At 60.6% G+C, this 922,746-nt stretch carries 732 protein-coding genes, 15 tRNA genes, 3 rRNA genes, 2 other RNA genes and 14 pseudogenes (2 of these 766 running past the window's edge); 485 read left to right on the forward strand and 281 right to left on the reverse strand.

The window, feature by feature from the left end:
- On the forward strand, positions 1-577 hold the 3' portion of the coding sequence (locus GYM67_RS00400; RefSeq protein WP_220236632.1) for an alpha/beta fold hydrolase. Its footprint begins 515 nt before the window's first position; the window shows 577 of its 1,092 coding nt (coding positions 516-1,092); the start codon falls outside the window, past its left edge; its stop codon occupies positions 575-577.
- A gap of 21 nt (positions 578-598) precedes the next feature.
- Here the strand turns inward: GYM67_RS00400 and GYM67_RS00405 are convergent, their stop codons facing one another.
- Positions 599-3,451, reverse strand: coding sequence for a heavy metal translocating P-type ATPase (locus GYM67_RS00405; protein ID WP_220236633.1), 2,853 nt, complete (start codon positions 3,449-3,451; stop codon positions 599-601).
- A gap of 119 nt (positions 3,452-3,570) precedes the next feature.
- Between GYM67_RS00405 and GYM67_RS00410 the strand changes: the two genes are divergently transcribed.
- Together GYM67_RS00410 and GYM67_RS00415 are read left to right on the forward strand one after the other, a co-directional pair.
- Positions 3,571-3,852 carry a metal-sensitive transcriptional regulator gene (locus GYM67_RS00410; protein WP_258561508.1) on the forward strand — a complete coding sequence of 94 codons (282 nt, stop codon included), beginning with the start codon at positions 3,571-3,573 and terminating at the stop codon, positions 3,850-3,852.
- Between the two features lie 165 nt (positions 3,853-4,017).
- Positions 4,018-5,382 (forward strand): dicarboxylate/amino acid:cation symporter, encoded by a 1,365-nt coding sequence (locus GYM67_RS00415; RefSeq protein ID WP_220236635.1) that lies wholly within the window; start codon positions 4,018-4,020, stop codon positions 5,380-5,382.
- Here GYM67_RS00415 and GYM67_RS00420 read toward each other — a convergent pair.
- Positions 5,379-6,470, reverse strand: coding sequence for a glycoside hydrolase family 88/105 protein (locus GYM67_RS00420; protein WP_220236636.1), 1,092 nt, complete (start codon positions 6,468-6,470; stop codon positions 5,379-5,381). The genes GYM67_RS00415 and GYM67_RS00420 overlap by 4 nt on opposite strands.
- 253 nt (positions 6,471-6,723) lie before the next feature.
- Here GYM67_RS00420 and GYM67_RS00425 point away from each other — a divergent pair, with 253 nt between their 5' ends.
- Together GYM67_RS00425 and GYM67_RS00430 are read left to right on the forward strand one after the other, a co-directional pair.
- Positions 6,724-7,533 carry a gluconate 5-dehydrogenase gene (locus GYM67_RS00425; RefSeq protein WP_258561509.1) on the forward strand — a complete coding sequence of 270 codons (810 nt, stop codon included), beginning with the start codon at positions 6,724-6,726 and terminating at the stop codon, positions 7,531-7,533.
- 98 nt (positions 7,534-7,631) lie between these two features.
- Complete coding sequence (locus GYM67_RS00430; protein ID WP_220236637.1) at positions 7,632-8,267, forward strand: RpiB/LacA/LacB family sugar-phosphate isomerase; 636 nt, start codon at positions 7,632-7,634, stop codon at positions 8,265-8,267.
- A gap of 74 nt (positions 8,268-8,341) precedes the next feature.
- On the opposite strand, the gene GYM67_RS00435 is transcribed toward GYM67_RS00430, so the two are convergent.
- A tRNA-Leu gene (locus GYM67_RS00435) sits at positions 8,342-8,424 on the reverse strand.
- 56 nt (positions 8,425-8,480) lie between these two features.
- Positions 8,481-9,779 (reverse strand): tRNA guanosine(34) transglycosylase Tgt, encoded by a 1,299-nt coding sequence (gene tgt / locus GYM67_RS00440; protein WP_220236638.1) that lies wholly within the window; start codon positions 9,777-9,779, stop codon positions 8,481-8,483.
- Between the two features lie 231 nt (positions 9,780-10,010).
- Between tgt and GYM67_RS00445 the strand changes: the two genes are divergently transcribed.
- The 9 genes from GYM67_RS00445 (at position 10,011) to GYM67_RS00485 (ending at position 22,917) form a co-directional block, all read left to right on the forward strand.
- Positions 10,011-11,864, forward strand: a complete 1,854-nt coding sequence (locus GYM67_RS00445) for a S1C family serine protease (RefSeq protein WP_220236639.1) — start codon at positions 10,011-10,013, stop codon at positions 11,862-11,864.
- A 171-nt stretch (positions 11,865-12,035) separates the two neighbouring features.
- Positions 12,036-14,003, forward strand: coding sequence for a heavy metal translocating P-type ATPase (locus GYM67_RS00450; RefSeq protein ID WP_220236640.1), 1,968 nt, complete (start codon positions 12,036-12,038; stop codon positions 14,001-14,003).
- 118 nt (positions 14,004-14,121) lie between these two features.
- A complete protein-coding gene (locus GYM67_RS00455; protein ID WP_220237325.1) occupies positions 14,122-15,588 on the forward strand; it encodes an FAD-dependent oxidoreductase in 1,467 nt (488 codons plus the stop codon).
- Between the two features lie 250 nt (positions 15,589-15,838).
- On the forward strand, positions 15,839-16,849 hold the full coding sequence (locus GYM67_RS00460; protein WP_220236641.1) for a D-alanine--D-alanine ligase family protein: 1,011 nt from the start codon (positions 15,839-15,841) through the stop codon (positions 16,847-16,849).
- Between the two features lie 136 nt (positions 16,850-16,985).
- Entirely contained in the window at positions 16,986-17,921 is a 936-nt protein-coding gene (gene htpX, locus GYM67_RS00465) for a zinc metalloprotease HtpX (protein WP_220236642.1), read from the forward strand.
- Between the two features lie 47 nt (positions 17,922-17,968).
- Positions 17,969-18,595, forward strand: a complete 627-nt coding sequence (locus GYM67_RS00470; RefSeq protein ID WP_220236643.1) for a response regulator — start codon at positions 17,969-17,971, stop codon at positions 18,593-18,595.
- Positions 18,592-19,767, forward strand: a complete 1,176-nt coding sequence (locus GYM67_RS00475; RefSeq protein WP_220236644.1) for a sensor histidine kinase — start codon at positions 18,592-18,594, stop codon at positions 19,765-19,767. The genes GYM67_RS00470 and GYM67_RS00475 overlap by 4 nt, the downstream gene beginning before the upstream one ends.
- A 266-nt stretch (positions 19,768-20,033) precedes the next feature.
- Entirely contained in the window at positions 20,034-21,866 is a 1,833-nt protein-coding gene (locus GYM67_RS00480; protein ID WP_220236645.1) for an ABC transporter permease family protein, read from the forward strand.
- A 178-nt stretch (positions 21,867-22,044) separates the two neighbouring features.
- Positions 22,045-22,917: an ABC transporter ATP-binding protein gene (locus GYM67_RS00485; protein WP_220236646.1), complete on the forward strand. Its 873-nt coding sequence runs from the start codon at positions 22,045-22,047 to the stop codon at positions 22,915-22,917.
- Here GYM67_RS00485 and nagA read toward each other — a convergent pair.
- From nagA to GYM67_RS00505, 4 genes are read right to left on the reverse strand one after another with little or no spacing between them, the layout of a single operon-like run.
- Positions 22,908-24,215, reverse strand: a complete 1,308-nt coding sequence (gene nagA, locus GYM67_RS00490) for an N-acetylglucosamine-6-phosphate deacetylase (protein WP_220236647.1) — start codon at positions 24,213-24,215, stop codon at positions 22,908-22,910. The genes GYM67_RS00485 and nagA overlap by 10 nt on opposite strands.
- A gap of 37 nt (positions 24,216-24,252) precedes the next feature.
- Positions 24,253-25,041, reverse strand: a complete 789-nt coding sequence (nagB, locus tag GYM67_RS00495; protein ID WP_220236648.1) for a glucosamine-6-phosphate deaminase — start codon at positions 25,039-25,041, stop codon at positions 24,253-24,255.
- Positions 25,038-26,144: an ROK family protein gene (locus tag GYM67_RS00500; protein ID WP_220236649.1), complete on the reverse strand. Its 1,107-nt coding sequence runs from the start codon at positions 26,142-26,144 to the stop codon at positions 25,038-25,040. The genes nagB and GYM67_RS00500 overlap by 4 nt, the downstream gene beginning before the upstream one ends.
- 6 nt (positions 26,145-26,150) lie before the next feature.
- On the reverse strand, positions 26,151-27,455 hold the full coding sequence (locus GYM67_RS00505; RefSeq protein WP_396019993.1) for an AGE family epimerase/isomerase: 1,305 nt from the start codon (positions 27,453-27,455) through the stop codon (positions 26,151-26,153).
- A 296-nt stretch (positions 27,456-27,751) separates the two neighbouring features.
- Here GYM67_RS00505 and GYM67_RS00510 point away from each other — a divergent pair, with 296 nt between their 5' ends.
- From GYM67_RS00510 to GYM67_RS00535, 6 genes are all read left to right on the forward strand, one after another.
- Entirely contained in the window at positions 27,752-28,870 is a 1,119-nt protein-coding gene (locus GYM67_RS00510; protein ID WP_220236650.1) for an ROK family transcriptional regulator, read from the forward strand.
- Between the two features lie 122 nt (positions 28,871-28,992).
- A tRNA-Gly gene (locus tag GYM67_RS00515) sits at positions 28,993-29,063 on the forward strand.
- A 571-nt stretch (positions 29,064-29,634) separates the two neighbouring features.
- Positions 29,635-30,159 (forward strand): hypothetical protein, encoded by a 525-nt coding sequence (locus GYM67_RS00520; RefSeq protein WP_220236651.1) that lies wholly within the window; start codon positions 29,635-29,637, stop codon positions 30,157-30,159.
- A 444-nt stretch (positions 30,160-30,603) separates the two neighbouring features.
- Positions 30,604-30,837, forward strand: a complete 234-nt coding sequence (locus GYM67_RS00525; RefSeq protein ID WP_220236652.1) for a DUF2188 domain-containing protein — start codon at positions 30,604-30,606, stop codon at positions 30,835-30,837.
- A 211-nt stretch (positions 30,838-31,048) separates the two neighbouring features.
- Positions 31,049-31,858 (forward strand): hypothetical protein, encoded by an 810-nt coding sequence (locus GYM67_RS00530; protein ID WP_220236653.1) that lies wholly within the window; start codon positions 31,049-31,051, stop codon positions 31,856-31,858.
- Positions 31,859-31,889: 31 nt separating this feature from the next.
- Entirely contained in the window at positions 31,890-32,645 is a 756-nt protein-coding gene (locus tag GYM67_RS00535; RefSeq protein WP_220236654.1) for an alpha/beta hydrolase, read from the forward strand.
- Between the two features lie 6 nt (positions 32,646-32,651).
- Here GYM67_RS00535 and GYM67_RS00540 read toward each other — a convergent pair whose 3' ends face one another.
- A complete protein-coding gene (locus tag GYM67_RS00540) occupies positions 32,652-34,883 on the reverse strand; it encodes a cation:proton antiporter (protein WP_220236655.1) in 2,232 nt (743 codons plus the stop codon).
- 521 nt (positions 34,884-35,404) lie between these two features.
- Here GYM67_RS00540 and GYM67_RS00545 point away from each other — a divergent pair.
- On the forward strand, positions 35,405-38,191 hold the full coding sequence (locus GYM67_RS00545; protein WP_258561510.1) for a cation-translocating P-type ATPase: 2,787 nt from the start codon (positions 35,405-35,407) through the stop codon (positions 38,189-38,191).
- A 35-nt stretch (positions 38,192-38,226) separates the two neighbouring features.
- Complete coding sequence (locus GYM67_RS00550; RefSeq protein ID WP_258561511.1) at positions 38,227-38,679, forward strand: nucleoside deaminase; 453 nt, start codon at positions 38,227-38,229, stop codon at positions 38,677-38,679.
- An 8-nt stretch (positions 38,680-38,687) separates the two neighbouring features.
- Here GYM67_RS00550 and GYM67_RS00555 read toward each other — a convergent pair whose 3' ends face one another.
- Complete coding sequence (locus GYM67_RS00555) at positions 38,688-39,515, reverse strand: sulfite exporter TauE/SafE family protein (RefSeq protein WP_220236657.1); 828 nt, start codon at positions 39,513-39,515, stop codon at positions 38,688-38,690.
- A 244-nt stretch (positions 39,516-39,759) separates the two neighbouring features.
- On the opposite strand from GYM67_RS00555, the gene GYM67_RS00560 reads away from it, so the two are divergent.
- A complete protein-coding gene (locus GYM67_RS00560) occupies positions 39,760-40,734 on the forward strand; it encodes a ketopantoate reductase family protein (protein ID WP_220236658.1) in 975 nt (324 codons plus the stop codon).
- Positions 40,735-40,910: 176 nt separating this feature from the next.
- Complete coding sequence (locus GYM67_RS00565; RefSeq protein WP_220237328.1) at positions 40,911-43,136, forward strand: alpha-galactosidase; 2,226 nt, start codon at positions 40,911-40,913, stop codon at positions 43,134-43,136.
- 22 nt (positions 43,137-43,158) lie between these two features.
- Here GYM67_RS00565 and GYM67_RS00570 read toward each other — a convergent pair whose 3' ends face one another.
- Positions 43,159-44,442: an ROK family transcriptional regulator gene (locus GYM67_RS00570; RefSeq protein WP_220236659.1), complete on the reverse strand. Its 1,284-nt coding sequence runs from the start codon at positions 44,440-44,442 to the stop codon at positions 43,159-43,161.
- A 231-nt stretch (positions 44,443-44,673) separates the two neighbouring features.
- On the opposite strand from GYM67_RS00570, the gene GYM67_RS00575 reads away from it, so the two are divergent.
- The 6 genes from GYM67_RS00575 (at position 44,674) to ilvA (ending at position 53,938) form a co-directional block, all read left to right on the forward strand.
- The gene (locus tag GYM67_RS00575) at positions 44,674-45,930 is read left to right on the forward strand and encodes an ABC transporter substrate-binding protein (protein WP_220237329.1); all 1,257 of its coding nucleotides are present in this window, start codon (positions 44,674-44,676) and stop codon (positions 45,928-45,930) included.
- 20 nt (positions 45,931-45,950) lie between these two features.
- Complete coding sequence (locus GYM67_RS00580; RefSeq protein ID WP_220236660.1) at positions 45,951-46,889, forward strand: carbohydrate ABC transporter permease; 939 nt, start codon at positions 45,951-45,953, stop codon at positions 46,887-46,889.
- Between the two features lies 1 nt (position 46,890).
- The gene (locus GYM67_RS00585) at positions 46,891-47,790 is read left to right on the forward strand and encodes a carbohydrate ABC transporter permease (protein WP_231578752.1); all 900 of its coding nucleotides are present in this window, start codon (positions 46,891-46,893) and stop codon (positions 47,788-47,790) included.
- An 87-nt stretch (positions 47,791-47,877) separates the two neighbouring features.
- Entirely contained in the window at positions 47,878-49,788 is a 1,911-nt protein-coding gene (locus GYM67_RS00590; protein ID WP_220236661.1) for a glycoside hydrolase family 13 protein, read from the forward strand.
- A 162-nt stretch (positions 49,789-49,950) separates the two neighbouring features.
- Positions 49,951-52,416 (forward strand): trehalose-phosphatase, encoded by a 2,466-nt coding sequence (gene otsB, locus GYM67_RS00595; protein WP_220236662.1) that lies wholly within the window; start codon positions 49,951-49,953, stop codon positions 52,414-52,416.
- A 256-nt stretch (positions 52,417-52,672) separates the two neighbouring features.
- The gene (ilvA, locus tag GYM67_RS00600) at positions 52,673-53,938 is read left to right on the forward strand and encodes a threonine ammonia-lyase (RefSeq protein ID WP_220236663.1); all 1,266 of its coding nucleotides are present in this window, start codon (positions 52,673-52,675) and stop codon (positions 53,936-53,938) included.
- 244 nt (positions 53,939-54,182) lie between these two features.
- On the opposite strand, the gene GYM67_RS00605 is transcribed toward ilvA, so the two are convergent.
- The 8 genes from GYM67_RS00605 to GYM67_RS00640 all read right to left on the reverse strand — a co-directional run bounded on the left by GYM67_RS00605 (position 54,183) and on the right by GYM67_RS00640 (position 59,874).
- Complete coding sequence (locus tag GYM67_RS00605) at positions 54,183-54,854, reverse strand: ATP-binding cassette domain-containing protein (RefSeq protein WP_220236664.1); 672 nt, start codon at positions 54,852-54,854, stop codon at positions 54,183-54,185.
- Positions 54,855-54,879: 25 nt separating this feature from the next.
- Entirely contained in the window at positions 54,880-56,913 is a 2,034-nt protein-coding gene (locus GYM67_RS00610) for a bacteriocin-associated integral membrane family protein (RefSeq protein ID WP_220236665.1), read from the reverse strand.
- Between the two features lie 190 nt (positions 56,914-57,103).
- On the reverse strand, positions 57,104-57,397 hold the full coding sequence (locus GYM67_RS09350) for a lactococcin 972 family bacteriocin (protein WP_220236666.1): 294 nt from the start codon (positions 57,395-57,397) through the stop codon (positions 57,104-57,106).
- A 241-nt stretch (positions 57,398-57,638) separates the two neighbouring features.
- Positions 57,639-57,980, reverse strand: a complete 342-nt coding sequence (locus GYM67_RS00620; RefSeq protein ID WP_220236667.1) for a hypothetical protein — start codon at positions 57,978-57,980, stop codon at positions 57,639-57,641.
- Positions 57,971-58,159: a hypothetical protein gene (locus GYM67_RS00625; protein WP_220236668.1), complete on the reverse strand. Its 189-nt coding sequence runs from the start codon at positions 58,157-58,159 to the stop codon at positions 57,971-57,973. Before GYM67_RS00625 ends, GYM67_RS00620 begins: the two co-directional genes overlap by 10 nt.
- Positions 58,160-58,842: 683 nt before the next feature.
- Positions 58,843-59,205, reverse strand: a complete 363-nt coding sequence (locus tag GYM67_RS00630; RefSeq protein WP_220236669.1) for a ribbon-helix-helix protein, CopG family — start codon at positions 59,203-59,205, stop codon at positions 58,843-58,845.
- Positions 59,206-59,248: 43 nt separating this feature from the next.
- Complete coding sequence (locus GYM67_RS00635) at positions 59,249-59,464, reverse strand: hypothetical protein (RefSeq protein ID WP_220236670.1); 216 nt, start codon at positions 59,462-59,464, stop codon at positions 59,249-59,251.
- A gap of 62 nt (positions 59,465-59,526) precedes the next feature.
- On the reverse strand, positions 59,527-59,874 hold the full coding sequence (locus GYM67_RS00640; RefSeq protein WP_220236671.1) for a hypothetical protein: 348 nt from the start codon (positions 59,872-59,874) through the stop codon (positions 59,527-59,529).
- Between the two features lie 352 nt (positions 59,875-60,226).
- Between GYM67_RS00640 and GYM67_RS00645 the strand changes: the two genes are divergently transcribed.
- A complete protein-coding gene (locus tag GYM67_RS00645) occupies positions 60,227-60,649 on the forward strand; it encodes a hypothetical protein (RefSeq protein WP_220236672.1) in 423 nt (140 codons plus the stop codon).
- Positions 60,650-60,706: 57 nt separating this feature from the next.
- On the forward strand, positions 60,707-61,864 hold the full coding sequence (locus GYM67_RS00650; protein ID WP_220236673.1) for a DUF4062 domain-containing protein: 1,158 nt from the start codon (positions 60,707-60,709) through the stop codon (positions 61,862-61,864).
- Positions 61,865-61,950: 86 nt separating this feature from the next.
- Here the strand turns inward: GYM67_RS00650 and GYM67_RS00655 are convergent, their stop codons facing one another.
- On the reverse strand, positions 61,951-62,532 hold the full coding sequence (locus GYM67_RS00655) for a recombinase family protein (RefSeq protein WP_220236674.1): 582 nt from the start codon (positions 62,530-62,532) through the stop codon (positions 61,951-61,953).
- Entirely contained in the window at positions 62,526-63,227 is a 702-nt protein-coding gene (locus GYM67_RS00660) for a hypothetical protein (protein WP_220236675.1), read from the reverse strand. The genes GYM67_RS00655 and GYM67_RS00660 overlap by 7 nt, the downstream gene beginning before the upstream one ends.
- Positions 63,228-64,088: 861 nt before the next feature.
- Here GYM67_RS00660 and GYM67_RS00665 point away from each other — a divergent pair.
- Positions 64,089-65,231: an amidase domain-containing protein gene (locus GYM67_RS00665; protein WP_220236676.1), complete on the forward strand. Its 1,143-nt coding sequence runs from the start codon at positions 64,089-64,091 to the stop codon at positions 65,229-65,231.
- 13 nt (positions 65,232-65,244) lie between these two features.
- A complete protein-coding gene (locus tag GYM67_RS00670; protein WP_220236677.1) occupies positions 65,245-65,691 on the forward strand; it encodes a hypothetical protein in 447 nt (148 codons plus the stop codon).
- Between the two features lie 339 nt (positions 65,692-66,030).
- On the opposite strand, the gene GYM67_RS09205 is transcribed toward GYM67_RS00670, so the two are convergent.
- A complete protein-coding gene (locus tag GYM67_RS09205; RefSeq protein ID WP_258561513.1) occupies positions 66,031-66,156 on the reverse strand; it encodes a hypothetical protein in 126 nt (41 codons plus the stop codon).
- A gap of 92 nt (positions 66,157-66,248) precedes the next feature.
- On the opposite strand from GYM67_RS09205, the gene GYM67_RS00675 reads away from it, so the two are divergent.
- Complete coding sequence (locus tag GYM67_RS00675) at positions 66,249-66,629, forward strand: toxin-antitoxin system protein (protein ID WP_220236678.1); 381 nt, start codon at positions 66,249-66,251, stop codon at positions 66,627-66,629.
- A 775-nt stretch (positions 66,630-67,404) separates the two neighbouring features.
- Here the strand turns inward: GYM67_RS00675 and GYM67_RS00680 are convergent.
- The gene (locus GYM67_RS00680; RefSeq protein ID WP_220236679.1) at positions 67,405-68,160 is read right to left on the reverse strand and encodes a Sir2 family NAD-dependent protein deacetylase; all 756 of its coding nucleotides are present in this window, start codon (positions 68,158-68,160) and stop codon (positions 67,405-67,407) included.
- Between the two features lie 652 nt (positions 68,161-68,812).
- Here GYM67_RS00680 and GYM67_RS00685 point away from each other — a divergent pair.
- The 7 genes from GYM67_RS00685 to GYM67_RS00715 all read left to right on the forward strand — a co-directional run bounded on the left by GYM67_RS00685 (position 68,813) and on the right by GYM67_RS00715 (position 77,474).
- Positions 68,813-70,337: ribosomal RNA gene (locus GYM67_RS00685) — 16S ribosomal RNA — on the forward strand.
- Between the two features lie 405 nt (positions 70,338-70,742).
- Positions 70,743-73,814: ribosomal RNA gene (locus GYM67_RS00690) — 23S ribosomal RNA — on the forward strand.
- A gap of 170 nt (positions 73,815-73,984) precedes the next feature.
- Positions 73,985-74,101: ribosomal RNA gene (gene rrf, locus GYM67_RS00695) — 5S ribosomal RNA — on the forward strand.
- Together the 16S, 23S and 5S rRNA genes form the textbook arrangement of a ribosomal RNA operon.
- A gap of 320 nt (positions 74,102-74,421) precedes the next feature.
- Positions 74,422-75,078 (forward strand): SDR family oxidoreductase, encoded by a 657-nt coding sequence (locus tag GYM67_RS00700; RefSeq protein ID WP_220236680.1) that lies wholly within the window; start codon positions 74,422-74,424, stop codon positions 75,076-75,078.
- A gap of 188 nt (positions 75,079-75,266) precedes the next feature.
- Positions 75,267-76,019 (forward strand): tyrosine-protein phosphatase, encoded by a 753-nt coding sequence (locus tag GYM67_RS00705; RefSeq protein ID WP_220236681.1) that lies wholly within the window; start codon positions 75,267-75,269, stop codon positions 76,017-76,019.
- 68 nt (positions 76,020-76,087) lie between these two features.
- Positions 76,088-77,026, forward strand: a complete 939-nt coding sequence (locus GYM67_RS00710; RefSeq protein WP_220236682.1) for an aldo/keto reductase — start codon at positions 76,088-76,090, stop codon at positions 77,024-77,026.
- Positions 77,027-77,222: 196 nt separating this feature from the next.
- Positions 77,223-77,474: a hypothetical protein gene (locus GYM67_RS00715; protein WP_220236683.1), complete on the forward strand. Its 252-nt coding sequence runs from the start codon at positions 77,223-77,225 to the stop codon at positions 77,472-77,474.
- A 175-nt stretch (positions 77,475-77,649) separates the two neighbouring features.
- Here the strand turns inward: GYM67_RS00715 and GYM67_RS00720 are convergent, their stop codons facing one another.
- The gene (locus GYM67_RS00720) at positions 77,650-78,402 is read right to left on the reverse strand and encodes a nitroreductase family protein (RefSeq protein WP_258561514.1); all 753 of its coding nucleotides are present in this window, start codon (positions 78,400-78,402) and stop codon (positions 77,650-77,652) included.
- 171 nt (positions 78,403-78,573) lie between these two features.
- Complete coding sequence (locus GYM67_RS00725) at positions 78,574-78,939, reverse strand: DUF4235 domain-containing protein (RefSeq protein WP_220236685.1); 366 nt, start codon at positions 78,937-78,939, stop codon at positions 78,574-78,576.
- Between the two features lie 278 nt (positions 78,940-79,217).
- On the opposite strand from GYM67_RS00725, the gene GYM67_RS00730 reads away from it, so the two are divergent.
- Positions 79,218-79,919, forward strand: coding sequence for a histidine phosphatase family protein (locus GYM67_RS00730; RefSeq protein WP_220236686.1), 702 nt, complete (start codon positions 79,218-79,220; stop codon positions 79,917-79,919).
- A 349-nt stretch (positions 79,920-80,268) separates the two neighbouring features.
- The gene (locus GYM67_RS00735; protein WP_220237330.1) at positions 80,269-81,627 is read left to right on the forward strand and encodes an ABC transporter substrate-binding protein; all 1,359 of its coding nucleotides are present in this window, start codon (positions 80,269-80,271) and stop codon (positions 81,625-81,627) included.
- Positions 81,628-81,645: 18 nt separating this feature from the next.
- On the opposite strand, the gene GYM67_RS00740 is transcribed toward GYM67_RS00735, so the two are convergent.
- The gene (locus GYM67_RS00740) at positions 81,646-82,650 is read right to left on the reverse strand and encodes a LacI family DNA-binding transcriptional regulator (protein ID WP_220236687.1); all 1,005 of its coding nucleotides are present in this window, start codon (positions 82,648-82,650) and stop codon (positions 81,646-81,648) included.
- A 211-nt stretch (positions 82,651-82,861) separates the two neighbouring features.
- Here GYM67_RS00740 and GYM67_RS00745 point away from each other — a divergent pair, with 211 nt between their 5' ends.
- The 9 genes and pseudogenes from GYM67_RS00745 (at position 82,862) to GYM67_RS00785 (ending at position 92,651) form a co-directional block, all read left to right on the forward strand.
- Complete coding sequence (locus GYM67_RS00745; protein WP_220236688.1) at positions 82,862-83,716, forward strand: carbohydrate ABC transporter permease; 855 nt, start codon at positions 82,862-82,864, stop codon at positions 83,714-83,716.
- Positions 83,713-84,549, forward strand: a complete 837-nt coding sequence (locus GYM67_RS00750) for a carbohydrate ABC transporter permease (protein WP_220236689.1) — start codon at positions 83,713-83,715, stop codon at positions 84,547-84,549. The genes GYM67_RS00745 and GYM67_RS00750 overlap by 4 nt, the downstream gene beginning before the upstream one ends.
- A gap of 105 nt (positions 84,550-84,654) precedes the next feature.
- Positions 84,655-85,293 (forward strand): DUF624 domain-containing protein, encoded by a 639-nt coding sequence (locus GYM67_RS00755; RefSeq protein ID WP_220236690.1) that lies wholly within the window; start codon positions 84,655-84,657, stop codon positions 85,291-85,293.
- A 48-nt stretch (positions 85,294-85,341) separates the two neighbouring features.
- Complete coding sequence (locus GYM67_RS00760) at positions 85,342-86,391, forward strand: LacI family DNA-binding transcriptional regulator (protein ID WP_220236691.1); 1,050 nt, start codon at positions 85,342-85,344, stop codon at positions 86,389-86,391.
- Positions 86,392-86,562: 171 nt separating this feature from the next.
- The gene (locus GYM67_RS00765; protein WP_220236692.1) at positions 86,563-87,957 is read left to right on the forward strand and encodes a glycoside hydrolase family 32 protein; all 1,395 of its coding nucleotides are present in this window, start codon (positions 86,563-86,565) and stop codon (positions 87,955-87,957) included.
- A gap of 166 nt (positions 87,958-88,123) precedes the next feature.
- Positions 88,124-89,437 (forward strand): ABC transporter substrate-binding protein, encoded by a 1,314-nt coding sequence (locus GYM67_RS00770; protein ID WP_220236693.1) that lies wholly within the window; start codon positions 88,124-88,126, stop codon positions 89,435-89,437.
- Positions 89,438-89,522: 85 nt separating this feature from the next.
- Positions 89,523-90,923, forward strand: a complete 1,401-nt coding sequence (locus tag GYM67_RS00775; protein WP_258561515.1) for an ABC transporter substrate-binding protein — start codon at positions 89,523-89,525, stop codon at positions 90,921-90,923.
- Between the two features lie 86 nt (positions 90,924-91,009).
- Positions 91,010-91,818, forward strand: a pseudogene (locus GYM67_RS00780) (carbohydrate ABC transporter permease).
- Entirely contained in the window at positions 91,815-92,651 is an 837-nt protein-coding gene (locus tag GYM67_RS00785; protein ID WP_220236689.1) for a carbohydrate ABC transporter permease, read from the forward strand. Before GYM67_RS00780 ends, GYM67_RS00785 begins: the two are co-directional and overlap by 4 nt.
- Before the next feature lie 101 nt (positions 92,652-92,752).
- On the opposite strand, the gene GYM67_RS00790 is transcribed toward GYM67_RS00785, so the two are convergent.
- Entirely contained in the window at positions 92,753-94,525 is a 1,773-nt protein-coding gene (locus GYM67_RS00790; RefSeq protein WP_220236694.1) for a glycoside hydrolase family 13 protein, read from the reverse strand.
- Between the two features lie 396 nt (positions 94,526-94,921).
- Between GYM67_RS00790 and dnaK the strand changes: the two genes are divergently transcribed.
- From dnaK to GYM67_RS00815, 5 genes are all read left to right on the forward strand, one after another.
- Positions 94,922-96,820, forward strand: a complete 1,899-nt coding sequence (gene dnaK, locus GYM67_RS00795; RefSeq protein ID WP_220236695.1) for a molecular chaperone DnaK — start codon at positions 94,922-94,924, stop codon at positions 96,818-96,820.
- A 1-nt stretch (position 96,821) separates the two neighbouring features.
- Entirely contained in the window at positions 96,822-97,520 is a 699-nt protein-coding gene (grpE, locus tag GYM67_RS00800; RefSeq protein WP_220236696.1) for a nucleotide exchange factor GrpE, read from the forward strand.
- A 146-nt stretch (positions 97,521-97,666) separates the two neighbouring features.
- A complete protein-coding gene (locus GYM67_RS00805; RefSeq protein ID WP_220236697.1) occupies positions 97,667-98,671 on the forward strand; it encodes a DnaJ C-terminal domain-containing protein in 1,005 nt (334 codons plus the stop codon).
- 52 nt (positions 98,672-98,723) lie between these two features.
- Positions 98,724-99,254 carry a heat shock protein transcriptional repressor HspR gene (locus GYM67_RS00810; RefSeq protein WP_220237332.1) on the forward strand — a complete coding sequence of 177 codons (531 nt, stop codon included), beginning with the start codon at positions 98,724-98,726 and terminating at the stop codon, positions 99,252-99,254.
- Positions 99,255-99,455: 201 nt separating this feature from the next.
- On the forward strand, positions 99,456-101,150 hold the full coding sequence (locus tag GYM67_RS00815; protein ID WP_258561580.1) for a DEAD/DEAH box helicase: 1,695 nt from the start codon (positions 99,456-99,458) through the stop codon (positions 101,148-101,150).
- Between the two features lie 43 nt (positions 101,151-101,193).
- On the opposite strand, the gene GYM67_RS00820 is transcribed toward GYM67_RS00815, so the two are convergent.
- The gene (locus GYM67_RS00820) at positions 101,194-102,306 is read right to left on the reverse strand and encodes a LacI family DNA-binding transcriptional regulator (protein ID WP_220236699.1); all 1,113 of its coding nucleotides are present in this window, start codon (positions 102,304-102,306) and stop codon (positions 101,194-101,196) included.
- A 333-nt stretch (positions 102,307-102,639) separates the two neighbouring features.
- On the opposite strand from GYM67_RS00820, the gene GYM67_RS00825 reads away from it, so the two are divergent.
- The 7 genes from GYM67_RS00825 (at position 102,640) to GYM67_RS00855 (ending at position 114,205) form a co-directional block, all read left to right on the forward strand.
- Positions 102,640-104,286, forward strand: coding sequence for an ABC transporter substrate-binding protein (locus tag GYM67_RS00825; protein WP_220236700.1), 1,647 nt, complete (start codon positions 102,640-102,642; stop codon positions 104,284-104,286).
- A gap of 164 nt (positions 104,287-104,450) precedes the next feature.
- A complete protein-coding gene (locus tag GYM67_RS00830; protein ID WP_258561516.1) occupies positions 104,451-105,350 on the forward strand; it encodes an ABC transporter permease in 900 nt (299 codons plus the stop codon).
- 5 nt (positions 105,351-105,355) lie between these two features.
- Entirely contained in the window at positions 105,356-106,324 is a 969-nt protein-coding gene (locus GYM67_RS00835; RefSeq protein ID WP_220236702.1) for an ABC transporter permease, read from the forward strand.
- Positions 106,321-107,991 (forward strand): ABC transporter ATP-binding protein, encoded by a 1,671-nt coding sequence (locus GYM67_RS00840; RefSeq protein WP_220236703.1) that lies wholly within the window; start codon positions 106,321-106,323, stop codon positions 107,989-107,991. Before GYM67_RS00835 ends, GYM67_RS00840 begins: the two co-directional genes overlap by 4 nt.
- Before the next feature lie 24 nt (positions 107,992-108,015).
- On the forward strand, positions 108,016-108,909 hold the full coding sequence (locus tag GYM67_RS00845) for an alpha/beta fold hydrolase (RefSeq protein ID WP_220236704.1): 894 nt from the start codon (positions 108,016-108,018) through the stop codon (positions 108,907-108,909).
- Between the two features lie 27 nt (positions 108,910-108,936).
- A complete protein-coding gene (locus GYM67_RS00850; RefSeq protein ID WP_220236705.1) occupies positions 108,937-112,617 on the forward strand; it encodes a glucosidase family protein in 3,681 nt (1,226 codons plus the stop codon).
- 400 nt (positions 112,618-113,017) lie between these two features.
- Positions 113,018-114,205, forward strand: a complete 1,188-nt coding sequence (locus GYM67_RS00855; protein WP_220236706.1) for a glycoside hydrolase family 1 protein — start codon at positions 113,018-113,020, stop codon at positions 114,203-114,205.
- An 85-nt stretch (positions 114,206-114,290) separates the two neighbouring features.
- On the opposite strand, the gene GYM67_RS00860 is transcribed toward GYM67_RS00855, so the two are convergent.
- From GYM67_RS00860 to GYM67_RS00870, 3 genes are all read right to left on the reverse strand, one after another.
- A complete protein-coding gene (locus GYM67_RS00860; RefSeq protein ID WP_220236707.1) occupies positions 114,291-116,180 on the reverse strand; it encodes a cellulase family glycosylhydrolase in 1,890 nt (629 codons plus the stop codon).
- Positions 116,181-116,582: 402 nt separating this feature from the next.
- Positions 116,583-116,655: transfer RNA gene (locus GYM67_RS00865), tRNA-Ala, on the reverse strand.
- A gap of 315 nt (positions 116,656-116,970) precedes the next feature.
- Complete coding sequence (locus GYM67_RS00870; protein WP_220236708.1) at positions 116,971-117,798, reverse strand: IclR family transcriptional regulator; 828 nt, start codon at positions 117,796-117,798, stop codon at positions 116,971-116,973.
- Between the two features lie 308 nt (positions 117,799-118,106).
- Between GYM67_RS00870 and GYM67_RS00875 the strand changes: the two genes are divergently transcribed.
- The 6 genes and pseudogenes from GYM67_RS00875 (at position 118,107) to GYM67_RS00895 (ending at position 128,979) form a co-directional block, all read left to right on the forward strand.
- Positions 118,107-119,492: an MFS transporter gene (locus tag GYM67_RS00875; protein ID WP_220236709.1), complete on the forward strand. Its 1,386-nt coding sequence runs from the start codon at positions 118,107-118,109 to the stop codon at positions 119,490-119,492.
- Positions 119,493-119,529: 37 nt separating this feature from the next.
- Positions 119,530-119,859, forward strand: a pseudogene (locus GYM67_RS09480) (glycoside hydrolase family 78 protein); the annotation flags it as partial.
- Positions 119,860-119,958: 99 nt separating this feature from the next.
- Positions 119,959-122,409 carry an alpha-L-rhamnosidase gene (locus tag GYM67_RS00880; protein ID WP_220236710.1) on the forward strand — a complete coding sequence of 817 codons (2,451 nt, stop codon included), beginning with the start codon at positions 119,959-119,961 and terminating at the stop codon, positions 122,407-122,409.
- Positions 122,410-122,437: 28 nt separating this feature from the next.
- On the forward strand, positions 122,438-123,682 hold the full coding sequence (locus tag GYM67_RS00885) for a glycoside hydrolase family 1 protein (protein WP_220236711.1): 1,245 nt from the start codon (positions 122,438-122,440) through the stop codon (positions 123,680-123,682).
- Between the two features lie 87 nt (positions 123,683-123,769).
- Positions 123,770-125,809 (forward strand): alpha-xylosidase, encoded by a 2,040-nt coding sequence (gene yicI / locus GYM67_RS00890; RefSeq protein ID WP_220236712.1) that lies wholly within the window; start codon positions 123,770-123,772, stop codon positions 125,807-125,809.
- Between the two features lie 86 nt (positions 125,810-125,895).
- The gene (locus tag GYM67_RS00895; RefSeq protein ID WP_220236713.1) at positions 125,896-128,979 is read left to right on the forward strand and encodes a glycoside hydrolase family 3 N-terminal domain-containing protein; all 3,084 of its coding nucleotides are present in this window, start codon (positions 125,896-125,898) and stop codon (positions 128,977-128,979) included.
- 78 nt (positions 128,980-129,057) lie between these two features.
- Here the strand turns inward: GYM67_RS00895 and GYM67_RS00900 are convergent, their stop codons facing one another.
- Positions 129,058-129,723 carry a DedA family protein gene (locus tag GYM67_RS00900; RefSeq protein WP_220236714.1) on the reverse strand — a complete coding sequence of 222 codons (666 nt, stop codon included), beginning with the start codon at positions 129,721-129,723 and terminating at the stop codon, positions 129,058-129,060.
- Positions 129,724-130,532: 809 nt separating this feature from the next.
- On the opposite strand from GYM67_RS00900, the gene GYM67_RS00905 reads away from it, so the two are divergent.
- The 4 genes from GYM67_RS00905 to GYM67_RS00920 all read left to right on the forward strand — a co-directional run bounded on the left by GYM67_RS00905 (position 130,533) and on the right by GYM67_RS00920 (position 136,073).
- Complete coding sequence (locus GYM67_RS00905) at positions 130,533-131,288, forward strand: ABC transporter permease subunit (RefSeq protein ID WP_258561517.1); 756 nt, start codon at positions 130,533-130,535, stop codon at positions 131,286-131,288.
- A 29-nt stretch (positions 131,289-131,317) separates the two neighbouring features.
- Entirely contained in the window at positions 131,318-132,268 is a 951-nt protein-coding gene (locus GYM67_RS00910) for a carbohydrate ABC transporter permease (protein ID WP_220236715.1), read from the forward strand.
- A 203-nt stretch (positions 132,269-132,471) separates the two neighbouring features.
- Complete coding sequence (locus tag GYM67_RS00915; RefSeq protein WP_258561518.1) at positions 132,472-134,244, forward strand: extracellular solute-binding protein; 1,773 nt, start codon at positions 132,472-132,474, stop codon at positions 134,242-134,244.
- 77 nt (positions 134,245-134,321) lie between these two features.
- Positions 134,322-136,073, forward strand: coding sequence for an extracellular solute-binding protein (locus GYM67_RS00920; protein WP_220236716.1), 1,752 nt, complete (start codon positions 134,322-134,324; stop codon positions 136,071-136,073).
- Positions 136,074-136,346: 273 nt separating this feature from the next.
- Here the strand turns inward: GYM67_RS00920 and GYM67_RS00925 are convergent, their stop codons facing one another.
- Entirely contained in the window at positions 136,347-136,997 is a 651-nt protein-coding gene (locus GYM67_RS00925) for a YesL family protein (RefSeq protein WP_220236717.1), read from the reverse strand.
- 328 nt (positions 136,998-137,325) lie between these two features.
- On the opposite strand from GYM67_RS00925, the gene GYM67_RS00930 reads away from it, so the two are divergent.
- The 10 genes from GYM67_RS00930 (at position 137,326) to GYM67_RS00975 (ending at position 152,727) form a co-directional block, all read left to right on the forward strand.
- Positions 137,326-138,297: an ABC transporter permease gene (locus GYM67_RS00930; protein WP_258561519.1), complete on the forward strand. Its 972-nt coding sequence runs from the start codon at positions 137,326-137,328 to the stop codon at positions 138,295-138,297.
- Positions 138,298-138,317: 20 nt separating this feature from the next.
- Positions 138,318-139,259 (forward strand): carbohydrate ABC transporter permease, encoded by a 942-nt coding sequence (locus GYM67_RS00935; RefSeq protein WP_258561520.1) that lies wholly within the window; start codon positions 138,318-138,320, stop codon positions 139,257-139,259.
- 335 nt (positions 139,260-139,594) lie between these two features.
- Positions 139,595-141,343, forward strand: a complete 1,749-nt coding sequence (locus GYM67_RS00940; RefSeq protein WP_220236719.1) for a type 2 periplasmic-binding domain-containing protein — start codon at positions 139,595-139,597, stop codon at positions 141,341-141,343.
- 157 nt (positions 141,344-141,500) lie between these two features.
- On the forward strand, positions 141,501-143,252 hold the full coding sequence (locus GYM67_RS00945; protein ID WP_220236720.1) for a type 2 periplasmic-binding domain-containing protein: 1,752 nt from the start codon (positions 141,501-141,503) through the stop codon (positions 143,250-143,252).
- A 254-nt stretch (positions 143,253-143,506) separates the two neighbouring features.
- On the forward strand, positions 143,507-144,184 hold the full coding sequence (locus GYM67_RS00950) for an SGNH/GDSL hydrolase family protein (protein ID WP_258561521.1): 678 nt from the start codon (positions 143,507-143,509) through the stop codon (positions 144,182-144,184).
- Positions 144,171-145,694 (forward strand): alpha-L-fucosidase, encoded by a 1,524-nt coding sequence (locus tag GYM67_RS00955; protein ID WP_220236722.1) that lies wholly within the window; start codon positions 144,171-144,173, stop codon positions 145,692-145,694. Before GYM67_RS00950 ends, GYM67_RS00955 begins: the two co-directional genes overlap by 14 nt.
- A 76-nt stretch (positions 145,695-145,770) precedes the next feature.
- Positions 145,771-147,798 (forward strand): alpha-xylosidase, encoded by a 2,028-nt coding sequence (gene yicI / locus GYM67_RS00960; RefSeq protein ID WP_220236723.1) that lies wholly within the window; start codon positions 145,771-145,773, stop codon positions 147,796-147,798.
- 200 nt (positions 147,799-147,998) lie between these two features.
- Positions 147,999-149,084 (forward strand): glycoside hydrolase family 5 protein, encoded by a 1,086-nt coding sequence (locus GYM67_RS00965; protein WP_258561522.1) that lies wholly within the window; start codon positions 147,999-148,001, stop codon positions 149,082-149,084.
- A gap of 12 nt (positions 149,085-149,096) precedes the next feature.
- The gene (locus GYM67_RS00970) at positions 149,097-150,599 is read left to right on the forward strand and encodes a glycoside hydrolase family 43 protein (protein WP_220236724.1); all 1,503 of its coding nucleotides are present in this window, start codon (positions 149,097-149,099) and stop codon (positions 150,597-150,599) included.
- A gap of 88 nt (positions 150,600-150,687) precedes the next feature.
- Positions 150,688-152,727: a beta-galactosidase gene (locus GYM67_RS00975; protein ID WP_220236725.1), complete on the forward strand. Its 2,040-nt coding sequence runs from the start codon at positions 150,688-150,690 to the stop codon at positions 152,725-152,727.
- Positions 152,728-152,818: 91 nt separating this feature from the next.
- Here GYM67_RS00975 and GYM67_RS00980 read toward each other — a convergent pair whose 3' ends face one another.
- Complete coding sequence (locus tag GYM67_RS00980) at positions 152,819-153,655, reverse strand: alpha/beta hydrolase (RefSeq protein WP_220236726.1); 837 nt, start codon at positions 153,653-153,655, stop codon at positions 152,819-152,821.
- A 76-nt stretch (positions 153,656-153,731) separates the two neighbouring features.
- The gene (locus GYM67_RS00985) at positions 153,732-156,233 is read right to left on the reverse strand and encodes a glycoside hydrolase family 94 protein (RefSeq protein ID WP_220236727.1); all 2,502 of its coding nucleotides are present in this window, start codon (positions 156,231-156,233) and stop codon (positions 153,732-153,734) included.
- A 413-nt stretch (positions 156,234-156,646) separates the two neighbouring features.
- On the opposite strand from GYM67_RS00985, the gene GYM67_RS00990 reads away from it, so the two are divergent.
- Together GYM67_RS00990 and GYM67_RS00995 are read left to right on the forward strand one after the other, a co-directional pair.
- Complete coding sequence (locus GYM67_RS00990; protein ID WP_220236728.1) at positions 156,647-157,522, forward strand: TetR/AcrR family transcriptional regulator; 876 nt, start codon at positions 156,647-156,649, stop codon at positions 157,520-157,522.
- Positions 157,523-157,574: 52 nt separating this feature from the next.
- Entirely contained in the window at positions 157,575-159,014 is a 1,440-nt protein-coding gene (locus GYM67_RS00995) for a glycoside hydrolase family 1 protein (protein WP_220236729.1), read from the forward strand.
- A 67-nt stretch (positions 159,015-159,081) separates the two neighbouring features.
- Here GYM67_RS00995 and GYM67_RS01000 read toward each other — a convergent pair whose 3' ends face one another.
- A complete protein-coding gene (locus tag GYM67_RS01000; RefSeq protein ID WP_258561523.1) occupies positions 159,082-160,638 on the reverse strand; it encodes a dolichyl-phosphate-mannose--protein mannosyltransferase in 1,557 nt (518 codons plus the stop codon).
- 226 nt (positions 160,639-160,864) lie between these two features.
- On the opposite strand from GYM67_RS01000, the gene rsmI reads away from it, so the two are divergent.
- Complete coding sequence (gene rsmI, locus GYM67_RS01005; RefSeq protein WP_220237338.1) at positions 160,865-161,818, forward strand: 16S rRNA (cytidine(1402)-2'-O)-methyltransferase; 954 nt, start codon at positions 160,865-160,867, stop codon at positions 161,816-161,818.
- On the opposite strand, the gene GYM67_RS09210 is transcribed toward rsmI, so the two are convergent.
- Both GYM67_RS09210 and GYM67_RS01015 read right to left on the reverse strand, forming a co-directional pair.
- Entirely contained in the window at positions 161,782-162,249 is a 468-nt protein-coding gene (locus tag GYM67_RS09210) for a variant leucine-rich repeat-containing protein (RefSeq protein ID WP_258561524.1), read from the reverse strand. The genes rsmI and GYM67_RS09210 overlap by 37 nt on opposite strands.
- Entirely contained in the window at positions 162,246-162,737 is a 492-nt protein-coding gene (locus GYM67_RS01015) for a hypothetical protein (protein WP_220236730.1), read from the reverse strand. Before GYM67_RS01015 ends, GYM67_RS09210 begins: the two co-directional genes overlap by 4 nt.
- Positions 162,738-163,117: 380 nt before the next feature.
- Here GYM67_RS01015 and metG point away from each other — a divergent pair, with 380 nt between their 5' ends.
- From metG to GYM67_RS01045, 6 genes are all read left to right on the forward strand, one after another.
- Complete coding sequence (gene metG, locus GYM67_RS01020; protein WP_220236731.1) at positions 163,118-164,989, forward strand: methionine--tRNA ligase; 1,872 nt, start codon at positions 163,118-163,120, stop codon at positions 164,987-164,989.
- A gap of 227 nt (positions 164,990-165,216) precedes the next feature.
- Positions 165,217-168,237, forward strand: coding sequence for an HAD-IA family hydrolase (locus GYM67_RS01025; protein ID WP_220236732.1), 3,021 nt, complete (start codon positions 165,217-165,219; stop codon positions 168,235-168,237).
- 226 nt (positions 168,238-168,463) lie between these two features.
- A complete protein-coding gene (locus tag GYM67_RS01030; RefSeq protein WP_220236733.1) occupies positions 168,464-170,302 on the forward strand; it encodes an ABC transporter ATP-binding protein in 1,839 nt (612 codons plus the stop codon).
- A 29-nt stretch (positions 170,303-170,331) separates the two neighbouring features.
- A complete protein-coding gene (locus tag GYM67_RS01035; protein WP_220236734.1) occupies positions 170,332-172,242 on the forward strand; it encodes an ABC transporter ATP-binding protein in 1,911 nt (636 codons plus the stop codon).
- Between the two features lie 114 nt (positions 172,243-172,356).
- Positions 172,357-173,424 carry a glycoside hydrolase family 43 protein gene (locus tag GYM67_RS01040; protein ID WP_258561525.1) on the forward strand — a complete coding sequence of 356 codons (1,068 nt, stop codon included), beginning with the start codon at positions 172,357-172,359 and terminating at the stop codon, positions 173,422-173,424.
- Between the two features lie 51 nt (positions 173,425-173,475).
- Positions 173,476-174,834, forward strand: coding sequence for a glycoside hydrolase family 27 protein (locus tag GYM67_RS01045; RefSeq protein WP_220237341.1), 1,359 nt, complete (start codon positions 173,476-173,478; stop codon positions 174,832-174,834).
- A 6-nt stretch (positions 174,835-174,840) separates the two neighbouring features.
- Here GYM67_RS01045 and GYM67_RS01050 read toward each other — a convergent pair whose 3' ends face one another.
- Entirely contained in the window at positions 174,841-176,424 is a 1,584-nt protein-coding gene (locus GYM67_RS01050; protein WP_220236735.1) for a glycoside hydrolase family 43 protein, read from the reverse strand.
- Positions 176,425-176,636: 212 nt separating this feature from the next.
- Here GYM67_RS01050 and GYM67_RS01055 point away from each other — a divergent pair, with 212 nt between their 5' ends.
- From GYM67_RS01055 to GYM67_RS01090, 8 genes are all read left to right on the forward strand, one after another.
- Positions 176,637-178,862: a family 43 glycosylhydrolase gene (locus GYM67_RS01055; RefSeq protein WP_220236736.1), complete on the forward strand. Its 2,226-nt coding sequence runs from the start codon at positions 176,637-176,639 to the stop codon at positions 178,860-178,862.
- Positions 178,859-179,941, forward strand: a complete 1,083-nt coding sequence (locus GYM67_RS01060) for a LacI family DNA-binding transcriptional regulator (protein WP_220236737.1) — start codon at positions 178,859-178,861, stop codon at positions 179,939-179,941. Before GYM67_RS01055 ends, GYM67_RS01060 begins: the two co-directional genes overlap by 4 nt.
- Before the next feature lie 307 nt (positions 179,942-180,248).
- Positions 180,249-182,933, forward strand: a complete 2,685-nt coding sequence (locus tag GYM67_RS01065; RefSeq protein WP_220236738.1) for a family 43 glycosylhydrolase — start codon at positions 180,249-180,251, stop codon at positions 182,931-182,933.
- Between the two features lie 139 nt (positions 182,934-183,072).
- Positions 183,073-184,065, forward strand: a complete 993-nt coding sequence (locus GYM67_RS01070; RefSeq protein WP_220237342.1) for a glycoside hydrolase family 43 protein — start codon at positions 183,073-183,075, stop codon at positions 184,063-184,065.
- A 229-nt stretch (positions 184,066-184,294) separates the two neighbouring features.
- Complete coding sequence (locus GYM67_RS01075) at positions 184,295-185,614, forward strand: ABC transporter substrate-binding protein (RefSeq protein ID WP_220236739.1); 1,320 nt, start codon at positions 184,295-184,297, stop codon at positions 185,612-185,614.
- Between the two features lie 111 nt (positions 185,615-185,725).
- Positions 185,726-186,676, forward strand: coding sequence for a carbohydrate ABC transporter permease (locus GYM67_RS01080; protein WP_220236740.1), 951 nt, complete (start codon positions 185,726-185,728; stop codon positions 186,674-186,676).
- A complete protein-coding gene (locus GYM67_RS01085; RefSeq protein WP_144178217.1) occupies positions 186,673-187,554 on the forward strand; it encodes a carbohydrate ABC transporter permease in 882 nt (293 codons plus the stop codon). Before GYM67_RS01080 ends, GYM67_RS01085 begins: the two co-directional genes overlap by 4 nt.
- 165 nt (positions 187,555-187,719) lie before the next feature.
- Positions 187,720-188,451, forward strand: coding sequence for a hypothetical protein (locus GYM67_RS01090; RefSeq protein ID WP_220236741.1), 732 nt, complete (start codon positions 187,720-187,722; stop codon positions 188,449-188,451).
- Here GYM67_RS01090 and GYM67_RS01095 read toward each other — a convergent pair.
- Positions 188,433-189,527, reverse strand: a complete 1,095-nt coding sequence (locus tag GYM67_RS01095; RefSeq protein ID WP_220236742.1) for a LacI family DNA-binding transcriptional regulator — start codon at positions 189,525-189,527, stop codon at positions 188,433-188,435. The genes GYM67_RS01090 and GYM67_RS01095 overlap by 19 nt on opposite strands.
- A gap of 292 nt (positions 189,528-189,819) precedes the next feature.
- On the opposite strand from GYM67_RS01095, the gene GYM67_RS01100 reads away from it, so the two are divergent.
- The 5 genes from GYM67_RS01100 to GYM67_RS01120 all read left to right on the forward strand — a co-directional run bounded on the left by GYM67_RS01100 (position 189,820) and on the right by GYM67_RS01120 (position 195,074).
- Positions 189,820-191,466, forward strand: coding sequence for an extracellular solute-binding protein (locus tag GYM67_RS01100; RefSeq protein WP_258561527.1), 1,647 nt, complete (start codon positions 189,820-189,822; stop codon positions 191,464-191,466).
- 71 nt (positions 191,467-191,537) lie between these two features.
- Positions 191,538-192,473, forward strand: coding sequence for an ABC transporter permease (locus GYM67_RS01105; RefSeq protein WP_258561581.1), 936 nt, complete (start codon positions 191,538-191,540; stop codon positions 192,471-192,473).
- Positions 192,474-192,497: 24 nt separating this feature from the next.
- The gene (locus GYM67_RS01110) at positions 192,498-193,457 is read left to right on the forward strand and encodes a carbohydrate ABC transporter permease (protein ID WP_220236743.1); all 960 of its coding nucleotides are present in this window, start codon (positions 192,498-192,500) and stop codon (positions 193,455-193,457) included.
- A gap of 4 nt (positions 193,458-193,461) precedes the next feature.
- Positions 193,462-194,376, forward strand: a complete 915-nt coding sequence (locus GYM67_RS01115) for a family 43 glycosylhydrolase (RefSeq protein ID WP_258561528.1) — start codon at positions 193,462-193,464, stop codon at positions 194,374-194,376.
- Positions 194,373-195,074 (forward strand): YesL family protein, encoded by a 702-nt coding sequence (locus GYM67_RS01120; protein ID WP_220236744.1) that lies wholly within the window; start codon positions 194,373-194,375, stop codon positions 195,072-195,074. Before GYM67_RS01115 ends, GYM67_RS01120 begins: the two co-directional genes overlap by 4 nt.
- On the opposite strand, the gene GYM67_RS01125 is transcribed toward GYM67_RS01120, so the two are convergent.
- The gene (locus GYM67_RS01125) at positions 195,028-196,092 is read right to left on the reverse strand and encodes an alpha-arabinofuranosidase (protein WP_220236745.1); all 1,065 of its coding nucleotides are present in this window, start codon (positions 196,090-196,092) and stop codon (positions 195,028-195,030) included. The genes GYM67_RS01120 and GYM67_RS01125 overlap by 47 nt on opposite strands.
- A gap of 176 nt (positions 196,093-196,268) precedes the next feature.
- Between GYM67_RS01125 and GYM67_RS01130 the strand changes: the two genes are divergently transcribed.
- The 3 genes from GYM67_RS01130 (at position 196,269) to gndA (ending at position 201,301) form a co-directional block, all read left to right on the forward strand.
- Complete coding sequence (locus GYM67_RS01130) at positions 196,269-197,225, forward strand: TatD family hydrolase (RefSeq protein WP_220236746.1); 957 nt, start codon at positions 196,269-196,271, stop codon at positions 197,223-197,225.
- A gap of 175 nt (positions 197,226-197,400) precedes the next feature.
- A complete protein-coding gene (locus GYM67_RS01135; RefSeq protein WP_220236747.1) occupies positions 197,401-199,722 on the forward strand; it encodes a KUP/HAK/KT family potassium transporter in 2,322 nt (773 codons plus the stop codon).
- A gap of 112 nt (positions 199,723-199,834) precedes the next feature.
- Positions 199,835-201,301 carry an NADP-dependent phosphogluconate dehydrogenase gene (gene gndA, locus GYM67_RS01140; protein ID WP_220236748.1) on the forward strand — a complete coding sequence of 489 codons (1,467 nt, stop codon included), beginning with the start codon at positions 199,835-199,837 and terminating at the stop codon, positions 201,299-201,301.
- Between the two features lie 68 nt (positions 201,302-201,369).
- Here the strand turns inward: gndA and GYM67_RS01145 are convergent, their stop codons facing one another.
- Complete coding sequence (locus GYM67_RS01145) at positions 201,370-202,404, reverse strand: LacI family DNA-binding transcriptional regulator (protein WP_220236749.1); 1,035 nt, start codon at positions 202,402-202,404, stop codon at positions 201,370-201,372.
- A gap of 185 nt (positions 202,405-202,589) precedes the next feature.
- On the opposite strand from GYM67_RS01145, the gene GYM67_RS01150 reads away from it, so the two are divergent.
- From GYM67_RS01150 to GYM67_RS01165, 4 genes are all read left to right on the forward strand, one after another.
- Positions 202,590-203,840: an ABC transporter substrate-binding protein gene (locus tag GYM67_RS01150; protein WP_220236750.1), complete on the forward strand. Its 1,251-nt coding sequence runs from the start codon at positions 202,590-202,592 to the stop codon at positions 203,838-203,840.
- 14 nt (positions 203,841-203,854) lie between these two features.
- A complete protein-coding gene (locus GYM67_RS01155) occupies positions 203,855-204,784 on the forward strand; it encodes a carbohydrate ABC transporter permease (protein WP_220236751.1) in 930 nt (309 codons plus the stop codon).
- A complete protein-coding gene (locus GYM67_RS01160) occupies positions 204,781-205,638 on the forward strand; it encodes a carbohydrate ABC transporter permease (protein ID WP_220236752.1) in 858 nt (285 codons plus the stop codon). The genes GYM67_RS01155 and GYM67_RS01160 overlap by 4 nt, the downstream gene beginning before the upstream one ends.
- Before the next feature lie 122 nt (positions 205,639-205,760).
- The gene (locus GYM67_RS01165) at positions 205,761-206,651 is read left to right on the forward strand and encodes a family 43 glycosylhydrolase (RefSeq protein ID WP_258561529.1); all 891 of its coding nucleotides are present in this window, start codon (positions 205,761-205,763) and stop codon (positions 206,649-206,651) included.
- Here GYM67_RS01165 and gnd read toward each other — a convergent pair.
- Genes gnd through GYM67_RS01180 form a run of 3 tightly spaced genes read right to left on the reverse strand, consistent with a single transcriptional unit; the run spans position 206,641 to position 209,773 of the window.
- Positions 206,641-207,585 carry a phosphogluconate dehydrogenase (NAD(+)-dependent, decarboxylating) gene (gene gnd, locus GYM67_RS01170; RefSeq protein WP_258561582.1) on the reverse strand — a complete coding sequence of 315 codons (945 nt, stop codon included), beginning with the start codon at positions 207,583-207,585 and terminating at the stop codon, positions 206,641-206,643. The genes GYM67_RS01165 and gnd overlap by 11 nt on opposite strands.
- A gap of 28 nt (positions 207,586-207,613) precedes the next feature.
- Complete coding sequence (locus GYM67_RS01175; RefSeq protein ID WP_258561530.1) at positions 207,614-208,291, reverse strand: gluconokinase; 678 nt, start codon at positions 208,289-208,291, stop codon at positions 207,614-207,616.
- Between the two features lie 36 nt (positions 208,292-208,327).
- Positions 208,328-209,773: a GntP family permease gene (locus tag GYM67_RS01180; RefSeq protein ID WP_258561531.1), complete on the reverse strand. Its 1,446-nt coding sequence runs from the start codon at positions 209,771-209,773 to the stop codon at positions 208,328-208,330.
- Positions 209,774-209,997: 224 nt separating this feature from the next.
- Between GYM67_RS01180 and GYM67_RS01185 the strand changes: the two genes are divergently transcribed.
- Positions 209,998-210,702, forward strand: a complete 705-nt coding sequence (locus tag GYM67_RS01185) for a FadR/GntR family transcriptional regulator (protein ID WP_220236755.1) — start codon at positions 209,998-210,000, stop codon at positions 210,700-210,702.
- A gap of 292 nt (positions 210,703-210,994) precedes the next feature.
- Here GYM67_RS01185 and GYM67_RS01190 read toward each other — a convergent pair whose 3' ends face one another.
- From GYM67_RS01190 to zwf, 6 genes and pseudogenes are all read right to left on the reverse strand, one after another.
- Positions 210,995-215,740 carry an RCC1 domain-containing protein gene (locus GYM67_RS01190; protein ID WP_220236756.1) on the reverse strand — a complete coding sequence of 1,582 codons (4,746 nt, stop codon included), beginning with the start codon at positions 215,738-215,740 and terminating at the stop codon, positions 210,995-210,997.
- Between the two features lie 129 nt (positions 215,741-215,869).
- A pseudogene (locus GYM67_RS09355) lies at positions 215,870-215,956 on the reverse strand (hypothetical protein); the annotation flags it as partial.
- Positions 215,932-217,599 carry an RCC1-like domain-containing protein gene (locus GYM67_RS01200; protein ID WP_220236757.1) on the reverse strand — a complete coding sequence of 556 codons (1,668 nt, stop codon included), beginning with the start codon at positions 217,597-217,599 and terminating at the stop codon, positions 215,932-215,934. The pseudogene GYM67_RS09355 and the gene GYM67_RS01200, both read right to left, overlap by 25 nt.
- Before the next feature lie 758 nt (positions 217,600-218,357).
- Positions 218,358-219,149 carry a 6-phosphogluconolactonase gene (gene pgl, locus GYM67_RS01205; protein WP_220236758.1) on the reverse strand — a complete coding sequence of 264 codons (792 nt, stop codon included), beginning with the start codon at positions 219,147-219,149 and terminating at the stop codon, positions 218,358-218,360.
- Between the two features lie 86 nt (positions 219,150-219,235).
- Complete coding sequence (locus GYM67_RS01210) at positions 219,236-220,243, reverse strand: glucose-6-phosphate dehydrogenase assembly protein OpcA (RefSeq protein ID WP_220236759.1); 1,008 nt, start codon at positions 220,241-220,243, stop codon at positions 219,236-219,238.
- Positions 220,240-221,721, reverse strand: coding sequence for a glucose-6-phosphate dehydrogenase (zwf, locus tag GYM67_RS01215; RefSeq protein WP_258561583.1), 1,482 nt, complete (start codon positions 221,719-221,721; stop codon positions 220,240-220,242). Before zwf ends, GYM67_RS01210 begins: the two co-directional genes overlap by 4 nt.
- A 231-nt stretch (positions 221,722-221,952) precedes the next feature.
- Here zwf and GYM67_RS01220 point away from each other — a divergent pair, with 231 nt between their 5' ends.
- Positions 221,953-222,618, forward strand: coding sequence for an HD domain-containing protein (locus GYM67_RS01220; protein ID WP_220236760.1), 666 nt, complete (start codon positions 221,953-221,955; stop codon positions 222,616-222,618).
- Here the strand turns inward: GYM67_RS01220 and GYM67_RS01225 are convergent.
- The 4 genes from GYM67_RS01225 to GYM67_RS01240 all read right to left on the reverse strand — a co-directional run bounded on the left by GYM67_RS01225 (position 222,597) and on the right by GYM67_RS01240 (position 227,377).
- Positions 222,597-223,478: a hypothetical protein gene (locus GYM67_RS01225; RefSeq protein WP_220236761.1), complete on the reverse strand. Its 882-nt coding sequence runs from the start codon at positions 223,476-223,478 to the stop codon at positions 222,597-222,599. The two genes, GYM67_RS01220 and GYM67_RS01225, sit on opposite strands and share 22 nt — an antisense overlap.
- Before the next feature lie 82 nt (positions 223,479-223,560).
- Entirely contained in the window at positions 223,561-224,571 is a 1,011-nt protein-coding gene (locus tag GYM67_RS01230) for an ATP-binding cassette domain-containing protein (protein ID WP_220236762.1), read from the reverse strand.
- Positions 224,568-225,803: an FtsX-like permease family protein gene (locus GYM67_RS01235; RefSeq protein WP_220236763.1), complete on the reverse strand. Its 1,236-nt coding sequence runs from the start codon at positions 225,801-225,803 to the stop codon at positions 224,568-224,570. Before GYM67_RS01235 ends, GYM67_RS01230 begins: the two co-directional genes overlap by 4 nt.
- A gap of 137 nt (positions 225,804-225,940) precedes the next feature.
- The gene (locus tag GYM67_RS01240; protein ID WP_220236764.1) at positions 225,941-227,377 is read right to left on the reverse strand and encodes a DHA2 family efflux MFS transporter permease subunit; all 1,437 of its coding nucleotides are present in this window, start codon (positions 227,375-227,377) and stop codon (positions 225,941-225,943) included.
- A 160-nt stretch (positions 227,378-227,537) separates the two neighbouring features.
- On the opposite strand from GYM67_RS01240, the gene GYM67_RS01245 reads away from it, so the two are divergent.
- Positions 227,538-231,029, forward strand: coding sequence for an SNF2-related protein (locus tag GYM67_RS01245; RefSeq protein ID WP_220236765.1), 3,492 nt, complete (start codon positions 227,538-227,540; stop codon positions 231,027-231,029).
- Between the two features lie 253 nt (positions 231,030-231,282).
- Positions 231,283-232,053 carry an MIP/aquaporin family protein gene (locus GYM67_RS01250; RefSeq protein ID WP_220236766.1) on the forward strand — a complete coding sequence of 257 codons (771 nt, stop codon included), beginning with the start codon at positions 231,283-231,285 and terminating at the stop codon, positions 232,051-232,053.
- A 74-nt stretch (positions 232,054-232,127) separates the two neighbouring features.
- Here the strand turns inward: GYM67_RS01250 and GYM67_RS01255 are convergent, their stop codons facing one another.
- Positions 232,128-232,544, reverse strand: coding sequence for a glycerophosphodiester phosphodiesterase (locus tag GYM67_RS01255; RefSeq protein ID WP_220236767.1), 417 nt, complete (start codon positions 232,542-232,544; stop codon positions 232,128-232,130).
- A 236-nt stretch (positions 232,545-232,780) separates the two neighbouring features.
- A complete protein-coding gene (locus tag GYM67_RS01260) occupies positions 232,781-237,304 on the reverse strand; it encodes an SdrD B-like domain-containing protein (RefSeq protein WP_220236768.1) in 4,524 nt (1,507 codons plus the stop codon).
- A gap of 537 nt (positions 237,305-237,841) precedes the next feature.
- Here GYM67_RS01260 and GYM67_RS01265 point away from each other — a divergent pair.
- The gene (locus GYM67_RS01265) at positions 237,842-239,092 is read left to right on the forward strand and encodes an MFS transporter (protein WP_220236769.1); all 1,251 of its coding nucleotides are present in this window, start codon (positions 237,842-237,844) and stop codon (positions 239,090-239,092) included.
- Between the two features lie 157 nt (positions 239,093-239,249).
- Here GYM67_RS01265 and GYM67_RS01270 read toward each other — a convergent pair whose 3' ends face one another.
- From GYM67_RS01270 to GYM67_RS01315, 10 genes are all read right to left on the reverse strand, one after another.
- Complete coding sequence (locus tag GYM67_RS01270; RefSeq protein WP_258561532.1) at positions 239,250-239,672, reverse strand: TIGR02328 family protein; 423 nt, start codon at positions 239,670-239,672, stop codon at positions 239,250-239,252.
- A gap of 53 nt (positions 239,673-239,725) precedes the next feature.
- Positions 239,726-240,466, reverse strand: a complete 741-nt coding sequence (locus GYM67_RS01275; protein ID WP_220236770.1) for an SDR family oxidoreductase — start codon at positions 240,464-240,466, stop codon at positions 239,726-239,728.
- A 59-nt stretch (positions 240,467-240,525) separates the two neighbouring features.
- Positions 240,526-242,058 carry a galactose-1-phosphate uridylyltransferase gene (locus tag GYM67_RS01280; RefSeq protein ID WP_220236771.1) on the reverse strand — a complete coding sequence of 511 codons (1,533 nt, stop codon included), beginning with the start codon at positions 242,056-242,058 and terminating at the stop codon, positions 240,526-240,528.
- On the reverse strand, positions 242,055-243,134 hold the full coding sequence (locus GYM67_RS01285) for a phosphotransferase enzyme family protein (protein WP_220236772.1): 1,080 nt from the start codon (positions 243,132-243,134) through the stop codon (positions 242,055-242,057). Before GYM67_RS01285 ends, GYM67_RS01280 begins: the two co-directional genes overlap by 4 nt.
- Entirely contained in the window at positions 243,121-245,316 is a 2,196-nt protein-coding gene (gene gnpA, locus GYM67_RS01290) for a 1,3-beta-galactosyl-N-acetylhexosamine phosphorylase (protein ID WP_220236773.1), read from the reverse strand. The genes GYM67_RS01285 and gnpA overlap by 14 nt, the downstream gene beginning before the upstream one ends.
- A gap of 51 nt (positions 245,317-245,367) precedes the next feature.
- Entirely contained in the window at positions 245,368-246,273 is a 906-nt protein-coding gene (locus GYM67_RS01295) for a carbohydrate ABC transporter permease (RefSeq protein WP_220236774.1), read from the reverse strand.
- A complete protein-coding gene (locus GYM67_RS01300) occupies positions 246,273-247,229 on the reverse strand; it encodes a carbohydrate ABC transporter permease (RefSeq protein ID WP_198176904.1) in 957 nt (318 codons plus the stop codon). Before GYM67_RS01300 ends, GYM67_RS01295 begins: the two co-directional genes overlap by 1 nt.
- 130 nt (positions 247,230-247,359) lie before the next feature.
- On the reverse strand, positions 247,360-248,685 hold the full coding sequence (locus GYM67_RS01305; protein ID WP_220236775.1) for an ABC transporter substrate-binding protein: 1,326 nt from the start codon (positions 248,683-248,685) through the stop codon (positions 247,360-247,362).
- A 289-nt stretch (positions 248,686-248,974) separates the two neighbouring features.
- Positions 248,975-254,449, reverse strand: a complete 5,475-nt coding sequence (locus GYM67_RS01310; RefSeq protein ID WP_220236776.1) for an endo-alpha-N-acetylgalactosaminidase family protein — start codon at positions 254,447-254,449, stop codon at positions 248,975-248,977.
- Between the two features lie 485 nt (positions 254,450-254,934).
- Positions 254,935-256,260 (reverse strand): MFS transporter, encoded by a 1,326-nt coding sequence (locus GYM67_RS01315; protein WP_220236777.1) that lies wholly within the window; start codon positions 256,258-256,260, stop codon positions 254,935-254,937.
- A gap of 153 nt (positions 256,261-256,413) precedes the next feature.
- On the opposite strand from GYM67_RS01315, the gene GYM67_RS01320 reads away from it, so the two are divergent.
- Complete coding sequence (locus GYM67_RS01320; protein WP_220236778.1) at positions 256,414-257,388, forward strand: glycosyltransferase; 975 nt, start codon at positions 256,414-256,416, stop codon at positions 257,386-257,388.
- Here GYM67_RS01320 and GYM67_RS01325 read toward each other — a convergent pair.
- Positions 257,382-259,433 (reverse strand): DUF6541 family protein, encoded by a 2,052-nt coding sequence (locus tag GYM67_RS01325; protein WP_220236779.1) that lies wholly within the window; start codon positions 259,431-259,433, stop codon positions 257,382-257,384. The genes GYM67_RS01320 and GYM67_RS01325 overlap by 7 nt on opposite strands.
- 3 nt (positions 259,434-259,436) lie before the next feature.
- Complete coding sequence (locus tag GYM67_RS01330; protein WP_220236780.1) at positions 259,437-260,360, reverse strand: glycosyltransferase; 924 nt, start codon at positions 260,358-260,360, stop codon at positions 259,437-259,439.
- A gap of 218 nt (positions 260,361-260,578) precedes the next feature.
- Here GYM67_RS01330 and GYM67_RS01335 point away from each other — a divergent pair, with 218 nt between their 5' ends.
- Complete coding sequence (locus tag GYM67_RS01335; RefSeq protein WP_220236781.1) at positions 260,579-261,325, forward strand: SDR family oxidoreductase; 747 nt, start codon at positions 260,579-260,581, stop codon at positions 261,323-261,325.
- Positions 261,326-261,343: 18 nt separating this feature from the next.
- Here the strand turns inward: GYM67_RS01335 and GYM67_RS01340 are convergent, their stop codons facing one another.
- The gene (locus GYM67_RS01340) at positions 261,344-261,964 is read right to left on the reverse strand and encodes an isochorismatase family protein (protein ID WP_220236782.1); all 621 of its coding nucleotides are present in this window, start codon (positions 261,962-261,964) and stop codon (positions 261,344-261,346) included.
- Between the two features lie 315 nt (positions 261,965-262,279).
- Between GYM67_RS01340 and GYM67_RS01345 the strand changes: the two genes are divergently transcribed.
- Positions 262,280-263,050 (forward strand): GNAT family N-acetyltransferase, encoded by a 771-nt coding sequence (locus GYM67_RS01345; RefSeq protein ID WP_220236783.1) that lies wholly within the window; start codon positions 262,280-262,282, stop codon positions 263,048-263,050.
- A gap of 60 nt (positions 263,051-263,110) precedes the next feature.
- Here the strand turns inward: GYM67_RS01345 and GYM67_RS01350 are convergent, their stop codons facing one another.
- The 6 genes from GYM67_RS01350 to GYM67_RS01375 form a co-directional block, all read right to left on the reverse strand.
- Positions 263,111-263,431 carry a hypothetical protein gene (locus GYM67_RS01350; RefSeq protein WP_220236784.1) on the reverse strand — a complete coding sequence of 107 codons (321 nt, stop codon included), beginning with the start codon at positions 263,429-263,431 and terminating at the stop codon, positions 263,111-263,113.
- 1,045 nt (positions 263,432-264,476) lie between these two features.
- Positions 264,477-264,791 (reverse strand): hypothetical protein, encoded by a 315-nt coding sequence (locus GYM67_RS01355; protein WP_220236785.1) that lies wholly within the window; start codon positions 264,789-264,791, stop codon positions 264,477-264,479.
- Positions 264,788-265,072: a hypothetical protein gene (locus tag GYM67_RS01360; RefSeq protein WP_220236786.1), complete on the reverse strand. Its 285-nt coding sequence runs from the start codon at positions 265,070-265,072 to the stop codon at positions 264,788-264,790. The genes GYM67_RS01355 and GYM67_RS01360 overlap by 4 nt, the downstream gene beginning before the upstream one ends.
- Positions 265,069-265,320, reverse strand: coding sequence for a hypothetical protein (locus GYM67_RS01365; RefSeq protein WP_220236787.1), 252 nt, complete (start codon positions 265,318-265,320; stop codon positions 265,069-265,071). The genes GYM67_RS01360 and GYM67_RS01365 overlap by 4 nt, the downstream gene beginning before the upstream one ends.
- A complete protein-coding gene (locus tag GYM67_RS01370; protein ID WP_220236788.1) occupies positions 265,317-265,940 on the reverse strand; it encodes a recombinase family protein in 624 nt (207 codons plus the stop codon). The genes GYM67_RS01365 and GYM67_RS01370 overlap by 4 nt, the downstream gene beginning before the upstream one ends.
- A gap of 894 nt (positions 265,941-266,834) precedes the next feature.
- On the reverse strand, positions 266,835-268,232 hold the full coding sequence (locus tag GYM67_RS01375; RefSeq protein ID WP_220236789.1) for a tyrosine-type recombinase/integrase: 1,398 nt from the start codon (positions 268,230-268,232) through the stop codon (positions 266,835-266,837).
- A 1,282-nt stretch (positions 268,233-269,514) separates the two neighbouring features.
- Here GYM67_RS01375 and GYM67_RS01380 point away from each other — a divergent pair.
- Positions 269,515-270,360 (forward strand): hypothetical protein, encoded by an 846-nt coding sequence (locus GYM67_RS01380; RefSeq protein ID WP_220236790.1) that lies wholly within the window; start codon positions 269,515-269,517, stop codon positions 270,358-270,360.
- A gap of 209 nt (positions 270,361-270,569) precedes the next feature.
- Positions 270,570-271,784, forward strand: a complete 1,215-nt coding sequence (locus GYM67_RS01385) for an MrcB family domain-containing protein (protein WP_258561584.1) — start codon at positions 270,570-270,572, stop codon at positions 271,782-271,784.
- A gap of 353 nt (positions 271,785-272,137) precedes the next feature.
- Here GYM67_RS01385 and GYM67_RS01390 read toward each other — a convergent pair whose 3' ends face one another.
- A complete protein-coding gene (locus tag GYM67_RS01390) occupies positions 272,138-272,659 on the reverse strand; it encodes a hypothetical protein (protein WP_220236792.1) in 522 nt (173 codons plus the stop codon).
- 163 nt (positions 272,660-272,822) lie between these two features.
- On the opposite strand from GYM67_RS01390, the gene GYM67_RS01395 reads away from it, so the two are divergent.
- Positions 272,823-273,131, forward strand: coding sequence for a hypothetical protein (locus GYM67_RS01395; RefSeq protein ID WP_220236793.1), 309 nt, complete (start codon positions 272,823-272,825; stop codon positions 273,129-273,131).
- Between the two features lie 104 nt (positions 273,132-273,235).
- On the opposite strand, the gene GYM67_RS01400 is transcribed toward GYM67_RS01395, so the two are convergent.
- The 10 genes from GYM67_RS01400 to GYM67_RS01445 all read right to left on the reverse strand — a co-directional run bounded on the left by GYM67_RS01400 (position 273,236) and on the right by GYM67_RS01445 (position 283,654).
- Complete coding sequence (locus GYM67_RS01400; RefSeq protein ID WP_220236794.1) at positions 273,236-274,720, reverse strand: AAA family ATPase; 1,485 nt, start codon at positions 274,718-274,720, stop codon at positions 273,236-273,238.
- A complete protein-coding gene (locus tag GYM67_RS01405; RefSeq protein WP_220236795.1) occupies positions 274,717-275,325 on the reverse strand; it encodes a hypothetical protein in 609 nt (202 codons plus the stop codon). Before GYM67_RS01405 ends, GYM67_RS01400 begins: the two co-directional genes overlap by 4 nt.
- Positions 275,326-275,327: 2 nt before the next feature.
- Positions 275,328-275,519 (reverse strand): helix-turn-helix domain-containing protein, encoded by a 192-nt coding sequence (locus GYM67_RS01410; RefSeq protein ID WP_220236796.1) that lies wholly within the window; start codon positions 275,517-275,519, stop codon positions 275,328-275,330.
- A 314-nt stretch (positions 275,520-275,833) separates the two neighbouring features.
- Complete coding sequence (locus GYM67_RS01415; protein ID WP_220236797.1) at positions 275,834-276,346, reverse strand: hypothetical protein; 513 nt, start codon at positions 276,344-276,346, stop codon at positions 275,834-275,836.
- Complete coding sequence (locus tag GYM67_RS01420; protein ID WP_220236798.1) at positions 276,343-277,806, reverse strand: tyrosine-type recombinase/integrase; 1,464 nt, start codon at positions 277,804-277,806, stop codon at positions 276,343-276,345. Before GYM67_RS01420 ends, GYM67_RS01415 begins: the two co-directional genes overlap by 4 nt.
- Positions 277,807-278,016: 210 nt before the next feature.
- A tRNA-Ser gene (locus GYM67_RS01425) sits at positions 278,017-278,104 on the reverse strand.
- A gap of 130 nt (positions 278,105-278,234) precedes the next feature.
- Entirely contained in the window at positions 278,235-278,909 is a 675-nt protein-coding gene (locus GYM67_RS01430) for an SGNH/GDSL hydrolase family protein (RefSeq protein ID WP_220236799.1), read from the reverse strand.
- Positions 278,910-278,948: 39 nt separating this feature from the next.
- Positions 278,949-280,334, reverse strand: a complete 1,386-nt coding sequence (locus GYM67_RS01435) for a sugar porter family MFS transporter (RefSeq protein ID WP_220236800.1) — start codon at positions 280,332-280,334, stop codon at positions 278,949-278,951.
- Between the two features lie 128 nt (positions 280,335-280,462).
- Positions 280,463-281,905: a catalase gene (locus GYM67_RS01440; RefSeq protein WP_220236801.1), complete on the reverse strand. Its 1,443-nt coding sequence runs from the start codon at positions 281,903-281,905 to the stop codon at positions 280,463-280,465.
- A gap of 306 nt (positions 281,906-282,211) precedes the next feature.
- Complete coding sequence (locus GYM67_RS01445; protein ID WP_220236802.1) at positions 282,212-283,654, reverse strand: Nramp family divalent metal transporter; 1,443 nt, start codon at positions 283,652-283,654, stop codon at positions 282,212-282,214.
- Positions 283,655-283,829: 175 nt separating this feature from the next.
- On the opposite strand from GYM67_RS01445, the gene GYM67_RS01450 reads away from it, so the two are divergent.
- From GYM67_RS01450 to GYM67_RS01465, 4 genes are all read left to right on the forward strand, one after another.
- Positions 283,830-284,531, forward strand: a complete 702-nt coding sequence (locus tag GYM67_RS01450) for a metal-dependent transcriptional regulator (RefSeq protein ID WP_220236803.1) — start codon at positions 283,830-283,832, stop codon at positions 284,529-284,531.
- Between the two features lie 371 nt (positions 284,532-284,902).
- On the forward strand, positions 284,903-286,600 hold the full coding sequence (locus GYM67_RS01455; protein WP_258561533.1) for a glycosyltransferase: 1,698 nt from the start codon (positions 284,903-284,905) through the stop codon (positions 286,598-286,600).
- Complete coding sequence (locus GYM67_RS01460; protein ID WP_258561534.1) at positions 286,600-287,532, forward strand: glycosyltransferase family 2 protein; 933 nt, start codon at positions 286,600-286,602, stop codon at positions 287,530-287,532. Before GYM67_RS01455 ends, GYM67_RS01460 begins: the two co-directional genes overlap by 1 nt.
- 120 nt (positions 287,533-287,652) lie before the next feature.
- On the forward strand, positions 287,653-289,551 hold the full coding sequence (locus GYM67_RS01465; protein WP_220236806.1) for a DUF6020 family protein: 1,899 nt from the start codon (positions 287,653-287,655) through the stop codon (positions 289,549-289,551).
- Positions 289,552-289,578: 27 nt separating this feature from the next.
- Here GYM67_RS01465 and GYM67_RS01470 read toward each other — a convergent pair whose 3' ends face one another.
- Positions 289,579-290,766: an acyltransferase family protein gene (locus GYM67_RS01470; RefSeq protein ID WP_309485628.1), complete on the reverse strand. Its 1,188-nt coding sequence runs from the start codon at positions 290,764-290,766 to the stop codon at positions 289,579-289,581.
- A 131-nt stretch (positions 290,767-290,897) separates the two neighbouring features.
- Here GYM67_RS01470 and GYM67_RS01475 point away from each other — a divergent pair, with 131 nt between their 5' ends.
- The 7 genes from GYM67_RS01475 (at position 290,898) to rplI (ending at position 296,580) form a co-directional block, all read left to right on the forward strand.
- Positions 290,898-291,737 (forward strand): ABC transporter permease, encoded by an 840-nt coding sequence (locus GYM67_RS01475; protein WP_220236808.1) that lies wholly within the window; start codon positions 290,898-290,900, stop codon positions 291,735-291,737.
- Positions 291,737-293,008: an ABC transporter ATP-binding protein gene (locus GYM67_RS01480; RefSeq protein WP_220237348.1), complete on the forward strand. Its 1,272-nt coding sequence runs from the start codon at positions 291,737-291,739 to the stop codon at positions 293,006-293,008. The genes GYM67_RS01475 and GYM67_RS01480 overlap by 1 nt, the downstream gene beginning before the upstream one ends.
- Before the next feature lie 653 nt (positions 293,009-293,661).
- Positions 293,662-294,657 (forward strand): dTDP-glucose 4,6-dehydratase, encoded by a 996-nt coding sequence (gene rfbB, locus GYM67_RS01485; protein ID WP_258561585.1) that lies wholly within the window; start codon positions 293,662-293,664, stop codon positions 294,655-294,657.
- A gap of 139 nt (positions 294,658-294,796) precedes the next feature.
- Positions 294,797-295,093 carry a 30S ribosomal protein S6 gene (gene rpsF / locus GYM67_RS01490; protein WP_015021308.1) on the forward strand — a complete coding sequence of 99 codons (297 nt, stop codon included), beginning with the start codon at positions 294,797-294,799 and terminating at the stop codon, positions 295,091-295,093.
- Between the two features lie 123 nt (positions 295,094-295,216).
- Positions 295,217-295,831 (forward strand): single-stranded DNA-binding protein, encoded by a 615-nt coding sequence (locus GYM67_RS01495; protein WP_220236810.1) that lies wholly within the window; start codon positions 295,217-295,219, stop codon positions 295,829-295,831.
- A gap of 36 nt (positions 295,832-295,867) precedes the next feature.
- The gene (gene rpsR, locus GYM67_RS01500) at positions 295,868-296,116 is read left to right on the forward strand and encodes a 30S ribosomal protein S18 (RefSeq protein ID WP_015021310.1); all 249 of its coding nucleotides are present in this window, start codon (positions 295,868-295,870) and stop codon (positions 296,114-296,116) included.
- A gap of 14 nt (positions 296,117-296,130) precedes the next feature.
- Positions 296,131-296,580 carry a 50S ribosomal protein L9 gene (gene rplI, locus GYM67_RS01505; RefSeq protein ID WP_220236811.1) on the forward strand — a complete coding sequence of 150 codons (450 nt, stop codon included), beginning with the start codon at positions 296,131-296,133 and terminating at the stop codon, positions 296,578-296,580.
- A 154-nt stretch (positions 296,581-296,734) separates the two neighbouring features.
- Here the strand turns inward: rplI and GYM67_RS01510 are convergent, their stop codons facing one another.
- The 3 genes from GYM67_RS01510 to GYM67_RS01520 all read right to left on the reverse strand — a co-directional run bounded on the left by GYM67_RS01510 (position 296,735) and on the right by GYM67_RS01520 (position 299,119).
- Positions 296,735-297,082, reverse strand: a complete 348-nt coding sequence (locus tag GYM67_RS01510; RefSeq protein ID WP_220236812.1) for a phenylpyruvate tautomerase MIF-related protein — start codon at positions 297,080-297,082, stop codon at positions 296,735-296,737.
- A 114-nt stretch (positions 297,083-297,196) separates the two neighbouring features.
- Positions 297,197-297,703 (reverse strand): GtrA family protein, encoded by a 507-nt coding sequence (locus GYM67_RS01515; RefSeq protein WP_220236813.1) that lies wholly within the window; start codon positions 297,701-297,703, stop codon positions 297,197-297,199.
- Between the two features lie 78 nt (positions 297,704-297,781).
- On the reverse strand, positions 297,782-299,119 hold the full coding sequence (locus GYM67_RS01520; RefSeq protein WP_220236814.1) for an MFS transporter: 1,338 nt from the start codon (positions 299,117-299,119) through the stop codon (positions 297,782-297,784).
- Positions 299,120-299,332: 213 nt separating this feature from the next.
- Here GYM67_RS01520 and GYM67_RS01525 point away from each other — a divergent pair, with 213 nt between their 5' ends.
- A complete protein-coding gene (locus GYM67_RS01525; RefSeq protein WP_220236815.1) occupies positions 299,333-299,989 on the forward strand; it encodes a histidine phosphatase family protein in 657 nt (218 codons plus the stop codon).
- Positions 299,990-300,064: 75 nt separating this feature from the next.
- Positions 300,065-300,931 carry a hypothetical protein gene (locus tag GYM67_RS01530; protein WP_220236816.1) on the forward strand — a complete coding sequence of 289 codons (867 nt, stop codon included), beginning with the start codon at positions 300,065-300,067 and terminating at the stop codon, positions 300,929-300,931.
- A gap of 51 nt (positions 300,932-300,982) precedes the next feature.
- Here GYM67_RS01530 and GYM67_RS01535 read toward each other — a convergent pair whose 3' ends face one another.
- From GYM67_RS01535 to GYM67_RS01545, 3 genes are all read right to left on the reverse strand, one after another.
- The gene (locus GYM67_RS01535; RefSeq protein WP_220236817.1) at positions 300,983-301,990 is read right to left on the reverse strand and encodes a DUF805 domain-containing protein; all 1,008 of its coding nucleotides are present in this window, start codon (positions 301,988-301,990) and stop codon (positions 300,983-300,985) included.
- 179 nt (positions 301,991-302,169) lie between these two features.
- Positions 302,170-302,958, reverse strand: coding sequence for an ABC transporter permease (locus GYM67_RS01540; RefSeq protein ID WP_220236818.1), 789 nt, complete (start codon positions 302,956-302,958; stop codon positions 302,170-302,172).
- Entirely contained in the window at positions 302,955-304,058 is a 1,104-nt protein-coding gene (locus GYM67_RS01545) for an ABC transporter substrate-binding protein (protein ID WP_220236819.1), read from the reverse strand. Before GYM67_RS01545 ends, GYM67_RS01540 begins: the two co-directional genes overlap by 4 nt.
- A 337-nt stretch (positions 304,059-304,395) precedes the next feature.
- On the opposite strand from GYM67_RS01545, the gene GYM67_RS01550 reads away from it, so the two are divergent.
- The 11 genes from GYM67_RS01550 (at position 304,396) to GYM67_RS01600 (ending at position 319,266) form a co-directional block, all read left to right on the forward strand.
- The gene (locus GYM67_RS01550; protein WP_220236820.1) at positions 304,396-305,379 is read left to right on the forward strand and encodes a substrate-binding domain-containing protein; all 984 of its coding nucleotides are present in this window, start codon (positions 304,396-304,398) and stop codon (positions 305,377-305,379) included.
- Between the two features lie 350 nt (positions 305,380-305,729).
- Entirely contained in the window at positions 305,730-308,126 is a 2,397-nt protein-coding gene (gene nrdD, locus GYM67_RS01555; RefSeq protein ID WP_258561586.1) for an anaerobic ribonucleoside-triphosphate reductase, read from the forward strand.
- A 69-nt stretch (positions 308,127-308,195) separates the two neighbouring features.
- Entirely contained in the window at positions 308,196-308,918 is a 723-nt protein-coding gene (nrdG, locus tag GYM67_RS01560; RefSeq protein ID WP_220236822.1) for an anaerobic ribonucleoside-triphosphate reductase activating protein, read from the forward strand.
- Between the two features lie 56 nt (positions 308,919-308,974).
- Positions 308,975-310,501 (forward strand): glutamate--tRNA ligase, encoded by a 1,527-nt coding sequence (gene gltX, locus GYM67_RS01565; protein ID WP_220236823.1) that lies wholly within the window; start codon positions 308,975-308,977, stop codon positions 310,499-310,501.
- A 68-nt stretch (positions 310,502-310,569) separates the two neighbouring features.
- Positions 310,570-310,642 (forward strand) — tRNA-Glu (locus GYM67_RS01570).
- Positions 310,643-310,683: 41 nt separating this feature from the next.
- Positions 310,684-310,755, forward strand: a tRNA-Gln gene (locus tag GYM67_RS01575).
- A gap of 316 nt (positions 310,756-311,071) precedes the next feature.
- On the forward strand, positions 311,072-312,247 hold the full coding sequence (locus GYM67_RS01580; protein ID WP_220236824.1) for an NAD(P)/FAD-dependent oxidoreductase: 1,176 nt from the start codon (positions 311,072-311,074) through the stop codon (positions 312,245-312,247).
- Between the two features lie 301 nt (positions 312,248-312,548).
- On the forward strand, positions 312,549-313,601 hold the full coding sequence (gene cydB / locus GYM67_RS01585; RefSeq protein WP_220236825.1) for a cytochrome d ubiquinol oxidase subunit II: 1,053 nt from the start codon (positions 312,549-312,551) through the stop codon (positions 313,599-313,601).
- 60 nt (positions 313,602-313,661) lie between these two features.
- The gene (locus GYM67_RS01590; protein WP_258561536.1) at positions 313,662-315,632 is read left to right on the forward strand and encodes an ABC transporter ATP-binding protein/permease; all 1,971 of its coding nucleotides are present in this window, start codon (positions 313,662-313,664) and stop codon (positions 315,630-315,632) included.
- Complete coding sequence (cydC, locus tag GYM67_RS01595; RefSeq protein WP_258561537.1) at positions 315,610-317,511, forward strand: thiol reductant ABC exporter subunit CydC; 1,902 nt, start codon at positions 315,610-315,612, stop codon at positions 317,509-317,511. Before GYM67_RS01590 ends, cydC begins: the two co-directional genes overlap by 23 nt.
- A gap of 261 nt (positions 317,512-317,772) precedes the next feature.
- Positions 317,773-319,266, forward strand: a complete 1,494-nt coding sequence (locus GYM67_RS01600) for a cytochrome ubiquinol oxidase subunit I (RefSeq protein WP_220236826.1) — start codon at positions 317,773-317,775, stop codon at positions 319,264-319,266.
- A 210-nt stretch (positions 319,267-319,476) separates the two neighbouring features.
- On the opposite strand, the gene GYM67_RS01605 is transcribed toward GYM67_RS01600, so the two are convergent.
- Entirely contained in the window at positions 319,477-320,436 is a 960-nt protein-coding gene (locus GYM67_RS01605; RefSeq protein ID WP_220236827.1) for a polyprenyl synthetase family protein, read from the reverse strand.
- 252 nt (positions 320,437-320,688) lie between these two features.
- Between GYM67_RS01605 and GYM67_RS01610 the strand changes: the two genes are divergently transcribed.
- Positions 320,689-322,155 carry a metallophosphoesterase family protein gene (locus GYM67_RS01610; RefSeq protein ID WP_220236828.1) on the forward strand — a complete coding sequence of 489 codons (1,467 nt, stop codon included), beginning with the start codon at positions 320,689-320,691 and terminating at the stop codon, positions 322,153-322,155.
- A 16-nt stretch (positions 322,156-322,171) separates the two neighbouring features.
- On the opposite strand, the gene GYM67_RS01615 is transcribed toward GYM67_RS01610, so the two are convergent.
- The gene (locus GYM67_RS01615; RefSeq protein WP_258561538.1) at positions 322,172-322,972 is read right to left on the reverse strand and encodes an IclR family transcriptional regulator; all 801 of its coding nucleotides are present in this window, start codon (positions 322,970-322,972) and stop codon (positions 322,172-322,174) included.
- 135 nt (positions 322,973-323,107) lie between these two features.
- Here GYM67_RS01615 and leuC point away from each other — a divergent pair, with 135 nt between their 5' ends.
- The 14 genes from leuC (at position 323,108) to rbsD (ending at position 341,212) form a co-directional block, all read left to right on the forward strand.
- Positions 323,108-324,511, forward strand: coding sequence for a 3-isopropylmalate dehydratase large subunit (gene leuC / locus GYM67_RS01620; RefSeq protein WP_220236829.1), 1,404 nt, complete (start codon positions 323,108-323,110; stop codon positions 324,509-324,511).
- Between the two features lie 57 nt (positions 324,512-324,568).
- Positions 324,569-325,255, forward strand: a complete 687-nt coding sequence (leuD, locus tag GYM67_RS01625) for a 3-isopropylmalate dehydratase small subunit (RefSeq protein ID WP_220236830.1) — start codon at positions 324,569-324,571, stop codon at positions 325,253-325,255.
- A 114-nt stretch (positions 325,256-325,369) separates the two neighbouring features.
- The gene (locus GYM67_RS01630) at positions 325,370-326,329 is read left to right on the forward strand and encodes a CPBP family intramembrane glutamic endopeptidase (RefSeq protein WP_220236831.1); all 960 of its coding nucleotides are present in this window, start codon (positions 325,370-325,372) and stop codon (positions 326,327-326,329) included.
- 169 nt (positions 326,330-326,498) lie between these two features.
- Positions 326,499-329,186 (forward strand): CPBP family glutamic-type intramembrane protease, encoded by a 2,688-nt coding sequence (locus GYM67_RS01635; protein ID WP_220236832.1) that lies wholly within the window; start codon positions 326,499-326,501, stop codon positions 329,184-329,186.
- A 103-nt stretch (positions 329,187-329,289) separates the two neighbouring features.
- Positions 329,290-330,342 (forward strand): CPBP family intramembrane glutamic endopeptidase, encoded by a 1,053-nt coding sequence (locus GYM67_RS01640; RefSeq protein WP_220236833.1) that lies wholly within the window; start codon positions 329,290-329,292, stop codon positions 330,340-330,342.
- A 140-nt stretch (positions 330,343-330,482) separates the two neighbouring features.
- On the forward strand, positions 330,483-331,814 hold the full coding sequence (gene murA / locus GYM67_RS01645; RefSeq protein WP_220236834.1) for a UDP-N-acetylglucosamine 1-carboxyvinyltransferase: 1,332 nt from the start codon (positions 330,483-330,485) through the stop codon (positions 331,812-331,814).
- 17 nt (positions 331,815-331,831) lie between these two features.
- Positions 331,832-332,725, forward strand: coding sequence for a lysophospholipid acyltransferase family protein (locus GYM67_RS01650; RefSeq protein ID WP_220236835.1), 894 nt, complete (start codon positions 331,832-331,834; stop codon positions 332,723-332,725).
- A gap of 116 nt (positions 332,726-332,841) precedes the next feature.
- The gene (locus tag GYM67_RS01655; RefSeq protein WP_220237352.1) at positions 332,842-333,840 is read left to right on the forward strand and encodes an NAD(P)H-dependent glycerol-3-phosphate dehydrogenase; all 999 of its coding nucleotides are present in this window, start codon (positions 332,842-332,844) and stop codon (positions 333,838-333,840) included.
- Between the two features lie 293 nt (positions 333,841-334,133).
- A complete protein-coding gene (locus GYM67_RS01660; RefSeq protein ID WP_220237353.1) occupies positions 334,134-335,282 on the forward strand; it encodes a D-alanine--D-alanine ligase family protein in 1,149 nt (382 codons plus the stop codon).
- Between the two features lie 771 nt (positions 335,283-336,053).
- Positions 336,054-337,061 carry a LacI family DNA-binding transcriptional regulator gene (locus GYM67_RS01665; RefSeq protein WP_220236836.1) on the forward strand — a complete coding sequence of 336 codons (1,008 nt, stop codon included), beginning with the start codon at positions 336,054-336,056 and terminating at the stop codon, positions 337,059-337,061.
- 181 nt (positions 337,062-337,242) lie between these two features.
- Positions 337,243-338,742, forward strand: coding sequence for a sugar ABC transporter ATP-binding protein (locus tag GYM67_RS01670; RefSeq protein WP_220237354.1), 1,500 nt, complete (start codon positions 337,243-337,245; stop codon positions 338,740-338,742).
- Positions 338,743-338,774: 32 nt separating this feature from the next.
- Positions 338,775-339,749 (forward strand): ABC transporter permease, encoded by a 975-nt coding sequence (locus GYM67_RS01675; RefSeq protein ID WP_396020001.1) that lies wholly within the window; start codon positions 338,775-338,777, stop codon positions 339,747-339,749.
- 38 nt (positions 339,750-339,787) lie between these two features.
- A complete protein-coding gene (locus GYM67_RS01680) occupies positions 339,788-340,735 on the forward strand; it encodes a substrate-binding domain-containing protein (protein ID WP_220236838.1) in 948 nt (315 codons plus the stop codon).
- Positions 340,736-340,816: 81 nt separating this feature from the next.
- Positions 340,817-341,212: a D-ribose pyranase gene (gene rbsD / locus GYM67_RS01685; protein WP_220236839.1), complete on the forward strand. Its 396-nt coding sequence runs from the start codon at positions 340,817-340,819 to the stop codon at positions 341,210-341,212.
- Positions 341,213-341,366: 154 nt separating this feature from the next.
- Here the strand turns inward: rbsD and GYM67_RS01690 are convergent, their stop codons facing one another.
- Positions 341,367-342,272 (reverse strand): mechanosensitive ion channel family protein, encoded by a 906-nt coding sequence (locus tag GYM67_RS01690; protein ID WP_258561539.1) that lies wholly within the window; start codon positions 342,270-342,272, stop codon positions 341,367-341,369.
- Positions 342,272-342,721, reverse strand: a complete 450-nt coding sequence (locus GYM67_RS01695) for a GNAT family N-acetyltransferase (protein ID WP_220236840.1) — start codon at positions 342,719-342,721, stop codon at positions 342,272-342,274. The genes GYM67_RS01690 and GYM67_RS01695 overlap by 1 nt, the downstream gene beginning before the upstream one ends.
- Positions 342,722-342,922: 201 nt before the next feature.
- On the opposite strand from GYM67_RS01695, the gene GYM67_RS01700 reads away from it, so the two are divergent.
- Positions 342,923-343,594 carry a sugar O-acetyltransferase gene (locus GYM67_RS01700; RefSeq protein ID WP_258561540.1) on the forward strand — a complete coding sequence of 224 codons (672 nt, stop codon included), beginning with the start codon at positions 342,923-342,925 and terminating at the stop codon, positions 343,592-343,594.
- On the opposite strand, the gene GYM67_RS01705 is transcribed toward GYM67_RS01700, so the two are convergent.
- Positions 343,554-344,366 carry an ABC transporter ATP-binding protein gene (locus GYM67_RS01705; RefSeq protein WP_220236842.1) on the reverse strand — a complete coding sequence of 271 codons (813 nt, stop codon included), beginning with the start codon at positions 344,364-344,366 and terminating at the stop codon, positions 343,554-343,556. The genes GYM67_RS01700 and GYM67_RS01705 overlap by 41 nt on opposite strands.
- A 360-nt stretch (positions 344,367-344,726) precedes the next feature.
- Here GYM67_RS01705 and GYM67_RS01710 point away from each other — a divergent pair, with 360 nt between their 5' ends.
- The 5 genes and pseudogenes from GYM67_RS01710 to rsmD all read left to right on the forward strand — a co-directional run.
- Positions 344,727-345,626 carry a helix-turn-helix transcriptional regulator gene (locus GYM67_RS01710; protein WP_220236843.1) on the forward strand — a complete coding sequence of 300 codons (900 nt, stop codon included), beginning with the start codon at positions 344,727-344,729 and terminating at the stop codon, positions 345,624-345,626.
- Entirely contained in the window at positions 345,557-345,841 is a 285-nt protein-coding gene (locus tag GYM67_RS01715; RefSeq protein ID WP_220236844.1) for a hypothetical protein, read from the forward strand. Before GYM67_RS01710 ends, GYM67_RS01715 begins: the two co-directional genes overlap by 70 nt.
- 84 nt (positions 345,842-345,925) lie before the next feature.
- The gene (rpmB, locus tag GYM67_RS01720; protein WP_220236845.1) at positions 345,926-346,120 is read left to right on the forward strand and encodes a 50S ribosomal protein L28; all 195 of its coding nucleotides are present in this window, start codon (positions 345,926-345,928) and stop codon (positions 346,118-346,120) included.
- A 101-nt stretch (positions 346,121-346,221) separates the two neighbouring features.
- On the forward strand, positions 346,222-348,699 hold the full coding sequence (locus tag GYM67_RS01725; protein WP_220236846.1) for an ATP-dependent DNA helicase RecG: 2,478 nt from the start codon (positions 346,222-346,224) through the stop codon (positions 348,697-348,699).
- Between the two features lie 10 nt (positions 348,700-348,709).
- A pseudogene (gene rsmD / locus GYM67_RS01730) lies at positions 348,710-349,315 on the forward strand (16S rRNA (guanine(966)-N(2))-methyltransferase RsmD); the annotation flags it as partial.
- Between the two features lie 23 nt (positions 349,316-349,338).
- On the opposite strand, the gene trmD reads toward rsmD, so the two are convergent.
- Complete coding sequence (gene trmD / locus GYM67_RS01735) at positions 349,339-350,289, reverse strand: tRNA (guanosine(37)-N1)-methyltransferase TrmD (RefSeq protein ID WP_220236848.1); 951 nt, start codon at positions 350,287-350,289, stop codon at positions 349,339-349,341.
- Between the two features lie 281 nt (positions 350,290-350,570).
- Here trmD and GYM67_RS01740 point away from each other — a divergent pair, with 281 nt between their 5' ends.
- Positions 350,571-351,974 (forward strand): MFS transporter, encoded by a 1,404-nt coding sequence (locus GYM67_RS01740; protein ID WP_220236849.1) that lies wholly within the window; start codon positions 350,571-350,573, stop codon positions 351,972-351,974.
- 30 nt (positions 351,975-352,004) lie between these two features.
- On the opposite strand, the gene GYM67_RS01745 is transcribed toward GYM67_RS01740, so the two are convergent.
- The gene (locus tag GYM67_RS01745; protein ID WP_258561541.1) at positions 352,005-353,021 is read right to left on the reverse strand and encodes a YdcF family protein; all 1,017 of its coding nucleotides are present in this window, start codon (positions 353,019-353,021) and stop codon (positions 352,005-352,007) included.
- Positions 353,022-353,369: 348 nt separating this feature from the next.
- Here GYM67_RS01745 and GYM67_RS01750 point away from each other — a divergent pair, with 348 nt between their 5' ends.
- From GYM67_RS01750 to GYM67_RS01760, 3 genes are read left to right on the forward strand one after another with little or no spacing between them, the layout of a single operon-like run.
- The gene (locus GYM67_RS01750) at positions 353,370-354,188 is read left to right on the forward strand and encodes a (Fe-S)-binding protein (protein WP_220236850.1); all 819 of its coding nucleotides are present in this window, start codon (positions 353,370-353,372) and stop codon (positions 354,186-354,188) included.
- A complete protein-coding gene (locus GYM67_RS01755) occupies positions 354,185-355,690 on the forward strand; it encodes a LutB/LldF family L-lactate oxidation iron-sulfur protein (RefSeq protein ID WP_258561542.1) in 1,506 nt (501 codons plus the stop codon). Before GYM67_RS01750 ends, GYM67_RS01755 begins: the two co-directional genes overlap by 4 nt.
- The gene (locus tag GYM67_RS01760) at positions 355,687-356,391 is read left to right on the forward strand and encodes a LutC/YkgG family protein (RefSeq protein ID WP_045935029.1); all 705 of its coding nucleotides are present in this window, start codon (positions 355,687-355,689) and stop codon (positions 356,389-356,391) included. The genes GYM67_RS01755 and GYM67_RS01760 overlap by 4 nt, the downstream gene beginning before the upstream one ends.
- A 106-nt stretch (positions 356,392-356,497) precedes the next feature.
- Here GYM67_RS01760 and rimM read toward each other — a convergent pair whose 3' ends face one another.
- From rimM to ffh, 5 genes are all read right to left on the reverse strand, one after another.
- The gene (gene rimM / locus GYM67_RS01765) at positions 356,498-357,103 is read right to left on the reverse strand and encodes a ribosome maturation factor RimM (RefSeq protein ID WP_220236851.1); all 606 of its coding nucleotides are present in this window, start codon (positions 357,101-357,103) and stop codon (positions 356,498-356,500) included.
- Positions 357,100-357,333, reverse strand: a complete 234-nt coding sequence (locus tag GYM67_RS01770; RefSeq protein WP_015021362.1) for an RNA-binding protein — start codon at positions 357,331-357,333, stop codon at positions 357,100-357,102. Before GYM67_RS01770 ends, rimM begins: the two co-directional genes overlap by 4 nt.
- Before the next feature lie 35 nt (positions 357,334-357,368).
- Positions 357,369-357,827: a 30S ribosomal protein S16 gene (rpsP, locus tag GYM67_RS01775; RefSeq protein WP_220236852.1), complete on the reverse strand. Its 459-nt coding sequence runs from the start codon at positions 357,825-357,827 to the stop codon at positions 357,369-357,371.
- Positions 357,828-357,998: 171 nt separating this feature from the next.
- Positions 357,999-358,961, reverse strand: coding sequence for an endonuclease/exonuclease/phosphatase family protein (locus tag GYM67_RS01780; protein ID WP_220236853.1), 963 nt, complete (start codon positions 358,959-358,961; stop codon positions 357,999-358,001).
- Between the two features lie 29 nt (positions 358,962-358,990).
- Positions 358,991-360,607, reverse strand: a complete 1,617-nt coding sequence (gene ffh, locus GYM67_RS01785) for a signal recognition particle protein (RefSeq protein ID WP_220236854.1) — start codon at positions 360,605-360,607, stop codon at positions 358,991-358,993.
- Positions 360,608-360,919: 312 nt separating this feature from the next.
- Here ffh and GYM67_RS01790 point away from each other — a divergent pair, with 312 nt between their 5' ends.
- The 8 genes from GYM67_RS01790 to GYM67_RS01825 all read left to right on the forward strand — a co-directional run bounded on the left by GYM67_RS01790 (position 360,920) and on the right by GYM67_RS01825 (position 369,213).
- Positions 360,920-362,179 carry an ABC transporter substrate-binding protein gene (locus GYM67_RS01790; protein ID WP_220236855.1) on the forward strand — a complete coding sequence of 420 codons (1,260 nt, stop codon included), beginning with the start codon at positions 360,920-360,922 and terminating at the stop codon, positions 362,177-362,179.
- The gene (locus GYM67_RS01795) at positions 362,176-363,102 is read left to right on the forward strand and encodes a carbohydrate ABC transporter permease (protein WP_220236856.1); all 927 of its coding nucleotides are present in this window, start codon (positions 362,176-362,178) and stop codon (positions 363,100-363,102) included. The genes GYM67_RS01790 and GYM67_RS01795 overlap by 4 nt, the downstream gene beginning before the upstream one ends.
- A gap of 1 nt (position 363,103) precedes the next feature.
- On the forward strand, positions 363,104-364,048 hold the full coding sequence (locus tag GYM67_RS01800) for a carbohydrate ABC transporter permease (protein ID WP_258561543.1): 945 nt from the start codon (positions 363,104-363,106) through the stop codon (positions 364,046-364,048).
- A gap of 19 nt (positions 364,049-364,067) precedes the next feature.
- Positions 364,068-364,523: a hypothetical protein gene (locus GYM67_RS01805; RefSeq protein ID WP_220236857.1), complete on the forward strand. Its 456-nt coding sequence runs from the start codon at positions 364,068-364,070 to the stop codon at positions 364,521-364,523.
- A gap of 286 nt (positions 364,524-364,809) precedes the next feature.
- Positions 364,810-366,120, forward strand: a complete 1,311-nt coding sequence (locus GYM67_RS01810) for an ABC transporter substrate-binding protein (RefSeq protein ID WP_220236858.1) — start codon at positions 364,810-364,812, stop codon at positions 366,118-366,120.
- A gap of 31 nt (positions 366,121-366,151) precedes the next feature.
- Complete coding sequence (locus tag GYM67_RS01815) at positions 366,152-367,087, forward strand: carbohydrate ABC transporter permease (protein WP_024627639.1); 936 nt, start codon at positions 366,152-366,154, stop codon at positions 367,085-367,087.
- A 20-nt stretch (positions 367,088-367,107) separates the two neighbouring features.
- Positions 367,108-367,989 (forward strand): carbohydrate ABC transporter permease, encoded by an 882-nt coding sequence (locus GYM67_RS01820; RefSeq protein ID WP_220236859.1) that lies wholly within the window; start codon positions 367,108-367,110, stop codon positions 367,987-367,989.
- Between the two features lie 99 nt (positions 367,990-368,088).
- On the forward strand, positions 368,089-369,213 hold the full coding sequence (locus GYM67_RS01825; protein ID WP_258561544.1) for a glycoside hydrolase family 172 protein: 1,125 nt from the start codon (positions 368,089-368,091) through the stop codon (positions 369,211-369,213).
- Positions 369,214-369,236: 23 nt separating this feature from the next.
- Here GYM67_RS01825 and GYM67_RS01830 read toward each other — a convergent pair whose 3' ends face one another.
- The gene (locus tag GYM67_RS01830) at positions 369,237-370,247 is read right to left on the reverse strand and encodes a LacI family DNA-binding transcriptional regulator (RefSeq protein WP_220236861.1); all 1,011 of its coding nucleotides are present in this window, start codon (positions 370,245-370,247) and stop codon (positions 369,237-369,239) included.
- Positions 370,248-370,251: 4 nt separating this feature from the next.
- Positions 370,252-371,829 (reverse strand): cysteine--tRNA ligase, encoded by a 1,578-nt coding sequence (gene cysS / locus GYM67_RS01835; RefSeq protein WP_220236862.1) that lies wholly within the window; start codon positions 371,827-371,829, stop codon positions 370,252-370,254.
- Between the two features lie 91 nt (positions 371,830-371,920).
- Between cysS and GYM67_RS01840 the strand changes: the two genes are divergently transcribed.
- A complete protein-coding gene (locus GYM67_RS01840; RefSeq protein WP_220236863.1) occupies positions 371,921-372,646 on the forward strand; it encodes a type 1 glutamine amidotransferase in 726 nt (241 codons plus the stop codon).
- Between the two features lie 2 nt (positions 372,647-372,648).
- Here the strand turns inward: GYM67_RS01840 and GYM67_RS01845 are convergent, their stop codons facing one another.
- The 8 genes from GYM67_RS01845 to coaD all read right to left on the reverse strand — a co-directional run bounded on the left by GYM67_RS01845 (position 372,649) and on the right by coaD (position 380,344).
- Entirely contained in the window at positions 372,649-374,595 is a 1,947-nt protein-coding gene (locus GYM67_RS01845) for an ABC-F family ATP-binding cassette domain-containing protein (RefSeq protein WP_220236864.1), read from the reverse strand.
- 43 nt (positions 374,596-374,638) lie between these two features.
- The gene (ilvN, locus tag GYM67_RS01850; protein WP_220236865.1) at positions 374,639-375,193 is read right to left on the reverse strand and encodes an acetolactate synthase small subunit; all 555 of its coding nucleotides are present in this window, start codon (positions 375,191-375,193) and stop codon (positions 374,639-374,641) included.
- A 14-nt stretch (positions 375,194-375,207) separates the two neighbouring features.
- Positions 375,208-377,148, reverse strand: coding sequence for an acetolactate synthase large subunit (locus GYM67_RS01855; protein WP_220236866.1), 1,941 nt, complete (start codon positions 377,146-377,148; stop codon positions 375,208-375,210).
- A gap of 217 nt (positions 377,149-377,365) precedes the next feature.
- Complete coding sequence (rnc, locus tag GYM67_RS01860; RefSeq protein ID WP_220237359.1) at positions 377,366-378,127, reverse strand: ribonuclease III; 762 nt, start codon at positions 378,125-378,127, stop codon at positions 377,366-377,368.
- 142 nt (positions 378,128-378,269) lie between these two features.
- Positions 378,270-378,464 carry a 50S ribosomal protein L32 gene (gene rpmF / locus GYM67_RS01865; RefSeq protein WP_220236867.1) on the reverse strand — a complete coding sequence of 65 codons (195 nt, stop codon included), beginning with the start codon at positions 378,462-378,464 and terminating at the stop codon, positions 378,270-378,272.
- Positions 378,465-378,528: 64 nt separating this feature from the next.
- Positions 378,529-379,149, reverse strand: coding sequence for a YceD family protein (locus tag GYM67_RS01870; protein ID WP_220236868.1), 621 nt, complete (start codon positions 379,147-379,149; stop codon positions 378,529-378,531).
- Positions 379,146-379,838, reverse strand: a complete 693-nt coding sequence (locus tag GYM67_RS01875) for an SPFH domain-containing protein (RefSeq protein ID WP_220236869.1) — start codon at positions 379,836-379,838, stop codon at positions 379,146-379,148. The genes GYM67_RS01870 and GYM67_RS01875 overlap by 4 nt, the downstream gene beginning before the upstream one ends.
- Positions 379,835-380,344: a pantetheine-phosphate adenylyltransferase gene (coaD, locus tag GYM67_RS01880; protein ID WP_220236870.1), complete on the reverse strand. Its 510-nt coding sequence runs from the start codon at positions 380,342-380,344 to the stop codon at positions 379,835-379,837. The genes GYM67_RS01875 and coaD overlap by 4 nt, the downstream gene beginning before the upstream one ends.
- Before the next feature lie 62 nt (positions 380,345-380,406).
- Between coaD and GYM67_RS01885 the strand changes: the two genes are divergently transcribed.
- Positions 380,407-380,718, forward strand: a complete 312-nt coding sequence (locus GYM67_RS01885) for a DUF3039 domain-containing protein (RefSeq protein ID WP_024627652.1) — start codon at positions 380,407-380,409, stop codon at positions 380,716-380,718.
- A gap of 25 nt (positions 380,719-380,743) precedes the next feature.
- Here GYM67_RS01885 and GYM67_RS01890 read toward each other — a convergent pair whose 3' ends face one another.
- Positions 380,744-381,763 (reverse strand): aldo/keto reductase, encoded by a 1,020-nt coding sequence (locus tag GYM67_RS01890; RefSeq protein WP_220236871.1) that lies wholly within the window; start codon positions 381,761-381,763, stop codon positions 380,744-380,746.
- Positions 381,763-383,109 (reverse strand): nicotinate phosphoribosyltransferase, encoded by a 1,347-nt coding sequence (locus GYM67_RS01895; RefSeq protein ID WP_220236872.1) that lies wholly within the window; start codon positions 383,107-383,109, stop codon positions 381,763-381,765. Before GYM67_RS01895 ends, GYM67_RS01890 begins: the two co-directional genes overlap by 1 nt.
- A 102-nt stretch (positions 383,110-383,211) precedes the next feature.
- Here GYM67_RS01895 and GYM67_RS01900 point away from each other — a divergent pair, with 102 nt between their 5' ends.
- From GYM67_RS01900 to GYM67_RS01915, 4 genes are all read left to right on the forward strand, one after another.
- Positions 383,212-383,850 carry a Pr6Pr family membrane protein gene (locus tag GYM67_RS01900; protein WP_220236873.1) on the forward strand — a complete coding sequence of 213 codons (639 nt, stop codon included), beginning with the start codon at positions 383,212-383,214 and terminating at the stop codon, positions 383,848-383,850.
- A 66-nt stretch (positions 383,851-383,916) separates the two neighbouring features.
- A complete protein-coding gene (rph, locus tag GYM67_RS01905; protein ID WP_220236874.1) occupies positions 383,917-384,681 on the forward strand; it encodes a ribonuclease PH in 765 nt (254 codons plus the stop codon).
- A 35-nt stretch (positions 384,682-384,716) separates the two neighbouring features.
- On the forward strand, positions 384,717-385,403 hold the full coding sequence (gene rdgB, locus GYM67_RS01910) for an RdgB/HAM1 family non-canonical purine NTP pyrophosphatase (RefSeq protein ID WP_220236875.1): 687 nt from the start codon (positions 384,717-384,719) through the stop codon (positions 385,401-385,403).
- A 248-nt stretch (positions 385,404-385,651) separates the two neighbouring features.
- Positions 385,652-388,492 (forward strand): hypothetical protein, encoded by a 2,841-nt coding sequence (locus GYM67_RS01915; RefSeq protein WP_258561545.1) that lies wholly within the window; start codon positions 385,652-385,654, stop codon positions 388,490-388,492.
- Between the two features lie 78 nt (positions 388,493-388,570).
- Here the strand turns inward: GYM67_RS01915 and GYM67_RS01920 are convergent.
- Together GYM67_RS01920 and GYM67_RS01925 are read right to left on the reverse strand one after the other, a co-directional pair.
- Positions 388,571-388,651: transfer RNA gene (locus GYM67_RS01920), tRNA-Leu, on the reverse strand.
- 41 nt (positions 388,652-388,692) lie between these two features.
- Positions 388,693-388,765: transfer RNA gene (locus GYM67_RS01925), tRNA-Thr, on the reverse strand.
- A 281-nt stretch (positions 388,766-389,046) separates the two neighbouring features.
- Between GYM67_RS01925 and GYM67_RS01930 the strand changes: the two genes are divergently transcribed.
- From GYM67_RS01930 to GYM67_RS09220, 3 genes are all read left to right on the forward strand, one after another.
- A complete protein-coding gene (locus GYM67_RS01930) occupies positions 389,047-391,923 on the forward strand; it encodes a hypothetical protein (RefSeq protein ID WP_258561546.1) in 2,877 nt (958 codons plus the stop codon).
- Positions 391,924-392,480: 557 nt separating this feature from the next.
- Positions 392,481-394,238, forward strand: a complete 1,758-nt coding sequence (locus GYM67_RS09215; protein ID WP_258561547.1) for a hypothetical protein — start codon at positions 392,481-392,483, stop codon at positions 394,236-394,238.
- A 181-nt stretch (positions 394,239-394,419) separates the two neighbouring features.
- Positions 394,420-395,184 carry a hypothetical protein gene (locus tag GYM67_RS09220; RefSeq protein WP_258561548.1) on the forward strand — a complete coding sequence of 255 codons (765 nt, stop codon included), beginning with the start codon at positions 394,420-394,422 and terminating at the stop codon, positions 395,182-395,184.
- Between the two features lie 78 nt (positions 395,185-395,262).
- On the opposite strand, the gene GYM67_RS01940 is transcribed toward GYM67_RS09220, so the two are convergent.
- Positions 395,263-395,343 (reverse strand) — tRNA-Leu (locus GYM67_RS01940).
- Positions 395,344-395,384: 41 nt separating this feature from the next.
- Positions 395,385-395,457: transfer RNA gene (locus tag GYM67_RS01945), tRNA-Thr, on the reverse strand.
- A gap of 121 nt (positions 395,458-395,578) precedes the next feature.
- On the opposite strand from GYM67_RS01945, the gene GYM67_RS01950 reads away from it, so the two are divergent.
- The 20 genes from GYM67_RS01950 to GYM67_RS02045 all read left to right on the forward strand — a co-directional run bounded on the left by GYM67_RS01950 (position 395,579) and on the right by GYM67_RS02045 (position 421,615).
- Positions 395,579-396,703 (forward strand): mannose-1-phosphate guanylyltransferase, encoded by a 1,125-nt coding sequence (locus GYM67_RS01950; protein ID WP_220236878.1) that lies wholly within the window; start codon positions 395,579-395,581, stop codon positions 396,701-396,703.
- A 129-nt stretch (positions 396,704-396,832) separates the two neighbouring features.
- Entirely contained in the window at positions 396,833-398,530 is a 1,698-nt protein-coding gene (pgi, locus tag GYM67_RS01955; RefSeq protein ID WP_220236879.1) for a glucose-6-phosphate isomerase, read from the forward strand.
- A 222-nt stretch (positions 398,531-398,752) separates the two neighbouring features.
- Positions 398,753-399,124 carry a 50S ribosomal protein L19 gene (gene rplS / locus GYM67_RS01960; RefSeq protein ID WP_220236880.1) on the forward strand — a complete coding sequence of 124 codons (372 nt, stop codon included), beginning with the start codon at positions 398,753-398,755 and terminating at the stop codon, positions 399,122-399,124.
- Between the two features lie 143 nt (positions 399,125-399,267).
- Positions 399,268-400,032 carry a signal peptidase I gene (lepB, locus tag GYM67_RS01965; RefSeq protein ID WP_220236881.1) on the forward strand — a complete coding sequence of 255 codons (765 nt, stop codon included), beginning with the start codon at positions 399,268-399,270 and terminating at the stop codon, positions 400,030-400,032.
- A gap of 7 nt (positions 400,033-400,039) precedes the next feature.
- Positions 400,040-400,747 carry a ribonuclease HII gene (locus GYM67_RS01970; RefSeq protein ID WP_220236882.1) on the forward strand — a complete coding sequence of 236 codons (708 nt, stop codon included), beginning with the start codon at positions 400,040-400,042 and terminating at the stop codon, positions 400,745-400,747.
- A gap of 38 nt (positions 400,748-400,785) precedes the next feature.
- Positions 400,786-401,907: a LacI family DNA-binding transcriptional regulator gene (locus GYM67_RS01975; protein WP_258561549.1), complete on the forward strand. Its 1,122-nt coding sequence runs from the start codon at positions 400,786-400,788 to the stop codon at positions 401,905-401,907.
- 103 nt (positions 401,908-402,010) lie between these two features.
- Positions 402,011-403,624, forward strand: coding sequence for a xylulokinase (locus GYM67_RS01980; RefSeq protein ID WP_220236883.1), 1,614 nt, complete (start codon positions 402,011-402,013; stop codon positions 403,622-403,624).
- A gap of 67 nt (positions 403,625-403,691) precedes the next feature.
- Positions 403,692-404,384, forward strand: coding sequence for an L-ribulose-5-phosphate 4-epimerase (locus tag GYM67_RS01985; RefSeq protein WP_220236884.1), 693 nt, complete (start codon positions 403,692-403,694; stop codon positions 404,382-404,384).
- A gap of 48 nt (positions 404,385-404,432) precedes the next feature.
- Positions 404,433-405,947 carry an L-arabinose isomerase gene (gene araA, locus GYM67_RS01990; protein WP_220236885.1) on the forward strand — a complete coding sequence of 505 codons (1,515 nt, stop codon included), beginning with the start codon at positions 404,433-404,435 and terminating at the stop codon, positions 405,945-405,947.
- 243 nt (positions 405,948-406,190) lie between these two features.
- Positions 406,191-408,188, forward strand: coding sequence for an LPXTG cell wall anchor domain-containing protein (locus GYM67_RS01995; protein ID WP_220236886.1), 1,998 nt, complete (start codon positions 406,191-406,193; stop codon positions 408,186-408,188).
- 195 nt (positions 408,189-408,383) lie between these two features.
- Positions 408,384-409,211 carry a hypothetical protein gene (locus GYM67_RS02000; RefSeq protein ID WP_220236887.1) on the forward strand — a complete coding sequence of 276 codons (828 nt, stop codon included), beginning with the start codon at positions 408,384-408,386 and terminating at the stop codon, positions 409,209-409,211.
- Between the two features lie 555 nt (positions 409,212-409,766).
- Positions 409,767-410,855 carry a class C sortase gene (locus GYM67_RS02005; RefSeq protein ID WP_220236888.1) on the forward strand — a complete coding sequence of 363 codons (1,089 nt, stop codon included), beginning with the start codon at positions 409,767-409,769 and terminating at the stop codon, positions 410,853-410,855.
- A 127-nt stretch (positions 410,856-410,982) separates the two neighbouring features.
- Positions 410,983-411,831 carry an aldo/keto reductase gene (locus GYM67_RS02010; protein WP_220236889.1) on the forward strand — a complete coding sequence of 283 codons (849 nt, stop codon included), beginning with the start codon at positions 410,983-410,985 and terminating at the stop codon, positions 411,829-411,831.
- 54 nt (positions 411,832-411,885) lie between these two features.
- The gene (locus tag GYM67_RS02015) at positions 411,886-412,683 is read left to right on the forward strand and encodes an HNH endonuclease family protein (protein WP_220236890.1); all 798 of its coding nucleotides are present in this window, start codon (positions 411,886-411,888) and stop codon (positions 412,681-412,683) included.
- A 297-nt stretch (positions 412,684-412,980) separates the two neighbouring features.
- A complete protein-coding gene (locus GYM67_RS02020) occupies positions 412,981-414,891 on the forward strand; it encodes a family 43 glycosylhydrolase (RefSeq protein ID WP_220236891.1) in 1,911 nt (636 codons plus the stop codon).
- Positions 414,892-415,013: 122 nt separating this feature from the next.
- On the forward strand, positions 415,014-416,339 hold the full coding sequence (locus tag GYM67_RS02025) for an ABC transporter substrate-binding protein (RefSeq protein ID WP_220236892.1): 1,326 nt from the start codon (positions 415,014-415,016) through the stop codon (positions 416,337-416,339).
- Positions 416,340-416,403: 64 nt separating this feature from the next.
- Entirely contained in the window at positions 416,404-417,366 is a 963-nt protein-coding gene (locus tag GYM67_RS02030) for a carbohydrate ABC transporter permease (RefSeq protein ID WP_220236893.1), read from the forward strand.
- Positions 417,363-418,331 (forward strand): carbohydrate ABC transporter permease, encoded by a 969-nt coding sequence (locus GYM67_RS02035; RefSeq protein WP_220236894.1) that lies wholly within the window; start codon positions 417,363-417,365, stop codon positions 418,329-418,331. Before GYM67_RS02030 ends, GYM67_RS02035 begins: the two co-directional genes overlap by 4 nt.
- Positions 418,332-418,356: 25 nt before the next feature.
- Entirely contained in the window at positions 418,357-420,507 is a 2,151-nt protein-coding gene (locus tag GYM67_RS02040) for a beta-galactosidase (RefSeq protein WP_220236895.1), read from the forward strand.
- Between the two features lie 49 nt (positions 420,508-420,556).
- Positions 420,557-421,615, forward strand: coding sequence for a LacI family DNA-binding transcriptional regulator (locus tag GYM67_RS02045; protein ID WP_220236896.1), 1,059 nt, complete (start codon positions 420,557-420,559; stop codon positions 421,613-421,615).
- On the opposite strand, the gene GYM67_RS02050 is transcribed toward GYM67_RS02045, so the two are convergent.
- The gene (locus GYM67_RS02050; protein ID WP_220236897.1) at positions 421,616-423,187 is read right to left on the reverse strand and encodes an MDR family MFS transporter; all 1,572 of its coding nucleotides are present in this window, start codon (positions 423,185-423,187) and stop codon (positions 421,616-421,618) included.
- A gap of 386 nt (positions 423,188-423,573) precedes the next feature.
- On the opposite strand from GYM67_RS02050, the gene GYM67_RS02055 reads away from it, so the two are divergent.
- The 5 genes from GYM67_RS02055 to GYM67_RS02075 all read left to right on the forward strand — a co-directional run bounded on the left by GYM67_RS02055 (position 423,574) and on the right by GYM67_RS02075 (position 428,458).
- Positions 423,574-424,665: a phosphate ABC transporter substrate-binding protein PstS gene (locus tag GYM67_RS02055; protein WP_258561587.1), complete on the forward strand. Its 1,092-nt coding sequence runs from the start codon at positions 423,574-423,576 to the stop codon at positions 424,663-424,665.
- Complete coding sequence (gene pstC, locus GYM67_RS02060) at positions 424,662-425,615, forward strand: phosphate ABC transporter permease subunit PstC (protein ID WP_220236899.1); 954 nt, start codon at positions 424,662-424,664, stop codon at positions 425,613-425,615. The genes GYM67_RS02055 and pstC overlap by 4 nt, the downstream gene beginning before the upstream one ends.
- On the forward strand, positions 425,612-426,592 hold the full coding sequence (gene pstA, locus GYM67_RS02065; protein ID WP_220236900.1) for a phosphate ABC transporter permease PstA: 981 nt from the start codon (positions 425,612-425,614) through the stop codon (positions 426,590-426,592). The genes pstC and pstA overlap by 4 nt, the downstream gene beginning before the upstream one ends.
- Before the next feature lie 31 nt (positions 426,593-426,623).
- The gene (gene pstB, locus GYM67_RS02070) at positions 426,624-427,403 is read left to right on the forward strand and encodes a phosphate ABC transporter ATP-binding protein PstB (RefSeq protein WP_220236901.1); all 780 of its coding nucleotides are present in this window, start codon (positions 426,624-426,626) and stop codon (positions 427,401-427,403) included.
- A gap of 68 nt (positions 427,404-427,471) precedes the next feature.
- Positions 427,472-428,458, forward strand: coding sequence for an AEC family transporter (locus tag GYM67_RS02075; protein WP_220236902.1), 987 nt, complete (start codon positions 427,472-427,474; stop codon positions 428,456-428,458).
- A 4-nt stretch (positions 428,459-428,462) separates the two neighbouring features.
- Here GYM67_RS02075 and GYM67_RS02080 read toward each other — a convergent pair whose 3' ends face one another.
- On the reverse strand, positions 428,463-428,666 hold the full coding sequence (locus tag GYM67_RS02080; RefSeq protein ID WP_220236903.1) for a hypothetical protein: 204 nt from the start codon (positions 428,664-428,666) through the stop codon (positions 428,463-428,465).
- Positions 428,667-428,868: 202 nt separating this feature from the next.
- On the opposite strand from GYM67_RS02080, the gene GYM67_RS02085 reads away from it, so the two are divergent.
- On the forward strand, positions 428,869-430,269 hold the full coding sequence (locus tag GYM67_RS02085; protein ID WP_220236904.1) for an NCS2 family permease: 1,401 nt from the start codon (positions 428,869-428,871) through the stop codon (positions 430,267-430,269).
- Between the two features lie 565 nt (positions 430,270-430,834).
- On the opposite strand, the gene GYM67_RS02090 is transcribed toward GYM67_RS02085, so the two are convergent.
- Together GYM67_RS02090 and trxA are read right to left on the reverse strand one after the other, a co-directional pair.
- Entirely contained in the window at positions 430,835-431,842 is a 1,008-nt protein-coding gene (locus GYM67_RS02090; protein ID WP_220236905.1) for an aggregation-promoting factor C-terminal-like domain-containing protein, read from the reverse strand.
- 149 nt (positions 431,843-431,991) lie between these two features.
- Complete coding sequence (gene trxA / locus GYM67_RS02095) at positions 431,992-432,336, reverse strand: thioredoxin (protein ID WP_220236906.1); 345 nt, start codon at positions 432,334-432,336, stop codon at positions 431,992-431,994.
- Between the two features lie 171 nt (positions 432,337-432,507).
- Here trxA and GYM67_RS02100 point away from each other — a divergent pair, with 171 nt between their 5' ends.
- The 19 genes from GYM67_RS02100 (at position 432,508) to GYM67_RS02190 (ending at position 454,970) form a co-directional block, all read left to right on the forward strand.
- Positions 432,508-433,137, forward strand: a complete 630-nt coding sequence (locus GYM67_RS02100; protein WP_220236907.1) for an NUDIX hydrolase family protein — start codon at positions 432,508-432,510, stop codon at positions 433,135-433,137.
- Between the two features lie 32 nt (positions 433,138-433,169).
- The gene (locus GYM67_RS02105; protein WP_220236908.1) at positions 433,170-434,027 is read left to right on the forward strand and encodes an alpha/beta fold hydrolase; all 858 of its coding nucleotides are present in this window, start codon (positions 433,170-433,172) and stop codon (positions 434,025-434,027) included.
- A complete protein-coding gene (nudC, locus tag GYM67_RS02110; protein ID WP_220236909.1) occupies positions 434,024-435,061 on the forward strand; it encodes an NAD(+) diphosphatase in 1,038 nt (345 codons plus the stop codon). Before GYM67_RS02105 ends, nudC begins: the two co-directional genes overlap by 4 nt.
- Before the next feature lie 87 nt (positions 435,062-435,148).
- Positions 435,149-436,747, forward strand: a complete 1,599-nt coding sequence (locus tag GYM67_RS02115; protein WP_220236910.1) for a L,D-transpeptidase family protein — start codon at positions 435,149-435,151, stop codon at positions 436,745-436,747.
- Positions 436,748-436,786: 39 nt separating this feature from the next.
- Complete coding sequence (gene gcvH, locus GYM67_RS02120) at positions 436,787-437,200, forward strand: glycine cleavage system protein GcvH (protein ID WP_220236911.1); 414 nt, start codon at positions 436,787-436,789, stop codon at positions 437,198-437,200.
- A gap of 10 nt (positions 437,201-437,210) precedes the next feature.
- Positions 437,211-438,401, forward strand: coding sequence for an App1 family protein (locus GYM67_RS02125; protein WP_220236912.1), 1,191 nt, complete (start codon positions 437,211-437,213; stop codon positions 438,399-438,401).
- 7 nt (positions 438,402-438,408) lie between these two features.
- Positions 438,409-440,832: a S9 family peptidase gene (locus GYM67_RS02130; protein WP_220236913.1), complete on the forward strand. Its 2,424-nt coding sequence runs from the start codon at positions 438,409-438,411 to the stop codon at positions 440,830-440,832.
- A gap of 66 nt (positions 440,833-440,898) precedes the next feature.
- Positions 440,899-441,942 (forward strand): 3-isopropylmalate dehydrogenase, encoded by a 1,044-nt coding sequence (locus GYM67_RS02135; protein WP_220236914.1) that lies wholly within the window; start codon positions 440,899-440,901, stop codon positions 441,940-441,942.
- Positions 441,943-441,972: 30 nt separating this feature from the next.
- On the forward strand, positions 441,973-442,914 hold the full coding sequence (locus GYM67_RS02140; RefSeq protein WP_258561551.1) for a TM2 domain-containing protein: 942 nt from the start codon (positions 441,973-441,975) through the stop codon (positions 442,912-442,914).
- Positions 442,896-444,143, forward strand: a complete 1,248-nt coding sequence (locus GYM67_RS02145) for a lipoate--protein ligase family protein (RefSeq protein ID WP_220236915.1) — start codon at positions 442,896-442,898, stop codon at positions 444,141-444,143. The genes GYM67_RS02140 and GYM67_RS02145 overlap by 19 nt, the downstream gene beginning before the upstream one ends.
- Before the next feature lie 112 nt (positions 444,144-444,255).
- Entirely contained in the window at positions 444,256-444,975 is a 720-nt protein-coding gene (locus tag GYM67_RS02150; RefSeq protein ID WP_220236916.1) for a Crp/Fnr family transcriptional regulator, read from the forward strand.
- 41 nt (positions 444,976-445,016) lie between these two features.
- A complete protein-coding gene (locus GYM67_RS02155; protein ID WP_258561552.1) occupies positions 445,017-447,302 on the forward strand; it encodes a transglycosylase domain-containing protein in 2,286 nt (761 codons plus the stop codon).
- Between the two features lie 88 nt (positions 447,303-447,390).
- A complete protein-coding gene (locus tag GYM67_RS02160; RefSeq protein WP_220236917.1) occupies positions 447,391-448,752 on the forward strand; it encodes an NADH:flavin oxidoreductase/NADH oxidase in 1,362 nt (453 codons plus the stop codon).
- An 8-nt stretch (positions 448,753-448,760) separates the two neighbouring features.
- Entirely contained in the window at positions 448,761-449,504 is a 744-nt protein-coding gene (locus GYM67_RS02165) for a polyprenol monophosphomannose synthase (protein ID WP_220236918.1), read from the forward strand.
- A 219-nt stretch (positions 449,505-449,723) separates the two neighbouring features.
- Positions 449,724-450,581 carry a DeoR/GlpR family DNA-binding transcription regulator gene (locus GYM67_RS02170; protein WP_220236919.1) on the forward strand — a complete coding sequence of 286 codons (858 nt, stop codon included), beginning with the start codon at positions 449,724-449,726 and terminating at the stop codon, positions 450,579-450,581.
- Between the two features lie 81 nt (positions 450,582-450,662).
- Positions 450,663-451,946, forward strand: a complete 1,284-nt coding sequence (galT, locus tag GYM67_RS02175; protein WP_220236920.1) for a galactose-1-phosphate uridylyltransferase — start codon at positions 450,663-450,665, stop codon at positions 451,944-451,946.
- Positions 451,943-453,205 carry a galactokinase gene (gene galK, locus GYM67_RS02180; protein WP_220236921.1) on the forward strand — a complete coding sequence of 421 codons (1,263 nt, stop codon included), beginning with the start codon at positions 451,943-451,945 and terminating at the stop codon, positions 453,203-453,205. Before galT ends, galK begins: the two co-directional genes overlap by 4 nt.
- A 117-nt stretch (positions 453,206-453,322) precedes the next feature.
- Entirely contained in the window at positions 453,323-453,595 is a 273-nt protein-coding gene (locus GYM67_RS02185; protein ID WP_220236922.1) for an ACT domain-containing protein, read from the forward strand.
- A gap of 10 nt (positions 453,596-453,605) precedes the next feature.
- On the forward strand, positions 453,606-454,970 hold the full coding sequence (locus GYM67_RS02190) for a PFL family protein (RefSeq protein ID WP_220236923.1): 1,365 nt from the start codon (positions 453,606-453,608) through the stop codon (positions 454,968-454,970).
- Positions 454,971-454,985: 15 nt separating this feature from the next.
- Here the strand turns inward: GYM67_RS02190 and GYM67_RS02195 are convergent, their stop codons facing one another.
- The gene (locus GYM67_RS02195) at positions 454,986-455,633 is read right to left on the reverse strand and encodes a tRNA (cytidine(34)-2'-O)-methyltransferase (protein WP_220236924.1); all 648 of its coding nucleotides are present in this window, start codon (positions 455,631-455,633) and stop codon (positions 454,986-454,988) included.
- Positions 455,634-455,723: 90 nt separating this feature from the next.
- On the opposite strand from GYM67_RS02195, the gene GYM67_RS02200 reads away from it, so the two are divergent.
- The 4 genes from GYM67_RS02200 to GYM67_RS02215 all read left to right on the forward strand — a co-directional run bounded on the left by GYM67_RS02200 (position 455,724) and on the right by GYM67_RS02215 (position 465,419).
- The gene (locus GYM67_RS02200; protein WP_258561553.1) at positions 455,724-456,734 is read left to right on the forward strand and encodes an HhH-GPD family protein; all 1,011 of its coding nucleotides are present in this window, start codon (positions 455,724-455,726) and stop codon (positions 456,732-456,734) included.
- 30 nt (positions 456,735-456,764) lie between these two features.
- The gene (locus GYM67_RS02205) at positions 456,765-457,421 is read left to right on the forward strand and encodes a hypothetical protein (RefSeq protein WP_220236925.1); all 657 of its coding nucleotides are present in this window, start codon (positions 456,765-456,767) and stop codon (positions 457,419-457,421) included.
- A gap of 194 nt (positions 457,422-457,615) precedes the next feature.
- A complete protein-coding gene (gene rpoB / locus GYM67_RS02210; protein WP_220236926.1) occupies positions 457,616-461,182 on the forward strand; it encodes a DNA-directed RNA polymerase subunit beta in 3,567 nt (1,188 codons plus the stop codon).
- A gap of 88 nt (positions 461,183-461,270) precedes the next feature.
- Entirely contained in the window at positions 461,271-465,419 is a 4,149-nt protein-coding gene (locus GYM67_RS02215) for a DNA-directed RNA polymerase subunit beta' (RefSeq protein WP_220236927.1), read from the forward strand.
- Between the two features lie 198 nt (positions 465,420-465,617).
- Here the strand turns inward: GYM67_RS02215 and GYM67_RS02220 are convergent, their stop codons facing one another.
- The 5 genes from GYM67_RS02220 to GYM67_RS02240 form a co-directional block, all read right to left on the reverse strand.
- Positions 465,618-467,972 carry a transglutaminase TgpA family protein gene (locus tag GYM67_RS02220; RefSeq protein WP_220236928.1) on the reverse strand — a complete coding sequence of 785 codons (2,355 nt, stop codon included), beginning with the start codon at positions 467,970-467,972 and terminating at the stop codon, positions 465,618-465,620.
- 68 nt (positions 467,973-468,040) lie between these two features.
- On the reverse strand, positions 468,041-469,369 hold the full coding sequence (locus GYM67_RS02225; RefSeq protein WP_220236929.1) for a DUF58 domain-containing protein: 1,329 nt from the start codon (positions 469,367-469,369) through the stop codon (positions 468,041-468,043).
- Between the two features lie 4 nt (positions 469,370-469,373).
- The gene (locus tag GYM67_RS02230; protein ID WP_258561554.1) at positions 469,374-470,888 is read right to left on the reverse strand and encodes an AAA family ATPase; all 1,515 of its coding nucleotides are present in this window, start codon (positions 470,886-470,888) and stop codon (positions 469,374-469,376) included.
- Complete coding sequence (locus GYM67_RS02235) at positions 470,881-476,340, reverse strand: Ig-like domain-containing protein (protein WP_295908843.1); 5,460 nt, start codon at positions 476,338-476,340, stop codon at positions 470,881-470,883. The genes GYM67_RS02230 and GYM67_RS02235 overlap by 8 nt, the downstream gene beginning before the upstream one ends.
- A 292-nt stretch (positions 476,341-476,632) precedes the next feature.
- Positions 476,633-478,165 (reverse strand): serine/threonine-protein kinase, encoded by a 1,533-nt coding sequence (locus GYM67_RS02240; protein ID WP_220236930.1) that lies wholly within the window; start codon positions 478,163-478,165, stop codon positions 476,633-476,635.
- 153 nt (positions 478,166-478,318) lie between these two features.
- Between GYM67_RS02240 and GYM67_RS02245 the strand changes: the two genes are divergently transcribed.
- From GYM67_RS02245 to dapB, 22 genes and pseudogenes are all read left to right on the forward strand, one after another.
- Positions 478,319-478,612 (forward strand): WXG100 family type VII secretion target, encoded by a 294-nt coding sequence (locus tag GYM67_RS02245; protein ID WP_258561556.1) that lies wholly within the window; start codon positions 478,319-478,321, stop codon positions 478,610-478,612.
- Positions 478,613-479,069: 457 nt separating this feature from the next.
- A complete protein-coding gene (locus tag GYM67_RS02250) occupies positions 479,070-480,803 on the forward strand; it encodes a serine/threonine protein kinase (RefSeq protein WP_220236932.1) in 1,734 nt (577 codons plus the stop codon).
- Positions 480,800-481,240, forward strand: coding sequence for a hypothetical protein (locus GYM67_RS02255; RefSeq protein WP_220236933.1), 441 nt, complete (start codon positions 480,800-480,802; stop codon positions 481,238-481,240). The genes GYM67_RS02250 and GYM67_RS02255 overlap by 4 nt, the downstream gene beginning before the upstream one ends.
- Positions 481,241-482,719: 1,479 nt before the next feature.
- Positions 482,720-486,520, forward strand: a complete 3,801-nt coding sequence (locus tag GYM67_RS02260) for an Ig-like domain-containing protein (protein WP_220236934.1) — start codon at positions 482,720-482,722, stop codon at positions 486,518-486,520.
- A gap of 3 nt (positions 486,521-486,523) precedes the next feature.
- Positions 486,524-491,098, forward strand: coding sequence for an FtsK/SpoIIIE domain-containing protein (locus tag GYM67_RS02265; RefSeq protein ID WP_220236935.1), 4,575 nt, complete (start codon positions 486,524-486,526; stop codon positions 491,096-491,098).
- Positions 491,095-491,598, forward strand: coding sequence for an FHA domain-containing protein (locus GYM67_RS02270; RefSeq protein WP_220236936.1), 504 nt, complete (start codon positions 491,095-491,097; stop codon positions 491,596-491,598). Before GYM67_RS02265 ends, GYM67_RS02270 begins: the two co-directional genes overlap by 4 nt.
- 2 nt (positions 491,599-491,600) lie before the next feature.
- Complete coding sequence (locus GYM67_RS02275) at positions 491,601-491,924, forward strand: hypothetical protein (protein ID WP_220236937.1); 324 nt, start codon at positions 491,601-491,603, stop codon at positions 491,922-491,924.
- A complete protein-coding gene (locus tag GYM67_RS02280) occupies positions 491,917-492,537 on the forward strand; it encodes a hypothetical protein (protein WP_220236938.1) in 621 nt (206 codons plus the stop codon). The genes GYM67_RS02275 and GYM67_RS02280 overlap by 8 nt, the downstream gene beginning before the upstream one ends.
- Complete coding sequence (locus GYM67_RS02285) at positions 492,534-494,009, forward strand: hypothetical protein (RefSeq protein ID WP_220236939.1); 1,476 nt, start codon at positions 492,534-492,536, stop codon at positions 494,007-494,009. Before GYM67_RS02280 ends, GYM67_RS02285 begins: the two co-directional genes overlap by 4 nt.
- Before the next feature lie 19 nt (positions 494,010-494,028).
- Entirely contained in the window at positions 494,029-494,805 is a 777-nt protein-coding gene (locus tag GYM67_RS02290) for a hypothetical protein (RefSeq protein ID WP_220236940.1), read from the forward strand.
- 283 nt (positions 494,806-495,088) lie between these two features.
- Positions 495,089-495,634, forward strand: coding sequence for a DUF805 domain-containing protein (locus GYM67_RS02295; protein WP_220236941.1), 546 nt, complete (start codon positions 495,089-495,091; stop codon positions 495,632-495,634).
- Positions 495,635-495,699: 65 nt separating this feature from the next.
- Complete coding sequence (locus GYM67_RS02300; RefSeq protein ID WP_220236942.1) at positions 495,700-496,224, forward strand: hypothetical protein; 525 nt, start codon at positions 495,700-495,702, stop codon at positions 496,222-496,224.
- Positions 496,225-496,240: 16 nt separating this feature from the next.
- Positions 496,241-496,660, forward strand: a complete 420-nt coding sequence (locus GYM67_RS02305) for a type III secretion system chaperone family protein (RefSeq protein ID WP_220236943.1) — start codon at positions 496,241-496,243, stop codon at positions 496,658-496,660.
- A gap of 1 nt (position 496,661) precedes the next feature.
- The gene (locus GYM67_RS02310; RefSeq protein ID WP_220236944.1) at positions 496,662-497,972 is read left to right on the forward strand and encodes an FHA domain-containing protein; all 1,311 of its coding nucleotides are present in this window, start codon (positions 496,662-496,664) and stop codon (positions 497,970-497,972) included.
- A gap of 123 nt (positions 497,973-498,095) precedes the next feature.
- A complete protein-coding gene (locus tag GYM67_RS02315; RefSeq protein ID WP_220236945.1) occupies positions 498,096-498,872 on the forward strand; it encodes a hypothetical protein in 777 nt (258 codons plus the stop codon).
- Positions 498,873-499,063: 191 nt separating this feature from the next.
- Entirely contained in the window at positions 499,064-503,596 is a 4,533-nt protein-coding gene (locus GYM67_RS02320) for a PD-(D/E)XK nuclease family protein (RefSeq protein ID WP_220236946.1), read from the forward strand.
- A pseudogene (locus GYM67_RS09485) lies at positions 503,593-504,933 on the forward strand (UvrD-helicase domain-containing protein); the annotation flags it as partial. The gene GYM67_RS02320 and the pseudogene GYM67_RS09485, both read left to right, overlap by 4 nt.
- Before the next feature lie 132 nt (positions 504,934-505,065).
- Positions 505,066-506,208, forward strand: a pseudogene (locus GYM67_RS09490) (3'-5' exonuclease); the annotation flags it as partial.
- 963 nt (positions 506,209-507,171) lie between these two features.
- Entirely contained in the window at positions 507,172-507,927 is a 756-nt protein-coding gene (locus tag GYM67_RS09495) for a PD-(D/E)XK nuclease family protein (protein WP_472841094.1), read from the forward strand.
- A 201-nt stretch (positions 507,928-508,128) separates the two neighbouring features.
- Positions 508,129-508,884 (forward strand): GNAT family N-acetyltransferase, encoded by a 756-nt coding sequence (locus tag GYM67_RS02330; protein ID WP_220236948.1) that lies wholly within the window; start codon positions 508,129-508,131, stop codon positions 508,882-508,884.
- Positions 508,881-510,182: an MFS transporter gene (locus GYM67_RS02335; protein WP_220236949.1), complete on the forward strand. Its 1,302-nt coding sequence runs from the start codon at positions 508,881-508,883 to the stop codon at positions 510,180-510,182. Before GYM67_RS02330 ends, GYM67_RS02335 begins: the two co-directional genes overlap by 4 nt.
- Before the next feature lie 146 nt (positions 510,183-510,328).
- Positions 510,329-511,081 carry a 4-hydroxy-tetrahydrodipicolinate reductase gene (gene dapB / locus GYM67_RS02340; protein WP_220236950.1) on the forward strand — a complete coding sequence of 251 codons (753 nt, stop codon included), beginning with the start codon at positions 510,329-510,331 and terminating at the stop codon, positions 511,079-511,081.
- A gap of 39 nt (positions 511,082-511,120) precedes the next feature.
- On the opposite strand, the gene GYM67_RS02345 is transcribed toward dapB, so the two are convergent.
- On the reverse strand, positions 511,121-513,613 hold the full coding sequence (locus tag GYM67_RS02345) for a DUF4855 domain-containing protein (protein WP_220236951.1): 2,493 nt from the start codon (positions 513,611-513,613) through the stop codon (positions 511,121-511,123).
- Between the two features lie 170 nt (positions 513,614-513,783).
- Between GYM67_RS02345 and dapA the strand changes: the two genes are divergently transcribed.
- Together dapA and GYM67_RS02355 are read left to right on the forward strand one after the other, a co-directional pair.
- Positions 513,784-514,689, forward strand: a complete 906-nt coding sequence (gene dapA / locus GYM67_RS02350; protein WP_220236952.1) for a 4-hydroxy-tetrahydrodipicolinate synthase — start codon at positions 513,784-513,786, stop codon at positions 514,687-514,689.
- A 69-nt stretch (positions 514,690-514,758) separates the two neighbouring features.
- On the forward strand, positions 514,759-516,633 hold the full coding sequence (locus GYM67_RS02355) for a ribonuclease J (RefSeq protein WP_220237365.1): 1,875 nt from the start codon (positions 514,759-514,761) through the stop codon (positions 516,631-516,633).
- 87 nt (positions 516,634-516,720) lie between these two features.
- Here GYM67_RS02355 and GYM67_RS02360 read toward each other — a convergent pair whose 3' ends face one another.
- The gene (locus GYM67_RS02360) at positions 516,721-517,785 is read right to left on the reverse strand and encodes a 2,3-butanediol dehydrogenase (protein ID WP_220236953.1); all 1,065 of its coding nucleotides are present in this window, start codon (positions 517,783-517,785) and stop codon (positions 516,721-516,723) included.
- A gap of 115 nt (positions 517,786-517,900) precedes the next feature.
- Positions 517,901-518,659 (reverse strand): Tle-like phospholipase domain-containing protein, encoded by a 759-nt coding sequence (locus GYM67_RS02365; protein ID WP_220236954.1) that lies wholly within the window; start codon positions 518,657-518,659, stop codon positions 517,901-517,903.
- 212 nt (positions 518,660-518,871) lie between these two features.
- Here GYM67_RS02365 and pepN point away from each other — a divergent pair, with 212 nt between their 5' ends.
- The 3 genes from pepN (at position 518,872) to GYM67_RS02380 (ending at position 523,682) form a co-directional block, all read left to right on the forward strand.
- A complete protein-coding gene (pepN, locus tag GYM67_RS02370) occupies positions 518,872-521,487 on the forward strand; it encodes an aminopeptidase N (RefSeq protein WP_220236955.1) in 2,616 nt (871 codons plus the stop codon).
- A 134-nt stretch (positions 521,488-521,621) separates the two neighbouring features.
- Positions 521,622-522,998 carry a phosphoglucosamine mutase gene (gene glmM / locus GYM67_RS02375; protein WP_220236956.1) on the forward strand — a complete coding sequence of 459 codons (1,377 nt, stop codon included), beginning with the start codon at positions 521,622-521,624 and terminating at the stop codon, positions 522,996-522,998.
- 30 nt (positions 522,999-523,028) lie between these two features.
- A complete protein-coding gene (locus GYM67_RS02380) occupies positions 523,029-523,682 on the forward strand; it encodes a peptide deformylase (RefSeq protein ID WP_220236957.1) in 654 nt (217 codons plus the stop codon).
- On the opposite strand, the gene GYM67_RS02385 is transcribed toward GYM67_RS02380, so the two are convergent.
- A complete protein-coding gene (locus tag GYM67_RS02385; protein ID WP_220236958.1) occupies positions 523,631-524,362 on the reverse strand; it encodes an SOS response-associated peptidase in 732 nt (243 codons plus the stop codon). The two genes, GYM67_RS02380 and GYM67_RS02385, sit on opposite strands and share 52 nt — an antisense overlap.
- Positions 524,363-524,589: 227 nt before the next feature.
- Between GYM67_RS02385 and GYM67_RS09330 the strand changes: the two genes are divergently transcribed.
- Complete coding sequence (locus GYM67_RS09330) at positions 524,590-525,708, forward strand: zinc-binding dehydrogenase (RefSeq protein ID WP_220236959.1); 1,119 nt, start codon at positions 524,590-524,592, stop codon at positions 525,706-525,708.
- Positions 525,709-525,840: 132 nt separating this feature from the next.
- On the opposite strand, the gene GYM67_RS02395 is transcribed toward GYM67_RS09330, so the two are convergent.
- Complete coding sequence (locus GYM67_RS02395; protein ID WP_220236960.1) at positions 525,841-526,971, reverse strand: glycerate kinase; 1,131 nt, start codon at positions 526,969-526,971, stop codon at positions 525,841-525,843.
- 27 nt (positions 526,972-526,998) lie between these two features.
- The gene (locus GYM67_RS02400) at positions 526,999-528,297 is read right to left on the reverse strand and encodes a GntP family permease (protein WP_220236961.1); all 1,299 of its coding nucleotides are present in this window, start codon (positions 528,295-528,297) and stop codon (positions 526,999-527,001) included.
- Positions 528,298-528,496: 199 nt separating this feature from the next.
- Here GYM67_RS02400 and GYM67_RS02405 point away from each other — a divergent pair, with 199 nt between their 5' ends.
- Positions 528,497-529,669, forward strand: coding sequence for a sugar diacid recognition domain-containing protein (locus GYM67_RS02405; protein ID WP_220236962.1), 1,173 nt, complete (start codon positions 528,497-528,499; stop codon positions 529,667-529,669).
- A 6-nt stretch (positions 529,670-529,675) separates the two neighbouring features.
- On the opposite strand, the gene GYM67_RS02410 is transcribed toward GYM67_RS02405, so the two are convergent.
- Positions 529,676-530,419, reverse strand: coding sequence for a DUF4391 domain-containing protein (locus GYM67_RS02410; RefSeq protein ID WP_220236963.1), 744 nt, complete (start codon positions 530,417-530,419; stop codon positions 529,676-529,678).
- Positions 530,420-530,674: 255 nt separating this feature from the next.
- Here GYM67_RS02410 and GYM67_RS02415 point away from each other — a divergent pair, with 255 nt between their 5' ends.
- Positions 530,675-530,878, forward strand: coding sequence for a hypothetical protein (locus GYM67_RS02415; RefSeq protein ID WP_220236964.1), 204 nt, complete (start codon positions 530,675-530,677; stop codon positions 530,876-530,878).
- Positions 530,879-530,926: 48 nt separating this feature from the next.
- Here GYM67_RS02415 and GYM67_RS02420 read toward each other — a convergent pair whose 3' ends face one another.
- Positions 530,927-532,324, reverse strand: a complete 1,398-nt coding sequence (locus GYM67_RS02420) for a sugar porter family MFS transporter (protein WP_220236965.1) — start codon at positions 532,322-532,324, stop codon at positions 530,927-530,929.
- Positions 532,325-532,631: 307 nt separating this feature from the next.
- Between GYM67_RS02420 and GYM67_RS02425 the strand changes: the two genes are divergently transcribed.
- Entirely contained in the window at positions 532,632-533,588 is a 957-nt protein-coding gene (locus GYM67_RS02425; RefSeq protein ID WP_220236966.1) for a nucleoside hydrolase, read from the forward strand.
- 51 nt (positions 533,589-533,639) lie between these two features.
- Positions 533,640-535,028 (forward strand): MFS transporter, encoded by a 1,389-nt coding sequence (locus GYM67_RS02430; protein WP_220236967.1) that lies wholly within the window; start codon positions 533,640-533,642, stop codon positions 535,026-535,028.
- Between the two features lie 182 nt (positions 535,029-535,210).
- On the opposite strand, the gene GYM67_RS02435 is transcribed toward GYM67_RS02430, so the two are convergent.
- Positions 535,211-537,697, reverse strand: a complete 2,487-nt coding sequence (locus GYM67_RS02435; RefSeq protein WP_220236968.1) for a beta-L-arabinofuranosidase domain-containing protein — start codon at positions 537,695-537,697, stop codon at positions 535,211-535,213.
- Positions 537,698-538,626: 929 nt separating this feature from the next.
- Positions 538,627-542,082 (reverse strand): RCC1 domain-containing protein, encoded by a 3,456-nt coding sequence (locus GYM67_RS02440; protein WP_220236969.1) that lies wholly within the window; start codon positions 542,080-542,082, stop codon positions 538,627-538,629.
- Positions 542,083-542,736: 654 nt separating this feature from the next.
- Here GYM67_RS02440 and GYM67_RS02445 point away from each other — a divergent pair.
- The 5 genes and pseudogenes from GYM67_RS02445 (at position 542,737) to GYM67_RS09360 (ending at position 544,778) form a co-directional block, all read left to right on the forward strand.
- Positions 542,737-543,435 carry a hypothetical protein gene (locus GYM67_RS02445; RefSeq protein ID WP_220236970.1) on the forward strand — a complete coding sequence of 233 codons (699 nt, stop codon included), beginning with the start codon at positions 542,737-542,739 and terminating at the stop codon, positions 543,433-543,435.
- The gene (locus tag GYM67_RS02450; protein ID WP_220236971.1) at positions 543,432-543,761 is read left to right on the forward strand and encodes a hypothetical protein; all 330 of its coding nucleotides are present in this window, start codon (positions 543,432-543,434) and stop codon (positions 543,759-543,761) included. The genes GYM67_RS02445 and GYM67_RS02450 overlap by 4 nt, the downstream gene beginning before the upstream one ends.
- A 41-nt stretch (positions 543,762-543,802) precedes the next feature.
- Positions 543,803-544,185: pseudogene (locus GYM67_RS09500) on the forward strand (glycoside hydrolase family 127 protein); the annotation flags it as partial.
- Between the two features lie 68 nt (positions 544,186-544,253).
- Positions 544,254-544,634, forward strand: coding sequence for a hypothetical protein (locus tag GYM67_RS09505; protein ID WP_472841093.1), 381 nt, complete (start codon positions 544,254-544,256; stop codon positions 544,632-544,634).
- Positions 544,635-544,691: 57 nt separating this feature from the next.
- Positions 544,692-544,778, forward strand: a complete 87-nt coding sequence (locus GYM67_RS09360; protein ID WP_366800449.1) for a hypothetical protein — start codon at positions 544,692-544,694, stop codon at positions 544,776-544,778.
- 13 nt (positions 544,779-544,791) lie between these two features.
- Here GYM67_RS09360 and GYM67_RS02460 read toward each other — a convergent pair whose 3' ends face one another.
- The 3 genes and pseudogenes from GYM67_RS02460 to GYM67_RS02470 form a co-directional block, all read right to left on the reverse strand.
- Positions 544,792-546,219, reverse strand: a complete 1,428-nt coding sequence (locus GYM67_RS02460; RefSeq protein ID WP_220236972.1) for an MFS transporter — start codon at positions 546,217-546,219, stop codon at positions 544,792-544,794.
- A complete protein-coding gene (locus GYM67_RS02465; protein WP_220236973.1) occupies positions 546,216-546,665 on the reverse strand; it encodes a MarR family winged helix-turn-helix transcriptional regulator in 450 nt (149 codons plus the stop codon). The genes GYM67_RS02460 and GYM67_RS02465 overlap by 4 nt, the downstream gene beginning before the upstream one ends.
- 230 nt (positions 546,666-546,895) lie before the next feature.
- Positions 546,896-547,418, reverse strand: a pseudogene (locus tag GYM67_RS02470) (substrate-binding domain-containing protein); the annotation flags it as partial.
- Between the two features lie 954 nt (positions 547,419-548,372).
- Here GYM67_RS02470 and GYM67_RS02475 point away from each other — a divergent pair.
- Both GYM67_RS02475 and GYM67_RS02480 read left to right on the forward strand, forming a co-directional pair.
- Positions 548,373-551,144, forward strand: a complete 2,772-nt coding sequence (locus GYM67_RS02475) for an Ig-like domain-containing protein (protein ID WP_220236974.1) — start codon at positions 548,373-548,375, stop codon at positions 551,142-551,144.
- Between the two features lie 111 nt (positions 551,145-551,255).
- Positions 551,256-552,116, forward strand: coding sequence for an alpha/beta fold hydrolase (locus GYM67_RS02480; RefSeq protein ID WP_220236975.1), 861 nt, complete (start codon positions 551,256-551,258; stop codon positions 552,114-552,116).
- A 375-nt stretch (positions 552,117-552,491) separates the two neighbouring features.
- Here the strand turns inward: GYM67_RS02480 and GYM67_RS02485 are convergent, their stop codons facing one another.
- The 7 genes from GYM67_RS02485 to GYM67_RS02515 form a co-directional block, all read right to left on the reverse strand.
- On the reverse strand, positions 552,492-552,734 hold the full coding sequence (locus tag GYM67_RS02485) for a hypothetical protein (RefSeq protein WP_220236976.1): 243 nt from the start codon (positions 552,732-552,734) through the stop codon (positions 552,492-552,494).
- A 250-nt stretch (positions 552,735-552,984) separates the two neighbouring features.
- Complete coding sequence (locus tag GYM67_RS02490) at positions 552,985-553,770, reverse strand: acetoin reductase (protein ID WP_220236977.1); 786 nt, start codon at positions 553,768-553,770, stop codon at positions 552,985-552,987.
- Positions 553,771-554,296: 526 nt separating this feature from the next.
- Positions 554,297-555,373: a hypothetical protein gene (locus GYM67_RS02495; RefSeq protein ID WP_220236978.1), complete on the reverse strand. Its 1,077-nt coding sequence runs from the start codon at positions 555,371-555,373 to the stop codon at positions 554,297-554,299.
- A gap of 344 nt (positions 555,374-555,717) precedes the next feature.
- Positions 555,718-555,987: a hypothetical protein gene (locus GYM67_RS02500; RefSeq protein WP_220236979.1), complete on the reverse strand. Its 270-nt coding sequence runs from the start codon at positions 555,985-555,987 to the stop codon at positions 555,718-555,720.
- 794 nt (positions 555,988-556,781) lie between these two features.
- Positions 556,782-557,705, reverse strand: coding sequence for a class I SAM-dependent methyltransferase (locus GYM67_RS02505; RefSeq protein WP_220236980.1), 924 nt, complete (start codon positions 557,703-557,705; stop codon positions 556,782-556,784).
- Between the two features lie 404 nt (positions 557,706-558,109).
- The gene (locus tag GYM67_RS02510; RefSeq protein WP_220236981.1) at positions 558,110-558,781 is read right to left on the reverse strand and encodes a hypothetical protein; all 672 of its coding nucleotides are present in this window, start codon (positions 558,779-558,781) and stop codon (positions 558,110-558,112) included.
- A gap of 119 nt (positions 558,782-558,900) precedes the next feature.
- Positions 558,901-559,233: a hypothetical protein gene (locus GYM67_RS02515; protein WP_220236982.1), complete on the reverse strand. Its 333-nt coding sequence runs from the start codon at positions 559,231-559,233 to the stop codon at positions 558,901-558,903.
- A 491-nt stretch (positions 559,234-559,724) separates the two neighbouring features.
- Here GYM67_RS02515 and GYM67_RS02520 point away from each other — a divergent pair, with 491 nt between their 5' ends.
- Positions 559,725-559,946 carry a hypothetical protein gene (locus tag GYM67_RS02520; protein ID WP_220236983.1) on the forward strand — a complete coding sequence of 74 codons (222 nt, stop codon included), beginning with the start codon at positions 559,725-559,727 and terminating at the stop codon, positions 559,944-559,946.
- Between the two features lie 141 nt (positions 559,947-560,087).
- Here the strand turns inward: GYM67_RS02520 and GYM67_RS02525 are convergent, their stop codons facing one another.
- Complete coding sequence (locus GYM67_RS02525) at positions 560,088-560,390, reverse strand: hypothetical protein (RefSeq protein ID WP_220236984.1); 303 nt, start codon at positions 560,388-560,390, stop codon at positions 560,088-560,090.
- An 879-nt stretch (positions 560,391-561,269) separates the two neighbouring features.
- Here GYM67_RS02525 and GYM67_RS02530 point away from each other — a divergent pair.
- The 4 genes from GYM67_RS02530 to GYM67_RS02545 are packed head-to-tail and all read left to right on the forward strand — an operon-like array spanning position 561,270 to position 565,115.
- Positions 561,270-562,211: a YydG family radical SAM peptide epimerase gene (locus tag GYM67_RS02530; RefSeq protein ID WP_258561589.1), complete on the forward strand. Its 942-nt coding sequence runs from the start codon at positions 561,270-561,272 to the stop codon at positions 562,209-562,211.
- A gap of 29 nt (positions 562,212-562,240) precedes the next feature.
- Entirely contained in the window at positions 562,241-562,978 is a 738-nt protein-coding gene (locus GYM67_RS02535; protein ID WP_220236986.1) for a hypothetical protein, read from the forward strand.
- Positions 562,979-562,994: 16 nt separating this feature from the next.
- Positions 562,995-564,386: an FtsX-like permease family protein gene (locus GYM67_RS02540; protein ID WP_220236987.1), complete on the forward strand. Its 1,392-nt coding sequence runs from the start codon at positions 562,995-562,997 to the stop codon at positions 564,384-564,386.
- 3 nt (positions 564,387-564,389) lie between these two features.
- A complete protein-coding gene (locus tag GYM67_RS02545) occupies positions 564,390-565,115 on the forward strand; it encodes an ABC transporter ATP-binding protein (RefSeq protein WP_220236988.1) in 726 nt (241 codons plus the stop codon).
- 466 nt (positions 565,116-565,581) lie between these two features.
- Here GYM67_RS02545 and GYM67_RS02550 read toward each other — a convergent pair whose 3' ends face one another.
- Positions 565,582-565,923, reverse strand: a complete 342-nt coding sequence (locus GYM67_RS02550) for a hypothetical protein (protein WP_220236989.1) — start codon at positions 565,921-565,923, stop codon at positions 565,582-565,584.
- On the opposite strand from GYM67_RS02550, the gene GYM67_RS02555 reads away from it, so the two are divergent.
- The 6 genes from GYM67_RS02555 (at position 565,922) to GYM67_RS02580 (ending at position 569,531) form a co-directional block, all read left to right on the forward strand.
- Entirely contained in the window at positions 565,922-566,089 is a 168-nt protein-coding gene (locus tag GYM67_RS02555) for a hypothetical protein (protein WP_220236990.1), read from the forward strand. The genes GYM67_RS02550 and GYM67_RS02555 overlap by 2 nt on opposite strands.
- A 379-nt stretch (positions 566,090-566,468) precedes the next feature.
- The gene (locus GYM67_RS02560; RefSeq protein WP_220236991.1) at positions 566,469-566,810 is read left to right on the forward strand and encodes a hypothetical protein; all 342 of its coding nucleotides are present in this window, start codon (positions 566,469-566,471) and stop codon (positions 566,808-566,810) included.
- Positions 566,811-566,901: 91 nt separating this feature from the next.
- Complete coding sequence (locus tag GYM67_RS02565) at positions 566,902-567,360, forward strand: helix-turn-helix domain-containing protein (protein ID WP_220236992.1); 459 nt, start codon at positions 566,902-566,904, stop codon at positions 567,358-567,360.
- A gap of 714 nt (positions 567,361-568,074) precedes the next feature.
- Complete coding sequence (locus GYM67_RS02570) at positions 568,075-568,464, forward strand: hypothetical protein (protein WP_220236993.1); 390 nt, start codon at positions 568,075-568,077, stop codon at positions 568,462-568,464.
- Between the two features lie 9 nt (positions 568,465-568,473).
- Entirely contained in the window at positions 568,474-568,836 is a 363-nt protein-coding gene (locus GYM67_RS02575; protein ID WP_220236994.1) for a hypothetical protein, read from the forward strand.
- 173 nt (positions 568,837-569,009) lie between these two features.
- The gene (locus GYM67_RS02580; protein WP_220236995.1) at positions 569,010-569,531 is read left to right on the forward strand and encodes a hypothetical protein; all 522 of its coding nucleotides are present in this window, start codon (positions 569,010-569,012) and stop codon (positions 569,529-569,531) included.
- A gap of 21 nt (positions 569,532-569,552) precedes the next feature.
- Here the strand turns inward: GYM67_RS02580 and GYM67_RS09365 are convergent, their stop codons facing one another.
- The 6 genes from GYM67_RS09365 to GYM67_RS02610 all read right to left on the reverse strand — a co-directional run bounded on the left by GYM67_RS09365 (position 569,553) and on the right by GYM67_RS02610 (position 575,205).
- The gene (locus GYM67_RS09365; RefSeq protein WP_220237366.1) at positions 569,553-570,020 is read right to left on the reverse strand and encodes a helix-turn-helix domain-containing protein; all 468 of its coding nucleotides are present in this window, start codon (positions 570,018-570,020) and stop codon (positions 569,553-569,555) included.
- Between the two features lie 941 nt (positions 570,021-570,961).
- Positions 570,962-571,561, reverse strand: coding sequence for a helix-turn-helix domain-containing protein (locus tag GYM67_RS02590; RefSeq protein WP_220236996.1), 600 nt, complete (start codon positions 571,559-571,561; stop codon positions 570,962-570,964).
- Between the two features lie 989 nt (positions 571,562-572,550).
- Entirely contained in the window at positions 572,551-572,907 is a 357-nt protein-coding gene (locus tag GYM67_RS02595) for a hypothetical protein (RefSeq protein ID WP_220236997.1), read from the reverse strand.
- Positions 572,904-573,113: a hypothetical protein gene (locus GYM67_RS02600; RefSeq protein WP_220236998.1), complete on the reverse strand. Its 210-nt coding sequence runs from the start codon at positions 573,111-573,113 to the stop codon at positions 572,904-572,906. Before GYM67_RS02600 ends, GYM67_RS02595 begins: the two co-directional genes overlap by 4 nt.
- A 9-nt stretch (positions 573,114-573,122) precedes the next feature.
- Entirely contained in the window at positions 573,123-573,710 is a 588-nt protein-coding gene (locus tag GYM67_RS02605) for a ParA family protein (protein WP_258561590.1), read from the reverse strand.
- Between the two features lie 457 nt (positions 573,711-574,167).
- The gene (locus GYM67_RS02610) at positions 574,168-575,205 is read right to left on the reverse strand and encodes a GumC domain-containing protein (protein WP_220237000.1); all 1,038 of its coding nucleotides are present in this window, start codon (positions 575,203-575,205) and stop codon (positions 574,168-574,170) included.
- Positions 575,206-576,750: 1,545 nt separating this feature from the next.
- On the opposite strand from GYM67_RS02610, the gene GYM67_RS02615 reads away from it, so the two are divergent.
- Positions 576,751-577,338 carry a hypothetical protein gene (locus GYM67_RS02615; RefSeq protein WP_220237001.1) on the forward strand — a complete coding sequence of 196 codons (588 nt, stop codon included), beginning with the start codon at positions 576,751-576,753 and terminating at the stop codon, positions 577,336-577,338.
- Between the two features lie 291 nt (positions 577,339-577,629).
- Here GYM67_RS02615 and GYM67_RS02620 read toward each other — a convergent pair whose 3' ends face one another.
- A complete protein-coding gene (locus GYM67_RS02620; RefSeq protein ID WP_220237002.1) occupies positions 577,630-578,730 on the reverse strand; it encodes a hypothetical protein in 1,101 nt (366 codons plus the stop codon).
- Between the two features lie 641 nt (positions 578,731-579,371).
- Positions 579,372-579,444, reverse strand: a tRNA-Arg gene (locus GYM67_RS02625).
- A 195-nt stretch (positions 579,445-579,639) separates the two neighbouring features.
- Between GYM67_RS02625 and GYM67_RS02630 the strand changes: the two genes are divergently transcribed.
- On the forward strand, positions 579,640-580,665 hold the full coding sequence (locus GYM67_RS02630; protein ID WP_220237003.1) for an endonuclease/exonuclease/phosphatase family protein: 1,026 nt from the start codon (positions 579,640-579,642) through the stop codon (positions 580,663-580,665).
- Positions 580,666-580,673: 8 nt separating this feature from the next.
- On the opposite strand, the gene GYM67_RS02635 is transcribed toward GYM67_RS02630, so the two are convergent.
- Together GYM67_RS02635 and xseA are read right to left on the reverse strand one after the other, a co-directional pair.
- Positions 580,674-580,997: an exodeoxyribonuclease VII small subunit gene (locus GYM67_RS02635; protein WP_220237004.1), complete on the reverse strand. Its 324-nt coding sequence runs from the start codon at positions 580,995-580,997 to the stop codon at positions 580,674-580,676.
- Positions 580,998-581,103: 106 nt separating this feature from the next.
- Positions 581,104-582,378: an exodeoxyribonuclease VII large subunit gene (xseA, locus tag GYM67_RS02640; protein WP_220237367.1), complete on the reverse strand. Its 1,275-nt coding sequence runs from the start codon at positions 582,376-582,378 to the stop codon at positions 581,104-581,106.
- Between the two features lie 504 nt (positions 582,379-582,882).
- Here xseA and GYM67_RS02645 point away from each other — a divergent pair.
- Positions 582,883-588,159, forward strand: a complete 5,277-nt coding sequence (locus tag GYM67_RS02645) for an acyl-CoA dehydratase activase-related protein (protein ID WP_220237005.1) — start codon at positions 582,883-582,885, stop codon at positions 588,157-588,159.
- An 85-nt stretch (positions 588,160-588,244) separates the two neighbouring features.
- On the forward strand, positions 588,245-588,898 hold the full coding sequence (locus GYM67_RS02650; RefSeq protein ID WP_220237006.1) for a sugar O-acetyltransferase: 654 nt from the start codon (positions 588,245-588,247) through the stop codon (positions 588,896-588,898).
- Between the two features lie 72 nt (positions 588,899-588,970).
- On the opposite strand, the gene GYM67_RS02655 is transcribed toward GYM67_RS02650, so the two are convergent.
- Positions 588,971-589,588, reverse strand: a complete 618-nt coding sequence (locus GYM67_RS02655; protein WP_220237007.1) for a TetR/AcrR family transcriptional regulator — start codon at positions 589,586-589,588, stop codon at positions 588,971-588,973.
- Between the two features lie 298 nt (positions 589,589-589,886).
- Here GYM67_RS02655 and GYM67_RS02660 point away from each other — a divergent pair, with 298 nt between their 5' ends.
- From GYM67_RS02660 to ileS, 6 genes are all read left to right on the forward strand, one after another.
- Positions 589,887-591,221, forward strand: a complete 1,335-nt coding sequence (locus GYM67_RS02660) for an MFS transporter (RefSeq protein ID WP_220237008.1) — start codon at positions 589,887-589,889, stop codon at positions 591,219-591,221.
- 51 nt (positions 591,222-591,272) lie between these two features.
- Positions 591,273-592,628, forward strand: a complete 1,356-nt coding sequence (locus tag GYM67_RS02665) for a glycoside hydrolase family 30 protein (protein ID WP_258561558.1) — start codon at positions 591,273-591,275, stop codon at positions 592,626-592,628.
- Between the two features lie 33 nt (positions 592,629-592,661).
- On the forward strand, positions 592,662-594,776 hold the full coding sequence (locus GYM67_RS02670; RefSeq protein ID WP_258561559.1) for a beta-galactosidase: 2,115 nt from the start codon (positions 592,662-592,664) through the stop codon (positions 594,774-594,776).
- A 70-nt stretch (positions 594,777-594,846) separates the two neighbouring features.
- The gene (locus GYM67_RS02675) at positions 594,847-597,150 is read left to right on the forward strand and encodes a glycoside hydrolase family 3 N-terminal domain-containing protein (RefSeq protein WP_220237009.1); all 2,304 of its coding nucleotides are present in this window, start codon (positions 594,847-594,849) and stop codon (positions 597,148-597,150) included.
- Positions 597,151-597,261: 111 nt separating this feature from the next.
- Entirely contained in the window at positions 597,262-598,536 is a 1,275-nt protein-coding gene (locus GYM67_RS02680) for a glutamate-cysteine ligase family protein (RefSeq protein WP_220237010.1), read from the forward strand.
- Positions 598,537-598,810: 274 nt separating this feature from the next.
- Entirely contained in the window at positions 598,811-602,155 is a 3,345-nt protein-coding gene (gene ileS / locus GYM67_RS02685) for a mupirocin-resistant isoleucine--tRNA ligase (RefSeq protein WP_220237011.1), read from the forward strand.
- A gap of 85 nt (positions 602,156-602,240) precedes the next feature.
- On the opposite strand, the gene GYM67_RS02690 is transcribed toward ileS, so the two are convergent.
- Complete coding sequence (locus GYM67_RS02690; RefSeq protein ID WP_220237012.1) at positions 602,241-603,188, reverse strand: aldo/keto reductase; 948 nt, start codon at positions 603,186-603,188, stop codon at positions 602,241-602,243.
- A gap of 167 nt (positions 603,189-603,355) precedes the next feature.
- Here GYM67_RS02690 and GYM67_RS02695 point away from each other — a divergent pair, with 167 nt between their 5' ends.
- Positions 603,356-604,324 (forward strand): SPFH domain-containing protein, encoded by a 969-nt coding sequence (locus GYM67_RS02695; RefSeq protein WP_220237013.1) that lies wholly within the window; start codon positions 603,356-603,358, stop codon positions 604,322-604,324.
- Between the two features lie 53 nt (positions 604,325-604,377).
- Here the strand turns inward: GYM67_RS02695 and GYM67_RS02700 are convergent, their stop codons facing one another.
- Together GYM67_RS02700 and murI are read right to left on the reverse strand one after the other, a co-directional pair.
- Positions 604,378-605,229, reverse strand: coding sequence for a patatin-like phospholipase family protein (locus tag GYM67_RS02700; RefSeq protein ID WP_220237014.1), 852 nt, complete (start codon positions 605,227-605,229; stop codon positions 604,378-604,380).
- A 67-nt stretch (positions 605,230-605,296) separates the two neighbouring features.
- Positions 605,297-606,082 (reverse strand): glutamate racemase, encoded by a 786-nt coding sequence (murI, locus tag GYM67_RS02705; protein WP_220237015.1) that lies wholly within the window; start codon positions 606,080-606,082, stop codon positions 605,297-605,299.
- 67 nt (positions 606,083-606,149) lie between these two features.
- On the opposite strand from murI, the gene dapF reads away from it, so the two are divergent.
- Entirely contained in the window at positions 606,150-607,115 is a 966-nt protein-coding gene (gene dapF, locus GYM67_RS02710; RefSeq protein ID WP_220237016.1) for a diaminopimelate epimerase, read from the forward strand.
- Here the strand turns inward: dapF and GYM67_RS02715 are convergent, their stop codons facing one another.
- Positions 607,116-607,724, reverse strand: coding sequence for a vitamin K epoxide reductase family protein (locus GYM67_RS02715; RefSeq protein WP_220237017.1), 609 nt, complete (start codon positions 607,722-607,724; stop codon positions 607,116-607,118).
- Between the two features lie 71 nt (positions 607,725-607,795).
- Here GYM67_RS02715 and GYM67_RS02720 point away from each other — a divergent pair, with 71 nt between their 5' ends.
- Entirely contained in the window at positions 607,796-608,683 is an 888-nt protein-coding gene (locus tag GYM67_RS02720) for a PHP domain-containing protein (RefSeq protein WP_220237018.1), read from the forward strand.
- Between the two features lie 64 nt (positions 608,684-608,747).
- On the opposite strand, the gene GYM67_RS02725 is transcribed toward GYM67_RS02720, so the two are convergent.
- Both GYM67_RS02725 and GYM67_RS02730 read right to left on the reverse strand, forming a co-directional pair.
- Positions 608,748-608,987, reverse strand: a complete 240-nt coding sequence (locus GYM67_RS02725) for a DUF3107 domain-containing protein (RefSeq protein ID WP_220237019.1) — start codon at positions 608,985-608,987, stop codon at positions 608,748-608,750.
- Positions 608,988-609,076: 89 nt separating this feature from the next.
- Positions 609,077-610,705, reverse strand: a complete 1,629-nt coding sequence (locus tag GYM67_RS02730) for a phosphotransferase (protein ID WP_220237020.1) — start codon at positions 610,703-610,705, stop codon at positions 609,077-609,079.
- 103 nt (positions 610,706-610,808) lie between these two features.
- Here GYM67_RS02730 and GYM67_RS02735 point away from each other — a divergent pair, with 103 nt between their 5' ends.
- Positions 610,809-612,299 (forward strand): ATP-dependent helicase, encoded by a 1,491-nt coding sequence (locus GYM67_RS02735; RefSeq protein WP_220237021.1) that lies wholly within the window; start codon positions 610,809-610,811, stop codon positions 612,297-612,299.
- 36 nt (positions 612,300-612,335) lie between these two features.
- Here GYM67_RS02735 and GYM67_RS02740 read toward each other — a convergent pair whose 3' ends face one another.
- A complete protein-coding gene (locus GYM67_RS02740) occupies positions 612,336-613,952 on the reverse strand; it encodes a zinc-dependent metalloprotease (protein ID WP_220237022.1) in 1,617 nt (538 codons plus the stop codon).
- Between the two features lie 94 nt (positions 613,953-614,046).
- Between GYM67_RS02740 and GYM67_RS02745 the strand changes: the two genes are divergently transcribed.
- Both GYM67_RS02745 and GYM67_RS02750 read left to right on the forward strand, forming a co-directional pair.
- A complete protein-coding gene (locus GYM67_RS02745) occupies positions 614,047-614,913 on the forward strand; it encodes a S16 family serine protease (RefSeq protein WP_220237023.1) in 867 nt (288 codons plus the stop codon).
- 51 nt (positions 614,914-614,964) lie between these two features.
- Positions 614,965-615,381, forward strand: a complete 417-nt coding sequence (locus GYM67_RS02750) for a DUF3052 domain-containing protein (protein WP_024627263.1) — start codon at positions 614,965-614,967, stop codon at positions 615,379-615,381.
- 147 nt (positions 615,382-615,528) lie between these two features.
- On the opposite strand, the gene GYM67_RS02755 is transcribed toward GYM67_RS02750, so the two are convergent.
- The gene (locus GYM67_RS02755) at positions 615,529-617,073 is read right to left on the reverse strand and encodes an MDR family MFS transporter (RefSeq protein ID WP_220237024.1); all 1,545 of its coding nucleotides are present in this window, start codon (positions 617,071-617,073) and stop codon (positions 615,529-615,531) included.
- A 128-nt stretch (positions 617,074-617,201) separates the two neighbouring features.
- Between GYM67_RS02755 and GYM67_RS02760 the strand changes: the two genes are divergently transcribed.
- The 9 genes from GYM67_RS02760 to GYM67_RS02800 all read left to right on the forward strand — a co-directional run bounded on the left by GYM67_RS02760 (position 617,202) and on the right by GYM67_RS02800 (position 627,816).
- Positions 617,202-617,275, forward strand: a tRNA-Val gene (locus tag GYM67_RS02760).
- 100 nt (positions 617,276-617,375) lie between these two features.
- Positions 617,376-619,139, forward strand: coding sequence for a DivIVA domain-containing protein (locus GYM67_RS02765; protein ID WP_220237025.1), 1,764 nt, complete (start codon positions 617,376-617,378; stop codon positions 619,137-619,139).
- Positions 619,136-620,419 carry a 1-deoxy-D-xylulose-5-phosphate reductoisomerase gene (dxr, locus tag GYM67_RS02770; RefSeq protein WP_258561560.1) on the forward strand — a complete coding sequence of 428 codons (1,284 nt, stop codon included), beginning with the start codon at positions 619,136-619,138 and terminating at the stop codon, positions 620,417-620,419. Before GYM67_RS02765 ends, dxr begins: the two co-directional genes overlap by 4 nt.
- Positions 620,416-621,645, forward strand: coding sequence for a flavodoxin-dependent (E)-4-hydroxy-3-methylbut-2-enyl-diphosphate synthase (gene ispG / locus GYM67_RS02775; RefSeq protein WP_396019994.1), 1,230 nt, complete (start codon positions 620,416-620,418; stop codon positions 621,643-621,645). Before dxr ends, ispG begins: the two co-directional genes overlap by 4 nt.
- 101 nt (positions 621,646-621,746) lie before the next feature.
- Positions 621,747-623,399, forward strand: coding sequence for an alpha/beta hydrolase family protein (locus GYM67_RS02780; protein ID WP_220237372.1), 1,653 nt, complete (start codon positions 621,747-621,749; stop codon positions 623,397-623,399).
- 15 nt (positions 623,400-623,414) lie between these two features.
- A complete protein-coding gene (gene recO, locus GYM67_RS02785) occupies positions 623,415-624,137 on the forward strand; it encodes a DNA repair protein RecO (protein WP_220237026.1) in 723 nt (240 codons plus the stop codon).
- Positions 624,138-624,140: 3 nt separating this feature from the next.
- Positions 624,141-624,935 (forward strand): isoprenyl transferase, encoded by a 795-nt coding sequence (locus tag GYM67_RS02790; RefSeq protein WP_220237027.1) that lies wholly within the window; start codon positions 624,141-624,143, stop codon positions 624,933-624,935.
- A gap of 165 nt (positions 624,936-625,100) precedes the next feature.
- The gene (locus GYM67_RS02795) at positions 625,101-626,531 is read left to right on the forward strand and encodes an amidohydrolase (RefSeq protein WP_220237028.1); all 1,431 of its coding nucleotides are present in this window, start codon (positions 625,101-625,103) and stop codon (positions 626,529-626,531) included.
- Positions 626,532-626,619: 88 nt separating this feature from the next.
- Positions 626,620-627,816, forward strand: coding sequence for an MFS transporter (locus tag GYM67_RS02800; protein ID WP_220237029.1), 1,197 nt, complete (start codon positions 626,620-626,622; stop codon positions 627,814-627,816).
- A gap of 222 nt (positions 627,817-628,038) precedes the next feature.
- Here GYM67_RS02800 and GYM67_RS02805 read toward each other — a convergent pair whose 3' ends face one another.
- From GYM67_RS02805 to GYM67_RS02820, 4 genes are all read right to left on the reverse strand, one after another.
- Entirely contained in the window at positions 628,039-629,562 is a 1,524-nt protein-coding gene (locus GYM67_RS02805; protein WP_220237030.1) for a glycoside hydrolase family 32 protein, read from the reverse strand.
- 50 nt (positions 629,563-629,612) lie between these two features.
- Entirely contained in the window at positions 629,613-630,905 is a 1,293-nt protein-coding gene (locus GYM67_RS02810) for an MFS transporter (RefSeq protein WP_220237031.1), read from the reverse strand.
- A 264-nt stretch (positions 630,906-631,169) separates the two neighbouring features.
- The gene (locus GYM67_RS02815; protein WP_220237032.1) at positions 631,170-632,243 is read right to left on the reverse strand and encodes a LacI family DNA-binding transcriptional regulator; all 1,074 of its coding nucleotides are present in this window, start codon (positions 632,241-632,243) and stop codon (positions 631,170-631,172) included.
- Between the two features lie 58 nt (positions 632,244-632,301).
- Positions 632,302-632,637: an MTH1187 family thiamine-binding protein gene (locus GYM67_RS02820; protein ID WP_220237033.1), complete on the reverse strand. Its 336-nt coding sequence runs from the start codon at positions 632,635-632,637 to the stop codon at positions 632,302-632,304.
- A gap of 196 nt (positions 632,638-632,833) precedes the next feature.
- Between GYM67_RS02820 and GYM67_RS02825 the strand changes: the two genes are divergently transcribed.
- The 16 genes from GYM67_RS02825 (at position 632,834) to glnA (ending at position 651,185) form a co-directional block, all read left to right on the forward strand.
- Positions 632,834-634,351 carry a glycine--tRNA ligase gene (locus GYM67_RS02825; RefSeq protein WP_220237034.1) on the forward strand — a complete coding sequence of 506 codons (1,518 nt, stop codon included), beginning with the start codon at positions 632,834-632,836 and terminating at the stop codon, positions 634,349-634,351.
- On the forward strand, positions 634,338-635,516 hold the full coding sequence (dusB, locus tag GYM67_RS02830) for a tRNA dihydrouridine synthase DusB (RefSeq protein ID WP_396019995.1): 1,179 nt from the start codon (positions 634,338-634,340) through the stop codon (positions 635,514-635,516). The genes GYM67_RS02825 and dusB overlap by 14 nt, the downstream gene beginning before the upstream one ends.
- A 231-nt stretch (positions 635,517-635,747) precedes the next feature.
- Complete coding sequence (gene ftsZ / locus GYM67_RS02835) at positions 635,748-636,920, forward strand: cell division protein FtsZ (RefSeq protein WP_220237036.1); 1,173 nt, start codon at positions 635,748-635,750, stop codon at positions 636,918-636,920.
- 18 nt (positions 636,921-636,938) lie between these two features.
- On the forward strand, positions 636,939-637,406 hold the full coding sequence (locus tag GYM67_RS02840; protein ID WP_029677902.1) for a cell division protein SepF: 468 nt from the start codon (positions 636,939-636,941) through the stop codon (positions 637,404-637,406).
- A 41-nt stretch (positions 637,407-637,447) separates the two neighbouring features.
- The gene (locus GYM67_RS02845; protein WP_220237037.1) at positions 637,448-637,732 is read left to right on the forward strand and encodes a YggT family protein; all 285 of its coding nucleotides are present in this window, start codon (positions 637,448-637,450) and stop codon (positions 637,730-637,732) included.
- A gap of 91 nt (positions 637,733-637,823) precedes the next feature.
- The gene (locus GYM67_RS02850) at positions 637,824-639,119 is read left to right on the forward strand and encodes a DivIVA domain-containing protein (protein ID WP_220237038.1); all 1,296 of its coding nucleotides are present in this window, start codon (positions 637,824-637,826) and stop codon (positions 639,117-639,119) included.
- A 21-nt stretch (positions 639,120-639,140) separates the two neighbouring features.
- Positions 639,141-639,671, forward strand: a complete 531-nt coding sequence (locus GYM67_RS02855) for a signal peptidase II (protein ID WP_220237039.1) — start codon at positions 639,141-639,143, stop codon at positions 639,669-639,671.
- Positions 639,668-640,597, forward strand: a complete 930-nt coding sequence (locus tag GYM67_RS02860) for an RluA family pseudouridine synthase (protein ID WP_220237040.1) — start codon at positions 639,668-639,670, stop codon at positions 640,595-640,597. The genes GYM67_RS02855 and GYM67_RS02860 overlap by 4 nt, the downstream gene beginning before the upstream one ends.
- Before the next feature lie 43 nt (positions 640,598-640,640).
- Positions 640,641-644,198: a DNA polymerase III subunit alpha gene (gene dnaE / locus GYM67_RS02865; RefSeq protein WP_220237041.1), complete on the forward strand. Its 3,558-nt coding sequence runs from the start codon at positions 640,641-640,643 to the stop codon at positions 644,196-644,198.
- An 82-nt stretch (positions 644,199-644,280) separates the two neighbouring features.
- On the forward strand, positions 644,281-645,678 hold the full coding sequence (gene hisD / locus GYM67_RS02870) for a histidinol dehydrogenase (protein WP_220237042.1): 1,398 nt from the start codon (positions 644,281-644,283) through the stop codon (positions 645,676-645,678).
- Entirely contained in the window at positions 645,675-646,823 is a 1,149-nt protein-coding gene (locus GYM67_RS02875) for a histidinol-phosphate transaminase (RefSeq protein ID WP_220237043.1), read from the forward strand. Before hisD ends, GYM67_RS02875 begins: the two co-directional genes overlap by 4 nt.
- A 98-nt stretch (positions 646,824-646,921) precedes the next feature.
- Positions 646,922-647,524, forward strand: coding sequence for an imidazoleglycerol-phosphate dehydratase HisB (gene hisB / locus GYM67_RS02880; protein ID WP_220237044.1), 603 nt, complete (start codon positions 646,922-646,924; stop codon positions 647,522-647,524).
- Positions 647,521-648,264, forward strand: a complete 744-nt coding sequence (locus GYM67_RS02885) for a hypothetical protein (protein WP_220237045.1) — start codon at positions 647,521-647,523, stop codon at positions 648,262-648,264. Before hisB ends, GYM67_RS02885 begins: the two co-directional genes overlap by 4 nt.
- A 45-nt stretch (positions 648,265-648,309) precedes the next feature.
- Positions 648,310-649,068, forward strand: coding sequence for an imidazole glycerol phosphate synthase subunit HisH (gene hisH, locus GYM67_RS02890; RefSeq protein ID WP_220237046.1), 759 nt, complete (start codon positions 648,310-648,312; stop codon positions 649,066-649,068).
- Position 649,069: 1 nt separating this feature from the next.
- On the forward strand, positions 649,070-649,801 hold the full coding sequence (gene priA / locus GYM67_RS02895) for a bifunctional 1-(5-phosphoribosyl)-5-((5-phosphoribosylamino)methylideneamino)imidazole-4-carboxamide isomerase/phosphoribosylanthranilate isomerase PriA (protein ID WP_220237047.1): 732 nt from the start codon (positions 649,070-649,072) through the stop codon (positions 649,799-649,801).
- Between the two features lie 46 nt (positions 649,802-649,847).
- A complete protein-coding gene (gene glnA, locus GYM67_RS02900; protein WP_220237048.1) occupies positions 649,848-651,185 on the forward strand; it encodes a type I glutamate--ammonia ligase in 1,338 nt (445 codons plus the stop codon).
- 9 nt (positions 651,186-651,194) lie between these two features.
- Here glnA and GYM67_RS02905 read toward each other — a convergent pair whose 3' ends face one another.
- Genes GYM67_RS02905 through GYM67_RS02915 form a run of 3 tightly spaced genes read right to left on the reverse strand, consistent with a single transcriptional unit; the run spans position 651,195 to position 656,805 of the window.
- Positions 651,195-652,082, reverse strand: coding sequence for a hemagglutinin (locus GYM67_RS02905; RefSeq protein WP_220237049.1), 888 nt, complete (start codon positions 652,080-652,082; stop codon positions 651,195-651,197).
- Positions 652,079-656,146, reverse strand: a complete 4,068-nt coding sequence (hrpA, locus tag GYM67_RS02910; protein ID WP_220237050.1) for an ATP-dependent RNA helicase HrpA — start codon at positions 656,144-656,146, stop codon at positions 652,079-652,081. Before hrpA ends, GYM67_RS02905 begins: the two co-directional genes overlap by 4 nt.
- A complete protein-coding gene (locus GYM67_RS02915; RefSeq protein ID WP_220237051.1) occupies positions 656,143-656,805 on the reverse strand; it encodes a class I SAM-dependent methyltransferase in 663 nt (220 codons plus the stop codon). Before GYM67_RS02915 ends, hrpA begins: the two co-directional genes overlap by 4 nt.
- A 222-nt stretch (positions 656,806-657,027) precedes the next feature.
- On the opposite strand from GYM67_RS02915, the gene hflX reads away from it, so the two are divergent.
- From hflX to GYM67_RS02930, 3 genes are all read left to right on the forward strand, one after another.
- Positions 657,028-658,494, forward strand: a complete 1,467-nt coding sequence (hflX, locus tag GYM67_RS02920; protein ID WP_258561591.1) for a GTPase HflX — start codon at positions 657,028-657,030, stop codon at positions 658,492-658,494.
- A 98-nt stretch (positions 658,495-658,592) separates the two neighbouring features.
- Positions 658,593-659,555 (forward strand): L-lactate dehydrogenase, encoded by a 963-nt coding sequence (locus GYM67_RS02925; protein WP_220237052.1) that lies wholly within the window; start codon positions 658,593-658,595, stop codon positions 659,553-659,555.
- 70 nt (positions 659,556-659,625) lie between these two features.
- Entirely contained in the window at positions 659,626-660,555 is a 930-nt protein-coding gene (locus tag GYM67_RS02930; protein WP_220237053.1) for a cation diffusion facilitator family transporter, read from the forward strand.
- A gap of 3 nt (positions 660,556-660,558) precedes the next feature.
- Here the strand turns inward: GYM67_RS02930 and lexA are convergent, their stop codons facing one another.
- The gene (gene lexA, locus GYM67_RS02935; RefSeq protein WP_220237374.1) at positions 660,559-661,209 is read right to left on the reverse strand and encodes a transcriptional repressor LexA; all 651 of its coding nucleotides are present in this window, start codon (positions 661,207-661,209) and stop codon (positions 660,559-660,561) included.
- A gap of 436 nt (positions 661,210-661,645) precedes the next feature.
- Here lexA and GYM67_RS02940 point away from each other — a divergent pair, with 436 nt between their 5' ends.
- Both GYM67_RS02940 and nrdR read left to right on the forward strand, forming a co-directional pair.
- A complete protein-coding gene (locus GYM67_RS02940; RefSeq protein ID WP_220237054.1) occupies positions 661,646-661,927 on the forward strand; it encodes a LysM peptidoglycan-binding domain-containing protein in 282 nt (93 codons plus the stop codon).
- A 157-nt stretch (positions 661,928-662,084) separates the two neighbouring features.
- The gene (gene nrdR / locus GYM67_RS02945) at positions 662,085-662,567 is read left to right on the forward strand and encodes a transcriptional regulator NrdR (RefSeq protein ID WP_220237055.1); all 483 of its coding nucleotides are present in this window, start codon (positions 662,085-662,087) and stop codon (positions 662,565-662,567) included.
- A 145-nt stretch (positions 662,568-662,712) separates the two neighbouring features.
- Here the strand turns inward: nrdR and GYM67_RS02950 are convergent, their stop codons facing one another.
- Positions 662,713-664,947 (reverse strand): HelD family protein, encoded by a 2,235-nt coding sequence (locus tag GYM67_RS02950; protein ID WP_220237056.1) that lies wholly within the window; start codon positions 664,945-664,947, stop codon positions 662,713-662,715.
- 277 nt (positions 664,948-665,224) lie between these two features.
- Between GYM67_RS02950 and mraZ the strand changes: the two genes are divergently transcribed.
- From mraZ to GYM67_RS03010, 12 genes are all read left to right on the forward strand, one after another.
- The gene (gene mraZ / locus GYM67_RS02955) at positions 665,225-665,707 is read left to right on the forward strand and encodes a division/cell wall cluster transcriptional repressor MraZ (protein ID WP_220237057.1); all 483 of its coding nucleotides are present in this window, start codon (positions 665,225-665,227) and stop codon (positions 665,705-665,707) included.
- A gap of 11 nt (positions 665,708-665,718) precedes the next feature.
- A complete protein-coding gene (rsmH, locus tag GYM67_RS02960) occupies positions 665,719-666,810 on the forward strand; it encodes a 16S rRNA (cytosine(1402)-N(4))-methyltransferase RsmH (RefSeq protein ID WP_396019996.1) in 1,092 nt (363 codons plus the stop codon).
- Positions 666,807-667,298, forward strand: coding sequence for a cell division protein FtsL (gene ftsL, locus GYM67_RS02965; protein WP_220237058.1), 492 nt, complete (start codon positions 666,807-666,809; stop codon positions 667,296-667,298). The genes rsmH and ftsL overlap by 4 nt, the downstream gene beginning before the upstream one ends.
- Positions 667,295-669,076, forward strand: a complete 1,782-nt coding sequence (locus GYM67_RS02970; protein ID WP_220237059.1) for a peptidoglycan D,D-transpeptidase FtsI family protein — start codon at positions 667,295-667,297, stop codon at positions 669,074-669,076. The genes ftsL and GYM67_RS02970 overlap by 4 nt, the downstream gene beginning before the upstream one ends.
- Positions 669,077-669,122: 46 nt before the next feature.
- Positions 669,123-670,004 (forward strand): UDP-N-acetylmuramyl peptide synthase, encoded by an 882-nt coding sequence (locus GYM67_RS02975; RefSeq protein ID WP_220237060.1) that lies wholly within the window; start codon positions 669,123-669,125, stop codon positions 670,002-670,004.
- 9 nt (positions 670,005-670,013) lie between these two features.
- Positions 670,014-671,540, forward strand: coding sequence for a UDP-N-acetylmuramoyl-tripeptide--D-alanyl-D-alanine ligase (locus GYM67_RS02980; protein WP_220237061.1), 1,527 nt, complete (start codon positions 670,014-670,016; stop codon positions 671,538-671,540).
- Between the two features lie 74 nt (positions 671,541-671,614).
- Positions 671,615-672,718, forward strand: coding sequence for a phospho-N-acetylmuramoyl-pentapeptide-transferase (mraY, locus tag GYM67_RS02985; protein WP_220237062.1), 1,104 nt, complete (start codon positions 671,615-671,617; stop codon positions 672,716-672,718).
- Between the two features lie 81 nt (positions 672,719-672,799).
- Entirely contained in the window at positions 672,800-674,239 is a 1,440-nt protein-coding gene (gene murD / locus GYM67_RS02990) for a UDP-N-acetylmuramoyl-L-alanine--D-glutamate ligase (protein WP_220237063.1), read from the forward strand.
- Positions 674,223-675,446, forward strand: coding sequence for a peptidoglycan glycosyltransferase FtsW (locus GYM67_RS02995; RefSeq protein ID WP_220237064.1), 1,224 nt, complete (start codon positions 674,223-674,225; stop codon positions 675,444-675,446). Before murD ends, GYM67_RS02995 begins: the two co-directional genes overlap by 17 nt.
- 70 nt (positions 675,447-675,516) lie before the next feature.
- Positions 675,517-676,749, forward strand: coding sequence for a UDP-N-acetylglucosamine--N-acetylmuramyl-(pentapeptide) pyrophosphoryl-undecaprenol N-acetylglucosamine transferase (locus GYM67_RS03000; RefSeq protein ID WP_220237376.1), 1,233 nt, complete (start codon positions 675,517-675,519; stop codon positions 676,747-676,749).
- Positions 676,750-676,888: 139 nt separating this feature from the next.
- Positions 676,889-678,457, forward strand: coding sequence for a UDP-N-acetylmuramate--L-alanine ligase (gene murC, locus GYM67_RS03005; RefSeq protein ID WP_258561592.1), 1,569 nt, complete (start codon positions 676,889-676,891; stop codon positions 678,455-678,457).
- A complete protein-coding gene (locus GYM67_RS03010; RefSeq protein ID WP_258561561.1) occupies positions 678,454-679,731 on the forward strand; it encodes a cell division protein FtsQ/DivIB in 1,278 nt (425 codons plus the stop codon). The genes murC and GYM67_RS03010 overlap by 4 nt, the downstream gene beginning before the upstream one ends.
- Here GYM67_RS03010 and dtd read toward each other — a convergent pair.
- Both dtd and GYM67_RS03020 read right to left on the reverse strand, forming a co-directional pair.
- A complete protein-coding gene (gene dtd, locus GYM67_RS03015; protein WP_220237066.1) occupies positions 679,724-680,224 on the reverse strand; it encodes a D-aminoacyl-tRNA deacylase in 501 nt (166 codons plus the stop codon). The two genes, GYM67_RS03010 and dtd, sit on opposite strands and share 8 nt — an antisense overlap.
- Before the next feature lie 18 nt (positions 680,225-680,242).
- Positions 680,243-681,004 (reverse strand): helix-turn-helix transcriptional regulator, encoded by a 762-nt coding sequence (locus GYM67_RS03020; protein WP_258561593.1) that lies wholly within the window; start codon positions 681,002-681,004, stop codon positions 680,243-680,245.
- Between GYM67_RS03020 and GYM67_RS03025 the strand changes: the two genes are divergently transcribed.
- The gene (locus GYM67_RS03025; RefSeq protein WP_220237068.1) at positions 680,903-681,145 is read left to right on the forward strand and encodes a hypothetical protein; all 243 of its coding nucleotides are present in this window, start codon (positions 680,903-680,905) and stop codon (positions 681,143-681,145) included. The genes GYM67_RS03020 and GYM67_RS03025 overlap by 102 nt on opposite strands.
- A gap of 21 nt (positions 681,146-681,166) precedes the next feature.
- On the opposite strand, the gene GYM67_RS03030 is transcribed toward GYM67_RS03025, so the two are convergent.
- A complete protein-coding gene (locus GYM67_RS03030; RefSeq protein ID WP_220237069.1) occupies positions 681,167-683,485 on the reverse strand; it encodes a beta-L-arabinofuranosidase domain-containing protein in 2,319 nt (772 codons plus the stop codon).
- A 456-nt stretch (positions 683,486-683,941) separates the two neighbouring features.
- Here GYM67_RS03030 and GYM67_RS03035 point away from each other — a divergent pair, with 456 nt between their 5' ends.
- Positions 683,942-685,507 (forward strand): oligopeptide:H+ symporter, encoded by a 1,566-nt coding sequence (locus GYM67_RS03035; protein WP_220237070.1) that lies wholly within the window; start codon positions 683,942-683,944, stop codon positions 685,505-685,507.
- Positions 685,508-685,588: 81 nt separating this feature from the next.
- Here the strand turns inward: GYM67_RS03035 and GYM67_RS03040 are convergent.
- Positions 685,589-685,885 (reverse strand): annotated as a pseudogene (locus GYM67_RS03040) (DMT family transporter); the annotation flags it as partial.
- Positions 685,886-685,994: 109 nt separating this feature from the next.
- Between GYM67_RS03040 and GYM67_RS03045 the strand changes: the two are divergent.
- On the forward strand, positions 685,995-687,434 hold the full coding sequence (locus tag GYM67_RS03045) for an FtsX-like permease family protein (RefSeq protein WP_220237071.1): 1,440 nt from the start codon (positions 685,995-685,997) through the stop codon (positions 687,432-687,434).
- Between the two features lie 355 nt (positions 687,435-687,789).
- Here GYM67_RS03045 and GYM67_RS03050 read toward each other — a convergent pair whose 3' ends face one another.
- The 4 genes from GYM67_RS03050 to GYM67_RS03065 form a co-directional block, all read right to left on the reverse strand.
- Positions 687,790-688,014, reverse strand: coding sequence for a type II toxin-antitoxin system mRNA interferase toxin, RelE/StbE family (locus GYM67_RS03050; protein WP_220237072.1), 225 nt, complete (start codon positions 688,012-688,014; stop codon positions 687,790-687,792).
- 493 nt (positions 688,015-688,507) lie between these two features.
- Positions 688,508-688,906, reverse strand: a transfer-messenger RNA (tmRNA) gene (gene ssrA, locus GYM67_RS03055).
- A 112-nt stretch (positions 688,907-689,018) separates the two neighbouring features.
- Positions 689,019-689,963, reverse strand: a complete 945-nt coding sequence (locus tag GYM67_RS03060) for a LysR family transcriptional regulator (protein WP_220237073.1) — start codon at positions 689,961-689,963, stop codon at positions 689,019-689,021.
- A gap of 228 nt (positions 689,964-690,191) precedes the next feature.
- Entirely contained in the window at positions 690,192-691,814 is a 1,623-nt protein-coding gene (locus GYM67_RS03065) for an NAD-dependent malic enzyme (protein WP_220237074.1), read from the reverse strand.
- Positions 691,815-692,098: 284 nt separating this feature from the next.
- Between GYM67_RS03065 and GYM67_RS03070 the strand changes: the two genes are divergently transcribed.
- Entirely contained in the window at positions 692,099-693,592 is a 1,494-nt protein-coding gene (locus GYM67_RS03070) for an anion permease (RefSeq protein ID WP_258561562.1), read from the forward strand.
- Positions 693,593-693,682: 90 nt separating this feature from the next.
- Here GYM67_RS03070 and GYM67_RS03075 read toward each other — a convergent pair whose 3' ends face one another.
- Both GYM67_RS03075 and GYM67_RS03080 read right to left on the reverse strand, forming a co-directional pair.
- Positions 693,683-694,582 (reverse strand): carbohydrate kinase family protein, encoded by a 900-nt coding sequence (locus GYM67_RS03075; RefSeq protein WP_220237075.1) that lies wholly within the window; start codon positions 694,580-694,582, stop codon positions 693,683-693,685.
- Entirely contained in the window at positions 694,572-695,849 is a 1,278-nt protein-coding gene (locus GYM67_RS03080) for an ROK family transcriptional regulator (RefSeq protein ID WP_220237379.1), read from the reverse strand. The genes GYM67_RS03075 and GYM67_RS03080 overlap by 11 nt, the downstream gene beginning before the upstream one ends.
- A 386-nt stretch (positions 695,850-696,235) precedes the next feature.
- Here GYM67_RS03080 and GYM67_RS03085 point away from each other — a divergent pair, with 386 nt between their 5' ends.
- The 14 genes from GYM67_RS03085 to GYM67_RS03150 all read left to right on the forward strand — a co-directional run bounded on the left by GYM67_RS03085 (position 696,236) and on the right by GYM67_RS03150 (position 718,267).
- Positions 696,236-698,248, forward strand: coding sequence for a glycoside hydrolase family 20 zincin-like fold domain-containing protein (locus tag GYM67_RS03085; protein ID WP_220237076.1), 2,013 nt, complete (start codon positions 696,236-696,238; stop codon positions 698,246-698,248).
- A 453-nt stretch (positions 698,249-698,701) separates the two neighbouring features.
- Positions 698,702-700,045, forward strand: coding sequence for a xylose isomerase (xylA, locus tag GYM67_RS03090; protein WP_220237077.1), 1,344 nt, complete (start codon positions 698,702-698,704; stop codon positions 700,043-700,045).
- A gap of 334 nt (positions 700,046-700,379) precedes the next feature.
- Positions 700,380-701,306, forward strand: a complete 927-nt coding sequence (locus tag GYM67_RS03095) for an EndoS/ChiA family endoglycosidase (RefSeq protein ID WP_220237078.1) — start codon at positions 700,380-700,382, stop codon at positions 701,304-701,306.
- A 142-nt stretch (positions 701,307-701,448) separates the two neighbouring features.
- The gene (locus tag GYM67_RS03100) at positions 701,449-702,657 is read left to right on the forward strand and encodes an extracellular solute-binding protein (RefSeq protein ID WP_220237079.1); all 1,209 of its coding nucleotides are present in this window, start codon (positions 701,449-701,451) and stop codon (positions 702,655-702,657) included.
- Between the two features lie 113 nt (positions 702,658-702,770).
- Positions 702,771-703,592: a carbohydrate ABC transporter permease gene (locus GYM67_RS03105; RefSeq protein WP_220237080.1), complete on the forward strand. Its 822-nt coding sequence runs from the start codon at positions 702,771-702,773 to the stop codon at positions 703,590-703,592.
- Entirely contained in the window at positions 703,579-704,442 is an 864-nt protein-coding gene (locus tag GYM67_RS03110; RefSeq protein WP_220237081.1) for a carbohydrate ABC transporter permease, read from the forward strand. The genes GYM67_RS03105 and GYM67_RS03110 overlap by 14 nt, the downstream gene beginning before the upstream one ends.
- Positions 704,443-704,542: 100 nt before the next feature.
- Positions 704,543-705,505 (forward strand): EndoS/ChiA family endoglycosidase, encoded by a 963-nt coding sequence (locus tag GYM67_RS03115; protein ID WP_220237082.1) that lies wholly within the window; start codon positions 704,543-704,545, stop codon positions 705,503-705,505.
- Positions 705,506-705,876: 371 nt separating this feature from the next.
- A complete protein-coding gene (locus tag GYM67_RS03120) occupies positions 705,877-709,026 on the forward strand; it encodes an alpha-mannosidase (RefSeq protein WP_220237083.1) in 3,150 nt (1,049 codons plus the stop codon).
- 100 nt (positions 709,027-709,126) lie between these two features.
- Positions 709,127-710,428, forward strand: a complete 1,302-nt coding sequence (locus tag GYM67_RS03125) for an ABC transporter substrate-binding protein (RefSeq protein WP_220237084.1) — start codon at positions 709,127-709,129, stop codon at positions 710,426-710,428.
- A gap of 2 nt (positions 710,429-710,430) precedes the next feature.
- Positions 710,431-711,402, forward strand: coding sequence for a carbohydrate ABC transporter permease (locus GYM67_RS03130; RefSeq protein ID WP_220237085.1), 972 nt, complete (start codon positions 710,431-710,433; stop codon positions 711,400-711,402).
- The gene (locus GYM67_RS03135; RefSeq protein ID WP_220237086.1) at positions 711,399-712,238 is read left to right on the forward strand and encodes a carbohydrate ABC transporter permease; all 840 of its coding nucleotides are present in this window, start codon (positions 711,399-711,401) and stop codon (positions 712,236-712,238) included. The genes GYM67_RS03130 and GYM67_RS03135 overlap by 4 nt, the downstream gene beginning before the upstream one ends.
- A gap of 7 nt (positions 712,239-712,245) precedes the next feature.
- Entirely contained in the window at positions 712,246-713,538 is a 1,293-nt protein-coding gene (locus tag GYM67_RS03140) for a glycoside hydrolase 5 family protein (protein ID WP_220237087.1), read from the forward strand.
- A gap of 303 nt (positions 713,539-713,841) precedes the next feature.
- Positions 713,842-714,918 carry a LacI family DNA-binding transcriptional regulator gene (locus GYM67_RS03145; protein WP_220237380.1) on the forward strand — a complete coding sequence of 359 codons (1,077 nt, stop codon included), beginning with the start codon at positions 713,842-713,844 and terminating at the stop codon, positions 714,916-714,918.
- 55 nt (positions 714,919-714,973) lie between these two features.
- Entirely contained in the window at positions 714,974-718,267 is a 3,294-nt protein-coding gene (locus GYM67_RS03150; protein WP_396019997.1) for a glycoside hydrolase family 2 TIM barrel-domain containing protein, read from the forward strand.
- 19 nt (positions 718,268-718,286) lie between these two features.
- On the opposite strand, the gene GYM67_RS03155 is transcribed toward GYM67_RS03150, so the two are convergent.
- Positions 718,287-719,828 carry a xylulokinase gene (locus tag GYM67_RS03155; protein ID WP_220237088.1) on the reverse strand — a complete coding sequence of 514 codons (1,542 nt, stop codon included), beginning with the start codon at positions 719,826-719,828 and terminating at the stop codon, positions 718,287-718,289.
- Between the two features lie 211 nt (positions 719,829-720,039).
- Here GYM67_RS03155 and GYM67_RS03160 point away from each other — a divergent pair.
- From GYM67_RS03160 to GYM67_RS03175, 4 genes and pseudogenes are all read left to right on the forward strand, one after another.
- Positions 720,040-721,160: pseudogene (locus tag GYM67_RS03160) on the forward strand (substrate-binding domain-containing protein).
- A gap of 66 nt (positions 721,161-721,226) precedes the next feature.
- Complete coding sequence (locus GYM67_RS03165; RefSeq protein WP_220237090.1) at positions 721,227-722,795, forward strand: sugar ABC transporter ATP-binding protein; 1,569 nt, start codon at positions 721,227-721,229, stop codon at positions 722,793-722,795.
- A gap of 23 nt (positions 722,796-722,818) precedes the next feature.
- Complete coding sequence (mmsB, locus tag GYM67_RS03170; protein WP_220237382.1) at positions 722,819-724,045, forward strand: multiple monosaccharide ABC transporter permease; 1,227 nt, start codon at positions 722,819-722,821, stop codon at positions 724,043-724,045.
- Positions 724,046-724,253: 208 nt separating this feature from the next.
- Positions 724,254-725,489, forward strand: coding sequence for an ROK family protein (locus GYM67_RS03175; RefSeq protein ID WP_220237383.1), 1,236 nt, complete (start codon positions 724,254-724,256; stop codon positions 725,487-725,489).
- Positions 725,490-725,535: 46 nt separating this feature from the next.
- Here GYM67_RS03175 and GYM67_RS03180 read toward each other — a convergent pair whose 3' ends face one another.
- Positions 725,536-726,072, reverse strand: a complete 537-nt coding sequence (locus tag GYM67_RS03180) for an NUDIX hydrolase (protein ID WP_220237091.1) — start codon at positions 726,070-726,072, stop codon at positions 725,536-725,538.
- Positions 726,073-726,075: 3 nt separating this feature from the next.
- Positions 726,076-727,626, reverse strand: a complete 1,551-nt coding sequence (locus GYM67_RS03185) for an aminopeptidase P family protein (protein WP_258561594.1) — start codon at positions 727,624-727,626, stop codon at positions 726,076-726,078.
- 206 nt (positions 727,627-727,832) lie between these two features.
- On the opposite strand from GYM67_RS03185, the gene GYM67_RS03190 reads away from it, so the two are divergent.
- Positions 727,833-729,254 (forward strand): bifunctional folylpolyglutamate synthase/dihydrofolate synthase, encoded by a 1,422-nt coding sequence (locus GYM67_RS03190; RefSeq protein ID WP_220237093.1) that lies wholly within the window; start codon positions 727,833-727,835, stop codon positions 729,252-729,254.
- On the forward strand, positions 729,254-732,892 hold the full coding sequence (gene smc / locus GYM67_RS03195) for a chromosome segregation protein SMC (RefSeq protein ID WP_220237094.1): 3,639 nt from the start codon (positions 729,254-729,256) through the stop codon (positions 732,890-732,892). The genes GYM67_RS03190 and smc overlap by 1 nt, the downstream gene beginning before the upstream one ends.
- Here the strand turns inward: smc and GYM67_RS03200 are convergent.
- From GYM67_RS03200 to GYM67_RS03215, 4 genes are all read right to left on the reverse strand, one after another.
- Positions 732,825-733,568, reverse strand: coding sequence for an aspartate/glutamate racemase family protein (locus GYM67_RS03200; protein ID WP_220237095.1), 744 nt, complete (start codon positions 733,566-733,568; stop codon positions 732,825-732,827). The genes smc and GYM67_RS03200 overlap by 68 nt on opposite strands.
- Entirely contained in the window at positions 733,565-734,809 is a 1,245-nt protein-coding gene (locus tag GYM67_RS03205) for a carboxylate--amine ligase (RefSeq protein ID WP_220237096.1), read from the reverse strand. Before GYM67_RS03205 ends, GYM67_RS03200 begins: the two co-directional genes overlap by 4 nt.
- 86 nt (positions 734,810-734,895) lie before the next feature.
- Positions 734,896-736,464: a Mur ligase family protein gene (locus tag GYM67_RS03210; RefSeq protein ID WP_220237097.1), complete on the reverse strand. Its 1,569-nt coding sequence runs from the start codon at positions 736,462-736,464 to the stop codon at positions 734,896-734,898.
- Positions 736,465-736,650: 186 nt separating this feature from the next.
- Entirely contained in the window at positions 736,651-737,409 is a 759-nt protein-coding gene (locus GYM67_RS03215; protein WP_220237098.1) for an exonuclease domain-containing protein, read from the reverse strand.
- Positions 737,410-737,552: 143 nt separating this feature from the next.
- Between GYM67_RS03215 and GYM67_RS03220 the strand changes: the two genes are divergently transcribed.
- Together GYM67_RS03220 and GYM67_RS03225 are read left to right on the forward strand one after the other, a co-directional pair.
- Positions 737,553-738,173: a sigma-70 family RNA polymerase sigma factor gene (locus GYM67_RS03220; protein ID WP_220237384.1), complete on the forward strand. Its 621-nt coding sequence runs from the start codon at positions 737,553-737,555 to the stop codon at positions 738,171-738,173.
- Positions 738,174-738,212: 39 nt separating this feature from the next.
- Positions 738,213-738,500 (forward strand): hypothetical protein, encoded by a 288-nt coding sequence (locus GYM67_RS03225; RefSeq protein ID WP_220237099.1) that lies wholly within the window; start codon positions 738,213-738,215, stop codon positions 738,498-738,500.
- A 136-nt stretch (positions 738,501-738,636) separates the two neighbouring features.
- Here GYM67_RS03225 and GYM67_RS09370 read toward each other — a convergent pair whose 3' ends face one another.
- Both GYM67_RS09370 and GYM67_RS03230 read right to left on the reverse strand, forming a co-directional pair.
- On the reverse strand, positions 738,637-738,711 hold the full coding sequence (locus GYM67_RS09370) for a 50S ribosomal protein bL37 (protein WP_099327425.1): 75 nt from the start codon (positions 738,709-738,711) through the stop codon (positions 738,637-738,639).
- An 85-nt stretch (positions 738,712-738,796) separates the two neighbouring features.
- On the reverse strand, positions 738,797-739,765 hold the full coding sequence (locus GYM67_RS03230; RefSeq protein WP_220237100.1) for an aldose 1-epimerase family protein: 969 nt from the start codon (positions 739,763-739,765) through the stop codon (positions 738,797-738,799).
- A gap of 172 nt (positions 739,766-739,937) precedes the next feature.
- On the opposite strand from GYM67_RS03230, the gene GYM67_RS03235 reads away from it, so the two are divergent.
- Positions 739,938-741,023 (forward strand): 4-hydroxy-3-methylbut-2-enyl diphosphate reductase, encoded by a 1,086-nt coding sequence (locus GYM67_RS03235; protein ID WP_220237101.1) that lies wholly within the window; start codon positions 739,938-739,940, stop codon positions 741,021-741,023.
- A 6-nt stretch (positions 741,024-741,029) separates the two neighbouring features.
- Here the strand turns inward: GYM67_RS03235 and ybaK are convergent, their stop codons facing one another.
- Entirely contained in the window at positions 741,030-741,536 is a 507-nt protein-coding gene (gene ybaK / locus GYM67_RS03240; protein ID WP_220237102.1) for a Cys-tRNA(Pro) deacylase, read from the reverse strand.
- A gap of 77 nt (positions 741,537-741,613) precedes the next feature.
- On the opposite strand from ybaK, the gene GYM67_RS03245 reads away from it, so the two are divergent.
- Positions 741,614-742,210, forward strand: coding sequence for a DedA family protein (locus tag GYM67_RS03245; RefSeq protein WP_220237103.1), 597 nt, complete (start codon positions 741,614-741,616; stop codon positions 742,208-742,210).
- Positions 742,211-742,282: 72 nt separating this feature from the next.
- Here the strand turns inward: GYM67_RS03245 and gap are convergent, their stop codons facing one another.
- The 5 genes from gap to GYM67_RS03270 all read right to left on the reverse strand — a co-directional run bounded on the left by gap (position 742,283) and on the right by GYM67_RS03270 (position 745,875).
- Complete coding sequence (gene gap, locus GYM67_RS03250) at positions 742,283-743,338, reverse strand: type I glyceraldehyde-3-phosphate dehydrogenase (RefSeq protein WP_220237104.1); 1,056 nt, start codon at positions 743,336-743,338, stop codon at positions 742,283-742,285.
- Positions 743,339-743,527: 189 nt separating this feature from the next.
- A complete protein-coding gene (locus tag GYM67_RS03255) occupies positions 743,528-743,953 on the reverse strand; it encodes an arsenate reductase family protein (protein WP_220237105.1) in 426 nt (141 codons plus the stop codon).
- A gap of 40 nt (positions 743,954-743,993) precedes the next feature.
- A complete protein-coding gene (locus GYM67_RS03260; protein WP_220237106.1) occupies positions 743,994-744,743 on the reverse strand; it encodes a thiamine diphosphokinase in 750 nt (249 codons plus the stop codon).
- 41 nt (positions 744,744-744,784) lie between these two features.
- Positions 744,785-745,141: a branched-chain amino acid transporter permease gene (locus GYM67_RS03265; RefSeq protein WP_220237107.1), complete on the reverse strand. Its 357-nt coding sequence runs from the start codon at positions 745,139-745,141 to the stop codon at positions 744,785-744,787.
- Positions 745,138-745,875, reverse strand: a complete 738-nt coding sequence (locus GYM67_RS03270; RefSeq protein ID WP_220237108.1) for an AzlC family ABC transporter permease — start codon at positions 745,873-745,875, stop codon at positions 745,138-745,140. The genes GYM67_RS03265 and GYM67_RS03270 overlap by 4 nt, the downstream gene beginning before the upstream one ends.
- A gap of 174 nt (positions 745,876-746,049) precedes the next feature.
- On the opposite strand from GYM67_RS03270, the gene msrB reads away from it, so the two are divergent.
- The 21 genes from msrB (at position 746,050) to GYM67_RS03375 (ending at position 767,239) form a co-directional block, all read left to right on the forward strand.
- Positions 746,050-747,027, forward strand: a complete 978-nt coding sequence (msrB, locus tag GYM67_RS03275) for a peptide-methionine (R)-S-oxide reductase MsrB (protein ID WP_220237109.1) — start codon at positions 746,050-746,052, stop codon at positions 747,025-747,027.
- Between the two features lie 121 nt (positions 747,028-747,148).
- Positions 747,149-749,038: an asparagine synthase (glutamine-hydrolyzing) gene (gene asnB / locus GYM67_RS03280; RefSeq protein ID WP_220237110.1), complete on the forward strand. Its 1,890-nt coding sequence runs from the start codon at positions 747,149-747,151 to the stop codon at positions 749,036-749,038.
- Positions 749,039-749,120: 82 nt separating this feature from the next.
- The gene (locus GYM67_RS03285; RefSeq protein ID WP_220237111.1) at positions 749,121-750,047 is read left to right on the forward strand and encodes a sugar-binding transcriptional regulator; all 927 of its coding nucleotides are present in this window, start codon (positions 749,121-749,123) and stop codon (positions 750,045-750,047) included.
- Between the two features lie 361 nt (positions 750,048-750,408).
- On the forward strand, positions 750,409-752,175 hold the full coding sequence (locus tag GYM67_RS03290) for a dihydroxyacetone kinase family protein (RefSeq protein WP_220237112.1): 1,767 nt from the start codon (positions 750,409-750,411) through the stop codon (positions 752,173-752,175).
- Positions 752,172-753,101, forward strand: a complete 930-nt coding sequence (locus GYM67_RS03295) for a sugar phosphate isomerase/epimerase family protein (protein WP_220237113.1) — start codon at positions 752,172-752,174, stop codon at positions 753,099-753,101. The genes GYM67_RS03290 and GYM67_RS03295 overlap by 4 nt, the downstream gene beginning before the upstream one ends.
- Before the next feature lie 74 nt (positions 753,102-753,175).
- Positions 753,176-754,171, forward strand: a complete 996-nt coding sequence (locus GYM67_RS03300; RefSeq protein ID WP_220237114.1) for a 4-hydroxythreonine-4-phosphate dehydrogenase PdxA — start codon at positions 753,176-753,178, stop codon at positions 754,169-754,171.
- A gap of 136 nt (positions 754,172-754,307) precedes the next feature.
- On the forward strand, positions 754,308-755,651 hold the full coding sequence (locus GYM67_RS03305; RefSeq protein WP_220237115.1) for a GntT/GntP/DsdX family permease: 1,344 nt from the start codon (positions 754,308-754,310) through the stop codon (positions 755,649-755,651).
- A gap of 51 nt (positions 755,652-755,702) precedes the next feature.
- Positions 755,703-756,143, forward strand: a complete 441-nt coding sequence (locus GYM67_RS03310) for an RpiB/LacA/LacB family sugar-phosphate isomerase (protein WP_220237116.1) — start codon at positions 755,703-755,705, stop codon at positions 756,141-756,143.
- 50 nt (positions 756,144-756,193) lie between these two features.
- Positions 756,194-756,949 (forward strand): triose-phosphate isomerase family protein, encoded by a 756-nt coding sequence (locus tag GYM67_RS03315; protein WP_220237117.1) that lies wholly within the window; start codon positions 756,194-756,196, stop codon positions 756,947-756,949.
- Between the two features lie 251 nt (positions 756,950-757,200).
- Positions 757,201-757,893 (forward strand): translation initiation factor IF-3, encoded by a 693-nt coding sequence (gene infC, locus GYM67_RS03320; RefSeq protein WP_110417009.1) that lies wholly within the window; start codon positions 757,201-757,203, stop codon positions 757,891-757,893.
- The gene (gene rpmI, locus GYM67_RS03325; RefSeq protein WP_015021617.1) at positions 757,874-758,068 is read left to right on the forward strand and encodes a 50S ribosomal protein L35; all 195 of its coding nucleotides are present in this window, start codon (positions 757,874-757,876) and stop codon (positions 758,066-758,068) included. Before infC ends, rpmI begins: the two co-directional genes overlap by 20 nt.
- Before the next feature lie 48 nt (positions 758,069-758,116).
- Positions 758,117-758,500 carry a 50S ribosomal protein L20 gene (rplT, locus tag GYM67_RS03330; protein WP_015021618.1) on the forward strand — a complete coding sequence of 128 codons (384 nt, stop codon included), beginning with the start codon at positions 758,117-758,119 and terminating at the stop codon, positions 758,498-758,500.
- 411 nt (positions 758,501-758,911) lie between these two features.
- Entirely contained in the window at positions 758,912-759,247 is a 336-nt protein-coding gene (locus GYM67_RS09235; protein ID WP_258561563.1) for a hypothetical protein, read from the forward strand.
- Positions 759,248-759,358: 111 nt separating this feature from the next.
- A complete protein-coding gene (xerD, locus tag GYM67_RS03340) occupies positions 759,359-760,264 on the forward strand; it encodes a site-specific tyrosine recombinase XerD (RefSeq protein WP_220237118.1) in 906 nt (301 codons plus the stop codon).
- Positions 760,265-760,309: 45 nt separating this feature from the next.
- Positions 760,310-761,149, forward strand: a complete 840-nt coding sequence (locus GYM67_RS03345; protein WP_015021621.1) for a ParA family protein — start codon at positions 760,310-760,312, stop codon at positions 761,147-761,149.
- A complete protein-coding gene (locus GYM67_RS03350) occupies positions 761,146-761,949 on the forward strand; it encodes a segregation and condensation protein A (RefSeq protein ID WP_220237119.1) in 804 nt (267 codons plus the stop codon). Before GYM67_RS03345 ends, GYM67_RS03350 begins: the two co-directional genes overlap by 4 nt.
- A complete protein-coding gene (gene scpB / locus GYM67_RS03355; protein ID WP_220237120.1) occupies positions 761,946-762,608 on the forward strand; it encodes an SMC-Scp complex subunit ScpB in 663 nt (220 codons plus the stop codon). Before GYM67_RS03350 ends, scpB begins: the two co-directional genes overlap by 4 nt.
- A gap of 113 nt (positions 762,609-762,721) precedes the next feature.
- Entirely contained in the window at positions 762,722-764,641 is a 1,920-nt protein-coding gene (gene typA, locus GYM67_RS03360; RefSeq protein ID WP_220237385.1) for a translational GTPase TypA, read from the forward strand.
- Between the two features lie 71 nt (positions 764,642-764,712).
- Positions 764,713-765,177, forward strand: coding sequence for an alcohol dehydrogenase (locus tag GYM67_RS03365; protein WP_220237121.1), 465 nt, complete (start codon positions 764,713-764,715; stop codon positions 765,175-765,177).
- The gene (locus GYM67_RS03370; RefSeq protein WP_220237122.1) at positions 765,174-766,160 is read left to right on the forward strand and encodes a prephenate dehydratase domain-containing protein; all 987 of its coding nucleotides are present in this window, start codon (positions 765,174-765,176) and stop codon (positions 766,158-766,160) included. Before GYM67_RS03365 ends, GYM67_RS03370 begins: the two co-directional genes overlap by 4 nt.
- Before the next feature lie 41 nt (positions 766,161-766,201).
- Positions 766,202-767,239 carry a prephenate dehydrogenase gene (locus GYM67_RS03375; RefSeq protein WP_220237386.1) on the forward strand — a complete coding sequence of 346 codons (1,038 nt, stop codon included), beginning with the start codon at positions 766,202-766,204 and terminating at the stop codon, positions 767,237-767,239.
- Here GYM67_RS03375 and GYM67_RS03380 read toward each other — a convergent pair.
- A complete protein-coding gene (locus tag GYM67_RS03380) occupies positions 767,229-767,501 on the reverse strand; it encodes a DUF6725 family protein (RefSeq protein ID WP_220237123.1) in 273 nt (90 codons plus the stop codon). The genes GYM67_RS03375 and GYM67_RS03380 overlap by 11 nt on opposite strands.
- Before the next feature lie 104 nt (positions 767,502-767,605).
- Here GYM67_RS03380 and GYM67_RS03385 point away from each other — a divergent pair, with 104 nt between their 5' ends.
- The 12 genes from GYM67_RS03385 to acnA all read left to right on the forward strand — a co-directional run bounded on the left by GYM67_RS03385 (position 767,606) and on the right by acnA (position 785,112).
- Complete coding sequence (locus tag GYM67_RS03385; RefSeq protein ID WP_220237124.1) at positions 767,606-768,538, forward strand: tyrosine recombinase XerC; 933 nt, start codon at positions 767,606-767,608, stop codon at positions 768,536-768,538.
- A 168-nt stretch (positions 768,539-768,706) separates the two neighbouring features.
- On the forward strand, positions 768,707-770,383 hold the full coding sequence (locus GYM67_RS03390; RefSeq protein WP_220237125.1) for a peptide ABC transporter substrate-binding protein: 1,677 nt from the start codon (positions 768,707-768,709) through the stop codon (positions 770,381-770,383).
- A 129-nt stretch (positions 770,384-770,512) separates the two neighbouring features.
- Positions 770,513-772,174 (forward strand): peptide ABC transporter substrate-binding protein, encoded by a 1,662-nt coding sequence (locus GYM67_RS03395; protein ID WP_220237126.1) that lies wholly within the window; start codon positions 770,513-770,515, stop codon positions 772,172-772,174.
- Between the two features lie 190 nt (positions 772,175-772,364).
- A complete protein-coding gene (locus GYM67_RS03400) occupies positions 772,365-773,291 on the forward strand; it encodes an ABC transporter permease (RefSeq protein WP_220237127.1) in 927 nt (308 codons plus the stop codon).
- 31 nt (positions 773,292-773,322) lie between these two features.
- Positions 773,323-774,312: an ABC transporter permease gene (locus GYM67_RS03405; RefSeq protein WP_220237387.1), complete on the forward strand. Its 990-nt coding sequence runs from the start codon at positions 773,323-773,325 to the stop codon at positions 774,310-774,312.
- Positions 774,313-774,322: 10 nt separating this feature from the next.
- On the forward strand, positions 774,323-776,320 hold the full coding sequence (locus GYM67_RS03410; protein WP_220237128.1) for a dipeptide ABC transporter ATP-binding protein: 1,998 nt from the start codon (positions 774,323-774,325) through the stop codon (positions 776,318-776,320).
- Positions 776,321-776,357: 37 nt separating this feature from the next.
- On the forward strand, positions 776,358-777,185 hold the full coding sequence (locus tag GYM67_RS03415) for a DUF3710 domain-containing protein (RefSeq protein ID WP_220237129.1): 828 nt from the start codon (positions 776,358-776,360) through the stop codon (positions 777,183-777,185).
- A 4-nt stretch (positions 777,186-777,189) separates the two neighbouring features.
- Positions 777,190-777,876: a DUF3159 domain-containing protein gene (locus GYM67_RS03420; protein WP_220237130.1), complete on the forward strand. Its 687-nt coding sequence runs from the start codon at positions 777,190-777,192 to the stop codon at positions 777,874-777,876.
- Positions 777,869-779,155, forward strand: coding sequence for a class I SAM-dependent RNA methyltransferase (locus GYM67_RS03425; protein WP_220237388.1), 1,287 nt, complete (start codon positions 777,869-777,871; stop codon positions 779,153-779,155). The genes GYM67_RS03420 and GYM67_RS03425 overlap by 8 nt, the downstream gene beginning before the upstream one ends.
- Before the next feature lies 1 nt (position 779,156).
- Entirely contained in the window at positions 779,157-779,801 is a 645-nt protein-coding gene (locus GYM67_RS03430; protein WP_220237131.1) for a type 1 periplasmic-binding domain-containing protein, read from the forward strand.
- Positions 779,785-782,271, forward strand: coding sequence for an HAD-IC family P-type ATPase (locus GYM67_RS03435; RefSeq protein WP_220237132.1), 2,487 nt, complete (start codon positions 779,785-779,787; stop codon positions 782,269-782,271). The genes GYM67_RS03430 and GYM67_RS03435 overlap by 17 nt, the downstream gene beginning before the upstream one ends.
- Positions 782,272-782,382: 111 nt before the next feature.
- On the forward strand, positions 782,383-785,112 hold the full coding sequence (gene acnA / locus GYM67_RS03440; RefSeq protein WP_220237133.1) for an aconitate hydratase AcnA: 2,730 nt from the start codon (positions 782,383-782,385) through the stop codon (positions 785,110-785,112).
- A gap of 47 nt (positions 785,113-785,159) precedes the next feature.
- Here the strand turns inward: acnA and GYM67_RS03445 are convergent, their stop codons facing one another.
- The gene (locus GYM67_RS03445) at positions 785,160-785,963 is read right to left on the reverse strand and encodes a Bax inhibitor-1/YccA family protein (protein WP_220237134.1); all 804 of its coding nucleotides are present in this window, start codon (positions 785,961-785,963) and stop codon (positions 785,160-785,162) included.
- 372 nt (positions 785,964-786,335) lie between these two features.
- Here GYM67_RS03445 and GYM67_RS03450 point away from each other — a divergent pair, with 372 nt between their 5' ends.
- A complete protein-coding gene (locus tag GYM67_RS03450; RefSeq protein WP_220237135.1) occupies positions 786,336-787,175 on the forward strand; it encodes an aldo/keto reductase in 840 nt (279 codons plus the stop codon).
- A 120-nt stretch (positions 787,176-787,295) separates the two neighbouring features.
- Here the strand turns inward: GYM67_RS03450 and GYM67_RS03455 are convergent, their stop codons facing one another.
- Complete coding sequence (locus tag GYM67_RS03455) at positions 787,296-788,006, reverse strand: GTP pyrophosphokinase (protein ID WP_396020002.1); 711 nt, start codon at positions 788,004-788,006, stop codon at positions 787,296-787,298.
- A gap of 133 nt (positions 788,007-788,139) precedes the next feature.
- Between GYM67_RS03455 and miaB the strand changes: the two genes are divergently transcribed.
- The 3 genes from miaB to GYM67_RS03470 are packed head-to-tail and all read left to right on the forward strand — an operon-like array spanning position 788,140 to position 791,129.
- Positions 788,140-789,558, forward strand: coding sequence for a tRNA (N6-isopentenyl adenosine(37)-C2)-methylthiotransferase MiaB (gene miaB / locus GYM67_RS03460; RefSeq protein WP_258561564.1), 1,419 nt, complete (start codon positions 788,140-788,142; stop codon positions 789,556-789,558).
- Positions 789,545-790,573, forward strand: a complete 1,029-nt coding sequence (gene miaA, locus GYM67_RS03465) for a tRNA (adenosine(37)-N6)-dimethylallyltransferase MiaA (protein ID WP_220237138.1) — start codon at positions 789,545-789,547, stop codon at positions 790,571-790,573. The genes miaB and miaA overlap by 14 nt, the downstream gene beginning before the upstream one ends.
- Before the next feature lie 34 nt (positions 790,574-790,607).
- Positions 790,608-791,129 carry a MerR family transcriptional regulator gene (locus GYM67_RS03470; RefSeq protein ID WP_258561565.1) on the forward strand — a complete coding sequence of 174 codons (522 nt, stop codon included), beginning with the start codon at positions 790,608-790,610 and terminating at the stop codon, positions 791,127-791,129.
- Positions 791,130-791,139: 10 nt separating this feature from the next.
- Here the strand turns inward: GYM67_RS03470 and GYM67_RS03475 are convergent, their stop codons facing one another.
- Positions 791,140-791,871 carry a Fic family protein gene (locus GYM67_RS03475; protein ID WP_220237139.1) on the reverse strand — a complete coding sequence of 244 codons (732 nt, stop codon included), beginning with the start codon at positions 791,869-791,871 and terminating at the stop codon, positions 791,140-791,142.
- A gap of 100 nt (positions 791,872-791,971) precedes the next feature.
- On the opposite strand from GYM67_RS03475, the gene GYM67_RS03480 reads away from it, so the two are divergent.
- The 7 genes from GYM67_RS03480 to GYM67_RS03510 all read left to right on the forward strand — a co-directional run bounded on the left by GYM67_RS03480 (position 791,972) and on the right by GYM67_RS03510 (position 799,485).
- Positions 791,972-794,695: an FtsK/SpoIIIE family DNA translocase gene (locus tag GYM67_RS03480; RefSeq protein ID WP_220237140.1), complete on the forward strand. Its 2,724-nt coding sequence runs from the start codon at positions 791,972-791,974 to the stop codon at positions 794,693-794,695.
- Between the two features lie 107 nt (positions 794,696-794,802).
- Complete coding sequence (gene pgsA / locus GYM67_RS03485; protein ID WP_220237141.1) at positions 794,803-795,408, forward strand: CDP-diacylglycerol--glycerol-3-phosphate 3-phosphatidyltransferase; 606 nt, start codon at positions 794,803-794,805, stop codon at positions 795,406-795,408.
- Entirely contained in the window at positions 795,405-795,974 is a 570-nt protein-coding gene (locus GYM67_RS03490; RefSeq protein ID WP_220237142.1) for a CinA family protein, read from the forward strand. The genes pgsA and GYM67_RS03490 overlap by 4 nt, the downstream gene beginning before the upstream one ends.
- A gap of 290 nt (positions 795,975-796,264) precedes the next feature.
- Entirely contained in the window at positions 796,265-796,762 is a 498-nt protein-coding gene (locus GYM67_RS03495; protein WP_220237390.1) for a helix-turn-helix domain-containing protein, read from the forward strand.
- 145 nt (positions 796,763-796,907) lie between these two features.
- On the forward strand, positions 796,908-797,141 hold the full coding sequence (locus GYM67_RS03500) for a DUF3046 domain-containing protein (protein ID WP_024627845.1): 234 nt from the start codon (positions 796,908-796,910) through the stop codon (positions 797,139-797,141).
- Positions 797,142-797,369: 228 nt separating this feature from the next.
- Positions 797,370-798,524 (forward strand): recombinase RecA, encoded by a 1,155-nt coding sequence (recA, locus tag GYM67_RS03505; RefSeq protein ID WP_220237143.1) that lies wholly within the window; start codon positions 797,370-797,372, stop codon positions 798,522-798,524.
- A 4-nt stretch (positions 798,525-798,528) separates the two neighbouring features.
- Positions 798,529-799,485: a regulatory protein RecX gene (locus tag GYM67_RS03510; RefSeq protein ID WP_220237144.1), complete on the forward strand. Its 957-nt coding sequence runs from the start codon at positions 798,529-798,531 to the stop codon at positions 799,483-799,485.
- Between the two features lie 6 nt (positions 799,486-799,491).
- Here the strand turns inward: GYM67_RS03510 and rnpB are convergent.
- Positions 799,492-799,868, reverse strand: an RNA gene (rnpB, locus tag GYM67_RS03515) — RNase P RNA component class A.
- A 176-nt stretch (positions 799,869-800,044) separates the two neighbouring features.
- On the opposite strand from rnpB, the pseudogene hpf reads away from it, so the two are divergent.
- The 5 genes and pseudogenes from hpf to trpD all read left to right on the forward strand — a co-directional run.
- Positions 800,045-800,363, forward strand: a pseudogene (gene hpf / locus GYM67_RS09375) (ribosome hibernation-promoting factor, HPF/YfiA family); the annotation flags it as partial.
- Between the two features lie 80 nt (positions 800,364-800,443).
- Positions 800,444-800,719 (forward strand): annotated as a pseudogene (locus GYM67_RS09380) (sigma 54 modulation/S30EA ribosomal C-terminal domain-containing protein); the annotation flags it as partial.
- A gap of 227 nt (positions 800,720-800,946) precedes the next feature.
- Positions 800,947-803,455: pseudogene (secA, locus tag GYM67_RS03525) on the forward strand (preprotein translocase subunit SecA); the annotation flags it as partial.
- A gap of 218 nt (positions 803,456-803,673) precedes the next feature.
- Positions 803,674-803,859: pseudogene (locus GYM67_RS09385) on the forward strand (SEC-C metal-binding domain-containing protein); the annotation flags it as partial.
- A gap of 224 nt (positions 803,860-804,083) precedes the next feature.
- The gene (gene trpD, locus GYM67_RS03530; RefSeq protein WP_220237147.1) at positions 804,084-805,184 is read left to right on the forward strand and encodes an anthranilate phosphoribosyltransferase; all 1,101 of its coding nucleotides are present in this window, start codon (positions 804,084-804,086) and stop codon (positions 805,182-805,184) included.
- A 32-nt stretch (positions 805,185-805,216) separates the two neighbouring features.
- Here the strand turns inward: trpD and GYM67_RS03535 are convergent, their stop codons facing one another.
- Entirely contained in the window at positions 805,217-805,762 is a 546-nt protein-coding gene (locus GYM67_RS03535) for a hypothetical protein (protein ID WP_220237148.1), read from the reverse strand.
- A 48-nt stretch (positions 805,763-805,810) separates the two neighbouring features.
- Here GYM67_RS03535 and GYM67_RS03540 point away from each other — a divergent pair, with 48 nt between their 5' ends.
- Positions 805,811-806,500, forward strand: a complete 690-nt coding sequence (locus GYM67_RS03540) for a lysophospholipid acyltransferase family protein (RefSeq protein WP_220237149.1) — start codon at positions 805,811-805,813, stop codon at positions 806,498-806,500.
- Positions 806,501-806,524: 24 nt separating this feature from the next.
- Here the strand turns inward: GYM67_RS03540 and GYM67_RS03545 are convergent, their stop codons facing one another.
- Positions 806,525-808,729: a Stk1 family PASTA domain-containing Ser/Thr kinase gene (locus GYM67_RS03545; RefSeq protein WP_220237150.1), complete on the reverse strand. Its 2,205-nt coding sequence runs from the start codon at positions 808,727-808,729 to the stop codon at positions 806,525-806,527.
- Entirely contained in the window at positions 808,722-809,957 is a 1,236-nt protein-coding gene (locus tag GYM67_RS03550) for a polyprenyl synthetase family protein (RefSeq protein ID WP_220237151.1), read from the reverse strand. The genes GYM67_RS03545 and GYM67_RS03550 overlap by 8 nt, the downstream gene beginning before the upstream one ends.
- 176 nt (positions 809,958-810,133) lie before the next feature.
- On the opposite strand from GYM67_RS03550, the gene GYM67_RS03555 reads away from it, so the two are divergent.
- From GYM67_RS03555 to GYM67_RS03570, 4 genes are all read left to right on the forward strand, one after another.
- Positions 810,134-810,739: a hypothetical protein gene (locus GYM67_RS03555; RefSeq protein WP_220237152.1), complete on the forward strand. Its 606-nt coding sequence runs from the start codon at positions 810,134-810,136 to the stop codon at positions 810,737-810,739.
- Positions 810,740-810,852: 113 nt separating this feature from the next.
- Positions 810,853-812,274 carry an RNA polymerase sigma factor gene (locus GYM67_RS03560; RefSeq protein WP_258561566.1) on the forward strand — a complete coding sequence of 474 codons (1,422 nt, stop codon included), beginning with the start codon at positions 810,853-810,855 and terminating at the stop codon, positions 812,272-812,274.
- A gap of 131 nt (positions 812,275-812,405) precedes the next feature.
- Positions 812,406-814,763, forward strand: a complete 2,358-nt coding sequence (locus tag GYM67_RS03565) for a DNA gyrase/topoisomerase IV subunit B (RefSeq protein ID WP_220237154.1) — start codon at positions 812,406-812,408, stop codon at positions 814,761-814,763.
- Positions 814,764-814,810: 47 nt separating this feature from the next.
- Positions 814,811-819,727 carry an ATP-dependent helicase gene (locus tag GYM67_RS03570; protein WP_220237155.1) on the forward strand — a complete coding sequence of 1,639 codons (4,917 nt, stop codon included), beginning with the start codon at positions 814,811-814,813 and terminating at the stop codon, positions 819,725-819,727.
- A 19-nt stretch (positions 819,728-819,746) separates the two neighbouring features.
- Here the strand turns inward: GYM67_RS03570 and GYM67_RS03575 are convergent, their stop codons facing one another.
- On the reverse strand, positions 819,747-822,380 hold the full coding sequence (locus GYM67_RS03575; RefSeq protein WP_220237156.1) for a DNA gyrase/topoisomerase IV subunit A: 2,634 nt from the start codon (positions 822,378-822,380) through the stop codon (positions 819,747-819,749).
- Positions 822,381-822,494: 114 nt separating this feature from the next.
- On the opposite strand from GYM67_RS03575, the gene GYM67_RS03580 reads away from it, so the two are divergent.
- Positions 822,495-823,718, forward strand: coding sequence for an alkaline phosphatase family protein (locus tag GYM67_RS03580; protein WP_220237157.1), 1,224 nt, complete (start codon positions 822,495-822,497; stop codon positions 823,716-823,718).
- A 22-nt stretch (positions 823,719-823,740) separates the two neighbouring features.
- On the opposite strand, the gene sepH is transcribed toward GYM67_RS03580, so the two are convergent.
- On the reverse strand, positions 823,741-824,820 hold the full coding sequence (sepH, locus tag GYM67_RS03585) for a septation protein SepH (protein ID WP_220237158.1): 1,080 nt from the start codon (positions 824,818-824,820) through the stop codon (positions 823,741-823,743).
- 166 nt (positions 824,821-824,986) lie between these two features.
- Here sepH and GYM67_RS03590 point away from each other — a divergent pair, with 166 nt between their 5' ends.
- From GYM67_RS03590 to GYM67_RS03600, 3 genes are all read left to right on the forward strand, one after another.
- Positions 824,987-825,280, forward strand: coding sequence for a DUF4193 domain-containing protein (locus GYM67_RS03590; RefSeq protein ID WP_024627827.1), 294 nt, complete (start codon positions 824,987-824,989; stop codon positions 825,278-825,280).
- A complete protein-coding gene (gene dut, locus GYM67_RS03595; protein ID WP_220237159.1) occupies positions 825,280-825,744 on the forward strand; it encodes a dUTP diphosphatase in 465 nt (154 codons plus the stop codon). Before GYM67_RS03590 ends, dut begins: the two co-directional genes overlap by 1 nt.
- Before the next feature lie 83 nt (positions 825,745-825,827).
- Complete coding sequence (locus GYM67_RS03600; RefSeq protein WP_258561567.1) at positions 825,828-828,188, forward strand: RelA/SpoT family protein; 2,361 nt, start codon at positions 825,828-825,830, stop codon at positions 828,186-828,188.
- A gap of 203 nt (positions 828,189-828,391) precedes the next feature.
- On the opposite strand, the gene GYM67_RS03605 is transcribed toward GYM67_RS03600, so the two are convergent.
- Positions 828,392-829,891: a DUF349 domain-containing protein gene (locus GYM67_RS03605; protein WP_220237160.1), complete on the reverse strand. Its 1,500-nt coding sequence runs from the start codon at positions 829,889-829,891 to the stop codon at positions 828,392-828,394.
- Positions 829,892-829,975: 84 nt separating this feature from the next.
- Here GYM67_RS03605 and hisS point away from each other — a divergent pair, with 84 nt between their 5' ends.
- From hisS to GYM67_RS03640, 7 genes are all read left to right on the forward strand, one after another.
- A complete protein-coding gene (gene hisS, locus GYM67_RS03610; protein WP_220237161.1) occupies positions 829,976-831,361 on the forward strand; it encodes a histidine--tRNA ligase in 1,386 nt (461 codons plus the stop codon).
- A gap of 39 nt (positions 831,362-831,400) precedes the next feature.
- The gene (gene aspS / locus GYM67_RS03615; RefSeq protein ID WP_220237392.1) at positions 831,401-833,203 is read left to right on the forward strand and encodes an aspartate--tRNA ligase; all 1,803 of its coding nucleotides are present in this window, start codon (positions 831,401-831,403) and stop codon (positions 833,201-833,203) included.
- A 188-nt stretch (positions 833,204-833,391) separates the two neighbouring features.
- Entirely contained in the window at positions 833,392-834,207 is an 816-nt protein-coding gene (locus tag GYM67_RS03620) for an amino acid ABC transporter ATP-binding protein (protein WP_295730094.1), read from the forward strand.
- Between the two features lie 43 nt (positions 834,208-834,250).
- The gene (locus GYM67_RS03625) at positions 834,251-835,081 is read left to right on the forward strand and encodes a glutamate ABC transporter substrate-binding protein (RefSeq protein WP_220237394.1); all 831 of its coding nucleotides are present in this window, start codon (positions 834,251-834,253) and stop codon (positions 835,079-835,081) included.
- A 1-nt stretch (position 835,082) separates the two neighbouring features.
- Positions 835,083-835,760, forward strand: coding sequence for an amino acid ABC transporter permease (locus GYM67_RS03630; protein ID WP_220237162.1), 678 nt, complete (start codon positions 835,083-835,085; stop codon positions 835,758-835,760).
- Between the two features lie 6 nt (positions 835,761-835,766).
- Entirely contained in the window at positions 835,767-836,930 is a 1,164-nt protein-coding gene (locus GYM67_RS03635) for an amino acid ABC transporter permease (RefSeq protein ID WP_220237163.1), read from the forward strand.
- Between the two features lie 73 nt (positions 836,931-837,003).
- Positions 837,004-839,607: a DEAD/DEAH box helicase gene (locus GYM67_RS03640; protein WP_258561568.1), complete on the forward strand. Its 2,604-nt coding sequence runs from the start codon at positions 837,004-837,006 to the stop codon at positions 839,605-839,607.
- Between the two features lie 10 nt (positions 839,608-839,617).
- On the opposite strand, the gene GYM67_RS03645 is transcribed toward GYM67_RS03640, so the two are convergent.
- Positions 839,618-840,343: an amino acid ABC transporter ATP-binding protein gene (locus GYM67_RS03645; RefSeq protein ID WP_220237396.1), complete on the reverse strand. Its 726-nt coding sequence runs from the start codon at positions 840,341-840,343 to the stop codon at positions 839,618-839,620.
- 86 nt (positions 840,344-840,429) lie between these two features.
- Positions 840,430-841,944 (reverse strand): amino acid ABC transporter substrate-binding protein/permease, encoded by a 1,515-nt coding sequence (locus tag GYM67_RS03650; RefSeq protein WP_258561569.1) that lies wholly within the window; start codon positions 841,942-841,944, stop codon positions 840,430-840,432.
- Between the two features lie 270 nt (positions 841,945-842,214).
- Here GYM67_RS03650 and GYM67_RS03655 point away from each other — a divergent pair, with 270 nt between their 5' ends.
- Both GYM67_RS03655 and GYM67_RS03660 read left to right on the forward strand, forming a co-directional pair.
- On the forward strand, positions 842,215-843,609 hold the full coding sequence (locus GYM67_RS03655) for a replication-associated recombination protein A (protein ID WP_220237164.1): 1,395 nt from the start codon (positions 842,215-842,217) through the stop codon (positions 843,607-843,609).
- Between the two features lie 185 nt (positions 843,610-843,794).
- Positions 843,795-845,192 (forward strand): MFS transporter, encoded by a 1,398-nt coding sequence (locus GYM67_RS03660; RefSeq protein WP_220237398.1) that lies wholly within the window; start codon positions 843,795-843,797, stop codon positions 845,190-845,192.
- 132 nt (positions 845,193-845,324) lie between these two features.
- Here GYM67_RS03660 and GYM67_RS03665 read toward each other — a convergent pair whose 3' ends face one another.
- On the reverse strand, positions 845,325-845,765 hold the full coding sequence (locus GYM67_RS03665; RefSeq protein WP_220237165.1) for a MarR family winged helix-turn-helix transcriptional regulator: 441 nt from the start codon (positions 845,763-845,765) through the stop codon (positions 845,325-845,327).
- A 427-nt stretch (positions 845,766-846,192) separates the two neighbouring features.
- Between GYM67_RS03665 and GYM67_RS03670 the strand changes: the two genes are divergently transcribed.
- On the forward strand, positions 846,193-846,771 hold the full coding sequence (locus GYM67_RS03670) for a haloacid dehalogenase-like hydrolase (protein WP_220237166.1): 579 nt from the start codon (positions 846,193-846,195) through the stop codon (positions 846,769-846,771).
- Positions 846,772-846,804: 33 nt separating this feature from the next.
- On the opposite strand, the gene GYM67_RS03675 is transcribed toward GYM67_RS03670, so the two are convergent.
- From GYM67_RS03675 to GYM67_RS03695, 5 genes are read right to left on the reverse strand one after another with little or no spacing between them, the layout of a single operon-like run.
- A complete protein-coding gene (locus GYM67_RS03675; protein WP_220237167.1) occupies positions 846,805-847,851 on the reverse strand; it encodes a Gfo/Idh/MocA family protein in 1,047 nt (348 codons plus the stop codon).
- Positions 847,817-848,308 (reverse strand): very short patch repair endonuclease, encoded by a 492-nt coding sequence (locus GYM67_RS03680; RefSeq protein ID WP_220237399.1) that lies wholly within the window; start codon positions 848,306-848,308, stop codon positions 847,817-847,819. Before GYM67_RS03680 ends, GYM67_RS03675 begins: the two co-directional genes overlap by 35 nt.
- Positions 848,309-848,320: 12 nt before the next feature.
- Positions 848,321-848,860, reverse strand: coding sequence for a peptidylprolyl isomerase (locus GYM67_RS03685; protein WP_220237168.1), 540 nt, complete (start codon positions 848,858-848,860; stop codon positions 848,321-848,323).
- Positions 848,861-848,873: 13 nt separating this feature from the next.
- Positions 848,874-849,245: a YccF domain-containing protein gene (locus GYM67_RS03690; protein WP_220237169.1), complete on the reverse strand. Its 372-nt coding sequence runs from the start codon at positions 849,243-849,245 to the stop codon at positions 848,874-848,876.
- On the reverse strand, positions 849,236-849,943 hold the full coding sequence (locus GYM67_RS03695; protein ID WP_220237170.1) for a TetR/AcrR family transcriptional regulator: 708 nt from the start codon (positions 849,941-849,943) through the stop codon (positions 849,236-849,238). The genes GYM67_RS03690 and GYM67_RS03695 overlap by 10 nt, the downstream gene beginning before the upstream one ends.
- Positions 849,944-850,152: 209 nt before the next feature.
- On the opposite strand from GYM67_RS03695, the gene GYM67_RS03700 reads away from it, so the two are divergent.
- The 15 genes from GYM67_RS03700 to GYM67_RS03770 all read left to right on the forward strand — a co-directional run bounded on the left by GYM67_RS03700 (position 850,153) and on the right by GYM67_RS03770 (position 868,701).
- Complete coding sequence (locus GYM67_RS03700; RefSeq protein ID WP_220237171.1) at positions 850,153-851,847, forward strand: MFS transporter; 1,695 nt, start codon at positions 850,153-850,155, stop codon at positions 851,845-851,847.
- Positions 851,848-851,936: 89 nt separating this feature from the next.
- A complete protein-coding gene (locus GYM67_RS03705; RefSeq protein ID WP_220237172.1) occupies positions 851,937-853,610 on the forward strand; it encodes an NAD+ synthase in 1,674 nt (557 codons plus the stop codon).
- Positions 853,611-853,615: 5 nt separating this feature from the next.
- A complete protein-coding gene (locus GYM67_RS03710) occupies positions 853,616-853,849 on the forward strand; it encodes a hypothetical protein (RefSeq protein WP_220237173.1) in 234 nt (77 codons plus the stop codon).
- Between the two features lie 220 nt (positions 853,850-854,069).
- Positions 854,070-856,445: a formate C-acetyltransferase gene (gene pflB / locus GYM67_RS03715; RefSeq protein ID WP_220237174.1), complete on the forward strand. Its 2,376-nt coding sequence runs from the start codon at positions 854,070-854,072 to the stop codon at positions 856,443-856,445.
- Between the two features lie 99 nt (positions 856,446-856,544).
- Positions 856,545-857,426 (forward strand): pyruvate formate-lyase-activating protein, encoded by an 882-nt coding sequence (gene pflA / locus GYM67_RS03720; protein WP_220237175.1) that lies wholly within the window; start codon positions 856,545-856,547, stop codon positions 857,424-857,426.
- A 351-nt stretch (positions 857,427-857,777) separates the two neighbouring features.
- Positions 857,778-859,064: an HRDC domain-containing protein gene (locus GYM67_RS03725; RefSeq protein WP_220237176.1), complete on the forward strand. Its 1,287-nt coding sequence runs from the start codon at positions 857,778-857,780 to the stop codon at positions 859,062-859,064.
- Between the two features lie 49 nt (positions 859,065-859,113).
- Complete coding sequence (gene tig, locus GYM67_RS03730) at positions 859,114-860,490, forward strand: trigger factor (RefSeq protein ID WP_220237177.1); 1,377 nt, start codon at positions 859,114-859,116, stop codon at positions 860,488-860,490.
- 181 nt (positions 860,491-860,671) lie between these two features.
- Positions 860,672-861,259, forward strand: a complete 588-nt coding sequence (locus GYM67_RS03735) for an ATP-dependent Clp protease proteolytic subunit (RefSeq protein ID WP_220237400.1) — start codon at positions 860,672-860,674, stop codon at positions 861,257-861,259.
- 9 nt (positions 861,260-861,268) lie between these two features.
- Complete coding sequence (locus GYM67_RS03740) at positions 861,269-861,937, forward strand: ATP-dependent Clp protease proteolytic subunit (protein ID WP_029678946.1); 669 nt, start codon at positions 861,269-861,271, stop codon at positions 861,935-861,937.
- Between the two features lie 144 nt (positions 861,938-862,081).
- Positions 862,082-863,395, forward strand: a complete 1,314-nt coding sequence (gene clpX / locus GYM67_RS03745) for an ATP-dependent Clp protease ATP-binding subunit ClpX (RefSeq protein ID WP_220237178.1) — start codon at positions 862,082-862,084, stop codon at positions 863,393-863,395.
- 70 nt (positions 863,396-863,465) lie between these two features.
- Positions 863,466-864,404, forward strand: a complete 939-nt coding sequence (locus GYM67_RS03750) for an NAD kinase (protein WP_220237179.1) — start codon at positions 863,466-863,468, stop codon at positions 864,402-864,404.
- Positions 864,404-866,176 carry a DNA repair protein RecN gene (locus tag GYM67_RS03755; RefSeq protein WP_220237180.1) on the forward strand — a complete coding sequence of 591 codons (1,773 nt, stop codon included), beginning with the start codon at positions 864,404-864,406 and terminating at the stop codon, positions 866,174-866,176. The genes GYM67_RS03750 and GYM67_RS03755 overlap by 1 nt, the downstream gene beginning before the upstream one ends.
- A 425-nt stretch (positions 866,177-866,601) precedes the next feature.
- Complete coding sequence (locus GYM67_RS03760) at positions 866,602-867,009, forward strand: GntR family transcriptional regulator (protein ID WP_220237181.1); 408 nt, start codon at positions 866,602-866,604, stop codon at positions 867,007-867,009.
- Positions 867,010-867,031: 22 nt separating this feature from the next.
- A complete protein-coding gene (locus GYM67_RS03765) occupies positions 867,032-867,988 on the forward strand; it encodes an ABC transporter ATP-binding protein (RefSeq protein WP_396020003.1) in 957 nt (318 codons plus the stop codon).
- Positions 867,985-868,701 (forward strand): ABC-2 transporter permease, encoded by a 717-nt coding sequence (locus GYM67_RS03770; RefSeq protein WP_220237183.1) that lies wholly within the window; start codon positions 867,985-867,987, stop codon positions 868,699-868,701. The genes GYM67_RS03765 and GYM67_RS03770 overlap by 4 nt, the downstream gene beginning before the upstream one ends.
- Positions 868,702-868,718: 17 nt before the next feature.
- On the opposite strand, the gene thrC is transcribed toward GYM67_RS03770, so the two are convergent.
- Positions 868,719-870,200 carry a threonine synthase gene (thrC, locus tag GYM67_RS03775; protein WP_220237184.1) on the reverse strand — a complete coding sequence of 494 codons (1,482 nt, stop codon included), beginning with the start codon at positions 870,198-870,200 and terminating at the stop codon, positions 868,719-868,721.
- A gap of 202 nt (positions 870,201-870,402) precedes the next feature.
- On the opposite strand from thrC, the gene glyA reads away from it, so the two are divergent.
- From glyA to GYM67_RS03835, 12 genes are all read left to right on the forward strand, one after another.
- Positions 870,403-871,710 (forward strand): serine hydroxymethyltransferase, encoded by a 1,308-nt coding sequence (gene glyA, locus GYM67_RS03780; RefSeq protein ID WP_220237185.1) that lies wholly within the window; start codon positions 870,403-870,405, stop codon positions 871,708-871,710.
- Between the two features lie 118 nt (positions 871,711-871,828).
- Positions 871,829-873,142 carry a glutamate-5-semialdehyde dehydrogenase gene (locus GYM67_RS03785; RefSeq protein ID WP_396020004.1) on the forward strand — a complete coding sequence of 438 codons (1,314 nt, stop codon included), beginning with the start codon at positions 871,829-871,831 and terminating at the stop codon, positions 873,140-873,142.
- A complete protein-coding gene (locus tag GYM67_RS03790) occupies positions 873,139-873,696 on the forward strand; it encodes a phosphoribosylglycinamide synthetase (protein WP_220237187.1) in 558 nt (185 codons plus the stop codon). The genes GYM67_RS03785 and GYM67_RS03790 overlap by 4 nt, the downstream gene beginning before the upstream one ends.
- A gap of 5 nt (positions 873,697-873,701) precedes the next feature.
- Positions 873,702-874,382 (forward strand): nicotinate-nucleotide adenylyltransferase, encoded by a 681-nt coding sequence (gene nadD / locus GYM67_RS03795; RefSeq protein ID WP_220237188.1) that lies wholly within the window; start codon positions 873,702-873,704, stop codon positions 874,380-874,382.
- A gap of 102 nt (positions 874,383-874,484) precedes the next feature.
- The gene (locus tag GYM67_RS03800; protein WP_220237189.1) at positions 874,485-875,501 is read left to right on the forward strand and encodes a ribose-phosphate diphosphokinase; all 1,017 of its coding nucleotides are present in this window, start codon (positions 874,485-874,487) and stop codon (positions 875,499-875,501) included.
- An 82-nt stretch (positions 875,502-875,583) separates the two neighbouring features.
- A tRNA-Gln gene (locus GYM67_RS03805) sits at positions 875,584-875,654 on the forward strand.
- A gap of 67 nt (positions 875,655-875,721) precedes the next feature.
- Entirely contained in the window at positions 875,722-876,519 is a 798-nt protein-coding gene (locus tag GYM67_RS03810) for an HAD-IIA family hydrolase (protein ID WP_220237190.1), read from the forward strand.
- A gap of 14 nt (positions 876,520-876,533) precedes the next feature.
- Positions 876,534-877,910 (forward strand): bifunctional UDP-N-acetylglucosamine diphosphorylase/glucosamine-1-phosphate N-acetyltransferase GlmU, encoded by a 1,377-nt coding sequence (gene glmU / locus GYM67_RS03815; RefSeq protein ID WP_258561595.1) that lies wholly within the window; start codon positions 876,534-876,536, stop codon positions 877,908-877,910.
- A gap of 41 nt (positions 877,911-877,951) precedes the next feature.
- Entirely contained in the window at positions 877,952-878,428 is a 477-nt protein-coding gene (rsfS, locus tag GYM67_RS03820) for a ribosome silencing factor (RefSeq protein ID WP_220237192.1), read from the forward strand.
- Positions 878,421-879,161, forward strand: a complete 741-nt coding sequence (locus tag GYM67_RS03825; protein ID WP_220237193.1) for a histidine phosphatase family protein — start codon at positions 878,421-878,423, stop codon at positions 879,159-879,161. The genes rsfS and GYM67_RS03825 overlap by 8 nt, the downstream gene beginning before the upstream one ends.
- A 95-nt stretch (positions 879,162-879,256) precedes the next feature.
- Positions 879,257-880,153, forward strand: a complete 897-nt coding sequence (locus GYM67_RS03830; RefSeq protein ID WP_220237194.1) for a hypothetical protein — start codon at positions 879,257-879,259, stop codon at positions 880,151-880,153.
- Positions 880,154-880,280: 127 nt separating this feature from the next.
- Entirely contained in the window at positions 880,281-881,366 is a 1,086-nt protein-coding gene (locus GYM67_RS03835) for a glycerol dehydrogenase (protein ID WP_220237195.1), read from the forward strand.
- Positions 881,367-881,723: 357 nt separating this feature from the next.
- On the opposite strand, the gene GYM67_RS03840 is transcribed toward GYM67_RS03835, so the two are convergent.
- From GYM67_RS03840 to GYM67_RS04080, 49 genes are all read right to left on the reverse strand, one after another.
- Entirely contained in the window at positions 881,724-881,999 is a 276-nt protein-coding gene (locus tag GYM67_RS03840; protein ID WP_220237196.1) for a carbohydrate kinase family protein, read from the reverse strand.
- Positions 881,996-882,181 carry an ADP-ribosylglycohydrolase family protein gene (locus GYM67_RS09240; protein WP_258561570.1) on the reverse strand — a complete coding sequence of 62 codons (186 nt, stop codon included), beginning with the start codon at positions 882,179-882,181 and terminating at the stop codon, positions 881,996-881,998. Before GYM67_RS09240 ends, GYM67_RS03840 begins: the two co-directional genes overlap by 4 nt.
- A gap of 742 nt (positions 882,182-882,923) precedes the next feature.
- Positions 882,924-883,220: a holo-ACP synthase gene (locus tag GYM67_RS03850; protein ID WP_220237197.1), complete on the reverse strand. Its 297-nt coding sequence runs from the start codon at positions 883,218-883,220 to the stop codon at positions 882,924-882,926.
- 270 nt (positions 883,221-883,490) lie between these two features.
- Positions 883,491-883,781, reverse strand: a complete 291-nt coding sequence (locus tag GYM67_RS03855) for a holin (protein ID WP_220237198.1) — start codon at positions 883,779-883,781, stop codon at positions 883,491-883,493.
- Between the two features lie 9 nt (positions 883,782-883,790).
- Positions 883,791-884,933, reverse strand: a complete 1,143-nt coding sequence (locus GYM67_RS03860) for a LysM peptidoglycan-binding domain-containing protein (protein WP_220237199.1) — start codon at positions 884,931-884,933, stop codon at positions 883,791-883,793.
- 81 nt (positions 884,934-885,014) lie between these two features.
- Complete coding sequence (locus GYM67_RS03865) at positions 885,015-885,155, reverse strand: hypothetical protein (protein ID WP_220237200.1); 141 nt, start codon at positions 885,153-885,155, stop codon at positions 885,015-885,017.
- Positions 885,152-885,550 (reverse strand): hypothetical protein, encoded by a 399-nt coding sequence (locus GYM67_RS03870; protein WP_220237201.1) that lies wholly within the window; start codon positions 885,548-885,550, stop codon positions 885,152-885,154. Before GYM67_RS03870 ends, GYM67_RS03865 begins: the two co-directional genes overlap by 4 nt.
- A gap of 48 nt (positions 885,551-885,598) precedes the next feature.
- Positions 885,599-886,888: an SGNH/GDSL hydrolase family protein gene (locus tag GYM67_RS03875; protein ID WP_220237202.1), complete on the reverse strand. Its 1,290-nt coding sequence runs from the start codon at positions 886,886-886,888 to the stop codon at positions 885,599-885,601.
- A gap of 75 nt (positions 886,889-886,963) precedes the next feature.
- Entirely contained in the window at positions 886,964-887,320 is a 357-nt protein-coding gene (locus tag GYM67_RS03880) for a hypothetical protein (RefSeq protein ID WP_220237203.1), read from the reverse strand.
- A gap of 9 nt (positions 887,321-887,329) precedes the next feature.
- Positions 887,330-887,875, reverse strand: coding sequence for a hypothetical protein (locus tag GYM67_RS03885; RefSeq protein WP_220237204.1), 546 nt, complete (start codon positions 887,873-887,875; stop codon positions 887,330-887,332).
- Positions 887,876-887,880: 5 nt separating this feature from the next.
- Positions 887,881-889,005 (reverse strand): hypothetical protein, encoded by a 1,125-nt coding sequence (locus GYM67_RS03890; protein WP_220237205.1) that lies wholly within the window; start codon positions 889,003-889,005, stop codon positions 887,881-887,883.
- Positions 889,006-889,009: 4 nt separating this feature from the next.
- Entirely contained in the window at positions 889,010-889,741 is a 732-nt protein-coding gene (locus GYM67_RS03895) for a hypothetical protein (RefSeq protein WP_220237206.1), read from the reverse strand.
- Entirely contained in the window at positions 889,738-892,551 is a 2,814-nt protein-coding gene (locus GYM67_RS03900) for a tape measure protein (protein ID WP_220237207.1), read from the reverse strand. The genes GYM67_RS03895 and GYM67_RS03900 overlap by 4 nt, the downstream gene beginning before the upstream one ends.
- Positions 892,552-892,733: 182 nt before the next feature.
- Positions 892,734-893,039 carry a hypothetical protein gene (locus GYM67_RS03905; protein WP_198190714.1) on the reverse strand — a complete coding sequence of 102 codons (306 nt, stop codon included), beginning with the start codon at positions 893,037-893,039 and terminating at the stop codon, positions 892,734-892,736.
- A 74-nt stretch (positions 893,040-893,113) separates the two neighbouring features.
- On the reverse strand, positions 893,114-893,500 hold the full coding sequence (locus GYM67_RS03910) for a hypothetical protein (RefSeq protein ID WP_198190715.1): 387 nt from the start codon (positions 893,498-893,500) through the stop codon (positions 893,114-893,116).
- A 116-nt stretch (positions 893,501-893,616) separates the two neighbouring features.
- Positions 893,617-894,234, reverse strand: a complete 618-nt coding sequence (locus GYM67_RS03915) for a phage tail tube protein (RefSeq protein ID WP_198190716.1) — start codon at positions 894,232-894,234, stop codon at positions 893,617-893,619.
- Between the two features lie 69 nt (positions 894,235-894,303).
- A complete protein-coding gene (locus tag GYM67_RS03920; RefSeq protein WP_220237208.1) occupies positions 894,304-894,690 on the reverse strand; it encodes a hypothetical protein in 387 nt (128 codons plus the stop codon).
- The gene (locus tag GYM67_RS03925) at positions 894,687-894,935 is read right to left on the reverse strand and encodes a hypothetical protein (protein ID WP_220237209.1); all 249 of its coding nucleotides are present in this window, start codon (positions 894,933-894,935) and stop codon (positions 894,687-894,689) included. The genes GYM67_RS03920 and GYM67_RS03925 overlap by 4 nt, the downstream gene beginning before the upstream one ends.
- 2 nt (positions 894,936-894,937) lie before the next feature.
- Positions 894,938-895,261, reverse strand: coding sequence for a hypothetical protein (locus GYM67_RS03930; RefSeq protein ID WP_220237210.1), 324 nt, complete (start codon positions 895,259-895,261; stop codon positions 894,938-894,940).
- The gene (locus GYM67_RS03935; RefSeq protein WP_220237211.1) at positions 895,248-895,667 is read right to left on the reverse strand and encodes a Gp19/Gp15/Gp42 family protein; all 420 of its coding nucleotides are present in this window, start codon (positions 895,665-895,667) and stop codon (positions 895,248-895,250) included. Before GYM67_RS03935 ends, GYM67_RS03930 begins: the two co-directional genes overlap by 14 nt.
- Positions 895,668-895,675: 8 nt before the next feature.
- Complete coding sequence (locus tag GYM67_RS03940; protein WP_220237212.1) at positions 895,676-895,963, reverse strand: hypothetical protein; 288 nt, start codon at positions 895,961-895,963, stop codon at positions 895,676-895,678.
- A complete protein-coding gene (locus tag GYM67_RS03945) occupies positions 895,956-896,912 on the reverse strand; it encodes a major capsid protein (protein ID WP_220237213.1) in 957 nt (318 codons plus the stop codon). Before GYM67_RS03945 ends, GYM67_RS03940 begins: the two co-directional genes overlap by 8 nt.
- Before the next feature lie 26 nt (positions 896,913-896,938).
- On the reverse strand, positions 896,939-897,553 hold the full coding sequence (locus GYM67_RS03950; RefSeq protein ID WP_220237214.1) for a hypothetical protein: 615 nt from the start codon (positions 897,551-897,553) through the stop codon (positions 896,939-896,941).
- Between the two features lie 52 nt (positions 897,554-897,605).
- Positions 897,606-897,690: transfer RNA gene (locus GYM67_RS03955), tRNA-Tyr, on the reverse strand.
- 83 nt (positions 897,691-897,773) lie between these two features.
- Entirely contained in the window at positions 897,774-899,042 is a 1,269-nt protein-coding gene (locus GYM67_RS03960; protein WP_220237215.1) for a VG15 protein, read from the reverse strand.
- Positions 899,017-900,468 carry a phage portal protein gene (locus GYM67_RS03965; protein ID WP_220237216.1) on the reverse strand — a complete coding sequence of 484 codons (1,452 nt, stop codon included), beginning with the start codon at positions 900,466-900,468 and terminating at the stop codon, positions 899,017-899,019. Before GYM67_RS03965 ends, GYM67_RS03960 begins: the two co-directional genes overlap by 26 nt.
- Positions 900,465-901,907 carry a terminase gene (locus GYM67_RS03970; RefSeq protein ID WP_220237217.1) on the reverse strand — a complete coding sequence of 481 codons (1,443 nt, stop codon included), beginning with the start codon at positions 901,905-901,907 and terminating at the stop codon, positions 900,465-900,467. The genes GYM67_RS03965 and GYM67_RS03970 overlap by 4 nt, the downstream gene beginning before the upstream one ends.
- The gene (locus GYM67_RS03975) at positions 901,879-902,355 is read right to left on the reverse strand and encodes a recombination protein NinG (protein ID WP_220237218.1); all 477 of its coding nucleotides are present in this window, start codon (positions 902,353-902,355) and stop codon (positions 901,879-901,881) included. Before GYM67_RS03975 ends, GYM67_RS03970 begins: the two co-directional genes overlap by 29 nt.
- Positions 902,356-902,511: 156 nt before the next feature.
- A complete protein-coding gene (locus tag GYM67_RS03980; RefSeq protein ID WP_220237219.1) occupies positions 902,512-902,859 on the reverse strand; it encodes an HNH endonuclease in 348 nt (115 codons plus the stop codon).
- Positions 902,843-903,025, reverse strand: coding sequence for a hypothetical protein (locus GYM67_RS03985; RefSeq protein ID WP_220237220.1), 183 nt, complete (start codon positions 903,023-903,025; stop codon positions 902,843-902,845). Before GYM67_RS03985 ends, GYM67_RS03980 begins: the two co-directional genes overlap by 17 nt.
- Before the next feature lie 548 nt (positions 903,026-903,573).
- Positions 903,574-904,182, reverse strand: coding sequence for a hypothetical protein (locus tag GYM67_RS03990; RefSeq protein ID WP_220237221.1), 609 nt, complete (start codon positions 904,180-904,182; stop codon positions 903,574-903,576).
- Positions 904,183-904,196: 14 nt separating this feature from the next.
- Positions 904,197-905,204 carry a hypothetical protein gene (locus tag GYM67_RS03995; protein WP_220237222.1) on the reverse strand — a complete coding sequence of 336 codons (1,008 nt, stop codon included), beginning with the start codon at positions 905,202-905,204 and terminating at the stop codon, positions 904,197-904,199.
- 231 nt (positions 905,205-905,435) lie between these two features.
- Positions 905,436-906,149, reverse strand: a complete 714-nt coding sequence (locus GYM67_RS04000) for a hypothetical protein (RefSeq protein ID WP_220237223.1) — start codon at positions 906,147-906,149, stop codon at positions 905,436-905,438.
- On the reverse strand, positions 906,146-906,295 hold the full coding sequence (locus tag GYM67_RS04005; RefSeq protein WP_220237224.1) for a hypothetical protein: 150 nt from the start codon (positions 906,293-906,295) through the stop codon (positions 906,146-906,148). The genes GYM67_RS04000 and GYM67_RS04005 overlap by 4 nt, the downstream gene beginning before the upstream one ends.
- Entirely contained in the window at positions 906,292-906,696 is a 405-nt protein-coding gene (locus GYM67_RS04010; protein ID WP_220237225.1) for a hypothetical protein, read from the reverse strand. Before GYM67_RS04010 ends, GYM67_RS04005 begins: the two co-directional genes overlap by 4 nt.
- Positions 906,693-907,001, reverse strand: coding sequence for a hypothetical protein (locus GYM67_RS04015; RefSeq protein ID WP_220237226.1), 309 nt, complete (start codon positions 906,999-907,001; stop codon positions 906,693-906,695). Before GYM67_RS04015 ends, GYM67_RS04010 begins: the two co-directional genes overlap by 4 nt.
- Complete coding sequence (locus GYM67_RS04020) at positions 906,998-907,348, reverse strand: hypothetical protein (protein WP_198190733.1); 351 nt, start codon at positions 907,346-907,348, stop codon at positions 906,998-907,000. Before GYM67_RS04020 ends, GYM67_RS04015 begins: the two co-directional genes overlap by 4 nt.
- Complete coding sequence (locus GYM67_RS04025) at positions 907,341-907,724, reverse strand: hypothetical protein (RefSeq protein ID WP_258561571.1); 384 nt, start codon at positions 907,722-907,724, stop codon at positions 907,341-907,343. Before GYM67_RS04025 ends, GYM67_RS04020 begins: the two co-directional genes overlap by 8 nt.
- Before the next feature lie 49 nt (positions 907,725-907,773).
- Complete coding sequence (locus tag GYM67_RS04030; protein WP_220237227.1) at positions 907,774-908,499, reverse strand: 3'-5' exonuclease family protein; 726 nt, start codon at positions 908,497-908,499, stop codon at positions 907,774-907,776.
- A complete protein-coding gene (locus GYM67_RS04035; RefSeq protein ID WP_220237228.1) occupies positions 908,496-909,431 on the reverse strand; it encodes a hypothetical protein in 936 nt (311 codons plus the stop codon). The genes GYM67_RS04030 and GYM67_RS04035 overlap by 4 nt, the downstream gene beginning before the upstream one ends.
- On the reverse strand, positions 909,428-909,613 hold the full coding sequence (locus GYM67_RS04040; protein ID WP_220237229.1) for a hypothetical protein: 186 nt from the start codon (positions 909,611-909,613) through the stop codon (positions 909,428-909,430). The genes GYM67_RS04035 and GYM67_RS04040 overlap by 4 nt, the downstream gene beginning before the upstream one ends.
- Positions 909,610-909,747 (reverse strand): hypothetical protein, encoded by a 138-nt coding sequence (locus tag GYM67_RS04045; RefSeq protein ID WP_220237230.1) that lies wholly within the window; start codon positions 909,745-909,747, stop codon positions 909,610-909,612. The genes GYM67_RS04040 and GYM67_RS04045 overlap by 4 nt, the downstream gene beginning before the upstream one ends.
- Complete coding sequence (locus GYM67_RS04050; protein ID WP_220237231.1) at positions 909,732-909,959, reverse strand: hypothetical protein; 228 nt, start codon at positions 909,957-909,959, stop codon at positions 909,732-909,734. The genes GYM67_RS04045 and GYM67_RS04050 overlap by 16 nt, the downstream gene beginning before the upstream one ends.
- The gene (gene ssb / locus GYM67_RS04055; RefSeq protein WP_220237232.1) at positions 909,940-910,374 is read right to left on the reverse strand and encodes a single-stranded DNA-binding protein; all 435 of its coding nucleotides are present in this window, start codon (positions 910,372-910,374) and stop codon (positions 909,940-909,942) included. Before ssb ends, GYM67_RS04050 begins: the two co-directional genes overlap by 20 nt.
- Positions 910,367-910,510: a hypothetical protein gene (locus GYM67_RS04060; protein WP_220237233.1), complete on the reverse strand. Its 144-nt coding sequence runs from the start codon at positions 910,508-910,510 to the stop codon at positions 910,367-910,369. The genes ssb and GYM67_RS04060 overlap by 8 nt, the downstream gene beginning before the upstream one ends.
- Positions 910,497-910,781 (reverse strand): DivIVA domain-containing protein, encoded by a 285-nt coding sequence (locus GYM67_RS09335; RefSeq protein ID WP_220237234.1) that lies wholly within the window; start codon positions 910,779-910,781, stop codon positions 910,497-910,499. Before GYM67_RS09335 ends, GYM67_RS04060 begins: the two co-directional genes overlap by 14 nt.
- Complete coding sequence (locus GYM67_RS04070; protein WP_220237235.1) at positions 910,775-911,008, reverse strand: hypothetical protein; 234 nt, start codon at positions 911,006-911,008, stop codon at positions 910,775-910,777. Before GYM67_RS04070 ends, GYM67_RS09335 begins: the two co-directional genes overlap by 7 nt.
- Positions 910,989-911,393, reverse strand: a complete 405-nt coding sequence (locus GYM67_RS04075; RefSeq protein WP_220237236.1) for a hypothetical protein — start codon at positions 911,391-911,393, stop codon at positions 910,989-910,991. Before GYM67_RS04075 ends, GYM67_RS04070 begins: the two co-directional genes overlap by 20 nt.
- A complete protein-coding gene (locus tag GYM67_RS04080; protein WP_220237237.1) occupies positions 911,384-911,806 on the reverse strand; it encodes a hypothetical protein in 423 nt (140 codons plus the stop codon). Before GYM67_RS04080 ends, GYM67_RS04075 begins: the two co-directional genes overlap by 10 nt.
- Positions 911,807-912,012: 206 nt before the next feature.
- On the opposite strand from GYM67_RS04080, the gene GYM67_RS04085 reads away from it, so the two are divergent.
- On the forward strand, positions 912,013-912,246 hold the full coding sequence (locus GYM67_RS04085; RefSeq protein WP_220237238.1) for a hypothetical protein: 234 nt from the start codon (positions 912,013-912,015) through the stop codon (positions 912,244-912,246).
- Between the two features lie 23 nt (positions 912,247-912,269).
- Here the strand turns inward: GYM67_RS04085 and GYM67_RS04090 are convergent, their stop codons facing one another.
- Positions 912,270-912,443 carry a hypothetical protein gene (locus tag GYM67_RS04090; protein ID WP_220237239.1) on the reverse strand — a complete coding sequence of 58 codons (174 nt, stop codon included), beginning with the start codon at positions 912,441-912,443 and terminating at the stop codon, positions 912,270-912,272.
- Positions 912,444-912,491: 48 nt separating this feature from the next.
- On the opposite strand from GYM67_RS04090, the gene GYM67_RS04095 reads away from it, so the two are divergent.
- Positions 912,492-913,118, forward strand: a complete 627-nt coding sequence (locus GYM67_RS04095) for a beclin/Apg6 coiled-coil domain-containing protein (RefSeq protein WP_220237240.1) — start codon at positions 912,492-912,494, stop codon at positions 913,116-913,118.
- Between the two features lie 13 nt (positions 913,119-913,131).
- Here GYM67_RS04095 and GYM67_RS04100 read toward each other — a convergent pair whose 3' ends face one another.
- On the reverse strand, positions 913,132-913,341 hold the full coding sequence (locus GYM67_RS04100; protein ID WP_220237241.1) for a hypothetical protein: 210 nt from the start codon (positions 913,339-913,341) through the stop codon (positions 913,132-913,134).
- Between the two features lie 89 nt (positions 913,342-913,430).
- On the opposite strand from GYM67_RS04100, the gene GYM67_RS04105 reads away from it, so the two are divergent.
- Both GYM67_RS04105 and GYM67_RS04110 read left to right on the forward strand, forming a co-directional pair.
- The gene (locus tag GYM67_RS04105; protein ID WP_220237242.1) at positions 913,431-913,601 is read left to right on the forward strand and encodes a hypothetical protein; all 171 of its coding nucleotides are present in this window, start codon (positions 913,431-913,433) and stop codon (positions 913,599-913,601) included.
- Between the two features lie 42 nt (positions 913,602-913,643).
- Positions 913,644-913,784 (forward strand): hypothetical protein, encoded by a 141-nt coding sequence (locus tag GYM67_RS04110; RefSeq protein ID WP_220237243.1) that lies wholly within the window; start codon positions 913,644-913,646, stop codon positions 913,782-913,784.
- A 47-nt stretch (positions 913,785-913,831) separates the two neighbouring features.
- On the opposite strand, the gene GYM67_RS04115 is transcribed toward GYM67_RS04110, so the two are convergent.
- Entirely contained in the window at positions 913,832-914,080 is a 249-nt protein-coding gene (locus GYM67_RS04115; RefSeq protein ID WP_220237244.1) for a hypothetical protein, read from the reverse strand.
- Between the two features lie 122 nt (positions 914,081-914,202).
- On the opposite strand from GYM67_RS04115, the gene GYM67_RS04120 reads away from it, so the two are divergent.
- The 4 genes from GYM67_RS04120 to GYM67_RS04135 all read left to right on the forward strand — a co-directional run bounded on the left by GYM67_RS04120 (position 914,203) and on the right by GYM67_RS04135 (position 916,965).
- Positions 914,203-914,586 (forward strand): hypothetical protein, encoded by a 384-nt coding sequence (locus tag GYM67_RS04120; protein ID WP_220237245.1) that lies wholly within the window; start codon positions 914,203-914,205, stop codon positions 914,584-914,586.
- Between the two features lie 22 nt (positions 914,587-914,608).
- Positions 914,609-915,007 carry an ImmA/IrrE family metallo-endopeptidase gene (locus GYM67_RS04125; RefSeq protein WP_220237246.1) on the forward strand — a complete coding sequence of 133 codons (399 nt, stop codon included), beginning with the start codon at positions 914,609-914,611 and terminating at the stop codon, positions 915,005-915,007.
- 15 nt (positions 915,008-915,022) lie between these two features.
- Positions 915,023-915,682 carry a PASTA domain-containing protein gene (locus GYM67_RS04130; RefSeq protein ID WP_220237247.1) on the forward strand — a complete coding sequence of 220 codons (660 nt, stop codon included), beginning with the start codon at positions 915,023-915,025 and terminating at the stop codon, positions 915,680-915,682.
- A 110-nt stretch (positions 915,683-915,792) separates the two neighbouring features.
- On the forward strand, positions 915,793-916,965 hold the full coding sequence (locus GYM67_RS04135; RefSeq protein WP_220237248.1) for a tyrosine-type recombinase/integrase: 1,173 nt from the start codon (positions 915,793-915,795) through the stop codon (positions 916,963-916,965).
- 48 nt (positions 916,966-917,013) lie between these two features.
- On the opposite strand, the gene GYM67_RS04140 is transcribed toward GYM67_RS04135, so the two are convergent.
- Positions 917,014-917,086, reverse strand: a tRNA-Ala gene (locus GYM67_RS04140).
- A 212-nt stretch (positions 917,087-917,298) separates the two neighbouring features.
- Here GYM67_RS04140 and GYM67_RS04145 point away from each other — a divergent pair.
- The 4 genes from GYM67_RS04145 (at position 917,299) to GYM67_RS04160 (ending at position 920,373) form a co-directional block, all read left to right on the forward strand.
- The gene (locus tag GYM67_RS04145) at positions 917,299-918,324 is read left to right on the forward strand and encodes a D-2-hydroxyacid dehydrogenase (protein WP_220237249.1); all 1,026 of its coding nucleotides are present in this window, start codon (positions 917,299-917,301) and stop codon (positions 918,322-918,324) included.
- 262 nt (positions 918,325-918,586) lie between these two features.
- Entirely contained in the window at positions 918,587-919,084 is a 498-nt protein-coding gene (locus GYM67_RS04150; RefSeq protein WP_220237250.1) for a DUF1287 domain-containing protein, read from the forward strand.
- Positions 919,085-919,150: 66 nt separating this feature from the next.
- Positions 919,151-919,303 (forward strand): hypothetical protein, encoded by a 153-nt coding sequence (locus GYM67_RS04155; RefSeq protein WP_220237251.1) that lies wholly within the window; start codon positions 919,151-919,153, stop codon positions 919,301-919,303.
- 776 nt (positions 919,304-920,079) lie between these two features.
- Complete coding sequence (locus GYM67_RS04160; protein WP_220237252.1) at positions 920,080-920,373, forward strand: hypothetical protein; 294 nt, start codon at positions 920,080-920,082, stop codon at positions 920,371-920,373.
- A 128-nt stretch (positions 920,374-920,501) separates the two neighbouring features.
- Here the strand turns inward: GYM67_RS04160 and GYM67_RS04165 are convergent, their stop codons facing one another.
- Positions 920,502-920,714: a hypothetical protein gene (locus tag GYM67_RS04165; RefSeq protein WP_220237253.1), complete on the reverse strand. Its 213-nt coding sequence runs from the start codon at positions 920,712-920,714 to the stop codon at positions 920,502-920,504.
- Between the two features lie 923 nt (positions 920,715-921,637).
- Here GYM67_RS04165 and GYM67_RS04170 point away from each other — a divergent pair.
- Together GYM67_RS04170 and GYM67_RS04175 are read left to right on the forward strand one after the other, a co-directional pair.
- Positions 921,638-922,588: a magnesium transporter CorA family protein gene (locus tag GYM67_RS04170; protein ID WP_220237402.1), complete on the forward strand. Its 951-nt coding sequence runs from the start codon at positions 921,638-921,640 to the stop codon at positions 922,586-922,588.
- Between the two features lie 10 nt (positions 922,589-922,598).
- Positions 922,599-922,746, forward strand: the start of a protein-coding gene (locus tag GYM67_RS04175) for a glutamate ABC transporter substrate-binding protein (RefSeq protein WP_220237254.1). It continues 683 nt past the right edge of the window; only the first 148 of its 831 coding nucleotides appear in the window; its start codon is at positions 922,599-922,601; its stop codon lies beyond the right edge, outside the window.

A 922,746-nucleotide genomic window follows, 5' to 3' on the forward strand; every position in this document is an offset into this window, starting at 1 on the left:
CGTGGCTGCGCGGATGCTGGAAACCTTCCCCTCCCTCATCGACAAGGCGGTCCTGTCATCACCCATGATTGCGCCGCGGACCGGGTTCATGCCTTCGGTGGCCTGGACGGCAACAAACGCCGCCTGCATGATGGGCCGCTCGCGCAGCATGGTTCCGGGGTTTGGGCCATTCCGTCCCGAGCTGGACATGGGCAAGTACCCCAATGGCAGCCAGGCGCGGGTGGCCTGGGCCCATAAGTTGCGGGCCCAGGAACTGCACTACCAGACCAGTGCCGCCACCTTCGGCTGGGTCAGGGAGAGTCTGGAGATGAGCCGGGCCATACTGCGCCCCAACCGGTGCAGTCGAGTGGAGACCCCTCTGCTGCTTTTCCAGGCCCAGCCCGACCGGTTTGTGCTGCCGATGCCCCAGAACCGTTTTGTCGACCAGGTCCAGCAGGGCGGCTGCCAGGCTAAGCTGGTGCGAATCCCGGACAGCATGCACGAGCTCTACCAAATGCCGGACAAGGTCCTGAGGCCTTACTTGGAACGCATCTTCGACTTTTTCGACCAGCCTTGGCAGCTCGCTGACGACCGCTGATCAGATGCCAAACGTACGATCCTACTTGTTGAGCACCTTCTGCGGATCGGCGTCGAAGGTATCGACGCAGTTCTGCGAGCAGAAGTAGTAGGTCTTGCCCTGGTAGTCGCGCTTGGCTGCAGCTGTGTCGGGGTCGATGGACATGCCGCAGACCGGGTCGGTGACCTTCTCTGCCGCTGCCTGATCCTGCTGCATGTCGTCATGATGATGGAAGAGTCCCATCTCGTTTCCTTTCTCTTGGTTGTGTTCTTGGTGTGTGGAAATACTGAGGTCCCTGGTCAGGGTATCCATGTCGATTGGCTCGACCTCCTTGACCGGCCTGGCTTTTAGGGGCGTGTGCCGCAACCTGTTGGCGTTGAGCACCACCGACAGGGAAGAGAATGCCATGGCCGCCCCGGCGATCATAGGGTTGAGCAGGAGGCCGATGAAGGGGTAGAGCACCCCGGCGGCGATGGGGATGCCCAGCCCGTTGTATCCGAAGGCGAACCAGAGGTTCTGGTGAATGTTGCGCATGGTCGCAGCAGAGAGGTCAATGGCCTTGACGGCCGCGTTCAGGTCGCCCGAGACCAAGGTCACGTCGGCGGACTCGATGGCCACGTCCGTACCGGTGCCGATGGCCATGCCCAGGTCGGCCTGGGCCAGGGCCGGGGCGTCGTTGATGCCGTCGCCGATCATGGCCACCTTGTGCCCCTGAGCCTGAAGGGCCTTGACGATGCTCGCCTTGTCTTCAGGGTGGATCTGCGCAACCACCCGGGTGACACCCACCTGCCCCCCGACCTGTTCGGCAGTGCCCTGGTTGTCGCCAGTCAGCATGATGGTCTGGATGCCGCGCTCGTTCATGTCGTGGATGGCCTGCTTGGAGCCGGACTTGACCTGGTCGGTCACGGCCAGGACTCCGGCAAGCTCGCCGTCGATGGCCACGAAGATGCTCGTACGGCCCTGGCCCTCCCAGCCGCGGGCGGTGTCGAAGAGGGATTGCGCGCCTGCCTGGTCTGACGTTTCGCTTTCCAGCTCGATTCCCTTGTCCTCGAGCAGCTTGCGGTTGCCGACAAGGACATGCGAGGTGCCCTTGCATCCTTCGAAGGATCCGGAGGGGAAGGTTGCATCGATGCCTGCCCCGGTGACCGAATCGAAGTCCTTGACCGGGACCAGCTTTAGATTGCGGCCCTTGGCAGCCTGGACGATGGCCTGGGCCAGGGGGTGTTCTGAATCGCTCTCGGCGCTCGCGGCCGCTCTTATTAGCAGGTCCTCATCCATTCCCTGCACGCTCAGGGCATCAGCCAGTTCAGGCCTGCCTTGGGTGATGGTGCCGGTCTTGTCGAGGACGATGGTATCGATGTCATGTGCTCCCTGCAAGGCTTCCGCCGATCGGTAGAGCACTCCGGCACGGGCGCCGCGTCCGGTGCCGATCGTCACGGATAGTGGAGTGGCCAAGCCCAGGGCACAGGGGCAGGCGATGACTAGGACGGAGACCGCCGCCACGATTCCATATACTCCGCGTGGCATGGGGCCGAAGGCCCACCAGGCCACGAAGGTCCAGAGCGCCACAAGAATTACCCCGGGGATGAAGATGGACGATATTCGGTCGGCCAGCTTCTGGATGGGTGCCTTGGAGGTCTGAGCCGTCTTGACCAGCCGGATGATTTGGGCCAGAACCGTGTCCTGCCCTATCTGGGTGGCCCTGTAGCGCAGAGAACCTGTGCTGTTGACGGTGGCTCCGACGAGGGAATCGCCCTCCTGCTTGAGCACGGGCATGGGCTCGCCGGTCACCATGGATTCGTCCACAGAGGATGATCCCGAAATGACCTGACCATCCACCGGCAGCTTCTCGCCCGGATGGACCTGAATCACGTCTCCGACGGCCACATCATCGACGGCGATCTCCTGGGTGGCCTCCCTGCCGTCCTGGTCGGTCCTCACCACGGTGGCTGTCTTGGGCCTCAGTCCGACAAGGGCGCGGATGGCATCACCAGTGCCGCGCCGGGCCCGTGCCTCCAGGATCTGGCCGAGGATCATCAGCGTGATTATGGTGCCCACGGCCTCGTAGTAGGGTTCGCGGCTTCCCTCAGGCAGCAGTTGCGGGGCCACAGTGACCACCAGTGAGTACAGGAAGGCCGTGGCAGTGCCCAGGGCAACCAGGGAGTTCATCTCCGGTGCCCGGTGTGCCAGCGCCAGCCATCCGGTGCGGTGGATGGGCCAGCCCGAATAGAACATCACTGGCAGTATCAGGACCAGCTGGACCCAGGGGTTCATCAGAATGTGGGGCATGGGCAGGAACATGCCGAACATGGCCGGAATGAAGACCGGGAGCGTGAAGACCAGGGCCACGATGAATCGCCTGGTCAGATCGCGGATTTCTGCCGTACGCTCCTTATCCGCCTCGTCCTGGTCGCTGCCGCCATTGGCTTGAGCGGGCTTGGCGGATTCTGTCTGTGGTGAATGCTCGTCTTGCGACTGGCTGCTTCGTGCTTGTTCGGATTGTGCCTCGGCACTGACGGTCGTCGGTCCATCGGTGGCCCGGAGCATCCCGTGAAGCATGTTCATCCCACAGGCGAAGGGGTAGTCGCCGGCCTTGGGTGGGGTCAGCTGGACAGTCGAGGTTTGGAAGGCGGGCAGGGTCTTGTCGATGTTGAAATCGTTGAAGACCACGTGCGAGGAGCATTCCCCGCTCTCCTGGCGGTCGAAGACCAGCTTGACCGGTCGCCCGGCCTGAACCTGGATCAGCTGGGGGCTGTATCCGCCCTTGACTGTGATGTGGACGGTCTGGATGCCGCCCTCATCCTTGGCTTGGGTGGCCTTTCTGGGCGCGAAGAAGTACCAGATGATGCCCGCCGTGATGACCAGGGCTGCGACAAGGACCAGGATGCTGCTCATGTGGTCCACTATACCCCCCTGGGGTATACTGATAGTGGATTTCGAGACGGGTTTCATGGATTCGGGTCGGTCCCGGCTCCGCCATGCAGACCATGGGATGACTAGGAATGGAGTGGATCTTGCCCGGATATGCCAACGACAAAAAGCGGACCATCACCAGACTCCGGCGTGTCGAGGGTCAGGTCAGGGCCATTGAGCAAATGGTGGAGTCGGACGCCTATTGCATCGACATCCTCACTCAGATCGCCGCCTCGACCAGCGCCCTGAAGTCAGTGGCCCTGACCCTGCTGGACGACCATATGAACCACTGTGTCCGCGAGGCTGCCGAAAAGGGAGGCGAGGAGGCCGACGAGAAGATGGAGGAAGCCTCTGAGGCCATCGCCCGCCTGGTCCGCTCTTGACGACCCTCGTCAGGCAGGCCTAATCCGCCCCGGAATAGCAGTCCATAAGCAATGAGTATAGGCATTCTTCCGGGAATCGCTGGATTTCCGTCTCTCTCCTGTTAGATTGAACCCCAACCCCGGGCCGTCCGGTCCTGGGGAGGAGAGATCGATGAGGGAGAGGCAATGTCGGAAACGAGTTGGGATTGGGCGGCCCTGATAGTGGTCGTCATTCTCTTTGCAGGGCTGGCCCTGCTGAGCAGGAAGACCAAGGTCAACTTCAGTTGGCGGGTCATCATAGCGACGGTGTTGGGAATCCTGGTGGGTGTGGGCTTCTCCGGTCACACGACCTATGCGGGAGCGTTCGGCAACGTCTGGTCCGAGGTCATTTCGGCCCTCGTGGTGCCCCTCCTGCTCTTCAGCATCATCGCCAGCATCAGCCGTATCGGCGGGTCTGGTCGGTTGAAGAACATCAGTCTGAAGACCATCGTTCTGCTCCTGGTCAACACCTTCACGGCAGCCGTGATCGCCCTGATTCTGGGGCTGCTCTTCCAGGTCGGCAAGGGGTTTAACCAGGCCCTGCCCAAGGGGGCCAAGCCCCACGAGGTGCCAGGAGTACTCGATACTTTGGTCGGTCTCTTCCCATCGAATCTGGCGGAAAACTGGGCCCAGAACCAGGTCATTCCTGTTGTGATCTTCGCCATCCTCCTGGCGGTCTCCTTGAACAAGGCCGCTTCGACCCCGCGCGGTGAGCAGAGTGTGGCCCCCTTCAAGGCTTTCGTGGAAGCGGGCAATGTAGTCCTGTCCAAGGCCACCCAAATCGTGATTGGCTTCACCCCCTATGCGGTCCTCTCGCTGATCGCCGCTGCCATCGGTCGCAGCAACCTGAAGAGCCTTCTGCCCCTGCTGGCTGTCCTCTTGGTGGCTTACCTGGGTCTGGCTATTCAGCTCTTCCTGGTCCAACCTCTGATTCTGGCCCTGGTCGGCCGGGTCAATCCTCTGCCCTTCTTCCGCTCTCTCTGGCCGGCGGGCGTGGTGGCCTTCACCTCCGAGAGCAGCATCGGCACCATTCCTGTCACAGTCCGTCAGTTGCGCTCAGCTGGTGTCCCCGAAGAGACGGCTTCCTTTGTGGCCAGTCTGGGAGCCAATCTGGGTATGCCCGGATGCGCTGGGCTCTGGCCTGTTCTTCTGGCGGTCTTCGCCATCAATGCTCAGGGGATTCCTTACTCCCCCCTGCGTTTCGCCCTCCTGATCGTCTTTGCTCTGGTGGTTTCCGTGGGAACGGTGGGCGTGCCCGGCACAGCCACAATCACCGCCACCTCTCTCTTCACGGCGGCTGGCCTGCCCGTACCCTTCATCGCTATCATGCAGCCTATTTCCCAGCTGGTTGATATGGGCCGCACGCTGGTAAACGTGGCTGGTGCCGCCAATACAGCAGTCATCGTGGCCAGGACCGAGAATGAGCTGGACCTCGATCTTTACCAGGGCCGCAGGGTCTTCGACGACCAGGACATCGAAGCAGGCGAGGAGACGCAACAGTCAGGCGACTAGGCCCGGATGCGTTCCATCCCTGCGCACATCAGCAGGAAGGCGCCCACCCCGTGCATGTCGTTGATGCTGGTGGGACGCTGGCAGTATTCCTCATAGCTGCCGGGGCCCGTTCCTACGCAGATGTCACCGATGACGAGGTCCTCTCCCTGCCACTCAAGGCTCTTTATGACCCCCTCATACCCCTTGTTGGCCGCTTTCAGATAGGCCTTGTCCAGAATGCCTTGGTCTACGGCCTTGCAGATGGCGGCCACGAAGAGACATGTGCAGGAGTTCTCAGGCCAGTTGCCCTCTCTGCCGACCTTGTCGAGAACCTGCCACCAACGGCCGTCCGGCCCCTGATGTCGGCAGACGGCGGTCAGCAGGTTGTGGACCAGGCTTCGCAGATCCTCGCGGCCCGGGTGGTCCTGCGGAATCTGGTCGAGTTCATTGACCACTGCCATAGGCACCCAGCCGATAGACCGCCCCCAGTATTCGGGCGAGAGGCCTGTTACGGGGTCGGCCCAGGGCTCCTTCCGATCGGGATCATAGGCGTGCCGCCAGAGCCCGGTTCCGGGTATGCGGGTTTTCTTCTGCATCAGGAGGGCCTGTCTGATGGCCTCGTCCACCAGATTCCTGCGTCCGAAGCGGATGCCGTATTCCACCATGATGGGGCCGCCCATATAGAGCCCGTCCAGCCACATCTGCCGCGGTGCTCCATCGTTGTGCCAGAATCCGCCCTCGCCGTTCTTCGGATAGGCTTCAAGGTCGTCGGCCAACTGGTCCAGGGCGGTCTTGTACCGGGGGGATCCGAAATGGTCATAGAGAGGGAAGAGGAGGATGCCTGGCTGAATGTCGTCCAAGCATACGGGATCGTGGTTGAGCACGTGGCCCTGGCCATCCATGTTGGATTCGATCCAACCCCTTATGTACTCCAGATAGGATTCGTCATTGTTGATCAGGTAGGTTTGGTGCACCCCAGACAGGAGGACGCCCTGATGGTAGTGGAAATGGCGGATCGGCGGCAGGTCGGCCGGGTTCGGATACGTGCGGCGGAGTGTGTCGACCGCTGCCTGGGCATACTCGAGGGGTGTTGACGGGGTCTGAACCATGGTGCCTTCCTCGTTGATGGGCTGGTTTCATTGGATATCCTACTATTGTGCAGTCCGGCCGTCCCCCCTGGAATTTCGGTCCGGAATGCGGGGAAGACGAGGTTGAAAGCGCCTGCAACTTTCTTGTTGCAAAACTCTTCGCCTGATATTTTGAAGGCAATCCAGCGGTGGTGCCGTTTGGCCGTAGGTCTGCAGATACGGCGTACTCTACGTAGTTTCCGCGAGCGCAACAGTCGGTGATGAGGAGGTCATCATGGCAGGGTTCTCCATGTCGAGATTCTCTCTGAATGGGAAGGTGGCCTTGGTGACTGGCGCCGTGTACGGAATCGGGTTTGCAATAGCCGCCGCCCTGCATGAAGCGGGCGCAACTATCGTTTTCAATGCTTCAAGGCGCTCATCGGTGGACAGGGGGACCCAGGCCTACAGGCAGGCAGGTATCCCAGCCCGGGGCTATGTCTGCGACGTGACCGATGAGGATGCCGTCACTGACATGGTCGGCCGGATTGACAGGGAGGTCGGCACCATCGATATTCTGGTCAACAATGCCGGCGTCATCAAGCGGATCCCCATGCTGAACATGACTGTCAAGGACTTCCGCAAGGTGGTGGATGTGGACCTCATCGGGCCTTTCATAGTTTCCAAAGCCGTCCTGCCGGGGATGATCGAGCAGGGGCAGGGGAAGATCATCAACATTTGTTCGATGATGAGCGAGCTGGGGCGGGAGACCGTTTCGGCCTATGCGGCCGCCAAGGGCGGATTGAAGATGTTGACCCGCAACATCTGTGCGGAATACGGCGGGGCCAATATTCAGTGCAATGCCATCGGACCTGGCTACATCGCCACCCCGCAGACCGCGCCTCTGCGTGAGCGTCGGCCCGATGGGTCCAGGCAACCCTTCGATCAGTTCATTGTTTCGAAGACCCCTGCAGCCCGATGGGGCGATCCCTCGGACCTTCAGGGTCCTGCAGTCTTTCTGGCCTCGTCGGCCTCGGACTTCGTCAACGGGCAGGTGCTGTATGTTGATGGCGGCATTCTGGCCTATATCGGCAAGCAGCCTCAGTAAGGACGGGAGCCAGAAGCTTCCGGGCTATCTGGCCGAGGGGATGCAGGGGTTCAGACGGGCGATGAAATCAATCAGTGATGAGTGAGAGTAGGCGGAATATGAAAGTAGCGTTGATCAACGAGAACTCGCAGGCCTCGAAGAACGCCCTGATTTTCGCGACCTTGAAGGAGGTCTGTGACCGGAAAGGGCTTCAGGCCTTCAACTATGGCATGTACGGCAAGGAGGGGGAGAGCCGGCTGACCTATGTACAGAATGGCCTGCTGGCTTCGATCCTGCTCAACAGCAAGGCGGCTGGTTTTGTCATCAGCGGGTGCGGAACCGGTCAGGGGGCTATGACGGCCCTGAACAGTTTCCCTGGCGTGGTCTGCGGGTTGGCTGTGGATCCGACTGACGCCTACTTGTTCAGCCAGATCAATGGGGGCAATGCACTTTCCATTCCCTTCGCCAAGGGGTTTGGATGGGGAGCCGAGCTGAACCTGAAGCTGATTTTTGAGCGTCTCTTTGCCGAGCCAGCCGGTGGCGGCTACCCCAAGGAGCGTGCAGTGCCGGAGCGTTGCAACGCCGGAATTTTGCGTGATGTAAAGAATCAGATCTGCCGTTCGTTGCCGGAAGTGCTGGAGCGGATTGACCAGGGCTTCCTTAAAGAGACCATTTCCGGCGAGCATTTTGCAGAGTACTTCATGGCCAATGCAGAGGATGGAAAGATCAAGGAGATGATTGCTGCCCGCCTGTGAAGCCGCTTGGCCGGCCAAGATGCAACAAGACGCCGTCGACGGAGAAAGCTCCTTGTCGACGGCGTCTTGTTTCGTGCGAACGGAGGGAGTTGAACCCTCACGAGCATCAGCTCACTGCCACCTGAAGACAGCGCGTCTACCATTCCGCCACGTTCGCAGACATCTGGAAAGGTTAGCACGGTTGTCTGCGCGGCGCAATAATGGCGTGTTGGTTCAGCCCTTGGATCCGTGGGCGTAGAACCTGGTCAAGGTCTCCTTCTTGTACTCGTCGAAGTAGCCGCCGTCGATGGACTGGCGGATTTCGTCCAGCAGCCTCACGAAGAAGCGTTCGTTGTGGATGGTGGCCAGCGTGTAGCCGTTGAGCTCATGGGCTCGAAGCAGATGGTCGATGTAGGCCCGGGAGTAGTGGGTGCAGGTGTAGCAGTCGCAGTCCTCCTCGATGGGTCTGAAATCAGCCTTGAACTGGGCGCGCTTGATGTTCCAGCGGCCGTCACGGGTGAAGACGGCTCCGTTGCGGCCGCAACGGGCGGGGGATACGCAGTCGAAGGTGTCTCCGCCGTTCTCCACGCCGGCAAAGATGTCGTCCACAGCCGCGATGCCCAGCACGTGCCTGGGGCGGGGTTCGGGCATTTCGTCGCAGATCCAGGCGCAGGTCTGCCCCAGCAGCCGTTTCTCTATGGCGCCTCCGATGCCCACGCCGTCGAAGTCCAGGGAGGCGATCTGGCGGGCCGCGCGCCGTCGCAGATCCTCGTAGTTGGCCCCTTGCACCACGCCGAACAGGGCCTGGTAGGGCTTGCCGGTCCGCGTCTGGGTCAGCCTGCGATGCTCGTCCACGCAGCGTTTGGCCCAGCGGAAGGTGCGCTCCACCGACTGCTCCTGGTAGGTGCGGGTGTTCATCAGGGTGGTCAGCTCGTCAAAGGAGAACATGATGTCGGCTCCGATGCGGTGCTGGATGCCCATGGAGATTTCAGCCGAGAAGCGGTGTCGGTCGCCGTTGAGCGGGGATTTGAAGGTGACCCCGTCCTCGTCCACGAAGGCCAGGCGCTCCTTGCCTTCAGCGATCACCTGGTCTGACTTCATGCCGGTCACATCCATAGCCAGGGTCTTCTTGAATCCCGCCCCCAGCGAGAGCACTTGGAAGCCGCCCGAGTCGGTGTAGGTGGGGCCGTCCCAGTTCATGAACCGGGCCAGGCCTCCAGCTTGGTCCAGGATGTCAGGGCCGGGGCGTTCGAACAGGTGGAAGGCGTTGGCCAGAAGGACCTGGGCGCCCAGCTGCCGCATCTGCTCGGGCAAGACGGCCTTCATGGCCGCCTGGGTGGCCACGGGAATGAATGCGGGGGTGTGGATGTCTCCGTGAGGAGTGTGGATGATGCCGGTGCGGCCGTAGCGGCGGCCATTGCGTCCCAAGCCTTCCGGGCTGTCAGGCAGGCGGGTCAGGGTCTCGAATGAGAAAGCGGCACGGTCGCCGGGTCGGCCCGGTGCGGCTCCCAGCGGGTTGGTGATCAGGCTCATGGCTCCACTGTATCCAAGACATCCAACCGTCCCGCTGCCGCCCTGTGTATAGTCGATGTGACTTTCATCCAATGTCCAGACAACATTCAGCCTTTCGGCCCTAGACTTAGAAGCAATGCATGCGAGGATCCGCTTCGCCTGTTAGCCGGAAACAGCAAAAGCGCGGGCGACGGGGTAGATTGACAAGCGTGACCGAATAGCAGGCAGCGGCATCGATCCGAAGGAGCAGAAATGGCTGAAGAGCATAAGGCCGACCCTTGGAAGGGCGGCGATGACGGTCAGTCCTGGCAGCCAAGCCACATCGAGCGCGGGGCCGCCGATCAAGAGCAGGAGACGGGAACTTCCGCGGACCAGACCGGCTCTGCTCAGGTCCCCGCGCCAGAAGAAGGGGACCAGAGGCCCACGACACCTATTGCCATGCCTGGTGGCAATGCACGGCCCGCGACTACAGAAAATGCGTCGAATGACAGTAGCGGCACCGGGACCTCAGCCTCCGCCTCCGGTGGCTCGACTGCGGGGCAGGATGCACAGACGCAGCAGCAGCCTTACTATCGGCCAGCGCCCGAGTATGGTGCTTATGCTCCCGCAGGCTCGCGTCCACCTGCCAACAATCAGGGTCAGCAGCAGTCCAGCCAGCAGTCCAACCAGGGGTATGGCTCTGGTCCTCGGCAGGGCTTCTTCGGACAATATGGACAGCCAGGCCAGTTCGGTCAGAATGGCCAGCCTCGCCAGAATGCCGGTCAGAACCCCCAGGGTGGCCGACCCGCCAGCCAGGGGCCCTTCGTGCCCTTCGGAACTGGCGGCCCCAACGGTCGGCCCGGTCCTGCCAACAATGCCGGCAGCAGCATGAGCGGCACGGGCAAGTACGTCTTTACCGCCGTGGTGGCCGCCCTGGTGGCCGCAGCCCTCATGCTGGGCCTGGGCTGGGCGGCTCTGTCCAACGGGTGGATCACCCTGCCCTCGTCCTCCTCGCTCAGCGGGGTCTCCTCTAACTCCTCGGGCCAGGGCACGGCCAAGGTCGAGGGCGGGCAGGCTCCTGACTGGCAGGGCATCAGCAAGCAGGTCTCCGAGTCCGTGGTCTCCATCCAGGTGCAGACCAAGAGCGGGGTCGGGGCCGGATCGGGCGCGGTCTTCGACACCCAGGGCCATGTGGTCACCAACAACCACGTGGTCGATGGCGCCCAGGAGATCCATGTCACCCTCTCCAACGGGCAGATGTACACGGCCAAGGTTGTCGGTACCGACACCACAGCCGATCTGGCCATCCTCAGCCTGGATCAGGCGCCTTCCGACCTGAAGCCAGTGAAGTTCGCCGACTCCGAAAAGCTGGCCGTGGGCGAGAACGTCATGGCCATTGGCAACCCCCTGGGCTACGAGAATACGGCCACCACTGGCATCGTCTCGGCTCTGAACCGCCCGGTCTCGGTCATGGACGAGAGCAATAACAACCCCATCGTGACCAACGCGGTCCAGCTGGATGCGGCCATCAACCCCGGCAACTCGGGCGGCCCCACTTTCAACGCGGCCGGTGAGGTCATCGGGATCAACTCCTCCATTGCCTCCATGGCCTCCTCCAAGTCTGAGGCAGGGTCCATCGGCATCGGATTCGCCATCCCATCCAACCTTGTCAAGCGGATTGCCGATGAAATCATCAAGGACGGCAAGGCCAAGCACGTCTCCCTGGGGGTCACCATCCAGAGCAGCACAGCCCAGGCCGACGGGGTCACCCGCGGCGGCGCCAAGGTCACCAATGTGGTTTCAGGTTCCCCGGCGGACAAGGCCGGCATCAAGGTCGGCGACACCATCGTGGCCTTCAATGGCCATGCCGTCAACAACAACTACTCCCTGCTGGGCTTCGTCAGGGCTGCCGCTTTCGGTGACTCGGTCAAGATCACCGTGGTGCGCGACGGCAAGACCGCCGAGGTGAATGCCACGCTTGACAGCGAGGAGCAGAACGTCCAGGGCAAGCCCAGGACCAACAGGAAGAACTCGGACGGCAGTGGCCAGGACGGTGGCTCCGACCAGGGCGGTTCGGGCGATGACGATGACTCCATGGATCCCTTCCGCTTCTTCTTCGGGCAGTGATCCGGGACTGAACCCAGGGGCCGCACCCGTCACATGGCGGGTGCGGCCCCCTGTCGTTTCCGCCATCCATCACTGGCTCTGGCGCGGTATAGGCTTGATGTGCAAGAGGACAAGAGAGCTGTAATCCGGCTGCGGTCGACGGATCGACAAGTCCGGATCGGGGAAGTGGTCATGTCAAGAATTCTGCGTTTCGCCAAGAAGGTCCCCATGCTTTGGGTGGTTTTGGCCTGCGGACTGGCCATGGGCTTGCTCTGGCACCCCTATCGCCAGGCTGCCCAATGGCTGGTCGCCGTCCTGGTGGCCGTCTCGCTGGTTGACACCCTCAAGGGGATGATCGATGACGTGCGTCAGGGCCACGTGGGCGTGGACATCCTGGCCGTGGTAGCCATCCTCTCCACGCTCGCCGTTCGGCAATACTGGGCCAGTTGGGCTGTGGTCCTCATGCTCTATTCCGGCGACGCCATCGAACAGTACGCCGGGAACAAGGCGCAGAACAACCTGACCGTCTTGGTCCAGGCCGCCCCCCAGGTGGCCCACGTGGTCCAGGCAGATCTGCCGGAGGGGGAGCATACCCTTCCCAAAGAGAGCGACTGGAGCACGGTGGATGTCGATAAGGTCCGTCTGAACGACCTCCTGGTGGTCAAGCCGGGCGAGACCGTGCCCGTTGATGGCGAGCTGATCAGTCCCGCCGCCACCCTGGACATGTCCACCATCAATGGCGAACCCATGCCCCGCAGGCTCTACCAGGATGCCCAGGTCATGTCCGGGGCGGTCAATGGTTCGGGCACCTTCCTGATGCGGGCCCGGCAGCTGGCCCGTGATTCCCAGTACCAGCGAATCCTCAACCTGGTGCGTTCCGCCCAGAACTCGCGGGCTGCAGTCGTCAGAACAGCCGACCTGATGGCGGTCCCCTTCACCGTAGTGGCCTTCATCATCGCCTGCGTGGCCTGGATCATCTCCGGCGTGCCGACCCGGTTCGCCCAGGTTCTGGTCCTGGCCACCCCCTGTCCTCTGTTGATCGCCGCTCCTGTGGCCTACATGGCCGGGACGGGAAGGCTGGCCAAGGCGGGGCTGCTGATCAAGACCCAGGACGTGATTGAGAATCTGGGCCGGGTTTCGCACATTTTCTTCGATAAGACCGGCACGCTGACTGTCAAACGTCCCCAAGTGGTTCGAATCGATCTGCCTGACGGTGAGGGGCAGGAGGTCGATACGGACCGGATTCTGGCTATGGCGGGCGCTGTGGAGTCCTACTCGGTTCACATCCTGGCTAACGGGATTGCCGAGGCCGGGGCCGCAGTCCAGGAGCGTTTGCGTACACAGAGCAGCGGTGAGGTCCATCTGCATGCGCGGGAGGTTGAGGAGGACTCTGGCAATGGGGTCCAGGGTTTGGTTGACGGGCATCAGGTCAAGGTGGGCAGGGCCGAATTCGTGGCTGGCGAGCAGCCAAGCGATTCATTCGGCCCCCTGGCTCCTGACGAGATGGCCTCCTACATCGCTATAGACGGGGCCTTGGCCGCGCGAGTCGTCATGAAGGACGTGCCCAGGTCGGATGCCGCTCAGACCATCGCTCGGCTGCGGGAGCTGGGGATTACCCGCCTATCCATGGTCACTGGAGACAAGGAGGCCTCGGCCCGGATCATCGCCGACCAAGTGGGGATCAACGACGTGCATGCTGGCCTTTTCCCTGAGGACAAGGCCGATCTGATCGCCAAGGCCGCCAGGGAGGAGCCCAACCGGCAGCCCCTCTGGGACATCTGGCTGTCCAAGTTCCTAGGTGAATCGGTGACTAAATCCATCACCATGATGGTGGGGGACGGGGTCAACGATGCCCCGGTCCTGGCTGCCGCCGACGTGGGCATGGCCATCACCGACGGGACCACCACGGCCGCCTCCGAATCCGCCCAGGCCGTGATCATGAACGACGACATCGCCTGCCTGCCCAGGTCGATCACCATCGCCCGCAGGACCAAGCGGGTCATGCTCCAGGCGGTCATGCTGGGGCTGACCCTGGCCACGGTGGGCATGCTCTGCGCCGCCTTCGACCTGATCCCGGTGGTTGTCGGCGCCTTTACGCAGGAGGCCATCGACGTGGTTTCCATCCTCTGGGCCTTGACTGCCCTGATAGACCGGGGCTGAGGCCATTTCATGACGCTTGGTGAAAGTCCCGGGGATGGAGCCCGGCCAGCTCTGTTCCCGACCGTTGCTTTGCGTTAGGCTGGCAAACATGAGCGATAATAATGCCAACGATTCCACCATGCCTGCGTCGGCCAGCGACGAGGGAGCCGGCTCCCCGCTGCGCGTAGCCGTCATAGGCGCCGGGCCTGCAGGGGTCTATGCCTCCGATATCCTGTTGCGGCAGCTTCGGGAGAAGGGTGCAGGATTGGGCCTGGGCGACCGGGCCCGGATCGATCTGTTTGAGAAGCTGCCCGTTCCCTTCGGCCTGGTCCGTTATGGAGTAGCCCCGGACCATCCCAGCATCAAGTACATTGCAGGCGCCTTGGAGAAGACGCTGGACAACCCTGAGATTCACCTCTATGCGGATGTGGAGTTCGGCAGAGACATTAACCTGGATGATCTGCTTCAACGCTACGATGTGGTCCTCTTCGCCACCGGCGCCGTGGACGACCGCCCATTGGAGATCGCCGGCCATGAACTTGATGGCGTTCACGGGGCCGCCCACTTCGTCGAGTGGTATGACGGCTATCCCGACGCTGACCAGGATTGGCCCCTGGATGCCAAGCAGGTGGCCGTCATCGGTGGCGGGAACGTGGCCATGGATGTGTCCAGAATCCTGATGCGCCGGGCCGACGATCTTCTGGGCACCGACATCCCCGACAATGTCTACAAGGGGATTCAGGGCAACCAGGCCCGCGAGCTGCACATGTTCATCCGTCGCGGGCCGGCCCAGGCCAAGTTCTCGGTCCAGGAGCTGCGCGAACTGGAGAAGCTGCCCGGGGTGCAAATCGTCCTCGACGAGGAGGACTTCGACCTGGATCAGGAGACAATCGATCGGGCCGGTGCCGACAAGCTGACCCGGCAGATGCTGGAGGAGCTCTTCGCCATCAGGGAGATGGCCGAGGACATGGCTGAGGACGGCGGAGTCGACTTCGAGGGCAATCCTGCCGATCGCCGTTTCTATATGCACTTCTACCGGATGCCTGCCGCAATCATCGGCCAGGATGGCACAGTGACCGGCATTCGCGTGGAGAAGACCAGGGTCACGCCCGAGGGCACCATGGAAGAGACCGGCCAGTACGAGGAGTACCCGGTTCAGGCCGTCTACCACGCCATCGGCTACAAGCCTGCCGAAGTTCCCGGCATTCCATACGATTTCTCCGGCTACACCCTCTCCAACGTCCACGGCCGGGTGACCACTGCTCCCGAGGGGCAGGGCGGCCGGTCCATCGACCGTCTCTACGCCACGGGCTGGGCCAAGAGGGGGCCCGTGGGTCTGATCGGATCCACCAAGTCCGATGCCCTGGAGACCATCGGCAACATGCTGGATGACCTGGCTGCCAGCCCGGATCATGGCCGCTTCGCCCAGGACCGGGACGACGATTCGATTGACCGCTTCCTGGCGGACAAGGGCATCCAGCCTATCGACTTCGCCGGCTGGAAGCGGGTGGATGCTTATGAGCGGGCCGAGGGCGCCAAGGTCGGCCGTGAACACATCAAGGTCACCGACCCCGACCAGCTCCGCCAGCTTGCCCACGGCGAGTAAGCGAGCGGTCCTGGGTCGGCAGCGGCAGAATTTGGATGAGGTTCATGAATCCTCGTCCAAATCCTGTTTTCTCGGTCTGCACCACGGGGAGGGCATCTCGCAGAGTATTCAATCGCCTATACGGTTGAATCGTCCCTTTGTATTCGTTATCTTAAGGAGTGTGCCGGTTAAGCGTTGACGAACACACTCTAGATTCTCTAGTCCATGAAGTGGAACCATGCAGGTGAGTGGACAGCCAGGAGGCTGAACGATGAGGATAGCTGTCGTCTTTGGTGGGACCAGTACCGAACGCGAGGTATCGGTCGCTTCGGCTATTGAAGTCATTCGTGCGCTCCGTGAACGAGGCCACGAGGTCGTCGCCGTTGACAGTGCCCGCGGCAGATTGAGTTTGGAGGAGGAAGGCAGGCTGGCCCTTTCTTCATCGGCATCGACTTCCATCCAGAATCATCCAGGCGCCAAACAACTTGAGACATTGAAACGTGCACATTCTGAGGTGAATCTTTCGTCGGCTGTCCTGGACTGCGATTTGGTCTTCCTGGCCCTACATGGTGGCTCTGGTGAGAACGGTCAGATCCAGGCCCTTTTAGAATTGGCTCAGATTCCGTTCACTGGGTCGGGAAGCACAGCAAGTGGCCTGGCCATGGATAAGGAGGTCTCGAAGAGGGTGGCTGGAAGTGCGGGCATCCTCACGCCTGAATGGTTGACGGGCTCCGTCGACGCGACTGAGGTTGAGGATCGTCTGGGCTGGCCAGTAGTAGTCAAACCGGATGCCGAAGGTTCCAGTGTCGGCCTGAGTATTGTGGACAATCCTGATGGTCTGCCTGCTGCCATTCAGGAGGCGGCTGCCTATGGCCAGGTGATCATAGAGCGTTTCATCACAGGCAGGGAGTTCACTGTCAGTGTTATCGGCGGCTCTGCGCTTCCAGTCGGTGAAATCGTCAAACCGGATGGGCGGGTCTTTGACTATGCCTCAAAGTACCAGAAGGACGGGGTGGATGAGATCTTCCCGGCCCGAATACCTGCAAGCTTGGCTGAACGGCTCCAAGAGGGGGCCGAGACTATTCACCGGGTTTTCAAACTGAGCGGTTACAGCCGCAGTGACTTCATTGTGGATGAAGAAGAACAGATCTGGTTCATGGAGGCCAACACTTTGCCCGGCCTGACGCGGTCCAGTCTCCTGCCCAAGGCAGCAGCTGCAGCTGGTATAAGTTTTGGCGATCTATGCGAACGGATCTGTCAGCTGGCTCTGGCTAAGGAATAAATCGCTCTTTGGCTCATGAAACTGCTCCATCAAGCTTCTCCCGGGGTATGTGTTTCTGGTCTGACGTGTATGAAACCCGTGGGACGTACAGGCTTCGTTCAGCAGAAATTCAGTAGCATTGTCTACCATGGTGTCCATGAATGGCAAGCTGAAGGTTCACGGACATTTCAACGGCCTGAAAACGACGCTTTTGTTCGCCCTTATGTGGGCCGTTATTATGCTCATCTGGTGGCTGACGGGTGGCCGTCAGGGGACTCTGGGCATCTATATCCTCATAGGCCTGGCCACCACTTTCGGGTCCTACTGGTTCTCCGACAAGGTGGCGATCGCCTCCATGCATGCCCGGCCGGTCAGCGAACAGGAGGCTCCCGACCTCTACCATATCGTCCGAGAACTATCGGGGAGGGCAGGCAAGCCCATGCCCCGTATATACATCGCCCCCACGGACTCTCCCAACGCTTTTGCCACAGGCCGTAACGAGCGCCATGCCGCCGTCTGCTGCACCCAGGGAATCCTGCGAATCCTCAACGAGCGTGAGATCCGCGGGGTGCTGGGCCACGAGCTCATGCACGTCTACAACCATGACATCCTGACTTCTGCAGTGGCTTCGGCCATGGCCACGGTCATCACCTATCTGGGATACTCTCTCATGTATTTCGGCGGCGACAGCAGGGACAGGGATAACGATTCCGGCGTCTTCGGCCTCCTGGGTGTGCTGATCAGCTCGATTCTGGCCCCCCTGGGCGCTTCCTTGATCCAGATGGCCATTTCCCGCACCCGTGAGTATGACGCCGACGAGGACGGCAGTCGGCTGACTGGGGACCCAGCGGCTCTGGCATCGGCGTTGAACAAAATATCCTACGGGTCTCAGGCTGTGCCCATGCCTCAGACTGCCGGCACCCAGAGCGCCGCCGCCATGATGATCGAAAATCCCTTCTCGGTCAAGGGGTTCAGCAGGCTCTTCTCCACTCATCCGCCCACGGAGGAGCGCATAGCCCGCCTGATGCAGATGAGTCAGGAGATGGGACAGACCCAGGTGAATTCCGGGCATGAAGCCCAGGTGGGGTACTGAGAGGCAGAGCAGCTTTGCGCTTCAGTCGATGGGAGATGATGCCTGGGATGACGGAGACCATCAATCTGGCCATCGTCGATGATCAGGAGCTGGTCAGAGCAGGACTGGTTTCGATACTGGCTGATGAGGACGATATCAAGATTGTTGCGGATGCAGCCAGCGCCCGAGAGCTTCTGGAGCATCCTCGTCTGAGCGATGTCGATGTGGCCCTAGTTGACTGCCGGATGCCTGACATCGACGGGATTTGTCTCATTGGCATTCTGCGGAAAAGAGGACTGAAAGTCCGATGCGTCGCACTGACGGCATTCGATGAGGATGAGAATCTTGTGGGGAGCATCAAGGCTGGGGCATATGGGCACCTGCTCAAAGACGCCGATGCCGAGGAGATTATCGGTACTGTGCATAGGGTCTACAGGGGCGAACGCGTCCTTGGGGCTGCCGAGTCGGGCAGACTGATGGATCTCATTAGCAGGGAAGGAGTCGATGATGCTTACGACTTCGATCGGACGGACCGTCAGATTATCGACATGATTGTGGCTGGCTCAACCAACAGGGAGATCGCCGATCGTCTATGCCTGGCTCTGGGCACGGTCAGGAACCGCGTCAGCAACATTTTCGACAAGATCGGCGTGCGTAACCGCACCGAGTTGGCCATGACCTTAAGGCGGCCATGAGCCCGTCAGAGCCTGAGCCGTCTCAGGAGCGGAAACCAGGGTCCCTCCCATATGTAGGCCTGGTGGAGGTCGCCTCGTTCTGCTGCTCCTTCTTATGGTCAAAATACGGCAATCCGCTCAACTTCTTTCTCTTCCAGACTGCCATGATCTCGGCCTGGCTGGGTTATAGGCTGATTCGGCGACGTATTCCCGCCTTGATCTGCGGGGGCCTTCTCATCGTGGTTTGTCTTGCAGCCACCCTTTTCGACAATCCGCCGCAGATGTTTCTCACCGCCATCGTGACCGTGGATGTTCTCTTCGCATTCCCGGAGATCTGGACCTGGGTCTCAGTGGGAGGGGAAATTGCGGCCTATATTCTGCATATGGCATGGAAAAGCGGATGGCGGCAGGCCATCTGGGGCGATATGATCCTGAACTTGGCTCTGATTATCTTCTTCGCTGTGGCTTTCCTGTTTTATGCACGGGCCAGCCGTCTGCTTATTGAAAAGAACCGGCAGCTGGCCAGACAGTCGCTCACAATCGAGAGTCTGGCCTTGTCCAAGGAGCGGGCGGAAATGGCCTCGCAGATGCATGATTCGATTGGTCAGTACCTGTCGGCCATGCACATGGAGCTTGAAGCAGCGCAAAGGACTCTGCACAAGGGTTTGTCCATCGACCGAGCCCTCGCTCATGTGGCTAAGGCCGAAGACATCGATAAGAAGGCTCTGGCTCAGGTACGTCAGCAGGCCAGGGCTTTGAATCCGGCCGTCTTTGGCGGGGAGCTGACCAAGGAGTCGATTGTCAGTCTGGCAGACTCCTTTGAATCCACGGGCCTGCATGTGACCGCTACGGTGCATGGGAACCTAGAGGGCCTGTCGTCGCAGAGCAAAGTCCTTATCTACCGGGCCTTGCAGGAGACTTTGACTAACGTGGTCCGTCACGCTCATGCCTCATCCGCCTCGATTGTCATTGATCTGGCACCAAGAACCCTCCGCCTGAGTGTGACGGACAACGGAGTAGGTCCTGGCGACGGATCCGTTCGGTTTGTGCCTGGCTTCGGCCTGTCCTCCCTGGAGCAGAGGGCGAAGGCCCTGGGCGGCTCTCTGGATGTGGGGCCGGCAGAGGCATCGGAGTCTCCCCATGGCACTAGGGTGGCGCTTTCTTTTCCGCTGGCTGCGCAATCCGGTAGGTAACTTCGGATCTTCGGCCAGGATGACGACTTCTGCAAGGCAGTGACATTCGTCCACTTGATAATGACGTCTGTCGGTGGCCTACCTGTTGCTTGCCCATGTAGCTTGGTCCTATGCAATGGACAAGAATAGGCGGTGACGGGAGAGAATCCGGGACGGAATGGCCTAGAGGTCGGGGTATCAGAATCGGATACATCCGCCTGGTGAATTCCTTATGGCGGGGGAACCGCGGCCTGCAAACCCTGAACGTACTGGCTGGAGCCTGCCCCATGGCCTTGATCTTCCTGGTCCTTGAGGCTATGGCCATGGGAGAAGGGCGGCCCGACTCGACCACCCCGGTAGCTATGGTGGCTATATTTTTAGCATCCTCGGCCTCCGTTTCCAAGACCATCAGCGATCACGCCTTTACAGCTCAATGGGACAGGCTCATGCGCATCCGTCTGCTGGGCGCCTCCCCCAGCCGGCTCCTGGGATCGATATTGGTCGTCCAAGGTCTCATGGCTGCCTTCTCTGGTCTCATCGGCGTGATTCTGGGTGAGCTGGTGATGCCTCTGGCGGGGTCGGCCATGTCCCAGCTGGACATGCTTCCGCCAAGGCAGGGCGGACTGCCGAACCTCTCCTCCACTCTTGTAACGGTCCTGCTTTCCGTCCTGTGCCAATGTCTGGGCGCCATGTTGGCTGCAGTGAGGGTCGTCAGAGCTCGGCCTGACTTGCAGTCCATGCCCTGCTCGTCCGGGATGCGCCGCCGCGCCCTGTTTACTGTGGTCATTCTTCTGGCGGTCTCTGCGGCCTGCATGATGATCTGCCTAAAGGGGACTGGAGCGATCGCCGGCAGTTTAGGCATCTTCCTGATTCCTCTTCTGGTGTGGGCCTTGGCACGAATGGGCAGGACCCTATTGATCCGAATAGCGAGCGTTATCCTGGCTGGTCGTCTGAAAGGTCCCGTGGTCACCTTGGCCTTGCGCAGTCAGGAGACCGCCAGGGCAGCCTCCCTTTTCACGATGGTGGTCGTCGCTGCTGCGGTCACTTGTGGGCTTTTCGGGTTTTTGGGGTACAGCGATGCCAATGCGCGCGCCTCCCTGACCGAAGCGCTGGCAGGCGGGTCTGTGATCAGACCGGTCGGGCGCGGCCAGGGGACTTTGGATCGTTGGTCCGCCTATGTAAGGTCGCGCGATGCTGACCCTCTTATTCTGGCTCCTGCCACGGTTGTGCCTATGGAGAAGAACGGTGGGGGATGTGATCGGCAGGTCCAGCGGGCAGCCTCTTACTATCGTGGTGCCTCCCGTCTTCAAATAGACGGCGATCTGGGCCGGGTTCTTCCATCCGCCACCCTCCGCCATGCGCAGGGCGGAACAAGCCTGGAGAGGCTCGATGGGGTGGTAGCCTCCAAGCCGGAGGCAGGGGCGGGCGTGTCAGTCGACAGCCCGGTCTGTATCGATGATGGGAGCGGGTCAGCCCGACGCAGTCGAATTGCGGCTGTGGCCGACTTGCCGGGAGGAATGGGCCAGTACTTCATCCCCTCCCGTCTGTCGTCTTCTATATCCCGAGGTTCATGGAAGTCCGGATATGAACGTTGGGGTGAGCACACGCCTCTGGCCCTGGTTTCGTCCCGGCCAGATGGCCGGGAGGTACCGACAGGAGTTACCGACCAAGCGGCCAAGGCATGGGTGGCGGATCTGCCGACAGGCAAAATCTACACGCAGACTGGGGGGGACGGGATGAGAGAGATGGCTGTCATTGTGTACCCAGTCCTGGCCATATGCGCTGTGGGCGTCCTGTCGCTGATCTTCACCATGGTGGAGGAGGGGCGCAGAACCAGGGCCGTGACCGTTCTCCTGGACCTGGGAGTCTGGCGGTACGGGTGCAGCGGGACTCTCAGGTATCTGGGCGAAGTTTTGTCGGCCTTCTTCCTGGGCTGCGTCGGCTCGCTCCTGGTCGTCAACCTCTGCTCCCACCCACAGTCAGTCGAACTCTACGGGGGTATCTCCTTTTATTGCCCGGCTAGGCAGCTGGGCCTGCTTTTGACGGTAATCCTGACGATGGGTCTGGTGGCCCTGTCCGCCCACATGGTTTCCTATGCTCGTCTGGCTTGCCAAGGATGAGCGAGCAGCCTGTGGCGGTGGCGGCATGGGAATGAGTGAGGGCACGACGGACGGCCGTGCAGGCGAGGGGGGGGGGGATAAGTGGCCTGAGAAGTCTGTTGCGGTCATCACGAAATGCGTTGCTCGCGGCAGTCGTGCAGCTGGCATTTTGAAAATCGGACGCAGGAAAGAGGGATATATGGAAACAAGGCATGGGGGACGGGACGCAAGGATAAGGCTGAAAACTGCTCATGACGGGGATCCGGATGCCAACGGTAAGGTCTTGCAGGCCAAGTCTGTCTGCTACGACTATTCGGACGGCGGTCGCCGTAGGCGTCGTCTGCTGGGAAGGTCGCATGACAGGAATGGGTCGGCCCCGCAGATCGGGCCGGTCGATATAGTGTTGCAATCTGGTCGGATCACGGCCTTGATCGGACCTTCGGGATGTGGGAAGTCCACTGTGCTCAAGCTGCTTGCCGGCATCCTGACCCCGTCGCGAGGAGAGGTCTGGTATGGTCATCGGAACATCGCTCAGCAGCCGGGTTTTCGCCGGGCAAGGCTTCGCAGGACCGAATTCGCCTTCATCTTCCAGGATTACATGCTGGTCGATTCCCTGACAGTCGCCGAGAACATCATCCTGCCGCAGTCCTTGAATGGTTCAGCCGCCGATGATCATGCTGTACGTCGGGCTCTGTCCTGTGTGGACCTGCCGACCGGTGTAATGGGGCGAAAGGTGGGCGAGCTGTCAGGAGGTCAGCAGCAGCGGGTGGCCATCGCTCGGGCCATGATCATGGATGCGCATGTTCTCTTTGCGGATGAGCCCACCGGCAACCTGGATCCCAGAGCCCGTGAGGACACCCTTGATGCCATCCAAGCAGCCATGAGTGCGGGACTCAAGGCCAGCCTTCTGGTCACTCATGATGCCAGGGTGGCTTCCAGGGCTGACAGAATCCTATATATGCGGGATGGGAGGATTTGCGGTTCCTACCACCATATGGATCAGGAGGATATAGAGCGGCTCCTTCTGTCCGGATCCGAGCAGAAGGAGCCGCTCAGATCAATTCAGGTCTGAATTCTGCGCCCGTTGCAGACCACGGTTTTGACGGACCAGTCGGCCGGGCTCAGGAGGAGGAGGTCGGCCGCATAGCCGGGTGCCAGCAGACCCAGTGGAGCACCTGTGACCGGGTTGGGACGGTCCAGCCCCAGAGCCCGGGCTGGTGTCAGAGTGGCGGCTTCCACGGCCTGGTGGGCCGGGAGACCGATGGCCTGGACGGCTCTGCCGACTGCCACATCCAGGGTCAGGGTTGAACCAGCTATGGCTCCGTTGGAGGTCAGGCGGGCGTGGCCGCCTTTCACTGTTACATCCAGGGAGCCCAGCTTGTAGGCACCGTCCTCGCAGCCGGTAGCCTCCATGGCATCGGTGACCAGGGCTATCCGATGGGGAAAGAGCCTGAAGGCCAAGTCGACGCAGGGGTCCTGGACATGGAAACCGTCGTTGATCAGCTCGGCCGTGACACGGGGGTCCTTCACGGCGGCCGGAACAGGTCCTGGCTGACGATGATGGATGCCGTTCATGGCGTTGAAAACATGAGTGAGTATGCGGGCGCCGGCATCGAAGGCGCGGCGGGTCTGGTCGTAGTCGGCATCGCAATGGCCGACCGCAGGAACCACGCCGGACTCAGCCAGGCGGGATATGGCCTCGTAGCCATGGTCGCGCTCGGGAGCCAATGTCACCTGGCGTATGCAACCGTCGGCAGCCTCCAGAAGACTGTCGAGGGCCGCAGGTTCAGGGTCGCGTAGACACTTGGGATCGTGCGCCCCTTTACGGGAGAGGGCGATGAAGGGCCCCTCCAAGTGGGCCCCCAGCACGTCGGGTCTGGAGTCCATGACCCGCCTGACCGAGCGCAGATTGACGCACATTGTGTCGACTGGGTTGGTGATCAGGCTGAGCACCTGCCTGGTGGTTCCATGGACCATATGGCAGGCTCTGGCTGTACGGATGGCCTCGTCTCCGTCATCGAAGGAGTGGACCCAACCGCCGTGGGAGTGGATGTCGATGAACCCGGGAGTGAGGATGGAGCCGGTCGCGTCAATGAACTCTACACCGTTCGCATTCGCGTCATGGTTATCGGATCCAGGCTGAAAGAATGAGAGCAGGCTGGGCAGGCCAGCGGCTCTCAGGGCGGATTCCAGGCTCTCCCTGCCTTGCCCGACCTGCTCAATCCTGCCGTCCAGGGCCAGAATCCAGCTAGCTTCCCTGATGCCGCGGGCGTCTATCAGCCTTGCGCCGGTCAGGACAAGGGGATGGGCAGGTCCGTTCAGGGATGACTCGACCGCGAGCCCTGCCGACTCGTATGCTTCCTTGGACATGTATGATTTGCCTTCTGTGCTTTGCCGGTCAGGACGATCAGATGGATTGCCAGTCAGGCTTGTTGGCATATGCCCACTTGTAGTAGTCGCGGTTGCGCAGGCGTGAGGCGGCGGCCTCGTCCACGATCACGGTGGCATGAGGATGCATCTGGAGGGCGGAGGCTGGGCAGAAGGACGATATGCCGCCCTCTACGCTCTCGGCCACGGCTTCCGCCTTCCCGGCGCCGAAGGCCAGAAGGACCAACTGGCGTGCCTTGAGGATGGTTCCGATTCCTTGGGTGATGCAGTGGGTGGGCACCTGGTCCATGTCATTGTCGAAGAAGCGGGCGTTGTCGATGCGAGTCTGCTCGGTCAGGGTCTTGATGCGGGTGCCCGAGGCCAGGGAGGATCCGGGCTCATTGAAACCGATGTGTCCGTCGGTGCCGATGCCCAGGATCTGCAGGTCGACGCCGCCGGCATCCTCGATTGCCTGGTCGTATACGCGGCCAGCGTCCTTGATGGTGTCCAGGTTTCCATCAGGTACCCTCACCTTAGCGGGGTCCAGGCCCAGAGGCTCGACCACTGTCCGGTCGATGGTGGACCGGTAGGACTGGGGGTGGGCCGGATCCAGCCCTGCATACTCGTCCAGGGCGAACCCGCGCACCTGGGAGACGTCGATTCCCTCCTTGTGGACCAGATTGGCAAGCGCCTGGTATGCCGCCAGTGGGCTGGACCCCGTGGCCAGACCCAGCACGCAGTCGGGCTTGCGCCGGATCAGGTCGGCCGTGCAGCGGGCATAGATTTCGCCGGCTTCCTCCTGGGACTTGACGATGATGATTTCGGTCATGATGCGGTTTCCTTTCCAATAAAGTCAGATGGGCGACTATCGGCGGCCATGCGTCCTGCCAGGGCGGCGCCGATGGCCGCGATGGGCAGGTCGGCTGGGGCCAGACGAAGCCGGTCGGGCAGACTCAGCGAGGCGATGAAGTGGCTGCAGGCCGCGCTCCTATTCAGATGTTCGGTGACCAGATCCAGCAGGGGCTGACCGGTTTTGCTCATGCCTCCGCCCAGGATGATGACTGCGGGGTCGATGGTCAGGGCCACGATCTGCACGGCCAGGGCAATGCCATGTCCAATGATGTCCAGCACATCCTGGGCCTGCTGATTCCCCTGGCCTGCCTGGGCGATAAGGTCAGGCAAGGGGTGCGCGATCCCCGGCCAGAGGGCCTGCGCGGCCGAGCCGGAGGCCACGGTCTCCAGACAGCCCCGCTGGCCGCACTTGCAGGGAAACTGGTGGGCATCTACTGGGATGTGGCCGATTTCGCCGATTGCCCCGCTGGCTCCGTGTTCGATCCGGTCCCCGCTGATGATGCCCGCTGCAAGACCAGTGCCTAGGTTGATGAAGGCCACCGTGTGGTCGTCATGGTCGGGCAGGGCCCTGGGGCCGTCGCGTCCAGGCTCAGTTGCGGGTCGTCGGGCCTGGTCCCGAGCAGCCTGGGAGTGGGGTGTGGCTCCAGGGGTCATCAGAGTGTCGCCAGTCTGCGAGGCAGCTCCCAGAGCAGCGATGTTCACATCGTTCTCGACGCGGACGGGCAGACCGGTCGTCTTGGCGACGGCAGGGCCCAGAGCCATGTGGTGGATGCCTAAGTTGACCGCGTCGTCCACCATCCCTCGATTGGCGTCCACTCGCCCCGGGATGCCTAAGCCTACGGTGACCGGACCCTGGTTTGGGCCCAGCTGGTCCAGCAGGTGGCGGATAAGCATCACTGTGTCGTCATGAACCGCTTGGCTGCCCTCGCGCGTGGGGATCCGATGGCAGGCCAGCAGGTGTTCGTTACCGTCCATGGCCACACCCTCGATCTTGGTGCCGCCGATGTCTATCCCTAGGCTGATCGGGTCGGCCTGGACGCTATTTGTGCCCGCCCTGAGGTGCGGGGTCGATGCTGCCATGGGGTTTTAGCGGGCCTGGGCCTGGTTCGCCCATCCCTGTCCGCAGGCCTGCTTGATGGCCGTAGCGATGGAGACCGCCGGGTCGTTGTAGGGAATTAGGGTGGATTGGAAGGCGTGGTAGAGGTCGGACTTGCCGGGCCAGACCGTGCCGATCACGTGGTTGTCGGCATTCAGCTGATGCCACCAAGATCCGCCCTGGTGGTCGATCAGGTAGTGGTCTACGTAGCTGCAGAAGGTGGCGTACCAGTCAGCGTAGGTGGTCTTGCCGGTGGCTGCGTAGAGGGTGGACGAAGTGTTCAGGGCCTCGGCCAGGGTCCAGTGCATGCGGTCGTGGACCACCGGGCGGCCCTGCCAGTCGGTGGTATAGACCAGGCCCTCGGACCCGTCGGCGGCCCAGCCATCCTCCACAGCCCTGGCGAACAGGTGCTCGGCTGCCTCAATGTAGCGGCGGCGGTCGGCCTCCTGACCGAACCTGCTTAATGCGTACTGAGTAATCAGCCTGGCCCATTCGATTCCGTGGCCCGGCGTGGCCCCGTAGGGCTTGAACTGATCGGCCTTGTCGTCCTCGTTGTAGTCCAGGTCGGCCTGCCAATCGCTGTTGAAGTGCTCGGGGATGCGCCACTGATTGTTCTCGGCCCAGCCGATGACCTGGTCGATGATGCGTCCGGCGCGCTCGCGGTATTCCTCCTTGCCGGTGGCATCGGCTACGGCCAGGAAGGCCTCAGTGCTGTGCATATTGGCGTTGAGCCCCCGGTAGGGGTCCAGCCGGGTAAAGCCGCTGTCCCAAGTGTCGACGGCCAGGCCCCTGTCATCATCCCAGAAGTAGCGGTTGAAGATCTCCAGCGCCTGATCCAGCAGGGATTGTCCATCGGAGTCGCCCGCCAGCATGGCCGAAGAGGCAGCCAAGACCACGAAGGCGTGGGTGTAGCAGGTCTTGCCGCTCTCGGGCTGGCCCTGCCAGGAGACCGAGGGGTACCAGCCGCCGTGTTCGTCATCGTGCAGGTTTCCTTGAAGAGCCTGGACGCCGCGGCGGACCAGTTGTGATGCTCCCGGGTAGCCCAGGAGGCTGCCGATGGCGTAGACGTGCGTCATTCTGCAGGTGATCCAGGTCTGGATTCCCTGGTCTGGGTCGATGCTGCCGTCGTCATTGAGCCAGCCGGCGCCGCCCTGCTCGGTGGGGAACCCGCGCCCGAAGTCCAGGAAGCCATAGGTCTGCGAGGCCATGAAGATGCGATTGGCTTCGTTTCCCAGCAGGTATCGGGGATTCATGGCGGAAGATGAGGCTCCCGGATGGTTCGGTGTCTTGGTCATGGCGATCGCTCCTTTGCTCAGCGAGGGATGCAGCTGTTTCTGGTATCTGTTAACAGCCTAACACGTAATTGTTAGGGAACTGAACTTTTTACTGACTATCCCGTAGTCTTGCCCATGATGCTAGTGCGTAGTCTTGAAAACGAACCAGTTTGATGCCGTTATGGCGAGATCTGGATCTGTCCGGGCAAGGATGTTTACAATATAAGGAGCAAGCATGGATGGGCATGGTCACGGGGTTCAAGGCCCAATCCCCATGGCGGGTCCCCGTTCCCGCATTATCTATCGTCAGGCGAATTATGACCAGCAATAGCGGCAACCTGTCCAAGGCATTGCCCAAGTCGGTGCGGCACCACAATCGAGCAATCTTGCTCAGATTGCTCTATCCCGATGTCAGTATGACCAGGGCTGATCTGGCCCGCGCTTCAGGGTTGACCAGGGTCGCCATATCAGATATTGTGGCCGAGCTGCTGGGCGAGCATCTGCTCATGGAGGTGGGTTACAGCAAATCCACCGGGCCGGGCAAGAGGGGACGGCTGCTGCGCATCAATCCTGACGGGCGCAGTATCCTGGCCCTGGACCTTTCCACGCCCTACGTTTTCAGGGGGGCGGTGCTCAACCTGACTGGGCAGGTAGTGGCGCGTGAGGAGATCCCTCTAACTGCTGACGGCAAGGTTCCCCTGGACTTGGTGGGGGAGCTGACCGATTCATTGATGCAGCGGGCAGCCCACCCCATCATGGGCATCGGCGTATCCAGTCCTGGCATCGTCAGTGCTGAAGGCGTTGTGGATGATGCTACCAACCTTGGCTGGGTTCAGACCGACCTGCGCGGCTATTTGCATGAGAAGACAGGCCTGGAGATAACGGTCAACAACGATGCTAACAACGAGGTGCTGGCCGAGCAGCAGTTCGGCTCAGGACAATCTGACCTACTGCTGGTCCATCTGGGCGACGGAGTTGGGGCGGGGTTGCTGGTTTCCGGCGAGCTGGTGACCGGTTGCAACCGTGCGGCCGGCGAGATCGGCCATGTGGTGGTGGATCCCACTGGTCCTCAGTGCCGTTGCGGCAAGCGCGGCTGCCTGGAATCGCTGATCAGCGTTCCCAAGCTGACTGCTGCAATGGACAAGGATCCTGACAATCTGGCCAGCATTTTGCGCCGGGCCGGTGAACTGCTGGGCCGTGTTCTGACCATGTCTGCCGGCCTTATGGACATTCCTCGCGTGGCTGTTCTGGGCGACTCCAGGGTGGTCAACCGCATCTTCCTGAGTGCTATGGAGAAAACCATGAACGATGCCCTGGCCACTGATTTCCGGCGGCCCCTTGTGGTTGACCGCTCGGCCCTGGGTGAGGATGCCGCCTTGCTTGGGGCCTGCTCCACAGTGGTGGCCGACCTGATTGAGCCTGACGGCACCGTCTGAAAGTTGATTGAAGACCTGTTTCGCAGCCGCACCCGGAGTTGGTGATTCGCGCACATCGCCGAGACCTGCTACCATAGTGACTCGCATACGGTTGGCCGAGGTCTGACCCCGGTAGCCAATTTGCGGGCGTAGTTCATTGGTAGAATGGAAGCTTCCCAAGCTTCAGAGGCGGGTCCGATTCCCGTCGCCCGCTCTCCTTTTTAGAAATTTGCTACTGGCATTGACATTTGGGTTTGGGGAATTTTCAACTTTGTCAAAGATAAACTCCTGAGTGCGTCTAATGCTGATCGCCTCCTGCTAAGGATGCAGCATATGCCCGGGCATATGCTGCATTCCCTGCGAATCCATATCGTTAGATGTTAGATGAAGCTGATTGGCTTATAGTCGGTGAGCAAGAGCGTCAGCATCGGCGTTTGCTCACTGAGGATATCGCTGGCGTCTATCGAGAGAAACAGCATCCCAGCCAGACTGTGCAATAAGACGATCAACGTCACTGAAACAAGCAGGTTTTTTGCGACGACGTTCCACCATTTCCGAGCTTTGCGCGACTTTCTTTTATAGAAGGCGACAAGATGGACGATACCGCTTATCAGCCAGCAGACAAGCTATAACAGTCGTCGCAATTATCCTGTCCACCCAGGTGTCTGACGCAAAATCAACGGCATGTGGGAATGCCGTAAAGAGCTGAATAGGAATTTTGCTATACCATACCCAGCCATTGACAGTAACAGAGTTAAGCCTAGAAACCATAGGACAATCTCGGTATGAACGGGTACGTGGATCATGTGGCGAAAGTCGGTTTGCTTCATATTTTCGTCTGCTTTGTGCGCTTTCCGTTCCCGCTTGTCGTAGTCGCAAGGCTGCAGCATCAATTAGGTATGAAAGGCCGCATGCAGCTGCTTCGTTCCATTCCCGCTGTTGTTGTTCCACATAAAAGGCAGTTTTCACTGAAGCGTTTCTTATCTGTGAAAGATTCGACTGCGCGATCCCCAAGGCGGCTGACTACGACAAAAGAAAGTACGAATCATAGCGTGGCTTCGTTTGTGTCTCCGCGTCTGATCGAGGCATATGCGCTGTCTTTGCTTGCCGTGTCCGATGCGAGGAAGCTATATCCAAGGCCGGTTTCCCGTGAAGAAATCTACGACCCGGTGCGTGTCATCTCGGCCCGCGACTGTGTCGGCGCGACACCTGCCGGCCAGTTGATGGAGCGCCTCCTCGAAGTCACCATCAGCGCCGACGGAGCCATCACCTTGACGCTCAAAGGTGTCCGTACCATGTCAGCAAGCTGACACCGCTCCGCTCCGCACCTCCAACGGCGAGAAACGGCCATTGGCGAATCCTGGGTACACCGCCTTCCATCTCGGCGGAACAAGCGCGTCTATAACCGCAAGCGGCAACCTGCTCGCATCCGCACAATATCAACGTTAACTGAGATGTACCCATCTTGCCTGATTATGTATCCATTCCAGTCCACCCAACTGGGTAACCAGACCTCCATAGTTTCGTCCCGCTTGAATCACCTCATAGTGATTGTTTTCCATATTCTTGTCCCTAATCGACCCCTCTGCATCTGATTTAGAAGCTGCAAGGTGGTCAACGGTGGCGAAAGGTCCTTGTCAGCATCATCGTTAGCGAATGATAATCCTGGAAATTCTGGTGTGTCGAAGCACGGTGCCCTAGGTCGGGCATTGGAAGATGAGGGGGTACAGGGAAGTATGGAAAGGACGGCCATCATGGCTGATTATCACGTGCAATACGACGAGGATCGCGATCTCTGGACAGTCAAGCGGGCCGGGGCCTCACGCGTTTCCCGCACCTTCGCTACCAAGGCGGAGGCCAGCAAGCAGGCCAAGGTCTTTGCAGACCGGTCAGGCGGCGGTGAGGTCAACATCCATAACAAGGGCGGCAATAAAATCCGCGACAAGCGCACCATAGGCAAGAAGGATCCTCGAGACATCAAGGGCTGAACGCCAACTGAGCAACTGAGCCCTGGGACTTTTCGCCGTCATCGGGCCTGTGCTGGTGCCGAACGTCCCGGCGATAAGCAGCTATGCGCTTCTGATATGCCCATCTATCAGCTCGGCAGGATGTCGGGATGGTGAAGCATTGGCCGCTGTCGCTGGTCTGCATGTGTCCGCCCCCATAGACTGAAACCAACCGTGAAAGGTGGCGAGGTCGATGGCCGACGGATTCAACCAGCTGGATCAGCGGCTGGCGGACAGCGGGTATGACGAGGGTCTGCCAGTCTCCTATCCTCCTCGCCCGGATATTGATGAGCGTCCTATTCAGATAGCCCATGCCAACATCTGGAGTCGGTTTGCAGCAGTCACAGGACTGGTCTCAGCTCTTGCGGGCGCGGCCTTGCTGGCCCATGCCATAGCACCCTCCAGGCTGGGGGTCATAGGCCAGGTGGGCATCTCGGCTTGGGTGGGCGTCTCTGTGGCCTTTGCCCTGTTGACCATAATCCTGGTCGTCATAGCCCGCCACTCCGGACCAGTCCCGAATCGGCCATCGGTAGGCTCGGCGGGCATTATTCTTTTGATTTGCGGAATGCTCTTGACGGCGGCAGGCCTGCTTATTGCCAACTCTTATCCCAAGGGCATCATCAAGACCCCCGCGCGTGACGACGCGCCCATCAGCTCGCCTCAGGCCATGACCGGCGGTATCGACAAGGCTGCCGGCCAGTGCGCTTCGGGTTGGCATGACATCGGCTTGGGTGGTTATGTGGGCATCTCCCAAGCTCGGTATTGCACGGATACGGCCATGGCCTACGTGGTCTTCGATAACGACTCTGCGGCATCCCTGGCTAAAGGGCCTATCCGCGCCCGCGTGCCCGACCTGCTCTCCCGCTACGGAGGCGGGTTGCAGCCCCAGGATTTATGGCTGCTGACCGGCAAGCGTTGGATGGTGGTGGGCAGCAAGGCCCAGGTGACCGGACTGCAGGGCCAGTGGGGTGGTCAGGCCGAGCCACTCATGAGTCAGCATTGAATGACAGGACCGGTCGACTATCGTGGCAGGTATGGATCAAGCACAAAAGGATGACGGGGGATTGGTGGGTCGGCCCTCCACGGTGGTGCCCGGACGTTTTGGGCAGGAGCTCAAGGTCGAGCAGGTCCGTTGGTCCCGCAAGCAGGGCACAGGCAACCCCTCGCGGCCCATTTTTGTACTCATGCACGGCTGGGGCTCCAACGAGGAGGACATGGCTGATCTGATGCGTTATGTGGCCCCCTACAACGACTATGCATCCCTGCGGGCGCCCATGATGGTGCCAGGCAGCGAGCGCGGCATGTTCGGCCCGGGCTATACCTGGTTTCACGACATGCGCCCCGAGCAGGAAGACCTGGATCGGGATGGCTATGCAGCGGCCCGGGCCGTGGATGCCTGGGTTTCAGCCAATATCCCCGAAGACCGACCTGTAGTGGCCATGGGCTTCTCCCAGGGAGCCATGCTGGCTGTTCATCTGCTTCGGGTCAATCCTGAGCGTTATCGAGCATCCATATGCCTGTCCGGGTTCCTGGCCCCAGGCCTGGTGCCCGGCACTGCTCCGGCCGATGAGCGCCTGGCTGGCTTGAATAAGCCGGTCTTCCTGGGATTCGGTTCGGATGACACCACGGTGCCCAAGTACGAATTCCGGGCTCTGGCCGCCTGGCTGGACGAGCACGTATGGCTGCACACCACCGAGTACGACCACCTGGAACATGCTGTCGACATGCGCGAGATGAACGACCTTCGCCAGTGGCTGGGCGAGATCGACGTGACCTCGGGCCTCATGTAGATCGGCTCAAAGGGCTGAGTCGGCGTCGACCTGCATGACGTAGACGTTGCGGCGCATCTTCCTGGCCGTCGTGCGCGAGATCTCCCCCGATTCGACCATGTCCTGGATCTGGCCCAGCTCGATGGCGTATCCCTCGCGCTTGGCCTCCTCCACCTGATCCCTGACGGCAGGCATGCCCGCGTATTCGGTCTTTCCCTCCGCGGATGATTCGATCATCTGATGGTTGATGATAGTGTTCAGCAGGTCCTCGGTCTTGAAGCGGCCCTTGCCCAGCTCGGAGTAGAGCTTTTCGATCAGGAAGTGGTTCATCTCTGCCTGCAGGTGGCGTCCGGCCACGAAGACTTGGTCCTTGTCGATCGGCTGAGTCAGGTGCTTTAGGCGGTGGAACTGGCTGTGCAGCAGGCCCCTGAGTCGTCTGCGAGCCGTGTAGGCCCTCCAGCGCAGTTCCCCGCCCCTGTCCAAGTGGAAGAGGGATCCGGATATGGTGGACAGGATCCTGCGGGCGGCCTGTTCCTGGCTGCGCAGATTCAGCAGTTCCTCCTGGTCATCGCCGCGCTCGTCGCGACGGTCGATCAGCTGGGCGTCGGCATCCCTGTCGGCTACGGTTTCGGCCTCAGTACTGGGTTCGGTCTCGGTCCCGTTCTCGGAGGCAGGCTGCGTTGATGCAGGTGCCTGTTCTATGCCCGCGTCTTCGTTCCTGAGCCGCTCCTCCAGCTGATCCTGGGCCTCCTCGATTCGGCTCAGCCGCTCCTCCATGTAGTCCTGCTCCCACTCCATGGTCTGCACCTGCAGGTCCTGGAAGTCCTTGGGGGAATACTGGCCGATTCGCGACTTGAGCTTGGCGATGCGGTGGTTATACTGCTTGATCACCTGCTGGATGGCCAGCCGATTCTCATCAGTGATCCTGCTGGAGAGCTCCCGGACAGTGCCCCTGAGCACCTTGATGAATTTTTCGACCTGTTGGGCCGGCACCTCGTTGCCCTGTGAGGGGGCCAGCAGCGGCAGGGCGAAGTTGGCCAGCACCAGGGTGACGATGATGACTCCGGCGGCCACGAATATCAGCTCGCTGCGCATGGGGAAGGCGGACCCGTCATCGGTCATATAGGGGATGGTCAGGGCCAGGGAGAGGGTGATGGTCCCCTTGGGGCCGCCGAAGGTCATGACGGCTGCCGACCTCAGGAGCTTGGATGTGATCCGTGGTCTGCTGCCGGTTTCATGGTCCTTGGTGAAGATCAGAACGCTGGCCGTCCAGAGGAAGCGCAGCATTATCACGATCAGGCAGACCAGGATGATGGTGGCTACCAGCATCCAGTTGCTGACCCGCCGGTCTCGCCAGCTGGTGCCCATGGCTGCCGGCAGCAGCATGCCCAGAAGGACGAAGACCGCACCGTTGAGGCTGAAGGAGAGCACCTTCCAGACGCTGGATGAGACGATGTTGGCCTTGGAAGTATTGGGTCCCACCCCGGTGTGGTCGAAGCGGATCAGCAGTCCAGTAGATACCACAGCCAGGATTCCGGACACATGCAGGATGTTCTGCCCGACCATGTATATCAGGAAGGGCAGGAAGAGCTCCAACAGGATCCTGGTGGTGGTGGTTTCCCAGCCCAGGCGACGGGCCGACTCAAAGAGCCAGTTGACCACAAACCCTGTGATCAGGCCGAAGCCGATGCCACCCACGAACTCGACAAAGAACTCGCCCAGGGCCTGAGGCAGGGAGAAGGAGCCGGTCACGGTAGCCAGGATGGCGAACTGGAAGCCGATGACGCCGGTGGCGTCGTTGAAGAGCGATTCGCCGGCAAGGATCGAGTGTTCGTCTGGTGTGAGGTCGGCGCTCTCGCCCAAAGAGGAGACGGCCACGGCATCGGTCGGTCCCAGGGCGGCGCCCAGGGCCATGGCTGCGGCCAGGGGGAACATGGGCCAGGCGGCATGCAGGATGACGCCCACCATGATCATGGTCAGAGCAGCCAGTCCGATTGCCAGGGAAAGGGATGATCGCAGTCCCTTGAGCAGTTCCATCTTGTTGATGGTGTGGGCCTCGTAATAGAGCAGGGGAGCGATGAAGAGGACCATGAACAGCTCAGGATCCAGCCGCATTCGCGGGAAAATGGGCAGCAGGGCCATTACTGCGCCCAGGACGATCTGGACGAGAGGGGTAGAGATCCGGGGAATGAATCTGGAAATAAAGGAAGAGACGAGGACGGCAGCAAGTATGCACAGAATGAGAATGAATGTTTCCACGGGCTTCCTTTCCGCCACGCAATCCCGGGCGGGCTACCGCAGGCCCGACTAGCAGGGTTCATTCGACCAATGAAGGAATCTCCGAGTACAGGGTTGCATGAGGATTGACGTCGCATAACCCATTGTACGGAATCGCGGTATCCAGGAACAGCATTAATGGACAATGTGCGCTAAGTTGACACCTCAAGCCGGAATGGTGGACAGACTGCGCTCGCGATAGGCGAACATTTGTGAAAATCCGGCCCGGGCACCCCTCTTAAGCGCATGAAAGGCCGACTCAATCGGTATACTCATAAGGACCGGGAAGGCTCCGAACCTCCCAGCGGGCACTGCTTGCGGCGGCTGACCATGGAGCCCCATCTCTTGACCCCGGGGACTTACGCGCACGCTATTGTTTCCCCGACGCTTCCGGACATCCCCCGGTCCAGAAGGAAGATTGCAAGAAAGACTGCAGAGGGTCGCATGCGGGGACAAATGACCGATCCGGTTTGGAAAGGCCAGGTTGACCGATGACATCATCCGTGACATCTACAAATATCAAGAATCAGAACGCTGCGGCAGCAGGGGCTGACATGCGTTTCGACGACACCGACTGGCACAGCTTGGAGACCTCGGCTGTGCTGGAGACCCTGCACACCGGGGACCAGGGTTTGGATACGCAGGAGAGCGCACGCCGACTGGAGCTCTTCGGGCCCAACAGCCTGGCCGAGGCCCAGGCCAAACCCCGTTGGAAGCTTTTCCTGGAGCAGTTTGCCGGCCCCCTGATTGCCGTCTTGATGGTCTGCGGCATCATCACCATTTTCCTGCAGCATTATGTGGATGCCGCGGCCATTTTCCTGGTTCTTTTTCTCAACGCCATCATCGGCTATGTGCAGGAGTCCAAGGCCGACAAGGCCGTGGAGGCCTTGACCACCCTGTCCACCCCCACTACACGGGTCGTGCGCCAGGGCCGGATGGAGCAGATTGATGCCGACCAGCTGGTCCCGGGCGACCTGGTCCTCCTGGAGAGCGGCGACCGCATCCCCGCTGACCTGCGGTTGATCGAGGCCCTCCACCTGCGCATCGACGAGGCCATGCTGACTGGCGAGAGCGAGGATGCCAAGAAGAATACGGACCCCGTGGATCGCGACGCAGCCCTGGGGGACAGGCGCTGCATGGCTTTCTCGGGCACCATGGTCACCAGCGGCCGAGGCCGAGGGCTGGTGGTGGCCACCGGTTCCGACACCGAGCTGGGCGAAATCAACGATCTGGTCCATGTGTCCAAGGGCCGCACGCCCCTGCAGCGAATCATCCACCGCACCGAGGTGGGCATCGCTGTCGCCGTCATTCTGGTGGCCATCTTCGTCTTCATCGGCGGAGCCATTCTCAATGGCGACGCTACTGGGGCCTTCCTTTCCGCAGTCTCCCTGGTGGTGGCCTCCATGCCTGAGGCCCTGCCCATCGTGCTGACCGTGGCCATGGCCTTGGGAGTTTCGAGGATGGCCGAATACCATGCCATCGTCCGCTCATTGCCGGCCGTTGAAACCCTGGGCTCCATCACCGTCATCGGCTCGGACAAGACCGGCACGCTGACCCAGAACCGCATGACCGTGGAACAGTTCACCCTGGGCGGCGGCCAGCCGATCCCCGTAGAGGGCATGGACTTAGGCGCAGCGGCCGTATCCGACGACGACCGTATGCGTGGTCTGTCCGCCCTTGCTCGGGCTGGGGCTCTGACCAACGAGGCCCACCGGCAGCCGAATGAACAAGGCGGCATCGAATACAGTGGCGACGCGGTCGATATGGCCATGGCCCGCCTGGCCGACCAGACCGGGGCTGTGACCACCGAAGACCTGGACGCTCCTATCGTCATGGAGACCCCCTACGAGCCGGAGCTGCTCCACTCCATGACCATCCGCCGCAGCCCGGACGGCACCCTGACCCAATACGTCAAGGGTGCCCCCGATGCGATCATGGCCATGAGCCGAACCATGCTGGACCCGGATGGCCAGGTCGTTCCCTTGGACACCCAGGCTGTCCACAAGTCCTACGAAGCAATGGGTTCCCAGGGGTTGCGGGTGATCGGCGTGGCCAGCAGGGTCCTCTCCTCTGACCAGGATCCCGCCTCCCGCCGTCGACCTGACGACCTGACCTTCCTGGGGCTTGAAGGCATGCTCGATCCGCCCCGATCCGGCGTGCGCGAGGCCATCGCCGAATGCGCCGGGGCCGGCATCCGCGTGGTCATGATTACCGGCGACCACCCGGTGACCGCAGCCGCCATAGGTCGTCGCCTGGGTCTGGAGCATACCGACCAGGCGTTGACCGGTAGCGAGATGCTGGAGATGAGCGACGAGGTCCTCCGGGCCCGTCTGCGTGAGACCTCCATCGCCGCCCGCGTCTCCCCCCAGGACAAGCTGCGCATTGTGGAGGCCCTGCAGGATGAGGGCCATGTGGTGGCTGTGACCGGCGACGGCGTCAATGACGCCCCAGCGCTGAAGGCTGCCTCGGTGGGCATCGCCATGGGCCGCTCCGGCACCGACGTGGCCCGGGAGGCCAGCGATGTGGTTCTGACCGACGACAACTTCGTCACCATCACCCAGGCTGTGCGTCAGGGGAGGGTCATCTTCAAGGCCATCCGCGGGTCCGCCTACTTCCTCCTGTCCACGGCCGCAGCCGCCATGATCGCCGTGGGGGTCAATGTGATTGCCGAGGAGCCCCTGCTCTTCCTGCCCCTGCAGATGCTCTGGATCAACTTCGTGACCAACGGCGTCCAGGACATAGCCCTGGGATTCGAGCCGGGCAACGGGGACGAGCTGGAGTCGCCCCCGCGTTCGTCCGGAGAGGGCTTGCTCTCGCGAGTGCTTTGGGCACGGCTTGCCATCTGCGGGCTCTGGATGGCCACTTGCATCCTGGTCCTGTTCCGCCTCAACATCAATGCAGGGATGGATCTGGCCCACGCCCGGACCATGGCCCTGACCTTATTGGTCCTCTTCAACTTCTTCGTCGCCATGTCGGCCAGGTCTGAGAACAGGCTGATCGTCCAGCTCAACCCCTTGGACAACACCTTCCTCCTGGTGGCTTCGTTCGTGGCCCTGGGCATCCACGCGGGGGCCATGTATCTGGTTCCGGTTGCAAGCGTTCTGGGCATGGCTCCACTGAGTGCAAGCCAGTGGCTCATCTGCCTGGGGATTGGACTGACGGTTCTGATCTTCAGCGAGGGGGACAAGATGGTTCGTGCCTTCCTAGCCAAGCGAGGCATCGACACGTCCGGGCGGCCCAAGGCCCATCTGCACCATGTGCGTCGCCGTATCGCAGGCATGATCAACTGAACTGACCTGTCGGGCTGGACTGCCAGACTGAACCCGTGCAAGAACAGTGGAAGGCGCCCATGGAGGAGGCCCTGCGGCTGGCCGGCTTGGCTGGAGACCGTGGGGACGTGCCCGTGGGCGCTCTGGTCTTGGATGCCTCGGACCGCGTCATCGGCCGGGGCTTCAACCAGCGGCAGGCCCTGGGCCGTCCCCTGGCTCATGCCGAGATGGAGGCCATCGGGAAATCCGACGTGGGCTGGGATCTGGCCGGGTGCACCATGATCGTGACCCTGGAGCCCTGCCCCATGTGTGCAGGGGCGCTGATGGCTTGTCATTTCAGCAGGGTGGTTTTCGGAGCCTGGGATCCCAAGATGGGAGCCTGCGGGTCGGTCTGGGATCTGCCCCGTGACCCGCACACCGGAACAAAGGCCGAGGTGCTGGGTGGTGTGTGCGAACAGGCGTGTGCCAGGATTCTTGCCGATTTCTTTGCACGGCACCGCCAGGGCTGAGCCTGTTTTTAGCGGTGGTTGTGATTGGCCATGTACTGCTGGAAGACCGGGGTAACCTGGAGGGCCGCCCAGATGCAACGCAGGACGATCAGGCAGAGGTAGGCGGCGAACAGATTGGCGCCCACTCGCGCGCTGACCCCCGAGGCCGCCCAGGTGCCCACAGGTGTGGTCAGAGCGGCCACGATTCCCAGAAGCAGCCCCTGACCGGCGTGGACCAGGTGGTGCCGCAGGTTGGTGAACGTTCCCGACAATGAACTGGGCAGGATGGCCAGCAGGGAGGTTCCCCTGGCGATCAGGTCGCTGGCGCCCAGCAGAGCCAGGGCGGGCACCGCGATGGCTCCGCCGCCGACACCCAGCAACCCTGACAGGGTTCCGATCAGGACGCCGACCAGCAGAATGATCAAGGCCATCACTGGGCTCAGCTGGATGCTGCTCTCCCTTGAGGGCGTGGACAGCAGCTGCTGGGCAATGACTGCCATGAGGAAGCCCACGTAGAGCCATCTGAGGATCACCTCAGGAAGCCGGTCCAGCAGCCAGGTGCCGACCTGCGCCCCAATGACCGTGCCCACGGCCAGCAACAGAGCCGCCAGCCAGTCCACATGCCCGCTCAGGGCGTAAGAGGCCACCCCGGCCAGCGACATGGGGATCATGGAGGCCAGCGACGTGGCAGAGGCCTGCCGTTGCTGCAGTCCGGTCCATACCAGGGCAGGCACTATGATCGATCCGCCGCCGATGCCGAACATCCCCGACAGGAATCCGCTGATCACGCCCACCAGGACCAGGATGGCCAGGGTCCGCCGGTCCATCCCTCCGGCTCCTCTCTGCTCTCTTTGCATGGGTTCTAGCCTATGCCGGTGTTTTTGCCGGGATGGCTGGATGTCCGCTTATGCTCCTATCGGCGTCGATTAGGCGTGGCGAGGCTTTCCACGCTGCAGGAATCCACGCATGCTCCAGTCCTTATGTCCACTATGCGAACGTTGTCCTGGTCCCCTTCTGCCGTCCCGGCATACTGCTTGGTATCCCTCGGGCCGGTCCCCGAAGGTGCGTCGCCTAGTCAGGAAAAGAAGAGGGTGTATTTCGATGCGATATACGGTCATCGGTGCCGGAGCCATGGGCTATCGTCTGGGTGTGCTGCTGCAGGAGCAGGCCGGCCTGCAGGTGGATTTCGTGGATACCTGGATGCCCAATATTGACAAGGCTCACGACCAAGGAGGCGTCTATGTCTCCCGCGATCATGAGAATCGGCATTTGGTGTCCGTTAATATTTACACCCCTGAGGACTACAAGGGCGACCCCGACGTCTGGATCGTCATGCTCAAGCAGATGCAGCTGGAGGCCGTCCTGGAGCGTTGCGCACCGCTCTTCCGCGACCATCAGGTGGTCGTCTCGGCCATGAACGGCTGGGGTCACTTCGACAAGCTGCTCAAGTACTTCCCCCAGGAGCGGATCTATGGTGGCACGGCCATGATCGGCACGGTCCTCAATGGGCCCGGCGACGTGGATTTCATAGGCAAGTCCGGGGCCGGCTCCCTGCACCTGTGCGCCATGACCGAGCAGACCACCGACCTGGAGCGCAGGATGGCCGAGGACTTCAAGGCCGCCAACCTCAACCCCATCCTGACGGAAAACTTCGAGGGCACCTGCCTGGCCAAGATCATCTTCAACTCGGTGGTCAACACCATCTGCACCATGTATCAGATCACCATGGGCCAGTTCGTCTCCTACCCGGGCGCCAAGGATATGTCCCGCCAGCTGATTGACGAGGCCTATGACGCCTGCGAGAGGGCTGGCAAGCAGCTGATCCAGACCCGTCAGGAGACACTGGACGAGGTGGACTATGTCAGTCGGGTGAGCAACCCGCTTCACTACCCCTCCATGTATCAGGACATGTCCAAGGGCCGCCCGACCGAGGTGGACTACATCAACGGCTACCTGGCGCGCCTGGGCCGTGAGCATGACTATGTCTGCCGGACTCAGGAGTTCCTGACCCACGGTGTCCACCTGGCCGAGCTGGCCTTCCGTGTTCACCACGAAGAGCAGGTCGGCCAGAGCTGATGCAAACAGCTGCTGAGCGGATTTCCATGAATTACTTTCCTAAGTAAGAAAAACACGCCCTTCCAGACAAGTTAGCCGCGGGTTCTTAGCATGGAGCCTGATTCATCAGCCTCGGCGACCGGCATCGCCGGGCTTATAGCGGAGGTGTCATGGAGGTTCATCGCGGCGGCCCGAGGATGGGGTCTTATCAGAGCAAATCGAATCTGGGGGTTCCCCTCAGGTTGGTTTACATGGAGCAGTCCGAGCTGTCCCTTGCTGCCCTTTTCCCGGGGAGGGGTCTGCCGCGAATAGTTCACTGGGGCGATCCAGTGGCCGATCCGCAGGCCCTTCTGGGAACCTATGACGCTCTGGCCCCGCAGCGGGTCTCAGGAGGACTGGACCTGACGGCCTGGCCCAGCATCCTTCCGACCCAGTCTGAGGCTTGGACCGGACAGCGCCGACTGCGCATCTGCCGCAGCGGTGTTGAGGTCTTTTGCCGCTTCCAGGTGGAGTCAGTCGATTTGGGCGCAGCCCAGGTCCGCCCTGACGGCTCCGCCGTTCCGACGCTGAGAGTTCAGGTATGCGACCGGGACCAGGGCGTGGGGCTGACTTGGCAGTGCCAAGTGCTTTCGTCCGGTCTAGTCAGGCAGCGTGCGGACTTGTTCAACCTGGATAAGGTCAGAGAGCTGGATGTCAACGGCTTGGAGCTGGCTTTCCCCTTGCCGGCCGAGGCAAGCGAGATTCTGACCACCACCGGTCACCACCTGCGCGAGCGCAGCCCGCAACGCCAGCCATTGACCGTAGGCCGTCTGGAGCGTTCAAGCTTGGTGGGCCGGCCGGATTTTGATTCCTCCCTGGTCATGTGCGCGGGTCGACCCGGGTTCGGATTCGAGCATGATGAGGTATGCATGGTCCACTTGGGTTGGAGCGGCAATGGTCTGCTCAGCGCCGAGCGGATTCCTTCAGCTCCCGCATTGCTGGGCGGCGGCGAGATTCTGATGGCGGGAGAAATCGCGCTTCCTCCTGCTGATGGCCATTCCGGCCAGCCAGCGTATTCCACGCCCTGGCTCTATGGTTCCCGGGGCAAAGGGTTGGACCAGGCGGCCAATAGGTATCATGCTTTCCTGCGATCCCTGCATCCCGGGTTGGCCTCACATCCCAGGCCTGTCACTCTGAACACCTGGGAGGCGGTCTACTTCGACCAGTCCTATGACAAGCTGGCTGCCCTGGCCGAACAGGCCGCCCGTATAGGTGTGGAGCGTTTTGTCGTTGATGATGGCTGGTTCCAGGGCAGGCGTTCGGATGAGGCCGGACTGGGGGACTGGTCCATCGATCGGCAGGTATGGCCCGAAGGGCCTAAGAGCCTGGAGGCTCTGGCTGCCAAGGTGCATCAGCTGGGAATGGAATTCGGCCTCTGGTTCGAACCCGAAATGATCAGTCCAGACTCAAACGTCTTTCGCGCACATCCTGACTGGGTCATGTCCCCGGGGCCTTCCCGGCTGCCTGTCGAAGGCCGCAACCAGCAGGTCATGGATCTGACCAATCCCGATGCCTATGGCTATGTGTTCGATGCCATGGACTCGCTCATTGCGCTTATGAGCATCGACTACATCAAATGGGATCACAATCGTTACGTGACCGAAGCCTGCTCGCCCCGGTCGGGACGTCCTGCCATGCATGCGCAGACCGAGGCGGTCTATAGAATCATGCGCGACCTGAAAACCAGGCATCCTGGCTTGGAGATTGAATCCTGCGCTTCGGGGGGCGCACGCATCGATCTGGGCGTATTGGAATATGCTGACAGGGTCTGGGTCTCGGACTGCGTGGATCCGGTCGAGCGGGCTGACATCCAGCGCTACACATCCTTACTGCTGCCGCCGGAGATGATGGGTGAGCATGTGGGCGATTCCCCGGCCCATTCCACCGGCCGTGCCAGCTCGCTCGGTCTGCGTGCGGCCATGGCTTTCTTCGGCCATATGGGCGTGGAATGGAACCTGCTTGCCGTGCCCCAGGATCAGCTGGATGAGCTGGGGCGTTGGATTGATCTTTATAAGCAGTGGCGGCATATGCTGCACACCGGTCGTGTAGTGCATGGCGACGCACCCGACCCGGCAGTCCGCTTGGATGGAGTAGTCTCTGCTGGCGGCTCGCAGGCGCTCTACCGCTTCACCCAGTTGACCTCTTCGGTCAATTACCCTCCGCAGCCCTTGGCGCTTCCCGGTTTGGATCCCAAGGCTGATTACAAGATCAGACCCTTGGGTGTCTGCTGTGACCTGGATCGGATCGGCAACGGACAGAGCCCTCTGGCCTGGTGGCGTTCCCAAGGCGTGGTCCTTCCGGGCGCGGTCTTGGGCGCTCAGGGAATCCGGCCACCGGTCATTCACCCGGCGGAGGCAGTGATTTTTGAAGCGAGCCGTATCTGAATCCGTCCAGTCGTTTCCTCGTTCATTCGGGCTTATCGGCCTCTCCGGGGCCCTGCAGGTACCGGGCAATTGCTCTGGCCGCCGGTGCTTGGGCCCAGCGGAGCCAGTCGCCGTCAATGATTTTCACGGGAACCTCGACCATCTGGCTGTGGCGGAATGATGCTGTGCCCTTGCGTACGGATTCGACGCACCTTTTCATCAAATAGGAAGTCTCCCCGCCAACCAGAACCTTGTCAGGCAGGGCCACGTTGGCCACCAGAGCGATCAGCACCCCTAGCCGATAACCGGTCAGATTGAGCAGGGTCTCCGCCTGTGGCATGTCCTCCTCCAGGTCTTTGACCAACTCGTCAAGGCTGGCAGCCTGCCCGATGGCATGCGAGTACTGCTCAGCCAGGGAGCCTGTAGTCAGGCACTGGGCGCAGCCACGATGACCCAGATAGCAGACCGGTCCGTCCGGATCCACCAGCTGATGGCCAATCAGCCCAAAACCCTCATCCGGTGAGGAGACAGGCATGCCGTGCTCGCTCAGGGCATAGCCGATGCCGGATCCCATGGTGATCAGAGCGAAACGATCCAGCCCGATGCCCTCGCCGAACCATCCTTCGTACAGGGCCAGAGCATCGAGATCGTTGAAGACCAGACAAGGCAGATCACATGTATTCTCCATCTGGGTGGCAAGATCAATGGGTTCGCTCCAGTGCAGGAAGGGGGCGTAGGTGACGATCCTGTCTCCCTCCGCCCGACCCCCAAGGGAGATGGCAAGGCCGGAGGGGCTGGGCAGCCCGGCCTGGCTGATCTCGCGCATGCATTCCTGGGCAAGGTCTGACAGCATCCTTACGACCTGGCCTGGGCTTCGCTGTCGAATGTGATGACTGTGGGGCTGGCCGACGGGTCGGCAGGCCAGGTCCGTCGCCGTGGCCAGCGCGGTGCCGCCGTGAAGATTGATGCCGATGAAGGTCTTGGCTTCCCGGCGGATGATCAGAGCCTGCTGCGGTCTGCCTACGCTATTGGAGCTATGATTGCCGTCATCCTGTCTTCCTGGGTCTTTCTTTGCCTGCGGCAGTGTGCCTGCCTCTCTGATGACCCCGCGGTGGGTTAGATCGTTGGTGATGCGCGATACGGCACCCTGGGTCAGGTTGAATCGCCGTGCCAGAGCTACTCTGGAGATCGGGCCGTGCTGGAGGATCTCAACGGCGATGCGGTGGGTATATTGGGAGGCCGTGAACCAGGCTGGGAACGGCCGTGCTTCTCCTAGGCGGTAATCGTTCTCGTGATGGTTTGAGCTCTGGTTGTCTCTGTCGGCCACGGTGCCTCCTTACGGAAAATTGGTCCGACCTGATTGCGGACAAACCCCATGCACTGAACAGCATATCTTAATTACTTTCTTAACGAAAGGAACTCGCCGGGGCTGGGAATGAAATATCCCTGTCTCCTATGCTGGTCCGCAGAATCATCTAGGTCATTGTTGCCCGTGCGGATGGTAAAGGAGCCAAATATGAAGGATATCGGCAGTAGGGAGGGATCCGGGCTTGGTCGAATGACGACCTGGGTTCGCAACGGAGTCGCCTCGCTCCTGGCTCTGCTGACCGTCGTGGCCATGGCGGGCTGCGGCTCAGCAGATTCAGGCCAAGTCACTCTGGACTTCTTTCAGTTCAAGTTCGAGGCCGCCGACCAGTTCAAGGCCATGGTTGCACAGTTTGAGAAGGAGAATCCTGACATCAGGGTGAACATCAATAATTCGGCCGATGCCCAGACGGATTTGCGCACTCGTCTGGTCAAAAACCGGGTGCCCGACGTCATCACCTTCAACGGCGATATCAGCTTCGGCATGTTCGCGGCATCCGGGGTCTTCCATGATTTCACTGACGATCCCTTGGTCAAGGGGCTCAATCCGGGCATGGTGTCGATAGCCAGGAATCTGGTCCAGACCAAGGATCCTTCGGCCAAGCGCCTGTATGGCCTGCCCTTTGCCGGCAACGCCAGCGGGTACATATACAACAAGACGCTTTGGCGAAAGGCCGGGCTTGACCCTGACAATCCGCCGCGCACCTGGTCGGAGTTCACGGCTGTCATGGACAAGTTCAAGTCCCTGGGCATCGAACCTGTGCAGGGCACTCTCTCTGATTCCTGGACCGCCCAGGCCCCCTTGGCGTCACTGGCGGGGACCCTGGTCCCCGAGAGCAGATACAGGGATCTGATGGCTGGGAAAACCGATTTCAAGACCCTGTGGACGGAGCCGGCTCGGCGCGAGGTCGAGCTCTTCAGCCATTCCGCTGGCGACAAGGGCGTCACCTACCAGCAGGGCACCCAAAATATGGCCAAGGGCAAGGTGGCGATCCTTCCCCTGGGAACATACGCCATACCGCAAATCAGGATGATCGAACCGGATGTGGACCTCGGATTCGCCCAGATGCCCGCGAATGATTCCCGCTCCCGGCAAATACTGACGGCTGGCGACGATGTCATGCTGACCATGGGCGCCAACACCAGGCATCCCAAGGAGGCCATGCGGCTGATCCGTTATCTGATGCAGCCCCAGCAGCTGCGCACGTATGCCAAGGCCCAGACGGCCTTCACACCGACCAGAAAGGTGGAGGCAGGTGATCCGGCCCTGAACGGGGTTCTTCCCTTCTTCCAGCAGAACCGCTTGGCCGACTTCTGCGACCATTACATCCCCTCTTCCATCAATATCGGCGGCTATCTGCAGACAATGGTCACCAAGGGGGATGTGGATGGCTTCATCGGTTCCATGCAGAACGAATGGGACAAGGTCCAGGCAAGGAACTTCCAATGATGAAAGGTCAGGATTCAGACATGGCACAATCCAAGGTCGTCGGCATCCGTACTGCTGACGCCGCAGCCAAGGCCGGAAAACGGCCTTCAAGGTTCTCCAATCGCAAGGTCGACCGCGCTTTCTACTGGATGGCGGTCCCTGCCGCCCTGATTTTCACGCTCTTCCTCTATGTGCCCTTCCTCCAGGGCGTGGCCTACTCTTTTACGAATTCCCAGGGATACGGGCGCTTCTCATGGATCGGCTTCAAGAATTACGGCGCCCTCTTCCGTGACGGCCGCGTGGACCACGCTTATCTGTTCACTTTGCTGATCGCCATCCTGATCACCCTGCTGGTCAACTTCATCGCCCTGTTCATCTCGGTGGCGCTGAATGGAAAGATCGCTTTCAAGAACGGGTTCCGGGTCATCTATTTCATCCCCTACACGCTCTCGGTTCTGGTCATCGGCTATGTCTTCAAATACATCTTCATGACGCCCCTGCCGGCTCTAGGCAAGGCCCTGGGCATCAGCTGGCTCTCCCAGTCCCTGCTGACCAGCGAGCACTATGCGTGGATCCCCATCGTCTTCCTCTCGGTTTGGCAGGCGGTGGCTTATTCGACCCTCATATATCTGGCGGGTCTGCAGACCATCGACTCGGAGGTTTATGAGGCTGCATCCATCGATGGCGCCAACGAGTGGCAGAAATTCTGGAGGATCACCTTCCCCCTGATCGGCCCATTCTTCACCATCAATCTGGTGCTGACTCTGAAGAATGCCTTCAACACCTTCGATCAGGTGGTGGCCCTGACCGCAGGGGGACCGGATTCCAAGACCGAAACAGTCACCTACCTCATCTACAAGGGCGGCCTTACCGGAGGGGAGTACGCCTACCAGACAGCGAACGCGGTCATGTTCTTCATCGTCCTGGCCGTGATCGCGTTCATCCAGCTGGGCATTTCCAGAAGAGGGGAGAAGGTCTGAGATGGCACAGACAGCGCTTATGCAGCCGCAGACACCGGCACGATCAGCAGGAAGAGGGGGAAGGCGGCATGGGGGATTCCCGGGGTCGCGCCTCAAGAGGGTCAACTGGTGGCTGACGGCCACCGTGGCTGTCCTCTCCCTGACGATTCTCGTGCCGCTCTACTTCACCGTGGTCACGGCTCTGAAGACCCCTGCGGAGGCCGGAACCTTCAGCCTGCCCTCTTCCTGGCAGTGGCACAATTTCGCCGATGCCTGGAACAAGGTCAACTATCCCAAGGCTGCGCTGAATTCGGCCATCGTCACGGTCTGCGCAGTGGCACTCACCCTGCTGACCAACACCTTCGTGGCCTATGCCGTGGCCAGGAATATGGACAAGCGCTTCTTCCGCTTCCTCTACTACTTCTTCATCGCGGCCATGTTCGTCCCCTTCCCCGTGGTCATGCTTCCCATCGCCAAGCAGTTCGGCAGCTGGCACTTGGACAACGTACCCGGTCTGATCCTGCTCTACGTGGTGTTGGGCCTGGGCACCAACCTCTTCATTGCCACGGGATTCATCCGATCCATCCCTACAGCTCTTGAGGAGGCCGCCCGCCTGGACGGCGCAGGCACCTGGAGGATATTCTGGACCATCATCTTCCCGCTGATGGGTCCGATCAATGCGACCATCGCCATCACCACGGCCCTCTGGGCCTGGAACGATTTCCTCATGCCGCTGATCGTCCTGACGGATCAGACCAGCCAAACCATCCCTCTGGCGCAGTATGTCTTCAGCTCCCAGTTCGCCACCAACTACCCGATGGCCTTCTCCAGCTACCTGATGGCCCTGGCGCCCATCCTGATCGTCTACCTGTTCGCACAGAAGTGGGTCATCAGCGGCGTTATGAGAGGAGCTGTCAAGTAGCCCAGCCAGGACAGGCAGTCAGGGCGGCCTATAGTGGAGGTCGCAGAACAAGGAAGTCCCAGGAATCCAATCTTCGTGAGGAGGGCCATGACCCAGGAAGAACGCATGCAGCTGCCCGATAGGGTGCGGACCAACGGAGCCGCCCCCAATCCCTGGTGGGCCAACGCGGTGGTCTATCAGATCTATCCGCGGTCCTTCCAGGACACCAACGGTGACGGCTACGGCGATCTGCCGGGCATCACCCAGCGGCTGGACTACTTGGCCGACCTGGGCGTGGACGTGATCTGGCTGAGCCCGGTCTACAAGTCTCCTCAGGATGACAACGGCTACGACATCGCCGATTATCAGGACATCGACCCCATCTTCGGCACCATGGACGATATGGACGAGCTTCTGGACCAGGCCCACCGGCGGGGGATCAAGGTGGTCATGGACCTGGTGGTCAACCACACCTCGGATGAGCACGCCTGGTTCCAGGCCTCCCGCAACAGGGAGGACCCACACGCCGACTGGTACTGGTGGCGGCCCGCCAAGGCCGGCCACGAACCCGGCACCCCTGGCGCAGAGCCCAACAAATGGGGGTCCTACTTTGGAGGCTCCGCCTGGCAGTACGATCCGCAGCGCGGCGAGTACTACCTGCACCTGTTTTCCAAGAAGCAGCCCGACCTCAACTGGGAGAACTCACAGGTCCGGCAGGCTGTCTTCGGCATGATGAACTGGTGGATGGACCGGGGCATCGACGGGTTCCGCATGGATGTGATCGTCATGATCTCCAAGACCGTCGACTCCGAGGGCCGCCTGCCCGGCGAGGACGGATCGGCCATCGCTGACGGTCCCGTGGGGCCTGAGGGGTACTCGTCCTCGGTGCCCTTCTGCGTGGACGGCCCCAGGCTGGATGAGTTCCTCCAAGAGATGCGCAGCCAGGTCTTCCAGGGTCGGCAGGGTTACCTGACCGTGGGGGAGGCTCCCAGTCTGGCGCCTGCCCGCAGCGGGCAGATCACCGACCCGGCCAACCACGAGCTGGACATGCTCTTTCTCTTCACCCAGACCGAGGTTGACACCGGGGACAGCAAGTGGGACATCCGTCCCTTCCGGGTTCCCCGGCTCAAGGCGGCCATGGACGAGCAGCAGCAGGCTGTGGCCAAGGCCGGATGGGCCAGCCTCTACTTCGACAACCACGATCAGCCCAGAATCGTCTCCCGTTGGGGCGACACCTCCAGCGAGGAGCTGCGCTCGCGTTCGGCCAAGGCCCTGGGGCTCCTCCTGCACATGCACCGGGGGACCCCCTACATCTATCAGGGCGAGGAGCTGGGCATGACCAATGCCGGCTTCACCAGCCTCGACCAGTACCAGGATCTGGAGTCCATCAACCTCTACCATCAGCGGGTCGATCAGGCGCACGAGCAGGATCCGGAGTCCATGATGGCCGCCCTGGCCTATATGAGCCGCGACAACGCCCGCACCCCCATGCAGTGGGACTCCACCAAGTTCGCCGGCTTCACGGCTCCATACGCTCCCAAGGAGCCCTGGCTGGCCGTCAATCCCAATAGGGACAAGGTCAACGCCAAGACCGAGCTGCGTGACCCGGACTCGGTCCTGGCCTTCTACCGGGAGCTGATCCGCCTGCGTCATACCAATCCGGTCGTGGCGGCCGGCGGCTTCACCCTTCTGGATCCGGATGCGGACCAGATTTACTCATTCACCCGTTCCCTGGACCAGGCGCCCGAGCCCAAGTCGGGACCCGAGGCTGCCAGCGTTCTGGATGCCCTGCCCTGTCAGCGCCTTCTGGTTGTGGTCAATCTGAGCAGCCGTCCGGCCTCACTGCCGCCTGAAACCGCCGCACTTCTGGGCCTGGACCAAACCGGATTCACCTCCATGGCCCTCGGAGCGGTGGATCCCGATCGGATCCTCATATCCACCTACAGACCGGAGCAAACCGCCAGCTCCCTGCTGACCGGCCGCCTCTCCCCCTGGGAGGGCTTCGTCTACCGACTCTGAGGAAAACCCCGCCGTCGGCACGCTTTCCAGGCTAGAGTGGAAGTCAGCGATGCCCTGATGGGCCTGTGCGGACCGGTCGGGTCCGCGGGTCCCGGGGCGATGGGTTCGCGCTGTGGTCAATCCCGACGATTCCGGCGCGGACGGGAAAAGAAAGCGGGTTGCATGTCTCGTCTGATCATCGTCTCCAACCGTTTGCCCATGTCACTGCAGGCACAGGAGGACGGTTCTTACACCTTGCGCCAGAACGTGGGGGGACTGGCCACGGCCATCGGCCCCTACCACCGTTCCCATAAGGACTGCCTCTGGATCGGCTGGAGCGGCATCGATCCTCAGAAGTACTCGGAAAAGGAGCTGGACCGCATCCGTCAGGCCTACCGGGAGAGCCGGTGCATTCCTATATTCCTGAGCAAGGAGGAGCTGAACGGATACTACGCCGGGTTCTCCAACAACACCCTCTGGCCGCTCTTCCATGACTTCTCGCATGAGGCCGTCTTCCGCCAGGAGGACTGGGAGATGTACCGCAAGGTCAACATGCGTTTCGCGCAGGTGGTGGAGCCGCTCATCCGCAAGGGCGACACCATCTGGGTCCAGGACTACCACCTGATGCTCCTGCCCAAGATGTTGCGCGAACGTTACCCCGATGCCTCCATCGGCTGGTTCCTGCACGTGCCCTTCCCCAGCGCCGAGATCTTCCGCTCCCTGCCATGGAGCCGCGAGATCCTGGAGGGTGTCCTGGGCGCCAACCTGATCGGCTTCCATACGGTGGACTTCTCCGCCAGCTTCCTGGCTTCGCTGCACAGGCTGCTGCCCGAACTGCCGGTCAACCGGGACGGCGTGGTCGAAATGCCTGACGGCCACCGAGCAGCCATCGACGCCTTCCCCATCGGCATCGATTACAACCTCTACCGGCGTACCGCCCACTCCAGCCTGGCTCGGGCCATGCGGCGAGGGATCGACGAGGTCTGCGGCAAGTCCCCCCGTCATCGCTATCGCACATCGGTGACGGCTGAAGGGGTGGCGGCCAACGAAGCCGCCGCATCGGATGCCAACTGGTGGAGCCACTACATGAAGGAGGACATCCCCGAGTCCACGCTGGCCAAGCAGGCGGCCTCCTCGGTGGGCAGCCGGTCCAACAAGGTCATCGTCTCGGTGGATCGTCTGGACTACACCAAGGGTCTGCCCGAGCGGCTTCAGGCCTTCGGCCGCATGCTGGACAAGTACCCTGAGTGGGTGGGCCATGTCACCTACTACCTGCTGGCCACCCCCTCGCGTGAGGTCGTCGAGTCCTATCAGCGGCTCAAGGCCCAGGTGGACCAGTTGGTGGGGGAGATCAACGGCCGCTACTCCCTGCTGGCCTGGACCCCCATCCACTACATCACCCGCTCCCTGTCCATCAAGCCTGTCTGCGGCATCTACACGGCCGGCGACGTAGCCCTGGTCACCCCCCTGCGCGATGGGATGAACCTGGTGGCCAAGGAGTACCTGGCCTGCCATGACGGACGCGACGGCACCCTGGTCCTGTCGGACATGTGCGGGGCTGCCGACGAGCTGACCGATGCCTTCATCGTCAATCCCTACGATATCGACATGGTCTGCGAGGCCCTGCACAACGCCCTGGAGATCACCCCCGAGGAGTCCAAGCGGCGCAACATCCGCATGCAGGCCCGACTCAAGGTGCGCACCGCAGCCAACTGGTGCACCTCGTTCCTCGACTCCCTGCGGCAGGTGTCCACTCCGGGCATGACGGACAGGAGGCTGCGTATGGATCACCACAACGCCATCGTTCATCAGTGGGACGGCGCCCATCGTCGTCTGGTCCTGTGCGACTATGACGGGACGCTGACCCCGCTTGTTCGCCGTCCTGAGCGGGCCAAGCCCACCCAGGCCCTTCGCCGCCTGCTGACCCAGGTGGGGAGCAATCCCGATGTGGACTTCCTGCTGGTCTCCGGCCGCAGCCATCAGATCATGCAGGACTGGTTCGGTGACCTGCCGGTGGGGCTGATTGCCGAGCATGGCGCCTGGAACCGCAACCTGCCCGGCAGCGACTCGGAGGAGTGGCAGCGGGCGAAAGGCCTGCCCGACTCCGATACCTGGCAGAAGGTGATCCGGCCCATCATGGATGAGTCGGCCACCAGGGTCCCCAACTCCTTTGTGGAGAGCAAGTCCGATGCGGTGGCCTGGCATTACCGGATGAGCGATGCCCAGGTGGCCGACCAGGAGCGTCAGGATCTGCTCCATCGCCTGCGCGGAGTAGTGGTCGGCCTGGGGTTGATGATCATGGAGAACTCCAAGGTCGTCGAGGTCACCCCTGTGGCCACCAGCAAGGGCCAGGCCATCCTGCCCTTCGTCAACAGCGGCGACTACGACTTCATGATGGCCCTGGGCGACGATGAAACGGACGAGACCATGTTCGCCGTCATGCCTGATAAGGGCTGGACCATCAAGGTCGGGCCCGGCCAGACCAAGGCCCGGTTGCGGGTCAACGATCCGACCGCGGTCACTCTGTTGCTGGCCGACCTGGGTGCCGGTGTGGCCCGTGACTCCAATGAGCCCGTGGCATCCCACGACTTCCGCGACGACCATACCGTGGTCGACGAGGCGCATGCCCAGCTCACTGACGACAAGTAAGACAGGCGACCACTGCCATCACCGGCGACTGTTAGGCACTACCGGTGACCGCTCGTGAAGTCCGTCAAGTTCACGGGCGGGCTGGTGGCTGGCTTGGTTATCGGTCTGGTTGTTTCAGGTCTGCTCTCATGCTTGTCCGGTCTTCGGGCGCCCGGACGTCCGATTGTCCGCAGGTTTTGGTTTTTCGGTATGTTCGGATGTCCACCATGTTGACGGCCGGCCCCATTGGTCGGGCCCGGCCGACCATACTTGGAGCATGGATACTTCAACAATCACTGCCTGTCTTGAGGCAGATCATGCCGCTGATTTGCGCAAAGCCGCCCAACGTCTGGAAGGTGTGGCCCGTCACACCCTTATCGAGCAATCCGATGACCTGGGTGCTCGGATTGGCCATCGCGTTCTGCTCAAGCCGGAGAATCTGCAGCTGACTGGATCCTTCAAGATTCGCGGAGCTTATAACAAGGTGGCCTCGTTGGATCAGGACGAACTGGACCGCGGCATCGTCACCGCTTCCGCTGGCAATCATGCCCAGGGGGTGGCTTTTGCCGCACGCAGCCGTGGCGCGAAGGCCACCATCGTCATGCCCCGGATCACTCCGCCCCTCAAGGTCGATGCCACTCGGGCCTATGGCGCCGAGGTTGTCCTGCAGGGCGAGGTCTTCGACGAAAGTTCCGATTACGCCTTGGGTCTGGCACGTGATCGCGGCATGACCTTCGTCCCGCCCTTTGACGACTACGAGGTCGTCTGTGGTCAGGGGACCATCGCCATGGAAATTCTTCAGGATGTGCCCGATGTCACCGATATCGTGGTTCCCCTGGGTGGGGGCGGGCTGGGCGCTGGCGTTGCGCTCGCCGTAAAAACCTTCAAGCCAGATGTCAGAGTCATCGGAGCCACCCCGGTCGGATCTCCGGCCTGGCGTGAATCTCTGACAGCTGGTCATGTGGTCGCGGCGGATCAGATGCGTACGGCCGCCGAGGGCGTGGCCGTCAGGCGTCCCGGCGATCTGAACTACGCCCTGCTCAGCCGCTATATGGATGATCTGGTCCAGGTGACCGAAAGCGACATCTCCGAGATGATCCTATTCATGCTGGAGAAGCACAAACTGGTGGTCGAGGCGGCTGGCGCCGTCTCCCTGGCGGCCCTGGGACAGTTGGATCTGCAGTCCGAGGTCTTCCGGTCGGCCCCGGGGCCGCATGTGATCGTCCCCATCATCTCGGGCGGCAATATCGATACGGTCACCATGGGTGCTGTCATCCAGCGGGGGATGATCTCCCGCGGACGCATCATGCAGTTCGGCGTGGAGCTGCCCGACGTTCCTGGTCAGCTGGTTAAGGTGGCCACGGTCCTGGCCGATCTGCGTGCCAATGTGATCGAGCTCAACCACGACCAGTTCAAATCCTCCGGCCACTATGACAACGGTGTGCTCTTGGAGGTGACTGTGGAGACTAACGGCCCCGATCACATCACCCAGATCCTGGATACCTTGCGTAGTCGAGGCTTCCAGGTCCATCAGAACTACTGAGCACTATGTCAAGATTGGATCCGGTGCCCGTGCCCGGCATCCGATGTTCGGGGACAATGATGGACAATGATCATCGCTGCGAGAACAGTCGGAATCGCCGATGCCTTTGCTGGGCTTGGCTGATGGGACTTGCTGGTTCTTAAAGGACCAATCTATGGCAATCCTTGTGCTGCCTTGCGTCTTATCACAGGCGGAGTCCCTTCCCCGGAGTCGCCACGGTCTGCGGGTGGAGGACGTGGGTATATCAGCCTATTTCGATAATCGACGAACAGATTTGCTTTATTTCCTCATTGTGTGTTGAGATGATGACGGCAGCGCCTTGTTGGGCAAGTTCGCACAGTATGCGTATTACGACGTTGGCGTTGTCCTGATCCAACGCAGAGGTCGGCTCGTCTGCAAGAATGACACCCGGCTGTTTGAGCAGAAGCCTCGCGAGGGCGATTCTCTGTTGTTCCCCGCCCGATAGGGTGTAAATCTTTTTCTTCTGCGAGCCATTCATTCCGACGATGTCAAGTACTCTGCCGATTCGTTCGTCCTGTTCCTTGCGATGCTCGCGCTTCTTCATTTTGAGGGGAATCTGCAGGTTATGCGACACGTTCCACTGTTCGACAAGACCATAGTTCTGGAATAGAAATCCTATGTTTTCGCGAAGACACACTCGCTGCCCCTTCCGGCTCTTATGCAAATAACCGGAGCGGAATGTCCCTTCGTTGTAAGTGACCGATCCTTCATCGAAGTCCTCCAACAAGCCGACGCAGTTGAGCAGGGTCGTTTTGCCTGCACCGGACGGCCCGCTCACTGCGATTATGGAACCAGGTCCAGCGTCGAAGGACAGTCTCGACCATAAGGTGTGTTCTGCAAATCTCTTGGTAAGTCCTTCGACTTTCAATGTCGGCTGCCTGCCTGCGTCTGTCATATGCATCTCCCTCCGCACCGTGGATTCACGGGCGTTTGATGTCGTCGGCACGGAACCTTGATTCGTATACCGATACGGTAATGGCCATGATGAGGCTGGATCCGGCGAAGAGCAATGTTCCAGCCACCAGATCCGCAACCTTGCTCATCGAGCCGATAATGCCGACTGCCATGAGGGTCAGCAGCACCCCGGTATTCTGCATGACAAGAAAGCCTCCGTGTCTTCTGAAGAACCCGTATCCATGGATGAATTGGACGAAGGAGAGTCTGCGTCGTCTTGCGCAATACGCGGCCGAGCACACGAGGATGGCCATCATGGCAGCGGCCAGACCGAACGATATGGCTATGATGTCCCCGCGTTGCTCGTTCCGGGATAATGACAATGTATACGCTACCGAGTCTTTGGCGTTGTCAATACCCTGGAAGTATCCGGAGATTCCATAATGGTCCAGCTTGCTTTGCAGGAGTTCCGGATCGGAGAACAATACACTATCGCTTGATGTGTATGACAGGTATACCATGGGGCTGATCAACCCTGACGATGGGGATGTGACGGCTACCACCGGATCCTTCAAAGACAGCTTCTGCTGATCTTCTGCAGGCATGAACTGGGTCCCCGAGAAGAGGGATATGTCTTGGCCCGAACGTGTGCGGACCAGGACGCCGTGAGGGCTACAGGAATATGGTTTCTGTTTCTGGGTAACACCCAGTTGGCACTGTGTCTTGAAATATTCGGCATATTTCTTCAACAAGGCTCCGGGGTCCCCTTTATATGATGAAGGCACCAGGAGTGTGAAAGCCCCAATATCTCTTCCAACCACTCTAACCGGTTTCCCATCAAGTCCGGCAATGGGTTGTTTGTCAAGATAGTTCGGGCTCACTATCATCGAATCGGATCCGTCCGGTTCATAAGGATCATTGTTCCCATCAGCGGGACGAACGGAGTCACCGTTATATCCGACCAGCATTGCCTTCCCTCTGCTGTCAAGATCCTCGATCACTTTCATCAGGGGAGGCGCTGTCCGGAGATCATCCTCGTGTGGGGTGTTGGTGTTGACTGACAATCTGAGGACATATTGATCCGAGATGCGAGACCACTGTGCCAGGGACCGGCTGGTGCTCTGTACCGCGCTGATTCTATTCAGAGACCCGCTGATGGTACCAAAGAGAACAGCCACCACCATGAACTGGGCAAAACCCGCGATGATGCCATCACGGAGTTCGTCGCCCTCCCCGTTAAGGACGGCGGGTATCCGATCGCGGAATGTACTGGCACCGCCTAAAGTCAACGCCAGGAAGACAAGATATGCTGTCAATACAGCCACGGCGATCAACAGCGTTCGGAGGAGTCTCCAAATCTGGTGGAAGTCATTGACAATCCAGAGGAAAGGCAATCCCACCAAGGCAATCGTCATCAATCCCACGGCGAGCGTGGCGAGCAGTGAAACCAGCTCGCCGACAAGTATCCTTCCGCTGGTATAACCGTGCATTGCCTTGATCGCATGTATCTTCCTGTTCCTGGACAGGGAATACGCGGTGGAAACCACCAATGTGATGGCGATGATAACGACTCCCGCCCAAAGGCCACCCTTCCCTAACGCATATATCATCGCAGCTATCCAGAAGCCTCGTGACCAGAGGCTTTGTGATTCGTCAACCACTATCCGGGAACGTGACAAAGCCTTGGCGAGCTGTTCCATATGCGACCTATCCGCATTGGTCGCATAGCTTCCGCGCAAGTCCTGGGTGGTAATCTCTTTATAAGAAACTACTTTCGTTGACTGGTCACGCGTTGAAAAGGAAGGATAATCGTACCCTCCATTTCGTTGAAAAGACTTTTGGTCACCCACAAAGGCCACGAGAACACGAGAATTCATCGAGTTACGAAATGAAGGTTGGATCTTGAAGACATTGATCCCCAAAGTTCTTGAAGCTTGGGCAATCGCACGCACAGCATCCGCCTTTGTCGCGGTATCAACCCTCTCGATGGTGAAAGAGGTACCAGTACCCGCAGGAAGCTCCTGATCGATGGTGATAAGCATCTCGAATGTCACCACCATGGTCAGAATCAAGGAAGCCCAAATAGTCAACCGTTCAATCCAGTGAATTCGCAAATCACCTCACCCACCCAAAGCAAAGAGAAGTCCTGCCGGCATGTGCCCGCACATGCCGGCAAATAGGGGTCAGCGCCTCGTTCACTCAGTGATACTAAGCATCATGGTATTAGCATGCCTGATACTCGTAACTGAGTTAATATATACCCCAGTAGCACTGATTGCCTTTAGCACGGCGGCCAGTCTGAGCGACAGCCCATTTACCGCTATATGCTTGTGATGTGACGCGTCCAGTACCTATCGCGGTCGCATAATGGTTCTTCTTCGGATGCATATATGACGAAGTCACATGTCCCCAAGCTGGAACCCCGGACAGATCACAAGTAAAACTACCTCCACCAGCGCCACCTGCCATGGCAACAGGCGCTATACCAGTCGACAATGCAAGAGCTACCATTGATGAAGCAACAACTCTCCCAAACTTCCTCATAGTTTTCTCCTTTGAAAACAAATATGATGGTGAAAACTTTCCACCGCCACTCGTTATACTCCATAAACACAGCTAAATCAAATACAGCTAACTCATTCCAGCCTCTCACACATTGAGGCCACTCTTATGTCACTGACACCGATGCGGAATCCGAACCGGTACGATGACGCTGACCATTCCTGGAACAATTCCCTTGCCGGAGTTCGGACAACACACCCAAGACCAGTTTGCTTGGTTGCACTCACACCACGAGCATGGGATGTTTTAGTGGATGCAGTGCGGAATCATGCAGAGAATGCCTCTGCTGATGACACTGGCGGGGATAGTGGCGGTCAGCCAGCTGCGGATCTGCTGCCGGTAGCCGGTCGCCCATCCGTCCGATCTGCTCGCCCTGCAGCCTGGAGACCCGCTCGTTCACGTGCTGCTGCCCGTCGTGCATCTTCCTGAGCTGTGTTTCGTTCCTGCTGGCCGGTTGCTCCACGCTCTTCTCGAACGCCTTGCAGCCAGAGAGGATGACCTTCCTTGAGGCCTCGTTCTGCCTGTCGCCTGGGTCCTCTGATCGCTGCAAGCTGGTCAGCAGCATCTGGTTGGCTGTTCCGTCGTGGAGGTTATGACCTCCAACTGCTCCTTGAGGTTCAACTGGCTGCTGGAGGTGAGCTGTATCTGCGCCCTGGAGTTCCTGAGCTCCTTGAGCACATGCCTCGTCTCGCGCAGTCGTGTGCTCAGGTCCTCCTCGTTGCCCTGGTTCGGGTTCTCGTCCATGTCTCCTCGTTTCGTCCAGCAGCGATTGCAGTTCCCCGACCACGCTCTTAATCTGTTTGCGCAGCTTCTCGATGAGCGTCTCCCCCAATGACCGCGAAGCGAAGTTATCCACCGTCAAAATCAAAGTCAAAAACTCAAGCTTTCTAGTATAGGTATCTAGTATAGGTATATAGGGGCCCCTCGTTAGTCCCACTGCGAGTAGGGCTAAGAGGGGTTTTATTGCATTCAAAGTCCATCTCTTGGATTTGGCCTGATTGTGGCTTGTCTGCGCTGGTTGGTGCATTTGGAGTGTGTTGATTGATGGTGGTTTCGTGATTGCTGGTGGGTCTGATGCTTGGGTGGTTATGTTTGGTGAATGTGATTGCTGGTGTTTTATGGATGTGGTGAGCTGGTTTTGGGTCTTTTCCGGGATAACGGTGGCATACTCGCTTCGGACTGCGGCGGTTCTTCCGGTGCACACGCCCGGCTCTGTTCTTTCCTGCCGGCTCCGGCGGGCTTGTACCCCGTGCATGGAGGTGGAGCATTCCACCAGGATGGCTCAGGACCGGCTGACCGTTCTGGGCATGCCTCGCGGGATCGCCTACGCGCAGCCGAACGCATGAACGCATAAACGAAGGGCGCCCCCAGGAATCCATGAAGATTGGAATTCCTTGGGGCGCCCTTGCGTCCTGGTGCGGTGGCCGTCAGGCTTCTGTCGGCTGCTCGGCCATGGCCTGCAGGTATCGGGCGACGGCCTTGCGGATGATGGCCGACTTGGGGATGCCTTCCTTCTTGGCCAGCCGGCTGGCCTTGTCGTCCAGGTCCTCGGGCACCCTGACCCTCCAGGTGCGTCGAGCGGTCCGTGCCTCGGCCCGCCGTTCCTCCGGCTTCTCCAACTTCGCCAGGCTCTGGGCCATGAGCGATGCGGCCTGCTCGTCGGTCAGCAGCGGGGCGTCGGGGTCCCGCCGGATGGCGGCCTTCGGGTGGTGGATCAGCTCCCCCCGGTCGGCTGCGCGGATCAGCGCATCGATGTCCTCCTGGTTCTCGGATGTGACTTGCTTGGCCATTTCGCGCTCCTTTCCCTTCCTGCACGCCTGTCCCTCTCCGCCCTCACCGGGTGGCCTCGGCCCGGCGCAGGCGCATCTGGTCGAATTCCTCCTGGAGGTCGTGGAAGAACTCGTCCTCATCCACTCCGCGGTTCGGATCCTTGCGTCGTACGGAGCCTGGTATGACGTCCAGGCGTTCCTCGCGTTCGGCCTTGGCGTTCATCTCCTCCATCTGCCGGTGCTCTTGTTCCGTCTTAGGCTCGTACTCGTATTCGTTCATGGCTATTCTCCTGTACCCAATAACATGGCTTTTTAAATTATTGGTTGGTGTGGTCTGGCCGTCTATCGGTCGTGCTTGTGCGACTTGATCAGCCGCCGCCACACGTCGGTGACGGTCATGATCTGGAAGGCGACGAAATCCCCGGGCTCGGCTTCCTTGACTATGACCTCGATGCAGCCCTTTCCAAGCGCTCCAGGATGCCTGGGCCCGACGAGAACCACGGCATCCAGCCCATTCCGATCCTGAATCTCCTCTTTGCTTGCATGATGTAGGACGGCATAGCCGATTTCCTGGCAGGCGATACACCATGCCCGCCAGCGCTTCTGGCCATCTTGAGCGTTTGAGCTCCTCTCTCCCCCGCCCTCCATCCATATGGCACCACACTGACGACCTACAGTCAAAGGCCGCACTCTTTTCCTCTGGGTGTTCCTTGGATTTTCCAGCCGCGACCCTGCCGATGGGCGCATGCCATCCTGGCGTCGCCAGCATGTAGTTGAGCGCATCCGCATAGGCTGTCGCCTCCTGGGCGGCGACCGGGGACACCAGGCCCAGCTGCTTGCCGTATGACCATATGGAATATGTGGTACATATTTTATGAATTTTGGCCAGAGGCGGGTAAATACTGTTGTCCATAACGGCGTGGTGGGGAGGCATCCATGATGGGGATACGGAAGAAATTCAAGGAGCTGAAGAATCAAAAACTGACTCTTTTTCGCCCAGACGATATTCAATGGCTAACCCTTGGACAGCTCCAGCAGAGGTATGACGACCTTAAAGACCAGCGCGACAAGCAAATGGCATGCACAGCGCCTGCTCGCGTTGTGCGCAGTGTCCAGCTTCATCTCCTTCATGTCGCAGCCCGCCTGGAAGAAGCTTAAGAGCACTCCGCAGAAAGTAATGCTTGTTTTCTGCACTATCTTATTGGTGACCATTGTATTTTTGATCGCTGCGGTGATCATGGGTGATCTATACAGCCCCATAAAAACCCCCATGCTGGTAAACACCACAGCACAGGCACAGCCACAATCCACGGGGGAAAACCAAAAAAACCTCCTTGATGAGTGGAAGGCACAGGTCGATATATTGGAATCTCATAATAACTTACGAGAAGCCATAATTATCTCTGCCTATGCCGCATATGCAGTTGCCCTGGATGGCATCATTGCTTGTTTTCTCCCCCTGTAATCCGAGAGGGAGAGCAGCAGAGCCAGGAATCTTGTAGCTTGGTCTTATGATTTTCCTATGGAAGTCTATGCAAAAGAGAAAATATATCATGCCATAGATGCATGTAAACAATTCGATGCAGACAAACACCCCGAGCTCTTCAATGGATATCTCTTTAGTAGGTACCAGCTTAGGCAAAACGATTTTCCAAGGTTGAACTTATTTCTGACCGCTGCTCAACTTCAACTGGCCAACTGCCTCCTGCCTCTTAATAAGGCGATAAGCGGTGAAAGTAAAATAGAAAGTCTTCTTAACAACTTAACAGATACGCTAGGTGCTCTGTCTGCTTTCGACAAAACGATAATGACTGAAGCCGATTATGAGGTGGTTCTCGGCGATAACTTTCCTAGGGCGCAGATTGAACACGCCATTCAATCTCTACGATACAGGCCTTCACATTGGGAGGAACCTAGATCACAGGATAGATTCCGCGAACCGCCGTTAAAGAGACACCCCATGTTTTCAGTGGAGCCTGTTGATAATACAGGCTTTGTTGCAAATTCACCTAAAATTCTTTCTGATGTAGTGGATCCACTAGTACAGCATTCGAGATTGTCCAATGGAGCCTACCGTTCACAGCCAAACGAAGGACAGGATCCGCAGGAGCACCAGCAGAGCACAACGCAAGCGGAGCAGGCTGGGCGGAAACATTACACGGTGTTCGTCAGCTCGACCTTCGAGGATATGAGGGATATTCGCGCGGCTGTGCTGGGGAGGCTATATTCCACGGAAGACTTCATGCCGATCGGCATGGAGAACTTCATGGCCTCCGACAGCAGCCAGCTCGACTACATCCGCGAAAGGCTCAATGACACCGACATCTACGTGCTGCTCCTGGGCGGCAGGTACGGCACCCTCACCCCCCGCGCGGACAGGAGCTACACGCATGAGGAGTATGAGATGGCCAAAGCCAACCCTGATGTCAGGGTGCTGTCCTTCGTGTGCGACCATCCCGAGAATCTGCCCGCCGAGAGACGCTGGCGAAACGATGACGAACACGACAGGCTCATGGAATTCACTAAGGAAGTGGAAAGCGACAAAATGGTCAGGCCCTGGGCAGTAGACGCCGACCCGGAGAAGATCGCCGGCGATGTCTACCAGTCCCTGGTCGATGAGACGAAAAAAGGAACAATGCGCGGCTGGACCAGAGGAGAATGGCCTGAACCGGAACAGTAAAGCCGCCCAGTCAGCCAGGGCGTGAGGAGCCATCCCCGCAAGGACAAGGATAGTTCTCTGGCGCTTCCTCCGGCGCGGCTGTTCCTTCAGAGGCTTGCCTGGTGCTGTTCCTTCTCCCCTACCCGTCCGATCGCCTTGTAGATGGTGCTTCGGCTGACGTTGAACCTGGCGGCTATCTCCTTGACGGTCACGGTCCTGGAATCGTACAGCTGGCGCACCATGGCGACGTCCTTGTCGGAGAGCTTGTAGGGGCGGCCGCCTTTCCTGCCGCGCGCCCTGGCCGCCGTCAGGCCGGCCATGGTGCGTTCCCGGATCAGGTCCCGCTCGAACTGCGCCAAGGCGGAGAAGATGTTGAAGACCAGCACCCCTCCAGGCGTGCTGGTGTCCATATTCTCGGTCAGGCTGCGGAACCCCACCCCCTGCTTATGGAACCGGTCCATCAGATCGACCAGGTTCTGCACGCTGCGCCCCAGCCTGTCCAGCTTCCACACCACCACCGTGTCGCCCTCGCGCAACGCCTCCAGCATCCGGTCCAACTGGGGGCGGCTGGCCTTGGCCCCGGAGGAATGATCGACATAGATCCTCCCGCAACCCGCCTTCCTCAGCGCATCGGTCTGCAGATCCTCGTTCTGCTCAAGCGTGCTCACCCTCGCATAGCCGATCAGCATGCGCCCTCCCCTCGGCCGGCCGACGGCGACGGCTTCGGCCGCCGCGCATACGCCTTCCATGAAAACGGACGGTGGACCGGACCGTTATAGACCGGACGGTTATAGACCGCCATATGGGTCTTCCTGTATGGGCCTTCCCTGGGGACGATACGCTCGTTGATGATCTGCACCAGATAGTTGACCGCCAGCACGGAAACAGCCACCGAATAGAACAGCGAATAGTCCGATTTGTTGATTTTGCATCTTCCCATCAGGTACAGGACGATCACGAAGACCACACCGATGACGGCATATGGCGTGGTACGAATCCACCACCTGCTGGGCGGATCACTCTCCCGATCTCTTATAACATCGCGAGCATAAATGAACAGCGCCGTTGCCTCAACCAGAAAGAGGAGTATGAGAAACACAAACGACGCAGTCGAATACGACTCCTCAGAGTAATTTATAAAAGTATTTACCATCAGAAAGATATACAAAAGGTGCAGGAGATAGGAGCCCGTCGTTACCGTACTATAACTCTTATCCCATTCGGCTCCATACATGACTATGACACCATAAGAAAAGATGAAGAAAGAAAAGACAAGAGGAACCCATCCGGCAACGAAAGCTAACCCGTCTTTGTGTTTTTGCCAAAGAAACCTGAATGGTGAAAAGCAGATTAAGACCATAATTAAAAGACCGAAATCAGCCAAGAACGACATAAGACAGAGCGGGCCTTTATGACATGGGTTTACATTTTCCTTAAAATTTTCCCACCATCTTCTTCGACGCGCTCTATGTTTCACCCATCTGGCGAATATTCCAAGGCAATTGTTCTCTTTTCCCATATGTTTACAATACATAGATTAAAAGACCAGTTAAACTACGGCTTACCGTTTCGGACAGCGAAGATTCAGCGGAACCAATAAAATGTATATAAAACGGTTGTTTTTAATATTAAAATGCTATTTATATTTTATTCTTTGTTTGATTCTTCTTCAGAATTTTTAACATCCGTGCCTGTTTTCAGCGGATTTGTGTCTGCTGACTTCGGCTGGTCCGTTTCTTTCTGTTCCAGCCGCCTGATCACATAGGCATTGCCGTCATATCTGAGTCCGCGTTTCCCCGGTGATGATATTCTGCGATATTCGGCATTCTCCTGCTTGATTGTCCTCTGTTAGGGGAAGCTTCACCCGGCTCCAGGAGCCATGATGGCACAGCGGGTTCGCAAGGTACGGCCCCAATCAAGCAGTCATGTTCTGGCCACTAGAGGAAAAGGACTGTTGAAAGCAAAGGACAAACATTTCTGCATTGTTTAATACCTTATTTCTTCTTATTATTTCATTTGCTTCCGCCCATAGCCTGACTGCTTCCTGCTCCGCTTTCGTCATTTTTCAAATGTGATGCTTGTGATTTAGATTTGCTCAGATAAGCATATTGGGTGCTCGGATAAAAGTGATAATTTATTTATAAAAAGAAATAACTCACTCGCAATATAGCTGAGGGGTGTATTATATTCGATTGAAACAGAGATGTTTACGATCAATTTAATCTGACTACGGGAGAAGACAGATATGACCACCAGACTTTCTATCGGTAAACGAATAATAGGACTGTTTGCCGCTGCATTAGTTTTTTCAACGCTGACTACAGGAGTAGCATCTGCGCAGACACCTGACCTGGACACAAACCAACTGGAATCCATAGTCACCAGATACGGTAAAAAAATTGAAAATAGTTATTCTGGTGTCCAGATGCGTTTCAATGATAAAGAAGACCAGCTGGCGCAAAAGAATGGCATTAATTCTACATCGTACAAAGAGTCAGGATTATCTTTGAAAGACGTATCCACTACCACCAAGCTAATCGGTACTCAAAAAACCGACTCCGGTTATCAGGTACTGAGTGAAATTACCACTAAAATGGTACTAGTGCCAGAGGCCGGTACCACAATTACAATTGCTGGTGAAAACAGGAACCATTTGGATTCCTCCGCAACGGATCTTCATTCAATAAGTATCGCACTCACAAAAGGCAATGATGCGGATGGCTACACCGTTGTCGGTGATGAAATACAATATCCAGACGAACAAAATGATGAAACACCGGATATGATTAATGTTCCTCAATCAGTTCCAAACTCGGCTGAAACAAGAGAATCGTCAGACCCCTTTGCGAATCGAGCGGGATTGAATTATATAAAGATGTCCAAATATGCTGAAAAATGGACTGAAGATGCTCCGGGTAATAAGATGAATCCGGACTTCCCTATCTACGATGAAAAGAACGGGAACTGCGCTAATTTTGCTTCTCAAGCTATATATGCAGGAGGTCTAAAAACCACCTTCGGCAATTCACTGCAGATATGGGATGATCATGTATGGACATGGAATCTTGCCGGTATAGCCAAGGCTTCGCATACTTGGTCAACGGCACAGCATAACTATAATTATATGAAGGATTCTTCTGGTGCTTTTACCGAAGAGGACAGCCCGTGGCGGGTTGGTCAAGGCGGTCTTATTTATGGCGATTGGGACAATGATGGATCCTTCAACCATGTAATGGTAGTAGTCGGATACATCAATGATGGCTATAATTCAACTCCAGTTATTTGCCAAAAGAGCGCTCCACGCCATGACTACCCCTTTAGGGATTCCGTAAAAAATGCTCCAAAAACGACCAGATGGGCCGGTCTGCAATGGAAAGCGGAATGGTAAGGCTTAGGCAGGCTTGATTGGTTTGAAAACGCATGTTCGTAAACCGGTAATACAACGAAAATGGTTCCGTATCGGTTTACGGGCATGCATTATTTATATAGGAATATGGATACTATGTTTTGCGAGTCTTGCGATTAAAAGTGATCAGTATTCATGGGATTTGCGCCTATACGAAGAAACAGCTGAAAACGAGGTATCAACATATAGCACATTCCAAGAAATTGATTCTAAGATAAAAATTAATCAGCCATTACCAACTTTTAGCTGCAGAACAAGGCCGGAGATAATCGATTGTGCCACACGGCCTAACCCGCCGACAACGGGCATTCCTATGATTACCGCGATGATTTACGATTATGTACATGTTTCCAACGCCGACAGCGTTTTGCATAATTCTACGCTGGAACACCTGACTAATATTGATTTAATGAGTACCGAATTTCGTCATCATTTTGAATAGCAGCATAGGGAGTTAGTTAGCACATTATTTTGGATTAAGAACAATTCACGATCTCAACTATTCAAATACGATATTCCCATGATCCCGCCACCATTCCTACGTCCCCGGACGTCACAAATGGCATTGCACTACATGCCGATCCACCGCAGCGCGCCCAGCAGAAGGGGACGGAGTTTCTTCTCATAGTCATAAAGTGCATTACAATAGTGGTATGGCGATTAGGTTCACGGATTCGACGCACCGGCATTTCTGCGAGGACCGCCTCGACGAAGCCATGGTGCTCAGGGCCATGGGTGAACCGGTATGGACCGCGATCGTTGACCGGACGACCCGTCCGTGCTACCGTCGGCGCTCGGGGATCCGCCGATAGCGCTCATCGTGTGCAAAAGGCACCCAGGCGCATTGGACGACGACCTGCTCGAAGTGCTCATCCACCCCGATGGGCCCGACATGCGGGTATTCCACGTCATGCACCTGGGCGGACTGTGGCGCGACTACTGGCACCGCTGGCCCGACGGCCGGGGCGGGAACAGGACGACGACGGAAAGGAAACGGCAATGAGCGACAAGCACACACGACGCACGACCGTGAGGGCAAGCGAATACGAGAACCGCATGGACCGGCTCGACTGGGCCCCCTCGAAGCCGCCGGTCTCCGCATGGGGCGGCGAGGAGGCCAGGAGGATCAGCCAGGCCATGCTCGACCCCGACACAGACGCCACGAAGCTGTTCGCCACCCTGATGGGGCGCCCATCGCTCGAGCAGCGCGAACAGGGCAGGAAACCGAGCGTGCAGCACAGCGTGCGCTTGAGCGAACCCATGGACGAATACGTATCCGCCGCCATCAAGCGCGAGGGGTTGAAGAACCGCAGCGAATACTTCCGCATGCTCGTCCAGCGGGACGCCGAAATCCACCACACTGAACTTGTCGGCGCATGAAACGGGACTGAAGCCGAACCTGCCGGATCATGGCGACCACGCATGATCATTCCGGGGTATTCGGCACTTCTCCGCTTGATCATCTGCTGTCAAGGGAAGCCACAGCCGGCCATGTGTGCCATGATGGCCCAGCGGGTTCGCCGGCTGCGGTCACCATTAAATGGTGATTTCTTCCGCTGGCGAGAGGCGCCGGTGCTTTTCCTGATGAATTTGTACTCGTGATCATGTCTTTCATGCGAGCTTGAGCTCGGCTATTACATGTTTAATCTATTTAGTGACTATCTGCGGGGTGTCTGCTGATCATTGCGGCGTGACTATGGGTGTTTTTGAAGCACAGATTGACTCTGTTGGTGCTGCGAATAGGTGGAGAGACAGGATGGGGCGAGTGAATGCCGAGGAGCTGGGGAGCGCGATTATTCCTGTTCGAATTTCATGGACCCTATTGGTATTTGGTTCCAGTCCTCGTCGGTGCTGATAAGGGCATGTCCAGGGCATCAGAGCTTTGTTCGGGCGGGAAGACTTCGGCTTCCGGAGTCGATTCGCTGTCCTTCTTCTGGGGCAGGGGTTCGCTACCTGATGCAGAGTATCCGCGTGTTAGGGGTGCCGGTGTTCCAAAACGACGCTGACAGGGGGCCGGTACAGTCGGAGTGAGCCTGTAGTGAGACGGAAGACGGCGCAAGGATTGCCATAGTGGGCCCTGCAGGTTCTTGCAGGACCCATCAGAAATCTGCAGATCGCAGATCTGTTCCAGCAATTGCGCGGGGCAGTCAGCGAATCAACCCTGTCCGGCGATGGTTTTGTCGACGAGTTTGGGCAGTGCCTCTTCGATGGGTTCGTGGATGAGTCGGGTTGCCAGAGAATCATACTGGGTTGAACCCATGTTCATGATGGTGATTGGCACACCTGCCTGGGCTGCCACCGGCACCAGCGAGGCGGCCGGATACACCTCCAAAGTGGAGCCGATCACCCAGAATTGATCGGCCTGGCTGGCCAGTCTCATGCTCTTCTCCATGGCTCCCTCGGGCAGGGCCTGACCGAAGTAGACCACATCAGTCTTGATGATGCCATTGCATGGCATGTTGCCCTGGTAGGGCATGGGCTTGTGGCAGTGTGGATCGGGTTCCTGATCAAGCTTGGCCATGATGTCGGCAGTCCGATATGCCTGGCCGCACTTCATGCAATGGGAGCTGCCGATGCTCCCGTGAAGGTTGACGATGACATCATCGGAGTTGCCGGCTTTCTCGTGAAGGGCATCGAAGTTCTGCGTAGCCAGCAGGTTCAGCATGCCTGCCTGCTCCAGCCTGGCCAGTGCCTTGTGGGCCACTCCGGGCTGGGCCTTCCAGACAGGCGACTCCTTCTGCCACCGCCATGAATACTCCCGCTGCTTCTTGTCGCTCATGAACAGGTCCAGGTCATAGACATTCATCTGATCGGGATGCTTGGTCCAAACCCCGTCAGGCCCGCGAAAATCCGGTATGCCGGCTGAGGTCGAGATTCCCGCCCCGGTCAGTACTGCAATTGTTGTGCTCATACACCCGTCTTACCATCCGTCAACAGAATCCATGACTCGCAGACCAACATAGTCGCGAACATACACCTATATCAACATTCATATTCATAGGCTGTGGATGACTGGCGGTCGAGAACGGAAGGTCAACTCCGCATTGGATATAGACGACTATGACCAGAGTTCAAAAGGACTATGAAAAGGACTGAGCCGGCACGCCGATGGAACCGGGGCCTGATCGTTCATTTGTGAATAAAATGTGCGCATGAAGCGGGGACTGTGAGCTGAAGGCCCATCTTCGTGAGACTCGAAGTTAGGAAGGAGCATGTAACGACACGCCGTCTGAGGCCTTGTTATTACTTGTTTTGAGGGTGTTTATGGAAGGGCCGAGTTGCGTTTTGGCTGGCTCGTGGTAAGTTTATCTCTTGCTGCTCAACACGGCGGTTCTTCTTCCGGGAGGAAGTTGAATGGCTTGTTGGTGTGGTGGTGGTTTGAGAACTCAAGAGCGTGTTTGTGCTACTTATAGCTTTTTGATTGCCAGTCCGATGCCTTCCCCTGTTTGGGGTTTCGTGGGAGCGTGTAATTGGTGTCGGGGTTTTTCGTGGGTTGGTTTCCTCCTTATGGAAGCCGGCCCGTCAATTATTGATGTGGGCTGTTTCGGCCTTCTTCATGGTTTTTTGTGGAGGGTTTGATTCTGGCTCAGGATGAACGCTGGCGGCGTGCTTAACACATGCAAGTCGAACGGGATCCGGGCAGCTTGCTGCCTGGTGAGAGTGGCGAACGGGTGAGTAATGCGTGACCAACCTGCCCCATGCTTCGGAATAGCTCCTGGAAACGGGTGGTAATGCCGGATGCTCCGCACTGTCGCATGATGGTGTGGGAAAGGGTTTACCGGCATGGGATGGGGTCGCGTCCTATCAGCTTGTTGGCGGGGTGATGGCCTGCCAAGGCTTCGACGGGTAGCCGGCCTGAGAGGGCGACCGGCCACATTGGGACTGAGATACGGCCCAGACTCCTACGGGAGGCAGCAGTGGGGAATATTGCACAATGGGCGAAAGCCTGATGCAGCGACGCCGCGTGCGGGATGACGGCCTTCGGGTTGTAAACCGCTTTTGATTGGGAGCAAGCGAGAGTGAGTGTACCTTTCGAATAAGCACCGGCTAACTACGTGCCAGCAGCCGCGGTAATACGTAGGGTGCAAGCGTTATCCGGATTTATTGGGCGTAAAGAGCTCGTAGGCGGTTCGTCGCGTCTGGTGTGAAAGTCCATCGCTTAACGGTGGATCGGCGCCGGGTACGGGCGGACTGGAGTGCGGTAGGGGAGACTGGAATTCCCGGTGTAACGGTGGAATGTGTAGATATCGGGAAGAACACCGATGGCGAAGGCAGGTCTCTGGGCCGTCACTGACGCTGAGGAGCGAAAGCGTGGGGAGCGAACAGGATTAGATACCCTGGTAGTCCACGCCGTAAACGGTGGATGCTGGATGTGGGGCCCGTTCCACGGGTTCCGTGTCGGAGCTAACGCGTTAAGCATCCCGCCTGGGGAGTACGGCCGCAAGGCTAAAACTCAAAGAAATTGACGGGGGCCCGCACAAGCGGCGGAGCATGCGGATTAATTCGATGCAACGCGAAGAACCTTACCTGGGCTTGACATGTGCCGGACGGCTGCGGAGACGCGGCTTCCCTTCGGGGCCGGTTCACAGGTGGTGCATGGTCGTCGTCAGCTCGTGTCGTGAGATGTTGGGTCAAGTCCCGCAACGAGCGCAACCCTCGCCTCGTGTTGCCAGCGGGTCATGCCGGGAACTCACGGGGGACCGCCGGGGTTAACCCGGAGGAAGGTGGGGATGACGTCAGATCATCATGCCCCTTACGTCCAGGGCTTCACGCATGCTACAATGGCCGGTACAGCGGGATGCGACATGGTGACATGGAGCGGATCCCTGAAAACCGGTCTCAGTTCGGATCGGAGCCTGCAACCCGGCTCCGTGAAGGCGGAGTCGCTAGTAATCGCGGATCAGCAACGCCGCGGTGAATGCGTTCCCGGGCCTTGTACACACCGCCCGTCAAGTCATGAAAGTGGGCAGCACCCGAAGCCGGTGGCCCAACCCGTGAGGGGGGGAGCCGTCTAAGGTGAGGTCCGCGATTGGGACTAAGTCGTAACAAGGTAGCCGTACCGGAAGGTGCGGCTGGATCACCTCCTTTCTACGGAGATTATGAAATTCCTCTGCGTGGTTTGCGTGGGGGTCGTGCCTGTGGGCCGGCCGGTTGGCTGGCTGGCGTGGGCGTGCTGGCGTGGAACGGTTTGAAGGCTGTGGCATGGATGCGCTGTTGGGTTCCCGGACCGCCACCTTGGTGGGTGGTGTTCCTGATGCCCGTCGGGTTCCTGCGTGGGGTTTGTCCCGCGTCGGGTCCTGTCGGTGTGCTGGTGGTTTGAGAACTGGATAGTGGACGCGAGCGGATGGCCGGCTTTCGGGCCGGTTGTCTGCTGTATTGTTTCGTCCGAGCCTATTTTTGAGTGGGTTCGGGTCGATCGTTTTGTGATCGTTTAGTGTGATGATTTGTCGTCTGGCAGTTCGCAGTTGTTGTTGTCGTGGCATGGCCTGTGGTCGTGTTGTCGGCAAGGGCGCATGGTGGATGCCTTGGCAGACAGGACCGATGAAGGACGCGTGGGGCCGCGATAGGCCTCGGGGAGCCGCCGACAGGGCTTTGATCCGAGGGTGTCCGAATGGGGTAACCCGCCGGCCGTGATGGGCCGGCACCGCATTCGTGCGGGGGGTACGCAGGGAAGTGAAACATCTCAGTACCTGCAGGAAAGGATATTCCGTGAGTAGTGGCGAGCGAAAGCGGATGATGGCCAAACCGGTGCCGTGCAAGACCCGTCGGGGGTTGCGGCATGGGTGTTGTGGGACTTGGCGTCCGGGCTCCGACGGGCCCGGCGGCAGTGATAAAGCGGCGTGTGAGGCGAACGGGATTGAATTCCCGGCCGTAGAGGGTGATGGCCCCGTAGCCGAAGGCGCGCCGCCTGCCGGTTCTTGTTCCCAAGTAGCGCGGGACTCGTGGAATCCCGTGTGAATCGGCCCCGACCGTGGGGTAAGCCTGAATATTCCTGTCTGACCGATAGCGTACGAGTACCGTGAGGGAAAGGTGAAAAGCACCCCGGGAGGGGAGTGAAAGAGTTTCTGAAACCGTGTGCCTACAATCCGTCGGAGCCTTTCGGGGTGACGGCGTGCCTATCGAAAAATGAGTCTGCGAGTCAGTGGTGCGTGGCGAGGCTAACCCGTGTGGGGCAGCCGTAGCGAAAGCGAGTCCGATAAGGGCGTTTCCAGTCGCGTGTCCTGGACCCGAAGCGGGATGATCTAGCCCTGGGCAGGTTGAAGCGCGGGTAAGACCGCGTGGAGGACCGAACGGACCTGGGTTGAAAACCGGGCCGATGACCTGGGGCTAGGGGTGAAAGGCCAATCAAATTCCGTGATAGCTGGTTCTCTCCGAAATGCATTTCGGTGCAGCGTCGCGTGAGTGCCTCCATGGGGTAGAGCTACTGGATGCTTGAGGGCCCGTATCGGGTACCGACAGCAGCCAAACTCCGAATACGTGTGAGGTGTATCGCGGCAGTGAGTCGGCGGGGGATAAGCTCCGTCGTCGAGAGGGAGACAGCCCAGATCGTCGTCTAAGGTCCCCAAGCGCGTGCTAAGTGGGAAAGGATGTGGAGTCGCATAGACAGCCAGGAGGTTGGCTCAGAAGCAGCCATCCTTGAAAGAGTGCGTAACAGCTCACTGGTCTAGTGGTTCCGCGCCGATAATGTAGCGGGGCTCAAGCACGCCACCGAAGACGCGGCAGCGCAGTTCGCTGTGCTGGGTAGGAGAGCGTTCCGCGTGGGGTGAAGCGGCGGCGTGAGCCGGCCGTGGACCGCGTGGAAGTGAGAATGCAGACATGAGTAGCGAGAGGCGGGTGAGAATCCCGTCCGCTGGATGACCAAGGGTTCCGGGGCCACGTTCGTCGTCCCCGGGTGAGTCGGGTCCTAAGGCGAGGCCGACAGGCGTAGTCGAATGGATGAAGGAGTCGATATTCTCCTACCGGCGTCAAGCCGTCCAATCCAAGACGTGGAAGCATGCCCTTACCCGTGTCGGGCGATGGTCTTCGGACCGTCCGATGGCATGGGACCGGCGTGTGGATGCGTGGCGGGTAGCGCGGGAGTGACACGGAACGGGAGCCGGGCCGCGGTGGTGGTTATCCGTGGTCAAGCATGCGGCGCGTCGGGCAGGCAAATCCGCCCGGCATGAGCGCGAGGTGTGATGATGGGGGGTCTTGTGCCCCGAATCCGGTGTGCCGTTCCGTCGAGAAAAGCTTCGGCGTGAGGAGTGGCGCCGCCCGTACCCTAAACCGACACTGGTGGTCAGGTAGAGTATACCAAAGCGATCGAGCGAATCCTGGTCAAGGAACTCGGCAAATCACTCCCGTGCCTTCGGTATAAGGGAGGCCCCGGCCGGTGAGGCGCCTTTGCGCGCGGAGCCGGCTGGGGCGGCACAGACCAGGGGGTAGCGACTGTTTACCAAAAACACAGGTGCATGCGAAGACGTAAGTCGCTGTATATGCACTGACGCCTGCCCGGTGCCGGAAGGTTAAGAGGATCCGTCATCCCTCTTCGGAGGGGGCAGCGGTGAATTCAAGCCCCGGTAAACGGCGGTGGTAACTATAACCATCCTAAGGTAGCGAAATTCCTTGTCGGGTAAGTTCCGACCTGCACGAATGGCGTAACGACTTCCCCACTGTCTCGACCAGGAGCTCGGCGAAATTGCAGTACGAGTAAAGATGCTCGTTAAGCGCAGAAGGACGAAAAGACCCCGGGACCTTTACTATACCTTGGTATTGGCGTTAGGTGAGGACTGTGTAGCATAGGCGGGAGGCTTCGAAGCGGGTGCGCCAGCATCCGTGGAGCCGGAATGTGAAATACCGCTCTGTCCTCATCTGGCCTCTAACCTCGGCCGGTCATCCCGGCCAGGGACAGTGCCTGGCGGGTAGTTTAACTGGGGCGGTTGCCTCCCAAAGAGTAACGGAGGCGCCCAAGGGTTCCCTCAGCCCGGTTGGCAATCGGGTGTTGAGTGCAATCGCACAAGGGAGCTTGACTGCGAGACCGACGGGTCGAGCAGGGACGAAAGTCGGAGATAGTGATCCGGTGCCGGCGTACGGACGCGGCATCGCTCAACGGATAAAAGGTACCCCGGGGATAACAGGCTGATCATCCCCAAGAGTCCATATCGACGGGATGGTTTGGCACCTCGATGTCGGCTCGTCGCATCCTGGGGCTGGAGCAGGTCCCAAGGGTTCGGCCGTTCGCCGATTAAAGCGGCACGCGAGCTGGGTTCAGAACGTCGTGAGACAGTTTGGTCTCTATCCTCTGCGCTCGTTGGAATCTTGAGGAGCCCTGCCCATAGTACGAGAGGACCTGGGTGGACGAACCTCTGGTATGCCGGTTGTCGCGCCAGCGGCACGGCCGGTTGGCTACGTTCGGATGGGATAACCGCTGAAAGCATCTAAGCGGGAAGCCCCCTCCAAGATAAGGATTCCATGAAGCCTCCGGGCTTCTGAAGACCCCATGCAGAACACATGGTCGATAGACCGGACGTGGACACCCCGCAAGGGGCGGAGCCGACCGGCACTAATGGTCGAGGACAACACAACACCCGCCCTCATGGAAGGGCGGCGGCATCAACCCGACTGCGTACACGGCCTGCGGCAATAGCACGGACAGCCACAGGCGATCGAACACGAAACACGCGTCCGCCATCCGGTCCCCAAACCGCCAGGAAACCCCGCTCCCCTTCAAACAGGGAACGGCAGAACAGAAGATTCGCGGCGGTCATGGCCTGGGGGAGACGCCCGGTCCCATTCCGAACCCGGAAGCTAAGACCCAGCACGGCAATGGTACTGCACCCGGAAGAGTGTGGGAGAGTAGCACACCGCCGCCACTACACGTAAACACAAGAGGACCACCAGGGGCAACACCCTGATGGTCCTCTTCTCATATCCGGCCACCACCACAGACGACCCGAACCCCCCACACACGCCAAAACCATATGCCAAGTAACCGAACACGGTTGAGCGGAATATTAATGGCAACCACGTACTCAGTCTGCCGGGCACTTAACCAGTCTGCGATTTGATATTCGAAATCGATGATCCGGAAACTCTGGCTTACTTTGCCGCCCGTCGCCTATGGCTCAGGACAACTAGAATGATATCAGCCAAATCAGGCGCGTAAGCACGTATGCAAAGAAGGCGGATGAGCATGGGCAAAAGAATCATTCTTATAGGAGCTACCGGCAGGGTAGGTGCAAAGACTCTCGAGGACCTAGTTAAGGCGGGCCATGAAGTGGTAGCCTGCTCCCGAGGAGCCTCGAAGATCCCGTCCAGCCGACAAATGGAGCCCATGACCCTGGATCTGCGTGATCCGCTTTCCCTGGTAACAGATGCATTCCGCAAGATGCATGCTGACTCTGTTGTCTTCACCGCAGGCTCGCGCGGCAAGGACATTAATCAGATCGACGCCCTGGGAGCCATGAAGACCATAGAGGCCGCCAAAGCGGTCGGCATCTCCAGGTATGTCATGCTGGGAGCCATGTATGCAGCTGACTGGCTGCGCTGGGAGCAGCCACAAGTCAAACCTGCCATAGACGCCCTTGCCGATTATTACGTCACCAAGAACATGGCCGACCAGTACCTGATCAGTTCCGGACTGGACTACACAATCATCGAGCCAGGCAGCCTGACCGAGCAGGACGGCACAGGGACCATTCAGGTAGAGCCCGACGGCCCCGGACCCATACCGATCGCGGATGTTGCGCAATCCCTTGCAGACTGCGTCGACCTCCCACAGACCGCAGGCAGGATCTACAACATCATCGGAGGCAACACGCCCATCAGACAGGCCTTGACCGCAAAGTAGTGACAGAGCCAGCTGATTCTTCAAGAGCAGCTCTGGCGTCAAACTACGGCGTGTATGTACAGCAACGGTGATTGTACCCTAGTTGTAAATGCTTGCGTTGCTGATTGCGCGCTGGCATGCTACGTCTCTGTAATCTTTGTGAAGATGAGGTTGGCTTGGAGACATGGCGGATCTTAAGGAGGTCGTTGATGAACATCACCAATTTTCGGGATCTGGGTGGCATGCGGACCATTCATGGCAACCGGGTCCGCCCCCACAGGTTCATCCGGTCAGGACAGCTGGTGGGTTTGGATGAAGACACCAAGAAGGAACTGGTCGACTGCTACCAGGTGACGCAGGTCGTGGACTTCCGCCGGCCATTCGAGATACGGGAAAGCCCGGACGACAAGATCGACGGCGTGACCTTCACCAACATTGATCTGCTGGAGCAAAGCGGCGCCAACGGTGCCAGCTTGGACGATTTCGCCTCGCTGGGTTCGGCGGATCAGGTCAACGGTCACATGCTCAATGTCTACCATGACCTGGTCATGAATCCTGCCGCTCAGCAGGGGTATGGGAGGTTTCTGCGCATCGTCGTTGACAACACCCAGGGGGCTACTCTCTTCCACTGCTTTGCCGGCAAGGACCGGACCGGGTTCGCCGCGGCCCTTGTGCTCTGGCTGTTGGAGGTGGACGACGACCAGATATTCGCCGACTACCTGAAAACCAACCAAGAGAGGGTCACGGCCAACAATCAGCTGCTGGACCACTTCCGGGCAAAAGGCTTCGATCTGGATTCGCTAAATGCGCTGGAGATTGCGCTCTGCGTCAAGAAAGAATACCTGACCCATGCCCAGCAGACCATGATCGAGGCCTACGGGGACGTTTTCACCTATGCGAGTCAAGCTTTAGGTTTCGGTGCAGACCGGTTAGATGCTCTGCGCCGCAACCTGCTGGAGTAACCGCATAAGGCTGGAGGTGGCTGGGACGGGTAGACTCGAGCCTAGACGTCAATTGCGAGGAGGATGTTGTGCGATACATGAATTTAGGAAGGTCAGGATTCCGGGCCTCCCGTGTGGCCCTGGGGGTCATGCGGATCGATCAGAAGAGCCGCGAGGAGGCGCGGACCATTGTGGAGACGGCCATGAATGCGGGCGTGGACTTCTTCGACACAGCAGACTGCTACCATGCAGGGGCCAGCAGCCGTGCCTTGGGACAGGCTCTGAAGGATCTGAGCGTAGACCGGGACAGCGTGGGCATTCAGACCAAGTTCGGCATTTTCCGCAACCCTGAAAGTGACGAGATCACCCGCTATGACTTTTCCAAGGATCATCTGCTGAAGGCTTTGGATGAGGAGCTGGTCAACCTGCAGACCGACCATGTCGACTTCGTGCTGCTGCACCGGCCTGACACCCTGGTTGACCTGGATGATCTGGCTGAAGCTTTCAATGAACTGCAGTCCAGCGGGAAGGTTCGGCATTTCGGTGTCAGCAACGTCAACCCCATGCAGGTGGAGCTGCTGCAGAGCGCGGTGAGCCAGCGTCTGGAGGTCAACCAGCTGCAGTTCGGCCTGGGACATACTGGCATGGTCGACCAGGAGATCCACGTCAATATGAGCGACGATCCCAGCCTGGACCATGATGGTGGCCTTCTGGCCTATTCGCGGCTGAAATCCATGACCATTCAGGCCTGGAGCCCCTTCCAGACCGGGTACTTCGACGGGGTCTTCCTGGACAATCCCCGCTATCCCGAGCTCAATGACGAGTTGGACGAACTGGCCAAGCAGCATGGGGTAACCAAAAGTGCTATTGCGGTGGCCTGGATTCTGAGGCATCCCGCCGGTATACAGGTGCTGCTGGGATCCATGAACCCTGAGCGCATCACCCAGATGGCCGCTGGCGCAGATGTGGATCTGACCGCCCAGGAATGGTATGACCTCTATCTGAGTGCAGGTCACGATCTGCCCTGATCCCCGCTGTAGGGTCGCGCACGTCCGCCCGGTTTTACCGCTTCAGGTTATGAAGGATTGCGCCCTGCCAGTCTGATCTTGCATCAATTCTCTTGCGTCATCTGGCAGGGCCTGTCTGGTCGGGCATTGGTCGCCATTAGTGCAAAAGATGCGCAGAAGGATAATTAGATCGGTTTCGAGGTAGTCATACGCTGTCATGCATTATTTCACCCCGCGACGTTGCGCTGCTACGTCCAAGATCATGTATCACGATCGGGCCAAGGCCCAACAGGCTGCCGACCGCAGTATGGTCGAACGCGACGTTCTTCTATGGGTCTACCGCTGTGACTACTGCGGAAGCTGGCATTTGACCAGTCATGAGCCGGGCTCCTACCGGCGCATGAGGGCGGTCTCGCGCGCTTCAAAACCGCGCAGCCGCAAACGTGGGTACAAGCCCCGTCGCAGGTGAGATTGTCTCTTCAGCCCATGCGTTCTTGACGATTGCCAAGTTTATTCTGATTGATTCTGCCGGCCCCAAGGAGCAAGATCGGATTCCGCTGATCTCGCTGCTTGGGGCCGAACTTGAGGCTGGTGAGCTTATCGGGTGGGCCGTACACCTGTGCGGCTGGCAGGAATTCCGTTGTCTAGCAGGCTGGGTCGAAGCCCTGTCGGCGGATCGAGTCCAGCATGGGTTCATGGCCGGAGGCAGGGTCGCGAACCTTGTCGGCCATCATGGCGCTGAATGAACGGTGGGGATCGTCCAGGTGCCGGATGTCGCGATAATAGCGGGTGACTGTCTGGTCGAAGTCAGCCAGGGCATCCTTCATGTCCGTGTCATCGTCGGCCCGCTGATAGGTGTTGGTGAAGAATTGCGCCTGACGAGGCATTCTGGGCTTGGGGTCCGGATCTTGGGCCGGGTGTCCGATGGCAAGACCCAGCACGGGATAGACCAGTTTGGGAAGCTTCAGCAGATCAATCAATCTGTTCGTGTCATTGATGACGCTGCCCAGAATGACTCCTCCCAAGCCCAGGGCGTTGGCTGCGGTCTCCATGGCGTGCAGGGCCAGGACCGCATCGTTCTGCGACTGCAGGAAGACATAACCTGAGTTGAGCAGGGTGGTATCCGGATCCAGGTCATTGGCGAATTGTCGGACCAGATCGGCATTGCGGCGCTGGTCGGCCAGGAAGATGTAGAGCAACGGGGCTTCCGCGACATAGGGCTGATGGGCCATATCGGCGATGGCAAGCGCCTCATCATGATCCTTGACCCTGATGGCCGACCATTCATGGAAGTACCGGCTGGTCGCTGCATGCTGGGCCGCCTGCTCTAGCAGGGCGATGGTTTGGTCGTCAACCGGTTTGTCTGTGAATCCGCGGATGGAGCGTCGCTCGAGCAAGGTCCGTATGGTGGGATTATCGGCCGGATTCGAGACTGGAGTTTTCTGTGAATTTGATAAGGTCATTTTGACATTGTGGCCATCAACTTCTTCCAATGCAAGATCTTGTCGTCAAAATCACGCAATAAGCGTTATCGGGCCCGGCCTGGCGTCAGTCAGCATCCTATGTCTTCAGCGCTGGTGGCGGCGATCGATCAGCGTTTGGGAACCACGCTCGAACAGGCCGGAGACCAGGGCTGTGACGGCTGCCGACATAACGCCGAAGAGCAGGCCGGCAGTAGCGCTCTCCTGATCCTCTTCCGGGCTGTCTACGCCTCCGTTGCGCTTGCGGACCAACCCGCTCCAGAAGGATTGGAAGAGCTTGCCTGCCAGCAGTGCGGCGATGCTGGGAAGTGCAAATTTGACCAGCTTGTCCGTCAGCGAGTCCGGATCCGATTCAATTGAGCTGCGCATGTCGTTCACCTTGCCATCCACCTGATGAAGCATGCCGACCACTTGGTCGGCCATCCCGCCAGGTTCCCGTCCTGAGTCTGTCATAGGTCCATTATCCCACACGCAGGAGGTCTTAGTCTTGCATTGGGGATAGACGTGGCAACTGTTTGATCCTGCTGCTGCGGTTTTCCTCCAGTGCTATCGGGCTTAGGTAATTGCGGCGTCGCCTGATTCATTAATCAGCAAAGTTGGTTCACTGGCCAGCGACTGTTCTGTTGAGGAGCAGTTGTCCTAGCTCGATGTGCATATGTCTGAACCGATCCCCTCCTGCTCCGTGATGGGCCTTAAGGAGGCTTGGGCCTCTGCAGTGATAAAGTCAAGTCATGCTTAACGCAGACGAAAATGTGGGCAAGGACGCCTCGGAGCCGGGTTCAGTGGTTTTGCTGCGCCATGGCCAGACAGCTTGGAGCGTATCAGGGCAGTATACGGGCAGGACGGACTTGCCGCTAACTGAGCAAGGAATGCTTCAGGCCCGACAGGCTGGTGCTCGTCTTAGGCAATCCTTCCCGCACGGATTCGAAAAGAATTGCGTCTATGCGAGCCCTCTTAAGCGTGCCTTGCAGACTGCAGAGCAGGCCGGCTTCGATCAGCCGCTCCCTATGCCTGAAATAATGGAGTGGGATTATGGCCATGCCGAGGGCCAACGCCGTCAGGATCTTAGCCAGGAGTTGGGCCGTGACTGGGATATATGGTCTGATGGGCCTGCTGCTGTGATGAAACTGCCAAAGGCTGATCGGGACGAAGTGCTCTCTAGCGGTGAGCATGTGCAGGTACATGTCACTCCTGGTGAATCGTTGCCGGAGGTGGCTGAGCGTGTCGATAAGGCAATCGCTGCTATAAAACCGCAGATTCTTGAGGGCAAGGATGTCCTTCTCATAGCTCATGCACATGTGCTGCGAATCCTGGCCATGCGATGGCTTGGGCTTGATCCCATGGATGCCAGATTGCTGCGGATGTATACAGCGCACTTTGGAATCCTTGGCTTCTACAGAGGTGACCAGGTCTTGAAGCACTGGAATTGTTGAATCGGAACCTTTCAATTCTGCAGATGAGCGATTCCGGCAGTAGGCGGATCTGCGTTTTGGCTTGCCGCGCGCCCTATCGATAATGGCAGGGTGAATCAATCATCGGATATGCGACAGACTAAAAATGATTGACGGACGATATGCAAACGTTTGTATAATGAAACGCACAGTTTCTGACTAACAGAGTCGAATTGCCTTTCTTATTGGTATTAATCAACGTAAACAAGGAACATTATACAATGCTAGCGTTTGCAATTTGCTCGGAAAAGTGGGAAATTATGAGTACGGGCGGTTGATGAAGCCTTGCTTGATCTGCGCCGCCGCGTAAGTGATTGCGGGATACATCGCGATCTGGAGGAAAGGTTCAAAGATGAATAATACGGTCAAGACGGCCATAACTGCGGCGGTGGCTGCAGTCATGACTCTTGGAGCCGTTGCCGGGTGCGGGGCTTCCGGAACTGCTGCCAAAAGTGATCAGGGAAAAGTGTATTTTCTCAATTCCAAGCCTGAGGTTTCGGACAGCTGGAAGAAGATTGCCGATGAGTACACCAAGCAGACAGGTGTCCAAGTTACGGTGGAAACCGCTGCTTCAGGTACTTACCAGCAGTCACTGAAATCCGAGTTTGCCAAGTCTGAACCCCCTACGCTCTTTCAGCTCTCTGGGCCGGTGGACATGGAGACATGGAAGGATTACACGGCTGATCTGACTGACACGGCAATCTATAAGCAGATGAAGGATCAGACCCTCGCCTTGAAATCAGCAGAAACCGGCAAGCCAGTAGGTGTGCCTTTCGTCATAGAAAGCTATGGCTTGATTTATAACAAGGATATCCTGGACAAGTACACCAAGACCAGCAGTGCAGCGGTCAAATCCGTCAAAGACATTAACTCTTTTGCCAAGCTCAAGGCCGTTGCCGACGGGATGCAGGAGCACAAGGACGAACTTGGCATCAAGGGAGCATTTACTTCAGCCGGTTTCGACTCGAGCTCCATCTGGCGGTATGACACTCACCTTGCCAACATGGCGCTTGATAGAGAATTCAAAGACGATGGGATCACGCAGGAGCCCGCCAGCATCAAAGGCACCTACCTGCCTCAGTTCAAGAACATTTTCGACCTTTATCTAGCGGATTCAACCACTCCGCGCACACAGCTCAGCAGCAAGACGAACGATGATGCGAACTCTGAATTTGCCTTGGGGGATGCTGCATTCTATCAAAATGGCACTTGGGCCTGGACTGATCTGCAGAACGCTGGGATGGATGCCGACAAGGTCGGCATGATACCCATCTACATGGGTTTGCCCGACGAGCACGAGCAGGGATTGGCGACAGGTTCTGCGCAGTACTGGTGTTTGAATAAGAAAGCCGATTCCAAGAACATCAAGGCCACCGAACAGTTCCTCGACTGGATGATTACTTCAGAACAGGGCAAGAATGCCATAGCCAAGGATATGGGTTTCACCACCCCCTTCAAGACTTTCAATAAGGTGAAGACCGATAACCCCCTGGTCGCTGCCATGCAGAAGGACGCTGATTCCAAGCATGAGCGCGTGGGCTGGAGCTTCACAGTTGCGCCTTCGGAGCGTTGGAAGGACGATCTCGGAAGCGCCATGCTTGAATACGCACAGGGCACCGCTGGCTGGGATGGTGTCCGGAAGGCCTTTGTGGACAATTGGGCCAGGGAGTATCAGGCCAACAAGCACTGATTCGTCGTAAGGATGGTCTCAGCGCTGGAGCGGAGCGGTGGACGACCGGAGAATCAATGTGGGAGGGATCAGTTCATGCGGATTCTCCGGCTTCTTTCCCTCGATAAGCTGCAGGGTCTTCTTGGCAAGCGAAACAGCCATATCATAAGGCTTCTGCCGAATGGTGGTCAGCCCGATGTCCTCTGCGAATCTGCTGTCGTCATACCCTATGACGGACATGTCTGAGGGAACGGCGATGCCGAACCGTTGCAGTTGGAAAATCAGCGGTATGGCTAATGAATCCTCCTGACCCGCGATTGCGGTGGGTCTGGTCTTCAGGCTTTCCAGCTGTGCCAGCACAGCGCTGGTGGGGTTTTCGGTTGCCGGGGCTGCCAGGACTGTTGGCTTGATGTTGGCAGCCCTGCAGGCGCTTAGGAATCCTTCCAATCTGGCTTGAACGCTGAAGTGAAGTGAAGCAACAGGAGTTGATCGAATATATGCAATATGGGTGTGACCCAGAGCTATCAGATGATTGGCCGACAGCATGCCGCCATTGAAATCGTCGATGCGAACCGAGGCCATGAAGCCATTCCCCTCCGTAACGTTGAGGCTGAGGATCGGCACGTTGATGCTGGTGAGGCGCGAGACTTCGGCGGCCCCAATATCAAAAGAGGTGACTATGACGGCATCGACGTTGCGCTTGACCGGCAATGCCTCGAAGAATTCCCTTCGTGCGTGGCCGCTGATGATCTGGCAGATAGAGATGTCGTATCCATGGCGTGAAAAGACAGCGTTGAATCCTTCCATGATGGTCGAGTTGAACCAGGTGCTCAAGTGGTCGTTGATGAGCACGGCCACTCGTAGGGACTGGCCTGACTTGAGCGCGGTCGCGGAGCGTGAAATCGAAAAGTTCAATTTCTGCGCAGTTGACAGGACCCTGGAACGCGTGCGCTCGGATACCAGCTCCGGCCGCGTGAACGATCTGGAGACAGTGGACACGGAGACATTAGCTTGTTTGGCCACGTCCTGGATTGTGGATTCCATGGGTAACTCCTCGTCAATGCTGAGCCAAGACCAGCTCCTGCGATTGGATGCCGTTGCGGTGCTCAGGTATCTGATGATAGCGCGCTTCATTGAAATACTGTCAGTCCCGTATATGCCGTCTTTGGCTGTCGCAGGGAGCCATCAATTTGCAAAGGAGCAAGCGTATGTGTGAATCAATGGACGTGTCGTGCCGAATGAGAGGGCAGGAACGATGATTTCGATGGTTGGTCGGTCGGTTCGTAGGTGGTGGGGGTTGTTTGTGTTGCCTACGTTGTTGGCGTTTGTGGTTGGTTTTGTGGTGCCGTTTGTGATGGGTGTGTATTTGAGTTTTTGCCGGTTCACGACGGTGGTGGATGCCCGGTTTGTGGGGTTGGGCAATTATGCGGCGGCGTTGTCGGATGGGGAGTTCTGGCATGCGATGGGGTATACGGTGGCGTTCACGGTGGTGACGACGCTGGTGGTCAATGTGTGTGGTTTCGCGGTGGCGTATATGCTGACCAAGGCGATCCGTGGGGCGAATGTGTTCCGTTCGGTGTTCTTCATGCCGAATCTGATCGGTGGGATCATCCTGGGGTATATCTGGCTGTTGTTGTTGAACGGGGTGCTGCAGCATTGGGGCAGGTCGATCACGTATTCGGGGGTGTATGGCTTCTGGGGGATGGTGCTGTTGTATTGCTGGCAGCAGATCGGCTATATGATGATCATTTACATTGCCGGCCTTCAGGCGCTTCCTGGGGATGTGGTGGAGGCTGCTTCGGTTGACGGGGCCAGCGGCCGTCAGATCCTGTTCCGGATCACGCTGCCGTTGATGATGCCTTCGATCACGGTGTGCACGTTTCTGACGATGACCAACGGGTTCAAGATGTTCGATCAGAATCTGGCGTTGACCAATGGGGCGCCGTCGAACACGTCTGAGCTGCTGGCGCTGAACATTTACCGGACGTTCTACGGGCGCACGGGCTTCGAGGGCGTGGGCCAGGCGAAGGCGGTGGTGTTCTTCGTGATCGTGGCGGTGATCGCGGTGGTGCAGAACAGGCTGACGACCAGCAGGGAGGTTTCGGCATGAGCGGCAAGGTGAGGCATTCGGGCCTGTGGACCCTGTTCTTTGCTCTGGTGTCCTTGTTGTGGGTGTTCCCGATCGCGCTGGTGGTCGTGAACTCGTTCAAGAACAAGGCGTATATCTCGCGCAACGCGTTCTCGCTTCCTGCGGGCAGGACGTTCGTGGGCCTGGAGAACTACCGCAGGGGGGTGGAGCGGACCAATCTGCTGGCCAGCTTCGGCTGGACGGTGGTGGTGACCGTGGGCTCGGTCCTGCTGATCCTGGTGTGCACGTCCATGTGCGCCTGGTGGATCGTCAGGGTCAACACGCGGGTGGCCAGGTTCCTGTACCTGTTGTTCCTGTTCAATATGATCGTGCCTTTCCAGATGGTCATGTTCACCCTGTCGAAGATGGCTGACTCGCTGGGCCTGAACACGCCGTGGGGGCTGTGCGTGGTGTATCTGGGGTTCGGCGCCGGCCTGGCGGTGTTCATTTTCACGGGCGTGGTCAAGGGCATCCCCCAGGAGCTGGAGGAGTCGGCCATGATCGACGGGGCCGGCATCCCGCGCACCTTCTTCGGGATCGTGGTGCCGATCATGCGTCCCTCGATCGTGTCGGTGGCGATCCTGGAGGCCATGTGGATCTGGAACGACTTCCTGCTGCCCTACCTGACCCTGGACATGCGCCGGTTCAAGACGATGAGCATCGCCATCCAATATTTGAAGGGCGGGTACGGCTCGGTGGACATGGGCGCGATGATGGGCTGCCTGGTCCTGGCCATCATCCCCATCGTCGTCTTCTACCTGATCTGCCAGAAATACATCATCAAAGGCGTCCTCGCCGGCGCCGTCAAAGGATAAACGAATTTACGCCAGTTTGCAGTGGGTTATCATGGGAACCGGCATCACAATGGGGAACGAGCGTCCTTGCCGGTTTCCTGCCCTTTCTTGGCTTGGGGGGTCCCGTTGAGTTTTCTTTCTCCTGATTCAGGCTTCATGAGAGGTCTCGCCGATCTTATTGATGCCATATGGATTAACATCCTCATGCTGGTCACGTCAATCCCCCTGATATCCATCGGAGCCGCTCTAACCGCCGGCCATGACGCCGCCAGGAGGAGCCTTGAAGGGCGAGGGCATGTGACATCGAACTATTTCCGTGCCTTCCGTTCAAACTTCGTAAAGGCAACCATGATCTGGCTTGTTTTCGGGCCATTGCTGCTGCTGTTGATCTACGCTTGGGTAGTTCTCCAAATCACGCCCTTGTTGATCGTCAAGTTTGCTCTCAGTATTTTGTGGGTGTTAGGGTTCGAGTGGGTATGGGCCTTGCAATCGCGTTTTGAAAACACTGTTGGCCGTACCTTGTTTAATGCGTGGATATTTGCCTTGACCAATCTTGGGAGAACATTGATCATGGTGCTTTTTGACGCTGCGTATCTTGTTCTGCTGGTCCTGTCTTGGTTCTACATGCCGCAAGGGCTCTTTTTGTTACTGCTTCTCGGCTATGGGACTTTGATCATGGTGCACACGCCTCTGCTTAATGGTGCCTTTAAGCATTTTGCTGCGAATGCCCCGATGTCACGGTCCGCCGCCGTTAAAGCAGATTAGAAGAAGACCGCTGACTGAGGTTGGCTCGCAATATTACAATGAGGGTCCATGGTTACACTTCAGGATGTCGCTCGAGCCGCAGGTGTTTCGATTGCCACGGCGTCCTGGGCAATCAATAACAATAAGAACGTCAGGATTCCTGAGTCCACCATGAGGAAAGTCCGCAAAGTTGCGGCGGATCTGGGATACAGGCAGAATGCCATGGCCCGAAGCCTTGCCAGAGGACGGTCCGACCTGATTGGGTTTATTAGCGATGGGGTGGCTACTTCCCCTTTTGCGGGGCAGGTCATTCAAGGTGCTCAGGATGAGGCTTGGCGCAACGGAAAGATCCTGCTGATTGTCGATACGCATGGAGAACCCGATATTGAGCGCAGAGCCTGTGCTTTCATGCTGGAACGGCAAGTGGAGGGAATCGTGTATTCGTCCTGGGTCCACCACGAGGTTCGCCCTCCTGAGGACTTGGCCCGGGTGAATTCCGTCCTTGTGAACTGTTTTGATCGTCTGGGTCGATTCCCGGCAGTGGTGCCGGATGAAGTCCAGGGAGGCCGCACGGCTACGGAAATGCTGACAAATGCAGGCCATAAGCGTATAGCTTTCGTCAACGCCACCGAGCAGACGCCGGCCTCGCAGGGTAGGTTGCAAGGGTATAAGGAGGCTTTGGCTGCAGCCGGATTGAAGTACGACCCGGACATGGTGATGACCTGCACGGTGGATCAGGAAGGCGGATACGGCATCATGTCTCAGGTCATGCAGACCAGCGCCACGGCGGTATTCTGCCATAACGACCGCACTGCCATGGGCCTGTTCGATGCGCTTCGCGAACGAGGAATGCATGTGCCAGACGATATTTCGGTGGTGGGATTCGACAATCAGAAATTGATTTCCGCCCATCTCCATCCGGCGCTCTCCACAGTTGGTCTGCCGCAGTATGACCTCGGGGTGCTTGGAATTCGCACGCTGCTGCAACGCGAGGATGTCGGCGAGAAGGGCGAGGGTGGCAGCGCTGACGCTGCTGGCGAGCACGGGCCCTATTCGCCCATCAGGGTGGCCTGCCCTTCAGTGCCCCGCGACTCAATACGCATCCTCGAGGCTTCTTGATTTATGGATCACTGGGATGCGAGGTATCTGCGCCTCCCAATGAAGTTGATATCCCTCGGTTTATGGCCTTGTTTGACTTTTAGCATCAGGCTAATATAATGAGTGCTTAATCGCTTAAACAATGATGTAGCTAAGGGTCCGATATGTGCGATCCTCGACGGAAAGGTTGCAATGACTAAGCTGTATTATCAATTCCCGGGCACCTGGTTCGGAGACTGCATGCCCTTTGGAAAAGGAGATGAGTTCTTCCTCTTCCATCAGCGCGATAACCGGGACCCAGAACCATTCGGTAAGCCGTTTGGATGGGACTTGGCGACGACTAAAGACTTTGTTCATTATCGGGATTGTGGCGTTGCTATTCCGCGAGGCGGAGACGCAGACCAGGATCAATTCATATATGCTGGAAGTGTCTGTGAGGGTGAAGGCGCTTATCATGCCTTCTACACCGCCTATAACAGGGATTACTCCGCGCAGGGAAAGCCGGCGCAGGTCCTCATGCATGCAGTGAGTCATGACCTTTATCATTGGAAGAAGACTCAAGATGCCCTGACCTTCTCGCCCCAGGAAGGCTACGACCCTGATGATTGGCGAGACCCTTGGGTCATCCGCGACGATGAGCGTGATCGCTATCTATTGATCCTTGGCGCGCGTAAGCAGGGTCCTAAAACCGTACAGTCGGGGCGAACCGTGGCATTCTCGTCAAAAGACCTAGAGCACTGGAGTTTTGAAGGTGATTTCTGGGCGCCCAACCTTTACACCATGCATGAGATGCCTGATCTTTTCAAAATGGGCGATTGGTGGTATCACATCGTCACTGAATACAGTGACAAGCATGGAATGGTCTACAGAATGGCCCACTCGCTCGAGGGGCCTTGGGCTGCTCCTGCCGACGATGCATTTGATGGCAGCGCCTACTATGCCGGCCGCACCTTTGAACTGAACGGCAAGCGGATAATGTTCGGTTGGGTCGGCACCAAGGAAAACGAAGACGACAGGTCCAATTATGAATGGGGCGGGACTTTCGCTCCTCATCAGGTCTATCAGCGTGAGGATGGGTCCCTTGGCGTGCAGCCGGTTGACACCCTATGGAGCGCCTTCAACCACCGTCGCGAGATTGCAGACTTCAACATAGATGCGTCGGCCGGACGAGCAGAAAAGACCGTAGTCCAAGACTGCAGTGATCTGTATTCGTTTGAGGCGGATCTGACCTTCTCCCCGGGAACCCGTTCATTTGGTCTGCGGCTGAATGAAAACGAAGACACCGGTGAGTCCTACCAGTTCATATTCAAGGTCGGCGAGAACAGGTTCCTCTTTGAAAACAACCCGAACTATCCCTGGTTCGCCAACATGAATATAGGGTTGGAACGGCCGCTTGAATTGGTTGCAGGGCAGAAGTACCACCTGCAGCTCATAGTTGACGACACCATTGCCACCCTATATGTAAATGGCGTGGCTTTGAATTCCAGGATGTACAAGAAACCTGGCGATGACCTGGGAATTTTCGTGACAGAGGGGTCGTTGCAGACCACCAACATAACATTTTCCAACACGTTGAAAGAGGGGTGACTTCCTTAGCTGTTGAAAATTGATCGCCGGCGCCTGGCGACGTTGCCACAGGTGTCGGCGAGCTGAGTAATGAACCATTGAGCTTAAGCGTTTATTCGTCAGTCGAAAGGCACGAATAAGCGCCCGATAAAGTAGTCGGCCAAAGAGTAATGGAGTAATAGTAATAATGAGAAAAATCACCAAAGCAGTGGCTCTGGCAGGAGCGCTCGCTATGTCCATAGGCGGATTAAGCGCATGCGGAGGCTCTCAGGCTAGTGCCGACAAGGGACACGTCTATTATTTAAGCGCCAAACCTGAGCAACAGGATGAGTTCAAGGATCTGGCCAAGCAGTTCACCAAGGATACCGGTGTACCCGTTGATGTGTCTGTTGCTTCTTCCGGTACGTATGAGCAGTCCTTGAAGAGCGAGCTGGCAAAATCCAACGCGCCCACCATGTTCGACGTTGATAACAATGATTTCCAGAACTGGGGAGATTACTATCGCGATATGTCCGGGACGAAGATCTACAAGGATCTGAAGAATCAGGACTATGCCCTTAAGCTCAAGGACAAGGTTGTAGCCGTTCCCTTCGTTATGGAACGCTATGGCATCATCTATAACAAAGCACTGATGAAGAAGTACTTCGAAGCCAAATGGTCCAGCATAAAGTCCATAGACAAGGTCGACAACTTCAAGGCGCTGAAGACTGTTGCCGATGAAATCCAAGAGCACAAGGACGACCTTGGAGTGAAAGGCGCCTTCAGCTCAGCAGGATTCGACAGCAGCTCCAGCAAGAGATTTGGAGATCAGCTCGCCCATATTCCGGTCTACTACGAGTATCGGGATCAGAACACCGAAAAAGAGCCCCCGACACTTACTGGAAAATACATGGATAACTTCAAGAACATCTTTGATTTGTACCTAAAGGATTCTACAACTCCGGCATCGGAGCTTTCAAGCGCCACGATGGACGACTCCAACAGCGAGTTTGCGACTAAGCAATCTGTATTCCTGCAGAATGGTTCCTGGGGTTATCCTCAGATTAAGGATCAGGATGTGGCTGACAAGGATATCGGAGTCCTGCCCATCTATATCGGCGTGCCAGGCGAAGAAAAGTCTGGGCTGACGGTTAGCTTCATGTACTTTGCCACCAACAAAAACGCTTCGGACAAGGACCGGAAGGCTACCGAACAATTCCTGAATTACATTTTGGAGAACGATAAGGCCCGCAAGATCTTCACTGATGAGATGGGCTTTGAGACGCCGTTCAAGTCCTATGAAAAGGCGGGATTCAAGTCGAAGAACCCCGTGCAGAGGGCCAATGACGCATATGCAAAAGCCGGTGACTACGACACTGTTATTCACCCTCTTCCCAGTGCCCAATGGGTGGCTTCGCTCAGCGATGCCATGCTTGAATATGCCCAGGGCACCGGAAGTTGGTCAAAAGTCGCCTCCGCCTTTGTAGACGGTTGGGCAAAGGAATACAAGACCACCCACTGAGACGAGTGGGGATAACCATCAGTTTGACCATGTTGGACATCCCACTGAGATCTGGTGGGATGTCCTCTCTGGCCCAGGATGCGAGATGGCGTTCTTGGCTGCAATCCAGCGGGGCTTGATTTTCCGCAACCAATCTGGTGCGGAACTGTATGAAATGAGATGGGTCATGGGTGTAAAAACAAAATCTGCGTTTGCCGTAGGTCTTGCATGCGCAATGGTCATGGCATCCGCCGCGTGCGGCGGTACCTCAGCTTCAGAAGCAAAGGGTCGAGTGTACATGATCAGCCAGAAAGTGGAAAACAACGATCAGTTCCTCCAACTCGGGAAGCAATTCACCAAAGATACAGGCATACCGTTTGATTTGATTTCCCCCTCTGCCGACAGTTATGAGCAGACTTTGAAGAGTGAGCTGGCCAAGAGCAAAGCTCCGACTGTCATCGGCCTCGACAACAACGACTATCCCAATTGGTCGGACTATTGCGCGGATCTGTCCAAAACACGCATGTACAAAGATCTTGCAGATCCGGATTACGTACTTAAGACCGGGGAAAAGGTGGGCGCCATTCCGTTCGTCCTGGACCGCTATGGCATCATCTATAACAAAGCTATTTTGAATAAATACTTTAAGGCACCGTGGGCCAGCGTCCGTTCGGCGGATGCCATCAGAGGATTTGACAGTTTGAAAACCGTGGCTGATGAAATTCAGAGTCACAAAGACTATCTTGGGGTCAAAGGAGCCTTCACGTCCGCCGGATTCGAATCAAGCTCTATCCGACGATATGGTGACCAGCTGGCTCATATACCGGTCTACTACGAGTATCGAGATAAGAACGTCACAGAGTTGCCAGCGACTGTTTCTGATAAATATATGCCCAATCTCAAGAAGATTTTTGATTTGTATGTGAAAGACGAAACCATTGCACCGACCCAGCTTTCCAGTGCGACATTCGACGATGCTGTTTCCGAGTTCGGCCTTGGCGACGCAGTTTTCATTCAAACGGGATCCTGGGCATATCCGCAATTAAGAAATCAGGAGGTTGCCGACAAAGATATGGGAGTTCTGCCCATCTATATGGGTGTGCCGGGCGAGGACAAAGCCGGGCTGACCATAAGCTCCAACTACTTTGCCGTTAATTCGAGGATATCGCCGGAGGACCGGCGAGCTACGGAGAGATTTATGTCATGGATGCTGGATAGCGACAGCGCCAGGAAAATCGTTACGGACACCATGGGGTTCGAAACCCCATTTAAGTCCTATGCGAAGGCTGGGTACAAGACAAAGAACCCGATCCTCCGCGCCAACGATGATTACGCCAAGCGTGGCTGCTATGACATAATTATCCGTCCTCTACCTACCCAGCAATGGTCATTGAGTCTAGGCAATGCCATGTTGGAGTACGCCCAGGGTACCGGGCCTTGGACCGGCGTTGAGTCGGCCTTTGTCAACGGCTGGGCTTCTGAGTACAAGACCACACATAAGGGATGAATTGATACGGCCGGCCCCGTGTTTTAGAGCTGGGCCGGCTCCAAGGTTCTAGTGCAGACTGCATGATTCCAGGTTTGGAGGTTTCGATGATTTCGATGGTTGGTCGGTCGGTTCGTAGGTGGTGGGGGTTGTTTGTGTTGCCTACGTTGTTGGCGTTTGTGGTTGGTTTTGTGGTGCCGTTTGTGATGGGTGTGTATTTGAGTTTTTGCCGGTTCACGACGGTGGTGGATGCCCGGTTTGTGGGGTTGGGCAATTATACGGTGGCGTTCACGGTGGTGACGACGCTGGTGGTCAATGTGTGTGGTTTCGCGGTGGCGTATATGCTGACCAAGGCGATCCGTGGGGCGAATGTGTTCCGTTCGGTGTTCTTCATGCCGAATCTGATCGGTGGGATCATCCTGGGGTATATCTGGCTGTTGTTGTTGAACGGGGTGCTGCAGCATTGGGGCAGGTCGATCACGTATTCGGGGTGTATGGCTTCTGGGGGATGGTGCTGTTGTATTGCTGGCAGCAGATCGGCTATATGATGATCATTTACATTGCCGGCCTTCAGGCGCTTCCTGGGGATGTGGTGGAGGCTGCTTCGGTTGACGGGGCCAGCGGCCGTCAGATCCTGTTCCGGATCACGCTGCCGTTGATGATGCCTTCGATCACGGTGTGCACGTTTCTGACGATGACCAACGGGTTCAAGATGTTCGATCAGAATCTGGCGTTGACCAATGGGGCGCCGTCGAACACGTCTGAGCTGCTGGCGCTGAACATTTACCGGACGTTCTACGGGCGCACGGGCTTCGAGGGCGTGGGCCAGGCGAAGGCGGTGGTGTTCTTCGTGATCGTGGCGGTGATCGCGGTGGTGCAGAACAGGCTGACGACCAGCAGGGAGGTTTCGGCATGAGCGGCAAGGTGAGGCATTCGGGCCTGTGGACCCTGTTCTTTGCTCTGGTGTCCTTGTTGTGGGTGTTCCCGATCGCGCTGGTGGTCGTGAACTCGTTCAAGAACAAGGCGTATATCTCGCGCAACGCGTTCTCGCTTCCTGCGGGCAGGACGTTCGTGGGCCTGGAGAACTACCGCAGGGGGGTGGAGCGGACCAATCTGCTGGCCAGCTTCGGCTGGACGGTGGTGGTGACCGTGGGCTCGGTCCTGCTGATCCTGGTGTGCACGTCCATGTGCGCCTGGTGGATCGTCAGGGTCAACACGCGGGTGGCCAGGTTCCTGTACCTGTTGTTCCTGTTCAATATGATCGTGCCTTTCCAGATGGTCATGTTCACCCTGTCGAAGATGGCTGACTCGCTGGGCCTGAACACGCCGTGGGGGCTGTGCGTGGTGTATCTGGGGTTCGGCGCCGGCCTGGCGGTGTTCATTTTCACGGGCGTGGTCAAGGGCATCCCCCAGGAGCTGGAGGAGTCGGCCATGATCGACGGGGCCGGCATCCCGCGCACCTTCTTCGGGATCGTGGTGCCGATCATGCGTCCCTCGATCGTGTCGGTGGCGATCCTGGAGGCCATGTGGATCTGGAACGACTTCCTGCTGCCCTACCTGACCCTGGACATGCGCCGGTTCAAGACGATGAGCATCGCCATCCAATATTTGAAGGGCGGGTACGGCTCGGTGGACATGGGCGCGATGATGGGCTGCCTGGTCCTGGCCATCATCCCCATCGTCGTCTTCTACCTGATCTGCCAGAAATACATCATCAAAGGCGTCCTCGCCGGCGCCGTCAAAGGATAAACAACGCTCTGGCAGATGCCCAGACATTTAAAAAGAGCCTCGCGGCAATCCTCATATTGCTGCGGGGCCCTTTTATCAATTGGGCTCAGCTCCTCTGTCCGTTATTCCTGCACTGCGCGAACCACCCAGGCGGTTGTGTCTTGGGGAAGCAAGCCATCCTCGGTGAGGCTGCCCGATGCAAGTACGATTCGTCCTTGCGGAAGTGGAGTCGGCGCCTGCGAAAAATTGGTCAGACAGGTCAGCTCGGCAGGCTTGGAATCGACAATCGCCTGGCGTGTGTATGAAATCCGGCCGTCTGTGGCAGATAGGGCCGTGACTTTTGCGCTGTCTGCGGTGGTCAGCAGTGTGGCCCGTAGATTCAGGGCTTTCCGATAGAGGGAGAGCATCGAGGTCTCGTCGCTTTCCTCTTTATCGACTGCAAAGTCTCTGAACCAGAGCGGCTGCGGAAGATGGGGATCGCTGGCTGGCTCTCCGTCTTCGGCATGAGAGGGGGAGAACCCGAAGGAGGCCCCTTCTCCAAAAGTTGGATTCCACTTCGCGGGGGCAGGGATGTCTCCGGCGACCCACGGCAGGGGGACCCGGCACCCATCACGGCCTTTTTCGGTATATTTGCCGCGGGTTCGGTATGCTGTCGGATCCTCCAGACGGTTCCAGGGAATATCGGGAACCTCGAACAGGCCAAGCTCCTCACCCTGATAGATGTATACGGAGCCGGGCAGGGCGACTTCCAGGGCGAACCCTGCGCGTGCCCTGCGCGTGCCCTTGGCGCGGTCCTCGAAGTAGGTTTGCCCATCTCGAAGAAGCCAGTCCTTGTCAAGCTGATGATAAGTGGAGCTGCCCACCTGAGGCAGGGCGTATCTGGTGGCCTGTCTAACTACATCGTGGTTGCTCATCACCCATGTTGTGGTCGATCCCGAATCCTCGGCAGATTGCAGGCCTTCGGCGATTGCGGTGTACAGGGCCTGGCAGTCCCAATTGGCCTTGGCGAACTCGAAGTTGAAGACCTGCCCAAGTTCGTTCTCGGATGCGTACAGATGCTGGTGCTCAGGCACGACCCAAGCTTCTCCGACTGCAAAGCGATGAGGTTCAAATTCGTTGAAGACCTTTCGCCATTCCTTATAGATGTCATGCACCTCGGGCCTGTCCCATAGCGGATGCTCATAGTTGTGATAATTGGACTGTTCTTGAACGGGCCACTTATCCAACTCGGATATGGGGCGGCTGTCCAGATCCTTGGCCAGACCGTGGGCCACATCGATGCGGAAGCCGTCCGTGCCATGATTGGACCAGAAACGGAATATATCCTTAAAGGCTTCGTGAACATCCTTGTTCTTCCAGTTCAAATCAGGCTGCTCTTTGGCAAATATGTGCAAGTACCATTCGCCATCGTCAACCTGTTCCCAGGCCGGCCCTCCGAACAAGGACATCCAGCCGTTTGGCGGCAGTTCGCCGTTCGAGCCCCTGCCCCGGCGGAAGATGTATCTGTTGCGTTCGGGGGAGCCCGGAGCTGCCCGCAGGGCATCCTGGAACCATTCGTGCTTGTTTGACGTGTGGTTGGGAACAATGTCCACGATGACCTTGAGTCCCATTTTATGGGCTGTTTCGGCCATTTCGTCGAAATCAGCCATGCTGCCCAGGCGTGGGTCGACGTTGCAGTAGTCCATGACATCATAACCGCCGTCGGCCAAGTCCGATGGGTAGAAGGGCGACAGCCATATGGCGTCTATGCCCAGGTCTCGAAGATATTCCATTTTTTCGGTCACGCCTCGGATGTCGCCGATGCCGTCCCCATTGACATCCTTGAAACTGCGCGGATATATTTGATATACAACTGCCTGCTTCCACCAATCATCGTTCACGTTGTTGTTGGTCATGCACATATCCTCCCTGAAACAGGCCGTCTTATTGGTCAGCTTTTATATGACAACGATAGCAAAACCATTGGTCATCAGCTTTCGGGGTTTGATTAGCATTCGATGGAGCTTACCTCAGAATTAGGTTGATTCAGGGCGAGCTTTGGAGATGTATGATTGCACACGTTTTCATCACTGTCAAATTCGTCCAGGCCAGCAATTTAGACGCAACGGGAATAATATTTGCCAGAAGAAGTTGAGTGATGTAGGCTCAAGTTTCGGAGTGGTCATGATGGCTGCTTGTCCGGGTCGACGGAAGCCGGCCATCGGGACCACGAACGAAGCGCGAGCGGAGGACGTGAACGATGAGGTGCAGGGTCAGGCCCTACGCCTCAATTACATCAGGAGGTAATGAGTATGGCACGTGCAGTTGGCATTGATCTGGGAACCACCAATTCCTGTATTGCAACCTTGGAGGGCGGCGAGCCCACGGTAATCGTCAACGCTGAGGGCGCGCGGACCACGCCATCGGTGGTGGCATTCAGCAAGTCCGGCGAGATTCTGGTCGGCGAAGTGGCCAAGCGCCAGGCGGTCACCAACGTGGACCGGACCATCAGCTCGGTCAAGCGCCACATGGGCACTGACTGGTCCGTCGAGATTGACGGCAAGAAGTGGACCCCTCAGGAGATTTCGGCCCAGATCCTCATGAAGCTCAAGAGGGATGCCGAGTCATACCTGGGCGAGCCCGTCACCGACGCGGTCATCACCTGCCCTGCATACTTCAACGACGCTCAGCGCCAGGCCACCAAGGATGCCGGCAAGATTGCCGGCTTGAACGTGCTGCGCATCATCAACGAGCCCACTGCTGCGGCCCTGGCCTATGGCCTGGAGAAGGGCAAGGAGGACGAGCGCATCCTGGTCTTCGATCTGGGCGGCGGCACCTTCGATGTCTCCCTGCTGGAGATCGGCAAGGACGACGACGGATTCTCCACCATTCAGGTCCAGGCCACCAACGGCGACAACAAGCTGGGCGGCGACGACTGGGATCAGAAGATCATCGACTGGCTGGTCAGCGAGGTCAAGAACAAGTACAACGTGGACCTGTCCAAGGACAAGATCGCCCTGCAGCGGCTCAAGGAGGCTGCTGAGCAGGCCAAGAAGGAGCTGAGCTCCTCCTCGTCCACCAGCATTTCCATGCAGTACCTGGCCATGACCCCCGACGGGACACCAGTGCACCTGGACGAGACCCTGACCCGGGCTCACTTCGAAGAGATGACCTCCGACCTGCTGGGCCGCTGCCGCACGCCTTTCAACAACGTGCTGCACGATGCCGGCATTTCGGTTCAGGACATCGATCACGTGGTGCTGGTCGGCGGCTCAACCCGTATGCCCGCTGTCAAGGACCTGGTCAAGGAACTGACCGGCGGCAAGGAAGCCAACCAGACCGTCAACCCCGATGAGGTCGTGGCTGTCGGCGCTGCCGTGCAGTCCGGCGTCATCAAGGGCGACCGCAAGGATGTCCTGCTCATCGACGTGACCCCGCTCTCCCTGGGCATCGAGACCAAGGGCGGCATCATGACCAAGCTCATCGACCGCAACACCGCTATCCCCACCAAGCGGTCCGAGGTCTTCTCGACCGCCGAGGACAACCAGCCCTCCGTGCTGATCCAGGTCTACCAGGGCGAGCGTGAGTTCGCCCGTGACAACAAGCCTCTGGGGACCTTCGAGCTGACGGGCATCGCTCCGGCTCCGCGCGGCGTTCCTCAGATCGAGGTCACCTTCGACATCGACGCCAACGGCATCGTGCACGTCTCCGCCAAGGACAAGGGCACTGGCAAGGAGCAGTCCATGACCATCACCGGCGGTTCCGCCCTGCCCAAGGACGAGATCGACCGCATGGTCAAGGAGGCCGAGGCTCACGAGGCCGAGGACAAGCAGCGCCGTGAGGACGCCGACACACGCAACGCCGCCGAGTCCGCCGCCTACCAGACCGAGAAGCTGGTCAACGACAACAAGGACAAGATCTCCGACGAGGTGGCCAAGGAGGTCACCGACAAGGTCAACGCTCTGAAAGAGGCTCTGAAGGGCGAGGACATCGACAAGATCAAGAACGCCCAGAGCGAGCTGATGACCTCTGCCCAGAAGATCGGGCAGGCCCTCTACGCCCAGCAGGGCTCCACTGATGGTGCAGGCGCTCAGGGCGCTGCAGGTGCCGCCGGTGCTGCCTCGGGTGCAGGCTCCTCTTCGTCCGCCGATGACGACGTGGTGGATGCAGAGGTCGTGGACGACGACGACAAGAAGAAGGACGGCGAGTGACATGTCGGCCTTAGATAAGGATGATGCCGGGCCGCTGAGGGGCGACCCGGCCGCCGCCGGCGAACCGGGCGGAAACGAGGCCAAGTCCTCTGACGCCGCCTCGGCGCCCGACCAAGAAGCGGCTCACGGACGTCACGCCGACAAGAGCGCAGCAGACGAGAGCCAGGCGGCCGGCCAGACCTCGCCGGACTCCGCCAAGGACGGGCCGTCAGCAGATGCTCAGGCCGATGACAAGACGGATGCTGACAAGGGATCGGGTGGGCTGACTCCTCTGGGCCAGGCCAAGAAGGAGGCTGCCGATTATCTGGAGGCCCTTCAGCGCGAGCGGGCCGAGTTCGTCAACTTCCGCAACCGCGCCAAGAAGGAGCAGGACATCTTCCGCCAGCACGGCATCGTGGATGTGCTGACCGCCCTTCTCCCGGCCCTTGACGACATCGACCGGATCAAGGAGCATGGGCAGATGGACGACTCCTTCCAAGCCGTGGCCAAGAAGATCGACAAGACCTTCGAGAAGTTCGGCGTTGAGAAGTTCGGTGAAAAAGGCGAAGACTTCGATCCCACCAAGCATGAGGCCATCCTGCACAAGCCGGATCCCGAGGCCAAGAAAGAGACTGTTGACACGGTTGTCGAGGCAGGCTACCGGATCGGCGACCGGGTGATCCGGGCAGCCAGGGTGGTGGTGACCTCGCCCGGGCAGTAGCAGGGACGGTAATTGCGGACCTTCCGCAGGCTGAATCGACGCCTTCGCATGCGGCGGCTGGGTGGGCATGGTCCCGCCCGCCGCCGCATGCGAAGGGGCGGATTCCAATTCAATATATTCGTAGCTTATGAGGAAAGGAGACATGGATGGCTGAGAATGAATGGCTGAGCAAGGACTATTACAAGGTCCTTGGTGTCTCCAAGGACGCCAGCGAAGCGGAGATCACCAAGGCCTACCGCAAGCTTGCCCGCAAATACCATCCCGATCTCAATAAGACCAAAGAGGCCGAGGAGAAGTTCAAGGACATCTCCGAGGCCTACGACGTGCTCAGCAACAAGGAGCAGCGCCAGAAGTACGATGCCATTCGCCAGTTTGGCATGGGTGGAGCCCGGTTCGCCGGAGGCTCCGGCCAGGGTGGCTTCAACACTGATGCATTCTCGGACATCTTCGGTTCCATGTTCGGTGGGGCCGGGGCGCCGAATGGCACCCGGATACGCTTCGGCAATGGTTCGGGACAGCCGGACTTCGCTGACATCTTCTCCTCCTTCGGAGGAGGCGCCGGCGGTGGCGGCCGGACCACCTACCGGGAGAGCAGGCCCAGACCCGTCAAGGGCGAGGATCGCAACTCACGCATTGGCTTGTCTTTCCGTCAGGCGGTCAAGGGGGCAACGGTCTCCCTGAGCGTGGGTGGCAAGCGCTTCAAGACGCATATTCCCGCCGGGGTGCGCAACGGCCAGCGGATCAGGCTGGCCGGCAAGGGTCGGCCCGGCAGGGACGGAGGCGCAAATGGCGATCTCTACCTGCAGATCAGCGTCCAGCCCAGCCAGAGGTTCACTATGAAGGACAGGGATCTGGTCATGGCCCTGCCAGTGACCGTCTCTGAGGCTGCCCTGGGGGCCAAGGTCCAGGCCCGGGACATCGACGACCAGGTCGTCACGTTCAAGATCCCGGCTGGCTCCTCCAGCGGGGATGAGATTCGCATCGCTGGCAAGGGAGTTCAGGACCGGCGCGGCAAGGGCGACTTGGTGGGCCGGCTTGAGATTCGCATGCCCGGTCGGTTGAGCTTGGCCCAGAAGAAGGCCATGCGTGACTTTGCCAAATCCAGTGGCGACTTTGACGAGCAGATTGCTGGGGAGCGCATGAAGATATGACGATCCGGATGCCGGATCGAGGCGGAACGACCAGCGGAGAGGAGCGATGATCATGGTCAGGGTGGATCCAGAGACCAGGCGGATCTATCTGGCCTGCGCTCGCGGCCTGGTGGCCGGGCGCATCAGCCTGGATGCTGCCGACGATGTCGGCTTGGACATTGAGCTGCCGGTCTTCAGCGTCGGCCAGGTCGGACAGTTGGCTAACATCCATCCGCAGACCCTGCGCCAATATGATCGGCTGGGTCTGATCGTGCCGGAACGGACCGAGGGGGGTGCGCGCCGATACTCCCTGCGGGATCTGGACCGGTTGGGCCAGGCCCAGCATTTGAGCCAGGACGAGTCCATCAACCTGGCCGGTGTGACCAGGATCCTTGCCCTGGCCGAAGAGAATCGCCAGCTGAGGCGCCAGCTGAGGCGCTTGCGCCAGTCACAGGGGTCCAGCATGTTCGCCGCCGCTGCCGATGGCCGGGTTGTCGAAGTCAGGCGGTCCAGCAGGGCCCGGCTCTGGCGGCAGGATACGACGCATGACGAGGCTGATCCGACTGATTCCAAATCGCTGATCGTCTGGAGCGTACGCTCCTGAGGCAGGTGAGGGGCCTGTGCTATGTTGTACGGGTTGGCCGCTCGCCCGAGCGTTGCGGCCGATCGTCGCCTGAATGCTTTGAGTACGGGGAAACCGCTTGCGCGAAATTCGTCATTCTCTGCTTTGCACGCGGCCTGCGAACTGTCGACCGACAGTACCGTTTCTTCCCTGTTGTGAAAGGTCACTGTGACTGATTCATCCATGTCCGATTCCGATTCGTCCAATTCCGATCATTCTGCCGTAGAACCTATGACTTTTGGCCAGCTGGGGGTGCCTGAGCCCTTGGTTCGCGTCCTGCGCAAGGACGGCAAGACCAGTGCCTTCCCCATTCAACGGGACACCCTGCCTGATGCTCTGGCTGGCCGCGACATTCTGGGACGGGGCCGGACCGGTTCCGGCAAGACCCTGGCCTTCAGCATTCCTCTGGTGGCTCGACTGGCTGCCGGCGAGGGAGGACGTGCCCGTCATGGCCGCGGAGGTGGTGCTAGTCCAGGCAGTCTGCCCCACCCGCGCGGTCTTGTCTTGGCTCCTACCCGCGAACTGGCTAATCAGATCGATGAGGTTCTCAATCCGCTGGCTCAGGCCTACGGCATGCGGACCTGCACCGTTTACGGCGGGGTAGGCCAGGGCCGTCAGGTCGATGCCCTTCGGCGCGGGGCCAAGATTGTGGTGGCCTGCCCGGGTCGCCTGGAGGACTTGCTTCGCCAGCACAAGCTCAGCCTGGAGGATGTGGAGATCGCCGTGCTGGACGAGGCCGACGAGATGGCCGACATGGGCTTCTTGCCCGCTGTGGAGCGGATTCTGGCCCAGGTTCGTCCGGGCGGTCAACGCATGCTCTTCTCGGCCACCTTGGATCACGGTGTGGATGCCGTGGTCAAGCGTTTCCTCAAGGATCCTAAGATTCACGAGGTGGATTCCGCCACCCAGCATGTGGATCTGATGACCCACCACATCTTCGAGACCACACAGGCCGCTAAGCACGACCTGGTCCGCACGCTGGCTGCGGGGCAGGGCAAGAGGATCCTGTTCACCAGGACCAAGTTCCAAGCCAAGAAGTTGGCCAAGAACCTGATCGATAACGGCATTCCGGCTGCCCAGCTGCATGGAAACCTCTCTCAAAACCAGCGCGATCGCAACCTCAAGGCCTTCTCGGAAGGTCTGGTCCGGGTCATGGTGGCCACCGATGTGGCGGCCAGAGGTATGGATGTCAGCGGGGTTGACTTGGTGGTCCAGGTGGATCCTCCGGCCGACTGCAAGTCTTTCCTCCACCGTTCCGGCCGCACGGCAAGGGCCGGCCACTCTGGCGATGTGGTGACGGTCGTCCTGCCCAATCAGCGGCGAGATACCCGGCGAATGCTGCGTATGGCCCACATAGACGCTAAGCCGGTCGGGGTCACGGCCAACTCCCAGGAGGTGGGTGACCTTGTGGGACCTCACGCCCCCCTGGTTGAGGGCTGGTCCTTGGAGGCCGCCATGGCCCAGAGCCGAGGATCACAGGACGGTAAGAAGGCCGGTTCCCGTGGTCGTCGGTCCGGCGGGCCCGCCCGTAGGAGACAGAAGTACGATCGGTTCGGCAGGCGGCCGAAGGGCTCTGGCCGGGACCGTGACGGCGATGGGAGGAATCCCCGTCTCAAGCGGGCCGAAGGGCTTGACGAGGATCGCCCATTCGACAGGCGTAGACGGCACGGCCATGCCGACTCCAACCATGCCGTCCACGCCGGTGGCCACCGAGGCAGGGGCAATCGGGGCCGTGCGGCCGGGGCTCGTGGGCGAGATCGCCGCGATGGCGGTCGTTTCGACGACGGCGGTCGGGACTACCGCAACGGCGGTCACAGACACAGGGGAGGCAGACGGAGGCGGGACGACAATCCCTTCCGCCAGGCCAAGTCCCACTGACCGCTGCCGCCGATCAGTTGGCGGGGCTGTCAGACCGCATGGGTCAGACCATGGTCCCTTCGCAACTCTCCCGGAGCTCGACCTTCACGGGGAGTTCGGTAGAAATGGGCGGTTCCTCCGGCGAGTTCAGACGCCTGACCAGGGTGGAGACGGCGGCTCGGCCCAGATCGACCATGGGCTGACGGACCGTGGTCAGGCGGGGCTGGGAGACGGAGGCCTCCTTGATTCCGTCGAACCCGGTGACGATGACCTGATCGGGAACGCTTATACCCGCATCAGACAGGGCTCTCAGTACCCCAAGCCCCATCTGGTCGTTGGCACACACCATGGCCTGGGGGAGGGTGCCCTGCTTGACCAGGCTGGCGGCGATCTGGTAGGCGACGGACTGGGAGAATTGTCCCCTGTAAATTGGCGCGGCCGAGGGTTCCAGCCCTTCTGACCGCAGACCCTCACAGAACCCTTCGTATCGTTTGCCGTCGTCTGGAGAATCATCCATGCCCGCCATGTAAGCCATCCGCTCCACCTGGTGTTTCTCGAACAGGTGCCTGACCAGGGTGTACATACCCTTGCGGTTGCTCACGCGGACCAGATCGAATTCGCTTTCCTGGTTGAACGGGGCATTGGCGATCATGACAACGGGCAGGCGTTTGCGCAGGAAGGTCAGGACGCTGTCAGGCACGGACCTTGCCAGGACAATCAGGCCATCCACCTTTTCCGACATGCTGTTGATCAGCTGGGGGATGTCGTCACCTTTCCCCCTCAGGCCGATGCTGACCATGAGGCTGAGGCCCTGCCACCAGGACTCCAGTTCGCACCCCCTTAATACCTCGTCGAAGTAGAGGGAATCCGTATTGTCTTTCTGGTCGTGGGGTGGGTCGACGACTATATCGGCGGCATCCTCGTTGACCAGTTCGAAGTCGCCGATCTGGTCCAATTGGTCAATGTTGGGTAGGAAGAGGCCTATGGTGTCGGTCCGCCGGGCGGCCAGGCTCCGTGCGCTGCCGCTGGGAAGGTAGCCCAGGAGATTTATGGCCTTGAGCACGGTCTGTCTGGTCTGGGGCCTCACCCTCTCCGGGGTGCGCAGGACCCTGGAGACGGTGGCTATGGATACGCCGGCCTCGCGGGCGACATCGTAGACGGTCGGTTTCCTTGCCATCCGCTTTCCCTCCTTTCATACATCCCATACAGCATATCATTGAAACGTGCAACCGAACACAAGATTTGGTAGCGTTAACATGGATGCTTTTTATCTGAGGATAAGAGTAATCACATAAGTAAATAAAGGAAAATCTCGCTTAAAGCTCCTGATGGAAGCTGATTTGCACATTTGAATGTAAGCGCATACACTAGAGGCTGCGATGGTTGATCCGGCCCGGCCAAAGGATGTCGTGCCGCTCCGGGAGCCCACCCGTGTATGCACGCGCCGACTGCACCCCGATGGCAGAGGACGGATTTGGCCCGTGAATGTCAATGCGGACAAAGGAGACATATGAGACGAAAAACAGTGGCGGTGAGGATTCTCGCAACACTGGTTGCAGGGGCCACTCTCCTGGGACTAGGGGCGTGCGGAGGCAAGCCCGGAGCAACGCAGCAGGCTGCTGCAGACAGTCAGATTCTCTTTGGCGGCGATAGCGGCAACCCAACATTCACCCGTAACTTCAACCCATTCTCGACCAGCAAGAGGATAGGTATCAACTTCATCTACGAGCCCCTCGAGGTGGTCAACAGCCTCGATGGGACCTCAACCCCCTTCCTGGCCAGCGAGCATAAGATCGTGGACCCCAAGACGGTCGAATTCCAGATTCGTGACGGAGTCAAGTGGAACGACGGCAAGCCCTTCTCGGCGCAGGACGTGGTCTTCACTTTCAACCTGGTCAAGAAGGATGCGGCCATGGACTCCCTGGGGGTCTGGCAACACATCTCCTCCCTTGAGGCCTCGGGCTCCAGGGTGACTTTCCGTTTCAAGGACAACGATGTGCCCGCGGTGTCAATCGTCAGCCAGCAGAACATCGTCCCGGAGCACATCTGGAAGGGTGTGAAGGACCCTCTTAAGTGGACCAATGAGAACCCCGTCGGGACTGGCCCTTATAAGTTGGGCACCTTCAAGCCCAACCAGTACACCCTGACGAAGAACAAGGACTACTGGCAGGCCGGTAAGGTTGCGGCTGACACTATCGTCTTGCCCGCATCCAACAAGCAGTTGGACCTGGTCAACAAAAAGTATGACTGGGCCTACTCCTTCATCAACAACGTGGACAAGACCTGGGTGGGAGCCGACAAGCAGCACAACCACTACTGGTTCCCCCCGGGGGGCACGGTCTCCCTCTACCCCAACCTGACCAAGGTCCCTTTCAACGACGTGAACTTCCGCAAGGGCCTCAGCTATGCCCTCGACCGTGACAAGATCGCCAAGGATGCCGAGGAGGGCTATGTGGACGGTGCTACCCAGACCGGCCTCATCCTGCCCAACCATGACAAGTGGATCAATGATTCCATCCCCAACAAGGGAAAGGTTTCCCAGGATGAGGCCCAGTCTCTGGAGTACTTCGCCAAGGCCGGCTACAAGAAGCAGGGTGACCAGTTGGTGGACTCCAACGGCAAGCAGCTCGAGGTCAACATCACCGTGCCCAGCGGCTACACCGACTGGCTGCGCGGCGTGCAGACCATGCAGGGCCAACTGACCAGGCTGGGCATAGCCGTCAAGCTCGCCCAGCCCCAGCCCGCCGCATACACACAGGCGCAGAATAACGGCGACTATGACCTCCTGATCTCCTCCTTCGGAGGTACCGGCAGCGTCTTCCAGGACTACAACGGCCTGCTCAACAGTGAATTCGCGGTTCCTGTAGGTCAGTCGGCCAACGCCAACTTCGAGCGCTACAAGAACCCTAAGGCTGATGAGCTTTTGGCCCAGCTCAAGCAGGCGGCCGACGAGAAGTCCCAGAAGGCCATAGTCGACCAGCTCCAGCAGATCGTCTACGACGATGTGCCTGTGATCGGTCTTTTCTACGGCGGTCTCTGGGGCCTGTTCAGCACTCGGAACTACACGGGTTGGCCCAGTGAAGGCGACCCCTACACCTCACCCAGCACCTGGACCCAGTCGGTTCTCATGGTGGTCACCCATATCAAGAAGGCCTGAGAGGCCGTGCCCATCAGGGCAGGAGGAGATCGGGCTGGCCTGCAGGGCCGCCCTCCCGCCCCTGACGGATGAAAGGTCGTCACGTGCGATATTTTTTCGGGAAAATTGGTCTATTCTTCGTTACCCTTTGGGCGGCTATAACCGTCAACTTCATACTGCCCAGAATGATGCCTGGATCACCTGCCGACGCGGCCATAGCCAAATTGTCCCAGAACGGGCCGGTCACCCCTGAAGTCAGGGCCTCCATAGAGGCCCAGCTGGGCATGCCCAAAGGCAACCTGCTCAGCCAGTACTGGCAGTATCTGGGGGATGTGGTCCACCTGAACTTCGGCGTCTCGTACAGTAATTTCCCGCAGAACGTATCGGATTTGGTGGGGGCAGCCCTTCCATGGACCCTGACACTGGTGGGGCTGGTCACGATCATCTCCTTCATCACCGGTACTGCACTCGGGGCTCTGATGGCTTGGAGGCGGGGAACCGCCGTGGATGTGACGGGTACGATATCCAGCTCCTTCCTCTCGGCCTTCCCCTCCTTCTGGCTGGCTCTCATGCTCCTCTTCTTCCTCGGTTACAAGGCCGGCCTCTTCCCGACCTCCGGCGCCTACTCGTCCACCGCGATGCCCAACTTCTCGATGGACTTCATATCTGACGCCGTGGAGCACTCCATACTGCCGGCACTGACCATCCTGCTGACCTCCCTGGGCAGCTATGTGATGGGCATGCGCAACACCATGATCAACACATTGGGTGATGACTACGTCACCTTCGCCGAAGCCAACGGCCTGCGCCAGCGGACGGTCATGCTCAAGTACGCGGCCAGGAACGCCCTCCTTCCCAATCTGACCTCCTTTGGCCTGGTCCTGGGCGGCGTGGTCGGCGGCTCCCTCTTGGTCGAGCAGGTCTTCAACTATCCAGGGGTCGGCCTCCTCCTTTACCAGGCTGTGACCAACCAGGACTATCCCCTGATGCAGGCCATCTTCCTGATGATCACCATCAGCGTGCTGGTGGCCAACTTCATCGTGGACATTCTTTACGGGGTCCTTGACCCGAGGACGAGGAGGTGAGGGCGATGACGAACAGCATCGTCAGCACAGGGATGCAGACTTCCGCACAGGGGAATGGGAATGACCCTCAGGGGCCGCAGGCCCGTACCGCCAGGGGCCAGAGCCCTGTCCTTCGGGCCCTGGAGGTGATAGGCAAGGGGTTCAAGACGGTCTGGGAGGTGCCCAAGGCCAGGTTCGGCCTGGTCCTGTTGGCCCTGATCGTCTTTTCGGCCCTGTTCGCCCCTTGGCTCAGCCCCTATGACCCCAAGGCCGGGGATTTCGAGGCCAGCATCGGACCCTCCGCCCAGCACTGGCTGGGTACCACCAGCAACGGGCAGGACGTCCTCTCTCAGCTTCTGTGTGGCGGGAGGGTCTCCGTCATGGTGGCCATGGTCTCCGGCCTCCTATCCACCTGCATAGCCGTGTTGGTGGGCCTGAGCTGGGGCTACATCCGCTCCTTCGCCGGGGAGCTGGTCGGTTTCATCGTCAACCTCTTCCTGGTCGTCCCCTCCCTCCCCCTGATGATCATCATCGCCGCCTACCTCCAGAACGGAGGCATGAGCGTGATCATACTGGTCATCGTTTTGACCGGGTGGGCCTGGGGGTCCCGGGTCCTGCGCTCGCAGACCCAGTCCCTGCGTTCCAGGGACTTCGTCACTGCAGCGGCCTTCAGCGGGGACAGCTCTTGGCGGATCATCTTTCATGAGATCTTCCCCAACATGCTCTCCCTGATCATCAACAACTTCTTCGGTGCGGCAACCTCCGGCGCCCTGTCGGAAGCAGGCCTGGAATTCCTGGGCCTGGGCGACTCGACCACGGTCAGCTGGGGAACCATGCTCTACTGGGCCCAGAACAACAATGTGATCCTGACCGGCCAGTGGGCACTCCTGCTGGCGCCCGGTCTCATGGTCGCCCTCCTGGCGGTTTCCATGACCTTCATCAACTTCGGTGTGGACCGCCTGAGCAACCCCCGTCTGCGTGAAGGGAAGGCATGATGGAACTGCTACGTGTCGAAAACCTGTCCGTCGAATATGACGCCCCCGGCCAGGAACCGGTCAAGGCCGTCAAGGACGTGAGTTTTTCACTGGACCAGGGCGAATTCGTGGGTCTGGTCGGGGAGTCGGGGTCGGGCAAGTCCACCTTGGGCTTCGCCGTCACGCGACTCTCCAAGCCGCCGGCCCGGATCAGCAGGGGGCGTGTGCTCTTCGGGGGCAAGGACATTACCATCCTCAGCCAGGAGGAGCTCCGCAGACAGCGGTGCGGCGGATTCGCCATGGTCCTCCAGTCGGGCATGAACGCCTTGAACCCGGTGCGGACCGTCCGCAAGCACTTGGTGGACATCTACAAGGCCCATGGGAACGTGGGGAAGAAGGATTACGAGGCCCATTCCAAGCAGCTTGTGGAGAAGGTAGGTCTGCAGGACTCCGTTCTCGACGCCTATCCGGGCGAACTGTCGGGCGGCATGAGGCAGAGGGTCTCCATATCCCTGGCTCTGGCCTTGGAGCCCAAGCTCATGGTCTTTGACGAGCCGACCACCGCCCTGGACGTCCTGGTCCAACACGAGGTGATGGGGACCATCCGAGAGCTGCAGAGACAGGAGGGCTTCACCGCCATCCTCATCAGCCACGATCTCGGTGTGGTCCTCGAGTCCACCCAGAGGGTTCTGGTCATGCACAACGGGCGGATCGTGGAGGATGCCCCCAGCGAGCGGATTCTGACCGATCCCCAGGCTGACTACACCAAGATGCTCCTCAGCCATTATGGTGACCCCAGAGCCGAACACGTTTCAGTACCCGGCTTGAAGCCGCGCGGTGAGGCCGCCGCCTCCGGCTCGGTTGGCGGAACCCCTTCACAGGCCGACGATGAGGAAGACATGACGGTCACGGTGACCGGCGTCTCCAAAATCTATCCTCCCCGCAAGCGGAGTGAGGATTCGGTGACCGCCGTCAACAATGTCTCCTTCACCCTCTCCCCAGGCCAGTCCTTGGCCCTGGTGGGGGCATCCGGTTCCGGCAAGTCCACGATAGCCAAAATGCTCACTGGTGTGGAAAGGCCGACCTCAGGCAACATCACCCTGGGTGGCAGGCGTGTGGATCAGATGAAGCGGCGCAAGGATCTTAGGTCCCTGCGTTCCGACATCCAGATGATCTTCCAAGATCCCTATGCGGCCCTCAACCCTCTCCACACGGTGGAGTACACGCTGACCAGGCCCATCTTCAATTACACGGACCTGAGGGGAGGTGATGCCCGCAGGCGGATGTTGGAACTCCTGGACACGGTGGGCTTGACCCCAGTGGAACAGTATGCCGCCAAACTTCCCCACCAGTTGTCGGGAGGGCAGCGCCAGAGGGTGGTCATAGCCCGGGCGCTGGCCAGCAACCCTCACGTCCTGGTGGCCGATGAACCGGTCTCCATGCTGGACATGACTCTGCGAGCCGGAATCCTGGCCCTCCTCGACGACCTGAGGGCCCGGTTGAACGTGAGCATGCTCTACATTACCCACGACCTCCTGTCGGCTCGACTGATCACCGATTCGATCATGGTCCTCAACAAGGGCACAGTGGTGGAGCGGGGACAGACGGCCCAGGTCCTCCAGCATCCTGAGAACGACTACACGATCAAGCTGCTCGACGCCATCCCCAGCCTGCGCACGCAGGTCTGAAGATGGAAAGCTACGGGAGAAACAATGATATCCCACCATGTCGTGGACGGGGGCGTGCCCTTTGGGAACCTACCCCTGCCGGAGAACATCGAGGCCATGGTCATACATGCCCCCGTGGGCGACCTGACCGCCCTCCATGCCCCCAAGGGGGTAAAGGGAGCGCGGGGAGCGGCCATGATGATCCCCGGCTTCACTGGTTCCAAGGAGGACTTCTACCGGATCAGCTCCATTCTGGGAGAGGATGGTTGGGACGTCTGGTCCTATTCGCAGAGAGGGCAGGCAGACTCGGTGGCCCCTCGGGGGAGGAAGGCCTACGACAGGCGGTCCACGGCCGGTGATGCCGTGGATGTGGCCCGTATCCTGACCGAGCACACCGGGGTCAAACGGGTCCATCTCCTAGGCCACAGCTTCGGCGGGGTGGTGGCCCAGGCGGCCCTCCTGGCCGAACCTGACCTCTTTGCCAGCCTCACCCTCATGTCGTCTGGCCCCCACGGTTGGCCGGGCCGGAAGGCAGACCTGCGTCAGCGACTCTTGGACCACCCTGGCGTGGACTTGTGGAGGCTGGACAACCCGGACAAGGCCAGCCTGCCGGACGATGAGCTGAATCCCCAAGACAGATTCCAGCGCCTTCGTGCAGAACAGACCAGCCAGGACCAGCTCGTCGGAGCCATAGACCAGCTGGCTGACCTGCATGACAGGACGGAACAGCTGGCTGCCACCGGCCTGCCCATGATGGTTTTCCATGGTGAGCACGACGACTTCTCCTGGCCCCAGGACTGGCAGGCCAGGATGGCCCGGCTGCTGGGTGCCCGCTATGAGGTGATTGCGGGTGCCGGCCATTGTCCCAACATCGACAGGCCTGAGGGGACGGCGGCCCTTCTGGACGACTTCTGGGCTTCTGTGCAGGACAGACGGTGAACTTAAGCAGGAACAAGCCTGTTAGCAATGAAAGCGGAGAAGATGAACACAGACACTCCACGCAGCAAATCTCCTGATCAGGGCGCCTACGACGGCGGGGGAGACGGGGGCCGGATGCTGCGGTCCGAAGGCATGACTGTCGAGAGGGGGGACTTCTCGGCTTTGTTCAATTTCAACGGGGACCTGACACTGATCAATGTAGGAGGCATCCAGGTCACCCAGTTCAGGCCCGGCATCCATGACCGTCCCTTGGCCGGTCTCTGGCTCCGCCGCCATCGGGAGGGGCGGATCGACCCCATTCAACTGACCGGATCAGGTTCCCGGGCCTTCTTCGATCCGGGAGCTGGCAGCCCCGCCTGGGAGGGGAGGGATCTGGGCATCCGCTGGCGGGTTCGGCTTGTTCCAAGCGCCATATCCCCTGAGCTTTCCCGGGCTCTTCCATTCGGTGACGAAAGCGGCGGGCCTGGCAGGGGAGCGTCCTGGACCTGGGAGGTGTCGGTCACGATTGACCAGAGTGGCTCGACTGCTGGCAGTGAGAGGCAGGAATGGGATGACGCCATCTTGCCCGACGATCTGTGGGACCTGGTTTCCGCCCAGGATCTGGCCCTGGTGGAGCCGGCCATGGCTGCCGGCGCCGAGCCCTACATCTCCCAGTACGTCGCCTACCATGTGCAGGACGTCCCCAATTGTGGCAACGTCCTGTCAGCCCGGCAGACGATGGGTTGCGCCCCTCGGCTCCCCTTGTACGTTACGGGAATCTCACAGGGATGCAGGGCATTCATGACCGACGGTTACGACTTTTACGGGCTTGGTGCCCGTCTGGACGGTCAGCCTGCAGCCCTCGGCGATGCCGACTGGGGCCAGGGGGGCGTAGACCAGTATGAGTTCGCCATGGCCTGCCTCCTCTCCCCTAGGGCGCCGTTGACCCAGGGAGGCCTCACCTGGCAGGTGTGGAACACGGCACTGTCCGATTACGGGGGTGACCTGGGCAAGGCCTGCGCCGCCTGCGCAGAGGCCTCTGAAGAAAGTCGGAGCGGGGCAGACGAGACCGAGGCCGATGGCGGTCCGTCCACCACCGGTTACCATGGCGCCTCGCCTGCCTCTCCCGCTGCCTCACAGGCTGAGTCGGCAACCTCACTCCTTATCTCTTCCTCACTGTTGAATGGCGATCCCCTGCCTGAGGGTGAGTTCAGCCGACTGGGTGGAGGGCCCATCCTCCAGCCAGAGGCGGGCCAGACAGGCCATCTGCTCTCTTACTTCGGAGATGATGCCTGCCATGTGGTAAGCGCACGCAAGGAACTGGAGGTGGCCCGCACCCACGGGCAGATTCTCCTGTCCGGCAACCCGGATGCCGACCCGGCACGGCCCACCATGGCCGCCACCACCTACGCCGGAGGCGTCTTCGCCTCCCAGGTGGTCCTGGGCAACACCGACATGAACCGGCTGATTTCAGTCCAGAAGACCGGTTTGGGCCTCCTGCGCTCACGGGGGGTCCGCATCCTGGTCCAGGTGGACGGGGCCTGGCGCCTTTTGGGTGTTCCCTCGGCCTACATCATGGATCTGGGCGGATCTCGTTGGGTCTATCGTCTGGGTGATCGGACCCTGACGGTGTCCACCATCGCCCACCTGGACAGGGCCGCCATCGATATCCATCTGGAGGCCGATGGCCCGATCCGGGCCCTGTTGACGATCAGCCTGGAGGATCCGTCCACCTGGCTTCGGAAGTTCGCTCCTGCCGATGCAACTCGGGGGATGGGGGGGTCCATTTCCTTTACCCCTGCACCGGGCAGCCCGGCGGCTGAACGTTGCCCGGAACTGAAATATGTCGTCTCATCGCCCGACGCAAGGGCCAGGGATGACGGCCCCCTTTTCGAACCAGGCGCAGGGGTCCATGCCACCGATCCGGCCATGGCCATCTTCCTGTCGAACGGGGGGCAGGCCCTGTCCGTCACCATCGCCGGATCCATGGATGGCGGCGCAAGCGAGGAAAGCACGCCCGATGCGGCCCCCGCCGCCTCCGAAAGGGAGATCCTCCATGCCCATTACCTGGCCATGACCTCCTTCATGCAGGGTCTGCATGTGGCAGGGGAGGGAAGATTCGCCGAATTCAATGTCCTTCTGCCCTGGCTGGTGCAGAACGCCCTGGTTCATTTTCTGTCACCCCATGGGCTGGAACAGTACGGCGGCGCCGCCTGGGGTACACGGGACGTCTGCCAGGGGCCCCTGGAACTGGCCCTGACCTTCGGCCATGACGATCTGGCCAGGGCTATCCTCCTCAAGGTCTTCGCCCACCAGAACCCCGACGGCTCCCTGCCGCAGTGGTTTATGTTCGACCAGTATGCGGACCTCTACCGGCACGATTCCCACGGGGATATCCCGGTCTGGCCCCTGCTGGCGCTGGCCGAGTACGTCGAAGCGGGCGGTAGGCCGGACCTTCTGGATGAGCCTGTGGCTTTCTGGCGTGATGATGCCTTTCACCCCTCCTCTGGCCTGCCCACGGTGGCTGACCATCTCGCTCGGACGCTGGACTATATCCAGTCGCATAGAGTCCCGGGCACTGACCTCTTCTGCTATGGCGAGGGGGACTGGGACGACACCCTTCAGCCGGCCCAGGAGTCTATGAAGAGACAGATGGCCTCCACATGGACCATCGCCCTCCTCTACCAGGCTTGCTGCGGATTGCAACCGCTCCTGGAGGCTGCCGGCCGGACCGACCTGGCCTCCCGCTTTGCCGGTGAGGCTGGCAGAATCAAGGCCGAGTTCGCCGATAGCTTTATCTTCCAAGGGGTCCTGGCCGGATACGTCAACTTCGTCGATGGCCAACCCCGCCCGGTCATACACCCCTCGGATGCCAGGACAGGCATACGGTACAGGTTGATTCCCATGACTCGTTCCATCATCGCCGGCCTGCTCACACCTGACCAGGCGGCGGACCATGAGAGAATCATTGAAGGCAATCTCCATTATCCGGACGGAGTGAGGCTCATGGACCGCCCGGCCTCCTTCCATGATGGAGTGGCCAGGGTCTTCAAGAGGGCCGAACAGGCCGCCAACGTGGGCCGGGAGATTGGTCTGATGTATACGCACGCCCATGTGCGTTACACGGAGGCCCTGGGCCTGCTGGGCAGGACCCGCCTGGGTCGGGAACTCCTAAGAATCAGCCCGGTGGGCCAGTTCCGCCGCCTGACAACCAGCGAGCCCAGGCAGCGCAACTGCTACTTCGCCTCGTCGGATGCCGACTTCCCCGACAGATACACGGCCGCCTCCCAATGGTCGAGGCTCAAAGTGGGGACCAAGGACCCCGTAGGTGTGAGGGGAGGATGGAGGATCTATTCCTCCGGCCCCGGCATCTACTGCCGACAAGTGGTCCAGCACCTCTTTGGCCTCCAGCTGCACGATAGGCGGGTTGTCTTCGACCCGGTCCTGTCCCAGGAAGATGACGGCCTAGAGGTGGCCATGACCCTATTCGGCCAGCCGCGCACCATCCGCTACCATGTGGCTGCTGGGCCGGTCGCTGCACCAGGAGACACCGGCTCAGAGGATGCAGGTTCGGGCCGCTTGAGGGTTGAGGCTGATGGACGCAGGCTTAAGGGCCGGATCCTGGAACTGCCTTACCGCAAGGGCGGGTTGGATGTGACGCAGGGGCAGTTGGCCGATGCCGCCCATATCGACATCTTTCTCACAATCGATGGACAGACTGTACAGTAAGTGCCGGCGCCCATGCCTGTAAGTGTCCGCCGTCCCATGTCGACAAGGGAGGCAGCTGGGCAGCCAGCTGTTTGGCAGCAGGTCATCCTGCAGTCTTTCTCGGCTGAGTGGGCAGGATGTGCGCATACGCAGAGCGGCGACCTTTGATATGGCGGAAGGATGCCGGCGCCTCCATTGCTACGGTGTCGTACACCTACCGGCAATCGAATCGAGTAAGGGGGAATCCGCCTGTCCGAAAGTGTTGGGAGCTTCCAGGCGATTCAATTGCATTCGGAGTGCAAGTGCGCGCAATCTGGCCAAGGGACAGCCGGCGTCCCTGTCTGGAAGGTGCAGACAGGCCGGTTCAAAGGGCGATCCCGGCAGGGGTCGCCACCAAATCCAAGAAGGAAGGTACATTCACATGCCAACGCCTGCATACAACTTTCCGAAGGACTTCCTCTGGGGGGCGGCCACGGCTGCCCACCAGATAGAGGGCAACAATGTCAACGCAGACTGGTGGGAGCGTGAGCACCGGCCGGACAGCGACCTCAACGAGCCTTCGGGGGATGCCGACGACAGCTACAACCGTTATGCGGAGGACATATCCCTCCTGGCCGGCAACGGGTTGAATGCCTACCGCTTCTCGGTGGAGTGGGCCAGGGTGGAGCCTGAGGAGGGATTCTTCTCCCAGGCCCAGCTCCTGCACTACCGAGCCATGATCGACGCCTGCCTCCAGGCCGGGGTGACTCCTATGGTCACCCTGAACCACATGACCCTGCCCCGCTGGCTGGCCAGGCGAGGAGGCTGGCGCAATCCTGCCTCCGCAGACCTCTTCGGCCGGTACGTGGAGCACGTCATCCCCATTCTGGAAGGTGTCACCTGGGTCTGCACGATCAACGAACCCAATATGGTGGCTCTCACCCACGGGGGGCAGGAGGGCAGCGACATGGCCGCCGCCTCCTTGCCTGCCCCCGACCCTGTCATCTCCGGATTCCTGGTCAAGGCCCACAGGAAGGCTCGGGCAATCCTCTCCCGCCGACCGGCAATCAAGTCCGGTTGGACCATTGCCTGTCAGGATTTCCAGGCCCTGCCAGGCTGTGAGCAGGACATGGAAGAGTACCGCTACCCCCGCGAGGACTTTTTCACCCAGGCTGCACGAGGTGACGATTTCATAGGGGTACAGGCCTACCTGCGCACCTTCATCGGCCACGACGGTCCCCGACCAGTGCCGGAGGATGTGGAGAAGACGCTGACCGGCTGGGAGTATTACCCTGCCGCTCTGGGGGAGGCTGTGCGCCACACCTGGCGGATCGCCGAGCACACCCCCATTGTGGTCACCGAAAATGGAATCGCCACAGCCGATGACAGTCGGAGGATCGACTACACCTTCGGCGCCCTTGTTGGCCTTCATCGGGCCATGGATGAGGGCGTGCGTGTGGAGGGCTACCTCCACTGGTCCCTCCTGGACAACTACGAGTGGGGATCCTACAAACCCACCTTTGGTCTGGTCTCCGTGGACCATGAGACCTTCGAGCGTCACCCCAAGCCCTCCTTGGCCTGGCTGGGCCAGGTGGCCAGATCCGGCCTCCTGACCCATCCCCGAAGCTGATACGGGCACGAGCATGAACGCCCGGCCCCGAACCGACTTCGTATCGGTCCGGGGCCGGGCGCTGCACTACACACCGCTCTTGCCTTTATTGGTCGGCCGGGCGCGATGCCCCTGCCTGCACGGAGCCAGATGAAACGGTCATTGGGACGACGATCGAGGATCCGTTGAAGAACTCGATGGTCACTTCCACGGCTCCATCGGTCACGCTGGGGTCGGAGAAGAAGTTTCCACTCAGGGTGAAGGTGCCGGCCCTCCTGTCACTGGAGAAGGTGGAACCGGCCTGGAGATAAGACCACCAGGAAGAGTTGGGGCCGACGGACCGCCCGTATTCCTTGGCGGAGACCCTGCGGACGGTGTTCCCCCCATAATCCATGGGGAGTGTGATTCCGCTGCGCTGGCCCAGGGCGGGCGAGGAGACGGCCTGCCTGGCACGCACCAGATACTCATGCCAGTCGGCGCCGGCGGTGAATGTGAAGGTCAGATCAGCCAGCTGACCATAGGCGGGTGCCTTAGGGGCCGACAGGATCCGGTTGAGGTAGGAGGCGGTCAGGGTCACCGTCTGGGAGGATGCGTTGTAGGTGTAATCGGAACCGGCCTTGAGGCCCTTGACCGAGTTGAAGGAATTTCCGTTCAGGGTCAGGGGAATGGTCAGTCCCGATTGAGCCCCGGAATCAAGATAAATAGTGTCGGAGCCCGTAGCATAGGAGGAGGCAGCACCCATTGCTGCCTGGAGTTCGGCGCCAATCCGGGCACTCTTCCACCCATATGGGGCCTGACGTGAAATCATGGAACCGTTGTCCCAGAGCATGAGCCCAATTCCGTCTTGGCGGGCCATCTGGTTCATGTAGTCGTAGTACTTGAGTTCTTCGCCCTCCTGGAGCACGTCGCTGCCTGTGTCATAGCCCAGGAGGCCGTACTCGCCAATCACGGTGCCGATGCCTTGACTGGTCAGGTTGTCTTGGATGGTCTTGAAGGTGGCGGCGGCCGAGGTCCTGGCCGTGGTTGGGCGGCCCTGGTTATCGGTGCCTATCCTCTCGTCGAAGCCGGTGATCCCCAGGTTGGCGCTGTAGAGCCACTCGCTGTAGTAGTGGACCGTAGCCGCGAGGTACGGGTCGTTAAAGCCCTTGATCAGGGAGGCCAGATGCCTGGTGTACTCGTCCGAAGGGGTGGCAGAAGGGGTGGGCATGACGATCATGCGGTGCTCGTTGCCGGGCACGGAGCGGATGATGGTGCGCGCCTCCGTGTTCAATCTGTCCAACTTCTCCTGAGCGGACGGGTAGTCCCAGGTGTTGAACTGGGGCTCGTTGATGGTTTCGAAGGCCACCTTGTCCGACTCATCGGCGAAGGTCCGGGCTATCTGTTTCCAGAAATCCGAGAACATGACTTCCTCCTTGGCTCCGACCTGACCATTCCACTGCTTCAGCCAGATCCAGGAGTCGTGGTGGATGTTGACCAGGACGTGCATCCCCATTCCGGTCGCCTGGTCGACCACCTGGCGATACCGGTTGAGCCAATCCTGATTGATCAGGTAACGGTAGCCATCCTTGTTGGTCGAGCCCAGATCCTGGTATCGCCGGTAGACGGTCATTGGAATCCGGATGCTGGTGTAGCCCTTGTCCTTGACGGCCTTGAGCAGGTCAGGCGTCACCTTGGGATTCCCCCAAGCCTGTTCACCCTGATCAGGGGAGGACCAGTTGGTGTCCACCGCGTCGAAGGAATTGCCCAGGTTCCAACCCCTGCCCATCTCCTTGGCGAACTGAAGAGAGGGCGTCAGCCCGGTCTTCGATAGGATGGTTGTCGAGGCCGTGACGGTCTCTGGACTGGTTCCAGAGCGGGTTTGGGTGTCCGCGCTCGCCGCAGGTGCCAGGACTAGCCCCATGGCGGTCAGGGCCGTTGTGGCCGCAGCCAGGGCCGGACCCCACCCTGTCGTTCCCGTCTTGTCTTTCTTCGTGATAAATGATCTGAATCGCTCCATTGTCAATTCAATCCCCCGTTCCGTGACTAGGCAGGCTCTGCCTGCAGAGCAGGACCAGCCAGATGCATACAGTTGCATGGCACAATCCGTATTATGCCGCCTCAGCGAGCCTGCCAACTGTGGCAGAACCTCCTAAGAATATTGTAGTTCAATCATTAGAATAAGTGGCGGAGGCTTAGGTGCTCTGAGTCATGTTTGTGCCGAATGCCAGTTCGTCGGCGGAAGCAGGCGGGGGGACTGCACGTTGCGCACCGCCATCCCGCTCATCATGCCCGTCCATGGGTTCTCACGGTAACGGGAACTCACCTGGAAGAAACCGGACGAGCGATTATGAAAAAACAGATACAACTGATGAGCCGACTGAAAGGCCGAGCATGTATACCTGGAATCACTGTTGAAAAGTGGAGCTGAGGGTAGTCGAAACCCCGACCTCTTCGATGCGAACGAAGCGCTCTACCAACTGAGCTACAGCCCCATTCGTTGCTCGACCGCAGCCGAACAACAGAAGGTGATTTTAGCGCGTGCTCCGGTCAAACGCAATTCCTTCGGGTTGCCGGCAACGCGCTGTCGGGGATGACTATCGATTCATTCGTGATAGATTCACTCGTAGGCTTGCCTCTCTCCACGGCTTTTTCTTTTCTGTGATTGTGGTGAAGCATGGCTTACCCGATAGCTCAGACCTCTGATGCCTGATGCTGTTCCCCAAGGTCGGATGCGCCGCTGTGGTTCGTGCAGCAGATCGCCTTATCAGCGGGCATCCTCGGTATGAATTAACTGTGCATGCGGCATTTCAGACTTGGTCCCAAGGCGGCAGTATCCGTGACGTTTTGGGTCCGTTTACCCTTCTGGATATGGCAGTGGCCCCTGCCTTGATAAGCGGAACATAACGTTCCACTCTAGTGCTCCCAGCTGATAGAACGATGCTGACAGCCGCGATGACCGCGTTGGTCCTTCCGAAAATTGGCGCCGCAACCGAATGAACCGATGCGCCTGGGGTCTGAAGTACCGCGACACGGCGTTGGCGAATCAGAGCCAGCGAGGCCATCAGCTCATCAGAGGTGGGGCGGGGGATCTGCCAGGTAGGCCAGGTGAAGGTCCCGGTGTCCACTACCTGCCCGATGATGCCTGGCCCGGCATAGGCGAGCAAGGTCCGGCCCGCTGCTGTGGGGGCCAGGGGCAGTCGGTCGCCTATATGGTAGTAGATCGGTATGGGGTATTTGCCCTCTCTGCGATCAAGGATGACCATCTCCGTCCCATCCAGCGTGCCCAGCTGGATGTGCTGGTCTGTGGTCCTGTTTAGATCATCGAGAATCGGCGAGGCTGCCTCCCTGATGGAGAGCATTGGGCGGGCAAATTGAGCGATCTCCATGAGCTTTGGCCCGATGGAGTATCCTCCGCTTCTTTCGCGTATCAGGGCTCCGTGTTCGCACAGGCTCTTCAGCAGTCGGCTGGCGGTGCTGGCCGCCAGCCCTGTCTGCCGGGTGATCTGTGTAAGGGTCAGTGTGGGTTCGTCGGAAGTAAAGCAGTCGAGGATCGCGAATGTACGGTCCAGCACGCCGGTGCGTCTGTGCTTCCGGACCTCTGATTCCTGCTGATACATCATTGTGTACTCGGTCATCTTGCTTACAAGCTACGGCTCTAGGGAGGGCAAGGACGACGGAATTTCCACTCAGCGGAAGTCGGTTTCAAATCTGCGATGAAAAACCTATACAACAAAATCAACCCACAGGAGGCAGGCATGACGGATCACACGAGCCGGTGCGGACAGAGTCCGAGTTCCGTCCGTAATCCTGTCACCTGTGTCTGTCCAAAGTCCATGATTTATGGGTAGGTCAGTGCGGCGACGGGACTTGGGCGGGAGGTCAACGTTTCAAGGTCGAGTACGTCACGTCGGCCGATGGCAAGAAGTCCAAAGGAGGGCTTGCGATGAGCAATGCAGTTGAGCGAGACAGGGATCAGTCCCCGAATGGGCCCAAGGTCGGAGAACCTGCTGCTCCGGTGGATACGGTTGGGCCGTCAGAGCAGGCACATGCCAGTGTCGAAGATACCGATAAGGCAGTGCAGCCCAGTCGCGATCCTGGATATCTCCCACCTGAATTTCCCAACCCTCGCAAGACGATCGTCCTGGTGCTCATTGCGGCCATTGGCCTCTACATTATGAACATGAGCCTGGGCACGGCGCTGTCGCTGCATATCGCAGCGATCATGCCGGACAGGAAAGATTCGGTCTACAGCCATATAACCTCGGTGAGCACATTCCTCATGCTCTTCATGATGCCCCTGGCCGGCGCTCTGTCAGACCGTACAATCAGCCGCTTTGGTCGTCGCAGGCCCTGGATTCTGGGCGGACTGCTCTTTTCCATCGTCTGCGGGGCCGTGGTCGGTTTGTCCAGCAACGTCTGGGTGATGGGAGTCTTCTTCATCCTGTCGGCCATGGGCATGCAGTCGGCCTTCAATGCCTATTCGGTGATCGCTGTCGAAGGGCTGCCCGACAACCGTCGTGGCACGGTCATGGGTTTGATGGGCCTGTGCGGAGCCCTCGCTTTCTCGGTCGGTACTTATCTTACCGGTGCTCTGGTAGGCAATGGTCTTCTGCTGATGACGGTTCCAGTGCTGTTGGGCCTGGTTGCATCCCTTCCCCTGTTGCTGCTTTACAAGGATCCTGCCAAGACCAGGAGCGAGGTGCCGCCTATGAACGTGCAGAAATTCATAGGCACCTTCTTTGTCAACCCGAGGAAATACCCGAATTTCGGCTGGACCTGGCTATCGCGGTTCCTGGTCGGTCTGGCCATGGCCGCTATACAGTCCTATTTCATTTACTACCTGATCTCTGGACTGCATATCCCCCTGAATCAGGTAGGCAGCAAGGCTGGTTTCCTGACCTTGTGCTCGGCGCCTATTTCCATCATCTTCTTCACGGGCTCCGGATTCCTGACAGATCATTTGGGACGCAAGAAGCCCTTCGTGATATTGGCTTCCATCCTTATGGCGGCGGCCCTCTGCCTTGGTGCGACTTCTCACAATTTCACACAGTTCCTTATAGCATGGGAACTGTTCGCTGTGGGTCAGGCCATGTACTTGACCGTTGATCTGGCGCTGTGCGCGGCCGTCCTGCCTAACAGCGAGGACACTGGCAAGGACATGAGCGTTTTCGGGCTGGCAATCAACCTGTCCAGTGTGGTCGTTCTGGCTGCGGCCCCTATGATCATCAACACCGCTGGCGGGCACAACTACGGACTGCTTTGGTTTATCGCGGCGGCTCTGAGCCTTTGCAGCGTTCTTGCCATCCCGCTGATCAAGGGCGTGAAGTAGTAATCGGCCGAAAGGCAAGCAAGGAAGGGCATCGATAATGGTTGATTCGGCAAGGCTGGAAGTATCGCCGGTCCGGTTCGGGCACCGAGCTTGGACCGGTTGCGCATTGGGCTACGGCCAGCCTTGCCCGTCCTTGTCCTGGCGCTTGTTGAGGGCGCCTGAAGGCTGGAGGCAAGAAGATGCTGAAGTTGAGATCACTGATCATCACGGTCGTGTGAGCGTACATCGCCTGCATGTGGCGGATCAGATCTGTCTGCCCTGGCCCGGTGAGCCATTGGAGTCCCGAGAATCCGCCGCTGTAAGGGTCAGGGTCGCTGGCCAAGATGGCATCTGGTCGCCTTGGTCGGACACAGCATGGGTTGAATGCGGTCTCCTCTCTAACCAAGAGTGGTCGGGCTGTCCGGTGTCGCCAGATGATCCAGTCGGAAGAGCAGACCCAGCACCGGTGCTCTCCAGAATGTTTACTGTGGAAGGAACCTGTGCCAAGGCCCGGATTCATTTGACGGCAGGAGGTCTCTTTGTTGCTTATTTGGACGGTCAACGTATCGGTCAGGATCAGCTATGTCCGGGCTGGACCGATTACCGGCACCGAATCAATGCTTTGACCTACGATTTGACTGATGTACTGATGCCAGGCAGCCACCGGCTGGATGTCCTGTTGGGCAACGGCTGGTACCGGGGGCACCTAGGTTGGCAGCGCCTCACTGATTTCTATGGTGATCGCCTGTGGCTCATGGCCCAGCTGGAGTGGTTGGACAGTCGGGGGGAACAGGTCCTGAGCGGCGATGATCAATGGACCTGGCATCCCTCGCCGATAAGGTCGAATGACCTCTACGACGGCGAATGCAGGGATATGAGAATTCCCCTGCTGGAAGCCCAAGGAGCTGTACGCCCCGTACAACTGATGCCCATGCCCCACGCGCGCATCAGACCTCAGGAGGCCCCTCAGGCGCGGATCATTCGTCGTGTGCCAGGTCAGAAAATCATCACCACTCCATCAGGCCGAACAGTCATCGACTTCGGGCAGAACGTTGCCGGCTGGGTCCGTATGGTGGTCAGAGGAGGCAAGTCTGGCGACCGCCTGCGTCTGCGCCATGCCGAGGTCCTGGATCATGGGGAACTGGCTCTGAAACCCCTGCGCCGGGCAAAGGCCACCGACGAGTACATTCTCTCCGGCGCTGCCAACGAAATGGTCGAGCCTATGTTCACCCAGCATGGGTTCCGCTATGTGCAGGTGGAGGGCTTGGAGCCCGATGCCGATGTGAAGGCAGGTGATTTTCAAGCCTGCCTTATCTCGGCTGCCATGGAGCCCACTGCGTCCTTTACTTGTTCGGACGCCCGACTCAACCGTTTGTTCGAGAACGTCCGTTGGTCCACCATGGATAATTTCATCACCGTGCCCACCGACTGTCCACAAAGGGATGAGCGTCTGGGATGGACCGGAGACATCGCCATGTTCGCGCCATCCGCACTTGAGCTTTTCGATGCTGATGCCTTCCTCTCCTCCTGGCTGACTGACATGGCTAACAGCCAGGCAGAAGATGGGGGCATTCCACTGGTGGTCCCTGATGTTCTGGATGGACCTCGTCTGACCTGCGGATGGGGCGACGCATCGGTGCTGGTACCTTGGGCTCTTTACAGGGCGACTGGCGATGCAGACGTACTTCGCCGCTTTCTGCCCATGATGGACCGGTTCGTCGACGGAGTCCAGACTCTGACCCGTCGAGGCCTGTGGCAGGGAGGCTTTCAATTCGGCGATTGGCTGGATCCTGATGCGCCGGCGGACGAGCCCATGAAATCCAAAGCCAATCCCGACGTGGTCGCCACTGCTTTCGCTGCCCATTCGGCCGCTCTCGTTGCCCGGGCCCATGCCTGCTTGGGGCAAAGGACTGAGGAGCAACATTATCGGTCCTTGGCTGATGGCATGGCTCAGGGTTTTCGCGACGAATATGTCAGCCCGAATGGGCGCATTCTTTCGGATTGCCCCTCAGTCTATTCTTTTGCCTTGGATTGGAATCTGTTGGAGACCGACAGACAACGTCAAGGAGCGGGCGAACGCCTGGCGGATCTGGTAAGAGCCAGCGGATTCCGTATTTCCACCGGATTCTTGGGCACGCCGTTCATATGCCAGGCGCTGACCATCAGCGGACATGCCGACCTGGCTGTCCGGATGGTCCTTCAAAACCATTGCCCTGGCTGGCTATACCAGGTGGATATGGGCGCTACCACGGTTTGGGAACGGTGGGATTCAATGCTGCCCGATGGGTCAATCAACCCTAATGGCATGACCTCCTTCAACCATTACGCTCTGGGTTCTGTGGTCTCCTGGCTGATTCAGGGGCTGGCTGGCCTGCGTATGGATGCGGCCGGTTGGCGCAAGGTCACTGCAGCTCCACTGATAATCCCGCAGCTTTCATTCGCTGAACTCCGTCTGGTAACCCCATACGGGCCGGTGAATCTGTCCTGGCAGCGCCAGGATTCCAGCGCCGCTGTCGATGTGCATTTGTCGCTGCCGGTCGGCGTCAGTGCGACTCTGGCATTGCCAGGGGGCGTCAGTGGTCGTTGCGACCATGGCGATTATTCCTGGACCCTGCCGGATCCTAACGCCAGAGCGAAGAGGCAAACTCGGATTAGCGCCATACGCGACCTGATTGATGCCCCCGATCTGCTGGCTGATCTGATCCGGACCTTGTTGGCCACTGACTCTCCTTCCTACAGAGGCAGTCAGGCCGATCTCAGCTTTTGCGCCGCTGCAAAACCTTGGCTGGATGCTCCTGTCGACGAACTTCCTCAGGTCGCATCACAGCAGGGTTTCCTCCTGGATGCTGAAGCCATCGAGAGTGCTGTAGCCGGATTTCTGCAGAGGCATGGGCTTGTCACAGCAGGACAGGCCAAGAACCAGGATTTTGATCAATGATTGATTTGAAGCAAGAGGAGGGGCAACCGTGGCAAGAGTGTTTCCTGATCATTTTCTTTGGGGAGTTTCCACAGCCGGGCACCAGGTGGATGGAGGCGACACCACATCCGATATCAGCTTTCTGGAGCATGTGCAACCGACGGTTTTCAAGGAACCGGCAGGGTCGGCTTGCAAGAGCTGGGAGCGCTGGCAGGATGATTTGGACCTGGTTGCGGGCATAGGCTTGAATGCCTACAGGTTTTCGGTGGAATGGGCGCGTATAGAACCTGAGGAAAAGGTCGTGGACCAATCCGCTCTGGACCATTACGACCGCATGGTCGACGGGTGTCTGGAGCGTGGCATCATCCCGTTGATTACTCTCAGCCATTTCGCCTGTCCGCAATGGTTCGGTGCCAAGGCAGGCTGGTTTAATCCTGATGCCCCCTCCTTATTTGCCGATGAGTGCATAAGGGTCCTGAAGGTCCTGGGTGATCGGGTGGCCATGGCTGTAACATTTAATGAACCCAATCTGCCCAGGGTCCTCAGCACTGGTGCTCTATCTGTCCAGGCTGTTGAAGCCCAGCGTCGATGCTTGGAAGCAGCCAGCCGCAAGGCTGGCGTCGAGCGTTATCGTGTTGGTAATGTGGTGATTCCCGATGAAGTCGAGCAATTGGAGCTGGGCTTCCGGAATGCTCATGCTTGCGCGGTGAAAGCAATACGTTCCCAGTGCCCGAACCTGCCAGTCGGCCTGTCTCTGGCGGTCATTGACGAGAGCTATGTCAGTGAGAAGGGTAAGTCCCTGGCTCAGGCCCGAAGAGATGCCTGTTATCGGCCTTGGATCCGGGCCGTTCAAGGTGATGACTTCATTGGGGTGCAAAACTATGAACGCGAAACCATGGGCGATCAAGGTCCACTGGCAACTCCGAAAGGGGTCGATATCAGCGAATCCGGTGCACCGGTCTGTGCTGGCTCTTTGGTCAATGCCCTGATCTACATACGGGAGCTGATCGGTCTACCCGTCCTAGTGACCGAGCACGGGGTATGCACCGGCGATGACCAGGTGCGTTCCCGCTTCATCAGCAGGTCTCTGCCGCCCCTAGTGGATCTGGCGCGCGATGGCTTTCCGCTCCTGGGGTACTTCCACTGGTCCCTGCTGGATAACTTCGAGTGGATCAGCGGATATGACATGCATTACGGTCTGTGTTCTGTGGACCGGTCAGGCGGCACCTATGACCGGATCCCCAAGGGTAGCGCCCAGACTTACCGAAAGCTGGTGGCTCAGACGGTGATTTGAGCAGCCCGTAGGCAGGCTCTGGCATCTTCAGATGAGCATCTGTAGTAACCCGACAATGAAGCAACGAAGCAAGCAAAGGAGCAAACCATGAAGTTTCTAGATGGCATGTGGATGGTCAAAAAAGGCTTTGATGTCCGTTACGCGGCCAATGTCTACCAGGCCAAGATCGAACCTAGAAAGCTTACCCTGTACTGTCCGTACGGTTGGCCCATCCATGAGGCTGGGCAAACGGTCGATGGCGGCATCATGACCATTGAGATAACCAGCCCCAGGACTGACATCATCACTACGCGTCTGATCAATTACCGGACGGATCGAAGCCATTGTCCGGCCTTCGGCCTGAATGCGACCGATCCGGATGTTATCATCAATGAAGATGATCAGGGTTGGACTTTCACTTCCGGACGCCTGAGTTTGAAAGTCGACAAGGGTGACTTCCCTTCGTTCAAATATTCTTTCGATGGCAAGGTTATAACCAGTACCGGCTTCCGCTCCAAGGGCATGGTGGTCAATCCCCAAGGTAAGGTCTTCATGTCCGACCAGATGGATCTGGCGGTCGGCGAGAAGATCTATGGCCTGGGCGAGCGCTTCACCAGTTTCGTCAAGAACGGCCAAAGTGTCGATATCTGGAATGCCGACGGAGGCACCGATACCGATCAGGCCTATAAAAACATCCCCTTTTATTTGAGCAATAAAAACTACGGACTCTTCGTCGACAGTCCTGACGAGGTCTCGTTCGAGGTTGGGTCGGAACGCGTCACCAGGGTCCAGTTCTCTGTGCCGGGTCAGGAGCTGGCCTATAGCGTCATCGGCGGCACAGACCTTAAATCCGTGCTGAACACCTACACTGATTTGACTGGGAAGCCGCCTCTGGTGCCCGACTGGAGCTTCGGTTTGTGGCTGTCGACCTCATTCACCACTGATTACGATGAGAAGACCGTGATGGAGTTCGTGGATGGCATGACCCAGCGAGACATCCCTTTGAGCGTCTTCCATTTTGACTGTCGGTGGATGAAGGAACTTGAGTGGAGCAACTTTATCTGGGACCCGGACAAGTTCCCTGATCCTGAGAGAATGTTGGCCAGGCTTCACGACCGCGGGCTGAAGGTCTGTGTTTGGATCAACCCTTACATAGGCCAGAAGTCGCCGCTCTTCGACGAAGGTGCTGCCAAAGGCTACTTCATCAGGAAAACCGATGGCCAAGTCTGGCAGTGGGACAAGTGGCAGGCGGGCATGGCCATTGTGGACTTTACCAATCCTGAGGCCACCGCCTGGTATCAAGGCAAGCTCAGGCACCTTATGGACCAGGGCGTGGATTGCTTCAAGACTGATTTCGGCGAGCGAATTCCTGCTGAAGGTGTCGTTTTCCACGACGGTTCGGATCCGCACATCATGCACAACTACTACAGCTACCTTTACAACAAGGCGGTCTATGATCTGGTTGCCCAGGTCAAGGGCGTCGACCAGGCCATCCTCTTCGCTCGCTCGGCCACGGCGGGGTGTCAGCAGTTCCCTGTGCATTGGGGCGGCGATTGCTGGTCCAACTATCCGTCCATGGCCGAATCCCTCCGGGCCGGCTTGTCCTTCGGCATGTCGGGCTTCGGCTACTGGAGTCATGATATCGCAGGATTCGAGGACAAGCCCACCCCTGACCTGTATAAGCGTTGGACCCAGTTCGGTCTTCTTTCCTCCCACTCTCGTTATCATGGATCCCGGGAGTACAAGGTGCCTTGGCTTTACGGCGACGAGGCTGTGGACGTGGCCCGAGAATTCACCAAGCTCAAACTCAAGTTGGTTCCTTACCTCAAAAAGATGGCCATGGAGACCCATGAGACTGGACTGCCCATGATGCGGGCTATGGTTCTTGAATTCCAGAACGATCCCACCTGCGAGGACATTGACACTCAATACATGCTGGGTGATGACATCCTGGTGGCCCCCATTTTCTCTGAGGATGGCAGCGCTCGCTTCTACGTGCCGGATGCCGGCGGCGACCAGTCAGGAAAGCCTTGGACTAATCTTCTCACTCACAAGAGCTATGAGCCAGGCCGTTGGTATGAGGAGACCTACGACTACCACACGCTGCCGGTTCTGGTTCGACCCGGTACGGATCCATTGGCTGTCTGAGCTCAGCCGCCCGTCGGTTTCTCGCTTTCACTGCGGGAATCGGCGGGATGGGCGTTTATTCACATTACTAGGCAAGGGAGGGTCCTATGAATAGAAAGATTGATGGCAGGCTGTGTCGATCTGGTTCCGGAGAAAAGGCCCGGTCGGTTCTGGCAGTGGCCCTGCCCTTGGTCATGGGAGCTGGGAACGTGGCTGGAAAACTGTTCGCTAACGTTTTGGACAGTTACCTTGGCCCAGGACAATTAAGAATTGACAGAGCTCCGGGGACCCATGGCTGGGACGCAAGGTACTACCAGCCTGTCACAGATTCGCTCCAGACGGCCAAGGCTGCCAGCGACCATGTCTCCCAGGAGATGGCCAACGAAGGCATCGTGCTTCTCAAGAACAAGGATCTCCTGCCCTTGCAGGAAGGTACCTGTATTACGCCTTTTGGCAGGGCCTATCTGGATCCAGCCTACGCTGGGACTGGGGCTGCCGCGACGGCCGACCGGGACCGGGTGACCCCGGCCCAGGCCCTTGCCCGGCATTTTTCAATTGACGAGAGCGCCTGCCGTGCCATGCAATCGGCTAAGACCTCCTATCCTAAAGCAGCTGCGGGCACCAGGCCCTTGGATGCCGACAGGAATTCCCTTCAGGCGGTCATGGACAAGGGCCGATCAGCCCAGATCCCGGAATATGATCCATCCATTTATAGGAACTTGGAAGAGTGGGTCACCGGAACGGTGGGACTGGTAATGATAAGGAGGGACGGGTCGGAAGGCATTGACAAACGGACAGAGCCCTATGAGGACGGGACCCGCCACTATCTGGCTCTGACCAAGGCTGAGCTGGATACCATCGACGCGGCTAAGCGGCTCTGCGGCGCAGTAGTGGTGGCTCTGAACACGGCCAACCCGATAGAGCTCAGTCCGTTGATGGGCGGCCCTCATGAAGTCGACGCCATCCTGTGGATCGGAACGGTCGGATCACGAGGATTTGACTCCTTCAGCGACATTCTGGCCGGCGCGGTCAACCCATCGGGAAGGACGACCGATACCTACCCCACCGATTTCACTGCAGATCCTACTTTTGCTGACTTCGGTGAGTTCCACTACAACAACGCCTCTGTTACCGATCGGACCCTTATCGGCGATTTGGTGCCCCATGGCGGCTTCGGAACCATCGACAGGCCTTTTGTCGAATACCGGGAAGGCATCTACCTGGGATACCGGTATTATGAGACCGCAGCCCTTGAAGACTCGGAGTTCAGTTATGGACAACTGGACGGCAAAGGAGCAGTGGAGTCGCCGGGCGCCGTAGCATATCCTTTCGGCTATGGCCTGAGCTATACCAGCTTCCGACAGACGCTTGACCGTGTGCACCTGCGCGATGACGGCTTCATTGAAGCAAGAGTGAGTGTAACCAACATCGGTTCGCGACCGGGCAAGGACGTGGTGGAGCTATATTATTCGGCTCCTTATACCGAGCATGACAGAGCAGAGCATATCGAGAAATCCGCCACAGTCCTGGCTGCCTTCGCCAAAACCGGGACCCTTGAGCCCGGAGGCAGCCAAGAGGTTATACTCGCCTTTCTGCGTGATGACATGGCTTCATATGACTATCATCATGCCAACGAAGACGGCACCATTGGTGCCTATGTACTTGAGGCGGGCGACTATACGATCCAGCTGAAGGCCAATGCTCACGATCTGATCGACTCGGCCACGGTAACAGTTGATTGCACTCAGATTTTTCAAGGGCAGCATCTTCCGGCGGGCGACCGTCTGGCGCAGTCCTCGCTTGATGACGAGGGAAGACCCATGTGCAAGCCGGAGTCGGGCACATGGAGGCCGATCAGCAACCACTTCGAAAGCCTGAACGCCTACATGGATGATCCCTCAGTGGTGCAGCTGACGCGGAGCGATTGGAGAGGAAGCCAGCCGCGACCTATTCCAAAGCGCACCAAGGCTGCCCCTCAGTCTGCCTTGGACGAGTTCAGACGGTATGAACGGTTTGATCCCCGCCGCGACCCGATGCTGGGCAATGGGAAGACCAGTCAGGTCCATTGCGACCAGGATCCGGTCAGTGGCAGTAAGAACCGTTTGTCGCTGATCGATCTGCGGGCCAAATCTTACGCTGATCCGGGCTGGCAGCAGCTTCTGGATCAGATCGACTGGAAAAAGGACAGGAGCGATATCCAACAGCTGCTGTTCATGGCCGCCTACCAGACCAAGGATCTTTTCTCTCTGGGCAAGCCCATGACCGTCGACAAGGACGGGGCCATGGGCTGGAGTATCAAGGGAGCATCTTCCTGGGCCGGAGCCAATGTGATGGGCGCCACCTGGAACACGGACCTTCTTCGGCGTATGGGCTCCTGCCTGGGCGAGGAGGCGCTGCATGCCGGGCTGAATGGATGGTACGCGCCTGGCGTCAACATACACCGTTCCCCCTTTGCCGGGCGCGTCTACGAATTCTATTCCGAGGACGGTCTCCTGTCCGGCAAGCTGGCGGCCGCCTGCATTCAGGGGGCTGGGGATAAGGGCGTGTTCAGCTACCTCAAGCACATGGCGCTCAACGATCAGGAAAGCTTCCGCTCAGAGGGGCTGGCCACCTGGGCCAATGAACAGGCGATTCGGGAGATCTACCTCAAACCCTTCCAGATCGCTTGCCGGGAAGCCGTCACTGCCGTGCCCTACCTGGATGCCGAGGGTAAACGGCATAGGAAGGTCATGCGAGCTGCGACCGGGATCATGTCTGCGCAGAACCTGATTGGAGGTGTCATTGGTTTCGGCCACCGGGGCATGCTCACGGATATTCTGCGTGGCGAATGGAACTTTCATGGGGCGGTCATCACCGACCTCTTCCTGTCCAAGTCCCATGCGGAGCGAGACCTGGCCTTGCGTGCCGGCAGCGACATGTACATGATCCAGACACCGGGATTCAATGCCGAGGATTATGACAGCCCGACTGCGAGGGCCGTCATGCGTCAGGCCATCCATCGGATACTCTATATGACGGTCAATTCCAATGCCATGAACGGGGTTCCCCCTCGGTCGCGTCTCGACGTGTCGCCAAGTCCCTGGAAAATTGGCCTGATTGCAGCGGATGCGGTGGCCGTCCTGGCGGAAGGGGTCCTGCTGTCAGGAGGATTCCTGCTAAGACGCCATACTCATGGTCGGCGCGGGAGGTAACAATCATCCTGCCTTATATTGCCTGGAGGAGATCTGACATCGACATGCGCACTGGACAAGGTTGCCCGACGGATGTGCTTATTCCGACGCGTTCTCGCGTTTTTTGCCGAATCGGGCCTTGAGCAGGCCGATGACCGTGGGTAGAACCGATATGAGCAGAATAAGGATGATGACCAGTTCGAAATGCTCTTGGACGGCCGTGATGCCACCGAAGAAGTAGCCCAGGAGGGTGAAGAGGGTAGACCAGACCAGGCCTCCAAGAACGCTGAAGGGGGTGAACCGGCTCCACTTCATTCCTGAGATTCCCGAGATGAAGGGCATGAAGGTTCTGATGAAGGGGAAGAAGCGGCCCAAGAAAACGGCCAAGGGTCCCCACTTATCTATCATCCCCTCTGTTTTGGCCAGCCGCTCCGGGGTCAGGGCCTTCACTCTGCCTGACCTGATAATGGCCCGTCCGAAAAAGTGCCCTATGAAGTAGTTGCTCTGGTCGCCGAGGATCGGGGCCAAACAGACGACGGGCAGGAGGATATCCAATGCCATTCCGCTGGTGGGGTCGTGTGCGAAGACGCCGGCAGCGAATAGGAGGGAATCACCGGGCAGAAAGGGCATGAAGACCACGCCCGTCTCGATGAAGACGATCAGGAAGATGAATGCATATGTGGGCACCAGTCCCATGGCAATCCACCCCGCGATGGCGCTGCGCGGATCTTTGAGTAGGTTGATGAGCCAGTGTATGAATCCCATTTGTCAAAGACCGTCCTGTTATGTTGAAACACGAACCGTTTCAAACTGTAACAAGTCTGGTTCACGGCAGGCTGGTCTTTACCAGACCCTTGCGAGGAAGACACAACCATCGGCCGGCACTGGGCCTGTGAGGGGGAGGGCAGGTTATTCCCACGGCGTCTTATTCACAACGGTGTCTTATTCATTGGAACGGCAACGACCGTTGTCCATCGTCGAAGCCGTCATCGATAACTCCGGTCCAGCCAGGTCGTTGGGTTCTCCTGACGGGCGGGTGGAAGGCAGCCGTTTTTCATGGGTTGCTGTCCGCGGATGCCCTGCCTGACAGACCTGCTGAAGTGATAGCAAGAGGCGTTTCCTATTTGCGATTAATGGGATTTCCCTGCTAGTCTAATTAGCAAAAGAAGAATTGTTAGTTTAATATCCTATTTACGAGACTTTGGGAAGACCAAAGTGGGAATACATGGCTGTATTCCATGTGACCATGTACCGCACTCGAAGAAGCGAAGTAGCTGACCGAAGGAGGAAGGGTGCAGGTTAATCATCAAGATGTTAGCGTCGTCTCGGACCGGACCGTCGGGTCTTCCGCGTCCGAAGCGACGCTGTCCCGTGGTGCGCAAGCGCCCGCCCCGAAGAGGAAGAGACGATTTCCGGGGAGGGCAGAGTCCTCTAAGCGCCAGAGTTTCAATCTCTGGCTCCTCATCGTTCCCCTTCTCATTTTCGTAGTCCTCTTCAGCTATCTGCCTCTGTTCGGGTGGGTTTACGCCTTCTTCGACTACCAGCCCCCGATCCCTCTGTCGAAGAGCAAATTCGTGGGCCTCCAGTGGTTCGAGATGATGATCCAGAACCCCGCCCAGCTCCGTGCGGTCTGGCAGGTGCTCATCAACACCTTCGCAATCAGCGGCCTGAATATCCTGACCAGCATGTTCCCCCTCTTCTTCGCCATCGCCCTCAACGAGATAAAGGCCCGTTGGTTCAAGAACGTCATCCAGACTTTGACTACCCTGCCCAACTTCATCAGCTGGGTCCTGGTCTACGCCGTGGCATTCGCCATGTTCTCCTCCTCCGGCATGGTCAACGAGACCCTGATGAACCTCCACCTGATCACAGACCCCATAAAGTTCCTTGATTCCGACTCGCACACCTGGCTGAAGATGCTGGCCTGGAGTCTGTGGAAGGGGCTGGGCTGGGGGTCCATCATGTACTTGGCGGGCATCGCAGGCATTGATCCGGAGCTTTACGAGGCCGCCGAAGTGGACGGCGCCAACCGGTTCCAGCAGATCATCCATGTGACGATTCCGCAGTTGATGCCCATCTACTTCGTTCTCCTGCTCCTGTCGGTTTCCAACTTCCTGAACAATGGGATGGACCAGTACTTCGTCTTCCAGAACGCCTTCAACCTCAAGCACATCCAGGTGCTTGACCTCTATGTCTACAACGTGGGCATGGGCCAGAACAGCCTCTCTCTCGCTACTGCCATATCCATGCTGAAATCCCTGGTCAGCGTAGTCCTTTTACTGAGTGTCAACACACTGTCCAAACGTGTGCGCGGCGAGTCGATCATCTGAGGTCCCAAGCGGAAAAGGAGAGCTGAAATATGAGTGACGCCATCGATACATCCGCCAAGACCCTGGACGGGTCCCATCTGATTCGCAGATCAGGGGGAGAGAAGGTCTACAATGTTTTCAACATTGCCTTCTTTATCCTCTTCGCCTTCATCTGTGCATATCCCTTCTACTACCTGATCATCAACAGCATCTCCGACAATGATGCGAGTGCGGCTGGTGATGTCAACTGGATCCCCAAGGGCTTCCACCTGGAGAATTACAAGGCCGTATTCAAGCTGGAGGGCCTGGGGGATGCTGCCATGGTCTCTCTGGGGCGTACCGTGATCGGCACGGCCCTGACCGTCATGGCCAGCGCCTTCCTGGGCTTTATGTTCACTCAGAAGAAGATGTGGCACCGGTCCTTCTGGTATCGGTTCGTCATCATCACCATGTACTTCAATGCCGGCCTGATTCCCATGTTCATTACGATGAAGAACCTGGGTCTGACCAACAACTTCTGGGTGTACATCCTGCCGGCCATCGTGCAGCCCTTCAACATCATCCTGGTGAAGACCTACATCGAATCCATCCCCTCCTCCCTCCAGGAGGCGGCCGAGGTGGACGGCGCCGGCACCCTGACCGTCTTCAGAAAGATAATACTGCCCATGTGCACGCCGATCCTGGCCACGGTGGCCATCTTCTCGGCCGTGGGCCAGTGGAATTCCTTCCAGGACACCCTGCTTTACATGTCGGATTTCAAGCTCTACTCCCTGCAGTATGTGCTCTACCTCTACATCAACCAGGCAGCCGCTTTGGCTTCCTCGGTCAAGGCCAGCGGCACGGGCAGCGCTCTGAATGCGGCCGCCATGGCCACACAGCAGACCCCGACCTCGATCCGCATGACTGTCGCTGTGATCGTGGTCCTGCCCATCCTCTTCGTCTATCCTTTCTTCCAGCGTTACTTCGTCAAGGGCATGATGCTCGGCGCCGTCAAGGGGTGAACCGTACGCCCTCCCGCAAGACGGCATTCGGCCGGGATGGCATTCGGACGGACCCGCCAGTGGGAGACGTTAGTGGGGCGGATGGTTCCGGCCGATCGAGAAGGGAAAACGGAACGGGGGAGCCGACCCCTTCCTAAGCGGGGCAGATCATTCCGGAAGGACCAAGCAACAACAATCAAGAAGAAGAAAAGAAAGGAGGGACCATGTCCCTCAAGAAGAAGGCATCAATGGCGATGGCCTTGACCCTGTCCCTGGCTTTGGCCCTTGCAGGCTGCGGCGGTGGGGGCAGCAACGAGGGGGCCGACGACAAGGGCCTGATGGAGGTGGAGGTGTTCTCCATGTCCGCCACCGCCCAGGGGGAGCAGCAGGGTTGGTTTGCCAAGATACTCAAGGACAAGTTCAATATGAAGATGAAGGTGGTGGCCCCTGCTCAGACAGGTAATGCGGAGACCATCTTCCAGACTAGGGCGGCCACAGGCAACCTGGGCGACCTGATTTTGACCAACACAGACAACGGTCGTCTGGAGAAGCTGGTCAAGGCCAACCTGATTGCCGATATGACCCCTTACATGAAGAACGAGAAACACCTCAAGCAGTTCCCGGGTGCCCTGGACAGGGTCACCAAGGTGGCGGGCAAGGATGGCATCTGGGGGGCCCCGTCCGATGTGGCCACCCAGTCCCCCTCCAAACCCTCCGCCGGTGACGAGCCAGGCACGGCCCCCCACATCCGCTGGGATTATTACCGCGAGGTGGGTTACCCCCAGATGAACAATCTGGATGACTTCCTCAACGTTCTCAAGCTCATGCAGGACAAGGCCCGTGAGAAAACCGGGAAGAGAGACATCTACGCCCTCAGCCTCTTCAAGGACTGGGACCAGGAAATGATGAAGTATCCGATGGATATGGCCTCCTGGTACGGGTACAATTCCATGAACACGGTCCTTACCCGGGCCGACGGGAAGGACGACCAGCCTGTCACCAAGGAGGGCGGCATCTACGAGCAGATGTTGCGTTTCCTCAACAAGGCCTCCCGGATGGGCCTGGTGGATCCGGATTCCTCCACTCAGACTTGGGATAACATCTCCCAGAAGGTCCACCAGGGCAAGGTTTTGGCTGATATCTGGAGCTGGCTAGGCCAGCCGGCGGTCAACACCGTGGGTAATAAGGCCAAGGGGATTGGATTCATGCTGGCCCCCGTACCTGGCCTGAAGGTCTACGTGGACGGGTTCATGCCCGACGGTCACGACCCGGTCATCGCCGTGGGTGCCAAGGCCAAGAACAAGCAGCGCCTGGTCGACTTCATTGACTGGCTCTACTCGCCCGAGGGTGTCTACGCCACGGCCACCGGCGCCCAGGGACAGGCCTGCCCAGAGAAGATGTGCTGGGAGCGGACCAAGGACGGCAACAAGATGACCGACCTGGGCGTCAAGGCCATGTTCGGCCTGGCAGCCGAGGGAGACTCGAGCGGAAGCCAGCAGGTGCCTGACGAGTTCGGCGGCGGCCAGTACGGCAAGGGAGTGTCGATGATGCACTTCACCGGCATCCACAAGAACGACATCGACCCAACCACCAAGGAGACCTATAACCCCCAGCTGTGGAGGTCCGAGCTGGCCAAGCCCGATGCCCTGAGGGATGACTGGTCCGCTCACATGGGCGGTGCCAAGACCGCTCTGGAGTGGCTGCAGAATCACGACGAGGCCATGGTCGCCGTTGGGGCGGGCTTCGTGGCCCCGACCGATGACTCATCCATCAAGGCCCTGCGCGGCCAGGTCAAGTCCGAGGTTGTTTCCCAGTCTTGGAAGGCTGTCTACGCCAAGGATGACAACGAGTTCAACACCATCCTGAAGACCATGAGAGACAACCTGAAGGGGCTTGGCTACGAGCAGGTCGAGAAGATCGACATGGCCAACGCCAAGGCTCAGACCAAGGCGCGTCAGGAGATCGTCAAGGAATGGGAGGCACAGCACGGCAGGTGATCCCGACCGGGGAAATCCGGACGGCGGTAAGAGACGCCACTGGTTGGGTGGCGGATGACAAAGAAAGAAGAGAATCCATGAACCTCAAGAAAAAAGCGATGGCGGCGATCGCCGTCGCCATCACCGGTGCCATGTCCCTGGCGGGCTGTGGCGGCGGCGCTAATTCAAGCGATGGCCCGGACGACCACTCTGAAATGACCGTCGAGATGTTCTCCCAGGACGCCACGGCCCAGGGTATTCAGAAGGGCTGGTTCGCCAAGCTGATCAAGGACAAGTTCAACATCAAGCTCAAGGTCATCGCACCGGGTGTCACCGGCAACAGCGAGACGCTCTTCGAGACCCGTTCGGCAGCCGGGAACCTGGGCGACCTGATCCTGACCCATACGGGCAATGGCCGCCTGCAGAAGCTGGTTAAGGCCGATCTGATCACTGACCTGACCCCCTACATCAAGAACGAGAAGTACTTGAAGAAGTACAAGGGAGCCTTGGACAGGGTGACCAAGGTGGCCGGCAAGGAAGGCGTCTGGGGCATCCCCGGAAATGTGTCCTCGCAGTCCCCACTCAAGTCGAACGCCGGAGACGAGCCCGGCACGGCCCCCCACATCCGTTGGGATTACTACCGTGAGGTCGGTTACCCGAAGATCGAGAACCTGGACGACTTCCTCAACGTCATGAAGCTCATGCAGGACAAGGCCCGGGCCGACACCGGCCAGAAGGACATCTACGCTCTCAGCCTTTTCAAGGACTGGGATGGAGAGATGATGAAGTTCCCCATGGATATGGCCTCCTGGTATGGATACAACACGATGAACTCGGTCCTGACCAAGGCTGACGGCTCCGATGACCAGACCCCCATCCAGGAGGGCGGCATCTACGAGCAGCTCCTGCGCTTCCTCAACAAGGCCCAGAGGATGGGTCTGATCGATCCGGATTCCTCAACCCAGACCTGGGACAATGTCACCGCCAAGACCAGCCAAGGCAAGATGCTGGTCGACATCTGGTGCTGGCTGGGCCAGCCCCGCATCAACTCCGCTGCCAACAAGGCCAAGGGAATCGGGTTCATGTTGGCGCCCTTGGAGGACATGAACATTTATTCGGAAGGCTTTGCTCCCGATGGGGTGGATCCCATACTGGCAATCGGTGCCAAGGCCAAGAACAAGCAGCGCCTGGTCGACTTCCTCGACTGGCTCTACTCGCCTGAGGGTGTCTATGCCACGGCCCAGAACGCAGGTGGCCCCGTCTGTCCGGAAAAGCTCTGTTGGACTAGGAGCTCTGAAGGCAACAAGCTGACCGATTTCGGCCTCAAAGCTATGAACGAGGCCGACGGGCTGAAGGTTCCTGCAGAGTTCGGCGGCGGTGACTACAACAAGGGCATCTCCATGATGCACTTCCAGGGGCTGAACCAGAACGACATCGACCCGAACACCGAGGAGACTTACAATCCGGCCCTGTGGAAAACCGAACTGGCAAAGCCCAACGCCCTGAGGGATGATTGGTCCGCCCACATGGACGGCGCCAAGACGGCCTTGGAGTATCTGGAGAAGCGCAAACAGGTCGTGGTCGCCCCCGGAGCAGGATACATTCCACCCGAGGAAGACTCCCAGATCACCGCAGTTCGGGGCCAGGTCAAGTCCGAGATCGTCTCCCAGTCCTGGAAGGCGGTCTATGCCAAGGACGACAACGAGTTCAACGCCATCCTGAAGACCATGCGCAACAATGTGAAGGGGCTTGGCTACGACAAGATCGAGAAGATCGACATGGCCAACGCCAAGGCCCAGACCAAGGCACGCCAGGACATCGTGAAGGAGTACGAGAACAGGACCAAGTGATTCCACGACTTCGGTCCACCCGGCGGTTCAGGATCCGTCAGCAGGGCCGGGGCCCATCGGTTAGCGAGGGGGCGGTGCCCGCCAGGCTCTGAGGTCGGCAGGCGCCGCCTCTTTCCGCACCCTGTATGCCCTCATGCAGTTCGGACGCAACTGCGGTTTATGCGCGCGACCTATGCGCAGCCAATCCATGCGAAGTGTGACCTGCCATTCAGTGGGCTGGGTGGGAGGTGACGGCACCGTCCTGGTCGTGCCATGCGCTACTTCCTCGCAGCCTCACAGGGAACCGTTCTTGTAGGTGGTCTGGGTGTCCCCCTTGGCGCCCCGCTCGAAACGGTCGAAGGCTCGTAGATAGATCAGCGACTTGGCGTATGCCAGCCAGGAGAAGCCGAAGATGATGGCTAGGACCCGCAGGAAGGGCACATAGTAGACGAGGAAGGCGAAGGCCACGTCGATGGCCAAAAGGCAGATGGCATAGAGGGGGATCCCCATGGGAACCCCTACGGATAACTTGAAGAAACCCCAGACCGTATTGGTGTAGCGGGACTGCAGGGGGTAGAAGAACTCGTATGAGAAGATTAGAAGGACGGTTCCGATGATCAGGATAATGAGGGCGGGATAGATCATCGCCCCCTTCATGCTCAGCCAGAAGGTCAGGGAGTAAATGACGATGCCCCCCAGCGCCGCGTGGATGATGAAGGCGATGATGGACTGTTTGAACTCCCGGACGAAGCGTTGCAGGTACTGTCGGCAGAGGGGGATGTCCTCGTGGTCGTCATAGGCGAAGACCGTGCCGTAGAGGGCGCTGCGGGCGGGACCTATCGTGATCAGGGGTATGCAGGTGACGACGAAGAGCAGATTCAGGGCAGTGAATCTGAGAAGGGTGTTCACGAACTGCCAGAAAGGACTTTCGAGGTTGAAGCGCATGATCCGCCTTTCTCTTTTGACTTTACCTGCCGGTGCGTCGGCAGGGGCTGCGGCGTGTGGGCAGAAGGGTTGGCGCGGCCATCCTCTTGTTCTGTCTGCAGCCTCGTCGGCTGCAGGACCATCTGCCGGACGGGCCTGACTGGATTCATGGGCGGGAGCGGCCCTGCCTCACGTGGTGACATGCCTTGTAGAGCACCGTGGCTTGACAGCTAAGTTAAATCGGTGTACTAATCTATTTACAAACATATAAATAAGCCTACTACGATCTATACGGCGCATGGCTGGCAACGCAAGGAAGCGGGCTTATGGGAAAAGACAGGAGGGCAGGATGTCAACTGGCGACATTCCGTTGAACGCTACCCGGCGGAGTAGGTCTAAACGCCAAGGGGGCATAAGCGGCAAGAAGAAACACAGCATCAACCTCTTCCTTTTGACCGTCCCCTTTCTGATACTGGTCATCCTCTTCAGTTACTATCCTCTGCTCGGCTGGGTGTATGCCTTCTATGACTATCAGCCGCCCATTCCCCTGTCGGAGAGCGAATTCGTCGGCTTCCAGTGGTTCAAGATGATCGTCCAGAACCCGGCCCAGCTGCACACGGTCGGCCAGGTCCTGATCAACACCTTCGTGATGAGCGGACTGGGCATTCTGACCTCATTCTTTCCGCTGTTCTTCGCCATCGGCCTCAATGAGATTCGCAACAAACACTTCAAGAACGTTATCCAGACCCTGACTACCCTGCCCAACTTCATCAGCTGGGTCCTGGTCTACGCCGTGGCATTCGCCATGTTCTCCTCCACTGGCATGGTCAATGAGCTCCTGCAGAACATCCACCTGATTTCACAGCCCATCCACTTCCTGGATTCCGACAGCGGGACCTACATCAAGATGCTCCTGTGGAGCCTGTGGAAGGGGCTGGGCTGGGGGTCCATACTCTATCTGGCGGGCATCGCAGGCATTGATCCGGAGCTTTACGAGGCCGCCCAAGTGGACGGCGCCAACCGGTTCCAGCAGATCATCCACGTCACGGTCCCGCAGCTCATGCCCACCTACCTGGTCATGCTGATGCTGAGCGTCTCCAACTTCCTGAACAATGGGATGGACCAGTACTTCGTCTTCCAGAACGCCTTCAACCTCAAGCACATCCAGGTGCTTGACCTCTACGTCTACAACGTGGGCATGGGCCAGAACAGCCTCTCTCTCGCTACTGCCATATCCATGCTGAAATCCCTGGTCAGCGTGGTCCTCCTGTTCCTGGTCAATTGGGCCTCGAAGCGGACCCGTGGCGAGTCAATTATCTGAGCGTTAAGGGGAAAACAATCATGAGTGACAGCATGGCAATCGGATCGAAGGGTGTCTCTCCTCTCCTGCAGCGGACCAAGGGCGAGAAGGTGTTCAATGTCTTCAACATCGCCTTCTTCATCCTCTTCGCTTTCATCTGCGTCTACCCGTTCTATTACCTGATCATCAACAGCATCTCCGACAACACCCTGAGTGCCGCCGGCAAGATCACCGTCCTGCCCAAGGGGATCCACTGGAGCAACTATGTGGAGGTCTTCAAGCTGGAGGGCCTGGGCACGGCTGCCATGGTCTCCCTGGGACGTACCGTGATCGGTGCGACCCTGACCGTGCTGGCCAGTGCCTTCCTGGGCTTCCTCTTCACCCAGCAGGGCATGTGGCACCGCAAGTTCTGGTACCGCTTCATCATCGTGACCATGTACTTCAATGCCGGCCTGATTCCCATGTTCATTACGATGAAGAACCTGGGTCTGACCAATAACTTCTGGGTGTACATCCTGCCGGCCATCGTGCAGCCCTTCAACATCATCCTGGTGAAGACCTACATCGAATCCATCCCCTCCTCCCTCCAGGAGGCGGCCGAGGTGGACGGCGCCGGCACCCTGACCGTCTTTTTCAAGATCGTCCTGCCTATGTGCACGCCGATCCTGGCCACGGTGGCCATCTTCTCGGCCGTGGGCCAGTGGAATTCCTTCCAGGACACCCTGATCTACATGACTGATTCCAAGCTCTACTCCCTGCAGTACCTGCTCTATCAGTACATCAACCAAGCAAGCTCCCTGGCCAGCGCCGTCAAGGCCAGCGCTGGCGGGGCCTTGAACATGGCTGCTCTGGCCACCCAGCAGACCCCGTCGTCGATCAGGATGACCGTCTCGGTGATCGTGGTCCTGCCCATCCTCTTTATCTACCCGCTCTTCCAGCGTTACTTCGTCAAGGGCATGATGCTCGGCGCAGTCAAGGGCTGATCGAGAGGAGGCGCAACCTCGCTGCTGTGTGGATCTGATCCCACGCGGCGGCCAAGAAGCGTTCATGTCGATTCATCAAGGAGGACAAATCGATGAGAGATGCGAGGTCGGCAGTGGCCCCGCCGATCCGAAGAAGACCACGGAGCCGTCGGCGGGCAGAGGCCTAGAGGCCGGGAGCATGGACCGAGGAGGGCCCTGCAGGCCATTGAGACAATCGTATGAACAACAAGGATGTAAGCGGAAGTCAGAACACTCCCGATGACCTGCGGTCCGTCGACTTGCCGAAGGCGACAGGGCGGGCCCAGGAGCCGGACAGTGTCTGGAAAGGGGAAACAATGCAAGCCAAGAAGCTGACGGCGGTGGCTGCTGCTGTCATAACCGTGTCCATGGCCTTGGCGGGCTGTGGCGGGGGGGACAACTCAGCCAACGAAAAGGACGATGGGTCACTTATGCAAGTGGACGTCTTCGATGGCCTGGCCAACTACCAGGGCATCCAGAAGGGCTGGTTCGCCAAGATGGTCAAGGACAAGTTCAACCTCAAGTTGAACATCGTGGCTCCCAATGTTGCGGGCGGGGGCAGCACCCTCTTCGATACCCGTTCGGCAGCCGGGAACCTGGGCGACATCATCATCACCGGCTCCGGCTCCGGCCAGGCGGCCAAGTTGGTCAAGGCCCATCTGATTGACGACATGACGCCGTACCTGAAGAATGCCAAGAACATCAAGAAGTACAAGTCCGCCACTGATGCCTTCAACAAAACGGCTGGACAGACCAGCGGGGTCTGGGGGCTGCCCGGGTCGGTCACTTCCCTGCCGCCTACGGAGCCCTCCGAGGGGCTGGAGCCCACCTTCGGCCCTTATGTGCGGTGGGACATCTACAAGGAAGTCGGATATCCCAGGATCGCCAACCTGGATGATCTGGTCACGGTCCTCAAGCAGATGCAGGACAAGGCCCGAGCCGAGACCGGCGACAAGAACGTCTACGCCATGTCCCTCTTCAAGGACTGGGACGGCAACATGATGAACAACGCCAAGCAGCCCACCTGCTACTACGGTTACGACGAGATGGGCTTCGTCCTGGCCAAGGCCGACGGCTCCGACTACCAGTCGGTCACCAAGAAGGGCGGAATGTACGAGAAGGCCCTCCAGTTCTTCAACAAGGCATCGCAGGCCGGCCTGGTCGACCCCGAGTCGACCACCCAGAACTACGACACCATGTATGCCAAGTACCAGCAGGGCAAGATCCTCTTTTCCTTCTGGCCTTGGCTAGGGCAGGCAGCCTACAACACCACGGACAACAAGGCCCAGGGCAAGGGCTTCATGATCGCCCCCCTGGAAGACATGAAGATCTTCTCCTACGGAGCCACGCCCGACGGGGGGAGCACCTTCATCGCCCTGGGTTCCAAGGCCAAGAACAAGCAACGCCTGGTCAACTTCATCGACTGGCTCTATTCGTCTGAGGGAGTCTACGCCTCTGGTGCCCAGACCGGCGGGTCCGCTGGTCCAAAGAATCTGAACTGGACGGTCAAGGACGGCAAGCCCGAGCTGACCGATTTCGGCGAGAAGGTCCTCTTTGGCAACGGTGCCAACGTGCCGGCCGATTGGGGGGGCGGCACCTACAAGGACGGGGTCTCGGCCTTGAACTACCCGACTGTGATCGTCCAGGACAAGGATCCCTCCACGGGCTACCCCTACAACGCCAGCATGTGGCCCTCGCAGCTGGCCAAAAACACAGACCCTCTGAGTACCGACTGGTCCGCCCACATGGGCGGGGCCAAGACCACCATGGAATATCTGAAGAAGAGCAACAAGATCTTGGTGGCCCCCGGTTCCAGCTACGTGACCCCGGACGAGTCCTCCCAGATCAAGACCCTTCGTGGCCAGGTGAAGACCGAGATCGTCAACGCCTCCTGGAAAGCCTCCTTCGCCAAGGATGACAACGAGTTCAATGCCATCCTCGATGAGATGCGCTCCAAAGTTGACGGGATGGGCTTCAAGCAGGTTCTCGATGTGGACATGAAGGACGCCAAGGACCAGAACACGGCCCGGGTGAACATCAAGAAGCAGTTCGAAGACAAGAAGTGAACCGGAAGATGGGCGTCCGGCCTCCGTCGGGATTTCCCGGCGACCCCGACCTCACGTGAAGATTTGTCCACTCCGGACAGCCCGTGCCGGGCGACCGCACGGGCCGACCGGGGAGTCTGAAAACCAGACTATGGCAGAGAAAGGTAACAAGGAAACCATGAAGAAGAGCAAACTCGCAGTGGTGACGGCAGCGGTGCTGTCAGCCTCGCTGGCCCTGGCCGGCTGTGGCGGCGGAGGAGGCAACTCCGCCAACGAGAAGGACGACGGCTCCCTGATGAAGGTGGATGTCTATGACGACTTGGCCAACTACCAGGGCATCCAGAAGGGCTGGTTCGCCAAGATGGTCAAGGACAAGTTCAACATTCAGTTGAACATGATCTCGCCCAATGTGGCCGGTGGCGGCAGCACCCTCTTCGACACCCGTTCAGCAGCTGGCAACCTGGGCGATCTGGTCATCACCGGGGCCGGCAACGGCCGGCTGACCAAGTTGATCAAGGCCCATCTGATTGACGACATGACGCCGTACCTGAAGAATGCCAAGAACATCAAGAAGTACAAGACCGCCACCGATGCCCTCAACAAGCTGTCGGGCCAAAGCAGCGGGGTCTGGGGGGTGCCGCAGAGTGTCTCCACCAAGAGCCCGACCGACCCCTCCGAGGGCAACGAGCCCGTCTTCGGCCCCTATATCCGCTGGGACTACTACCGTGAGATCGGCTATCCCAAGTTCAACAACCTGGATGACTTCCTGCAGGTCCTCAAGCAGATGCAGGACAAGGCCCGGGCCGAGACCGGCGACAAGAACGTCTACGCCTTCTCCCTCTTCAAGGACTGGGACGGCAACATGATGAACAACGCCAAGCAGCCCACGACCTACTTCGGTTACGACGAGATGGGCTTCGTCCTGGCCAAGGCCGACGGCTCCGACTACCAGTCGGTCACCAAGAAGGGCGGAATGTACGAGAAGGCCCTTCAGTTCTTCAACAAGGCCAACCAGATGGGCCTGGTCGACCCCGAGTCCTCCACCCAGAACTACGACACCATGTCGGCCAAGTACCAGCAGGGCAAGATTCTCTTCTCCTTCTGGAGCTATCTGGGGCCCGCCGCTTACAACACCACGGAAAACAAGGCGCAGGGCAAGGGCTATATGCTGGCCCCCATGGGTGACATGAAGATCTTCTCCTACGGAGCCACCCCCAATGGCGGAGCCGCCATCATCGCTGTCGGGTCTAAGGCCAAGAACAAGCAACGCCTGGTTAACTTCATCGACTGGCTCTACTCCAAGGAGGGCGTTTACGCCATGGCCGGCAGCGTCAAGGGCATGAACTTCGACATCAAGGACGGCAAGCCCGAGCTGACCGACTTCGGCAAGAAGCTCCAGAGCGACAAGTCCTCCAAGGTCTCCGCCCAGTTCGGCGGCGGCTCTTACTCCGACGGCGTATCCGCCCTGAACTTCACCACCGAGCTGGCCACTGACATCGATCCCGATACTAAAGAGCCCTACGACTCCAGCATGTGGAAGTCCACCATTGACCAGTTCAGTAACTCCGCCCTGGACAAGGATTGGTCCGAGCACATGGACGGGGCCAAGACCTCCATGCAGTACCTGGAGAAAGCGAACAAGCTCATGATCGCCCCCGGCTCCAGCTTCATTCAGCCCGATGAGTCCTCCCAGATCTCCACCCTGCGTGGTCAGGTGAAGACCGAAATCGTCAACACCTCCTGGAAAGCAGTCTTCGCCAAGGATGACAACGAGTTCAACAGTCTGATGGACGGGATGCGTTCCAAGGTCGACGGACTGGGCTTCAAGCAAGTCCTGGATGTAGACATGAAGAACGCCAAGGACCAGAACACGGCCCGCATCAACATCAAGAAGCAGTTCGCTAACCGCGAGGCGTCGGAAGGCAACTGATTTCGCGCCGAACGGTAAGGCGGGGGGAGCCATGGTGCCCCCCCCCCCCCCGCCGTCAGACATGTACCGGTGGGGAGCGTTAGCCGGGTGGGCGGCCAATCGAACCGCCCTCCATCGCGCTCCCCTTGCCATGCCGGTGGCGCAGTGGATGGGTTTCCCGGTCGCCGGTTATGAATGCGGCCTCGGTCCCGATCAGGGGCCCTGCCGTGAATGACACAAAAAGACAGAGAAGGAAAATGAGGTGCAAGAGCTGCATGCTCCCATTTGAAAAGAATTCAAGGATCGTCTTCTGCGGGGACTCAGTCACTGATGTCAACCGTGATTACAAGGCCGTTCCCGCCGGCTGGGGCTCCTTCGGCGATGGCTATGTCAACTTGGTCCACGCCCTTCTTACCGCCGTCTACCCCGACCGGGAACTCATGATCATGAACGAGGGAGTCAGCGGGGACGACATCAAGCTGATGGCAGCCCGGTGGGACAGGGACGTGCTCGATATGAAGCCCGACTACGTCTCCGTCATGATAGGGATCAATGACGTCTGGCGTCATTTCGACGGTCCCTTCCGCCAGGCGGACCTGGTCTCTCTGGATGAATTCGAACACACTTACGAGGATCTGATGGGCAGGACCGAGCCCCGTGTCAAGGGCCTGATTGTCATGAGCCCTTTCATGATGGAGCCCAACAGGGATGACCCGATGAGGGCCATGGTCGACCGCTATGCCGATGTAGCCAGGCAGATGGCGGACCGGCATGGGGCTACCTATGTGGATGTCCAGGCTGCCATGGATCACTTCCTCAAGAAACAGAGCAGCTACATACTCAGTATGGACCGTTGCCACCCCGGAATTGAGGGGCATATGCTGGTGGCCAGGTCCTGGCTCCAAGCCGTCGGCTTCGACTGGGGAAGGACCACATTCGATGACGAAAAGTGAACAGGAGTTCCGTCCCTTGCGTGAGGAGGTGGCCGGGGCTGGTGACCTTTCGCGGGTGGATGCCGAGATCAGCCGTGGCGCCTTCAAGGCCGATTGGGCCTCCCTCTGCGCCATGGAGCCCCCTACCTGGTTCACCGATGCCAAGTTCGGCATCTTCACCCACTGGGGCCTGTACAGCGTGCCCGCCTACCATAACGAGTGGTACTCGCGCAACATGTACATCAAGGGGTATCCGGAGTTCGACCACCACGTGAAGACCTACGGACCCCAGAAGGAGTTCGGCTACAAGGACTTCATCCCCATGTTCAAGGCGGAGCGTTTCGACCCAGATCAGTGGCTGGACCTCTTCCGCCGTGCCGGAGCCCGCTACTATATGCCCGTGGCCGAGCACCACGACGGATTTCAGATGTACCGCAGCGAACTGTCGGAATGGAACGCCTTCGACAAGGGGCCCCACCGCGACCTGATCGGCGAGCTGCGACGGGCCACCCTCGGACAGGGCCTTCACTTCGCCCTGTCCGACCACCGGGCTGAGCACTGGTGGTTCATGGGCCACGGACAGGAGTTCGACAGCGACGTGCATCAGCCCATGAAGAGGGGCGACTTCTACTGGCCCGCCATGCCCGAGCCTGACAATCAGGACCTCTTTGGCAAGCCCTATCCCGCCAAGGAGTATCTGGATGACTGGCTCCTGCGGGTCTGCGAGGTGATCGACGCCTACCGGCCCGAACTTCTCTACTTCGACTGGTGGGTCCAGCATGAGGCGTTCAAGCCCTATTTGCAGCGCCTGGCTGCTTACTACTACGACCGGTCCGTCGAGTGGGGGGTTCCGGCCGCCATCTGTTACAAGATGGACGGTATGGCCTGGGGTTCGGGCATCGTGGACGTGGAACGCGGCGGCTTCGCCAACCCCACCCCCTTCGTCTGGCAGACGGACACTGCCATCGCCCGCAACTCCTGGTGCCATACGACCACCTTGGACCACAAGTCGGTGGCTGAGATCCTGGCCGCCCTCCTCGACGCGGTCAGCAAGAACGGCAATCTCATGCTCAACGTGGGCCCTTGCGCCGACGGGTCCATCGACCCCGAGGAGGAGGAGATGCTGGAATCCATCGGTCGTTGGATGGATGTGAACGGGGAAGGAATCTATGGATCCCGCCCCTGGCGGGTCGCTCAGGAGGGCCCCACCCACCCGGCAGCGGGGTCCTTCGCGGACCAGACCGAGGCCGTCTTCACCCCCGAGGATTTCCGGTTCACCTCGGTATCAGGTGCTATCTACGCATACCAGCTCAAGCCGTCCACAGATGGACGGGCCCTGATTAAGGCCTTCGCTCCACGGGGCAAGGAAGGGTCGGTCTTTCAGGGGATCGTCCGCCAGGTCAGCCAGTTGGGTGCAGGACCGGTCAGTTACGAGCTGACGGACCGTGGGCTGAAGGTTCAGGGTCTCGAGAACCTCACCGGCACCACGGCCACCGGCCTGCCCTTGGGCATTCGGATTGACGTGGAGTGAGATTCGGACCCTGCAGGATTGCTGTCACCGGCTCTAGGACATAGTGACCGACAACAACAAGGAAAGATAGGAGAACATGAAGTTCCTCAACGGAGAATGGCTTGTGCGGGACGGTTTCGACGTCAAATATGCGGCCAACATCTACAGCGCGGACATTGAAGAGAAGAGGCTGACCCTCTACGCCCCCTTCCAGGTGATCAGGAACCCCGGCATGACCTTGGACGGAGGACTGCTTACCATCGAGGTCACCTCCCCCCGTCCCGACATCATCACCACCCGGATCATCAACTACAGGCAGGACCACAGCCATGACCCCCGGTTCACACTTAACCGGACCGATCCCCCAGTGGGGATTGAGGAGGATGAGAAGGGATGGACCTTCACCAGTGGCAGGCTGGTCCTGAAGATCGCCAAGGGCGATGCCATTGACTTCGAGTACGAGTATGAGGGCCGTCCGCTGACCAGGTCGGCTTGGAGAGGCAAGGCCCTGGTGGCCGATGACAATGGCAGGCCACACGTGGTCGAGTCCCTCGACCTGGGCGTGGGAGAGAAGATCTACGGCCTGGGCGAGCGCTTCACCAACTTCGTGAAGAACGGGCAGACGGTCACCATCTGGAATCAGGATGGCGGTACAGGCACGGCCCAGGCCTACAAGAACGTCCCCTTCTATATGAGCAATCGAGGGTATGGGGTCTTCGTGGATTCCACTGACAAGGTGGAGTTCGAGATCGGTTCTGACGAGGTCTCCAAGGTCCAGTTCTCCGTCCCCGGCCAGGAGCTGACATACTCAGTGATCGGCGGCCGGGACCTCAAAGGGGTGCTCAGCACCTACACCGATCTGACCGGCAAGCCCCCCCTGGTCCCCGACTGGAGCTTCGGCTTGTGGCTGTCGACCTCCTTCACCACCGACTATGACGAGAGGACCGTCAACGAGTTCGTCGACGGCATGGCGGCACGGGACATCCCCCTGTCGGTCTTCCACTTCGACTGCCGTTGGATGGACGACCTGGAATGGTGCAACTTCGAGTGGAAGCATTCCGCCTTCCCGGACCCGGAAGGGATGCTGGCCCGCCTCCACCAGAAAGGCCTTAAGGTCTGTGCCTGGATCAACCCCTACATCGCCCAGAAGTCCAAGCTCTTCAAGGAGGGGGCCGAGAAGGGGTACTTCATCAGGCGCACCGACGGCCAGGTCTGGCAGTGGGACAAGTGGCAGGCCGGCATGGCCATCGTCGACTTCACCAACCCCGAGGCAACGGCCTGGTACCAGGGCAAGCTCAGACACCTGCTGGACCAGGGCGTGGATTGTTTCAAGACCGACTTCGGAGAACGCATCCCCAGCGAGGGCGTGGTCTATGACGATGGTTCCGACCCGGTCAAGATGCACAACTACTACACCCTCCTGTACAACAAGGCCGTCTATGACCTCCTGGTTGAGGTGAAGGGGGCTGACCAGGCCATCCTCTTCGCCCGTTCGGCGACGGTGGGCGGCCAGCGCTACCCGGTCCACTGGGGCGGGGACTGCACCTCCAACTACCCCTCCATGGCCGAAAGCCTGAGGGCCGGCCTCTCCTTTGGCATGAGCGGATTCGGTTACTGGAGTCACGACATAGCCGGCTTCGAGGACCAGCCCACCCCAGATATCTACAAGCGCTGGACCCAGTTCGGCCTTCTCTCCTCGCATTCCCGCTACCATGGGTCCACCGCCTACAAGGTCCCCTGGCTTTACGGGGATGAGGCCGTCGAGGTCACCCGCGAGTTCGCCAAGCTCAAGCAGCGTCTTGTGCCCTATCTGATCAAGATGTCGCATGAGACCCATGAGACGGGCCTGCCCATGATGAGGGCCATGGTCCTGGAGTTCCCCAGCGACCCGACCTGCGAGGACATCGACACCCAGTACATGTTGGGTGACGACATCCTGGTGGCCCCGATCTTCAACGAGGAGGGGACCGCCCGTTTCTACGTGCCTGATGAGGGCACGGGCCGACCCTGGGCCAACATGCTGACCGGGAAGGCCTATGAGCCCGGACGCTGGTACCAGGAGACCTACGACTACCACACCCTGCCGGTCCTTGTCAGGCCTGGCACCGATCCCCTTCACATGTGAGCTGGTCTCTGCTGCCATGTTGTTGGCGCTTCCTGTGCCCGGTGTGGCCCTGCCCGGACCGGCGGGTCAGGATAGGGTCTGGATTGCATGAATGAAAAACGCGAATGGATGCATGTGCTCGTAGGCTTCCCTCCGATTGGAGACCCCGCCGTCAGGTGGTGCATCCCTCATCGGGTAGCCTTATCGACAGAAAGAAGTGGATGTCCATGACGACCGCCGTAGAATTCGTCAGACAGTTGGGCCTGGGCTGGAACCTGGGCAATACCTTTGATGCTTTCCCTCTCCAAGGGGAACATGAGGAGGCCATGAAGGAGGGTCGGACCTGGACCCCGGAGGATCAGGAGAGACTCTGGTGCAACCAGCCCTTCACCCCTGGGTGCGCCCGTCTGGTCAAACAGGCCGGGTTCGACACCATCCGCATCCCGGTTACCTGGGTGGAGTGGATTGACGGGGAGGGACACGTGGACTCCATCTGGATGAACGCGGTCCGCCGGGCCGTCGACTGGAGTCTGGGCGCCGGACTCAAGGTGATAGTCAACGTCCATCACGATGGCGGTGAGGGCGATCTCCCTTGGATCCGCAAGGCGGACAAGGACCCGGATGGGGTCTGCAGACGGTTCGCTGGCCTCTGGCGTGAGATCGCCGACACGTTCAAGGATTACGGGCAGGACCTCATTCTGGAGGGTGGCAACGAGATCGGCTTCGATGACATGGACCGGGACCAGGCCTATGTCCTCTTGGAAAGGCTCAACCAGATCTTCGTCGACACGGTCAGGGCCAGCGGATCGCACAATGCCGACCGCTTCCTGCTGATTCCTGGTTACAACACCGACACGGCCATGACCTGCGACTCCCGTTACCGCCTGCCCAAGGACAGTACAGCGGACCGGCTGATTGTCTCCATCCACTATTACTCCCCGGCCGATTTCGCCCTGGCCACACACGACACCACCTGGTGCAAACCCAGGCAGGAGTGGGGCAGTGAGGCGGACATCAAGGCGGTGGAGGCCGATTTTGCTACCCAGCGTCGCCGCTTTATCGATGCCGGCATCCCCGTGATCATCGGAGAGTACGGTCTGCTGACCGAGGCCGTGGATGGGAAGGACCACGCTAGCAACCTCAAGTGGGTATCGACCGTTCTGGGCTGCTGCAGGGGGAACGGATCCTGCCCGGTCCTCTGGGATACATCCACCAAGGAGATGTGTTTCCTGGATCGGACCACCGGCAGCTTCTTCGACCCCGACATGGCATCCCTCTTCGCCCAGGCCAGGGCGGACCGCCAGTAGGGATGTGCCGCGATGACCCTGTTCAACTGCACACCCGCCCGCCGGATCGCCTCAGGATTCCACCCGGATCCGACCATCTGCCGTGCCCCCTCGGGCCGCTACTTCCTGGTCAACAGCTCCTTTGAGTATTTCCCAGGCCTTCCCATACACGAAAGCGGCGACGGGAAGCATTGGGCCCTGATAGGGAACGCCATGGACCGACCTTCCCAGTTCCCCTGCGAGGGCATGGGCAACAGCGGGGGCATCTATGCTCCCACCCTGCGCTGGCATGACGGCCTATTCTACCTGACCGCCACCAACGTCAACAAGGGAACCATGATCATGACCACGCCGGATCCCCACCAGGGATGGTCCGATCCTCTGTGGGTCAAGGGGTGGCCCGGTATCGACCCCACCCTCCTCTTCGATGACGATGGAACCGTCTACATCTGCGGCAATGAAAGCGACCAGATTGACCAGGAGGGCAAGAGGGAGGTCCCCGGTATCTACCTGTCCCGTCTGGATGTGGGCACGGGGACCGTCCTGTCGAAGAGGGAGAGGATCTGCGTAGGGACCACCGGGGCAAATCCTGAGGGGCCCCACATGTACAAACGGGATGGGGTCTACTATCTGATGTGGGCGGAGGGTGGCACCGAGGCTGGCCACATGGAGAACATGGCCCGTTCCGCCTCGCCCACAGGCCCCTACGAGATGTGTCCTGGCAACCCCCTGATTACCAACCGGAGCACCCACCTGACCCTTCAGGCGATCGGCCACTGCGACTGCGCGGGGTTCGATGAAGACCGTACCCTGATGGTCTTCCACGGAACCCGGAATAACCATGAGTATCCCGCCCAGGGGTGGCTGGGCAGGGAGTCCTATGCGGTCCGGTTCGCTTGGAAGGATGGATGGCCCACCTTGGCCGACCAGTCCTACGATGTCTCCCTCCTGGGCGAGGGGGAGGCCCTTGAGAACCAGATTGACTGGATCACACCCTCCCTGGACAGGGCCGGTCGTTTTAGCGTGACCGGTTCGAGTGACCCAACGGAGGCCCGCATACTCGTGGATGCCACCGGCCATGACTTCCGGCTGGACGACGGGGCGCCCATAATCGGGACCCGGCAGACCGACTTCCGCTGCACCTTCGAGGCCGCTCTCCCCGACCCGGCCCAGTTGAATTATGGCCAGGCCGGATTGGCTGTCTACGCCAATGCCGGCCATTACATGGATCTGGCGGTGGAACCTGCGCGGAATGGTCTGGTGCATGTCCAGGTTCAGGTACACAACGCTGGCCTGGTCAGCCTGGTGGGGTCCGCGGACCTGCCTGCCGGGTCGCCCATAGGTCTCCAGATCAGGGGGGACGAGATGGGCTACGCCTTTCGGGCTTCAGGCCTGGACGGGGATCACGATCTGGGTCATGCCCCGGGCAAGGTCCTCAGCTTCGCCAACGCCGGCGGGTTCACCGGAATCCTTCTGGGGGTCTATGCCCACGGATCCGGACGGGTCACCTTCGATCCGGTGGCCTATCGGGTCTGAGCAATCTGTACATTCGCAAAAACGACAAGAGCAGTCGCCCGCTATGGGGTCACTTGGTGCCCGTCGGACGACCTGAAGGAGATTGATCATGAAACCCACATTCAGCAGCTTCCTGTTCGGGGGCGATTGGAATCCGGAACAGTGGCCGGAGGACACCTGGGAACAGGACATCGAAAAACTCGAGGACGCCCACATCAACGAGGCCACCATCAACGTCTTCTCCTGGGCCCTTCTGCAACCTTCGGAAGACAGATATGACTTCTCCATGCTGGATAAGATTGTGGCCCTTCTGGTCAAGCACCGGTTCAACATCGTCATGGCTACGGGGACGGCGGCCCTGCCTGCCTGGATGGTCAGGACCCACCCAGAGGTGATCCGGACCGACCAGGAGGGCAGGCATCGCGTTTTCGGGGGGCGGCATAACTTCTGCCCCACCAGTGAATACTTCCGACAGGCATCCGGGGCTCTGGCAGGCCATCTGGCCGAGCGTTACTCCGACACCCCGGGCCTGGTGGCCTGGCATGTGGGCAACGAGTACGGCGGTGGCGGCGGCCTGTGTTACTGCGAGGGCTGTTCCTGGGCCTTCCGTGTCTGGCTGAAGGAGAAGTACGGCACGGTCCAGGCCCTCAACCAGGCCTGGTGCGCCAACTTCTGGAGCCACACCATCTACGACTGGGATGACGTGGTTCCACCTGTGGCCTACGGGGATGGGATCGGTGAGAATAAGTGCGTGATCTCCGGGTTGCAGATGGATTACCGCCGCTTCCAAGAGCAGGCACAGCTGGCCTGTTTCGCCAATGAGCGCGACGCCATCCGCCGCCACGACGGTTCCACGCCGATCACCACCAACCTGATGGGGACCTTCAAGGACTTGGACTACTTCGAATGGGCCCAGCAGATGGACTTGGTCAGCTGGGACAACTATCCGGGCATGGACACCCCGCCCAGCTTCACCGCAATGTCCCACGACCTTATGCGTGGAGTGGGCGGCGGCCGTCCCTTTATGCTGATGGAGCAGACGCCCAACCAACAGGGCTGGTTCCCCTTCTGCAAGGTCAAGCGGCCCGGCGAGGTCCGCAATCTCAGTTGGCAGGCCGTGGCTCATGGGGCCGACACGGTGCAGTTCTTCCAGATGAAACAGTCCTTGGGCGGCTGTGAGCGCTCCCATGGGGCCGTCATAGACCACAGCGGCAGTGAGGAATCCCGAGTCTTCAAGGAGACCGCTGCCCTAGGGGCCGAACTGGATAGGGTGGGGGCCCGTCTCATGGGCACCCAGGTGGTGGCCAAGGTGGCCGTCATGTTCGACTGGCAGAGCTACTGGTCCCTGGAAGGTTGCGTGGGCCCCACGACAGGCTTCTCCTACCCCCAGGAGGTCCACCGCTTCTACCGCCCCCTCTACCGCCGCAATCTGGCCGTGGACTTCATCCCCAGCACGGCCCCGGTCGAGACCTTGAAGAAGTATGACCTGGTCCTGGCCCCGGCTCTGATCTCCCTATTGCCCGGTGTGGCAGACCACCTGGAGTCCTATGTGTCCGACGGTGGCACCTTCGTCACCGGTTATATGGCCGGTATCCACGACGAACACGACCTGGTGGTTCCGGGCGGGTATCCGGGTGCCCTGAGGGGGCTGACCGGGGTCTGGGTCGAGGAGATCGACGCCCTGGCGCCTGACGAAACCATACCGGTGGAGGGTCTGGCATCTGCCGACGGCCAGCCTGCCGGTCAGATCGTGGCCAGCCTGATCCGTTGCGAGGGAGCCAAGCCTCTTGCCTCCTACGGGGGCGGCGACTTCTACGCCGGCAGCCCCGCCCTGACGGTGAACGGTTTCGGCAGGGGGAAGGCCTACTTTGTTGGCACCCCCCTGAACGAGGCTGGCATGGAGGCCTTCACGAACCCCATCGTCGACAGCCTGGGGCTCCCTGCGGTCGACACACCCAGGGACGTCAGCCTTTCCATCCGCCAATCGGATGACGGGACCCGGTATGCCATCGTGATCAACTCGTCCTACTCGCCAATCACTGCTGACCTTCCTCTCCTGAGGGGCGGTGAGGATCTCCTGACCGGCGGCCGTGTGTCCGGTCCGCTGGATCTGCCTGCCTATGGGGTGGCTCTGGTCGCACTGGCCTGACAGGCCGACGGTGAACCTGAGTATCCGGGTCTTGTTATGGCTGGCGTCAAGGAGTTCTGAACTACGATAGGGTTTCGGGTGTCAAGGGGAGTTAGGCGGCCGGTCCCTTCCCCCTGAAGGTCCGCTTGATCCAGGCGGCCGCGAGACGAGGCCAGATCTGCACGCAGGGTTCGATTCCGTTGGTCCCCTGCCAGGCGGTTTCTTCAGTCCCCAAGCCCAGACCGTGGCCTCCGTGTGGGAAGAGGTGGGCTTCCACGCTCACCCCAGCCTGCTTGCAGGCTTCCACCAGCATAAGGGTGTTCTCCGGAGGGACCAGGCCATCCTCCATGGTGTGCCAGACGAATACGGGTGGGGTCTTGCCGTCTATGTGTCTCTCGATGGAGACCGCCTCCAGGGCTGTCGGGTCCTCCTTCTTGTCGCCCAGGAGGTGGTCGATGCTCCCTCGGTGGGCGAGGGGGCCGGAGGTGATGACCGGATAGCCCAGCATGAGGCCGTCGGGGCGGACGGCGTCGGGGTCATAGCCGTGGGTTCGGAGGTCCTGGTCTCCGGCGGTCGTGGCCAGGTTGGCCGCCAGGTGGCCACCGGCTGAGAAGCCCATGATACTGATGGCCCTGGGGTCCACGTGCCACTGGTCGGCGTGCTCACGGATGCGCTTCACGGCTTCAGCCGCTTCGACCAGGGCTGTCGGGTACACGGAGGGCCAGCAAGAATAGCGCAGAATGAAGGCATTGCAGCCCGCCGCCAGGAACTGCGCTGCGATGGGTTCGGCCTCCCTGTCCGAGGTCATCTCATAGCCGCCTCCGGGAATGACCAGGACCGATGGGCGGACCCGGTCTGGCACTACTTCCTCGCTGTTGTCTAGGCTGTAGCCGACGAACTTAGCCCGGCTGCCGTCGATCCCCTCAATCTCCTGCTCGAAATACTGCATCTGCGCTCATCCTCCTTGATGCGAAGGGCCCTCAGGCCGCGACTCATTGTAAATCACCAGGTGGCTCGGCGGCCCCTCAGAAGGTCACGGTCAGGTCCACCGGATTCTCTCCGGTCTGGGGCGGCACCATCCCGTCGCCAAGTTCGCGGCCGTCCAGGCTGACCGAGCGTTTTCCGGTCCGCTTCATGGAAATCCGGTAGGTGACCCCCCTCCAGCTCCTGCTGACGGTCAGTTCGTTGAATTCGGCGGGCAGGTGGGGCTCGATGACCAGTCCGTCCAAGGTGGGTCTGACCCCCAGCAGGTACTGGGAGATGTCCACGAAGGACCAGGCTGCCGTGCCTGTCAGCCAGGAGTTCTTTCCTTCGCCGGGGGTGGGGGACTCAGGACCGGCCACCATCTGGCAGTAGACGTAGGGCTCCACCTTGCGGATGTCAGACTTCTCCTCCAGGTAGGCCGGGCAGGTACGCCTGTAGACCGCAAAGGCCTCCTCGTCATCGTCTACCATGGCGTTGGCTATGGAGATCCAGGGGTTGACGTGGCAGAAGATGCCGCCATTCTCCTTGTAACCCTTGGGGTAGGAGGAGATTTCGCCCAGTTCGATCCGATATGTGGAATAGGCGGGGGCCAGGATAGCCGTACCCCAGGAGGAGGTCAGCCTCTCCTTGACCGAGGTCAGAGCCTGTCGGGCCTTGCCGTCACCGAGACCGATACCGGCCAGCACACACATCCCCTGGGGTTCGATGTAGATCTGCCCCTCGCTGTCGGTGTGGGAGCCGACAGGACGGGAGTAAGCGTCGTAGGCCCTGAGGAACCACCTGCCGTCCCAGCCGGCCCCCTCTATGGCATGGGTCATCTTCTCGATGGCCTGGCGGACCGAGTCGGTCTCCTGGGCTACAGCTTCCCTGCTCATCCCGCAATCCGTCCCGTAATGGTCCAGGATGTCGGCGTAGCGGCCGGCGTAGAGGACGAACATGCCTCCGATCAGGACCGACTCAGCCACACCTGTATCATTGTTTTCGACGGTCTGGAAACTCTCTCCCGGCGTATCGGAGAAGCAGTTGAGGTCAAGGCAGTCGTTCCAGTCGGCCCGTCCGATCAAGGGGAGGCCATGTGGGCCCAGGTGGTTCATCGTGAACCCGACTGACCGGCGCAGGTGCTCCAGGAGGGGCCTCTGGGTCCCTCCCACATTGTTGAAGGGGACGGGCTCCCCCAGGATGGAGGAATCTCCGGTCTCGGCCAGGTAGGCGTAGGTACCGGCCACCAGCCAGAGGGGGTCGTCATTGAAGCCGCCGCCAATGTCGGCGTTCCCCCTTTTGGTCAGGGGCTGGTACTGGTGCCAGGCCGACCCATCCTTCAGCTGGGTTGAGGCGATGTCGATGATGCGCTGACGGGCGCGGCCGGGGATCAGGTGGACGAAGCCCAGGAGATCCTGGTTGGAGTCGCGGAAGCCCATCCCCCTCCCGGTGCCCGACTCGAAATAGGAAGCCGAGCGCGAAAGGTTGAAGGTGACCATGCACTGGTACTGATGCCAGATGTTGACCATCCGGTCCAGGCGGGGGTCGCCGCTGTCTAGGGTGAACCGATCCAGAAGGTCGGTCCAGTAGGCCTTGAGGTCGGCGAAGGCCTGGTCGACCTGGTCGTCACGCTTGAAGCGGTCGAAGAGGGCGTGTGCGGGTTTCTTGTTGATGATTCCCACCTTGGTGGGGTCATCAGGGTCCTCCCACTTGTCTTCCTTGGGCAATTGGACATAGCCCAGGAGGAATACCAAGCTCTCCTCCTGACCGGGGTCCAGGGACAGTCTGACCCTGTTGGCGGCAATGGGGGACCAGCCGTGGGCCACAGAGTTGCGGGCTCTGCCCTCGATGATGGCCTGGGGGGTATCCCAGCCATTGAACCGGCCCAGGAATTCGTCTCGGCTGGTGTCGAACCCGCAGGTGGGCCGGTTGACCCCGAAGAAGGCGTAATGGTTCCGGCGTTCCTTGTATTCGGTCTTGTGGTAGAGGAGGGTGGACTCCGATCCCTGCTCGATCTCCACTTCGCCCGTGGACAGGTTGCGTTGGAAGTTGCTGGAGTCGTCCTCGGCGTTCCATAGGCACCACTCCATGCAGCCGGTCACCTCCAAGAGGATGGGGGAGTCGGTGGTGTTTCTGATTTTCAGACGGTTGATTTCGGCATCGGCATCCATAGGGACGAAGGCGGTCATGACCGTGTCGATCCCCTTGTAGGAGGATTCGAAGATGGTGTATCCGGTCCCCTGGCGGCAGCTGTACCGGTCCAGGGGGGTCCTGAAGGGCAGGAAGGTGGGCGACCAGGTGGCCAGGGGAGCGGATTGCTGGTTGTCTCGATCCATGAGGCTCAGGTAGTAGTTGCGGCTGCCGTTGTCGGCAGGTACCCCGTTGTAGCGGTAACGGGTTATCCTTTGGAGCTTGGCGTCCTTATAGAAGGAATAACCGCCGCCTGTGTTGGAGATGAGGGAGAAGAAGTCCTGGTTGCCCAGATAGTTGATCCAAGGCAGCGGGGTGGCGGGTGTGTCGATGACGTACTCCCTGGCTGCGTCGTCAAAATGACCGTATTGCATGTTCTCCCTATCCTCGATGCAACCCTGACCCAGTCCCGTAGGGTTGGGGCCGAGTGGCAGGCCGCAGGCGGCCCTTCCGGATTGTTTCGGGGCGTCGCAACCCCCTGAAAGCAACAGTGCCCGAGCGGAACAGCTGCCGGAATCGTAACCCACTCCGGGAAGGACCGCCAAAGCTGGCGACCCATATTTGTATTATCGTTTGACTAATATGATAGCATTCATTGATAAACCTATAGACAAGCGTGTGCGGATTTCCTACAATGGTAAAAATCGCGCGGCGCCCAACAGGCCGGAACCCCCCAAGGTTCGGCATGTCGGCGCCGTCTGCAGTCATGATGGGAACCCGCGGGGGCGGGCGGCGACTCAAGGACAGGGTCCCACCGCCTGCAAGGTGCCTGAGTAAAGGGGGGATCATGACCGGAGTAGAGGATTGGAACCAGTACCGGGCTGGTAGGAGGGTCAACGGATCCGGTCCGACGGTCGGGTCCACCTTTTCGGAAAACCCCCGTGCTCGTCAGGTCTTTACCGGCAAGGGTTTTACCCGACGCAAGCGGATGACCGCCGATGAGCGCAGGGACCAGATTGTCAAGGCGGCCGTCAAGGTGATTGCCGCCAAGGGCTTTTGGGGGATGTCCCTGCAGGATGTGGCCGATCAGGTGGGCATCACCGAGGCCGCTCTCTACCATTACATCGACTCCAAGAACGACCTGTTCAGCATGGTCATGGAGCAGGCCTATGACTCCCCTGAGGCCGACGAGTTCATCTACAAGACCTGTACAGGAACGGATGCGGACGGACACAGCCTCCTCTTCTTCCCGCGATTCTGCGCCAACAACGTCATTTTCAATGCCCGCAGGCCGGAGATGGTCAAGCTTTTCTCCATCCTGAACGGGGAGGCCCTGAGCCCTTCGCACCCGGCTCACCGCTATTTCGTCGGCCGCCACCAGAAGTTCTGGCGGACCATCAAATCACTGAACTGGTGCCTGCCCAGAGGGTACGACCTGGACCGCTTCCATCACATGTGGATGCTGTGCATGTCGGCCATGGATGGTCTGCAATACCGCTGGCTGGCGGACGGGTCAGCCGACTTGGTGGCCGAGTGGCTCGCCTTCTCCGACGAGCTTTTTCCTCAGGAGAAATGGCATGGGTTCATGGACCCCAGTGACATCGACCCGGATTCCGAAGCCTGCCTGGCTGCCTACGGCCTTATCACGGGTGGGGAGCAAGCGGTTCAGGACCTGCGACTTCGTCCAGGCAGCCCCTGCGATGGGGTGGCGGACAGCAAATGACCATAAGCAGAAAAGCGCCGTGGATATGAAAGAAACAAATGAGAGGATTGGCATGGGCCAAGAGAGCAAGTTCATCTTCCCGTCCGATTTCATCTGGGGAACGGCCACGGCCGCCTTCCAGGTGGAAGGGGCGGCACACGAGGACGGCAGGACGGACTCCATCTGGGACACATATTGTGCCCGGCCGGGCACAGTCGTCGACGGGTCCAACGGTGATGTGGCCTGCGATCAGTATCACCGCTACCCGGAGGACATAGCCCTGATGAAGGAGATAGGTGTCGGCGCCTACCGCATGTCCATATCCTGGTCCCGCATTTTTCCCACGGCCGGCGGTCCGGTGAACCAGGCCGGGCTGGACCACTACCTGAAGGTCCTCGATATGTTGCGCGACAATGGAATCAGGCCCTTCATCACCCTATATCATTGGGACCTTCCCCAGTATCTACAGGATGCAGGTGGCTGGCCCAGCAGGGCTACGGCCCTCCGTTTCGGCGACTACGCATCCGCCTTGGCCGCCTCTTTCGGCGACCGGGTGGACACCTGGACCACCTTGAATGAGCCCTGGTGCACGGCCTATCTGGGTTATGGAAACGGGGCCCATGCCCCCGGGATCAAGGACTACGACCAGGCCCTGGCCGCCGTCCACCATCTGAACCTGGCCCATGGACTGGCCTGCCAGGCCATCAGGGCCCAGGTCGGGCAGGATGCACGACTCTCGGTCACCCTCAACCTTCAGGTGACCCGGGCGGCCTCGGACAGCCCGGAGGACCTCGCCGCCAAGGAGAGGGCCGACCTCTTCGCCAACGAGGTCTTCCTGGCCCCAATGCTGGAAGATGCCTATCCGGAAGGCGCCAGTCAGGCGGCAAAGGGAGACACCGACTGGCGCTTCGTGCAGGACGGTGATTTGGAAACCATCCATCAGCCCCTTGACGTTCTAGGACTGAACTACTACGCCACAACCTATGTGAAGGCCAGGAGGGCTGATGACGAATCCGCCGATGCCTCGGTCGGTCCCGAGGGCAAGCTGGTCGATCGCCATGCCAACGCCATGCCGGCCCAGGAGGGCGTAGAGGGGCAGGCCCCGCAGGGAGAGCTGACGGGGATGGGCTGGAACCAGGAACCCCAGGGTCTGACCGATGTGCTGGTCGAGCTGGGCCGACGTTTCCCCGATATAGAACTCATGGTGACCGAGAACGGCTCCGCTTGGGATGACCAGGTCAGTCAGGATCCGGACGCGCCCGGCGGGAGGATCGTTCACGATCCCAAGCGGGTGGCCTATCTGGAAGAGCATGTCATGGCCGTGGCCAAGGCCATTCAGGCCGGGGCCCGGGTGGCCGGCTACTTCGCCTGGTCCCTGCTGGACAACTTCGAGTGGGCCCTGGGCTACACCAAGCGCTTCGGGCTGATCAGGGTCAACTATGACACCCAGGAGCGGCTCTGGAAGGATTCCGGTCTGCGGTACTCGCAGATCGTCCGCGATCGAGCAGTCTGAGCACTAGGGCGTGCAAACGCGTCCGCAGGGCGGTCGGGCATCTGTGTCCGACCGCCCTGCCTTTGTCTTAGATCCAGCTGGACAGCCACATGTGCATACGCCAGAATTCGTAGGGGATGGGCATGGCGGTCCACAGCGGGTAGAAGAAGACCGAGGTCAGGCCCAGCAGGGTCAGCCCCATGATCATGGTCTGCCGGTAGAGGACGCTGTCTGAATTCTGCCGAAGCCAGTTGACCACATAGCAGATCGCCAGGATCATCCAAGGCAGGATGACTATGGAATAGAAGGTGAAAGTGGTCCGGTTCATGTATTGGATCCAAGGCAGCCAGCCGGCCAGCATGCCTGCCAGTATCCCCCAGATTCGCCAATCTCCGTGCTTGGCCACTACGGCGATAGCGATGGCGAGGATCATGCAGATGCTGCCCAGCCACCAGGTCAGGGGATTGCCCAGGGATGTGACGGCGGCCACGCAGGGGGAGTCCTTGGCCAGTCCGCACAGGCCCGGGAATCCGGTGAGCTTCTGCCAGTAGAAACTGGTGGGCCTGATCTGCAGGGGCCATGTCAAGGGGTTGGCCATATACGGGTGGCGGGTGTGCAGGGTGGTGTGGAAGTGCCACATCTGCCGGTGGTATTCAGCCAGGGACCGCAACCCCGCCGGTAGCCAGGTCAAGCCCTGGCCAGGGTGCTGGGCCGCCCAGCTATGCATGAAGGAATCGCTGTGCAGGAACCATCCTGTCCAGGAGGCCAGATAGGTGCCCGCCCAGACGGGGATCATGAGCAATGCCGCCGGCAGCCCGTCCCTGAACACGGCGCTCTGCAGCCAGGATCCATACCCTGCCTGATGGCGTTCCCAACCGTCCCAGAGCACCGAGATCAGGGCAAAGACGGCGAAGAAATAGGCGCCCGACCATTTGGTGCCGGTGGCCAGGCCCAGGAGCAGGGCGGCTCCGGTCCGCCACCAGGACCAAGCGATGAAGGGGCCGGTGGTGGCCACGGGCAGTTCGACACGGCTTTTCTGCCCCTGCTGTCCCTGTGACTGAACGACCTTCACCCAGTAGTGCAGGCGGAAATCGGCCTGGTCCTTGGCCCAGGATTGCCGCAGCCTGGCCCGAGCCCAGTCCCGATGGCCCATTAGGCACAGCCAGGCCCCTAGGACGAAGACCATGATGAAGTTGTCCAGCAGGCCGGTACGGCTCATGACGATGCCCAGACCGTCGATGGCCATGAGGAAGCCGGCTGTCAGGGCTATGGGCAGGTTGTGGAAGAGGCGCAGGGCCACACGGCAGAGCAGCAGGATGGCGATGGTGCCGGCCAGGGCAGTGGCCACTCGCCAGGCGAAGGGGTTGCCGGCCCCTCCAAACAGTTTGAGCCCCAGCGCGATACACCACTTGCCCACCGGTGGGTGGACCACGTATTCGGCCTGAGGAAGCCAGCCGCTGGTGTGCCCCTGGGCGAAGATCTGGTCGATGGGAAGGTCCAGCGGGCCGGCTTTTTTCGGCCAGTTGCGTGGCTCGCCGGTCATCAGCATGGTCCAGGCATCTTTGACGTAATATGTCTCGTCGAAGACGATGGCCCGAGGGCTGCCCAGCCGCACAAACCGCAGGAGCCCGCCTAGAAGAGCCATGAGGATACAGGCCAGCCAGCCGCTTTGCCGGTGGGAAAGCCGGGGAATCCAGTTGAGTCCTCTCCTGGTGTGCTGACCCTTTGGCCAACTGAAGATGGACAGTATGACAGGGCGACCGGACCGGTGGGCGGCGTGCCTGCCGTGTCTGGAGGAGCGATGCTGCGAAGAAAGCCCTGCCAAAGATGTCATCACCCCTAGATTAGGCCATACTAAAGGCATGAGCAGCATGAATGGCCGGAGCGATGGACATGTACTGGGCGGAGAAAGTCGTGAGGAGCCGATTCCTCCCAGTGTTTCACGTGGAACGGTGGTGCTGGCGGCCACACCTATAGGCAATGTCGCCGATGCTTCGACACGCTTGGTGGAGCTCCTGCAGTCGGCTGACTTGGTGGCTGCGGAGGACACACGGAGGCTTTATGATCTGGCCAATCGGTTAGGGGTGCGCGTAGGCGGCAGGGTTATGGCCTATCACGATCACAACGAGCGGCGGATGGCCGATCCCATTCTGGATCAGGTTCGTGAAGGGGCCTGTGCGCTGGTGGTCTCGGATGCGGGCATGCCTACCATCAATGATCCGGGTATGGCCATCGTCAGGCGGGCCATCGAACGAGGCATACCGGTCACCTGTGCGCCCGGCCCCAGCGCGGTGCTGGATGCCCTGGCCCTCTCCGGCCTGCCGACCGACCGCTTCTGCTATGAGGGATTTCTTCCCCGCCGACATCAGGAACGGCTGCGGCATCTGCGCACCCTGCGCAGCGAGGAGCGGACCATGGTCTTCTACGAGACCCCCCACCGCATTGATCAGGCTATGCAGGATCTTCAGGAGGTCTTCGGCCCCGGTCGGCTCATGGCTCTCTGCCGGGAACTGACCAAGGAGCATGAGCAGATCCGGCGGGGCACCATCGGCGACATCGTGTGTTCCCTGCGGGAAGATCCCCCCAGGGGAGAGATGGTCCTGGTCGTGGCTGGTGCCTCCGCCTTGGAGGCCAGGCGCAATGATCCTGAGGCTATGGATGACCGGCAGTTGGCCGCTCTGGCACGTGATCTGGCCCGATCCGAGGGCCTGCGGCTTAAGGAGGCCATTGCCCGGGTGGCTGCCGAGCATCCCCTGGCCGATGGCAGCCTGCCCAATCGCAAAAGGATTTATGCCTTGGCTGTTGAAGATGACAGGGGGGACTGATTCTCGTTCCCTTCGTCCAGCAGCACCTCCAGCGCCCTGCGCACACCAGGCCCGCCCAGTTGGGAGACGGCCTCCAGCAAGGCTGGCGAGGCGGCGGGATTGGCTACTAGCCATCGACGTAGCTGGGGCTCTTCTCGGGCGATGGCCCAGAGGATGCTCGGGTCGGTCTCGGGGTCTGTGGCCATCAGGGCCGTTGGCACCAGAGGGGGCTCTGGCGGTGGGGCGCGCACTTCGGCCTTTGGTTCCAAGCTATCGGAATTGTCTCGCTTCAAATTGTCTTCCGCCCGGGGACGCGACCCGCCGCTGACGGCAGTCATGAGCCGGGCCATGCGTTTAGCGGCGGATGATTCACGACGGCCCTGACTCCGGTCCCGACCGCTGCGTCGATGATGGCCATGCCCGCGTCTGCTATCCTTTATCGGCTGGTTCATAGCATTGCCTTGAGTCGTCTTATGGTCTCCAGCCCTTGAGCGTGGCCAGGCCAGCGTGGGTTGGAGGACAGGAGCTCCTCGCAGGATCCGCAGCTGACTTGATACCGCTCCATGAGTTCATGCAAGGCCGCCGTAATCTCCTCCCCGTTGCATTGGCCCGAGGAATCGCAGGCCAGATCGCAGGCCGTCCAGAGCGGCGAAGTCACCCAAAGCTTCCCAAGCTTCATCAGGTAGCGGGCATCCAGCTGGCGCTGGTGGGGTCGCAGGGGCCTGCCGTGAACCGGAGTGCGGAAGTGGGAGTTGGAGATGATGTCCAGCGTATCGGGGAATTGGCCGTTGATCCATATCCAGAGCGCCAGACCGCCGCATGCCGCTGCGCCGTAAGGAACCATGGGCGTGACGATGGAGGCGCGACCGTAGAGTCCCTCAGCCTGTTCGTTTAGGTAGCAGCAGGATTGGTCCAGACAGGTCACGATTCCTTCATTCACCAGCATGCTAAGGCTGAGTGGACCGGGCAAATCCTCGACTTGGATCAGACTGGGCAGTGGCTCGGGCTCAGGGGCCGGGGCCCCAAACTCGGCCGTAGAAGGACGGCTGCGGGTATGCGTCGGCGCTGCACCGGTTTGCAGTGGTCGACTTGGCGGCTTGGTGGTAGCCCTAAGAGGGCGGCTGGCGCCAGCGGCAGTGGTAGGCGTCCACGATGCTCCCCCGAGCGCGTGTTCTCGATTCATGGTTCGACTGTAAATGGTCCTGCCCGGGTTTGCCTGAGAGAGGGCCAAATATGTGCATTTGTGGATAATTTGCTTGCTCGGCGGCAGTCCTGTGGACGAGCAGGGGATTGTAGGCCTGAGCCGATAATCTTGCTGATATGAGTCATATCCTTGTTTCCGTCGCCTGGCCCTACGCGAATGGGCCCCGTCACATCGGCCACGTCGCTGGGTTCGGCGTTCCCTCCGACGTCTATGCACGCTACGAACGCATGAAGGGCAATGATGTCCTTATGGTTTCGGGGACTGACGAGCACGGCACTCCCATCCTGGTGGAGGCTGACGCCGAAGGTGTGGGACCTCAGGAGATCGCTGACCGCTATAACCGGGTCATTGTCAAGGATCTGTGCGATCTGGGGCTCAGCTATGACCTTTTCACCAGGACCACGACCGGCAACCATGAGAAGGTGGTGCAGGAGCTTTTCCGCCAGTGCCGGGCCAACGGCTACATCTATGAGGGCCAGCAGAAGGTGGCCATCTCGCCTTCCACCGGCCGGACCCTGCCGGACCGCTATATTGAGGGGACCTGCCCCATTTGCGGTGCTGATGGAGCTCGCGGCGACCAGTGCGACAACTGCGGCAACGAGCTGGATCCGGACGAGCTGATCAACCCTGTGTCCAAGATCAATGGGGAGATGCCCCGGTTTGAGGAGTCCAGGCACTTCTTCCTGGATCTTCCCGCTCTGGCCGAGGCCAACCTGGCCTGGCTGAAGACCCGGAAGGGCTGGCGCAGCAACGTGCTCAACTTCTCCCTGGGGCTCTTCAGGGAGGTCAAGCCGCGGGCCATCACCCGCGACATCGACTGGGGCATTCCCGTGCCTGTGGACGGCTGGGTCGACGACCCCAACAAGAAGCTCTACGTCTGGTTCGATGCCGTCATCGGCTACCTGTCGGCATCCATCGAATGGGCTCGTCGTCAGGGCGACCCCGAGGCCTGGCGCAAGTGGTGGAATGATCCTAAGGCCTTGGGCTATTACTTCATGGGCAAGGACAACATCACCTTCCACTCCCAGATCTGGCCCTCGGAGATCCTGGCTTACAACGGTCAGGGGTCCAAGGGCGGACAGCCGGGATCCTACGGCGAACTCAACCTGCCTGAGCAGGTGGTGGCCAGCGAGTTCATGACCATGGAGGGCAAGAAGTTCAGTTCCTCCAGGGGCATCGTCATCTACGTCAAGGACATCCTGGCACGCTATCCGGTCGATGCAGTCCGCTACTACATTTCCATCGCCGGGCCAGAAACTTCGGACTCGGACTTCACTTGGGCTGAGTTTGTCCGGCACAACAACGAGGAGCTGGCCGCCTCCTGGGGCAACCTGGTCAATCGCGTGGCCAACCTGCTCAACAAGGACTTCGGCAGCATCCCCGCCATTGAGCAGTCCTGGCTGACCGGAGAGGACGCCGCCCTGCTGGACCGCAGCCTGCAGACCTTTGATACTGTGGGATCCCTGATCGAACGCCATCGCCAGAAGGCCGCCCTGGTCGAGGCCATGGCTCTGGTGGGCGACATCAACAAGTACATCTCCGCCCAGGAGCCTTGGAAAATTAAGGATGACAAGAACCGTCTGGCTGCTGTCCTGCATACCGCCGCCCAGGCCGTACTGGACGTCAACACCATGCTGGCCCCCTTCCTGCCCCATGCTTCTCAGCGGGTCTGGGAGACCATGGGCGGCAAGGGCATCTTTTCCCCCTTGCCCCGTGTCGAGGAGGTTGACGACCTGGATCGGTCCGATTTCCACTATCCCATCATCACCGGCGACTACCGGCTGGGGGAGACGGTCCATCCTTGGGCGCGCGAGCCCCTCAGGGACGGCACGCCAATCGATCGGCCCACACCCATCTTCCCGCGCATTCCCAAGGAAGCCGTGCAGGAGGAGCTGGACCGCTTCCAGGAGCAGCTGGATCGCCGCAAGGCCAAGGAGCGTGCCAGATTCGAGGCTGAACAGGCCAAGCTGGGCGACCAGGGCAAGTGACAGTCGACGCGCCCGGGACGGCATTCGTGATTCACAGAGAACTTTGAGGTTTTTGGGCACTTCCTCCAAGGTAGCGCTGGTTATATTTGTTCTGTCGGTTGAGGTAGTGGCCGATGGGGGTCATGCGGCCCCGATAATTGAACCCCTTCTTCTCTCTCTCTTCTCGCCCGGCGGTTCTCAGAACCGCCGGGTTCTTTCGTCATGGAAGACCCATAGGATGGGTAACCATGAAGGTTGCCCAATTCGCCTGTGTGCTCTTCGATCTGGACGGGGTGCTGGTGCCCACGACCATCCTGCACAAGGCCGCCTGGAAGGCGTTGTTCGATCAGGTCCTGCCCGGAAACGTCCCGGCCTATACGGAGCAGGATTACTACGCCTATGTGGATGGCCGGCCCCGCTATGACGGCGTGGACGCCCTGCTGCGTAGCAGGGGCATCGAGCTGGACTGGGGCAGCCCCGATGATGATCCGAAACTGGACACCATTTGCGGATACGGCAATCGCAAGAACCTGACCTTTGAGCGGATGCTGAAGCAGAAGGGCATCGATCCCTACCCGGACACCGTGGATCTGCTTCGGCACCTGCGCTCCGATAAGAAGCGTCTGGCTGTGGTGTCCAGCTCGCGCAACACGGCCCAGGTCCTCCAGGCCGCTGGAATCGCCGGATACTTCGACACCGTGGTGGACGGCAACCTCAAGGACGAGATGGGTCTTCAGGGTAAGCCGGCCCCGGACACCTACGCCTATGCGGCCAAGGTTCTCGGACTGCATCATGAGGATGCCGTTGTGGTCGAGGATGCTCTCTCCGGCGTAGCCGCCGGCCATGCCGGCAGGTTCGGCCTGGTTGTGGGCGTGAACAGGGGCGCCGGCCGTGAGCAGCTGTTCAAGGCCGGCGCGGACTTGGTGGTGGACCAGCTGATCGAGCTGATCGACGACGATGCGGGCGAGCGTGCGCAGGGGAAGGACCCCAGTCTGGATGAGGGCCGCTTCCCCGTGGAAGACTGGGGTCTCAGCGAGGTCGGGCGGCCTGGAGACATCAGCGCCACGGTCTTTTCCGTCACCAACGGCTCCGTCGGCGTCAGGGGCGAAGGCGGCGGGGAACGCTGCTTGGGCAACGGCACCTTCCTGAGTGGCTTCCATGACACCTTCCGGATTGCCCATCCCGAAAGCGCTTACGGGTATGCCAAGGTAGGACAGTTGATCCAAGGAGTGCCCGATGCTTCGGACTTCACCCTCAAGGTGGAGGGGCTGCCCCTGGGCCGGCCTGAGAAGACCACTCAGCGTCTGGACTTCCGAACTGGGATCGCGACTACCACCAATTTGTACGATCTGGACCATGGCATCCATCTGAAGACCGTGCTTACACGCATGGTCTGTCTGTATGACCGCAACCTGAGCGTGTGCACGTTGACTGTAGAGTCGCCCGACCGTGACATGGCTGTGGTGGTCGAGGGGCCGGTCAATGCTGACAACCCCCGCCATGTCAACTCCAGCGACCCCCGCAAGTCGACCTTTGTGGACGGTTGCGGAATCCACGAGGTGCTGGACAATGCGGTCTATGGTGAGCTGAGTGCGGATTGCAGGGTATTTCGTTGCAACAATTCACGGCTCAGCCTGGCTCTGGGCGTCCGGCAGTTCAGGGACGGCCGGCCCGTTGAAGGCTCCGGCTGGCGCATGGACGTGCCCAAGGGCGGTTCCACCCGCCTGGTCCGTTACGCCGTCTACCGTAGCCATCCCATCCTTCCGGCCGGCACCAGCGGCAACGGCCTGGTCGTGCAGACCCGGGGGGAGGGGACCAGGCGTCTGGTCGAGGACTGCCGCGATCGGCTGGAGGAGGTCAGCGCCCTCTCTCTGGAAGAGCTGGAGCAGCGTCAGAGGGCATGGCTGGACCGGTTCTGGGAGCGTCAGGATATCCGCATCCAGGCCGACGATGGCGGCCGTACCCAGCAGATGGTGCGCTGGGAACTCTTCCAGCTGGCCCAGTCCACGGCCCAGATTGAGAACGGCGTGGGCGCCAAGGGCCTGAGCGGATCCGGCTACAGCGGCCACTACTTCTGGGACACCGAGATCTATATTCTCCCCTTCCTGATCTATTCGGCGCCTGCTCGAGCAAGAGCCGTCCTCCACTACCGCTACCTGATGCTGCCGGCGGCCAGGCGCAGGGCCTGCGCGCTCAATCTGAACGGCGCCCTCTTCCCATGGCGGACCATCGACGGCGAGGAGGCCTCCGCCTACTTCCCCACCGGCACGGCCCAATACCACATCGATGCCGACATCGCCTATGCGGTGGCCCAATATGTGCAGGTCACCGGCGATGAAGACTTCCTGCAGGCTGAGGGCGTAGACATCCTGGTGGAGACGGCCCGTCTTTGGATGAGCCTGGGGCGCTATAAGGAGGACGGCCGCTTCCACATCCACTGTGTGACCGGCCCGGACGAGTACACGGTCCTGGTCGACGACAACCTCTACACCAACCAGATGGCTCGGTTCAATCTCTTAGCCGCTTACAAGGCCTACCAGCACCTGCGCGAGAAGCACCCGGATCTGATCGGCGGCATACGCGAAAGGCTGCACTTCGACGACGATGAGGCCGCCAAATGGTCTCATGCGGCTGAGGCCATGTTCGCCCCCTTCGACGATCAGGAGGGGGTCCATGCCCAGGATGCCCAGTTCATGCAACGCCCTCGCTGGCACTTCGACCAGTTCACGGCCAGGCCCCTGCTGCTGCACTACCATCCGTTGGTCATTTACCGGCACAAGGTGCTCAAGCAGACCGACGTGGTTATGGCCCTCTACCTGCTCAGCTCCTGGTTCACTCCGGAGCAGAAGCTGGCTGACTTCGACTACTACGATCCGCTGACCACCGGGGATTCGACCCTGTCTGCAGCCTCCCAGTCCATCCTCGCCGCCGAGGTGGGGCATGACAAGCTGGCCATGCAGTACTTCCGTCGGTCCTTGTTCACGGACGTGGACGACCTGCACGCCAACACGACTGACGGCATTCACTTGGCCGCCTGCGGAGGCGTCTGGTCCAGCCTGGTCTGCGGCTTCGGCGGCCTACGGGACACCGGCGGGACCATGCTGAGCATCGACCCCCGCCTGCCCTCATCCTGGCGCTCGCTGACCTACGAGTTGGAGGTGCGAGGCACCAGGTTCCAGGTTGCCGTAACAACAGGCGGTGTCGATCTGAAGCGCTTGTCAGGACCTGAGCTGGACCTTCTGGTCCAGGGGCATCCTCGCCACATATGATCTCCGGATTCTGGGCCTAGACACGCCGAGATCCGGGGTTGCATCTGGTGCAGGCTCCAATAAAATAGGCCACGCTTAGACGAATCCAGGGCGGACGCGCGCGGCCTTGCAGAGGCGAAGAACACAGCCGGGCGTCATCATTGGTCAGTCACACTCCCGGACGGTCACGGCAATGAGAAGAGACCAGATCAGAGAAGTTCAACAGGGAACGTGAGGGTGTCCTCCAATGTACGTCGATTCTGCGAAGAATCAGCACAGCAGCAACCTTCGATGGATCCTACCCTACTGCAGACCGGACGCCGGTAGAATCGCCGCCGCTCTCCTGCTCTTTGCGGCGGACAAGGTCCTGGTCATGCTTATGCCTATTTTGGCGGGCATGATTGTGGACCAGGTGATTGGTCAGGGGCATGAGGAGCGGTTGCCCAAGCTTTGTTTCGCCATGATAGCCGTCACCTTTGGGCGTAGCGTCTGCCGCTATGGCTATCAGATGTTCATGGAGCGTTTCGGCCAGAACACCATTTATCGGCTGGTCAGTGACGAATACGAGAAGCTCCACGACATGGACTTCACCTACTTCAACCACACCCGCAACGGCGACATCATGAGCCGGATGACCTCGGACACCGATGCCATCCGCCACTTCGTCTCCTGGGTCTCATACAACATCCTGGATGCCATCTGCCTCTTCATCGGGTCCCTGGCCGTCATGTTCACCATCGAATGGCGGCTGGCCCTGGCCCTGCTGGCCGTGACTCCATTCCTCTTCTGCTTCACCTGGCAGCTTTCCAAGCACGCCCACCCGCTCTTCTATGCCATCCGCAACTCGCTGGCATCCCTCAACTCCATGGTCGAGGAGAACATCGAGGGCAACCGGGTGGTCAAGGCCTTCGTCCGCGAGCCCTATGAGACCGAGAAGTTCGATCAGCATAACGATGACTACATGCAGCGCAACATGGACTCCGCCCGCAACAGCCGCACCTACATGCCCTGGCTGGACGGCTGCTCCTACATGCTCCAGCTGATCACCCTGATCCTGGGCGGCTGGCTGGTCATCCGCCAGCAGATGACCCTGGGCGCCCTGGTCTCTTTCAACAGCTTCCTGTGGATGATCGACGGCCCGGTGCGCCAATCCGGCTGGCTGATCAACGATGTGGAGCGCTTCAACGCCTCCTGCGTCAAAATCCGTCGGCTGCTGACGGCCGAGCCCAGGATCGTCGAGCGCAAGAACGCCCAGGCCGGCGTGGTCCAGGCGGCCACAGTCCGCGCCAAGGTCAACGGCGAGCAGGCCGGCGACCCGGTCAGAATCCGTGGGGACATCCGCTTCGACCACGTCAGCTTCGCCTTCCCTGACGACCCGGAGACCCCCATCCTCAAGGACATCGACTTCCATGCGGCGGCTGGCACCCGGCTGGGCATACTGGGGGAGACCGGCTCGGGCAAGTCCACCCTGGTCAGCCTGGTGGCCCGCTTCTACGACCCCACCGTGGGACATGTGCTCATCGACGGGATCGATGCCAGGCAGTGGCCCCTGGACCTGCTGCGGCGGCAGGTCAACATCGTGGCCCAGGACACCTTCCTCTTCTCGGACACCATCGGCGACAACATCGCCTTCGGAGCCCAACGCGACGACGAGCAGTACGTCAGGACCATGGCCTCCATGGCCGGCGCCGACTCCTTCATCAACCGGATGCCCGAGGGCTATGACACCGTGGTGGGCGAGCGCGGGGTTGGCCTGTCGGGCGGCCAGAAGCAGCGGCTCAGCCTGGCCCGGGCCTTGGCTGACGACCCGGCCATCCTGATCATGGACGACACCACATCGGCCGTCGACATGGAGACCGAGGCCACCATCCAGCGGCATCTGCAGGAGATGGAGGGCACCAGGACCATGGTCACCATCGCCCACAGGATTTCCTCCATCAAGGATTCCGACCTGATTCTGGTCCTGGACCACGGCAGGATTGTGGAACGCGGGTCCCATGAAGAGCTGGTCCACGCCCACGGCCGCTACTACCGGATCTATCGCAAGCAGCTGGGGCTGCAATCCGGACAGTCGGCAGGGTTCTGACGCATCAGCAGGCATGGCAAGGTGAGACGATGAAGCAGCAAGAGCAACGTTCGGCAGGCACCACGCGCAGGAACACCTTTCGCGAGGACGAGGACCTGGAGGAGCAGATCAATTTCGGTGATATCAAGCGCATAGGGGCCTATCTGAAACCCTACCTGCGCCAGGGGGTGATCATCCTGGCGGCGGTTCTGTCCATGAGCGCCATCGCCGTGGCCATTCCCTACATGACCAAGACCATGATCGACGCGGTCATCCCCTCCAAGGACCCGGTCCGGCTCTTCGCCCTGGGGGCGGTCTTTCTGTTGGCTATCGTCATCTACGAGCTCCTCCTGCGGTACCGGACGGTGGCCATCACCCAGGTGGGCCAGCTCATGCTCAAGGACATGCGCCGTGACCTCTTCACCCACATCCAGACCTTGCCTTTCTCATACTTCGACTCCAGGCCCCATGGCAAGATCCTGATCAGGGTGGTCAACTACGTCAACACCCTCTCGGATACCCTGAGCTCGGGTCTGATCAACGTGATCGCGGACATCTTCACCTTTTTGCTGACCCTGGTTGTCATGTTCGTCATCGACTGGAGGCTGACCCTCTGGTCCCTGGTCCTCATGCCCCTGCTGGTGCTCTATGTGCTGATTCTCCAGCGCTTCCAGCGGCGGGCCTACCAGCGCCTGTCCAACAAACAGAGCAATCTGAACGCCTACATCCATGAGTCCATCGCAGGGGTCAAGACCACGCAGACCTTCGTCAGGGAGCGCGAGCAGTTCCATACTTTCCAGGAGCAGCAGGGCCAGGTTCGCAGCGCCTGGATGCGGGCCGTGCACATCCAGTACCTGATGTGGCCAGGAGTGCAGAACATCTCCACCATCACCATCGCACTGATCTACTATCTGGGGATCACCGGCCTGGGTGGCGTGCAGGTCACCACGGGCATGCTGATCGCTTTTGTCGGCTATGCCAACAACTTCTGGAACCCCATCATCAACATCGGCAACTTCTACAACCAGCTGATCACATGCTCGGCCTACCTGGAGCGCATCTTCGAGACCCTCGACGTCCGCCCTGGGATCGAGGACCGTCCAGGGGCCATAGAGCTGCCGCCGGTCAAGGGCAGGGTGGACTTCAACGACGTGGTCTTCAAGTACGAGCCCGGAGGCCGCAACATCCTCAACCTGGTGGACTTCCATGTGCCGGCAGGCAGCACGGTCGCCCTGGTGGGGCCTACGGGCGCCGGCAAGACCACCATCGTCAACCTTCTCTCGCGCTTCTACGACGTGACCGAGGGCAGCGTCTGCGTGGACGGGCATGACGTGCGCGACGTGACCCTGGCCTCCCTGCGTCGACAAATGGGGGTCATGCTTCAAGACACCTTCATCTTCACTGGCAACGTGCGCGAGAACATTCGCTACGGTCGCCTGGAGGCCACCGACCAGCAAGTCGAGGAGGCCGCAAAGGCCGTCCATGCCCACGAGTTCATCATGGAGCTGCCCGACGGCTACGATACCAAGGTCGAGGAGCGCGGATCCACCCTCTCCGCAGGTCAGCGGCAGCTGATCGCCTTTGCCAGGGTTCTGCTGGCCGACCCCCGAATCCTGATCCTGGACGAGGCGACCAGCAGCATCGACACCCGCACCGAGGAGGCCCTCCAGGCCGGACTGGCCCATCTGCTCAAGGGGCGGACCTCCTTCGTCATCGCCCACCGGCTGTCCACCATCGAGAATGCGGATCAGATCTTCTATATCGATCATGGGCAGATCGTGGAGCACGGCACCCACCAGGAGCTCCTGGCCAAGAGGGGCGCCTACTATCGGCTGCACGAGTCCCAGTACGCCATGATCCGCACAGCCAACGGTGACCAGGCGCAATCGACACAGCCTGGCGATGATGCCGGACAAAGCGGCAGCCGGGTTCCGCAGGATTCGACTGTCTCTGCCCAATAGCAGGCTGACCCATGTGTCGCGGTTGGTCCCCGACTAGCAGCATTACATCGTTATAAAATAAATAGCGACAAGGCAAAGCCGACAGGTTCGGCAGCCAGAGCAAAGGAGCAGACGTTGAGCGATACGGTTCACAAGGATGTCGAAGGAGCCGACCCCTACGGGTATCTGATGGTGCACTTCATCGAAGACCCCCAGGGGTATGCCGAGCGCCTCTACTTCGACCTGTCACGAGGCGACGACCCTCTGAGCTGGGATCCGCTGTACGGGGGCAGGCCGCTGCTGACCTCGCATCTAGGCACTACCGGCCTGCGGGATCCCTACATGGTGCGTGACCCGCGCAACGGCCGGGTCTATGTCATGGCTACCGATCTGCGGGTGTTCGGCGGCGATCAGTCAAAGGGCAGCGGCTGGGAGCACTGGTCCCGCCACGGCAGCACCAAGTTGATGATCTGGTCCACTGACGACCTGATTCATTGGTCAGGTCCCTGGCCGCTGGATGTGTCCTTACAACAGGACGGCAGCAGGGTTCCGCTGGGCATGGCCTGGGCGCCGGAGTGCCTATGGGTGCCCGACTATGAGGGGCCGCGGCAGGGGGCCTTCGTCCTCTACTGGTCATCCAAGCTCTTTGACCAGGATGATCCTGACCATGCCGACCCGTCGGTATATGACCGGGTGCTCTGGGGGTCGACCACCGACTTCACACAGGAGCACTTCCGCTATGGGGGAGTCCTTATCGATACCGGCCGCAATGCCATCGACACCACCATGGTCCAGCGTCCTCTGCCTGGGGGCGGCCTACGCACCTACCGGGCCACCAAGGACAACGGCTTTGGCCGGGGCATCTGGCTGGACAGCACTGACGATCCTCGATGGTGGCTGCCGCAGGCCCGGTGGACCACCATCCAGGAGCAGATCGGCGCCGGCTGGTGCGCCGACGGCAACCCCTCGGGCGTAGAGGGTCCGGCCCTCTATGCCGACCATGCCCGGAACCGTTGGTACCTGCTGGTGGATGTGATTCCTTCAGTGGGCTACAGGCCCATGGTCAGCGATGATCCGGACGCCGGGTTCGACTACGCCCGGGAGGAGGACTTCCGCCTGCGCCCCCATACCAAGCACGGCGGGGTCCTATCCCTGACCCGGCAGGAATACGAACGTCTGCGCCCTCTGGCGCGACAGGACTGAAACAAAGCACTGAGAAAGGAGCAAGACGTGGACAAGGCCTGGAGACCGCCTATGGGGTGGAACAGCTGGGACAGCTACGGGACCACCGTCACCGAGCAGGAGGTGCTGGACAATGCGCAGGTCATGCGCGACAGGCTGCTCCCGGCGGGCTGGGACACGGTCGTCATAGACATCGCCTGGTACGACCCGACCGCCAGGGCCCATGGCTACAACGCCAAGGCGCCTCTGGTCCTGGACGGCTATGGCCGGCAGCTGCCCGACCCGGTCCGGTTTCCTTCGGCGGCCGACGGCCAAGGGTTCGCTCCGTTGGCTGCTCGGATCCACGATCTAGGGCTGCGCTTCGGCATTCATGTCATGCGGGGCATCCCCAGGCTGGCGGTCGAGCGGGACCTGCCCGTCCTCGGCACCTCCTATACCGCCGCCCAGGTGGTTGACACCACCCATGTCTGTGCCTGGAATCCCGACAATTACGGTCTGGACCATTCCCATCCGGGAGCCCAGGCCTGGTATGACGCCCAGGTTGACCAGTTCGCACGTTGGGGGGTGGACTACCTGAAGGTGGACGATATGCAGGTCCCTTTCATGGACCGGGAAATCGACGCCTACGCCTGTGCCATCAGCAAGGCCGAGCAGGCCCATGGCCATCCCATGACCCTCTCCCTGTCCCCGGGCACCCGGGTGCCCACCACCCATCTTGGCTTCCTGCGGGATCACGCCCAGCTCTGGCGGATTTCGGACGACCTCTGGGATCGTTGGCAGGACCTTTACGCCCAGTTCGCCCGTCTGGCCCGCTGGGCACCTTTGCAGAGCACAGGCCACTGGGCCGATGCGGACATGCTGCCTCTGGGGCATATCGGACTGCGGGCCGAGCGGGGCGGAGACCGGTCCAGCCTCCTGACGGCCGACGAGCAACGCACCATGCTGACCCTTTGGGCCATGGGGCGTTCGCCGCTGATGGTGGGCGGCGACCTCCCCAGCAGCGATGAGGCCATTCTGTCGCTGCTGGATAACCCAGCCTTGGAGGAGGTCACCGCCGGTTCGGCCGACAATGGTGAGATCATCCGAGAGCCGGTCGAGAGTGGGGACGGCCAAGACAAGAAGATCCTAGGCGAGGAGATCGTCTGGAGGGCCCTGGCCAGCGACTGGGCCGACGGAACCCCCTCGGGCCATGACGGCGGGGTCTATGCGGCTGTCTTCTGGACCGGGGATCGCCCCCGGCGAGTCAGGACGGCCCTGTCCTCCCTGGTGGGCCTGGACGGGGCGAACGAGGCCTGGACCCCGGTCGACCTGTGGGGGAACCGGACCACTGAGCCCGCCCAAATCAGCCTGGAAGGACAGGGTGCCGACCGTGAGCTGGCGGCTCTTGTGCCTGCACACGGCGTGGTCTGGGTGGCTCTGGATCCACGCTGAGGCTGATCAGCGCTTGGAGCCCCAGATGCAGACGTTGTTGCCCAGGGCGCTGAAGGTCATGACCATGCGGTGATCCTTGTCCCTGGGCAGCCGGGCGAAGACCCCCTGGTAGCTCACGGTCCCGTCCTCCTCCTTGAGGTCCATGGACAGCCGTCCCCGGTCGTCGACCTGCCAGTGGCCCTGGCGTGCTCCGGTCACCTGGCCGCCGGGCTCCAGATGGATGTCCACAGCCTTGACCACGCCCCGGTATTGGGTGCTGTGAGTGTCGGTCACCTTGCGCGGTCCCTTGAAGAAGATGGTCGGATCATGCTCCACCAGCTCATAGGTGCCGGCCTGGTCCTTGGCGCTGTATGGGCCGCCGGCCTTGGTGCCCAGATATTCATAGGGGGCCGCCACCAGCCACCCGTCTGCTGTGGGCATCAGCTGCCGGACGCGGATCTGATGCTCCTCCTTGCGGTCGGAGAATCTGGTGTGATAGATCACGTAGTCTCGGCCGTCCTTGTCGTGCAGAGCCGTGTTCCCGCCCTGCGAGACCTCGATGTCGCCCTGCTTGTCTCCGCTCCACTGGTAGGAGCCCATCAGGCGGATACCTGTCTCGCTGGTCCAGTTGTCGGCCTCGCCGCTGGTGGCGATGGCCGGGTTGCCCTGCTGGTCCAGATAGGGGCCGGTGATGGAGTCCGAGCGGAACATCCGCATCTGGTAGCCTCCAGTCTGCACCAGCTTGCCGTAGGAGAGGAAGAGGTACCAGTGGCCGTTGGTGTGCAGCAGCGCCGATCCTTCGCCTGAGTTGCCGAAGCCTCCGGCGAGTTTGTGTCCGTAGTAGGCGTCGGACTGGTTGGCCTGGGTGGGGTAGGTGGTGGAGTAGTCGCGCAGGCCGGTCTTGGGGTCCAGCCGGATCATCCAGATGCCGCCGAACCAGGAGCCGAAGCTCATCCACAGGCCCCCCTGCCCGTCATCCTTGACACAGGCGTCGATCGCATTGATGCCCGTATCCGTGTAGGACTGATAGCGGTCCAGCTTCGGGTCCGGGCCCAGCACCTTGGGAACGTCGGTGTGCATGTAATTGGCCCGTGTGAAGCCGGAGTAGACCACTGGTCCTGCATAAGTCCAGTCGCCGTCCACCCGGTCGGCGGTCAGCAGGACGATGACCGAACGATGCTCGGCCCCGTTCAGGCTCAGGTACATGCACCACTTCTTCATGGTGGCGTTGTAGTAGACGTCAGGCGCCCACATGTTGCCGGTCACGTCCGGGTTGGAGGACTGCTTGGGCCAGTCCTTCCAGATCTGGGCAAAGATCTTCTTGTAATCGCGGCTCAGGTTGTTGGTGAATGGGGTCCAGTTGACCAGATCTGTGCTGCGGGCATAGGCCCGGTGCGAGCCGAAGACGTAGTAGCTCTTGCCGGAGCGAACCAGGGAGGGGTCGTGGACCGAGACGCGCTTGGGTTCCTGGGTGGCGGCGGCTTTTGTGCCGCTGGCTGACGGCTGCTGGTTCGAGCAGGCGCCCAGTGCCCCTGTCAGCAGCACCGCCAGACCCGCCGTCAGGGCAGTCAGGGCCTTGATGGCCCGTCCGATGCGTTTGGGTCTTCTCATGGTTCCTCGCTTTCCGTGAAGGCAGCCCGATCGACATCGATGACGACCCGCGGCGCATGGCCGACCTTGCGAAGTCGGTTCGGATGAGCAAACAGCCCGGCCTCATCCATGCGGTCATCAGGCGTCGTGGACTGATCTCCATGTATAATTTCTATCGTTAGAAACGATAGTCGTCGGCGTTGAAGCCGGCAAGCCGGATGGAAGGAATCGTCATGGGTGAGGATGTTCTGGACGGTGGACGAGAATCTGGGGATGGGGTTGCGCTCATGTGCTACACCCGGCGTCCCACTGATCGGCAGGAGGCCAACAACGAAGATGTCGCTCTGAGCATGCACCTGGCCCTGCGATCGCGGGCGACCGGCCGTTGGGAGCCCCTGAACGGCGGCTACGGCATCTTCTTCGCTGCTGCTGTGCCCACCAAGTCTGTGCCGGATAGTGCCCGTGGGGCCTGCACGGCCGGGGCCGCCCTGCCAGGCGAGGCAGCACCGCAAGAGGGCGGGCACAACCCTGGACTGGACGCTCATCAAGGCGAAGGGTCCAATGCTGATGCTGATGGCGACGACAATGTCGACGATGGCCAGGCATCCCAGGCGGCCCAGGAACTGGCGGTGGTCCCAGGGCAGGATCTGGTCCTCAAGAGCCTGATCGACCCCTTCCTGCTGCCCCTGAGGGACGGCGCCTTCGTCATTCTGGCCACCAGGGTGGCCAGGGGCGGCCAGTCGGACGGCTCCCAGGCCGACTCCTTCCTGACGGCTCTTTCGCCGGACCTGCTGACCTACCGACGGCTGCCACAGGTCCATATCCTGGGCGCTCATGGGGTCCACCGGCCCAGGGCGCGGCTTCTGGACGATGGCCAGGGCTGCCGGCTTTACTGGGACGACGACCGCGGGCGGCTGTGCACGGCCACGGTGGACGACCCGACGCGGATGGGCATGGTGGCCGACATGAAGATCCTGGAGGATGACGATTCTCTGGTCCAGGGCGACCCCCTGTCCATGGACCGGCGGCGCGCCCTGGAGGAGGACTGCGGCATGAAGGGCATTCTGGCCGGCAATGTGGTGCTGATCCGCGCCGATTGCGAGCGTGGCCTGCTGGAACGGTTCGGCCGCATCTATAACACCGGCGTGAAAGTGGATCCGGTTCAGGTGTTCCGAGGCGACGGTCTGGAGTCGGCCCGGCAGGCCCAGGCACGGCTCCTCTACAGCGATGGGTCTGCCGCCTTGCGCGGGGTGGACTGGGATCAGAGCCAATTGGATCGTCTGGCCAGTGACCTGGCCCTGGGTCGTCTGAATCATGGAGAGACCAGGCTGATAGGCGGACGGGTCCGGCAGACGGCTTACCCGGTCCCCTTCGCTCGGCAACGTGCCGATCCCTCCATTTTCCGCTGGTCCTGGAGGGGCCGGCGCCTGTTCATGTTCATCGCCACCGAGGATGCGGATGGCAATTGCGTCGACCCCTTGAACGGGCACACGCACATGCCTCTACGGGTCGCTGACACCATCGAAGGCCTGAGCGATCAGGCCGGCGGTCATGAAAAGGAGGTGGACCTGCTGCGCAGGGGCGATCGCAACAGCGAAGGCCGAGTCATGACCGGCTGTTTCTGGGCCCCGGAGATCCATCTGATCGGAGGCAGGCTCTCCATCCTCTTTATGCCTTGCTTCGATGGTCCGCGGACCAACCCGGACGGGACCGCCAACGATCGGGCCGGGAAGCCGGACATGTGGACGGGCTGCTGCCATATCATGCAGCTGCGCCGCGACGACCAGGGCCGGGATCTGGACCCTCGCCAGCCTGAGAACTGGGACAGCCCCCGACCCATTCTGCGGGCCGAAGGCACCCCTCTCAACCCCATCCAGCGCATCAGCCTGGACATGACGGTCCTGCACGATACCGGCCGCTGGTATTACGCCTGGCAGCAGCTGGGCTCGGTCTGGATCGCCGCCTTCGACCCTGCCCGCCCCGACCGTCTGACCAGCACGCCACGCCAGATCATCGTCCCCGAGTTCGCCTGGGACAACATGATTGCTGAGGGGCCCAATGCCGTGATCCACGACGGCCTGATCTTCCTAATTTATTCCGGCTCCCTGGTGGGCATCGACTACACCACCGGACTGGTGACCGCGCCGGCCGGTGTTGGGGCCGATCTATGCGATCCCGGCGTGTGGAAGAAGCTGGACTACCCATTGCAGAAGTCCGGGAAGTACAATGGCCATTGGCAGCTGGGCACCGGCCACGGTATGTGGTCCCAGGACGAAGACGGCACCATGATCTACGTTTTCCACAATGCCGAGCATGACCAGGACCGCTACCTTGGCCGCGACAGTCAGGTACGACGGGTACATTGGTCCGCTGAGGGGATGCCCGTATTGGATATGCAAACGGATGAGGAGCTCGACCCCACCCGTGCCACGGTAACCTTGGAGGTTAGGGTCTTATGAGTTTAGCCGATTCCCCCGGCACAGGACGTGGTTCCACCCCGACTATGAAGGATGTGGCCCAGGCCGCAGGAGTGTCGGTCAAGACCGTCTCCAATGTGGTCAATGACTATGAATTCGTCTCCAAGGCTACTAGAGGCAAGGTCAACAAGGCCATAGAGGAGCTGGGCTACCGGGTCAATGTGCCGGCCAGAAACCTGCGGCTGGGCTTCACGGGGATGATCTCCTTGGCCATACCTGATCTGGCAATGCCTTACTTCGCTCAGCTCTCCTCCTTGGTCATCGAGGAGGCCAAGAAGCTGGGCATGCGGGTTCTGGTGGAGCCCACCCTCTACTCGCGCGAGGGTGAAATCGAGGCTCTGCACGGCTCCCAGCGATCCATGATCGACGGCCTCATCTACAGCCCGCTGGAGCTGGGCATGGACGATCTGGACCAGCTGCGGGTGGACTATCCTCTGGTGGTTGTGGGGGAGCGGATCTTCAGCGATCAGTTTGATCATGTGGCCACGGAGAACGTGGAGGGCGCCAAGCACGCCACCGCCTATCTGATTAACACTGGTTGCCGTCGGGTGGCGGTCATCGGCACCCATCCCGGCGAGAAGCTTGGTTCGGCTGCTCTTCGCTTGGAAGGGTACAGACAGGGTCTTGAGGAGGCCGGCCTGGACTACGATCCCCGGTTGGTGGCCCCATCGCGCATGTGGCATCGCATCGACGGGGTCAACGCCATGAATGCCCTGCTGGACCAGGGCATTGTCCCCGACGGGGTGGTGGCCCTGAACGACATGCTGGCGGCAGGGGTTCTGCATTCCATACAAATGCATGGCATGTCGGTGCCGGACGACATCTCGGTAATCGGTTTCGACAATTCCGATGATTCCCAGTATCTGTCGCCCTCGTTGACCAGCATCTCGCCCGGGCTCAAGGCCGTGGCCAGGCTCTCGGTCCGTGTTCTCAAGGACAGGATCAATGGGGTCCAGCCGCTGAACACCAAAGAGGGCGAGCACGTCTTCCGCAAGGTATCCTCCTCGCTGGTGGTCCGCAATTCAACCCGTGCCCTACCCGGAAACGAGATCGCCGTCTGATCGCTGATGTGCTTTTTCGGGTGTCTTGGATTTCTGAATTTCTAACGTTATAATATACTGAAGACGTTCTCGAATGATTTGATGCGGCACCGGCGGGCCATGGAGGCCTGCCGGTCGGAGCGCGGCCGCTCCGATGCCGATGTGGAAAGGTGTGAACATGCGTCATCAATCGTCATCAGACGCAGGACGACGGAGCCGAGGAGGGGTTGCAGCGGCGGCCCTCGTGGGCATGATACTGGCGGGCGGCACAGTCGCGTCTCCAGCCTGGGCGGATCAGTCCCCAGCAGATGGCAGCGCTACAACCAGGATGTCTGCCAGTCAGCCGCAGCCCCTGCTCGGCTACGATTTTTCAGCCCTTGCCGCAGGAGCCAAGGAGGCAAACAATACTGTCACAGGCTCATCCTTTGGCCCGGCCCGCATCCTGGATGCCGATGGCCGGCCGACAGGGGCGGCCAAGAACGACGATGCGCTCCTGTTCGATGGATCCACTTATGTCAAGCTTCCCGATGACATACTGAGCGGACACGCCAGCGCCACGGTGTCCATCCGCGTGCGCAACGACCGGTTCAACGCCTCAGGCCCCTGGACCTATCTCTGGTCGCTAGGGGGGACCGGTCAGCAGGCTGTCGGCTCCTGGACCACCTCCACCCATACCTCCCTGTACACCTCCATCACTTCCAAGGCCAACGGCCAAGGCGAGACATATCTGCCGGCATCCAAGAACCTGCCCAGTGACCGCTTCTCCACGTTGACCGCCACCATCGACGGCAAGAACAACATGGTTCGGCTCTATATCAACGGTTTGCAGGTGGCTGAGGGCAAGGCCACGGTCAATCCCGCCGCCTTTGGAGACCACCGCCACAACGTAATCGGCCAGTCCCGATACCCCGGCATAGGCGACGCCCTCTTCCATGGCGCAGTGCAGTCATTTGCCGTCTATCCGCAGGCCCTGAATGCCGACCAGATCGTCGCCACCCTGCCCTCGGAAGACCTTGGAGATCTGATCAACCAGCAGGCCGCATCACTGGCGGTTCCCGCAGCCGTAGACGGTGATTTCAACCTGCCGGTCTCAACTACTGTCGCCTCGGTGGGGTGGACCTCTTCTGCGCCTGGAACAGTCAGTGTCAATGCTGCCACCGGGAGGGCCCATGTGGTCCCCGGCAAGCGGGATGTCCCAATCACGCTGACGGCCCGGCTGCAAGCGAGCAAGGCCTCGAGGTCCTCCCGGGACGCTAAAGCCATCCAGCAGGACTACCGGCTTATTGTCAGGGGCACATCCAAGGACGGTCAGAACGCCTACTCGCGCGTCTCTGTGCATGACCCTTCCGTGGTCAAGGCCGGAGGGCGCTACTATGTCTTCGGCTCGCATCGGGCCTGGGCCCGCAGCACCGACCTCAAGCATTGGGAGCCATTCACCAACAATCTGAGCCGGGATTACCAGCGCATTCTGGATCCTGTCTGGAAGGCATGGCCCAAGCAGTCCTCCAACCCGGACGTGACCGGCAACATGTGGGCGCCTGAGGTCTACTACAACGCCACCATGAAGAAGTGGTGCATGTACCTGAGCCTGAACGGGGGAGGGTTCCCCTTCCAGAAGTCGGTCATCGTCCTGCTGACGGCCGACGACATCGAGGGGGACTGGAGCCTGGTGGGCCCAGTGGTCTACTCCGGCTTCCAGAAGTCCAACGTGGAGGCTACTGACGTTCCCAAGGTGCTGGGCCCCAATGCCGATTTGTCGCGTTATGCCAGCCTTACGGATACGGGCATCAATGCGATTGACGCCTGTGTCAAGGATGACGGGCAGGGGGGCCTGTGGATGAGCTTCGGCTCCTGGTTCGGCGGCATCTGGATGATCCGGCTGGACCCCAAGACCGGCCTGCGCGACTACTCCACCACCTACCCCACCCAGGCCAACCAGTCCGACGCCTACTACGGACACAAACTCGCCGGAGGCTTCGGCAACTCAGGCGAAGGCACCGCCCTGGTCCGTCAGGGTGACTGGTGGTATCTGATGCTTTCTTACGGCGGACTCGGGCAGACCGGGGGCTACCAGATGCGTGAATTCCGCTCCCGTTCCATTACCGGCCCCTACATGGACCAGAACGGCAAGCCGGCCGTCTATGGGCGTGCAATGAACGATCTGGATGCCAACCGGGGTCTGCGGATCGACTCCTCCTTCGCCCAGCCTGGACAGGACCAGGTGCTGACCTCCCAGGGAGGCAATGCGCTGTTGATTGACGAGGATCGCGTCTTTAACGTTTACCATACTCGCTTCGTGCGCGCTGCGGGCAACTTGGAGGAACATCAGGTCCGGGTCAAGCAGATGGTCCAGACCCCTGACGGATGGCTGGTCATGACGCCCTTCGAATACCGGAATCCGGTGGGCAGGGTCTCCTCCAGCCAGGTGGTCGGCGACTACCAGGTGGTGGTCCATGATCCGGTCCGTTACTATGCGGGATCCGGCCTGCTCAGCCCGGCAATCTACCGGTCCGTGTCAGTGAGCCTGCTGGCTGGCGGTCGGCTGGGCGGCCAGGTGCAGGGCTCTTGGACGGCGACTGGTGGCGATCTGACCATCAAGGTGGACTCGGCGGATCCGGGCACTCTGTTGCACGGCGTCTATCGGGCCAGGCTGGGCCGACAGCTTGATGAGCAGGGCCATCCGGTCGTCTTCTTCTCAGGATTGGGCGGCGATGTCTTCACCGATGCCGGTGCCGATGTCTCCCAGGCAGCAGGTGCCGCGGCCATCTGGGGCTCGCGTCCCCTGGCCGGTCCCAAGGTTCAAGAGGAGGCCGATGGCGATAGCGGTCATGCGACTGTTCCCGCCGCGGACTCCACTCGTGCACCTGCAGGTCGGTCCGGCAAGGAAGGCAAGGCCGGTCGTCTTCCCTCGGCCGGATCGGCCCTGTCGGCTCCCGTCGCAGCCGCATCCGCGGCCCTTGTCTTGGGTCTGGGCGCACTGGTGTTCACTGCCATTCGCCGAGCCCAAGGCTGAACCGGACCGGGCCCACTGCCCAAGCCGCCCTCCACCTTCGAATTCGAGCGCCCGGCGGAGGGTGGGCAGCTCGCTGATATTCAACGTTGTATATTGGTCATATAGACCAGTACCTCCGTCTTCGTGATAGGAACACATGATGAGCGCATACCACAATCCCCTGGTACTCCAGCGGGCCGATCCCTGGGTCATCAGGCATAGGAACCTCTACTATTTCACTGCCTCCTACCCGGCCTACGACAGAATCATCCTGCGCGCCGCCGCCAGGCTGGACGACCTGCAGGCCGCCCCTGAGCGCACCATCTGGCACAAGCACGAGTCCGGCCCCATGAGCAGGTATATCTGGGCGCCCGAACTCCACCGGATCAATGGGGCTTGGTATATCTACTTCGCGGCTGCCGAGGAGGACTTCGGCTCCGCCGATCTGCCCACCCATCGCATGTATGTGCTGGAGAATACCGGCAAAGACCCCATGGATGACGAGTGGATCGAGAAGGGGCAAATCCACACCCCGATCGACTCCTTCTCCCTGGATGCCACCACAGCGGTGATCGGGGGCAGCCAGTACCTGATTTGGGCCCAGAAGGATCCAGTCATCGAGGGCAATTCCAATCTCTACATCGCCCGCATGGCCAATCCCTGGACCCTGGCCACTGATCCTGTCCTGCTCTCCAAGCCCGAATACGACTGGGAATGCATTGATTTCAAGGTCAACGAGGGCCCGGCTGTCATGCTTCACCAGGGCATGATCTACCTGACCTACTCGGCCTCGGGCACCGGGGTCCCTTATGCGGTGGGCATGCTGACCGCCTGTGAGGATGCCGACCTGCTGGATCCTGCCAGCTGGACCAAGAGCGATCACCCCGTCTTCAAAACGGCTGAGGAGAACCATCAGTATGGGCCCGGCCACAATTGCTTCACAGTCAGCGAGGATGGCAGCCAGGACCTGATGATCTATCATGCTCGCAACTACACACATATCGAGGGTGATCCCCTCTTCGATCCCAACCGCCATGCCAGGGTTGGACTGGTCACTTGGACCGACCATGGCCCGGACTTCGGACGACCGCTGCCTGATGATCGGTGGACCCCGACGAGCCGCCAGATCCTGCCTCCCGATGGCAGCCATTGAGCGGCATAACCGGGCTATGCCCGACACGCTTGTACATCGTTGGAGAAGAGAGTAATATATCATTTGCAACGTTAGAAAGATGTCGGTTTACAAAGGCGTGGGCTACGTTCACGTATCTGGGAGCGTGACCAGGCGATGCAAGCCATTGGACCAGATGGGCAGGACATGGTTGTTTCGGCCGTCATCGGTTCCTTTGTAACCGTTGCTTGATGTCGAAAGGACAGAGACAATGAAGGCAATCAGAAAGGCTGCGGTAGCCGCGATCGCGCTCGCCACGCTCAGCACCGTGGGGCTCTCGGCCTGCGGTTCCGGCAGTGGTGGCAAGGATGCCAAGGGCAAGGACGGCGTTACCAACATCGTCATGTGGCACGGATTCTCCGAGGCCGATGGCAAGACTCTGAAGAAGATCGTCGAGAACTTTAACAAGTCCCAGAAGAAGTACCACATCGACGCCCAGCTGCAGCCCTGGAGCACCATCGGCGAGACCATGGTCACCAAGGTCACCTCGGGCGACGGCCCGGACTTCGTCACCACCGGCGCCGACAACGGCCAGGGCTGGTCCATAGACGGCACCTTCCAGTGCGTGCAGGACTTCTATGACGATCCCTCCAACGAGACCAAGAACTACCTGCCCAACGTGACCAAGCAGACCGAGTTCATCATCGATGGCAAGAAGCAGCAGTGCGCGGTTCCCATGGGCTACGCGCCCACCACCGTCTGGTACAACACCGATATGTGGAAGGCTGCCGGCCTGACCGAGCAGGATTATCCCAAGACTTGGGACCAGCTCCTGGATGTGGCCAAGAAGTTGACCAAGGGTGACGGTTCCCAGTACGGCATGGCCCTGTCCGACTCGGGATGGGCGGCCTTCATGAAGGGCAACGGCACCGGCCTGTACAGCACCAAGGGCAAGGTCACCATCAACTCCGAGCAGAACAAGGCCTTCCTGCAGAAGATGCGCGAGTTCTACAAGGGTGGTTACTCCAAGACCGGCATGGATGACACCGCTGCACGCGAGTCCTTCGAGTCCGGCCAGTCGGCCATGGTCATCGTCGGCCCCTGGGAGGACCAGGCAGCCACCGACAAGGGCATCAAGCACGATCTGTTCCCCGTGCCCAACGGAGACGGCACCTATGTCTACCCCGACGGCAAGAAGGGCTCCAACACCGGTTGCACCGGTCTGTATTGGTGGGTCACCTCGCAGGTCAAGGACGAGGCCAAGAAGAAGGGCATCTACGCCTTCTTCAAGTACTACAACAACCATGACAACCAGGTCATGTGGTCGCTGGGCTCCGCCTATCCGCCCAACAACAAGACCGTGACCACCGACGAGCTCTCCAAGCGCCCCCTGATCGCCAAGGTCTCCGAGAATACGGACAACTCCTACATCGGCATTGCCGGCCTCAAGGGCGGCTTCGCGGATATCTCGTCCACCCTGGATTCGGTGACCCAGAACACCGCCCGCACTGACGATGACATTTCCGCCTCGCTATCCAAAGCCTCCAACAAAATCCAGAAGTATCTGGATGAGTACAAGGCTGAGGACTGATTGAACATCCGCCCCTGAGGAGCCGGCCTGGCGGCCTGCAGCGCCGTCGGCCGGTCCCTCATGGCTGACCGTCGCCCGGGCCCGGCGTCCGGGCGGCACTTTGGAGTACCTATGTCCACTACCACTGGGATCCCACCCGCGCAGGGCGCCGACGAGGTCATCAAGGACAACAAGAAGACCCTTTCCAGGCGCAATATCCGGATCGGGCTTAGCTTCATAGCCCCGGCCCTGATCGTCCTGTCGGTCTTCGTCTTTTACCCGACCATCAAGACCTTCTTCACCTCGCTGACTACCGACCGCATCAACCGCAAGGGCATCTTCGTCGGTCTGCACAACTACGTCGAGCTTTTCACCAACGCGGACTTCTGGACCGACTTCCGCAACACGGTCATCTACGCGGTCGTCTACGCGCCGTTGGTGGTCATCGTGGCCCTGGCCTTCGCCCTGTTGCTCAACCGCAAGGACATCAAGGGGGTCGGCTTCTTCCGCACCTGCCTGTTCATGCCCTACATCATCTCGCTGACTGTGGCCTCCATCGCCTGGAGCTTCCTTCTCTCGCCATCACTGGGTCTCATACCCTACTGGGGCAAGGTGCTCTTCGGCATCCAACACATGGATCTGCTGGGAACCAAGTCCACGGCCCTGGCCACCATCATTTTCATCACCGTATGGAAGAACTTCGGCTATTTCATGGTCATTTTCCTGGCCGGCCTGCAGGGGATCAACCCGGACCTGTACGAGGCGGCCTCCCTGGATGGAGCCAACGCCTGGCAGCGCTTCCTGCACATCACCCTGCCAGGGCTGATGCCCACCTTTAACTACGTGGTCATCTTCGGACTGATCGGATCCTTCCAGGTCTTCGACCAGGTCTTCATCCTGACATCCGGAGGCCCCGACCGCGCCACGGAGACCATCGTCTACCGCATCTACACCGAGGCCTTCGGCAACGGCAAGATGGGCTATGCGTCGGCCCTGTCCTATGTCCTGCTGATCATGACGCTGATCATCGGCGTTATCCAGCTGGTCTGGAACAACAAGCATGAGAAGGAGGAAATCGGATGAGCCAGTCGACTCCTACCGCAATCGAGCACGATAAGCTGCTCAGGAGGGCCCATGCCCGACACATGGTGGCCAGGGTCCTGACCTACTTCCTGCTGATCCTGATGACGGTGATCATCATCTTCCCCTTGCTGATCGTGCTGATCACCTCCTTTACGCCCAACAAGCTGACCCAGACATGGCCGCCCAAGGTGATTCCCTCCTCATTCACCCTGGACAACTACACCTCGCTCTTCCAGCGGATGCCCATCGGCAAGCAGCTGATGAACACAGTGATTTTCGCCGGTGCTGTGACGGTCTTCTCGGTCTTCTTCGACTCCCTGGCCGCCTACGGGCTCTCTAGGATCGACTTCAAGGGGCGCGGCTTCCTGCTGGGAATCCTGATCGCCACCATGATGATCCCTGGCATGGCCCTGCTGATCCCGGTTTACAAGCTGCTGGCAAGCATGGGTCTGGTCAACTCTTACTGGGGCATCATCATCCCCAGGCTGGCTGATGTGGGCGGCATCTTCCTGATGCGGCAGTTCTTTATCTCCCTGCCCAAAGATCTGGACAACGCGGCTCGCATCGATGGTGCCGGCGAGTTCCGCATCTTCTGGCAGATTATCCTGCCCAACGCCAAGTCCTCGGTGCTGGTAGTGACCATGTTCAACTTCATGGGCAACTGGAACGACCTGCTCTGGCCATTGATCATGACCAGCCGCCCGGAGACAAGGACCATCACCGCCGGTCTGGCCATGCTGACCGGCCATGGCTCCTCGGTCACGCCCTATGGCGTGGTCATGGCAGGCGCCCTGATCTCGGCACTGCCCTTGCTGATCATCTTCTTCTTCATCCAGAAGAGCTTCGTGCAGGGCATCGCCATGACCGGTATCAAGTGATCGACGAGGCCACCATTATCGGCACCGGGCCCAGGGCCCTTTGAGGGGTGGGCCACTGCGCCTGGTGTCCAAGGGGCCGACGGGGGATGACCAACCCCCCGTCGGCCCCTTGTTCGTTCTGGATCTAGACTGGGCTGTTGAGCGTCGCGGACGGGGAGGTCAGGCATGGATGAGCGTCAGGGCGATCAATATGGGCTGAGCTCCGACCAGCAGGATGCCTTGGGGGTTCTGGCATCGGAGGATCCCCATGCTGGACAGTCCAAGTGGACCATCTTCAGGCAATTGCCGCCGAATGAGCGTTGGCCATATTTCGCCCAGCACTTTCTTCCCGGTATTCTGGCCGCCGCTCTGGTACTGGCCCTGCTGGTCGGCCTGGTCGTCACCAGACTGACCAGGCCGCCGGACCCGCTTCTTTCAGTTCAGGGCTTCAACATGAGCGCCCATGAGGAGGGGTTTGACCGCATCAAACAGGGATTCATGCACGACCAGGGAATCAAGGATGGCCGGCTGGTGGACATGGAGGCGACCCTGACGCTGAATGGCCAGGGCTACGACGATTCGGCCAAGGCCCTGACCCGGGTCACTGCAGGACAGATCAACATGGTGATCGCCCCGACGGGCCTCTTTCCGACTCTGTGTAAGCGCGGGCTGGTGGCTAAGCCCTCGCAAGGATTGAAGGGTGGTGACCTGCGGCGGTTAGCCAGCCAAGGCGTTCTGGTGGACTCCAAGGGACGGCAGGTATCGAATCCGTCCCATGCCATGGGACTGGATCTCTCCCGCTCATCGCGCTGGAGGCAGGTGCCCGGCCTGCCTGATCACGCCATCCTGGGGTTGAGCAACGTAGCCGACACCATAACCTACGTCCGGGCCTTTGTCGACTATATGGATTTCGGCTGAGTTCCCGGGTCCCTTTGAACCGTGTCTGCAACATGGATTCCCAGGGTGGATTCCCGCTCCAGCAGATGGTAGCCCACGATCACTCTGCGAGGGGTTCGGTCCGAATCTTCCTGACCCTCCTGCTGACCCACATGATCCAGCATCATGGAGATGGCCATCCGCGCCATCTCAGTGAAATCCACTGCCACGGTGGTCAGGGTGGGGACGGAGTAGGCTCCCGGTTCAATCCCGTCGAAACCGGTGACCGCGACATCCTCAGGCACCCGCAGTCCGCATTCAGCCAAGCCGCGGATGATGCCAAGGGCCAGGGCGTCATTCATGCAGCAGAGGGCATCGTAGTGCATGCCTTGGCGAGCAAGGGCATGTGCTGTCCGCCGTCCGGCCGGGGTGGACCAGTCACAGGTGACCAGGGCTTGGGAGGTATCCATGCCCAGGTCTTGCATGGTGTCCAGGGCCTGCCGATAGCGGTTCCGCCGCAAGGTCACGCTCAGGGCGTGGCTGGCGCTCAGGGCTCCCTGATGGCCGCCCACCACGCCGATCCTCCGGCGCCCGCAGGCATGCAGATGGCGTATGGCTGCGGTCATTCCGTCCCTGCTGGGAGTCTCGATGGAATCGTAGCAGGCTTGGTTCTGCGCGCTCATATCGTCGAAGAGCAGGACCGGCAGCCCGTTGGCCACCTGCTGGATTTCCCGGGCGCTGTTGTGGGTGGAGCAGACGAAGAGCCCGTCGCACATGGAAGAACGCAGCTCCTGGATCTGGCGGAGCTCCTTGGCCTTGTCGTACTGGCTGACCTGGATGATCAGCTTCAGATTTTTGGCGAAGAGCCGGCTGGCCAGGGAGTTGGCCAGCCTGGCATAGTAGCCGTTCTCCAGGTCCGGCACGATCAGGGTGAAGATGCCCGACCGGCCCGAGCGCAGGGCACGAGCGGATACGTTGGTGGAGTAATGGAGGCGCTGGGCCTGCCTGATGACCTTGCGGCGTGTAAGCGGTTTGACGATGTCCATGCCGCGCAGGGCCGCAGAGGCTGTCGATGGGGATACGCCTGCGGCATCCGCCACATCCTTGAGTGTTACCACCGCTTCGCCTCCTTGCGAACTTGACCAGGAACCGACGGGTCAAGTTTGGTCCCATAGGGCGACCTACATATCGAATCGTTGCAGTAATTCTATGTCTACTACCTGCTGAACGCGCCAACAACAGTAATGATTTGACAAGGAGGTAATGGGGATTGCATAATCAAATCGTTACGATTCCTATAGGATGACGACAGGTTTCACCCTCTGCAAGTATGCAAAGACGTATGCGTAGGCAAAGCAGCCGGGGTCCAGTATGACCCGATCCGCTTGCCAGGCCTTTCAAGGGCCGGGAATGGAGAAGGAGACTGATGATGACAACCAAGGCAACCATGATGAAGGGCCTGGCCGTGCTGTCGGCGCTGGCCGTGGCGGGTACTCTCGCCGCCTGTGGCGGGGGGGGGGGGGCTTCTCCACCGATGACAAGGGACGGCCCATAGTCAAGATTCTTGTGGTGAAAAATTCCAATGAAACCAAGATGGCCGACATGACTTGGGCCAAGGAGCTGGCCGCCGACTGCGGCTGTTCCATTCAGTGGCACGAGGTCAGCGACGATGCCTGGGGACAGCAGAAGAATGCCTCACTGGCTGCTGGCGAGATCGACGATCTGAACATCAGGGCCTTCAACCCGGACGATGCCGTCCGCAACCCCTCGGCCTTCGAGCCCTTGGGCGATGACCTGGACAAGCTCCCCAATGTCAAGCGCTTCTTCAAGGAGCAGCCCACAGCCCGCAAGTTCGTCACTGTCGACGGCAAGGTTCGTGTTCTGCCATCCAGCCGCACCAAGGGGTTCCTGGCCTCGGGCCAGCATCTGATGATCAACCGCGTCTGGCTGGAAAAACTGGGGCTCAAGGCCCCCACCACCTGGGATGAGATGCGTACGGTCATGGAGGCTTTCAAGACCCGCGATCCCAACGGCAACGGCAAGGCCGACGAAATCGCCTTTAACCCGCGGGCCCTGGTCACCGGCAAGATCGGCGACTGGTGGAGCCCCTTCCTGATGATGAATTCGACCGGCATCGTCACCCATTTCAATTCAGGACCCTCGCAGCAGGGGATCTATCTGCGCGACGGGAAGGTCGGCAACTGGATGCAGACCGACCAGTTCCGTCAGGTCATCGCCTTCTACCGCGAGATGGTCGAGAGGGGATGGGCCCCCTCGGACTGGGTCACTGCCAAGGGAGACAAGTACAACGCCCGCAACCAATCTGACGGGCAGACCGCCACGGTGGGCATGGTCTTCGGCTGGGACGACTCTGCCCTGGGATCCTACGGGTCGGCCATGGCCCAGCAGTATGAGAGCATCCCGGTGCCCGCGGCCGACGGGGTTTCCGCCGACAAGGTGGTCTGGGACGGCTCGCGCGAGGCCAACCGCTTTGAGGACTACCACATGGCCATGTCCGCAAATGCGGCTAACAAGGATGCTGCGCTGAAGGTCATCAACCTGCTTTATTCCGAAAAGTACTCCATCCAGCAGCTCTATGGCTCCCTAACTGATGAGTACCTGGAGAAGACCGGACCGCACGCCTACCGTGTCACCGACAAGTTCCACCAGGCCCAGGACGCGGCCAGGATTCCGGCCCTGGAGGACCGGCTGGCCGGCTGGATTCCTGATGCGGTCACTGTCGAGGGCGACCGGGGCATGGACCATGTGGCTGCCGTGGACAAGGCCTATGAGGAGCAGTATAAGCACTACGACCACGAGCGGGACATGATGCCTATTTATGTGCGTATCAGCGAGGCAGATCAGAACACTGTGGCCAACAACAACACCGCCCTGTTCAACTACGCCGTGCCTGTGGTCTCCAACTGGCTGGCCAAAGGGGGCGTCCAGGATGATGCCGCTTGGCGGGACTTCCAGAGCAATCTGAAGAAGTATCAGATCGATCAGAACACCACGATCTGGCAGAAGGCCTACGACAAGGCCCTCAAGGTCAAGTAAGCCGGCCGGCGCCGCTGGCAAGGAGGTTGAAGGTGCGTGCGGACAAGGAAGCGATCGAGCGCGGTAGCGACGTGCAGGTGGTGGATAACGACAAGGTGCGGAAAACCTGGCCTCTGCATAGGCGGCTGGCCTGGCATTTCCGACGATACTGGCAGCTCTGGCTCATGGCCCTGCCGGCCCTGGGCTTCACCCTGCTCTTTGCCTACGTGCCCATGTACGGCATCCAGCTGGCCTTCCGGGACTTTGTCCCCGCCAAGGGGCTGACCGGTGGCCGATGGGTGGGGCTGCAGTACTTCCGGCAGTTCTTCCAGTCGCCCCTCTTTGCCTCCACCATGATCAACACCTTCAAGATCAGCCTGGGGACGCTGGTCCTGGGGTTCATCACCCCTATCATTCTGGCCCTGCTGATCAACCAGATCGGCTCGCAGCGGATCAAGGGATTCGCCCAGACCATCACCTACATGCCTCACTTTATTTCCACTGTGGTCATCGTGGCCATGCTCAACATCTTCCTAACGCCTAATACCGGGCTGGTCGGCCGCTTCCTGGGCAAGGACAACGTCCTGGACAGCCCCGGCGCCGTGGCGCCCATCTACTGGATTAGCGAGGTCTGGCAACACTGCGGATGGAACGCCATCATCTATCTGGCGGCCCTGAGCTCGGTGGACCTGTCTCTTTACGAGGCGGCCAAGATGGACGGGGCAGGCCGGCTGCAGCTGATCCGCTACGTGGACCTGCCCACCATCATGCCCACCTGTGTGGTCCTCCTGATCATGAACATGGGCTCTGTGCTTTCGGTCGGCTTCGAAAAGGTCTGGCTGATGCAGAACGCCATGAACCTGCCGGGTTCCGAGGTCATATCCACCTATACTTTCAAGATCGGCATTCAATCTTTCCAATTCAGCTACGGAACGGCCATAGGCCTGTTCAACACGGTCATCAACTTCGTCTTCCTGGTCGGGGCCAACTGGATATCCAAGCGGGTCACCGACACCAGCATCTTCTGATCGCGCAGGTTAAGGAGGGTCATCATGACTAGCAGCAACGTCGCGCAACCGGCACCCAAGGCGAACCCTGGGGCCATCCCGTGGAACAAGCACACCAGGCAGCAGCAGAAGCCTGGGGATCTGGCCGTCGACATCGTCATAGCCCTGCTTCTGGCCGCCACGCTTCTCGCGGTCATCTACCCGCTCTGGTTCATCGTGGTCGCATCTCTGTCCGACCAGGGGGCGGTCTCCTCGGGGCGGGTCACGCTCTGGCCCGTGGGCTTCACGCTGGTCGGCTACCAGAGGGTTTTTCAGGATGCCCGCATCTGGACCGGCTATGGAAATACGGTCCTGTACGCCGTCCTGGGCACGGCTCTGAACCTGGTGGTCACCATGCCTGCGGCCTTCGCCCTGTCACGCCTGGAGTTCAAGCCCCGCAGGGTGCTGCTCTTCCTGTTCACCTTCACCATGTACTTCGCCGGCGGGCTCATCCCCAACTACCTGCTATACAAGCAGCTGGGCCTGCTCAACAGCATGTGGGTCTTCATCTTGCCCGGTGCCCTGAGCGTCTGGAACCTGATCATCGCCCGTTCATTCTTCGAGACCTCCATACCCGAGGACCTGCATGATGCGGCGCGAATCGACGGACTGGGCTACTTCGGCTACTTCATGAAGATCGTCATCCCCCTGAGCTCGGCCATCATCGCTGTCATCGGCCTCTACTACTTCGTGGGCCACTGGAACGACTACTTCACTGGCCTGATCTACATCCGACAGGAGGCCAAGGAGCCTCTGCAGAATGTCCTCCAGTCCATTCTGCTGGCTAACCAGACCAACCAGATGGGCACCGGCAACGGCGGCCAGAACGTCCTGCAGCAGCAACAGCTGGCTGACCAGATCAAGTATGGCGTCATCATCGTTTCCACCCTGCCCCTGCTGATTATCTACCCCTTCCTGCAAAAATACTTCAACAAAGGGGTCATGATCGGCGCGGTCAAGGGATGAGACCGTGAGCCTCATACCTGGTGTGCAGCTAGTCAGGCGAGCGGATGGGTCTGTGGCCCAGCTGCACGCCTTGGGCATGCTGAAGGATGGCGGCCGCTGGCTGGCCTATGGCGAGATCAAGACCGGGGGCAGCCGGTTTGGGGGAATCTGCTGCTATGACACTGAGGACTTCGTCCACTGGCGCGATCTGGGCTGCGTTCTGCCAGTTGGGTCGCCGGGCGGGATGACTTCTCCGGAGCGCATCGTGGAGCGGCCCCGGGTCCTGCGCTGTCCGGCCACCGGGCTCTATGTCATGTACCTGCATGTGGACGGCGAGGGGGATTACCGTTACGCCCATGTGGGCACGGCTATCAGCGAGCGGCCCGAGGGACCCTTCCGGCCCCTTTCAACCATGCGGTTTGGCATGAATGCCAGCCGCGACACCTTCGCCTTCCAGGACCGGGATGGCAGCGGGTATCTGGTTTCCGAGGACCGGGATCAGGGAACCCACATCTACCGGCTCTCAAGGGACTACCTGTCTCTGGTGGAGGATCTGGTCTGTCTGCGTGGCCAGGACGGTCGCTTCGGCTATGAGTCCCCCATCCTCCTGCACCGGAGCGGCTGGTACTACTGGTTCGGCTCGCAGTTGACCGGCTGGGATTGCAATGACAACATGGTATCCGTTTCGCGGAACCTGCGCGGACCATGGAGCCCATGGAAGCCTGTGGCGCCTCTGGGGACGCAGACCTACCAGTCGCAGTGCGACGCCATCGTGCCCCTGTCAGAGGATCCAGCCCTGCCCTGCCTGTACATCGGAGATCGGTGGCGGCCCGATCATTTGGGCGAATCCCCGCTGGTGACCCTGCCCATCCTGATTGACGACGGTTGCGTTCGTCTGCTCTGGCGGGAACAATGGGATCCAGGAAAGGGGTGGCGATGAAGCGCTTCGCGGTGGGATACGAGTTCCTGTGCCGAATCATCATGATGATATTCGTGGTCCATGTGGCCTTTCTGGTCCACACACTGCTCGGACTGGTCCTGGTTGGATTCTTCCCCTCCATGGCAGCCACCTGCACCACTTACCGGACCTGGCTGCTGGACCTGAAGGACCGTTCATGGACGGTCAGGCAGACCTGGATGACCTTCCACCGGGCTTGGCGCTCAGAACTGGCCGCGGCCAACCGTTTCGGATGGCCCCAGCTCCTGGTCTGGGCCCTCCTGATTTGGGAATACTGGCTGACCATGACCAATTACATGGGCACCCTGACGCCCGTGGTCTCCGGCTTGCTCCTCCTGCTCAACCTGCTGTATGGGCTCTTCGTTCTGCTCAGCTGGCCAGTGCGGTCCAACTTCGACGAGAGCCCGCTCTGGGCGGCCCGGACCGCACTGTCCATGGTGGCGGGGCGTCCCCTATGCTCCCTGATGGTCCTGGCCCTGCTTATGATCACGGGCTGGGCTTACTACACCTGGCCAGGTTTGGCTGTGACCTTCGGTCTGGCCGCGCCGCTCTTTGCAGACATGGCCGCCGTTTATTCCTGGGGGCGGCTGCCGGGCATGGATGTCCATGTGCTCGAACCTGCCAAGAAGCGGGTCAGCGGGTCAGGGTCCGCTTCAAAATCCGATACTCGCTCTCGGTGATGGGCATGATGGAGCCATGGCGCTTGGTCAGTCGGCCGAAGTCCATGTCGTTGACCAAGGTCCAGTCCTGAGGCTCTCTGGAGGACAGGTCGGCCGAGCGGAAGGGCAGATAGCCCCGGCCCTCGGCAAACTGGTCGCAAATCAGGCCGAAAGGCATGGCCCGTCCGTCAGGCCCAGCGGCATCGGCATCGTTGTAGAAGAAGAGCTCAGGGCCCTCCAAATAGCGTGAGGAGTAGCGTCCCTGGCCGAAGATGTCGGTCAGGTTGGACAGGTAGGACCAGGCCTGGTCATCGTCCGTGCGCACCAGCTCATGGGTGGCCGCATAGGGGTTGAGGGTGCGTTCCAAGGTGATTTGATCATCCTTGGAGGCCCGGTACCACCAGCCGTCGGGCGCCTTGAGCATGGTTGTGTCGATGATCCCGTTGCTGCGGTCGATCCACTTGACCGGGCGGGAGAAGGTGATCAGGTCAGTGCTGATGGCGTAGTACATGTTGATGCCGTTGCCCAGCTCGTTGGCCAGGTCGGCCGCAGCCGGGTCTTTGGCGCTGTCGGCTGCAGCCGTGGCCCAGAAGACTATCCATTGCTCCCTGTCGGCATCCCAGCAGGCCTCCGGCGCCCAGGCCATGCCGGCCTTGGGAATGGCTGAGGCCACATCCACCAGGCGCGGCCTGCCCCAGTGGGCCAGGTCAGGCGAATCCCAGATGACCAGGCCGGTGGATCCGTCCACGGTGGCCCGGCCCTCCTGCCAGCCGCCCCTGTGGAAGACGGACAGATCGGTGGCGATGATGTGGAAGAGGCCGTCTGGTCCCCGGACGACATAGGGGTCGCGCACGCCGCCCTCGCCCTCGCTCCAGGTCAGCACCGGGTCTCCCCGGGCCCGCAGGTCATGCCAGTGCAGGCCATCGCGGCTGAGGGCGAAGTAGAGCTGCTCGTCCGTCTCGGTCTGTTCGTGTCCGGTGAAGTGGACGAAGAGGTAGGCACTGGTCGCCTCGAACGAGGGTTGCCAATCCGTAGACATGTTCCACCTTTCCTGCTTACGGCAACGGTACCGCGGCGGCGGGCGCTTCTTCGCCCTTTCGTTCCGGCCGTTCCAGGGCCGTCATGGGCGATTCTAGCTGCCGCCCTTCCTTTTGGCAGAGCCGGTCGTCCGGGCGGGTCGCGGTTTGGGCCGCACGGGTTCCTAGACTGTGGACCATGAGCAGGCATCATCGCGACCGCAGCTGGGCTCCCGACCCCGAGCCGCTGCCCGAAGGCATTGAAGTCATCGACGATCATACCCACATGGCCTCCGTGGTCCCCTTCGCCCAGGAGATGGATCGGCAGGCCAGGGAGCGCGGGCAAAATCCGGTCCCCGTTCGCACGGTCGACCAGCAGCTGGAAAGGGCCCGGGCTGTGGGCGTGGTCGGGGCCATCGACGTAGGCTGCGAGCTGCCCCACCTGCAGACGGCTGTGGACCTGGCCCTGGCCCATCCCGGGGTGGTTCACGCGGCCCTGGCCATCCATCCCAATGAGGCCGTCCTGCACGGCCATCGAGGGGTGCCGGGGCCGGATGGACTGCCACTGCAATATCAGCCCTGGCATGAGGTTTCTTTCGAGCAGGCGCTTGAGGAGGTCGCCCGTCTGGCTCGCGCATATCCCGACCAGGTGGTGGCCATCGGGGAGACGGGCATGGACCTCTTCCGAACAGGACAGGGGGCCGAAGAAATCCAACGCCAGGCCTTCCGCGAACACATCGCCCTGGCCAAGGAGCTGGACCTGCCTGTGCAGATCCACGACCGCGACGCTCACCGCCAGGTCGTCGAGACCCTGCTGGAGGACGGCGCTCCCGAGCGCACGATCTTCCACTCTTATTCGGGGGATGCGAAGATGGCTCAGGTCGCTGCCGAGCATGGCTGGTATTTGAGTTTCTCGGGGACAGTCTCCTACAAGGGCAACGAGGGAATCCGCCAGGCCCTGTCTGCGGTCGGCATGGACCACATCATGGTGGAGACCGATGCGCCCTACCTGAGTCCCATGCCCTACCGGGGGCGCACTAACTCCCCATACATGATTCCCTACACCCTGCGTGCCATGGCCGATGCCTTGAACTGCCCCCTGGCCGAGGTGGCCAAAGCGACGGCAGCCACCACGCGCCGGGTTTATGGGCTGTGAGGGGTGTCCGATGGACGGTGCCGGACCGGGACTAAGCTAATGGTGTGTCGCGGTCTGAATCGTCCCTGCAGAGTGTGGGGGGAGAGTGCTACGGTTGTCGTCGCACGTGTGCGCAAACAGCAACATACGGCACCCGGAAGTAGATGAGTGAAGGCATTGGCCGATGGAGGGCTCTATGGCGGATGAGCGGCATGAGTTGGCGGCTCAGGATGATGGCAGGGGCGCTGACGAACCACCCCGGTTATCCGGCGAAAAAGCGGCAAAGCCGACGGTGGCCTCTCGTAAGGGTCGGTTGACGAAGGAATCGATTCTTCCCCCGGAGAGCTTTACCAAGGCCCCAAAGATCTCGGCCAAATCCCGCACGCGCGAGGAGGAGAACGAGCTCAAGCGGGTTCGGCGCGAGGCCCAGAGGGCGGCGCAACGTCGCCGTACCCCGCCAAAGGGTCCTTTGGGCCGCTGGTGGCGGCGGGTGCAGTCTTCGCCGGACAGAATCAGCCTGGGCATGTGCATCGTGGCCCTGGGTGTGGTCTACGGCGACATCGGCACTTCGCCCCTGTATACCATGCAGGCCTTCGTGGCCGGGCAGGGAGGCATGGCCCGTGTGGACAGGGCGGCCGTGCTGGGCATGCTCTCCCTGGTCTTCTGGTCCATCACGCTGATCACCACGGTCAAATACGTCCTGGTGGCCATGCGCATCGACAACAAGGGCGAGGGCGGCATCTTCGCCCTGTACACCTTGGTCCGGCACTACGGCAAATGGCTGGCCATCCCTGCCATGGTCGGCGGCGCAGCCTTCCTGGCTGACTCGGTGCTGACTCCGGCGGTCTCCATATCCTCGGCAGTCGAAGGCCTCAAGACCATCCCTGTGCTGACTCCGATCTTCCACGAAAACGGAAATCTGACCATGGTCATCACCTTGGTGATCATCCTGATCCTGTTCGCGGTCCAGTCGCGTGGAACCGAGCGGATCGGCAAGGTCTTCGGCAGCGTGGTCATGGTCTGGTTCGCCTTTCTGGCCCTGATCGGCATCTACTGCATAGGCAACGACTGGTCCATCTTCGAGGCCCTGAACCCGGTCTACGGGATTCGCTTCCTTTTCAGTCCGCAGAATCCGGTTGGCCTGACCATCATGGGCACGGTCTTCCTGTCGACCACGGGAGCCGAGGCTCTCTACTCCGACATGGGACACGTAGGCCGCGGCAACATCTACGCCACCTGGCCCTTCATCAACGTCGCCCTGGTCTTCAACTACTTCGGCCAAGGGGCTTGGATCCTGCGCAACCGCGACAATAAGGCCCTTCAGGGTGTGGACGGGCTCAACCCCTTCTTCCAGATGATGCCCACCACCGTGCGTTACGTGGCGGTCCTCCTGTCGGTGACGGCAGGCGTCATCGCCTCACAGGCCCTCATCACGGGTGCCTTCACCATGGTCTCGGAAGCCACGGGCCTCAACTGGATGCCCCATCTGCAGGTGCGTTACCCGGCGCGCACCCGTGGCCAGCTCTACATCCCCACCATCAACTGGGTCCTGTGCGCGGCCACGTTGACGGTGCTGGCCATCTTCAAGGATTCCGAGCACATCTCGGCCGCTTACGGGCTGGCCCTGACGGTGACCATGATTACCACCACCGTCCTGCTGGCCGACTACATCTGGCACGACGGCAAGCGGGCGCTCTCCCTGCTCTTCGCCTTGGTCTTCCTGGCCATCCAGATCCTCTTTTTCATGGCCTCCATGGCCAAGTTCATGCACGGCGGCTGGTTCACCATGCTGCTGACCGCGGCCATCCTCTACATCATGTACACCTGGGATGTGGGCACCAGGGTGGAGCGCTCGCAGCGGCGGCATATGACGGCCAAGGAATGCCTGCCCGCCCTGGAGATGCTTCACAACGACTTCCGCGTCCCCTATTATGCGGACAACCTGGTCTATCTGACCTCGGATGCGGAGATGCGGCGGCTGGACACCGACATTTTCTTCTCCATCTTCGCCAACCGGCCCAAGCGTGCTCGCGCCTGGTGGGCCGTCTCGGTCCAGACCACGGACGCCCCCTACACCCGCAAGTACTCGGTGGAGAACTTCGGCACCAACTACCTCTTCCGAGTGCGCATGAGGCTGGGCTTCAAGGTGGACCAGAATGTGGCCACCTACCTGCACCAGATCATGCATGAGCTGATTGACAGCGGCGAGCTGCCCAAGCAGCCCTCCATCTACCCCAAGGTGGACGAGGACCCGCAGATCGGCACAGTCACCTATGTACTGGTCCACAAGGCCCTGATGCCCGAGTCCAAGATCGACTCTCGCGGTGCCTTCTCGCTGAAGGTCAAGTACGCCATTCGCAAGGTGGCGGGCTCGCCGATCAAATGGTTCGGCTTGGCTCCCTACAACCCGATCGTGGAAGTGCAGCCCCTGTTCGTTTCCACCCGGGCAGTTCCAAAGCTGACGCGCGTGGTCCTGCCATCCCGCAAGATCAAGGGCGGCAAGCATCACAAGGGCTGAGTGAGTGGAATCTCACCCTATGGAGCCTGGCCCAAATCGGGCCCAGGCCATAGAATTGACGGCATGGAACCTGGTGCCCGGCCTTTCCGGGCTACCGTCGAAAGGTGATGTGATGACACAAGCTCAAGCCAATATCGGAGTCGTGGGTCTGGCCGCCATGGGTGCCAGCCTGTCCAGGAACCTGGCACGGCACGGCAATACCGTAGCTGTCTACAACCGCCACTATTCGCGCACCGAGACCCTGATCAGCGATCACGGCCAGGAGGGCCGCTTCGTTCCGGCCAAGACGCTGCAAGAGTTCGTGGCCTCGTTGACCAAGCCCCGCACGGCCATCATCATGGTCAAGGCCGGGGATCCCACCGACCAGATGATCAATGACCTGGCCGATCTGATGGAGCCTGGGGACATCATCGTCGATGCCGGCAACGCCTACTTCAAGGACACCATCCGCCGCGAGAAGGCCATCCGGGCCCGTGGGCTGCACTTCGTGGGTTGCGGCGTCTCCGGAGGCGAGCAGGGCGCCCTCTTGGGGCCCTCCATGATGCCCGGCGGGACCGATGAGTCCTGGGAGACCCTGGGGCCCATTCTGGAGTCCATCGCCGCCAAGGTTGATGGCGAACCCTGCGTCACCCACATCGGCACCGACGGGGCGGGCCACTTCGTCAAGATGGTCCACAACGGCATCGAGTACTCGGACATGCAGGTGATCGCCGAGTCCTATGACCTGATGCGTCGGGGTCTGGGCATGGAGCCCGAGGCCATCGCCCAGGTCTTCGAAGAGTGGAACCAGGGGGATCTGAACTCCTACCTGGTGCAGATTACCGCCGAGGTGCTCCACCACACTGATGCCGTCACCGGCAAGCCCTTCATCGACATCGTCACCGATCAGGCCGGCATGAAGGGTACCGGCACCTGGACCGTGCAGACCGCATTGGACCTTGCCGTGCCGGTGACCGGAATAGGCGAGGCCGTCTTCGCCCGGGGACTTTCTTCTTCGCCAGAGCTGCGCAGCCAGGCGGCTCAGGAGGGGCTGGAGGGTCCGCAGCCCAAGGCTGCCATGGCTGATCTGGCCGCTGATCTCGAGGCCCGCAAGTCCTTCATCGAGGACATTCGCCAGGCCCTCTATGCTTCCAAGATCGTGGCCTACGCCCAGGGATTCAACGAGATGCAGGAGGGAGCCCGGGTCTATGGCTGGAAGCTGGACATGGGCGCCATCGCACGCATCTGGCGTGGCGGCTGCATCATCCGAGCCAAGTTCCTGAACCGGATCTCGGATGCCTATGCCTCTGGCCGTGAGCCGGGCTCCCTACTCTTCGACCCCTTCTTCAAGCAGGCGGTCGAGCAGGCTCAGGATTCCTGGCGGCGTGTTGTGGCCAGCGCCACCCAGGCCGGAATCCCCATCCCCGTCTTCGCCAGCTCCCTGTCCTACTACGACGGACTGCGTTCCGACCGGCTCCCCGCCGCCCTGATCCAAGGCCAGCGTGACCTCTTCGGCGCCCACACCTATGGACGCGTGGACCAGCCGGGTGTCTTCCACACCCTCTGGGCCGAGGACAAGTCCGAGATCAAACAGGACTGAGTTTCTCGCCAGAATCGTAAAGGTCCGCACAGCCGCTGAGACGGCAGTGCGGACCTTTTGTCATCTTGTCAGCGGATTTTGGCTGTGGATTCCCGGACCACCAGCCGGCAGGTGGCAGTCGTCCGGGTGGGAGGACAATTATCGTCGTCGCCCTGCAGACGGGCCAGGAGGGCATCAACCGCCTTGCGGGCCAGATCTTCCTTGTCGGTGCTGATGGTGGTGAGCGAGGGTATATAGGACCCTCCCTCCTGTATGCCGTCAAATCCCACGACGGCCAAGTCCCGGGGGACCTCCACGCCGCATTCGTGCAGTCCTCGGATCAGGCCAAGGGCCAGGGAGTCAGTCATGCAGAAGATGCCGTCAAAGGGCGGGTCGGACGCGTCCGCCAGATGATGGCCCAAGTCGCGGGCCATTTCTCCTTCCCAGCGGTCCAAGGGCAGGAAATCTTCGCGCCCAGCCTTGATGCCGGCGGCTTTCATAGCCTTCAGACAGCCGGCCACCCTGCGGCCGTGGACCGAGTGCTGTTGGACCGGATCGGTGCTGGCCGTCATGTCGGCACCCACCACGCCTATTCGTCGGCATCCGCAGTCCAGCAGGTGCTGCACAGCCATGGCGGCTCCCTCGAACCCGGCCGTCATGACCGAATCGAAGACCGGCTCGGCTGAGGGGTCGTCCAGCAGCACCAGAGGCTTGCCATCGGCCAGCTCCTGCATCTCCTCATTGGTGATGCTGCCCGGACTGAAGATGGTGCCGTCGCAGAGCTGGCTGGTCACATGCCGGAGAATGGAGACCTCGTCCTGTTTGGAGTTGGAGGTCTGCTGAATGATGGCCTGCATACCGTGGGCGTTGATCTGCCGGGAGATGGCCGCACTCATCTGCGCGGGATAAGGCTTGTCCAGCTCGAAGATGGCCACGCCGATGATGCCGCTCTTACCTGAGCGCAGGCTCCTGGCCGACAGATTGGCCGAGTAGCGGAGCTTGTGGGCGGCAAGCAGGACCCTGCGCCTGGTGTCATCCGCTATGCGTTTATCGCCTCGAAGGGCATAGGAGGCAGTGGCCCGAGAGACCTGCGCCTCCTTGGCTACATCGCTCATCGTCACCATCTCGCACCTTTCCCGGGGTTCAGCCATTATCCTAGGCACGTGGGTGGCCTTATCAGAATATAGTTGACACGATTCAATCAACGTGATATACCATGTTATGACAGGAGTTGAATCGTGTCAATTCCCGGGTCTCGACGTTGAACAGCCCGGAGAGATGTTCAGAGGATTGATTGCAAGGAGGAGTCATGAAGCTGAAGCGAGCATGGAGGGGCATAGCTGCGGCGCTGGGTGTCGGCATGTTGGTGTCGGCCATGGGTGCCTGCGGGGCTGGCGGCGCTGACGGGTCCAAGACTGCGCTGACCTTCCTGTCATGGAACAACGAACAGGTGATGAGGCCATACATCGACCAATTCGAGCAGCAGAACCCAGGGATCAAGGTGGACTTCAGCTATTCGCCGCCTACCCCTGAGTACATCCAGACCCTGCAGACCCGACTGGTCGGTAACCAGGCCCCGGATGTGTTCATCATCACCTCCGAGAATAAGGCTGACCTGATCAAGAACGGCTACGTGCGCGACCTGACCAACGAGCCCTTCATGCACAACATCTCCCAGGCCAACAAGGACTTCGTCAGCCATCAGGGCAAGGTCTACGGCATGTCCGTGTCCTCCTGGGCCTCCGGCATCGTCTACAACAAGGACCTTCTGGCCAAGGCGGGCGCCAAGGAGGTCCCAGAGACCTGGGACGGGTTCCTGCAGCTGTGCAAGAAGCTCAAGGCCGCCGGAGTCACGCCCTTCCTGGAGACCATCGCCGATGGCCCCAGCAGGATTCCCGATGCCTTCATGGGCTCGCAGTTCGACAGGGACAAGGTTGATGTGACCAGCCTGATCGACCGCCGCCCTCAAAAGCCCGGCGGCGACCAACGTGAGGCGGTTGCGGCCTGGATGAAGCTCTACGACCAGGGCCTGGTCACCCGTGACACGGTCGGCATCAGCGGCGACGATATGAAGACCCAGTTCATCAACGGCCAGGTGGCCATGATCTGCACCGGCCCCTGGGACCTGCCATCCATAGGCCAGGCTGGGCTCAAGTATGGCATGGCCCCCATGCCGCTTATGGAGAGGAACACGGTCAACTACGCACAGGGGTCGCCATCGCCCGCCTACGCCATATACTCCCGCCTCAAGGGCGACAAGCTCAAGGCTGCCCAGAAGTTCCTGACCTTCATGGATAGCCACTGGGCCTTGCAGCGTTCGGCCGACAACGGGGATGCCATCACGGTCCAGGGGTTCGAGGCCAAGGTCAAGCCCGAGTATGAGCAGGTCTACCGGACCAACGTGCAGCCGGGCCACTACTTCCTGCTCATGAACTTCTATGCCAAGCCGGACGTGCTGACCACCGTCCGCCAGTCCGAGACCCAGCAGCTGGTCCAGGGGTCCATCAATCTGGATCAGTGGGCCAAGGCTATCGACGACAAGATGGCCTCGGTCAAGTAGGAAGGGGCTGGACCATGGCTTCACAATCTGCGGCGGAGCGTGCCAACGCCCATCGACGGCGCACGCTCGGCCTGCGGCAGGATCTGACCTCTTTCTGGTTCCTCCTGCCTATTTTGGCCGTCTTCGTCGTTCTCTTCGCCGTGCCGCTGGCGCAGACCATCATCTACTCGATGACCGACTTCAACGGCTACAGCCTGAACATGCACTATGTGGGCTGGAAGAACTACCACAGCGTGTTCACCGACTCCTCGACCATGCAGGGACTTGTGTTCACCATCCTGTACGCCGTGGCCCAGACGGTCCTGGTGACCATCTTCGCCATCCCTTTGGCTGTTACGCTTAACCGGAAGTTTTGGGGCCGCAACTTCGCCCGTTCCCTGTTCTTCTTCTTCAGCGTGCCATCGCTGGCCATCATGGGCATGGTCTGGAAGTACATCTTCTCGCCCATGAAGTCAGGCGTCTTCAACACCGTCCTGGGTGTCTTCGGCCTTGGGCCGGTACCCTGGCTGTCCAATTCGACCCTGGCCCGGTGCTGCGTCATCTTCATCGCAGTCTGGGCGCAGATAGGCTGGCACGCCACGCTCTACCTGGCCTTCCTGCAATCCATTCCCGAAGACCTCTATGAGCAGGCCACGGTGGACGGGGCCAGCAGCCGCCAGCAGTTCGTCCACATCACCCTGCCCCAGCTAATCCCGGGCATCGTCACCTCCAGCTTCCTGCTTATGTCAGGCGGCCTCAAGGTCTACGACCTGCCCTACACCATGACCAAGGGCGGCCCCGGGTACTCCACCTATACGGTGACCCAGTCCATCATTCAACAGGGTATCGGCCAGTCCCAGTATGGGCTGGGCTCGGCTCTAGCAGTCCTGTTCACCGTGGCCACGGCCCTTGTGGTCTTCGCTCAGATGGGCGCCGCCGGTCTGATTTCCAGGAGGTTCCAATGAGTAGCAGCAAGAGCCCGACCCTGACCCTGAGCCAGCGGGAACGGCGGCGTTCGGCGGTCAGGAGCGTGGTGGTGCTGATCATCGCCCTGATCTGCGCCGTGCCCCTCTGGTACATCCTGATCAACACTTTCAAGACCGTCCCCGACATGGCCACCAATCCCCTGGGCCTGCCCAAGCAGTGGACGCTGCGCAACTACACGCGGGCCTTCGCCACGGTGCCCATTGTCCGAAGCCTGGTCAACACCCTGATTGTCACCTTCTTCGGCGTTCTCCTCCAGGTGCTGATCGGAGCTTTGGCCGCCTATGGGATGATCCTGCGCAAGTCGATTTTCACCTCGGTCATCGGTGTGATTCTCATGATCGCCTTCGTCATTCCGACCCAGTCCACCCTGATTCCCCTCTACCGGATGGAGTCCAGCGTGGGGCTGGTCAACACGCTCCTGGGCCTGATCGTCATGTACCTGGGCGGGGCGGTCTTCTGCTACTTCCTGATAGTGGGCTACATGCAGTCCCTGCCCTTCGAGGTCATTGAGGCCGCCAGGATCGACGGGGCCGGGCCCCTAAGGATCTTTTGGAGCATTGTGCTGCCCCTGATCAGGCCCATCCTGACCACAGTGGTGGTCTTCCAGACCATGTCGACCTGGAACGACTTCATGACGGCCAACGTCTTCATCAGCAGCTCCGACCTGCGCACCATCGTCCTGCAGGTCTACAACGCAGTCGGCCAGTTCACCACTGACTGGCCCAGCTTCATGACCATTACGGTCCTGGCCCTGATTCCGGTCTTCGTTTTCTTCATCTTCTGCCAGAAGTGGATCGTCTCCGGGCTGGTTGCCGGAGCGGTCAAGGGGTAAGGCGACCAATCGGAAGGTCGTAGTCTATGGAGGCGGTTGGGGGTTCCGGCCGTTCCGCTCGTAAGGAATCGGAGTCACAGTCCATGGAGGAATTCGCAAACGCACATCCAGGATCGAAGAGGATGGGATTGGCAAGCAACCCGCTGCATCGCTACTGCGCGGACCCGGATCTGGTCATGATCGGGGACCGTTGGTACCTGTACTGCACCGAGGATGGTCTGCCTGAATGGACCTCGCATGCCTTCTACGTTTATGAATCCGTGGACCTGTGCCATTGGACCCGCAGAAAGATTCTGGACCTGGACCAGGTCCCTTGGTGGCATGGGGGACAGGGTGCCTGGGCTCCCTGCCTGCTGATGCGTCAGGGAACCTGCATCCTATATTTTGTGGCCGACGGACAGATCGGCCAAGCAGTCGCACCTGGTCCAACCGGTCCCTTCCGGGCGGCCCAGGAGCCATTCATCGCCCGGGGGGACTACGACTGCCTGCCCATCGATCCCTCGGTCTTTGTGGATGACGACGATGTGCCCTATCTGCTATGGGGCAATGGCCGTGCCTACATGGCACGGCTGAGTCCGGACGGCCGGCGCCTGGAGGACGGCTCGGTGCACTCCGCCGTGCCTGACAACTTCCGCGAGGCCATCACTGTCTGCCGACGGGGAGACATCTACTACGCCTCCTGGTCGGAGAATGACACCAGGGATCCGAGCTACCGGATCCGTTGGTCCAGCGCGCCATCGCTGGACGGGCCCTGGACTGCACCCCAGATCCTGATCGAGGCTGATTATGCCAAGGGGATTCTGGCCACGGGTCACCACTGCATCACCCGTGTGCCGGGCCGGGATGACTGGATCGTGGCCTACCACAGGTTCGCCAGGGACGGCCGGGGCGACGGCTGCCATCGCGAAATCATCTTTGACTCCTTGGATTTCGCCGATGACAGCGCCCTGGTCCAGATCCGCCCGCAAGTGGGATCCTACTGGTACCCAGCCCGGAATCCGGTTACTCCCTGACGATGGGGTGGCCGCCGAATGCGCTGCGCAGGGCGGACACCACCTTCATGGTCATGGGATCCTCGATCTTGGAGGACTGGCGGGCATAGAGAGCCGAGGTGATGGCCGGCGTGGGCACCCCCAGCTCCAGGGCGTCCGCAATCATCCACTTGGTCTCGCCGGTTTCGTCGGCCTTGCCGGCGATCCCGCTCAGATGCGGGTCATCCTTCAGAGCCTGGGCCAGCAGATCCAACAGCCACGACTGGATGACCGAGCCCTTGCGCCAGGACTCCACCACTTCGCCAGGCTCCTTGATCAGGTCGGAGGCCTCAAGGACTGCGTACCCCTCGGCCAGGGCCTGCATCATCCCGTACTCGATGCCGTTGTGGACCATCTTGGCATAGTGGCCCGCGCCGGTGCCTCCCGCGTGGACCAGACCGTAGTCGCCCTCAGGCTTCAAGGTGTCCAGGATGGGCTGGATTCGGGCCACGTCCTGGTCCGAGCCGCCGACCATCAGAGCATAACCCTTCTCCTTGCCCCAGATGCCGTTGGAGGTGCCCACGTCAACTAGGCCTATGCCCTTGGCGGCCAGGGCCTGGGCGTGTTCCTGGTCCTGGGTGAAGCGAGTGTTGCCGCCATCCACGACCAGGTCGCCGTGCTCCATCAGCTCGCCCAGCTGATTGAGAGTGGACTCAATGGGTTTGCCGGCCGGGACCATGACCCAGATCACTCGTGGTGCCTCCAGGGCCTGGACCAGGGCCTCAAGGCTGTCCACATCCCTGCCCGAGTCCGGCGCGATGTCATAGCCGACTACCTGATGACCGCCGGTGCGCAGGCGGTCTGCCATGTTCTTGCCCATGCGTCCCAGGCCAATCATGCCGATCTTCATAGTGTTAGTTCCTCTCCCTTGACTCTTAACTGCAACAGTGTGAAGTTGACCGCGATAGTTGGTTATCGGCCGCGGTCGGGCCGATTCGCGGGTGCTACTGGCGGGCTGCCTGCCGGGCGCGCTCAGCTTGAACCTGGGCGGTGTGCGCCTTGACGTCGCACTGGAGCCCCAGAGTGTCGATGACCTCTTCGGCCTCGATCTCAGGAGACATGCGCAGCCCCACGTCGATGGTCAGATGGATCTCGTCAGGTCCCAGGGGCTCCAGGTCATCGAACTGGGAGCGTAGCATCTGCGGCTTCATGAAATGGCCCTTCCGCTTGGAGAGCCGTTCCATGATGGAGTCGTAGTCCCCGCTCAGGTGGATGAAGACCACGCCCGGCATCCGCAGCCGATCACGGTAGATCCGCTTCAAAGCGGAGCAGGTAACGGTCCCGGGCGTCCCCCGGCGTATGTGGTCCTCAATCCAATCATGGATGCTGTCCAGCCAGGGCCAGCGGTCCTGATCGGTCAGGGGGATGCCGCGGGCCATCTTGTCGATGTTTGCCTGGGGGTGGAAGTCGTCGGCCTCTGCCATGTCCCAGCCCAGCTTGCGTCCAAGGTGCTCGTTCATGGTGGTCTTGCCGCAGCCTGAAACGCCCATGATGACCAGGATCGGTGTGCGGCCGTGGAAATAGTCAGATGGAACCGTGTTGTCGACCGCCGAGGGGACCTTGGGCTCCGGGTGGCTTTCTGCGCTCAGCGCGTCGGAATTCTTCAATGATGTATCTACCATGTGCAACCTTTCTGAAAAGTGATGTGACGATGATGCTCAGGAGGCGATGGGCACAAACAGGCTGGCGACCATGACCAGAACCAGGACCACGACCGACAGCAGACATTCCAGAACCGACCAGGTCTTCAGGGTCTCGCCAACGCTCAGGCCGAAGTACTCCTTGATCAGCCAGAAGCCTGCGTCGTTGAGGTGGGAGAGGAATATGGACCCGGCGCCGATGGCGATCACCAGGAGGGTGGTGGCCATCGGGGTGGCATGCATCATGGTCATGGCGTTGCTGAGGATGCCCGCCGTGGTCAGGATGGAGACGGTGGCTGAACCGGTGGCGACACGGACGAAGACCGCGATGAGCCAGCCCAACAGGAAGATGGAGATGCTTGAGGTCTCCACGAAGTTGCCGATGATCTTGCCGATGCCCGTGGCAACCAGGACGCCCTTGAAGCCGCCTCCTGCCCCGACGATCAGGAGAATGCCGGCCACTGCGGGCAGGGAGGCGCCCAGGGAATCGTTGACGGTCTTCCAGGATATTCCGGAGGCGGCCTTGAGCACCAGCATGGAAACGACCAGGGCGATGGCCAGGGCCATGACGGGGTTGCCGATGAAGTTGATGGTCTGGGCGAATCCGTCTGTGCGGTCCTTGAAACCGGGCAAGGCGATTTCGAAGATTGAGGTGAGGAGCATGAGGACGGCGGGAAGAAGGATGCAGCAGAGGGAAATGCCGAATGAGGGAAGCTTGGTCTCCTCCTTGCCGGCCTCATCGCTTTTGGCTACAAAGTCCGCAGGTGCCTGGACCGGAACCCACCGGGCAGCCACCCTGGAGAAGAGGGGGCCGACCAGGACCAGGGTGATCAGGGCGAAGGGGATGCCGAACATCATGGTCAGCCCTACATTGCCGGTTTCCTTGAACTGGCTCAGGGCGGCCAGCGGGCCGGGGTGGGGGGGTACGCAGGCATGCATGATCGACAGGCCCGCCAGGGTGGGGATCGCAACGCGCATCAAGGGCAGCTTGGTGCGTTGGGCCACCAGGATGATGACCGGCACCAGGATGACCAAGCCTACCTCGAAGAACATGGGAAGGCCGATCAGGGCTCCTATCAGGGCCATGATCCAGGGTATGGAGGCTGCGGAGGATTTGGATACCAGGGTGTTGACCACCTGGTCGGTGGCGCCGGTATCCATGAGCACCTTGCCTATCATGGCTCCCAGGCCTATCAGGATGCCTACTGACCCCATGGTGTTGCCGAACTCGCCGGTGAAGCTGGTCAAGGTCGGCATGGGGCCATAGCCTGATCCGATGCCTACCACCAGTCCGGCCGCCAGGAGGGATACGAAGGGGTGGAGTTTGACGACGGTTACCAGGAATATGAGCACCGCCAGGCTGAGTATCAGACTGACGCCCAGCTGCGTGGTGTTGAGCTTGGCGGTCCCGCCAGCGGCGATCAGGACCTGCTCGGCGGCTGCCAGGTGCAATATGGTTTGCATTGCTGCCTCTTCTCTGAGGAATCGGACGAATCCGGTCTCCCGGGTTCATTTTTTTTTATTTTGCATGACATAATATCGACCAAATGACATTATGTATGTTTTAACTGCTATAAGTGTACACGCCCTGTGGACGGCAGCGACGCTGCCGCTCCTTCATTATGGCAGGACCCATCCGTATTTCAGTACGGGACACCTCGCCGGGAATGATTGGTAGAGTGAATTTCATGGGAACCGAACCGTCGTTGCATGACAGGCTGCTCGATCAATGGGGCATGGGCATCATCACTGGCCATATAGCCCAAGGAGAGCGTCTGCCCGCCCCGGCCCTAGGTCGGGAGCTCCCCTCCCGAACGGTTACCAGAGAGGTGACCCGTGTCCTCGAATCCATGGGGCTGGTCACGGTAAAACGTAAGGTGGGAGCCGCCGTCAACCCCGCCAGGGTCTGGAACATCTACGACCCCATGGTCATCGAATGGAGACTGCGCGGACCGGATCGGGAAAGCACGCTCCACGAGCTCTCGGAGCTGCGGGGAAGCGTGGAGCCCACGGCGGCACGGCTCGCGGCATCCAGGGCCAAGCCGGAACAATGGGCCGCCCTTACTCAAGCCGCCATCGACATGGTGGCCCACGCCAACCGGGCGAATGAGTCCGACTACCTCCAGGCTGACGAATGTTTTCATAGGACACTCCTGGAATCATCAGGAAACGCCATGTTTGCTGCCCTCGGTGACGTGGTGGCCGCTGTCCTGGCGGGCCGCACCCGCCATGAACTCATGCCCCGGCGGGCCAATGAACAGGCGCTGAGGCTCCATGGCGACGTGGCGGCTCTGATCCGCCAGGGTGACGGCGATGGTGCCCGCAGGGCCATGGAGCGCATCGTTGACGAATCCGACCAGGCCATTCATGCCATGACGAGTTCGCAGGGGTAAGTCGTCACTGGCAAAAGGTTGGCATCGTCGTCGGGCTGTGGCTATCGCGACAGAGTGTGCAAGCCATCCCCGCCTCTGTTCGGCACGCCGTATGCTGACTGATTCCACGTCTGCGAAGCAAGCCAGGAATTCGCTTGGTTGCATATTTTTCAAAGAGGCAGGCCTTTTTCTGATCGGGAACAACAAGAAAGAAGGCAGCCTGCCAAGGGGGATATTACTGGCGGAGCTGCCTTCCGGCCGGGAAGCTGGGGAGCTTCCCCTGCTATGGCCACTTACTCGAGCGAAATCCTGATCAACTCATGCCTTCCTGCATTCGGTGCTTGCGTTGGGCGGCGATGGCTGCCAATGCCATAAGCCCGATCAGCAGGAGGAGGATTATCCCCCTTCCGCCGGCATTCGGCAGTATCCATGAATGCATGAAGATGTAGATATTGCTCGTGTCCGGGGTCTGCGGCTCCCCGGCCAGCGTCCATTCGATGGTGGTGGAAACCTGGCCGAATCTATGGCTGGGGGTGATAGCCTGCCAGGTCCCGTCCGGTTGCCCACTGACAATCGTTCCGTCGGCATCGCCGAAGGAAAGGCGGGTGGGAATGCCCATGGGCGGGATGGCAATGCGGGTGGCCAGCACCAGATCGGTGTTGTCGGAGCCGGTCCCGTTCTGCCCGGTGCTGTTTCGGCCGAAGCCATAGGCCGTTCCGTCGGTGCCGATGGCCAGGCTGTGGTTGTCGCCGGCGCTGATGCTTCCAGCCTTGAGCCCCTGGCTCTTGTCCTTGGGATCCCTGGCCTTGGCAGGCTGCTCGGGGGAGCGTCCATCACCGAGTTGGCCGTGGGTGTCGTCTCCCCAACCGTAGACCACCTGGTCGGTGCCGATGGCCAGGCTGTGGTTGTCTCCGGCCGCCACCTGCTGATAGGCGAAGCTGTCGGATGCGCCCCGGGGGAGGGCGACTTGAACGGGTATGGGCTCGTCGCCCCCGTCGGGTCTGACCTGGCCGTTGCTGTTCGACCCCCAGGCCCAGGCCCTCCCATCCTGATCCAGGGCCACGGAGTGGGATGACCCGGCGCTGATCCGGATGTACACGGGGCTTTCGCTCATGCCTGATGGTACTGCCAGCGGTTTGGGCACCTTGCTTTCGCTGCTTCCGTCGCCAAGGCCGAGTCTCCCATTGGCATTGGACCCCCAGGCGTATACCTTCCGGTCGGTGCCGATGGCCAGGCTGTGCTCGCTTCCTGCACTGATCTGGATGTAGGAGAAGCCGGATGCGGCTTCGCCGGGCTTGGCTACCCGGATCGGAATCGGTGAACTGCCGGTCTTGCCATCACCTAGCCCGCCTGTGATGGATCCCCAGGCATAGATGTTCCCGTCGCTGCCCAGAGCCAGGATATGCCTTCTGCCTAGGGCCACCTGAGTGAACCTGAAGCCTGGGGCTGCATCTGCCGGAAGGGCCACCTTGACAGGGATCGTGGAGGTGCTGGTGGTGCCGTCGCCCAGGCCTGTGGCGTTGGTGCCCCAGGTGTAGGCCATCCCATTGGATCCCAAGCCGATGCTCATCGTGGTGCCTGCGGCGGCCTGCAGCCAGGTGAACCCGGGTCTGGCCCCTTTCGGAGCGGCAACAGCAATGGGTTGGTTCCGATTGGTCCGCGTGCCGTCCCCAAGTTGGCCGGAGCTATTGTCTCCCCAGCTGTAGGCTTTCCCGTTGCTGCCGATCGCGAGTGAGTATCCTGACCCGGCGCTGACCTGTGACAGGCGCATGTTGCCGGCTGGCGGTGGGGTGAGGGTCACGGTCTCGCCGCCGGTATCGATGCCGCGCGTGGGGGTGAGGGTCCACTTGGCGTTTGCAGGGCTCCACCTGGCTTTCAGGTTGTGGCCTTGCTGAATGGGTTGGGTGAAGTCATAGGCGGCATTCCCGTCGAACCACCCGTCGAATTGTTGACCTGGTTTGGCGGGATTGGCAGGTCGGGTGACGGTGGTGTCCTCGTCTGCGGTCTGCGATGGTGGTGTGGGCGAGCCTCCGTCGCTGTCGTAGGTGATGGTGTAGCGCTCAGGGGTATAGGTGAAGTCGAGGACAGCATCTGGTTGGGGAAGACCGTTCTGGTTCCAGTGGATGACGAGAGGTATCGTGCCGGGTCGATGCCGTCTGGGTGGCGCGATGACGGTCCAGGCGCCGTCCGGCTGTCGGGAGGGATCGGCTCCTGGCATCCCGCCGAAATCGATGGAGGCGACCTGCAGGTCGGGGTAGTCGATGGCGACGGGTTTGGCTCTGCTGGTGGTGGTGTTGTCGCCGAGTTGGCCCTGGGTGTTGTCGCCCCATGCGTGCAGGGTTCCATGGCTGTCGATGGCGAGAGTGTGTCCGGTGCCGCCGGCGGTGCGGACCCAGGTGGCGTCGGAGGCAGGTGCGTCGATGGCGACGGGTTTGGCTCTGCTGGTGGTGGTGTTGTCGCCGAGTTGGCCCTGGGTGTTGTCGCCCCATGCGTGCAGGGTTCCATGGCTGTCGATGGCGAAGGATGCATGGCCGCCGGCGGAGATGGCGGTGATGGTTGCGGGCAGACCGGGTTTGACGGGTCGGCCGGTCTCGGTGCCGCTGCCTGCGCCGAGTTGGCCCTGCTGATCGGAGCCGAACGTGTACGGAATGTCGTCGCCAGTGTCGGCGTCGGAGCCGATGGCGAAGGTGTGGTCGGTGCCGGCGGTGACATGCAGCCATGTGAAGGCGGGGGATGTGCCGGTCGGGGCCTGGACCTGGGTCGGGGTACCGACGGAGCCGCCCGTGTTTCCGTCGCCGAGCTGGCCGTGGTTGTTGTCGCCCCAAGCGTACATGCGGCCGTTGTTGGCGATGGCGAGGGTATGGCGGCCGCCGGCTTGGATCTGTGTGTAGACCAGCCATGAGGGGGTGGCGGGAGGCATGGCCCGCATGGTCGGGGTACCGGTGGAGCCGCCCGTGTTTCCGTCGCCGAGCTGGCCTTGGGTGTTGTCCCCCCAGGTCCACGCCCTGCCCTGGGTGTCGAGGGCGGTCATATGGCCGTCGCCGGCGCTGATCTGGGTGAACCTGGTGTCCCCGGTATCGGCCTGCCGTGGTGTCGGGTCGTCACCGCTGGTGGTGCCATGGCCGAGTTGGCCGTGGTCGTTGTCGCCCCAGGTCCAGATGCGTCCCTGGGTGTCGAGTGCCGCGGAGTATTTGTCGCCTGCGGTGGCTTGGGTGAATCGGGTGTCATCGGGGGTGGGAACGCTGGTGGGGGCGGAGCGTCTGGCCCGGTCGGGATTGCCGAGTTGGCCGTGGTCGTTGTCTCCCCAGGCATACAGACGGCCGTCGCTGGATACGGCCAGCGAATGGGTGCCGTCGGCGCTGATGCCGGCCAGGCGGGTGTTGGTCGCGTAGTCGGGCGGGGTCAGGGTCAGACTGGTGCCTCCGGATGTGCGACCTGAGGCAGGAGAGCGGGTCCAGGGGCCTGGTCGGCTCCATCTGGCAGTGATGGTTGTATCGCTGGTGACGGGCTGGGTGAAGTCAAAGGCAACGTTGCCCTGGAACCAGCCGTCGAACCTGTATCCTGCGCGGCCCGGGTCGGCCGCGGGTCGGACGGCCTGTCCCCAGTCGTCTACGTTATGGCTGGTGACCGGGTCGCCGTTGGCCGGGTCGAATCGGACCCGGTGGCTGACTGTGAGATACGTGTAGGTCAGGGCAGCCGTGCCGGAATCCAGGTTCCGTCGTGACCAGGAGACTTTGACATCCACCGGGCCCGGAGCGTGCGCCGGCGGGCGCACCTTCCAGGAGCCGTCAGGGTTCCTGACCGGCACGATCATCGATGGCTTTCCGTCGAAGGTGACGGAGGACACGGTCAAGGGCCATGGGAACCATACGCTCGCCGGTCTCGGATTGGCCGCCGCTGCCCCGTTGCTGGTGTTGACGCTGTTGATGCCGAGCTGTCCCCAGTCGTTGCGGCCGAAACTGTAGACGTTGCCGTCCGACCCGATGATCAGCATGTGCCAGTGGTTGCTGCCGATGGTGAGGCTGAAGTAGGTCAGGCCGCTCGTCGCCCCGTCCGGTTTGGGTATGCGCGTGGGTGTGGCTACGCCTGAGTCGCTACCGTTGGTGGAGGTGGTGCCAAGCTGGCCGTATTGGTTGCTTCCCCATGCCCAGGCGCCCGTGTCGGTGATGGCGGTGGAAAAGTCCCAACTTGCATTAATGTCTATGGCGCCGGTCAGGCCCGGTACCCGTCCTGGGCGGGTGCGTTCTCCGCTGCGTCCCAGCTCATTGTGCTTATTGCCTCCCCACGTATAGATGTTGCCGTCGGTGGCTATGCCCATGGATACGTATGCACCGGCGCTGATCGCGGTGAACTTCAGATCTGTGGCGACTGGGCCTGGTTTGTCGGCGGGGTAGGCATCGCTGGAATCGCGCCCCAGTATACCGTAGTAGTCGCTAAGGGTGTTGGTTTTTTCATAGCGGCCCCAGGTCCAGGCGGTGCCGTCGGCGGCCAAGGCCATGGAATCCCGGTCGCCGGCGCTGATCGCGGTGAAGGTGGTTCCCTCGGGCATGGCCACTTTCGTAGGGGTGATGTCGTTCATGGAACCGTCGTAGGGCGGGCGGCCGAGCTGGCCGTCCTTGTTTTGCCCCCAGGTCCAGACGTTGCCGTCCCGGTCCAGGGCCATGGAATGGATGTTGCCGGCGCTGATGGCGATGAACTGAACATTTGGAGGGGTGGAGGCAAGACCCGGCGTGGGATAGCAGTTACCCACTCCCACGGATCCGCGCCCCAGACGTCCGGCTTCGTTGTTTCCCCAGGTCCAGATTCTGCCGTCCCGGTCCAGGGCCATGGAATACCAGCCACCATTGGAGACATGGGTGAACTTCACGCCATCGGGCACCTTGACCATCACCGGGGTGGTTCGACGCGCCGAGGCGCCTTCCATTCCGCCGGTGCCCAGTTGGCCGCAGTCGTTTCTTCCCCATGCATAGGCGTTCCCGTCGCTGCCCAACGCCAGGGAATGAAACTGTCCCGAGGACACCTGGGAGAAGGCGATGCGGTTCGGAGGGTCGATGCGCACATCGTTGCCACCGATCCGGGGACCCGACGTGGGGTGGATCGACCACTGGTTATTGCCGAATGTCCACCTGGCGGTCAGCGTGGTGGGCCCCTTGATGGGTCTGCTGAAGTCGTAGGCGACATTTCCCTGGAACCAGCCGTCAAATGTCCAACCCGCCTCGCTTGGATCGTCCGGGCGTTGGATGGTGTCACCTACGGCGACCTGCTGGTTGGGTATTGGGTCGCCGTGCTCCGACTTGAAAGTGACGGCGGCGCAGTGCCGGTGTAGGTGAATCTCTGGCTGGTGTCGTCGGGTTGGCTTGCACCTGTGGCGTCAGCGGACTGGATGGTGAGGGTGACGGTGCCCAGATGGTGCCGGGGGGAGGTAACGTGCCATCCGTCGGCGCGTTTGGTGACGCCGCCGACGTTGTGGCTGTCGCCGAAAAGAACGGAGGCTATCCGCCGGTCGGTTGACCGCCAGACCATGCCTGGCTTCGGATTGGCTGCCGCTGATCCGCTCGTTGCGCTGTTGGTGGTGTTGGTGCCGAGTTGGCCGTAGTCGTTGCGGCCCATGCTGTAGGTGTTTCCGTCAGACCCGATGACAAGCATGTGGAGGCTGGTGTTTCCTGTGTTGAGGCTGGTGTAGGTGAAGGGGGCGGGTGTTTCGTCGGGGGTTGTCATGCGGGCGGGGATGGTCGTGTCGGTGTTGGTGCCGAGCTGGCCGTAGTCGTTGCTTCCCCATGCCCAGGCACCGGTGTCGGTGATGGCGGTGGAGTAGTTCCAGCCGGCGTTGATGTCTGTGGCGCCGGTCATGCCGGGAACCTGTCCTGGTCGGGTCGTGTCGCCGGAGCGTCCCAGTTGTTTTGAACTGTTGCCTCCCCAGGTGAGTACGGTGTTGTCGGCGCCGATAGCCATGGAATGGTTGTATCCAGCACTGATTGCGGTGAACTTCCGGTCGGTATCGACCTGGCCGGGCCTGTTGGCGGGGGCGGCATCGGTCGGCGTGCGGCCCAGTACGCCATAAAAGTCATCTCTTGTGCCGCCGTTGTCCCCCCAGGTCCAGGCGGTGCCGTCGGCGGTCAGGGCCATGGAATGGTAAACGCCTGCGCTGATTGCCGTGAAGAGGGTTCCCTCCGGCGCGGTCACCTTTGCCGGCGTGTTGTCGCTTGCCTTGCTGCCGTATGGAGGACGGCCGAGCTGGCCGTTGTAATTGACGCCCCAGGTCCAGATGTTGCCTTTGGTGTCCAGGGCTAAGGAATGCAGGTTCCCGGCGCTGATAGCTTTGAAGGTTGTGCCTGATGGGATGTCAGCCAGGCCGGGTGTGGAGTAGGAGCTGTTGACAGAGCCGCGGCCCAGTCGTCCGCCATCGTTGAATCCCCAGGTCCAGATCCTGCCGTCGCGGTCCAGGGCCATGGAATACCAGCCGCCTGCGGACACTTGGGTGAATTTGACGCCCGCGGGCATGGATACCGGCACCGGAGTCGTTCTACTCGCCGTGGTCGTCCCGTCGCCCAGTTGTCCGCAGTCGTTTCTACCCCATGCGTAGGCGTTCCCGTCGCTGCCCAATGCCAGGGAATGGTACTGGGCAGCGGACACCTGAGCGAGTCGGACCGGGTCCTTTGGCGAATTCACCGTTACGTCTGTGCCGCCCTGCCAGGGGCCGCTCGTGGGGTTGGTCGCCCATTGCCCCCATCTGGCCTTGAGATTCGTATCCTTAGTGACGGGCCTGGAGAAATCGTAGGGGACATCGCCCTGGAACCAGCCGTCGAATGTCCAGCCCGGGCGGGATGGATCGTCATGCGGCCAGGAAGCGGTTCCGCCGTCGGCCACGATCTGTTGGGCGGGCATGCCCGTGGTGCCCTCATCTGATGTGAACTGCACCGTATGGGTTCCGTCGTTTCTTGGCGACGGGCCTGGAGACTGCTGTGTGGCGGCCAGAGAATTCAGCGTCGCCAGGGGTGAAGGATGGCTCCCTGATGCCGGCTGAGGGTTCGTGGGCTGGATCAGTGGTGTTGATTGGGCGGTTTGTGGGGATGGATGCTCGGAGGGTGTTGCTATGAAAGAGGGTGAAGGATGGCTGTCTAGTTCGGGGACTGACGGCCTTGGGGCCGGGGCTTCTCTCTCACCCCCCCCCCCCCTGATTTCAGACTCTGCCAATGCATCGGTGTCTGATTGCTCAGCACCGGCAGCATGCGCATCTGCCATGAGCCCCAGGCCCATGGCAGCGAGCACAGCGAAGACACAGATAATAGGGCGTGAGACACGCCTAGAAGCAACACGCATGAAAGATGCCTTCCCAACATGCTGCCCTCGATATTTCTTAGAACCTGATTTCTTCAACCCCATGAATAACCAGGAGAGGGCAGTTCAATACACTGCTTAGCACTATAACACCTCGTTCCTGTCTTGAGGGGATACTCGGCGAAGGAGGATTCCTGCCTTCGTGGGCCTGAAAAAGACCCCCGAGCTGAAGCGCGGGGAGGCGAGTGTGACGAAATGCCATCAGGGGAACGGTTTTGAGGCCGTCCCACAACCTGGATCGGGTGGGCTTGCCAGTCACGTTATCCTATGCGGCGCGACTTTCGCACAGCGCTGCTGACGCTGTGCGGTCGGCCGAATCATGGCTGGTGTTCGGGATCTTAGCCAAGCTGGCTTGCGGCGTCCTCGTCAAGCAGCCATAAGGTCTGTTCGGTACCCCTGGCGAATGAGGAGGGGACGTGGGGGTTGTCCTCATCCCTCAATGCTTCCTTCACGGCTTGGGCCTTTTCTTGGGTGGAAGTGAAGAGCCAGACTTTGGGGGTACGGCGGATGAACGGGGTGGTCATGGTCACTCGCAGCGGTGGGAGCTTGGGCGAATGGCTGACGCCTGCCACCAGCGTGGTTTCGTCGCTGATCAGCGCCTCGGGGCGGTCAGGGAAAAGCGATGCGTAGTGGCCGTCTGGCCCTACGCCGAAAACGGCTAGGTCCATATGGCCATGGGGGCCGATCCCCCGAATGATTTCATCCTGGTAGGTCCGTGCCGCCTGGGCCAGTGCTTCTGTGTCGTCGGCCTCGCTCGCCCTTGCGATCTGGTCGGGGGTACGAATATCAGCCGGCATTTCATGAACATGGTCCGCAGGTAGATCACCCTTGTCGATGAGCCTGCCGAACCAGGCATCCCGGGCTTGTTTGGCATTGCGTTCAGGGTCTTCCGGGCTCACGAATCTCTCGTCGCTCCACCACAGATGAACCCGCTTCCAGTCGATGCTCGCTGCAAGATCACTGGTCCCCATCAGTGCGTAGATTTCCGCCGCGTCCGTTCCACCGGTCAAAGCCAGGTCCGCCCGCTCCTGACGTGCCAGGATGTCCCCTAATTCGATCAGTATTCGCGCGGCTGTGGCCTTGTTGAGCAGGCTGGTGCTGGCATAGCGGATGATTGTACGCTCGGTCATGGCGTCTCCTTCATGGCTGTGATGTCTATCATACTTGCGCGCTTGCGCCTCCAGTGGCTCCCGGCGCCGAGCCAGCCGTCATCTGGTCACCGTTCATGCACCATGGGCCAGCCCCTGCTGATGACATCCCGATAGACCTCATCAGGATCCAGACGTCCCATTTCCTCGCTCATGCAGTCAACGGCGGTTCGCAAAGGCATGGAGATGGTCTGGCTGGCCTGGCCAGGCTGGTTGATTCTGGCCTGGTCGGCCTTGTGACGTTCCGTGCTCATGGTTCCGTCGCTGCGTTTGAAGAAGACCCCGGTGATGGCCTGGGCCTGTGGATCACGCTCAATCGTGACCGGCACCCCAAGCTTCAGAGCCAGCCAGGAAGCCAGGAGCTCCAAGGGCAGGAAGTGCGTCTGGCCGGTCACCCGCACTGAGGTTACGGGCAGATGCGGTGGTTGATCCATCATGGAAGCGAGCAAGGCTCGCCAGATCGTGGTTCTTGTCCAGGAGAGGTCCACGTCAGCAGTACCCGAATGCTTGAGGAGGGAGGTGAAGGCGGTCTGTGGGTCGTCGGCTTCCATGGCATCGGTGATGCGGCTGGTGGCCATGGCCCCGATCGGGTCCTTGGATGGGTCCTGGGGTGGATTGGCGGGCCACCAGACCACCAGGGGGGCGTCCGGGACCAACAGCGGGATGACCAAGGCATCGGAATGGCTCAGGAGGGCCAGGACCGGCCTGAGCACTATTATCTCGCCGGCTCCTGCATCTGATCCGAAACGGATTTCGGCATCCAGCGTGCGGTCACCGTCATGGTTGGTGTTCTTGTAGGAGACGCAATCTTCTGAGGACTGTGCCGCAGCGGTCCGCTGGTCCGCCTCTTGCTCGGCCTGATGGTCTTCGGCATTGGTCACTATGGCGATGACCCGGCAGGGGTGTTCACGACTTGCGGCGTTTACGGTCTCCAGGGCCGTCTCCAGATGGGCCTGCTCGGTGACGATGACCAGGGTCAGCACTCTTCCCTGGGCGGCCTCTCCACGTTCAACGTGGAGCTCGTCAATCTCCTGGGCGATGGCGGAGGTAGTGGTGTTGTTCAGTCTGACGATCATGGCATCCTCCAGTGGTATCCGTCGCGTGCCAGCATCAGATCAGCCTCCCGCGGACCCCAGGTGCCGGCGCAGTAGGGCTGGGGCTGGCCCTGTCCGGCCCAGAACTCCTCGATGGGGTCCAGGATCTTCCAGGAGAGATTGACCTCCTCGGTGGTGGGGAAGAGGGGAGGGTCGCCCAGGAGCACGTCCAGGATCAGCCGTTCATAGGCCTCCGGGGAGGCCTCGGTGAATGAACGCCCGTAGGAGAAGTCCATGTTGACGTCACGCACCTCCATGGCCGAGCCGGGAGTCTTGGCCCCGAAACGCAAGGTCACGCCCTCATCGGGCTGTACGCGGATGACTACGGCGTTGGCGCCCAGTTCCCGGGTGGCTGTGGCCTCGAAGGGCAGATGAGGTGCACGCTTGAAGACGATGGCGATCTCGCTGACCCGCTTGCCCAGGCGCTTGCCTGTGCGCAGGTAGAACGGGACGCCAGCCCAGCGGCGGGTATCCACGTCCAGCCTGATGGCCGCATAGGTCTCGGTGGTAGAGGAGGGATCAATCCCGTCCTCATCCAGGTAGCCGACCACATGCTGGGAACCCTGCCAGCCTGCCGTGTACTGGCCCCGGGCGGTGTGGGCCGCCAGATCCTTGGGAAGGCGGACAGCGGAAAGGATCTTGGTCTTTTCGGCTGTCAGATCTGATGCTGAGAAGGAGACCGGCTCTTCCATGGCCGTCAGGGCCATCAGCTGCAGGAGGTGGTTCTGGATGACATCCCGAGCCGCTCCGATTCCGTCGTAGTAGCCGGCCCTGCCGCCGATGCCCATGTCTTCGGCCATGGTGATTTGCACGTGGGAGACGTAGTTGGAGTTCCAGACTGGTTCGAACATCATGTTGGCAAAGCGCAGGGCCAGGATGTTCTGCACAGTCTCCTTGCCCAGATAGTGGTCGATGCGGAAGACCGAATCCGGCTCGAAGACTTGGGAGACCACCCGGTCAAGCTCCTTGGCCGAAGCCAGGTCGCGGCCGAAGGGCTTCTCGATGATGACCCGTCGCCAGGCCCCCTGGGTGGAGTGGGAGAGCCCCGATTCGGCCAGCTGGCGGGCCACTTGGGGAAAGGCCTTAGGCGGCACCGACATGTAGAAGGCATGGTTGCCACGGGTGCCCCGGACCCGGTCCAGCTCCGAGACGGTGGCCGACAGGCGACGGAAGGCCTCCGCATCGTCGAAGCTGCCCTTGACGAAGCGCATGCCCTGGCTCAGATGTCGCCAGGTGGACTCGTTGAAGGGGGTGCGGCAGTGGGCGCGGACGTTCTCCTCTGCAAAGGCCACGAACTGCGGGTCGCTCCAGTCGCGCCGCCCGAAGCCGATCAACCCGAAGCTGGCTGGCAGCAGTCCCCGGTTGGCCAGGTCATAGACGGCCGGCAGAAGCTTTTTCTTGGCCAGATCGCCGGTGACGCCGAAGATGACCAGGGAGCTGGGGCCCGCGATGCGCGGCATGCGCAGATCGCGGGGGTCCAGCAGGGGGTTGTGCCAGGGCGCCTGTCGGCCGCCGTCCTCGTCGGGGGGAGCGGGCTGGTCGGCGGAGCGCGCAAGTGGTGAAGTGTCCATAGTGCTCCTCGTGAAATACCGTGGCTTCCAGTCTACTGTCGGCAATAGAAGGCAGGGCTGATTATCCGCTGAAGGTGCATAAGCGTCGCAAAGGTCACATTTGCGGCAAGGATCCCTAGAATGGTCGGTATGATTCCCAATGTTCCCATGGCCGAAGCCCTGCACCGTCAGTATGCGCCCTCACAAGCCGCCTATGAACTGATACACACCCACTGCCAGATCATCGCCGCCCTCGCGGTGCGGATGGCCGACCAGGTCAACGAACGCCTGCTGCGCGGTGATGACCCTGACGGGGTTTTGCCCGAGCGGCCGCTGGATCGTGACCTGGTCCGCACAGGTGCCCTGCTGCACGACATCGGCACCTACCGGATCCTCAAGGATGACGGCTCCCAGGGTCGGCCTCTGACCTTCCAGGGTCAGCGGTACATAGAACACGGGCTGGAGGGCTACCGCCTGCTGCTGGACGCTGAGGTGGATGAGTCGGTGGCTCAGTTTGCACGCAACCACACGGGGGTGGGGCTGACCCGCCGCCAGGTGGAGGAGGAGCATCTGAACCTGCCGCCGGACGACTATCTGCCGGTCAACCCCGAGCAGGAGGTGGTCATGTATGCGGACAAGTTCCACAGCAAGCACCAGCCGCCTATCTTCGTCTCCGAGCCCACTGCCGCCAAGCGCACGGCCAAGTATGGTCCCGACAATCTGGCCCGCTGGAGGCAACTAGTAGCCCGGTATGGAGTGCCGGACCTGCAGCCCCTGGCTCAGCACTATGGCATGACCATCGTCTGATCCGGCCGGACCGGCCCCCAGGAACTGCGGAAGCGGCCGCCGAATTCACGCAGCATCCACGGGTCTGGTTGATAGGGGTCGACTGGATCGGTCCGGCAGGCTGCGACGGCTTTCAGGAAAGAGGCCATGCCCTGCGATCCATAAGCGTAAGGGGCTGCACACCAGACCGGGTTTCCTTCCAAAATGAGAGGCCGATCCGACCCGCGCAGGAAGGCCAGATCCACGCTGATCGGAGCAGGAGATCGACCCTTGGCTGCCTGAAGGGCACAGCCTTCGGCGATCGTTTGATGCTTGGGATCGAAAACGGCGCCGTCAAAGACCGTGGTAATGACTCTGGAGTCCTCGCCTTCATGCAGGCAGTAACCGCTGGAGGCTGCAATCCGGTCCCTGTCGATGATGACCCGCCACTCCTCATGGATACTGGGCAAATGGGCCTGGATGCGAATCAGCGATCGTGCAGGGGCCGTCCGCAGATCGCTCTGCAGATCTTCAAGGGTTCGTCGGGCTGCAGGCAGGCCCGATACCCGGCCGGCGGCCAGCTGCGACCAGGGGCGCTTCCCCAGGCCCGATGGCAGTCGGCGCCAGGTCAGGATGATTCCAGCCGTCACAGTCAGAATCCTGCGTCCGGTCAGGGATCGGTCCAGCCCATCCAGCCACATGGTCGGTGGGGCTGACAGGACCCATGAGGGACGGCCTTGGGATGCCAGCCAGGCGTTCTGGGCGATTAGCAGCCCTGGCGTGATCCATACGGCTTCCTTGACGCCGACCTCCCGAACGGGTCCGAATCCATGGTGATGATGCAGAATGACCCGCTGTTGCGGGTTTGGGCCCTTGCTGCACGAATCGATTTGTTCGGCCATGACCCTGGGTATCCACTCCTCATGGGTAATGACTGAGCAAGCCAGTGCAGTGCTGTCCATCCCCGGCCCGGAAGGTTGGAGTTCAATCGACGATGAATCGGTCGTCGTAGGTGCCCTCGTCTACGGTGTCCGAACCGCCTGAGGTCAGGATGATCACAGTGCAGTCATGACGGCGGGAGACCCGCTTCAGCGTGGCCAGCAGGGTGTCCCAGTCGCCCGGTTCCAGCCCCTCGGTGGGTTCGTCGGCGACGAGCACGTCGCACTCGCAGCACAGGGCACGGGCCACGGATGCCAGACGGAAGTCCAAGTGGCCCAGATCAGCGGTCAGCCTGTCCTGCAGACGCTCCGGGAAACCCACCTCATCCAGCAGATGACGGGCCAGATTGTCCTTGGGACCCAGGAAGGTGCGCCCGCTGGCATCCATGGTGTAGACAAGATTCTGCACAGCGGTCAGGTCGCGTCTCAGGGCATCGGTACCAAAGATGGCTCCAATCTGGTGGCCGCGATAGTCGGAGGCCAGCAACTGACGCAGGTCCGTGCCCCGGAAGAGCACACTGCCCTGGGTGGGGGCGCGCAGGCCGGTTATCAGGGCCATCAGAGCGGCCCTTCCGGACGGCGAGGTGGTCTCCACCGAGTAGATGCGGCGACGCTGGAATTCCAGATCGACATCGTCCAGGATCTGTTCGGGGCGACCCTGGACCTTGCGCGTGTAATCCACGTGCTTCAGGGAGAGCACCGGATAGCCGCCAGGAACCAGCACCCGCTGGTCATCGGTTTCCAGCAGCGGGCCCTCCTCCTTACCGTCGTCGGGATCTTCGGCATTGTCCTGCTCGATGACCACCTTGAAAGCGGCCATCGACACGTCCTCTTCAGAGGAAGCATCCTCCTCGGACTTCTTGTTCGTCTGAGTAGCTGCTTCTTCGCCGGATCCGTGCAGGAGTTCGGCGCTGGCATTCTCGCCGGTTTTTTGCTCAGCGTCGGCCGTTGCTTGAACCGCTTGTTTCTGATCAGTTTCTGCCTGGTCGGCGGCCTTGGCCGCAGCCTTTTCCTGGGACTCTTCGTCTGACCGCTGGTCCGATGTCTTTTCGCTCATGCCTCGTCCTCCAGGTCGTTGGTGTATAGCTGGGCGGTTCTGAAGGCCGCCACCCTGGCGGCTGCTGCCAGTGCGAGGATCAGGCAGACGGCCAGGCCAATCAGGATCAGCTTCCAGATCAGACCAGCATCAGGCATGCTGGCCAGGCTCCCCAGCCGGAAGAGCGACCGGCCCAGCGGCCGACTGATTGCGGCGCCCAAAGCCAGGCCCAGGGCCAGTCCGGGCAGGGTGAGCAAGAGGGTCTCCAAGGCGAACTGCCAGCCCAGCCGGGCCTTGTGAACCCCGATGGTGATGGCCATGCCGATTTCGTTGACTCGACCGCGCAGCATGAGGATTAGGCAGCCCAGCAGAATCAGCCCGCCCAGCAGGCAGGCCAGGATGATGGCGGTTCGCGCTTGGTCGGCGGCCTGGTGGACCGGCTCCATCCGCCGCTGGTAGGCCTTCAGGCTGGGGGAGTCGATGTCGTACTGCGAGGTCTTGAGCCCGTCCTTGCGCAGCTCCTTGATAAACTTCTGGTAGGTGCTCGGCGAATCCAGAACGAAGGCAACGAGCAGTTCGTGACCAGGGTCACCGGGCTTGCTGGCCGAATCCAGCCCCAGCATGGCAAAGGTGGGATAGGCCGTGTAGATGGCTCGGTTGGCTGCCTGGTCGGCGGCTTTGCGGTAGTGATAGATGCCCGAGACGGTCAGCTTGACCTGCTGACCCTGCTGGCCGGGATCCTTGATGGTCAGGGTGTCGCCCATCTTGAGCTTGTTGGCCTGTGCCATCTGCTTGGAGATCAGCACAGTCTGGGTGCCTGAGGCATTCTGTGAGGCGTAGTCCAGCCCCTTGCCCTGGTCCAGCACAAAGGGGCCGTGAGGAAGGGTGGGCTCGGCTGCCTTGTCAGAGACACCCACCAGGGAGTAGGCGCCTGACTGAGGCAGCCCCTCCGGGCTGATATTCGCGGTCTCATGGAAGTAAGCCTTGTACTGCATGCCATCCATCTGCAGGCGCTGGGCATACTTGGAATACTCGTTCCAGCCCAGGGGGGAGGCCTTGGTTCCCTTGCGCGGGCTGATGACGGCGTCCACCTGTTGGGATTCGTAGCCTGTAGTACGTGCCCTGGTGTCAGCTTGAAGTACGGTGGCCGCCGTCGTGGCCAGAGCCGTCACGACCAGGCAGGCCAGAACCACGACCAGGCTCCGCGCCGCATGCCGCCTGATGGTGAACCAGGCGTTCTTGAGAACGAACATGACACCCTTCCTGATAGCGTTCCAGGGGTGACCGGGCGGCCCACAATGGCGGGCCTTAAGTCCGGTCGCCGTCCTCCAGTCTAGCCAAGGACGCTCCCAAGCTAGCGGTGCGAACTTGGAGCTTGCTGAATGTCCTGCTAGGCCTCTGGTCGCTCGGCATGGGAGAAGTTGCGCACCTTCAGGGAGACGGCCAGAGCAGCCAGAATCAGCACCAGGGTAAAGATCAATCCGCAGTGGGTGCCCCTGGTGAAGGCCTGGGCTTTATCAGCTCCGGCTGCCTGCCCTTCGCCCATGGCCAGCAGGGAGGTGGTGATGGCCGTGGCCACGGCTCCCACAATCTGCTGCATGGTGTTGATGATGGTGCTTCCGTCGCCGGACTGTGGGCCGTTCAGAGAGTTGAGCGCGTAGGTCTGTGCCGGTGACATGGCCAGGGGGCAGCCGATCATCAAAATGATGTGGGCTGCTACCACCAGGGCCACAGGGGTGTGCGGGCTGGTGAACAGGAGGATGATCGTCCCTACCAGTGCGATGAGGAATCCGCAACGGACGGGCATGCGGGCTCCGAAGCCGTCATAGAGCCGGCCGGCGAAGGCTGAGACCAAGGCGTTGATGGCGCCCCCGGGCAGCATGAGGATGCCGGTCATGGCCACGGGCAGGAGCAGCCCCCGCTGCAGGAACTGGGGCAGCAGATACATGGAGGAGAGGATGACTGCGAAGTCCAGCATGACCAGGGTGGCACCGTAGCGGAAGGCCGGAATGGAGAAGATGCGCAGGTTGAGCACCGGGTGTTCCAGGCCCAGCTGGCGACGAATATAGAGGACCAGGGCTACTAGGGCCACAACCAGGATGATCAGGGTGACGGGGGAAAGCCATCCGTACCGGCTGGCCAGGCTGACTCCTCCCACCAGTCCGCCGAAGCCGACAATTGACTCCAGAATAGAGGCCAGGTCGGGTCGCTGGTGAGTGATGGTCCCTACATTCTTTAGGAAGCAGACAGCGAAGATAAGGGCCACAACCAGGAATGGGGTGAAGAACCAGAAGATCCAGTGCCAGGTCAGCTTGCCCAGGATGATTCCGGTCAGGGTCGGGCCGATGGCGGGAGCGAACATGATGACCAGGGCGCACATGCCCATGACCGTGCCCAGACGGGCAGGTGGGAAGATCAGCATGGCCACGGTGAACATGAGCGGCAGGATCAGGCCGGTGCCGATACCCTGGATCAGCCGTCCCGTCAGAAGGACGGGGAAGGTGGGGGCCATGGCCGAGACCACCGAGCCGGCCAGGAAGGCGACCAGGCCGAAGATCACGGTCTGCCTGGTGGTGAACCACTTGGAGATCAGACTGGAAAAGGGCAGGACGATGCCGATGACCAGCATGTATCCCGTGACCAGCCACTGGACGGTGGCGGCAGGGATTTGGAAGCTCTCCATCAGGTTGGGCAGGGCGATATTGAGCGAGGTTTCACTCAGCATGCCCACGAAGGCCCCGATCATCAGCGCGGCGATGGCCAGCCAGGGGTGGGGGACGGCCGGGCGTGACCGGTGAACAGAGGCAGAGGTGGACGTGTTTTGCACGATAATGATCTCCTTCTTCAGACAAACAGGACGCCATCTTAGGGAGGCTGCCATTTTTTCGTAAGTCGGCATGTCTACTCGCTTCGCCGAAGGCGTGCCGCATCGGGACGGAAAAGGTTATGCTCGGGAATGGTCGTCAGAAGCCATAAGGAGGGTGCGTGTGGATTGGCATGCAGCGGTCTACGGGTCAAGAGCCGCTGGCTCAGGAGGCCATGGCTTCTATGATCCGGGCGATGAAGAGGGACGGACCTTCGGCGACCCGGACACCATCTCCGACGCCGCTCTGCGTCGATTGGGCGGCAAGGCCTACTTCCGTGCCCATCAACTGCTGGATGACCGCCGCTTTACTGACCTGCGCCTGCGGCACCTGGGGGCTTTGACCGTTCTCAAGGGGCGTGTGCCCGCCACTTATCAACCGGATGGCGACTGCATGGTTCAGGCTCGGCTGGACGAGCAGGCCCATCGGGTCATCGACTCCTCCTGCACCTGCCGGGCCTTTGGGCGCCAAGGTCCTGCATGCAAGCATGTAGTCGCCCTGATCATGGCCTACAACGAGTCCAGCCAGGTCTTTGCAGGATCGGACGACTGGGCCGGCGACCAGGGTCGATCCCGGTCCGCCCGGTCGACCTCAGGACCTCTGGCAGCCTACATGCACCGGCAGGAGGGTCGGCGACGGCAGGCCTTTCGCGACCGCCAGCTGAGCCTGCTCAAACAGGAGAACGGGCCGGTCGGCGGCCGTCACCTGCCCATCGGTTCGGTCGGGCTGATCCCCGACCTGACCAGCGAGCGCGGAGGCTGGCTGGTCCGTCTGCATATCATCCTGTCCTCCCACGGGGTCGCCTACCTGGTCAAGGATCTGCCGGCCTTGTTGCGTGCCGTGGACCAGGGCGAATTCTTGTCTTATGGGCGGCGGCTGGCTTTCATCCATTCTCGTGACACTTTTGATGACCGGGCCCAGGCTCTGCTGACCATTCTGGAAAGAGCCGGCGCCATCCGCCGCAGCCTGGCCGAACAGCAGGGGGGCATGCGCCGCCGTCTTACACGCGCAGGATTGGCTGGGATCCGGCTCAGCGACGACGAGGTGGCGCAGATTCTCGACCTGTTTGTGGACTCTGGGCTCACCCTGGACTACACGCCTCCCGAGGATTCCTTCCTGCAGACCATGCCTGCCCCAGTGGTCGACGGGGACCCGGACACTGGCATCGCAGTCAGCAAGGAGGCGGACGGTTACCGTATAACCCATGCCTTGGGCGTGGAGCGCTTCATCGTAGGCCAGGCTTTTTCCTTCGTCATCGTGCGTCCCTCGCAGCTCGGCTCCGGACTGGATCCGGGGCCGGTCATCCACCGTTGCAGTGCACGTTTCATGCGTCATCGGGACCTGTTGGAGACCCTCTGCCGCCCTGGCGAGAATCGGGATCTGCACTTGGATGCCGATGATCTGGACCTGTTCGTCCGGACCGTGCTGCCCGACCTGGATCAGGGCGCCCAGGAGGGATCCGGGCTCTCCGCCAGCCTGCCCGAGGAGCTGGATGCCCGACGGCGTCCGCCCTGCAGGATCGAGCTTTACCTGGACCGGGACCGGCAGGGGGTCAGTTGTGATCTCAAGGCCCGGTATGGGGATCGTCTTCTGTCTGTCGCCGCTGATCCCGGCTCCGAGGATGAAACCGGCAGGGATCGGGAGAACGAGTCTCTGGCCCGGCAGACGGTCCGCCGTTATTTCCCTCTCATGGAGGAGGGGCTGGCACGCATCCCCGAGGAGAACGAGGAAGCCATCCACACCCTGCTGACCAGGGGCCTGCCTGTGCTCAAAGGGCTGGGGCGGGTCTTCTCCACGCCGGCCTTTGACGGGCTCAGTGTCGTCTCTCATCCGCAGATCCGTGTTGGTGTGCGGGTGCGTTCCGGGTTGGTCGAGATCTCGCCCATCGCTGACGAAGTACGGCCCGAGGAGGCCGCCGCCATCCTGGCCGACCACCGTCGTCGGCGGCGCTTCCATCGTCTGCGCAACGGGGCTTTCGTCGAGTTGGCTGATCTGAACACAGAGGCTGTGGACACCCTGGCCGAAGACCTGGGCATCAATCCAGCCGATCTGGCCAAGGGGCCGGTCCGGGTGCCTGAATTCCAGCTCGGCTACCTGGATGCGCTGGTGCCCGAGCAGGACCGCGATTCAAGCTTCCGTGATTACCTGAAGGAACACCAGCCCGATCCCCATGGGTTCAGGGTCCCCGACGGTCTGCGCGGGCGGCTCAGACCCTATCAGGCGGAGGGGCTGCGTTGGCTATGTACATTGAGCGACCGCGGATTCGGGGGTGTCCTGGCCGACGAGATGGGTCTGGGCAAGACCATACAGATGCTGGCTTACCTGCTCTCCCGTCAGGATCAGGCCAAGGATCGGGGACCCTCGCTGATCGTATGCCCGGCCTCATTGGTCTACAACTGGGAGGCCGAGTGCCGCCGCTTCACTCCTGGTCTGCGGGTGGGGGTCCTGGCTGGGGGGCGCAGCCAGCGTCAGGCTTTGCTGGATCAGGCGAGGTCCTACGACCTGTTGATCACCTCGTACGATCTGCTCAGGCGGGACTTGGACCGGTACCGCGGTCTGCCCTGGTATGCCCTGGTCTTGGATGAGGCCCAATACATCAAGAACCATGCCACCAAGGCCGCCCGGGCTGTACGCGCTCTGGACAGCCTGCACCGGTTCGCCCTGACTGGCACGCCCATCGAGAACCGGCTGTCCGAGCTTTGGAGCATCTTCGACTTCCTGATGCCTGGGATGCTGGGCCCTTACTCCCGTTTCCGGGACCGCTTCGAGATGCCCATACTCAGCGGCGACCAGGATGCCCAGTCCCGGCTCCAGGCCCTGGTGGGACCCTTCATTTTACGCCGACTCAAGTCACAGGTGCTGACTGATCTGCCCGAAAAGATCGAAAACGTGATCAGCGTGCCCTTGCAGGGTCGTCAGCGCAAGCTCTATGCCGCCCTGGAACAGGAGCTGAGGGCTGCCCTCAACAAGGAAAAGGATCAGGAGTACGAGGTTGGCAAAATTCAGGTCTTGGCTCAGCTGACTAGGCTGCGGGAGGTGTGCTGTGATCCGCGTCTGGTCTACCAGGATCAAGGCCGGGACCGGCGCGGCGATTCGGCCAAGCTGGATGCTATCGAGGATCTGGTGGTCTCTTGCCAGGATGCCGGACGTAAGATGCTGATCTTCTCCCAGTTCACCTCCTACCTTGACCTGATAGCCCAGCGGCTCCATCGGCTGGACGTGTCCTACGATCTGATCACCGGCGCCACATCAAAGAAGCGTCGGCTGGAGCTGGTGGAACAGTTCAATAGGGATGCTACGCCGGTTTTCCTGATCTCCCTGAAAGCCGGCAACACCGGGCTCAACCTGACTGGAGCCTGTGTGGTGGTCCATGCGGACCCCTGGTGGAACGCCGCCGCCCAGGAGCAGGCCAACGACCGCGCCCACCGGATCGGCCAGACCCAGGATGTCAACGTCTACCAGATCGTAGCCAAAGGCACCATCGAGGAACGCATCCTCAATCTGCAGCACAGCAAGAGCGACCTGGCCTCGCGTTTTGTCGATTCGGCCGCCTCCACTGGCGCCGCCGGTGTGGCCAGGCTGAACAGAAAGGACCTCCTGGCCCTGCTGGGTTGATCGCGTCTGGATATGAATCTGCTTGAATCTGCTAGTCAGTGGTCTTGAATGTAGCGGCATCGTCGATGGCGAGGCCTTTGGGCCACGGTTCCGGTTATTCTTGATGCGGTAGTCGAATCGAAAGACTACGTGCATGAGCAGGTTGACGGTTGCTTCTTCGGCGGTTTCCAGGTTTGGCAGCAGTCGATTATTCGGGTTATGGGAGCCTGGCCGTCTTCAGCTCCTTTGATGACAGGAAGCTGGGGGGAAGAGCGTGATCAGCGGTGTGCAGATGTTCTGCTCAGAGTTCATGGGCACAGCCCTTATGATGGCCATCGCGGTCATGGTCGCCGCCAGCAGGTCGCTCCCCAAGACAGGGGCCTATCGAGCCGACTGGATCAACGCGTCGCTGGGCTGGGGCCTCGCTGTCTATGTGGGCGTATATGTGGGGTGGAGAACAGGCGGCCATCTCAATCCGGCCGTGACCCTGGCCAGGGTGGTCGGCCACTGGATTGATCCACAAGCGACCTTGAACGGCCTGGCCATGGGCAAGGGCGGCATTCCCGTAACCTTGGCCAATGTGGCCATCTTCATCTCCGCCCAGTTCCTGGGGGCTTTCTTTGGCACCTGCCTGGGCTACCTGGGTACTCGCAAGCATTTCGAACTTCCGACCGATACAGATTCCAAACTCATGGTTTTCTGCACCAAGCCTGCTATACGTTCAAATTTCTGGAATCTGACATCGGAGGCCATCGGCACGGCCATCCTCGTTACCTGGGTTTTCCTGAATGGGGGGACGCCTACCCAGGTCGGGCCCTTGGGCGTGGCTCTGGTCATCACGGTTCTGGTCATGGCCCTGGGCGGGGTTTCGGGCGCGGCCATGAATCCTGCGCGTGACTTTTCCGCCCGATTGGCTTACTGTCTTCTGCCCATGTCCGGCGAGAAGGATGCGGATTGGAGCTACGCCTGGATACCCTTTGTCGGTCCGATCATCGGAGCCTGCATAGGTGTGCTGGCGCCTGTCTGGATGGGGCTTCTGCCTTGATCGTCGGCATGGAAAAGCCCTCGGTTCTGTCAGGAGGACAGGACCGAGGGCCGAGTGAGTCGGTCAGCTCAAGGTCAGTAGCTGGTTGAGGTGGGTTCCTGGAAGCGGACCGTCAGCCCGCGGCCATGGTGAAGGAACATCTCGGCACCGTGGCGGTCGATGTCGCGGTGAGTGAAGAGCATGCGGATGGCGAAGGCCGTCTGGACATCATCAGGCAGGTCCAGGAAAGCCTTATGAGCATCCCATCCATCGGCGGCGACAGCCTTGTTGGGTACATAGGCATATCCGTAGCCGTCCTCGTCCACGTAGCCCAGGAATGGCAGATCCCATGCCTGGTGATAGCTCAGCTGATCCTTGTAATCCTCGACCTTCTTGAGGGCCTCGTCGCTGATGCCGTACTTGCGGGCGACATCGTTGGCCTTGGCGGTCTTCGCGGCGGCATCTTTTTCGAACATGGAAGTATCAACAACAATGACTGTATCGTCTGCCATGACTGACCTTTCTGTCTGACGGCCTGCACGTGTGACAATCGACATCATGACCATGCAGGGCCATGACCGTTCAGGTGACCATCCATCGTCGACGGTCACCTCTGGATGCAAGATTCCTTCCACTTGCAAGAATACCAAATTTCGCCTGCAGATAGGTGCAGGGAACCGTGAGGTTCGCCATGGGTGCCTGTCACTAACGAAGAATAGGTCCAGCTGTGCTCGTATGCGGGGAACTATCAGCCCAAGTCAGCATCCTGATCCCTGCGATGCCGAAACAGGCACATCAGTGCCAGGCCGAGGACGGCAGCGCCGACAGTCAGCGCTGCAGGCAAGATTATGTCTGAGCCTGAGGCGGCCAGGGCTTGGGAACCTGCAGATGACTTTGCTTGGTCATCAGAAGATTGGCTATTGCTGGCTTGATCCGGCTTGCTGGGTGCATGATCGGACTCGCCTGGTTTGTTCGGTTCCACCGGCGGATTCGGCTTGTCATGCTCGCCAGAGTTGCCGGGGTCGTTGGGCTTATCTGGCTTATCCGGCGTGGCCGGCTGTGCCTGGTAGCGGTTGGTGAAGATGGCCTTGGTCATCTCCTGACCCTTGTCGTCAGTCCACTTTGCAGTAGCAGTCCGGTGCAACTGACCTGCATTGGTTTTCAGCGTGATGGTCAGTATCGCGTTGCCTTTGTCATAGGTCAGACCAGGTATGTTGCCGATTGCCTGGCTCACACGGTATTGGTAGGTGCCGTCGCTGGGGAAGGCTTCCATCTTGACAGGCACTTGGAGTTCCTTATGTTCGGCCGTTGCGTCAATCTGCTCAGGCAGGGCCGCAGCCGGCGCTTCATCCATGGGCTCGACATTTAGGGTGAAGGAATCACTGTCGAGCCAGTCTCGGCCTTGAAGCTGTACTTGGATGTCAGCTTCCACTTGATCGGCGCTCATCAGCCCCTTCAGGCCGCAGTTGTTGAAGTCCTGGGACTGGCTAGCGGCGCCCATCTCTGCAGCCTGCTCGAAATCGTCCAGCTCGATGACGGCTGCTTTCAAGATCCCACCTTCCGCAAGATCACGGGCGGAAGAGTTCTCGCTCTGGGTAGCTCTGTCAGCTTGCGGAGTGGTGGTGTTTAGATGGCTCCAGTCAGTGCCATCAGCCGGATCAAACCTGAGATGGAATTGTCCGGCAGGTATATTGGTCAGGTTGTATCTGCCCTGTGCATTGGTTTTCGTGCTCAGATCATCATAGGGGGCTACAACCGATCTGACAGGATTATTCTGGTTGTCAAGCAAGGTCACCCTGACGCCGCTTAGCAAGGGGTCATCGGCGGTGCGGATCCCATCGCCATTGAAGTCGTACCAGACTATGCCGCTGACAGAACGCTGAGCCACTACGGCCTGGGTGGACATTTGATTCTGTGCGTTGCCCCAGCGGTTCCGGTAAAGATTGCCGGGGGAGTTTGTTCCGGGGTTTATGTGGAAGGTGATGTCGCAACGGAATTGTCCAGGTTGTCCATCGACCATGAAAGCCCAGGCGGTCACAACTGGGGGCAAGCTCACTTTGCCTGTAGTTTGGTCCAATTCAGCCTTGGACCAGTCTTGGAATGTACTGGGTGTTATGGAAGCGGTGTCGTTCACCTGCCATTGAGCATCTGTCGTGTAGTATATGTGGATGTTTTTCAGATCGACCCCTAGGGGCTTCACGCTCATATCGGTGAGAGTTGAACTACCTTGGAAGTCGGGTTTGCTGGGATTGCCGCTCGCATGAGGGTAGGGCATGATGTCGACGGCATAGTGATACACCTTGCTACTGCCGGCAGTATTGCTCAGCATGTTGGTGAAGCCGATAGGGTCACCGGTCTCGTTGATGGCTTGCTGGGGCGAGGTGGACAGGCTGGTTGCATTATTGCGCACAGCGCGAATGGTCGAGGTGCTGACAGTGCTCATGAAAGAGCTTGGGTTTGACATGTTATGCTTTGATTGGACTTCGGCACGGGTCTTCAGATTCTCGTAGGGGCTGACGACGTCTTTGCCTGGGTCGGTCTGGTCTCCGATGGAGGCTGAGAAATAGATGACGTGGTTGCTGCCATCTACAGGTATGTCGGGCAGTGTCCAGCTTAGCTTGGTCTCACCGGAGTTTTCAGTGGTGCTCACCGAGGGTTCACAGACTGTTCCACCCTCAATATGTCCCATTTCAGGTGTGCCTTCGGTATAGGTGCCTCCCAGTCTGGCGCTGCCGGGGACGTAGTGAAGTTTGGCCGGCAGCACGTCGGTGACGTAAAGATCGGTTTTGGCAACCTTGTTGGCCTGGGAGGCCGAAGTGCCGGTGTTGATGGTCAGCCGCCAGTCGACATACCGCTGATCACGGTCTATGTCGAAGGATCCTTTTGGGTCGGAATTTGCGCCTCGCTGTGCCACGGTATTGGAGATGGTGCTGGCTTCGCCGGCTACATAGAGGCTGTCGCCGTGTTCGTTGCCGCCGGTGTCGCCGCCTAGGTAACCTTTGGCTTGATCATAGTGAGCCTTTGTATAGCCTCCGGTGGATGTTGCGAAGACAGGAGAGAGGTTTTGGGACAGATTGTATGGATTCTGCTTTTCTGCCCAATCCTCCCAGTCCTGGTCGCTGGAGTTTTCGGGGTCTAAACCGGATAGATTTGCTAGTTGGCTACGTGTGAAAGCGTGTGAAACTGATGTCAGCTGGGCCACCGAGCCTTCTTTAGCGTCGGCGCGCACGTTGGCAACAAATCCGCCAAAGCCGTACCGAGGGTTCTTGTTCTTGTTGTTGTCGTCGTAAACGAAGCTGCTAGAGGCAGCGGTGCGGGCACCCAGCAGTATGCCCACAATGGTGCCGTGCTTTCTCGCCTCATCTGGGGTTTTGTAGAAGTTCAAATCCTTCATGTCGGCATCGGCTTGCTCCTGGTCGTTGTTCCAGGTTCCACCGTCGCGTTTGGTTGCGTACAAGACCATGGTCAGATTCTGGTAAGAATTGCCGAATGTGTTGTCCTGGCCATTCTGCCAGACGCCGTTGCCCTGCCAAGGCAGTCCCAATTCATTGTGGTAATGATCGTGGTCTTCGGGGACAGGGTCTATAAAGTTAGAGGGATCCTGTCCAGGGTTCGGTTCAGGGGGTTTTTGGTTGGGGCTCGGCAATTCGAGGACGTTTGGATCGATCTTGACCAGGGACATGGCCAGCAGCGGCAGATCGGCCTTGCTGGTTTTGGCGTTGAAACCAGCCATGATCCGTACTCGGGTTCCTGCCACTGCTGAGTCGGTCCCCTGCTTGTTGTCGGGTGCATCCCACCAACCGCAGTCTACGCCGTTGTCAAAGTAGTTGGGTGCAGACATGCAAGAGTATTGAATGATGTTGCTGATGCCTGGCTTCCAGGTGCCGGAGGCCTGTGTGAAGATGACATTGTGCCACTCGTCATCGGATTGGACGGCCTGGTTCGATACATCCTTGGGGTCAGAAACCGTAGGCAGTTGCTGTCCAGAAATCGAAGTCGCCCTCAGTCGACCGTCATTGACTTGGCTCTGCAGGCTGAGGCCGGACTGGTCATAGTAATTGGCCACGTCCTTGCCTTGGACGGTGGAAGGGTTGAAGACGTATAGGTAGCCGGTGGAGATCTCGGCCACTTCCACCTGTGAGCAGTCGGTTGAGGCTAAGATTGTCGTGCATCTATCTGAGGCATAGGTATGTCCAAATTTGGGGAAAGGGTCGTTTGTCCGGTAGTCATCTACACTGAAATCCAGCACGATACCCTGATCGCTGCGGTGTTCTGCTACCGTGTATTTACCGTTGCCTTGGACGCGGTCTTTCCCGGCCTGGCCACCCGTAGAGCGGGCGTAGTCGTAGTTGTTGAAAGCGGGGCTCCAGCCCTGACTGATGGTGTTGCGTCCGCTGTTGTTGAAGTCGCCGTCAATGGTGCCGATGTCCCAGAAGTAAGGCTGAAGGTCCTCGATCTTGGGAAAGGCCTTTCCACCGCTGGTCTGCCAGAGGTTACTCAAAGAGATGGAGAAGGTTATGGGGCCGGTGGGCACTTCCAGACCTCTGAGGCCCTTGGATCGATCAGGCCAGCGCATGTCAACTGCCCAGTTGAATTTGCTGATGATCCCTTTGCTTTTGCCCAGCTCATGATTGATGTAGTTATGGGCAGCTGGGGTGTCGAAGTCAAAGGTTTGATTACCGGAGCCCTCGTTGGTTCCGCCGGTGATTCTCAGGTTGAGGTTGGGCTTGGCTGACACGGTCACCGGATCTGATGCAGCAGAAGCCGGTTCGGTCCTGGTCGTGGCATCGTGGGCACACCAGGCCTGGACCTCGGGGGCGAAACTGCTGCCATTGGCCATGTTCCGAACCTGGAGGACCAGGGAGACGCTTGAGGTGCCTGGGATGACGTTAGCTGAGTTCGATGTAGCGGTGAGGAGCCTGTAAGCGGTAAGTACCTGAGTGGTTTGACCGTTGACGCTTTTTTGCTCTAGCTTGGGCTCATAGCCGGGCGTATTGTCTATCCATGGCATGGAGTCCTGATCAAAAGTGATCAGTTTCTTAGGTTGATTCAGCGTGAATTGAAAGCCTATCCGAGCCTGTCGGTAAGACGTATCGTTCAGGGAGTTCACAGAGAAGGTAAAGTCATATATCGCTGTATCGAAAGAGCGCACGATGTCATTGTCCGCATCGCGGTCATCACCGGGGGCATTGTCATTGTCAAAAGGTGCGGTGCCGGTGCTGCGGGAGGTCTGTTTTATTGAGGTGACTCTGGCATTGTCGGTATCCAACATGTCATTGAGGGTTGATTTGGCACTCGTTGTGTTGCTTGGTTGTATGGATGCAGTCTGGTTGGGAGAGGTGGATCGGGCTGTGTCGGATTTAGTTATGTCTGATTGGGGTGCCGAAGTTTGAATGGTTGCCGTAGCTTGGACTCGATTGCTCTTGTCTGATGTCTTTCTGTTGTCTCCAGCCTGTTGCTTACGCGTTGTTGCCGATAGCGGTGTGGAGGCGGTGGTCTGGGCTTCAGCGGTCTGCCCACTGCCGGCTATAGCAATGGCGGGTATTAGCATGGCCATAGCTATCAGGCCGGCCAGGACTCTTCCGCTCAAATTACCCTTTGCCACGTTTCTCCTTTTGAGCGCCGACGATCGCCTGGGGCATGGGGCCAGGCATCCCCCTGAGGTCATCCGGCCAACTATCCACGATGTTTTTCGAGTCAACCGATAATAGTGATATGGAACAGTATACAAAATCATTGGCTAGGATTCCGCTATTGCTGTGCGCCTCCGGAGAAAAGGGTCAACTGTGAACAGAGTGGGGAGGCCCGCATGAGCGAACGGGATCATCGTGAGCCACCGGCGGCCGATTTTCAGGGTCACGGAATGCGCGAGCGGTCGGCTGTCTACGGGTTCTTCATCATCATGGGCATCGGCACTTCGGCATGGATTTCTCGACTGCCAACAGTCAAGGCCGGCCTCGGTCTGCAGCCTTCGGGTCTGGCTCTGATGACTATCCTGGGCGGATGTGGCGCTCTGGTTGGCATACTGGTCTCAGGGGTTCTGACCGATCGACTGGGCGTGCGCCGGGCCATGCTGTTGGCAGCCTCTACCTGGTGCCTGGGCATGTTAATCGCGGCCCTGGCCGTCACCCTGCGCTCAGCGCCTGGGGTGGTTTTGGGCCTGCTTTTCAATTCGGCTGGGATCAGCCTTTGGGGAACGGTCAACACCGTCGAGGCCGGCGCAGTGGAGCGATTCTCCTCTCGGTCCATAATGCCGCGCTTCCATGCCTCATATAGCCTGGGCATGTTTCTTGCCTTGGGAATAGGCTCGTTCCTGTCTCATCTGGGCGTGGCCATCGGCACTCACCTGGCGGTCAATGCGCTGATCAGCCTGGCTTTGGTAGTCTCCTGCGTCCTGCTCTGCCCGGCTCAGCCTCTAGGGGATTATAAGGGCAGCGCTGACGAAGGATGCTCGGATCAGCAGGCGGGTTCAGGGCAATCATCCGCTTTCGGCAAGCAGCTGGCGGCCTGGGGCGATGCCCTGGTTCTCATGCTCGCTCTGATCAACGTAGCCCTGGAGGCCAGCGAGGGCGCCGTCAACGACTGGAGCGGGATCGGCCTGGTCGATGCCTTTGGCGTCCCCGAGTCTCAAGCCGGTCTCGCTCCCACGATCTTCGCTGCAGCCATGATCATCTCAAGGTTGCTGGGTACGCATCTGATCGAGCGACTGGGGAACATGCGTTCGCTGGCCCTGACCCTGCTGGTCTCGGCTCTGGGCATCCTGGTCTACGCTCTTTCGCCCTCTTTTGTGCTCAGCCTTGTGGGCACTGGAATCTGGGGTGTCGGAGCTGCTCTGGGCGTACCTATTGTCACTACCTTGGCAACCAGGGATCCAGCCGTGGCACCCCAGCGTGCCTCGGTCATCTCCACTGCTTACTACGGGGTCTCATGGATCATTCCTCCGGCTATTGGATTTCTGGCAGACCATACTGGTGTCAGGCCGGCGCTGCTGCCTTTGGCGCTCTTGCTGGCGGTGGTTACCCTCTTGGTGCCTTCGGTGGCCAGGCTTACTCGGCAATGATGCTCTTCGGTTGGCAAAGCTCCGCCGACCGGCTGTCGGACGAAGTACAGTCTCTGGGCAGACAATCGGATTCAAACGGCTGTTCCCAAATATTGCCGTAAACATCAGTGAATTGCATGGCTGCAGCATTCAGTTGGCGCCGGCCCTGAGGATCGCCTTAGGTCAGATGGATGCCTTTCCCAGCCAAGTTCTCCAAGCACTCCTGCAGATAGGTTGCATCGTGCTCGGGGTAGATGGGGTCCGTCAATGGCACGGCAGTTAAATCCTTGTATGGCGGGCAATGCTTGCCACGGTAAAGCGGATCATACCAGTCAGGATCAGGGTGGTAGCCGCGCTCGCGCATCGTTGCCATGACCAGCAGGTGAAATTGAAAGAGCTTGTAAGGGCAGTGGCGGAAGACGTAGTCAACGGTGGCATGCCGCCGACCCCAGCCCAGGCCTCGCAGCGCAGTTATCTCGCGGTGCTGGCCCAGCAGCTGATGTCTGGGAAGCAACGGAATCAGATCCTGATGCCACAGTCGCATAACGATCCCCTCATTGGGGTCATAGGTGAACCCCTCCTTCAGCCTAGCTGCTTGCATCACTGTGAAGCGGACAGGTAGAGGGGGGTCCGGGAATTCGTTACTGGGATTGCTTACTGGGCGATGAATCCACCGTCCACAACGAATTCGGCACCTAGGGCGAACTTGGATTCGTCACTGGCCAGGTAGACGCAGATCTCGCCGATGTCCTGCGGCTCGCCGATATGGCCCAGAGGCGTCAGCTTGCTCATTCTGTCCTCAAGGCTCTGGCTGATCAGCGGGGTCTTGATGAATCCGGGATGGACCGAGTTGATGCGGACCCCGTAGCCGTTGTTGGCGGAATCCAGCGCGGCAGACTTGGTCAGCAGCCTGGTGCCGCCCTTGCTGGCGTTGTATGCGCCGGCTCGGCTCAGACCTACGAATCCTTCGATGGAGGAGATATTGATGATGGATCCGCCTCGGCCCTTCATGACCCGCATGCCATGTTTGGTGCCCAGGAAGGTCCCGTTCAGGTTGATGGCAATGACTTTCTTCCAATCCTCGTAAGTCTCCTCGTCCATGGTGGCGCCGCTGCCGCCTATGCCGGCATTGTTGACCACAGTGGTAAGCTGGCCCAGCTCCTTTTCGACGGTGTCGATGGCGGAAACCCACTGGTCCTCGTCCGTTACGTCCAAGGTGTGGAAGACGACCTGTTCGGGATGCTTCTGCATGAAGCTGCGGGAGGCATCGCTCTCCTTGATGTCTGTAAGGGCCACTTTGGCTCCTTCGCGGACGTAGCATTCGGCGATGCCCATGCCTATGCCGCCCGTTCCTCCAGTGATGATGGCTACCTTGCCTCGTAGACGATCAGTCATATCCACTCCTTCATAGAGATGTGCTGTCATGTTCGATTTTATCTGGTGGCCTGCCCGCACTAACGATCGATGAACCCTAGCTCGAGCAGGAAGGCCCGAGTCTGCATGGGATCCTTGAACACTGCGGTGTTGCCTAGGATCCGTTTGCAGACATTGCCCAATTCCCGGCGTATGGCCGAACGTATCAGGTCAGGATCGCGCGATCCCTTCAGCACGGCCGTCAGTTCATCCCACTGGTGACGGAATGCTTTCAAGGACTCAGGAAGATCCTCGCCATCCTCCAAGGCCCGGGCGAGTCTTGTCAGTTGGGGCACCAAGCGACCGGGCAGAACGAAGAGACCCTGGGCTTCGATCAATCCAATGGGCTCCTGCTTGATGGCGTAGAACTCAGGATGGACGTGGAAGATGCCGTCCGGATACTGCTCGCTGACCCCGTTGTTGCGCAGAATCAGGTTCATCTCGTATCCCCGGTCAGTGATGAGCACACTGGGCGAGAGCGCGGATTGACGGCCCCGGGGTCCCCGTGGGCGGATGCTCAGGGCTTCGTCGGAGTAATCGATCCAGCCGCGTCGGATCTTGTCGCTTACCTCGATGATGGCCTCCCGATCGTGACCTGCCAGGCGGATGGCTGTGCCTGGCCAGTCCGGAATCTCGATCAGAATGCCAGACGTGCCAGGCAGGGACATGGTCATTTTGGCTGGAGCCCTATGCAGGGGCAGAATCTCTCCTCCGCCCTGGTAGTGGTCGTGGGCCAGCACCGACCCGCCGATTCCCGGCAGGGCGGCGTTGCACCCCAAAAAGTAGCCTGGGAAACGATCCACGAAGTCCAGAAGATTGCCAAAAGTCTCTCGGTCCACACGCATGGGTCTGTGTTCGGCATTGACGCAGATGCCGTGCTGGTCGAAATAGCCGTAGGGGGAGAACTGCCAGAACCAGAGATGACCGCCAAGGGTGATGCCTAGGGTGCGCAGGGTGCTTCTGCCTCGTCCGGCGAAGCCTTCGTTGGTTCTGCATATGGTGCATGCCGGGTAACCATTGCCCACCTGATTGCCGGCTGCGGCTTTGGCCATGGTGCGGAACTCGGGTTTGGCTTGATTGATGGTGATGATCAGGCCTTGGGATTCGAACCTGGGGTCGCGATCCAGGTCGGCTTTTTTGATGTAGGTCGATGCGATCCCGTAGTCATAGAGCCAGTGCATGGCGGCCATGGATCCCTGTTCTGCTTCGACAGCGGCGAACCTGTCGGCCACCTGAGATGGTGAACGTGTGATCTGGCCCATGAGGCGATCAGTGACTGCCGCGTCCTGATCAGCTGTGAATACGCCTGCGGTGTGGGCATCCCGGCAAAAAGCCGCCAGCAAGTCGGCGATCCCTTCGGCTGTGGAGCCTTGGCTCGTCGATCCTTGCGCTGCAGCCCGGCCGCTAGGAGTATAGGAGTCCAAATTCAGCAGTGCCAGCAGACGATTGCGCGTCCAATCCGTGTCGCGTTCGTCCAATTCCAAATGTCGGCGCGCAAAGTCTAGAAAGGCATCCAGGTCTGCATCCAGAGCAGGTTGTTTTTCAGGTTCCCGTGGATCCGTCCGTGGGCTCATCTGGTGGCCTCCATGACTTGCCTGACCATGCCGGCAGTCTGATCTGTGGATTTTTCCATCTGACGGGCCAGGGTCACCTGGGTGCGGCAGCGCACCAGATTGTGCTCAGGATAGGCGACAGCGAAGTAGGTGTCCCCCTGCAGGTAGTCGGTCAGGAATCGCATGCCGCATTCCTCCGTCATCAGCAAGGCGCTCAGGGGAAGCAGCCTGGCCTCCCGATCGGTGATGCTCGAGCGGACCGCCCTGATGAACCCTTGGGCATAGGCCTGGAAGAGATTGATGTCGAAGTGCACCTTTCCCAAGTCCTGCTCGTCCTCCAGCGCAGTGGAGGCTCCGAAGCGGATGGAATCCCCGAAGTCGAAGAGCATGGAGCCGGGCATGATCGTGTCCAAATCAATGATTGCCCTGGCTTGACCGGTGGTTTCGTCCATGAGAATGTTGTTGAGCTTGGTATCGTTGTGGGTCACCCTCAGGGGGATGGTCCCATCTGCCAGGCCATCCATCACGGTGTCGTAACAATCCGCGCGCTGTCGGAAGAAATCAATCTCCTCCAGGCATTCCTTGGTTCGGCCTTGAGGGTCATTCGCGACGGCTGTCATCAGATCACGGAAGCGTTTGGGCGTGTCATGGAAATGGGGGATGGTCACGTTCAGTTGGGAGGCGTCGAAGTCGGCAAGATAATTCTGGAAACGTCCGAAAGCGTCTCCGGCGTTGCGAAAGACCTGCGGGTTGGGCACCATCTCGTAGGATCGCGTGTGCTCGATGAATTTGTAGACCCGCCAGGCCCCTTGGTCGCTTTGATACCAGGATGCGCCCTGATCGGTGGGCACGATGTCCAGGGTCTCCTGCCCCTGCGAGCGCAGAAAGTCGGTGACCAGTTCGATGTTGTGCATCAGGGCAGCAGTGTCAGGGAAAACCGTCGTGTTCATCCGCTGCAGAATGTACCGGTGCCGGTTGGTCCTGGCCAGGTAGGTGACATTGATATGCCCGTTGCCATAGGGGGTGACATCCTTAAGGTTGCCTTCCAAGGCAAAATGTTCCGTCACCTGGCGCATTGTGCTCTCATCGATCCTCATGATCCCTCTTTTCCGAAGGCAGCGGCTGCCAGGCTATGGCTGAGGGTTCCAGGTCAAGGGCTCGGCTTGCTCCGCCGGGAAGATGGATCTCGGTCCTCTGCTCCATGCCGCTGTTGTTGATCACGCAGTAGGTTCCGGCCTGCGGAAAGACGGCCACCTCGCATTCAGGATTGTCGCTGCTCCATTTCCGGTACTGCCCCTCCTTGCGGGCCGCCCAGAACAGGGCTCGCTCCAGCAAGCGGGCGTTGACTGCCGAGTAGGGCAGGCCGGACAGGTATACTCCGCGTCCGTTGCCATAGTCGCGCACAGCCAGCTGGACCTGGCCGCCATCGGCTTTGAGTAGGCCAGTACGTCCATCGATGGGGTAGGTATCGAGAATCGGATGGCCGAAGTCAGCAGGGGCATTCTCCGGCAGATCATGGATGATGAAGTGGTCTTGAACGGGTGGAGTGAAGTGCTTGTCCACAGAAAGCGTCCAGTAGCGCTCCTGATCCACGCCGAAGATGTCAGCCAACTGGAAGAAACGTCCCTGCCAGTCCAGAGCCGTGGGTTGGCCGACTCCGATCAGGCCGCCGCCGTTTTCCGTCCAAGTGCGCAGGATCCGGATCAGCTCGGGATCCTTCCAGACGGCTCCGCCGCTGAAGGCTGTGCCTTCCGGCCCGCCGCAGATGATGACGCCGATGTCCGGGTCCACGCCCTGATTCAGCAGATCGTCAAAGCTGATGAAACGGACGGAGACTCGCATACCGGACAGGGCCTCCAAGATGCCGTAGTAGGAGGCAGTCTGCTGATTGGGCAGGGCGTGGGCCACGGTATAGGCCATCCAGGAGCGCATGGCCCCCCAGGAGTTGAGCACTGCCACGGTCAGCTGTGTGGCGGCTGAGCGGCTTCCAGTGTGCCGGTGCAGGTCGCGGAACTCCTCGGCGATGGCTGCCACGGTGTCTACGAACTTGGGGAACTTTATTGCCAGTGAGGGGTAGCCGCCGTAGCCCATGCGCGATATTGGGCTGCGCAGGATGGCCCGTCGGGCCTTCCTCCAGTTGCTCAAGCCCTCGATGCTGGGGTCGTTGCCCTCATGAAAGGTGTCGGGGAAGAAATATGGAAGGAAACGTCCCTCGGTGTATCGGACGCCGGGGATGTCGGCAATCATGCGCAGAGTGGTTCCGTCGCCGACGGATCCGACAACGGCATCCAGTTTGAGATCGGAGAACCCAGGCCGATAAGGTTCGGTGCCGATCCACTGGTCGCCTAAGAACATCATGGCTTCCTTGCCGGCTGCGTGGGTCATATCGACCATGGTGGCCACATTAGCCCTTACAAAACGGCTGATGAAGTCCATCCAGTCGCGCTGTGTTCGCGTGGGGACCAGGAAGGAGGAATTGTAGGAGCCGATCCGAACGAAGTCCTCGGCCCGTGGGCGGTATCCGTATTCCTTTGAGAAATCTTCGAGGGCTCTAGGGCTGACTGTACACGCATAGCCCAGCCAATCGACGATCTTTTCCTGCTGATGCTGGTCGTAGAGCAGCGTGAACTGATAGAAGAAAGTGGTGAAGCGAACCACGTCGGTGGAGGGGTTCTCCTCCAGCCATCGGGCGAAAGCCTTCATGGCGAAGTCGCGGGTGGCGGGATGGTAGATGTCCAGGGGGATCTGGTGTTCCCGGTCGCCCCAGTCGTTGGTCAGGTGGTTGTACATCTCCACAGGATCCCAGATGATGCGGGCCATGAAGGTGACCGTATATTCATGCATCGGCGTGGCGCCCTTGATGTGGACGCGGTCCAGTTCAGGGTCCAGATTCCAGGATTCGCCAGGCAGCACCGCGCCGGTGGTCCGGTCTATCACTTCCCAGTATCGGTGGGGGTCGTCATCGCGGTTGGGGGTCAATTGCTGGTCGAAGAAGCCGGCCATCAGATCGATGTCGACCCGCCCGTTCTGAGCCAGGACTCGATCGGTCAGCAGAAAGGCCTGCGGCGTCTCGTCCATATGCTCGCGGATCCACTTGTTATAGCCTCTGGCTGGGAAATAGGCGCTATAGACTTTCTTCCCCAGCCCGAGCAGTTCCCTGTCCAGACTGGTGCCGTCGGAATTGCGGATGGCATCCGCCCCCCACCGTTGGCAAAGCTCCTCGGTTTGCTTGACGAAATGCTCCTCGCCAGGCAAGGTGAATCGGCCTGTGGTGCTCATTGATCAACATGCTCCTTCAAAGGATGTATGGGTTTGGCTGGTGGATGATCCTCAGCCCTTGACGGAGCCGGCGGCGAGGCCGGCCTGCCAGAACCGCTGCAGACACAGGAAGAGGACGATGACCGGCAGCACACCCAGCAGGGCCCCCATCATCAGGGCTCCTCTGTCGTTGAAGGTGGACAGGGAGACCATGCCGTACAGGCCCAGGGTCACTGGGTAGAGCCCTTCGCTGGAAAGCATCATCAGTGGCAGCAGGAAGTTGTTCCAGGTGGCTACGAACAGGAAGAGGAAAATGGTCACCATGGCCGGCGCCAGCAGCCTGAGGACGATGGTGAAGAAGATGCGTGCTTCGCCGGCTCCGTCGATCCTGGCTGCCTCCAGCAGTTCCGTGGGCACTGAGCTCTGTGCGTATACCCTTCCCAGGAAGAATCCGAAGGGCGAGACCGAGCAGGGGATGATGATGGACAGCATGGTGTTGTCCAAATGCAGGGCCTGGAAGATGGAATACTGGGGAATGGTCATCAGCGCGGCGGGCATGAGCAGGGATGCCATGACGACGCCCATGGCCAGTCCTTTCCCGCGGAAGTTGAACTTGGCGGTCCCATAGCCGGCCATGACCGAGACGATGGTCCCGATCAGGGCGGATACGCCCGAATAGATCAGCGAGTTGGCGACCCACTGCCAGAACTTGGCATGTGTCCAGCCCAGCAGCTTGCTGTAGTTGGCGGCAATGGCGCCGGGCAGGTCCTTGAGGCTCGATGCGAACCAGATGCCATTGCTGCCGATCAGCTGGGAAGGCGACTTGGTAGAGGCGATGACAGCCCAGTAGATGGGGAAAAGGAAGTAGATCAAGGTGATGATCAGGATGGCCACGGTGATGGTCTTGGCCAGGTGGGAGGGGCGCATGGAACGTGGCAGTTCCTGGGTGGACCCGCTTCTTGAGCGAAAGATGCGCATTATTCGTTCACCTTCCTCTCAATCCAGGCGTAGAGGAAGGCGAGCACGCCGGCAATCAGGGCCATGACGATGGCGATGGCCGATGCCGGGCCATTGCCCTTGGGGGTCAATGTCCCACGGGAGGTGTTCATTGCCATCATCATGGGCGTAAAGGAGTTGGAGATGCCCGGATCGGCTGTCTGCATGACCTGGGGCTCATTGAAGAGCTGAATGGTGCCGATGATGGAGAGCAGCATGGCTAGCAGGGCGGCGCCGCGCACATTGGGCAGCTTGATGTGCAGGGCGATCTGCAGGCCGGTGGCCCCATCAATGCGAGCCGCCTCGTACAAATCATGAGGGATGGCTTGCAAGGCCGCTAGGAAAATAAGCATATTGTATCCGGTGAAAGTCCAGGTGGTGATGTTGGCCATGGATGCCAACACGACCTTGCCTGCGAAGAAATCCACAGTGATGCCCAGGGAGGACAGACCCTTGACGATGGGTGAGATCTGGGGGTTGTAGAGGAAGACCCAGATAATGGATGCGACTACCCCGGGGATGGCATAGGGCAGGAAGTATCCCAGTCGGAAGGGGGTCACATGCTTGACCATGTAGGAATCCAGCACCATGGCAAGCGCCAGGGCGGCGATGATCATGATGGGCACCTGAATCAGGGTATAAATCAGCACTCGCCCGATCCCCGACCAGAAGGCGGCCGATGTCACGACATACTTGAAGTTGGTCAGACCCACGAATTTATTGACCATAGTTCCGCCCCCATAGGCTCCGCCGCCCGAGGCGACATCCTGGAAGAAGCTGGAATAAATGGCATAGATAATGGGGATGATGAAGACCACGATGAACAGGATGCCGAAGGGGGCCATGAAAGCCCAACCCGTGCGTTCGGCCCGTTTCACCGCATCCGAGCGTCCCGTCCTGCCCGGTCGGGCAGCTGACGACCGCCGTGTAGCACTCATTCTGGGTACACCTGTCCTTGTCTTGAATAGAAACGAGATTGTGGCCGAGCATGTTTGGGACCCGAAACACGTTCACCGGCTCCGGGTCCCAAACCTCGGGGATGGTCCCTCTCGGCCCTGATGGCGTCGATTACTTGGCGACGGCCAGGCCGTAGTCCTTGAGGGTGGCCACAGAGGTGGTCTGAGCCTGCGAGAAGATGTCGGCAACCTTGGCCTGCCCGGTGGCAGCCTTGGCGGCAGTTTCTGTCATGGCCGCAGCCACAGAAGAGAAGCCAGGCATGTAGGTGAAGTCGCCCATGTTCTTGTTGGCGGTGGCGAACTCCTTCATGAGGTCCTGATCGCCGAAGAAGGATGACCAGCTCTCGGGGGTCTTCGCCTCTTCGGTGGTGGCGGCCAGCACGAGACCCTGGGAAGTCAGGTCCTTGACCTGGGTGTTGAACCAGTTGAGGAATTCCATGGCCTCGGCAGGATGCTTGCTGCCCTTGAGCACGGCGACGCCGGATCCGCCGTCGGGGCTGGATTTGCCGGAGTTGCCGAACCAGTCTCCCAGCTGGGCTACGCGCCAGTCGCCCTTGCCGGTATCGCCCATGGTGTCAACGATGAGCGGTGCCTCCCAGGCAGAGCCCACAGTACCGATAAGCTGGCCGTTCTTGAGTGAGGCATCGAAGGAGGGGTCCCAGCGGGGATTGGTGGGGGCAGCCTTGGCGTCCAGCAGCTGCTGATAAACGTCAGCCACCTGCTTGGATCCGTCGGTTTGGGTGTCCACCACCCAGGCATCGTTCTTCACGGTGTACCAGGGCTTGGTGGCGCCGGCCAGGCCTGGCATCATGTTGCCGGCCTCGTCGGGCTGGTAGGACATGATGTACTTGCCCTGTGCGGCCGTCTTCTTGGTGGTTTCGATCAGCTGATCCTTGGAGGTGGGCACTGAAATGCCCAGCTTATCGAATTCGGCCTTGTTGTAGAAGTAGACCAGCGGGCCAGTATCCTGCGGCAGGCCGAACATCTTGCCGTCGATGCCCATAAGCTTGTAGGCGCCGGGGGAGAAGTTGCTCTTGTACTTGGAGGCCTGGGCGCTCACGTCCTCCAACATGCTCTTGGTGTAGACCTCGGGCAGTTCGGCATAGCCCACCTGAGCCAGATCCGGTGCGTTGCCGGCCTTGACATCGGTCTCCAGTTTCTTGATCATCTCGGCCGACTTGCCGTTGAACTTGGTTGCCTTGACCTGGATGTTGGGGTGGGACTTGTTCCACCGCGCGACGATGTCGTTGACGGGGGTCATGTTCGGCTTGTCCGGCAGCCGGTGCAGGTAGGTGATCTGCACCTTTTCGCCCGACTTGGAAGACTCGCTTTCGGACGAGGACTTAGACGTTCCCGATGAGCCACAGCCCGACAGGGCGATGCTCAGGGCCGCCAACGACGTCACTGTGGCAAGTAGTCGTTTCCCTTCAGATATCATTTCCCGCTCCTTTACGGTAAATGGCCGTCGTCGTCACGAGGCGACCAATTTCAGATTAACATACCAGACCTGATTGTCAACACTATTTACAATTCCAGGATCAGCCTTTTCGTCTGGATATCAACTTGTATTTCCCGGCGAGCCCGGGGTTTTCCTCTCTCATGTCGGTCATTCCTGCTTGCAATATCTATTTGAGAAATTCGTATCAATGGCGATAGCTTGCCGGCGATGCTAAAAGGGGCGGCGGGCCACAGAACCTCGCCACCCCTTTCGGTCAGGGTTGTTCGTATTAGTTAACTTCGTTTCCAAGATTGCGCCTGGTCAGCAAGAGACCTGCAGTCAGGACGATCATCACTACGACCAGCAGGGATACCACCGCGGCACCCGTCGCAGAAAGCCATCGGTCCTGTCCGTGAACAGTGGGATGGGTCGGCTTCAGCCGGCTATTCCCCTCGCCGGCATCGATGCCGGAGCGATTGCCTGTACCTGTGATCGGATTCCTGCCGATCTCTCGACCTGCGCCGACGACGCCTGTGCCGGTTCCGGGTTTTGCGGACTCAAGCCTGTTGATGGCCGTCTGCAGATTGGCGGTCGCCAGGGCCACCTGATAGGCTGTGGACTGGTCGTCGGCCAACACCTGTCTGGCTGTGAAAAGTTTGTTCTGCAAGGATTTCCAGCTGTCCGGAGTATAGTCGGCCTCCTTGAGTCCTGCAGCCTGATTCACCAGATCCTGCAGTTCGCCCTTGTCTACAGGTTCAGCAAGGGTCGGCAGGGCGCGATCGGTGGTCAGGCGGAGCTCGGCTGCTGATACATAACGGTTGGCTTCCGAGCTGCTCATGCCTGTGGTCTCAGTTGCGGTCAATCTGACTGCGACCACATTGGAGACCGGGGTGAAGGAGATCTTCTGCCAGGTCGTCTGCGTGCTGAAGGCGCCGGTTATTTCCACTGGCTCCGACCTCTCGCTCTGGGTCAGAGTGATCTTGTAGTTTTTGATCTTGCCGTTGACGGAGTCACCGCCCGGCCGGGGGAGGTAACGCAGCCCATTGACGGTTGCAGGCTCGTGCAGGTTGAATTGGTACCAGGCTGAGCCGTCCTCAAGGGCGTTTGCACCCCACTTGGTGTGCCAGTAGGTTGAGGGCTTGCCATCCTGGGCGTATTCCTTGGGTCCCTCGGTACCGCCGACATCGGGCTGTTCGCTGCCCACGGTGACTGCATAGCTATCTTTGGCCATATCGCTGGCATCGCTTGCCTGCGAACCGGGTGCTGTGGCCATGTAACCCTCAAGAGCGGTCAGGATTCCGTAGGCACGTGACCAGTCCTGCGGTCCTGAGCCGTCCTTTTCGATCAGCAGACGGGCCTGATCCACCGTATGCAGGTAGGTCAGCCAAGCCTGGTCGCTGTACTTTGCTTGGCTGTTGTCGAAGCGGTCCCGCACCTCCCGGAGTTTGGCCCGCGCCTCTTCCTGGGTCTTGGACTTGTCTGGGAGCCGCTCGATGCGCAGGTTGTCCAGGACGAAGTCCTGATACCCGCCGAAGTTGGCCGAATCGCCAGATGTCCCCTGGCGGTCGGGCGCCTTTTCGGTCGAGTAGATGCCAAACCAGGAGGAGTCCCGAGGCCCGCCGGTCAGGTCGAATTGATAGTGGGCGGTGGTGCCCAAGGCTTTATCCAGGGGTTTCAGCTGGGTGCGGGCAGGGTCGAACTCGCCCTGCCCTACGGCCAGAGCATAGGAGCCGGAGGAACCGGCCTGGTAGTCGAAGGAGATTCGATAGGTGGCTCCGGTAAGGAACCGGGCGTTCTGGGGAATGGTTTGGTAGACCAAGGTGTTGCGTTCGGTAAGCCCGTTGATTTTAACCGACCAATCTCCTTGCAGCGCATCGTCCATCTTCTTGACGTCCCAGCCCGCCTGGGTGTAGGGGGCGTGAAGCTCGGACAGATGGACGCGGTTGTCCTCCACGCCCTCTGCGCCCGAGACCACAAAGGGCCATATGCCTTGAGCGTTGTGCTCGAAGTCATTAGTCAAGGTCTTCACGCCACCATCTGCGTCGGTTTCCAGACCCTTGTACTCGTTCTTCACCAGGCGCAAATTGTCGAAGTAAGCGGATCCCTCACCCTGATGCGAAAGGGTCAGAATCGGATGGCCCTGATCAGGCGCAGTGAAGAAGACGTACATGTTCTGGAAGAGGCTGCTGCCATCCACCGTGGCACAGTTGGTGTTGTGGGGGTCGGCCTGCACGAAGTTTTTGGCCAGGCTGCGTCCAGTGGAGTTGGCAGCCAGCGGCTGGTCACCGTTGCGAACCTCCAGGCGTGCCTGGCCGTCGCTGCGGTTGTCCACACCCGCATAGAGGGCGTAACGTACACCAGGCTGCAGATCCTTTATGGCCTGCGACGATTCGACTCGGCCATTCAGTTTGAGCATTGGATTGCCGGAAGCGCTTTTGACGATGGCGGCGCTCCCAGAACCCTTGGTCTGCCAATTATCTTCAAGGCTTTTCTTGCCGCCGTTGAAGCCGGTGTCGACCAAATGGGAACCTGTGCTCCAGGCAATGTCCGGATTGGCTGAGGCCCCGCGATGAACCACGTAGGGAGTTCCCGCTTTGGCGTTCAGAGTGATCTGTCCGTTGACCACGGGTATATCCAATGGGTCGGTCTTGCCCTGGTCGCTCAGACGGTAGACCTTGACTGCAGACAGATCGTGCCAGGAGTCGGGCAGTGTCCAGGTGGTCGTGCCGCCCCGGGCGTTCCAGTGATAGAGCTTCTGGCCGTTCGCAGACAGCGGCTTGCCTGTCTTGGCATCCCAGAGCCATGGCAGCAGGTAGGACTCAGTGCCTTGGCCACTGCCATCTCCGGGCGAGACCGCTCCTTGCAGGATGGTTCGGCTGTCCAGGGTGATGGTGCGCTCGCGGTAGGCCGACGATGACTGATCATTGGATCCACGGTCGATGATCACTTGGTGGCCTAGGTCGTCCTTCAGGATTATCCGCTCCTGGCCGTTGTTGGCTGAAGGATCCTTGGGGGACTGCTGGTCCAGAGGATTGTTGACCCAGCGGGTCACTTTGAAGTGCTGGATGAACTTGGTGGACAGATCGTGGGTGTAAAGGTTAGCTATATAGGCATCGTAATCATTGCGGCCCTGCCAGCCCTCGAAGTCCTTCATGCTGTAGCCCCCTAGGAGGGGAGCGTTGGCGGCGCCGCCGTAAGCGGGGTAGTCGCCGTCCCAGCTATCCTTCTGATGGTTGCGAAGGAAACGCATGACCTGGGAATTCTGCCCCTTGAGAGTGGAGCCTCCGTAGGTCAGATCAGCCGCCCAGTGCTGGAAGGTGGCGTCATACTCGTTGGCTGCGCCGAACTCGGTGGCCACTCGCCAGCCCTTGTCGGTAATCATCTTGGAGAGCTTGCGGGTTTCCCAGGAGTCCTCATTGCCGGAGGTCTGATTGCCCCAGACATCCACATAGACGAAGTCCAGATTGTCGCCCACCTTTTTCTTAAGCTCGCCGAACCTGGCTTGGCGGGAGCCTGATGCCAGGTCGTGGATGCCGTCGATGCCGACCGCCTGATCAAGCCAGTTCCAGCCGTATTGCAGACTGCCGTCAGACCGGCGGCGAACCAGATCCTCGCTGAAGGCCTTGGCCTCCGGGTACATCTCGTCGGCGTTGACATGCACGCCGAAGCGGGCGCCGTACTTGGTGCCCTCCTTCATCAGGGTGTTCATGTCCCTGGCTCCGCCCATCCGGGTGCCGATGTCCCCATAGTCCGGGTGGCCGGAATCATGTCCCTCGTTGGCATAGCCCTTGAGCAGGACGGACTGACCCAGTCCATCGGTGTTGAGGTCTACCTTCTTCACATTGTCCAGGGTGCTTAGGAAGGGGTTCTGGGCCTGGCTGCCGAAGTTCATGGCAATGCGCCAGGAGACCAGATCTGGCACCTCCTGGGCCCCGTAAGGGTTGTTCATGACGGATCGGTAGGCTATGGCCCCGTCCTGCCAGTCCACCCTCCCGTCCTGATTTTCGTCGCCGGTGATCGCCACGGCCATCTTTGGCATTTCGGTCTGTTCGACGATAAAAGTGCGGTTCTTGGAGTCCCGGACCTGGCGATGGTAGTACCAGGCCGGGCTGGACAGCCCGAGGGATGTTGATCCATGAATGCTGGTGGCGTCCGTGAGCACGCGGGTGTTACGAGCGCCTCCGGCCATAGAGCCGCCAGCCGTGGTGCCGTCATGTTCGCTGTTGCTCCATAGTCCAGCGCTCAGTGATCCTCCCGAGACGAACCCATAGGCGTAATCGGACTTGTTCGGCTCGATTGTGGTGTCGTCAGTGACGGGGAAGGTGGTGTCGCCGGGCACCTGGGTATTCGAGGACATGCGTGCGCCAGTGAATTGAGCCCCGTCCTGATCGCTGCTGACGGACACCAGATCCTGTCCGGGCAGGGCTATGGTCTGGATGGGATGGTCTTCTCCAGCGGCGTTTTCGATCTTGGTGATGTCCAAGTGCAGGGTGTTGGCCTTGAGCCAGAGGACCGCTGTCACGGTGACATCGATATTCTGGTCGGGCTTGTGGGCGCGAAGCTGGTAGGTGGCCTTGTCTGTTCCCTGCTGGGTGAAAGTCACGTCCGAATCAGTCAGATCCATGTCTATGCCATTGATGTTCAGACGACGCAGATCCTCATGTCGGCCGTACATGACCCTGTTGTCCAGCTTGGTCATGGTGTACTGAACCACTGAAGGGAAGTGCTTTCTGACCTGCACGCTCATCTCGGAGGTGCTCAGGGTGACCTTGGCCTCTGGGGTGGCTCTGTTCAGCTGCAAGGATCCCAGGTCCAGGTTGGCGCGGTCCACCTGTATGTCCCTGGTGACGTCCTCATAACCCTGCTTGCCGATCTGCAGGGTATGTTTGCCTGATTTGATCCGCTCCAGGGTGAAGGCGCCTTCGGCGTCTGTCAATGTCGAGGCTCCCGTCATATGGACCTTGGCCCCGGCGATGGCTCCGCCGTCTGCATCGACGATTCGTCCGACGACCGAGTGCAGATCAGCTGGGTCTTCCTTGAGCTTGAGCCTGACTTCAGTGATCTGATTCTGATAGACGCCGGCCTTCATGGCCAGTCTGCCGGTTAGCGAGCCAGCCATTGGGCCGTAGTCGACATCCTCGAAGGCCGCGCGTCCATCTACGGTGAGTCCTGCGCTCTGGCCGGTCCAAGTGATTCCTATCGTGGTCGGGGTATCCTGGGTCGGGGCCGGAAGTCTGGTTCCCGTGTACCATTGACCGTCCCCGCCGTAGCGCTGCCAGAACCAGCCCCCGGAGTCATAGCCGATAAAGAGGCCGGAGTTGGGATTACCGTACCCTAGATAGAAACCGAACCTATTTTCTGTGCCAGGCTGGGGCGAGCTCATAGTAAGGGTCAGAGCTCCTGGGCTGGTGAAGTCATAGGCGGTGGCGTCCAGAGCGATGGCCGGGTACTGCTCGCTGGCCGTCGTGGAGTTGCCATTGGTTGCTGAGGCTTTGAAGCGCAGCCAGCCGTTGGCCTTTTCCAGCACCTCGCCGCCCTTGGCGGTGGAGGGGTCCAGAGACCATTCGTGGTCTGCAGGATTGACGGGAGTGATCCGTTGACTGATATCAGCAGCTCGGGTTCTTGCTCTTGATCCTGTAGCCGGGGTTGATGGAGCATTGGTTTGGTACGGCTGACTCCCCGTGGCAGCGAAGGCAGGATCTGCAGCCCCTGCGGCAGCCAAGGCGAATACTGTCGCCAGGGTCATGGATATGATGCGTTTCATATTCTAGACAAGCCTCCTTGCCGTCCACGTAATGGCGGGCGACCGACCCATTCATTCGCGGAAGAGACTGCCCGGAACTACGGCATCATTATTGGGTCAGAGCGTCACGTCAATGTCAAATGTAAGTGTAGTAAAGATAATGTCAGTGCACAAGTATAGATAGGTCCAAAAATCAGGCTTGATTGTTTGTATATGTACTTGTCATATTTAGGCAGAGAGGTCCTTTGAACTCGATCTGCGGTCTCGGCGGCAGTTGATGCACATGGCTGAATGGGACAATGGATGAGCGATTCCCCTCTCATGCATTCATTGGTGCAGGATGTATGTCCATTGTCACATTGCGCTTCAGCCACAAGCAGGTGATGCTAAAGCTCAAGATCCACAGGTCGGTCAAGACTACGGGGAGGATCATGGTTTCGCCACCCGCCCGTAGCGGCAGGGACAGAACGGCGAAAGGAAGTGAATGCGGCTGCTGCAGGGTTCGGTCAGGCGGTTTGAGTGGTCGACTTTCGCGTCCCCTTCAGAGGGATAATGCCCAGGAACAAGGCCGCAATCATGATCAGGATGCTCAGACCGAACATGATGATGTAGCCGTGGGGTTGGTCAGCGATGGCGCCCCAGAAGAGAGCAGCGAAAGCCGAAGCCAGGGATCCCACCATTTGGATCCGGGCATAGATGTTGGTGTAGTCGTGCGAGCCGAAGACCGCTGTAACCAGGATAGGCGTCTGCACTGTAGTACAGGCGTAGACCAGGCCAAAGGCGAAGGCCCCCAGCAGGAGGAGTGCGGGCAATCCGGGGAAGGCGACCATGAGGCAGACGCCGAGAATGCCGCCGCCGATGCCCAGGCAGAGCCCGCCCACGATGCTGCCGTCGTTGACCATGCCCAGGACCACTTTGCCGATAGCCTGACCGGCCATGCAGGAGGAGGCGATCAGGCCCGTGTAGGCCGCCATGGATGGCAGTGACGCCGCATAGGAGGGCAGGAACTGGTAGATGGTCTGATTCATGGTGATCAGGCCACAGAAGAGCGCCAGCGCCCAGAAGGCAGGGGAGTGCAAGGCCTGGGAAGCCGTCATCCCTACGGTAGATGCGGCAGGCTCTGGACTTCTTTTGTCTTTACTTACGGTGCCTGTGCTGTTGGAGGCAGCCTCAGCTGCAGCAGGCTCCTGGTCGGCGGCGCCGTAAGGATGCAAACCCATCTGTTCGGGCGTGCCGCGAATGACGAAAATGGTGAAGGGCAGGGTGACCACCAGAATGAGAACGGCAAAGACCAAATATCCCCGCCGCCATCCATCAGGGGCGGATCTGATGATCATGGTGCCTATCTGGTTGAAGATTACCCCGCCTATGCCGGTGAAAGCCATGCACAGACCGATGAAGAATCCAACCCGTTTGCGGAACCAGGCGTTGATGAGTGCGGGCACTGACAAATAGAGGATGGGCGGCATGCCGATTCCCAGAACCACTCCGCATAGATAGAACTGCCACATGGCGGATGATCGGGACATACCCAGGCAGCCCAGACCGGCCAGGATGGTGCTTGCCGTCAGGACGATGCGCAGATCGTAGCGGTGCATCAGCCATCCGGCCACCGGCAGGAAGATGACCATGGTGATGCTGAAGATGCTGAAATACCCAGTGAATGCGGCCTTGGGAACATGGAAGTAGCTGCTGACAGGAGTGAAGAAGATGCCCGCGCAACTGCAGACCAGCGATACCGGGATGGCTGTGAAGACGATGCCCGACAGCACGATCAGGTACGGATAAACAGCCTGTTTTCGTGATGAGGGCTGTGTCGGTGTCGTCGACATGACTGGGGCCTTCCTCTTGCGGAATCGGGACTAGCCAACTGCTGCTTGGTTTGTATGCTCCCATTGATCTGCGGTTCGGCTGCTCTGAATGTCCACTATGGGAAATTCAAGAACTAAGTGTAGTTCAATATTTGACCCTCGCCTATCGTTACAATGCAGACTATGAGGTTTTCTGTCGTCGCTGTTGTTGTCTCCTACAATCGGTCCAAACTCCTTCGGGAGTGCCTGGATGGCATAAGTGGCCAGTCCCGCAAGCCAGATCGAGTCCTTGTCGTAGATAACGCAAGTGTGGACGGATCGGTGGATGTGGTCTTGTCGCACCCCCTGAAGCCCGACTTGATCCGTTTACATCACAATATGGGCGGTGCAGGAGGATTCGTGGCTGGCATGGCAGCGGCCCTGGCGAAGATTCCTCCTCATTGTGAGGCCTACCTATGGCTGATGGATGACGATGTGGTGCCGCAGCCCAATGCTCTGTCCGGCTTGCTTGATGCTGCCTCCGAGGCCTATGCTGATAACGGATCCTGGCCATCTGCTTTGGGTTCTGAGGCTGTGTGGGTCGACGGCAGGGTGCATGGGATGAACAAGCCCCGTCGGCGTCTGCCGACCAGAAGGGGCAGACCGCAGTTGCAGGCCAGCGTCCATGCCTATCAGGTCCGCTCCTTGTCCTTTGTCTCCTGCCTGGTGAACGTCAAGGCCGTCCAAGCCGCCAGAACCCTGCCACGTGCTGCCTTCTTTCTTTGGAATGACGACTTCGAATACACCTCCAGACTGCTGAAAACAGGCATAGGATATTACGTTCCTGCCAGTCGGGTATGGCATAAAACCAAGGTCTTCGGCTCCAGCGATGCCGACCCGGGTTCTCGCTTCTTTTACGAGGTGCGCAACAAGATATGGATGTTCCGATTCAGCAGGGGCAATTTCACAACGGTTGAGTTTCTGGCACTGCTTCTTGCTACTGGCAGACGGTGGCTCCTTACCCTTGTCAGGGCGCATGATCGTCGGTTGATCTTGCATTGCTTGTCTCGAGGATTGAAAGTCGGCCTGGCTACACGCCCTGTCAGCAACCATGATATGTTTGCCCAAGAACCCGAGGTTCAGTCACTGATCGACCGTGCCGATCAGTGACGGCAGGCGGTGATCCGGTAGAGCTTCGCCCGGCCCTGGCTGTCGACCAGTCGAAGGGCTTGCGGAACGGGGTGAAGGTTATTGAAGATCTGATGCTGGGGGTCGTTGGCAACGTACGGTCCGCCCATATCCGCATACCAATCTATGTGATGATCGGTCAGGATCCTGCATACCTGTGGGTCGGAGCCTATGCGCTCAAAGTTTGTGGCCAGGTAGGCATGATCATGGTCCCAGTTCATATTCAAATGGGCATAGAAGGGTGTGCTGCCACCAACGGCCAGCATATATCCGCTGCCGTTCCAGGGATCGGATAGAACTTGCTCGCTGGCCGGGACATGGCGGCCCATTCTCTTCATCAGCAGGAATTCGTCAGTTGACAGCATAGGGGCATCGGCATTGTTGGCTGCGAAGGCATATGTTGAGCCCAAAGTCTTCTCCATGGAGTCCAACTGCGGATTTACAGCGCAGATCAGCACGGCTACCGTGGCTGCCAACATCATAATTGGCATTGATATCATCTTCTCGGCCTGCGGCGTATACTCTTTCAAGGCTTCGATGCCATGCTCCAAGGCCATGCCCATGATGGGTATGGCTACTACAGGCCAGGCACAGAACAGGCGACGTTGATCCTTGTACCACAGGGCTGTAAGGATCTTGGCCCAATCGGCATGGGTGCCCGCGCAGGCGACGAAAACCAGGCCCAGCAGCAGGAAGGAGGACACTAGGAGCATGTCCTTTCTGCTGTGGTGCAGACAGAGCACGATCAGAGCTAGAAGCAAGGCCAGAGCCAGAGGCCAGTAGACCGGCAGCCGGCGGTTGCCTGAATCGATGGGCTGTCCCAGCAGAAAGCGCACTATGGCGGATGGCAGGTCTTCTGTAGGTTGCGCCGGGCCGCCGTTGAGATGATCCGATATTTTCCGGGCGGGACCACGCAGGTACAGATTGTGGAAGATCTTGAGGCCTATAGCCAGTAGGACCAGGAATCCGGCAGCCAACAGCCCGACGGCTACGCGGAAACGATGCTTGCTTGTTTGCGCTAGCTGCCTTCCTGCCCTGATCAGCCAGATGAGAATCAGTGGCAGTACAAGAAGAGCGCCGGTCATCATGACCCTGAAATGACAGAAGGATACGGCGACGGCGCTGAGGAGAATCCAGGCAAGGCCGACTGCGGATCGGCGGTTTTGCCGCCACCCTTCCGTGCACCAGGACCAGGTAAGCGCGACGAAGACGGGCAGTATGACCTGACCGGCGAACATGGAATATAAGGTGCCCCAATCCAGCAAGAGGAAGGGGAATCCCGCGCAGCATGAGGCGAGCGCAGGTGCGAACAGATCGCTCCATGCATGTCTTCCCAGCAGGGTTCTGATCAGAAAGAGCATGGAGACCGGCCATATCAGAGCAGCAAAGGCCAGCCAGGTGCAGGTGACGGCGCTGACTGCCGTCGCTGGGTGGTAGACCAGTGCTCCCAGGGCAGCGAACTGCTGAAATGCGATTGGATATATTTCCCTGATGGGCGGAAGAGCGTGCAGTGATGAAGCCTGGCCAGTAAGCACAATTCGTGCCACTACGTTGTAGTGGAAGACCGAGTCATAATTCTGCGTGACCTGATCCGGCGAAGGTGCGGCGTGCATCAGTCTGATGCCGATATTGCAAGCAGCCAGTGCTGTGCCGATGATTGGCGGAAGGAAGTGCCTCAATCGAGGTTTGGTTTTTCCGCCATCGGTAGTCAGCGCCAAGGATTCTCGGCCGACTCCATCCGAATTACGAAAATGATTGAAAAGTTGGCGTGTCAGGAGAATGATGGCGATGAGTATTACGGCCGAAAGCACGTAGGAGCGCCAGTTCCAGGATATACCGAGCAGCTGGAAGAGCATGCCATCGATGCCGGCCAGTGCGATGGAGGCCACAGGGCCAAGCGCCGTCACGAAGATAGGCTTACGGTTGCCCAGGACTACCACCAGCAGGCATCCGGGCAGATACAGGGCTGTGATGATGAACAGCAACAGCGGCAAGGATTGTTGCCAGGTCATCAGGGTAGATTGCATGATTCACTTCTTTCGGCTGTCATTCACCGACTTCCCGTGGAACCGGTTGAGCAGGGTGGTCATGATGGCATACAGACAGCTGCGTACTTGGTCGGGCAACAGACGGTAACAGGCGCGGATGAGGATGTTTCTGACATATTGTATGGGGCTGATGAAGCGGTCATGCAGAAAATCGGCTTGCAGGCGCAGCTCGTCACGAAACATGCGCATGCCGCCTCTGCGGTGATACATAGCCGTATCGGATCGGTAGAGAACAAGAGGTTCCTTGATGTTGCCGATATGCTCGCCGGCGACCAGCATGGTTTCCCAAAGACGGTAATCTTCAAAGCGCCCGGATTTTTCCGGATAACCGCCCACCTTCCACACGCTGGTCTTGTGAAAGGCCACACTGGGGTGGTGCAGCGGGGAATGCAGAGTGGCATATGCCCGAAGTTCGGATCCTCCGCTTGGCAGATAGCGGATCCGGCCAGGGGCGTGTTCGTCATTCGCAAACTCCTGGATGGCGCTACCCAGAGCATCTAAACCCGATGAGGCAAGCAAGGGGATGAGAACGCTGAATCTTGATGGGCGGGAGATGTCGTCGCTGTCCGCTCTGGCCACCAGTTCGTGCTTGCAGGACCTTAACCCGAGATTAAGCGCGTGAGCAAGTCCTCTGTTGGTCGGCAGCCGCACGATCGTGAACTCGGGCATTTCTTCGGCCCTGTCGGTCTGGAGCAACTGCCTCTTCAGCTCAGTCGGATACCGATCAATCAGTTGAGCTAGTTCTTTACCCAATGGACCGTCGCACACAATGACGACCTGATTGGGCATGAGGGTTTGTTCGATGGTGTCGGATTTCAATGCACGGGCAACGAAGGAAGGTGTGTCCCCGGCATAGACCGCCATCAGGAGGGAAAACCGAGTGCGACTCTGGTTCCTTGCGCTCATGGCAGTGCAGCCCCTTTCTTCGTGGATTACTGCGTCGATTCTACATGTGCCTGTCCATCGCAGTCCTGACTGACCTGTCCTTATCAAAAGGTTCAGCCCATTGCCACGCATTGGTCATGGCTGTGGATGTGGACTTGGTTGTAGTAAAGACTTGCACCTCCAGCGACTCGAAGTTGTACCATCAGGCCAATTGAGGATCAAGTAAAGGTGGGACGGTTATGACTGTTGCAGATAAGACAGTGCTGATCACAGGAGCTTCGTCAGGCATCGGGGAGGCCACGGCGAGGCTCTTGGCGCAGCGAGGGGCCAAGTTGGTGCTGGGCGCTCGCCGCAAGGATCGGCTGGATAAAATCGTCGACGACATCGTTCAGGCGGGTGGCCAGGCTGCCTCTATGGCTCTGGATGTGACGGATCGGCAGGCCAATGACGACTTCGTGGCTTTCGCCAAGAAGCAGTTCGGTGGAGTGGACGTGGTATTCCTCAACGCCGGGCTCATGCCCAACTCGCCCCTGTCGGCCCTGCATGTGGACGAGTGGGATCGGACTATTGACGTCAACCTCAAAGGTGCTCTGTACGGCATCGCAGCGGCCTTGCCGGAGTTTACCGGGCAGCGTCACGGACAGTTCATCGCCACCTCTTCGGTGGCGGGCCTCAAAGCCTATCCCGGTGGAGCGGTCTACGGAGCGACTAAGTGGGGTCTGCGTGATCTGATGGAGGTGCTCAGGATGGAGTCTGCCCAGGAGGGGACTCATATTCGTACCTCTACCATTTACCCGGCGGCCATTCGAACCGAGTTGCTGGATACCATCACAGATAAGCAGACTCTGGCTGATATGAACAAGACCTACGACAGCTACCAGATTGATCCCAAACGGGTGGCCCAGGTGGTGGCCTTTGCCATCGATCAGCCCGAGGATACCAATGTATCGGAATTCACCATAGGCCCTACCATCCAGCCCTGGTGAATTCCTCTGCCAATGCCTTTAGTCGCCGCTGGAGGAAAGCAGACGGATGCCTGATTGAGCCATGGCCTTCCGGGCTTTGACACCCTGATCCTCGCTGACCGGGACAGTCAGATCCTCGAAGACCGTGACCTGGTAGCCCAGTTTTGCGGCGTCAAGGGCTGTATCCTTGACGCAGTGAGATTCGGCGATGCCTACTACATCCACTTGGTTGACGCCAGCTTGCGCCAGGGCATCGGCCAGAGTGACTCCAGATGATTTGGCCGCAGCGAACTCCTCCCTGTTCTGGATGCGATCGGTGTTGTCTTCGATGCCTTCGAATCCGGAGTAGGCGGCTGAATACTGGCCCTTTTTGAAGTGGTGGGCGATACCCAGCTCACGAATTCTGGGATGAAGCTCCGCGCCGGGCGAGCCCGCTACGCCGTGTCTAGGCCAGGTGTCTACAAAATCCGGGCAATCGGACCAATGAGATCCGGGTTCGATGTGCCAATCCTGGGTGGTGGCCATGTAGACGTAGTCCCCGGCATGGCCGTGGACATAGTCGGCGATTCTGCCAGCCGTGGCATTGCCTCCCTCGACTCCCAGCTCACCTCCTTCGCAGAAGGTCGGTTGAACATCCACGACAATCAAAGCCTTGGACATGGTGATCACTCCCTTGGTCGAAGTTGACGGTGTGCAGAAATCATTCTGGTTGAAGCTCGACAATCATTCCTCTTCTGCGCCAATCTAATTCTCGCAGACGGGCTGGTCCTCCGATTCCTGTGGCTGTGCACATCGGCGAGGCGGGCAGCAAGGTGGATTGAAGGTGGCCACTTGAGGCGGTTCCATACGGCCTTTAGCGTGTCTGCTTGGTATCCTGAGTGCCAGGATTGTGCGAGGTTATGACAGGTGCCTTTATTGTGGCCCATCTCTTCCTTGTAAGGCTGGGCCAGCATCGTCCTAAGGGAGGGAGTGGCAATGCGGATCAATGAGTTCGGGCAGCCTATTGGTGATGCGGTCTCATTTGCGGGGGCCATGATGCCGGAGTCCGTCGAGTTGATAGGCAGGACCGTTCTGGCGGTGCCCTTGAGCGCAGACCAAAGCGATGCCTTCTATGAACGGATTTTTGGTCCGGATTGCGACGAATCCATCATGACCTATAGCAGGCAGGACCTTTATCCTGATAGAGCTGCATTCGATGCAGGGATCGAATCCATGATGGCAAGCCGGGACCCCCTCTTTTTTGCGATACTTCGCAAGCCGCCGGCACCTGATCCTGGAGCCGGTCGATCTGCAGGCGGGGAGTACCCGGGCTTACGAAGTTTGACGAAACCTGATGACCCGTCGGATCTGTTGGGGATGTATGCCTTGATGCGGATTCGGGCGGACATGGGAAGTGTGGAAATGGGCCATGTCATTTATACCAAGGAGCTGCAGAGAAGCAGACAGGCGACCGAAGCCCAGTATCTGATGGCTCGGCATGTCTTCGAGGACTTGGGCTATCGAAGGTACGAGTGGAAGTGCGACAGCCTCAATGAGCCCTCACGAGCTGCGGTGCTGAGGCTGGGATTCAAGCCTGAAGGCCGGTTCAGGAATGACATGGTCTACAAGGGCCGGACTCGGGATACGGATTGGTTTTCCATGACGGATAGTGAATGGCCGACAGTGAAAGAGCGGTTGGAGAACTGGTTGGATGATGCCAATTTCGATCAGCATGGCAAGCAGAAGCGCCGTCTGCAAGATTGTTAAATCGAATACTGTCGCCTGCGGATGGGATTTCAGTAGCCTTGATGAGGCTGAAATAGGAATTCATGGCTCGGGCGGTAGAGTGTCACTGTGGCGCATCAATGCAAGCGGAGCTCCTTCGAACAACATCTTGCCGCCTGCAGTTCCGGCTCCTGGGCCCATATCGATCACCCAGTCAGCCTGACCGATGAAGCGTAGGTTATATTCTATGGCAATGATAGTAAGGCCTTTGTTGACGATGAGTTTGCGCAAGAGGGCAATCTGCTGCAGGATGTCGGGTTCATGCAGACCGTTGGCAGACTCATCCAAAATAAGGGTATTGTGAATTTCTTCCTTGTGCAGCTCGCCCTTGGGAAGGGTGTCCAGTAGGCCAGTCCGCGACATTCTTCAAGACTTTCGTGGTTCGGCCTAGCGCCTCATGATATTGGTGCATAGCTTCGATGGCAATCAGCTTAAGTGTCTTAAGCGACGCTGAGGCTGCGGAATCCGGCAGACAGGCTTACAAGGTCGATATTCTAAATACTAAAAAAGTCTTGGGCTGTTTTTCAAGACCTATTGGCGGAGGATACGAGATTCGAAACTGCCACTTCGTATCAACGGTTATACACTCTTCCTGCTGTTTGGAGTTATGTTTGGAGTTATCTCAACTCCCAAAGTGTTGCCCCCCCCCCCCTCACTTGTGTCCAGGCGCGTGGGGGTGAAGGCGAAGGCGAAAGCGGGGCGCATCCCCCTGCGCACATGGCGCCATGCCCCCCTGGTCAGCACCGCCGCCGTGCCCCCAGACGGATCCACGAAGACGGGTACCCACCCCCACCGTTGCCGGGCGGAGGTGTAGGTCAGTAACGCATCCGGATGCGCACCCCCCCCCCGCTTGTGTCCAGACGCGTGGGGGTGAAGGCAGATCGTCGGCGGGGGTGCATCCCCCTGCGTGCATGGCGCCCATGCCCCCTGGTCGCTGTGTGTAGGCGGGGGGGGGCAGACGGGCGCCGGGTGCCCCGTGTCCGGATGCGCGCGGTCGGTGCGCGCGGGGGGTGCGGCCGGGGGTGCAGACGGGTGCGACACTGTCCAGGCAGATGGGGGGATGTGGTCGAACGAGGGTGGTCAGTGTCGTATGTACCAGCCTATGTATTCAGCTTCTTACACCTCACACACAAGATAAAACCCAGATGTGTGGAGACTCCCACACATCTGGGTCTCTACGGGCCCGTCAGCAACAACAACAACTCAACTTCAAAAGACATAACACGATGACGCCATGGGGCCATGGCGACAATCGTGGGCGCGTGTCACCGGACCCGCAGGGGGTCCGGTTCCCAAGATAAACACTGCTCGCGCCCACATGTCTTATTGCGTTGTGTTGTTCGGTTGTTGAGCGTGTGCGAAGGCGAAGGGATTTTTCTTTTTCTTTTTCCCTTCGCCTCCGCACGCATCACCAGCCCCGCTCCTCCCGCTCCTTGATTTCCTTCAGCTTTCGGGTCATGCCATCCCCCAGGGAGACATCCTTCGCGATCTCCCTGCAGTCAGGCACTAGCAGCACCCACTGCGCCAGGGGGATGAGGTCATCCCAGCCCACCGGGGTGCCGTCGGGGTCCAGGCGGGGGACCTCGCCCTCCTCGACCAGCGTGCGGGTGGGGTGGGATGCGTCGAGCATGTCGTCCCAGACGGCGTCGGCGGCCTCCTGTCCCCATTCTGCTGCTAGATCCGCGCGCCCTGCCCAGACGCATCCGTACCTATCTCTGATCATGATCTCCCTTCCCCTTCGTTGTCTGCATCGCGTGCCGCCTGCATCGGATCGCCATAGTCCATGATCTGCTCCAGAATCTCCAGGGACACAGGAGTTTGCCACCCGGCGGGGTGGAAGTGCCCAGTGTGGTAGATCGCGCCTGTAATGGGATCCACCCCTGTGTCGATCATCTGGCCGATGACGGATCTCTCCCAGCATCGCCTAGCTATGTCCTCGTCGTAGATGCGGAGTATATCGGGGTACTCTGCCCAGAACCTACCTCGTACATCACGGATCATCATGCTCTCCTTCCTTCGTGTGTGGTCATCCCCAGCCCCTCGGGGGGTGGTGGGTATGCGTGCTCGATGATGTGCAGGAGGGTGCCGGTGGCGTCGGTGCCCCAGTATCGGCCGGCATCCACCACGTCCGCATATGCCGGCACCCTCCCGAGCATCGAGCGCACGTCGGCTACTAGCTGCGGGTCGATATCGCCCAGGGCTCGTGCGACGACCCGATCCCCCTGGACGACTTGCACCTGCCCCCGGCTCATGCCGCCGCCCCCTCCGTGTGCGTGGCGCCGTTGTCCCCATCGAGCTCCTGCGCCCGGGCGAGCATCCTGCGCAGGGTCCTGGGGGAGACCCCCATTGCGCCGGCCGCCTGCCGGGTGGAGAGGGAGTGTCCATGCACGAGGCCGGCAGCCTTCCTCGCGTCACGATCCGTCCAGTGTCTAGTGCCGCCGCCGAGCGACTTTCCGGATGCCTTCGCCGCCGCCCGGCCGGCCGCGGTGCGCTCAAGAATCATCGAGCGCTCGAGCTCAGCCACCGCACCCAGCAAGGTGAGCAGGAATCGACCGCTACTCCCGCTGAAGTCGAGCCCCTGATCGACGCAGCGGAACCCAACTCCCTGGTCGGTCCAGCGTTCCACGACCTCGAGGAGATCCTTCGTCGAGCGGCCTAGACGATCCAACCGGGTGACCAGCACGACATCCCCAGGCCTGACCGCCGCCTGGAGCTCCCTGAGTCCAGGCCGGTCCGTGGTAGCACCGCTGCGGCCCCCATCCTTGATGACGCGCTCGGCGCCCGCCGCTCTCAGGTGGTCTGTCTGCGTCTCTAGCGACGTCCCCTCCTCTGCCTGCCGAGTCGTAGAGACTCTGGCGTATCCGATCAGCATCACTGCCCTCCTCCTGCCCCGGGTGGGGCATCTTCCAACGTCTCCCGCCCCGGTGGGGGCGGTTGGCGGTTGCCCCACCCGGATACCACTGGTTCCGGGTGGGTTTCCGTCTATAGACCATCTATCAAAACGCGGGGCGACGGGTCATAACACTCGCCCCGGTCGTTTTGATAGATAGAAGAGTGTCCGGGTGATATTGCCCGGGCGTAGGACATCCCTGACGAAGCGTTCCCCCTGGAAACAGGGGGACCCACCCGAGCAGGGAAGGCATGGACGAAGTGGAGTCCCACCCGACGACGGTCGGGCTGGACCAAGGGACCTGCGGGGACCGGCACCCCCCGACGCGTCCGGGCCATGCCGGGCAACGGCACGCCGCTAACCCTGGGGACCACGCAGAGCGTGGCCGCGTCGGGGGATACGCAAAAACGCCGCCCGCCGGGGCGGTGCGGTCCGGAGCCGAGGTGGTGCCGTGTGCATGGCGCCATCGCCCCCGTGCGAGTCCCTCCGTGTGGGCCCTGGAACCAAGACCGGGGGATGCAGTCTGATGGACTGTGTCCGTTGCCCGGCCCTGCAGGCGGGGATGGCACTAAAGCGGGTCGTCGGTAGAGACGCAGGACGGCTGCGGTGGTCATGGCGATGCAGGGGGGGCCGTCACACCCCTCCCCGGATCGAGCGGGAGCGAAGGCGACGGAGGCCGGGGGGCGGAACCCGACCCGCTGCGTCACTCGCCCAGAGAGTATCTCAGCAGATACCAGGGGGAGGGGTTCCATGTAGGGGGGGGGGAGCAGGAGAGTCCGGGGGTCGGCATCGTCGTCGGCCCTCGAATCGTCTTCGCTCGCGTGTGTGGCGCTGGTGTCACCAGTGCTCAGAATCGAAGGTGTTCCAGGAGACGGATTAATCCGAGTTCTGGAGCGGCCCTTCGGTCTTTTCCTTGCGATTTGGCTTTTTCTGTGTAGGTGGTCGCAATATGGTGGAATCGGCGTCAGAATCGTTTTCAGCAGCTTTAGTCGCTTTTGAGGTTTCATCGTAGAAATCGCCGAGATTCTTCGCAGCTGCTTCTACGTGCGCGCCCCAACGGTCGGCCAGCTCACGACGAGAACGTTCGAGTATATGTCTGTAATGCTCGCTCATGGCAGGCGTCAGGTGCCCGAGAACATCCTGGATGGTGGTAAGCGATTCCCCCTGTTCCCCGAGCAGGGACGCCGTTATATGTCTCATCTCGTGTGGAAGTATGTACGCTTCTTCGCTGAGCGGGGTGTGGGTGCCTTCGACGTGATCCTGGAAAGCCTGTTGAATTGATCGCCAGATCCTATTCCAGGAGTTATAGGGAATCGGGGAACTATCTTCTCGGACTAGTAGAAGCTGCCCTTCTCCAACTTTCACTCCACCTGCATCCTCAATAGGTAGAACGGCCGCATCGTCCCGGTGGAGGTTGTAGGCCTGAAGCATGGCTTCGTAGAAAGGCTGGGGGAGGGGCACAACTCGACTGTGCCCGTTCTTGGTTGCCGACTGCAGGAAGTATCCTCCCCCTTCGCGTTGCATCAGCCGTGCCCGTATGGCCAGGGATCTGGTCCCCATGTCGAAAGCTGCCCGTGTAAGGCCAAGCGCTTCCGCTCTGCGCAGCCCTAGACCCATGGCCATGATGAGAGGGTAGAACCCATGGATTGGAGAGTCCTTTTCCGATGCCCAGGCGATGATTCCCAGGGCAGTGTCCGTATGAGCATCTATGTAGCGGTCGATATGCTCGGAGCGATGGTTCGTTCGCTTGGGGGCCTCCATGTAATCCATGGGGTTCTCAGTGATGAGGCGTGTGCGGGTGGCCCAGGCGAGCATCGTGTGAAAGGTCTTCCATGCGTGCCAGGCGGCCGATTCCCCGATGCCCTGAGCCTGTTGGCCCTCGACCATTCGGGAGATTCTGACGACATCGAGCTTCTTTACTGGTAGCGTGCCGACGAAGGGGAAGACGTGTAGCCTCAAATTGCTTCTGTACTTTCTTCTGCTGGTCTCGCCAAGCCGCTGATCGGCAGCCAGCCACATTTCGGCAGCCTCTTCCACGGTCGGTCCTGTGGGTTTCCGAGGTCGTGCGGCCCTGCGGGGGACGGGATTTGCCATGGCCTGGATCTTCGCGTTCTTCCTGGCTAGGGCCTGTTCTGGGGTTGCGCCCATGGCCCGGTGGCGCTTACCGTTCTTGTCCTTCCAGTCCGCCACGAAATATCTGTAGGTGTCTCCGTGGGCACGAATCGTCGTCGGATAGAGGCCCCCGTCACCCTTCTTGCGTCTCTGCCTGGTCATGTCAGAAGCATACCTCTCGGCGAGGGGTGTGTGGAGTTACGTGTGGAGTTACGAACGGATATAGAAAACCGGAAACCGCTTTTTTCAACGGTTTCCGGTGCCTGTGCGGAGGATACGAGATTCGAACCCAGGCATACTCCCAGCGCTACTCCTATATGAGTTTACAGGGAACCGGAAAAACCCGGCACCACCTAATTCACCACCTAAGTCGCGTTATCAGGCGTGTCGAAACGGCACAGAACGGATACCAGAATGATACCCCTCAAGCAGACAACGGAATCAATCAGAATACGGTGGAAGCGCTCCCCGGCTGATTGGAGTTGTGCTTATTCGGGATTACCTGGTCCCGGTTTCGACGCTATAAGTCTGGCTTACAGCATGCGCATCTGACCTAGATTGAATCTAGGGGCCTTGGCGCAGTGATCATGCCCAAAAGAACATAGCTGGAAAGAACATAGCTGGATACGGAGGAGGGGGTGGTGTCCTGTTACCCCCCCCCCCTATGAGCATGCCGCCTTGGTCGGTGGGGTTGAGCCACGCTCACGCCACACCGGTTGCGTGTATGACGCACGCAATCATGTCTTCTGTTTGTGCAGGGGTACCGAAGAATCGGGTGCCATTCGACGGAGTGCGTGATGCACGTGGTCGCATGCCAGAGGCCTACACTAGACGGAGACCTCTTGTACTCTCCTTTCCCGAGTGCGGTGGGTTCACCGATATTGAACCCATGGGCCTGACTGTTATGGTTGTGGCCTTGTTTGAGTGTTGTGGTTGTTGGGTTTTATCTTGTCTTGTGCCGTAACGCGTTACGGTTCCGTCACCAGGGGGAGAGATTGGCACTGCACCCGAGGTTGCTGAAGTCCGTCCCCCGGGGGTCCCTCCCCCAGGGGCGGGAAGGCTTTCCGGCGAGCGCTCCCCTGAGCGTCTGCCAGAATGAGGCCAGCCATTATTCCCTTACTTTGGCCGTTGTAAGCTAAAGAAATTGTGCCATGATTATCGCTTACCTTTATGGCACCGTCATCAGTCTCTTACTGGCGACTTTTCAACTATGGTCATGATGACTATAGTTGGCCATCCAAGTGTTGACCTCACGAAATGCAACGGGCAGATGGAATCTCGACCTTAGCCAGACTTAGGTCCTAACTCAAAGTTAGGGCCAGCAGGTCGGAATCCAATCAAGATCCTTATATGCTCTAGCCGTGCTCGTGAATGTCGTGCAAGTGGTTTGTATTACCGGTGAGAGCTGGGGATTGCATTCTGCGAAAGTCCATATAATCCAGTTATGGCAGAGGAAAGACAAGACGAACTTGAAAAGCTGCATAGTCAGATATTGGAGAGTATCAGCGCTTCAATGGTGCGATATGAGAAAATGCGGGAAAAGCAATTGAGTGGTATTGAACTAAAGCCCGGCTGCCGTCTCTCGCAAATCAATGCAGAAGCTAATGGACTGTTTGTCGATAGAATTTTGGCTCTTTTCGATTCAGCCAAGGATAGCCTTGATGCATGTATGAGGCTACTTGCAATGCATCGGGCTTCGCGATCTCCCGAACTTATCCTGTTGCGGTCATCCCTTGAATCTTCCTCATACATGATCTGGCTTCTTTCCTTGCCTAGAATCGAAGACCAGGTGTTCTCGTCCCTAAGACTCATCAAGGAAGAAACAAAGAACGTCGAGGATGCGTTGCGGAAGCGAGGAGGGGATCTACCGGCACCAGCTCCCGTCATAACCGAGACTCTTGAGTGGATAGATCATCGGTTAGAAGAACTACGGCCAGGCAAAAGCGACAGCAAGATGGTTCCTAAGTCGAAAGTGGTGGAAAACGGCGATAAGTATTACCGCAAGGATGGGAGAGAACGGGCGAATGACACGGGTGAAGCTGCTTGGAGGGTGTGCAGCGCAGTAGCGCACGGCAATATTACAGTCTTCTATGCAACAGCAGGAAACAACGCAAGCTCACACTCAAATTATAACTGTGAACGCATGCTCTGGGAAACCACGGCTCGGGATGCGATACTCGCTTCCGCTTTTACCCCTGCTGTGGAGAACATCGAATACTGCATGGACCTTTACGAGCGGTCGGCAATCAGTCCTATGCCAAACAGAAGTACCGAGAAGCATAGTTGCTGATACCCCTCTGCATCCTTTAAAGCCTTGTGACAGGCCAAAACGAGTCGAAAGTGAAATGGAAAACCTGAGACGCGGAAATCAGAGTTTCGGCGACGCGGTCAGGGGGTGTCTGAATGGGTTTTGATTGACCCCCTACCCCACGGGGTCTGTGCCTGGGTGGTTATGGTTGGGACTGGTCGTCATTCCGTTCCAGGTCTTTATCATTGATCGTGTATGTGGTCCGGTCGGCGTGGATGGAGGAGAGCTTGATGGAGATGGGGCTTAGGTATGTTCTTTCGGGAGTGCTGAACCGGTATCTCTCTGAGAGCCGGTCGAGGCTGGTTGATTCTGATATACGGGGCGGCTTCTCTGATGCTGTCCGTGCCTGTCTTCCCCCTGATGAGGAGTATCTGGTCAAGGGGTCCGCGGGTGCTGGCGGCAGGGCCCAGGTGCCATGGTTCTGCGTGTTCGATCCGAGAGTGACGAAGAAGGCCAGCGAAGGTTTCTACCTGGTGTACCTGTTCAAGACGGACATGACCGGCGTCTACTTGTCGTTGAACCAGGCGTGGACCCCGTTCAGCCGCCAGGGCAGTGCCGCCATGGGCAGGGAGAACATCCGCAGGGTGTCCGAGAGGATATGGGACTCGTTGAGACGTAGGAGGGATGTTCCGGCAGGGCTGCGCACGTCTATCGACCTGGCGTGTTCCGGGCATAACGACAATCTTGCCAGGGGATACGAGCAGGGGCACATCTGTGGACTGTATTATGCCGCCGAATCGCTGCCGGACGAGACCCGGCTGGTGGAGGACCTCAAGGGCATGCTGAGAGTCTACGCAAGCCTGGTTGGAATGTTCACGGGAACCGGCGGGACCGATCCTCTCTCGGGATACCAGGCCATCATCCCGGAAGTATGCGGGACGGACATGAGCCTGTCCCGGATACTGCGTGAATCGTCCGTCCAGCCGTCCGCTGGCGCGTTCAAGGAGGTCGTCTTCCCCGGTTCCGGAAGACGGGATCCGACGCGAAGAACAAGGGGGAGTGTCCCGTTCAAGCCTGATTATGAGCTTCGCTGGCAACGCAACACCCTGCTGGGAGCGAGGGGTGAGAAGGCTGCGGTCGAATTGTTGAAACAGTGGTATCCGTCATGCAAGGTGGAACGGGTGTCCGAGACGGACGATTCGCTGGGGTATGACATCCGGGTCACGGGGCTCGACTCCGGAGGGGAGCTGCATGTGGAGGTGAAGTCGACGACCGCGAAGAGTGAGCACACCCCATTCTTCATATCGGCCAATGAGCTTGAGCGCGCCAGAACGGACGGTGAAGAATTCCTGCTCCTACGGTTGTTCAACCTGAACGACGAACACCCCGGGTATTACAGGATTACAGGGACCGCGGTGACGCAGCTTGTCCTTACCCCGAACAGTTATCTGGCGGAAATAGAGTGATTCATCAGGCGCGGGGCGGAACCTGGTGAAATGCCTGTGTCCTGACGGCATAACAGGACCCGATGTGGTTTATGGGTCGGGTTCACCGTAGTGTTCAGCCTGTCTGTTTTATTGGGTGGAGAAGGGTCGTCGGTCATTCCCCGAAACCTGGTCTTGCGACGTCAAGGGTAACGGGAGCCCCGGCGGCCTTGCCTCCAAGCCTATAAGGACGGGCTGCCATACATGAGCCTCCTGAAGATAGCTCACAACTAATTATTTTCCATTCCGGGGGGATACGGGCACTATGCCGCGGGGGTGCCAGGGCCCAGGGGGTAGGGGGCTACCCCCTATGGTGGTGTGGTCCGCGAGCTGGTTCACTCGTCGTGCTGTTTGGTTCTGATTCTTCTTATGGCTTTCTTCCCGGCATCCACCCATTTGAGTGCTTCGGTCGTGTCCGTGCCGCAGGCCTGGGCTATCTGTTGTAGGTGGTCGATGGGTACCTGGCCGCTCATGAGCTCCCGGTGGAGTCGGCGTGCGTCCAGGCCGGTCCTGTCGGCCAGCTCGCACACGGTCAATCCGGCCTCTTGCTCTATGAGGCCTTGCAGTCCCAGGCTGACGGCCAGTGGGCAAATAGGTTCGTCGGGGTCCTGGTAGCGGCGGTCGAGTTGTTCCCGTTCCAGGTCGCACATGGGGCAGATGACTCCCTTGCCGTCTGTCAGCCCTTTGCTGGTGGCCTGTTGGTCGTAGGTGATGGGTTCCCCGCACAGGGCGATTGAGCGTCTGCCTTGCAGGGCTGCGAGGTAGGGCACGTAGTGCAGGATGATGGGTCTGTCGGCCTGGTCCTCCTGTCTGCGAGCGCTGACGGCGGTAGACTGGGCTGGTGATTGTGAAGTCATTATGCGGCTTCCTTTCATATCGGGAACCCTGGGTGTAGCCGCACCTGGGGTTCTTTCTCTATTATGGATATATTATTCTCCACTAGAAATAGTATATATCGACTAGAGATATATATGCAGTTCGTCTCTCTCTAGGAGGGAAGAACATGGGATACTGGGAGATATGGATATACACGAATGGTATGAACAAGTGACAGGCAAAGACAGCATTAACGCTGTGGCTACAAAGGCAGGGATAGCTCCTGCAACCTTCTACAAGCAGGTCAGGAAAACCATAACGCCGACGAGCGCGGTGAGGATAGCCAGAGCGTACGGAAGGCCACCCACGGAACCCCTGGTGGTCATGGGACTGCTCACGCAGGAGGACGTGGACGCGCTCGCGAGCTCGGGGAGCCTGTCCCGTGCGGGCGATGCCGAACTAGTCAGGGAGCTGGCGAGAAGGCTTGGTGTCGATGATGGTGGGGAAGTCTAAGGCTTCGCCGTCTTTCTCTTTCCCCACTCCCTGCTTCCGGGGAAAAGTTGACGGGTGTGGTCTCCTGTGATGGCAGGAGCCGCACCCGTCTTTTCGTAAGCGGGTCAGGCCGCCTTGCCCACCTGTGGGCCGTGAGGAGCGGGCACCGGTTGCATGGGCAGGTCACTGCTCTTACGGCGGGTTAGCTCCTCCAGGGCCTTGTTATGCCAGAGTCCGGGCTTGTGGTTCTTGATGGCTAGGAGCTGCCTGTTCGTCATCTTGTCGAAGTCCACTCCTCCCACGAACTGGGGGAGGGCGCTGAGGAACACGGTGATGTCGTCACCTAGATCGTTCTGGTCGGGTTCCGGATCGTCCCCCGTGGCCTTTCCCGCATGTGCGGTGCCACCTTGCCACCTTAATGGTTTCGGAGGCTGGGAGGCGTTGGAATCATTGGGCTGAGTGGAAGGTGGCACGGGTTGTGTCGGTTTGCCACCTTGCCACCTTGTGCCACCTTGAAAACCGTTGGAAACACTGGAAGGTGGCAAGGTGGCAAGGTGGCACGCGTCTACAGTGAACCACCACCATTCATCCCCGAACCTCTTCGATCTGAACTGGTACTCTCTGCATCTTCTCCGGGCGTCCTTGAGTTGCTGCTTCGGATACTCGCCACTGCCCGCCGCAATGACCTCACTGGAGGGGAACCCGTATCCTTGCCCGTCGGGCGTGGCCCTGGCATGCTGGTCATAGTAATCGATGATGAACTGCTGACAGTCGTTGGGTTCGTCAGTATCCAGCTCTAGTGACGTGTTGGCCACCTCGGTCACACTCCTGTCGGAATGCTCCCAACCAGCCACGCGGCCTACGCTCATAGGCTCCCCGTCATCGTCGGTCAGCTCGGCTGATTCAATATGGAAGCACCAGTTGCGTTCCGAGACCGGCAGACTGCTGTAGTTGGCCTTGTCCTGGGAGACGGTCACCTGACCGGTCTCGGGGTCCTGGGCCATAGTCAAAAGGGAACGGCAGATGTCGATGTAGGCATGCGAGCCACTGACCATATGCCGTGCGTTCCTGCCCATGGCTTTGCCGAAATGCAGCAGACCGACCACGGTCACATCTAGCCGCATCGCGAGCGCAGCCAGCGGATTGAGTGCCTTGCGCACATCATCCCGCTTGTTCCCGTCTCCGCCAACTAGGTTCGACAGGGGGTCGATGACCAGGAAAGGGCTGCTGTTGACCATCAGAGCCTCTTCCAAGGCCTTGATGTTTCCTGGCAGCAGGTAGTCGCAGGCAACCTCCTCACCCTGCTCCGTGTAACATTCACCTATCGGGATGACCCGCTGCACGTCCGCGCCCGCTGCCAGGAGCCGCGCCTTCAGCATGGAACGACTGTCCTCCGGCGAGTACAGGCACACATTCATCGGCCTGCCCTCATGATCGCCTTTCAAGGTCCCCTTGGTGGCTTTCGCCACCCAGTCCAAGACGAGTGTGCTCTTGCCTATGCCGCTTTCACCGGCCACGATGTTCAGCACGCCCTCCACGAGAAGCTGATCCAGCATGAACCTCGGCCGTTCGATTCTGTCCTCCCTAAGACTTCTGAACCGCCTGCTCATGCCGCCACCTCCATGCGCTTACAGGCCAGGGCCGCGACGGCCGGCCATTGATCTCCTGCCAGGTCTGCAAGACGGTGGAGTAGCCGGGAGGGTTGTTCACCGTTCCGCCAGACCTGGCCGCGGTTGGTGCGGGCGCAGGAGGCGAGCCTCCGACGCATGTAGGCCACGTCTATGCGGGACCTGACGGGGATGGTCGCACTGTCCATGAGGGTGACGGTGGCCCGGTCCGTGGGATGGGTCACCAGCGTCAGGGTATGGAACGCTTGGTCGCAGGGGGTGAACGTGAGGTTCCCCTGGGGGCACAGCAGGCTCATGGCCTGCACCATGACGCAGGCACCGGGGTCATCGTTCACGGCCTGGAAGCGGACGGGCATGGGCTCCAGGTGGGAGGCGAGCGCGATCAGGGCCATGATTCGGGCCATGATGCGTGTGCCGCTGCTGATTGTCAGCCGGTACGGCCCGTAGGCGGTTTCCAGCAGATAGTCACTGGTGGTGTCGAGTACGTAGCCTGCCTGGTCGGCCTGCCTGTCATCGGATAGGATGGGTGTGTAGGTTTCTTCGGCCCCTGTGTCCCTGGCATGGGGGCTCATTTGTAGCGTGGTCATGGTCAGTTGCTGCCCTCCGCGTAGCGTTTCAGGCTTTTGTAATTGACCAGGATTCTACGGTTGCTGCATTTGCGTGCTTTGATTTCGCCTTCACGGATGAGCTGGTAGACGACCTTGCGATCTTTGAAGCCCAGCAGTTCCGTGGCTTGGGGTACGGTTACGGTCAATGGTTCCAATGACGTTGTGCCTGTCATCTGTGTATGTCCTTAAATGATTGGCTTGCCTCCTGTGCCTGGAGTACATGGCATAGGGATGCAAAAGGGGTATTAAATATGTCTATTGAGGTGCTATAAGGAAGCACACAACCCGCACCTGATTTAAGGGCCTGGACAGCCCAGCCAATATTTAAGGTGCCAAGCACCACACGCTTCTTAAGGTCACACCCGACCATACGCAACTTCAGACCTTGCCTGGTCAACACGATTTACAGCCTCGTCCGGCCTAAATTGGGTTTACACCTCAACTACACTTAACTATATTCAAGGACACCGAAAGACACGCCGGAGCATTAGAACCAAGGGTCATCGTTGATCGGCTGTATTCCACGGGCTGCTTTCGCGATTTCGTCAACCAGGAGGTTGATTGATGTGTTGTCAGGGTTTGGATCATACCTATCCTGCACTTCGGCAACCTTCCTAGCGTACAGGTGGAAAGCGCCGGAAGTGCTGAGTCTGGATCCCTTACGTTCGACCTTCCTCGCCGTGAATTCAACCTCATATTCCGCGTAGGCCATCGGAGGAAGCGGGAGCAGTATTTTCATGGCTTCACCATTGATGTCATTACTCTCGAATGCGCGTGCTGCGCTGTCCACCAGCCATGAAGTATAAGGCTTTTCCGGATCAGCCATCTTGTACTGTTCAACCAGTGTTTGACTCGTCGCCCACGGGTCATCATCCCTGTTAGCCCATGTTATGAATGATTCGAGTATGCGAATCGTCTCGTTTTCCGAATAGCTGCGAGTGGCCAGCCTGCGGAGTTCTTTCTTACAGCGGTTCAGGGTCTTGGTGTCTATATAAGTCATGATGTTGCCTCCTTTAGTAAACGTGTCATTGTCTCAGTCTGAATGTCGGGGGAGAACATGGAGATAATCGCCGAGCACTTGGATAGCGATAGGTTCCTGAGTACAGCTACCCGTACGTCAGGGGCCATGTTTTCAAGCGTCTGAGCCAATGCTTCCAGCAAATCGCCATCTTTCGCCGTGTCCGTGTGTCCCTCCTGCACGGTTCCCATATGCTCCATGGCTGCCTCCCCGTCGGCTTCCATGCCTGCGAGGATCTTCTCCCGTTCGCTTTCGGTGACGTGCTGGTAGTGCATGGCCGTGTTGACCTGCGTGTGTCCCCCCTGGGCCATGACCGCCTTCAGGCTGTTCGTGTGCTTCGCCACCTCGGTCAGGGCACGATGCCTCAGATCGTAGAGCCGCAGCCTCCGCTCCTCCAGGCGTGGCACTGCCCTGCGCGCACGGTACCAGGCGTTCCTCACCGACTGGTCGAACACCAGCGTGTGCGAGCGCTCGCCGGTGAACAGCCAGCCGTCGGGCCTGTCGTCCACGTACAGGTCCAGATGCCTGCGGATGGCGGGCACCATGAAGGCGGGGATGTCGAGATCGCGGATACTGCCGGGTGTTTTCGTGCTGCCCACGGTCATGACCTTGTGGCCGTTCCTCATGACCCCCTTCGCGGACTTGCCCACATGCAGGCGGCCGCCATTATCATCGTCGGCCAGGTTCACGTCCCTGCGTTGCAGGGCGTACGCCTCCCCGGGCCGCAGGCTGAGCACGCCCACCAGGTATATCACCAGGGCGAAGCGCCCGGGCATGGCCTCGTACAGGGTGTTCAGCTCCTCCATGGACACGTCCCCATACGCCCTGTCGGACCTGGGCCTGTCCACGTGCAGGAGGACCGGGTTGCTTGACAGGAGGGTGGTGCCCTCGTCGTCCAACGGCTGGGAGCATGCCTGCCGGAAGATCGCGTTCAGCAGTTCCCACGCATGCCGTTTGATGCTGGCCCCCTCACCGGCCTTGCCGACCTTCATCGAGTCGGCCCACCTTTGGATGTCCCTGGGGGTGACGGCCGCCATGGGCATGTTGCCCAGTACCGGCAGCAGGTAGTCCCGCAGGTACTGTTCGTACTTCTGCCGGGTGGTCACGGCTATGGGCTCCCCGTTCGCCTTCCTGCGGTTCCGGACGAAGTCTGTCGCGTACTCCCCGAAGGTGGTGCTGTCGGCCCTGTGGGCGTTCTCCGCGGCTTCGGGAGGCTCCCAGATGCCCATGCGGATGCTGGTCTCGGCATCGTTGAGCCACTTCTCAGCCTCGGTCTCGAAACCCAGAGGGAAGCGCCTGCTGATCCGCTTGGGCAGGGAGGGCCAACGGGAGTAAGCCTCGACCGGAGGCTGATACCGGGCCTCGATGTATCTGCGACCCGATTTACGGTCGGTGCGCACGGGCATGGAGCCGAACCTCCTGCGCTTCGCCCGCCTGCCCATGCCAGCCTCCCTGACCTATCCACTTAGGTGGTGCCGGGCACCACCTTGGAAACCGCACCACCTAATTCACCACCTAACATAGCATGCTGAACGTCATCAAAAGGTACTGGACGGAAAAGCCGAAACCCAGTCAAAACCCAATAGAAACGTTGAAAAACAGCCATTTTCGGCATAGAAAAAGGGCCCCGGACTTCCGTCCGGGACCCTTGGTGGCGGAGGATACGAGATTCGAACTCGTGAGGGCGTGAACCCAACACGCTTTCCAAGCGTGCGCCATAGACCACTAGGCGAATCCTCCAAGTGCCGCTGAGAGCCATATGACTTCCGTAACGGCACAACTAAAAACTATAGCATGGACGGCCGATATGGCTGCTCCCGGCGTGTGGAGACATAGGAGTCTGATCGTCCTGTGCTCGGGTGACTGATGCTCACAGCAGATACGGCAACAGCAGGCCGGTAATCCGGCGCCCGAGCCGTTGATACCCTTCCTGGCTGTAATGCAGGCCGTCAGGCATGAAGCGTTCATGCCCCTTGATGAAAGGGCTGATGCCGCTCTGCACAAACAGGTCAATGACCGGGATGCAGTAGCTGGCGCATATCTCCTTCATCCTCTGCATATAGTCCTCCTGCATAAGGTTGCAGGCGTTGCGCTGACGGGTGTTGGGGTAGTTCTTGGTCGGGTGGACGAAGTTGTTCTGCGTGGCCGTGATGACGACCAGGTTTTGCGTGGGATACATCTTCAGCAGACCAGTCAGCATGACGTTCAAGGCGCCGGAGAATGTATGGCTGTCCGTACTGTTTTCCTCACCCAGCGGTATATCGTGTTGGAAGTCGTTGACTCCACCGAAGATCACGACATCGTCTGCCTCGGTATCCATCTGCTCGAACCGTTCGATGAAGGAATCGTCCCTGTCTTCGCAGACGGCGATGCGCGATCCGCAGATACCGTAGTTCCGCACCTCCTTGAAAGGTATGAGCCGCTGGAGGGTCTGGGTCCAGGAGATGCTTTGACCTCCTGAATCCAGACCGTTGTCGCCCCAGGTCGTCGAATCTCCGAAGCAGTTGATGATCTTGTCTTTGAAGTAATCCTCAGACAGCATCATGTCTTGTCTTATTCCCTTTCTTCCTATGTCTGATGGGGTTTACTTCTGGAATTCGGCTTGGATTTCCTCCAGGGTCTTGCCGTTGGTCTCGGGCAGGACGTTCCTGGCGAACCATGCCATGACAAGGCAGAAGATTGCGAAGATGATGAATGTCCATGTGGCTCCGATGCCGTTGAGCATGATCGGGAAGCCCTGCCCAACGAAGAAGGAGGCCAGGAACATGGTCAGGGAGCAGAGGGACTGTGCGCGGCCGCGAATGCGGGTTGGGAACACCTCGGACATGATGACCCAGGCCCCGCCGCCCCAGGAGAGCTCGTAGAAGGCGGTATGGGCGAGTATTCCTATTACGATCAGGATGTTCATGAGCGTGTTGAACTTGCCGATGGAGAAGAGGAGTGCCAGGGCCAAGAGGGCGCCGGCCATGGCCACTGCGCCCCAGGTCAGCAGCTTCTTGCGGCCCAGCCTGTCAATGTAGACCATGAAGATGGCCACGAAGATGATCTTGACCACGCCGATGCCGATGGTCTCGATCAGGGATGCATTGGCGCCGATGCCGGTCTTTTGGAAGATGATGGGAGCATAATACCCGACTGCGATGGTGCCGGTGAGCTGCTGGAAGGCGGCTGCCAAGAGGGCGATGAGCAGGGCGAAGCGGATGCCCGGCTTGAAGAGCTCGCTGATGAGGCCCTTTTGCTCGGTCTGGACCGTCTTGCTGATCAGACCGACCTCGTCCTTGGCGGACCTGGCGCCGTTCATGCGGGTCAGAATCTTCATGGCCGTGTCGGTGCGGCCTTTTTCGATCAGGTAGCGCGGGCTCTCGGGAATGAGAGGCGTCAGGATGAAAAAGATGATGGCGGGAATTATGCCCGAGCCAAACATGAACCGCCAGCCCCAGGCGATGTTCCAGTCAGGCGGGTTCAGATTGGCGATGGTGGCGTTGACTATGTAGACCACGGTCATGCCGATGGCGAAGGCCAGCTGGTTGGCGCTGACCAGGGTCCCGCGGATTCTGGCTGGCGCGACCTCGGAAATATAGAGCGGGACGATGGTCGAGGCCATGCCGATGGCTATGCCGGACAGGATGCGACCGATGATCAGTATCGTCACCGTGGGCGAGAGGGCCATGGTCAGGCTAGAGAGTGTGAAGAGGAGGCCTGCAACGATCATGACGGGTTTACGTCCTGCATGGTCGCTCATCCAGCCGGCGACCAGGCACCCGGCCATGGCTCCCAGAGCCAGCACAGCCGACACAAATCCCACCTGGGCCTGGGACAGTTTGAAATGTACAGAGAAAAAGCTGATGGCACCGGATATGACGCCTTGGTCGTATCCGAAAAGCGAACCGCCAATGGCTGCTATCAGTACGACGAATATAACATATTTGGATCCACTGGTTTCCTTTTGTTTTGGGTATCCTGTGCTCACGCTGACTCCTTCATCAGGCATTGGCTCTCATACACAGAATGTGATATATCTGACACTTTTGAATCTCAGTAGTTGTTGCCAGACTTTGCGCTGATAAAGGAGTCGGGATGAGCCGGGATTGGTTGAATCTACTCGATCTGGTCCAAGGACAGGCCAAGGGCTTCGGCCACACGCCGGCCGTAGTCGGGGTCGGCCTGGTAGAACTGCTTGGTCTCTAGAACCCGGATTTCCTGGTCATCGACGGAGCCCAGGGTGTTCTTGATGGTCTGGATCAGGCGGTCCTTCTCTTCCGGGCTCATCAGCCTGTAGAGACGGCCGGCGGCGGAATAGTAGTCCGTGTCGTAGGGGCGGGAGTATTCGGTCTGTCCCTGGACGGCATCACCATGCATACGGGCATCGTGGTCCTCCACAGGGCCGCCCTTGCTGTTGGGCTCATAGTTGACCGAACCGTCCTGGCCTTGGGCCATGAAGCCGTCGCGCTCGTAGTTATGGACCTGGTTGACGGGTCGGTTGACGGGTAGCTGTTCGTAGTTGGCGCCCAGACGGTATCGCTCGGCATCCTTGTATCCGAACAGGCGGCCCTGCAGCAGCTTGTCGGGCGATGGCTCGATGCCGGGAACGAAGTTGGCGGGGGAGAAGGCCGCCTCCTCCACATCATCAAAGTAGTTGGTCGGGTTGGTGTCCAGCACGAACTCGCCTATTTCAATGCGCGGATAGTCCTTCTTGGAGACCACCTTGGTCACGTCGAAGATATCGTCCTTATAGTCCAGGCCCTCGTGATAGGGAAGGATCTGCACGCAGACCTTCCACTTGGGGTAGTCGCCCTGGTCGATGGCATCGTAGAGGTCATGCAGGAGGAAGTCCGTGTCCTCAGAGGCGATCTTGGCTGCGGTCTCATCGGTCATGTTCTTCACGCCCTGCTCGCTCAGGAAGTGGTACTTGACCCAGAACTGCTCGCCTTTCGTATTGACCCACTTGAAAGTGTGGCTCCCGTAGCCGTTCATGTTCCGGTAGCTGGCCGGGTTGCCCCTGTCTCCCATCAGATAGGTGACCTGGTGGACGGACTCAGGGGAGTGGGACCAGAAGTCCCACTGCATCTCCTGGCTGCGCAGGTGGGTGGCCGGATCGCGCTTCTGCGAGTGGATGAAGTCGGGGAACTTCAGGGGATCATTGACGAAGAAGACCGGAGTGTTGTTGCCTACAATGTCGTAATTGCCTTCCTGAGTGTAGAAGCGCAGAGCGAAGCCGCGCACGTCCCTCAAGGTGTCGGGGTAGCCCGATTCGCCGGCCACCTGGGAGAAGCGCAGGAGGATGGGCGTGGTCTTGCCAGCTCCATTGAATAGGTCTGCCTTGGTGTAAGCGCTCATGTCCTTGGTCAGGGTAAAGGTTCCCTTGGCTCCGGCCCCCTTGGCGTGGACCACGCGCTCCGGTATGCGTTCGCGGTTGAAGTGGGCGAGCTTTTCAAGAAGCTGGTAGTCCTGCATGAGGATGGGTCCGCGGGTGCCCGCCGTCTGGCTATGGTTGTTGTCTGCCCAGGGCTGCCCTTCGCTGGTGGTGAGTTTGTCGTTCATATCTGCTCGATTCCTCTTACTTCCATGATGCTTGCGATCGACAGTCCCATGCGGGCCAGGTCTACGGCCCTGCTCCTGGTTAACCGCTCAATCGCTGATAGCAGGACTCCTCATAAAGTCCCGCTGCTTCTACCGTATCTGAGAGAGGATGGAACTGTTGGATATGCGCGCGGGATGAGAGTCGGATATGTCACCAATCAAGCAAGATGCTTATGGGCCGCCAAAGAGAGATGAGCCTGTGGCAGGCACCTGCAGGAAAGCCGCCGGCTGCGCCAAATGGCGGCGGCTCATGTCGAAGCACTCCTGTCAGAGCATCTGTATGAGTTCTCCCACATCCTGGATGACCAACTGGATGTTGAGCCCGGTCAGGACAGCCACGATGATCCAGGCGAGGAAGGCCATCCATCGAGGGTTGGCGTACTTGCCCATGATCTTCTTGGAGGAGGTGAACCAGACCAGGGGAATCATGGATATGGGCAGGGCCACGCACAGGAAGACCTGGGAGTAGACCAGCAAGCTATCCAGGGCGGACTCCTTGCCGCCGAAGGCGATGGTGCAGATCAGCACGGGGATGATGGAGATCACACGGGTGACCAGCCTGCGCAGCCAGAGAGGGATCCTCATGCGGATGAAGCCTTCCATGACGATCTGCCCGGTCAGGGTGCCGGTGATAGTCGAGTTCTGACCTGAGGCCAGCAGGGCTACAGCGAAGAGGGTGGAGAGGAGGCCGGATGCCACCGGCCCGGCGATGGTCTTGTCGCCAAGAGCCTTGTAGAGAGCGGTGAAAGTGTCCAGCCCTTCGCCGTGTCCGAAGAACATGGCCGCACCCAGCACCAGCAGTAGGCAGTTGACCACGAAGGCGGCAGACAGCTGGATGTTGGAATCCCAAGTGGCGAACCGGACCGCGTTGGCAACTTGACGGTCGTCGCTACGGTCGAAGTCACGGGTCTGGACGATGGATGAGTGCAGGTAAAGGTTGTGAGGCATGACCGTGGCACCCACAATGCCTAGAGCCATGGTCAGCTGGCCGTTGCCCAGGATGGCCTTGTCGGGAATGAAGCCGCGGAAGACCGCCGGCAGGTCCGGCCTGGCCAGGAAGACCTCGTAAAGGAAGACCGCCATGATGACCAGAATCAGGGTGGCCACGATGGCTTCGATGCGCCGGAAACCAATCTTGGTCAGCAACAGGAGGATGAGCACATCCAGGACAGTCAGCGTCACCCCTAGGATTAGCGGAATGCCGAAGAGCAGCTTCAGAGCGATGGCCCCGCCGATCACCTCGGCGATATCAGTGGCCATCACTGCCAGCTCCGTGCAGATCCAGAGAGCGAAGCTGAGCCGGCGACTGCTGTGCTGGCGTGTGGCCTGAGCAAGGTCTAGACCGGTCACGATCCCCAGCTTGGCCGACATGTACTGGAGCATCATGGCGATCAGGCTGGAGATGAGGATGACGCTCATGAGCAGGTAGCCGTACTGGGCGCCGCCGCCGATGGAGGTGATCCAGTTGCCCGGATCCATGTAGCCGACTGCCACCAGAGCGCCCGGGCCGGAGAAGGCTGCCAGGTTCTTCCAGAAAGAGGTGGTGGATTTGGGCACTTTCACCGAGGCGTTGATCTCCTGCAGGGAGCGCCCGTTGGCCGTCTCGACGATGGAGTGGGATTGGTGCTGCCGACTGGATGGCGGAGTCCTTGTTTCGGATCCGGCTGGACTGGCGGACCCTGAGGCGGGTCGGGTCTGGGTGTTCGGCATGTCACCTTCCTTGATTCTGGACCGTGGCGGTCGTGTGGCCGGCTATAGACTTCGACCCTTCGAAGTCTAGTGGCGCTTGATGAAGAATACCAGGAGTGATCTGTGACAATGTCGAAATATGTCCGCGGGGTTACCTGCGGGTCGTGCCATAAGGCTGTGCTATACACTGTGGAACATGGGAATTGCCGAATTGTCCTCCAGCGCCCAGGATTACCTCAAGGTCATCTGGGATCTTCAGGAATGGGACCAGGGCCCTGTCCAACCCACTGCGGTTGCTGATAGGACAGGTATGAAACAGTCGACGGTCTCAGGTGCGCTGGGCCGTCTGGTCGATGCCGGTCTGGTCACCCACAGGCCTTACGGCAAGGTCGAGCTGACTGAGACCGGTCGTCGCTATGCGGTCACCATGGTTCGGCGCCATAGACTGCTGGAGACCTTCCTGGTGCAGGTCCTCGGCTATGGCTGGGATGAGGTGCATGAGGAGGCGGACAGCCTCGAGCACGCTGTCTCCGACAAGATGGTGGACCGTATCGACGATTATCTTGGACACCCTACTGCGGATCCACATGGTGATGCCATACCATCGGCTGAGGGAGACTTACCACCCATGCCTACAACCGTCAGACCTCTCTCGGATGTGGCTGACGGGGCGACGGTAAGGGTGCAACGAGTCAGCGACGAGGATCCGCGAATACTTCGTGCGCTCAGCAGTTGCAAGATAGGACCTGGCTGTCTGGTGCAGGTGGAAAAACGGCAGGCTGATAATGAATTAGCCGTAAACCTGACAGATATGCGTTCCGGATTCGGTTCCGTTTCAGACGACCTTCTCGTACTGTCTAAAGAACAGGCTGCGCTGATTCAGGTCAGTCTTATCTGATCAGAGAGCTATTCGACGTTTGCTATATTGAATCGCATCACTATTTGCCGCGGTTGGCCTCATGCTCTTGTTGATAATGGCATAGACGGTTTCGTCCTGTCTCTGCTCTATGCGGCTCGTCTTCTTTGCTGAGTTGTTGTCATGTGCATAAAATGGCCATCACCTTGTCGTTAGTGGCATTTCTGAGATTCTTCATGAGTTGGATTTGTCTGTAATTACTTCCCTGCGATATAACAAAACAAGTACACGGCTATAGCGACCTTATTATATAAATAACATGTGGTGAGTTATTGCATGGGATTATGAAACTTATGGGTAATAGCGAGTTACATATCAGAACTGCGTACCATGCTCAAGTTAGTATTAACCACATGCAGAAGCTATTTGAAACCGGACCCGAAATCTGGAAGCAACTTGATGGCTTGAGCAAACGGCAACGTCGTTTGGTTATTTCCGCAGTCAACTACCATTCATTGATACAGCCTAACCGAGAACTGCTCTATCGGATCTACATGGGTGAGGATTGGCAGTATCCTCGCCTGACTGATATTACGACGCTAAATGGTGGTCTGACTAAGTATGCTGGTCTCAAACCAATAATGGAGTTCAAAGCCAGGTCTACATCCAAGCCAAAAACTGCTTTCACACCTCATTATTTTGACCCCTATCATCAGATAGTCGACTGGAACGTGCGTTACATCCTATTGACTCCGGACGATGCCACAGACATGACAGTCAAGAGTCGAAACATGTCATCTCGATTGCCTATGCGCAACCAGATTTACAATTACTGCGAGTTGCATTTTCCTCTTTTGTTCGATCAAATACGTGAGCTGCTTAGGAAGGTGCGCGAAAAGGCAAGCTACAAAGATATTGAGGCCTATCAACCTGAATCAGTTAGTGAGTCATTCGTCCATAAGGCCATACATCATCCCCATCAGCCTGTTGTACCAAGTCAACCGGACTCCTCTGCTCCAAAAGCCGCAATCATCGCCATGCATTGGCTGCAGCCCGGAGGAGCTGAGCGTTGGGCCATGGAGACAGTCGCTTTGGCCCGTAAGGCCGGGTTGCTACCTATCGTCATTACCAATATCGACAGTCAAGAACCTTGGATCGTCAGCAAAGACCTGGATGATGCTCTAGTTCTCAATCTGACCTTTCCCGGGCAGGAGGGCATTGGTGATGTGCCCTTGCTCAGGGCGTTATTTGAGCAGTACAATATCAAAGGTGTCATGATTCACCACAATCAATGGATGTACGATCGGCTCTGGTGGATTAAGCGGTATTATTCCCAGACGGTCATAGTAGATTCGCTGCACATTCTGGAATATCATGATCAAGGCGGGTATCCTAGGCAGAGCGTGAGCCGTGACGCTTACATTGATATGCATCACGTCATTTCGCCACAGTTGCAGGATTGGCTGATACACGGTCATGACGTAGCGGCAGACAAGGTGGTTATGGCGCCATTGATTGGGCTGACTACTGATCAAATGCATCCATCGTATAAAGATCGGGTGGAGCAAGGCACTTTCCATGTTGCATTTGTGGGAAGGATGACTAGACAGAAGCGTCCTGAAGCCTTTATCAATGTCGCCAAAGAATTAGAGCATCGTTGTCCCGGTCGTTTCCGGTTCATTATGCACGGCAGTGGCGATATGGACATGGAGGTAAGCAAACTTCTGGAAAAATATGGCCTTGGCCATGTAGTGGAATGTCGTGATGTCTCTCATCCGGTTTCTGCAACTTATGATTGGGCGGATGCCTTGCTGATTACCTCGATCAATGAGGGCATTACCCTCACCACCACCGAGGCCATCAGCAGAGGCATACCTGTGTTGAGCGCCGATGTCGGTTCCCAATCGACACTGGTTCCCGTTCAAGGGCTCTTGCCTCGACAGTCCTTGGGACTGGTTAGACAAGCTGCTCGGTCCTTGCGGCGGATGGACGATCGCGAAGAGGATCGCAGGCGGTTGTGGCAGGTTGAGTTAGAAAGGCTTCAGGAGTTTTCGAGGAAGGAATCGGCCGACTCCTTCTTCACGCGGATGTTGGGAGAATGGGCAAAGTGATGAATACTGCGGATAATCAGCAGAATGTGGCCGCTGTCGTTGTCACTTTCAACCGTCTTGCGAAATTGAAGAAGGTGCTTGCCTCTTTGGAGGCGCAGACTTGTCTGCCCAAGACCCTGATCATTGTTGATAATGCCTCGACCGATGGGACTGCGGATTACCTGGATGAATATCAAAATGCATTTCCGCTTGAGGGCAGGATGGATCTCCGCATAGTTACTCTGCCGGAGAATGTCGGTGGGGCTGGGGGTTTCTCTACTGGAATGCGTGAGGGATATCGGATAGGTGCCGATTATGTGTGGATCTTTGACGACGACGGATACCCTGAGCAGGATGCCTTGGAGAAGCTGCTTCAGGGATATGAGCATGCCACTGAGGCCCTCAGTCCCGATATCCCCTTTGCCTGTTCTTTAATCAAATATATTGATGGAACTATTTCAGAAATGAATAATCCTGTGCCGACTTGGGATTGGGGCAGGCTTCGAGCCTTGGGTCTCAGAGATCTGGTGCTGGTTAATCAGGCATCTTTTGTATCGGTGCTTATTCCTCGCTGGGTGATGGAAGCCTATGGTCTGCCTTACAAGGAGTACTTCATCTGGTTTGATGATGCCGAATACACCATGCGCATTGCTGGCGACTGCCCTGGAGTCCAGGTTCTTGATAGCGTCGTAGTGCACGATATGGGCGACAACATTGGAGTCAATTTTTCAATGATTAATAAGCAGAATGCTTGGAAGTTCGCTTACGGCATCCGTAATCAGGGATCTTATAGGCTGCATCACAAGAGTTTGGCACATTATTGTATCTTTTGTTTCCAAGTCTGGCATAGCATGCGGATAGGGCGAGTTGATAAGAAATTGCGTTGGCAAATGTATGCAAAACTTGTGGAAGCGATACGGTTCAACCCGTCAATCGATTATCCGCAGCTATAGGCGGTCCAGAAGGGGGCTTAAGTGGCTATGGTGGCGAATAGGGCGCGATTAGACAAAACGCGATGTCTTCTGTCTGTGGGCGTTGGGATCCTTGGGGCCCAATCTCTGGCATTCAGAAACGTGGATTCTGCGGCCTTCGATAATTTTAGCAATTTGACAGCACGTGGATTAGATTCCATTGCTCAGGTGGGCCCTGTGGGCTCCATTGTGCTTGCTTTGGGAATTGGGTTATTGTTCTACAAGCTTTATCCAGAATTCAAAAAGGCAGGGATGCGAAATCGTCTGACGGCTTCTATTGTCGCTTTCGTTTTAGCTCTTTCAGTTGTCATTCCCCGGTTGGTCAAGAAGACAATTACGCCTTTCAACACCTATCCAGACTATCTTGGAGGTGTGCCCCGATGGCATGAGGCTATCTTTTGGTTGGTGGTTTTTGTCCAATTATTGTCAGTAGGCTCTCTTCTTGCTGTTGGTTTCTGTTGGTTGATCCACAAAACTGTCGGCTTGAGCGGGCTTACAAGCCTAGATGTCAAGGATGCAATCGCTCCTCCAGGGCATACCACTATCTGGGAGAAAGGGGCCAGACTATTTGATGGTACACCAGGCCATCTGGCCTTAGCTACTGCCGTCACGGTCCTTTGCTGGGTGCCAATGCTGATAATTAATGGGCCCGCGAATCTTGGCTTTGACACTATGGTTCAGCTGATTCAGGTCCGCACGGGTCATGTGTGGGATCCCATGATGATGGTTGAATTACCGGGTTATGCCGGACAGGACCATCATCCCTTTGTGGATACCTACCTATATGGGCTGTTCGATGAGCTTGGAGTACGGCTTGGTCACGAGATTCTTGGCTTTTGCATACTGGTCGTGCTGCAAAGCATTGCCACAGCATTTGCTCTTGTGGTTTCTTTCGTTTGGCTTAGGAAGCGCACTAATCTTCCTGACTCTTGTACTTGTGTCTGTTGGTGCCTGGCAGCTTTTCTTCCGGCTTTTCCCATGTATATGAGCGCTATAGTAAAGGACTCGACCTGGATTTCCATCTTTTTGCTATGGATGGTAGCTTTCTTCGAAACTCTTTATCGGTGCAATAATAATCAACCAGTTGGTTGGAAACTGGTGACGGGGCTAGTCGTGCTGGGTGTGCTTTCCGGGTTGACCAAAAAAACCGGCATTTACGTTACGACCCTATCGCTTTGCTTATTGTTGATTGTCCTTAGAAAACAAATTATCTCCTTGCTTGTGTCCACACTCATTCCAGCTGCGTTGGTGATGGGACTTGTGCCTATGGCGGTCCTTCCAGCCTTGGACATTGCGCCAGGGGGGCCACAAGAGGCTCTTTCTGTTCCCATTCAGCAATTGTCGAAGGTGACAACGCTTCACAAAGACGAATTGTCCCAATCTGATCGTGAAACGATTAATAAAGTAGTAGATACTGACCGCGCAGCGTCACATTGGAGGGACAGTTCGGCCGATTACGCCAAACATTATGGATATAAGATAAATTCGAGTTCCAAAGACAGGAAACAATTTATCAAGACTTGGATACGGCTCTTCTTCCGTTACCCAAAGGATTATATTGCCGCAGTACCGTACTTAGTTGATTCGTTCGTGTTTGGGAATACCTATTATTTCAGTGGTCCTGTGCGCTGCGGTTGGTGGGAGGCCGGCGGCTTTAAGCTGCTTAAAGGGTATCCTGATTGTAAGCCCAGCTATACGCAGGAAAAGATCGGCATACCTTTAACTGATGCCCTGAATAAGATTCCTCCGTTCTCTTTCCTGGGCAGTGAGGCTTTATACACATTATGGCTACCCGTGATAGCTTTGGGACTTACTGTGGCGAACAAGCGGTACCGGGACCTGTTATATCTAATACCTAGTATTGCGACTTGGGGCACTCTCCTGCTATTAGCAGCACATGGTCCTCGGTACTCGCTTTGTTTCCTGTTTATTTTCGCGTTGACGATAGCCATTCCGTTCATAAAAGGTGATAATCACGTACCACATCATGTGAGCGGGTGACATTAACGTAAAAGCTGAGTTGATCAGCTAGTTTTTCTGCTTCGCTCCTTGGATTCTGTGTACTTTATTAATGATGAGATCCCGCAAAGGGTGGGTGAGCAATCCGTCAATGAATACAGCTATTACATCAAGAACAGCGAAAGTGAGTAAACCAGTGAATACGCAGATCAGAACCAAGCTGATTTTGTCTGATATGTTTGGGAGCCAGGAGGCAACCATTCCCCATATGAATCGGAATCCAAACATGTTCTCGTGCAAGAGGTAGACACCGAAGGTCCCGGCTGATATGCGCAGCAGACAAGTGCTCAATATGCCTGGAAGTTGAATCTGCGGCAGTCGACAAGCTGACACAAAAAGACAGAAGGCAATGCAGATGGGCAATATTTGCAGGCCCTGATGGATTTGTGCAGTCCAGGTCAGTATCTGTGCCCAGTGAGACTCCGATAAGACAAAATGGTTAAAACCTAACATGAGTGCGGTGCATAAGATCATGCAGGCGGCCAGCGCGCCATTTGATATAGCGCGCAATGAATCTTGGTAACTACGGATGTAGGCGCCAATCATGTACCCGAGTACAGCATATACGACATTGTTCCAGTTAGTGGCTTTGCTGAAGAATAAAGGCCAAGCGCCAATAAATAAGAAAAGAGCGATCAGAGCAAGAATTCGTTTTCTGGGCATGTGCGCATATAGCGAATTTATGAATGGACTGAGAAGCAGCATGAGAATGTATGCATCAATGAACCAGTAGCTGTTGTACAAGAACGGGCAAAAACTCCACAGCAATGTATCAATGGATTGAGAGCCGGATAGGAGCCCATCCATATCGAAAGGCAGGGTATGGAACTGTTTCGCAATTATTGCAATTACGAGGCATAAAACAGCATAGAAGAACATCTGAAACCAGGTCGAGAAGATCCGTCGCCACGAAAACTGCTTCTCAACGAGGAAATATCCTGAGATTATAAAGAAGATTGAAACGCCAACCTGACCGTATTGTACGATGGTGAAGCTGATCGCAGATTTCCAGCCTGGAAACATGGGCAATACGATGCGTGAGGTGCCATTGGTGAAATCTACGTGGATGATCATATGGCAGTAGACAACCAACAGCATTGCCAATATCCGGAGGATCTCGATGTTGAGGTTGCGCGTCGATCGATTCAGAGGCTTATGTGGTCGAGGCATAACTTTGATCTCCCATCGAAAAGGCATCAATATGTCACAGGATAATGCCTGGGACCTACCTGTCGCAGTTCATGACGAGTATCAGACTGACGTTGTTATTTGTGAGGATGCAGAGATAGGAGAATATCTTTCACAGCTGTTTGGTAGTCTGTACGTTTGTGAGAAGCATCGTAGATAGATTACGCCAGCGGTACCATTATTCGTTGGTTATCCTGCGTGAACTTGTCAAGACCGATTTCAAGCTCAGGTATCAGGGATCCTTCCTTGGCGTGGCTTGGTCGGTCCTGCAGCCCTTGATGCTCTTCGTGGTCATGTACCTTGTTTTTGCTAAATTCCTCAGGATGACCGATGGCACGCCGACCTATCCCGTCGTGCTGCTTCTGGGCATAAGCTCCTGGCAGTTCTTCAACGAGTCAACTTCCATAGGTCTGCGTTCTGTGGTGGATCGTGGCGATCTTCTGCGCAAGGTGCATTTCCCTAATTACATCGTGGTTGTGTCAGCCACCATGGGGGCGCTGATCAGTTACGGCATCAACCTGATCGTGGTCCTCATCTTCGCCATCTTCTGTCGGGTGCATTTCACTTGGAGAGTCCTGTTGCTGCCCATCAGCGTATTCCAGTTGTATATTCTGGCCTTGGGCTTTACGCTGATCATGGCTACCATGTACGTCTACTTCCGTGACGTGTCGCATATCTGGGACGTGCTGCAACAGGTGATCTTCTATTCCATTCCTGTTATCTATCCTTTGACGGCCGTGTCGGGAATCCACCATTGGTGGGGTCCTGTCGTAGCTAAGTTGCTTCTGCTCAACCCTATAGCGCAATCCATCCAGGATATCCGGCATTCATTCATCGCTCCGGAGACCACCCCCACTGTGTGGAATCAGGTCGGCAATCCATTCGTGACCATGGTCCCCATCCTGCTCACTGTGATCATCGTGGTGCTGGGTGTATGCGTATTCCGCAAGTACAATCGCAAATTCGCCGAGGTGATGTGATGAGCAAGGCTGGGGAGCTAATTCGTCGGAAAGACGATCGGCCCGTGGTTCTGTCCGTGGAGCATGTGGACAAGGTCTTTCGTCTGCCTACAGAACAAGCCACAGGGCTCAAGCAGGCATTTATCAACTGGACCCGGGGGATCAAGGGATACAAGGAGCAGCAGGTGTTGCAGGATGTGTCCTTCCAGGTGCATCGGGGCGACTTTTTCGGCATCGTCGGACGCAACGGCAGTGGCAAGTCAACCCTGCTCAAGCTGATTTCGGGCATCTACTATCCTGAGCACGGCCATATCTCCTATACGGGCAAGCTGGTGCCCTTTATCGAATTGGGTGTGGGTTTCAACCCGGAGCTGACTGGTCGCGAGAACGTCTACCTGAACGGAGCCTTGCTGGGATTCACCCGCAGTGAGGTCGACGCCATGTACGATGACATCGTGGATTTTGCTGAACTGGGCGAGTTCATGGATCAGAAGCTGAAGAACTACTCCAGCGGCATGCAGGTGCGCCTGGCTTTTTCCGTGGCCATCAAAGCCCAGGGCGACATACTGATTCTGGATGAGGTTCTTGCCGTAGGCGATGAGGCTTTCCAACGCAAATGCGATGATTACTTCACCGAGGTCAAGAAAGATCCCAACAAGACGGTCATCCTCGTCACCCACGACATGGGTGCCGTGAAGAAGTACTGTGACCGGGCAATTTTGCTCAAGGACGGCCATGTGGTGATTAATGGCGACAAAGATGATGTCGCCAACCGGTACACCTTGGAGAATCTTAAGAATACGGACCAACAGTACAATGATAATAAGTTGGGCAAGAACGAGTATCCAACCGGTCTCAGTGCCCAGGTCCCCATCTTGCGTTCCTACCCGGTATCATCGTCGGTCTGCAGGAGTTCAGATACTTTCCGCTTCGATGTGGAATACGAATGTGCACAATATGACCATCTTTATATGGCTATTGCTATGCATGACACTCGACGCGGTGGTATCGCCTATGACACAGGTTCCATTCCTTTGAAAGGCTGTGGTCATCGTGTAGTACATTGCTCGATGCCATTGAACATTTTCAATAATGGCGAGTTCCGCCTTGTCGTTTCCTTGCGTGTCAATGATTCCGGAGAGACGGATAAAGATGCTCCAACACAAATGATCGCATTTACCAGTGACGAGAATTCGTGTGTCTTTGCCATCCGCGACAAACGGAATAGGGATTATGCGATGCTAAGCGATCGCGGTCTGCAAATCAAAGTGCTGGGTGGGGAATCTCTATAGTTCGTCGTCATGTGTGCCTCTTTCTCAAAAGCTAGGAAATTATAGGCTTCTTGAGTCGGTTGGGCTTGAAAACTCCTGATGAAGTCTACTCTCTAGTTTTGGCTACCGATGTATATAGTTGCATGCTTTGCCTACGTATAGTTCCTGCTGACGCATATGTTTGTGGCCTTTATGACAGAACGTCAGTGTGAATGCCGTCATTATGGTTCGTTGTGTGGATATGCAAGGTTCCATGAATGCGTGAAGGATTTATCGATGGGTACGAACTGACCCAGGTCTGGTCGTGCATGTCTGATAGTGTTATCGGCTTCGAACTTGCTTATTGGGATCTTGTACATTAGGAAGAGCAGTACCAATTTGAAGACGACTAAGGATATTGGTTTTATTCATAAAGGCCTTTCTTGCAGTGAGCCGAATGTATGATCGATTTCTGTGGGGTTAATCAGAGAATGATGGCAATGCTGTCACCGTGGTGGGTGGGAGTTCTTGTGACTTGACAGTATAGGTCATAGAAGTATAGGTCATAGATTTGTATACCTATGCATTACATTCGGACGATTGGAAATGGGTACTTGGCGATGGGCGAGGGTAAGAAGTCTGAACGTCGTTCGGACAGAGTCGAAGGCCATGAGTCGGCTGGGCCCTCATGCCTGATGGTGACGGGGGGTGCCGGGTTCATCGGCACGAATTTTGTGCGCTATGTGTTGGCCCGCCATCCTGACACGCGCATTGTGGTTTACGATCTGCTCACCTATGCAGCCAAGATGGACAACCTCCATGGCCTTATTCCCGATCGTATCGACATGGTCCATGCCGATATCTGCGACGCCGAATCCGTGGAATGGACCATCCGCCAATATCATGTCGATGCCATCGTCCATTTTGCGGCTGAGTCGCACAACGACAACTCCATCCAGGATCCTGCCCCCTTCATCAGGACCAATCTCTATGGCACTTATGTTCTGTTGGAGGCGGCCCGTCGCCACGACCTGCGCTTCCATCAGGTATCCACTGATGAGGTTTTCGGCGATCTCGACTTCGATGATCCGCGCCGCTTCACTGAGACCAGTCCATATCGGCCATCAAGCCCATATTCGTCCACCAAGGCAGGGGCGGACCATCTGGCGCGTGCCTGGTGGCGTACCTATGGGACCCGGGTGACTATCTCCAACTGCTCTAATAATTACGGTCCCTATCAGCACATCGAGAAATTCATTCCTCGGCAGATTACCAACATCCTCGTTGGAATCCGCCCACGAATCTATGGCCAGGGTCGAGCGGTCCGGGATTGGATCCACGTGCAGGATGATTGCCGGGCCGTCTGGAGCATTCTGGTCCATGGAGCGCCGGGATCAACCTACCTTATCGGGGCGGATGGCGAGCTGAGCAACATGGAGGTGCTCCAGAAGATCCTCCGCATCATGGGGCGCGGACCCGACGAATTCGATTTGGTGGCGGATCGGCCCGGCGGAGATCGTAGATATGCCATCGATGCCGGAAAGATAAAGCGGGATCTCGGTTGGCGGCCTCTGCACTGTGACTTCGAGCAGGGTCTGTCTGAGACGATCGACTGGTATCGTCGTCACCGCGAGTGGTGGGCGGGTGACAAGCAGGCGGTCGAGGCTCGCTATCGGGAGCAGGGACACTGATATTTGTGGCTGTACCACCCTTCGATGTAAACTAGTCGGGTTCCTATCGTGGCCAGAGGATTGTTCTGCCACGATTGGCGTGCAATACACCCTCCTGTCACGGAAGGTCCGTGACCTGTAAGTCCAAAGGAGGTGGGTGATGTCTGCGCACAAGTATGAATTGATGTTCATTGCCGATCCGGCCATGGATGAGCGCTCGCTGAAGAAGCTGACCGACCAGTATCTCGAGGTGGTCACCAAGGAAGGCGGCTCCGTCGACAACATCGATGTCTGGGGCCGTCGCAAGCTGGCCTACGAGATCGACAAGCATAAGGAAGGCAACTACGTGGTGGTTGAGTACACCTGCGAGCCTTCTGCCAGCGCTGAGCTCGATCGTGTGCTCAACCTGAACGAGTCCGTCATCCGCACCAAGATTCTTCGCAAGGATGACAAGTAAGCAAACAGCAAAAGGACGTCGGAGCGTCGGCTGAGATTCGAGCCCCGCGTCGATGGTTCAAGGGTGCGGGATTCGCCCCAGCAGGCCCATTCCCAAGTCCTCATTCCTAGGAAAGGTCGTGACATGGCGGGAGATACATATATCACCGTAGTGGGTAATCTCACTGCGGATCCGGAGGTGCGTACGACCTCCAACGGAGGCACGGTGGCCAACCTGACCATCGCGTCCACGCCCAGGCAGTTCAACAGGAACTCGGGGCAGTGGGAGGACGGCGACTCGCTCTTCATGCGTTGCTCGGCCTGGGATTCCACCTACAGTCCCATGGCCTCGAACATCCAGGCCAGTCTGGCCAAGGGCATGAGGGTGATCGCTCAGGGTCGTCTGGTGCAGCGCTCCTATCAGGATCGTGAGGGCAATAACCGCACGGTCGTGGAGTTGCGTCTGGACGAGATTGGACCCGCACTGACAAGGAACACCGCCCAGGTCACTAGGAACTCCAACACTGGTGGCGGTGGATCCCGTGGTTTCGCAGGATCCGCCAATGGCGGCTACCAGGGTGGGGCTTCCTACCAGGGTGGCGCCGGCGCGGCATCGGCTCCTATGGGTCGTCAGCAGCCAGCGCAGAACCAGCAGACCCCTGCTCAGGATCCCTGGTCATCGACCGGGTCCGGCGATTCCTTCGGATCCTTCGGGTCCACCGGCGAGTTCGGTGGTTCCGGGGACGAACCCGAATTCTGAAGTTTCATAGCGTCATCATTCATTTAAGGAGAACATATGTCACGCAAGAGGCCGCAACCGCCGGTCAAGCCCTTCAAGAAGAAGCCGAATCCTCTGAGGGCTGCCAAGATTCATACCATTGATTACAAGGACGTGGCTCTGCTGCGCAAGTTCATCTCTGACCGCGGCAAGATCCGTTCCCGCCGTATCACCGGCGTCACCGTCCAGGAGCAGCGCGAGATTTCCAAGGCCATCAAGAACGCCCGCGAGATGGCCCTGCTGCCCTACGCCACCAACGGTCGCTGAGGGAGGTCCGGATTATGGCAAAGGAAACCAAGGTTATTCTGACCGATACCGTAACCGATCTGGGTCACAAAGGCGACGTTGTCGGGGTCAAGCCCGGTTATGCGCGCAACTTCCTTATCCCCCAGGGACTGGCTTTCGCCTGGTCCAAGGGCGCTGCTGCGCAGATCGAGTCCCTGCGGCGGGCCCGTCGAGCCAAGTCCATGGCCACCCGTGAGGATGCCGTGGCTGCCAAGGCTGCCATCGATGGGCAGACCGTCGAGATCACAGCCAAGGTGTCCGATTCGGGCAAGCTCTTCGGCGGCATCTCCAGCGATGCCATCGCCCAGGCTCTTCGCCCTTTGGCTGACGTCGATCCCCGCGCTATCTCCGTGGAGACCATCAAGACCACTGGCGAATTCCCGGCAACTGTGGCCCTGCATCCCGAGATCTCGGCTGCTTTTACGGTCAAGGTTGTCGCAGAGTAGCAAATCCTGGGGTCAACGGCCATCTTCAATCCGTTGACCCCGATCACCCCTTAACGATCCTTCGGAATAGGGATCCGGGCTTAAGCAGGAGGCCTTCCCGCAGCAGGTATATGCGCGGGAAGGCCTCCTTATGTCTTGCAGGGGATTGCCTGCTCTAAAAGTTGCCGCCGTTCCAACCCCAGTCGGTAGTGGCCGTGTAGCGAATGTAGATGCGGTCCTTGGGGATGGACAGCTCAGATTCCAGTGTGTCCATGATGGTCTTGGTCAGGCTTTCCCAGGCGGACTTGGGGACAGCGCTGCCGAAGACGTTGACCTCGACATAGGCTGCGGGCTTGCTGTCATCACCACCGAAGTAGATGGGCATGTCCGACTCGAAGGGGCACATGAGCCAGCCTTCAGACTTACCGGGGACAGCGGTGATGGCCTTGCCGTAGGCGGTCTTGATCCGATTGCGCTGTTCGGCAGTAAGGGGTGTGCTTACGTGAGTGTGGATGACGGGCATGGCGCTTCCTTTCCGGTCCGTCCGGCCATGACCCAATCAAGACGATTCGGCCCGCCTGGCGGATGGCTGACTATACTTCCGTCTCCCATAGTAGCCTCGACCAGATTGATGAGCTCAGCGCCAGCCGAAGGGCCGGTGACGCAGGGACCAGGCGCCCAAACGGTGAGCCACTGAACGCGGGTTGACCGGCTTGCCAGGCGCGGGCGCGTCCAGCAGCCACTTGCGGATCAGGAAGTTCCAGATGGCCACCACCACGGTGGCTGTGATCTTCGCGATGTTTGAATAGAGCAGGTAGCGGGCGTGCATGGTGGTGATGGCATCCGGGGGCAGCATGGCAGTGCCTGTCCACAGGATTACTTCGTTGATCCCCAGGCCGATGACCGAGGAGACCAGGAAGACCGTCATTTCCATCCACCGGGCCATGTCTTCCCGATGCTTGAAGACGTAGCGCATGCTGGCCAGGTAGTTGAAGACCAGTGAGATCAGGAAGGAGATGGCTCCGGCCAGGACATTGTTCAGGTGCGGCCCCATGATCAGCAGATTCATGATGCCGATGTCGATCAGGAAGGCGATGATGCCCACGATGCCGAACTTGAGCAGCTGTCCGATTAATCTACGCACGGTAGTCTATTCAATCATTCCTCCTGCGCTGGTGGTGTACCAGGAGCCGCTTGTGCGCAAAAGCCTTACGTTATGGCCTTAGGCAGGCAGCTCGGTCAGAATGGGTTCCTCGGTGCTGTTGCGGATCTGACGGAAGCCTACAAAGGCGATGGCCAGCGAGGCCAGAGCTAGAGTAGTGACCACCCCGAATCCGCCCTGGGACCCGTAACGGTCGATGAACTGCCCGGCCACTGCCGAACCGGCTGAGGACCCGATCGAATTCATGGCACTCAGCCAGGCCATGCCTTCGGTGAAGCGGATGGGCGGCACCAGGTGGAGCATGAGCTGGTTGCCGTTGATCCAGGTGGGTGCCTGGCAGACGCCGATGATCAGATAGATGACCATGATGGTCCACAGATTCCTGGCAAACATGAAGGTTCCGATACCCAGGTTGACCACCAGCAGGCAGAAGTAGAAACGCTTCCAGAGTGGAATAGTCCAGTTCTTGGCCCCGTAAAGCAGGGCGCCGACCAGGGAGCTGAAGGAGAAGCAGGCGAAAACGAACCCGGTCATCTGCTTCATCCCTTGCTCTGTGGCGAAGGCGATGATGGAGATGGACGCTGCGCTCTGAAAAGCTCCCAGACCGAACCAAGTGGCGCAGACGGCGATCATGCCAGCGCTCCAGAAGGCGCCGCTGCGGCTGTTTCCGCCCTCCTGGGCCCGCAGACTAGCCACCTGCTGAGCTTGCCGTTCTCTGTACTTTTTGCGGGTGATGCCTTGGGCGCGGGCCATGTCCGTCTGTGAGGGCGGCTCGGTTTCTCGGCAGGAGAGGAACATAAAGGCTCCCACCAGCACGCAGATCCCAGTGAAGGAGAAGGCCAACACGCCTGAAATGACCGCCAGGATGGAAGCCAGTGGGTTGCCGATCACCCACATGGCCTCGTCGAATACCCCTGACAGGGACAGGGCCTGGTTGGTGGCTCGATGGTCGCCACGAAGCAGATGCGTCCACCGGCTGCGACTCATGGCTCCCCAGGGCGGAATGGCCGCCATGAAGGGGGTGACCAGGTAGAGCACCCAGGTGGGAGCATGGGCGGTGATGGCTGTGATCAGGACTGTGGCGGCCACGATCCAGACCAGAACCGTGGGGATGGAAACCTGTCGCTGGCCGAACTTGTCGACCATCTTGCCCAGCATTGGGCTGACTAGGGCCAGGGCCACGGCCTGGATGGCGGTCAGGGCGCCGGCCAGGGCATAACTGCCGTAGTAGTGCTGCACCGAGATGGTGATGGTCATGCCCACCATGGGGAAGGGCATGGAGGCAATGACCGACCCCACTGCGAACTGTGCCGTGTGAGGCAGTTGCAGGAGCGCCGAGTATCCTCCGAAGACCCTGCGGCCGGCTTCGACCAGAGCTGCCTTCAATTGCCTTGGCATGGGCTGTTCGTCTCGCTTTCCTAGGGTGTTTGCACGGTCCCGAAGCATGTTTTCCTCAGGACCTTCCCCACGTATGAAGGGATGTGAGGCTGCTGGGGGGACTGCTACAGTGGTAACCATATCGGCACCTGACGGGTGCCATTGGGATACTGATAATTCTACCCTCCGTCATGGCCACTGATGAGGCTCGTCGGGGAGTTTGGGAGGTGGGTCGTGCCTGCGACGACCATTCATTTCGTCCGTCATGGCCAGGTTGATAATCCCGATCATATTCTCTATGAGCGATTGCCGGGATTCCATTTGTCTGACAGAGGCAGGGCCATGGTCGAGGCGACGGCCCGCTTTATGGCCGAGGCTCCCGGCATGCGCGATCTGGAAGCCGTCTACTCCTCTCCGCTGGACAGGACCAGGGAGACCACGGCCATCCTGCTTGAGCAGATCAACCCCGCCCGTGCCCAGCACGGCTTGAAACCGTTGGAACCTAAATACGATCGTCGTCTGATCGAGGCCGGCAACGAATTCCGCGGCAAGCGCATCGGTCATGGGCAGGGGGCCCTCTGGCGGCCCTCCAACCTGAGGCTGATTCTGGATCTACGCCGTCCCAGCTGGGGGGAGTCCTATCGGCAGATCGCCCGGCGAGTGGGGAATTTTGTCCGGCAGGTGGTCCGCAGCCATCCTGATGCACAGGTTCTGGCTGTTTCACATGAGTCGCCCATCTGGTCGTATCGCCACCTCTTGGAGACCGGCCATCCCGAGCACAATATGCTCCTCCGGGCTACTGCCCTGGCCTCGGTGACCTCTATCACCCTTGACTGCGCTACCGGCAAAGTGCTGGGAATCGCCTATGCAAACCCTGCGGCAGGCGTGTGAAGACCGCTTGAGCGGCCTAGGATGGCAGGGGATACTGTCGTGGAAGACTGTCCGAGAACCCGATGAAGGAGCGTGATGATCATGGTGGATGTGCAATCGAGCGCGGAGTCGATAAGCGGACGGCCCGCCGTGGCTGAGGCAGCTGAACAGGGGGCCAGGCTGGTGGACCTTTGGCCCTTGACAAAGGCCGAGCATCTGGCCAACGACGCCAAGTATGCGGAGGACCTGCAGGTGCGCATCAGCATGGTGCTGGCACAGCTGATGACGGGTGAGGATGTGACTATCCCTGACGCTGAATACGTCTATGAGGGTGCTGAGGACATCCCCGGACGTCCTCAGGAGCTGGTGGATGCCCTCATGGCGGCCAATAACGCCATCGAGGCGGCTGCACAGGCGCAGGGCGACCAGTCCAAGGCGCTTGCGGATTTGGCTGACACTTTGGGCAGCGGCTGGGACCAGGCCCGGCAGCAGGATGTGGCTGCCGGAGTGGCCAAGGCCGAGCAGTCCCTGCAGGATCAGAACAAATCTTCCGAATCTTCTCAGGACAAGGAGGAAGTGGCCCAGGCCCTTGCTGCGAGTCTGGAGATCTGCCGTGATCTGCTTCAGCGTGCAGGCGCTGACCCTGGCCATGCTGCGGCCGCCGCGCCAATCCTGGTCTATGTCAATGAGCTCAACGAGCGACTGGGCATTCCCCGGGCTTTCCTGTCTGACGAGGATGTCGTCCACGCCCTGGGATTGCTGAATGATCCTGAGGCTTTCGCCGATCTGCTGGCCCCTCTGGTGGGCGCTGAGTGGGACCGCCATCGTCAGGAGGTGCTCTGGGACCCCGAGGAGGCCAAGCGCAAGGCCAAGGAGGATGATGAGCGCAAGAGTCGAGAGGCTCTGCAGGCCAAGTTCGCCCATGTGCCCGAGGACCTCAACAAGCCTCCTGTGGAGCTTTAAGAATTTCTGCCCTTCTCCTTGGCGTCGGTCAAGGCGAAGGGCAGAGAAGATTCAGCGGTCGAAGCGGGCTCCTCGTGGATCGCTAGGCCGGGCCAGTAGAATGATCCCGGCGACGGCTCCGGCGATCATGATCAATGCGCCCAAGCCAAGCAGGGAGAGCGAGGATCCCGGGTGCCCGTCTATAATAGCTATGATGGCGAAGACCAGAGGGATGCCGCCCACCAGCTCGCTTACGAAGGGCAAAAGTATCCAGAGACCGGACATGTTGGTGTCGTGAAGTCGCCGTACGCCCACAGCCAGATTCGGTATGAAAAATCCAAGGGTAACCAGGAGGGACAGGATCCGTCCCACAAAGAAGAATTCTGAGGTGATGAGCGAGAGCGCAAAGTCGATGAGGAAGACCATGAGAACAGGCCACCAATATTCCCCACGGGAGGCCCTTCCGGAGAAGACCGCGTATTTGACGAAGAAACGCTTGCAGGCGCTTACGAAGTCAATGCCGTACCAGGGCGCGTTCAGTGGCGGCTCGCCATTGAATCCGGCATCCGCATAGGGATAGGCTGGATACTGTGGAATCTGAGGCCCGGGCTGTTGGCCTGCTTGATACCCCGATTGATAGCCTGCCTGCGACCAACCCTCGGGTGTCTGATAAGGGTTGCCCGATGCATAGCCGGACGGCGGGGTTGTGCCATTGGGCTGACCATTGGCTTGGTCGGGATTCGGAACTTGGCCATAGGGCGCCTGCTGTTGTCCATAGTACTGCTGGCCATAGGGCTGTTGTTGGTTGTAGTCCGGCTGCTGACGATATGGCTGCTCTTGGTAGGCCTGTTCCTGGCGGTGGTCGTCGGCAGGTCTTTGGACTTCGCTGATCGGATGGTAGATGTCGCTCTGATCCGAAGCTGGCTGTGCATAGCCGGATTGTCCTGGTTGAGGCTGATTCAGGTAAGCCGTGGGTCCTGAGGCGGTTCCGTCTGCCTGATCGTTCTGGGTCCAGCCGTTGGCCGAACCCTGGTCATTGGGGCTCTGGCCCCCGTTGTTCGTATCATCTGGATAGCTCATCGATATTGTCCCTCTCATCTTCTGTTGATTATTCCGGATCTGATTCTTCTGTATGTTCCTATTATGGCAGGCCATTTCTTCTGCTTGCCAGTCATGGGTAGTGCAGGGGATGGAGGACTCGTCATATTCCCTCGGGCTGGTTTGTCGGATCCGGTATGTGATTGCTGTTGCAGGGCGGTTCACTCGTCGTCCGGATTGACCATATGATCGTCGCTGGCATCGCCCAGAAGCAGCCGTTCGGTCAGGGTGATCAGGCCCAGCAGGAGGGCGGTCAGCAGGATGATGACCAGGGTGGCCGAGAAGATCAGTGGAGTTCTAAAGGAGTTGAAGGCCGATTGCAGCCATATGCCCAGGCCGTTTCTGGCGCCCAGATACTCCGAGGTGGCCGCGGTGGCGAAAACATAGGCGGCGCTGATGCGCAGGCCGCCGAAGATCTGTCCTGCGGCCACTCTCAATTTGACATGCAAGAGGGTCCATATTCGAGTTGCCCCGCAGTTCAGCGCCACGTCCTGGTAGAAGCGGGGTACGGACTTGAGGCCCCGGTAGGTCTGGACCACGATGGGAAAGAGGGCGAAGACGGCCACGATGACTACCTTGCCCAGGGGCTCGAATCCGAACCAGATGACGAACAGGGGGGCGACGGTGATCAGCGGGATCATCTGGGCGCCGGCGATCAGGGGGTAGAGGGCGTCGTGCAGAGTTCGCCAGCGGTAGAGTGCCAGGCCGATCACTATTCCCAGGACCGAGGCCAGGAGGAAGCCCAGCAGGCCTTCAAGGAGGGTGATAGCGGTGGCGGGCAGCAGGTCCTCCCGGGATTGCACTGTGGCAGCCAGGACCCGGCTGGGCGCTGGCAGAACCTGTTCACTGACTCCGCCCAGCCGGGCAGCCAGCTCCCAGATGATCAGGAGCGCCAGCAGGGTGAGGGTCGGAGGCAACGCCCGGGCTCTGCCCTGCTTCCGCACCCTCATCGACCAGCTGCTTCCCGGACGTAGCGATCGGTCCACAGGTCCGTGGCCCGAGGGGCCTTGTTGGGGTCGCCCTTCTTGGCATCCCGGTAGGTGCCCGCCTTGAATTGGAAGTCCAGATAGTCCTGGGCATCCTTGACGTTGATCAGCCCGCTGATGCTCTTTTGCTCCGGGCTGTCGACCCAGTACCCTTCCTTGACGATGCTCTCCATGGAGCGCTTGGCCAGGGTCGGGTCGATGGCCGATCCCTTGGTCTCCCTGACCAGGATGTCCGCCGCCTGGTCGGGATGGCTCAGGGCGTAGTCGTAGCCCTTCAGGCAGGCCTTAACGAATGCCGTCAAGGCGCGACGGTGGCCGGCCTGCCGCAGCCAGGAATTTTTGACCACGAAGCCCAGTTGGTCGGGGTTGCCGGGCACTCCCCAGTCGGCCTGGGTGAAGCAGTGAAGGGCTGGGCCCTTGAGCTCGCTCTGCACGCCTTCCCAATTGGCGTAGAAGCCGGCGAAGTCGCCCTTGCCGCTGGTCAGTGCGGCGAAGGTGTTGGTGCCGCTGGTCACCCGCTTGAAGTCGCCCTTGCCTCCTGCGTAGCGGATCATCTGCTTGACTACGGCCGTCTGTTCAGCCGAGCCAAAGCTGACGAAAGTTTTGCCGTCGAAGTCCTTGGGGGTCTGGATGTCGGTGCGCGAGGCCAGCGAGCACCAGCGCGCCACGGAATGCTGGCCTATGTTGAAGACCTGCCGCAGGTCGGCTCCCTGGGAGTTGAAGGTGGCCAGGTTGCTCAGCTTGGAGAAGCCTACGTCGGCGACCCCGTTCTGAACGGAGGTCTCGGCTCCTGCCTGGGCCGTCGGCAGGATGGTCAGCTTCAGGCCGGCCTTGTCGAAGTAGCCTAGGTGCCGGGCCACGTAGATGCCTACATGATTGGTGTTGGGCGTCCAGTCCAGCATGAAGGAGAGCCTGGAGCCGTCATCGGCCTTGTTCTCTGCCCCCTTGGCACCGCAGGCTGCGCTCGTAGCTGCCATGCAGAGCGCAGCTACCAGGGCGAGCGCCCGCATGATCAGTTTGTGGCCGGGAATTCTCCTGGAGCCTCTGTTCCCCGACATGCTCATCACTGTCACCTTGCCTCTCCGGCACTCCTGGTGCCCATCCGCATCGGGGCCGCTACGGGAAGGTGAGGAGCCCGCGCGACGATCCGGTACGGTCTTGACCGATGGAATTCTGCGATGTGTGTCACGGCTGCTGCCACCAGCCGCGCGAACAAGACCACTCTAGTCCAACCCAGCCGGTCCTGCCTTGCCGTGATGAAAGGTTGCATCATTTGCCCGTATACTGGAGACTCACGAGAGATCCACGCGGGCCGGCTGCTGTCGGTCTCGTCAGGAGCAAGACAACCGATTTCGGTAGGGTTCGACGGAGAGGGTTCCCATGTCGGTGACCATCAGTGATGTGGCCAAGCAAGCGGGCATGTCCGTATCCACGGTCTCCCAGGCGCTCAATAACAAGGGGCGCATCTCCCCGCCTACCAAGGACAGGGTTCGCAGGGCGGCCATGGAGCTGGGCTACATCCCTGACAGCCGAGCCCGCTCCATGCGATCCTCGCGCTCGCATGCCGTAGGTCTGCTGGTCCCCGACATTCGCAACCCTTATTTCTCTGAGCTGGTCTACGCCGTCCAGGACCAGCTCTACTCGGCAGGCTACGCGCCCCTGATCGGCGTGTCCTCTTGCCAAGCCAGCAGGCAGGAGGACTATTACCGCATCCTTCTGTCTCGGCATATGGACGGTGTTCTGGTCGTGCCTGACGGACCCACCTCGCCCATGCTTCGCACCATGTTGGCAAGGGAATTTCCTGTGGTCTTCGTAGACCGTCCCGACCGGACCCTGCCCGGTGTTCCTCTGGTGGATTCTGACCCGGTGCCTGGCCTGGAGGCAGCCTTGGATGCGCTAGTAGCAAGGGGTTGCAGACGAGTGGCTTTCGTCCCGGGCCCAGAGAGCCGCTCCTATACCTTCCGCGAGCGCGAGCAGGCTTTTCTGGCCGGTGTGGATGCCTGTCAGGGGCTGACGGGATTGGTGGTCCGCCAAGGTTTCGAGGATCGCCCCCGGGCGGCTGCGACCATGCGCCACCTGCTTGGTCAGGGGGTGGACGCCGTTATCTTCGGCTACTCTGCCGATGCCATCAAGGCCGTTGCTATGGAGTGGGACGGCGACCAGCGCTCGCGAGTGCCCTTGGTCTCTTTCGACGACCTGGAGGTCTTCCAACTGATCAGTCCTCAGGTGTCGGTCATTTCCCAGCAGGTGGACCGCATGGGTCGCCAGGGGGTTGACATGCTCCTGTCCATGATCGAGCCGGGTCGGCAGTCCCCGGAGGGCATGAGCGTGGATCGCCGCCTGCGCACCCAGACCCTCTTTGTGCCGCGGGGTCTGTTGGCTTAGGCCTGTTCCTGCTTGATGCAGGGGTCGGGGCTGGGCAAAATGTGTGCGTGTCGAGCGGCTGCGTCGTCCCTGTAGATGATCCCCCGATGGCTCTTCGGCCATTTGCAGCCCTTGTCCAGACCCCGCTGTTGGTGACTTAGTCCACCAAACACGGGAACAACTAAATGTAGGAAACGAATCATCATCAAACACTACATATGGTGGTCACGACGTGATAGAGTAAGTCCTGTCAGCAAAAATGACATACATGTGATTCGCTGTTCCCGGTATGGAATTCGGGAACGCCAAAGCAAGCGCACATGAGTAACCGTATGACAACCGTATGAGGAGTGACGATGGATACTGAGGTCATGACCGATAGCGTGAAGGAGCGTGGCATTTCGGATCGCGATGCTGTTGACGGCATTCTGGTCGAGAAGCGCGACGGCCGGATCGTCGATTTTGATCCTGTCAACATCATGAACGCCATCGAAGCTGCTTTCAAGGATGTCAAGCACGAGGTCAGTCCTGAGGATCGCCAGCAGATCCGGGGTATGGCCCTGACCGTCCAGTCCGAGATCACTGATCGCTACACCAACCCAGTCAAGATCGAGGACATCCAGACCCTGGTCGAGCATGCCCTGGTCAATGCCCATCTTTATGAGATTGCTCGCTCCTATACCTCCTACCGTCTTGACCGTGACATTCAGCGGGCCAAGGCCACTGATGTCAATGAGGCCGTTCATCGTCTGACCAGCAAGGACGAGACTCTGGTGCGCGAGAACGCCAACAAGGACGCCAACGTCTACGCCACCCAGCGCGACCTGCTGGCCGGCGCGGTATCCAAGGCCTCGGCCTTCGCCATGCTGCCCAAGGATGTCTCCAACGCCCACATGAAGGGCGACATCCACTTCCACGACGCGGACTACTCGCCCTTTACTGCTGAGACCAACTGCTCCCTGCCCGACTTCGGTGACATGCTGGCCCATGGTTTCGAGCTGGGCAACGCCATGATGGACTCGCCCAAGTCCATCGGCACCGCTGCTACGCAGATCACCCAGATCATCAAGGACATTGCCGGCTCCCAGTACGGCGGTCAGACCGTCAACCGTTGTGACGAGATGCTGGACAGGTATGCGCGTCTGGACTACAAGAAGAACTATTCCATGGCTGAGGCTGTTCTGCCGGACGAGGAGCCTATTGATGTGGCCAAGGATGTCGTCCGCGGCCTCAAGGCCCGGGAAGCTGACTGGCTCCACTTGGACGATCGTGCTCCCATTGGCGAGGATGCCCCCTTCGATCTGGACGCTCCGCAGATTGTTCGGCTGCGTCAGGTCTATGCCAAGATCCTGACTCGCAAGAACATCTACGATGCCATGCAGACCATGGAGTACCAGATCAACTCCAACCGTGTCTCCAATGGTCAGACACCCTTCGTCACTGTGGGCTTCGGCCTGGGCACCTCTTGGTTCGCCAGGGAGATTCAGCGGGCCATCTTCCTGATTCGCATCCGCGGACTGGGCAAGGACCGCCACACCGCCATCTTCCCCAAGCTGGTCTTCACCATCAAGCATGGGCTGAACGCGGACGAGGGCGATCCCAACTACGACATGAAGCAGCTGGCTCTGGAGTGCTCGACCAAGCGCATGTACCCTGACGTGGTCTTCTACGAAAATTTGGTCAAGATCACCGGCTCCTTCAAGGCCCCCATGGGCTGCCGCTCTTTCCTGCAGGCCTGGACCAATCCCGAGACGGGGGAGGACGAAGAGGACGGTCGCATGAACCTTGGTGTCGTGACCGTCAACATCCCCCGCATCGCTCTGGAGTCCCGCGGCGACAAGGACCGCTTCTGGAAGATCTTTGACCAGCGTATGGAGGTGGCCCACCATGCTCTGCAGTTCCGCATCATGCGCTGCAAGCAGGCCACGCCCATCAACGCCCCCACCCTCTACCAGTACGGCGCCTTCGGCAGGCTGAAGCCCACCGACAGCGTTGACACCCTCTTCCGCAACAGCCGCTCCACTGTTTCCTTGGGCTACATCGGACTCTATGAGGCCACCAGCGTCTTCTACGGCAAGGACTGGATGAAGGACCACTCCTGGGATCCGGATGGCAAGGAGTTCGCCCTAAGCATTGTGCGCCGGATGAACCAGCTCTGCAAGCAGTGGGAGAAGGCTGAGGGGTACCACTATTCGGTCTACTCCACTCCGGCCGAGTCGCTGACTGACCGCTTCGCACGGATGGACAAGGAGAAGTTCGGCGTAGTCGACGGCGTCACCGACCACGACTTCTACACCAACAGCTTCCACTACCCGGTCTGGCTGCGGCCCACGCCCATGGAGAAGCTCAGCTACGAGCGGGACTTCCCTTACCTGGCCTCGGGCGGGTTCATCAACTACTGCGAGTTCCCATCCATGCAGCAGAACCCCAAGGCCCTGGAGGCGGTCTGGGACTACGCCTACGACATCGGCATCGGCTACCTGGGCACCAACACCCCCATCGACCACTGCTTCGTCTGCGGCTACGAGGGCGACTTCGAGCCCACTGAAGAGGGCTTCAAATGCCCCGAATGCGGCAATGACGACCCCGATAAGTGCAACGTGACCAAGCGCACCTGCGGCTACCTGGGCAACCCAGTCCAGCGGCCCATGGTCCACGGCAGGCACGAGGAGATCGCCCACCGCGTCAAGCACATGGAGGGCGAGACCGGCCACGTGGTCCTCAAGGACGGATCCACCAAGGAGTGGTTCGACGACAAGGCCGAATAGGCTCTGAAGAGGCGCAGTACATGGCGGGCCGGGTAGTTTGCGGCCCGCCATTGTCATGAGGAGGACCAGATGATGGACAAACAGGGAGCCATGAGAAAGACAGGCGGCCACCGTGACTTCGCTGCTGATGAGCAGGGGCGCGGTCCAGGGATCCCCTCTGAGCTGACCAACAATCCCAGGGCCGGCCAGTGGGACGGCCGTCGGCTTAGTCGAGGAATCGTGGCGGACTACAAGCGTCTGGTCATGACCGACGGCGAGGGGATCCGCTGCTCCCTCTACGTCAGCGGCTGCCCTTTCCGTTGCCAGGGGTGCTACAACGCTTCCATCTGGGACTTCGGCGCCGGGCACCCCTATACCCAGCAGCTTGAGGACCGCATTGTCAAGGACCTGTCGCTGTCCTATGTGCAGGGCATCACCTACCTGGGCGGGGAGCCCCTGCTCAACACCCCCATGCTGCTCGGCCTTTCGGAGCGGATCCGGCGCGAGTTCGGCCATGAGAAGGATATCTGGTGCTGGACAGGCTATACATGGGAGGAGCTGAACCGGCCGGGGGAGACCCCGGACAAGGCCCAGCTGATCTCCTACCTCGACGTGCTGGTGGACGGACGCTACTTGGAGAATCGGAAGAACAGCCTGCTCCAGTTCCGAGGCTCGGACAACCAGCGGATCATCGATGTGCCGCGTTCCTTGGAGCAGGGCCAGGTGGTCATCTGGCCCAAGCTGCATGACCAGACCAGGTTTATTCCGGAGACCTACAGCAAGGACAGGCAGCAAGAGCAGCAGCGGGGCTGATACCGGCTCCTGCTCTGAGTTGGTCTACGTCGCCTTGCCGGGGCACAATGGGTGTCATGACTGATGAGCATGATCACGACGCCAAACCCGACCTGCCCAAGGATCTGAGGGTCCGCTTCTGCCCCTCGCCGACCGGCACCCCGCATGTGGGCATGGTTCGAACCGCACTCTTCAACTGGGCCCAGGCCCGGCACTCGCACGGTACCTTCGTCTTCCGCATCGAGGACACCGATGCCCAGCGCGACAGCGAGGAGAGCTACCAGCAGATTCTGGAGGCCCTCAAGTGGCTGGGGCTGGACTGGGACGAGGGTGTGGAGGTCGGCGGACCGGATGGCCCCTACCGGCAGTCCGAGCGTGGCGATATTTACCGCGATGTAGCCCGGCAGCTGCTGGATGCCGGCTACGCCTACGAGTCCTATTCCACTGCCGAGGAGATCAAGGAGCGTAACCTGGCCGCTGGTCGACCGGCGGCTTTCGGCTACGACGGCTATGACCGCGACCTGAGCAATGAGCAGCGTCAGGCCTTCCGCGACCAGGGTCGGCGACCCGCCCTGCGCATCCGCATGCCTGACGAGGACATCGCCTTTGACGACCTGATTCGCGGGCATATCGAGTTCAAGGCCGGGTCCGTGCCCGACTATGTGATTGTGCGCCCCAACGGCGATCCACTTTATACTCTGACCAATCCGGTGGATGATGCCCTGATGCGCATCAATGTGGTCCTGCGCGGCGAGGACCTGCTCAGTTCCACCCCCCGGCAGATCGTCCTCTACCGTTACTTGATGAAGCTGGGCATAGCCCGGGCCATGCCTCTCTTCGGGCACCTGCCCTATGTCATGGGCCAGGGCAAGAAGAAGCTGTCTAAGCGCGACCCTGAGTCCAACCTCTTTCTGCACCGGGAGCACGGCTTCATTCCGGAAGGTCTGCTCAACTATCTGGCCCTGCTGGGCTGGTCAATTGGCCCCGACCGGGATGTCTTCTCCATGGATGAGATGGTTGAGCACTTTGACATCCGGGATGTCAAGGCCAATCCGGCCCACTTCGACATCGACAAGGCAGTAGCTATCAACGCCGAGCACATTCGCATGCTGGAGCCACAGGACTTCCTGAACCGGTCCTTGCCCTACCTCAGGCGCGACAGGCTGGTGAGTGCTGAGCGCTGGCAGGACCTGAGCGATCGTGAGCAGCGGATCCTGACCGCTGCCGCCCCCCTGGTCCAGCCTCGCGTACGTCTGCTGGGCGAGGTCTCCGGCATGGTAGGCAGTCTGCTCAGCAAGGAGGATTACCTGGAGCCCCAGCCGGATGCCCGTAAACAGCTCAAGGACTCCGCTGGACAAGTCTTGGACCTGGCCATTGCCGCTCTGGATGATGTATCCGACCAGGACTGGAAAACCGATCACCTGCACGACCTGCTCACTCAGGCGCTGGTGGATGAGGGCGGCTATAAGCCCCGACTGGCCTTCGGGCCGGTCAGGGTGGCGGTCTCGGGAAGGCGGGTTTCGCCACCCCTGTTTGAGTCCCTGGAGATCTTGGGCAAGAGCACAACACTCCGGAGGATGGCCAACTTGCGCCAAAACCTCTGAGCGGGTATATTTCTTTTTTGTTGTGCTACTGACCTGCTGAACCGGGTTCGTACGCGGCGAAAAGTGAAGCCCCCGTCGTCTAGCGGTCTAGGACTACGCCCTCTCACGGCGCCAACACCGGTCCAAATCCGGTCGGGGGTACGACATGTGGCAATCGTCCAAGCGGTTGTCGCACAGCCAATTGGGGTATGGTGTAATTGGCAACACAGGTGATTCTGGTTCATCCATTCTTGGTTCGAGTCCAGGTACCCCAGCAGTAGGGATTCAGAGTCCCCAAGAGCGGAGCATCGAAACGATGTTCCGCTCTTCTTGTATGCGTATTGCTGCGTTTCTCAGAAATGCTTCCGGTTTCCAAAGAGGCGGCCGGTCGTGTCCATGAGAGTCGTCCGCGGTGTGAGCAAGCAAACAAAAAGAGGAGGCCCGGCAGGCAGTCATGTCAGAGTTTCCGATGGTGGAATCTGATACGTTGAGCATAGAAGTTTGAGTGATGGACCCGGTCATCGGCTGATCGGGCGGCATCACCCAGTGTTTGAGTCATTGTACGGTTTTCTTTGGTAAAGGTGCGTGAACATGACGACAATCATGGTGTTGGGAGCCGGTTATGCGGGCCTTCGCGTGGTCAAGAGGCTGGCTCATGCCAAGACGGATGCCCATGTGGTGCTGGTCAACCAGAATGAGTACCACTACGAGTCCACCCAGCTGCATCAGTTGGCGGCGGGAACCAAGGAGCCAGCGGATGTGGTCTTCGACCTGCGCAAGTCTCTGCCTGATTCGGTGACACTGATCGTCGACAAGGTGGTCGGCATTGATCAGGACGGCCATCGGGTGAGCCTGGAGCATCACGATCCCCTGTCCTACGATTACTTGGTCAACGCCCTGGGCTTCGAGTCCGAAACCTTCGGCATCAAGGGGGCCGAAGAGCATGGATGGCCCATCGTGGACGTGGACACCGCTCTGGCAGCCCGCAGGAAATTGGAGCAGACGCTGGCCCGCTACCAGACCAGCCATGATCCGCTGGACCTGAGCATAGCGGTTTGTGGCGCGGGCTTCACCAGCATCGAGTACCTGGGCGAGCTGGTCTATCGGCTGCCTCAGCTTTCGAAGCGCCTGGGCTTCCCCATGGATCGGGTCAAGGTGGACTGCATAGAGGCGTCGCCCAAGATTCTGCCCATGTTCAGCAAGGACCTGGTCGACTGGGCTGTGGATTATCTGAGCAAGCGGGGAGTCAACTTCCACACCTCGACCCCTATCACCGAGGTCAAGCAAGGTGCCGTGGTCTCCAATGACCAGGAGTTCAAGGCCCATACGATCATTTGGACAACGGGCGTACGTGGCAGCCACGTTATTGCCGATTCAGGGTATAATCAGAAGCGCAACCGTGTAGTGGTCAGGGATGACCTATCGGTGGAGCAGCATCCAGAGGAGTTCCTGGTGGGTGATGTGAGCGCCGTTCCCGACCCCCAGTCAGGTCGGCTCTACCCAACTACTGCACAGATTTCGATGGCCCAGGCTGATACCGCGGCCGCGAATGTCCTTGCCAGAATGCGGGGGCAGGAGCCTCAGCGGTTCACCTTCCGGAGCGAAGGAACTGTGTGCTCCCTTGGCCCTCACGCCGGGGTCGCCGAAATCGACCGAATGGGGACGCTGAAGCTCAGGGGCAGGATGGTCTCGGTCCTGAAGTGGATCGTCAACGAGCGGTCGGTCCTTGAGTTGGCCGACGTGCGTACCATGCTGGAGAGCAACTGAACCAGCGTCTCAAGGAATGCAAGGGACAAGGCGATGAAAGAGGGGAGGACGAACATGATTCAGGACATGAGGAAGTCGCCGCATCGGTCTGCGACGGAAAGTATGTTCGTTCCGCTCCAGCCTCGGATCGGATCATTTGCGGCGAGGATTGCCATTGGCCCTGCGTTCATCAATATGATTGACTACCTCCTGCTCCTTCTCATTCCGGTGGAAACCCCGGCCGACTGCGGCTTCCGCCAGGAGTGCGGAGATCCCGCGCCCGTATGCGGATCGGCAGGAGCGAGAGGAGAGTGGCATTAGCATGAGTTTCCTACAAGGTTTGTGGTTTTTCGTCATTGGCCTGCTTTTTGCAGGGTTCCTCCTGCTCGAGGGGTTCGACTTTGGCGTTGGCATGGCTACCAGGTTCGTGGCCCGCGATGGTGATGAGCGTGCCACCTTCATGAGGGCCATCGGCCCCCACTGGGACGGCAACGAGGTCTGGCTGATCACTGCCGGCGGCGCCATGTTCGCGGCTTTCCCGCTCTGGTACGCCTCCCTCTTTTCGGGGTATTACATCCTGCTCTTCCTGGTGCTGGTCGCCCTGATCCTGCGCGGAGTCTCATTCGAGTTCGCCTCCCACGCACTGACCAGCCGTGAACGTGGCGTATGGCAGTGGGCCAACTTCATCGGCTCCCTATTTGCGCCCTTCTTCCTGGGTATGATGCTGACCAGTCTGATCCAGGGCATTCCCATGGATAAGAACGGCGATGCCTGGCCCGGGTTCTTTGACGTGTTCAACTGGCTTTCCGTGGTAGGCGGCATAGCAGTCGTCTTCTTCAGCTTCGTCCACGGCCTGCATTTCCTAAGTCTGAAGCTTGGAGCCATGGATTCACGCCGGATGCTCAACGTCAGCGAGAAGGCCTATTGGATCGCCTATCCGGCACTGGTCGTCTTTGTGCTCCTGGCCATCTTCAACACCGACTTCTACAAGGCCCGCCCCCTGTCCACCTGGCTGATCACTGTGATCATTCTGGCATCCGTCATTGGAGGCCACCTTGCTGTCTTCAAGAAGCACGGCGGCTATGCCTTCACCTGCTCGGGCATCACTTTGATGGCCATCATCGCCTTTATCTTCAACGGGCTCTTCCCCCGTGTGATGATCGCCGACAATCCGGCTCACGACCTGCTGATCCAGGATGCCTCGGCTTCTCCGCTGACCATGAAGATCATGACTGTGGTGCTTTGCATCCTCCTGCCCATCATGCTGGCCTACTTCATCTGGAGCTACTTCATCCAGCGCAAGCGGCTGGAGACCGATGGCGCCCACCTGAACTCGCCTGTGGCCCCTTCGGCCACCGTGGCTGAGGCCCTCTGAAATTCAAGGGGCAGGGGAGACAGCGCCGACAGGACCGGAGGACATCCGAAGGGTAATGCATTGATCGACAAAAATCTCTTCCGTTTCGATGGAGTCCGGTCCACCCTGGGCCTGCTGGCCGGCCTGTCCCTGGTCCAGGGAATCGGTGTGGTGGCTCAGGCCTATGGACTTACCTTGGCTCTGGTGCGCATTTGGCACCTTCAGAACCTCAGTGTGCTGGTGGCGCCAGTGCTGATCTTTTTGGTCGCCTACACCTGTCGGCAGCTCTGCGACGTGGCCAAGGATCGTATCGCCACCGATCGTGCCGATGCCGTCGTGGCGCAGCTGCGGCCCCGAATTCAGGACAAGGTCTTCTCGCTGGGCCCATCGGCTCTGGCCCAGCGCGGCACAGGATCGGCCGTCACCATGTTGGTGGACGGACTCGACCAGGTGCGCACCTATGTGTTGACGGTCCTGCCCAAGCTGATGGATCTCATTTTCATCCCCCTGATCGTTCTGGTCATGGTCTGGGCACAGGATGCAGGTTCCGGTCTGATTCTCCTGCTTATGCTGCCCCTGCTCATCTTCTTCATGGTCATCCTGGGCCTGGCCGCCAGGGATCGCTCCAGTCGACAGTACGCCCAGTTCCGAAAGCTCAACACAAGGTTCATGGATACGGTCTTGGGCCTGCCGACCCTGAAGATGCTGGGCATCGACAAGGAGTACGAGGACGAGATCTATTCGGTATCCGACCGCTTCCGGAAGAGGACCATGAGCGTTATCCGGGTGGCTATGACCTCCACTTTTGCCCTGGACTTCTTCGCCACTTTGGCCATCGCGATCATGGCGGTCTTCCTGGGCAACAGCCTGATCGATGGCAAGGCGGAGCTCTTTCCCTCCCTGCTGGCCCTGATCCTGGCTCCCGAATACTTCATGCCTATTCGCCAGTTCGGAGACGACTTCCATGCAACACTGAACGGCAAGAATGCCTTGGATGACATCGTAGGCATGCTGGCCCAGCCTGAGCCTAAGCGCTTGGAGGAGCTGGACTGGTCCGGGTGGAAGCAGGACAGCCACCTGCACCTGGAGGGAATCGACTTCGCCTATCCTGGCCCCAAGCCGTTGCAGAGCAATGCGTCAGCCGGGGCGCAGATGGATGCCATGGCCAAATCCGAGAATCAAAAGACCGGCAAGAAAAGCAATAAGCCCAAGGAATCCAAGGATCATGACGGTGATGGGATGCCGGTTTCGGTGGCATCCAATTCCGGAGCATCGCGAGGAACCGAAGTCGAGGATGTTCCGGAGTCACAGGTCCGCCGGGTCGACAGCGATGCCGAGGAGCAGCCCCTGGCCCTGAGCGGGCTGGAGCTGGACCTGCGCGGCTTTTCCAAGGTGGCCGTCGTCGGCCGTTCAGGAGCAGGCAAGTCCACATTGATGGATTTGCTGGCCGGCTTTGAGCAGCCCAAGGCGGGCAGCATCGACTTGGACGGTCATCTGCTGGAGCACTGCAATGCGGCTGCCTGGCAGCGGCACATCAGTTATATTCCCCAGAACCCCTTCATCTTCCATGGCACCGTGGCTGACAACATACGCTTCTACAACCAGGATGCAGACGATGCTGCGGTGGCTCGTGCAGCCGACCAGGCCGGGTTGACCGACTGGCTAAAAACACTGTCCGACGGTCTGAACACCCGAATCGGTGAGGGCAACCGTGGCATCAGCGGCGGCCAGGCTCAGCGAATCGCCCTGGCCAGGGGCGTCTTGGACCCCTCACGCGAGATCCTGTTGTTTGACGAGCCCACCGCCCACCTGGACATCGAGACGGAATACGATCTGAAGCAGACACTGCTGCCCATCATGAACGGGCACCTTGTCGTCCTGGCCACCCACCGCCTGCACTGGCTGGCCAACATGGATTGGGTGATCATGCTGGAGGATGGACGGATTGTAGCCCAAGGCGATCCGCACGAGCTGATCGGTCAGGGCGGGCCCTTGGATGATCTGATCAATGAGATGGGGGGGAACCAGATTGCCGACTACCAGCAGGACTGATGCCGCCGGAAAAGGCGGCAGGAGGGCGCCGAAGACCTCCCGCCGCGGCCGCGGGCTGTCAGGCTACATGCAGATCTGGCACCGGGATCATTGGTTCTGGCCCTACCTTCGTCAGAACAAGGGGTTGCTTGCCCTGATCTTTTTCCTGGGGGCCATCACCTTCGTCTGCGCGGCCGGGCTGATGTTCACCTCGGGCTTCCTGATCAGCAGGTCGGCCCGTCACCCCTTCAACATCTTCGCAGTCTACGTGCCGGTGGTCCTGACCAGGGCCTTCGGCATCGGACGGCCGTCATTCAAGTACCTGGAGCGCATCAAGAGCCATGATTGGGTGCTCCGAGTAGTCTCCAAGCTGCGGGTTCAGCTCTATCGCACCCTCTCGCAGGATGCTGCCTTCCTGAACGAGCATGAACGCACGGGCGAGGTTTTGGGCATGCTCTCGGACGACCTGGACCATTTGGAGAACTTCTACCTGCGCACCATCTTCCCCACGGTCGTGGCCTATATTATGTGGGTGGTGGTCACCATCGCCGTAGGCGTCTTCTCCTGGCTGACCTCGCTCCTGCTCTTCCTGCTTTTCGCCTTGATCCTGATCCTGGTCCCGCTGGTCTCGCTGGCTTATTCAGACGGGCGCTATGACATGGAGAAGGCAAGGCGGCAGGACCAGTACACTGCTGTAACTGAGAGCTATATGGGCCTGGGGGATTGGGTGATCACCCGCCGCCGGCGGCGGTTCGTGGATATAGCGTCCGACGATTTCAACGACATCGCCAATGGCCGTAGGCAGCAAAAGCGGTTCGAACGATGGCGCAATTGCGGCATCCAGATGATTTTCGCCCTCATGGTGGTGGCTCTGATCGTTGGAGCGGATCTGCGTATGACCAGTTCCACCTCCGTTGCGGACTTCGCGGCAGCAGTGGTCCTGGCGGTTTTTCCTTTGGTCGACTGTTTCATCGTGGTCTCCCAGGCGGTGGCTGAGGTCCCCCTTTATACGGACTCTCTGGGCCACCTGAATGAACTGACCGAGCGGGTCGAGTCCCGGCGGATTCCGGCCAGTGCTCAGACCAGGCTGGAGGGGCCGATCCGGTCGATCGTTTTCGATCATGTCAGTTTCTCCTACGGGCCTGATGACCCGCTGTTGCTGGACGACTTCAGCCTGCGGATCGAGGGTGGACAACGAGTGGCCCTGCTCGGTCCCAGCGGTGAGGGCAAGACAACGGTTCTTCAGCTGCTTCTGGGCGACCTGCGCCCCACCAGTGGCCGCATCCTGATCAATGGAATACCGGTCGATGCCTTGCAGGACCAGCGTCCCGAGCTTTTCGGCTATTTGAACCAGCAGGCATTCCTCTTCAATACCACGATTGCCTCCAACGTGCGTCTGGGCGCTCCACAGGCCGATGACGATCAGGTCCGCCAGGCCTTGAAGGCTGTTCAGCTGGATAAGGTCGTTGCGGGCATGCCCCAGGGAATCGACACGCCGGTGGAGGAGGCCGGCGGCCGTCTTTCAGGCGGGCAGCGTCAGCGTGTGGCCTTGGCCAGAATCGTGCTCAAGCGCACTCCCATCATTCTTTTGGACGAGCCCACCATCGGTCTGGATCCCATTACCGAGCGACGGCTCATGGCTATGATTTTCAGAGTAAGCCAAAAGCGCACACTCCTTTGGGTGACCCATCACCTGCAGGGGCTGGAGGAGGCCGACCAGGTCATCTTCATGCAGGACGGGCACATCGTCATGCAGGGGCGCCCGGTCGACCTGTATCGGGAGAACGCACGTTTCCGTGAACTTTATCGCATGGATGTCTCGGACGTGGACAAGAGCGACGGTCAAGGGATATACTTGGACTGGCAGTCAGATTCGGATGGACGGAACCCTGTTGAATGACCATCAGGCTGTTTTCCGGGCAGTGAGCTTTGCGCGGTTGCCAGGTCGTCGATCTTGGCGGATGGCTTCCCTGCTAGTTGTTGCATGCCGACAGTTCATGGACTGTACGGTATGGAAGCCGAAGCCCGGAGAAGCGGCAGGATCGCTAAGCCGGAGGGCCAAAAGGCTTTCGTAGGTAAGAAGTCCGGTCACATTTGAATCCGTTCGGATTCGAGCCGTGCACTCACGCCCGACGAATCACTGCAGAGATTGGGAGGAACGATGTTCACTGTATTGGGATTGTCTAGATTCCAGTTCGCCATGACGACGATATTCCACTTCTTCTATGTCCCTATGACCATCGGTCTGTCCCTGGCGGTCGCGATCATGGAGACCATCTATGTGGTGACCAAGAAGGATGTCTACAAGAAGATGACCATGTTCTGGTCCAAGATCTTCCTGCTCTCCTTCGCAGTCGGCGTGGTCACTGGGATCATCCAGGAGTTCCAGTTCGGCATGAACTGGTCCAACTACTCCAGGTTCATGGGTGATATCTTCGGTGCCCCATTGGCCATCGAAGCCTTGCTGGCCTTCTTCCTGGAATCCACATTCATCGGTGTGTGGATGTTCACTTGGAACCGCTTCAAGCCGGCTGTGCATGCGGTCTTCATCTGGCTGACCTTCCTGGGCTCATCCATGTCGGCCATCTGGATTCTGGCTGCCAACAGCTTTATGCAGCATCCGGTCGGCTTCGAGATCAACCAGGCCACCGGCCATGTGCGTCTGACCGATTTCGGCGCCGTGGTATCCAACCCCCAGTTATGGATAGAATTCCCCCACGTCTTCTTCGCTGCCGTCTGCACAGGGGCTTTTGTGGTCATGGGCTGCAGCGCCTTCAGCCTGCTGAGGATGCATCTGGGCAACAAGGATAAGGCCGTGGCTGCTGTAGAGGCTGACTCCGGTAAGCAGGCCAAGGTCAACTTCTTCACCAAGTCCATCCGTCTGGCCGCCCTGATGGGGCTGATCGGCTCCATCTGCGTGATTACCTATGGTGATCTGCAGGGCAAGTACATCGTGACCGATCAACCGATGAAGCTGGCCGCCACTGAGGGCATCTACGAGGATACCGGCGATCCTGCCCCCTGGACGGTTGTGGCTTTGGTCAACGAGAAGGATCACAAGGTCGACGGGTCTGTCGAGGTTCCAGGCGCCATGTCCATACTGGCTTACGGCAAGAGCACAGGGGCCGTCAAGGGCATGAACACCATCAACAAGGAGCTGCACGAGAAGTATGATGCCAAGTATGGCAAGGACATGAACTACTACGTACCGGCCGCCACCCTTTTCTGGGTCTTCCGCCTGATGGCCGGAGTCGGCTTTGCCTTCGCTCTGATATCCGCATTGGTGCTTTGGTTTACCCGCAAGAAAAAGAACACGCTGTTCACTACTCGTTGGAAGCTCTGGATCATGGGTATCTTTACTTTCGTCCCCTTCGTGGCCACGACCAGCGGCTGGCTGGTGACGGAGCTTGGACGATATCCATGGCTGGTCTACGGTTTCCAGACCATTGCCGATGGAGTCTCGCCGACGAGCACGGTGCCAAACCTGCTCTTCACCTGCACTGTCTATTTCCTCCTCTTCCTGGTACTGGGCGGAGTCATGGTCTTCTATACCAGGAGGACCCTGCACCAGGGACCCTTCTACCGGCCGGATGACGGCAATGGGCCGCAGACTGCCAAGGTGCATGGCGCTCCCGCCCGGGTGGCCTTGGCCTGACGGCTGGCTGGCTAGCTGGCCCACCCTCTCTTCCCCTTCGGCAAGCCCCCGTTTCGGACCTCACGGTTCGGGACGGGGGCTTTGCTGTCATCAGGCCTTGGCGTCAGTGGGGGGCAATCCCGAGCATGAAGCGAATGTTTTGGCGAATGCTCGGCATATGCATGATATCCGACCGGCTTCGCTCCCTCTCGTTTGGTAGTGCCGATTCGGTCAGATCTGAGCGGTTATCGTAGTTGCCATGCCCTGAAGCAGGTCGCGCACGCCTTTGGCCACGGGGGAATCCTCCAGACTGTCTACAGCACGCCGCAGATAGTCCCTGGCGGTTTGCCGACTGCTCTCCATCAGGTGGGGATGGCTTCTGAAGTAGGCGACCACCTGGACAGGATCGTCTTGCTGGACCAGTGTTCTGAAGTTTTCATCCTCCTGGAATCCCAGCAGAACCGGCAGAGTGTAGATCCCATCGCGGATATCCTCCAGCTTGGGCTTGCCGGTGTCGTGATCCAGATCAAAATCATTGATGTCGTCGATGATTTGGAAGGCCATACCCAGATTACTGCCGAAGTTTCGGGCAGTCCGTTCCAGTGCCGGGTCGGTTGGCTGGCCGTCGAGGCGGATCCCGGTCAGGCAGGCCAGGCGGAAGAGGGCCGCCGTTTTGCCGGAGATGGCTCGGTCGTAGTCGTCTATGGTTATCTGGGTGTGGTGGCGGTCGGACTCCTGATAAAGCTCCCCGCCTACAATTTCGCAGACTGTGCCGGCCTGCTCCCTGATAAAGGCTGTATCAGGGGCTATGGAGGCCATGATCTCCATGTAGCGCGAGAGGATCAGATCTCCCAGATAGATGGCGGCCTTGTTGCCTCGGATGGTGTGGACCGTAGGCTTGTTGCGGCGGATGGGGGCATTGTCCAGAACGTCGTCGTGAACCAGCGTGGCTAGATGGAGCATCTCGATGGCGGCTGCGCCGGTGATGACAGTGTCGTCCACCAGTCCTTCAGTGCTGGTGCCGACTCGGGCAAAGAGGACCACCATAGCGGCTCGGATCATCTTGCCGTGGTTGTCCAGCAGTCGACGGTAATCCTCCTGATAGGGAGCCACATGGGTGCGCTCTTGGTGCAGGCGGTCGACGACCCGCTCAAGATCCTTGCGCAACAGGAGCCCTTGTCCTTCTGCCATGGAGGTATGCTCCCTCTCGCTTGTTGAGAACCGCAACATATTCAATATACCAAGTACAAGACCATGCCTGGAGATCATTGGCCCGGTCCTGGCTGCCGCTGTGGCCAATGTGGCCAATCTCACACCACTCTGCCACCGCGCTGCGGCAATCCTCCGACCTAGGACGAAGGATGCCATCTTCACGGGCCATTTCTGGGAAGTGGTTGCACAGATCGGGCGAGGGCCGAAGCCAGGTGAAGTAGGCTGGGATATATGAGTCAGCATTACCACGCGTATCAGGCCTGCCCACAAGGCGGCGAGGCAGGGCATGATCGACCGCTGTCCGTTTCGGCCCGGTTAGGGCGACTTCAGTTCCATCACTCGGGCAAGTTCAGACTTTTGCAATTGGCCGATGTCCAGGAGGGCCCCAAGGTCTCTACGGACACGATCAGGCTGATAGGCGCGGCCTGTGATGCAGCCAGACCTGATCTGGTGATCTTCTCGGGCAACCAGGTGGCCGGTTACGACACGGCCTACGAGCACACCTTCCGCAAAAGGCGTTGGAGTACTCCTCTGGATGGCATCTACTCAGCAGGTCTGAGCATGGGCGGCGCCCTGGGACTGGGGGGAGCCTCGCTGAGGCGCTCCTCCAAGCCCCAGAATGGCCAAGCGGCTGCGGGCCGCCGGGGATCGGAGCATGGAGAGACCGGCAGGGGTGCCGAGCCTGTACGTCGGCAGAATATCAAGCACACCGAGGACCTGGTCCGCAGAACCGTCGGTCTGATCACCGGCCCGCTGGTAGAACGGGGGATTCCCTTCGTTGTTACCTATGGCAATCACGACTTCCAGTGCGGCCTAGACACCGATCAGATGGATGCCATCTACCGGGAAGTGCCCGGTTGTCTGAACCCAGAGGCTACGGTCGCCCATCCGGATCGGGTCCACGCGTTGATCGGATCGGCCCTGCCCTCCCAGACGGCCTTCGTCTGTGCCCCAGGCACTTTCGTTCTGCCAGTGGCGGATTGCGACGGTCATGGGGTGGTCATGGGCCTGGTCCTGCTGGACTCCGGCGACTATGCCCGCTCCGGCGGCTATGGCCCGCCTTCGGCCCAGGCCCTGGACTTCCTGGCGGCCGTCCCGGATCTCTTAGGCAACCGATCCATGGTGTTCCAGCACATGCCAATTCCCCAGTTCTATGATCTGCTTAAGCCAGTGCCGGCCACTACGGCTTATGCGGTCCAGGGCTACCGAAGCTTCGACTCCCATTGCTACATCCTGGATGAATCGCGCACCTGCCCGGGCTCCTACCTGGGCGAGGGCGTCTCCTGTCCGGACGAGGACAGCGGGGAGTATGACCTGCTGACCCGCGACGGCGGCTACTTTGCTCTCTTCGCCGGGCATGACCATCGCAATGGCTTCGTCGGACGCAGTGGTGACCTGACTCTGGGGGCAACGCCCACATGCGGATTTGGCTCCTATGGACCGGTGCCCGGCAAGCGGGCGGCACGGCTCTTCGAGTTCGACATTCGCCATCCCCATAATCCGCGCACCCAACTCCTGGAATTCGGCCAATTGGTGGGACGGCCCGGATCCCACAAGGTCTATACCTTCGCCATGAGCCATGTGCCTACCTCTACTGGGGATGCGGTCAATCTGCTGCGTCGTCCCGGATTCCTGGCAGGTGGCCTGACGGCCCTGGCGGGGCTGATTGCCTCTTGGCGCTCCACCAGGCGGCCATGAAGAGCCAGGAATCCGCTCAGACCCTGTGATGGGCGGGGGATGAGGCCCGCAGCAGGGCTTCGGTCAGGTATTTGCCAGCGGCCATGACCAGAGGGGCGTATCGCCTTCCCGGCGTGGTGGACATGCGGTTGACAGGCCCGGAGATGGATATGGCTGCCATGACTTGTCCGGATCCGTTGCGGATTGGGGCCGAAATGGAGCATACCCCCTCTTCTCGCTCGTTGATGGACTCGGCCCAGCCGCGCTTGCGGACCGTGGCCAATGTGGCCGTGTTGAACTTGGCATGTCTCAGACCCTGATGAAGGCGCTCGGGCTCCTCCCAAGCCAGCAGAATCTGTGCAGCCGACCCGGCCTCCATGGACAGCAGAGCGCCTACGGGGATGGAGTCACGCAGGCCGGAGGCGCGTTCCACTGCGGCGATGCAGATCCGGACCTCGCCTTGGCGGCGGAAAATCTGGGCCGACTCGCCCGAACGGGTAAGCAGTGTATGCAGGATGGGCCCTGAGGCGGTCAGCAGGCGGTCTTCGCCGGCGGCAGCGGCCAGCTCGGCGAAGCGGGAGCCCAGGACAAAGCGGCCATGCGCGTCCCGCAGCACGAAACGGTGGCGCTCCAAGGCGATGGCCAGTCGGTGGGCCGTGGGTCGGGCCAATCCGGTCGCGTTGACCAGCTGGCCCAGAGTCATGGGTCCGGTCTCCAAAGTATCCAGAATCCGCACCGTCTTGTCCAGAACGCCGACGCCCGAATGAATCTCCTCCTGATGCAGGTTCTGATCATTCGCCGAAGGAAATCTGTCGTCGTTCTTAGAAGGTGTGTCCATGGTTGAATTATGCCATCTCAGTATATGAAATGCAAAAGTTCATAATCGTTGGGCAGTTCCATACTCGGTGATGAAAGGCCGACGGGGAGCCGGCGAGGTTGGCGCCCTGGCCGGTGCAGGCTTGTAGGAGGCGATATGGGACGCACAATGGCGGAAAAGGTCTGGGCTGACCATTTGGTCAGGAAGGGCCAGGGAGGCGAGCCCGATCTGATCTACATCGATCTGCAGCTCATGCATGAGGTGACCAGTCCACAGGCCTTCGAGGGACTGCGTCTGGCAGGCCGGAAGATCCGCCACTTGGACCAGGTCATAGCCACCGAGGACCACAACACCCCTACCATCGACATCGATCGACCCATCGCCGACAGGGTCTCGGCTTTGCAGATCTCCACCTTGGAGCGCAACTGTCGCGAGTTCGGGGTCCGCCTGCATCCATTGGGAGATGCGGACCAGGGCATCGTCCATGCCTTTGCACCCCTTCTGGGGTTGACCCAACCCGGCATGACCATCGTCTGCGGCGATTCGCATACCTCGACCCACGGGGCCTTTGGGGCTTTGGCCTTCGGCGTCGGAACCTCCGAGGTGGAGCATGTTCTGGCCACCCAGACCCTGAGTCTGAAGCCTTTCAAGACCATGGCCATCACCGTCCGCGGCCAGCTCAAGCCGGGCGTGAGCGCCAAGGATGTCATCCTGGCAGTCATAGCCAGGATCGGCACTGGCGGCGGCCAAGGGCACGTTCTGGAATATCGGGGTGACGCCATTCGGCGCATGTCTATGGATGCGCGCATGACCATCTGCAACATGTCCATAGAGGCCGGGGCGAGGGCTGGGATGATCGCACCCGACGAGACCACTTTCGCCTACTTGGAGGGTCGGCCGCACGCCCCAAAGGGGGCCATGTGGGATCAGGCCCTGGACTACTGGCGGACTCTGCCCACCGATCCGGATGCAGCCTTCGACAAGGAGGTCATCCTGGATGCCGACCAGCTGACCCCCTACGTGACCTGGGGCACCAACCCCGGACAGGGCCTGCCCATCGCAGCTGATGTGCCTGTGCCAGAAAAGATCGCCGACCCGGCTAAGCGCCAGGCGGCCCAGGAGGCCATCGACTACATGGGGCTGAAGCCGGGGATGCCCATCCGGGACATCGCCGTGGACACCGTGTTTATTGGCTCCTGCACCAACGGACGCATCGAGGATCTTCGCGCGGCAGCGGCCATCATGAAGGGGCATCACAAGGCCAAGAACCTCCATCGCGTCCTGGTGGTGCCGGCCTCTTCGCGAGTTCGCATTCAGGCCGAGAAGGAGGGGCTGGACCGCATCTTCGAGGACTTCGGAGCCGAATGGCGCAACGCCGGCTGCTCCATGTGCCTGGGAATGAATCCCGACCAGCTGGTGCCGGGGGAACGTTCCATTTCCACATCCAACCGCAACTTCCAGGGTCGTCAGGGCAAGGGCGGCAGGACGCATCTGGCCTCGCCCGAGGTGGCTGCTGCGACGGCCATCAAGGGAACCATCTGCTCCCCGGCCGATCTGTAAGTCATCAATCGTTCGCCATCGTCATCGTCATCGCCATCCAGAAGGCAGGAGGTTATCATGGAGCCACTTTCCGTTGTAACCGGGGTAGGGGTGCCCTTGCGCCGCTCCAACGTCGACACTGATCAGATCATCCCCGCCGTGTTCCTGAAGCGGGTGCAGAAGACCGGCTTCGAAGATGCGCTCTTCTACGCCTGGCGAAGGGATCCGAATTTCATACTCAACAGGCCCGAATATTCAGGTGCCCGCATCCTGGTGGCCGGGCCGGATTTCGGCATCGGATCCTCGCGCGAGCATGCGGTCTGGGCTCTGCGGGACTATGGCTTCCGCGTGGTCATCGCCCCCCGTTTTGCTGACATCTTCTATGGGAACACCGCCAAGAACGGGGTCCTGGCCGCCATCATGCCCCAGGAATCAGTGGAGTTGCTCTGGAAGCTCCTGGAGGAGGACCCCGGCGCCGAGATGACCGTGGACCTGGGCGCTCGCACGGTTACCTGCGCGGATGTGACCCTGCCCTTCCAGGTGGACGACTATGTGCGATGGCGGCTCATGAACGGCTACGACGACATCGATCTGACCCTGCAGCACGAGGATGACATCCGTGCCTATGAGCGCATGCGGGCTGAGCGATTCCCTTTCAAGCCGCGTACCCTGCCGGCCCGGCACATGCCCGAAGAGCCAGTCACTTCAGCCAGGGAGAGTCAAATCGACTGGCCTGGTCCCCTGGCTGACCGCGGCATCATCTAACCGACGGGCCGAGCGCCTTTATATGAAAGTCATTCGCTCCCTCTTCGCCTACCATGGAATGTGCCAGTCATTGGTCGACTGTGACCGGCTGGCAAACAAAGAGGGGCGATTATCATGAGGCACAGCAGCGGCGATGTGCACAACTGGGGCGTCAGACAGGCAGTGAATGCCCTAAGTGCTTTTGCTTTCATTTATGTGGCCATTGAGACTCTGGCAGGCCTTCTGGGAGGCAAGGTGGTTCTGCCTGCTCTCTTCCCACACGCTTCCAAGGAGCAGTACAACGGTCCTTTGTCGGACTGGACAGTGGTTATCTCCGTGGTGCTGGCCCTGCTGTTTGCCTTGATCAGTCAATGGCCGGTCATCGTAGGCCATGAACGGCATGGCCAGGACCAGGTGCGTTGGGTCACTGCGCGCAGATTCAGCCTGCTGGCGTTGATCATCGCCCTGGCCTGCTTCTTCCTCAGTCAGCTTGTGGCCGGGGCGGCTAACTCCGGACTAAGTGCCATTCTCTCCGGTACTGGTCTGCATCCGCCGACCGCGTCTGACGACGGGGGCATGGATACGCCGATCATGCTCTTCTATGGCATTCTTTTGGGGCCCTTTGCCGAGGAGCTGGTCTTTCGCGGGGTCATCATGAACGGCCTGCGCCGCTTTGGTCGAGTATTTGCCATTATTACCTCTTCTCTGCTTTTCGGCTTCATGCATGGTTCCTTGGTTCAGGGTCTGTTCGGTTTCATCTCCGGCTTGGTTCTGGGCTATCTGGCCATGGAGTACGGGCTGGTCTGGTCCCTGCTGGTGCACATGCTCAACAATGCCTTCTCTTCAGGTCTGCTGGCCAAGTACATGTCCCTGGCACCCGAGGTGGTTCGCATCGGCCTAGGTCTGCTCATGATCCTGGTGTTGCTGACCGGAGTCGTCGGACTGCTGTTCAAGATTAGGGCTCTCCGTGATTACTGCCGCAGCAATCGCGCTCCCAAGGGGATATACGCTTCCTGGAAGGCGCCCTGGTTCCTGCTCTTCTGCCTGGCATGCCTGCTGATGGCCCTGAGCGAATTCGTGCCGGGGCTGGCTTGACCGGGCAGTCGATAATGCCGGCCCGTTGTCGGGGTTCTGTCGAGGGAAGGGCGGGGTCGGGCTAGACTCGGATGTGCGGTGTCATGATAAGAAGACGGGGAAAGGTTCGTGTCGCTGGACGTCCTTGACGGCCGTACGGTAGTGCATGAAGGGGAAGGATCATCGACGGATGAGGGATGATGAGGATCGCAGCAGCGGCAGCGAGTCTGCCGATGCCCAAAGCGATCAGGGGCGCTGGAAAGTGTCGCGCTCCTCTATTGCCCTCATGACCGCAACCCACAGTGCCAGCAAGGACTACGCACGCCACTGGGATTATGAGGAAGGATCCGTCGACCTGCCACCCTTGAGCCTGCCGGGGGAGGCCGTGGATGATGGATTGGCCTACCCGGGGCGGATAGCTCATAGGAAGACGGCGGTTCTGGGTGATGAAGGAGCCGGTGGCAAGGGGCACAAGGGTGCCCTGCCAGTCGGTGAACGACCTTCGGTGCTTCCCGGATCCTATAATTTTTTGAACTCGGTCACCATGGCCAGTCAACCGGAAGTTCCCGCATTTCTTCCGACAGGCCTGCCAGCTGATGGGCACGGCGGGAAGGATTCTAGCCAGGAGCCGTCCCCGCGGCGCGTGGTGGTTCGTCGAGAGCTGGAGGCTTCCAGGGCCACCGGGACGGCCAAAGAGACCCCGGCACAGCAGGAGCAGCCTGCGGTCAAGGTCGTCTGGTCCTGGACCAAGCCCGAGACGAACAAAGGTCCGGTCTTCTCTTGGAATATGCCCAAGCGTCGTAAGCCCTCCGCAAGCACCCGTGCAGGCAAACCTGCAGCTTTCGTGGCCAAGACTTCATCTGTTCCTGCGTCATCTGCCAATGCCGTCAATTCAGCTGCTCTGGCACCTTCGAAGGCTGAGCAGGAGTCTTCAAAAGCTTCTGCTCCCGCTCCTTCTTCAGTCGATACAGCTGAACCCAAATCGGTGACCACGGCCGGAACGCCATCGGCCTCTGGTTCTGAGGATTCGATGTCTGCGAAACCGGGTTCGGAGGTCTCTGCACCTGCAACTTCCGTGGTATTCGCCGACCGACCAGTCGTTGTCCGTCGCTCGGATGCGGACTGGGATTCCCTGGTCACTGGTTCGTCGGCTCCAGCGGAGAATGATGCTGGTACACGATCCGCGGTCAGCGAAGCCGATCATCATGGACGTCGGGTCTGTTCGACTCCACGGGTAGTTGTCCAGCCTACTGCAGTCGCCGGTAACGGTTCCGGTGGTCGGGTCGTTTCGTCAAAGACTATTGACGGACAGGGGACTGCGCTCGCGCAGAAGGATCGTGTCGGTCAGCCCCTGCAGACCGGCCAAGAAGGCATTGCCGTTCAGTCTGCTCCCTCCGGAACTTCTGAGGCTGTGAACGCAGCTCCAGGGACGCAGTCGGTCGTCCAGTTTGCATCTTCGCCGACGTCCGCATCCTCTCCGGGTGCTTCGGTAGCTCTTGCTGCCAAGGCTGCCGAGGCTGCTGCAGCTGCCGTGGCTGCCAAGGCCGAGTCGGCCGAGACCGAGGATGCCGCGACGGACGCAACCAAGCCGTCCGGCTCTTCGCATGGTTTTCGCAAGCGTTTCGGGGGTCTTCATCTCGGCCTTCCCGCCAGAGGCCATGAAAGAAGTGGAGAAGCCCGTCGGCCGTCCAAGCGGCGATCTGCTCGTAACCGCACCCGTCCTTCAGTCGAGCCGACAGCCCCCAGGGGCGTTTCCAATGCTTCGGCAGCACCCGTCGCAGGCGCAAGCCGTCCGGTGCCGGTCGGTTCACAGCCGATTGCTGTTCCAAGTGAACTTGATGCTGCCAAGCCAGCTGCTGCAGTTGCGGCCCAATCCGAAGGTCGGGCAGAATCGCAGACGGCTAAGCCCGCTGCCCAAAAGTCCACCGCCTACACAGCCAGTTCGGGGGTTCTTCATGCCGTCAACGGGCAGGCCGCCTTCGCTTTCGTCTACCTGGCCATATCCGTTCTGGTGCTCATGGTCGGTTCGGGGATGATTCTGCCTGCCATCATGGAACAGGTCAAAGACCCCGGATCCATAGCCTTTCTATCCGATGGAATCACCCTCCTGTCGGTCCTGCTGGCGCTGACCTATGCCTGCATTTCAGAGTGGAGCGTTATTCGAGGTGAGGATCGGCAAAGAGAGGACGCCGTCCATTGGCGCACAGATAGAAGAATGACGCTGGCGGCTCTGCTGGCTCTTATAGCAGTTCTCCTGCTCAGCCAGGGGATGGTCCATGAACTGAACAAGTTCTTCAACCACTTCTGTCTGCTTCTTCACATCCCCTCCTTGGCCTCGCGCAGCCTGCTGGTCACAGGCGCGTCCTCGCCGATGATGGCCCTGTATGCCCTCCTGGCGGTTCCCTTGGCTGAGGAGCTGGTTTTCCGCGGCATCATCCTCAACGGACTGCGTCGGTTTGGCCGGGTCTTTGCCATTCTGACCTCATCCCTGCTTTGCGCCCTGCTGCAGTGTGATCCGGTCTCTGGGCTTTGGATCTTCCTGCTGGGGCTGGCATTGGGATACTGCTCCCTGGAGTATGGTCTGATCTGGGCCATCGGAGCCCGTGTGGTCGGCGATCTGCTCTTCAGCGGTCTGCCCAACCGTTATCTGATGAGCGCCTCGCGAACTGCCCGTCTGCTGGTTTTGGCAGTGGCTCTGGTCTTGATGCTGGCTGGGTTGCTCATGTTCTTCCTGCACCGCGCCAGTCTCTTGGATTACCGGCGGCGCTATCGAGCCCCTAGGGGGACCTATGCGTCCTGGAGGCAGCCCTGGTTCCTGCTCTATTTGCTGCTCTGCCTGCTGCTGGCAATCTTCAAGTTCGTACCCGGCCTGCTCTAGAGCATGACGCATAGGTGCCGCCGCTGGTGGCGTAGACTTGGACCAGCTGGAGGTCGGTGCTGAACGGCCAAACCTGCGGAGGATCATGAAAGGGCATGGTGACATGGGGCAGACAGCGACGGCAGCCGACGCGTCAGGGATCAGGCAGACTCAGAAGCTCAGACGAGGCACAGCGGATCGCGCATGGATGAGCGCGGCCAGGGGCATGCTCAACCGTCAAGCGGCCCTGCTGCTGGTCTACCTGCTTATCATCAGCAGCGTCGGCCTTCTGTTCGGTGTTCTGGCTCAGATGGAGTGGAATGCCGTGTTTGATCCAGTGCCTGCCCACTCGGGATTTGTATATGTGACGAGCCATGCCGACAAGGAGTATGGCGGCACCATCAATCTGATCGCCGCCTGCACAGGCCTCTGCTTCCTGGTCTTCACACGACGTCGGCAGATTTGCGATTCAGGCCCTCTGGGCATTTTCCACACGGATCTGCATCGCATGACCTGGCAGGTTCTGCTGGGGTGCTTTGCGCTGACGCTGACTGGGCAGACCCTGGCTGACTGGTATCAGTCAGGCATGGACTGGACCACGGCGCGGTTGGGAGTGCAGCAGTCCTGGACCACCACTGAGCAGATCCAGCAGGCTTCGGGTACCATTCCCATGTTTATTTACGTCAGCCTGCTGGCTCCCGTCATCGAGGAACTAATCTTCAGAGGGGCCATCCTGCACGCGCTGAAGCCCTATGGCCATGTCTTCGCCATCGTCACCTCCGCCGTTATGTTCGGCTTCTTCCATGGCGATCTTGGCCAGGGGTTCTTCGCTTTCATTATGGGTCTGCTCTTGGGCTATCTGGCCTGCGAATACTCCATCTTCTGGTCCATGGCTCTGCATGTGTTCAACAACCTGGTCGTCAGCGACGGGTTGGAACTCCTTCTCGGCTTTATGAGCGACAATATGTCCTCCTACATAAACGTGCTCATGATGCTGGCAGGCATGCTGGCAGCCGTCCTGGTCCTTTATCTGGGCCGTCATCGGATTGTCGCTTTTCTGCGGGAAAACCGCACCTATACGAACGTCTATGGTGCCTGGGCCTGCCCGTTCTTTATCATGCTGCTGCTGATCATGGGCTTCACGATGCTGGTCCCCTTCGTTTCAGCCGGCGCCTGACCAGTATCTGACTGGGTGGATGCTCTATGCCTGAGGCGACAATTCACGGTGTCCCCACACCCCCTGTGGCAGACTTGCAAATAGGGGCCGATGACGCGCCAAAGCCCGGCTCTGAGCGGATACGAGAAAGAAGCCGATAAATGCCCAAGGTGAATACACAGAATGATGTGCTGCATGTGGTGGGCGGCAGACCCCTGCATGGCACCATACAGGTCCGCGGGGCCAAGAACTTCGTCAGCAAGGCTATGGTGGCCGCCCTTTTGGCTCCTGGTGTCTCGGTACTCAAGAATGTGCCTGAGATCCGTGATGTCCAGGTCGTTTCGGATTTGCTGAGGCTGCACGGGGTCAAGGTGGATGTCCGCCCGCAGGAGGGCGTGGTCACCATCGATGCCAGCCATGTGGAGCTGGCCGACGTGGCCGACGTAGACACCCTGTCCGGCTCCTCCCGAATCCCCATACTCTTCTCGGGTCCGCTTCTGCATCGGATGGGGGAGGCCTTCATCCCCGCCTTGGGCGGTTGCCGCATCGGCAGCCGGCCCATTGATTTCCATCTGGAAACCCTGCGTAAGCTAGGGGCCGATGTTGACAAGGAGCATGAGGCCGGCATCCACATCACTGCGCCCGATGGTCTGCATGGGGCCAAAATCCACCTGCCTTACCCTTCTGTGGGCGCCACGGAACAGACCCTGCTGGCGGCCGTTCTTGCCGAGGGCCGCACCGAGCTGTCAGGGGCTGCGACCGAACCCGAAATCATGGACTTGGTGGCGGTCCTGCAGAAGATGGGCGCGCAGATCTCCGTGGACGTGGACCGGACCATCCGCATCGAGGGGGTGCCCTCCCTGAAGGGCTTCACCCATACTTCCCTGCCCGACCGGATCGAAGCTGCCTCCTGGGCCTCTGCCGCTTTGGCCACCCATGGCGACATCATGGTCGAGGGCGCCCACCAGCCTGACATGATGACTTACTTGAACGTCTTCCGCAAGATAGGCGGCCAGTTCGATGTACGCGACGACGGCATCCGCTTCTGGCATCCGGGCGGCGACCTGCGGCCCGTGGCCATCGAGACCGACGTGCACCCCGGGTTCATGACCGACTGGCAGCAGCCCCTGGTGGTCGCTCTGACCCAGGCCAAGGGTCTTTCCATCGTTCACGAGACCGTCTATGAGAATCGTTTCGGCTTCACCAAGCCGCTGATTCAGATGGGCGCTACCATCCAACTCTACAAGGAGTGCCTGGGGTCCCTGCCCTGCCGCTTCCAGCAGCGCAACTTCAACCACTCGGCTGTCATCTTCGGGCCCACCCCGCTGACCGGCCAGGACATCGATGTGCCCGACCTGCGTGGCGGTTTCAGTCACCTGATCGCCGCACTGACAGCTTCCGGCCCCTCCACCGTCCACGGCATCTCCCTGATCGACCGTGGCTACGAGGACTTCCGCGACAAGCTGCTGGCCCTGGACGCACAGATCGACTGATCCGGCAGGCATCATAGATGGCTTCCAAAGGCAAACCCTCCCCCCGGTCTGCGGTGCCCTCCTTGTCCGACCAGCAGGTGGCCCTGCTGGCCCAAAGGCACAGGCTGGTGGATCCGACCCGCTACTATCCCACTGGACACCGCACGCCGGCCCTGGACGAGATAGACGGTCAACACCCCGTGGGGACCACCCGTCTACTGCGCGGGGTCTCCCAAGTGGTGCGTGACTCCTGCCGGGTCTATGCCTGGGGGCTGGAGCGGGTGCCGCAGACCGGGCCTTTTATCACCGCAGCCACCCATGTGACCCAGTTCGATGTTTTCATTCCCATGATGGCCCTCTTCCACCAGGGGCGTCGTCCACGCTACATGGCCAAGGCCGAGATGGCCCATTGGCCCATGATTGGCAGCTGGTTCCGCATGGTGGGCATGCAGCCGGTGGAACGCAAGTCCGGCAAGGCCAGGTCGATTGAGGAGGAGTCGATCGGCATCATCACCTCCGGCAGGCCACTGACCATCTGGCCGGAGGGAACCGTGACCCGTGACCCCCTGAAGTGGCCCATGTCGCTCAAGCCCGGGGTCGGATTCATCGCTCTGGAGGCCTCGCGGCAGCTGGGTCGCATGGTTCCTCTGTATCCCAGCATCACCTGGGGGGCGGCTTCGATCAATCACAAGTGGCCCTGGCCTCGCAAGAACGTGGTCATGTGCTATGACCGGCTCCTTGACTATTCCGACCTGCTTGAAGATATGGATCAGTGGGGTGCGGAACCCCCCAAGCAGTCCGTGCATGCCTTCTGTGTTCGCCTGCGCAACCGTATGGAGGAGGTCATGGCCGAGATTCGTGGCGAAGAACCCCCAAAGGCTGGTTACTTCGACTACTTGACCATGACCCGTCGGCCCAGAAGCGAGCAATAAGGCCGGAACCCACCTCTAATTCCTCCTGTCTGGCGGTGGTGTCATAGGATGGTAGGGACAAGAATAAGGCTGCTAGTCGGCGTTCCCGTGCGCACGGCATTATGCAAAGGAGAATGATGACGAAGATCGCGGTATTGGGAGCAGGCGCATGGGGAACCGCTTTTGCCCAAGTGTTGGCTGACTCAGGCAATCAGGTGGTCATGTGGGATGTCGCCCCGGATGTCGTGGACGAAATCAACAGTCAACATTCGAATGCTCGCCGTCTGCCGAATGTGAAGAGGCTTCCCGAGGCCATCCACGCTGAGGGTGACCGGGCCGAGGCTGTCTCGGGGGCAGAAATCGTGGTCGTGGCCATAGCAGCTCAGCACGCCTGTGAGGCCTTGACGGAATTCAAGGGTCTGTTGGGCCATGATGCCATTGCAGTTTCTTTGATGAAAGGGATTGAGCGGGGCACTGACAGGCGGATGGATCAGGTGGTCTGCCAGACGCTGGACCTGGCCCCAGTCAGGTTTGCGGCCGTATCCGGCCCCAACCTGAGCAAGGAGGTGGCAGCCCGCGAACCGAGCGCCACCGTGGTTGCCAGCGCTGATGCCGATACCGCTATGAGAGTAGCCCGTGCCTGCACGACCGACTATTTCAAGGCCTTCGTCTCGGACGATGTGATCGGCCTCGAAATGTGCGGGTCACTGAAGAACGTCACTGCGCTGGCCGTGGGGATGTCACGGGGGGCTGGATTCGGGGAGAACACGGCCGCCATGATCCAGGCCAGGGGGCTGGCTGAACTCACTGCCTTAGGAGAGGCCTGCGGTGCCAAGTCCAAGACTTTTGCAGGTCTTGCAGGAGTCGGCGACCTGGTCGCCACCTGTGGGTCGTCCCTGAGCAGGAACTACACTTTCGGCTTTAATCTGGGCCAGGGCAAAAGCATTGAGGAAGCCACTCGCGTCAGCAAGGGTGTCGCCGAGGGCGTGCCTACCACCGATGCTGTCGTCGCCCTGGGCAAGCGCTACAAGGTGGCGACCCCGCTGGCTACGGCCATGAGCCATGTGCTGGATCAGGGCCTGAGTTGCCGGGGCATGATTGACGAGCTGTTCGGCGGGCAGATCACTGCAGAATGAGGCTGATGCCCATCAGAAAATTCTGAAGGCTATAGGGATAGGCTGTGAAACCGGCGCTATCAGCTCTTTGCTCGGCGATGAACGGTTTTCCGAATCAGACGGTATGCCTGGCTTGTCTGGTGTCTGCATCAGCTTCCCAAGATGCCTTGTTCGTGCCAAGCTTGTAGATGAGCGGCCCTGACTAGGCCCTGCCGCCCGCCAAGGGAATATTCTGCTGTCTTGAGTGATGTATCTGCCTAGGGCAGGTGCGTGAGGCTGGAATTCATGTCCAGGATGAGGAAAGACGAGGAATGATGGTCAGGAAACGTGTTGTAGTGCTCTATGGCGGGCGAGCGGACGAACATTCCATATCCTGCGTGTCGGCGGCCGGCGTGCTCAATGCCATCGATACCGACCGATACGAGCCCATTCCCATTGGCATCACCAAGGACGGTCGATGGACTATTGGCGGCCAGGATCCCAGGCAGTGGGGTCTGGGTGATGCCAGTCTGCCATCCGTGCAGATAACCGAAGGCAGCCGCCCGGTCATCCTTGACATGGCTCGTGGTAGGGATGGGTTTCTGATCGGCGACCATGCCGACCTGGTCTCTGGAGCCGAGCCTACGAGGACCGTCGGTTCCCTGGAGCCGTTGGGGCGTGTTGACGCGGTTTTCCCAGTGCTTCATGGCCCCTATGGTGAGGACGGCACCCTGCAGGGCCTGCTTGAAATGATGGGGTTGCCCTACGTAGGATGCGGGGTCTTCGCCTCTGCCGCATGCATGGACAAGCACTACACCAAGATTCTGCTCAGCCAAGCCGCCATACCTGTAGCGCCAGGCATCACGATTGACTCCCGTGAACAGCGGTCTGGGACCGACCTGTTGGCCGCTGTGAAGAAGGCGGAGCTGCATTACCCGCTCTTCGTCAAGCCCTCCCGCGCAGGATCCAGCTTTGGCGTGGTCAAGGTAGAAGAGCCACTAGCTGAAGCGCTGGCTGCTGCGGTCGCCGAGGCGGCAAAGCATGACTGGCGGGTCCTGATAGAGGAGGGTGTCGAAGGGCGTGAGATCGAGTGCGCCGTGCTCGCCTCCGGCAAGGGCAGAAAGCCACGTATTGCCTGGCCTGGCGAGGTGGTGCTGGACAAGGCTGATCAGGACGAGTCCTTCTACGACTTCGACAGCAAGTATGTGGATTCCTCCGCATCCCACGTGGAGGTTCCCGCGAACCTGCCAGAGGAGACTCTTCAGAAGGTTCGCGACCTGGCCGCCAAGGCCTTCAGAACCGTGGACGGCGCCGGTCTGAGCCGTGTCGACTGCTTTGTAACGTCCGAGGGCAAGGTCATTGTCAACGAGATCAATACCATGCCTGGCTTCACGCCTATCTCCATGTATGCCAAGGCCTGGGAGGCCACCGGTCTGGATATGCATGACTTGATAACCGAGTTGATTGAAGGTGTCCTGGACTAATGGTTATGGGAGCAGACAAAGCCAGTTCCGACATTGAGCGCCCCTTCAGTTGCAGGCCGTTCTCTTGCAGACTTTTCCCTTTCGCTTAGAGAGAGCGCTGGCAGTTATGAGGAAGATGCATATTTGTGTGCAATGATCCTGTCTCTGCAAGGCCGAGCGGGCTTGATCTTGGGTAGCCAGCTGAGCTCCGGAGTCGATTGCATAACAACAGCATATGATCGTGTGTCTCAAACTAATCAGCTGGAACCCGAGCGTGAGTGGGCGCCGTATCGCTTTTCATGCCCTCGATGGTGTCTCTGCCCCTTTCTAATCGCTTGGTTTGTGTCTTGATAGTTGCAACCAGCCCTTATTGCTCTGCCTTGCCTGAGCAGATCCGATGTTCGGGGTGACCAGTTTTCGAGTGGGCAGGATTCCTGAATTTTCCCGTGCGACACGCCTTTTGTTTCAACCAGGTTGTGGCCCTTGTGCAGAAAGTTATATACTTGTGACAACGTTACCGCTTTTTCCTGAAAGGAGAGAGCATAAATAGCGGAAACGTTTTTGCATTGGTTATGGATGTGGACGATGATTGTTCACTCATACCCAAAGAGCGCAATCAATCCGTATCCCCGACGTCGCGGATCTATAGAAGTCGTATGAATCAAGTCAGACATTCATCCCTACTCTTCTGGAACTTTTTGTACCTGCTCGATTGATAGAGCAATCAGGCTGGTGCGCAAGGGACGTCGTCAGGTGAGTACTGAATGCTAGCGTTTACTGAGAGGAGGTGTGATGGCATACGTGACAATCCGCGAAGTGGCCCAACGTGCCGGGGTATCGGTATCTACGGTTTCCAGGGCATTGAACCATGCTGGACGTGTATCCCACGTGACCGAAGCGAGAATAGAACAAATCGCCAAGGAACTGGATTATATACCGGATTCGCGGGCCCGAGCCATGCGTTCTTCCAGAACCAAGACCGTGGGTTTGCTGGTTCCAGATATCCGTAACGGTTACTTTGCAGACTTGGCGTATGCGATTCAAGACACCTTATTTAAACGAAATTACAGCACGTTCATTGGTACCTCTTCAGAAAGCGGTTCTCGTCAGGATGCCTTTATCATGAGCATTCTGTCGCAACGAATCGATGGAGTCATCATCGTTCCACAGGGGGAGCAGACGAGGGCCCTGCGTCAGCTTGTAGCACGCGGCCTGCCGGTGATCTTCGTTGATCGGCATGTCAAGGGCATGCGAGATGTCCCGGTGGTGGATTCCGATCCTTTCCCTGGCATGGAGTCGGCTCTGCGTGATGTTCGTGACCACGGATTCAGCAAGGTTGGTTATGTGTCCGGCCCGGTGTTGGATTCTCCGTCCTTGCAAGAGCGCGAACTGGCTTTTCGGCAGGTGGCATCTCGTTTGTTTGGTGAAGAGAACCTATTCGTGGAATCGACCAGTTTTGATCAGGCTTCCTGCGCTTCTGTCCTTCAACGTATGAGTGACGTAGGTGCGGATGCCATGATATTCGGGTATTCGCCGGATGCGGTGAGAGCGATGTCTCTGTTGAATGACACAGGCGCCACGCTGGGTGAGGAAATGTCGATGATCTCGTTTGATGATCTGGACATTTTTTCGCTTTCATCTCCCAAGATCTCGGTCATATCCCAACAAGTGCAGGAAATCGGCCACAAGGGTGCACGTCTTTTCCTGGATATGTTGGCTGGCAAGGAAATCGAGTTTCACGAGCGAGTGAAGACGATTTACATACCCCGAGGTTCACTGGGTACTCCGAGAATAAGGTAATCACCCTTGCCTCACCTGCAATAGGGGAAGAGGGAACCGGCGACGACCCAGTTCGCACGGGTAAGCCGATTATAAAGAGCGGTACTTCACTGCTGTAGCCCGCTTTTCGCACGGCCCGATGAATGATTTCAATAAGCGCAGCCGCAATGGAGCTCATTGAGTTTATATGAAAGTGAACACTATGACACAATTATCTCTTGTCGGAGTATCGAAAAAGTTCGGCGTTACCAAGGTGGTCGATCGAGTATCTATTACCGTTGAACCAGGCAAGGTACACGTTCTTCTTGGGGAAAACGGTGCAGGTAAGTCCACGGTCATCAAAATGATGAGCGGAATTTACCAGCCGGATGAGGGACACATCGAAATCGACGGTCAACAGGTACGCATTCCGAATGTCGATGCTGCCAGGAAGCTGGGGATTGCAGTCATCCATCAAGAGCTGAATATGGTTCCCCAACTCTCGATCATGGAAAATCTGTTCTTGGGTAATCTGCCTTCCTCATCTGGCTTAGTGAATAAGAGAGCAATGAAGCGCAAGGCCAAAGAGGCCTTGAAGCTGATACAGCTGGATGAGGATGTCTCCAAGCCGATGGGGGAGCTAGGCGTGGCCCGTCAGCAGATGGTAGAGATAGCAAAGGCGCTCATGCAGGACGCATCCATTCTTATCCTGGACGAGCCCACCGCTGCCTTGACTCACCGTGAGTGTGAGCATCTCTTCGACATCATGCGTGATCTCAAGGCCAAGGGTGTGGGCATGGTCTTCATCTCCCACCATCTAGATGAGCTCGCCAAGGTGGGCGATATCGTTACTGTCTTGCGCGATGGGCAGTATATCGATACTGTTCCTGCAACCACGCCGGAGCCTGAGCTTATAAAGCTCATGGTTGGGCGCAACATTGAGGATCAGTATCCTCGCCAGGCGCAGAAGCCCGGAAAGGTGCTTCTGAAAGTAGACGGCCTGACCCGCCAAGGCACCATGGAGGACGTTTCCTTCGAACTCAAGGCAGGAGAGGTGGTCGGCATGGCCGGCTTGGTTGGGGCGGGTAGGACGGAAGTCATCCGGGCCATCTTCGGCGCTGATGATTATGACTCTGGTTCAGTGGCCGTAGAAGGCAAAGCTCTTCCTAAGAATTCCATCAATGCGGCTATAAACGCTGGGGTTGGTCTAGTACCTGAAGACAGACGCGCACAGGGGCTTATCGCAGAGGCAGCGGTCAGTGAGAATCTGGGCCTGCCTACCATGCGTTCAACTGCCCATATGGGGTTCGTGGATCGCTCTGGACAAAAGAAACGCGAAGAGCTGACTGCCGAAAAACTGTCGATCCGCATGGCGGACATCAATCAAAGCGCCGGGTCCCTGTCGGGAGGCAATCAGCAGAAAGTCGTATTCGGCAAATGGGCCATGGCTCAGGTCAAGGTCCTGCTTTTGGACGAGCCCACGCGTGGTGTGGATGTCGGGGCTCGTGTCGAAATTTACGAGCTGATCAACCAGGTAACTGCCAACGGTGGGGCGGTGCTCATGGCTTCCTCAGATCTGCCGGAGGTCCTGGGCATGTCTGATCGAGTCATCGTCATGAGCAACGGCAAGGTCAGCGGCTCCATGATCGCCGCCGAGGCTGATCAGCAGAAAGTCATGGCGTTGGCAGTGTCCCATATGGATGAAGCAGCCGCAAACGGCTGATCAAAGCGTGAAGGAGAAAAATGTCTGAAAAGATGAATGAGGGCAACACAGCTGTCAGAAGATCCGCAGGGGAAGAAATCAAGAGATTCGCCATGAGGAATGGGGCCTTGATTGGCCTTATACTGCTGGCTGTCGTTCTTTCCCTCGCCGCACCTGCCTTCCTCACTGGGTCGAACATCCTTAACGTAGGCATACAGGCTGCGACAGTCGCCATCCTGGCTTTCGGGGAAACCTTTGCCATTGTTGCCGCTGGCATTGATCTTTCCGTCGGATCTGTTGCGGCTGTTTCCAGTATGTTCGCTGCGTATGCCGGAGCCTCCATGGGTATGCCGGCATGGTTGACTGTTGTCGTTGGCATCGTAGCCGGTGCTGTCTTCGGAGCCTTGAGCGGCATCGCCAATGCGTATCTCAAGCTTCCCTCCTTCATTGCTACATTGGCGATGATGTCGGTTGCCAGAGGGTTGACACTGGTCATATCGGACGGCAGACCTATCAGCACCTCAGCTGTGGTAAATTTCTTCGGAGGTACGATCCTCAATATTCCGGTACCCATTGTCATGATGATCATCATGGGGATCATCGCAGCTATTATTTTGAATTTCACAACCATTGGACGTTCCATGTATGCCGTCGGCGGCAACATGGAGGCTTCCAGGTTGTCTGGCATTTCAGTTCATAAGACGCAGATAGTCGTCTTCATTCTTTCAGGCATCTTCGCGGCCGTGGCCGGGCTGGTTATTGCGGGTCGGCTCCACTCTGCACAGCCGCAGGCTGCTACGGGATATGAAATGGATGCCATCGCTTCGACTGTCATCGGTGGAGCCTCCCTTTCCGGAGGCAAAGGTAAAGTCTCCGGGACTTTCGTGGGCGCCATTCTTCTTGCAGTAATCCGTAATGGCCTCAATATCCTGAATGTCTCCTCCTTCTGGCAGCAGGTTGTCATCGGTCTTGTGATCGCAGCTGCCGTGAGCTTTGATACCTTGCGCCGCAAAGAGGATGCTCACTGAAACCAAACAAGTAGCAAAAAACAAGGAAAGAGAATGAAATGATTAATGTGAAATTCCAAAAGGGCTTGAAAGCAGCTCTGGCACTGGTATGTGCTGGCACGTTTATGGCGGGTCTGTCGGCATGCGGACCGTCAAGCTCATCTTCTGGCAATGAAAAGGTGACTCTCCTGGTATCCACACTCAATAATCCCTTCTTCGTGGATCTTCGGGACGGGGCAAAGGCAGAGGCCCAGAAGCTAAATATCGACCTTCAGGTTTCGGATGCTCAGAATGATTCAGCGACTCAGCAGAACCAAGCCCAGAATGCTCAATCACAAGGGGCCAAGGCTGTGATCATCAATCCAGTGGATTCAGATGCAGCTGCATCAGCCGTTGCTCCTCTCCTCTCCTCTAAGGTGCCGGTCATATCCGTGGACCGTGCCGTCACTGGCGAGAGCGTCGACTCTCATATTGCTTCCAACAATGTGGCTGGCGGCGCCCAGGCAGCTGATGAGCTTGCCAAGTCTATCGGCGAGAAAGGCAAGGTCATCATCCTGCAGGGGACTCCCGGAGCAGCTTCTACTCGTGATCGCGGCAAGGGCTTTAAGGATCGGATTAAGAAGTACTCAGGTATTCAGGTCGTAGCTGAGCAGACGGCCAACTTCGATCGTGCAGAAGCTCTCAATGTCACAACCAACCTCATGCAATCACACCCGGATGCCACAGGCATCTATGCTGAGAATGACGAGATGCTCCTAGGCGGCGTTCAAGCCTTGGGTGAAAAAGCTGGCAAGGATGTCAAAATCTTCGGCTTCGACGGAACCAAAGACGGACTCAAATCAGTCGCTGATGGCAAGGCTGTGGGCACCATAGCCCAGCAGCCTAAGGTGCTGGGCCAGAAGGCAGTCCAGGCGGCTTCGAGGATTCTCAAGGGTCAGAAAGTCCAAAAGACACAGGCAATTGAGGTGAAGACCGTGACCAAGGAAAATGTTTCGCAATTCCAGTAAAGGATTGGCATGCGAACGACACGGGTGCGGCTCTTGCCGCACCCGTGTCATCGTGCGCACAAAGCATGTAAGGGGAACAAAATGCTAACTCATGGGATATTGAATGCGCAGATGGCCGCCGCAGTGGCTCGGCTCAGACACAAGGATAGGTTTGTCATATCAGATGCAGGCCTGCCAGTTCCGGATGGTGTGGAAGTGATTGACTTGGCAGTGGCTTTTGGAGTGCCTCGTTTTTGTCAGGTCTTGGATGTGCTTAAACCGGAATTAATTCTGGAGTCAGGCCTTATGGCGGATGAAGCTAGAGGGACCGAAGCCGAACGCTGGGTGAAGGATCGTTTCGATATTCCCCTAACATACTGCACGCATGATGGCGAAAACGGTTTCAAAACCAGAATGAAAGGTGTGCGATTCGTCATACGCACCGGTGAAACGACTTCATATTCTAATGTGATTTTTCGCTGCGGGGTTCCCTTCTGAATTTGACTGATAAGAGCAGACAAGGTGAGGGTACAGTTGTTCTTTACTATTTTGGCCGCTTCTTAATGATCGTCAGAGGCGTCTTCTCGTTCTTATTCTACGAGATTAGAAGCTGTGGATTATAAGAAGGCTGCTCGAAACTGATGAGCAATCCTTAGCTCTTCTTGTCTTCCATGCCGCCTATCTGCAGCTCGACCTCCTGGACCAGGTAGTCCTGGCCGGCCAAAGCGCGGGTGGCGGCATCCTGCATATCGGCGGCGATCACGCCCTGCTTGGCGAACATGACCACCTGGCCCTTGATGCCGTAAGGGGTGAAGCCCTGGAGCTGGGCAATGGGTGGGTTGGATGGCATGGCCATGCCCTTGGTTGCCTGGGCCACCACCTGTGCAATTGAATGTGAGGACTTGGCTATATCGGCATCCCCTCGCAGGGTGAAGGGAACCGTGGTGGCGGCCTCACCGGCCTCGGTGATCTTCTCGAGCGCCGTGGTGTTGAGGATGGAGTTGGGGATCAGCAGCTGGTTGCCGGTCCTGTCGATGACGATGGTATGACGCCAGGTCACATCGCGGACGGTTCCGGTGGTGCCCTGGATGGTGATGATATCGCCGGGCTGGACCACCTTGCTGACCATCAGTCCGAATCCGCCGACAATGTTGGCAATCGTATCCTTCAATCCGAAGGATAGGGCAAGGCCGCTGACGCCCAAGGCGGCGACCACAGTGGACGGGTTGATTCCGAAAACGGGTTGCAGGACTGTGGCAGCAGCGAAGATCCAGATCAGGGCGCGGACGATGTTGACGAAGATTGAGGCACTGGGCAGGTTGGTCCGTTCCAGGGCACGTCGCATGGCCGCCGCTACGATCTTGGAGATCAACGCAGCGCATACGGCCACGACGATCAGAAGGATGATCTTTCCGAAGTTCTGACGGAACCAGTAGATGACGGCATCGCTGAAGCTGGAGATGGCCTGTTCGGATCTTCCCATGGGATCCTTATCCGTAGTGATGCTTGTGCTGGTCAGAGCTGAAACCTCGCTGGCAAAATTGACGGTCAGATTCATCAGGCCTCGTCCTCTGACTCGCTGCCGGCCTTGCTCGTTAGAGGCTTGTCCATCCACATGTGCGGGCATCCCTCGTCCTGGTCGTGAATGCCCATGTCCCTATAGCCTAAAGACTTATAGAAGCCCGACACCCGTTCTTGGGCATGGAGTGTGATTCGGTCCGCTCCGTGGCTTCGAGCGGTTTCCTCCGCTTTGCCTACCAAATTGGCGCCACAATGCTGACCGCGGTAGGGTTTCAGAACAGCCAAGCGGCCCAGGGTCCATGCCTCGTCTCGGTCGGTGAAGATTCGGCATACCCCGACGGGTTCATTCCCGTCATAGGCCACAATATGGAGGCTGGCATCGTCGGTTCGATCGAATTCGTTATGAAAGCCCTGCTCCTCCACGAATACGGCCTTGCGGATGGCCTTGGCATCCTCGGGAATGGCCTCGCTCACCTCATACCGCATGCTTCCTCCTCGCCACGGTCCTCCGTTGTCTCCAATCTACCAAGTTTGTCCCTGGGCGTGAACGCATGTCCGGAACCGGATAACGAATGGTAGGTGCGGCTATCGGCTGTCTGACCCAGACGATTACATGAATAGAGAAGCTGTAAGCAGTGCAAACTTGCAGTAGGGACGCTGAAGTGACGCGGGAACGATGGGATGGCCATGGACAAGGACTCAAAACTGACAGGTGCAGCTGGCGGAGCCGGTAAAGGGGCTTGGCGCTCGCAGAGGGAGCGGATGCTTGCTGGCGAGCTCTATGATGCCTCGGATCCTGAATTGGGCCAGCTGCGGGTCAAGGCCCACGAACTTTGCCGTCTTTTCAACGCGTCTTCTGAGCAGGAGCGGGACCTGCGCAGCCGACTTCTGGACGATCTGGTGCCCAAACACGGTCGGGACGTTGACTTTATGGGGCCTATCTACTTCGACTATGGGTGCTTTACCAAGCTTGGCTCGCGTATCTTCGCCAATTTCAACTTCACTGTTCTGGATACCTGCCCTGTGCAGATTGGCGACGATGTGATGATCGGCCCCAACGTCACCTTGGCTACGCCCCTGCATCCTCTGCGGTGGCAGGAGCGGAAACTGAGGAGCCATGAGGATGGCTCCCTCTACGACTACGAGTTAGGCGCTCCAATCACCATCGGATCCAACTGCTGGCTGGCATCAAACGTGACCGTGGCCGGGGGAGTGACCATCGGCGATGGTGCGGTCATCGGGGCCGGATCCGTGGTCACCCATGACATTGCGCCTGACTCCCTGGCTGCGGGCGTGCCCTGCCGAGCGATCCGGGCCATCACCGAGGATGATCGGATGGAACTGCCAGGGGAGGGCTGAAGGCCTCCTGGTCTGGCAGAGCATCCATGCTGGCCAGTTGCCGGGCTATGTTCTGCGGGTCTCCGCCCGGGCAGGTTGCCTGAATGCGTCCGTCTTGGAGGAAGATGACGCGGTGGGCCCGGGCGGCGACATTGGGGTCGTGGGTCACCATGAGGATGGTCTGGCCGCTGCGGACGGCCAGGTCGAAGAGGTCCATGACCTCCCGCGAGCTATGGGTGTCCAAGGCGCCGGTGGGCTCGTCGGCCATAATGATCTCCGGGCTGGCGGCCAGGGACCTCGCGATGGCCACGCGCTGCTGCTGGCCTCCGCTCATGTCGGCCGGATAGGTGTTGGCGTACCCTTCCAATCCGACGCTCGACAGGGCAGACAGGGCTGCTTGGACGGAGATTTTCCTGCCGCCGAAGAGGCTGGACAGCATGGTGTTCTGCAGGCAGGTGAAGGCGTTGACCAGGTTGTAGTCCTGGAAGACGAAGCCGATATGGTCGCGCCGGAGTCTGGTCAGCTCCTTCTCCTTCATTCGTGTCAGGTCTTCCCCGGCGATGGCCACCTTGCCCTGCCTGACCTGGAGCAGCCCTGCGGCGCAATAGAGGAGGGTCGATTTGCCGGCGCCTGAAGGGCCCATGATGGCCGTCCAGGCCCCTGCCTGACACTCCAGGCTGATCTCGTCTAGCACCCGGGCTCCCTGCTTCTGCCGAGTTCCGTAGTCGTAGCAGATCTTGTTCAGAATGAGTGGGGTCTGCATGTATGGTTTCTTTGCCGTCCGATGCTGCATCCTTGCCTTCCTTTCGGCCGTCGCCTGCTTGGTCTCTTCCTCCATAAGACCATGGCGAGCGCTCCTGTCAGGGTGTTTTCAGGGTCGAATCGGGGACGATTCAGGGTTGTGGTTCGCAAGATTCGCATTCCTTCCGGAAGGGAGGGGAGGGGGATTGATGGGCGCGTTATTCACAGGCTGACAGGGACTTAGCGACCGCTTGTTTCCTTGAAACTGCAAGGATGTAACCGTCGGTTGACAGAAAATATTGGTGTCTTTGCCAGAGGCGACCCGAAGCTGGTGGGGGCCGGGGACCTGGGTATTCCATCATGGTTCCGTCGCCGGGTGAATCGGCGTCCCGTCGATCGGAAGAAAAACATCATGAGTTTCAGAACCAACCTGCAGGACCTGCGGTCGCAACGCAACGTGACCCAGGAGCGACTGGCCATGCTGGTAGGGGTATCCCGTCAGGCAGTGTCCAAGTGGGAGTCCGACAAGGCCTACCCGGAGATGGACAAGATCCTGGCCATCTGCGACCTGTTCGGCTGCACCCTGGATGACCTGGTCCTGGGCGATGTCCGCCGGCCGGGCTCCGGTCGGCATGATGATCCGAAAGCGCAGGGCCTGGCTGGGCGGGATGATGGCGCTCCTGACCAGCCGGAAGCCGTATCCTCATCCATGCCCGCCGTGGGCCGGGGCGGCACCGGCCGGGGGTCCTCGACGATCCCCCAGGCCAGGCCCGCTCGGCCGACCGCGCCCGTTCCCTCGACCATGGAGGACGTGACCGGATACGTCTCCTTCAGTAACGTCTACAGTCTGCGATCGGCCCTCGGCGTCGCCGCCATCCTGTTGGGGCTGGCCTTCAGCGGCCTCTTCGCCGGAGGGAGCCACCCGACGGACGCGCAGAACGGCCCGGCCTGCCTGCTGCCGGTGGTCTCGGCCAGGAAGGACTTCCGCTGCAGGCATCCCTGCGTGGTTGATTTCTACACCGATGAGAAGTGTTCTCGGGCCTCCCGTCAGACCACCTGGGAGCAGGTCTGCGGCCTGGCTCTGATTCTTCTGGATGTGCCGATCAACACCGCCGGCTTCCTGATCTGGGGCTGGTCGGACCAGGTCAGGGGCTTCATCCTCTTCGCCCTCTTGGCCTTCGGGGTCCTCCTCCTGGTCCATGCCGGCACCACCAGAAAAATGATGAACATCAAGGCAACGAAGTGGGGGAGAGCGAGGAACATGGCTTCGAGGATTCGGGCGCTGACGGGAACCGGGTCTCCAACTCCATAAGCGGCATCATCATGGGCCTGTGCACGGTGGTGGCCTTGGTCATACTCTTCTCGGGCAACGAAAACAACTTCCTCGGCTTCCACGTGCCATTCTGGGCCTTCTGGGCCATCGGCGGAGTCGTCTGCGGGTTGGTGCAGGCCCTGATCGGCATCTTCCACAAGCCCCCTCGTGCCGGCCTGATGACTTGCCTTCGTCGGTCAAATGTAGTAGCCTGACAAAGTTGTGTGTTTGACCGTAGCCTTGTGCTGCCGGTATGAACACCTGGAACGACTTGGAAAAACAACGTAAAGGGAGTCATCATGGCAGCTCGTTGCGCGGTGTGCGGCAAGGGCCCGCAGACCGGTTACAGTGTTTCTCATTCGCATATCCGTAATAAGCGCGTCTTCCGCCCCAACCTGCAGTCGGTGCACACCACCGTTGATGGTCAGAACGTGCGTCTGCGCGTCTGCGTCAAATGCCTCAAAGCCGGTAAGGTGCAGCGCGTCGCCGCCTAAGTGCGGTTCGTCGGTCGTATATGGACCCCCGGAGGCATAAGCTCCGGGGGTTCTTGTCGTCCTGAGGGATGATGGTAGGCGCTTGCGGGAGGTGATCGGGTATGTCGGCAGTGGCTCGTGTTGGTCTGCACAGCACCGTGGCCTCGCTGGTGGCCAACAGGCGTCGGGTGAGCGCGCTCAAGGCTCTAGGCGTGGTCACGGTCGGGGATGCGCTGACCTATTATCCTTTCCGCATCACCGATCCCATGCAGGTCACCACTATTGCCGGTATTCGGCTTGGGGAGCCCTGTGCCTTCGCCGCCCGGGTAGATCAGGTGCGTTTGGTGCCACTGAGCGCTCACCGTGGCTTCCGGCTGGATGTGATGGTGGACGATGCAGCCTTCGCCAACAGTCGGGGTGGCACTCCGCTGGCGGTCAGACTGGTTTTCTTCTCTCATAAGAAGCCTTATATGGACTGGATGGTCCGTCGGCTGCAGGTAGGGGCGGATCTGGTCGTGGCCGGTGAGCCCGGCATCTACATGGACCAGCTTCAGTTCACTCATCCCGAGACCCTGATTGTTGCCAATGCCGATCAAAAGGCTTCAGCGGACGCTTCTCGGCCCGGTGCGGCCAGCCTTGATGAGGCCCTGGAGCGCGTCCGTCGTCCGCGCCCGGTCTATCACGCCAGCTCCCGCATCTCCTCGGACCATATTCACGATGTCATTCTGGGTTTTCTGCGCCTGCTGACACGGGCTGATGATGCATCCAGCCCCACTCCTGTAGCAGGTGCCGCCGAGGAGGGGCAGAGCAGCGCCGAGGTCCGCATTGATCCAGAAGCCTTGGGTCGGGCCATACCTGATGTGCTGCCCGAACATGTCCGTGCCAACCAGGGGCTGATGCATCGTGCCCGTGCTCTGCTGGAGATGCATGCCCCCGACAGCCCTGACGACTTCGCTGCGGCACGCAAGACCCTACGTTACGAGGAGGCCTTCGTCTCGCAGACGGCCCTTCTGCAGACCCGTCACCAGACCCAGCAGCAACCCACCTATCCATGCGCGGATTCGGGGGCTGACCGTCCAGACACCCTGCCCGCCCGTTTCGTCGACTCCCTGCCATTCCAGCTTACCGATGGCCAGCGTCAGGTCATCAACGATATAGGCGTCGACATGGCCCAGGATCAGCCCATGCAGCGGCTTCTGCAAGGCGAGGTCGGCTCCGGCAAGACCGTGGTGGCCCTGGCAGCCATGCTTCAGGCGGTCCAGGCTGGCCATCAGGCTGTCTTGGTGGTTCCGACCCAGGTGTTGGCCGAGCAACACTATGCCTCTATCGGCGGCATGCTCAAGGCCATGGGCGCCGATGTGACCGCGACCGCCGTAGAAGGACGCCATAAGCCTGTGGACAACGTCACTATGATCCGTATGACGGATCAGCTGGTCCTGCCTCTGGTGCTGCTGACCGGAGGTATGAGGCTGGCCCAGCGTCGCTCTGCCCTGGCTGTCTCGGCCTCGGGCCGTCCCTGCATTATCGTCGCCACCCATGCGGCCTTCTCCAAGACCTTCCAGGCTCCAAATCTGGCCTTGACCGTCATCGACGAGCAGCATCGTTTCGGCGTTGAGCAGCGCGAGAAGCTGCGCCGCAAATCCGAGCGGGTTCCCCACCTGCTGATCATGACCGCTACACCCATACCGCGCACAGCCGCCATGACCTGGTTCGGAGATCTTGACATCTCCACCCTGACCGAGCTGCCCAGCAACCGCAAACCAGTGCGCACCCACGTCATCGCCGAGTCTGACGGAGCGACCATGGGCGCCATGTTCCTGCACCTGCGTCGACGGATCGATGCTGGGGAACGAACCTATGTCATCTGCGCCCGCATTGACGACGAAGATGACCCTTCGACCTCCTCTGACCGTCCCGGCCAATCCAGTGCGTCTGACTCCCAACCTGAACTGCTGGTTGAGGAGGGCCAGGGCGATGGCCACCGTCCGCCTCTGCATTCAGTGGCCGAAATGAGCCAGCGACTGGCCGCCCTGCCGCAGTTCCAAGGCATTGCCATGGCCACGCTGACCGGACGAGATGACGATGCCACCAAGAATGCTGTTATGGCGGACTTCGCCTCGGGTCGCACCCCCCTGCTGGTGGCCACCACGGTTGTGGAAGTGGGGGTGGATGTGCCCCAAGCCTCCTGCATCGTCATCTTCGATGCCGATCGGTTCGGGCTCTCCCAGCTTCATCAGCTGCGCGGCAGGGTAGGACGCGGCGGCACGGACTCTTGGGCCTTCCTGATCTCGCGCGCCCCTGCGGATTCCCCTGCTGCGGAGCGGCTTGAGGTCATTCGTGACACCACTGACGGGGCAAAAATCGCCGAGGAGGACATTCGCATCAGGGGGGCTGGCGACGTGTTGGGTGATGCCCAGTCCGGTGGTCATTCCTCCCTGAAGCTTCTGCGGGTGGTCACCGACGCGCCCATGATCGCCCGTGCCCGCACACAGGCAGGCCAACTGCTGGAATCCGACCCCGCTCTGGCCGGGCAGCCCGAGCTGGCTGGCGCTGTCCTGGACTTCATGAGGGGCAACGAAGGCTTCCTGGTCTCCAGCTGAAAGGACAACAGACCATATGCACATCATCGCCGGCCGCTTCAAGGGATTCCCCATTCCCGCAGCCCTCAAAGGCACCCGGCCCACCACCGATCGGACCAAGGAGGCTATTTTCTCCCATCTGGAGTCCGAAGGCCTGTTGTCCGGCGCTCGGGTCTTGGACCTGTTCGCCGGCACAGGGGCTTTGGGATTCGAAGCCCTCTCCCGCGGTGCTCAGAGCCTGGTGGCTGTGGAGTCTTCTGGTCGTGTTGCCGGAGTGCTGTCACGTTCGGCCGCAGGGTTGCGCCATCATCCTGCCTGGGATCAAGCCATGGATATTCGCGTCAGCAGAAACCGTGCCGAGCGCTTTGTTCGTCCTCTCTCTTCCGGTCATGAGGATGTCGGTCTGTCCGAGGCCTGCTTCGACCTGGTCTTCATGGACCCGCCTTATGATCTGTCGAGGGATGACTGCCAAAGCATTGTGACCGGCCTGACCGCCCGAGCAATGGTGGACGATAGAGGCATGATCATTCTGGAGCGATCCACACGCACTCCGCCGCCCACGGCTCCTGAAGGATGGGTCATTGATCAGGTTCGTATCTACGGGGAAACGGCAGTCTACTATATGACGGCCCGCTGATTATCCCTGTATTGTATGACTTATCAATTTGACGGCTCATTTAGAGGCCTCGGATGGGTTTCCCGTGTATCCCAGCCCAGGTCCTCCAAGAGACGGCGGTCATGCTTATCGAGAGTGAAGCAGTCCAATCGGGCGATCAGGTCGGGACGGATTCGACTGGTTCGCCTGATGGCCTCATCGCGTCGGAATCTGTCCACCTTTCCGTGGTCGCCACTGGTCAGTATCTCGGGCACGGCCATACCCCGCCAGGTGGTGGGTCGTGTGTACTGGCGATATTCCAGCAGCGGCTCGTCCCCGGTGTAGGACTCCTGCACGATGGAGTCAGGATTGCCCATGAAGCCGGGCAGGAGACGGGTGATGGCCTCCAGCATGACCGAGACTGCCACCTCGCCCCCATTGAGCACGTAGTCGCCGATGGAGTACTCTCGGACATCGACCCCTTTGTTTCGGTAGTAGTCGGGGATGCGTGCGTCGTAGCCCTCGTAGCGGCCGCAGCCGAATACCAACCGCTTCGCCTGTGACAGCCTGGTCGCATCGGCCTGGGTGAACAGGGGCGCGGATGGGTTGGGGAAGATCAGGACTGGTTCGGTCATGCCAGCCTCGTGGCTGTCTGCAGATGTATCTGTCTGGGATGCTACGCCATCGCTTTTCTCGCCGGAACTCTTCATCGCTTCTTTTTGTTCTTCGGCATCAGCAGTGTTGGCTGTTTGGTCCGTGGTGGCTTGTTGCAGAGCCGATTGGTCTGGAATGCCCAACAAATCGTCCAGGCATCGGCCCCAGACTTCAGGTTTCATCACCATGCCTGCTCCGCCGCCCACCGGCGTATCGTCCACGGAGTGGTGCACGTCATGGGTCCAGTCGCGCAGATTATGGGCGCGTATGGTCACCAGGCCTTTCTCCTGGGCCTTGCCCAGCAGGCTGAGTCCAGTTATGTCAAAATACTCGGGGAAGACGGAGACGATATCGATTTGCATGTCACCAACTCTACCTAAGCCTGTTTAGGTCCGTAGCGGACGCGGATCGGTACGTCTGCGGGTGCTACACTGGCTGGGTCTTCAAAAGTTGTGGAGGCGAACCGGCTCGTCGCAGCATGCGGCTGTCAGCCCGGCGCCGCTTTGGAAGATGTCATCAACGCAGCCAGAGAGCTATAACCGTTGCGCAAACAGCAATGAGAGCGGCATCGGATGATGCCATGCCGTACGGATCCGTGGTGATGGCTATGCGAACAGTCTGATGCGTGAGGAGCGGACGGTCCATGGTCGACCATGTTGATAAGAAAACAAGACTGCTGATTGCCGGCACTGCCGGGCTCGCTTTCTGCGGGGTCCTCTTGGAGACCTCGCTCAACGTCACCTTTCCGGAGATGACCCGGTACTTCAAAACTGGGCTGGGTACGGTCCAATGGCTGACCACCGGCTATCTGCTGGTGGTGGCCTTGACGGTTCTGGCTGCCGCCTGGCTGGAGCATTCATTCACGACCCACGTTTTGATTCTTGCCAGCGTGGGGATATTCCTGGGCAGTGACCTGATGTGCATCCTCGCTCCATGCTTTCCCGTCCTTATGGCGGGACGCCTCCTGCAGGGCATTAGCACTGGTATAGCCCTTCCCCTGGTGTTTTCCCTAATCATGAGGAAGGTCCCTCTTCACGTTCAGGGTCGCTACGTGGGCAGCGCCGGCATGGCGGTGGCCCTGGCGCCCTCCTTGGGCCCGACTTTTGGCGGAGCCGTTATCCAGGCCTTGTCTTGGCGAGCCATCTTTCTGATCGTGCTGCCCATAGAGCTGATCTTCGGGGTCATAGCACTCATATCAGTCGACAGGGAGAGCGCCCATGTCGGTCCTTTCGCCTGGCTCCAATTTCTTCTTCTGGGTATTTTTCTGACTGGTCTCACCATGGGTCTGAGCACCCTGGATGTGCACGGTCCTATTACTTGGCTGTCCCTGTTCATCGGTGTTCTGGCCCTGGTTGCAGGGATCTGGACCCTTACGCATCAGCGCTACAGCCTGATCAACATCGCAGTTTTTCGGAACCGTATCTTTGCTCCTGCCCTGATCCTCTACTTTTTGGTTCAGTTCGTCCAGATTGGCCTGACATTCATCCTGCCCAACATGGCCCAGTCCGTCCTGGGAGAAACCTCCACCGTCGCAGGTCTGCTTCTGCTGCCGGGGAGCCTGCTTTCGGCCCTCTGCCAGCCCGTCACAGGCGGCTATTTGGACGGTCATGGCCTGCGTGGACTGCTGGCTGTGGGAAGCGCTGCCTTCTTCCTCTCGGCCTTAGGCTTTCTGGTTCTCAGTCGGCATTTGTCCGTTCCGCTGATGGTTCTTCTCTACGCCTGCTACATGGTCGGTCAGGCTTGTGTCTTCAACAACCTGCTTACGGTTGGACTGCAGCATGTCCCAGCGAAACTGGTGCCCGACGGCAACGCGCTCTTCAACACCCTTCAACAGTATTCAGGCGCCGCTTCGACCGGCGTCCTGGCTGCCATCATCACCGGCATGCCAAAGGCCAGAGGGATTCATGCCGGCGCTCAAGCCTTCCAGTTCGGAGCTGTCTGGGCTTTCGCTTTCGTCTTTTTCATCGTCCTGGTCATCCTCCTGGTGGCCTGGTTCCTGGAGCACAGCCTGGCCAGTCAGGATAAGGGTGGGGCTCAGGTTGTATGACCTCCGACTCCTTCTGAAAGACCAATGGTTTTAATTCAGCAATGAGATGCCGACCCAGACGGCCCAGCCTAGTGCAAGGACCAGGTAGGGCCACCAGTGCATGCGGGTGATGGCTACGAACTCACGGATGAATGCAGTTGGCCAGTAGTAGCCCTTGGTGTGCGAGCCGATTCCGTCGGCATTGAGTCCCACTTTGCTGGCGTATTCGCTGGCCCGGAAGACGTGGTAGTCGCTGGTGACCAGGGCCACCCGGTAATGTTCAGGCCCCGTGCCCATCTTGTAGCGGTCATCCAGGATCTGCTTGGAGTAACGCAGATTCTCCAAGGTAGTGGTTGACCTGTCCTCCATGATGATGGCCTCGGCTGGCACCCCGCATGAGTTGCGCAAATACTGAGCCATGGCCCTTGCCTCGCTGATGACCTCATCGGGGCCTTGCCCGCCGGAGACCACGAAGCGCCCCAGCCGTCCCTGCCGCTTCCAGAGGTCTACAGCCTTGTCCAACCGTCCCCGGAGCAGGGGCGTGGGCTCTTCGCCGCGCAGACCGGCTCCATGGATGATGATGTAGTCGTAGCGACGCTTGCGGGGCAGCAGCCTGTAAAAGCTGGAATAGAGCAGCAGGGCCAGGAAGGAGAAGAAGAACCAGGTGGCTTCTAGGTCGATTAGCCCAGCCAGCTTCTGCATCCATGAGGGGGCGCCAAACCCAGCCAAGAGGGGTGAAAGGATCATGTAGGCCACCACGGCCAGTGCTAGCAGTCCGGGCAACAGAGTGGTCAGGGAGATTCCCTCGTGTCGAATGACGATGGCCGTGTTGGCCAACAGGAAGCAGATCACCAGCAGGGGAGAGGCAATGAGCAGGATGACCAGGGGCAGGATCAGCCAGCGCATCCCGAACTGCAGAAGAAGCGCTCCGCCCAGGGACAGCAGCAGGAGCAGGAGCCAGATGGCATTGCGGAACTGCCGTGGTTCCTTGTGCAGATCCCAGAGGAAAAGCAGGCCGAAGATGATGGCGGGTGCATAGAGCAGGAGGAGTTGCAGGTGGTTGGACATGCGCCGATTGCCCCTTTCACGAGAATGGCCGCGCAGGGTCTGCTTCCACTGTAGCGAATCAGCCAGCCGGCGCCTATCTTTGACATGCCAGAGGTTCCCTGACAGCCGTGGTACCATATAAGTGGTAAATCTCACACCTTGGAGGATGAGTGTGGGTGTTTCCCGACGGTGCGCACCACAGATCGATATCATGATGCTGAGGGGTCCTTTTGGATTGCACATCGGTGACCGCATGGGCATGGCCAGTCGCAAGGCAGCGATGCGTTGAGAGGCGGAAGCTGTTTTGGGCTCCTGCACGATCCGGAGGCGGTCCGGACCTGGCGTACAAGGCTGTAGAGAGGTGTGGTAATGAAAGTAGTGATTTTCTCCACCTGCGTGGTGGACCTCATGTTTCCGAACGTGGGGAAGGCCATGGTGGAGGTGCTGGAGCGGTTCGGCTGCGACACCTATCTTCCCAAGGAGCAGATATGCTGCGCCCAGCCCACCTTCAACAGCGGATATGTCAAGGAAAGCATGCAGGTCATGCGCAACGAGGTGGATGCTCTGCTGAGTGTGGATGCCGACTACATCGTGGGCCCGGCGGGATCCTGCGTGAATATGCTCAAGGAGCTGCCCTTCCATCTGAAGAGTGACCCGGTCTACGCGGCCAAGGCCCAGACCATGGCTGACAAGACCTATGAGTTCTCACAGTTTCTCTATCGGGTGCTGGGTGTGCTGGATGCGGGCGCCGAACTTGACGCTGTGGCCACCTATCATCGCTCCTGCCACATGACCCGGCTGCTTGGGGAACGGACCAGCCCCTTCGTTCTGCTGGACCATGTCAAGGGCTTGACCATGATCCCCCTGCCGCACATCGAGAACTGCTGCGGGTTCGGCGGCATGTTCTCCATGAAGGAGCCTGAGATCTCCAAGCAGATGGTGGATGAGAAGGTGAACGACGTGCTCAGCACCAAGGCCAGCGTCCTCATCTCCTGCGATCCGGGCTGTCTGATGAACATCGGCGGCCGCTTCAACCGGCGTGGCGAGAAGATCACCATCATGCACCTGGCTGAGGTGCTCAATCACAACGTGGACATGAGTCGCGTCAAGTATGTGGAAGGCCGCTCTGCAGGCGATGGGGCCGCGGGTTCCCTCAGGGCTGCCAAAGAAGAGGGGGCTCTGGTATGAGCAGCATGGTCAATGGCAAGAAGGCTGCGCAATATCTGCGGACCAGCAAGGCTCCCTTCCTGACCAGGGTCAAAGAGTCCGAACAGGACGAATTTGCCCAACAGGCCGTGGCCAAGGCCCAGGATGCGCAGTGGATCAAGCGGGAGGCCGCCCGTCAGGAGCTGGGCAACTGGGAACAGTGGCGCGACCTGGGCGAGCAGATTCGCCAGCACGTCATCCGCTACCTGCCTGACTACCTGGAGGAATTCGCCGACAATGTAGAGAAGCGCGGCGGCCATGTCTTCTTCGCTCAGACCGACGATGAGGCTGCCCAGTACATCAAGCAGATCGCCATCGAGAAGAAGGCCAAGCACGTCGTCAAGAGCAAGTCCATGGTGACCAGCGAGATCAACCTGGATCCTACGCTGATGACTGTGTCCGGCCTGGAAGTGCTGGAGACCGACCTGGCCGAGTTCATCCTGGAGGAGGACGACTGGGACCAGCCCACGCATCTGGTCTTCCCTGCCCTGCACAAGAACCGTGAACAGGTTCGTCAGGTTTTCGAGAAGAAGCTGGGCTACAAGGGCGACAACGATCCTCAGCACATGGCTCGATTCTCGCGCAAGGTTCTGCGCAAGCACTTCCTTGAGGCCGACATGGGCATCACCGGCTGCAACTTCGCCGTGGCTGACACGGGCATGATCAACCTGGTGACCAACGAGGGCAACGCCGACCTGGCCATGTGCATCCCCAGGACCCAGGTGGTGGTCATGGGCATGGAGCGTCTGGTGCCGACCATGAAAGAGGCCGAGACCATGGACAACATGCTGGCCCGGTCCGCTGTCGGCCAGAAGCTGACCTCCTATCTGACCTACACTGCACCACGCACCGGCCAGGAGTCGGACGGGCCGGACGATGTCTATGTGGTAATTCTGGACAATGGGCGCTCCAACGCTCTGGGAACGGTTTTCGAGCCCATCCTCCAGTGCATCCGTTGCGCCTCCTGCCTGAACGTCTGCCCCATTTACCGGCACATTGGCGGTCACGGCTACGGATCCATCTATCCCGGTCCTGTGGGTTCGGTGCTCTCGCCGGTGCTGGATGGCGGCTACGACGATTTCGGAGACCTGCCCTACGCCTGCAGCCTGTGCGCCGCGTGTACGGCCACCTGTCCGGTCAAGATCCCCCTGCATCAGCTCATGATCGAGCACAGAAGGATCATGATGGACGACCAGTCCAAGGCCAATCTGATTGACGACACCGTCATGAGGGTCATGGGCCTGGGAACCGGCCACTCCTCGCTCTTCCGTACCGCCCTAGGGGTGGATCACACCATGCTGACGCCCATATCCAAGAAGCAGCCGGAAACGGCCAAGAACCTCTTCGCCAGCGATCGGCATGTGGAATGGATGCCCTTCGTCTTCGGCGGTTGGACCAAGGTTCGTGATCTGCCGGATCCGCCCAAGCACGGGCAGAACTTCCGCAGCTGGTTCGCTCATCACAAGAAGGAGCAGCAGGCATGACCGATCGTGAGGTATTCCTGGACTACCTGGCTAAGAAGAGCGGCAGACCACGCCACCAGCTCAAGGACCATCCTTTGGTGCCGGTCAACGATCTGCCGGAGACCACTTTGTCTGGCCACACCCAGGACGAGCTGCTGGAGATCGCCCGGAAGAGCAGCGAGGCCGTCCATGTGGACTTCCGCACCTGCACCAAGGCCGGGTTGCCCACTGCCTTGGACGAGTTCATCGATTCGCGCAAGGACGACAGCGACCATGTGATGCTGCCCACCTCCGACCTGTTCGCAGACTTCGGTCTGGAGGAGTGGCGGGATGGCCTGAATCCGCCTGCCACTTTCTGGAAGCCGGGGGCCAGCCGCGAGGAGAACATCAGGACTGCTGACGAATCTGGTACGGCGATTGCCTTTGCGGACTTCCTGCTGGCAGAGTCTGGCACCATCACCGTGGCAACCACTCCTGGTCAGGGTCGTGCTTTCCACTTCCTCCCGGTGCACTATCTGAGCATCATCCGCAAGTCCAAGATCCTGCCGCGAACCCGGCAGGCCATGGACTACTATGATCCAGCCCTGGTTTCAGGAGAGCTCAAGACCTCCAACATCAACTTCATCACTGGCCCCTCCAACACGGGCGATATCGAAATGGTGATCGTGGTGGGCGTGCATGGCCCTCTGGATATGACATATCTGGTGGTTGAAGATATGTAGCTCTATATCATTTCCTGCTTCGGCAGGTGCATTTCCCGCAGGTGGGGAGTCAGCGTCCTTCTTCGAGCCGCTGACTCCCCACCTACCTTCTTGTTAAGAGACGGGGTCAGCCCAGGCCAGGCAGAAGTCCTCCAGGCGGATCGATGGCCACATACCCGTTTTCAATATCAACCTGGGGCACCAAGGCTTCGACGAAGGGTATCAGCCCTTCCGTCTCCTCGTCGCCGTCTTCGACGGTCATGCGGATCTGCAGCTGCTGCTGGGCTACGCCGTCCAGCACGTCGCTGACCTGGCCGACCACTCGTCCGGAGGGCTCACCCAGTGAGTTGCCCGGAGCCATGCGAACCTTGAGCCCAATCAGATCATCGGGGTACCAAGCATCCTCCTGCGCCAGCTCCTCTGCTGGATCGGCCTGGGTATACAGCTCGATGCCGTTCAATGCTTCGGAGGCGTTCCTGTCTTCGACTCCTTGGAAGAGGACGATCCAACGCTGTTTGAAGCGGCGGGAGGAGACCACCGTGAAAACCTGACCGTCCCTGGTCTGCAACTGGGAGCCGGGGGCGAAGCGACGCTCAGGCTCGTCGGTGCAGGCATATACGTTGACCTCGCCCTTGAGCCCCTGGGCGCGGCCGATACGGCAGACCCTCAGCAACCTTCGCTGCTGAGGGTCCGGACCCTGCGGGTCGTGATTGGCGGACCGGCTGGAGCTCACCGGCGCACGTCCATGATGTCGACGCGCACCTTGTGGTCGGCCAACGCCTGGATCACGGTGCGGATGGCGTTGGCGGTCCTGCCGCCCCTGCCGATCACGCGGCCGATGTCCTCGGGGTTGACCCGCACCCGCAACAACTCCCCGCGAGAGTTCTCGTGGGACTTGACCGACACGTCATCGGGGAAGTCCACGATGTTCCTGATCAGGTGCTCAACAGCCTGTGCAAGCATGATAGCCGGTCCTTCCAGTCCTCAGTGAATGTGCCTTACTCAGCAGCCTGCTCGGCCTGGGCGGCATCCGCCGACTCATCGGCCTTGGGGGCTTCCTTCTCCGCCTCAGCCTTGGCCTTGGCGTCAGCCTCGGACTTGGCGGCCTTGAGCTTCTGGGCTTCGTTCTGTGCCTGCTCGATGCGGGCCTGGGCGTCGACCTCGGCCTGCGGCACCTTAAGAGTGCCTTCCTTGCCGGGCAGATCCTTGAACTTCTGCCAGTCGCCGGTGATCTTCAGAAGGTTGAAAACAGGGTCGCTGGGCTGAGCGCCCACACCCAGCCAGTACTGGGCGCGATCGGAGTCGATCTTGATTGAAGAAGGCTGGGTGTTGGGATCGTAGGTGCCGATCTCCTCAATGACCTTGCCATCGCGCTTCTTGCGGGAATCGACCACGACCACGCGGTAGAAGGGGTAGAACTTCTTGCCCATTCTCTTCAGACGAATTCTGGTTGCCAAAACGGCTCTCCTTGGTACTTGGTGTGCCCGGCGGCGTCTCCATGTGGGGCATGGTGGCGCTCCTGGCGTGTTCCTCACGGCCGTCGGAATGAGAGGGCTCCTCCGGACATGAATAACAACAAAAGTATACCTCCACCGTGGGATATGGCGGGTGGTGAGCCTGTAAGGATTTCAGAGCCGACGAGGCAGAGTCAACCGGGCCACCAGCGCTCGGTGGTCGCTGCCGGGAATCCTGAGGGCATGCATGGATTGCGGAATTAGGCCGCCGTCCGTCAAAATATGGTCGATTTCGATCAACGGCGGCAGCGCGCTTGCGGAGGGGAAGGTCGGATGGCTGCCGGCTTTCAGGTGCAAAGATGCGTCATGCAGTCCGGATTTGGCCAGCGTAGCCCGGAAGGTCGGATGTTGCAGGGTGGCGTTGCAATCGCCCATGACGATGGTGGGTACAGGCGGATGGGTCAGTTTGGCCAGTGCGGCGATGCCCAAACCCCACTGTCCGGCACCTCGTTGGGGTGATTTGGGATGGACGCTGGCCACTCGGATCGGTCCAGAGCTGGTCTTGAGCTCGACTAGAGGTACTGCAGCCGCCGGAAGGTCCAGAGCCGATGGCGAGGTTTTGACGGGTTGCGTGGCTGAAAGGATAGCGTTCTGGCCGCCATTGTCGTCAGGGCTCGCAGTTCCCTGTGTCAGGTAGGGCAGGAGCCGATCCAGACCTGCAGCCTGAAGCGATTCCAGCAGCTTCCCCTCTACCTCCTGCAGAGCTAGTACCTTTATTCCATAGGCCCGCACGCAACGCACGACCTCTTCAGGATTGGACTGGCCGAAGCGACAGTTCAGAGTCATGACGCTCAGTCCATGGTCGGAAGATGATTGACTGGTCCGGTCTGCTGGAGGCAGTCGGTAGCATAGACGCTGGCAGCTGGCCAGAGTGAGTTCTATCAGCGCCAGCAGGCATTGGGGCCAGGCGTGTGCGAAGACCGTCCATATCAGTATGGCCAACAGGGGAGCGGTCAGCAGGTCGATCAGGGCGATCAGCTCTACCAGGGGGCGGTGCCAATCAGCTCCGGCAGGCAGGAAGCGCAGGGCCATCCACAAGGCGATGAGACCCAAGAGAATCCAGAGAAGCGTGTTCACGTGCCATTGTCTCCTGCATGAGGGAGGGGTTAGCGGCCGCCGAAGAGACCGCCCAGTCCGCCGCCAAGGTTGGGGGGCAGGTCCGGCAGGCCTTCAGGCATCTGCGGAGTTTGAGGGCGCTTAGCGAAGGCCGAGCCGCCGGAGGATTTGCCCTTGCCGGACAGGCGCTCGCGTAAAGCCTTTTCTTCGGCCTCACGCTTCATGGGATTGCCTGAACGGGAACCCTTGCGGCCTTTCTTGCCTTTTTTGCCCTTCTTGCCGCCGCCAGCGCCCATGCCACCCATGCCTGGGATTGAACGGCTGCCATTGGTCATCCGCTTCATCATTTTGGCTGCTTGCTCAAACCGCTGCAGCAGGCCGTTCACAGCTGAGACCGTAGTGCCGGCGCCATAGGCGATCCGGGCCCGACGTGAGCCGTCGATGATGCTGGGGTCGCGTCGTTCCTGGGTAGTCATCGACTGGATGATTGCCTGGGTCCGGTCCACTTCCTTCTCATCGAACTGTTCAAGCTCCTTGCGGTGCTGGGCCATGCCCGGGATCATGCCTAGGATGCTCTTGAAGGAGCCCAGCTTGCGAACCTGCTGGAGCTGTTCCAGAAAGTCGTCCAAGCCAAAGCTGCCCTCGGACATCTTCCCGGCGGCCTTGCGGGCCTCCTCCTCGTCGAACTGACGCTGGGCCTGCTCGATCAGGGTCAGGATGTCGCCCATATCCAGAATGCGGGAGGCCATCCGGTCGGGGTGGAAGACCTCGAAGTCCTTGAGACCTTCGCCGTTGGAATCGAAGAGGATGGGCTTGCCGGTCACCGAGGCCACCGACAGGGCCGCGCCGCCGCGGGCATCGCCGTCCAGCTTGGATAGGACCACGCCGGTGAAGTCCACGCCCTGGTCGAAGGCCTTGGCTGTGGCGACGGCGTCCTGGCCGATCATGGCATCGATGACGAAGAGGATCTCGTCGGGGTGGACGGCATCGCGGATATTGCGGGCCTGTTCCATCAGCTCCTGATCCACGCCCAGCCGTCCGGCCGTATCAATGATGACCACGTCGTAGAGCTTGTCCTTGGCCACCCTGATCGAGTCGGCCGCCACCTTGACGGGGTCTCCTGTGACCTGTCCGGGGGCCGCCAGCTCGGATCCGCTGGTTTGCACGCCCGGCTCGGGTGCGTATACCGGCACTTCGGCGCGCTCGCCGACCACCTGGAGCTGGGTGACCGCGTTGGGTCGCTGCAGGTCGGCCGCCACGAGCAGTGGGGTGTGGCCGGCATCCTTGAGCCAGTAGCCCAGCTTGCCGGCCAGCGTGGTTTTGCCTGCACCCTGCAGGCCGGCCAGCATGATGACTGTGGGTGGGTTCTTAGCGAAATTGAGTGGTCGGTCCACTCCCGCGCCCAAGATGTCGGTCAGTTCGTCATAGACGATGGAGACCACCTGCTGGGCTGGGTTCAGAGCCTTGGAGACCTCCTCGCCCAGGGCGCGTTCCCGGATGCGTCCGGTAAAGGAGCGCACCACATCCAGGGAGACATCGGCATCCAGGAGGGCGCGGCGGATCTCGCGGATTGTGCCATCGATGTCGGCCTCAGTCAGCTTCCCCTTGGAGCGCAGATGGGTGAAGGCCTGGGAGAGCCGATCGGTCAAAGATGAAAATGCTGCCATAGTGTCCCAAGTCTACCTGTCAGCCGGGAGATTGGCTGTTGATTCCTTAGGGCCTCTAGCTGGTTCTGATATATGGAACGACGATTTTGTTCAGTAGCAAAAGGCGTGTTACCCTGAATTTGCAACGTTGCAAATTAATATGAACCGGTCGGTCCGGCTCGCTGGGCATCGATGTTTGATGCCCAGGGGCCGACGGGTTCTGAAGAAACGATGCAGGGTTGCCGGCATACGGGTGTGCCGGTCCCATCGAGAGGAGCAAGAGGGATTGTGAGTGTCTTCAAGGAAGAAAGACACGGGGGAGGTGGAACCCACATGCCCCTATTTGCGCGACGTTGGCTCAGGCTGTTGCTAAGCCTGGCAGCCATATGCGGCATGGTGGTCTCGACCGCAGGCTGTGGCGGCGGTGATCAATCCGCCAAGGAGATCTACTTCTGGAATGGTTTGACCGGCGATGACGGCCCGGCCATGCAGAAAATCATCAAGGTCTTCAATGCACAGAGCCCTGAGTACAAGGTGGTCTTCCAGCCCATGAACGGCGGAGATTTGACCACCAAGATCTACAGCGTCATGCAGACCGGGAAGAACATCCCCGATCTGGTCATCAACGACTCGTTTTCTACTTCGGTTTTGCAGAGCCAGGGGCTGCTCAACCCCTCGTCGGTGTGGACCAAGTACCACCCGGAGCTCAAGGAATCGAACTTCCTGCCGCAGGCCTGGCGGAACACCGTCGTCAATGGCAAGTCCTACGGCATACCTCTGTACATGTTCCAGATGGCCATCTATTACAACAAGGATCTGATCCACAAGTACGGCCTGGACTATATCCTGGACGACCGGCTGGTCACCACCGATGAGATTGCCTCCATGAAGGGCAAGCTGCCCAAGGACGTCTACGGGCTCTGCCTGGGCAACCTGCCCTGGGCCATGATGTCCCTGCTCTACAGCACCGGTGGCAACATCAAGGATGGCGTCAAGGACATGACCGGTCCGGGCTGGCGCAAGCCGCTCAAGGCACTGCGCGACCTCAACGACCAGGGCATGCTCTCGCCCATCGACAGCGACGGTGAGCAGGTCTTCGCCTCTGGGCATGCGGTCTTTGGCATGCTGGGCACTTGGGCGCAGGGCAACATGTCCTCCACCCTGGGCAAGGACAAGGTTGGCGAGATCAACACCCTCCAGTACGGTACCGAGCACCCTTCCAACTTCCTGTACCAGCAGAACTGGCTCCAGCTCAAGGACAAGAATCGTCCCGAGGCCAAGGTCAAAGCGGCTGCCGACTTCGTGGACTTCGTCTACAAGCATTGGATGATGTGGTCGGACGTGGGATCCATATCGCCGGCCTACCGTGACCTGAACAACCCGGAATACCAGAAGCTCATTCAGGCCTCTTTCACCAACGACAAGCGCGAGCGGCAATGGATCAAGACATCCAATTACATATATGGCGGCTATGCCACAGCCGGGTGGGGATCCTTCATGGACATCGTCTATCGGAACATCTCACTGGAGGAAGGTCTGAAGACGCTTGATCTGATGACCCAGGGCCAGATTCAGATTCAGGAGCAATCATGAGCGCACACGGCACAACCGCAGTCACGGATGGACGGGTCAAGCGTCGTCCGCTGGGACAGAAGTCCTTCTGGCATGCCTTCCCCTACATCGCCCCGCACATGGTGGTATTCGCCGTCTTCGGAGTCATCCCGATCTTCTTCGGCATCTACCTGGCCTTCACCAGGTGGAACCTGGTCGGTTCCCCAACCTGGGTCGGCCTGGACAACTTCAAGCTGATCTTCGACAAGTCCACCTACTTCTACTCCATCTTCTGGAGGGACATGTGGCACACGATCATCTTCGTGCTGATCAGCGTGCCCCTGACCATCGTCGTCCCCCTGTTGCTGGCCTGCGCCCTGCAGACCAAGCACCTGAAGGGAGTGGGGCTCTTCCAGGCCATCTTCTACGTGCCCGGGCTGATATCAGTGGCCGCAGGCGCTCTGGTCTGGCGGCTGGTCTTCAACTCCCAGTTCGGCCTGCTCAACACCACTTTCCGGTGGGACATCAACTGGCTGGGCAAGCAGCCCTGGGCCTGGATCGCCATCTTCGTCCTTAGCCTCTGGGGAGGCATCGGCGGCAACCTGATCATTTACCGGTCGGCCCTGTCCGGGGTAAGCCAGGATCTGTACGAGGCGGCCTCGGTGGACGGCGCCGGATCCATCCGGCAGTTCTTCAGCATCACCCTGCCAGCCATCAAGCTGCCGCTCTTCTATACGACCATCATGACCACGGGCGGCGCCTTCAACGTCTGGGGTCAGCCACAAATGCTGACCGGCGGCGGTCCTGCATACACTTCGCAGGTGCTGCTGATGGACATCAGGAACCTGGCCTTCCCGCAGGGGCCTTCGGCCGCTGGCATGGCCTCGGCAATGGCCCTGCTGCTGGGGATCATCCTCATGCTGATCTCCCTGGTGCAGATATTCTTCATGAACAAGGAGGACTGACGTGAGTTCGGCAACCCTTGATATGTCATCTCTGGGCAAGGGGCTCAAGGCTCCTGGCCCCAGCGCAACGGTTCCCGGCGGCGAGGACGTGCCCGAAAACCACCACAAAGTGTTCAAGCCTTCGCTGGTTGCCGTCTATGCGGTGCTGATCGTCTTGGCTGTAGTCTGGATCATTCCTGTGGTCTACACCATCACAACATCGTTCAAGTCGCCCCAGGAGTTCCTGAAGAACGCCTACAACTTCCTGCCTGCGCACTGGGTCACCGTCAACTATCTGACACTGCTGCAGGCCTCGGCCTCCTACCCTGTCTTCAACTGGCTGGGCAACTCGCTGATCATCTCGCTGTCGCACGGTATCCTGGCGGTCTGCGTGGTGGCCCTGGCTGGGTACGGCTACTCCCGCATCAACTTCAAGGGCAGGGACACGCTCTTCTTCGTCCTCCTGCTCATCTCGATGTTCCCGGGCGTGGTCAACATGATTCCCTCCTACCGCATCGTGGCCACCTTCGGCTGGATCAACTCATACTGGTCCTGCATCATCCCCGGCTTGGGGAACGTGGCCAACATCTTCCTGGTGCGCAACTTCATGAAGGGAATCCCCAAGGAGATCGACGAGGCCGCCGAGATTGACGGTGCCGGCGACTTCCGCATCTTCCGTAGCATCATGTTGCCCTCCATCCGCCCAATCCTGATCGTGATCTTCCTGTTCGCCTTCACTGGCGCCTGGAACGACTTCCTCTGGCCCACCCTGGTCTTCAATGACATCAAGAAGACCCCGGTCACGGCCGGCCTGCAGCTGCTGGGCAACCAGATGATGCAGTACAACCAGATGGGCACGCTTTGCGCGGCCACCTGCCTGGCCATCATCCCCACCCTGTTGCTCTTCGTGTTCGCCCAGCGCTACTTCCTGCAGTCGCTGAACATCACCTCGGGCCTCAAGGGCTGAATCAGGAAAGGCGGCAACAATGGCAAAGGAAAACCGCAGCGATCATCTGGCGAGCAAGGGCGTAGCTAGCAGAAGGACCGAGAAAATCATCCTCCTGGTGGCGGCAGCCATCAACGTGATCATGGCCTCGGTCACTATGTTCATCTACTCGCCTTGGTTCAAGGATGAGGGCTATGCCATCCTCGGCCGGGCCGGACGTCTGGCCGACGACATGGCCACAGTCAACGGCGCGGCCACCGTGGCCCAGTCCTACGGTTTTCTGCTGCTCATTCTTGGGGCGGTCTCCTTCATTGTGGCTCTGCGGGCCATGCGGCCCTCGACGATTATTCGGGGAGTGCAGTACTGGATGATCTTCTGCATGGTCTTTTCCTTGGCCACGGCAGATTGGCTTTCGCTGATCGCTTATGCTCTGGCCTTTGTCGCCTATGTGGCCAGGAACAAGACCATCCGCCGGATCTCGTCGGGTCGAAGGTGACCAGCCCCTGGGGCATGCGGCGCCCCTGATCGCTGCGCTTCCAATCCCTTCCCACTGTCCGCAGCCATCGGGCAATGGGAAGGGATTCTTGGTTTTGCGGCAGTCTTCTTCTGCGCGCCTGTTGACATGACCCATGGCCGGCTTCTATACTGAGTCGAAACGATTCGACATCTCGGGTGCATCGACGGAGATGGTCGGTACCCTGCAATCCGCCCGGAGTCGAAACCTTTCGACAAGTTGAATCGCAATAACTGGATGCAAGGATGCAAGGAAGTTAGGAGCCATCATGAAGATCAGAAGAGGGATCGGGGCGGCCTTGGCCCTGGCCATGTCGATCCTGCCACTGGCGGCCTGCGGATCGGGAGGCGATGCTCCCCAGGAAGCCCATCCGTCCAGCATCAAGATCTGGTACTACGAGGAGCCCAGCAGCGGGCAGGCACGGGGCTGGCTGAAGGCTGCCGATATCTTTACCCGACAGACCGGCATCAAGGTGGACTTCGAGGTCAAGTCTTTCACTCAGATTGCCCAGAACGGCAGCCAGTTCCTCAACTCGGACGATGCCCCGGACGTCATGGAGTCCAATCGAGGCAACGGCTCGGCCGGGGTCCTGTCCACCCTGCAGCTGCTGACCGATCTGAAGCCCTATGTGCAGAAGTACGGCTGGGACAAGAAGGTGCGCGGCCAGGCGGCAGCAGTGGGCAAGTACGATAAGCGCGGCGTCATGGACGGGGATACCTGGTACGGGGTTTCCTCCTATGCGGAGATGCAGCGGGTCTACTACAACAAGGACCTTTTTGCCAAGTACAAGATCCCCATTCCGCGTACTTTCGACCAGTTCGTGGCTGCCCTCAAGGCCTTCAAGAGTCACGGGGTCACGCCCATAGCGGCCGATGCTCAGGAATACGGGGTGCTTTGGCTCTGGTGGCAGCTGGCCATGACCAAGGCCGATGCCCGCTTCGTCGACGACTGGCAGCTCTACAAGCATCCGGTCAACTGGCGCAGCAAGCCGCTGACCTTCGCCACCAACACCATCCGTGATTGGATCGACAAGGGATACATTTCCAAGAACGCCACCGGCATGAAGGCCGAGGACACGACCACGGCATTCATCAAGGGGACCTATCCCATCTACCAGACCGGCACCTGGAACCAGACCCGCTTCATGGAACAGGTGAAGGCCTTCGACTGGACGGCATCCATCTTCCCAGGGGCCAAGATGGTAGAAGGCTGCGCGGGCAACCTGCTGGTCATCCCGCAGAAATCCCGGCGTAAGGATGCTGCGGCCCGCTATATCAACGTGGTCCTGTCCAAGGAGGTTCAGAACTACATCGGCAACAAGGGCGGCGTGCCAGTGGCGGCCGATACGGACGCCATCACCAACCCCAAGAGCCGTGATCTGGTCGATGAATATACCAAAGCCTCGGACGCCAGCCGGATGAGCTATTATCCCGACTACCCTGCGCCCAACCTGACCGACGCCATGCCGGCCGCCTTCCAAGAGCTGGTCAACGGCACCAAGAGCCCCGACCAGGTTCTGGATACCCTGCATAAGAACTACGACGACGGCGTCGCCCAGCTCGATCTGGATGACGACTGAGCTGCGTCAATCCGCCAAGGAGAGTACAAGCATGTCTGACACACATAGCAGGAAGAAGGCGCAGTCCCGCATCCCGGGCAGCGCGCCTTCGCGGTTCGTCCCTTATCTGATTCCCGGTCTGATAGGCATCGTGGCCATCGTCATCGTGCCCATCTTCTGGAACATCTACCTGAGCTTCACCCGCTGGAGGGGGGTGGGGCCGACAAAATGGGTGGGTCTGCGCAACTGGCGCCGCCTCATGGGCGACTCGACCTTCTGGGTCTCCTTCGGCCACACCCTCTGGATCATCGTGGCCATTGTCATCATTCCCACGGTCCTGGGCCTGCTGATCTCCTCGGCTCTGACCGACGTGATCCAGAAGAAGTTCGGCCCCCACACCTCCTCGACCCTGCGGGCACTCTACTACCTGCCCCAGGTTCTGCCTGTGGCCGTGGCCACCATCATCATGGGCTGGATCTTCCGGCCTGAAGACGGTGCGGTCAACGACCTGCTGACCAAGATCGGCCTGGGCGGCCTGGCCCACAACTGGCTGGGTTCGACCACGACGGCCTTGCCCATCCTCATGGTCATCCTGATCTGGATACAGCTGGGCTATCCCATCGTCATCTTCATGTCCGGACTGCAGCGGGTGGATCCCGAGCTCTACGAGGCGGCCAGCCTGGACGGGGCCAACTGGTGGCAGAAGTTCCGCGTCATCACCCTGCCCTCCATCATTCCTGAGCTGCTGGTGGTCATTCTCACCTCCACCATCGGCGCTCTGAAGACCTTCGCCCCGGTCTATCTGCTGACCAAGGGCGGGCCCGGCACCTCCACCATGGTTCCCTCCTACTACTCCTACAACCAGTTCTTCCAGGTGCAGCAGGTGGGCTACGGCGCCGCCATCTCGACATCCCTGACCGTGGTCATCGTCATCTTCTCCATCGTCTTCACCATCGTGCAGAAGCGCGTGCAAAAGAGCATCGCCTGAGGAAGGCTAGGAAGCACATCATGAATAATCAAGCCACACTGCAAGCCGACACCGGGGTGTCCGCCCGGCACGCCCATAGAATCCGCACCTGGGGGGACTGGGCCGGTCTGATCCTGCTGGTCGCCGGAGCCGTAATCATGCTCTTCCCCCTGCTGATTCTGGTCCTGAACGCCTTCAAGACCACGGCAGACTACAACGCCACGGGCCCCCTGTCCGTGCCCGCCCACTTCAGCATGGACGGCATCATCTCCTTCTGGAACAAGAGCAATTTCCCGCTCAAGCTGGGCAACTCCCTGCTGATCTCCCTGGTGGTTGCCGTGGTCGGAGTTCTGCTTTCGGTCCTCAACTCCTTCGCCTTGGGCATCGGCAGGGTCAAGGGCAACACGGTCATCCTCCTGTTCATCATGCTGGCCAACATGGTCCCCCAGGAGGCCCTGCTCTACCCGCTCTACGTCATGTTCAAATGGATGGGCTTCTATAACTCGCAGTGGTCCATCATCATCATCTTCACCATCATCCAGAGCGCCTACGGCACCTACCTGCTCTCCTCGGTCTACGGGACCTTCCCCCAGGCCATCCTGGAGGCAGCCACCGTCGACGGGGCCTCGCGCTGGCAGATCCTGAGCAGGATCGTCCTGCCGGTGTCCTGGTCGACCATCAGCGTCCTCTTCGTCTTCTTCTTCATCTGGACCTGGAATGAGTACATGATCCCCATGGCCTTCCTGATGAGCGAGAAGACGCAGACCATCCCGCTGGCCCTGGCGACCATGCAGGGGCAGCACACCATGGCTGCCACAGACCTGGCCTCCGCCTCCCTGCTCAGCATCATCCCCACCATCATCTTCTTCATCTTCTTCCAGAGGAAGCTCTCGCAGGGGATAGTAGCGGGCGCTGTCAAGTAATCGCCGTTGCACAAGTACATTGAACATGGCCGCCCGCCGCAAGAAGGCGGAGGAGGGGAGCGAGCGGCCCGAATATGAAAGGCAACCACAACCATGGGTATGACCATGCCGAACATCACCAACGGTCTTGAGGCGCTGACCCGCCCATCCACAGACCGCACCCGCTGCATCAACGCCGAGAACCCTCGGGGGGGCAAGGGCAGTGCAGCTATGACGGCCAGCAATCTCGGTCCATCCAGAAAGGGGACCCCTTGCCTCAAGAACATTCCTCCCGGGCAGGACATGGTTCTGGCCGACCTGTCCGGCGCAGGCGAAATCCGCCATATCTGGATGACTGTGACCGATGCCACCTCGCCCACCGGGCCCAACGTCCTGCGCAATCTGATCCTGGAATGCTACTGGGATGGCGAACAGACACCCTCCGTCTGCGTGCCTCTGGGCGACTTCTTCTGCTGCGGCCATGCCCAAGCCTGCAGGGTGGAGTCTGTGCCTGTGGCCGTCTACCCGCGCCAGGGTTTCAACTGCTACTGGCCCATGCCCTTCCACGACGGGGCCCGGATTGTCCTGTGCAACCGGCACAACGAACCCATTGAGGCCTTCTTCTACCAGATTGACTATGTGGAGAAGGACGAGCTGCCCGAGGAGGTCATGACCTTCCATGCCCAGTGGCGCCGTCAGCGGGTCACCGAACTGGGTCAGGACTACGTGATCCTGGATGGGGTGCATGGCCGGGGCTCCTACGTGGGCACTTATCTGGCTCTGACCGCTCTGGAGAGCCGCTGGTGGGGCGAAGGTGAGGTCAAGGTCTATCTGGACGGGGACAAGGACTATCCCACCTGGTGCTCCACGGGCAGCGAGGACTACTTCGGCGGTGCCTGGAGCTTTGCCGGGCAGGATCCGGATGGTCGCATGCGCGAGGTCACCTACAGCGGGGCCTATATGGGATTTCCCTTCCGCTCCAGGCAGTTGGACAACCGCGAATCCCAGTACTGGGATGCTGACACCCCGGTGACCAGGGGGTTCTACCGTTGGCACATTCCCGACCCCATCATTTTCAACAGTGACATCAGGGTGACTCTGCAACAGATAGGCGTGGATGAGCAGGGCTACTTCGAGCGTCAGGACGACCTGGCCAGCGTGGCCTATTGGTATCAGCAGGAGCCCCACCAGCCCTTCCCGCACAATGTGCTGGAGACGGGTGAGCGGGACCGTCGGCCCCGCTGAGCAGCTCTGGGGAACTCCTGCTTCTACCGGCTGATGGAGGCGCGGTCGATCAGCCTGGGGCGTTCCAGTTGGACTCGACCGGCCAGGGAAGCCCCCTCCTCCACAGCTTGGGTCAGCAGATCTGCAGCCTTGGCACATAGTGAGCGGGGGGTAAGTGGCATCTCAGATATGCCCTGAAGCTCAAGAGTAGGGCTGACCTTGCCTGCGGCGCAGGACAGAACGGCCACGTCATCGGGAATGCTCACGCCGTCCGAGCGCATGCGGACCACCACGGTGTCCAGCAGGGAGGGGCGAATCTGTCCGATCAGGCCATCAATGCGGCCGTGATGGATGATGTCCAGCACTTGCTGGGTGTAGGCCAAATCGCTGCCGGTAGGTCCCGGCTGAAGCTGCAGATCCATTCCCAGGCGGCGGGCCCAGGTCTTGAGACTGCGTAGGAGGATGAGACGGAAACCGGACCCGCGCTGGTATTCGCCTTCGAGATCCTCCAAAAAGAGCAGGCGTTTGCGTCCCGCTCGGGCCATGGCTTCCACCGCCATGCGGCCCATTAGATCAAAATCCAAATCCACACAGGCGCAGGCTGTGTGCTGCCGAGGCACTCCCAGGGCCACGCAGGGGCGTCCGTATGAGGCGGCCTGGGCGGCGCGGATGTCATCGTCCACCAGATCCATCAGGACCACCCCGTCGGCCAGATTGCTACGGGCGACCCGCCGAATATCTTCGACGCCGTTTTCAGCGGTCAGCAGCAGGGAATCATAGCCGCGAGCGTGCTCGCAACTGGCCATCTCGATGAAGTAATCCGCGTAGGAGGCCCGGTTCTGCCCGGGGCGCAGGGGGGCACTTAGGGCGACGATCTGATTGCGCTTGGCCCGCAGCATCCGGGCGCCGGCATCCGCGGCGTAGTCCAGTTCGTCGGCGGCCTGCATGATCCGCTGGTAGGTTTCCGGAGAGACGGGACGTTTGCCGGAGAAGGCATAGGATACTGTGCTGACCGAGACCCCGGCCCTTCTGGCGACGTCGCGTATGTCGGACATGGGTTCAGCGGCTCAGGTCCCAGGTGCTGCCAGCTGGTGTGTCCGCCACGGCCACGCCGGCAGCCGTCAGCTGGCTCCGGATGGCATCGGCACGGGCGAAGTCATGATCCTTTCGTGCCTGTTCGCGTTCCTGCAACTGCTGGCCTACCAAGGCATCCAGGGTGTTCATGGCCCGATTGTCACGGTCGGCTGCAGCCTTGGCCCAGTGGGGGTCGAGTGGATCAAGTCCGAAGACGTCCAGCATGGCTCTGACCTGAAGCAGGGCATTGGCCAGCCACTTCCGGCCCAGCGTTTCAGAATTGGCATCCATCGCCGCGTTGGCTTGACGGATCAGTGCATAGAGGGCAGCCAGACCGCCTGAAACGTTGATGTCGTCATTCATGGCCTGCACAAAGTCCTCTGGCAGATCATCCGCGCTCAGTCCCGCCACGCGGGCACGCTCCGGCTGCGCTCCTAGGATCCGCCCGGCCCGGTCCACGAAGTTACGGATGCGCTCGTAGGCGCCTTCGGCCTCCTGCAGGGACTGGTCGGACCATTCCAGCATGGACCGGTACTGCACCGAGACCAAGGCGTAGCGCACCACCCAGGCTGGATGCTGCGACAGCACCTGGTCTACTGACAGCCCGTTGCCCAGGGACTTGCTCATCTTCTCGCCCTTCTGAGTCACCCAGGCCGTGTGCATCCATCGATGGGCAAACCCCCAGCCTGCCGCGTGCGACTGGGCCATCTCGTTCTCGTGATGGGGGAAGCGCAGGTCCAGGCCGCCTCCGTGGATGTCGAAATCCGCACCCAGATAGCGGTGGCTCATGGCCGAGCACTCCAGATGCCAGCCCGGCCGACCTGTGCCGAAGGGGGTTTGCCAGCGAGCCGTGGGCGGATCGGTGGGCTTGGGCGCCTTCCAAAGTGCGAAGTCGCGGGGGTCGCGCTTGCCGGGTTCCTCATCGGTGTCGGCATTCTGGCCATCGATGTCGATGCTGGGCCCCAGTCGGTCGTTGGCGGCGGCCTGCTCGTCAGCGGGCTGGGTACCGGTCTGCTGGTGGGTCAGGGCACCATACTCAGGCCAAGAGGCCACGTCGAAGTAGACGTTGCCTGATGGGCGGCCGTGCTCGTCGGGCACCACATAGGCGTGGCCACGGTCGATGATGCGCTGAATCAGGTCGATCATCTGGGGGATATGCCCGGTGGCCCTGGGCTCGTACGTGGGCGGCAGAACTCCCATGGTCTCGTAGGCATGAGTGAATTCGCGCTCGTAGATGTAAGCCCGCTCCCACCAGCGCTGGCCGTTGGCCGCTGCCTTGGTCAGGATTTTGTCGTCGATGTCAGTCACGTTCCGGATCAGGGTCACCTGGTACCCCAATTTGAGCAGCCAGCGGCGGATTATGTCGAAGGCCAGCGTGGTCCTGATATGGCCAATGTGGGGCGAGCTCTGCACTGTGGCCCCGCACACGTAGATGCCGACCTTGCCCGGTTCAATGGGTCTGAAGGGAGTCACCTGGTGATCAGCCGTGTCATACAGACGCAGACCAGCTGCGGCCAGGCTGACTGAAGCCTTGGAATCATGCGGTTGCGAACTCGTATCCATATCCTTGAGCCTACCAAGGCTTGCTGACTGTCCAAGGGGAAATGCCGAGCCTGTGAACCCGGTCCGACGGCATGTGTGCAAGAATGGAATCATGGCGAAACCTAGGGTGCTGGTGCTTCAGCATGTGGATTGGGAAAAGCCGGGTTGCATTCTCGACAATCTTCAGGAGTGCGGGCTGGACACCGAGATCACCAATATCGTGGACGAGAAAAAGCCCGAGCTGCCGCGCTCGCGCGAGTTGGCAGGACTGGTTATCATGGGCGGGCCCATGTCGGCTGACGATTATGAGCATCACCCCGGACTCAAGGCGGAGACCAAGCTTGCCAAGGCGGCGATGGCTGCCAACAAGCCCATTCTGGGGATTTGCCTGGGTCATCAGATTCTGGCGCGGGCCCTGGGAAGCACCCTGATGAGGAACCAGGATCCGGAATACGGTATGGGCCCGATCCGCTGGGTGGGGCAGGACGACGACGTGGCCATGTGGAGCAAGAACACTGATGTGCTGCACTGGCATGCCGACCAGGTCACCCTGCCGCCGGGTGCCAAGCTCCTGGCCCGCTCCCAGGCAACCAAGGTTCAGGCTTTTCGGCTCGGATCAGCCTTGGGCCTGCAATTCCATCTGGAGGTGACGGCGCCCATCTTCGAGGAGTGGATGCAGGTGCCGAGCATGGTCGGCACGATGAAGAAGTCCAAGATCGCTAAAATGCGTGACGATTTTATGAAAGGGTTGCCACAGATGCAACCCTTGGCCGACGCAATCTTCTCTGCCTTTGCGGCCAAGTGCTCGACCCAGGCCGCTCAGCTGGCTGCCGCCTGAGGCTACTCCAGCTCTTCCCCGATGGTCAGCCACTCCTTCTCAAGCTGGTCCGACTGCCCGGTCAGATCCTTGAGTTTGCTGTTGAGTTCGTTGAGGCCCTGGTAGTCGCCGGGGTCGTGTTCAGCCATCTGCCGTTCAAGGTCCTTGCGCCGATCGGCCAGCTTGGCCAGCTTGCGTTCGATGGCAGAGGCCTGCTTGCTCAGATTTCGTCTGGCGACACGTTCGGCCTTGGCCTGATCGGGATCCTCGGCCTCCTTGGCCGATGTCCGGCCCGGTGCATCCGCAGCTTCCCGATCGGCCGACTCAACCATATCCAGGTAGTCCTGGACGCCGCCGGGCAGGTGAACCACCTTGCCGTTGATCAGCGCAAACTGCTGGTCGGTCACTCGCTCCAGCAGGTAGCGGTCGTGGGAGACCACGATCAGGGTGCCCGGCCATGAGTCCAGCATGTCTTCCATGACGGCCAGCATGTCGGTATCCAGATCGTTGCCAGGCTCGTCCATGACCAGCACGTTGGGCTCGTCCAGCAGGATGAGCAGGAGCTGCATGCGGCGCTTCTGCCCGCCAGACAGGTCGCCGATCCTGGTCATCAGCTGGGAGCTTTCAAAGCCCAAGCGCTCCATCAATTGGCTGGGTGACACCTCCTTGCCCTCCACCAGATAGGTGGGCTTGTAGCGGCTGAGGACCTCCTTGATCCGATAGCGGTCCAGTTTCTCCAGTTCGTCCAGACGTTGGGTCAGCACTGCAAAGCGGACAGTCTTGCCTACCTTGACGTGCCCTGCCGTGGGAGCCACGCTGCCGTCAATCAGACCCAGCAGAGTGGACTTGCCGGCTCCGTTGGCGCCTACGATGCCGAACCGGTCGCCGGGGCCGATCAGCCAGGTCACGTCGTCCAGGACCTTGTGACCGCTGATGGTGAGGGTGTCGGCCGCTGCGGTGCCCGGGCGGTCCTTGCCGGGATCGGCGGCCACGGTCACTGATCCCATCAGAGGGCGCTGGGCATGAGGGGAGGGGACCCTGTCATCCTTGCCTCCTTCGATATCGGAGTCGGCCTCTGGATAGATCTTGGTCACGTCGACCAGGTCCACCACCTGTTTGCCCAAGCGGGAGGTGGCCATCCGCTTGAGTTCCAGGCTGTTGCGCATGGGCGGCACGTCGGCAATCAGCTCCCGGGCGGCCTTGACGTGGAACTTCTGCTTGGTCGAACGGGCCCGGGCGCCCCGGGTCAGCCAGGCCAGTTCCTTGCGGGCCAGGTTGCGGCGCTTGGTCTCGGCCAGATCAGCCCGGCGTTCGCGTTCCACCCGTTGAAGCATGTAGGCGCTGTAGCCGCCCTCGAAGGGGTCGATGGTTCCGTCGTGCACCTCCCACATGGAGGTGCAGACCTCGTCCAGGAACCAGCGGTCGTGGGTGACCAGCAGGAGGGCTCCGGAATTCTTGGCCCAGCGGTTCTTCAGATGCTCGGCCAGCCAGTGGATGGTGAGCAGGTCCAGATGATTGGTCGGCTCATCCAGGGCCAGGATGTCCCAATCCGGAAGCAGCAGCCGGGCCAAGTCCACCCTGCGGCGCTGACCGCCGGACAATGTGCCTACCTTGGCTTCCAGCTCCATGCCGCCCAGAAGGGATTCGACGATTTCGCGCGATCTGGGATCGGCAGCCCACTCGTAGTCTTGCCGATCCTCCAAGGCCGCCCTGCGGACCGTGTCCTCGTCCTTCAGGGGATCGCGCTGGTCCAGCATGCCGAAGGTGAGACCATTGCGCATGGTCACCCGTCCCTGATCGGGTTCCTGGGTGCCCTTCAGAAGGTGCAGCAGGGTGGACTTCCCGTCGCCGTTTCGGCCCACGATGCCGATCCGGTCCCCCTCGAAGATGCCTTGGGTCACACTCGTGAAGATGGTTTTTGTGGCAAAGGACAGGGCGACGTGTTCCAGACCGAGATCATAGATGGGCATGATTCACCAATCTACTGCCTGCCTTGGATGGGAGCCCTGAGGATCAGCGGTCGGTGATCTGTGAGCCCAGCACCCTCTCGCTCAGCGCCCGAGGGCCTCGCGTGACGGCTACAGCGCCCGACCGGACCAGCTCGATGATGCCGAAGGGCCGCAGCAGACGCAGCAGGGCCTCCAGTTTGCCTTCGGCCCCAGTGGCCTCGATGGTCAGTGACTCGGGGTGCACGTCGACAACACGCACGCGGAAGAGTTTGACGATCTCCAGCACATCGGAGCGGTTGCGTTCGTTGGCTTTGACCTTGATCATGACCAGCTCGCGCTCCACGGCCTCGTCGCCCTTGAGCTCGACGATCTTGAGCACGTGCAGCAGCTTGTTGAGCTGTTTGATGATCTGCTCCAGGGGGACGGCCTCCACGTCTGCAGTGACCGTGATCCGAGAGATGTCGCCCCGCTCGGTGGACGAGACGGACAGGGAGTTGATGTTGAAGGCGCGCCGGGCGAACAGGCCGGCCACCCTGGCCAGGACGCCGGGGCGGTTCTCGACCAGGACGGAAAGGGTGTGCCGCTCGGAGCCGGGCTTGGATGCTGGATAATTGGCCATGTGGTGCCCCTTTCCTACTTGTTCATGCGACCGGCGGCATCGTTGGCCATGGCTGCCCGGTCGGCTCCGGTCTGCTGGTGCGGCTCGGGCTGCTCCTGTTCCGGACGGATGCCGGCCAGGGGCTGCACGCCCGGCTTGTAGATGATGGTGTCGTTGGAGGCGCCTGCCGGGACCATGGGCCATACCATGGCATCCTTCCAGACGCGGAAGTCGATCAGGACCGGCCGGTCGGTCACTGCGTTGGCCTTATCAATGGCTTCCAGGGCCTGCTCCTGGGTAAAGGCCCGCAGTCCCAGGCAGCCATAGGCCTCGGCCAGCTTGACGAAGTCGGGGATGCCGTTGCCGTCTGTGGGCTTGTCGCCGCCGTCCTCCAAGTCGGTCTGGGAGTAGTGGCTGCCATAGAAGAGGGTCTGCCACTGACGGACCATGCCGTAGACCGAGTTGTTGAGTATGGCGATGCGGATGGGCAGTCCCGCCTGCTGAGCTGTGGCCAGCTCCTCGGAGGTCATCTGGAAGGAGCCGTCCCCGTCAACCAGCCAGACAGGCCGTGGATCCTCCTGTTCCCTGGTACCAATGGCTGTGCCGATGGCGGCGGGCAGACCGTAGCCCATGGTCCCCAGTCCGCAGGAGGAGACCCAGGAGCGGGTGCGTTCGAAGTCGATGAACTGGCTGGCCCACATCTGGTGTTGACCTACGCCGGATACCCAGATGGTATTCGGATCGGCCTTGTTGCTCAGGGTCTGGACCACCCACTGGGGAGCCAGCGTGCCGTCCGGGCTGGGCTCAAAGGTGGTGGGATAGTCGTGCCGCCAGCCGTCGATCAGCCGCCACCAGGGCTTGAGGTCGGGCTTGCCCCAAGTGCGCTGGGACGCTTTGAGCGCCGGAATCAGGTCGTCCAGCACCTGGCCCACGTCCCCGACGATGGGTACGTCTGCCTGCCGGTTCTTCCCGATTTCGGCCGGGTCGATGTCGATGTGGATGACCCTGGCCACTGGGGCGAAGTCCTCCAGGCTGCCGGTCACCCGGTCGTCGAAGCGTGTGCCCACGGCCACCAGCAGGTCGGAGTGTTGGATGGCTCCGTTGGCGGCCACCGTGCCGTGCATGCCGGGCATTCCCAGAACGGCTGGATCGGAGTCGGGCACGATGCCTCGTGCTGGCAGGGTGGTGACCATGGGGGCACCGGTAGCTCGAACGAGTTCCTGGATCTGCCGGCGAGCGTCTGATCGGACTGCGCCGCCGCCCACATAGAGGACTGGTCTGTGCGACTGGACCAGGAGTCGGGCGGCATCATCCAGGACGTGCCCGTGCGCACGCGTCACCGGGTTGTAGCCGGGCAGAATCATCTCCTGGGGCCAGGAGTAGAGCATTTTGCCGTTCTGGGCCGTCTTGCTCAGGTCCACTACTACAGGGCCGGGCCTTCCCGAGCGGGCGATGTGGTAGGCCTCGGTCATGACCCGGGGAATGTCCTGGGCTTTGGTCACCAGATAGGAGTGTTTGGCCACCGGGTAGGTGATGCCCACGATGTCGGCCTCCTGAAAGGCATCGGTGCCAATGGAGTCCACACCCACCTGGCCGGTCACCACTACCAGGGGCACCGAGTCCATCATGGCATCGGCTATGGGGGTGACCATGTTTGTGGCCCCGGGGCCCGAGGTCACCAGACAGACCCCCACCTTGCCCGTGGAGACGGCATAGCCCTCGGCTGCGTGCCCGGCGGCCTGCTCGTGGCGGGTCAGCGTGAAGTTGAAACGCACCTGCTCGTCGATGGCGTCGTAGGTGGGCAGGATGGCCCCTCCTGGAACGCCGAAGACCTGCGTGACCCCTAGATCCTCCAGGGACCGAATCAGCGCCTGAGCTCCCGTCATGGGCTCACCCTGGGCGGGAACATCCTTGTCGTCGGGGCCCCAGTTCCTGGGTACCGAACTGAATGCTTGCAGAGGTGTCGGCAGACTCATGTTTCCTCTCGACCTCCAGACTGCGCGCCGACCTGCGGCCGTGCATGTCGAAATATGAACCTGTCGGAGCGTCGGCGGTGTGGGCGGACGAATCCCGATCAGGAGGAGGCGCCTATGCCGTTCGTGACGGCATGCCTCCAGGTTATCCCCATAGTCTAAACAGGGGTCTGGTCGGGGCGTTGGCGCAGTACCGCATGCCGGAATTTCGGATGGATTCTCAGGAGGATTGCTCGGCGCGCAGGGTCGCAAGCAGATCCTGGTCGTCCAGCCGCTTCCACCCCTGGGCGGCAGCAGCCAGCTGGGCCTTCCGCTTGCTGCTGGCCTGGCCCTTGCCGATCACGGTCCCGCCGTCCTCCAGGCGCAGCTCGGCGGTGAAAACCTGGGCGTATTCCGGTCCGGAGACCGCCATGGCGTACCGCGGTTCGCCCAAGCCCAGCTTGTGGGCCTTGACGGTGATCGAGGTCTTCCAATCCAGAGCCGGCCCTTCGGTGGCTACCTCGGCCAAGGTGTCGTCAAGAAGGGTATGGACGGTGGTCCTGGCCCCCTCGATGCCGTGCTCCACAAAGACCGATCCGATCAACGATTCGACGGTGTCGCAGAGTATGGAGTCCTTGTCGGCCCCGCCGTTTTCGCTCTCGCCCCTGCCCAGAAGAATATACTGCCCAAGGTGCAGCTTCTCCCGGGCGATGGCCGACAGGGCCTCCTCGGAGACCGCCTTGGCCCGCATCTTGGCCAGCTGGCCCTCGGTCATGTCCGGGTGAACCTTGTATAGGGTCTCCGTGGCTACCAGTTCCAGAACCGCGTCGCCCAAGAACTCCAACCGTTCATTGTTGGGCATGCCCGGGTGCTCATGGGCGAAGGAACGATGGGTCAGGGCGTGCACCAGCAGCTCCGGGCTGATCCTGCCGCCCAGGGCCTGGAAGAGCTCCTCAGCAGCCTGGTTGCCGGAATCCTCTTGCTCCTGTTCCTCCTGCCGCATGTGGTCTTCCTGATCCTTCCTGGAGCGCCCTGTCTGCATGGCCCCTTCTCGCTTTCTCGGACTTGCCGTCTGATGATATGGAAAAACCCCGCCACCCGTCGATGGCCGGGGTTCTCTCATTGCGTGTCGATCGCCGATTGGCTCACTTGCTGAACTGCGGACGAATGGCGTCGCGGTAGACGCGCCCGCGGTACATGCCGCAGCTGGGGCATGCCATGTGCGGCAGCGCAGGAGCTCCGCAATTGGGGCAGGTCACCGTAGCGGCGGCCTGGGTCTTCCAGTTGGCGCGCCGTGAATGGGTGTTGGCGCGCGAAGTCTTGTATTTTGGCAGTGCCATATTGTCCTCTGTTTCGATCGAATACTTCGAGCTTAAGCGTAGAGCAGTCTATCGCAACCTCCGGTCATTCGCCAGCTTGGCCGTCGCTGCCGGGGTTCTCCTCCTGCTCAAGACGCTGCTTCAGCCCCTCCAGGGCCGCCCAGCGGTCGTCCATCATCTGGTGGTGGTGGTCAGGGTGGTCATTAAGATCCATGCCACACTGGGGGCACAGGCCTCGGCAGTCGGGTCGGCATAGGGGCTGCAGGGGCAGGGCCTCCACCAGGGCGTCACGCAGCAGGGCTTCCAGATCCATAAAGGCGCCCGCGCCGGCCAGGGGATAGGTCTGGCCGCTGGCCTCCTCCTGTTCGGCCAGGATCTCCTCCTTGCCATGGGTCGGCTCCGGTTCGGGTTCCTTGTAAGGGTAGAAGACCACCGGATCGTCCTGGATGCTGGTGTCCACAGGCCTCAGGCAGCGAGTGCATTCGGTCTTCAGCGGTACGCTGATGTGGGCCTGCAACAAGAGTCCATCCACCAAGGAGTCGATGTCACCCTCCACATGCACGGGTGTTCCTGCCGGTATACCCACTACTTGGTCGCCGATGCCCTCCGGGGCTGGAAAATCGCGGTTCACTCGGGTGCTCTGCCCTGCCCGCGTCGACACCTGGGCCACTGAAACCGCCCAGGGGGAATCCTCCGGTCTGCTCATCCCTGCGTCTCCTTTCCCCGGTCCGAGACCGACGCGTTCATGCTACGCGCTGCCTCCTGCTCACGCTGGTGGAGAACCTCCAGGCCGGCACGCACATCCTGACTCATCTTGCCCAGCTGGGTGTCGAGCTCGCCCATGACCTGGGCGGCATACCCATCGGCCCCCTGGACCAGACGGTCTGCCTGGGCCTGGGCCGTGTCGATGATGGTCTGGGCCTTCTGCCGGGCTATGGCCACCACATTCTCCTGACCAGCCAGGAAGCGGGCCTGCTCGCCAGCCTCCTTGACGATGTCTGCAGCTCGACTCTGGGCGTCGGATACGGTGGCGTTGGCCTGGGTCTGTGCCGTGTTCAGCCGGCGTTCCGCCTCTCTCATGAGCGCCGAGGCCCGCTCCAGCTGCACTGGCAGCATCTTCTTGAGCTCGTTGAGATCGTCGGCCAGCTCGTCTCGGTCTACCTTGACCAGTCCCGGACTGAAAATGGGGGCCTTGGCCTCATCCAGCACGGCCTGGATCCGATCGATGATGTCATAGACGGTGGTGAATTCCGATCGGGGGTTCCCGCTCTCGCTTCGATCCTCCTGCAGGTCGGGCAGGTCCTTCATGTCGACTGCGGACCTGGGAGCGCTCGCTCTGGTCGAGTCGTCGATAGGCTCCTTATCGTCCCTCTCCTGGGTCTGCTCGTTCATCATTGGCTCTTTTCCGTGTGCGGTGTGTCCCTGTGCAAGGTGTTTATCAATGCATCCACGACGCTGTCAGGGACCATGCCGGTGATGTCCCCTCCATGTCTGGCCACGTCCTTGACGATGGTGCTGGAGATGTGCTCCCTTACCGGATCTGCTGGCAGGAAGAGCGTTTCCACCCCGGACAGCTTGCGATTGACCAGGGCCATGCCCAGCTCGGCCTCATAGTCCCCGTTCTGTCTCAGTCCCTTGACGATGACCGAGGCCCCCACCTTCCGGCAGTAGTCGGTGATCAGGCCATCGGTAGAGGCTACGGTGATGTTCGGGTATCCGTCCTCGTCCAGGGCCCGGCGGATCATGGCCACCCGCTTCTGTTCGCTAAACATGGGGGTCTTGGCGGCATTGACGGCCACGACCACGTGGACCGTCTCGAAGAAGCAGGCGCAACGTTCGATCACATCCATGTGGCCGGAGGTGACCGGATCATATGAGCCAGGGCATACAGCGATAGTCATGATTCTCAGCGTAGCGCGTCATAGGGAGCGAACGTGTAGCTCGCCGCCGTACCATGGATATCATGACTGCAAGCAAGAGCATTCGCATGGAGGATCCGGAGCGGGAGCAGAACCCCGACCAGGGCACTGGCACGGCCGTTCTGGACCGTCCGGACACCGAGACCGCCGAAAAGACCCGCCTGAACGACCAGGGCGATGCCGACCGGTTCGCCCACTACGTCTCCCGTGAGCGCATCGCCGAGTCCAAGCTGACCGGCCGGCCTGTCGTGGCCCTCTGCGGCAAGGTCTGGGTGCCCAAGCACGACCCCTCCCAGTACCCGGTCTGTCCGGACTGCAAGCGCATTTATGAACAGATGACCGGCGGCAGCCACTGAGGGCTACTGAGCGGCACAGGCTGCTTCAGGACTGCCTGTCCAAGGCGATCCGGTCGATGAGGTCTAGCTCCTCCTGGCTGAAGTCGGCGGATTCGACAGCCTTGAGATTGTCCATGATCTGCTCGGGCTTGGAGGCGCCGATGAGCACCGAGGTGACAGCCGGGTCCCTGAGCAGCCAGGCTAGAGCCATCTCTGCCAGACTCTGGCCGCGTTGACGGGCCAGGCCGTTCAGGTTCTGGATCTGCTTCAGCCGCTGAGGGGTCAGGGCGGACTCCTTGAGGAAGCGGCCGTCGGCCCGAATACGGCTGTCCTTGGGAATCCCCTGCAGGTAGCGGTCGGTCAGCAGCCCCTGGGCCAGCGGGCTGAAGGCGATCAGTCCCTTCTTCTCGTTCATTGTCATCCGTTTGAGGCCGTTGCCTTCGATGGTTCTGTCCAAGATGGAATAGCGGTTTTGGTTGATGATGAAGGGGACGTGCATCTCGGTCAGGATGGCCGAGGCCCGTGCCATGGTCGGCCCGTCGTAGTTGGACAGTCCAAGGTAGAGGGCCTTGCCGCTGGTGACCGCTTGAGCCAGGGCGCCCATGGTCTCTTCTAGGGGCGTGTCCGGGTCGGGGCGGTGGTGGTAGAAGATGTCCACATAGTCAAGTCCCAGCCGTTTCAGGCTCTGGTCCAGCCCGGACAGCAGATGCTTGCGTGAGCCGAGGTCCCCGTAAGGGCCAGGCCACATTTCATAACCGGCCTTGGTGGAGATGACCAGCTCCTGGCGATGGTGGCTGAAGCATTTCTGCAGGATGATTCCCATGTTGCGCTCAGCGGCGCCCGGTCCAGGCCCGTAATTGTCAGCCAGGTCGAAGTGGGTGATGCCGTGGTCGAAGGCCGTCGTGCATAGTCCCTGCATACGGTCCAGGGGCGTGGTGTCGCCGAAGTTGTGCCAGCAGCCCAGGCAAATGGGCGGCAATTTCAGACCGCTGTCTCCGCAGCGCCGGTAGGTTGTGGAATCATATCGGCTTGGGTCGGGCTGATGGTTTTCGGATCGCGCGCCCATCAGATGCTCCTGACCAGGGTGGGCAGGACAGGCTCGCCCTTCATCAGGCTCAGGGCGTTGATGGGCAGCTCCTCAAGGGCCTTGGCCCGGTGCTCACGGGCGTCCAGGACGGCTTGCCCCCCCTGGTGCCCTGGCATGCTCTGGCCATGGTCCACGTAGGTGACCAGCAGATCTCGCCAGTCCTGATCAGGCGTATAGGCCGACAAAGCCTGTTCGGCGCCCGAGATGACGTGCTCAGCGTCGGCCACCCCGTTGTGGTAGGAGCGGTAGGCCAGCTTGCGCCCCGGCACCGAGGCCTTGCCCACCGACTTCTTGGCCACGGCCTGCATGACTCCGTCGGAGTTCTCGCGCTCGGTCAGCTTGTAGACCATGGCGCAGGTGGGGGCCCCCGAACCGGTGACCAGCATGGTGCCCACCCCGTAGGAGTCCACTGGAGCGTTCTGCAGGGAGGCGATGGCGTACTCGTCCAGATCGTTGGTGACGGTGATGGTGGCCTTGGTGGCTCCCAGGGAGTCCAGCTGGGCGCGGACCTGCTGGGCCAGCGAGCCCAGGTCTCCAGAGTCTATGCGGACCCCGCCCAGCTCTGGCCCGGCCACCTCGACGGCTGTCCTGACGGCCTCCTCGATGGAGTAGGTGTCGGTCAGCAGGGTGGTTCCCTTGCCCAGGGCCTGAATCTGCCCTTGGAAGGCCTCGCGTTCATTGTCATGAAGGAGGGTGAATGAGTGGGCTGCGGTTCCGATGGCCTTAAAGCCATATCGCTTGGCCGCCAGCAGGTTTGATGTCCCCTGGAATCCGCCGACTATGGCCGCTCTGGCCGCTGCCACGGCTGCATATTCGTTGGCACGGCGCGCGCCCATATCCATGCAGGGCCGGCCCTTGGCTGCGGTGACCATGCGGGAGGCCGCCGAGGCCACAGCCGAGTCGTAGTTGAGTATGGACAGGATCAGCGTCTCCAGGAGGGTGCACTCGCCGAAACTGCCTTCGACCTGCAGAATAGGGGAGTCGGGGAAGAATATCTCGCCCTCCCGATAGCCGCGGATGGTTCCGGTGAAGCGGAAGTGCTCCAGCCAGTCGATGGTGGTCTGGCTGACGATGCGACGGTCGGACAGGAAGCGAAGTTCATCCTCGCTGGGCTGGAAATCCGCCAGCGCGTCCAGAATCCGCCCAGTGCCTGCCACCACTCCGTAGCGGCGCCCTGCTGGCAGGTGTCTGGTATAGACCTCGAAGACGGATTGGCGTCCGGCCGTACCATCCTGCAAGGCTGCATCCAGCATGGTGTATTCGTACATATCGGTCATCAGAGCCGTAGAGGTTCCGGTGCCCTTGCTATTGTTTTCAGCGTTCATGCGTTCCCCTTTGTGGGTGAAAAAGCACTTGGTTGGCACCCAGTCTAATCCTCCAGCCACCTGGCTCGCCCTGCCCTCCCAAGGTGGGCTAAGCTGGTCCGCATGAGATTCGTCGTGGGCATCTACCGATTGCTGATCGCCTTTTTCTGCCTGGGCGGCACCTACGAGGCCTGGCTGCTGGGGATCGGCAACAAGTGGGTCTACTTTACCTTCCAGACCAATATCGCCCTAGGTCTGGTCATGCTCTGGGCCGGAGCGGCCACCTTGCTCAAGGGCGTCCAGCCTCCCGCCTGGCTTAAAGGCTGCCTGACGCTCTACATCGTCATCACCGGGCTGGTGGCCATCCTGGTTCTGGGGCTGAACAGCACGGACTACAAGCTGGTCCTGGGCATCCGGACCACATGGATGATTCACGTCATCAGCCCCATCCTGGCATCGGTGGACTTCCTCTTGTTCGACCCTCATCGTCGTTTCCATTGGCACAATGTGCTGACCTGGCTGATCTATTTCCCCTTCTATGTGGCTTTTGTGCTGATCAGGGCCGCCATCTGGCCTCATTCGGGACCGCAGCCGGGCGGTAATCCCTACCCCTATGCCTTCTTGGACCTCGGACACTTGGGATGGGCCCAGCTGCTGGTCAACCTGGCTGAGTACCTGGTCGTTTTCTTCGCCCTGTCGCTGGTCATCTTCCTGATTGATCGCATCCTGCCGGCCAAGACACCGCTGACCATTGATCGGTAGACGGCTGACGGAATAATAGGGACCAGACCAGGGGAGCCTGGGCGGAACAGGAAAGGATCATCACTGATGGTTGCTATCAAGGACATGCTCCAGGAAGGTGCCGTGTTGCGGCCTGACGGCAGGGCGGCTGATGAGTTGCGACCGGTCGTCATCACCCGGCATTGGACGGATGCCCCCGAGGGATCGGTGCTGATTGAGTGCGGCAAGACCCGGGTCATGTGCACGGCCTCCTTCACGCCGACGCTGCCCCGTTGGCGCAAGGACTCCGGACTGGGCTGGGTCACGGCCGAGTACGCCATGCTTCCCAGAGCCACCAGCGACAGGACTGCACGGGAATCGGTCCGCGGAAAGGTCGGTGGACGCACCCAGGAGATCAGCCGGCTGATAGGGCGCTGTCTGCGCGGCGTAGTGGATATGAAGGCCTTGGGCGAAAACCAGATCCAGCTTGATTGCGACGTGCTCCAGGCCGACGGCGGCACCCGTACGGCCTCCGTCACCGGCGCCTACGTGGCCATGGTCGATGCCCTCCGATGGGCCCAGGACCATCATCACATCCGCAGCGCCGACAAGGTGACCAAGGATTGCGTCTCGGCCGTCTCGGTGGGCATCATCGATGGTAACCCCATGCTTGATCTTCCTTATCTGGAGGACAGCCGGGCCATGACCGATATGAACGTGTCGATGACCGGCTCCGGCGATTTCATAGAGATACAGGGAACGGCGGAGCATCGTCCCTTCAGCCGTCAGGAGCTCGGCCTCTTGCTGGACCTGGCATCCAAGGGGAACAAGGAGCTTCAGGCCGCTCAGCACAAGGCTCTGGCATCTGACTGACGCTTAGGGCAGGTATTTCAGCGAGGAGAATCTGTATGGGGCAGGCCAGAAAAGTGGTTGTGGCCACGCACAACGAGGGTAAAATGCGTGAGCTTCGTAGTATACTCAACGGTTTCCTGCCCCATGAGGGGCAGAGGATCGAGCTGGTTTCGGCCGGCCAGTTGGGCCTGCCCGATCCGGTAGAGACCGGCACCACTTTTCAGCAGAATGCTCTCATCAAGGCTGGGCGGGCCGCTCGGGAATCCGGTCTGCCCGCGCTGGCGGACGACTCGGGGCTGGTCGTTGATGTGATGGGCGCTGCCCCGGGAATCCTTTCGGCAAGGTGGAGCGGCCGCCACGGCGACGACCAAGCCAACTTGGAGCTCTTGCTGAACCAGCTGAACGACATTCCTGACGGTCACAGGGGAGGACGGTTTGTCTGCGCAGCCGCCCTAGTCATTCCTGATGTGCCAGGGTACGCCGTCCGTGGGTCTCAGGTGACTAGGACCGGCGAGATGCCCGGAAGCATCATCCGCCAGGCACGAGGGGAAAACGGGTTTGGCTACGATCCGATCTTCGTGCCCCGTGACCAGCCTCGGCGCGCCAGGGACCAGGAGCCTCTGACCTCGGCGGAAATGACCTCGGATGAAAAGAACGCCATTTCGCACAGGGGCAAGGCCTTGGCGGCCATCATGCCGATTCTCGTCAGCTGGGTGCTGGGCGACGGCCGCGTTAGAAGCTGATAAATCCTTATAGATTCCGTACGGTGAACGGTCGCGAAACATCGATGATCATGCCCTGAATGCCGGTTGTGCTTAAAGCTGGTAAAGAAAACGCGAAGGTGCGATTCTTTTATCTCTGTGATAGAGTCGGCGATATTAAGGGAAAGACTAAGAGCAAAGTTGATCTGTTCTAGCACATGACTCTATCGGGATTTGGGGGTTTCGTATTGAAGCGATTGCAAGAACGGAACAATAGGGGATCACTGCACGTGAACCGTTCGATTATCGCTGTTCTGGTGACCCTTCTGGCGGTGCTGGCCATGGTTGTTCCGCTTGGGCTGAGTGCTTTGTCGGCCGGTCAGGCGAATGCCGTCGACGGGCAGGACGGGACGGCCAGCAGGAAGCCGCTGCTTTACAAGATGCTGGCTTACAACCAAAGGATTGATTCCAACATTGATGAGCTGCGCATGGACTTCATCCTGCGCGTGAAGCACAACGAGTTCGACCCTTCCTGCGCCAATGCTACCGGCGGCATCGACACCACGGGCTCCTGTAATCTATCTTTCGTGTATCAGTTCTATAACGGCGGATACAGTCCGAATTATTACCGTCGAGTAAAGTATTTGAACACTATAGTCTCAGATTCATCCTCAGATCAGCCCTGGTCTGGGGCCTATAATTGGGCCAAGAATCAGGATCAGTTCTTCACTGTCCATAAGATTATAAACTCCGGTCTGTATGACTATTTGACCATATCCATTGAGGGCGATATGAACCTTCCGGATGGTGGCGGCTCGTCAGACTATAAAACAGGCGGTGTCGACCAGTCTTTGAACGTCTTCGCGGTCGTTGGTCAACAGCAGGATGCACTGTCTTGTACCGGTAGCGGTAGTTTGTGGGGCTGGGGTAGTAGCGACTGTGACAATTTTAACCCTGACACGATGATCAACGCGCCGGATCGAACATCTAATATCACTGCAGCTTTGATGGCGGAGGGCAGGGGTTTCAAGAAGTATATGGAAAACTGCCTGGGCAGTGGAGCTGATCTTCAGTGCAGCGGGCCGTGGTCTTGGGTTGGCTGGGATCAGCACCCAATGCTTTATAGTGGGGGTCAGTCGAATTGGGGCATGGTGACTGATTATGGTTTTCCTGCTGATAACACCAATAGCCCCAGTATCAGTGGCACTGCTCCGGGAACAGCCCCGTCCCGGTCTTTCTTCGTGTACTGGCTGAATGTTCGTGGCGGCTCTGATGTATGTTCGCAGACGAATTCGTATTATTACCAGTGGGTGGCTTTGAAGGATGGCCAGTGGGTGCCTGTTGATGAGCTGACTCCTGAGCCGGTTCTGGTGACGGGCCAGCAGCCGTCTCCCAATACGCGCACTGATTCGGGGGGCGCAGATTCCTCGGCTGATCCGTATTCGGCTTTTAATTTGCCTAAGCAGCGGAATAATCCGAATGAGTTGTTTGCGACTGATAGGGATGGCAATCCTATGCCTGCGCAGAATCCGGATGGTTCCATCAATTTCAGGGAGGCTAAGGAGAAGCAGGGTCTTGATGGTTATTTCAAGATGGTCACGTGGCCTGTGACCACGAACCGGGATGGGAGCGCTTGCACGGTCAGTCCTGAAGTGTACAACCCCATGAATGTAGGTCTTGTGGGGATAGATGACAACATGCCCGCTTCGACGAAGGACAGGAACCTGACTGCTGGGCAGACCATCAATACGGCTTTTTATAAGTATGATGTGGCTCGTCCTAAGGATCCGACGATCACGAAGATCGAGAATGATGCGAACAGTCCTTTGGATGCTTCGGGGAGCGTGTATACCAACAGGCTTGATCCGGTGGTCAGTGGTGAGTGCACGCCTTCCAGGGATGAGGCGCATCCCAACATGGTTGTTCTTTATGGGGAGGATCCTGCCAATCCCATCGGCGGCGGGCAGGGCCGGAATGATGACGCCTTGGCCAGAAGCGCGGACACGTGGGGGTTCAGGCTGGGCGAGGCCGAGTGCAAGGTCGATGCTGGCAGCAGGCAGGGGGGCTCCTGGCAGGTACAGGACGACAATAAGCAGTATCCGGCGCCGGATCCCGGCAACAGGTTCAGCGGGTACCGGCGGTATCATGCCTGGGTGGTTGAATCCACCTCCGGGTTCGGTTTGACTTCTTTCTTCTCGAACATAGGAACGGCTTATTTCGTTTCCATCGAGAATGCTCCGGATGCGGGCAAGCTCGCGGTCGCTGTGCCTCATACGGTGAACGGGAGCCTGCCTGCAGGTTCGGTCGTCGTGTTCAGGGGTGAGGCGTCGCCTGTGTATACGGCCTGGTCTTCGGGGGGGCTGGGGATGGCTGGTTCGAAGATGGCTGTTTCGATGAAGCAGGGGGCCGTTTCGGGCTGGACTCCTCTGGTGACCGCCCCGGCCGATACCTTCCAGAGGGATGCGGCGGCCGGCACTGCTTCTTCTGTCTCGGATCCAGCGTCGGGTTCTGTGCTCAGGGTCGTCAAGACGGCGGCTTCCGCCTGGTCCTGGACGCTGAGCATCCCTGTTGACAGGTTCACCGGCTACAACGGCAGCGACGAGACGCAGACGTACGCCTTCCGGGTTAAGATGATCAACCCGATGAACGTCAGCTCGGAGCCGGCTTCGATCGAGCGGAAGGTGGACATGACCCCTACCACGCTGACCGTTGATCGCCATGACGTCTTCCAGGTGGCGGGCAGGGCCTATAAGTATGTGGACGGGGATGCGAAGGTTCCTGAAACCAAGGGGACCGTGGTGCGTATAACCTGGCCCGGCAATAGCAGTACGGATGTCACTGTGGGTGACCAGGGCTTGTGGCAGGCGGTTCCGCCTGAGGGCGTCAACAAGGGCGAGTTCACTGCGCAGGTGCTTTCCGATGATGCTGAGGGCGCTGACGCCCAGGGCAGGTTCCAAGGAGGAAACCAGTCAGCCGTCGTGTCGCAGACGCTGGAGTTCCGTCCTTCCAACTCGGCTTTGCCGTTGACGGGCGGGTGGCCCCTGGCCGTGTTCAGGATCCTGCTGCTGATGGCGCTTGGCCTGGTCGGCTTCGTGGCCTGCCTGAGGAACAAGCAGGAAAACCGCCACTGACTCCGGTAGCATCAGCCAGGGCCCGCCCCCATTTTCCAATTCCATGGAGATGAAGGCAGGCCCTGTTCTTAATACCTGTGCGCGAGATGGGACTCGAACCCACACGTCCGAAGACACAGGAACCTAAATCCTGCGCGGCTACCATTACGCCACTCGCGCCTGCTGCATACCTAACCCCTGCAAAGGGCAGCTGCCAAAAGAGCCACTTGACAGAATCGAACTGTCGACCTTCTCATTACGAGTGAGACGCTCTGCCAACTGAGCTAAAATGGCCGCGCCCCCAACTCAGACCAGCCAGAGTCAAGACCGTGGATGGTCACGAAACGCCGGTTATGGAATATCCTATTTGAATCCCAGATAATGCTTTCGATTTCTGTACGCTTGGAACATGTAAAGCAAAAATGATGATGCATTGTTGTGCTCTATGTGCAGTTGCCTTAATTGGGGGTAAGCCAAAAGTGGAGTTGATTTGTTCTAGAGCATGATTTCATTGTGATCTGGGGGGTATTGCATTGAAGCGTTTGCAGGGACGGGACGCTAAGGGTTCACAGCGTGTGAGTCGTTCGGTCATCGCTGTTCTGGTGACCCTTCTGGCGGTGCTGGCCATGGTTGTTCCGCTTGGGCTGAGCGCCTTGTCGGCCGGTCAGGCGAATGCCGTCGACGGGCAGGACGGGACGGCCAGCAGGAAGCCGCTGCTTTACAAGATGCTGGCTTACAACCAAAGGATTGATTCCAACCAGGATGAGCTGCGCATGGACTTCATCCTGCGCGTGAAGCACAACGAGTTCGACCCTTCCTGCGCCAATGCTACCGGCGGTATGGACACCATGGGCTCTTGTAATCTATCTTTTGTATACCCGTTTGAAGGTTCTACCAATCCGCCGCATTATCGCCGAATAAAGTATCTGAACACCATAGCTTCAAAATCATCCACTGATCCGGCCTGGATCGGAGCCTATAATTGGGCCAAGAATCAGGATCAGTACTTCACCGTCCACAAGATCATAAACTCCGGTCTATATGACTATTTGACCATTTCCATCGAGGGCGATCTGAATCTTGGGGATACGGGTGACTCGTCAGCCCATAAAACGGGTGGTGTCGACGAGCCTCTGAACATTTACGCAATTGTAGGTCAGCAGATAGGAGCTGTGGGTTGCGGCGCTGGTACATGGAGCTGGACCCCCTCCAACGCCCTTGATGAGTGCTTCTACTTTAATCCTGATATTAATATTAAGGCGCCGGATCGAACATCCAATATCACTGCAGCTTTAACGGCTGAGGGCAAGGGTTTCAAGAAGTACATGAAAGACTGCCTGGGCAGTGGAGCTGGTCTTCAGTGCAGCGGGCCCTGGTCTTGGGTCGGCTGGGATCGGCAGCCAGATCTTTATAGTGGAGGTCAGTCGAACTGGGGCATGGTGACTGATTATGGTTTCCCTGCCTATAATGGTTTTTATGATGGTTACCGTGTAAATGGCACTGCTCCGGGAACAGCACCGTCCCGGTCATTCTTCGTGTACTGGCTGAATGTTCGCGGCAGCACCTACTACAACCCCGACGGCATATGTTCTGAGACGAATTCGTATTATTACCAGTGGGTGGCTTTGAAGGATGGCCAGTGGGTGCCTGTTGATGAGCTGACTCCTGAGCCGGTCCTGGTGACGGGCCAGCAGCCGTCTCCCAATACGCTCACTGATTCGGTGAGCGGGACGCCCCTAGCCTATTCGTCTTCGGCTTTCAATGTGAGTCCGAGGGATCCGAGGTATCTCAATAATCCGAATGAGTTGTTTGCGACTGATAGGGATGGCAATCCTATGCCTGCGCAGAATCCGGATGGTTCCATCAATTTCAGGGAGGCTAAGGAGAAGCAGGGTCTTGATGGTTATTTCAAGATGGTCACGTGGCCTGTGACCACGAACCGGGATGGGAGCGCTTGCACGGTCAGTCCTGAAGTGTACAACCCCATGAGTGTCGGTCTTGTGGGGATAGATGACAACATGTCCGCTTCGACGAAGGACAGGAACCTGACTGCAGGGCAGACCATCAATACGGCTTTTTATAAGTATGATGTGGCCCGTCCTAAGGATCCGACGATCACGAAGATCGAGAATGATGCGAACAGTCCTTTGGATGCTTCGGGGAGCGTGTATACCAGCAGGCTTGCTCCGGTGGTCAGTGGTGAGTGCACGCCTTCCAGGGATGAGGCGCATCCCAACATGGTTGTTCTTTATGGGGAGGATCCTGCCAATCCCATCGGCGGCGGGCAGGGCCGGAATGATGACGCCTTGGCCAGAAGCGCGGACACGTGGGGGTTCAGGCTGGGCGAGGCCGAGTGCAAGGTCGATGCTGGCAGCAGGCAGGGGGGCTCCTGGCAGGTACAGGACGACAATAAGCAGTATCCGGCGCCGGATCCCGGCAACAGGTTCAGCGGGTACCGGCGGTATCATGCCTGGGTGGTTGAATCCACCTCCGGGTTCGGTTTGACTTCTTTCTTCTCGAACATAGGAACGGCTTATTTCGTTTCCATCGAGAATGCTCCGGATGCGGGCAAGCTCGCGGTCGCTGTGCCTCATACGGTGAACGGGAGCCTGCCTGCAGGTTCGGTCGTCGTGTTCAGGGGTGAGGCGTCGCCTGTGTATACGGCCTGGTCTTCGGGGGGGCTGGGGATGGCTGGTTCGAAGATGGCTGTTTCGATGAAGCAGGGGGCCGCTTCGGGCTGGACCCCTCTGGTGACCGCCCCGGCCGATACCTTCCAGAGGGATGCGGCGGCCGGCACTGCTTCTTCTGTCTCGGATCCAGCGTCGGGTTCTGTGCTCAGGGTCGTCAAGACGGCGGCTTCCGCCTGGTCCTGGACGCTGAGCATCCCTGTTGACAGGTTCACCGGCTACAACGGCAGCGACGAGACGCAGACGTACGCCTTCCGGGTTAAGATGATCAACCCGATGAACGTCAGCTCGGAGCCGGCTTCGATCGAGCGGAAGGTGGACATGACCCCTACCACGCTGACCGTTGATCGCCATGACGTCTTCCAGGTGGCGGGCAGGGCCTATAAGTATGTGGACGGGGATGCGAAGGTTCCTGAAACCAAGGGGACCGTGGTGCGTATAACCTGGCCCGGCAATAGCAGTACGGATGTCACTGTGGGTGACCAGGGCTTGTGGCAGGCGGTTCCGCCTGAGGGCGTCAACAAGGGCGGGTTCACGGCGCAGGTGCTTTCCGATGACGCTGAGGGCGCTGACGCCCAGGGCAGGTTCCAAGGAGGAAACCAGTCAGCCGTCGTGTCGCAGACGCTGGAGTTCCGTCCTTCCAACTCGGCCCTGCCGCTGACCGGCGGGTGGCCCCTGGCCGTGTTCAGGATCCTGCTGCTGATGGCGCTTGGCCTGGTCGGCTTCGTGGCCTGCCTGAGGAACAAGCAGGAAAACCGCCACTGACCTAGGACGCATCAGCCAGGGCCTGTACCCACTTCCACGGAATCAGGAAGCGGGAACAGACCCTGGCCTTATTTCCCGTGTTGCTGCCGTTGCCAAGGCTGTATTCGCCCCCAACCAAGACCGGACGGAAGAAGACAACATATTCCTTCTCGCCAGCTGGGTGCGGGGCTTGTCGGGGGGCAAGACCTTGAACGGTAGCAAAACACCCCATCTGAATTCCAGATTATGCTCTTTAATTTCTGTAGCCTTGAAAAGCAAAGAAAAAATTATATGCATTGTTGTGCTCTATGTGCAGTTGCCTTAATTGGGGTAAGTCAAAAGCAGAGTTGATTTGTTCTAGAGCATGATTTCATTATGATCTGGGGGGTATTGCATTGAAGCGTTTGCAGGGACGGGACGCTAAGCGTGTGAGTCGTTCGATTATCGCTGTTCTGGTGACCCTTCTGGCGGTGCTGGCCATGGTTGTTCCGCTTGGGCTGAGCGCCTTGTCGGCCGGTCAGGCGAATGCCGTCGACGGGCAGGACGGGACGGCCAGCAGGAAGCCGCTGCTCTATCGGATGTTGGGCTACAACAATAAGATTGATTCCTATCAGGATGAGCTGCGCATGGACTTCATCCTGCGCGTGAAGCACAACGAGTTCGACCCTTCCTGCGCCAATGCTACCGGCGGTGCCGACACTAGAGGCAATTGTAATTTGGCCTTTGTCTATCAGTACAAGGGCTCAGATAGTCCGTCATACTATCGCAGAATAAGGTATCTGAACACCATTGCTTCAGCGTCATCCTCAGATCAGCCCTGGTCTGGAGCCTATAAGTGGGCGCAGAACAGGGATGAATACTTCACTGTGCACACGATAATCAATTCTGGTTTATATGACTATTTGACCATTTCCATTGAGGGAGATCTGGCGCTTAAGAATTCTGCTGATGCGTCATATTACCAACCTGGCGGTGCCGACGAGCCTGTGCATATCTATGCGGTTGTTGGTGAACAGAAAGGGGTGCTATCTTGCAGTCGTCCTGGTACTCCATGGAGATGGGCCACCACCAAAATCGATGATTGTAAAAATTTCGAGCCTGGCACGATGATAAATGCGCCGGACAGGGTATCCAATGTGACCTCAGCTCTAACGGCAAATGGCAAGAACTTCACCCTGTATATGCAAGAATGCCTGGGCAAGGGCGCTGGTCTTCAGTGCAGCGGCCCGTATTCTTGGGTAGGCTGGGATAACAACCCAAATCTCTACGGAGGCAATCAGTCGAACTGGGGCATGGTCACTGATTATGGTTTTCCTGCTTATGCTGGTCTCAGCATCAGTGGCACTGCTCCGGGAACAGCCCCGTCCCGGTCTTTCTTCGTGTATTGGCTGAATGTGCGCGGCAGCACCTACTACAACCCCGACGGGATATGTTCTGAGACGAATTCGTATTATTACCAGTGGGTGGCTTTGAAGGATGGCCAGTGGGTGCCTGTTGATGAGCTGACTCCTGAGCCGGTTCTGGTGACGGGCCAGCAGCCGTCTCCCAATACGGTTACCACCACGGTTGCCAAGGCAGCCCAAGTCAGTAAGTATTCCGCTTTCAACTTGCCTCAACAATCTGATAATCCGAATGAGTTGTTTGCGACTGATAGGGATGGCAATCCTATGCCTGCGCAGAAGGCTGATGGGGGGATTGATTTCAGGGAGGCTAAGGAGAAGCAGGGTCTTGATGGTTATTTCAAGATGGTCACGTGGCCTGTGACCACGAACCGGGATGGGAGCGCTTGCACGGTCAGTCCTGAAGTGTACAACCCCATGAGCAAAGGTCTTGTGGGGATAGATGACAACATGAACAGCTCGGATATAGAACGAAATATTTCTGCGGGCTGGACCATTAATACGGCTTTTTATAAGTATGATGTGCCTCGTCCTAAGGATCCGACGATCACGAAGATCGAGAATGATGCGAACAGTCCTTTGGATGCTTCGGGGAGCGTGTATACCAGCAGGCTTGCTCCGGTGGTCAGTGGTGAGTGCACGCCTTCCAGGGATGAGGCGCATCCCAACATGGTTGTTCTTTATGGGGAGGATCCTGCCAATCCCATCGGCGGCGGGCAGGGCCGGAATGATGACGCCTTGGCCAGAAGCGCGGACACGTGGGGGTTCAGGCTGGGCGAGGCCGAGTGCAAGGTCGATGCTGGCAGCAGGCAGGGGGCTCCTGGCAGGTACAGGACGACAATAAGCAGTATCCGGCGCCGGATCCCGGCAACAGGTTCAGCGGGTACCGGCGGTATCATGCCTGGGTGGTTGAATCCACCTCCGGGTTCGGTTTGACTTCTTTCTTCTCGAATGTCGGCACGGCTTATTTCGTTTCCATCGAGAATGCTCCGGATGCGGGCAAGCTCGCGGTCGCTGTGCCTCATACGGTGAACGGGAGCCTGCCTGCAGGTTCGGTCGTCGTGTTCAGGGGTGAGGCGTCGCCTGTGTATACGGCCTGGTCTTCGGGGGGCTGGGGATGGCTGGTTCGAAGATGGCTGTTTCGATGAAGCAGGGGGCCGCTTCGGGCTGGACCCCTCTGGTGACCGCCCCGGCCGATACCTTCCAGAGGGATGCGGCGGCCGGCACTGCTTCTTCTGTCTCGGATCCAGCGTCGGGTTCTGTGCTCAGGGTCGTCAAGACGGCGGCTTCCGCCTGGTCCTGGACGCTGAGCATCCCTGTTGACAGGTTCACCGGCTACAACGGCAGCGACGAGACGCAGACGTACGCCTTCCGGGTTAAGATGATCAACCCGATGAACGTCAGCTCGGAGCCGGCTTCGATCGAGCGGAAGGTGGACATGACCCCTACCACGCTGACCGTTGATCGCCATGACGTCTTCCAGGTGGCGGGCAGGGCCTATAAGTATGTGGACGGGGATGCGAAGGTTCCTGAAACCAAGGGGACCGTGGTGCGTATAACCTGGCCCGGCAATAGCAGTACGGATGTCACTGTGGGTGACCAGGGCTTGTGGCAGGCGGTTCCGCCTGAGGGCGTCAACAAGGGCGGGTTCACGGCGCAGGTGCTTTCCGATGATGCTGAGGGCGCTGACGCCCAGGGCAGGTTCCAAGGAGGAAACCAGTCAGCCGTCGTGTCGCAGACGCTGGAGTTCCGTCCTTCCAACTCGGCTTTGCCGTTGACGGGCGGGTGGCCCCTGGCCGTGTTCAGGATCCTGCTGCTGATGGCGCTTGGCCTGGTCGGCTTCGTGGCCTGCCTGAGGAACAAGCAGGAAAACCGCCACTGACTCCGGTAGCATCAGCCAGGGCCCGCCCCCATTTTCCAATTCCATGGAGATGAAGGCAGGCCCTGTTCTTAATACCTGTGCGCGAGATGGGACTCGAACCCACACGTCCGAAGACACAGGAACCTAAATCCTGCGCGGCTACCATTACGCCACTCGCGCCTGCTGCATACCTAACCCCTGCAAAGGGCAGCTGCCAAAAGAGCCACTTGACAGAATCGAACTGTCGACCTTCTCATTACGAGTGAGACGCTCTGCCAACTGAGCTAAAGTGGCCTTTGCCTTACCTCCGGGCTGGCCGGATGAAGACAGCAGGTTTCATCATACTGGATGCTCGGGATAAAAACGCCTTGGTCCTCGGGCCAAGGGTGTACAAGCTCCTTGACACAATAGGGGCATGGACCTCGATAATTTCTATGCCGTCATTCCGGCCGGTGGGGTGGGTACCCGGCTCTGGCCCCTGAGCCGCCAGGACCGGCCCAAGTTCCTCTATGATCTCCTGGGGTCAGGCAGAACAATGATCCAAGGCACCTTTGACCGGCTGGCCGGCATCTGCGGAGCGGACCATGTGGTCGTCTCCACAGGGCAGCGGCATGTGGCCCAGGTGCGTGAGCAGCTTCCGGAACTGGCTCCGGACGCGCTCTTCGCTGAGCCCGTTCCACGCGACTCCACGGCGGCCATAGCCCTGGCTACGGCTGTACTGGCTCAGCGACATGGCGGGGAGATCATCGTGGGCTCCTTCGCCGCAGACCATATCATCCGTGACGACAAGGCGTTCGCTGCCTCAGTGGGACAGGCGGTGGCGGCGGCCCGCGCCGGCTACGTGACCACCATCGGCATCGCCGCCTCCCGTCCTTCCACCGCCTTCGGCTACATCCACCAAGGTCCCTCCCTGGCCGATTGCATTCCCGGGGCCCCTGATGCCCGTCTGGTCAGCGAATTTGTCGAGAAGCCGGATGCCTCTACGGCACAGGCCTACCTGTCCACAGGAGAGTATCGCTGGAACGCAGGCATGTTTGTCATGCAGGCGCAGGTGCTTCTGGACTGCCTGCGTCGTTACAAGCCGGAGCTATACGCTGCGGTCATGGCCATCGCCCAGGTCTGGGACCAGGGTGAGCAGGCCCGCAGCGAGGCCATGGAGGAGCACTGGCCGGGCATCGAGAAGATCGCCTTTGACTATGCTGTGGCCGAGCCCCTATCGGCGGCCGGCGGTGTGGCGGTTGTTCCGGGGGGATTCGATTGGGATGACATCGGCGACTTCAATTCAGTGGCCGGCCTGCTTCCGTCATCCAACAGGCGCAACATCAAGATTCTGGGTGACGCTGACCGGGTCATGTATTTGGATTCAGCCGGAGACATGGTCGTGCCGGGCTCGGAACGCACGGTCGCCCTTCTCGGTGTGAATGACATGATCGTCGTCGATACTCCCGATGCTCTCCTGGTGGCCCCCCGGGCCCGCAGCCAGGAGGTCAAGGACATGGTGGCCAAGCTGGCCCAGTACGGTCGTGACGACATACTCTGACAGCGATTCGGCTCGGTTAAGAAGATTGACTGATTTTGTTGTCTTCTGTCTGCTTTTGTGAGTAGTTTGGGTTACAGAACCGGGTGCTCGGTAGAACGGGCATCACCTCATGAAAGGACCCAAATAACCATGGCCATCAATCCTCCAGTGGATGCTACCAGTACCAAGGCCTGGGCGGCCTTGCGCCAGCACTTCGACGACATGCAGCGCCAGGGGATCGATCTGCGCGCATGGTTCGCCAAGGACCCGCAGCGCACCGAAAAGCTGAGCTTCGAGCTGGGTGATCTCTATATTGATCTGTCCAAAAACCTGATTCGGCCCGAGACCCTGTCCCTGCTGGCCCAGCTGGGCCGCGAGGTCGGCCTTGAGGAGCGGATCGAAGCCATGTTCAATGGCGAGCACATCAACAACACCGAGGACAGGGCCGTTCTGCATACAGCCCTGCGCCGCCCCGAGGAGGATCGCGGCCGGCTGGTTGTGGACGGCCAGGATGTGGTGGGCGATGTCCGCGACACTCTTAAGCGCATCTATGCCTTTGCCGACCAGGTCCGCTCGGGCAGCTGGACCGGTCTGACCGGCAAACGGATCACCACCGTGGTCAACATTGGCATCGGCGGCTCCGACCTTGGCCCGGTCATGGCTTACGAGGCCCTGAAGCCCTATGCGGATGCGGGCATCAGCGCCCGCTATATCTCCAACATCGATCCCAACGATCTGGCCGAGAAGACGCGCGACCTGGATCCGGAGACCACGCTCTTCATCATCGTCTCCAAGACCTTCACGACCCTGGAAACACTGACCAACGCCCGCCAGGCCCGTGCCTGGCTCCTGAAGAGCCTAGGGGGGCGTGGCCTGCTGTCCAAGAACGGTGAGGACCTCTCAGCCGAGGCCATCCGCCGGCACTTCATCGCCGTCTCAACCGCCCTGGACAAGGTCCGCGACTTTGGCATCGATCCGGACAACGTCTTCGGTTTCTGGAACTGGGTCGGCGGACGGTACTCGGTGGATTCCGCCGTGGGCACCTCCTTGGCCATCACTATCGGACCGGACCGCTTCGAGGAGTTCCTCAAGGGCTTTAACACCGTGGATCGCTACTTCCGCGCCACTCCTCTGGATCGGAATGTAGTTGCCCTGATGGGCCTGCTCAACGTCTGGTATGTCAATTTCTTCGGCGCCCACTCCCACGCCGTGCTGCCCTACGACCAGTATCTGCACCGCTTCCCGGCCTATCTGCAGCAGCTGACCATGGAGTCCAACGGCAAGTCTGTGCGCTGGGACGGCACGCCAGTGACCAGCCTGACCGGCGAAATCTTCTGGGGGGAGCCGGGCACTAACGGCCAGCATGCCTTCTACCAGCTGATCCACCAGGGCACTCGCCTGATTCCCGCTGACTTCATCGCCTTTGCCAATACTCCCAATCCGGCCAAGGACGGCGACCAGGACGTGCATGAGCTCTTCCTGGCCAACTTCCTGGCCCAGACCAAGGCTCTGGCCTTCGGCAAAACCGCCGACGAGGTCCGCGCCGAAGGTACTCCGGAGGCCATCGTCCCGGCCCGGGTCTTCACCGGCAACCGCCCCACCACATCCATTTTCGGTGATGCGCTTACTCCGGCCGCCCTGGGCGAGCTGATCGCCCTCTACGAGCACATCACCCTGACCGAGGGCACAGTCTGGGGCATTGACTCCTTCGACCAGTGGGGCGTTGAGCTGGGCAAGAAGCTGGCCCGTGAAATTACGCCGGCCATCTCCCGGGACGACCAGGCGCTGGCCGAACAGGATCAGTCCACAAAGTCCCTGATCGCCTTCTACAGGGCCCATCGCCGCTGATGTTCAGCCGGGCCCTTGCAGGTCCGGCTCGTGGTATATTATCGGAGAGTTATTCGCCGGAAGGGCGGCTGCCGCATGGGCTCCCTTCCTTTCAGGTCCAGCCGGATGCTCCGGCGGATCGGCACCCCCGACGGCAGACCGTCGGGTTCCGTCCAGGATCGCCTCCTTTGGTGGTTGCGGTCCATGTCATGGGTCGATGTGCGGCGGCCATGGAGGAACAGCATGAACGCGATTCAGGAATTTGACGCCAGCCACATGAAGCCTGCGGAGCAGATCCCCGACTTCCGTCCTGGCGATACCGTCGAGGTCAACGTCAACATCACTGAGGGCAACAACTCCCGTATCCAGGCCTTCACGGGCGTAGTGATCGCCCGCCAGGGCGCCGGCGTGCGCGAGACCATCCTGGTGCGCAAGGTCAGCTTCGGCGTGGGCGTCGAGCGTCGCTTCCCTCTGCACTCTCCGCAGATTGACTCCATCAAGGTGCTGCGCCACGGCCGCGTCCGTCGCGCCAAGCTCTACTATCTGCGTGGGCTGCACGGCAAGGCCGCCCGCATTGTCGAACGGCGTGACAACAAGGCTGAGTCCAACAAGTAGGTTCGGTCCGGGCGATCCAGCCCAGGCCTGGCCGCTAACACCCGGGATGCAGTTCTCCCGGGTTTTTCCATGCTTGGGTGTGTACGCTATGAGGCATGCGGAATCTTTTGCGTGCGGGTTCCTGCTGATGACAAGGAGTGGATATGGTTTTTCGGGATGAGGAAGCGACCCCGTCGGGAATCCCGTACCCGGACGGCATACGGGCCACCTCAGCCCCAGTGCCGCCCCGCCATGCCTTAGACCGTCCCGGTGGACGTGGCTCCACCAAGGGCAGTCACCCACGGCTGGGCGAACGCGGTTTTCTACCCGAGTTTCTGTTCGAGCTAGTTGCCCTGTTGGCCGTCGTCGCCTTCCTGCGCATATTTTTGCTCAGCATCTACGTCATCCCCTCCGGTTCCATGGAGAACACCCTCGGCATCGGAGACAGAATTCTGACCACTCACAGGCTGACCAGATCCATGGTGGCCCCCCGTCGAGGGGATGTGGTGGTCTTCACCGACCCCGCTAACTGGCTAGGCGAAGAGTCCACGCCGAGCTTCCGCGGCAGTCACCTGGTCAAACGCCTGATCGGCATGCCCGGCGACACAGTGGCCTGCAAGGGTCATGGCGCCCCAGTCACCGTCAACGGCGTCGCCTTGGATGAGAGTTCCTACCTACGCCCAGGAGTGGAGCCCAGCTCCTTTGCCTTCAAGGTCAAGGTGGACCCTGGGTACGTCTTCGTCATGGGCGACAATCGCTCCAACTCCGCCGATTCCCGCCTGCACAAGGATGACGGCCACAATGGGCTGGTCCCCATGGAGAACATCAAGGGCACTGGTTTGCTGACTTATTACCCTGTGGGCAGCTGGAAGCTGCTCAACAACCAGCACAAGGTCTTCGACGCCGTGCCCGAACCGACGCAGGACTGAACCGGCTGTGAGGCGGATCCTGCCGACCCTGGCCACCGAGGCTGCTCTAGCTGAACAGGGAGCTGAGTATGTGCTGGGCCTTGATGAGGTCGGCCGCGGAGCCTTGGCGGGTCCGGCCATGGTCGGCGTGGTGGCGGTCCGGTCCGCTGACCTGCCCTGTCTGACGGTCCCTGACGGGGTGGCGGACTCCAAGATGCTGACCCCTGCGCGTCGGCTGGCCATATACCGTGATCTTGAGGACTGGGCTGCCGGCTGGGCGGTGGGGGCCTGCTCCAACCATGAGATCGACCACTGGGGCATCGTTCACGCCCTGGGCGTCGCCGCCCTGCGAGCACTGGCCGAATTGGAGCATGGGATGGACCTGGGGCCTGGCCGCCGGCTGGCCGCCATCCTTGACGGTCCCCACGACTACATCACCTTGGCCGCCGATAGTTTTGACGCACCCGACCTTCCGGTTCTGCCCAAGGTTTCCACACAGGTCGAGGGCGATGCCCACTGCGCCAGTGTGGCCTGCGCAGCGGTCATCGCCAAGGTCACCCGTGACCGGCTTATGGTTCGGCTGGCCGCCTCCGATCCAGCCCTGGCCCCATACCAGTGGGAGCGCAACAAGGGGTATGGGTCGCCTGGGCACCTGGAGGCCATTCGCCGTCTGGGGCCCAGTCGTCTGCACCGGGTCAGCTGGCATCTGCCCTCGTCCAGTCCCGGCAGGAGCTAATATCGGAACGGTCGACACGGCTATCGGAAGAAGGTCATATGCCCGCAGGCAGCGGCGGCAGTTCACGGTCCAAGCGCCCCTCCATGTTCGAGGTCGCCCGGCTGGCCGGAGTCTCCCACCAGACCGTGTCCAGAGTCATCAACAATTCCAAGGATGTCTCACCCGCTACCCGGATCAAAGTCCAGCAGGCCATCAGGAAGCTGGGCTACCGACCCAGCAACTCCGCGCGGGCACTGGCATCCAGCCGCAGCAGGACCATAGGTCTGGTGGCTGGCGGCGTCAGTCTCTTTGGGCCTGTCTCGTCGATTACGGCCATCGAGACCGTGGCTCGTTCCCATGGTTTGTTCATGTCGGTCATGATGGTGGACGAGTCGGCCTGCACTCTTAGGGGTTTCCAGGAGCTCTGCGGCACCTTCCTTGAGCAGAATGTGGATGCCTTCATTTTTCTGACGCCCACCGACACCATGTTCCAGGCTGCCTGCCAAACAGAGGTAGGTCAGCCCCGGGTCATCGTCACTTCTACGCATGGCATCACCAGCGTCGAGGAGGCCCTGGGTCGCAGGCGGGGCGACGGACGGATAGCCCTGACTGGAATCGACCAGTGGGGTGCCGTCCAGCGTCTGGCCAGGCTGCTGGTCTCCCGGGGCCATCGGCGGGTGCTGTACATGGCCGGTCCTTCGCAGTGGCGAGATGCGGCCACGCGACTGGCCTCCTGGAAGGTGGCATGCGCCCGCTGCCGCATTCGGACGGCCGTGGTCCATGCCCGCAGTTGGGAGGCGGGGGAGTCCTACATGCTGATGAACCATCTGATCGATCAGCGGGGCATGAGCGGCGCCTCCCTGCCCTCGGCTGTGGTCACTGCCAACGACAACCAGGCTGTGGGCGTGGCCCGGTCCCTGCAGGAGCACGGCATCCGCATTCCAGGGGACATAAGTCTGGTGGGTTTCGACGACGTTCCCACTGTGGATAATATGTTTCCGCCGCTAGCCACGGTTCGTCCCCGCTTCGAGGATCTGGGGGTGGCCACCATGCGGCAGGTTCTGGCTCTGCTCCACCAGGGCCAGCCGGTGGACTTTCCCGTCGCCCGTCATGGGGTGGGGCTTATCCAGGCGGATGTGGTTCCGCGTCGGTCGCTAGGCTACGCCGTCAAGCGGTTCTGACCCCTTCGGCCCGCATTTCCCCCGGGCTTGCCTGTCGCTTCGGTCTCGGATACAATCGGGACCAGATTATGTGAGCGTTAACATATCAGGCAAAGGAGCAGACATGGCGGTAGGCGAGCAAGGTGTCATCGTGAGCGAACTGGAGGAGGGCAAGACCAGTCTGGGCATCGAATTCGGTTCCACCCGCATCAAGGCTGTGTTGATCGACCATGACTACCGGACGCTGGCCACCGGGGACGTCGAGTGGGAGAACCGGCTGGAGGATGGCCTGTGGACCTACTCCATGGAACAGGTCCACCAGGGTCTGCAGGCGGCCTACTCGGCCATGGCCGAGGATGTCCTCCGCCGGTACGGAGTGACGCTGACCAGGATCGGCGCCATGGGGATATCGGCCATGATGCACGGCTATCTGGCCTTCGACAAGGACGGCCGGTTGCTGGTGCCCTTCCGCACCTGGCGCAACACCAACACCCGCCAGGCCCACGAGGCCCTGTCAAAGGCCTTCAGGATCAACATTCCCGAACGCTGGTCCATCGCCCACCTCTACCAGGCCATCCTGAACGGCGAGGAGCATGTGCCCAGGGTGGCCTACATCACCACGCTGGCCGGCTATATGCACTGGAGGCTCTCCGGCCGCAAGGTCATCGGCATCGGCGACGCTTCGGGCATGTTCCCCATCGATTCCTCCCGCAAGGAGTTCGATCAGAGCCTGCTGGACATCTTCTCCAAGCTGCCCCGGGTTCAGGCGCAGCCCTGGGACATCCACGACCTGCTGCCTGAGCCGCTGACCGCCGGCAGCCGGGCGGGCGCACTGACCTCCGAGGGCGCCGCCCTGCTGGATCCCAGCGGCCGGTTGCAGCCCGGCGTGCCCATGGCGCCGCCCGAGGGCGATGCTGGAACCGGCATGGTGGCGACCAACGCGGTCCGCCCCCGCACCGGGAACGTGTCTGCAGGCACGTCCATCTTTGCCATGGTGGTCCTGGAGCATCCCCTGCGCGATTTCCATCCCGAGGTGGATCCGGTTACCACCCCGGCTGGAGATCCGGCCGGCATGAGCCACGCCAACAATTTCACCTCGGATCTGAACGCCTGGGTGGGCTTGTTCGGAGACTTCGCCAAGGTGGTAGGCCTGGACCTGAAGGGGGATGCGCTCTACGCCGCATTGTTCAACCAGGCGCTCCGGGGTGACAAGGATGCCGGCGGGCTGATCAACTACTGCTTCTATTCCGGGGAGTTCCTGGCTGGCCTGGAGGAGGGCCGCCCGGTCTTTGCACGCGGCCCCGAGGGGCGGATGACCCTGGCCAACTTCATGCGGGCCCAGCTCTATTCGGCTTTCTCGCCGGTCACCATCGGCATGGATGTGATGACCCGCCAGGAACATGTCCAGGTGGATACCATGGTCGGTCACGGCGGCATCTTCGCCACCCCTGTGGTGGCTCAGCGGATCCTGGCGGCTGCCTTCAACGCCCCCATCAAGGTTATGTCTACAGCGGTCGAGGGGGGCGCATGGGGCATGGCCGTCCTGGCCGACTACCTGGGCCATGCCGACCAGACGCTGGCCGATTACCTGGACGCCAATGTCTTTGCGGGCGTTCAGTCCACTACAGAGCAGCCGAACCCGGCCGACGTGAAAGGCTTCAGAGCCTTCTTCGGCCGCTTCGCCAAGGGCCTGCCCATCGAACAGGCGGCCGTAAAGACCATTCCCTTGCAGGGATGAGGCAGGGAACGAAATAAACGTCAAGCGGCCGGATCAGCGGGATCGGGCCGGGAAAAGGAGTTGCAGAATGGTGTCCTTGGCTGATTATTCACCCCAGGTGCGCGACGAGGTGAAGCTGGTGCGCGAGCAAGTGGCCACCCTCCATGCGCAGCTGACCAGGTGGAATCTGGTGGTCTGGACGGCGGGCAACGTCTCGCAGCGTTTGCGTTCTGCCGATCTGATGGTCATCAAGCCCTCGGGGGTGCGCTATGAGCATCTGACCCCGGGATCCATGGTGGTTACCGATCTGGATGGCAATGTGGTTGACGGCGCCGAGGCCCCCTCCTCGGATACGCTGTCCCACGCCTATATCTACCGGCACATGCCCGAGGTCTACGGCGTGGTCCACACCCATTCCACCTATGCCACCGCCTGGGCGGCCACCGGCAGGGACATCCCCTGCGTGCTGACCATGATGGGCGACGAGTTCGGCGGTCCCGTTCCCGTGGGCCCCTTCGAGCTGATCGGTTCGGAAGCCATCGGCAAGGGTGTGGTCGACACCCTCAAGGGCCACCCCGGCTGCCCTGCCGTGCTCATGCGCAACCATGGGCCATTCACTGTGGGAGCCGATGCTGAGGCCGCGGTCAAGGCGGCCGCCATGACCGAGGAGGTGGCCCACACGGTCTGGGCGGCTGAGCAGATCGGCACGCCCAAGCCTATCGATCCGGCCGACATAGCCCGGCTCAACGACCGCTACCAACACGTCTATGGCCAGCGCTGAACCGGTCGGGCAATCACATCGCACAAACGCATAAGCAAAGGAGCAAGCATGAGCATGAAAAATCCATTCGAAGGCAAAGAGCTTTGGTTCGCCGTCGGTTCCCAGGACCTCTATGGCGAAGAGACCCTGCGCCAGGTGGGCGTTCAGGCTGCGGACATTGCCAAGTCCCTCAACGAATCCGGTCGCATCCCGGTCAAGCTGGTCCTGAAGCCCACACTGAAGGATTCTGATTCCATCCTGAACTTTATGGTCGAGGCCTCTTCGGACCCTGCCTGCATCGGCGTGGTGGCCTGGATGCACACCTTCAGCCCGGCCAAGATGTGGATCCGTGGCCTGGAGAGGCTGCGCAAGCCGCTCCTGCAGCTGAACACCCAGCACCATATGGAGATCCCCTGGGACACCATTGACATGGACTTCATGAACCTGAACCAATCGGCTCATGGAGACCGGGAGTTTGGCTACATCCTGACCAGGCTGGGGATCCCGCGCAAGATCGTGGTCGGCCATTACACCGATCCCGAGGTCGCCGACAAGATCGGCGTCTGGGCGCGCGCCTGCGCCGGCTGGGACGCCGCCAACAACATGAAGGTCTGCCGCTGGGGCGACAACATGCGCGATGTCGCCGTCACCGAGGGCGACAAGACCGAAGCCGAGCGGGTCTTCGGAGTCTCCGTCAACACCTGGCCGGTCAATGAGCTGGTAGACCATGTGAGCGCCGTCGCTGACGACCAGGTCAAGGATTTGATCGAGGACTACAAGAGCAGCTATGAGGTGGCTCCCGAGCTTCTGGACTCCCGGTACGACTCGCTGGCTGTGGCCGCCCGCGAGGAGCTCGGCATGCGCGCCATGATGGAGGAGGTGGGCGCCTCGGCCGCCGTGGACAACTTCCAGGATCTGGGTGGCCTGCATCAGCTGCCCGGCGTGGGGGCCCAGCGGCTGATGGCTGACGGGTATGGATTCTCGGCAGAGGGCGATTGGAAGACCTCGGTTCTAATCCGTATCGGCAACGTCATGGGCTATGGGCTCAAGGGCGGCTGCTCGCTCATGGAGGATTACTCCTATAACTTTGTGCCAGGTCACGAGGAGATCATGGGCGCCCACATGCTGGAGGTCTCGCCCACGCTGCTGACCGAGGGGCGGCCCCGCCTGGAGATCCACCCGCTGTCCATTGGCGACAGAGAGGACCCTGTGCGTCTGGTCTTCACGGCCACACCCTGCACGGATGCCGTGGTCATTTCCCTGGCGGATGTACGTGAACGCTTCCGCCTGGTCATGAACGTGGTGGATGTGGTTGAGCCCGGCGGATCCCTGGCCAAGCTGCCTGTGGCCCGTGCACTCTGGAAGCCCCGGCCCTCGCTCAAGGTCTCGGCTGAGTGCTGGCTGCGCGCTGGCGCGGCGCATCATACCTGCATGACCACCACCGTGGGCCGTGAGGCCTGGGAGGACTTCGCGCGGATGGCCGGAGTGGAGCTGGCCGTCATTGACGAAAACAGCGAACCCAGACGTTTCGAGGCCGACCTGCGAGCAGCCGAGCTCTACCATCGGCTGGACAACCGGCACTGAGCCCCCGTTCCTGGAAAGACTGCAAGGCCCCGACCACAGAGCATGGCGGGGCCTTCGCATGTTCGGCTTGTCGGTTTGCGTTGTCCATATTTTGTCGGTACAGTGATGATTAGGCAATGGGAACAGTGGCATGTCCCAAAGTTGACATATTGCCCACCCCCCTGAGTCGGGGCAGTAAACGGTTGGGGAGGTGAAGATGTGCCTGGCCATCCTGTGCCTATTAACAAAGAAGGGAATGCGTGCATGCACATGCAACGAGATAATGAAGGGACAAGGCTCCCTAAGCTTTTAGGCTTAGCGGTTGCCGGAGCGACGCTCCTGGCGGGCATGGTCGTCATGCCTGTCACCCAGGCTTCGGCCGCTGATGCTGATGCCTATGGATTTGCACCTGAAGATAACTTCGTAGCAGGCGATCTGGATACCAACAAGGTGCCTCAGTTAACTGTCACCAAGTATCTGTCGCTGAATGACGGCTATGCGCCTACCGGTTCAGCCAATGATGTCGTACAGCTGGACAAAAATAAAGATCTGGCTCCTGCTCAAGGCATTCTGTTTAATGTTAAAGAAGTCGAGCCAACAGAAGGCAAGAGTTTAGCTGATATCGATGCAAATAACGCTGAAACCTACACTGTTAAGAGTGGTAGCACGCTATTTGCTGGTGTGACTGACGGCCATGGTGTCATTGATAAATGGTACGCAGGCAATGCAGACGGGACAGCAACTAGCACAGCAGCGACTTTCCCCGCAGGCCCCAATCATTACTATATCCTGTCTGAGAACAAGGACCTTTCTCCTGCTTTCCTCGACAGCAACCCACACAAGCTTGACAAGACGAAGTACAAGGCTGCAGCAAACTCGTTCTTCGGTCTGCCTTATGCAACTAATGGATCGGATGCAAACCAGACTCGTGGTTTTATATATCACCTGCACCTGTATCCCAAGAATGTCAATACACAGTCTTTCGCTAAGACTGTGCAAAGCGTGAAGAGTAAAAACGGTGCAGTCAAGAGTCAAACCACAGCGACTGCGGGTGATACGATTACATACAAGCTGTCTCAGAAGATCTACAATGAAGGTAGTGCCCGTGCTAAGAATGACGGGAAGCTTGACGTCCAGGAATTGGGTGGTACTGGCTCTGATGTGAGGCTTGCTGATCGTATGTCTAGCTCGCTGAAGGGCGACCCAGCCACCATCAAGGCTGTCATTCGGAGCGCTGATGGTAAGGTGGTACCACTGGTAAACGCAACTGATTTCGATTCAGATACAAGTACTAATGCAAATCCCGCTCGTCTGAATGCTGCAGATCAGAAGATGTTTGCAGATGCGCCTTCGGCTAATGTGACTTACTGGGTATTCAATTTCTTTACCAAAAGCGGAGTTTCAAAAGCGCAGACTGTCGAAGCATCAGTGATGGAGCTTGAAGTCACCTATGATGCATTGGTTACAGGAGATGGTGATTCTACAGGTACTGGTGGTGTAGTCAACGATGCAGCATCCGACTTTAGTGATAACAAGGATTCTAGCGGCAATCCACAGGATCCTGTGCCATCACATACAAACGTTACCAATGCAGTGTTAGCATTTGGTTCTGTGCAGAGCAAGAATCAGAATCCAAAGTATGGAGCTTTGCCCGGTACAGAATATCGTCTTGTTAAGGATGCCAATTCGACAGATAAATACTTGGGTTCGGATGGTAACTTCTATGGCTCGAAGGATACCCTTCCTGACGGTGTTCAGGTTTATAAGGCTACTGCCAACGATAAGGGCCTGGTAGTCTTCGCGGCATTGCCTATCTTCGAAGCCGGATCTACTGCTGCAAAAGCAGCCGACAAGACAGTCCAAAATACAAGCTGGATGTTGGTTGAAACTAAGACGCCACAAGGTTGGCGTAACCCTGGTATACCCTTGGGAACTGTAACTTATGAGGATGCCGGCTTGACTGAGGAAGCCATCGTTCAGAAGTATGGCAGTAACGCTACTGTGCAGCCAGACTACTCGAAGCTGATCTTTGGCCGCTTTGACGCTCCTGCAGGTGACGTGCCAGCCGATACTCAGATGAAGTTCAACAATGTGGCAATCAGTAAGTATCTGGCTCACTACAAGACCACTGACAGTGATGCGCCTCTGGCCCTGCCTTTGACTGGTGGTCGCGGCATCCTGCTGCTGCTGGTTGTCGGCGCCCTGATCATGGGTGGTGCCCTCTACGCCCGCAATCGGCGCAATAACGCCGCCCGGGCCTGATGATCACGGTCATATCAAGAATCATGTGAGGTGACCTGATGGCGGACGGTTCCTCCGTGAATCGTCCGCCATTTTCATATGGACTGTTGAGATCTTCTTCGGTCCGCGCATGTCGGGACGCTGGTCTGATTCCATTTGGGCCAGCGGATCTGACGCAACCACGTCGTCGAAAGGCGGCCTTGGAAGGGAAGGTTTATGAAGGGAATTGCCTTGCCGAAATGCCTCACCCGCCGGGTCCTGCTTTGTCTGATTGCGGCCTTGGCCTGTTTAGGACTTACCGCTTTCGATATGACGCCGGCGGCAGAGGCGGCGACGGTTAACCCGACCCTGACGGTGCAACTCAAGAGAGGGCATTCAGGTCAAGGAGGCCAGAATGACATCCTGCCAAGTGCTCCTGTATCTGCTGGAGCAGGGTACGTCTTTCGTGCCCTAAGACTGGATGCAGGTATTCTCAAGAGCCGGGTGGAGGCACTTGACCATAATCCAGGCGCTGATAAGGCACAAGCGGCCATCAGCAACGAGGTGGCAGCCAATCCAGATGCTTTCAAAGACAAGTCGCAACCCGCTGAATATTACGGTGTCTCTGATCAAGAAGGCACTATAACCAATGCGTCAGAGGCGAAATCGCAAGGTGTTTGGCTTACTGGGGCCAATCTCGATTCAGACGCATCCAGCCTGACCGGAGGCAGCCCGGCTGTTTTTGATGGCGACTACTTCCACGCTTCGTACTGGTTGGTCACTATGGTAGCCACACCTAAGAATGCAAAGGTAAAAGCCGACCCTGTAGTTGTACAGTTGCCGCTCTACCGCGAGCAGGGGGAGGTCCATCCGCTTTATGATGTGACTATAAGCCCCAAGCTTGTGGACGTGCCTCAGGTCGTGCCAGTGGCGCGATCTGGGCCAGGCAAACTGGCAGCTACCGGTGCATCCATGGTGGCGCCTGGCATTTTGCTTATGATTCTGGCCATGATGGGCATCTACTTGGGGGTAGTTGCACGATCCTGGAACCGGGATGAACGCTAGGTATTCTCATGGCGATGTCGGCATGTTGCCACCAAATGGCATCGTAGGCATCTGTGAGGATGCGTAAAGACCGGCGGTATCATACAGGTACCGCCGGTTTTTATATGTCAAAAAACTGGCAACTGGACTATAGGAAGCGCAGTACGAGGAAGGCTATAGATGGACCAGAACACTGACTCGGCTACTATCAGCCCAGTAAATGCCACCGGCAACGGTGATGTAGCATATGAGTCCATTCCGACAGTATCGTCATCATTAGAAAAGCCTGCTGTGCAAGCGGATATGCCGCCTGCCTATGCTCCAAGTTCCGATGTACCCCCTTCCTATCCACCTTCGGCAACACCTGAGGATCGCAGAGCTGTAGAGTCGGATAATTCAGATGCAGTAGCGGCTCCAGCGCCTGTTCCAGGCAAAGCTACCACGTCGGCTCCTATAATTATTGTTTCAGGAAATCATGCTCAGGACGCAGGCCAGACAACTGCGGCTGCGTCCAAACAAGCTAAGAACAATGGCAAGGCCAGCAAGTCGGGGCGAGGGTTCGGCCTCCTGGAGACCTTGGCTTTCCTGATTGGTCTGGCAATCTTCCTCTATCCGTTGCTGGCAGCTTACGTGAACTATTCCAAGGATTCCGCCGCAGTCGACAACTACGATCAGATCGTGGATGCACTCTCGCCTGCACAGCGCAAAGCCATGTGGCGCGATGCCAAGAAGTACGACGAGGAATTAGGCAAGCCTACGCTGAGGGACCCCTTCAAATACAAGGAAGTCAAGGAACCACTGGGTCGCTACTACAAGATCCTCAATGTGGACGGCAAGGGCATGATGGCCTATGTGGAGATCCCCAAAATCAATGTCAAGCTGCCCGTGCGCCATGGAACAAGTGATGCGGTGCTCAAGGACGGCACAGGACATATTGCCACGACCCACGTGCCTACAGACAACCGAACCATCCATGCCGTCATCACCGGGCATACCGGTGAGGTCGGGTACATGCTTTTCGACAACCTGACCCAGTTGCGCAAGGGGGATGTCTTCCAGATACGAGTGCTCAAACGGCACATGAGCTACAAGGTGGACCAGATTAAGGTCATCTTGCCTACCGATGTCAGCGCACTGCAGCCAATCCAGAATTCCAACTACGTGACCCTGCTGACCTGCTATCCCTATGGCGTCAACTCCCACCGACTGATCGTGCGGGGGCATTATATCGGTGATGATGTACCCCCCACTCAACCTGAGGGGGCGCCCATCTACATGGTCTGGGTGCTCCTTGCCCTGTTTGCGGCCAGCCTTGTGGGCTGGTACCTGCTCTCGCGCCGCCGGCGCAGCTGCCGTCAAGACCTGGAGCAGATGGAGCATCTGGTGTCTCGGGCCACAGGATCCGGAACCGTGGGGGAGCCACTGGCCACGATCATGGTCAGCCATGAGCAGGAGACCCGAGCCGAAGCCACCCGTCGTCGCCGGTTGATCAAAACACGGCGGATCTGCAGCGCACTCATGTGGCTGCTGGCTCTGCTCTGTCTGTTCTTCGCCTGGGGTTCGGTCGGCATGATGATGCGGATCGGCTTCCTGCCTGTATTCGACCTTGGCTATCACTGGTTCGACACCCACCTGCTGTACTTCTTCGGCATCGCCAAATTCTAGCTGGTGCATGGGGAAGCATGTTCGACCACAGGTATCAGTTCTGTCCGGGTCCGGCTCTTCCCCGGCTCTAGAATGGAGCGAGCATGGCCCGGCAGACTGCCGGGCTGCATCATGGAAGGTGTGGACCATGGCAGCAGTCCCTGACGTTCTTTTGTCTGACGGCAACCGCATTCCGCAGGTGGGCTTGGGCGTGCTTAGAATCGACGATGATCAGACCGCTGGGGCGGTGCGCTCTGCCTTGGAATTGGGTTATCGCCACATCGACACCGCGGCGGGCTACCGCAATGAAGGCGGGGTGGGCCGTGGTCTCAGGGCTTTCGGCTGTCAGAGTGGCCCTGAGCGTGCTCGCCTGTGGCTGACCACCAAACTGCGTGACTCCGAACAGGGCTACGACAGTGCTCTTCGGGCATTCGACCGCCAGCTGGCCCTGCTGGGCACTGACTATGTCGATATGTATATGATCCACTGGCCCACCCCCTTTGATTGGCGGGCCGACCAGGTCTGGAGCGCATTCCATCGGCTGCGTGATGAGAGGCGAGTGCGGACTCTGGGGGTCTGCAACTTTCTGCCTGAGCATCTGGAAAGGCTGCACCGGGAGACGGGGGAATACCCTGCCGTGGATCAGATCGAACTGCATCCCAGCTGGCAGCAGCGCACAGTGACGGCTTTCTGCAAGGAACACGGCATCGCCGTCCAGGCATACTCGCCATTGGCGCGCGGCGCAGACCTGACAGTCGGCGGCGGAAGACTGGAGAAAATCGCCCAGGCCCACGGGGTTACGCCGGCCCAGGTGGTACTCCGCTGGCACATCGAGAACGGAACCATCATCATCCCCAAGTCCGTCCACAGGAAAAGGCAGGCGGAGAACTTGAACCTGTTCGGTTTCAGCCTGACCTTTGAGGAGCATGCCTCCATCGATGCCATGGACACTCCGGTGCGTGCAGGACACGACCCAATGACTTACGCCTACGCCTGAGCGCTATGATGGAGATTTCATGCATGCAGCCGGCATAGGAGGTATTAGCGGCAGATGACCGATTCGAGACGCAGAAGACATCGATATCGGAGCCGCGGCCGGTACGGTTCGACATTGAGGAATCCCGTCCCGGCCCGCTTTCGTCGCGAATCGCTCACGGAACGTGTGTTGATCCTTCTGGTGGTGGCTGTGGTCTTGGGCATCACTATCGGCCTGATATTGCCAAGGGTCAATGGTGGAGTCGGACGGTTGACCGGCCGATATACGGCAACCGGCGATGCGGCCCAGACCCTGCAGGGTTTGACAGTGGACGATCATGCCCGACCGGGCCGCCAGTACCGGCGCGAGGCTTTCGGCTTCAAGGAGACCGATGAGGACGGCAACGGCTGCAATGTGCGAGAGGATGTGCTGACTCGCGATCTGACTGATCTGCGCACCACCACCCCCGGCGGTTGCAAGGTGGCCAGTGGCCGTCTGCAGGACCCCTACACTGGGCGGACCATTGAATTTATCAGAGGCCCTAAGACTAGCTCGGCTGTGCAGATCGACCACGTGGTCGCCCTGGAGAATGCCTGGCGGTCAGGAGCCAGCAAATGGGACACGGCCCGCCGTTACCGTTTTGGCAACGACCCCTACAATCTCCTTGCCGTGGACGGCCCGGCCAACCAGGCCAAGGGGAGTGCTTCGGCCGACTACTGGCTGCCCGAGAACAAGGACTATCAGTGCTCCTATGTAGCCCGTCAGATAGCAGTCAAGGACAAGTACTCCCTGAGCGTCACCAGATCAGAAAAGCAGGCCATGCTGGCAGTTCTGCATACCTGCCCGGGCCAGCCCCTTCCGCAGGATCGCTGATTGCTGGCCTTTCCCTGATAGGCGGAAACAGACCGCGATGGACAGGTCTGCTCGTATAGGATTGTCACAATCCCTCTCCTCCTTCGTTCTATTGCTTCTCTCCCCCCCCCCCCTGCTTTGATCCGGGCTTTTCTGGTGTGGTAGAATGATCGGAGGTTGATACACAGTTGTATCAACCGCATGGATTCCTGAATTTCTCAGGTTCTATGCCCGCAGCCATCGGCAACAGGGAGGTTGGCCATGAACGGCAATCGTGGTTCGCATATGCCAGGGGAAGGGCATCACATAGGGGGCCATATGCTGAAAAGCCGCAAATCGGCCATTCTGCTTGTCGCCCTGGCTGTGATTATGGGTTTGTTATTCGTGGCGCCAAAGACGGTCGCCGCTCAAGAAGCGGGGCAAAAATCTCATTCTGCAGGCGGAAGCGGGCAAATCGTCAATGACCGTTTCTGGAATGACGCCGACGGCAATCCGATGTATATGCAAGGCGGAGGAATCTTCGATTTCCCGGATCCGGCCACGGGGAGGGTCTCTCACTTTTGGTATGGTGTTCACTTTTCACAGGCGGAAACTTACCGTCATGACCCCACCCATGCGCTCACCGGCAATGACTTCATTTCAGTGGATGTCTACAAATCCGAGAATCTGTCCGACTGGCGCTATCAAGGCGTGGCTTTGGACAGAGCACAGGCCGATGCCTTCTCCGGTGATTTCGGTGGCCGCCGTGCGGGTTGGGTGTGCAGGACGGGGGTTGCCTATATCCCCGAGCTGCAAACCTATGCCATGCTCATCCAGCATGAGATGCCTACTGATGCCGCTGGTCGCAATTTCGACAAAAAGGTGTTGATCGCTACGGCCCATTCACCTGCTGGCCCGTTCAAAGCCCAGAGGCGTATCGACATGCGCGATTACGGACTGGGCACCAGCAATACCGGGGATCAGAGCGTCTTCCAGGATGAGGACGGCACAGGTTATCTGATCTATTCCTATGGCCGTGGCCGCGGCAGTGTCTGGGCAGCCAGAATAGGCGCCAGAAACGGCCGGGTGGATTTGCTGGAGCCTACCAAGCTCTACCAGGGTTTTGGGCGTGAAGGCAATGCGCTTTTCAAGCACGCTGGCCGGTATTATCTTGCTGGCTCCGATCTGTTCGGGTGGGATGCTTCCCGAATTCATTTCCAGGTTGCAGATCACCTTTTCGGCCCGTATCAGCCCGTCAATCAGACGGTGATCATGGATGGCAGCCGAGCAGATTTCGGCCATATCACCCAGACCGGTTTTTACTACACCTTGCGTGGCAGCAGAGCGGAGACCGTCATCCACTGTGGCGACCGATGGGCTGACTTCGCAGGCAACGGACTTGGCTACAACCAGTGGAATCCGCTGAGCTTCGATGATGTCGGCACGCCCCGCTTCAATTCCATGAGCCAGTGGAGGCTGGATGCGGATACCGGCCTTTGGTCGGTTGGCGAGGCCAATGACTACGTGCTCAATGGGTCCTTCGAAGCGGACAGGATTTCGGTAGGCGAGCACGGGTATCGGGATAAGGATGGCCAGGTGATTGGCGATATCGCCGGATGGCGGCGTGTCAATCCGGATGCTGTGGCCAACGTAGCCGATGCCTATGGGCGAGTGGGCGACTTCGACCTGCGGTTCGCTCCCGGGCGATCCCGCGACGCCTCCATCGTCCAGGATCTTAATGCACCGGGACATGTTCCCCTGCACGCGGGCCGCTACCTTCTGAAACTCTCCTATATGAATCCCAAAGGCATGGATCGGGCCAGGATCGCAATCGAATCCGGTGGGAGAACCTCTGAAATCGACCTGGCTGACTCTACTGGCACAGGCTGGAGGCAGGCCTCCTTGCCGGTCGAACTGGTTGGCGGCCAGACCAGGATCGCTGTCGAGGCTTCCGGCAGTTCGGGCCAGACCCTGCATGTGGACGACGTGTCCCTGACAGATGCGCCTGACAAGGGGGCTGAAAGCAATGGTGAAATCAATCAGGGCGCAAATGTGCTTCCGGCGGTCCATGCAGGAGGAGGGGCCGTCTCCGTTCGTCTTGGCGTCGAGAGCGCGGTTTCATCCCATGCATTGGCTGCCGGGGGCATCGCCGCCGGCAGCATTCCGATCTTCGCGGCCGGCTGTGTGGCGGCGGGCGTTCTGTTGATGGCTGTAGCCGGGCGTGGGCGGCGTCTTCTTGCGCTGAATTGACAATCCATGGCTAAGGGTTATACTGAATACCACGTTGGTACACAGTTGTATCAACGATCGGAAGGAGTGGGGCGTCAAAACCTTATCAAGGACGTGGTTTTTCAAACATCGAAAGGTTCATCATGCATTCTGCACGGAAACTCATGACCATGGGCATCACCGTGGTCGCCCTGGCTTCGTTCGCTGCCTGTGGAAGCAGCGGCTCCGGATCAGCATCGAAGCCGGCGGACGCCAGCAAGGCCTCGGGGCGCATAGTCTTTTGGGGCTGGGGCAATGGCATCAAGGAGACCATTGCCGCCTTTGAAAAAGCCAATCCCGGCATCACCGTGAAGTACAACAACACCGGCACTGCTGGTGACACCCAGGTGGCCTTGTCCAATGCGGTCGCTGCAGGCAAGGGCATCCCCGACGTCACCATGCTGGAGGATCCTACCGTCCAGCAGTTTGCCATTGAAGACAACCTGGAGGATCTGTCGGGGTATGGGGCCGACAAGTTCGCTGACGACTTCACCCCGGGGCCATGGAACAAGGTCCAGTACGACGGGAAACCCTATGCGCTGCCCATTGATGCCGGTCCCGAGGTTTTCTTCTACAACAAGGCGGTCTTCGACAAGGCCGGCATCCCCGATCCTCCTAAGACCTGGGATGAGTACTATCAGGATGCCAAGAAGATCCGAGCCGCAGGTTCCTACATCACCAACAACGCCGGTGACAAGAATGCCTATCAGCCTTTTACTGCACAGGCCTGGCAGGCCGGGGCGCATCCTTGGAAGGTCGATGGGGACAAGATCACCATCAACATGACCAAGGACCCCGGCATGAAGCGGTATATCGACTTTCAGCAAAAGCTGATCGACGAAGACCTGCTCGATACCAAGACCGCCAACTGGTCCGATGACTGGAACAGGGCGCTTAATGATGGGTCGGTGGCCTCGCTGACCATCGGCGCCTGGATGCCCACCAATCTGGAGTCCGGCGCACCCGACCAGAAGGGCAACTGGAGGGTCGCGCCCCTGCCGCAGTGGGAAGAGGGGGGCAGCGTGTCCGCCGAGGACGGGGGCTCGGCTCTTGTTGTGCCCAAGAAGGCCAAGAACAAGGCGGCAGCCTGGAAGTTCGCAGAATATCTGACACACGGCAAGGGAGCCCAGGTTATGGCTGACCAGGGCAGTTTCCCCTCTCTGAAACGCATCCTGAGCTCAGCTGAATTCACCAGCAAGAAGAATGAGTATTTCGGAGGCCAGGAGGTCAACAAGGTCCTGACCGAGGCAGCCAACCTCAAAGTCTCCAAATTCCAGTATCTGCCCTACAACCCCTTCGCCCAGTCGACCTACGGGGATTCCATCGGCAAGGCCTACATGAAGCAGACCAGTTTGGAGAAGGCTTTCGAGAACTATCAGCAGAAGCTGGTGGATCATGGCAACCAGCAGGGGTACCAGGTCAACAAGTGAATGATGAAGGAGACGGCCGATCAGGGCCGTCTCCGGACGGCTACAGGAGAGAAGGGCAGGCATTATGAGTGAAGCCGAAGGTTCGTCTGCGCGGGTTCTGGCCCCTGCGCGGGATCAAGGCCCTGGCGAAACCGGCGGGGGCCGCACTGGGGAGCGGCCCCGCAGACCAGATTGGCGTGGATGGAAGTTCATGGGGCCCTTTGTTGTGGTCTTCGTGTTCGTTTTCGTTCTGCCGGTGCTCTATGCCATCTACCTGAGTCTGTACGAGAAGCGCATGATCGGAGGGAACGTCTTTGTAGGCCTGGCCAATTACGCCAGGCTGCTCAAGGATGGGCAGTTCTGGTCATCAGTGGGCCGTGTGGCCCTCTTCACTGTGGTCCAGGTGCCCATCATGCTCCTTCTGGCGGCATTGATGGCGCTGGCTCTGGACTCGCTCAAGCTGCACGGCACGCGCTTCTTCAGGATCACCACCTTCCTGCCCTACGCAGTGCCCGCCGTGGTGGCGGCTTTGATGTGGGGGTTCATCTACGGCACCAAGTACGGAATGGTAGGTTCCTTGAATCAATGGCTGGGCACGCATATCGACGTTCTGCAGCCCAGCGTGCTCCTGGCCGCCATAGGCAACATCAACACCTGGGAGTTCACGGGCTACAACATGCTGATTTTCTATTCCTCGCTGTCGACTGTGCCGCACTCGCTCTATGAGGCGGCGGCTATTGACGGAGCCTCGGAGTGGCAGATCGTGCGCAGCATCAAGGTTCCCGAGCTCAAGAGCTCCCTGGTCATCACGGTCATCTTCAGCATCATCGGCAGTTTCCAGCTCTTCAATGAGCCCTCGGTGCTGCAGACCATGGTCCCAGGCAATGCGATTACCACCTATTACACCCCCAACATGTATGCCTACAACCTGAGCTTCATGGGCGGTCAGAGCAACTATGCGGCGGCCTTGGCCATCGTCATGGCCATCATCACCATGGTCGCTGCCTACGCCGTCCAGCTCAGGGGCATGAAGGAGCAGATGCAATGAGCACGGTTGATTCCACGGCTGTCGACGGGGCCAAGGCTGAACGTATGCGCGCCCGACGCGTCGCCCGGGATGAGCGTGCGGAACGCCAAAGGGCAGCTCGAACAGGATTCTCCAATCCGGACAATCCGCGGCGCAGCTGGCCGTTGACCCTTGCCGCGGGGATCTTCGCCCTCTACTGCCTGTTTCCCCTGATCTGGCTGGTCATCAATGCCACCAAGACCCAGTCGGATTTCATCGGCACCTTCGGTTTGGCCTTTGGGCACAAGTTCGCCCTTTGGGACAATCTGCGCGAGGTGTTCACCTATGAAGGAGGAATCTTCGGGCGCTGGTTGCTCAATACCCTGCTCTACGTGGTTGTGGGAGCCGGTGGCGCCACCCTACTGGCTGTGCTGGGTGGATACGCCCTGGCCAAGTTCCGCTTTCCCGGCCGTCGCCTCGTCTTTGCTGTGGTCATCGGAGCCATCAGCGTGCCAGGCATCGCTCTTGCTGTGCCTCAGTTCCTGCTCTTTGCCAAGATCGGACTGACTGATACGCCTTGGGCCATGATCATCCCCAGTCTGATCTCGCCCTTCGGCCTATACCTGATGTGGATCTTTTCCGACCAGGCAGTGCCTACTGAGCTGCTGGAAGCAGCCCGAGTCGACGGGGCTGGGGAATTCCGCACTTTCTGGCAGATCAGTCTGCCTCTGCTGGCCCCCGGCATCGTGACTACGGCGCTTTTCACTATCGTGGCCACTTGGAACAACTATTTCCTGCCTCTGATCATGCTCAAAGATTCCAATTGGTATCCGCTGACGATCGGGCTCAACAATTGGAAGGACCAGGCGTCGACCGCTGGCGCCCATGCCATTCAGAACCTGGTGGTGACCGGCAGCCTTGTCACCATCATCCCCATCGTCGTCGCTTTCCTGCTGTTGCAGAAATACTGGCAGTCCGGTTTGGCTGCCGGCGCTGTCAAGGAGTAGCGGGAAGGCGCAGACAGGATCAGACATGAGCAGAACGGACTATCATGACCGTCGGCAGCCCCAACAGTACAGACCTTACCGATGGCCGAAAGGCCTCGACAGTCATTCAAGGGAGATCTGGTTCGGCGGAGATTACAACCCGGACCAATGGCCGGAGCGGGCATGGACCGAAGATGTCGCGTTGATGAAGCGGGCTGGCGTCACCATGGTGGCACTGGGCATTTTCTCATGGGCACGTCTGGAGCCAAGCGACGGAGTCTGGGATTTCGGATGGCTGGATCGGGCGGTGGCTTTACTAGGCGAAGCCGGTATCGCAGTGGACATGGCTTCGGCTACAGCTACGGCTCCGTACTGGCTTTATCAGGCACATCCTGAGGTGTTGCCCGTGAAGGCGGACGGAACCCTGGTCCATCCTGGTGCTCGACAATCCTGGAGGCCCACCTCATCTGTTTTTCGGCGCTATGCCCTCCGCCTTTGCAGGGTCATGGGAGAGCATTTCCGCGACAATCCGACTGTGGTCGCCTGGCATGTCGGCAATGAATATGGATGGAACAACGCAACCGACTACTCGCAGGATGCTTTGAAGGCCTTCCAAGGCTGGTGCCGCCGGCGCTATGGCAGCATTGAGGAGCTTAACCAAGCCTGGGGCAACGATTTCTGGTCCCAACGTCTGCAGAACTTCGATCAGGTTCCCCTGCCTGAACATGCCGGCGTGCGTGATGCCTTTATCAATCCAGCACTGCGTCTGGATTTTCGTAGATTCTGCTCAGATGCGCTGATGAATTTTTTCTGTGCCGAACGCGATCAGTTGCAGGAGCTCACGCCTGATAAACCGTTGACGACCAATTTCATGGTCTCTACAGACCAATGTGTCCTTGATTATGAGCGTTGGTCCCACCAGGTCGATTTCGTGGCCAATGACCACTATTTCGCTCATGGCCCCGGACACCTGGATGAGCTCCTCTGCTCGGATTCCCTGGTGGACGCCTATGCTCAACGGCATCCTTGGTGTCTGATGGAGCATTCCACATCAGCCGTCAATTGGCGCATTTTCAATGCTTCCAAGCGTCGAGGCGAACTGATCCGGGACGCTCTGGCCCACGTAGCTATGGGGGCGGATGCAGTCAACTTCTTCCAATGGCGGCAGTCCGCCTTCGGAGCAGAGGCCTTCCACTCGGCCATGGTCCCTCATGCAGGGCCGGATTCGGCAATTTATACTCAGGTTGCTGCTTTGGGAGACATTCTGCACAGGCTCTCCGGGAGTGGACTGGCCGGGACCCAATTGGAGCCCTCGCCTATTGCCCTGCTTTTCGATGCCGACTGCCAGTGGTCTATGGCTGATTCGACTCTGCCCGATTGTTCTCTGGATCATTGGCAGCAGGTCTATATCTGGTATCAAGCCTTGCTTGACGTCGGGCTCAGAGCGGACGTAATGCCGCTGAAAGGGCAGTGGGAGCGTTATGACGTCGTGGTGTTGCCCGCCCTGATCCTGCTGGACCAGAGGCAAGCCGGCCGTCTGCGAGACTACGTGAGCGAGGGCGGCCGTCTGGTGGTGGACTTCGCCAGTGGCATTATGGACGGCCATATGCACGTCGGTCTGGGCGGGTATCCTGCGGTTTTGCGTGATTTGACAGGTATCGCTTCCCAGGAGATGATCGCCTTGGGCACGAGTGGCCAAGGCGGTGGGTCCATCCTGGTATCAGAGGGCATTGAGGGCAATATATGGGTCAACGATCCCTTGAGCATAGAGGATTCGGTAAGGGTGCTGGCTCGTTACCATGGGCGTCGTTCCTATGACCTCGACATGGCTGGAAAACCTGCGGCGACCATCCATGGATACGGTCAGGGCCGGGTTCTCTATCTCGGGACTGGTTTCACCAAGGAATCGCTGGTCTCGGTGATCAATCGGATCTTTCCTCCTGATTTTCTCACTGGCGCGGCAGGGGCAGGGTTGCATAACGGACGTGATGGCGACCCGCGGTTGGTGCACCTGATCAGGTCCGGGCCACAGGGCTGTTATCATTTCTATTTCAACCGGGGGTCGACAGTTGTCAGAGATGTGTCCACCAAGGGTGAGGCTTTGGCGGTTCAACGAGCGACCCGGTCCAATGGAGGCGGTTTATCCGGTAATCAGTACACTATAGGAGTGCATGGTGTGGTGATCACCCGTCAATAGATCTGATTGCCATAGTGCCTTGGAGGTTGCTGCATTCTAGGGGGTGCCTATGGCTACGGATGAAGGACGTCCAGGTAAACGGATCACCTTGCGCGAGGTGGCCAGCAAGGCGGGTGTCTCGCTGAAGACCGCGTCCAATGTGATCAATGGCAATGGTCGTATGTCAAATGCGACCCGTGCGCGTGTGCAGCAGGTGATTGACGAATCGGGATACAAGGTCAATGCCGCGGCCCGCAATTTGCATCGAAACAAAACCGGTATCATTACGCTGGCCGTGCCTTCGCTGACACCTCCCTATCTGGCCGAATTGGCTAATAGGGTCATCGACAGCGCTCGCCTGCGGGACTATGCAGTATATGTCAGCACATATGCCGAGGGGTCCGCCAAGGGTGCGCATGAGATTTTGGCATCCTTTAATAGCACTATCAGCGACGGCATAATCCTTTCTATGTCGGAGCTTGAACGATTTGCCGTGGAGGACCTGAATGTACGCTATCCCCTGGTTTGCGTGGGTGCGCGGACCACCCATGGGGTGGCGGATCACGTCATGGTCGACGATGCCGAGGCAGCTCGGATGGCTGCAGAGTATCTATTTGATCGGTCGGTGCGTTCGTTGGCGGTCATCGGTCTGCATGCGCCGCTTGACCGGAATCAGTTGGAGGCTGCAGTCGAAGGCAATGCCGAGTTAAGGATGAAAGGCGTGCTTAAAGCGGTTCATGCCAGGGGGCTCCAGCTGGATGATCGGCTTCTGGGCGTTACCGGTTATGACTGGACCTTGGGCAGCGGGTATCTGGCCATGCAGAGGATATTAGAGGCGGGGATGCCGTTCGATGGGGTGGTTGCTCTCAATGATCAGCTGGCTATCGGCGCCCTGTCAGCTCTGACTGCTTACGGCAGAGCCGTGCCCGACCAGGTTCAGCTCGTCGGGTTCGACAACATCGAAGAGTCGGCCTATCTGCAGACTCCGCTCACTACCATGGATTCATGCTTGGGGTGGATCTCGCGGACCTGTGTTGACCGCGTCCTGGGACGTATTGGGGGCAGAGCTACGGTTCCCCAGGATCTTGTCATAGGATCGCGGGTCATAGCCCGCAAAACCACCCGGTAATCAGTTTTGTGTTTTGGAGTCGGCAGTGGAGGCAGTGACGGCAGGCGCATCGGTGTGGATGATGTGCATGTGACGCAGGAGCATGCGGGTCATCTGACGGCCGGAGCCGGCGCCGTTTCCGCGAACGCCGAAGTAGACCAGCAGGACCATGCCCAGGCAGATCAGTGCCGAGATGCGCAGAGCCCACTGCACCCCGAAAATGTTGGCTGCGATCTGGGTGGAGTGGCCGCCGCCCAAGGCGTTGTGGCGCAGGGTGGTGATGGTCTCCATAAGGATGACCAGGATGGGCGCGCCGACAGCTCCGGCGATCTGCCGGGCCGTGTTGGTGACGGCTGAACCGGCTGAAACATCCTTGGGGGCCAGGTTGTTCAGGGACCAGGTGGTCAGGGGCATCAGGGTGAAGCCCATGCCGATCTGACGGATGAACTGGCAGATGGAGACCAGGCCGATCCAGGTGTTGGCCCCAATCATGCTCATGGCGATGGTGCCCAGCAGCAGGACCGAGCAGCCGGTCATGGCTACGGGCCGAGCGCCCCAGCGGTCCAGCAGGCGGCCACCGAAGAACTGAGCGATGGCGGTGCCGATGGCCCCTGGCAGCATGACCAGGCCGCTCATGGTGGCTGAGAAGCCACGATCCGTCTGGATGTACATGGGCAGGATGACGGTGACCGAGCTGAAGGCGAAGAAGGACATAGAGGCGATGATGGTGCCTACGGTGAAGTTCTTGATCCGCAGCACATGCAGGTCCAGCAGGGGTTTGTCGTGGTTGAGCTGGCGGAGGACGAACCAGATGATTCCGATCAGGCCGACCAGCATGAAGGGCCAGGTCATGAAGGAGGTGATGGGGAAGTTCTCGATGTTGGTGAAGCCGAACATGAGGCCGCCGAAACCGAAGATGGACAGGGCCACTGAGAAGAAGTCCGCCTTGACGCTCTTGTCTCGCTGCCCGAAGTTGCGTAGACCAAGGATCGACAGGAGCAGCGCCACGGCCCCGCAGATGCTCAGCGTCAGGAAAATGGAGCGCCAGCCGTTGGCATCGGTCTGCCATCCGCCCAGGGTGGGGCCGATGGCCGGGGCCACGCTCATGGCCAGGCCCACGGTGCCCATGGCCATGCCGCGCTTGGCCAGAGGATAGATGGAGAAGACGGTGATCTGCAGGACGGGCCACATGGTCCCGGTGCCCACGGCCTCCAGGATGCGCCCCAGCAGAACCATGGCGAAGGTCTGCGATTGCCAGCTCAGCAGGGAACCCAGTGTGAAGACCGCCATGGAGGTGATGACGATTTGCCTAGTGGAAAAACGCTTAGTCAGAAAGCCGGTCAACGGCACCATGACGCCCATGACCAGCTGGAAGACCGAGGTCAGCCACTGACCGGTGGTCAGGGTGATGTGGAACTCGTCCACTATAGTGGGCAGTGCCGAAGCCAGCTGCAGCTGGGTGAAGTTGCCTAGGAAGGTGATGACGGTCAGGATGGCCAGCGACAGGAAGGCCTCACGGGTGAGTCTTCCGTTGACGAAGGCTCCATCCTTGCTGAGGGTCCGCCCCTGTTTGGCGAGCTCCTGCTTCCTCATGCAACCACCACTTCCTTTGGGCTCAGTTTCCGCTGCGTATACCACTCCCTGCGGTGCCGTCCTAGAAAAGGAATCAGGGCATACCGATACCGGTGACACTAAGAAAAGCTAGAGAGTGAAGCGTCTGACAATGTCCTTATAATATACCCGGCTGTGGATTGTGATTGAGCTTTTCCGCTTGGCTGACGCGGTTGCGGCGGCCTTGTCCTGCGGTCAGCGTTTCCAGTATGCTGTTGTTGAGCGGGCTTCGGTAATGTGAATGCAGGAGGGTCCGACACGGGCTGATGAGGACGGACGTTTGAAATGCAACGGCGGTCGAGGTAGGTAACATGCACGCACATGGTCATGGTCGTGGTAGATTTGCGGCCCTCCTCGTGTCCTTGGCAATGTTGATCCCCCTGGCGGCCTGCGGCGACAACGTCCCCATCGAAGGCGGCGGAGCAATCGATACTCCAGATCGAGCCTTGTTCCAAGGCGAGTTCGCCGGATCCGGCGCATCCTCCCAGCAGAGCGCCGACGAGGCTTGGATAGCCGGCTTCCGCAAGCAGCATCCAAGTGCGCGCATCTCCTATGATCCAGCAGGTTCCGGTGCTGGGGTCAACGCCTTCCTTTCGGGTTCGGCCATCTGGGCCGGCACTGATGCACCGCTGACTTCAGACCAGCTTGAGCGCTCGCGCAAGGTCTGCGGTTCCGGTACGGCCATTGATCTGCCCGTTTACGCCACCCCAATCGCCGTGGCCTATAATCTCCCCGATCTGTGGCCAAAGGGTTCAGGCGGCCATCTGCGGATGGACCCGGCTCTGATCGCCATGATCTTCTCCGGAAAGGTCACCAATTGGCGGGATCCGCGCATAGCAGCCCTCAATCCGGGGGCTAATCTGCCCGACTTGGACATCACGGTGATCCATCGTTCGGACAAGTCGGGCACTACGAAAAGTTTTCTGTCCTACCTGCACGACACGGCCGGGTCTGCCTGGCCTTACCCAGCGGGCGAGAATTGGCCCAACGACTTAGGACAGGGCGCCAAGGGCACTGCCGGAGTGGTCATGACCATGAACCAGGCGAAGGGTACCTTTGGCTATGCGGACGCGGCCCAGACCACGGGGCTGGGCACGGTGGCGGTCCAGGCGGGGAAGACCTGGCAGCCGCCTACAGCCAAGACCGTGGCCAACCTGCTGGATGCAGCCCAGCGGGATCCGCAGGCCAGCCAGCCCGGCCGGGTGGTCCTGACCGTGGACCATCGCACCAGCCGGGAGCATACTTATCCCATTGTTTTGGTCTCCTACAACGTGGTCTGCACCGCCTATCGAGATGATCAAGACGGATCCAAGACCCGGTTCGCCAAGGCCTGGCTGACCTATCTGCTGAGCGAGCAGGGTCAGCGCATGGCTGCGGCAAATGCGGGCAGCGCCGAGCTGGGGCAGGGGCTGCGCAACCAGGCCATGGCCTCGGTGGAGACCATCGGGGGGAAGGCATGAACGAGAAACTGGACGGGGCTGCAACCCTGAACAAGGCTAAACGGGCGGATCGGATTTTCAAGGCCTGCGCCACCGGTGCGGGCATTCTGATCCTGCTGGCCCTGGCTGCTGTCACCCTCTTTCTGATCCTGCGGGCCTTTCCGGCCTTCACTGGGGACCCAGATTCCCGCACCCAGGCCATCCTCTCCCTGAGCGGGGGGCGGGCGGGCAGTTTCCTGGGCTATGTGGGTCCCCTGGTTTTTGGCACCATTTTGATTGCCGGGCTGGCCCTGCTCTTGGCCTTCCCTGTCTCCCTTGGCATCGCCCTCTTCATCGGCTACTACGCTCCCGCCCGCCTGTCCACGTTGCTTAGCACGGTGATCGACCTGCTGGCCGCCGTGCCCTCGGTGATCTATGGGCTTTGGGGGGCTCTGGTCCTGGTTCCCAATATCACAGGCTTCTGGCGTTGGCTATCTGTTCATTTGGGATGGATTCCGCTGTTTGCCGGACCCGTTGCAGCCCCTGCCCGGTCCGTGGCCACTGTGGCCCTGGTGCTGGCGGTCATGATCCTGCCCATCATCACCTCGGTCACCCGTGACATCCTGATCCAAGCCCCTCGATTGCAACAGGAGGCTGCCTTGGCTCTGGGCGCTACAAAGTGGGAAATGATCCGGCTCGCGGTCCTGCCCTTCGGCCGTTCGGGCATCATCTCGGCCTCCATGCTGGGCCTGGGCCGCGCTCTGGGCGAGACCATGGCGGTGCTGATGATTCTTTCGCCAGGCTTCAGCTACTCCCTGCGGCTGCTGCAGGCTTCAAACAGCCAGACCATCGCTGCCAACATCGCCGCCCAGTTCCCGGAGGCGGACTCCCAGGGTGTGGCCCTTCTAGTGGCTACCGGTCTGGTCCTCTTCATCATCACCTTCATCGTCAACTACATGGCGCGCAGGATCACAGCGAAGGCGGGTGTATGATGGCGAGCCGAACTGATCGTGGGCCGGTCATCGATTTTGATCGTTTCAGGCCTACAAGGTCCTCCATCCGTGCGCGCAAGCGCAAGGACCGGCTGATGACCGTCCTGATCGGGCTCTCCTTCCTGGTGGCCCTGATTCCGTTGGTTTCGGTGCTCTGGGTCAGCCTGTCCAAGGGTGTGCGACGGCTGACACCGGACTTCCTCACCCACAACATGAGCGGTGTGGTAGGGGGCAACCCCACGCCGACCGGAGGCTATGGCGGCATCCTGCACGCGGTAATCGGCACCCTGGAGATTACCTTTGGATCCATGGTCATATCCATTCCGGTGGGCGTCATGTGCGCGGTCTACCTGGTTGAGTATGCCCATGGAGGCCGCCTGGCCAAGGCCATCAGTCTCATGGTGGACGTGATGAGCGGGATTCCCTCCATCGTGGCAGGCCTCTTTGCCTTCTCCATGTTCGCCTTGGTGGTTGGACCGGGCACGGTCAATGGCCTGGCCGGCTCCGTGGCGCTCTCCCTGCTCATGCTGCCTACGGTGGTCAAGACCTCCGAGGATATGCTGACGGTGGTTCCCAATGACCTACGTGAGGCGGCCTATGCCCTGGGGGTGACCAAGCAGCGGACCATCACCCGTATTGTTCTGCGCACGGCCCTGCCTGGAATCGTCTCGGGCACTATTCTGGCCGTGGCACGGGTCATCGGGGAAACGGCGCCCCTGCTGATAGCCTCGGGCTTCATCGCCACCACCAACCCCAACCTCTTCTCCGGAAGGATGACCACCCTGCCGGTCTTCGTCTACAACGAGTATTCCCAGGGTCTGGCTGTCTGCGGGCCAGGCGCTGACCCGGGATGCCTGGCTGACGTCCACATGCAGAGGGCCTGGGCTGCGGCTCTGGTGCTGATCCTTATTGTTCTGCTGCTCAACCTGCTGGGGCGACTGGTCTCGCGCATCTTTGCTGTTGGGCGGACCCGTTGAGCGCCGCCATGAGAGGAACGGAGGCCGGAATATGGGCCAACGCATAGACATCAGCCATCTCAACGTCTACTACGGCGATTTCTTGGCCGTCCAGGACGTGAACATGCGCATCCGAGCCAACAAGGTCACCGCCTTCATCGGTCCCTCCGGCTGCGGAAAGTCCACGGTTCTGCGCACCCTGGACCGCATGCACGAGATCACCCCGGGGGCGCATGTGAGCGGGCAGGTGCTCCTGGAGGGGCGCGACCTCTATGGACCGGATGTAGACCCGGTCGAGGTACGGCGGGACGTGGGCATGGTCTTCCAGAGGGCCAATCCCTTCCCGACCATGTCCATCCGGGAGAACGTCCTGGCTGGCATACGGCTGAACAAGAAGCACATTGCCAAGTCTGACGCCGACGATCTGGTGGAGTGGGCCCTGCGCGGGGCCAATCTTTGGAACGAGGTCAAGGACCGTCTGGACAAGCCGGGCATCGGGCTCTCTGGCGGTCAGCAGCAGAGGCTCTGCATTGCCCGTGCCGTGGCCGTGCACCCCCAGGTCCTGCTCATGGACGAACCCTGCTCGGCCCTGGACCCCATCTCCACTCTGGCCGTAGAGGATCTGATCAACGAGCTCAAGCGGGACTACACCATCGTCATCGTCACCCATAACATGCAGCAGGCCGCCAGGGTCTCGGACTATACGGCCTTCTTCAATCTCAAGGCCGTGGGTCAGCCCGGCCAGCTGGTGGAGATGGACGACACCACCACAATCTTCTCCAACCCGCACGAGCCGGACACCGAGCGTTACATATCCGGTCGCTTCGGCTGAGACAGAACCGGTCTGCGCACCCGCTCGTCAGGTATCATGGTTCCGGCATCCGTGGAAGGAGCGAGGGCATGGGAGCACTGCTGGAACCGGCCACCCTCTTGGGCATCATCCTGGTGGGCTACCTGTTCAAGCGGTTTGGACTCTTTCGCCCGTTGGACTACCGGGTGCTGCAGACTGTCGTGTTCGATCTGGTCCTGCCCGGGGCCATCATCTACTCCTTCGCCACCAACCCCCACAATCCCAGCCTGCTTCTGGTCTCGGCCTTCGCCTTCGTGGCTTCGCTGATTCCACCCCTGGCCATCTTCCTGACCAGCAGGCATCGTCCTACGGCTCAGCGGGCTTTTCTTATGCTCAACGGATCGGGCTTCAACATCGGGTGTTTCTGCTTCCCCATGCTCCAGTCGCTGCTGGGCACGGCGGCCCTGGTCCCCGCCGCCATGTTCGACATCGGCAATTCGGTTATGGTCTCTGCCGGCACCAACGTCATGACCCAGGGGCTTCTGCATATTCGACCGGGCCAGTCCCTGGATCCCGATGCGGGGGAGACCGTCAAGCTGGATGACCCAGATGCCCGCAAACTCCACCGCAAGGCTGCAGCCCTCTCCATAGCCAAGGGCTTCCTGAGCTCGCCCTCATTCGACACCTACTTGGTCATGGTGGGATTTACGCTGGCCGGGATCTCATTGCCTGACTGGTCGGCCCAAATCACCCGTCCATTTTCGGCGGCCAACGCCTTCTGCTCCATGCTCATGGTGGGCATGCTCATGGAGCTGCCCGGCGGACGGGCTGACATCAAGGCCGTATTGCAGATTCTGGCCTGGCGACTGCCCTTCGGCATCCTGTTCGCGGCGGCCGCATGGTATCTGTTGCCCTTCGAACCCTTGATCCGTCAGGCGGTGGCCTTGTGCTGCCTGGCTCCGACGGCGGTTTTCGCCACCATGTTCACTGACAAGGTTCTTGGCAACGCCCGTCTGGCGGGATTCACCCTGGCTCTGACTGCGCTGATCGGTGCCGTGCTCATGGTTTTGGCGCACCTGCTGATGGGCGCCCTCTGAGGAATCAATCCTCCTTGTCGTTTTGGCGCTGGTCGCGGCGTTCCTGCTCCTGACGCAGGGTTCGGCCCTCGCGGGTGCGTTGCTTGTTGACTGTGGCGGCTGCAATCCGCTCGGCGGAGCGCTCGTCCTGTCCGCGATCGACTTCGCTGTCATGCACGTGCTGATACTGCTTCTGATCGTCCGGATCCCAATGATTGTTCCTGGCCATATACCCCTCCTCAAAAAGTGCCCGCCCATCAGCTCATCCCCATGTGGGACGGCTTCAGGGCCGTGCCGGTATGCCGATTATAGATGAGCGGAAGGTGGTGGGGCGGTATTGGAGCCTGGAGGAGGTCTTGTAACAAAAAAGCCGAGCGCTCGTGATATTCTGCTCTTGTCTCATCGCCAAATAAGACAATAAGGAATCGAATATGCATAAGCTATTTCGGCTTTCGGATAATAATACCACAGTCTCTACGGAAGTGGTAGCAGGCATTACCACCTTCTTCGCCATGGCCTACATCATCGTGGTGAATCCCTCGGTGCTTTCCACGGCGGGCATGCCTTGGGGTGCCGTCTTTCTCGCCACCCTGATCGCTGCTGTCATCGGCACTTTGATCATGGGTCTGGTGGCCAACGTGCCCTATGGCGTGGCGCCAGGTGTCGGGTTGGATGCCTTCTTCACCTTCACCGTGGTCAAGGGGCTGGGCTTCACTTGGCAACAGACCATGTGCATGGTCTTCCTGTGCGGCCTGATCAACATCCTGGTCACGGCCACCAAGCTGCGCAAGATGATCATCCAGGCCATTCCGCCCCTGCTTCAGCATGCCATCGGCGGAGGCATCGGCGTCTTCATCGCCTATGTGGGTCTGCTCAATGTGGGCATTATCAAGTTCGCGCCCGACAAGACTTCGGCATCAGGCGCCAACCCTGGACTGACCACCTTCAACACCCCCGGGGTCATCCTCTTCGTCATCGGATTGTTGCTGACCGTCTTTCTCCTGATCTTCAAGTTCAAGGGTCACCTGGCCTTCGTCAACAAGGGCGCCCTCGTCATCTCTATCATCGCGGTCACGCTCCTGGGCATCCCCATGGGGGTCACCAGTATGGCCAAGTCGGTCGATCTGGGCCAGGCCTGGTCACAGCTGCCGCAGACCTTCCTGGCCATTTTCAGCCAGGAAGGTTTTCCGGCTCTCTTCTCCGACCCGGCCAAGCTGCCAGTGGTTCTGGTGACCATCTTCGCCTTCTCCCTGTCTGACACCTTCGACACCATTGGTACCTTTGTGGGCACCGGTCGGCGCTCAGGCATCTTCTCAGCCGAGGATGAACAGGCTCTGGAAAGCGGCCGAGGTTTCAGCTCCAAGATGGATAGGGCCCTGTTCGCCGATGCCACAGCCACCTCCATCGGCGCCCTCTTCGGCACCTCCAACACCACTACTTATGTGGAGTCCGCAGCGGGCATCGCAGCCGGTGGCCGGACCGGACTGACCTCGGTGGTCATCGCCGCCTGCTTCGCGCTCAGCGCCGTCTTTGCCCCCCTGATTTCGGCCGTGCCTTCGGCGGCCACTGCGCCCGTCCTGGTTATTGTGGGCTGCATGATGATGAGTTCCTTCGCCGAGATCGAGTGGGGCGAGCTGTCGGAGGCCATTCCGGCCTTCTTCACGGCCATCTTCATGGGCTTCGCCTACTCCATCTCCTACGGCGTGGCTGCCGGCTTCATCACCTACTGCCTGACCATGGTCTGCAAGCGCAGGGGCAAGGAGGTCCACCCCATCATCTGGGCGGTCTCAGCCCTCTTCATTCTGGACTTCGTGCTCCAGGCTGTCCTCTAGCGCACGGTTTCGGATTCCGGGTCCGAGAGTGCTGCGGAATGTGGTCCTAGCGGCCTGCAGACCAGGGGAGGCAGGGAGAGAAGGCTAACCAAGACACGCGCAAGGCCCGCCGCTTGCAAGGTGGATGGGCCTTGTTTCGTCGCGGTCCGATGGAGTGCGGGGTCAAGCTCCATGGCTTCGGATCTGCTCCCTTGGCTCATTGTTGCGTCGGACCGTCGTCTCTCCGTTTCGGTTTCCACAGGCTTGCCATTCTCAGTCAGGGCGTCTTGATGGACCAAGGGGAGAAAATGGTCTGGTTCGGATGGGGCTTGGGGCCCCGTTCGTCCTCCCGGAGGTATTCATGGGGAAGCGCTGGTCTATGGCTGCCACGGCTGGTGGGGGACTGTCCAGCGCTCTCCGGTCTTCTGCATCCTGGCGAAAGGGCAAACCATCTGCGTCGTATGGCTGCGCTGGCCCTGCGATGACCAACAATGGTGAATCATGTCCGCCCTGCATGAAAGAAAAACCCCGGCAGGCTGGGGAATGTCTGCCGGGGATTTTCAAGTTCGGGCATATGAAAAACGGATCAGTACCAGTTGGTCGCCTGGGATTGGGCCCATGCGCCGCAGGGGTTCCCGTAGCGACCCTGGATGTAGCCCAGTCCCCAAACGATCTGGGTGTGGGCATCGGTCTGCCAGTTAGGGCCGGCCGAGGCCATCTTGCTGCCAGGCAACGCCTGGGGTATGCCATAGGCGCCCGACGGGTTGGAGGCGTTGGTCCGCCAGCCGGACTCCTTGTTCCACAGCTGTACCAGGCAGGTGAACTGGTCTTCGCCCCATCCGCGGGAGGTAACCAGACCATGGGCGATGCTTTGGGCATCGCCCACAGGGACAGTGGTCGTGGTCGAGCCTGACTGTGCCGGGGCGCCGCCGCCGGTGCCCACCAGGATCACCTTGTCGACGGGGACCGTCTTGACGAAGGATGCAAAAATATTGCTGGTCAAATGCTTATTGCCGGCTGCGGTGACCAGGCTGGTGGTCTCCATGACGCCGTTCTGTCCCTCTGTCTTGACCTTGGTGGTGCCTGCCGGAAGGAAGTTGGTCTTCTCTTCAATGGTGTTGAAGGGGATGGGCGACTCTTCCGTCTTGACCTGGGAGTCGGCCCGGTCGATGCGGATGACGGTCTTCTCTGTGACGGGAGTGGTCAGAGAGGGGCTGATCTGGTCCCCAGGCTGCAGGGTTATGTCCCCGGCCTCCAGCACGGATTTGACATCGGTGAAGCCTGCGCCCAGGACCACCTTGTTCTTCCCATTAATCTGCACATTCACATAGGAGGTGTTCGCATTGGCGCCGCCCGCACCGTTGCGGATGGCCTGCCTGGTGCTGCCACGGGACACAGTGTCCACATCTTGGGTAGCAGAATAGGACGTTACGCCCGACTTGGCTGAGTTCTCAGTGGATGTGTAGAAGTCACGCGATACAAAGCCCGCGCCAACGACCATGCCGAGAATAGTGACACCGGCAGCCAACCGCAGCCACTGACGCTTAGTCAGAGCCTTGACCGCACTCATCCGTCCTCTACGGTGGTTCGCCATTACTCTCCTCTGTTGGACCGACGGATCCTCAGTGATCAGTCGACGTAACGCTTCCTGTCGACCGCATGCTTCCGGCAGCGCCGAAAGGGTCACTGGACAAACACAGCACTATTTTAGTGCAAATCTACCTTGGAGCCAACTCGACTGACTCAGGCCTGTGCCGGGGTTGACAAATCGGCCTTGCGGGCCTGGTCAATCAGGTCGTCCAGGTCCGAAGACCTGAGAGCACCAGCCTGCTTGAAGATGATCTGCCCCTGTTTGGTGATCATCAGCGTGGGCACCGCCTGGATGTCGGCGGCCGCGGCCAGATCCTGGTTCTGGTCGATGTCCACCTTGCCGAAGACGATGTCGGTGTTGGCCCGCGAAGCCTTCTCGAAAATGGGGCCAAAGGCCTTGCAAGGTCCGCACCAGGTGGCCCAGAAGTCAATCAGCACCAGGTCGTTGTCCTTGATGGTCTGCTCGAAGTTTTCCGAAGTAATAGTCGTGGTGGCCATAATAACGCTCCTTGAAGTCGTTTGACTGTCGCGCGGGAAGCTCCCGTGCTTAGCAACCGCTTTCAATCATCAGCATTCCATCAAGGCTGGAGAAAGCACCCGAATATGCTCTGGGTGGAGATGTCCGTCGGGGTCCCGTGGGCGGTCAAGCCTGGTACGGATAATGGAACCATGCCAGTGCTGAACGACGAGATTCCCGATGATGACGACTTCGATGCCGATCGCGACCGTGGCGCCTTCTCGCACATCACTCCAGAGGACTTCAACCGGGGTTTTTCGGGTTCGAATCCTCCCGGATGGCTGGACCGTGATGCCATCGACCGTGCGCGGCGATGCTTGCCCATGCCCTATGTGGAGGCAGTGCCGGTACGCGTGGATGAAATGGGCGCCGTCACTCAAGTGGGCACTCTTCTGCGCGTGGATGATCAGGGCAACATTGAACGCACCCTGGTCACTGGACGAATCCTATACCACGAGACCATCAGGGAGGCTCTGGCCAGAAACATCGCCAAGGATCTGGGCCAGCTGGCCCTGCCCATGCTGCCTGCCAGCCCACAGCCTTTCACCGTGGCTGAGTTCTTCCCCACGCCGGGGGTCTCGGAGTACTACGATCCGCGTCAGCATGCCATCGCTCTGTGCTACCTGGTGCCGGTGGCCGGGGACTGCAAGCCCCAGGATGAGACCCTGGATGTGGAGTGGATCGATCCCAAGGGGGATATGCTGGAGTCCTTCACGAGCCAGATGGCCGGCGGGCACGGCAAGATTCTGATGAGCGCCCTGACCTGGGCCGGTGCACTATGAGTATTATGAGCCGGGAATCCGTGGAGGCGGACATGAGCATTGCCAATACCGTATATCGCCAAGGACAGGGGCTGCCCCTGGTGCTGGTCCATGCCTTTCCTGTGGACCACCGCATGTGGGATCGGTGCGCGGCCTTGCTGATCACCCAGGCGGATCGTGCGGGTATGGACCCCTTCCCTGTCTATGCCCCGGATATGCCTGGAGCAGGAGATTGCCCCCTGCCTGGGCCGGCGTCATATGGTCCGGCAGACTCTGACGGCGCCCTGCCTGGTGCCTTGGATGCCATGGCTCGAGCCTTTGCGGACATGGTCGCCGCCACGGGTGCCCAGAAGGCCATCTGGGTCGGACTTTCCATGGGCGGCTACCTGGTCGAGGCCGTAGCCAGGCTTTACCCTCAGATGGTGGCCGGTCTGGCCCTGTGCGACACCACTATGATGGCTGATCGTCCGGCCTCCCGGGCCAATCGGCTGCACATCGCCCGAACCTGCGAGATGGAGGGGACACTTGATCCGGTCATGCACTTCGCTCGGCCCCAGGAGGGCGATTCCACGGTCAAATGTTCGCCCGCCTTCGTGCAGACCATGACCGAATGGATACAGTCCCAGGATCCCCGGGGCATCGCCTGGCGGGAGCGGATGGCTGCGGGCCGCCCGGACCAGAGCGATCTGGTCGGCCGCATCAGAGTTCCCGTGGCCCTGGTCAGCGGCCGCTGCGACCCCTCCAGCCCTCCACGCGCCATGGAGCCTCTGGCTCAGACCATGCGTCAGGCCGGAACGGACGTTGCTTTCACCGCCATTGATGACTGCGGCCACTTCAGCGCTGTTGAGCATCCGGATCAGGTGGCTGCTACCCTGCTGGACCTGGTTCGTCGCGTGGGGAGGCTCTCATGAGTGATTCTGAAACGGTCTTCTCCCCGCTGGCCCTCACCGAGCCCCTGCCCTTCCTGCCCCTGGCACAGGGGGATGTGGACTACGACACGGCATCGCGGCCGCAGCCCGGTCTGCTTGACCATCTGCTGGACCAGGACGGCACGGGGGTCATCCTGGTGCGGGGCGAGAAGGTTGCTGTGCCCAGGGGCAAGGGGGCGCTGGCTGGCCGCACTGGAGCCAGCATCCGTCTGGCCACCCTGCCCGCTGCATACTTGCGGGGTCCTCTAGCAGGCTCGACAGACCAGTTCGAGCCGCCCTGCTACTACCTGGGGAAGGCCGACCAGCAGGCCTGGCTGGCCCTGGATCTGGATCTTGCCTGTACCGGTCGGGCCGTCCAGGACCCTCTTCGCGACCTGGCCCAGGCCGCGGATCAGCGCTTGGACTGGCTTGGCCTGCGCGAGTATGCCCCTCATGGACGTCCGCGTCAGGTGGGCCTGGCAACCTGCGCAGTGGCCCTGTCCGTATGGCATGGACGCCAGGTCTTCTGTCCCCACTGCGGCGCACCGGTTCGTCCCTGTCAGGCTGGATGGGCTCAGATCTGCCAGGGGGATGCGTCAGGGGACCAACACACGCTCTTTCCCTGCATTGAGCCTGCAGTGATCATGGCCGTGGTGGATGGCCGCGATCGGCTTCTGCTCCAGCACAACCGGAAGTGGGCTCCCGGCTTTTGCTCGGTCACTGCTGGATTCGTCGAGGCTGGGGAGAATCTGGAGCACGCAGTCCGGCGGGAGACCCTGGAAGAGGTGGGCCTGAACCTGGGGGAGATGCGGTACCTGGGCTCCCAGCCTTGGCCCTTCCCAGCCTCCCTGATGGTGGCCTTCAGGGCCAGATCCCTGGATACGGACATCCGGGTGGACGGTCAGGAGACCGATGAGGCCGACTGGTTCACACGGGAGGAATTCAGCGCTGCTCTGGCCTCGGGCCGGTTGCGTATACCTCAGGCGGCCAGTGTGGCCAGGCACATGATTGAGCAGTGGTACGGCAGTGAGATCTGACTCATCCGAGCGACGTTGCGCCCCAGGACTTGGTCTCGTCGTAAGATACTCCAAGGAACTGTCAGCAGCGAAAGGTGTGTTATGGCCATGGAGAGGCAAGAAGAGCCTCGTATCTCGGATGTCAACCAGGCCGAAACTGTGACCATGCCGCTGGCGACCGGGGAGGGGTCCGACCCTGTAGACCTGTTCGCCGACGAAGAAGCAGATCGGGCTTTCGGCGCAGGTGCTGCCCACAGGTCTCCTTCGAGTGGCCATCGAGGACGCAACATCCTGGCCCTGCTTCTTCTGACTGTGCTGATTCTGGTGGGGTGCTGGTTCGGCGTCCGTGCCTTTTTCCGCGATCGGGTGGCCCCCGGCGTCACCCTGGGTGGACAGGCCATGATGGGTCGGACCAAGGACCAGGTCAGGCAGATCGTCGATCGGCAGGTTCGTGACTCCCAGGTGGAACTCAAGGGCGAAGGCACCTCAGCCCGGGCAGGGCTGAAGGACCTGGGCGTAAGCGTGGATTCGGATGCCACGGTCACCAAGATTATGAATGCCAAGGGCTCTGCAGGCCTCTCCCGGCTGAATCCCTTCCATGGCGAGGCGGTGCCGCTGGTGGCCGAGCGGGATCAGCTGGCCATGGACAGGTATCTGACCGAACGTTTCATTCCCCGCCAGGATCGCTCCATTCCCTCCACCATCGTCTTTGACCAAGGCGCACACGCCTTCCGGCCCCAAGAGGGTCGCGGGGGTAAGGCGCCTGAGCTGGGCCGCGTGCAGGATGCCGTCTCATCTTTGATAGACAAGCCCGGCAGGCGTCTGGCCGTAGGCGTGGTCTATAAGGATGTGACCATGCCCATCAGTCTGGACACCGCCAATCAGGTGGCCTCCCAGGCCAACCAACGACTGGCCAAGGACCTGGTCATCAAGGGTGCTGATGATGACCTCATGACCGTCCCGGCCGCCACGGTGGCCACCTGGGTCAAGCCGGTCACCGATCTGGACAGGGGGACCATGGAGCTTGGCTTCGATCGGCAGGCCATCAAGCAGTATCTGGACCAGGAACTGGCCCGGCAGCTCGACCGGGATATGGTCACCGCCGTCAACGTCAAGAACACCAAGGGCGATGTGGTCGCCGAGACCACCAAGGGAGTGGACGGTGTCCGGGTTACGGATGTGTCCGCCACGGCGGACTTGGTCGTCAAGGCCCTGGAAGAGGGCGACACGAAACCAGTGCAGGCGAGCGCCGAGATCACGCCTCACAAGGAGCAGACCCGGGTGGCCCGCTACGACGTACCCGACGGCGACATCTGGATTCAGGTCAACCTCAGCGACCAGACCGCTACTGCCTACCACGGCACCACCCAGGTCAAGACCTTCCCCATATGCTCAGGCAAGCCCCATGACGGGAAATGGTCCGACACCGGCACCTTCTTCATCAATGTGCGCTACGCGGTCCAGACCATGCGCGGGGAGGGTTACGTCACCCCCAATGTCAAATGGGTCTCCTACTACAACGGCAGCGAGGGCTTCCACACGGCTAGCTGGAACTCTGCCGGCATTGCCAAGGGCGACCCTGCCCAATACGGATCCCACGGCTGCATCAACATGTATGAGCAGGACGCCAAGTGGATCTTTGACAACGCCCCCATCGGGACCATGGTCAAGGTGGAGGGTCAGGTTCCGTCGGGTCCGGCCCGCTAGGAGCACCTGCCGTGGCAGACGGCCGAGTAGGCTGGAACCATGAGCGATGAACACAGTGATGGAACTTCCCGTCTGGATGTGCCCGACCATCTGCGGTATTCCCAGGATCACGTCTGGATCGACCCCAGCCAGTCCCCGGCGCCCATGGGTGTGACCGAGTATGCGGCGGATCAGCTGGGAGACCTGGTTTTTCTGGACCTGCCCGAGACCGGCACCCACGTCGATGCCGGTGATGAGGTCATCGAGCTGGAGTCCTCCAAGGCTGTTGAGCCGGTGGTCTGCCCGGTGGCGGGCACCATCGCCTACGTCAACAGGGCGGCCTCGGACGATCCGGAGGTCATCAACTCCGACCCCTATGGGGAAGGCTGGATAGTCAAGATCGATCTGGAGGACGATGAGCCCGATCTGATGAGCGCCGAGGAGTACGGTCAGCTGCTGAAGAGCCTGAACTGACGGTCCGGTGATGACCAGGCGATCCGGCCGCAATGAAGGGCCTCTGCGGGTCCGATCGGTCAGCACTACCTTCGATTCGGCCGCGCCCGGTGAGGGCATCGAGAGCAGACCAGCTCCGGTGCGTCTGCTGCGTCGCCTGATTACTGGCGCTTTCGACCTCTGGGTGGGGCTGTCCATCAATATGACCGGCCGCCTGGGCTGGTCGCCCGACGTTCAGCCCTATGTGGGCTACGGCACCGAATCATATTCCCGGCTGATCTGCCGCACCATTCTGACTGACGGCCGCAGACGCGGGGATCCGGCCATTCGGGGCATCCGTGGCCTGCTGACCGTACCTGCGCCCAGGACCAGGGTCAGTCTGGCCATCGACAGCACTGCCATCGGGAGGGTCCAGGTGGGTGACTCCTCGGTCTACGATGCTGTCGATCCCGCCCGCAGCCTGAGCGCGGATGCGGTCTTCTCGGACCGATCGGGCTATCTGGATCTGGTGGCCGAGCATGGTCTGGTCCCAGGCGTGCACCGTGTCTCCTACCAGGTACGGGGCCGCCGGCCCATCGATGCGCCGCTCTACATCGTGCCCGGTCAGACTCCTGTCGGCGTCATATCTGACGTGGACGACACCATCATGATCAGCCAGGTGCCCAATCATTGGAAGGCTGCCTGGAACCTGCTCCTTTCGAATCCGCACCGCCGGTCCTCGGTGCCGGGCATGGCCGTGCTCTACAACCGCATCCGCGATCTGGACCCCCGGATGCCTTTCTTCTACCTGTCGGCCTCGCCCTGGAATGTGGAGGGATCCATACGCGGATTCATCCGCGATCATGGTTTTCCTGCCGGGCCTCTGCTGCTACGGGATCTGGATCCCAGGCCCAAGACCTTCGTGCCCTCCATCGTGCAGCACAAGATGGAGTTCATCCGCCAGCTCATGGCCGACTTTCCCAAGATGCGCTTCGTGCTCATGGGCGACGACGGCCAGAGCGATCCCTCCACCTTCGCTCAGGTGGTACGGCAGTATCCGGGCCGGGTCCTGGCCATCGGCATCCGTCAGTTGAGCCCCCAGGAGACCGGGCTGGGAACCTTGGTCAAGCGCACTGCCACACAGCCGGTGCCCGTGACGGAGGTGCCTGTCTTCTACGGGACCACGGGCGCCAATCTGATGCGGACCCTGCTGCCTTATCTGCGTCGCCGCGCCCGAATATAATCGCCCCATGAGTTTTTCGGCCGTCAACCCCGCCCCTCCTCGTGCGGAACGCCGTCCTGCTGATCGATGCTTTCATGGGGATCGCTTCGAGGATCCTTACGAGTGGATGCGCAACCGGGAGGATCCTGCCACCAAGGCCTACGTGCGCGACCAGAATCGCTACTGCCAGGAACGGCTTGCCGGCCAGGAGGGTTTGCGGGCCACCCTGCTTAAGGAGTTCACCGACCGGGTACAGCAGACCGACATGTCGGTACCCACTCGGATGCATGGTTATTGGTACTTCTCCCGGACGCTCAAGGGCCAGGAGTATGGGGTGCAGTGCCGCCTGCCGGTGCGCGACCAGCATGACTGGGACCCTCCTGCCGTCCAGGCCGATGCAGCACCTGGATCCATGCCTGGCGAGGAGGTCATCTTCGACGCCAATGCCGAGGCCAAGGGGCATGACTTTTTCTCTCTAGGATGTCTGGACCTGAGCGCCGACGGCCGTTGGATGCTCTATGGACTGGACACCAGGGGCAATGAGCGCTACGACCTGCGCATTCGTGATCTATGTCAAGGCCGAGACCTACCTGATCGAATCGACCAGGTCTCCTCAGGGGCAGTGCTGACCCCCGACGGCCACTGGGTCTTCTACACCGGCCTGGACAAGGCCTGGCGTCCGGACACGGTTTGGCGGCATAAGGTGGGCACTTCGGCCGATCAGGATGTCATGGTCTATCAGGAGGATGATGAGCGCTTCTGGGTGGGGCTGGGCCTGAGTTACGACGAATCCGCCGTGCTGATTGCCACCGGGTCCAAGATCACCAGCGAGGTGCTCATGCTGGACCTGAAGGATCCGCAGGGCGAATTTGTGCCCCTGATCCCCCGCAAGGAGGGAATCGAGTACGACATCAGCCTGGCCCGGTTCGAAAATGCCGGTCCCGCGGGGGAGGACCTGCCGGTGGCTGTGGTCTATCACAATGTGAAAAACCCCAACTTTGAGGTGGATCTTATCGATCTGCGCAGCCATCGTCCGCCATTTCGGCTGGGAGAAGGGGTGCGGCTGGCCCAGGGCAGCCCCTATGGCTGCGAGCGCTCCGGAGACCTAGCCTCCCTGCCGCCAGAGAAGCCCTATCGGGATCCAGGCAATCCGGCCATCCTCCAAGGCGCTCGCGGGCTAGGCATCGAGGGGCTGGGCATCCACCGCAGCTTCGTGGTCCTGACCTACCGGGCCGACAGCATGCCCCACATAGCCGTTATCGCCAAGGACCAGGCGCTGGAGGATCTGCGGGCGGGCCGACCCTGGCGCTTCCGCGAGGTTCTGCCCGACCAGGCCAGGGACGGCATCGACCGTCTCTACAGCATAGGACCCACGGACAATCCCTCCTACAAGGCTCCTGGGCTGCGCTACATCCGGGGCAGCTATGGGACCCCCGCCGAGCTGCGGGAGCTGGATCCGGTCCGGGGCGTGGATCGGTTGCTCAAGCGGGCCAGGGTGCTGGGCGACTTCCGGCCGGAGCGCTACGCCGAGCGTCGAATTCTGGTCCGTGTCAGGGATGGGGCCCTGGTGCCGGTCTCCCTGGTCTGGCGGCGAGGCATGCATCCGGCGTTGGATGCCTGCGGGAGGACTGGTCTTGATGACACGGTCATTCAGGCCCCCGACCATCCTGAACGCCGTCCCTGGCCGGACCAGGATCAGGACAAGCCTTCTCCCATGTTCATCACCGGGTATGGAGCCTACGAGATCAGCCAGGACCCTGGTTTCTCCACAGGCAGGCTCAGCCTGCTTGACAGAGGCGTGCTCTACGCCGTCCCCCATGTGCGTGGCGGCGGGGAGATGGGCCGCGCTTGGTACGAGCAGGGCCGTCGGCTGCACAAGGTCAATACCTTCCTGGACTTCATCGACGTGACCGCCGCACTGCAGGCTCAGGGCTGGGCGGATCCCCGTCATACCGTGGCCAACGGCGGTTCGGCCGGCGGGCTATTGATGGGGGCCGTGGCCAATATGGCTCCCCAGCTCTATGCCGGCATCGAGGCGGATGTGCCCTTCGTGGACGCGCTGACCAGCATCCTGGACCCGAATCTGCCGCTGACCGTGACTGAATGGGACGAGTGGGGAGACCCTCTGCATGACCAGCAGGTCTACCGGTATATGCGCTCCTACTCGCCCTATGAGAACGTTCCTGACGCCGATAGCAGGCTCCGGCTCTTCAACAGCGACCACTTCCCTGCCATCCTGGCGACCACATCCATGAACGACACCCGTGTGCTCTACGTGGAGCCGCTCAAGTGGGTTGCCAGGTTGCAGGAGCCGCAGGTAGGTGCCGATGCTCTGATTAGGATCGAGGCCCAGGCAGGCCACGGGGGCATCAGCGGACGCTACCGGCAGTGGGAGGAACTGGCCTTCGAGAACGCCTGGTGCCTGTCCATCATGGTCCCCGAAAGCCGCTGATTCTAGTCTGTCCGGGATTCGGTCGGGGTCGTGAAAGGGGCTTGGCTGGCTCGTTATGCTCGCAGTATGACAAATAGCAAGCAGAAAACATATAACATTGCAGTCATTGCCGGTGACGGCATCGGCAAAGAGATCGTTCCCCAAGCTCAGGCCGTCTTGGAAAAGGTTACCCGGGGCAAGGTTGACATACGCTACGAGGACTTCGACCTGGGCGCTGAGCGATACCTGCGCGATGGAGCCATTCTGCCCGATGAGGATCTGGACCGGCTCAAGCGGCAGGATGCCATCCTCCTGGGGGCCATCGGCGACCCCCGCATCAAGGCCGGCATCCTGGAACGGGGGCTGCTGCTCAAAATGCGTTTCGAACTGGACCAGTATGTCAATCTTCGGCCTTCCAAGCTCTACAAGGGCGTGGTGTCGCCCCTGGCCAATCCGGGCAACATCGACTTCGTGGTCGTGCGGGAGGGCACCGAGGGGCTCTACGCCGGGGCCGGCGGCTCCATTCGCCGGGGCACTCCCCAGGAGGTGGCCACCGAGGTCTCCATCAACACTGCTTACGGGGCGGAACGGGTCATCCGCTACGCCTTTCAGCTGGCCATGAAGCGTCGCCGCCGCCTGACCCTGGTCCACAAGAAGAACGTACTGACCAATGCGGGAGACATGTGGCAGCGGCTGGTCGACCAGGTGGGCCAGGAGTACCCCGATGTGGAGCGAGAATACCTGCACATCGATGCCTCCACCATATTCATGGTGACCGAGCCCAGTCGCTTCGACGTGATCGTGACCGACAACCTCTTCGGCGACATCCTTACGGACGAGGCGGGAGCTGTGGTAGGAGGCGTGGGTTACTCGGCCTCCGGCTGCATCAATGCCTCGGGCACCTACCCATCCATGTTCGAGCCCATCCACGGGTCCGCTCCTGACATCGCCGGCAAGGGGATTGCCAACCCTACGGCGGCCATTCTTTCGGCGGGAATGCTCCTGAATCATCTGGGCTTCGAGGACGAGGCGGCCAGCATTGAGCGGGCCGTGGAGGACGACATCGAGCGCTCCGGCTCCGCCCAGAGGAGCACCGAGCAGATCGGCAGGGATATTCTGGCCCGTCTATGATCGGGCTGGTTGGCGGCTAGACTGGGGGGCATGACTATGGATGACGCCCCCCAGCCGGACAACCGGCAGTCCAGTGATACGCCGACAGGGAATCCTGGCTTCGGCCCCTCTCCATTCCCGCAGGTACCGCCCGAACACCGGGGGCCTGCCGGTGGGGATGCCCCTGTCGGAGCAGCGCAGCCGGACCAGTCCGGTTCAGACGCAGTCGAGGGGCAGCGACAGGCTCCGGGCTATACCGCCGGCCATAATGCTGGCAGCGGGAATCAGAATCCCTATCAGACCGGTCGGTATCCCTCCGGACAGAACCCCTATGGCGGGTATCCGACGGGGCAGAGAGACAGTGCCGGATACCCGTTTGCCCCTCAGAATTGCGGCCAATATCCTGGGGCCTACCAGGCAGGGCCCTACCGGCCTAATCAGTATCCGACCGCCGGTTATCCAGCTGGTCAGCAATATCCTGCTGGGCAGTATTCCGGTGGCTGGTATCCTGGCGGGCAGTATCTTGGCGGTCAGAATCCACAAAGGCCCTATCAGCCCGGACCGGGCTATCCCGGCCAGTACCCAGCTGGCCAATACCCCCAGGGTGGGCATCCGGGCAATCAGTATCCTGGCAGGCAGTATCCGCCGCAGACCTCCATGCCCTGGCCCTACCCGGGCATGCCCCAAGGCGGTTACCCCGGTGTTATGTCCAACGGCAGGGGCCCCTATCCCATATCGCCCACCCCGCACAGCAAGCTGGCAGCCGGTCTGCTCAGCATCTTCCTGGGCTGCTTCGGCGTGGGCAACTTCTACCTGGGCAGGACCGGCCGGGGCGTGGCCCAGCTCATGCTCACCCTGATCGGCTTCCTCTTCTTCTTCATTGGACCGACCATCGCCATAATCTGGGGACTTATCGAAGGCATCCTGATTCTGACATCCTCGGCCGGCTCCTTCTGGCATCGTGACGCTCGCGGATGGGAGCTGACGGATTGAATCCGGCTCGTCTGCGTGGTGTCGGCAAGCAGACGAGCGGCAAACTGGCGGCCGTAACCCTGACCTTGGGCCGGGGATCCGACTCTCGTCCGTTCATCGCCTCATGCAGGATTGACGGCGACTTCTTCACGGAGCCAGCCCCGGCAGCCTCTCAAGAATCCGAGGGAGATCATGGGCCGGTATCCATGCTGGAATCCGCAATATGCGACCTCCCGTTGCCCTTGGACCATGGTCTGGCTCTGGAAAGGCTGGACAGGGTCATGGCAGAAGGGGATGGCCAACGAGTAGTCGGCGTGTCGCCATGGACCTTGGTGATTGCGTTGGAGCGCGCCCTGCCGGATGGATTAGTCATTCGGGGGCAAGGCGAGTCCGATCAACTGCCGTCACCGCCGGATCGGACCTCCTCCCTGCAGTCGCAGCCGGATGAGGCGGAATGCCGCCATCGTTGGTCTGGCTTGAAGCTGGACCTGATAAGGGACCGTCCACGTCAGCCGGCCATGCAGATGGCCATGGACCAGGCTCTCAATGACGCCGTGGCCCAGGGCCGGTTGCCGCCTACCCTACGCATCTGGAATTGGTCTGCGTCGGCGGTCATCCTGGGGCGCTTCCAGTCCCTGAGCCGGGAGGTTCGCGTCGAGCGGGCGCATAGTTTGGGCTTTACCGTGGTCCGTCGCTGCACAGGCGGTGGCACCATGGTCATTCAGCCTGACCGGGCCATCACCTATTCGCTCTATCTGCCCTTGGACTTCGTCAAAGGGGTCGATCTGATCGACTCCTACCGGATCTGCGACTATTGGCTGGTTCGTGGTCTGCGCATGCAAGGGATCCAGGCCGGCTGGCAGGGTATGAACGACATCGCCTCCTCAAGGGGCAAGATGGGGGGCGCCGCCCAGCGCAGGCTGCCAGCAGGTTCCCGCGGACCGGGCGGGCTGCTCCACCACACCACGCTTTCTTATTCGGCGGATGCCGATCTGATGGCCCAGGTGCTCAAGGTGGACCCGGAAAAATTCCATGACAAGGCCGTGACTTCGGTCAGAAGCCGGGTGGACCCCATCGACAGGCAGACCAGTCTGTCCCGTCAATCCCTGATCAATGCCCTTCTGAACACCCTGCCCTCCCTGGTGGCGGATCTGCGCATATCCAGTCCAGCGCCTGAGGTCGAGCAACGGGCCCGCACTCTGCTCCGGCAGCGCTACGGCCGTCAGGAGTGGACCGCCCAGATCGCGTGATCGGAGGGGGTTGATGTGTGAGTATAATCGTGCTCAGTCGCGTCGAATCCGGCGTGAGGTCATCAACCAGTCGGTGCAGACCCGCCAAATATGGCGAAAAGGAGTGCGGAGTATGGCGGTTCACAAGCCCAACGAGATTCCCGATGACGGGAACGCCCTCAGGCAGACCGCCCTATTCAAACAAGTTCCCAGGCAGGATGCCGACCAGCTTTTGGACACCATGCACGAGTCCACTTACGCCAAGGGGTCCACGATCTTTCGACAGGGCGACACAGACCACCGCATGTATCTGCTGGAGGAGGGCCGGGTCAAGCTGGTCCGGCAGTCGCCCGACCGCCGCATCCAGCTGCTCAGCATCCACGGACGCGGGGAGATCCTGGGCGAGATTCCCGTCTTTGACCCTTCAGGCGGGCCTCGTACCGCATCGGCCGTGGTCATGGTCAACAAGACCAAGGTGGCTGCCCTGGACCATGACGCCCTCTTTGACTGGCTCAACCAGCATCCCAAGGTGGCTGTGGACATGCTTCAGGTGCTGGCCCACCGCCTGCGGACCGACAACGAGCGCATCTCCGACCTGGTCTTCCTGGACGTGCCGGCCCGCCTGGCCAAGACCCTGCTGGATCTGGCCACACGCTTCGGCGAACCCTTCGAGCAGGGGTTGATGGTTCCTTATGACCTGACTCAGGAGGAGCTGGCCCAGCTGGTAGGTGCCTCGCGCGAGACCGTCAACAAGGCCCTGATGGACTTCTCCAACCGGGGATGGATCTCTCGCAAGGGCCGCACCATCATCATTTTCCAGCCCGGGCCGCTGATTCGACGCTCACGCATGTGAGCGCCACTGTTAGGTAGAGCCAACGGCCTAGGATGGAGACCATGCCCGAACAAAAGAAATCCATGTCGGTCAGGCGCTTCTTCACGCTACTGCTGGCTTACCTCATCTTCTGCGTCGCAGGTGGCGTGGTAGTCTCTGGTTTCCTGTTTCCCGCTGTCTTCGGCATCAACGCCGCCTCCAGGAATCTGATGCCTGCCCTGAAGACGGACAACATCGACTTCAACGTGAACGATTTGCCCCAGCAGTCCAGGCTCTACGCCTCCGACGGGCATACGGTCATCGCCACCTTCTATGCGCAGAACAGGATCGTGGTGCCCATCAAGGACGTCTCTGACTACATGCAGAAGGCCGTGGTGGCCCGCGAGGACCGTCGTTTCTTCGAGCATGCCGGCGTGGACACCCAGGGCGTGCTCAGGGCTTTCATCCAGACTTACATCAAACAGGGCGACACCCAGGGCGGATCCTCCCTAACCCAGCAGTATGTCAAGAATGTGCTCATGAGCCAGGCCGAGGAAAACAACGACCCCATCGCCGAGTACCACGCCCAGGAAGAGACCATAGCCCGCAAGATGCGGGAGATGCTGATTGCGGTCCAGATGGAGAAGAAATACTCCAAGGCCGAGATTCTTCAAGGATATTTGAATATAGCTCAGTTCGGCACCAACGTTTACGGGGTCGAGTCGGCGGCCAGGCGCTACTTCAGCAAGTCGGCCAAGGACCTGGATCCGGGTGAAGCTGCCACCATCGCCGCCGTGACCAAGAATCCCGCCCGCTTCGACCCTACCGTCAATGTCAAGGTCTCCCAGGAGCAGCGGGACATCGTCCTGGACCTGATGCGCCAGGAGAACTACATCACCCAGCGCCAGTATGACGAGAACAAGGCCAAGCCTCTGGACCAGATGCTTCACGTGCAGTCGGTCGATGCCGGCTGCCAGGCGGCTGGAGACGCAGCCTTCTTCTGCGATTACGTGACCAAGCAGATCCTCAACTCCAAGGAGTTCGGCAAGAGCCAGGATGAGCGCAACAAGCTCCTGAAGGAGGGCGGCCTGGACATCTACACCACCATGGACGTCAACGCCAACGCCGCAGCCATGAAGGCGGCCCGGGACACCATCCCCGTGGATGATCGAAGCGGCTTCGAGGTCACGATAGCCTCCATTCGTCCGGGCACCGGCGAGGTCCTGGGCTTCGGCATCAACCGGATTTATGATGCCACCCAGAACTCGGGCGGCGGCACACGCACGGCCATCAACTACGCCGTTGATCAGGTCGACGGCGGCGGCTGGGGTTTCCCTGTGGGATCCACCTGGAAGCCCATCAACCTGGTGTCCTGGATGAAGGCCGGCAAGTCCATCAACCAGTCCCTGCGCACCTCCACCAGCTATCCGCAGACCTCCTTCGCCTGCAAGATGGCGGACGGCACCCCCTACGGGTTCGGCACCGGCAGCTGGCATGTGGAGAACTCTGGCGGCGGCACCACATCGCCGGAGACACCCCTGCAGGGTCTGGTACGCTCGCACAACACCACCCAGGCCTCCATGGCCCAGCAGATCGGTCTGTGCACCATAGCCGACACGGCCAAGGACATGGGCTACCACAATTCGCCCAAAGATCAGATGGACATCCACTCGGACAACACCTTCCAGCCGCCTATGGTCATCGGTGCGGTCCAGGCCTCCCCGCTGACCATGGCCAACGTCTACGCCACCATCGCCGCCAAGGGAGTGGCCTGCAGCCCCATAGCCATGACCAAGGTGATCGACAAGAACGGTAAGTCCGTCAAGGTGCCCAAGGCAAACTGCCACCAGGCCATCGATCCGGGCATCGCCGAGACGGCCGCCTATGCACTCAACCAGGGCGTTGTCCAGCCCGGGGGCGAGGCGTCCACGACCCAGCTGGACGGGGGGCGCAAGACTTTCGCCAAGACCGGCACCCACGAGGACAAGTACATGCTGACCGGCGGATTCGTGCCCCAGGTGGCCGCCTTCGTCACCGTGGGCAATGCGGAGGGCCAGGTCTCCTTCACCAACAGGACCATCAACGGGCGGTCCATGCACACCTGGTACGGCATGTATATCGCCACCCCGGCCTGGAAGGACTTCATGAACACCTATCTGGCCGCAGCCAATATCCAGCCGGACAACTCCTATGGCAATCCCGATCCTCGGTTCACCGGCGGGGTCCAGCAGCCTCAACCATCTCAGCAGTCCCAGCAACGGTCCTCGGGCAGACAGCGGCAGACCTACCGTCACAGCCAAGGAGGACAGCAAGGCAACCAGGGGACCAGTCAGGACCAGTCGCAGACGGTGGATTCGCCGGAGGACTAGGGCCTGTGCCTACAATGGAGACCATGAGGGATTCGTCAACGGGCGGACCACGAGGAGTGTGGCCGCCCGCCGAGAGAGGCAGGAACTGATGGTCCAGGAATATCCAGAGCTGGATGACAAGGCCCCTCGGGCCGACAGCCGGGTCAAGGAGGATCAGGCGATGCCGGGGCCGGTGAGCGGCTCTGGCAGGCTGGATGTGTCCAAACCGATCCGGCCCTTTGAGCCGGGTGCCGCCGATGGAAAGAAAAAGGCAGGCAAGGCTGCCAAGCCAATCAAATCAGCCAAGAAGGGCAAGAAAGACAAAAGAGTAAGAAAGGCTGGGAAATCAAAATCAGGCAGAAGGCAGGAGAAGGACCTGCCTGCGCTCTTCCGGCCCATGGAACTGCGCGACCAGCACATCCGCAACAGGATCTGGATGCCGCCAATGGACACCTATTCGGCCCTGCGGCACGACGGGGTTCCCACCAACTTCCACTACCAGCACTATGTGTCCCGGGCCCTGGGCGGCTTCGGAGCCGTCATTGGGGAGGCCACGGCCGTGGACCCCCAGGGGCGGATCTCGCCTTGCGATGTCGGACTGTGGAACGACGAGCAGACCAGGGCCTGGCAGGGCATTGTCCGGGATGTCAAGGCCGCTGGAGCAGTGCCCATCGTCCAGCTCAACCACTCGGGTCGCAAGGGTTCCTCCGGCTGCTCCTCCATGGGCTACATCAACGCCACCGTGCCGGTAGCCGAGGGTGGCTGGCAGCCTGTGGGCCCCAGCCCCATCGCCTTTGGGAGGATGGCGGTCCCGGTCCAGCTCTCGCGGGCTCAGATAGCCTCCATCGTGGCCGACTTCCGCTCCGCTGCTGTGCGAGCCGTTCAGGCCGGCTTCCTGGGAGTGGAGTTGCATGCCGCCCACGGCTACCTGCTCTCCCAATTCCTCGACCCCCTGATCAACCGACGCAGTGACGAGTACGGGGGCGACCTGTCCAACAGAATGCGCCTGCTGATCCAAGTGACCGATGCTGTACGCGAGGTCATTCCCTCGGGCATGCCCCTGCTGGTGCGCATGTCCGCCACCGACTGGGCCACTGGGGGATGGGGTCTGGACGAGACCATACGCACTGCCAAAGTGCTCAAACTGCATGGGGTGGACCTGATTGACGTTTCCACCGGGGGTCTGGTGCCAGGCGTGAAGATTCCGGCCGCTCCCAACTACCAGGTGCCCTTCTCCTACCAGGTGCGCAGCCAGGTGCTGATTCCCACCACGGCGGTGGGGCTGATCACCAAGCCCCGGCAGGCTGATCGGATTGTGCGCAAGGGCCTGGCCGATGCGGTCGAGATCGGTCGAGCCAGCCTGCGCGACCCCTACTGGCCGCTCAGGGCTGCCTACAAGCTGGGGCTGTCTGCCGAGCAGACCCCCTACCCTGAGCCTTACCGGCGCGGGGCCTATGGCATCGCACGCTGAGAGCGGCCATGGGAGTTGTTCGTGGCGGAGCAGGGACCATTGTGGTCATGCCCACCTATCAGGAGGCTGACAACATTGGGGTTACCCTTCCTCAGCTCTTGGACTGCTGCCCCGAGGTCGATGTCCTGGTCGTCGACGACAACTCGCCGGACGGCACCGGCGCCTTGGCCGAGGATATGGCCAAGCGCAATCCTCGCGTGCACGTCATCCATCGGCATGCCCGCCGCGGGCTGGGCCCAGCCTACGTGCAGGGGTTCCGTTGGTCGTTGGATCAGGGCTATGACCTGATTTGCGAGATGGACATGGACGGTTCCCATCGGCCCCAGGATCTGTCGAGTATGTTGGCTGTGGCGCAAGGTCATGCACATCCGGGCCTGGTCATCGGCTCGCGCCGGGTGCGCGGAGGTCGCACTCGACATTGGCCCTGGTATCGGGATCTGATCTCGCGTGCGGGATCCTGGTATGCCCGCACCGCCCTGGGTTCCTCGGTAAGGGACATGACCGCCGGCCTGCGGGTCTACCGAGCGGACGTGTTGAAGCGGATCGATCTGGGAAGGGTTCGCTCCAGTGGATACGTCTTCCAGGTGGATATGCTGCGTCGAGTCCAGGCCGTGGGCGTTAGCGTCGTCGAAGTGCCTATAGTCTTCGTGGAGCGGGTTCGCGGCAGCTCGAAGATGGATGCCGGGATCGTGCTGGAGGCCATGGCCCAGGTGACCCTGTGGGGACTTGAACGGTTGACCCGCCGAAAATGACATTGGCTCGCATTTGTGTTCGTTTTCATAAGCGACCTTGCAGGGCTTGTTGAAGTCTTCGAGTACGAATTACGCTTTGAAAAAGGGATTCCTGCAAGAGCTCAGGCGGGCCTCAGATGTGTCTAAGAGTGGTCCAAGCGTCGAAGGAATGTCGATTTTACGACCCTGCTTTGTGGCGGCGACCATAGTCCGATAGCCGGCTTGCCAATTTGGGCGAATGTGTGCGATAATGTTCGAATGATATCGTCACAACGCCAACACTTGATATTGAACCGGTTGCGTACTCGTGGCGCAGTCCGTATCACCGCCCTCTCCAAGGAGCTGGGCGTCTCCGCCATGACCATCCGCCGTGACATTGCCGACCTGGCGGACAAGGGCCTGCTCAAGAGGGTCCACGGAGGGGCCGTCACCACCAGCTCGCTTCTGGCTGAGCCGCTCTTCTCGGTCAAGTCGCAGATGGACATGGGTCTCAAGGACACTATCGCCCGTCGCGCCATCGACTATGTCTCCCCGGGCGACGTCATCGCCATCGGGGGCGGAACCACGGCCTATGTCTTTGCCCAGCACCTGCTGGAGAGTCGTCAGTGCGCGGGCGTGACCCTGCTGACCAATTCCATCCCCGTGGCCGAACTGGTACAGGCCATGGAGAGCAAAGATGTGGAGGTCATAGTCACCGGTGGGGTCATCACCCGGTCCAACTCCCTGGTAGGTCCCATCGCGGACAAGGTCATCGCCTCTCTGCGGGTCAACACGGTCTTCCTTGGGACCCACTCGGTCTCCATACCACGTGGCTTCCTGATGCCCAACTCCCTGGAGGCGGCCACGGATATGGCCCTGATGGACATCGCCGACCGGACCATCATCCTGACCGACCACACCAAGTGGAGCTGCACCTCCCTGTCCCTGTTCGCCTCCTTCGACCAGGTGGACACCGTCATTACCGACGACCAGCTGGACCAGGAGTCGGCCGAGGCCACCCGGTCCCTGGTCAAGCGGCTGGTTTTGGTGCCGGTCAACCCTGAGGAAGGCCAGGCTCAAGACGGGTCCTCCGACGGGTCTGAAGCCCAGGTTCAATGAACGATCAGTCACTCAGGGCGCGCAGGTTGTCATAGCGGGTTGCCATGGATTGTCAATCATCACGGACGATGAAGGAGCAGCATGAAGTCAGAGCAGTATGTCCCCCAACGGTATGTTCCCGGCGACTATGCCAGGGAGCACATCCGCATCACCCCCACCAGGCTGGCCGACGGACGCCGATTCTTCTACCTGGACGATGACCCCGAGTACGTCTCCGGCAGCAGGACCAGGCGTCTGGACGATCCTCGTCCGCTGACCGACCGGTTCGCCCCGCACCAGGATCAGGAGGGCAGGACGGTGCCCTTCCAGCCGCCGCAGATGCGCCGGGACCCTCTGACCGGAGACTGGATCCCCATGGCCACAGCCCGGATGAACCGGCCCATCACCGCTGGCCCCCAGGCCACCGCCAAGGGCAACCCCCTGGCTGCCAGAAAGCCGGGAGACCCCTACCAGGATGGGGAGATCCCCGATGTGGACTACAACGTGGCGGTCTTCGAGAACCGTTTCCCCTCCATGATGCAGGTGCCCAATACTCGGGCGGCCGACCAGGCCTCCTTGGTGGACGGCAACCCACTCTGGCCGGTGCGCGAGGCCAACGGACGCTGCGAGGTAGTTTGCTTCGACCCTGACGAACACGCGCTCCCTGCCGATCTGCCGGTCTCCCGTCTGCGGACGGTGGTGGAGGCCTGGGCCTTCCGCACTGCGGAAATCTCGACCATGGAGGGCATCGAACAGATCTTCCCATTCGAGAACCACGGCCAGGAGATCGGCGTCTCCCTAGCTCACCCCCACGGACAGATTTACTGCTATCCCTTCATTGCCCCACGGCTGGAGCAGGAGCTAAGGCAGTGCGCCGACTACAAGGAGCGCACCGGAGGCAACCTTCTGGCAGACATTCTCAAGGCTGAGCTGGACTCTGGCCGACGTGTCGTCTTCCGCAACGCCACTTGGGTGGCCTATGTGCCCGCCGCTGCCCGCTGGCCCTTGGAAGTCCACGTGGCCCCCGTCCGCGATGGAATCCTGAGTCTGGACCAGCTCAACGACCAGGAGCGCTGGGACCTGGCCGTCATGTATTCCACACTGCTCAAGCGGGGCAACGCCTTCTTCGACAAGGGCGACGGCAGGGGGATGGATCTGCCCTACATCGCCGCCTGGCACCAAGCCCCGCTGCACGATCCGCGGCGTGAGGACTACCGGCTCAACCTGCAGTTCTTCTCCTTCCGCCGTGCCGTGGACAAAATCAAGTATCTTGCCGGGTCCGAGTCAGGCATGGCTGCCTGGGTGTCGGACACCACCCCCGAGCGAATCGCCGACCGTTTCCGCCAGCTGGGGCCCCTGGATCTGGAGAATGGAGAGAATCAATGACGACGACAGTGGAATTCATACACGCCTGGACCCAGGGCGCTGACGGCCAAGGGGCCACCAAGGCCCGTGGGCTCTTCCAAAAGGTCTATGGCGAGAATCCCCAGGGCGTCTGGAGCGCCCCTGGCCGAGTCAATCTGATCGGCGAGCACACGGATTACAACGCCGGGCTCTGTCTGCCCATAGCCCTGCCCACCCGCACCTATGTGGCCGTCAGCCCCAGGACAGACAGCCGGGTCCGACTGGTCTCCACCATGGATCCGGAGCATCCGGTCCAGGCTGACATGGATGGGCTTCAGGCCCGGGGAGTGAGCGGCTGGGCGGCCTATCCGGTAGGCGTGGCCTGGGCCCTGCAGCGGGATGGCTTCCCCCAGGTTCAAGGGTTCGATCTGGCCCTGGCATCCTGCGTGCCGGTGGGGTCCGGGTTGAGCTCTTCGGCGGCCATGACCTGTGCAGTAGCCCTGGCCTTGGATGACCTCTTCGGTCTGGGGCTGGGCGGCGACGAGGCTGGCCGGGTCAGGCTGGTCCAGGCCGCCATCACGGCTGAGAACGATATGGCCGGCGCTTCCACCGGGGGCATGGATCAGAGCGCCTCCATGCGGTGTCGATCCGGCTGCGCCCTGCGGCTGGACTGCCGGCCGGAGCTGGATGCCATGAGCAATGTGCGCCAGGTCCTCTTCGACCTGCAGGATGCGGGCCTGGAGCTGCTGGTCGTCGACACCAGGGCCCAGCACCAGCTCAACGATGGCCAATACGAACAGCGGCGGGCCAGCTGCGAACAGGCTGCGCGTCTGCTGGGGGTGCCCAACCTGCGCCAGGTGGCAGACCAGGTCAATGGGGCCGCTGATCCCCCATCCGCCCTGCATGCCCTGCTGGAGCAGCTGCCGGATGAGACCATGCGTCGGCGGGTCCGTCACGTGGTCAGCGAGATAGGACGGGTGGACCGCTTCATCGAGGCTTTCGGCAGGGGCGATCACGTCCTGGCCGGCCGCCTGCTCAACGCCTCCCATGACTCCCTTCGGGACGACTACGAGGTCACCTGCCCGGAGCTGGATGAGGCCGTGGACGCAGCACGCCAGGGCGGGGCCTACGGGGCTCGCATGACCGGCGGCGGGTTCGGCGGATCCATCATCGCCCTGGCTGACGCCGGCAAGGGCTCCGATCTTGCCCGTGACATCGCCGAACGATTCGCCTCCAAAGGATTCAAGGCCCCCAGAGCCTTGATCGCCCTGCCCTCCTCGGCAGCTGCGCGTGAATCCTGAATCCGGACTGCAGGCCTCTACGACCCCCGCTTCTCCCGGCGCTCCTCTAAGCTGGGGGAGCGGGGTCCCGGTTTTCAAGGGGTCCGGTCAAGGGCGAGGTGGATGAGGAGGACGGTCATGGACAAGGCGATCATCACGGTGGTGGGCAAGGATGCTATCGGCATCATCGGCAAGGTCTGCACAGACCTCTCCCAGCAGGGGATCAATGTGCTGGATATTTCGCAGACCATTCTGGATGGCTTCTTCACCATGATGATGATCGTGGACTGCACTGCATGCCGGAATGATTTCGACGCGCTGAGCCAGCGGATGGAATCCCTCGGAGAGGAGATCGGAGTCTCCATCCGCTGTCAGCGCGAGGAGATCTTCACTAGGATGCACCGGGTCTGAGGAGGCAGCCATGATCACACGCGACGAGGTCCTGGAGACCAACGACATGATCGACCGGGAGCGTCTGGACGTGCGCACCATCACCATGGGCATCAGCCTGCTGGATTGTGTGAGCGGGGATGTGGACATGCTCTGCCGGAACATCCATCGCAAGATCGTCTCCCTGGCCGGAGATCTGGTGTCCACTGGGGACTCCATCGCCCGAGAATACGGCATTCCCATCGTCAATAAGCGCATCACCGTCACTCCCATATCTCTGGTGGCCGCCGGCGCCTGCCACTCCGTGGAGGACTATGTAGCCGTGGCTAAGACCCTGGACCGCTCGTCCCAGGAGGTCGGCGTCAACCTGATCGGCGGCTACTCGGCCCTGGTCGGCAAGGGCATGACTCCGGCCGAGCGGCTGCTGATCAAGTCCCTGCCCAGGGCCCTGAGCCAGACGGAACGGGTCTGTGCCAGCGTCAACGTGGGCTCCACCAGAACGGGCATCGACATGGATGCCGTAGCCCTGATGGGCCGGGTCATCAAGGCCACTGCCGAGAGCACCGCCGACTCGGACAGCTCCGGCTGCACCAAGCTGGTGGTCTTCTGCAACGCTCCGGACGACAACCCCTTCATGGCCGGAGGCTTCCACGGGGTCAGCCAGGGGTCGGCCGTCATCAACGTGGGGGTCTCCGGTCCCGGCGTGGTCAAGACCGCCCTGGAGTCAGCCAGGGGTGCGGACTTCGGGCAGCTCTGCGAAACCATCAAGCGTACGGCTTTCAAGATCACCCGGGTGGGCCAGCTGGTGGCCCAGGAGGCCAGCCGCCGACTGGACGTGCCCTTCGGGATCATCGACCTGTCCCTGGCACCCACCCCTGCCGTCGGAGACTCAGTGGGGGAGGTTCTGCGGATCATGGGCCTGGAGCAGGTGGGCGTCCCGGGGACCACTGCTGCCCTGGCCATCCTCAATGATCAGGTCAAGAAGGGCGGCATCATGGCATCTAGCTCGGTGGGCGGGCTGTCAGGGGCCTTCATACCTGTGTCCGAGGATGCCGCCATGATCCAGGCCGCCGAAGAGGGGAGCCTGACCCTGGAGAAGCTTGAGGCCATGACCTGTGTCTGCTCTGTGGGGCTGGACATGATCCCCATCCCCGGGGATACATCTTCTGAGTCCATTGCCGGCCTTATCGCCGACGAGGCGGCCATCGGCATGATCAATCAGAAGACCACTGCCGTCAGGGTCATTCCTGTCGTCGGCAAGCAGGTGGGCGACCGGGCCGAATTCGGCGGGCTCATGGGCGGCGGCCCGGTCCTGCCCGTCAATACCGGCTCCTGTGCTGACTTCGTTAATCGGGGCGGACACATCCCGGCGCCTATTCACAGTTTCAAGAATTGAGCGCGCTCGCGGGGTTCAGCGGCCGCCTTGGAATCCCAGCTGCCGCCAGGCCTCGTAGATGGCTATGGAGGCGCAGTTGGTCAGGTTCAGGCTGCGCAGGCTTGGCCGCATGGGCAGCCTGACCTGTTCGGCCACGTGAGGGCCGGTCATGATGTCCATGGGGTCGGGGATGTCGCCGGGTTCCGGGCCGAATAGGAGGATGTCGTCCGGCCGGTAGCTGACCTGGGTGTAGAGCTTGTCGGCGTGGGCGGTGAAGGCGATGATCCGGCTGTCGGGCATGGAGCGGACCAGGTCGTCGAAGTCCGGGTGCAGTACCACGTGGGCCATGTCATGGTAGTCCAGGCCGGCCCGGCGCAGCTTGGTGTCTTTGAGGTTGAAGCCGAGGGGCTCTATCAGGTGCAGGATGGTGCCGGTCACGGCGCACAGGCGGATGGCTGAGCCGGTGTTTCCGGGGATTCGCGGCGAATAGTAGCACAGGTGGGGCGTGGAGGTTTTCACCCGGTTGGCCTGATCGGCTTTCATCATGGCGTCCACCACCGAGATGGGGTTGCCGTGGGCGTCGGTGACCAGCTCGTCGGGACCATAATTCGATTTGCGGTATCCGTACTCGTACATGCTTTCGATGGCCTTCGACGGGTTTCCGGACTGCTCCTGCCTGTTCATGAGGCCAACCTACCGTCGCCAACCGACAGGCCAGGCAGGGCTGGTCGGCACCGTCGGGCAGAATACGGCGGTTGAATGAGGCAGAATCGGATGGCGAAGGGCGGTGCAACCATGGAGAACGCGGAAACGACTTTGGCGGAGACTGAACCCATCCGCCTGCGGCTGTTCGACTGGTGGAGCCGATACGCCCGCGACCTGCCTTGGCGCTTTGGGCGGACCACGCCCTGGGGGGTCCTGGTCTCCGAGGTCATGAGCCAGCAGACCCAGATGAGCCGGGTGGTGCCCTACTGGACTGCTTGGATGAAAATCTGGCCGGATGCGGCCTCCCTGGCTGCTGCACCCAAGGCCGAGATCATCACAGCTTGGGGCCGGCTGGGCTACCCGCGCCGAGCCCTGCGCCTGCAGGAGTGCGCGCAGCAGGTGGCCGGCCAGTATGCAGACCGCCTGCCTCGTGATTACGACCAGCTGGTGGCCCTGCCGGGCATCGGCGACTACACAGCCAGCGCTGTCATGAGCTTTGCCTACGGCGAGAGGATCGCCGTCATCGACACCAACATCCGCAGGGTGCTCTCTAGGGTCTTTTTGGGGCGCGAATCCACTGGTGGCGCTGCCAGCCGAGAGGAGCGCCAGCTGGCCTGGCAGGTCCTGCCTGAGGATGTCGATGCCGGGGACAGCGGCGCCCAGGAAGATAGTGGTCGTTTGGGACTGGCTGATCCGAAGGTCAGGTCGGCAGCCTGGCGGGAGCCGTCCTCGGCCCGATGGAACCAGGCCGTCATGGAGCTGGGCGCCACAGTCTGCATTGCCCGCAAGCCTGCCTGCGGCATCTGCCCTTTGGCTGGTCACTGCCGCTTTCTCAAGGCCGGACTGCCCGGTCTGGGCGCAGGCAGAACCAGGCCCCGGCAGCGCTTCGCTGGTACCGACCGGCAGGTCCGCGGTGCGATCCTCCGGGCCCTACGGCAGGCTTCGGGCGCGCCCGTCTCAAGGAAGGACCTGGAACCCCTGTGCGAGGACGAAATCCGACTTGATCGGTGCATCGCCTCCCTGGACGAGGACGGTCTTCTGGAGATCGGCCAGGACGGCCGCCTGAGTCTGCCGCAGTGAAGGCCGCCCTGACGATTAGACTGGAGAAGTATGGCCAAGCGAAGCACGAGCGAGAAGAAGCGGCGGATGTACCGTCGCCGGAGGATTGCGGCCGCCCTGTTGGCGGTGCTCTTTCTATTGGTCTGCGCTGGCCTGGTTTGGGGTGTGGGGGCCGGTATCAGAGCCCTGCGGGGAGGCGATGGGGGCCAGGGAGCCTCGACCAGCGCTCAGCAGGGCGTAAAGACCAAATCCAAGGACAAGCAGGATAAGGATCAGAAGAAGGATGCTGGCAAGAAGCGTTTCTCCGGAGCTCCTGACTGCGACAGGGGTGATCTGGCTCTGGAGCTGGCTGCGCCCAATCCCAGCACTCGAGTTGGCGGATCTATCGACTTTGCAGTGACCATCCGTCACAAGGGAACAGGTTCATGCTTGGTTGACGGCTCCAACGGCGGCCGGGTGCTGGTCATCACCAGCGGCGAGGATACCGTTTGGCGTTCCGATGCCTGCCCGGTGGGGGCGCGCACCCTGCTTATAGCCACCGGCGACAAGGACGTACAGACCATAACCTGGCATGCCGACAGGAGCCAGGACAGCTGCCAGCCCGACCAGAAGCTGCCCAGGGTCAAGGCCGGCTCCTACCAGGCCAAGCTGGTGCTCAAGGCTGATTCGCACGTGGTTTCCCAGCCAGTGCCGGTCATGGTCCAATAGCAGCTTTTCCAAGACGACACGCCGATTGCGTCTGGAGTCTTTGTCTGCTATAGTTTTGTCTTTGCATGAGGTGTGTCATATAGCGGGCATGCATCATCGAGGAGATGCCCGCGAATAGGCATATGGCGGCCATTCGGCATCTCCCTGGGGTAACAGGAATGATCGAGTACGGCGAGCGATAAGGAACGTCCATTTTGGCTGCCAATAAAGCTGTAAGTAGTACCACCGCCACGCAGGCACGCGCTGACGAACACGACATCAAACTGCACAAGGCCACCGATCGTGTCAATTTCGGATCCATCCGCGAACCCATCGAGGTGCCCTACCTCCTGGGCGTGCAGACCGATAGCTTCGACTGGCTGGTCGGCAATGACCGCTGGAAGAAGCGGGTCGAAGAGGATCAGGTCAACGGGACCCATACCGTGGCCCCCGTCTCCGGTCTGGATGAGGTCTTCCAGGAGATCTCTCCCATTGAGAACTTTGCCCAGACCATGAGCCTGACCTTCTCGGATCCCTACTTCGAGGAGCCCCGGCACACGGTCCAGGAGTGCAAGGAGAAGGACTACACCTACTCCGCTCCTCTGTACGTGAACGCCGAGTTCGAGAACGGGGACACTGGCGAGATCAAGTCGCAGACCGTCTTCATGGGCGACTTCCCGCTGCAGACACCACACGGCACCTTCATCATCGGCGGCTCGGAGCGCGTCATCGTCTCCCAGCTGGTCCGCTCTCCTGGCGTCTACTTCGACCGCACCCAGGACCGCAACTCCGACAAGGAGATCTTCGGGGCCAAGATCATCCCCAGCCGGGGCGCCTGGCTGGAGTTCGAGATCGACAAGCGCGATGTGCTGGGCGTGCGCGTGGACCGCAAGCGCAAGCAGTCCGCCATCGTCTTCCTTATGGCCATCGGCATGACCAAGCCGCAGATCCGCAAGGCCTTCAAGGGCTATCCGCTGGTCCTGGATGCCCTGGAGAAGGAGACCATCGAGACCCAGGACGAGGCCCTGACCGACCTCTACCGTAAGATCCGGCCTGCGGACACCGCCTCGCCCGAGGCCGGCCGCAACCTGCTGGACTCCTTCTACTTCAACACCAAGCGCTACGACCTGGCCCGGGTCGGCCGCTACAAGATCAACCGCAAGCTTGGGCTTGAGGCCGACTTCAACGACCGCAGCCTGCATCCTGAGGACATCATCGCCACCCTGAAGTACCTGGTGACCCTGCATGCCGGCGGACAGACCTTCCCTGGCCGCCGCGACGGCCAGGACATCGAGCTGCGGGTGGACGTGGACGATATCGACCACTTCGGCAACCGCCGCATCCGTCAGGTGGGCGAGCTGATCCAGAACCAGCTGCGTACCGGTCTGAGCCGTATGGAACGCGTGGTCCGTGAGAGGATGACCACCCAGGACGCGGAGGCCATCACCCCGCAGTCCCTGATCAACATCCGCCCGGTCAACGCCACCATCAAGGAGTTCTTCGGAACCTCCCAGCTCAGCCAGTTCATGGATCAGAACAACCCTCTGGCCGGCGTGACCAACAAGCGTCGTCTCTCGGCCCTGGGCCCCGGCGGCCTGTCCCGCGACCGCGCCTCCATGGAGGTGCGCGATGTGCACCCCTCCCACTACGGACGCATGTGCCCCATCGAGTCTCCTGAAGGCCCCAACATCGGCCTGATCGGCTCCCTGGCCACCTTCGCCCGGGTCAACCCCTTCGGCTTCATCGAGACCCCCTACCGCAAGGTCATTGATGGCCAGGTGACCGACGACGTGGTCTACATGACCGCCGACCAGGAGTCCGAGCACACCATCGCCCAGGCCAACCAGGAGATCGACGAGACTGGGCACTTCGTCGAGGACGAGGCTCTGGTGCGTGACGCCGAGGCCGAGGCCAAGGATGTGCCCGTCTCCCAGGTGGACCTGATGGACGTCTCCCCCCGGCAGATGGTTTCGGTGGGCGCCTCCCTGATCCCCTTCCTGGAGCACGACGAGGGCCACCGGGCACTGATGGGCACCAACATGCAGCGTCAGGCCGTCCCCCTGGTCAAGTCCGAGCGTCCCCTGGTAGGCACCGGCTCCGAGTGGCGCTCCGCCATCGACTCGGGCGATGTCATCCTGGCCGAGAAGCCGGGCGTGGTCACCTACGTCTCCGCCGACATCATCCGTGTCATGAATGACGACGGCACTCAGTCCTCCTACAAGTTGGCCAAGTTCCAGCGGTCCAACCAGACCACCTGCTACAACCAGGTCCCCCTGATCAAGGACGGGGAGCGTGTCGAGGCCGGCACGGTCCTGGCTGACGGCCCCGCCACCGAGAAGGGCGAGATGGCCCTGGGCAAGAACGTCCTGGTGGCCTTCATGCCTTGGAACGGCTACAACTACGAGGACGCCGTCATCATCTCCCAGCGGCTGGTCCAGGATGACACTCTGAGCTCCATCCACATCGAGGAGTACGAGACCGACGCCCGCGAGACCAAGCTGGGCGCCGAGGAGATCACCCGGGACCTGCCCAACGTGGGCGAGGATGCGGTGGCCAACTTGGATGAGCGCGGCATCATCCGCATCGGCGCCGAGGTCGAGGCCGGGGACATCCTGGTCGGCAAGGTCACTCCCAAGGGCGAGACCGAGCTCACTCCCGAGGAGCGGCTTCTGCGGGCCATCTTCGGCGAGAAGAGCCGCGAGGTGCGCGACACCAGCCTGCGGGTGCCCCACGGCGAGACCGGCACGGTCATCGAGGTCAAGGAGGTCACCCGCGAGGATGCTGAGGAGGACGGCGACGAGCTGCCCAACGGCGTCAACCGGATGATCCGGGTCTACATCGCCCAGCACCGCAAGATCACCCAAGGCGACAAGCTCTCGGGCCGTCACGGCAACAAGGGCGTCATCTCGAGGATCCTGCCCGAGGAGGATATGCCCTTCATGGCCGATGGCACCCCCATCGACATCATGCTCAACCCGCTGGGCGTCCCCTCCCGTATGAACCTGGGTCAGGTCCTGGAGCTCCACCTGGGGTGGATCGCGCACTCCGGCTGGGACATCAGCCTGGATCCCGACCTGGAGGCCGAGTGGAAGAAACACATTCCCGCAGGGGCCGAGAAGGCCGACCCTGGCACCACCGTGGCCACCCCGGTCTTCGACGGCGTGCGTCAGGATGCCCTGAACGGTCTGCTCAAGACCACCCTGCCCAACCGTGACGGCGAGCGCCTGGTGGGCGACGACGGCAAGGCCGTGCTCTACGACGGCCGCACCGGCGAGCCCTTCACCAAGCCGATCTCCGTGGGCTACATGTACATGCTCAAGCTCCACCACCTGGTGGACGACAAGATCCACGCCCGGTCCACTGGCCCCTACTCCATGATCACCCAGCAGCCCCTGGGCGGCAAGGCCCAGTTCGGCGGCCAGCGCTTCGGTGAGATGGAGGTCTGGGCCCTGGAGGCCTACGGCGCCGCCTACACCCTGCACGAGATGATGACCACCAAGTCCGACGACGTGGATGGCCGTGTCCGGGCTTACGGAGCCATCGTGCGCGGGGAGAACCTGCCGGCGGCCGGTATCCCCGAATCCTTCAAGGTGCTGCTCAAGGAGATGCAGTCGCTCTCCTTGAACGTTGAGGTGCTCAACGCGGAAGGCAACGTGATCGAGATGAAGGACGAGGACGACGACCCCAGCGCCGCCTCCGACGACTTGGGCTTCAATATCGGAGCCCGTCCGGACGCCGCCGCCAAGGCCGACCAGTCCGCTCCCGAACCGGAGTACCGCTGAATCACCAGTCACAGGGATGCCCGCCTGACGGGCATCCCTCCAAGAGGCAAACTTCAGAGCAGTTACAAGATCAGAGACAGGACACAGAGTGCTGGACGTCAATGCATTTGACAAACTGAGAATCGGACTGGCCACCGCCGACGACATCCGCGGTTGGAGCTATGGCGAGGTCAAGAAGCCTGAGACCATCAATTACCGTACCTTGAAGCCCGAGAAGGACGGCCTGTTCGGCGAGCAGATCTTCGGACCCACCCGCGACTGGGAGTGCGCCTGCGGCAAGTACAAGCGCGTGCGTTTCAAGGGCATCGTTTGCGAGCGTTGCGGCGTGGAGGTCACCCGTTCCCGCGTCCGTCGTGAGCGTATGGGCCATATCGAGTTGGCAGCCCCCGTCACCCACATTTGGTTCTTCAAGGGCGTGCCCTCCCGGCTGGGCTACCTGCTGGACATCGCGCCCAAGGACCTGGAGAAGGTCATCTACTTCGCGGCCTACATGGTCACCAAGGTGGACGAGGAGCAGCGCCACAAGGACCTGCCCGACCTGCAGGACGAGTTCGACAACGAGATCAACCAGCTGGAGAAGAAGCGCGACCTGGAGATCGACAAGCGTGCTAAGAAGCTGGAGGAGGATCTGGCCGAGCTGGAGAAGTCCGACGAGGTCAAAGGCTCTATGAAGGCACGTCTGCGCAACGGTGCCGAGCGGGACATGACCGCCATCCGCAAGCGTTACGACGACCAGATTCAGAGGATCACCGCCGTCTTCGACCGTTTCAAGACCCTGAAGCCCGGCGATATGGAAGGCGACGTGGACCTGTGGCGGGAGATGCAGGACCGCTACGGTGACTACTTCGAGGGCTGCATGGGCGCCGAGGCCATCAAGAAGCGCCTGCAGGACTTCGACCTGGAGGGTGCTGCCAAGCAGCTCCGCCATGAGATCGACACCGGCTCCGGCCAGCGCAAGGCTCGTGCCCTCAAGCGGCTCAAGGTGGTCTCCGCCTTCCTGAACACCGGCAACAAGCCCGAGGCCATGGTCCTGGACGTCGTCCCGGTCATTCCGCCCGACCTGCGCCCCATGGTGCAGCTGGACGGCGGCCGGTTCGCCACCTCCGACCTGAACGACCTCTACCGGCGCGTCATCAACCGCAACAACAGGCTCAAGCGCCTGATCGAGTTGGGCGCTCCCGAGATCATGCTCAACAACGAGAAGCGTATGCTCCAGGAGGCTGTCGACTCCCTCTTCGACAACGGCCGCCGTGGCCGTCCCGTCACCGGAGCTTCCAACCGTCCCCTGAAGTCCCTAGCAGACATGCTCAAGGGCAAGCAGGGCCGCTTCCGTCAGAACCTGCTGGGCAAGCGTGTGGACTACTCCGGCCGTTCCGTGATTGTGGTCGGCCCCTCTCTGCGCATGCACCAGTGCGGCCTGCCCAAGCCCATGGCCCTGGAGCTCTTCAAGCCCTTCGTCATCAAGCGGCTGGTGGACCTCAACTACGCGCAGAACATGAAGAGCGCCAAGCGTCTGGTGGACCGCGGAGACCCAGAGGTCTGGGGTGTGCTGGAAGAGGTCATCTCCGAGCATCCCGTCCTGCTCAACCGTGCGCCTACGCTGCACCGTCTGGGCATCCAGGCCTTCGAGCCCATCCTGGTCGAGGGCAAAGCCATCCACCTGCCCCCGCTGGCTTGCGCGGCCTTCAACGCCGACTTCGACGGCGACCAGATGGCAGTTCACCTGCCCCTGTCGGCCGAGGCCCAGGCGGAGGCCCGCTCTCTGATGCTGGCTTCCGACAACATCCTCAAGCCCGCCGACGGCCACACGGTCACCATGCCTTCCCAGGACATGATTCTGGGTCTGTACTACCTGACCACCGTCGTGGACGGCGCCAAGGGCCAGGGCCGGATCTTCTCCAGCCTGGCTGAGGCTCGGATGGCTCTGGACCTGGGCGAGATCGACATGCAGGCCAAGATCCTGCTGCGTGTGCCCGCCGACTTCGTCATGCCCAAGGACTGGGAACCCGGCGACCTCAAGGTCGTCGACCCCGAGCCCGGCAGCCCCGACGTGGTCAAGGAGGAGGTCTTCAAGGACGGCTCCAGGCTCTTCGCCACCAACTACGGGCGAGTCCTGTTCAACCGGACGTTGCCTGTGGACTACCCCTTCATCAACGAGCAGGTGCCCAAGGGCAAGCTGTCCGGCATCGTGGACGACATCGCCACCCGGTATTCGACCGCACAGGTTGCGGCGACCCTTGATGCCCTGAAGGATCTGGGCTTCACAAGGGCGCAGTGGTCCGGCGTGACCATGGCCTTCTCCGACATCGTGGTGCCGCCCGAGCGCAGCGAGATCGTCAACGAGTACCAGGGGCAGGCTGCCAAGGTCAACTCCCAGTACGATATGGGCCTGCTGACCGACGAGGAGCGCCGTCAGGAGCTGATCAACCTGTGGACCGAGTGCACCGACAAGGTGGCTGACGCCATGCAGGAGCACTTCACTCCGGACAACAACGTGAACATCATGGTTCAGTCGGGGGCGCGAGGCAACTGGATGCAGATCCGCCAGATCGCCGGCATGCGAGGCCTGGTGGCCAACCCCAAGGGCGAGATCATTCCTCGACCTGTCAAGTCCAACTACCACGACGGCCTGTCGGTGCTGGAGTACTTTATCTCCCAGCACGGCGCCCGCAAGGGGCTGGCCGACACCGCATTACGCACCGCCGAATCGGGCTACCTGACCCGTCGTCTGGTCGATGTTTCGCAGGATGTGATCGTGCGCGAAGAGGACTGCGGCACCATGCGCGGTCTGACCATGAAAGTGGCCGAGCGCGACGAGCAGGGCAACCTGGTCCTGGTCAAGGCGGCCGACGGCGGTCCTTACTCCCGCCTCCTGGCGGCCGATGTCATCGACCCCAAGGACGGCAAGACCGTGCTTTACAAGCGCGGCGACGCCATGTCCATGGATGTCCTGCGCGACATGGTCGCCCACGGCGTTGAGGAGGTCAAGGCCCGCTCGGTCCTGACCTGCGAGTCCACCCGCGGGGTGTGCGCCAAGTGCTACGGCTGGTCCCTGGCCACCAACAAGCTGGTGGATGTGGGCGAGGCCGTGGGCATCGTGGCCGCCCAGTCCATCGGCGAGCCCGGCACCCAGCTGACGCTGCGTTCCTTCCACTCGGGCGGTGTGGCTTCGGCCTCCGACATCACCCAGGGTCTTCCCCGTGTCACCGAGCTCTTCGAGGCCCGTACCCCCAAGGGCGAGGCGCCCATCGCGGAGTTCCCTGGAACCGTCAAGGTGGAGGATACCGACCGCGGCCGTCAGGTGACACTGACTCCTGACGACACCTCTGTGGAGGCGCTGACCTATCCGGTCACCCGCCGCGCGCCCATGATGGTCAAGGACGGACAGCATGTCGAGGCCGGCACCCAGTTGATCGAGGGGTCCGTGGATCCCAAGAAGATCCTGCGCATCCTCGGCCCGCGCGCCGCCCAGGTGAACATCGTCAACGAAGTGCACACGGTCTATCGCTCCCAGGGCGTGGATATCCACGACAAGCACATCGAGGTCATCGTCCACCAGATGCTCCGTCGCGTCACGGTCATCGACTCGGGCGACACCGACCTGCTGCCTGGCGAGCTGGTCGACCAGGCCAAGTTCAAGGCCGCCAACATGAAGGCCGTCAAGGCCGGTGGCAAGCCGGCTGCGGGGCGCCCCGAGCTCATGGGCATCACCAAGGCCTCCCTGGCCACCGACTCCTGGCTGTCGGCTGCCTCCTTCCAGGAGACGACCCGCGTGCTTACCGAGGCGGCCCTGAATCAGAAGGTCGACGATCTGAAGGGTCTCAAGGAGAACGTGATCATCGGCAAGCTGATCCCTGCCGGCACTGGCCTGGCCAGGTACCGCAACGCCACCGTGGAGCCCGACAAGGCCATCCGCGACACCATCTACCCCAACTTCGGCCTGGGTGGCAGCGATGTGGATTTGAGCGACGCCGACCTGAACGATGTGGACTTCTCCAACATCGACTTCGGGGACCTGAAACTGGGCGACGACTTCAACCCGGACGATTTCCTCAACGACCAGGGCGGCCAGAGCCATCTGGACACCCCCAACGGCAACGTATCAGCCAAGGACAGCACAGACGAGTCCCTGAAGCAGTCCGGCGCTGATCAGACCGTCTCGCAGAAGGGCTCCGCCACGGGTGGCCAGGGAGCTGCGGCCACTTTCTCCTCCGCGGATCAGGATTCAGGCCAGTGATTCATTGAGCTGATCGATCCGGTCAAAACGCAGGATCGCATAAGGGCCTCGTCCGGCGACAAGTCGGCCGAGGCCCCTTTCTTCGTTATGGTCCCGCCTTGTCATGGCTCCGCTGCGGCGGCTTCTGTGACAAACAGGAAGGGCATGCTGCTTGCCATCTTGTCGAGGTTGGGCAGGGGGACCAGCAGCAGTGGGGATTCAGAAGAGGTGGCGCAGTGACAGCCGCGTCCTCCAGCGCCTGAAACGGGGCAGGCCCTGCAGGATGGACCGGCGAACCTGATCTACGAGACGCCAGTATTCGGCTGCTTCCTGGTCAGATGCCGGAAGATTGCCGAAGCTGGTCCTGTCGGCCAGATTGCAGAGCCAGTTCAGCTTGTCCATGTTGGTATTCCGCTGTCCTGTGGTCTTCTGCCGGCCCGGCAGGCCCTGCCTGATGGCTCTGGTCTGTTCCCTTCTGGTCCCTTGCGGTCTGAGGCCTGACTGCCAAGCCAGGTTGCTGATCTGTTTCCACCCCTGCTCGATGCGCCTTTGGGGCGAGCCCTTCGTTCTTGCCCGGTTCAAAAGCCAGGCCTTGAACGCCAGAATGATCAGGATCAATAGGACGGTAACCCAGACTGGCGAGGAATAGGCTAGAGCCTTCCCGGCCAGGGGGCCGAATCGTGTCCAGAAAGAGGGGCCGGACATCTGGTCGGCATCCTGTCCTCCGATGCGGGTCCTGCCCTTGGCGCGCTGGTCGTCCCGGAGAGGATCGGCCAGCGGGGGCGGCGGCTGTCTGACCAGGGTCTTGGGGTTGGGAGGGGTCAGATTCAGGTTCTTGTCCGGTGTCTTCGTCTCCTGCGGTGTGGGGTAGAAGGACACCCAGCCCAGGCTCGCCAGGTTGATCTCGACCCAGGCCTCGGCGTCCTCCCCTTTGAAATCCACGGTTGTGCCGCCGCCGGGGTCCTGGTGGGTGCGGGTCTTGCTGATGCCTCCCTGTCTGTCCTTGGGGATGAAACCCAGGACAACCCGGGAGGGGAGACCCATCTGCCTGGCCAGAAGTGCCATGGTGGAGGCGTACTGTTCGCTGTCGCCTACCATGGCCTGCGCCTGAAGGAGCTGGTTGATCCGATAGTCGCCGTGGCCGGCGGGGGACGGATAGTCGCCCTCCAGGCCATGGGAGAACCAGCCGTCCTGATGGAGCCTGGTCTCGATGGCCAGGGCCCTGGCGCCTGGCTTGTCCTGGAAGGATGTCATCAGGGCCGCTGCCTTGGGCAGGGAATCCGGCGGATCCGAGACTTGGGGGACCTGAGCCGCTCCTGCCTGGCTGTTCCTGATGGCTTCCTGTCTTGGTCTGACGCTCAGGTTCCCCTCGACCGTATAGGTGGTGTTGGCGCTTAGGGGTGTGGCCGAAAGGGCGGAATCGGTTCCCCTGTTGTAATAAAGGTCCTCCCGGCTCAGATTCCTTCCTGGGCTGATGGATGAGGCACGGCCGGCCGTGGGCAGCCAGGAGCGTCCGAACCCCTGGTGGATGGTGAAGGAGGCCTTAAAGGACGGGCCCTGGGCCAGTTTGTCGTCAGCTTCTCCACCATCCCGGCCGGGGGAAATGAGGTTGCCGATGCGCCGGTAATCGTAGGACTGTCCGGGCATGGCGCTGTCGGAAAGGTTCCAGACCTTGCCATCGAACCGGTCCATGACGGCCATGCGGATCGGTGTGCCGGCCGGCAGATTGTGCACGGTCACCAGGGTGTCATCCTTGTGATCCTTGATGTAGGACCGGTAGTCGCTCAGGGGGCTGGTGAACTGGTAGGGGTCGATCGGAGGCTGGTAACGGTCACGGAGCACCAGACGGTCAAGCGGGACCAGGAGCGTCCCGCCCATGGCGATGCTCAAGGCCGGGACAAGGGTCAGGACCTTGGCCAGGAGTCTGCCGGACCGGATCAGTTGCAGGCGCCAGGAAGTCCAGAAAAGGAGCAGGGCCCACAGGCAGCATCCCATAAGCCCTGGATGCCATCCATGGCTGGTTCCTAGGAGTGCCGATACCGACAAGGTGACCAGTATCGGCAGGGTGGCAAGGATCGGGGTGGGGTCTACGGTGCCGTCAGGCCGCCTGGGCCGGTCATAGGGATGCGCTTGCGCCAGGAAGGCCGCCAGGAATGAGGTCCACAGGAGAAGGGTCCACAGGGCCATGAAGCCGCCCGCCTCCCAGCCCAGCGGAGGGTCGATGGCGACCAGGGTCTTGAAAGAGCCGAAGGTGTCCGTCCACCCTTGGACCAGGGTTCTGGGGGTGGGTATCAGATGGAGGAAGGTGGTTTCATTCAGGGTCACGACGGGTCCCAGGATGAATTGGGCCGCAATCAGCAATACGGCTTGAAGAATATAAGGGCGGAGGGCATGGCGGGAACGGATCATAGCGGTGAGGGCCCCGGCCAGGCCGGCCAGGAATCCCACCATGAGCCATCCCGCAAGGTCCCCGTACACAGGAAGCAGCTGGACGGCGGCAAGGAGGTTGACTGGGACCAATGACAGGGTGGAGAGAAATCCCAGGGTATGGCTCCTGGGATCTTCCCGTGGCATCGATCGGCTACCATGCAGCATGCGGACCGGCGAGGGGATTGGCCCGGCCTGCCAGGTTCCGGGGATCTTCATACGAGGGTCTCCGTAATCAGGGGGAGGTCCTCAAGGGTTCCCAGGCGGGCCAGGGTCATGGCCCCCTGCTCATGGATGGCGCGCGCTTCCTCTCTTGCGGCGATCAGGACCATGGTTCGAATGGATTCGGGCAACCCGACGGTCATGGTCTGGGTTGCCTGTCGGTCGGTCCGGGAGCCCGAGACCAGGAGGATCAGAGAGGTGTCGGGGACATGGGTCTCAATCATGCCGAGCCAGGGGGCCGAGGACTGACCTGGTTTTTCTCCCGCTGGTGCCTCTACTGGGAAAATGGAGCTGCAATCATCCAAGAAGTTGCGGGGGGAGTCGGTGCGGAGGAAGCTGGTTTTCCAAGCGGAATGATTCTGCCGGAGTCTGTTGGGCCGGAAGCCGGCAGGGGCATCAACCCGGTTTCGGGTTTGATCGGCGGGGACCATGGCCGCCAGGCGGCGGTTGTCCAGCAGGCATCGTTCCCCCAGCGAAGCGAAGATGCTGACGGCTAGTTCGAATTCCTCAGCACTGGCGTATGAGGATGGATCGGTATCCATCCAGAGAGCGGTGGCTGTACGGAGGGTGGGCTCGTATTGGCGGACCATCAGGGAACCGGTCTTGGCTGTGGAGAGCCAGTGGACACGCTTGATGTCATCCCCGGGCTGGTAAGGGCGCAGGGCGTGGAATTCCAGGTCGTCATCCACGATTCCGGAGGCCGCGCGCCCATCGAGATCCCGTTGGAGCCCGGCTGTGATCGGTGCCAGGTCAATGGTTCGAGGGTGGACATACAGCTGGTTTCCATCAGTCAGGATCCGCTTCCTGAGGATGGCGCCATAGGGGTCGCCGGCCTCCATGGTCACCGGTCCCACATGGACGGCGCCGCGGTGCGATGCCTGAAGTCTCAGGTTCAGGTGATCGGATTGGCCGGCTGCAAGTGCCGGAAAGGCCAGATACGCGGGCTCGCTCCCGATCATGATGCTGATTCTGCACCTGTGTGCGGTGCGCGGACCCGGGTTGGATAGTGTTACGGAAAGCTCCGACTCCTGACCCACGACAAGGCGGATCTGGCCCAGGTTGAGATCAGCCCGGCAGCCAAGGTTTCCCATGCTCATGATCAGGCCGGTGGATATCATGATCAGGCTGGTCAGAAGGAAGACCAGAAGCTCGGCCCAGCCGACCAAGGCCAGGCCGACACCGGCGATCACCATGATCGTGATTATCCCCCAACCCAGCGGTGTCACCATGGAAAGGGCCTGGTGCAACGGGGTGTTGCTTGAAAGTGTCCGAAGTGTCTCCGAGGTGTGCATGGATGTCTTGGCTGATCTCCATGTGGTCATGGTCTCAGTGCTCCGCCGTGGGGATGGGGACTGTGGCCAGGGCTTCAGCCAGGGCCTGGTGCTCATCGACCCCGGAGAGCCTGGCCTCGGTTTCCAGAACCAGGCGATGGGCCAGGACCGGATCGACAAGCTCCTTGACATCGTCGGGAATGACGTAATCGCGGCCATGGGAGTAGGCCCAGATCCGGGCGCAGCGGATCAGGGCCAAGCCTCCACGGATGGAGGAGCCCACCTTGATGGCCTTGCTGTGTCGTGTGGCCTCGATGATTCGGATGATGTACTCCATGATTGAGGAATCACAGTAGACCTTGGATGCGCTTCGGGCCATTTCGGCAATCCCGTCCGCACCGATCACCGGGGTGACCAGGCCGGCCCTGTCCTTGATGTCGGCCTCCTGAAGGATGCGCATGCTGGCCTCATGACCAGGAGCGCCCATGGAGGTCCTGATCAGGAAGCGATCCATCTGAGCCTCCGGCAGGCTGTAGGTGCCCAACTGCTCGATAGGGTTCTGGGTCGCCAGCACCATGAAGGGGTGGGGAACCTGGTAGGTGGCGCCGTCTACCGTGACCTTCTCTTCTTCCATGACCTCCAGGAGGGCGGACTGGGTCTTGGGCGATGCCCGGTTGATCTCGTCGGCCAGAACCATGGAGGCGAAGACCGGGCCCGGTCTGAACGAGAAGCTTCCCTCGGCCTGGTCGTAGAAGGTGACACCCACGACATCCGAAGGAAGGAGGTCGGGGGTGAACTGGATGCGCTTGAACCCCACGTCGATGGATCTGGCCAGCGCTCGCGCCAGCTGGGTCTTGCCGGTGCCCGGATTGTCCTCAAGAAGGATATGGCCGCCCGCGATCAGGGCCGTGACGCACAGCTCCACCGTCTCGGCCTTGCCGACGACTGCCTTGCCGATGTTCTCGGTAATGGCGTGGAAGGCGCGGGCAAAGTCGTTGGAGTTCATTGCCGGGCTGCCTGTTGTGGAGGTCGGTCCGGTGTGGTGCCTGGTTCCACGGCCGATGGCAAGGGGCGGGTCCGTATGGGTCTCGTCGGATGCGGACGGTTCCGTCTTTCTTAAGGATTCGGCTGCCATGGTTGGTTCTGAGGTCATGCGCCTGGCGGGAACCGTTCCTGTTTGAGGATTGCTGTTGTCAGTGGGCTGTCGCCCACCAGCCTGGTCACGCTTGCGCCCAAGACCACCCAGCATGGCCTCGCGCTGCCGTTGCAGTATGCGTATGCGGCTGGATCTGCCAGACTCGTCTTCAAAAGTCATGTCATTTTCATTCAGAACCAGCGGCTTGTCGGCCGCCAGGGGTCTGGCACGGTAAGTGCCCAGTCTGGTCCTGTCTTCGAGGTCGGCGGCTTGGCCGGTCCTTCGGGCTCCAGCCGTCTGATCGGCGGGTGGATTCGGATCGGGTAGGGTTGGCGGCACTTGACCCGATTCGGATTGGTGGTTGCTCATGACGGTGGCATCATTCAGAGGCCTGCCTTTATCCTGGGTGGCATCATCCTGGAATTGGTCATTCATGTCTGTCAATCCTTGTTTTCATGGGGGCTGATTGGTTCCATCTGACTGGAATCCCGGGCTGTTCCGCAGTTTCCTGCGGTCTGTGCCCAGTTTTTCGAGTGGATGGCGTTCGGCGGTTCTCCAAGGTGTGCTTCGTGGATGACTGTCCTCCTGCAAGTGTCAGTTCCTTGGCGACTGTCGGTGAAAGTCCCTCGCTGCCTGCGCCGCTGATGCGGCTGACGGCTTTGAATCTCATGGTTGCTCCCGGTTGGGCAACCGAGGCAGGCAGGGTGACCTGCTTCCTTGCTGTCTGGGGGGTGCATCCCAGTGTCCATGAGGCGGTCGAGGGTTCGACTCCTTCAAGCGTGACCAGGATGTCCTTGCAGGGCCTGCCATGGCTGGCGCCCGGAGTCAATGCCAGATCGACCTTGGTGGGATCGTTGGCGGGGTCGTCTTGTTCGACCTTATCAAAGGAAGGCGGATCGGGGTGCGACCATGTGGATCCGGAGGCGGATTCGGCCGTTCCGGCTCCGGCCATGTTGGAGGGTACGACAGTGACGGAGCAGGCCAGCCCTGCGTCCTGGTGATCGACGGAGAAGATCGCGCTGGTGGAGGTTGGTGGGCGATTCCGCATGGATCCGCAACCGGGTCCGTTGGCTTGGACCGTGTAACGGTCGACGGGCGAGCCATGATTTTCGGGCTGGTCCCACTTTACCGTCAAGGTTTCCTTGACGCTGCCGTCCATCGACAGGTTGCGTACGCCTCCAGGTATCACATCCGGCCTGGCGGCGAGGGGGGAGGAGGCAGAGGACCATCCGGCCTCGTTGTGGGCCCGGACCGTGAAGCTATAGTCCCGACCATTGGTAAGACCCGTAACTGTGCAGGTGGTGGCCCTTGAACATGATTGCCGACCTGCGTCAGCATCCGACTGGTAGGAGACCTGGTACTCGTCAATGGGACTCCCATTGGCGCTCCCCGGCTCCCAAGCCAGGGAGACCGTCCCGTCTCCTGCGCGTGGAGATCCGACTAGGACCCGAGGGGGCTGCGGCTTGTCGATGATGCTGACTGTTATGGTTGCGCTGACCCGCCGGTCCTTGTCTCTGGTGCCGTCTTCCACGGTTGCCAGGACAGTGTTGGTCGATGCGCCGATATCCTTGCCGACCTTGATGGTCACCTGGCCGTTCTCGCCGGGGGAGGCGGACAGTTTCGATGCATCGTCGGTCACCACGCCAACCACCCGCAGAGGGCTGTCGGGGAAGGGATTCATGGCTCCCTCAAGGACATCGACATCAAGACTCTGACCCGCCTTGGCTCTGATGGCGCGCGAGGGCACCGACGCCAGGGGACGGGTGGTCCTGACGATCCTGAAGGTCAGGCCTGTCTTGACGTTGCCATCCGCATAGGCGATGGTGATGGGCAGGATGGCCCTGGCTCCTGGCGCGGCGGTCTTGTCGGCGCTGACAGAGAGCTGGCCCTTGCGGGTGAGTGCGGCCTTGACTGGCCCTTCGGCTCCGCTGGTCGCATAGACGTATGAGCTGACACGGCTTCCCGCCGGGACCTGGGTCAAGGCCCTCAGGGAGATGGTCTGTGCAGGCTCTCCGGCCACGAGATCGATCGGTGGGGCCGAAAGGCGTGGCGGTTCTTCATGCCCTCCCTCGACGGTGATGGGAAGGGTCAAGACGGCCGAATTGACAATGGTTTTCCCATCGGGGACCCCGTCCTGTGCGGTGAAGGTCAGGGAGGCAGGTCCTGAATAGTCCTTGTTGGCGGCGAACCTGAGCGTAGTCGGATTCACATAGGGCTCGGACCCATCGGATTTGGTCGCTGAAACCGAGTCTGCCGAGGCGATCCGGGCTGTTTTGCCGGCTCCTACACGTACCTGATCGGCGATGTCGATGGTGATGCTCTGCCCGGCCCGGACCCGAAGGGCAGGTGCCTTGGGTCGGAGAGTCGGAGGGAAGACGCCGTATGCCGGCACCTTGACGAAGGCAGTGGACGTGATCTTGTACCGGGTGTTGGTGACCGTGTAGGGGACCGCCCTGGCCTGGTCCGTCAGATCGATGCTGAGCGTGGTCGATCCCGGGCCGCCCTTGATCCGGGCGTGATTGCTGGCGCTGGGATGCACCGCCAGTTTCAGATCGTCCATGGTCCCCGAGGGGTTGGCCATGGAGTCGACAAGGTTGACATCGACCGAACGTTTGTCGATCGTATCGGCAGGGGCCACATCGTAGTCCTGGAGGGTCGGCGGCTGTATCGGCGCCTTGGGGTCCGTGGTGACGGTCAGGGTGGCCTGATCACTGATGCCGGCCTGGTTTTTGGCCCGATAGACCACGTATGAGGTACCGGCCTGGGTCGGAGCGGTCAGGCGGATCATGTCGCCGACGACCTTGGCGTCGTGGACCCCGGTGGTTTCAAGGTCGGGGTCCAGGGCCAGCGTGGTGTCATCCCCCGAGATGTCGTTGGACAGGACAGGTACGTCCACTGCCGTCCCCGGCCTCAGATTCACCTGGTCGTCACGGCTGAAAACGCCCCCTGAGGCAGTGCTCTGGAAGACGCCGACGCGGATATGTCCCTGGGCCCGTTGTCCGACCCAGTCTTCGACAGCATAGGTGAAGTCGTCCGTGCCTTTTGAGTCGGCATAAGCCTCGTAGATCAGGTAGTCGGCTCCTACTTGGGTGATCCTTCCCAATTTGGGCGCCTGGTTTCCCAATCCCGACAGGGTGTCGCAGTCGCCGTCCGGATCGATGCCGGTCAGGGATATGGGGATGCGGACCTTGGCTCCTGCAGCTGCCTGGGCCTCGATGTCATCTGGGGTGGGTGCCGGCTTGTCCCGCTGGTTGTCGGCATGGACCTTGAAGGTAATGGTCCCGGAGGCCGTGTTGCCCAGGTTGTCCTTGACCGTGTAGGTGACTGGGTAGGTGCCCGTCTCGTGTCCGGCTTGGTAACGCACCGTGTCGCCGGAGACGAAGATCAATCCCCTGAAGGTCGCCTGGTCTCTGCCCAGGTCCGGCTCCAGGCCGACCGTAGCGCCATCGGGGTAGGTTACGTGGTCCATGACCCTGACAGTGACCAGACCCCCTTGCCGTACCTGTGCGCTGATGTTGCCCGCTTTTGGGGTGGAAGCGCTCCGGTCCAGTGGTGGCGGCTGCAGGGTGATGGTCCCACGGGCATCGCCGGCTGCGTTGGTGACGGTATAGAAAATCCTGACCGGTCTGGTGGGGATCTGACGCGCCGTCAGATAGACCCGCTTGTGATCGACGATCCCAGCCTTGATTCCCATGGCTGGATCCGTCGACACCGAAGTCAGAGATAGAACCCCGCCCATGGGGTCCAGGTCGTTGTCCATGGGTTCGACGATCGCGGTCTGCCCGGCCCCTAGCAGGGCTACGTCGTTGACGGCGACAGGCTTTGCCGCGTCAGCCCTGAACTGGGCCACCTCCAATCGGACCAGCCCCTGGGTGGCATGATCACCCTGGGCCACCGTGTAGGGAATGTAGTAGGTGCCCGGTGTCGGGGAGCTGAAAGCGAAAGACATGTCCTCTGTATTGGCCTCCACCTTGGTCCCCCCGGGCTGACCCACCTTGGTCAGTTGCAGCGGCTGGGCCGAGTTGCCATGTACGGCCTTCTTCAGGTCTATCCTGATCGTCCGTCCGGGCTGGGTCTGTCTGACGACCGGGTCGACCAGGGGGTTCAGCGTGTTGGCTGGCCGGATGGAGAAGTAGACCAGACCCTCCCCGCTGAGTCTGCCGTCCGAGACGGTCACCTTGACGCTGATTCGGCCGGATGTTGCGGATCCGGCGGCCAGGGTCAGCCTGCCATCGGTCCGGGTGGAGACCGAAACCTGATCCGAGTTGGCGGGGCTGGCTGATACCAGGGTCATGGGATCCCCATCAGGGTCCACAATACCGGCCAGGGCATTGACTTCGATGGTGGCTCCCTGCTCCACCTCGTACTCGGCCGGGGTGTCGACCTGCTGAGGGGGCTTGTCCCCGCCTTCCATGTCGCTCGGGGCGATCGTCAGGTCGATACCCGCCGATGAGACCTGCCCGTGGCCGTCGGTGATGGAGTAGTTTATCCTGACGGTGCCTGGATGGGCCCGGGACGCGTCCACCTGGAGGAAGCGGCCATCGTACACAGGAGACAGGGTGATCTCACCGCTGGATGTTCTTGCGTCGCTGATCTGTAGGACCGAGCAGTCCGTCTGGTGGTCGTTGCGCAGAGGGTCAAGGATGGCCTGGGACCCAGCCCTGATGCCGAACTGGTCGTCTTCGGCGGTGATGGTCCCGGAACGGGCGTCGCAGGTTGGGGCGAACCGTTGCTGATTGTTGGCTGAGTCCTCCTTCTGGTCCGAGGGCCGGGTCTCCCTGACGTCTATGGTCTGCCACTGGATTTTTATCATCTTCGTGGATTTGCGGGGATTCCAGACATTCCCGGCCTGGACGTCATTGAGGATGACCTGGCGGTGGTTGGCGCGGAAGACCAGGTCGTCGGTCGGGGTGATGGATTGGAGGGTGACCAGACGGTTGTCCAGGCCGGACCCTTGACCCCGGTTACGACCCGCCGGCATTTCACCCTTGGTGCCGCACAGCCGGATGAAGTTCCTGGCAGGCGAGGACCATGCAGCCCAGAGACAACCCCCCGACGAGACCGGCCGTGCGGGTTGTCCGCTTCCGCCGGTGGCGATCAGGGTGGGATCCGCGCCTGGTGCGTTCAGATTGACCAGATGCACGCCCTGGTCATCGCTGACCCCCACCCAGGTAGACTGCTGGCTCCGGTCGATCGGGGTCTCCTGCAGTCTTGGATCGCCTGAACAGTGCAGGCGGGCGGACCCCCTGGACCAGTACAGCGTCCTGTCCGAAAGGACCACCGGCTGGTCGCCGACCACGGTCATCCCATCGGCCCTGACCGGTCTGCCGCCGGTTATGGAATCCAGGGCATGGTGGGTTCTTCCATCGGGCCTGTCCACCACCAGAACCGCACCGTCGGACGGTCTGAAGGCATAGACGGATCCCTGTGGGGTGACGGCCACGGCCCCGCCCCGGCCCAGGGTCAGGATGGGTTGTCTATGGTCGGGATCGATGGACTTCAGAGCATCGGTGCTGCCCACCCACAGCTTGCCGGTGGACTTCTGAAAAAGCGCCACGGTTGTCCCGTTGACCATCTGCTCGACTTGGGCACCCAGCCTGGTCCGGTCGCCGATGCTGGCGGTCGAGGCCCTGATGGCCGACATGGCCCCATCCTGCCCCAGGATGGTGGCGTACCCGCTCTGGGCCAGATCGAACCTGTGCGTATTGGTTGACAGGGCCACATCGGCCTCGTCAATCCCCGGCTTGAACCGGGCCACCTTGCCCTGATCCTGGGAGGCGACCCAGACGCTGCCGTCATCAACCTGTACCTGTCGCCGGTTGACCGTGTTCAGCAGAACGGCCCCGACAGCAACAAGCATCAAGGCCAGAAGAACCATGATCGGCATGGTCCAGGGGGTGCATGCCCTGGATATTAGGGAGCGGACGCGTCGCCTGGCCCGGCGCTGCCACGAGGGACCGCTCCCGTTACTCATCATTGCCCCCTGCCTTGTGGTGAAGTTTCCGATATGCATTCATGGTGCCATTCCGAGCTTTTCCGTCTCGGCGGAGCAGACTGGATTGTCGCCGCCGCCTATTCGGGCCTCTCGGTAATTCGAGTCTAACTTCCTGCCTTGTGAAAATAGGCCAAGAGAACAATGTGGTCAACTGTGCCCGTCCGAGAATCCAGCAGGGGTCCGGTCATCCCTGCTGCTGAGCGGCGCAAATAGTCGTAGGCTCCTGGGATATCCGTCTGTCGGCCCGTACCAGGCTGACAGAGATGCAGGTCTGGGGCCCTTGGGCAGGGTCAATCATGGCCCTTGGATCCTTGGTCTGGACGCTCGCCCCGCGGTTGCCTCCTCCCTGCCCGTCCAGTAAATGCCATGTATAAATGTCTCCTGGCCTGGGATCGGGATTGCTCCAAGTGAAGATGACCGCAGATTTCTGATAGGTGCCCTTGCCGTCGGTGACCGAAGGCACTGGCGCTTTTTCGTCATCGTGCTCCTCCGGATCGGTGCTCTCCTGGGTTGCAGCCGAACCGTCCCGCCCAGGTGCAGATATCGCCGAACCTGTCTCGAGGCTGTCGTGGCCGGTAATGACGACCAGTCCCACTGCCAGGGCGATGACCGCCAGGACCAAGAGTGCGATACCCGTTAAAAGGCCTGTATGGAATCGTTTGCTCAAGGATGACCGGCTCGCCCTCGATTTGCCGGTACCGTTTCGGCCAGGCAGCGACAGCACCGATTCCTGTCCGGCTCGAAGGCCCCGTCCGCCCGTCTGGATCCCTTCGCTCCGCTGCTCGGGTCGCCGGCCGCTGCTCGGGTCGCCGGCCGAACCGGCATGGCCATTCTCCGGGAATGGCGCGATGCCCTTTCCGACAAAGGGGGTCATGTGGCCGTAAGCATCCTGCTGAACGATTTGCATGGCCCGTCCGAAGTCCAGCGCCGAAAAGTAGCGGTCATCCCGGTCGTAAGCCATGGCCCTGTCTAAAATATGTTCGAATTCCGGTGCCGCCTCGCCATTGCGCAGGGTCGGCAGGTCCCTGTGCATGATGGCCTGTGCCAGCTGGTCCTCGTTTGCCACCGAGTAGCCGTATTCGAATGGTGACAGGCCGGTCAGCATTCCGAAAAGTGAGGCCCCGAGGGAATAAATGTCGCTGGCCTCAGACCCGCCTGAATGGCCGGCAAGGACCTCGGGCGCGGACCATGGTATCGAGAGGCCTTCGGCCCGGTCGGTTCCATAGGTGGAAGCCGAGATGCCGAAGTCCGCAAGAACGGGCAGACCCTGGTCGGTGATCAGGAAATTGCCCGGCTTGACGTCGCGATGGACGATTCCCTTGGCATGGGCGCTGTAGAGTGCGCTTGCCATTCTCACACCGAGGTCAAGCGTCTGTTCCTCATCAAGTCCTCCTGAGCGCATGATGGTTCGGCAGTTGCCTCCGGGGGCATATTCAAGGATGAGGCACTCCCGTCCTTCTTGGCTGACCATAGCCTGGTGGATGGTGAGGATGTAGGGATGTGTAGAGAGCTTGGCCAGGTAGTCGGCCTCATTGAGAAAGCTGTCGTGAGCAGTGCGGCGGTACATGCTTTCTTTGACAGCCACAAGGCGGGCTGGGAATTCCTGCTCATATAGATAGACCCATGAGGTGCCGCCTTCACCCAAAAAGCCGACATACCGGTAACCCGTCAGATTCGGGATGCCGCTCGGTTGGACTTCGGCAGGCTGGTTCGTCATAGGACAACAATATAATAGCCGCACTTAACTAGGCCTGATGGGGTCCCTGTTGGAATGCATACGTGTTGCGTGGTATTATCAAGCTGGCTGCAGAAAAGTTATCGCTTTTCGTAGCCCATGATCGTTGTTGTCCGCGATGGAGAGGATGTAGTTATGGCAAACGTATCAGTCAGTTATGGTGATCTTGACACTGCTGTCAGTGACTTGAGGAATGGCCACGATACGCTGGTTTCCGAATTGAACACATTGAAGAGCAAAATTGATGCTCTCGTCAGCGGCGGGTTCGTCACTGATCGTGCTTCTGGTGCTTTTCAGCAGTCTTACGAGGAGTTTACCAAAGGTGCGACTCAGACGGTTGACGGACTGAATGGCATGGAAGACTTCTTGAACAAGACCAAGCAGTCGATGACTGATTTGGACACTCAGTTGGCCAGCTCCTTGCAGTGAATGGAACGGCATCGGGAATCAGGATGCGCTTGTTTTGAAGCACTTCGGTGATCGAGTGCAAAGGGCAGTTGTTATTGAGCTTGGTTTTGCAGAAGTGCTGTAATAGCGCGCTGACAGGTGCAGGTTTCGCGGATTAGCTGAGTGCAGTCTCCTGAGCTCGGCAGGGAGGATGCTTCTCTTCGCGGTTCCCGCATCTTGTCTATGTGTCGAGCATTGCCTATATGCAATCGGGGCATAACTGTCAGAGTTTGATTCGTTATGCCCTTCTCGGTATTTTCGATGCTGCATGTCTTCAGAGTTCTGGGCATATGTCGTGGCGGCCAGAAGGGTTTAGCTGTTTATGCTCCGTTATGGCGGTCCTTCCTGCGGTACCTGATGCCTTGCCCTGTCCAGCGGCTATAGGGCTTTGAGCATATTTGGATTGTGGATAATCAGACTGAGATATCTGGGGAGAGAAGTGGTTGCTGAGAATACGGTAGTCGGGGGACGATATCGTATCCTGACGCAGATAGGCAAGGGCGGAATGTCCACCGTCTATCTCGCGCTCGATACTTCGCTGAATAAACAGTGGGCCGTCAAAGAGATCAAGCAAGTGACGGATCCCGTCAAACGCGACATGCTCATCAAGAGCATCACCGTTGAAGCTAACATGATCAAACGCTTTGACCATCCCTCCATTCCCCGGATTGTCGATTTGATTGACGACCATGGCACTCTTTACGTCGTCATGGATTACGTTGAAGGGCGTACGCTTGCCGATATTCTTAAGAACGAGGGTCCCCAGCCTGAGGATACGGTCGTAGATTGGGGGATACAGCTTTGCGATGCCCTTGATTATCTTCATCGTCGCCATCCTCCGGTCGTGTATAGGGATATGAAGCCCTCAAACGTGATGGTTACTCCGGATGGAGCTATCAAGCTGATAGACTTCGGCATCGCCATAGAGATGGGCGCAGACGAGAATCGTGGTTCGCTCATCGGCGACGACAGGCAATTGGGCACTCCCGGCTATGGTGCTCCGGAGCAGTTCTCCGAAAAAGGACGTATCGATCAGAGGACCGATATCTATGCCTTGGGTGCCACGCTTTATAATCTCTTGACAGGCGAACATCCTCGTCCAGGGTCGTTCAAACCCATTCGTGAGCTTGTATCCACCCTGTCTCCGGGGTTGGAAAGCGTCGTGGCCACGGCGACACAGAGCAATCCTGACGACCGTTTCCAGAATTGCGCTGAAATGGCCTTTGCGCTTCGGCATTATAAGGAAGTCGACGAGGTTCATCGTCAGGCTTTGTCCAGGAAGTGGCGCACTTTCCTCGGCACGGCAATTGCCTCAGTGGTTTGCCTCGCCCTGTCCGCCTGTTCCCTGGGAATGGCATATCGGACGCGCAACGGAGATTTTCGGTATTGGATGGAGCAGGCCACTCAGACCACGGTAGATGCCAGGGCTGAAAGCGATTATGTTCGGGCAGCTTCCATCAAGCCCGACTCAATAGAACCTTATCTGAGCCTTATCAGCATGTATACCGCCGATGGAAGTTTTGACAGCAAAGAGGAGCACGTCTACAACGCAACGATTACCGAACATGCCGACGCCCTTCGCAGGCATGCCGACGACTGGTCCCGTCTCTGCTTCGAAACCGGGAAGTTGTATTGGTACTACTACGACGCTCCTGAAAATGACAAGTCGGTGCCGACCACGGCCGCATCGAATCAGGAGTCGGCCAGAATGGACAGGATCCGGGCTGCGTCGCCGTGGATGCACGACGCTGCTGGAAACAAGAAATTCAAGAGCGCCGGTCTTGCGGATATATACGCTGGCATGGCGGATTTCAACACACAGATCGTTCCTCTTATCAATGAAGGGTCGGATGCAGGCAGATACAAGCCTTACGCAAAGCGGTTGCAGCAGCTGATGGATGCTTCTCATGGGGAAAGCAATGATGTCATTCGTCTCGAGGTGTCCAACATGACCTTGGATGCCCTGCGCATATTCCCCAGGAAGTTCAGAGCGGATGGTGTGACCAAGGAAGCGATGGATTCCCTGGCCGACAAGGCCATTTCCTTGGCTGGTACGGTCACGCCCACAACCACTGTACTCGATGAGAAAAAGCAGGAGGCTAATGAGTCGGCACGGGTTGTCCACTCGGAGATCGACAACGCCTTTGTAGACATCAAAGGAGATAAACGGTGAGCACCCAGACCTGGAGAATGCTGGCCCTTGTATTTCTGGCGATCGCCTTTGTCCTGGCCATTGTTGCGATCGTGCTGTTCAGGATACTGCACATACGTCAGGTGCGGGATGTGCTTACCGGCCGCAGTGAGGCTGAGGAGATTGAGCGGATGCGCTCAGCCAGAGCCGGAACATGGGGAATGGCCGACTTCCAGAAGTTCGGTGCTGCCGGCCGCAAGGAATCTGACGAATCCAACTGGCGAAAACCGGCATCTCCCTCAACTCAATCCGTTGAATTCAAGGTGCACTCCGTGGATACCCCGTCTGAACCGGTTTCGCAGGCGAGCGGCGCCAAGGACTGGGATGACGAAGGGGCGACTTCATTGATGGGCGACGGGCATGTCCAATCCGGCGATGCTGATGATGAAGCCAAGACCACGCTTGCAGGAAGGTCCTAAACAATGGAAAAACACAGTGGACGGAGTGGACTGCTTTGCAGCATCATTTGCTTGATCGGCTTGCCGGCACTGGCTTTCTGCCTTTGTTTGCTGGCACAGATGTTCGTTCCCTTACAAGCCATGGCCGCCCCCGCTGAAGGTGGTGGGAGCCATGTAGATGTGTCCATGCACTATCAGCAGACAAAACCTGATGATGATATAACCGACGGTAAAACGTGGGTGGCATATGGCGACAGAACCATCACCATGACCATTCGGCAGGTTCCTGCAGACCAGGGCGAACTCACTGTTACGGATGCCAGGATAACCAGCAGCTCAACCGATTCGGCATGTCCTGTCTTGAAAAAAGAAGCGGATGCCTACACGCTCACCTATCAAGACCCGGCTGGGGAGCAGAGTGGTCAAGAGTATGGCTTGAGCAAATGCCAGTTAGCAGTCAACTACTCTCTGAAACCAACAGACGGCAACGGGAATGCTTCAGTCTCCAAGATGACCTTCAAAAAGTCGCTGGACGAAATAGGAATGACCACTCTCGACGCCCGAGGAGAATCCGTACCTTTCGCAAGTACTGTGCATTCGTTGATTGTGGATTCCACTCCGGACAGGAGTGTTCGGCTATGGGTGGAAGGGCAGCCTGAGGGTGACCCACTACGTGGCAACTTCAGAAAGGCTGATTCCGTATCGCTCTCATCAAAGGATCCCTGGATAGATCGTGTAGTCAATATCGCCTATGCCAACCATAAACGGGACCATCCCGATGCCCCCTTCAGCCTGATGACGCTGGATCAGGAACCCAGGCAGAACCAGGCCGATGATCCCAGGCATGAAGAGCCGTTTAAGCTCGCCTGCCCTACAGGCACTTATAGTGCGGATAGCCGACGGATAACGAAAGGCCCGAAGGATCATCAGGGATCATGGAATGTGCTCACTCCCTCGTGCAGGCTGGTCAATATTAAAGACTTGAGTTCATACAACTCGAATGCCAGGTATACAGCAAAAGTGCAGGACGAGATAGCAAAGTATCTGCGTCCGGAGGATCCCGCGCGGAATGCTGAGTTCCTCTCATTCGTCTATGATACGCAAATTCCGATGCTGACTTCCGTATCATATATTCAGCCCGGTCATGACAGTAACTCTGATGATCGGGATTACGCGTTTCCCGGTGACGGGGTCATGGCCTTCAAGGATCGCACTGTCAGACTGAGGGTCAAGGATAAGCTTCCCCTTAGACCAGCGGTGGACAAAGAGGGCAACCCGCAGGACAGACAGCTGGACAGGACTGATCAAGCATCTGATTCCAATGCCTCCGGCGCGGATACTCTCATCCTGACTGGAAGTCGATATTCGGACACCAGCAAGCAGCATGGGGCTCAACTTGTGGAGTGTCCCTCGGGCGGCACAACCCCAACCAGCAAAGGCTGCGACTATACAGTGAGCACTGGGACTGACCCTACTTCCCCCAGCTCCCGGTTTTTTGACGTGAATTTCAGCTCAACCGGCTATTACGATTTGACTTCCATCACGGCAAAAGTGGTCGATAAGGCAGGGAATGAAGACCAGGCTTTTGCTTTGAAAGGAGCCACTGAAGACGGCAAAGCCCCAGACACGAGCCATATGATCGGCAAGCTACTGATAGACCTGAGCTATCAGGACTCCGGCGATCAACTGAGAATTGCAGTAACCAGCCATCATGACCATGCCTCTCAGGCGCCGGATGCGGTTCCCCCTGCCCCATCAGGCAGCGACCTGTATTATTACAACTCCGATGTGGATCTGACGCTACAAGTCAAAAGTGCGCTTCTGAAGGATTATCTGCTGCTGATTGCCAATCAGCCGGGACAGAGCCAACAAAAAATCAAGTTGCTGAAATACAATCTGGCGCCTCCTGCAGGCACCAACGACACAGAAACGACCTGTACCATTGACCCGACCAGTTTGAAGAGCAGCAGCGCCCAATGGAGGTGGAGCCTTCCATGTGGTGGAGGAATCGATCACCTATCGGACGGGTCGAATCCCGCCAACGGTGCATATACCTTCAAGCTCAACGATAGTTTTCTGCCGAGCTTCCTAGGGGCTACCGTCAAGTTCGGCATCGATACGAACCCGCCTGTGGTCAGTGAATTCGAAGGACCTACCGGTGGCCACGATCTGAAGCTGGTCAAATTCAATGGCCAGACCATTGTTACCAGCCCCTCGGGGAACAGTGTGAGGGTTCGGGTCCAGGATCTTCTCCCCAAGGAGCAGCGGGGGAACGAGCGAATCGACACTGCTGCCCAGCAGGGTACGTCCGGGATCTCCGACGGAGGCGACAAAAATAACCGTTTCGGCAGTGTCGTGGTCGAAATGCCCGCTCCGAAGGATCTGAACCGCAAGCTCATAAGCAACGGCACAGCCAACAAGCTGCAGACTCTGCCGATCAACAATGATGGTCGGTTTACCATACGCTTCGATGACGAGGGGCTGTACGATCTGTCTGAAGTCAAACTTACCGTCCATGACCGGGCGGACTATCCCAAGGCCAGCAATGATGGGGCTGGAAGCGCGACGGGGAATGGTCTTACGACCAATCTTGCAGACTTGGTCAAACAGCATGAGCAAACCAACAGTTTTGGCGAGCCCTATGATGCCTTGGTGATCGATAATCCAAGGGGAAAGAGGGAAGCCCGGATATCCCTGAGTCAGGCGGAGGGGAACCCGCCCTCGACAAAGCCTGGATACTACTTCAGAGGGGATGCCATTGTCGATTTCTCAGTGACCGATAGATGGTTCCCCCTTTATCAGAAATTGGATGAAACCACGCACAAGCACTTCTTGAATCCAACAGTGGCGCCATCTTCACCGACTGATTTCCCAGCGGTCCCGTTCGGGCAAAAAGCCTGGGAGCGTGTCAAGTCGGAGTCGGACACCTGGATATATCGCGGATATCAAGTTCCCCGCTCGGTTGTCAACTCTGATCTCCCTCATGAAGGGACATACAAACTGGATGTCTCCTATGCGGGTCTGCAGTCCGACAGCCAATATTTCGCCTCTGCGCATTCTGAGTTCGTCATCGACTATACAGGGCCCAAGCTGGGCGGTTTGCATCTGTCGACGACCGCTCCTCAGCATTGGCAGTGGGTCTTCCCCACCTCCCCCTTGCATGTCTCCCTGGACGGCGTCAATGATGCCGTGTCAGGGATTGATGCCCAGACATTGGCCTTCGCTGATTTCAGGGGCCCTGACCCCACACCAATGCTCGGTTATGACCCATGGCTGGCACCACAAGGCGCGGATACGCCTGAATCGACTCTGCGGTTCGAATCGGATGATGTGGTGGGCTTCGACATGAACACCGACAGCCAGCGCCTGAGGTTCGACGGCACGTCGATTGCCGTCAAGGACAAGGCCGGGAATCCTTCATCGACGCATGCTCTGGACGCCTACGGCGATAAGCAGAGCGGCATCGTCAATGACGCCAGAGGACTTACCGGGGCGGCTTTGGACTTTGCTTCGCCCAAGCTATCCCTGAAGTATGACAACAACGATGTCAGGAACGGGAAATACTACAAGGCCAAGAGGGTGGCGACCGTGACCATCGACGAGTCGAATTTCGACTTCGTAGCCGGGCACGATAGCAAGCGCGTCATCGTCACCTCCGCGGTGGATGGTCGAAAGTCGCAACTCAGGGCCGAGGATTTCTCCAACCCCAGCGGCGACAAGCACACCTACGTGGCGAGCCTCAGTTGTGAAACCGACGGCGACTGGGTGATGGATGCGGCCTTTACCGATCCGGGGGATCATCAGGGCAATCCGGTACATGACGAATTCGTCATCGATACGACCAGACCCGTCCTTTCCCTTGCCTTTGACAACAATGACAGCAAGAACGGCATGTATTACAAGGCTCCGAGGGTGGCGACCGTCAAACTGGTCGAGCGCAACATGAGCGACAAAGAATCGACGGTAACGACCACAGCCAAGAACGATGCCAACCAGGATGTTCCCGCGCCTTCGGGCGACGGTTGGTCGCAGATCGGTGATGCCGGCAAGTACACGTTTGTCCAGCATGTCCCCTTCTCAGGGGAGCATCATTATACCCTAGAAGCTAGGGCGACCGATTTGGCAGGGAACGTCGCCGATGCGGCCAAGGAACCAGAGTTCGTCGTCGACATGACCAAGCCTGATCTCCATATCGACAAAGTGGAGGACAAGACTGCGTACGCCGGCACCGTTGCTCCTCGGATCATGGCCGTCGATGCCAACATGGATCAGGGGAAGACGACCTACGAGCTTGCGGGAGACCGACGGGGCAGGATCAAGTCGATCGACCTCGATGCCCAAGAGGGCGGGGACGATAATTCACTCACTGTCGATATCCCCGATTTCAAGCGCAAGGCTGAGAACGACGACGTGTACACCCTGACCGCCAAGAGCGAGGACATGGCGGGGAATTCGGCCACCGTCACCAAAACATTCTCAGTCAACAGATTCGGTTCCACATACCTGTTCTCTGCGGGGACGGCGTCGATCAGAGGCGCCTATCTGAAAAAGGCGGTGCCGGTCACTGTCACCGAGCTGAACGTCAGCGGCATCGACCAGAGGAATTCGAGAATCGACTTGGCAAAGGACGGGCGCATAGGCACTGTACCCGAATCCGGCTACCAGGTCATCAAGTCTACTGACAAGGGCTGGAGCAAGCAGACATATGAGATACCGGCAAATGTGTTTAAGGGTGACGGGTATTATCGCCTGATGTTCACATCGACCGACAAAGCAGGTAATTTGTCGGAGAACTCGATGCAGCACAAGGATGCCAAGCGGAAGGGCGATGCATCCGTGAACTTCGCCCTGGATTCGCAGGCTCCTACCGTCTCTGCGCTCGGCATCGACTCCAACCGTGTATATTACGGGCAACGACGTGACGTCGGAATCGATGCCAAGGACAACATGAAGATCCGCTTGGCGAAAGTCTATGTCGATGGCGTAAAGCGCGGCGAATGGCCTGAGAATGACCTCCTGAAGGGCATGCAGTACATCGACTTGCCGGCCGATGCGCATAACCATACGGTGACTGTCAGGACTGAGGATGCGGCCGGCAACGTGTCGACAGCCACATACCATGGTGTTATTGTGGCCTCGAACTTGTGGCAATACATACGCGAGAACGGTTTGCTTTTCGTCCTGGTCGTCTGTACGGGGATCCTTTTTGTCCTGATGATTCTGGTGGCTGCCGTCCTGATTGTTCGTCGGCGCTCGGAACTCGCCTACAGGCGCAATCCCTTCGGCAAATCAGGACGGTAGATCATGCAGGGATTGGTCAATATTCATGATTCCAAGTCGGATACCCGTTTTACGGCTTACCTGGACGTCCCCGGGGAGTCGACCTTGGCGGATGTCGTCCCCTCGCTGGCCGGCATCGCCAAAGAGACGGGCGGCAGCGTCACGGGTGTCAATGTCGACGGCCGCCAGGTGGATCCTCGTCAGACGCTCAACAGAATCGGTCTGCATGAAGGGTCATGGATCTCCCTCCTGTGTGAGGGCGCGCGGATCGTCAACCCTCTCGCATGTTCGATCGACGACCCTGCGGCGGTGCAGTTGCGTTTTCTGAGTGGAGTCAACGCCGGTGCCATATATGACGTTCTTCCAGGAATCCTGAAGATGAGTTCCCTAATGGATCCGGAACAGGTATCGGTCAGTGCGGATTTCCTTCTTGACGTGCATCCTGATGGCGGTCTGATGGTCATACCCAATGTGAGGGAAGGCGCTCGGACCAAGACAGGCCTCTTCTTCCATAGGACGAAGAGGGAGCTCCACTCCGATATATGGATGGAAGGCCATGAGCTGGTGGAACCGACCAAGCTCGAATATGGCCAGGAGCTGGTGCTCCCCGAGTTCATCGTCAGTGTGACCAAAGGTCATGACGATTCCGTCCCGGTCAATGTGGAGGACAGCCCCGGGCATTGGCTGTATACCCGCCCGCCGAAGATTCGGAACGAAGTAAAGACCAGGCGATTCACTTTGCCGGCTGCCCCCACCCGTCCGGAAAAGGCTCCGATTCCGATCATATCGACTCTCTTGCCTTTGGCCATGTCAGTGGGCATGGCCGTCATCCTGAAGAATTATTCCTACCTCGCCTTCGGCATCATGTCTCCGGTGATGATGGTGGCCTCGTACTTCTCCGGCAACAGCAGCATGAAGAAGAGGTACAAGGCACAGGTCAAGCGGTATGAGAAGAGCCGGGACCTGATAACGAAGAAGGCCAATCAAGCGCTGAAGCAGGAGATTCATGATGTCCGGACGGAGTATCCCGATCCCGCCGCTTTGCTCGATATAGGCACCAGGCATACTGCCCAGCTATGGAACAGAAGGGCCTCGGATGATTCCTGGCTTGGACTGCGCATAGGCACAGGAACCGTGAAATCGCACATATCCCTGGAGACGCCGGACAATCTCGAATTCGAACGAGTCAAGACCTGGGACCTTCATCAGTTCCCTGTCGTGGTGAGCCTGCCGGAAGCCGGATGTCTGGGTTGCACCGGCGAGCAATCGGTCATATTCCCAACGGTGCAGTGGATGGTCGCTCAGATGGCGGCCCTCCATTCGGCCCGTGACCTGTCGGTATACTTGCTTTCCCCCGGATCTCGGAAGCAGAGCGAAAAAAATCGGTCTTCCTACGTTCAGGCGCAGATTGATTGGAGCTTTGCTCAATGGCTTCCCCAGTTGGTTCCCCAAGAGGGGCAGAATACGGTTCGCACCCTGGCAACGGGTGCGGAAGACATAGCCATGAGGATTTCGGAACTTGTCGCCATGCTGGACGACCGCAAGGAAATGATGCATTCCCAGTCCATGCAGAAGTGGGCCGGTCCCTCCGTGGTTGTGGTCATGGAGCATGCCCATGTGCTCAGATCCATGCCAGGCACCATCAGACTGCTCAAGGAGGGCCCGCAGGTCGGCATGTACATGCTCTGCGTGGAGATCGACGAGCGGCTCCTGCCTGAGGAATGCCAGACCGTGGTGACCGGCGAGGCCGGCGAGCTGAAGGTCCGCAGCAATGTTGCCGATGACCTCAATGAGGTCATGCCGGACCTGGTCTCGAGGCAATGGCTGGACTCCCTGGCCTTGGCCTTGGCACCTGTGGAGGACGGCAGCCCAGATGAGAGCCAGTCCGCCATTCCTTCGCAAAGCAAACTCCTGGATCTGCTGAAGCTGACGCCGACCTCAGAAGAGATCGAAGCCCGGTGGGCTCTGCAACCCCGCTCGACCTACTGCGTGATCGGCGAATCGGTCGACGGACCCTTCGGCCTTGACATCGCCAAAGACGGCCCCCATGGGTTGATTGCCGGCACAACCGGCTCGGGCAAGTCGGAGCTGCTCCAGTCACTAGTGGCTTCGCTGGCCGTGGCGAATAGACCGGAATCGCTGAACTTCGTGCTTGTCGATTACAAGGGAGGCGCAGCGTTCAAGGATTGCGTCAAGCTTCCCCATACGGTCGGAATGGTCACGGACCTTGACAACCACCTGGTTACCAGGGCCTTGGTCTCGCTCGGCGCGGAACTGAACTACCGCGAGCATCTTCTGGCACTCGCCGGTGCCAAGGACCTTGACGATTACATGGATTTGCGTGAGCTCCACCCTGATCTGACGGAGATTCCCCGTCTGCTGATCGTCATCGACGAGTTCGCCTCCCTGGCCAGGGAGCTTCCCGACTTTGTCACCGGACTCGTGAATATTGCGCAAAGGGGCAGGTCACTGGGTATCCACCTTCTCCTGGCGACTCAGCGGCCCGGAGGTGTGGTCTCTCCGGAGATCAGGGCGAACACCAACCTTCGTATAGCCCTGCGCATGACGGACGACAGCGAAAGCCAGGATGTGATCGACGCCAAGGATGCGTCGCTGATCAGCAAGTCCACACCGGGCAGGGCCGTTGTGAGGCTCGGGTCGAATTCCTTGGTCCCCTTCCAGTCCGCCAGGGTAGGAGGCAGGTATATCGACCCGAATGACAAGGCTGAGAAAAAAACAGAGAAGCCTTTCGTCCGTGTGCTCTCCTTCCCTCAGATCGGCCAGCCTGCTCCTGCGCGTCCCAAGTCGAAAGAGGACAAGGGCGATGTAAGCGTGACCGACCTTATGAAGTTGGTCGGGAGCATCTGCGAGGTTGCCAAGGATGAGGGCATTCCCCAGCAGCGGCAGCCCTGGCTGCCTGCCTTGACCGATGAGATTGGTCTGGATGATCTGCCCGACAGCGAAGATGGCGATGCCCAGTTAAGCCTTCAAGTCCCCTTCGCCATGGGGGATTACCCCAAACTGCAGAAGCAGAACACGGTTTTCCTCGATATGTCGACTTTCGGCAACCTCTTTGTCATCGGCACGTCGCGCAGCGGCAAGACCACGGCCCTTCGGACCATAGCTTTCTCCGCCTGCGAAAGGTATGCACCCACGAAGGTCCAGGTCTATTGCATCGATGGCGGCAATGGCGGCCTCGCCCCTCTCACGGCCTTCCCCAATGTTGGGGTTGTGGCCCTGCGCAGCGAAACGCAGAAGATCGAACGGCTCCTGAACAAGATCGAAAGGGTGCTCAAGGCCAGGTCGGCCACGCTCTCCAAGGGCGGATACAGCAATATCGACGAGTTCAATCGGGGGCTTGACCAGGATCATGAGGACCAGACCCTGCCGCATATGCTGGTCATGCTGGATTCCTGGGACGGGTACAGCTCCACCTTCGAATCCTATGACGGCGGTTCCCTGATCAGTCGCATGCAGAATCTGATGCGGGAGGGGCCGTCGGTCGGCGTGCATTTCATCCTCACCGGCGACCGCTCCCTCCTGTCAGGTCGAATGACCCTGCTGGCAGACAGCAAGATCATGCTGCGGCTGGTCGACAAGACCGACTATTCGGAAATCGGGATCCCCGCCAAGGAAGTACCTGACAAGATGGCGGACGGTCGAGGTTACCAATCCGTTGACGATGCTGAGATTCAGATTGCGCAGATTCGCCAGGGTGTGGTGGGCCAACAGGAATCCGAGGCCATCCGCGCCGCCGGTGTCGCTCTGGCTTCCGGCAGGGACGCCGGCCTCTCGCGGTCCCGTCTGCCCTTCAACGTCGAACAGCTGCCCGATGAGGTGTCCTTCGACCAGCTATACGCCTTGGTCGAGGAATCCAAGCCTCTGGCCAGTGGTCTGCTGCCTCTGGGCATTGGCGGTGAGGACAACGATCTCATTGCCTACGACCCGGGCGCAACGCCGATCCTTCCGATTTTCGGCGGCATGCAGAGCGGCAAGACGACGTTGCTGGTCTGGCTGTCCAACATGGCGCTGTCTGCTGGATACCATCTGGTCATCGCGGCCCCCAAGGACAATGCCCTGAGGCGTTTCGACGGGGTGCCCGGGGTTGTGCGCTTGTTCACGACCCCTGCGGACCTGACGCAGGAGAATCTTGAACCATACGCCCGCAATGACGACGAGAAGGCCGTGGAAAGCAGAACCGAAACGGGGTTCAAAGGCAATCTCCTGGTGTTTGACGACTGTCAGCTGCTCAAGGAGATTCCCGCCAGCGGGTGGATGCAGAACCTGGTTGGATCATTATCGAACAGTGACGCCTCATGCATCTTTGCTGGAGATATCATCGATTTCCCCCAGGGCTTCGGGAACTGGGGGGCTTCAATGAAGAAGATCAAGCAGGGAGTCCTGATCAGGCCTGAGGATATGATATATGCGGATTTGATAGGCGCAAGGGTAAAACGGTCTCTTTTCAAGTCCGATATGCCTCAAGGGCGTGGAATTGCGAAGCTGGGCATGCAAACTGTTTCTGTTCAGTTCCCGAAGCTGAGCGGACAGTTCAGTGTCCCCTATAGTTTCGACAATGCCGGAGGTTTGAACAAATGAGCGGGCATAGCAAGAAACCGGGGCTGGCGCAATCCCTGCAGTCGGCAAAGGTGTTTGCGGAGATTCCTGTGCTTCCGCCGATTCTGCAGCCCTCCGTCGTCGACGGATGGGATTTGCATGATAAGACATTGAAACCGCGATCAGTTGGTGAAGATGCCGACCGCCGAGCGGAATCGTATCAGTTGGTCTTTTCCGATGGGCAACGGGTGCCATGTCAAGGACATGGCGTCGTGGGGCGGATGCCGGAACAGCCAGGCGAAAAATATACTGCTTACATAGTTGTCGAAGATTCTTCGCATCAGACTTCCCGAAGGCACTTTGAATTTGGGACGACACCCATTGGTCAGGTCTGGGTCATGGATCTTGGGTCGGCGAATGGTACTTTCGTCCGTTCCGGTGAGGCGTATATGCAATTACAGGCAAAGCAGCGAACCGTTTTGTCTGAAAATGATGTGATCAGGTTCGGTAGTCTCAGCGCAAAAGTCGAAAGGAGCAATTGATCATGGCTGACGATCTTAAAATCTCATATGGTGAACTCAGCAGTGCTTCCAGGGTTCTGAAGAATATAGAAAAGATAATTGGCGATTTTACGGGCGCCGAAGCCGATTTGGATTGCATGGGCCATCCCAGAGTGAGTCAGGCATATGGTGATTGCATAACCCGTTTGCATACGCTGAGCCGTAAATACTCCAGGAAGGCGGGTGATCTTGGGTCGATGCTTGACAGTGTGGTCACGGAGTTCCGCAATGCGGACAACAGGATAGGGGATCAGGCTAGCCAGATACTCAGCCCCAGCTCAAATTCACAGGCGGTGCATCATGACTGATCAGGACATCCATTTCAGTATGGCGATCCCCGATGACTGGGAACGAATGGATCTTACCGGAAGGGGGAGGCGGGATTACGCCTGCATTCAGGCCCAAAGAGTGGCGGAGCAGATACCGGCTTTGGCGAGCAAAAGGAAGGTGATAGAGAACAGCCTCTACCATGAGCTCACATCTTCTTGGGCAAAGGGCGTGAGGTATGGGGCCGCAATGGCGCAGCCCACTGCCGATGGGTTTCTGGACGCTTCGATAACTGTCTCGATCCTTCCTGAGCCTCCTCATCACGACGAAGAGTCTGTTTTCGAGGCGATATCCGCCACCGTCCATGAGAATGATGAAGATTCGGATGGTGATGACGAGTCGGATGTTTCGATGATCAATCTGCCCCGGGCGGGGAGGGCGGTGCGGGTTTTGGGGCATCGTACCCTGCACCCGGGCGAAGGCTCCTCATCCCTCAAGTATTCGATCTTGCAGACTTTTATCCCTTTTGGAGGTCGTGTGGTCATGGTGATGGGTTCCACTTTTTCCTCTGATGTAGAGGATCAGTTATTTGAATTGTTCGATTTGATCACCGGTACATTGTCGGTATGGCTTGAGAGGGGCGTTGACAGATGAGTTTGGGTCTTGACTGGTCCGTGATCGAGTTATCCATGGATCCTGTACCCGGGGATCCGGCCGGGGTCAGGCAGTGTGCCGCCAAGGCAAGGTCGAAGTCTTCAACAGTGGATTCACTTAAAGATGATGTGAGCCGAATCAGGTCCGATCACGACAATGGCTCCGTGTTCGTCGGCAAAGCGGCGAACAAGTTTATCTCCAAGCTGGACGATTTTCCCAGCAACCTTTCCAGCTTATCGAATGGATTGAGCGCGACGTATAAGACCCTGGATTCATGGTCCGCCTGCATGGAGGATTGCCAGCGCAGGGCCGGCAATGCCTATCATCGGGCGGTGACGGCCAAGAACAGCATTGCCAGTGCGCGGTCAAATCTGGATGGCGCTAGCGGCGACGCATTGAAGGCCAATGCCGACAAGGATCTGCTACAGGTCAAGCGTACGCTGGGCGCGGATGTCGATGATGCGGATATGCGACGGGCGCAGCGCCGTGCCGACGCGGCCGAGGGGCAGGTGGCTTCTTTCCGTAGACAGCTGGAAAGCGCGCAGGGATCGTATGATGCAGCTCGGCGCGATGTTCTCAAGGCTGGCGATGAGTACAATAACGGTGCCGACACCGCTGTTCGCGGGCTGAACGGGGCCCTGGACGATTTGCCGCCTGTCTCAATGTTCGATCGTATCTATTACAGCGATACCTGGCGGACGATCGTCAAAGTCGCAGAGATAGCCGGCTATGTTGTTAGCGCAGCGATGATATTGTTAGGGCCTGGAGGCATACTCGGCCTGCTTGCTTTCGCGCTGGCCGCCGTAGGCTTCGCAAATGATCTGCTGGCTTATGCCCATGGAGATGAAAATAGGAAGCAATTAGGGCTTGGTGCTCTTTCAATGATTATGTCTTTTCCGGGTGGTGCAGCGAAAGAGGGCGCAGCTGGTTTGCGGTTTTTCGCCAATTCAAAGGAATTGCCGATGTATCAGCGGGTGATCGGCGGGCTGAATTCGTATGGCCGCAACTCCGGCATGGTCACGGATGTCGAGACCGCATTCTGGGCAAGCAATTTTAAATTGTTTGATGAAACTGGCCTCGTTAAGAAAGGGAATGCTATGGGGGTCATTGTGGATCTTGGCCTCGGAAGAAAAAAGGAAGCGACCCGGATATTCAATGATTATCAGATAAGCGGCTTATTGCCGCATGATTGGAAATGGATACTGGGGAAAAGCGATCTGTACGGGGTCTTCAACCCGGCGGACGTTGCGACGATAAAGCGGTATGGGCTGGATGCAAGCCGCGAGGCTTTGCGCCAAGACGCAATGAAGAATGTGATCAAGGATATGGTGGATGCAGAAAAGCGTGTCGAAGACCATAAAGCTGAGGGCAAGAGTGGGCTTGGGGCCGGCTTGACGGAGTGGGCCGGCCTGCTTGCCCCGGCTGCGCCGGTCCTTGGCCTGGCGGGTGAAGTGGCGGATTCGAGGCTTTGAGCAAGGGGGGTGGTGTGTGATGGCTGGTGGTGTTTCTGGTTCTTTGCGGCTTCCTGTGGGGAAGTCCTGGCTGGAGAGCGCGTCTTCGATCATGTCGCGGGTGGCGGGGTGCGCGCGTCATGCGGCTGCGGGGGAGCGTGCCTTTTCGCGTGCTGGCGTGGTGCGCAAGCTGGCGGTGTACGGGACGGCTTTCCTGGCGGGGTTCGTGCCGGGCTGGGCGTTCCTGTATGGGGATGAGCAGTGGATGCGCGACCGTTTCATCCAGTTTTGCGTGGCTGGCCTGTTTTCGGGTTTTGCGATGTGGTGGTTTTTGGGCCGGTTCGAGGACCGTGGGGGGCGTCCGGGGTTCTGGTGCCTGGCTTTGACGATGCCGATGATGCCCTGCTGGGGGGTGATGTTCGGCGCGATGACCGGTGAGAGTCCGGGGGTGATGCGTTGGGTGTTTGTGTCGGTGGCTGTGCTGGTGGTGGCTGGGGTGACCTGGCTGCGGTTTGTGTCGGATCGGGTGCGTAACCGTGTGGCGGCGTGGGCGGCTGCGGCTTCGTCGTGCGTGGTGCCGTCGTGGATGCTGTGCTTGTTGTTCGGGGGTTCTCCCTTGTCGTGCCTGCCTTGGTGCATGGCGGTGGGCGCGGTGGGCGCCTTGTGGTTTCTGCAGGACTTGTGGGCGATCGACTATTGTGCGGGCGACAACCGTGATGCCGCTTTCGAATGGCTGGCGGCCTGGGCGCTGATCTTCGACCTGATTACCCTGGTGGCCGCCCTGGCACGCGGCAGCAGCGCCGCACAAGGACAATGAGGGCGTTGCTGGTGAGGAAGCTTTTGGACTTTTGACGTGTCCGTCGTGCATGTGGTCTGCTTGGCCGCGGTCGGGTTGGATGCCGGCTGTTTCGTTTGCTGCTGCGCGGCAGCAAGTGAAGCCTGCAATATAGGGAATCGTCCTGGACTTTGCTGGGCTTCAGGCCTTGCGTGAACGATGTCTACAGCCGGAATGCGATCTACGCTGGCTGTCGACGATGAAGTTGGTTGCGGCGGGATCCGTTCTGGCTGACCGCTCGAGTTGCATAGAAGGAAAAGGAACCATGGCTGTTGCCTTGTTTGAAGTTAGGCCGCCTCGTGTGGCAGAGATGAAGGGTTTCGAACCCATGTATGACGCGACATTGCGAGAATGCCTGCAGCGGCCGTTCTACCTGTTTGCCCGGGGGCGGGGAAGATCGTGCCGCAAGGAGATATGGGTGTTCTTCATCTTTCTCTCAATTATAGAGTCGTCCCTGAGTAAGATATGCGGCAGGGGAACCTTCATCCCCCTGGTCTTCGACCTGATCATGGCGGTGCCGGAGTATGCAGTGGAGGTGCGGCGTCTGCATGATTTATTGCTGCCGGGATGGCTGACTTTGATTCCGTACGGTCTTATGGTTATAGCTACGATTGGGCTGGTGAAATCTCGAATGCTGACTATAGGTGGCGGTCCTTTGCTCTTGGCTGTCATCCCGTTGCTTGTGTCGATGGTGATTCAGCTGGTCATCATGTGCTCGCCTTCCCGGCGTCGTCACCGTCCGTCCTTTGACAATGGGGCAATAGGGGCGGGAGTGAACCAGCCGGGTATGACTCGACCTCGGACTGACTAGCCTGTACGGCAAGGATCAATGGCCGGTGAGGAACCGCACGTGTGGATTTATATAAGGAGACTGGGATGACTGATACTGCTGCGGACGTGGAAGGACAGGGAACCGCTGGGGTGAGTGTGGATGAGCAATTATTGCAAGGCCTTCCGACTCCCGTTGTCCGCATAATACGACTGCTCGCTCAGCGGGGGATACCCTCGTTCGTCGATGCCAGCGGCGGCCCTGTACTGGTGCCGCTGGTTGAGTGCGGCATTAATTTTGTAATGAGCAGAAGTCTGGATTCCATTGGTTTCAGAAGTCTGTGGAGCCGGGGATTCAGCTCCGCAAGGTATCGGGATGCAGTGAATATCTGCGCTGAATGGAACCGATCGGTTGGATATCTCAAGGCCTATGCCACCGAACCCTCCTTAGAGCAGAACCAGGCCGTCAGGATAGCGGGAGCCGGGCAGATCGTGTGCGACGAGCGGGAAGAGGTGCTTGGACAGCGTCTCGATGATTCCATCTATCTCATACAGAATTTTTATGCTTGGGTGAATGAGCAATGCCCGGATCCCATACGCATACCGAATGCACCATACGGAAGAAGGGCATGAATAATTGGAACAGCCGATGAAATCCGTGGTTGACGGGAAGAGAATACAGCAGTGGTTGGATGCCCAAGGATATCGTGTCGAGTATTATGAGCAGTCCTGGGTCGGTTTATGGGGGAATATTCTGCTCGATTTCAGCGTACGTGGCGAGCATGATGAGTATCTGGTGGTTCGCGGGACTGAACAGGGCAGTCATCCGAATGATCAGCTCGAGTTGCTTGAGGACTGTTGCAATGCCTGGAACCGGGGCTATGAGGGGCCGGCTGCCTATCTGCAGAGTTCCGAGGAAGGCCTGGTCTTCCGCACGCTTTTGGTGGTGAACTGCCAGGGCGGCATGGACGACGATCAGTTCGATCGCCTGATGAAGTATGCCATGGCGGGTTCGGACGGTTTCCTTGGTTTCGCCCAGGGGCAGCTGTCGAAGATAAGGATGAGCTAGGGTGAAGTGCAGGGTCAGGCGTGACCGTGCTTCCGGAGCTCGCACGCTGGCGGTAAAACCGACCCGGGGTGAAATACCTGACCTGGCGCTGGCTCAGGTTCTGCTTTCGGGAAGGTATGCGGATTACCTGCTTCCTTTCACCTACGAAGGGGATCTGCGAGATGCCAGGTTCTACTATGATTTGACCGGAGCCACATCCCTGGGCCGTGTTCTGCGGCATGGCATGACCGCGGACCGGTATGCCGGGGTTTTGCAGGCCATAGGGGATGTGGCTCGGGTGTGCGCGGAGGAGCGCGCGGTCCTGCAGACCGTGCTCTGGCATCAGGATTACCTCTACTTTGCCGGTGATGACACGGTTCCGCGAATGATGCAGGTTCCCATCGTCAATGGTCCTTACTTCGATGCCAGTCCCCTTTCCCTGCTTTTCAGACTCAGCAAGGTCGACACTGGCGCTTTCGGGCACCCGGAGTGGTCGCGGTCGGTTGAGGCGTTCACGCGAACAAGCAAGGAGTTCAGTACGGATGCCTACCATGCCATGCTGGCATCGATCCTTCCGGCAGGCAGGCCCCGGACCCTGCCGGGAGGCGATGGCGCCAGCGCCGCATCCTCGGGCTTTGAAACCCGGAGCCAGAACGATGCCGGGACGGGCTCATCCGGCACGGATCCGACCGGGGATCATGCGGGTGAATCCCATGGCGAGGAAGATGAATACTACTCGGAAACGATTCTCAAGCTGCCGGAGGAGGGAGCTGCCGCGGGGGCTCCCTCTGGGGATCGGGCTCTGGAACCCGATGACCATCCGGGAATTCGACTTTCGGATGAGGGCAATGACGGGGACACCGTTCTGGACATGTCCCCTCATCCCGACCAGGACATACGCAGGGCGGGCGAGGCCTCCGGCCTTTCCGGCGATGAGGGGCCGGCCAGCCCCAACATGAGCAGGTGGCCCCGCTTCCGTGTCACCAGGATCCGGGATGGATACCAGGTGGATTGCAACCAGGATACGGCCACCATAGGGAGATCGGCCCGGGCTGACATCCATATGGGCGGCAATACGAACGTCAGCAGGATACATGCCCAAATCAGCCGTCTGCCTGGTGGCGGGTTCGAGATAACAGACCGGCATTCCTCCAATGGGACCAGGGTGTCCGGCCGTCTGCTCGCGCCTGGTGAAACTGCGCCTATCGGCCCTTCGGGCGCCTTCTCACTTGCTGATTCCGACTTCGTGATCGAAGAGCTTGACCACGACGGGGCGACGGGGCCGTGGAGCGGTTCTTCTTCTCCCTCTGGCCTAGGAGATAATGATGTCTGAGTCGAGCGGCGGGCGTGCCGGTGCCAGGGGATGTCGGATGCTTTATTCTGGTGGAGGCAGTGACGGTCCGAGTGGTCGGCAGCTGCTCTTTCCTTGTGTGATGTTGCCCGGGGGTGGTGTGTGATGGCTGGTGGTGTTTCTGGTTCTTTGCGGCTTCCTGTGGGGAAGTCCTGGCTGGAGAGCGCGTCTTCGATCATGTCGCGGGTGGCGGGGTGCGCGCGTCATGCGGCTGCGGGGGAGCGTGCCTTTTCGCGTGCTGGCGTGGTGCGCAAGCTGGCGGTGTACGGGACGGCTTTCCTGGCGGGGTTCGTGCCGGGCTGGGCGTTCCTGTATGGGGATGAGCAGTGGATGCGCGACCGTTTCATCCAGTTTTGCGTGGCTGGCCTGTTTTCGGGTTTTGCGATGTGGTGGTTTTTGGGCCGGTTCGAGGACCGTGGGGGGCGTCCGGGGTTCTGGTGCCTGGCTTTGACGATGCCGATGATGCCCTGCTGGGGGGTGATGTTCGGCGCGATGACCGGTGAGAGTCCGGGGGTGATGCGTTGGGTGTTTGTGTCGGTGGCTGTGCTGGTGGTGGCTGGGGTGACCTGGCTGCGGTTTGTGTCGGATCGGGTGCGTAACCGTGTGGCGGCGTGGGCGGCTGCGGCTTCGTCGTGCGTGGTGCCGTCGTGGATGCTGTGCTTGTTGTTCGGGGGTTCTCCCTTGTCGTGCCTGCCTTGGTGCATGGCGGTGGGCGCGGTGGGCGCTTTGTGGTTTCTGCAGGACTTGTGGGCGATCGACTATTGTGCGGGCGACAACCGTGATGCCGCTTTCGAATGGCTGGCGGCCTGGGCACTGATCTTCGACCTGATGACCCTGGTGGCCGCCCTGGCACGCGGCAGCAGCGCCGCACAAGGACAATGAGCATGCCCCAGGATGTGGACTTTTTATGGCTGGGTAGCGCGAAGTGATGGACAGACAGGGGCCGAAAGCGCAGCGTGGCGTGGAATGTGAGCGTTTGTCCCCTGGCTGATTGATTCAGAGGCATGTTTATGACGGATGGGGCGGTGACGACCGTCAACCTTACGGACCAGCCTAGGGCCTACCCTGAGGGCATGGACGAACACAGACCGGTGGATGCGGATCAGATCCCAGCAGCGGTTCAGGAATTGGCTGCAGACAGGCTCAAAGGGCCCGATGGGAAGAGCACGTCGGTCTTGGTCGTCGATGGTCCGCCCCGCAGTGGGAAGACCGCCGTGGCTACTCGGGCCCTCCTGGCAGGCATGGAGGTCTTCGGCGATCGGGACGCCTTTATGGCGGTCTCAGGTCGCGTTGCTGCGGACATGGTCAGCCGCAGGGTCATACTGGAACGGGGAAGTACGGGCAGGACGCGGCCCGTGGGCACCCTTCAGGCCCTGGCCTTCCAGGTGCTGAGCCAAGCCGTCTCTTTTTCCGACGCCCGAAGATCCCTGCTTCCCCGGCTCCTCAACGGGGCCGAACAGGATGCTCTTCTCCGCCAAGTCATGGCCGATCACATCGAACACGTCCGGGCGGGCGACGATTGCGCGGTATGCAGGCTGCTGGAGCGTTACTTCCAAAGCGAGTCTGGCTGGTCCTCGGTTCTGGTTACCCAGTCGGACGGCCAGGCTGAAGGGGTCAGCAACCGGTTCATCGCCCAGCTGCGCGATATGTTCGCCCGGATGACCGAGCTGGGAGTCACCTCCGGCGACAGGGATCAGCTCCTTTCCGCCCTAAACGCCCAATCCATCGACCTTGACCGGAAAGAGCGTCTTGGCTTGCAATGGCGATTGGCCTTCGCTCTGAACGACGAATACCTGAAATGCATTGACAGGACATACCCCGACGAATTCCGTCTGGATCCGTCCCAGCTGATGGTCAGGGCAGCCGAGGAAGCTGGCAGGGTCGCCGGACTGGCCCTGCCACGGTTCCTGGTCGTGGACGATTGGCAGGATGTCACCCTGGCGGGGATGGGATTCCTCCAGACCCTGAACCGGTCCGGATGCCGTTTGCTCCTTGTCGGTAACTGCGACCAGTCGGTCCAGTCCTTCCGCGGCTCCTATCCGGAATTCCTCGCTGCCCGGCTGACCTGCCTCAGCGCGCAGACCCATGGGGATGCGGTCCCTATGCTGGCTGATGACTTCGCCTGTCTCAATGCGAGGCGGATGGTCCTGAAACCGCGTCGTATCGTGGCCCCCCGCATGGACGGCCGGAAGGACGGTCAAGCGGGTGGATCCGGCCCGGATCGGTCATTGGCAGCCTCCATCCGCCAGCCGGGCGACGATTCCGCAGTAGACGCGGATACGTATCAGAATCCATCCATGCATTCGTCCGATAAGGAGAAACATGATGGCCCTGGCTCCTATGCGGATCTGGTGGCTGCCCGTATCTCCCTAGGCATTGCCAGCCTAGAAGAGGACGACAGGGCCCTTCCTGACAGGCCGGGCAAATTGCCCGCCTGGCCAGGCGCCGGGCCTGTGGCACTCTTGACGCACGCCAACCCCCTCCTTGGCGATGGTTCGGTAACAGCCAGGCTCTTCCACACCCCGGCCCAGGAAGAGGACGACCTGGTCTGGCAGATCAAGCATGAGTTCCTGACTCAGGGCAGGGACTGGAACGAGATGGCCGTCATTGCCCACGACAACGCGACGATTCGCGCCCTGGGCCGCAAACTCAGAGTCCAGGGGGTCCCGGTCCGATACTCGTCGGTCACCAGGCCGCTCAGCGAGGAGCCGACAATCCAGGGGCTCTTCGCCTTGGTCGAGCTGGCCCGGGTCGTGCAGGACCCGTCCACCCTGCCGGCAGAAGAGAACGGCCCCGCCGCAGTCGCCTCCTGGGTCAGGCGGCATCTGCGCACGCTGATGGTCAGCCCCCTGATCAGCGCCCAAGTGGGGGAGGGCCGACGTGAACGCCCCGTACGCATGGAGCACCTGGAATCACTGATGGATTCCCTGGCTGTCCTGTCGAGGATCCGAACCTCCGAAGAAGCCCCCTCCATCCCGGACTTGGCTGAGAATGCGGAAGCAACGGATGCCGCCGAACAAACCCTGTCGGTCCTGCCCGATCTGGTTGCGACCTGGAGGGATTGGTCCCGGGCCATCCAGGACCAGGAGGCCGATGCCGCCCATCAGAGAGGCATCAGGGTCGATGACTCGCTGATTTCCGGGGCCGGGACTGCGTCGGCCTCTACGGCCGGACTGAGTGTGGATGCCCTCCAGACCATGCTCCTGCTGAATCAGCAGGATTCCTCGCCGGTGATCCTGACCGCCATGGCTGCCATCGCGGGCGGCCGCCGGGAGGATCCGGATGTTCACGCCCTCCGCCATGCCCTGAAGGTGGCCAGGGTCGCAGCCGGCAGGATCGCCGCCCTGCCTGATCCCCAACCTCAATACGTGCTCTGGGAGGCCTGGCGCAGTCTGGGTCTGGCCGATGACTGGCAGCGGCGCGCCCTGGTGGCCACCCAGGAGGGCGAGGAGATCAACGACCGTCTGGATGCCCTGATGCGTCTGTTCCAGTATGCGTCTGGTTCCCAGCGGTTCCGCACCGTGCAAACCTTTATGGACCAGGTGCGCAGCATGCAGATCGAGGCGGACTCCCTGGCTCATATCGGCCCCATCGAGCACGCGGTCACCCTGACCACCCCTGCCGGCGCCGCCGCCCTGGCCAGGGTCTGGCCTTTGGTTTGGCTCCCGGCCGTTCAGGATGGGGTCTGGCCCAACCTGACCCCCCGTGACACCATGTTCGGGGCCGAGGATCTGGCCGACCTGGTCCTCCACAACTGCATCGGGGACCCCGACCGGTCCTCTTTCAGCCATGATCCCAGGCTCCAGTCGATCCTCTACGCCGAGAAGAAGGGGTTCCTGGAAGCGGTGACCCGGGCAGAGAAACAAGTGCGGGTCAGCGCCGTCTGGAACGATGACATGGTACCCTCGGACTTTCTCTACGGGTATCTTCCCGAGTGCTATGAGCGAACCTCCGACATGGCCCAGGCGGATTTTACCCAGGTGGGGGCCGGCGCCGACGAGAGCCGTGAATACGGTGGATTGGAGGTCTCGCCCAGAGGCCTGACCGCCGCCGCCCGCTCCCTTCTGGCCAGGCAGGCCCTCCGGGAGGATGGCGTCGACCAGGCCAGGGTCGATGATGCCGTCGATGCCCTGCGCCTGCTCTCAAAGTCGGGTCTGCGGGAGGCCGATCCTAGAAACTGGCCCTTCCTGTATGCAGATTTTGGAGCAGCGGAACATGCGGATCAGTCCGGACCAGACCAGTCCGAAACAGGGCCATCCCTTTCGAAGGAGGTCGGGATTCCGGGGCCGACCATAGGGAAGTCTCCTGACCAAAAGCCGGAGGTCTCGAATCGAGTCGGGCCCCAGGCGGTCTCACTCTCTCCATCCGCCGTAGACAGGATCTGGCAGTGCCCGCTGGAATGGGTCCTGAATTACCGATACTCCGGTCCCCAGCCAAGTAGGGTGGCCACTGATTTCGGTTCCCTGATCCACCAGGTCGCCCAGGAGGGCACCAATCGCGGGCTGGACAAGCCGGACCAGGGAAGGCTGGGTCGGGATGCCCGATCCCTGGCGGACCGCCAGGCCAGGGCATCAGCCGAATTGCTGGATATATACCATGAGTTCGCCCGCAATCCTCCTGACGGCCGGGACCCCAAGAGGCTCTATGACATCCACAGCCGGGAGCGCCAGGTCGAGGGGATCATCGACAACCTGGCCTCCTACTTCGTCCACGGGTCGGCCGAAGGGTACGGGTGCGGCGGGAGCAAACCGGTTCCTGCGGGGAGCCTGGAGGGCGTCCAGAGCGAGCGTTCCTTCAATGCGATCATCACCATGGACGGCCTCTGCCAGGTCTGGGGTGCCACCTTCCCCGATAGGCCATTGGGCCCGGAGCAGCTCTTCAACCTCCTCTCCGGTCTGGTCGGGGGATTCCCCGAGGCGCTCACCCCGGGAACGGCCGTCAGACTGACCGGCAGGATAGACAGGCTGGAATCCCGGTGCATAGATGGTCGGCACTATCTGCGGCTGGTGGATTACAAGACCGGACGCATTCACAAAGGCATTCAGCTTTTCAACGACCTTCAGCTGGTCTGTTACCAGCTCGGACTGGCCTTCCAGACCTCCGAGGAAGAGGGCCAGGCGAGTGCCGAGGCCGGCTGGTCCCTGCCCGGCGCCCCCGATCCCGGCCAGTTAGGCGGCCTTCCTGTCAGCCAGTCCATTCTCTTCGATGTGGCAAAGCCTCCCAAGGACCCCGACAAGGGGACCAGACCCGAAGAGGCCCGCTATCAGCCGCCCATCTTCCGCAACGGAGCCTTCACCCCCGACTATCAGGCCAGGACCGGAGTGCCGGATCCCTCCAGGTTGGCGGACCTGGATGACCTGCCGGCCGAACCCCCCCAGGGGGTTGACCGGGAGATCTGGGAGATGGTCCGCAACCATACCGGCGGGGCTCAGATCGTCTGGGACCTGACCATGGTGGCCCGGGTCTTCTTCGCCGCCGGGGTCAGGCTTTCGGCCAGCCTCCCCGATGCCCTCTTCGACCCCTCCCGCTGTCACAACCGTGGCAGGGACGGGGTCTGCCCGGCATGGGAGCGGCTGGCCCCCAACCTTCTGGAGGATCAGGAATGAGACAGACAGCAGAGCAGTCGGCCATTGTCAATGCCGGGGTTGGCGAGGACCTCCTGGTCGTGGCAGGGGCGGGATCGGGCAAGACCATGACCATGACCCGGCGCATCATCGCACTGATCGGGAAGGGGGTCCCCCCGGAACAGATCCTGGGGCTGACCTTCACCCGGAAGGCGGCCTCCGAGCTTCTCTCCAGGGTCTCCGCCGCCGTCATCAGGAGCCGTCCCGGCTCGCAATCCGGGCGGGTGGACCCTGAGAGGAACTTCCTCAAGCCTTCGGTCTTCACCTACGACGCCTTCTTCCAGTCCATCGTCCGCCAGTATGGACTCCTGGTCGGCATGGACCAGGACACCCAGCCCCTGAGCGCACCGGGGGCCTTCCAGCTGGCTGCCGGGGTCGTGGCCGACCACATCGACCTGGTCTTCCCCGACCGTCGGGAGGTCATGGATCAGGCCGAGAGCGGTCTGGACGTGGATGACCCCCTGTCCGGGTTTTCGGCGGCCACCATCGGCGGGCCGGACCAGGCGGCACGGTTGGCCCGGATCAGGGCGGGGGATCAGGATGACGTGGGGTCCGGCACCTTCGAGACCACAGTCAACCAGGTTCTGGGCATCACCCGTGCGCTGACCTCCTCCATGATCAGCAGGGACTGCCCGGACTTCGACCGGGCGCTGGCCCGGGTGCGGGCCTGGGATCGGGCTTTCATCGACCGGACGGAGGCTCTGATCGATGGCCGTCCCATACCGGATGCCGAGCCCTCTGACAAGTCCATGGAACGCCCCAAAAGGGCGAAGAAGGACAGCGATGCGGACTATGCCCTCAAGCTGGGGAAGATGAGGGAGAGGCGTCTTGACTTCCGGCTCTACCAGGCCAACCGTCTGCTCCGCACGGCCCGGACCCGGGAGAAGCTCCTGACCCTGGCCGACTACTACCAGAAGGCCAAGCGCCAGGCCAACATGGCCGAGTTCGGGGATTTCACCCTGGCCGCCTTCCAGCTGGTTGACCGCTTCCCCTCCATCGGCGCCCACTACCGACGCAGGTTCACCCACGTGTTCCTGGACGAATACCAGGACACCTCCACCACCCAGGCCCTCCTCCTGGCTGCCATCTTCCATCCTGAAGACCGGGCAGGGGAGCCGGACGAAGCACACCCGGTCAGCCAGGACCGTCCAGGCGGGTGGGATCAGCCCGGTGACCAGGCCCATCCCGATGATTATGCACCCATCCATGGTGGCGACGACCGAAATCAGGCTCGCTCGCATCCATCCAGGTCGGCCGTGACCGCCGTAGGGGATCCCTTCCAGTCCATATACGCTTGGCGCGGAGCCAGCCCCGGCGCCTTCCGGACCTTCCAGTCCCAGTTCGGGATGCTGTCCGAGAGGCCCTCGGTCCAGGGCGGCCGGATGGGCGGGCTGGCCACCTTCGGCAGACCCGAGGACCAGGAGCCTCTGACTCTCTCCCGCACCTTCAGGAATTCCAAGGTGGTCCTGCGGGCGGCCAACCTTCTGACGGCCCCGCTCAGGCAGGAGACGAATCGGTTCTCCAGTGCCCGGATGGCCGAGGTCGATGTGGCCCGCCTGAAGGCCAGGGAAGATGCCGACCAGGGGACCATCGGCCTGCTCGGGTACAGCACCATCGGCCAGGAGATCGATGCGGTGGTCAGGTTCGCCCTCCATGCCCGTTCCCGATACGGCAAGCCGGGCGCCGATGGCCGGGGCGAAGACCCTGATGCCCCCCACGTGGCCGTCCTCTTTCGTTCCAAGTCCAGAATGCCCCAGTACCGCCAGGCCTTGGAAGCGGCTGGGCTGACCTGTCAGGTGGTGGGATATTCGGCCCTCTTCGATCTTCCCGAGATCATGGACCTCCTGGCCCTCCTGAGGGTGATCTGCGACCATACCGACAGCAGATCCCTGATGCGTCTCCTGGCTTCCGCTCGGTTCGGCATGAATCCGGCGGATCTGAGCGCCCTGGCCTCCTTGGCTGAGGCCATCAATGCGGACAGTCAGTACCGGGCCCTCCTCCAGGCAGGGTTGGTCCCCGAGACCGAAGAGGGGGAGGCCAGAAGCGATCTGGTCCGTGAGCACCGGGACCAGGTGCCCAACTCACTCTTCCTGATCGACCTCCTCCTGCGCGACGACCTGGCAGACCTGCTGCGGACCTCCAGGCTCAGTCCCCGTGGCCGCAATCTGGCAACCCATGCCGCCGAGGTCATACAGGAGGTACAGTCCCAGTCATCCGCCCCGCTCAGGCAGGTCGTCATCGCCGCCATCCATGCCCTGGACCTGGACATCGACCTGGTCCTTTCCAGGGCCATGGACCAGCCTGACCAGCCCCTGCAACCCAGCCAGGCCAAGACCGGCATCGAGTCCCTCCTGGACCAGGTGGACACCTATGTCTCCGAGCTTCCTGCCGGTCTGGGGCCCAGCCTGCCCGGGTTCGTGGCCTGGGTGGATGCCATGGTCCAGAGCCCCGACCTGCCTGATACCGGGATCGACAACCATGCCGATGTGGCCCTGATGACCATCCACCAGGCCAAAGGCCTGGAGTGGGATGCCGTGGCCGTAGTGGGGCTGGCCCAGAGGGCCTTCCCCAGCAATCAGGGAGACAACCTGAAGATCGAGAAGCGCAAGGGCGGGACATCGGATGTGGGGCGGGACGGTGTGCCGTCCAATTACCTGAACACGGCTCGCACCTGGCTGGAGAATCCCCAGGCAGTACCCGTTCCGGTCAGGGCGGATGCCATGATTCTGCCCAGGTTCCCCCATGACGCCCGGCTCGGGTCCGATCCTGGGGACGACCTTGGCGGTCTGGATCTGCCCGCCTTGGAGGACGAGGCGATAGGCGGGATAAGGGCCACCGGCGTGGACGAGGATGGGGAGCCCTGCGACTTCATGGGAAGCAGGGGATACTTGCCTCAGAAAGAGGAATACGGAAACCGCTACCACAACGACGAGCGAAGGCTGGCCTATGTGGCCGTGACCAGGGCCCGGCACGACCTTCTCATGACCTTCAGCGAGAAGGCCAACGACACCAATCCCGCCCTCAACACCCCCCAGGTCGATGCCGATGCCAAAGCCTCGAACTTCTGGCTGGAACTGGTCGATGGTCTGCGCGGCGATCCGGAAGCCATCAGGCTGGAGCCCATCGCCAGGGACCAGGAGTCCGACGAGGGGGCTGTCTGCCCGCCGACCCCTCCCGTGGGCCTTCTGCTCGGCCGCGATGCCGGTGCCTACCGGGATGTCCTGGTTCAGGCGCCCCTGGATCAAGTGGACCAACTGGCAGGCAGACAGGAGCAATCCGACCGGTCCTTCTGGCCGACCGGCCTGGGATCCCGGGTCGGCAGGGCCCTTCGCCGCAGCGCCGATTGGGTTGGCCCCGACGCCGATCCAACCGGGACCAGACATGGAGAGGACAGTCTTTACTCCGCTGCGGTCCGGGTGCTGCAGGTGGGCACCGGCCGCCTGGGGGTCGCCGGGGACCGTCTGGTTACAGACCTGGATGTCCTGCGCCGGGCGGGCCGGGGAATCATCAGCCATGGCGCCCAAAGCGTCACATCCATCCAGGCGAGGTCCGGAGTGATGGATGCCGCCAGGGAGCGGGACTATTGGGAGGGGCTGGTCAGGCCCGTTCCTCGTGTGGCCTCGCCCTTGGCTCAGGCCGGCACCCTCTTCCATGACTGGGCGCAGCGGTTCATTCTGCCGGACCTCCGGGACTCCTCGGGTCTTCTTGATGTGGCGGACCAGGCCGGGGGAGGATCTCCCGATGAATCGTCGGTCCCATCCAGTCCGGACGGCTGCCTTGTAGGGTCGGTCGGCCCCTTGGGCCCGGAGGCCCTGGCTGAACGTCGCCGGATGATAGCGGCCCTGGAGTCGGAAGGGAACGGGATGGACCAGGATGAAAAGACGGCCCATCGCCTCAGGACCTGGGAGCGCCGTCTGGCCGAATCCGATTGGGCCCAGCGGATCCCGGCCTGGGTGGAGCGTCCCATTGTGGCCGTCCTGGGCGGCACCATCATCAAAGGCAAGCTTGATGCCGTCTTCCGCGGGGGATTGGACCAGAATGACGGTTCCAAGCTCTACACCATCGTGGACTGGAAGACCGGCGCCAGGCCCAGGACCGCAGAGGAGACCGGAGAGAAACTGGCCCAGCTCGACCTCTATCGGGTTCTCCTGTCGCGCTTGGAGGGAATCGGCCTGTCGACCATCGACGCCTGCCTTTACTATGTAAGTGAGGCCCAGCCATCCCGGCGGCTCATCAGGGCGAGGCCCAGGACCCAGGAGGAGATCCTCCAGGGGCTGCGTCGGGGTGCTCCGCAGGAGTCGGATGACGACTGAACCGGCAGAGCGGGCCCAGCAGACGGAATGACAGGAACGGGACACAGACCGACATGCCATGCATGGGTCGGTATGGTCCCTGGCAGACCCCGCTCCCTTAGGTGGCGATGGGCGCCCTTGAACAGGTATACGGTGACCGGAGAAGCCGGGGCGGTCTGGTTCGCCCCTGCCTCGAGTCATCGTTAGACGGAGCAACACGAGATGACACAGTTCGACCTGGTCGACAGAGGCCAGTCCAACCGGCAGATTCCCTCGATACGACCCATGATCTGGGGCGATATGCCCGATCTGGTCAAGGAGTTCGACAGGACATGGAAAGTGAAGGAGGACAAGGAGGGCAGGATCTCACAACTGAGTGCCGAGCACTTCGTCCTGGACTATCTGACCCAGACCACGCGGGCCCGCATCGCCTGCGTGGGCGGGCGGTTCATGGGAGTCACCCTGCTCCGGGAGGGACGTGGGCCGCTCAGCTTTCCCAAGGCCCAGGCCTGCCTGGATTCCGTTGATGCCACCCTGCATTCGACTCCTCTGGGCAGGAAGACCTTGGCCAGTGCGCGGCACTGGCAGGCCACCGAGGTGTGCCTGGAAGAGGAGACCGGACTGGCCACTCCGCCCCAGGCCGAGCTGAAGCTCTTCCTGGTCAGCGACAAGGCACGTGGTCATGGCATCGGGCGGTTGCTCTGGCAGGACACCCTGAACCATCTCGACCGGGAAGGGATCGCTGATTTCTACCTCCATACCGACTCCTCCTGCGATGTGGGCTACTACGACCATCAGGGCATGACCCGCCTGGCCGAGCTCAGGGGCGAGGACTATGCGGCCTTTTCCCAGCAGGCCGGTGTCGATTCGCGGATTGGTTGCCAGGGGGGCGATGCGACTTTCTTCGAAGGGATCGACGACATTTTCGTCTACGGCGGCAGGGTTCGTGAACAGCTGGAGAGGAGCAGGCGGTCATGAAGGAATCCCGTTCGCCCTTCCTCCGGCTCTTCGCCTACCCTGATGCGGCGGGCTTCTGCCTGGCGGCGGTCCTGGCCCGCCTCCCCCTGGGGATGATGGGTCTGGGTATCGTACTGGCTCTGAACAACATCTATGACAACTGGACCTCTGCCGGCCTGATGAGCGCGGTCTACACCCTCAGCGCCGCCCTGGTCACTCCGGTCTATGCCCGACTCTTCGACCGGTTCGGCCAGCGCCGGGTCGGTCTGGTCGCCCTCCTGGTCCAGACTCTGGCCATCCTGGGATTCGCCTTCGCGGCCATGTGGAAGGTCCCTCTGGGCGTCCTCTTCGTTCTTGCGGCCCTGATGGGGCTGACCCAGTTCGCCTTCGGGGCCCTGGTCCGCACACGCTGGGCCTGGGTTCTGCGCGACGACAGGACCAATCTGCTCAACACGGCCTATGCCTTGGAGTCAGGCCTGGATGAATGCGTCTTCATTCTGGGGCCCATCCTCTCCGCCTATCTGGCCACCTCGGTCAGCCCTGTATCCCAGCTCTTTCTGCCTGCTGCAGCCCTGCTCGTCGGCGGATTGGCCTTCTTCTCCATGCGATCCACCGAGCCTCCCGCCATCGTCAAAGCGGTATCCGCCACCACCAGGGCCGCCGACCACTCACCGGTCGATGATGGCGGCAGCGTCCGCCCCGAGGATTCGAACGGAAGGCGAGGGTCCCTGTCGGCCCTGGCATACCCCGGCATCCTCCTGCTTTTCGTGATTTTCATCGTCTTCAACATGAGCTTCTCAGCCGTGGACGTGTCGGTGACTGCCCTGACCAAGGCCATGGGCAGGGAAGGAGCTGTCGGCATCCAGCTGGCCCTCTTCGCCTTGGGATCCCTCTGTGGCGCTATGATCTTCGGATCGGTCAAGCTCAAAGGGTCCCGGTGGCGGTATCTGGCGTTTTTCCTGGCTCTTCTGACCGTCGGCTATGTGGTCTTCAGGCTGGTCATGGACAACCTGGTCCTTCTGGGTGTGGCCGAGGTCTTCTCGGGCCTGTGCGTCTCTCCCATCTTCGCCACAGGCAATCTGATCGTCCGGGAGAGCGTAGACCCCCATGCTCTGACCGAAGGCCTTTCCTGGCTCTCCACTGGCGGATCCGTCGGAACCTCTCTGGGCTCGACCCTGGCTGGCATTGCCCTGGACAGGTTCGGCCCCCATGGCGGCATGACCATCCCGGCCATCGTTACCTGTTGCGCCATACCCTTGGCGCTTCTGGGATGGGCCAAGAGCTGGGGGTCCGTGGATCCGGCGAACGGGCGTAGATGAATTAGGCCAGCTGGTTCCAGCCCCGTCCCTGACTCGAACATGGATGCCTTTCGCGAAGCTCCCCTTTCCGGCGGGTGGAAGGGGATGTGTCTGTCACCCTAGAATGAAGATGAAGACACAAGTCAGGATGAATCACGGAGGTGGGTATGATCAGGGTTGCAGTCATAGGGGCCGCGGGTCGCATGGGGTCCAGCGTTGTCCGGGCCCTGAGCGAGGCGGACGACATGACCCTCTCGGTTGCTGTCGATAATCATGATGGTCTGGAGGGGATCACCCCTGACAACACCGATGTGGCCGTTGAATTCACTGTGCCCCAGGCTTCTGTCGGCAACGTCGTGGCCTTGATCGGGCGTGGGATTGATCTGGTGGTAGGTACGACCGGCTGGACCGATGACCGGCTGGAGCTTGTTCGACAGTCTCTCAGAGAAGCCCCTCGGAAGGACCAGGCGGTCCTTATCGCACCCAACTTTGCCATCTCTGCGGTTCTGGCCGATTATTTCGCAGCCAAGGCTGCAAAATATTTCACCTCGGCAGAAGTGGTCGAACTTCACCATCCTGACAAGGTGGATGCCCCATCCGGGACCGCCATCCATACCGCCCAAGCCATCGGCCAGGCCAGACGACAGGCGGGAATGGAACCTATGCCGGACGGCACCAAGGGCGTGTCCGATTCCCGAGGCCAGGTCATCGACGGGGTGCACGTCCATGCGGTCCGTCTCCAGGGGTTGAACGCCCATGAAGAGGTCCTCCTCGGCAACACCGGTGAGCAGCTGACCATCCGCGCAGACAGTTTCGACCGTTCCTCCTTCATGCCTGGCGTGCTTCTGGCCGTCCGGGCCATCGCTGCCGGCGGCCAGCGAGGTCTTATCGTCGGGCTGGACCATTTTCTCGACCTCTGATGACCTCCATGACCAGTCTCAAGCCGTGCGGCTGGGTTCTCAGCCGTCCCATTCCGTGGATACTTCGGAAAGCATGGTCCACGTCTGGGCTGATCCCAGCCCCGGGAGCCTGATTCTCACCGCATCGATGCCCTTGTGGGGGCCGCACTCGAGGCTCAGCCGTATCCCGTCGTCGCCCAATTCCGTCCTGGACATATGACCGGTAAGCGGCAGCCATGACCCGCCTATCCGCGCTTCGGCGGCGAAGCCGGCCGGGCTCCGTATTCCTGTTGAGGCATCGTCAAGGGTCCACAATGAAACCCTGGAGACATCAATAGACCTTGGCGTGTCGAAACGAAGGCTGACCGGTGTGTCCGACGGCCAGCCGGTCAGCAGCTTCGGCACGAAGGATCCGGTATGGATGCCATCGGTCAGCTTCAGACCGTCATCGGAATACCCATCCTCCGGTCCGGGATTCCTGACCGACCGGTATGCAAAGCCCAGCTGGCCGCCCTGCCGATTGAAAACCTCTATCTCCGATATCATGGTCCAGGCATTCGTGCCAAGGCGTATATCCAGGTACCTTGCCGTGGCAGGGAGGCCCGCAGCATCCAAATATCCATCCTGATTGGTGTGCATGACTTCAAGTTCTGACTGACAGGTGGCGCCGGCCTGGATGGGCAGGCCATCGTCATAGGCGGGCGCATGCCGTCCCGTGACCACGGGCGGGGAAAAAGCCCAGCCGCGGCTGATCGAAGCCGCATCTCCAGCGGCCTGATCCACCAGCACCGGACTGTCGGAGAACCCGACGTGACCATTCAACGGCCAGTTGACGGCGGCATCCGATCCGCCCTGCGTGTGCACGCGGACCTTGGCGACTTCCCTGGGTGCGCCCAGGTCCAGTATGATGCCCACCGTACCCGGGTCCGAGTTCCACCCCACGTTCAATCCTGAACTCCATCCTCCACGGGAGATGCGGCCGTCATGGAGTTCCTGTGCATTCTTGTCGGGGTATGGGCCGGTCTGCGGGGCAGGCGACTCGACGGTCGTGAAGGCGTTGGCCAAACCGTTGACTGTAGTGGCTTCTTGGGAGGCGTCCGCCAGGACGGCCTGGACCCTGGGCTTTGATACGGCGGAATCGGGGCTGGATTGCAGCACCAGGCGCATCTGTGCAGGAGCAGTTGGCGCCTTCGATTGGTCTAGCCGCATTATGAACCCCTGGTATCCGTCGGCCAGAGCATCGGGCGCCGTCCGATAGGCCCACCCGAGTTGATTCCATGGTCCGCCTGTGGTCCTGGTCTCCAGGGTGGCCTTGCCTGTCCAGTGGCGTTCCCCCTCCAGCATCTCGATGCGAATCGCGCCCAGAGTGCTTGGAATGATTTGCGAAGTTTGCAGAACAAGCCCTTGAGCTGTCTCCCCGACCTTGCCGGGCTCGGCCTGCATATGCAGGTTCCGGTCAGGTGAGGGGACATCACGTCCAGCGAGGTAGTCGGCAAGATGGTCATACACTGCGCGCTGGAGCGGGTTTCGGCTGGTGACTATTCCGCAGGAGCCGAATCCTTCCCCTAGGAAGGCGGCTGAGGCCCCTTCCCGGTATCCTGTAGAGATGCCGTAGGCCAGGTACTGATCAGCCATTGCCTGCTCGCTCCTCAGACGAGCACACCCCCTGAATTCCAGCTCGATGCCGAGTCCGTGCGTTCGTGCCGCCAAGGCTGCGGCTTCGAGTCGGGATGCGTTGACGTCGCCACCGTCAAGCGATGAGCGAAAGGCGTAGGAGGGTTGCATGATGGCCAGATCGAAACCATCCTCCTTCCAATGATTCCATCCCGCCGCTTTAAAATACGGAATGAACAGGCATCGCAGACCTGCATCGTGGATCCCGTCGGTGTCGCTGGTGATCAGATGGTTTTCGAAGGGGGTTATGTCCTCCCTCATTCTGTATAGTCCCCAGAGCTTCAGATGGTCGGCCTGCTTGCGTCTGAATCGATTGCTGACCTCCGTGGCGAACCAGCGGGTCACGGCACGGCGGTCATCGCCATTTGAGAGGTTTCGGTCTTGGCCTGCAACCATGCCGAACGATGTGATTGCAGGGTTCATCCAAGGCATCATGATGATGACCGAACGTTGCCGAACGGGGCTTCCCGGTTCCTGGGCCGCGGCCGAGGCATTCTCCAGCGCGTCGATCGGACCGCCGTCCATGAACCACTGATCCAATATGTTCACCCAGTCGTCCAGCTTGGTGCCTCCATAGTCCGTCTGTATGCCGTTGATGGAAAATCGAAGAAGGACCACTGCGTCGAAGAGGGAATCGCCCGACACCGCCCTGCTCATGGTGTCCTGGCGGTTGAAGAGCGGCTGGACAGAGTCGGGATTCAAGCTGGACTCCGCATATACCAGGGCTGCATGGTGGAACCCGACCTGGGCGGGATCGGGATACCCGGGAAATGTCTGAGCCTGCCCCCTGGCAGGGGTGAGCCCCAATACGGCGAGGGCAGCCAGGATGGTCATCCATGCCAGAACCACTCTGATGATGTGATGCTCCGTCTGTTCCATCTTTCCTCCGGTTTTGGCTGATAGAAGTCGGTCGATCATCTGGGCATTCATGGTAGTGGCGTTTACGGCATTGCTAGGGTTACGCTTGGTCTGGCATCGGGGCTGCCCTGACGGGATGGAGGAGGGTGTCGTGAAGGCAATGCGTCCCTATCTGCAAGTAGCGTTGAAGTATGTCTGAGCTTCACACCCATCTGTTGCCTGATGCCCCTTTCGGACGGGTTGTTCCGGCCATGGTCACGCCTATGACCCAGGAGGGGTCCGTGGATTTCGAGACTGCCGGCAATCTGGCGCGCAGGCTGGTCGCCGATGGGGCGGATGGGATTCTGGTGAACGGCACCACCGGCGAGTCCCCTGTGACTCACATGCAGGAAAAAGTCGATCTGGTAAAAGAGATCAAGGAGTCGGTGGATGTCCCGGTCATCTCGGGTGCCGGTTCCAATGATACGGCCCATACGGTGCGTATGGTCGAGAAAATCCAAGAGGCCGGGGCGGATGCCCTGCTGGTGGTGATGCCCTACTATTCCAGGCCCTCTCAGGATGGTGTGGTGGCCCACTTCAGGTCGGTCAGCCAATCCGCCGAGCGCCCGCTCATCCTGTACGATGTGCCCGGCCGTACCGGTCTGCATGTGGAGTTGGAAACCTACCGTCGTCTGAGCGAGCTCAAACATGTGGCGGCCGTCAAGGATGCCACGGGTGATCTGGCCGCGGTGCCACGGAAGCGGCAGGAGACGGGGCTGACCTGGTATTCGGGCGATGATGGGCTTTACCTTCCGTTCCTGGCTCTGGGGGCAGCAGGAATCATATCGGTCATGGCCCACGTTGCCAGCGCCCCGATGCAGGCGCTGGCAACCAGGTTCGACTCGGGCGATCTGGAAGGCGCCCAGCATCTGGCCACCGCTTTGGCACCGCTGGTTCAGGCCCTGAACGGCGACGGCCAGCAGGCGGTCATGGCCAAGGCTGCGCTGAAGGTCGCCGGTGTCATTGACGAGACTACGATGAGGCTGCCCAACCTGGGGCCCGGCAATGCCCAACTGGCCAAGGCCAGGAAGGGCATGAAGGCTGCGGGGTTGATCTGAACGGAAGCGAAAACCAAAGCGTCGCCCCTGCACTGAGCAGGGGTACAGATAATGGAAACACAAGTGAAAATGGCAAGAAAAACACAAGAAGAGAAGTCGACGAGTAAGGGCGGGAAGAGGCAATCCGCCGTCAGGGGCCGCAATCGTGCATCCGGTTCCGGCAAGAAAGGGACCGGAAAGGCGCGTGGTGAATCACGCGGACGCCGCAACGGCTCCATCGCACGTGGAAAAGGCACCCAGACCGAACAGCATCTGGTTGCGCCTCCTAAATACCGCAAGGGCTCTATGCGCATCGTCCCTCTGGGTGGCCTGGGCGAGATCGGCCGCAACATGAATGTGATCGAGTACAACGGCCACATCCTGCTGATCGACTGCGGTGTGCTCTTCCCCGAGGAGGAGCAGCCGGGCGTGGATTTGATTCTGCCTGACTTCAGCTACATCAAGGACAAGCTGGACCAGGTGGATGCCCTGGTGCTGACCCATGGGCATGAGGACCATATCGGTGGTGTGCCCTACCTACTCAAGTTGCGTCCGGACATCCCCCTGATTGGTTCCAAACTGACCCTGGGATTCGTCGACGCCAAGTGCGAGGAGCACCATCTCAAGCCCACCGAGGTTGAGGTCAAGGGCCGCGACAAGCTCAAGGTAGGCCCCTTCAACCTGGAGTTTGTGGCGGTCACCCACTCCATCCCCGATGCCCTGGCCGTCTCCGTGCGCACTCCGGCAGGCCATATCATCGACACCGGCGACATGAAGATCGACCCGCTGCCACTGGACCATCGCCTGACCGACCTGCGCGAGTTCGCCAAGCTTGGCGAGTCCGGCGTGGACCTGCTCATGGTGGACTCCACCAATGCCGAAGTCCCCGGCTTCGTCAAGCCCGAAATCTCCATCGCCCCCGCCCTGGACAAGGCCTTCGCCGAGGCCCAGCGCAAGATCATCGTGGCCTCTTTCTCTAGCCATGTCCACCGGGTGCAGCAGGTGGTCGATGCCGCCCACAAGTTCGGCCGCAAGGTGGTCTTCGCCGGCCGGTCCATGGTCCGCAACATGTCCATTGCCTCCGACCTGGGCTACCTGCACCTGCCTGAGGATACCGTGGTCGATCTCAAGGATGCCCACAGCATCCCCGACGAGAAGATCGTCTACATGTGCACCGGATCCCAGGGCGAGCCCATGGCGGCTCTGGGCCGCATCGCCGACGGGACCCACCGCGATATCACCATCAACGAGTTCGACACGGTCATCCTGGCCAGCTCGCTGATCCCCGGCAATGAGCACGAGGTCTACAAGGTCATCAACAAACTGGTGCGCCTGGGGGCCAAGGTGGTCAACCGCGACAACGCAGCCATCCACGTTTCCGGCCACTCCGACGAGGGCGAGCTCTTGCACTTCTACAACATCGTGCAGCCCAAGTGCGCCATGCCCATCCACGGCGAGAACCGGCATTTGGTGGCCAATGGCCTGATTGCCGTAAAGACCGGCGTGGATCCGCAGAACGTGGTCCTGGCCGAGGACGGCGACGTGGTGGACCTCTACCATGGACAGGCCGCCGTGGTTGGATCCGTGCCCTGCGGATACGTCTATGTGGACGGCGATTCGGTGGGCCAGCTGACCGACGACGAGCTGGAGCAACGCCGGATTCTGGGCACCGAGGGCTTCGTCTCCGCCTTTGCCGTGGTCGACACCGAGACCAGCAAGGTCGTCTCCGGCCCCAAGCTCTACCTGAACGCTGTGGCCGAGGACGAGAGCGAATTCAAGTCCATCAACGCCCAGATAGTCGATCAGCTTGAGGATGCTATGGCCAAGGGGACCATAGGCACCTACCAGCTGCAGCAGATGATGCGCCGCACTCTGGGCGGATGGATCTCCCGCAAGCTGCACCGCAGGCCCATGATCGTGCCCGTAGTGGCAGACATCGCCACCGACGTGCAACCGCAGGATTGATCGCCACTGCCTGTATGCTGATTCCAAAGGCTCCGGCCGCCCAGATGGACGGCCGGAGCCTTTGGCGTTATCAGTAGGCAGCAGTGCTTACATGCTCACGATGATCTTGACGTGGTTTTCCGCGTCCTCACGCAGCGGACGGAAGCCCTTGTCCACGATGTCTTCGACTCTGATCCGGTCGGTGATGAAGGTGGACAGGTCGATGTTCCGGTCATGGATCAGCTTGATGGCGTCGGCATGATCGTTGGCGTATCCCATGGACCCCGACATCAGCTTCTCGCCGAAGCCCATCTCCATGGTCACGTTCAAGTTGATGGGCTTGACGTGGATGGCCACGACGACCAGGCTGCCTTGGGCCTTGAGCGCCGACAGAAGCTGGTGGACCACCGGTTCCGCGCCGGCTGCGTCGAAGGCCACATCGGCGCCACGGCCGTCAGTCTCGGCATTGACCCGCTCCAGCAGATCCTCCTTGCTGGGGTCGATGACCAGGTCAGCGGCACCGGACTGCAGGGCCTTGTCCTTGCGGGCCTGGGAGAGCTCGGACATGATGACCTTGAGTCCCTTGGCCTTGAGCACGGTTCCAAGCAGCAGGCCGACTGGCCCCGCCCCGCCGACCAGGGCGGTCTGCCCGGGCTCGGTGTGGATCAGACGCACGGCGTGGTAGGCCACTGAGAAGGGTTCGATCAGGGCTGCCTGATCCAGGGGCAGATCGCCCACAGGGAAGACACGCTCGGCGGCCACCACCATGTGTTCGCTCATGCCGCCGCCCCAGCCGTTGATGCCGATGAAGCCCAGCTTGGAGCAGTCGTTGTAGTTGCCGGCCTTGCAGGCCGGGCATTCTCCGCAGGCCATTTCGGCCTCGACTACCACGGAGTCGCCCACCTTCATGTCGGTGTGCACGTCATCGGCGATTGCCTCGATTGTGCCCGAGATTTCATGGCCAAAGACCACCGGCAGGGTCTCCCCGGAAAGAGGGTGCGGGGTGTTTTTGGAGTTGCCGCCGTTTTGTTCGCCGTCGTAGTAGAGGTGAAGGTCGGAACCGCAGATGCCGGTGAAGGCGGGATGGATCTTGATGGTTCCCGGTTTGAGCTCAGGCTCGGGCACGTCCTCCAGACGTACATCTTCCTTGCCGTAGTACATAAGTGCTTTCATGGCGTAAACCCTTTCTGACATGCATGCCGGTACGGTATGGACGGAGTTGACAACCCAGCTTCCCGTCCTCGCGAATGGGTGGCGCCCCTTCTTTGGGGACCATCCCATCTATATACTAACGCGTACATGCAGCTGGCATAAGAGGGCTTTCGGCCAGGACCTCACCGTCCTGGCCGAAGTCGAAGTCGCCCAGCCAGTGTCCGAACCTGCTGGGCCCCTTGCCGCACCAGACCACACAGGCGCTGCGGTCAGCCTGTCCGCTCAGCAGGCGGTTGGCGGTTCCGGTCACCCTGTCGTTGCCCAGGCGGTAATCCAGGAACTTGCCGTCCCCGTAGTGGCTGGTCACCCGCTGACGCTGCTCCTGGTCAAGCACCCGCCAGGGGTCGGCGGCGCAGAAGACCCTGGCGGGCAGGTCCTGCTCCGCCGCCTGGATCAGTGCCAGACCTCCGCCCAAGCTATGTCCGGTAAAGAGGACCCCGCGCACGGCTCCCGCCTTGCGTCGGGCCAGGTCAAGTGCCTGCTGAGCCAGGATGCCTGCCTGCTGCGTCTGTCCTGGCTCCCCGTTCAGCGGCGGCAGGAAGCAGGTCAGCGCGGCATGGATGTCGTGCCGGGGGTCGTCGCGCAGATTGGTGCCTGCATAGACCACGGCCATATGGGCATAGTCCGGACCGCCATCCAGGTCCTGGGCGGCGATCATGCCCTCGAAGCCGTTCTCGGGGCAGTAGCGGGAGCGCAGCACCCAGTAGATGCCCAGAGCTGGATCCTCGAACCAGTGCAGGCCCGGCCGGGTCTTGATGTCCCCTCTGCCGATCCCATAAGAGTATTGGCAGAGCATGTTGAGCTGCTGCGTGGTGAATCCGGTCCGGACCTGCATGGCGCCCCCTCTCTGCCCGGCTGGTAAGCCATCGGCCTTGATCAACCGCCTGGATGCGCGGTTATTCCCGTCCGGACTGCGCCGTAAGGAAAGAGGTGAATTGTCCTTCTGGCCCGTCGGCGGGTGTCCGCATTAGACTTGGAATGCCATATCCGTACAGGACCTATGCTGATGCCGGTGGGGGCACCGGCATCCATGCGTGAAAGGAAATTATGCCCGGAGCCAATCTGACTCGTGTGGAAGCCGAAGAACGAGCCCTCGTCGTATCCAATGTCAGCTATAAGGTCAATCTGGACCTGACCAAGGGGCCTGCCACTTTCCCCTCCACGGCCTTGATCGATTTTGATGCCCGGCCTGGGGAGTCCACCTTTGTTGATCTGATAGCCGACCAGGTCAGCCTGATCGAGCTGAACGGCCGGCGTCTGGATCCGGCCCTGGCCTTCCGGGACGACCGGATAGAGCTCGACGACCTGCTGGGGCATAACCAGCTTCGGGTGGAGGCCCTATGCCGTTATTCGCGCACTGGAGAGGGGCTGCACCGCAGTGTGGACCCTTCGGATGGCAACGTCTACCTCTACTCCCAGTTTGAGGTGCCCGACGCGCGCAGAGTCTATGCCGTCTTCGACCAGCCGGACATCAAAGCCGTCTTCGACTTCACTGTGGATGCTCCGGCATCCTGGACGGTTCTTTCCAATATGCCTCCCGCCTCCCACCAGGACCTGGACAGCCGAACCGCCGAAGGGACCTTGGAGGGCGGCCGCGCCGAGGACGTGACCCGCTGGACCTTCCAGACGACCCCGGTCATGAGTTCCTATCTGACCGCCTTCGCCGCCGGGCCCTACGCACGATGGACCAGCGAGTATCGGAACGAGGACGGACGGACCATCCCCATGGGCCTGTACTGCCGGCAGGCGCTGAAGGACTCCCTGGCCGGTGATGCCGAATACCTCTTCGACATCACCAAGAAAGGCTTCGCCTTCTATGCCAAGACCTGGGACCTGCCCTTCCCCTGGGCCAAGTACGACCAGATCTTCGTGCCCGAATACAATGCAGGCGCCATGGAGAACATCGGCCTGGTCACTTTCCGCGACTCCTACGTCTTCGAGTCCAAGGCCACTGGGGCGCAGATCAACCGCCGCGTGGAGACTGTCCTGCACGAACTGGCCCACATGTGGTTCGGCGACCTGGTGACCATGAAGTGGTGGAATGATCTGTGGCTGAATGAATCCTTCGCGGAGTTCATGTCGACCCTGGCCACTGCCGAGGCCACCGAGTGGACCGACGACTGGGCTACCTTCTGCTCCGGCGAAAAGAGTTGGGCTCTGACCGAGGATCAGCTGCCCACCACCCATCCGGTGGTGGCCCCCATCCGCGACCTGCACGACACCGAGGTCAATTTCGACGGCATCACCTACGCCAAGGGCGGTTCCGTGTTGAAGCAGCTGGTCGCCTATGTGGGCCGTGAGCGCTTCTTCCAGGGCATTCACAACTATCTGACGGCTCATGCCCATGGCAACGCCACACTGAAGGATCTGCTGACCGAGCTGGAGAAGACCAGCGGCCGCGACCTGGGTAGCTGGTCTCGGCTCTGGCTCGAAGAGGCCGGCATCACCACCCTGACCAGCCAGGTGCAGACCGACGAGCAGGGGGCCATCACCGCCATGAGGATTGATCAGACTGCTCCCGAGGAGCATCCGGTCCTGCGTCCGCACCGACTGGCCGTGGGCTTCTACGACGAAGACAAGTCCGGCAAGGTGGTGCGCACGGACCAGTTCGAGCTGGACCTGGACGGCCAAGGAGCTGAGGTGCCCCAGGTCGTCGGCAGGAAGCGTCCGGCATTGGTCATGATCAACGACGACGATCTTACCTACGCCAAGCTGCGTCTGGACCGGGACTCCCTGGAGTATGCTGCGCAGAACCTGTACCGGATCGAGGACCGTCTGGCCCGGGCCGTGGTCTGGCTCAGCCTATGGGACATGACCCGGGACGCGCAATTCCCTGCCGAACGCTTCATCAGCCTGAGCCTGAAGGCCTTGGCCACTGAGCACCAATCCACCACCTTCCGCTACGCGCTGTCCCAGATTTCCACGGCCGCCCACCATTTCACCGCATCCCGTCGTCGCCAACCCATGCTGCAGCTGGTGGCAGGAACGCTCTGGGACCTTGCCGTGAAGGCCCAGCCCGGCTCGGACGAGCAGTTCCAATTGGTCCGCGCTTACCTGGGCTACGGGGACGATACTGACTTCGAGGAACACGCCCGTGGGCTGCTGAGCGGTGACCTGAAGCTGGAGGGGCTGACCGTCGACAACAACACCCGTTGGCTGATCATCCACGCCCTGTCCGCCCACGATCTGCTGGCTGACGGGGAGATCGACCGGGAGCTGGCCGCGCGAGACACTACTGAAAATCGTGAGTTCGCCATGGGCTCCCGGGCTGCCCGTCCGACGGTCGAGGCCAAGGCCTGGGCCTGGGATCAGGCCCTGCATAACGAGGATCTGACCAACTCACAGATCGAGGCCCTGGCAGACGGCTTCTCCGGCTCGGGGGATCAGGAGCTCTTTGCGCCTTACGTGGACCGCTTCTTCGCTGCCGTGGACCAGGTCTGGGCCCAGAAAACCTTCCATATCGCGGAGACCCTGCTCAACCCGCTGTCGGCAGGCGGGCTCTACCCGTCCAAGGCCGACCCGGCCGCCCTGGTCAAGGCGGGCGATGCCTGGCTGGCCGACCATGCCGAGGCTCCCAAGGCCCTGCGGGGAATGATCATCCAGAATACGGAGTCATCCAGGCGCATCCTCAAGGTTCGCGAATACAACGAGCGGCTGCGCTAGCACCCTGCCCGCCCCGCCCCGAGTGGCGACGGGTCAGGGGCGGGTCCATAATGAACCTGTCGCCTGCATGCAGGATGGTACGTGAGGATCGGCGGGGCCTTCAGCGGCCTGGCAGCCGGGTTCGGAGGAGAGCAATGCCCAGATTATTCGGTACCGATGGTGTACGTGGTTTGGCCAATAAAGACCTAACTGCACAGCTGGCCCTGGATCTAGGCGATGCCGCGGTCCGGGTCCTGGGTCGTGGCGCGGATCGGTCCGCTGGCCGTCGACGTGCGCTGATCGGCCGCGACACACGGGTCTCCGGCGATTTTCTGGCCTCGGCCCTGGCCGCCGGCATGTCATCGGGCGGCTTCGACGTGATCGACGTGGGCATCATTCCCACTCCAGGCATCGCCTACCTGACCAGCGTGCTCAACGTAGAGATGGGGGCGGTCATCTCCGCCTCCCACAACCCCATGCCCGACAACGGTATCAAGTTCTTCGCCCGGGGCGGGTTCAAGCTCCAGGATTCCAAGGAGGACGACATTGAATCGGTCCTGGGCCAGGACTGGGAGCGTCCAGTGGGCGAGGGCGTGGGCCGCGTCTCCCATGACACGGTCACCGCCACCAACATGTACATCGACCACCTGGTGGAGGCTGTGGCCCCTGTCGCCCCCGACAAGACCCAGCCCAAGCCTTTGGACGGTCTGCGGATCGTGGCCGACTGCGCCAACGGGGCGACTTCGGTGGTAGCTCCCGAGGCTCTGCGCCGGGCTGGGGCGGATGTGGTGGTCATCAACGCCTCTCCCGATGGCTACAACATCAACAAGCATGCCGGGTCCACCCATCCCGAGCAGCTGCGGGCCATGGTCAAGGCCTCGGACGCGGTCATGGGCGTGGCTTTTGACGGGGATGCCGACCGTTGCCTGGCCGTGGACGAAGAGGGACACATGGTCAACGGTGACCAGATCATGGGCATTCTGGCCCGCGCTAAGCAGCGTGAGGGCAAGCTGGCCAACGACACCCTGGTGGTCACCGTCATGAGCAACCTGGGACTCAAGCTGGCACTGAAGCAGATGGGCATCGTCACCGTTCAGACGGCCGTGGGCGACCGTTACGTTCTTGAAGAGATGCTGCGCGGCGGCTACACCCTGGGCGGCGAGCAGTCCGGGCATGTCATCAACAGGGAGTTTGCTACCACAGGCGACGGGACCCTGACAGCCCTGACCTTGGCCAAGGAGGTTGTGCGTTCGGGCAAGAGTCTCAAGGAGCTGGCCGCCGACTTCCCACAGCTGCCCCAGCGGCTGATCAACGTGTCCGGGGTGGACAAGAACGCAGCCCGCACCAATGCCAAGGTCCAGGACGCGGTCGAGGCGGAGGAGCGGATGCTGGGGAGCGCTGGCCGGGTCCTGCTGCGGCCTTCGGGAACCGAGCCCCTGGTCAGGGTCATGGTAGAGGCGGCCACCCAGGAGCAGGCCGACCAGGTCTGCCAGCGGCTGGCGGGAGTCGTGGCCGACGAGCTGGCCATCTGATTCGACGACCCAGGAAAGGCGGAATCGTTCATGTTCGGCAGGAAAACGGCCTTCGATGCCGATCTCAATCACCGGGTGGAGTCCATGCTGGGCGAGGCTGGCAGGGAAGAGCTCCTGCCCATCGTGCAGATGGGCGAGCCAGTCCTGCGTCAGCAGGCCCGGCCCTACAAGGGTCAGCTGGCAGCCAAGACGCTGAACAGGCTGCTCAAGGCCATGCGTGCCACCATGCTTGAGGCTCCGGGCGTGGGTCTGGCAGCACCCCAGGTGGGCTTGGGCCTGGCCATCGCAGTCATCGAAGATCATGTCCATGACGATGAGGACGACCCCCGCCAGATTGACGAACTGCCCTTCAGGGTCATTGTCAACCCTTCCTATGAGCCTATCGGGCAGGAGACGGCCGCCTTCTACGAGGGATGCCTGTCCCTGGAAGGATTCCAGGCGGTTCGGCGGCGCTGGCTGGACATCACGGCCAGCTGGGAGGACCGTTCAGGGCGTAAGCACCGCCAGCGCATGCACGGCTGGCCGGCCCGCATCTTCCAGCACGAGACCGACCATCTGTCCGGCGAAGTCTATATCGACAAGGCTGAGATTCGCAGCCTGTCTTCCGATGAGAACCTGAGCGAGTACTGGGCCTACGACCCGGTTCCCACCGATGCGGCACGGGAGTTGGGATTCACCCTCTGAGCCGTTTTGACTCTCTGATCCAGGGCCATGCCCTCAGTCAGCTCCGGCCCGTCCCCTTTCAGGGGCGCCACTGGGTGCATGATCAGCGCCTCGGAGGCATGGCGGCCAGACTCTGCAGCCAGGGGCAGGATCGCTCTGCCATCTACGTTTGGGTCCAGCCAGGAGTCCAGAGTCGCATCAGTGATCAGCAGGGGCATCCGATCGTGCACCCGGGATGCCTCTGGCGTGGCTTGTGTCGTCAGGATGGTGGCCGTCAGCAGCCAGGGTTGGCCTGGCTGAGCCCTCCACCAGGAGTAAAGGCCGGCGATGCTCAGGGTATGGCCGTCGGGAGCCTGAAAGTAGTAGGGTCGGTGGTCGGATGTCCACTCGTAGTAGCCGCTGGCCGGAATGATGGCCCTGTGGCTCCTGGCAGAGTCCGAGTAGGTCCGTTTGGTCAGGGCGCTCTCCACCCGGGCATTGTGGGTAGGGTAGGCCATTTGGCTGCTGTCCGACCAGGAGGGGACTAGATTCCAGCGGGCCGGATGCAGGTGCCGCTGTCCACGCCGGTCCTGGGCCACCAGGGCGATGACCGACCCGGGGCTGATGTTCCAGGAGGGCCTGGGCAGCCCCGGAGCCTGCCGGGCACCATAGATTTCGGCCAGTTTGGAGTAGTCCAGGTCAGCTGCGAATCGTCCGCACATGGACCCCATTCTATGGATGTTCTGAGCCCCAGTCGAGGAAACGCCGCTGGCCTTTCCCCGGACTGGCTTGAATGGCCATTGCCGTCTCCTCCCTGCTATTATGAGAATGGTCTGTGGCAGCGGTGCATGCATTGAGGACCGCCGTGGCCGCAGCAGAGTATCCAACGATGTATTTTTGCCCTGCCTGGCATGAAACCGGCGGCGGCATTGTGATTAGGAGATGGTTTATGCCTCAGAAGATCAAAGCGTCGATTGCCTATGGAATCGGCAAGGGGTTTGCCCAGCCCGAAGAGATCATCATTGACGATCCCATCGGCGCGGAGGTCCTGGTGGATGTGCAGGCCTCCGGCCTATGCCATTCGGATCTGCATCTGGTAGAGGATGATGACAAGTTCTTCCCCTTCCCGGCTGTGATCGGCCACGAGATCGCCGGCATCGTCGAGGCCGTGGGCCCCGAAGTGTCCGGCATCAAGGTGGGTGATCATGTGGTGGCCTCCCTGGAGCAGGTCTGCGGCCATTGCGCCAACTGCCTCAAGGGTCAGCCCCAGTCCTGCACTCAGCAGCAGGAGTGCGTGCGCGGCGAAGGCGAGAAGCCCCGTCTGTCCTTCCCTGACGGCCGGCCCATCACCCAGGCCTTCGGCACCGGCGGTTTCGCCGAGAAGGCCCTGATTCACGAGAACCAGCTGGCTGTGGTCAACAACCAGGTCAAGTGGGATGAGGCCGCCTGCATCGGCTGCGCCACCATCACCGGAGCCGGCGCGGCCATCAACACCGCCCATGTGCGTCCCGGCGACACCGTGGCCGTCATCGGCACCGGCGGCATCGGCCTGAACATCATCTCAGGAGCCCGAATCTGCGGGGCCAAGCGGATCATCGCCATCGACCTGCTGGACAACAAGCTGGAATTCGCCCGCAAGTTCGGCGCGACCGATGTCATCAACTCCAAGAACGAGGATCCTGTGGCCAAGGTGCGCGAGCTGACTGACGGCGGCGTGGATCAGGCCTTTGAGGCCATCGGCCTGCCCGTCACCATGAAGCAGGCTTGGGACATGCTGGGCGTGGGCGGCACCGCTTATCCGATCGGCCTGACCAAGCCGGATGCCACGGTCTCCCTGGAGATCAACCCGGCCGACCTGCTGGTCCACCAGCGCGGTTTCAAGGGCGTGTGGATGGGCTCCACCAACATCAAGCATGACATCCCCATGTATGCGGACTTTGCTGTGGATGGACGGCTGAACATGCATGACATCGTCAGCCAGGACATCAAGCTGAGCCAGATCAATGAGGCCTACAAGCAGCTGGTCAACGGCGAAGTCATCCGTTCGGTCATCACCGAATTCGACTGATCCCCTTGAAATGAACGGCATGACGGCTGAGGTTGTGCCGGATGGGGATTCTAACTACAGGGGGGGGGGCTCCAGATGCGCAAGGCATCCGGAGCCCCCCCCCCTGTAGTTCTTGACTATCCGAGAACCGGCTCAGGACAGGAGCCTGCCGATGTTCTCGGCCACAGCGGCAAGGTTGTCGGCGGCCTTGCCTATGGCCTCCTCAAGGCTGACCGCCCCGGGGCTGATGCTGAAGATGGCGTCGATGCCCACCTTGTACAGTTCTTCGGTTCCTGCGCCCACATTCCCCGCCAGGGCGATGACCTTGCAGCCGGGGGAGGACTCCTTGACGGCCTGGGCTGTGCCCATGGGAGTCTTGCCGAACCCAGTCTGAAAGTCAATGCCGCCCTCGCCGGTGAAGCAGAGGTCGGCGCCTCGGGCCAGCTCCTTAAGGTGCGTAGTCTCTACAACGATATTGACACCTGAGCCCATGACGGCCGGAGTGAAGGCCAAAAAGCCTGCGCCCAGGCCTCCGGCGGCGCCCGCGCCCGGCTTGGCCTCCACCTCCCGATGCAGGTCTTTGCGAATGACGGCTGCATAGTGGGCCAGGGCCGCATCCAAGACGGCCACCATGGTCGGGTCTGCGCCCTTTTGCGGTCCGAAGACGGCCGAGGCTCCTTCGGGGCCGGTCAGGGGGTTGGTCACATCCGAGGCCAGACGAATGCGGGTGCGGGTCAGACGGGGATCCAGTCCGGAGATGTCAATCCGGTCCAGCCGGGCCAGTGCTGCTCCTCCTTGGGGCAATTCATCTCCTTCAGCATCCAGCAGCCTGGCGCCCAGGGCCTGGGCCATGCCGGCGCCGCCGTCGTTGGTGGCCGAGCCGCCAAGGCCGACGATGATCTCCTGTGCGCCCTGGTCCAGGGCCTTGCCGATCAGCTCGCCCGTGCCATAGGTGGTGGTCACCAATGGGTTGCAGGTCTGTTGATTGACGAACTGGATGCCGCTGGCTGCAGCCATCTCGATGGCCGCTGTACGGCCATCGCCCAAAATGCCGTAGCTAGCGGTGACGGGCAGGCCCAGAGGCCCGGTGGCCCGGGTCTGGATCATGCGGCCTCCGGTGGCATCGACCAGGGACTGGACCGTGCCCTCGCCGCCATCGGCCATGGGCACAAGGACCATTTCGGCCTTCAGGGGGCTCTTTCGCAATCCGCGTTCTATAGCGTCTGCGGCCTCCTTGGCGGTCAGGCTGCCCTTGAAGGAGTCGGGTGCAATGATGATTTTCATGGTTGTGACCTTTCCTGACTCGCGGATTCAGAAGACCAGATAGACCAGCATGGCCACCAGGGTCATGGCCAGGCCGACCAGGAGCTCAAAAGGGACCACCTTCATCCGCTCGCCCAGGGTCATGTTGATGGACTTGGCGGTGACGTGGAAGTAGTTTCCATGAGGCAGCTGGTCGATGACGGTGGCGCCTGCCTGCATGGTGACGGCAGCGGCAACCCCCGAGGTGCCGAAGGCCAGGATGGACTTGCCGAAGGAGCTGCTGCCCAGGATGACGCCCGTCGAGGTGGATGCGGTGGCGGCTGCCATAAGGATGCCGGCGATGGGGGCCAGCATGGATCCGGGCACGCCCATGGCGTGGATGAGGTTGACGATCTGCTTGGGCAGGTCGGAGCTGGTGATCAGCCCGCCCAAGGCTCCGGCTCCGATCAGGATGAGGACCACATCCACCATGCGCTGCAGGCCAGCGCTGGTGTATTTGAGGATTTGGCCGCCCTGCCCCATGGCCAGCAGCCCCAGAATGGATGCCAGGGGGAGGATGTACATGGCATCCACTTGGAACCGCTCCAGCAGACCGATATGCAGGATAGAGCCCACGGGGTTGAGCAGGAGCAGGATCACTGCGGTGATCGGAGCCACCAGGGAGCATCCCAGAGAGGGCAGATCCTTGTCCTTGTTGGCTGCAGCCGTGTCCTCGCCAAGGTCGTCCATGGTGACGATCCGTCCACGATGCTGCATCATGGTGGCCAGCAGGACGGCCATGGCCAGTCCGCATAACGCCGGCACGAAGCTGCCGATCATGACTGCCGAGGGCTGCACGTGGAATCCCGAGGCCACTGCGATGGTGTTGGGATTGGGAGAGATGATGTTGCCGGCCTTGCCGCCGCCGGAAAGGGCGATCAACAGAGCCAACTTGGATATCCTGAGCCGGCTGCCCACTTCGATGGCGATGGGCGCCACGATCAGGACGGCCACGGGGATGAAGACTCCTACGGCGCAGATGATCATGGTGGCCAGTGCCAGTGAGAGGATGGCCATGCGCTCGCCCAGGCCATTCACGATGGCTCGCGCTATCCGGTCGGCAGCGCCGGACTCCATCATGACCCCTGCCAGCACTCCGGCTGCCAGGACCCGGATAATCGTGCCCATGACGCTCTGGGAGCCGGACACGACGATGTGGACGGTCTGTCCCAGGGAGGCGCCCCCGATCAGGCAGCCTATGATGGCCCCAAGCATGAGTGCATATGTGGTATTGAGCTTTTTGAGAATGAGGATGATGGCCAGGGCCAGGCCCGCCAGAGCGGCCCACCATGACAGGGTAATGTCCATATCAGCTCCTTTGTTCCGCGTCTTGTGCCAGGGACCATGTCCTGCATCATCGTAGATGCCGGACATGCAACGATCTCATGGTTTTACTCATTATCAGTGTGGCTCTGTCATGCTCCTTTTGCCATGGCACCCATACTCGAAAAGCGATGGATGGCCCTGGCAAAAATGGTTCATGTACCATGTTGCCGGGAGGAGAACAATGACTATAGACCCTGCGACGGCGCAGCAGATCGTCGACAAACTCAAGGATGTAATCGAGTACAACATCAATTTCTTCGACACTGGAGGTACCATGGTCGCCAGCACTGATGCCTCGCGCATCGGCAGCTTCCATGGCGCGGCCCGTCAGGCGGTCGTGGACCGTCAAACCGTCGCTGTGGATCGCAGGCATCCTTATCGGGGAGCTCGTGACGGGGTCAATGTTCCGGTAGTGCTCAACGACGTGGTGGTGGCGGTCATCGGCATTACCGGCCCTGTGGACAGGGTGGGTGCCCTGGGCGGGATCATCGAGCGCATGACCGAGCTCATGCTTTGCGTCAACATGGAGCAGATCGCGCGATTCAACCGGCGGATCATGACCAGCAACCTGGTCAACCTGCTCACAATGGAACACAAGGATGACGAATTAATGAACGCTTTGGCCTTGACTCTCGACCTGGACCTGTCCGGCCCCCGGCGGGCTCTGATCGGCCGGGCACCTGGTATCCGTCTGGAAAGGCTCAACCAGGATCGGCTCTACGAAAGGCTTTGCAAGACATGCCTGTCCTTTGACGTTCCCCTCTTTGCCGTCGGCCCCAGGGACTTTCGCATCTATGCTCCGCAGATGGAGGATGCCAAGCTTGATGATTTCGTGGCTGCTCTGCGGCAGGCCCTTGGACGGGCGGTCGGCTCCAGGGTGGTGCTGGGCGCGGGGACGGTCCAAGCGGATCCTGACCAATACTGGCATAGCTACCAGCAGGCCTGCATCGCCGCGCGCTGGGCCGGGTTCACCGGCGATGACCAGCTATATCGTTACGAGCAGATGGATGCAGGGATGCTGATCACCTCGCTGCCCGCTGAACAGTGTCAGGCCTTTGTGGATCAGGTCTTTGCGGGCCTGGCGCCGGATCGCCTCGACCGGTTCGACAAGGTCTTTAGCGCCTACGCCCGGCACAACGGCAGCATTACTCATGCCGCCCAGGAGCTTTTCATCCATAAGAACACCATGCAGAACCGGCTGGATGCCCTGGCGAGAGAGACTGGCTACAACCCGCGCCGCCTGAGTGACTATCCCATCCTGGCTGCAGCCTTCGAGCTCCGAAAATACCTGGCCTATCAGGATATCCCCAACGACAGCGCCGAACCGGTTCAACAGCCTGAGGGGACAGACTAGACCGAACTAGGCCTGGTCAGATTCAGCGTACTGCTCCTCTGCCGCCCTGTCATCGGAGGAAAGCTGCTTCAGCTCGGCACGGACCTTCTGGAGCTTGGCGAAGGCCGCATTACGGTCCTGGGTGTTTCGTGCCCGTCCATGGTCTCCGGCCAGTTTTGCCTCCTGGGCCTTGAGCAGGTTGATGCGCTCGCGGACGGCGAGTCGGCGATCCAGATCCATGCCCTCTGTCTGATCCAGAGCAACCTGTGCGCACAGGCTGTCCCAGACCTGGTCCATATCCTTGCCGACCAGGGTAAGAGTGGTCTGATCAGCAGGGCGAGGGCTGCCCAGGTAGAGCGTATGCCTGGTTTCATGACCTGCTCGGGCAGGGAGGGCCCGGCGGACGGCGGGTGTGCAGATGAGGCCCCGCTCATCATGGTGGATGGCGATGAAGACCATGCCCGAGGAGCGCATGGCGGCGATATGCTCCAGCACATCCTCCGGCACACCTGGTGTCTTCAAACCTACGGCCAAGACCAGCACCTCATGGCAGTGCGCGCCATCCGCTGCAGGAATGGAGTCTGGTCGCAGCAGGGCCAGCATGACGATCCTGTCGACGCTGGTGGAGAAGCGCTGGCGCAGCCTTGAGGAGACAGGAGGTCGTGTGGTGAAAGCACGCAGGGGGAGTTCGCCCTTGGCTGCTGGAATGGCACTGGTGGGCGGCAGGCCCAGGGAGAGCGCGGAGACGCCGTCATAAATTGCGATTGTCATCCTTGGCCTTTCTGTCGCTGTTTATGTCATTCTACCGGCAGAAGCGAGTCCTGGGGTGTGAGTGTCCGCTTGAAGGCAATGTGCAAACTTGGGAAACCGGACGCTAGGAACTCAACCCGAGCTTTTGCACCCTGTCGGCCCAGCGCGGCCGCGTGCCCGGTCCATCCGATCGCTGGCTATTATTGGAGAAGAAAGGTGGGCATCGATGGCGCAAGGCCCCCGGTGTCTGCACCGCCATTTACAGAGGAGTGATTCATGGACGAGAAGACCCTGGTAGAGAAGCTGAGCAACCTGGAGACCATCGACCAGCTGGTGGATCTGGCCAAGCAGATCGGCAAGCCCCTGACCTACAACGACGCGGACCAGCTCTTCGGCAGAATCAACCAGTGCAAGAATGATGTCGCGGAGCTGGACGGCGACACCATCGCCAAGCTGGCCAAGCAGGTCTTCGGCATCTGAGGCATCCGAGCCCATAGGGGGCGGGCCTGAATTCGGTCCGCCCCCTTTTCATGCCCGGTTTCGGGCTTCCTGCTCGATTTGGGCCAGACCCTTTCCCCTGGTTTCGGGCACCATTGCCCATGCGAATGCCAGGGCGCACACATTGATCAGGGCGAAAAGCAGGTAGGTGCCGGTACCGCCAAGCCGGGCCAGCAGCGTGGGGAAAACCAGAGAAAGTCCAAAGTTGGTCAGATTCATGGCTACGTTGGCGTAGCCCATGCCCCTGCTCTTCACCTGCTGGGGGAAGATTTCGGACAGGAGCAGCCAGGTGACCGGCGCCACCAGACCCTGGACGAAGACCACATAGATCATCATCATGCCGATCATGATCCAAGCGGCCGTTCGCGATCCGTTGCCGGGGGCATCGACGAATCGGTAGCAGATTCCTATGGCGGCCAGGAAGACGATGGTGCCTGCGAGTCCTGCGGCCAGAATGACGCGGCGGTCGAACCGGTCAATCAGCCCCAGCCCTCCGATGGTGGCCGCTATGGCGGAGACCAGGATGACGGGCACAGTGGCGACCATGGACAGGGAGGGGTCGAAGCCAAGGGTATCGGTGAAGATGGTCGGCGCGTAGTAGTTGACGATATTCAGCCCTGTCAGCTGGTTGATCATGGCCACGCCGATGCCCACGATCAGCACCCGCCGGAGCCAGGGGGCCTTGAAGCTGGCGGTCGTCGCACTCTTGGGCTGTGAAAGCTCCTGCATGGTCTCCCGGGCTTCTTTTTCGTCGCGTGTAGCCTCAAGGAAGGCCGCCGCCTGGTCCTCCTCTCCTCGGCGGATCAGATGGGCCGGGCTGTCATGAAGGAAGCATGCCAGCAAAGCCAGCAGGGCGGCCGGTGGCACTACTGCCCAGAGCATGGTCCGCCAGCCGGCGCCCATCTGGTTCATGATGGCGTTGACGCTGACCGCCAGCAGCTGCCAGACCACAATCATGACCGAGTTGACCGAAACCACTCGTCCGCGTTCAACCGTGCCGACCATATCGGCCAGGTAGATGGGCACAATGGTCGAGGTCATGCCGATGCCGGCCCCGATGACCAATCTCCCCAGCTCCAGCAGGGGCAGGCTGGGGGCCAAGGCGCTCAGCAGAGCTCCGGGGATGGCCAGCAGGGCACCGGCCAGGATGATGTGTCTGGGGCCGAAGCGGTCGTTGAGCCTGCCTGCCAGGTAGGATCCCAGCGCCGCCCCTATCAACAAAGCGGAGGTGACCATGCCTTGTTCGCCGGCCGTCAGGTGTCCGTCCGGCCCCGAGCCTAGGTTCATGCCGACCAGCGCCCCGGAGATGACGGTCAGGGTGTAGCCGTAGAGACCTCCGGCCAGCACGCCTAGCGAGGCCATCAGCTGCAGGTTGCGTCGGCGTCCTTGGAGCGTGGTTGCGGATGTCTTCGTTTCCCTCGGAGCCATGGGTACCCCTTTCGCCAGCTCATCCGGGCAGAATCAGAGTCATCATAGGCACCTGGGGGAGCGGCCCGTGCGTCTGGCTTGTCATTGTGGACAGTGCAATCATCCGGAAAACCAGATGCCGGACTCGCTGTCTAGGCCCTGGTTGCCGAAAACATGAACATCTGAGGATATTGTCCATGACTTGCTCCTGTCATGAGCGGCGAAACAGCCCGGTCCCACCTATGATAAACTCGTATGCGCGCCAAGAACGTCGTGGGTGCTTACGGCCATGGTTCTATACAGCCATGGCGATGAAAGGAAGCATTGTATGCGCAAGCTGATTCTCGATCTGGACACTGGTGTCGACGACACTCTAGCCATTTCCTACGCCCTGGGCAGCCCCGAAGTTGAGTTGATCGGCATAACGGGCACCTATGGCAACGTTCTGCTGGAGCAGGGCATCCGGAATGATCTGGCCATCACCGACCTGCTGGGACACCCCGAGGTCAAGGTCTATCCGGGTCTGCCCCACGCCTCCAAAGCCGACTCCTTCAAGGTGCTGCCTGTCTCCGTCTTCATTCACGGCGAGAACGGCATCGGCGACGCGGTCATCCCGGACTCGCACCGCAAGGCGGAGACGCAGTCGGCTGTAGACTTTATCATCGATTCAGTCAACACCTATGGCAAGGACCTGGTCTACGTGCCCACAGGCCCCATGACCAACATCGCCGCCGCCCTGGCGAAGGAGCCCGATATAGCCCAGCGCATCGGCTCCATTGTGCTTATGGGCGGTGCTCTGACCGTGCCGGGGAATGTGGATGCCTGGCAGGAGGCCAACATCTCCCAGGATCCGGACGCGGCAGATGCGCTCTTCCGCTCCGGCGCGCCCGTGACCATGGTCGGTCTGGACGTGACCCTGCAGACTCTGCTCACCTACAAGGAGACCGCCCGCTGGCGGCAACTGGGCACTGCGGCAGGCACCTTCCTGGCGGATATGACCGACTTCTATATCAAGGCCTATGAGACCACCTCGCCCCACCTGGGAGGCTGTGGCCTGCACGATCCGCTGGCCGTGGGCGTGGCCGTGGATCCGACCCTGGTCACCACCCTGCCTATGAATATGAAGGTCGAGACCGAAGGGGCCACGCGCGGACGCACCATCGGGGACGAGCAGCGGCTCAATGATCCGCACAAGACCATGCGTGTGGCCGTCGGCGTAGATGTGCCCCGCTTCCTGAACGAGTTCATGACCCGCATCACCAGTCTGGCCTCCCAGACCGAGTGATGTCCGCCATCCCCGGCAAGTTCACGCAAGAGAAAGAGTATTGAAGACATCATGTCCGAAGAACAATCCACCGAGGATTCGACAGCCGTACGATCATTGATCCTGCTGCTGATCACCTTTGTCCTGGGTACCTTGTGCCTGCAGGGCTTCAACCTGGTATTCCAGCAAGTCGGCAAGGATGCGGGCGCACCTGATCAGGCCTCGCTGATCACGGCCCTGCCCAGCATCGTCCTGGGCATCGTCTGCTTCATCTACGGTTCCTTGGGCGACTTCGTCTCCCTGCGCAAGCTGGTCACCTTTGGCTTGTGCATATTGTTCGTGGGGTCCGTGTACGGGTATGTGGCCAACACGATTATGGCCCCCAACATCTGGAATGTTATTGCGGCCCGGCTGCTGCAGACCGCCGGGGAGCAGGTGGCTGGCTCGGCCTACCTGGTCGTGGCGACCAAATATCTCAAGCCCTCGCTGAAAGTGATCTTCTTTGGCATCTTCACGGCAGGCTACCAGGTGTCTGCAGCCATCGGCATCTTCGCTGCTGGTCTGCTCAGCTCACTGGCCTGGCAGTACCTGTTCCTTATTCCTGCGGTCACGATCTTCTTCCTGCCCGTTCTGCTCAAGAGCCTGCCCACCGGCGGTGGCAATGGCGAGAAGGTGGACTGGCTGGGCTTTGTCATTTTCGGCCTGGCAACGGCCTTGTTGACTCTTTTCTTCTCATATGCCGCCTGGTGGCTGCTGGTGGCCTCCGCGGTCTGCTACCTGATCTTCGGGCTGTATATCAGCCGGGCCCGCAGCCCTTTCATCACCCCGGCCTTCTTCCGCAACAAGCGCTGGTTGATGGGCATCGCCCTTATCCTGATCTTCTACTTCATGAACTACTGCATGTCGCCCATCTTCAACGCCATCGGGCGTGACATCTACCGGGTGCCGACCTCCACGGTCTCCTTGCACGTGGTCTGGGCATTCCTGGTAGCCGCCGTGCTCGGCACCACCTCGGGTGCCATCGTGGACAAAATCGGTCGCAAAACAGCGATCATCATCGCTGCCTGCTTGATGATACTAGGCTTCGCCGGGTCAGCCCTAGTGGTCAATTCCGGCCTTCTGGCCCTGACTCTGACTGCCTGCGTCTACTACGCCGGCGTCGGCCTCATGTATTCGCCTATTGTCTCCACCGTGCTTGACACCCTGCCACAGGAGCAGTCAGGCCGCGGCGTGGGCATGAACGACTTGGTCATGAATGTCACCGGCTCCATCGGCATCGCCATCATCGGCGGCCTGATGGGCAAGACCAGCCTGGAAGGCTTCAGCATCATGAGTGCCACCGGCCTGGCGGCCAACTACAGCAACCTGCTCCTGATCGGCGCTGCCGTAGCATTGCTTGGCCTGATCGTGTACTTGATCTGCAACAAGTTCATCTACGCCAAGCCTGACGACCAGCACTAGGTTCCCGAGAAAAGCATCGACCGCCTGACCGCGATAAAAGGAATCGCCTTTCGCCCGGTCAGGCGGTCGACCCATATATATGGTGGGTATGCAGTGGGCAGTGCGCAACGGGGGAATTGCCGATGCCACCCTCAGCCTTGCTTTGAAGCCCTGTCAGTTCTGCATGGGGAAGGGCCTGCGATTCAGCCGCGGATCAGGGCCAGGGTCAGCATGTCAGGGGTGGGGCACTCATTGCCAGCCTGAATCCTCACCCTGACAGACCGGTCGGGCAGGGCATTCAAGCCTTGCCCATTCAGGGGGTACCGGTCGAGGACCGTGCCGTGCTCATGGCTCCTGACTGGTTGCCCCAGCTCCAAGCCTTCCGCTCGCAGAGAATAATGAGCTGTGCTGTTCTGGCTGCGCATGGCCACCTCCAGCATCCTTGCTTTCCCAGTGGCATCATGGAGCCGGTAGGAGAAGCAGCCGCCAGTCAGTGCGCGACGGGTGTTCGCTCCTTCGATCAGCTCCTGCCGGTCATTCCGACCCTGATATTCATGGTCGATCTCGGACTGCTGGGATCCGCAGTTCACCTGATCGCAAATCTGACGCTCATGGGCCTGTTCCTGAACATCAATGTTTTTCAAGGTGCGATGAACGCGGTCTTTATCCCAATCCTGTGCCCAAGGCAGATAAACCGAGTACCTGGAGGCCTCTATAGAGGTGAAGGGGACCAGCAACAGGCGCGACTCGGTCCACTCGGGGTCTCCTTCCGCCTTCCGGGCTGGTGCGTGCGGTCTGGCGACGGCCACCTCGATGGCGCCGTCGTCCTGGGGGTGGGGCAGAAGGAAGTCCTTGGGCTCTCCCAGGAGCAGGGGCAGGTCGCCAAGCGGGCGCAGAGGACCGGCGGCGATATGACCGGCTCGGGAGTCGTCTGCCTTCAGGCCCTCCAGATCAGCGTCATCGCTGCGGGCAGCCATGACCTTGACACCGCGCAGCAGGCTGATCCAGTCCGAACCGTCAGGCAGGGGCTCGGCAGTCACCCGGACCCGGTGGGCCACCTCCAAAGTTGCTTGTCCAGTCCAGGTCAGGCGCAAATGGTCGAAGCATGGGCTGTTGTTTGAATCGGACCTCGTTGGCTCGACGGTCAGCTGGGCCTGCTGTCCTTGCATGACCCGGTACCTGGCATCCTCAAGCCACCAGGGATGACGCAGGTAAAGGTCCACGGTCTGTTGCTCCTCCGGCGGACCTTCCAGGTCCAGACGGCCCAGGTTGGCTGTTCCAGGGCCGGGAGCATAGGATAGTCCGACGCGCAGTCCGCGGGCGGACCAGTCCAGGACGGCAGGAATGAAGAGGTTGACCACCAGGGACTCGGATTTGCTGCCGGGCTCATTTCCTGGTTGGCGTTCGAAGATCATGCTGTTGTAGCGTGCGTGATTCTCCAGGCCTGTGCCAACGCAGCACCAGAAGGAGCGCTGGGCGCTGGAATAGACCCGGTAATGCCGTGGACGCATAGGGGTGAAATAGACGAAGCCGTGCTCGTGGATGCCTACTGTGGAGACCAGATGATTGACCAGCACCCGCTCGTAGAAATCCAGGTATCGGGCCTGCCCTGTGCGCCTATAGAGGCTCAGGGCCAGCTTGGCCATGTTGCAGCTGTTGCAGGTCTCCAGGCCTTCCCGGGAGGTGACCATGGCGGAGAAGTCGTCCGGCGGGTTGAAATGCTCCGAGACGGAGTGGGCACCGATGGAGACCGTGCGCCGGTCCACCACCCCATGCCAGAAGGTGTCTACGGCCCTGCGATAGGTTTTCTCGCCGGTGATCTCAAACAGACGCTCGTAGCCCAGGACCTTGGGGATCTGCGTGTTGGCATGCAGGCCTGTAAGCCGATCCTTGCCGTCGGCCAGTGGTTCGAAGAAGGCCTGGTCGGTCAGGCGGCGGGCCTGGCGCAGATAGCGTTCTCTCCCGGTCAGCTGGTATAGACGGGCAAAGACATCATTCAATCCTCCGTATTCACAAGACAGCATGGTTTGGAAATCCTGCTCGGCAATGGCGTCCGCCAGATTGCACCACCAGTCAGCCAGCTGCAGAACAATTTCGTGGGCCATGGCGGAGGCATCTGCTGCTTGGCTGTTGTTCTCAGGGATTTGGAAGGCCTGCCAGCAATCCAATAGACCCGCCATGAGCTTGTGGAGGTTGTAGAGGGGAACCCATGCGCCTTGCAGATCGAATGACTGTGCCTGGATATGGCCTTTTCGCAGGCTTCGGAAGAGCTCGGCGCTGTGGGGCATGCCGCCTAGGAAGCCGTCGCCGGAGGCTCGTTGGCATTCACGCAGGACAGTCAACATATAGGTTGCCCTTGTCAGGAAGCGATGATCGAGCAGAGTCTGCCAGTATGCCGCCAGGCCGGACAGGTAGTGGCCGCCCATATGGCCATCCAGGCCCATGGATTCCCAGTTAGGGTAAGGGCTGTCCTGGTGGGGCAGGCCGGCCTCGCGACGGTATGGGGCCAGCAGACGGTCAGGATCCAGGCTGAGCAGGTAGTCCGCACCGGCCTGCTGGGCATCAGCATAGGTACTGCCCGGGGCCAGGCAGATCTGGGACGGGGCAAAGGTGAAGCACTCATGCTCCTGCCCATGTTTCCGTCGGAGCTGGTTTGTGGGTGATGCGGATCGTACGTGTGTATCGGTCATGACCCCTCCTTGCGGCAAATATCTAGTGGCCGTGCACGACGACCAGCGAAGCAGGGGCCGACTATGCTGCTGGAAGCAATTATAGCGCTTAGTGGGTTGCGGCAGCCATCAGATCCGACGACCAGAGCGGTTGTCTTTCTTGCGTGGTTCTTCTTTCATCAATCCATTCAGGTTGAGGCATTGGTCGAGCTAGAGCAGTACACCCGAACCAGGGGATGTGTCTTGTTCGTCGCAGACCGATCTGCACGGATCAATCAGTCTAGAGGCTCCTGACCCGCGTTCGCTTTCTCCGTCATTCTCTGTCCCTGCAGATCGGTACTTGGAAGGCATCGGCCTTCCGCGGCTGAATTGATGGGCTGATGGGCCATTCCTGGCCTGTCGCCGGTTTGTGCGTCTTTGGCGAGTGAGGCAAAGATTCGGACGAATGCAATGCATAAAACAGCAAATGCGAGTTGCTTGAATATCGGAAAAACAGCCAGAGACAGACTCCGCCGTTGGCTTTGCCTGGTTGACCAGGGCCTGGACGCATCTATCGAGGTTGATGCAGACTCAGGGATCGATGCAGATGGGATAAGATGACACTCTTGCTTTAGGTTGTAATTGGTCGATGGCAGTCAGTGACTGCGCCTACCAGGTGTGCCTTTTGTTCGTGTTGGAGCTTTGTGTTTGGGTTTTGTGGTCTGTTTTGCCGAAAGCGGGTTGCTGATATCTTTTGGCTTTTAGACTTGGCGATTGTGGATGCTTGCCGTGCCAGCGACCGTCAAGGCCGATCGCGACTCCGCCCCCGGCTTTCTCCGCACTAGAGTCGGGCTGGGCTGGGGTCTGGTTGTGGTTTGTAGGGTTGTTGGGTGTGGTGGCGGTCCCGTCGTGTTGGGGGTGGCGGGGCCGCCTGTTGGCCTGGGTCCTGTTGGGGGTGTGGCCCGGGCTGCTTACTCGTGTGAAGTGTTTGTTTGGGTTTGTTGTCGTCGGTTTTTGGCGGCTGCGGCGGCTCCTGCGGCGAGCAGTCCTGTGGCGAGCAGGAGGAGCATGCCGTTTCCTCCGGTCAGGGGCAGGCTGGCGATGGACAGGTACCGGTAGGTGTTGCTTGTGTCGGTTTCCTGTGGTATGCCGTCCTGGGTCCAGTCGATGGCTGCGGGGACGGGGCCTGGCGTGTAGGCGGGCGTGGTGGCGTTCCAGGTGCCGTCGGGGTTGGGCGTCAGGTTTTTGCCGGCGGCGGAGCAGACGCCTCGCCACCGGGTCTGGTCGAAGCAGATGCTGGTGGCTTGTGGTTTTCCGGGGAAGCCGACCGGTCCTGGCCGGCTGGCCGGCCAGGCGTTGGAGGGTTCGCGCCCCAGCTGGCCGCTGCTGTTGCTTCCCCAGGTGTAGAGGCTGCCGTCGGAGCCTAATGCTGCTGAATGGTTGAAGCCCAGGCTGGCCTGCGTCCAGGTGAATCCGTCTGCTGCGCCTTGGGGCTTGCCGACCTGGGTCGGCGTGTGCTGGTCGGTGGTGGTGCCGTCGCCCAGCTGGCTGTCGTTGTTGTTTCCCCAAATGTAGAGGCTGCCGTCGGAGCCGATGGCTGCGGAATACCACCTGCCTAGGCTGACTTGTGTCCAGGTGAACCCGTCTGGCGCGCCTTGGGGCTTGCCGACCTGGGTCGGCGTGCGCTTGTCGGCCTGGGTGCCGTCGCCCAGCTGGCCGTAGTAGTTGCTTCCCCAGGTGTAGAGGTTGCCGTCGGAGCCTAATGCTGCGGAATGGTTGAAGCCCAGGCTGACCTGCGTCCAGGCGAACCCGTCGGAAGCGCCTGCGGGCTTCTGGATCAGGGTTGGCGTGCTGCGGCTGCTGGTGGTGCCGTCGCCCAGCTGGCCGTTGAAGTTGTACCCCCAGGTGTACAGGTTGCCGTCGGAGCCGATGGCCGCGGAATGCTGGTCGCCCAGGCTGACCTGCTTCCAGGTGAACCCGTCGGGAGCGCCTTGGGGCTTGCCGACCTTGACTGGCGTGCTCCGGCTGGTGGTGGTGGTGCTGCCGTCGCCCAGCTGGCCGTGGCTGTTGCTTCCCCAGGTGTAGAGGTTGCCGTCGGAGCCGATGCCTGCGGAATGGCTGCTGCCGAGGCTTATCTGGCTGAATCTGACGCCGCGCCGTGCGGGCGGGGTCAGGGTGACCTTGGTGCCGCCGGCCTCGGGTCCTTGGGCGGGGCTGATGGTCCAGTGCTGCGTGTCCGTCCTGGTCCACCGGGCGGTCAGGGTGATGTCATGGGTGACGGGCTGGGTGAAGTCGTAGGCCACATTGTCTTGGAACCAGCCGTCGAACAGGCAGCCGTCGGCCTTCGGGTCCGGCTGGGGGCGTTCCGCCTGCCCGTCCTGGGTGACGGCCTGGCTGGGGGGCATGCCCGTGGGGGCGGGGCAGGCGCTATCCTTGGAGGTGAAGCCGACCTGGTATTGGGGGGCGATGAACGTGTATTGCAGGTGCGCGTCCGGCTGCGGCCCGTTCCTGTTCCAGACGACCGCCACGTCCACGGCCCCCGGGGCATGCTTGGGCGTGGACGCCCGCCAGGTGCCGTCAGGGTTGGGCGTGATCCCCGTGGTCCTGGCCTGGCCGAACAGGACACTGGTGGGCGTGGCGGCACCAGGCAGGTTCACCCGGCCGGGGGTATGCCGTTCGTTGGTGGTGCCGTTTCCCAGCTGGCCATTGATGTTGCTCCCCCAGGAATACAGGTTCCCGTCCGAGGCCAGGCCGTAGGACAGGTTGTCCCATCCGGCGCTCACCTGTACCCAAGTCAAACCGGAAGGCCCGTTTTGTGGCGCCGCTACCTGGACCGGGGTATTTCGGCTGATGGTGGTGCCGTCGCCGAACTGGCCGTTGGTGTTGTTGCCCCAGGCATACAGGCGCCCGGCAGAATCGATGCCAAGGGACGTACCGTTTAATACGCTTACCTGCTTCCAGGATTGCATTGGATAGGCTGGCCTGGTTTTGGTCGGGCTGCAGCCGTTATTGGTGGATCCGTCGCCGATACTGCCGTTGCCGTTATAGCCCCAGCCGTAGGCGTTGCCGTCCAAGTCGATGGCCAGCGAGCTGAAGTCACCCATCTGGAACTGCCCCCAGGATGATAGGCCCTCTGGTCTGGCCACAGGGACAGGAGTGAGTCTGTTTGGCGTTGATTGTCCGGTACCCAGCTCGCAATTGCCGTTGGCTCCCCAGCCGTAGAGCTTGTCGTCCGAGCCTAGGGCCAGGGAATGCCAGCCCCAGCCGCTCATCCGCTTCCAGGTGAACCCTGAGGGCGCATGCTCCGGCAAGCTTACCCGGACAGGAGTGTATTGCCGAGTGGTGGTCCCGTTGCCTACATAGCCATGGTCATTGAGGCCCCAGCTGTAGAGCTGGCCGTCGGAGCCCAATGCCAGCGCGTGCAGGCTTCCCGCCTCCACATGCTTCCAGGTGAACCCGGCTGGCGCGCCTTGGGGCTTGTCGACCTTGCCGGGCCGGGGGTCGGCCGGGATACCGTTGATGGTTTTGCTGCCGATGTTGCGTCCCAGCGTGGCGTTCTCGTTGTCGCCCCAGCTGTAGATATTGCCGTCGGAGCCCAGACCCAGTGTGAACATGTATCCTGCCGAGGCCTGCACCCAGGTGAACCCGGCTGGCGCGCCTTCGGGCTTCAACACCCGGACCGGCTCAGCATGTTGGATGGTGGTGCCGTCACCTTGCTGGCCATGGCCGCTGCTGCCCCAACAGTACAGGTTGCCGTCCGAGGCGACAGCAGCGATGTTTCCTCTCCCTGCGCTGATTTGGCTGAAGCGGATGCCTCTTGGCTTGGGCGGGGTGAGGGTGGTTTTGGTGTTTCCGGCTATGGGTCCTTGGCTGGGGCTGATGGCCCAGTGCTGCGTGTCCTCGCTGGTCCATCGGGCGGTGAGGGTGATGCTGGAGGTGACGGGCTGGTTGAAGTCGTAGGCGATGTTGCCTTGGAACCAGCCGTCGAACAGGTATCCGTCCCTGGACGGGTCGGGGCTGGGCCGGCTGGCCTGCCCCCCGTCGGGGATGGTCTGCTGGTCGACGCTGCCGCCGCCTGCCGTGTCGAAGCTGACCGTCCAGGTTTGGGAGGATTGGGCCTGCGGCTGGCTGCCGGCTGTGCTGCCGGGAGCGTCGGCCAGGGGCGAGGATGACGGGAGGGGGGAGGATGCGGACAGCGGGGATGAAGGGGCTGGCAGGGTTGCAGTCAGCGTGCTGCCAGCGGCGTCGGGCTGCCGGCTATCCGGGCGGGGGGCTTCGGGGTCCTGCTTCCCGGCGTATTCCATAGTGGTGGGCGTGGCCATGCCGGATGGTCTGCCGGCGGTGGCGTCGGCTGCAGCCAGGCCGCCGGCCAGGAGGCTGGCAGGCAGAATGACGGCAAACAGGATGCCAATGGCTCTGGCCGACATGTTCGAATGCTGGCGCATAATATGAACAAACCCCTATCCATGCACACGCGGCCACGCTTCCCGGTGCCCCCGCCTTACGCGAAGCCGCAAGCCGCACATGTATTTCCCTACAACCAGAAACAACCTTATCACGCCCAGTATCACTACCTTCAAGCGAAGCATCCCGCTTCCAGTAGCAGGGGCGTCCGTCATACGGCTGCCCCTTCTCTTTTCTATAAACTCACCACCATTCCGGGAGTGATGCAACCATGAAGCATACGGAGAGCACCTTGGAAGAGGTCAGGGACGACAAGGACCTCTTCGGACACCCTCGTCCATCGGTACCCTGGCCCTGGGCAATTTCTGCAACTCAGCCGCCTGGGGCGCCTTCTACGCCCTGATGATCTACTACCTCTATGCCCCCCCCTTTCCAAGGGGCTGGGGTTCTCCCAGGGTGATGCAGCTCTGATGATCGCTGCCACGGGGGCGGCAAAGGGATTGCTCAATATTGTGGGCAGCTGGCTCTCCGACAGGGTTCTGGGGATGCGCAAGGCGCTGATGCTGGGTAACTTCCTTTAAGGCCACGGCCTTCTTCATCCTGGCCATGCCTCCGACCAGTCAGGTCTTTGGGCAGACCATGCCTGCATCGCCTTGGTGCTGCTGTCTATGCCCATCATGGGGATGTCCAACGCCTCCCTGACCGGGCAGCTCTACCGCAAAAAGGATGCCCGCAGGCGTGACGCAGCCTTCACCATCCACCAGTTCGCCAATACGGTGGCCGGAATCCTCACCCCGGTCGTGGTGGGTCAGATCGGTCTGGGCAACTATCATATCGGTTTCGCAACGGCCATCTTCCTCACCCAGTACCGGTTCTTCGGACCCTTGGTAGAGGCGCCCATCAAGCCTCTGCCCGCTCGGGAGCGCCAGCGGATGTTCAAGGGCCTGGCTGTCGGGCTGGCGGTGCTTGCCATGATCATTGACGTCCTGGTGCTGACCCGGCATTTCAGCCTGAATGCCATCATCAACGTCGTCACCGCCTTCGCCTTCGTGGTACCCCTGTGCTTCTTGGACAACTTGTTCAGTAAAAAGGATCTGACCGCCCGTGACCATACCCATCTTCGGGCTTTCCTTTGGTTCTTCTTCGCCCAGATCGTCATGGCCCTGGGCGCCACCCTGCTGACCAGCGCCATTGCCATCTTCCTCGACAAGACAGTTAACCGTGTGATCTTTGGCATAACCATTGCCCCAGGCTCACTCCAGGTCATCTATTTGGTCATGGATCTGATAACCGGTCCCATCTTTATCATCCTGTGCACCAAGACCAGCGCCGGAGCAATCCAGACCACCTATAAGTATGGTATGGGGCTGTTGTGACCATACCATCCCTGATTCCGGGCGGAAGCAGATCCTCCGGCTACTCCCTCTGGTGGGTGCTTGTCTGCTACGTCCTCATGGCGCTGTCCGCCCAGCTTGTCGGCCCGATCGGCAGTTCCCTGGTTTCCTGGCTCTGCCCGGACTCCTATGAGACCCAGCTGCAGACCGCTTGGAACCAGACCGCAGCCATCGGCAATGCCATCGCCATACTCTTTTTCAAATTGTTCCAGACGACCGACCAGCAGGTCTACCTTTTCCCCATCGTGGCAGTGGCCCTGGTGGCCGTTGCGCTGGTCCTAATCATTTCATTTTCAGCCGTCGCATAGAGAGGCAGATGGCCGCATGAGCCGGGAATTCAAAATTCAATATGAGCGTGCCTATCGATATAAGTCAAGCCAGCGTCGACGACCCCTTCTGGTCTGCCGAGCAGGAGCTGGTCAGAACTGCAGTCCTGCCTTACCGATGGAGGGCTCTCAACGACCAGGTTCCGGGCGCTTCGCCTAGCTACTGCATGCACACCTTTCGCGCTGCTGCCTCCATGAACAAGAGGCTGAAAGGGCAGCATGGGAGCCGAGCCATCCGGCGGCCTCGCCAACCAGGGGTCCCACTGTCTGCCGGAGGACCCGGATCATCCCGATCCGGATAAGTTCTATGGTTGCGTTTTCCAGGATACTGACTTCTCCAAATGGGTGGAAGCAGTGGGGTTACCCCCTGGCGCATCATCCGGATGCGCCTGCTGCCCGCCCAACTTGGCCCGCCTGGTCGAATCGGTGCGGGATTACGCCTACACCCTTGCCGAGGATGGGTCCTCGCTCTTTGTGCACCTCTACATCGGTGGTAGTATCCAGGCGGACCTGTGGGAGGGGTCGATCGCTTTGCGGGTGCATTCGGCACTGCCTTGGAAGGGTCGAATCCGCCTAAAGGCTGAGGCTTCCGGTAATGGCCGGACCACCCTGGCTTTCCGTCTGCTTTCCTGGGCTGGCGGCGATGCAGCCACCGATGCGGTGACGGTCCACACAGGCCAAGGTTCCTCGGATGATATCAGCCGACGTGTGGAACGGGGGTACCTCTACCTTTCCGGTCCTTGGAAGAAGGGTGATCGGATCGACACTGACTTCGACATGCCAGTACGTGCTGTTGCCGCCTATCCTCTGGTCAGCCTGGATGCGGACAAGGTGGCGGTGACCAGGGGACCATAATCAACAGACGGGGCTGATACTGCTCCGCTCTACCGTCAATGGCAACAGTTCCATTGCATGCTGACCGCGGCCACCCTGATTCCCTATTTCGCCTGGTCCAACCGTGGAGAAAACGAAATGAGGGTTTTCTTGGACGTGGACTGAAGGCCGCCATCCTTCAAGCATGTTGCGGTTTCTGAGAGCGACGCAGAGCGGCCAGGATCAGCAGGACCTCCAGGGCGCCAACGATCAGCAGCAGGATCAAGGCATGCTGGGAGCCGTTGATGGTTCCCAGCCTTCGGTTTGCGACTGCGGCCTGGCCTGCTGCGACGATGGTGGCCGCCAGGCTGCTGCCGATGGCTGCGGCGAACTGCTGGACGGTGTTGAAGATGGCGTTGCCGTCGGCCTGCTGCTCCCGACTCAGCCGGTGCAGGCCGTTGGTCATGATGTTGCCGAAGCTCAGCCCGATGCCCAGCATGAAGAGAATATAGAGTATCAGGATGGCCAGGGCTGTCAGCCGACGGGCCGTCAGGGCGAATCCGAGGAGGCTGATCAGGGCGACACAGCTGCCGCTGATGATGGGAATGCGCGGGCCTAGCTGATCGTAAAGCCTGCCGGAGAGCGGGGCCAGAACGGCTCCGATCGCCGCACCTGGCAGCACCACCAGTCCGGCCTGCAGCGAGGTGCATCCATCAACCAGCTGCAGGTAGTTGGGCAGGATGAATGAGAGAGCCAGGGCACTGATCTCGAAGAAGATGTAGGCGCCGACATGCAGGGAGAAGCGGCTGTCGGCGAACAGGCGCACGTCAATGATCGGTTGGGCCTGATGCCGAGCGCGGACGGTGAACCCTGCCAGGGCGATAAGCCCCAGGGCCAGCGCACCGCCGAACCTCCAGGAGAGCCATCCTGCCGAGGCGTTGCTGATGCCGAAGATCAAACCTGCAAAGCCCAGAACCATCAGGAATATGTCAAGCGGGCCCAGCCCGGCTGCTTCCCTGTCTGCCGACACGGGAACCGAGGGTATACAGGCCAGGCCGGTGACCAGCGAGATGACCAGTACGGGGATCAGGATGATGAAGACGAAACGCCACCCGATGGTGGTCGCCACCAAACCGCCGAAGGTGGGGCCGACAGCTGGTCCGATAGCTGTAATCAGAGTGCCTACGCCCATCATAGTACCGATGCGCTTTGTCGGGACTTCCTGGAGGATGATGTTGAACATCAGTGGCAGGGCGATACTGGTACCCAATCCTTGTATGGCCCTTCCCAGCAGCAGGAGCGGGAAGACTGGAGCCAGCGCGTCGATGACCAGTCCGGTCAGGAAGAGCAGATTAGCGCACAGAAAGAGGGTTCGGCTGCGGAATCGGCGCTTGAGAGCTGCTGAGAGCGGGGTGATGGAGGCGACGACCAGCAGGTAGAGGGTGGTCATCCATTGCACGCTGGAGGTTCCGATGCCGAAATGGCTCATGAGGGCAGGGAAGGTGATGTTCATGGCAGTTTCCACGATCACGCCGCAGAAGGACATGATGCCAGTGGCTATGATAGCGCCGATTACCTTGCGGGGGATTGCTGTACTTTGCTCTTGGCTTGTTTGGGTCGCGCTCATGAGCGAGATTCCTTCCTGGTCTGGGTGGAATCATCGGAATTCAAGGCGATGAAATAGGCCAGCACACGATCGAAGGCAGCCAGATCACACTGGTCGAACTGGCGCTCCATGGCCTTTTGCTGGTTGTCTATATATGCCCGCACAGCTTTCTGCAGGCCCCGAGCCTTTGCGGTCGGAACAATGATGCGTTGACGGCTGTCCTTGGGATCCCGTTTGGCGGCGACCAGTCCGCTGGCCTCCATGCGCTGCAGGATTTTTGTCGTTGTAGACGGGCGGATGTCGAATTCCATCTCGATGTCCCGTTGGGTGTGGTCCTGGGACTCGCCCAGGAAGTCGATGATGGACATCTGGGTGCCTGTGAGCCCATATCGGGCCGCGTAGGCATCCATGGATCGTGACATGAGGTTGGCTGCCCGTTTGATTCGCTTGCCGTAGTCTTTGCTCAAAGATCCTCCCTCGGATAGATCGTTAGCTACCTAATGAATAATCTCCCAGGTATGGACAAGCGTTCATGCCAGGTTGCTAAAGGCAGCAATGAGGTCTTTGGACTCTTCTGCAGGCATTGCAGAAGACTGTCGCATCGTTGCAGCAAGCAGCGTGGCACCTGTGATCTGGTCTTTACTTGGACCAAGGCAATGATGCCGTGTCAGATGGTCCGGGGGGGGGGGCGTTAATTTTACCTGACTTGTTCCTGTCGCTGGCTGATGTCGATGACCGATCCGCGCTGGATCAACTTTGCTGGAATAAGCATCTTGGTTTTTGCGGGAACGTATTCTCCCCTCGCGCCCGATCGTTTCGAAGTCCATGCGCATGGTAGTCAGACTCAAACTGGGGACTGTTCCCACTAGAGAATCGTCGACACCGATCACGCTGACATCCTCAGGCACTCTTTTGCCGGAATCCTTGAGGCCTTCAATGGCTCCATAAGCCATCTAGTCGTTGGCTGCATAGATGGCTGTGCAATCGGTTTCATGCGCCAAAGCTCGCCTTGCTTCATATCCGCTGTCTGCTTCCCGGTCGCCTATATAGGTCGGCGGTACCGGGATGCTACGAGCCTGAAGGACGTATCTCCAGCCCTTGGCCCGGTTTTCCGCAGCCTGTGAAGCCAAGGGGCCTGAGATGTGGTAAACGGTACGGTGGCCTTTCCTAAGCAAATATTCGACAGCCGAAGTAGGGCATCCAAATGTTTGCGACACCACATATAGTTGATATTGTCAATAATGGATTAATCCATAGTATTTGATGATATTGTTGGAGTAACTGGCCGGCGCGCCTATGGTGTGGCCATAAAGCGTGCATGAGCCGGGCCTGGAGTCGGAACAGCAGTGTGTATCAGCAAAACCGCGGCTCTCTTGAGAGGACCAGGAGCGAAAACACAACGCCGTTCCTGCGCCTGTGCCGGAACAAGTCCTGAGGGGCCGCGGTGCAGGGGCAGTGCCCGATTGGAGGAAGGCCTCAGCACCAAGGTGCGAGGCCGGAAACCTAAAAGGCCCTGGGGGGGTTGACTGCAATGCGATTCGAATCCGTGAAACATCCTGACCCAAGCGGTGGTGCCAGTGTGACTGGTGCCGTTCACGCGGCACGGAACAAGGCAATGTTCCCAATGCTGCGTGATGCCTTGGGGGTGACTCAGAAATGGGTCGCGGATCGTTGAGGTGTGCGGACTCTGGCTATGTCCCGCTGGAGGATGCCGACAGTTCACAGGCGCAACCGTATCCGGAGGCCTGGGAGATGCTTGAGTGCCTGTGGAACCAGGTGGATTGACGCCCACAGGCTCACGTTCGCGATCCCCTTTGTGGTGCTTGCATTGTGCACACAGCTTTCCCAGTGGCGGAGGAGCGGCCTGCGCGTGCCGCCTGTCAACCGATCATAGAGGATGCCCATCTTTTTCCAAGGTGGCGCATGAAGCGTCTTTGCTCTATCCACTTATAATGGATGCCAATTGATGGATAATAACAAGTGATAATCAGTGAAAAGTAAATGAATTCAATCCTGCGCGACTTTATCGCGGCACTATGGCTCGCTTTATGAAGATGTAAATGGCTTGAGGACAAGGGAGAGGGAGGAAGTATATGTTCCGCGCCGAAGAACAACAAAGCCGGAATCGTATCGACAGGATGCCAAGGAAGGAAGCTGCGAGTAATAGCGATCGGATGGCAGCCGGATATCTTTCGAGAATGTCCCGCCTCCTCAAGGGCCTGCTGCTTGTCGTGCTCCGCTTGGCCGTGCTGTGCGCCTCGGTGATCGGCATCGGGACAACGGGGGTGCCAGCCGTGGCTGCTGGTGCGGAGACCCGGATCGACACCAAGCCAAAGGTCTTCCAATTCATGGCTTATAACGATAAGGTCGATTCGTACCAGGATGAGCTCCGCCTTGATCTGGTTCTACGGGTGCCCCACAAGGAGTTCGATCCGAACTGCGTGGCACTAGGCCAGACGACGCCGGCCGCATCCAGGGGTTGTTCCCTGTCCTTCCTGTACCAATACTCCGGATCGGACCAACCAAGGAGGTTCAGACGTTCCCGATACATCAATACCATGGGGCGGAAAGGTGCAAACAGCTACGATGGAGCCCTCGCATGGGCGAGGAACCAGGATGAGGCCTTTACCGTTCACGAAATAATCAATTCAGGTGTTTATGACTACTTGGCCATCTCCATTGAAGGCGACCTTGACTACACGGATACCAAATCCTCGATCGACGCCTACAAGACGGGTGGTTCGAAGCAGGAACTCGCCGTGTACGCCGTCATCGACCATGACCGTCAGGGGAGGAACATCCTATGCGGCGACGCTGTATGGAATTATGGAGATGATATGTGCGGCACCTTCAATCCGGATTCCTTGAACAGCGCACGATCGGTCAATATCATGGATGCCATTGGGGAGCGCGGTACCAGACTCTATATGCAGAATTGCAGAACGTCCGGAGGGGCCAAATACTGCAGTGGTCCGGCTTCTTTCGTCGGCTGGGATGGGCACCCGCTCCTGTGGAGCGGGCGTCAGGCGAACTGGGGGTTGGTGACCGATTTCGGGTTCCCCGCGGGCAATAACAATCCGGCCGTGCCGGAAGGGGTGGCACCGGCCAAATCGTTCTTCGTGTATTGGTATAACGTGGGGGGACCAGGGTCCTCCAAGAACCCTGGGTGCACGGAGAACACCTCCTTTAAGTATCAATGGGTGGGGTTGAAGAACAACACGTGGGTGCCGGTCAAGGCGCTCACGCCCAAAGCGGTGGAAGTCCAAGGGCAGCCGGCGGGCTACAGCTCACCCGGGTCCGCCTCCGGCTCCGAGCAAGGGGCCGCATATAATGACAAACCCAGGGCAGCCGGTTCGTCGCGGGCCAAGACCAACAACCTGTTCGCCGTCAATGATGCCGGTGAGCCCATGCCGGCGCAGCGCCCGGACGGGTCCATCGACTTCAAACTCGCCAAGTCCATGCAGGGGTTGGATGGATACTTCAAGTTACTCACTTGGCCCATAACCAAGGATGCGAACGGCCAGATCTGCAAGACCACCACACAGGTGGAGAAGGACACCTACAATCCCGAGGCCGGCATCGAGAACCTGGATGCCAAGGAAGTTGAGCACCGGATGCAGACGGCCTGGACCATCGATACCGCCTTCTACCGGTACAGTGTCAACCCTCCACAGGCGCCTACCATCAATTCCATCGATGGAACCGGTCTGGGGTCCGGAGGAGCCGTCTGGGCTGATAATCTCACCCCGACCATATCCGGCACCTGTCAGCCGGCCGTTGACCCCCAAACGCCGAACAGGGTGACCCTGTTCGGCGAGAATCCAGCGAAACCCATCAGCGCGAACAATCCAGACGAATCCGACAATCGCGGGTTCGCCATAGGCACCGTCGCTTGCGTTCCCAATGACGCCAGGAATCCAGACAAGGGCGGCACCTGGAGTATCCGCGATGACAATACGGCCTATCCAAGCAAGGGCGTCAACACCAACATGGGCCGTCGGCGGTATCATGCCTGGATAACCGAGCACTCGACCGGCTACAACCTCACCTCCGGCTTTTCCAACCTGGCAACAGCACGATTCGCCGCTCAGAACGAGGCGGCTCCGGTGGTGCAGGCCATAACGGTACCCCATACCCGCAAGGGCGTCCTGCCAGCGGGATCGGCGGTGAGGGTCGAGGGCACAGCCAGGCCGACCTATCTTGCGGGAAACGACACGAACCTGTCGGATTCGAGGCTGGAGGTCTTCATGGTCCAATCCTCATCCGGTGCCGAGACCTCCCTAGGAACCTCAGGCGAACATGATTTCAGCACGAGCACCCCTTCAGGGGGTTCATCCCCGGTAGGTCACATCGTCATTGAGCCCGTCACGGAAGGACATGTGTGGCACTGGAAAATCGACATCAATCCATTGGTGTTCCTAAATGCCTTTGACGGTAGCCCTGGCAGCGAGCAGTATACATTCGGTGCCCGTTTGGTTAATCCCGCAGGAAAGCCTTCGGACGATGCCCGCAAGGATCAGATGGTGGATATGACCCCGACCGATCCGGGGATCATCGGCGCCGACTGGCAAACGGTCAGTGGCAGGGCGGTGATGAAGGGAACCGAAACAGTCGACGCGAATGCCAAGGTGACCGTGACCTGGCCGTCCAACCAGGCCGGCAGGACCAGCGATACCGTCATGTCAGGAGCGGACGGTGCCTGGGCGGTACTGCTCCCCAGTGGGATCGAGCCTGGGGAGGTGAGCGTAACGGTTGTGGATTCGAATGGCAATCAATCTGAACCGTATAAACAGTACCTGGATGTTGCGCCTCCATTGGATGGCCTCCCTCTCGCGGGTGCTCCAAAACATACGACGCTGCTTCTGGTGTTCTCCCTTGTACTGCTCGTCGCCTTGACCTGCGCATGGCTGCGGCGCAGGCGCGAATTCACTCCGCCTGCATCCTGAATCGGTGGGGGTATCGGACCTTGTATGCGAGCGGGAACTGTCTGTTCAGGCAGGTTCGGATGCGGCATCAGCGTGTCCCTTTCCTTGGCTGGTTGTCGTAGAGTGGTTGACATGGACGAAGGCGACAATGTGACGGTGAAAACCCAAGAGGGACGTCGGCTTTCCGGCAGAGCCTATGGCCCCCGTGACGGCGACCCGGTACTTTTCATAGCCGGGGCCGGCATGGGCAAGTCCATGCTCTTCGGTGAGGAGGTACTTCCGCAGCATGGCATCCGCGTCTTGACGATGGACAGACCCGGCATGGGCGCTTCGGACCCGGAACCGAACCGCACGATGACAGGAACTGCCGAGGATTACCGAATATTCACCCAAGCCTTGCTCGGCACGGGGGCCGCATCCGTCCCGGTGGTAGCGAATTCACAGGGCGGTATGTTCGGTCTCGCGCTGGCGGCACTAGGTTTCGCCGCAGCATTGGTGCTGGTCTCTCCCGCTGATGAAGTGCAATACCCGGCCGTTCATGACAAGCTGTCTCCGCAGGCCACGCAGCTTTCCGACCTGGCCGTATCATCTCCCGACTCCGCACGAAAGATACTTCAGGATTTCTCCGCGAAGTCCATGGAGGATATGGTAATCGGCGGTTCCACGGCGAAGGATGCCGAATTTTACACCAGCGAACCATTCCTGACCCGGTACCGCCGGGCACTATCTGAAGGGTTTGCACACGAGGGTGTCGGCTATGTGCAGGACACCATGCTGGCCATGAGGCCTTGGAACATCGATATGACCCAGGTGCGATGCCCTGTGAGCATCCTGTTCGGTGAAGACGACAAGGTGCACTCGCCCGACCATGGCTTGGTGCTGCAGAGCAGAATCGAGACCGCCACGCGCAGACTTTTCCCCGGCGAGGGTGGCTCGCTCCTTTGGACAAGGGCCGGGGATGTCCTGGATATCGTGCATGCGCTAGCGGAATGATAGTGAAGCTTCAGCAGGCGATCAGGTATCGCCCGGCTGTGCTGTTGACGGTAGCGGGACGAATGCGGAAGCGACGGGTTGAGGTTTATGAAAGTGGCAGGAGGCACGTCATGGTGCTGAGGAACCAGAGATGGGGACCCCGTTGCCTTGCCTGAAGTCAGGTTTCAGGTTTGGCATGCCGTTCTGCACGTTTGGGTCTCAATAAGAGTGGTTTGCTCTCTGAAAGACCGATTTGAGAGGACCGGCAGCGAATACCCCGCCATGTGTCCAAGCATGGCAAGGCGGGATTCCGTATGATCTGGAAAGCGTCTGTAATTGAGACCAGGAACAAGCATTGAGACGGCTGCTTGGGGTCCTCCGGTACTATGCCATGTTTCAGCAGTTATGTTGGGGATATTGTCTGCCGCCCTCTTTCACGACTGTTTCATCAGATGCTGCTTGGATCCACGTTGTCTCCTCAGCACCACTGCCTGTATGCACCTTTTCAAACTTCTGATGCTCTTCGATGCCGTCGCAGGTTACCTGGAAAATCCCTATTTTCGTCTTGCTTGCATGTACCCGATATGGCAAGATACCGCATGAATAGATGCTGATATATGCCTCTATGAAGCTGCTCATAAGAAGCCGTATTGGAAGCATGGGACCGCCGACCCACATGTTCTTATGTCTGAGTCGTCAGGTTGCCCCGGATGCTAGGAGGGGTTCATCGGCCTGTATTTATTCGGTTTTGTGATCGTGGCGGCCGGCAAGGAAACCGGCAGGCAGGGCGGTTGAGATTCCCTTCCGTATGAATAGGGGGTAAAGCACCGCCCCCGGTGCTCTGCTTCATCGAGAAGGGAGCAAAGGGGGCGGGCCGGTGACTGATGGGTCAGCGGTACTGCATGCCGCCATCGACGATCAGGGTCTGCCCGGTCACGTAGTTGGCCTTGTCGCTGGCCAGGAACGAAACGGCGCCGGCCACATCCGCAGGGGTCTCCAAACGGCCTAGGTCGATGCTGTCCTTCATGTCCTGAAGGTTCTGTCCCTTGGGTTTACCGTTGAGCTTGCCCATCTCCTCATCGATGTAGCCCCACATGGGGGTGTCCACCACGCCGGGGGCGTAGGCGTTCACGGTGATTCCCCTGGGCGAGAGCTCCTGGGCTGCCGTCTGGGTGAGGCCCCTGATGGCGAACTTCGTAGCCGAGTAGGCGGCCAGGATCGGGAAGCCTTCGAAACCTGCGATTGACGATGCGGAGATAATGTGGCCGTGCTCCTTGCCCAGCTCCTGGAACTTGGCCGCGGCGGCCTGGATGCCGTAGACCACGCTGAAGATGTTGACCTTCGAAATCTGCTCCAGCTGGTCGGGGGTGATGTCGGTGAAGGGGACTATCTGGCAGATGCCCGCGTTGTTGACAATCACATCGAAGGAACCCAACCTGGATGCGGCCTCATCGACCAGGTCGAACACCTGGTCCCTGTCTGACACATCGGTAGGGTGGAAGAAGGACCGACGGCCGATCTTCTCCACTTCGGCCACGGTCTGTTCGGCCGATTCCTTCTGGCCCTCAAGATCGGCCACGACGATGTCGAAGCCGTCCTGGGCCAGCTGGAGGGCTATGCCCCTCCCGATTCCCCTGGCCGAACCGGTGACGACAGCTACCTTGTTATCGCTCATCTGTCTTTTCCTAACCTCGTTGGTTCCTATCTATAGGGCCGGTCGCAACTTCGGGCCAGGCCACCGTTGCCAGTCTATACGGCGGAGGTGGAGAAGCGGGGGACTGGGAGGAGCGGGCTGTGGTGTGGAGCCTTGTCGTTCTTGCGGAAACCGGCGACCAGTCCCAGCGCACCCGTCTTCAGAGCCAGGATCCCTGATCCACCGGACAAGGAAGGTTCTTCCGGCCATTGAACAGGTTGATTTTCGCCTGTTCGATGTGGCCAGCATCGGCCTTGTCCCCCGACTTGTCGGGGGACATCCACCAAGTGGAAGCATAACCGTTCGTTGAAAGTTGTCAGGCTGTTAATAGAGTTCAGATCGTTCAGCTTCTGATCCTGTGTGATGGTCCTGGCCATCCAGTCACCTGCGTCGGTGGCCATCGTGTCCGCCCATTCGCGGGATGGCCTTCTTCGTCTGTCCTCGTTTTGCTCTTCAGCCCCTGCCGCTTCTTCGTTTTGCCCCTGTCTAGTACAGGCCGGAGGCCATATCACACCTTCTGGCCTGAAATGAGCTTTTCTGCACGGGGGTTGACGGCGAAGCTCCTGTCGATGGTGTTGGAATCACCGGCTCCGTGGATGATTTTCTCCAGACCCTTGACCTCGATGGTGTTGACGGTCTTGCCGGTGTCAAGATCCTGGCGGGTGATCGTCACCCGGTCGGGTTCGTTGATGTGGTGATACCAGACGTCCACGATTTTGTCGGAGAAAGAGGCCCAGAAACATGATCTGGACCAATTGTCCTTTTGGTAATGGGTTCTGTTCAGTCTGACGGTCTTTCCTGAGTTGACGTCAGTCCTCAAAAGGCCGCCGTCCCCATACCACCAGTAGAACTGGTCGCCGTGCAGTGAGTGGGAGTCATAATATGAGTATCCTATCTGGCTTTCATGGAAATGCACCGGTCTGGCCTCCTCGTCGACGAGGGGCAGGACACGACGATTTCCTGTTTTTGCATCCCACTGTTCTATGGTTGCATAGGAAAAGTTCTCGCCTTTGGTATCTTCGGCAGTGAGGAAGCGGCGGAGATCATAATCCAGATCATTGTGCTTCTGTTTTATTATCGAAGAATTGCCTCCTTGGCTGGAGATAAAGACAATGCTGTCATTATTACATGACGGATTACTGATGACGACATTATCGGATGACAGGATATTGTCATGTGTGCTTATCGTTCTCGGTAGGTAGTGATTGTCAACTATCAAAGATGAGAAGCGGATCAACTCTTTGCTGATATTGACGCCATCGTCGGTAATCTGATAGGCGTAGACGGAGCTTCCGCAAACACTGATGCTTGAAACAGGGTGGTCCGTCAGGAAGCGATGCTTTTCGGCTTTCTGACCGTCGAAAAGGACGATGTCCTCGTTGTATCCTTCACCGTCCTCGGTGAAGCCCCCATTATAGACACTGACATGGGTTATGTTGTCTTGCAACACACCAAGCGTGTCCTGCGTGTCGACTTTGGAGCTGGGAACGACTTTTGGCTTTTGCCCCTCAGCCAGCCAGTAATCGTTGTCTTTGTCGGCGAAGAACAGGCCTTTTGACGTCCAAGACACCTTGCCGTATTCCATACCCTTGGTTTTGACCAGTCTGAAGGATCCGTCGGCATAGATGAAGGCCATGTATGTGTTTTCCGGAATGGTGGCGCTGGCCCGTTGCGGGACTAGATAGGCAGCTGCGTACACCTTGGAGATGTCTATCTGGTCGAGTGCAATGGTTTTCCTCGAAGCATCCAAGCGGGAACAACCCGCGCCGGAGGCGATCAGGACAAGCGATAGCAGAATGTAAACGGAAGCCCTGACTCGTTGACTGATACGATGCATCGCGGATCCCTCACTTCCGTTTCTGTAAACTGACACCGTCGGTGACGTGATTGGCGAAACCTATTCAGACGCTTTCCTCGGAAAGTTGATGTTCAGTACCTTTTATATGTGATGGTCCACTTGGACTGCATGATGTCACTTGGATACACGCCGGGTCCGCCGTTGAAGTCCAAATCGATTCCGGCGCCGTCCTTGTAGCTGACCCAAACGACTTGCGAGCAGTTCATTGAACCCTTGGAGGTCTTATTGAAGGGGAAGTTGTAGTTGTACGCCCTTCCTTTGAAGGTGCGAGACAAACGTACGGCCCTGTCCCTGTTGCCCTGTGAGGTATTTACGTACTGCAGCTGTCCACCGGAAGCCACTCTAACGTTGCGATAATTAGTTTCTTCAACTGTTCTTCTAGGCCCTGGAGCATGCACAGTCATGTCTTTCCGGGAGAAAATACCTGAATGTCCATGATGAATGTCGGCGGTAGAAACGGGGCTGTAGAAAACGTCTCCGGCGTTTCTTGCTGGTGTAATTGGTATGATTGCCTGATTGTTGTTACTTCTCGTCAAGTTAGTATGTAGACGTGCCTCCTTGAGCGCTGAATTAACGACATCAGAAAGTGGTTTGCCCTCCCTGTCCGCCTCTGAATGATCGTCATTGCGCATGCTCTCGTAAGACGATCCGGGGTTGAGTTCAACAAGTTCTTGGATTTGTTGGGATGTAGATTCGCTTGCAGATGCCGGCATGACCATGCTGCCGAGCGCACTGCAATAAAATTATGCCGTTTCATTCGATACCTCCTTGTACTATGTGGTCCATCTTTCGTCTTCGAAAGTTGGTGAAGGTGATTATAGAGTATCGGTTGGTGACGGTCAAGATGATGCAAGGCACAGTGAATTGCCTGCCGCCTCGAACGCAGACTGCGCGTGCACGGCGCCCTGTCGGGAATCCTGCCTGGAGGCCGTATTCGTCGTTTCTCATGGCCGTCGGAATGTGGCGCCCCGCTGGGAGCCCCGTGCGCCGTAATCGGTCGACCCGCAGGTCCATCCGGCCGTTTCATCCCTATGGCCGTGGCCCCGATGGAGATTCCCGTCTGGCTTCGGCTGGCCCTGCCGGTCGTGGCGGTGTCGGCCCGGATGCCCGGTCCGCGGCATCCGGGCCGACGTCCTTATAGAGTTTCCAGCTTCTGCGCCACCAGCGAGAAGGTCAGGGGGATCCTGGGAAGGCCCTCAGGCATGACCCAACCCTGACGCCCCTTGTCGTACTCCAGCATGGGGAGGGCCTTCCAGTCGCTGATGTCATGCTCTCCCAGGGCTCTGATGGTCAGGCCTGCGTCGATGAGGACCCCGGTCATCTCCTGGAAGTCATGTGCCCAGTTGTGGTTGGTCGTGTGTGTGATTCTGGGGCCCGGGGTGTCGGCTTTCCCAACGATGCCTCCTGTCCCTTCTTCCTCGCCGTCATCCTGTCTCATCGTGTAGGTCTGGTCGGTCTCGTAGGTGTTTTCGGTCCCGCTGAACCAACCCTGCACGATGGTCAGGCCGTCATCGTCCAGGGCGAAAAGGAGGGGGTGGGTGTCCCTGATCATGAAGATGCCTCCCGGTGCCAGGAGGGAGGCGATGGATTGCGCCCACTCCCGGAGGTCGGGCAGCCAGGTGATGGTGCCGACCGATGTGACGATCAGATCGAAGAAGCCCTTCTTGTCAGGCATGGCCTCGGATGCGAAACGGGCATCACCTTCGACGTAGGTGATGGGGGCGTGGGCGCGGGCGGCCAGCTGACGGGCGTGGTTGAGGGCGGCGGGGGAGAAGTCCAGCCCGTGGACATCTCTGGCCCCCAACCTCCACCAGGTCAGGGTGTCATCGCCTAAGTGGCACTGGAGATGGAGGAGGCGGCGGCCCTGCATCGTGTGGTCGGGCAGGTGGTCCCTGAGCACGGCCATGTCCTTCATGACCACCGGGGTCAGGGCGGTAGGATCGTCGGCGAAGGCATCCAGGTCGCCGTACCCTCCATGCGCGTGGACCTCGGCCCGGTCGTTCCAGTTCTCCAGGTTGTCGCTGACATCGATGGAAGAGGCATGTATTCTGTCGGTCATGTTTCGTTCTTTCCTATGATTCGGTGGATGGATGTTCCCTTGAAGATGGCATCGTTCTGATGACGATGCCGCAGCGGCACTTCTGCACACGGCTTGATAGAACATGTCGATGGCATAACAAGAAGGCCCCGTTCGGGCTCTGTCGCCCGCAATACGGAGCCGGGCCGAAGCCGGGTGCTCACTGCTTTATGAATATTATCAGTACAAAGTTTACGCTTCACAGGGGACGCCACACCAGTGGGGACGGCTGTTTTATGGTTGGCCCTAAGTAACGTCGGCGGGATGGGAGGCCTGCAAGCAACCGGGTCCGCAGGCACATTCTTTATATTCCATTAGCCAATACCACACGAACCATCCGGATTACAACCATGCCCGCCAGTTGTATTTCCTTTTAGTCTGTCTCTTCAGTTTGAGCCGCCGCCTTGCGGTACTGCTAGCGCAGCAGGTGCAGGCGCGGGTGCTGCGGGAGCATGCGCGGAGCCGCCTCCTCTGCCGCCACGGCTGTATGCGGGCTGGTGGGAGGGCGTGTAGCCTTGCCGCCCCCGACTAGTAGAGGGGGCCGGACGCTGCTGGGCGGGCGCCGGACGCCGGGCCGGCTGCCGGGCGGCCGGAGCCGGCGCCGCCTGGGCTGGCGGGGCGGCCTGGTCGGCTTGGCTTTTCTGTTGGATGGACGTGTTCACCTGGTCCATGGCCGACTGCAAGGCTGCGGCCGCGTCCTGGTAGGTTTCCGTCTTGTCGCCTTTGATGCTGCCGGCTTGGCTGATGGCCTGCTGCAGGCTGTCGCGGACGGCATTGTCCGCCACTTTCCCGTCGGAGTCGCTTAAAAGCTTTGAAGCCTCGTCCTTCTTCGCGTTCAAGACCGTCTTCGCATCCTCAAGGCTTTTCGCATCCCGGGAGGCCAGCACCGCCTTGCCGGCCTTCGCATAGTCGCGGTCGATGCCCTTCAAGCGGTTGCTGGCCCGTCCGGCCTTGTCGGCGGCGCTGGCCTTCGGATGTGTCTGGGCCTCTTGCTCGTAGGGCTCCAGACGCTTGGTCGAGATCGCTAGGGCCAGGACCGACTGTGTTGCAGCATTCATATGCTTATGCTGCTATATGAGCAATAAGTTCTTCGTCCCTATATCGTAAGATACGGGGACGTCGTATTTTCGGCATAGGATTTAGTCCCTATAGGTCCTTTTGCTAATTGGACTGATCGTCAGAGCAGCTTTCGATTGCTGCCGTCGAGAATCAGAATGTCATCCATTGTGCTGGCAACGTTACGGCCGATTACTTGGGCCGTCTGTCCGTTGGAGAGTGCATGTTGGATGTTGGGAATGTCTCCCCATATCCTGCGGAGCGCGTGAATGCCGTCGGACAACTCGGCAGTTGGCATTTCATGTTCGACGAGGACATCGCCGACCTGATGGTAGAAACCGCCGAGGTTGAACATTGGCCGCATCTCATTATGGAACTGTCTAGGGCTGAATGTTCCTCCGGTCAGGAAATTGTCCAGACAGTCAGAGAAATGCGGGTATTGGCTCGGATTCATGGTTCGCACTTCGTCTGGGAGCTGGTCCAACCGTTCAGCGGAATGGTCAAGTTTTTCAGCGCTGATCGATCAGGCCGCCCCAATAGAGAGGAAAGCCCATGAGTTCAACTGTTGCTCGATTGGTTCCTTGATGGGGTTCTGCGGCGCTAGCGGTTTGTCGACAAGGACATAGTCATTGTCGCGACCACAGCTACGGCGGTGGCACCTATCCTGCGTTCGATCCTGGTGAGAGCAAACATTATCAATCTCCTTTGGTTGATGTGTGCGCCTATGGTAATTCCGTGGTAGCAAAAGAGCGGGGGTGGGGTCTTTTCTGATTTGTTTAGGGAACATGTGTCAATTTGCTGAGATTTGTAAATATTGTCCTATTCGTGGGAATTTCCCCTGCAGATCGAAGTTTTTTGGTTTTACCCCTCATCAAAGCTACATAGACCGTCACGCCGGAGTGAACAGGACGGTATTTCGTCTTTCATGTTATCGAGGAGACCCCCATGAGCGCCAGCAAACCGATTGACAACAAAGCCCACGCCGAAGAACTCGACCGCATGGCCGACCGGGGTGAACTGCACCCCGTGCCAGGAACGAAGGTCCATCGCGGCTACGACGCGGAACCCCTGACCGAAGGCGATCTGCTCGACATCTTCCAAGGCCGGCCACGGGCGGTATTTAAACAGCCCGCGGCCAAGACCTGGAAACCCATTTCCCGAACCTAAGAAGCCAAGCAGCCTGACAGACCTAATTAGAAAAGAACCCAATGAAGAGCCCGTTAAGGTGATTTCATTGGGTTCTTTCCGGATTGGGCTCATATGTACTGCAGGGGAGAGGTTGACTGCCCAGAGATGCCAATATTCATTCTAAACAAAGAAGTACAAGGCTACAGCAATCAAGGCACCCAGAAGAAACCCCAGTGACGGAAGGATCAGGGTCGATGGCGTTACTTTTTTGTTTCCCCTGGTCATGGCCCCCAGGAGAACCCCGAATGATCCAAAACCCATCAGGAAGCCTGTGAGTATCGATAAGGCTGGATCATGCTTACCTAAAATAAGGTATAACACTTGGATGGCCGCACCTAAAATAAGCTGTCCAAAACAGACTCTTGCTAAACCTTGTGTATTCCAATGTCTTGCGTGTGCCTGGCTTGTCTGGTCTTGATACATAGGAAATCCTTTACCTAGAAAAGTGCCTACCGAGATAAACGTATATCCGGTAGGCACCCAGCATCATTTGTGTCGTGAATAACTTGTTAGCAGAATGCTCCGCCAATACCGATTACAGCTCCAGTGACACAGCCTCCGATGGTCGCTGCTATACCTGCAGGAGTTGGTGCTGTAACGCCTGCCACGCCCCAGATAATGCTATTGACAACTCCCAAACCTGCCATGGCTGCGGAACAGCCGCTGATACGGCGCGATTGCAATCCGGGATTTGCAGAAGATACACCCGGGTCGACCGCCTCCGCCTTCTCGCGTACTTCTTGCCCAGTGACGCTTCCCTTGTGCATGCCGTTGGTATAAACATCAATCACGTCAGTGGTTTTGTCGTAGGAGAAACGAATGGTTGTGCCGTCAGACAGCTTGTAAGTATCCCAGGCAACAGCATAGTCGGCTGGCCCCCTGAGGGTACAAAGAGCGCAGAGGAGCAAGCTAGACGAATCGTATATGCAATTCGAGCCTGGGCCACGTCCCGCCCTCCTACGGAGGTTGGACTGCCTACCCGAGTGGCGCAGGCAGGTAGGTCAATAGCGCAGGGTTGAGCATTTTTAGTGGGCACTTTTTTGGCAGGTGGGGTTAGCAAGCATATAATTTGGAATGTCAAACGATGTTGAAAGGGGGTGTAATATGCAGAACTCATCTGATTTTCTTCACTCACTTATGCAAGATCATGATGTTGTTGACCTTGCCGACCAAGACGACCTCAGCTACTTCGTGACACAAGGCACTATTATCCATTGGTAATTTCCAGTAGAACCAGGTCGAGGACAGCGATCCTTGATTCTGAAACTGTCCTCGGCCATTCTTTTTAGAGAAAGTCTCATTATGGTCGCATTGGGCATCATCATAGATCGTAAATGTAATATACGTTGCAGTCATTGCTGCTTTTCTTCCGGGCCTAAGGCTACCGAGCACCTGACAGATGATCAGGTGATGAGCATCGTTGAGCAAGCCTGCAATTCATCTGCAATCGACACGATAAGCCTCAGCGGCGGGGAAGCTCTATTAAGACATCAATTAGTTATAAATTGTCTTCGCATGGCAAAAGAGCATGGTAAGCCAGCCGGTTTGGTATCGAACGGTTTCTGGGGTCAGAATATTAAACGAGCGAACTCCACTCTTCGCCAATTGAAGGAATCAGGCCTCAGAGCATTAACGCTTAGCTTTGATGAATTCCATCAGGACAATCTCAAAGTGGAACGGATAAAAAACATATTGGATGCGAACACCAACGTTAACATTCCGATTTCGATGAACGTAGCAGTTTCCAGATCTCATAACCCCGACCGACTTTTGAGCCAGCTCGGGGATTCCCTGATTGGAGTAAAGGTCACGAGGTTTCCGATTCAACGAGTGGGTGCTGCGCTCCAATTCCCAGAGCAAGACATAATCAGGAGATACAGCATCAATGATGACCTGAGATGCCCCGGTTTTGAACCCACGTACCATTTCGATGGCAAGGTCTATCCATGCTGTTCCCCTGTAGTGTTCGGAAGCACCCTAGTGCTTGGTGATGCCGATGACACATCCGTACAAAAAGCGCTCACCTTAATCCAAAGAAACCTGATGTTTTCTGTCATGCGCCATAAGGGTTTCAAATGGTTATTCGAACTTTGCGTAAAAAATAATTTACTCGACGAGTCATTCCTCCACCGCGAGTATGTCGATGCTTGTGAAATGTGCGGAATTATCTTCTCCAATCCTGAGATTGTGAATGGTCTGGTTCCACTCATCAAACAGGAATACAGCAGTGAAGATCAACGATGACATCGTATTCACGCTACAACGACAGTGACATGGAGATTCTTCGCGAGGACGCGAAACTAGTAATAAAGAACAAGGTCACCGGAAGAATCATGGAAGTGGAGAATTCCGACGACCTGACGAGTCACTTGGATTTCGATTCGGTAAAGCCCAAAGTATCCGGCGTTGTCTTTGTCTTGTATTGCATCGTTTCTGGCTGTGCGATTGCAGGGATGATTGTCCTTGGCGTCTGGTGGGCGCTGTCCGTTGACATTAGCAGAATCCCTTTCGTTGCTTGGATCGTTCTTGCGATGTATTCCACTGTGCAGACTCTTCTCCACGAGGCTTCCCACTATTTGGTGTTCCTTTCATTCGGAAGAAGGCCGGACTCTATTGGATTCAAAATGAACTATTATCTATTCCCTGCCTTCTACGTGAGGATGAACGACGTGCATCTTTTGACAAGACCTGACAAATATGTACTGCACACTGTCGGAATAACAGTAAACGCAATTGTGAGTCTTGCTGGTTTTGGCATCGTTCAAACTTTCTCAATGGGTGAATCTGCCAGGTTTGTTGTTGCTTGGTATGCGGTAGCCATGTCCTATAACTGCCTTCCGGTGCTCAATTCTGATGGGTTCAAAGCGTTGCTCGCTATTACTGGGGAGAATGAGCGGCGCCATTTTTCAGATAACCCTTTGTGGATTAGAGGCATTGTCGTGGTGGGATATATCATTGTTTTTCTCTACACGGCAAGGATTGCGGTGGCCGTGATCAGATGGTTCGCCTAGGGATTGAGAAGTGCGTATGCTTCTGTTGAAACTTGCGGTGCGTTCCGTGGCTATTGACGTGGTGTCGTGGCTGGCGTTGATCATCACTTCTGCGATGCTGGCGGTGGTGGTCACTCTAGACATTGGATTGGTAGTTGCCGGCGCTGGCACATCTGGCGAAGCACAGCAGTCGTTCGTCGCGTTCGGAAGCGTGGCGTTGGGATTCTGTGTTCTGGTGGGTCTGTTGTCGCTGATGATGGTGATTCGCGTATGTCTAGGATTGCAGCGTCGTTCCGTGGCGCTGTGGCAGTTGGCAGGCGTTCTGCCCCGGACGGTGTTCGTGGTGCTTCTTGGCGAGGTGCTTCTGGTGGGTCTACTGTCCTCCCTGCTGGGTGCGCTGGTGGCGGGACTGGCATGGTTTCCGTTCGCGCGTCTTATTTCTTCCAGCGGGCTGCCCTCGGACGGCGCGATGGCTCGGCCTCTTACTCCACTCGCTCTGTGGATCGGCACCGGATCCACAGGCGTGATCTGCGTTCTGGGTGGGCTACTTTCGGCCAGGAGAATCGCGCGCGGCGATGTCCTTGAGGCAGTGCGCGGCGGCGGTCAGACATCGCGAAGCGGATTTTCTTTGCCAAGGCGCATCGCGAGAACCGTGCTGTCAGCTGCCATTATCGCGGGCACCGCGGCGCTCTACATGGCGATAGGCCATGAGCGGCCGCTTGCCTCGAAGCGGGCCGTGGGAGATTTCATGACTGTGTACGCAGGTATGGGCATGCTTGTGTGCTTGGTAGTCGCATGCTGCGCCAACCCTCTGATACGAGGGCTGCTCGCGCTCATCGGCCTGGGCTCCGATCGACTCGGAACTCCGTGGTTTCTGGCGGTGAGGGAAGCATCCTCGCACCCTGACCTGACCCGCGGGCTGATAATGCCCATCGGGCTGGCCGGCGGCGCGGTCGGTGTGATGATGGCGTGGATAGGCAAGCTGGGCTCAGTCCTTTCTGGATCCGGCGAGACCGTGTCTGCGCCCCCGGGACAGATGGCGTTGCTGTTCGGCGGTGCTGTCATCGTCGGATGCGTCGCGGCCTCGTCGGTCGTGTTCGCCACCATGCGCAGCAGAGAAAGGGATGCCGCGATTCTGATCGCCGGCGGCGGCACGAATGGACTGGTCTGGATGAAAGCCGCGTGCGAGACCGTGATCTATCTGGCTCTTTCGCTCGTCGTCGCCTACACAATCGTGTGGGCCAACGAGCTGGCCATGGATCACGCATTCACCTCGGGGCCGATACCATCCGCACCATTCACTCTGCCAGGCTGGCATGCCGCAGGAATCGTGGTTTTCGGCATGCTCGTCGTTGCCATGATGCTTGCCGTCACCACTGCAGGAATAACCCACAGACAGATAATCCGTGTAGTTCTCAACGAAAGGTAGATCATGACATCACCATTGCTTACAGCCTCGGGAATCCGCAAGACCTACCACACGAGAAAAGACCGTGTCGAAGTGCTACGTGGCATCAACCTGAGCGTGGATCCCGGCGAGTTCGTGGCCATCGTCGGCAGATCCGGTTCGGGCAAGTCCACGCTGCTTTATTGCCTGTGTGGGCTGCTCAAGCCAGATTCCGGGTCCATCAGCATATGCGGACAGCACGTCATGGGACAATCCAACGCGCAGCTCGCACGGCTACGACGCGATCACGTCGGCTTCGTGTTCCAGGATCTGAACCTGATCAGCGCGCTCAACGTCGCTGACAATGTGCGTCTTCCTGCCAAGATGGCCGGCATCCATGCCTCTAATGGGCAAGTCGATGCAATCCTGCATCAGGTGGGACTAGACGGGATGGGACATGAACGGACGGACAACCTGTCGGGAGGGCAGCGTCAGCGCGTCGCCATCGCAAGGGCGCTGCTACGCCGTCCCGATATCCTATTCGCAGACGAGCCAACAGGATCGCTTGATCCTTCGACCGCACGATCGGTCATGCATCTCATGCGGCAGACCGTCACACCCGGCAGCGCCCTGATCATGGTCACCCATGACCTAGAGATCGCCGTGACCGCTGACCGGGTCGTCGTGCTTTCCAACGGCATCAGCAATGATGTCCTGACTCATCCCACCGTCGAACAACTTTTCGAACTCACCCAAGAGGAGAACGACTGACCGGCGTGTGAACAGTGTGCATCAAAATACTCACACTTAATGGATTGGATAATGCATTATGACGCCTCGGGCGATTTCGTGTCCGCAGCGTCATCCTATGGTATCGACGGGCCCATGCATCCGCCCGCGTCTTTGGCGCGATGGCCTCGGCATCATGCATCAGATTCCAGGCGTCGTCGAGCTGGCGTTTTTTGAAATTGATCTTCAATTTAGCTCCTTTACTAGAGAATATTTGCAGGGCAGCCGGGAAGATCGTTTCTGTGCATGCTGTTTTAGAAAGACGTTTCGTTGGGTGTTCGAGGCATCTCGTTCGATGGTAGAAAGACGTATAGTCGGATGCGTTTTTGCTGACGCTTTCGTTTTTTGGTTTTGTTGATTTGTGGTACGTCCGTTTTCTTCTTCCTGTCGAAGATCGGCTGGGCCATGCTCTCCGAATGCTGGATGGCCTGCCTCGCCCTCGTGCTGGTCATCGCAAGTCTGGTTGGGTGTTGTGGTTGGGGTGGGTTCGGGTGATGCGGTGCGGGATGCGTTTGCGTTTGTTCTCGTCCTGTTGTTGTTGTGGGGTGTTCCTGGATGCTGTGGCGGGTGTAAGCGCCTTGTCTTGGTTGGGGTGTTGTTGGGGGGTGTTTGTTTTCTTGCGGGGTTGATGCGGGTTGGGGATACTGGGCGGGGGTCTTTGGCGCAGGGGGTTGAAGGGTGCCGGCTTGTGGTGGGGCTTGTGGTCGTGTCCGGGTTGTTCGTTGCCTGCGGGGGTGCCGGCCATCCGGGTAGACTCGGCCGTGACGGCATGGATGGAAGGGGTCGGCATGGCTGAGCGTGATGACGTGGATCGGCGGGACGGGGACGGCAGGGCCCGCATGGAGCTGGCGGCGTGGAGGCTGGTGGCGCAACGGGCGTCGGGCCTGAGCGTCGAGGAGTTGCAGGGGCGGGTGGACGCCGTCCTGGCCGACGAGCCCGAGAGCCTCAACGGCTGACCTGTCCCGCCTGTCTCCGGCCGCTCTTCGGGGCGGTTTTTTTATGCCTGTGGGTTGATATGCCGCCTAACCTCCCCATTGGGGGTGTATAGTGTGACCGTCCCCCATACAGGAGCGTCCATGGTTTCTCCGCGACCTGCGCCGTCACCCCTTTCCGGGCCGGGCGTCCCCGCCGCAGCTCCCCCCAGGCAGTGCTGCGCCACGCATCCCCGGGCGATGGCCATTCCCCTCCGGACCCACGCTAGGAGAAGGGGGGCGTCCGCCCTCTCTCGCACGAAACCGAAGGAGTGCACCATGGCCATCAGACCAGACATCCCGGAAAGAGCACGGCGCAGACCCGCCCCGACCGCCAACACAGGACAGGAAGGAGGTGCCGGCCATGCCCTTCCGCTACCACTGCACGAATCCTGACACCGGCAAATACGAGTACCTGTGGGTCGACGAGGTATCGCACATCATGATCCACGGCGACGACGCGAGCCGTGAATCCATGCGGGACGCCGCACAGAACTTCTCCATCGAGATCATGCATTTCCAACTCATAGCCATCCTCGCCGACGGCCTCAACTACGGCTACCGGATCCTCCGCGACACGGAGGTCGACCCGCGCATCCTCGACTACCTGAAGATGAGCCCCAAGGTGCGCTACCGCGACACCTCCTACAGGATCCTGTACAACCACATCGTCAAACCCGACGGCACACGCCAGCAGCGGGTATAGCCGAACAGTCTCCCGGCCCCGCCCGTCATGGTATCCTTGAAAAAGAGGAATGACAAACACCCCGCAACCTAGCGGGGCCGGGGAGGACACCATGGAAGCAGAGGGCCTGCTGCCACACAGCAAGGCGGCATTCGCAGCAGCACGCGAAACCGTCGGCATCTCCCAGGCTATGCTCGCCACCCTCCTGCACATCAACCCCAAAACCGTCAAAAGCTGGGAATCACCCGACATACCAGCCATGCCCTCCGCCAAAGCCTGGAACCTGATAACCAGCCTCATGACCCAGATCAACAGCTTCACCAGCCTCGCGCTCGCCGAAGCCGCATACGGACCCGTCGAACTGCTCATGGTGCGCGCCATCCGCAAGGACACGCAGGTCCAGATCGTCAACGCCCGCATCAGATCTGCAATGACCGCCCTGATCCACGCCGGAAGCCCCCCAAGCATCGACTACATCCCCATGCCCGAAGACACCACCCGCCTCGGCCTGGACATGACCGGCTTCATCCGCAGACCCCCACACCGCCACGACAAAACCCACCATCAATGAACCCACCACCCCGGATACCCAGACTCGACAACAGCACACACCTGAAAAACCGCCGCCGATCGGCACAGCAGCCCCTGACGACCCACCCGGAAACGCGCCCGGACAACACCATCCGACAAAGACACCACCCACCCGAAAGCCCCACAGACGCGGCCACCCCGCGCCACAACTGAAAACCACCGCCCCCAAAACGGGACCGGACCCGCCACAAGAAAAAAAGAACCACCCATGCCACAATAGATACCACCCACACAAAAAGGGGCAGCACGATCCACCAGAACAACACCGACACAACCAGCAAAACCAAACAAACCCGTACCACCTCCAACCAAGGAATAGCCGCGCTCGCAGAGAGCGGGCAACGGGACAGGATGCTGGACCGCCTGGCCGGGTTCCGGCCGTATTCGGCCCCCAACGTCCTGCTGATGCTCGCCCAGGCGCCCAAGGCGACGCGGGTCGCCGGCTGCCGCAAATGGCGGGAGATGGCCTGCTGTCCGTTGCCGAGCGTCTTCGGCATCTCCCGGACGGACCCTATCGAGGGGTTCGACCACCCCCCTGACGACGGAGCCGAAGATCGAGGGGATGTCGTCCCGATGACCCATCGTCCGCTGCCCCCCCCCCCCGTGGATAGGGGCACGTCTGGCTGTCGACGTGGAGGGCCGGGCGGCCCGGCTAAAAGTGTAATGCAAAAGTGTAATGCAAAAGTGGCATACTATGGATATGAGCAGGAAAGACAAGGGACCGGCGTTCAGCGCCACGGATCGGCGCCACTTCAAGGAGCTCGACCTGGACGAGGACAAGGCCCGGAGAATGGTGACGGACGCGGACGACGACCAGAGCATCCTATGGTCGGCCATCCCCGACCCGCGCGACACAGTCGTGCCGCCCATGCGCCACTGGCGCCCGGTCCTGTTCCTGGTCTGCCACCTGCCGCCCGACGCCCTGAACCACCCTCTGGCGGAGGTCCTGCTGGGGCCGGACGAATACGGCCATCCCGAGGTCTTCCACCTGTACCGGCTCACCGACATCTGGCAGCGCTACTGGCTCGACCACGACCCGCAGGCCCCGGCCAAAATGAGACGCTGGGGCCGCCTGAACGGATAGGAGAGACACATGACCAAGGACAGGGAATACGAACAATACAAGGACTACATGGCCCACCCCGAGCGGGACTTCCAAAGCCCGCCGCTTGCAGCCTGGACGGGGGAGGACGCGCACAGGCTGGGCCGCATGCTGGCCGACCCGGACACGGACTGGGACAGCATGGTCTCCACCATCCAAGGCCGCCCGTCCATGGACCAAAGGCAGGAAGGACGGGCCGCAACCCGTCAACGCTCCATCCGGCTGCCCCGGGCCATGGACGAATACGTGGGAGCGGCCGTGCGCAGGGAAGGCCTGAAGAACGCCAGCGAGTACGTCAGACTGCTGATAAGCCGTGACGCCGCCCAGCACCAACACAAGAAAATCGCCGCATGACTGAAAAGACAGGGAAACCCGAAACGGACCAGACTGCAACCGACAGGGAACCGACATAGTGAAACCAGACCCGAAGCGCCCTGACACCCAAAGGCAAACACGGCGCTGACAAATACCTCACCGTCTTCGCCGACCTGATTCTGTGCGTACTCACCATCCGCTTCATCCTCGCCGTGGCCACGTTCGTCCGCATGGCCCTGACCATGCATCTACGCCAGAACCTCGCCGCGGCCCCGGTCCTGCTGATCCTGATGGGACTCTTCGAGCTCGGCACGCTCCTGGTGGGCATACCACAGACCGACACAAAAACCACCACGGTATCCGCCACCCACATCATCTACATCGAAACACTCATCTTCGCCCTGACGACACGACTGGGCCACCCGGATCCCACGCCATCGACAGCCTTCACATGCCTCACACTCCTCGGCATAGTCGAGGCGCTCGCCATGGCCGTGTTTTGTTGTGACGTCATCCGTGATCGGTTTGATGCCCGGCAGAACCGTTGGTGGCTTCGGACCGTCATCTACCCCATCATTGGCATCGTCTTCATCGTCGCCTATTGGGTCATGCCGGACCTGGCGGACCAGTCAGGCACGCTCGTCTACTCGCTCGCCATCACGATCGTGGTCGTCAACTATCTGATGCAGCTGGTGAACGAGCGCCTAATCCCGCGCGAAGGGCCGTCCGTGTAGCTGCCACACTTTTATGTGTGCTCAGTTAAAGGTTCCCTGATAGAAGGAGAGTTCATAGGGGGATTTCCTCATTTGCTGCTGTCCCCAGCCAAGGTGCTTCACTGCAGCTCTGGCGATTAAGGTCTTTCTCTGATGTTGGTCCATTGGTGGATGTCGGTGTAGGTGGGTTTCATGTGTTGTTTCCGCGATGTCGTGGTAGTTGGTTGTTGGTTGTTGGTTGTTGGTGGTCCATTGGTATCCGTAGGCGGTGTGTTGTTGGCCTCTGAGTGTGGTGAGGATGCCGTGTTTGATGGTGGTGGTGCTGGTTCCTGGGCGGTGGCGTCTTTTGGGTGCCTGGTTGCGTGCGGCGAGTTGGGTGATGGCGGTTCGGTCGGTGCCGCTGGGGTTGCGGTAGCCGGATTCCCAGGATGAGACGGTCTTGACGCTGCATCCGAGCAGCTGGCCGAACTCCTGTTGGGTGAGGCGGAGTCGTTTCCGGATGTTCCTGATGTCCTATGGATGTAGGTGGGCATGTGCGCATCCTCCCTTCAGTCTGCAATGTAGCACTCTTCATGGGGTGGCGCGGTGGAGCCGGGGGAGGGGACCGTGGATGGCCGGACCCGGACCGCCTGGCCGGCGGGATCGGACCGCCTGGACGCGGTCCTGGTCGTACGGATCGGGGCCCGCGCGGATGCCGGCACACACACATGCACGGCCCTGTGCTCATGCTCATATGCATATGAAACCTTGTACAGATACGCATATGAGCATATGAGCATATGAGAAGATGAGCAGATGATCATACAAGCCCATGCCACAATGATACTACCCACACAAAAAAGGAGAGCTGATGGCCGCATTGGCCGAAGCCCAATTCCGGATCTTCGCGAGCTCGCCGGCGGGGATCGGGTCCTGTGCAGCGCGGGCGGACACACCGTGGAGCGCATGGAGAGGGCCGGGCTCATCCGCCGGCAGCCTCACCGCCCCCGAGAAGCGCGCCGTCCTCCTGGAACGGGCCTGCCCCGAGCGCGCCCGGCGCCGCCTCATCCTCGACCGCGCCCGGTCCGTCGCCCTGCCTGCCGCAAGCAGCTTCACCCCTTCACCAGGGAGGGGCTCGCCCGCCTCGCCGGCACCCCCCCCGGCCGGGGGCGCGGGCTCCACGACCTGGGCTCCGGCCGGTCCGGACGCTGACCCGTGCGGGGACGCCCCTTCCCGGCCTGGGCCCCGGCGCCTTCGTCCGGATCCTCGGGTGCGCGGACCCCCCAGGCCGCCACCGTCCGGCGCGGAGCCCACCCGCCGGATCCCGCCAGACCCGGCCATCCTGCCCAGCCTCTCGAACCAAGCACGGCCCCCCCCCCCCCCCCCCCCAACTCCCCCTAATTCGACCCCCATGCCCCAAGACGCCCCGCTGCGCACCGGCCACGACCAACGGGCGCCACAAACACGCCCCATCAGCCCGGCTGCACGCCGCCCCCGCCACCGACATCCACCCGCCGGGTCCGCTCCGCCCAATACTTCCACGCATACCCGTAGGCCGACCTGCGCTTCCCCCGACACGCATCACTGACATTGGCATGCGACGCCCTGGGAGCACCATGCCCCCTCAGCCAGCGCACCGCATCCTCCACGCTCCTGTACCTCGCCAGAATCTCATGGTTGTCCGGATCAACCCGCACCACATCATGATTGGCATACGCCGACCGCATCCTGCCCCCCACCTGGACCGGCCGGCCACCGTCCCCGCCCCGCCACGCAGCACGAGCCCGCCGGTTCGACATCCCCCGATACTCGAAGAACGGCGACTCCGCCCGGGGATCATCCCCCACGAACAACAGCCGCTCGGACCCCACCCGCAGCACACGGGCAGCCAGAACCGCCTCAGCCAACGGCACACGACGACGAATATGGTTCTCCGCACGGGTCACCGCATCCCTGCTGGTGACCACGCCGCCCGCCAGATCATTCACAGCCGCGGCAAGCTCCGCCGCCGTGAGCCCGCGCTCGCGGCGCAGTCTCTTCAGACGGGTCCCGTAGTCGGTGTGTTCGCTCATGTCGCCTCCGTCGATGGTCCCTTCCGTGGCGCGCCCGGCTTTCCCCGGACGTCCGGCCGGGCCCCCTGCAGGCGGCTTTGGATCGGCCGGCGTCGCGCATTTGCTCGACGCCTCCCATTATGTGTGAGTGGTATCATTGTAGCATTTTCCCCGGCCGCCGAGGATCAGTCCCCCGCCCCCTTCAGGCGGCCGGGGGGATGCCATGCACCCCCGCCGCCGCGGCCGTGCGCGGGCGGAGACTGTCGGCGCCCCGCAGGATCCCCCCGTCTTCAAGCATGGGGACGTTCAGGGTCCGGGCGCGCCAGTCCCTGAGGAGATGCAAGGGCCCTTTCCGCACCGGCCTTCCGCATCCGTCGAGGAGCACGGCCCAGGCGGTGATGCCCGTCAGCCCTGCCTCCCCCGTGGCCGGGGCGCATTCGTAGGCGTACTGGAAGTCACGGCATCCGATCGTCCTGCCGGTCTCCGGGTCCGTCAGGTCCCCCCCCCCCCCCCAGCCGGTCGCAGGTGGCGTCGTATCAGTTCCATAGCCCTCCCCTCGTCAATGGCTCCAGCGCACACCCCCATTGGGAATGTTTCCAGTGATTTCAATGCTCCAAGAGGTATCATCGACAGCAGAAAGGCAGTCCGGGTCGATTGGCTCGGGCTGCCGGAGGGGGAGTGGTCGGCCACGGCGGCCGTCCCCAGGAGGCGGGGGAATGAGATGACGGCGGCCCCGCCGACTAAATGGCGAGCGCCGCAGGAGGCGGCACGGGGATGTCCGAGCGAGTCCCGGCCGCTCCATAACCAACCCATGGACAGATGGGAATATGCTGATATCATCATATGTTCATATGCACATCTGAAGATATGACTGATGGCTGAGATGAAAACATGACCATATGACCATATGTATGCCTTGCCTGCGCGAGCCGACGTCGGCATCGGCCATGCAGCAGCGGTGACGGCGCACCGGCCCCGCCGGAGGTTCGGCCGGGGCGGGGGAGGGCTGGTCAGTCCCGATGCGGGCGGTCGCGGAGCCTGATGATGGGGGAGGGGTGGTCTGCGTCCGGTGGGGTGACAGTGAAGAGCATATGGCCGGTCCGCGAACGGAGCGAGCGCGTGATGATGCCAGCGACCCTGCCCGGGTTGGTGCCGCTGGGCAGGGGCGGCCTGTCGTTGCGTGAGAGGAAGTCCTCGTAGATCTCCATGAGTCTGCCGGCGTCCTCGGGTCCCAGGGTGAGGCGGCTGATCGTGGGATGGGTGGTCATCCAGTCCCTGGCCACCTCCGGCAGCGTCCTGCCGCCCGTCTGGGGGTCATGGCGTGTGCCGGGGTCGACGGGTGCAGGCGGGTCTGTGGGGTCGGTCATTGTCCCTCGTCCAGGTACTTTTCGAGGGCGTCGGCCACGAGGTCGCTCATGGTGGAGTCGCGTTCGACGGCCGCGGTCTTCAGGCGGCGGATCATGCCTCTGCGCATCATGATGGTGGTCTGCACCTTGGGCTCCTTGCGGGTTTCGCCGTCCATGAGCGCTTCGTTGATGTTCTTCTTCTTGCCGCCTGTCATGAGTTTCTGCATGGGGGCTCCTTATTCCTTGATGTTGGGTAGTTCGAGCAGCTCTGAGGTGAATTCGATGAATCCGGAGTCCGTGGGCACCTGGTTGCCTCCGTTGCTGGCGTTGTGGACCGATTCGCGTTGGGGGATGAGGGTGTCGAATCGGGCCAGGTGCCTGCTTCCGATCAGGTCGATGGCCTGGCGGGTGCTCTTCTGCCGGGGGTTGGCGAAGTTGAGCAGGATGGCCCTGGGGGAGGCGAAGGAGTCGACGGCAGCCAGGGTGCGTTCGGTGTCCAGGGATCCGGGCTTGGCGACGATCACGATGATGTCGGAGACCCGGTCGATGGCCTCGCTCATGGCGTTGCGGATGTCCTGGGGCGTGTCGACAAGGAGGAAGTCGCAGTCGCGTGCGTCCTCCGGGTCGGTGATGTTCCTGGCGATGGCGGTCCTGACCGGGAAGGGGAGAGGGGTGCCGGCTTCCTTGGCGCGGCTGTTCCAGTCGTAGGCGCTGCCCCAGGGGTCCAGGTCCTTGACGATGACCCGGTAGCCTCGCCTGCTCAGCGCCAGGGCAGTCATGATGGTGGCCGTGGTCTTGCCGACGCCCCCTTCACGTTCGCGAATGTGATGACCTTCAGGTTAGCCTCCGATCGGTTGCGGTCGTGCGCATGCGCGCATGCCTGCATGTTCCAGCGTCCATATGCTCACATGCTTCCGTATCCATACGTTCATATGACAGTATAGACATATGATTAAGCACATGTGGCCTTTTAATGCCGACGGGCCGCCGCATCATGGGTCGTCATACCAGGGAGGGACGCCTTGCGGATCCTGATGGATACAGGATGATGCCACCCTTCACAGTGTGAGGGCCGGCGATCAACGGCATCAGTTCGTCTGGGCCGTGCCCGGAGCCAGACGCTGGAGCCGGGCCGCCCAGGCCTTTGCTTCTCACTGGCAGCTTCATTTATGTTTCTTCGGATATGTGAAGGGGACGGCTGTTATGGTTGGCTCCAAGTAACGTCGGCGGGATGGGAGGCCTGCAAGCAACCGGTTCCGCAGGCACATTCTTTATATTCCATTAGCCAATACCACACGAACCATCCGGATTACAACCATGATTACCTATCGGCTTATGATTCTGCACCCATTGGTTCCAATCGAATCCACCACTTCCCCCGCTTTGCGGCGCTGCTGGTGCTGCGGGTGCGGGGGCTGCTGGCGCGGAGCCGCTGCCGTGGTTGTATGAGGGTCGGCGGGAGGGCGTGTAGCCTTGCCGCCCCCGACTAGTAGAGGGGGCCGGACGCTGCTGGGCGGGCGCCGGACGCCGGGCTGGCTGCCGGGCGGCCGGAGCCGCCTGGGCTGGCGGGGCAGCTTGGCTTTTCTGTTGGATGGACGTGTTCACCTGGTCGATGGCCGATTGCAGGGCTGCGGCCGCGTCCTGGTAGGTTTCCGTCTTGTCGTCTTTGATGCTGCCGGCTTGGCTGATGGCCTGCTGCAGGCTGTCGCGGACGGCGTTGTCCGCTACTTTCCCGTCGGAGTCGCTTAAAAGCTTTGAAGCCTCGTCCTTCTTCGCGTTCAAGGCCGTCTTCGCATCATCCAGGCTTTTCGCATCACGGGAGGCCAGCACGGCTTTCGCGGCCTTGTCCAGGCTGCGGTAGACGTCCTCGGTCCTTTTCGCCTTGCCGGCCATGGCCTGCAGGTCGCCTGCGGGCATGGACGCCTGGCATTGGACGGCTTGCGGTTCGATATCCTCTGCGCTGCTCAGGGACTTTTGCATGTCGTCCACCGTTTTCGGGTCTTTCACCTGGTCCTTCCGGATACCGGCCGTTTTACGATACCTGTTCAAGGCGGCCTGGGCCGACTTGACGCTGGACTGCATGGTCTCGACTGATTGCGTGCAGTCCGTCAAGGCGGATTCATGCTGATGGGACTCGTATACCTTCCAACCGACCAAACCGGCCGCGACCAGCACGGCCACCACGCCGGCTGACACCACAGGCGCCAACCACTTCGGGCGGGGTTTTTGTTTCCTGTCTGGCGGATTCTGGGACTCGAACATTGCAGGGTCATTCACTTCCCCGACACCGGATTCCTGATCCTGGTTAGTCTTGCTCATAAGTCCCTTTCTTCCGTAGCTCATTTGGAATGTCACACACTTGGCCCACAAGGCGGGAAGGAGCAAAGCTGTGGATTACTGTTCGTCGCTCTGGATCAGCAGGCCAAAAAGGTGGGATAGCTTCATTGTCCTGTGCAGCTCCTCGGTCGACTGATACGTGTACCCGTGCCTTTCATGCCCGGACTTGACATTCCGCACCGTAAACCCGAGCTCCCTGGTTTTCCGACCCGCATGGTCTCTATGTGTTCCTCCTTGACCAGAGGGAACTGATAGTATCCCTCCAACGTTTTCCAGTCTACGCATATCCCCGTCGATCCCCAGCCTGCGTCCATTTTCCTCTACCTGAACCTGTCGACGGTTGTAGAGAAGGTTTATGCTGATCAGCAAGCCAGCACTTCAATATAGTGGCGGCAGAACGAGATCTATTCGTTTGTCGAATCATGGTCAATATAACAGCGATTCGACGAAGGACGCATTATTCTTCCATTAGTCAGGCGAGAACTGACGGAATATCGAATACAACGATGTGAAAGCAGCGGAGGAATCGATCCGGGGGGGGTGGTGCAGGGCGGGTCGGAAGCGTGTTCTGCTCAGCGTGCTGATCTGGCGAATTATCTCGTACTGCGATCTTTGATGTTTTCGTTGAGGGTGAAGGGCAAGTCGGAATGTGCTGTTCCTTGTCTTGTCCATGCAACCAACCATCTGGTCTCCACTTTGGCAGCATTGATAAACGATCTGGTGATGAGGACCATAAACAGCACGGGCGCGTTTTAAAGTCCACGGAGTCCGGGGGATCCAAGGAACCTCGCTCTTTCCTTATGCCTGAGCCACCAGAGTGCTCCGAATCGGGGTCGACGACTTCACCTTCCATTTGCCGTGTGTCATGCGTGCGTCTTGATCGAAGCAGCGCCCTGGGGAAGGTCTTAGACGGACTGGACCATACCTTCCATAAGATCGTCGTTAAGCATTGTCGGCATATCGTGCCAAAACACCGGATCCAGGTGGTCGGAAATCTCTTATACGCCCACCTGCCCGTATCGAAGGCGTCGCTGACCGGCCAAATAGAACACCTCAAGAAAGAACGGGACAATCCGGATTGGACAATACCGAAGTTCGAACAGCTCCAAGATGCGTGAAGCTAGGTGGCGACCTGTCTCCGGGCCGCCCGGCCGCGTACGAACGTATGCTGCAGTACACCTTCAAGAGGCAATCCGCACCCTTGAAAATGCTTGCCGATATGCGTATGGGACTTGACCGAACAGCTCTTGTGCGCAGTTGATGCCTGCCGGAGCCAGGCTCAGCAGGCGTGGCAGGATGCATGCTCGGATAAGGTACCGTCCAGTGAATTTGGGATGCATCATCTGAATTGCCAGATATGGATTATCCCAATGCGGCAGTTCATGCTGATGGCAAGTGATCTTCACAGGCGTGGCAGAATGGCATCATACTATGGGCAAGACTGCATGCTAAGTTCTGTTGCTACTGGCAAACCCCCTCCCTAAGCTGCAGCTTAGGGAGGGGGCACAATCCGATAAGGAGATCATCATGGCAAACGCCGCCGCTCAGGAACCCGATGCCGCGCAGGATCAGAGATACGACCCCTACATAGTTAAGGCGGCATGCTGGCTTGAAGACCACCATGCCGATAAGAATACGGAGATGTTAACGCTGGCCTGCTGGGCCAAGGACCACGCAGACGGCTCGCACTGGGCAGCCGTGGCCCAGGACGGAAGCATAGTGGGTGAAGCCGATCCGGTCAGAGACCACTCCGGCAATATCGTCGGCTACTGCACGACCCCAGAGACCTCAGAACGCTACCACCTGGACCTTAATACGGCCGCCGACCTGGCCATTGGCGAGATACAGAGGGCTGTGGGCATGAATGTCGCCTGGGCGCACAGCGACGACCTGAGCGGCCCAGCCGGACCGATCGAGATGGATCGGTACGAACGGTACATGGACAGGTGGAAGCAAAGCCTAGAACAACAACCGACCCCGCATGAGTGCGGTAGAGCCAGGCGCGAAATGCAGGGGCTCGCTGCGCCGGTAGAGCTTCCGCCCCACACCCTGTCAACTTGGTTCAGGTCGATCATCGGACTGCTGCGTAAGTTCAGGGGCAAACAGCGCCCCTGAAAACGCTTGTCTACATCTACTCTATATAGGTCGATTCTTGTTCTGTCTGGATCCCAACCATGATACGAGGATGGTGCCGTCACCAGCGAACGGTGACTGGTCGCCGACCTGCGCCATGCCCGGAGTAACAGGTCGGAGCCGACCGGCCCAGGCCTTTGCTTCTCCCGGCAGCTTCGTTTATGTTTTTTCGGATATGTGAAGGGGACAGCTGTTATGGTTGGCTCCAAGTAACGCCGGCGGGATGGGAGACCTGCAAGCAACCGGTCCCGCCGACACATTCTTTATATTCGGTTAGCCGATACCACAAACTCCAGCCGAATTACAGGCTTCTCCATATGGTTTATGGTTCTGCACCCATTGGTTCCAATCGAATCCACCACTTCCTCCTTGTGGTGCTGCTGGTGCTGCTGGTGCTGCGGGGGCTGGCGCGGAGCTGCTGCCGTGGTTGTATGAGGGCTGGCGGGAGGGCGTGTAGCCTTGCTTCCCCCGACTAGTAGAGGGGGCCGGACGCTGCTGGGCGGGCGCCGGACGCCGGGCTGGCTGCCGGGTGGCCGGAGCCTGCGCCGCCTGGGCCTGCTGCTGGTCGGCTTGGTTTTTCTGTTGGATGGACGTGTTCACCTGGTCCATGGCCGACTGCAAGGCATCCGCCGCGTCCTGGTAGGTTTCCGCCTTGTCGCCTTTGATGCTGCCGGCTTGGCTGATGGCCTGCTGCAGGCTGTCGCGGACGGCGTTGTCCGCCACTTTCCCGTCGGAGTCGCTTAAAAGCGTTGAAGCCTCGTCCTTCTTCGCGTTCAAGGCCGCCTTCGCGTCCTCCAGGCTTTTCGCATCCCGGGAGGCCAGCACGGCCTTCGCAGCCTTGTCCAGGCTGCGGTAGACGTCGTCGCTCCTTTTCGCCTTGCCGGCCATGGCCTGCAGGTCGCCTGCGGACATAGACGCCTGGCATGTGAAGGCCTGGACCTGGGTGTGCTTGGCCTTCCCGACGGCCTTGGCCAGGTCTTTCACGGTCTTCGTGTCCTTGACCTGGTCCTCTTTCACGGCGAAGGCCTGGAGGTAGGTGGAGGAGGCCGCTTCGGCCTGCTGCTCCGAATCTTTCACGGCGCGCACCTGCCGGGAGCACTGCGCCAGGGCCTGGTCGTGGCTCCTGTTCGAGGACGCCTTCCAAACGGCCAGGCCGGCCACGGCCAGCACGGCCACGGCCACCAGGATGATCGCCGGCGCCAGCCACTTGGGGCGGGGCCTGCCTGCCGGGCCCGAACCGCCTCCAGGCTCCTGGCCTGCCGCCGGCCCTATAGCCGGAGGCAGGCCATCCTCCTGCGGAGGCCGGCCGCCGGATCCATCAACATCAGCCAGGGTCCTAGTCTCCCCGTCATCGGGTGTGTGCTCCTCGTCCATGATTCCTCTTTCTTCTGTTGCCTATTTCCGAGTATTGCATGCTTCTTGCCCAAAGTAGGGGGGGTTGGATTCATGGATGCTTTCTGGCATATTTCGTATTCCCCTTGCTTCTTGCGGAGTCGGTCTGCTTCAATCGGGGGAAAGCAGGGGATGCGCCTAGAGCCTTGCATGCAGTTCGGCATGGAGGCGCGCCGCTCCGGTCCGTGCCTGTATTAGCACTTCTCCGGGGCTCCCTCGTTAAAGAGAGGATGGTTTTGAGCATTGTCGGTTTGGCTGTCATGTGCGGCGGCCACGAAATCGGCTTTGGTTTGTGAACTGCCATTTCGGCAGGTCACAAACAGCAGAGGAATCAATCCGGGGGGGTTGATGCAGGGCGGGTCGGAAGCGTGTTCTGCTCAGCGTGCTGATCTGGCGAATTATCTCGTACTGCGGTCTTTGATGCTTCGTTGGCGGTGAAGGGCAAGTCGGAATGTGCTGTTCCTGGTATTGTCCATGTGGCCAACTGCCCCGGCACTGCTTCGGCAGCTCTTCCGGATGACTCGGTGCTGAAGACCATAAGCAAAATGGGCGCACTCCAAGGCTCGCAGAATCAAGTCGGAACCACGGAACCCAAGTATTTCCTCATACCCGAACCGTCACAGTGCCCCGGATGCGATTCGAACGCACGACACCTTCTTTAGGAGAGAAGTGCTCTATCCCCTGAGCTACCGGGGCAACGAAAACTACTGTACCACGAAGTGCGACTCGGGCAGGTCGCTGCTGTGCAGGCTAGGACCGTGCGCCTCCTGGAGAAGTTAGCCTCCCATCCATGCCCGCCGTACTGTCATGGTTTACAATTGCTCAACGGTCGAGCTGGCTGTGTGTTCCTTGGAAGGGAGCTGAGCTGGCGATGATTAGCTGGAGGAAACCATGGCGCAATTCAGACGGTCCTTCCTGGTGAAGCATGTCTTTGGGTGGACGGCTAGGCTGCTGGCGCTGGTCAGCTTGCTGGCCTTAGTGGCGCGTGCCTGCCCGGCATGGCTGTCATCGATCCCATATCTGCCGGATCTGGCAGCGCTGACGCCCTGGTTCGTCCTTTTGGGTCTGCTGGCCCTGGTCCTGGCTCTGATGGCTTCACGATGGTTCACGGCTTTGGTGCTTATAGCCGCCTTGGCCCTGAATGTCTACTGGCAGTACCCCTTCTATCAGGAAGGGTTCGAACTCAACGGGCAAGCTGATCGGCTCATAGCCCTTGAGCATCCCGACAGGTACGATGATGTGGCCCGGGTCATGACCCTGAACGTCTACAAGGGTCAGGCCGAAGCCGATCAGGTAGTCAAGACCGTCAGCGACAACCGGGTCGAAGTGCTGGCTTTGCAAGAGGTCAGCAAGGATTTTGTGTACCAGTTGCACAAGGCCGGCATCGACCGATATCTGCCGCACGAGCAGCTTTCCACATCTTCGAAGGAATATGCCAACGGTCTTTGGACGGCCGCGCCAATGCAGTCGCCATCAAAGGATGACGTGGGATCTCGTTCCTCCATGATGCCGGCGGCCAGCATCGACTTCGGCAGAGGCAAGACCAGCGTCAGGTTCGTCTCAGTCCATACCACCTCGCCGCAGCCGGGCAGCTGGAATGCCTGGCGACGGAGCGTATCTGACCTGGGAACTCTGCGAAAGCATGACCACACCCGGTATGTGCTGATGGGAGATTTCAATGCTACCTATGACCATGCCGTTTTCCGAGACATGCTGGGGGAGCGGTTCAGCGATGGGGCACGTCAGGCCGGACATGGCATGAGCATGACCTGGCCGGCCGACAAGGCCCCCCTGCCCAGGTTGGCGGCCATCGATCATGTTGTAGTGGACCGTGACATCAGGGCCAGCCGGCTGCAGGCCATACCCATCGCAGGTTCGGATCACGCGGCTCTGCTGGCCACTCTGATGGTGGAGTAGCGGGCTTTTCAGCCTTCCAAGTTGGACTGGGTGCCAGCCTGTGCCCCAGCGCTGGCCTGTTCCTGTTGGGCGGCATCGAGCCTGGCCCTCACCTGGCCCAGCAGTTCCTGGGCGCGCTTGGCCAGTGCCTCGCCGATCTCCCACTGACGCATGGAGGCATCCAGATCCAGGCCGCCGGCTTCCAGCGCTTGAACCGCATGAATCAGCTGATCCCGGGCCTGCTCATAGGGCAATTTAGCGATGGTTTCGCGTTCCTTCTGGCTCAGGGCCGAGGCCAATACCGGCTGTTCCTTCGCTTTCTCCTGGGTCTGTTCTTCGTCGGTATCGCTCATGCCTGCTCCTCTTCTTGGCTGATTCTTATCCGATGCGTTATCCCAATTCCTGATGACGCAGATGCTTATCGCGGTTGATTATATGCGGCTGATTACGTCAAATCGGTCACTGCCCGTCGATGACCCTGGTCTCGATGCGTCCCTCTTTGACAGTCAGAGTCAGATCCTGATCGGCCTGAACCTGCTGGGGACTGATGACCACCTTCCCGTCCAGGGCCTGCACGACTGCATATCCGCGGTCCAGGGTGGACTGGGGAGAGAGGGCGGTCAGTGAAGATTGCAGCTTCTCGACGGTCAGGGAGGCATCATCAACGATCCGTCGCAGGGCTATGTCCAGTCGGACCAGAGACTCGTCGACCAGCCGTTGGGGCTTGTCCAGCATGGTCTGTGGCCTTGTCAGGCTGGGACGGTTGGCATATCCCTCAATCAAACGCGTCTCGCCTTCGACCATATTTTCGATACGTGCGTTTATGCGCATCCGGGCCTCCTGGATGATGCCCTCTTGCTCGACTAGGTCAGGCACCACCCGCTTGGCTGCGTCGGTTGGAGTAGAGGCGCGCAGATCTGCCGCCAGGTCGATCAGGGTCCAGTCATCCTCGTGGCCAATGGCCGAGACGATGGGGGTGGCGCAGGCTGCCGTGGCTCGGACCACGGACTCGTCCGAGAAGCCCAGCAGATCCTCGAAACTGCCGCCGCCTCTGGCTACAATAATCACATCCACAGCCGGATCAGCATCCAGCTTCTGGATGGCTTCGACCACCTCGGGGGGGCACTGAGGGCCCTGGACGTGGGCGTGCACCACTGAGAATTCGATAGTGGGCCAGCGCAGACGGGCGTTGGTGATCACATCCCCCTCGGCCCTGGCCTTGGGTGCGCAAATCAGGCCGATGCGCCGGGGGAATTCTGGCAGGGGAACCTTGTTCTCCGCATCGAAGAGGCCCTCGCCCTTGAGCTTGCGCCTGAGCTGGTCGATCTGCTCTTTCAGGTCGCCGGTGCCTACACGTTTGATCCGGTCGGCCATAAAGCTCAAACGGGTTTGTTTAATCCACAGGTCAGGCCGCCCGTGGACTACCACCCGGTCGCCTTGGCGGAATTCCCGGGCCTGGGCGGCGAAGGCGCGGAATCCCATGACGTTGATGGAAATGTCCTCGAAGTTGTCGCGCAGGGTCAGGTATGCCGAACCTGTCCGGCGGGTGTTGATCTCCACGATCTGACCCTCCACCCAGGCTCCGGGCCAGCGGGCCACCGCGTCGTGGTACTTCTGGCTGAGCACACTGACCGGCCACGGGTCTTCCTCGGTGGTATCGCGCGCCAGGCGGGGCAGCTGATCAAGAGGTTTGGGGGCCAGTCCTGACGAGGATGTGCCAGCCGCCGCACCCATTGACCCCTGCATGTTCGCATCCATGTATGCTCGCATCTGATGCCTCCTGACCATCGGTTTCGCCAGCCTGACCAACTCCTCTGACATGCCTGTACAGGTGGTATTCGGGTTGGTCAGTGAAGGAAACGTTCTCTCAGGGTCTCTCAATACTGGGACAATTCCATATGCTCTGGAGGCTCTCTAGAGGCCCTCTGCCGGTTGCTCCTGAGCTGATTTCGCCGAGGGCACAGTGGCATTTCTTTCACTCGCTAGCAGGCTGGAACTGAGGCGAAAGCATGGAAGGCGAGGGTTGCAACCAACGCTTTGATGCACCTGCCCTAGTCTGCGGCTTACCTGCAGCAGAGGCGGTTTCCTGGCGGCTGTGTCAAAGGAGACAGCACTGATTCCTGATATCGCAGAAGTTATTTACGTTCTGGCGGTAGCATAAATAGAGTAAGCCGGATATGGTGCGGTTCCTGCTTCTTGAACCCATCATGCGGCGGTCTCACGGATTGAGGTTGTTTCATGTCTGATGGCGTCGACATAGCAGGTCGATATAAGGGCACAGGGCCGCGGGATCTCCTGCGTGTGGGCTTGGACATCGGCTCTACTACAGTCAAAGCCGTGGTTCTGGGCGCAGGCGACGGGCTGGATCAGGCGCTTTTCAATGACTATCGCCGTCATCATGCCAATGTGCGGCAGTGCGTGGCAGAACTGGTCACCGACATCAAGCTTTCCCTGTCGCGGGTTGGTTTGGCCGGCAATCCCATCAGTCTGGTGATCACCGGCTCGGGCGGGTTGGAGCTGGCCAGCCAGCTTCAGGCTGAATTCGCCCAGGAGGTAATTGCCGAGACCGAGGCCATCAACGCCACCTATCCAGAAGGGGATGTGATCATCGAGCTGGGCGGCGAAGATGCCAAAATCACCTATCTAAAGCCTACTCCGGAACAACGAATGAACGGGTCCTGCGCAGGCGGGACCGGTGCTTTCATCGATCAGATGGCCACCCTGCTCAACACCGATGCTTCAGGGCTGAACGATATGGCCTCCAAATACAAGACTATTTATCCTATCGCCTCGCGCTGTGGGGTCTTCGCCAAGTCCGACCTCCAGCCCTTGATCAACGACGGAGCCGCTAAGGAGGATCTGGCTGCATCCATTTTCAACGCCGTTGCCACACAGACCATTTCCGGTCTGGCCTGTGGACGTCCCATCCGCGGCAACGTAATCTTTTTGGGCGGGCCCCTCTTCTTTATGAGCGAGCTCAGGGAAGCCTTTAAGCGGATTCTCCAGGACAGGGTAAGCCGCTATATCATTCCCGAGAATGCACACCTCTATGTGGCCTATGGTGCTGCCATCATGGCCGGTCGCCACGACCAGGATGACCAGGACAGCGCGGCGCAGGTCAAGACTGACTACTCGCCTGAGTCCGACGTGAACGACCCCTTCGGCCCGGCTTGGGGACTGGACCAGGCGGAGGTCGACAGGGCACGGTCCGGAAAGGCTCCGAGCCTGGACAAGATGGCTCTGCAGGATGCCATGCAGGATGGCCGCACCACCACCGTGGTGGACGGTGAAAATAAGGTTCCGGCGACCGAAACCGCCAAGGATGCCAGCCAAAATCAAGACATGCACTTTGAACTGACCTCGCTGGATGGTGTCCTTTCGGCATTGAAGGGCTTGGAGAACATGCCCTCGACGGCCAGAACGATCCGGCCGCTCTTCCTGAATGAAGACGAGCGCATGGAGTTCAACGACCGGCATGGGTCCCAGGTCATCCCTACTGGAGATCTGTCTGGGGCCAAGGGGCCGCATTTCCTGGGCATCGACGCGGGCAGCACGACCATCAAGGCCGTGCTGATCAATGACGACAAGACTATCGTCTGGTCCACTTATGGGGTGCATAAGGACAGCCCGCTGATCGCTGCCGCCAACATCGTCAAGGAGGTCAGGAAGTCCCTGCCGGAGGGCGCTTACATCGCCCGCGCCTGCGCTACTGGCTATGGTGAGGGTCTGGTCAAGGCCGGTCTGCATGTTGACGAGGGTGTGGTCGAAACAATGGCCCACTACCGGGCAGCCGAGGAGATCAGCCCCGGCGTCACCTCGGTCATCGACATCGGCGGACAGGATATGAAGTACATTGCCGTCAACGATGGGGTCATTGATTCGATTTGCGTCAATGAGGCCTGCTCGGCAGGCTGCGGATCCTTCCTGCAGACCTTCGCCCAGTCCATGGGCATCAGCATCCAAGACTTCACCAAGCAGGCGCTGGCCTCCGAGGCCCCGACCGATCTGGGCTCCCGTTGCACGGTATTCATGAACTCCTCGGTCAAGCAGGCTCAGAAGGAGGGCGCATCCCCGGAGGATATCGCCGCCGGTCTTTGCTACTCGGTGGTCAGGAATGCCCTCTACAAGGTCATCAAGCTGCGTGACGCCAACGCTCTGGGGCCGGTGGTCGTTGTCCAGGGAGGGACCTTCCTCAATGATGCCGTTCTGCGGGCCTTCGAGCTCCTGACCGGCCGCAAGGTGACCAGGCCCAACATTGCTGGGCTCATGGGAGCCTATGGTGCTGCACTCACGGCCCGTATGCACTGCCCGCAGAATGAAGAGATCGAGGATCTGACTGTGGCCAGCTCTATCCTGGCAGGGGACGACTTGGATAACCTCTCCATGACCACCACCCACGATGTCTGCAAGCTCTGCCAGAACCACTGCAAGCTGACCATCACCGAATTCAAAGATGGCGGCCGCTATGTGACTGGGAACCGTTGCGAACGTGGCGGAGACAAGAACCGCAAGCGCTCCGACAGGCCTAACCTCTACGACTTCAAATACAAGCGGGCCTTCGCCTACCGCCGTCTGACCCCGGACAAGGCCACCAGGGGCGATATCGGCATTCCCCGTGTGCTCAACATGTACGAGGACTACCCCTTCTGGTTCACCCTGCTGACCTCATTGGGCTTCCGGGTCATGATCTCGGGGCGTTCCAACCATGAGCTCTTCGAGAGCGGGATGGAGTCCATCGCTTCCGAGAACATCTGCTACCCGGCCAAGCTGGTCCACGGGCATATCCACTCCCTGGTGGACAAGGGCATCAAGACCATCTTCTATCCCTGCGTCACCTACGAGCAGGAGCTGGTTCCCGATACGGACAACCATTACAACTGCCCCATCGTGGCCAACTACCCGGTGGTGATCGAGGCCAACATGGCCGAGCTCAAGGAGAACGGTGTCCGCTTCATGCGGCCTTATTTCAACCTGTCCAACAAGGAGAAGATGGTCGAGCGGATCGTCAAGGTCTTCGACTGGGCCAAGGTGAGCGAGGAGGAGGCCCGGATCGCCGTTCAGGAGGCCTACAGGGAGGATGCCCGGTTCAAGGAGGACATCCGCCAGGAGGGGCTTCGCGCTCTGGCTTACATGCAGGAGTATGGGGTCAAAGGCGTGGTGCTGTCCGGACGCCCCTATCATGTGGATCCCGAGGTCAACCACGGCATTCCCGAAACCATCTGCTCCTTGGGCATGGCCGTACTCTCCGAGGACTCCATCTGCGAGCTGGACGTACATGACCTGCCTAAGCTGAGTGACTACATCATTCCAGCGGCAGGTGAGCGGGCGCTGGCCTCCAACAACCCCACGGCTGCCAAGTTCCGCAAGACCGTACCAAGCTTCGGTGACGATCATCAGAAGATGCCCTTGAGGGTGACCGACCAGTGGGCCTACCATTCCAGGCTTTACTCGGCAGCCAAGTTCGTCTCCGAGTATCCCGACCTGCAGCTGGTCCAGCTGGTCAGCTTTGGATGCGGTGTGGATGCCATCACCACCGACCAGGTCCAGGAGATTCTAGCCGACAAGGGCGATGTCTACACGCAGTTAAAGATCGACGAGGTCTCCAACCTGGGTGCAGCCAAGATCCGTCTGCGCTCGCTGAAGGCCGCCATGGACGAACGTCACCAGCGGGGTCTGGCCCAGGAGGACAGCGAAGACCAGGAGGAAGCCCCCGTTATGGAGCAGGCGCATGTGAAGGCCGGGGTCAAGGAAGTTGATTCGTTGCCTGACCTTGTTCAGGCGGAGGATCCATCTGATTCCCATGATTCTCAGGAATCTCAAGAGTCTGCCAGCCATATTGCAGTAATGGATGCAGGTGCGTCTGACAAGCAGAAATCCGATGGGTTCCGGTCCACCAACGCGCAGAAAATCAACCTATCTCAGCGCAAGGCCGACATTGTGGCTCTGGCCCGGTTCGTGGCCCTGCACGATAAGAGCGATCAGGGTCTGATAGGCCTTCATCCCATGGGCGTCAGGCCCATCCGGGAGGCCATGGCTTCGCAGCAGAAGAAGCAAGAAGCCGACAACCAAGGCAAGGATGTCCAGGCTAGCGGAGCCGCCGCCAAACCGACCCTGTCCAAGTACGCCACAGAGCATCGCTTCACCAAGGAGATGGGGCACAAATTCACAGTGGTGGCACCGCAGATGTCCCCTGTGCACTTCTCTCTCCTGGAGGCAGTCTTCTCCAGCGCTGACTACCACTTCGAGCTTCTGAAGCATGCCACGGCCGAAGACATCAACACCGGTGTCAAATACGTCAACAACGATGCCTGCTTCCCGGCCATCATCGTGGTGGGGCAGCTGGTCAACGCCTTCCTTTCCGGCAGGTTCGACCCGCACAAGTGCGCGGTCATCGTCACACAGACCGGCGGCATGTGCAGGGCCACCAACTACTATGGTCTTCTGCGCAAGGCCCTGGCTGATGCGGGCTACGGCTATGTGCCGATTATCACGCTGAGCGTGCAGGGCTTCAAGGCCAATCCCGGCCTTCAGGTAACCCCGGCGTTGCTGCATCGTGCTGTCAAGGCCTTCTATCTGGGCGATGCCATGATCGAGTGCCTGCTCAGGGTCCGTCCCTACGAGCAGGAGCCAGGATCAGCCAACAGGCTCTACAAGCTTTGGGACACGATCTGCAAAGAGACCATCGAAAACCACGGGTATTCCAAGACTGCCAAGAAGGTCTACGGTCATGGGTATCTGCCTTACCGCACGCTGATGAAGAGGATGATCCGGGCTTTCGACCAGCTGCCGCTGCGCGATATTCCCCGCAAGCCTCGTGTGGGGGTAGTAGGCGAAATCCTGGTCAAGTACCATCCAGATGCCAACAACCATGTGGTCGACCTGATTGAGAGCCAGGGCTGCGAGGCCGTGCTCCCCGGTGTCTGTGACTTCATGGTCAACGGCATTTCAAACGCCGAATGGAACGAGGAGATGCTGGGCACAGGCGGCCGGGTGGGTGTCAAGAAGATCGTCCTGAAGGCGGCGGATGCCTACCGCGCCCCCATGATCGCCGGGTTCAAGGCCTCCCATGGGAAGTTCGACATTCCCGCCCATATCAGTGATCTGAGGGAAAAGGCCGCATCAGTCACCTCCCTGGGCGTTCAGGCTGGAGAGGGTTGGCTCCTGACCGGAGAGATCATTGAACTGATCCAGTCCGGCGCCCCCAACATCGTCTGCGCGCAACCCTTCGCCTGCCTGCCCAACCACGTGACAGGACGTGGCATGTTCGGCAAGATCCGTAGGACCTACCCTGAGGCCAACATCGTCTCGATCGACTACGATCCCGGCGCATCGGAGGCCAACCAGCTCAATAGGATCAAGCTGATGATCGCCGCTGCCAAGAAGCCGGGCGACCAGCAAACACTCAGCCGGGATCACAAGGATGCCGTGGAATCACAGCCTGCGGGATCGACCGGCCTGGATGCTGGGCAGGCAGCACCCGTCCAGGACGAAGAGAAGGTTCTGGAGAGTCTGTAGATGCCAGGTTGAGGCCGGCGTCTGGAGCTAACGCAGCGGCCTCGGAACTGCTGGACTACGAAGATCAAGGAAAGAGGGGTTTACCATGATCAGCCGCGAGGAAATCAAGGCTCTGCTGGACACCGACCAGATCTACATTGCCGATACGCCTGAAATGAAGCAGGTTCAGGACGCCCAGCAGGATTTGGTCTTCGAGTTCAATGCCTGCCGTCCCAGCCAGGCGGAGAAAAAACAGGACCTTTGCAAAAAGATGTTCGGCTCCTTTGGCCAAGGCAGCTGGATTGAGGGACCAGTGCGGGCCAACTGGGCCTGCAACACCTACTGGGGGAGCAAATGCTACGCCAACTTCAACCTGGTTCTGGTTGACGATGGACGCATTGACATAGGCGACCACACCATGTTCGGACCCAATGTCACCATCGTCACCACCGGGCACACCATTCGCCCCGATATACGTGCCTATGGAACGCCCCAGTTCTCGGCCCCGGTCAGCATAGGCAGGAATGTGTGGATCGGCGCAGGCGCCATCATCATGCCAGGAGTGTCCATCGGAGGCAACACGGTCATCGGGGCAGGGTCCCTGGTCACCAAGGACATCCCCGCCGACGTGGTTGCCTACGGCCACCCCTGCAAGGTCGTCCGTCCCATCAACGACCGCGATTATGAATACTTCTGGAGGGATCGCCGATATCAGGCGCCTTATGATGCCAAACCCTTCAGGATGGAGGAAGAGGGCTGACTTCTCGGATGTCCCTTCCGGCTGCTCCGGCATTGTCTGGGAAGACTGCCGCCGCTGAGCAGCCTGCGCTGTTCAGCGGTACCCATCCCAGAGCGGCAAGGGGAAAAGCAAGTCTTTGAACAGGTTCCATTCCTGGACATAGTCGATTTTCGGCTCCCGCAGCAATCGTATTTGTATGCCGTCCATGACTTCCACGCTCATCCTGACGCTGTTTTGCATGTCTCTGGACCAATCCATGCCGTCGGGGAGCGCCCAGGGGAAACGGGAATAATGCTCCCACACTTCTTCTGGCCTGCGAAGAAAATAGTCATGCAAAGGATGGTTGGCGGAGATGGCCTCGGTTTCCAGGACCGTATATAGCTGAGTAAGTTCAGGCTGGCTCGCGTTGTGAGCAACCAGATAGTCAAAATAGGCCGGAAGATGTGGATGATCGGGGTCGGACCCGGGCAGGCCTGTCTGTACGAATTCCTCCGGGGTGCCATTGACGTCATAAAGGTCCGTGATCAGGAGAGATAGCAGGCCTTCCTTGCTGCCGACATAATGGAGAACGCCCGGCTGTGACATCCCCACCATGTCAGCGACATCTTTGAGCGATATGCCGTTGTATCCGTGTTGGCTGATGAGGTGGGCGGCGGCCTGTGTGATTTCCGCACGTCTCGCCTCAGGTGATTTTCTGGTTCGGCTCGCCATGTCCTGGTCTTATGGCTCCTTTCCGCAGTTCTTGGGTGTTCTGCTGCTGGTTGTTTGATACTTATGGTACATGGGGCTCGGATTCGTAACAGTGATCAGGGTATGGCGCAACCGGGTTACGACTCAGACAGGTAAAAGAAAAAGAAGTCAACAGGCACTCGAAGATGTGCATTCAGTCGCTGACTTGACATTTATATCGAGTAACTGTTAGATATATAATTATCTAATGCTTGGTAGATACGGTTGTCTGCCTGCATTGGACGTGTCAGAGAAGACTAACAATAGAGAGGTCGACACTATGAGCGACTCAGCAGCCCCGGGGTTGGGGGATTCTGAACTTCTGCAGGCGCATAAGGCAGCTTTGGCCGCTGCCGACAAGGACCCCATGCTCTCGCCCGAGACAGGTAAGCCGGTACCCAAAAAGACCCTGTTTCGGTTTGGGGCGAGCTTCCTGGCTTTCGGCATTCTGTGGATGTCAGGCCTGGGAATCGTCAGCATCGTCTTGCTTCCCGAGCATCTCAAGCAGGTTCCAGGCATCGCTCCCGAGGCGCTGATGGGCGTAGTCAATGCTTGTACTGCCGTGGCTTCGCTGGTCTCCAACCTACTCTTTGGGAACTTCTCTGATCGCAGCCGTTCCCGGTACGGGCGTCGAACACCGTGGGTCCTGGGCGGCGCAGTCCTGGGTGGTGTGACCCTGTTCCTGACGGGCATGACCACCAACCCGGTTCTGCTCACTATCGTGTATTGCCTTTGCATGTTCGGTCTGAACTGCATGATCGCCCCTATGGTGGCCATCCTGTCCGACCGTGTGCCATCCGGTGTGCGCGGAACCCTGTCCGCCTTCTATGGAGCAGGCTCTACCATCGGTTCGCCTATCGGCTCTCTGATCGGCGCGGCCTTGGTGACCCGTATGTTCACTGGCTTCGTTCTAGCCGGCGTGCTCATGTTCCTGGGTGGTGTCGTGGCGATTCTGATCATGCCCAGGGAAGGTTCGGCTGCTTATCTGCCCAAGGATGAGGGCACTCTCATGGACGTGCTCAAGTCTTTCCAGCCTCCGCGCTTCCATGGAGCCCACGACTTCTATAAGGCCTTCGTTGGAAGGCTCTGCATGCTGCTGAGCTATCAGATGATCTCCGCCTATCAGCTCTATATCGTCGAAAAGTATGTGGGTCAAACTGTAACCCAGGCAGCCGCAACCATTTCGGTTATGTCCGTCATCACCATGGTGGTATCTCTGCTGGGTTCTTTGGTCTCCGGCCCGATTTCGGATTTGATCGGACGGCGCAAGGTGCCGGTGGTCATCGCCTCCGTTCTCTTTGCTATTGGCATCGCTATGCCCTGGATCAGCCCCACGGTCATGGGCATGTACCTGTACGCCGGCATCGCCGGGTTCGGGTATGGAGTCTATTCTTCCGTCGACCAGGCCCTCAATGTCGACGTTCTGCCCAGCAAGGAGGAGGCCGGCAAAGATCTGGGCATCCTCAACCTGGCCACCACACTGGGGCAGATGGCCGGTCCTTTGGTCATGTCCTTCATCACGCTGAACTGGGGCTATGCGGCGGCCTTCCCAACGGCCATCGCCTTCGCCCTGCTGGGATGCGTCTTTATCCTGATGATCAGAAACGTCAAGTGACACCGGCCTGTCTGGACATACAGGAAAACCATACAAAGGAGCAGAAGATAAATGAACAGAAATGCAGAACCAATCTGGGTGGCAACCACTCGCGAGCAAGCCATGCAGGAACATCCCTTGGCGCTTTCTGCCTTGGAGTCATCGGCCGATCTGGAGTGGACCGGCGACAGGCTGCAGGCCCTCAGAGGGTTTGGCGGCTGCTTCAATGAGCTGGGGTGGCTGCCCTTGCAGGAGCTGGGGGAGGAGGAACGTGAGAGGATCATCCGTGAGCTCTTCAGCCCGGACGAGCTGAATCTGACCTTCAACAGGACACCGGTGGGTGCCAACGACTTTGCTGCGAATTGGTACAGCTACGACGAGACCGACGGCGACTATGACCTGAAGCATTTCAGTGTCGACCACGACGAGCAGACCCTGATTCCATACATCCGACAGGCGCAGAAGTATCAACCGAACATGGGCCTCTTCGCCAGCCCCTGGAGTCCACCCACCTGGATGAAACGGCCCAAGGTCTACAATTTCGGGCGAATCGACATGAGCGAGCGCAATCTATCCGCATATGCCCGCTATCTTCTGCGATACGTGCGCGAGTATGATTCCCGTGGCATTCATGTCGACCAGCTGCATGTGCAGAACGAGGTCTTCGCGGATCAGAAGTTCCCCTCCTGCCTTTGGTCCAGCGAGGATATGCGCATCTTCATCCGCGACTATCTGGGCCCCCTCTTCGCCAAAGAGGCGCCGGACACGGCCATCTTCCTGGGGACCCTCAATGGTCCCGAGGATATGAAATTCGGCCCCCAAGGCATGATCCTGGAAAACTACAACCGTTACGTGGACAACATTCTCTTTGACGATGACTGCCGCAAGTACATTGCCGGCATCGGCTACCAGTGGGCTGGCCAGCATGTCATCGAGCGCACCCACAATTCATGGCCCGAGATCGAGCTGGAACAGACCGAGTCCGAATGCGGCATGGGCGGCAACTCCTGGGAGTACGCCGAATACGTCTTCTCACTGGTCAATCGGTATCTTCGGGCTGGAGCCACCTGCTACACCTACTGGAACATGGTCCTGGGCCAGGGCATATCCACCTGGGGCTGGCGGCAGAATTCTCTCTTCTCCATCGACACCACCACCGGCCAGATCAGCCGGAATCCCGAGTACTACGTCATGCGTCATTACTCGCACTATGTGCGCCCAGGCGCTCGCCAGCTGGATACACGCGGCCATTTCAGTTCCATGGCCACAGCCTTCGAAAATCCTGATGGATCGGTCGTTGTCGTGGCTCAGAACGCCCTGGATCGCGCCATGCCCTTCTCCTTCTCCGGGCCGGGAGGGGATAGCGAAGGGAACCATGGTTTCCAGGCAACCCTGGAGCCGCGGTCCTTTAACACCTTCGTTCTATGAATCGAGTCTCGTAGATTAAGATTGGAGTCCATCATGTCAGACAATGCGGTCCGAGCCAAAGACCACTCAGCTTCGCCAGGCATCACGCGCCTTCCAGACAGGCTCATCTTCGGCTGCGCCTACTACGATGAATACATGCCCTATGAGCGGGTGGACAAGGACATGTCCATGATGAAGTCCGCCGGCATTACCACCATCCGTATCGCTGAATCCACCTGGAGCACCTTGGAGCCCCAGCCTGGCGCATTCGACTTCAGCCATGTGGACCGGGTTCTGGATGCTGCGGAACGCTTCGGCATCCAGGTCATCGTGGGCACGCCCACCTATGCCGTCCCCGCCTGGCTGGTAGCCATGCACCCGGATGTTCTAGCGGACACCCCTGATGGTCCCAATCGGTATGGCGCTCGCCAGATCATGGACATCGTCAACCCTTCCTACCGGTACTACGGCGAGCGTGTCATCCGCAGGCTTATAAGCCATGTGGCTGACAACCAACAGGTGATCGGCTACCAGGTCGACAACGAAACCAAGTACTACGATTGCGTATCGCCCGACATGCAGCGGCTCTTCGTCAAGGATTTGCGACAGCGTTTTGATGACGATCTGGACCGTCTCAATGCGGCCTTTGGACTGGACTACTGGTCCAACAGGATCGACTCCTGGGAGGACTTTCCCGATCTGACCGGGACCATCAACGCATCCCTTGGTTCCGCATTCGACCGCTTCCGTCGAAGCCAGGTCAGCCGCTACTTGGCCTGGCAGGCTGGCATTGTGCGCGAATACGCTCGCGAGGACCAGTTCGTCACCCACAACTTCGATTTCGATTGGGGTCCGGGCTGGTCATACGGCGTTCAGCCGGCTGTCGATCATTTCGAAGCGGCCGGATGCTTGGACATGGCCGGTGTGGACATCTACCATCCCACTGAGGATGACCTGACCGGCAAGGAGATCGCCTTCGGCGGGGACATGACCCGCAGCCTGAAGCGTGGCGCCAACTACCTGGTTCTGGAAACTGAAGCCCAGGGACAGAACGGCTGGCTGCCCTACCCGGGCCAGCTGCGACTGCAGGCATACAGCCATCTGGCCTCGGGTGCTGACGGGGTCATGTACTGGCACTGGCATTCCATCCACAACTCCTTCGAGACCTACTGGAAGGGTCTGCTTTCGCAGGATATGGAGCCCAACCCCACCTATGAGGAGGCTGGCCAATTCGGCAGGCAGATAGCGCAGAAGGGTGTGGGGGAGCGTCTGATCAACCTTCAAAAGCGCAACAAGGTCGCCATCATGGTGGGCAACGACTCCCTGACCGCTTTGGACTGGTTCTCCCTGGAGACTGGCTTCCCCCGTCAACAGGGGCAGATCTCCTACAACGATGTGGTCAGACGGGTCTACGACGCCCTCTTCGAGCTCAACATCGAGTGCGATTTCATCAGCGACAAGGCTGACCGGTCCCAGCTGGAGGCTTACGCCATGGTCCTGGTTCCTGCCCTCTACAGCAGCAATGAGGATACGCTGAGGACCCTTGCCGATTACGTTTATCGGGGAGGTCATCTGGTGGCCACGCTGCGTTCCTTCGTGGCGGACGAGAACCTTAAGGTTTGGCACGACAAGGCTCCGCACCTGCTGACCGACGTGTTCGGCATCGACTACAACCAGTTCACCCGTCCCGGCAAGGGGCTGACCCTGGATCTGCGTGGGGCCGACCAGGACGGGCCGGCCTGTCAGGGGCTGATCGAACTGTTGAACCCGCGCCCCGGCACCCAGGTCCTGGCCTCCTATGACCACCCGGTCTGGAAGCGGTATGCGGCTGTGACCCGTCATGAATACGGCCACGGCAGCGCGGAGTGGCTCGGCACTTTGCCCTCGGCCCAGGGCATGCGGCTCCTGCTTTCGGATGCGGCAGATGCGGCTGGCCTGAACAGTCCTGCCCGGGACCTGGCTGGCCTGGTCACGGTGCGTGAGGGCACCAACGCCCTGGGAGAGCAGGTCACCTACCTGCTCAATTATTCATCCAAGGAGGTCGGATTGGACGCACCCTACGGAGGGCATCTGCTGGTGGCTGACGGGCAGGCAGATCCTCAGGTTCATATCGACCAGGGCCAGCCCATGACCATCGGACCCTGGGACCTGGCAATCATCGTTCGATAGGCCGGCTTCAGACTGACCGAACGCAAATACATGAGTGGATTAGTGTTCAGTAAGAAAGGAAGGTGCCCAGATGGCATCAAGGAAGTTGGCAGAGGGCCTACCCTACCGCAATCCCGGCCTGAGCCTGGATGAGCGAGTGGCCGACCTGCTGGGCCGGATGACCCGGGAGGAGAAGGTGGGCCAGATGATGCAGCTGGATGCCCGCCAAGGGGTGGACGAGGAGGTGATGGATCAACACGCCGGGTCTCTGCTGCATGTCTCTCCGAAGAACATGATCATGGCTGACAAGGCCGTCCATCGCACTCGTCTGGGCATCCCCCTGCTGATTGGCGACGACTGCATCCACGGCCACTCCTTCTTCCATGGAGCAACCATCTTTCCCGAGCAGCTAGGCATGGCGGCCTCCTTTGACCCTGAACTGGTCCAGCGGATGGGGCGGGCCACAGCCCAGGAGGTCGCTACAACAGGCGTCCACTGGACCTTCTCTCCAGTGCTTTGCATTGCCAGGGACACCCGTTGGGGACGGGTGGATGAGACCTTCGGCGAGGACCCCTTCTTGATCGGCGAAATGGCCTCGGCCATGGTGCGCGGCTACCAGGGCGGATCAGCCATGACCGGGACCCTGCCCAAGGATGCCGTGCTGGCCACGGCCAAGCACTTCGCCGGTTACTCCGAGACCCAAGGCGGGCGCGACGCCTCCGAGGCCGACCTCTCGCACCGCAAGCTGCTCTCCTGGTTCCTGCCGCCCTTCGAGCGCTTGGCCAAGGAGGGTGTGGCCACCTTCATGCTGGGCTACGAGTCCATTGACGGGGTTCCGGTCACCATCAACAACTGGCTGCTCAACGACGTGCTGCGTGGGGAGTGGGGCTACCAGGGCACCCTGATCACGGACTGGGACAACGTGGGCCGGATGGTCTGGGAACAGAAGGTGCAGCCCGACTACACCAGCGCAGCCGCGGCTGCTGTCAAGGCTGGCAATGATCTGGTTATGACCACGCCCGGCTTCTACCAGGGAGCCTTGGATGCACTGGATGCCGGGCTGTTGCGCGAGGAGGACCTTGACCGGGCGGTCAAGCGCATCCTGGCCCTGAAATTCCGCATGGGGCTCTTCGAGGATCCGCGTCTGCCCAGCCCCGGGGCCCAGGAGGCGGTCATCAACTCACCGGAGCACCAGGAACTCAACCTCCAGGTGGCCCAGGAGTCGGCAGTTCTTTTGAAGAACGACGGCATCCTGCCCCTGTTCGGTGGGGTGGGTGCCGATGGCCGCCCTGGTGATGATTCAGCGCATAGCATCGCCTTGGTGGGTCCGTTGATCGACGACGCCCAGAACCAGCTTGGGGACTGGGCCGGCGGCTCGGGTCAGTGCGATTGGATCAAGGACCAGCCGCGGGAGATGATCTCGACCGTGGCCGACGGTCTGCGCAAGGAGCTGCCTGAAAACTGGCAGCTCAACTGTGAGCAGGGCGTCGACGTGCTCCGTCTGATCGACGACCCGGCGGGCGAGCTTTTCCCCGACGGCCAGCCCAGGCCCAAGGTGGCTGCTCCGGCCAGGATCGATCAGGGCCGCTTCGACAGGGCCATTGAATTGGCTGGGCAAAGCGACTTGGTGGTGGCTGTGGTCGGCGACGTGGTCCAGCTGGTGGGCGAGGGCCGTTCGACTGCCACCCTGGAGCTCTACGGTCCTCAGCGCGATCTGCTGGATGCCCTGGCGCAGACGGGCAAGCCCATGGTCATCGTGCTCATGTCTTCCAAGCCGCTGATCCTGCCCCCGTCTGCACAGTCGGCCAGAGCTCTGATCTGGCAGCCCGACCCGGGCATGCAGGGCGGTCGTGCTTTGGCCAGGATTCTCACCGGCAAGGTTGAGCCTACAGGCAGACTGCCCATCACCTTTCCCAGACATGCCGGTCAGCTGCCGGTCTACTACAACCAGATCCGCGGCCAGCATGGTGATCGCTATGCCGACCTGACCCAGGAACCGGCCTTCGCCTTCGGCCAGGGGATGGGCTACACCACCTTCGTCTACGGAAAGCCCCAGGTTGATGGACCCGATGCCGTCGGCCCCAAGGACACGGTCAGGGTGAATGTAGACCTGACCAACACCGGTCAGCGATCAGGCACCGAGGTGGTCCAGGTCTATATCAGCGACCTGGTGACCTCCGTCAGCTGGGCTGACCGCGAGCTCAAGGCCTTCCAAAGGATTCAACTGGATCCAGGGCAGACCCGGAAGGTGGTTTTCGATCTACCGGTGTCCGAGTGGACCCTGGTCGATGCCGACTGCCGCCGCAGGGTCGAGCCTGGCCAGTTCGAGGTGTTGGTGGGATCCTCCTCGTGCAGGGAAGATCTGCAGGCCGTGACGGTGACCGTGGTGGGCTGAGCCTGCGATCGACTGGGTTGGAGGCAGTCGGATGGTCGACTGTCATCCGGTTGCGGCGGGACCCTTGGGGTGTTGGTTGCCCAGGGCCCTCGCCCGCCCTACCATTGCAGTATGAGCAAAAGCGTAGGCGCTGGGTATGCGCACCTGTTGACGGTCCCCAATCCGCGGCATGTGTCCAGCCTGGTCGACTACTTTACACGAGGTTCCAAACCGCAGGCCCAGTGGCGGTTCGGCATTGAGATCGAGCATCTGCCAGTGCGCAACGACGGGTCCGATGCCCCGGTTTCCTATGAGGGGGAGCGGGGCATCGAAGCTTTGCTGTCGGCCTTGGAACCCCGCTACGACGGCCATAAAGAATACCGTGAGGATGGTCATCTGGTCGGCCTGAGCAGGCCGGGCTGCGTGGTCTCCCTGGAGCCCGGGAGCCAGGTGGAGTGCTCCTTGGGCGTAGTGCGGGACAGCCGAGAATTCGAGGACCTTTACCGACGTTTCCGTGCCGAGGTCGACCCTATTGCCGAGCGGCTGGGGTTTCGTCTGGTTGAGTACGGGTATCGTCCTGCTGGCTCCTACGCGGATGTGGGCGTCAATCCCAAGGAACGCTATGCGGTCATGAACACCTATCTGGGTCGCATCGGCCAGTGCGGGCCCATGATGATGCGCAGCACCGCCTCCACCCAGATCAGCATCGACTATCAGGACGAGGACGACGCCATCGCCAAGATCCGTCTGGGCACGGCTATCGGCCCCGTTTTGGCCTACTTCTTCCGCAACACCCCTATCTTCGAGGGCGAGCCCAACCGCATGCCCCTGCGACGTCAGCGGATCTGGGACTGGCTTGACCCCCAGCGCACAGGTCTGATCCCGGGGCTGTTCGATGACGGCTTCGGCTGGGAGGACTATGCCGTGGACCTGCTGTCCACCCCGCTGATGGTGGCCGATGTCTCCCACACCCCGGAGGTGGAGGGGCCGCAAGGGCATCAGGTCTTCATCGCCTGGCATGAAAACGCCGGGGAGATCTATCCTGACCGTCGGCTCAACGACGCCGAGATAGCGCACATCCTGACCACCCACTTCAATGACGTTCGCCTAAAGAACTACATCGAGCTCAGGCACTGGGATTCCCTGCCCATGAAACGCGCCAGCCGACTTGTGGAAGTCGTCGGCGGCATTTTCTATGATCCGGCACGCTTTGCTCGGCTTGTCCGGTTCTTGGACGGGGTGGCCGAGGAGGATGTGCTTCAAGCCAAGGCCGAACTTCAGGTCCGTGACGGACAGGCCAGCCCCTATGGCCGCTCCCTGGATTTCTGGCGGCAGGCCCTGGGTGCCGAGGACACCCTGGAAGGCCTGCCGGGCGATCCCAGACATCCTGATCTCTTCCAGCTTTGACGGCTGTATCGTTATGCGAAAGGATGGGGCCGGTTTCCTGAGGATGGTATATTCTGGTCACCAATGGGCTTTGATCCGTCATCAGCGGGGAGTCCTCGGAAGAACGGGAACGCCCTGCGGCGTTCCTCAGTAGAACCGACGGGTGGGCCCGCACAGCCCAGACAAGCGGTCCGGCAGGGGTCATTGGCCGGGCAAGCGAGGTGGTACCGCGGTGGGCCTACGGGCCCCTCGTCCTCGGTATGGCGACATGAACGACCAGCGAGGAGCGTGAACGGTGAAACAGGCCACTGATACCTCAGATAAGACAAGTCGGGACGGGGAAGTTTATCCCAAGGCGGTGGTGGACCCTGCTCTCGACAAGGTGAAGCCCAATCCCTCCTTCCCTCGGATGGAGGAGTCGGTCCTGGACTATTGGGACCATGACGATACTTTCAATAAGTCGGTGGAGCGTCGCCCTTCCGGCGATCATGCCGACAATGAGTTCGTCTTCTTCGACGGCCCGCCCTTCGCCAACGGCTTGCCTCACTATGGACACCTGCTGACCGGCTATGTCAAGGATGTCATTCCTCGCTACCAGACCATGAAAGGCCACAAGGTCAACCGTGTCTTCGGCTGGGACACCCATGGTCTGCCCGCCGAGTTGGAAGCCCAGCGCGAGCTTGGTATCGACAGCGTGGATCAGATTGAGCAGATGGGCATCGAGAAGTTCAATGACGCCTGCCGCGCATCGGTGCTCAAGTACACCAGCGAGTGGAAGGATTACGTCCATCGTCAGGCCCGCTGGGTGGACTTCGATCACGGATACAAGACCCTGGATGTTTCCTACATGGAGTCGGTCATGTGGGCCTTCAAGACCCTCTACGAGAAGGGCCTGGCTTATAAGGGGCACCGGGTGCTGCCATACTGCTGGAAGGATCAGACGCCGCTGTCCAACCACGAGCTGCGCATGGATGCCGATGTCTACCAGGACCGGCAGGACACCACCGTCTCCGTGGCCGTCAAGCTCAGGGACGAGGACGCCTATGCGGTCTTCTGGACTACTACTCCCTGGACCGTCCCTACCAACCTGGCCATCGTGGTCGGCGCTGGCATCGAGTACTCGGAAGTCAGCCCGGTGTCTGGGCCATTCGCCGGCAAGCGCTTCTACATCGCCACGGCCCGCTTGGGCGATTACGCCAAGCAGCTGGGGGAGGACTACCAGGTGGTCCGCACCCTCAAGGGGTCCCAGATGGAGGGCTGGCGGTACTGGCCGGTCTTTCCCTACTTTGCCGGAGAGCAGGCCGAATCAGAGGGTGGCACCCCCGGCCCCAATGCCTATACCATCTACATGGCTGACTACGTCGACACTGTGGAGGGCACCGGCCTGGTCCACCAGGCTCCCTATGGCGAGGATGATATGAACACCCTGAACGCCAAGGGCATCCGCAGCGTGGACGTCCTCGATGCCGGGGCCGTTTTCACCGAGCAGTGCCCCGACTACCAAGGCATGCAGGCCTTCGATGCCAACATGCCTATTATTCGCAACCTGCGCGCAGGGGACGGTCCCCTGGCCCGGATCCCCGCCGAGCACCGGGCCATCCTCTTCCAGGAGAAGAGCTACGTCCACTCCTACCCCCACTGCTGGCGTTGCGGCACTCCGCTGATCTACAAGCCGGTCTCCAGCTGGTTCGTCTCCGTAACCAAGATCAAGGACCGCCTTCTGGAACTCAACCAGCAGATCAACTGGATCCCCGAGAATGTCAAGGACGGCCAGTTCGGCAAGTGGCTGGCCAATGCCCGTGACTGGTCCATCTCCCGCAATAGGTTCTGGGGCTCGCCCATCCCGGTCTGGGTTTCTGACGATCCCAAGTACCCTCGGGTGGATGTTTACGGGTCACTGGAGGAGCTCAAGCAGGACTTCGGCCGCTACCCGACCGACGAAAAGGGGCAGATCAACATGCACCGGCCCTGGATCGATCAGCTGACCAGGCCCAACCCTGACGATCCGACCGGCAAGTCCACCATGCACAGGATCACTGATGTGCTGGACTGCTGGTTCGAGTCAGGCTCCATGCCCTTCGCCCAATTCCACTACCCCTTCGAAAACAAGCAGTATTTCGAGGACCGGGATCCCTGTGATTTTGTGGTCGAGTACATCGGTCAGACCCGCGGCTGGTTCTACACCATGCACATCATGTCCACGGCCCTCTTCGATAAGCCGGCCTTCAAGAACGTGATCTGCCATGGCATCGTCCTGGGCTCCGACGGCCAGAAGATGAGCAAGCACCTGCGCAACTATCCGGATGTGAATGAGGTTTTCGACAAGTACGGATCCGATGCCATGCGCTGGTTCCTGATGAGCTCGTCCATCCTGCGCGGCGGCAACCTGGTCGTCACCGCCGAGGGCATCCGTGACACGGTCCGTCAGGTTATGCTGCCGGTCTGGAGCTCCTACTACTTCTACACGCTCTACGCCAACGCGGCCAATATGGGAGCCGGCTACCAGGCCCAGGCGCTGACACCGGACCGGGTGGCGAGTCTGCCGGAGATGGACCGCTTCCTGCTGGCGCGGACCCGCCGGCTGATCCAGTCGGTGCAGAAGGCCCTGGACGACTTCGCCGTCTCGGATGCCTGCGATGCGGTGACCGACTTCATCGATGTACTGACCAACTGGTACATTCGCAACAATCGCGACCGTTTCTGGAGTGAGGACCACCAGGCCTTCGACACCCTTTATACGGTCTTGGAGGCCTTCGCCCGCGTTCTGGCCCCTCTGGCGCCCATGGAAGCCGAGCAGATCTGGCGTGGTCTGACCGGTGGGGAGTCGGTCCATCTGGCCGACTGGCCCTTCCTGGCCGATGAGTCCACCGGACAAGAGACCGAACTGGGGCAGGTCCTGCGTGATGATCCTGCCCTGGTAGCTGCCATGGAGAAGGTTCGCGAGGTGGTTTCGGCCACCCTGGCCCTGCGCAAGGCCGAGCAGATCCGCGTCCGCCAGCCGCTGTCCCGGTTGACCGTGGTGGTTCGCGACCCCGATGCGGCCCGTTCTTACGTGGACGTGCTCAAGTCGGAGCTGAACATCAAGAATGTGGAATTCTGCACCCTGGACCAGGCCGGCCAGCACGGCCTGCGAATCATCCACGATCTGAAGGTCAACGCCCGTGCGGCTGGGCCTCGGCTGGGCAAGCAGGTTCAGTTCGTCATCAAGGCTTCCAAGCAGGGCGACTGGTCCGAGCAGGACGGGCACGTGGTCGTCGCTACCCCCGACGGATCGGTGGCCCTGAAGCCAGGCGAATACGAGCTGGACAACCGGATCGAGCAGGAGGATGGCTCCCAGGCCGACAGATCGGCCTCTGCAGCCCTGCCCACCGGTGGCTTCGTCATTCTCGACACCCAGCTGGACGACGACCTCCTGGCCGAGGGCTATGCCCGAGATCTGATCCGCCAGGTTCAGGATGCCCGGAAGACTGCCGGTTTGGACATTGCTGATCGAATCCGGCTGACCCTGACCTTGCCCGGGGAGGATGCCCCCAAGGCCCAGCAGTTCAGCGACCTGATCGCTCGCGAGACCCTGGCCACCAATCTGACCGTCAATGTTGGCGATCTGGACCAGCCGCAGGTCGACCTGGTCAAGGCCTGATCCTAGTTGCACAAAGGGGTTCCATCCTGCATCAGATGGAAACCCTTTGTGATGCGTCCTGCCGGGCGTGATACCCGGCTGCCGATCAGCCCTTGACCTTGTCGCTGACCTGGTCCAGGGTCTGCATATCCTGGTCGCTCAGTTCCAGATGGGCGGCGGCCAGAAGGGCCGGCAACTGTTCCGGGGTGCGTGCAGAAGCGATGGGGGCTGCGATTCCAGGCCTGTGGTTGAGCCAGGCCAGGGCTACGGTGGCCAGTTCAACATCGTGGGCCTTGGCGATGCCGTCCATGGCGGCGACCACATCCAGCCCCTCCTGGGTGAAGAAGTCCTTGACCATGCCCTCGCGCTGCTTGCCCTTGAGGTCGTCCATGGTACGGTACTTGCCCGTCAAGAAGCCCGAAGCCAGCGAGAAGTAGGGGAAGACCGCCAGATTCTCGTCCCTGGCGACCTGCATGAGGCCATCCTCATAGGTCCTGCGGTAGACCAGATTGTACTGGGGCTCCAAGGCCACCGGCAGGGTCAGGCCCTCCTGGCGCGCTATCCTGAACCATTCGCGGATCCGGTCAGGTGTGTAGTTGGACAGGCCGATGGTCCGGACCTTGCCCTCCTTGACCAGCTTGTCGAAGGCTGCCGCGGTCTCCTCCAAGGGGGTGGAGCTGTCGTCGAAGTGGGCGTAGTAGAGGTCGATCACATCCAGGCCCAGCCTGAGCAGGGAGGCATCGGCAGCGGCCTCGATGTTCTTGGCTGAAAGACCAGAGTACTGGGGGTGTTGGCTGACCTTGGTGGCCACCAGGACCTTGTTGCGGTTGCCGTTCTTGGCCAGCCAGCGGCCCAGGACGATCTCGGATTCGCCGCCGGAGTGGCCGGGGGCCCAGGCCGAGTAGACGTCAGCTGTGTCGATCAGGTTGCCTCCGGCTTCTGTGTAGGCGTCCAGGACCTGATCAGACTCTGATTCGTCACTGGTCCATCCGAAGGTGTTGCCGCCCAGAACCAGGGGGAAGATTTCGGTGTCGATGCCGCGTAGTTTTGCCATATTCATCCTTTCGGGTTGAAGCCTTGTCAGGCCGAGTCTATTACCGTTCCAGGCGCCAGAACGGATTATTCAGATGTGTGCCTCATGTATAGTGATGGAGGGGAGGCCGGAATGGTGCGGTTTTCAGGTCCGACATCCAAGGGTTTTAAGCTCGAAGGAGAACACTCATGCATTTAGACATTGCCATTGCGGTCGCCGTGTTGGTCCTGGCGCTGATCATCTTCCTCTCGGGAATCTTCGTGGTGCCCCAGCAGCAGGCGGACATCATTGAGCGCTTTGGCAAGTACCACCGGGTGGCGCAGGCGGGCATCCACGCCAAAATTCCCCTGGTGGACCGGATAGCGGCCAAGACCAACCTGCGCGTCAACCAGCTGAACGTCAAGCTGGAGACCAAGACCAAGGATAATGTCTTCGTCACCGTGGAGGTCTCCGCACAGTTCCGGGTGGAGGCGGCCAATGTGGTTACGGCCTACTATGAGCTGGTCGATCCGGCAGGCCAGCTGCGCTCCTATATGGAGGATGCCCTCAGGTCGGCCATTCCCTCCCTGAGCCTGGATGATGCCTTCGCGCGCAAGGACGACATCGCCTCCGATGTGCAGCAGACCGTGGGCCAGGAGATGCAGCGCTTCGGATTTTCGGTCATCAAGACCTTGGTCACCGCCATCGACCCCTCCGCCCAGGTCAAACAGGCCATGGACTCCATCAACGCGGCCCAGCGCGAAAAGGAGGCTACCCGTGAACGTGCCGAGGCCCGCCGGATCGAGATTGAGACGCAGGCCAAGGCGGATGCCGAGAAGACCAGGATGCAGGGCGAGGGCCAAGCCAACTACCGGCGGGAGATCGCCAATGGCATTGTGGATCAGATCAACAGTCTGCGGGCCGTGGGCATGGATATCGATGCCGTCAACAACGTGGTGCTCTTCAACCAGTATCTTGATGTGATGCGCTCGTTGGCCGAGTCTGACAATGCCAAGACCCTGGTCCTTCCGGCGGCGACCCCCGGCGGGTACAACGAGCTCTTCAACCAGATGACCGCAGCGCTGATGACCGCCCAGAGCAGCCAGGGGAGTGAGGATCCTCGCCACGGCCGCAAGAGCGCAGGCACAGAGGGCGGGACTGAGACGCCGGTTCTGTAAGGTCTTGTCCCAAAGAAGCAATCCCCGCATGCCAAATCATGCGGGGTCGGGGTTCAACTTTTCAGGAAGTCGGCTATGGCCTCGGCGGCTCGATAGCCCTTGTCGTACATGGCGTTTAGACCCTTGAGCGACTTGCTGAGCGTGGTCAGCCCACACAGGCTGTCCGGGGCCAGGATGAGCGCCTGGCCCTCCTTTTCGGCTTGCTTGGCCAGCGCCACCTCGTCGTTGTAGGTGCGGTAGCGCTCCATTAGGCGCTCGCCGGCCGCCGGATAGGTCCTCGACAGGATTCGGGCCGGCAGGACATCCTTCTTCTGCTCACGCAGAATGTCCCTCTGGCGTGTCAGGACAAGGACGATGCGTTCATAGCCCTCGTCCATGGCCTTGCGGATCGGGACCGGGTCAGCGATGCCGCCGTCCAGATAGGGCACGCCATCGATCATGTATGGCTTATTGGCCACCGGCACGCTGGATGAGGCCTTGAGTATGTCATAGTTGTCCTGGGCCAGGTCGGACTTGTCAAAGTAGGCCGTGGATCCGTCAGTGGCCTTGCAGGCCACTACAGTGAACAGGGCCGGGTTGGCCTTCAAAGCTTGGTAATCCAGCGGGTATTCTCCGTCATGGGCCGACAGTTTGCCATAGACGTAGTCCAAGTCGACAAAGGCGTGCTTGGTCAGGAAGTTGCTCACGCTTGCGTACTCCTTACGCGAGGAGTAGACGGTGTAGAAGCGGTAGCAGCGTCTGAGCTGGCCCGACAGGAAGGAGGCCAGATTGGCGCTGCCGGCCGAGATCCCATAGCAGTGGTCGAAGGCGATGCCCTGCTCCATGCAGCGGTCGAAGACGCCGGCGCCGAAGATGGACCGGTAACCGCCGCCTACGTCAATGACGGCTGTTCTTTTGCGTGCCATGGGCACCTCGATTCCTGACAAATTCCTCCCTTGATGACAGCTTATGCGTGAACGTTGGACAAGCCGTTCAGGGGCGGCAGGAGGCCAGTAGCCGCTTGGACAGATCCAGCATGGCTGGCGAGGGATCAGAGTTGGCGATCTCTACTCTGCCGGGGCCGGGGTCCGGGTTGAGGGCATCGGCTTGGGCCAGCAGATCCTTGAGGTGGCGGGCTGTTCCCGGGTTGCCGTCAATCAGTGCCAGGCCTGGCGGGCAGATGCGGGCGATGGACTTGCGGAAGAAGACGAAGTGGGTGCAGCCCAGGACCAGGGCATCCAGGTTCTGCAGATCGTAGGGGTCCAAGTAACGGTGCAGAGTGGCATCGACCAGGGTCTGGTCATTTAGCCTGTCAGACTCCACAATGGTCACCAGGTCTGGGCAGGGCTGGGTAAGGATGGTGTGCCTGCCGGAGAACCGTGCCATCAGGCGCGAGAACTTGGCCTCTTTCAAGGTCAGCGGGGTGGCAGTGACCAGAACCCGCTGAGGTCGGCCTCCACCGCGCGTACAAGCCAGTTTCAAGGCCGGCTCCATGCCGATGACAGGGACCGGATAGCGCTGGCGCATCTGATCAACGCAGACGCTGGTGGCGGTGTTGCAGGCGATGACCATGGCCTTGACGCTCTGGTCCATGAACCGGTCGCCGATGACCTGGCAGCGCTTGGCAATCCGGTCCGGCTCCTTGGTGCCGTAGGGGGCGTAGGCGGAATCTCCGAAGTAGAGCAGACTTTCTTGGGGCAGAAGGTTCTGAATGGCTGCGGTGACGCTCAGACCGCCGAGCCCGGAGTCGAAGATCCCGATCGGTGCATCTGATGCCATGTGATCTGCTCCTTTCGCAGCCGAAAAACCAGCCTAGCCTGTCGCCGAAGGGCCGTACCCTACAAGCATGAGTATTCCCCGGACTGTTTACAAAATGCAAGCCACCGGCAACGATTTCGTGGTCTACGCCGATCCCCGGGGGGATCTGGAACCTACGGCCGACCAGGTGCGGTGGCTGTGTGACCGGCATTTCGGGGTCGGAGCCGACGGGGTGATTCGGCTGACCCACCCGGCCGATGTCAGCGACTTGGACCAGGCGCAGGTGGATGCTTGTGACCGTTTCGGCTGTCAGTGGTTCATGGACTACCGCAACGCGGACGGATCACTGGCGCAGATGTGCGGCAACGGGACGCGGGCTATCACCCTCTTCGCTCAGAAGCAGGGGCTGACGCCAACTATGGAGGGGTCCTCCTTCCTGCTGGGGACCCGAGCCGGGGTCAAGCGGATTGTCTCGTGCAGTCCGATGAAGTGCGATGGCGAGCATGTGTTCATGGTCAAGGTCGGGGCCTGGCGGATGGGGCCGGTGGGGCAACAGCTGATTGACGGCGGCGCCCTAGGAGGCTCGGCTCCTGGCACCATGGTGGATATGGGCAATCCCCACGCAGTCGTTCTGACGGCAGTCGCTGCCGAGTTGGAGGCCAGCGGGTTGCCGGGGACCGTGGCCGACCTGCTGGCCAGGACCGATCTGCCTGATCCGGGCGATCTGGACCTGTCGGCCCCGCCGCGAGTCAGGCCCGGGCTTGCCGAGGGGCAGAATGTGGAATTCCTGCGTCTGGATGCCCTGGATGCCGACAATGGCAGCGGTCGGGCGACCATGAGGGTTTATGAGCGAGGCGTGGGCGAGACCCTGTCCTGCGGGACGGGCCTATGCGCCAGCGGCGTGCTGCTGCGAGCCCTGACTGGAGTCGATCATTGGACCATCCATGTGGGCGGGGGCTGTCTGAAGGTGGATGTGGATCCGCAGGATGTGTGGCTGACCGGACCGGCCAGAATGGTCGCCCGTCTGACCCTGGAGCACGTGCCAGGCTGCTGATCAGCCGAAGAGGGCAGAGCCTTCCACAGCCAAGACGATGGTTGCCAAGGCAACCAGCCAGATCAGATCGACCATCAGATCGAAGTGCCGCTGGTAGTAGATCTGCAGCCATCCCGACCTCTTGCGCGGAAGACCCTGCTGGGTCACCGTGGCGTGGCTGAAAGCCATGAATTGCAGGCTGGTGGCGAAGGTCATGACCAGGCACCAAGGGCATAGGGCGTGGATGACGAAGAGCGACTGGGTGAACAGCCAGAGCGCATAGGCCAGAGCGGCGAGCGAGGCCAGCCAGGTCCCTGTTGCCAGCAGCGCGGGCATCTTGATCCGGCAAAGGCCCACAACGGCCAGCGTCAGAAAGACGGATTCAGCGATCAGTCCAAGGAAGGCATTGGGAACCGGCAGGGTGCCCAGACGAAACAGCTCGGCCTGGGGTGAGTGGGCCACAGCTGAGCAGGAGACCACTGAGTTGATGTCACAGCTGAGCTGGCCCTGAGGGTGACGTGCCAGCTGCAGGGTTTCCGCTGACAGAACCAGGCTGGCGTAGAGGGTTGCAAGTGAGGCCAGGGCGGCAATCAGATAGCTGGAAGGGGCTGAAGAGGTCGATTCACTCATGGGGTCCATCACCTCAATGGCTGGGGAGGTTCTCTGGGACAGGAACGCGTTCACGAGTTTAGGATGGAGGCATGACGCATGAGGATACTGCCACGGTTTCCGGGTGGGATCTGCACTGCCACACCGTGTTCTCGGACGGCACCGTGACGCCCAGGGGGATGGTCGAGCAGGCGCAGCAGCTGGGTCTGGAAGGTTTGGCCATCACCGACCATGACACCAATGCGGGCTGGGATCAGGCCCGTCAGGTTGCCCAAAACTTGGGGATGCCACTGTTGCCGGGCACTGAAATCACCGCGCAGGATGGTCGTGTCTCGGTTCACATGCTGGCCTACCTCTATGATCCGGAGGATCCGGTCATCGCCAGGCTCTTTGCCAAGACCAGGGAGGCCAGGCTGGCTAGAACCAGGACCATGGTCGAGCAGATTTCCCGAGATTATCCGATCACCTGGCAAAATGTGCTGGACCAGGTCAAGGAGGGATCGAAGACAACGGTGGGCCGTCCGCATATTGCCGACGCTCTGGTAAAGGCCGGTGTCTATGCCGACCGCAGCCAGGCTTTCGCCGGGGTCTGCTCCTCCAGAAGCGCCTACTACCTCCCCACGCCCTCGCCGACCACCCACCAGGTGCTGGCAGCCGTTAACCATGCGGGGGGCGTTTTGGTCATTGCTCACCCGGGTGCGGTCAGCCGCAATCCCGTCCTGCTTTCCGACCAGCAGATCGCCGCGCTGGCCAGAAAGGGCCTGGGAGGCTTGGAGGTCTGGCACCGGGACAATCCGCCCGAGCAGCGTCGACGGCTGTTGGCTCTGGCTCAGCGCTGGGGGTTGCTGGTGACCGGCGGATCGGACTGGCACGGCCAAGGCAAACCCAATCACATGGGGGAGAACAGCACCAGCGACGAGGTGGTGGCCCGAATCGTGGACAGGGCCCGGGGGAGCCATCCGGTGGCCTGGAAGGGTTAACGGATACGAATCGGGGGCGGTCGGACCACAAGGATCCTGCCGCCCCCGTCAGGCGATCACAGCCTCAGTCGGAGGAGCCTCCCAGAACGCCGAAGCCCACAGGATGGGTGGTGTCGGAACCAACCACTGCGTAGCCTAGCGACTCCTTGGGAACGATGATGTGCCGACCCTTGTCGTCCACCAAATCGATGGGTCCGCCCTCGTTCAGTGCCTGGGCGATGTGGGCAGCCACCTCGTCCGCCTTGGCGTTGGTGCTGAAGCTGACCGTGCGGGCCACATTTTTGATGCCGAATTCGATATCCATCGTTACCTCCAAGGTTTTTCTCCGTCGCCCAGACCTGCCGGTCCACGGATCTTCCGGTCTCATTATTCGCTGACCCTGGTGATTACGCTCTAAGCGTCCTCGTGGGGCTCCTCCTGGGGAGAGCTCGTCTCTGGCGGCGATGCCGATGCTTGTCCGTCTGTGGTGAGTGTGGGGATCTGCTCGGGCAGAGGTTTTCTGGGAAGGACGATGGTCTCTGTCTGATCGTTTGCAAGAGCCTGAGTTGACGAAGCATCATGCGGCTGGGAAACGGCGTCTCCTGAATCAGCGGCGTTCGAGGGCTGGTCATCTCCGGACGAGTGGCTTATTGCAGCCTGCGAATCCGCTTCGCCATCTGCATCCCCGTCGCTGGGGGCTGGGTTGCCGATGCCGCGGAAGTGATCGCTCAGGCCTGAGTCTTCGTCTTGGGCAGCAGGAGCAACAGCTGACTGCTTGCGTTGATCGTCACTGCCAAGGTCTGTGCTCTGGCCCTGCCCAATGGGCTTATTCCTGGCATCGGAGTGCCCCATGGCGGTCTGGGCCACAGCCAGATCAGCCATTTCCGCCCTGTTGATGGCGATGGTGGCTGAGCTTTCATCGGACGCTTCTGTCGGGGCGGGGTCCGGTTCTGGTGTCGGATTCTCCAGCAGCTCGGCTACAGAGGGGGCTTCAGCATTATCGTCGCCCAGCAGGGTGCCTACGGTGATGGTGGAGGGTGCACCGGCAGGTGACGGACTTGGCGTCTGCTCCTGGCGACGGGTGCGCTGGACCTGCTCATGATCGCCTAGCTGCTGGGCCAGGCGCTCAACCTGGGCTTTGAATTGGATGATCCGTTCGTTGTCCGCATGATCCAGGGCGGTGATGAAGTCGCCCACCTGCTCCATCTGCAGCCAGAGGTTGGCTCGGAGCATGATCAGGTCGTCCAGCCGAGCCCCCATCATCCTGCCGTAGGCTGCAATGACTGCATTGCGGCGGGATCCGTCCAGCTTGGCGAAGATCCAGGCCAGATCACGGGCAGGATCGTTGACCTGCATATCCTGCCAGCCGTAGAGTCCGCTCAGCCCGGAGCCTGCATAGAGCAGGTCTCCATCGGAGAAGCCTCCGTGCACGGTGCAGGTTTCAAAGGACCAGAGTCCGTCGGTCGCCACGATGGAGGCCCAGGAATCGGTGATTTCCTTGGGCACGTGGCCATCCATGCGCAGCCGCTTGATCCATCCCCGCAGTTGGGCTGCGATTTGAGCGGTGGAGAAGACCGGATATCCGTGGGTTTTCAGAAAATCAGGACGCACCCGGTGGATGGCGCCGATGGCGGTGCCTGCGGCGGTGCATTCGTTCAAGGTCAGCAGATGAAGGGGACGGATTCGGCCTGGGCAGTGGGTCATGACGGCAACAGCGGTGGTGCCGGTCGGACTATCGGCCCTCTCCCCGGGCTGGTAGGCCAATATGCGCTCGACCCGGAAGCCCGTGGCCGCTATCTCTTTGGCATCGGCCAGGGCCTGAGCCGCCTTGACCCGAGCGGCCAGCCGACGTTTGCCGGCCTCCGAGCTGGTGGCCCAGACGTCGTAGACGTTGCCGGTTGCATCCTGGACCACGGCGCAGTCCACGCCCTGTGTACGGTCCAGGCTGCTGAGCTGGTCGCAGTCCCGCGCACCGGTCATGGGCACCTCGGGCATGGTGGCCGATGCCAGGGCGGCCAGGGTCAGCTTCGTTCGTTCACTCACACCCTCAAGGATAATACAAGGACTGTTGTGGATACGGTTGCCCACTAGACCACATGGGCACGCCGCCGCCGGTTCCGGTACCGGCCTTTGACACAATGGGGGTGTGCATGAGGATGAGGAACGATTGCTGGAGGGTCTGGATCCAGCCCAGCGGCAGGCGGCTAGCGTGCTTGACGGGCCTGTGCGGATTGTCGCGGGGGCCGGGGCTGGCAAGACCAGGACCATCACCCGGCGGATGGCCTATGCCTGTGCCAGCGGCAGCTGGGAGCCCTCCAGAACCTTGGCAGTTACCTTTTCGGCCCGTGCCGCAGCCGAGATGCGTGATCGTCTGACCAAGCTTGGCGTGTCGGCCTCCCTGCAGGCGGCGACCTTCCATTCGGCGGCCCTGCAACAGCTCAGACGGGTCTGGCCCCAGGTCAGCGGGACCTACCCTCCCGATCTGATTGAGGATGTGGGTCCTCTGGTGTCCTCCTCCTACCAGAGGGTCTGCGGGCAGGAGGCCGACCCGGGCCAGGTCAGGGACCTGACGGCGGAGATCAATTGGGCCAAGGTGGGGCTGATTGCCCCTCAGGACTACGTTCGTGTCTGCGCGGCCAGTCACCGTCTGCCGCCGGCCGGTCTGGAGGCCGATCGAATGGCCGACCTGTACACGGTCTTCGAGAGCTCCAAGGCCGCCCATAATCAGATGGACTTCAATGATATCCTCCTGCTGGTCTGCCACATATTGGAGGAAGACGGCCAGGCTGCTGCAGATATTCGAGACCGAATCGGCTGGCTGACCGTGGACGAATACCAGGATGTCTCGCCCCTGCAGCACCGGCTGCTCAAGCTCTGGCTCAACGGCAGGCAGAACCTCTGTGTGGTGGGGGACCCAGCCCAGACCATCTACTCCTTTGCTGGAGCCACTTCCTACTATCTGCTGAACTTCCCCCAGGAATTCCCCGGCATTAAGGCAGATTTGGATCTGTCCACCGATTACCGGTCCACGGGTAGGGTAGTCCATTACGCCAACGGCATTCTGGCGCGCTCGCCGGTGCGTGACGACTATCTGAAGCTGGCCTCGGCCCGTCAGGCGGGCAGCAGGGTCGCGATGACACGTTATGAGGACGATGGCGATGAGGCTGGAGCCGTGGCCTCCCGCATATCCTCCATGATTCGGAAGGGGGCGCGGCCCGGCCAGTTTGCAATCCTGACCCGGATCAATGCCCAGCAGACCCTGATCTGCCGTGCCCTGCACGAACGCGGAATCGGCTATCGGGTGCGTACCGAGTCGGGCTGGCAGAACCAGTCGGTCGATCTGAGCAGGCAGGAAGTACTGGAACAGCTTGAGGGCGGCATGGGCCAGGGGAGGGTCACGGTCTCTACTATTCACGCTGCCAAGGGATTGGAGTTCGCTCATGTCTTCATTGTTGGCTGCGCCGAGGGGCTGATTCCCTTTGGCTCACCGCCGGAAGGAGATGCCCTGGAGGAGGAGCGCCGCCTCATGTACGTAGGGGTGACCCGAGCAGAGGACACCCTGCATCTTTCCTACGCGGAGCACAAGGATGGCAGCGCCTTCGTCCGACGCACCCCCAGCCGGTTCATTCACCGCTGAGGACCAACGTCTCGTCCATCGGAACGTAGGGGGTGTTCAGTCCTGGCTGCTGTCAGGATCTCTCCTGTCTGAGTCATCCTGGTCCGGGTTGCTGTCGCGGGTGCTCTTCTGGTCGCCCGGAGCCTCGTGGCCTGAATGTTCCTGGTCATTTGCAGCGTGGGAATCAGAAGCTCCGGAGTCTGCGGAGGCGGTCGAATCGACAGAGGAATCCTTTTCCTCGGCATTCAATAGTTTGTCCAGCTCGGCATCCCAGTCCACCGAGGGAGCGGAAGTGGCGGCCTTCTGCTCGGATTGCCCGTCTGCAGATGTAGATGCTCCGCCCTGACCGCCTTCGACCTTAACAGGCAGCGAAGGCAGCAGATCAGGATGGGACCAGTGACTGTCACGGCCTTGGATTCCCTCCTCTGCGGTGATGCGCTCCCAAAGGTCGGCGGCCTCTCGTAGCTGCTTGGGATGAAGATGCAGGCCCAGCAGGGACTCAAAGGTCTGTTCAGCCGGCCCTCCCACGGCACGCTCGCGTCGTGTCATCTCCCGCAGCTGCTCCAGGTGGGGCAGGTGGGCCATGCCGGCGTTCCAGACCACGCAATCCACCCAGCCATCCACCAGGGCCAGCAGGTCGCCCAGGCTGTGCAGGGCCTCTTTCTGCTCAGGGGTATCCTCAATGCCGACATTGCTGAGGTTGATGGCGCCAGCGATCGATTCGGGGTTGATTTGCTCAGCGTCGCGCAGCTGATCCTCCACAGCGTCCAGGTCGATAGAGACTCCCCGGGCATACTTGCCGATCAGGGCCTCGAAGCGCGGCATCAGCCAGGGGACGGCAGCGTAGAGCCGGGCGTGGGCGGCTTCCTTGAGGGCCATGTAGCGGGTGACCTCGTCCAGATCCAGCTGCAGGGATTTGGCGTAGGCCTTGATGTTCTGAGGTATGAGGGCTCCGGCGGGGTTCTTTAGCAACGGTATGCCCTGGTCGAATCCTCCGCGCACCTCCTTGGCCAGCTCGCCGGCGGCCTGACCCAGCTGCATGGCGAATGAGGTGTTCCCCAGCAGCCTCATCAGCGTGGTCGGATCCTTGAGGTTGTCAGGCAAGGGGATGGGCACAGGTCCGGCGAACATCCCCGAAATCTCACCCTGGTCGAAACCTTGGAAGCGCTGGCTTATGACGGAGGTCAAGGCCTCGCTGACCGCCTGGGCCACCGGCGAGGCGAACTGAACCCAAGCGTCTATGCTGCCCTCGATCCATCCTGCACGGGTCAAGGCTTCGGTTTGGCCTGGGGCGGGGTCAAAGGCGCAGACGGTGTCCAGCCAGAGGTTGGCTTCGCTCATGACTCGGGCCACCCGGTCGCTGTCCTCGGCTGTGACAGCGGTGTCGGACTGGTCGGCCCTGGTGCGCCCCAGGGCGATGTTCTTGGCCAGCGCGACGTTGATGGGCCCCTGGTCAGCCTGGGCCTGCATGTCAGCCGGAGTGTTCAGTCCTCCAGCCGTGAAAGCCTGAATCAGGGCCTGGACTTCGGCGGGTTTGGGCAGCTGTTCGGCTCCCTGGGCAGCCATCTGGGAGCGGATGGACTCAGGCAGCTGAGAGAACTGACTCCAAGCCAGCTCGCCCTGCACCGGGCCGAAGCACTCAATGAGCCATTGGTGGATTGCATTCTCGTCCATTGCTTTGTTTCCAGTCCTCGCCAAGGCAGGTCGCCCGCCGCTTAGGTTGACGTCTGCCGGGATTATCGTCTTCATCAACCATAATATTGGAGCTATGACACTTCCGCACGGGAAATCGGATCACTGCGCCACAGGCGCACCCGAAAGGCAAATCGGGACACTTGGCGGACCCACCCGCAAAATGCTGGTCGGCGGTCTTTTGGTCATTCTGGCCCTCTTGGTGCTTTTCCTCCCTTCGCCCTACACCATTGAGACGCCCGGCCCCACCCAGGATGTGCTGGGAAGTTCAAAAGGATCACCAGTCATCAAGGTGAAGGGTGGTCAGGTCCATCGTGACAAGGGCAGGCTGCTGATGACCACGGTCAATGCCCGCGGAATCCCCGGCTACCCGGCCTCAAATCTGGATGCCCTGGTGGGCTGGGCCGACCCTCACGCCACGGTGCTTCCCCAAGAGGCCGTGGTGCCTCCCGGACAAAGCGTGGAGGAGTACAAGCGCCAGGAGCAGGGCGATATGCACGGCTCCCAGAAGGCTGCCTCGGCCCAGGCTCTGGCCTTCCTCAAGACTCGTGGATATGACGTATCAGGCCTGCAGTTCAGCATGAGGGTGGCCGACATAGGCGGCCCTTCGGCCGGACTCATGTATACCCTGGGGGCCATCGACAAGATCACCCCCGAGCAGGAGACCGGTGGCCTGACCATTGCCGGGACCGGCACCATGGATGAGAAAGGGCGAGTCGGGGCCATCGGCGGCATTCAGCTGAAGATGCTGGGGGCCAGACGGGACGGCGCCGCCTGGTTCCTGGCCCCAGCCGCCAACTGCTCACAGGTGGCAGGCCATGTGCCCAAAGGACTGCGCGACGTGCGGGTGTCCACCCTGGATGAGGCCTACAAGGCCCTGGTGGCCATCGGCCATGGCCAGGGGGAGGTGCTGCCCCGCTGCATGGCCGCCAAGGGCAGGTAAGACAAGGCCGGTCCGATTGGTGAATTCCGGCAGTCTTGTTATGCTGAAGCCGTGGCTGAGACTACAACCTATACAGCGGAAGAGTTCGGTTTTCATCCCGGCGATATCGTCCAGGAATGGATGTGGGACGACGATGTCGACGACGGGATCCGGACTAGGATCGAGGATCTGACCGGCGAAGAGCTGGTGGACGAGGACTATGACGCAGCCGTGGATGGGGTCATCATCTGGTGGCGGGACGGTGATGCCGAGGACGATCTGGCGGATACCATCATGGATGCCTCGGCCATGGTCAACAAGGGCGCACCTTTCTGGGTGCTGACTCCCAAACCCGGCAGACCTGGAGCTTCGGCGCCAGGGGTCGTCTCCAATGCGGCCAAGACTGCGGGCATGAACGCCCTGATGCCCACCACCGTCAGCAAGGATTGGAACGCCACCCAGCTGCGGGCTTTCGGCAAGGGCAAGTAAGACTCCTGGCTGTAACGGTACCTGCGTCGGCTCGACATATCGCATAAGCGCCAATGAACGAGGTGGCGGGCATCAGGATCAAACATGCCCACCACCTCCTTGTCGTTCATGAGGAATTCCCGGAGGAATCCGTCTGGACAACGGCCCTTACTGCTCGCCATCCTCAGCAACGGCAGGAGCCACCGTCGTGGCCTTGTTCTGATATTCGGCCAGCAGCGTGCGCGAGCGGATATCGCAGAGGTTGGCCACCAAGGCGATTATCAGGATGACCAGGCCCACCAGGAAGATCCAATGCAGGCCGTCGAAGACGATGGTGCGGGCCGGTCCCAGCAGGCGAGAGGGGATGCTCCCTGCTGTGGCCGGGTTGATCATGCTGTTCATCATGTCTTCGGTCAGCCCCTTATGCTGGGGCACCTCGCGGGCGATGACCGTGTTCATGACGATGCCGAAGATAGAGACCATCAGGGTCTGCCCTAGGGAACGGGCCAGTGTGTTGAAGCTGGTCGAGGCGCCCACATCACCTGCTGGCACCACGCTCTGGGCGGTGATGGTCGAGGTGGTGATGGTCAGGCCGAAGCCGAAGCCGACCACGGCGGAAATGACCAGAAAGACCCAGTAGGCGGTGGCCTGTGGGACGGCTATGTAACAGACGCAGGCTGTCAGGATGAAGGCCAGGCCGATATTGGTGGCCCGGTGCGGCGGGTGGTGCATGGTCAGAGGTCCGGCCAGGTAGGCGCCCAGGAGCCAAAGAATGGAAGAGGGGGTGACCACAAAACCGCCCAGGGAGGGGTTCATTCCCAGAACAGACTGCATCCAGATGGGCATGTAGGTGTCGAAGCCCATGAGGAATCCGGCCACCAGGAGCATGCAGATGTTCTGGATGACGAAGGTCCTGATCCGAAAGAGTCGCAGGGGCAGGATGGGATCTTCCTGGCGGCCCTCGACATGAAGAAGCAGGGCAAAGGTGACCACGGTGGCCGCAATCAGAACCAAGGTGATCCGCGCATCGCCCGCCGATCCCAGGCTCTGCAGGCCGAGCATCAGGCAGATCAGGCAGATGCTGAGCAGCCCGATGCCGATGTAGTCGACGCGGGTTTTACGCGCCTGGATATGTTCGCTCAGGAAGAGCTGGATCATGATGATGACCAGCAGGCCGATGGGCACGTTGATGGCGAAGACCCAGTGCCAGCTTATCTGCTGGACGATGAAGCCTCCCAGCAGGGGGGCGATGATGGAGGCGATACCCCAGGCCGAACCGTTCAGACCGATCATGCCCGCCCGCTTGTCCAGGGGATAGATGTCGGCCAGAACCGTGTATGTCAGCGGCTGGATGGCGCCTGCCCCCAAGCCCTGCAGAAAACGCGCGCTGATCAGCTGGGGCATGGATTGGGAAAGGGCGCACAGGGTGGACCCGATCACGAAGACCAGCAGGCCGATGGTCAGCAGCGGCTTGCGGCCGAAGCGGTCCGAAAGCTTGCCGTAGATGGGTGTGGTGACCGCCGTCATGAGCAGATAGATGGAGTAGACCCAGTTCATGATGGACAGCCCATGCAGGTCCCCGATGATGGTGGGCATGGCGGTGGAGACGATGGTCCCCTCGATGGCCGTCATGAAGGTGGCAATAAAGACCGCCACTGTCACCAAGGTGCGGTTGGTCTTTCTGCCACTGCCTGTATCGACTGTCTGTGACAATCCGAACCCCCTCTTATGCGGTATATACGGTGTGTTTCTCTTCTTTTGCGGGCAAGGCCCGAATTCCTAGAGGATTATAGCCGCACCTTGCGGCCTTGTCACCGTGTATTCTGCTAAGGTAGTGTGCTGGTCCCGTGGCTCAGTTGGTTAGAGCGCCACCTTTACACGGTGGATGTCCCCGGTTCGAGTCCGGGCGGGACCACAGGGGTTTTAGGGGTGTGTGCCCGAAGTTGCGTCTTAGCGCTCACGTAGAATCGATGCACGAAGATCGTTGGCAAGAAAGGTCAGGAGGTCGATGCCTGATGTCAGCTAAGCCTGATGCCCGTGGAACCGAGGCGACCATCGCGCGCTCGGGCAAGCGCAAGTGGGGATATGACACCAAGCAGGTTGATGCTTTCTTGGAGCGGGCTCACTCACTCTATGAGAGCCAGGACCCCGATCTTACCCAGGAGGAGATAGCCAACGCCTCCTTTGACCTGTGCAAGAACGGTTATATCATCACCCAGGTGGATGCTGCCCTCTCACGGCTGGAAAGGGTGATTTCCGACAGGCAGACCAGTCTGGAGATAGCCCGGGTGGGCGTGGATGGCTGGACGACTAGAATGGTCAGTTTGCAATCAGAGCTGACCGCTCATGCCGGCAGACCCTCGGGCAGCGTCTTCAAGCGCGGGGATCCCGGCATGCCCTCATACGACTGCAAGCAGGTGGAGCGGCTGATCGAGCAGGTCCTCAACAAGACTTCTGATCAGCTCAACCTGCATGAGGGACGGAAGACCGACTCAGGCAAGTCGAAGAACACCGACATCACGGCTGACCGCGTCTCCAACGTCATCTTCACCCAGCGGCGGGGGCCCAAGGGCTATGACGAGCGCCAGGTGGACTTCTTCCTGGCCAAGGCCGTCGAGCTTCTGGAGCAGCTGGAGTCCTTTGCCAGGGTCAGCGAGAGGGCCAAGAGAGCAAGCGTTAATGCAACGGCTCCAGCTGCTGTTTCTGGGCACTCGCAGCTTGCCGGGCAGAACCCTTCAGTTTCGGGCGTTCAGCCGCTGATCGGACAGAGCCAGGCACCAGCCTGGAGCATTCCCGATGATTCTGCTGTCGCGAGCGACAAGGGCAGCCAGGACGATTTCGCTCAACTGCACCAGGCGGAGCGGGCTATCTTTGAGGCGCCGGCCGCCAGCACGCAGACAACGCCTACAGCACCGACGGCGCAACCCAACAGTTCGCTGAGTGCTCTGGCTTCGACCGTCAACCAGCGACTGACTCAGGAAGGCGCTGGGGTAGCCTCAGCAGCATCGGCGGCAGCTGTTCCTGCCTCTTCCACAGCCAGGTCGGCCTCCTCAGCAGGAGTGAGTGGCGGAGCCCCTGTTGGCTCTGCCAATCCCACCCCTGCCAATCCTTTTGTCTCCGGTCAACAGGAATCGGTCATGCCCGCCTCCGTGCCGCCCGCGGCTGCACAGCCGGCCTCTGCGCCAACCAGCCACACTCCTGCGGCTCCCACATCAGCGTCAGCAGCACCCGCGTCGGCTGCGCAATCCGTGCCATTCAACTCGGTGGCCGCTTCTTCGCCTTCCCCCGCACCACAGACTCCTGAGCCTGCGGTATTCCAGCCGACCTCTTCGGCACCCACGGCCTCCACTCCGCCTACTTCGGCAGGGAACGCTTTCGTCCCCTCCACGAGGCCGGAATCGCCAGTGTCTCCCTCAACGGCAGGTGCTGACACTGACGGCTCATCCATGCCGGGATCCGCCTCAATCATCTCCTCGCCCTTCGTCGATGGTCCTCTGGGCGCAGGCGGGCCCTTGGGCAGCTATGGGGAACCCTCGCCAGCAGCGCCTGAGGCCCATGAGCGGTCCTGGGCTGAAACAGCCGGAAGCAGCACGGATACGCCCGACTGGGCCAAGCCCCGTTATTCGCAAAACACGCAGGGCAATAAGCAGGACAAGGATCCGGATTCCTACCTGGCCTCCCTGCTCAACCAGGATCTGCCCAAGATGGATTTGGACATTCCTGATATTGCTTTCCCGGCCTTCGGTGACGAGGGGGAGCAGGATAAAGGCGGTCGATGAGTCATTTGGAAACAATGAATGCAGGCAGTGAAGGCAGGCAGGCTGGTTTGTCGGTCGAGCATGAGCGCATCTTGTCGGATTGGTCGCCCAGGGACGATGCCGGCCAGTCTCGCAGTCTGGTCATCCTGGGATCCACAGGATCCATTGGCACTCAGGCTTTGGATCTGATCAGTCGTCATAGGGACCGGTTCCAAGTGACTGGATTGGCCGCTGGCGGCGCGCATGTCGAACTGCTGGCCCGCCAAGCTCGCGATTTTGGCGTGACCCGTCTTGCTCTGGCCGACAAGGCCCAGGTTCCGGCTCTGCAGCAGGCTCTCGAGGCTCTGGAGTTGACTGGCATCCAGGTAGAGGCAGGCATGGATGCGGTCCAGGCTCTGGCCGGTTCCGGCAGTGACTTGGTCCTCAATGGCATTACCGGTTCAGTTGGTCTGCGTCCGTCTATTGCAGCCCTGCAGGCCGGATCCCAGCTGGCTCTGGCCAACAAGGAGTCCGTTGTGGCCGGAGGCCATCTGCTCTTTGACGCCGAGATAAGGCCGGGCCAGATCAACCCTGTCGACTCCGAGCATTCGGCCATCTGGCAGTCTCTGCGTTCGGGGCAGCATGGAGAGGTGGCCCGTCTGGTGGTCACTGCCTCAGGGGGTCCCTTCCGGGGTTGGAGCAGCCAAGCCATGCGCGAGGTCACCCCTGAACAGGCCCTGAACCATCCGACCTGGTCCATGGGTCCGGTGGTCACCATCAACTCCTCCACCATGGTCAACAAGGGTCTAGAGGTCATCGAGGCCAGTCGGCTCTTCCGGATCGAGCCCGAGCGGATCACCGTGGTGGTCCACCCCCAGTCTGTGGTCCACTCGATGGTCCAATTCCAGGACGGGGCCACCATAAGCCAGGCTTCGCCACCTGATATGCGTCTGCCAATCGCCCTAGGCCTGTCGGCGCCCGTCCGTCTTGACCATGTGGCTGCGGCCTGCGACTGGTCCAAGGCCAGCACTTGGACTTTCGAGCCCTTGGATGACCAGGCTTTCCCGGCGGTCAATCTGGCCAGGCGGGCTCTAGGGAGCTGCGAGCCCATGACAGCGGTCTTTAATGCCGCCAACGAGCAGGCGGTCCGGGGCTTCCTGGATCATCAGCTGCCTTACCTGGGCATCGTCGAAACCATCCGTTCAGTCATGGATGCCATGGAAACGCATCTTCCGGGAACATTCACATCCGTGGAGGTAATGGAGCAAGTCGAGCATGAGGCACGCCAAAGGGCCGATGCTTTGATAGACATAACAGCGTGAGTAGCATTCCCAAGACCGAACAGCCAGCACCCTCCCAAGGGTTCCGCAAGACAGGCGAGCAGGCCATCAGCCAGACTCCGCTCCACCCTCGTCGCCGCTCCCGTCGGATCATGGTGGGGCCTGTGCCGGTCGGCGGAGGCGCTCCCATTTCGGTGCAGTCCATGACCAACACGGTCACCGCTGACATCAATGCGACCTTGCAGCAGATCGCCGAGCTGGCCGCAGCTGGATGCGATATCGTACGGGTGGCTGTGCCCAGCCAGGATGATGCCGACGCGCTTCCCATCATTGCGAAGAAGTCACCTATACCGGTCATCGCCGACATTCACTTCCAGAGCAAGTATGTCTTTCAGGCCATCGATGCGGGTTGTGCAGCTGTCAGGGTCAACCCGGGCAATATCCGAAAGTTCGACCAGGTCGGCCCAGAAATCTGCAAGGCCGCCACGGATGCGGGCGTTTCCCTGCGTATCGGGGTAAACGCCGGCAGCCTGGACAAGGACATCTACGCCCGCTACGGCGGCCCCACCCCCGAGGCCTTGGTCGCTTCGGCCTTGAAAGAGGCCCACATGTTCGAGGATGTGGGCTTCCGCGACTTCAAGATCTCCGTCAAGCACCACGATCCTGTGACAACGGTCCAGACCTACCGGCTCCTGGCTTCCAAGGGCGACTGGCCCCTGCACCTGGGCGTGACCGAGGCCGGCCCCTCCTGGCAGGGGACCATCAAGTCCTGCCTGGCCTTTGGCGCGCTCCTGGCCGAGGGCATCGGCGACACCATCCGTGTCTCCCTGTCCGCACCGCCTGTGGAAGAGGTCAAGGTGGGCTGCAAGATTCTGGAATACCTGGGTCTACGCCAGCGCCACTTCGACATCATCTCCTGCCCCTCCTGCGGCAGGGCCCAGGTGGATGTGATCGAGCTGGCCAAGGAAGTCACCGAGGGTCTCAAGGACATCACCGCTCCCATCAGGGTGGCTGTCATGGGCTGCATCGTCAACGGGCCAGGCGAGGCCAGGGAGGCCGACCTTGGGGTGGCTTCGGGCAACGGCAAGGGCCAGATCATCATCAAGGGCAAGGTGGTTCAGACCGTCCCTGAGGACCAAATCGTCCCCACGCTGCTGGAGCGGGCCAAGGAAATCGCCGCCCGGATGGATGCAAAGGCGGCGGTCCAGGGTGAAACCCTGCCGGAGGCAGGGCCCATGGTGGTTCCGGTCACCGGCCGTGCCAGCTGAGCGCATAGGCACCATCCTCGCCACCGGTTACAATGGCCGTCGTGTCCCAAGAGGTTGAGCGTTCCCTCCCCGCAAGTCGGTGGAGCAGGGTCAGGCGGCTGATGACCAGCCTGCCTGTCTTCGTGATTCTCATGGGTCTGCTGGCTTCTGTCTCACACCTGACCGCCGTTCCCTGGAAATACGAACCAGTGGATCAGAATTTCCCCACACTGACTCCGGACACCGCGGTCACTTTTGACTGGCCTGCCGGGGTTGCCAGGGATACCGTGGGGCAGTACCAGGTCGAATCCCGTCACCAGGAACTGAGCATGGAAAGGCCCGCCACTGGCGAGCGCCAACGTATTCGGATTCTGATTCGTGCTCCTCAGGGGGCTTCCGGCCATCGGCCGGCTGTAGTCTTCATGCATGGCGCCGGTTATGGCACATGCGACAACTCCTTCGGGGACGTGGCCCGGTCCATGGCCTCTGCTGGCTTCGTCACTGCCGTGCTGGACAAGCCGGTCTGGTCAACCACGGATGCCGACCGGGACTATCCCGCTTCGGCCAGGGCCTACGAGCGGGTTGCCAATTTGCTGCGCGACCGGGATGATGTGGATGCATCCAAGGTGGGCATCTATGCCACCAGCGAGAGCACTTGGATCGCCGCCATGCTGCTGACCATGGACCACCGCATAGCCTTCCAGATCCTGCTGAGCCCAATGGTCTATTCCCCGCGGCACGCCATGGGCTTCTTCGTGGCCCAGGACTTCGCTATTGCCGGGGCCAACCAGGGCTACCAGTCGGTGGTCCGTCGGCTCTTCAGCACCGATGCCTCCCTCTTGGGACTGAACAATCTGGATATCGACCCTACTGACCGCTACACCTACGCCATTCCCACCCTGCTGGCCTATGGGGCCAAGGATGTCATGACCGCCCAGGTGGAGGGCGTGCAGCGCGTGCTCTCCAAAGCTCATGCCTCCGGCAATGAGAACGTCACTGTGCGTTCCTATCCGGTCTCCAACCATGTGCTGCGGCTGGGGGATGAGGCCCGGACCGGCACGCCCCTGGCCGACCACTACCAGCAGGACATGATCGACTGGGCGGTGGGCCAGGCCCATGGCCTGCACCAGACCAGCCCTAGCGTGGGCGGGGCCACCATCCATCAGTCCATCGCCGTGCCCACTGATCTGAGGGGGCGGCGCTCGCTGACTATTTATATGCTGGTCCTGCACCTGCTGACCCTGGTGCTATTGCTGGCGGCCCTGGCCATGGCCCTGGCGGCCGGTCTGATGAAACTGTTCCGTCTGCGCCGCCGCAAGGACCCGGTCCTGGGCTTCAGCCATGGCTTCGGCGGCACCTTGGCAACCATCACCGGCACCACTATGGCCACCCTGGTCCTTTTCGGAGCCGGTCTGGGCCAGGTCATCATGGCGGTGGTACGTCTGGGCTGGGGCGGCGTGCCCGACCAGGCTGGGGTCAGCTACTGGAGCTGGCCGGTCATCCAAGTGGTCTGCGCCTTGGTCATCTGGGCCTGGTCACGCACCTTCGCCCGCATGGTCGAAGTAGCCTCCCTGAGGGGACTGGACCGGTTGCCCGACCAGGTCCGCACAAGCAAGGCCGGCGGCCCCAGTCTTCGGCAGCAGATGCGGAACATGGACCCCAGGCCTGTACTGGCCTCCACCCGCTTTGGCGTTGCCCTCTTCATCGTCACCACCCTGGCCATGTTCGGGGTCCTGCTGATCTTCGCTTTCTGGGGCCTGTTCATCTACCAATGAAAGGACGGGACCGTCGTGGCCATCTATCGTGACGAGGGCCTGGTCCTCAGAACGGTCAAATTGGGCGAGGCCGACCGAATTGTCACCATTCTGACCAGGGGACACGGCAAGGTCAGGGCCGTAGCCAAAGGGGTGCGACGGACCAAGTCCCGCTTCGGCGCCCGGCTGGAGCCATTCATGCGTGACGACCTGCTTATCTCCCGTGGTCGCAACTTGGACATCGTCTCCCAGGCGGCCTGCACAGCTCCCTATGCGGATGCCATATGCGCCGACTATGACCTCTACGCCAACGGGGGCGTCATGCTTGAGACCGCCGACAAGCTGGTGGTGGGCGAGCACGAGCCGGCTCCGGAGCAATACCGTCTGCTGGTCTCCGCCCTGGCCAGTCTGGCAGGTCACCGGCATGGCCCCCGTGACATCGGCGCCTCATACTTGCTGCGCTCCCTGGCGCTGGCTGGCTGGCGGCCCCGGCTGGATTCCTGCATCGTCTGCGGGCGGACCGACCAGCTGACCCACTTTTCGGTGCCCGGAGGCGGGGTGGTCTGCAGTCGGGACAGGCCTACTGACGCTGTGGCGGTAGATCCAGCCACCCTGGCACGCTTCCGGGCGTTGAGCAGCGGGGACTGGCCCAAGCTGGACGGCAAGGGTTCTATCCCCCTCTGCGATGGTCTTGTCGAGAAATGGGGCGAATATTACCTGGAGCGGCCCATCAGATCTCTGCGGCTATTAGATTCGTGAAGCATGAGCTTTGACCCCGTCGACTACACCTCCCTGAATGTGCCTGCAGCCCCCTTCTCCGATCCCGCGCGTATCCCGCAGTTTCCCAAGGGTTCAGTCCCTCGTCATCTGGGTGTGATCATGGACGGCAATGGCCGCTGGGCCAAGCAGAGGGGCATGGAGCGCACCCAGGGTCACCGGGCTGCCGAGCCGGTGGTCTTCGACACCATAGCCGGGGCCATTGAGGCTGGGGTCCGCTACCTGAGCCTGTACACCTTCTCCACGGAGAACTGGAAACGCTCGCCGGCTGAGGTCCGTTTTCTGATGGGCTTCTCCAGGGATATCATCCATCGGCGAGTGGCCCAGATGGACGACTGGGGAGTGCGCGTGCGCTGGGCGGGTCGTAGGCCCCGGCTCTGGAAGTCGGTCATTGACGAGCTGGAGGCGGCCATGGAGCGCACCCGCCACAACACCAGGATTGATGTGATCTTCTGCATCAACTACGGGGGCAGGGCTGAGCTTGCCGATGCAGCCACTGACATCGCCCGGGAGGTGGCGGCCGGGCAAATCAAGGGCTCCAAGGTGACTGAAAAGATGATCGCCCAGCACCTCTACAACCCCGACATACCGGACTGCGACCTGGTTCTGCGCACCTCAGGGGAGCAACGCACCTCCAACTTCCTGCCCTGGCAGGCGGCATACGCGGAGCTGGAATTCGTGTCCGAGCTCTTCCCTGACTGCGGGCGCGAGGTGCTCTGGCGGGCCATCGACGATTACATCCACAGGGACAGGCGCTTCGGCGGCGTGGAAAATGGCTGAGGAAACAGCCACTCCCATTATGCGAAGGCAGCCATAGTCGTCCGAATTTACATGTCTGAGCACTCTCGCAATGCCCTTGAAAGGTAGTATGTGTCTTATCACAGCGGAGCAACTCATGGCCGCTGTGGAAATCAGGGCAGCAAACTGAGCAAAGGAGCGACAGGCGTGGACGACAAGCAACGCATCATGCAGATCATCGATGACAAGTCACAGGAGTTCATCGAGGCTGCCGACCATATTTGGGGTACTCCCGAGACAAGGTTTGCCGTGAAGGAGTCGGTCCAGCAGCACTACAAGGTGCTGCAGCAGGAGGGCTTTGGCATCGAGAAGGGCGTTGGCCATATGGATTATGCCTACGTGGCGACCTGGGGCTCGGGCCGTCCTGTGATCGGCATCACTGGCGAATACGATGCCCTGGGAGGCCTCAGCCAGGTGGCTGATCTGGGTGAACACAAGCCCTTGGTCGAAGGCGGCAACGGGCAAGGCTGCGGCCACAACATTCTGGGTATGGCAGCCGTCGCGGCAGGCGTGGGCATCAAGACCTTCATGGAGGAAAAAGGCCTCAAGGGGACCATCAAGGTCTTCGGCTGCCCTGCTGAGGAGTCGGGCTATGGCAAGGCCTTCATGGCCAGGGACGGGGTTTTCGACGGGCTGGATCTGGCCCTGTCCTGGCATCCCTCGGACGTGACCCAGGCCTGGGGCTCCTCCAGCCTGGCAGTTCTGCAGGCCTACTTCGACTTCACCGGCGTGCCAGCGCACGCGGCTGCGGCCCCTGAGCTGGGCCGGAGCGCCTTGGATGCTGCGGAGCTGATGAACGTGGGGGTGCAATTCCTGCGTGAACACATGATCGATGAGGCCCGTGTGCACTACGCCTTTATCGACGCAGGCGGCGAGTCGGCCAATGTGGTGCAGTCCCACGCCCGTCTTTACTACTTCGTACGTGCCCCCAGGATGGATCAGGCTCAGGATCTGTTCAAGCGTGTGGTGAAGATCGCCCAGGGTGCGGCCCTGATGACCGAGACCCAGGTCAAGGAGGAGTTCGACGCGGCTTGCTACAACTTCATTCCCAACCATCCGCTGACCGAGGCCATAGACAGGAACTTGGACGTCGTCGGCCCCCTGCCCCTGGACCAGCAGGAGTTGGACTACGAACGCCGTTACACCGACACGGTTTCCGAGGCCGGCAAGCAGAGGGTGCTCAGCCGCACCAAGGCAGCCTTCCCGGATCTTCCGGAGGAGGAAGTCCGGAAGATGGCCGAGTCCACCATGGCCCTGAAGAAGTATCCGCTGGCCTTCACCGATACGGCATCGGGGTCCACCGACGTTGGCGATGTCAGTTGGCAGACGCCCACCGCCCAGTTCAGCGGCGGGTTCGAGCCCCAGGGAACCTCACCACACTCCTGGCAATGGGCGGCCAACGGCAAGTCCTCGGTGGCCCACAAGGGTCTGCTTGCGGCGGGCAAGACCCTGGCTTTGACCGCTTATGATGCGTTTACCAACCCGGCCCTGGTAAAGGCCGCCAAGGAGGACTTCAGCAAGACATTCGCCGGCCAGGAGTACAAGGTTGTCATCCCTGACGATGTGATGCCTCACTGACTTGCTATTCGGCTGCCGCCGGGCCCTGTGATCTTTGTGGATCGAATCGCCCAGCGGCGGTTGGCTTCGACTGAAGGATGACAGACCAATGGCAATCAAGCTATCTTCAAAAACGGCGAGCGGAACGCTGATCTTCTCCCTGATGGCCGGTTACTCGATCGTGTACATGGACAAGAACATGATCTCGACCGCCATCATCCCAATCTCTGAGCAGTTCCACCTTGACTCGGGGCAGACAGGCATCATCATGTCGGCCTTCTTCCTGGGCTATTCGCTCATGCAGATACCCAGCGGATGGCTGGCCGACCGGCTTGGGGCCAAGCGGGTGCTGATGGCCTCCATGATCATCATCGGTCTGTTCAGCTACCTATTTGGCCTGGCCAATGGTCTGGTCTTCTTCATCATCGTCCGGTTCTTCGCTGGCATGGGCCACGGCGGCTACCCGCCCTCCTGTTCCAAGTCGATTGCGGAGAACTTTCCCCAGGAACGGCGCACCTTCGTACAGTCGCTGATTCTGTCGACCTCGGGTATCGGCGGCATCATGGCTTTCATCTTGGGCGCCAACCTGGTCGCCATCAACTGGCATCTGGCATACGGCGTGCTGGGCACTCTCTATCTGATGGCCTTTGCCTGCATTCTGATCTTCGTGCCCTCCAAGCCCCGCCAGCCCGAGGTTGACCAGAAGCCCGGAGCCAAGGGGGCAGGGTTCCTCGAGATCCTGAAGAATCGGAACGTACTGGTCCTCTTCGCGGCCATGCTTCTGCTCAACATCCTCCTGTACGGCAATATCTCTTGGATGCCCACCTTCATAAGAAACACCTTCGGTCTCTCGATTGGTCAGGCGGGCATCCTGCTGGCGGTCAATGCGATCTTCACGACCGTCGCCACCATCTATGCCGGTCGGTTGCTCTCGAAGCTCTTCCTAGGCAGGGAGAAGGTGGCCATCCTGGGCGCGGGGGTAATCAGTGCCGTCCTGGTCGTCTGCTTTGTCTTCTCGCGCAACATTTGGCTCTCCCTCCTGCTGCTGATTCTGGTCTCCTGCGTCTCCGTGGTCGCCTTCACCGGCATCTTCACCTGGCCGCACAAGATCATGGACCCGCACATTATCGGCTCCGCCATCGGCATCATCAATACCGGCGGCACCTTGGGCGGATTCCTGGCTCCCATGATCATCGGCTACCTGGTCAAGGCCGCCGGCGGCTCCTTCGTTGGAGCCTTCCTCTTCATGGGTGCGGCGGCCATCGCCTCCGGGCTGATGGCTCTGCTGGTCAAGGTCGGCGAGTAAAGCCCAGGCCGGATCGGTCTGATCAATGCCTTCCGGTTTCGAAGATCAGCCGTCTGTGACCATGGCAAGGAGTCACGGTCAAAGGACCGGCACTCCTTCTAGGATCTCCGATTTTTTGGTGCTGATTATGGATGCTTGAAAGTGTCGCTTGCTAGACGAAGGGCCCGCCCCCTGAGCGATTTCAGGTGGCGGGCCCTTCCCATGACGACTAGGGGAGCAGGATCAGCGATCCGGCTGCTCCCAGATGGTGCCCAGTCTGGCGATCGAGAGGGAGTCGATCCGGGCCTTGCCCTCGCCGGATTCGGCGATCAGGCGGATGCCCCGCGGTCCTTCGGCGGGGAAGGAGTAGGATGACATGATCTCCAGCCCGTCGTTGACGACGACCTCGATCGAGCCTCTGTCCACGATGATGCGCAGCTTGAGCTTGCCCGAGGACTTGTCGACGGGAGCAGTGCGATAGCCCCGGTCCCCGTAGGTGTTGCAGTGGCGGTCGAGCACCACGCGGCTCAGCTGGTCGTCATAGCAGACAAGCGTATGATCGCCGGATTGTGTCCTGTGGATCTCCAGACCGATGCGTTCGGCTTGGGACTTGTTCAGATCGATCTCCATATTGATGTCAGCGGTCTGCGCGTCGTCCACCAGGTCCTGGCTGCCGTTGACCCCCAGCTCGATGGGACCGAAGTCCTGCTGGTCCCGGTCCAGGTTGGAGAACTCGCGTACTGGCAGGCAGCGCAGATGATCACCGGCCAGGGTGACCTCGCGGGGTACGGTGAACTGGCCGCACCAGCCATCCTCCTGCATGGGGATGGGCTCGGTGAAGGGGCTCATCCAGCCGAAGACCAATCGGCGGCCGTCAGGGGCTTGGAAGGTCTGCGGCGCATAAAAGTTATGGCCGTCATCCCAAAGGTGGAATTCAGTCTCCTGATGGAAGTCGCCGCCGGGCTGCCAGCTGCCGATCACGTAGCCTGCGTTGTTGTGGTTGCGGGCTTCGAACCCATGGGGCTTCAGGCCCATGGCCGAGTAGCAGATCACCCACTTGTCCTCCAGGGGGAACATGTCGGGGCATTCCAGCATGAAGACCTCGGGGTCGGGGTGCTGATATATCACCTGGTCGAAGGTCCAGTGCTCCATGTCATTTGAGGTATACATCCAGATCTCGCCGCGATGGGCGGGGGTGCTGACTCCGAAGACCATGTACCAGAGCTCGCCCATCTTCCACACCTTGGGATCGCGGAAGTGCAGGATCTTGTCGTCGGGGCAGGGGATGACAAGCCCCTTCTTTTCGAAGTGGATGCCGTCGGAGGAGACAGCCATGCACTGCTCCTGGAGGTTGCCGTCATCATCGTTGATCCCATTGCGCCAGCGGTGACCGGTGTAGTAGATGGTCAGACGGCCGTCGTCGCCCACCACGGCCGATCCGGAGAAGACTCCGTCCTTCTCGACCTCGAGTGTGGGCGCCATTGCCAGGGGCTCGCGCCGCCAGGTGACCAGGTCGGCGCTGGACACATGCCCCCAGTGCATGTTTCCCCACACGTTCCCATAGGGGTTGAGCTGGAAGTAGGCATGATAGCGCCCCTTGTAGTAGCTCAGGCCGTTTGGGTCGTTGATCCATCCGGCCTTGGAGGCGATGTGACACTGGGGATACCAGCGGTCGTTTCGGGTGGCGAAGAGCCGATCGATGCTCTTCTGGGCCTTCTCCAGCTGAGCGCTCATATCGGTGTTTTTCTTGGTTGCTGACTGGTTCATCCTTGAATCCTTTCGGGTTGGAGGGGTGCTGATTATGGTTGACGTGGGGATCAGCCTTGGGTCACGGCGGACTTCTGCGAATCCCTGATGAAGGGATCGCCGTCAACCTGCTGATCGTCGCGCTTGAGCACGAAGATGCCGTAAATCAGGGCGACCAGCACCACCAATGAAATGGTGTAGAAAGTGACCCGATCGCCGGCGCGATCGTGGAGCATGCCCAGCGGGATGGACAGGACTACCTGGCCGACCTGGGAGGCAATCTGGAAGCCCACCATGTAAAGGGTGGCGGACAGCTTGGGGTTGAAGTGCAGTGTGAAGTAGCGGAAGGCCGGCAGGCTGAAGAGCGGGACTTCGATGGAGTGGAAGAGCTTGACGATGGAGACCATGACCGGGTCGTGGAAGAAGCCGCACAGGCCAATTCTGGCGAACATGACCGTAGCGCCCAGCAGCAGGGAGTTGCGGACGCCGATCTTGCGCATGATGACGGGGACGACGCCCATCATGGCCGATTCCAGGAAGACCTGGAAGGAGTTGAGGATGCCGTAGACCTGGTTGCCCAACTGCGGCGTGGCAAAGAGGTTGGCGTAGTAAGTGGGAAACATCTGCTGGTCGAAGACTGTGTAGAAGGTGTTGGTGAAGATCATGAAGACGATCAGCAGCCAGAGGGCCGGCATGCCCAGTACGTGGAGCATGTCTCTCAGTGAAGGCTGGGATTTTTCGCCGTCAGGGGTCGATTCGCGGTGGATCTCTTCGCGCTGCTCGTCAGGGATCCAGAAGGCGTAGACCAGCAGCATGCACAGGCCGAAGACGGAACCCAGCCAGAAGTTGATCATGGGGTTGATATTGAAGACGAAGCCGGCGATCAGCGCCACGATGGCGTAGCCGAAGGAGCCCCAGGCACGGGACTGTCCGTATTCGAAGCCGAACTTGCGGGAGTAACGTTCGGTGATGGCTTCGATCAGTGAACAGCCGGACATGAAGCCAGCAGAGAGGACAATGGCGCCCAGCATGGCGCCCAGCATCATGTTGCTGCGCATAAGCGGCGCATAGATGAATTGGACGAAGGGCCCGACCAGGGCGGCAATGGCGGCGATGAATACGGCCAGACGGCGTTTGACGCCCAGCTCGTCCTGAATGACCCCGTAGACGAACATGATGATCAGGGTGGCCACGGAATTGATGGAGTATATGTTGCCAACCTGGGTGTTGGTCATGCCAAGTCCCGTCACCAGCCACCGCTGGTAGAAAGACCACCAGATGCCCCAGGCGCAGAAGAAGAAGAATATTCCGGTAGAGGATTCCAAATATGATGGATTCCTCCACGCCGATAATTTGGCGGCCATGCTGCCCCTCTTTCCTTGTCGTGCACCGCTTCCCCGCAGTGCCTCCCAGTCCGATGCACTTCCTGTGTGCAGAGCGGACCTGGTAGTTATAGTAAGCCGTCAATCGATTTACGTCAAACGATTGACGATTGTTGTGCCTTCCCATCGGACACGATGGGCAACTGGCAGGGGATGTTGACTGATTGGTGACTGGCGCCAAGCCAGCCAGAATCCGGCCTTGGCTCACCATCTTGCGACAGGGAAGGGGGAGGTGTGACTCTGGCTTTAGGGATTGGCCGGGACCGGGTCCGAGCCGGTGTCGAGGCGGGTGGAGCCCTTGCGAATAAGGGCGCAATGAATGCGCACTCCGCCAGCCTGATCAAGCGGCGGCAGGACGGCACGGGTTTTGGGCAGGGGCAGGGCAACGCGACGGGGATTGATTTGCACCAGCAGCCGTCGCACTGCCCAGAAGCCCATCTCGTAGTGAGGCAGTTCAACTGTAGTCAAGGGGGGTGCCGTGGTTTCAGCGACGACCTGGTGGTTGTCCACGCCCACCAGATTGAGGTCCCTGCCGATGACCAGATGGCGGGTTGCGGCGGCCTGGTAGAGGTAGAACGAACGTGAATCATTGAAGCAGAAGACCCCATCGGGGTGCTGTTCGTCCACCAGGTCGTCCGCCTGATCCATGGCATCCTGGTTGAATCCGACCAGTCGGATCAAGGTCTGGCTTGTAGGCAGGCCGGCTTCCTTGAGAGCTGTGTGATATCCGCGCATTCTGTCTTCTTGCGCCGGCAAATCCTGTGTGGTGCCCAGGTAGGCCACCCGATGGCAGCCTGATTCGATCAGGTGGCGGGTGGCATCGTAGCCAATCAGAAACTCGTCAGGGGCTATACTCGGACAGCGGCTGGCCCGCTCCGTCGCATTGACCACCACGGCGGGGCAGGAGCGCAGAGACTGTGGCAGGTCAACATCCTGGTCGTACATCTTGGCGAAGAGGAATCCGTCCACCCCATAGCGCTTCAGGGCCTGGATCTGCTCGGCTTCCCGGATGCCCCCATCGGTGGAGACAGTGAGAAGCACATAGCCACGCTCAGCGGCCGCATCCTGCGCACCCTGAATGATGGCGCCAGCGTAGGGCGTGGTGGCCACCTCTTCGCTGATGAAGCCCAGCATGCCGGTCTTGCTGGTGCGCAGCGACCGGGCCATGGGATTGGGCCGATAGCCTAAGGTCTTGGCTGTACTGCGCACCCTCCGTGCAGTCTCCGACTTGACTCTGCCCTCGTCATGGCCGTTGAGCACCAGAGAGACTGTGGAGACGGATACGCCTGTGCGTTCGGCGATCTGCTTCATCGTGATCATGGGCACACCTTAACTTGCTCAGGCGATTTCAGCCCGGCTGATCTTGAGTGGCAGGGTTTCAGCGGTTTTCCCCGCCTAGAATCCGGTTGACTCGCTCCACCTTCTCGTGAATCTGATCCCGCTTGCCGGGACGGATGTCCAGCCTGAGGCTGACGCCGGTCCGATACCCCTGTTCGGCCAGGACCCGTGCAGCTTCTTCCACGACCTCCATGACCCGATGCAGATCCCCCTCGACGACGGTGCTCATGGCATTGGTCTGATTAGGCAGTCCCGAATCCCTGATGACCTTGATGACCTGGGCCACGTAGGTGGACAGCTCTTCACCCTGACCTGAGGGTGCGATCGTGACCTCGGCTACGGTATTCATGTAGGATGAATCGCTTATGTCGGGCATATCGGGAACCTTCCCACATCGATTGGTGTGTTCGTAGGCAGGATGCCCGGTGTCCCCTGCGGCCACCTGCGCGGCCTCCCGCACCTGTCTCGATGGTAGGCCTCTACGCTGACAGGTCACCAGCCGAAGGTATGCTGGAGGCCGGTCATCAGGTCGTATGCCCCCAGGAGGGGTTCCCAAGCAGAAGGTGTGATCAGTGGCAGTATCGAAACTGGATGAGGTCATTTCCCTGGCCAAGCGCCGGGGATTCGTCTTTCCCGCAGGGGAGATCTACGGCGGCACTCGCTCGGCCTGGGATTACGGACCCTTGGGCGTGGCCCTCAAGGACAACATCAAGCGTGAGTGGTGGCGGACCATGGTGGTCACCCGCGACGACGTGGTTGGCGTGGACACTTCGGTCATCCTGCCCACGGCGGTCTGGGAGGCCTCGGGCCACGTGTCCGTCTTCAATGACCCCCTGATCGAGTGCCTGAACTGCCACAAGCGGCACCGGGCCGACACCCTGGAGGAGGCCTACGTCGAGAAGCACGGCCACGATCCGGAAAATGGCCTCAAGGACATTCCCTGCCCGGACTGCGGCACCAAGGGACAGTGGACCGAGCCGCGCGATTTCAACATGATGCTGCAGACCCACCTGGGACCCGTCCAGGACGAGAAGAGCCTGCATTATCTGCGTCCCGAGACCGCCCAGGGCATTTTTGTTGACTTCAAGTCCGTCATGGCCTCCTCCCGCTCCAAGCCCCCCTTCGGCATCGCCAACATGGGCAAGAGCTTCCGCAACGAGATAACGCCCGGCAATTTCATCTTCCGTACCCGGGAGTTTGAGCAGATGGAGATGGAGTTCTTCGTTCACCCCGGCACCGACGAACAATGGCATCAGTACTGGATCGACGCCAGAACCCGCTGGTACGTGGATCTGGGCGTCAAGCCCGAGAACCTGCGCCACTACGAACACCCCAAAGAAAAGCTGGCCCACTATTCCAAGCGGACTGTGGATATTGAGTACCGGTTCGGCTTCCAGGGCTCCGAGTGGGGTGAGCTGGAGGGTGTGGCCAACCGCACCGACTACGACCTCAAGGCCCATGCCGAGCACTCGGGCGAGGATCTGAGCTACTACGACCAGGCCAGCGGGGAACGCTACATCCCATATGTGATTGAGCCTGCGGCCGGTCTGACGCGCTCGCTGATGGCCTTCCTGGTGGATGCCTATGACGTGGATGAGGCTCCTAACACCAAGGGCGGGGTCGACCGGCGCACCGTGCTGCGTCTGGACCCGAGGCTGGCCCCGGTCAAGGCTGCCGTCCTGCCCCTGTCCAAGAAGCCCGATCTGCAGCGGATTGCCCATGACCTGGCCGCCGACCTGCGCCAGAACGAGTGGATGGTGGACTACGACGAGTCCGGCGCCATCGGACGCCGCTACCGTCGCCAAGACGAAATCGGCACCCCCCTGTGCATCACCGTGGACTTCGACACCCTGGACGACAAGGCGGTCACCATCCGCAACCGCGACTCCATGCAGCAGGACCGCGTGGCCCTGGACCAAGTAGAGGACTATGTGCGCCGGGTCGTCGGCGAGCAGCGGGTGCGTTACCCCATGGGACCGTCCGGCTTGACCGGCGCGCGCGCCGCTGACGGCTACACGGACCTGTCCAGCGAGCCAGGAATGGATGAGAGCGAACCCATCAAGGTGGCCGAGGCCGGTGGCCGGTACTGAGGCTGATCGCCCGACCCCGAAGGTTGCTTCGGTGCAGCTGGGCCCGATAACCGTGCCTGTGCCGGTCATGCTTTCGCCCATGGCGGGCGTGACCAACTGGCCCTTCCGTCTGCTCTGCCGCGAGTACGGACCTGACGGACTGTATGTGGGGGAGATGGTGACGGCCCGGGCCTTGGTGGCGCGCAATCCCAAGGCATTCAGGCTCTGTCGCTTCGCCCCTCAGGAAAAGGTGCGCTCCCTGCAGCTGTACGGGGTAGACCCGCAGATTATGGAGCAGGCCACCCGGATGGTGGTCGATGCAGGGTGGGCCGATCATATCGACATGAACTTCGGCTGTCCGGTCCCCAAGGTCACCAGGCATGGCGGCGGGTCCGCCCTGCCCTGGAAGACTGACCTCTTTGCTGAACTGGTCCATCGTGTTGTCGCTGTCTGTTCGCCTGCCGGAATCCCCGTCACTGCAAAAATCCGGGTGGGCATCGATCACCAGCACGAGACCTTCATGGAGGCGGCCCACATCGCCCAGGAGGAAGGCTGCGCCGCCGTCACCCTGCACGCCAGAACTACAGCTGAATACTATGGCGGCCATGCCGACTGGGACCGGATCGCCGAGCTTGTCCAGGCCATAGACATCCCTGTCTTCGGCAACGGCGACATCTGGACCGCCGAGGATGCCCTGGACATGTTCGCTCAGACCGGCTGTGCAGGCGTGGCCATTGGCCGGGGCTGTCAGGGCCGTCCATGGCTCTTTGCCGACATAGCGGCAGCCTTGGCTGGCTCTCCGGAGCGGCAGGAGCCCACTTTGGGCCAGGTTGGGGCTATCGTGGCCCGCCATGCCCGACTCCTGGTCGAGTTCTACGACGGCGACGAGCGTATGGCGGTCCATGATATGCGCAAACACGTGGCTTGGTATTTGAAGGGCTTCGCCGTGGGCGGCCAGGTGCGCCGCGACTTCATGGCCTGCGAGAGTCTGGAGGATATGGACCGCTGCATCGCTGACCTGGACCAGGACATGCCCTATCCGCAGGCCGTGGCCGGCAAGCCTCGGGGTCGGGTTCGCTATGCCAAGAAGGTCCGCCTGCCCTATGGCTGGCTGGATTCTCGGACCACCACTCATCAGGAGCGCGAAACGCTCTTCGGCAACGACCCTATGGATGCCTCCTACTGAAGCTGGAAATATTCCCGTCACCAACCATGCGCATCCGGGTCTAGAATCAGGGTTTAGAATACGGACAGAACGGCGTGGAGGTTCTTTCGGAAGGCTGGGGCGGTTGGCTCTGACCTCCCGGACCCTAGGCCCACGGCCGTCAGGGAGGGTCGGAACGCCTGTGGGCAAATGCGTGTTGGCGTATATGACCTGCGCTAGAGTTGAGCGTAACGTGAGTGACGGGAGCATACTGTGAGCGAGATTGCCCAGAATGACAATTTCAACGACAAGACCAACATCAAGGTCGTTGGTGTTGGTGGAGCCGGTGGCAATGCTGTCAATCGCATGATTGCCGAAGGTCTGCAGAATGTCGAGTTTGTGGCCATCAATACCGATGCCAAGGATCTCCTGCGCTCAGAAGCCGATGTGAAGATCTCACTTTCTGATGCCAACAGCCGCGGCCTGGGAGCCGGAGCTGATCCGGAGAAGGGCGCCAAGGCTGCCCAGGACCATCAGTCCGACATTGAAGAGGTCCTCAAGGGCGCCGACATGGTCTTCGTCACTGCAGGGGAGGGCGGCGGCACAGGCACCGGTGCCAGCCCCCTGGTTGCGCGTGCAGCCCGTCAGCAAGGCGCGCTCACCATCGCCGTGGTCACCCGTCCCTTCACCTTTGAGGGGCCCAGGCGCTCTGCTTCCGCCGAATCGGGCATCGAGAACCTGCGCAAGGAGGTCGATGCCCTCATCGTTATCCCTAATGACCGGCTTCTGGACCTCTCGGATCGCACGGTCTCGGTCATGGATGCCTTCAAGACAGCCGACACGGCCCTGTTGGCCGGCGTTCAGGGCATCACCGACCTGATCACCATGAACTCCTACATTCACGTGGACTTCTCCGATGTCACCGCCATCTTGAAGGACGCCGGCACAGCCCTCTTCGGCATCGGCGCAGCCAGGGGCGAGGATCGAGCCACCCAGGCCGCCGAGATCGCCATCTCCTCTCCGCTCTTGGAGGAGAGCATCGAAGGTGCTCATGGGGCCCTGATCAACGTGGCCGGCCCCACCGACCTGAGCATGCAGGAGGCATCTGCAGCCGCCCAGCTGGTCCAGGATGCCATCCATCCCGAGGCGCAGATCATCTGGGGCCTGGCCCTGGACGACGCTTACGGGGACGAGGTGCGGGTCACGGTCATCGCAGCCGGATTCGATCCCACCCCAAAGAAAGATGAGACTCCGGCCCCTGCAGTGGACACGACCACCGCACCTGCGGCGGCCACTCCGGTCCAGGAGCCCCAGCAGCCACTGACGACCCCGTCTGTCCAGACGGAGTCCGATGAGACCTCCGAACACGATGTGGTGCCCCCTGCCTCCGGCGATGACGGCACCTCCGACCCGGGATATCTGGATATCCCTGACTTTCTGCGGTAATCAGGCGAAGGAGCAGGTATGGCAGGATTGATGAAGAACGCAATGTCCTTTTTCGGCATGTCGGATGTCGTGGATGACGATGACGACGATCTGGCCGACGATGACGAGGCCCGCGATGGCTTCGACACTGATCACTCTGTGACTCCTATGGCTCCGCAATCCACGTCCAGCAGCCAGGAAGCCGAATCCACGCCTTTCCAGAGCCGGATCAACCGCATCACCACCATCCATCCCAAGTCCTATGAGGATGCCCAGATGGTCGGCAGGGCCCTGCGGGATGGGGTGCCGGTGGTCCTCAACCTGACTGGCGTGTCCGAGTCGGTGGCCTACAGGATCGTCGATTTCTCAGCCGGCGTGGTCTTCGGGGTGCGTGGATCCATTGAGCGGGTCACCCCCAGGGTCTTCCTGCTCAGTCCTGCACAGGTCAACATCAAGGTGGAGGAGCCCGAATCAGGCTCTTCGGCCAAGGGGCTTTTCGCCCAGTGACCGACCCTCTGGCAGCCGTGTCCGCAGGAGCCTAAAGACGCATGCTTGTTCCTTTTATCCGATATCTGGTAGACATCTGCATTGAAACCTACCTGCTCATCCTATTCGTGCGGATGATTCTGGACTGGGTCATGGTTCTGTCGCCTCGCTGGTATCCCCGCGGCTTCCTGGCCTCGCTCATTCGGGTCATCTATGCCTTGACTGAGCCGCCCCTGCGCTGGCTGCGCCGGTACATTCCGCCCCTGCCCATGGGCAGGATCCAGCTCGACGTCTCCTTCATGGTGCTCTATGCCGCCCTGATTATCATCCAGGTGCTGCTGGGATAAAGGCAAGACCGCGGATACGGCAGACTCCGTGCTAGCATGCAGTAAGAGAACACAATCGGGCTGGTTGGCCTGAAGCGAGGTGGAGAAACATATGGCTCTATTGACGCCTAATGACATAAGGGAGCATACCTTCCAGACAGTGCGGTTCAAGGAAGGCTACGACGTCGACGAGGTTGACGACTTCCTGGATCAGGTCACCGACACGGTTGAAGCCTTGGGCAAGCAGGCCATGCAAGGCAACACCGCTTCCACCCAGTCCCTGGGTACCGACGTGGCCTCGCTGAACTCCAAGATCTCTGACCTGACGGCTCAGGTGGAATCCCTGCAGACAGAAAACCGGGATCTGAAGCAGGCCCAGGGTAATGCCGCCCAGCAGCCTGCCGTGGATGCCCAGACCAAGCGTCTCCTGGCCGAGTCCCAGAGTCAGGTCAAGACCCTGGCCTCCCAGAACGACCAGCTCAAACGTCAGGTCGAGCAGCTCAACTCGCAGATCGACCAGCTGACTGCCCAGGCCGCCGCGGGCAACAACACCCAGGCGCTGACCAACCAGCTGACCGCCATGCAAAAGGAGCGCGACCAGGCCCGCCAGCAGGTCCAGGCTCTGACCAACCAGGTCAATGCCTCCCAGCAGAGCATGGCCACGGTTCGCCAGCAGGTCGCCCAGGCCCAGAAGGCCTCTCAGGAACAGCAGCAACGCACCGAGCAGCTGAACAAGCAGCTGGAGGAGTCCCGCAAGCGCGAGGAGCAGCTGCGCCAGCAGGTCTCCAAGTCTGAGCCCCCCACCGAAACGGGCAGCTTGCAGCGGATTGCTGGTGCTGGCGCCGAGGCCAGCAGCGAGCCCGAGAGGGCCACCGCCATGCTCACCTTGGCCATGCAGCTGCACGACCAGTATGTAGACAAGGGCAAAGCCAACGCCTCTCAGCTGGTGGCCGAGGGCCATGCCCAGCATGACGACATCGTCAAGAAGGCGGAGGACTACTCCAAGAGGACCCGCGCCGAGGTGGACGAGTACTCCAAGCGAGTGCACTCCGAGGCTGATGGCTATTCGCAGCGTGTACGCTCCCAGGCTGACGAGTACTCGGTCAAGACCCGTTCCGATGCTGACGCTTATTCCAAGCGCCAGCACGCCCAGGCCGACGAGTACGAAACCCAAGTGCAGACCCGGGCGCAGGAATATGACAAGAACACCCGCGACGGAGCGGACCGCTATGCAGCCGATGTCAAGAACAAGCTCATGGATCAGTCCAAGGTTCTTGAGGAGAACATCCAGGGGCTCAAGCAGTTCGAGGCGGGTTACCGCAGCAAGCTGACCGAGTTCCTCAACCAGCTGATCAACCAGATCTCGGACACCAGCAATTACCAGTCCATGGAGAAGAAGTCCGAATAGGCCCACTGATTCCATCCGGTAATGACCAAGAACACATACAAGAGACGGCTGCGCGGGCGCGTGGCCGTCTTCGTTGCTCTGGCGGCAGTGGCCATAGCCCTGGACCAGGTGACCAAGGCCCTGGCCGTGGCCCGGCTGGGCAACGGGATCAGAGTGGCTCTGCCTGGACCGTTGCGTGGGCTGCGTCTGGTGCGCAACCCCGGGGCTTCGCTTGGATTGGGGTCCGGGAGCACCTGGGTCATATCCCTTATTGCTCTGGCGGCCTGTCTGCTTATCATTGTTCTGGCTCTGCGCACCACCTCCATGGTCTGGACCCTGGTCCTCTCCCTGGCCTTTTCCGGGGCAGCAGGCAATTTGATCGACAGGGCGACCTATGCTTCCGGTTTTCTTGACGGTGCCGTGGTCGACTTTCTGGACTACGGCTGGTCGGTGGGCAATGTGGCCGACGTGTATCTGACCCTGGCAGGCATGGCCGTAGTGGTGCTCATTATCTGCAATGTGCGGTTCAGCGACAGGGACAAGACGCCGGAACATGGGGGAGCGGCCAAGTGACCCGGCTTCTTCCCGCGCCTGATGCCTTGGTGGGTCGGCGCCTGGACATGGCCCTGTCCAAGATGCTGGGCCTGTCCAGAGCCAAGGCCAGCGATCTGGTGGCCCAGGGCCATGTGCGGATCATGGGCCGTCGGGTAAACAAGGCTACCACCCTCATGAGCGGTGATCTTATAGAGCTGGACGAGCCCGAGCCGGCCAAACAGGTTGAGCCGGTGGCCGAAGATATGCCCGTGGTCTACGAGGACGAGGACGTGGTCGTCGTCAACAAGCCGGTGGGGGTGGCAGCCCATCCCTCCATAGGCTGGACCGGCCCAACCGTTCTGGGCAGCCTCCTGCAGCGGGGCACCCACATCACCTCCATGGGGGCCCAGGGGCGTCAGGGCATCGTCTCCCGCCTGGACGCGGGCACCAGCGGCCTCATGCTGGTCTGCAAGTCCGACCTGGCCTACAAGGAGATGCGCCGGCAGTTCGCCCGGCATGAGGTGGTCAAGATCTACCACGCCCTGGTCCAGGGCAACCTGACCGAAAACAAGGCCACCATTGAGGCCCCCATCGGACGGGCACGCGTCTCGGACTTCCGATTCACGGTCACGCCTGCCGGCAAGGAGGCCATCACCCACTGGGATGTGTTGGAGCGCTTCGGCTCGGCCACCTTGGTCAGCGTCAATCTGGAGACTGGGCGCACCCATCAGATACGCGTGCACTTCTCCTCCATAGGCCACCCCCTGGTGGGCGACCACATGTATGGGGCCAACCCCGACCTGGCGGACAGACTGGGCCTGAAGCGGCAGTGGCTGCATGCCATGCGCCTGGAATTCCGCCATCCGCGCACCAAAATCTGGACCAAGGTGGTCTCCTCTTACCCGGCCGATCTGCGCCGCTCCCTGCAGATCGAGCGTCAGAGCGCCACTGGTATACGCAACTAGCGGACTCCGGCGATTCGGCCAGGATCCTGGGTAAGTTGGAGATATGTCCTCAACCCGGTCAGACTTTGTTCATCTTCACACCCACACCCACTATTCCACCTTGGACGGGGCCAGCAGGATCCCCGACCTGGTTGCCGAGGTGGGACGGCTGGGACAGCCGGCCGTAGCCATCACCGACCACGGCAATATGCACGGGGCCTACGAGCTCTGGCGGACGGCCGTGGATGCCGACATCAAGCCCATCATCGGCATCGAGGCCTACGTGACCCCTGAGACTGCCCGCCAGGACAAGAGCCGGGTCCACTGGGGAACCGACGAACAGCGTTCTGACGATGTCTCCGGCGGCGGCTTCATCACCCACATGACCCTCTGGGCCAGCGACGACATAGGCCTGGTCAACCTGATCAAGGCCTCCTCGGTGGCCAACCTGGAGGGCCTGGTGGGCAAGTGGCCCCGCATGGACAAGGATCTGCTGTCCACTTATCACCAGGGGGTCATCGCCACCACCGGCTGCCCATCCGGCATTGTCCAGACCAGACTGAGGCTGGGACAGTTCGACGAGGCCCTGAGGGCCGCCGGCGAGTTCCAGGACATCTTCGGCAAGGACAATTACTACGTGGAGCTGATGGACCACGGGCTGGAGATCGAACATCGGGTGACCAAGGATCTGCTGGAGATCGCGCGTCGTCTGGATGCACCCCTGGTGGCTACCAATGATTCGCACTATGTGCGCGAGGAGGATGCCTCGGCACAGGATGCCTTGCTCTGCATCAACTCGGGGTCCCGGCTGACCGACCCCGGCCGCTTCAAGTTCGATGGCAGCGGCTACTACATCCGCTCGGCCCAGGAGATGCGCGAGATCTTCAAGGAGTTCCCCGAAGCCTGCGACAACACCTTGGAGATTGCGGAACGCTGCAACGTCATGTTCGATGACCACGAGGACGGGGCCTTCATGCCCCGCTTCGACTGCCCGGAAGGCTGGGACGAGACCTCTCTCTTCCTGAAGAAGGTGGACGAGGGGCTGAAGAACCGCTACCCGGACGGGGTGCCCGAGGAGGTCTCCCACCAGGCTGACTACGAGTGCGGGGTCATCTGCCAGATGCAGTTCACAGGATACTTCCTGGTGGTGGCCGATTACATCAACTGGGCCAAGAACCACGGAATCATGGTGGGGCCGGGCCGTGGATCGGCGGCAGGATCCATGGTGGCCTATGCCATGGGCATCACCGAGCTGGACCCGCTCAAGCATGGGCTGATCTTTGAGCGCTTCCTCAACCCCGAGCGCGTCTCCCTGCCTGATATCGACGTGGACTTCGACCCCGAGGGGCGCATGAAGGTCCTAGACTATGTGGGCCGCAAGTACGGCTCCGACAAGGTGGCCCAGTGCGTGACCTACGGCACCATCAAGACCAAGCAGGCCTTGAAGGACTCAGCCAGGATCATGGACTACGAGTACTCCGTGGGCGACCAGGTCACCAAGGCCCTGCCGCCTACGGTCAACGGCAAGGACATGAGCCTCAAGGAGATCTTCGATCCCCAGTCCAAGCGCTACCCGGAGGCCAAGGAGTTCCGCGACCTGTACGAGTCCAACCCGGATGTCAAGCGGATCACCGAGGAGGCCAAGGGCATCGAGGGCATCATCCGCCAGACCGGCGTGCACGCCTGCGCCACCATCATGGCCTCCAATCCCATCACCAATACCTCACCGCTGATGGAGCGCACCGACGGCACGGTGACCACCACCTTCGAGTACCACACCTGCGAGACCCTGGGGCTGGTCAAGATGGACTTCCTGGGGCTGTCCAACCTGACGGTCATCAGGGATACGGTCACCAACATCGAGCGCAACGGCAAGGAGCCCATCAGCATCGAGAAGGTCCCCTTGGACGACAAGGAGACCTACCAACTGCTGTCCCGGGGCGATACCCTGGGCGTCTTCCAGCTCGATGGCGACGGCATGCGCTCTCTGCTGCGGATGCTTAAGCCCGACAACTTCAACGACATCTCCGCCCTGATCGCCCTCTATCGGCCGGGGCCCATGGATATGAACTCGCACATCAACTATGCCAAGCGCAAGAACGGGCTGCAGAAGATCGAGCCCATTCACCCCGAGGTGGCCAAGCCCCTGGCGGGCGTGCTGGACGAAACCTACGGCCTGATCGTCTACCAGGAGCAGGTCCAGTCCGCAGCCCGAATTCTGGCCGGCTACTCCCTGGGCCGAGCCGATGTGCTGCGAAGGGCCATGGGCAAGAAGAAGCCCGACGTCCTGGCCAAGGAGCAGGTGCCCTTCTTCGAGGGCATGAAGGCGCACGGCTACTCCCAGGAGGCCGCCCAGGCGGTCTGGGATGTCCTGGTGCCTTTCTCCGGCTACGCATTCAACAAGGCGCACTCGGCCGCCTACGCCCTGATCGCATACTGGACCGCCTACCTGAAGACCCACTATCCGGTGGAATTCATGGCCGCCCTGCTGCAGAACGAGCGGACCAACAAGGACAAGACCGCCCTCTACCTCGGCGAGGCCAGAAGGATGGGCATCCGCATTCTGCCGCCTGACATCAACGAGTCCGTGGCCGAGTATTCCGCTGTCGGCGACGTGGTTCGCTTCGGTCTGGGGGCCATCCGCAATGTGGGCGACAAGGCGGTTGCGGACATCATCAAGGAGCGCCAGGGACCTCGGGGCAAGTATGTCAATTTCATGGACTTCGTTAAGCGGGTGCCCATGGAGGTGCTCAACAAGCGAACCGTGGAATCCCTGATCAAAGGCGGTGCCTTCGATGGCATCGACCCCAACCGAAGGGCTCTTTTCCAGATCCACGACGAGGCCGTCGACCAGGTCATGCCCATCAAACGCAAGCAGGCCGAGGGCCAGTTCGACCTCTTCGCCGATGCCGATGACGGCGCGCCCCAGCAGGACGCATTGGGCGACGCCCAGGTGACTGTGCCCGACATCGACGAGTGGGACAAGTCAACCAAGCTCAACTTCGAGCGGCAGATGCTGGGTCTGTATGTGTCTGACCACCCGCTGAGCGGCATGACCTCGATTCTGGCCGGCATGCGCGACATGTCCATCGCCCAGCTGCTCAACCGGTCCAAGGGCATGGACGGCAAGGCGGTGACCCTGGCTGGGCTGGTCACTGCCGTGGACCGCAGGGTCTCCAAGAAGGGCAACCCTTGGGCCATCGTAACCATCGAAGACCTGGAGAGCTCCATTCAGTGCATGTTCTTCGGCAAGGTCTATGACGCCCACTCCGACGACCTGGCCCTGGACTCGGTCATCCGGGTGAAAGGGGTGGTCGAGCTGCGTGACGAGGTCACCAACATCCGAGTCAACGATATGGAGGTGCCTGTCCTGGAGTCGGCGGACGAGCGGCCATTGACCATCACCCTGCCCAGGCAGGCCCTGGATCGGGGGCACATGGAGCGGTTGGCCCGGATACTCAAGTCCCACCCCGGCTACTGCCTGGTCCGCCTGGCCGTCACCGACGACCGGGGCAACGTCCGTCTGCTGACCTTTGGCGACGGATTCCGCACCAGGCACGACACCTCCATGATGGCCGAGATCAAGTCGGTGTTCGGACCCTCCTGCCTGCCGTCGGCCTAGGACGGGCCCGGAACCGTCTCACCATTCGGGACGGTAGTGATTTGCTGGCGTCGGCGACATAAAAGTTCACTACCATCAAAGTATGTCAAAGCTCATGATGAGAACCATGGATCTGCGCGGGAAAACCATGTCCCGCGCCCAACTCCTCGCCGCCATGCCCCGTGCCGATATGGGCACCCGGGAGGCCAGCGCCCAGGTGCAGCCCATACTGGACCAGGTGCGCGAGCATGGAGCCGTTGCCCTGCGCGACCTGGAGGAGAGGTTCGACCATGTGCGTCCTCATGATCTGAGGGTCCCGGCATGGGCCATGCAGGAGGCCTTGGAGGGGCTGGATCCTAAGGTCAGGGCGGCAATCGAGGAGTCCGTTACGCGCATCCGCAAGGTCTGCGCCACCCAGGTGCCCAAGCCCATGGCCACCGACCTGGCACCCGGCGCCCGAGTCAGCGAGCGGTGGATCCCGATCCAACGCGTAGGTCTTTACGTGCCGGGAGGCAAGGCCCTGTATCCTTCCTCGGTCATCATGAACGCAGTGCCCGCCCAGGTGGCTGGCGTCGATTCCCTGGCCGTGGCCACTCCGCCCGCCTCTGACGACCCCCGTGGCATGCCAGCGGCCATCATCCTGGCCACCTGCGCCATCCTGGGGGTGGATGAGGTCTATGCCGTGGGCGGTGCCCAGGCCATAGCCATGTTCGCTTACGGGGTCAAGGGGTCGGAACCTCAGGACGGGGAGATTCTCTGCGACCCGGTCGATAAGATCACCGGTCCGGGCAACATCTTTGTTGCGACGGCCAAGCAGATGGTCTCCGGCATGGTGGGAATCGACGCCGTGGCAGGACCCACGGAAATCGCTATTCTTGCCGACGAGCAGGCCAACCCCGACTGGGTGGCGGCAGACCTGATGGGCCAGGCCGAGCATGACGAGTTGGCCGGCTCGGTGCTGATCACCGACAGCCAGGACCTGGCCCAGGGCGTTCAGAAGGCCTTGGATCGAAGGGTGCCTAGGACCGAGCATGCCGACCGGGTGCGCACCTCCTTGGGCGGCAACCAGTCGGGAATCATCCTGACCGACGGAATCGACCAGTCCATCGACGTGGCCAATGCCTATGCCGCCGAGCATCTGGAGGTTCAGACGGCCGATCCTGATGCCGTCATCGACCGGATTCGGAATGCCGGCGCCATCTTCCGCGGCCCTTGCGCTCCTGTGCCCCTGGGCGACTACATGTCCGGATCCAACCACGTCCTGCCCACAGGCGGAACCGCCAGGTTCGACGTGGCCCTGGGCGTCCACACCTTCATTAAGCCTGTAGAAGTCATCGAATATGACCAGGAAGGGCTTAAGCCCATCGCCGCCAAGATCAATGATTTCGCCGTATCCGAGGACCTTCCCGCCCATGGCGAGTGCGTCCTGAGCCGGTTCCTGGACGACCCCTACGACAAGGCCGACCTGGAAGCCAACGAAGAGAAGGCCGGTCTGCGGTGAGTGTCATACCTGCCGATCTTCCCCTGCGTAGGGACTTGGTGGGGAAGGAGCCCTACGGCGCCCCCCAGCTGGATGTCCCGGTCTGTCTGAACGTCAACGAGAACCCCTACCCCCTTGACCAGGAGGTGGTCAATGCCATCTGCCGGCGTGTGCGCCAGATGGCCCCCGGTCTCAACCGTTATCCGGACAGGGAGCATGAGGAACTGCGGCGGGCTCTGGCTGCCTACCTGAAGGAGGAGTCAGGGACCTCGCTCCAACCCGAGCAGATCTGGGCGGCCAACGGCTCCAATGAGATCATGCTCCAGCTCTTCCAGGCCTTCGGTGGACCGGGCAGGACCGCCTTGGGCTGCGATCCGACCTACTCCATGTATCCCGAGTACGCCAGGGACACCTTCACCGACTGGGAGCTGGCTCATCGGCTGTCTGATTTCAGCCTGGACATTGAAACGACCATCGAGCGCATCAAGGCGCTAGGCCCCGCCTTGGTCCTGGTGACCACCCCCAACAATCCCACGGGGACGCCTCTGCCCATGGATCAGCTGACCAGGCTCCTGGAGGCTTGCTCCAAGGTCCCTGTAGCGGGCGCGGATCCGTCCGCCCGGCCCATCGTGATCGTGGATGAGGCCTACATCGAGTTCCGAGACCCGGGTACGCCTTCGGCCGTCAGTCTGATCGGGCAATACGACCACCTGGCAGTCAGCCGGACCATGTCCAAGGCCTTCGCCTTCGCCGGCGCCAGGGTGGGTTACCTGGCAGCATCCCAGGGAATAGTCGACGCGGTCCGCATCGTTCGTATGCCCTACCACTTGAGCGCCCTGACCCAAGCTGCGGCCCTGGCTGCCCTGGAGCACACCGATCTCCAGCTTGCTCGGGTGGATCGGCTCCGCCAGACCCGTCGGGAAGCCGCTGAGTGGCTGGCCGGACAGATTTTCCATGGCCGGCCCCTGACCGTTGTCCCCTCGGCCTCCAACTTTATCCTCTTCGGCACCTTCCCCGACCGCGATGCCGTCTTCGAAGCCATGAAGAATGAAGGCGTGCTGATCCGGGCCGTGGGTCCTCAGGGCTTCCTGAGGGTCTGCATGGGCACGGATGCAGAGATGGAGCGATTCCGCCAAACCCTGGTTCATGTCCTCAAGCGGTTCTAGGAGGATCAGACCAGCGGCACGGCTATGCTGGTGGTCTAGACGCCGTGCAGGGGCCCTAGTACGGACTGGATGCGCGGCAAGAAAGCGGAGGAGCAGCAATGGCAGGCAGAACAGCCACCATCACCCGCCAGACCAGTGAATCCAAGGTGAGCCTGAGTCTGGACCTGGATGGCACCGGAGTGACCGACATCGACACCTCAGTTCCCTTCTATGACCATATGATGACGGCCCTGGGCAGGCATTCCCTGATCGACCTGACCATCAAGGCCAGCGGGGACACACGGATCGATGTCCACCACACCGTCGAGGACGTGGCCATCGTCTTTGGCGAAGCCCTGGCCCAGGCCTTGGGGGACAAGCGGGGCATCAGGCGCTTCGCCGACGCCACCGTTCCCCTGGACGAGGCCCTGGCCCGAGCCGTGGTCGATATTTCCGGCAGGCCCTATGCGGTCTGCACCGGCGAACCCGAAGGGTTCGAGTACGCCCTGATCGGCGGGCACTTCACCGGCTCCCTTGTAAGGCACGTCATGGAGTCCATTGCCCTGCATGCCGGCATCTGCCTGCACCTGACCGTCTTGTCGGGCAGGGATCCGCACCACATTGCCGAGGCTGAGTTCAAGGCCCTGGCCAGGGCTCTGCGCTTTGCTGTGGAGCCTGATCCCAGGGTGAAGGGCATCCCCAGCACCAAGGGGTCGCTATGAGCGCCGATGAACACGACAACAAGGATCAGGATCTGCCGGATTCCGGCAATCATCTGAGCGAGGAGGAGGTCGAGCGGGCCCTGGCCAGCTTTGAGGCCGAATTCAATGAGGGTCAGAACCAAGCGGATCAGCCAGCTGAACACTTTGATTCGAGCGTGGATGACCAGGCTGGGCTGGATTCCAAGCCCGCTGACCAATCGTCGGTGAAACCCGACGGGGCTGATGGTGTTGCGGCTGACTTCGATCAGGAGCTTGAAGGCCTGATCGGCAACCGGGCCAAGGCCGCCGTCATGGTGACCCGTCTGGCTTCGGCAGAGCTTCTGGCGGCCTTCTGCCAGATTTCCGATATTTCGGCCTGGTGCATCCAGGCCCGTGAGGGTGCCGTGGCCGTCCTGAGAAACCTGGATGGGGACGGACCCGAGGCAGCCATCCGCGATTTGACCACGGTCGTATCCGGGCTCAGCGCCATCCTGGCGGTCAACCGTGCCGACAAGCTCGAAGTGACCCTCTGGATCAGCGGGCAGTCGGGGCAGACGCTTGCGCCGCCCATCCTCTTTGCCGCTACAGCCGACTTCGTGGAGGACCTGATGATCGGGACCACTACAGTGGACAGGCTGCGCCAGGATGGGGCCGCCGTCTTCGACTCAGGGGAGTACAACCGCGAGAAGGCCATGGGCATCATCGCCTCGCACACCAGATTCGGGGCGGGCGGATCGACTCGCCAGGGCCGCGTCGAATAATCAAGTCGGGTAGAGGTTCAGGCAAGAGGCTTGGCTAGGAGGAACATGACCAGGATACAGGTGCTTGACTATGGGTTCGGCAATGTCAGATCCATGGTGCATGCCCTCTCCCAGCTTGGGGTCGATGCGCAGATCAGCGCCGACCCGGACCTGGCCATGAAGGCCGACGGTATGGTCATTCCCGGAGTGGGGGCCTATGGGGCCTGCATGGCGGGGTTGCGTGCCGTCGGCGGCGACCGGATCATCCTGGATCGCCTGGCCCAGGGGCTGCCGGTCCTGGGGGTCTGTATAGGCCTCCAGATCATGTTCCAGTTCGGGGACGAGGACGGCCGCAGCGAGCCTGGTCTGGGCCTGATCCCCGGTCGGGTGACCAAGCTGGATGCCGATGTGGTGCCCCATATGGGCTGGGACCATGTCCAGGCGCCCCAGGGAACGCGGCTTTTGGCAGGGGTCCAGGACCAGCGCTTCTACTTTGTCCACTCCTATGCGGCCATGGCAGTGCAGGGCGGTGACCTGACCGGCTGGGCACAGCCCGATCTGTCCCTGCGGGCAGCAGCATTGAATGAGCATAACGACAGCCAGCCAGAGTCCGACAAGACCACACAGGGTGCATCTTTTGGCGAACCGCTGGTTACCTGGGCCACCTACGGACGCAGCAGGTTCGTGGCCGCCTATGAATGCGGCCCCTTGAGCGCCACCCAGTTTCATCCTGAAAAGTCTGGCCAGGCCGGGGCACGTTTGCTGACCAATTGGGTGCGGACCCTTCCCGGGGCTTCCGATCTCCCCTCCGAGAAAGGTGAGTGAGATGCTGACGCTTCTACCTGCTGTCGATGTCCGCGACGGAAAGGCGGTCCGCCTCAAGCAAGGGGTCTCCGGTTCCGAGAAGGTCTACGGGGAGCCTGCCGATGCAGCCAAGGCCTGGGTAGACCAGGGGGCCGAATGGCTCCATCTGGTCGATCTGGATGCGGCATTCGGCACGGGCGACAACCGCGACAAGCTGGCCGCCTTGGTCAACGAGCTGGGGGATTGCGTCAAAGTGGAGCTCAGCGGCGGCATCCGCGACGACGCCAGCCTGGAGGCCGCCCTGGATGCAGGCGCCGCCCGGGTCAACATCGGCACGGCGGCCCTGGAGGACCCGGAGTGGACCAGCCAGGTTCTGGCTCGCTACGGACGGAGGGTCTGCGTGGGTCTGGACGTGCGCGGACACACCCTGGCCGCCCGGGGCTGGACCAGACAGGGCGGGGACCTTTTCAAAGCCATGGAACGATTGGACCGGGACGGGTGCACCCGGTACGTGGTCACCGACGTGACCCGCGACGGGATGATGACCGGCCCCAACCTGGATCTGCTGGGTCATGTGGCTGGTCGGACCCCGGCCAAGGTGACCGCTTCTGGGGGCATATCCAGTCTGGGTGACCTGAGCCATATCCTGGACTTGGCCGATCAGGGCGTGGACAGCGCCATCCTGGGCAAGTCCCTCTATGAAGGGGCCTTCACCCTGGAGCAGGCAGTAGATCTGGTCTCGGGGCATTGTTAACGCTATAAGCAAATCTGCGAAATATAGGAAAGGGAGCATAGGCGCTATGGATAAGCAAGAGGAGTTCGCGCTGCGCACTGTCGAGGAGCGCGATGTCCGGTTCATTCGTCTCTGGTTCACGGACGTTTTGGGAACGCTGAAGTCGGTGGCCATTGCGCCCACCGAGCTGGAGGTGGCCTTCGAGGAGGGGCTGGGCTTCGACGGCTCGGCCATCGAGGGCATGACCAGGGTCTCCGAGGACGATATGATCGTCAAGCCCGACCCGTCCACCTTCCAGATACTTCCCTGGAGGGGAGGGCCGCAGGGCACGGCGCGGATCTTCTGCGACGTGCTCACCCCGGACGGCGAGCCCAGCAGCGGGGATCCCCGGCATGTGCTCAAGCGGGCCCTGGCCAGGGCCAAGGAGAAGGGCTTCATCTTCTACACCCATCCGGAGATCGAATTCTACCTGTTTGAGAACCAGGACGACTGGTCCCAGACCCCGACACCTATCGACGAGGGTGGCTACTTCGACCATGTGCCCCGCAGTCCGGGGATGGACTTTCGCCGGGCCTGCGTCAACATGCTGGAGCAGATGGGCATCTCGGTGGAGTACTCCCACCATGAGGCCGGACCGGGGCAGAACGAGATCGACCTGCGCTATGCCGATGCCCTGACCACCTCCGACAACATCATGACCTTCCGGACCGTTGTCAAGGAGATTTCCCTGGAGCGGGGGATTTACGCCAGCTTCATGCCCAAGCCTTTCACTGACCAGCCGGGATCGGGCATGCATACCCATCTGAGCCTGTTCGAGGGGGACACCAACGCCTTCTACGAGGTGGGCCAGGAGTTCAACATGTCCCAGACGGCCCGGCAGTTCGCAGCCGGCATTCTGGCCCATGCGGCCGAGATCTGCGCAGTGACCGACCAGTACGTCAACTCCTACAAGCGGCTCTGGGGCGGGGCCGAGGCGCCCAGCTACGTCTGCTGGGGGCACAACAACCGGTCCGCCCTCCTGCGCATACCCCAGTACAAGCCCGGCAAGGGCAACTCGGCCAGGATGGAGTTCCGCGGGCTGGATCCGGGGGCCAACCCCTACCTGGCCTACTCGGTGCTGCTGGCTGCCGGCCTGGACGGGATCGAGCAGAAGATGACCCTGGGCGAGCCCACCAGCGATGACGTCTGGGAGCTGACCGACGCCGAGCGGCAGGCCATGGGCATCGAGCCCCTGCCTGACAGCCTGGACGCGGCGCTCAGGGTCATGGAGAAGTCGGACTTCGTGGCGCAGGTGCTGGGTGAGCAGACCTTCGAGTACTTCCTGCGCAACAAGCACCGGGAGTGGGCCGGATACAGCCGGCAGGTCACCCCCTATGAGCTGGCCTACTACCTGCCCAAGCTTTGAAACCGGGGCTTACTGGTCCGATCGGCCGAACCAGCCGTCGTAGATGATGACGAAGTTGCGATTGCCATAGCTTGAGCAGCTGTTGCCTTCGCTGTCACCTGCCCGAAGCGCTGCCTCGTTGGGCTGGTAAGGCGTATAGATGTAGAGCAGGGCAGTGGCATCGTTCTCGATGTAGACCTTGCCGCTGCCACAGGAGGCATCGGGGCTGAAGCGCACATCGTTCAGGGCCTTGGTCCGGTAAGTGTATTGGTCGCGGTGGGCCTGATAGTAGCGGAATCGGTGGGCGGCCCCGTAGACCTGGTTGAAAAATCCCGCATAGCGGGCGTCGCAGTCTGCATCGTCAGGGCAGGAAAGGCCCATGGCCGACTGGAGCTGGACCTGAGTGGGGGGCTGGTCGGCGGCCACCAGATGCTGCTCCTTTTGCAGCATGGTCAGGAGGACTTTCTGGCTGATGCCACAGGAACGGGCGGCCCCGTCGATGATTTGAGCCGCGCTCTGCCCCTTGCCGCCCTTGTAGGCGTCGCATAGACCGTCACTGGGGCGGTCGGGAGCGTCCATCTGCAGACTGCGCAGGCAGGTGGATCCGTTGCAGGATCCCCCCTTCTGGTCCAGGAAGGCCTGAACATCGTCGGCGTTCATGTCCACCGTGTCATGAAAGCGGTGATCGGTGATGATCCTGCCTGGATTGAAGACGTACTCCTGGGAGAGCTGCTCCTGGTGGCGGATGACGCGGCCGACCATCAGCCGGTAGGAGACGAAGCGGGCGGCCAGGATGCACAGGGCGGCCACCAGGACTATGGCCATCAGGGCTGCCCCCAGGGTCTGCGCGCGGCGGAGGGTCATCCGTCCGCGTTTGGTGCCGCCCCTGCGTCTTCGTCCCGATGGCCTTGTGCTCATGGTTTTCCTTCCAGCGCCTTCCTGATCCGCTGCAGGCTGACAGGGATGGCCGTCCCCAGCTCCTGGGCCCAGATGGAGACAAAGTACTCCTCCATCATCCAACGTCCCCTTCGCGCACGGTCCATGGCCTGGTCTCGTCCGGGACCGGCGGGCAGAGCCTGGGCCGCCTTGGCCGCCTGGTCCACCAGATCCTGGGCGGTCTGCGCCTGCCATGCCCATCGTACGTCACGATCCTTGTCCCTGCGGGCCTTGTCCAGCCGCATCAGGTCGGCCTTCAGATATGTGCGCAGACGAGGAAGGGCATAGGGCGGATCGGCCCCGATGAAGCCCTTGGCTACCAGTCCGCCGGCGTGCTGGCGTATCCACTGCAGGACCGAGAGCAGGGGAAGATCGGCCGGACCAGACACGGCCTTCTCCACTTGGGCCGAAGTCTCCAGAATGGCGACCACATCCTTAGCCACCTGATAGACAGTGTCCTCGTAGACCTGGCTGACGCCGGCTACAGCCTCCTGCAGGGTTTGGTCGTCGGTGACGACTTCGGTGTGGGGGATCAGGCGCTTGACAGCGGCCATCTGCAGGTCCTCGGCCAGGGTGGAGGTGTTCGGGTAGGGGGCCGAGGCCAACATGAGGGCCTCCCGGCTCAGCCAGCGCGAGGAGATTCTCTGGGCAGGCAGGTGGAGCTTGTCCAGGGCGGCCTGCCATATCAGTTCCTCGCGCGGTTTAGTGGTGGCACCGGACTGGTGGAGCAGGTTGGCGCTTTTGACTACCTGGCCCTGTCGGGCGGCCTTGCTGGCCTGGGAGTCCACTCGGGACCGGGCCGACTGTCGGGCCTGTCCGGCCAGGTCGCGCTGCAGGTCGGTCAGGGACTTGGACCGGCCCAGGACCTTGGAATGGCCGTGGCGCCGATCCTCCTCCACCTGGAATGTGGGCCGCAGGTAGTCAGGCAGCCGTTCCAGCCTGGCCTGGGTGAAGACCTCCGGGTGCAGCTGGGCTCCGATTGTGTCTATGGCTGCGGCGGTGAAGGCCTGCTCGAAGTCCGGCCAGCCCCCAGCGGGAATGGCTCTAGTGACGTTTTCATTTTCGTTCGCAGACTGGTCCGCTGACCCGTAGGTGGCCTGCTCTGCCGTTGCAGGATCGGCGCCGGGCAGCAGGGGATAGTGGCCGTCGATCCAGGCACGGATGGTTCGGGCGGCGTCAGGGGCGGGGACGAATTGGACCCGCAGGGCCTTGGGCAGGGACTTGATGGTGGCTGTGATCAGGTCGTCCAGGAGGCCGGGCACGGTCCAGCTGAACTGCCCGGGCGTCAGCTGGTTCAGACAGTGTAAGGGAATGTGGACCGTGATGCCGTCGTCGGCTTCTCTCGGCTGGTAGCGGTAGGTCAGAGGCAGGTCCATGGGCCGGCCGTCGGTGCCCAGGGTGTGCCAGTGGTCGGGGTAGTCCCCGGGTCGGTAGGAGGCGGACTGATCGTTCAGGCGCTCCACCTTATCTGGGTCGAAGTCCAGGAGGTGGGAGTCCGCATCGTGGTGCTTCCGCCACCAGGCGCCCAGTGCGGCAAGGGAGGTGGCCTCCTGGGGAATGCGCTTCTGATAGAAGTCGTAGAGGTCCTCCTCGGTAACGGTGCCGGTCACCCGGCGAGTCCGACTGGTTCTTTCGCCGGCCTCGCTGAGCACCTGCCGGTTGGCCTTGATGAAGTCGTCATGAGAGAAGCGCTCGCGCACGTCGCCCTGGACCAGACCCTGGCTTATCAACATGTCCCGGGCCTGGCCGGGGTTGATACGGGCCCATTGGATGGTCCTATCGCGAATGATGGGCAGACCGTAGAGCAGGACCTTGGATGTTGCCACCGCAGCACCACGGGAGGCCGACCAATGGGGCTCGGCGTAGGTGGTCCTGGTCAGGGACTTGGCCAGGGGCTCTGCCCAGGCCGGATCGATGGCCGCGCAGCAGCGCGCCCAGAGCCGGGAGGTCTCCACCAGCTCGGCGGCCATGATCCAGGGCGGATTGTCCTTGGCCAGGGCGGAGCCAGGGAAGATAGCAAAATGCGTGCCGCGTGCTCCCTGATAGTCGTTCTTGGACTGCCGGCGCGCTCGCTTCATGGCCTTGGCCCGGGCCGCACCACGCAGACCGGCGAAATCGGAGGCCTTGGGTTCGTGAATCACCTGCATGCCCATGCTGGAGAGCAGGCCGGCAAGCATGGACCGGTGGATCCCTTGATCATCCCAGGAACAGACCAGGGCATGGGCCGCCTGCTGCCCAATAGGCAGGGCCAGCAGAGCCTGATCCGGTCCCTTGACGGGGACGGGCGAGCCTACCTTCATGTGCAGGCCCCGACACATCTGGGCCAGCTGCCGGTAAAGGTCATGCCACTGCCGCATGCGCAGGAAAGCCATGTACTCCTGCTTGCAGGCCTTGCGCAGGGCCCCGTTGGATGGTTCCTTGCCCTGCGGGAAGAAACGGTTCCAGATATTCAGGGCCGTCAGGAAGTCGCTGGAGGAGTCCTCATAGCGGGCGTGGATCCGGTCGGCCTCCTCGCGCTTCTCTTCAGGGCGCTCGCGAGGGTCCTGAAGAGAAAGGAATGCTACGACGACCAGAACGGCGGCCAGGGTGTCCGGGGTGGCATCTTGGCCGGCCTGCAGGATCATTCTGCCCAGACGGATGTCAATGGGGATCCTGGCCAGCCGTCGTCCCAGATTGGTCAGCCGGATGAGGCCTTGCTGGCGGGAGATGGCCTGCAGCTCGGTCAGCTCCCGCAGACCGTCGCTGACCGCACGGGTGTCGGGTGGATCGATGAAACCGAAGTCGGTGACGTCCTCGGCCGTATGGGCCACGCCCACCGAGAGCATATGCAGGATGACCGAACCCAGGGAGGTGCGCAGGATCTCCGGGTCAGTGAACTTGGGACGGGTGTCATAGTCGGCCTTGGCATACAGGCGGATGGCGATGCCGTCTGCCACGCGTCCGCAACGGCCTGCACGTTGATCGGCTGAGGCCTGGGAGATGGGCTCGATGGGCAGCCGCTGGACCTTGGCCGACTTGGAATAGCGGCTGATTCTAGCCAATCCCGGGTCCACCACGTATCGGATGCCCGGCACTGTCAGGGAGGTTTCGGCCACGTTGGTGGCGATGACGATGCGCTGATGGCCGTGGCGTTCAAATACCCGGTGCTGCTCCTTGGCGGACAGGCGCGCGAAGAGGGGAATGATTTCCAAAGCGTCCGGGCGGCGCATGTCGGAGGTCCGCGGGCCGAAGTGCCGTCGCAGGGCGGTCTCATACTCGCGGATGTCACGTTCGCCGGCGGCGAAGACCAGGATGTCTCTGGGACCGTCCACGTGGGTGGAGTGGATGACCAGCTCGGCGCAGGCCCGGGCCACCGCCTTGGGGATGTCCGGCTCCTCCCTGTCCTGTCCCTCCCCACCGGAGTCGAACCCGGGTACATGCCGCATCAGGGACGGCGCCGATCCTGCAGGCTCGTAGAGGGTCTGGACCGGGTATGTGCGGCCGGAGACCTCCAGCACAGGCACCTGGGTGTGTAGGGCCTTGGCGAAGTGGTCCCGGAACTTGACCGAATCGATGGTGGCCGAGGTGATAATTAGCTTCAGATCAGGCCGTTTAGGCAGCAGGGCGGTCAGATACCCCAGCAGAAAGTCGATATTCAGGCTGCGCTCATGGGCCTCGTCGATGATGATGGTGTCGTAGGCCCGTAGCTGAGGATCCCCCTGGATCTGCGCCAGGAGTATGCCGTCGGTGACCACTCGCAGACGGGTGCTTCGGCTGGACTTATCGGTGAAGCGCACCTGGTAGCCGATCTGGTCACCCAGGCTAGTGCCCGTCTCCGAGGCGATTCGCTCGGCCACGGTTCTGGCGGCGATCCTCCTGGGCTGGGTGTGCACAATCTGGCGGCCGTGGTCGCCGCGCCCCATCTCCAAGAGGATCTTGGGGATCTGAGTGGTCTTGCCTGAGCCGGTCTGGCCCGAGACAATGACCACCTGGGAGGACTGTACGGCATGGACGATGTCCTCCTTGGCTGCGCTGATGGGCAGCTCGGCGGGATACTCGAACCTCATGCCCGGCCCACCTTGATGATCCGGTAGCCCTTGGCCGAGGCGTACTTCTCCGCCCTCCATCCGGGACCCAGGGCGTCAGCCAGCCAGGGAATCAGGGAGTCGGCTCCCAGGTTGCGCTGGACCACCAGGTAGGCCTGGCCTTGGGGCTTCAGCCTGGGCAGGTAGGTCATCAGCAGCTCGTGCAGGGCCGCCTTGCCCACTCGGATGGGCGGATTGGACCATATAAGGTCGAAGCGCAGATCGTCCAGCACCTGCTCCGGGGCCAGGGTGCGCACCCTGTCAAGGCCCTGGGATCGGGCGTTGCGGGCAGTCAGATCCAGGGCCCTCAGGTTGGTATCCACGGCGTAGACGTTGGCCTTGGGCGACTGGATGGCCATGCTCAAGGCGATGGGCCCCCAGCCGCAGCCCAGGTCCAGAAAGTCGCCCTCGGCAGGGGGCTGGGGGACGCGTTTGAGCAGGACTGAGGTGCCCAGGTCAAGTCTGCCCGATGAGAAGACCCCGTGGGAGACCTCCATCTGGCAGGTGCGGCCGGCCAGCTCCACCTGGATGGTCCGCCGCTGGTCGGGGGAGGCCGGACGGGCTACGAAGTACTGCTCGCTTCCTGCTGTCCCGGTCCTGGAGGATTGCCCCCGGCTGCTGCCATGGTCTCTCTGCGTCATGTCCATCCTGTCCGTCTTTGAAGTCTGCATGTCCCTCGGGCACCCGCTGATGTCTGCTAAGAAGATGATAATAAAGACTGTGCCATGATTCCGCCTATACCGGATTCGTTTACTCGTCCATAGATCAGTGCAGAGGTGCCTTTGACCCACGAAAAACCGACCCAAGAGCACGACTCAGCGGTCTTTGATGCCCACCAGGACCCGCTCTCACACAAGTCCGAGGTGCTTACCGGCAGCGAAAGGCAGGTCGGACGGTACCAGGATCAGGAGTGGGAGGAGCGAAGTCGGCGCAACGCCTTCCGCCATGTAGAGGGGCTGGGCGAGCTCCAGGACGTGACCGAGGTGGAATACCGCAAGGTCCGCTTGGAACGGGTGGTCCTGGTCGGCGTCTGGTCGGGTGTGCGGACCACAGTCGGTCAGGCCGAGGAGTCCCTGCGTGAGCTGGCCGCCCTGGCGCGGACTGCCGGGGCTGAGGTGCTGGACGGATTGCTCCAGCAGCGGTTCAAGCCGGATCCGGCCACCTACCTGGGTTCGGGCAAGGCGCGGGAGCTGGCAGACATCGTGGCCCGGCTGGGAGCCGACACCATCATCACCGATGACGACCTGCATCCCTCCCAGCGACGAGCGCTTGAGGATGTCACTAAGGTCAAGGTGGTCGACAGGACGGCCCTGATTCTGGACATCTTTGCCCAGCATGCCACCAGCCGAGAGGGCAAGGCCCAGGTGGAGCTGGCCCAATTGGAATACATGCTGCCTAGGCTGCGCGGCTGGGGTGGTTCTTTGTCCCGTCAGGCCGGAGGTCAAGCTGCCGGGCAGGCCGGCGGCATAGGCTCCCGCGGCCCTGGCGAAACCAAGATCGAGACCGACCGGAGAGTCATTAGGCGTCGGATTTCCCGGTTGAAGCGCCAGATTGCCCAGATGGCTCCTTCGCGCCAGGTCAAGCGTGGTTCCCGGCGGCGCTACCAGTTGCCGGCTGTGGCTGTGGTGGGGTATACCAACGCTGGCAAGTCTTCGTTGACCAACCGACTGACCGGGTCCGAGGAGCTGGTGGAGAACGCCCTCTTCGCCACCCTGGATACGGCCGTCAGACGCACCAAGGCGGCAGATGGCCGGCTCTACGTCTATGTGGACACGGTCGGGTTCGTCCGCCGCCTGCCCACCCAGCTGGTCGAGGCCTTCAAATCCACCCTGGAGGAGGTAGGGCAGTCCGACCTGATTCTCCATGTGGTGGACGGCTCCCACCCTGACCCCTTTGGCCAAATCAGGGCTGTGGACGCCGTGCTGGCAGACATCCCCGGCGCCGAGTCCATTCCCCGACTGCTGGTCTTCAACAAAGTGGATCTGATAGATCAGGACGCCCGGCAGCGGCTTGCCAACCTCGAACCCAAGTCCTTTCTGGTCTCAGCCAAGCAGGGCCAGGGTCTTGAGTCTCTGCGCAGGCGGGTTGAGGAGCTGCTGCCCGCTCCCGCTGTGCATGTCCAGGCCGTCCTGCCCTACACCAGCGGCTCCCTGCTGGAACAGGTGCGGCAGTTGGGACGGGTGGATTCATTGGAATACCGGGCCGACGGGGTTGCGCTGAGCGTTGATGTGGACGACCGGCTGGCGGCCGCCGTGCTTGAACAAGCCATTGACCAGAAGCCCTCGCAAGTTCCGGCGGATGACACGCCATCGGCCGGGCTGAACTCTTAAGGGCAGATGCACGCCAGGTCACCTATGCTGGGTAGACTACGTATGTTGTCAGCGGCAAACCCGTTTCCCGGGTTCCGATAAGAGAGGTCCATAAAACAATGGCGGAATCATCAATCAAGCCAACCAAGCTAGCGATCGTAGGAGCCGGAGCCGTGGGGTCGACCTTGGCCTTCTCGGCAGCCCAGCGAGGCGTGGCTCGAGAGATCGTTCTCGAGGATATCAACGCCCAGCGGGTTGAGGCTGAGGTCCGCGACATGCAGCACGGATCCAGCTTCTATCCCACGGTCACCATTGACGGCTCGGACGATCCGCAGATCTGCGCCGACGCCGACATGGTGGTCATCACTGCCGGAGCCAGGCAGAAGCCTGGGCAGTCTCGGCTTGACCTGGCCGGTGCCACCATCAACATGATGAAGTCCATCATCCCTCAGATGGTCGAGGTGGCTCCTAACGCCATCTTCCTGCTGATCACCAACCCCGTCGACATCGTCACCAGGGTCTCCCTGGAGCTGTCCGGGCTGCCTGTCAACCAGATGTTCGGTTCGGGCACCAACCTGGACTCCGCCCGCCTGCGCTACCTGATCGGCCAGCAGACCGGGGTTAACGTAAAGAACGTCCATGCCTACATCGCCGGCGAGCATGGCGACTCCGAGGTTCCGCTCTGGAGCTCGGCCACCATTGGCGGGGTTCCCATGTGCGACTGGATGGAGCTGCCCGGTCATGAGCCTCTGGATGCGGCCAAGCGCGAGGAGATCCACCAGGAGGTGAAGAACGCCGCCTACCAGATTATCGAGGGCAAGGGGGCGACCAACTTCGCCATCGCCATGTCCGGCGTGGACATCATCGAGTCCATTCTGAACGGCACTGACCGGATCCTGCCTGTCAGCTCCCTGCTGGAGGATTTCCACGGGATCTCTGACGTGTGCATGTCGGTGCCCAGCGTGCTCAACCGAGACGGGGTCAACACCCACATCAACACCCCACTGAGCGACGGCGAGCTGGCCGCTCTGAAGCGTTCCGCCGAGACCCTCAAGGAGACGGCAAGCAAGTTCGGCTTCTGAGTATTTCACGGAAACTCTTGCCTTGTGACCCCTGGTGGCATACTTTGGTGTCTGATGAATCGGGGTATGCATGAGCGCTCATGAAGGTGTTGTCCAGGGCGGCGGGTCCGCTCATCGTCGAGAGTTGCTGACGACCTTGGCGCTGACGGGATCGGTCTTCGTGGCTGAAGTCGTCGGCGCCTTGGTCACCCGCAGCCTGGCCTTGCTGGTCGACGCCGGGCACATGATGACCGACATGGCCGTGCTGATCGCCTCCACCGTCACTGCAGTGTTGATGGAGCGCCGCCCCACAAACCGGCGGACCTGGGGATGGTCCCGTCTGGAGGTCATCACAGCGGCTGGCGGTGCTCTGGTCCTTTTGGCTGTGGGCATCTACGCCATTGTGGAGGCTGTCTTGCGGCTCTGGTCGCCTGGGCGGGACCAAGTCCATCAGCAGGGGCTGCTGCTCTTTTTCGGTTTTTTGGGCCTGGCTGCCAATGTGGGGTCCATCCTGGTCCTGGCTTCCGGGCACAAGGACAACCTGAACATGCGTGCCGCCTTTCTCGAAGTGGTCAACGATGCATTGGGCTCGGTGGCGGTTCTGATATCAGCTGTGGTCATGATGGCCACCGGTTGGGCTGGATTCGATGCCGTAGCGGGAGGCCTAATCGCTCTGCTGATGATTCCCCGCGCAATCAAGCTCCTGGCCAGCAGCGTCTCTGTCCTTCTTGAGGAAACCCCGCCGGAGCTCGACATGGCCAAGGTCAGAAAGCACCTGGAGGACGTGCCTGGCGTGCTTGAGGTTCATGACCTGCATGCCAACAGCGTTTCCACCGGTCTGCCGCAGCTGACGGCGCATGTGATTGTGCGTCAGGGCACCTCGGCAGTCGAAAACGAACGTATTCTGACCAGCATGCAACGCTGCCTGCGCGACCATTTCCCGGTCTCGGTCGAGCATACGACCTTTCAAATAGAACCGCAGGGCCACCGGGACAGCAGCGGCGAGCATTTGGACATGTAACCTTCAGACCTTGCGCAGAACGGTGACCACCTTGCCCATGATGACGGCGTGGGTGCCGTCAATGGGGGAGTAGCCCGGGTTGTGGGGAATCAGCCAAACGTGGCCCTCCTCGCGTCGGAAGGTCTTTACCGTGGCCCCATCGTCCAGCAGGGCCGCGACGATATCTCCGTTCTCGGCCTCCTGCTGGCGGCGGACGACCACGAAGTCCCCGTCGCAGATGGCGGCGTCAACCATGGAATCCCCATGGACCTCAAGCATGAAGAGCTCGCCGGATCCGGTCAGACGTTGGGGCAGACGCATGACATCGTCCACATGCTGCTCGGCCAGAATGGGCTGGCCGGCGGCGATTCTGCCGACCAGGGGCACGTCGCGCGACTGCATGATGGCCTCGTCGGTCTGTGTGTCGGGGAAAGGCACGATCCTGGCAGTTCCTGCTGTCGGCTCAGGGCGGTCCTGGACCAGCTCTATAGCGCGTCCCTTGTTGGCAGTCAGGCGAATGTAGCCCAGATCCTGCAGGACCTGAAGCTGGTGCTTGACGGAAGAAGTGCTGCGCAATCCCGCGTCTTTGCCGATTTCCCTGTAGGAGGGCAGGAAACCACGCTCTGACAGGTGCCGCTTGATAGCTTCCAGCACCCTGGCCTGGCGATCGGTCAGCTTGGGCCGGGGTCCCTGGTTCGCGTTTTCGGTGCTGGCGGAAGTTTCAGCGGTTTCCTGAGAGCAGGCGCTGTTAGCAGCAGCGGACTGGTTGAGGGAGCTCGTAGCCGTGGACCCGGTAAAGGGGATTGTACTCACGATGGGCTCCTTTCCTTGGAAACTGAACTCAGTCTATCCTGCCTGAAGTGAAAAATCAAACAAATGTTCGAATCGGCCTTGCCAAAAAGCCGTCGCGGTGTCAGAATGAGAACATCTGTTCGATAGAACAAATGTTCGAAAGAGGTGTGCCGTGGTTGTTCGTGCCTGTGCCGGTTCCCGCATATCTATGCCGTTGAACCTGCCCTCGGCCTGCCGGACGTATGCCAGTCCCCTGTTCTCGTCCGTCATGCTTCGCCTTCGCCGAGCTGCCAAAGCCTGTGTGTCCGAGCAGGGTTTTGTGAGTGCCAACGTGCGAAGATTCGCGGTTTTTCTTGCAGTCGCGGCTCTGACCCTGGCTGGGTTTGGATGGACGGCTCGACCGGCCAGCTCCGCTCCAGGGCCGCAGGAGGTCATCACAAGAACAGTTCGTCCGGGAGATAGTGTTTGGTCCTATGCGGCCTCCATCACCCCGCAAGGTGAGGATGTCACTAAGAACGTTGACCATATCATGCAGATCAACAAGATGTCCTCGCCCAACCTGCGCGTTGGTGACCGAATTCTGATTCCCAGCGACGATTGAGGCAGGCACTTCCGATCCAGAGAATTAACAACGAGGCTTCAATGACTTGCTGCATGGATGAAGGTAGTGGCTGAATTCAAGGAGTATGTCCAGGAATATAAGCTGATAGGCCTGGTACACGTGGGTCTTGAGGTTCTTTGGCGCTATGATATTACATATGCATTGTCCTTTCTGCCAGAATCCCGATACCAAGGTTGTGGATACGCGAATCAGTGACGACGGCCATGCCATCAGACGCCGTCGTGAGTGCCCGCAATGCTCGCGTCGGTTCACCACGGTGGAGACCTCGATTCTCCTGGTCATGAAACGCTCGGGCAATGCCGAGCCCTTTAACCGCGACAAGGTCATCTCTGGCGTGAGGAAGGCCTGCCAGGGCAGGCCCATCGATGAGAAGGACCTGAAGCTCCTGGGCCAGCAGGTCGAAGAGGATCTACGCTCACGCGGCCTGGCTCAGGTGGATTCGGAAGAGGTCGGCAGAGCCATCCTGAAGCCTCTCAGGGAATTGGACGAGGTGGCCTATCTGCGCTTCGCCTCGGTCTATCGCAACTTCGGCAACCTGGAGGACTTCCAGCAGGCCATCGATACCCTGCGCGCCGAAGACCGGTCAGCTGAAGAGCAGTCTGGGACTGCACAGTCCTGAAATCAGCTATGCTGGCCCATTCCATTCTGACTGCAGGAAGCCATACTGCCACAGGCCTGCAGCATCCGTCACTGTGTGACGGGGCTGGCCTGTGGCCGGAGGTGAACGGGGCGCCAGGCACGATATGGACATGGCACCACGGAACTCATCCCAGGTCCAGCAACCTCTGATCCTCGGATGTCTGGGCGATGACCAGCTCCTGGGTCGGGCGTGTCATAGCCACGTAAAGGTCGGCTGCCGCGCTCAGCCTGGAGGGGGCTTCATCCTGAATGGCTCCAGGCTCTACCAGAACCACGGCGTCGAATTCCAGACCCTTGGTGTGGCCGGTGGCCGTGACCGTGATCTGACGCTCCTGAGCCTCATCAATATGAAGCCGTGAGCTGACCTCGGCTTCCAGGGCGCTGGGAACGATGATGGCCAGGCGTCCGGTACCGTCTTTGCCCAGATGACGTTCCGCCAATTGGCCCACCAAGTCAGGCAGCTGGTCCAGCAGGCTGGCCTGATCGTCAGCCCGCAGACGGCTGACCGATCCCTCCACCTCGCGCACGGCCTTGAGCGTGGAAACCTTAAGACCTTCGGAGGCAGCGAAGGAGGAGGCCAGGTTGGATACCTGACGAGGGTTGCGATAGTCGATGGTCAGCTGCCGCAGGTCCCATCCGTCCGGGCCGAAGAGCGTGTCCATAGTTGAGGCCCAGGACCTGGTGCCGCCAAGTGCCGCCGTCTGGGCCACATCCCCAACGATGGTGAAGGACCGGGATGGGCAACGCCGGACCAGCATCCTCCAGTCCATGGCCGTCAGCTCTTGGGCCTCGTCGACCACGATGTGCCCGTAGACCCATTCACGGTCGGCGGCCGCCTGAGTGGCTGCCTGGTTTTCGTCCTCGCCATTGATGGAATCCAGCAGCATCTGCGAGGTCACGATGCCTGTGCCGATGCCGTTCTGGGCCAAGGTGTCGCTGGCAAACCGGTTTTCCTCGTCGCGGCGGGCCTTTTCAGCCTGGTCACGATCCGCCTGGCGGGGGTCGGGGCCCAGAAGCTCCATGGCCTCATCTAGGACGGGGATGTCGGATACGGTCAGTTCGGCGCCGTTTTGGCGGGTCAGCAGGTCAATCTGCTCTGGAGTCAACCATGGTGCGAACCGGCGGAGACGGTCCGGCCTGGACCAGAGATCGTTGACCAGCCAGCGGGGGTTCATAGGCAGCCAGGCCAGATTGAGGGTTCGCCGCACCTGGTCGTTCAGCCGGAGCAGGGAGGTGACCCGGGCAAGTTCCTCGGCTCCGGGCTGATAGTCCACTCCCTCGGCGTAACGGGCGGTCATGGCGTTCAGGGCCGAGCGCACGAAGGTGTTCCTGGCCTTGTTGTGGGGCTGGTGGCTGCGTCGGGCATCGACCAAAGCCCGTTCCAGGTCGACCGCCAGCATGGGGACTGCCACCCCATCCACCTTGACCGTGGGCAGGGAGGCAGGTACTCGCTCCCGGGATGCGACGGCGTTGGCTACGGCCTCGGCCATGCGGATGTCCCCCTTGAGCCGGGCCACGTGCGGGTCCTCCTGGCGTTCAGTGCTGATGCCGGGGATGAGGTCGCCCATGGTTCGGCTGAGTACTCCGGTCTCGCCCAGGGAGGGCAGGACCTGGTCGATGTAGTGCAGAAAGGCGTTGCTGGGCCCGATGATCAGCACGCCCGAACTCTCCAGTCTGCGCCGGTGGGTGTAGAGCAGGTAGGCCGCCCGGTGCAGGGCCACGGCGGTCTTGCCGGTGCCTGGTCCTCCCTGGACCACCAACGGGCGCGTCATGGGGGAGCGGATGATCCGGTCCTGTTCTGCCTGGATGGTGGCCACGATGTCGGTCATCTGCCCGGTGCGGCGGCTGGACAGGGATGCCATGAGCGCACCTTCGCCAGCAAGAGTGCCGCCTTGGGCCGCCTTGTCTACCTCAGGGGCTGACAGGTCCAGAACCTCATCCTCGATGCCGGTGACCTGGCGGAAGTTGAGGGTGATGTGCCGACGCATGACGATGTCGCCGTGGTCCGCCGGGGTCGCCTCGTAGAAGGGGCGTGCGGCCTCTGCCCGCCAGTCGGTCAGGATGGGCTCGTGGTTGCCGTCCAGCAGGCCCAGCCGTCCAATGTAACGCCGGCCGCCCTGGACAGTATCCAATCGGCCGAAGACCAAGCGGTCCTCAACGGCCCGCAGTTGGGTGAGCCGATCCTCATACATGTTGGCGAAGGAATCCCGCTCGGTCCGCTGGGTAGGGGATCCGTGGGAGCCGGCGGCCCGGACCGCGTCCAGTCTGGTTCTGGCCTGTGCCCGCAGCTCGTCCAGACGGCTGTAGGCCCTGTCCACCGCCGTCTGCTCTTCATGCAGCTGTGAGGAATAGCTCGACATGTGCGTCCATTCTGTCCAATGCTCAAAAATCGGATGATCCAATATACCGCTCGAACTCTACTTTTCCAGCCCGGCGGACCCTTGGCCGCGCCCTCTTTGCCAAGTGGCGAAACGCCGGGGCGGACCCTTCGGCGGGGCGAATGGTTGGGTTTGGGCATGGATTGGTGTCAAGGTGGTGAGCAATGGGGATAAGTGGGGTAAAGTGGGGAGCATTGCGTAGGGGACGCTACCCGATGGGGTCGTCCCACGGTTACCAGACTGGCATTGGAGGTGGGGCATGGCCAATATGCACGACGCTGATGCCGCTTCGCCTCCCCTGCCGCCCATGCTTTTGGGCACCTACACACCCAAGATGGATTCCAAGGGCCGCCTGGCTTTACCTGCCAAGTTCCGCGCCCAGCTGGGTCAGGGCCTGGTCATGGCCCGCGGCCAGGAACGCTGCGTCAGTCTGCTGCCCACTGAGGAATTTCGGAGGATGGCCGTGCGCATTCAGCACACCTCCATGGGCGACAAGTCGGCCAGGGACTACCTGCGCGTATTTCTGTCCGGCGCCGTCGACCAGGTTCCCGACAAGCAGGGCCGCATCCTGGTCCCGCCTATGCTGCGCTCTTATGCACGGTTGACCGGCCCGGTCGCGGTCATCGGCGTTGGTACCCGTGCCGAGATCTGGGACCAGGATTCCTGGACTGCCTACTTGGAGAGCAAGGAGCAGGGCTACGCCGACATTGCCGACGATGTTCTTCCGGCGGTGGATTGCTGATGGAGGCCCTCATGGAAGATCGCAATCCTCCCGACCAGGAGGCCGTGGACAGGGGCATGGTCCATCGTCCCGTCCTGCTGGAGCGCTGCCTTGAGCTGGCCCGACCCGCCTTGGAGCACAAAGGGGCCGTGGCTGTAGATTGCACGCTGGGTCTGGCAGGGCATGCCACCGCCTTCCTTAAGGCTTGTCCTGAGGCCCGTCTTATCGGCATCGACAGGGATCGTCAGGCCCTGGAACTGGCCACTGGCCGGATGCGAGACGCGGGTCTGGCCGACCGCTTCACGCCGGTGTATGCCCCCTTTGACCAGCTGGACCAGCAGCTGGATGCCCTGGGCCTGGGCCAGGTGGACCTGGTCTTTATGGATCTGGGGCTGTCCTCCCTGCAGATCGACCAGCGCGATAGGGGCTTCACCTACCGGCAGGACGCTCCGCTGGACATGCGCATGGACACCAGCCAGGAGCTTACTGCCGCACAGGTCCTGGCCGAATACGACCAGGAACACTTGGCAGCCATCTTCTCCGCGTACGGAGAGGAGCGCTATGCAGGACGCATCGCTCGGGCCATCGTCGAGGCCAGGCAGGAGCAGCCGCTGACCACCTCGGCCCAGCTGGACCGTCTGGTCGACAGGGCAGTGCCGCGCGGTCACCGCCCCCCGGGCAATCCGGCCAAGAGGGTCTTCCAAGCCCTGCGCATCGAGGTCAACGGGGAGCTGGATCGTCTGAGGCGCACCCTGCCCCAGGCCATTCTTCGCTTGGCCCAGGGGGGTCGTTTGGTCGTGGAGTCTTACCATTCCCTGGAGGACCGCATGGTCAAGCGCTTCATGGCGCCAGGGCTGCACGTGGACCTGCCGGCGGGCATGCCGGTGGTGCCTGATCAGGCCCGCCCATATCTGTCGGATCTGACTCATGGGGCCATCAAGGCTGACGCGGCCGAGCGGGAACGCAATCCCAGGTCTGCCTCAGTGCGCCTGCGTGCCGTGGAGATGATTGGAGCCATCCCCGAGGAGCGTCGTCGTCGACTTCAATCCGAGGCCCGCGGCGAGGGCTCGGATGGTCGCCATCGCTGCGTGGGTCACGGTTCGGAATCGAGGCGCCGGTCATGACCATGCCAGCACGTTCAGTCCGTTCCAAGGCCTCTCCGGACAAGGGCCATCCTCGTATCCAGGAGATGCCCACCAGGCCTGAGCTCAGTCTGATCAAGGGCTCAGGCAAGCCGGGCAAGGACCGCCATCCCGAACGAGGTCCAGTGGCTGAAGGGGCTAGGCGTCTGATTGGCTGGACGCGCACCCGCGGCAATCCCCTGCTGCGGATCATGACCTCCGTGGTTTTTCTGGCTGCCTGTATGTTCGGCTCCCTGATGCTGCGCACCCAGATGGTCCAGGACTCCTTCGAGGCTACCCGAATCCAGCGTGAGATCAGCAATCTCAACCAGGACGTCCAGGATGACCAGAACAAGCTGGACCAGCTCCAGGCCTCCCTGCCGGACAAAGCCCAGCAGTTGGGCATGCAGCCCCAGCAGGGTCTGAACTCCATCGATCTGCAGGGCTATAAGCCTCCTCAGGATGCCCAGGGCAAGGCGGGGCATCAATGAGCGGCAAGGGAACCAAGCGCTCCTGGCGCCTGTCTTTCTGCAAACGTTCCTTGTCTGTGGGCCTGATTCTGATTTTGGTGGCCGCTCTGGCCCTGGGCAAGCTGGCCTACATACAGCTCTTCGACGGAAGGTCCATGGCCCAGGCTGCTGCGGCGGGTCGCACCGTGCCGCACACTATCAAGGCCCAGCGTGGCCGCATCCTGGATGTCAATGGTCGGGTGCTGGCCCAGAGCCTGGAGCGGTACAACATCATCGGCGACCCCGAGGCGGCCGCCTCCTTCATACCCATCAACTGCACCAAGCGCACAGGCAACGACTGCCACAGCATCAAGGGCCACCCGGTGGGCGCCGACGGTGCTGCTGGCGTGGCACGCCTACTGGCACCGGCCCTGGGGATGAACGCCATGGAGCTGGGTGGCAAGCTCAGCGTCCCTGGACGGTACGTGTTGCTGGCCAAGCGTGTGACCCCCGAGGTCAAGCGTTCCATTGACAAGTTGGGGCTGCAGGGGATCATTACGGCCGAACTGAGCAGCGAACGCACCTACCCGCACGCGGATCTGATGGGCGCCCTGATCGGGGGCATCGATGACAGCGGCAAGGGCGTGGCCGGAATCGAGCAGATGGAGAATTGGCGGCTGACCGGCACCGATGGCTATACGGTCTATCAGCAGGGGATGCTGGGCCAGGAGATTCCCGGAACCGTGACCCGTCAGCGCAATCCTGTCAACGGCAAGGACGTGAGATTGACCATTGACCAGGATGTGCTCTGGTACGTCCGCCAGGCCCTTAAGTCAGGCTGCCAGAACTATCATGCGGACTGGGCCCTGGCAGTGGTTCAGGACACCCACACCAACGAGATCCTGGCACTGGCCGACACCGACGACTACCAGGCGGGCAGCGACCAGGCCAAGGTCAACTCCTCCAGGGCTGTGGCGGAGACCTTCGAGCCCGGATCGGTCGGCAAGACCATCTCGGCGGCGGGCATGCTCCAGGAGCAGGCGCACTCCATGACCGACCGCTTTACCGTGCCCGACCACATCACCATCGACAACCAGCAGTACAAGGATTCCTTCAATCATGGGGAAGAGCATTGGACGTTGGCCGGCATTCTGCAGAATTCCTCCAACGTGGGCATGGTCATGGCCGGCCAGAAGTACCCGGACCAGAAGCGCTACGACTATCTGACTCGCTTCGGCATCGGCCATGTATCAGCCCTGGGGCTGCCGGGTGAGTCCAAGGGACTGCTGACCACGCCTCAGACCTGGGACCGCCGCACCCGCAACACGGTCCTGTTCGGCCAGGGCTATGCCACCAACGCCGTCCAGCTGACCAATGCCATCGCCACCCTGGCCAACAAGGGGGTCCGTTCCGACCAGACCATCATCCGCGGCCAGGGGGGCGTCAAAGCCAATCAGGTCAGGGTCGTGGACGAGAAAGTGGCCGCTGAGGTCATGAACGCGATGGAGTCAGTGTCAGAGAAATACGATAAGACGGTCAAGGTGGAAGGCTACAGGATAGCCGCTAAGACCGGCACCGCCGAGGTGGCCGACAGCTCCGGCAGACTGAGCGGCATCGTCAGCGATTGGGTGGGCATACTGCCCGCTGACGATCCCCGCTTTGTGATCACCGTGGTGCTGAAGAACCCCCACAGCAGTGCCGGGATTTTCGGCGGCGTCACCGCAGGTCCCATCTTCGCCCAGATCGGTGAATTCCTTATGCAGAAATACCAGGTCCCCACGTCCCAGCCCAGAACCGATGCTATCCCGGTAACATGGTGATGCCGGCAGGCATCATGGCGTTCCCGGACGAAGGAGAGATTGCAGCATGAGTGCGCTGAGTGAATCAATCTCCCGACGGTTGACCCTGGGTCAGCTCAAGGGGCGCTACGGGCTGACCCTGGTCCCCGACTTCGCTGAGCCAGTTACAGTGACCTCACTGGTGGACGACCTGCCCTCAGTGCGGCCCGGCAGTCTGTACGTGCCTGCAGATCAGCAGGTGGACCAGGGCATGATCGAGGAGGCCGAGCGCCGAGGGGCATACGCAGCCCTGCTGCCGACTTCGGCCCGCCAAGAGTTGGGACGAGCCCATATACCCCTGCTCTTCGGCACCATGCACCCCTGGCAGATGGGCCAGCTGCTGGCCAATGCCGCCGGTGATCCTTCGGGAGCCCTGGCTGTCTTCGCTCTTGTCGGTTCCCAGGTGCAGGACCAGGTGGATCTCCTGGCCGATTTTCTGCATGTGCTGGGCAATCCCGTGGGCATTCTCAGCGCCAAGGGCTCATACTCACTGGACCGACGCCTGGACCTGGAATACCCCCTGAGCATGTTCGATGTGCAGCGCAGTCTGTCTATCGCCCTGGAGGATGGGGCGGCCGCCGTGGTCATCTCAGTGGAGGAGCAGACCCTGGCCAGGGATGCCCTGCAGGCGGTGGATCTGGATGTGGTGGCCCTGGGCGCCCAGGAGGGCTCCACCCGCGATATGCGGCATGTGCGGCTGATCTCCAGGGCCCGCCGATACGGGTTCAACCTGGGCGGGCACACCATCGTGGCCCGACGCAACGAGGAATCAGACGGGCTGGCCCGCCAGTCTCTGCCCGCCGATGCACAGAGTGACGACCTGTCCCTGTGCATCGCCATGACCATGGCCGCCGGCGTCAAACGCAACAACATCAGGAGCGCACTGCGCGTCTCCCGCGAAATGTCCTGAGAGGTGAGGATGAGTCAGTCTGTAGGGGCCGGGTCCATGCCCATGACCCTGGAAGAGGTCGTCGAATATGTGCACGGTCGGTTGGTCGAGGCCGGTCCTGGTCGCGAATCCGACCGGCGGTCCGTACGCATGCGGGTGGTGACCGACTCCCGGCAGGCGGGGGCCGATGGACTCTTCGTGGCCATTAAGGGTGAGCACGCGGACGGTCATGATTATGTTCCCGGTCTGGGGGCCAAGGGCTGCCGCGCGGCTCTGATCGATCACCTGGTTCCGGGCGCTGACCTGCCTCAGATTCTCGTGGACGATACAGTCGCTGCCTTGGGACTGCTGGCGCGGGCCAATACGGACCTTCGGCGCAAGGCCCCAGGCCCCTTCACGGTCATCGGCATCACCGGCTCTGTCGGCAAGACCACGACCAAGGATCTGCTGGCCTCCCTGCTGGCCCAGCTGGGCCCTGTGGTGGCCCCGGTCGGATCCTTCAACAATGAGATCGGTCTGCCTCTTACCGCCTTGGAGGTCGGTCCGGACACCCGCTACCTGGTGGCGGAGATGGGCGCCAGCCACGTGGGCGAGATAGCGAATCTGACCCGGATGGTTCCCCCGGATGTGGCCCTGGTCCTCAAGGTGGGAGTGGCCCACCTGGGCGAATTCGGCTCCGTGGAGCGTATCGCCCAGGCCAAGAGCGAGATTGTGCAAGGCCTGGTGCCGGGTGGGACCGCCGTGCTCAATGCAGACGATTCCCGGGTGGCTGCCATGGCTGATCTGGCCCCTGGGCCTGTGCTGCGGTTTGGTATGGCCGATCAAGGCGGCGGCCGGGACCGCGACCTGGACGGCTCGGCTCGTTATCTGGACAGTGACGGCCTGGACAGGCCGGCCTTCGAGCTGTGTCTGCGTGGCCAGCAGCCGGTTCGCCTGCGCCTGGGCATACCGGGACGGCACAACGTCATGAACGCCCTGGCTGCTGCCACGGCAGCCCACGCCCTGGGTCTGGACGCAGGACGCATCGCCGATGAGCTGGGCCGACAGCGCCGGATCAGTCCGCATCGGATGGCTCTATCGTCGGTCCGGCTGCCGGATGCCTCCTTCACCCTGATCGATGATTCCTTCAACGCCAATCCCGACTCTGTGCGGGCCGGTCTGGACGCCCTGGCCGCCTGGAGGGGATCCGATGGCCCGATCTATCGGATAGCCGTCCTAGGGGTCATGCTTGAGCTGGGAGCTCAAGGTGAACAGCTGCACCAGGAGATCGGTGCCTACTGCCGTCGTCAGGGCATTGATGCATTGGTCGCGGTGGGTTGCCGTGACCGGCAGATGGACAGTCTGGTCCAGGCCCTGGTCCGTGGTGCCGGCGGCCCATCCGATCCGAGCGAGGATCAGCCTGAGTCCATGCGGGTGCTCTTTGCCCAGGACGCTGACCAGGCCGACCAGATGGTCCGCCGCCTTTGCGCTAAGCATTGGGGCCAGCAGAATCTGGTTCTGCTCAAGGGCTCGCACATGTCCGGCCTGTCCGATCTGGCCGACCGGTGGCAGGGCTGAGCCATGAGTTCGCTGGCTTCCCCGCAGCGGGGTCTAATATTCAAGGACAGAATCCAAGAGTTGGAGTACACACTGTGATTGCCCTCATCATCGGAATCCTGGTCGCTTTGGTGGTGACGCTGGCGGGGACCCCCCTGCTGATACGCCTGGTCCACCGTCTGCACTACGGCCAGTACATCCGCCAGGACGGGCCCAAGTCCCACCTGGTCAAGCGTGGCACCCCGACCATGGGCGGGTTGGTCATCAACCTGGCTATTCTGCTGGGCTGGGCGGCCTCGGCGCTCTACCGCTACCTGTCGCGGGGGGAATCAGTGTCCCTGTCGGCCATGCTGGTTCTGTTCGCCATGCTGTCCATGGGTTTCCTGGGCTTCATAGACGACTTCGCCAAGGTGCGTAAAAAGCAGAACCTGGGCCTGTCGGTCAGAGCCAAGTTCATCGGCCAGTTCATTCTGGCCACCATATATGCGGTGCTGGCCCTGAAGCTGCCCACCAAGAACGGCTATCCCAGCGCTCAGGCTGGCATATCCTTCGTGGAGCAGCCCATCATCGACTTCCGAATGGCAGGCAGCGTCCTGTCTGTGGTGCTGTTCATCATCTGGGTCAATCTGCTGATGACGGCCTGGAGCAATGCCGTCAACCTGACTGACGGCTTGGACGGGCTGGCTTCGGGCTCCTCCATGATCGCCTTCGTGGGCTATACGGTCATCGCCTTCTGGGAGGGCTACCACTTGAAGGGCGGCGGCCATCCCGGCCATGCCTACGCGGTCTCCGACCCCCTGGATCTGGCCATCATCGCCTGCTGCGCCGCTGTGGCCTGTTTCGGCTTCCTCTGGTACAACACCAATCCAGCCTCCATCTTCATGGGCGATACCGGATCCCTGGCTCTGGGCGGGCTCTTCGCAGCCCTGTCCATCGCCACACACACCGAGCTTCTGGCGGTCATCCTGGGCGGGCTCTTCGTAGGAGAGGCAGCCTCCGATGTCATCCAGGTGGGCTACTTCAAGCTCACACATAAGCGTGTCTTCAAGATGGCGCCCATCCATCACCACTTCGAGCTGATGGGTTGGCAGGAATCCAAGGTGGTTGTCCGGTTCTGGATGGTGGACCTGATTTTCGTCCTGCTGGCCCTGGTCTGCTTCTATGCAGACTGGGTGGTCCGCTCTGGGCTGCCCATCTGAGTGCGTCCATTCACGGTACCGGACTTCGGCAGCCGGTATCATGTGCCAAGCAGATGCCGGAGCTAGCGGAATGAGGTGTTCATGGATATGGACTTGAGCCAGAAGCGTGTACTGGTCGCTGGGCTGGGCATTTCCGGACGGAGCGTGGCCGCAGCCCTGCGAGGCCGGACGGCCGGGGTGACCACTGCAGACCAGCGTGCCCCACAGGCCGATCTTCATGACTTCGACCAGGTGGACTGGAGCCAGGTTGACCTGGTCATGGCTTCGCCAGTCTTCAATCCGCGTACTCCATTTATCCTTGAGGCCCAGCGTCGGGGCATTCCCGTGGTCAGCGAGGTGGAGATGGCTTGGATGCTACGGGTGCCCTCAGCCCGGACCGGCCGGCCAGCTCCCTGGGTCGGGATCACCGGGACCAACGGCAAGACCTCGACCACTAGGCTGGTCGCCTCCATGATGCAGGCCAGCGGGTTTACGGCCCCTGCGGTGGGCAACATCGGCAAGGCCGTCTCCACAGCCGTCCTGGATCCTGATAATGACATACTCTGCGTGGAGCTGAGCTCCTTCCAGCTGCACTTCACCTTCTCGCCAGCCCTGGAGTGCGCGGCCATCACCAATCTGGCCGACGACCATCTGGACTGGCACGGGGGCTTCGAGGCCTATGCGGCAGACAAGGCGCGCATCTACCGGGGCGTGCGTAAGGCCCTGGTCTACAACGCTGATGACTACCGGGTCTCTGACCTGGCCAGACAGGCGCGGCCAGCCCCCGGCTGCAGGCGGGTGGGCTTCACCCTGGGTCAGCCCGAGTCTGGGCAGCTGGGCGTGGAGGGCGGCTGGGTCGTGGACCGCAGCGGGTTGACCGGCCAGGACCTTGAGGAGGGCGTCAGGCTGGTCCGGATGGCCGATCTGAGGGACCTGTGCGAGCCTGACGGCACGGTCTACCCCCATCTGCTTGCTGATGCCCTCTGCGCCCTGGCTCTGGGCCTGGGGGCTGGGGCCCGTGTTGACGCGGCCATTGAGGCCATGTGTGCTTTCACGCCCGGCGACCACAGGATCAGCACCGTGGCCACTCTGGGTCAGGGTGCGCAGGCCATCCGCTTTGTAGATGATTCCAAGGCCACCAACGCCCACGCTGCGCAGGCTTCCCTGGCCAGCTATCATGACGGCCAGGTGGTCTGGCTGGCCGGCGGACTGGCCAAAGGCGCTCGCTTCGACGATCTGGTCCGGTCCCGCAAATCCAAACTGGCCGCAGCCGTGATCATCGGCCAGGATCAGCAGCCCATGGTCCAGGCCATCAAGGACCAGGCGCCTGATCTTCCGATTACCTTGATCGACCCAGGTGCAGGCGACCAGGTCATGGCCCGGGCCGTTCGTGCGGCCGGATCCTATGCACAGCCCGGCCAGGTGGTTCTGCTAGCCCCCGCCTGCGCCTCCATGGATCAATTCGCCTCTTATGCCGACAGGGGCGACCAGTTCGCCCAGCAGGCAACACAATGGGTCCACGAGCATGAAGCGCGGTACTGATCCGCGCATGACTCCCTCCCGGGAGTCTGGCGGCAAGGGGGACTACCGGGGCTGGCGGGCTATACTCAATCCGCTCTGGTGCTACTACGGCTTTCTGGCCACGGTCGTCGCTACCACGGTCTTTGGCCTGATGATGGTCTTCTCCTCCTCGGCCGTGGATCTGGTGGCCCAGGGGAGCTCACCCTGGAGCCAGGTCATTCGCCAGAGCATATACGCAGTGTTCGGGCTCTTGCTGGCCTTTCTGGCTGTGAGGATCAGCATCGACCACTACAGGAGCTGGAGCACTTGGTTCCTGATCGCCAGCCAGAGCGTCCAGCTACTGACTCGTACGCCGCTGGGGCGTTCTGCCAACGGCAATGAGGGGTGGATCTCGGTGGGGGGCGTCTCCATGCAGCCGGCCGAGCTGCTCAAGCTGGCCCTGTGTCTGTGGTTGCCTCAGGCGCTGATTGAAGCCCAGCGGCAGGTCGGCGAGGATTCTGACTTGAAGAGCCTGGCCAAGGCCTATGCCAAGCCGGCCGCCGGTTTTATCGTCAGTTTCCTGCTGATCATGCTGGGCAAGGACCTGGGAACGGCCATGATCATCGTGATCATCGGTTTTGTGGCCTTCCTGGTCTCGGGCTTCCCCCTGCGCTGGCTGCTCAGCATGGCAGTTCTGGGGATGGCTGCAGTCATCGGTTTTTCGGTCTACGGCAACAGCAATCGTACCCAGCGGATCATGGCCGCCTATGGCAAGTGTTCGGCCGATGACATTCAGGGTGTCTGCTACCAGTCCATTCACGGGCTCTATGCCATGGCCTCGGGGGGGTTGACTGGGGTTGGGCTGGGCAACTCCAGGGAAAAGTGGAACTATCTGCCCGAGGCGCACAATGACTTCATCTTCGCCGTCATCGGCGAGGAGCTGGGCTTTGTAGGGGCGGCCATGCTTATTCTGGTCTTTGTTGTCATGGGCTGGTGCATGCTGAGAATCGCCCTGACCACCAGGGACCGGTATGCGGGCATGGTGCTGATCTGCCTGGATGTGTGGCTGGTGGGCCAAGCCCTGGTCAACATCTGCGTGGTCCTGGGCCTGCTGCCGGTCATCGGGCTACCCCTGCCCTTCGTATCGGCTGGAGGGACTGCCCTGATCTCCTGCCTGGCCTCGGCCGGGGTGGCTCTGAAGATGATTCGGACCCAGCCGGATGTGATGGCAGCCACGGACGGGTCCTGAGATGCGGAATCGACATGGCGGAGAGGAAGCGGATGCGCGGATGACGACGGCGAAGAGGACTGAGAAAGGGATGCCTGGGTACGACCAGGGGCGTCCTGGGAAAGACGCTGGTCCCCATCTGGTGTTGGCCGGCGGGGGGACGGCAGGGCATGTCAACCCCCTGCTCAGTGTGGCTGCAGCCATTCGGGAGCGCTGTCCCCAGGCAGCTGTCAGCGTGATCGGCACTGCTGTCGGGCTGGAGCACGACTTGGTGCCGGCCGCTGGACTTCCCCTGGATCTGATTGAGAAGGTTCCCTTCCCTCGTCGTCCTGGCAAGGCCGTCCTGGACTTCCCCCTGCGTTGGCGACGTGAGGTGCATCGGGTCCGAGGGTATTTACAGGATCGGTCGGCCGACCTGGTAGTCGGCTTTGGCGGCTATGCCTCGGCGCCGGCCTATAGGGCCGCACGAAACCTGGGTCTGCCCATCGTCGTCCATGAGCAGAACGCCCGGGCGGGCATGGCCAACAAGCTGGGTGCCCGCTGGGCCGATTTCGTGGGTACGGCCTATGAGGATACAGGCATCCGGGCCCGGTCCGGTGTGCCAGTGCGACGCGTGGGTCTGCCCCTGCGGCCGGCCATCGCCCGACTGGCCAAGCAGATGGAGGCTGACCCCGCACGAGCCCGTCGCGAGTCTGCACAGTCCTTAGGATTGGATCCCGACAGGCCCATCCTGTTGGTCACCGGGGGATCCTTGGGCGCGCTCAGCCTGAACAAGGCGGTGGCTGACGCGGCTAGGCAGCTGCTGGATCGAACCCAGGTCATCCATCTGACGGGCCGTGGCAAGGCCGATCAGGTCAGGGAGCAGGTGGCGGCTGACCTGGGCGATGCGGCTATCAACGATCTGGACCCGGCTCATCATGGCCAGGGGGACTACCATATGGCCGAATATCTGGAGCGGATCGATCTTGCCTTCGCCTGCGCTGACCTCGTGGTCTGCAGGGCTGGTGCCGGCTCTGTCAGCGAGCTGGCCGCCCTGGGTGTGCCCGCCGTCTACGTGCCCCTGCCCATCGGCAACGGTGAGCAGCGGTTCAACGCGCAGCCGGTCGTCCATGCCGGGGGAGGGCTCATGGTGGATGATGCGGCCCTGGATGCTAAATGGGTGGCTGACCACGTCCCTGCCCTTATGGCCGACGGGGATAGGCTGGCTGATATGCGCCGACGGGCCTGGGGGTACGGGATTCGCGATGCCGCCCAGGTTATGGCCGAGCAGGTCCTGACCATGGCCGACCAAGGCCTTGCCCGCAAGGACTCCGGGAAGGTCTAGTCGGGCATAATGGAGGCAGGCGACGGGCGACCGTCCTGAATGGTCCTGAACTGTTGGAGGAGATGCAACTACTGTGCCCAAGCATGAATTGAATACAGTGCCCGGTCGGCAGGATGGCGGTGACCGGTCCCTGCCGGTCCTGGACCCCTGCCTGCCTGCCCTGGTCCAGGCCGGAGTGCGCGACCCCAAGGATCTGGGGCCCACGCACTTCATCGGCATCGGCGGGGCCGGGATGAGCGTGCTGGCTGAGATGCTTCACCAGGAGGGGGTGCAGGTCTCCGGCTCTGACCGTGCTGAGGGGGACAAGACCCGTCGTCTGCGTCAGCTGGGGATCCGGGTCGCTATCGGTCAGGACGCCCGTAATGTAGCCGGGGCTCGCACGGTGGTCTGGTCCAGTGCCATCAAGCCTGACAATCCCGAGATTCTGGCAGCACGGGATACAGGCGCTCGGCTGGTTCACCGCAGCGATATTCTGGCCCTGCTCATGGCCTCCAGGATTTCGGTCACTGTGGCCGGCGCGCACGGCAAGACCACCACCAGCGCTCTCTTGGCCCATCTGCTGACCAAGGGCGGCCAAGGGGCTCTGGCTGATCCCAGCTATGCCATAGGGGGTAGCCTCCAGAGCGACCAGGGGCCCATGGACGGCGGGCATGTGGGAGCCGGACGGGTCCTGGTGGCCGAGGCGGACGAGTCCGACGGCAGCTTTGGCAAGTACACTCCCGACATCGCCATCATCACCAATGTCGAGCCCGACCATCTGGACCACTATGGCACGGCTGATGCCTTCCGCCAGGCCTTTGTGGAACATGCCCGTCAGGCCCGACGATTCCTGGTGGTCTGCGGGGACGACCAGGGCGCTCTGGAGGTGCTGCGGAGGCTGCACGGGGACTGCCAGGCCAAGATCATCGTTTATGCTTCGGATTCCCAGCTGAGTGCGGAATCCCTGCCCGGGATCCTTGGCCTGGTCCGCATCGAGTCCGAGTCCGAGAGCAGCGGCAGCGGTCGTGAGCATTGCCGTCTGGCTCTTCCCGCGCAGGTGCTCCAGGCGGCAGGGTTGGAGGCCAGCAAACCCCTCGATCTGCAGGTGGACCTGGCCATCCCCGGCATCCACAACGCCCGCAATGCCGCCGCGGCCATCATTGCCGCCATCCTGCTGGGGATGGATCCTGATGCGGCCGCCGCTTCTGCCGCCGACTTCCGTGGGGCCGCTCGACGCTTCGAGGTTCGCGGATGCCGACATGGGGTCACTGTAGTGGACGATTACGCCCATCATCCCACGGAGATCGCCGCTCTGCTGACAGCTGCCAGACGACGCTATCCGGGCCGGACCATCAGGGTGCTCTTCCAGCCCCACCTTTATTCGCGGACTGCCATCTTCGCCGAACGTTTCGCGGCTGCTTTGTCCCTGGCGGACGATGTGACCGTCACCAACATCTTTCCCGCGCGTGAGCTGGTCAGCGATTTTCCGGGTGTGGATGCCGGAACCATCCCCGCCGCGGCCCGTAAGGCATCGGACCGGGAGTCTCAGGATTCCGCAAACAGGTCGGCTGGAGCTGTCTTCCGGACCTGCCCGGACATGCGTCAGGCGGCCCTGGATCTGGCCGAGCGGGCGGAGCCGGGTGACGTGATCCTGACTGTGGGCGCCGGCGATGTCACCGGCATGGGACCGGTCATTCTTGACAGGCTGGCTGAACGGGATGAGCAGTGAAGACCGGCAAGGGTCGCCGCGCCGCCAGCGGAGCCTCGTCCAAGACCAGGGCCGTCCGGGCTGCCAAGGCTGCACGGACGGCCCGGTCTGGACATGCCAAGCCTTCGGGAGAGGAAGAGCGGACCGGCAGAACCGCTAGATCAGGCGAATCGAATATTTCCGATAATGCAGCAATGGCAGGCCGCCGGTCCAAGACTGAAAAAACCGGCAGCGAGGGCAGGCGTTTCAAAAGGTCGAAGCATCTCAAGGGTCGTCCGGATCGTTCCAAGAATCCAGGCGGATCCCGAACTCGTAGCGCCAGGTCGGCCTCCTCGTCCTCCCGTTCTCTGGTAAAAGGGAACAAGGCCTCAGCCTCCAAGTCTGTGGCATCCAAGTCTGTGTCGTCCAAATCCGCGACCTCACGCTCGGCTAGTTCGGCCGGCGGATTCGTCGATGCCCGGGCCATACCGCCGGATCGGCCCGTTTCTGGCAGGATCGGCACCGATCAGGAGGAGCAGGGGCTGGGGATCTTCGTTCGGCCTAAGGTGCTGGACTTTCAGGCCCGTGTGCGAGAGAAGAAGAAGGTCAGCCGCAGGCTGGTCCTGATCCGGACAGGTGTCGTCCTCCTGGTCATGGCTCTGATCGCAGGACTGGCATGGCTGCTCTTTCTCTCGCCGGTCTTTCGCCTGCAGACCGACAGGATCGATGTCAGCGGCGGCAATGCTTGGGTGTCCAACGATCGAGTGGCCTCAATCGTGGCCCATCAGGGGGATCGCTCGCTGCTGCTGATTTCCACCAATGGCGTCGAGCAGGACATCAGCGGCATGGCCGGGGTGACCGATGCCAGGGTCCGCAAGAGTTTTCCACACGGTCTGCAGGTGACCTTCGATGCCCAGGAGCCGACTGCGGTCTTCAAGGATGCACAGGGCGAGCTGACGGCCGTTGACAGACAGGGGAGGGTGCTCAATACTGTGCCCAAGCCGGTGGAGGGGGTGCCGGTCATCCAGGTGTCCACCGTCAAGCGCGCACAGCAGGATCAGGCGGTCAGGCAGACCCTGCGGATTCTGTCGACCATGCCCGAGTCCATGCGTCATTCGGTGACTAAGGTGACTGCGGAAACCCAGGACTCTATCACCACCGAGCTGGACCAGGGCAAGCATGTCATCGTCTGGGGCGACGGCTCCGACCTGAAGCTCAAACAGGCCGTGGTCGACAAGATCATCAACGATCCGTCCAAAATCGGCGACAAACATCAGCTGGATGTGTCGGCGCCCCTGCGGCCCATCGTCAAATAGCCGCTGAAGAGGTCGCCTTCTTCATCAGTTTGCCGGTGTCCAGCAGGATGGTCACAGGGCCGTCGTTGACCGAATCCACTCGCATGTGGGCACCGAAGCGTCCGACGACAACAGGGACACCGGTCGCGGCCAGGGCCCGGTTCAGGTCCTGCCAGACGCTTTGGGCGTGTTGGGGCTCTCCGGCCGCCATGAAGCTGGGACGGTTGCCGCGATGCAGATCCGCATAGAGGGTGAACTGGGAGATGGAGAGGATGGAGCCGCCGCAGTCCAGGACCGACCGGTTCATTCTGCCCTCCTCGTCGGAGAAGATGCGCATCCGGGTCAGCTTGCGGACGGCATAGTCCACCTGGTCAATCCCGTCTTCATCCTGGATGGCCACCAGAAGCAAGAGGCCCGTGCCAATGCTCTGGGGTTTGAAATCGGGATCCGGCTGCCCCTGTTCGTCGACAACATCGACTCGGGCGCGGCTGACCCGCTGTATGACGATTCTCATGCTTCCAGTCTAAAGACTTCAGGCGTTGTTGTAGTGACGCAGGGAAAAGCTGGACCGGTACCTGGTTGGGGTCAGGCCGGAGAACCGTTTGAAGACCCGCATGAAGTACTTGGGGTCGTCATACCCGCAGGCCTCGGCTATTTGTCTGACGCCCATGGAGGTCGACAGGAGCAGCTCCTGCGCCCGTTCGATGCGCACCCGCCTGATCTGTCCAGTGATGCCCATGCCGAACCGTCGCTTGTATATGGTCGACAGGTAGGAGGGCGAGTAGTTGAAGTTCTCCGCCACGCTGGCCACACTGATCCGGTCGCAGGCGTTGATGCGGATCCAATCCTGGATCTTCTGGAGGGTGCTGTCCTCGTCGTCCGCTTTTTGAGGGTCCTTGGGTGCAGGCCTTCCCATGGAGATCTCAATGAGCAGACAGGTCATGAAATAGCTGCAGTAGGGGCTGGGATCCGGGTAGGTGCGCTGATAGATGTCGAGCAGCTGGTTGAACATGACGGTCACCCGGTTGTTGTCTGCCAGACGAAAATCCAGGGGCAGCACCACGCGTGCCGCGCCCTGGTCCTTTCCGTCACTCTGTTCGTCGGGCAGGCCCTGGGCCCGTTGCCAGTCGGGCAAGGTGAAGTGGGCCCAGTAGAAGGTCAGCGGCTCCTGTCCCAGCCGTCGACTGCCCTCATGAGGGATGCTGGGAGGGATCAGCAGCAGGCCGCCTGCCTTCAGATCATGATGCCGCCCGGCTACGGTCAGCGGGAGGACGCCCTCTTCAACCAGAATCAGCTCAAAGCTGTCAACGGTGCGGCGCTCGTGGATCCATCCGGGGGTGCCGATGAAGCGCCCGGCGGATTTGAAGACCGCCGCATCGTTGGGGAAACTTGTGATGATTGCCTGATCCGTGCTGACCGTCCTTCCTGTCGCTGAAACCTTGGCCTTAGAACGCGGTCAGTGGTTGGCCACTTCGACGTAGGCATGATAGGGCTGGTTTTCGTCAATGATCCAGAGGGGGACAAATTCCAGGCCGCTGTCCCGGTGACGGAAGACCAGCTTCTCGCCCTGGCGCTCGAAGGCGGACCCGGGATCCTTCCGATTGATGTCCAGACTCTGCATATCGGTGCTGGGACTCAAGGCGGCAAGCACGTAAGGGCCCCAGGCCACGGCGGCCAGGGAGGGTCTGTCAGGGGTGCCGATCAGCCGGATAGTCGGGTCGAACGTCAGCGTAATGGTGGCCCCTGACCAGGAATCCAGCCCGCAAGCGCTCGCCTCCAAGATCGCTACAGCCGGGTCGGTGCCCATGAGAGCCTGGGATGCCGGGGCTCCGTCGATGTCGATGTGGACCCTGCCACGGGTCCAGGCTGGAACGCGCAGAGCCAGGCGCGGTCTGTCCAGGGCTTCTATGGTGATGGTCACCTTCTCGGGGTGGTGGTCGTCCACCTTCATGCTCAGCGCCATCTTCTGGTCGATGTCGTTCAGGCTGCAGGGCAGATACTGCTCGATCCACAGGGTCGTTTCATCCGTGTAGAAGGCTCCATCGGCGTAGTAGAAGTGCGATTCCAGGCCAGTGCCGTGACAGCAGCTGTTCTCCTCGTCGAACTCCTTGCGGCCGCCCGGCTGGGTGGGGAAGAAGTAGAGGCTGCCGCCTTGGGGCACATGGTCGGTGCCGGCAGCGATGTGGTTGAGTGTGGTCAGCTCAGTGTAGTCTGCATAGGTCTGGTCGGGATCGAAGGAGAACAGGAGCGCCGACAGTTTGAGCAGATTGTAGGAGGCGCAGGATTCGGCTGTGTTGTCCTTGAGCAGGGCACCGATCACATCGGGCTGCTGGAACATCTCCCCCTGACCGGTGCCGCCCATGGCGTAGATGTGATGGCCCATGACCGACTTGAGGAAGAATTCGGCTTGCTGCAGGTAGTAGGGCAGGCCGGTATGGCGGAAGAGCTCCACCGAGCCGATGACCTGGGGGATGTGTTGGTTGCCATGCAGCCCGCCTAAGGCATCCACCTTCTGACGCATGGGGACCATGAGGCGGTCGTTGTCGAAGAGGCGGGCGGCCTCCAGGTGCTCACGGCGTCCGGTGATGGCATACAGATGGGCCAGGGATTCGTTCATGCCGCCGAACTCACCGGCGATGTACATGCTCCACATGTTCTGCAACTGCTCATGGGGAAGCCGGTGGACGCGGTCATAGACCCAGTCGCCCAGATCCGAGGCCACTCGCAGAGCCGTTTCATTGCCCGCGAAGTGGTAGGCGTCGATCAGGCCCGCCAGAATCTTGTGCAGGGTGTAGTAGGGCGCCCAGATAGTGGGGTAGGGCGCGTACTGTTCCAGCTTGTCGAACTGGCTCTCGTCGTAGGCAGACAGGAAGCCTGGCTTGGTGGTCCCGCTCTTTGCGAAGGCGGCCTGGACCTCGGCCAGCCCGTCGACCAGATAGGTCAGCTTGGCCTGGATGTCCTTGTCGCCGGTAGCGGCATACCCCAAAGCGTATGCGGACAGGACATGCCCTGTGGTGTGGCCGCGCAGGTTGGAGTCCGGAGCGTCCCAGCCGATCATGGGCTTGGCTCCCTTGGTGTCCAGGTGGGAGGCTCGGCGGAACTCAACCAGGAGCTGATCGTCGTCCAGGGTCTTCAGAAAGGCTATCCGTCGGCGCTGGTTGTCTGCCAGCATTCCATCGCCGGTCAGTCGAACCCGGCTGATAGGCACGCGGCGGACCTTAGGGCTGGAATTCACTGGCTGTTCGGGGTCTTCGTCAATCACCTGAACCTTGCATTGCACACGGATGCCGCTGCCGTCGATTGATCCTTGGAAGTCGTGTTCACCGGTCTGCCCGTCCCGCTGCTGAACGCCTTCGTCCCAGTTGACCCGCTGGGAGACTTTCTGTCCGTCCTTGGTCAGTACGGCCGTGAACATGGGCAGATAGTAGGTAGCGCCCTTGCGCGCCTTGATCTCGATGGGGTAGACCTTGCGCACTTCGATCCTGTTGGGCATCTGCAGCACGGTCACATCAAAGCTGCGCTGGGCCTTGGCCTCGCCCTTGGTGACGGTCGCGGTCAGGGTCACGTTACGGTCGCCTCGACCGTATTCGGGCTGATTGACCTTGCCCTGAGGATTCACCCATCGATCGTCGCTGCTGGCCCATTCGATGGTGGTTTCCTCCACTCCTTTGGTCGGCAGCGTCAGGTCAAAGTCCACGGTGCCTGTGTTGCCGATATATATCCGACGGGCTGTCTCGTCGACGCAGTCCTGATCAGTGTGCATGGGTGATGTCATGATGAATTACCTACTCCCTCCGCTGACGGGCGGATTCTGGCCGGTCATGCTCTCCATCGGGTCGTCTCCGATCCGTCGGCGCCGCTCTGCCCTGATGCCTTTGCGCGCCTTACCTCATCAGTTTATGGACGGCTGCCCTATCGAGAAGGTGGGGGATATCGTCGAATGGGTGGACAATCTTGTGTCTTTGGCTTGGAGTCGTTCTGGTTAGCGTCTCTTTCTTCGTAATCCTTTGCCATGGCGCGGTTTCCGAGCAAGCTACAACTTGCCGGGGGCCTTGTCGAGCAGCGTTCAGACAGCATTACCAAGAAATATCCACCTTTTTCCCTTCGGTTTGCACCTAGGCCAGAAAGGCTGAGGATTTACCGTTCCAAGTGGAACAGCTTGTGGTTCCACGCAGAGCAAAAGGGTGCCGGACAACGAGGGTCGGCACCATTGAGAAGCGAGGAGAAGCGTATGGCTACACCAGCGGAAAACGGTGACGAGCAACCGGATATTGTGGTCGATGAATCCGGTCTCAAGGTTGACCGACAACAGGAGGAGGAGCTGAACCGGCTGAGGGCGGACCGCTCCTTTTTTGGCTATCCCAAGGGCATCGGCGCCCTGGCAGCCGGCAATTTCTTCAATGCGATCTGTTGGGCCTCCTACGGGGCCGTGACGATCTACTACCTCTATAAGCCTTGGACCCAAGGTCTGGGATTCAGCCAGGGGGAGGCAGCCCAGCTTATCGCTATCGTGGCGGCCATCAATTCCATGTTCGGCATTGTGGGCAGCTGGCTGGCGGACCGGGTGTTCGGGGCACGCAAGGCCCTGGTCATCGGCAACATCGTCAAGGGGCTGTCCTGCGGGCTCTTGGCTATTCCGGCCTTCTCCGTCAGCCAAGGTCGAGCTATGGCCATCGTGGGCATGATCCTCATGAACCTGCCCATTATGGGAGCTTCGAACGCCTCACTGACCGGCATGCTGTTCCACCGCAAGGACAACCGTCGTGATGGTGCTTTTGCTATTCACGCCATAGCCAACAACATCGCTGGGTTCATTACCCCGATCATCTCCGCGCAGCTGGGACTGATCAACTACCATTATGGATTCGCGATAGGAGCGGTAGCTGCGCTGATCTACGCCGCCATCATCGGTGTGCCGGGCAATCGTTTCTTTGGATCCTTGGGTTCCAAGCCTACGCGTCCGCTCAACAGCCAGGAGCGTAAGCGCTACGGCTTTGGCGCCCTGGGTGTGCTAGTGGCGATCGGCCTGGTCATCGCCGTCCTGCTGATCACCCACAAGGTCAGCGTTAATGCGTTGGCCAGCACAGTAAGCTCCTGCACCTTTGTAGTGGCTATAGCTTTCTTTGCCGTCATCTGGCGGTCCAAGAGGATTGTCGGAGTGGAGCGTCGGCGGCTCAAGGCCTTCGTGCCCATCGTGATCATGCAGATTGTTGCCGGAGTGGATTACGCCATTCAGGGCACCACTCTGCTCATGTTCCTGGACCAGCGGATCAACAGAAAGTTCGGCGGCATTGAAATCGCTCCGGGATCCTTCAACACTCTCGTGGGCATCATCGCCATGCTGGCCGGCATCTTCTTCAGCTGGTTCTGGCTGACCGACACGGGCAAGCGGTGGAAGTCAACCAACCGTCTCTGGTTCGGATTCGCCTTCTTCGGCATTTCCAACCTGCTGCTGATCGTCCCCACTGTGGTGCTCAATCCTCATACGGCAAAGTATTCCGTGCTCTGGCTGCTGCTCTACTATGTGGTCTCCAACTTCGGCGGCTTCCCCTATGGCGTTGCGGCCAACTCGACCGTGGCGGCCATCGCGCCCAAGTCCTACGAGACTCAGATGCAGACCGCTTTCAGCTTGTCGGCTGCCATCGGCACAGCTATTATGCTGCTGATTTATGGGAAGCTGACCACCCTGGACCAGCAGCTGCCGCTGATGCTGATCATCGGCATCGCTGAACTTGTCGTGGCCGTGGCGGTCATGCTCTTCCGCGGCAAGATAGACGCTACCGTCATGTCGGATTGAGCAACTTGATCCCTGCCGGAGGATGGGTCTTCTGCCGGGGATCGTCCCAACAGGCTTCGACCCCCTAGCTATGGCGTACAGGACTGTCAAGGCAGCCCCAATGCCGACCCAGACAGCGTAGGCCGTGCTGGAAGGGATGCTGAGAATCAAACCCACAATAAAAACAATGTAAGGAACGATTTCGGTAAAGCCCTGAGATTTTCCCAGGGCGGTGGCCCATACCGATTCACGGATGCCGGCGAGTATGAGTACGATCCACGAGGAGATGGTTCCCTTCGGCATGTCTTGTCGCTGTCCGGGTGTTTGACCATCGTCCGGGAACCTGAATCTAATCCTGAGTGATGGTGGCCCAAGCAGGGGAGTGGCCGATGGCCTCATGTAAGAGGAATCAGGGTTGATTCAGGGTCGAATAAGGGGTTTGCCGGATACTGTCTTCCGCGTCGATCGACTATACATGTAATAGAGGGATTTGGCAGGTGAATGAATCATGACTTGGGCCTTGCGTGATCTGAAAGCCAATAATGGCATCTGGGCTGGTGTCTTTGTCGTTCTTGCGGTCGCCCAAATCCTGCTCTGTGCCATGAGCGTGAGCATGGGCGTCAACAGCTATTACCAAGGTCTATCGGTCAAGACCAGGGATCCTGCCAAGAGTCTGGCTTCGGCCCTGAGTTTGGTCTTCTTCACGGTCATTGTGCTCGGCTGCCTGGTGATCAAGCACACCCTGCAAGCATCAATTCGCCAACGTCGCCAGGGGCTGGCCCTTCTCTCGCTGCTGGGAGCTACGCCTAAGCAGATCCTGGTGCTCACGCTACTGCAGGTAATGATTTTGGCCCTGCTGGCCTCTCTTGTTGCTGCGGCTCTTTCGCCTGTACTGGCTGGAAGGATCCTCGATTGGTATTCCGCCGGGATGCGAAGGCCAGTGCATTTCGCTTTTACCTGGCACGGTTTTCCCAGGTCTGCTTTGACCGGTCTTGCTGTGGGCTTTGCCACGGCCATCTTGGCGACCAGCCTGACTTTGCGAGATTTGGCGAAGATGACACCCGTCCGGGTGGCGCGCCGTGCCGAGGAGAGTGAATCAGTCGAACGGCTCCGACATGGACGCGGTCTTGTGCCGCTTTTCCTTGGGTTGGCCTTGCTGCTATTGCCGTTGCCTGTTTTTGCCTATCTTTCGAGCAGCGGCCCTAGGTCATTGGATCCTAAGCAGGTCTCGGCGGTCCTTAATGCTGTTGGAAGTGGACCGCTGTTCGCCATTCTCTTGCTGCTGATCGCCCTGGCTCGCGCGGGCGAGCCGGTTATTGGCAGGGTCACTCAACTCTGGACCGCTCTGGTGCCGTCATCGTCTGCCGTCTGGCGAATAGCGCGTTCGCAGGCGGAGGCCAGAAGTCGAGACACGACATTTGGCTCTACGGTCATAGCGTTGACCGCCTGCATGTTTCTGGTCGGCGGTCTGCTGACTGCCGGAAGCACCAGTACCGTCGCTATGAACAAAGTACCGGGAATAGAGAACATCACATCAGGCGGAACCCTGGAGTTGCTCTATGGCTTCTGGGCAGCGCTGCTGATCGCCCTAGTCGGCGTGATCGCGGGGTTCACCATTGCTGCCCGGGATCGTGACCTGGATCTGGCGCTCCTGTCAATTGCTGGTGCAAACCCGCAGCAGCTGACTGCTATATCCATATTGGACGGCACCATCGTGACGACTACAGGCATTATCATCGCAGCTGTCGGTACCGGACTGGTCGGACTGAGTACGGCCCTGGTCTATTGCCCGCTTGTCCACAGTCTGTCCATAGTTTTTCCTTGGCGGTTCTTCCTTATATGCGGGTTGCCGATTATCGTCGTCGGCTCGCTGGCGACCATGCTGACGGCTCGGCCTGCATTGAGGCGCTCGCCCATAGCAATTCTGCAAGGCGCCATAGGCGAATGATCGACAGTGAGCTTTAATTGCTGAGCCCGATCTGTAATTGAGCGGTTTCGCCAAGCATCGATTCCGGCCATGGCTGTGTGTGACCAATTGATCAAGGGGACAGTTCCTTGTCGTATTGACAACTGGTCAATACGACAAATACATGCTGGATGCTCAGAGACGGGTATCCCATTATGACAGGTCAATCTCTAGGTAGTTTAGTGCACGATCATCTATGAAGTGGATAAAAGTGCAAGCAAACTAGCGCCTTGATCGCAGTGATCGAGTATATCGGAACCAGTCTCAATCGCCGAGATACTCGATTGCATCATAGTGTTCGGTCATGGCTGCCAGTGGTCATCAAGGTAAGAATCATTCAGTTCTTGACACGTTTGTACACCAGGGGCCAGTCTGCGACGACATGAAGCTCCTCGTATTTAGACCAGCGACCTTTCAACCGTTGGTTTCGATATTTGCGCTTAAGCAGTGCTGAATTGCAGCCAGCCAAATCGTTGAGCTCTTGATCGAGCCTGCTTAAGTCGAAATGCTTCCTCTTGATTTTCTTGACATCGCGCAGGTTTTTGCGTATATCCAGACTCATACATGATGGATGATGCCTTTCATGTTCTTTGCATCACCCGCGTGAGTGATCGGTGAAGCCCCAGCTTTCTCCATTTCTCTGTCAAATTTTGAAATTCGAGAGCGAAACGGAAGTCCTTCTTCGCACAGCGACTGAGAGTGGAACACATTAATCGCCGTGTCGAGATCTAGGCCCGGATCTTCGAAAAGCTGCGATGCCCGACGCTTTATATCCTTACCAGTGCAAATTTGAATTCTTGCTGTCTCTTTTATTGCTTTCTTCTACTCTAATTGCTCTATTAGTCGTCTTTAGCTCTAAAGATATATCAATTGTGTTCCGACCGGAGTTGTTTTGGAGTCATTCTGAATCTGTGAGCAAAGAAACGAGAATGAGCTGATGTTCATGAATAAGGTTGTTGAAAATGTGATTCACTAAGCAATCAAGAAAGATGATTTTTTGAAGCGTAAAACGGTATAGAAAGGGCCAGCCAAGTTGCCTCGGCTGGCCCTTGTTTTGGTGGAGCTGCGGGGAATTGAACCCCGGTCCGGTGACCGCACCCTCAGTCTTCTACGTGCGTAGTCTGCTGGCCTTTGTGGCTATCTGTCTGCCCCCACCTATGTCGCAGACAACTGGTGGCGGGCATAGCCGCAGAAAAAGTCCCCGAACCGCCCTGTGACGCAGCGGTTCAGGCAAGTCTTCTTAATGACGCTCAGCATCCCCCCGAAGGCGAAGGGGAGTGAACGGAGCAGCTGCTCACTGGTTAATCCTGGCGCGAAGCTCAGGCAGCGAGAGCGAACTCAGTGCGGTTAGATTTAGCACTTGTTGTTTGCGGGAGGACATTAACGAGCGGACCCCCGCGTTCTCGGCACGCTTCCCTGCGACGAACAGGTCACCGTCGAAACCGATCAGCCCCAATCTTGAATTATCAAGCCCCGCTGGTGCCATTACGGACCAGCCTCGTCAGTATACAACAGATGGACGTTGCGGATATTCCGCTTCTCTCTCGGCATTGACCGCGATCCTGGTCAAGCCACAGAGCCCAGTCGACTGGTGGCATAGTCGCTGAAGGCATGCACCTCATCCACATCTTCGTAGAAGGCCTCCCGCTTGGTGTCGTTGAAGAGGAAGATGTTGAAACGGGGCATGTCATCCCCGGCAAAGGGGATGAAGCGCAGGCCATCGCCAGGGTGCACGCCGGCCGAGGTGATCAGACTGCAGACCAGACCGGATGTGGTCACCATCTTCAGGGTTTCTACGTCGGAGACCTCAACCAGATGACTGACTGGTTCAGACAGGTGAATCAGCCGTTCGGCAGCCTGGGCATGGACGAAATCGCGGTTGAGGGTCGTGAAAGGAACGTCCCCGGGAAGCATGGACAGATCCTCGGGGTGCAGACTGGTCATTCCTGCCGTGCCCAACCGTTCGACCATGGACTGGGTGCAGACCATGCCGAAGGGGAAGGATGTCAGCTTGGTCGTTTCAACGCCATCCACACTCAAAGACTCGTCGACACTGGCCACCGCCCCGTAGTCCACACGGTGGGCCTCTATCTGACTCAGCAACTTTTGAGACCCTATGGTTTCTACGGTCGCGTTCTTGTCTGGTTCGCACTGCTCTTGCCGCCCTTGCCCGGAGCTCAGCAGCGATGAGATGATGGGCGGCAGGCCGATGATGCGCCGTCGGATCCCATTCCTCGCAGCCAGGGCCTCGGGCAGGGTGTTGATCAGGTCCAGGGCCTGGCCGACGTGGTCCACCACTGTTCTTCCGGATTGGGTGAGCTGTGTGCCGTCGCCAGCGCCGAAGCGCTTCCTCTGGACCAGCTTGGTTCCCAGACGCATTTCCAGCCTTCTGATGGCCTGCGAGACCGCAGGCTGTGAGATGCCTGCCTCCAATGCGACATCGGTGAAACTGCCGTACCGGGCCAGCATGGTAAGCAGCTCGAGGTCGCGGACATTATCCATATAGGTCATGAGCCGCTTCCCTTGATTGGTGCTCGGACTATTGCTTATCCGTCAACTTTGGCGAAAAACTATTCACAACCACACTATCATCGTCATTTGGACTTGAGAAGATCGACACTTGAAAATATAGCCAGGGCCCGACTCATGACTGGGGTCCGGCCGCCACGATATCGGTTATCAATCGTGCCGGCCGGACCCCAACCTCAATGTCGCAATATGCGAAGAAGCTGGTTTCGCTCAGGCATCGTAGTGCCACTGGGCCTTGGCCACGGCGGCGTCCACATCTTCAATCGGCTCCCGGTTCAGACCCTCTTGGACCGCCTGTGCAGCCACAGCAGCGGCGACCCGATGCGAGATCTCTTTGAGATCGGCCACCGGCGGCAACACGGCGGTGCCAGGCTTGTCCACGTCAATCATGTCGGAGATGGCGTAGGCTGCGGCCAACAGCATTCCCTTGCTGACCAGCCGAGCCTTGGCGACGATGGCTCCGAAGCAGATGCCGGGATACATAAGTGCGTTGTTACCTTGTCCGATGGAATAGGTGACCCCCTGGTAGTCAACCGGCTTTGAGGGGGTTCCGGTGATGACGAAGCCACGGCCGCGGGTCCAGGCAATCACATCCGCAGCCTTGGCCTCTGCCAGTTCAGTGGGGTTGGAGATGGGACAGATCAGCGGCCGCTCCACGTGCCTGGCCATGGCCTCAACAACATCCCGGTCGAAGGCTCCGGGCCTGGTCGAGGTGCCGATGAGCACCGTGGGTTGGAAGGCGTCGACAACCTGTGCCAGCGAGGTCTTGTCAGTGACTGATGCGAACTCATCCGGCTTGCGGGCATATCGTGTTTGCCCCTCAGTCAGATCATCCTGATCCTGTTCAATCAAACCCTGACGGTCGAAGAGCAGGACCCTGCTCCGCGCGGTCTCGGGATCCATGCCCTGGCGGATGGTCAGGTCATCCACGATCTGATCAGCGATGCCCACGCCGGCGGTCCCTGCACCGAAGACCATGATCCTGGTGTCCTTGGGGTCGGTTCCGGCGATTTTTCTGGCGGCAATCAGTGCGGCCAGGACGGTCACGCCAGTGCCCTGGATGTCGTCGTTCAGAGTCAGGATCCGGTCCTGATAGCGTTTGAGGACGGGCGCCGCCTCGGGCCTGCCGAAGTCCTCCCAGTGAATCAGGGCCTGCGGGTAGCGTTGCAGGACCTGCTGAACGAAGTCATCGATAAAGTCGTCGTAGCGCTGTCCTCTGACCCTGGCGAAGTGGTTGCCCACATAATCAGGATTGTCCAGGAGGGCCTGACGGTTGGTGCCGACATCCACCATGACCGGAAGAACCCGGGATGGGTCAATGTTGGCGGCGGCGGTGTAGACCGCCAGCTTGCCCGTCAGAATCTCAGCGCCCTGGGCGCCCCAGTCGCCTATGCCAAGAATGCCTTCCGCGTCGGTGCAGACCACCAGGTCGACAGGTCGGTCGCCTGCATATTGGTCCAGGGCGTCGCCGATCCCCTCGGGATGATCAATGGAAATGTAAGCCACGTCGCTGCCCGAATAGAACTCGTCATAGCGTTGGATGGATTGTGCCACGGTGGGGGCGTAGACAATGGGCATGTACTCAGTCAGGTGCTTATCCATGCTCCTGTAGAAGAGCCGGCGGTCGGTGCGGCAGATGCTCATCAGATAGAGCCGCTTGTCCAAGTCGGTGGGTTGGGCCAGGAAGCGGCCGTAAACGATGCGCTCGCGCTGTTCGTCATCTTGCACGGCAGCAGGCAGCAGGCCGTCCAGCTTTAGCTCGCGCCGTTGTTCATAGTCGAATCCTAGTCCCCGGTTGGCATAGGAATCGTTGATGGTGTCGAATCCTGTCATGGTCTCACTTGTCCTTCACGATTGGGGCCGGCCGCGTTGCCAGACCTCTGCAAACAGCCTAGAAAAACCTCTTGCCGACCGCCAAATAAGCATCGTCTATATGCTGTCAAGGGCCTATTTACCCTTGTTTGACGGGTCTGGGGGCCCTAGACAGCCGCCAGCTATGGCGCACCCTCATATATGCGGCGCTTATTTGTAGCCTCTGTCGCCTGCCGCATAGCATAAGTCCACATGAGCATGCCGACGAGGAGGCCGGCGGTTTCCGGGCAGATATACGCCGGATCATGAGCGAAGGAGCAATGATGGGTGAAACAGTAAGAACGGGTGAGGGCAGGGGAGACCCCCAGGCAGGGGCTAGCCAGCCTTTCAATACGGGCCAACTGGTCAAGGCTCTCATCTGCGTGGCGGTAGGGCTGGTCATCTTCCTCATACCGCCTCCCAAGGGACTGACTCCCCAGGGCATGCATATGCTAGGAGTCTTTGTGGGCACCATCCTAGGGCTGATTCTGCAGCCTCTGCCCACATCAGCGGTGGCTATCATTGGCATGACCGTGGGGATGCTGACTGGTGCCCTGGACCCCAAGAAGGCAGCTTTCAACGGACTAGGCAGTGCCTCCATCTGGCTGATAGTGGCGGCCTTCTTCATTGCCCAGGGATTTGTCTCCACCGGACTGGGCCGGAGGATCGCTTTGGTCTTTCTTTCCCGATTGGGCAAGTCCAGTCTGGGCATAGCCTACGGGCTCTCGGCCGCCGACCTGGTCCTGGCTCCGGCCACTCCTTCAAACACGGCTCGTCTGGGCGGCATTCTTTTCCCGATCATCACCTCCATCAGCGACGTGCAGGATTCAAAACCGGACACGGACGACTCCCGGCGACGCATCGGCGCTTACTTGGCGATCACGGCCAACAATGTCAACGCCATTACATCGGCCATGTTCCTGACGGCTATGGCGGCAGGCCCTGTCGTAGGACAGCTGGCCCAGAAATTCCATGTGGACATCGGGTGGGGCACCTGGGCCCTGGCCGGTATCGTGCCCGGCCTGATCTGCCTGATCATCATCCCCGCCTTGATCTATCGCATCTTTCCGCCCACCCTGCGGAACGTTCCTCAGGCTCAGGAGGATGCCAAGGATGAACTCAAGGGACTTGGCCCGCTGAGCATGCACGAGTGGATCATGGCTGTGACCTTCCTGGTCATGCTGGTCCTCTGGGCGACCGGCTCGGTGATCCATATCAATTCCACCACCGTGGCCTTCCTGGGCGTGGCTGTGCTGCTGTGCACCAAGATCATCACCTGGCAGGACATGGTCGCCAACAAGTCCGCCTGGTCCACGCTGATTTTCTTCGGTGTTCTGGTAGGCATGGCTGAACCCCTGAATACCCTGGGCGTCACCACCTGGGCAGGGGAGATCATCGCCGGGCTGGTCAAGGGCATGCCTTGGGTATTGGTCTTGGTTATTTTGACGGTCTTCTACTTCTTCATCCACTACATGTTCGCTTCTGAGCTGGCCCAGGTGGCGGCCATCTACACGCTCTTCGTCAGCGTGGCCGTGGCTGCCGGGGTACCCGCCATGCCTGCAGCGCTGATGCTGGGATGCGCCAGCGGTCTAATCGGTGCCATGACCCATTACGCCTCCGGACCGGCGGCCTTGATTTACGGTGCCGGATACGTCAAGACCTCTGAGTTCCTGCGTATTGGCCTGATCTGCGGATTGGTGACTGTGGCTATCTTCCTGACCGTGGGCCTGGGCTGGTGGCGGCTCATCGGCATCTGGTAAATCGTGATTCCGCAGATATAAATCTGGTCCCGTCCAGTCGACAGTTCGACAGGGCGGGACCAAATCATGCTCCGAGAGAGGGGTAGGGGATCATTGGCCCTGCTGACCCAGATAGTCGGGGATATGTTCGGGATATTCGGGCCAGGCGCCCTGCTGGGTGCAGACAAAGGCTGCAGTGTTGACGGCAGCCCGGTGAGCCTGAGTCAGGGAGGCCCCCAACAGGCGGTTGATGGCGAAGGTGCCGGAGAAGGCGTCGCCGGCCCCGACCGTGTCAGCCACAGTGATTTCAGGCGTGGGCAGGTGGGAGGACTGGCCGTCCGCCAGATAGATCGTGCTGTAATCGCTGCCGGCGGTCAGCACGATGGTGTCTAGGTGCCACTGATCCATGAACCAGTGGCAGAGCTCATCATCGGTGGCTCCGGGCACGTGGAACATGTCACGCAGGGTGACCAGTTCTTCGTCGTTGAGCTTGAAGACCGTGGCCATGTCCAGCAGCTCCTGAATCAGATCCTTGCTGTAGAAGGTGCCGCGCAGGTTGATGTCGAAGAAGCGCATGGCATGGCTCTTGGTGTGGCGCAGCACCTGCAAACAGGTTTCGCGAGACTGTCTGCTGCGCATGCTCAGCGTGCCGTAGCAGACGGCGTCGGCCTTGCTGGCCAGACCGGCCAGGTCATCCGTGTATTCCAGATGGTCCCAGGCCACATCGGGCTTGAAGACGTACTGGGGGATGCCCTCAGTCAGCTGGACCTCAACAGTGCTGGTGGGATGGTCGTTGTGCTGCAAGACGGCATCGACGCCGGCCTTCTGGACCGCATCCTCGAGCTCCCGGCCCAGGTCGTCGCGTCCCACGGCGCTGATGGCGTAGCCTTCCGCCCCGTTCTTTGCGGCGTGATAGCTGAAGTTGACCGGTGCGCCACCGGCCCGCTTGCCTGTTGGCAGGACGTCCCAAAGGATTTCGCCGATGCTGAGGACCACGGGTTTACTGGTCATGGTGTTCCTTTCCTGATGACGGGTGATGCGCCCGCCTTGTGCTTGTTGATTTCACAGCTGTACGGCCCATACTGGCCGGGTGCTCCAAAAACTGGCTGGCAGCTACAGCCGCAGCGCCGGTCAGCGTAGCATCGGCTGGAAGGCGGGAGAGCAGGATCTGCGTGTGCTCTCGCAGGCCAGGCAGGGAGCGCTGGGACACTATGGATCGGACACGTTCCAACAGGCGTGTACCGGCTCCGGCCACCATGTCTCCAATGACGATCTGGGCGGGGTTGTAGGCGTTGACGATGGTTACGCAGCCATAGCCCACATAGCCGGCTATCTGATCCACCAGGGTCTGGGCGGCCTGCTGGCCCGTGCGGGCTTTGTCGAACAGGCCAGCGCAGGCCTTGGCGTGGGTCATGGCCTCGACTCCAGGGAAGTGATCCCGCATATCCGGCTGGCACATGCGGCGGTGGATGGCTACCGCCGAGCAGTAGCATTCCAGGCAGCCGCGATTGCCGCACTCGCAGGGCAGTCCGTTCAGATCGATGCTGACGTGGCCGATCTCGGTGGCCGCTCCCTGGCTTCCGTCCACCAGGGCGCCCCTGTCGATGACTCCAAGCCCAACGCCTTCGCCCACCAGAAAGTAGGCCATGCTGGATGCGCTCACCCGTGGGTCGAACAGACTCTGAGCCAGTGCGCCGGCGCGGGCGTCCTGCTCGATGAAGGTGGGTACACGGAAGGCTTGGCCGAATTCGTGGATAAAGTCCACGCCACGCCAGCCAGGCATGCTGGTGACCAAGGCGATGTGGCCGGTCTCGCGCAGATAGGGGCCCGGTATGGCCATGCCTACGGCGACGATGGCGGGGTTGGTCTCCAGTCGTCTTCCCACCCGGGTTCTGACCTCGGCTACGGCGCCAGGGATATCATCGGGGTCGACGGGAGGCAGATCCTCCGAGTCCAGCAGACGGCCGCTGATGTCGAACAGTCCGATGCTGACCAGGCTGCGGGCGAACTTGACTCCGATAACCTGATAGCGGTCGGCGTTCAGGGCCAGGCCGATGGATCGACGGCCGCCCTCTGAGTCCATGCTGCCGGTCTCGCTGATCAGGCCCAGGTCAATCAGACGGCCTGCCAGCTTGCCCACGGCTGCCGGCGTCAGATTGAGGTCTCGGGCCATCTGGGCTCGCGAACTGGTACCGTGCTGGTGCAGATATTGGACTATACGTGACTGGTTGAGCTCGGAGAGGGCCTGTGGCGTGCTGGCGTATGGGCTGCCGCGCATGTCAACCTCCTCCTTGAGCAGTACGGTCACGCGATCTTCGTGCACTTTATGAACGACGTTTATATATTAACACTGTTTATTATCCCTGCGCAAACTGTTCCGAACAGCTCACGCTATCCAGACAGGGGCAACTGCATGGTTGGCTGTGTCGTCATCAACCAGGAAGTTGGCCAGCCTCTGTCTCTGCACCAATGCGATGAATTGCAGATTCTTGCCTTTGCTGCTGTCATTGTGTGCTACCGATGGCCGCTCGCCCTGGGTGCCGGCATCATTCCCTGTCCCCGGCGTATGGGTAGATTGAGGAGGTGGCCATGATGGCCATAGCCGGGGCATGCCGGTGATGCAGTCGTCGGCGGCATCAGCCTATTTCGGGAAAGGCATGGAGCATGAGTCTTGATAATGGCATCGACACCGTTGCCGATTCTTCGCGAGAGCGTCCGTTGGCTCTGATTCCCCAGCCGCTCCATGTGCAAAGGGGCCGGGGCCAGTTGCTGTTGCCGGTGGCGGGCAGAATTATATGCGGTTCAGCAGTTGACCAGGAGCTGGGTTCCGTCCTGAGCGACCAATTGACAGATACCATCAGGCGGGCTGCAGGAATGGTCTGGGACCATTCGCGAGGACAGGCTTGGACTGGGGCGATCAGTCTGGATCTGGACCAGAGACTTGGCCCCCAGGAGTATCTTCTGCGCATCGCCGATCCTGGGGAGCGCCGTCCAATTGTGAATATCCGCGGCGGTGACTGTCAGGGGCTGCGCTGGGGGGTGCAGACCCTCCGGCAGATCATCATGCAATGCGGTCCTGTGCTTCCGGCCCTGCACATCCAGGACCGACCTGCCTATCCAACGCGCATCTACAGCCTGGATGTGACCCGCGGTCGGGTGCCCACCATGGACTGGCTGCGGCACTGGGCGGATATATTGGCCTTGTATAAGTTCAATCAGCTGCAGCTCTACATCGAGCACACCATGGCTTTCCCGGGCATGAGCGAGGCCTGGAGGGGCACAAGCCCCCTGGAGCCCGGGCAGATCACCGATTTCGACGGCTACTGCGCCCGTCTGGGCATCGAGTTGGTGCCTTCGATCTCCACCTTCGGCCACCATTACGCTAACCTTCGCACTCGCGGATTCAGGGATCTAGGCGAGTTTCCTGAGCAGGCGGACCGGCCTTACTCTTTCATAGAGCGCCAGGAGCACCACACCATCAATGTCAACCACCCGCAGGCCCTGGCATTCTCGACCGGACTGATTGACGCCTACGCGCCGCTTATGTGCACACGTAATTTCAATATCGGCGGTGACGAGACCTACGATCTGGGCAAGGGGCGTTCGCGGCAGGATGGTTCCAGCAAGGATCCTGCTGATATGTATGCCGATTATCTGATCAGCCTGTGCAATCACCTGCATGCACGGGGCCGCCATCCCATGTTCTGGGGCGATGTCGCTGTGTCCATGCCCAGAGTCTTGGACAGGCTGCCCAAGGACTGCACATTGCTCAATTGGCTCTACGACCCGCAGGTAGGGCCGGAAAAGGTTGCCCTTGTGGCCTCTACAGGGGCCCGGCAGGTAGTCTGCTCGGCCGTTCACGCCTGGAATCTTCTCCTGCCGGGAATCGACGATGCATGGAACAACATCAGCCGTCTGAGCCGATACGGAATCCAGTACGGTGCCGTTGGGGCCATGGTTACCGACTGGGGCGATTACGGGCACATCAACGATCCGCGCATGAGCCTGCCTGGCATGGCCTACGCCGCCCAGTGCTTCTGGAACCCGAACGACGATGATAGAGTCCGGGTGGACAGGGATCTGGGCTTGCTGATCTATGGGGATGCGACAGGGGACTATCTGCCGGCACTGATCCAGGCAGGCTCCAGTGAGGTCTTCGGTTGGGAGGACATGGTTCGTTACTGGGAGCTGGATGACGGCCATGGCGGATTGAACCAGGATGTGGCCCACTTCCTTGCCGGTGCATTGCCCGTCTTGCCCGGACTTGATTCGTCCGCCGATGCCGACGAAGCTCGCCGGGGTCTGCTCATGGCTTTGCGCAGTCGTCTCGGGCAGGTGGATCAGCTTGACGATCGGCTGGTCGACGCGGCTGCGCGCATGGGCAGCGCCGCCGCCGGATGCGGGGCCGACGCGGGCAGGGCCTTGCAGGCCCAGCTGATGGCTGTCCATGGCCAACGCCTCTTCAACGCACTGGGTCGCAGTCTGGCTGTCCGCCATGATGTTCTGCCTGGAGCTCCGGATGCCAGAGCCGACCGGGACCTGGCGGATGCTTTGGAGATCTGGTTCGAGTCTTACGCCACGCTCTGGCGTCAGGTAAGCCGTGAATCGGAGCTGGGTCGGATCGCCCATGTAGTCTGGGGCTTTGCCGATATTCTGCGACGGGGGACGAACCACTGATCGGATCGGTTGCGGAATCATATCGAAAGGCGGCAAGAAGGCAAGATTACCATCAACGAGTACCGCACCGCTCTGCGGCATTTTAAGCTTTCCTGGCATGGAGTCTCAGGATTGCATAAATGCCGAGCCGGGCAAATTACCCAGCCCCGCTTGACTGTCATTGCCTCGGATGATTGCTTATGCCAACGCTTGAAGCCGACAGGACAAGCCATCATGCCAAAAGGAGTTCGGCTTTCGTTGTTGGGTGCTAGTCGGGCACTGGGCCCTATACAGTGAAAGAGCTTCTTGAAATCAACTGAGTGAGACTGAGGGTGGCGATAACGCCTCTATATAATTCAACGAATTGACAAAATCGATCCATCACTCTATGCTTGATGCTCAGGCGGCAGGGACTGGCTTCCTCCCCTGTGAACGCTGTCAAAGGCAAATGCAATACGCAAAGGAGCATTTCGGATGGGTCTGTGGGACGTTGACAAGATCGAATACGTGGGTCGCCAGGGCATCAAGGAAGGCCTAGGCTTCCGCTACTACGACAAGAACAAGGTGGTGGCTGGCAAGCCCATGAAGGACTGGCTGCGCTTCGCCGTGGCCTGGTGGCACACTTTCAACCAGGGCCTGGTGGATCCCTTCGGTGATCCCACCGCGCAGAGGCCCTACTACCGCTACACCGATCCTATGGATCAGGCGCTGGCCAAGGTGGACTACGCCTTTGAGCTTTTCACCAAGCTAGGGGTCGAATTCTTCTGCTTCCACGACCGTGACCTGGCTCCCGAAGGCGACACTCTGCGAGAAACCGACGCCAACCTGGACAAGGTGATCGACCGCATCGAGGCCGCCATGAAGGACACGGGCGTCAAGCTGCTCTGGAACACCTCGTCGCTCTTCACCAATCCCCGTTTCGAGGCCGGTGCCGGCACATCGCCCTTCGCTGACATCTACGCATACTCAGCGGGTCAGCTCAAGCACAGCCTGGAGATCGGCAAGCGTCTGGGCGCCGAGAACTACGTTTTCTGGGGTGGCCGTGAAGGGTATGAATCCCTCTGGAACACCGAAATGAAGCGTGAGCAGGACCACATGGCCAAACTCTTCCACATGTGCGTGGACTACGCCAAGGAGATCGGCTTCGATGCACAGTTCCTGATCGAACCCAAGCCCAAGGAGCCCACACTCCACCAGTATGACTACGATGCAGCCACCACCATCAACTTCCTGCGCACCTACGACCTTCAGGACAACTTCAAGCTCAACATTGAAGGCAACCACGCCAACCTGGCCATGCATACCTATCAGCATGAGGTCCGCGTGGCCCGCGAGGCCGGATTCCTGGGATCCCTGGATGCCAACCAGGGCGACAAGCTGATCGGCTGGGACATGGACGAGTTCCCCTCGGACCTCTACGATGCCACCGCCGTCATGTGGGAGGTGCTGGCCAACGGGAGCATCGGGCCCCACGGAGGCCTGAACTTCGACGCCAAGCCGCGCCGTTCCTCCTTCCTGCCCGAGGACCTCTTCAGGACCCACATCGTGGGCATGGACACCTATGCCGCCGGTCTGCTGGTCGCGGCAAAGATGCATGAGGACGGTTACATCGAGCAGCTGCAGCAGGAGCGCTACTCCTCCTTCGATTCCGGCATCGGCGCCACGGTTGAGGACGGCACGGCCACGCTGGCCTCCCTGGAGGAGTACAGCCTTGACAAGCCGCAGGCCGAACTGATCGCCGCCGACAAGTCCGACCATCTTGAAGTGGTCAAGGCCACCATCAACAACTACATTGTGGAGGCTCTGGCTCAGGCTTGAGCCTTAGCCAAGCATCGCTCAACCCTGTACGACGGAATTCGCCCGTCGTGCAGGGTTTTCTTATGCGCTTTCGGCTATCCGGGATTGTTGTGCGTCATGGTGAAAAGACACTCGCATATGTCTGCGAAAAAATAAAGCGGGGATTTTCTGATCTGAGCAATGCCTGAGGCCTGAGGAATAGCCATTCCTGGAGTATTGGCATCTCTGTTCCTCTAAGCGACTTTTCTGTGTTTCCGAGGATTTTCGTGGCTCTTGTGTGGTAAGGGGCTATAATGGAACTAAATCGCTTTAGTAGATCATCGAAGAACTACTGCGAACAACATGGAGGTTGTCGATGTCGAATGAGGCAGAGGGCAGGCCGGAAAGTAATCGCGAAAGTGATGAACCGGGACCTATTTTGGCCGGTTATTACCGCGCCTGGCGCGATAACTGTGGAAGGCGGAAAGGGGACTCAGTTTCGCTTGGCGATGTGCCCGCAGACCTGGATCTTGTGTCCATCATCACCAATGGAGAAGTCGATGATGATTTCTGGGTTGCTCTGCCGTTCTACATTGAAAAACTCCACGCGCAGGGCACAAAGGTGGTCCGAACCTTGTTTTTGGACTGCCTTTATCGGGACGCCTATGAGGATTGCGGCAAAGTCCACGCTTTCACTCGGCTTAGCGAAGAAAGGAGCGGACCAGAACGCCGTGCCGACGAGATAATTGCCAACTACCTAAAGCCCTTTGACTACGACGGCCTGGTGATCGATGTTGATCATGAACCTGAGTCCGATAAAATGGCTGCCGCAGCCGCGGTGTTTCACGCTTTGGCGAGAAAGTGGGGACCGAGTTCGGCATCCTCGCGCCTCATGATTTTCGATCAGGATATTCTTCTGCCTCAGACCAGTCTGATTGCTCAGGTCTATCAAGATTGCTCCTATTATTTCGCTGACACCTATGGCATGGATGTTCGTCGTATTCAGGGTCTTTTCGAGCAGGTCCGCGACTTTGTACCTGCTTCAAAATTCGTCACTGGTTTTTCATTCTATGAAGAAGGAGGCCCTCGATGGGGTGATGTCACGTATCCGATTGAAGGAAGCAGGGTCAAAGACCTCCTATCCTGGCATCCGACTGGTTCGAACCGCACAGGAGGACTTTTCGCCTACGCAATAGATCGCGATGGGGTTGCTCAAGGTGACGATCGGTTGAGGCGAACCGATTATGAAATCATGCACTATGTAAAAGAAAAATTGGAGAACAAAGGAGTCTCTCATGAATAAGCTGGGAAAAATATCAGTCATGTTGCTGGCCGCGGCTACCAGCGTCGGGATTTTATCGTCGTGTGGCTCTTCCGAATCGGATAAGAAAACAGTCAAGTTTGCCTACCAGGCCACCGGAGACACCAGTGCTATAAGCAAGTGGATGAAAGACGTCAAAGCCCAGTTTGAGTCTGAGAACAAAGGCGCCACTTTGAAGCTGGAGCCTATCAAATCGAACGGGGATGACTATGGCAGCAAGCTGGCCTTGATGAGCAAATCCGAAAAAACCGCTCCAGACCTCATGATCCTTGACACGGAAATGATCCGTCCCTATGTAGCGGCTGGTTACCTTAAGCCCATTGATGACCAACTGAAAGGGTGGAAGGATTGGTCGCAGTATTTTGACAGTTCGAAGAACGCCGGCAAAGCCGATGATGGAAAAATCTATGCAGTTCCTCTGGGCACTGACACCAGGGGCATCTGGTATAACAAAGACATTCTCAAGAAGGCCGGCCTGAGCGACAACTGGCAGCCTAAGTCCTGGGATGATGTGATCGATGCAGCGACAAAGATCAAGAAAACGCAGCCTGATGTAATACCGATGAACCTCTATGCCGGCCGTCCTCTGGGAGAGGTCTCCGTCATGCAAGGCTTCGATATGCTTCTTTACGGCACCAAGGGTGGCACACTGTACAACACCAAGACTCAAAAGTGGGTCACTGGTTCCAAGCAATTCAAAGACTCCCTCCAGTTCATCAAGGATATTTACAGCAAGGGTCTGGCACCCTCGCCCCAGCAGGCTCTGGATCCTCAGCTTGGTGACAAGGTCGGGCAACAGTGGATGCCTCAGTCGAAACTTGGCATGTCAATCGAGGGCAACTGGCTGGCTTCATCGTGGATGCCAGGCGGCGACAGCGAATGGACTGACTGGCAGAAGCATATCGGCTGGTGTGGTTTCCCAACTCAGAACGGGCAGAAGCCTGGCCTGATTTCAATGTCTGGCGGCTGGGGCCTGGCGCTGTCCAGCCATACGCAGAATCCTGATCTTGCTTTCAAAGCGCTCAAAGTTTTCCAAAACGAGAAGCACGCTGCAGCGTACGACACAATCTCCGGATCAATCGCAGTGCGCAAGGATGTAGAGCAAGACAAGAAATACCTGGGATCCAATCCCACTATCAAGTTCTTCACGGATTTGGCCAAGTACAGTCAGTACAGGCCTGCAAATTCCCAGTACAAAGAGGTTTCCGACCAGGTCGCCATAGCCACGGAAAGCGTATTGACCGGCCAGAAGTCAGTCAAGGATGCAGCAGCTGAATACGATTCAGCGATAGCCAAAACTGTAGGTGCCGATCATACAGAAGCCGCGAAGTAACCGAATTCCATTCGCTGGTTTTCTTTCGTGACTGAGAGAAGAAAATGAATAGCAGCACAAGAAAGAAATTGATAAACGCTGAGCACTACACCCCAATTCTACCAGCAGCGGCGATGATGGTGCTTTTCCTGCTTGGCCCAATCATATGGTCCTTGTATGCCTCGCTGACCGACTATTCAATGGTTGGTTCAACGGCTGTCAACCCACACTTTGTCGGTCTGAAGAACTATGTGGCGCTCTTCACGGATCCTGTTTTTCCCAAGTCCCTCTGGCTGACCATTCTTTTGATCCTGGCCTCGGCGCTAATTGGGCAGAACATACTGGGCATGGTATTGGCTCTGCTCAGTCAAAAAGCGCCCAGAAGACTGACAAAGGTCGTGGACTCAATAGTGGTTCTGGCCTGGGTCATTCCGGACATTGTCGGATGCTACTGCGCCTACGCGCTCTTTGCTGGCGGAGGCACTCTTGACGCTCTGGGCAAGGCGGTGGGTGCCGATTGGTCGGCTCTCCTCTACTACCATCCAATGACCATCGTCATCATTGTGAACGTCTGGCGCGGCACTGCCTTTTCAATGCTCATCTATCAAGCCGCTCTGAACGACATCTCCAAGGATGTAATCGAAGCTGCCGAGATAGACGGCGCGAACGCCTGGCAGTCTTTCTTCAGAATCAAGCTGCCTATTATGAGGCACTCGATTCTTACCAATTTGATGTTGATCACCCTGCAGACACTCTCCGTCTTCAGCATCATCATTGTCTTGACTGGCGGGGGGCCTGGCACGAATTCGAGCACCCTTCCTGTTCTTGCCTACTTGGAGGCTTTCAACTTCTCGAAGTTGGGATATGGAACAGCCATCTCGGTGATATTGGTCGTCGTGGGTGCCCTCTTCTCGGTGCTCTATATCAAGCTGCTAAGGACAAATGATGAAGACTGAAGCTACTCTTGATCCACGGATGAAAGCGCCGCACAGGTACGACTGGATGAAGCTGGTCGCTGCGATACTGACAGCCTTGATAGGTTTTCTTTTCGCTGCGCCCATGCTCTGGCTGCTGGTCGCCTCCTTCAACACGCATGCAACCCTGTCTTCGTTCAACTTGGGTTTTTCCCTCCAGAACTTTGCGAAGGTATTCAACATGCAGACCTTCGGGTTGCCTATCGTCAACTCGCTGATCATCAGCATTGGCACATCGGTCCTAGTGGTGACTTTTTCGGTCCTGGCAGCCTATCCTCTCTCCAGATTCCGTTCAAAGACCACCAACCGGACCGTTAACGCCATCCTCTTCGCCAGTTGTTTGCCAATTACAGCCATGATGGTCCCTGTTTACGGGATATTCGTCCAGCTTCACTTGATCGATTCACTGACCGGGACTGTTCTTTTCATGACTGCCTGCGGATTGCCGCAGGGCATCTTCATGATGAAGAATTTCATGGATTCAGTGCCGGTTACCTTGGAGGAAGCCGCTTGGGTGGATGGAGCCACGAGGATGCAGGCCCTGTTCCATGTGGTCGTGCCTCTGATGGTTCCATCGCTTCTGGTCATCTTTATATCGGAATTCGCTGGGAACTGGGGGAACTTCTTCGTTCCCTTCATGCTTCTGATGTCTCCGGATAAAGAACCGGCAGCCGTCAGCATTTACACCTTCTTCGGGCAGCATGGCACAGTTGCCTACGGCCAGCTGGCAGCTTTCTCGCTGCTGTATTCAATACCCATTCTGATTATTTACGAAGTTACGAATAGATACATTGGCAACCAAACCCTGCTTGCCGGTGCAGTCAAGGAATAGAAGAAGCGTCGATGCCGCGGAGAGGAGGGAATCGACATTTTATTTGCTTCAGTTAAAGAAAAACAAGTTTGAAAAGAGATCAACCATGAAAATCCGGAGAATGATAACGGCATCAATGGCCATTCTGGCCTTGGCAGGAACCTCCGCAATAGGAGCCACTGCTGCCTGGGCCGAATCTGATGCTCAAGGGAAGACCCATGAGATGACTGTTGCCTATTTCAGGGCCTGGAGAGATACGCATTCGGATCCGACTGTCAACTTCAACTCGATGTCGGATCTGCCCAAACAGGTGGACATAGCTATCGCCTTTCCCAACCCGGAGACCACTCAGGCCTTCTGGGACACTCTTCCTGGGCAGATTGAGTCACTGCACAAGCAGGGCACAAAAGTGATCAGGAGTCTGGATATCAGCCTCTTCTATAAGGATGATTTCAACGACCCTCATGACCATCAGTCTCTTTCGCCCATGGAAAGCAATGCAGAGGGGTACGCCAAACGCGCCAGCGAGCTCAAGAGGTCCTATCTTTGCTTCCCTGGACTTGACGGCTTTGTTGTCAACGCAGAGGCGAGCATGACCCCCACCGACGTTCAACGGGCCAAGGGGGTTCTCAGGGCCATGTCGAGCTACTACGGGCCCAAGTCACCTGAGCCGAGTTCCATCTTTGCTTATAACACCAACAAGCCTGGGACCAACAGCCTCTATAGGGGAGTGTCCGACGTGGTCTCTTACGTATTCGCCGATGCCTACGGGCGTTCGGTCGGAGCCCTCCAGCGGGACTGGGAGACCTACAAGGGCACGATCAAGAGCAGGCAGTACATTCCGGGTTTCTCCTTCTATGAAGAGCGGGGCGGATGGTGGTATGACACCGAAGAGCCGATGTCAACCAGCAGGGCCATGCAGTACGCTCTTTGGGAGCCTGATGACGGGGCCGATGGCACACAAAAAGGCGGCGTTTTTGAGTATGCCGTCGATAGAGATGGAGTGCGTCGAGGCGACGACAAGCTTCAACCTACGACCTTCGAATGGACCAAGGCCCTTTCAGCGGCCATGAACAAGCAGTGACGGTCATCTGAAGATCGAGGGTCCTTCTGCCTTCCGGCACCTGGACCCTCTTTTATTGCTGCCAATTCGCGAACAGTGAACAAGAGCCCATTTCCAGAAGCCGCGAAATAAGGCTGAAAGTGTCCTCGGAGGTTGCAAGTCTTCATGGGCCAGTGGGTTTGCTCAAAGCGTGTGCTGGTCCCAAAACGTTGTGATACCGCCCTTCGTCAGGAATTCATCCTAATGGAATGCGGGCTTGTGCCGACTTTTCGAACTGGTGAACAGAAACACGCTATTTATTGGGGGCCAGATCTTTGGGCACTGGATAGGGTACAATTGAACTAAACCGCTTTAGTAGAGATGCGAAGCGGACCTGCGAGGAGGTTGTGAGGATGCAGCTGAAGATAGAACGCGTGCTTGACAAGTGCGATCGTGTCATGCGTCAACGCGTGCTACCGAAGATTGAGCGGCCTATGGGCCAGGTTCAAGTTCGCTCTTTCGTCATTTCCGGGGAACCGATAACGTCATCGGAGTTCTTTGAGAAAGTGCAAAGCGAGAGTGTAGACTTTCGGACTCTCTCCCTGGGGGATACCTGGGGCACGACCTGGGGGACCACATGGATGGAGGTGACCGGTCATGTCGATGCCGACTGGGCGGCCAGGGCCCCGATCGAGCTGGTGGTCGATCTGGGCTGGCATCCGGATGCGCCCGGCGGCCACTTTGAAGCCCTGGCCTATAGGAGTGATGGGTCGATTATCAAGGCCGTCAACCCCCGCAACCGCTGGATTCCGCTCGACGGCACTGATCTGGACGGGAATCCGACACGTGACGAGGCTTCGGTCATCAACCCGGATGGAACCTTTACCATTTATCTGGAAGCGGCCTGCAATCCGCTTCTGCTTGGCACCCCAGCATTCGTGGAGACGCAGCTGGGCGAGGGAACCACAGGTCGTGCCGATGAGCCCAATGTCCTCAAGCAGATGGATGTCTGTCATTTTGACCATGAGGCATGGAACTACTACATGGATCTTGAGGTCGCAGCCCAGCTGATTCGCGAGTGTGACCAGAGCCAGCCGCGGTACTGGCGTCTGGGCAAGGCCCTGCAGCGTTCGCTGAATATCTACGATGAACGTGACCTGGCCACACTCGGGCCGGCTCGACAGGCCCTGGCCGGTGTGCTGGCAGTGCCGGCGACCTCCAGCGCCTTGGATCATGCGGCAGTGGGTCATTCTCATATTGACTCCGCCTGGCTCTGGCCCAAGCGGGAGACCAGGCGCAAGGTTGCGCGGACTGTTTCGAACATGCTTGCACTAATGGAGCGCGATCCTCAATTCATCTATGCCATGAGCTCGCCCCAGCAGTATGCATGGCTGGAGGAGGATCATCCCGATCTCTTCGCTCGCGTCAAGCAACGCATCCAAGAAGGCAGGTTCATCCCTGTTGGAGGGATGTGGGTGGAGTCTGACGGCATGCTGCCTTCAGGGGAGTCGTTGACCCGCCAGTTCACCTATGGCAAGCGGTACTACCGCGAGCATCTGGGGGTAGACACGACTGTGGTCTGGGAGCCGGATAGCTTCGGCTATACGGGCCAGTTCCCGCAGATTGCCCGCCGTGCAGGAATGACTTCCTTCCTTTCGCAGAAGATTTCCTGGAATGATACGACCAAATTCCCACACCACACCTTTGACTGGCAGGGCATTGATGGCACGGCCATCTTCACGCATTTCCCTCCCATGGATACCTATGCCTCCAGCATGACGGCCCGGGAGCTCAATCACTCCGAAGAGAATTACCAGGACAAGGACATCTCGACCAGGGCCCTGGTCCTGTTCGGCTATGGCGATGGCGGCGGCGGCACTACCAGGGAGATGCTGGGGCGTTATGACCGTCTGCATGACGTTGAGGGGTCGGCCAAGGTGCGGTATCAGGCTCCTGCAGACTTCTTCCGCCAGTCAGAGGAGGAGATCCGCAAGGAGGCTGGTTCCGAGATGCCTGTCTGGAAGGGCGAGCTCTACCTGGAGCTGCACCGCAAGACCCTGACCTCCCAGCAGGATATGAAGCGGGGCTGCCGGCAGGAGGAGGCCATGCTGCGCACGGTCGAATACCTGTGCGCCTACGCCGGCTTGGTCGATGACTCATACACCTACCCCCGTCAGGAGCTGGACGAAATCTGGCGCACGCTTCTGCTCAACCAGTTCCATGACATTCTTCCGGGTTCCGCCATCTCTTGGGTACACAGGCTGGCCAGGGAAGACTACCGCAGGGACATCGCCCGTCTGGAACAGATCGGTGATGAGGCAGCCTGCGTCATAGCCTCCGCGCAGCCGCAGGCTCCTATGGTGTCCGATGCCAAGCTGGTACCCATGGATGGCAATGGTCAGGCGGCTTGGGAGGCAGTCGGGCCAGTCCATGCTCAGGAGGGTTCCGAGAGTATCAGACCTGTCCAGGTCAATCAAGAGGGCAATGAATTCGTTATCGACAATGGTCTTATCCGTGCCGTTGTCGCTTCAGACGGCGAAGTCCATTCCATTCTTGACAGGACCTCCGGCAGGGACCTGGTTCCGCAAGGCTCCTCGGTGGGCGGATACGAGCTCTTCAAGGACGAGCCCTACATGTGGGATGCCTGGGATCTGGAGCGCGATGCCCTGCTGACTGCTTCTCCAGTCGATGACCCAGTCACCATGGAGGCCTTGGATTCCGGTGTTCGGGTATCGCGTCGGCATGGCGAGACCACAATCGTGACCACGATCGGGCTGACCCCGGGCGGCAGGCAGCTGAACTTCACTGCTGACGTGGACTGGCGCCAGGATGAGCAGCTGCTCAAGGTGGACATTCCCGTCGCAGTTCAGGCCAGGTATGCGCAATTCGAGTGCCAGTATGGCTTCATCGACAGGCCCATTCAGAAGAACAACGCTGCTGAAGAGGCCCAGTTCGAGAGCTGCACGCACCGATTCGTCAGGATAAGCGATGACGACCTTGCCGTCGGTGTGGTCAACGCCTCGACATACGGCGGCGACACCACACCGATCCACTATGACGGGAAGGCCGGCAAGGAGGCGGGTACCCTGGTCAGACTGACCCTCCTGTCCGCTCCGGTCTTTCCCGATCCGCATACCGACAGGGGCAAGCACAGCTTTGCCTGGTCCATCGTCCCTGGGGACACTCAGGCTGACATCCTGCAAGCAGCCTATGCCCTCAACGCTCCGGTCTTCCATCATGGACTGCCTGGCGTTGAACCACTGGCTGGCGTTGAGGATATTCAGGGCACTACCGTCATCGACTGGGTCAAGACGGCTGATGACGACAGCGGCGATGTGATCGTCAGGGTCTACAATCCGGATTCTTCCCCCTCCAAGGCCAGGCTGCACACGGGGTCTGTCCTGCAGGGCGCGACCGTGAAGGAAACCAACTCCTTGGAGGACGGACCCGTGCCCGAGGGCGTGCGGCCAGGCCTGTGCTCCGAACAGGGTGCGCAAGCTGATGGGGCCTTGCTGGATCTGGTTCCCTTCCAGTTCACCACCTTGAGACTCTCCAGGCGCTGAATCGCCTGACCAAGGGTGTCTGTCCGGCTGGTTCGTTCGTTGATTTGGACCGGTCGGAAGCTCCACAAAGAAGTGAGTAATAAAAAGAAAGGAAGCTCCGATGAGAGCACTGAAGAAGGTAGCAGTATTGATCTGCGCGACTGCCATGGCGGGTTCTTTGGCGGCGTGCGGAGGAAGCAACAGCAGTTCAGGCGGGTCGAAAGACGGCAAGCCGTCAGGCGAGATTTCCTTCCAGACATGGAACCTGAAAAACGACAAGTACACTCCGTACTTCAAAAACCTGATTTCTGCCTACGAGAAGTCGCATCCCGGCACCACCATCAAATGGATCGATCAGCCCTCGGACAATTATGAGCAGAAGCTGTCCGCTGATGCAGCAGCCAACTCCCTGCCCGACATCATCGATGCGGGTCCCTCACTGATGTATGGCCTGGCCAAGGCCGGGGCCCTGATGAACATCAGCAAGGAAGCTCCCAAGGCTGAAAACAACTATTACAAGAATGCCTGGAATGCAGTGACCTTCAAGGGCAAGGACATCGAGGAGGGAGCCTACGGCTTCCCCTGGTATGTCAACGATGGACCGACCTATTACAACACTGATCTCATGCAGAAGTGCGGACTGGACCCCAGCAAGCTGCCCGTGACCTGGGACGACTACTTCTCCCAGGCGGACACCATGGTCAATAGCGGCTGCGGGGCCTACATGTCCACCATGCTGGGCGGCTCCGTCGATGACTATGCATCGGCCGGCATCCCCATCATGAACAAGGACCACACCAAGTACATCTTCAATTCCCCCGAGGCCGTCAAGCATCTGCAGCGCTTCGTCGACCTGTACAACAAGAAGGGAATCCCGCCGGAGGCTCTGAGCGCACAGTGGTCTCAGCAGGGCGAGTTCTTCCAGAAGGGTTCCATCGTGGCCATGGGCGGCAGCGCCTACTCGGCGGCGGACTTCAAGCAGAACTCTCCTGACCTGTACAAGCATCTGGCTGTGGGCACCAAGATCAGCGATCAGGGCAAGTCCGCCAGCCTGGCCTATGAGATGCTGGCCGTCAATGCCCAGACCAAGAACAAAACGCTCGCTCTGGACTTCGTACAGTATGTGACCAATGCCAAGAACCAGCTGGCATTCGCCAAGAAGTCCAACACCTTCCCCTCGAGCAAGGGCGGTCTTGACGATCCTTACTATGCCAACATCGATACCAGCGATGTTCAAGGCAAGGCCCTGAAGATCACTCTGAACTCCGTGAAGAACGGGTATTCAAGCCGTCCTGCCGAGTTCACCGATGCCAATGGCCACGACTACCTGCAACAGCAGGCCGCTCTGGCCCTGCAGGGCAAGCAGACCGCGAAAGAGTCCTTGGACAAGGCCGTTAAGTACGCCAACGAGAAGCTGCAGTAACTATGAGCCGCGCTGACTCTTCCGCCATCCGGCCGAAGGCTTCTGCCCTCGGCCGTCGCGGCGGACCCCAGGCCGGGGTCAAAGACGGTAAGGGGACTCACTGGACCACGGCCTTGGCCCCTTACTTGTTTGTCTTCCCGGCCTTCGCCATCGTCTTCATCTTCGTCATCGTCGCTGCGCTGAATACCTGCCGACTGGCCTTCACTGATTCCACCCTGCTGCGACCGGGCAAGTTCGTAGGCATCCAGAACTTTGTAAAGATCGTGCATGACGACTATTTCTGGATCGCGCTGCTCAACTCCACCCTTTATGTGGTGTGCGTGGTCCCCTTTATGGTGATCCTTCCCCTGATACTGGCCAACCTGGTCAAGGGGAACTCCAGGATCATGGGGTTCTTCAGGACCTCCTTCTACACTCCCGTGGTCATGTCGGCTGTGGTGGTGGGAATGATCTGGACCAACCTGCTGGATCCCAAGGGGCTGGTCAACTCGGTTCTGGAGTCCTTGCACATCATTCGCAGCCCGATCCCATTCCTCAGTGATCGCTGGCTGATACTGTTCACATCCATGTTCGTTACCATCTGGCTGGGCCTGGGATACTACATGGTCATCTACCTGACCGCCCTGGCCAACATCGACGCCTCTCTCTACGAGGCCGCCTCGCTGGATGGGGCAGGACCGGTGAGGCAATTTCTCTATGTCACCATCCCAGGAGTGAGATCCACCATCGTGCTGATCATGATGCTGTCCACTATCGCGGCCTTCCGCGTGTTCAACGAGATTTACGTGCTCACCAACGGCACGGCTGGTCCCGGCGGCGAGGACATCACCATGTCCATGCTCATCCAGAAAGAGGGCACGGGCATTCAGGCCAGAACGGGCTATGCCAGCGCTCTGTCACTGATTGTGCTGGTTGTGGTCGGAGCCATGCTGATTTTGCAGCAGATTATCCAGAAGCGGGGGGAGGACTCATGAAAAACGGCCACTCCAAAGTCACTGTTGGCAAGGTTATTCAGTACCTGGTGCTCATACTGGTCTTCATCCTGCTGGTGGGGCCTTTCGTCTGGGAGCTCTCGCTCTCCTTCAAGGGCAAGGGCGACAATGTCTATGCGGTTCCGCCCTATATCATTCCGAAGACGCCCACCTGGGATAATTACATATCCGTCTTCAGACAGGTCCCGGTCTTCCGGTACATGCTGAACACGGTAATCGTCGCCATCCTTTCTATCGGTGGCAACGTCATCTTCTCGACCATGGCCGGATATGCGCTGGGCCGGCTCAAGTGGCGCGGGCGCAACCTGCTCTTCACGATTTTCATGGGCACCATGGTCATCCCCGTCGAGGGTGTGGTCATCTCCCAGTTCCTCATCGTCAGAAGCGTCGGTCTGCAGAACACCCTGTTGGCTGTCGCCCTGCCAGGCATGGTGGGCGCCGTCAACATTCTGCTTATGACCAATGCCTTCAAGGGCATCCCGGATGAGCTTGAGGAGGCGGCCGAGGTGGATGGCGCCAATCTTTGGCAGCGGTTCTACCGGATCTGCGTGCCTCAAGTCAAAGGCACCATGACCGTCGTCGGCATTTTCGCCTTCGTGGGCGCTTGGAATGATTTCCTCTGGCCCCTGATCGTCATCTCCGACGAGTCCAACTACACGCTCACACTGGGCATGAACCGGCTTAAGGGCATGTTCGTTTCGGATCCGAGATTGATAGCAGCGGGGGCCCTGGTCTCCCTGATACCGATCCTGGTCTTCTTCGCCTGCTTCCAACGCTACTTCTTCCGTGGTCTGGAACAGGGTGGCATCAAGGAATAGCATCATTATGAAATTTGGAGTCAATTACACCCCTTCCCACAACTGGTTCTATTTCTGGTTGCATCCGGATTGGGATACCGTCGCCAAAGACCTCGATGACATTGCTTCCATTGGGCTGGACCATATCCGCATCTTCCCGCTGTGGACGATCCTCCAGCCCAACAGAACCTGGATCAACGATGTCGCTTTGGACGACCTGAGGCATATGGCCGCCATGGCGAATGAGCGAGGACTGGATGTCTACTCGGATGTGATCCAAGGGCACATGTCCAGTTTTGACTTCGTGCCCTCCTGGCTGGTCTCATGGCATGAAACCAATATGTTCACGGATGCGGACGCAGTTCAGGCGCAGGCCCAGCTGGTCACTTCGGTATATGAGGCTCTGGCGGACCTGCCGCATTTCCGCGGTCTGACCCTCGGAAACGAATGCAACCAGTTCACCGACCGTGTCCATCCGCGCCGAATGCCCTCTACTTTCAAGGAGGCTGAGGACTGGCTGCTGCAGCTGCTGACCCCACTGAAGGAGAGAGCAGCCCAGGAAGGCCGCGTGCTCCTGCATTCCGAAAACGATGCGACCTGGTATCAGGATGGTCACGCCTTCCTCCCTCGATATGCGTCCAACATCGGAGACATGACCTGTATTCATTCCTGGGTTTTCAACGGAGCCGCCCAGGAGCGCGGTCCCCTGGCCGAGGAGAGCACGCGTCATGCCGAGTACCTGGTGGAACTGTCGAAGGCCTTTGCCAATCAGCCCCATCGGCAAGTTTGGCTGCAGGAGATAGGTGCCCCGCTCAATGTAATGGGTGCAGAGCAGGCCGCTGACTTTTGCAGGTCTTCAGTGGAGCATGCTCTCGATTGCAGCGACATGTTCGGCATCACTTGGTGGTGCTCGCATGACGTCGATCAGCAATTCGGCGATTTTCCTCCCTTTGAGCATCATCTGGGTCTGTTCGATCAAGAGAAGCACCTCAAGCCCATAGGCCAGGCCTTCGCCCAGGCGGTGAAGGACTACTCCGGCAAGGAGGATTCTCGGCCCAGGTCCACGGCTCTGGTCGTAGATGTGGACGAGCACGATGATCCCTTGCTCAGATCTGCCTGCGCGCCTGGCGGGTCCATCTTCGACAAGTGGATGGAACTCAGCCGTCAAGGAGCAAGGCCGACGCTGGTCACCTCCCTGCATGCGGCTGATAGCAGCTGGCTGGATGACAGGGGCATCAGTGAGTGCATCGCCGTCAAATCTGTCGGCGGAAGCTCCTACAGCGCCGTATCCGACTCCTCCCTCCTGCGGAAAAAGTCCTGACTGCTGCATACCCGGCTTCTGGATTCGGCTCCAGCTTTTGTCCGAGGCTAAAATGTGAGCGATAACAAGCTCTTCGGCCTCAGACGAGGTTGTCGGCCATGTTTTGTGCTGATGAGGGTCTAAGTTAGGGTTGGAGGCCGATATTCGTGTGCGCCTGAAGCGTGTGCAGGCAGTCTGGTTTGCTGAGTCGGCCGAGCCGGATCACGGGTGTCGACGAGGATGGTTGATATGAGGTGGCGCATGGACGGCGAGTCCGATGGCGGAGAAACAGAAGCCAGAACGGGCTCGCCCGTTCATAGGGAGATGGACGATGCCAGGGTCAACCTCAAGGACATAGCCAACGAACTAGGGATATCCCAGACCGCGGTCTCATTCGCCATCAACGACAAGCCCGGAGTCTCCATCCAGACCAAGCGCAGAGTTCGCGAAGCGGCTGCCAGAATGGGTTGGAAACCCGCATATGCCGCCCAGGCCCTGGGCAGTTCCAAGACCATGACAGTGGGCTTCGCTCCGGCCAGGTCCATGGATGCCTTCCAGACCGAAGGCTTCATGTTGCATTTCATGGCCGGTATCCATGCCTCCCTGAGCCGGTCGGGCTACGGCCTGCTCTTCCGCCCCTGCGCCACGCTGGATGAGGAGCTGGACACCTACAGGGACTGGGCCAGACGCAAGCGGGTCGATGGGGTGGTGCTGGTGGACCTTCTCTCTGATGATCCCAGGCCCCGGCTCCTGCATAATCTGGATTTGCCGGCTGTATTGGCCGGGGGGCCGGACTCGGACAACTACCTGCCTTCGCTGTCCATCGACGATTCCAGGACCATGACGACGATCATGGACCATCTGAGTTCGCGCGGGCATATCCGGATCGCTTACTTGTCGGGGGATGCAAACCTCGACTACAGCCGGGCCCGTGTCTCTTCTTTCCGGGAGTTTGTCCGTCGGAAGAACCTGGGGGAGCCGAAGGTGGAGTTCACGGACTTCACGCCTGATAGGGCAGCCGCCCTCACTCTTCGTCTCTCGTCAGGGGACAGTCCGTATACGGCTTTTATCTATGAGAACGAGATCATGGCTGCTGCCAGTCTGCGCGTAATGCTGGAAAACAGGATGATGTCCGCTACAGCGCCAGGGTCTGACAATAATATTGCGACTTCTAATTCGGCTTATACAAGTCTGCCAGCCATGGTCAGCTTCGAGGACAGCTTTATCTGTCAGAGCACTTATCCCTCCATCACGTCGGTCCATCGTGATGCCGGGCTCTATGGCACCAAGGTGGCCAACCTGCTTCTGAAGATCTTCCGGGGGGAGCAGGTGGGGGGCAACCGCCGAATTCTGACCCCCAAGCTGGTCATTCGCGAGAGCACGGCGCGTCGGATGCGATGAAACCCGCGACAACCGCCGGGAATTGCGTGCCATGGCACCGGTATCATGGTCGCATGTGAGCGTAAACAGTCATACCTGTGGAACGTCTGCTGCCAAGGCCACCAAGGAGGATGGAATCGTCATGTTCATACCACGCTATTACGAGGATCCAGCCACGCTGCATGTGGGGACCGAGCCGAATCGTGCCTATTGCATGCCAGCCGGCGCCCCCATGGACACGCGTGGTGACCTGCGCAGGCGCTCCGACCGCTACCTGGACCTGGATGGGGACTGGGATTTTCGCTATTATGCCAGCCTCGACCAGTTGGACGCCGAGGTGCAGTCCGCCACCGAGGCCAAGGATCCGGTCTTCTTCGAAGCCGACTACAGCCCTTCCAGGGATGCAGGCCGAGGGGTGTACAAGCCCATCCATGTGCCAGGAGTCTGGCAGACCCAGGGCTATGACAACCCCCAATACACCAACCTGCGTTATCCCTTCCCTTTCGATCCGCCCAGGGTGCCTGCCGACAATCCCTGCGGCATCTACTTGCGCGCCTTCGACTACGAGCCCGATCCCACAGCGCCCCGGGCCCTGCTCAATTTCGAAGGGGTGGATTCCTGCTTCTACCTCTGGGTCAATGGGGATCTGATCGGCTACAGCCAGGTCTCGCACGCCACCAGCGAGTTCGATGTGACCGACCACCTGCGGCAGGGCCGCAACCAGCTGGCCGTTCTGGTGCTCAAGTGGTGCGATGGCAGCTATCTGGAGGACCAGGACAAGTTCCGCATGAGCGGCATCTTCCGCGATGTCTACATCCTGCGTCGGCCCAAGGCACGTCTGCGCGACTGGTTCGTCCACACCGACCTGGACGAGGGGATGGGTCATGCCAGTGTGACCCTGGATCTTGATCCGACTGGCGTAAGGGACCGGGACGATGCCGCCCTTGACGTCCAGGCTCTGCTGACCGACCCCGATGGGGTGGAGGTGGCCAGGGCCGAGCTGACAGGTTGCAAGGAGCCTGCGCAATTTGTCCTGGAAGTTAGCCATCCTCGCTTCTGGAATGCCGAGGACCCTGAACTTTACCGGCTTACCTTGTCGACCAGATCCAGTTCTACTGGGGAGCATCCCGACGAGGTCATCACCGAGTACATCGGCCTGCGAACCATCAGCGTGGACGGCCAGGTGGTCAAGGTCAACGGCAGGCCTGTCAAGATCCACGGGGTCAACCGGCATGACGGGGATCCGCGTACCGGCTTCGCCATCGACCAGCAGCAGATCATGCGTGACCTGACCCTGATGAAGGCGCACAACGTCAACGCCATCCGCACCTCCCATTACCCCAACAGTCCCCAGTATTACGCTCTCTACGACCAGCTGGGCTTCTATCTGATCGCCGAGGCCGACCTGGAGGCCCATGGCATCGAGGCCCTCTACCACGGTCCGGGCTGGAAGGAGCCAGATTACTGGAATGGTCGTATAGCCGACGAGCCGCGTTTCACCAAGGCCATTGTCGACCGGGTCCAGCGCAGTCTGGAGCGGGACAAGAACCACCCCTCCATCCTGATTTGGTCCATGGGCAACGAAAGCGGATACGGCTGCGGCATCGAGGCGGCTCTGGCCTGGACCAAATCTCGGGATCCCTCCCGTCTGACCCACTACGAGTCGGCCATCCACGGCTCGCCCCGTAAGGACTTGGACTACAGCAATCTGGACATCACCTCGCGGATGTATCCCAGCATCAAGCAAATCGAGGATTACTTCACGCCGGAGGGTCCTCACGGCATCAGCAGCCACGGGGATGACGGTGACGGGGGCCGTCGGCCTTACTTCCTCTGCGAATACTGTCATGCCATGGGGCTGGGCCCAGGGGATCTGGAGGACTACTTCCGAGTCTTCCAGGCTCATCCGGGACTTCTGGGCGGTTGCATCTGGGAGTGGGCCGACCACGCCATCGACCAGGGCAGGGACCGCAGGGGCCGTCGGATCTATGCCTACGGGGGAGACCACGGCGAGTACCCCCATGATGCCAACTTCTGCATGGACGGCCTGGTCTACCCCGACCGGCGGCCCCACACCGGCCTTAGGGAATTCAAGAACGTCTTCCGACCGGCCCGTCTGGTCGGCTACGATCCCCAGACCCGTCTGCTCACCCTGCATAATTATTTGGACTTCACTTACCTGGACGAATACCTGAGCCTGAAGTGGATCCTCCTGTGTGATGGAGAGCCGGTGGCTTCCGGGATGCCCGAACTGGATCGGGGGACCGGCCTGCATATCGCCCCCCATGCCGAGGGCACCGTGGGTCTGCCCGCCATGGATCCCCCTGAGAAGGGCCGTCTTACCCTGCTTGTGGAGTACACCCTGGCCAAGGCCGATCCAGTGCTTCCCCAAGGGCATCCGCTGGGCTTTGATCAGCTTGAAGCTGCGGACATGGGGTTGCCTGAACGCCCTAACGGCGTGGCCAGGCTCATCAGTGCCGACCCCGGCAGCGGATCCCGGGGCGCCCATCGGCCGGTGGTCAGGCGGACTGATGCCCGTTTCAATGTGGAGGGAGCCGACTGGCGCTACGTCTTCAACCGCCGTACCGGCATGGTGGAATCCATGAGCATCGACAACCGTTCCCTGTTGACCGCCCCTATGGAGGTCAACCTCTGGCGGGCGCCCACCGACAACGATGCCACCATCAAGGAGGAATGGCGCAAGGCCGAATACGACCGGGCTAGTACCCGAGCCCTATCCTGCCAGCTGCAGACCGACCAGGGCAGGGGATTGACCACGATCAGAGCCGAGCTGTCCCTGGTGGCGCCCTTCATTCAGCCCATGGGCAGCATTCTCGCCACCTGGACCCTGAGCGACCAGGGTGGGCTGGATCTTAAGATGGAGCTGCATCGGGATCCCGAGTTCCCCTATCTGCCCAGGTTCGGCCTTCGACTCTTCCTGCCCAAGAGTCTGCAGCGGGTCACCTACTGCGGCTATGGGCCCTACGAGAGCTACCGGGACATGCACCGTGCCAGCCACTATGGCGTTTTCCATAACACCGCGTCAGGCATGGTCGAGCACTACCTGCGTCCTCAGGAGAACGGCTCCCATTATGGCTGCGACTACGTCCTGGTGGAGGATGACCGCTCCCTGCTGCAGACGGCGGGGGATGGGCCCATCAGCTTCAACTGCTCTCCTTACACGCAGGAGGAGCTGACTGTCAAGGGGCACGACCATGAGTTGGAGGAATGCGGCTCGACCGTGCTCTGCCTGGACTATGCCACAAGCGGCATAGGTTCCAACAGCTGCGGACCCGAGCTGGATCCCGCCTACCGCCTGGATGAAACCGATCTGGTCTTCGGACTGCATCTGCGGGTCCGTTCCAAGTGACCCAGGCTGGCGGGGCCTTTCATCCCCGCCAATGCAGGTACTGCTGGTAAACCTGCTCGCAGGGTGCGCCCGTCAGTGTGGTCTCGATGTCCACAGACCAGGATGGAGGTTCCTCTTCTCCTGTCAGAGTCCAGGCTGCCTGGCGGGCCGCACCGATGGCCACGTACTCGTCCGGCCGGGGCAGCTGCACATCCATGCCTAGGATTCTCGGGGCATAGGCTCTGACCGCTGGGGACTTGGCACCGCCGCCGACCAAAAGGATCCTGGCGACCGTGGTGCCCAGCCGTTTCAACAGCTCCAGGCAGTCACGCTGGGAGCAGAGCAGGCCCTCCACGAATGCTCTGGCCAGGTTGGTGCGGGTTGTGTTGGCCAGGGTCAGTCCCTCCAGCCTGGCGTGGGCATCAGGGCGGTTCGGGGTGCGTTCGCCGTCGAAGTAGGGGATCAGGGTGATGCCCTCGGCTCCCGGCGAGGACTTCTCCGCCAGCTCCGCCAGACCGTCATAATCAGTTCCCAAGGCGGCTGAGCCTGCATCCAGGATGCGTGATGCGTTGATGGTGCAGGCCAGGGACAGCCAGTGGCCGGTGGCATCAGCGAATCCGGTTACCGAGGCGCTCATGTCGTAGGCGGGGACCGGGCTGACCGCAGCAGCGACCCCCGAGGTTCCCAGGGAGATGGATACGTCGCCCACCTGCATGGCCAGTCCCAGCGCAGTCATGGCGTTGTCTCCGCCGCCTGGCGCGATGATGCAGCCTCCGGGCACATCCCTGCCGGCGATGCGGGGGTCGGCCTTGGCTCCGACCTGGTGGGGGCCAAGAACCTTAGGTAGGATCACATGCTCGGCCATGCCGTCGGGTAGGGCCATGGCCAGCAGGTCACGCCGGTAGCGGTCGGCAGCGGGGTCATAGTAGCCGGTGCCGGAAGCATCAGAGCGATCAGTGAAGAGGTCCTCCAGCCCGGGTTCAGTCTCGGGGTCGGCAGCAGGGCCGTGGCCGGCGATGACCCAGCTCAGCCAGTCGTGGGGGAGGCAGATAGCCGAGATAGCCTTTGCATTATCCGGCTCCACCCGGCTGATCCAGGCTACTTTGGTGATGGTCAACGAGGCTACGGGGGAGGAACCCACAGCCCGCACCCAGGCTTGTTTGCCCCGCATGACCAGGTCCTGGTCTGAATCCGGGTTCTTGTTTGGCCCATTGTTTTCCGCACGAGCGCTTTCAGCCTCGCCGGTCTTGGATTTGGCTAGCCGGATGATGAGATCGTCGGCATCAGGAGCCGAACGCGTATCGTTCCAGAGCAGGGCATCCCTGATTACCTGCCCCTGGCGGTCCAGCAGCACCATGCCGTGCTGCTGGCCGCCCACGCTGATGGCCGAGACATCGTCCAGACCTCCCGCCTGCCTCGCAGCCTCCTGAAAGGCCTTCCACCAGGCCATGGGATCAACGCATGTGCCTGCCGGATGGGGAGCCTTGCCAAAGCGGACTAGCCGACCAGTCTGAGCCTCGGTGACCCTCACCTTGCAGGACTGGGTCGATGTGTCCACTCCCGCCACCAGGATCTCATTCATGTCAGCCTCCTTGCCTGATCAATATCATTAATTCATCATACTAATGCGTCTTCATGAAAAGCTAAGTTCAGGATGATCAGCGGCTAGCGCCTCTTTGAATGCTTCAAATAGTCAAATCAATAAACTTTGTGCTAATATGTGTGCCGGAAGAGATTCGGCTTGCCGAGGGGGACAAGTCGGAGGCACCCCTTCAACGAAGAAAGGAACCACAATGAACAATTGGAAACGAGCGGTTTGTGCGCTGGCCGGGATTGTCATGCTCGCGTCCGCAGGCGCCTGCGGAGGCTCCAGAGGCGCGACTGCGGGGGGGGGGGGGGCATAAAAGCCAAAAACCCCTCGGATGTGACTGTCGGGATCTCGATGCCGGAACAACAGCTGGAACGCTGGCGTCTCGACGGCGATAACCTCAAAAAACGGCTTGAGAGCAAGGGCTACAAGGTCCTCCTGCAATTTGCTGACAATAAGACGGATCTGCAGGCTTCCCAGATTCAGAATATGGCCAATCAGGGAGCTGATTTCGTTGTCATCGCTTCCATTGATGGCACGGCGGTAGGGCCGGCCGCGGAGGCAGCCAAATCAAACGGCGCTACGGTGATTGCCTACGATCGACTGATCATGAACACCGATGCTTGTGACTACTACTCAACCTTCAACATCACTGAGGTGGGCAAACTCCAAGGACAGTACATTGTTAAGAAGCTCGGTCTGGACAGCGGCAAAAAAGGGCCGTTCAATATCGAGCTGATGACGGGCTCGCCTACCGACAACAACGCCAAATACTACTTCCAGGGATCCTGGTCGGTCCTCGAGCCCTATTTTAAAAACAGGTCATTGGTGTCCCCGTCTGGTCGAGTTCCCAAGAATATGGAGGATTGGCAGAGCATCGGCATACAGAATTGGGATCGCCAAAACGCGCAGAGCGAGATGGAAAACCGTATCAATTCCTATTACAACAGCGGAAGACATCTTGATGCCGTTCTCGCCCCCAATGATGCAATTGCCATGGGCACTGTAAACGCTGTAGACGCAGCCGGCTGGAACTACTATCCGATCATTACCGGCCAGGATGCCGAAAAGGCCAATGTGGCCAATATCGTTGCCGGAAAACAGACAATGACAGTCTATAAGGACACCCGTAAGCTGGCTGATTCCACTGCTGCTCTGATCGAGAAACTGGTCAAGGGGCAGAAGCCCAAGACCAACGACACATTCAACAACAACAATAAGGATGTGCCTTCGGTTCTGCTGAAGCCGGTCTCTGTTGACAAGGACAACGTCAAGAAGGAACTGGTTGACAGTGGGTACATCTCTGCTGCCGACGCAGGACTGTGACGAAACGTTATAGGGCATTCGCCAAAGTTCAATGAGTGCGGATGCCCTTCAATTCAGAAGGCACCAATGACATCATCACAAAACATGATTTTGGAAATGCGGGACATTGTGAAGTCCTTCGGTCCGGTCACGGCATTGGACCATGTCAATATCAAGGTCCAACAGGGTCAGATCTTCTCCATCTGCGGTGAGAATGGGGCTGGTAAATCCACCCTCATGAACGTTCTGTCGGGAGTCTACCCGTATGGGTCATATTCGGGGAGCATAATCTACCAGGGCAAACCCTGCAGGTTCTCCAGCATACGAGATTCGGAGCGCGAGGGAATCGTCATCATCCACCAGGAGCTGGCACTCGAGCCCTACATGACGATTGCTCAGAATATCTTTCTGGGCAACCCCATCACCAAGGGAATCTTCATCCAGGATGATCAGCAACGCCGGAAGGCCAAGGATGTCATGTCCCTGGTCGGTTTGGACGAGGATCCAGATACCCTGGTCTCCAACCTGGGCGTTGGCAAGCAACAACTGGTGGAGATCGCCAAAGCGCTCAGCAAGAACGTTCATTTGCTTATTTTGGACGAACCCACAGCCGCGCTCAACGATGAGGATTCTTTCCATCTGCTGGATTTGATCGACCGGCTTCGCAGGGAACGTGGCATAACTGCCATCATCATCTCGCACAAACTCAACGAAATTGCGGCGTCAGCGGATGTCGTCCAGGTGATCAGGGACGGGAGAACCATCAGCGATTGCCGGGTTGATAAGAAGCACCCGCTGGACATGGATGCCTTGATCCGCGATATGGTCGGCAGACCAATGACCAATCGTTATCCGGTGCACGAATCGCAGATCGGCAAGGAGATGTTCCGTGTGGAGCATTGGAGAGTCCACCATCCACAAGATTCCAACCGCTTGGTGGCCAAGGAAGTCAGCTTCAACCTGCGCGCAGGCGAAATAGTGGGCATGGCTGGGCTGATTGGGGCCGGAAGGACCGAAACCGCTATGAGCATCTTCGGTCACCAGTACGGCGTCGGGGCTAGCGGCGACATATACATGGAAGGTAAGAGAATTTCCCTGCCCGATGTGCGCTCGGCCATTGACGCGGGTCTGGCTTACGCCACTGAAGAAAGGAAAGAGTACGGCCTGAACCTGATCGCGTCCATACGAGAGAACACCTCGATGGCTAACCTCGGACACCTGTCTCACCACGGTGTCTTGGATCTCGACCGCGAAAAACGGATTGCTGAGCAGTATCGGCGGGATTTCAGGACGAAAACTCCGAGCATAGAGATGCCGGCGAGCAGCCTGTCCGGAGGCAATCAGCAGAAGGTGGTGCTTTCCAAGTGGGTATCCACTGAGCCCAAAGTGCTCATGCTGGACGAGCCGACCCGCGGCATCGACGTGGGTGCCAAATACGAGATATACGAGATCATAGACCGGCTGGCAGATGCCGGTTCGGCCATTCTGGTCATATCCTCCGAGTTGCCTGAGCTCCTGGGTATCTGTGACCGAATCTACACGATGAGTCAAGGGATCATCACGGCATGTCTGGACGCCCATGCCACCGACCAAGAGGAGCTGATGCGGTACATGACGTCTGAGATCCCTTGCAGTGAGGAAGCGGTGTTCGCATGAGCATCAAGGAAGGAAAAACAACAATGAAGCAGTCGGTCGCTGATGCGCCCAATGACAGCGGGACTCCGCAGGTGGCCACGCTTAAGGCCACCTTGCTGGGCAATGCACGACAATATGGAATCTATCTGGCTCTGGTAGTGGTCATCGCTATCTTCGAAGTGCTGACTGGGGGGCGTCTGCTCTTCCCCAACAATTTCGTTGCCCTTTTCCAGCAGAATGCCTATGTGCTCATTCTGGCCATCGGCATGCTTATGGTGATCATCGGTACGCATATCGATCTGTCTGTGGGCTCCGTGGTGGCTTTCATCGGCGGCATGGGCGCTTTCATGATGAAGAACTGGGGTTTGAACTGGTTTCTGGCTATTGCGCTCATGCTTGCGCTCGGGCTCATTGTGGGTATCTGGCAGGGCTTCTGGGTGGCCTACGTTGGCGTACCAGCCTTTGTCACGACCCTTGGTGGAATGCTGGTTTTCCGCGGTCTTGCAACTGTGATCGCCGGTGAGTCCATTCCCCTTCGCTCTCGTGAGTTCCGTGCCATCTCCAAGGATTTTCTGCCCAACATCTTCGGGTTCTGGTTTGGTTTGGATGTGCTGACCTTGGTCGTTGGGGCAGTGGTCATAGTCTTGGTCATCGTAATGCAGATTCGTCGCCGGTCACATGCAATCCGGGTCGGTCTGCAGGCTGAGCCAAAGAGCTGGGTGATCATCAAGTGTGTGCTGGCCACCGCAGTCATTGGGTTTGTAACCTATCTGCTGGCTTCATCCGGAAACCAGACTCAGGGCGGCATACCCATCGTGCTGGTCATCATCGCTGTGCTGGTGGGCATTTACTGGTTCGTTCTCAATCGAATGGTGCTGGGACGCGATATATATGCGGTCGGCGGCAATAGAAAGGCTGCCGTGCTTTCGGGCATCGATACACACAAGGTCGATTTCAAAATATTCCTCAACATGGGGCTGCTTGCCGCCATCGCCGCCATCATCACTCTGTCCCGACTGGCTTCGGCTACGGCCCAGACCGGTATGGAGTTTGAAATGGACGCCATTGCCGCCTGCTTCATAGGTGGTGCGGCTGTGGCTGGTGGCGTAGGTACCATCCCCGGTGCCATGGTAGGCGCACTGATCATGGGTGTGCTCAACCAGGGACTGTCGATCATGGGCGCGGATGCCGCCATTGTGAAGATCATCAAGGGTCTGGTTGTGATTATTGCCGTAGCATACGATTTGATCAGCAAACGCCATAAGAAGTAATTGCTGACCTGTTTGCGCCCCGCCTTCTGCAGAGGGCGGGGCCTTGCTTAAAGCTCGCCATTGATATTCCTCCCCGGCTTTTGCGTGCTCATCCGCGGGGGGGGGGGCGGTTAACTTTGCGGATTTTGGCAGGTTCATGTGTGATACTGAAAGGTGGTTTCTGACATGTAGGGCGGTTTTGCCGCCCGGATTTGGAAGGATGATTTCCGTGACTGCCCTGCGCTCCATCAATCAGGATGATCTGAGGAACCACAACCTCTCGGTCATCGTTGACACCATTCTGCGGTCGCCTACCTCGCTCAGCAGGGCGGATCTGGCCAAGGCCACGGGGCTGACCAAGGCCACCATGTCGCTCCTGGCCGGGCTGCTGCTCAGGAATCGGGTAGTACACGAGGAAGAACCTGAGACTTCGCAGAGCAGCCATGGCCGACCAAGCACCCCGCTGTCTATCGCACACGGACACTGGGCCGGCCTGGGCCTACAGATCAACACTGATGGCTACGGATGTCTGGCCATGGATCTGGATGGCACCCTGATCGATTCGGCCTGGGTCAAAGATGATATGCATGAGGCGGAACCCGATCGGGTCTTCTCTGACCTAGAGAAGCTGGCCAAGCCCATCGAACGCAAGCTGTCCCGTCGGCACTACCGTACAGTGGGTTCGGGTCTCGCCCTGCCTGGTCTGGTCGGCGGCGACACCACCCTGCTCATGGCCCGCAACCTGGGATGGGAACGTCTGGATCTGCAGGACTTTCCTCTGGTCCGTCGTCTAGCTCCCAGAGTGGGCAACGAGGCGCGTCTGGCAGCCCTTGCCCAGATTCCCGGCTACGCGGCCCAGCGTCCTGCGGGCGGACATGAGGGGCCGCTTTCGCCCACCGACTCCTTTATTTACATTTCCACTGACATCGGCATCGGCGGGGCTGTGGTGCGTCGCGGGGCCGTCGAGACCGGAGACCATGGGTTCGCCGGTGAATTGGGGCATGCCTCGGTGGATCTGAACGGCCCCACCTGCCGTTGCGGCCGCCGTGGGTGCTTGGAGACCTATGCCGGGCGCAGAGCTCTGGTCGAGGCGGCTGACATCGCCACGGGAGCTGAGGCGGTCACGCCCCAGGCCATGGAGGAACTCTACCTGCGCTGGCAGCAGGGCGATGCCAAGGCCGTCGATGCCATCGACCGTGGGCTCGATGCCATGATCTCGGTCATCGCCTCAGCCATCAATATTGTCGACGTGGATACGGTCATCCTAGGGGGATTCTGGTCACACTTCGGAGGGAACTTGGCCCAGCGTTTGCAGGATCGGCTCAATCAGCTGACCCTGGGCCGGGATGCCGTGGACATTCGGGTGCTCATCCCCACCCAGGCGGACTATCCGGCCCTCAAGGGAGCAGCCTTGGTAGGCCTGCGCCGCTTCATCGACGATCCGCTGGATTTCTTCGAGGATTGATGCGTCAAGGACTGAGCTGTCCAAGGGTGCAATGGCCGGCCTGAGACTAGTCGGAATTTGCGGGCAGCTCCCTGCCGCCAACCCTGAAGAGGGTGCGGGCGTCTCCGCCCTGCAGGCGTTCCAGATAGGTTCGAGCTCGAGCCATGCGTTCGACAGTGGTCTGGGTCAGCGGGGCTGGGAGTCGATCGGGGTCGAACCAGCCGACCGACAGGCTCTCTTCGTCACCCACAAAGGGGTCGGTGTTGCCGCTGGGGTCAGGCTGACAGATGAACAGATGATCCATGTACATGGTCCGGTCGCCGTTGGCATAGGTGATCACCTCTTGGGAGGATGTGACTGCCGCCAGGTCGGTGACGATCACATCCACCCCGGTCTCCTCCTTGACTTCGCGGACCACGGTGTCAGCTGGCTCTTCGCCCGGTTCGTTGATTCCGTAGACCAGGGCCCACTGGCCGGTGTCAGAACGTCGACCCAGAAGGAGCCGGCCCTGGTCATCGCTGACGAAGGCCGTCACACCGTTCAGCCAGAGCAGGTCATGACCTATGGACCGGCGCAGTTTGAGCACGAAGTCAGGGGTGGGCATACATCAGTCCCGGTCCGGGCCGGCAAGAGCAGCCCGCTGCTTCATCCAGGCCTCCACCTCTTCGACGGTCTTGGGGATGCTTGCAGACAGCCACTGGGGTCCCTGCTCGGTCATGAGCACGTCGTCCTCCACACGCACCCCGATGCCCCGGAACTCCGGGGGCACCAGCAGGTCGTTCTCCTTGAAGTAGAGTCCGGGTTCGATGGTGAAGATCATCCCGGGGGTGATGGAGGCGCCCTGATATGACTCGTATCGGGCTTCGGCGCAGTCATGCACGTCCAGACCCAGGTGATGGGCACAGCCGCAGGCGTGCCAGCGGCGGTGCTGCTGGCCCTGAGGGGAGAGGGACTCCTCCACGCTGACCTTGAGAATGCCCCACTCGTGCAGGGTCTGGGCCAGTACCCGCATGACAGCATGGTGGATGTCCGAGTAGGTGGCTCCGGGCCTAGCGGCTTCAAAGCCGGCCTGCTGGGCCTTGAGCACGGTCTGGTATATACGTTTCTGCAGGGGGCTGAAGGTGCCGCCTACGGGGAAAGTGCGAGTGATGTCGGCTGTGTAGAGGCTGTTGACCTCCACGCCCGCATCGATCAGGAGCAGGTCGCCCTTCTGGACTGTCCCGTCGTTGCGCATCCAGTGCAGGATGGGGGCATGCCTGCCCGAGGCGATGATGGACCCGTAGCCCACGTCATTGCCTTTCTCGCGGGCGTTGGCGTTGAAGACGCCCTCCAGCATCCGTTCGGAGCGGGGACGGCCCACCACCTGGGGCAAGTGGGTAAGAATTCGGTCGAACCCATCCTTGGTGGCGGCGATGGCCTTGCGCATCTCGCCCACCTCATAGTCGTCCTTGATCATGCGGGCCTCGGAGGTGAACTCTTCGAGCTTGTCGTCGGCTTCCTCATTGCGGTCCGGGCCGCCGATGCCATTGGCCTTGCGGGCTGCCTCCACCTGGTTCAGGACCTCCTGGTCGGCGGTGCGGATCACACGCAGCCTGACCGCTCCCTGGTCCGGCCCCAGATCCTTGGCAATGGCATCAGGGAAAGCGGCGATGTCCCTGGTGGGGATGCCGGTCATGATGGCCAGCTCCCGCAGTCCGGCTCGAGGACCCACCCAGTACTCCCCGTACTGAGAGGAACGGTAGTAGTCGCGGGTGGACTGATCGGCCCGGGGATGGACGAAGAGCTCAGGGGTGTGGGTCAGGCCTTTGGCGGCCTCCGGACTGTCGGGGTCCACTGGGTCCAGGACCAGGATGGCTCCTGGCTCATAGTCCTCGCCCAGGCCCGTGTAGTAGGCGAAGGTGGTGTCTGGGCGGAAGGCGTAGTCGTTATCGTTGTTTCGAGTCTTGTAGGATCCGGCAGGGATGACCAGTCGTTCGCCGGGGAAACGCCGGCCCAGCTCACGCAGGCGGCGTCCGGTGTATTTGCTGGACTCCAGCGGCTCTATCTGAGGCTCCTGGGCCTGCCAGCCGGTGGTCATGAACTCTTGGAAGGCGGGGGAGTTGGGGCGCAGGGTGCGGTTGTTCACTCGGTCTTCCATGTTCTGCTCATCCAGGTCCACATTCTTGGGATCGGTGTCTCCTTGTAGATGCTCCTGCGCGGATGCGGTCACGTCCAGCCTCCTTGAAATTCCGGTTCTGACTATGTTGGTTCCATGGTAGTGCGTTCGACCGATGTGACAGTCGGCTGTTCCGGCCCTCAATCGGGGTCGGTCGCGCATAGAATAGGCGGGAAGCATCCACAGCCAGCAGGAGGCGCAGGCAGAATATGTCATTCGAACACCCCAACAGCAAGGGTCAGAATATTCGGGATGTCGAGCGGGCCATCATGGCGCGTCCCGCCGAGCACGACAGCCCCAACCTGGACTTGGACAGGATGGGGATGATGCTGGACCTGCTGGGCCACCCGGAGCACAGCTTCCGGGTCATCCACGTCACCGGGACCAACGGCAAGGGGTCCACGGCGCGGATGGCCGAGGCTCTGGTGCGGGCTTACGGTCTGCGCACCGGGCTCTATACATCGCCGCACTTGGAGCGGATCAATGAACGAATCGCCATCGACGGTCAGGAGCTCTCAGATGAGGACTTCGTAGACCTTTACCAGCAGATCGAGGATTTCATCGCCATGGTGGACGACCGCTTTGCCCAGCAGGGTAGGGCTCCCATGAGCTTTTTCGAGGTCCTGACCGCCATGGCCGTCTGGGCCTTCGCCGACGCCCCTGTGGACGTGGCCATCGTCGAGGTGGGGATGGGCGGCCGCTGGGATGCCACCAACGTCCTTGATGGCGATGCCGCCATTATCGGGCCGGTGGACATGGATCATATGCAGTGGCTTGGGGATACGGTCGAGCAGATAGCAGGCGAGAAGGCCGGGATCATCAAGCCCAAGTCCACGGTCATCGTCGGCGCCCAGCCTCATGAGGAGGCCGTCATGCCCATTATCGAGCAGGCCGTGCGCGAGCAGGGCGCCCCTACTCTGCTGAGGGACGGCAACGAGCTGGAGGTGGTATCCCGTATGCCCGCAGTGGGCGGCCAGGTGGCCACGCTGCGTACGCCGCAGGGACTCTACAAGGATGTGCCCATTGACAAGTTCGGTGAGCATCAGGCCCACAACGCGCTGGCAGCCCTGGCTGCGGCTGAGACGGTCGTCCCCGTCAACGGGGCCCTGGACCAGGATCTGGTGGCCGAGGCCTTGAGCCAGGTGCGCATCCCCGGACGGATCGAGCAGGTACGCACCTCGCCCACCATCATCATCGATGGTGGGCACAACTTGAACGCGGCCCAGTCCCTGCGCTCGGCCATCGAGGAGAACTACGACTTCAAGCAGCTGGTGGGTGTGATTTCCATGATGGCTGACAAGCAGGTGGAGGACTATCTGGGCCTGCTGGAGCCCGTGTTGGACAGCGTCGTGGTCACCGAGAACTCCTGGAAGGGCCGAGTCATGCCGGCCGAAGATTTGGAACGAATCGCTGTGCGGGTCTTCGGCCCCGACAGGGTGGTCCGGCGCGACCGGATGCCTGATGCCATCCAGGCGGCTGTCGACATGGTTGACAGCGAGGATCAGACCGGGGTGGGCTATGGCCGCGGTGTACTGATTTGCGGCAGCTTCGTCACCGCCGGCGATGCCCGCACCCTGCTGGCCGAGCGTCCCAATCCCGATCTGGCCAAACCTAAGGCGGAGCGCGCCTGATGTATCTCAAGGAGCTGACCCTCAAGGGCTTCAAGTCCTTCGCCTCGGCCACCACCCTGCGCTTCGAGCCGGGCATCACCGCTGTGGTGGGCCCCAACGGATCAGGCAAATCCAACATCGTCGACGCCCTGGCCTGGGTCATGGGCGAGCAGGGGGCCAAGAGCCTCCGCGGCGGATCCATGGAGGATGTCATCTTCGCCGGCACCTCCTCCAGGCCGCCACTGGGCCGGGCTCAGGTCACCCTAACCATCGATAACACTGATCGGACCTTGGACATCGACTACACCGAGGTGACCATCAGCCGAACCATCTACCGCAATGGCGGGTCCGAATACGCCATCAACGGATCCGACTGCCGCCTACTGGACATCCAGGAACTGCTCAGCGACACCGGGCTGGGCCAGCAGATGCATGTGATTGTCGGCCAGGGGCGGCTGGATGCCATTCTGCGAGCTGATCCGGCAGGTCACCGTGCCTTCATCGAGGAGGCGGCCGGCATCCTCAAACACCGCAAGCGCAAGGAACGGGCCCTGCACAAGCTGGCCAACACCGAAGCCAACCTGTCCCGTCTGGATGACCTGATCGGCGAGATTCATCGGCAGCTGGGGCCGCTTGGCCGCCAGGCCAAGGTCTCCCGCCGGGCCGACATGATCCAGGTCAGCCTGCGGGACGCCCAGGCCCGCATCCATGCCGACGACGCCTTGACCTCGCAAAAAAAGCTGGAGGATCTGCGCTCGCAGATGGCCCGGACCAGGGAACGGCTGGCTCGCGGGCAGGATGATCTGACCAGGGTCAAGCTCCGCATTGAACAGCTGGAGGGGCTGGACCGACGGTCCAGTCCGGCCTTGGAGGCAGTCAACCAGCAATGGAACGACCTGACCAAGCTGGGTGAGCGAGCCGGTTCCTTGGCATCATTGGCCAGGGAGCGCAGCCGTTCATTGGAGGCCAGTATGGTGACCGATCAGGGGCAGGACCCCGGGTTGCTCAGGCGGAGGGCCGACGAGCTCAAGGGCCAGGCCGATCAGACGGAGGGCCAGGTTGGAGCCGACCGGATCGCCCTGGATGGCTGTGTCCAAGCCCGTGCGGATCTGGAGCGGCGGCTGGCCGCTCACCGGCAGACCATGACCGAGCTACGGCAGGCGGCCAGAAAGCGGCAGGCTCGGCTGGGCGACCTGGCGCAGCTGGTGGCCAAGGAGGACTCGGCCCTCGAACTATCCAGACAGCGCGAGCATGATCTGACCCGTCAGCAGGATCAGGCCAGAGAGGGCCTGGAGCGGGCCAGGAACAGGGTGCGGGACCTGGATAACCAGGAGGAAAGTCCCGACCAGGACGGCAGACAAGCCCTGGACCAGGCAGGTAAGGTCAGGGACCAGGCCCGCAGCAGGCTCAACGACCTTCAGGAGCACGAGCGACGAATCCAGTCCGATGCCATATCGGCCCAGGCCAAGGCCGATGCCCTGGCGGACACGCTGGACCATCGCGGCGCTGGCGAGGCCCTGTCCCAGGCGGGGGATACGGCCCTGCTGGGTGTGCTGACCGACTTCGTCCAAGTGGAGGAGGGCTGGGAGGAGCCCCTGGCCCAGGCCTTGCACGACTACGCCTCGGCCTTGGTGGCCAAGGATGGTCAGACGGTCGACCAGACCCTGGAACGAGCCCGCCGAGACCGTCTTGGACGCGCAGCGCTGATCTCAGCATCAGGCCCGCTCAAGGGGGCAGACATGAAGCCCGGAGACGGCCCCTGGAGGTCGGCTGCCGACCTGGTGGCCCTGCGGAAGCATCCTGCCGATCCTGAATGGGCCCAAGGGGTGCTGGCTGCCGTCCGCAGCCTGCTGGCCTCTACAGCTGCCGTCAATGACGCTGATCAGGCCCGCCGCGCCTTGGAAGACGGATGGCAGCAGGCGTTGACCCGCCTGGGCGACCTCTATGACCGGGCAGGTGCTGTAGGCGGATCCGCTCTGGCAACTAGTGACTTGGCGCTGACTGCGCGCAGGGATAAGGCCCTGGCACAGGTAGAGGCCCTCCAGGAGGAATCCCAGGCACTGCAGCCGCAGATGGAAGCGGCCCGTGCCGCCCTTGAGCAGGCTGAGCAGAAGCTGCAGGAGGCGCGCAACAAGTGCACCGAGGCCCGGGTCAAGGCTGAGCAGACAACCCGGGAGCTGGCGGCAGCTCACAAGGAGTCGGATCGAGCCCAGGCCGGGGTCAAGGATCTGGATGACCGGCTGGCTCAGGTGCGCGACCAGGTGCGCACGCACGAACTCAAACTGGAGGACCTCAAGGCAGGCCTGGCCCGTGCCCAGGAGGACAGGGAATCTGATTCTGATGACCCGGAGGGCATGGAAGACCGACAGCATGAATTGGAGACGGCTCTGGACCAGGCCCGCACTGCCGAGATGGAGGCCAAGCTGTCCTGGACCGAGAGCGACCGGCGGCATGCCTCCTTGCTGCGGCAGATCGATCTGCTGCAAGATCAGGCCGATCAGGCTGAACGCCGCCGTCAGCGAATAGGAGAGGAGAACCGTCGTCGCAAGGCCGGCATGGCCTCCCTGGGGCTGATCGCGCTCAGGGCCGACCTGCTGGCCCAGCTGATCAAGGGGAGGATGGAGCGCGCGGCCCGCCGCCGGGATCAGCTCAAGGCCAAGGCTTCGGCCCACGACAAGGAGCTGACCGATCTGCGGGCCGACAGGGACGCTCTGGAACCCAAGGTGGCCGGTCTTCGGCAGGATGAGCACGGTCTGGATCTGGATCGGGAGCGCCTGGCCGGCGAGGACGGCCGCCTACGTCAGCGCATTCAGGATGATCTGGGCATGGAGCCGGGGGAGTTGATCCGCGAATACGGCCCTGACCGTCCGGTTCCCGTCCTGGATGACGAGGGCAATCCGGTGCCTCTGGACCAGGATGCGGCGGAGAAAGAAGGTGATTCACCAGCCTTCAAAACAGTGCCCTACCAACGCGGGGAGCAGGAGAAGCGGCTGGCCAAGGCCAAGCGGGACCTGGCTGCCCTGGGGAAAGTCAACCCGCTGGCCACCGAGGAATACGAGGCTTTGGAGTCCCGTAACCGCTACCTGCACGAGCAGCGTCAGGATGTGATAGGCTCCCGGGATGATCTGATGGCCCTGGTCAAGGATCTGGATTCGACCATGGTCACGGTCTTCAAGGAGGCCTTCGACGACACTGCCAAGGCCTTTGAACGCATCTTCGCCACCCTCTTTCCAGGCGGGCGCGGGCGGTTGCGGCTGGAGGATCCGGATGACCTGCTGACCACAGGCGTTCTGGTCGAGGCCAGCCCGGCCGGCAAGAAGGTCCGTCGGCTCTCTCTGCTCTCGGGCGGGGAGCGGTCGCTGACAGCCTTGGCCCTGCTCCTGGCCATCTTCACAGCCCGGCCAAGCCCCTTCTATGTCATGGACGAGGTCGAGGCCGCCCTGGATGACGTGAACCTGACCAGGTTGCTCAAGGCCTTCGAACAGTTGCGTGAGCATGCCCAGCTGATCATCATCACCCACCAGCAGCGGACCATGGGCATCGCCGATGCCCTCTACGGGGTCACCATGCGGGGGGACGGGGTGACGGCCGTCATCTCCCAGCGGCTGAAGGATCCGAATCGTTCCGGTCGTGAAGAGCCCGAGCCCGATAAAGGGTGACCTGCGCCAAAACTGCCTGGGAGTCCACGATGGGCAGCTGCGGCAAGGGGTAGGCCTCGTTGAGCACCGAGAGCTCGGTGCAGCCCAGCAGAACCGTGTCGCAGTGGTAGTCGTTCAGGAAGGTATCGAGGACGCCCAGATAGCGGTCCCGGTCCAGACGGCCTTCCTTGACGTCGTTGTAGATAAGCGCGCTCACCCGGTTCTGCAGGGCCTGGTCTGGGTCCACCAGCTTGTAGCCAGCGCTGTCGGCCGGGCCCTGGTAGATGGCGGCATGGCGGGACCCCTCGGTGCCCATGTACCCCATGCGAGGATGAGATTTCGCGGGGTAGTGCCGATCAGCCCAGTCGATGGTGGCCTGGGGCATGCTCAAAATGGGCACCGGGGTCAGGGCCTGGAGCCGGGGCAGAATCTGATGGGCGGTGTTGCAGGCCATGACCATGAAGGAGGCGCCCATGGCTGTGGCCTGGCGCACGTCCTCGGCCAGATAGGGGAAGGGATCATCCTTGCTGCGGCCCAGGATGAACTCGGTGCGGTCGGGCACGGTGGCGTGGTTGAAGACCACGTAGTCCAGAAAATCCTGGTCCCGGTGCGCACCGGTCATCCGGTCCAGCACCCGTACGAAGCTCTCGGTGGCCAGCGTGCCCATGCCGCCTAGGACGACGAAGAAGTTCCTCATGCCAGTGTCCTCTTGTCACGGAAGTAGCGCCGGTAACGACGCCGATAGATGGAAAACATGTGTCGAATCAGCAGCCAGCGCTTGAAATTGCGGTCTTTGCTGTACTCCAAGGTGGTGCCCCAATCCCCGCGGCGAATCATGGTCATGGCCTGTCGCTTGTCCTCAGAATCGGTGCAGTATTTGCGGAAGATATCCTTGGGGATCTCCATCCAGAGGCGATGCCCCCGGCCAAAGACGGTGCGTCCGTCGAATGGGGTGTCCAGAACCAGGTCGTCCACAAAGTAGCGGGCCAGGTTGAATCCGTTCAGGGTGACCACGTAGCTGCTGCGGCCTTGGCGCAGATTGATCTCGAAGAGCTTGTAGACGCCGTCGCGCGGGTCGTACTTCATGTCGAAGTTGGCCACCCCGCTGTACTTGATGTCCTCAAGGAAGGCCTTGATACGGTCGAAGATGTCCTGATTGTAGTCGGGGATGATGGCCGCGTAGTTGCCTATGGCCTCAGGCGCGGGATCCTCCAGCAGGGGATGGCCCAGGAACATCATGCGCACCCGGTGGTGGCGGTCCACGTAGGCATTAAGCACCCTCATGTTGTCATCGCCCCCCGGCACGAAGTCCTGGATGACCATCCGCGAGGTGTACCCGGCCTGGTAGGACCTGCGGATCATGGTGTCCAGCTCCTCAGGATTGCTGAAGATGAAGGCCTTCTTCCTGCCGGGGAAGTCGATGCCCAGCCACTCGTCGCTGTCCGCGGGCTTCATGGCCACCGGGTAGTCGAAGGGCAGGTTGCGGTGGCGGCCGGCCTTCACATCATCGGCATCCACTGAAACAGTCTTCGGGTGGGGCAGGTCATAGCGGTCGCAGAGTTCGTAGAAGGAGGATTTGAGCGAGAGGGACCGGTTCAGTTCCTTGTCGATGGCGTTGAAGACGAACCGTGCGCGCAGGGGATCGCCGAACTTGTCCAACAGGTTGGCGTAGGTGTCCCCGCAGGGCAACAGGAGCAGGGTGGCCCCTGGGTGGTCCCGGTGATAAGCGTCGGCCCACTCGTTCAAGGTGGACACGAAGACCTCGGGATTGGTGAAGTCGTGTACCAGATGCAGGTCCAGGATCCTGCTGTACTTGGTGGGGGAGAGCTGGTAGTGGCCGAATGCGGTGGAGACCAAGCCGTAGGCCTCGTGGAAGGCTCGCGCCATACCGTAGGTGTTGATGTCGGTGCCCAGTATGACCGGTTGGAATTCTTTCATGTTTCTGAAACCACCTACCATGTGCTCGTGCGCCCCACCCTGCCGCGGGGCATTCGGCTTTCCATCTTAGGAACCTGTCGGGATCGTCAGACCTTGGCTGCGCCGGTGGCTCCCAGGTCGTAGCTTTTTGTGCCCAGAAGACGTGCCACCACGTGGTCGTCACCCTCGTAGGGCACGTGGCGGCCCTTGCTCTTGAACCAGCGTTCCTCGCCCTTGCCGGTGACCAGAATGATCCGCAGACGATCTCCGGGCAGGCCCGGTTGACCAAGACCCTGTTCGATGGCCTGGGTCCTGTCCAGCACCATGCTGGTCTCCAGATTGGCGTTGGTGACGAAACTCAGCATCTCCTGGGCCACGTGTTCCGAGCTTTCTTCGTTTTCGTCGTCAGAGGTCAGGATGAGCCGATCGACACGGTCCTGGGCTGCCTGGACGATGCCCTTTCGGCGGTCGATCCCCCTGCCGCCTGTCGCTCCGCAGACCAGAGTGATCTGAGGGTCACGCTCGCCATAGCGCTCATCCACAAAGTCCAGAAGGGCCTTCATGGAGGCGTAGTTATGGGCGTAATCGACATAGACGATCCGGTTGTCGGCTTGGAAGCATTCCATTCTGCCGGCGATGCGGACCTTCTCCATGGCCTGGACGGCATCGGCATCGGGTTCCAGCCCCAGCCGGTTCAGCATGGCAAAAGCAGCTATGGCGTTCAAGGCGTTGAAATCACCGGCTATGGACAGGCTGATCGGGATCATGGAACCACTGGAGGGGCCGATCAGATAGTCGTTGCCCTTGCCCGGGGCCTTGCGAGCCACGAAGTCGGCCTCTTGTCTGCCGAAACCGAAGGTGGTCACTGGAATGCCGGCGGTGTTCGCATCCTGGCGGATCAGGTCGGCTCTCTGGATGTCGGCTCCCATGACCAGCTGCCTGCTGTTGTAGGCTATGCGGCGCTTGCAGTAGAGATAGTCCTCGAACGTGGGGTGCTCCATGGGGCTGATGTGGTCGGGGGAGATGTTCAGGAAAGCCCCCAGGTCGAAGGTCAGCCCATAGACACGATGCACCTTGTAGGCCTGGGAGGAGACCTCCATGACCAGGTAGCGCATGCCGTCATCCACCGCCTGGCGCATCATGCGGAAGAGGTCCAGCGACTCGGGCGTGGTCAGCTGGGATTCTGCATAATGGCGGCCGTCCAGGCAGTTGTCAACTGAAGAGAACAGGGCCGCCCTGCCCCCGGAGAGTTCGCTCAGCATGGCGTGCAGGTAGTAGGCGGTGGTGGTTTTGCCCTTGGTGCCGGTGATGCCCACCAGGGTCAACTGGTTCTGAGGGTAGCCGTAGAAAGCGGCCGAGAGCAGGCTCATGGACTTGCGCACGTCATTGACGATGATTCCCGGGGCGTTGGTGTGGGCGGACAGGTCCTGCTGGGCCACATAGGCTGCCGGGCCTTCGGGGCCGCAGGAATCCATGTATTCGGGCAGGAAATGCCCCTTGCAGAAGAGCAGGCTGCCGGGCCCGGCCTGGCGGGTGTCGTAGGTGACGTCGGTGAAGGGCTTGAGCAAATGGTGATCCGCTGGCTGATCCAAGGCCCATCGGTCACCCTGAATCACCTCGCGCAGCTGATCGCGTTTGCGCAGCAGTTCCAGGGCCGAAGCCATAGTCAGCGCCATGCCGTCTTCCTCCTCGTCTGATTGGTTCTTTGAGCCCGACTGCAATCCGGTCGAGGCCAAGTCTAAGTCTATAGTCTCAGCCAGGCAGCGGCAGGTGGGTCCTGCGACCCCTTGACCGAAAATATACATATGCTTCAGGTTCCATACCGGAAGTGACTGGGCCAACCATTCCCCAGTGATGAAAGGTCAGAGCCAGGTGTCTGCGACCGGGCGGCGGCCCTGGGAGATCAGGTGCTGGTTGAACCGTTCCCGCCACTTGGCCTGCGCCTGCCGCTGCCAGTCCATAAGGGAGTCCATGGTGATTCGGGCCACCTGGGGGAAAAGGGCGGTCATGGGTTTGATCAGGTCCACGGCCGCCACCGTATCCGCCATGGCATTGTGGAAGTTCCCATGGGGGATGACGCCGTAGTACTCGCTGGTCAGCCCCAGAGTGCGGCGGCCCGGCCGATGGGAGATCTCCCTGTCCAGGACCAGAGGGTCCACCACCAGCAGATCGCCCTCGCTTATGGGCTTGACCGAACCCGCGCACCAGCGGGCGATGTCCCCGTCCAGCATCTGCACGTCGAAGGGAGCGTTGTAGGCCAGCAGAGGGATGCGTTTGTCCTGGGCGCGGGCAATGAATCCCGCCATCTGCTCGGTGGCCAGCTCAGGCTCCATGCCCTCGGCGGCCAGCTGCTGATCAGTGAACCCGTTGACCCGACTGGCCCCCTTGCTGATATGCCGGTGCGGATTGACTATCCAAGTGGCTACTGCATCCCCTGAGTAGCCCTTGGTTGGGTCGCGCAGAACCAGGCTGGCCGAAACAATGCCATCCTTGCCCGGTCTGGTGCCCGTGGTCTCGGTGTCGAACCCCAGAAGCCAGGAGTCCCCCAGGCGAGTCGACCCCTCTTGCTGCGGGGCGGACTGAAGCGCCTGCTCCATGCTTGGGTACTCGGTGTTTTCCATAAGCGTGATTTCTCCTCAGTCATTATGGTAACCGAGGACCGACCGGGTCGGAACCGCAACGGGCGAGGGGGGATGGCACAATAGGGGGTGTGGCAGATACCAGCGAGCTCGAAAGCAGAAAACGTCAATTCGAGGCCCTGGCCATGCCTGCGGTGGATGTGCTTTACCGACAGGCCATGCGCCTGACCAACAACCCCGACGACGCCCAGGATCTGGTCCAGGACACTTTCGAGCGCGGCTTCAAGGCCTTCGACCGCTTCCAGCCCGGCAGCAACTTCGAAGCCTGGATGACCACCATCGAGCGCAACGCCTACTTCAACCAGTACCACAAGGCCAAGCGGCGCCCCCAGAGGGCCAACGACTCTACCGGCGAGTACAACGACTGGGACATCTATTCGGCCTCGGAGCATGGGTCCGAGGGGCTCAAATCCGCCGAGCAGGAATACATGGAGACCTTCGCCCCTGAGGAGATCATGGCCGCCTTGGACCGGCTCAGTCCGGAACGCCGGCGGGTCTTCATCGACGCCGCCATCGACGGCAAGAGCTACCAGCAGGTGGCCGACGAGGAGGGCATCAAGATCGGCACGGTCATGAGCCGGCTGAACCGGGCGCGCTCGCAGCTGCGTCAGGAGCTGGAGCGGTATGCCCAGGAGCGTGGCTACCAGCAGGGGCGTGGGGCTGCGGGCAAGCCCTCAGCGGAACAACATGGCGCTGGTGCTGCCAGGCCTAGTATAAAAAAAGAGATCAGCAGCAAGGGGCACTGAGGGCCCCCGAAGATCGGATACCAGGAAGCGGGCAGGAGCATGGACGGACGCGTGGAGATGAGTCACTACGCCTACGATGACGGCGGCACCGTCAGGGTGTCCCACGCCAGCCTGCGCATCTACCAGGATGCCTCCTGCGTGGATCCCAGCGACAGCTTCGACCCGGAATCATGCTGCGACGATCGGGAGCGCATGGTCATCGAGGAGTTGCGCCGGTATCTGCGCCCCGAATGCGCACCGGACTGTCTGCTGGATCGGCTCAAGCAGATGTTCGATCAGATGGATGAACTGGAGCAGGGGACACCGGATCGCAATATAGACAAGTAGATCCAGCCGGCTTCTTGGCAGAGCTCGGTTCTGCCGGCCATTCAGGCTATTGCAGAAATCATGGTCATGCGTATGCAGCCATGGTTTTTTACGTATATATGCAAAACCCCGGCACCGTTGGTGCCGGGGCAGACGATCAGGTGTTCGGCCTCTTGCCGTGGTTGGCGGCCTTCTTGCGGCGATCCCTGCGCTTGCGTCCGCGCATGCCCATGATTGGACTCCTTTGCTACTGATGAACCTATAAGCCTTGCCGATTATCGCACACCGGGCTGACCTTTGTCGACCGGCCAGACAGCTCAGACCTCTTGTGCCCGGTATCCCACCTGGGTGGTGTAGACGGCGGCAGGCTGAAGAATCACCAGATTCCGGCCTGTCCGAAAAGCGTTGGCGTAGGCGGTCATGGGCTCCACGGCAACGCCGGCCGGACGCATGCCAGCGTCGAAGCCGGTCCCGGTGCATACCTGCCATGAGGTGATGGTCTCATCGCCCCAGAGCTGAATGCGGATGCTGTCCGGCCGGGTGAACCAAGCCGAGCAGGTGCCGTCATCGTCCCGCTCCACATCGGTCCAGGCATCGTCGAAGTCCGCATCCTCGCCCAGCACAGAACCCTGGCGCAGATCGGTTCGTCCCTGGACGGGTTCGGTGCCGGTGGGCAGCAGCCTGTCCGGATCGACCACCACGTGAGTGCGGCAGGGGATGGACAGGTTGCAGGGGGCGTTGTCCTTCTGGACCTGGTCCCCGACGCCCCGCTTGCCATTGGCCAGCCAGGGGTGGATGCCGAAGGCCCAGGGAGCAGCCTCGTCGCCTAGGTTCAGGGCCCGGGTGGTCATGGTCAGCCCCTGGTCGTCCAAGGCGTAGGTGACGCTGACCACCACGTCGAAGGGGTATCCGGCCATGTCGGGCACCCGCCAGGAGAGGCTGACGGAGTCCTCGGACAGAACCTGCAGGTGCCAGTAGGCCCGGTAGCCGTATCCGTGAATAGCGGTGTTCCGGTCATGCTCGTCAATGGGCAAGGTGTAGGTGTGGCCTTGGAATTCGTAGGTGCCGTCCTCAATCCGGTTAGGGAAGGGGACCAGCACGTTCCCGTTGCTGCAGGGTACGGTTCCATCCGAGTCAAAGGAGGCCAGCAGGTCCTTTCCCCGGTATTTCAGAACCCGCAGTATGGCACCCAGCTCCGTCACCACCGCTTCGTAGTCCCCGTGACGGATGCTGTACTGCTGTCCTGTCCGGGGCAGAGCCCCGCCCATCATTTCGTTCGTATGCATGCTCCCACTTCCATAGTGCCGTTGATGCTTGGTACGCCACCATCCTAGCGCCTCAGTGGTCTTGGCTTCTTGGTGAAAGAGTTGCGTATGGACTACCGGGGGCTGTCCAGGCTTTCTACCATGGACCTGCAGCGTCCGGAACCGTCCGGATTGACATCGATAAGGAGCGGCAGTGGCAGGATTTCGGACCACCGTGTGCGGACAGCCGACCCTGCAGGGGCATGGGCGGGTCATCCTTGCTGATCCGCGCGGATTCTGCGCGGGGGTGGACCGAGCCATCCAGACTGTGCAGACCATCCTGGATGCAGACAACCCCCGCCAGGATCAGGGTTTGCCTCCGGTATACGTGCGCCGGCAGATAGTCCATAATCGGCATGTGGTTGAAGACCTGTCACGGCGGGGGGCCGTGTTTGTGGATGAGCTGGACCAGATTCCCGACCAGGCCGTTCGTGCCGGAGTGCCCGTGGTCTTCTCGGCCCATGGAATCGCCCCCTCGGTCGTCAAGGAGGCCCGGCGGCGGGGGATGCGCGTGGTCGATGCCTCATGCCCTCTGGTCAGCAAGGTCCACCGGGAGGTCCAGCGCTTCGTTCGCGACGGCTACTCGATCATCTACATAGGCCACCGTGGGCACGACGAGGCTGTGGGAGTCATGGGGGAGGCCCCGGACCGGGTTCACCTGGTCGAGCATGAGGCTGATATTAAGGCCTTGGATTTTGGGCCCGACACCCCGCTGGTCATGCTGACCCAGACCACCCTGAGCCTTGATGAGACCGCCGACCTGGCTGCAGCCCTGCGTCGACGCTTCCCCTGGATGGAGGAGCCGCCGGGTTCCGACATCTGCTATGCCACTCAGAACAGGCAGCAGGCTGTCAAGCTGGTGGCCGGTCAGGCGGACTGCATGGTTGTGGTGGGCTCGGCCAATTCCTCCAATTCGGTGCGTCTGGTCGAGGTGGCCCGTCAGGCTCTGGAGACGCGGTTTCCTGGTCAAGGCGGGCAGAGGGCCCACCGGGTCGACGATGCCGGCGAACTGGACCCGACTTGGCTGCAGGACATGGATTCGGTCGGGCTCACTTCGGGTGCTTCGGTTCCCGAAGACCTGGTTCAGGGGGTGCTGGAGACTCTGGCTTCCCGAGGGTTTTCCCAGGTGACCCGAGCCCGGGCGGTCGACGAGCATATGCGCTTCGTCCTGCCTGCCGCCTTGCGCCCCGCCCGGGCAACCAGGACAGTTCCACAGCCGCAGGGCCAGGACCAGCGCTAAAAACTCTCAGTCGGCGGCTAGAGGTGCGGTTTTGGCTTTGAGGACACGTATCAGATCCCTCGGGTCCAACCCCAGGCTGATGCCGCGCTTGCCGCCGGAGACCATGATGGTGTCAAACTCTAGAGCGCCCTGGTCCAGCACTGTCAGGTGCTGGGTGCGTTGCCCGAAGGGCGAAATGCCGCCCAGGACGTATCCGCTCTCTCGCTCGGCCTGGGCTTTGTCGGCCATGCGGGCCTTCTTGGCGCCCACGGCTGCTGCCAGGTGTTTGAGGTTCAGATGGCCAGTAACTGGAACAATGCCGATAACCCGTTCCTTGCCCGTGTCGGCCATCAGGGTCTTGTAAACTATGCGCGGGTCCAGGCCCAGCTTTTTGGCGGCCTCGATGCCGTACCCCTGGTCCATGTGGTCGGCGCTGTGATGGTACTCATGGATGGTGAAGGGGACTCCCAGACGCTCCAGCTGGGCCATGGCCGGGGTCGCGGCATCCGAGTCCGGCCGCTTCTTCTTGCTCATGACTCCATGTTAAGGTACTGACCGTTTAGGTAGGCTGAGGGGGTGTTTTTGGCGCCCTTGCGTGGAAAGGATAGTCCATGACCGCTGTCAATGCCTGGCTGCTTGATGCGGTGACTGGTGGCTGGGGGCTGGCTGTGCTGTTCCTGGCCGCCTTCCTGGATGCGCTGATCATTCCCATACCCACGGAACTCATGGTTCTGGCTACGGCTTCAGCCTTTCGAGCCTCGGGACGACCCCTGCCCGTCCTGGTCTTTCTGGTATGCGCCCTGGCCTTTGCGGGCGGCGATGCTTGCGCTTATGAGCTGGGGCGGCTGGTCCCGCTGAACCGTCTGGCCGTCTTCCGCGGTGCCGCAGGCAAGGCTGTGGCTTCATGGGCACACCGGGCCCTGCTCCAGGGAGGAGGCTTCTTCACTCTGGCCTCGCGGTTCGTGCCCTCGGGCAGGACCGTGGTCAATCTGACTGCCGGGGCGGCGCGATATCCGCTCAGCCGTTACCTGCCTCTGGCTGCTCTAGCCGGTCTGCTCTGGTCCGTCTACATGTGGACCTTGGGGTACATGGCATCCTCCTGGCTGAAGAACAACCCTTTGGCCGTCATGGCCATCGGTTTTCTGGTGGGCATGGTCATCGGCCTGGTCTGCGACTTGGCCATGCGGGCGCTTACCCGGAGGCGCTGACTACGACAAGGGGCCCGCCCCCGCATGGGAACGGACCCGAAATCGCTATGGCCGGAGAAACCGGTCTGATGCTCAGTCGCCCAGTTCGGCGAAGTAGAGCAGGGTGCGGATCATGTTGCTGGTGAACCCGTACTCGTTGTCGTAGAAGGCGACGGTGCGGACCAATTGATCATCGCCGTGGGTGTTGACGTCAGTCTGGGTGGCGTCAAAGACACCGCCGTGAGTGTCGCCGATCACATCCGAGGAGACGATGCCCTCGTCGTTGTAGCCGTAATAATCAGTGCCCTCGAAGGCCTTCTTGGCCGCAGCGTTGATCTCGTCGACGGTGACCTTCTTGTCCAGGACGGTGGTCAGCTCGGTGACGGAGCCGGAGGGGACAGCCACACGCTGGGCATGTCCCTGCAGCTTGCCGTCCACAGAGGGGACGACCTTGCCGATGGCCTTGGCAGCGCCAGTGGAATGCTCGATGGTATTGATCGCTGCAGCGCGTGTGTTGCGGGGCTTGTTGCCCTTGGGGCCGTCCAGCAGCATCTGTGAGCCGGTATAGGCATGGATGGTGGTCATGTAGCCGATGCGGATGCCGAAATTGTCATCCAGCATCTTGACCATGGCGGCCATGGAGCCTGTCGTGCAGGAGCCTGCCGAGATGATCTTGTCAGAGGCCTTCAGGGTCTCCTGGTTGACTCCGTATACGACGGTGGGGGTGGTATCGTCCTTGGCGGGGGCGGAGATCAGGACCTTCTTGGCGCCTGCGTTCAGATGGGCCTGGGACTTCTCGGCCGAGGTGTAGAAGCCGGTGCACTCCAGAACGTAGTCCACGCCGTCGTTCTTGACCCAGGGGATGTTGTTGGCATCCTTCTCGGCGTAGACCGGGTACGCCTTGCCGTCCACCACAATGGCGGTGTCGGTGGAGGTGACCGAAACCGGTGTGCCGTCGTCGTGGCGGAAGTTGCCCTGGGTGCTGTCATACTTGAGCAAATAGGCCAGAATGGCCGGGGTGGTCAGATCGTTGATGGCGGCCACCTCGATGTTGGAGGCGTCGCCGCCGCGGGCCTGGAGCTCAAAGATGCGCCGGAAGGCCAGACGACCGATACGTCCGAATCCGTTGATGCCAATCTTTACTGTCATTCAATTCTCCCTTGGAGATTGGCCGTATACAGCACAAAAAATACCGGACCGTATATGGCCGATTACTGATAACATCTCATAGTTTATAGAACCCTGTGTACTTATAGCAAGCGATTGCACTGGTTATGCAAAGGAAAAAACGAACAAACAAAATGGTAGGTTTTGTTGTTTGTTTGCACAACAAAACGATCAGGAATTGTGAGGATTTTCGTTCGTATCAGCCAGCCAATCCTCCCACTGCTGCTGACGGAATCCAACCAAAACATGCCGGCCATCCAGCAGGATGGGACGCTTGACCAGCATGCCGTCGGTCGACAGCAGCTGCAGAGTCTGCTCCGTGTCCATCTGCGGCAGGCGTTTGCTCAGTCCCTGGCTGCGATAAGCCTGGCCTGAGGTGTTGAAGAATCGTCGGACGGGCAGGCCGCTCATGTCCAGCCAGGCGGTGAGTTCCTCCTGGGCGGGGCGGTCCTCCTTGATGTCTCTGTCGGTGAAGTCCACATTGTGGTCACGCAGCCAGGTGCGGGCCTTGGCGCAGGTGGAGCAGCGGCTGTAGCAGATGAAGAGCGGGTGCCGGGCTGTCGGGGTCGCTGACTGCGTGGTTGAAGCAGCTGTCATGCATTTTCCTTTCCAAATGGAGTTCCAGGTCAAAAGAGGCTCAGGCCAGTCGCCGGGAGGGCCGGGTCTCCAGGGAGCCCAGGTCAGCCTTGGCTTCCAGGCTGGTGATCCAGACCGGCTCGGGCGCCGAGATGGGGTAGGTGACGAACATGGTTCCCTGCTTCAGGGCTATGTGGGCCGGTCTGCCGGGCAGGAACTCGTTGCTGACACCAGTCACTTGCTGGTTGGTCATGGTCATGCCGTCCGTCTGGTATTTGAGGCCCTGCTCGACCACGCCCAGAGCCTGGTCATCGGCAGCCAGGACGGAGACCATGGACCTGGGCGGGCAGTCCCAGGCGGGGAAGTCCAGGCTGCCAGGGCCAAGGGCCGTGACCAGCATTCCCTGGCCCCAGAGTTCGGCCCGGCCCCCGCTGGCGGCGATCAGATGGATCAGGTTCAGGTTGGCCAGCGTGTGGTCCATGCGCCCGCCCAGGCCACCATATATAAGGAACCGTCGGCAGCCCCGCTGCCAGCCCACCTTGGCTGCAGCCATCAGGTCGGTGTCGTCCTTCTCGGCAGGAAGGACCCGGCGGGGGATGTCTGTACGCAGTTTTCGGCTCCCGGCGGGCAGGGAGTCGAAGTCGCCCACGACCAGTTCGGGTTCGTCCCCGTGCTCCAGGGCCGGCTCCAGTCCGCCATCCGCCGCGATAACCAGAGCCTGTCCGCCGCGTGCCTTTTCTTTGCCGAAGTACTGTCCTGCGCCCCAGATTCGGCAGAGAGGCACCTGGGCTGATTGACCGTCATTCTGCATAAGAGTCTTCTTCCTGCGTTCGTCCCTTTGAGGCGCCCCCATCATCCCAGACCAGCCAGACCGACCAGGAAGGTCAGCCAACCCTGCACCAGGGCCATGTAAGTCAGGGTGCCGCAGGCGATGCTGACCATCATGTTCCTCCATCGCAGGTGAGCCAAGGCCGTGACCAGCAGGGCCAGGGCCTCGTAGAGCCCGTGATCGCCACTCACCAGGTTGGTGTGCCTCAACGAATAGACCACCAGCAGTCCCATGACGGCGCCGGGCAGCAGACGCCCCAGCCTGGTCACCAGGGCCGGTGGCCGACGCCCCTCCGGCCAGATTATGAAGGGCAGGAATCTGGTGGCCATGGTTGCCAGGACCACAATGCCTATGGTGATCAGTTGCTGCGCGGTTGTCATGAGGCCTCCTTTTGTCTGTGGAAGTCCAAGAGGATGAAGATGGCCAGGATGGCCACCATGGACGGGATGATGAACCGGTCGGGTCCGAAGACCAGCAGACAGGCCAGAGAGGCCAGCAGACCGATCAGGGCAGGCAGGCGGGCCTCGGCCTGCCGCCACTGCTCCAGAAAGAGGACCAGGAACATGGCGGTCAGCACGAAATCCAGCCCCCTGGTGTCGAAGCTCGCCAGGTTGCCTAGCACAGCGCCCAGGGTGGCGCCGCCCACCCAGTAGATTTGGTTGAGCAAGGTGACAAAGAACAGGTACCAGCCCTTGTCGGTCCCGGCTGGGTGAGGATCGGCGGACTCCAGGGCAAAGGTCTCGTCGCACATGCCGAAGATCAGGTAGGGCTTTTTTCGGCCTGTCCCACGAAAGACCGGCAGCATGGCCAGGCCGTAGAAGAGGTGCCGTGCGTTGACCATCAGGGTCAGCATCAGCGCGCCCCAGGGATTGAAAGTGGACATAAGCAGGTCCACGGTCACGAACTCCATGGACCCGGCGTAGATCAGGGCGCTCATGGCCAGTGGGTAGACCACCGGGAATCCTCGGCTGGTCATCAAAAAACCGTAGGAGATCCCCAGCACCAGGAATCCGGCCATGATGGGCAGAGTCCGTGGGAAGGCCGCGGCTAGGGAGCCCAGGATGGTTCCGGAAGGCTTCGCGACTTCGCCTGCCTCTTCCTGCGTCGTCTGCATGACCCTCCTCCTGACGTCGTTTCAAAGATGGTCAGCAATGATAATCGCCCTTTGCTCCGCAGATGCAGGCTGGTCGACAATGTGAGAAGGCTGTCAAGAGGCGAGAGAAACGGAATAGGCGCTCTCCCGCTCCTGTTGAATGCGGAGACATGCACCGGCATGTGAGGAGGAATCATGGATAAGAACAAGATTTCGACCAACAACCCGGCCACGGTCGTTCTGGCTGGGGGATGCTTCTGGGGCATTGAGCGGTTCTTCCAGGAGGTGGATGGGATCATTGACACCCAGGTGGGATACGCTCAGTCCATTGAGCCCGATCCCAGCTATGAACAGGTATGCAGCGGCGCCACCGACGCTGTGGAGAGCGTGCGATTGACCTATGACCCCCAAGTTGTCAATCTGCGGACCCTGACTCTGCTCCTGCTCGACCTAATCGACCCCTTCTCCGTGGATCGGCAGGGCAACGACCGAGGCAGGCAGTACCGCAGCGGCCTTTACTGGGATCCCGAGCATCGCGAACAGGAGGAGCCCGTCTTCCGGCGTGCCCTGGATGAGCTGGAGCGCAGGACAGGCCGTCATCCCGCTGTGCAGGTGGAGGCTCTGATCAACTTTTATCCCGCCGAGCAGGCCCACCAGGACTATCTGCTCAAGAACCCCGGCGGATACTGCCACATCCCTCTGGAGGCTATCGCCAGCGCCGCCTCCCGCCAGCGCTACATCGAGCGCATCTGGTCCCTGGATCCCGAAAGCTACGAGGTGACCCAGCACTCCGCCACCGAGCGGCCCTTCGCCAACGCCTACGACGGGGAGTTCCGCCCCGGCATTTACGTGGACGTGGTCAGCGGGCAGCCGCTCTTCTCCTCGGCGGACAAGTACGACTCGGGCTGCGGATGGCCGGCATTCACCAAGCCTATCGACCCCGACTTGCTGACCAATCGCAAGGACTACAAGCTGCTGGGCCGGCCCCGGATCGAGGTGCGGACGGCACAGACCGGCATCCATCTCGGGCATGTCTTCGATGACGGACCGGCCGACCGTGGCGGGCAGCGCTACTGCATGAACTCCGCCGCCCTGCGGTTCGTGCCCCGGGATCGGATGGAAGAGGAGGGCTACGGGGACTATTTGCCCCTGGTGGACGGGGCGACCCGCTGACGATTCCTCTTCCAATGGCGTGCCAGAGCCTCAGCAGAGGCTCCGGCACGAGCCAAGTGCAGAGCCATCGTCTTTTGGGTCTATTGTGGACTTGCTGATGGCTTGATAGGGGGTCATATCAATGTGCGGAATAGCCGGGTTCGTCAGCGATGCCACCGCCGAGGAAAAGACGGATGTGCTTAAGCGGATGACGGATATCATAGCTCACCGCGGCCCTGACAATGAAGGCCATTTCGTCGATGAGCGGGTGGCCATGGGATTCCGTCGCCTGAGCATCATCGATCTGCAGGGGGGCGACCAGCCCATCTTCAATGAAGATTCCTCCATGGCCATCACCATGAACGGGGAGATCTACAACTACCGCGAACTGCGCCGCCAGCTGATCGACCTTGGCCACACCTTTTCCACCGAGTCGGACACCGAGGTCATCCTGCACGGCTACGAGCAGTGGGGCCACCAGGTGGTCAACCACCTGCGGGGCATGTTCGCCTTCGTCATCTGGGACCGTGGCCTCGGCGAGCTTTTTGGGGCCCGGGACCATTTCGGCATCAAGCCCTTCTACTACGCCCAGATGGGCGGCACTTTCATGTATGCCTCGGAGATCAAGAGCCTGTTGCAGCATCCGGACTTTCGCAAGGAACTCAACGCTCAGGCTCTGCGCCCCTACATGACCTTCCAATATTCGGCCCTGCCCGAAACCTTCTTCAAGGGGGTCTTCAAGCTTCCGGAGGGTCATTGGTTCACCTTTCGTGACGGTCAGATGAGCATCCGCCAGTACTACGACCCGGCCTTCGGCGAGAGCAGACAGAGCCTGAGGGATCTGGTCGACTCCATCGATCGAACTGTCCAGGATTCAGTCAAGGCCCACCAGGTGGCTGACGTGGAGGTGGGCTCCTTTCTCTCCTCAGGGGTGGACTCCAGCTATGTGGCCGCCTTGGCGCGCCCCCGGCGCACCTATTCGATCGGCTTCGGCAAGGGCACCTACAACGAGTGTGACCAGGCCGGCGAGCTGGCCTCCATGCTTAAGCTCAACAACACCGCCGAGTCCCTGGACGGTGATCAGGCCTTTCGCTACTTCCCCCAGATCCAGTGGTACATGGATGAGCCGGATTCAAACCCCTCCTGCGTGCCGCTCTTCTTCCTTTCCGAGCTGGCCAGCCGCGATCTGCGCGTGGTTCTGAGCGGGGAGGGCGCCGACGAGCTTTTCGCCGGGTACGTCGACTACGGCGTGCACACACGATCGCGCATCATCAAGGATGCCACCCGTCTTCTGGGCAGGCTGCCTCGCAAGGCCAGGTATGCCATCGGCCGTTGGGCCAAAGGCAAACACTTCCACGGAGCCTGGCACCTGTATGCCAATCTGGTCCCTGCCGAGGAGAGCTTCATCGGCCAGGCCAGGGTCTTCGACGAAGACGAGGCCGGCAGACTGCTCAGGCCGCCCTACCGCGAGGCTCCCCGGGTCTCTGAGATCACTGGGAGGATTTACGCCCGGATCAAGGGGAGCGGCCTGTCCGAGATCAAAAAGAAGCAGTATCTGGACATGCATCTGTGGATGCCCGGAGACATCCTTCTTAAGGCTGACAAGATGACCATGGCCCACTCCCTTGAGCTGCGGGTGCCCCTGCTGGACCGCAAGCTGATGTATGTGGCCGAGAAGGCGCCCACCAAATACCTGATCACTGATCAGAACACCAAGTTTGCCTTCCGCAAGGCCGCCAACCGCCATATTCCCCGCGAGTGGTCCGCCAGGGAGAAGCTGGGCTTCCCTGTGCCCATCCGGGATTGGCTGCATCAGGAGCATTACTATCGTCTGGTCCGCAGTATGTTCGAGCAGGAGTGGGTGGCTGAATTCTTCGACCAGGAGTGTCTGCTGCGCATGCTGGACGACAATTATGCCAAACGCAACGACGCCCGCCGCAAGATCTGGACCGTGTACTCCTTTCTCACCTGGTATGACGTCTACTTCGTCCACGATGGGACCAAGCCAGAGCTTCAGGATCCAGGACAATAACGCGGTACCCTTGAATACAGCTTGAAGAGCTGGATAGGGGGTACCCTCCATGGCTTTACGCCCTGATGTCGCCAGAGGCAGGATGGCGGATGCCGCTGAACTCTATTGGGTGCACGGCATGAAAGTTGCTGCCGTTGCAAGAGAGCTTGATGTGTCCGCATCAACGGTCTCACGTCTGTTGTCTGAGGCGAAACGCCGCCACATCATCGAATTCACCATCAATCGCCAGGAGGACTCGGCGCTCGAGCTGAGACATCACCTTGAGGAGAAGTTCCATATCCACGCAGTTGTCGTGGGTACTGGTGAGATATTGGATGCCACCAGGCGAAGGGTTGCCGTAGGGGATGCCGCTCAATCGCAGATCTGGAAGATGGCCAATTCCGATATGGTCATCGGGGTGGCGTGGGGTCGTACTACAGAATCCCTTTCCCTTCAGCTGATACCGAAGCACCTATCGGGTGTTGAGATTCTGCAGCTTCATGGTTTCGGGAATACGCTTTCCTTCGGGGAAAATTATTTTACTCAGATTCTCACTCGCTTCGGCACTGCATATGACGCTCAAGTTCATTTGTTCCCTGCTCCTGCCATCTTCGATTCCAGTGAAACCCGTGAGATGATGTGGAAAGAGACCAGCATTCGTCAGATGCTGGAATTGCGGCGTTCCCTGGATCTGATCATAACCTCTGTTGGCACCCCGTACGGGGCCACGCCCAGTCCTTTGTTCGGTTCGGGAGTGCTGTCCCGTCATGATCGCGAAGAGCTCAACCGTGAGCATGTAGTAGGGGACGTGACTTCCACCTTCTACCGCAGCGACGGCAGCATGCGTGATTTGGCTATCAACAAGAGGTCGACTGGACTGAGCCGAGAGGAGTTGCTCAGGGTGCCGACCCGTCTGTTCATCGTAGCCGATGAAAACAAGGTTCAAGCCTTGACTACGGCTCTTAATGCCGGCTTGGTTACTCACCTGGTCGTTGACCAGACGACGGCAGCACATCTGGTCCGGCAGTAGGCGGGATTGCTCCACCAGCAAATACAGGCGTGCATTGTGGCATGGGCTGATCGACCTGTTCGATGCAAACTATATCCAAACGCTTGGCAGTTCATGCAGCATGTCGTTTTCATGTGATTCACATTCCAATAAATACCTAATAAGTGAAAATATTTGCAAAAATATCTGGTATTCGATGCGCGATATCACCATTTATGCGTAAAATATTCGCTTCTAGTGGGCGTTTTTGCTATTACTGAAAGTGCCGTGAGGGATGGCGATGTCCTGAAGCGGATCTGAAAAACAGAAGAGCCCAGTGTCATGCTCCTGGGCTCACCACCTTTCCGGGTGAAGATCTCGGGGACAGAGAGGAATGCGCACGATGGCGTGTCGGATTGATGATGTCGGTGAATTCGCAACGGAATCGATCAGAGGATTCGTCCAGGCCAATCCTGGATATGTCAAGGCATGCCCAGGCGGCGTGATTCGTCCAACACGTTCCAGGGATAATCAGGTTGCGCTGGTAATTGGCGGAGGCATGGGACACTATCCGGCATTCGCGGGACTCGTGGGGCCAGGCATGGCTCAGGCGGCCGTGCAAGGCAATATATTCGCATCTCCGTCCGCCAGGCAGGTTGTTGACGTTTGCCGTCGAGCCGATCAAGGGCGAGGCATAATCCTCATCTTCGGCAACTACGAAGGAGATCGGCTGAATTTCAACCAGGCTGCACGCACGCTTCGTGCTGAAGGCCATGATGTACGGGTTCTGCCGGTTACCGATGATCTGTATTCCGCCCCTCCAGATCGAATCCAGGAACGCCGGGGCATAGCGGGCGATATGGCGGTTTTCAAAATCGCTGGAGCTGCCTGTGCGGCGGGAATGGACCTGGATTCTGTGGAGGCCTTGGCTATGCGTGCCAATGCCTGCACACGAAGCTTGGGTGTGGCATTTTCCGGGTGCACGCTGCCCGGGTCGGACAAACCACTGTTCAGCGTCCCTGAAGGCCGTATGTCGCTAGGGCTCGGAATCCATGGAGAGCCTGGAATCGGCCAAACAGATCGGCCTACTATCGACGGTTTGGCGGATCTGCTGGTCCGACGTCTCATGGATGAAAGACCCGTGGATCGTCAAATGCATGAGGCGCATGTGGCTCCCATTCTTAACGGCTTGGGCGCCCTTAAGTCCGATGAGCTCTTTGCGGTATACGATGCTGTCCAGCGACGTCTGTCACAGCTGGGTCTGCGACTGATCCAACCTCTGGTGGGGGAGTTTTGTACCAGTTTTGACATGAACGGATTGTCGCTGTCCTTGTGCTGGCTGGATGAGGAATTGGAGCCTCTTTGGTGTGCTTGCGCGGAGACGCCGGCTTTGCACCTGGGCGATCGTACAGATGCAAATCAGACGGATATAGATGCTGAAATGTCTGTGCAGGAGGATGGTCCGACTGAAAAAGAACAGCAGGCCACTCCGGAGTCAAAACAGGCTGCTCAAAGCATGGCCAGAATCATGCAGACTGTGATGCAATGCGTTGACGACAATGTGGATTATCTGGGACGGATAGATGCAGTGGCGGGTGACGGGGATCACGGACTCGGCATGCAGCGCGGTGCTGAAGCAGCCTCAAAAGCTGCAGATGAAGCAATTGCAACTGGGTCCGGCTGCCGAACTGCATTGAAGGAAGCCGCTGAAGCTTGGGCCGATAAGGCAGGCGGCACGTCAGGAGCGCTCTGGGGCGAATTGCTGGCATCCCTAGCAGGTCATCTCTCTGATTCATCGAGACCTGGCAAGGAGGAGATTGCAGAGGGCTGGCGCGACGCTGACAAGCATCTTATGGAGTTTGGCGGGGCGAAACCGGGAGACAAGACCATGGTCGATGCCGTGCATCCTTTTGTGCAAGCTTTTGCGAGTTGCGGGGACTCGCTGGCAAATACGTGGAGTCACGCTGCAGAAGCCGCTCGCCATGGGGCTGAGGAGACAGCCGATATGCTTCCCAAGAAGGGTCGCGCGAAAGCCCATGGCAGCAAGGATCTGGGTACTCCAGACCCAGGAGCGATCTCATTTGCCATGATTGTCCAAGCCGTAAGCCCCTTACTTAAGGATTTGGCCAGCGAAGAACAGTGCAATGCCGACAAGGCGGTGCTCTCATGAGCATGGCCGTGATCAATAAGCCAGTGATTGCCACTTGCCTGAATGGAGCGCCTCTGCAAGGAGCCGACGGTAGATCCATGTCCGAGGCCGACCCAAGCGATTGGGCCAAGGTTTTCACAGCGATAGCAGCTGCCGGTTTCCATTACGCCGAACTGTCGGATGCCTGGATCAGGCCGGCGGACATGACCCCTGCAAGGAGGCATGAACTGGTGGAGACTGCACGAAGCTGCGGGGTTGAATTGCCTTCCTTGCATGTGCAGCGCGCCAGCGTCATACAGCCGGGAATCGGGCAGAGCAATTTGGCTTATGCGCACGCCAGCATTGACGCTGCGGCAGAGATGGGCATGAAAGTCTTTTCAACCGGACTGCATCAGCCCTTGAGCCCCTCGCAACGCAAGGCCTTTTGGTTCTGGCTGGGACAAGGTCCGGTAGATCCGCCTGACGACCCTGAACGCTGGCAGACTGCGGTGCGCAGAATCAGAGAGCTGGGCCGGCATGCCAATGGCGCAGGAATGGTCATGTCTTTGGAGATGTACGAGGACACCTATTTGGGCCGCGCTGACTCCGCCGTTCATTTCGTATCCGAAGTAGGCCTGCCCAACGTGGGTCTCAATCCTGACGTAGGCAACCTGGTACGTCTGCGCCGGCGGATCGATGATTGGCGCGAAACCTATCGGAAAACGCTTCCATATGCGGTTTACTGGCATCTGAAGAACTATCAGCGCGACGAAGCCCCTGACGGTTCCTGGCATGTTGCTATACCCACAACCTTGCGTGACGGCATCATCGATTACCGTTGGGCGGTCCATTATGCCCAAAGCTGCGGATACCAGGGCATGTTCATCTGTGAGCACTACGGGGGCGATGTCCTGTCTGTCTGCGCTCACAACGCTGGATACCTGCAGAAACTACTTTCCCGGCCGTGACCTTCGAAACGATGAACCTATCGGTCAATGATTTGGGGAAATAAACCAACACCATATCCAACAAAGGAGTACATATGAGTGCAAATGCATCAACAAAACCGCGTATTGCCATGACATTCGGCGATCCGGCCGGCATTGGCCCTGAACTTGGCGTCAGACTGCTCGCTGATCCCAAAAACCGTAAGTCCGCCGACATCTATGTTTTGGCTGACAGGGTTGAGGTGGAGTCCGCGGCCGAGAAGGCCGGCCTCGAAGTCCCCATTGCTGGTCAGCCTAATGATGATGCGGTAGCCGTTCTCGACGATCATTCGCTACCTGAAACCGCTATCCCCGTCAAGCAGACGTCCAAGGTAGCCGGCGAGCGCGCACTGCATCAGCTCAGTCGTGGACTTGATCTAGCGCGCGATGGCAAAATTGAAGCCATGGTTTTCATGCCGCTGAACAAGACCAGCCTGCACCTGGGCGGCATGAACGAGCTCGACGAACTCCGTTGGTTCGCCAAGAAACTGGGATTCAATGGGTTTACGAGTGAAATCAATATCATTCCAGGATTGTGGACTTCAAGGGTGACCAGTCACATGGGACTCAAGGACGTGCCGGGCCGTATCACCAAGGATGGTGTGGTCAGCGCAATCACTCTGCTGCACAACTTGCTGCATGACTCGGGCATAGCAGAACCCCGCCTTGGTGTTTGCGCTTTGAACCCCCATAATGGCGAGAACGGCATTTTTGGCCGTGAGGAGATCGATATCATTCGTCCCGGTATCGAGCAGGCTCGGCAGGCCGGTGTCAACGTGGATGGGACCTATCCGGCTGACACCATATTTATTGGCGCCAAGGACAGGTATGACGGTGTCGTTACGATGTACCACGATCAGGGCCAGATCGCTATAAAGCTGATGGGCTTTGACGGTGGAGTCACTGTCCAAGGCGGTCTTCCTGTCTTCATAGATACGCCTGCGCATGGAACGGCATTCGATCTGGTTGGTCAGAACAAGGCCAACATCACCTCAAGCCAGAATGCCTTCAACATTGCCTGCGCCATCGGATCAAGCAGGGTCAATCGCTGATCGTCAAGATCCTGCCGGCGGTCAGGCGAAAGAGGTCGACAACGGATGTCATCCGCTTCCCTGACTGTTCGACGTGCCCCGGCATCCTTATGGCTCCGGGGCCATCTTTTGGTCATACATTCAAGGAAAGAGTGTCATGCTTCCAGTTCTCAGCGGCATTGCCGCCATCATTGTTTTAATAGTTTTGATTGTGTACTGCAAACTACATCCCTTTGTGGCGCTCATCATCTCATCTTTGTGCCTTGGTTTGGTCAATGGCCTGGGCACGGAGAAGACCGTCAAATCCTTTACTACGGGATTCGGTTCTCAGCTGTCCACCACCGGTATCGTGATAGGTTTGGGAGCCATTATCGGTGGGATGCTCGTCAGCAGCGGCGGTGCCGAACGAATAGCCAGCGTGATCGTGGGCAAGAGCAAGAAAGCTCTGATCCCCCTTGCCGTAGGTCTGGTGGCTTTGATCATCGAATTGCCCAATTTGTTCGAGGTCACTTTCGTGCTCCTTATCCCAATTGTGTTCTCTGTGGCTAAGAGGACTCATACCAGTGCGCTTTACGTAGCCATACCTATGGCAGCCGGTATGATGACCGCCCATGGTCTGCTTCCTCCCGGCCCTGCTACCGTCATCGGTGCGGGCGCAATCGGGGTGGACCTCGGGTTGGTTTCCATGATCGGCATCGTAATCTGCATTCCTGTGTTCGCGGCCGGTGTCTGGCTGTTCCCCAAGCTCATGCAACGGTATTACCTTCGCTATCAGGTAAGCGACGGCTCTGAGTATGCCACCAAGGACGACGCCCTGGCACAGGCCCCTAGCATGCTCAAATCGCTGCCTTCGGTTCTGCTGGCCCCAATTCTGCTGATCATCGGCACCATCGGCAAGGCGGTCTTCTCCAAGGGCTCCGTCGGTTATGTGATTACGCAATTCTTTGGAAATGCTGTAGTCGCCTTGCTGCTGTCGGCCCTGTACGCGCTGATCTTCTTGGGGCTCGGTTCGGGCATGACCGCCAAGAAAACATTGAGTCAGAGCAAGACCAGCCTAAAAGGTGTGGTCAATGTTCTGCTGATCATTGGCGCAGGCGGCGGCCTTAAGGAAATGCTGCAGAGCACTGGTCTGAGCGATCAAATAGCGACAACCACGGCCAAGTGGGCCATTCCCACCGTTCTGCTGGCCTGGCTGATCGCCGCGCTCTTCCGAGTTGCTCTTGGGTCTGGCACGGTCGCTGTGGCGGCTGCAGCGGGCATCGTTGCTCCGATGGTTGCGCAAGCTGATGATTTGCATAAGGCGCTGGCTGTTCTAGCCATCGCCGTAGGAGCCATGATCTTCTCTCATGTAAATGATGGCGCCTTCTGGCTCTTCCAGGAGTATCTGGACATGACAGTTCCTCAGACCTTGAAGACATGGAGCTTCCTGGTGACTGTCCAATCGGTGGCGGGTCTGATTGCTCTGCTGCTGGTGGATGCCGTCCTAGGCATTGTGGTATAGGCCGCTAGCCCGATAAGTCGATATTCGAGATTCAAGGAAAGGTGAAAGATAATGAGACTGGCGTTCGGAGCCGATCCTAATGCTGCAGGGTTGAAGAATGTGCTTATGGAGGAGGCAAGACGCCTGGGTCACGAGGTGATCGATTTTCCTACTGATGATCCAATCTACGCCAACGTGGCCATTGTCCTTGCGCAGTCTGTGGTTCGGGGTGAAGCGGATCGAGGCGTCCTGCTTTGCGGGACGGGTTTAGGCGTTTCGATCTCGGCCAATAAGGTGCCGGGAGCCTATTGCGCCTGCGTATCGGACATATATCAAGCCGAGCGTGCACGCCGCAGCAATGATGCGAACATCATCGCCATGGGTGCTCAGGTTCTGGGACCCGAAACAGCCAAATGCCTGTTAAGGGCTTATCTGGCCAGTGAGTTCGATCCTGATTCCAGAAGTGGCCCAAAGGTGGCGCGCATCCGTCAATTTGAGCTTCATCAGCAATGATGAATCCGTGGGCAGCAGACAGTCAATTTTCATTGCGCTAAGTGGGGAAGATGAACAAGCCGATTGTGGCCATAAGCCTGAAGATGTATTTTACAAGGAAACAGACACTGGCATATTGTCGACGATTAGCCGATCTTCTCAATGCCGCAGCCCTCCCGCTGGACAAGGTGACCATGGCGGTTCTGCCGGATTACCTTACGGTGGAGCAGGCTGGACAGGCTCTGCTGTCCGCGGATGTTCATCTCGGCATTCAGGATGTATGCGATCAAGACCGTGGCCCGTTTACTGGGGAGGTCTCGCCCCTGGATGCTTTTGACCTGGGTGTGACCGTGGCTGAAGTGGGTCATGAGGAACGCCGTCGCATGTATGGGGAAGATGATGAACTCATCGGGCGAAAGGTTCGTGCATGCTGGCGCAATGGGTTGACACCCCTGCTGTGCGTGGGCGAGCTCATCAACCAAGGGCCTGACGCGGCCGCTGATTATTGCTTAAAGCAGATTGAAATGGGACTGGGTGAGAAGCCTGACCTTCCAGCCTGGATTGCATATGAACCGGTCTGGGCCGTCGGGGCTTCCAGCCCTGCTCCAGTTGAATACGTTCGAAAGGTATGTTCGATTATCAAAAATGAGCTTGGTTTCAAATGCCGCAATCTGTCGCTCATATATGGAGGGGCCGCTGCTCCGGGATTGTTGACTGAGCTTTGGCCGACGGTCGATGGGGTGTTCCTAGGTCGTTTCGCGCATGATCCTGCTGCTTTTCTGGAAGTGGTGAAAGAGGCCTGGCGCTTGGTCAGCCAGGACTCGTAGGATCAGGTCGGTCGGAGTTGACCGCTCATCGGCGTTGTGCTAATATATCACTCGGCTTGAGAAATCAAGAAAGCGGGTGACCCACCTGGAAGTCTCTTATGACTTCGGGTTCGAGAAGTGGCGGTGCTCTGTTGTGTTTTACAGAATCGCTCATGAATGCGAAAGCGCGTCGTTTGCAGCGATGGTCTTTTCGCCTGGACTCATGTGGATTGGCTGCAGGCAGTGGATGTTGTGGTATTTGAGAAGGAGTCATCATTAGCGACGAACCAAGGATTAACGACGATATACGAGTGTCTCAGGTACGCCTGATCGGGCCCAACGGCGAGCAGGTGGGAATCATTGCGACCTCCGTCGCCCTCAACCTGGCCAAGGAGGCCAACCTTGACCTGGTCGAGGTTGCACCCAAGGCCAAGCCTCCGGTCGCCAAGCTCATTGATTACGGCAAGTTCAAATACAACGAGAAGATCAAGGCTCGTGAGGCGCGCCGCAACCAGAGCATGTCGGAGATCAAGGAGATCCGCTTCAGATTGAAGATCGACGACCACGACTTCGAGGTCAAGGAGGGGCACGTGCGCCGCTTCCTGTCCGCCGGAGACAAGGTCAAGGTCACTATCATGCTGCGTGGGCGCGAGCAGTCCCGGCCCATCGGCGGCGTGGAGCTCCTGCGCAAGCTGGCTGACGACGTCGCGGATCTGGGCTCCATCGAGTTCGCCCCCAAGCAGGAGGGGCGCAACATCATCATGACCCTGTCGCCTAAGGGCAAGAAGGTCCACACCCAGTCTGAGCAGCGTCGGCGGGGTGGCCAGGCCCGTGCCGAGCGCAAGGCCCGCCAGGCGGCCCATCTGGCTGCCAAGGCCGACGAAAAGGAGACTGCTGGCTCCAACAATACTTCTCCCAAGCAGATGAAATCCAAGGAGGGCAGCAATGCCGAAGATGAAAAGTAACTCCGCCGCATCCAAGCGCGTTCGGACCACGGGTTCGGGCAAGCTCATGCACGCCGGGACCGGTATGCGCCACAATCTGGAGCACAAGTCGGCCAAGAAGCGTCGTCACCTGTCCACTGACGAGGTGCTCGCTCCGACCCAGTCCAAGAATATGAAGAGGATGCTGGCCCGCTGAGCGGGTGCCGTCGCGTCGAGTGAGATTTTAGAAAGCTGAGGAATATCTATGGCACGAGTCAAGCGGGCAGTCAACGCGCATAAGAAGCGTCGGGTCGTTCTGGAACGGGCGTCAGGCTACCGTGGCCAGCGCTCCCGTCTCTACCGCAAGGCCAAGGAGCAGCTGCTTCATTCATATACATACAACTTCCGGGACCGCAAGGCCCGCAAGGGCGACTTCCGCAAGCTGTGGATCCAGCGCATCAACGCCGGATGCCGCGCCCAGGGAATCACCTACAACCGCTTCATCCAGGGTCTGCGTCTGGCCGGTATCGAGCTGGATCGCCGCGCCCTGGCCGATCTGGTCGTCAACGACATCGACACTTTCAACGCCATCGTGGCTGAGGCCAAGAAGGCCTTGCCTGCCGATGTGAACGCTCCGGTCGCTGCCTGATCAGCGGACCTGGCCGCCACGTTTCAAGAACCTCGCCTTTCGCGGGGTTCTTTGCATATTCGACCATTCCTCAGGGGGACGGTAAGTTGATTGGCGACAATGATGCCGGGAGCCGCCATGAACGACAACCACAGCCTAGATGCATCGGCCGTCTCGGCAGAATCTCCAGAATCAGCAGGCGCCGCGATCAATCAGTCACGGCCCGTCCCTCGGCTGCGGGTCTTTCTCTAGGCGGCGGAGTTCTTCTCTGGCATGGCTGCCAGGCCGCCCAACCGGGGGCCTCCCGCCTGCTGGCTCCTTACCTCTCGTCCTCCCAGATCGTATGGACCATCATGATCACCTGGCTCTGGGTGCCTTGGGGGGCACTGGGCCGACAGGAATCCTGATTCGGACAGGCTCTACCTGTGCATTATGGCCGCGGCCATCTGGACTGCCCTGATCATCCTGATTTCGGGACTGCTGATCGTGACCGTCTCCACCAACCTCCTTGTCCCGGCGGTCACCCGTCAGCGCTACGACCTCATCATGGTCGATGCCTATCAGGACATCACCATACCCTTCCAGATGAGCTCCACCGAGTTCTTCACCATGGTCAGTAACCACCTGAATCCGGGCCCGGTCATGATGGTCAAAATGAACTTGACCGATACCATCACCAGGGAGGCCGGCCCCTACCGACGGTTCCTTTGGCAAGAGGGATCCAGAGGCTGGTTCGGGGGTCCCTTGAACGGTCCGATTGGGTCTTGAGCGCGTTGGGAGCATGGAAAAGGAAACGGGGCATTAGAATATGGCCAAAGAACAGCGCTGATGAAGAGAACCGGAGGGTAAGCGGGAGTGGACAGTGATCATCAGGAGGGGATGACAGCCCTGTTGGATCAGTTCCTGGCCTACACCGGTCTGGAACGGGGTCTTGCCCCGGCCACGGTCAAGGCCTATCGGTCCGATCTGAACATGTACATCCGCTGGTTGTCTGGTAGGGGCATCACCAGCCTGGGGCAGATCCAAACCGCCGATGTGGAGGGCTTTCTGGCCCATCTGGCCGACGAGAGTCCAGCCAGCCGCTCACGCAGGATGGCTGCCGTCCATGAGTGGCACCGGTTCGCCCTCAAACAGGGTGTGACCGACCAGGATGTCTCCCGCACCGTCAAGGCTCCCAAGGGCACCTCGGCCCTGCCGGACGTGCTGGATGTGGATCAGGTGACCCGGCTGCTTGATGTGGCCGCCATGGGCGGGTCCAAGGATCCGGTGGTCCTGCGGGACAAGGCCCTGCTGGAATTCATGTACGCCACCGGTTGCCGGGTCTCGGAGGCCGTCGGCACCGACCTGGAGGACATGGACTTGGGCGAGCGGGTGGTTCGTCTGACCGGCAAGGGCGACAAGCAGCGTCTGGTGCCCATGGGTTCCTACGCCTGCCAGGCCATGCAGGCCTATCTGAATCTGGGTCGGGCCACCCTGTGCAGTCGGGCGACCAAGGGCAGGGAGCTGCGGGCCGTCTTCCTCAACAAGCGGGGCAAGCGGCTGACCAGGCAGACGGTCTGGCAGGTGGTCAGGGATGCCGGCCGCCGGGCGGGTCTGAACAGGCCCCTGCATCCCCACACGCTGAGGCACTCCTTCGCCACCCATCTGCTGGAGGGAGGCGCTGATGTGCGTTCAGTCCAGGAGCTGCTGGGCCATGCCTCGGTGACCACGACGCAGATATACACACACGTCAGCCCCCAGGCCCTGATGGAGACCTACCAGACGGCCCATCCTCGCGCCCGTTGACCCGCCAACCCGCGAATGCGGTCGGAAACTTGATAGGGTAGAGGCATGCCTACGGATTTGTTAGGGCGCGAGTATGAGACGTTCGCTGCCCCGGAGCCTTTGAAACAGCACGGCCCGGCCCGTGTCCTCGCCATGTGCAACCAGAAGGGCGGCGTGGGCAAGACGACCTCATCGATCAACATCGCCGGGGCCATGTGCCAGTATGGGCGACGGGTGCTGATCGTGGACTTCGACCCCCAGGGCGCGGCCACCGTGGGTCTGGGTATCAATGCCAACAGCGTGGACAACACCATTTACACCGCCATGTTCGACACCTCCTTGGATGTTCACGAGGTGGTCCGGCACACCCGTTTTGACGGTCTGGACATCATTCCGGCCAACATCGATCTGTCGGCCGCTGAGATTCAGCTGGTCACCGAGGTCGGCCGGGAACAGGCCCTGGCGGCCACCATCCGTCCCCTGCGGCAGGAGTATGACGCCATCATCATCGACTGCCAGCCCTCGCTCGGTCTGTTGACCGTCAACGCGTTGACCGCTGCGGACGGTGTCATCATTCCCGTGGCGGCCGAGTTCTTCGCCCTGCGCGGCGTGGCCCTGCTCATGCAGTCCATTGAGAAGGTCCGCAGCCGCATCAACCCTGACCTGCAAATCTACGGGGTGCTGGTCACCATGTACACCAAGACCCTGCATTCTGATGAGGTGCTTCAGCGCATTTACGAGGCCTTCAAGGGCAAGGTGCTGCACTCCATCATCAGCCGGTCCATCAAGCTGCCCGACGCTACGGTGGCCGGCGAGCCCATCACCATGTTTGCCCCCGAGCACAAGACCGCCAAGGAGTATCGGGAGGTCGCCCGGGAACTGATCGCCCGTGGCATCGTGGCGTGAGCGGATCAGCGGACGGCTTCGCCGTCGACCTGGATGTCTACCAGGGACCCTTCGACCTGCTGCTGGGTATGCTGGCCAACCGAAAGCTCACCCTGACGGAGGTCTCCCTGGCCTCCATCACCGGGGAGTTTCTGGACTATGTGCGCACCCTGGACTTCAGTCAGGGACTGGACCAGGCGAGCGCCTTCCTGGATGTGGCCTCGGTGTTAGTGGAGGCCAAGAGCGCTGCCCTCTTGCCTGTGGAGGACGAGTCCATGCGCGACCAGGCCTCGATGGATGCACTTCGGGAGCGTGATCTGCTCTTCGCCAGGCTGCTGCAGTACCGGGCCTTCAAACAGGCGGGGCAGGACTTTCGAGCCAGGCTGGCCGCCAACTCGGGCCGCTACCCGCATCCTGGCCATCTGGAGCCTCAGCTGGCTCATCTGCTGCCTGATCTCGTCTGGACCCTGAAACCAGAGGATCTGGCGCTGCTCTGCGCCAATGCCCTGGTCAACGCTCCGGCCCCAGAGGTTCGTCTGGACCAGCTGCACGTGCCCCTGGTCGACCTGAACAAGGAGGCCGACCAGGTTCGCCAGGCCCTGCTGGAACAGCCTGGTCAGCCGGTGGCCTTCGCCGATCTGGTCGCCTCCTCCAAGGGTCGGGCGCAGGTGGTGGCACGATTCTTGGCCGTGCTGATCTTCTTCAGGCAGGAGCTGATCCAGTATCGCCAGGATGGCCCCTACCAGCCGCTCTACCTGCGCTGGATAGGACAGACCCAGGAGCCGGAAACGGCCTTGATCAGTGAGGGGGACTTCGCATGAGCCAAACCTCGGCTCCCGATACCCGTCCCGAATATGTGGACTTCGACGTGCAGGACTTTCCCGGCGGACTGGCCGCCTGTCTGGAGGCCATCTTGGTGGCCACGGACCGACCGCTGACTGCAGAGGACTTCTCCCGGGTGCTGGCCGTGGATCCTGACCCGGTCAATGCCGCCCTGGAATCGTTGGCTGAATCCTATAGCGACCGAGGATTTGAACTGCGTCGGACCGCCCGGGGCTGGCAGCTGACCAGCCGGGCCGCCTACCAGCTTGTGGTGGCGGCCTTCGTCAAGGACGGCCAGACGGCACGCCTCTCCCAGGCGTCCTTGGAGGCCCTGGCCATCGTGGCCTACCGCCAGCCCATGACCCGTGCTCAGGTGGGCCAGATCCGCGGGGTCAACTCCGACGGGGTCATCCGGGCCCTGCTGGTGCGCGGCCTGGTTCGTGAAGAAGGCCTGGACGAGCAGACCCATGCCGCCCTGCTGGTCACCACCGACCTCTTTCTTGAGCGGATGGGACTGCAATCCTTGGAGGATCTGCCCTCCCTGGCTCCATTCCTGCCCGACGAGGACTCGGCCCTGGCCCAGGCTCGCCAGGAGCTGTCCGGCCAGCTCCAGTCCCCGGATCCGGCACATGGCTCGACCCAGGGCGAGGAGCAGTGAACGCCTGTCACACAAGGCGGTTACACTTGTCTCTGTTTGTCCAGTTCCGGGACCACGCCAGCCGGCAGACAGGCCGGCAGGGCATGGATAGCATTCACGAGAATGAGGTTTTGATGGCGGTACGCGGCGATATACGAAATGTGGCGATTGTGGCACACGTTGACCACGGCAAGACCACCTTGGTCAACGCCATGCTGCAGCAGTCGCACGTCTTCTCCGAGCGGGAGGAGGTGCCCGACCGGGTCATGGACTCCAACGATCTGGAGAGGGAGAAGGGCATCACCATCCTGGCCAAGAACACCGCCGTCAAGTACACAGGCCCCCTGGCAGCCAAGCTGGGCCAGCCCGACGGCATCACCATCAACGTGGTGGACACCCCCGGCCACGCCGACTTCGGCGGCGAGGTGGAGCGCGGCATCTCCATGGTCGACGGGGTGGTCCTGCTGGTGGATGCTTCCGAGGGGCCCCTGCCCCAGACCCGCTTCGTCCTGCGCAAGGCCTTGGAGGCCAAGCTGCCCGTCATTCTGGTCATCAACAAGACCGACCGGCCCGATGCCCGCATCTCCGAGGTGGTCTCCGAGTCCACCGACCTGCTCTTGGGCCTGGCCCAGGACGTGAGCGAAGAGGGAGTGGATCTGGACCTGGATTCCCTCCTGGACCTGCCGGTCATCTACTGTGCAGCCAAGGCCGGCAAGGCCTCTTTGAACCAGCCTGCCGACGGTGCTGTGCCCGACAACGACGATCTGGAGCCACTCTTTGAGGCTATCCTGAACAACATCCCAGCCCCGGAGTATGAGAAGGGCGCGCCCCTGCAAGCCCATGTGACCAACATCGATGCCTCCGACTACCTGGGACGTCTGGGCCTGGTGCGCATCTACAACGGCACCCTGACCAAGGGCCGCCAGTACGGCCTGTCTCGCGTGGACGGGTCCATCGAGAACTTCAAGCTGACCGAAATCCTGCGCACCAAGGGCCTGCAGCGCTTCCCGGTGGAGGAGGCCGGCCCCGGAGACATCGTGGCTGTGGCCGGCGTGGAGGACATCATGATCGGTGAGACCATCGTCGATCAGGACGACCCCCGCCCCCTGCCTCTGATCCACGTGGACGACCCGGCCGTCTCCATGACCTTCGGCACCAACGATTCGCCCTTGGCCGGCACCGAGGGCAAGGACCATAAGCTGACCGCCCGCATGCTCAAGGACCGCTTGGACCGCGAGCTGATCGGCAACGTCTCCATCAAGGTGCTGCCCACTGACCGGCCCGACGCCTGGGAGGTCCAGGGCCGTGGCGAGCTGGCCCTGGCCATCCTGGCCGAGCAGATGCGCCGCGAGGGCTACGAGTTGACCGTGGGACGCCCCCAAGTGGTCACCAAGACCGTGGACGGCAAGCTTCAGGAGCCTATGGAATCCGACACCATCGACGTGCCCGAGGAGTACATGGGCGCGGTAACCCAGCTTATGGCCGATCGCAAGGGCCGCATGGAGACCATGACCAACCATGGCTCCGGCTGGGTCAGGATGCAGTTCACTGTGCCCTCCCGTGGCCTGCTGGGCTTCCGCACCGCCCTGCTTACCGCCACTCGCGGCACCGGCATCTCCTCGTCCATCTCCGCCGGCTACGCCCCCTGGGCGGGTGACATCAAGACCCGTCAGAACGGATCCATGGTCTCTGACCGCTCCGGTAAGGCCAGCCCCTACGCCATGCAGAAGCTCCAGGCCCGCGGCGAGTTCTTCGTCAAACCCCAGTCGCCTGTCTACGAGGGACAGATCGTGGGCATCAACAACAAGCCCGGCGACCTGGACATCAACATCACCCTGGAGAAGCACATGACCAACATGCGTTCCTCCACCGCCGACGTGTTGGAGACCCTGACACCGCCCATCGACATGAGCCTGGAGGAGTCCCTGGACTTTGCCAACGATGATGAGTGCGTGGAGGTGACTCCCGAGTCCATCCGTGTGCGCAAGATCATCCTGGACAGGGATGCCTGGTACAAGTGGAACGCCCGCCAGCGCAGGGCCAACAAGAAGTAAGCCTTCTCTCACAATCAGATCAGTGCGACCCGGCCGACCCACGGTGACCGGGTCGGACTAGTCTTGGACCCATGAACTCTCAGGTTTCCAAATCCAAGGAACAGGCCGCCTCCCATTCGGCGGGGGAGTCCGGCAAGGCAAATCCCTTCCGTTGCCTGCTGGGCCTGCCCATCGGCTTGGCGGTGGGCGTGCTGGGGACCCTGGTCCAGCGTTCCGGGGCCGCCCAGGGTCTGCCCTGGGGTATGGTCCTGGCCTATCTGCTGGTGGCCCTGGCTGCCTGGTGGGTTCGATGCGACAGCGGCACCATGGGTCTGGCCCTGCATCTGGTGGCCTCGACGGTCGCGGTCTGGCTGCTCTCCATGCGGGGACCGGGCGGCGATGTGCTCATGCCCTATGCCAGCTTTCCTGCCTTCTTTGCAAAGTATGCGGTCTTCCTTTGGATGGGCGGGCTGGTCCTGATTCAGACCCTGGCCATCTGCCTGCCTGCCTCTTGGTTCGCTGACGGCCCCCTGCGCCGTAAGGGGCGATCGGCATGAGCCAGATTCTGTCAGAATCACCGGCGACCCTGCCCGATTGCATTCCTCTGCACTTCCTGGGTCCCGAGGGGACCTTCACCCATCAGGCCGCCCTTGAGGCCGCCAGCCTCATGGAGACAAGGCTGGGCTGCCAAGCAGATCTGAGGCCCTGCACGGATGCGGCTGCCATCGTGGCCGCCGTGGAGGGGAGCCGAGGTTGGGGAGTACTGGCCTGGGAGAACAACGTGGAGGGCCATGTGGTGCCCAATATGGACGCCCTGATTGATGCTCAAGCGGTGGCAGGATTCGGCATGGTTCGCCTGCCCATCGTTTTCGATGCCTTCGTTCGGGCCGACCACGGCCATCTGCGCCAGGTCGGCGCCCACCCCCACGGACTGGCCCAGTGCAAGGGCTTCGTCAAAGAGACCGGCCTGAATCCGGTGACAGCCAACTCCAATGCTGCGGCCTGCCGTGATCTGGGCCCCGATCAGGTGGCTCTGGGGCCGCGCATCTGCGGGAGCCTCTACGGGCTGGAGACCTACCGGCGAGAGGTTCAGGACTATCAGGGGGCCCGCACCGACTTTCTTATGCTGGCACCCCGGGATCAGGCCGCAGGGTTGGCACGACGCCTGGCATCAGGCGGGGATTTCGAGTCCATCGTCACCTTTATTCCCCTGAATACCGGGCCGGGCGTGCTGGCCAACCTGCTGGACCGTCTGCGGGATGCAGGCCTGAACATGACATCATTCATGTCCCGGCCCATCAAGGGGCACGACGGGACCTACAGCTTCGTAGCCAGCATCGACGCCGCACCATGGCAGAAGGGTCTGCATCAGGTGCTGGCCGACCTGCTGGACAGGGGGGACTGGCTCAAGACCCTGGCGGTCCATCCGAGCACCCCGCATCCGGCGCCCCCCATCCGTGAATGGATGCTGCCCAGGGCGGGGGCCTTTCGGGGTGAAGGCCCCGGTTCCGAGACGATCAGCAAGGAGTTGTTATGGTAGATGAATCCGCGCCCTTCCAACACATGCACCCAATAGCGGGCATGGCCGCTTCGCCGGTGCTGACCTCGGCCCACAAGATTGCCGTGGCGGGATTGGGCCTGATCGGTGGATCACTGGCCCGCCGCCTGGCTGCCCGGGGTCGGTTCGTGATCGCATGGAACCATAACGACCGTCCCTATGAGCAGGCCCGCAGCCAGGGGATCCATTGCATGGATACCCTGGAGGAGCTGGCCAAGGGCAAGCCCGACGTCCTGGTCCTAGCCACTCCCTTGCGGGCCATGTCAGACGTGCTTCAGGCATTGGCTCCGGTGCTGACCCGTGGCACCACCCTGACCGACGTGGGCAGCGTCAAGGGTCCGGTCCGCAGGCAGGTCGAACAGGCCGGTCTGGCCGATCGTTATGTAGGCGCCCATCCCATGGCGGGCAGCGAAGGCTCCGGCTATGAGGATTCGGACCCGGCCCTCTTGGAAGATGCTCTCTGGGCCCTCTGCGTCGATGAACAGACGGATTACAGCCGCTTCCTGACTGTGGCCGACATGGTCACCCAGGGGCTGGGCAACCGACTGATCGCCCTGGACGATGCCACCCATGACCGGGCTGCGGCACTGATCTCGCACATGCCCCATGTGGTGGCTACTGCCCTGGCCGACATGCTCGCGCAATCGTCTGACCGCCGTGTGGCCTCGGCCCTGGCGGCCGGATCCTGGCGGGACATGACCCGTGTGGCCCTGACCGACCCGGAACGGACCCGGGCCATGGTGGAAGAGAATGCCGACCAGGTGGCGGACCTTCTGGATGCCCTTGTCGAGAATTTGCAGGGCATGGCCTCTCTCTTGCGCGATCAGGAGCCGGAGGCCGATGAAAAGCGTAGGGACTTCTTCCTCCGGGCCGATCCCTTCCGGCGCTACAAGACTGCCTTGGGCGACCAGGAGCAGATGCCCACAACTGATTTGGAACTGGATCCGCAGGAGGGCGGCTGGCGGCAGGATCTGCTGGATTCGGCCCTGCGTGGCGAGCAGGTCTCGGCCTTCCTGACCACCAGCAGGGCCCTGGTGCTGCACCCGCCGGTCATCGACTGAGATCCGGAGGGTCCGGGCGGGGTGAGCGGCGTTCCGGAACCGGCTTCAGCGCCACCATGTCTGCTGCCTGAAGGGTCACGCGCTCCCCGGGACGCGACCCATTGGCCGCCGGATCCCTGTCCAGGATCAGCCGATGCCCGTCCCAGTCGACCACGTGGCCCACGTAGTCACGGAACTTGAGCCTTCCGTCTTCCGGGTCCGACCCCAAGGAAATCCTGACCACCAGCCGTGCTCCGGCCGGTATGGCTGCTGGCAAACGCATGGCCTTCCACCTCCTTCATCAGTATCGCTTGCGGCTGCGACGAGGGTGAAAGCGCCTAGACTGTATTGCAGATACCGCACAGCCGAGCAAAGGGAGCGCCCATAGTGGAACAGGATCTGCAGGACTTCGCCGACTATCTTTCCCGGGTGGCAGGCAAGAGTCCCAATACGGTCCGCTCCTACCGGGCTGACTTGGCGGGCTTTCTGCACCTGATGCATCTGCGCGGCATCGATGACCCCTCGCAGATTGATCTGGCCGCCATCAGGTCCTGGCTGGCCCACGAGGCATCGACCCACGCCCGTTCGACCATGGCCCGGAAAACGGCCGCACTGAGGTCCTTCTTCGGCTGGCTGAGTCGGCACGGCCGCATCAAGACCGACCCCACCCTGGCCCTGAGCAGTCCCAAGCAGTCCGAGCATCTTCCTCGGATCCTGACGCATGACCAGGCCCGCACCCTGATGGATACGGTCGACCAGGATCCGGTCGAGCCCCGGGTGGACGAGACAGTTCAGGCGGCCCTGCATGTGCGGGATGCGGCCATGCTGGAGCTGTTGTACGCCACGGGCATGCGCGTTGCCGAGCTCTGCGGATTGGACCTGGGTGACGTGAACCGGCACAGCCGCACTGTAAAGGTCCTGGGCAAGGGTTCCAAGGAGCGGGTCCTGCCCTACGGCCTGCCCGCCGATCGTGCCCTGGACCGCTGGCTGGGGGAGGGGCGGCCGATCCTGGCGTGTGCAACGGCCAAATCGGCCCGCAAGGCAGGTCAGGCCCTCTTCCTGGGTCAGTTTGGCGGCAGGGTTGGTCAGCGGCAGGTCCGCAAGGTGGTCCACCAAGCGGCTGGCCAAGCCGGAGTGCCCGACATCGCCCCCCATGCTCTGCGGCACTCGGCCGCCACGCATATGCTGGATGGGGGAGCCGACCTGCGTGAGGTTCAGGAGATGCTGGGCCACTCCTCCCTGCGAACCACCCAGCGCTACACTCACGTATCCATCGAGCAGCTGCGCGCACGGTACAGGCAGGCTTTTCCACGGGCCTGAGATTCGGCAAATGAGATGGGACTTGCTCTACGAAACATCCGCGTACCAGAATATGGCGTATTGTGGCTTTAACGTCGGTCAGGGATCTTTGAGGTTCGGTCATCCTGGTGTCCTTGGTTGCAGACGTGACGCTAACGATCAACAAATATATAAACAAGGGGAGCAGCAATGAAGAAGGGTTCACAGCTTACGCTCGTGTCCGCAGCCATCTGTGCCTTGGCGCTTTTGGCCAGCGGCTGCGGCGGTGGCGGCGGCACCAGCACTGAGGGTGCCGAGCAGTCGTCCAGCAGCCAGTCAGGCAACAATACCGTCGTTTCGATCCATGGGTGTGAGCCGGCTAAGCCGCTCATTCCCAGCAATACTGTGGAGAGCTGCGGCGGGCAGGTGGTGGATGCCATCAACGCCAAGCTGGTCCGTTTCGACAACCACGGCAAGGCCCACAATGATCTGGCCTCGGAGATCAAGGGCAACGACGACATGGATCAGTACAAGGTCACTCTGGTCGATGGGCGCAAGTTCTCGGACGGCACCCCCATTACAGCCAAGTCCTTCACCAAGGCATGGTCCTGGGCAGCCAATGTGAACAATGGCCAGCTGGGATCTAGCTTCTTCGCCAACATCAAGGGCTATGACGATCTGCAGAAAGAGGGCGCGCCTGCTGACGCCCAGCTGTCAGGTCTGAAAGTCGTGGATGACAAGACCTTCACCGTGGATTTGAGCTCACCCTCCTCCACCTTCCCCATCCAGGTGGGATACACCTCCTTCGCGCCGCTGCCTGAGTCCTTCTACAAGGACACCAAGGCCTACGGGGAGAACCCGGTAAGCTCGGGTCCTTACAAGTTCGATTCCTGGCAGCACAACACAATGGTCAAGCTTCGCAAGAACGCCTCCTACACGGGTGATGTCAAGATTCAGAACGGCGGTATCGACTATAAGGTCTATACGGATGTCGCCTCGGCCTACGCCGATGTGCAAGCTGGCAACCTGGACGCGATTGATACCATCCCCACCTCGGCCCAGAAGACCTTCATGAAAGACAGTCTGGTCAAGGGCTACAACGAGCCCGGCTCCGTCCTGCAGATGTTCACCATTCCTACCACCATGGAGCACTTCGGCCAGGATCAGGAGGGCCACCTGCGTCGCCAGGCCATCTCCATGGCTCTGGATCGTAAGATGCTGATCGACAAGGTTCTGGGCGGCCTGGGCGTGCAGCCTACCGACTTCACGGCACCCACCATCCCTGGCTATGCCAAGAACCTCAAGGGTTCCGATAACTTGAAGTACGATGCCAGGAAGGCCAAGGATGCTTGGGCCAAGGCCGACGCCATCAGCCAGTGGCCGGCCGACAAGAGCTTCCAGCTGGTCTACAACGCCGACGGCGGTGCCAAGGACTTCTATGACGGCATGGCCAACTCCATCAAGAACACACTGGGGATCAAGGCCGAGGCCACCCCTGTGCCCACCTTCAGCGAGTTCCGAGGCAACGTCAACAAGCGCGCCTACAAGGATGCGGCCTTCCGGTCGGCTTGGTCGCCCGACTATCCCTCTCCTGAAAGCTACCTGATGAGCAACTTCGCCAGCTCGGCAGCGGACGGCAACGGGTCCAACGACGGCGATTACAAGAACCCCAAGTTCGACGATCTGCTGAAGCAGGCTGCCAAGGCCAAGAACACCGACGAAGCCAACAAGCTTTTCCAACAGGCAGAGGAGATTCTTCTGCAGGACATGCCCGCGGTACCGCTCTACTATGCCAACAACAAGGGCGCGTCAGCCAAGAATGTGCAAGGATTGACACTGTGCTGGAACAGCTACCCGAACCTTGCGGAGTTGTCAAAGAAACAGTGATGATCGTGCCGGAAACGGCATAATCCGTTGTCGCTGGCCCGGCCGGATCCGCACCAAAGCGGACCCGCACCCGGGTCTTATGTACTGGCGGCGGATTTGGGAAACCAACCAAAGGAAAGAGCAGTATATATGAAGAAGCAATCGGCCCTGACCATTGCTGGCGCCGGACTGTGCGTCATGGCGCTCACGCTGGGCGCCTGCGGCGGATCCGGCGGATCCGGCTCCTCTGCCGAGGGGACCAATGGCGGCAGCTCGGATGCCGTCATCTCGGTCTTCAACCCGGAGCCGGCCAATCCACTCATTCCCAGCATGACCAACGAGGTGGGCGGCGGCAACCCCATCGACGTCATGTTCTCCAAACTGGTCCGCTTCGATGACAAGGGCAGGCCAGCCAACGAGATCGCCAAGCAGATCAAGGCCAACGAGGACAACACCCAGTACACCGTGACCATCAACGACGGTTGGAAGTTCTCGGATGGCACCCCGGTCACCGCACAGTCCTTCACCAAGGCCTGGTCCTGGGCGTCCAGCATCGCCAACAAGCAGCTGGGCTCCAGCTTTTTCGCCAACATCAAGGGCTATGACGACCTGCAGAAGGAGGGCACCCCAAGCGATGCCCAGCTGTCAGGCCTCAAGGTCATCGATGACAAAACCTTCACCGTGGATCTGACCTCGCCCTCCTCCACCTTCCCCATCCAAGTGGGCTACACCGCCTTCGCGCCGCTGCCTGAGTCCTTCTACAAGGACACCAAGGCCTTCGGAGAGAAGCCAGTGACCGTGGGACCTTACAAGTTCCAGTCCTGGGAGCATAACAAGTCCATAAAGCTGGTCAAGGATCCTTCCTACAAGGGCGGCATCAAGGTCAAGAACGGCGGCGTTGAGTTCCGCGCCTACACTGATGCCACGGCAGCCTACCGCGACGTGCAGGCTGGCAATCTGGACGTGCTGGACACTCTGCCTGCCTCGGCTCGCAAGACCTTCCAGACCGACAACACGGTCCAGGCCATCAACGACCCAGGCTCGGTCATCCAGATGTTCACCATCCCCACCTACATGAAGCACTTCGGCCAGGATGAGGAGGGCCACCTGCGTCGTCAGGCCATCTCCATGTCCATCGACCGGCCAACCATCATCAAGAAGGTGCTGTCCGGAACCGCCAAGGAGGTCCACGACTTCACTGCCCCCGTTATCCCCGGTTATTCAACCAGCATCAAGGGATCCGACGTGCTCAAGTACAACCCCTCCAAGGCCAAGGAGCTCTGGGCCGAGGCCAACAAGATCTCCCCCTGGGGCGAGGGCGACACCTTCAAGATCGCCTACAACGCCGATGGTGCCCACAAGGAGATCTACGACGCCGTCACCAACTCCATCAAGAACGCCCTGGGCATCCAGGCTGCGGGCAACCCTCTGCCCACCTTCAGCGAGTTCCGCTCCAACGTGCAGAACCGCAAGTTCACCGACTCGGCCTTCCGCTCCGGCTGGCAGCCTGATTACCCCTCTCCCGAGAGCTATCTGTCCAGCAACTTCGCCAGCTCGGCAGCCAACGGCAACGGGTCCAACGACGGCGATTACAAGAACCCCGAGTTCGACGAACTGATGGACAAGGCGGCCTCCGCCAAGAACATCGACGAGGCCAACAAGATCTACCAGCAGTCCGAGGAGCTGCTCTTCCACGACCTGCCCGCAGTCCCGCTCTACTACCAGAACTCCAACGGCGTGGCCGCCAAGAACATCAAGGGATTCTCCTTCAATTGGAAGGGCGTCCCCGCATACTACAACATCAGCAAGTGAGGTGAGGGGAGCCTGAATCCCACACCCCAAAACTGACACCGCCCGGGCCGGCGCGGGAGGATCCACTCCCCGTCGGCCTTGGTGTTCTTGCGCCCCTGTTGAGGTGTGCTGGTAGACTCAAACAAGAATTTTTGCGGCGACCCCGATCCCCATGCCGATCCCGGTCGCGGATGACAAAGGAGAATAGCCGATGGGAAAATATCTTCTGCGACGTATTCTGCAGATGATCCCCGTCGTTCTCGGCACGACACTGCTGATATACGCGCTGGTCTTCGCGCTTCCTGGCGACCCTGTGGCCGCCATGTTCGGGGACAAGCCAGTCAACCAGGCCGTTGCCGCACAGATACGTTCGGAATACAATCTCGACAAGCCCTTCATCGTGCAGTACGTGCTCTTCCTGAAGAACGCACTGACCCTGAACTTCGGTAACACTTTCGCCGGCCAGCCCGTGATCAGCGTGATCGGCAGGGCCTTCCCCGTGACCATCAAGCTGGCCCTGATGGCCTTCGTCTTCGAGGGCGTCTTCGGTGTGATCTTCGGCATCATCGGCGGCCTGACCAAGGGCAAGTGGTCGGACAACATCATCCTGGTCTTTTCCCTGCTGCTGATCTCGGTGCCTACTTTCGTCACGGGCTTCATCCTGCAGTACCTGTTCGGCGTCAAATGGCATCTGTTGCCGGCCACCGCCGGGGCCAATCCGGGCTTCATTGATCTGCTCATGCCGGCCATCGTGCTGGGATCGGTGTCCATGGCTTCCATCATCCGTCTGACCAGGACGGAGATCACCTCCAACATTTCCGAGGACTACGTGCGCACGGCCCGGGCCAAGGGCATGAGCAACCGGTCCGTTATCGTGCGGCATGTGCTGCGCAATTCGCTGATTCCCGTGATCACCTACCTGGGCGCCGATATCGGCGGACTGATGGGCGGGGCCATGATCACCGAGCGCATCTTCAACATTCAGGGTGTGGGCAACACCCTTTACCAGGCCATCCTGAGGGGCGAAGGCACCCTGGTGGTCTCCATCGTGACCATTCTGGTCCTGATCTTCGTCATCACCAGCCTCCTGGTCGACCTGCTCTACGCAGTGCTCGACCCGCGAATCCGGTATGCGTGAGGGAGAGGGACCGACTATGAGTGAAACAGCTATGAACGAGTCAAGCGAACAGAACGAAAGCCAGGCCCGCGTATACTTCCCCGACCCCTTGCCGGGGCAGGAGCGGTTCGTGGCCCCCATCGACGAGACGCCCCTGCGCGAAGTGGACTCGGTGGATGAGGACGTGCCGCCTACCAGCATGTGGGCCGACGCTTGGAAGACCCTGAGGCGCAACCCGCTCTTCATCATTTCTGCAATCCTGGCGATCGTGGTCATCCTGGTGGCCCTCTTCCCCAACCTCTTCGCCAAGCAGGACCCCATGGCCTGCAACCTGTCCAATTCCGTGGAGCCAGGCCGGCCGGGACACCCCTTCGGCTTCGACCTGCAGGGCTGCGACGTATACAGCCGCGTCATCCACGGGGCCCGGACTTCGGTGGCCATCGGCATCATGACCACCATCCTGGTCACCGTCTTCGGCGGACTCATCGGGGCAATCGCCGGATTCTTCGGGGGCTGGGTTGACGCAGTGCTCAGCCGCATCACCGACATCTTCTTCGCCATTCCCATGATTCTGGGTGCCATCGTGCTCCTGCAGATGTTCCGTACCTCCACCTCACTGTGGAAGATCATCCTGACCCTGACCCTCTTCGGCTGGGTCAACATGGCACGTATCACCCGAAGCGCCGTCCTGGAAGCCAAGAACCTGGAGTTCAACACCGCATCCACGGCCCTGGGCTCCACGCCTCTGCGCAACCTCTTCCGGCATATCCTGCCCAACTCACTGGCCCCGGTCATCGTCATGGCCACCATGTCGCTGGGCACCTACATCGTCTCTGAGGCCACTCTGAGCTTCCTGGGCATCGGCCTGCCCTCCACAGTGGTCTCCTGGGGCGGAGACATCTCGACGGCCCAGAGTCTTCTGACCACCAATCCCTCGGTCCTCTTCTATCCCTCCGCAGCCCTGGCCATCACCGTGCTGGCCTTCATCATGATGGGTGACGCGGTCAAGGATGCGTTGGATCCCAAGAGCAGAACGGCCTGAGTGAGGAAGCATGACTGAAGCAGACAAGAATACGACCGCCAATCAGGAGAATCAGCCCCTGCTCGATGTGCGGGACCTGCAGGTGGACTTCACCGCTGATGGGCGCACCGTCCACGCAGTTCGCAACGCCTCCTTCAACGTATACCCCGGCCAGTGGGTAGCCATCGTGGGGGAGTCCGGCTCGGGCAAGTCCACCTCGGCCATGGCTGTGCTGGGCCTTCTGCCCGGCACCGGCAAGGTGGCCGGCGGCAGCATCCGGCTCAATGGCCGCGAGCTGGTGGGCCTGGACCGCAAGGACTACGAGGCGCTGCGCGGCTCCCAGATGGGCCTGGTCCCGCAGGACCCCATGAGCAATCTGAACCCGGTCTGGCGCATCGGCTCCCAGGTCAAGGAGGCGCTGACCGCCAACCACATGGACGTCTCCCGGGAGAAGCGCTCCCGGCTGGCAAAGGCCCTGGCTGGTGACGAGGCGGTGAAGGTAAAGAAGTCTGACGACGAGCTCTTCATCTCATCCAAGGACCTGCCCGGTCTGCTCGAAGCTGCCCGTCAGGCCCTGAGCGATGCCGGGGTTGCCGACGTAGACAAGACCATGGAGGCCATGAAGACCGAGTGGGATGTGGGCTCAGAGACCCGCTGGGGCGTGGCCAAGTCCCTGATCGATGCCGGTGTGGATGACGACAAGGCCTGGAGGCTGGCCAAGGAGCACGTGACCGGCTCGGACATGAACGACCGCATCGCCGGTCTGCTGTCGGAGGCCGGACTGCCCGATGCCGCCACCAGGGCCCGGCAGTATCCGCATGAGTTCTCAGGCGGCATGCGCCAGCGCGCCCTGATCGCCATCGGCCTGGCCTCCCGTCCCGACCTGCTGATTGCGGACGAACCCACCAGCGCCCTGGATGTGACCGTCCAGAAGCGAATTCTGGACCACCTGCGCAGCCTGACCGAATCCTTGGGCACTGCCGTGCTTTTCATCACCCACGACCTGGGTCTGGCGGCCGAACGCGCCCAGCACATCGTGGTCATGTACCGGGGCCAGGTGGTGGAGTCCGGTCCCAGCCTGGAGGTCCTGCAGCACCCCCAGCACCCCTACACCAAGCGCCTGGTTCAGGCCGCGCCCTCGCTGGCTTCCCAGCGCATCATCTCCGCCAAGCAGCGCGGCCAGGATGCCGAGGGCCTGCTGGAGCACCATGTCAAGGGTGAGAGCACCCTTGAGCGCAGCGAGCACGTCATCACCGTGGAACACCTGACCCGCGAGTTCAGGCTGCCCCGGCGCAAAGAAATGTTCAAGGCTGTAGACGACGTCTCCTTCTCGGTCAAGCGAGGGACCACCCTGGCCATTGTGGGGGAGTCCGGCTCCGGCAAGTCCACAGTGGCCAACATGGTCCTGCACCTGCTCAGGCCCACCTCGGGCCGGGTGACCTACGAGGGACAGGACATCGCCGACTTCGGCGGCCGTCAGCTCATGGAATTCCGGCGGCACGTGCAGCCGGTCTTCCAGAACCCATACGGCTCCCTGGACCCGATGTACTCCATTTACCGTTCCATTGAGGAGCCCCTGCGCATCCACAAGATCGGCAACGCCAAGTCCCGGCAGAGACGGGTCAAGGAGCTGTTGGACATGGTGGAGATGCCCGAGTCGGTCATGGGTCGCTACCCCAACGAGCTTTCCGGCGGTCAGCGTCAACGCATCGCCATCGCCCGGGCCATGGCCTTGAATCCGGATGTGATCATCTGCGACGAGGCCGTTTCCGCCCTGGACGTGCTGGTTCAGGATCAGGTGTTGCGGCTGCTCAACGACCTGCAGGCTGAGCAAGGTCTGAGTTACCTGTTCATCACCCACGATCTGGCAGTGGTCAGGCAGATCGCCGACGAGGTGGTGGTCATGCAGCACGGCCGGCTGGTGGAGCACGCCACCACCGACGAGGTGTTCGACCACCCGCAGCGCCAGTACACCAAGGATCTGCTGGACGCCATCCCCGGCGGCAAGCTGCGCCTGGGGCTTGACTAGTTATCCTTTGCACAGACTCACGAGGAAATGAGGCATCATGGGATTGTTCGGTTTCGGAAAGAAACACGCCAAGCGGCAGGCCGAGGAGGACGTCGAGGATCAGAAGGACCAGTCCAAGGAGCTCGACGAGTCCGAGGATGCTGAGGAATCCGACCAGATGTCTGCGGCGGAGACGGTTGCGGAGCGGGACGAAGCCGAGCAGAGCGGGAAGGGTCCTTGGGACAGCATGGATCCCGAGGCCCCCGACACCGATGAGTACTTGGACATCGGCGCCCTGCTGCTGCCCTTCCTGCAGGGCAGCGAGCTGAGGCTCAAGGCCAACTCGCAGACCGGCGACGTGCTGGGAGCCACCATCACCTACAAGTCCTCCAGTCTGGAGCTGGAGCCCTTTGCGGCCCCCAAGTCCCTGGGCCTGTGGGACGAGGTCCGGTCCGACCTGCTCCAGGCTAATCCCTCCTGCAAGGAGGTGGACGGCGTTTTCGGCAAGGAGCTGACCCTGCCCGTCAAGGTCAAGGGCAAGAACCTGCTGACCCGGGTGGTGGGCATCGACGGACCCCGCTGGATGCTGCGAGGCATTTTCTCAGGCCCGGCGGCCAAAGGTGGCAGGGAGAAGGACGTCCTTGACGGCTACCTGGCCGACCTGGTGGTGGTCCGTGGCGACGAGCCCCTGGCCCCACGTGACCTGGTTCCCATGCATGCGCCCATCACGCCCAATCAGCGCCGAGGAGAAGCCGAAGACCCTGAGTCCAAGGACAATGAGGGTGCGCAGATCCCCGACAAGCCGAAGGGCCCCTTCGACTCGGACCAGCAGACCGAGGTGAAGACCACACTGTCGCGCGGACCCATGTTCTCGGAGGTCCGGTAAGGCTGTGAAGCAGAAGCATTCCGGGCTGGCAGCGCTGGTCGACGACGATTTCTCCGTCATGGAGGCCATCGGCGGATGGCGGGGGATCGTCGAGTCCCTGCTGCCGGGGCTGGTATTTCTGGTTTTCTTCCTGGTGACCGGCCGTCTGGGGCTGACCGTGGCGCTTTCGGCGGCCTTGGCTTTGGTGCAGCTCCTGATTCGTCTGTTCCAGCGGCAATCCTTTCTGGGTGCGCTGACCGGTCTGCTCTCGGTGGGCATCTGCCTGGTGGCCGCATGGCTGACCCGGGATGCCCGCAACTATTACCTGCCAGGATTCCTGACCAACGGATTCTGGATCATCGTTCTTGGGGCCTCGCTGCTGGCAGGGATGCCCGGGATTGGCCTGGTGGTGGAGTACGTGCGCCGACCCGTCGTCTCAGGCTGGAGACAATGGCTGGCATCCTGGCGAAGTGAACCGGAACTGGTACGGGCCTATAATCAGGCCACTCTGGTCTGGATCGCCGTCTTCGCCCTGCGCCTGCTGGTCCAGGTGCCGCTCTACCTGGCCGGTTCCGTCGGGTTGCTGGGCGCCGCACGGCTGATTCTGGGCCTGCCTTTGTTTGCCCTGGGCATCTGGATTAGCTGGCTGCTGATTGGCGGCCCCTACCATCGTCGTCATGCCGATCAGGAGGCCCATGCCGATCATGACTGAGACCAGGGTTCGTCTGCGCATCGAACGCTATGCCGACCAGGGCCGTTGCGTGAGCCACCTGGAGGACGGCCGGGTGGTCTTCGTCCGCTTTGCCCTGCCTGGGGAGCTGGTGGATGTTCTCTTGGACGAGCCTCATGGCCGGGCCGGCAGGTTCGCCACAGGCGAGGTCACTCAGGTGCTGGAAGCCAGCCCCGACCGCCATGATCCCGTCTGGCCCCTGGCTGGGCCCTTGGCCTGGGGAGGAGGCCTGGGCGGGGCCGATCTGATTCACGTCAGCCTGCCCGGTCAGTTGACCTGGAAGTCTGATCTGATTGGCCAGCAGATGGCCCGCTTGGGCGGTGTGGACGCCCAGGTGTCAGTGGTCCGGGTTCCGGGCGATAAAGAGCTCGGCGGTCTGCACTGGAGGACCCGGATCGAGCTGGTGGCCGACGACCAGGGCCGACCCTCCATGCGTCGGCGGGGATCGCATGACCGTCTGCCGATTCAGACCATGCCCCTGGCCACCCAGGAACTGCTGGATGTGGCTGACGAACTGGGCATCTGGGAAGGCGACCTGCCGGCGGGAGCCCGCATACGCCTGGCTGTGCCCCAGCCGCGCGACGGGGGACCGGTCGGCGACAACTACGCCCTGCTGGTGGATGGCCGCCTGTACGAGGGGAGCCGCCTGCTGACAGAGCGGCTGGAGGCCGGAGCAGGACCTGAGTACCAGGTCCGGGCTGACGGATTCTGGCAAGTCCACCGCCAGGCACCGGTCGTGCTGACCAAGGCGGTCATGGACCAGGCCAGGCAGGCCCTGGATGGGGTAGCCGAACCGGTCATCTGGGATCTTTACTGCGGATCAGGGCTCTTCACCCTGCCCCTGGCCGCTCTGGCCGACGGACGGGCCCGGCTTCTGGCCGTGGAAGGTTCCGCCGGAGCTATTGCCTGTGCGAAAAACAACGTAAAGCGGGCCGGATTGAACCGAGTGGTCCTGCGTCGTGGGGACGTGGCCAGGGTCCTGGCTGGCGGTCCGCCCAAGGGGCTGGGGCATCCCGACCTGATCCTGCTGGATCCGCCCAGGGCCGGCGCCAAGGCTCAAGTCTGCCAACTGCTGGCTGCCAGCGGGGCTGGGACCATTATCTATGTGGCCTGCGATCCGACCAGCCTGGCCAGGGATACGGCCACCCTGATCTCCCTGGGTTACAGCCCTGAGCATCTTGAGGCCTTTGACATCTACCCGATGACCCACCATGTGGAGACCATGGCGATCTTCACCCGCACGGCGGGAAGGCGGCGCTGACATGAGCCGCGCCGGGCATGTCTCGACAGTGTTCAGGCGGCTGGCGGGTCTGCTGCTGGCGGTCGCTCTGCTGGCAGGCTTGCCAATGCTGACCGGCTGCGCCCCCAAGGACAGGGCCGTGGGCGACTCCTGGCACGCGGGTACCGTGCCTCATGACGGCGTGGATCGCTCCGACACGCTAGTGGCTTTGATTGGCTGCCCGCCGACGGGCGACAAGGACTCGGATGCCGGTCTTGACGGCCGCATCCTGGCATCGTTGAAGGCGGAACGGATGAAGGGCTATTTCTCCTCGGCGCAGTCCACCGGCGATCAGCAGGATGGGGTGCAAGATGCCGTCAACCGTGGTGTCAGTCTGATTCTGATCCGCCAGCCTGGAGCCGGCGACTGGACTCCTGCCCTAAAGGCGGCCCGGAAGGCCGGCATCCCTGTGATAGAGTTCGCTCAAAGCGCCAAGGCTTGGAATCCTGACCCAGGTAGGCTCTACTATGCGGCTACGGTCCACCCGGTGGATCCTGCCGGGCATCCGCACGCGCCTCTGCTTGCCGACGCCCTGCAGACCATTGTGGACGACGGACCGCATGCGAGGATCATGGCCGTGCGCCTGAGCGCCGACCGAGAGGGGGCCGAGGATGAGCACAGGCAGTGAGCAAGTGCCGACAGCGGGCACAGGCTTTCCGGACACCGACCGGCCGGGGCTGAGCTCCCAGGAGGTGGAGCAGCTGAAGGCCCAGGGCCTGGTCAACGTCTCCCAGAACCAAACCTCCCGCAGCCTGGGCCAGATCATCCGAGACAACGTCTTCACCCTCTTCAACGGGATCATCCTGACCGCCATGGTGGTGGTTTTGCTGACAGGCCAGTGGAGGGATGCGGTCTTCGGCCTGATCATCATCATCAACACCGGTATCGGCGTGGCCACCGAACTCAAGGCCAAGCACACCCTGGACGGGCTGTCCATCCTGGTGGCCTCCGACTATACGGTACGCAGGGATGGGTGCAACCTGACCGTGCCCCACGATGCCATCGTCAAGGGGGACCTGCTTTGGATCCGCTCTGGGGATCAGGTGCCAGCCGACGCGCAAATCATCGACACCTACGGCCTGGAGCTGGACGAGTCCATGCTGACCGGCGAATCGCGCACGGTCAAGCACACGCCAGGCGACCAGGTCTACTCGGGCTCCACGGCCGTCTCAGGCATGGCCCTGGCCCAGGTCACCGCTGTGGGCGCCGACTCCTACGCAGCCACGCTGACAGCCAAGGCCAAGGTCTACAAGAAGGTCCGCTCCGACCTGAACGAGGGCATCAACACCATCCTCAAGGTCATGACCGTGGTGGTCATTCCCCTCTGCCTGCTGCTTATCTTTACCCAGATGCGGACCGTCGGCGGCTTCCAGACGGCCCTGGCCACCGGAGCCTGGCGGCAGGCCGTGGTGTCTGCTGTGGCCGGGGTCGTAGGCATGATCCCTGAGGGTCTGGTTCTGCTGACCTCTCTGAACTTCGCCCTGGCTGCCATCCGCCTGGCCCGCCACCAGACCCTGGTCCAGCAGATGGAGTCCGTGGAGACCCTGGCCCGGGTGGACGCCCTGAACTTGGACAAAACCGGCACTATCACCGACGGGGGCATCGTCTATGACGACCTGCATCCGCTGGTCGAGGACTTGCCGGCCCAGCAACTGCGGCAGGCCCTGGTGGACGTCTGCGCGGAGGAGAGCCCCAACGCCACCGGCCGTGCCATCCTCAAGGGGATGGACGACCTGCGCCCCGGCAGGGCCGTCAGCCGCCTGCCTTTCTCCTCGGCCCGCAAGTGGAGCGCCGTGGCCGACCAGTCCGGCAAAATCTGGTACTTCGGCGCTCCGGAGGTGCTCCTGGCATCCCAGGCGGGCAGGTGGCCCCAGGTGGACCAGCAGGTGGCCGACTTGGCCGACCGCGGCTATCGGGTGCTGATGCTGTCCGCCCCCGATGGGTACCCGAGCACTGACCAGCCTGACCACTTCACCAGCAGCCCCGACCTGCCTAGGAACCTGAAGCCCCTAGCCCTGATCACCTGCTCGGAGCACATCCGCGAAGACGCTGCCGAGACCCTGGCCTGGTTCCGCCAACAGGGTGTGCGCTGTCGGGTCATTTCGGGCGACAACCCAGCCACTGTGGCAGCTATCGCCAACAAGGTGGGCCTGACCGGCGACCGTGCCCCCAGGGCCATGGATGCCCGTCAGTTGCCCGAGGACACGGCAGCCTTGGCCGAGGTCCTGGAGGGCGTAGACGTGCTGGGCCGAGTCCTGCCCGACCAGAAGAAGGCCATTGTCCAGGCCCTGCACCTGAAGGGTCACACGGTGGCCATGACCGGCGACGGGGTCAACGACTCCCTGGCTCTGAAGGAGGCGGACCTGGGCATCGCCATGGGCAATGCGGCGGCCGCCACCAAGGCTGTGGCCCAGCTGGTCCTGGTGGATTCGCGTTTCTCCCACCTGCCCGACGTGGTGGCCCGGGGCCGGCAGGTCATGGCCAACATGGAGCGTGTGGCCGGCCTCTTCCTGGTCAAGACCGTCTACTCGGCCCTGATCTCCCTGGGAGTGGTCCTGACCGGCATCCCCTTCCCTTACCTGCCCCGGCACATCACCTACATCGGCGCCCTGACCATCGGCACGCCGGCCTTCTTCCTGGCGCTGGCCCCCAACACCAGGCGCTACCGGCCAGGCTTCCTCAAGCGCGTGGTTACCTTCGCCCTGCCCTCGGGCATCGCCACTGCTTTGATTGTGCTGGCGGCGGCCTGGAGCCTGCCCGGCTTGCTGGGCCTGGACCTGGCCCGGCCCGGTGACCTGGGGCGCTGGCGGTCGGTCTGCGCCATCGTCCTCTTCTGTATGGGCGTGCTGGTCCTGGCCCAGGTGGCCCGGCCCCTGCGCTCTTGGAGGGGCCTACTGGTCCTTTTCTTCGCTGCAGCCGGGGTGATCGGGGCCCTGATCCCCATGGTGGCGCAGTTCTTTGCCATCAGCCTGCCCACTGGTCCGGCCCTGGTCACAACCGTGGCCTTTGCCCTGGTGGGAGCCCTGCTTATGGTCCTGGCCGTCTTGGGCTATCCGGCATGCGCACGTTACATACGCCAAGTAACACATGGGCGCTAAGAATGGAACCTAAAAAGCGCAGATAGCGTCACTGACGGCCTGGGGTCCTCCTGCCGCCGGTCCACGTGGGCGCAAGGGCCGGCGCCTGAGCGTCCAGGGAAGGGGTGGTGCATGTCAGAATCCGCACAAGATGCCGTTCGTTCCGAGCTCAAGGTAGGTTCCGAGGAGTTCGAATACTACCGGATCAGTGACCTGCCGGGAATCGACCACCTGCCCTACAGTCTGCGCATCCTGGCCGAAAATCTGCTGCGGCACCAGAACGGAACCACGGTGACCCGGGACCAGCTGGATCAACTGTTGGACTGGGACCCCAAGGCCCAGTCCAGCAGGGAGATCCAATTCACCCCCGCCCGGGTGCTCATGCAGGACTTCACCGGCGTACCCTGCATGGTCGACCTGGCCACCATGCGCGATGCCGTCAAGGCCCTGGGCGCCGACCCCTCCCTGGTCAACCCGCTCATCCCCGCGCAGATGGTCATCGACCACTCCGTTCAGGTGGACAGCTCGGGCGTGCCCGGTGCCCTGGAACACAACATGGATCTGGAATACCAGCGCAACAGTGAGCGCTACCGCTTCCTGCGCTGGAGCCAGCAGGCCTTCCAAAACTTCGGCGTGGTGCCCCCGGGGACCGGCATCATCCACCAGGTCAACCTGGAATACCTGGCCCAGGTGGTCATGCGCAGGGACAGGACCCAGGGGGAGGGGCCGGCCCTGGTCTACCCGGACTCCTGCGTGGGCACCGACTCCCACACCACCATGGTCAACGGCTTGGGTGTGCTGGGCTGGGGCGTAGGCGGCATCGAGGCCGAGGCGGCCATGCTGGGCCAGCCCATCTCCATGCTGGTGCCCCAGGTCGTGGGCTTCAAGCTGACCGGATCCATTGCCGAAGGGGTCACCGCCACCGACGTGGTGCTGACCGTGACCCAGATGCTGCGCGAGGTGGGCGTGGTGGGCCGGTTCGTGGAGTTCCACGGCAAGGGCCTGGCCCAAGTCCCCCTGGCCAACCGGGCCACCCTGGGCAACATGAGCCCTGAATTCGGTTCCACCTGCGCCATCTTCCCCATCGACCAAATCACCCTGGACTACCTGCGTCTGACCGGCCGCAGTGACGACCATGTGCGTCTGGTGGAGGCCTATGCCAAGGCCAACGGCCTGTGGATGGACCCGGAGGATGCCGACTGCCCGGAGCCCGAGTATTCGCAGGTGCTGGAGCTTGATTTGTCTACGGTGCGTCCATCCATTGCAGGTCCCAGGCGCCCTCAGGACCGCATCCCGCTGGACCAGGCCCAGAAGACCTTCCAACGGGACCTTAAGGATTACAGCGATCAGGGCAGGGGCAACGGCGAGGCTGTGCCGGTCAAGGAGGCCGACGGCAGCGAGTTCAGCCTGCGCGACGGGGATGTGGTCATCGCGGCCATCACCTCATGCACCAACACCTCCAACCCTTCGGTCATGGTGGCCGCCGGTCTGCTGGCCCGTCAGGCGCGCGCCCGGGGCCTCAAGCCCAAGCCCTGGGTCAAGACCTCGCTGGCTCCCGGCTCCCAGGTAGTGACGGACTATCTGAACCGGACCGGCCTGAGCAAGGACCTGGACGCCTTGGGCTTCGAGCTGGTCGGCTACGGCTGCACCACATGCATCGGCAACTCCGGCCCCCTGGACCCGGCAATCCACCAGGCCATCGCTGATCATGACCTGACGGTGACGGCCGTGCTCTCGGGCAACAGGAACTTTGAGGGCCGCATCAGCCCGGATGTGAAGATGAACTACCTGGCCTCGCCGCCCCTGGTCGTGGCGTACGCCCTGGCCGGCATCATGGACTTCGACCCCTGGCGCGACCCCCTGGGTCAGGACAGCCAGGGCAACCCGATCATGCTGGCGGACATCTGGCCCTCCCAGAAGGCTATCGAGTCTGTGGTGGGTACCGCCCTGGACCGGGACATGTACCTGCGCGACTATGCGGATGTCTTCGGCGGGGATGAGCGCTGGCGGAAGCTGGAGGTGCCGGAAGGCGAGCTCTTCCACTGGAGCCAGGATTCCACCTACATCCGTCGTCAGACCTTCTTCGACGGCATGAAGGCTCAGCCCGACCCCCTGGAGGACATCCACGGGGCCCGGGTGCTGGCCATGCTGGGGGATTCGGTCACTACTGACCACATCTCGCCCGCAGGGGCCATCAAGGCCGATGCACCGGCCGGCCGTTACCTGCAGGAGCATGGCATAGCCCCCAGGGATTTCAACTCCTACGGATCCCGGCGTGGCAACCATGAGGTCATGGTCCGGGGCACCTTCGGCAACATCCGCCTGCGCAACCAGCTGCTGGCCTCGGTGGGGCTGAATGTGCGCCCGGGAGGGTTCACCTACGACTTCCTGAACGGCCAGGAGACGACCATCTTCGATGCTGCGCAGGACTATGCCAGGCAGGGCACGCCCCTGGTGGTGCTGGCCGGCAGCGAGTACGGCACGGGCTCCTCAAGGGACTGGGCGGCCAAGGGCACCCGAATGCTGGGCGTGCGGGCCGTCATCGCCAGGTCCTTCGAGCGCATCCACCGCAGCAACCTGATCGGCATGGGCGTGCTGCCGCTGGAGTTTCCTGCAGGTCAGTCGGCCCAGAGCCTGGGGCTGGATGGTCAGGAGACCTATGACCTGATTGGCGTCGATGCGCTGAACAGCTCCCTGCCTGAGCAGGTCCAGGTGTGTGCCCAGCGGCCCGACGGCAGCAGGGTGGAGTTTGCGGCCAAGGTGCGCATCGACACCCCTGGCGAGGCCGAGTACTACCGCAACGGCGGCATCCTTCAGTACGTGCTGCGTGGTCTGCTGGCCAGGGTCGACCAGGATGCCTGAAAAGATATAAAAAATCCCGCCCCCGATGCCGGGGCGGGATTTTTTCGTCAGTTCCGGTCGCCGACCAGATTCAGGATGTAGAGGAAGAGGTTGACGAAGTCCAGGTAGAGGTTGAGGGCGCAGAGGATGGAGACCCGCTTGATGGCCTCCGGCCCCTGGCTGCGGTAGGTGGCGAAGATGACCCTGGTCTGCTGGGCGTCGTACATGGTCAGCCCGGCGAAGAGGATGATGCCGATGGCCGAGACCACGCGCAGGGCCGTGTTCGAAGGGGCCACGAAGAGCATGACCAGCTGGACCAGGATCAGCATGAGCAGGCCGGCCATGAAGATGGACCCCATGCCCAGCATATTCCGCCGGGTGGTCAGCCCCAGCATGCTCAGAACGAAGAAGAAGCCTGCGCTGATCACCAGGGTCAGCATGATGGACGGCAGTGAGTAGGTTATGAAGATGGTGCTCAAAGTGAAGCCCATCAGGGCCGCATAGAGGTAAAACATGACCCGGGCGGTGGAGGTGCGCATACGCATGATCCGGGCGCTCAGAATCATGGCGAAGGCCACCTGGACCACGGCCATGCCGATCCAGCCCAGGGTGCCCGTGGCCTGCATGAAAGCCAGGAGCAGTCCGGTCCGGGCGGTCAGATAGGCCGTCAGGGCGGTGACCAGCAGGCCGACGGCCATCTCCGCATAAGCGCGGGACATTGAGACCCGCTCCGCCTTTTCAAAGCTGTATGCCGCGTTGGCGTCGATGGGCGAGCCCATGCTGTAGGGCTCACCGCCCTGCATGGTCGGCATCGGCTGCTGCGCGTACTGACTGTATGGGGCCTGCGGCCGCGGATTCCCGTTGAAAGCCATCTGCTCCTCCTTGTCGTTCCCGCCTGTGGCGGATAGTTATCTTATTCAAGTCTACATGGCGGGCTGGCTGTATAAAGGGTGTTTGCTCTGGCCGCAATGGCGGGGTGGTTCCTTGCCTACACCCCGCCGTTGCGGTTGCCTCTTTCTGATTGTGTGTTGCACGATTTAAGGGGTATGAGCCTCTGCGGCGCTCAGCCCTGTCGGGCTGGCCCGGCAGGAGGCCGGATGCATGAAGAACATGCCCAAGCACGGTTTCGTGCATCGACATCTGTCAAAAAGCCGTTATCGCTGGTTCGGCCCATCTTGCCTGGCAGATAGAATGAACAGGCAACACGTTACGGCCTCTGATCGGCCGGCAAGGAGTATGCCTATATGACCGGAAACGTCACCGACACCGTCATCACCCTCAACAATGGGGTCAGCATTCCCCAGCTGGGGCTCGGGGTCTTCCAAACACCTGATGGCGAGGCCACCAGCCAGGCCGTCACCTGGGCCCTGCAGGCGGGCTACCGCCACATCGACACCGCCATGATCTACGGCAACGAACAGTCCGTGGGGGAGGGCCTGCGCCGCTCCGGGGTTGACCGGCGGGATGTCTTCCTGACTACCAAGCTCTGGAATGAGGACATCCGCGCTGGGCGGGCCAAGGAAGCCTTCAAGGAGAGCCTGGACCGGCTGGGCGTGGACTACCTGGACCTCTACCTGATCCACTGGCCCGCCCAGGGCTGGCAGCAGGCCTGGGAGGACATGGAGGAGCTCTACACCCAGCGGCGCGTGCGGGCCATTGGGGTCTGCAACTTCCAGAAGCACCACCTGGACGAGCTGCACACTATCAGTGGCACCAAGCCGGCGGTCGACCAGATTGAGTCCTCGCCCCAGTTCGTCAACGGCGACCTGATCGACTACTGCCACGGCACCCTGCGTGTGGATGTGGAGGCCTACAGCCCCCTGGGCGGCACCGGCGGCAACCTGCTGGCCGACCCCAGGCTCAAGGCCATGGCCGAGCGCTACGACCGCTCACCGGCACAGATCGTGCTGCGCTGGCATCTGCAGCGCGGGGTCATCGTCATCCCCAAGTCCACCCACAAGGACAGGATTGAGCAGAACGCGCAGGTCTTCGACTTCGAGCTGAGCGACGAGGACATGCAGGCCATCGCCGCCATGAACAGGGATGAACGCACTGGCGCGGATCCCGACAATTTTGACTTCTGAGGGATGGTGGTACAGGAGGAGACCCGACCTTGAAGGCAGGGCCACCTCCTGGGACCTGGCGGAAGCCCCAACCCTTCCACCTGGCCTGGTTCCTATGGTAAAGGATCTGTGAGGATTCAGTTAATCGGTATTGCCGCTGATGGCTTCGTCGTCGGAATCCTGCTCCTGGGGCGAACCTGAGATGTCGCGGTGGATGGACTGCATCTGCACCTCGATGTTCTGCAGGGAGCGGGCGCAGTCCAGCAGGGTCTGCGAATGCTCGGCCAGGCGGGCGTCGGGTAGGTCGGACTTGTAGCGCAACTGGTGCTCCAGGGAGGCCCAGTAGTCCATGGCGATGGTGCGGAACTGAACCTCGACCGGCGTGTAGTGGGGGCCCGAGGTCAGGAAGACAGGCACGGCATAGATGACGTGCAGGCTGCGGTAGCCGTTCATCTTGGGATTGCGGATGTAGTCCTTGACCCTCAGCACCTGGATGTCCGATTGGTCGGAGAGATAGCGGGAGACCGAGTAGACGTCGTCCCGGTAGTTGCAGATGACACGCACGCCGGCCACATCGAAGATGTGATCGCGCACCGAGGCGATGGTGACGGGCAGGTTCTTGCGGTGCAGCTTGCCGATCAGCGAGTCCACGCTCTTGAGCCGGCGCTCCATGTGATGGATGGGGTTGTGGCTGAACCTGACCTGGAACTCGGTGTCCAGCACGTCCAGCTTGGTCGAAATCTCGTACATGGCCCCCTCGTAGGTCTGCATGAGATTGACGAATTCCGTTATCTCGTCGATATTCAGCTTGGGGCGGTCCCTTTCGTCCAAGTCTGACAGCCGTTGCTTCATTTCGGATGCGCTCATGGCACTGTTACGGTCGAGTATCACATGAACCTCCCATGCCGCCGTTCGTAACCATGACTCATGGTACGCACAGGCCCCGATGGCCGCGGGACCCGACCTGCGCATACAATCATGGCTTATGGAAGCAGGCGAGGGCATGAGCATGACCGCTCAGCGTAAGGGCAGCAGGGGCGTCTACTATGTGCGGACCCTGGGCTGTCAGATGAACGAGCACGATTCCGAGCGAATTGCCGGGGTGCTGCAAGACCACGGCTACCAGCAGGCCACGCCCGAGCAGGTTCGCGCACACGAGGTGGACGTGATGGTGCTCAACACCTGCGCCGTGCGCGACAACGCCACCGAGCGCATGTACGGGACCATCGGGCGCTGGCACCGGTTCAAGCAGCACAAGCCCGACACGCGCATCGCCGTGGGCGGCTGCATGGCCCAGAAGGATCGGGAGCGGATTGTGAGGGCGGCGCCCTGGGTGGATGCGGTCTTCGGCACCAGGGACATCCGCTCGTTGCCCGGCCTGCTGGATAAGGCCCGCGAGGACGGGCGGCCCCAGGTGGGGGTCTCGGAGGAGTTGCGGAATCTGCCCGGGCGACTGCCGGAGGTCAGGGCCTCGCGCTCGCAGGCCTGGGTGTCCATATCGGTCGGCTGCAACAACACCTGCACTTTTTGCATCGTGCCCTCGGTGCGCGGTCGGGAGCGGGACCGGTCCATGGACGACATCCTGCACGAGGTCCGGGACTGTGTGGGCTCCGGAGCCCGCCAGGTGACCCTGCTGGGGCAGAACGTCAACTCCTACGGCTGGTCGACGGGGGACCGCTACGCCTTCGCCCGACTCCTGCGCGCCTGCGGCCGGGTGCCCGGGCTGGAGCGGATCCGCTTCACCTCGCCCCATCCAGCTGCCTTTACCGACGATGTGATTGCGGCCATGGCCGAGACTCCCACGGTCATGCACCAGCTGCACATGCCCCTGCAGTCGGGCTCCGACCGGATCCTGAGGGCCATGCGGCGCTCCTACCGGTCCCAACGCTTTCTGAAGATACTCGACAAGGTGCGGGCCGCCATGCCCGATGCCCAGATCACCACCGACATCATCGTGGGATTCCCAGGGGAAACCGAGGAGGATTTCCAGGCCACTATGGATACGATGCGCCGGGCGCGCTTCTCGTCGGCCTACATCTTCGAGTATTCGCCTAGGCCCGGCACACCTGCCGCGCGCATGACCCAGCTTCCTAAGGCCGTGGTCCAGGACCGGTTCGAGCGTCTGCATACCCTGCAGGAGTCCATCACCATGGAGCAGATGAAGGCCTTCACGGGCAAAGACGTGGAGGTGCTCATCGGCGACGGGCACGGCCGGCATGACGGCAGCACCCACCGGGTGACCGGGCATGAGCGCACCGGGGTACTGGTCCACGTCGGCGTGCCTAAGGGAATGCCTGCGCCAAAGCCCGGCGACCTGGTCACCTGCACCGTCACCCAGGCAGGGCCCCACTATTTGATCGCTGACCCGGATCCGCAGGCAGGACAGGTTTATGACATCCGCTGAACCAGAGCAGCCCGCCGGGGAGGGACCCCGCATCGTCTCCATCGTGGGTCCCACAGCCTCGGGCAAGACCGCCCTGGGAGTGGCCCTAGCACAGGCTTTTGAGGCGCGCGGGCAGACGGCTCATATCGTCAATGCCGATGCCTACCAGATGTACCGGGGGATGGATGTGGGCACGGCCAAGCCTTCGGTAGGGGAGCGGCAGGCGGTGATCCACCACCTGATCGACATCATCGAGCCGGAGGAGGCCATGAGCGTGGCCCGCTTCCAGGCCATGGCCCGGTCCCTGATAGCCGACCTCCGGACGCGAGGAATCAGGCCAATCCTTGTGGGCGGCTCCGGGCTCTATACCCGGGCTGTCATTGATGGCCTGTCCTTCCCTGGCACTGACCCGTCGGTCAGGGCCAGGCTGGAGGAGTTGGCCCAAGAGGAGGGCCCCGGGCTGCTCTTCCGCGAGCTGCAGGAGCGGGACCCGGAGGCTGCGGCCCGGATGGATCCTCGGAATGTGCGCAGGACCGTGCGGGCCCTGGAGGTCATGGACATCACTGGACGGCCCTACTCGGCCAGTCTGCCCCGATATCGCTACCTGATGCCCGCCCTGCAGTTGGGACTGGACCTGCCCCGGGAGGAGCTGGACCGCAGGATCGACCAGCGCACCCAGGCCATGCGCGACCGGGGGCTTGTTGACGAGGTGAGCGGGCTGCGAAACCGCCTGGGGCCCACGGCTTCCCGTGCCCTGGGCTATCAGCAGATTCTGGACTACCTGGACGGCCGCACCGACCTGGATGCCGCCTTCGAGCTGATAGCGCAGAAGACCAAGCGCCTGGCCCGCAAGCAGATGGGCTGGTTCGGCCGGGATCCGCGTATCCACTGGCTGAATGCCCTGGCCCCGGACTTGGCTCAGCAGGCCCTGGACTTGGTGGACCAGGCCGACCAAGGCTGCTTCGACCAGGCGGATGCCCAGGCCGACCTTTCAGACCAGGGAAGGGTGACCAGACACCATCTGGGAGCGCTTTGACTTCAAGTACTTGAAGTTCCTAGGCTGGATGGGTATGACCACCATCATGCAGCCCCAGGCTGAAACCCAGACCGCCCAAACCCAGGCCGACCAGGAATCCGGGCCCTGGTACACCATTCGCCAGGCCTCGCTCATGTCAGGGATGCCGGAGACTACCCTGCGCTACTACGAGACCATCGGCATCATTCCGCCCATCGCCAGGGATCCCTCAAGCGGCCACCGCTGCTACAACCAGGAGGATCTGGACCTGCTGGAGACCATCTCCTGCCTGAGCGCCACGGGCATGTCCCTGGAGCACATGCGGGAGTATCTGGGCAACCGCGCGGCGGGATCCGAGGCCGCCGGACGGCAGATCGAACTCCTGGACGAGCAGGAACAGCGGCTGGACCAGCGGATGGCCGACCTGCGCGCACGGAAACGGTATGTGCAGCTCAAAATAAAATACTGGGGGCGCATCCGCGACCACGACCAGGCTGGTGCAACACAACTAATCAGTCAGAGTGCCCAGATTATCGAGGCCGCCAAGCGTAGCGGCAACGAGCGGCTGCCGGGCTGAAGCTGCCGACTCAGTGGGCTGGGCCCTGGTCCCATCCGGCGATCAGGAATATTCGAGTTGGGTTGACCGGGCGGACTATGCCCGCAATCAGGACCTGCAGATCATCGGTCTTGCCTCGGAGCGCTCGCTGGATGGCCCGGCGGTGGGCGGCCGGATCAGCCCGTCCCCAATCCAGGTCCCAGCCTGCATCGTGGGACAAGCGTGAGAGGAAGATGCGCAGAGTCATGCCGTTGCAGTCGGCGAAGGGGTGCAGATAGGAGAGCTCGTCATAATAGTGAACCAGGCGGTCCGTGAAGACCGGACGATCCAGATTGGCCAGATTGCGTTCGGCCGCCAGCTCCTGGCCGATGGCTGCCGCACCCTGCTCCAGCATGGCCGCCGGATACAGGCTGGCATCGTCGTCTGATTGGGGTCGGCGCAGCACTCGCCCTTCCGGCAGACTGGGCAGCAGCCGACGGTGGATGTCCCGCAGCTCTTCAAGATCTCCCTCGGTCGCCCAAGGCCGCTGACAGATCAGGATGCTCCGCAGAAAGAGGGCATCCGCCGGGGTATCTGCCTTGGCCTTCTTATGACTGCTCTGTGCCTCCAAGCGTCGGGCCTGGTCGGCCAGTGACTCGGCCTGCCTTCTGCCCGCCATAAAGTCGCTGGCCGCCTGAAGAGCCAAAGGACTGGGCCGACGGTCATCCAGAAGCAGGTTGCGCATGGCGAAGGCCACGGCGCTCTGACGTTCGGCTGGTGTCATGCCAACGATGCTAGCCCTGGCGGCCCCCGTCTGAAAGAGTTGTGCACACTGACCCGGAGAACCCGATGCGGACCGGGGTTCTGGGTAGGCTGAAAGGGTTATGACACGTAAGCAGCAAGCAGACGCACGCGGTCGCGGCCGGACCGCATCCAAGGACAGCCAAGACCCGGAACCCTTCTGGCATAAGGTCTTGCTGGCCCTGCCCCGGGGCATGGGATCCTTGGTTCGTGCCGTGGCCGGCAAAAACGGCGACAACTCCGCCTATCGCAAGGACGGACTCTGCTTCGTACTGGTCATCCTGGCCGTGCTTTTCTGCGCCAGCGAATGGTTCCGCGTGAACGGCTTTCTGGGGCGGGGGCTGCATGCCCTGGCTGCGGGCGTTCTGGGACTCTGCAGCATCATCCTGCCGGTGGTTCTGCTCTTTGCGGCCTTCCGGCTGGTCTGCTACACCGGGCGCGAGGCCGGCAACCTGCCTGTGGTGGGCGGACTCATGGTGGTGCTCTGGTCGGTCTGCTCCATTCTGGACGTGCTCATGGCCTCGGATTATCGCGGCTTTGACATGAAGGCCATCAGTGACTCAGGCGGCCTTCTGGGGTTCTTTCTGGGGTCGCCTCTGGCCTGGGGGCTGTCCAAGGTCTTCGCCGTAGTCATCTTTGTTCTTGTGGCCATTTTCGGTCTCTTCATCACCTTTAGATTCCATATGAGTGACCTCATGGCCTGGCTGCGCGGCAAGAGGACCCATGACTCCAGCTCGGCTTCGCCGCAGACCGCCCCCAACGAGGTCAGACTGGGCGATGACACCCTGCCCCTGGAGCCCGGCGTGCCCACCCACCAGGAGCCGGACCAGGAGGATACCCAGAACTCCGGCAGGAACGGGGTGGTTGGCTGGCTTAGTCGCTTGCTGCATGGCCGCATCGGCAAGGACACGGACACCCATCTTGAGCGTTACGAGGCTGACGAGCCCTTCTCCCAGGCGGCCTCGCTGGAGGGTGCTGACCAGAGTGATCAGTCGGCGCAGGGTGCCGAGTCTGATCACGTGTCCACGCAGAACATGCCCGCGGTGGAGGCCCCGGCCACGGCTGCTCTGCTGGATGCCAGGGAGCATGGGCACCCCAAGGTGGATCCGGCCGCGCTGTCCGGCGTGGGGGCCTCGGACCCCTGGGCCGCCGCCGCAGCAGCAGCCGACACCGTGCAGATGGATGGCCAGCCCGCTTCGGGAGCAGGGAGCCAGACAGCCGGAGCCCAGGGTGCGGGAGCACAGGGTACCGACGCGTCAAGCTCCTCCGATGACCGCCAGGTGGACGAGAGCCGGCCCTATGTGCTGCCCAGCACGGACCTGCTGGTCAAGGGGAAGCCTCACGCGGTCAGGACCTCAGCCAACGACGCAGTCATCAAGGCCTTGCAGTCAACCTTCCAGCAGTTCGATGTGGACGCCAAGGTGGTGGGCTTCCTGCGTGGCCCCTCGGTCACCCAGTACGAGGTGGAGTTGGGGCCGGGCGTCAAAGTGGAGAAGGTCACCAATCTTCAGCGCAACATCGCCTACGCGGTGGCCAGTTCGGACGTTCGCATCCTGTCTCCTATCCCCGGCAAGTCGGCCATCGGCATCGAGATTCCCAATGTGGACCGCGAGATCGTCCACCTGGGCGACGTGCTGCGCTCCGACAAGGCCAAGCAGGACGACAACCCCATGATGACCGCCGTGGGCAAGGATGTGGAAGGCCACTATGTGACCGCCGACCTGACCAAGATGCCCCACCTGCTGGTGGCCGGCGCTACGGGTTCGGGCAAGTCCAGTTTCATCAACTCCATGCTAGTTTCGCTGATTATGCGGGCCACGCCAGAACAGGTCCGCCTGATCATGGTGGATCCCAAGCGCGTGGAGCTGAGTGCCTATGCTGGCATTCCTCACCTGCTCACGCCCATCATCACCGAGCCCAAGAAGGCCGCCCAGGCCCTGGAGTGGGTGGTCAAGGAGATGGATGCCCGCTACGACGACCTGCAGTTCTTCGGATTCCGGCACATCAAGGACTTCAACAAGGCCGTGCGCGAGGGCAAGGTCCACGCACCGGCCGGCTCCAACCGCAAGGTGGCGCCTTATCCATACCTGGTCGTGGTGGTCGACGAGATGGCCGACCTGATGATGGTGGCCAAGAACGACGTGGAGAGCTCCATCCAGCGGATCACCCAGCTGGCACGTGCGGCCGGCGTGCACTTGGTCCTGGCCACACAGCGGCCCTCGGTGGACGTGGTCACCGGTCTGATCAAAGCCAACATCCCCTCCAGACTGGCCTTTGCCACATCCTCCTCGACGGATTCCCGAGTCATTCTGGATGCCACTGGCGCCGAGACCCTGATCGGCCAGGGCGATGCCCTCTTCCTGCCCATGGGGCAGGCCAAGCCCACCCGCGTCCAGGGAGCCTGGGTCTCCGAGTCCGAGATCCGCAAGGCGGTGGATTATGTGCGCACCCAGCGCAAACCCCATTACCGCGAAGACATCGAGCAGATGGCCGACAAGGCCGACCACAAGAACGAGATTCAGGAGGAGATCGGCGACGACATGGACGAGCTGCTCCAGGCGGCCGAGCTGGTGGTGACCACCCAGTTCGGATCCACCTCCATGCTCCAGCGCAAACTGCGTGTGGGTTTCGCCAGGGCAGGGAGGCTGATGGACCTGCTGGAGTCGAGGGGAATCGTAGGGCCGTCGGAGGGCTCCAAGGCCCGCGAGGTGCTCATTCAGCCGCCGCAGCTGCAGCAGGCCCTGGCCTTCATCCGAGGCGACGCCACCTCCATGGATCCTGCCCCCGATGAGCAAGCGCAGGGCTGAACATCGGCCCGATGAGCCGGGTCTGGTCTACCGTTATGATGAAACTGCCGCCCGGCATGTATTGTTGGACGGCCCGAGCGCACGAGTATCGCGTATAAGGAGTGGCAATGCAGGAGCATGCCGAGTCAGAGACCGGTCGTGAGAGGCGTAGGCTTCTCGAAGGATGGAATTCTCCCCCAAATCTGGTCACCTACACCCGTATCCTCCTGGTCCTGATCTTCATCGCTCTGGATCTGATGGCCGGTCCTTGGGGCGAGCGCAGACCTGGCATGCGGTGGACCGCCGCAGTGCTCTTCATCCTCGCCGCCTCGACCGACAAGCTTGACGGGTGGCTGGCCCGCCGATACAACCAGGTGACCGAACTGGGCAAGCTCATGGATCCCATTGCCGACAAGCTGCTGATCTGCTCAGCGCTGATTGTGGCATCCGTCTTCGGCGAGCTCTGGTGGTGGATCACCCTGCTCTTCCTAGTGCGGGAACTGGGCATCACCCTGCTGCGGGTCCTGGTCATCAACAAGCAGGGCCAGGTCATCGCCGCCTCCCGGGCTGGCAAGTACAAGACCCTGTTTGAGTGCATCGGTCTGGGTATGCTCATGGTGCCCCTGTCGCCTGTTTGGCCCTGGTACCTGGTGACAACCCGTGTGGTCATCCTGGTGGCCCTGGCCCTCTGCCTCTACTCGGGGGCAGAATACCTGATAGGGATGCGGCGATGATCGGCAAGAGCGTGCAGGCCCGCTGCGACGACCTGGCTGGACGGATCATCGACACCTGCCGTGATTCTGGCCTGTTGCTGGCTGCAGCCGAATCGCTGACCGGGGGACTGCTGGCCGATGCTTTCGTCAGGATTCCCGGGGCGTCAGACGTCTTTCTGGGCTCGGCCGTCACCTATGACATCGCCGCCAAGGCAGCCATCCTCAAAGTGGACCAGGATCTGCTGGCCACCCAGGGCGCAGTCCATCCCCGGGTTGCCCAGGAGATGGCCGAGGGCACGGCCAGGCTTTACACCAGGCCGGGGCACGAAGATACTGTTATAGGCATGGCCACTACAGGTGTGGCTGGGCCTGGTCCTGATGGGGGTGATCCTGCTGGGCTGGTCTACATCGGTCTGGCTCTGCCCGCCCGGGTGATGGGTCGACGTATAGAGACTGGCCTTCAGTCCCATGTCTACCGGACTTATGCCTATGAGCTGCATCTGGATGGCGATCGGGAACAGGTGCGCCGGGGGACGGTCATGCGGATTCTGGAACAGCTGGATCGGGCCTTGCGCTCGCGGGGCTGACGGCCTGATGCGGTCAGTCGCTTTTACGGTTTTTACGGCTTCCGCAAGTCGATGTCGAACCTTCTGCCTGCGGAATGCTGTAGTCGGCAGGCCAAAGCAAGAGGGTGCCTGTATTGAGCCATCCCTCATGTTCCCTGATTTCTTTCTTGCGCATACGTGACCTTGGTCACAAAGCAAGCATTTCGGGTTCCTCCCCTGGAATAATCTACTGGCTCGTCTGTTGGTCAATGTGTAAGAAGTTGAACACGATAATGGCGAAAGGGGCTGCTATGGCCAGCACCGAGACCGTGATGACTCGAACCAACGATACCTATGATGTCAAGCCGGCTGCACCCGGAGTGGAGCGCAATGCACGGGTTCGTGATCTGACACCTGCCCAGCGTCGTGCCGTCGTCTTCGCCCAGCAACAGGTTATCCGCGCCAAGGCCGCCAAGAAGGCCAAGGAGGAGCGCCAGGCCAATCTGAACAAGATGTGGATGGAGGAGGACGGCATGGAGGCCAGCCGTCAGCGGGCAGCCTCCGCCAGCGATGGCCGGGCCGTCCCCCACACCGTCTCCCTGCGCGAGGCCCTGGGCCACGTGCTGCGCGAGCTGAGGACCAATGATCACAAGACCCTGCGTGAGGTCAGCGAGAAGGCCGGCGTGTCCCTGGGCTACCTGTCCGAGGTGGAACGCGGCCAGAAGGAGGCCAGTTCTGAACTGCTGAGCTCCATCGCCGACGCGCTGGGCCTGGGTGTGCCGCAGACCCTGCGGATGGTGGCGGACTATCTGGAGTCCACTCAGGAGTAAACATGTCTGGTCCGGTTGGAGGATCCGGCGGATCGTTCTTGAGGGCGTCCGGTTCTGAGGAACCAGGCGCCCTCTTCTGCCAACTGTCGGTTGCAGCCGTAGAAGGTGTGTGACAGGGTGGGTCTTGGACGAAAGGTGATGTCTGGTGCGTGAGCGGGAATTCTGGCAGCTGCTGGAGGAGGTCTTCGGCCGGGTCTACGGGCGCAGTCTGGCCCGTGACCAGAGGCTGACCGCCCTGGATGCCATGACCGTAATAGAGGCCCTGGATGCGGGCGTGGAGCCGCGCGTGGTTTGGAATGTCCTCTGCGATCAGATGGAGATCCCCGACTCCCGCCGCTGGGGGAAGGACCACAATGCACCGCCCTTGCCGGCAGCCTGATCAGCGGGTTTTATCCTCCGCGAATTCATGACGTATTCCGGGTGATTTTCGAACATTTGTTCGCATTGTCAGGTATACTGATGCTTATGGTCCGGTGACCATCGGCACGTTCGACCACATCGGGCGCCGGGACCGCAGACGGGCTCCGACGGCGGATAGGCTGTCAATCGTGAGGTCGTCAATCAGGGTGTCGTCACCGTAAGGTCGGTTACGAAGAAGGAGAGCCATATGGCACGTCAGAGCAACAGTGGCAAGGCGAAGAAGGAAGAGGAGGGCGGGGTCGACCCCCGTCGCCAGGCAGCCTTGAACACGGCCCTCGCGCAGGTGGAGAAGAGCTTCGGCAAGGGTTCGGCCATGCGTCTGGGCGACAAGCCCACCCAGGATGTGGAGGTCATTCCCACCGGGTCCCTGGCCTTGGACATGGCCCTGGGCATTGGTGGACTGCCCCGTGGCCGCATCGTTGAGATTTACGGTCCAGAATCCTCGGGCAAGACCACCTTGGCGCTGCATGCGGTAGCCAATGCACAGGCCGGTGGTGGAGTGGCTGCCTTCATCGATGCCGAGCACGCTCTGGATCCTGAGTACGCCAAGAAGCTGGGCGTAGACACGGACTCCCTGATCGTCTCCCAGCCGGACAACGGCGAGCAGGCGCTGGAGATCGCCGACATGCTGATCCGGTCGGGCGCCTTGGATGTAATCGTCATCGATTCGGTGGCCGCCTTGGTCCCCAAGGCCGAGATCGAGGGCGACATGGGCGACAGCCACGTGGGTCTGCAGGCCCGGCTGATGAGCCAGGCCCTGCGCAAGATGACCGGCGCCCTGTCACAGGCCAACACCACGGCCATCTTCATCAACCAGCTCAGGGAGAAGATCGGCGTCTTCTTCGGCAGCCCGGAGACCACCACCGGCGGCAAGGCACTGAAGTTCTACGCCTCGGTCCGCCTGGACATCCGCCGTATCCAGACCCTGAAGAACGGCGACGAGGCGGTGGGCAACCGCACCAAGGTCAAAGTGGTCAAGAACAAGATGGCTCCGCCCTTCAAGATTGCTGAATTCGACATTCTCTACGGGGAGGGCATCTCCAAGGAGGGTTCGGTTCTGGATATGGCCCTGCAGACCAACATCGTCAAGAAGTCGGGATCCTGGTTCACCTACGAGGGCGATCAGCTGGGTCAGGGCAGGGAGAACGTTCGTCAGTTCCTCAAGGATAACCCCGGCCTGACCAAGGAGATTGAGGATAAGGTCAAGGTTGCTTTCGGCCTTATTCCCGCCCCCTCCGAGGACAACAAGGTCGATCAAGCTGATGCTGCTCAAGGCAGCAAGAAAGACGACTCGGCTCCTGTCGACATCAACAACACTGTGCCCACTGCCCAGGCCGCATGACGCGATGATCTCGGCCGAGGACTTCCTCAAGGAAAATCCTGTCCGTCTGGCGCAGGCCGAGGATTCCACCGACTCCAGCACAGAGTCGAAGTATTCTCGGTCGGACCGGTTGCAGGCAGACACTGTGGGTTTGTCTGGTCCGGCAGGTTCGGCGGGATCAGCAGGTATCGGAGCAGCTCTTGATTCTGCCCAGAAGGATGACAGCTACAAGGAAGACGGCCGCCCAGTGCAGGCCGCTGCCCTGGGTCTGGGGCATGGAGCCCAGTTCGGAGGCAGTCTGGAAGATATAGACAATGCTGCCAATGCTGATGTGGGTGATGGATCCCTGCCAGGTCGTCATTCCCTTGGCCGCCGTTCTGCCCGGGGTTCCGACAGGAGAACCCGCCGTCGTGGCCGTCGCCCGCGTGCTGGCGGCTTTGGCGGAAGTTCCGCGCCTGCAGCCCCACGAGCAGATGCAGAGGATGCAGATGCCTGCCAGGAGGCTGCCCTGACCCTGCTGGATGCGGCGGCTCGTTCCAGCGGAGCTTTGGCCCGTCGCCTGGTCAATAAGGGGTTTGACACGAACGTGGTCGATCAGGTGATTGACCGGCTGATCAGGCTGCGCCTGGTGGATGACCAGGCTTATGCCCAGGATCTGTTGCATTCCTGCTTGCATCGCACCATGGGGGAGCGGGGAGTGCTTTCGGAGATGACACGTAAGGGTTTGGATCCGGGACTGGCTGCACAGGTAGTGGCCCAAGCATCTCGTGAGGGACTCTTCGTCGACTCCGCCTACGAACTTGGCCGCAAGGTGGCCCGCAAGACAGCCGGACTGGATCTCAAGGTCCGCAAACGGCGATTCTGGAGTGCTGGATCCCGCAAGGGCCACAGTCCCGGCCTTCTCACCCAAGTGGCAGCGGAGCTTTTCGTCTCTGATGATCCTCTCGATGGAGCTGATTGCTGCCAAGGCACCATAAGGTAAGAGGGAAGATGAGACCTCTCATATACCCCGGGTTCTGTCATCGTCCGGATAAAATCCGGACGACGGATGGCCATCCATCTTGACCTGACGTTGCCGCCAGGCTCTAGCGGCCTACCCGAAGGCGGGACGAGCAACCCCTGAATGCCTTCTGCTTGGCCTTGCTCCCGATGAGGCTTGCCATGCGGTCGGCGTTACCGTCGACCCGGTGGTCTCTTACACCGCCGTTTCACCCTTGCCCGCCTTGACCAGGCGAGCGGTCTGTTCTCTGTTGCGCTATCTCTCAGGTCGCCCTGGGCGGACGTTATCCGCCATCGTGCTCTGTGGAGCCCGGAAGTTCCTCAGCCCTTCCCAGGAGGAGGGGCCGCGGCCATCCGAGAGGTCTCGGGGATATAGCATAGCGGAACTGAAGGACCGGACCAGGGTCGGGATCCCGCTCTGGCCTCAAGCTCAATCAGTGAGTCAGCCCTGATCTTCGGATACAATCGGAAGCACAGTCGATGGTGACCAAGTCCGCCATCGCACCAGCGGTTCGTCCGCTCACAAGTGCAAGGAGATTCCCATGGAGATCGTCATTACCGGTCGACATACCCAGATCAAGCAGCGGTTCCGCGATGTTGTGGACAGCAAGATGAACAGGGTGACGGCCATCGCCCCCGATGCACAGCGCACCCAGGTCGTTCTGACGCATGAAGGCAATCCCCGCCAGGCTGACAGCGCCAAGAGGGTGGAGCTCACGGTCCAGGCCGGCAAGACCGTGATCCGCGCCGAGGCTTCCAGCGCCGACGAGTTCAGCGCACTGGACATGGCCCTAGACAAGCTGACCCAGCGTCTGCGCCGGGTCCGCGACCGCCGCAAGGACCACCGCCGCGGACTGGAGCATCCGCCTCTGCCCGCCGAGCTGCCCGTGGATGATCAGGCAGGCGATCAGAGCGATCAGGGCCAGGAGTCCAACTCCGACAACAGCGCCCAGAGCGCCGTGGCATCGGACCTGGCACCGGGCCAGTCGGTCGAAGTGCAGGTGGGCGACACCCCGATCGTCATCCGCCGCAAGCTGCACATCGCCGAGCCAATGAGCATTGACGAGGCCCTGTACGAGATGGAGCTGATCGGCCATGACTTCTTCCTCTTCGTCAACAAGGAGACCCGGCGGCCGTCGGTGGTCTACCGTCGGCACGGATGGAGCTACGGCGTCTTCGAGATTGATACGCCTGAGCATGTAGGCCGGAAGAAGTAAGAGCAAAAAGGGGTATTGGACTGTGGGGCGATTTTCCGGCGGCAGGATGGCCTGGCCTCCGGAGAATCGCCCTTCTTCAATGCCAAGTCCGGCTGCCAAGGCCACAGCCGGGTTTGCAGAACCATCGGTTTCGAGAAAATCGGTGCATTCGCGTAAGATGATCAGGGTCTAGGCCTACGTCAGCTGAGGGTGTGCGAAGGCCATAAAAGAACGGTAGGGAGCGCAACGTGGTAGCAGTCTTGGACAAGGTCCTCCGTATGGGCGAGGGTCGTCAGATTCGCAAGCTTCAGGGGGTGGCCAAGGCGACCAACGCCTTCGAGGATCAGATCTCGGCCATGAGCGACGAGGAGCTCAAGGGCCAGACGCCCAAGTTCAAGCAGCGGCTGGAGAACGGCGAATCCCTCGATTCCCTGATGCCAGAAGCCTTTGCCACAGTTCGCGAGGTTTCCAAGCGCACCTTGGGCCAGCGGCATTTCGATGTCCAGCTGATGGGCGGAGCGGCCCTGCACTGGGGCAATATCGCCGAGATGAAGACCGGCGAGGGCAAGACCCTGGTGGCCACCCTGCCCAGCTATCTGAACGCCCTGGAGGGCAAGGGCGTGCACGTGGTCACGGTCAACGACTACCTGGCCTCCTACCAGAGTGAGCTCATGGGGCGCATCTTCCGCTTCCTGGGCATGAGCGTGGGCTGCATCATCACCGACCAGCGTCCTGCCGAGCGCCGCAGACAGTACCAGGCGGACATCACCTACGGCACTAACAACGAATTCGGCTTCGACTACCTGCGTGACAACATGGCTTGGGACAAGGACGAGCTGGTTCAGCGTGGCCACCACTTTGCCATCGTGGACGAGGTGGACTCCATCCTGATTGATGAGGCGCGAACTCCTCTGATCATCTCCGGCCCTGCCGAGGGCGACGTGACCCGATGGTACCGGCAGTTCGCCAAGCTGGTCCCCAAGCTCACCAGGGATGAGGACTACGAGGTCGACGAGAAGAAGAAGGTCGTCGGCATCCTGGACCCCGGCATCACCAAGGTGGAGGATTACCTGGGCATCGACAACCTCTACGAGCCCGCCAATACCGCCCTGATCGGGTACCTGAACAACGCTATCAAGGCCAAGGAGCTCTTCCTGCGCGACCGCGACTACGTAGTCCAGAACGGCGAGGTCCTGATTGTGGACGAGCACACGGGCCGCCTGCTCAAGGGCCGTCGCTACAACGAGGGCCTCCACCAGGCCATCGAGGCCAAGGAGGGCGTGGAGGTCAAGGCAGAGAACCAGACCTTTGCCACCATCACCCTGCAGAACTATTTCCGCATGTATGACAAGCTGGCGGGCATGACCGGAACGGCCGAGACCGAGGCCGCCGAGTTCATGAACACCTACAAGCTGGGCGTGCTGCCCATCCCCACCAACAAGCCCATGATCCGCAAGGATCAGCCGGACCTGATCTACCGCACCAAGAAGGAGAAGCTGACCGCCATCGTCCGCGATGTGGCCAAGCGGCATACCAAGGGCCAGCCCATCTTGCTGGGCACCGCCTCGGTGGAGTCCTCCGAAGTGGTCTCCTCCCTGCTGGACGTGGCCGGCATCGACCACCAGGTCCTCAACGCCAAGCAACATGCGCGCGAGGCTGCGGTCGTGGCCGTGGCAGGGCGCAAGGGGGCTGTGACCGTGGCCACCAACATGGCAGGACGTGGCACCGATATCATGCTGGGCGGGAATGTGGAGTTCCTTGCCGATCAGAAGCTCAAGGAGCAGGGTTACTCCTCCGAAGACACCCCTGAAGAGTATGAAAAGCGCTGGCCCGAGATGCTGGACTCCGTCAAGGAGCAGGTCAAGGACGAGCATGAGGAGGTCGTCAAGCTGGGAGGTCTGTACGTACTGGGCACCGAGCGGCACGAGTCCCGCCGTATCGACAACCAGCTGCGCGGCCGTTCAGGCCGCCAGGGCGATCCCGGCGAGTCCAGGTTCTACCTAAGCCTGGAAGACGACTTGATGCGCCTGTTCAACTCTCAGCTGGTGGCTCGAATGATGTCCTCCAAGAGCATGCCGGAGGGGGAGCCTATCGAGTCCAAGACCGTCACCAAAGGCGTGCGCAACGCACAGAAGTCCGTCGAATCCCGCAACTATGAGATCCGCAAGAATGTGTTGAAGTACGACGACGTGATGAACAAACAGCGTCAGGTCATCTACGGCGAGCGTCAGGCGGTGCTCAAGGGCGAGGACATCCACAAGGACATTCTCCGCTTCATCAGCGAGACCATCGCCTCATACATCCGGGGCGCGCAGAAGGGCTCGGACAAGCCTGAGGACTGGAATGCTGATGAGCTCTGGAAGGCACTGGCCTCCGTCTACCCAGTCAGTCTTGACCAGGATGAGACCATGGACTCTCTGGAGGGCCTGAAGGGCGACAAGGCCGTCAAGGCTCTGGCAGACAAGCTGGTGGAGGATGCCGATTCCATTTACCAGGAGCGTGAGGATGAGCTGGGCGAGAAGGGCTCCAGACAGCTGGAGCGTCAGGTGGTCCTCTCGGTTCTGGACAGCAAGTGGCGTGAGCACCTCTACGAGATGGACTACCTGAAGGACGGCATCGGCCTGCGCGGCATGGGCCAGCGCGACCCCCTGGTCGAGTACCAGCGCGAGGGCTATCAGATGTACAACTCCATGATCGACGCCATCAAGGAACAGACCGTACAGCTGCTCTTCAACGTGGACCTCAAGCAGATCGCGGCCAGCCAGGAGAACGAGCGGCGTGCCCGCGAGGAGCATAAGGAGAACGAGGAGGGCCAGTCCGGGCCGGTCAACTATCAGGCGCCTGAAGAGCCTGACACCGAGGACGAGACCACCGACATCGACGAGACTGTCGAGGAGCACGACGAGGGTGCTCCGGCTGGCAGCATCCAGGAGGATTCCGAGGAGGATGCCGCTGACGCTGGCGCTCCGGCCCCGGTCGGGCCTGCCCCCATCAGCCATGCCGAGGGCAAAGTTCCTGCCAACAAGAGACCCAAGGCTGTAGAGGATCGCTCGCCTTGGTCTGATGGCCGCACATTCCCGGGCACGCCCCGCAACGCCCCCTGCCCCTGCGGCTCTGGACGCAAGTACAAGATGTGCCATGGCCAGAACGAGAAGAAATGACAGGCACGCATAATCATTAGCCGCTTCTGCAGATAGGGTTGCCGATTCATTTAGGGTGCTGATCTGACGACGGCCATCGCTCACAAGGGCGGTGGCCGTTTCCATATATTGGTAGCAAAGTGACCAGAATACGGGATGGCCTTGTGCAAGGGAGGGGCAGGGCAGTAAACCTAGGGCAAACAGCGGGGCATCCAGCCCTGCTTCTTCAAAGGAAAAGAGTCACCATGCGGCCACTCAGCTGGAAATCCGTCCTGAACTCCTTGGTGTCCGGTCGACACCTGAGCGCGGATGAGGCCGAGTGGTGCATGAACGACCTGATGGACGGGAATGCCGACCCGGTGCAGGTGGGCGCTGTCCTGTCCATGCAGTCCGCCCTGGGGTTGACCAGCCCGGAGGTCGAAGGGGCTGCCAAAGCCATGGTGGGCCATGCGGTGCCGCTGAAGGTCAGGGGTGATGTGACCGACATCGTCGGTACCGGCGGCGACGGGGCAGCGACGGTGAACCTGTCAACCATGGGTGCCATCGTGGCTGCCGCAGCAGGGGTCAGAATCGTCAAGCACGGCAACCGGGCCGCATCCAGCAAGAGCGGCACCGCCGACTGTCTGGAGCAGCTGGGCCTTCCTCTGGACCTGCCGCCCCGGGAGGTGGCTGCCATGGCTGACCGCTACGGCATAACCTTCGTCTTCGCCAAGACCTTCCACCCTGCCATGCGTTTTGCCGGGCCTGTCCGCTCGTCGCTGGGCATCCTGACCGTCTTCAACCTGCTGGGACCCCTGACCAACCCGGTCAACCCGCGCTATGTGGCCATCGGATGCGCCCAGCGCCAGCTGAGCTCCATGATGGCCCAGGTTTTCGCTTCACGCGGTCAAGAGGGCATGGTCTACACCTCAGTCGAGGGCCTTGACGAGATGGCCCCGACCGGTCCGGTCTCCATTTGGGAGATCCACCAGGGCAAGGTGGAGGAGCGGTCCTTCGACCCGACCCGTGAACTGGGCCTTGACCCGGTGGATTTGGATGACCTGCGCGGTGGTGATCCCGCCTTCAACGCCAGCGTGGTCAGGGACTTCCTGGCTGGAAAGCCGGTGCCCTCCCGTTCCACTGCTCTGCTCAATGCGGCGTCGGCCATCGTGGCCGACGGCACGCAGATCGATGCCGGTCCCGAGGCCGATTTGAGCGTCCGGTTTGCCCAGGCCTACCAACTGGCCACCGAGGTTGTGGACCAGGGCCGGGCTGCCGACCTGCTGACGGCCTGGATTCACGGAGCCCAAGAAGCGCAGTCCCGCTGCCAGCAAGAGGAACGGACGCACCGTCCGGTCTTGGTTTAAGTTCGGTTGCTTATATATGGCTGTTCACAGCATCATCGCCGGTAGTGTCGTTCGTCGTCATCGAAGAGTCCGCTTGAGGAATCGCGGAAATTCTTCCGGTCGATGATCAGTCCCGCGATGCCTATCAACAGGAGCAGGCCCGCCAGCAGTCCGGTCAAGCCGGACCAGCGGGGGATGAAGATGGTAAGAAAGAAGCAGACCAGGCCCAGCACCGTCATGATCATGAAGGACGCACGCCTTCTGCCCAGGTCGCTCAGGTCAGGGTTGGGAGGCACAAAGTTCGACGACTGGTCCATGACCTCGTCGGTGTCCAGCCAGCTCCTGCCTTGAAAATCGCGCGGTCCGGAGCCGCCGACGAAGGAGTCGCGTTTTAAGTCCTCGGCCTTCAGCGCCGCCTTCTTCTCGGATTTTCGTGCCTTCTTTTCGAATTCCTTGGCCGTCCTGGACGATTCCAGGGAACCCAGCTGGTCAGCGTGCGAATTCAGGAAGTCCGCCCATTCCTCGTCCACCTGCGAGGACCCGGTTCCTGCCTCGCTGTTATACTGTTTTCCGGCGTCGTTATCCTTGTGCTCGGTCATAGAACCATCGTAACCTCGGCCGAATGCATTCGCTACCAAGGAGTCTCTGTGCTGTACTGGTTCTTCGTCAAACTGCTCGGTCCGTTGGCGCGTACCTGGTTCAAACCGACCGTTGAAGGCACGGGGAACATTCCCAAGCAGGGGGCTGCCATCATCGCCTCCAACCATCTGGCCGTCATTGACGATGCCCTCCTGCCCATCACCTGCCCGCGGATGATCCACTTCATGGGCAAGGCCGAGTACTTCAGCGGCAAGGGGATAAAGGGCAAGTTCAAGAAGTGGTGGTTCAGCTCAGTCGGAGTCTTCCCCGTGGACAGGTCGGGCGGCTCCAAGTCGCTGGGAGCCATGGAAACGGCGCGCTCTATCCTTGAACATGGGCACATCTTCGGCATCCATCCAGAGGGCACTCGCAGCCCTGACGGCAGGCTCTACCGGGGGCACACCGGGGCTGCGCGGCTGGCTTTCGAGACCGGAACGACAGTGGTTCCCACCGCCATCATTGGTACCCGGCAGCTTCAGGAGCCCGGCCATGTGCTTCCGCATAAGGGCAGGACCAAGGTTATCTTCGGCAAGCCCATCACCGTGCCCTACGTGCCGGTCAACAGCCTCACTCACGAGGAGATCCGCAACCTGACCGACAGGATCATGCAGGAGATTCAGGAGATGAGCGGGCAGCGCTACGTGGACGTGTACGCCCAGGTCATCAAGGCGCATGAGAGCAAGGAAGAACTGGGCTGACGACTGACTGCAGAGATTAGGCAGTCAGACCATGGTCAAGGTCACGACAGCCGGCGAGCCGTCATCATTGACCACCTTGATCTGAGTGCCGGGGCTGGGGTCCTGGATCCGCACCGTGTGGGTCAGATTGCCCAGCGGCGCGGAGATGTTGACCTTGAGTCCGTATCCCTGCAGGATTTGGGTGGCCTCGTCCTGGCTCTTGCCTTTCACGTCGGGCATACTGATGAATTGCGGCCCCTTGGAAATCACCACGTTGACCGCATCGCCCCAGTGAAGCTGCTCCTGGGCCTGATGAGAGGCGGAGATCACCTGGTTGCGGGGCACCGTGTCTGACCAGTCCTCGCTGTAATTGACCTTGAGCCGGAGGGCTTCCAGGGCCGCCTTGGCATCGTCCCTGGCCTTGCCGATGATGTCGGGCATAGCCACGGGCATCCGACCCTTGGACAGGACCAGGCTGACCTTGGTGTCGTGCCGGGTCTTGGTCCCCGGGGCTGGCTGCACTGAAATCGCGCCTCCCTCGGGTATATCCATGGAGTACTGGTCCTTGGAGGAGTCATGGTCGATCTTGTCGAACCCAGCCGCCTTCAGGGCTTGAATGGGGTCCTTGCCGTCGGAGGTGTCCGGCATGAGGATGTCCTTGGGCACTGTGGCCTGGCGAATCCCCTTGGAGACGGTCAGGTTGAGGCTGCCGCCCCGCTTGCTGATATGGGTTCCGACGGTATCGGGTTCCGCAGCCATGATGGCCCCTTTGGGCACTTGGTCGCTGAAGTCGTAGTCGGTGTAGACATTGATGCCTGAGACCTTGAGCGTGCGGGCATACTTGGCGTAGTCGGCGCCGACGACCTTGCACTCCTGATTTTCGGAGCAGGGGATGTCATCCGGCTTGGGCAGGGCGACATAGCTGCCTGGGCCCAGGTAGTACCACCAGGCGCCGCCGCTGGCTCCTGCCAGGGCCAGCACCAGCAGAATCACCAGCACGACGATCAATCCGCGATGCTGATGCTTGGGCTTGGCCGTTTCGGGACCTTGCTGCATGGTCTGGACAGAAGCCGGGACGACGTTTGCGCCAGCGGGGGATGTTGCCGGGTCTTGAGGCTGCAGGACGGTTGTGGTTTCGGCCCGGGAGGGGGTGTCCACGTCGTTGAGTCGATAGCGTCTTGTCTCTGTGCCCGCATCGGTTTCTGGCGGGGCGGGCACAGCCAGGACCGTGTCCGAATTCTCCGGGCCGGTTGCTGCAGCCTCAGAACCGTCGTTGGGTGCTGTCGCCGTCTGCATTGACGATCCGTCCATCTCAGTGTCGTGCCCGGCCGTTTCGTCGATGGCGGATTCGGTCTGTCCGCTGGCTGCTGCAGGCAGTACATAATCCATGGTCTGCCGGTCCAGCCCCCTGACCACCTTCCTCAGGCTCTCCAAGGCCTTGCCTGCGTCATCCGGCCGATTTTCGGGGGAGCGGTCGGTCAGTCCGGAGACCAGGGCGGCCACGGACGGGTCGATTCCGGGGCAGACCCTGGCCAGGGAGGGGACGTCCTCGTGGACGTGCTTGAAAACTATAGTCACCGGGTTGTCGCTGGCGAAGGGGACCGTGCCAGTCAGCATCTCGTAGGCGATGATGCCCACGGCATAGAGGTCGCTCTGGGGGGAGGCCTCATTGTTCTCGATGGTTTCGGGGGCCAGGTAGGCGGCTGTGCCCATGAGCATGCCCGTCGAAGACAGGGTAGCCTGGGCGGCGGCGCGGGCCAGGCCGAAGTCGGTGATCTCCACGTGGCCGCGGTCGTTGATGAGGATGTTTTCCGGCTTGATGTCGCGGTGGATGACGCCAGCTCGGTGGGCGGAGGCCAGGCCGTCCAATATTTCACCCACAATGCGCAGGGTTTCTTTCAGGGGATAGACGCCCTGACGGGCCATATCCCGCCGCAGGCTTATTCCGTGGACATACTCCATGACCAGGTAGTCCAGCCCTTCATCGACGCCGGTATCGTAGACCTGGACGATGTGGGGGTTGGCGATGGCTGCTGCCGATCTGGCCTCGCGGCGGAAGCGCTCCTCGAACTGGGCCCTGTGCGGCCCCTGGGCCAGCATGGTGTGCATGATCTTGACCGCCACATGTCTGGACAGCCGTTGATCCAGGGCCTCGTAGACCGTGGCCATGCCACCTTGCGCAATCTCGCGCAGAATGCGGTAGCGCCCGTCGATGATCCGGTCGCTGGTCCTCTCGTCCGCTTCACTCATGCTCGTCTTGTCCGGCCCTCTGCACCTCGGAGGCCTGACCGGCCTCGGCATCGATGGAAGATACACGTTCATGATACCCGGCGGTGGCGGCAAGCGGCAGAAAGCGTCGGCAGGCATTCAGGAAGATGGTTCGGCCCTCTGCCGACAGATGCAGATCATCGGCCAGGGTCTGGGCTCGGGTCTGGGCTCGGGCGGACAGGTCAGCCATACGACGCCGGCTGGCCTCTATGGCACCGCAGGACTGCATCAGGTCGCGGACCATATTCACCTGGGCATCCTTGCGGCGTTCGGTTGGGGAATCGTAGAGTCGGCGAACCTCCTTGGCCTGATCGGAATCGGCCATGGCCAAGGTGTCGGCCACGAGGACGGTCCGCTTGCCCTCACGGATATCGCCACCCACAGGTTTGCCGGTGTGGCGGTCGTCGCCTGTCACATCCAGCAGATCGTCCGTTAGTTGGAAGGCCAGCCCCAGATCAAGGCCCAGGGCGCGCACCGATTCTTTATGCCCCTCGAGGTCCGCCCCGGCAGCTAGCAGCCCCAGAGCCAGCGGAGCCAAGGTGGTGTAGGAGGCGGTCTTCCACGCCATGGTGCGCAGGGCCTGGCAGCGCAGGCGGACCGGATCGTCAAGGCGGGCCTCTTCCATGCCCATGTCTAGGACCTGGCCGGTGACCACAGCCGTCTGCATGGTTTGAAAAGCTCTGCCTATGGCCGGTCCCTGAGGCAGGTCGGCGGCCGCCTGGAGGGCCATATTCGTGCTCAGCGATGCCAACAGGTCGCCAAGAAGGATGCCCAGGCCGGTGCCGCGGGCATCGGGGCCTGCAGGGGGCCGGTCGCTCGAATCGTATCCGGCGGCCGACCGGCTCAGGGTCAGATGGGCGGCAGGGTGGCCCCGACGACGAGGGGAGTCGTCGATGATATCGTCGTGGACCAGAGCGCTGGTCTGGTAGACCTCCAAGGCGCAGGCAAGATCAACTACGGCCTGTGCGCGGTCCGGATTCGGCACGGACTCCAGAGCTTGCCAGACGTCGCAGAGCAGCAGGGCGCGCAGTCGTTTGCCTCCGCGGCCGGCCTCTATTGCCTGGAGGATGACCTCATGCAAGGCCTCCTGAGAGGGGTCCTGGTCCAGGGGATGGTCCGATCCGGACTTTGGAGCAATCAGGTGGTCGCAATGGCTCTGGAGCAGTTCCTCCATGCGCTGTTCGATCCGTGCTGCAGTCACGCTCTTCATGCCTTAGAGCCTATCCGCATATCTGCCCAGCGGGCAGGCTGCAAGGACCATGGTGGATGGATGACCTCACTCGACCACATGCCTGGTTGCGGCCCTCCTAACGGTTCCAACTGGTTCAGGATGGTGCCAAGGCTCCCCGGACTACAGACCGGGAGCGGATGGGAGGCGATGACGGCATGAAGGATTCGCACGAAGACGACATGACAAAACTAGCGGAGAACTATCGAGAGCGTCGACGACGATGGGGTGTGGAGGAGGCTGACAGGCGATGGCTCCAGCAACCCTTGGCCGACTGGACTGCAGGCTTGAAGGGGCAGCAGGCGCGCCCGCTTTTGGAGTCCGACTCTACGGAACGTCTGGCCGTGGCCATCAAGGAGACACTGGCCATACGCGACGGGCTTATCCTGTCCATTTTGGCGCCTGAGCCTGGTCTGGACGCTGATCGGCTGCTGGACCTGTGCGTGCGTCCCAACGATGCGTCCAACGTGACAGTGCTCTGCAGCATTCTGGATGCAGTCTTCAAGGATCCTGCGACACGGCCGGACAGCCGACGTTGCCATGCTGGGCTGGCCATGCTTGAAGCCATGGCAGACAAGGTTCCGGCGGGGTTCCGTGCTCAGCCCCTGGCGGTTGCGGCCTATGTCGACTGGTGGAATGGGGGATTCCGGACATCCGGGCTTGCCGAAGGAGCCTTGGACGACGACCGTTCCTGTAGTCTGGCAGCCATCGTCCTGGCACTGATCGGCCGTGGCATCGACCCTGCTTGGAGGCAATCGGGCTGAATCGGGAATAATCGTCCCCCTGGGGTGGTTCACTTAGTGAGTCTACGATTTGACCTTGCCATAGCTGTGCCTTAAAAGCAGTGTCGGCGGGTGGGATGATCCAGGAGGAGAATTTGGCCACGAAGGACACCAAGTCAGCCAAGACAGCCGCAGTGGATACCGGAAAGGGCCGGACCAGTTCAACCGCCGGCAAGACCAAGACCGCCACCAGATCCAAGACCAGCAGCAAGGCGTCCCGCAAGACCTCGTCCCGCAAGACCGCCGCTGCCAGCACTTCGACGGTCAAGACGAACCGCCGTCCGGCCTCCAAGAACACGAAGAAGGTCGAAGAGGAGCCGACCCTGCAGCCGGAGAAGCAGGAGACCGACGAGGACCTGCTCGAGGATCAGGAGGACGACGATCGGCTGGACAAGAGCGAGGATCAGCTGGAGGACGAGCCCGACGAGGACGATCAGGAGGAGGACGAGATCTCCCAGATCGAGGATGAGGCCGAGGAGGACCGCAAGGCCGCTCATGCCCTCGCCGCCAAGGTCAAGGGCGCTTTCGTCGTCGACGATTCCGATGACGATGAGAATGTCACCCCCTCAGGCAATCCCAAGCGTCGTGTTGTCACTGCCGGCGCCACTGCCGATCCCGTCAAGGACTACCTCAAGCAGATCGGCCGCGTCAGCCTGCTGAACGCTGAGCAGGAGGTTGATCTCTCCGAGCGTATCGAGGCCGGCCTCTATGCCCAGCATCTGTTGGACACCGAGGGCGAGGGCTTGGACTTCAAGCGTCGCCGCGAGCTCAAGTGGGCCGCCAACGACGGGAAGAAGGCCAAGGACCATCTGCTGGAGGCCAACCTGCGACTGGTGGTCTCATTGGCCAAGCGCTACACGGGCAGAGGCATGCTCTTTCTGGATCTGATTCAGGAAGGCAACCTGGGTCTGATCCGCGCTGTGGAGAAGTTCGACTACACCAAGGGCTACAAGTTCTCCACCTACGCCACCTGGTGGATCCGCCAGGCCATCACCCGCGCCATGGCCGACCAGGCTCGCACCATCCGTGTGCCCGTCCACATGGTTGAGGTCATCAACAAGCTTTCACGCGTCCAGCGGCAAATGCTGCAGGACCTGGGCCGCGAGCCCACCCCCGACGAGCTTGCTCGGGAGCTGGATATGCCCGTCGAGAAGGTCCAGGAGGTCCAGAAGTACGGGCGCGAGCCCATCTCCCTGCACACCCCTCTGGGCGAGGACGGCGACTCGGAGTTTGGCGATCTGATCGAGGACACCGATGCCATCGCCCCCTCGGATGCCGTGGCCTTCTCCCTGCTGCAGGAGCAGTTCCAGCAGGTGCTTGAGACCCTGAGTCCCCGCGAGGCCGGCGTCATCAAGATGCGCTATGGCCTGGAGGATGGGCAGCCTAAGACCCTGGACGACATCGGCCGCGTATACGGGGTGACCCGTGAGCGCATCCGCCAGATCGAGTCCAAGACCATGTCCAAGCTGCGGCACCCTTCGCGCTCGCAGACCCTGCGGGACTTCCTGGATCAGTGACCTCTGCGCCCGGCGGGGAGGTCCTAATGCTGTCGAGGCCTTCTTGCTAGAAATGGTCATCGGTGCGTAAGCGACCGCCCATGTGAGGATCTGTGTCTTCCCTGGGCGCTACGAGGTGAACGGCGAGGTAAATGGTGGCTAAAAAGCCTGATAAGGGAAAGACCTATGGTGCCGGCAGTCTGACAGTCCTGGATGGCTTGGACGCAGTGCGTAAGCGTCCAGGCATGTACATCGGGACCACAGACAGCCAGGGGCTTATGCACTGCCTTTGGGAGATCATCGACAACGCCGTGGACGAGGCTCTGGCCGGTCAGTGCGACCACATCAAGGTCATCCTGCACAAGGACGGCTCCATCGAGGTGGACGACAACGGCCGAGGCATCCCTGTCGACATTGAACCTCGAACCGGTCTGACCGGCGTGGAGGTGGTCCTGACCAAGCTTCACGCCGGCGCCAAGTTCGGCAACTCCTCCTATACGGCTGTGGGTGGCCTGCACGGCGTGGGCTCTTCGGTGGTCAATGCTCTGAGCTCCCGACTGGACGTGGAGGTGGACAGGGACGGCAAGACCCACCGGATGCGCTTCCACCAGGGCCATCCCGGCGCCTACCAGGACCCGGATCCGGAGCATCCCTCGCCTGACTCGCCCTTCAAGCGCACCAGGAAGAACAGGCCTACGACCCTGGAGGTGGTGGGCAGCGTGCCCAAGTCGCGGACCGGCACCAGGGTGCGCTACTGGGCCGACCCGGAAATCTTCAACCCAACGGCCCGGTTCAGCTACGCCCAGCTGATCGACCGGGTGCGCCAGACCAGCTTCCTGGTGCCCGGCCTCAAGATCACTGTGATCGACGACCGAATCCCTGCTACAGGGAGCGCCGATCAGGACCTGCGCCTGGAGGTTGACGGCGAGCCTGCTGCGAAGCCGGGAGATCAGGACGTTCAGGAGGATCAGGGAAACCTTCGCGGATTGTCCAATAGCGGCGAACCCCCTGAAAACAATGCTGAAGACGAACGTGCCGAGCACCAGCGAGCGGATGATGCCGACCTTTCGGCCACTGAGCGGGCTGACCGGGCCATGCTGCAGCCGGAGGACGAGACCGGCCATCAGCGTGTGGAGGAGTTCCTGCACACTGGCGGGGTGACCGACTTCGTCGACTTCCTGTCCAAGGGTGAACCTGTCAGCGACATCTGGCGGATCAGCGGCCAGGACACCTACCAGGAGGAGACCCAGCGGGTGGGCTCGGACGGCGAGCTGCACGCTGAGCAGGTGGAACGTGTCTGCGGGGTGGATATCGCCCTGCGCTGGGTCAATGACTATGATTCAGTTGTCCGCAGCTTCGTCAATGTGGTGGAGACGCCCGGCGGAGGCATGCATGTGGACGGGTTCATGAACGCCATGACCCGCCAGGTGCGCAAGGCTGTGGAGGCCAACGCACGCCGCCTCAAGGTCAACCTCAAGGACTCCCACACCAAGGTGGAGCGCGACGACGTCCTTGCCGGGCTGGTGGCTGTAGTCACCGTGCGCATCGCCGAGCCGCAGTTCCAGGGCCAGACCAAGGACGTGCTGGGCACGGCCCAGGTCAAACCCATCGTCACCCGGATGACCGACGACCAGTTCGGCCAGATGATCAGCGGTTCCAAGCGCGGCTTCAAGGAGCAGTCCGGCCAGGTTCTGGAGAAGATCGTCGGCGAGATGCACGCACGCGTCCAGGCCCGGAAGACCAAGGAGGTCACCAGGCGCAAGAATGCCCTGGAATCGGCCTCCATGCCCTCCAAGCTCTCGGATTCCATGCCCGGCAACGACGACATCGCCGAGCTGTTCATCGTCGAGGGCGACTCCGCCTTGGGCACGGCCAAGGCCGCACGAAACTCCATGTTCCAGGCCCTGTTGCCCATCCGCGGCAAGATTCTCAACGTGCAGAAGGCCTCCCTGTCCCAGATGCTGACCAACAAGGAGTGCGCCTCCATCATCCAGGTGGTCGGAGCCGGCTCGGGAGCCAGCTTCGACATCGATCAGGCCCGCTACAACAAGGTCATCATGATGACCGACGCCGACGTGGACGGCGCCCACATCCGCATCCTGCTGCTAACCCTCTTCTACCGATACATGCGTCCCCTGATCGAGAGCGGGCGGGTTTACGCCGCCGTGCCGCCCCTGCATCGAATCGCCTTGGCGGGCAAGAACAAGGGGAAATTCATCTACACCTATTCGGACGATGAGCTGGAGGGCAAGCTGGTCGACCTGCAGGCCAAGCACATCGACTACAATCCCGATGTGCAGCGATACAAGGGTCTGGGCGAGATGGATGCCGACCAGCTGGCCGACACCACCATGGATCCCAGGACCCGCATGCTGCGTCGTATCCGTATGGAGGATGCCGCTCAGGCCGCGGGCATCTTCCCCCTGCTCATGGGCGACGACGTGCCGCCCCGCAAGCAGTTCATCGTGGACAATGCCGACGACTTCGACCGGAGCAAGATCGACACCTGATCGGCTTTCAGCAAGACCCGAAAGAGCAGGGAGAGGAGTGGACGCATATGGGCGATCCCCTGGACAATTTCTCCCCACAGACGGCTGACTGGTTTCACCAGACCTTTCCCGAGGGGCCCACGCCGACCCAGGTGCAGGCCTGGCCGGCCATCCGCTCAGGCGGCGATGCGTTGATTATTTCGCCCACCGGCTCGGGCAAGACCCTGGCCGCCTTTCTTTGGGCCATTGACGAGCTCATGACCAGGCCTCGACGCTTCCGAGAACCTGGGGTCGCAGTGCTTTACATCTCGCCCATGAAGGCCTTGGGGACGGATGTGGCCCGCAACCTGCAGGCTCCGTTGGACGGCATCGCCGAGCGATTCCAACAGCAGGGACGAAAAGCGCCCAAGGTCCAGACAGGTATCCGCACTGGAGACACCGACGCCCGCGGCCGCAGGGCCCTGGCCGCTCATCCTCCGGATATTCTGGTCACCACCCCCGAGTCCCTCTATCTGATGCTGACTTCCAAGACGGCCAACACGCTGAAGAATATCCGGACCGTTATCGTGGACGAAATCCACGTTTTGGCGGGCAATAAGCGCGGGGCTCATCTGGCCCTGAGCCTAGAGCGGCTGGACGACCTGGTCGGAGGGCCCGTGCAGCGGATCGGCCTGTCGGCTACGGTCCGGCCGCCCGAACAGGTGGCACGTTTTCTGGGCGGCAGCCGTCCGGTCAGCCTGATCCAGCCCAAGTCGTCCACAGCCATGGACCTGCGGCTGATCGAGCCTTTGGAGGACATGGGCGATCTGGCGGCGCCACCCGGCGAATCTGGCCAGGAGGGTCAGGAGAGGGACCAAAGAAGCGGATCCATCTGGCCAGCTATCGAGCGGGCCATCCTGGACCAGGTCCTGTCCCACCACACCACCCTGGTCTTCGTCAACTCCCGAGGACTAGCCGAGCGTCTGACTGCCAGGCTGAACGAACTGCACCAGTCCGATTTGCGGGCCCCGGTTCACGACCGACCAGGTTCATCCCGTGAAACAGTCCAGCCCACGGGCAGGGCTGCGCAGGCCTGGGAGCCCGCCCACTACAGTTCGGCCACCGGGTCGACCTCCGAGAGAACATCCGGCCAGCCTGTTGACCAACCTATTGCCATGGCCCACCATGGTTCGGTGTCCAAGGAACGTCGCCGCCAGGTGGAGGACGACCTCAAGGCCGGCAGACTGCGGTGCGTGGTAGCCACCTCAAGCCTGGAGCTGGGCATCGATATGGGCTCGGTCGATCTGGTCATCCAGGTCAACGCCCCTGTGTCGACCGCTTCGGGGCTGCAGCGCGTGGGCCGGGCCGACCACCAAGTGGGACGGGTATCGCAGGCCAGGCTTTTCCCCTTGACCCGCGAGCAGATCCTGGAGTGCACTGCCAGCATGGAAAGCATGGTCCAGGGCGACATCGAACCCACCATCATGCCCAACAGTCCCTTGGATGTTCTGGCTCAGCAGACGGTGGCTGCAGCTGCCATGGGACCGCTTAAAGAGCAGGATTGGCTGGCCACAGTCAGACGGGCTGCGCCCTTCGCCCACTTGGACCAGAAGGTCTACCGGGCGGTGCTGGGCATGCTCAGCGGTGCCTACACCTCCCAAGACTTCACCGCCTTCCGCCCCATTCTGGTCTGGGACCAGCAGACAGGCACGCTGACAGCTCGCCCCGGCGCGCAACGCCTGGCAGTAACCTCCGGAGGCACCATTCCCGACCGTGGCTCCTACAGCGTGGTCATGCCCTCCGAGGCCGCCGGCGGCAAGCCCCGCCGAGTGGGGGAGCTGGACGAGGAGATGGTTTACGAGTCCCGGAAGGGGGACGTAATTACCCTGGGCACCACCTCTTGGAGGATCCAGCAGATCACCCGCGACCGTGTGGTAGTGGTACCCGCCCCGGGACGCTCCGCCAGGCTGCCCTTCTGGCACGGCGAGGGCGCTGGCCGCGACCCCGCCTTCGGCTGTCGCCTGGGCAGGCTCGCCAGGGAGCTGTCCCGAAGCCTGGTGCCGGCAGTCCAGGCTGCCTCCGGTCGGCCGGGCTTCACCCAAGCCGTCTCCTCTCGCCTGCTTGAGGACGGCCTGGACCGTCCTTCTATCAACAATCTGGCGGCCTTTCTGGCCGAGCAGCAGGCCTCCACCGGCCAGGTGCCCGACGACCGGCACCTGGTGGTCGAGCGTTGCCCCAACGAAGAGGGCGACCTGCGGCTGGTCCTCCATTCGCCGTACGGTCGCAGGGTCAACGAGCCTTGGGCCCTGGCCATTACCGCCCGGCTCTCCCGTGAGCGCGGTTACGACGGGTCCGTGTGGGCGGGGGAGAATGGCATCGTCGTGCAGATTCCGGGCACTGATGCCTTCCTGGAGGATCGGCGAATATTCGGTTTCACCCCCGATCAGGTGGAGCGCGAGGTTCGACGGCATTTGGTCGGCTCGGCGCTCTTCCAGGCCCGCTTCCGCCAGTGCGCTGCCCGCTCGCTCTACATGCCCAGGATGGAGCCCGGCCGGAGGGTTCCGCTCTGGCAGCAGCGTCTGCGGGCCTCTCGGCTCCTGGATGCGGCGCTGAAGGAGGATGACTTCCCCCTTGTTCTGGAGACCATGCGTGAGTGCCTTCAGGATGTCTACGACATGCCTGCCCTGCACGAGCTCATGGCCGGCCTGGAGCAGGGAAGCGTCCGTCTGGTCCCGGCTTCCACCCAGACACCCTCCCCAATGGCTTCAGGGCTGCTCTTCGGTTACCTGGGCACCTTCATGTACCAGTACGACATGCCCAAGGCCGAGCGTGACGCCGCTATGCTGGCCATCGACTCCGACCTGCTGGAGCAGATGGTCGGCCAAGTGGACATGGCTGACCTTCTGGACCAGGAGACTGTCGACCAGGTGACCGCCGACCTGCAGCGGCTTTCGCCTAGGACCCGGGCCAAGGGGGCCGAAGGACTGGCCGACCTGTTGCGAACCCTGGGCCCCATGGATCTAGCAGGTATTCGTCGGCGCATGTGCGGGCAGGAGGACGAACCGGTGACGGAGGGGCAGGTCCGGACCATGCTGGAGCAGCTGCAGGCCCAGTCCAGGGTGGTCCAGGTCAGACTAGGTGCTCGCGACTGCTGGGTATGGGACGGTCAGGCGGGACGGCTGACGGCGGTCCTGGGACCAAGCATCATCCAGCTGTCTGCCCAGCCAACAAAGGGATCGGCAACAAAGGGATCGGAATCGGACAGCGAGGCCTTCGACCAGCTGGTCAGGCAATACGCCGCAGTCCACGGGCCATTCACCGTCGAGGACTTGGCTGGCCACCTGGGCCTGGGCAAAGCTCTTTTGGAGGACAGACTGCGCTCCCTGGCAGCGCGTGAGCTGCTCATGACCGGGGTCTTTCCTAGGCCAGACCTAAGTGCCTATGGCGAGCCTGGATGGGAGGGAGGCGAACCCCGCCGAGGATGGCTGGATCCCGAGGTCTTCCGTCGGCTGCGCTCGCGGTCCCTGGCCAAGGCCAGCAAGGCCGCCAGTCCCGTCCCCGGCCATGTCTACAGCGACTTTCTTCTTCACCGGCAGGGTCTGGCACTCCTGGGCCAGGAGCCTTTGATGGGCACTGAGGGACTGCTGGAGGTGGTCGCGCAGCTGGAGGGGCTGGTTTTGCCGCCCGAAGTCTGGGAGTCGGCGATCTTCCCGGCCAGGGTGCGTGATTACGGTCCCGCATTGATGGACGATCTGCTGGCCTCGGGCCAGGTGGTCTGGGTAGGGTCCGAGCAGGGAGAGGGCCCGCTGGGCGCTATGACCTTTTATCTGGCCGAGGACCTTGATGTGGAGTTTCCAGCACAATCCGCCGGTTCTCCGTCAGTCACGAATGGGGCGGGCAAGTCGAGCAACCCGGGCAACGCGGGCGATCTGGAAAAGGCCCTGCTGGATGTTCTGGCCGATGGGGGAGCCTACCGTTTCGATCGGCTTCTGCGCGTCTGCACTGGCCGAGGCGGCAATGATTCTGAGGCCTCCGACCAGGAGGTCCTGGCTCGGTCCCTCTGGCACCTGGTCAGGCGTGGACAGGTCACCAACGCTTCCTTGGCTCCGGTCCGGCGGCTGGTCCGGGGATCGGGATCGCAGCCCTTGGGGAGGGCCCGCCGTTTGCCTTATGGTCTGCGTGGACGCGGCAGGCCTTTGGATCGTGCGGCCTTGACGCGGGCGGCAAGCTCGTCAGAGCTGTCAGCGGCGACGGAAGGATTCTGGACTCTGCTTGCGGATGAGCGCGGAGCGGCGGGTGGTGCAGCGGGGACTGGCATGGCTGATTCAAGCGACGAGCTCAGAGGCGGCCAGGACGATGACCGGCAGCGGACCGTCCGCCTGGTCCATGAAGAGCAAGCCATGCTGGACCGTTATGGGCTCCTGGCCCCGGTCCTGCCTGAAGTGCGGTACCTCCATGGCGGATTTTCGGCCCTCTATCAGGTCTGCAGACGCATGGAGGAGGCCGGACAGCTGACGCGTGGGGTCATCGTGGAGGGTTTCGGCGGCGCCCAGTTCGCCCCCCGGGAGGTGATCGATCAGCTCAGAGGCTTCCAAGAGGATGAGCGCCATAATGATGATTCCGACCGGCGGCCGCCCGAACCCGTGGTCATGGATGTGACCGATCCAGCCAACCTCTATGGCACGGCCCTTGCCTGGCCGACCACATCAGGGGATGGCGGCGGTCGGCCCGTTCGGCGGATGGGCAACCTCTTGGTGCAGAATCGAGGCCGTGCCCTGGTCTATGCGGCGCCCAAGGGGCATCATCTTCTGGTCTTCGGCGAGCCCGAGCGTGGATTGCTGGAGGCCGCCTTCGCCCAGCTGGCCTCATGGCTGAGGCGGGGAGGACAGGGACGCATCCTCTTCAGCAATGCCAATGGCCGACCCCTGACCATGCGCGAACCAGTAGGCATGGCCATGACCGCCGCCGGTTTCACAGCGGGGCCGGGCGGTATGGCCCTCTACTGAGCCTTTATTGAACGCGTCCTCAGGCCACGAAGGTGATAGGCGCTGCCAGCTCCTGGCCGGAGGCATCCCGGCGCATGTCCACGTCGGGCAGTTCGACCGGTGATCCAGCAGCGGTGCTGGCGTGCAGGGGCCAAGCGCCCACCCGGGCCAGCAACAGGGTGTCCTGGCCCTTGAGGAAGCGCTGTGAGCGCACGCCGCCCGTTCCACGGCCCTTGACCGGATACATCTCCAGCGGGGTCAGCTTGGCCGACCCGTTCTCGGTACCGGGCAGGGCCTCGGAGTCGCCGGCTACAGTCAGGACCACAGCTCCGGCCTGTGTGCTCATGCCATCCTCTCCGGTCTCCTGATAGGTCCAGCCGATCTCTCCGGCCGGCACGACTGCGAAGGTGGCGACCTGGCAGCCCTGGGCCAGACGGATGCCTGCCATGCCGGCTGCATTGCGGCCCTGGGGGCGAACCTTGTCCCCGGTGAAGGTAAGCAGGCTGGCGTCCGAGGAGATGAGCACCATGCGGTCCCCGTCCTGGCAGGGGGCTGCGAAGACCACTTGGTCGTCTTCCTTCAAGTCGATGACTGACCAGGAGTCCATGGTGGTCGGGGATTCTCGGTTCCAGCGCTTGACCGTGCCTAGCCGGGTGCCCAGGGCCAGGGGCCGGGAGTCGGCCATGTCGATGACAGTGACGGCGTGCTCGTCGGCCTGAGGCTCGGTGCTGGCTGTTCCGCCCAGGAGCTCGTCTGCAACGATGCCTCCGGTCAGGTTCGGGTTGGCGGTGGCTGGGATCAGCGGCAGGTCGGCCACAGGGGCGGTGATAAGCCGTCCAGCTGTGGTGACCAGGCCGTAGGTGGCCAGGGTGGTGGTGGCGAATATGGCGATTATCTGGTCGTCATGACCGCGGTCCTGGTTGCGCGGCCGGGAGCGCCAGGCATCCAAGGCGCTCGGGGTGCTGCGTGCCAGCAGGCCGGTGGCGCTCATCATGACCGTGCAGGGCTTGTCCTCCATGTGCAGGTCGCCGCCGTCGCCGCCGCGGTTGGCTCTTCCGCTGGCCAGCAGTGCAGCCTGGGAGCCAGCAGCGACTTTACCTGAGGTCTGCTGAGCGGTCTGCTGATCGCTGGCTGCCGACTGCACGGGGGCCAGGTCGCCGGAGGGCTCCTGGTCCAGGATGACCGTGCGCCTGGGCGTGCCCCACTGGGCCACCGCCTGATCCATCTCATGGATGGCCACCCGGTCCAGCTCGGCAGAGGAGTCCAGAATCCGCTCCAGTCCCTCCAGCTGCTTGTTGAGGTCGTCGCGCTCGCCCTCCAGCTCGATCCGGCTCATCTTGGTCAGCCGCCGTAGCCGCAGGTCAAGAATGTACTGGGCCTGGGTCTGATCCAGGTCGAAGACCGCCATGAGCTTGTTCCTGGCCGCGTCCGCGTCATCCGAGCTGCGGATGACCTGGATGACTTCGTCGATGTCGACCAGGGCCAGCAGGAGCCCCTCGACCAGGTGCAGGCGCTCCAGGGCCTTCTTGCGGCGGAACTCGCTGCGCCGGTGGATGACCGTGCGCCGGTGCTCCACCCAGACCTCCAGCAGTTCCTTGAGCCCCATGGTCCTGGGCCGTCCGTGGACCAGGGCCACGTTGTTGATGGTGAAGGAGTCCTCCAGGGGCGTGTACTTGAAGAGCTTGCCCAAAACCTTGCCCGGGTCGAATCCCGTCTTGATTTCAATGACCAGGCGGGTCCCGTTGTGCCGATCGGTCAGGTCGATGGCACTGGAGATGCCCTCCAGCTTGTGGTTGCGCACCCCGTCCGAGATGCGCTCCAGAACCCGCTCGGGGCCCACCATGAAGGGCAGCTCGGTAACCACGATGGCTTTCTTGCGGGCAGTCACGTTCTCCAAGTGGGTGACGGACCTGGTCACGAAGGCCCCCCGACCGTGCTCGTAGGCCTTGCGGATGCCGTCCCGCCCCACGATGATTCCGCCGCCGGGCAGATCCGGGCCGGGCACGTAGCGCATCAGTTCGTCCAGGCTTGCGTCCGGGTGGGCCATCAGATACTTTGCGGCGGCCACCACCTCGCCCAGGTTGTGGGTGATCATGTTGGTGGCCATGCCCACGGCGATGCCCGAGGCCCCGTTGACCAGCAGGTTGGGGATGGCCGATGGCAGGACCTGGGGCTCCCTGAGCTTGTTGTCGTAGTTGGGGGAGAAGTCCACCGTGTCCTGGTCGATGTCGGCGTTCATGCCCAGAGCCGCCGGGGCCAGCCTGGCCTCGGTGTAGCGTGATGCCGCCGGTCCGTCGTCCAGGGATCCGAAGTTGCCGTGGCCGTCGACCAGGGGCAGGCGCATGGCGAAGGGCTGGGCCAGCCGGACCATGGCCTCGTAGATGGATGAGTCGCCATGGGGGTGCAGCTTGCCCATGACCTCGCCCACGGCCCTAGCGGACTTCATGTAGGGGCGGTCAGGGTTGAGGTTCATCTGGCCCATCTGGTAGATGATCCGCCGCTGCACAGGCTTGAGTCCGTCGCGGGCGTCGGGCAGGGCCCTGGCGTAGATGACCGAGTAGGCGTATTCCAGGAAGGACTTACTCATCTCCTCGTTCAGAGGGGTTTCGACGATGTGCTCCTTGACCTGCCGGGGGTCGTACCCCGCCGCCTTGCTCCTGCGATGAGTTGCCATGCTCAAGCTCCTGCTCCTTCACGTTCCGCCTTATGATAACCGGACGGTCTGCCAAAGCATTGATAGCCGGGATGCAGTGTCGGCCTGGGGCCTGACCGTGCTTGAATGGGAAGCATGGGTCTGGATACACCTGACATGAAGGAACTGCTGCAGCCGAGTTCGCCTATCCAATACGGGGACCGGGCGGGAGACAACCATGTTGGCGGACCCCGGCATCTGTCCGCTGTCCTGCCGGCCCTGAGCGCCTGTCTGGGAGCGCCCGTGGCCACTGACGTCCATCCGTCTGCCAGGGCCCTCCAGGAGGCCCTGGGACTGCCTGACGCCCAGTCGGTGGTCGTCGTCCTGGTGGACGGTCTGGGATTCTGGAACTTGGTCAGCCGCCAGGGTCACGTGCCCTATCTGCGCTCGTTGCTGTCCGAACCCATCAATCAGCGTCCCCTCTATACCAGCCTACCGTCGACGACCGTGGCGGCCATGGGGGTCTTCGGCACCGGAACCAGCCCTGGACTGACCGGCATGACCGGCTATACCCAGCTGAATCCGGACACCGGCCAGCTGAGCCAGATGATCCAGTTCAGGGGTGCTCAGGATCCCGAGCGCCTGCAGCGCCGTCCAACGGTCTTCGAGACTCTCCAGGCGCAGGGGGTCCGTGTGACCTCGTCAGGTCTGCCGCGTTTTCGCAACTCCGCCCTGACCCGTGCGGCTCTGCGCGGCGGGGAATACCTGGGCCACAACCACTCCCGTCAGCGTCTTCTAGCAGCCTGCGAGGCTGCCAGCCAGCCAGGATTGACCTACCTCTATATCCGCGATGTGGACAAGGTGGGCCACCACAGTGGTTGGGAGGGCGAAGAATGGGTGGCCGCTCTCGAAGCGACCGATGCACAGCTGGCCGAGCTTCATCGCCGTCTGCCCGCCGGGACGCTGACGGTTATCGTAGCCGATCACGGCATGGTCGAGGCTGATCCGGACCAGCGCATTGACATCGCCCTGGATCCGGAGCTGAACCAGGATGTGCAACTGGTGGGCGGCGAGCCCAGGGCGGTCATGCTCTACTTGGATCAGGGGGCGGATCCTCAGGTTGTGGCTGCTCGCTGGCGTGAACGTCTGGGGGAGCTGGCCTGGGTACAGACCCGGGACCAAGCCATCGAACGGGGTATCTTCGGCCCTGTAGATGCCCGGATTCGACCTATGATCGGCGATCTTCTGGTTCTAGCCGGCGACCGGGTCACCTTGGTGAATTCTGCAGATCAGACTGATGCAGCGACCAGACTGCCTGGCGTCCACGGCTCATGGACCCGTATGGAGACGCAGGTTCCCTGTCTGATCGATCTGGTCTGACTGCTTGGGATAACGAACTCAGCTACTTGCCGAAGAGGATCTCATCCCAGCTGGGTACGGCCGACCGCCCGGAATGCTTTTTGGCCCGCTTGTCGCGGCGACCCTCCTTGGGCTCGTCGTCCTGCTCGTCCTGACCGGCGTCATTGCCCTGATTCTGCTGCTGGGGCTGCTCCTGATCGGCCCGGCTTCGCCCATGGCTCTGCACGGGCAGGACCATGGTGGATTCGTTGTCTCTGATGGGAGGATGTTCGGCCGTGTCGGGGTCCTCGGTCAGTTCAGCACGTGGGTGGCTGGGCTCTCGGTCGGCTATCCGCTCCTGGTCTTCCTTGGGCTTGCCATAGAGCCAGGCCGTGAGCGCCGCCTGACGCTCGCCGTCCTCCTGGTCTTCCGATCCAGAATCCTCTTGCTCGATTTGGGCAAGGGCATTCTCCTGATTTGGAGGCCGTCTGTCGGTCTGGTCATCGATCTCTTCGGCGGGGCTCTGGTCCCAAGCGGGCCGCTCCTGTTCATGGTCGTCTGCAGAATCGGCCAGCAACATCCTTGCCGCCCCGTTCAGGCAGGTCACGGTGTTGTCATGCATGTTCCAGGCCCAGCGGGCGTTGAAGATCCGCTTGTCCAGCGTGAACACGCCGTTGATGTTCCAGGGTTCGTACCCTCGTCTGGTGGCCTGCCATGAAACCTGTGCCAGACTGACCCCAGCACGGGCCAGCACCTTGCCGATCAGTTCCTGGTAGTTACGCCCGCCCGACCCCTTGGGCGCCGGCATGGTCAGGAATTGCTCGATGGCGTACTTCTTTTCGGTCTCCACCGGGGCCGCGAAACGCCGTACCAGCGCTTCGTTGACAGCGTATTGCTGAGCCACCTGCTCGGGGCGGGCGCCGGCGCGCACAGCCGCCTGGATGGCAGAGACAGGCAGAGGCTTGGACTTGCCCGTCTGGGGGTCCACGTCTTCCTCCTCCTTGACCTGCTTGGCCTCAAGAATGGCGCGATCAAGCGCATCGTCGACCCTTACCGCGAAGTGCCGATGGTCACAGACGAAGACCAGATCGCCCCTGTCGTCGACATGGTCAAAGCTGGCCACCCTGGTCCCATTCTCAGACATGCACGCCCCTATCCTCTTGCGGTTCCTTTACACGGCCTTAGGTATTTCCATTGTGCCCTACGGTTGGTATTTTACGTGCTTTTGAAATCGTGTATCCTATGCGCAGTACATATCGTGTGAATGACCGGCGTACGAGGTGGCTGGTCGAACAAGGAAAGGGTACACGATGGCACAGGATTACGATACCCCGCGCGACAAGGACGAAGACGAGGAATCCCTGCAGGAGCTTGGCAAAAGCGGCCAGGATGCCGGGGCTGACCTTGACGACGACGAGAACGCCATCGCCGAAGACTACGAGCTGCCTGGTGCAGACCTGAGCAATGAGGACTCTTCGGTGACCGTCATTCCCATGCAGGGTGATGAATTCATCTGCTCCAACTGCTTCCTGGTCAAGCACCGGAGCCAGCTGGCCTACACCACCCCCGACGGCAAGCCCGTCTGCAAGGAGTGCGCCGCCTGATGGCCTATGACGAGTCCTACAACGAGCCCGAAGCGGTCGAGGTCCTGTTCAAGTCCTTGAACGGGTCCGACGTGCCGGAATACGCAATGCCCGGCGATGCAGGGGCTGATCTGCGTGCCAGGGTGGATGTAGATCTGGCCCCTTTCCAGCGGGCGTTGGTGCCCACTGGAGTGGCCTTGGCCTTGCCCAACGGCTACGTCGGCTTGGTTCATCCGCGCTCGGGACTGGCAGTCAAAATGGGGGTGACCGTGCTCAACGCGCCCGGGACCATCGATGCCGGGTACCGTGGTGAAATCAAGGTTCCGCTGATCAACCTGGATCCGCATGAGTCGGTCCACTTCGACCCAGGGGAACGCATCGCCCAGCTGGTCATTCAGCGTTACGTGCAGGCCCGTTTCGTGCCCGCCGAACGCCTGCCTGGTTCTGTGCGTTCGGATGGCGGGTTCGGCTCAACCGGCCGCTGAGGCACCCTTCGGACACGGGCAGCCTGAATGGGCTAGGCGCAAGTGTAGGATTGGTGCATCATATCGCTACATTGGAGGCTTGAATGGTCACTCAGGAGGGCAGCGTCTGCAGCAACGATGTCGGCGATCAGACCCCTTCTGGCCTGTCCTCCAGAGCCTTGGGATGTGAGGTCAGCGACGATCCGCTCAACCCCCTAATGCCCATCTGGGAGATTTGCGCCGCCCATCATCCGGGCGAGGATCTGTCCATGCTCCAGCGCGCCTACGATCGCGCTGTGGTCCAGCATGCCGACCAGAGGCGCAAGTCCGGCGAGCCATACATCATCCATCCGCTGGCTGTGGCACAGATTCTGGCAGACCTGGGCATGGGGCCCACGGTGGTTTCGGCCGGTCTGCTGCACGACACTGTGGAGGACACCGACTACACCCTGGAGCAGTGCAGGGACGAGTTCGGCGACACGGTGGCCGGCCTGGTGGACGGGGTCACCAAAATATCCAAGATGGACTATGGTGATTCGGCCCAGGCCGAGACCATCCGCAAGATGATCGTGGCCATGAGCCGAGATGTGCGCGTCTTGGTAGTCAAGTTGGCCGATCGGGTCCACAACGCCCGCACCTGGCGCTACGTCAAGGCTTCATCAGCCCAGCGCAAGGCGCGCGAGACCCTGGATGTCTATGCGCCCCTTGCCAACCGGCTGGGCATGAACGCCATCAAAACCGAATTGGAAGAACTCAGCTTCAAGACCCTCTATCCCAAGATCTACCACGAAATCGTGGTGCTGGTCTCCCGCAGGGCGGGCCAGCGGGAGGTCTATCTGAAGCAGATCCTGGACGAGATCCACGAGGATCTGGACGCCCAAGGCATCAAGGCCCAGGTGACCGGACGGCCCAAGGACTATTTCAGCATCTACCAGAAGATGATTGTGCGCGGGCACGATTTCGCTAACATCTACGACCTGGTCGGGGTGCGGATCATTGTGGACACCATCCGCGATTGCTATGCGGCTCTAGGCGCCGTCCATGCCCGCTGGAGTCCGGTGCCTGGGCGGTTCAAGGACTACATCGCCATGCCCAAGACCAACCGCTACCAGTCCCTGCACACCACGGTGGTAGGCCCGGGCGGCAAGCCGGTGGAGATTCAGATCCGCACCTGGCAGATGCACCGTCGTGCCGAGTTCGGCATCGCCGCCCACTGGAAGTACAAGGAGAACGGGTCTGCCGGCCGCGAGCTTTCCCAGCCTGACAAGTCCGATGTCAAGCGTGAGCGCCAGGAGGGGGAGCTGAGCCAGGAGGACAACCTTACCTGGATCCAGCAGCTGGCCGACTGGACCAGCGAGACTCCTGACTCCAATGAATTCCTGGGCTCCTTGAAGGATGATCTGGGCTCGGCCGAGGTCTATGTGTTCACTCCCAAGGGCAAGATCATCTCCCTGCCGGCCGATTCCACGCCGGTGGACTTCGCCTATGCCGTCCATACCGAGGTGGGCCACAGAACCATGGGCGCGCGCATCAACGGCCGTCTGGTCCCCCTGGATACCAAGCTGCGCAACGGGGATACGGTGGAGATCCTGACCAGCAAGTCGGACACCGATGGGCCTTCGCGCGACTGGCTCAGCTTCGCCAAGAGCCCCCGCGCCCGCAGTAAGATCCGTCAGTGGTTCAGCAAGGAGCGCCGTTCGGAGACCATCGGAGAGGGCAAGGACGAGCTGATCCGCGCCATGCGCAAGCGGAACCTGCCCGTGGCCACTCTGCTTACCCCCGAAGCCATGGTGGGGGCTGCCGACGAGCTTAACTATCCCAATGAGAATGCGGTCTACGCCGCCATAGGCGACGGACAGGTCTCCACTCAGAATGTGATTTCCCGGCTGGTCAATGATGCCGGCCGGTCAGCCCTTGAGGACGAGGTGGAGCAGGAGGCCATTCCCCTGCAGCGGGTCACCAAGTCCAGCCGGCCGGAGACCTCCCAGGGGATCTCGGTCAAGGGTGTGGACGATGTCTGGGTCAAGCTGGCCCGTTGCTGCACCCCAGTGCCGGGAGATCCCATCACCGGGTTCATCACCCGCAACCAGGGCGTCTCGGTCCACCGGTCCGACTGCCAGAATCTTCTGGACCTGCGCAAGAAGCAGCCCGAACGGATCATCGAGGTCTCATGGACGGGCAAACAGGGCACCTTTATGGTCCAGATCCAGGTGGAGGCCCTGGATCGGCCCCACCTGCTCTCGGACATCACCCAGGTGCTGTCCGACCACGGTGTCAACATCCTGTCGGGCAGCCAGTCCACAGGCCGGGACAGGGTGGCGATCAGCCAGTTCGTCTTCGAGATGGGCGACCCCCAGCACCTGAACACCCTCCTGTCGGCTGTCAGGAAGATCGACGGTGTTTTCGACGCCTACCGGCTGACCGGAGCCAAGGGTTCGACCAGTCCGCATATGCGGGCCATCTGACCGTCCCCGCAACCACCTCTATGTCTGTTTTTCTCTACCCTCTTGCGAGGGCATCCTTCCCACGGTTCTTTCGAATTGATCACTTGTTTTAAGCCTCGGGGATTCACCGGTCCAAAGTCTCAACGACGGTTATAAACGATGGCTACAAAAAGACCCCCAGTGATCAATGACCAGCCCGGGGGTCCTAGCGGCAACTGCTGCGATCAGCGCACGGCGTTCATCCACTGCTCCTTGGTGGCCTTCTCGGCCTCCAGCTTTTGCTTCTTGGCCGGATCCTGCTCAGCGGCGATTCGCCGGTCCAGGTCCTCAAGCTGGGCGGCCAGCTGCTGCTCGAAGCTGGAGACGCGGGCATCCGCCTCGGGGTCAGACTGGTTCCAAGCCGCATCCTCCACAGCCTTGATCTGCCGATCCACGGCATCCATCCTGCCCTCGATCCGGCGCACGTCGTCACGGGGGACGAAGCCGATGGCGTCCCATTCCTCCTGGATCTTGGCCAGTTCCTGCCGGGCCTGCTTGGCAGCCTTGGTGTCTTTAACGGGCAGCAGGGCCTCGGCCTTGGCCACCAGGGCCTCTTTCTTAGTCAGGTTTTCGCGCTCGTTGACAGAGGTCTTGTCCCGGTCGGCCTGACGGGCGTTGAAGAAGACGTCTGCGGCCTGACGGAACCGAGCCCAGAGGGCATCGTCATCCTGGCGCCCTGCCCGTCCAGCCTGTTTCCAGCGGTCCATGAGCTCGTTGAACTGGTGGGAGGTGGGTCCCCAGTCGGTCGAGTCCTTGATCTGGTCGGCCTCAGCGATGATCTCCTCCTTGATCCGCTTGGTCTCGGACCGCTGGGCATCACGCTGCTGGGCCCACTTGCGGCGGGCCTGGTTGAAGGTGGTGCGTGCGGAGGAGAAGCGCTTCCAAAGCGCGTCCGCGTCGGCCTTGTCGATGCGGATGGTGGTGCGCTGGTGGTGCTGCCACTGCTCGAAGAGGGAACGGAACTTGTCCGCTGTGGAACGCCAGTTGGTGGAGTCACCCAGGGAGGCGGTCAGTTCTTCGGCCTTCTCCACGATGGCGGTCCGCTCCTTGATGGCCTTGGCCATGGCGTCCTTGCGGGCCTGCGCCAACTCAGCCTTGCGGGCCTGACTCTGTTCAGCCAGCTGGTCCAGCTGCGTGCGGAGGGCGGCCAGATCGCCGATGGCCTCGGGCTTGCTGGTCTCCTCCTTGAGCGAGGCCATGGACTCGTCGATTTCGTGGGCCTTGATCTTGGGGCTGCGCAGCCTTGAGGCGAAGAGGTTCAGCTTCTCCTTGAGGTCTAGGTATCGGCGGGCGTAGAGGTTCAGGGCCTCCTTGGCATCGGCATTGGGGAATTGGCCTACCTGGCGCTCCTGATCGCCCTCGCGGACGAAGACGTTGCCTTGCTCATCCACCCGGCCGAAGGCTTCAGCCTTGTCGATCTCCTCCTGGCTGTAGGTAGGGGCGGCTGGAGCGGCCTTGACGTGAGGGGCCTTGTGTGCCAGAGCCGCAGGGGAGGGAACCGCCTTGGGCTTTACCGGCTTGGGCTCAGCCGGTACCGGTGCGCTCTGGGTCGGCGCATCCTCAGTAGAAGCGGTCTGTCCGGCTTCGGGCGTCGTCGCAGCGGCGACCTGGCCCTCCGCGTCCGCGGTGTGCTCCTCCTGCGGTGTCGAGGTGTTCTCGGGTGTGATGGCGGTGTTGTCGGCCATGGCCAGCTCCTTAGGCTTGTGTGTTGGGGAGATCGCAAAATATGGCAAAACCATTTTCCTTGACCTCCTATAGTATAGGTTCTTATGGCAAAAGGCACATCTCTATCCGGTTTCCCTGAATGGCTTCCTTCACAAAGAGTGGTGGAGCAGCGCATCATCGACACGCTCCGCAAGGTCTTCGAATTGAACGGCTATATCGGCATCGAGACCAGGGCTGTAGAAGAGGGCTCCAGCCTGCTTAAGAAGGGGGAGACCAGCAAGGAGATCTACCTGCTCTCACGACTGCAGGACCTGGGCCAGGAGAAGGATGTGCCGGTGGAGCGCCGGCTGGGTCTGCATTTTGACCTGACTGTGCCGCTGAGCCGCTATGTGGTGGAGCACAGCAACGACTTGACTTTCCCCTTCAAACGCTGGCAGATTCAGAAGGTCTGGCGAGGGGAGCGCCCCCAGGAGGGACGGTTCAGGGAGTTCGTTCAGGCTGATATCGATGTGATTGGCAACGGGGTGTTGCCCGACCACTATGAGGTCGAGGTGCCCCTGGTCATGCTGAGCGCCCTGGAGGGGCTGCGGGCCTTCGGACTGCCCAAGCCCACCGTGCACGCCAACAATCGTAAGCTCTCCGAGGGATTCTACCGGGGTCTGGGTCTGGGAGACGTCGAGGGCGTTCTGCGCGAGATCGACAAGCTGGACAAGATCGGCCCTGACGAGGTAGCCAACCTGCTGGTCAGTGAGTGCGGTGCAGATCAGGATCAAGCCAGGGCTTGCCTGGATCTGGCCGAGCTGACTGCCGACGACGGCAAGCAGCTGCGCCAGCGGTTCGATGCCTTGGTCGACAAGGTTGGCATCGATAAGGAGTCTTCTTCATATGCCCTGGCCATCGAGGGGCTGGAGACGCTGGCCATGATCATCGACGAGGCCGCCCGCATCCGGCCGGGCTCGGTCATCGCCGACCTGAAGATTGCCCGCGGTCTGGACTACTACACCGGCTCGGTCTACGAGACCTTCCTGGAGGGGGCGCAGTCCCTGGGCTCCATTTGCTCCGGCGGCCGTTATGACAACCTGGCCAGCCAGGGAAACCGCACCTACCCGGGTGTGGGGCTGTCCATCGGGCTTTCACGGCTGCTCTCCTTCCTGCTGGCCCATGGCGTCCAGGCCTCCCGGGTCTCTCCGGCGGCGGTCATGGTCGCCGTCTGGGACGAGGAGGATCGCACCGACAGCAACCACATCGCCCAGGACCTGAGGGCCAGGGGGATAGCTGCCGACGTGGCTCCCACCGCAGCCAAGATTGGCAAGCAGATTCGCTATGCCGACCACTTGGGCATCCCCTATGTCTGGTTCCCAGCTAAGGAGGGCCAACAGAAGGGCGACCAAGTCAAGAACATCATTACCGGCGATCAGACTCCGGCCGACCTGGTGTCGTGGACGCCGGATAGCCTGTATGCCCGGCAGAGTGTGGAATACCAGGCCTGACGCAGGGGCAGGCCGAGCATTATGGAGGTACAGGAAAGCATGGGCCAGTCGGCTTACAGAACGAGCTACGCCACAGATGTCACGCAGGATATGGTCGGTCGTCAGGTGACGGTGGCCGGATGGGTGGATCGCCGACGTGATCACGGCGGCGTGGCTTTCATCGATCTGCGTGACCGCTCCGGCCTGGTGCAGATCGTCATCTATGACGAGGAAGAAGCCCGCCCCCTGCGCAGCGAGTACGTGATCCAGGTCACCGGCAAGGTCCGCGAACGTCCCGAGGGCAATGACAACGAGCATCTGTCCACCGGGCACATCGAGATTGTGGCCGATAAGATCGAGGTTCTTGCCAAGTCGGCCGCCCTGCCCTTCCAGGTGTCCACTGCCCTGGAGAACGAGGCCGAGAACAAGCTGCCTGGCGAGGATGTGCGGCTGCGCTACCGTTATCTGGACCTGCGCCGCCCCTCCATGCAGCGCAACATCCGCTTGAGAGCCGCCATGAACCGGGCCGCCCGTGCTGCCCTGGACAAGATGGACTTCTGCGAGATTGAGACACCGACCCTGATCAAGTCCACCCCCGAGGGTGCCCGCGACTTTCTGGTGCCGGCCCGTCTGGTGCCCGGATCCTGGTACGCCCTGCCGCAGTCCCCCCAGCTGCTCAAGCAGCTGCTGATGGTGGGTGGCTTCGAACGTTACTACCAGATTGCCCGCTGCTACCGCGACGAGGACTTCCGTGCTGACAGGCAGCCTGAGTTCACTCAGCTGGACATCGAGATGAGCTTTGCTTCCCAGGAGGATGTCATGGCCATGGCCGAGCAGGTCATTGCCGAGGTCTGGAAGGCTGCAGGATACGAGGTCACCCTGCCCATCCCGAGGATCAGCTGGCAGGAGGCCATGGACAAGTACGGCTCCGACAAGCCCGACCTACGCTTCGGCAACCCCATCGTCGAGCTGACCGACTACTTCAAGGACACCCCCTTCCGGGTCTTCCAGGCCCCCTACGTAGGTGCCGTGGTCTACCAGGGCGCGGCCAACCTGCCTCGCAGACAGTTCGATGCCTGGCAGGAGTGGGCCCGACAGCGGGGTGCCAAAGGCCTGGCATACGTCCAGTTCACCGGCGATGGTACCCTCAAGGGTCCCGTGGCCAAGAACCTGTCTGATGCTGAGCGTCAGGGCCTCAAGGAGGCCGTGGGTGCCTCGGATGGCGATGCCGTCTTCTTCGCAGCCGGTCCCCGTGAGGCCTCGCAGACCCTGCTGGGTGCGGCTCGTGTGGAGATCGCACGCCGCCAGGGGCTGCTCAAGCCCGACGAATTCGCCCTGACCTGGGTGGTGGACTTCCCGCTCTTCAAGCCCACCGACGACCCGGATGACGACGATGTGGCCGTGGGCCATTCCAAGTGGACTTCCATGCACCACCCCTTCACCATGCCCTCGGCTGAATGGATCGACCGATTCGACAAGGATCCCGAGCATGCCATGAGCGACTCCTACGACATCGTCTGCAACGGCGAGGAGATGGGCGGCGGTTCGGTGCGTATCCACCGCGACGACATCCAGGACCGGGTCTTCAAGGTGCTGGGCATCGGCCCCGAGGAGGCCCAGGAGAAGTTCGGCTTCCTGCTGGAAGCCTTCAAGTATGGCGCTCCGCCTCACGCGGGAATCGCCTTCGGCTGGGACAGGACCGCTCAGATTCTGACGGGAGCGGACTCCATCCGCGATGTCATCGCCTTCCCCAAGTCCGGCGGTGGTCAGGATCCCATGACTGGGGCTCCGGCGCCCATCTCCGACCAGCAACGCGCCGAGACCGGCGTGGACTGGGAACCGGATCAGGAGAATGCCGACTGAGCGCACTTCGTCACTGATTGACCGACCAGAGTCTATAAGGGCTGGAATCCTGTGGGATACCGGCCCTTACTGTTTATGCGCGTTTATGCGCCAGGGAGTTAATCAGTCGCGCTTGGCCAAAGGCTCCGCTTTCCAGCAGAACCGTTTCTATGGCCGTTCTGCAACAAAGGATGAGTAAACTGCCCAATATGAGAGAAACAACCAAACATCCGTCGGAGCGGATTCTGCCGGAGAAACCGGCCTCGGAACGCCCCGTCAAGTACAAGTCCGGGCCGCTGGTCGAGCTGGCCCACGTCGAAAAGCATTTTGGCAGCCTGCACGTCCTCAAGGACATCAACTTGCAGGTCGACACCGGCGAGGTGCTGGTGGTTGTCGGACCCTCGGGCTCCGGCAAGTCCACCATGTGCCGGACCATCAATCGTCTGGAGTCCATCGACTCCGGTGTCATCAGGATCGAGGGCGAACCCCTGCCCCAGGAGGGACGCGACCTGGCTCGGCTCAGAGCCGAGGTGGGCATGGTCTTCCAGTCCTTCAACCTCTTCGCCAACAAGACCATTCTGGAGAATATGACTTTGGCGCCCATCAAGGTGCGCCACATGCCCAAGAAGGATGCCGAGGACCTGGCCATGGACCTCTTGGCCCGGGTGGGCGTGGAATCCCAAGCCTCCAAGATGCCCTCACAGCTCTCCGGCGGCCAGCAACAGCGTGTGGCCATCGCCCGCGCGCTGGCCATGCAGCCCAAGGTCATGCTCTTCGACGAGCCCACATCAGCGCTGGACCCGGAGATGGTCAACGAGGTGCTGGACGTCATGATCCAACTGGCCCAGGAGGGCATGACTATGATCTGTGTGACCCACGAGATGGGCTTTGCGCGGCAGGCCGCCGACCATATCGTCTTCATGGCCGATGGGCGCATCTTGGAAAAGGACGACCCCGACGACTTCTTCGATCACCCCAAGACCCAGCGGGCCGCCGACTTCCTGTCCAAGATTCTGGCCCACTGAAGCAGGAGGGAAGCATATCCGCATGAATGCAAGTATGCATGGCATGGGCCGGCCGCTGAAACGGCTGGCCAGGAATCTGACCGCGATCCTGTGCGCTCTGGGTTGTCTGGTCTCACTGGCGGCCTGCGGCTCTGACAAGGAGGCAGGCAAGATCCGGGTGGGCATCAAGTTCGACCAGCCTGGTCTGGGCTTCAAGAAGGCCGGGACCTATGTTGGCTTCGACGTGGACGTGGCCACCTACATCGCCGGCAAGATGGGTTACAGCGCCGACGACATCGTCTGGAAGGAGGCCCCCTCCAAGCAGCGGGAGGCCATGCTCCAGAACGGCGACGTGGATATGATCCTGGCCTCCTACTCCATAACGGACGAGCGCAAGCGGGCTGTCTCCTTCGCCGGACCATACATCGTGGCTGGCCAGGACCTGCTGGTTCGCAAGGAGGACCATCAGATCCGCGGCCCCGAGGACCTCAATGGCAAGCGCCTGTGCTCGGTGACCGGATCCACCTCGGCCGTCACCGTCAAGAAAAAGTTTGCCAAGGAGGTCCAGCTGATGGAGCAGCCCGGCTATGCCGAATGCGCCACCGCCCTCTTCTCCGGCATCGTCGATGCGGTCACCACTGACGACATCATCCTGGCCGGGTTGGCCTCAGCCTCCCGGGGAAGACTGCGGCTAGTGGGCAAGCCCTTCACCCAGGAACACTACGGCGTGGGCATCAAGAAGGGCAATACCAAGCTGGCCCACAAGATCAACATTGCCTTGGCTGAGATGGAGGCCAACGGTTCCTGGCAGCGGGCGCTGGAGAACAACACCCGGGGCACCCACTACAAACCCGACCCGCGATACAACCCGCCTAGGCCCATGGAGGGGGAGTGAGATGTCAACCATCATCGAACTGTTTTCCGACTACGACATTCCAGCAGCCTTCTGGGTCAATATCCAGCTGACCCTCTGGTCGGCCCTCTTCTCGCTGATCCTGGGCATCATCTTGGTGATCATGCGTATCTCGCCCATCTCATCCCTGCGGGCCGTCGGCCGAGGATATGTGGAGTTCTTCCAGAACATGCCTTTGACCATCATCATGGTCTTCATGGTCCTGGGGGCCTTCGCCCAGCTCAAGATCAGTTTCTCGCCGGTATTCTCCGTCAACTTCTTCTGGCTGGCGGTGACGGGCCTTTCCCTTTATACGGCGGCCTTCGTCTGCGAGTCTCTGCGCTCGGGCATCAACACGGTGCCTCTGGGCCAGGCCGAGGCGGCCCGCGCTCTGGGGCTGAGCTTCTTCCAGTCGGCCTCGCAGATCATTCTGCCCCAGGCCTTCCGTGGGTCGGTGGCGCCCTTGGGCAACACTTTCATTGCCCTGCTGAAGAACTCCACCGTGGCTGCAGCTGCCTCCGTGGCCTCCGAGAGCTCCTCCCTGATGAGCGAGATGATCGAGTTCCACGCCAATGCCATCGTGGCCATCTTCCTCATCTTCGCCCTGGGCTATGTGATTCTGGTTCTGCCCATTGGGGCTTTGACCACGTATCTTTCCAACAAGCTGGCAGTGAGGAGGTGAGCGGCCATGTCACAGGACAATGAGAGTTCGTTGCTCTTTGATCAGCCCGGTCCCAAGGGCCGGCGCACCATACGAATAGTCAACTGGATAGCTGCCGTCATTTTCGCCATAGTGGTCATCCTGGTGCTGATGAGGCTCCACAACCCACCGGAGGGTGAGAACCAGCTGAGCTGGGAGCTCTGGCGCCCGGCCCTAGACTACGAAGCCTGGTCGGACTTCTACCTGCCCGGGCTCTGGCTGACCATCAAGGCCTCAGTGGTTGCAGTGATCGGCTCGGTCATCTTTGGGTTCATTTTCGGCATCGGCCGTTTGCTGCCCAACGGGTTGGTAAGGGCAGTCTCAGGCATCATCGTGGAGTTTTGCAGGGCAGTCCCGGTGCTGATGATGATGATCTTCTTCTGGCGTTGGTTCGCCTTTGCCGGAATCAGTCAGGCCTCTTACTGGGCCGTCGTTCTGGGCCTCATCCTCTACAACGGCTCCGTGGTGGCCGAGTTGATCCGCTCGGGAGTGGGCAACCTGCCCAATGGCCAGCGCGAGGCCTCTTTGGCCTTGGGGTTGACCAGGACCCAGTCTCTGATGCAGATCGAGGTTCCCCAGGCCGTCTATGCCATGTTGCCGGCGGCTGTGACCCAGCTGGTCGTGGTTCTCAAGGACACGGCTCTGGGCTCCATCATCATGTACACGGATCTGCTGCAGGAGTCCCGTCGTCTGGGCTCCATGTACTTCAACATCCTGCAGACCCTGGTGGTGGCCTCTGTGGTCTACTTCTTCGTCTGCTTCCTGCTGTCCCACTTCGCCCGCTGGTTGCCCGAGAAGATGCAGGAGCGCACCGCCGCCCCCGCCGACTTCGTGGAGCCGGTCGCGCCCGTGGCCATCATGGATCCCTCCAATGTCAACCAGATAGCCGTGGCCAAGGAGGTGGACGAGGACCGGTACGGCGGTGCGCCGTTGCAGTACCATGCACATCACCGTGGATCTAACGCCTCCATTCAGCACTGGAGGAAGACCCGCTACATCCAGGGCTATGACAGGACCCAGCCCGACACGCTGGTGGATCCGCACAAGGGAAGCCTGGAGATTCCGGATTTCCTCAAGCCTGGACGCGGCGGCCGCTCCGATGGCGAGAAGAAGGACGAGGGCAGGAATCAAGAGGGCAGGGACAAGGACTGACAGTCCTCAGCTCCTATGATCCGAAGCCAGTCTCCGGCCGGACTTGTGTGCCTGGCCGGATAGACTGGTGGGCATGGTCCAAGAACATGCTGTTTCCTCAACCGCCTCAACTGACCAGCCCGCCTCCCTGGGCGACCTGGTACCCGAAGCGGGAGGCCCCCGCAATCTGACCGAGGATCAGATCTACGACCGCTTCTTCTCCTGGGTGGCTTCCCAGGGCATCACTCCCTGGCCGCATCAGGAGGAGGCCGTTCTCTCCCTGGTTTCAGGAGACCATGTGGTTCTGTCGACCCCGACCGGCTCGGGCAAGTCCATGGTGGCCCTGGGCATGCACTTCATCGCCCTGTGCACCGGACGCCGCTCCTATTACACGGCCCCCATCAAGGCTCTGGTTTCTGAGAAGTTCTTCGACCTGGTTTCAATTCTCGGCCGCGATCGGGTGGGTATGATCACCGGCGACACCCACATCAACACGGATGCCCCGGTCATCTGCTGCACTGCCGAGATACTGGCCAACCAGGCGCTCCGGGAGGGCAGGCATGCCGATATTGGCTGCGTGGCCATGGATGAGTTCCACTATTACGGGGATCCAGACCGTGGCTGGGCCTGGCAGGTGCCCCTGCTGACCCTTCCCGATGTGCAGTTCCTGCTCATGTCGGCCACCCTGGGCGACGTGGATCAGATTGCCCGGGACCTGGAGCGCAAAACTGGGGTGAATGTGGACATCGTGGCCGATGCCCCCCGGCCGGTGCCGCTGGATTACCGTTATGTGGACACCCCGCTGCCTGTCACTGTGGAGTCATTGATGTCCGATGGTGATTCGCCGGTCTATATCGTTCATTTCTCCCAGGACGCCGCCCTGGAGACGGCCCAAGCCCTATCCAGCACGGGGGTTTCCGACCGGGGGCAGCGAGACCGGATCAAGGAAGCCATGGCCTGCACTCGTTTCACCACGGCTTTTGGCAGGATTCTGCAGCGCTTGTTGCGCACCGGCGTCGGGGTCCACCATGCGGGCATGCTGCCTAGGTATAGGCGCCTGGTGGAGCAGTTGGCCCAGGATGGCCTTCTGCCGGTCATCTGCGGCACGGACACTCTGGGGGTTGGCATCAACGTGCCCATCCACACCGTCCTGCTGACCGGGCTGACCAAGTTCGACGGCTACAAGATGCGCCGTCTGCGAGCCAGGGAATTCCACCAGATCGCAGGCAGAGCCGGACGCATGGGCTTCGATACCAGTGGCCTGGTTGTGGCCGAGGCGCCCGAATACGAGATAGAGAACGCCAAAGCCGTGGCCAAGGCTGGCAACGACCCAAAAAAGCTCAAGCGGATCAAACGCAAGAAGCCCCAGGAGGGGTTCGTCACCTGGGACAAGGGGACCTTCGACAAGCTGATCGAGGCCCGTCCCGAGACCTTGACGCCGCACCTGAAGATCACCCATGCCATGGTCCTCAACGAAGTCGACCAGGGCGGGGATGCCAGAAGGCGGGTGGAGGATTTGATCGAGGATTCCCGTCAGAACCCGCAGCAGAAGGAGCATCTGCAGGACCGGGCCGACGAGATTTTCCAAACCCTAACCGACACCGGAGTCATCGAGACCGAGCGGAACCCGGACGGCGGCCTGGACTACTTCACGACCGTGGATCTGCCCGAGGACTTTGCCCTGGACCAGCCCCTCTCGCCTTTCCTGCTGGCCGCCCTGGAACTGCTGGATCCCGAGGACCCTGATTACGACATGGATCTGCTCTCCATGGTCGAGGCCACCTTGGAGGATCCTCGGCAGATACTCAAGGCCCAGCAGCGGCAGGCCCGCGATGCGGCCATCCAGCAGATGAAGGAGGATGGCCTGGAGTATGAGGAACGGATGGAGCGCCTGCAGGAGGTGACCTGGCCCAAGCCCTTGGAGAACCTGCTGGGGGAGGCCTTCGACCGCTACCGTCGGGACGTTCCCTGGGCCAACGACTATGAGATCCGTCCTAAGTCCGTTCTGCGGGACATGATCGAGACGGCCTCGGACTTCAACGGCTACATCGCCCGCTACGGAATATCCCGGTCGGAGGGGACCCTGCTGCGCTATCTGTCCGATGCTTACCGGGCTCTGAGCAGGACGGTTCCCGAAGAGTTCATGGATGAGCGGCTGGAGGACATCCTGGCCTGGCTGGGACTGATCGTGCGCTCGGTGGACTCCAGCCTGGTGGATGAGTGGGAGGCTGCAGGCAGGGCCGCAAATGGCGAAGTCACAAGCGGCTTGGATACCGCCCCGCCCAAGGAGGAAAACCGGGTGGTGGCGGACCGGCGGGGACTGGCCCTGCTGGTCCGCAATGCCATGTTCCAGCGGGTGGAGCTGGTGGCCGCCGACCGGCCGGAGGCCCTGGCCGACCTGGATGCAGACTGGGGATACGGCATACGAGCCTGGGGCGACGTGCTGGACGACCTCTACCAGGATCATGAGCAGATCCTGACCGATACTCAGGCCCGGTCTTCGGACTTCTTCAGCCTGGATGACCGGGACGAGCGTCAGGGGCACACCTGGCGGGTCCAGCAGATCTTCGACGATGTGGAAGGCGAACGTGACTGGGGCATTGCCGGCATCGTGGACCTGGATGCCACTCAGGAGAACGGTCAGGTGGTCTTCAGGGAATACCGGGTGGGTCCCATCGAGGAGCTGATGGACATCTAGACCCGGATCCTTAGAGGACCTTGGAAAGGAAGGACTGCAGCCGGGGGCTCTGCGGATGGCCGAAGATCTGCTCGGGCGTGCCCTCCTCCTCGATGATCCCGGCATCGGTGAAGATCACCCTGGAGGAGACCTCCCGGGCGAAAGCCATCTCGTGAGTGACCAGAATCATGGTCATGCCGCCCTCGGCCAGGGAGCGAATGACTTCAAGAACATCGCCCACCATCTCCGGATCCAGGGCCGAGGTGGCCTCGTCAAAGAGCATGATGTCCGGGTGCATGGCCAGTGCGCGGGCGATGGCCACACGCTGCTGCTGCCCGCCTGACAGGTCCGTGGGCCGAGCGTCCGCCCTCTCTTCCAAGCCGACGATTTCCAGCAGGTCCAGGGCCTGCTGCCGGGCATCCTCCTTGGGGGTCTTGTGCAGCATACGGGGGGCCAGCATGATGTTGTCGGCCACGCTCATGTTGGGGAAGAGGTTGAAGTGCTGGAAGACCATGCCCACGTGCTCGCGTAGCTTGTCAATGTTGGTCTTTGGATCGGAAATGTCAATTCCATAGACGCTGATCGTGCCCGAGGTCGGCATCTCAAGGGCGTTGATGCAGCGCAGCAGGGTGGACTTGCCCGCGCCCGAGGGGCCGATGATGGAAATAACCTCGCCCGGCTTGACCTCCATGTCGATCCCCTTGAGGACCTCAGTGTCACCGTAGCGCTTGTGCAGGTCGCGGATGGATACGGCCATCTGGGACTTTCCTTGGCTGAGGCGACTTTGGTTCTGACGGATGCGACGTGTCAGTCGTCCGGTGTCCATGTCCGGGTCCTCGAAGTTCATCGGTGCAGCCTCCTATCGAGCATATTGGCCATCCAGGTCAAGGCGCTGATGGCGACGAAGTAGATGACTCCTACCATGAACAGGGTTTCGGTCACGCGGAAGTTGGCCGCGTAGATCTGCTGGGCCTGATAGAGCAGTTCGCCGAAGCCGATGGCCAGCAACAGGGAGGAATCCTTGAGCATGATGACTAGCTGGTTGATGATGGAGGGCGTGGCGATTCTGACGGCTTGGGGCAGGATGACCCGGCGCAGGGCCATACGACGTGTCAGGCCCAGACTGCGGGCACCCTCCATCTGCCCGACGTCAACCGAGTCGATGGCCCCACGCACGATCTCGACCAGGTAGGCTCCGGAATTCAGGGACAGTGTCAGCGCGCCTGCCAGCCAGATGCTGATGCGGTGGCCGATCAACTGGGGGACGCCCAGGTAGAAGAAGAAGGCCCAGACCAGGACGGGTGTACCTCTGAAGACCGCTACGTAGATTCGGGCAATCCAAGACAGGATACGGTTGGGGCTGATTCGCCATAGTCCCAGGATGATGCCGATGGCCAGAGCGATGACGAAGGATATGGCCGTGATGGCCAGGGTGTTGCGCAGACCCAGCATCAGGGAAGGGAAGGCCTGGCGGACCAGCCCAAAGAATCCTGGCCGGGAGGCGGAGGCACTATTGCTGGAATGGCCGCTGCCCACATAGGAATCGACCAGTTTTTTGTAGCTGCCGTTGGCCTTCATCCTGGCCAGACCCTCGTTGAAGGCTGCCACGAACTCCTGGTTCTCGCCCTTGCGGACGGCCGCTCCGTAGGAGGCGCCGGGCTCCTTCTTGGTCACAGTCTTCAGCCCGTTGCCTTGGGCGATGCCGTAGGCCAGGACCGGATAGTCGTCGATAACCGCCTGGGCATTTCCGGACTTGACCATCTCATACATGGTGGAGGACTGGTCCACCGCCTTGACTGTGAAACCGTACTGGGCTGCCCGCTGCTTGGCGAAAGCCTCGCCCTCGCTGCCCGTCTTGACGGCCACCACGGTGCCGCGCAGATCCTTGTAGCTGTGGATCTGGTCGTTGTCCTTGGCGATGGCCATCTGTACGCCGGAGTCGAAATAGGGGTCAGTGAAGTCGTAGACCTGCTTGCGCTGGTCGGTGATGGTCATGCCGGCTATGACCACATCGGCCTGTTGGGAGTTCAAGGCTTGAAGGGCGGCGTTGAATCCCAGGGACTGGACCTGCACCGAGAACCCCTCGATATCGGCGATTTTGCGGATCAGGTCCATATCGATGCCGACCAGGTTCCCGGACGAGTCACGGAACTCAAAGGGGGCGAAGGTGGTGTCGGTGGCGACACGGAAGGTGCGTCCATGGACCGCCTGCGAGGCGGGGGAGCTCTGGGCCGCCTGCGCCGGCGTGGCCAAGGGGGCGACGATCAGGGCTGAGAGCCCCAGGACCAGGGCGAACAGGCCCATGGTCCACCTGCCTGGACCCGAGGTCCATCCCTGGCGAACATGCTTGGCGATCACTGGCGATTCTCCTTATTGTTCCGACCTGTGCCGGTCCCGGTTTTTCCCAGGCGGACGGCTTTGCTGCTGCCTATGGCCTTCCTGAAGATATTCAGGTTGATGACCAGTAAACTGTACACATACCGTGTTTCCGGAACCCAACTACGCGCTGGGCGATACGGCCATATGAGTTCCCAGTCTAGCGCGTTCGTCCTTCTGATTGCGGCAGATGCAGGCTTATGCTGGTGAGGGCGGGGAGCCATAGGGGCCCCGAGGAACGAGGTATTGCATATGGTTGATGATCTCTTCCAGGCGGCGGATCCCCCCGAGGAACATACCCTGCCTCTGGCGGTCAGGATGCGGCCCAGGAGCCTGGACGAGGTGGTCGGCCAGGATAAGGTCACAGCTCTTGGAACACCGCTGGAGCGGCTGGCCCGGTCGGATCCGAACAACCGTCTGACGGCTCCCAGCTCGGTCGTTCTTTTCGGCCCTCCAGGGGTGGGCAAGACCACCCTGGCCTACATCGTCGCCCGACAGTCCGGGCGGCATTTCGAGGAGCTTTCGGCTGTCACTTCGGGGGTGAAGGAGGTGCGGCAGGTCCTCGCCCAGGCTCGGGAGCGGCTGGTCAGCCAGGGTCAGGAGACGGTCCTCTTTATTGATGAAGTCCACCGTTTTTCCAAGTCCCAGCAGGATGCCCTGTTGCCCAGCGTGGAGAACCGGGATGTGACTTTCATCGCAGCCACCACCGAGAATCCCAGCTTTTCGGTCATTGCCCCCCTGCTTTCCCGCTCGGTGGTGGTCAAGCTGGAGGCCTTGGACGACCAGGACCTGGCCAAGCTGGTCCGCAGGGCCGTAAAGGACCAGCGGGGGCTTAAAGACCAGGTACGGCTGGATCCAGGGGCTTTGGACCAAATCGTGCGTTTTGCCGGAGGCGATGCCCGCCGGGCCCTAACCATTCTGGAGGCTGCGGCTGGAGCGGTCACTGAGGACGGGCCTCGTGCTAAGGGTGCGCGTCGGCCTCTGATCAATGCCAAGGTGGTCTCCTCGGTCATGGACGTGGCCGCCGTCCGCTATGACAAGAAGGGCGATGATCACTATGACGTGGCTTCGGCCTTCATCAAGTCCATGCGGGGGTCCGACGTGGATGCGGCCCTGCACTACCTGGCTCGGATGATTCGGGCAGGCGAGGACCCGCGCTTCATCGCACGACGGATCATGATCGCTTCCGCCGAGGAGGTGGGCATGGCCTCTCCTGAGGTGCTGGAGATTACGGTCGCGGCTGCCCAGGCTGTGGCCATGGTGGGCATGCCAGAGGCCCGGCTGATCCTGGCCGAGGCGGTCATCGCTGTGGCCACGGCACCCAAGTCCAACGCCTCCTACCTGGCCATCAACCAGGCCCTGGAGGACGTGGACGCCGGGCATATCGGCCAAGTCCCCCTGCACCTGCGCAACGCTCCCACCAAGCTGATGAAGGCCTGGGGCAACCACGAGGGCTATCAGTATGCCCACGATGCGCCGGATGCAGTGGCGCCTCAGCAGTACATGCCGGACGAACTGGTCGGACGACGCTACTACCACCCCAATGATCGGGGTTATGAGCGTCAACTGGGCCCCCGTCTGGAAGCCATCAGGGCCATCCTGGACAGGGCCGCCGGGCCGGAGGGAAACGCCGGGTCTGGGCAATGACCGTCCAGACTCCTATACTGGGCACTCAATAGACGTTGAATAGTCACACAATGACCGAAACGCCGCAGGGTCCAGGCCTTCCGTATTGACGGTCGCCAAGCTCCCACGAGGAGTCTGTCGCCGTCGGCAGGTCTGGCATGAACGCATGAGGCTTGGCTGCCTCATGCACGGGCGCGAGGGTGACGATGTCGACAGCGGTCATTGACAAAGCAGACATATCCGGACAATCCAAGAATTTCGGCCTCGCTGAGGATGACTTGGCGGTCCGCGAGATTACCCGGCGAGTAGACAATGCTCGTGAATCGGCTACTTTTTACAAGATTGTGGCCCTGGTGGCCGCGGGCATGCTGATGGACAGCATCGATGTCTATGTGGGCAGCGCCGTAGCCAGTTCGGCCTTGAGCACCGGGTGGTCCACGGTCGCCCAGAATTCCCTCTTCCTGTCGGCTGGTTTCCTGGGGCTCCTGGTGGGCTCGCTGCTGGCCGGGTTCATTGGAGACCTGCGGGGTCGCAAGACCGCCTACCAGATCAACCTGTTGCTCTTCGGAGGCTTTACTCTGCTGGGCGCTCTGGCTCCGAACATGGCCGTCCTCTCGGCTTGCCGTCTGGGGGCCGGGCTGGGTCTTGGCGCCGAGATCGTCACCGGATTCTCCATGGTCAATGAATTCGCTCCCATCCGGCACCGCGGCCGTTGGAGTGCCATCGTCTCGCTGGTGGCTAACACCGGAGTGCCACTAGCCATGCTCCTGTGTGCCTGGATTATTCCGCGCTGGTCCTGGCGGCCGCTCTTCGTGGGCATTGGCCTGGCGGCTGCGCTGATCTGGTATCTGCGGCGCGACATTCCCGAGTCTCCCCGCTGGCTGGCCCTGCACGGGCGGATGGGCGAGGCCGTCCAGGTGGTCGAGCTTCTGGAGGCTGGCAATGGCCGGGAAGGGTCAAGCTCCGATTCAGTCGGGGGTTCCGCCCACGCTGGGAAGAATGATGGCGTTGAGGCACCTGCCAAGGCATCGGGCAGTATTGTCCGCGGTCTGATTGTGGCCACCGTGGCAGTTTCGGCTACCAACGTCTGCTCCTATGCTTTCACATCCTGGGTGCCCACCATCCTGCTCAAGCGGGGCATAGATCTGAGCGGATCCCTGTGGATCAGCACCCTGATGATGCTGGGTGCCCCCATGGGCTGCCTGATCGGATCCCTGCTTCTGGACCGGATCGGCCGCAAGCGGATCATCGTCACGGCCTTCCTGCTGACAGCGGTCTTCGGTCTGCTCTACGCCGCGCAGACCAGCCAGGTCACTGCCATTCTGGTGGGCATTCTGCTCATGGGCAGTCTTTACGTCCTCATGTCGTCGGTGGTGGCCGTCTATGCGCCTGAGCTCTTCCCGACCACAGTCCGATTCCGCTGCGTGGGCATCGCCAATGCCATTGCCAAGCTCTGCAATGTGCTCATGCCCGTGCTCATCGGTGCCATGCTCAGCCAATGGGGGAGCACCTCAATCTTCGTCACCATCAGCTTGGTGGCTCTGGCTTCCATGCTGGTTGTGGGTCTGGTGGGATGGGAGACTTCCGGCCGTTCGGTGGGCTGACAGCGGCCGGCGCAAGGGTGTGAAAAGTCTGAAAAGCAAGGGGCCTGGCATGAGCTTGGTGCCGTCGAGGGGCGGCCAAGGAATCGGCCAGGTCCTTTTTTTCAGTAAGGATCCTTTGCCGGTAAGAGGGGATCAGAGCTGGTCGGCCAGCAACCGGTTGTAGACGCAGCGCAGCTCGGTCTGGAAGGTCTCGGGGTCAATATCCGGATTCTGCTTGAACAGGTCGATCCACCAGTTGTTGACCGATCTGATCCGTTTACGAGCTATATCTGCGCCCGACCTGGTCAGAGCAATGATATTGACCCGATGATCGGCAGGGTTCTGTTCACGGCTGACCAGGCCCAGGGCTTTTAAAGCTTTCAGGTCCCGGGCCAGCAGGCTGGGGTCTACACACAGGTCCCGGGCTATCTGGCGCTGGCTGAGGCCTGGATGATCGTAGAGATATACAATCAGATCACCTTGGGTGCCCCGTAAGGTGGAGTCACCTGTGTACCGGCTGGCATCGTTGCGTGCATGCCGGTAGATTCCGGCTATGCAACTGCTCAGGTTGTGGTAGTGACTCTTCTTCAACATCGTTGCTGCCCCCTAGCTGGTAAGGATGATCACAGAGTTCGGCGGGCATGATTGACCCATGGACCCCTTCGGCGCCGTTCCCCTTCCAAGTCTCTTTCCGACAACTCCCAAGCTTCTGCCCGGCACGGACGACGCATTTTTCATCATATCAATACCGTCGACACCATGGGGATGGTCCACGATTCAGACACCGGCCAACCAAGCCATGATTTCCCTGGTGTCGATCCTGCTCGAAGTCTTTCAGTGTCGATTATCCAGGGATTTGCCGCCTGCTCCAGGCTTGTGGGCTAAAAAAGTGTCGCTTTGTCCATCCAAACAGGTAAGCACCTAACAGGGCGGGGTTGGCCGTGGTCGGGGACTATCACCGTCATTGCTCAACGGTGTGCTAGAATATTCCTTTTCGCCACGGGATCTGGAAAGGATCGGCATGCGGGTATTGGACTTCGACGGCACCATCTACGATGGCGAAAGCCTGCTTGACTTCTACCTGTTCACTGCCCGCAAAGATCCACGGGTGCTACACTACCTGCCGATTGCCCTCTTCTATGCCGTCCGATACCGCCTGGGCCGGGTCACCCTGGAGCAGCTGGACTCGGCCATGCGTCGGGTGGGCTCGCGCTACCTGCGTCTGCTGACCTCGCGTCCTGGCTTTGACATGGACCTGCTGGTCAGCCAATTCTGGGATGCCAACATGCACAAGATCATGGATTGGTACACCCCCCAGGCCGACGACGTGGTGGTGACCGCCTCCTTCGATCTTGTGGCGGGGGAGGCCTGTCGTCGACTGGGCATCACCCGGTGCATCGGCTCCACCCTGGATTTGGAGTCCCTGACCGTGGGCTATCTCAACTTTGGACCCGATAAGCCTCTGCACTTTCAGCGGATCCTGGGTCAGGAGACGGCCGTCGACGCCTTCTATACCGATTCAGCCTTTGATTTGCCCATGATTGATCTTGCCAGACGGGCCTACCTGGTCGAGCATGGCCGTGTTCGCCGCATCAAATAGGCAGGCTGGTCGCCATGGCTTTTATCAGTTGGTTCATGATTCGAAGGGAAAGGCCAATCCCCACTGGCGGCGCAGTGAGTCCATGAGCCCCATGATGCGCAGGGTGTCCTTGTGGGGCATCTGGGCGCACTCGGTCTTGCTATCCAGGATGGCCTGTGCGGCGCTGGCCACCTCGTACTCATAACCGGTAAGCTGGTCAGGGATGGGGTAGTGCTTCTTCGGCTTGTGATCAGCGTCGTACAGGTCGATGGACTCCACATTGTTGATATTGATGCACTCCAGGTAGCCTCGGTCTCCCCAGATGTCGCCGGTCCGGTCGCTGGCTGAGACCATGGAGCTGGTCGCTGCGCCCATGGATCCGTCCTGGTAGAAAATGGTCGTGGAGTTCTGGCTGTCGACGCCTTCCGGACTGCGGACCCAATCCGTGCAGATCCGTTCGATGGGCTTGGGTCCCATGACCATGTCGATGAAGTTGAGGGGGTAGACGCCTACGTCGAGCAGGGCGCCTCCGGCCAGGGCCGGGTCGGTCATTCTGGCCTTGTCCACGGTCACATATCCGAGGTTGGCGGTGACCGTTCTGACGGTGCCGATTCCACCTGAGGAGACGATGTCGTCGATGATGGAGCGCGAGGGCATGTATCTGGTCCAGATGGCCTCGGTGCAGAGCAGACCGGTGCTCTCGGATGTCTCGATGACCTGCCTGGCCTGAATGGCGTTAGCAGCGAAGGACTTCTCGACCAGCACGTTCTTTCCCGCCTTCATGCAGGCGATGGCCTGCTCGGCATGGAGGCTGTGAGGCGTGGCGATGTAGACCAGATCCACATTAGGATCGGTCAGGAGCTCCTGGTAGGAGCCATAGGAATGTGGGAATCCATATTTTTTGGCGAATGCAGCTGCGCGATCCCCATCCCTGGAGGCCACGGCGTAGGGGGCGACCAGATGGCTGTATTGCCGGTCTTTGGACATCAAGACCACTGTCTTGGCCAAAGCATTGGCTATCCGTCCGGCACCGAGAATGGCGAAGTTGACCCGCATGCCCTTCTGCTCAGCTTCTCGCCGCTTGCCGTTCAATCTGCTCATCCTTGGCTCCTTCGTTTGGATTGCCGTTTTTTGTGATGGCCTCATACAATTTCCGCAGCGTTTCCCTGGCATGGTGTGCATCCAGCTGGCACTCCCAGACCGTGAAAACCCGCCAACCCATGGCTTTAAGCTTTTTGCCCTGCTCCTGATCCCGCAATCGGTTCCTCGTCAGCTTTGTGGTCCAATACTCTACATTGGATTTGGGAATGGAAAATCTGTCGCAGTCCTGATGCATGTGCCAGAAACAGCCATTGACGAAGACCATTGTGCGCCACTTGGGCAGAACCACATCAGGATGGCCCGGATACCTCTTGTCGTTCTTGCGAAACCGCAGACCGCGCGAGAAGAGGTAGGACCGGACCCGGCGCTCTATTGATGTCTCCGTGCCCCTGATGCGGGACATGGTATAGCTGCGTGTGCCGGGCTGGAATCTGCTGGGTGTCTTTTTTGAAACCATCCCCGGCATGGCTCAGAGGATTTCGACGCTGTTGATCAAGACCGGCTCAAGGGGACGGTCGCCTGAGTCGGTGGTCACGGCATCCAGCTTGTCGACCACCTTCCGGGAATCCTCATCGGCAACCTGTCCGAAGATGGTGTGATGTCCGTTCAACCAGGGGGTGGGCACAGTGGTGATGAAGAACTGTGATCCGTTGGTGCCGTGAGTTTTTCCTGTGACGGGGTCGCGGCGTAGCCCTGCATTGGCCATGGCGAGCTTGTAGGGTTCCTCAAAGGTCAGGGATGGGTCGATCTCATCGTCAAACTCGTAGCCGGGGCCGCCTGTGCCGGTGCCGAGCGGGCAGCCGCCCTGGATCATGAAGTCCTTGATGATCCGGTGGAAGGTCAGACCGTCGTAGAAAGGGTCCTGCCGCTTCTGGCCCGTCTCGGGATCGGTCCACTCTTTGCGGCCTGAGGCCAGATCCAAGAAGTTGGCTACGGTTTCAGGTGCCTGATCGCCAAAGAGATCCAGGCGAATATCGCCCTCTGAGGTATGCATGATGACTGTGCTCATACCTATAATTCTTTCATAAGACGGCGACGCGAACCGAGGATCCGAAGGGCATCAGGGCCAGGCGGGCCATCTTGAAAGCCTGCAGACCGAAGGGTATGCCCACCACGGTCAGCATGGTGACCAGTCCGGCCACTAGATAGGCCAGGGCCAGCCACCAGCCGCCCAGGATAATCCAGAGCAGGTTGGCCAGCCATGATCCCAGTCCGCCTCCGTAGATGACCTGTCGGCCAAATGGGGTCAAGGTCAGGCGCGCCATCTTGAAGGCCTGGAAGCCCAGGGGGATGCCTACCACGGTCAGGCAGAGCGCGATGCCTACCAGGGTCCAGGCCAGTGCGATGGCCAGTCCTCCCAGCAGCAGCCAGCAGATGTTGCCAATCAGGCGCATGTAGGTCCTTCCGTCAGGGTGGCGGTGACGGCCTTGGCGCAGGCGGTCACCTTCTCGATGATGATGGTCAGTCGTGTCTGCCGTTGCTCGGGAGCAAGCTTTTGGTCCAGGGCATCAATCAGTCGCATACCGGATTGGACGATGCCTCGCGTCACCTCCACACCCATGGCCGGATCTGCTGGCCGCAGGGCTGTCCATGCCTGGATCAGCGGCTGGTTGACCTGCCGGTGGAAGTCCAGCAGGGCTTGGATTTGCCGGTCTGTGGACTGATCGTTCCTTGGGGCGGGCTCATGGGAATTCGAGGGGTTGCCGTAGATCAGGGCCTGGCGTAACTGCTCGTCGTGCTGTTCGGCGTAGAGGTTCATCAGCCAGCCGTGTCCGTGCAGTCCGGCCTGTTCCAGATTGGTGCGGGTCCAGACCTCGACTGTTCGGCGCGGGTCGTCTGTCGTACCCAAGGCCTGGTCCAGGGCCTGGCCCCAGTCGGGTAGGTGCCGCTCCATGACCATGTCGCAGAGCTGGTCGGCATCCCGGGCGTAGCGGTAGAGGGAGTTCCGGGCCAGATTGGTGCGTCGAGCCACCTCGGCCATGGTCAGCTGGCCGCGTCCGCCGGTGCGCAGGATGGCTTCGGCGGCGGTGATGATCTGGTCCAGGGTTTTGGCGCGGTGCTCCTGGAGCGTGGATTCGCGGATCCTGGGCATGGTCCTCCTTGCTCCGACCTACTGGGTGCAGTGATGATGAGTCGAGCTCAGCCGGTTATGTGGCATATGATATGGCCTCTTTGAAGCTGTGCCAAACTGCAAAGGCCTCTTTAGCCTGCGGCTTGTCCGCGCTGAGTGAACTTGCCAGATGGGTTTTTGCGACGTATAGTCGCAAAAATATTTGCAGACCAGGGTGAGGGGAAGATCTGATGACCGGATCGGCAAGCATAGACGTGAAGAAGGGCAGTATGAAAGGCAGCCAAGAGTCCCAGGAGGCGGCGCCGCCATGGCGCGCCCTCTGGGTGTTGGCCCTGGGGCTGGCCATGATTGTGCTGGATTCGTCCATCGTTAACGTCTCCATACCCTCCATCATCGCCGCCATCCATATCAACCTGGCTCAAGCCCAGTGGGTTACAGCCCTCTACAGCATCGTGCTGGCAGCCCTGCTCCTCCCTTCCGGTCGTCTGGGGGACATGATCGGACGCAAGCGAATCCTGCAGGTGGGCACGGTCATCTTTGTGCTGGGTTCCGTCTTCGCCGCATCGGCTTCTTCTGGCGCACTGCTGCTTCTGGCTCGGCTTGTTCAGGGAATCGGTGGCTCCTTGGTCATGCCATCCACCCTGTCTACCGTGTCTGCCACCTTCCGGGGCCGGCACCGGGCCACTGCATTCGGCATCTGGGGGGCCGTCATGTCTTCCGCTGCGGCGGTCGGCCCCTTCCTGGGCGGGGCTTTCACCAGCACTATCGGTTGGCGGTGGATCTTCCTGGTCAATTTGCCCCTGGGACTGATCGTTTTCCTGGCCAGTGCAGCCTTTGTGCCTGAGACCAAGTCTGCTCCCCGGCAGACTGGTGACCGGTGGGGGATGCTTGCCGACTGGAAGGGCATACTCCTTTCGGCTCTTGGGTCGGCCCTGGTGGTCTTTGCGCTGATCGAGGGGCAGACCTATGGCTGGTGGCGTCCCCGCGCCGCACTTGAACTTGGCCCACTGTACTTATCCACATCGGCGCCCCTGTCGCCGGTTCCGGTCAGTTTGCTTCTGGGATTGGCCCTGCTGGCTGCCTTTGCGCTGACCGAGCTGACCAGGGCGCGCAAGGGCAAGATAGTCATCCTGGACGTGTCCATGTTCGCCATCGGTACCTTCGGCTGGGGCAACCTTACGGCCGCCATCGTCAACGCTGGTCAGTTCGCGGTCATGTTCATCCTGCCCCTCTACCTGATCAACGCCAGAGGCCTGAGCCCCCTGGGGGCCGGATCCATCCTGGGCGTCATGGCCCTGGGATCAGTTGTGTCCGGCGGTCTGGCCCGGGTGGTCTCAGCCCGTCTGGGAGCCGGCGGCACGGTGCAGACGGGTCTGCTGATGGAGATTGTCGGCGTGGCCCTGTCCATTCTGCTCATGCATGGGTCGATGCCGGTCTGGCCCATGACTCTGACACTGATTATTTACGGTGCTGGTCTGGGCTTCGCCTCGGCGCAGCTGACCAGCCTGGTGTTGTCCGGTGTCCCGGTGGCCCAATCCGGCCAGGCTTCGGCCACCCAATCCACCATCCGTCAGTGGGGGACTGCCCTGGGCGCCGCAGTCTCCGGTTCCGTCCTCTCACTTGCTCTGAGCCTGGTACTGCCAAGACATCTGACGGCCCTCAAGGGAATCTCAGCGCAGGTGGCCGATGGCCTGGTCAAATCGGTTCAGACCTCTGCAGGAAATGCCATCGTCGGTCTGCGAGCTCAGGGTACCCGGGGCCGGTTGGGAGCACTGGGTCCTCAGGTGACTCATGCCCTGACCGAAGGATTCACCCAAGGCGCCCAGTGGGCTATGGGCTTCGCAGTTCTTTTGCTGCTCCTGGGGCTAATCGCTTCAGTGCTGGTACGCCGGGCCGCCCGCAAGGCTGGTGCCGATAAGGTCTGAAGGATCCGCAAGCCCGTCTTTTCTGTATCGGTCCCCACTTGGGACTGTCTGCCCGTGGGCCGGCCCTGACACGGTTTAGAATCATGGGTATGGGCATACAAGAGGAACAGCCGCGGCAGGATGGCGATCTGCTGGTGGCTCTGGCTCAGATCGACACCTGTGTGGGCGATCTTGACGGCAACGCCGATATTATTCTGGATTACTCCAGAAAGGCAGCGGAGCAGGGGGCGACCCTGGTGGTCTTTCCCGAGATGAGCCTGACCGGTTATCCAATCGAGGACTTGGCATTTCGGGCCAGCTTCCGTCGGGCCGCCTGGTCTCGTGCCGACCGTCTAGCCAGGGAGCTGGAGGAACAGGGTCTGGGCTATCTCTATGTGATCGTCGGGACCGTTGGCACCGATACGGATCAGGACAGGCCTCGCAATCGGCTGGTAGTCCTGCACCAGGGTCGGGTCGAGGCTGGCTACGACAAGCACTTCCTGCCCAACTACGGGGTCTTTGACGAGTACAGGATTTTCACCCCGGGGGATAGGACCGTCGTCCTGGAGATGCGGGGGCACCGGATTGGACTGGCTATCTGCGAGGACATATGGCAGGAGGGCGATCCCATCAGCGACTTGGCTGGCCGGGACATCGACCTCCTGGTGACCATCAATGGCTCCCCTTTCGAGGAGGGCAAGGGGCATGTCCGTTACGAGCTGGCGGCTCGTCGGGCCAAGCAGGTTGGCGCGCCTCTGCTCTACCTGAACCAGGTAGGCGGGCAGGACGACCTGGTCTTTGACGGCGGCAGTTTCGTGGTGGACCGGGATGGCAACCTGCTGGAGCGCTCGCCCAGGTTCGTCCAGAATCTGTCCACTTGGACCCTGCCTGGACGTGGGGAGCACCCTTTGCCCAGCGAGTCCTGCATGGCCGAAGAGATGCCTGGGGACGAGGAGGTCTATCGGGCCTGCGTTCTGGGTCTGAAGGACTATATGGCCAAGAATCACTTCACCAGCGTCTGCCTGGGGTTGTCGGGCGGGATCGACTCGGCCCTGGTGGCGACCATGGCCGCCGATGCCTGCGGAGGGGAGCATGTGCGCGGCATCTCCATGCCCAGCCGCTACTCTTCGGAGGGCTCCCGGGATGATGCTGCCGATCTGGCCCAGCGCCTGGGCTTGCGTTACGTGGTCCAGTCAATAGGCCCTGAGTTCGACGCCTTCCAAGGGCAGCTACATCTGGAGGGGGTTGCTGAAGAGAATCTGCAGGCCCGGATCCGCGGTGTCATCGTCATGGCCTACGCCAATGCCGAGGGGCTTCTGGCGCTGGCCACAGGCAACAAGTCCGAGCTGGCCTGCGGCTACTCAACTATTTATGGTGATGCGGTCGGCGGCTACGCGCCCATCAAGGATCTGCTCAAGACTCGGGTCTGGCAGCTGGCGCGATGGCGCAACGCCCAGGCTCGGGCACTGGGCAAACGTGAGCCCATTCCTATCAATTCCATCGTCAAGCCACCCTCGGCCGAGCTACGCCAAGGGCAGAAGGACTCTGATTCTCTGCCAGACTACAGCCTGCTTGACAAGGTTCTGGAGTCATACATCGAGCATGCGCATGGTCGGGCCGATCTTCTGGCCGACGGATTCGATCCTGACACAGTCGACACGGTCATGCGCCTGGTGGATCGGGCCGAGTGGAAGCGGCGTCAGTACCCGCTGGGACCCAAGGTCACATCTCTTGCCTTTGGCCGGGACCGTCGGCTGCCCGTCACCAACGCTTTCAAGGAGTGATCGCCATGGGGTCCGAACAGGTGCAGACGGCCTGGTATTTCAATACCGTCACAGGCGAACCTGAACAGGGCAAGCTGTCTCCGCAGGACAGGCGGATGGGCCCCTACCACAGCAGGCAGGAGGCCCTTGATGCCTGGAAGATCGCCAAGCACCGGAACAAGGAATGGGATGAAGAAGACCGCCGCTGGCGACAGGCCTGGGATGGAGACCCGAGGGAACAGTCATCAGCTGACGGATGAAGCCTGCACTGGGTTGTGCTCTTGGATTGGCGACCAGTGGACTGAGCAGCCAGGCAGGACCGGCACTCAGACGGTGCGCCGGGTGATCCTGGCAGCACTGGGTTCCGAGTGTGATATAACTCACGTCACCATCTGGTTTTCCTTGGTACGCCGCACCCTATACTTGAGAACGACAGTGGTGTGAGGAAGCGCCATTGACCATATCAACAAGGAGTTGAGTATGACAGCAGTTGAGACTAATACCGTCTCTCCCGCAGAGCTGCAAGCCAAGGCTTGGAAGGGCTTCAAGGGCGAGGACTGGAAGAAAGACATCGACGTTCGCGACTTCATCCAAAAGAACTACACCCCGTACACCGGTGATGAATCCTTCCTGGCGCCGGCCACCGACAAGACCAAGTATCTGTGGAAGTATCTGGATGACAATTTCCTTGCCGTAGAGCGCAAGCAGCGCGTCTACGACGTGGACACCCATACTCCGGCGGGCATTGACGCTTTCCCTGCCGGATACATTGACGGCAAGCCTGCCGGCGAGACTCAAGACGATGTGATCGTCGGCCTGCAGACCGACGTGCCCTGCAAGCGTGCGATGATGCCCTTCGGCGGCTGGCGCATGGTTGAGCAGGCCATCAAAGAGGCAGGCAAGGAGCCTGACCCTGATGTCAAGAAGATCTTTACCCGGTATCGCAAGACCCATAACGATGGCGTCTTCGACGTTTATACCAAGAGGATCAAGCTGGCCCGCCACAACAAGATTCTGACCGGTCTGCCCGACGCTTACGGCCGCGGCCGCATCATTGGCGACTACCGTCGTGTGGCCCTGTACGGCGTCGACGAGCTGATTGCCCGCAAGAAGGCTGACAAGGATTCGATTCCTTACCGCAACGACTTCACCGAGGAGGAGATCGAGCATTGGATCCGCTTCCGTGAGGAGCACGCGGAGCAGATCAAGGCTCTGAAGCAGCTGCTGAACCTGGGCAAGGAGTACGGGCTGGATCTGAGCCGTCCTGCCACGAATGCCAGGGAAGCCGTCCAGTGGACCTATATGGCCTACCTGGCCTCGGTCAAGAGCCAGGACGGCGCAGCCATGTCCATCGGCCGCCTGTCCGCTTTCTTCGACGTCTACTTCGAGCGCGATCTGGCCGCTGGCCTGATCGACGAGACCGATGCCCAGGAGATCATCGACAACATCGTGATGAAGCTGCGCATCGTGCGTTTCCTGCGGACCAAGGACTACGACAACATCTTCTCGGGCGACCCCTACTGGGCCACCTGGTCCGATGCCGGCTTCGGCGACGACGGCAGGCCTATGGTCACCAAGACTTCCTTCCGCCTGCTGGCCACCCTGACTTTGGAACACCTTGGACCTGGCCCCGAGCCCAACATCACCATCTTCTGGGATCCGAAGCTGCCCGAGGGCTACAAGCGCTTCTGCGCCCGTATCTCCATCGACACATCCGCCATACAGTACGAGTCCGACAAGGACATTCGCGCCCATTGGGGCGATGACGCGGCCATTGCCTGCTGCGTGTCTCCCATGAGGGTCGGCAAGCAGATGCAGTTCTTCGGCGCCCGCGTCAACTCCGCCAAGGCCCTGCTCTATGCTATGAACGGCGGCCGTGACGAGATGACCGGCATGCAGGTCATCGACAAGGACGTGATCAAGCCTGTCACCCCCAAGGAAGACGGCTCCCTGGACTTCCAAGAGGTCAAGGACAACTACGAGAAGGCCTTGGAGTGGCTGAGCGAGACCTATGTCGAGGCTCTGAACATCATCCACTACATGCATGACAAGTACGACTACGAGTCCATTGAGATGGCCCTGCACGACAAGGAGATCTACCGCACCCTGGGTTGCGGAATGTCGGGCTTGTCAATCGCCGCTGACTCCTTGTCGGCCATCAAGTACGCCAAGGTCTACCCGATCTACAACAAGGATGCCAAGGGCACCCCGGAGTATGTCGAGGGCGCTGACGACGACCTGATCGTCAACTACAAGACCGTAGGCGAGTTCCCGATCTACGGAAACGACGACGATCGCGCTGACGACCTGGCCAAGTGGACCGTGTCCACCGTTATGGGGCAGATCAAGCGTCTGCCCGTCTATCGCGGCGCTGTGCCGACCCAGTCCATCCTGACCATCACTTCCAACGTGGAGTATGGCAAGAACACCGGGTCCTTCCCCTCCGGCCACAAGAAGGGCACCCCGTACGCTCCCGGCGCCAACCCCGAGAACGGCATGGATTCGCACGGCATGCTGCCCTCCATGTTCTCCGTCGGCAAGATCGACTATGACGACGCCCTGGACGGCATCTCGCTGACCAACACGATCACCCCTGACGGCCTGGGCCGCGACGAGGATGAGCGCATCAACAATCTGGTAGGCATCCTGGACGCCGGCAACGGCCATGGGCTCTACCACGCCAACATCAACGTCCTGCGCAAGGAGCAGCTGGAGGATGCCGTCGAGCACCCCGAGAAGTACCCGCACCTGACCGTGCGCGTCTCGGGCTACGCCGTCAATTTCGTCAAGCTGACCCGCGAGCAGCAGCTCGACGTGATCTCCCGCACCTTCCACCAGGGTGCGGTGACCGACTGATCGCCCTTGTGCGATAGTCAACCGTTGATGAGACGGTGAATCATGGGGCGGGGCGCACCAAGGCCCCGCCCCCTTTTTCGTCTTTTTCAGGAGGATCCGATGACGGAGACCACCATCTTCCATACCACACAGCCGCACATGCTCAAAGAATCCAAGGTCTACCAGAGCCAGACCCTGATGGGCGGCCTTTCGGGGTTCGAATCGCCCATTGGACTGGACCGGCACGACCGCATGAATGCCCTGCGCACGGGCGACATCGGATTTGTTCACTCCTGGGACATCAACACTTCAGTGGACGGGCCTGGCACGAGGATGACCGTCTTCATGAGCGGATGCCCCCTGCGCTGCCAGTACTGCCAGAACCCTGACACTTGGAAGATGCGCGATGGCCAGCCCGTATACCTGCAGGCCATGATCGACAAGGTGGCCCGCTACCAGGATCTCTTCAAGAGCACGGGCGGGGGAATCACCTTCAGCGGTGGCGAGTCCATGATGCAGGCAGCCTTTGTCTCACGCGTTTTTCGAGCCGCCAAGGAGATGGGCGTCCACACCTGCCTGGACACCTCAGGATTCCTCAATCGCAACTACACCGATGCTATGATTGACGATATTGATTTGTGCCTGCTGGATGTCAAATCCGGCGACGAGGCTACCTACAAGAAGGTCACCGGCGGAACGCTGGCCCCCACAATCGAATTTGGCAAGCGTCTGGCTGCCCGTGGCAGCAAGATCTGGGTCCGCTTCGTGCTGGTGCCCGGGCTGACCGACTCCGAGGAGAACGTCGAGAATGTCGCTCGGGTGTGCGAACAGTTCAAGGATGCCATTGAGCATATTGACGTGCTTCCCTTCCATCAGCTTGGACGGCCCAAGTGGCATGAGTTGCGCATTCCCTACCAGCTGGAGGATACCAAAGGTCCCTCTGCGGCTCTGAAAGATCGGGCCAAGAAGCAGCTGGAGGCCCACGGCTTCGTGGTTTACTGAGCCTCAAAACCCAATTTGGTAGCAGAGTGGGCCTAGGAGAAATACGAATAATCGTCTTGTGACTCCCCACGGCAGATGTCGTGGGGAGTTCTGTTTGCTAGAGTCAAGTCAAGCCGGCCAATCAGCGAATGACAGACTCGCTAAATGTCAGACTCACTGGATGACCGGCGCGCTGAATGACCGTCTTGGTAAATGGTCGACCCTGCAAATCGATAAATTGTCGACGAAGTCTACTTAGCAAAGGGTCATCGGTGGGTTGAGGCCATGGACTATGCTTTCAGGCGTGTGTTTTCCGGGCCGATCGGTCCGGTGGCGTGATGGAAGACAAACTAAAAAAGAGGTTGAGCGCAGGTGACCACGGAACCTAAGACGCAGCTGCTTTCAGAGCCCGCCCAGGGTGTGCCGTCGGTCATCGACGATCTTGCCGGATATCGCCGGGCCTGTCGAATGCTGTCCCAGGGGAGCGGTGCGCTGGCAGCGGATGCTGAACGGGCCTCGGGCTTCCGCTATGGCCACGACGACTACCTGGTCCAGTTCAAGCGTCAGGGGGCTGGGATATTCCTGCTGGATCCACCGGCTCTGATGCAGGCGGGCTGTGACTGGTCGGAATTCAATAAGGCTGTTGATGGGGCTCAGTGGGTCATTCATGACTCCCCTCAGGATCTGCCTGGCTTCTATGCATTGGGCATGAGGCCCTCATCGCTTTTCGACACCGAGCTGGCGGCCAGGATGCTCAACCTGGGTCATTACGGCCTGTCTGCAGTGACTGCGCACTATCTGGGGCTGACGCTGGCCAAGGAGCACTCAGCCGCAGACTGGTCCTACCGCCCGCTGCCGCGTGATTGGCGCAATTACGCCGCCTTGGACGTGGAGTTGCTGGATCAGATGCGAACGCGCGAGCTGGAGGACCTGCGCCATCACGGTAAGGATGAGTGGGCTAGGCAGGAATTCGCCTGGCTGCTGGAGCAGGGCAAAATCCCAAAGCCGGAGCCTGAGCAGCCCTGGCGGCATATTTCGCATATCAACGCCCTGCACAACGACCGTCGCGGCCTGGCTGTGGCCCGCTCGCTGTGGACCACTCGAGACCGGCTAGCCCGGCGCGCTGACATCGCTTCGACGCTGCTTCTGCCCGACAAGGCCATCATCGAGGCCGGCAGGCTCAAGCCGCACAACAACGCACAATTTCGGTCCATCCGGTCCCTGAGCGAACGGGTCAGGATTCACACCGGCGGCGAGCAGGACCGCATGTTCGAGCGCTATGCGCCCATCCAGCGCCGGATCAAGCCTTCGGTCTGGAAGCAGGCCATTCTGGAGGCGCTGAGTCTGCCTACCGAGGAGCTTCCGGTGCCTCCCAAGCCGCGGCGTGAGGAGACCAACGCCCCAAAGTCGATGCAGGTCTGGCGGCACCGTCACCCGGACCGGTTCGCTAGGCTGGAGGCGGCGCGCAGGGCGGTGACTGGAGTTGGACGCCGGACCAACACCCCCGACGAGATTCTGATCAAGCCCCGCTACCTGCGCAACCTCTGCTGGACTGACCAACCGGAGAAGCGGGATGTGGCCGACTTCCTGCGTCAGGAGGGTGCCCGCCCTTGGCAGGTTTCGCTCCTGTCAGAGTCTCTGACTCGCGCTATTATGTAACGGTTGCCTTACTGGCAGATCAAACGGTTTGGATGAATTGGAGCGCAGCGTGAAAATCAGCGTCAGAAACCTCGAGCCCACCAAGGTCAGGCTCACCATCACCGTCGATCCCGATGAGCTGAACCCCTACCTGGATCAGGCCCGTAAGGAGATCGGCAAGCAGGTGACCATTCCCGGCTTCCGCAAGGGCCATGTGCCCGGACCCATCATCGATCAGCGCATGGGCTTTGCCAGTGTGGCGGGCGAGGCCGTCAACGCCGGCGTGCCCGAGCTTTACTCCAAGGCTCTGGAGGAGAAGCAGCTGCACGCCATGGCACAGCCGCAGATCGATGTCAAGGACATTCCTTCCTCGGCCGGGGATGACACCAAGCTCAAGTTCACTGCTGAGGTGGAGATCCGTCCCAAGTTTGAACTGCCCGACATTGAGGGCATGGAGATTGAGGTCCCCAAGCCTGCTATCACCGACGAGGACGTGGACAAGCGTCTGGACAACCTGCGTCAGCGCTTCGGCACCTTGGTCAGCGTGGATCGTCCCGCCACCAAGGGTGACTATGCCAACATCGATCTGGATGCCGTCATTGACGGCGAGTCCGTGGACTCCCAGCAGGGGGTCAGCTACGAGCTGGGCTCCAACACCATGCTGGATGGTCTGGATGAGGCCTTGGACGGGCTGTCCGCCGGGGAAGAGACCACCTTCGAGGGCACTCTGGAGGCCGGCGAGCATCAGGGCGAGAAAGCCCAGATCAAGGTTAAGGTCAACTCGGTCAAGGCCGAGGAGCTGCCCGACCTGGACGACGATTTCGCCAAGGAGGCCTCGGAGTTCGAGACCCTGAAGGAGCTGCGCGAGGATGTGCGCAAGCAGTGCCAGGTGGATGCCGAGGGTCGGCAGGCCACTGACGCCCGCGATGCCTTCATTGCCAAGCTCCAGGAGGGCTTGGACATCCCGGTGCCCAAGGGCATCAAGAAGTCCATGGTGACGGATCAGCTCAAGAACACCGGCAAGGATCCCGACAAGGCCAGCAAGGACGAGAAGGCCGAGGCCGAGCAGACCGTGGAGAAGGAACTGCGCGACCAGATGACCTTGGACGCCCTGGCTGAAAAGCTGGGTATCACGGTCAGCCAGGCCGACGTGACCAACTTCCTGGCCTCCATCGCCCAGCAGTACGGCATGGACCCCAGCGCCTTCATCAACGGCATCGTCCGCAACGGCCAGCTGGGTTCGGCTGTGCAGGAGGTCGGCCGCTCCAAGGGCATGCTGGCTGGCATGCGGGCCGTCACCTTCAAGGATCCCGATGGCCAGGAGGTGGACCTGAGCCGCTTCTTGGGCGAGGATGAGCCCGAGACCCAGGAGGAGCAGGACGAGAGCGTCCAGGCTGCCTCCGCTGCGGCTGAAGTGGCCGACCAGCTCTCCCAGGATCAGGAGTAGCTCACAAATCGCAACGAACAGGGCCGCACCCAGTGGCGAAACAGCCTGGGTGCGGCCCTGTCGTAGCGGTTGCGCAAAGAGCAGAAAGACCGTGGCCGCGTCGATTGCGGGGGCTACTCTCAATACAGATACGTTTATCGAAGGAGACAGGGTGAACAACTCATTGGCAACCAGTCCCGTGATGGAGGAAGGGGAGGCCCCTACGCCGACCGATCCCATCTTCAACCGACTGCTCAAGGACAGGATCATCTGGCTGGGGGACGAGGTCAAGGACGCCAATGCCAACGTCATCTGTGCACAGATGCTGATGCTGGCGGCCGAGGATCCCAAGAGGGATATCTGGCTCTACATCAATTCGCCTGGCGGCTCCATTACAGCCGGCATGGCCATCTACGACACTATGCAGCTGATCGAGCCTGACGTGGCTACGGTCGCGGTCGGCATGGCGGCCTCCATGGGTCAGTTCCTGCTCTCCAGCGGTGCCAAAGGCAAGCGTTTCGTCACCTCCCATGCGAGGGTGCTCATGCATCAGCCCTCGGGCGGCGTCGGAGGCACGGCTACTGATGTCAGAATCAACGCCGAGCTGATCATGGATATGAAGCGCACGCTCTCCCAGCTGACGGCCGAACAGACCGGACACACCCTGGAAGAGATCTACCGCGACAATGAATATGATCACTGGTTCACGGCCCAGCAGGCCTTGGAATATGGCTTCGTCGACCGGATCGTGACCACCCACGGCACTATGACCGCAGATCAAGGGAAGTGAGCACTCCACATGGCATCTGAAGAAGCGCAATTCGTAGCACGGGCCCGTCGACTGGCTGGCCCTCGCGGCCTGGCCGCCATGCCTGCCGACCGCTATGTGCTGCCGCAGTTCGAGGAGCGCACCCCTTACGGCTACAAGCGCCAGGACCCCTACACCAGGCTTTTTGATGACAGGATCATCTTCATGGGCGTCCAGGTGGATGACACCTCATCGGACGACATCATGGCCCAGCTGTTGGTTCTGGAGAGCCAGGATCCCAACCGCGATGTGATCATCTACATCAACTCGCCGGGGGGATCCATGACGGCCATGACCGCCATCTATGACACCATGCAGTACATCAAGCCCGATGTGCAGACTGTCTGCCTGGGCCAGGCTGCCTCGGCTGCTGCTGTTCTTCTGGCGGCCGGCACCAAGGGCAAGCGTCTGATTCTGCCCAACGCCCGTGTGCTCATTCACCAGCCGGCCATGGAGCAGGACTTCGGCAAGGCCACCGAGATTGAGATCCAGGCCAAGGAAATGCTGCGTATGCGCACCTGGCTGGAGGAGACCCTGGCCAAGCACACCGGTCAGGATGTGGAAAAGATCCGAAAGGACATCGAGGTGGACACCATTCTGACCGCCCAGCAGGCCAAGGATTACGGAATGGTGGACGAGGTCCTGGAGCACCGCAATTAGCTCTGGTGACTGCGCGCATGGTTGATCGTCCGGATGGCGGCGGGACCTTGGGGCCCACGGCCTCCGGACGTTTTTGGCATCATGGATGATGCCGGTCAAATATGATTTCGGCGATCCTTGCGGATCCTCCAGGAAGGGAGAGCCATGGGCCGTGTGGTCAGCTACAATGACGGACTGAATCGCTGCGAGTTCTGCGGCAAGAACGAGCACCAGGTGCGCCGTCTGGTCAAGGGGCCTTCCTGCGCCATCTGCGACGAATGCATACGCCTATGCGCCCAGATCATCCAGGAGGATATGGCCAAGGATGCCGCCGATCAGCGGGTGTCTCTGCCTGCGCCCTCAAAGATATTCGGCTATCTGAACCGGTACGTCATCGGCCAGGAGGCTGCCAAGCGCACCCTTTCGGTGGCTGTCTACAACCACTACAAGCGCGTCAATATGGACTTGGGCGACCGTGGCCGTGTTGCTGACGCTACATTTGAGCGAAAGGATGCAGCTCCACGCGTCCAGGTGGACAAGTCCAACATCCTGCTCATGGGCCCCACCGGCGTGGGCAAGACCTATCTGGCACGAACCTTGGCCACCATCATGAACGTTCCCTTCGTCATTGTGGATGCCACCAGCCTGACCGAGGCGGGGTATGTGGGAGAGGACGTGGAGTCCGTCCTGCAGGGGTTGCTTCAGGCTGCCGGCGGCAACATGGATCTGGCCCAGCGGGGGATTATCTACATCGACGAGATCGATAAGATCGCCAGGAAGTCTGGCGAGAACACTTCCATTACACGTGATGTATCCGGCGAAGGGGTCCAGCAGGCCCTGCTCAAGATTATCGAGGGCACCCGGGCCCGTGTGCCGGCACAGGGTTCGCGGCGGCATGGGGATGTCCGTACTGTCGTCATGGACACGGCCAACATCCTCTTCATTTGCGGCGGCGCCTTCGTCGGCCTTGAGGAGATCGTCCGCCGGCGGCTGGGTCTGCGGGAGAGCGGCTTCTCGGCTACTCAGGGAAGCGATAGAGTGCCCGACGACGGGGTCATGAGCCAGGTCAGGGCTGAGGACTTGGAACGGTTTGGCCTCCTTCCCGAGTTCGTGGGGCGGTTGCCGGTCATTTCCACCTTGGAGCCGCTGAGCGCCGATGAGTTGCGGCGGGTGCTGACCGAACCGGATAATGCCCTGGTCAATCAGTACCGGCGCATGTTCCTGGATGACGGGGCCGATCTGGTCTTCACCGATGCCGCTCTGGACCGTGTTGCTGCCATCGCTCTGGAGCGCAAGGTGGGTGCTCGCGGGCTGCGGGGAATCATCGAGCGCACCCTTGAGGCGACCATGTTCGAGTTGCCCGACAGGACGGATGTCTCCCGTGTTGTGGTGGATGCCGATGCTGTGGATGGGACGGGATCGCCCCAATATGAGACCGGGCAAGGCTTGGCCGCAGTTTCTGGTCGTCGTTTGGCCTAACTCGACCACGATGAGTACCGCTGTTGGCCGGGCCCGATAGGATGATCATTGATGCCGGAAGGGAGGCCCCATGGGTGCTCGTAGCGCTGTCGTGGTCACGCACAGCCGGGTTCGGGCAAGCGGCCATCTGGTTGACGAGGTCGAGGAACAGCTGCGCCGGGACGGATTTCGTGTCTCGATTTTCGACAACATCGCCGTCCCGGAATTCGGCAGCCCCAGCCAAAAGGTGGCCGACGACACCGAGATCGTTATCGTTCTGGGCGGCGACGGGACCATTCTAAGGGCTGCAGAGCTGGTCAAGGGTACCGAGGTGCCCATCCTGGGGGTCAATCTGGGTCACGTGGGGTTCCTGGCGGAGTTCGAGAGCTTCCAGATAGGGGAAGCCATTCGGCGGGTGGCCGATCATGACTATTCCATTGACGAGCGCATGGTGGCCCATGTGGACCTGTGGATACCCGGAGCCGATCGGCCACTGAGCGACTGGGCCCTTAACGACATGACCCTGGAACGGTATGATCGGGGCAAGATGATCGAGGTATCGGTCAGAGTAGACGATGTGGAAATGAGCTCCTTCGGCTGCGACGGCATGATTGTGGCTACACCGACCGGATCGACGGCCTACGCTTTTTCGGTGGGCGGGCCTATCGTTTGGCCTGATGCGCAGTCGCTGCAGATGGTGCCCATAGCTGCCCACGCCCTTTTTGCCCGGTCCCTGATCATCGGCCCAAATTCGCAGTTCACCCTGGATATTCTGGGTGATTCCCAGTCGGCTGGCTGGATCTGCAATGACGGGCGCCGTCAGCGGCCCGTGCCCAGGCGGTCCCGCATTGTGGTGCGGCAGTCCCACGACATCCTGAGGCTGGCCAGGCTGTCCGGGGTGCCCTTCACCAGACGGCTGGTCTCCAAGTTTGACCTGCCGGTGGTCGGCTGGAGGGAGCAGCATCGCCCCTCGACGGCTGAGAAGGGGCAGGACCAGGGGGACCCGCAGGAGTCAAACAAGGAGCACTGATGCTGGAAGAGCTGGAAGTCCGGGACCTTGGTCCCATCCATCATGCCCTGCTACGGCCTGCCGCTGGCATGACGGCCATCACCGGGGAGACCGGGGCTGGCAAGTCCATGCTGCTCAACGCCATCAGGCTGATCTCGGGGTCCGCCGCCCGTCCTCAACTGGTGTCGCCTGGAGCACGCGAGTCCTGGGTCCAGGGGATTTTCGATGCTGTAGCGGCAGGAGCCGAGGATCCAGTGACCGCTGCCATAACCGATGCGGGCCTGCCCTTGGAAGATGAGGGGCAGATCTTCTTGGCGAGGACCATGCCTGTCAAGGGGCGTTCCCGTGCCGCCCTGAACGGCAGGAAGGCTCCTCGAGGCCTGCTGGAGGAGGTGGCTGGAATGCTGGTTACCGTTCATGGCCAGGCGGATCAGATGCGTATGGCCAGTCCTGCCCGGCAGCGCGATTTTTTGGATGCCTATGCCGGTGACGGTCCGCAGCTGGAGGCTTTTTCCAAGGCCTGGAGGCAGTATCGACAGGCCCAGGGCCATCTGGAGGAGCTGCGCAACCAACAGTCCGGCGCTATGGCCCAGGCTGATTATCTCCGTGAATCCATCGCCCGGATCGACCGGGTAGACCCCCATTCCGGCGAGGATCGCGAACTCAAGGCTCAGCGGGACAGAATCGAGCACGCTGCTCAGATCAGCCAGGGTGTCATGTCCGCACTGTCCGCTTTGGACTCTGGCCAGATCGACCCTGACGCCGACGCTCCATCGGCCACGGCCCTGGTAGAACGAGCCATTGCCGCCCTGGAGGACATAGGTGTGGAGGGGGTCTTTCAGGAGTCGGCCCAGCGGCTGCGCTCATTGAATGCCGATCTGTCTGACCTGGTCTTCACCCTGAGCAGCCAGCTGGATGACGAAGGCCAGGAGGGCGATCTGGACAAGATTAACGCTCGCATTCACGATCTGGATGAACTCACCCGACGCTGGGGACCGGACATCGACGACGTTCTGGCCTGGCGCAAAAAGGCTGCATTTGAACTTGAGGACATGGATGCCTCACCCGAGAAGCTGGAGGAGCTTCAAAGCCAGGTTGAGCAGTTTCGCGGAAGCGCTTTGAAGGCTGCCCGGGCTCTGTCTGTCTCACGGGCCAAGGCTGCACGAAGGCTGAGCGAACTTGTCGACGGTGAATTGCACTCCCTGGCCATGGCGGGCGCTGGGTTGGAGATCCGTGTCAGACCACGCCAGGACCAGGACATGGATGTGCATGGTCTGGACCAGATCGACTTTCTCTTCAGGCCATATCCTGGGTCGGATCTTCTGCCCATGGGCAAGAGCGCCTCGGGCGGCGAACTCAGCCGGCTCATGCTGGCCTTGGAGCTGGTGGCCGCCGAAGGCCATGACTCATCAGGACCTGACGAGCCTGGTGATGGACATACTAGCCTTGATCCCCAGGTCGGCGGACCGACGATGACCTTCATCTTCGACGAAGTGGATGCGGGCGTCGGCGGTCGAGCTGCCGTGGAGCTGGGTCGTCGTCTGGCCAGATTGGCCGTCACCGCCCAGGTGATTGTGGTCACCCATCTGCCGCAGGTGGCTTCCTGGGCAGATCGACAGTTCGTCGTGGCCAAAGGCCGGGAGGGCGGCGATGCCGTAGAAACTCTGGTCCACCAGGTAGAGGGCGAGGACAGAGAGCGGGAAATCGCCCGGATGCTGGCTGGCAGCGAGTCCACGACCTCCCTGAGGCACGCCCGGGAGCTCCTGTCCTCCAGCAGGTTCCAGGCCCGATAGGTCTGGTTGCTGCCTGTACTTTGTCGCGCCAATGTCCGTCAATTCAGTGACTTTGACAAGTTTTAGCGACATTGCTGCCTTTTGTGGCCTTGCCGCTGCTGCTCGACATCCGTCATTCTGATGCTTTGAAAGTAGGTAATTGACTGTAGATGACCGTGTGGTAACACCCATGCTGGATCTTCATAGATGACACCGTATCCGCCCTCGGCATGAGCAATGCGGCGATGACCTGGTCCAAATGAATTTTGCCCGAAGTTGTGATCAGCCGGGTCTTAGCACTACAGAACCGTATCCATTAATTCCCGAACCCCGTCCTTGGAAGATCAGCAGCGAGTTTCTCTTCGTGATTGAACTGTTATAGTGTATACATGAACACTGGTACAGCCCAGCCAAGGTCGTGCCGACGATCAATGAAAGGGGCTTGGATGAAGCTGATCATCTCATCCCTGTCCGGACAGCCGATATATCGGCAGATTGAGGACCAGATACGTTCGGCCATCCTGACCGGAGACCTGAAAGCGGGAGAGGGACTGCCTTCCCTGCGACATCTCTCACAGGAGCTCAGGGTGTCCGTGCTGACCGTGACCCGCGCCTATACCGAACTTGCTCAAGAGGGCTTGGTGGAGAACATTCAAGGCAAGGGTACCTTCGTGGCCGACAGCGGCGACCAGGTCATGCGGCAGCATCTGGAGAACCGCGTGCAGTCCCTGCTGGGGGAGGCGGTCGATACGGCTCGTCGGGCCGGCATGAAGCCGGACCAAATTCGCGGCCTGCTCGACGGCCTGCTTGGCAACAGGGGTCCTGGACCCGCGTCCGGAGAAGGAAAGGAATAGCAGCATGTATGCGTCACCGTTGATGAGGACTTCTGGCGAAGGGGCCGACTATGCCCTGCGCGTCAGTGACCTGGGTAAAAGCTATGTCAAGGCTGACGGCACAGGTTTCCGCCTGCACCAGGTCACTATGGACCTGCCCTTGGGCTACATCATGGGATTGATAGGCCCCAATGGCGCAGGCAAATCCACCCTTATCAGGCTCTTGCTGAATATGACCCGCCGAGACAGCGGAGAGATCAGCATTCTGGGCCGTGATCCTTTGAGCCAGGAGGAGGATGTCAAAGCGGATCTCGGAGTGGTTTTCGATTCAATTTATTTCTTAGAGGCATGGAAGGTCAAGGCTGTCGAGCCAGTGATGGCACCCATGTATCCATCTTGGAACAGTGATCGCTATCAGTACTATCTGCGTCGGTTTGGTCTACAAGAAAACCGCAAAATCGGCAAGCTCTCCCGTGGAATGCAGATGAAACTGATGCTGGCTGTCGCCCTTAGCCACGATGCAAGGCTCTTGATTCTGGATGAGCCCACCAGCGGTCTGGATATCCTGGCCAGGGACGAGCTCATGGATATTCTGCTGGACTACATCGGTGACGGTCGGCACTCGGTGCTTTTCTCCACCCACATCACCGCGGATCTCGAACGGGTGGCCGACTTCGTTACCTATATCAATCGAGGGTCAGTCTTCTACACCGGCCCCAAGGACGAGCTGATGGAGGCCTTTCAGGTCGTGAGAGGGGGGCCGGACGATCTGTCTAGAGCGCAAATGCCTTATCTGATGGGCTTGCAGCGTTCCGCCACAGGTTTCGAGGCTCTGGTGCCCACTGAACACTTGGATGATTTTCTGGCATCGGCTTGCCCTGCCGCAGTGGAGCCTTCAGAGGACCGCTATCTGGTGGAGTGTGCCGACTTTGACAACCTCATCAGACTGACCGCGGGCTCACCTGCTACGGCCGACAAGAATAAGGAGATTGAGGCATGAAGGCGACAGTCAAGCAGATCAGGTTGGACCTGCAGCGTTTCTCAGGAGCAGGGAGGGCTTGGGTTGCTGCGCTGATTTTCATGTCCGTGCCTGTCATCGGCATCCTGCTAAACACAGTCATGGCTCTGACAGGCAATGATGGGGATGATGCGCGGGGTGTATTGACGACAATGGTAGTCGGCATGGAGGTCGGTATGATTTTCGGCTTGGCACTCAGTTTGTTCGCCGAGTTCAGCAATACGGCAATTCGTTTGAACGGCCTGCTGCCCATAACACGTGATCACCAGGTATTCGGACGCTATGCTGCTGTAAGTCTGCTGAGCCTGGTTTATTCCTGCGGCTGTTCAATATTCTTTTTCTGCGTTACTGATTCGTATTTGCAGGGTCAGGACCATTGGCGCGACACCGTTTTGTTTACCTTGGGGATGTTCCTGTTGGGGTCCTTGCTTTTTGCAGTAGCTGCGCCCTTGTTTTACTGGATGGAACCAGCTAAAGCTATGATAGTTTTTGTGGCGCTTCTTGGTTTGATGACGGTAATAGCCTTTATCGGTTGTTGGCTGCCCTTTGACTGGGGGGCCTTCTGGAATTCAATCATGCGATTTCTGACATTCGACCTGTGGCGGCCAGTGCTCCTCGGGCTGGCGTTGATTCTGGCGGTTGACATGGTTTCGATAGTAATATCTCGTAAGGTCTATGCCAGGAAGGAGATCTGAGCCAATTCGGTCAACTTTCAGAACTGCATGACCGCGTGGCAGACGTAGTCAGCCATGTCTCCGGTATTGATACAGTCCTGGAAGCGCACAGGTGCGTTTTCCAAGGCGCGCAGAGCCTTGGGGGGCCTGGTGTTGGTGGACTCGGCCAGGATGTCCATGCATGCGAAGTCGCTGTCCGGGGTCTCCAGGCCCAGGGATTGGCAGACCACCCGGGGGAATTTGTAGGGGCTTGCTGTAGACAGCAGCACCCGAGGAACTGCAGGATCCCTGTCGGTCTGCCTGGTCATGGCCTGGTAACCGCAGGCCGTGTGCGGATCGATCAGGTATCCTCGGTCCTCCCAGCAGCTGCTGATGGCTGATGCCACCTGGTTTTCGTCGGCCCAACCGCAGGAGAAGAGCCCGCGGATTCTGGCCATGACGGCTTCGGGCACCTGGTAGCGTCCCGTGGACTCCAGGTCGGCCATAAGCGAGGCGATCAGTTTGGTGTCGCCGTCGGCCATGTAGTAGAGCATCCGCTCCAGATTGGAGGAGATTAGGATGTCCATGCTGGGGGAGGTGGTGGTGTAGAAGGGGCGGTTGCGGTCATAGACGCCTGTGGTCAGGAAGTCGCTGAGGACCCGGTTGCGGTCCGAAGCCACGGTCAGGCGGGCCACCGGCAGGCCCATCATCTTGGCATAGTATCCGGCCAACACATCGCCGAAGTTGCCGGTAGGCACGCAGAATTCGACCGGATCTCCAGGTCTGACCACTCCTCGTTCCATCAGGGACCCATAGGCCCGGAAGTAGTAGACGACCTGCGGGGCCAGGCGGCCCACATTGATGGAGTTGGCCGACGAGAGGACGGTCGAGGCTTTCTCCTCCAGTTCGCGGGCCAGGTCGGCGTCGGCGAAGATGGACTTGACTGCAGACTGGGCATCGTCGAAATTGCCTCGAACCGCACAGACCCGCAGGTTGCCGCCCTGTTGTGTGACCATCTGCAGGCGTTGGATCTGACTGACCTTGCCCTCAGGATAGAAGACGGTGATGCCTGTGCCCGGCGCGTCTGCGAATCCGGCCAGCGCCGCCTTGCCCGTGTCTCCGGAGGTGGCTGTGAGCACCATGATCCGTTCGCCATCGTCCCCGGCCAGGGCCATCAGTCCCGGCAGAAGCTGCAGGGCCACGTCCTTGAAGGCCGAGGTGGGTCCGCGGAAGAGCTCCAGTACGAAGTCGTTGCCGCCCAGGTCCACCAGAGGGGTGATTGCCGGATCGGACCACTGTTCCCCGTATGCTGCGTCCAGGCAGGAATCCAGTTGAGCGGAAGAGTAGTCGCTCAGCAGTCCCGAAAGGACCAGTTTGGCCGTACCCTTGTAGTCCAGGCCGGCAACCGAGGCAGGGTCAATGGTCAGAGCGTCAAGTTCATCGCTGATGTAGAGTCCGCCGTCAGGGGCCAGGCCTCGTCTGATGGTCTGCTTGGACTGCAGCTGCTCCTGGCCGCCTCGGGTGCTGTGGTATGTGTTCATGGTTGCCTGCCCCTCCGCCATGTCGCCGAACAGATCGTTACCAGGGCATTCTACCCCGCGCAGGGGTCCGAGCCATTGCTCTGCTCGGCTCGCGGAGGAAACCGTCTATGGACGTCAGGGCCTGCCAGGGGCCGGCATGGCGTACAGTGTTGCCCACCAGCCCTGTATCCGAGGCTGTAAGTCAAAGGCAAAGGAATGGCCCATGGTCGAAGAGAAGCCGGTACAGCAATCCTACGATGTCCTGAACTCTTCGATCTCGCAGGTGGATCCGGAGATCGCTGCACTGCTGGATGGAGAGTTGGAGCGTCAACGCGGCGGTCTGGAGATGATCGCCTCTGAGAATTTTGTGCCCAAGGCCGTCTTACAGGCCCAGGGATCCGTGCTGACCAACAAGTATGCCGAGGGCTATCCAGGCAGACGCTACTACGGCGGATGCGAGTGGGTGGACCAGATCGAGAACCTGGCCCGGGACCGCGCCAAGGCCCTGTTCGGTGCCGAGTATGCCAACGTCCAGCCTCATTCGGGCGCCCAGGCCAACGCTGCTGTCTACCAGGCCCTGATCAAGCCCGGCGACACTGTGCTGGGACTGGCCCTGGACCATGGTGGTCACTTGACCCACGGAATGAAGATCAACTTCTCCGGACGTTTTTACCATGCTGAATCCTACGGGGTCGATCCGGATACCTTCCTCATCGAGCCCGAGATCATCCGCCAGCGGGCCCTGGAGACCCATCCGGCCCTGATTATCGGCGGTTGGAGCGCCTATCCGCGTATTGAGGACTTTGCAGCCATGAAGGAGATCGCCGAGGAGGTCGGAGCCAAGTTCTGGGTGGATATGGCCCACTTTGCCGGCATGGTTGCGGCCGGTCTGCATCCCAGCCCGGTGCCCTATGCCGATGTGGTCTCCTCCACGGCCCACAAGACCCTGGGCGGACCCCGTTCCGGGTTCATTCTGGCCCGTCAGGAGTATGCCAAGAAGCTCAACTCCTCGGTCTTTCCCGGCAACCAGGGCGGCCCGCTCATGCATGTGATCGCCGCTAAGGCTGTGGCTTTCAAGCTGGCCGGCACGCCTGAATTCAAGGAGCGGATGGAGCGCACACTGGAGGGAGCCCGGATTCTGGCTGAGCGGCTGATGGCCAAGGATGTGGCCGACAACGGCATCACCGTGCTCACAGGTGGGACAGATGTCCACCTGGTCATGGTGGATCTGCGCAACAGCGAGATGGACGGCCGTCAGGGGGAGGACCTGCTGGCCAAGATCGGCATCACCGTCAATCGCAATACGGTGCCCTTTGATCCGCGCCCGGCCTCTGTGGCCTCTGGTCTGCGAATCGGAACCTCGGCGCTGGCTACTCGCGGTTTCGGCCTGGCCCAGTACGAGGAGGTGGCCGACGTGATCGGCACTGCACTGGCTCAGGGCCCCCAGGCGGATCTGGATGCTCTCAAGACCCGGGTGGACCGGCTGGTCGAGGCCTTCCCGCTTTATCCTGAGCTGGACCAGACCCACTGACAGGCGGTTGGGGGTGGCAGGTGAACAATGCCCTCCGTCTTCCTGTCATTATTGCCCTCAGTGAGGATTACAATCGGTACAGAATATGGGTCTGGTGGACCCGCGAGGGCGAAAGGATCTGACGAACATGAGTGAAAGCGGGAACTCCCATCGTCAGGATGTGCTCGATCGGGTCTGCGCCATGGCCGATGTGGCGGCTGCTGCACAGGCAGGTCTGGCAGGCATGACTGGCCAGGCCAGGAATGCACTCTTGCTGGCCTTGGCTGATGCGCTGATCGATCAGGCCGATCAGATTGCCGCAGTCAATGAGCAGGACTGCGCCCAGGCTTTTGAAGAAGGAATGAGTGCCGGTCTGATTGACCGTCTGCGCTTGGACAAGGTTCGTATCGCGGATGCCGCCCGGGGCGTGCGCATGGTGGCCGGGCTGCCTGATCCCCTGGGCGAGGTGGTTCGCGGCCATGACATGCCCAACGGCATGCGGCTCAATCAGGTGCGGGTTCCCTTGGGCGTGGTGGCCATGATTTATGAGGCTCGGCCCAATGTCACCATCGATGTGGTGGCCCTCTGCCTCAAGTCCGGCAATGCGGCCCTCCTGCGAGGGGGCCACGCAGCCGAGCGGACCAATCGCGCCTTAGTGGAGCTGATAGGCGGGGTGCTTCGTGAGCAAGGGTTGGATCCAGCTCTGGTGGCTTCCGTGGACCGATACGGTCGCGAAGGGGCCCAAGCTCTGATGAAGGCACGCGGCCATATCGATCTGCTGGTGCCCAGGGGTGGCCGAGGGCTGATCCGCAGCGTAATTGAGCAGGCCACTGTGCCCACCATCGAGACTGGGGCTGGCAATGTCCATATTTACGTGGACCGCTCGGTGGACATGGATCAGGCCATTCCCATCATCGTCAACGCCAAGACCCAGCGGGTGGGCGTCTGTAACGCTGCCGAAAAACTGATCGTCCACCGGGATGCGGCCGCTGAATTCCTGCCACGTGTGGCCCAAGCGCTGACCCAGGCCCAGGTCGAGTTGCACCTAGACGCGGTCTCCATGGACATCCTGGCCGGGCATGATCTGCCTGAAGAACTGCTGGTTTGTGCAGAAGCGGAAGACTGGGACCGTGAGTATCTGGACTTGAAGATGGGGGTGCGCGTGGTGGACTCCATGGACCAGGCCATCGAGCACATCAACCGTCACTCCACCGGCCATACCGAGGCCATCCTGGCCCGGGACTACGAGGCCGTGGAGGAGTTCTCCCGCCGGGTGGATTCGGCCGTGATCATGGTCAATGCCTCAACGCGATTCACTGATGGCGGCATGTTCGGCATGGGCGCTGAGCTGGGTATCTCCACCCAGAAGCTTCATGCTCGCGGACCCATGGGTCTGCAGGAGCTGACCACCACCAAATGGATCGGCTACGGCAGGGGGCAGGTGAGGCCGTGAACGAGAAGATTGAAGAGCTTTTCCAGCGCGAGCACGACAATCCGCGCATCTGGCTGAGGGTGGCTTCAGAGCGGCTGAGCCTGTTGCGGTACGTCTTTCTGGTCCAAATCGAGGACGGCATCCCGGATGCAGACCAGCGCTCCTGCCTGGAGTACGCCGATGCGGTCCTGATTGGATGGCCTGACGAACACGCCGATGATGTGTACGACCTGGACCAGGACCAGCTTAATCAGGTCAGGCACGAGATCACCGTCATGGAGGAGCGGGTGCCGGTCTTCCGAAAACAGGAACAGGAGGGTCGCATCGCTGACCTGTCTGATTCATTGGTAGCTATCACCGGTTGTGTGGCCCAGGTCCGCCGGGCTTATCAGCCGGGCTTCCCCCTGCCCACCTACTCCGAGATTCGTCGCGTGGTCCAGGAGGAGTGGAATGCCGACATGGAGCGGATCGATCCTGACCGGGTCAACCCCAGCGCCGAGCAGATGCGTCAAGAGGTCGAGTCGGAGAACCAGGAGAACGCCTCGGAAGCCAGACGGGAGGGCGAGCAGGGGTGAACCGGATGATGTCTGAGCTGTCCAAGAAGGGAGAATCTGGGCAGGAGCCATCAGATATTGACGAGGCCTGTAGGCCTGCCTACCATAACCGTCGGCCCCGGGTGGGGATCATGGGCGGCACCTTCGACCCCATTCACAATGGCCACTTGGTGGCTGCCTCGGAGGTGGCCTGGGTCTACGACCTGGATGAGGTCATCTTTGTGCCCACCGGCCGCCCGGCCTTCAAACTGAACAAGATGGTGACCAATGCCGAGGACCGCTATCTGATGACCGTGATTGCCACGGCCTCAAACCCCAAGTTCACGGTCTCCCGGGTGGATATCGAGCGTCCTGGCATCACCTATACCGTGGACACCTTACGCGACATCAAGCGGATGCGCCCCGACAGCGACCTCTTCTTCATCACCGGGGCGGATGCCGTGGCCGAAATCATGCGCTGGAAGGATGCCAACCGGATGTGGGATCTGGCCAGGTTCGTGGCCGTCTCCCGACCAGGTTATTCCTCTAGCCTGGACGACCTCCAGGTGCCCGCCCAGCGGGTGGATACCCTGGAGATACCGGCCCTGTCCATCTCGTCCACGGACGTGCGCCGTCGTTCGGCCCGGGGCATGCCGGTCTGGTACCTGGTCCCGGACGGGGTGGTGCAGTACATCAAGAAGCATGGGCTCTACGGTTCGGCTTCCTGAGCCTCGCATACCGTCGGACTCGCCAACACGGACTGCCCTGCTGTGTCAGCGCGCGCCATTATTATGGAGGCTGTCCGCTTCAGCGAAACAACGTTTGGAGATATGGTGAGCGCGATACTCAAAGGCAGACCAGGGAAAAATCTCATACTTGTCACAGGCCGGACCCATCCCAGACTCGCGGCGGACGTGGCCGATCAACTCGGCATTGACGTCCTGGAGACGACAGCATACGATTTTGCCAACGGCGAGATGTATGTGCGTTATACGGAGTCGGTGCGTGGAGCAGATGTCTTCGTTTTGCAGACCCACTCTGACCCGGTCAACAAGTCCATCATGGAACAGCTGATCATGATTGACGCCCTCAAGAGGGCCTCGGCGCGATCCATCACGGCAGTTTGCCCGCTTCTGGGCTACTCCCGTCAGGACAAGAAGCATCTGGGTCGCGAGCCCATTTCCTGCCGGCTCATGTTCGACCTGCTCAAGGCGGCCGGCGCGGACCGGATCATGTCGGTAGATCTGCACGCCGCCCAGTCCCAGGGCTTCTTCGACGGGCCTGTGGACCATCTGATCGCCATGCCTGTGCTGGTGGATTATGTGCGTGACAGGATGGACCTGTCCAAGGTGGCCGTGGTCTCGCCTGATGCCGGCCGCATCCGGGTGGCCGAGCAGTGGGCCCAGCGCCTGGGAGGCGTGCCCCTGGCCTTCATTCATAAGACTCGTGACATCACCCAGCCCAACAAGGCAGTGGCCCACCGGGTGGTCGGCGACGTGCGTGGCCTGGACTGTGTGCTGGTGGACGACCTGATCGACACCGGCGGCACCATCGCCGAGGCCTGCAACGTGCTGGATGAGGCTGGCGCCAACTCCATTACCATCGTGGCCACCCATGGCGTCATGTCCGGTCCTGCTGTGAAACGGCTCAAGTCCTGCAAGGCCAAGGAGGTCATTCTGACCGACACGGTTCCCATTCCCCAGGAGAAGCGTTGGGATGGCCTGACCGTCCTGTCCATCGCGCCCCTGCTGGCCTCGGCCATCAAAGCGGTCTTCGAGGACGGCTCGGTGGCCCGGCTCTTCGACACCTACCCGGCCCATCATGGCCAGGGCTTCCTCTTCGCTTAAAGCCCTGGCCGCGCGGCATGGCGTGGCGTAATCGTCCGGCTGTGGCATAATGAACCTGGCGGTGCCTGAAGGGTTCCGCCTTTCCCCCATGGTGTAAAGGCAGCACACGGGTCTTTGGAACCCTTAGTCTTGGTTCGAATCCAGGTGGGGGAGCTTACGCTCGCCGATTCCGGTCGGAGACGGCCTCCTTGGGGTCGGTGACCAACCGAAAGGAACTGTCTTGGCAGTCAAGAAGATCGAAACCTGGCTCACCGACATGGACGGCGTGCTGGTGCACGAGAACACGGCCCTGCCCGGCGCTGCCGAATTCATCGACACCCTCAAGCGCAACAACCGCCAGTATTTGGTGCTGACCAACAATCCTATCTATACCCCTCGTGACCTTTCGGCCCGGCTTGGTCGTTCGGGCATCGACGTGCCTGAGGATCGGATCTGGACCTCGGCCCTGGCCACCGCCGACTTCGTATCCCGGACCATGCCGCGGGGATCGGCCTATGTGATCGGCGAGGCCGGGCTGACAACGGCCCTGCACGAGGCTGGGTTCATCCTTTCCGACATCAACCCGGACTATGTGATCCTGGGCGAGACTCGGACCTACTCCTTTGAGTCCATCACCACAGCCATCCGCTTGATTCTGGGCGGCGCCCGCTTCATCTGCACCAACCCGGACGCCACCGGCCCCAGCGAGAACGGCGTCTTGCCGGCAGCCGGCGCTGTGGCGGCCCTGGTGACCAAGGCCACCAATCGGGAACCATACTTTGTGGGCAAGCCCAATCCCATCATGTTCCGCACTGCCCTGAACAGGGTGGGCGGCCACTCCGAGACAACGGCCATGATCGGCGACCGGATGGACACCGACGTGGTTGCCGGAGTCGAGGCCGGCCTGAACACCTTTTTGGTGCTGACCGGCATCACCACACGACCCGAGGTGGAAACCTTCCCCTACCGCCCTGACCAGGTGGTGGACTCCATTAAGGACCTGATCGACATCGCTGAGAGCGGGGTGGTGGAGTTTTGAGCGGCGGGCAGACGCTGACCGCTGGCATCATTCTGGCCGCGGGCGAGGGCACTCGCATGCGCTCCGCCCACCCCAAGGTCCTGCATACCTTGGCTGGCAAGACCTTCCTGCAGAGGGTCATGACTTCGGTGACTGCCCTGAATCCAGGTTTGACGGCCGTGGTGGTTCATCATCAGGCCGACCTGGTGGCGCAGGCCGCACGGTCCTACGATCCCCAGGTGCGCATCGTACGTCAGGACAGCCGACCGGGCACGGGACGTGCGGTCCAGTGCGCCGTAGACCAGCTGGATGGGGAGCTCCGGCACGACGGCCAGGTGCTGATCGTCGCCTCAGACATGCCCCTGCTTGATGCGGACACACTGCACAGCCTGCTCGACAACCATGTCAGCTCCGGCGACGGGGCTACGGTGCTGACGGTCAACCTGGATGACCCCACTGGATACGGCCGCATCATCCGTGACCAGGATGGACGGGTCTTGCGCATCGTCGAACAGCGGGACGCCACCGGTACAGAGCTGGCCGTCACGGAGGTCAACACCTCCGTTTACGTCTTCGAGGCGGACCTGCTGCGACAGGCGGTCCGCGGCCTGGATGACAGCAACGCCCAGGGGGAGTTCTATCTGACCGATGCCCTAGAGACGGCACGCCGCCTAGGCAGGGTCGGGGCTTTCGCTGCGCCTGATCCGCTCAAGGTCGAAGGCGTCAACGACAGGATCCAGTTGGCTGATCTGGCCAAGGCTCACAACCTGCGGGTCTGCCAAGAGTTCATGCGCCAGGGGGTGACCATCCTGGATCCGTCCACCACCTGGATCGAGGACGATGTGGTTATCCAGCAGGATGCCGTCATCATGCCCGGCTGCTTCCTGCAGGGTCATACCGAGGTCGCCTCGGATGCGGTCATCGGGCCCTATACCACCCTGATTGACGCCATTGTCGAGCCGCAGGCCAAGGTGGAACGTTCCCGTGTGCAGGAAACCCGGATCGGAGCTCGGGCGAATATTGGTCCATGGACCTATCTGCGGGCTGGCAACGTCCTTGCTGAGGACACTAAGGCCGGGGCTTTCGTGGAGATGAAGAAGGCCACCATCGACCACGGGACCAAGGTGCCTCACCTTTCCTATGTGGGGGATGCTCATATAGGTCACGACAGCAACCTAGGAGGCGGATCCATCACGGCCAACTACGACGGCGTGCACAAGAACCGCACTGAGATCGGGTCGGAAGTGCATGTGGGCGCGGGAAACCTCTTCGTAGCACCTGTCCAGGTGGGCGACGGAGTCACCACCGGAGCAGGATCGGTCATCCGCCATCCGGTTGAGGACGGGGCCATGGTCTATTCCACCAATGACCAGCATCAGGTTCCGGAATGGAAGCCCGCTTGGGAGCGGTAACCATGACAGCATCTGTTTCACAAGAAGGAAAGGCGTGACAAGTGCCAGCATTGCAGGAATCCATTGACGCGGTCCGGGTGGCCGCTCGGGCTGCCAATGATGTCAAGGCCATGGACATCATGGCCTTCGACGTCTCCCAGCCCATCGCCATCACCGACATCTTCATGGTGGCCACCGGCAGCAACGAACGTCAGGTCCTGGCCATCGCCGAGGAGGTGGAGAAGCAGCTCCACCTGCAGAAGAACCTGGATCCGCGCTCGCGGGAGGGCGTCCAGGAGGCCCAGTGGGTTCTGTTGGACTACGGTGACTTCGTCATCCACATCATGCACAAACAGGCCCGGGCTTACTACGACCTGGAACGGCTCTGGAAGGACTGTCCCCAGGTGGACCTACAGCTGGAGCACCCCCTCACCCTTGCTGATGATGACCCGGACGGCCAGCTGGCCTCCAAGGCGGATGATCTGAACGCGGATGATCTGCGCAGCCGTTTCGCTGATCCTGAGGAAAGCCATGACTGATTCGGCTACCGCCGTTGAGGATGGACGGCATGTACGCTCCATGACCGTGGTTCGCCATGGGCAGACCTCATACAATGCAGGGCATCGGATGCAGGGTCAAATCGACATCCCCCTCAACAGCGTTGGCCGCTGGCAGGCGGAGAGGACAGCCGAGGAGCTTCGCGCTGAATACGTGGACGGCGCACCCCAAGACCGTCAACTGCTGGTGGTCTCCTCTGACCTGGGTCGGGCTGCCGCAACCGCTCATGCCTTTGCCGACCCTTTGGGCCAGACGGTCCATTTTGATCCCGGGCTGCGTGAACGCGGTTTCGGGGAATGGGAGGGAGCCAGTGCCGAGGAGGTTCGTCAACGCTGGCCAGAGGATTACGAATCCTGGTCCCGAGGTGCTGGGGGAGAGTTGCTCCACGGTGCCGAGACCAAGGCCCAGGTGGGCAAACGAGGCTTGGAAACCCTGAACCGATGGATCCACCGGGCTGGTCCGGACACCGATCTCATGGTCTTCTCCCATGGGTCCTTTATTGCCGAGGCCCTTCAGGCCCTATTGGGTATGGCCAGCGCATATCCTGAATACCTGGGCCTGGTCACCATGCGCAACGCCCACTGGGCCCGATTGATGCCGCGAGACCTGCCAGACGGCGGTCTGCGCTGGTCAATGATCGATTACAATCGCGGTCCGGCCATCGCCATGCGTGGGGACTGGGACAATCCCCGGGGGCTGGTCCAGACCGACTGAGGTTCCTGGGCGGTCGGCCGACCATCACAGTATCGCCATGACCACCAGCTACCATAAGAGCGCAGCAACCAGCCGTTGGATCAAAAGAGGTCGGAGTGAAGCAGTTCTTTCATGACATTTCCTGGGCGCAGATCATTGCCGGTGCTCTTGCCGCCATGACCTCCTTTTGGCTGGCCGCCAAGATCGGCGTGGCGGGATCCATTATCGGCGTAGCCATAGGTTCCATCGTCTCTGCCGTGGCCTCGCAGATCTACAAGAATGTTTTGGAAGCCTCTGGCCAGAAGTTGCAGGAGTCCGTGGTCGGCGGTGCTGACCAGGGCGATGACGACTCGAAAGCTGATTCGAATGCCGATTCAGTCGCGGATGGGCAGACCACGACGTTGCCGGCCCAGGGTAAGGGTCATTCGGACAAATCCAGCGATGCTGCCGATGGATCCACCCAGGTCATGCCCCCTGTCGGTGACGAAAAGTCGTCAGCCAAGACAGGCAGAACCATCTCATCCAGCAATGGTCCACGGACCCATGCGGCCTCCATTACGACAAACAGCAAGAAGAAGCTGGATCAGCGCCGCCGCAACGTCATCATCGTCTCCGTGGTCAGCGCCTTGGTGGCCGTACTGCTGTCCGCCCTAGCCATCAATGCCCTGACCAAGGGCGAAGGCACCGACAAGGTGGTTCGCAACGTGGTCAGCCCACCGACCAGCCAGGAGGTAAGCCCCAGCCAGGAGGAGACTCCCTCCAAGCCCGCGCGGCGCACCGAGGAGCCTGAGTATCAGGCGACCACGGGTGCCCCCCAGAATCAGCACCCTGGGACGAATCAGAATCAAGGCAGCGAAGAGGGATCCGGGCAGGGTCAGCAGCAGGGAGGGAACCCCACGGGCTCGCCTTCGCCGTCTGCCGATGCGACCGGCTCCACCCCCAGCCCCTCAAGCACGGCTCCTACGCCACTGTCGTCACCGACGGGCACGACCAGTCCATCTCCCTATAACTGACTTGTCGGTCGGCGCGGCACACCCATCCCGCCATATAATGTGACCAGTGTCACTTTCTGACGGGCAAGGTGCTCGTCACTAAGGACCAGGTCCCTAAGGCGGGATCAGCAATGAGAAAGGTGTGTATATGCGCAAGGTTCTGTGCTCTCCAGGCTCCTATGTCCAGCAGGAGGGCGCCATGGGAAAGCTGGCTGGGGAATACGCGGCTCTGGGCACCAAGGGCGCCCATCTGATCGTCGATCCGGTCATTGACGGGCTCTACCACGATGACATTGTTACCTCCTTTGAGCACGATGGGATCCCCTATGAACTCATGAAATTCGGCGGCGAGTGCTCCATGGAGGAGATCGACCGCCATCGTGCCCATTTGGGCGGCAGCGACGCGGTGATCGGCATCGGCGGCGGCAAGACCTTGGACACCGCCAAGGCCGTGGCCCACTTTGCCCACCTGCCGGTCATGATTGTGCCCACAGCTGCCTCCTCGGATGCCCCCTGCTCCAGACTGTCCGTGCTATACACGCCTGAGGGTGTCTTTGACCGTTACCTGCCCCTGCCTGCCAACCCCAACGTGGTCCTTATGGATACCGATATCATCGCTAAGGCTCCGGTGCGCTTCCTGGTATCAGGACTGGGCGATGCTTTTGCCACCTACTATGAGGCAGCAGCCTGCGTGCAGTCGAACGCCGTGACCATGACCGGAGGCCACGCCACCATGGCCGCCTTCGCACTGGCCCGCCTCTGCCGTGACACCCTGTTGGAGGATGGGGTCAAGGCCGTAGCCGCTGCCAAGGCCGGTGTGCGCACAGCCGCCCTGGAGAAGATCATCGAAGCCAACACCTTGCTGAGTGGACTAGGCTTCGAAAGCTCCGGCCTGGCTGCTGCCCATGCCATCCATGACGGGATGACCGTCCTGGATGGCACCCACTCCATGCTGCATGGTGAAAAGGTGGCCTTCGGCACCTTGGCCCAGCTGGTTCTTGAGGATCGTCCCCTGGAGGAGACACGCAGGGTCTACGACTTCTTCCGCAGCGTGGGCCTGCCCACCTCCCTGGAGCAGATCGGCATCGGACAGGCCAGCGATGAGGATCTGCTCAAGGTTGGCGAACATGCCTGCGGTCCTGACGAGACCATGGGTAACATGCCCTTTGAAGTGACCCCCACCGATGTGGCTCACGCCCTGCGTGCAGCCGATCAGCTGGGCAAACAGTTCTGAGTCCTCTTTCTCAGCCCTCCCTCTGAAGGGCCAAGCGGCAGCCAGCATGAAGTCGGTGGCCGCTTGGCCCTTGCCTGGTTTTATGGTGGTCACCCTTGCAGACGGGCAGGAGCCTTTCGTATGGCTTTTTCATCCGGACAGGTAGCTGGACCTGGCTGTGCAGCGGAAAGCGCTCCTGCGCAGAGGGCGCCCGAATGGGCATCGCCGGCACCATTGGTGTCTCTGGCGTGGACCCTGAGGGGTGGGAATGTACTGGCTCAGCCCTGCATCCCTGGTCTGGCAGTAACAGGCACCAAGGGCACCGGCCCTGAGAACCACCGGATTATGCAGTTCCAGCGAGAGTGAACGGCAGATGCATTACAGTCCGGTTTCATCACGAACGTCGGGTTGGCACCCCAGACGTCCCGCCAGAATTGGTCCATCGCATTCATTCAGCGACCAGATCGGATGCAGTCCGTTGACCGTTTGCAGCACATCCAGCTCAATATCGGCCACCATGGGTCCCACATCGAAGAGAACCGGAAATGCTTCGCCCTGGCGTATACGTGCGAATCCGACCAGGTTCCGGGTGTTGTCCTTGCGGCAGAATGAATACCCGCTTAGGCAGATGACATCGCCGGAAACCGGGTTCATGCTTTCGCAGGTGCCCTCCGGTACTCGGGCCTGTTGGCTATTCCTACCGGGGCGACTCGCATGGCGGCCCCGTTAGCAGTGCCGGTCCTTCCCGTGGTCATGGTGTCTGCCCCGCGGCGAACCTGTTCCAGGGCCAGTTTCATCGAGGGCCCGAGCAAGTCGAGCGATCCGCGCGACTTCATGTCGTCCTCCCAGGTCAGAAGGCGCTTGACGAACTCTTTGGGCTCGATGTGTCTTGCCCTCGATGATCAGTTCCGCCACAATCAGTGCCTGCTCGCTGTCATCGGTCGCGGATCCCGCTGGCATACCGGGAGCTACATGTCCAGCGTCCCCCAAGGACGACCCAGTGAGTGCGCCCAGAGCGCCCTTTTCAGTTCTGGCCATTGTTGCGCAAGCCTCCGGGGTCGTTGCCATAAGTCCATCAATCTGTCTGCAGATAGATTGCGAAATTATTCATCAGGATCATTGTAGGTCCTTGGAACATTGTCGACGCGACAGATGGAGCAGGCACGGCTGGCAACGAAGAGGGGAATCTGAGCGAGTTCCACCCTATGAAGAGGAAGATAAAAACAATGCAGACAAGTTAGGATCAAGTACTTGATCAAGGTATGGGTTCAATAAAGTATGGACGGCTAATGGCTGAGATTGTCCGTTGATACCGTAACTGAGTTTGGCTCTGTATCTTAGTCCAGGCTCTCGCGGTTGCAGAGGTGTTTGATATAAAAAAGAATCCCGAGATGACCTCGGGATTCTATCTGTGGAGCTAGGGGGATTCGAACCCTAAAATAGGCAAAACCGGAGAATCAAGCGGGAGTAAGTATGGGACGGTGAGACCTACTCCTGATTGACTTTCGTTGGCTTTTTTCGTATGCCATCTTGGACAGTTGGAATAGTTAAATTAGGCAGGTTGCGCTCAAAGTGCGCTCAAAATTGCCGGTGTTTCGTCCTGTCGTACTTGCGTCGCATCCGCTCGTAGTCCTCTGTGCTCCCCCATACCCTGATCGCCGAGATGTCCTGCCTGACTTCATTCTTGGCCGCCTCGATTCGCGAGCGTTCCTCCGGTGTGAGAGTGGGGTCTTGGAGCTTGTCGAGTAGCGCGTCCTTATGGCGTTCCATGGTGGCCTTGATCTGCAGGTGGCGTGCGATGACCGTGTCCTGGTCTGCAGGGTTGTAGCCGCGGGGGCGCATGCTTACGTCCTGGGTGTCATCGTAATGGGTCATGGGTGTGGGGCACGCCTTCGTTGCCCTATGCCGGGACGCGGACGTGTTCGACTGTGACATCATGGCCTCCGGGGCCTGGACCAGATCCTGCATATTCGAATACTACGATTTTGCCTCGTCCGTGTGCTTCCTCTACCATATGTGCCCCGGCCCATGCTGGGATGATTCTACAGGGTTTCTTAGCCAGATGATAACCCACACCGCGGAAAGCAGAAAAGCGCCCCCGTTCTCCGTTCTGCCGGAGGCGGGGGCGCTTGTACGTGGTGGGGTTTACTTGCCGGCAATCCGCCGGACGCTGGCCCCGGAGTCGACCTCGGGGACTCCGGCGATGGAAGTGAGTAGGCTGATGACGGAGGCGAGGGCCGCGGTGCCGGCCACCATGGGCCAGTCCACTGCGCCGATTGTGGCTGCGCTGACGGGGATGGCGGCCATGGCGGCCTGTGCTCCGGTCTTGGCAGCGCGCACCAGGGCCGCCTTCACCCAATCCTTCAGAGACGAGCCCGCTGGCGGCTCGGGCGGGTTGGCGGCCGCGTGCTGCGGTAGCGTATTTTGATCTGTCATTGTTGTCTCCTAGTAATTGATGGTCTGTCCTGGGTAAATCAGGTCGGGGTTGGCGATGCCGTTGGCCGACGCCAATGCTTGGACGGAAGTGCCCAGGGATTGGGCGATGCCCGAAAGGGTGTCGCCAGATTGCACGGTGTACGAGTGTCCGCTGTCCTGGGCTGCGCCACCTCCGAGCGACAGCACCTGGCCGGGGTAGATGAGGTCGGGGTTGGCGATGCCGTTGGCCGATGCGATGGCCTGGACCGAAGTGCCGTAGCGGAACGCGATGGAGCTCAGGTTGTCACCAGGCTGCACCGTGTAGGAGCCAGCTGGTGCAGCGGCCGCCGGGGCCGCGGAATCGATGCGCAGCACCTGGCCCGGGTAAATCCTGTTGGCGTCGGCGATTCTGTTGATTTCTACCAAATGCTGCCAGGAAGTGCCGTACGCCGAGGCGATGCCCGAAAGAGTGTCGCCGGATTGCACGGTGTAGGTGTCGCCACCAGAAACATTGGTGTCAGGCGCTACTGGAACGGTGATGTTGGGCGCTGGCTGCTGGGAGCCATCGAAGGCCGCATACGCCAGCCAGTCCTCGCGGGAGCCATAGAACTTGTTGAGATCCAGCGGTCCGTTGTACCCGCTTAGCCGGCCGTTGGAGGAGTACTGGCGGATGGTGCACCCGTACGCGTTCTCGTTCCACGGGGCGTCCTGGTAGCCGGTGCCATCCATTGATGCGTACTGGGCGACCCACAGGCCGCAATCGTGGCTCTGGCCGACCTGGGCGATTTGGCCGTACACGGACGCTGACGCGTAGATGAGCGGCTTGATGCCGGTCAGACGGATGATTTCCGCCACGACCGCGTCCAGATAGCCCACATTGCCCCAAGCGTTATTGGAGCCCGACTCCCAATCGACCGCCAGAACGGCCTTGTGCAGCCATCCACGGACCTGGTCAACGAAGAACTTGGCCTCGGCCTGAGCGCCGGAGCCGCGGACGTACATGTATACGCCAGCGAGCTTGCCGCAGTCCAAAGCCTGGTCGACGGCGCGGGCGCAGTCCGGGTTGACGTACCCAGTGCCCTCGGTCGCTTTGGCGATGATGAATTCAGCTGGCACCGAGCTCACATCGATGCCAGACTGCCAGCTGGAGATATCTATGCCATTAAGAGCCATGACCGGCCCCTCTCCGCCCGTTTCCGGGCATGAAAAAAGCCGCCCCACGATGGGACGGCCATGGTTGTGGTTCGCGCCTGGCTAGCTGGCCAGGACGAGAATGAACAGCATGATGGGCAGCAGGTCGCGCAGGAGCGAGGCCAGCAGAAGGCTGAGGCCTAGGGTGGCGAGTCCTGCCGCCGCGATGCAGGCGAGGATGGCGAGGAATGCGGATGGTTTCATGGCTGTCTCTTCTGGTGGTGTTGGGCGAGGTACGATTCGGCTTCCTGCATGACCCAGCAGGAGGCGTGGAGGGCTTCGAGCTTGCTGAGCTCGTAGCGCACTTTGGCGCTTTGGTCGCCGGGCTGCTCCATGAGGCCGATTAGCGTGTTTTTTATAGTGTCCTTGCGGATCTCCCGCAGCTGGTCTTGGACGCGGTCGACTTGGGCGCGCAGCTCTTGGATCTCGTGCCAGTGCTTGCCCATAGCGGATCCGTAGGGCAATTGATCGGGGTCGATCCGTGAGTACAGCCATGTGGCCAGGTGGCGCGCGCTTGTCGGCCAGAGGTTAACAACCAGCCCCACCAGGGCGAGGAACACGCCGTCGGAGATCAGGCCGCCGGTCAAGTGCTCAAGCATGTTTCCTCCTACCGTGCCTGCCGGCCTGACCCGGTCGGCTGGCTGGGCTCACACGGTGACCAGTGGATGGTAGACGATTTGGGCGTTGTAGTTCTTGTGGTCGCCGGACGCGCCGAAGATGTCGCCGATGCGGCTGAAGTCGCGTCCGTCGAACTTGCCTTGCCATACAAGGTTGTCGTCTGTCAGGCCCACGAACGTGGTCCACACGCCCAGCGTGGCCGCATGCTCGATCCGGCAGATCAGGTTGGCACCCTGCGCTTGCGGACGATTCGCGCGGATGCGCGCATGCAAGACGCCGTGGGACAGCACAGCCGTTCCTCCGAACTGCTCCACGTTGGATCCGCCGGCGGTCAGGGCCAGCTCGCGATCGCGCCAGACCGTGTCCCCTCCGTGCAGTATTGCCGACGCCATCAGCTGGCCGAATATGCCGGACAGCTCGTCGCCGGGATGGATGTCCATATATCCCGGATCAGCGATCCCCCAGGACCATGCCCCCCGAACGGCCTGGACGGCTGGGACCAAAACCGCGGCCTCCATGGCCTTGGCATACACGTGGCGCAGATCGTTGCTGGGCCACGACGCATCCCACATAGCCGGCACGAACACCACATGTGCGCCAGGGAACAGATCCACCGCATGCTGCAACGTGGATCGGACGGCCTCCTGATAGCCGGCTTGGGAGGCGACGCTCCCGTCGTTGCGCCCTCCACCGATCAAAACGACCGAAACGCGTCCCAGATCGGCTGCGAGAGCGGAAGCCGCGTGGTCCAGCTGTACTTTGAAGCGGTCTCCTGTTCCACCGAGCATGCCTGATCCCGCGACCGCATAATTGCGGCATTCGAGGCCCAGCGCGTCAGCGCACCGGCGCGCCATGCTGCTCATGGCGGGATTCGAGGTGCGGAAGCCGGCCATGTACGAGTCCCCTACGGACACCAGGATCGAACGGCGCGCGAGAAGATCGCCATACCAGGAATCCAATGCGGTCCGTGTTTTCGAAGCGTCATCGCCGATGAGCTTCGCGGTTGCTGTGTCGGAACGCTCTCCAGCCTGCTGGGCGTATGCTCTGGCTTGCTTCTCGCTCGTTCTCGCGGCCTCGCTGGCCCGTTCAGCCTCATCGCGCGCCTGCCTGGCCTGGGGCGTGATATCGCCCACCGGGCCCGGGATCGCCACCGTCTTCCTATCAACAATCTGGTCGACCATCAAAACCTCCATACGATAGATAACCGGGAACACCACAACAAACAACAGAACCAACATGAGCCAGGACAACAACGCAGAGCCCGCAGCCGGGATGATCCGGAAGTGAAAGCGGAGGCGGCCACCGATGGGAGCCACCACGCTTCTGAATGGTTTGCAGCGAGAAAGACCGTGACGCCTATCAGCGTCATCATCGGCAGGACTGGGGGCATGGTGCTAATCAAGTAACGCCCAGCGGCCCCAGCCCAGGACCTCCACGACGCCGGACCTGCTAGCGGTGATCCTCCAAGAGCCGGTGCGCCGACCGCTCCACACGACCTCCGTGAAAGCTTCAGGCGGCACATAGGCGACGGCCAGCCCATCAGGGCCGTGCGCGTCGCATGAGCGTGAATACCACACTCCGCCATCCGGGGCCAGCAGCTCGAACAAGCACTGCCAATCCACCAAGTCCACCGGCGCGAAACCCTCGCCCTGGTCGCGCTCCCACCTCACACCTATCCGGTTCGTCACCCCACGAAGCAGCAGGATATCCTGCCGGCCCACACGCTCGGCCAAAACCCCTTCAGCCATCATGGCCTCCTTTCACGCTATGCTGACAACCGTCACGCTCATGTGCACGTCCCCGACTGGTGATGGCGATTCCACTGTCGATTTGCCGCGCAGCTCCACTCGCTGGTTGCTGGTGATCATCGTGGCCCCGGTGCCGCCAAAACTGTCTCCTATGCCTGTGGAGCCTGGGAAACTCGTTATTCGGGAGCCGCCCACCAAACACTCCAACAGGGGTATGCCATCCCCGTCTTTGACTGCGCTGACCGAAATAAGCACCAGTGCGCGCCCCTTCTGATATGACGTGTCACGTGCCGCTGACAGGGATATGAGCGACATCCAGTCTGCCCCCAGTTGCCCACCAAGGGATGAGCCGGACACCACAGTTACTGTGGGAGTAGCCCGTCGGATCTGCTCCTGTTGCAAAGCTAGCTGCTTGGTCAGTTTGGCAAGTTTGATGGTCACTTGACCGATTTCTGTGGCCGTCGGTCGGTTCGCCTCGTTCTTTTCGCGTTCCTTCCTGCGGTCGCGGCGGTCGCATGAGAGGAATCCGTCGAGGCCACCTGGTTGGTATCTGCCCATGCCATTCACCTTTCAGCCCGCGGTCGTGCTTGCAGGTCGAGCCAGTCGCTATCGGAGGAGCCCTTCACATCAGTGATCTTCAAAGCGAGCCTACGGTCGCCCAGGAAGTCGTCCTCTACGCGGAGGTCAGCCCAATCGCCCACGTGCACGTCATATTCCTCGCCCACTGACAGTCCGATGGTCTCGGACATGCCGGCCCCGTACCAAGCCTGCGCCGCGGCGCAGTGTTTCAGGGTTGCTAGTTCGGAGACCGTGGTGTGCTCGCTGTTCTTGGCCTGCAGGACAGGCCAGCCGTGTTCGGTCAGATCGTCGCGTGCGGCGCGAGCCATGACGGTCTTGTCGGCGTTCTTGCCGCCCACGGCCCACACGTCCGAGCACATGCCGGACCCATCCTCCTGGTAGCCAGTCAGACGCACTCGCTGGCCGGGCACCGATGCGGTCCACCGCCAATGATGGTCGGCCAGCTCAGGGGCAGATTCGAAGGCGAAGGTCAGGCGGCCTGATGAGTCCACTTGGGGGTTGAAGCGTATCTCATCGCCGTCAAGCAGGTCAGCAAGATCGGAGATACGATCAGCGACGGTAGCCAGGTCCCATCCGTAGTAGGTGCGTGTGTGGTCGCCGCCCTGCCGGTCGGGCAGACTAATCGGCAGGCCGCCCCATGTCATTGACTCTCTGAGGAGCCCTACAGCGATGTCGCGGTAGGACCCGTCGAAAGTGAGCGCCCAGTGCCCGGCCGGATGGTCCTCGTCCACGAGCACGTCGCCGTCGTGGAAGGCCGTGTCCAGCGCGTGGTCGAGGACCAGCCGCTTACCCAGCAGCGTCCATCCGCCTCCTGCGCTGATGGACAACGTGCGGGTAGCGGGGTCCCACTTGCGTGAGGTGATTACGCCGGCGTGCTTGACTTCGGCGGGTGTGCGCTGCACCGCCAGGATTGTCCTCCAGGGGCGCAGCAGCTCGTACGGGTCGAGGCGGCGGAGAGCGGCGCTGGCCGAGCCCATGGCCACCTCGGCCTGCATCTGTCCGGGCTCCGAGATTGAGTCCGACCAGCTGCAGGACGTATACGGGAGCCGCCCTAGGTGCTTGCCCGTGCGGGCCGAGTAGGCGTGGAGCGTCAGAGGTGCGTCTGCCATCTGCTCACCTCCAAGCCGGCCGAAGGGACACGCCTACTTGGCCGCCATTCTGTGCTTGCACGCTGATGTCGCTGATGCCTGGCGGAATGCGGAAGGCGTCGTCGTATTCGATTACCCCCTGCGAGGGAACCATGTCCGTGAAGTCCAGATCCAGGCGGCCCCCGTCGCCGCGCCAGCGGACCGTGTGGCCGTCCAGAGTGAGCGTAAGGGTTTGTGCGCCTTCGGCGCGCACGGACGGCCAGGTGGGGGCGTTGCCGGCGTTCTCCACCCGTGCGAGCGCATGGGTAGCTTCGAACCATATGCGGGGGCCATATTTGAGGGGGTCCGGGCAGTAGATGATGAGGCTGAAGGTCATGGAGCGCAAACTCGCCAACATGCTTTGGGCCGGGTCGTCGGCCAGCCAGCCGCTCATCTCCCTTCGGCCGGAAGCGTCATCGACCACAAGAGTGAGCGGGCGGCAGGCCATCGCGTTGATCCGGTCCACCAGCACGGATAGGGCGAGCGTGGATTGCGTGGACGTGACGCAACGGATTGTGACCGTGCGCGACTCCGCGGTCAGCCTGACCGGCCAGTACGACCCATCCTGCTGCGGTATGGCTTGTCCGGTCTCACGAGGCTTGGTCGCGCCGTACAGGCCATCAACCCCGTCCTTCCTGATCCATGCGTCTCCCATCCGGTCGAGCCTGTCGTCGGTCAGAGTCAATGTGTCATGGTCGCTGACGAGCTGGATCCTCATCGCTCACCCCATCTGTTTACGGCTGATTCGGCCCTGGTGTCGAACATGGCAAACAGCACGTTCGGATCGGATCCACGCGCGTCAATCGCCACATTCACGCTGGCACCGGCCGTTTGGCCTTGGGCAGGGCGCTGGAAGCCAGTCAGTGAGGCATTCGACGCGGGTAGGCCGAAGGAGCTGCCGTCGAGGGTGAGGCCGTCGGTGAGCCGGCGCATGCTGCGGGCGACGGTGGGTTCGCTGTCGGTGATGCCCAGGGCCATGCCCCGGCCGACCATGACGCCTACCTGGTCGCGGAAAACGCGCGAAGGCGAGTGGATGCCGAGTTTATCCTTGACCCAGTTGAGCGCGTTGCCGGCGGCATTGGCGGCTGCTTGTGCTAGCTGGCTAGCGGCTCCAGCGAGTCCTTCGGCAATTCCTTTGATGATGTTCATGCCGACTTCCCCCCAATTTACTTTGCCGAAACCGTCTTTAATGCCGCTGATGATTTTTGGCAGGGCCGCTAGCAGTTTGGGGATTGCCTGGAGCAGGCCGCTGGCCAGAGCAATGATTATTTGGATGCCTGCCTCAATGATTTGAGGTAAGTTCTGGGCCAACGTATTGACGATATTGGCGATAATCACTGGTATTTGGGCTGCCAGCTGCGGTAGGGCGTTAACAAGTCCGCCAATCAGGGAAAGAAGCAACTGCGTTCCCATTTGAATGATCTGGGGCAGGTTCTGGGTCAACGTCGTGATGATTGCAGTGAGGATGATGGGTATCTGGGCCGTTAATTGGGGCAGTGCGGCCACCAGTCCCTGGATCAGGCCGAGCAGGATATCCATGCCGCCGGTCAATATGAGGGGTAGCATCGAGGTCAGAGCCGTGAGGAACGTAGTGATGAGCATGGGTATCTGCGCGGCCAGCTGGGGCAGTGCGGCCACCAGTCCTTGGATGATTCCGCTCAGCAACTGCATGCCTGCCGACATGATCAGCGGTAGTTGCTGCACCAGGGCAGTGATGAGCGTCATCACCATGTTCAGAGCGACCGGGACGATCTGCGGCAGGTTCTGGGCCAGCCCCTGCACCAAGGAGGCTATGATTTGCGCGGCACCTGCTATGAGCGAGGGGGCGGCGGCGGTGATGCCGTCCATCAGGCTGACTATCACCTGGGTTCCCGATGCCATGATCCCCGGCAGGGCAGCTAACACCTTCGCGGTGATCTCGCCGATCATCGCCGGGGCCTTCCCTGCGATGTCGTTGATCATGGCGGCCAATCCGCCATCCATGCCCTGGCTGAGCAGGCCGATTCCGGCGACCAGGGCCGAGGCGAGCGCGCCGATGCCGAAAAACTTCAGGAAGTTGCCTGGGGCGAAGAATCCGCGGACCAGGCTGCCGACCTTGCCAAGGCCTGCCTGCAGCGGGCCTCCTATGATGTCGCCGAGCCCGCCGAACAGATTGCTCATGTTCGAAGCCAAGGGGGCGAACGCCCCTTTGATGCCGGCTCCTATGCGTGTGAAGGCTGAGCCGATTTTGCTGTCCCCGAGCTTGTCGAAAGCCGACGAGAGGCCCTGGCTCATACGGGTGGAGAAGACCTGGAAGTGCATGTCCGCCACGCTGGTCAGCCTGCCGAAGCCTGCTCCTAGTGAGGAGCCCAGTCCCGCGATCTTCCCGCCGATGTTGGTGTCGGCCAGCTTGGAGCCCATGTTCCTGAAAGGGGTGGTCAGGCCGTCCACGCCTTTGCCTATGCGGTTCAAGGCATTGGCGAACGGGTCGCCGTCGACGGCCATCGCCTCACGCAGATCCTTGTTGAAGTAGCCCTTGAACTGCTGCAGGCCGCCCATGGCACCCTGTAGATTGTCCGGCAGGCCCTTCACTTTGTACAGCAGGTCGCTGATGCCTTTGTCTCCGGCATGACCGATCCTGTCGAAGGCTTCGCTGACGTTCTTGACGTTGCCGCCAACCCCGGCCAGCACGCCGAACCCGGCCGCCAGCGATGCAATTTTGCCGGCCAGGTCGCCGATGGATTCCTTACCGTTGTTGAGGTTGTCGGTGAACGCAGACAGCCAGTCGCCGGCCTGTTTGACAGCCGGCGCGAGCTTGTCCCCGAACATGTCGGCGAATGGTTTGAGCTGTTTGGCGACAGCGTCGATGGCCGGGTTGAGCTTGTTTAGCAGGTCGCGGGCCGCGTTCAGGACCGGAGTGCCGAACTCTTCACCGAGCCGGCCCATGGCCGCACGCATGTTGTCGAACGCTCCCTGGAAGGTGCTTCCGGCGGCGAGCGCTGCGCCTCCAAGGCCTTCCTCCATGGCGTCGGCGAAGGTCTGGAAGTCGATCTTGCCGGAGGAGACCATGTCGGAGATCTGTGAGCTTGTCTTTCCCAGGTGCTTACCGAGGAGTTGGAGGACGGGGATGCCGGAGGACATGAGCTGGAGCATGTCGTCGCCTTGGAGTTTGCCGCGGGCGGCGACGGAGCCGAAGATGGTGCCGATGTCGGTGAGGCTGCGACCGGAGATCTGGGCGGTGTCGGCCACGGTCTTGAGCACGCGGGTCATCTGGCTGCCGGATTTGATGCCTGATGCGCTCAGGCTGGCGGCGACAGTGGCGGCGTCGCCCAGGCCGAAGGCGGTGCCTTTGACGGAGTTGAGCGCGTCGGTCATAATTTCGGTCACGTCGCCGGCGGAGTGGCCTAGGCCTTTGAGTTTGGCTTGCGCGTTTTCGATGGCCAGCGCCCGGCCGAAGCCTCCCTTAGCTGCAAGGCCGGCTATGCCGCCGGTGATGGTGCCGATGACCCCGAGCCCGGTCTTGCCGATCTTGTTGAAGGCATCCCCCATCTTGCCGACAAGGCTTGTTGAACCACGGGTGGATGCTTTGTCGATGCTATTGCCGAGGTCGCCTTCGATTTTTCGTCCCGAAGCCGCGTCCGGAGGGCTCGACCTGGACGTATACGGTTCCCACGTCCTGTGCCATCGGTTGCTCCTACTTTGTTCTTAGGTCGGTCCCGATGGCGGTCGGGTCAGTCGGATATGTGGAAGGTGTCCTGAAGACGCTTGCGTCGGGCGAGCCTTTCCGCGTGTTGCTGGCTGGTTTCCTGGCGGGACGGCGCGAAGAGGTTGTTCCTGGCGTCGGTCCAAGGGCGATAGCCTTTGTGTTTGAGTCTGCCTTCAAGCTCCATCTGGTCCCATAAGGCAATCTCGGCACCCGTGGGGATGTAGGACCATCCTGCGAGTGCGGCATAGCTGCTGCTGGTGTGGTTCCGCAGTATTTCTCGTGTAAATCTCCAGGCAGTGCCGAAGCCGATATTGGGGCTGGGTTTGCTCATTGCCGGGGCTTTCAGCCAGGCGCGCAGGCTTACTGGTCGCCAGGTCGTGCGGTAGCGCTGCTGCCAGTCCGCGTCTAATGCTCCTCGGTGCTGTCCGTGGAGGATGAGGAGGTAAGCGCTTTTGGGTCGATGCCGGATTCCGTTGCCCAGGCTTTTACAATTCCGGTCAGCCACCCCATGGCGTTGTCGGACCTGCGTAGCTTGTTCCAGAGGGTGGGGTGAATCTGTTCGAAGTAAGCCAGGAAAACCGCCATGGCTTGGTACTGCTCTTCCTCCGAGAGGACGACCTTGCTTTTGATAATGAAGATCATCTGGATGATTTCCAAGGGCAGCCCGGCCTTGCTGTTCAGGTTGGGCAGGTCGAACTTCAGTCCCAAGGCCTCCAGATGGACCTGGGGGTATTCCTGCTCGTCCTCATCGATTTGGGGTTCAACTACGGCGTAGGTGGTCTTATCGCTCATGGCGGTCTCCTGGATGTTGATTGTTGTTGTGGTGGGGCGGTCCGTTCTGGGTTAGGGTTCCCACCCCCGCGAGACCGCCATCCAGCGGGGGAGGGAAGTATGCGTGTCCTGGGATGTCAGGCCTTTTTCGCGGCCGCCTTCGGCGTGGTGGCGGGCGATGCTTCGTCGGAGAGCAGTCCGTAAGCGTGGAACTGGTAGCCGTCGGAGGCTTTCGCCATCTGCAGGGTGACCGTGAACTTGATGGTGTCGGTGTTAGTCAGGGTCAGGTCGTCGCGGTCGCTGACCTTGGCCTTGCCGCCACACACGATGATGGGGTTGGCGTACTGGTCGAGGGCCGCCAGCACGAAGCCGTAGCGCTGGTTGGTGGTGGCGTCCCTGATATGGAAAGCGCCGTGCTCGTCGGCGGCCACGCCGAAGTAGGCCTCGGCCATGTCGCGTTTGCATTCGATGCCGGGGATCTGCAGGGTCCAGTATCCGGGCTCGGTCTCGGAGACCACGATGTCGCCGTTGTGGGCTTTGATGTCGGTGGTGTCGCCCGGCTCGGGGTGCAGGGTCGCGCCGTCTTCGGAGTTGTAGCCGACGGGCTTTTTGCCCTCGGGCGGCTGCCATGCCGTGTCTGCAGGCATGGTGAACTCCTCGCCGTCCTTGAACAGGAAGAGCGCGTAGTCCTTGATGAGCTTGACGAGGTCGGCGTTGTTGCCGCTGGTGATGTAGGAGGTGTCTGGCTTGGTCATTGCCGTATGTGCCTTTCGGGTTGGACTGTTGTAGAGGTGAAGGCATGTGGCGGCATGCGGTTTGTCGGGTTATGTGGTCGATACCTGCAGAAGCAGAATCGCGTAGGCGAAGATGAGCGGCCCGTCCGCCTGCCGCATGGGGCCCGAGGAGGGTGCTGCGGACACGATGGGGAAGGGCAGGCCGCCGGCTGTGATGGCGTGGATGATGTCAGCGGCAAGGTCCTGTGCCTTGGCGAAGTCGCCGGTGCCGTCCTCCCGGCGGGCGATGACGCTCAGGCGCAGGCGCACGTACTGGCTGACGGGTGTGGCCATGCCCTGCGGCTCCCCGGCTAGAACGCACTCCAGAAGCGGATTGCCCTTGTCGCGCAGGCTGCCGAAGTGTACGCCGGGGAAGCAGGCTCGCAGAAAGGGCAGGAGCGTGGCCTCAATCCTGGGGGTACGGGCTGGCGGCGTCATACGCGCACCCGCCCGAGCGCCTGCGTCAAGGCACCGTTCTTGGTCTCGTTGGGCCCGTCGGTGATTAGGGTGACGCCGTTGCGGGTCCTGCCCTCGCTCTGGTCCCTGACCCTGATGCGTCCATGAGGATCGTGGCCAACGGCCCGCTCGCAGGCTTCGTGCACCACCTGCTGGATCCGTTGGCTTTTCAAGACCTCGTTGCTGAACGCCTGCCGGTTGAATACGAACTTGCACCGCTTTGCCATGTTCAGCCTTCCTTAAGCGACACGTTGATGACCTCGCCGATATGGCGGCCGGCGGTGTCATGCCAGATGGCCACAGTGCCCTCAATCCGGGCCATGCGCCCCCTGACCCTGACCACATCGCTCTCCCGGATGCCGGTGGGCTCGGGGGAGCGGATGTAGAGCGTGCAGTTGTATTCGACCGCCAGCGAGTCGGTGTCGGCGGCGGCGTCCTTCTGGAGGGGTGCCACCAGCGCCGGCATGCTTTTCCAAAGGTGCAGGCCGGACTGGATGGTGTTTCCGTCTGCGTCGGTGTCTGCAAGCCCCCGGTAAACCTCAATCGTCTCCAACCGGGTCTCCCATCTGAATGACGAAGGCCCTGCGCGCGGCACCTACGCCGAGCGACCTTTTCTCACTGTCGAGCAGGTAGAGGTCGCCCAGCGGGTTGCTAAACGTGTAACCGCTGGTGAACGGGCCGGTGGTCTCGTTCGCCTGGCTGGTGCCTGCTGGCAGACCGGTTTCGTCGGCCGACAGCGCCCGTTGGACCATGGCGCAGCAGATGTCGGCGCAGATGCCTGGCTCCTGCAGCTCGTAGTCGGCCCACCGGGGGCAGGTGGCCCGGATCTTGCGCGAGGCCCGGGCTAGCAGGACGCCGGCCTTGCTGCGCTGGTCCCCGGTCAGCTTGTGCCAGCCGGATTCCAACTCCTCAACGGATGTGAAGGCGTTGTCCTGCGGGGTTTCGTCTCGTCCGCCCATGGTTCCTCCTAGAGTTCGTCCACCCGTTGCTCGCCGGTGTCTAGGTTGCGCGTGATGCGTACCCGGACCTTGTCGGGGCGGGTGGCTTCGAAGGTCTCGTAACGGCCGGCGGGCTCGTTCTTCGCGGAAGAGGCGGGGGCTGCAGGCGGCTCCTTCTCTTTGTCGGGTTCCTCGACGGGGGTTTCCTGCACGGGCTCGGTCTGCGCATCTTCGGGCTCGTTCGCGGTGACGGCCTGGGTCGGCTCCGATTCAGTCTGTTTCTTGGCCGCTGCGCCGGCGGTCTTCCTGCTAGCCATTGATGACACCCTTCAGTCGTGCAGCTGCCTTGCCGCCGAAAACGGCAAGCCCGACGAAGAACTCGATGCGGGTGCGGTAGGCGGGCTTGTCCTGCAGCTGGCCCAGATCCTGCACGTTGACGCCCCCGTTGGTCAAGCCGGTGACCGCCTGGTCGCCTTCCGAGGAGCCGTACCGCACCGCGTAGATGCTGGAGGTGGCTGTCGCTGTGCCCTGGGTCTCAGACTGTGCGAGGATCTGGGTGCCGTCCGGGTTGGTGCCGGCCTCCAGGATGGGGATGCCGTTCCACTGGATGGCCCGCTTGCCGGCGATGTCTTCCTCCAGGACGGCATCCAGGCTTACGTGCCGTAGCGCGGATCCGATCTTGCGCACGACCGCGGAGTTGGCGTAGATTGCGCCGTTCTGGGCGTTGATGCCTGGCACGGCTGCCAGAAGGTCATCCAGATGGTCCAGGAAGGCGTGGATCTCCGCTGTGGTGGAGCCCACGATTGGAGCGCCGTTGACGCCGGCTTCCAGGACTTGGCTGCCGACCAGGCGTTTGCGTAGCCCGTCGAAGGCCTTGGGATCCACGGCGGTGTCACCGTTGAAGAAGGTGTCTTGGAATTTGTAGGACAGGGCCTTGGTTTTCAGAACGGTCTGCTCGGCCCGCTGGTCGTTGAGGTTGCTGCGGGTCTTCTGGATGAAGGTGTCCACGTCCGCGTCGCCGCCCAGGATATGCAGGGACTCGGTCTTCTGGTTGACGGTGCCGGTGGACTCGGTGTATCCCTCGTTCACGTTGCGGAACTCGACTCCCGGCAGGCTTGCTTCCGCATCGTAGGAGAAGGCGTTGCCCTCGATCGGCATGAAGGGGATTCGGTCCAGGATGGGGCTGGACTGCACAAAGGTCTCCAGCACGCCCTTGGTGAGCATGTCCTGCGAGAGCTTCGCGGATTCGGCTAGTGTGACGGCCATGGTTGATGGCTCCTTTCAGATGGTGTTCATTGGTCCGCATAGGCGGCGGCCAGCAGCTGGGCGGGGCTCATACGGCCCCAGTCGCCGCCAGCGGTCGGCGGGTTGGCAGGCGGCAGCTTGGGCTTGGTGCCCTGCTGCTTCTCGGTGATCTCTCCGATGGCCTCCTGGAGCTTCTGCGCGTTCGCCTTGAGCGCGTCCCCCTCGCCGGCCAGCAGGGCCACGACCTCCCGGCTCAGCCCGGTGTCATCGGCGATTGAGCCGAGCAGCAGCTCGCGTTCATGGGCCGCCTTGAGCTCGTCGCGTTCCTTGGCCGCCTGCTCGGCCTGTTCGCGCAACTTATCAATCTCGCTCTTTTTCGCCTCTTCGATCTCGTCAAGCTTGGCCGCTTTCGACTTGATTTCGTCGTAGTCGGCGTACCTGGCCTCGATCTCGGCGGCGCGCTTGGCGAGCGCTCGGCTGAATTCCTTGGACTCGTCTGACCGGCCGGCCTTGGGGTCGGCGGGTTTCGGGGCCGAGGGTTTCGGCTCGGTCGCGGGTGTGCCTCCGGATGCTGGATTGGGGTCGGGGTTGGTGACGCAGCGGATACGGCGGGGCACGGGATGGTTGTGCATGGGGTTTCTCCTTGGATTGGTCGGACGCACGGTTAGCGACGCGGCGTGCGGGGTCCGCGAAAGATGGTGCTGTGAGAGGATCTGGTGGCGGGTGCAGGATTCGAACCTGCGTAGCCTGAGGCGGCCGAGTTACAGTCGGCTCCCGTTGTCCTCTTGGGTAACCCGCCGGGGTGTGGTAGCTTGGATAGTGCCAGGAGGCCCTCCGGGGTAGTGAAATAACCTACGGAAACCAGGGGATTGTCTCCTGGCTCTACTTTTTCAGTGTGACCTCCTTCAGGCCGTTGTTGCTGAGAATCCATAGTCTCTTGATGGGTGTTTGCGTGCGCTGGTTATAGAGCGCAAGCTGGTTGATGAGCTTGTCTGGCACTTCGGTGTCGCCTAGGTCGATGATGAAGGAGTCCTTGGTGACGCCTTTTCTGGCTGCCTTGCTGGCGGCTTCGGAGATGCGTTTGGCGATGTGCGAGTATTTGGCGGTTTGCATGGACTTCAGCTCGTAGTCGCCGTCCTGCTCGTTCCAGTGGAAGTCGTTGGTGGGCAAGAACTTTCGTCTGTCCTTGGGGATCCATCGGTAGTGGTTGCCGAGTTTGGCGAAGCGTTCGAGGAATACGATTTCGTGCATCTCCAGCACGTCCTTTGATGTGGGGATGCCGAGTTTTCGCTGGCGGGCGTCCCAGACGCTTTGGGGATGCGGTTTTTCGTTTTGCAGGGAGAGGATGCGCCGTTCGTCCTTCCAGGCGGTACGTGTCCTATCCGTGGCGACCCCATCCTTGAGCTGCTCGGGGTACATGGTGCGCATGCGTGCCAGGCGTTCGCGGTAGTCGCCGCTGCCTGTGGAGTCCCACATGCGGCGGTACCGGTCTGGGTTGAAGCCGGCGAGGTGCTGCTTGCCCCAGCTGGGCACTATGCGGCAGTCGCAGTGAGGGTGGTAGGAGTTTCCTAGACCGGCTGACTCCTCGCTGAGGTAGGCGAAGCCGCGGGAGGCGAGCATGAGGCAGAAGGCGCAGGTGGTGGGGCCGGCCGGCACTCTAGCCCATCTGGGTTTGGTTGGGTCCAGTCTCATGTTGCGTTGCAGTGTCAGGCGTTCCGATGCTGCGATCATTTCGGCGATGAACTGCTGTGCGTCATCCAGGTTCGACAGGTCGGGCCACAGGTCCTCGATGCGTTTGCGGGCCCGTGACTGGCGTTCGGCGACCTCCTGGTAGGTAAGCCCGGCGAAGTCCGAATCGTTGAATCCGCCCTGGACCTGCCATAGGGTGCGGTCGGGGTCGATGAGGGCAGTGTGGTCGAACGTGGGGAAGTCGGCATCTCCGTATTCGGCCCATAGGGTGCGCAGGGTGTCATAGTAGTCGTTGGCCATCTGGCTGGCGTCTCTGGCGTACTGGGCTATCAGGTCTTTCGCGTCCATGGGGTCGCGTGAGAGGACCACCTCCAGTTCGTCGGCCGCCGTCTCGCGGAGGGCATCGAGATTTCTGCGGTGGTCCTTGTGGGCCTGGTCAAGCAGCCGTTGGAGCTCCCGCATGCGGTCCGGGCTTGGATGCAGGTCGTTGAGACTCATCATCCACCTCCGGTCCATGCAGCATGGTCGCTTTCAGCTGGTCGATGCGTTCCTGAGTTCTTGCGCGCTGCTGCTCGCCGCGCAGGGTGCGGCGCTGGCGGTCGGACAGGTCGAGCATGTCGTAGGTCACGTCGCTGTCGGCCGGAAGGATGCCGGCCTGCACGAGTTTCACGGCGGCGTCTGCTGCCGCGGCCCGGCTCGGTGTGGCGGGGTTGCGCCACTGGCAGGAGATCGCCTGGGCGGTTCCGTCGGGGCCGGCCAGGTTCTGGGCCCTTGCGATGATGCGCTGCCAGGCGGGGCCGAACCAGGACTGGCATTGCTCGGCAGTCAGGCACAGCTCCTTCTGGGCCTTATCGATTGCCTCGGCGGAGGAGGGGTTGTCGGTGAGCACGCCCATCGCGTCTGGCGGCAGGCTGGTGGCGGAGGCGAACATTGTGGCTGTCTGACGCAGCTGCGCGCTGTGAGGCTCGAAGCTGTACTGCGGGAACTGACCGACGGTGGGCTGCTCCCCGTCGACATCGCTGGGGATGGCCAGCACCTGGTCCAGCATGATCTTCCAGTTGGGAATCCTGCCCCCATCCTCATCGGTGAACATGTCCTCGCTGACTCCGATAAAGTAACGGGGCGGGACGGAATACAGCTCGGCCTGCATCTCGGAACGCAGAAAGGTGCGCACGGCGCTGTCGGTCAGGCTCATGACGGTGCGGCTGATGCGGCTGCGGCCGAAGGGGCGTTTGGCGTCGGGCTTGTAGGCCAGCAGTTCGCAGGGCAGGCGCTGGCCGGCGTGGTCTGTGCGCGAGTACACCTGCCAGACAGGGCCGGACTGCACGATGCCGACGGTGTGCTCGGTGTCCATCAGGTACATGCCTTGCAGGAGTTTGCCGTCGTCGGACACGTCGAGCAGGAGGGCCGCAGCCAGGCCGTGCAGGCGCTTGTCCCACACGCCGGTGGCCACGTCCGCGGTGAACTCCTGGATGATGGCTTCGGGCTCGCCGATGGAGGTGTCGCCCTGTAGGGCAGCCAGGAAGCTGCATGAGTGCACGAGCGCGTCGGTATGCGCGGACTGGGCGGTCTGCAGCAGGCCGTTGGCGTCCATCAGGTCGGACACCTGCCTTGACAGCTCGGAGCCGTCCTGGGTGGTGACCCCATCCAGGACCACACGGTTGGCGAGCGCTTCGACGGCTTTCTCGGGCCAGCCCACGACGATGTCGATGTCTTTGGCGATGGGCGGCAGGCTGTAGCCTATGTCCTTGAGTTCGTTGCGCCCGTCGTAGTATTTGGTGCGGATCAGGTTGCGGGCGCGTTTTTCAAGCAGGCGGCGCAGGAGCCTGCGGTAGAGGGTCTGCTCAGTGTTGGTCAGGCCGCTGATGGTCTGAGGCGGGATGATCATCGTATGAGCCTCTGCTTTCGGTTGGGGTCGCGTTTGGTGACCGCTGTTCCATAGAGGGCGAGCGTCACCGCGATCAGGGGGCTGATGTCGATGTCGGAGCCGAGCTTGTTCCAGCCGACTGCTCCTGAGCCGCCGATGTTGCGGGTGGTGGCGTTGGCCACGGCGATGTCGAGGGCGGGCTGTTTGCCGTCGGCCAGGTGGGTGAGTTTGCCGTCCCTGAGCATGTCCAGCATCCTTCCGCAGGCGCGTCCCATGTCTGGGGCGCTGGTGGTGATGACCTTGACGTGCCGGGCTTTCAGGTCGGGCAGGAGGGCCATGGCGGGCGACTGGCCGTCGATGACGACGGCAGCGGTGTGCGGCCACCGGTCGGCAATCCAGTCGACGGCCCAGGCGCTGCCCTTGGACCGGGTGGATTCGAAGGCCTTGAGCTCGATGTGGGCGCTGCCGTCTGCGTGCTTGACGCAGCCGCCTATGGCCAGGCTCGAGCGGTCTGGGGGCATGTCGATGGCGTAGCCGACCTGGCCAGCGGTGTCCGGCTCGTCGGTGGCCGCCATCCGCCATTGCGCCGGGTCGATGGCGCTGCTGGCGGCGACGGTGTCCCAGATGCCGAGTCCCTCGCGCCGGAAGCTGTCAGGGCTGAGTTGTTTCTGCAGGCGCAGGATCGAGCTGGCCGGCGTGCGCTTGGGGTAGGAGGGGTTGGCCATGGCCCATTGCTTGCGGTCGTCGGGGTCTGCGTCGGGGTCGGCGCTGAATTCTAGGTAGAGCATGTCATCGGTGCCGGCTAGTGCCTCCTGGCGGCGGATGGTGAATGCTTCGCTGGGGTCGCCGGGCTTGGGTGGGGTGCCCATCATGATCAGCAGGCCGTTGTCGGCGGTGTTCATGGCGGGGACCATGTCGCTCATAGCGGTCTCGGTCAGGATCTGTGCCTCGTCCAGGATGACGATGCCCACGCCCTTGAACCCGCGGCCGAACCCGCGTTCCCTGGCCCCGAACAGGATGCGAGAGCCGTTGGCGAAAGCGACTTCCTGCTGCCCGTTGGCGCTGCGGATGCGGGCGATGCGCCGGCGTGCGCCTTTGCGTCGGGCCATGGAGCGCATGTCGCCGAACGTCTCGTCCGAGGTGCGCGAGCGGTGGGCGGTCCACAGGACCAGGAGTCCGGGGTGCAGGATGCACAGCATGAACACCATGGATCCGATCAGGAATGTCTTGCCCACCTGCCGGCACAGGCTCATGACCACACCGCCAATGCCTGCTGCGTACCTTCCGTCGGCTCGCTTGGCCAGGATGAGCATGCCCAGCGCGTCCTGCCAGTAGTCGAACTCGATGCCCAGGAGGGCCTGCGCTAATTGCCTGACTCTGGGCCATTCCGAGGAGACGATGCCAGAGGGGATGAGCAGGTGGCGGGCGGCCTCAGATAGCTTCGGCGCTGAACGGGACATCCTGCGCCTCGCTTTCCTGGTCGTCCAGAGCGGCGACCGGGTCGTCGTCCTCCCGGTAGTCCTGCAGCTCTTTGGAAGCCGCGAGCAGCTGCCTGGAGATGGCGGGCAGGTCACGGCTGGAAGTCTTGTCGGATTCAATAGCTTTCCTCAGCCGGCGCACGGTCAGGCGCAGCATGTCCTCGTAGGAGGGCAGCGGGTCGACCATCTCCTCGAAGTCTTCCTGGGTAAGCCGCTCGGGATCCTTGCGCCGGCGGCGCATGATCTTGGCCTGGCCGGCGGGCTGACGGGGAGAGGAGGCCGGGCGGGTGCGTTCGCGGCTGGCCTTTTTGCGGCAGGCCGGCGAGCAGTACTTCTGGTCCTTGCGGGAGGGGATGAAAGCCTTGCCGCATTGCGGGCATTTGCGGATTTCGGCGGACAGGGCCTCGTGCGACGTTTTAACGCGGCTCATGCCCTTTGCCTCCTCGCCAGTCGGCAGTATGGCTCCCGGTATGCGACGCTTCGGTGCCCTGCGACGTTTTTCATTTTCCTTGGTATCGCCCGGGGAGAGATCAGCACTGCACCCGAGGCTGCCGTCCAGGCCACCCAGGGGGTCCTCCCCCCAGGGTCACCAGTCGCCGCTGGTCTCCAGCGGTAACGATGTCGACCTGATGTCCTCGGCACGGCCGGTCTGTTGAAGCTGTCTGATGCGCTCCCGTGCCCATTCCACGGTGTGGTTGGATCTGATGCGGTTGCACCAGCGATGGGCCAGGAAGCAGTTGGAGAAGTCGGTGGCCGACCCGCCACGACTGACCGGTACCAGCTCGTCGACCTCGGGACTGCCTGGCAGGCCCGCCGGCAGGGTCTTGTCGACCGGCTGCCCGCACAGGTGGCAGGTGTCGTAGGCCGCCTTGACCCTGGCCGTCACCTGGTCACGCCGCCACCCGTTGGACCGACGGTTATTGCGACTGCCCATTGTCAGGTGTCTGGCTGATGGTGCTCCATGACCCCTGAGGATAGGCCGCGATGGTCTTGAAGAGTGGCCCCCAGATCGTGAGGGTGCCGGTCTTACGGTCTATCCTGTACCCTTTTGCCCGGGGCAGTGGAGTAGTGGGTTGATTGGGATGGTTGACGATGAACATGGCTTACTCCTTTGTCTAAGCTCGGTCGTGTCTGATGAGTTCGTTACAGTTACGGTTCTCGTTGAGAAGGAAACTGAACGGGTCGGCTTGCTTCAAGGTAACCTTGGGCAATCTGGAGCAGCTGGGCCAGGTCCTGTTTGTCCTTCCAGGCCCATGCTCTTGTTGAAGATAATTTGGTTGCACGACCTCCCGCGTGCCATCTTCCGGTCGAAGCACAGCTCGACGAAAAGTTCGTTGCTGAAGAAGATTGTTTGGCGGGGGTGCGTCTGCTGAGACGGCTAGTGCAGGCTCTGTGTTCTTGTTGAGTGTGACGAAGGCACGGTATTGGCCCCGGCTGCAGATAATCACATACACGTCACCTACCGAGGGACGGTTGGGCTGGACTCTCTGCAAAAGTGTATGAATTGGTGACGCGATGAGATGCATGTGCATGGATAAACACAGAAGAAGTCAGCGAATGATGGCGAATAAGTATAGATGAAGTTGCCGTAGCTGTCAGCTTCATCCAACAGATACTATTCGGTTTCCTCTTTTGTAGGAATTTCCTATTAAATATCTTTGTCGTTTTGTCCGTTCAAGAATGAATCAACATCATTGAGCTGTACATATGCTGAGTAGAGAGATGGCAGTGCAATAAGAAGACTCATGGCGACATGGGTGCTAATTCCAATTGCGATGACATTTCCTATTGCTTCAATTATGGGATTGTTTAACAGATTTAACGCTTTGGTGAGTATTACAACGATTGAAGCTATGATTGAACTGTATGCACCTGCCAGCAAGTGTGCTGATGCCGTGTCGAGCAGCCAACGTTTACGGGCATGGTCATAAGCTCCCTGAGATTGCTTGCTTACAGAATTTCTCCAACTTGCCAACAGGCTGAATGCGGTTATCAAAGCGGCCGAGAGAATAGCAAGTGAAGCCAGAAGAGAATCGTCGATAGAGAGCAGATTCTGCTGTTGCATATCTGATTTATCCGAGGAAATAATAAATGCATAAACACAGGAACTTATAAATGCCACTACAGGAGGTAGCACATATATAAGGATAAAGCTGAACGTAACATGGCGTCTTTTTTCTGGCGAATCATGGTTGTCGAATCGGTAGGTTGCTCTCCATTGTGCTCGGTAGATGCCAAAAGGCGCGAGCTCCGACATTCTTATGTCACCTTTCAGACGATAGTTGGAATTGCCACTCCATCAGCCTGGCCGATTTGCTGTAAATGGGTATCAGCTTCAGCCCATAACTGGCCAATTGTTGCTTGATCACCTAAAGGGTAGACAAATAACTGAGCTATGGCAAGAGCTGAAACTGTTGTCTGTTTATCGTTCTCGGTAAACGTCACCGAGCCATCATCCCAATTGACATTAGCCGCCCCCTGCCATCGGGGGAACACGGCAGCTATATCGTTTATTGCCTGTGGGTGTGCGGTATTGCGGACAGCAGCAGCAGCCAACGTTCGAAGAATCCTCAATCCGCGCCTTTGAGCTTGTATGGAGGGATTCGAATATTGCATAACTACTTTTTCCTGGTGAGCTATCCCTGTTGCTCCGGGGTCCCTTTTCACAAGGGTAAAAGCCGTCACTTCAGCGTTGCCGACAGCATTGTTAAACCGTTGGGCATCAGCTTCAGGAACTGGGATAAAACGGTACCAATCAGAAGCTCTCACTATGTCGTTTCCGCTAAGGCGGTGAGCTGCCAGCTTTAGATAAAACGAAATATAGGCAAATAAGAGAGAGCAGGCCTCTGTTTTTGCTCTTACCTGTGCAGCCACATAACAACAATTGAGTCCTTGCGGGAATGCTATGCGCAGTAAAAGCCGTCTTACAGTGGCATCGTTATGAATATTTGCAAGATTGCCATTCCGTACCAGAAAGTCGAGATCACCATACTTTCCTTTATAAATTCCCACTTCAACGACTTCGGGCGAGATTGGACGAATGGTTTTGATAAGAAAGCAGGGATCGCCAGGTTGAGCTGTGTGGTTCGTATTAAATGAGTTTGCGTCTAATCTCATTTTGGGATATGTGTTAAGAATGTGACCTTTGAGGTTGTTCATAGTGTCTATAACAACTCGTTGAAATGATCGATCGCCAAGAGCTATGCCATCCGCTAAAGGTTCACGAGCATTATTTTTGTGCACTTGCACTTTAAATAACCGAAAAGCAACATTTGCCATAATCGATGTCCTTATCGTAATCTTCCAACACGATAAGCTTAACTCAATTCTGACGTAATATGCTCCACAGAGCCATAATGACGAAGGTTATCAATAATGTACAGATGATGGCCCCCGTTATGGAATGTCGTAATCACTTAATTATTGGTGAAGTTGGCCATAACTTTGCTGGAATTCCCGACACTATTAATTTGCTCGTCCACACTCTATTTTGTCAAATAACGTCCACAGTTATCTCGTGAAGGCTCGCCAGATATCCCAAAGCAGGTATACGGGGTAGCCGTCTTGTTCTTTGACCGGTTTTATTATGCCTCTGCGTTTCCATTCGCTGATGGTCTTCCGTCTGACAAAAATGCCGCATCTTTTGAGGAGCTGGCTGAGTCCGGCTGCTGTTCCTTGGGTGCCGCAGGAGGCCAGGCGCAGGATGCGGGCCTGCTGGACTTCACGTACCTTGAGGGTCCGGCCGCAGGAGGGGCACACGGTCCAGCCGGATTCCAGGTCGTCCTGGGCGCACCAAAGCTCGGACCCGCACTGCTGACAGTAGCCTATCAGCGTATGGTCCTCGGGCGGCTCGAACTGTCGGCCCATGCGCTGGACGAGCGTCGCGGCCATCCGCTTGATGATGGGCGCGTCAGGCCGGGCGAGCAGGCGGTCCACTCGATTGGTCGCGGCGGCCAGCAGGCCCTCGGTCGGCACGTGCCGCTGGCGCACGCCCGCGGCCCGCCCCAGGCTCCACGCGAAGTGTTCGATGTCCTCCAAGAGGTTCCATGCGCCTTCGTTCAAGGGAATGGGTGCAGTGGTGCGCAGGCCCGCATGGGAGCTGTGGGCTGTCACGGACGCCTTCTTCGCCGCCAGTAGCCGTAGGTCGGGTAGGTAGATGCGTAAGGTGCGCAGGTCCTGGTCGAGATGCCGGTGGTCGTGGTCCTGGCTGTCCGTCTGGTTCATGCGCGCTCCTTCTCTGTCGTTCGTTCCTGGTCGACGACGGTCTGCCTCTTCGCCGTCGGTTGGCTTAGCAGCTTGGCGGTCTGCTCGACTGTGTATCTTGCCTGGGCCCAGGTGAGGATCCTCTCGCGTAGCACGTTGCTGGTCATGCTTCCTCCTTGGGGTTGTAGGGGTTGCCGCTCTGCCGTCTGGTGAACCAATCCAGGTACCCGTCCTGGTGTCCCTGACGCCATGCCTCAGCCTGGAGGGCCGACACTCGTTCGTGTTGCTCCGGCGGCTCTTCGGGGGAGGGGGTGTGGTCGAGGATCCATTGGGCCAGCCTGCGGGCCGTGGGTACGTCGACCATGGCATACATGTCGAATTGGTCGCCGGACATGCTCAGGCGCAGGCTGTCTGCAGCCAGGGTGACATCCACATCCGGTTGTCCGCTCTGCTCGGACCAGGACTCGTGCGAGATACAGGCGTAATCGCCTTCGCTGCCTCTGCCGCTGCTCCAGGTGACGCCCGTCTTCCGGTCAGTCCTGTTGCCCTCGGGTGTCGTCGTGCTCATGCTGTCTCCTCCTGCTTCTGCTTGTCCGGGTGTTTCACACCTATCAGACGGGCGTAGCGTTCGAAATCGAGCTCGCCCTCCTCATTCACCACTGATTTGTCGACGAGTCCTGACTCGCTTTGCTCATACATTGGCGCATCGGAGAAGCCGCGGCCGTCCGCCAGCCGCCCCAGCGCAGCCATTTGTGCTTCGGGGTCGGCGTGCAGGCCGTCGTCCAGCAAGATTCTCATCGCTTTCCATCCTTGACGTGTTCGAGGATGAATTGGGCGAGGGGCAGGGCCGGCCTGTTTCAGTTCATCGTTCATTGCTGGTCGATTCCTTCCAGGCTGCTACGCAGGTCGGCGAGCATGACCACTTCGCGTGATTTGAGGGGTTTGGAGAGCATGGTCTCGATGGCCAGGCCCGCGTCCAGGGTCCGCTGGGCCAGACCGGCGGTGTCGTAGACCACTTCAGTGATCGGGTCGATGTCGCCCCAGCGTTGCAGGTGCTCCTGCTTGGTCTTGGAGTCCATGGCCCTGCGCACCAGGGCCAGGTAGGAGGCAGAGGCCTTGAGGATGCCCTGCGCCTTGGGCAGCAGCTCCACCAGCATCTCCGGGGTGGCCTCGTCCGGGACCAGCGCGTCCACGCCCTTGTTCCTCCTCGTCTCACTCATGATTGACTCCTTCCGTGTCCGTCGGTATCTGTACCGGTGTCCATCCGCCTTGGTCGTCCAGGAGCACCCAGCCATGCTGGCGGGTCAGGACAGGCACCATCTCGGGATGGTCCTGCCAGGCGTGCACCAGCCAGCCCTTCTCGTATGCCTCGGCCGTAGCACTCCCGTGCACGTCGCCATGGCAGCCGCTGTCCCCGGACCCGCACAACAGAATCAGGTTGGACGCCTCATGCAGGCCGGGCCACCGGTGCGAACGCATCCTGCGATGGTGCCGGTTCATCCAGGTGGAGCCCAAGGGCTTGCCGCAACGCACGCACCGCCAGTTGTCGCGCCGGTCCACCAGGCGTTTGACCTGTTCGCTGGGTTGGTTGCTCAAGCCTGCTCCTCCCACATCTTCCACAACCACACATGGGAACAGCGCTGGCTCATAACCGGCCCCCATTCCACAGGTCATCCGGCGGATAGTGGCCTCCCTGCGGCATCTCCGCCTCGGAATCACGGCTGGGCTTGTCAAACGGGTGCTCAGTCTGAAAACCATGGACCTCGCTTCCACTCAAAGCCTCCGCCAGCGGCGAGCGCCCACCGCCAGCGGCTTTCAGGCCGTCCAGCATCATCTGGTACTCTGCGATGTCCCGGTCCAGGCAATGAGACGTGCGGTGATCGGTGGCGGGTATGCGCTCGCGGATGCGGTGTGCGAGCGCCGGGCGGATGGTATTGAGGAGGATGCGCAGGCTGGATACGTCCATGTGTTGGTGGCTTGTGTTTTCGAGCAGGCCTGGCATGGTTTGGTCCAGCCATTTGGTGTCGAAGTGGACGCTTGACCCTGCCGGATGCAGGATGGCTTGTTTGGTTTGGCGGCGGAGCCAGGCTGCGAACATGCGTTGGGCTGAGGCTTGCTTGAGTCCGGTTCGGCTTTCTTCCAGCAGCCTGTTGTCCCTGTGCGTGCGCTGTGCCCATGCCGACGGCCCGTCTGTGTGGATGCGTCGGGGGGCGATGACTGTGTGCAGGCTTGTTTTCACTTGCTTGGCCTGCAGGTCCGTCACCCGCATCTCCATCTCCAGGAGCAGATCGGAGACCGGGTTCAGGCCGGTGGTTTCCACGTCGATCCATAGCAGTCGGTGTGGCAGGTTGCTTCGATGGTTGCCGCTCATGCGATCTCCTTGAGTTCGTCCGACCGGGTGGGCAGTCCCAGCTGTTCCAGGGCTTGGTCCGGGCTGGTTCCTGTGTTCAGCAGGTCGGCCAGGTGGCAGCCCAGGTCGACGTCCGGGCTTTCGCCGTCCTCGCAGCGCAGCAGGTCCAGCACGTGGGCACACTTCCAGGTGTGCTTGTGTGGCTTGGCGGGGATTGCATCGGCTGTGGCCGGCAGGCCCGGGGTGGCTGCCTGTCGCTCGTCGCGCAGGCTCTTGGCGCGCTTTGTGATCCATGAGGCGAACGCGGCATCCAGGTCCCGGTAGCCGTAATGCCGGATGCCTTTGGCTTTGATGGCGTCGCGGAACTCGGCCTCCAGGTCCGGCACGTCCACGAAAGGCAGCCCACGCTCCCGGAGCTCCACCGCCCGCTGGTAGCAGGACGGCGACGGATGCCACGCATCCACGTCGGGCCAGTGACCATCATCATCGGAGGGGGAGGGGTTCTCTTTTTCTCTCTCTTTTTGGTTTTTGGTTTTAGGTTTTAGGTTTGTATCCGTTACTTGCCTGTTATAGGGACTGTTACGTAACGCATTACCGTCGGCGTTATCCTTGCGTTGTTTTGCCCGGTGTTTGGCTTGTCGCTTGGCGTTTGACGTTTTCATCTGTTCGATTTCCTCTCGTGAGTTCTGCGATTCCAGGTAGTCATGCACGCACGCTCCGTCTTCGGTTTCGTCCCACAGGCCGAGCTCGAACATGCGTTCTTTCTGTCGTTTTTTCACTCCCAGCAGCTCAGAGATCGCGTAATCGGAGATCCGGCCGTCGGTGAGCTTGTCGCTGCAGAAACTGATTGAGATGACCCACAGGGCGAACTCCTTGGGATGCTCCTGCGCGATGCGCCGCATCTTTTCGTTCGTCCACAGGTCGTTGCGCAACTGCGCGAAGCCGACCTTCATGACCGGGCATCCTTGAAACGCACAGGCGTGGACCGGGCGGGGGTCATCATGTCGCGCTGGAGCGCCTGCCTGTCGGCATCGGCAGCCCACTGTTCATCCGCCGCAAGGCACATGCAGGCCTCGCCCCGCACGCGCCTGCCATTCATATCCTCGCCCTTAGGGCTTTCGCACCGTTTGCTCATGATTGCTCCTCTGTAGGCTCCTCCCCGTCCCGCGGGCGCGGTCCGGGTTCCTGTTCGTCGTGGTCCCTGCCGGCGGCCCAGGCGATGCCTATGGCTGCCGCCAGCAGGATGATGGCTGCTATCGTCTGCCCCATGAGCTCTCCTTGTATGGGTTGGGGAGACGCCTGGAGGTTTCCGCGGAAAGCCTCCCTTCCTCCCAGGCCTTGGCTTTGACCTGGCCGAACCAGCGGTCGAAGGCATGCCAGGCGCTCATGCCGCCGTCGCGGTCGTAGTATTCGTGGACCGCCCAGCGGATCTGGTGCTTCTCCAACGGCAGCACGCGGGGCTCAGAACTCGGGTTGGCCATCGTCGCTCCCGAACCCGCATCCGTCTCCGGCTCCCTGGAATCCCGGATCGCTGTGGGCCCGTGTCACCTGGACGGTGGACCTGAGCAGGCTGGGGCCCAGATCGTCCACGGTCATCTCGATCACGGTGCGCTCCGTCCCGTCCTTAGTGGTGTATGAGCGTTGGGAGAGCCTGCCGGTGGCGAGCACCGCGCTGCCCTTGTCAAGGCTGGCGGCGATATGCTCGGCCAGCCCCTCCCAGGCGGTGCAGCGCAGGAACACGGTCTGTCCGTCCTCCCACTGTTTCGACTGCCTGTTGTAGGCCCGGGGCGTGGAAGCGATGGTGAACCCCGCCACCCGTTTGCCTGTTCCCGTCGTACGCAGCTCGGGGGCCGCGGTCAGGTTGCCGTGCACGCTCACGGCTGCTTCGTTAATCATTCGATTCCTCTTTCCATTCGATGCCCTGGCGCATCAGGTCCAATCGACGCCACATCACCAGGTCGCTCTTTGACAAGGCCGCCCGGAAGGACGGGTACCGGCAGAAATGCACCAGCAGGCGCTCAACCGCGCTCACGCCAGCACCTCTCCAACGCCGTCGACAGGCCCGTGCCCCTGCGGGAGCGTCGGGCCCTGGACAGCCAGGCCGCTTTGGCCCGTGACTGCTGCATCAGGTAGCGCGACTCGGCGGCCATCCGCCTGCTGCGCTCGCCGGCCCACGCGCAGCCGGCCACGGCGATGGTGTCCGCCACCTCGTTCAGGAAGGCATCGACCTGATCCGTGTCGTAGCCCTCACGCAGGCGATGGGTATCGAACTCCTTGTCATGCACATCCTTGGGTGTCAGCATTCGCCGCCTCCCTCCGCGGTGCCCTGGCGCAGGGCACCGGCCTTGTACGCCCGCACCACAGCCGGGTCGTACCTGACGGCTCGGCCCAGCTTGTAGTACTCGTGCAACTCCCGGCCCTCGAACCGCCACAGGGCGAGGGTCTTGACCGGGATCCCCAGATATGCGGAAACCCGCCGGGGAGACCATGGCGTCTCGGCCCCGGAGCGTTCAATCGTCCTGGCTTCCATCGCGCACCTCCTTCGCCTCTGCCATGCCGGCGCGTGTCAGCCGGTAGCGCGAGCACCTGCCGCCAGCCTCGCTGCGGCCCCCCTGGTCCGCGACCTCCACCAGGCCCAGCCGGCACAGCTCGGACAGGCGCGTGCGGATCGTGGACTCGCCCAGCGGGCGGACCTGCGGGTGCCGCCGTTCATGGATCCTCTGGGCCCTGCGATGCACCCGCCATGCCTCGACAGGTGCGGCGTTGTGCCGACGCAGTTCCAGCAACGCCTCCAGGGTCAGCCGCTGCTTCTCCTTGGTCTTCACCCGGCCGGCCGCCTCGAAGCTGGTGGACGGGTCACCCTCACGGGTGGGTGCCTCCAGCAGATCCTCTATCGTGGGTTGCCTCAGTCGCACAGATCCCACCTCCCCAGCCCGTACCAAGCCAGGGCCAGGCCGGCAACGGCTGCCGCCAGGTGCGCCAATGAGAGCACACCTCTGGTGAGCGCGTACGCCAGCCACGTCGACCCCCAGCCTGCGAGCAGCAGGCCAGCAGACCCCGCCAACAGGAACAGGAACGCTTTCATCGCTGTCCCTCCTTGATGAGCTCTGTCGCTTTCGCCGCTATCTATACAGTGATGGGCGGTTTGCTCATTCGCCGGCCATTGGCAGCTCATTTCGGTCTTCTCGTTTCCATCGGTTGATAGCTGGGTTTTCAGCAGGGTCTGTTCGCCCGCGTCGCCGCGCTGGTACAAGAGCGGCAAGGCTGGCGGTTCCTTTCTGTGGGAGAACAGCAGCATCTTTAGCGTGGCCTGTTTGGGCTTTTCCATGCCCTGCTTTGGTTTGGCGGGTATACTGTTTCCAGACATTGGAATAACCAACTTTCTTGTCTATGAAGCCGCTGCGTCACCAGCGGTTTCTTCTTTTCTTTTGTAAAAGTGAGGCCGGGGCGGCGGGGAAAACCGCCCCGACGATCCCCTAAGATGGATAGCGAAGCCGTATATCCGGTACGGCTCCCATCGAAGGGGAAGAATCAATGGTCAATGGTCTGTTCCTGGGGAATAAGAGAGAAGCCTGGCTGCTCGCCGACAGTGAGAATCCGAAAGATCTCATGGAGAACCTTGCCCGAGCAGCCAAAGAAGGCACGACTGTTTTTGTGAAGGCCAGAAAGGCATCTACCGGGCCGGAACTTCAGGTTGCAATAAACCCAAGTGTCATTCCTTTTTGGTTCGTGGATTCGGTGACCAGGCAGAAAGGCACAATCTATTGAGACGTGGTCGGCGCTGACGGAAGTCATCGGACGCCCCCGACCTTGTCTATGACATTCAGGAGACGGTCGGTGGAGTTGAATTCTGCGGTGGCGCGGAGCGTGGCAGCGATGGCAATGCCGACACCGATGGCGGCCACGCCTGATCCAAGCAGCACCGCCGTAGATTTAAACATGATTTTCACGGTTTTGGTCTTCATTGCTTCCCCTTTTCTGCGAGCCCTGATGATTGAGACAAGGGGTCGTCGATGCCGCAGTTGTGGTTGTTGGTCTTATGTGGTGTTGTTTGTGGTTGGGTAGAGGATCGGGGGTTTTGTTTTATGGGTGCGGTCTGGGATTGGGTCGGCGGTAATGCTGCCACGGTGGGCGGTTGGGTTCTGACCTTGGTCGTGGCCGTTGCCGGGTGGGTTATAAATGGTTTGCGCGTCCGGAAGCAGGATGCCGAGAGCATGGAAGCCAAGCAGAAAGAGCTTGACAACTCGAAAGAGCGTGAGCACACGCTGAAGGCGCAGTTGGAAGAGCAGCGCAAGGCAGCGGAAGCGTTGCAGGGGCAGTTGGACCAGCTCGAGGAAGCGAACCGGCTTTTCGAGCAAGCCAACCCGACTGATTCCGATCCCTGGGGTCCTGCGGTCAAGGTTCGAGGTAAGCAGTACCGTGTGACCAACGAGGGGCCGAGAGACGTTGTGGTCGAAAAGGTCGGACCAGACGATGACCAGCTCCCGTTCAGTTTCGACAGCCATGTGCCTTTCGACTGCGGTGCCGGAGACGGAATCGACTGCTTCGTACCAGATACCGGCATGGGTACTGCAGCCATCAAAATCAGCTGGCGCTTCGTCGGCAGTACGGACTTAAGGACCACACGTCGGCCGGTGTGACACGTGGCGACGTTCATAACAGTCCTCCCATAAATTGTCGAACGTCCTCGGTGCTGACAATCTTGTATTTCTCGTACGTCACCAGACACTTGCCGGCACCGAAGGACTCAAAGGAGATGGGGGCGTCAGTCAATCCGGAAGTGGGCGAGATTGCCGGCTCGTGCAACAGGTCGTTGACGATTGCCGCATTCTCCTTGTCTGGCGTTACCCTCACGGAAGTCATCGCGCCTTCTCTACTGCCGACGTCGGGTGTTTAACGTGATGTCTGAATGAGACAATGAGGGCACTTACGCAAAGGAGGGAGGTGAGGGAATGCAGCAAGACCCTATTGACTCGGCGAAGGATGCCCGGGAGGCCGCGCAATTTGGAAACACTCAGCGGGCGCTGGTCGCGTTGGCTGATGCTGTGCAGGGCATAGCCGAGTACCAGAGGTATATACGTAACGACCAGTTGAAGATCAAGAAGGCGTTGAACATCCCCTGATATGTGTCTCTTGTCGTTCATTGAGGAGAGCTCCATCTCCCGGTGGACGACGTTCTGCACTGCGCCCAGCATGGCGGGGTGCTGCCTCTCGAACTCTTCTGCCGACATGGGGGCGTCCACAGTCCGGCTGTTTCCCGGTTCGTCACCGATGACATCTCGTACACCAGCAAACGGGCCAGTTGATTCATTAGCGAGTGGCCTTCCCGCCGTCTTCTGGTAAACCTGCGACATTACTCCTCCTCTTCTGCGAGCGCCGAAGGTGTTGCATCGATTTTCGTTGTTGAGCGCTCCTCTGCGCGCCGGAGGATTTCGGAGGGTAGCACTCCAGCAGCCTTTGCCGTCCCGATGAACTCGTCCAGAGACATGTTGTGCTGTTTGTTGAATCTGGCACCGACAGACTGACGGTTGAGACCTAGGACTTGTCCCAGTTGCACATTGCTGATACCGCTGGCCCTTTTAGTTCGAAGAAGTTCGTCCATCGTCAACGAAGTCAATGTGTCTAAATTTTTAGTCATAGGAAAACTGTACAAATATTTGGTCATTGTGACAAGTCCAACACGCCGTTTGTCGAATTATTTGGACAATTGGTTATTGTTGAGACATGGCATTAAAAGGTCGGACATGGTCGGATGTAGACAAGAGGTTTGTTGTCTATATCAATCGCCGTATCAAAGAAGATCCACGTAAGTTATCCCTAAGAACTATTGAGAGACTAACGGGGATTAAGCATGGTCGGCTCGGTGGCCTGCTCAATATGACAGCCGGCGTCCCAACCATAGATGAATTTATCGGCCTTTGTCGCTTGGTTGGTCTTGAAGCATCTTCTGTCATGCGGATGTTGGAGACAACAGCCGAAGAGCCTAACACAAGAGCTGACGGGCTGGATAAATTGCTGGATCAGGTTGCGGCTCATCCGGAAGATTTCGATATCGCCGCTCTGCACGATCCGAATGCGGCAATGGAAAGGGAGACTCCACGAGATTGAGATTCAGAGGGAGAAAGCGGGCATGAAACATCCTGATATAGCTGAATTATTGCGCGAAGCAATGATGCTTCAAGTCAGGGTTGAAGAGCGTGCACTTATCCCGGATTTATGCGGATTTTACTGGGATGAGAACCGCACGATTATGCTGAATAATTGCCTGTCCGAATGGCAATACCGCTGCACCCTCTGCCACGAGCTCGTGCACGCCAAACACCACGACTCGGGCTGCGGACTGGCCGGCGCAAAAGGCGAGCGCCGGGCCCGCAAGGAGACAGCCTTGCGCCTCGTGGATCCAGTGGAGTATGCGAGCGCCGAGGCCACATATGACGGTGACATGTTTTTAATAGCCTCGGAGCTGGGCGTGACCGTCCAAGTTATCAATGATTACAGAATGTGGCTCGACAACAACGTCAGGGCCTGACGAGAGGGAGAACGGATGAAGACTGGAATATGCGCTCGCGGTATCGTGGCCGTGATTGGGGCTTTGACGATGGTGCTGAGCCTGTCCGCCTGCGACACTCAGAAGGAGGTGCCTGACGTGACGGGGAAAAGCTTCTCGGAAGCCACCGCGACTTTGTCGAAGGCAGGGTTCACGTACGATGCCAAGGATGGGACCGACCGCATCGCATTCGATGGCACGGTCACGGGTCAGGACCCCAAGGGGGGCACCAAGACCGATGATACGAAAGTGAAGCTCACGGTGAAGAGCTCCATGGATGAGTTCCGTGAGAAAAACGAGCAGCAGCAGAAGGAAATGGCTGAGAAAAAGGCGCAGCAGCAGAAGGAAATGGCTGAGAAAAAGGCGCAGCAGCAGAACACGCCCGCTCCCAGCGCAGAGAAGTCCACATCGGGTGGTCTTACCCAGACATACGCCCTGTTGGCTTGCAGGCAAAGAGGTAAGCAGGAGTTCCCTTACGGGTTCAAACCGCATTTCATAACAGATGCGGCTGAGCCGATATGGTCCCCAGACAGCGTGCTGCTCCAGTTCGGGGCCACGGTGAAGAACGAGTACAACGCGAAGCGTGATGTGACCGTGAACTGCAATGTGCGCGGATCCAACGACAAACCGGAAGTGTTCGGCTGGACGGCCCAGTAGGGCGACCCAAAAATGCCCCGTCTGCACTGCCATGCGACGGGGCGGTGAGAACAAATCAATGCGAAATGCCTCACGCTTCATTCTAGCGTCGGGGCGGAATGGAGCGAACCATGGCGAGTGTGAGCGCGTACGAGACGGCCAAGGGCCGGCGGTACATGGTCCGGTATCGGACCCCGGACCACAGGCCCACCATCAAGCGGGGGTTCACGCGCAAGAAGGACGCGGAGCTGTTCGCAGCCAAACTGGAGACACAGCTCAACGACGGCACTTTCGTGGATGTCTCCAAAGGGCGCAGGACGGTGGGGGAGCTGGCACCCGCGTGGCTGGCGAAGAAGAGGATAGCGGTCAAGGCCAGCTACTACTACACGCTTGAGACGGCGTGGAAAGTGCATGTGGAGCCCAGGTGGGCGAAACGCTCCATCCGCTCCATCAAACGCAGCGAGATACAGCGGTGGGTGGCCGGCCTGTCCACGGGCGACGAGGGCCGGCCGAAGAGCGCCAGCGTCGTCATCCGGGCATACGGCATCCTCGCCGGCATACTGGACGATGCGAAGGCTGACAGGCTGCTCGCCGAGAATCCGGCCCGCGGGGTGACCCTGCCGAAGCGCCGGCGCAAACCCCACATTTACCTCACTGAGCGGCAGTTGTACGCCCTTTCGGACGCCTGCCTGATACCAGGCAGGAACAGGAACGCCGACCATGAGCGCTTCCAGCGCTCAGTGCTGGTGCTCGTGCTCGGGACCACCGGCATGAGGTGGGGCGAGTGCATCGGCATGCGCATAGGCCTGGTGGACTTCCGCCGGCACCGCATGCAGGTCAGGGTGTCCGCAACGGAAGTCGACGGCAGGATGGAGGTGGACGTGCCCAAGACCGGCAGCGAGCGCAGCGTGGTGTTCCCCGCCGTCCTCGACGACAGGCTGCACCGGCTGATCGGCGGGCGCGGTACTGACGAGCTGTTGTTCACGGGGAGCTTCCATGGCTACGTGAAGTCGGTGTCGCCGAAGGATGGCGGCAAGTGGTTCGCCCGTGCGTGCGATGCGGCCGGGTTGGAGCGGATGACCATCCATGACCTGCGGCACACGGCGGCCAGCCTGATGGTCAAGAGCGGGGCGAACGTGAAGGCCATCCAGCGGCAGCTGGGGCACACGTCGGCCGCGATGACCCTGGATGTGTATGCGGATCTGTTCGACGAGGACCTGGATTCGGTGGGGGAGTCGATGAACGAGCTGCTGCTGCAAAGTGCGCTCAAAGTGCGCTCAAAATCTGTTTCGCAGGTTGCGTGATGTGTCCTGAACGTTGAAATCCCGGCCCTTTCGGACCGGGATTAATCGTGGAGCTAGGGGGATTCGAACCCCCGACCTTCTCCATGCCATGGAGACGCGCTACCAGCTGCGCCATAGCCCCGTACTTGCCTTGCTTGGTGAAGCCTTGCTTATAGTACACCGGGATTGGCGAATGGAGCAACTCAGTGTGTTGCCCCGGAATTACAGGGATTTTGAGCTATTTGATGGATTATATCCTCGAATGGTTTTGGGTCATTCATGAGCTTGCAAGTGCGCTAGCATGAGGGCAAGGGGCGACCAAAGGGGTCGGCGGCAACTGAAAGGCGGCGGGTCATGACAGGCAAAAATGATGCCGAAGTGCAGGCTGAAAAGCAGAGCAAGGATCATCCCGGGGACCAGCTCATCATCAACTGCCTGCCCTTGGATCAGGGAGAGCAACAGGAATTCCTTCGGGCAGCACCGGGCATTCGTCAGGAGTTCGTCGTCGGTACGGACATGCGGCAGCGCATGCAGTGGCCCATGGGTGTCCCTCAATCCTTCCGGTCGGAGGCCACAATCATTTTGGGCAATCCGTCGGCCGAACAGGTGGCTGCCTGTCGCAACCTGATTTGGCTGCAGACCAGCAGCGCGGGCGTGGATGCCTACCTGAAGCCGGGAGTCCTGCCCCAGGATGCCGTGCTGACCAGTGCCTCCGGCGCCTACGGTCAGTCAGTCTCCGAGCATATGTTCGCCATGATGTGGGCCCTGATGAAGGACCTGCCGGGCTACCGGGACAACCAGCGCATGGGTCGTTGGCAGCCTCGCGGGGCCGTCCTTTCGCCCCGTGGCTGCCAGGTTCTGGTCTTGGGCACAGGGGACATCGGAGCCTCTTTCGCTCGACTGGCCAAGTCTGTAGGCGCTCGGACCACCGGCATCAGGCGCCATCCTGACCAGCCGGTGGATGGGTTCGATCGACTGGGCGGTTTCGATGATCTGGATGTCCTCCTGCCTGAGATGGATGTAGTGGCCCTGGCCCTACCTTCAGCGCCGCAGACCAGGCACATCATCGATGGCCATCGTCTTGACTTGATGAAGTCCACCGCCCTGCTGATCAATGCGGGCAGGGGAGATGCCGTGGACTGCATGGCCTTGGCTCAGGCCTTGGATGAGGATGGCATTTTCGGTGCAGGCCTGGATGTGACCGAACCCGAGCCCCTGCCTGAAGACCATCCGCTCTGGAGCCAGCCACGCTGCCTGCTTACCCCGCATGTAGCCGGGGGAGCCCACTTGGCATCCAACGTGGATAAGATTCTGGAAATCTGCCTGGATAATCTTCACCGGTTCACGGATGGCAGGCCCCTGCGCAACCGGATGAGATGACCGCCATGCCGACAGAGCAAAGCCGCAGCGGCCGCAGCCATCGGCGGACGACAGCTCTGCGGTGGGCGACCTTCCTGCTGGCGCTTGCGTTGATTGCGGCGGGCTCCTTGGCCCTGGCTGGCAGACTGACGGGTGTCGGGCCTGGTCGCCATTCAGACAACCATTCCGGCAGACAAGCTGAAAGCTCCTCCGCCAACGGTCACGGGCCGCTTCCAACAGCCCTCCTGGGTATTCTCCCGAGCAGACTGCGGATCATCCGCTTTTGACTTCTCCTGTGGACTATGACCACGACGGTGTAGATGACTACACGGCCATGGTGTCTGGAGCCCATCAGGAGGCACTCCGCCATCCTCGTTATGACAGCGGCTACTATCAGGGTGGCTATCCGCCCGATGACCGAGGCGCCTGCACCGACGGGATCTGGAGGGCCTTTCGGCAGGTCGGCTATGATCTGAAGGCCATGGTCGACGCCGACATTGCCTCGTCTCCTGTGGCCTATGTCGGAGTCATCAGTAGACCTGATCCGAACATTGACTTCAGGCGCACCAAGGTCCTCGGCGTATTCCTGTCCCGGCATGCCCAGCGTCTGACCAACGACACTTCGGCAACTGACCAGTGGCAGCAGGGCGACATCGTCATTTTCGACGCCTCCTGGCACATCGGCATTGCCTCTGATAGAAGGGGGATAGCCGGGGCATTCCCCTGCTTCTGCACAAGATGGGCCAGCGCGCCAGGGAGAATGACTACCTGGGATCGCTGAGCCTCGCCCCGTCACTGGCCATTTTCGCTTCGATGCCTCCAAGATCCAACCTGCCGTCCTGAAGCCATGGCGGGGATGACCAGGGACTATCCTGCGGAATTGGACACGGCGGTAACTGGTCATCTGCTACTATCGGTTCGGCCAGACACGTCGGCCAGGTTCGAGCAGATCAGCAAGGCTTCCAAGGCTTATATGGATATGCTTGTCGGCATCTATTGATGTTGAGTTGGTCAACGTCTTAGTCCACTGGCATAGACTTGGCTGACCTGCGTGCCTCCTTGCACGATGAGGTGAGCTCGCGTGTGGACGTTGAGGATGAATGCACCATGGTCATCGTCGGCATTCCACGGACCGGGGAGCGCGACGGGGAGCTGCTGCGAGACGATTGCTCTGTCCATCATCCTCACCGAGGATCTGGTTGTCACCGTATTCATGCAGAACACCGTCCTGCTTCACTCCTTTTGTAAATTCGCCCTCATCAGCCAACCAAGCCACCACCAGTGAATCTACCGGGTTGGGCATTAAAGACGACTCCGGAGTCGAAGGACGGGTCCCGCATGGAGCTGTTCGCCTCGGTGGTCGCCGACGAGGCGAGAAAATCTCTCAGATTGGTCTCGAAGAGACTAGACTCCGATCTGTCGGAGCCATTGGAGATGCTCCGTCACTTGATGCGCACGGTGAGCATGACTTTGCAAGGGCCGCCGGTTACGTTCCGGATTCAACGAACAACGCGACGAGGACGTGCCGTTGTTCTGATTACTGTCCGTGCAGACGGGCGACAGTCCGCGTGGCTGCCGTGGCTGCTCTAGCTGGCTTGGATTACCTATGTGGTAGTCCTCGCTTGGGCAGCAATGACCGATTGGTTCAACGCAAGGAGATAGCCGAACGCAGTCTTTTGCCTATGGGGCCGATTCCTTCGTGCACCGACCTTTTCTTCATAAATGAAATCATTGAATTTTGACTAATTCAGGTTTGCTGCCAGCTTGAAATTGCAAGTGAATATTGCGAGCTTTGCTGTTTTCAATGCCTTTAATGTAGATTCTACAGCGTTCTGGAATCTCATACGAGAAGGGGCGGCCATGAAGAGGTCCGTCACAGTAACTTCTATTCTTTCTATACTCGCGATGCTCCTATGCCTAGCTATGACGCCATTGACAGCATCCGCAGCAGCTGCGGAAAGCCCTTACGGTGGTCTGAAACCGATCTTCTTTGGCGGTGAATTACACGGAACTAAGGCTTCTTCTGTAGCGGTTGAAGGACAAGGCACACTGTCTGCAACAATGAATTAAGACTCCAGAGAAATGTCATACAATGATTTCAACGGGGTCCAGATAATCATGTCACTCACTGAGCTTATTAATTAGGCAGCCGAAAGTATCGAGAAGATGCCGGAAGCACACAGCAACAGCAGCTTCTTCTACAGGCGCAGGGGCCAGTCCCATACGGCTACAGGAACAATGTCTGCTACCTTCTTGTAACCTACACGTAGGTCTTTTATCCATGATGGCGCATGGGCAGCCGTGCTGGCGCTGGTTGGCGCAAATCCTGCACTTGCTGCTGTCGTGGCTGTAGGCGGATCAACTTTTTGGTGGTAAATTTCACAATATTGCTGATAAAAGGGAATTAACATGGGTTGGATTATCGTCATCACGACACTTGTAGGTAGCCTGTTGGGCTATCTATGGGGGAGAAGGCATAAGGACGACTAGTAATCAAAGATAATATCTTTGCCGCTGAATTTTTATCGACAGTAGCGGGTGTTCTCTTGATTCAGGCTCTATGCGGTCTCGGGCTCGGTGTCTTCAGACACCAAGCCCTTGTATTCTCAAGGCCGCGTCGGGGCGGCGTGTTCCCCGCTGACGCGTCGTTCGTGCATACCCGGTGTGCCGGTCCCGTGGCGACACTTTGTTCTGATTAATGTCCGAGCAGGAGGGCGAACGGTCGCTGGCGTTTTTGTCACACATTCAAAGAGGATGGCCGCTTTAGGATTTACCCTGGTATTGTGACCAGGCGGAGCAGCTTCGGCTCCATCAAAAGACGACTCCGGCATCATGACGGTCAGCGATGTCAATCGGTCTATGACTGATCGGAAGTACAGAACTCATACGATTTCTGGGAGGAAAGGAAGGAGCGAGGGATATGAGCGAGCCATAAACGACAGCAAAAATGGAATGCTGGCCTACGCTCGTCATCGATATTTGCACGGCACTGCGGCGACTGATCACTGGTAGTTGGGTGACATCGCCGTCTTTGACACCTCTCGACACATTAAGATGGCCTCCGGCATAAGGGGTAGCGGGGGCGTTCCTTTGCTCTTGCATGATTTGGGCCAATATGCCATAGAAAACGACTGGCTGAGCTCTTTGGTCCATCATTTCGGCACTAGGATTTTTCGCTACGATGCCTCCGAAATCCAACCCGCCGTCCTGAAGCCATGGCGGGGATGACCAGGGACTATCCTGCGGAATTGGACACGGCGGTAACTGGTTATCTGCTACTATCGGTTCGGCCAGACACGTCGGCCAGGTTCGAGCACGAGAGGCGGTGATGGCGATGATGAGAGTATTCAGCACCATGAACGGGCAGATCGAGCAGATCGGCAAGGCTTCCAAGGGCTCATGGATATGCTTATCGGCGCCTACCGATGTCGAGCTGGCCAACGTCTCCCAGGCCACTGGCATAGACTTGGCTGACCTGCGCGCTCCCTTGGACGATGAGGAGCGCTCGCGTGTGGACGTGGAAGACGAGTACACCATGGTCATCGTCGACATTCCCCGGGCCGAGGAGCGCGACGGCCGGGACTACTACGAGACCATTCCTTTGTCCATCATCGTCACCGAGGATCTGATTGTCACCGTCTGCATGCAGGACACCGTCCTGCTCCACCCCTTTATGGAAGGCACCATCCGGGGTTTCAACACTTTCATGAAGTCCCGCTTCATCCTGCAGATCCTCTACCGCAACGCCACCCTCTACTTGCGCTACCTGCGCATCATTGACCGCGAGTCGGACCGGCTGGAGCTCAAGCTGCGTCACTCCATGCAGAACCGAGAGATCCTCATGCTGCTGGAGCTCAACAAGACCTTGGTCTACTTCGCCACCAGCCTCAAGTCCAATGAGATCGTCCTGGAGAAGCTGACCGGGTTGGAGAGGATCAAGCGCTACCCGGACGACGAGGACCTCCTGGGCGATGTGATCACCGAGAACAAGCAGGCCATTGAGATGGCCAACATTTACTCAAGCGTGCTTTCGAACATGACCGACGCCTTTGCCTCCATCGTCTCCAACAACGTCAACAATGTGATGAGGATCTTCACCATCATCTCCATCAGCCTGTCGGTGCCCACGCTGATTTTCTCCATGTATGGCATGAACTTCAACCAGGGCATGTTCGGCATGCCCTTCACCGACAAACCCTGGGGCTTCGCGGTCGTGGTGATTTTGTCAGGCCTGCTGACCGCCTTGGTGACCTGGTTCCTGACGCGCTCGAGAATGTTCAAGTAGGGGCCCGGTCATGTTTGCACGCAGAATTGCGGCGGCCCTGGTGGCGCTGGTCATGGCGGTGCCTCTGAGCGGGTGCGGCCGCCAGGAGGATCGCTACCGGGCGGGTTCCATCGGGCCCAAGATCAGCGTGGGCATCTCCTTCGACCAGCCCGGCCTTG

This window comes from Bifidobacterium asteroides, assembly GCF_019469425.1.
GTDB lineage: Bacteria > Actinomycetota > Actinomycetes > Actinomycetales > Bifidobacteriaceae > Bombiscardovia > Bombiscardovia asteroides_I.

What these genes read in the sequence shown, in the direction of transcription:
- GYM67_RS02435 (WP_220236968.1), bottom strand. Translation starts at nt 537,697, where the DNA reads ATGACCGATACACACGTACGATCCGCATCACCCACAAACCAGCTCCGA.
- GYM67_RS02800 (WP_220237029.1), top strand. Translation starts at nt 626,620, where the DNA reads ATGGCAATCAAGCTATCTTCAAAAACGGCGAGCGGAACGCTGATCTTC.
- gndA (WP_220236748.1), top strand. Translation starts at nt 199,835, where the DNA reads ATGACACAAGCTCAAGCCAATATCGGAGTCGTGGGTCTGGCCGCCATG.
- GYM67_RS02380 (WP_220236957.1), top strand. Translation starts at nt 523,029, where the DNA reads ATGTTCGGCAGGAAAACGGCCTTCGATGCCGATCTCAATCACCGGGTG.
- araA (WP_220236885.1), top strand. Translation starts at nt 404,433, where the DNA reads ATGAGCATGAAAAATCCATTCGAAGGCAAAGAGCTTTGGTTCGCCGTC.
- GYM67_RS03535 (WP_220237148.1), bottom strand. Translation starts at nt 805,762, where the DNA reads ATGACCGAGCACAAGGATAACGACGCCGGAAAACAGTATAACAGCGAG.
- GYM67_RS01390 (WP_220236792.1), bottom strand. Translation starts at nt 272,659, where the DNA reads ATGACTTCACAATCACCAGCCCAGTCTACCGCCGTCAGCGCTCGCAGA.
- GYM67_RS03965 (WP_220237216.1), bottom strand. Translation starts at nt 900,468, where the DNA reads ATGATCATCCCGCCTCAGACCATCAGCGGCCTGACCAACACTGAGCAG.
- GYM67_RS02140 (WP_258561551.1), top strand. Translation starts at nt 441,973, where the DNA reads ATGACTATGGATGACGCCCCCCAGCCGGACAACCGGCAGTCCAGTGAT.
- pstB (WP_220236901.1), top strand. Translation starts at nt 426,624, where the DNA reads ATGGGCCAACGCATAGACATCAGCCATCTCAACGTCTACTACGGCGAT.
- GYM67_RS01690 (WP_258561539.1), bottom strand. Translation starts at nt 342,272, where the DNA reads ATGAATCTGACCGTCAATTTTGCCAGCGAGGTTTCAGCTCTGACCAGC.
- GYM67_RS02620 (WP_220237002.1), bottom strand. Translation starts at nt 578,730, where the DNA reads ATGGACGAGGAGCACACACCCGATGACGGGGAGACTAGGACCCTGGCT.
- rbsD (WP_220236839.1), top strand. Translation starts at nt 340,817, where the DNA reads ATGCTAACTCATGGGATATTGAATGCGCAGATGGCCGCCGCAGTGGCT.
- GYM67_RS03670 (WP_220237166.1), top strand. Translation starts at nt 846,193, where the DNA reads ATGCGGGTATTGGACTTCGACGGCACCATCTACGATGGCGAAAGCCTG.
- GYM67_RS01840 (WP_220236863.1), top strand. Translation starts at nt 371,921, where the DNA reads ATGGCGAAACCTAGGGTGCTGGTGCTTCAGCATGTGGATTGGGAAAAG.
- GYM67_RS01855 (WP_220236866.1), bottom strand. Translation starts at nt 377,148, where the DNA reads ATGAGTCTGCCGACACCTCTGCAAGCATTCAGTTCGGTACCCAGGAAC.
- GYM67_RS03995 (WP_220237222.1), bottom strand. Translation starts at nt 905,204, where the DNA reads ATGGCAAATGTTGCTTTTCGGTTATTTAAAGTGCAAGTGCACAAAAAT.
- GYM67_RS01700 (WP_258561540.1), top strand. Translation starts at nt 342,923, where the DNA reads ATGGACAAGGACTCAAAACTGACAGGTGCAGCTGGCGGAGCCGGTAAA.
- GYM67_RS01415 (WP_220236797.1), bottom strand. Translation starts at nt 276,346, where the DNA reads ATGACTTATATAGACACCAAGACCCTGAACCGCTGTAAGAAAGAACTC.
- GYM67_RS00605 (WP_220236664.1), bottom strand. Translation starts at nt 54,854, where the DNA reads ATGACAGACGCAGGCAGGCAGCCGACATTGAAAGTCGAAGGACTTACC.
- GYM67_RS00805 (WP_220236697.1), top strand. Translation starts at nt 97,667, where the DNA reads ATGGCTGAGAATGAATGGCTGAGCAAGGACTATTACAAGGTCCTTGGT.
- GYM67_RS02550 (WP_220236989.1), bottom strand. Translation starts at nt 565,923, where the DNA reads ATGCCGACCCCTTCCATCCATGCCGTCACGGCCGAGTCTACCCGGATG.
- hisD (WP_220237042.1), top strand. Translation starts at nt 644,281, where the DNA reads ATGTCAAAGCTCATGATGAGAACCATGGATCTGCGCGGGAAAACCATG.
- GYM67_RS02545 (WP_220236988.1), top strand. Translation starts at nt 564,390, where the DNA reads ATGACATCACCATTGCTTACAGCCTCGGGAATCCGCAAGACCTACCAC.
- GYM67_RS02715 (WP_220237017.1), bottom strand. Translation starts at nt 607,724, where the DNA reads ATGAGTGAATCGACCTCTTCAGCCCCTTCCAGCTATCTGATTGCCGCC.
- GYM67_RS02000 (WP_220236887.1), top strand. Translation starts at nt 408,384, where the DNA reads ATGAAGGGAATTGCCTTGCCGAAATGCCTCACCCGCCGGGTCCTGCTT.
- GYM67_RS01750 (WP_220236850.1), top strand. Translation starts at nt 353,370, where the DNA reads ATGAAAGTAGTGATTTTCTCCACCTGCGTGGTGGACCTCATGTTTCCG.
- GYM67_RS02050 (WP_220236897.1), bottom strand. Translation starts at nt 423,187, where the DNA reads ATGAGGAAGCAGGAGCTCGCCAAACAGGGGCGGACCCTCAGCAAGGAT.
- miaB (WP_258561564.1), top strand. Translation starts at nt 788,140, where the DNA reads ATGGAAGCAGGCGAGGGCATGAGCATGACCGCTCAGCGTAAGGGCAGC.
- GYM67_RS02995 (WP_220237064.1), top strand. Translation starts at nt 674,223, where the DNA reads ATGAAGCGCGGTACTGATCCGCGCATGACTCCCTCCCGGGAGTCTGGC.
- GYM67_RS09210 (WP_258561524.1), bottom strand. Translation starts at nt 162,249, where the DNA reads ATGAACCAGCCGATAAAGGATAGCAGACGCGGGCATGGCCATCATCGA.
- GYM67_RS03840 (WP_220237196.1), bottom strand. Translation starts at nt 881,999, where the DNA reads ATGAACCCGGTTTCCGGCGATGTCATCTGCCTAAGCGGGTATTCATTC.
- GYM67_RS02790 (WP_220237027.1), top strand. Translation starts at nt 624,141, where the DNA reads ATGAGCTTTGACCCCGTCGACTACACCTCCCTGAATGTGCCTGCAGCC.
- galT (WP_220236920.1), top strand. Translation starts at nt 450,663, where the DNA reads ATGAAGTCAGAGCAGTATGTCCCCCAACGGTATGTTCCCGGCGACTAT.
- GYM67_RS03860 (WP_220237199.1), bottom strand. Translation starts at nt 884,933, where the DNA reads ATGGCTCTTAATGGCATAGATATCTCCAGCTGGCAGTCTGGCATCGAT.
- GYM67_RS02030 (WP_220236893.1), top strand. Translation starts at nt 416,404, where the DNA reads ATGAGTGAAGCCGAAGGTTCGTCTGCGCGGGTTCTGGCCCCTGCGCGG.
- GYM67_RS00500 (WP_220236649.1), bottom strand. Translation starts at nt 26,144, where the DNA reads ATGGCAGCATCGACCCCGCACCTCAGGGCGGGCACAAATAGCGTCCAG.
- GYM67_RS01980 (WP_220236883.1), top strand. Translation starts at nt 402,011, where the DNA reads ATGGCGGTAGGCGAGCAAGGTGTCATCGTGAGCGAACTGGAGGAGGGC.
- GYM67_RS00900 (WP_220236714.1), bottom strand. Translation starts at nt 129,723, where the DNA reads ATGGGATTCATACACTGGCTCATCAACCTACTCAAAGATCCGCGCAGC.
- rnc (WP_220237359.1), bottom strand. Translation starts at nt 378,127, where the DNA reads ATGCGGCAGGAGGAACAGGAGCAAGAGGATTCCGGCAACCAGGCTGCT.
- GYM67_RS01125 (WP_220236745.1), bottom strand. Translation starts at nt 196,092, where the DNA reads ATGTCTACGGATTGGCAACCCTCGTTCGAGGCGACCAGTGCCTACCTC.
- GYM67_RS03940 (WP_220237212.1), bottom strand. Translation starts at nt 895,963, where the DNA reads ATGGCTAGCAGGAAGACCGCCGGCGCAGCGGCCAAGAAACAGACTGAA.
- GYM67_RS02270 (WP_220236936.1), top strand. Translation starts at nt 491,095, where the DNA reads ATGAGCGGGCATAGCAAGAAACCGGGGCTGGCGCAATCCCTGCAGTCG.
- pstC (WP_220236899.1), top strand. Translation starts at nt 424,662, where the DNA reads ATGAACGAGAAACTGGACGGGGCTGCAACCCTGAACAAGGCTAAACGG.
- GYM67_RS01180 (WP_258561531.1), bottom strand. Translation starts at nt 209,773, where the DNA reads ATGCAAACCATATTGCACCTGGCAGCCGCCGAGCAGGTCCTGATCGCC.
- GYM67_RS01265 (WP_220236769.1), top strand. Translation starts at nt 237,842, where the DNA reads ATGAGCGAACGGGATCATCGTGAGCCACCGGCGGCCGATTTTCAGGGT.
- GYM67_RS02540 (WP_220236987.1), top strand. Translation starts at nt 562,995, where the DNA reads ATGCTTCTGTTGAAACTTGCGGTGCGTTCCGTGGCTATTGACGTGGTG.
- GYM67_RS00505 (WP_396019993.1), bottom strand. Translation starts at nt 27,455, where the DNA reads ATGACCAAGACACCGAACCATCCGGGAGCCTCATCTTCCGCCATGAAT.
- GYM67_RS02660 (WP_220237008.1), top strand. Translation starts at nt 589,887, where the DNA reads ATGAGCGACTCAGCAGCCCCGGGGTTGGGGGATTCTGAACTTCTGCAG.
- GYM67_RS02010 (WP_220236889.1), top strand. Translation starts at nt 410,983, where the DNA reads ATGGCAGCAGTCCCTGACGTTCTTTTGTCTGACGGCAACCGCATTCCG.
- GYM67_RS02530 (WP_258561589.1), top strand. Translation starts at nt 561,270, where the DNA reads ATGGTCGCATTGGGCATCATCATAGATCGTAAATGTAATATACGTTGC.
- GYM67_RS03645 (WP_220237396.1), bottom strand. Translation starts at nt 840,343, where the DNA reads ATGGCCGTATCCATCCGCGACCTGCACAAGCGCTACGGTGACACTGAG.
- htpX (WP_220236642.1), top strand. Translation starts at nt 16,986, where the DNA reads ATGAATGGCAAGCTGAAGGTTCACGGACATTTCAACGGCCTGAAAACG.
- msrB (WP_220237109.1), top strand. Translation starts at nt 746,050, where the DNA reads ATGGATAAGAACAAGATTTCGACCAACAACCCGGCCACGGTCGTTCTG.
- GYM67_RS00520 (WP_220236651.1), top strand. Translation starts at nt 29,635, where the DNA reads ATGAACGGGTACGTGGATCATGTGGCGAAAGTCGGTTTGCTTCATATT.
- GYM67_RS03455 (WP_396020002.1), bottom strand. Translation starts at nt 788,006, where the DNA reads ATGAAGCAACGGCTGTCAGACTTGGACGAAAGGGACCGCCCCAAGCTG.
- GYM67_RS01455 (WP_258561533.1), top strand. Translation starts at nt 284,903, where the DNA reads ATGCAGAAGCTATTTGAAACCGGACCCGAAATCTGGAAGCAACTTGAT.
- GYM67_RS09350 (WP_220236666.1), bottom strand. Translation starts at nt 57,397, where the DNA reads ATGAGGAAGTTTGGGAGAGTTGTTGCTTCATCAATGGTAGCTCTTGCA.
- GYM67_RS01075 (WP_220236739.1), top strand. Translation starts at nt 184,295, where the DNA reads ATGAAGGCAATCAGAAAGGCTGCGGTAGCCGCGATCGCGCTCGCCACG.
- GYM67_RS01210 (WP_220236759.1), bottom strand. Translation starts at nt 220,243, where the DNA reads ATGATCGTCAGACTGAACAACACCACTACCTCCGCCATCGCCCAGGAG.
- GYM67_RS01830 (WP_220236861.1), bottom strand. Translation starts at nt 370,247, where the DNA reads ATGTCCGACATACGCGACGTCGCCAGAAGGGCCGGGGTCTCGGTCAGC.
- xseA (WP_220237367.1), bottom strand. Translation starts at nt 582,378, where the DNA reads ATGGGTGCGGCGGCTGGCACATCCTCGTCAGGACTGGCCCCCAAACCT.
- GYM67_RS03590 (WP_024627827.1), top strand. Translation starts at nt 824,987, where the DNA reads ATGGCACAGGATTACGATACCCCGCGCGACAAGGACGAAGACGAGGAA.
- GYM67_RS02725 (WP_220237019.1), bottom strand. Translation starts at nt 608,987, where the DNA reads ATGGATATCGAATTCGGCATCAAAAATGTGGCCCGCACGGTCAGCTTC.
- GYM67_RS09335 (WP_220237234.1), bottom strand. Translation starts at nt 910,781, where the DNA reads ATGCTGACACCCAAGGATGTGCATGACAAGGAGTTCGATACCCATCGC.
- GYM67_RS03555 (WP_220237152.1), top strand. Translation starts at nt 810,134, where the DNA reads ATGAAGGATTCGCACGAAGACGACATGACAAAACTAGCGGAGAACTAT.
- GYM67_RS09220 (WP_258561548.1), top strand. Translation starts at nt 394,420, where the DNA reads ATGGCTGGTTCGAAGATGGCTGTTTCGATGAAGCAGGGGGCCGCTTCG.
- GYM67_RS00555 (WP_220236657.1), bottom strand. Translation starts at nt 39,515, where the DNA reads ATGCAAAGAGAGCAGAGAGGAGCCGGAGGGATGGACCGGCGGACCCTG.
- GYM67_RS03910 (WP_198190715.1), bottom strand. Translation starts at nt 893,500, where the DNA reads ATGAGCGATAAGACCACCTACGCCGTAGTTGAACCCCAAATCGATGAG.
- ssb (WP_220237232.1), bottom strand. Translation starts at nt 910,374, where the DNA reads ATGATTAACGAAGCAGCCGTGAGCGTGCACGGCAACCTGACCGCGGCC.
- GYM67_RS02490 (WP_220236977.1), bottom strand. Translation starts at nt 553,770, where the DNA reads ATGAGCGATAACAAGGTAGCTGTCGTCACCGGTTCGGCCAGGGGAATC.
- GYM67_RS02025 (WP_220236892.1), top strand. Translation starts at nt 415,014, where the DNA reads ATGCATTCTGCACGGAAACTCATGACCATGGGCATCACCGTGGTCGCC.
- GYM67_RS03985 (WP_220237220.1), bottom strand. Translation starts at nt 903,025, where the DNA reads ATGTTCATCGTCAACCATCCCAATCAACCCACTACTCCACTGCCCCGG.
- GYM67_RS01605 (WP_220236827.1), bottom strand. Translation starts at nt 320,436, where the DNA reads ATGGCAGAAGGACAAGGGCTCCTGTTGCGCAAGGATCTTGAGCGGGTC.
- GYM67_RS03665 (WP_220237165.1), bottom strand. Translation starts at nt 845,765, where the DNA reads ATGTTGAAGAAGAGTCACTACCACAACCTGAGCAGTTGCATAGCCGGA.
- GYM67_RS01280 (WP_220236771.1), bottom strand. Translation starts at nt 242,058, where the DNA reads ATGAGCCCACGGACGGATCCACGGGAACCTGAAAAACAACCTGCTCTG.
- GYM67_RS03260 (WP_220237106.1), bottom strand. Translation starts at nt 744,743, where the DNA reads ATGCAGAATGACGGTCAATCAGCCCAGGTGCCTCTCTGCCGAATCTGG.
- GYM67_RS02845 (WP_220237037.1), top strand. Translation starts at nt 637,448, where the DNA reads ATGCTTGTTCCTTTTATCCGATATCTGGTAGACATCTGCATTGAAACC.
- GYM67_RS01440 (WP_220236801.1), bottom strand. Translation starts at nt 281,905, where the DNA reads ATGAACGACAAACTCACCACCAGCGAAGGGCAGCCCTGGGCAGACAAC.
- GYM67_RS00580 (WP_220236660.1), top strand. Translation starts at nt 45,951, where the DNA reads ATGGCACAATCCAAGGTCGTCGGCATCCGTACTGCTGACGCCGCAGCC.
- GYM67_RS00635 (WP_220236670.1), bottom strand. Translation starts at nt 59,464, where the DNA reads ATGAACGAATACGAGTACGAGCCTAAGACGGAACAAGAGCACCGGCAG.
- GYM67_RS01130 (WP_220236746.1), top strand. Translation starts at nt 196,269, where the DNA reads ATGAGCAGGCATCATCGCGACCGCAGCTGGGCTCCCGACCCCGAGCCG.
- GYM67_RS03850 (WP_220237197.1), bottom strand. Translation starts at nt 883,220, where the DNA reads ATGACCCATTACGATGACACCCAGGACGTAAGCATGCGCCCCCGCGGC.
- GYM67_RS03825 (WP_220237193.1), top strand. Translation starts at nt 878,421, where the DNA reads ATGACTGATTCGGCTACCGCCGTTGAGGATGGACGGCATGTACGCTCC.
- GYM67_RS01340 (WP_220236782.1), bottom strand. Translation starts at nt 261,964, where the DNA reads ATGTCCAAGGCTTTGATTGTCGTGGATGTTCAACCGACCTTCTGCGAA.
- GYM67_RS04085 (WP_220237238.1), top strand. Translation starts at nt 912,013, where the DNA reads ATGGTCAATGGTCTGTTCCTGGGGAATAAGAGAGAAGCCTGGCTGCTC.
- GYM67_RS01450 (WP_220236803.1), top strand. Translation starts at nt 283,830, where the DNA reads ATGGGAATTGCCGAATTGTCCTCCAGCGCCCAGGATTACCTCAAGGTC.
- GYM67_RS03980 (WP_220237219.1), bottom strand. Translation starts at nt 902,859, where the DNA reads ATGGGCAGTCGCAATAACCGTCGGTCCAACGGGTGGCGGCGTGACCAG.
- dapF (WP_220237016.1), top strand. Translation starts at nt 606,150, where the DNA reads ATGAGTATTCCCCGGACTGTTTACAAAATGCAAGCCACCGGCAACGAT.
- GYM67_RS00785 (WP_220236689.1), top strand. Translation starts at nt 91,815, where the DNA reads ATGAGCGGCAAGGTGAGGCATTCGGGCCTGTGGACCCTGTTCTTTGCT.
- lepB (WP_220236881.1), top strand. Translation starts at nt 399,268, where the DNA reads ATGGTTTTTCGGGATGAGGAAGCGACCCCGTCGGGAATCCCGTACCCG.
- GYM67_RS03035 (WP_220237070.1), top strand. Translation starts at nt 683,942, where the DNA reads ATGGCTACACCAGCGGAAAACGGTGACGAGCAACCGGATATTGTGGTC.
- GYM67_RS03740 (WP_029678946.1), top strand. Translation starts at nt 861,269, where the DNA reads ATGGCATCTGAAGAAGCGCAATTCGTAGCACGGGCCCGTCGACTGGCT.
- GYM67_RS01745 (WP_258561541.1), bottom strand. Translation starts at nt 353,021, where the DNA reads ATGTCCAACCACCTGCAACTCCTCCTGCTCTATGCACCCGCCATCATC.
- GYM67_RS02810 (WP_220237031.1), bottom strand. Translation starts at nt 630,905, where the DNA reads ATGGCCGCCAAATTATCGGCGTGGAGGAATCCATCATATTTGGAATCC.
- GYM67_RS02480 (WP_220236975.1), top strand. Translation starts at nt 551,256, where the DNA reads ATGGACGAAGGCGACAATGTGACGGTGAAAACCCAAGAGGGACGTCGG.
- GYM67_RS02190 (WP_220236923.1), top strand. Translation starts at nt 453,606, where the DNA reads ATGATCACACGCGACGAGGTCCTGGAGACCAACGACATGATCGACCGG.
- GYM67_RS00645 (WP_220236672.1), top strand. Translation starts at nt 60,227, where the DNA reads ATGACGACCTTAAAGACCAGCGCGACAAGCAAATGGCATGCACAGCGC.
- GYM67_RS03880 (WP_220237203.1), bottom strand. Translation starts at nt 887,320, where the DNA reads ATGATGGCTGAAGGGGTTTTGGCCGAGCGTGTGGGCCGGCAGGATATC.
- pflA (WP_220237175.1), top strand. Translation starts at nt 856,545, where the DNA reads ATGACGGAGACCACCATCTTCCATACCACACAGCCGCACATGCTCAAA.
- GYM67_RS02145 (WP_220236915.1), top strand. Translation starts at nt 442,896, where the DNA reads ATGGGAGCTGACGGATTGAATCCGGCTCGTCTGCGTGGTGTCGGCAAG.
- GYM67_RS02975 (WP_220237060.1), top strand. Translation starts at nt 669,123, where the DNA reads ATGAGTGCGCTGAGTGAATCAATCTCCCGACGGTTGACCCTGGGTCAG.
- trpD (WP_220237147.1), top strand. Translation starts at nt 804,084, where the DNA reads ATGCGGCCACTCAGCTGGAAATCCGTCCTGAACTCCTTGGTGTCCGGT.
- GYM67_RS01080 (WP_220236740.1), top strand. Translation starts at nt 185,726, where the DNA reads ATGTCCACTACCACTGGGATCCCACCCGCGCAGGGCGCCGACGAGGTC.
- GYM67_RS03400 (WP_220237127.1), top strand. Translation starts at nt 772,365, where the DNA reads ATGGGAAAATATCTTCTGCGACGTATTCTGCAGATGATCCCCGTCGTT.
- GYM67_RS00585 (WP_231578752.1), top strand. Translation starts at nt 46,891, where the DNA reads ATGGCACAGACAGCGCTTATGCAGCCGCAGACACCGGCACGATCAGCA.
- GYM67_RS01030 (WP_220236733.1), top strand. Translation starts at nt 168,464, where the DNA reads ATGTACGTCGATTCTGCGAAGAATCAGCACAGCAGCAACCTTCGATGG.
- rpmF (WP_220236867.1), bottom strand. Translation starts at nt 378,464, where the DNA reads ATGGCACTGCCAAAATACAAGACTTCGCGCGCCAACACCCATTCACGG.
- GYM67_RS02855 (WP_220237039.1), top strand. Translation starts at nt 639,141, where the DNA reads ATGACCAAGAACACATACAAGAGACGGCTGCGCGGGCGCGTGGCCGTC.
- GYM67_RS01510 (WP_220236812.1), bottom strand. Translation starts at nt 297,082, where the DNA reads ATGCCCGTCATCCACACTCACGTAAGCACACCCCTTACTGCCGAACAG.
- GYM67_RS02905 (WP_220237049.1), bottom strand. Translation starts at nt 652,082, where the DNA reads ATGAGCACAAGGCCATCGGGACGAAGACGCAGGGGCGGCACCAAACGC.
- GYM67_RS03655 (WP_220237164.1), top strand. Translation starts at nt 842,215, where the DNA reads ATGGTTGATGATCTCTTCCAGGCGGCGGATCCCCCCGAGGAACATACC.
- GYM67_RS01120 (WP_220236744.1), top strand. Translation starts at nt 194,373, where the DNA reads ATGAAGCGCTTCGCGGTGGGATACGAGTTCCTGTGCCGAATCATCATG.
- GYM67_RS04040 (WP_220237229.1), bottom strand. Translation starts at nt 909,613, where the DNA reads ATGAGCAAACGGTGCGAAAGCCCTAAGGGCGAGGATATGAATGGCAGG.
- GYM67_RS02235 (WP_295908843.1), bottom strand. Translation starts at nt 476,340, where the DNA reads ATGCCGATCATGGTTCTTCTGGCCTTGATGCTTGTTGCTGTCGGGGCC.
- GYM67_RS01405 (WP_220236795.1), bottom strand. Translation starts at nt 275,325, where the DNA reads ATGACCACGCTACAAATGAGCCCCCATGCCAGGGACACAGGGGCCGAA.
- GYM67_RS01755 (WP_258561542.1), top strand. Translation starts at nt 354,185, where the DNA reads ATGAGCAGCATGGTCAATGGCAAGAAGGCTGCGCAATATCTGCGGACC.
- GYM67_RS03550 (WP_220237151.1), bottom strand. Translation starts at nt 809,957, where the DNA reads ATGAAGAGCGTGACTGCAGCACGGATCGAACAGCGCATGGAGGAACTG.
- nagB (WP_220236648.1), bottom strand. Translation starts at nt 25,041, where the DNA reads ATGACCGAAATCATCATCGTCAAGTCCCAGGAGGAAGCCGGCGAAATC.
- GYM67_RS01255 (WP_220236767.1), bottom strand. Translation starts at nt 232,544, where the DNA reads ATGGCAGACGATACAGTCATTGTTGTTGATACTTCCATGTTCGAAAAA.
- GYM67_RS02815 (WP_220237032.1), bottom strand. Translation starts at nt 632,243, where the DNA reads ATGATCACGATGAAGCAGATCGCCGAACGCACAGGCGTATCCGTCTCC.
- GYM67_RS00790 (WP_220236694.1), bottom strand. Translation starts at nt 94,525, where the DNA reads ATGACCAACAACAACGTGAACGATGATTGGTGGAAGCAGGCAGTTGTA.
- GYM67_RS02930 (WP_220237053.1), top strand. Translation starts at nt 659,626, where the DNA reads ATGAGCGCTCATGAAGGTGTTGTCCAGGGCGGCGGGTCCGCTCATCGT.
- GYM67_RS01705 (WP_220236842.1), bottom strand. Translation starts at nt 344,366, where the DNA reads ATGCAGCATCGGACGGCAAAGAAACCATACATGCAGACCCCACTCATT.
- GYM67_RS00750 (WP_220236689.1), top strand. Translation starts at nt 83,713, where the DNA reads ATGAGCGGCAAGGTGAGGCATTCGGGCCTGTGGACCCTGTTCTTTGCT.
- ffh (WP_220236854.1), bottom strand. Translation starts at nt 360,607, where the DNA reads ATGGCAGCATTTTCATCTTTGACCGATCGGCTCTCCCAGGCCTTCACC.
- GYM67_RS01355 (WP_220236785.1), bottom strand. Translation starts at nt 264,791, where the DNA reads ATGATCAGAGATAGGTACGGATGCGTCTGGGCAGGGCGCGCGGATCTA.
- trmD (WP_220236848.1), bottom strand. Translation starts at nt 350,289, where the DNA reads ATGCAAATCGATATCGTCTCCGTCTTCCCCGAGTATTTTGACATAACT.
- GYM67_RS02675 (WP_220237009.1), top strand. Translation starts at nt 594,847, where the DNA reads ATGGCATCAAGGAAGTTGGCAGAGGGCCTACCCTACCGCAATCCCGGC.
- GYM67_RS03410 (WP_220237128.1), top strand. Translation starts at nt 774,323, where the DNA reads ATGACTGAAGCAGACAAGAATACGACCGCCAATCAGGAGAATCAGCCC.
- GYM67_RS00940 (WP_220236719.1), top strand. Translation starts at nt 139,595, where the DNA reads ATGCAAGCCAAGAAGCTGACGGCGGTGGCTGCTGCTGTCATAACCGTG.
- GYM67_RS03480 (WP_220237140.1), top strand. Translation starts at nt 791,972, where the DNA reads ATGACACGTAAGCAGCAAGCAGACGCACGCGGTCGCGGCCGGACCGCA.
- GYM67_RS02695 (WP_220237013.1), top strand. Translation starts at nt 603,356, where the DNA reads ATGCATTTAGACATTGCCATTGCGGTCGCCGTGTTGGTCCTGGCGCTG.
- GYM67_RS03315 (WP_220237117.1), top strand. Translation starts at nt 756,194, where the DNA reads ATGAACAAGCCGATTGTGGCCATAAGCCTGAAGATGTATTTTACAAGG.
- GYM67_RS03490 (WP_220237142.1), top strand. Translation starts at nt 795,405, where the DNA reads ATGATCGGCAAGAGCGTGCAGGCCCGCTGCGACGACCTGGCTGGACGG.
- GYM67_RS01350 (WP_220236784.1), bottom strand. Translation starts at nt 263,431, where the DNA reads ATGTCGCGGACTGGCCTACTGGACACCCTTCCCAAGGGCGAGCTGCAC.
- GYM67_RS02020 (WP_220236891.1), top strand. Translation starts at nt 412,981, where the DNA reads ATGCTGAAAAGCCGCAAATCGGCCATTCTGCTTGTCGCCCTGGCTGTG.
- GYM67_RS04015 (WP_220237226.1), bottom strand. Translation starts at nt 907,001, where the DNA reads ATGAACGATGAACTGAAACAGGCCGGCCCTGCCCCTCGCCCAATTCAT.
- GYM67_RS03695 (WP_220237170.1), bottom strand. Translation starts at nt 849,943, where the DNA reads ATGCCCAGGATCCGCGAATCCACGCTCCAGGAGCACCGCGCCAAAACC.
- GYM67_RS03200 (WP_220237095.1), bottom strand. Translation starts at nt 733,568, where the DNA reads ATGAGGAACTTCTTCGTCGTCCTAGGCGGCATGGGCACGCTGGCCACC.
- GYM67_RS03905 (WP_198190714.1), bottom strand. Translation starts at nt 893,039, where the DNA reads ATGAGCAAACCCAGCCCCAATATCGGCTTCGGCACTGCCTGGAGATTT.
- GYM67_RS03925 (WP_220237209.1), bottom strand. Translation starts at nt 894,935, where the DNA reads ATGGCAAAGCGGTGCAAGTTCGTATTCAACCGGCAGGCGTTCAGCAAC.
- GYM67_RS01950 (WP_220236878.1), top strand. Translation starts at nt 395,579, where the DNA reads ATGGACCTCGATAATTTCTATGCCGTCATTCCGGCCGGTGGGGTGGGT.
- GYM67_RS01185 (WP_220236755.1), top strand. Translation starts at nt 209,998, where the DNA reads ATGGGAACCGAACCGTCGTTGCATGACAGGCTGCTCGATCAATGGGGC.
- tgt (WP_220236638.1), bottom strand. Translation starts at nt 9,779, where the DNA reads ATGAGCCTGATCACCAACCCGCTGGGAGCCGCACCGGGCCGACCCGGC.
- GYM67_RS09360 (WP_366800449.1), top strand. Translation starts at nt 544,692, where the DNA reads ATGCTGACCGCGGCCACCCTGATTCCCTATTTCGCCTGGTCCAACCGT.
- aspS (WP_220237392.1), top strand. Translation starts at nt 831,401, where the DNA reads ATGGGCCAGTCGGCTTACAGAACGAGCTACGCCACAGATGTCACGCAG.
- GYM67_RS02575 (WP_220236994.1), top strand. Translation starts at nt 568,474, where the DNA reads ATGACCAAGGACAGGGAATACGAACAATACAAGGACTACATGGCCCAC.
- murD (WP_220237063.1), top strand. Translation starts at nt 672,800, where the DNA reads ATGGATATGGACTTGAGCCAGAAGCGTGTACTGGTCGCTGGGCTGGGC.
- GYM67_RS01395 (WP_220236793.1), top strand. Translation starts at nt 272,823, where the DNA reads ATGGATATACACGAATGGTATGAACAAGTGACAGGCAAAGACAGCATT.
- GYM67_RS00510 (WP_220236650.1), top strand. Translation starts at nt 27,752, where the DNA reads ATGACCAGCAATAGCGGCAACCTGTCCAAGGCATTGCCCAAGTCGGTG.
- GYM67_RS03475 (WP_220237139.1), bottom strand. Translation starts at nt 791,871, where the DNA reads ATGACACCAGCCGAACGTCAGAGCGCCGTGGCCTTCGCCATGCGCAAC.
- pstA (WP_220236900.1), top strand. Translation starts at nt 425,612, where the DNA reads ATGATGGCGAGCCGAACTGATCGTGGGCCGGTCATCGATTTTGATCGT.
- GYM67_RS02125 (WP_220236912.1), top strand. Translation starts at nt 437,211, where the DNA reads ATGACCAGGCGATCCGGCCGCAATGAAGGGCCTCTGCGGGTCCGATCG.
- pflB (WP_220237174.1), top strand. Translation starts at nt 854,070, where the DNA reads ATGACAGCAGTTGAGACTAATACCGTCTCTCCCGCAGAGCTGCAAGCC.
- GYM67_RS01665 (WP_220236836.1), top strand. Translation starts at nt 336,054, where the DNA reads ATGGCATACGTGACAATCCGCGAAGTGGCCCAACGTGCCGGGGTATCG.
- GYM67_RS00965 (WP_258561522.1), top strand. Translation starts at nt 147,999, where the DNA reads ATGTCCATGACGACCGCCGTAGAATTCGTCAGACAGTTGGGCCTGGGC.
- GYM67_RS01895 (WP_220236872.1), bottom strand. Translation starts at nt 383,109, where the DNA reads ATGAACGCTGAAAACAATAGCAAGGGCACCGGAACCTCTACGGCTCTG.
- GYM67_RS03060 (WP_220237073.1), bottom strand. Translation starts at nt 689,963, where the DNA reads ATGACCTATATGGATAATGTCCGCGACCTCGAGCTGCTTACCATGCTG.
- GYM67_RS01640 (WP_220236833.1), top strand. Translation starts at nt 329,290, where the DNA reads ATGGGGCAGACAGCGACGGCAGCCGACGCGTCAGGGATCAGGCAGACT.
- GYM67_RS01695 (WP_220236840.1), bottom strand. Translation starts at nt 342,721, where the DNA reads ATGCGGTATGAGGTGAGCGAGGCCATTCCCGAGGATGCCAAGGCCATC.
- GYM67_RS03970 (WP_220237217.1), bottom strand. Translation starts at nt 901,907, where the DNA reads ATGTCCCGTTCAGCGCCGAAGCTATCTGAGGCCGCCCGCCACCTGCTC.
- GYM67_RS04050 (WP_220237231.1), bottom strand. Translation starts at nt 909,959, where the DNA reads ATGGCCAACCCGAGTTCTGAGCCCCGCGTGCTGCCGTTGGAGAAGCAC.
- GYM67_RS00610 (WP_220236665.1), bottom strand. Translation starts at nt 56,913, where the DNA reads ATGGTGGTGACATTCGAGATGCTTATCACCATCGATCAGGAGCTTCCT.
- GYM67_RS01085 (WP_144178217.1), top strand. Translation starts at nt 186,673, where the DNA reads ATGAGCCAGTCGACTCCTACCGCAATCGAGCACGATAAGCTGCTCAGG.
- GYM67_RS02495 (WP_220236978.1), bottom strand. Translation starts at nt 555,373, where the DNA reads ATGGAATACGGCAAGGTGTCTTGGACGTCAAAAGGCCTGTTCTTCGCC.
- GYM67_RS02610 (WP_220237000.1), bottom strand. Translation starts at nt 575,205, where the DNA reads ATGAGCAAGACTAACCAGGATCAGGAATCCGGTGTCGGGGAAGTGAAT.
- GYM67_RS00810 (WP_220237332.1), top strand. Translation starts at nt 98,724, where the DNA reads ATGGTCAGGGTGGATCCAGAGACCAGGCGGATCTATCTGGCCTGCGCT.
- GYM67_RS02440 (WP_220236969.1), bottom strand. Translation starts at nt 542,082, where the DNA reads ATGTCGGCCAGAGCCATTGGCATCCTGTTTGCCGTCATTCTGCCTGCC.
- GYM67_RS01275 (WP_220236770.1), bottom strand. Translation starts at nt 240,466, where the DNA reads ATGACTGATCGTCTACGAGGCAAGGTAGCCATCATCACTGGAGGAACG.
- GYM67_RS02415 (WP_220236964.1), top strand. Translation starts at nt 530,675, where the DNA reads ATGGACGAGAAGACCCTGGTAGAGAAGCTGAGCAACCTGGAGACCATC.
- GYM67_RS00740 (WP_220236687.1), bottom strand. Translation starts at nt 82,650, where the DNA reads ATGGAATCCACAATCCAGGACGTGGCCAAACAAGCTAATGTCTCCGTG.
- GYM67_RS02425 (WP_220236966.1), top strand. Translation starts at nt 532,632, where the DNA reads ATGCGCAAGCTGATTCTCGATCTGGACACTGGTGTCGACGACACTCTA.
- GYM67_RS01175 (WP_258561530.1), bottom strand. Translation starts at nt 208,291, where the DNA reads ATGGTAGATACATCATTGAAGAATTCCGACGCGCTGAGCGCAGAAAGC.
- GYM67_RS02150 (WP_220236916.1), top strand. Translation starts at nt 444,256, where the DNA reads ATGGCGGTTCACAAGCCCAACGAGATTCCCGATGACGGGAACGCCCTC.
- GYM67_RS01470 (WP_309485628.1), bottom strand. Translation starts at nt 290,766, where the DNA reads ATGCCTTTTCGATGGGAGATCAAAGTTATGCCTCGACCACATAAGCCT.
- GYM67_RS03800 (WP_220237189.1), top strand. Translation starts at nt 874,485, where the DNA reads ATGGTGAGCGCGATACTCAAAGGCAGACCAGGGAAAAATCTCATACTT.
- GYM67_RS02590 (WP_220236996.1), bottom strand. Translation starts at nt 571,561, where the DNA reads ATGAGCGAACACACCGACTACGGGACCCGTCTGAAGAGACTGCGCCGC.
- GYM67_RS02445 (WP_220236970.1), top strand. Translation starts at nt 542,737, where the DNA reads ATGGGGATGTCCAACGCCTCCCTGACCGGGCAGCTCTACCGCAAAAAG.
- GYM67_RS00990 (WP_220236728.1), top strand. Translation starts at nt 156,647, where the DNA reads ATGACCGGAGTAGAGGATTGGAACCAGTACCGGGCTGGTAGGAGGGTC.
- GYM67_RS01270 (WP_258561532.1), bottom strand. Translation starts at nt 239,672, where the DNA reads ATGCAAGCAGCTAGGCTGAAGGAGGGGTTCACCTATGACCCCAATGAG.
- GYM67_RS03470 (WP_258561565.1), top strand. Translation starts at nt 790,608, where the DNA reads ATGACCACCATCATGCAGCCCCAGGCTGAAACCCAGACCGCCCAAACC.
- nagA (WP_220236647.1), bottom strand. Translation starts at nt 24,215, where the DNA reads ATGTCCAAGGAAGCATACGAGTCGGCAGGGCTCGCGGTCGAGTCATCC.
- GYM67_RS01055 (WP_220236736.1), top strand. Translation starts at nt 176,637, where the DNA reads ATGGGTGAGGATGTTCTGGACGGTGGACGAGAATCTGGGGATGGGGTT.
- GYM67_RS03735 (WP_220237400.1), top strand. Translation starts at nt 860,672, where the DNA reads ATGGAGGAAGGGGAGGCCCCTACGCCGACCGATCCCATCTTCAACCGA.
- hisH (WP_220237046.1), top strand. Translation starts at nt 648,310, where the DNA reads ATGACCAGGATACAGGTGCTTGACTATGGGTTCGGCAATGTCAGATCC.
- GYM67_RS01220 (WP_220236760.1), top strand. Translation starts at nt 221,953, where the DNA reads ATGGTCGGTATGATTCCCAATGTTCCCATGGCCGAAGCCCTGCACCGT.
- GYM67_RS01845 (WP_220236864.1), bottom strand. Translation starts at nt 374,595, where the DNA reads ATGCCCATCTATGATCTCGGTCTGGAACACGTCGCCCTGTCCTTTGCC.
- GYM67_RS02345 (WP_220236951.1), bottom strand. Translation starts at nt 513,613, where the DNA reads ATGGAACAGACGGAGCATCACATCATCAGAGTGGTTCTGGCATGGATG.
- GYM67_RS01160 (WP_220236752.1), top strand. Translation starts at nt 204,781, where the DNA reads ATGAGTAGCAGCAAGAGCCCGACCCTGACCCTGAGCCAGCGGGAACGG.
- rph (WP_220236874.1), top strand. Translation starts at nt 383,917, where the DNA reads ATGGTTGCTATCAAGGACATGCTCCAGGAAGGTGCCGTGTTGCGGCCT.
- GYM67_RS00535 (WP_220236654.1), top strand. Translation starts at nt 31,890, where the DNA reads ATGGATCAAGCACAAAAGGATGACGGGGGATTGGTGGGTCGGCCCTCC.
- GYM67_RS03165 (WP_220237090.1), top strand. Translation starts at nt 721,227, where the DNA reads ATGACATCATCACAAAACATGATTTTGGAAATGCGGGACATTGTGAAG.
- GYM67_RS03225 (WP_220237099.1), top strand. Translation starts at nt 738,213, where the DNA reads ATGGACGGACGCGTGGAGATGAGTCACTACGCCTACGATGACGGCGGC.
- GYM67_RS00920 (WP_220236716.1), top strand. Translation starts at nt 134,322, where the DNA reads ATGAACCTCAAGAAAAAAGCGATGGCGGCGATCGCCGTCGCCATCACC.
- GYM67_RS00845 (WP_220236704.1), top strand. Translation starts at nt 108,016, where the DNA reads ATGATATCCCACCATGTCGTGGACGGGGGCGTGCCCTTTGGGAACCTA.
- GYM67_RS04035 (WP_220237228.1), bottom strand. Translation starts at nt 909,431, where the DNA reads ATGAAGGTCGGCTTCGCGCAGTTGCGCAACGACCTGTGGACGAACGAA.
- GYM67_RS03605 (WP_220237160.1), bottom strand. Translation starts at nt 829,891, where the DNA reads ATGGCCGACAACACCGCCATCACACCCGAGAACACCTCGACACCGCAG.
- GYM67_RS01810 (WP_220236858.1), top strand. Translation starts at nt 364,810, where the DNA reads ATGAAGATCAGAAGAGGGATCGGGGCGGCCTTGGCCCTGGCCATGTCG.
- pepN (WP_220236955.1), top strand. Translation starts at nt 518,872, where the DNA reads ATGCCCGGAGCCAATCTGACTCGTGTGGAAGCCGAAGAACGAGCCCTC.
- GYM67_RS02080 (WP_220236903.1), bottom strand. Translation starts at nt 428,666, where the DNA reads ATGGCCAGGAACAATCATTGGGATCCGGACGATCAGAAGCAGTATCAG.
- GYM67_RS02885 (WP_220237045.1), top strand. Translation starts at nt 647,521, where the DNA reads ATGAGCGCCGATGAACACGACAACAAGGATCAGGATCTGCCGGATTCC.
- GYM67_RS03640 (WP_258561568.1), top strand. Translation starts at nt 837,004, where the DNA reads ATGGTCCAAGAACATGCTGTTTCCTCAACCGCCTCAACTGACCAGCCC.
- GYM67_RS01495 (WP_220236810.1), top strand. Translation starts at nt 295,217, where the DNA reads ATGGCGGGAGATACATATATCACCGTAGTGGGTAATCTCACTGCGGAT.
- rsmI (WP_220237338.1), top strand. Translation starts at nt 160,865, where the DNA reads ATGAATGGCCGGAGCGATGGACATGTACTGGGCGGAGAAAGTCGTGAG.
- dut (WP_220237159.1), top strand. Translation starts at nt 825,280, where the DNA reads ATGGCCTATGACGAGTCCTACAACGAGCCCGAAGCGGTCGAGGTCCTG.
- GYM67_RS09240 (WP_258561570.1), bottom strand. Translation starts at nt 882,181, where the DNA reads ATGAAGTCGCGCGGATCGCTCGACTTGCTCGGGCCCTCGATGAAACTG.
- GYM67_RS01375 (WP_220236789.1), bottom strand. Translation starts at nt 268,232, where the DNA reads ATGACCAGGCAGAGACGCAAGAAGGGTGACGGGGGCCTCTATCCGACG.
- GYM67_RS01330 (WP_220236780.1), bottom strand. Translation starts at nt 260,360, where the DNA reads ATGAGCGCAAGGAACCAGAGTCGCACTCGGTTTTCCCTCCTGATGGCG.
- GYM67_RS01225 (WP_220236761.1), bottom strand. Translation starts at nt 223,478, where the DNA reads ATGGCCGAACAAATCGATTCGTGCAGCAAGGGCCCAAACCCGCAACAG.
- GYM67_RS02295 (WP_220236941.1), top strand. Translation starts at nt 495,089, where the DNA reads ATGGCTGTTGCCTTGTTTGAAGTTAGGCCGCCTCGTGTGGCAGAGATG.
- GYM67_RS01545 (WP_220236819.1), bottom strand. Translation starts at nt 304,058, where the DNA reads ATGAGCATGTCGGGGAACAGAGGCTCCAGGAGAATTCCCGGCCACAAA.
- GYM67_RS04100 (WP_220237241.1), bottom strand. Translation starts at nt 913,341, where the DNA reads ATGACTTCCGTGAGGGTAACGCCAGACAAGGAGAATGCGGCAATCGTC.
- GYM67_RS01320 (WP_220236778.1), top strand. Translation starts at nt 256,414, where the DNA reads ATGCAGACTATGAGGTTTTCTGTCGTCGCTGTTGTTGTCTCCTACAAT.
- GYM67_RS00480 (WP_220236645.1), top strand. Translation starts at nt 20,034, where the DNA reads ATGGCCTTGATCTTCCTGGTCCTTGAGGCTATGGCCATGGGAGAAGGG.
- GYM67_RS01370 (WP_220236788.1), bottom strand. Translation starts at nt 265,940, where the DNA reads ATGCTGATCGGATACGCCAGAGTCTCTACGACTCGGCAGGCAGAGGAG.
- GYM67_RS00760 (WP_220236691.1), top strand. Translation starts at nt 85,342, where the DNA reads ATGGTTACACTTCAGGATGTCGCTCGAGCCGCAGGTGTTTCGATTGCC.
- GYM67_RS04000 (WP_220237223.1), bottom strand. Translation starts at nt 906,149, where the DNA reads ATGAACCAGACGGACAGCCAGGACCACGACCACCGGCATCTCGACCAG.
- GYM67_RS02195 (WP_220236924.1), bottom strand. Translation starts at nt 455,633, where the DNA reads ATGAACAGGCAGGAGCAGTCCGGAAACCCGTCGAAGGCCATCGAAAGC.
- GYM67_RS00700 (WP_220236680.1), top strand. Translation starts at nt 74,422, where the DNA reads ATGGGCAAAAGAATCATTCTTATAGGAGCTACCGGCAGGGTAGGTGCA.
- GYM67_RS03890 (WP_220237205.1), bottom strand. Translation starts at nt 889,005, where the DNA reads ATGGCAGACGCACCTCTGACGCTCCACGCCTACTCGGCCCGCACGGGC.
- GYM67_RS03300 (WP_220237114.1), top strand. Translation starts at nt 753,176, where the DNA reads ATGAGTGCAAATGCATCAACAAAACCGCGTATTGCCATGACATTCGGC.
- GYM67_RS01680 (WP_220236838.1), top strand. Translation starts at nt 339,788, where the DNA reads ATGATTAATGTGAAATTCCAAAAGGGCTTGAAAGCAGCTCTGGCACTG.
- GYM67_RS00910 (WP_220236715.1), top strand. Translation starts at nt 131,318, where the DNA reads ATGAGTGACGCCATCGATACATCCGCCAAGACCCTGGACGGGTCCCAT.
- GYM67_RS03900 (WP_220237207.1), bottom strand. Translation starts at nt 892,551, where the DNA reads ATGGGGGATGCCTTCAACAAGATCGGCAAGACCGGGCTCGGGGTCATC.
- GYM67_RS02265 (WP_220236935.1), top strand. Translation starts at nt 486,524, where the DNA reads ATGCAGGGATTGGTCAATATTCATGATTCCAAGTCGGATACCCGTTTT.
- GYM67_RS03990 (WP_220237221.1), bottom strand. Translation starts at nt 904,182, where the DNA reads ATGTCGGAGCTCGCGCCTTTTGGCATCTACCGAGCACAATGGAGAGCA.
- coaD (WP_220236870.1), bottom strand. Translation starts at nt 380,344, where the DNA reads ATGACTATCGCTGTATGCCCTGGCTCATATGATCCGGTCACCTCCGGC.
- GYM67_RS03395 (WP_220237126.1), top strand. Translation starts at nt 770,513, where the DNA reads ATGAAGAAGCAATCGGCCCTGACCATTGCTGGCGCCGGACTGTGCGTC.
- GYM67_RS00475 (WP_220236644.1), top strand. Translation starts at nt 18,592, where the DNA reads ATGAGCCCGTCAGAGCCTGAGCCGTCTCAGGAGCGGAAACCAGGGTCC.
- nrdD (WP_258561586.1), top strand. Translation starts at nt 305,730, where the DNA reads ATGACCGATAGCGTGAAGGAGCGTGGCATTTCGGATCGCGATGCTGTT.
- GYM67_RS03270 (WP_220237108.1), bottom strand. Translation starts at nt 745,875, where the DNA reads ATGCAGACGACGCAGGAAGAGGCAGGCGAAGTCGCGAAGCCTTCCGGA.
- GYM67_RS02035 (WP_220236894.1), top strand. Translation starts at nt 417,363, where the DNA reads ATGAGCACGGTTGATTCCACGGCTGTCGACGGGGCCAAGGCTGAACGT.
- acnA (WP_220237133.1), top strand. Translation starts at nt 782,383, where the DNA reads ATGTCAGAATCCGCACAAGATGCCGTTCGTTCCGAGCTCAAGGTAGGT.
- dnaE (WP_220237041.1), top strand. Translation starts at nt 640,641, where the DNA reads ATGTCCTCAACCCGGTCAGACTTTGTTCATCTTCACACCCACACCCAC.
- grpE (WP_220236696.1), top strand. Translation starts at nt 96,822, where the DNA reads ATGTCGGCCTTAGATAAGGATGATGCCGGGCCGCTGAGGGGCGACCCG.
- GYM67_RS02225 (WP_220236929.1), bottom strand. Translation starts at nt 469,369, where the DNA reads ATGACCACATGGAGATCAGCCAAGACATCCATGCACACCTCGGAGACA.
- recA (WP_220237143.1), top strand. Translation starts at nt 797,370, where the DNA reads ATGGCACGTCAGAGCAACAGTGGCAAGGCGAAGAAGGAAGAGGAGGGC.
- GYM67_RS01445 (WP_220236802.1), bottom strand. Translation starts at nt 283,654, where the DNA reads ATGCCGAACACCCAGACCCGACCCGCCTCAGGGTCCGCCAGTCCAGCC.
- GYM67_RS03245 (WP_220237103.1), top strand. Translation starts at nt 741,614, where the DNA reads ATGACCGCTGTCAATGCCTGGCTGCTTGATGCGGTGACTGGTGGCTGG.
- GYM67_RS00915 (WP_258561518.1), top strand. Translation starts at nt 132,472, where the DNA reads ATGTCCCTCAAGAAGAAGGCATCAATGGCGATGGCCTTGACCCTGTCC.
- GYM67_RS03855 (WP_220237198.1), bottom strand. Translation starts at nt 883,781, where the DNA reads ATGACAGATCAAAATACGCTACCGCAGCACGCGGCCGCCAACCCGCCC.
- GYM67_RS03030 (WP_220237069.1), bottom strand. Translation starts at nt 683,485, where the DNA reads ATGACATCACCCATGCACACTGATCAGGACTGCGTCGACGAGACAGCC.
- GYM67_RS02645 (WP_220237005.1), top strand. Translation starts at nt 582,883, where the DNA reads ATGTCTGATGGCGTCGACATAGCAGGTCGATATAAGGGCACAGGGCCG.
- GYM67_RS03085 (WP_220237076.1), top strand. Translation starts at nt 696,236, where the DNA reads ATGAGTCTTGATAATGGCATCGACACCGTTGCCGATTCTTCGCGAGAG.
- GYM67_RS00430 (WP_220236637.1), top strand. Translation starts at nt 7,632, where the DNA reads ATGAAAGTAGCGTTGATCAACGAGAACTCGCAGGCCTCGAAGAACGCC.
- GYM67_RS04045 (WP_220237230.1), bottom strand. Translation starts at nt 909,747, where the DNA reads ATGGGGCAGACGATAGCAGCCATCATCCTGCTGGCGGCAGCCATAGGC.
- GYM67_RS01820 (WP_220236859.1), top strand. Translation starts at nt 367,108, where the DNA reads ATGAATAATCAAGCCACACTGCAAGCCGACACCGGGGTGTCCGCCCGG.
- GYM67_RS01090 (WP_220236741.1), top strand. Translation starts at nt 187,720, where the DNA reads ATGGATGAGCGTCAGGGCGATCAATATGGGCTGAGCTCCGACCAGCAG.
- nadD (WP_220237188.1), top strand. Translation starts at nt 873,702, where the DNA reads ATGATGTCTGAGCTGTCCAAGAAGGGAGAATCTGGGCAGGAGCCATCA.
- GYM67_RS02185 (WP_220236922.1), top strand. Translation starts at nt 453,323, where the DNA reads ATGGACAAGGCGATCATCACGGTGGTGGGCAAGGATGCTATCGGCATC.
- GYM67_RS02275 (WP_220236937.1), top strand. Translation starts at nt 491,601, where the DNA reads ATGGCTGACGATCTTAAAATCTCATATGGTGAACTCAGCAGTGCTTCC.
- GYM67_RS02680 (WP_220237010.1), top strand. Translation starts at nt 597,262, where the DNA reads ATGAGCAAAAGCGTAGGCGCTGGGTATGCGCACCTGTTGACGGTCCCC.
- GYM67_RS03625 (WP_220237394.1), top strand. Translation starts at nt 834,251, where the DNA reads ATGGGCCGGCCGCTGAAACGGCTGGCCAGGAATCTGACCGCGATCCTG.
- GYM67_RS03180 (WP_220237091.1), bottom strand. Translation starts at nt 726,072, where the DNA reads ATGCCCACCCCTGACTTCGTGCTCAAACTGCGCCGGTCCATAGGTCAT.
- GYM67_RS03935 (WP_220237211.1), bottom strand. Translation starts at nt 895,667, where the DNA reads ATGGGCGGACGAGACGAAACCCCGCAGGACAACGCCTTCACATCCGTT.
- ilvN (WP_220236865.1), bottom strand. Translation starts at nt 375,193, where the DNA reads ATGGCCAATTATCCAGCATCCAAGCCCGGCTCCGAGCGGCACACCCTT.
- GYM67_RS01670 (WP_220237354.1), top strand. Translation starts at nt 337,243, where the DNA reads ATGACACAATTATCTCTTGTCGGAGTATCGAAAAAGTTCGGCGTTACC.
- zwf (WP_258561583.1), bottom strand. Translation starts at nt 221,721, where the DNA reads ATGCCGCGCATCGCGGGCCCCAGCTCCCTGGTCATCTTCGGCGTCACC.
- gap (WP_220237104.1), bottom strand. Translation starts at nt 743,338, where the DNA reads ATGACAGTAAAGATTGGCATCAACGGATTCGGACGTATCGGTCGTCTG.
- GYM67_RS03915 (WP_198190716.1), bottom strand. Translation starts at nt 894,234, where the DNA reads ATGACCAAGCCAGACACCTCCTACATCACCAGCGGCAACAACGCCGAC.
- GYM67_RS02085 (WP_220236904.1), top strand. Translation starts at nt 428,869, where the DNA reads ATGCATAAGCTATTTCGGCTTTCGGATAATAATACCACAGTCTCTACG.
- GYM67_RS00730 (WP_220236686.1), top strand. Translation starts at nt 79,218, where the DNA reads ATGCTTAACGCAGACGAAAATGTGGGCAAGGACGCCTCGGAGCCGGGT.
- GYM67_RS01890 (WP_220236871.1), bottom strand. Translation starts at nt 381,763, where the DNA reads ATGGGCGCGCGATCCGAAAACCATCAGCCCGACCCAAGCCGATATGAT.
- GYM67_RS00415 (WP_220236635.1), top strand. Translation starts at nt 4,018, where the DNA reads ATGTCGGAAACGAGTTGGGATTGGGCGGCCCTGATAGTGGTCGTCATT.
- GYM67_RS09235 (WP_258561563.1), top strand. Translation starts at nt 758,912, where the DNA reads ATGGCCGCGGCCATCTGGACTGCCCTGATCATCCTGATTTCGGGACTG.
- scpB (WP_220237120.1), top strand. Translation starts at nt 761,946, where the DNA reads ATGAGCCAAACCTCGGCTCCCGATACCCGTCCCGAATATGTGGACTTC.
- GYM67_RS01410 (WP_220236796.1), bottom strand. Translation starts at nt 275,519, where the DNA reads ATGACAGGCACAACGTCATTGGAACCATTGACCGTAACCGTACCCCAA.
- dapB (WP_220236950.1), top strand. Translation starts at nt 510,329, where the DNA reads ATGATCAGGGTTGCAGTCATAGGGGCCGCGGGTCGCATGGGGTCCAGC.
- GYM67_RS00870 (WP_220236708.1), bottom strand. Translation starts at nt 117,798, where the DNA reads ATGACCGAGTACACAATGATGTATCAGCAGGAATCAGAGGTCCGGAAG.
- GYM67_RS02015 (WP_220236890.1), top strand. Translation starts at nt 411,886, where the DNA reads ATGACCGATTCGAGACGCAGAAGACATCGATATCGGAGCCGCGGCCGG.
- GYM67_RS02740 (WP_220237022.1), bottom strand. Translation starts at nt 613,952, where the DNA reads ATGGACGAGAATGCAATCCACCAATGGCTCATTGAGTGCTTCGGCCCG.
- GYM67_RS03885 (WP_220237204.1), bottom strand. Translation starts at nt 887,875, where the DNA reads ATGGGCAGATACCAACCAGGTGGCCTCGACGGATTCCTCTCATGCGAC.
- leuD (WP_220236830.1), top strand. Translation starts at nt 324,569, where the DNA reads ATGGAGCCACTTTCCGTTGTAACCGGGGTAGGGGTGCCCTTGCGCCGC.
- GYM67_RS03215 (WP_220237098.1), bottom strand. Translation starts at nt 737,409, where the DNA reads ATGGAAAACACCGAGTACCCAAGCATGGAGCAGGCGCTTCAGTCCGCC.
- GYM67_RS01065 (WP_220236738.1), top strand. Translation starts at nt 180,249, where the DNA reads ATGTCTGCCAGTCAGCCGCAGCCCCTGCTCGGCTACGATTTTTCAGCC.
- GYM67_RS03770 (WP_220237183.1), top strand. Translation starts at nt 867,985, where the DNA reads ATGAAGGCGACAGTCAAGCAGATCAGGTTGGACCTGCAGCGTTTCTCA.
- GYM67_RS00455 (WP_220237325.1), top strand. Translation starts at nt 14,122, where the DNA reads ATGCCTGCGTCGGCCAGCGACGAGGGAGCCGGCTCCCCGCTGCGCGTA.
- GYM67_RS03660 (WP_220237398.1), top strand. Translation starts at nt 843,795, where the DNA reads ATGTCGACAGCGGTCATTGACAAAGCAGACATATCCGGACAATCCAAG.
- GYM67_RS03415 (WP_220237129.1), top strand. Translation starts at nt 776,358, where the DNA reads ATGGGATTGTTCGGTTTCGGAAAGAAACACGCCAAGCGGCAGGCCGAG.
- GYM67_RS01655 (WP_220237352.1), top strand. Translation starts at nt 332,842, where the DNA reads ATGACGAAGATCGCGGTATTGGGAGCAGGCGCATGGGGAACCGCTTTT.
- GYM67_RS02670 (WP_258561559.1), top strand. Translation starts at nt 592,662, where the DNA reads ATGTCAGACAATGCGGTCCGAGCCAAAGACCACTCAGCTTCGCCAGGC.
- GYM67_RS03370 (WP_220237122.1), top strand. Translation starts at nt 765,174, where the DNA reads ATGAGCCAGATTCTGTCAGAATCACCGGCGACCCTGCCCGATTGCATT.
- GYM67_RS02510 (WP_220236981.1), bottom strand. Translation starts at nt 558,781, where the DNA reads ATGAATGCTGCAACACAGTCGGTCCTGGCCCTAGCGATCTCGACCAAG.
- GYM67_RS00955 (WP_220236722.1), top strand. Translation starts at nt 144,171, where the DNA reads ATGACGAAAAGTGAACAGGAGTTCCGTCCCTTGCGTGAGGAGGTGGCC.
- rfbB (WP_258561585.1), top strand. Translation starts at nt 293,662, where the DNA reads ATGGTGACGGGGGGTGCCGGGTTCATCGGCACGAATTTTGTGCGCTAT.
- GYM67_RS02355 (WP_220237365.1), top strand. Translation starts at nt 514,759, where the DNA reads ATGGCAAGAAAAACACAAGAAGAGAAGTCGACGAGTAAGGGCGGGAAG.
- GYM67_RS03115 (WP_220237082.1), top strand. Translation starts at nt 704,543, where the DNA reads ATGATAACGGCATCAATGGCCATTCTGGCCTTGGCAGGAACCTCCGCA.
- GYM67_RS02475 (WP_220236974.1), top strand. Translation starts at nt 548,373, where the DNA reads ATGGCAGCCGGATATCTTTCGAGAATGTCCCGCCTCCTCAAGGGCCTG.
- GYM67_RS00470 (WP_220236643.1), top strand. Translation starts at nt 17,969, where the DNA reads ATGACGGAGACCATCAATCTGGCCATCGTCGATGATCAGGAGCTGGTC.
- nrdG (WP_220236822.1), top strand. Translation starts at nt 308,196, where the DNA reads ATGATGGACAAACAGGGAGCCATGAGAAAGACAGGCGGCCACCGTGAC.
- GYM67_RS00560 (WP_220236658.1), top strand. Translation starts at nt 39,760, where the DNA reads ATGCGATATACGGTCATCGGTGCCGGAGCCATGGGCTATCGTCTGGGT.
- dtd (WP_220237066.1), bottom strand. Translation starts at nt 680,224, where the DNA reads ATGAGAATCGTCATACAGCGGGTCAGCCGCGCCCGAGTCGATGTTGTC.
- GYM67_RS02980 (WP_220237061.1), top strand. Translation starts at nt 670,014, where the DNA reads ATGAGTCAGTCTGTAGGGGCCGGGTCCATGCCCATGACCCTGGAAGAG.
- GYM67_RS02100 (WP_220236907.1), top strand. Translation starts at nt 432,508, where the DNA reads ATGCCAGTGCTGAACGACGAGATTCCCGATGATGACGACTTCGATGCC.
- GYM67_RS03045 (WP_220237071.1), top strand. Translation starts at nt 685,995, where the DNA reads ATGACTTGGGCCTTGCGTGATCTGAAAGCCAATAATGGCATCTGGGCT.
- GYM67_RS03680 (WP_220237399.1), bottom strand. Translation starts at nt 848,308, where the DNA reads ATGGTTTCAAAAAAGACACCCAGCAGATTCCAGCCCGGCACACGCAGC.
- GYM67_RS02105 (WP_220236908.1), top strand. Translation starts at nt 433,170, where the DNA reads ATGAGCATTGCCAATACCGTATATCGCCAAGGACAGGGGCTGCCCCTG.
- GYM67_RS01380 (WP_220236790.1), top strand. Translation starts at nt 269,515, where the DNA reads ATGGCAGAGGAAAGACAAGACGAACTTGAAAAGCTGCATAGTCAGATA.
- GYM67_RS02230 (WP_258561554.1), bottom strand. Translation starts at nt 470,888, where the DNA reads ATGAATGACCAATTCCAGGATGATGCCACCCAGGATAAAGGCAGGCCT.
- GYM67_RS01000 (WP_258561523.1), bottom strand. Translation starts at nt 160,638, where the DNA reads ATGGCTCTTCTAGGCGGGCTCCTGCGGTTTGTGCGGCTGGGCAGCCCT.
- GYM67_RS02690 (WP_220237012.1), bottom strand. Translation starts at nt 603,188, where the DNA reads ATGGCAAAACTACGCGGCATCGACACCGAAATCTTCCCCCTGGTTCTG.
- GYM67_RS00775 (WP_258561515.1), top strand. Translation starts at nt 89,523, where the DNA reads ATGGCGTTCTTGGCTGCAATCCAGCGGGGCTTGATTTTCCGCAACCAA.
- GYM67_RS03405 (WP_220237387.1), top strand. Translation starts at nt 773,323, where the DNA reads ATGAACGAGTCAAGCGAACAGAACGAAAGCCAGGCCCGCGTATACTTC.
- GYM67_RS03895 (WP_220237206.1), bottom strand. Translation starts at nt 889,741, where the DNA reads ATGAGGATCCAGCTCGTCAGCGACCATGACACATTGACTCTGACCGAC.
- GYM67_RS01165 (WP_258561529.1), top strand. Translation starts at nt 205,761, where the DNA reads ATGGGATTGGCAAGCAACCCGCTGCATCGCTACTGCGCGGACCCGGAT.
- GYM67_RS03070 (WP_258561562.1), top strand. Translation starts at nt 692,099, where the DNA reads ATGAGCGAAGGAGCAATGATGGGTGAAACAGTAAGAACGGGTGAGGGC.
- GYM67_RS00625 (WP_220236668.1), bottom strand. Translation starts at nt 58,159, where the DNA reads ATGGACGAGAACCCGAACCAGGGCAACGAGGAGGACCTGAGCACACGA.
- priA (WP_220237047.1), top strand. Translation starts at nt 649,070, where the DNA reads ATGCTGACGCTTCTACCTGCTGTCGATGTCCGCGACGGAAAGGCGGTC.
- GYM67_RS01145 (WP_220236749.1), bottom strand. Translation starts at nt 202,404, where the DNA reads ATGGTGACGATGAGCGATGTAGCCAAGGAGGCGCAGGTCTCTCGGGCC.
- GYM67_RS02650 (WP_220237006.1), top strand. Translation starts at nt 588,245, where the DNA reads ATGATCAGCCGCGAGGAAATCAAGGCTCTGCTGGACACCGACCAGATC.
- GYM67_RS09495 (WP_472841094.1), top strand. Translation starts at nt 507,172, where the DNA reads ATGGATGCCGCCAGGGAGCGGGACTATTGGGAGGGGCTGGTCAGGCCC.
- GYM67_RS03380 (WP_220237123.1), bottom strand. Translation starts at nt 767,501, where the DNA reads ATGCGTTTGCCAGCAGCCATACCGGCCGGAGCACGGCTGGTGGTCAGG.
- GYM67_RS03690 (WP_220237169.1), bottom strand. Translation starts at nt 849,245, where the DNA reads ATGCGCCTGATTGGCAACATCTGCTGGCTGCTGCTGGGAGGACTGGCC.
- GYM67_RS01025 (WP_220236732.1), top strand. Translation starts at nt 165,217, where the DNA reads ATGAAGGTTGCCCAATTCGCCTGTGTGCTCTTCGATCTGGACGGGGTG.
- GYM67_RS03000 (WP_220237376.1), top strand. Translation starts at nt 675,517, where the DNA reads ATGCCTGGGTACGACCAGGGGCGTCCTGGGAAAGACGCTGGTCCCCAT.
- GYM67_RS03065 (WP_220237074.1), bottom strand. Translation starts at nt 691,814, where the DNA reads ATGACAGGATTCGACACCATCAACGATTCCTATGCCAACCGGGGACTA.
- rplI (WP_220236811.1), top strand. Translation starts at nt 296,131, where the DNA reads ATGGCAAAGGAAACCAAGGTTATTCTGACCGATACCGTAACCGATCTG.
- GYM67_RS03635 (WP_220237163.1), top strand. Translation starts at nt 835,767, where the DNA reads ATGTCACAGGACAATGAGAGTTCGTTGCTCTTTGATCAGCCCGGTCCC.
- GYM67_RS01360 (WP_220236786.1), bottom strand. Translation starts at nt 265,072, where the DNA reads ATGATGATCCGTGATGTACGAGGTAGGTTCTGGGCAGAGTACCCCGAT.
- GYM67_RS02820 (WP_220237033.1), bottom strand. Translation starts at nt 632,637, where the DNA reads ATGCCCGACATAAGCGATTCATCCTACATGAATACCGTAGCCGAGGTC.
- murI (WP_220237015.1), bottom strand. Translation starts at nt 606,082, where the DNA reads ATGGCATCAGATGCACCGATCGGGATCTTCGACTCCGGGCTCGGCGGT.
- otsB (WP_220236662.1), top strand. Translation starts at nt 49,951, where the DNA reads ATGTCTCGTCTGATCATCGTCTCCAACCGTTTGCCCATGTCACTGCAG.
- glyA (WP_220237185.1), top strand. Translation starts at nt 870,403, where the DNA reads ATGGTCGAAGAGAAGCCGGTACAGCAATCCTACGATGTCCTGAACTCT.
- GYM67_RS01610 (WP_220236828.1), top strand. Translation starts at nt 320,689, where the DNA reads ATGAGTCAGCATTACCACGCGTATCAGGCCTGCCCACAAGGCGGCGAG.
- GYM67_RS03095 (WP_220237078.1), top strand. Translation starts at nt 700,380, where the DNA reads ATGTCGAATGAGGCAGAGGGCAGGCCGGAAAGTAATCGCGAAAGTGAT.
- GYM67_RS00460 (WP_220236641.1), top strand. Translation starts at nt 15,839, where the DNA reads ATGAGGATAGCTGTCGTCTTTGGTGGGACCAGTACCGAACGCGAGGTA.
- GYM67_RS04115 (WP_220237244.1), bottom strand. Translation starts at nt 914,080, where the DNA reads ATGGACGAACTTCTTCGAACTAAAAGGGCCAGCGGTATCAGCAATGTG.
- GYM67_RS03310 (WP_220237116.1), top strand. Translation starts at nt 755,703, where the DNA reads ATGAGACTGGCGTTCGGAGCCGATCCTAATGCTGCAGGGTTGAAGAAT.
- GYM67_RS01650 (WP_220236835.1), top strand. Translation starts at nt 331,832, where the DNA reads ATGGCTTCCAAAGGCAAACCCTCCCCCCGGTCTGCGGTGCCCTCCTTG.
- metG (WP_220236731.1), top strand. Translation starts at nt 163,118, where the DNA reads ATGAGTCATATCCTTGTTTCCGTCGCCTGGCCCTACGCGAATGGGCCC.
- GYM67_RS02765 (WP_220237025.1), top strand. Translation starts at nt 617,376, where the DNA reads ATGTCAGCTAAGCCTGATGCCCGTGGAACCGAGGCGACCATCGCGCGC.
- GYM67_RS03140 (WP_220237087.1), top strand. Translation starts at nt 712,246, where the DNA reads ATGAAATTTGGAGTCAATTACACCCCTTCCCACAACTGGTTCTATTTC.
- GYM67_RS02365 (WP_220236954.1), bottom strand. Translation starts at nt 518,659, where the DNA reads ATGCAGGTCCGGACCGGATTCACCACGCAGCAGCTCAACATGCTCTGC.
- GYM67_RS01110 (WP_220236743.1), top strand. Translation starts at nt 192,498, where the DNA reads ATGACTAGCAGCAACGTCGCGCAACCGGCACCCAAGGCGAACCCTGGG.
- murA (WP_220236834.1), top strand. Translation starts at nt 330,483, where the DNA reads ATGCCCAAGGTGAATACACAGAATGATGTGCTGCATGTGGTGGGCGGC.
- GYM67_RS01600 (WP_220236826.1), top strand. Translation starts at nt 317,773, where the DNA reads ATGTTCACTGTATTGGGATTGTCTAGATTCCAGTTCGCCATGACGACG.
- GYM67_RS00985 (WP_220236727.1), bottom strand. Translation starts at nt 156,233, where the DNA reads ATGCAATACGGTCATTTTGACGACGCAGCCAGGGAGTACGTCATCGAC.
- GYM67_RS01480 (WP_220237348.1), top strand. Translation starts at nt 291,737, where the DNA reads ATGAGCAAGGCTGGGGAGCTAATTCGTCGGAAAGACGATCGGCCCGTG.
- xerD (WP_220237118.1), top strand. Translation starts at nt 759,359, where the DNA reads ATGACAGCCCTGTTGGATCAGTTCCTGGCCTACACCGGTCTGGAACGG.
- rplT (WP_015021618.1), top strand. Translation starts at nt 758,117, where the DNA reads ATGGCACGAGTCAAGCGGGCAGTCAACGCGCATAAGAAGCGTCGGGTC.
- GYM67_RS03345 (WP_015021621.1), top strand. Translation starts at nt 760,310, where the DNA reads ATGCCTACGGATTTGTTAGGGCGCGAGTATGAGACGTTCGCTGCCCCG.
- GYM67_RS01300 (WP_198176904.1), bottom strand. Translation starts at nt 247,229, where the DNA reads ATGAGTGCTACACGGCGGTCGTCAGCTGCCCGACCGGGCAGGACGGGA.
- GYM67_RS01760 (WP_045935029.1), top strand. Translation starts at nt 355,687, where the DNA reads ATGACCGATCGTGAGGTATTCCTGGACTACCTGGCTAAGAAGAGCGGC.
- GYM67_RS09330 (WP_220236959.1), top strand. Translation starts at nt 524,590, where the DNA reads ATGCCTCAGAAGATCAAAGCGTCGATTGCCTATGGAATCGGCAAGGGG.
- GYM67_RS00825 (WP_220236700.1), top strand. Translation starts at nt 102,640, where the DNA reads ATGAGACGAAAAACAGTGGCGGTGAGGATTCTCGCAACACTGGTTGCA.
- GYM67_RS00980 (WP_220236726.1), bottom strand. Translation starts at nt 153,655, where the DNA reads ATGCAGTATTTCGAGCAGGAGATTGAGGGGATCGACGGCAGCCGGGCT.
- GYM67_RS00650 (WP_220236673.1), top strand. Translation starts at nt 60,707, where the DNA reads ATGGAAGTCTATGCAAAAGAGAAAATATATCATGCCATAGATGCATGT.
- GYM67_RS02400 (WP_220236961.1), bottom strand. Translation starts at nt 528,297, where the DNA reads ATGGACATTACCCTGTCATGGTGGGCCGCTCTGGCGGGCCTGGCCCTG.
- leuC (WP_220236829.1), top strand. Translation starts at nt 323,108, where the DNA reads ATGGGACGCACAATGGCGGAAAAGGTCTGGGCTGACCATTTGGTCAGG.
- GYM67_RS00840 (WP_220236703.1), top strand. Translation starts at nt 106,321, where the DNA reads ATGATGGAACTGCTACGTGTCGAAAACCTGTCCGTCGAATATGACGCC.
- GYM67_RS02565 (WP_220236992.1), top strand. Translation starts at nt 566,902, where the DNA reads ATGGAAGCAGAGGGCCTGCTGCCACACAGCAAGGCGGCATTCGCAGCA.
- GYM67_RS01975 (WP_258561549.1), top strand. Translation starts at nt 400,786, where the DNA reads ATGCCCGCAGGCAGCGGCGGCAGTTCACGGTCCAAGCGCCCCTCCATG.
- galK (WP_220236921.1), top strand. Translation starts at nt 451,943, where the DNA reads ATGACGACGACAGTGGAATTCATACACGCCTGGACCCAGGGCGCTGAC.
- GYM67_RS02240 (WP_220236930.1), bottom strand. Translation starts at nt 478,165, where the DNA reads ATGACGAACCAGCCTGCCGAAGTCCAACCGAGCGGCATCCCGAATCTG.
- GYM67_RS02460 (WP_220236972.1), bottom strand. Translation starts at nt 546,219, where the DNA reads ATGAGCGCGACCCAAACAAGCCAAGAGCAAAGTACAGCAATCCCCCGC.
- GYM67_RS03920 (WP_220237208.1), bottom strand. Translation starts at nt 894,690, where the DNA reads ATGACGCCGCCAGCCCGTACCCCCAGGATTGAGGCCACGCTCCTGCCC.
- GYM67_RS02320 (WP_220236946.1), top strand. Translation starts at nt 499,064, where the DNA reads ATGGACGAACACAGACCGGTGGATGCGGATCAGATCCCAGCAGCGGTT.
- GYM67_RS01825 (WP_258561544.1), top strand. Translation starts at nt 368,089, where the DNA reads ATGACCATGCCGAACATCACCAACGGTCTTGAGGCGCTGACCCGCCCA.
- GYM67_RS02405 (WP_220236962.1), top strand. Translation starts at nt 528,497, where the DNA reads ATGACTATAGACCCTGCGACGGCGCAGCAGATCGTCGACAAACTCAAG.
- GYM67_RS00675 (WP_220236678.1), top strand. Translation starts at nt 66,249, where the DNA reads ATGAGCGACAAGCACACACGACGCACGACCGTGAGGGCAAGCGAATAC.
- GYM67_RS01520 (WP_220236814.1), bottom strand. Translation starts at nt 299,119, where the DNA reads ATGCCAAGGCAATTGAAGGCAGCTCTGGTCGAAGCCGGCCGCAGGGTC.
- GYM67_RS03620 (WP_295730094.1), top strand. Translation starts at nt 833,392, where the DNA reads ATGAGAGAAACAACCAAACATCCGTCGGAGCGGATTCTGCCGGAGAAA.
- GYM67_RS01875 (WP_220236869.1), bottom strand. Translation starts at nt 379,838, where the DNA reads ATGATGAACGAGCAGACCCAGGAGAGGGACGATAAGGAGCCTATCGAC.
- GYM67_RS01815 (WP_024627639.1), top strand. Translation starts at nt 366,152, where the DNA reads ATGTCTGACACACATAGCAGGAAGAAGGCGCAGTCCCGCATCCCGGGC.
- GYM67_RS03675 (WP_220237167.1), bottom strand. Translation starts at nt 847,851, where the DNA reads ATGAGCAGATTGAACGGCAAGCGGCGAGAAGCTGAGCAGAAGGGCATG.
- GYM67_RS02485 (WP_220236976.1), bottom strand. Translation starts at nt 552,734, where the DNA reads ATGAGCAGCTTCATAGAGGCATATATCAGCATCTATTCATGCGGTATC.
- gcvH (WP_220236911.1), top strand. Translation starts at nt 436,787, where the DNA reads ATGAGCGATGAACACAGTGATGGAACTTCCCGTCTGGATGTGCCCGAC.
- GYM67_RS01260 (WP_220236768.1), bottom strand. Translation starts at nt 237,304, where the DNA reads ATGTTGGATACCGACAATGCCAGAGTCACCTCAATAAAACAGACCTCC.
- GYM67_RS01420 (WP_220236798.1), bottom strand. Translation starts at nt 277,806, where the DNA reads ATGGGCAGGCGGGCGAAGCGCAGGAGGTTCGGCTCCATGCCCGTGCGC.
- GYM67_RS04145 (WP_220237249.1), top strand. Translation starts at nt 917,299, where the DNA reads ATGACAGGCAAAAATGATGCCGAAGTGCAGGCTGAAAAGCAGAGCAAG.
- GYM67_RS00830 (WP_258561516.1), top strand. Translation starts at nt 104,451, where the DNA reads ATGATGCCTGGATCACCTGCCGACGCGGCCATAGCCAAATTGTCCCAG.
- GYM67_RS03435 (WP_220237132.1), top strand. Translation starts at nt 779,785, where the DNA reads ATGAGCACAGGCAGTGAGCAAGTGCCGACAGCGGGCACAGGCTTTCCG.
- GYM67_RS03450 (WP_220237135.1), top strand. Translation starts at nt 786,336, where the DNA reads ATGACCGGAAACGTCACCGACACCGTCATCACCCTCAACAATGGGGTC.
- GYM67_RS03305 (WP_220237115.1), top strand. Translation starts at nt 754,308, where the DNA reads ATGCTTCCAGTTCTCAGCGGCATTGCCGCCATCATTGTTTTAATAGTT.
- GYM67_RS03835 (WP_220237195.1), top strand. Translation starts at nt 880,281, where the DNA reads ATGCGCAAGGTTCTGTGCTCTCCAGGCTCCTATGTCCAGCAGGAGGGC.
- GYM67_RS03285 (WP_220237111.1), top strand. Translation starts at nt 749,121, where the DNA reads ATGGCGGATGCCGCTGAACTCTATTGGGTGCACGGCATGAAAGTTGCT.
- GYM67_RS02805 (WP_220237030.1), bottom strand. Translation starts at nt 629,562, where the DNA reads ATGAACCAGTCAGCAACCAAGAAAAACACCGATATGAGCGCTCAGCTG.
- trxA (WP_220236906.1), bottom strand. Translation starts at nt 432,336, where the DNA reads ATGGCCACCACGACTATTACTTCGGAAAACTTCGAGCAGACCATCAAG.
- GYM67_RS00485 (WP_220236646.1), top strand. Translation starts at nt 22,045, where the DNA reads ATGGAAACAAGGCATGGGGGACGGGACGCAAGGATAAGGCTGAAAACT.
- GYM67_RS01535 (WP_220236817.1), bottom strand. Translation starts at nt 301,990, where the DNA reads ATGAGCTATCCAGATGATACGAACAACGGGGGCCAGAGCCCCAATGAC.
- GYM67_RS03705 (WP_220237172.1), top strand. Translation starts at nt 851,937, where the DNA reads ATGGGCATACAAGAGGAACAGCCGCGGCAGGATGGCGATCTGCTGGTG.
- GYM67_RS01725 (WP_220236846.1), top strand. Translation starts at nt 346,222, where the DNA reads ATGTCGGCAGTGGCTCGTGTTGGTCTGCACAGCACCGTGGCCTCGCTG.
- GYM67_RS03445 (WP_220237134.1), bottom strand. Translation starts at nt 785,963, where the DNA reads ATGGCTTTCAACGGGAATCCGCGGCCGCAGGCCCCATACAGTCAGTAC.
- GYM67_RS00630 (WP_220236669.1), bottom strand. Translation starts at nt 59,205, where the DNA reads ATGGCCAAGCAAGTCACATCCGAGAACCAGGAGGACATCGATGCGCTG.
- GYM67_RS00450 (WP_220236640.1), top strand. Translation starts at nt 12,036, where the DNA reads ATGTCAAGAATTCTGCGTTTCGCCAAGAAGGTCCCCATGCTTTGGGTG.
- ilvA (WP_220236663.1), top strand. Translation starts at nt 52,673, where the DNA reads ATGGATACTTCAACAATCACTGCCTGTCTTGAGGCAGATCATGCCGCT.
- GYM67_RS01365 (WP_220236787.1), bottom strand. Translation starts at nt 265,320, where the DNA reads ATGAGCCGGGGGCAGGTGCAAGTCGTCCAGGGGGATCGGGTCGTCGCA.
- GYM67_RS00855 (WP_220236706.1), top strand. Translation starts at nt 113,018, where the DNA reads ATGCCAACGCCTGCATACAACTTTCCGAAGGACTTCCTCTGGGGGGCG.
- GYM67_RS00765 (WP_220236692.1), top strand. Translation starts at nt 86,563, where the DNA reads ATGACTAAGCTGTATTATCAATTCCCGGGCACCTGGTTCGGAGACTGC.
- gnpA (WP_220236773.1), bottom strand. Translation starts at nt 245,316, where the DNA reads ATGAGCACCACAGGCCGATTCACCTTGCCTGGCGAGGAGCATTTCGTC.
- GYM67_RS03760 (WP_220237181.1), top strand. Translation starts at nt 866,602, where the DNA reads ATGAAGCTGATCATCTCATCCCTGTCCGGACAGCCGATATATCGGCAG.
- pgsA (WP_220237141.1), top strand. Translation starts at nt 794,803, where the DNA reads ATGCAGGAGCATGCCGAGTCAGAGACCGGTCGTGAGAGGCGTAGGCTT.
- GYM67_RS02300 (WP_220236942.1), top strand. Translation starts at nt 495,700, where the DNA reads ATGACTGATACTGCTGCGGACGTGGAAGGACAGGGAACCGCTGGGGTG.
- GYM67_RS04010 (WP_220237225.1), bottom strand. Translation starts at nt 906,696, where the DNA reads ATGAGCACGACGACACCCGAGGGCAACAGGACTGACCGGAAGACGGGC.
- nudC (WP_220236909.1), top strand. Translation starts at nt 434,024, where the DNA reads ATGAGTGATTCTGAAACGGTCTTCTCCCCGCTGGCCCTCACCGAGCCC.
- GYM67_RS03700 (WP_220237171.1), top strand. Translation starts at nt 850,153, where the DNA reads ATGACCGGATCGGCAAGCATAGACGTGAAGAAGGGCAGTATGAAAGGC.
- GYM67_RS03565 (WP_220237154.1), top strand. Translation starts at nt 812,406, where the DNA reads ATGGTGGCTAAAAAGCCTGATAAGGGAAAGACCTATGGTGCCGGCAGT.
- GYM67_RS02330 (WP_220236948.1), top strand. Translation starts at nt 508,129, where the DNA reads ATGACACAGTTCGACCTGGTCGACAGAGGCCAGTCCAACCGGCAGATT.
- GYM67_RS00715 (WP_220236683.1), top strand. Translation starts at nt 77,223, where the DNA reads ATGCATTATTTCACCCCGCGACGTTGCGCTGCTACGTCCAAGATCATG.
- GYM67_RS01770 (WP_015021362.1), bottom strand. Translation starts at nt 357,333, where the DNA reads ATGCTTGCACAGGCTGTTGAGCACCTGATCAGGAACATCGTGGACTTC.
- GYM67_RS03390 (WP_220237125.1), top strand. Translation starts at nt 768,707, where the DNA reads ATGAAGAAGGGTTCACAGCTTACGCTCGTGTCCGCAGCCATCTGTGCC.
- GYM67_RS03960 (WP_220237215.1), bottom strand. Translation starts at nt 899,042, where the DNA reads ATGCGGGAGCTCCAACGGCTGCTTGACCAGGCCCACAAGGACCACCGC.
- GYM67_RS04095 (WP_220237240.1), top strand. Translation starts at nt 912,492, where the DNA reads ATGCCGCAGTTGTGGTTGTTGGTCTTATGTGGTGTTGTTTGTGGTTGG.
- GYM67_RS01100 (WP_258561527.1), top strand. Translation starts at nt 189,820, where the DNA reads ATGGAGAAGGAGACTGATGATGACAACCAAGGCAACCATGATGAAGGG.
- GYM67_RS01795 (WP_220236856.1), top strand. Translation starts at nt 362,176, where the DNA reads ATGAGCGCACACGGCACAACCGCAGTCACGGATGGACGGGTCAAGCGT.
- GYM67_RS03145 (WP_220237380.1), top strand. Translation starts at nt 713,842, where the DNA reads ATGGACGATGCCAGGGTCAACCTCAAGGACATAGCCAACGAACTAGGG.
- GYM67_RS01315 (WP_220236777.1), bottom strand. Translation starts at nt 256,260, where the DNA reads ATGTCGACGACACCGACACAGCCCTCATCACGAAAACAGGCTGTTTAT.
- glnA (WP_220237048.1), top strand. Translation starts at nt 649,848, where the DNA reads ATGGATAAGCAAGAGGAGTTCGCGCTGCGCACTGTCGAGGAGCGCGAT.
- rpsR (WP_015021310.1), top strand. Translation starts at nt 295,868, where the DNA reads ATGTCACGCAAGAGGCCGCAACCGCCGGTCAAGCCCTTCAAGAAGAAG.
- GYM67_RS02925 (WP_220237052.1), top strand. Translation starts at nt 658,593, where the DNA reads ATGGCGGAATCATCAATCAAGCCAACCAAGCTAGCGATCGTAGGAGCC.
- GYM67_RS00875 (WP_220236709.1), top strand. Translation starts at nt 118,107, where the DNA reads ATGAGCAATGCAGTTGAGCGAGACAGGGATCAGTCCCCGAATGGGCCC.
- GYM67_RS03210 (WP_220237097.1), bottom strand. Translation starts at nt 736,464, where the DNA reads ATGGCGCTGACTATGGCTTCGGCCCTGGAACTGCTGCGCAAACGCGAT.
- GYM67_RS01740 (WP_220236849.1), top strand. Translation starts at nt 350,571, where the DNA reads ATGGTCGACCATGTTGATAAGAAAACAAGACTGCTGATTGCCGGCACT.
- asnB (WP_220237110.1), top strand. Translation starts at nt 747,149, where the DNA reads ATGTGCGGAATAGCCGGGTTCGTCAGCGATGCCACCGCCGAGGAAAAG.
- GYM67_RS03155 (WP_220237088.1), bottom strand. Translation starts at nt 719,828, where the DNA reads ATGAATGAGATCCTGGTGGCGGGAGTGGACACATCGACCCAGTCCTGC.
- GYM67_RS02410 (WP_220236963.1), bottom strand. Translation starts at nt 530,419, where the DNA reads ATGACAATCGCAATTTATGACGGCGTCTCCGCGCTCTCCCTGGGCCTG.
- GYM67_RS02665 (WP_258561558.1), top strand. Translation starts at nt 591,273, where the DNA reads ATGAACAGAAATGCAGAACCAATCTGGGTGGCAACCACTCGCGAGCAA.
- GYM67_RS03600 (WP_258561567.1), top strand. Translation starts at nt 825,828, where the DNA reads ATGGTCACTCAGGAGGGCAGCGTCTGCAGCAACGATGTCGGCGATCAG.
- GYM67_RS03205 (WP_220237096.1), bottom strand. Translation starts at nt 734,809, where the DNA reads ATGAAAGAATTCCAACCGGTCATACTGGGCACCGACATCAACACCTAC.
- cysS (WP_220236862.1), bottom strand. Translation starts at nt 371,829, where the DNA reads ATGGATACGAGTTCGCAACCGCATGATTCCAAGGCTTCAGTCAGCCTG.
- GYM67_RS02850 (WP_220237038.1), top strand. Translation starts at nt 637,824, where the DNA reads ATGGCTCTATTGACGCCTAATGACATAAGGGAGCATACCTTCCAGACA.
- sepH (WP_220237158.1), bottom strand. Translation starts at nt 824,820, where the DNA reads ATGTCTGAGAATGGGACCAGGGTGGCCAGCTTTGACCATGTCGACGAC.
- GYM67_RS01900 (WP_220236873.1), top strand. Translation starts at nt 383,212, where the DNA reads ATGAGATTCGTCGTGGGCATCTACCGATTGCTGATCGCCTTTTTCTGC.
- GYM67_RS00420 (WP_220236636.1), bottom strand. Translation starts at nt 6,470, where the DNA reads ATGGTTCAGACCCCGTCAACACCCCTCGAGTATGCCCAGGCAGCGGTC.
- GYM67_RS03265 (WP_220237107.1), bottom strand. Translation starts at nt 745,141, where the DNA reads ATGACAACCGCGCAGCAACTGATCACCATAGGCATTGTGGTCCTGGCA.
- GYM67_RS00945 (WP_220236720.1), top strand. Translation starts at nt 141,501, where the DNA reads ATGAAGAAGAGCAAACTCGCAGTGGTGACGGCAGCGGTGCTGTCAGCC.
- pgl (WP_220236758.1), bottom strand. Translation starts at nt 219,149, where the DNA reads ATGACCGAGCGTACAATCATCCGCTATGCCAGCACCAGCCTGCTCAAC.
- GYM67_RS00565 (WP_220237328.1), top strand. Translation starts at nt 40,911, where the DNA reads ATGGGGTCTTATCAGAGCAAATCGAATCTGGGGGTTCCCCTCAGGTTG.
- GYM67_RS02315 (WP_220236945.1), top strand. Translation starts at nt 498,096, where the DNA reads ATGGCTGGTGGTGTTTCTGGTTCTTTGCGGCTTCCTGTGGGGAAGTCC.
- GYM67_RS02280 (WP_220236938.1), top strand. Translation starts at nt 491,917, where the DNA reads ATGACTGATCAGGACATCCATTTCAGTATGGCGATCCCCGATGACTGG.
- GYM67_RS03945 (WP_220237213.1), bottom strand. Translation starts at nt 896,912, where the DNA reads ATGGCCGTCACACTAGCCGAATCCGCGAAGCTCTCGCAGGACATGCTC.
- rpsF (WP_015021308.1), top strand. Translation starts at nt 294,797, where the DNA reads ATGTCTGCGCACAAGTATGAATTGATGTTCATTGCCGATCCGGCCATG.
- GYM67_RS04170 (WP_220237402.1), top strand. Translation starts at nt 921,638, where the DNA reads ATGATGAGAGTATTCAGCACCATGAACGGGCAGATCGAGCAGATCGGC.
- GYM67_RS01710 (WP_220236843.1), top strand. Translation starts at nt 344,727, where the DNA reads ATGAGTTTCAGAACCAACCTGCAGGACCTGCGGTCGCAACGCAACGTG.
- GYM67_RS00895 (WP_220236713.1), top strand. Translation starts at nt 125,896, where the DNA reads ATGAATAGAAAGATTGATGGCAGGCTGTGTCGATCTGGTTCCGGAGAA.
- GYM67_RS01305 (WP_220236775.1), bottom strand. Translation starts at nt 248,685, where the DNA reads ATGATATCTGAAGGGAAACGACTACTTGCCACAGTGACGTCGTTGGCG.
- GYM67_RS04165 (WP_220237253.1), bottom strand. Translation starts at nt 920,714, where the DNA reads ATGTTAATTCCCTTTTATCAGCAATATTGTGAAATTTACCACCAAAAA.
- GYM67_RS03710 (WP_220237173.1), top strand. Translation starts at nt 853,616, where the DNA reads ATGGGGTCCGAACAGGTGCAGACGGCCTGGTATTTCAATACCGTCACA.
- miaA (WP_220237138.1), top strand. Translation starts at nt 789,545, where the DNA reads ATGACATCCGCTGAACCAGAGCAGCCCGCCGGGGAGGGACCCCGCATC.
- GYM67_RS00850 (WP_220236705.1), top strand. Translation starts at nt 108,937, where the DNA reads ATGAAAGCGGAGAAGATGAACACAGACACTCCACGCAGCAAATCTCCT.
- GYM67_RS03870 (WP_220237201.1), bottom strand. Translation starts at nt 885,550, where the DNA reads ATGCTTGAGCACTTGACCGGCGGCCTGATCTCCGACGGCGTGTTCCTC.
- cydB (WP_220236825.1), top strand. Translation starts at nt 312,549, where the DNA reads ATGAGTTTCCTACAAGGTTTGTGGTTTTTCGTCATTGGCCTGCTTTTT.
- GYM67_RS00995 (WP_220236729.1), top strand. Translation starts at nt 157,575, where the DNA reads ATGGGCCAAGAGAGCAAGTTCATCTTCCCGTCCGATTTCATCTGGGGA.
- GYM67_RS03190 (WP_220237093.1), top strand. Translation starts at nt 727,833, where the DNA reads ATGTCATTCGAACACCCCAACAGCAAGGGTCAGAATATTCGGGATGTC.
- GYM67_RS01995 (WP_220236886.1), top strand. Translation starts at nt 406,191, where the DNA reads ATGCACATGCAACGAGATAATGAAGGGACAAGGCTCCCTAAGCTTTTA.
- GYM67_RS02720 (WP_220237018.1), top strand. Translation starts at nt 607,796, where the DNA reads ATGACGCATGAGGATACTGCCACGGTTTCCGGGTGGGATCTGCACTGC.
- GYM67_RS00680 (WP_220236679.1), bottom strand. Translation starts at nt 68,160, where the DNA reads ATGAGCACAACAATTGCAGTACTGACCGGGGCGGGAATCTCGACCTCA.
- GYM67_RS01045 (WP_220237341.1), top strand. Translation starts at nt 173,476, where the DNA reads ATGGGGTGGAACAGCTGGGACAGCTACGGGACCACCGTCACCGAGCAG.
- mraZ (WP_220237057.1), top strand. Translation starts at nt 665,225, where the DNA reads ATGGCCAATATGCACGACGCTGATGCCGCTTCGCCTCCCCTGCCGCCC.
- GYM67_RS02780 (WP_220237372.1), top strand. Translation starts at nt 621,747, where the DNA reads ATGACCAGCCTGCCTGTCTTCGTGATTCTCATGGGTCTGCTGGCTTCT.
- GYM67_RS03630 (WP_220237162.1), top strand. Translation starts at nt 835,083, where the DNA reads ATGTCAACCATCATCGAACTGTTTTCCGACTACGACATTCCAGCAGCC.
- GYM67_RS01310 (WP_220236776.1), bottom strand. Translation starts at nt 254,449, where the DNA reads ATGAAACGCATCATATCCATGACCCTGGCGACAGTATTCGCCTTGGCT.
- GYM67_RS02335 (WP_220236949.1), top strand. Translation starts at nt 508,881, where the DNA reads ATGAAGGAATCCCGTTCGCCCTTCCTCCGGCTCTTCGCCTACCCTGAT.
- GYM67_RS01325 (WP_220236779.1), bottom strand. Translation starts at nt 259,433, where the DNA reads ATGCAATCTACCCTGATGACCTGGCAACAATCCTTGCCGCTGTTGCTG.
- GYM67_RS01790 (WP_220236855.1), top strand. Translation starts at nt 360,920, where the DNA reads ATGCCCCTATTTGCGCGACGTTGGCTCAGGCTGTTGCTAAGCCTGGCA.
- smc (WP_220237094.1), top strand. Translation starts at nt 729,254, where the DNA reads ATGTATCTCAAGGAGCTGACCCTCAAGGGCTTCAAGTCCTTCGCCTCG.
- GYM67_RS03865 (WP_220237200.1), bottom strand. Translation starts at nt 885,155, where the DNA reads ATGAAACCATCCGCATTCCTCGCCATCCTCGCCTGCATCGCGGCGGCA.
- rsmH (WP_396019996.1), top strand. Translation starts at nt 665,719, where the DNA reads ATGGAAGATCGCAATCCTCCCGACCAGGAGGCCGTGGACAGGGGCATG.
- GYM67_RS01235 (WP_220236763.1), bottom strand. Translation starts at nt 225,803, where the DNA reads ATGTTCGTTCTCAAGAACGCCTGGTTCACCATCAGGCGGCATGCGGCG.
- yicI (WP_220236723.1), top strand. Translation starts at nt 145,771, where the DNA reads ATGAAGTTCCTCAACGGAGAATGGCTTGTGCGGGACGGTTTCGACGTC.
- GYM67_RS01150 (WP_220236750.1), top strand. Translation starts at nt 202,590, where the DNA reads ATGAAGCTGAAGCGAGCATGGAGGGGCATAGCTGCGGCGCTGGGTGTC.
- GYM67_RS02220 (WP_220236928.1), bottom strand. Translation starts at nt 467,972, where the DNA reads ATGCCACGGGAAGATCCCAGGAGCCATACCCTGGGATTTCTCTCCACC.
- GYM67_RS00815 (WP_258561580.1), top strand. Translation starts at nt 99,456, where the DNA reads ATGTCCGATTCCGATTCGTCCAATTCCGATCATTCTGCCGTAGAACCT.
- GYM67_RS02040 (WP_220236895.1), top strand. Translation starts at nt 418,357, where the DNA reads ATGAGCAGAACGGACTATCATGACCGTCGGCAGCCCCAACAGTACAGA.
- GYM67_RS04030 (WP_220237227.1), bottom strand. Translation starts at nt 908,499, where the DNA reads ATGAGCGGCAACCATCGAAGCAACCTGCCACACCGACTGCTATGGATC.
- GYM67_RS02155 (WP_258561552.1), top strand. Translation starts at nt 445,017, where the DNA reads ATGCCCGAACAAAAGAAATCCATGTCGGTCAGGCGCTTCTTCACGCTA.
- GYM67_RS02505 (WP_220236980.1), bottom strand. Translation starts at nt 557,705, where the DNA reads ATGACCGACAGAATACATGCCTCTTCCATCGATGTCAGCGACAACCTG.
- GYM67_RS01295 (WP_220236774.1), bottom strand. Translation starts at nt 246,273, where the DNA reads ATGCGCATCTTTCGCTCAAGAAGCGGGTCCACCCAGGAACTGCCACGT.
- GYM67_RS01805 (WP_220236857.1), top strand. Translation starts at nt 364,068, where the DNA reads ATGGCAAAGGAAAACCGCAGCGATCATCTGGCGAGCAAGGGCGTAGCT.
- xylA (WP_220237077.1), top strand. Translation starts at nt 698,702, where the DNA reads ATGGGTCTGTGGGACGTTGACAAGATCGAATACGTGGGTCGCCAGGGC.
- GYM67_RS02285 (WP_220236939.1), top strand. Translation starts at nt 492,534, where the DNA reads ATGAGTTTGGGTCTTGACTGGTCCGTGATCGAGTTATCCATGGATCCT.
- GYM67_RS00575 (WP_220237329.1), top strand. Translation starts at nt 44,674, where the DNA reads ATGACGACCTGGGTTCGCAACGGAGTCGCCTCGCTCCTGGCTCTGCTG.
- GYM67_RS00405 (WP_220236633.1), bottom strand. Translation starts at nt 3,451, where the DNA reads ATGAGCAGCATCCTGGTCCTTGTCGCAGCCCTGGTCATCACGGCGGGC.
- GYM67_RS02245 (WP_258561556.1), top strand. Translation starts at nt 478,319, where the DNA reads ATGGCAAACGTATCAGTCAGTTATGGTGATCTTGACACTGCTGTCAGT.
- GYM67_RS03080 (WP_220237379.1), bottom strand. Translation starts at nt 695,849, where the DNA reads ATGCGCGGCAGCCCATACGCCAGCACGCCACAGGCCCTCTCCGAGCTC.
- GYM67_RS04155 (WP_220237251.1), top strand. Translation starts at nt 919,151, where the DNA reads ATGGCGGGGATGACCAGGGACTATCCTGCGGAATTGGACACGGCGGTA.
- GYM67_RS00590 (WP_220236661.1), top strand. Translation starts at nt 47,878, where the DNA reads ATGACCCAGGAAGAACGCATGCAGCTGCCCGATAGGGTGCGGACCAAC.
- GYM67_RS02635 (WP_220237004.1), bottom strand. Translation starts at nt 580,997, where the DNA reads ATGAGCGATACCGACGAAGAACAGACCCAGGAGAAAGCGAAGGAACAG.
- GYM67_RS04105 (WP_220237242.1), top strand. Translation starts at nt 913,431, where the DNA reads ATGCAGCAAGACCCTATTGACTCGGCGAAGGATGCCCGGGAGGCCGCG.
- GYM67_RS00950 (WP_258561521.1), top strand. Translation starts at nt 143,507, where the DNA reads ATGCTCCCATTTGAAAAGAATTCAAGGATCGTCTTCTGCGGGGACTCA.
- GYM67_RS02420 (WP_220236965.1), bottom strand. Translation starts at nt 532,324, where the DNA reads ATGGCTCCGAGGGAAACGAAGACATCCGCAACCACGCTCCAAGGACGC.
- GYM67_RS01035 (WP_220236734.1), top strand. Translation starts at nt 170,332, where the DNA reads ATGAAGCAGCAAGAGCAACGTTCGGCAGGCACCACGCGCAGGAACACC.
- GYM67_RS04090 (WP_220237239.1), bottom strand. Translation starts at nt 912,443, where the DNA reads ATGAAGACCAAAACCGTGAAAATCATGTTTAAATCTACGGCGGTGCTG.
- GYM67_RS02205 (WP_220236925.1), top strand. Translation starts at nt 456,765, where the DNA reads ATGGCCAAGCGAAGCACGAGCGAGAAGAAGCGGCGGATGTACCGTCGC.
- GYM67_RS02630 (WP_220237003.1), top strand. Translation starts at nt 579,640, where the DNA reads ATGGCGCAATTCAGACGGTCCTTCCTGGTGAAGCATGTCTTTGGGTGG.
- GYM67_RS00665 (WP_220236676.1), top strand. Translation starts at nt 64,089, where the DNA reads ATGACCACCAGACTTTCTATCGGTAAACGAATAATAGGACTGTTTGCC.
- GYM67_RS09215 (WP_258561547.1), top strand. Translation starts at nt 392,481, where the DNA reads ATGTTGGGCTACAACAATAAGATTGATTCCTATCAGGATGAGCTGCGC.
- GYM67_RS03110 (WP_220237081.1), top strand. Translation starts at nt 703,579, where the DNA reads ATGATGAAGACTGAAGCTACTCTTGATCCACGGATGAAAGCGCCGCAC.
- GYM67_RS02655 (WP_220237007.1), bottom strand. Translation starts at nt 589,588, where the DNA reads ATGGCGAGCCGAACCAGAAAATCACCTGAGGCGAGACGTGCGGAAATC.
- GYM67_RS03570 (WP_220237155.1), top strand. Translation starts at nt 814,811, where the DNA reads ATGGGCGATCCCCTGGACAATTTCTCCCCACAGACGGCTGACTGGTTT.
- GYM67_RS01630 (WP_220236831.1), top strand. Translation starts at nt 325,370, where the DNA reads ATGAGGCACAGCAGCGGCGATGTGCACAACTGGGGCGTCAGACAGGCA.
- GYM67_RS02525 (WP_220236984.1), bottom strand. Translation starts at nt 560,390, where the DNA reads ATGTATCAAGACCAGACAAGCCAGGCACACGCAAGACATTGGAATACA.
- GYM67_RS03230 (WP_220237100.1), bottom strand. Translation starts at nt 739,765, where the DNA reads ATGCATACGAACGAAATGATGGGCGGGGCTCTGCCCCGGACAGGACAG.
- GYM67_RS01135 (WP_220236747.1), top strand. Translation starts at nt 197,401, where the DNA reads ATGGCGGATGAGCGGCATGAGTTGGCGGCTCAGGATGATGGCAGGGGC.
- GYM67_RS02045 (WP_220236896.1), top strand. Translation starts at nt 420,557, where the DNA reads ATGGCTACGGATGAAGGACGTCCAGGTAAACGGATCACCTTGCGCGAG.
- GYM67_RS03575 (WP_220237156.1), bottom strand. Translation starts at nt 822,380, where the DNA reads ATGGCAACTCATCGCAGGAGCAAGGCGGCGGGGTACGACCCCCGGCAG.
- GYM67_RS03050 (WP_220237072.1), bottom strand. Translation starts at nt 688,014, where the DNA reads ATGAGTCTGGATATACGCAAAAACCTGCGCGATGTCAAGAAAATCAAG.
- rdgB (WP_220236875.1), top strand. Translation starts at nt 384,717, where the DNA reads ATGGGGCAGGCCAGAAAAGTGGTTGTGGCCACGCACAACGAGGGTAAA.
- GYM67_RS03135 (WP_220237086.1), top strand. Translation starts at nt 711,399, where the DNA reads ATGAAAAACGGCCACTCCAAAGTCACTGTTGGCAAGGTTATTCAGTAC.
- GYM67_RS04130 (WP_220237247.1), top strand. Translation starts at nt 915,023, where the DNA reads ATGAAGACTGGAATATGCGCTCGCGGTATCGTGGCCGTGATTGGGGCT.
- hisS (WP_220237161.1), top strand. Translation starts at nt 829,976, where the DNA reads ATGGCAAAAGGCACATCTCTATCCGGTTTCCCTGAATGGCTTCCTTCA.
- GYM67_RS03220 (WP_220237384.1), top strand. Translation starts at nt 737,553, where the DNA reads ATGCCTGCGGTGGATGTGCTTTACCGACAGGCCATGCGCCTGACCAAC.
- clpX (WP_220237178.1), top strand. Translation starts at nt 862,082, where the DNA reads ATGGGCCGTGTGGTCAGCTACAATGACGGACTGAATCGCTGCGAGTTC.
- GYM67_RS00745 (WP_220236688.1), top strand. Translation starts at nt 82,862, where the DNA reads ATGATTTCGATGGTTGGTCGGTCGGTTCGTAGGTGGTGGGGGTTGTTT.
- GYM67_RS03125 (WP_220237084.1), top strand. Translation starts at nt 709,127, where the DNA reads ATGAGAGCACTGAAGAAGGTAGCAGTATTGATCTGCGCGACTGCCATG.
- GYM67_RS02430 (WP_220236967.1), top strand. Translation starts at nt 533,640, where the DNA reads ATGTCCGAAGAACAATCCACCGAGGATTCGACAGCCGTACGATCATTG.
- GYM67_RS02555 (WP_220236990.1), top strand. Translation starts at nt 565,922, where the DNA reads ATGGCTGAGCGTGATGACGTGGATCGGCGGGACGGGGACGGCAGGGCC.
- GYM67_RS00445 (WP_220236639.1), top strand. Translation starts at nt 10,011, where the DNA reads ATGGCTGAAGAGCATAAGGCCGACCCTTGGAAGGGCGGCGATGACGGT.
- GYM67_RS00620 (WP_220236667.1), bottom strand. Translation starts at nt 57,980, where the DNA reads ATGCTGCTGACCAGCTTGCAGCGATCAGAGGACCCAGGCGACAGGCAG.
- GYM67_RS02200 (WP_258561553.1), top strand. Translation starts at nt 455,724, where the DNA reads ATGGCGAAGGGCGGTGCAACCATGGAGAACGCGGAAACGACTTTGGCG.
- GYM67_RS00770 (WP_220236693.1), top strand. Translation starts at nt 88,124, where the DNA reads ATGAGAAAAATCACCAAAGCAGTGGCTCTGGCAGGAGCGCTCGCTATG.
- nrdR (WP_220237055.1), top strand. Translation starts at nt 662,085, where the DNA reads ATGCATTGTCCTTTCTGCCAGAATCCCGATACCAAGGTTGTGGATACG.
- GYM67_RS03295 (WP_220237113.1), top strand. Translation starts at nt 752,172, where the DNA reads ATGAGCATGGCCGTGATCAATAAGCCAGTGATTGCCACTTGCCTGAAT.
- GYM67_RS03375 (WP_220237386.1), top strand. Translation starts at nt 766,202, where the DNA reads ATGGCCGCTTCGCCGGTGCTGACCTCGGCCCACAAGATTGCCGTGGCG.
- GYM67_RS01400 (WP_220236794.1), bottom strand. Translation starts at nt 274,720, where the DNA reads ATGAGCAGGCGGTTCAGAAGTCTTAGGGAGGACAGAATCGAACGGCCG.
- GYM67_RS03130 (WP_220237085.1), top strand. Translation starts at nt 710,431, where the DNA reads ATGAGCCGCGCTGACTCTTCCGCCATCCGGCCGAAGGCTTCTGCCCTC.
- GYM67_RS00970 (WP_220236724.1), top strand. Translation starts at nt 149,097, where the DNA reads ATGACCCTGTTCAACTGCACACCCGCCCGCCGGATCGCCTCAGGATTC.
- pgi (WP_220236879.1), top strand. Translation starts at nt 396,833, where the DNA reads ATGGCCATCAATCCTCCAGTGGATGCTACCAGTACCAAGGCCTGGGCG.
- GYM67_RS01230 (WP_220236762.1), bottom strand. Translation starts at nt 224,571, where the DNA reads ATGAGCGAAAAGACATCGGACCAGCGGTCAGACGAAGAGTCCCAGGAA.
- hrpA (WP_220237050.1), bottom strand. Translation starts at nt 656,146, where the DNA reads ATGAGGTTCGAGTATCCCGCCGAGCTGCCCATCAGCGCAGCCAAGGAG.
- GYM67_RS00975 (WP_220236725.1), top strand. Translation starts at nt 150,688, where the DNA reads ATGAAACCCACATTCAGCAGCTTCCTGTTCGGGGGCGATTGGAATCCG.
- GYM67_RS03365 (WP_220237121.1), top strand. Translation starts at nt 764,713, where the DNA reads ATGAACTCTCAGGTTTCCAAATCCAAGGAACAGGCCGCCTCCCATTCG.
- GYM67_RS01660 (WP_220237353.1), top strand. Translation starts at nt 334,134, where the DNA reads ATGGTCAGGAAACGTGTTGTAGTGCTCTATGGCGGGCGAGCGGACGAA.
- GYM67_RS01155 (WP_220236751.1), top strand. Translation starts at nt 203,855, where the DNA reads ATGGCTTCACAATCTGCGGCGGAGCGTGCCAACGCCCATCGACGGCGC.
- typA (WP_220237385.1), top strand. Translation starts at nt 762,722, where the DNA reads ATGGCGGTACGCGGCGATATACGAAATGTGGCGATTGTGGCACACGTT.
- GYM67_RS03495 (WP_220237390.1), top strand. Translation starts at nt 796,265, where the DNA reads ATGACTCGAACCAACGATACCTATGATGTCAAGCCGGCTGCACCCGGA.
- GYM67_RS02595 (WP_220236997.1), bottom strand. Translation starts at nt 572,907, where the DNA reads ATGACCGACCCCACAGACCCGCCTGCACCCGTCGACCCCGGCACACGC.
- GYM67_RS02385 (WP_220236958.1), bottom strand. Translation starts at nt 524,362, where the DNA reads ATGTGCGGACGATTCGCAGCTGACCTGGACTACTCCAAACTGGCCGAA.
- dapA (WP_220236952.1), top strand. Translation starts at nt 513,784, where the DNA reads ATGTCTGAGCTTCACACCCATCTGTTGCCTGATGCCCCTTTCGGACGG.
- GYM67_RS01070 (WP_220237342.1), top strand. Translation starts at nt 183,073, where the DNA reads ATGAGCGCATACCACAATCCCCTGGTACTCCAGCGGGCCGATCCCTGG.
- GYM67_RS02570 (WP_220236993.1), top strand. Translation starts at nt 568,075, where the DNA reads ATGGATATGAGCAGGAAAGACAAGGGACCGGCGTTCAGCGCCACGGAT.
- GYM67_RS02520 (WP_220236983.1), top strand. Translation starts at nt 559,725, where the DNA reads ATGAGCGCCAGCAAACCGATTGACAACAAAGCCCACGCCGAAGAACTC.
- GYM67_RS01345 (WP_220236783.1), top strand. Translation starts at nt 262,280, where the DNA reads ATGCGGATCAATGAGTTCGGGCAGCCTATTGGTGATGCGGTCTCATTT.
- rpmI (WP_015021617.1), top strand. Translation starts at nt 757,874, where the DNA reads ATGCCGAAGATGAAAAGTAACTCCGCCGCATCCAAGCGCGTTCGGACC.
- GYM67_RS00425 (WP_258561509.1), top strand. Translation starts at nt 6,724, where the DNA reads ATGGCAGGGTTCTCCATGTCGAGATTCTCTCTGAATGGGAAGGTGGCC.
- GYM67_RS04135 (WP_220237248.1), top strand. Translation starts at nt 915,793, where the DNA reads ATGGCGAGTGTGAGCGCGTACGAGACGGCCAAGGGCCGGCGGTACATG.
- glmM (WP_220236956.1), top strand. Translation starts at nt 521,622, where the DNA reads ATGCCCAGATTATTCGGTACCGATGGTGTACGTGGTTTGGCCAATAAA.
- GYM67_RS02560 (WP_220236991.1), top strand. Translation starts at nt 566,469, where the DNA reads ATGCCCTTCCGCTACCACTGCACGAATCCTGACACCGGCAAATACGAG.
- GYM67_RS01540 (WP_220236818.1), bottom strand. Translation starts at nt 302,958, where the DNA reads ATGAGGGTGCGGAAGCAGGGCAGAGCCCGGGCGTTGCCTCCGACCCTC.
- GYM67_RS00820 (WP_220236699.1), bottom strand. Translation starts at nt 102,306, where the DNA reads ATGGCAAGGAAACCGACCGTCTACGATGTCGCCCGCGAGGCCGGCGTA.
- GYM67_RS02700 (WP_220237014.1), bottom strand. Translation starts at nt 605,229, where the DNA reads ATGGCACGCAAAAGAACAGCCGTCATTGACGTAGGCGGCGGTTACCGG.
- GYM67_RS01530 (WP_220236816.1), top strand. Translation starts at nt 300,065, where the DNA reads ATGATCATGGTGGATGTGCAATCGAGCGCGGAGTCGATAAGCGGACGG.
- GYM67_RS03580 (WP_220237157.1), top strand. Translation starts at nt 822,495, where the DNA reads ATGGGTCTGGATACACCTGACATGAAGGAACTGCTGCAGCCGAGTTCG.
- GYM67_RS01335 (WP_220236781.1), top strand. Translation starts at nt 260,579, where the DNA reads ATGACTGTTGCAGATAAGACAGTGCTGATCACAGGAGCTTCGTCAGGC.
- GYM67_RS04125 (WP_220237246.1), top strand. Translation starts at nt 914,609, where the DNA reads ATGAAACATCCTGATATAGCTGAATTATTGCGCGAAGCAATGATGCTT.
- rplS (WP_220236880.1), top strand. Translation starts at nt 398,753, where the DNA reads ATGAACGCGATTCAGGAATTTGACGCCAGCCACATGAAGCCTGCGGAG.
- dxr (WP_258561560.1), top strand. Translation starts at nt 619,136, where the DNA reads ATGAGTCATTTGGAAACAATGAATGCAGGCAGTGAAGGCAGGCAGGCT.
- GYM67_RS02115 (WP_220236910.1), top strand. Translation starts at nt 435,149, where the DNA reads ATGGAGAGGCAAGAAGAGCCTCGTATCTCGGATGTCAACCAGGCCGAA.
- GYM67_RS03430 (WP_220237131.1), top strand. Translation starts at nt 779,157, where the DNA reads ATGAGCCGCGCCGGGCATGTCTCGACAGTGTTCAGGCGGCTGGCGGGT.
- GYM67_RS01675 (WP_396020001.1), top strand. Translation starts at nt 338,775, where the DNA reads ATGAATGAGGGCAACACAGCTGTCAGAAGATCCGCAGGGGAAGAAATC.
- GYM67_RS02160 (WP_220236917.1), top strand. Translation starts at nt 447,391, where the DNA reads ATGGTCCAGGAATATCCAGAGCTGGATGACAAGGCCCCTCGGGCCGAC.
- GYM67_RS02970 (WP_220237059.1), top strand. Translation starts at nt 667,295, where the DNA reads ATGAGCGGCAAGGGAACCAAGCGCTCCTGGCGCCTGTCTTTCTGCAAA.
- GYM67_RS02745 (WP_220237023.1), top strand. Translation starts at nt 614,047, where the DNA reads ATGACACTTCCGCACGGGAAATCGGATCACTGCGCCACAGGCGCACCC.
- GYM67_RS01430 (WP_220236799.1), bottom strand. Translation starts at nt 278,909, where the DNA reads ATGATGCTGTCTGAGGATTACTTCAAAGACAAGATCATCAACTGCTTC.
- GYM67_RS04120 (WP_220237245.1), top strand. Translation starts at nt 914,203, where the DNA reads ATGGCATTAAAAGGTCGGACATGGTCGGATGTAGACAAGAGGTTTGTT.
- GYM67_RS03100 (WP_220237079.1), top strand. Translation starts at nt 701,449, where the DNA reads ATGAAAGACGTCAAAGCCCAGTTTGAGTCTGAGAACAAAGGCGCCACT.
- GYM67_RS00860 (WP_220236707.1), bottom strand. Translation starts at nt 116,180, where the DNA reads ATGGAGCGATTCAGATCATTTATCACGAAGAAAGACAAGACGGGAACG.
- GYM67_RS04080 (WP_220237237.1), bottom strand. Translation starts at nt 911,806, where the DNA reads ATGGAAAAGCCCAAACAGGCCACGCTAAAGATGCTGCTGTTCTCCCAC.
- GYM67_RS01985 (WP_220236884.1), top strand. Translation starts at nt 403,692, where the DNA reads ATGGTGTCCTTGGCTGATTATTCACCCCAGGTGCGCGACGAGGTGAAG.
- GYM67_RS02395 (WP_220236960.1), bottom strand. Translation starts at nt 526,971, where the DNA reads ATGAAAATCATCATTGCACCCGACTCCTTCAAGGGCAGCCTGACCGCC.
- GYM67_RS04020 (WP_198190733.1), bottom strand. Translation starts at nt 907,348, where the DNA reads ATGAGTGAGACGAGGAGGAACAAGGGCGTGGACGCGCTGGTCCCGGAC.
- GYM67_RS01580 (WP_220236824.1), top strand. Translation starts at nt 311,072, where the DNA reads ATGACGACAATCATGGTGTTGGGAGCCGGTTATGCGGGCCTTCGCGTG.
- GYM67_RS02615 (WP_220237001.1), top strand. Translation starts at nt 576,751, where the DNA reads ATGGCAAACGCCGCCGCTCAGGAACCCGATGCCGCGCAGGATCAGAGA.
- GYM67_RS02535 (WP_220236986.1), top strand. Translation starts at nt 562,241, where the DNA reads ATGGAGATTCTTCGCGAGGACGCGAAACTAGTAATAAAGAACAAGGTC.
- GYM67_RS03075 (WP_220237075.1), bottom strand. Translation starts at nt 694,582, where the DNA reads ATGACCAGTAAACCCGTGGTCCTCAGCATCGGCGAAATCCTTTGGGAC.
- GYM67_RS03510 (WP_220237144.1), top strand. Translation starts at nt 798,529, where the DNA reads ATGATCTCGGCCGAGGACTTCCTCAAGGAAAATCCTGTCCGTCTGGCG.
- ftsL (WP_220237058.1), top strand. Translation starts at nt 666,807, where the DNA reads ATGACCATGCCAGCACGTTCAGTCCGTTCCAAGGCCTCTCCGGACAAG.
- GYM67_RS00935 (WP_258561520.1), top strand. Translation starts at nt 138,318, where the DNA reads ATGAGTGACAGCATGGCAATCGGATCGAAGGGTGTCTCTCCTCTCCTG.
- GYM67_RS02515 (WP_220236982.1), bottom strand. Translation starts at nt 559,233, where the DNA reads ATGAATCCGAGCCAATACCCGCATTTCTCTGACTGTCTGGACAATTTC.
- GYM67_RS01885 (WP_024627652.1), top strand. Translation starts at nt 380,407, where the DNA reads ATGACTGCAAGCAAGAGCATTCGCATGGAGGATCCGGAGCGGGAGCAG.
- dnaK (WP_220236695.1), top strand. Translation starts at nt 94,922, where the DNA reads ATGGCACGTGCAGTTGGCATTGATCTGGGAACCACCAATTCCTGTATT.
- thrC (WP_220237184.1), bottom strand. Translation starts at nt 870,200, where the DNA reads ATGAACACATACCACAGCACCCGAGGCGGCCAGGAGCAGCTGCAGTCC.
- gltX (WP_220236823.1), top strand. Translation starts at nt 308,975, where the DNA reads ATGACTGATGAGCATGATCACGACGCCAAACCCGACCTGCCCAAGGAT.
- GYM67_RS04005 (WP_220237224.1), bottom strand. Translation starts at nt 906,295, where the DNA reads ATGACCAGCAACGTGCTACGCGAGAGGATCCTCACCTGGGCCCAGGCA.
- GYM67_RS01615 (WP_258561538.1), bottom strand. Translation starts at nt 322,972, where the DNA reads ATGGACACACCTTCTAAGAACGACGACAGATTTCCTTCGGCGAATGAT.
- GYM67_RS02055 (WP_258561587.1), top strand. Translation starts at nt 423,574, where the DNA reads ATGTTGATCCCCCTGGCGGCCTGCGGCGACAACGTCCCCATCGAAGGC.
- GYM67_RS03755 (WP_220237180.1), top strand. Translation starts at nt 864,404, where the DNA reads ATGCTGGAAGAGCTGGAAGTCCGGGACCTTGGTCCCATCCATCATGCC.
- rpmB (WP_220236845.1), top strand. Translation starts at nt 345,926, where the DNA reads ATGGCAGCTCGTTGCGCGGTGTGCGGCAAGGGCCCGCAGACCGGTTAC.
- GYM67_RS03975 (WP_220237218.1), bottom strand. Translation starts at nt 902,355, where the DNA reads ATGAGCCGCGTTAAAACGTCGCACGAGGCCCTGTCCGCCGAAATCCGC.
- GYM67_RS02130 (WP_220236913.1), top strand. Translation starts at nt 438,409, where the DNA reads ATGAGTTTTTCGGCCGTCAACCCCGCCCCTCCTCGTGCGGAACGCCGT.
- GYM67_RS02135 (WP_220236914.1), top strand. Translation starts at nt 440,899, where the DNA reads ATGACAAATAGCAAGCAGAAAACATATAACATTGCAGTCATTGCCGGT.
- mmsB (WP_220237382.1), top strand. Translation starts at nt 722,819, where the DNA reads ATGAAGCAGTCGGTCGCTGATGCGCCCAATGACAGCGGGACTCCGCAG.
- GYM67_RS00525 (WP_220236652.1), top strand. Translation starts at nt 30,604, where the DNA reads ATGGCTGATTATCACGTGCAATACGACGAGGATCGCGATCTCTGGACA.
- GYM67_RS02290 (WP_220236940.1), top strand. Translation starts at nt 494,029, where the DNA reads ATGGCTGGTGGTGTTTCTGGTTCTTTGCGGCTTCCTGTGGGGAAGTCC.
- GYM67_RS02305 (WP_220236943.1), top strand. Translation starts at nt 496,241, where the DNA reads ATGAAATCCGTGGTTGACGGGAAGAGAATACAGCAGTGGTTGGATGCC.
- GYM67_RS03120 (WP_220237083.1), top strand. Translation starts at nt 705,877, where the DNA reads ATGCAGCTGAAGATAGAACGCGTGCTTGACAAGTGCGATCGTGTCATG.
- GYM67_RS02090 (WP_220236905.1), bottom strand. Translation starts at nt 431,842, where the DNA reads ATGGCGAACCACCGTAGAGGACGGATGAGTGCGGTCAAGGCTCTGACT.
- GYM67_RS00925 (WP_220236717.1), bottom strand. Translation starts at nt 136,997, where the DNA reads ATGCGCTTCAACCTCGAAAGTCCTTTCTGGCAGTTCGTGAACACCCTT.
- GYM67_RS03105 (WP_220237080.1), top strand. Translation starts at nt 702,771, where the DNA reads ATGATGGTGCTTTTCCTGCTTGGCCCAATCATATGGTCCTTGTATGCC.
- GYM67_RS01050 (WP_220236735.1), bottom strand. Translation starts at nt 176,424, where the DNA reads ATGAGAAGACCCAAACGCATCGGACGGGCCATCAAGGCCCTGACTGCC.
- GYM67_RS02360 (WP_220236953.1), bottom strand. Translation starts at nt 517,785, where the DNA reads ATGAAAGCACTTATGTACTACGGCAAGGAAGATGTACGTCTGGAGGAC.
- GYM67_RS02950 (WP_220237056.1), bottom strand. Translation starts at nt 664,947, where the DNA reads ATGTCGAGCTATTCCTCACAGCTGCATGAAGAGCAGACGGCGGTGGAC.
- GYM67_RS00655 (WP_220236674.1), bottom strand. Translation starts at nt 62,532, where the DNA reads ATGCTGATCGGCTATGCGAGGGTGAGCACGCTTGAGCAGAACGAGGAT.
- GYM67_RS00725 (WP_220236685.1), bottom strand. Translation starts at nt 78,939, where the DNA reads ATGACAGACTCAGGACGGGAACCTGGCGGGATGGCCGACCAAGTGGTC.
- GYM67_RS01060 (WP_220236737.1), top strand. Translation starts at nt 178,859, where the DNA reads ATGAGTTTAGCCGATTCCCCCGGCACAGGACGTGGTTCCACCCCGACT.
- GYM67_RS03025 (WP_220237068.1), top strand. Translation starts at nt 680,903, where the DNA reads ATGAGGGATGCTGGGAGGGATCAGCAGCAGGCCGCCTGCCTTCAGATC.
- GYM67_RS03255 (WP_220237105.1), bottom strand. Translation starts at nt 743,953, where the DNA reads ATGACAGCTGCTTCAACCACGCAGTCAGCGACCCCGACAGCCCGGCAC.
- GYM67_RS03290 (WP_220237112.1), top strand. Translation starts at nt 750,409, where the DNA reads ATGGCGTGTCGGATTGATGATGTCGGTGAATTCGCAACGGAATCGATC.
- GYM67_RS02915 (WP_220237051.1), bottom strand. Translation starts at nt 656,805, where the DNA reads ATGACGCAGAGAGACCATGGCAGCAGCCGGGGGCAATCCTCCAGGACC.
- GYM67_RS00705 (WP_220236681.1), top strand. Translation starts at nt 75,267, where the DNA reads ATGAACATCACCAATTTTCGGGATCTGGGTGGCATGCGGACCATTCAT.
- GYM67_RS02075 (WP_220236902.1), top strand. Translation starts at nt 427,472, where the DNA reads ATGGGAGCACTGCTGGAACCGGCCACCCTCTTGGGCATCATCCTGGTG.
- hisB (WP_220237044.1), top strand. Translation starts at nt 646,922, where the DNA reads ATGGCAGGCAGAACAGCCACCATCACCCGCCAGACCAGTGAATCCAAG.
- GYM67_RS00835 (WP_220236702.1), top strand. Translation starts at nt 105,356, where the DNA reads ATGACGAACAGCATCGTCAGCACAGGGATGCAGACTTCCGCACAGGGG.
- GYM67_RS01285 (WP_220236772.1), bottom strand. Translation starts at nt 243,134, where the DNA reads ATGAGGATCGATGAGAGCACAATGCGCCAGGTGACGGAACATTTTGCC.
- GYM67_RS02600 (WP_220236998.1), bottom strand. Translation starts at nt 573,113, where the DNA reads ATGCAGAAACTCATGACAGGCGGCAAGAAGAAGAACATCAACGAAGCG.
- GYM67_RS00930 (WP_258561519.1), top strand. Translation starts at nt 137,326, where the DNA reads ATGTCAACTGGCGACATTCCGTTGAACGCTACCCGGCGGAGTAGGTCT.
- GYM67_RS02165 (WP_220236918.1), top strand. Translation starts at nt 448,761, where the DNA reads ATGGGAGTTGTTCGTGGCGGAGCAGGGACCATTGTGGTCATGCCCACC.
- GYM67_RS03750 (WP_220237179.1), top strand. Translation starts at nt 863,466, where the DNA reads ATGGGTGCTCGTAGCGCTGTCGTGGTCACGCACAGCCGGGTTCGGGCA.
- GYM67_RS03425 (WP_220237388.1), top strand. Translation starts at nt 777,869, where the DNA reads ATGACTGAGACCAGGGTTCGTCTGCGCATCGAACGCTATGCCGACCAG.
- GYM67_RS00530 (WP_220236653.1), top strand. Translation starts at nt 31,049, where the DNA reads ATGGCCGACGGATTCAACCAGCTGGATCAGCGGCTGGCGGACAGCGGG.
- GYM67_RS01870 (WP_220236868.1), bottom strand. Translation starts at nt 379,149, where the DNA reads ATGAGCAGACCGGAGGATTCCCCCTGGGCGGTTTCAGTGGCCCAGGTG.
- ybaK (WP_220237102.1), bottom strand. Translation starts at nt 741,536, where the DNA reads ATGAGCAAGAAGAAGCGGCCGGACTCGGATGCCGCGACCCCGGCCATG.
- GYM67_RS03545 (WP_220237150.1), bottom strand. Translation starts at nt 808,729, where the DNA reads ATGAGTGAAGCGGACGAGAGGACCAGCGACCGGATCATCGACGGGCGC.
- GYM67_RS03765 (WP_396020003.1), top strand. Translation starts at nt 867,032, where the DNA reads ATGAGGACTTCTGGCGAAGGGGCCGACTATGCCCTGCGCGTCAGTGAC.
- GYM67_RS01460 (WP_258561534.1), top strand. Translation starts at nt 286,600, where the DNA reads ATGAATACTGCGGATAATCAGCAGAATGTGGCCGCTGTCGTTGTCACT.
- GYM67_RS02840 (WP_029677902.1), top strand. Translation starts at nt 636,939, where the DNA reads ATGGCAGGATTGATGAAGAACGCAATGTCCTTTTTCGGCATGTCGGAT.
- yicI (WP_220236712.1), top strand. Translation starts at nt 123,770, where the DNA reads ATGAAGTTTCTAGATGGCATGTGGATGGTCAAAAAAGGCTTTGATGTC.
- GYM67_RS04070 (WP_220237235.1), bottom strand. Translation starts at nt 911,008, where the DNA reads ATGGAAGCCAGGACGATTGAACGCTCCGGGGCCGAGACGCCATGGTCT.
- GYM67_RS01635 (WP_220236832.1), top strand. Translation starts at nt 326,499, where the DNA reads ATGAGGGATGATGAGGATCGCAGCAGCGGCAGCGAGTCTGCCGATGCC.
- GYM67_RS03685 (WP_220237168.1), bottom strand. Translation starts at nt 848,860, where the DNA reads ATGAGCACAGTCATCATGCATACCTCAGAGGGCGATATTCGCCTGGAT.